The organism is Streptomyces sp. NBC_01217 (assembly GCF_035994185.1).
Classification (GTDB): Bacteria; Actinomycetota; Actinomycetes; order Streptomycetales; family Streptomycetaceae; genus Streptomyces.
Genome location: NZ_CP108538.1, coordinates 1 through 922,746, shown reverse-complemented (window position 1 = coordinate 922,746; position 922,746 = coordinate 1). Strand labels below are relative to the sequence as shown.

At 69.8% G+C, this 922,746-nt stretch carries 675 protein-coding genes, 81 pseudogenes and 1 riboswitch (1 of these 757 only partly in view); of the genes and pseudogenes, 417 read left to right on the top strand and 339 right to left on the bottom strand.

Annotation, left to right across the window (positions count from 1 at the left end):
* From OG507_RS03755 to OG507_RS03720, 9 genes and pseudogenes are all read right to left on the bottom strand, one after another.
* Window positions 1-478 (bottom strand): annotated as a pseudogene (locus tag OG507_RS03755) (PLP-dependent transferase) (its annotated part extends 296 nt beyond the left edge of the window); the annotation flags it as partial.
* Between the two features lie 99 nt (window positions 479-577).
* Window positions 578-679, bottom strand: coding sequence for a putative leader peptide (locus tag OG507_RS40320; RefSeq protein WP_442810937.1), 102 nt, complete (start codon window positions 677-679; stop codon window positions 578-580).
* Window positions 680-935: 256 nt separating this feature from the next.
* On the bottom strand, window positions 936-1,844 hold the full coding sequence (locus OG507_RS03750) for a SigB/SigF/SigG family RNA polymerase sigma factor (RefSeq protein WP_327365687.1): 909 nt from the start codon (window positions 1,842-1,844) through the stop codon (window positions 936-938).
* Window positions 1,845-2,159: 315 nt separating this feature from the next.
* Entirely contained in the window at window positions 2,160-2,774 is a 615-nt protein-coding gene (locus tag OG507_RS03745; protein ID WP_327365686.1) for a helix-turn-helix domain-containing protein, read from the bottom strand.
* Window positions 2,775-2,842: 68 nt separating this feature from the next.
* Window positions 2,843-4,801, bottom strand: coding sequence for an ABC transporter ATP-binding protein (locus tag OG507_RS03740; protein ID WP_327365685.1), 1,959 nt, complete (start codon window positions 4,799-4,801; stop codon window positions 2,843-2,845).
* The gene (locus tag OG507_RS03735; protein ID WP_327365684.1) at window positions 4,801-5,628 is read right to left on the bottom strand and encodes an ABC transporter permease; all 828 of its coding nucleotides are present in this window, start codon (window positions 5,626-5,628) and stop codon (window positions 4,801-4,803) included. The genes OG507_RS03740 and OG507_RS03735 overlap by 1 nt, the downstream gene beginning before the upstream one ends.
* Window positions 5,625-6,665 (bottom strand): ABC transporter permease, encoded by a 1,041-nt coding sequence (locus OG507_RS03730; protein ID WP_327365683.1) that lies wholly within the window; start codon window positions 6,663-6,665, stop codon window positions 5,625-5,627. Before OG507_RS03730 ends, OG507_RS03735 begins: the two co-directional genes overlap by 4 nt.
* Window positions 6,662-8,743 carry an alpha/beta hydrolase family protein gene (locus tag OG507_RS03725; protein WP_327365682.1) on the bottom strand — a complete coding sequence of 694 codons (2,082 nt, stop codon included), beginning with the start codon at window positions 8,741-8,743 and terminating at the stop codon, window positions 6,662-6,664. Before OG507_RS03725 ends, OG507_RS03730 begins: the two co-directional genes overlap by 4 nt.
* A 90-nt stretch (window positions 8,744-8,833) precedes the next feature.
* Window positions 8,834-10,486 (bottom strand): ABC transporter substrate-binding protein, encoded by a 1,653-nt coding sequence (locus tag OG507_RS03720; protein ID WP_327365681.1) that lies wholly within the window; start codon window positions 10,484-10,486, stop codon window positions 8,834-8,836.
* Window positions 10,487-10,784: 298 nt separating this feature from the next.
* Between OG507_RS03720 and OG507_RS03715 the strand changes: the two genes are divergently transcribed.
* The 3 genes from OG507_RS03715 to OG507_RS03705 all read left to right on the top strand — a co-directional run bounded on the left by OG507_RS03715 (window position 10,785) and on the right by OG507_RS03705 (window position 13,881).
* Window positions 10,785-11,705, top strand: coding sequence for an NADP-dependent oxidoreductase (locus OG507_RS03715; protein ID WP_327365680.1), 921 nt, complete (start codon window positions 10,785-10,787; stop codon window positions 11,703-11,705).
* Window positions 11,702-12,460: a GNAT family N-acetyltransferase gene (locus tag OG507_RS03710; RefSeq protein WP_327365679.1), complete on the top strand. Its 759-nt coding sequence runs from the start codon at window positions 11,702-11,704 to the stop codon at window positions 12,458-12,460. Before OG507_RS03715 ends, OG507_RS03710 begins: the two co-directional genes overlap by 4 nt.
* Window positions 12,461-12,666: 206 nt before the next feature.
* Window positions 12,667-13,881, top strand: coding sequence for a PP2C family protein-serine/threonine phosphatase (locus OG507_RS03705; RefSeq protein WP_327365678.1), 1,215 nt, complete (start codon window positions 12,667-12,669; stop codon window positions 13,879-13,881).
* Between the two features lie 55 nt (window positions 13,882-13,936).
* Here the strand turns inward: OG507_RS03705 and OG507_RS03700 are convergent, their stop codons facing one another.
* Both OG507_RS03700 and OG507_RS03695 read right to left on the bottom strand, forming a co-directional pair.
* Window positions 13,937-14,539, bottom strand: coding sequence for a phosphatase PAP2 family protein (locus OG507_RS03700; RefSeq protein WP_327365677.1), 603 nt, complete (start codon window positions 14,537-14,539; stop codon window positions 13,937-13,939).
* The gene (locus tag OG507_RS03695) at window positions 14,539-15,198 is read right to left on the bottom strand and encodes a DedA family protein (RefSeq protein ID WP_327371852.1); all 660 of its coding nucleotides are present in this window, start codon (window positions 15,196-15,198) and stop codon (window positions 14,539-14,541) included. The genes OG507_RS03700 and OG507_RS03695 overlap by 1 nt, the downstream gene beginning before the upstream one ends.
* Before the next feature lie 123 nt (window positions 15,199-15,321).
* Between OG507_RS03695 and OG507_RS03690 the strand changes: the two genes are divergently transcribed.
* Both OG507_RS03690 and OG507_RS03685 read left to right on the top strand, forming a co-directional pair.
* Window positions 15,322-15,705 carry a BlaI/MecI/CopY family transcriptional regulator gene (locus OG507_RS03690; RefSeq protein WP_327365676.1) on the top strand — a complete coding sequence of 128 codons (384 nt, stop codon included), beginning with the start codon at window positions 15,322-15,324 and terminating at the stop codon, window positions 15,703-15,705.
* Between the two features lie 19 nt (window positions 15,706-15,724).
* Window positions 15,725-16,666, top strand: a complete 942-nt coding sequence (locus tag OG507_RS03685; RefSeq protein ID WP_327365675.1) for a M48 family metalloprotease — start codon at window positions 15,725-15,727, stop codon at window positions 16,664-16,666.
* Between the two features lie 31 nt (window positions 16,667-16,697).
* Here the strand turns inward: OG507_RS03685 and OG507_RS03680 are convergent, their stop codons facing one another.
* Window positions 16,698-17,228, bottom strand: coding sequence for an NUDIX domain-containing protein (locus tag OG507_RS03680; RefSeq protein ID WP_327365674.1), 531 nt, complete (start codon window positions 17,226-17,228; stop codon window positions 16,698-16,700).
* A 314-nt stretch (window positions 17,229-17,542) separates the two neighbouring features.
* Here OG507_RS03680 and OG507_RS03675 point away from each other — a divergent pair, with 314 nt between their 5' ends.
* Window positions 17,543-20,989 carry a phosphodiester glycosidase family protein gene (locus tag OG507_RS03675; protein ID WP_327371851.1) on the top strand — a complete coding sequence of 1,149 codons (3,447 nt, stop codon included), beginning with the start codon at window positions 17,543-17,545 and terminating at the stop codon, window positions 20,987-20,989.
* A gap of 64 nt (window positions 20,990-21,053) precedes the next feature.
* Here OG507_RS03675 and OG507_RS03670 read toward each other — a convergent pair whose 3' ends face one another.
* The 4 genes from OG507_RS03670 to OG507_RS03655 form a co-directional block, all read right to left on the bottom strand.
* Entirely contained in the window at window positions 21,054-21,464 is a 411-nt protein-coding gene (locus OG507_RS03670) for a PTS-dependent dihydroxyacetone kinase phosphotransferase subunit DhaM (RefSeq protein WP_327365673.1), read from the bottom strand.
* The gene (gene dhaL, locus OG507_RS03665; protein ID WP_327365672.1) at window positions 21,461-22,075 is read right to left on the bottom strand and encodes a dihydroxyacetone kinase subunit DhaL; all 615 of its coding nucleotides are present in this window, start codon (window positions 22,073-22,075) and stop codon (window positions 21,461-21,463) included. The genes OG507_RS03670 and dhaL overlap by 4 nt, the downstream gene beginning before the upstream one ends.
* A 21-nt stretch (window positions 22,076-22,096) precedes the next feature.
* Entirely contained in the window at window positions 22,097-23,083 is a 987-nt protein-coding gene (dhaK, locus tag OG507_RS03660) for a dihydroxyacetone kinase subunit DhaK (protein WP_327365671.1), read from the bottom strand.
* A 149-nt stretch (window positions 23,084-23,232) separates the two neighbouring features.
* On the bottom strand, window positions 23,233-25,776 hold the full coding sequence (locus OG507_RS03655; protein WP_327365670.1) for an ATP-dependent Clp protease ATP-binding subunit: 2,544 nt from the start codon (window positions 25,774-25,776) through the stop codon (window positions 23,233-23,235).
* 240 nt (window positions 25,777-26,016) lie between these two features.
* On the opposite strand from OG507_RS03655, the gene OG507_RS03650 reads away from it, so the two are divergent.
* Complete coding sequence (locus OG507_RS03650; RefSeq protein ID WP_327365669.1) at window positions 26,017-26,646, top strand: alpha-ketoglutarate-dependent dioxygenase AlkB; 630 nt, start codon at window positions 26,017-26,019, stop codon at window positions 26,644-26,646.
* A gap of 35 nt (window positions 26,647-26,681) precedes the next feature.
* On the opposite strand, the gene OG507_RS03645 is transcribed toward OG507_RS03650, so the two are convergent.
* Window positions 26,682-27,047 carry a YybH family protein gene (locus tag OG507_RS03645; protein ID WP_327365668.1) on the bottom strand — a complete coding sequence of 122 codons (366 nt, stop codon included), beginning with the start codon at window positions 27,045-27,047 and terminating at the stop codon, window positions 26,682-26,684.
* A 138-nt stretch (window positions 27,048-27,185) separates the two neighbouring features.
* Here OG507_RS03645 and OG507_RS03640 point away from each other — a divergent pair, with 138 nt between their 5' ends.
* From OG507_RS03640 to OG507_RS03600, 9 genes are all read left to right on the top strand, one after another.
* Complete coding sequence (locus OG507_RS03640; protein WP_327365667.1) at window positions 27,186-28,355, top strand: DUF711 family protein; 1,170 nt, start codon at window positions 27,186-27,188, stop codon at window positions 28,353-28,355.
* A 153-nt stretch (window positions 28,356-28,508) separates the two neighbouring features.
* Window positions 28,509-29,525: an LLM class flavin-dependent oxidoreductase gene (locus OG507_RS03635; RefSeq protein WP_327365666.1), complete on the top strand. Its 1,017-nt coding sequence runs from the start codon at window positions 28,509-28,511 to the stop codon at window positions 29,523-29,525.
* A gap of 28 nt (window positions 29,526-29,553) precedes the next feature.
* Complete coding sequence (locus OG507_RS03630; protein WP_327365665.1) at window positions 29,554-29,742, top strand: tautomerase family protein; 189 nt, start codon at window positions 29,554-29,556, stop codon at window positions 29,740-29,742.
* 22 nt (window positions 29,743-29,764) lie between these two features.
* Window positions 29,765-36,139 (top strand): non-ribosomal peptide synthetase, encoded by a 6,375-nt coding sequence (locus OG507_RS03625; protein ID WP_327365664.1) that lies wholly within the window; start codon window positions 29,765-29,767, stop codon window positions 36,137-36,139.
* Complete coding sequence (locus OG507_RS03620) at window positions 36,136-38,619, top strand: amino acid adenylation domain-containing protein (RefSeq protein WP_327365663.1); 2,484 nt, start codon at window positions 36,136-36,138, stop codon at window positions 38,617-38,619. Before OG507_RS03625 ends, OG507_RS03620 begins: the two co-directional genes overlap by 4 nt.
* Window positions 38,616-39,422 carry an alpha/beta fold hydrolase gene (locus OG507_RS03615; protein ID WP_327365662.1) on the top strand — a complete coding sequence of 269 codons (807 nt, stop codon included), beginning with the start codon at window positions 38,616-38,618 and terminating at the stop codon, window positions 39,420-39,422. The genes OG507_RS03620 and OG507_RS03615 overlap by 4 nt, the downstream gene beginning before the upstream one ends.
* Before the next feature lie 54 nt (window positions 39,423-39,476).
* Complete coding sequence (locus tag OG507_RS03610; protein ID WP_327365661.1) at window positions 39,477-39,872, top strand: RidA family protein; 396 nt, start codon at window positions 39,477-39,479, stop codon at window positions 39,870-39,872.
* A 3-nt stretch (window positions 39,873-39,875) separates the two neighbouring features.
* Entirely contained in the window at window positions 39,876-41,174 is a 1,299-nt protein-coding gene (locus OG507_RS03605; protein WP_327365660.1) for a SagB family peptide dehydrogenase, read from the top strand.
* 24 nt (window positions 41,175-41,198) lie between these two features.
* Entirely contained in the window at window positions 41,199-42,233 is a 1,035-nt protein-coding gene (locus OG507_RS03600; RefSeq protein WP_327365659.1) for a zinc-binding dehydrogenase, read from the top strand.
* A 24-nt stretch (window positions 42,234-42,257) separates the two neighbouring features.
* Here OG507_RS03600 and OG507_RS03595 read toward each other — a convergent pair whose 3' ends face one another.
* From OG507_RS03595 to OG507_RS03570, 6 genes are read right to left on the bottom strand one after another with little or no spacing between them, the layout of a single operon-like run.
* A complete protein-coding gene (locus OG507_RS03595; RefSeq protein WP_327365658.1) occupies window positions 42,258-43,094 on the bottom strand; it encodes a lantibiotic dehydratase C-terminal domain-containing protein in 837 nt (278 codons plus the stop codon).
* Complete coding sequence (locus OG507_RS03590) at window positions 43,087-44,520, bottom strand: lyase family protein (RefSeq protein WP_327365657.1); 1,434 nt, start codon at window positions 44,518-44,520, stop codon at window positions 43,087-43,089. Before OG507_RS03590 ends, OG507_RS03595 begins: the two co-directional genes overlap by 8 nt.
* Window positions 44,517-46,493 (bottom strand): FAD/NAD(P)-binding protein, encoded by a 1,977-nt coding sequence (locus OG507_RS03585; RefSeq protein ID WP_327365656.1) that lies wholly within the window; start codon window positions 46,491-46,493, stop codon window positions 44,517-44,519. Before OG507_RS03585 ends, OG507_RS03590 begins: the two co-directional genes overlap by 4 nt.
* A gap of 3 nt (window positions 46,494-46,496) precedes the next feature.
* The gene (locus OG507_RS03580) at window positions 46,497-47,318 is read right to left on the bottom strand and encodes a class I SAM-dependent methyltransferase (RefSeq protein ID WP_327365655.1); all 822 of its coding nucleotides are present in this window, start codon (window positions 47,316-47,318) and stop codon (window positions 46,497-46,499) included.
* A gap of 1 nt (window position 47,319) precedes the next feature.
* Window positions 47,320-47,955 (bottom strand): DUF2461 domain-containing protein, encoded by a 636-nt coding sequence (locus tag OG507_RS03575; protein WP_327365654.1) that lies wholly within the window; start codon window positions 47,953-47,955, stop codon window positions 47,320-47,322.
* Between the two features lie 6 nt (window positions 47,956-47,961).
* A complete protein-coding gene (locus tag OG507_RS03570) occupies window positions 47,962-48,153 on the bottom strand; it encodes an MbtH family protein (RefSeq protein WP_327371850.1) in 192 nt (63 codons plus the stop codon).
* A gap of 193 nt (window positions 48,154-48,346) precedes the next feature.
* Here OG507_RS03570 and OG507_RS03565 point away from each other — a divergent pair, with 193 nt between their 5' ends.
* Window positions 48,347-49,966, top strand: a complete 1,620-nt coding sequence (locus OG507_RS03565; RefSeq protein WP_327365652.1) for a DHA2 family efflux MFS transporter permease subunit — start codon at window positions 48,347-48,349, stop codon at window positions 49,964-49,966.
* A gap of 36 nt (window positions 49,967-50,002) precedes the next feature.
* On the opposite strand, the gene OG507_RS03560 is transcribed toward OG507_RS03565, so the two are convergent.
* The 4 genes from OG507_RS03560 to OG507_RS03545 form a co-directional block, all read right to left on the bottom strand.
* A complete protein-coding gene (locus tag OG507_RS03560) occupies window positions 50,003-51,451 on the bottom strand; it encodes a cation:proton antiporter (protein WP_327365651.1) in 1,449 nt (482 codons plus the stop codon).
* Window positions 51,452-51,562: 111 nt separating this feature from the next.
* Window positions 51,563-53,395 carry an asparagine synthase (glutamine-hydrolyzing) gene (gene asnB, locus OG507_RS03555; RefSeq protein ID WP_327365650.1) on the bottom strand — a complete coding sequence of 611 codons (1,833 nt, stop codon included), beginning with the start codon at window positions 53,393-53,395 and terminating at the stop codon, window positions 51,563-51,565.
* A 46-nt stretch (window positions 53,396-53,441) separates the two neighbouring features.
* Window positions 53,442-54,500 carry an LLM class flavin-dependent oxidoreductase gene (locus tag OG507_RS03550; RefSeq protein WP_327365649.1) on the bottom strand — a complete coding sequence of 353 codons (1,059 nt, stop codon included), beginning with the start codon at window positions 54,498-54,500 and terminating at the stop codon, window positions 53,442-53,444.
* A gap of 24 nt (window positions 54,501-54,524) precedes the next feature.
* Window positions 54,525-55,748 carry an MFS transporter gene (locus tag OG507_RS03545; protein ID WP_327365648.1) on the bottom strand — a complete coding sequence of 408 codons (1,224 nt, stop codon included), beginning with the start codon at window positions 55,746-55,748 and terminating at the stop codon, window positions 54,525-54,527.
* 318 nt (window positions 55,749-56,066) lie between these two features.
* Between OG507_RS03545 and OG507_RS03540 the strand changes: the two genes are divergently transcribed.
* From OG507_RS03540 to OG507_RS03505, 7 genes and pseudogenes are all read left to right on the top strand, one after another.
* Window positions 56,067-57,311, top strand: a complete 1,245-nt coding sequence (locus OG507_RS03540) for a cytochrome P450 (protein WP_327365647.1) — start codon at window positions 56,067-56,069, stop codon at window positions 57,309-57,311.
* A gap of 2 nt (window positions 57,312-57,313) precedes the next feature.
* Window positions 57,314-58,816: an aldehyde dehydrogenase family protein gene (locus OG507_RS03535; RefSeq protein WP_327365646.1), complete on the top strand. Its 1,503-nt coding sequence runs from the start codon at window positions 57,314-57,316 to the stop codon at window positions 58,814-58,816.
* The gene (locus tag OG507_RS03530) at window positions 58,813-60,438 is read left to right on the top strand and encodes a tryptophan halogenase family protein (RefSeq protein WP_327365645.1); all 1,626 of its coding nucleotides are present in this window, start codon (window positions 58,813-58,815) and stop codon (window positions 60,436-60,438) included. The genes OG507_RS03535 and OG507_RS03530 overlap by 4 nt, the downstream gene beginning before the upstream one ends.
* Window positions 60,435-61,012 (top strand): annotated as a pseudogene (locus tag OG507_RS40315) (flavin reductase family protein). Before OG507_RS03530 ends, OG507_RS40315 begins: the two are co-directional and overlap by 4 nt.
* Complete coding sequence (locus tag OG507_RS03515; protein ID WP_327365642.1) at window positions 61,009-62,808, top strand: non-ribosomal peptide synthetase; 1,800 nt, start codon at window positions 61,009-61,011, stop codon at window positions 62,806-62,808. The pseudogene OG507_RS40315 and the gene OG507_RS03515 overlap by 4 nt, the downstream one beginning before the upstream one ends.
* Window positions 62,808-63,587 (top strand): thioesterase II family protein, encoded by a 780-nt coding sequence (locus tag OG507_RS03510; protein WP_327365641.1) that lies wholly within the window; start codon window positions 62,808-62,810, stop codon window positions 63,585-63,587. The genes OG507_RS03515 and OG507_RS03510 overlap by 1 nt, the downstream gene beginning before the upstream one ends.
* A 1-nt stretch (window position 63,588) precedes the next feature.
* Complete coding sequence (locus tag OG507_RS03505) at window positions 63,589-64,779, top strand: cytochrome P450 (protein WP_327365640.1); 1,191 nt, start codon at window positions 63,589-63,591, stop codon at window positions 64,777-64,779.
* Window positions 64,780-64,841: 62 nt separating this feature from the next.
* Here the strand turns inward: OG507_RS03505 and OG507_RS03500 are convergent, their stop codons facing one another.
* Window positions 64,842-65,462 carry an LmbU family transcriptional regulator gene (locus tag OG507_RS03500; protein ID WP_327365639.1) on the bottom strand — a complete coding sequence of 207 codons (621 nt, stop codon included), beginning with the start codon at window positions 65,460-65,462 and terminating at the stop codon, window positions 64,842-64,844.
* A 78-nt stretch (window positions 65,463-65,540) separates the two neighbouring features.
* The gene (locus OG507_RS03495; RefSeq protein ID WP_327371849.1) at window positions 65,541-66,323 is read right to left on the bottom strand and encodes an AfsR/SARP family transcriptional regulator; all 783 of its coding nucleotides are present in this window, start codon (window positions 66,321-66,323) and stop codon (window positions 65,541-65,543) included.
* A 583-nt stretch (window positions 66,324-66,906) separates the two neighbouring features.
* Between OG507_RS03495 and OG507_RS03490 the strand changes: the two genes are divergently transcribed.
* Window positions 66,907-67,578 (top strand): VOC family protein, encoded by a 672-nt coding sequence (locus OG507_RS03490; RefSeq protein WP_327365638.1) that lies wholly within the window; start codon window positions 66,907-66,909, stop codon window positions 67,576-67,578.
* Between the two features lies 1 nt (window position 67,579).
* On the opposite strand, the gene OG507_RS03485 is transcribed toward OG507_RS03490, so the two are convergent.
* Entirely contained in the window at window positions 67,580-68,332 is a 753-nt protein-coding gene (locus OG507_RS03485; protein WP_327365637.1) for a sirohydrochlorin chelatase, read from the bottom strand.
* Complete coding sequence (locus OG507_RS03480; RefSeq protein WP_327365636.1) at window positions 68,329-69,456, bottom strand: uroporphyrinogen-III synthase; 1,128 nt, start codon at window positions 69,454-69,456, stop codon at window positions 68,329-68,331. The genes OG507_RS03485 and OG507_RS03480 overlap by 4 nt, the downstream gene beginning before the upstream one ends.
* 192 nt (window positions 69,457-69,648) lie before the next feature.
* Here OG507_RS03480 and OG507_RS03475 point away from each other — a divergent pair, with 192 nt between their 5' ends.
* From OG507_RS03475 to OG507_RS03425, 11 genes are all read left to right on the top strand, one after another.
* Window positions 69,649-71,727, top strand: a complete 2,079-nt coding sequence (locus OG507_RS03475; protein ID WP_327365635.1) for a molybdopterin oxidoreductase family protein — start codon at window positions 69,649-69,651, stop codon at window positions 71,725-71,727.
* Window positions 71,724-72,923 (top strand): NAD(P)/FAD-dependent oxidoreductase, encoded by a 1,200-nt coding sequence (locus OG507_RS03470; protein WP_327365634.1) that lies wholly within the window; start codon window positions 71,724-71,726, stop codon window positions 72,921-72,923. The genes OG507_RS03475 and OG507_RS03470 overlap by 4 nt, the downstream gene beginning before the upstream one ends.
* Window positions 72,865-75,528, top strand: coding sequence for a nitrite reductase large subunit NirB (gene nirB / locus OG507_RS03465; protein ID WP_442810936.1), 2,664 nt, complete (start codon window positions 72,865-72,867; stop codon window positions 75,526-75,528). Before OG507_RS03470 ends, nirB begins: the two co-directional genes overlap by 59 nt.
* Window positions 75,525-75,929, top strand: a complete 405-nt coding sequence (nirD, locus tag OG507_RS03460) for a nitrite reductase small subunit NirD (RefSeq protein WP_327365632.1) — start codon at window positions 75,525-75,527, stop codon at window positions 75,927-75,929. Before nirB ends, nirD begins: the two co-directional genes overlap by 4 nt.
* Complete coding sequence (locus tag OG507_RS03455) at window positions 75,926-77,290, top strand: nitrate/nitrite transporter (protein WP_327365631.1); 1,365 nt, start codon at window positions 75,926-75,928, stop codon at window positions 77,288-77,290. The genes nirD and OG507_RS03455 overlap by 4 nt, the downstream gene beginning before the upstream one ends.
* 114 nt (window positions 77,291-77,404) lie before the next feature.
* Entirely contained in the window at window positions 77,405-78,919 is a 1,515-nt protein-coding gene (locus OG507_RS03450) for an MFS transporter (protein WP_327365630.1), read from the top strand.
* Window positions 78,920-78,930: 11 nt separating this feature from the next.
* Window positions 78,931-79,962 (top strand): glutathione S-transferase family protein, encoded by a 1,032-nt coding sequence (locus tag OG507_RS03445; RefSeq protein ID WP_327365629.1) that lies wholly within the window; start codon window positions 78,931-78,933, stop codon window positions 79,960-79,962.
* Between the two features lie 117 nt (window positions 79,963-80,079).
* On the top strand, window positions 80,080-82,299 hold the full coding sequence (locus tag OG507_RS03440; RefSeq protein ID WP_327365628.1) for an NADP-dependent isocitrate dehydrogenase: 2,220 nt from the start codon (window positions 80,080-80,082) through the stop codon (window positions 82,297-82,299).
* 427 nt (window positions 82,300-82,726) lie between these two features.
* Window positions 82,727-84,457, top strand: a complete 1,731-nt coding sequence (ctaD, locus tag OG507_RS03435; RefSeq protein ID WP_327365627.1) for an aa3-type cytochrome oxidase subunit I — start codon at window positions 82,727-82,729, stop codon at window positions 84,455-84,457.
* Window positions 84,458-84,486: 29 nt separating this feature from the next.
* Complete coding sequence (locus OG507_RS03430; protein WP_327365626.1) at window positions 84,487-84,828, top strand: hypothetical protein; 342 nt, start codon at window positions 84,487-84,489, stop codon at window positions 84,826-84,828.
* Between the two features lie 131 nt (window positions 84,829-84,959).
* Complete coding sequence (locus tag OG507_RS03425) at window positions 84,960-86,321, top strand: NAD(P)/FAD-dependent oxidoreductase (RefSeq protein ID WP_327365625.1); 1,362 nt, start codon at window positions 84,960-84,962, stop codon at window positions 86,319-86,321.
* 12 nt (window positions 86,322-86,333) lie between these two features.
* Here OG507_RS03425 and OG507_RS03420 read toward each other — a convergent pair whose 3' ends face one another.
* Together OG507_RS03420 and rho are read right to left on the bottom strand one after the other, a co-directional pair.
* The gene (locus OG507_RS03420) at window positions 86,334-87,332 is read right to left on the bottom strand and encodes an aldo/keto reductase family protein (RefSeq protein WP_327365624.1); all 999 of its coding nucleotides are present in this window, start codon (window positions 87,330-87,332) and stop codon (window positions 86,334-86,336) included.
* Between the two features lie 86 nt (window positions 87,333-87,418).
* A complete protein-coding gene (gene rho / locus OG507_RS03415; protein ID WP_442810935.1) occupies window positions 87,419-88,588 on the bottom strand; it encodes a transcription termination factor Rho in 1,170 nt (389 codons plus the stop codon).
* Between the two features lie 348 nt (window positions 88,589-88,936).
* On the opposite strand from rho, the gene OG507_RS03410 reads away from it, so the two are divergent.
* Window positions 88,937-89,818 (top strand): GNAT family N-acetyltransferase, encoded by an 882-nt coding sequence (locus OG507_RS03410; protein WP_327365622.1) that lies wholly within the window; start codon window positions 88,937-88,939, stop codon window positions 89,816-89,818.
* A gap of 21 nt (window positions 89,819-89,839) precedes the next feature.
* Here the strand turns inward: OG507_RS03410 and meaB are convergent, their stop codons facing one another.
* The 3 genes from meaB to mutA are packed head-to-tail and all read right to left on the bottom strand — an operon-like array spanning window position 89,840 to window position 94,920.
* A complete protein-coding gene (gene meaB / locus OG507_RS03405; protein ID WP_327365621.1) occupies window positions 89,840-90,850 on the bottom strand; it encodes a methylmalonyl Co-A mutase-associated GTPase MeaB in 1,011 nt (336 codons plus the stop codon).
* Between the two features lie 12 nt (window positions 90,851-90,862).
* The gene (gene scpA, locus OG507_RS03400) at window positions 90,863-93,064 is read right to left on the bottom strand and encodes a methylmalonyl-CoA mutase (protein ID WP_327365620.1); all 2,202 of its coding nucleotides are present in this window, start codon (window positions 93,062-93,064) and stop codon (window positions 90,863-90,865) included.
* Window positions 93,064-94,920, bottom strand: a complete 1,857-nt coding sequence (gene mutA / locus OG507_RS03395) for a methylmalonyl-CoA mutase small subunit (RefSeq protein WP_327365619.1) — start codon at window positions 94,918-94,920, stop codon at window positions 93,064-93,066. Before mutA ends, scpA begins: the two co-directional genes overlap by 1 nt.
* Before the next feature lie 208 nt (window positions 94,921-95,128).
* Here mutA and OG507_RS03390 point away from each other — a divergent pair, with 208 nt between their 5' ends.
* The 7 genes from OG507_RS03390 to OG507_RS03360 all read left to right on the top strand — a co-directional run bounded on the left by OG507_RS03390 (window position 95,129) and on the right by OG507_RS03360 (window position 101,575).
* Window positions 95,129-95,524, top strand: coding sequence for a TOBE domain-containing protein (locus tag OG507_RS03390; protein ID WP_327365618.1), 396 nt, complete (start codon window positions 95,129-95,131; stop codon window positions 95,522-95,524).
* Between the two features lie 46 nt (window positions 95,525-95,570).
* Window positions 95,571-96,377, top strand: coding sequence for a molybdate ABC transporter substrate-binding protein (modA, locus tag OG507_RS03385; RefSeq protein ID WP_327365617.1), 807 nt, complete (start codon window positions 95,571-95,573; stop codon window positions 96,375-96,377).
* A gap of 123 nt (window positions 96,378-96,500) precedes the next feature.
* Window positions 96,501-98,441 carry an ABC transporter permease gene (locus tag OG507_RS03380; protein WP_327365616.1) on the top strand — a complete coding sequence of 647 codons (1,941 nt, stop codon included), beginning with the start codon at window positions 96,501-96,503 and terminating at the stop codon, window positions 98,439-98,441.
* A 166-nt stretch (window positions 98,442-98,607) separates the two neighbouring features.
* A complete protein-coding gene (locus tag OG507_RS03375) occupies window positions 98,608-99,405 on the top strand; it encodes a tyrosine-protein phosphatase (RefSeq protein WP_327365615.1) in 798 nt (265 codons plus the stop codon).
* Between the two features lie 158 nt (window positions 99,406-99,563).
* The gene (locus tag OG507_RS03370; RefSeq protein WP_327365614.1) at window positions 99,564-100,502 is read left to right on the top strand and encodes a hypothetical protein; all 939 of its coding nucleotides are present in this window, start codon (window positions 99,564-99,566) and stop codon (window positions 100,500-100,502) included.
* Between the two features lie 115 nt (window positions 100,503-100,617).
* Complete coding sequence (locus OG507_RS03365; protein WP_327365613.1) at window positions 100,618-101,022, top strand: J-domain-containing protein; 405 nt, start codon at window positions 100,618-100,620, stop codon at window positions 101,020-101,022.
* A 61-nt stretch (window positions 101,023-101,083) separates the two neighbouring features.
* The gene (locus OG507_RS03360) at window positions 101,084-101,575 is read left to right on the top strand and encodes a GNAT family N-acetyltransferase (protein WP_327365612.1); all 492 of its coding nucleotides are present in this window, start codon (window positions 101,084-101,086) and stop codon (window positions 101,573-101,575) included.
* A 73-nt stretch (window positions 101,576-101,648) separates the two neighbouring features.
* Here OG507_RS03360 and OG507_RS03355 read toward each other — a convergent pair whose 3' ends face one another.
* The 3 genes from OG507_RS03355 to OG507_RS03345 form a co-directional block, all read right to left on the bottom strand.
* Entirely contained in the window at window positions 101,649-102,038 is a 390-nt protein-coding gene (locus OG507_RS03355) for a VOC family protein (protein WP_327365611.1), read from the bottom strand.
* A gap of 157 nt (window positions 102,039-102,195) precedes the next feature.
* The gene (locus OG507_RS03350) at window positions 102,196-103,023 is read right to left on the bottom strand and encodes a VOC family protein (RefSeq protein WP_327365610.1); all 828 of its coding nucleotides are present in this window, start codon (window positions 103,021-103,023) and stop codon (window positions 102,196-102,198) included.
* A 161-nt stretch (window positions 103,024-103,184) separates the two neighbouring features.
* A complete protein-coding gene (locus OG507_RS03345; protein ID WP_327365608.1) occupies window positions 103,185-103,517 on the bottom strand; it encodes a DUF6479 family protein in 333 nt (110 codons plus the stop codon).
* Between the two features lie 146 nt (window positions 103,518-103,663).
* Between OG507_RS03345 and OG507_RS03340 the strand changes: the two genes are divergently transcribed.
* The 7 genes from OG507_RS03340 (at window position 103,664) to OG507_RS03310 (ending at window position 112,554) form a co-directional block, all read left to right on the top strand.
* Window positions 103,664-104,083, top strand: a complete 420-nt coding sequence (locus OG507_RS03340) for a hypothetical protein (protein WP_327365607.1) — start codon at window positions 103,664-103,666, stop codon at window positions 104,081-104,083.
* 64 nt (window positions 104,084-104,147) lie between these two features.
* Window positions 104,148-104,714, top strand: a complete 567-nt coding sequence (locus OG507_RS03335; RefSeq protein WP_327365606.1) for a 2Fe-2S iron-sulfur cluster-binding protein — start codon at window positions 104,148-104,150, stop codon at window positions 104,712-104,714.
* On the top strand, window positions 104,711-105,697 hold the full coding sequence (locus OG507_RS03330; RefSeq protein WP_327365605.1) for an FAD binding domain-containing protein: 987 nt from the start codon (window positions 104,711-104,713) through the stop codon (window positions 105,695-105,697). The genes OG507_RS03335 and OG507_RS03330 overlap by 4 nt, the downstream gene beginning before the upstream one ends.
* A 64-nt stretch (window positions 105,698-105,761) precedes the next feature.
* Window positions 105,762-107,861, top strand: a complete 2,100-nt coding sequence (locus OG507_RS03325; RefSeq protein WP_327365604.1) for a xanthine dehydrogenase family protein molybdopterin-binding subunit — start codon at window positions 105,762-105,764, stop codon at window positions 107,859-107,861.
* A 176-nt stretch (window positions 107,862-108,037) separates the two neighbouring features.
* Window positions 108,038-108,547 carry an ATP-binding protein gene (locus OG507_RS03320; RefSeq protein WP_327365603.1) on the top strand — a complete coding sequence of 170 codons (510 nt, stop codon included), beginning with the start codon at window positions 108,038-108,040 and terminating at the stop codon, window positions 108,545-108,547.
* 185 nt (window positions 108,548-108,732) lie between these two features.
* Window positions 108,733-110,157 (top strand): NADP-dependent succinic semialdehyde dehydrogenase, encoded by a 1,425-nt coding sequence (locus OG507_RS03315; RefSeq protein WP_327365602.1) that lies wholly within the window; start codon window positions 108,733-108,735, stop codon window positions 110,155-110,157.
* A gap of 9 nt (window positions 110,158-110,166) precedes the next feature.
* A complete protein-coding gene (locus OG507_RS03310; protein WP_327365601.1) occupies window positions 110,167-112,554 on the top strand; it encodes a phosphoketolase family protein in 2,388 nt (795 codons plus the stop codon).
* Window positions 112,555-112,587: 33 nt separating this feature from the next.
* Here the strand turns inward: OG507_RS03310 and OG507_RS03305 are convergent, their stop codons facing one another.
* Together OG507_RS03305 and OG507_RS03300 are read right to left on the bottom strand one after the other, a co-directional pair.
* Window positions 112,588-112,911, bottom strand: a complete 324-nt coding sequence (locus OG507_RS03305) for a plasmid stabilization protein (RefSeq protein WP_327365600.1) — start codon at window positions 112,909-112,911, stop codon at window positions 112,588-112,590.
* Window positions 112,912-113,013: 102 nt separating this feature from the next.
* Window positions 113,014-114,129 (bottom strand): baeRF3 domain-containing protein, encoded by a 1,116-nt coding sequence (locus tag OG507_RS03300; RefSeq protein ID WP_327365599.1) that lies wholly within the window; start codon window positions 114,127-114,129, stop codon window positions 113,014-113,016.
* 128 nt (window positions 114,130-114,257) lie between these two features.
* Between OG507_RS03300 and OG507_RS03295 the strand changes: the two genes are divergently transcribed.
* The 3 genes and pseudogenes from OG507_RS03295 (at window position 114,258) to glsA (OG507_RS03285) (ending at window position 116,823) form a co-directional block, all read left to right on the top strand.
* The gene (locus OG507_RS03295; RefSeq protein ID WP_327365598.1) at window positions 114,258-114,752 is read left to right on the top strand and encodes a DUF1269 domain-containing protein; all 495 of its coding nucleotides are present in this window, start codon (window positions 114,258-114,260) and stop codon (window positions 114,750-114,752) included.
* A gap of 143 nt (window positions 114,753-114,895) precedes the next feature.
* A complete protein-coding gene (locus tag OG507_RS03290) occupies window positions 114,896-115,462 on the top strand; it encodes a hypothetical protein (protein ID WP_327365597.1) in 567 nt (188 codons plus the stop codon).
* 12 nt (window positions 115,463-115,474) lie between these two features.
* Window positions 115,475-116,823, top strand: a pseudogene (glsA, locus tag OG507_RS03285) (glutaminase A).
* A 39-nt stretch (window positions 116,824-116,862) separates the two neighbouring features.
* Here the strand turns inward: glsA (OG507_RS03285) and OG507_RS03280 are convergent.
* On the bottom strand, window positions 116,863-117,699 hold the full coding sequence (locus OG507_RS03280) for an endonuclease I family protein (RefSeq protein WP_327365596.1): 837 nt from the start codon (window positions 117,697-117,699) through the stop codon (window positions 116,863-116,865).
* 261 nt (window positions 117,700-117,960) lie between these two features.
* On the opposite strand from OG507_RS03280, the gene OG507_RS03275 reads away from it, so the two are divergent.
* The 5 genes from OG507_RS03275 to OG507_RS03255 all read left to right on the top strand — a co-directional run bounded on the left by OG507_RS03275 (window position 117,961) and on the right by OG507_RS03255 (window position 123,772).
* Window positions 117,961-118,161 (top strand): hypothetical protein, encoded by a 201-nt coding sequence (locus OG507_RS03275; protein ID WP_327365595.1) that lies wholly within the window; start codon window positions 117,961-117,963, stop codon window positions 118,159-118,161.
* A 70-nt stretch (window positions 118,162-118,231) separates the two neighbouring features.
* Window positions 118,232-119,389, top strand: a complete 1,158-nt coding sequence (locus OG507_RS03270; protein WP_327365594.1) for a methyltransferase — start codon at window positions 118,232-118,234, stop codon at window positions 119,387-119,389.
* 102 nt (window positions 119,390-119,491) lie between these two features.
* Complete coding sequence (locus tag OG507_RS03265; RefSeq protein ID WP_327365593.1) at window positions 119,492-120,670, top strand: acyl-CoA dehydrogenase family protein; 1,179 nt, start codon at window positions 119,492-119,494, stop codon at window positions 120,668-120,670.
* Between the two features lie 337 nt (window positions 120,671-121,007).
* On the top strand, window positions 121,008-122,606 hold the full coding sequence (locus tag OG507_RS03260) for a hypothetical protein (protein WP_327365592.1): 1,599 nt from the start codon (window positions 121,008-121,010) through the stop codon (window positions 122,604-122,606).
* A gap of 128 nt (window positions 122,607-122,734) precedes the next feature.
* Window positions 122,735-123,772, top strand: coding sequence for an SCO2400 family protein (locus OG507_RS03255; RefSeq protein ID WP_442810934.1), 1,038 nt, complete (start codon window positions 122,735-122,737; stop codon window positions 123,770-123,772).
* 37 nt (window positions 123,773-123,809) lie between these two features.
* Here OG507_RS03255 and OG507_RS03250 read toward each other — a convergent pair whose 3' ends face one another.
* The 6 genes from OG507_RS03250 to OG507_RS03225 all read right to left on the bottom strand — a co-directional run bounded on the left by OG507_RS03250 (window position 123,810) and on the right by OG507_RS03225 (window position 130,061).
* On the bottom strand, window positions 123,810-124,832 hold the full coding sequence (locus OG507_RS03250) for a LacI family DNA-binding transcriptional regulator (protein WP_327365590.1): 1,023 nt from the start codon (window positions 124,830-124,832) through the stop codon (window positions 123,810-123,812).
* A 155-nt stretch (window positions 124,833-124,987) separates the two neighbouring features.
* Window positions 124,988-125,308 (bottom strand): L-rhamnose mutarotase, encoded by a 321-nt coding sequence (locus OG507_RS03245; protein ID WP_327365589.1) that lies wholly within the window; start codon window positions 125,306-125,308, stop codon window positions 124,988-124,990.
* 17 nt (window positions 125,309-125,325) lie between these two features.
* Entirely contained in the window at window positions 125,326-126,408 is a 1,083-nt protein-coding gene (gene rhaS, locus OG507_RS03240) for a rhamnose ABC transporter substrate-binding protein (protein WP_327365588.1), read from the bottom strand.
* Between the two features lie 59 nt (window positions 126,409-126,467).
* Window positions 126,468-127,517: an ABC transporter permease gene (locus tag OG507_RS03235; protein ID WP_327365587.1), complete on the bottom strand. Its 1,050-nt coding sequence runs from the start codon at window positions 127,515-127,517 to the stop codon at window positions 126,468-126,470.
* A complete protein-coding gene (locus OG507_RS03230; RefSeq protein ID WP_327365586.1) occupies window positions 127,510-128,550 on the bottom strand; it encodes an ABC transporter permease in 1,041 nt (346 codons plus the stop codon). The genes OG507_RS03235 and OG507_RS03230 overlap by 8 nt, the downstream gene beginning before the upstream one ends.
* Complete coding sequence (locus tag OG507_RS03225) at window positions 128,547-130,061, bottom strand: sugar ABC transporter ATP-binding protein (protein ID WP_327365585.1); 1,515 nt, start codon at window positions 130,059-130,061, stop codon at window positions 128,547-128,549. Before OG507_RS03225 ends, OG507_RS03230 begins: the two co-directional genes overlap by 4 nt.
* Window positions 130,062-130,360: 299 nt before the next feature.
* Between OG507_RS03225 and rhaI the strand changes: the two genes are divergently transcribed.
* The 3 genes from rhaI to OG507_RS03210 all read left to right on the top strand — a co-directional run bounded on the left by rhaI (window position 130,361) and on the right by OG507_RS03210 (window position 135,175).
* Window positions 130,361-131,521: an L-rhamnose isomerase gene (rhaI, locus tag OG507_RS03220; protein WP_327365584.1), complete on the top strand. Its 1,161-nt coding sequence runs from the start codon at window positions 130,361-130,363 to the stop codon at window positions 131,519-131,521.
* A 151-nt stretch (window positions 131,522-131,672) separates the two neighbouring features.
* Window positions 131,673-133,712, top strand: a complete 2,040-nt coding sequence (locus OG507_RS03215) for a bifunctional aldolase/short-chain dehydrogenase (protein ID WP_327365583.1) — start codon at window positions 131,673-131,675, stop codon at window positions 133,710-133,712.
* Complete coding sequence (locus tag OG507_RS03210; RefSeq protein ID WP_327365582.1) at window positions 133,709-135,175, top strand: rhamnulokinase; 1,467 nt, start codon at window positions 133,709-133,711, stop codon at window positions 135,173-135,175. Before OG507_RS03215 ends, OG507_RS03210 begins: the two co-directional genes overlap by 4 nt.
* A gap of 273 nt (window positions 135,176-135,448) precedes the next feature.
* Here OG507_RS03210 and OG507_RS03205 read toward each other — a convergent pair whose 3' ends face one another.
* Window positions 135,449-138,496 (bottom strand): glycosyl hydrolase, encoded by a 3,048-nt coding sequence (locus OG507_RS03205; RefSeq protein ID WP_327365581.1) that lies wholly within the window; start codon window positions 138,494-138,496, stop codon window positions 135,449-135,451.
* Window positions 138,497-138,692: 196 nt separating this feature from the next.
* Between OG507_RS03205 and OG507_RS03200 the strand changes: the two genes are divergently transcribed.
* The 3 genes from OG507_RS03200 to OG507_RS03190 are packed head-to-tail and all read left to right on the top strand — an operon-like array spanning window position 138,693 to window position 148,004.
* Window positions 138,693-141,293 (top strand): beta-L-arabinofuranosidase domain-containing protein, encoded by a 2,601-nt coding sequence (locus OG507_RS03200; protein ID WP_327365580.1) that lies wholly within the window; start codon window positions 138,693-138,695, stop codon window positions 141,291-141,293.
* 34 nt (window positions 141,294-141,327) lie between these two features.
* Complete coding sequence (locus OG507_RS03195; RefSeq protein WP_327365579.1) at window positions 141,328-144,711, top strand: glycosylhydrolase-like jelly roll fold domain-containing protein; 3,384 nt, start codon at window positions 141,328-141,330, stop codon at window positions 144,709-144,711.
* Between the two features lie 20 nt (window positions 144,712-144,731).
* The gene (locus tag OG507_RS03190; protein ID WP_327365578.1) at window positions 144,732-148,004 is read left to right on the top strand and encodes a family 78 glycoside hydrolase catalytic domain; all 3,273 of its coding nucleotides are present in this window, start codon (window positions 144,732-144,734) and stop codon (window positions 148,002-148,004) included.
* Window positions 148,005-148,103: 99 nt separating this feature from the next.
* Here the strand turns inward: OG507_RS03190 and OG507_RS03185 are convergent, their stop codons facing one another.
* Window positions 148,104-148,661 (bottom strand): DUF4232 domain-containing protein, encoded by a 558-nt coding sequence (locus OG507_RS03185; protein WP_327365577.1) that lies wholly within the window; start codon window positions 148,659-148,661, stop codon window positions 148,104-148,106.
* 237 nt (window positions 148,662-148,898) lie between these two features.
* On the opposite strand from OG507_RS03185, the gene OG507_RS03180 reads away from it, so the two are divergent.
* Window positions 148,899-150,611, top strand: coding sequence for a sensor histidine kinase (locus OG507_RS03180; protein WP_442810933.1), 1,713 nt, complete (start codon window positions 148,899-148,901; stop codon window positions 150,609-150,611).
* Between the two features lie 30 nt (window positions 150,612-150,641).
* Here OG507_RS03180 and OG507_RS03175 read toward each other — a convergent pair whose 3' ends face one another.
* Window positions 150,642-151,352: a response regulator transcription factor gene (locus tag OG507_RS03175; RefSeq protein ID WP_327365576.1), complete on the bottom strand. Its 711-nt coding sequence runs from the start codon at window positions 151,350-151,352 to the stop codon at window positions 150,642-150,644.
* A gap of 251 nt (window positions 151,353-151,603) precedes the next feature.
* Between OG507_RS03175 and OG507_RS03170 the strand changes: the two genes are divergently transcribed.
* Complete coding sequence (locus tag OG507_RS03170) at window positions 151,604-152,485, top strand: universal stress protein (protein WP_327365575.1); 882 nt, start codon at window positions 151,604-151,606, stop codon at window positions 152,483-152,485.
* Window positions 152,486-152,492: 7 nt separating this feature from the next.
* On the opposite strand, the gene OG507_RS03165 is transcribed toward OG507_RS03170, so the two are convergent.
* Window positions 152,493-153,368, bottom strand: coding sequence for a universal stress protein (locus OG507_RS03165; RefSeq protein WP_327371847.1), 876 nt, complete (start codon window positions 153,366-153,368; stop codon window positions 152,493-152,495).
* Window positions 153,369-153,558: 190 nt separating this feature from the next.
* The gene (locus OG507_RS03160; RefSeq protein ID WP_327365574.1) at window positions 153,559-154,212 is read right to left on the bottom strand and encodes a CBS domain-containing protein; all 654 of its coding nucleotides are present in this window, start codon (window positions 154,210-154,212) and stop codon (window positions 153,559-153,561) included.
* A gap of 239 nt (window positions 154,213-154,451) precedes the next feature.
* Here OG507_RS03160 and OG507_RS03155 point away from each other — a divergent pair, with 239 nt between their 5' ends.
* The 3 genes from OG507_RS03155 to OG507_RS03145 all read left to right on the top strand — a co-directional run bounded on the left by OG507_RS03155 (window position 154,452) and on the right by OG507_RS03145 (window position 161,134).
* On the top strand, window positions 154,452-155,525 hold the full coding sequence (locus OG507_RS03155) for a zinc-dependent alcohol dehydrogenase family protein (RefSeq protein ID WP_327365573.1): 1,074 nt from the start codon (window positions 154,452-154,454) through the stop codon (window positions 155,523-155,525).
* A 243-nt stretch (window positions 155,526-155,768) separates the two neighbouring features.
* Window positions 155,769-158,216 carry a phosphoenolpyruvate synthase gene (gene ppsA / locus OG507_RS03150; protein WP_327365572.1) on the top strand — a complete coding sequence of 816 codons (2,448 nt, stop codon included), beginning with the start codon at window positions 155,769-155,771 and terminating at the stop codon, window positions 158,214-158,216.
* 236 nt (window positions 158,217-158,452) lie between these two features.
* Window positions 158,453-161,134 carry a cation-translocating P-type ATPase gene (locus OG507_RS03145; RefSeq protein ID WP_327365571.1) on the top strand — a complete coding sequence of 894 codons (2,682 nt, stop codon included), beginning with the start codon at window positions 158,453-158,455 and terminating at the stop codon, window positions 161,132-161,134.
* Between the two features lie 21 nt (window positions 161,135-161,155).
* Here the strand turns inward: OG507_RS03145 and OG507_RS03140 are convergent, their stop codons facing one another.
* From OG507_RS03140 to OG507_RS03115, 6 genes are all read right to left on the bottom strand, one after another.
* Window positions 161,156-162,031, bottom strand: a complete 876-nt coding sequence (locus OG507_RS03140; RefSeq protein ID WP_327365570.1) for a universal stress protein — start codon at window positions 162,029-162,031, stop codon at window positions 161,156-161,158.
* A gap of 57 nt (window positions 162,032-162,088) precedes the next feature.
* A complete protein-coding gene (locus OG507_RS03135) occupies window positions 162,089-162,709 on the bottom strand; it encodes a CBS domain-containing protein (RefSeq protein WP_327365569.1) in 621 nt (206 codons plus the stop codon).
* A gap of 12 nt (window positions 162,710-162,721) precedes the next feature.
* Window positions 162,722-163,324 (bottom strand): CBS domain-containing protein, encoded by a 603-nt coding sequence (locus OG507_RS03130; protein WP_327365568.1) that lies wholly within the window; start codon window positions 163,322-163,324, stop codon window positions 162,722-162,724.
* Between the two features lie 35 nt (window positions 163,325-163,359).
* Entirely contained in the window at window positions 163,360-164,052 is a 693-nt protein-coding gene (locus OG507_RS03125) for a CBS domain-containing protein (protein ID WP_327365567.1), read from the bottom strand.
* Between the two features lie 28 nt (window positions 164,053-164,080).
* Window positions 164,081-164,950 carry a universal stress protein gene (locus OG507_RS03120; RefSeq protein WP_327365566.1) on the bottom strand — a complete coding sequence of 290 codons (870 nt, stop codon included), beginning with the start codon at window positions 164,948-164,950 and terminating at the stop codon, window positions 164,081-164,083.
* Window positions 164,951-165,092: 142 nt separating this feature from the next.
* Window positions 165,093-165,791 carry a CBS domain-containing protein gene (locus OG507_RS03115; RefSeq protein ID WP_327365565.1) on the bottom strand — a complete coding sequence of 233 codons (699 nt, stop codon included), beginning with the start codon at window positions 165,789-165,791 and terminating at the stop codon, window positions 165,093-165,095.
* Between the two features lie 199 nt (window positions 165,792-165,990).
* On the opposite strand from OG507_RS03115, the gene OG507_RS03110 reads away from it, so the two are divergent.
* A complete protein-coding gene (locus tag OG507_RS03110) occupies window positions 165,991-166,893 on the top strand; it encodes a universal stress protein (protein ID WP_327365564.1) in 903 nt (300 codons plus the stop codon).
* Entirely contained in the window at window positions 166,890-167,750 is an 861-nt protein-coding gene (locus tag OG507_RS03105; protein ID WP_327365563.1) for a universal stress protein, read from the top strand. The genes OG507_RS03110 and OG507_RS03105 overlap by 4 nt, the downstream gene beginning before the upstream one ends.
* Window positions 167,751-167,803: 53 nt before the next feature.
* Here the strand turns inward: OG507_RS03105 and OG507_RS03100 are convergent, their stop codons facing one another.
* The 5 genes from OG507_RS03100 to OG507_RS03080 form a co-directional block, all read right to left on the bottom strand.
* A complete protein-coding gene (locus OG507_RS03100) occupies window positions 167,804-168,427 on the bottom strand; it encodes a CBS domain-containing protein (protein ID WP_327365562.1) in 624 nt (207 codons plus the stop codon).
* A 46-nt stretch (window positions 168,428-168,473) separates the two neighbouring features.
* Window positions 168,474-168,935, bottom strand: coding sequence for a cyclic nucleotide-binding domain-containing protein (locus OG507_RS03095; protein WP_327365561.1), 462 nt, complete (start codon window positions 168,933-168,935; stop codon window positions 168,474-168,476).
* A 147-nt stretch (window positions 168,936-169,082) separates the two neighbouring features.
* Window positions 169,083-169,904 (bottom strand): polyphosphate kinase 2, encoded by an 822-nt coding sequence (ppk2, locus tag OG507_RS03090; RefSeq protein ID WP_327365560.1) that lies wholly within the window; start codon window positions 169,902-169,904, stop codon window positions 169,083-169,085.
* A 79-nt stretch (window positions 169,905-169,983) separates the two neighbouring features.
* Entirely contained in the window at window positions 169,984-170,403 is a 420-nt protein-coding gene (locus OG507_RS03085) for a CBS domain-containing protein (RefSeq protein WP_327365559.1), read from the bottom strand.
* Between the two features lie 77 nt (window positions 170,404-170,480).
* On the bottom strand, window positions 170,481-171,359 hold the full coding sequence (locus tag OG507_RS03080; protein ID WP_327365558.1) for a DUF1918 domain-containing protein: 879 nt from the start codon (window positions 171,357-171,359) through the stop codon (window positions 170,481-170,483).
* A gap of 169 nt (window positions 171,360-171,528) precedes the next feature.
* Here OG507_RS03080 and OG507_RS03075 point away from each other — a divergent pair, with 169 nt between their 5' ends.
* From OG507_RS03075 to OG507_RS03055, 5 genes are all read left to right on the top strand, one after another.
* Window positions 171,529-172,203 (top strand): CBS domain-containing protein, encoded by a 675-nt coding sequence (locus tag OG507_RS03075; RefSeq protein ID WP_327365557.1) that lies wholly within the window; start codon window positions 171,529-171,531, stop codon window positions 172,201-172,203.
* A 195-nt stretch (window positions 172,204-172,398) separates the two neighbouring features.
* Entirely contained in the window at window positions 172,399-173,274 is an 876-nt protein-coding gene (locus OG507_RS03070; RefSeq protein ID WP_327365556.1) for a universal stress protein, read from the top strand.
* Window positions 173,275-173,436: 162 nt separating this feature from the next.
* Window positions 173,437-174,324, top strand: coding sequence for an oxygenase MpaB family protein (locus tag OG507_RS03065; protein ID WP_327365555.1), 888 nt, complete (start codon window positions 173,437-173,439; stop codon window positions 174,322-174,324).
* A 27-nt stretch (window positions 174,325-174,351) separates the two neighbouring features.
* Window positions 174,352-176,631, top strand: coding sequence for a serine/threonine-protein kinase (locus OG507_RS03060; RefSeq protein WP_327365554.1), 2,280 nt, complete (start codon window positions 174,352-174,354; stop codon window positions 176,629-176,631).
* 22 nt (window positions 176,632-176,653) lie between these two features.
* Complete coding sequence (locus OG507_RS03055; protein WP_327365553.1) at window positions 176,654-178,198, top strand: phytoene desaturase family protein; 1,545 nt, start codon at window positions 176,654-176,656, stop codon at window positions 178,196-178,198.
* Between the two features lie 10 nt (window positions 178,199-178,208).
* Here OG507_RS03055 and OG507_RS03050 read toward each other — a convergent pair whose 3' ends face one another.
* From OG507_RS03050 to OG507_RS03000, 11 genes are read right to left on the bottom strand one after another with little or no spacing between them, the layout of a single operon-like run.
* The gene (locus OG507_RS03050; RefSeq protein WP_327365552.1) at window positions 178,209-179,183 is read right to left on the bottom strand and encodes an acetylxylan esterase; all 975 of its coding nucleotides are present in this window, start codon (window positions 179,181-179,183) and stop codon (window positions 178,209-178,211) included.
* Window positions 179,184-179,187: 4 nt separating this feature from the next.
* Window positions 179,188-181,611: a polysaccharide lyase 8 family protein gene (locus tag OG507_RS03045; RefSeq protein ID WP_327365551.1), complete on the bottom strand. Its 2,424-nt coding sequence runs from the start codon at window positions 181,609-181,611 to the stop codon at window positions 179,188-179,190.
* Window positions 181,612-181,621: 10 nt separating this feature from the next.
* On the bottom strand, window positions 181,622-182,773 hold the full coding sequence (locus OG507_RS03040) for an SGNH/GDSL hydrolase family protein (RefSeq protein ID WP_327365550.1): 1,152 nt from the start codon (window positions 182,771-182,773) through the stop codon (window positions 181,622-181,624).
* Complete coding sequence (locus tag OG507_RS03035; protein WP_327365549.1) at window positions 182,770-183,849, bottom strand: right-handed parallel beta-helix repeat-containing protein; 1,080 nt, start codon at window positions 183,847-183,849, stop codon at window positions 182,770-182,772. Before OG507_RS03035 ends, OG507_RS03040 begins: the two co-directional genes overlap by 4 nt.
* Window positions 183,846-184,448, bottom strand: coding sequence for a hypothetical protein (locus tag OG507_RS03030; protein WP_327365548.1), 603 nt, complete (start codon window positions 184,446-184,448; stop codon window positions 183,846-183,848). The genes OG507_RS03035 and OG507_RS03030 overlap by 4 nt, the downstream gene beginning before the upstream one ends.
* A 2-nt stretch (window positions 184,449-184,450) precedes the next feature.
* Window positions 184,451-186,436 carry a hypothetical protein gene (locus OG507_RS03025; protein ID WP_327365547.1) on the bottom strand — a complete coding sequence of 662 codons (1,986 nt, stop codon included), beginning with the start codon at window positions 186,434-186,436 and terminating at the stop codon, window positions 184,451-184,453.
* A gap of 3 nt (window positions 186,437-186,439) precedes the next feature.
* Window positions 186,440-188,230, bottom strand: a complete 1,791-nt coding sequence (locus OG507_RS03020) for a heparinase II/III domain-containing protein (RefSeq protein WP_327365546.1) — start codon at window positions 188,228-188,230, stop codon at window positions 186,440-186,442.
* Window positions 188,218-188,982 carry an SDR family NAD(P)-dependent oxidoreductase gene (locus OG507_RS03015; protein ID WP_327365545.1) on the bottom strand — a complete coding sequence of 255 codons (765 nt, stop codon included), beginning with the start codon at window positions 188,980-188,982 and terminating at the stop codon, window positions 188,218-188,220. Before OG507_RS03015 ends, OG507_RS03020 begins: the two co-directional genes overlap by 13 nt.
* A 45-nt stretch (window positions 188,983-189,027) precedes the next feature.
* Complete coding sequence (locus OG507_RS03010) at window positions 189,028-189,951, bottom strand: carbohydrate ABC transporter permease (protein ID WP_327365544.1); 924 nt, start codon at window positions 189,949-189,951, stop codon at window positions 189,028-189,030.
* Entirely contained in the window at window positions 189,938-190,906 is a 969-nt protein-coding gene (locus tag OG507_RS03005) for a carbohydrate ABC transporter permease (RefSeq protein WP_327365543.1), read from the bottom strand. Before OG507_RS03005 ends, OG507_RS03010 begins: the two co-directional genes overlap by 14 nt.
* Window positions 190,907-190,918: 12 nt before the next feature.
* Window positions 190,919-192,187 (bottom strand): ABC transporter substrate-binding protein, encoded by a 1,269-nt coding sequence (locus tag OG507_RS03000; RefSeq protein ID WP_327365542.1) that lies wholly within the window; start codon window positions 192,185-192,187, stop codon window positions 190,919-190,921.
* Between the two features lie 226 nt (window positions 192,188-192,413).
* On the opposite strand from OG507_RS03000, the gene OG507_RS02995 reads away from it, so the two are divergent.
* The gene (locus OG507_RS02995; protein WP_327365541.1) at window positions 192,414-193,460 is read left to right on the top strand and encodes a LacI family DNA-binding transcriptional regulator; all 1,047 of its coding nucleotides are present in this window, start codon (window positions 192,414-192,416) and stop codon (window positions 193,458-193,460) included.
* A 172-nt stretch (window positions 193,461-193,632) separates the two neighbouring features.
* Here the strand turns inward: OG507_RS02995 and OG507_RS02990 are convergent, their stop codons facing one another.
* The 3 genes and pseudogenes from OG507_RS02990 to OG507_RS02980 form a co-directional block, all read right to left on the bottom strand.
* Window positions 193,633-194,997 (bottom strand): endo-1,4-beta-xylanase, encoded by a 1,365-nt coding sequence (locus tag OG507_RS02990; RefSeq protein WP_327365540.1) that lies wholly within the window; start codon window positions 194,995-194,997, stop codon window positions 193,633-193,635.
* 68 nt (window positions 194,998-195,065) lie between these two features.
* Window positions 195,066-195,239: pseudogene (locus OG507_RS02985) on the bottom strand (DUF1963 domain-containing protein); the annotation flags it as partial.
* Between the two features lie 108 nt (window positions 195,240-195,347).
* On the bottom strand, window positions 195,348-196,277 hold the full coding sequence (locus tag OG507_RS02980) for an aminoglycoside phosphotransferase family protein (protein ID WP_327365539.1): 930 nt from the start codon (window positions 196,275-196,277) through the stop codon (window positions 195,348-195,350).
* 211 nt (window positions 196,278-196,488) lie between these two features.
* Here OG507_RS02980 and OG507_RS02975 point away from each other — a divergent pair, with 211 nt between their 5' ends.
* Window positions 196,489-197,109: a LysE/ArgO family amino acid transporter gene (locus tag OG507_RS02975; protein ID WP_327365538.1), complete on the top strand. Its 621-nt coding sequence runs from the start codon at window positions 196,489-196,491 to the stop codon at window positions 197,107-197,109.
* A 90-nt stretch (window positions 197,110-197,199) separates the two neighbouring features.
* Here the strand turns inward: OG507_RS02975 and OG507_RS02970 are convergent, their stop codons facing one another.
* The gene (locus OG507_RS02970; RefSeq protein ID WP_327365537.1) at window positions 197,200-199,050 is read right to left on the bottom strand and encodes a serine hydrolase; all 1,851 of its coding nucleotides are present in this window, start codon (window positions 199,048-199,050) and stop codon (window positions 197,200-197,202) included.
* 182 nt (window positions 199,051-199,232) lie between these two features.
* Between OG507_RS02970 and OG507_RS02965 the strand changes: the two genes are divergently transcribed.
* Both OG507_RS02965 and OG507_RS02960 read left to right on the top strand, forming a co-directional pair.
* Window positions 199,233-200,342, top strand: coding sequence for an NAD(P)H-dependent flavin oxidoreductase (locus tag OG507_RS02965; RefSeq protein WP_327365536.1), 1,110 nt, complete (start codon window positions 199,233-199,235; stop codon window positions 200,340-200,342).
* Window positions 200,339-201,889 carry an acyl-CoA synthetase gene (locus tag OG507_RS02960; RefSeq protein ID WP_327365535.1) on the top strand — a complete coding sequence of 517 codons (1,551 nt, stop codon included), beginning with the start codon at window positions 200,339-200,341 and terminating at the stop codon, window positions 201,887-201,889. The genes OG507_RS02965 and OG507_RS02960 overlap by 4 nt, the downstream gene beginning before the upstream one ends.
* 46 nt (window positions 201,890-201,935) lie before the next feature.
* On the opposite strand, the gene OG507_RS02955 is transcribed toward OG507_RS02960, so the two are convergent.
* Window positions 201,936-202,316, bottom strand: a complete 381-nt coding sequence (locus OG507_RS02955) for a hypothetical protein (protein ID WP_327365534.1) — start codon at window positions 202,314-202,316, stop codon at window positions 201,936-201,938.
* A gap of 178 nt (window positions 202,317-202,494) precedes the next feature.
* Complete coding sequence (locus OG507_RS02950) at window positions 202,495-203,181, bottom strand: alpha/beta fold hydrolase (protein WP_327365533.1); 687 nt, start codon at window positions 203,179-203,181, stop codon at window positions 202,495-202,497.
* A 282-nt stretch (window positions 203,182-203,463) separates the two neighbouring features.
* On the opposite strand from OG507_RS02950, the gene OG507_RS02945 reads away from it, so the two are divergent.
* Window positions 203,464-204,426 (top strand): helix-turn-helix transcriptional regulator, encoded by a 963-nt coding sequence (locus tag OG507_RS02945; protein WP_327365532.1) that lies wholly within the window; start codon window positions 203,464-203,466, stop codon window positions 204,424-204,426.
* Between the two features lie 34 nt (window positions 204,427-204,460).
* Here OG507_RS02945 and OG507_RS02940 read toward each other — a convergent pair whose 3' ends face one another.
* Window positions 204,461-204,634 carry a hypothetical protein gene (locus OG507_RS02940; protein WP_327365531.1) on the bottom strand — a complete coding sequence of 58 codons (174 nt, stop codon included), beginning with the start codon at window positions 204,632-204,634 and terminating at the stop codon, window positions 204,461-204,463.
* A 191-nt stretch (window positions 204,635-204,825) separates the two neighbouring features.
* Here OG507_RS02940 and OG507_RS02935 point away from each other — a divergent pair, with 191 nt between their 5' ends.
* The gene (locus tag OG507_RS02935) at window positions 204,826-205,224 is read left to right on the top strand and encodes a VOC family protein (RefSeq protein WP_327365530.1); all 399 of its coding nucleotides are present in this window, start codon (window positions 204,826-204,828) and stop codon (window positions 205,222-205,224) included.
* Between the two features lie 308 nt (window positions 205,225-205,532).
* Entirely contained in the window at window positions 205,533-206,825 is a 1,293-nt protein-coding gene (locus OG507_RS02930) for an MFS transporter (protein WP_442811087.1), read from the top strand.
* Between the two features lie 14 nt (window positions 206,826-206,839).
* Here the strand turns inward: OG507_RS02930 and OG507_RS02925 are convergent.
* A pseudogene (locus tag OG507_RS02925) lies at window positions 206,840-207,559 on the bottom strand (penicillin acylase family protein); the annotation flags it as partial.
* On the opposite strand from OG507_RS02925, the pseudogene OG507_RS02920 reads away from it, so the two are divergent.
* Window positions 207,548-208,201: pseudogene (locus OG507_RS02920) on the top strand (AMP-binding enzyme); the annotation flags it as partial. The pseudogenes OG507_RS02925 and OG507_RS02920 overlap by 12 nt on opposite strands.
* Window positions 208,202-208,254: 53 nt before the next feature.
* Here OG507_RS02920 and paaK read toward each other — a convergent pair.
* Window positions 208,255-209,544, bottom strand: coding sequence for a phenylacetate--CoA ligase PaaK (paaK, locus tag OG507_RS02915; protein WP_327365528.1), 1,290 nt, complete (start codon window positions 209,542-209,544; stop codon window positions 208,255-208,257).
* Between the two features lie 179 nt (window positions 209,545-209,723).
* Between paaK and OG507_RS02910 the strand changes: the two genes are divergently transcribed.
* Both OG507_RS02910 and OG507_RS02905 read left to right on the top strand, forming a co-directional pair.
* Entirely contained in the window at window positions 209,724-211,247 is a 1,524-nt protein-coding gene (locus tag OG507_RS02910; protein WP_327365527.1) for an alpha/beta fold hydrolase, read from the top strand.
* A gap of 737 nt (window positions 211,248-211,984) precedes the next feature.
* Window positions 211,985-216,121, top strand: a complete 4,137-nt coding sequence (locus tag OG507_RS02905) for a carboxypeptidase regulatory-like domain-containing protein (protein WP_442811086.1) — start codon at window positions 211,985-211,987, stop codon at window positions 216,119-216,121.
* A 119-nt stretch (window positions 216,122-216,240) separates the two neighbouring features.
* On the opposite strand, the gene OG507_RS02900 is transcribed toward OG507_RS02905, so the two are convergent.
* The gene (locus tag OG507_RS02900) at window positions 216,241-217,869 is read right to left on the bottom strand and encodes an FAD-dependent monooxygenase (RefSeq protein WP_327365525.1); all 1,629 of its coding nucleotides are present in this window, start codon (window positions 217,867-217,869) and stop codon (window positions 216,241-216,243) included.
* Between the two features lie 267 nt (window positions 217,870-218,136).
* Here OG507_RS02900 and OG507_RS02895 point away from each other — a divergent pair, with 267 nt between their 5' ends.
* The 7 genes from OG507_RS02895 (at window position 218,137) to OG507_RS02865 (ending at window position 223,445) form a co-directional block, all read left to right on the top strand.
* On the top strand, window positions 218,137-219,258 hold the full coding sequence (locus tag OG507_RS02895; RefSeq protein WP_327365524.1) for a SchA/CurD-like domain-containing protein: 1,122 nt from the start codon (window positions 218,137-218,139) through the stop codon (window positions 219,256-219,258).
* 77 nt (window positions 219,259-219,335) lie between these two features.
* Window positions 219,336-219,770 carry a cupin domain-containing protein gene (locus OG507_RS02890; RefSeq protein ID WP_327365523.1) on the top strand — a complete coding sequence of 145 codons (435 nt, stop codon included), beginning with the start codon at window positions 219,336-219,338 and terminating at the stop codon, window positions 219,768-219,770.
* On the top strand, window positions 219,767-221,035 hold the full coding sequence (locus tag OG507_RS02885) for a beta-ketoacyl-[acyl-carrier-protein] synthase family protein (protein ID WP_327365522.1): 1,269 nt from the start codon (window positions 219,767-219,769) through the stop codon (window positions 221,033-221,035). The genes OG507_RS02890 and OG507_RS02885 overlap by 4 nt, the downstream gene beginning before the upstream one ends.
* Complete coding sequence (locus OG507_RS02880; protein ID WP_327365521.1) at window positions 221,032-222,282, top strand: beta-ketoacyl synthase N-terminal-like domain-containing protein; 1,251 nt, start codon at window positions 221,032-221,034, stop codon at window positions 222,280-222,282. The genes OG507_RS02885 and OG507_RS02880 overlap by 4 nt, the downstream gene beginning before the upstream one ends.
* Window positions 222,283-222,298: 16 nt before the next feature.
* On the top strand, window positions 222,299-222,556 hold the full coding sequence (locus OG507_RS02875; RefSeq protein ID WP_327365520.1) for an acyl carrier protein: 258 nt from the start codon (window positions 222,299-222,301) through the stop codon (window positions 222,554-222,556).
* A gap of 1 nt (window position 222,557) precedes the next feature.
* Window positions 222,558-223,037 carry an SRPBCC family protein gene (locus OG507_RS02870; protein ID WP_327365519.1) on the top strand — a complete coding sequence of 160 codons (480 nt, stop codon included), beginning with the start codon at window positions 222,558-222,560 and terminating at the stop codon, window positions 223,035-223,037.
* Between the two features lie 75 nt (window positions 223,038-223,112).
* A complete protein-coding gene (locus OG507_RS02865) occupies window positions 223,113-223,445 on the top strand; it encodes a TcmI family type II polyketide cyclase (protein ID WP_327365518.1) in 333 nt (110 codons plus the stop codon).
* A gap of 78 nt (window positions 223,446-223,523) precedes the next feature.
* Here the strand turns inward: OG507_RS02865 and OG507_RS02860 are convergent, their stop codons facing one another.
* The 3 genes from OG507_RS02860 to OG507_RS02850 form a co-directional block, all read right to left on the bottom strand.
* Window positions 223,524-224,600 (bottom strand): methyltransferase, encoded by a 1,077-nt coding sequence (locus OG507_RS02860; protein WP_327365517.1) that lies wholly within the window; start codon window positions 224,598-224,600, stop codon window positions 223,524-223,526.
* Between the two features lie 36 nt (window positions 224,601-224,636).
* On the bottom strand, window positions 224,637-225,725 hold the full coding sequence (locus OG507_RS02855; protein ID WP_442810932.1) for a right-handed parallel beta-helix repeat-containing protein: 1,089 nt from the start codon (window positions 225,723-225,725) through the stop codon (window positions 224,637-224,639).
* 184 nt (window positions 225,726-225,909) lie between these two features.
* Complete coding sequence (locus tag OG507_RS02850) at window positions 225,910-227,538, bottom strand: acyl-CoA synthetase (RefSeq protein ID WP_327365515.1); 1,629 nt, start codon at window positions 227,536-227,538, stop codon at window positions 225,910-225,912.
* Between the two features lie 167 nt (window positions 227,539-227,705).
* Between OG507_RS02850 and OG507_RS02845 the strand changes: the two genes are divergently transcribed.
* The 8 genes from OG507_RS02845 to OG507_RS02810 all read left to right on the top strand — a co-directional run bounded on the left by OG507_RS02845 (window position 227,706) and on the right by OG507_RS02810 (window position 233,754).
* A complete protein-coding gene (locus OG507_RS02845) occupies window positions 227,706-228,506 on the top strand; it encodes a crotonase/enoyl-CoA hydratase family protein (RefSeq protein ID WP_327365514.1) in 801 nt (266 codons plus the stop codon).
* A 16-nt stretch (window positions 228,507-228,522) separates the two neighbouring features.
* Complete coding sequence (locus OG507_RS02840; RefSeq protein ID WP_327365513.1) at window positions 228,523-229,473, top strand: Zn-ribbon domain-containing OB-fold protein; 951 nt, start codon at window positions 228,523-228,525, stop codon at window positions 229,471-229,473.
* Window positions 229,474-230,526 (top strand): thiolase domain-containing protein, encoded by a 1,053-nt coding sequence (locus tag OG507_RS02835; RefSeq protein ID WP_327365512.1) that lies wholly within the window; start codon window positions 229,474-229,476, stop codon window positions 230,524-230,526.
* Entirely contained in the window at window positions 230,519-231,685 is a 1,167-nt protein-coding gene (locus tag OG507_RS02830; RefSeq protein WP_327365511.1) for a thiolase domain-containing protein, read from the top strand. The genes OG507_RS02835 and OG507_RS02830 overlap by 8 nt, the downstream gene beginning before the upstream one ends.
* A 104-nt stretch (window positions 231,686-231,789) precedes the next feature.
* Window positions 231,790-232,029, top strand: a complete 240-nt coding sequence (locus OG507_RS02825; protein WP_327365510.1) for a DUF397 domain-containing protein — start codon at window positions 231,790-231,792, stop codon at window positions 232,027-232,029.
* A gap of 107 nt (window positions 232,030-232,136) precedes the next feature.
* Window positions 232,137-232,736, top strand: coding sequence for a CGNR zinc finger domain-containing protein (locus OG507_RS02820; protein WP_327365509.1), 600 nt, complete (start codon window positions 232,137-232,139; stop codon window positions 232,734-232,736).
* 10 nt (window positions 232,737-232,746) lie between these two features.
* Window positions 232,747-233,154, top strand: coding sequence for an ACT domain-containing protein (locus OG507_RS02815; protein ID WP_327365508.1), 408 nt, complete (start codon window positions 232,747-232,749; stop codon window positions 233,152-233,154).
* Between the two features lie 99 nt (window positions 233,155-233,253).
* Window positions 233,254-233,754 (top strand): hypothetical protein, encoded by a 501-nt coding sequence (locus OG507_RS02810; RefSeq protein ID WP_136202497.1) that lies wholly within the window; start codon window positions 233,254-233,256, stop codon window positions 233,752-233,754.
* Window positions 233,755-233,811: 57 nt separating this feature from the next.
* On the opposite strand, the gene OG507_RS02805 is transcribed toward OG507_RS02810, so the two are convergent.
* Complete coding sequence (locus OG507_RS02805; protein WP_327365507.1) at window positions 233,812-236,025, bottom strand: terpene synthase family protein; 2,214 nt, start codon at window positions 236,023-236,025, stop codon at window positions 233,812-233,814.
* Between the two features lie 385 nt (window positions 236,026-236,410).
* Between OG507_RS02805 and OG507_RS02800 the strand changes: the two genes are divergently transcribed.
* Entirely contained in the window at window positions 236,411-237,742 is a 1,332-nt protein-coding gene (locus OG507_RS02800) for an N-acetylmuramoyl-L-alanine amidase (RefSeq protein WP_327365506.1), read from the top strand.
* Between the two features lie 113 nt (window positions 237,743-237,855).
* On the opposite strand, the gene OG507_RS02795 is transcribed toward OG507_RS02800, so the two are convergent.
* Window positions 237,856-238,992: an aminoglycoside phosphotransferase family protein gene (locus OG507_RS02795; RefSeq protein ID WP_327365505.1), complete on the bottom strand. Its 1,137-nt coding sequence runs from the start codon at window positions 238,990-238,992 to the stop codon at window positions 237,856-237,858.
* A 231-nt stretch (window positions 238,993-239,223) separates the two neighbouring features.
* On the opposite strand from OG507_RS02795, the gene OG507_RS02790 reads away from it, so the two are divergent.
* Window positions 239,224-240,723 (top strand): DNA-binding protein NsdB, encoded by a 1,500-nt coding sequence (locus OG507_RS02790; RefSeq protein WP_327365504.1) that lies wholly within the window; start codon window positions 239,224-239,226, stop codon window positions 240,721-240,723.
* 129 nt (window positions 240,724-240,852) lie between these two features.
* On the opposite strand, the gene OG507_RS02785 is transcribed toward OG507_RS02790, so the two are convergent.
* Window positions 240,853-242,298: a PP2C family protein-serine/threonine phosphatase gene (locus OG507_RS02785; protein WP_327365503.1), complete on the bottom strand. Its 1,446-nt coding sequence runs from the start codon at window positions 242,296-242,298 to the stop codon at window positions 240,853-240,855.
* 414 nt (window positions 242,299-242,712) lie between these two features.
* On the opposite strand from OG507_RS02785, the gene rpmG reads away from it, so the two are divergent.
* Together rpmG and OG507_RS02775 are read left to right on the top strand one after the other, a co-directional pair.
* Window positions 242,713-242,877, top strand: a complete 165-nt coding sequence (gene rpmG / locus OG507_RS02780) for a 50S ribosomal protein L33 (RefSeq protein ID WP_327365502.1) — start codon at window positions 242,713-242,715, stop codon at window positions 242,875-242,877.
* Window positions 242,878-242,931: 54 nt separating this feature from the next.
* The gene (locus OG507_RS02775) at window positions 242,932-243,192 is read left to right on the top strand and encodes a type B 50S ribosomal protein L31 (protein ID WP_327365501.1); all 261 of its coding nucleotides are present in this window, start codon (window positions 242,932-242,934) and stop codon (window positions 243,190-243,192) included.
* Window positions 243,193-243,383: 191 nt separating this feature from the next.
* On the opposite strand, the gene OG507_RS02770 is transcribed toward OG507_RS02775, so the two are convergent.
* Window positions 243,384-244,040: a YoaK family protein gene (locus tag OG507_RS02770; protein ID WP_327365500.1), complete on the bottom strand. Its 657-nt coding sequence runs from the start codon at window positions 244,038-244,040 to the stop codon at window positions 243,384-243,386.
* 153 nt (window positions 244,041-244,193) lie between these two features.
* On the opposite strand from OG507_RS02770, the gene OG507_RS02765 reads away from it, so the two are divergent.
* Window positions 244,194-244,709 (top strand): DinB family protein, encoded by a 516-nt coding sequence (locus tag OG507_RS02765; protein WP_327365499.1) that lies wholly within the window; start codon window positions 244,194-244,196, stop codon window positions 244,707-244,709.
* Window positions 244,710-244,713: 4 nt separating this feature from the next.
* Here OG507_RS02765 and OG507_RS02760 read toward each other — a convergent pair whose 3' ends face one another.
* Entirely contained in the window at window positions 244,714-245,268 is a 555-nt protein-coding gene (locus OG507_RS02760) for a MarR family winged helix-turn-helix transcriptional regulator (protein ID WP_327365498.1), read from the bottom strand.
* Between the two features lie 169 nt (window positions 245,269-245,437).
* Between OG507_RS02760 and OG507_RS02755 the strand changes: the two genes are divergently transcribed.
* From OG507_RS02755 to OG507_RS02745, 3 genes are all read left to right on the top strand, one after another.
* Entirely contained in the window at window positions 245,438-245,986 is a 549-nt protein-coding gene (locus OG507_RS02755; RefSeq protein WP_327365497.1) for a YceI family protein, read from the top strand.
* A 584-nt stretch (window positions 245,987-246,570) separates the two neighbouring features.
* Window positions 246,571-247,224 (top strand): peptidoglycan recognition protein family protein, encoded by a 654-nt coding sequence (locus tag OG507_RS02750; protein ID WP_327365496.1) that lies wholly within the window; start codon window positions 246,571-246,573, stop codon window positions 247,222-247,224.
* 743 nt (window positions 247,225-247,967) lie between these two features.
* A complete protein-coding gene (locus OG507_RS02745) occupies window positions 247,968-248,576 on the top strand; it encodes a hypothetical protein (protein WP_327365495.1) in 609 nt (202 codons plus the stop codon).
* A 347-nt stretch (window positions 248,577-248,923) separates the two neighbouring features.
* Here OG507_RS02745 and OG507_RS02740 read toward each other — a convergent pair whose 3' ends face one another.
* Window positions 248,924-249,532 carry a GOLPH3/VPS74 family protein gene (locus tag OG507_RS02740; RefSeq protein WP_327365494.1) on the bottom strand — a complete coding sequence of 203 codons (609 nt, stop codon included), beginning with the start codon at window positions 249,530-249,532 and terminating at the stop codon, window positions 248,924-248,926.
* A gap of 370 nt (window positions 249,533-249,902) precedes the next feature.
* Between OG507_RS02740 and OG507_RS02735 the strand changes: the two genes are divergently transcribed.
* Complete coding sequence (locus tag OG507_RS02735; protein ID WP_327365493.1) at window positions 249,903-253,709, top strand: S8 family serine peptidase; 3,807 nt, start codon at window positions 249,903-249,905, stop codon at window positions 253,707-253,709.
* Window positions 253,710-253,938: 229 nt separating this feature from the next.
* Window positions 253,939-254,937 carry a helix-turn-helix domain-containing protein gene (locus OG507_RS02730; protein WP_327365492.1) on the top strand — a complete coding sequence of 333 codons (999 nt, stop codon included), beginning with the start codon at window positions 253,939-253,941 and terminating at the stop codon, window positions 254,935-254,937.
* Window positions 254,938-255,090: 153 nt separating this feature from the next.
* Here OG507_RS02730 and OG507_RS02725 read toward each other — a convergent pair whose 3' ends face one another.
* The gene (locus tag OG507_RS02725) at window positions 255,091-255,702 is read right to left on the bottom strand and encodes a TetR/AcrR family transcriptional regulator (protein WP_327365491.1); all 612 of its coding nucleotides are present in this window, start codon (window positions 255,700-255,702) and stop codon (window positions 255,091-255,093) included.
* Between the two features lie 268 nt (window positions 255,703-255,970).
* Between OG507_RS02725 and OG507_RS02720 the strand changes: the two genes are divergently transcribed.
* A complete protein-coding gene (locus OG507_RS02720; protein ID WP_327365490.1) occupies window positions 255,971-257,026 on the top strand; it encodes an aldo/keto reductase in 1,056 nt (351 codons plus the stop codon).
* A 50-nt stretch (window positions 257,027-257,076) separates the two neighbouring features.
* Here OG507_RS02720 and OG507_RS02715 read toward each other — a convergent pair whose 3' ends face one another.
* The gene (locus OG507_RS02715) at window positions 257,077-257,598 is read right to left on the bottom strand and encodes a helix-turn-helix transcriptional regulator (RefSeq protein ID WP_327365489.1); all 522 of its coding nucleotides are present in this window, start codon (window positions 257,596-257,598) and stop codon (window positions 257,077-257,079) included.
* 191 nt (window positions 257,599-257,789) lie between these two features.
* Between OG507_RS02715 and OG507_RS02710 the strand changes: the two genes are divergently transcribed.
* From OG507_RS02710 to OG507_RS02700, 3 genes are all read left to right on the top strand, one after another.
* On the top strand, window positions 257,790-258,350 hold the full coding sequence (locus OG507_RS02710) for a hypothetical protein (protein WP_327365488.1): 561 nt from the start codon (window positions 257,790-257,792) through the stop codon (window positions 258,348-258,350).
* A 581-nt stretch (window positions 258,351-258,931) separates the two neighbouring features.
* Window positions 258,932-262,498 carry a S8 family peptidase gene (locus tag OG507_RS02705; RefSeq protein ID WP_327365487.1) on the top strand — a complete coding sequence of 1,189 codons (3,567 nt, stop codon included), beginning with the start codon at window positions 258,932-258,934 and terminating at the stop codon, window positions 262,496-262,498.
* Between the two features lie 276 nt (window positions 262,499-262,774).
* A complete protein-coding gene (locus tag OG507_RS02700) occupies window positions 262,775-263,407 on the top strand; it encodes an isochorismatase family cysteine hydrolase (RefSeq protein WP_327365486.1) in 633 nt (210 codons plus the stop codon).
* A gap of 42 nt (window positions 263,408-263,449) precedes the next feature.
* Here the strand turns inward: OG507_RS02700 and OG507_RS02695 are convergent, their stop codons facing one another.
* The 4 genes from OG507_RS02695 to OG507_RS02680 all read right to left on the bottom strand — a co-directional run bounded on the left by OG507_RS02695 (window position 263,450) and on the right by OG507_RS02680 (window position 266,979).
* Complete coding sequence (locus tag OG507_RS02695; protein ID WP_327365485.1) at window positions 263,450-264,100, bottom strand: HAD-IA family hydrolase; 651 nt, start codon at window positions 264,098-264,100, stop codon at window positions 263,450-263,452.
* Between the two features lie 72 nt (window positions 264,101-264,172).
* A complete protein-coding gene (locus tag OG507_RS02690) occupies window positions 264,173-265,090 on the bottom strand; it encodes an NmrA family NAD(P)-binding protein (RefSeq protein WP_327365484.1) in 918 nt (305 codons plus the stop codon).
* A gap of 95 nt (window positions 265,091-265,185) precedes the next feature.
* Window positions 265,186-266,244: a hypothetical protein gene (locus tag OG507_RS02685; RefSeq protein ID WP_327365482.1), complete on the bottom strand. Its 1,059-nt coding sequence runs from the start codon at window positions 266,242-266,244 to the stop codon at window positions 265,186-265,188.
* 48 nt (window positions 266,245-266,292) lie between these two features.
* A complete protein-coding gene (locus OG507_RS02680; RefSeq protein ID WP_327365481.1) occupies window positions 266,293-266,979 on the bottom strand; it encodes an SDR family oxidoreductase in 687 nt (228 codons plus the stop codon).
* Window positions 266,980-267,070: 91 nt separating this feature from the next.
* On the opposite strand from OG507_RS02680, the gene OG507_RS02675 reads away from it, so the two are divergent.
* From OG507_RS02675 to OG507_RS02660, 4 genes and pseudogenes are all read left to right on the top strand, one after another.
* The gene (locus tag OG507_RS02675; protein ID WP_327365480.1) at window positions 267,071-267,631 is read left to right on the top strand and encodes a TetR/AcrR family transcriptional regulator; all 561 of its coding nucleotides are present in this window, start codon (window positions 267,071-267,073) and stop codon (window positions 267,629-267,631) included.
* 164 nt (window positions 267,632-267,795) lie between these two features.
* Window positions 267,796-267,900: pseudogene (locus OG507_RS02670) on the top strand (ABC transporter ATP-binding protein); the annotation flags it as partial.
* Window positions 267,890-268,753 (top strand): ABC transporter permease, encoded by an 864-nt coding sequence (locus OG507_RS02665; RefSeq protein WP_327365479.1) that lies wholly within the window; start codon window positions 267,890-267,892, stop codon window positions 268,751-268,753. The pseudogene OG507_RS02670 and the gene OG507_RS02665, both read left to right, overlap by 11 nt.
* Before the next feature lie 69 nt (window positions 268,754-268,822).
* Window positions 268,823-269,864: pseudogene (locus tag OG507_RS02660) on the top strand (ABC transporter substrate-binding protein).
* Window positions 269,865-269,919: 55 nt separating this feature from the next.
* Here OG507_RS02660 and OG507_RS02655 read toward each other — a convergent pair.
* Entirely contained in the window at window positions 269,920-271,224 is a 1,305-nt protein-coding gene (locus tag OG507_RS02655; protein WP_327365478.1) for a hypothetical protein, read from the bottom strand.
* Window positions 271,221-273,191: a transglycosylase domain-containing protein gene (locus OG507_RS02650; protein WP_442810931.1), complete on the bottom strand. Its 1,971-nt coding sequence runs from the start codon at window positions 273,189-273,191 to the stop codon at window positions 271,221-271,223. The genes OG507_RS02655 and OG507_RS02650 overlap by 4 nt, the downstream gene beginning before the upstream one ends.
* Before the next feature lie 602 nt (window positions 273,192-273,793).
* Here OG507_RS02650 and OG507_RS02645 point away from each other — a divergent pair.
* The 15 genes from OG507_RS02645 to hypE all read left to right on the top strand — a co-directional run bounded on the left by OG507_RS02645 (window position 273,794) and on the right by hypE (window position 288,869).
* Window positions 273,794-275,605, top strand: coding sequence for a hydrogenase maturation protein (locus OG507_RS02645; RefSeq protein ID WP_327365475.1), 1,812 nt, complete (start codon window positions 273,794-273,796; stop codon window positions 275,603-275,605).
* Window positions 275,606-275,653: 48 nt separating this feature from the next.
* Window positions 275,654-276,733, top strand: a complete 1,080-nt coding sequence (locus OG507_RS02640) for a hydrogenase expression protein HypE (protein WP_327365474.1) — start codon at window positions 275,654-275,656, stop codon at window positions 276,731-276,733.
* Between the two features lie 83 nt (window positions 276,734-276,816).
* Window positions 276,817-278,601 (top strand): nickel-dependent hydrogenase large subunit, encoded by a 1,785-nt coding sequence (locus tag OG507_RS02635; RefSeq protein WP_327365473.1) that lies wholly within the window; start codon window positions 276,817-276,819, stop codon window positions 278,599-278,601.
* Entirely contained in the window at window positions 278,598-279,173 is a 576-nt protein-coding gene (locus OG507_RS02630) for a hypothetical protein (RefSeq protein ID WP_327365472.1), read from the top strand. Before OG507_RS02635 ends, OG507_RS02630 begins: the two co-directional genes overlap by 4 nt.
* On the top strand, window positions 279,170-279,811 hold the full coding sequence (locus OG507_RS02625; protein WP_327365471.1) for a DUF5947 family protein: 642 nt from the start codon (window positions 279,170-279,172) through the stop codon (window positions 279,809-279,811). The genes OG507_RS02630 and OG507_RS02625 overlap by 4 nt, the downstream gene beginning before the upstream one ends.
* Window positions 279,808-280,509, top strand: a complete 702-nt coding sequence (locus OG507_RS02620) for a DUF6084 family protein (protein WP_327365470.1) — start codon at window positions 279,808-279,810, stop codon at window positions 280,507-280,509. Before OG507_RS02625 ends, OG507_RS02620 begins: the two co-directional genes overlap by 4 nt.
* The gene (locus tag OG507_RS02615; RefSeq protein ID WP_327365469.1) at window positions 280,506-281,933 is read left to right on the top strand and encodes a hypothetical protein; all 1,428 of its coding nucleotides are present in this window, start codon (window positions 280,506-280,508) and stop codon (window positions 281,931-281,933) included. The genes OG507_RS02620 and OG507_RS02615 overlap by 4 nt, the downstream gene beginning before the upstream one ends.
* Entirely contained in the window at window positions 281,930-282,478 is a 549-nt protein-coding gene (locus OG507_RS02610) for a hydrogenase maturation protease (RefSeq protein WP_327365468.1), read from the top strand. The genes OG507_RS02615 and OG507_RS02610 overlap by 4 nt, the downstream gene beginning before the upstream one ends.
* A 16-nt stretch (window positions 282,479-282,494) precedes the next feature.
* Entirely contained in the window at window positions 282,495-282,599 is a 105-nt protein-coding gene (locus tag OG507_RS40310; protein WP_442810930.1) for a DUF6893 family small protein, read from the top strand.
* A 123-nt stretch (window positions 282,600-282,722) separates the two neighbouring features.
* Complete coding sequence (gene hypA / locus OG507_RS02605; protein WP_327365467.1) at window positions 282,723-283,115, top strand: hydrogenase maturation nickel metallochaperone HypA; 393 nt, start codon at window positions 282,723-282,725, stop codon at window positions 283,113-283,115.
* A 3-nt stretch (window positions 283,116-283,118) separates the two neighbouring features.
* The gene (hypB, locus tag OG507_RS02600) at window positions 283,119-283,877 is read left to right on the top strand and encodes a hydrogenase nickel incorporation protein HypB (protein WP_327365466.1); all 759 of its coding nucleotides are present in this window, start codon (window positions 283,119-283,121) and stop codon (window positions 283,875-283,877) included.
* The gene (gene hypF / locus OG507_RS02595) at window positions 283,874-286,291 is read left to right on the top strand and encodes a carbamoyltransferase HypF (protein WP_327365465.1); all 2,418 of its coding nucleotides are present in this window, start codon (window positions 283,874-283,876) and stop codon (window positions 286,289-286,291) included. Before hypB ends, hypF begins: the two co-directional genes overlap by 4 nt.
* A gap of 28 nt (window positions 286,292-286,319) precedes the next feature.
* The gene (locus tag OG507_RS02590; RefSeq protein WP_327365464.1) at window positions 286,320-286,640 is read left to right on the top strand and encodes a HypC/HybG/HupF family hydrogenase formation chaperone; all 321 of its coding nucleotides are present in this window, start codon (window positions 286,320-286,322) and stop codon (window positions 286,638-286,640) included.
* Window positions 286,637-287,764 carry a hydrogenase formation protein HypD gene (hypD, locus tag OG507_RS02585; protein WP_327365463.1) on the top strand — a complete coding sequence of 376 codons (1,128 nt, stop codon included), beginning with the start codon at window positions 286,637-286,639 and terminating at the stop codon, window positions 287,762-287,764. Before OG507_RS02590 ends, hypD begins: the two co-directional genes overlap by 4 nt.
* Before the next feature lie 16 nt (window positions 287,765-287,780).
* Window positions 287,781-288,869: a hydrogenase expression/formation protein HypE gene (gene hypE, locus OG507_RS02580; RefSeq protein ID WP_327371846.1), complete on the top strand. Its 1,089-nt coding sequence runs from the start codon at window positions 287,781-287,783 to the stop codon at window positions 288,867-288,869.
* A gap of 144 nt (window positions 288,870-289,013) precedes the next feature.
* Here hypE and OG507_RS02575 read toward each other — a convergent pair whose 3' ends face one another.
* Both OG507_RS02575 and OG507_RS02570 read right to left on the bottom strand, forming a co-directional pair.
* Window positions 289,014-289,859, bottom strand: a complete 846-nt coding sequence (locus OG507_RS02575; RefSeq protein WP_327371845.1) for an MIP/aquaporin family protein — start codon at window positions 289,857-289,859, stop codon at window positions 289,014-289,016.
* Window positions 289,860-290,028: 169 nt separating this feature from the next.
* On the bottom strand, window positions 290,029-290,433 hold the full coding sequence (locus OG507_RS02570) for an ArsR/SmtB family transcription factor (protein WP_327365462.1): 405 nt from the start codon (window positions 290,431-290,433) through the stop codon (window positions 290,029-290,031).
* A gap of 103 nt (window positions 290,434-290,536) precedes the next feature.
* Between OG507_RS02570 and OG507_RS02565 the strand changes: the two genes are divergently transcribed.
* Window positions 290,537-292,525 carry a heavy metal translocating P-type ATPase gene (locus OG507_RS02565; RefSeq protein WP_327365460.1) on the top strand — a complete coding sequence of 663 codons (1,989 nt, stop codon included), beginning with the start codon at window positions 290,537-290,539 and terminating at the stop codon, window positions 292,523-292,525.
* Here OG507_RS02565 and OG507_RS02560 read toward each other — a convergent pair.
* Entirely contained in the window at window positions 292,522-293,793 is a 1,272-nt protein-coding gene (locus OG507_RS02560) for an APC family permease (RefSeq protein ID WP_327365459.1), read from the bottom strand. The two genes, OG507_RS02565 and OG507_RS02560, sit on opposite strands and share 4 nt — an antisense overlap.
* A 200-nt stretch (window positions 293,794-293,993) precedes the next feature.
* On the opposite strand from OG507_RS02560, the gene OG507_RS02555 reads away from it, so the two are divergent.
* Both OG507_RS02555 and OG507_RS02550 read left to right on the top strand, forming a co-directional pair.
* Complete coding sequence (locus tag OG507_RS02555) at window positions 293,994-294,458, top strand: hypothetical protein (RefSeq protein WP_327365458.1); 465 nt, start codon at window positions 293,994-293,996, stop codon at window positions 294,456-294,458.
* Between the two features lie 102 nt (window positions 294,459-294,560).
* On the top strand, window positions 294,561-295,235 hold the full coding sequence (locus OG507_RS02550; RefSeq protein ID WP_327365457.1) for a DUF305 domain-containing protein: 675 nt from the start codon (window positions 294,561-294,563) through the stop codon (window positions 295,233-295,235).
* A gap of 84 nt (window positions 295,236-295,319) precedes the next feature.
* Here OG507_RS02550 and OG507_RS02545 read toward each other — a convergent pair whose 3' ends face one another.
* Window positions 295,320-296,993: an ATP-binding cassette domain-containing protein gene (locus OG507_RS02545; RefSeq protein ID WP_327365456.1), complete on the bottom strand. Its 1,674-nt coding sequence runs from the start codon at window positions 296,991-296,993 to the stop codon at window positions 295,320-295,322.
* A gap of 709 nt (window positions 296,994-297,702) precedes the next feature.
* Window positions 297,703-297,890: riboswitch (cyclic di-AMP (ydaO/yuaA leader) on the top strand.
* Between the two features lie 2 nt (window positions 297,891-297,892).
* Between OG507_RS02545 and OG507_RS02540 the strand changes: the two genes are divergently transcribed.
* A complete protein-coding gene (locus OG507_RS02540) occupies window positions 297,893-298,663 on the top strand; it encodes a transglycosylase SLT domain-containing protein (protein ID WP_327365455.1) in 771 nt (256 codons plus the stop codon).
* A 136-nt stretch (window positions 298,664-298,799) separates the two neighbouring features.
* On the opposite strand, the gene OG507_RS02535 is transcribed toward OG507_RS02540, so the two are convergent.
* The gene (locus OG507_RS02535) at window positions 298,800-299,450 is read right to left on the bottom strand and encodes a DUF2461 family protein (RefSeq protein WP_327365454.1); all 651 of its coding nucleotides are present in this window, start codon (window positions 299,448-299,450) and stop codon (window positions 298,800-298,802) included.
* Window positions 299,451-299,532: 82 nt separating this feature from the next.
* Window positions 299,533-299,862, bottom strand: a complete 330-nt coding sequence (locus tag OG507_RS02530) for a hypothetical protein (protein ID WP_327365453.1) — start codon at window positions 299,860-299,862, stop codon at window positions 299,533-299,535.
* 348 nt (window positions 299,863-300,210) lie between these two features.
* On the opposite strand from OG507_RS02530, the gene OG507_RS02525 reads away from it, so the two are divergent.
* From OG507_RS02525 to bla, 4 genes are all read left to right on the top strand, one after another.
* Entirely contained in the window at window positions 300,211-301,608 is a 1,398-nt protein-coding gene (locus tag OG507_RS02525) for an APC family permease (protein WP_327365452.1), read from the top strand.
* A 688-nt stretch (window positions 301,609-302,296) separates the two neighbouring features.
* Complete coding sequence (locus OG507_RS02515; protein ID WP_327365451.1) at window positions 302,297-303,376, top strand: NAD(+)/NADH kinase; 1,080 nt, start codon at window positions 302,297-302,299, stop codon at window positions 303,374-303,376.
* A 117-nt stretch (window positions 303,377-303,493) separates the two neighbouring features.
* The gene (locus OG507_RS02510) at window positions 303,494-304,147 is read left to right on the top strand and encodes an HD domain-containing protein (protein WP_327365450.1); all 654 of its coding nucleotides are present in this window, start codon (window positions 303,494-303,496) and stop codon (window positions 304,145-304,147) included.
* A gap of 166 nt (window positions 304,148-304,313) precedes the next feature.
* Window positions 304,314-305,225, top strand: a complete 912-nt coding sequence (gene bla / locus OG507_RS02505) for a class A beta-lactamase (RefSeq protein WP_442811085.1) — start codon at window positions 304,314-304,316, stop codon at window positions 305,223-305,225.
* 81 nt (window positions 305,226-305,306) lie between these two features.
* Here the strand turns inward: bla and OG507_RS02500 are convergent, their stop codons facing one another.
* The 3 genes and pseudogenes from OG507_RS02500 to OG507_RS02490 form a co-directional block, all read right to left on the bottom strand.
* Window positions 305,307-306,584 carry a cytochrome P450 gene (locus OG507_RS02500; protein WP_327365448.1) on the bottom strand — a complete coding sequence of 426 codons (1,278 nt, stop codon included), beginning with the start codon at window positions 306,582-306,584 and terminating at the stop codon, window positions 305,307-305,309.
* Between the two features lie 507 nt (window positions 306,585-307,091).
* A pseudogene (locus OG507_RS02495) lies at window positions 307,092-308,643 on the bottom strand (FAD-dependent oxidoreductase).
* A 115-nt stretch (window positions 308,644-308,758) separates the two neighbouring features.
* A pseudogene (locus tag OG507_RS02490) lies at window positions 308,759-309,028 on the bottom strand (diiron oxygenase); the annotation flags it as partial.
* Between the two features lie 265 nt (window positions 309,029-309,293).
* Here OG507_RS02490 and OG507_RS02485 point away from each other — a divergent pair.
* Together OG507_RS02485 and OG507_RS02480 are read left to right on the top strand one after the other, a co-directional pair.
* Window positions 309,294-310,541, top strand: coding sequence for a DUF4032 domain-containing protein (locus OG507_RS02485; protein WP_327365447.1), 1,248 nt, complete (start codon window positions 309,294-309,296; stop codon window positions 310,539-310,541).
* A 96-nt stretch (window positions 310,542-310,637) separates the two neighbouring features.
* Window positions 310,638-313,352: a SpoIIE family protein phosphatase gene (locus OG507_RS02480; RefSeq protein WP_327365446.1), complete on the top strand. Its 2,715-nt coding sequence runs from the start codon at window positions 310,638-310,640 to the stop codon at window positions 313,350-313,352.
* A 14-nt stretch (window positions 313,353-313,366) separates the two neighbouring features.
* On the opposite strand, the gene OG507_RS02475 is transcribed toward OG507_RS02480, so the two are convergent.
* A complete protein-coding gene (locus tag OG507_RS02475; protein WP_327365445.1) occupies window positions 313,367-314,500 on the bottom strand; it encodes a PP2C family protein-serine/threonine phosphatase in 1,134 nt (377 codons plus the stop codon).
* A gap of 117 nt (window positions 314,501-314,617) precedes the next feature.
* Window positions 314,618-315,238, bottom strand: a complete 621-nt coding sequence (locus OG507_RS02470; RefSeq protein ID WP_327365444.1) for a TetR/AcrR family transcriptional regulator — start codon at window positions 315,236-315,238, stop codon at window positions 314,618-314,620.
* A 173-nt stretch (window positions 315,239-315,411) separates the two neighbouring features.
* Between OG507_RS02470 and OG507_RS02465 the strand changes: the two genes are divergently transcribed.
* From OG507_RS02465 to OG507_RS02445, 5 genes are all read left to right on the top strand, one after another.
* On the top strand, window positions 315,412-316,941 hold the full coding sequence (locus OG507_RS02465; protein ID WP_327365443.1) for a class I adenylate-forming enzyme family protein: 1,530 nt from the start codon (window positions 315,412-315,414) through the stop codon (window positions 316,939-316,941).
* 253 nt (window positions 316,942-317,194) lie between these two features.
* A complete protein-coding gene (locus tag OG507_RS02460) occupies window positions 317,195-320,395 on the top strand; it encodes a GH92 family glycosyl hydrolase (protein ID WP_327365442.1) in 3,201 nt (1,066 codons plus the stop codon).
* A 323-nt stretch (window positions 320,396-320,718) separates the two neighbouring features.
* Entirely contained in the window at window positions 320,719-321,915 is a 1,197-nt protein-coding gene (locus OG507_RS02455; RefSeq protein ID WP_327365441.1) for a cytochrome P450, read from the top strand.
* Between the two features lie 29 nt (window positions 321,916-321,944).
* Window positions 321,945-322,136 (top strand): ferredoxin, encoded by a 192-nt coding sequence (locus OG507_RS02450; RefSeq protein WP_327365439.1) that lies wholly within the window; start codon window positions 321,945-321,947, stop codon window positions 322,134-322,136.
* Window positions 322,137-322,395: 259 nt separating this feature from the next.
* Entirely contained in the window at window positions 322,396-322,710 is a 315-nt protein-coding gene (locus OG507_RS02445) for a nuclear transport factor 2 family protein (protein ID WP_327365438.1), read from the top strand.
* A gap of 31 nt (window positions 322,711-322,741) precedes the next feature.
* Here the strand turns inward: OG507_RS02445 and OG507_RS02440 are convergent, their stop codons facing one another.
* On the bottom strand, window positions 322,742-323,512 hold the full coding sequence (locus tag OG507_RS02440; RefSeq protein ID WP_327365436.1) for an SDR family NAD(P)-dependent oxidoreductase: 771 nt from the start codon (window positions 323,510-323,512) through the stop codon (window positions 322,742-322,744).
* A gap of 101 nt (window positions 323,513-323,613) precedes the next feature.
* Between OG507_RS02440 and OG507_RS02435 the strand changes: the two genes are divergently transcribed.
* On the top strand, window positions 323,614-324,231 hold the full coding sequence (locus tag OG507_RS02435; protein ID WP_327365434.1) for a TetR/AcrR family transcriptional regulator: 618 nt from the start codon (window positions 323,614-323,616) through the stop codon (window positions 324,229-324,231).
* Window positions 324,232-324,321: 90 nt separating this feature from the next.
* Entirely contained in the window at window positions 324,322-325,029 is a 708-nt protein-coding gene (locus OG507_RS02430; protein ID WP_327365433.1) for a TetR/AcrR family transcriptional regulator, read from the top strand.
* Window positions 325,030-325,145: 116 nt separating this feature from the next.
* Here OG507_RS02430 and OG507_RS02425 read toward each other — a convergent pair whose 3' ends face one another.
* Window positions 325,146-326,081, bottom strand: a complete 936-nt coding sequence (locus OG507_RS02425; protein WP_327365432.1) for an NAD-dependent epimerase/dehydratase family protein — start codon at window positions 326,079-326,081, stop codon at window positions 325,146-325,148.
* Between the two features lie 168 nt (window positions 326,082-326,249).
* On the opposite strand from OG507_RS02425, the pseudogene OG507_RS02420 reads away from it, so the two are divergent.
* A pseudogene (locus tag OG507_RS02420) lies at window positions 326,250-326,432 on the top strand (hypothetical protein); the annotation flags it as partial.
* Between the two features lie 29 nt (window positions 326,433-326,461).
* Window positions 326,462-326,707, top strand: a complete 246-nt coding sequence (locus OG507_RS02415) for a hypothetical protein (protein ID WP_327365431.1) — start codon at window positions 326,462-326,464, stop codon at window positions 326,705-326,707.
* Window positions 326,708-326,877: 170 nt separating this feature from the next.
* Here the strand turns inward: OG507_RS02415 and OG507_RS02410 are convergent, their stop codons facing one another.
* From OG507_RS02410 to OG507_RS40305, 3 genes are read right to left on the bottom strand one after another with little or no spacing between them, the layout of a single operon-like run.
* Window positions 326,878-327,396 carry a hypothetical protein gene (locus tag OG507_RS02410; RefSeq protein ID WP_327365430.1) on the bottom strand — a complete coding sequence of 173 codons (519 nt, stop codon included), beginning with the start codon at window positions 327,394-327,396 and terminating at the stop codon, window positions 326,878-326,880.
* A 4-nt stretch (window positions 327,397-327,400) separates the two neighbouring features.
* A complete protein-coding gene (locus OG507_RS02405) occupies window positions 327,401-328,348 on the bottom strand; it encodes a class I SAM-dependent methyltransferase (protein ID WP_327365429.1) in 948 nt (315 codons plus the stop codon).
* Window positions 328,345-328,665: a hypothetical protein gene (locus OG507_RS40305; RefSeq protein WP_442810929.1), complete on the bottom strand. Its 321-nt coding sequence runs from the start codon at window positions 328,663-328,665 to the stop codon at window positions 328,345-328,347. Before OG507_RS40305 ends, OG507_RS02405 begins: the two co-directional genes overlap by 4 nt.
* A 344-nt stretch (window positions 328,666-329,009) precedes the next feature.
* Here OG507_RS40305 and OG507_RS02395 point away from each other — a divergent pair.
* Window positions 329,010-329,102 (top strand): annotated as a pseudogene (locus OG507_RS02395) (DUF1348 domain-containing protein); the annotation flags it as partial.
* 37 nt (window positions 329,103-329,139) lie between these two features.
* Here the strand turns inward: OG507_RS02395 and OG507_RS02390 are convergent.
* From OG507_RS02390 to OG507_RS02375, 4 genes are all read right to left on the bottom strand, one after another.
* Window positions 329,140-330,135 (bottom strand): cytochrome d ubiquinol oxidase subunit II, encoded by a 996-nt coding sequence (locus tag OG507_RS02390; protein ID WP_327365428.1) that lies wholly within the window; start codon window positions 330,133-330,135, stop codon window positions 329,140-329,142.
* Entirely contained in the window at window positions 330,136-331,563 is a 1,428-nt protein-coding gene (locus OG507_RS02385) for a cytochrome ubiquinol oxidase subunit I (protein ID WP_327365427.1), read from the bottom strand.
* 83 nt (window positions 331,564-331,646) lie between these two features.
* Window positions 331,647-333,944 carry an FdhF/YdeP family oxidoreductase gene (locus OG507_RS02380; RefSeq protein WP_327365426.1) on the bottom strand — a complete coding sequence of 766 codons (2,298 nt, stop codon included), beginning with the start codon at window positions 333,942-333,944 and terminating at the stop codon, window positions 331,647-331,649.
* A 130-nt stretch (window positions 333,945-334,074) separates the two neighbouring features.
* Window positions 334,075-334,902, bottom strand: coding sequence for an alpha/beta fold hydrolase (locus OG507_RS02375; RefSeq protein WP_327365425.1), 828 nt, complete (start codon window positions 334,900-334,902; stop codon window positions 334,075-334,077).
* A 914-nt stretch (window positions 334,903-335,816) separates the two neighbouring features.
* Between OG507_RS02375 and OG507_RS02370 the strand changes: the two genes are divergently transcribed.
* Together OG507_RS02370 and OG507_RS02365 are read left to right on the top strand one after the other, a co-directional pair.
* Window positions 335,817-337,091 (top strand): ricin-type beta-trefoil lectin domain protein, encoded by a 1,275-nt coding sequence (locus tag OG507_RS02370; protein WP_442810928.1) that lies wholly within the window; start codon window positions 335,817-335,819, stop codon window positions 337,089-337,091.
* A complete protein-coding gene (locus OG507_RS02365; RefSeq protein ID WP_327365424.1) occupies window positions 337,088-338,482 on the top strand; it encodes a ricin-type beta-trefoil lectin domain protein in 1,395 nt (464 codons plus the stop codon). Before OG507_RS02370 ends, OG507_RS02365 begins: the two co-directional genes overlap by 4 nt.
* An 87-nt stretch (window positions 338,483-338,569) precedes the next feature.
* Here OG507_RS02365 and OG507_RS02360 read toward each other — a convergent pair whose 3' ends face one another.
* From OG507_RS02360 to OG507_RS02330, 7 genes are all read right to left on the bottom strand, one after another.
* Entirely contained in the window at window positions 338,570-339,250 is a 681-nt protein-coding gene (locus OG507_RS02360) for an NUDIX domain-containing protein (protein ID WP_327365423.1), read from the bottom strand.
* On the bottom strand, window positions 339,247-339,624 hold the full coding sequence (locus OG507_RS02355; protein WP_442810927.1) for a DUF4406 domain-containing protein: 378 nt from the start codon (window positions 339,622-339,624) through the stop codon (window positions 339,247-339,249). The genes OG507_RS02360 and OG507_RS02355 overlap by 4 nt, the downstream gene beginning before the upstream one ends.
* Window positions 339,625-339,658: 34 nt before the next feature.
* The gene (locus OG507_RS02350; RefSeq protein ID WP_327365422.1) at window positions 339,659-340,444 is read right to left on the bottom strand and encodes a DeoR/GlpR family DNA-binding transcription regulator; all 786 of its coding nucleotides are present in this window, start codon (window positions 340,442-340,444) and stop codon (window positions 339,659-339,661) included.
* Between the two features lie 102 nt (window positions 340,445-340,546).
* Window positions 340,547-342,775: a xanthine dehydrogenase family protein molybdopterin-binding subunit gene (locus OG507_RS02345; RefSeq protein ID WP_327365421.1), complete on the bottom strand. Its 2,229-nt coding sequence runs from the start codon at window positions 342,773-342,775 to the stop codon at window positions 340,547-340,549.
* Window positions 342,776-342,784: 9 nt separating this feature from the next.
* Window positions 342,785-343,768, bottom strand: a complete 984-nt coding sequence (locus OG507_RS02340) for an FAD binding domain-containing protein (RefSeq protein ID WP_327365419.1) — start codon at window positions 343,766-343,768, stop codon at window positions 342,785-342,787.
* A complete protein-coding gene (locus tag OG507_RS02335) occupies window positions 343,765-344,334 on the bottom strand; it encodes a 2Fe-2S iron-sulfur cluster-binding protein (RefSeq protein ID WP_327371842.1) in 570 nt (189 codons plus the stop codon). Before OG507_RS02335 ends, OG507_RS02340 begins: the two co-directional genes overlap by 4 nt.
* A 180-nt stretch (window positions 344,335-344,514) precedes the next feature.
* A complete protein-coding gene (locus OG507_RS02330) occupies window positions 344,515-345,369 on the bottom strand; it encodes an AraC family transcriptional regulator (protein WP_442810926.1) in 855 nt (284 codons plus the stop codon).
* Between OG507_RS02330 and OG507_RS02325 the strand changes: the two genes are divergently transcribed.
* Complete coding sequence (locus OG507_RS02325; protein ID WP_327365418.1) at window positions 345,368-345,841, top strand: DUF2000 domain-containing protein; 474 nt, start codon at window positions 345,368-345,370, stop codon at window positions 345,839-345,841. The genes OG507_RS02330 and OG507_RS02325 overlap by 2 nt on opposite strands.
* Window positions 345,842-345,875: 34 nt before the next feature.
* Here OG507_RS02325 and OG507_RS02320 read toward each other — a convergent pair whose 3' ends face one another.
* A complete protein-coding gene (locus tag OG507_RS02320) occupies window positions 345,876-347,636 on the bottom strand; it encodes an MOSC and FAD-binding oxidoreductase domain-containing protein (protein WP_327365417.1) in 1,761 nt (586 codons plus the stop codon).
* Between the two features lie 183 nt (window positions 347,637-347,819).
* On the opposite strand from OG507_RS02320, the gene OG507_RS02315 reads away from it, so the two are divergent.
* Window positions 347,820-347,981 carry a hypothetical protein gene (locus OG507_RS02315; protein WP_327365416.1) on the top strand — a complete coding sequence of 54 codons (162 nt, stop codon included), beginning with the start codon at window positions 347,820-347,822 and terminating at the stop codon, window positions 347,979-347,981.
* 20 nt (window positions 347,982-348,001) lie between these two features.
* Here OG507_RS02315 and OG507_RS02310 read toward each other — a convergent pair whose 3' ends face one another.
* Window positions 348,002-348,517 carry a CGNR zinc finger domain-containing protein gene (locus OG507_RS02310; RefSeq protein WP_327365415.1) on the bottom strand — a complete coding sequence of 172 codons (516 nt, stop codon included), beginning with the start codon at window positions 348,515-348,517 and terminating at the stop codon, window positions 348,002-348,004.
* Between the two features lie 412 nt (window positions 348,518-348,929).
* Here OG507_RS02310 and OG507_RS02305 point away from each other — a divergent pair, with 412 nt between their 5' ends.
* The 3 genes from OG507_RS02305 (at window position 348,930) to OG507_RS02295 (ending at window position 350,794) form a co-directional block, all read left to right on the top strand.
* Window positions 348,930-349,799, top strand: coding sequence for an alpha/beta fold hydrolase (locus OG507_RS02305; RefSeq protein ID WP_327365414.1), 870 nt, complete (start codon window positions 348,930-348,932; stop codon window positions 349,797-349,799).
* Window positions 349,800-349,932: 133 nt separating this feature from the next.
* Window positions 349,933-350,130: a hypothetical protein gene (locus OG507_RS02300; RefSeq protein ID WP_327365413.1), complete on the top strand. Its 198-nt coding sequence runs from the start codon at window positions 349,933-349,935 to the stop codon at window positions 350,128-350,130.
* Complete coding sequence (locus OG507_RS02295; protein WP_327371840.1) at window positions 350,075-350,794, top strand: DUF427 domain-containing protein; 720 nt, start codon at window positions 350,075-350,077, stop codon at window positions 350,792-350,794. Before OG507_RS02300 ends, OG507_RS02295 begins: the two co-directional genes overlap by 56 nt.
* A 680-nt stretch (window positions 350,795-351,474) precedes the next feature.
* On the opposite strand, the pseudogene OG507_RS02290 reads toward OG507_RS02295, so the two are convergent.
* Window positions 351,475-352,459: pseudogene (locus OG507_RS02290) on the bottom strand (IS5 family transposase).
* Window positions 352,460-352,591: 132 nt separating this feature from the next.
* On the opposite strand from OG507_RS02290, the gene OG507_RS02285 reads away from it, so the two are divergent.
* Window positions 352,592-353,428, top strand: coding sequence for an alpha/beta fold hydrolase (locus tag OG507_RS02285; protein ID WP_327365412.1), 837 nt, complete (start codon window positions 352,592-352,594; stop codon window positions 353,426-353,428).
* Window positions 353,429-353,543: 115 nt separating this feature from the next.
* Here the strand turns inward: OG507_RS02285 and OG507_RS02280 are convergent, their stop codons facing one another.
* Window positions 353,544-355,802, bottom strand: coding sequence for an ATP-binding protein (locus tag OG507_RS02280; protein WP_327365410.1), 2,259 nt, complete (start codon window positions 355,800-355,802; stop codon window positions 353,544-353,546).
* Window positions 355,803-356,038: 236 nt separating this feature from the next.
* Window positions 356,039-356,479: pseudogene (locus tag OG507_RS02275) on the bottom strand (alpha/beta hydrolase fold domain-containing protein); the annotation flags it as partial.
* Window positions 356,480-356,622: 143 nt separating this feature from the next.
* Here OG507_RS02275 and OG507_RS02270 point away from each other — a divergent pair.
* Window positions 356,623-356,916 carry a carboxypeptidase-like regulatory domain-containing protein gene (locus OG507_RS02270; RefSeq protein ID WP_327365408.1) on the top strand — a complete coding sequence of 98 codons (294 nt, stop codon included), beginning with the start codon at window positions 356,623-356,625 and terminating at the stop codon, window positions 356,914-356,916.
* Between the two features lie 534 nt (window positions 356,917-357,450).
* Here OG507_RS02270 and OG507_RS02265 read toward each other — a convergent pair.
* On the bottom strand, window positions 357,451-358,671 hold the full coding sequence (locus OG507_RS02265; RefSeq protein WP_327365407.1) for a metallophosphoesterase: 1,221 nt from the start codon (window positions 358,669-358,671) through the stop codon (window positions 357,451-357,453).
* A 286-nt stretch (window positions 358,672-358,957) separates the two neighbouring features.
* On the opposite strand from OG507_RS02265, the pseudogene OG507_RS02260 reads away from it, so the two are divergent.
* Window positions 358,958-359,207: pseudogene (locus OG507_RS02260) on the top strand (IS256 family transposase); the annotation flags it as partial.
* A 109-nt stretch (window positions 359,208-359,316) separates the two neighbouring features.
* Here OG507_RS02260 and OG507_RS02255 read toward each other — a convergent pair.
* Entirely contained in the window at window positions 359,317-359,946 is a 630-nt protein-coding gene (locus OG507_RS02255) for a TetR/AcrR family transcriptional regulator (protein WP_327365406.1), read from the bottom strand.
* A 167-nt stretch (window positions 359,947-360,113) separates the two neighbouring features.
* Here OG507_RS02255 and OG507_RS02250 point away from each other — a divergent pair, with 167 nt between their 5' ends.
* Together OG507_RS02250 and OG507_RS02245 are read left to right on the top strand one after the other, a co-directional pair.
* Window positions 360,114-360,851: an SDR family NAD(P)-dependent oxidoreductase gene (locus OG507_RS02250; protein WP_327365405.1), complete on the top strand. Its 738-nt coding sequence runs from the start codon at window positions 360,114-360,116 to the stop codon at window positions 360,849-360,851.
* 94 nt (window positions 360,852-360,945) lie between these two features.
* Window positions 360,946-361,119: a hypothetical protein gene (locus OG507_RS02245; RefSeq protein WP_327365404.1), complete on the top strand. Its 174-nt coding sequence runs from the start codon at window positions 360,946-360,948 to the stop codon at window positions 361,117-361,119.
* Window positions 361,120-361,649: 530 nt separating this feature from the next.
* Here OG507_RS02245 and OG507_RS02240 read toward each other — a convergent pair.
* On the bottom strand, window positions 361,650-361,871 hold the full coding sequence (locus OG507_RS02240; protein ID WP_327365403.1) for a hypothetical protein: 222 nt from the start codon (window positions 361,869-361,871) through the stop codon (window positions 361,650-361,652).
* Window positions 361,872-362,207: 336 nt separating this feature from the next.
* Here OG507_RS02240 and OG507_RS02235 point away from each other — a divergent pair, with 336 nt between their 5' ends.
* The 6 genes from OG507_RS02235 to OG507_RS02210 all read left to right on the top strand — a co-directional run bounded on the left by OG507_RS02235 (window position 362,208) and on the right by OG507_RS02210 (window position 374,591).
* Window positions 362,208-365,099, top strand: a complete 2,892-nt coding sequence (locus OG507_RS02235; RefSeq protein WP_327365402.1) for a carbohydrate-binding protein — start codon at window positions 362,208-362,210, stop codon at window positions 365,097-365,099.
* A gap of 20 nt (window positions 365,100-365,119) precedes the next feature.
* Entirely contained in the window at window positions 365,120-367,852 is a 2,733-nt protein-coding gene (locus tag OG507_RS02230; RefSeq protein ID WP_327371839.1) for a ThuA domain-containing protein, read from the top strand.
* An 848-nt stretch (window positions 367,853-368,700) separates the two neighbouring features.
* A complete protein-coding gene (locus OG507_RS02225; protein WP_327365401.1) occupies window positions 368,701-369,990 on the top strand; it encodes a bifunctional glycosyltransferase family 2/GtrA family protein in 1,290 nt (429 codons plus the stop codon).
* 17 nt (window positions 369,991-370,007) lie between these two features.
* Window positions 370,008-372,263, top strand: coding sequence for an ArnT family glycosyltransferase (locus OG507_RS02220; RefSeq protein WP_327365400.1), 2,256 nt, complete (start codon window positions 370,008-370,010; stop codon window positions 372,261-372,263).
* A gap of 49 nt (window positions 372,264-372,312) precedes the next feature.
* Window positions 372,313-373,056 (top strand): response regulator transcription factor, encoded by a 744-nt coding sequence (locus OG507_RS02215; protein WP_327365399.1) that lies wholly within the window; start codon window positions 372,313-372,315, stop codon window positions 373,054-373,056.
* The gene (locus OG507_RS02210) at window positions 373,053-374,591 is read left to right on the top strand and encodes a sensor histidine kinase (RefSeq protein WP_327365398.1); all 1,539 of its coding nucleotides are present in this window, start codon (window positions 373,053-373,055) and stop codon (window positions 374,589-374,591) included. The genes OG507_RS02215 and OG507_RS02210 overlap by 4 nt, the downstream gene beginning before the upstream one ends.
* Window positions 374,592-374,668: 77 nt before the next feature.
* Here the strand turns inward: OG507_RS02210 and OG507_RS02205 are convergent, their stop codons facing one another.
* Genes OG507_RS02205 through OG507_RS02195 form a run of 3 tightly spaced genes read right to left on the bottom strand, consistent with a single transcriptional unit; the run spans window position 374,669 to window position 375,864 of the window.
* The gene (locus OG507_RS02205) at window positions 374,669-374,905 is read right to left on the bottom strand and encodes an IS3 family transposase (protein ID WP_327365397.1); all 237 of its coding nucleotides are present in this window, start codon (window positions 374,903-374,905) and stop codon (window positions 374,669-374,671) included.
* Window positions 374,906-374,908: 3 nt separating this feature from the next.
* A complete protein-coding gene (locus OG507_RS02200) occupies window positions 374,909-375,562 on the bottom strand; it encodes an IS3 family transposase (RefSeq protein WP_327365395.1) in 654 nt (217 codons plus the stop codon).
* On the bottom strand, window positions 375,559-375,864 hold the full coding sequence (locus OG507_RS02195) for a transposase (protein ID WP_327365050.1): 306 nt from the start codon (window positions 375,862-375,864) through the stop codon (window positions 375,559-375,561). Before OG507_RS02195 ends, OG507_RS02200 begins: the two co-directional genes overlap by 4 nt.
* A 490-nt stretch (window positions 375,865-376,354) precedes the next feature.
* Here OG507_RS02195 and OG507_RS02190 point away from each other — a divergent pair, with 490 nt between their 5' ends.
* Window positions 376,355-376,717 carry a hypothetical protein gene (locus OG507_RS02190; protein ID WP_327365393.1) on the top strand — a complete coding sequence of 121 codons (363 nt, stop codon included), beginning with the start codon at window positions 376,355-376,357 and terminating at the stop codon, window positions 376,715-376,717.
* A gap of 162 nt (window positions 376,718-376,879) precedes the next feature.
* On the opposite strand, the gene exaC is transcribed toward OG507_RS02190, so the two are convergent.
* The 8 genes from exaC to OG507_RS02150 all read right to left on the bottom strand — a co-directional run bounded on the left by exaC (window position 376,880) and on the right by OG507_RS02150 (window position 388,942).
* The gene (gene exaC, locus OG507_RS02185; RefSeq protein ID WP_327365392.1) at window positions 376,880-378,403 is read right to left on the bottom strand and encodes an acetaldehyde dehydrogenase ExaC; all 1,524 of its coding nucleotides are present in this window, start codon (window positions 378,401-378,403) and stop codon (window positions 376,880-376,882) included.
* A gap of 98 nt (window positions 378,404-378,501) precedes the next feature.
* On the bottom strand, window positions 378,502-379,752 hold the full coding sequence (locus OG507_RS02180) for a GAF domain-containing protein (protein ID WP_327365391.1): 1,251 nt from the start codon (window positions 379,750-379,752) through the stop codon (window positions 378,502-378,504).
* Window positions 379,753-379,857: 105 nt separating this feature from the next.
* A complete protein-coding gene (locus OG507_RS02175; RefSeq protein WP_327365390.1) occupies window positions 379,858-380,451 on the bottom strand; it encodes an N-acetylmuramoyl-L-alanine amidase in 594 nt (197 codons plus the stop codon).
* 23 nt (window positions 380,452-380,474) lie between these two features.
* A complete protein-coding gene (locus tag OG507_RS02170; protein WP_327365389.1) occupies window positions 380,475-381,491 on the bottom strand; it encodes an acetamidase/formamidase family protein in 1,017 nt (338 codons plus the stop codon).
* The gene (locus tag OG507_RS02165; protein ID WP_327365388.1) at window positions 381,488-382,975 is read right to left on the bottom strand and encodes an APC family permease; all 1,488 of its coding nucleotides are present in this window, start codon (window positions 382,973-382,975) and stop codon (window positions 381,488-381,490) included. Before OG507_RS02165 ends, OG507_RS02170 begins: the two co-directional genes overlap by 4 nt.
* A gap of 185 nt (window positions 382,976-383,160) precedes the next feature.
* Window positions 383,161-384,510, bottom strand: coding sequence for an esterase-like activity of phytase family protein (locus OG507_RS02160; RefSeq protein ID WP_327365387.1), 1,350 nt, complete (start codon window positions 384,508-384,510; stop codon window positions 383,161-383,163).
* 147 nt (window positions 384,511-384,657) lie between these two features.
* The gene (locus OG507_RS02155; protein WP_327365386.1) at window positions 384,658-386,037 is read right to left on the bottom strand and encodes an SWIM zinc finger family protein; all 1,380 of its coding nucleotides are present in this window, start codon (window positions 386,035-386,037) and stop codon (window positions 384,658-384,660) included.
* Complete coding sequence (locus OG507_RS02150; RefSeq protein WP_327365385.1) at window positions 385,976-388,942, bottom strand: DEAD/DEAH box helicase; 2,967 nt, start codon at window positions 388,940-388,942, stop codon at window positions 385,976-385,978. Before OG507_RS02150 ends, OG507_RS02155 begins: the two co-directional genes overlap by 62 nt.
* A gap of 294 nt (window positions 388,943-389,236) precedes the next feature.
* Here OG507_RS02150 and OG507_RS02145 point away from each other — a divergent pair, with 294 nt between their 5' ends.
* The 3 genes from OG507_RS02145 (at window position 389,237) to OG507_RS02135 (ending at window position 391,158) form a co-directional block, all read left to right on the top strand.
* The gene (locus tag OG507_RS02145; protein ID WP_327365384.1) at window positions 389,237-390,316 is read left to right on the top strand and encodes a fatty acid desaturase family protein; all 1,080 of its coding nucleotides are present in this window, start codon (window positions 389,237-389,239) and stop codon (window positions 390,314-390,316) included.
* An 85-nt stretch (window positions 390,317-390,401) separates the two neighbouring features.
* A complete protein-coding gene (locus tag OG507_RS02140; RefSeq protein WP_327365383.1) occupies window positions 390,402-390,584 on the top strand; it encodes a hypothetical protein in 183 nt (60 codons plus the stop codon).
* 43 nt (window positions 390,585-390,627) lie between these two features.
* Window positions 390,628-391,158, top strand: a complete 531-nt coding sequence (locus OG507_RS02135) for an MOSC domain-containing protein (protein ID WP_327371838.1) — start codon at window positions 390,628-390,630, stop codon at window positions 391,156-391,158.
* Window positions 391,159-391,269: 111 nt separating this feature from the next.
* Here OG507_RS02135 and OG507_RS02130 read toward each other — a convergent pair whose 3' ends face one another.
* The gene (locus OG507_RS02130) at window positions 391,270-392,292 is read right to left on the bottom strand and encodes a hypothetical protein (RefSeq protein WP_442810925.1); all 1,023 of its coding nucleotides are present in this window, start codon (window positions 392,290-392,292) and stop codon (window positions 391,270-391,272) included.
* Between the two features lie 97 nt (window positions 392,293-392,389).
* Window positions 392,390-392,698, bottom strand: coding sequence for a hypothetical protein (locus OG507_RS02125; RefSeq protein ID WP_327365380.1), 309 nt, complete (start codon window positions 392,696-392,698; stop codon window positions 392,390-392,392).
* A 124-nt stretch (window positions 392,699-392,822) separates the two neighbouring features.
* Between OG507_RS02125 and OG507_RS02120 the strand changes: the two genes are divergently transcribed.
* Entirely contained in the window at window positions 392,823-393,725 is a 903-nt protein-coding gene (locus OG507_RS02120; RefSeq protein WP_327365379.1) for an oxygenase MpaB family protein, read from the top strand.
* A gap of 24 nt (window positions 393,726-393,749) precedes the next feature.
* On the opposite strand, the gene OG507_RS02115 is transcribed toward OG507_RS02120, so the two are convergent.
* Window positions 393,750-394,349, bottom strand: a complete 600-nt coding sequence (locus tag OG507_RS02115; RefSeq protein ID WP_327365378.1) for a class I SAM-dependent methyltransferase — start codon at window positions 394,347-394,349, stop codon at window positions 393,750-393,752.
* A gap of 171 nt (window positions 394,350-394,520) precedes the next feature.
* On the opposite strand from OG507_RS02115, the gene OG507_RS02110 reads away from it, so the two are divergent.
* The 4 genes from OG507_RS02110 to OG507_RS02095 all read left to right on the top strand — a co-directional run bounded on the left by OG507_RS02110 (window position 394,521) and on the right by OG507_RS02095 (window position 398,914).
* A complete protein-coding gene (locus tag OG507_RS02110; protein ID WP_327365377.1) occupies window positions 394,521-395,384 on the top strand; it encodes an MHYT domain-containing protein in 864 nt (287 codons plus the stop codon).
* 80 nt (window positions 395,385-395,464) lie between these two features.
* Window positions 395,465-398,023 carry a sensor histidine kinase gene (locus OG507_RS02105; protein WP_327365376.1) on the top strand — a complete coding sequence of 853 codons (2,559 nt, stop codon included), beginning with the start codon at window positions 395,465-395,467 and terminating at the stop codon, window positions 398,021-398,023.
* Entirely contained in the window at window positions 398,020-398,457 is a 438-nt protein-coding gene (locus OG507_RS02100) for a roadblock/LC7 domain-containing protein (RefSeq protein ID WP_327365375.1), read from the top strand. Before OG507_RS02105 ends, OG507_RS02100 begins: the two co-directional genes overlap by 4 nt.
* 22 nt (window positions 398,458-398,479) lie before the next feature.
* Window positions 398,480-398,914, top strand: coding sequence for a DUF742 domain-containing protein (locus OG507_RS02095; protein WP_327365374.1), 435 nt, complete (start codon window positions 398,480-398,482; stop codon window positions 398,912-398,914).
* Window positions 398,915-399,026: 112 nt separating this feature from the next.
* Here the strand turns inward: OG507_RS02095 and OG507_RS02090 are convergent, their stop codons facing one another.
* Both OG507_RS02090 and tatA read right to left on the bottom strand, forming a co-directional pair.
* The gene (locus OG507_RS02090; protein ID WP_327365373.1) at window positions 399,027-399,602 is read right to left on the bottom strand and encodes a TerD family protein; all 576 of its coding nucleotides are present in this window, start codon (window positions 399,600-399,602) and stop codon (window positions 399,027-399,029) included.
* Window positions 399,603-399,768: 166 nt separating this feature from the next.
* Window positions 399,769-399,954 carry a Sec-independent protein translocase subunit TatA gene (tatA, locus tag OG507_RS02085; RefSeq protein ID WP_442811084.1) on the bottom strand — a complete coding sequence of 62 codons (186 nt, stop codon included), beginning with the start codon at window positions 399,952-399,954 and terminating at the stop codon, window positions 399,769-399,771.
* A 192-nt stretch (window positions 399,955-400,146) separates the two neighbouring features.
* Between tatA and OG507_RS02080 the strand changes: the two genes are divergently transcribed.
* Window positions 400,147-401,637, top strand: coding sequence for an LCP family protein (locus tag OG507_RS02080; RefSeq protein WP_442810924.1), 1,491 nt, complete (start codon window positions 400,147-400,149; stop codon window positions 401,635-401,637).
* 26 nt (window positions 401,638-401,663) lie between these two features.
* On the opposite strand, the gene OG507_RS02075 is transcribed toward OG507_RS02080, so the two are convergent.
* Window positions 401,664-402,212 carry a GNAT family N-acetyltransferase gene (locus OG507_RS02075; RefSeq protein ID WP_327365372.1) on the bottom strand — a complete coding sequence of 183 codons (549 nt, stop codon included), beginning with the start codon at window positions 402,210-402,212 and terminating at the stop codon, window positions 401,664-401,666.
* A 56-nt stretch (window positions 402,213-402,268) separates the two neighbouring features.
* On the bottom strand, window positions 402,269-402,634 hold the full coding sequence (locus OG507_RS02070; protein WP_327365371.1) for an ArsR/SmtB family transcription factor: 366 nt from the start codon (window positions 402,632-402,634) through the stop codon (window positions 402,269-402,271).
* Between the two features lie 347 nt (window positions 402,635-402,981).
* On the opposite strand from OG507_RS02070, the gene OG507_RS02065 reads away from it, so the two are divergent.
* The 5 genes from OG507_RS02065 (at window position 402,982) to OG507_RS02045 (ending at window position 406,716) form a co-directional block, all read left to right on the top strand.
* Window positions 402,982-403,608: a GTP-binding protein gene (locus OG507_RS02065; protein ID WP_327365370.1), complete on the top strand. Its 627-nt coding sequence runs from the start codon at window positions 402,982-402,984 to the stop codon at window positions 403,606-403,608.
* A gap of 142 nt (window positions 403,609-403,750) precedes the next feature.
* Window positions 403,751-404,164: a roadblock/LC7 domain-containing protein gene (locus OG507_RS02060; RefSeq protein WP_327365369.1), complete on the top strand. Its 414-nt coding sequence runs from the start codon at window positions 403,751-403,753 to the stop codon at window positions 404,162-404,164.
* A gap of 116 nt (window positions 404,165-404,280) precedes the next feature.
* Window positions 404,281-405,384 (top strand): DUF6397 family protein, encoded by a 1,104-nt coding sequence (locus tag OG507_RS02055; RefSeq protein ID WP_442810923.1) that lies wholly within the window; start codon window positions 404,281-404,283, stop codon window positions 405,382-405,384.
* Window positions 405,385-405,425: 41 nt separating this feature from the next.
* Window positions 405,426-405,914: a GNAT family N-acetyltransferase gene (locus tag OG507_RS02050; RefSeq protein ID WP_327365368.1), complete on the top strand. Its 489-nt coding sequence runs from the start codon at window positions 405,426-405,428 to the stop codon at window positions 405,912-405,914.
* A 181-nt stretch (window positions 405,915-406,095) separates the two neighbouring features.
* On the top strand, window positions 406,096-406,716 hold the full coding sequence (locus tag OG507_RS02045) for an LAETG motif-containing sortase-dependent surface protein (protein ID WP_327365367.1): 621 nt from the start codon (window positions 406,096-406,098) through the stop codon (window positions 406,714-406,716).
* A gap of 99 nt (window positions 406,717-406,815) precedes the next feature.
* Here the strand turns inward: OG507_RS02045 and OG507_RS02040 are convergent, their stop codons facing one another.
* Window positions 406,816-408,945, bottom strand: coding sequence for a SpoIIE family protein phosphatase (locus OG507_RS02040; RefSeq protein ID WP_327365366.1), 2,130 nt, complete (start codon window positions 408,943-408,945; stop codon window positions 406,816-406,818).
* A gap of 246 nt (window positions 408,946-409,191) precedes the next feature.
* On the opposite strand from OG507_RS02040, the pseudogene OG507_RS02035 reads away from it, so the two are divergent.
* Window positions 409,192-410,265 (top strand): annotated as a pseudogene (locus OG507_RS02035) (enoyl-CoA hydratase/isomerase family protein).
* A 253-nt stretch (window positions 410,266-410,518) separates the two neighbouring features.
* Here the strand turns inward: OG507_RS02035 and OG507_RS02030 are convergent.
* The 3 genes from OG507_RS02030 to OG507_RS02020 form a co-directional block, all read right to left on the bottom strand.
* Entirely contained in the window at window positions 410,519-410,746 is a 228-nt protein-coding gene (locus tag OG507_RS02030; protein ID WP_327365365.1) for a hypothetical protein, read from the bottom strand.
* An 88-nt stretch (window positions 410,747-410,834) separates the two neighbouring features.
* Entirely contained in the window at window positions 410,835-411,326 is a 492-nt protein-coding gene (locus tag OG507_RS02025) for a hypothetical protein (protein ID WP_327365364.1), read from the bottom strand.
* Window positions 411,327-411,626: 300 nt separating this feature from the next.
* Window positions 411,627-413,036, bottom strand: a complete 1,410-nt coding sequence (locus OG507_RS02020; protein ID WP_327365363.1) for an FAD-binding oxidoreductase — start codon at window positions 413,034-413,036, stop codon at window positions 411,627-411,629.
* Between the two features lie 173 nt (window positions 413,037-413,209).
* Here OG507_RS02020 and OG507_RS02015 point away from each other — a divergent pair, with 173 nt between their 5' ends.
* Both OG507_RS02015 and OG507_RS02010 read left to right on the top strand, forming a co-directional pair.
* Entirely contained in the window at window positions 413,210-414,073 is an 864-nt protein-coding gene (locus OG507_RS02015; RefSeq protein WP_442810922.1) for a pentapeptide repeat-containing protein, read from the top strand.
* A 158-nt stretch (window positions 414,074-414,231) separates the two neighbouring features.
* A complete protein-coding gene (locus tag OG507_RS02010; RefSeq protein WP_327365362.1) occupies window positions 414,232-415,596 on the top strand; it encodes a radical SAM protein in 1,365 nt (454 codons plus the stop codon).
* Window positions 415,597-415,701: 105 nt separating this feature from the next.
* Here OG507_RS02010 and OG507_RS02005 read toward each other — a convergent pair whose 3' ends face one another.
* A complete protein-coding gene (locus OG507_RS02005; RefSeq protein WP_327371834.1) occupies window positions 415,702-416,397 on the bottom strand; it encodes an NADPH-dependent F420 reductase in 696 nt (231 codons plus the stop codon).
* Window positions 416,398-416,551: 154 nt separating this feature from the next.
* Here OG507_RS02005 and OG507_RS02000 point away from each other — a divergent pair, with 154 nt between their 5' ends.
* From OG507_RS02000 to OG507_RS01985, 5 genes and pseudogenes are all read left to right on the top strand, one after another.
* Entirely contained in the window at window positions 416,552-417,103 is a 552-nt protein-coding gene (locus OG507_RS02000) for a glycoside hydrolase family 25 protein (RefSeq protein ID WP_327365361.1), read from the top strand.
* A gap of 46 nt (window positions 417,104-417,149) precedes the next feature.
* A pseudogene (locus OG507_RS40300) lies at window positions 417,150-417,329 on the top strand (hypothetical protein); the annotation flags it as partial.
* A 94-nt stretch (window positions 417,330-417,423) separates the two neighbouring features.
* Window positions 417,424-417,888 (top strand): MarR family winged helix-turn-helix transcriptional regulator, encoded by a 465-nt coding sequence (locus OG507_RS01995; RefSeq protein ID WP_327365360.1) that lies wholly within the window; start codon window positions 417,424-417,426, stop codon window positions 417,886-417,888.
* A gap of 36 nt (window positions 417,889-417,924) precedes the next feature.
* The gene (locus OG507_RS01990) at window positions 417,925-418,194 is read left to right on the top strand and encodes a hypothetical protein (RefSeq protein WP_327365359.1); all 270 of its coding nucleotides are present in this window, start codon (window positions 417,925-417,927) and stop codon (window positions 418,192-418,194) included.
* Between the two features lie 343 nt (window positions 418,195-418,537).
* Window positions 418,538-419,707 carry a S1 family peptidase gene (locus OG507_RS01985; RefSeq protein ID WP_327365358.1) on the top strand — a complete coding sequence of 390 codons (1,170 nt, stop codon included), beginning with the start codon at window positions 418,538-418,540 and terminating at the stop codon, window positions 419,705-419,707.
* Between the two features lie 277 nt (window positions 419,708-419,984).
* On the opposite strand, the gene OG507_RS01980 is transcribed toward OG507_RS01985, so the two are convergent.
* The 4 genes from OG507_RS01980 to OG507_RS01965 form a co-directional block, all read right to left on the bottom strand.
* On the bottom strand, window positions 419,985-420,533 hold the full coding sequence (locus OG507_RS01980) for a hypothetical protein (protein ID WP_327365357.1): 549 nt from the start codon (window positions 420,531-420,533) through the stop codon (window positions 419,985-419,987).
* A gap of 645 nt (window positions 420,534-421,178) precedes the next feature.
* On the bottom strand, window positions 421,179-421,385 hold the full coding sequence (locus OG507_RS01975; RefSeq protein WP_327365356.1) for a DUF5988 family protein: 207 nt from the start codon (window positions 421,383-421,385) through the stop codon (window positions 421,179-421,181).
* Window positions 421,386-421,653: 268 nt separating this feature from the next.
* Window positions 421,654-422,262, bottom strand: coding sequence for a hypothetical protein (locus tag OG507_RS01970; RefSeq protein WP_327365355.1), 609 nt, complete (start codon window positions 422,260-422,262; stop codon window positions 421,654-421,656).
* A gap of 319 nt (window positions 422,263-422,581) precedes the next feature.
* Window positions 422,582-423,097, bottom strand: a complete 516-nt coding sequence (locus OG507_RS01965) for a MarR family winged helix-turn-helix transcriptional regulator (RefSeq protein ID WP_442810921.1) — start codon at window positions 423,095-423,097, stop codon at window positions 422,582-422,584.
* A gap of 117 nt (window positions 423,098-423,214) precedes the next feature.
* Between OG507_RS01965 and OG507_RS01960 the strand changes: the two genes are divergently transcribed.
* Window positions 423,215-423,628: an organic hydroperoxide resistance protein gene (locus OG507_RS01960; protein ID WP_327365354.1), complete on the top strand. Its 414-nt coding sequence runs from the start codon at window positions 423,215-423,217 to the stop codon at window positions 423,626-423,628.
* 288 nt (window positions 423,629-423,916) lie between these two features.
* Here OG507_RS01960 and OG507_RS01955 read toward each other — a convergent pair whose 3' ends face one another.
* Window positions 423,917-424,879 carry a LysR substrate-binding domain-containing protein gene (locus OG507_RS01955; protein WP_327365353.1) on the bottom strand — a complete coding sequence of 321 codons (963 nt, stop codon included), beginning with the start codon at window positions 424,877-424,879 and terminating at the stop codon, window positions 423,917-423,919.
* Between the two features lie 141 nt (window positions 424,880-425,020).
* Between OG507_RS01955 and OG507_RS01950 the strand changes: the two genes are divergently transcribed.
* Together OG507_RS01950 and OG507_RS01945 are read left to right on the top strand one after the other, a co-directional pair.
* Window positions 425,021-426,031 carry an aldo/keto reductase gene (locus tag OG507_RS01950; protein ID WP_327365352.1) on the top strand — a complete coding sequence of 337 codons (1,011 nt, stop codon included), beginning with the start codon at window positions 425,021-425,023 and terminating at the stop codon, window positions 426,029-426,031.
* Between the two features lie 38 nt (window positions 426,032-426,069).
* On the top strand, window positions 426,070-426,489 hold the full coding sequence (locus OG507_RS01945; RefSeq protein ID WP_327365351.1) for an SRPBCC family protein: 420 nt from the start codon (window positions 426,070-426,072) through the stop codon (window positions 426,487-426,489).
* A 113-nt stretch (window positions 426,490-426,602) separates the two neighbouring features.
* On the opposite strand, the gene OG507_RS01940 is transcribed toward OG507_RS01945, so the two are convergent.
* From OG507_RS01940 to OG507_RS01910, 8 genes and pseudogenes are all read right to left on the bottom strand, one after another.
* A complete protein-coding gene (locus OG507_RS01940; RefSeq protein ID WP_327365350.1) occupies window positions 426,603-428,894 on the bottom strand; it encodes an FdhF/YdeP family oxidoreductase in 2,292 nt (763 codons plus the stop codon).
* 38 nt (window positions 428,895-428,932) lie between these two features.
* The gene (locus tag OG507_RS01935; protein WP_327365349.1) at window positions 428,933-429,451 is read right to left on the bottom strand and encodes an SRPBCC family protein; all 519 of its coding nucleotides are present in this window, start codon (window positions 429,449-429,451) and stop codon (window positions 428,933-428,935) included.
* Between the two features lie 240 nt (window positions 429,452-429,691).
* Window positions 429,692-430,060 (bottom strand): ATP-binding protein, encoded by a 369-nt coding sequence (locus OG507_RS01930; protein ID WP_327371832.1) that lies wholly within the window; start codon window positions 430,058-430,060, stop codon window positions 429,692-429,694.
* Window positions 429,955-431,274 (bottom strand): PP2C family protein-serine/threonine phosphatase, encoded by a 1,320-nt coding sequence (locus tag OG507_RS01925; RefSeq protein WP_327365348.1) that lies wholly within the window; start codon window positions 431,272-431,274, stop codon window positions 429,955-429,957. The genes OG507_RS01930 and OG507_RS01925 overlap by 106 nt, the downstream gene beginning before the upstream one ends.
* An 88-nt stretch (window positions 431,275-431,362) precedes the next feature.
* A pseudogene (locus OG507_RS40295) lies at window positions 431,363-431,695 on the bottom strand (PAS domain-containing protein); the annotation flags it as partial.
* Between the two features lie 200 nt (window positions 431,696-431,895).
* Window positions 431,896-432,861 carry an alpha/beta fold hydrolase gene (locus tag OG507_RS01920; RefSeq protein WP_327365347.1) on the bottom strand — a complete coding sequence of 322 codons (966 nt, stop codon included), beginning with the start codon at window positions 432,859-432,861 and terminating at the stop codon, window positions 431,896-431,898.
* 153 nt (window positions 432,862-433,014) lie between these two features.
* On the bottom strand, window positions 433,015-433,551 hold the full coding sequence (locus OG507_RS01915) for a DoxX family protein (protein ID WP_327365346.1): 537 nt from the start codon (window positions 433,549-433,551) through the stop codon (window positions 433,015-433,017).
* 146 nt (window positions 433,552-433,697) lie between these two features.
* Complete coding sequence (locus OG507_RS01910; RefSeq protein ID WP_327365345.1) at window positions 433,698-435,080, bottom strand: amidohydrolase family protein; 1,383 nt, start codon at window positions 435,078-435,080, stop codon at window positions 433,698-433,700.
* Between the two features lie 263 nt (window positions 435,081-435,343).
* Between OG507_RS01910 and OG507_RS01905 the strand changes: the two are divergent.
* From OG507_RS01905 to OG507_RS01880, 6 genes and pseudogenes are all read left to right on the top strand, one after another.
* Window positions 435,344-435,577 (top strand): annotated as a pseudogene (locus tag OG507_RS01905) (helix-turn-helix domain-containing protein); the annotation flags it as partial.
* A gap of 119 nt (window positions 435,578-435,696) precedes the next feature.
* Window positions 435,697-436,269, top strand: a complete 573-nt coding sequence (locus OG507_RS01900; protein ID WP_327365344.1) for an IclR family transcriptional regulator domain-containing protein — start codon at window positions 435,697-435,699, stop codon at window positions 436,267-436,269.
* Between the two features lie 75 nt (window positions 436,270-436,344).
* Window positions 436,345-437,535, top strand: coding sequence for a CaiB/BaiF CoA transferase family protein (locus tag OG507_RS01895; RefSeq protein ID WP_327365343.1), 1,191 nt, complete (start codon window positions 436,345-436,347; stop codon window positions 437,533-437,535).
* A complete protein-coding gene (locus OG507_RS01890) occupies window positions 437,528-438,370 on the top strand; it encodes a citryl-CoA lyase (protein ID WP_327365342.1) in 843 nt (280 codons plus the stop codon). Before OG507_RS01895 ends, OG507_RS01890 begins: the two co-directional genes overlap by 8 nt.
* Before the next feature lie 51 nt (window positions 438,371-438,421).
* The gene (locus OG507_RS01885) at window positions 438,422-439,279 is read left to right on the top strand and encodes a dioxygenase family protein (RefSeq protein ID WP_327365341.1); all 858 of its coding nucleotides are present in this window, start codon (window positions 438,422-438,424) and stop codon (window positions 439,277-439,279) included.
* A 103-nt stretch (window positions 439,280-439,382) separates the two neighbouring features.
* Entirely contained in the window at window positions 439,383-440,165 is a 783-nt protein-coding gene (locus OG507_RS01880) for a hypothetical protein (protein ID WP_327365340.1), read from the top strand.
* 685 nt (window positions 440,166-440,850) lie between these two features.
* Here the strand turns inward: OG507_RS01880 and OG507_RS40290 are convergent.
* A complete protein-coding gene (locus tag OG507_RS40290) occupies window positions 440,851-441,189 on the bottom strand; it encodes an STAS domain-containing protein (protein ID WP_442811083.1) in 339 nt (112 codons plus the stop codon).
* 404 nt (window positions 441,190-441,593) lie between these two features.
* Between OG507_RS40290 and OG507_RS01875 the strand changes: the two genes are divergently transcribed.
* The 4 genes from OG507_RS01875 to OG507_RS01860 all read left to right on the top strand — a co-directional run bounded on the left by OG507_RS01875 (window position 441,594) and on the right by OG507_RS01860 (window position 446,628).
* Entirely contained in the window at window positions 441,594-442,790 is a 1,197-nt protein-coding gene (locus OG507_RS01875) for an NAD(P)/FAD-dependent oxidoreductase (protein ID WP_327365339.1), read from the top strand.
* A gap of 258 nt (window positions 442,791-443,048) precedes the next feature.
* A complete protein-coding gene (locus tag OG507_RS01870) occupies window positions 443,049-444,779 on the top strand; it encodes an L-aspartate oxidase (RefSeq protein ID WP_327365338.1) in 1,731 nt (576 codons plus the stop codon).
* Between the two features lie 15 nt (window positions 444,780-444,794).
* Window positions 444,795-445,691, top strand: a complete 897-nt coding sequence (locus OG507_RS01865; RefSeq protein WP_327365337.1) for an RNA polymerase sigma-70 factor — start codon at window positions 444,795-444,797, stop codon at window positions 445,689-445,691.
* Window positions 445,692-445,791: 100 nt separating this feature from the next.
* Entirely contained in the window at window positions 445,792-446,628 is an 837-nt protein-coding gene (locus tag OG507_RS01860) for an RNA polymerase subunit sigma-24 (protein WP_327365336.1), read from the top strand.
* A gap of 85 nt (window positions 446,629-446,713) precedes the next feature.
* On the opposite strand, the gene OG507_RS01855 is transcribed toward OG507_RS01860, so the two are convergent.
* Window positions 446,714-447,463: an SDR family oxidoreductase gene (locus OG507_RS01855; RefSeq protein WP_327365335.1), complete on the bottom strand. Its 750-nt coding sequence runs from the start codon at window positions 447,461-447,463 to the stop codon at window positions 446,714-446,716.
* A 204-nt stretch (window positions 447,464-447,667) separates the two neighbouring features.
* Between OG507_RS01855 and OG507_RS01850 the strand changes: the two genes are divergently transcribed.
* The gene (locus OG507_RS01850; RefSeq protein WP_327365334.1) at window positions 447,668-448,906 is read left to right on the top strand and encodes an isocitrate lyase/PEP mutase family protein; all 1,239 of its coding nucleotides are present in this window, start codon (window positions 447,668-447,670) and stop codon (window positions 448,904-448,906) included.
* A gap of 126 nt (window positions 448,907-449,032) precedes the next feature.
* Here the strand turns inward: OG507_RS01850 and OG507_RS01845 are convergent, their stop codons facing one another.
* From OG507_RS01845 to OG507_RS01835, 3 genes are all read right to left on the bottom strand, one after another.
* Window positions 449,033-449,419 carry a RidA family protein gene (locus OG507_RS01845; RefSeq protein WP_327365333.1) on the bottom strand — a complete coding sequence of 129 codons (387 nt, stop codon included), beginning with the start codon at window positions 449,417-449,419 and terminating at the stop codon, window positions 449,033-449,035.
* A 194-nt stretch (window positions 449,420-449,613) separates the two neighbouring features.
* Window positions 449,614-451,152, bottom strand: a complete 1,539-nt coding sequence (locus OG507_RS01840) for an ATP-binding SpoIIE family protein phosphatase (RefSeq protein WP_327365332.1) — start codon at window positions 451,150-451,152, stop codon at window positions 449,614-449,616.
* 116 nt (window positions 451,153-451,268) lie between these two features.
* Window positions 451,269-452,405, bottom strand: a complete 1,137-nt coding sequence (locus tag OG507_RS01835; protein WP_327365331.1) for a PP2C family protein-serine/threonine phosphatase — start codon at window positions 452,403-452,405, stop codon at window positions 451,269-451,271.
* A gap of 358 nt (window positions 452,406-452,763) precedes the next feature.
* Here OG507_RS01835 and OG507_RS01830 point away from each other — a divergent pair, with 358 nt between their 5' ends.
* Entirely contained in the window at window positions 452,764-453,429 is a 666-nt protein-coding gene (locus tag OG507_RS01830; protein WP_327365330.1) for a response regulator transcription factor, read from the top strand.
* Window positions 453,426-454,487, top strand: a complete 1,062-nt coding sequence (locus OG507_RS01825; RefSeq protein ID WP_327365329.1) for a sensor histidine kinase — start codon at window positions 453,426-453,428, stop codon at window positions 454,485-454,487. The genes OG507_RS01830 and OG507_RS01825 overlap by 4 nt, the downstream gene beginning before the upstream one ends.
* Window positions 454,488-454,532: 45 nt before the next feature.
* Here OG507_RS01825 and OG507_RS01820 read toward each other — a convergent pair whose 3' ends face one another.
* Complete coding sequence (locus OG507_RS01820) at window positions 454,533-455,033, bottom strand: DUF1203 domain-containing protein (RefSeq protein WP_327365328.1); 501 nt, start codon at window positions 455,031-455,033, stop codon at window positions 454,533-454,535.
* A 97-nt stretch (window positions 455,034-455,130) separates the two neighbouring features.
* On the bottom strand, window positions 455,131-455,838 hold the full coding sequence (locus OG507_RS01815; RefSeq protein ID WP_327365327.1) for an SDR family NAD(P)-dependent oxidoreductase: 708 nt from the start codon (window positions 455,836-455,838) through the stop codon (window positions 455,131-455,133).
* A 101-nt stretch (window positions 455,839-455,939) separates the two neighbouring features.
* Here OG507_RS01815 and OG507_RS01810 point away from each other — a divergent pair, with 101 nt between their 5' ends.
* From OG507_RS01810 to OG507_RS01780, 7 genes are all read left to right on the top strand, one after another.
* Window positions 455,940-456,794: a helix-turn-helix transcriptional regulator gene (locus tag OG507_RS01810; RefSeq protein WP_327365326.1), complete on the top strand. Its 855-nt coding sequence runs from the start codon at window positions 455,940-455,942 to the stop codon at window positions 456,792-456,794.
* A complete protein-coding gene (locus OG507_RS01805; protein WP_327365325.1) occupies window positions 456,791-457,081 on the top strand; it encodes a hypothetical protein in 291 nt (96 codons plus the stop codon). The genes OG507_RS01810 and OG507_RS01805 overlap by 4 nt, the downstream gene beginning before the upstream one ends.
* A 442-nt stretch (window positions 457,082-457,523) precedes the next feature.
* Window positions 457,524-459,716, top strand: a complete 2,193-nt coding sequence (locus OG507_RS01800) for an RICIN domain-containing protein (protein WP_327365324.1) — start codon at window positions 457,524-457,526, stop codon at window positions 459,714-459,716.
* Window positions 459,717-459,813: 97 nt separating this feature from the next.
* Window positions 459,814-461,112, top strand: coding sequence for a ThuA domain-containing protein (locus OG507_RS01795; RefSeq protein ID WP_327365323.1), 1,299 nt, complete (start codon window positions 459,814-459,816; stop codon window positions 461,110-461,112).
* Between the two features lie 196 nt (window positions 461,113-461,308).
* On the top strand, window positions 461,309-462,190 hold the full coding sequence (locus tag OG507_RS01790) for an ABC transporter ATP-binding protein (protein ID WP_327365322.1): 882 nt from the start codon (window positions 461,309-461,311) through the stop codon (window positions 462,188-462,190).
* Window positions 462,187-463,164 (top strand): iron-siderophore ABC transporter substrate-binding protein, encoded by a 978-nt coding sequence (locus OG507_RS01785; RefSeq protein WP_327365321.1) that lies wholly within the window; start codon window positions 462,187-462,189, stop codon window positions 463,162-463,164. Before OG507_RS01790 ends, OG507_RS01785 begins: the two co-directional genes overlap by 4 nt.
* Window positions 463,165-463,168: 4 nt before the next feature.
* Window positions 463,169-465,235 (top strand): iron ABC transporter permease, encoded by a 2,067-nt coding sequence (locus OG507_RS01780; RefSeq protein ID WP_327365320.1) that lies wholly within the window; start codon window positions 463,169-463,171, stop codon window positions 465,233-465,235.
* Window positions 465,236-465,687: 452 nt separating this feature from the next.
* Here OG507_RS01780 and OG507_RS01775 read toward each other — a convergent pair.
* A pseudogene (locus OG507_RS01775) lies at window positions 465,688-466,931 on the bottom strand (IS701 family transposase).
* A 41-nt stretch (window positions 466,932-466,972) separates the two neighbouring features.
* Window positions 466,973-467,257: a hypothetical protein gene (locus OG507_RS01770; RefSeq protein ID WP_327365318.1), complete on the bottom strand. Its 285-nt coding sequence runs from the start codon at window positions 467,255-467,257 to the stop codon at window positions 466,973-466,975.
* A gap of 1,387 nt (window positions 467,258-468,644) precedes the next feature.
* Here OG507_RS01770 and OG507_RS01765 point away from each other — a divergent pair.
* The 3 genes from OG507_RS01765 to OG507_RS01755 all read left to right on the top strand — a co-directional run bounded on the left by OG507_RS01765 (window position 468,645) and on the right by OG507_RS01755 (window position 474,453).
* Window positions 468,645-470,891 (top strand): M4 family metallopeptidase, encoded by a 2,247-nt coding sequence (locus OG507_RS01765; protein WP_327365317.1) that lies wholly within the window; start codon window positions 468,645-468,647, stop codon window positions 470,889-470,891.
* A gap of 422 nt (window positions 470,892-471,313) precedes the next feature.
* Window positions 471,314-472,276: a hypothetical protein gene (locus OG507_RS01760; RefSeq protein ID WP_327365316.1), complete on the top strand. Its 963-nt coding sequence runs from the start codon at window positions 471,314-471,316 to the stop codon at window positions 472,274-472,276.
* Between the two features lie 98 nt (window positions 472,277-472,374).
* Window positions 472,375-474,453, top strand: a complete 2,079-nt coding sequence (locus tag OG507_RS01755; RefSeq protein WP_327365315.1) for a PQQ-dependent sugar dehydrogenase — start codon at window positions 472,375-472,377, stop codon at window positions 474,451-474,453.
* 88 nt (window positions 474,454-474,541) lie between these two features.
* Here the strand turns inward: OG507_RS01755 and OG507_RS01750 are convergent, their stop codons facing one another.
* Window positions 474,542-475,696 carry a PP2C family protein-serine/threonine phosphatase gene (locus OG507_RS01750; RefSeq protein WP_327365314.1) on the bottom strand — a complete coding sequence of 385 codons (1,155 nt, stop codon included), beginning with the start codon at window positions 475,694-475,696 and terminating at the stop codon, window positions 474,542-474,544.
* 607 nt (window positions 475,697-476,303) lie between these two features.
* Window positions 476,304-476,723, bottom strand: coding sequence for a hypothetical protein (locus OG507_RS01745; protein WP_327365313.1), 420 nt, complete (start codon window positions 476,721-476,723; stop codon window positions 476,304-476,306).
* A gap of 692 nt (window positions 476,724-477,415) precedes the next feature.
* On the opposite strand from OG507_RS01745, the gene OG507_RS01740 reads away from it, so the two are divergent.
* Complete coding sequence (locus OG507_RS01740; RefSeq protein ID WP_327365312.1) at window positions 477,416-477,898, top strand: uracil-DNA glycosylase; 483 nt, start codon at window positions 477,416-477,418, stop codon at window positions 477,896-477,898.
* A gap of 751 nt (window positions 477,899-478,649) precedes the next feature.
* Entirely contained in the window at window positions 478,650-479,078 is a 429-nt protein-coding gene (locus OG507_RS01735) for a PPOX class F420-dependent oxidoreductase (RefSeq protein ID WP_327365311.1), read from the top strand.
* A 282-nt stretch (window positions 479,079-479,360) separates the two neighbouring features.
* On the opposite strand, the gene OG507_RS01730 is transcribed toward OG507_RS01735, so the two are convergent.
* A complete protein-coding gene (locus OG507_RS01730) occupies window positions 479,361-480,365 on the bottom strand; it encodes a LuxR family transcriptional regulator (RefSeq protein WP_327365310.1) in 1,005 nt (334 codons plus the stop codon).
* A 768-nt stretch (window positions 480,366-481,133) separates the two neighbouring features.
* Between OG507_RS01730 and OG507_RS01725 the strand changes: the two genes are divergently transcribed.
* The 4 genes and pseudogenes from OG507_RS01725 to OG507_RS01710 all read left to right on the top strand — a co-directional run.
* Complete coding sequence (locus tag OG507_RS01725) at window positions 481,134-484,751, top strand: S8 family serine peptidase (protein WP_327365309.1); 3,618 nt, start codon at window positions 481,134-481,136, stop codon at window positions 484,749-484,751.
* 237 nt (window positions 484,752-484,988) lie between these two features.
* Window positions 484,989-485,276, top strand: coding sequence for a transposase (locus OG507_RS01720; protein ID WP_327365308.1), 288 nt, complete (start codon window positions 484,989-484,991; stop codon window positions 485,274-485,276).
* A gap of 5 nt (window positions 485,277-485,281) precedes the next feature.
* Window positions 485,282-486,184, top strand: coding sequence for an IS3 family transposase (locus tag OG507_RS01715; RefSeq protein WP_327365307.1), 903 nt, complete (start codon window positions 485,282-485,284; stop codon window positions 486,182-486,184).
* Between the two features lie 35 nt (window positions 486,185-486,219).
* Window positions 486,220-486,459, top strand: a pseudogene (locus OG507_RS01710) (DUF1684 domain-containing protein); the annotation flags it as partial.
* Between the two features lie 85 nt (window positions 486,460-486,544).
* Here OG507_RS01710 and OG507_RS01705 read toward each other — a convergent pair.
* Complete coding sequence (locus tag OG507_RS01705) at window positions 486,545-487,468, bottom strand: helix-turn-helix domain-containing protein (RefSeq protein WP_327365306.1); 924 nt, start codon at window positions 487,466-487,468, stop codon at window positions 486,545-486,547.
* 118 nt (window positions 487,469-487,586) lie between these two features.
* On the opposite strand from OG507_RS01705, the gene OG507_RS01700 reads away from it, so the two are divergent.
* Entirely contained in the window at window positions 487,587-488,630 is a 1,044-nt protein-coding gene (locus OG507_RS01700; protein ID WP_327365305.1) for an NAD(P)-dependent alcohol dehydrogenase, read from the top strand.
* 240 nt (window positions 488,631-488,870) lie between these two features.
* On the top strand, window positions 488,871-489,119 hold the full coding sequence (locus OG507_RS01695; RefSeq protein ID WP_327365304.1) for a hypothetical protein: 249 nt from the start codon (window positions 488,871-488,873) through the stop codon (window positions 489,117-489,119).
* 19 nt (window positions 489,120-489,138) lie between these two features.
* Here the strand turns inward: OG507_RS01695 and OG507_RS01690 are convergent.
* A pseudogene (locus tag OG507_RS01690) lies at window positions 489,139-490,124 on the bottom strand (IS5 family transposase).
* Window positions 490,125-490,199: 75 nt separating this feature from the next.
* Complete coding sequence (locus OG507_RS01685) at window positions 490,200-491,672, bottom strand: multicopper oxidase family protein (RefSeq protein ID WP_327365303.1); 1,473 nt, start codon at window positions 491,670-491,672, stop codon at window positions 490,200-490,202.
* 732 nt (window positions 491,673-492,404) lie between these two features.
* On the opposite strand from OG507_RS01685, the gene frc (OG507_RS01680) reads away from it, so the two are divergent.
* The 4 genes from frc (OG507_RS01680) to OG507_RS01665 all read left to right on the top strand — a co-directional run bounded on the left by frc (OG507_RS01680) (window position 492,405) and on the right by OG507_RS01665 (window position 497,648).
* A complete protein-coding gene (frc, locus tag OG507_RS01680; protein ID WP_327365302.1) occupies window positions 492,405-493,634 on the top strand; it encodes a formyl-CoA transferase in 1,230 nt (409 codons plus the stop codon).
* 871 nt (window positions 493,635-494,505) lie between these two features.
* A complete protein-coding gene (locus OG507_RS01675) occupies window positions 494,506-495,894 on the top strand; it encodes an OFA family MFS transporter (protein ID WP_327365301.1) in 1,389 nt (462 codons plus the stop codon).
* Between the two features lie 198 nt (window positions 495,895-496,092).
* On the top strand, window positions 496,093-496,644 hold the full coding sequence (locus OG507_RS01670; RefSeq protein WP_327365300.1) for a beta-class carbonic anhydrase: 552 nt from the start codon (window positions 496,093-496,095) through the stop codon (window positions 496,642-496,644).
* Window positions 496,645-496,844: 200 nt separating this feature from the next.
* Entirely contained in the window at window positions 496,845-497,648 is an 804-nt protein-coding gene (locus OG507_RS01665) for an acyl-CoA dehydrogenase family protein (protein ID WP_327365298.1), read from the top strand.
* On the opposite strand, the gene OG507_RS01660 is transcribed toward OG507_RS01665, so the two are convergent.
* Complete coding sequence (locus OG507_RS01660) at window positions 497,609-498,295, bottom strand: GntR family transcriptional regulator (protein ID WP_327365297.1); 687 nt, start codon at window positions 498,293-498,295, stop codon at window positions 497,609-497,611. The genes OG507_RS01665 and OG507_RS01660 overlap by 40 nt on opposite strands.
* A gap of 425 nt (window positions 498,296-498,720) precedes the next feature.
* On the opposite strand from OG507_RS01660, the gene OG507_RS01655 reads away from it, so the two are divergent.
* From OG507_RS01655 to OG507_RS01635, 5 genes are all read left to right on the top strand, one after another.
* Window positions 498,721-499,251, top strand: a complete 531-nt coding sequence (locus OG507_RS01655; protein WP_327365296.1) for a formate dehydrogenase subunit gamma — start codon at window positions 498,721-498,723, stop codon at window positions 499,249-499,251.
* Window positions 499,248-500,837 (top strand): formate dehydrogenase beta subunit, encoded by a 1,590-nt coding sequence (locus OG507_RS01650; RefSeq protein ID WP_327365294.1) that lies wholly within the window; start codon window positions 499,248-499,250, stop codon window positions 500,835-500,837. Before OG507_RS01655 ends, OG507_RS01650 begins: the two co-directional genes overlap by 4 nt.
* The gene (gene fdhF / locus OG507_RS01645; RefSeq protein ID WP_327365293.1) at window positions 500,834-503,647 is read left to right on the top strand and encodes a formate dehydrogenase subunit alpha; all 2,814 of its coding nucleotides are present in this window, start codon (window positions 500,834-500,836) and stop codon (window positions 503,645-503,647) included. Before OG507_RS01650 ends, fdhF begins: the two co-directional genes overlap by 4 nt.
* A 5-nt stretch (window positions 503,648-503,652) precedes the next feature.
* On the top strand, window positions 503,653-503,865 hold the full coding sequence (locus OG507_RS01640; RefSeq protein WP_327365292.1) for a formate dehydrogenase subunit delta: 213 nt from the start codon (window positions 503,653-503,655) through the stop codon (window positions 503,863-503,865).
* Window positions 503,866-504,380: 515 nt separating this feature from the next.
* On the top strand, window positions 504,381-505,793 hold the full coding sequence (locus OG507_RS01635; protein WP_327365291.1) for an OFA family MFS transporter: 1,413 nt from the start codon (window positions 504,381-504,383) through the stop codon (window positions 505,791-505,793).
* 208 nt (window positions 505,794-506,001) lie between these two features.
* Here the strand turns inward: OG507_RS01635 and OG507_RS01630 are convergent, their stop codons facing one another.
* The 3 genes from OG507_RS01630 to OG507_RS01620 form a co-directional block, all read right to left on the bottom strand.
* Window positions 506,002-506,700, bottom strand: coding sequence for a GntR family transcriptional regulator (locus OG507_RS01630; protein ID WP_327365290.1), 699 nt, complete (start codon window positions 506,698-506,700; stop codon window positions 506,002-506,004).
* A 96-nt stretch (window positions 506,701-506,796) separates the two neighbouring features.
* Window positions 506,797-508,269 carry a Re/Si-specific NAD(P)(+) transhydrogenase subunit beta gene (gene pntB / locus OG507_RS01625; protein ID WP_327365288.1) on the bottom strand — a complete coding sequence of 491 codons (1,473 nt, stop codon included), beginning with the start codon at window positions 508,267-508,269 and terminating at the stop codon, window positions 506,797-506,799.
* Between the two features lie 6 nt (window positions 508,270-508,275).
* Complete coding sequence (locus OG507_RS01620; protein ID WP_327365287.1) at window positions 508,276-509,820, bottom strand: Re/Si-specific NAD(P)(+) transhydrogenase subunit alpha; 1,545 nt, start codon at window positions 509,818-509,820, stop codon at window positions 508,276-508,278.
* 246 nt (window positions 509,821-510,066) lie between these two features.
* Between OG507_RS01620 and OG507_RS01615 the strand changes: the two genes are divergently transcribed.
* Together OG507_RS01615 and OG507_RS01610 are read left to right on the top strand one after the other, a co-directional pair.
* The gene (locus OG507_RS01615; protein ID WP_327365286.1) at window positions 510,067-511,041 is read left to right on the top strand and encodes a 2-dehydropantoate 2-reductase; all 975 of its coding nucleotides are present in this window, start codon (window positions 510,067-510,069) and stop codon (window positions 511,039-511,041) included.
* 166 nt (window positions 511,042-511,207) lie between these two features.
* A complete protein-coding gene (locus tag OG507_RS01610; protein ID WP_327365285.1) occupies window positions 511,208-512,143 on the top strand; it encodes a LysR family transcriptional regulator in 936 nt (311 codons plus the stop codon).
* Window positions 512,144-512,179: 36 nt separating this feature from the next.
* Here the strand turns inward: OG507_RS01610 and OG507_RS01605 are convergent, their stop codons facing one another.
* Window positions 512,180-513,751, bottom strand: coding sequence for a FadD7 family fatty acid--CoA ligase (locus OG507_RS01605; protein ID WP_327365284.1), 1,572 nt, complete (start codon window positions 513,749-513,751; stop codon window positions 512,180-512,182).
* Between the two features lie 274 nt (window positions 513,752-514,025).
* Here OG507_RS01605 and oxc point away from each other — a divergent pair, with 274 nt between their 5' ends.
* Window positions 514,026-515,777 (top strand): oxalyl-CoA decarboxylase, encoded by a 1,752-nt coding sequence (gene oxc / locus OG507_RS01600; RefSeq protein WP_327365283.1) that lies wholly within the window; start codon window positions 514,026-514,028, stop codon window positions 515,775-515,777.
* Window positions 515,778-515,866: 89 nt separating this feature from the next.
* Window positions 515,867-517,123 carry a formyl-CoA transferase gene (gene frc / locus OG507_RS01595; RefSeq protein ID WP_327365282.1) on the top strand — a complete coding sequence of 419 codons (1,257 nt, stop codon included), beginning with the start codon at window positions 515,867-515,869 and terminating at the stop codon, window positions 517,121-517,123.
* Between the two features lie 142 nt (window positions 517,124-517,265).
* Here the strand turns inward: frc (OG507_RS01595) and OG507_RS01590 are convergent, their stop codons facing one another.
* On the bottom strand, window positions 517,266-517,709 hold the full coding sequence (locus OG507_RS01590) for a PAS domain-containing protein (RefSeq protein WP_327365281.1): 444 nt from the start codon (window positions 517,707-517,709) through the stop codon (window positions 517,266-517,268).
* A 980-nt stretch (window positions 517,710-518,689) separates the two neighbouring features.
* Between OG507_RS01590 and OG507_RS01585 the strand changes: the two genes are divergently transcribed.
* The 7 genes and pseudogenes from OG507_RS01585 (at window position 518,690) to OG507_RS01555 (ending at window position 526,077) form a co-directional block, all read left to right on the top strand.
* A complete protein-coding gene (locus OG507_RS01585; RefSeq protein WP_327365280.1) occupies window positions 518,690-520,039 on the top strand; it encodes an MFS transporter in 1,350 nt (449 codons plus the stop codon).
* Between the two features lie 75 nt (window positions 520,040-520,114).
* Window positions 520,115-521,098, top strand: a pseudogene (locus OG507_RS01580) (IS5 family transposase).
* Between the two features lie 176 nt (window positions 521,099-521,274).
* Window positions 521,275-522,330 carry an aldo/keto reductase gene (locus OG507_RS01575; RefSeq protein WP_327365279.1) on the top strand — a complete coding sequence of 352 codons (1,056 nt, stop codon included), beginning with the start codon at window positions 521,275-521,277 and terminating at the stop codon, window positions 522,328-522,330.
* Between the two features lie 322 nt (window positions 522,331-522,652).
* Complete coding sequence (locus OG507_RS01570; protein ID WP_327365278.1) at window positions 522,653-523,348, top strand: NADPH-dependent F420 reductase; 696 nt, start codon at window positions 522,653-522,655, stop codon at window positions 523,346-523,348.
* A gap of 94 nt (window positions 523,349-523,442) precedes the next feature.
* Window positions 523,443-524,459, top strand: coding sequence for a zinc-binding alcohol dehydrogenase family protein (locus tag OG507_RS01565; protein WP_327371831.1), 1,017 nt, complete (start codon window positions 523,443-523,445; stop codon window positions 524,457-524,459).
* A 180-nt stretch (window positions 524,460-524,639) separates the two neighbouring features.
* Window positions 524,640-524,936: pseudogene (locus OG507_RS01560) on the top strand (aldehyde dehydrogenase family protein); the annotation flags it as partial.
* A gap of 118 nt (window positions 524,937-525,054) precedes the next feature.
* Window positions 525,055-526,077 (top strand): aldehyde dehydrogenase family protein, encoded by a 1,023-nt coding sequence (locus OG507_RS01555; RefSeq protein ID WP_327365277.1) that lies wholly within the window; start codon window positions 525,055-525,057, stop codon window positions 526,075-526,077.
* Window positions 526,078-526,306: 229 nt separating this feature from the next.
* Here the strand turns inward: OG507_RS01555 and OG507_RS01550 are convergent, their stop codons facing one another.
* The 3 genes from OG507_RS01550 to OG507_RS01540 all read right to left on the bottom strand — a co-directional run bounded on the left by OG507_RS01550 (window position 526,307) and on the right by OG507_RS01540 (window position 528,439).
* Complete coding sequence (locus OG507_RS01550) at window positions 526,307-527,458, bottom strand: ATP-grasp domain-containing protein (protein ID WP_327365276.1); 1,152 nt, start codon at window positions 527,456-527,458, stop codon at window positions 526,307-526,309.
* Between the two features lie 410 nt (window positions 527,459-527,868).
* On the bottom strand, window positions 527,869-528,084 hold the full coding sequence (locus OG507_RS01545) for a hypothetical protein (protein WP_327365275.1): 216 nt from the start codon (window positions 528,082-528,084) through the stop codon (window positions 527,869-527,871).
* A gap of 49 nt (window positions 528,085-528,133) precedes the next feature.
* Window positions 528,134-528,439 carry a hypothetical protein gene (locus OG507_RS01540; protein ID WP_327365274.1) on the bottom strand — a complete coding sequence of 102 codons (306 nt, stop codon included), beginning with the start codon at window positions 528,437-528,439 and terminating at the stop codon, window positions 528,134-528,136.
* A gap of 410 nt (window positions 528,440-528,849) precedes the next feature.
* On the opposite strand from OG507_RS01540, the gene OG507_RS01535 reads away from it, so the two are divergent.
* Together OG507_RS01535 and OG507_RS01530 are read left to right on the top strand one after the other, a co-directional pair.
* Entirely contained in the window at window positions 528,850-529,410 is a 561-nt protein-coding gene (locus OG507_RS01535; protein WP_327365273.1) for a DoxX family protein, read from the top strand.
* A 780-nt stretch (window positions 529,411-530,190) separates the two neighbouring features.
* Entirely contained in the window at window positions 530,191-530,553 is a 363-nt protein-coding gene (locus tag OG507_RS01530; RefSeq protein ID WP_327365272.1) for a hypothetical protein, read from the top strand.
* Here OG507_RS01530 and OG507_RS01525 read toward each other — a convergent pair.
* On the bottom strand, window positions 530,531-531,928 hold the full coding sequence (locus OG507_RS01525) for a cellulose binding domain-containing protein (RefSeq protein ID WP_327365271.1): 1,398 nt from the start codon (window positions 531,926-531,928) through the stop codon (window positions 530,531-530,533). The two genes, OG507_RS01530 and OG507_RS01525, sit on opposite strands and share 23 nt — an antisense overlap.
* A gap of 286 nt (window positions 531,929-532,214) precedes the next feature.
* Window positions 532,215-533,648 carry a glycosyltransferase gene (locus OG507_RS01520; protein ID WP_327365270.1) on the bottom strand — a complete coding sequence of 478 codons (1,434 nt, stop codon included), beginning with the start codon at window positions 533,646-533,648 and terminating at the stop codon, window positions 532,215-532,217.
* A 1,188-nt stretch (window positions 533,649-534,836) separates the two neighbouring features.
* Here OG507_RS01520 and OG507_RS01515 point away from each other — a divergent pair.
* On the top strand, window positions 534,837-535,088 hold the full coding sequence (locus OG507_RS01515) for a hypothetical protein (RefSeq protein WP_327365269.1): 252 nt from the start codon (window positions 534,837-534,839) through the stop codon (window positions 535,086-535,088).
* Here the strand turns inward: OG507_RS01515 and OG507_RS01510 are convergent.
* From OG507_RS01510 to OG507_RS01490, 5 genes are all read right to left on the bottom strand, one after another.
* Complete coding sequence (locus OG507_RS01510; protein WP_327371830.1) at window positions 535,072-535,770, bottom strand: class I SAM-dependent methyltransferase; 699 nt, start codon at window positions 535,768-535,770, stop codon at window positions 535,072-535,074. The two genes, OG507_RS01515 and OG507_RS01510, sit on opposite strands and share 17 nt — an antisense overlap.
* A 454-nt stretch (window positions 535,771-536,224) precedes the next feature.
* Complete coding sequence (gene fabV, locus OG507_RS01505) at window positions 536,225-537,427, bottom strand: enoyl-[acyl-carrier-protein] reductase FabV (RefSeq protein WP_327365268.1); 1,203 nt, start codon at window positions 537,425-537,427, stop codon at window positions 536,225-536,227.
* Window positions 537,428-537,429: 2 nt separating this feature from the next.
* Window positions 537,430-537,618, bottom strand: coding sequence for an acyl carrier protein (locus OG507_RS01500; protein ID WP_327365267.1), 189 nt, complete (start codon window positions 537,616-537,618; stop codon window positions 537,430-537,432).
* An 81-nt stretch (window positions 537,619-537,699) separates the two neighbouring features.
* Complete coding sequence (locus OG507_RS01495) at window positions 537,700-537,834, bottom strand: hypothetical protein (RefSeq protein ID WP_327365266.1); 135 nt, start codon at window positions 537,832-537,834, stop codon at window positions 537,700-537,702.
* A gap of 398 nt (window positions 537,835-538,232) precedes the next feature.
* Window positions 538,233-539,168: an AraC family transcriptional regulator gene (locus OG507_RS01490; protein ID WP_327365265.1), complete on the bottom strand. Its 936-nt coding sequence runs from the start codon at window positions 539,166-539,168 to the stop codon at window positions 538,233-538,235.
* Between the two features lie 89 nt (window positions 539,169-539,257).
* Here OG507_RS01490 and OG507_RS01485 point away from each other — a divergent pair, with 89 nt between their 5' ends.
* Window positions 539,258-540,187, top strand: coding sequence for an NADP-dependent oxidoreductase (locus tag OG507_RS01485; protein WP_327365264.1), 930 nt, complete (start codon window positions 539,258-539,260; stop codon window positions 540,185-540,187).
* Window positions 540,188-540,399: 212 nt separating this feature from the next.
* Window positions 540,400-540,855, top strand: a pseudogene (locus tag OG507_RS01480) (transposase); the annotation flags it as partial.
* Window positions 540,856-541,018: 163 nt separating this feature from the next.
* Here OG507_RS01480 and OG507_RS01475 read toward each other — a convergent pair.
* On the bottom strand, window positions 541,019-541,465 hold the full coding sequence (locus OG507_RS01475; protein ID WP_327365263.1) for a DUF1772 domain-containing protein: 447 nt from the start codon (window positions 541,463-541,465) through the stop codon (window positions 541,019-541,021).
* Window positions 541,466-541,556: 91 nt separating this feature from the next.
* Here OG507_RS01475 and OG507_RS01470 point away from each other — a divergent pair, with 91 nt between their 5' ends.
* The gene (locus OG507_RS01470) at window positions 541,557-542,135 is read left to right on the top strand and encodes a TetR/AcrR family transcriptional regulator (protein WP_327365262.1); all 579 of its coding nucleotides are present in this window, start codon (window positions 541,557-541,559) and stop codon (window positions 542,133-542,135) included.
* A 241-nt stretch (window positions 542,136-542,376) separates the two neighbouring features.
* Here the strand turns inward: OG507_RS01470 and OG507_RS01465 are convergent.
* Window positions 542,377-542,766 (bottom strand): annotated as a pseudogene (locus OG507_RS01465) (integrase core domain-containing protein); the annotation flags it as partial.
* Window positions 542,767-543,028: 262 nt separating this feature from the next.
* On the opposite strand from OG507_RS01465, the gene OG507_RS01460 reads away from it, so the two are divergent.
* The 4 genes and pseudogenes from OG507_RS01460 to OG507_RS01445 all read left to right on the top strand — a co-directional run bounded on the left by OG507_RS01460 (window position 543,029) and on the right by OG507_RS01445 (window position 545,094).
* Window positions 543,029-543,364, top strand: a complete 336-nt coding sequence (locus OG507_RS01460; protein ID WP_327365261.1) for an ArsR/SmtB family transcription factor — start codon at window positions 543,029-543,031, stop codon at window positions 543,362-543,364.
* Window positions 543,365-544,059: pseudogene (locus tag OG507_RS01455) on the top strand (cation transporter).
* Window positions 544,060-544,077: 18 nt separating this feature from the next.
* The gene (locus tag OG507_RS01450) at window positions 544,078-544,443 is read left to right on the top strand and encodes a hypothetical protein (protein ID WP_327365260.1); all 366 of its coding nucleotides are present in this window, start codon (window positions 544,078-544,080) and stop codon (window positions 544,441-544,443) included.
* A gap of 150 nt (window positions 544,444-544,593) precedes the next feature.
* On the top strand, window positions 544,594-545,094 hold the full coding sequence (locus tag OG507_RS01445) for a hypothetical protein (RefSeq protein ID WP_327365259.1): 501 nt from the start codon (window positions 544,594-544,596) through the stop codon (window positions 545,092-545,094).
* Here OG507_RS01445 and OG507_RS01440 read toward each other — a convergent pair.
* Entirely contained in the window at window positions 545,063-548,086 is a 3,024-nt protein-coding gene (locus OG507_RS01440) for a family 16 glycoside hydrolase (RefSeq protein ID WP_327365258.1), read from the bottom strand. The genes OG507_RS01445 and OG507_RS01440 overlap by 32 nt on opposite strands.
* Before the next feature lie 488 nt (window positions 548,087-548,574).
* Entirely contained in the window at window positions 548,575-549,216 is a 642-nt protein-coding gene (locus tag OG507_RS01435; protein WP_327365257.1) for a TetR/AcrR family transcriptional regulator, read from the bottom strand.
* A gap of 168 nt (window positions 549,217-549,384) precedes the next feature.
* Between OG507_RS01435 and OG507_RS01430 the strand changes: the two genes are divergently transcribed.
* Entirely contained in the window at window positions 549,385-550,347 is a 963-nt protein-coding gene (locus OG507_RS01430) for a zinc-binding dehydrogenase (RefSeq protein WP_327371829.1), read from the top strand.
* A 56-nt stretch (window positions 550,348-550,403) separates the two neighbouring features.
* Here OG507_RS01430 and OG507_RS01425 read toward each other — a convergent pair.
* Window positions 550,404-550,770 (bottom strand): annotated as a pseudogene (locus tag OG507_RS01425) (hydroxymethylglutaryl-CoA lyase); the annotation flags it as partial.
* A 120-nt stretch (window positions 550,771-550,890) separates the two neighbouring features.
* On the bottom strand, window positions 550,891-551,154 hold the full coding sequence (locus OG507_RS01420; protein ID WP_327365256.1) for a hypothetical protein: 264 nt from the start codon (window positions 551,152-551,154) through the stop codon (window positions 550,891-550,893).
* Between the two features lie 495 nt (window positions 551,155-551,649).
* On the opposite strand from OG507_RS01420, the gene OG507_RS01415 reads away from it, so the two are divergent.
* Complete coding sequence (locus OG507_RS01415) at window positions 551,650-552,498, top strand: hypothetical protein (RefSeq protein ID WP_327365255.1); 849 nt, start codon at window positions 551,650-551,652, stop codon at window positions 552,496-552,498.
* Between the two features lie 273 nt (window positions 552,499-552,771).
* On the opposite strand, the gene OG507_RS01410 is transcribed toward OG507_RS01415, so the two are convergent.
* Window positions 552,772-553,884, bottom strand: a complete 1,113-nt coding sequence (locus OG507_RS01410) for an IS630 family transposase (protein WP_327365254.1) — start codon at window positions 553,882-553,884, stop codon at window positions 552,772-552,774.
* 127 nt (window positions 553,885-554,011) lie between these two features.
* Here OG507_RS01410 and OG507_RS01405 point away from each other — a divergent pair, with 127 nt between their 5' ends.
* From OG507_RS01405 to OG507_RS01355, 11 genes and pseudogenes are all read left to right on the top strand, one after another.
* A complete protein-coding gene (locus tag OG507_RS01405; RefSeq protein WP_327365253.1) occupies window positions 554,012-554,482 on the top strand; it encodes a helix-turn-helix domain-containing protein in 471 nt (156 codons plus the stop codon).
* Window positions 554,371-555,153 (top strand): IS630 family transposase, encoded by a 783-nt coding sequence (locus OG507_RS01400; RefSeq protein WP_327365252.1) that lies wholly within the window; start codon window positions 554,371-554,373, stop codon window positions 555,151-555,153. The genes OG507_RS01405 and OG507_RS01400 overlap by 112 nt, the downstream gene beginning before the upstream one ends.
* Before the next feature lie 65 nt (window positions 555,154-555,218).
* Window positions 555,219-555,449 carry a transposase family protein gene (locus OG507_RS01395; protein WP_327365251.1) on the top strand — a complete coding sequence of 77 codons (231 nt, stop codon included), beginning with the start codon at window positions 555,219-555,221 and terminating at the stop codon, window positions 555,447-555,449.
* A 50-nt stretch (window positions 555,450-555,499) separates the two neighbouring features.
* Window positions 555,500-555,991, top strand: coding sequence for a DUF2975 domain-containing protein (locus OG507_RS01390; protein WP_327365250.1), 492 nt, complete (start codon window positions 555,500-555,502; stop codon window positions 555,989-555,991).
* Window positions 555,991-556,212, top strand: a complete 222-nt coding sequence (locus OG507_RS01385) for a helix-turn-helix domain-containing protein (protein WP_030609318.1) — start codon at window positions 555,991-555,993, stop codon at window positions 556,210-556,212. Before OG507_RS01390 ends, OG507_RS01385 begins: the two co-directional genes overlap by 1 nt.
* 284 nt (window positions 556,213-556,496) lie before the next feature.
* A pseudogene (locus OG507_RS01380) lies at window positions 556,497-556,667 on the top strand (hypothetical protein); the annotation flags it as partial.
* Window positions 556,668-556,854: 187 nt separating this feature from the next.
* Window positions 556,855-557,026: pseudogene (locus OG507_RS01375) on the top strand (IS5/IS1182 family transposase); the annotation flags it as partial.
* Window positions 557,027-557,281: 255 nt separating this feature from the next.
* Window positions 557,282-557,859: pseudogene (locus tag OG507_RS01370) on the top strand (DUF1062 domain-containing protein).
* Between the two features lie 1,228 nt (window positions 557,860-559,087).
* On the top strand, window positions 559,088-560,335 hold the full coding sequence (locus tag OG507_RS01365) for an outer membrane protein assembly factor BamB family protein (RefSeq protein ID WP_327365249.1): 1,248 nt from the start codon (window positions 559,088-559,090) through the stop codon (window positions 560,333-560,335).
* A gap of 618 nt (window positions 560,336-560,953) precedes the next feature.
* Window positions 560,954-561,409, top strand: a complete 456-nt coding sequence (locus OG507_RS01360; RefSeq protein ID WP_327365248.1) for a DUF4333 domain-containing protein — start codon at window positions 560,954-560,956, stop codon at window positions 561,407-561,409.
* A 630-nt stretch (window positions 561,410-562,039) separates the two neighbouring features.
* Entirely contained in the window at window positions 562,040-562,891 is an 852-nt protein-coding gene (locus tag OG507_RS01355) for a hypothetical protein (protein ID WP_327365247.1), read from the top strand.
* A gap of 116 nt (window positions 562,892-563,007) precedes the next feature.
* Here OG507_RS01355 and OG507_RS01350 read toward each other — a convergent pair.
* Window positions 563,008-563,992, bottom strand: a pseudogene (locus tag OG507_RS01350) (IS5 family transposase).
* A 167-nt stretch (window positions 563,993-564,159) separates the two neighbouring features.
* Between OG507_RS01350 and OG507_RS01345 the strand changes: the two are divergent.
* Complete coding sequence (locus OG507_RS01345) at window positions 564,160-564,435, top strand: DUF2087 domain-containing protein (protein ID WP_327365246.1); 276 nt, start codon at window positions 564,160-564,162, stop codon at window positions 564,433-564,435.
* 47 nt (window positions 564,436-564,482) lie between these two features.
* Here the strand turns inward: OG507_RS01345 and OG507_RS01340 are convergent, their stop codons facing one another.
* Entirely contained in the window at window positions 564,483-565,646 is a 1,164-nt protein-coding gene (locus tag OG507_RS01340; RefSeq protein WP_327365245.1) for a betaine/proline/choline family ABC transporter ATP-binding protein, read from the bottom strand.
* A gap of 106 nt (window positions 565,647-565,752) precedes the next feature.
* Here OG507_RS01340 and OG507_RS01335 point away from each other — a divergent pair, with 106 nt between their 5' ends.
* Entirely contained in the window at window positions 565,753-567,048 is a 1,296-nt protein-coding gene (locus tag OG507_RS01335) for an alpha/beta fold hydrolase (protein WP_327365244.1), read from the top strand.
* 77 nt (window positions 567,049-567,125) lie between these two features.
* On the opposite strand, the gene OG507_RS01330 is transcribed toward OG507_RS01335, so the two are convergent.
* Entirely contained in the window at window positions 567,126-567,698 is a 573-nt protein-coding gene (locus tag OG507_RS01330; RefSeq protein WP_327365243.1) for a rhodanese-like domain-containing protein, read from the bottom strand.
* Window positions 567,699-567,797: 99 nt separating this feature from the next.
* Here OG507_RS01330 and OG507_RS01325 point away from each other — a divergent pair, with 99 nt between their 5' ends.
* Complete coding sequence (locus OG507_RS01325; protein WP_327365242.1) at window positions 567,798-568,076, top strand: metal-sensitive transcriptional regulator; 279 nt, start codon at window positions 567,798-567,800, stop codon at window positions 568,074-568,076.
* A 26-nt stretch (window positions 568,077-568,102) separates the two neighbouring features.
* Here the strand turns inward: OG507_RS01325 and OG507_RS01320 are convergent.
* From OG507_RS01320 to OG507_RS01310, 3 genes and pseudogenes are all read right to left on the bottom strand, one after another.
* Window positions 568,103-568,704, bottom strand: a pseudogene (locus tag OG507_RS01320) (TSUP family transporter).
* On the bottom strand, window positions 568,701-569,063 hold the full coding sequence (locus OG507_RS01315; RefSeq protein ID WP_327371828.1) for a rhodanese-like domain-containing protein: 363 nt from the start codon (window positions 569,061-569,063) through the stop codon (window positions 568,701-568,703). The pseudogene OG507_RS01320 and the gene OG507_RS01315 overlap by 4 nt, the downstream one beginning before the upstream one ends.
* Window positions 569,064-569,112: 49 nt before the next feature.
* The gene (locus OG507_RS01310) at window positions 569,113-570,489 is read right to left on the bottom strand and encodes an MBL fold metallo-hydrolase (RefSeq protein ID WP_327365241.1); all 1,377 of its coding nucleotides are present in this window, start codon (window positions 570,487-570,489) and stop codon (window positions 569,113-569,115) included.
* Between the two features lie 235 nt (window positions 570,490-570,724).
* Between OG507_RS01310 and OG507_RS01305 the strand changes: the two genes are divergently transcribed.
* The 8 genes and pseudogenes from OG507_RS01305 (at window position 570,725) to OG507_RS01270 (ending at window position 577,290) form a co-directional block, all read left to right on the top strand.
* Window positions 570,725-571,693 (top strand): NADPH:quinone oxidoreductase family protein, encoded by a 969-nt coding sequence (locus tag OG507_RS01305; RefSeq protein ID WP_327365240.1) that lies wholly within the window; start codon window positions 570,725-570,727, stop codon window positions 571,691-571,693.
* On the top strand, window positions 571,690-572,877 hold the full coding sequence (locus OG507_RS01300) for an acyl-CoA dehydrogenase family protein (protein WP_327365239.1): 1,188 nt from the start codon (window positions 571,690-571,692) through the stop codon (window positions 572,875-572,877). The genes OG507_RS01305 and OG507_RS01300 overlap by 4 nt, the downstream gene beginning before the upstream one ends.
* Window positions 572,874-574,004 (top strand): acyl-CoA dehydrogenase family protein, encoded by a 1,131-nt coding sequence (locus OG507_RS01295; RefSeq protein WP_327365238.1) that lies wholly within the window; start codon window positions 572,874-572,876, stop codon window positions 574,002-574,004. The genes OG507_RS01300 and OG507_RS01295 overlap by 4 nt, the downstream gene beginning before the upstream one ends.
* Window positions 574,005-574,080: 76 nt before the next feature.
* A pseudogene (locus OG507_RS01290) lies at window positions 574,081-574,284 on the top strand (ABC transporter ATP-binding protein); the annotation flags it as partial.
* A 392-nt stretch (window positions 574,285-574,676) separates the two neighbouring features.
* On the top strand, window positions 574,677-575,594 hold the full coding sequence (locus tag OG507_RS01285; RefSeq protein ID WP_327365237.1) for a phosphatidylinositol-specific phospholipase C/glycerophosphodiester phosphodiesterase family protein: 918 nt from the start codon (window positions 574,677-574,679) through the stop codon (window positions 575,592-575,594).
* A 137-nt stretch (window positions 575,595-575,731) separates the two neighbouring features.
* Window positions 575,732-575,926, top strand: a complete 195-nt coding sequence (locus OG507_RS01280; RefSeq protein WP_327365236.1) for a hypothetical protein — start codon at window positions 575,732-575,734, stop codon at window positions 575,924-575,926.
* A 224-nt stretch (window positions 575,927-576,150) separates the two neighbouring features.
* On the top strand, window positions 576,151-576,912 hold the full coding sequence (locus OG507_RS01275; protein WP_327365235.1) for a hypothetical protein: 762 nt from the start codon (window positions 576,151-576,153) through the stop codon (window positions 576,910-576,912).
* A 141-nt stretch (window positions 576,913-577,053) separates the two neighbouring features.
* Entirely contained in the window at window positions 577,054-577,290 is a 237-nt protein-coding gene (locus OG507_RS01270) for a hypothetical protein (protein WP_327365234.1), read from the top strand.
* Between the two features lie 95 nt (window positions 577,291-577,385).
* Here OG507_RS01270 and OG507_RS01265 read toward each other — a convergent pair whose 3' ends face one another.
* Window positions 577,386-579,167, bottom strand: a complete 1,782-nt coding sequence (locus tag OG507_RS01265) for a pectate lyase (RefSeq protein WP_327365233.1) — start codon at window positions 579,165-579,167, stop codon at window positions 577,386-577,388.
* Window positions 579,168-579,629: 462 nt separating this feature from the next.
* Between OG507_RS01265 and OG507_RS01260 the strand changes: the two genes are divergently transcribed.
* Window positions 579,630-580,397: an NPP1 family protein gene (locus OG507_RS01260; RefSeq protein ID WP_327365232.1), complete on the top strand. Its 768-nt coding sequence runs from the start codon at window positions 579,630-579,632 to the stop codon at window positions 580,395-580,397.
* A 231-nt stretch (window positions 580,398-580,628) separates the two neighbouring features.
* Here the strand turns inward: OG507_RS01260 and OG507_RS01255 are convergent.
* From OG507_RS01255 to OG507_RS01230, 6 genes and pseudogenes are all read right to left on the bottom strand, one after another.
* A pseudogene (locus OG507_RS01255) lies at window positions 580,629-581,753 on the bottom strand (XdhC family protein); the annotation flags it as partial.
* Window positions 581,746-582,645, bottom strand: a pseudogene (locus OG507_RS01250) (xanthine dehydrogenase family protein molybdopterin-binding subunit); the annotation flags it as partial. The pseudogenes OG507_RS01255 and OG507_RS01250, both read right to left, overlap by 8 nt.
* Window positions 582,646-582,874: 229 nt before the next feature.
* Window positions 582,875-584,446, bottom strand: coding sequence for an AbgT family transporter (locus OG507_RS01245; RefSeq protein WP_327365231.1), 1,572 nt, complete (start codon window positions 584,444-584,446; stop codon window positions 582,875-582,877).
* Between the two features lie 25 nt (window positions 584,447-584,471).
* Window positions 584,472-585,473 carry an alpha/beta hydrolase family esterase gene (locus tag OG507_RS01240; protein ID WP_327365230.1) on the bottom strand — a complete coding sequence of 334 codons (1,002 nt, stop codon included), beginning with the start codon at window positions 585,471-585,473 and terminating at the stop codon, window positions 584,472-584,474.
* A 152-nt stretch (window positions 585,474-585,625) separates the two neighbouring features.
* Complete coding sequence (locus OG507_RS01235; protein WP_327365229.1) at window positions 585,626-586,399, bottom strand: creatininase family protein; 774 nt, start codon at window positions 586,397-586,399, stop codon at window positions 585,626-585,628.
* A complete protein-coding gene (locus tag OG507_RS01230; RefSeq protein ID WP_327365228.1) occupies window positions 586,396-587,136 on the bottom strand; it encodes a FadR/GntR family transcriptional regulator in 741 nt (246 codons plus the stop codon). The genes OG507_RS01235 and OG507_RS01230 overlap by 4 nt, the downstream gene beginning before the upstream one ends.
* Window positions 587,137-587,595: 459 nt before the next feature.
* Between OG507_RS01230 and OG507_RS01225 the strand changes: the two genes are divergently transcribed.
* The 4 genes and pseudogenes from OG507_RS01225 to OG507_RS01210 form a co-directional block, all read left to right on the top strand.
* Window positions 587,596-589,683, top strand: a complete 2,088-nt coding sequence (locus OG507_RS01225; RefSeq protein ID WP_327365227.1) for a SpoIIE family protein phosphatase — start codon at window positions 587,596-587,598, stop codon at window positions 589,681-589,683.
* Between the two features lie 200 nt (window positions 589,684-589,883).
* Window positions 589,884-590,807 (top strand): TIGR03620 family F420-dependent LLM class oxidoreductase, encoded by a 924-nt coding sequence (locus OG507_RS01220; protein ID WP_327365225.1) that lies wholly within the window; start codon window positions 589,884-589,886, stop codon window positions 590,805-590,807.
* 119 nt (window positions 590,808-590,926) lie between these two features.
* Window positions 590,927-591,373, top strand: coding sequence for a cupin domain-containing protein (locus OG507_RS01215; RefSeq protein WP_327365223.1), 447 nt, complete (start codon window positions 590,927-590,929; stop codon window positions 591,371-591,373).
* Window positions 591,374-591,483: 110 nt separating this feature from the next.
* Window positions 591,484-591,714: pseudogene (locus OG507_RS01210) on the top strand (ATP-binding protein); the annotation flags it as partial.
* 5 nt (window positions 591,715-591,719) lie between these two features.
* Here the strand turns inward: OG507_RS01210 and OG507_RS01205 are convergent.
* Entirely contained in the window at window positions 591,720-592,157 is a 438-nt protein-coding gene (locus OG507_RS01205) for a hypothetical protein (protein ID WP_327365222.1), read from the bottom strand.
* 127 nt (window positions 592,158-592,284) lie between these two features.
* On the opposite strand from OG507_RS01205, the pseudogene OG507_RS01200 reads away from it, so the two are divergent.
* A pseudogene (locus OG507_RS01200) lies at window positions 592,285-592,656 on the top strand (IS110 family transposase); the annotation flags it as partial.
* Between the two features lie 90 nt (window positions 592,657-592,746).
* On the opposite strand, the pseudogene OG507_RS01195 reads toward OG507_RS01200, so the two are convergent.
* Window positions 592,747-593,423, bottom strand: a pseudogene (locus OG507_RS01195) (nucleotidyl transferase AbiEii/AbiGii toxin family protein).
* Window positions 593,420-593,797: a hypothetical protein gene (locus tag OG507_RS01190; RefSeq protein ID WP_327365221.1), complete on the bottom strand. Its 378-nt coding sequence runs from the start codon at window positions 593,795-593,797 to the stop codon at window positions 593,420-593,422. Before OG507_RS01190 ends, OG507_RS01195 begins: the two are co-directional and overlap by 4 nt.
* Window positions 593,798-594,108: 311 nt before the next feature.
* On the opposite strand from OG507_RS01190, the pseudogene cas7e reads away from it, so the two are divergent.
* Window positions 594,109-595,222 (top strand): annotated as a pseudogene (cas7e, locus tag OG507_RS01185) (type I-E CRISPR-associated protein Cas7/Cse4/CasC).
* A pseudogene (gene cas5e / locus OG507_RS01180) lies at window positions 595,219-595,537 on the top strand (type I-E CRISPR-associated protein Cas5/CasD); the annotation flags it as partial. The pseudogenes cas7e and cas5e, both read left to right, overlap by 4 nt.
* Window positions 595,538-595,655: 118 nt before the next feature.
* On the opposite strand, the pseudogene OG507_RS01175 reads toward cas5e, so the two are convergent.
* Window positions 595,656-596,224, bottom strand: a pseudogene (locus OG507_RS01175) (aldo/keto reductase); the annotation flags it as partial.
* 166 nt (window positions 596,225-596,390) lie between these two features.
* Entirely contained in the window at window positions 596,391-596,759 is a 369-nt protein-coding gene (locus OG507_RS01170) for an isochorismatase family protein (protein WP_327365220.1), read from the bottom strand.
* 59 nt (window positions 596,760-596,818) lie between these two features.
* Here OG507_RS01170 and OG507_RS01165 point away from each other — a divergent pair, with 59 nt between their 5' ends.
* Both OG507_RS01165 and OG507_RS01160 read left to right on the top strand, forming a co-directional pair.
* Window positions 596,819-597,331 carry a PadR family transcriptional regulator gene (locus OG507_RS01165; protein ID WP_327365219.1) on the top strand — a complete coding sequence of 171 codons (513 nt, stop codon included), beginning with the start codon at window positions 596,819-596,821 and terminating at the stop codon, window positions 597,329-597,331.
* 169 nt (window positions 597,332-597,500) lie between these two features.
* Entirely contained in the window at window positions 597,501-598,517 is a 1,017-nt protein-coding gene (locus OG507_RS01160; protein ID WP_327365218.1) for a helix-turn-helix domain-containing protein, read from the top strand.
* Between the two features lie 112 nt (window positions 598,518-598,629).
* On the opposite strand, the gene OG507_RS01155 is transcribed toward OG507_RS01160, so the two are convergent.
* The 10 genes and pseudogenes from OG507_RS01155 to OG507_RS01105 all read right to left on the bottom strand — a co-directional run bounded on the left by OG507_RS01155 (window position 598,630) and on the right by OG507_RS01105 (window position 609,591).
* On the bottom strand, window positions 598,630-602,448 hold the full coding sequence (locus OG507_RS01155) for a S8 family serine peptidase (protein WP_327365217.1): 3,819 nt from the start codon (window positions 602,446-602,448) through the stop codon (window positions 598,630-598,632).
* Window positions 602,449-602,909: 461 nt separating this feature from the next.
* Window positions 602,910-603,056, bottom strand: a pseudogene (locus OG507_RS01145) (IS5 family transposase); the annotation flags it as partial.
* Window positions 603,057-603,287: 231 nt separating this feature from the next.
* Window positions 603,288-603,533, bottom strand: a complete 246-nt coding sequence (locus OG507_RS01140; protein ID WP_442810920.1) for a metal-sensitive transcriptional regulator — start codon at window positions 603,531-603,533, stop codon at window positions 603,288-603,290.
* Between the two features lie 77 nt (window positions 603,534-603,610).
* Window positions 603,611-604,516, bottom strand: a complete 906-nt coding sequence (locus OG507_RS01135; protein ID WP_327365215.1) for a sulfite exporter TauE/SafE family protein — start codon at window positions 604,514-604,516, stop codon at window positions 603,611-603,613.
* Entirely contained in the window at window positions 604,513-605,103 is a 591-nt protein-coding gene (locus tag OG507_RS01130) for a rhodanese-like domain-containing protein (protein WP_327365214.1), read from the bottom strand. Before OG507_RS01130 ends, OG507_RS01135 begins: the two co-directional genes overlap by 4 nt.
* A gap of 122 nt (window positions 605,104-605,225) precedes the next feature.
* Window positions 605,226-606,614, bottom strand: a complete 1,389-nt coding sequence (locus tag OG507_RS01125) for a rhodanese-like domain-containing protein (protein WP_327365213.1) — start codon at window positions 606,612-606,614, stop codon at window positions 605,226-605,228.
* A 103-nt stretch (window positions 606,615-606,717) separates the two neighbouring features.
* The gene (locus tag OG507_RS01120; protein WP_327365212.1) at window positions 606,718-607,044 is read right to left on the bottom strand and encodes a rhodanese-like domain-containing protein; all 327 of its coding nucleotides are present in this window, start codon (window positions 607,042-607,044) and stop codon (window positions 606,718-606,720) included.
* A 453-nt stretch (window positions 607,045-607,497) separates the two neighbouring features.
* Window positions 607,498-607,805: pseudogene (locus OG507_RS01115) on the bottom strand (ATP-binding protein); the annotation flags it as partial.
* Window positions 607,806-607,873: 68 nt separating this feature from the next.
* Window positions 607,874-609,268: an MFS transporter gene (locus OG507_RS01110; RefSeq protein ID WP_327365211.1), complete on the bottom strand. Its 1,395-nt coding sequence runs from the start codon at window positions 609,266-609,268 to the stop codon at window positions 607,874-607,876.
* Entirely contained in the window at window positions 609,265-609,591 is a 327-nt protein-coding gene (locus OG507_RS01105; RefSeq protein ID WP_327365210.1) for a hypothetical protein, read from the bottom strand. Before OG507_RS01105 ends, OG507_RS01110 begins: the two co-directional genes overlap by 4 nt.
* A gap of 81 nt (window positions 609,592-609,672) precedes the next feature.
* Here OG507_RS01105 and OG507_RS01100 point away from each other — a divergent pair, with 81 nt between their 5' ends.
* Window positions 609,673-610,344, top strand: coding sequence for an ArsR/SmtB family transcription factor (locus OG507_RS01100; protein WP_327365209.1), 672 nt, complete (start codon window positions 609,673-609,675; stop codon window positions 610,342-610,344).
* Window positions 610,345-610,800: 456 nt separating this feature from the next.
* Here the strand turns inward: OG507_RS01100 and OG507_RS01095 are convergent, their stop codons facing one another.
* Both OG507_RS01095 and OG507_RS01090 read right to left on the bottom strand, forming a co-directional pair.
* Window positions 610,801-612,045: a Dyp-type peroxidase gene (locus OG507_RS01095; protein WP_327365208.1), complete on the bottom strand. Its 1,245-nt coding sequence runs from the start codon at window positions 612,043-612,045 to the stop codon at window positions 610,801-610,803.
* A 9-nt stretch (window positions 612,046-612,054) separates the two neighbouring features.
* Window positions 612,055-612,648: a copper chaperone PCu(A)C gene (locus OG507_RS01090; protein ID WP_327365207.1), complete on the bottom strand. Its 594-nt coding sequence runs from the start codon at window positions 612,646-612,648 to the stop codon at window positions 612,055-612,057.
* A gap of 217 nt (window positions 612,649-612,865) precedes the next feature.
* Here OG507_RS01090 and OG507_RS01085 point away from each other — a divergent pair, with 217 nt between their 5' ends.
* Complete coding sequence (locus OG507_RS01085) at window positions 612,866-613,450, top strand: copper resistance CopC family protein (protein WP_327365206.1); 585 nt, start codon at window positions 612,866-612,868, stop codon at window positions 613,448-613,450.
* 312 nt (window positions 613,451-613,762) lie between these two features.
* Here OG507_RS01085 and OG507_RS01080 read toward each other — a convergent pair whose 3' ends face one another.
* The 4 genes from OG507_RS01080 to OG507_RS01065 all read right to left on the bottom strand — a co-directional run bounded on the left by OG507_RS01080 (window position 613,763) and on the right by OG507_RS01065 (window position 619,035).
* Window positions 613,763-614,413 carry a sigma-70 family RNA polymerase sigma factor gene (locus OG507_RS01080; protein ID WP_327365205.1) on the bottom strand — a complete coding sequence of 217 codons (651 nt, stop codon included), beginning with the start codon at window positions 614,411-614,413 and terminating at the stop codon, window positions 613,763-613,765.
* A 160-nt stretch (window positions 614,414-614,573) separates the two neighbouring features.
* Window positions 614,574-615,209: a hypothetical protein gene (locus tag OG507_RS01075; RefSeq protein WP_327365204.1), complete on the bottom strand. Its 636-nt coding sequence runs from the start codon at window positions 615,207-615,209 to the stop codon at window positions 614,574-614,576.
* Between the two features lie 263 nt (window positions 615,210-615,472).
* A complete protein-coding gene (locus OG507_RS01070) occupies window positions 615,473-617,887 on the bottom strand; it encodes a glycoside hydrolase family 32 protein (protein WP_327365202.1) in 2,415 nt (804 codons plus the stop codon).
* Between the two features lie 134 nt (window positions 617,888-618,021).
* A complete protein-coding gene (locus OG507_RS01065; RefSeq protein ID WP_327365201.1) occupies window positions 618,022-619,035 on the bottom strand; it encodes a carbohydrate kinase family protein in 1,014 nt (337 codons plus the stop codon).
* Between the two features lie 266 nt (window positions 619,036-619,301).
* Between OG507_RS01065 and OG507_RS01060 the strand changes: the two genes are divergently transcribed.
* The 6 genes and pseudogenes from OG507_RS01060 to OG507_RS01035 all read left to right on the top strand — a co-directional run bounded on the left by OG507_RS01060 (window position 619,302) and on the right by OG507_RS01035 (window position 626,129).
* The gene (locus OG507_RS01060; RefSeq protein ID WP_327365200.1) at window positions 619,302-620,303 is read left to right on the top strand and encodes a sugar ABC transporter substrate-binding protein; all 1,002 of its coding nucleotides are present in this window, start codon (window positions 619,302-619,304) and stop codon (window positions 620,301-620,303) included.
* A gap of 5 nt (window positions 620,304-620,308) precedes the next feature.
* A complete protein-coding gene (locus tag OG507_RS01055) occupies window positions 620,309-621,307 on the top strand; it encodes an ABC transporter permease (protein WP_327365199.1) in 999 nt (332 codons plus the stop codon).
* On the top strand, window positions 621,304-622,227 hold the full coding sequence (locus OG507_RS01050; RefSeq protein WP_327365198.1) for an ATP-binding cassette domain-containing protein: 924 nt from the start codon (window positions 621,304-621,306) through the stop codon (window positions 622,225-622,227). Before OG507_RS01055 ends, OG507_RS01050 begins: the two co-directional genes overlap by 4 nt.
* A gap of 55 nt (window positions 622,228-622,282) precedes the next feature.
* Entirely contained in the window at window positions 622,283-623,296 is a 1,014-nt protein-coding gene (locus OG507_RS01045) for a LacI family DNA-binding transcriptional regulator (protein WP_327365197.1), read from the top strand.
* 119 nt (window positions 623,297-623,415) lie between these two features.
* A pseudogene (locus OG507_RS01040) lies at window positions 623,416-624,584 on the top strand (pectate lyase family protein); the annotation flags it as partial.
* A gap of 264 nt (window positions 624,585-624,848) precedes the next feature.
* Complete coding sequence (locus OG507_RS01035; protein WP_327365196.1) at window positions 624,849-626,129, top strand: ATP-binding protein; 1,281 nt, start codon at window positions 624,849-624,851, stop codon at window positions 626,127-626,129.
* 43 nt (window positions 626,130-626,172) lie between these two features.
* Here OG507_RS01035 and OG507_RS01030 read toward each other — a convergent pair whose 3' ends face one another.
* Window positions 626,173-626,577, bottom strand: coding sequence for a hypothetical protein (locus OG507_RS01030; RefSeq protein ID WP_327365194.1), 405 nt, complete (start codon window positions 626,575-626,577; stop codon window positions 626,173-626,175).
* 171 nt (window positions 626,578-626,748) lie between these two features.
* On the opposite strand from OG507_RS01030, the gene sigJ reads away from it, so the two are divergent.
* The 3 genes from sigJ to OG507_RS01015 all read left to right on the top strand — a co-directional run bounded on the left by sigJ (window position 626,749) and on the right by OG507_RS01015 (window position 630,019).
* Window positions 626,749-627,702 carry an RNA polymerase sigma factor SigJ gene (sigJ, locus tag OG507_RS01025; protein WP_327365193.1) on the top strand — a complete coding sequence of 318 codons (954 nt, stop codon included), beginning with the start codon at window positions 626,749-626,751 and terminating at the stop codon, window positions 627,700-627,702.
* A gap of 200 nt (window positions 627,703-627,902) precedes the next feature.
* Complete coding sequence (locus OG507_RS01020) at window positions 627,903-628,988, top strand: glycerophosphodiester phosphodiesterase family protein (protein WP_327365192.1); 1,086 nt, start codon at window positions 627,903-627,905, stop codon at window positions 628,986-628,988.
* A gap of 647 nt (window positions 628,989-629,635) precedes the next feature.
* Window positions 629,636-630,019: a DUF6087 family protein gene (locus OG507_RS01015; protein ID WP_327365191.1), complete on the top strand. Its 384-nt coding sequence runs from the start codon at window positions 629,636-629,638 to the stop codon at window positions 630,017-630,019.
* A gap of 132 nt (window positions 630,020-630,151) precedes the next feature.
* Here the strand turns inward: OG507_RS01015 and OG507_RS01010 are convergent, their stop codons facing one another.
* Complete coding sequence (locus OG507_RS01010) at window positions 630,152-631,372, bottom strand: cysteine desulfurase-like protein (protein WP_327365190.1); 1,221 nt, start codon at window positions 631,370-631,372, stop codon at window positions 630,152-630,154.
* Window positions 631,373-631,848: 476 nt separating this feature from the next.
* Here OG507_RS01010 and mptB point away from each other — a divergent pair, with 476 nt between their 5' ends.
* Window positions 631,849-633,225: a polyprenol phosphomannose-dependent alpha 1,6 mannosyltransferase MptB gene (mptB, locus tag OG507_RS01005; protein WP_327365189.1), complete on the top strand. Its 1,377-nt coding sequence runs from the start codon at window positions 631,849-631,851 to the stop codon at window positions 633,223-633,225.
* A complete protein-coding gene (locus OG507_RS01000) occupies window positions 633,222-634,412 on the top strand; it encodes a glycosyltransferase 87 family protein (RefSeq protein ID WP_442810919.1) in 1,191 nt (396 codons plus the stop codon). The genes mptB and OG507_RS01000 overlap by 4 nt, the downstream gene beginning before the upstream one ends.
* 61 nt (window positions 634,413-634,473) lie before the next feature.
* On the opposite strand, the gene OG507_RS00995 is transcribed toward OG507_RS01000, so the two are convergent.
* From OG507_RS00995 to OG507_RS00980, 4 genes and pseudogenes are all read right to left on the bottom strand, one after another.
* Entirely contained in the window at window positions 634,474-635,415 is a 942-nt protein-coding gene (locus tag OG507_RS00995) for a lysylphosphatidylglycerol synthase transmembrane domain-containing protein (protein WP_327365188.1), read from the bottom strand.
* Between the two features lie 376 nt (window positions 635,416-635,791).
* Window positions 635,792-637,681, bottom strand: a complete 1,890-nt coding sequence (locus OG507_RS00990) for a LamG-like jellyroll fold domain-containing protein (RefSeq protein WP_327365187.1) — start codon at window positions 637,679-637,681, stop codon at window positions 635,792-635,794.
* A gap of 195 nt (window positions 637,682-637,876) precedes the next feature.
* A pseudogene (locus tag OG507_RS00985) lies at window positions 637,877-637,996 on the bottom strand (lipase); the annotation flags it as partial.
* A gap of 56 nt (window positions 637,997-638,052) precedes the next feature.
* Complete coding sequence (locus OG507_RS00980; RefSeq protein WP_327365186.1) at window positions 638,053-638,634, bottom strand: TetR/AcrR family transcriptional regulator; 582 nt, start codon at window positions 638,632-638,634, stop codon at window positions 638,053-638,055.
* An 84-nt stretch (window positions 638,635-638,718) separates the two neighbouring features.
* On the opposite strand from OG507_RS00980, the gene OG507_RS00975 reads away from it, so the two are divergent.
* Entirely contained in the window at window positions 638,719-639,210 is a 492-nt protein-coding gene (locus OG507_RS00975) for an FBP domain-containing protein (protein WP_327365185.1), read from the top strand.
* A 382-nt stretch (window positions 639,211-639,592) separates the two neighbouring features.
* On the opposite strand, the gene gap is transcribed toward OG507_RS00975, so the two are convergent.
* Together gap and OG507_RS00965 are read right to left on the bottom strand one after the other, a co-directional pair.
* Window positions 639,593-640,591: a type I glyceraldehyde-3-phosphate dehydrogenase gene (gene gap, locus OG507_RS00970; RefSeq protein WP_327365184.1), complete on the bottom strand. Its 999-nt coding sequence runs from the start codon at window positions 640,589-640,591 to the stop codon at window positions 639,593-639,595.
* A 100-nt stretch (window positions 640,592-640,691) separates the two neighbouring features.
* Window positions 640,692-641,648, bottom strand: coding sequence for a GlxA family transcriptional regulator (locus OG507_RS00965; protein WP_327365183.1), 957 nt, complete (start codon window positions 641,646-641,648; stop codon window positions 640,692-640,694).
* 691 nt (window positions 641,649-642,339) lie between these two features.
* On the opposite strand from OG507_RS00965, the gene OG507_RS00960 reads away from it, so the two are divergent.
* The 3 genes from OG507_RS00960 (at window position 642,340) to OG507_RS00950 (ending at window position 645,170) form a co-directional block, all read left to right on the top strand.
* The gene (locus OG507_RS00960) at window positions 642,340-643,098 is read left to right on the top strand and encodes an IclR family transcriptional regulator (RefSeq protein WP_327365182.1); all 759 of its coding nucleotides are present in this window, start codon (window positions 642,340-642,342) and stop codon (window positions 643,096-643,098) included.
* Window positions 643,099-643,248: 150 nt separating this feature from the next.
* The gene (locus OG507_RS00955) at window positions 643,249-643,857 is read left to right on the top strand and encodes an ArsR/SmtB family transcription factor (protein WP_327365181.1); all 609 of its coding nucleotides are present in this window, start codon (window positions 643,249-643,251) and stop codon (window positions 643,855-643,857) included.
* Window positions 643,854-645,170: an MFS transporter gene (locus tag OG507_RS00950; RefSeq protein WP_327365180.1), complete on the top strand. Its 1,317-nt coding sequence runs from the start codon at window positions 643,854-643,856 to the stop codon at window positions 645,168-645,170. Before OG507_RS00955 ends, OG507_RS00950 begins: the two co-directional genes overlap by 4 nt.
* 437 nt (window positions 645,171-645,607) lie before the next feature.
* Here the strand turns inward: OG507_RS00950 and OG507_RS00945 are convergent, their stop codons facing one another.
* Both OG507_RS00945 and OG507_RS00940 read right to left on the bottom strand, forming a co-directional pair.
* Window positions 645,608-645,874, bottom strand: a complete 267-nt coding sequence (locus tag OG507_RS00945) for a hypothetical protein (protein WP_327372242.1) — start codon at window positions 645,872-645,874, stop codon at window positions 645,608-645,610.
* A gap of 43 nt (window positions 645,875-645,917) precedes the next feature.
* Window positions 645,918-646,268, bottom strand: a pseudogene (locus OG507_RS00940) (transposase); the annotation flags it as partial.
* 71 nt (window positions 646,269-646,339) lie between these two features.
* On the opposite strand from OG507_RS00940, the gene OG507_RS00935 reads away from it, so the two are divergent.
* From OG507_RS00935 to OG507_RS00900, 9 genes are all read left to right on the top strand, one after another.
* Window positions 646,340-646,693: a hypothetical protein gene (locus OG507_RS00935; protein ID WP_327365179.1), complete on the top strand. Its 354-nt coding sequence runs from the start codon at window positions 646,340-646,342 to the stop codon at window positions 646,691-646,693.
* Between the two features lie 382 nt (window positions 646,694-647,075).
* Entirely contained in the window at window positions 647,076-648,710 is a 1,635-nt protein-coding gene (gene glsA, locus OG507_RS00930) for a glutaminase A (RefSeq protein WP_327365178.1), read from the top strand.
* A gap of 91 nt (window positions 648,711-648,801) precedes the next feature.
* Window positions 648,802-649,821 carry a glutamine synthetase gene (gene glnII / locus OG507_RS00925; protein ID WP_327365176.1) on the top strand — a complete coding sequence of 340 codons (1,020 nt, stop codon included), beginning with the start codon at window positions 648,802-648,804 and terminating at the stop codon, window positions 649,819-649,821.
* A 124-nt stretch (window positions 649,822-649,945) separates the two neighbouring features.
* On the top strand, window positions 649,946-651,202 hold the full coding sequence (locus tag OG507_RS00920) for an ammonium transporter (RefSeq protein WP_327365175.1): 1,257 nt from the start codon (window positions 649,946-649,948) through the stop codon (window positions 651,200-651,202).
* 190 nt (window positions 651,203-651,392) lie between these two features.
* The gene (locus tag OG507_RS40285; protein ID WP_442810918.1) at window positions 651,393-651,617 is read left to right on the top strand and encodes a transposase domain-containing protein; all 225 of its coding nucleotides are present in this window, start codon (window positions 651,393-651,395) and stop codon (window positions 651,615-651,617) included.
* Between the two features lie 212 nt (window positions 651,618-651,829).
* Window positions 651,830-652,918 (top strand): IS110 family transposase, encoded by a 1,089-nt coding sequence (locus OG507_RS00915; protein WP_327365174.1) that lies wholly within the window; start codon window positions 651,830-651,832, stop codon window positions 652,916-652,918.
* An 18-nt stretch (window positions 652,919-652,936) separates the two neighbouring features.
* Entirely contained in the window at window positions 652,937-653,374 is a 438-nt protein-coding gene (locus OG507_RS00910) for a pirin family protein (RefSeq protein WP_327365172.1), read from the top strand.
* Entirely contained in the window at window positions 653,371-653,778 is a 408-nt protein-coding gene (locus tag OG507_RS00905; RefSeq protein WP_327365171.1) for a pirin-like C-terminal cupin domain-containing protein, read from the top strand. The genes OG507_RS00910 and OG507_RS00905 overlap by 4 nt, the downstream gene beginning before the upstream one ends.
* Window positions 653,779-654,123: 345 nt before the next feature.
* The gene (locus OG507_RS00900; protein WP_327365170.1) at window positions 654,124-655,143 is read left to right on the top strand and encodes a DUF6454 family protein; all 1,020 of its coding nucleotides are present in this window, start codon (window positions 654,124-654,126) and stop codon (window positions 655,141-655,143) included.
* A 193-nt stretch (window positions 655,144-655,336) separates the two neighbouring features.
* On the opposite strand, the gene OG507_RS00895 is transcribed toward OG507_RS00900, so the two are convergent.
* Complete coding sequence (locus tag OG507_RS00895; protein WP_327365169.1) at window positions 655,337-656,224, bottom strand: helix-turn-helix domain-containing protein; 888 nt, start codon at window positions 656,222-656,224, stop codon at window positions 655,337-655,339.
* 146 nt (window positions 656,225-656,370) lie between these two features.
* Here OG507_RS00895 and tkt point away from each other — a divergent pair, with 146 nt between their 5' ends.
* From tkt to OG507_RS00860, 7 genes are read left to right on the top strand one after another with little or no spacing between them, the layout of a single operon-like run.
* Window positions 656,371-658,458, top strand: a complete 2,088-nt coding sequence (gene tkt / locus OG507_RS00890) for a transketolase (protein ID WP_327365168.1) — start codon at window positions 656,371-656,373, stop codon at window positions 658,456-658,458.
* Between the two features lie 28 nt (window positions 658,459-658,486).
* Complete coding sequence (gene tal, locus OG507_RS00885) at window positions 658,487-659,614, top strand: transaldolase (protein ID WP_327365167.1); 1,128 nt, start codon at window positions 658,487-658,489, stop codon at window positions 659,612-659,614.
* On the top strand, window positions 659,611-661,314 hold the full coding sequence (gene zwf / locus OG507_RS00880) for a glucose-6-phosphate dehydrogenase (protein WP_327365166.1): 1,704 nt from the start codon (window positions 659,611-659,613) through the stop codon (window positions 661,312-661,314). The genes tal and zwf overlap by 4 nt, the downstream gene beginning before the upstream one ends.
* The gene (gene opcA / locus OG507_RS00875; RefSeq protein WP_327365165.1) at window positions 661,311-662,246 is read left to right on the top strand and encodes a glucose-6-phosphate dehydrogenase assembly protein OpcA; all 936 of its coding nucleotides are present in this window, start codon (window positions 661,311-661,313) and stop codon (window positions 662,244-662,246) included. The genes zwf and opcA overlap by 4 nt, the downstream gene beginning before the upstream one ends.
* Window positions 662,239-663,891 (top strand): glucose-6-phosphate isomerase, encoded by a 1,653-nt coding sequence (gene pgi / locus OG507_RS00870; protein ID WP_327365164.1) that lies wholly within the window; start codon window positions 662,239-662,241, stop codon window positions 663,889-663,891. Before opcA ends, pgi begins: the two co-directional genes overlap by 8 nt.
* A 15-nt stretch (window positions 663,892-663,906) precedes the next feature.
* Complete coding sequence (gene gnd, locus OG507_RS00865; RefSeq protein ID WP_327371826.1) at window positions 663,907-664,785, top strand: phosphogluconate dehydrogenase (NAD(+)-dependent, decarboxylating); 879 nt, start codon at window positions 663,907-663,909, stop codon at window positions 664,783-664,785.
* A gap of 5 nt (window positions 664,786-664,790) precedes the next feature.
* Complete coding sequence (locus OG507_RS00860) at window positions 664,791-665,396, top strand: histidine phosphatase family protein (protein ID WP_327365163.1); 606 nt, start codon at window positions 664,791-664,793, stop codon at window positions 665,394-665,396.
* Between the two features lie 406 nt (window positions 665,397-665,802).
* Here the strand turns inward: OG507_RS00860 and OG507_RS00855 are convergent.
* The 3 genes and pseudogenes from OG507_RS00855 to OG507_RS00845 form a co-directional block, all read right to left on the bottom strand.
* A pseudogene (locus OG507_RS00855) lies at window positions 665,803-666,720 on the bottom strand (IS3 family transposase); the annotation flags it as partial.
* Between the two features lie 88 nt (window positions 666,721-666,808).
* Window positions 666,809-666,997 (bottom strand): transposase, encoded by a 189-nt coding sequence (locus tag OG507_RS00850; protein WP_327365162.1) that lies wholly within the window; start codon window positions 666,995-666,997, stop codon window positions 666,809-666,811.
* A gap of 140 nt (window positions 666,998-667,137) precedes the next feature.
* Window positions 667,138-667,665 (bottom strand): SMI1/KNR4 family protein, encoded by a 528-nt coding sequence (locus OG507_RS00845; protein ID WP_327365161.1) that lies wholly within the window; start codon window positions 667,663-667,665, stop codon window positions 667,138-667,140.
* Between the two features lie 36 nt (window positions 667,666-667,701).
* On the opposite strand from OG507_RS00845, the gene OG507_RS00840 reads away from it, so the two are divergent.
* Window positions 667,702-668,745, top strand: coding sequence for an IS110 family transposase (locus tag OG507_RS00840; protein WP_327371825.1), 1,044 nt, complete (start codon window positions 667,702-667,704; stop codon window positions 668,743-668,745).
* Here OG507_RS00840 and OG507_RS00835 read toward each other — a convergent pair.
* A complete protein-coding gene (locus OG507_RS00835; RefSeq protein WP_327365160.1) occupies window positions 668,742-669,128 on the bottom strand; it encodes a hypothetical protein in 387 nt (128 codons plus the stop codon). The genes OG507_RS00840 and OG507_RS00835 overlap by 4 nt on opposite strands.
* A gap of 11 nt (window positions 669,129-669,139) precedes the next feature.
* Here OG507_RS00835 and OG507_RS00830 point away from each other — a divergent pair.
* Window positions 669,140-669,583, top strand: a pseudogene (locus OG507_RS00830) (transposase); the annotation flags it as partial.
* 238 nt (window positions 669,584-669,821) lie between these two features.
* Here OG507_RS00830 and OG507_RS00825 read toward each other — a convergent pair.
* From OG507_RS00825 to wrbA (OG507_RS00815), 3 genes are all read right to left on the bottom strand, one after another.
* Window positions 669,822-670,913 (bottom strand): zinc-binding dehydrogenase, encoded by a 1,092-nt coding sequence (locus OG507_RS00825; RefSeq protein WP_327365159.1) that lies wholly within the window; start codon window positions 670,911-670,913, stop codon window positions 669,822-669,824.
* A 141-nt stretch (window positions 670,914-671,054) separates the two neighbouring features.
* Window positions 671,055-671,804: an SDR family NAD(P)-dependent oxidoreductase gene (locus OG507_RS00820; protein WP_327365062.1), complete on the bottom strand. Its 750-nt coding sequence runs from the start codon at window positions 671,802-671,804 to the stop codon at window positions 671,055-671,057.
* Window positions 671,805-671,900: 96 nt separating this feature from the next.
* Window positions 671,901-672,521, bottom strand: coding sequence for an NAD(P)H:quinone oxidoreductase (gene wrbA / locus OG507_RS00815; protein ID WP_327365061.1), 621 nt, complete (start codon window positions 672,519-672,521; stop codon window positions 671,901-671,903).
* 1,047 nt (window positions 672,522-673,568) lie between these two features.
* On the opposite strand from wrbA (OG507_RS00815), the gene OG507_RS00810 reads away from it, so the two are divergent.
* Window positions 673,569-675,644, top strand: a complete 2,076-nt coding sequence (locus OG507_RS00810) for a SpoIIE family protein phosphatase (RefSeq protein ID WP_327365158.1) — start codon at window positions 673,569-673,571, stop codon at window positions 675,642-675,644.
* 98 nt (window positions 675,645-675,742) lie between these two features.
* Here the strand turns inward: OG507_RS00810 and OG507_RS00805 are convergent, their stop codons facing one another.
* Complete coding sequence (locus OG507_RS00805; RefSeq protein WP_327365157.1) at window positions 675,743-677,497, bottom strand: CocE/NonD family hydrolase; 1,755 nt, start codon at window positions 677,495-677,497, stop codon at window positions 675,743-675,745.
* Between the two features lie 618 nt (window positions 677,498-678,115).
* On the opposite strand from OG507_RS00805, the gene OG507_RS00800 reads away from it, so the two are divergent.
* Window positions 678,116-679,399 (top strand): MFS transporter, encoded by a 1,284-nt coding sequence (locus OG507_RS00800; RefSeq protein WP_327365156.1) that lies wholly within the window; start codon window positions 678,116-678,118, stop codon window positions 679,397-679,399.
* Between the two features lie 155 nt (window positions 679,400-679,554).
* Here OG507_RS00800 and OG507_RS00795 read toward each other — a convergent pair whose 3' ends face one another.
* Both OG507_RS00795 and OG507_RS00790 read right to left on the bottom strand, forming a co-directional pair.
* Complete coding sequence (locus OG507_RS00795; RefSeq protein ID WP_327365155.1) at window positions 679,555-680,007, bottom strand: MarR family winged helix-turn-helix transcriptional regulator; 453 nt, start codon at window positions 680,005-680,007, stop codon at window positions 679,555-679,557.
* Window positions 680,008-680,323: 316 nt separating this feature from the next.
* Complete coding sequence (locus tag OG507_RS00790; RefSeq protein ID WP_327365154.1) at window positions 680,324-681,217, bottom strand: LysR family transcriptional regulator; 894 nt, start codon at window positions 681,215-681,217, stop codon at window positions 680,324-680,326.
* 147 nt (window positions 681,218-681,364) lie between these two features.
* Here OG507_RS00790 and OG507_RS00785 point away from each other — a divergent pair, with 147 nt between their 5' ends.
* Window positions 681,365-682,597 (top strand): MFS transporter, encoded by a 1,233-nt coding sequence (locus OG507_RS00785; protein WP_327365153.1) that lies wholly within the window; start codon window positions 681,365-681,367, stop codon window positions 682,595-682,597.
* A 398-nt stretch (window positions 682,598-682,995) separates the two neighbouring features.
* On the opposite strand, the pseudogene OG507_RS00780 reads toward OG507_RS00785, so the two are convergent.
* A pseudogene (locus OG507_RS00780) lies at window positions 682,996-685,408 on the bottom strand (MFS transporter).
* A gap of 566 nt (window positions 685,409-685,974) precedes the next feature.
* Window positions 685,975-686,580, bottom strand: a complete 606-nt coding sequence (locus OG507_RS00775; RefSeq protein ID WP_327365152.1) for a TetR/AcrR family transcriptional regulator — start codon at window positions 686,578-686,580, stop codon at window positions 685,975-685,977.
* Between the two features lie 264 nt (window positions 686,581-686,844).
* On the opposite strand from OG507_RS00775, the gene OG507_RS00770 reads away from it, so the two are divergent.
* The 3 genes from OG507_RS00770 (at window position 686,845) to OG507_RS00760 (ending at window position 689,353) form a co-directional block, all read left to right on the top strand.
* Window positions 686,845-687,603 (top strand): VOC family protein, encoded by a 759-nt coding sequence (locus tag OG507_RS00770; protein ID WP_327365151.1) that lies wholly within the window; start codon window positions 686,845-686,847, stop codon window positions 687,601-687,603.
* A 31-nt stretch (window positions 687,604-687,634) separates the two neighbouring features.
* Entirely contained in the window at window positions 687,635-688,381 is a 747-nt protein-coding gene (locus OG507_RS00765) for an SDR family NAD(P)-dependent oxidoreductase (protein ID WP_327365150.1), read from the top strand.
* Window positions 688,382-688,456: 75 nt separating this feature from the next.
* A complete protein-coding gene (locus OG507_RS00760) occupies window positions 688,457-689,353 on the top strand; it encodes a zinc-binding dehydrogenase (RefSeq protein WP_327365149.1) in 897 nt (298 codons plus the stop codon).
* 123 nt (window positions 689,354-689,476) lie between these two features.
* On the opposite strand, the pseudogene OG507_RS00755 reads toward OG507_RS00760, so the two are convergent.
* Window positions 689,477-689,749: pseudogene (locus tag OG507_RS00755) on the bottom strand (metallophosphoesterase); the annotation flags it as partial.
* 139 nt (window positions 689,750-689,888) lie between these two features.
* Here OG507_RS00755 and OG507_RS00750 point away from each other — a divergent pair.
* The 13 genes and pseudogenes from OG507_RS00750 (at window position 689,889) to OG507_RS00690 (ending at window position 731,160) form a co-directional block, all read left to right on the top strand.
* Window positions 689,889-690,572, top strand: a complete 684-nt coding sequence (locus OG507_RS00750; RefSeq protein ID WP_327365148.1) for a thioesterase II family protein — start codon at window positions 689,889-689,891, stop codon at window positions 690,570-690,572.
* 89 nt (window positions 690,573-690,661) lie between these two features.
* Window positions 690,662-699,259 carry a type I polyketide synthase gene (locus tag OG507_RS00745; RefSeq protein WP_327365147.1) on the top strand — a complete coding sequence of 2,866 codons (8,598 nt, stop codon included), beginning with the start codon at window positions 690,662-690,664 and terminating at the stop codon, window positions 699,257-699,259.
* Between the two features lie 177 nt (window positions 699,260-699,436).
* Window positions 699,437-705,538: pseudogene (locus OG507_RS00740) on the top strand (type I polyketide synthase); the annotation flags it as partial.
* 328 nt (window positions 705,539-705,866) lie between these two features.
* A complete protein-coding gene (locus OG507_RS00735; protein WP_442811082.1) occupies window positions 705,867-711,731 on the top strand; it encodes a type I polyketide synthase in 5,865 nt (1,954 codons plus the stop codon).
* A 7-nt stretch (window positions 711,732-711,738) separates the two neighbouring features.
* Entirely contained in the window at window positions 711,739-722,481 is a 10,743-nt protein-coding gene (locus OG507_RS00730; RefSeq protein ID WP_327365144.1) for an SDR family NAD(P)-dependent oxidoreductase, read from the top strand.
* Between the two features lie 124 nt (window positions 722,482-722,605).
* Entirely contained in the window at window positions 722,606-723,517 is a 912-nt protein-coding gene (locus tag OG507_RS00725; RefSeq protein WP_327365143.1) for a proline iminopeptidase-family hydrolase, read from the top strand.
* Between the two features lie 68 nt (window positions 723,518-723,585).
* On the top strand, window positions 723,586-724,554 hold the full coding sequence (locus OG507_RS00720) for an ACP S-malonyltransferase (protein ID WP_327365142.1): 969 nt from the start codon (window positions 723,586-723,588) through the stop codon (window positions 724,552-724,554).
* Between the two features lie 63 nt (window positions 724,555-724,617).
* Entirely contained in the window at window positions 724,618-724,872 is a 255-nt protein-coding gene (locus OG507_RS00715) for a phosphopantetheine-binding protein (protein WP_442810917.1), read from the top strand.
* A complete protein-coding gene (locus tag OG507_RS00710; RefSeq protein WP_327365141.1) occupies window positions 724,872-726,449 on the top strand; it encodes an AMP-binding protein in 1,578 nt (525 codons plus the stop codon). The genes OG507_RS00715 and OG507_RS00710 overlap by 1 nt, the downstream gene beginning before the upstream one ends.
* Before the next feature lies 1 nt (window position 726,450).
* On the top strand, window positions 726,451-727,974 hold the full coding sequence (locus OG507_RS00705) for an AMP-binding protein (protein WP_327365140.1): 1,524 nt from the start codon (window positions 726,451-726,453) through the stop codon (window positions 727,972-727,974).
* Entirely contained in the window at window positions 727,971-729,278 is a 1,308-nt protein-coding gene (locus OG507_RS00700; protein WP_327365139.1) for a type III PLP-dependent enzyme, read from the top strand. Before OG507_RS00705 ends, OG507_RS00700 begins: the two co-directional genes overlap by 4 nt.
* Complete coding sequence (locus OG507_RS00695) at window positions 729,275-729,757, top strand: cobalamin B12-binding domain-containing protein (protein ID WP_327365138.1); 483 nt, start codon at window positions 729,275-729,277, stop codon at window positions 729,755-729,757. Before OG507_RS00700 ends, OG507_RS00695 begins: the two co-directional genes overlap by 4 nt.
* A 23-nt stretch (window positions 729,758-729,780) precedes the next feature.
* Complete coding sequence (locus OG507_RS00690) at window positions 729,781-731,160, top strand: methylaspartate mutase (protein ID WP_327371823.1); 1,380 nt, start codon at window positions 729,781-729,783, stop codon at window positions 731,158-731,160.
* Here the strand turns inward: OG507_RS00690 and OG507_RS00685 are convergent.
* Window positions 731,141-732,253, bottom strand: coding sequence for an IS630 family transposase (locus OG507_RS00685; RefSeq protein WP_327365137.1), 1,113 nt, complete (start codon window positions 732,251-732,253; stop codon window positions 731,141-731,143). The genes OG507_RS00690 and OG507_RS00685 overlap by 20 nt on opposite strands.
* Window positions 732,254-732,418: 165 nt before the next feature.
* Between OG507_RS00685 and OG507_RS00680 the strand changes: the two genes are divergently transcribed.
* The 4 genes and pseudogenes from OG507_RS00680 to OG507_RS40280 all read left to right on the top strand — a co-directional run.
* Window positions 732,419-743,485: a type I polyketide synthase gene (locus OG507_RS00680; RefSeq protein ID WP_327365136.1), complete on the top strand. Its 11,067-nt coding sequence runs from the start codon at window positions 732,419-732,421 to the stop codon at window positions 743,483-743,485.
* A gap of 307 nt (window positions 743,486-743,792) precedes the next feature.
* Complete coding sequence (locus OG507_RS00675; RefSeq protein ID WP_327365135.1) at window positions 743,793-746,594, top strand: helix-turn-helix transcriptional regulator; 2,802 nt, start codon at window positions 743,793-743,795, stop codon at window positions 746,592-746,594.
* A 58-nt stretch (window positions 746,595-746,652) separates the two neighbouring features.
* Entirely contained in the window at window positions 746,653-746,814 is a 162-nt protein-coding gene (locus OG507_RS00670) for a GTP cyclohydrolase I (RefSeq protein ID WP_442810916.1), read from the top strand.
* Window positions 746,814-746,942: pseudogene (locus OG507_RS40280) on the top strand (transposase); the annotation flags it as partial. The gene OG507_RS00670 and the pseudogene OG507_RS40280, both read left to right, overlap by 1 nt.
* A 6-nt stretch (window positions 746,943-746,948) precedes the next feature.
* On the opposite strand, the gene OG507_RS00665 reads toward OG507_RS40280, so the two are convergent.
* Both OG507_RS00665 and OG507_RS40275 read right to left on the bottom strand, forming a co-directional pair.
* The gene (locus tag OG507_RS00665; RefSeq protein ID WP_327372241.1) at window positions 746,949-747,383 is read right to left on the bottom strand and encodes a hypothetical protein; all 435 of its coding nucleotides are present in this window, start codon (window positions 747,381-747,383) and stop codon (window positions 746,949-746,951) included.
* 124 nt (window positions 747,384-747,507) lie between these two features.
* Window positions 747,508-748,041: an aspartyl/asparaginyl beta-hydroxylase domain-containing protein gene (locus tag OG507_RS40275; protein ID WP_442811081.1), complete on the bottom strand. Its 534-nt coding sequence runs from the start codon at window positions 748,039-748,041 to the stop codon at window positions 747,508-747,510.
* 783 nt (window positions 748,042-748,824) lie between these two features.
* On the opposite strand from OG507_RS40275, the gene OG507_RS00660 reads away from it, so the two are divergent.
* The 3 genes from OG507_RS00660 to OG507_RS00650 all read left to right on the top strand — a co-directional run bounded on the left by OG507_RS00660 (window position 748,825) and on the right by OG507_RS00650 (window position 754,649).
* Window positions 748,825-749,034, top strand: coding sequence for an MbtH family protein (locus OG507_RS00660; protein ID WP_327365133.1), 210 nt, complete (start codon window positions 748,825-748,827; stop codon window positions 749,032-749,034).
* A 276-nt stretch (window positions 749,035-749,310) separates the two neighbouring features.
* Window positions 749,311-749,517, top strand: coding sequence for a hypothetical protein (locus tag OG507_RS00655; protein ID WP_327365132.1), 207 nt, complete (start codon window positions 749,311-749,313; stop codon window positions 749,515-749,517).
* Between the two features lie 332 nt (window positions 749,518-749,849).
* A complete protein-coding gene (locus OG507_RS00650; RefSeq protein WP_327365131.1) occupies window positions 749,850-754,649 on the top strand; it encodes a non-ribosomal peptide synthetase in 4,800 nt (1,599 codons plus the stop codon).
* A gap of 257 nt (window positions 754,650-754,906) precedes the next feature.
* Here OG507_RS00650 and OG507_RS00645 read toward each other — a convergent pair whose 3' ends face one another.
* On the bottom strand, window positions 754,907-755,803 hold the full coding sequence (locus tag OG507_RS00645; RefSeq protein WP_327365130.1) for a thioesterase II family protein: 897 nt from the start codon (window positions 755,801-755,803) through the stop codon (window positions 754,907-754,909).
* Here OG507_RS00645 and OG507_RS00640 point away from each other — a divergent pair.
* Window positions 755,788-756,480: pseudogene (locus OG507_RS00640) on the top strand (transposase family protein); the annotation flags it as partial. The gene OG507_RS00645 and the pseudogene OG507_RS00640 overlap by 16 nt on opposite strands.
* 126 nt (window positions 756,481-756,606) lie before the next feature.
* Here the strand turns inward: OG507_RS00640 and OG507_RS00635 are convergent.
* The 4 genes and pseudogenes from OG507_RS00635 to OG507_RS00620 all read right to left on the bottom strand — a co-directional run.
* Window positions 756,607-756,843 (bottom strand): MbtH family protein, encoded by a 237-nt coding sequence (locus tag OG507_RS00635; protein WP_327365129.1) that lies wholly within the window; start codon window positions 756,841-756,843, stop codon window positions 756,607-756,609.
* A gap of 62 nt (window positions 756,844-756,905) precedes the next feature.
* Window positions 756,906-758,582: a B12-binding domain-containing radical SAM protein gene (locus OG507_RS00630; protein ID WP_327365128.1), complete on the bottom strand. Its 1,677-nt coding sequence runs from the start codon at window positions 758,580-758,582 to the stop codon at window positions 756,906-756,908.
* On the bottom strand, window positions 758,579-759,298 hold the full coding sequence (locus OG507_RS00625; protein WP_327365127.1) for a phosphopantetheine-binding protein: 720 nt from the start codon (window positions 759,296-759,298) through the stop codon (window positions 758,579-758,581). The genes OG507_RS00630 and OG507_RS00625 overlap by 4 nt, the downstream gene beginning before the upstream one ends.
* Window positions 759,195-761,720: pseudogene (locus OG507_RS00620) on the bottom strand (amino acid adenylation domain-containing protein); the annotation flags it as partial. The pseudogene OG507_RS00620 and the gene OG507_RS00625, both read right to left, overlap by 104 nt.
* Before the next feature lie 646 nt (window positions 761,721-762,366).
* On the opposite strand from OG507_RS00620, the gene OG507_RS00615 reads away from it, so the two are divergent.
* The 7 genes from OG507_RS00615 (at window position 762,367) to OG507_RS00585 (ending at window position 784,048) form a co-directional block, all read left to right on the top strand.
* Complete coding sequence (locus OG507_RS00615) at window positions 762,367-768,693, top strand: non-ribosomal peptide synthetase (RefSeq protein ID WP_327365125.1); 6,327 nt, start codon at window positions 762,367-762,369, stop codon at window positions 768,691-768,693.
* A 62-nt stretch (window positions 768,694-768,755) separates the two neighbouring features.
* Window positions 768,756-770,039, top strand: coding sequence for an ATP-grasp domain-containing protein (locus OG507_RS00610; RefSeq protein WP_327365124.1), 1,284 nt, complete (start codon window positions 768,756-768,758; stop codon window positions 770,037-770,039).
* 114 nt (window positions 770,040-770,153) lie between these two features.
* Window positions 770,154-775,517: a non-ribosomal peptide synthetase/MFS transporter gene (locus tag OG507_RS00605; protein WP_327365123.1), complete on the top strand. Its 5,364-nt coding sequence runs from the start codon at window positions 770,154-770,156 to the stop codon at window positions 775,515-775,517.
* A gap of 97 nt (window positions 775,518-775,614) precedes the next feature.
* Window positions 775,615-782,130, top strand: a complete 6,516-nt coding sequence (locus OG507_RS00600) for a polyketide synthase (RefSeq protein ID WP_327365122.1) — start codon at window positions 775,615-775,617, stop codon at window positions 782,128-782,130.
* Window positions 782,127-783,182, top strand: coding sequence for a ketoacyl-ACP synthase III family protein (locus OG507_RS00595; protein WP_327365121.1), 1,056 nt, complete (start codon window positions 782,127-782,129; stop codon window positions 783,180-783,182). The genes OG507_RS00600 and OG507_RS00595 overlap by 4 nt, the downstream gene beginning before the upstream one ends.
* A 165-nt stretch (window positions 783,183-783,347) precedes the next feature.
* Window positions 783,348-783,638, top strand: a complete 291-nt coding sequence (locus OG507_RS00590) for a transposase (protein ID WP_327365120.1) — start codon at window positions 783,348-783,350, stop codon at window positions 783,636-783,638.
* A complete protein-coding gene (locus tag OG507_RS00585; RefSeq protein ID WP_327365119.1) occupies window positions 783,638-784,048 on the top strand; it encodes a hypothetical protein in 411 nt (136 codons plus the stop codon). The genes OG507_RS00590 and OG507_RS00585 overlap by 1 nt, the downstream gene beginning before the upstream one ends.
* Here OG507_RS00585 and OG507_RS00580 read toward each other — a convergent pair.
* Window positions 784,027-785,418 (bottom strand): IS1380 family transposase, encoded by a 1,392-nt coding sequence (locus OG507_RS00580; RefSeq protein ID WP_327365118.1) that lies wholly within the window; start codon window positions 785,416-785,418, stop codon window positions 784,027-784,029. The two genes, OG507_RS00585 and OG507_RS00580, sit on opposite strands and share 22 nt — an antisense overlap.
* A 433-nt stretch (window positions 785,419-785,851) precedes the next feature.
* Window positions 785,852-786,187, bottom strand: a complete 336-nt coding sequence (locus OG507_RS00575; RefSeq protein WP_327365117.1) for a hypothetical protein — start codon at window positions 786,185-786,187, stop codon at window positions 785,852-785,854.
* 371 nt (window positions 786,188-786,558) lie between these two features.
* Here OG507_RS00575 and tap point away from each other — a divergent pair, with 371 nt between their 5' ends.
* On the top strand, window positions 786,559-788,784 hold the full coding sequence (tap, locus tag OG507_RS00570; RefSeq protein WP_327365116.1) for a telomere-associated protein Tap: 2,226 nt from the start codon (window positions 786,559-786,561) through the stop codon (window positions 788,782-788,784).
* Between the two features lie 6 nt (window positions 788,785-788,790).
* The gene (gene tpg, locus OG507_RS00565) at window positions 788,791-789,348 is read left to right on the top strand and encodes a telomere-protecting terminal protein Tpg (protein ID WP_327365115.1); all 558 of its coding nucleotides are present in this window, start codon (window positions 788,791-788,793) and stop codon (window positions 789,346-789,348) included.
* A 113-nt stretch (window positions 789,349-789,461) separates the two neighbouring features.
* On the opposite strand, the pseudogene OG507_RS00560 reads toward tpg, so the two are convergent.
* Window positions 789,462-789,767 (bottom strand): annotated as a pseudogene (locus OG507_RS00560) (IS3 family transposase); the annotation flags it as partial.
* 33 nt (window positions 789,768-789,800) lie between these two features.
* Here OG507_RS00560 and OG507_RS00555 point away from each other — a divergent pair.
* Together OG507_RS00555 and OG507_RS40270 are read left to right on the top strand one after the other, a co-directional pair.
* Window positions 789,801-790,432, top strand: a pseudogene (locus tag OG507_RS00555) (helix-turn-helix domain-containing protein); the annotation flags it as partial.
* Window positions 790,424-792,796, top strand: a pseudogene (locus OG507_RS40270) (Tn3 family transposase); the annotation flags it as partial. The pseudogenes OG507_RS00555 and OG507_RS40270, both read left to right, overlap by 9 nt.
* A gap of 127 nt (window positions 792,797-792,923) precedes the next feature.
* Here the strand turns inward: OG507_RS40270 and OG507_RS00535 are convergent.
* The 4 genes from OG507_RS00535 to OG507_RS00520 all read right to left on the bottom strand — a co-directional run bounded on the left by OG507_RS00535 (window position 792,924) and on the right by OG507_RS00520 (window position 796,000).
* A complete protein-coding gene (locus OG507_RS00535) occupies window positions 792,924-794,123 on the bottom strand; it encodes a PP2C family protein-serine/threonine phosphatase (RefSeq protein ID WP_327365111.1) in 1,200 nt (399 codons plus the stop codon).
* A 334-nt stretch (window positions 794,124-794,457) separates the two neighbouring features.
* A complete protein-coding gene (locus OG507_RS00530; protein ID WP_327365110.1) occupies window positions 794,458-795,018 on the bottom strand; it encodes a hypothetical protein in 561 nt (186 codons plus the stop codon).
* A complete protein-coding gene (locus OG507_RS00525; protein ID WP_327365109.1) occupies window positions 795,015-795,641 on the bottom strand; it encodes a recombinase family protein in 627 nt (208 codons plus the stop codon). The genes OG507_RS00530 and OG507_RS00525 overlap by 4 nt, the downstream gene beginning before the upstream one ends.
* A gap of 62 nt (window positions 795,642-795,703) precedes the next feature.
* Window positions 795,704-796,000 carry a hypothetical protein gene (locus tag OG507_RS00520; RefSeq protein ID WP_327365108.1) on the bottom strand — a complete coding sequence of 99 codons (297 nt, stop codon included), beginning with the start codon at window positions 795,998-796,000 and terminating at the stop codon, window positions 795,704-795,706.
* Window positions 796,001-796,093: 93 nt separating this feature from the next.
* Between OG507_RS00520 and OG507_RS00515 the strand changes: the two genes are divergently transcribed.
* The gene (locus tag OG507_RS00515; RefSeq protein ID WP_327371822.1) at window positions 796,094-796,585 is read left to right on the top strand and encodes a nucleotidyltransferase domain-containing protein; all 492 of its coding nucleotides are present in this window, start codon (window positions 796,094-796,096) and stop codon (window positions 796,583-796,585) included.
* Between the two features lie 446 nt (window positions 796,586-797,031).
* Here OG507_RS00515 and OG507_RS00510 read toward each other — a convergent pair.
* Window positions 797,032-797,580 (bottom strand): annotated as a pseudogene (locus OG507_RS00510) (transposase family protein); the annotation flags it as partial.
* 334 nt (window positions 797,581-797,914) lie between these two features.
* On the opposite strand from OG507_RS00510, the pseudogene OG507_RS40265 reads away from it, so the two are divergent.
* Together OG507_RS40265 and OG507_RS00500 are read left to right on the top strand one after the other, a co-directional pair.
* Window positions 797,915-798,208 (top strand): annotated as a pseudogene (locus tag OG507_RS40265) (Mu transposase domain-containing protein); the annotation flags it as partial.
* Between the two features lie 287 nt (window positions 798,209-798,495).
* Window positions 798,496-798,885: pseudogene (locus OG507_RS00500) on the top strand (VOC family protein); the annotation flags it as partial.
* A 268-nt stretch (window positions 798,886-799,153) separates the two neighbouring features.
* Here the strand turns inward: OG507_RS00500 and OG507_RS00495 are convergent.
* Window positions 799,154-799,804 carry a helix-turn-helix domain-containing protein gene (locus tag OG507_RS00495; RefSeq protein ID WP_327365106.1) on the bottom strand — a complete coding sequence of 217 codons (651 nt, stop codon included), beginning with the start codon at window positions 799,802-799,804 and terminating at the stop codon, window positions 799,154-799,156.
* A gap of 141 nt (window positions 799,805-799,945) precedes the next feature.
* Here OG507_RS00495 and OG507_RS00490 point away from each other — a divergent pair, with 141 nt between their 5' ends.
* A complete protein-coding gene (locus tag OG507_RS00490; protein ID WP_327365105.1) occupies window positions 799,946-800,935 on the top strand; it encodes an alpha/beta fold hydrolase in 990 nt (329 codons plus the stop codon).
* 461 nt (window positions 800,936-801,396) lie between these two features.
* Here the strand turns inward: OG507_RS00490 and OG507_RS00485 are convergent, their stop codons facing one another.
* On the bottom strand, window positions 801,397-801,846 hold the full coding sequence (locus OG507_RS00485) for a spore-associated protein (RefSeq protein ID WP_327365104.1): 450 nt from the start codon (window positions 801,844-801,846) through the stop codon (window positions 801,397-801,399).
* Between the two features lie 502 nt (window positions 801,847-802,348).
* Between OG507_RS00485 and OG507_RS00480 the strand changes: the two genes are divergently transcribed.
* The 3 genes from OG507_RS00480 (at window position 802,349) to OG507_RS00470 (ending at window position 805,056) form a co-directional block, all read left to right on the top strand.
* Window positions 802,349-803,191, top strand: a complete 843-nt coding sequence (locus tag OG507_RS00480; protein ID WP_327365103.1) for an IS5 family transposase — start codon at window positions 802,349-802,351, stop codon at window positions 803,189-803,191.
* A 326-nt stretch (window positions 803,192-803,517) separates the two neighbouring features.
* The gene (locus OG507_RS00475; RefSeq protein WP_327365102.1) at window positions 803,518-804,276 is read left to right on the top strand and encodes a VOC family protein; all 759 of its coding nucleotides are present in this window, start codon (window positions 803,518-803,520) and stop codon (window positions 804,274-804,276) included.
* A gap of 33 nt (window positions 804,277-804,309) precedes the next feature.
* The gene (locus tag OG507_RS00470; protein ID WP_327365101.1) at window positions 804,310-805,056 is read left to right on the top strand and encodes an SDR family NAD(P)-dependent oxidoreductase; all 747 of its coding nucleotides are present in this window, start codon (window positions 804,310-804,312) and stop codon (window positions 805,054-805,056) included.
* Window positions 805,057-805,123: 67 nt separating this feature from the next.
* On the opposite strand, the pseudogene OG507_RS00465 reads toward OG507_RS00470, so the two are convergent.
* Window positions 805,124-805,387: pseudogene (locus OG507_RS00465) on the bottom strand (integrase core domain-containing protein); the annotation flags it as partial.
* A 69-nt stretch (window positions 805,388-805,456) separates the two neighbouring features.
* On the opposite strand from OG507_RS00465, the gene OG507_RS00460 reads away from it, so the two are divergent.
* The 5 genes from OG507_RS00460 (at window position 805,457) to OG507_RS00440 (ending at window position 809,316) form a co-directional block, all read left to right on the top strand.
* Entirely contained in the window at window positions 805,457-805,759 is a 303-nt protein-coding gene (locus OG507_RS00460) for a transposase (protein ID WP_327365100.1), read from the top strand.
* Between the two features lie 5 nt (window positions 805,760-805,764).
* Window positions 805,765-806,673, top strand: coding sequence for an IS3 family transposase (locus OG507_RS00455; protein WP_327365099.1), 909 nt, complete (start codon window positions 805,765-805,767; stop codon window positions 806,671-806,673).
* A 439-nt stretch (window positions 806,674-807,112) separates the two neighbouring features.
* Window positions 807,113-807,796, top strand: coding sequence for a hemerythrin domain-containing protein (locus tag OG507_RS00450; protein ID WP_327365098.1), 684 nt, complete (start codon window positions 807,113-807,115; stop codon window positions 807,794-807,796).
* Window positions 807,797-808,040: 244 nt separating this feature from the next.
* Window positions 808,041-808,322, top strand: a complete 282-nt coding sequence (locus tag OG507_RS00445; RefSeq protein WP_327365097.1) for a transposase — start codon at window positions 808,041-808,043, stop codon at window positions 808,320-808,322.
* A gap of 13 nt (window positions 808,323-808,335) precedes the next feature.
* On the top strand, window positions 808,336-809,316 hold the full coding sequence (locus OG507_RS00440) for an IS3 family transposase (protein WP_327365096.1): 981 nt from the start codon (window positions 808,336-808,338) through the stop codon (window positions 809,314-809,316).
* A 719-nt stretch (window positions 809,317-810,035) separates the two neighbouring features.
* On the opposite strand, the gene OG507_RS00435 is transcribed toward OG507_RS00440, so the two are convergent.
* The 5 genes from OG507_RS00435 to OG507_RS00415 all read right to left on the bottom strand — a co-directional run bounded on the left by OG507_RS00435 (window position 810,036) and on the right by OG507_RS00415 (window position 815,991).
* Window positions 810,036-811,829 carry a reverse transcriptase domain-containing protein gene (locus OG507_RS00435; RefSeq protein WP_327365095.1) on the bottom strand — a complete coding sequence of 598 codons (1,794 nt, stop codon included), beginning with the start codon at window positions 811,827-811,829 and terminating at the stop codon, window positions 810,036-810,038.
* 602 nt (window positions 811,830-812,431) lie between these two features.
* A complete protein-coding gene (locus OG507_RS00430) occupies window positions 812,432-813,214 on the bottom strand; it encodes a transposase (protein ID WP_327365094.1) in 783 nt (260 codons plus the stop codon).
* Window positions 813,215-813,261: 47 nt separating this feature from the next.
* Window positions 813,262-813,552: a transposase domain-containing protein gene (locus OG507_RS00425; protein WP_442810915.1), complete on the bottom strand. Its 291-nt coding sequence runs from the start codon at window positions 813,550-813,552 to the stop codon at window positions 813,262-813,264.
* 408 nt (window positions 813,553-813,960) lie between these two features.
* Window positions 813,961-815,010 carry an IS630 family transposase gene (locus OG507_RS00420; protein WP_327365093.1) on the bottom strand — a complete coding sequence of 350 codons (1,050 nt, stop codon included), beginning with the start codon at window positions 815,008-815,010 and terminating at the stop codon, window positions 813,961-813,963.
* 243 nt (window positions 815,011-815,253) lie between these two features.
* Window positions 815,254-815,991, bottom strand: a complete 738-nt coding sequence (locus OG507_RS00415; RefSeq protein WP_327365092.1) for an SDR family oxidoreductase — start codon at window positions 815,989-815,991, stop codon at window positions 815,254-815,256.
* Between the two features lie 84 nt (window positions 815,992-816,075).
* Here OG507_RS00415 and OG507_RS00410 point away from each other — a divergent pair, with 84 nt between their 5' ends.
* From OG507_RS00410 to OG507_RS00395, 4 genes are all read left to right on the top strand, one after another.
* Complete coding sequence (locus OG507_RS00410; RefSeq protein WP_327365091.1) at window positions 816,076-816,693, top strand: TetR/AcrR family transcriptional regulator; 618 nt, start codon at window positions 816,076-816,078, stop codon at window positions 816,691-816,693.
* 28 nt (window positions 816,694-816,721) lie between these two features.
* On the top strand, window positions 816,722-817,051 hold the full coding sequence (locus tag OG507_RS00405; RefSeq protein WP_327365090.1) for a hypothetical protein: 330 nt from the start codon (window positions 816,722-816,724) through the stop codon (window positions 817,049-817,051).
* Between the two features lie 319 nt (window positions 817,052-817,370).
* Window positions 817,371-819,647, top strand: coding sequence for a xanthine dehydrogenase family protein molybdopterin-binding subunit (locus tag OG507_RS00400; protein ID WP_327365088.1), 2,277 nt, complete (start codon window positions 817,371-817,373; stop codon window positions 819,645-819,647).
* Window positions 819,644-820,585 (top strand): FAD binding domain-containing protein, encoded by a 942-nt coding sequence (locus OG507_RS00395; protein WP_327365087.1) that lies wholly within the window; start codon window positions 819,644-819,646, stop codon window positions 820,583-820,585. The genes OG507_RS00400 and OG507_RS00395 overlap by 4 nt, the downstream gene beginning before the upstream one ends.
* A 150-nt stretch (window positions 820,586-820,735) precedes the next feature.
* On the opposite strand, the gene OG507_RS00385 is transcribed toward OG507_RS00395, so the two are convergent.
* Window positions 820,736-821,188, bottom strand: coding sequence for an IS110 family transposase (locus OG507_RS00385; protein ID WP_442810914.1), 453 nt, complete (start codon window positions 821,186-821,188; stop codon window positions 820,736-820,738).
* A gap of 422 nt (window positions 821,189-821,610) precedes the next feature.
* Here OG507_RS00385 and OG507_RS00380 point away from each other — a divergent pair, with 422 nt between their 5' ends.
* A complete protein-coding gene (locus OG507_RS00380; RefSeq protein WP_327365086.1) occupies window positions 821,611-822,093 on the top strand; it encodes a (2Fe-2S)-binding protein in 483 nt (160 codons plus the stop codon).
* Between the two features lie 92 nt (window positions 822,094-822,185).
* On the opposite strand, the pseudogene OG507_RS40260 reads toward OG507_RS00380, so the two are convergent.
* From OG507_RS40260 to OG507_RS00370, 3 pseudogenes are all read right to left on the bottom strand, one after another.
* A pseudogene (locus OG507_RS40260) lies at window positions 822,186-822,428 on the bottom strand (transposase); the annotation flags it as partial.
* A gap of 21 nt (window positions 822,429-822,449) precedes the next feature.
* A pseudogene (locus tag OG507_RS40255) lies at window positions 822,450-822,647 on the bottom strand (transposase); the annotation flags it as partial.
* A 298-nt stretch (window positions 822,648-822,945) separates the two neighbouring features.
* Window positions 822,946-823,536, bottom strand: a pseudogene (locus OG507_RS00370) (IS256 family transposase); the annotation flags it as partial.
* A gap of 212 nt (window positions 823,537-823,748) precedes the next feature.
* Here OG507_RS00370 and OG507_RS00365 point away from each other — a divergent pair.
* The 3 genes from OG507_RS00365 (at window position 823,749) to OG507_RS00355 (ending at window position 826,948) form a co-directional block, all read left to right on the top strand.
* Complete coding sequence (locus OG507_RS00365) at window positions 823,749-824,885, top strand: IS30 family transposase (RefSeq protein WP_442810913.1); 1,137 nt, start codon at window positions 823,749-823,751, stop codon at window positions 824,883-824,885.
* 647 nt (window positions 824,886-825,532) lie between these two features.
* Entirely contained in the window at window positions 825,533-826,459 is a 927-nt protein-coding gene (locus tag OG507_RS00360; protein ID WP_327365084.1) for an RICIN domain-containing protein, read from the top strand.
* A gap of 153 nt (window positions 826,460-826,612) precedes the next feature.
* Window positions 826,613-826,948: a YbaB/EbfC family nucleoid-associated protein gene (locus tag OG507_RS00355; RefSeq protein ID WP_327365083.1), complete on the top strand. Its 336-nt coding sequence runs from the start codon at window positions 826,613-826,615 to the stop codon at window positions 826,946-826,948.
* A gap of 78 nt (window positions 826,949-827,026) precedes the next feature.
* On the opposite strand, the gene OG507_RS00350 is transcribed toward OG507_RS00355, so the two are convergent.
* The 4 genes from OG507_RS00350 to OG507_RS00335 all read right to left on the bottom strand — a co-directional run bounded on the left by OG507_RS00350 (window position 827,027) and on the right by OG507_RS00335 (window position 853,768).
* The gene (locus tag OG507_RS00350; RefSeq protein WP_327365082.1) at window positions 827,027-848,710 is read right to left on the bottom strand and encodes a toxin glutamine deamidase domain-containing protein; all 21,684 of its coding nucleotides are present in this window, start codon (window positions 848,708-848,710) and stop codon (window positions 827,027-827,029) included.
* Window positions 848,711-848,798: 88 nt separating this feature from the next.
* Window positions 848,799-852,860 (bottom strand): type VII secretion protein EccCa, encoded by a 4,062-nt coding sequence (eccCa, locus tag OG507_RS00345; protein WP_327365081.1) that lies wholly within the window; start codon window positions 852,858-852,860, stop codon window positions 848,799-848,801.
* Window positions 852,861-853,289 (bottom strand): WXG100 family type VII secretion target, encoded by a 429-nt coding sequence (locus OG507_RS00340; RefSeq protein WP_327365080.1) that lies wholly within the window; start codon window positions 853,287-853,289, stop codon window positions 852,861-852,863.
* Between the two features lie 2 nt (window positions 853,290-853,291).
* Window positions 853,292-853,768, bottom strand: a complete 477-nt coding sequence (locus tag OG507_RS00335) for a WXG100 family type VII secretion target (protein WP_327365079.1) — start codon at window positions 853,766-853,768, stop codon at window positions 853,292-853,294.
* 175 nt (window positions 853,769-853,943) lie between these two features.
* Here OG507_RS00335 and OG507_RS00330 point away from each other — a divergent pair, with 175 nt between their 5' ends.
* The gene (locus tag OG507_RS00330) at window positions 853,944-854,567 is read left to right on the top strand and encodes a hypothetical protein (RefSeq protein WP_327365078.1); all 624 of its coding nucleotides are present in this window, start codon (window positions 853,944-853,946) and stop codon (window positions 854,565-854,567) included.
* 32 nt (window positions 854,568-854,599) lie between these two features.
* On the opposite strand, the gene OG507_RS00325 is transcribed toward OG507_RS00330, so the two are convergent.
* The 8 genes and pseudogenes from OG507_RS00325 to OG507_RS00290 all read right to left on the bottom strand — a co-directional run bounded on the left by OG507_RS00325 (window position 854,600) and on the right by OG507_RS00290 (window position 861,903).
* Window positions 854,600-857,302: a right-handed parallel beta-helix repeat-containing protein gene (locus tag OG507_RS00325; RefSeq protein ID WP_327365077.1), complete on the bottom strand. Its 2,703-nt coding sequence runs from the start codon at window positions 857,300-857,302 to the stop codon at window positions 854,600-854,602.
* Window positions 857,303-857,330: 28 nt separating this feature from the next.
* Window positions 857,331-858,689 carry a type VII secretion integral membrane protein EccD gene (gene eccD / locus OG507_RS00320; RefSeq protein ID WP_327365076.1) on the bottom strand — a complete coding sequence of 453 codons (1,359 nt, stop codon included), beginning with the start codon at window positions 858,687-858,689 and terminating at the stop codon, window positions 857,331-857,333.
* Between the two features lie 48 nt (window positions 858,690-858,737).
* Entirely contained in the window at window positions 858,738-859,046 is a 309-nt protein-coding gene (locus OG507_RS00315; RefSeq protein WP_327365075.1) for a WXG100 family type VII secretion target, read from the bottom strand.
* An 85-nt stretch (window positions 859,047-859,131) separates the two neighbouring features.
* Window positions 859,132-859,494, bottom strand: coding sequence for a WXG100 family type VII secretion target (locus OG507_RS00310; protein WP_327365074.1), 363 nt, complete (start codon window positions 859,492-859,494; stop codon window positions 859,132-859,134).
* A 335-nt stretch (window positions 859,495-859,829) separates the two neighbouring features.
* Window positions 859,830-860,294, bottom strand: a pseudogene (locus OG507_RS00305) (transposase); the annotation flags it as partial.
* A gap of 106 nt (window positions 860,295-860,400) precedes the next feature.
* A complete protein-coding gene (locus OG507_RS00300) occupies window positions 860,401-860,748 on the bottom strand; it encodes a transposase (RefSeq protein ID WP_442810911.1) in 348 nt (115 codons plus the stop codon).
* A complete protein-coding gene (locus OG507_RS00295) occupies window positions 860,745-861,074 on the bottom strand; it encodes a transposase (RefSeq protein ID WP_327365073.1) in 330 nt (109 codons plus the stop codon). The genes OG507_RS00300 and OG507_RS00295 overlap by 4 nt, the downstream gene beginning before the upstream one ends.
* 115 nt (window positions 861,075-861,189) lie before the next feature.
* On the bottom strand, window positions 861,190-861,903 hold the full coding sequence (locus tag OG507_RS00290; RefSeq protein WP_327365072.1) for a GNAT family N-acetyltransferase: 714 nt from the start codon (window positions 861,901-861,903) through the stop codon (window positions 861,190-861,192).
* 1,256 nt (window positions 861,904-863,159) lie between these two features.
* Between OG507_RS00290 and OG507_RS00285 the strand changes: the two genes are divergently transcribed.
* The 3 genes from OG507_RS00285 to OG507_RS00275 all read left to right on the top strand — a co-directional run bounded on the left by OG507_RS00285 (window position 863,160) and on the right by OG507_RS00275 (window position 865,181).
* A complete protein-coding gene (locus OG507_RS00285) occupies window positions 863,160-863,819 on the top strand; it encodes a hemerythrin domain-containing protein (RefSeq protein ID WP_327365071.1) in 660 nt (219 codons plus the stop codon).
* A gap of 187 nt (window positions 863,820-864,006) precedes the next feature.
* The gene (locus tag OG507_RS00280) at window positions 864,007-864,432 is read left to right on the top strand and encodes an MFS transporter (protein WP_327365070.1); all 426 of its coding nucleotides are present in this window, start codon (window positions 864,007-864,009) and stop codon (window positions 864,430-864,432) included.
* Complete coding sequence (locus OG507_RS00275) at window positions 864,429-865,181, top strand: hypothetical protein (RefSeq protein WP_327365069.1); 753 nt, start codon at window positions 864,429-864,431, stop codon at window positions 865,179-865,181. The genes OG507_RS00280 and OG507_RS00275 overlap by 4 nt, the downstream gene beginning before the upstream one ends.
* On the opposite strand, the pseudogene OG507_RS40250 reads toward OG507_RS00275, so the two are convergent.
* The 5 genes and pseudogenes from OG507_RS40250 to OG507_RS00255 form a co-directional block, all read right to left on the bottom strand.
* Window positions 865,169-865,267: pseudogene (locus OG507_RS40250) on the bottom strand (YceI family protein); the annotation flags it as partial. The gene OG507_RS00275 and the pseudogene OG507_RS40250 sit on opposite strands and share 13 nt — an antisense overlap.
* 216 nt (window positions 865,268-865,483) lie before the next feature.
* Window positions 865,484-867,941: pseudogene (locus OG507_RS00270) on the bottom strand (MFS transporter).
* Between the two features lie 974 nt (window positions 867,942-868,915).
* On the bottom strand, window positions 868,916-869,884 hold the full coding sequence (locus tag OG507_RS00265; RefSeq protein WP_327365067.1) for an amidohydrolase family protein: 969 nt from the start codon (window positions 869,882-869,884) through the stop codon (window positions 868,916-868,918).
* 37 nt (window positions 869,885-869,921) lie between these two features.
* Complete coding sequence (locus OG507_RS00260; protein WP_327365066.1) at window positions 869,922-872,066, bottom strand: xanthine dehydrogenase family protein molybdopterin-binding subunit; 2,145 nt, start codon at window positions 872,064-872,066, stop codon at window positions 869,922-869,924.
* Window positions 872,063-872,563: a (2Fe-2S)-binding protein gene (locus OG507_RS00255; protein ID WP_327365065.1), complete on the bottom strand. Its 501-nt coding sequence runs from the start codon at window positions 872,561-872,563 to the stop codon at window positions 872,063-872,065. The genes OG507_RS00260 and OG507_RS00255 overlap by 4 nt, the downstream gene beginning before the upstream one ends.
* 650 nt (window positions 872,564-873,213) lie before the next feature.
* On the opposite strand from OG507_RS00255, the gene OG507_RS00250 reads away from it, so the two are divergent.
* Window positions 873,214-873,846: a TetR/AcrR family transcriptional regulator gene (locus OG507_RS00250; RefSeq protein ID WP_327365064.1), complete on the top strand. Its 633-nt coding sequence runs from the start codon at window positions 873,214-873,216 to the stop codon at window positions 873,844-873,846.
* A gap of 335 nt (window positions 873,847-874,181) precedes the next feature.
* Here OG507_RS00250 and OG507_RS40245 read toward each other — a convergent pair.
* The 5 genes and pseudogenes from OG507_RS40245 to wrbA (OG507_RS00230) form a co-directional block, all read right to left on the bottom strand.
* Window positions 874,182-874,386: pseudogene (locus OG507_RS40245) on the bottom strand (hypothetical protein); the annotation flags it as partial.
* Between the two features lie 231 nt (window positions 874,387-874,617).
* A pseudogene (locus OG507_RS00245) lies at window positions 874,618-874,736 on the bottom strand (transposase); the annotation flags it as partial.
* 275 nt (window positions 874,737-875,011) lie between these two features.
* Window positions 875,012-876,103 (bottom strand): zinc-binding dehydrogenase, encoded by a 1,092-nt coding sequence (locus tag OG507_RS00240; RefSeq protein WP_327365063.1) that lies wholly within the window; start codon window positions 876,101-876,103, stop codon window positions 875,012-875,014.
* Between the two features lie 141 nt (window positions 876,104-876,244).
* Complete coding sequence (locus tag OG507_RS00235) at window positions 876,245-876,994, bottom strand: SDR family NAD(P)-dependent oxidoreductase (RefSeq protein WP_327365062.1); 750 nt, start codon at window positions 876,992-876,994, stop codon at window positions 876,245-876,247.
* A 96-nt stretch (window positions 876,995-877,090) separates the two neighbouring features.
* A complete protein-coding gene (wrbA, locus tag OG507_RS00230) occupies window positions 877,091-877,711 on the bottom strand; it encodes an NAD(P)H:quinone oxidoreductase (RefSeq protein ID WP_327365061.1) in 621 nt (206 codons plus the stop codon).
* A gap of 797 nt (window positions 877,712-878,508) precedes the next feature.
* Here wrbA (OG507_RS00230) and OG507_RS00225 point away from each other — a divergent pair.
* Window positions 878,509-880,923, top strand: coding sequence for a SpoIIE family protein phosphatase (locus tag OG507_RS00225; RefSeq protein ID WP_327365060.1), 2,415 nt, complete (start codon window positions 878,509-878,511; stop codon window positions 880,921-880,923).
* 462 nt (window positions 880,924-881,385) lie between these two features.
* Here OG507_RS00225 and OG507_RS00220 read toward each other — a convergent pair whose 3' ends face one another.
* Together OG507_RS00220 and OG507_RS00215 are read right to left on the bottom strand one after the other, a co-directional pair.
* Window positions 881,386-882,294 (bottom strand): TIGR03619 family F420-dependent LLM class oxidoreductase, encoded by a 909-nt coding sequence (locus tag OG507_RS00220; RefSeq protein WP_327365059.1) that lies wholly within the window; start codon window positions 882,292-882,294, stop codon window positions 881,386-881,388.
* A 297-nt stretch (window positions 882,295-882,591) separates the two neighbouring features.
* The gene (locus OG507_RS00215; RefSeq protein ID WP_327365058.1) at window positions 882,592-883,602 is read right to left on the bottom strand and encodes a hypothetical protein; all 1,011 of its coding nucleotides are present in this window, start codon (window positions 883,600-883,602) and stop codon (window positions 882,592-882,594) included.
* Between the two features lie 375 nt (window positions 883,603-883,977).
* Between OG507_RS00215 and OG507_RS00210 the strand changes: the two genes are divergently transcribed.
* The 5 genes and pseudogenes from OG507_RS00210 to OG507_RS00190 all read left to right on the top strand — a co-directional run bounded on the left by OG507_RS00210 (window position 883,978) and on the right by OG507_RS00190 (window position 889,006).
* Window positions 883,978-885,165 (top strand): CE1758 family FMN-dependent luciferase-like monooxygenase, encoded by a 1,188-nt coding sequence (locus tag OG507_RS00210; RefSeq protein ID WP_327365057.1) that lies wholly within the window; start codon window positions 883,978-883,980, stop codon window positions 885,163-885,165.
* A 2-nt stretch (window positions 885,166-885,167) separates the two neighbouring features.
* Complete coding sequence (locus OG507_RS00205) at window positions 885,168-885,917, top strand: CE1759 family FMN reductase (protein WP_327365056.1); 750 nt, start codon at window positions 885,168-885,170, stop codon at window positions 885,915-885,917.
* 288 nt (window positions 885,918-886,205) lie between these two features.
* Window positions 886,206-887,163: pseudogene (locus OG507_RS00200) on the top strand (ISAzo13 family transposase); the annotation flags it as partial.
* A gap of 113 nt (window positions 887,164-887,276) precedes the next feature.
* On the top strand, window positions 887,277-887,711 hold the full coding sequence (locus OG507_RS00195) for a hypothetical protein (RefSeq protein ID WP_327365055.1): 435 nt from the start codon (window positions 887,277-887,279) through the stop codon (window positions 887,709-887,711).
* 464 nt (window positions 887,712-888,175) lie between these two features.
* Entirely contained in the window at window positions 888,176-889,006 is an 831-nt protein-coding gene (locus tag OG507_RS00190; protein ID WP_327365054.1) for an IS5 family transposase, read from the top strand.
* On the opposite strand, the gene OG507_RS00185 is transcribed toward OG507_RS00190, so the two are convergent.
* The 4 genes and pseudogenes from OG507_RS00185 to OG507_RS00170 form a co-directional block, all read right to left on the bottom strand.
* Window positions 888,924-889,490 (bottom strand): hypothetical protein, encoded by a 567-nt coding sequence (locus OG507_RS00185; protein WP_327365053.1) that lies wholly within the window; start codon window positions 889,488-889,490, stop codon window positions 888,924-888,926. The genes OG507_RS00190 and OG507_RS00185 overlap by 83 nt on opposite strands.
* A gap of 151 nt (window positions 889,491-889,641) precedes the next feature.
* A pseudogene (locus tag OG507_RS00180) lies at window positions 889,642-890,103 on the bottom strand (IS3 family transposase); the annotation flags it as partial.
* A gap of 38 nt (window positions 890,104-890,141) precedes the next feature.
* Entirely contained in the window at window positions 890,142-890,981 is an 840-nt protein-coding gene (locus OG507_RS00175; protein ID WP_327365051.1) for an IS3 family transposase, read from the bottom strand.
* A gap of 9 nt (window positions 890,982-890,990) precedes the next feature.
* The gene (locus tag OG507_RS00170) at window positions 890,991-891,296 is read right to left on the bottom strand and encodes a transposase (protein WP_327365050.1); all 306 of its coding nucleotides are present in this window, start codon (window positions 891,294-891,296) and stop codon (window positions 890,991-890,993) included.
* 650 nt (window positions 891,297-891,946) lie between these two features.
* On the opposite strand from OG507_RS00170, the gene OG507_RS00165 reads away from it, so the two are divergent.
* The 5 genes and pseudogenes from OG507_RS00165 (at window position 891,947) to OG507_RS00150 (ending at window position 894,906) form a co-directional block, all read left to right on the top strand.
* Window positions 891,947-892,810: a methionyl-tRNA formyltransferase gene (locus tag OG507_RS00165; RefSeq protein ID WP_327365049.1), complete on the top strand. Its 864-nt coding sequence runs from the start codon at window positions 891,947-891,949 to the stop codon at window positions 892,808-892,810.
* A 144-nt stretch (window positions 892,811-892,954) separates the two neighbouring features.
* Window positions 892,955-893,272, top strand: a complete 318-nt coding sequence (locus tag OG507_RS00160) for a transposase (protein WP_327365048.1) — start codon at window positions 892,955-892,957, stop codon at window positions 893,270-893,272.
* Window positions 893,269-893,499 (top strand): annotated as a pseudogene (locus OG507_RS40240) (IS3 family transposase); the annotation flags it as partial. The gene OG507_RS00160 and the pseudogene OG507_RS40240, both read left to right, overlap by 4 nt.
* A gap of 41 nt (window positions 893,500-893,540) precedes the next feature.
* The gene (locus tag OG507_RS00155; protein ID WP_327365047.1) at window positions 893,541-893,807 is read left to right on the top strand and encodes a DDE-type integrase/transposase/recombinase; all 267 of its coding nucleotides are present in this window, start codon (window positions 893,541-893,543) and stop codon (window positions 893,805-893,807) included.
* A 289-nt stretch (window positions 893,808-894,096) separates the two neighbouring features.
* The gene (locus OG507_RS00150) at window positions 894,097-894,906 is read left to right on the top strand and encodes an IS701 family transposase (RefSeq protein ID WP_327365046.1); all 810 of its coding nucleotides are present in this window, start codon (window positions 894,097-894,099) and stop codon (window positions 894,904-894,906) included.
* A gap of 22 nt (window positions 894,907-894,928) precedes the next feature.
* Here the strand turns inward: OG507_RS00150 and OG507_RS00145 are convergent, their stop codons facing one another.
* The gene (locus OG507_RS00145) at window positions 894,929-895,381 is read right to left on the bottom strand and encodes a MarR family winged helix-turn-helix transcriptional regulator (protein WP_327365045.1); all 453 of its coding nucleotides are present in this window, start codon (window positions 895,379-895,381) and stop codon (window positions 894,929-894,931) included.
* Window positions 895,382-895,628: 247 nt separating this feature from the next.
* Between OG507_RS00145 and OG507_RS00140 the strand changes: the two genes are divergently transcribed.
* Window positions 895,629-896,234, top strand: a complete 606-nt coding sequence (locus OG507_RS00140; protein ID WP_327365044.1) for a hypothetical protein — start codon at window positions 895,629-895,631, stop codon at window positions 896,232-896,234.
* Between the two features lie 46 nt (window positions 896,235-896,280).
* Here the strand turns inward: OG507_RS00140 and OG507_RS00135 are convergent, their stop codons facing one another.
* The 3 genes and pseudogenes from OG507_RS00135 to OG507_RS40235 form a co-directional block, all read right to left on the bottom strand.
* Entirely contained in the window at window positions 896,281-897,429 is a 1,149-nt protein-coding gene (locus tag OG507_RS00135) for an IS110 family transposase (RefSeq protein WP_327365043.1), read from the bottom strand.
* A gap of 108 nt (window positions 897,430-897,537) precedes the next feature.
* A complete protein-coding gene (locus OG507_RS00130) occupies window positions 897,538-897,861 on the bottom strand; it encodes a transposase (protein ID WP_327365042.1) in 324 nt (107 codons plus the stop codon).
* Window positions 897,862-897,912: 51 nt separating this feature from the next.
* Window positions 897,913-898,662 (bottom strand): annotated as a pseudogene (locus tag OG507_RS40235) (winged helix-turn-helix domain-containing protein); the annotation flags it as partial.
* Window positions 898,663-899,451: 789 nt separating this feature from the next.
* Between OG507_RS40235 and wrbA (OG507_RS00115) the strand changes: the two are divergent.
* The gene (wrbA, locus tag OG507_RS00115; protein ID WP_327365040.1) at window positions 899,452-900,063 is read left to right on the top strand and encodes an NAD(P)H:quinone oxidoreductase; all 612 of its coding nucleotides are present in this window, start codon (window positions 899,452-899,454) and stop codon (window positions 900,061-900,063) included.
* A gap of 101 nt (window positions 900,064-900,164) precedes the next feature.
* A complete protein-coding gene (locus OG507_RS00110) occupies window positions 900,165-900,836 on the top strand; it encodes a hemerythrin domain-containing protein (RefSeq protein ID WP_327365038.1) in 672 nt (223 codons plus the stop codon).
* Between the two features lie 66 nt (window positions 900,837-900,902).
* On the opposite strand, the pseudogene OG507_RS00105 reads toward OG507_RS00110, so the two are convergent.
* Window positions 900,903-901,136: pseudogene (locus OG507_RS00105) on the bottom strand (helix-turn-helix domain-containing protein); the annotation flags it as partial.
* Window positions 901,137-901,250: 114 nt separating this feature from the next.
* Here OG507_RS00105 and OG507_RS00100 point away from each other — a divergent pair.
* From OG507_RS00100 to OG507_RS00065, 8 genes and pseudogenes are all read left to right on the top strand, one after another.
* Window positions 901,251-901,484 carry a hypothetical protein gene (locus OG507_RS00100; protein WP_327365037.1) on the top strand — a complete coding sequence of 78 codons (234 nt, stop codon included), beginning with the start codon at window positions 901,251-901,253 and terminating at the stop codon, window positions 901,482-901,484.
* Between the two features lie 830 nt (window positions 901,485-902,314).
* A complete protein-coding gene (locus OG507_RS00095; RefSeq protein ID WP_327365036.1) occupies window positions 902,315-902,509 on the top strand; it encodes a hypothetical protein in 195 nt (64 codons plus the stop codon).
* 21 nt (window positions 902,510-902,530) lie between these two features.
* Complete coding sequence (locus OG507_RS00090) at window positions 902,531-902,860, top strand: transposase (RefSeq protein ID WP_327365035.1); 330 nt, start codon at window positions 902,531-902,533, stop codon at window positions 902,858-902,860.
* Window positions 902,857-903,681: an IS3 family transposase gene (locus tag OG507_RS00085; RefSeq protein ID WP_327365034.1), complete on the top strand. Its 825-nt coding sequence runs from the start codon at window positions 902,857-902,859 to the stop codon at window positions 903,679-903,681. Before OG507_RS00090 ends, OG507_RS00085 begins: the two co-directional genes overlap by 4 nt.
* A pseudogene (locus tag OG507_RS00080) lies at window positions 903,606-904,764 on the top strand (IS30 family transposase). Before OG507_RS00085 ends, OG507_RS00080 begins: the two are co-directional and overlap by 76 nt.
* The gene (locus OG507_RS00075) at window positions 904,745-905,065 is read left to right on the top strand and encodes an integrase core domain-containing protein (protein ID WP_327365033.1); all 321 of its coding nucleotides are present in this window, start codon (window positions 904,745-904,747) and stop codon (window positions 905,063-905,065) included. The pseudogene OG507_RS00080 and the gene OG507_RS00075 overlap by 20 nt, the downstream one beginning before the upstream one ends.
* Before the next feature lie 34 nt (window positions 905,066-905,099).
* Window positions 905,100-906,020, top strand: a pseudogene (locus OG507_RS00070) (transposase); the annotation flags it as partial.
* Between the two features lie 126 nt (window positions 906,021-906,146).
* Window positions 906,147-907,409, top strand: a complete 1,263-nt coding sequence (locus OG507_RS00065; protein ID WP_442810906.1) for an IS701 family transposase — start codon at window positions 906,147-906,149, stop codon at window positions 907,407-907,409.
* 392 nt (window positions 907,410-907,801) lie between these two features.
* On the opposite strand, the gene OG507_RS00060 is transcribed toward OG507_RS00065, so the two are convergent.
* From OG507_RS00060 to OG507_RS40230, 5 genes and pseudogenes are all read right to left on the bottom strand, one after another.
* The gene (locus tag OG507_RS00060) at window positions 907,802-908,839 is read right to left on the bottom strand and encodes an ABC transporter (protein ID WP_327365032.1); all 1,038 of its coding nucleotides are present in this window, start codon (window positions 908,837-908,839) and stop codon (window positions 907,802-907,804) included.
* Window positions 908,836-909,774 carry an ABC transporter ATP-binding protein gene (locus OG507_RS00055; RefSeq protein ID WP_327371819.1) on the bottom strand — a complete coding sequence of 313 codons (939 nt, stop codon included), beginning with the start codon at window positions 909,772-909,774 and terminating at the stop codon, window positions 908,836-908,838. The genes OG507_RS00060 and OG507_RS00055 overlap by 4 nt, the downstream gene beginning before the upstream one ends.
* 1,034 nt (window positions 909,775-910,808) lie before the next feature.
* Window positions 910,809-911,453: a response regulator transcription factor gene (locus tag OG507_RS00050; protein WP_327365031.1), complete on the bottom strand. Its 645-nt coding sequence runs from the start codon at window positions 911,451-911,453 to the stop codon at window positions 910,809-910,811.
* On the bottom strand, window positions 911,450-912,604 hold the full coding sequence (locus tag OG507_RS00045) for a sensor histidine kinase (RefSeq protein WP_327365030.1): 1,155 nt from the start codon (window positions 912,602-912,604) through the stop codon (window positions 911,450-911,452). The genes OG507_RS00050 and OG507_RS00045 overlap by 4 nt, the downstream gene beginning before the upstream one ends.
* A 1,006-nt stretch (window positions 912,605-913,610) precedes the next feature.
* Window positions 913,611-913,943, bottom strand: a pseudogene (locus OG507_RS40230) (IS1380 family transposase); the annotation flags it as partial.
* 14 nt (window positions 913,944-913,957) lie between these two features.
* Between OG507_RS40230 and OG507_RS00035 the strand changes: the two are divergent.
* Window positions 913,958-914,179, top strand: a pseudogene (locus tag OG507_RS00035) (transposase); the annotation flags it as partial.
* A gap of 395 nt (window positions 914,180-914,574) precedes the next feature.
* A complete protein-coding gene (locus OG507_RS00030) occupies window positions 914,575-915,615 on the top strand; it encodes a hypothetical protein (protein ID WP_327365029.1) in 1,041 nt (346 codons plus the stop codon).
* 19 nt (window positions 915,616-915,634) lie between these two features.
* Here OG507_RS00030 and OG507_RS00025 read toward each other — a convergent pair.
* Window positions 915,635-916,620 (bottom strand): annotated as a pseudogene (locus OG507_RS00025) (IS5 family transposase).
* Between the two features lie 90 nt (window positions 916,621-916,710).
* Here OG507_RS00025 and OG507_RS00020 point away from each other — a divergent pair.
* A complete protein-coding gene (locus OG507_RS00020; protein ID WP_327365028.1) occupies window positions 916,711-917,796 on the top strand; it encodes a hypothetical protein in 1,086 nt (361 codons plus the stop codon).
* Between the two features lie 212 nt (window positions 917,797-918,008).
* On the opposite strand, the pseudogene OG507_RS00015 reads toward OG507_RS00020, so the two are convergent.
* The 3 genes and pseudogenes from OG507_RS00015 to OG507_RS00005 all read right to left on the bottom strand — a co-directional run.
* Window positions 918,009-918,297 (bottom strand): annotated as a pseudogene (locus OG507_RS00015) (DEAD/DEAH box helicase); the annotation flags it as partial.
* A 70-nt stretch (window positions 918,298-918,367) separates the two neighbouring features.
* Window positions 918,368-918,871 carry a hypothetical protein gene (locus OG507_RS00010; RefSeq protein ID WP_327365027.1) on the bottom strand — a complete coding sequence of 168 codons (504 nt, stop codon included), beginning with the start codon at window positions 918,869-918,871 and terminating at the stop codon, window positions 918,368-918,370.
* Window positions 918,872-919,270: 399 nt separating this feature from the next.
* Window positions 919,271-921,925 carry a DEAD/DEAH box helicase gene (locus tag OG507_RS00005; RefSeq protein WP_327365026.1) on the bottom strand — a complete coding sequence of 885 codons (2,655 nt, stop codon included), beginning with the start codon at window positions 921,923-921,925 and terminating at the stop codon, window positions 919,271-919,273.
* Window positions 921,926-922,746 lie beyond the last annotated feature (821 nt).

Here is a 922,746-nt window from a genome sequence, read left to right as displayed (position 1 = left end):
GGCGCCCCGCCTCGTACCACCGGCTCGACTCAAGTCCCGCGTAGTGCACGGCCGACACCTCGTCGCGCCGCTCCAGCCACTCGGCCAGGGCCCGGGCATTGGATGTGCGCCGCTCCAGCCGGAGGCTGAGTGTCTCCACACCCTGCAGCAGCAGGAACGCCGAGTGCGGGGAGAGGGCGGGGCCCAGGTCGCGCAGCAGCTGGACCCGGAGCTTCACCGCGAAGGCGCTGGGCCCCAGATCCGGCCAGTACCGCAGACCGTGGTAACTCGGGTCGGGGGAGCTGAAGTCGGGGAACCGCTCGGCGTGCGCACCGAAGTCGAACGTGCCGCCGTCCACCACCACACCGCCGATGGTGGTGCCGTGCCCGCCGAGGAACTTCGTCGCCGAGTGGACCACGACATCCGCGCCGTGCTCGATCGGACGGAGCAGGTACGGGGTGGGCACGGTGTTGTCGACGATCAGCGGCACACCGGCCTGCGGAAGCGCGGGCCGCGGCACTCCTGCGGGGTGCGGCGGAACCGGCTGGGGAGCGGTGGCGATCGCGCGGCGGAGAAGGCGCCGGTGCGGCTCAGCTGCTCAACGGAGCGGGTCGCAGCAGCGGCCCCGGCGACACGCCGCGGACGCGAGACGTCCCAGATCGACATGGCGCCGCGAGACGAGAACCGGAGTCGCTGGCATGGCGTGAGCGTGGCAGCGGCCACCGGGGGCGTCAACCGTTCCTCCATATCGCCGAACGGCGCGCCGCGCACGCTCCCACCTGTGGTCACAGCACGGCCCGCTATGCCCCCGTACCGGAGGTGACCTGCGCGGACGCACCTGCTGTGGTGCCGTACGGGGAGCGGGGGAGGCGGGCCGCCGGGCGGCTTGACGAGGCCGGCGATTTCATCAGGCCGCAATGTATGCGCACGTGCGCCGGGGAGCGTGTCAGCTCCTCTCACTCATCGATGAGCATCCCGCTGCGGAGCTTCCGCAGAATCCTGCTGATCAGCCGCGACACATGCATCTGCGAGATCCCCAGCTCCGCGCCGATCTGCGCCTGGGTCATCTCCTGGCCGAAACGCATGTCGATGATGCGCCGTTCACGGTCGTCGAGACCGCCCAGCAGCGGCGCCAGCGCGTGCAGATTCTCGACCGCCTCCATGGCGGGATCGGGCCCGCCCAGGACATCGGCGAAGGTGCGCCCCGGTGCGTTGCGCCGTCCCGCGGCCGCCGCATCGGCAGGCATGTCCAGCGAACCCGCCGTGTACCCGTTGGCGGCCACGATGCCCTCGGCGATCTCGTCCTCGCTGAGCCCCAGCCGCCGGGCGAGCTCCGCGACGGTGGGTTCGCGGTCCAGGAGCGTGGCCAGGGACTCCTTGGTCCTGGCGATGTCGACCCGCAACTCCTGCAGCCGGCGCGGGACATGGACCGCCCAGCTGGTGTCGCGGAAGAACCGCTTTATCTCGCCGGTGATGTACGGGACCGCGAAGGAGGTGAACTCGACCTCGCGGGAGAGATCGAACCGGTCGATGGCCTTGATCAGCCCGATCGTGCCGACCTGGACGATGTCCTCCATGTCGCCGCCGCCCCGGTTGCGGAAACGGCCCGCGGCGTACCGGACGAGGGAGAGGTTCATCTCGATGAGGGTGCCGCGCGCGTACTGATGGGCGGGGGTTCCCTCCTCCAGGATCCGCAGCCGGTGGAAGAACAGCCGGGACAGTTCCCGTGCGTCCGGCGGGGTGATCCTCCCCGCGTCCTCGATCCACGGCAGGTCGCCGTCGTCCGCGGCGGCGTCCCCCGTACGCGTCGACCGTGCACTCTCCGCTCGCTGCGCCCCGGCGGTCCGCGCAGTGTGCGCCGTCATCTCGTCACGCTCCCCTGATCGTAGGTGAGGTGTATGCGTCTGCCCCCGGAGGCAGCGACCATGCGGAACGGCGGAAGTCGATCGGGTAACGGCGCATCAATGGCCGGGAATCGCCGTGATCCCTCGTTCTGTCCGTGCATTCGTGCAGGCGAGAGGCACCGGACAGCAGAACCGCCCCACCGGTACGGGGGAGCCCGGTGGGGCGGTCACCTCCAGATTGCCACAGCCGACGGCGCGACGGGGCCGACCGGTGTATATCCAGCGGTAGTTGAGTCGAAATCGCCGGTGGAGCGACTGCGGGCCGATGCCCGGCCCTCAGTCGCGCGGGTAGCCGACGATGGTGTGCGTGATGGCGGGGGAGTCCTCGGTGGTGTAGTAGTGGCTGCTCAGTCCCGAGAACCGGGCGGTGTCTCCCGTCCCCAGGAGGTGCGGGACATCGTTGACGACCAGTGTCACCTGGCCCGACATCACCAGCACGTACTCCACCGAGTCCGCACCGTGGGAGCTGACCTGGCTCTGGGCGTGCGGATGCAGACGGGTGCGGTAGATCTCGATACGGCCGTGCTCGTGGCCGGAGTACAGCAGATTGACCGAGGTCTCGTCCTCGGGTTCGTCCAGCGAGGCGGCGCGGACGATCTCCGGTCTCAGGAGGGGCTGGCGGAGCAGATCCGTGCAGTTCGTGTCCAGCACATCGGCGATCCGCACCAGCACATCGACCGTCGGATTGGCCTCGGCGCGTTCGATCTGGGACAACAGCCCCTTGCTGACGCCGGTGGCCGCCGACAGTTCGCGCAGGCTCCAACCGCGGGCCAGCCGACGGCGGTTGAGGTTTGCGGCCAGCGCTGTCCGCACCACGACGGCGGCGGACTGCTGTGCTTGAGGCGGACGTGGGGGTGTGGGCGGGCCGACGGTGACGGGCGGCTCGGACACCGTTCCTCCTCGCTCTCGGTGGTACGCGCAGGTCAGCGGCACACTCTACCGGCGCGGCCGCCGGCCGGTCAGATCCTCGCCTTCTCATCGCTGCCCGTGGCCTCGGGCAGCGCGTCGATCATGCGCCGGGTCCACGGGTGCCGCGGAGCGTCCAGCACCTCGGCCGTGGCACCCTGCTCGACGATCCGCCCCTGATGCATGACGGCCACCCGGTCGGCGATCTGCCGCACCACACCGAGGTCATGGGTGATGAACAGCACCGCGAACCCCTCGCTCCGCTGGAGCGAGGAGAGCAGATTGAGCAGCTGCGCCTGGACGGACACATCGAGCGCCGCCACCGCCTCGTCGCAGATCAACAAGCGGGGCCGGGCGGCCAGCGCCCGTGCCAGAGCCACCCGTTGACGCTCCCCGCCCGAGAGCGCGGCCGGGCGCCGTGTGGCGTACGACCCGGGCAGCCCCACCTGTTCGAGCAGCGTGCCGACCTCGGCCTTCGGGGTGCCGCGTCCCCGCCGGCCGGTCGCGGCGGCCAGGGCCTCGCGCAGGGTCGCGCCCACGGTGCGCAACGGGTTGAGCGAGGAGTACGGGTCCTGGAAGACGATCTGCACCTGTCCGGCCAGGCGCCGGCGGTCCGCGGCGGCGGGGCGACGCCCGGCGGACAGGGCGATCCCGCCCACGGTGACCGTGCCGCCGTCGAAGGTCTCCAGCCCGACCGCGATCCTCGCGAGCGTCGTCTTGCCCGAGCCGGACTCGCCGACCAGGGCCACGACGCCCTCACGGGGAACGGTCAGACCCACGTCACGCAGTGCGGCATGATCTCCGGCCGGGGACCGGAACGTACGGTCGACGGACCGGGCGACCAGCGCGGCGTCCTGGGCATGCACCTCGTCGTCCGGACCCGGCCCGGACACCGCCGAGGGGACGGCGGCGGCCCGCACCGGCGGTGTGGCGAGCGCATCGCCGATCTCGGAAAGCCGCACGCAGGCGGAGAGCCGCCGCGTACCGGGCGAGGCGTCGGCGGGTGCTCCGGTACAGGACGGCGGCGCCGACAGCACAACCGGTTCGGCGCGGCACACGGCGGCCGCGTGGGCGCACCGGTCGGCGAACGGGCAGCCGCTGCTCCTGGCGCCCGGAGCCGGTACGGAACCGGGAATCGCCGGGAGTTCGGCGTACCGCTCGCGTACGGACGGTTCGCAGGCCAGCAGCCCGGCCGTGTACGGATGCAGCGGGGCCGACTCCAGCTCGTGGGAGCGCCCGTGCTCCAGCACACTGCCCGCGTACAGCACGTACACCCGGTCGCAGGCGGAGAACGCGACCCGCAGATCGTGCGTGATCAGGACCAGGCCCATGCCCCGGCTCCGCTGGAGGCCGCGCAGCAGATCGAGAACGGCGCGCTGGTTGGAGGCGTCCAGCGCGGTTGTCGGTTCATCCGCGATCAGCAGCTCCGGGTCGCCCGCGAGTGCCGCTGCCGCCGCCACCCGCTGCCGCATGCCTCCGGACAGCTCGTGCGGGTAGCGGTCGGCGACATCGGGGCCGAGTCCCACCTCGGCGAGCCGCCGCTCCACCTCCGCGTGCCGGGCGGCCTTCCCGCTGAGTCCACGGCGCCCGCCGTCGAGGTCCCGCAGCCCGTCCGCGATCTGCCGTCCGCAGGTGAGCTGCGGGTGCAGCATCGTGAACGGGTCCTGCATCAGCAGTGTGACGCGCCGGCCCCGCAGGGCGTGCCGCTCGCGGGGCGTCAGGGTGAGGACATCCTGGCCGTCGATCCGCACGGATCCGCCCGTCACATCGGTCCCGGCCGGCAGCAGTCCCACGACGGCCCGCATGGCCAGGGACTTGCCGCTGCCGGACTCGCCGACGATGCCGATGCACTCGCCCCGGCCGACCTCCAGCGAGACGCCGTCCAGGATCGGGACCGGGCCGCCCGCACCTGCCGTGGCGGTGACCGTCAGACCGTCCACCGAGAGCAGGGCTTCGGTGGACGGTGCCGCCGAAGCGGCGGCAGGGCTCTCTGTCGCCGGGCGCGCTGCCATCAGGACCTCCCACGGTCGGAGAACGCCTCGAACAGCCGGTCGCCGAGGAGGTTGAGTGCCACGGCAGCGGCGATGATCAGCACGGCCGGCGCCAGGGCGGCGGACGGGTTGTCGTACAGCAGGGTGCGGTTCTCGGAAAGCATCCGGCCCCAGTCCGGGGCGCCCGGCGGCACACCGAGCCGCAGGAAGGAGAGCGAGCTCAGAGCGACGATCGCCCCGGCGAAGTTCAGCAGGGTGTTGGCCACCACGACGGGCAGCACATTGGGCCAGATGTGCCGGGTCATCACCGTGAACGGGGACAGCCCCAGTGTCTGTGCCGCCTCGACATAGGCGCGGTGCCGCTGCTCCAGCACGGCCGCCCGCACCAGCCGGATGTCGGCGGGCGACGTCAGCACGACGAGGACGCCGACGGCCAGGGCGTAACCGCCGCCGCCGACACCCGCGACGACGATCGTCACGAGCAGGGCGGGCAGTGCCAGCAGCAGGTCGGCCCAGCGGCGCACGAGGGTGTCGATCCAGCCGCCCCGGTAGCCCGCGAGGAGTCCGAGGACATTGCCGATGACCATCGACCCGAGCGCCACCAGCGCGGCACCGACCAGTGTGCTCCGTGCCCCGGCGGTCACCATCCGGGCGATGTCCCGGCCGAGTTCATCGGTGCCGAGCGGATGACTGCCGTCCGGCATGGTGGCGCCGGTGGAGAGATCCTGCGCGTCCCAGTCGGGCAGGACCAGTCGGCCGAAGGCCGCGGCCAGCGCGAACAGCACCAGCAGGACGGAGCAGCAGACGGTGAGCGGTGAGAGCCGGCGGTGGAGCGTGCGGGTCTTCAACGGCCCTCCTCCTCAAGGACTTCGGGCGACCGGGTGACGGCGGACGCCGTCGCCACGGGTGCGGTCCTCAGTCGTGGATCCAGCAGCGGCTGCAGGAGATCGGTCACGAGGTTCGCCAGACAGACCAGGGCCGCTATGAGCAACGCCTCGGCCTGGACGACGGGGATGTCTCGGAAGGTGACCGAGTCGACCAGCAGGGACCCGAGGCCGGGCAGCGCGAAGACCTGCTCCACCATGACCGTCCCCGCGAGGAGATAGGCGAGGATCAGACCGATCCCGGTGAGGACGGGGACGACGGTGCCGCGCAGTACGTACCGCAGCAGGATGTCCCGCTCAGGGACACCCCGGGCACGGGCGAACGTGACGTGCTCCCGGTCGAGTTCACGGATGACCGCGGCCCGGGTCAGCTTCAGCAGGACGGCGGTGACGGCGACGCCGAGCGCCACGGCGGGCAGCACCAGATGCATCACCCGGTCGGCCCCCGAGCCCTCGCCGGGTCCGTACGCCGGGAACCAGCCGAGCATCAGCGCGAACACATAGATGAGCAGCAGACCGCCCGCGAACGCGGGGGTGGACAGGGCCACCACACCGAGACTCTGTACGGCCCGGTCGGTGAGGCGCCGGCCCCGCAGACCCGCCAGGACGCCCAGCGGCAGTCCGAGCAGCAGGGCCACGGCGAAGCCGGGCCCGACCAGCTGCCCGGTGAGCACGAGCCGGTCGCCCAGCGCGGCGGCGACGCTCTCGCCGGTCCGGATCGAGGTACCGAGATCGAGGTGGACGGCGTCGCTGAGCCAGTACCAGTACTGCACGGCCAGCGGGCTGTCGAGGTGGTAGCGGGCCCGAACGGCTGCCAGTGCCTCGGGAGTCGCGCTGCGCGGCCCGAGCAGGGTCTGCGCCGGGTCGCCGGGGGCGGCCTGGAGCAGGGCGAACACGGCGACGGACAGGACGACCAGCAGCCCGAGCGTCCCGCCGAGGCGACGCACGACATGGCCGAGGGGGAGCGCCGCGCGCAGCCGGGAACGGGCGGCGGGCCTCATCGGTCTCCTCCGGCCGTGCCGGGGATCTGCGCGGGGGGTGCGTCCCCGGGCACGGCGGCCCGGCAGGTGGCCGCGGCGGGTGGACCGAGGTGGGCGGCGAGCCACTTCTCCACCCGGGCCGCGGCATCGAGGAGATGGGCGCCGTCGGTGAACTCATGACCCTCGTCCGGGTACACGTACAGCTCCACGGGGGCGCGGCCCGCGCGCAGCAGCGACCGGTACAGCTCGTGGGCCTGGCCGACCGGAGTGACCCGGTCCGCGGACCCGTGCACGATGAGCGTCGGGGTTCCGCTGCCGCCGTCGGCGAAGACCGCGGAGCGCCGGACCAGTTCGGCGGGCGAGTCCGTGCCGCCGATCCGGTACGCATGGTCGTAGCCGCCGCCGATGTTGCTGGTGTGCGTGAAGCTCAGCCAGTCGGTCGGCGCGGAGACGATGACCGCCGCCCGGAACACATCGGTGCGGGCCGCGGCCAGAGCGGCGAGGTAGCCGCCGTAGCTGTGCCCCAGGACGGCGGTACGGTCCGGGTCGGCGAGCCGGGCGTCGACGAGATGGCGTACGCCGGACAGCACATCGTCCAGGTCCGCGCCGCCGACGTCGCCGACCGCGGCTCGGGCGTGCTCCAGGCCCCGGCCGCTGCTGCCGCGCGGGTTGGGCAGCAGCACCAGGTATCCGGCGGCGGCCAGCGCGGGCGCGAGACCCAGCACATCGCCGGGCGCGTATCCGGCGGACCACAGCCAGGCGGGGCCGCCGTGCACGAGAACGGCGAGGGGCCGGGGACCGGGGCTCTCACCGTACGAGAGCACCAGACCGTGCACCGTGCGCCCGTCGGCTGCGGACCATACGGTCTCCTCGGTGCGGACCGCGGCGAGCGTGGGGTCGGCGGGCGCGTTCAGTGCGGTGACGGGCACCCAGTCCCAGGCGTCCGGCCCTTCGGCGCGGGCGACGACGGCCTCGGCCGGGCTGCCCGGTGCGTCGAGCACGGTCGCGGCCAGCCGCCCGTCGTCACTGAGCGACAGCTCGGGCCGGTAGCCGGCACCGCCGAGGGTCACCGGTCCCGACCAGAGTGTGCCGCCGGGGCGTCCGGTGTGTCCGACGCGGGAGCCCGTCCCGTCCCAGCCCGCGAACCACAGTGAGCGCGGTGCGGTGTCCTCCGAGTCGTCGAACCGCAGCCAGGTCGCGTCCTCGACGCCCGGCACCACCTCTGCGCTCCCGGTCCACAGATCGGCCACCACCGGCCGCCCGGACACGATGGAGATGCCTTCGCAGACCGCCGCGGACCGGCCGTCCGCCGAGACGGCGGGGGCGTCCAGCTGCCCCTGTGGCGTGTACACGGTCCTGGCCGTGCATGCTTCGAGATCAAGGGCCGCGAACCGGGCACCGTAGTACCCGGCGGGAAGCGTCTCCTCGGAGACGGTGGCGACGGCGGTGGTGCCGCCGCGCCACGCGACGTTCCACACGGTCAGCCCCGCCGGCCCGGCCTCACGCACCGAGCCCTCCGCGAGATCGACGAGATGCACCGAACGGCGGCCGGTACCCGGGGCGAAGCGCTCGGGCGCAGGTGCGGCTGCGAGCCGTACCGGCAGGCCGAGATTCATGCCGTCGCGTTCCGCGCCGTCCTGCGCACAGAGGAGCAGCGCCTGCTTCCCGTCGTCGGAGACCAGCAGTTCCTCCACCGCACCGGGGGCGGCGGCGACGGTGCGTACCGCCCCGGAGGCCGTGTCCAGGGCGGCGAGCCGCACATCGGTTCCGGCGGGTCCTGCCACTTCGGCGATGTGCAGCAGCGTCCGCGAATCCGGCAGCCAGCGCGGGCTGTGACGGTCCGTGGGCGCGGACGGCTCCCGCGGTGCGAGGAGCACGGGGGGCCGCGCATCCGCGTCCGCACCCCGCAGCCCGGCGGGGACCGGGGCCAGGACCAGTCCGGCGTTGCGCGGACCGGTCGCCGCCACGGCGACCGCACGCCCGTCCGGACTGATCCGGGCCTCGACCGGGTGGACCAGCCGCAGCATCGCCTCACGGACACGCCGTACGACGAGAGCGGCGCGCCGCTGCGGCGGCCCGGGCGCGGCGGTACTGGGCATGGTGGTCCGTTCCTTGTAATGGGGTTCCGGCGTGACGTGCCCCGGGAACCGGGGTGCGGTGGGCTCGGGCGCCGTTGCGGATGGGTGGGGTCAGACGGCCTTGCGGATCCGGGTCGCCCACGGTCCGATGAACGCGAACGGCCCCTGATCCAGCAGCACGATCTCCTTGGACAGCGCGGTCGCGGTCTGCGCCCACCACAGCGGGAGATACGGCAGATCGGCACCGGCCGTCCGCACCGCCTTCATGAGCTCCCGGGCCCGGACGTCCTTGTCGGTGGCCGTCTTCGCGGTGTTGAGCGCGGTGTTGACGGTCTTGTTGTCGTAGTGCGCGATGTCCGTCGCCGTGGCCGCCGCATTGAGATACGGGTCGGCGAGTTCGGCCGGGTCACCGGTGACGGGGAAGTACCACAGGAACTGCAGCGGCTGCTTGCCCGAGCCCAGCTCCGCCACCCACTGCTCCAGGGTGATCTCCTTGACGTTCAGCGTGATGCCGATCTTCTTCAGCGCGGCGGCGAGCGCGAGTGCCGCCTTGCCCAACTGCGGTCCGCTGTTGGGGTAGTGCAGCTCCGCCGTGAAACCGTCCTTCGCCGAGGACTCGGCCAGTTCCGCGCGGGCGGCGTCCAGGTCGTACGGCACGGCGGGGATCGCGTCGTAGCCGGAGCGGACCTCGTCCGCCGGCATCAGATCGCCCCACATGTCGCGCGAGGGCAGCGCGTCGGCGACCTCGGCCCGGCCGTGCAGGATGCCCTTCACCATGCCCTCGCGGTCGGTGGCGTGGGCGATGGCACGCCGGACATGGACGTCGTCGAAGGGGGCCCTGGCCGTGTCGAACGCCAGCGACACCACCGAGCGGTCGCCGGTGTACGTGACGGCCGCACTCGACTCCCAGCCACGGGCCTCGTCCGACGCGAGGTTCAGGGCGCCGTCCACCGCACCGGACTTCATCGCGACCAGCCGCGTCCCGGCGTCCGGCACGAAGGACAGCTTGAGCTTGCGGACGGCGGGCTTCTCGCCCCACCATGCGTCGTTGCGCTCCAGCAGCACATGGTCGTCGGCGGCGAACTCGGTGATCCGGTACGGGCCGGTGCCGAGCAGCAGGGTTTTCGCCGTGCCGATCCTTCCCCGGTTGCGGGTCAGGAACGCACGGCTGCTGATGAGGAGTCCGCCCGCGGTCGTCGTCCACACGAACATCGCGTCGGGTGCCTTGAGCCGGATCGTCACCTCGTGGTCGCCGGTGGCTTTCACCGACCGCACACCCGCGTAGGCGTAGCCGAGTGCGGAGCCGTTCCTCGGATCCCGGACGGCCTCGATGGAGGCCACCACATCGTCCGCGGTGAACGGCGTGCCGTCGGTGAACGTGACGCCCCGGCGCAGTGTGTACACATACGTCGTGGCGTCGGGCTGCTCCCACGACGAGGCGAGGCCGGGCTGCAGCTTCCCGGACGGGTCGACCGAGAGCAGGGACTCCTGGGCCAGCACCGCGACCGTGTAGTTGAGCACGCCCGACTCGCGGCCCACGTCGAGGCTGGAGATGGAGGAGGGCAGGGCGAGGGTGAGGCTGCCGATCGGCACGTCCGCACCCTGCGCCCGGGCGCCCGAACCGGCCCGGTCGTCAGCGGAGTCCTTCGCCGGCTGCGGCGCACAGGCGGCGAGCACGCCCGAAGCGGTGAGTACGCCCATTCCCGCGCCGGCAAGGCGCAGAAGGCGCCGTCGGCCGAGGTTGCCACCCGGTTCCGATGTCATCGGGACCACCCATCTCGCATCTGTCCACTGAAACTGCCCAACTGGGCGTGGACGGTATCCGACGCTCTGCGGGGTCGTCAACGGAGGACCTATGAATGTCCACGTCCTGGACAGGGGCATGCGGCGGGGATTCACCGCCGCCGAATCATTGCGGGCCGATGAACACTCCGCAGGCCCGGGAATACGCGAACGGAGAAGGACCTTCCTGCTGCTGTGGCGACGGGTGACCGGCCCGGCGGCGGTGCCGTGGGCGGCCACTGCCGTGACGCCGCCGCCATGAACAGGAAAGAGGGAGCTCATGCCCAAGGCGTACGTGTTCACCCGCAACGGCGGACCGGAGGTGGAGGCCTTCATCGAGCAGGACGTACCGGTCCCGGGCCCCGGTCAGCTGCTCGTCGCCGTCCGGGCGGCCGGGGTCAACCCGGTCGACTGGAAGCTGCGTACGGGGTACACCAGGCCCGGCAGTGAGCCGCAGGCGTTCCCCACCGTCTTCGGCAGCGAGGCCGCCGGAGTGGTCGAGGGCGTCGGCCCGGATGTCGAGGGGTTCGCGGTCGGGGACGAGGTCTTCGGCAATCCGGTGACCGGCGGCTACGCCGAGTACACGCTGCTGCCCGTCGTCGTGACCGCACACAAGCCGGCCGGACTGTCGTTCACGGACGCGGCCGTGCTGCCGGTCGCGGCGGCCACCGCGTACGACGGCATCCGCCAGCTCGGTCTCGCCCCCGGTTCCACCCTGCTGGTCACCGGGGCCGGAGGAGGCGTCGGAACCGCCGTGCTGCAGCTCGCACGCCACGCCGGTGTCCATGTCATCGGCGCCGCGAGCGCCGCCAAGAAGGACTTCGTCGAGTCGCTCGGCGCGGTGCACGTCGAATCCGGCGCCGGTCTCGCCGACCGGGTCCGGGCAGCGGCACCCGACGGCATCGACGCGGTCTTCGACCTGGTCGGCGGCGACACCCTGAGGGACGTGGCCCCACTTCTCGCGGACCGGGCCGCACTGATCAGCGCCGGGGGCAAGCCACTGGCGGAGGAGCTGGGCGGGGCGGCCGTCCTGCGGGCCCGCACCGCTGTGGTCCTCGACGAAGTGGCGGACCTCGTCGTCACCGGAGCCCTGCGGACCCATGTGACCCGGACCTTCCCGCTCACCGAGGCCGGAGCGGCCCTGCGCGCCGTGGAGAGCGGACACGCACGCGGAAAGATCGTGATCGAGGCCACCGCATGAGCGCCCCGCACACCGTCGCGGGCGACACGCACCCGCTGGACAACCCGGTCCGCGCCGCGCTGACCGGCCCGCACGCCCACTTCGCCGAGCGCCGCGGCCGTGTCCTGCGCTATCCGGCCGAAGTGGCCCCCTGGATCGCGATCCCGGACGTGCCGGATGCCGAGGACTGGGCCGACGCCGCAGCGCTCGCCGGACCCGGCGGCGCCGTCACGATCACCGCCTTTCGCGAGCCGCCGCCGGACGACTGGGAGATCACCTTCCACGCCGAGGGCGTCCAGCTCGTCGACGCCGGGGTCGCCGCGGCACCGTACCCGCAGGCCGTACGGCTCGAAGCCGCCGATGTGCCCGAGATGCTGGACCTGGTCGCCCGCACCCGCCCGGGGCCGTTCCTGCCCCGTACGGTCGAACTCGGCACCTACCTCGGCGTCCGGCGCGAAGGGGTGCTCGTCGCGATGGCGGGCGAACGCCTTCATCCGACCGGCTGGAGCGAGATCAGCGCCGTGTGCACCGATGAGTCCGTGCGCGGACAGGGGCTCGGCGGCGGACTCGTCCGCGCCGTCGCCCACGAGATCAGGCAGCGCGGCGAAACGCCGTTCCTGCATGCTTCCGCCACCAACACCAACGCCATCCGGCTGTACGAATCTCTGGGATTCGTGCTCCGCCGCCGGACGTCCTTCCTCTCGGCGTACGTACCGGGGCAGCCGCCGACGCGCCTTTCGGGAACAGGCGACACACGAGCGGCAGCCCTGCACTGACCCGCGACAGGCCGACCCGCGACAGGCCGACGCGCGACAAAGGGACCTTCGGCCCGGGAAATCCTGGCCGAAGGTCCCTGTTCTTTCCTCTTTCGGGACCTTCGTCAGGTTCCGAAAGGCCGTAAGCCTCGTGTGCTGCTCCCGCCCACCGGCTGCACTGGAAGGAACGCCGGCGCTGGGCCGGCAGATGCCGGGAGGAACGTGCCGTGACGATCGGGCTCCAGCGCCAAGTGGCGAAGCGCGGCGCGACGCTCCCGGGTACGGACGCGGGGGAGGCGGCCGTCTACGCCACCCGGGTCGGAAATCCGGCGCTGTTCGGCGGTCTGGCACTGCTGACCGCCCTGGTCGTCCTCCTCGACCTGCGCACCGGTGAAGAGCTGCGCCTCATACCGCTCCTCGTGGTCGTGCCCGCACTCGTCTCGGTCTTCGGAACGATCCGGCAGACCGTGGGCGTGGCCACCTGGACCATGATCGTCGTCGTCTGCTCACGGCTGGTGACCGGCGGAACGTTCTGGGACATCACCAGCAGCATCGTCTTCACCGTGCTGGCCTGTTTCCTGGGGGTCGGCACCTGCGCGCTGAGGATCCGGCACGCCGCCGAGATAGCCAGGCTGCGCTCCGCCGCCGTCGCTCTCCAGCGCCAGATCCTGCGTCCGCTGCCCATCCGGACCGAGCAGATCCTCGCCCACGGCATCTATACGCCGATCGAGGAGGACCGCCTGGTCGGCGGTGACATCTACGAGGTCGTTCAGTCCCCCTACGGAACCCGCGTGATCATCGGGGACGTCCAGGGCAAAGGGCTCGCCGCGATCGGGGCAGGCTTCGCGGTGCTCGGGGCGTTCCGGGAGGCCGCCATCCGTGAGCCCACCCTGACCGGGGTGGTCGACGCGTTGGAGGACGCGGTCGCCCGGCACAACGCCTTCTCCGCCCAGACCGGGGAGATCGAGCGCTTCGTCACGGCCCTCGTGCTCGGCTGCGACGGGGAGAACCGGGCCGAGGTCGTCAACTGCGGCCATCTGCCGCCCCGGCTGCTGCACGACGGCGTGGCCCGTCCGGTTCCGCTGCGCTGCACCTCCGTCCCGCTGGGCATGGCGGAACTGAGCCCGCAGGCACGAGTCGCGGAGTGGCTGGACTTCCCGCCCGGCGCCACGCTCCTGCTCTTCACCGACGGGGTCACCGAGGCCCGCGACACATCGGGCACCTTCTATCCGCTGGACGCCCGGCTGGGCCGCTGGGCGGAGCTCGGACCGCGCGAGGTGCTGGACGCGCTCCACGCCGACCTGGAGTCCTTCTCCGGGGGCATACGGCGCGACGACATCGCCGCGCTCGCCCTGCGCTGGGCCCCGACCGGCAGCCACCAACGGCCCGTGACGGCGGGCCACGGCGCCCGCCGGGCCGCGGCGAGCTTCAGCGACCGGTAGGACAGCCGGACGCCACCCCGATGTCCCGATGCGACTTCCGTCGCGTCCCCCTCGGTCAACGCGCCGCCACCAGCGGGCGCAACGGGCTCTCGCGCAGCCGGACCACCGCCGGGGCGCAGCGCCTCGCCGCGGCCGTCAGCGGCCAGGCGGCCAGCGCGCCGGTGACCAGCCCGATCAGCGCATCGTGGGGGTAGTGCACACCGATCCACACCCGGGAGGCCGCCATCAGTGCGGCGGCAGGCACCGCGATCGCCCCGAGTCGGCGGTCGGTCAGCCAGATCGCCGTCGCCGCGGCCGCCGCGATGGCGGCGTGATTGCTGGGGAAGGACCAGTCGCCGAGCGGCGGGCATGCCTCCACCGTCGCGGTATGCAGGGTCTGGCACGGCCGCTGCTCATGGAAGGCCGACTTCACCAGATCGTTGACGATGTACGCGGCCACCACGACGAGCGGGGCACAGAGCGCCATGGCGGTACGGGCGGGGCCCGCGGAGCGCGAGCGCCACCAGGACGCCAGCATCAGCAGGGCGAACAGGGCAAGACCGTAGTCCGACCAGACGCGGACGGCGGAGTCCAGAGCGGTGGGGGAGTGCTGTGCCAGATGGGTGATCCAGCTGTACAGGCCGCCGTCGAACGAGATGGCGGTGGAGGCGAGAGACATCAGCTGTTGTCCCCTTCGGCGGTACGCCGGCCGCGGGAGCGGAGCATCTCGGCGGCGAGCGGGATGAGGGAGACCACGACCACGGCGGCGACGATCGGCAGCAGATAGCGGTCGACGTCGGGCACCGAGGACCCCAGCGCGTACCCCGCGAGGACCAGCCCGGCGGTCCAGAGCACCCCGCCGACGACCTGCCACAGCGTGAACAGCCCGGCGGAGACGTCGAGCGCCCCGGCCAGCGGGTTGAGCACCGTGCGTACGACGGGCACGAAGCGGGCCAGCACGATCGCCCGCGCATGGCCGTATCTGCCGAGCAGTTCCTCGGCGCGGGCGGCGCCCTCGCGCAGCCGTCCGGCGCGGCTGCGGGCGAGCAGGGCCCGGCCGCCGCGGCGGCCGATCCAGTAACCGGCCTGCGCACCGAGCAGCGCGCCGGCCACGGCGGCGATCAGCACCTGCGGCAACGACAGCTCCACCGGACCGTGGGTACCCGGCACGCAGAGCAGGCCCGCCGTGAACAGCAGGGAATCGCCGGGCAGGAAGAAGCCGACGAGCAGTCCCGTCTCGGCGAAGAGCACGACGGCGATGCCGAGCACGCCGAACGCCCCGAGCAGCGAACCCGCGTCGAGCACGTTCACCGCTTGTGGCGTGGCCGCCAGTGACAATACGGACACGGTGGAAGGTCTCCCATAATGGTGAGCGGGCGGGCCTACGGAACGCCCGGACCGACTACAGTGGTGTAGACGGTCTGCGTCACTGTAGACGCCCGAAGGGGGAGGAGAGTTCCCATGTCCCAGGTGAAGGGGATACCGGGTGGCGAGCGGCGCCCGTCCGGCGAGCTGGAGTCCACGATCCTGGCGGCCCTGTGGGCGGCCGGAACCCCGCTCACCCCGGGGCAGGTACAGGGCGCGATCGGGGCGCAACTCGCCCGCACCACCGTCACCACGATCCTGTCGCGCCTGTACGAGAAGGGCACGGTCACCCGCACCCGGGCCGGCCGCGGCTTCGCGTACACCCCCACAGAGGATGCGCCAGGGCTGACCGCCCGCAGGATGCACAGCGAACTGCAGAAGGAGCAGGACCGCAGCACGGTACTGGCCCGATTCGTGTCACAGCTCACCGATGAGGACGAGCAACTGCTCCGGGACCTGCTCGACGGAGAAGCCCGATGATCCTCGATGGGGAGACCCGATGATCTATGCCGTGTGGATCCCGCTGCTGATGCCGTTCGTCGCGGTGCCCGCGGCCCGTCGCCTGGCGGACACCCTGTCACCGGTGCGTGCCGTACGGCTGCTCGCCGCGACGGGCATCGGCCTCGCCCTGTGCAGCCTGCTCGCCCTGGCCCTGCTGGTGGTGCCGGGCGCCACCCGGTTCTCCGCGGTCTCCGCCTTCGGCGAACTCGTCCGACCGCTCTCCGAAGCCGCTCCCGCCGTCGCCGTGCCCCTTGCGGCCGCCGCGCTGGCACTGCTCGCGGGCTGCGCCGCCGCCGTCGCCCTCGCCGCCCGCCGCCACTGGCTGGAGCTGCAGCGGGCGGCTCGGCAGTCCGAGTACACCGGTGGCGAGCTGGCCGTCCTGCGCGACAGCCGCCCCGACGCGTACGCACTGCCCGGACGCCCCGGCACACCCGGCCGGATCGTCGTCACCACGGGAATGCTGCGCGCCCTGGACCCCGCCGAACGCGACGCCCTGCTGGCACACGAGCGCGCCCATCTCGTCGGCCGCCACCACCTCTTCATCGCCGCCGCCGAAGCGGCGGCACTCTGCCACCCCGCGCTGCGTTCCCTGCGCGCCCCCATGGGCTACGCCATGGAACGCTGCGCCGACGAGGCGGCCGCCTCCGCCGTCGGCGACCGGAAGGTCGCCGCCCGGGCCATCGGCCGGGCGGCCCTTGCCGCACGCGCCGCCGAGGGCGCCCCGCACCGCCCCCGCGTGGCGCTCGCCGCAGCGGCCGGGCCCGTGCCGCGCCGCGTCGCCGCACTCCTCGGCCGGAGCGCCCCGCGGCCCCGCGTCGGCCGGGCCGCCGCCGTAGTGCTGCTGGCCTGCCTGGTCGTCTCCGGCGCAGCCGCGCTCGACGCGACGAGCGACCTGCACAGCAGCATCGAGGCAGCACAGGGCGAGAACGCGCGGCACTGACCCGCGGCGCTCCTCTCGCGTGACCGCCCGCTCAGGCCTCGTCCTGAGCGGGCGTCACCCGACCGTCTCCCTCCAGGTGTTCCCGCAGCCGGTCGAGGAAGACGCGCTGTCCCGTGACGAGTCGCTGCGCCGCCTCCTGGGGTGTGCACCAGGCGAACCGGTCGACCTCCGGGAATTCCCGCAGCACACCGGAGCCCTTCGGCCACTCCATGGTGAACGTGCCCGGAACGGCCGCCGCCGCATCGATGTCCGCCTCCGACGCCCACACCGTGACGATCTTGCCGCCGGACTGACGGGCCTCACCCAGCGCCACCCACGCACCGCCCGGCGCCGGAACGCCGAACTCCTCCTCGAACTCGCGGCGGGCAGCGGCCGCGGGCTCCTCGTCGGGGCCGTACTCACCCTTGGGGATCGACCACGCCGCGCTCTCGCGGCCCGCCCAGAACGGGCCGCCCATATGCCCGATGAGCACCTCGAAAGCGGCGCCGTCGTCCGCGGCCCCGTCCGGTCGGCGGAACAGGAGAAGACCCGCACTGCGCGTGGCGCGCTTCTGGGACGGCATGCCGTCAAGTCTGCGTCCCGTACGGGCGCGCCGCCACGGACGACACCCCTTTCCCGCTGATCACTGCCGTCATCGAGTCGACGCGCCCTGTTTCCCCTGAGGTTCACGATGCCCCCTGGTGCGCGGCTGTGCGTGCGGCCATGCTGTCCGCCGACAGCGCTTTCTGCCCGCGGGCCGGCCGCGCAACCATCGCGATTCCAGGAGGATTTGTGGCCCTTGGCATAGTCGGCAGGACATCCGGGCCGCGCGGCGGGGAGGCGCGACGGTACGGGTCGGTCGCGCGACCGTTCGTGCTGCTGGCGACGGTGTCCGCGATGACGGTCGGCGCGATCTCTCCCGCCCTCGCCGGTCCGACCCCCGACCCCCGTCCCCGCAGCACCGCCGAAGTCCTCCGGCCGGTCGCCCCGCCGCCTGCGAGCAACCCGGCGGGGGAGCCCCGGTCCGTCGTGGACGGCGACGGCATCGAGACCGCACGTACGGCGCGCCCGATCGCCCCCGGCGTCCGCCTCGACTCCTACGACCGGCTCGAATCCGACAAGTGGCTGCGGGTCGACTCCCTCTCCGTCGACCTCGACGACACCGGCGTACGCGCTGACTACCTCTCCTCCGGCAAGGTCTCCGACCGGCGCACGGTCTCCGAACTCGCCGCCGGACACGACGCGGGCCCCGGCCGCCGCACCGTCGCCGCGATCAACGCCGACTTCTTCGACATCAACCAGACGGGTGCGCCGGAGGGCATCGGCATCAAGGACGGGGCCACCGTCCAGTCGCCCGCCCCAGGAGTCAACCGGGCCGTCGGCATCGGCCCCGACAGTGCGGGCCGCATCCTGAACCTGTACTTCGAGGGGACGCTCACCCTGCCCGCCGGGACGCGGCCGCTCGCCGCGTACAACGCCGCAAATGTGCCGGCCGGGGGAGTCGGCGCGTACACCTCCGCGTGGGGAGCCGCCGACCGGGCCCTGACCGTGGACAACGCGACTCCGGTCGCCGAGGCGGTCGTTCGGGACGGCAGGGTCGTCTCCGTCTCGGACACCCCCGGATCGGGGCCCCTCCCCGACGACGCCACCGTCCTGGTCGGCCGTGAGGCCGGAGCCGCCGCACTCGACGCCCTGAGGCCCGGCGACCCGGTGTCCCTGGCCTACCGGGCACGCACCGACAGCGGCGCCGTACCGCGCACCGCGGTCGGCGGCCGCGAGCTCCTCGTCGTCGACGGAGTCGCGCAGAACCACGACGGCGAGGGCAACAACACCGCGGCTCCCCGCACCGCCGTCGGCTTCTCCGAGGACGGCCGGACCATGCAGATCCTCACCGTCGACGGGAGGCAGGCCGACAGCGGCGGCGTCACCCTCACCGAACTCGGGCAGATGATGCGGCGCGCCGGCTCGTACAGCGCACTCAACCTGGACGGCGGCGGCTCCTCGACGCTCGTCGCACGCGAGCCCGGCAGCGACGCACTCCGGGTGGAGAACAGCCCGTCCGACGGCACCGAACGCACCGTCCCCAACGGTCTCGCCCTCACCGCCCCCGACGGCAGCGGCCGCCTCAAGGGCTTCTGGGTCCAGCCCCGCACGCCCGCGGGTTTTGCACCGGGCGTCGACCCCGTCAGGGGCGGCCACCCCGACCGGGTCTTCCCCGGACTCACCCGCCGCCTCACCGCGACCGGATACGACGAGACGTACGGCCCCGCCGACGGAACCCCGCACTGGCGTATGGTCCGCGGCGCCGTCGGTACGGTCGACGGAAACGGTCTCTTCACCGCACGCCGCAGCGGCACCACCGACGTACGCGCCGAACACGGACGGGCCCATGGCAGCACCACCCTGACCGTCCTCGACAAGCTCGCCCGGATCGAGCCGACCACCCGGCGGGTGGGCCTCGCCGATGCCGAAGCCATCGGCACCTTCGGCATCGTCGGACTCGACGCGCACGGCACCAGCGCCCCCGTCGAACCGCGCGACGTCACCCTCGACTACGACCACGCCCTCTTCGACATCCGCGACGACAGCCAGGGCAACTTCACCGTCATCTCACGCACCGGCAGCGGCGCCGGACAGATCAAGGCGACCGTCGCGGGCACCACCACCGCCCTCACCGTCAGCGTCGGCCTCACCGAGCAGGCCGTCTCCTCCTTCGACGACGCCGGATCCTGGAAGTTCAGCCAGGCCCGGGCGAGCGGCTCACTCGCCGCCACCCCCGACGGCCACACCGGTACCGGACTGAAACTCACCTACGACTTCACCCAGTCGACCGCGACGCGCGCCGCCTACGCCGCGCCGCCCCAGCCGGTCGCCGTGCCCGGCCAGCCCCAGTCGTTCAAGCTCTGGATCAAGGGCGACGGCAAGGGCGCCTGGCCGACCCTGCACCTCAAGGACGCCGCGGGCTCCGACCAGTTGCTCCGCGGACCGTACGTCACCTGGACCGGCTGGCGGCAGGTCACCTTCGCCGTACCGCCGGGCGCGGCCATGCCGCTCAGCGTGTTCCGCTTCTATCTCGCCGAGACGGCGGCCGCCCAGCAGTACACCGGTGAGATCGTCATCGACGACCTCACCGCCCAGGTGCCGCCCACCGTCGACCTGCCCGAACAGGCGGCCACCGCAGACCCGTTGATCGACCCGGCGGCCGTCACCGAGCGCAGGGACTGGCAGTTCGCGGTGATGTCCGACGCCCAGTTCGTCGCCCGCGACCCCGACAGCGCGATCGTCGCCCAGGCCCGGCGCACCCTGCGCGAGATCAAGGCGGCGCACCCCGACTTCCTGGTCGTCAACGGTGACCTCGTCGACGAGGGATCACCCGCGGACCTCGCCTTCGCCCGCCAGGTCCTCACCGAGGAGCTCGGCGACTGTCTGCCCTGGTACTACGTACCGGGCAACCACGAGGTGATGGGCGGAAAGATCGACAACTTCGTCACCGAATTCGGGCCCGCCCAGCGGACGTTCGACCACAAGGGCACCCGCCTCATCACGCTCGACACCTCCGGCCTCAGCCTGCGCGGCGGGGGCTTCGACCAGATCGAGCAGCTGCGCGCCCAGCTGGACGCGGCGGCGAAGGACCGGACCGTCGACTCGGTCATGCTGATCGAGCACGTGCCGCCGCGCGATCCGACCGTACAGAAGGGCAGCCAGCTCGGCGACCGCAAGGAAGCGGCGCTCGTCGAACAGTGGCTCGCCGACTTCCGCCGTACGACGGGCAAGGGCGCGGCCTTCATCGGCAGCCACGTCGGTGTCTTCCACGCCTCGCACGTCGACGGGGTGCCGTATCTGGTCAACGGCAACTCCGGCAAGGCACCGGCAGGACCGGCGGACGAGGGCGGCTTCACCGGCTGGTCGCTGGTCGGCGCCGACCGCATCACCTCCGGCGAACAGGCCGCCGCGCGGCAGCGGCCGTGGCAGGGCGGGCCCGACTGGGTCTCCGTACAGACCCGGGCCCATGTCGACGCGCTGGAGATCGACGCACCCCCGGTGCTCGGCGCCGGAAGCCGTACGGAGGTCACGGCGACCGTCACCCAGGGCGCGCGAAGCGTCCCGGTCGGCTTCCCGCTGGCCGCGGACTGGACCGCGTCCCCGAACGTCCACATCGGTGACCGGGACGATGCCCGTCACCGCCACACCGCGGCCCTCGACCCGAGGACCGGCACCCTCACCGCGCTCCGCCCCGGCACGATCACGCTGGCCGTGACGGTCAACGGCACGACGCAGGAGGTGCAGATCAGGATCGGCGCAGCCGCAACCGCCCCGGCAGACGCAGCCGCGTCGGCGGCCTGACGGACCGGGGGCCCGCCCGGCGCTCACGGCCGGACGGGCCCCACCGGGTGTCGTGTGCCACCCGCTAAACCTTGTGGTACGTGTACGCCTCCGACGCCGCTGCCACCACCGCCGCGATGTCGCCGCCCACCGACGCGGCGACCACGGCGGCCACCGCACCCTCCAGGAACGGCGCGTCCACCAGCCGCGAACCGTCCGGCAGTTCGTCCCCCTCGGCCAGCATCGTCTTGACCGTGAGCACCGCGCTGCCCAGGTCGGCGAGTAACGCCACCCCCGCACCGTCGTCCACCGACCTGGCGGCCTCGGCGATCAGCCGCGCACTGGTCCCGAGACCTCCCGCGGGCGTGCCTCCCGCGGCGGCCACCGGAGCGGTCGCGCCACCCGCCGCAAGCCCCCTGGCCAGCTCGGCGACGGACTCGGCCACCGGGCCGCTGTGCGAGACCAGCACGATCCCGACCTGCTTTCCGTCGCTCACTCGTCTCCCCCACGCGCACCGTCGGTCTCGGCCAGCGCGGCGATCAGCAGGGCGGAGGACGTCGCCCCCGGATCCTGATGTCCGATGCTGCGCTCACCGAGATAACTCGCCCTGCCCTTGCGGGCCTGGAGGGGCACCGTCGCCAGCGCCCCCGCCTCCGCGGCCTCCCGGGCCGCCCCGAACGAGGTCCCGAGCGCCGCGACGGCAGGCAGCAGCGCATCCAGCATCGTCTTGTCCCCGGCCTGCGCCCCGCCCATCTGGGCCACGGCCGCGACGCCCACTGCGAGCGCCTCCGTCAGCTGCTGCCGCGACGCCCGCGGGGCGTCGCCCAGAGCCTTGCCGGTACGTCGCAGCAGCGTCCCGTACAGCGGGCCCGAGGCTCCGCCGACCGTCGCGATCAACTGCCGTCCGGCGAGCATCAGTACGGCCCCCGGCGTTCGCGGCGGCTCCTTGTCCAGAGCCGCTCTCACCGCGGCGAATCCGCGCTGCAGATTGCTGCCGTGATCGGCGTCCCCGATCGCCGCGTCGAGTTCGGTGAGGTGGCCCGCCTCGCGGTCCACGGAAGCCGCGGCCGCGGTCATCCAGCGGTGGAAGAAGTCGGCGTCGAGCACATGATCTCCTTGTCCGGATGGTCAGCGGCCCCAGCGCAGCGCGGGCGTGTGAACCGGCGCGTCCCAGAGGCGCAGCAGCTCCTCGTCCACCTGGCAGAGCGTCACCGAGCAGCCCGCCATGTCGAGCGAGGTCACATAGTTCCCCACGAGCGTACGAGCCGCCACCACGTCCCGCTCGGACAGCACCCGCTGCACCTCGGCATTGAACCCGTACAGCTCCAGCAGCGGCGTCGCGCCCATCCCGTTGACCAGCACGATCACGGGTCCGCGCGGCCGCAGGTCCTCCAGCACCGCGTCCACCGCGAAGTCCGCGATCTCGCGGGACGTCATCATCGGCCGCCGCTCGCGCCCCGGCTCGCCGTGGATCCCGATGCCCAGCTCCAGTTCGCCCGGCGGCAGATCGAACGTGGGCGAGCCCTTGGCGGGTGTGGTGACGGAACTGAGCGCCACCCCGAAACTCCGCGACGACTCGTTCACCTGCCGGGCGACGGCCGCCACCCGCTCCAGCGGTGCACCCTCGTCGGCCGCCGCCCCGGCGATCTTCTCGACGAACAGGGTCGCGCCAGTGCCCCGCCGCCCCGCCGTGAACAGACTGTCGGTCACCGCCACGTCGTCGTTGACGAGCACCTGCGTGACCTGCAGGCCCTCCTCCTCAGCCAGTTCGGCGGCCATCTCGAAGTTCAGCACGTCCCCGGTGTAGTTCTTGACGACGAACAACACCCCCGCCCCGCTGTCGACCGCCGCGGCGGCCCGCAGCACCTGATCCGGCACGGGCGAGGTGAACACCTCTCCCGGGCAGGCCGCGGAGAGCATCCCCGGCCCGACGAACCCCGAGTGCAACGGCTCGTGTCCGGACCCGCCGCCGGAGACGATCCCCACCTTCCCGGCCACCGGTGCGTCACGCCGTACGACGACACGGTTCTCGACATCCACGGTCAGTTCCGGGTGAGCGGCGGCCAGCCCGCGCAGCGCGTCCGCGACCACGGTTTCGGGAACGTTGATCAGCATCCTCAACGGAATCTCCTACGAAGCGTGCCGGTCCGAGGACATCCAGTATCGATCGAGCAGGTGGGATCGGGGAAGCGACGCGTCGAACGGGACGCGCGGATCCGTCGGCTCATGTGCCGTGCGGCGGTGGTCACGGCGAGCTGTGCGGGTCAGTTCGCCGGGAGTGGTTCTTCCTCGTTGCGGATGGTCAGCTCGCCGTCGGCGACATCGATCCGCAGGCGGCTGTGGGGCCGCAGGTTGCCGTCCAACAGCATGCGGGAGAGCCGGTTGTCGACCTCGCGCTGGATCGTACGGCGCAAGGGGCGGGCGCCGTATTCGGGCTGATAGCCGCGCTGGGTGAGCCAGTCGACGGCGGCCGGGGTGACGTCGATGTCGACCCCCTGCGCGCGGAGCCGGCGCCTGGAGTCGTCCAGCAGCATGCCGGTGATCTGCCGCAGCTGCTGGTCGGCGAGTTGACGGAAGATCACGATCTCGTCGATGCGGTTGAGGAACTCCGGCCGGAAGTGTTCGCGCAACGGGCGCAGCACCCGCTCGCGGCGGGCCTGCTCGTCGGTGTCCGTGTCGCCGGGGCCGAAGCCCATCGCGCCGCCGCGGCCGGTGATGGCCTGCGAACCGAGGTTGCTCGTCAAGACGATGACGGTGTTCTTGAAATCGATCGTGCGGCCCTGGGCGTCGGTGAGCCGTCCGTCGTCGAGTACCTGCAGCAGGATGTTGAAGACATCGGGATGCGCCTTCTCGACCTCGTCCAGGAGCAGCAGCGAGTAGGGGTTCCTGCGCACCGCCTCGGTGAACTGTCCGGCCTCCTCGTGGCCGACGTACCCGGGGGGAGCGCCGACCAGCCGGCTGACCGTGTGCCGCTCCTGGTACTCGCTCATGTCGAGGCGGATCATCCGGTCCTCGCTCCCGAAGAGCGCCTCCGCGAGCGCGCGGGCGAGTTCGGTCTTGCCGACGCCGGTGGGGCCGAGGAAGAGGAAGCTGCCGATCGGGCGGTCGGGGTCGGCCAGACCGGCCCGCGAGCGCAGGACGGCGTCGGCGACGGCGGTCACCGCTTCGTCCTGGCCGATGACGCGCTGGTGCAGATGCTCCTCCAGGCCCAGCAGCCGGTCCCGCTCCTCCTGGGTGAGGCTGCTGACGGGAATTCCGGTCTGGCGGGACACGACGTCGGCGATGTCCTCGACGGTGACCTCGGCGACATGGGTGCGCGGCTGCTTCCCGTCCTGTCCCTTGCCGATCCGCTCTTCGAGTCCGGCGAGCCGGTCGCGCAACTCGGTCGCCCGCTCGTACTCCTCGGCGGCGACGGCCTGGTCCTTGTCCCGGGTGAGCTGCTCCACTTCGCGTTCCAGGGTGCGGATGCTGCTGCCGCGGGTGCAGGAGCGCAGCCGGACCCGAGCGCCGGCCTGGTCCATGAGGTCGATCGCCTTGTCGGGCAGGTAGCGGTCGGTGAGGTAGCGGTCGGACAGTTCGACGGCGGCGAGCAGGGCCTCGTCGGTGTAGCGGACCTGGTGATGGGCTTCGTAGCGGTCCTGGAGACCCCGCAGGATCTCGACGGCGTCCGCCGTGCTGGGCTCGGGCACCATGACCGGCTGGAAGCGGCGGGCGAGCGCGGCGTCCTTCTCGATGTAGCGGCGGTACTCCTCCAGCGTGCTGGCCCCCACGACATGGAGTTCGCCGCGCGCGAGGGCGGGCTTGAGCATATTGCTCGCGTCCATCGGGCCGCCCTCGGAGCCACCGCCCGCCCCGACGACGGTGTGCAGTTCGTCGATGAAGACGATCAGCTCGCCCGAGTGGGCGCGGATCTCGTCGATGAGGCCGGTGAGCCGCTCCTCGAAGTCCCCGCGGAAGCGGGTACCGGCAACGACTCCTGAGAGGTCGAGCTGGATGACACGCCGGCCGAGCAGGATGCCCGGCACGTCGCTGTCCGCGATGCGCTGGGCGAGCCCCTCGACGATGGCGGTCTTGCCCACTCCGGCTTCGCCGATCATGACGGGGTTGTTCTTGCTCCGGCGGGCGAGGACCTCGATGGTCTGCTCGATCTCCTCGTCACGGCCGATGACCGGGTCGATACGGCCTTCCCGGGCCAGGTCGGTGAGGTCGCGGCCGAACTTGTCCAGATTGGGGGTGTTCCGCTCGCCGGGGCCGGGGCGCTGACCGGTGGTGCCCGGCGCAGGTGGCAGACGGTCCAGGGTTCCGGTCGGCGGCGAGAAGTGCGCGTCGTGGAGCATCTGCCCCGCTGTGGAGTCGCGGTTGGCGGCGAGTGCCACCAGTACGTGTTCCGGGCCGATGTAGGTGGAGCCGGTGGAGAGCGCGATCTCATGGGCGTCGAGCAGAGCGCGCTTCACCGCCGGGGTGACGGAGATGAAGCTGCGGGGCGGCCCCTCCCCGGCCTGCCGGTCTATCTCGGCGGCGAGCGTGTCGGGATCGGCGCCCGCCCGCGAGACCATGCGACGGGTCGGCTCGGTGGAGAGCGCGGCCCGCAGAAGGTGTTCCGTGTCGAGGTCGGTGCTCCCGTGCCGGGCGGCGTAGGACGCCGCGACGGTGACGAGCTGCCGTGCGGGGCCGCTCAGCAGACGGCTGTAGTCGACACGCCGCGGGTCGGGCGGCTCCCCGCCCGGTCCGGTGCCGAGAAAGTGCGAGAGGAAGTCTCCGAGGGGGTCCGGACCTTGGTCCTCTGGACCCTTCTGTCCTTCGGTCATGGGTATCCGTCCCCGTGGTCCGGCCGGACCGGGCCACGCTGTCTCAGTGCACGTGCGGCCGTGCTGGACGCGGTCCCGCAAGTCCGGCGTGACCACGGATCGCCGCAACCCCACTGGCCCCAATTTAGACGATATGCGGGCCTTTCGCCGGGGCGGCGGATCAGCGGGCGGCGCGACGGCAGGGGTGCTCGCGCGGCTTTCGAATAGCGCATGTGTTCGAATGTGGGGTACGCTGAAGACATGGCATCGCACCAGCTCCAGCCGTCCCTGTTCGATCAGGGCGACGAGGCGCGCCTGCGCCCGCTGGACGGGCTCCGCAGGACCGCACTCGGCGACGGCGCCTGGATCGACCTCCTGCCGGGCTGGCTGAGCGGCGCCGACGCCCTGTTCGAACAGCTGGCCACGGACGTTCCCTGGAAGGCCGAGCGACGGCAGATGTACGAGCGGTTCGTGGACGTCCCGCGCCTGCTCGCCTTCTACCGCGCGGGCGAACCGCTGCCGCACCCTGTCCTGGACGAGGCGCGGCAGGCACTCTGCGCGCACTACGCCGCCGAGCTCGGCGAACCGTTCACCACAGCCGGCCTGTGCCATTACCGCGACGGGCGCGACAGCGTGGCCTGGCACGGCGACCGCATCGGCCGCGGGGCCCGCGAGGACACGATGGTCGCCATCCTCTCCGTGGGAGCCCCCCGCGACCTGCTGCTGCGGCCCCGCCGCGGCGGCGATGTCGTCAGGCGGCCGCTCGGACACGGCGACCTGATCGTGATGGGCGGCTCCTGCCAGCGGACCTGGGAGCACGCCGTCCCCAAGACCGCGAAGGCCGCGGGAGGACGCATCAGCATCCAGTTCCGGCCGCACGGGGTGCAGTGACCCCTCGCCGCCACGGAGAGCGCGACTCCTGAGCGTCAGCCGAGGACGCGCGGGCGGTCGATCACCCACAGCCAGGTGCCGTCCGGCTGGCGGCGGGCCACTTCGACCGTGGCGTCGCTTCCGTCGGCCAGGTGCACCGATGTGAGGGCCAGATCGCCGTGATGCAGCGTAGGTTGCTGCTCGCCGTGCTTGAACACGGGCCTGTCGGCGGTGAATTGTTGGTACGCCTGGCGGATCTCTCCCTCACCCGTGGCGACCTTGCCGTCGGGGAGGGCCAGCACCGCGTCGGGCTCGTACAGCGCCACAAGGCCCTCGACATCGCCCGAGTTGAGTCTCTCCACCACGAAACGGCTGAGGTCCTCGGGCTCGACGGCCCGCTCGTGCGACCTGGTACCGCTCATGTTCCGCATCTCCCTGTCAGGCCGGTTCAGCCCGGGAACAGCATCCCGGTGCCGCGATCCTGGCAGGCGGAGCGACCGGCTCCGGGCAGCCCGGGCCCACGTTCATTCAGACGTGTGAACTGCGAAGGGGCGTAAGACATGTACAAACCATTGATCCGCACCGTCACCCTCGGAGTCGCCGCACCGCACCCGATATCCCCTGCGGTCGTCGAAGAGAAGGCCCTGCTCGCCAGGCGTGCGGAATCGGCCTGCCGTGCGGCCGGATACGAGGTGCAGACCGTAAGGCTGTCCACCCGGTCCGTCTTCGGTGACCTCGCCGGCCGAAAGCCGTCGGAAATCGTCTCCTACGCGCATGAACTGCAGACCGTTCTCGATGACGCGGGAATCGGCTACTGCTCGCTGGGGCCCGCGGATGCGGCCGACCCCGAATTCCCGCTGGGCACGCTCGATGTGATCGGGGATCTGCTGATCGGGGCAGAGTCCCTGAGCTGCACCGTCCAGACGGGGACGCGGCAGCACGGGGTGCGCTCCGAGGCTGCTGCGCCGGTGGCGCGTATCATCCGGCGGCTCGCCGAAGGAACGGCGCAAGGACTCGGGAACTTCCGCTTCGCCATGGTGGCCTGCGTGGATCCCGGCGGGCCTTTCTTTCCCGCCGCCCATCACAGTGGGCCGGATTCCCTCGCGATCGGCCTGCAGGGTGCGGGAATTGTCGCGCAGGCCATGCGGGAGGTCGGGCGTCTCGACCCCGCGGCCATCACACGACGGGTCAGGCAGGCACTGATCGAACACGCGGCGCCCGTGGCGGAGATCGCGGAGCGGACCGGCAAGGAACTGGGCCCGGCATTCGGCGGGATCGACCTGTCTCCGGCACCCGCGGGCGACGACAGCATCGCCGCGGCCATGGAGTCCTGCCTCACCGGACCCGTGGGCGGACCCGGGACCCTCGCCGTCACCGCGGCACTCACCGAGGCGATACGGAGCACGGGCCTGCCCACCTGCGGCTACAACGGGGTGATGCTGCCGGTGCTCGAAGACACCCGGCTCGCACAGCGCTGGCACGAGGGGACGGTCAACGCCCAGCAGCTGCTCGCCTATTCGGCGGTGTGCGGCACCGGGCTCGACACCATTCCGCTGCCCGGGGACACCACCGAGGACGAGATCGCGGGACTCCTGACCGATGTGGCAGCCATGGCCGTACGCCTGCGAAAGCCGCTGTCCGCGCGCCTCTTTCCGGTGCCCGGCAAGGAATCCGGCGAACGCACCACGTTCAACTCTCCCTATCTGGTCAACACCAGCGTCAAACGCTAGACGACAACAATCCTGACCTGCCTGTCCTGTCCCGCCGGCGGGACAGGACAGGCGGCAAGGTTGACGGCCAACGGGCGACAGTGCAGGGTCGGCGGCAACGAGTTCGGCGCGATGCGATGTTCTTTTCCGCGGTGACGCGTTTCGGAGGCGGGCATGAAGTTCGGAATCGGAATCGGGCGCACCCTCACGGCCCGGGATTCGGCAAAACTGGCACGCCAGGCTGATGAATTGGGGTATGAACACTGCACATTCATCGATTCACAGAACCTCTGCCGTGATTCGACCGCGATGATGGCCCTGGCCGCGGCGGCCACGACCCGAATCCGTATAGGGCAGGCCGTAACGAATCCCTACACACGCCATGCCTCTGTACTCGCGAATGTGATCGCAACAGTGGACGAGATATCCGAAGGGCGGGTATTCCTCGGAATCGGAGCCGGCGGAAGTGCCGTCGCCATGGTCGGCAGGAAGCCCCGTCCGCTGACGGAACTCGCCGAATACGTCCAGTTCTTCCGGGACTTCACCGGCGGAAAGGACACCGAGTGGCAGGGCCTGCCCATGCGTTCGGAGTGGGCGCAGCGCGAGATCCCCGTCCTCATCGGCACACACGGTGCCAAGAGCTGCCGGCTCGCCGGAAGGGTCGCCGACGGTGTGTTCCTGCCCGGCCTCTCACCGGAGATCGCCCGGTGGAAGCGGGCGCGGGTCGCCGAGGGAGCACAGAGCGCCGGGCGTGAACTGGCCGACCTCGAAGTGTGGTCCCGGGGCACGGTGTTCGTACACGACGACATGGACGCGGCGCGCGAGTACCTGCGCTCCTACGCGGCCACCTCGGCGTACTTCCTGTGGCGCTCGGTGCTGAGCCGAACGACCCCGGAATCCGAGGAACTGGCGGCCGGGCTGCCGGCGGCGGTGCTGTCGGACATGGCCGCCCTGGCCAAGCGCTACGACTGGTATCAGCACGAGGTCGTCGGCGCACCGCACGCCGCCGAGCTCTCGGACCGTCTCGTCGACTGCTTCGCGATCTACGGTCCGCCGTCCCGGTGCATCGAACGGCTTGAGGAACTGCGCGAGACCGGAGCCGACCGCGTCTCCCTGGTGCTCTACGGAGTCCCGGACCAGACGGCCATGATCAGCCGCTTCGTCGAGGACGTCGCCGTTCACCTCGGGTGAGCGCGCCACGCCGAGTGGAAGGAACCCCATGCCGTTCATCACCGTGCTCGCGCTCAAGGGGCGCACGCTGGAGCAGAGGCGCCTGTTCGCCGACGAGATCACCCGGCTCGCCGTGAAATGCCTGGACGCGAAACCCGAAGAGGTGCGTGTCCGGTTCGTCGAGATGGACGCGACCGAGTTCGCCCGGGGCGGGCAACTGATCGCGGACCAATCCTGAAACCTCTGGGGTGTTGCGAACCATGACTCTGTCGGCCACCACTCTGTCGCCCGGCCAGGAACGCGTTTGGCTTCTCAACGAGCTGCACCCGCGGGACGAGATCTTCACCCTCGGCGAACTGATGCTCGTCACCGGTGAGCTGAGCGCGCGGACGGTCCGCGGCGCACTGTCGGAACTCGCCGCCCGCCACCCGCTGCTGCGCACCGTGTTCCGGACACAGCACGCCCGTCCCCAGCCCGTGGTACTCCCGGCCCCGGACGTCTCTCTGGACGTCGTACGGGAGGAGGCCACAACGGCGCCCGAGGACCGGATGCGCAGGATCCGGCAGTGGGCGAAGGAGCTGACCGCCAGACCGTTCGACAAGGAACTGGGCCCGCTGTGGCGGGCGGGACTGCTGTCGCTCGGCCCCGGCGAGCACGCGCTGCTGCTCTGCGCGCATCAACTGGTCGCCGACCGGCGCTCGCTGGCGGTCCTCTTCGAGGAACTGGGTGAGATCTGCACCGCGTCGGCGCAGGACAGCCGTCGTACTGCGCCGCCGTCGGCGGAGTACCACACGGGTCCGCCCATGGCACCACAGACGCGGCTCGACGCCCGTGTGGAGGCCCTGGCCGGCATGCCCGTGGGCATCGAACTGCCCGCCGACCGGATACGCCCGCGCGCACTGGGCTTCACCGGCGCGCAGACCTCGCTGCGACTGCCCGCCGATACGGCCGGGGAACTGGCGGAGTTCGCCCGCGCCCAGGAAACCGACACCGAGACCCTGCTGCTCACCGCGTTCGCCGTCCTCGCCCACCGGTACACCGGTGTCACCGACATCGTGCTCGGGACCCCGCACCGTGACGCCGGACGCGCGGTCGGACCCCTGACGAATCTGCTGGTGGTACGCGCCGTACTCGCCGGGGACCCGCCGTTCTCCGAGGCGCTGGAGCGCATGCGGCACGCCTGCACCGAGGCGCGGGCGTACGCCGATGTGCCCTTCGAGCAGCTCGTCGAGAAGCTCGACCCCGAGCGCGACCTGAGCAGACGCCCGGTCTGCCAGCTCGGATTCGAAATCCGGCCGGAACCCACCTGCACCCTGCCGGGCGCCACCACCGCGCCCCTGCCCTTCGACCCGGGGACGGCGGCCTTCGACCTGGCCCTCGTCGTCACGCCCGAGGACGACGGCACCCGGCTGACCTTCACGTACGACACGGAGCTGTTCGAGGAAGGGACGGTCACCCGCCTCGCCGAGAACTTCAGCACCCTGCTGGCCGGCCTCGCGGCCAAACCGGGCGAGACCATCGGCCGCCAGCGGCTGCTCGCCCCCGAAGAGGCACGCCACGTCCTGTACGACGGTAACGACACCCGCGTCGACTTCCCCACCGACCGGCTGATCCACCAGCTCGTCGCCGAGCAGGCGGCACGCAGGCCCGAGGCGATCGCACTCGTCGCAGGCGACGACCGGATGACCTTCGGCGAACTCGACCGGCGCGCAAACCAGGTGGCGAACCATCTGCGCGAGCTGGGCGTGGGACCTCAGGTCCCGGTCGGCATCTGCCTGCGCCGCTCCATCGACCTGGTCGTCGGTGTGCTCGGCATCCTCAAGGCCGCGGGCGCCGCGGTCCTCCTCGACCCCTCCCAGCCGACCCGCCGGCTGGCGTCCATGCTCAACGACGCCCGGACGTCCGTACTGCTCACTTCCGAGGCGCTCCTCGCCCACCTGCCCAGCGAGTACGCGGGCCATGTCCGCTGTCTCGACCGGGACCGGGCACTGTTCGCCGGGGCCGACCCGGCGAGCCCGCCGGAGCGGGCGCACCGCCAGGGCCTGTGCCAGATCGCGTACACATCGGGCTCCACCGGCGAACCGCGCGGGGTCGCCTTCCACCACGGCGCGGTGCTGCTCGTCGCCCACGGCACCCGGCGGGCGTACTCCCTGACGGAGGAGGACCGGGGCACCTGGATCTCCGCCCCCGGCTTCGGGATCTCGTACGTGAACGAGCTGTGGCCCTTCCTCAGCGCGGGAGCGGCCGTGCACATCGCGGACGAGACGACGACCGGCACGCCCTTCCGGATCCGCGACTGGCTGATCGAAGCCGGGATCACCGTGACCGTGCTCGCCAAGGCACTCGCGGAGCGGGTGTGCGCGGTCGACTGGCCGGGCGAGGTGGCGCTGCGGATCCTGATGGTCTCCGGCGAACGCGTCGGCTGGCTCCCGTCGTCGGTGCCCTTCGAGATCGTCACCATCTACGGGTCCACCGAGACCACGAACGCCACCACCTGCCTCAACGAGGCCGACGGGGTGCGCATCACACCCAAGAGCGTGCCGCCCGAGCGACGGCACAGCTCAAGCACACCGGTCGGCCTGCCTGTGCCCAACGCCCGGGTCTATCTGCTCGACGCCTCCCTCCAGCCCGTGCCCATGGGCGTGGCGGGACAGATCCACGTGGGCGGGGACCTCATCCAGAGCGGATATCTGCACCGGCCGGACCGCACGGCCGAGAAGTGGATCCCCGACCCCTTCGCCGTGCGGCCCGGTGCACGCATGGTCGCCACGGGCGACATCGGCCGCCGGCTCCCCGACGGGTCGGTCGTCGTCCTGGGACGCGCCGACGAACAGGTCAGCCTCAACGGCTACCGCATAGAGCTCGGCGAGGTCACCGCCCGCCTGCTGGAACACCCCGCGGTCCGGCAGGCCACCGTGACGATCAGACAGGACCGCCCCGGCGAGCGCCGGATGGTCGCCTATCTCGTGACGGACACGCACCGGCGCCCGGCCAGTGGTGAACTGCGCGACCTGCTGGGGGAACAACTGCCCGCCTACATGGTCCCCGGGACGTTCGTCGTGCTCGACGCGCTCCCGCTGCTGCCCAACGGCAAGGTGAACCGCAGGGCCCTGCCCGCGCCCGACGCCCCGAGGGGCGCCACAGGCACTACGGTCGCGCCGCGCACCGACGTCGAGGAGACACTGGCGCGCGTGTGGTGCGAGGTGCTGCACCAGGAGCGGGTGGGCGTACGGGACAACTACTTCGAACTGGGCGGCGACTCGCTCACCGGCATGGAGCTCATGGCGTCGGTCAGCCGCGTGCTCGGTGTGGACCTCCCGCTGCGCGTGCTCTTCGAGTCCCCGACCATCGAGGAGATGGCCGCGGTGGTCGAGGGCGCGGGCGAAGGGGCACCGGGCGTGGCATCCGCACCGGGCGACCTGCCGCCGGTCACGGCGCGGCCGGACCAGCGGTACGAGCCGTTCCCCCTCACCGACATCCAGCACGCCTACTGGATCGGCCGCAGCGGCGGCATCGAACTCGGCGATGTGGGCTGCCACGGATACCAGGAGTGGGACGTCCCCGGGCTCGACACGGAGCGGCTGCGGCGCGCCGTCGACCTGCTCGTGGCGCGCCACGACATGCTCCGCGCGGTCGTCACCCCGGCCGGGCAGCAGCGTGTCCTGAAGGAGGTGGCGCCGTACGACCTGCGGGTGACGGACCTGCGTTCCCTCACGGCCGGTGAGCGGGACGAGCGGCTCACCGCGATCCGGGAGAAGCTGTCCCACGAACTCCTGGCCGTCGACCGCTGGCCGCTGTTCGACCTGCGGGTCACACTCGTCGACGAGACCGTGGCACGCGTGCATGTCAGCTTCGACCTGCTGATCTTCGACGCCAGGAGCGCGCGGATCTTCACCCAGGAACTGACCGGGCTGTACGAGAACCCGGACCTGGCGCTGCCCGCACTCGAACTGTCCTTCCGTGACTACGTACTTGCCGAGCGCGCCGCCCAGGAGAGCTCACCGCTCCACCGCGCCTCGCGCACCTACTGGCAGGAGCGTCTCGACGACCTTCCGCCCGCCCCGGAACTGCCGTATCTGCGAAGCCTGGGCTCGGTTCGCCAACCGCGGTTCGTACGCTGCCCCGGGCGGCTGGAGCCGGATGTCTGGCAGGGGCTGCGACAGGCGGGCGCGAGCGCGGGCATCACACCGTCGGCACTGCTTCTCGCGGCCTTCGCCGAGGTGCTGGGCGGTTGGAGCGCGAGCCCCCGGTTCACCATCAACCTGACCCTGTTCAACCGGCCGCCGCTGCACCCCCAGCTCAACGATCTGCTGGGCGACTTCACCTCCGGACTCCTGCACGCCGTCGAAGGTGACGGAGCCACCTTCCTGGACCGGGCCAGGCAGGTGCAGGACCGGCTCTGGAGCGACCTGGAGAACCGTCACACCAGCAGCGTTCAGGTCATGCGCGACCTGGCGCGGCGACAGGGCGGCGGGCTGCCTCGGGCAGCGATGCCGGTGGTGTTCTCCAGCCTGGTCGGCGTCCCGCGCATGGAGTGGGGCAGCCTCGGCACCTACGCGTACGGGGTCACCCAGACACCACAGGTCGCACTCGACCACCAGGTCATGGAGGTGGACGGCGGACTCGACTACTGCTGGGACGCCGTGGCCGAACTCTTCCCCGACGGCCTGCTCGACGACATGGCCGCCGCCTACGGGCACCTCCTGCGGGACCTCGCGACCCGGCAGGATGCCTGGACGCAGGAGCAGCCGACCGCACCGCCGGCCGGTCAGCTCGCGCGGCGCAGCGAAATCAACGCGACCGGCACAACGCCGTCCACGGACCCGCCGGTCAGCGGTCTGCTGCACGAACCCTTCCTCCGCCGGGCCGCCGAGACCCCCGACGCCCCGGCCGTCGAGGCATCCGGGCGTACCCTGACCTACCGGGACCTCGACACGATCTCGGCCGGTATCGCCCACCGGCTCGGTGAACTCGGCGCACGGCCCGGCCGGTTGGTCGCGGTCGTGATGAACAAGGGCTGGGAACAGGTCGCCGCGGTCCTCGGCGTGCTGCGAGCGGGGGCGGCCTACCTCCCGATCGATCCCGGGCTGCCCGCCGCACGGATCGGCTATCTGCTGGAGAACGCACAGGTGGAGGTGGTGCTCACCCAGGACGCCGTGGACCGTGAGCTGACCTGGCCGCCGGGCACCACCGCGGTCCATGTCGGCGGAACACCGCTGCCGTCGCCCGCCGGGCAGCCGCGCAGCGCACCGGCCGGACCCGAGGATCTGGCGTACGTCATCTACACCTCGGGCTCCACGGGGGAACCCAAGGGCGTCATGATCGAGCACCGCGCCGCGCGCAACACCGTGCTCGACATCAACAGCCGCTTCCGCGTCGGCCCCGGCGACAGGGTCCTGGCGATCAGCTCCCTCAGCTTCGACCTGTCGGTCTGGGACGTCTTCGGAACCCTGGGCGCGGGCGGCACGCTCGTCATCCCCGAGCCGTCCGGCAACCCGGACCCCTCGGCCTGGGCGGAGCTGCTGCGCCGCCACCGCGTCACCGTCTGGAACTCGGTGCCCGCACTCCTGCAGATCCTCCTGGATTACACCCGGGGCCGCGGCGAGCGACTGCCCACCGAGCTGCGGACGGTCCTGCTCAGCGGGGACTGGATCCCCGTCGCGACCTACGAGCACCTGCGCGAAGTGGCCCCGGACGCCAGGCTGATCAGCCTGGGCGGGGCGACGGAGGCGTCCATCTGGTCGATCTCGTACGAAGCGGGTCCTCCCGGCCCCGCGTGGGCGAGCGTGCCCTACGGCAGGCCCCTGGCCAACCAGCGCTGGCATGTGCTCGACGACCGGATGCGGCCCCGGCCGGACTGGGCGACGGGCGGGCTGTACATCGCGGGCGACGGCCTCGCCCGCGGCTACTGGCGCGACCCGGAGAAGACCGCCGCCAGATTCGTGACCGACCCGCACACCGGGGAACGCCTCTACCGCACCGGTGACCTCGGCCGCTGGCGCCCTTCGGGCGACATCGAGATCCTCGGCCGGGAGGACTTCCAGGTGAAGATCCTCGGCCACCGGGTGGAGCTGGGCGAGATCGAGGCGGCGCTCCAGGACCATCCGCAGGTGGCGGGCTGCTGCGTCGTCGCGCTCGGCGAACCCGGCGCGCCCCGGCGCCTCGTCGCGCATGTCGTGAGAGAACCGGACACCGCACCGGCCCCCGACGAACTGCGGGAGTTCCTCGCGCAGAGGATTCTCGGCGACATCGTGCCCTCGCTCTTCAACTTCCTCAAAGCCCTGCCGCTGACCTCCAACGGCAAGGTCGACCGCACCGCGCTGACGGCGCTCGGGGAGCCCGTCGAACCCGGCGTCCGCGCCGAGTCGCCCGCCACCGAGACCGAGGAGGTGCTGCTGCGCATCGAGGCGGACATCCTCGGCGCCGACCGGCTGGGCCCCGGGGACGACTTCTTCACCTCGGGCGGAGACTCGCTGCGCGCCATCGCGGTGATCAACGGCGCTGCCGACGCGGGCCTCGACATCCCGGTCGAGCTGTTCTTCCAGTACCGGACGGTGCGGGAACTGGCGGCCCGGCTCGACGCCGCCGCTCCCAAGGACGGCCCGACGATCCTCGACATGAGGGACGACACATGACGCTGCTGATCCACGAGCTGATCGCCGAACAGGCCGCGCTGCGACCGGACGGGCCCGCCGTCGTGTCCGACGGCACGACCCTGACCTACGGCGAACTCAACCGCGGGGCCAACCGGCTCGCCGCCCATCTGCGCACCCTGGGAGCCGCCCCCGAAGTCCGCGTCGGAGTCTGCCTGCCGCGCTCCGCCGATGCCGTCGTCACCCTGCTCGGCGTGGTCAAGTCGGGCGCCGCGCCCGTACTGCTCGACCCGGCCGCTCCCGGCAACAGGATCGCGTTCATGCTCAGGGACTCGGGCGCCCGCGCCGTCGTCACCACGACGGACACGGTCCCGCAAGAGGTCCTGCGCGAGGCGACGGCCCACGGTGTACGGCCGGTGCTGCTCGACCGGGACACGGCCGCGATCGACGCCCACCCCTCGACGGACCACGCAGTGACCGGTCTCACCCCGGACAGCGCCGCCCATGTCGTCTACACCTCGGGCTCCAGCGGTGAACCCAAGGGCGTCGTAGCCCGCCACGAAACGGTGCTGCACTGCGCGCACTGGGCACGCGAGGCGTTCTCCGTCACCGCCGACGACCGCTCGACCTGGGTGTCGTCACCGGGCTTCGGGGTGTCCCTGGTCAACGAGCTGTGGCCGTTCCTCTCCGCCGGCTGCGCGGTGCACCTCCCCGACGGCGAGACACTGCTCTTTCCCGAACGGCTGCGGGACTGGCTGACGGAGCATCGAATAACCGTCGTACAGCTGGTGAAGACGCTCGCGACCGGGCTGTGCGGGGTCACCTGGACAAAGCACTCCACGCTGCGGCTGCTCCTCGCCACGGGCGAGCGGTTCGAGCGGGAACTGCCCGACGGGCTGCCCTTCGAGGTGGCCGTCACCTACGGCTCGACGGAGACCACCCACATCACCTCCCGCGGCCGGGCCGTGTCGCACACCCGTGTGCACCTCCTGGACGAGAATTTCGCCGAGGTCCCGGCCGGTACGGAGGGCGAGATCCACGTCGCAGGCCCCGGTCTCGCCCGGGGTTACGCGAACGACCCCGCCCTGACCGCGCAGCGCTGGCTCCCCGACCCGTATACGGACCGGCCCGGCGCCCGCATGTACCGCACCGGGGACATCGGCCGGCTGCTCGACGACGGCACGCTCGACATCCTGGGCAGGACCGACCGCCAGGTGAAGATCCGCGGCAAACGCGTCCACCTCGACGAGGTCGAGGGACACCTCCTGCGCGGCGAGGAGGTGACGGAGGCCGCGGTGGTGGCCCGCGGCGAGGGGGACGGCCGGCGCCTGGTCGCCTATGTCACCGGCGTCACCCCCGACCGGGTGCCGCACCTGCACTCCGGGCTCCGGCGCGAACTCCCCGACCACATGCTGCCGTCCGACTTCGTGATCCTGGACGCCCTGCCCCGCACCCTCAGCGGGAAGCTCGACCGGCAGGCACTGCCGGAACCCAAGCGGGACCGCGCGGCCTCCGCCGCCCCGATGCGGGAGGCGCGCGACGACCTGGAGCGCGAGCTTGCCGCAATATGGCGTGAGTTGCTCTGCCTGGACGAGATCGGGACCGCGGACGACTTCTTCGAGCTCGGTGGACACTCGCTGCTCGCCGTCCAGCTGGTCGGCGCCATCGAGGACCGTATCGGCGCGTACGTCGATCTGCCGGGCTTCTACGAGCGGCCGACGATCGCGGACCTCGCGCAACTGGTTGCTGCCGCTCCCGGCAGACCGGGCGCCTGCCTGGTACGGACCGGGCCGGGGGCCGGAGCCGGGCTGCGGCTGGTCTGCTTCCCCTTCGCCGGCGGAGGACCGTCCGCGTACGGAAGCTGGCCGGACGCCCTGCCGCCCGACGTCGAGCTGATCTGCGTACAACCGTCGGGCAGGGGCGAACGGCTGGCCGAGGCACCGCTGGAGCGCATCGACGAACTCGTGGCCGAGGTGGGGAAGGCGCTGGCCGAGCTGGAGCCGCTGCCCACCGCGTTCTTCGGGCACAGCTCCGGGGCGGTGGTCGCCTACGAACTGGCGCTCTGGCAGCGACGGCACGGCCACGCCCAGCCCGTACACCTCTTCGCCTCCGGCTCCGCCGCCCCGCAGGTCCCCGTGAGGACCCGGGTCCACCGGTTGTCCGACGACGCGCTGCGCGAGCATCTGAGAGAACTCGGCGGCACCCCTCCCGAACTGCTCGACGACCCACGGCTCCTGAAGGTCATGCTGCCGACGCTGCGCGCCGACTTCGCCCTGCACGAGACGTACACGTACCGGAGCGCAGCGCCTCTCGCCTGCCCGATCACGGCCTTCGGCGGCACCGAGGACACCGAGGTCGACCCCGTGGAACTGGCGCTCTGGCAGACCCGGACACAGGCCGCGTTCGAATCCCGCCTCGTCACCGGCGGCCACTTCTACCTGCACAGCGCCCGCGACGACCTCCTCTCCCGGATGCTCCACGCACTCGCACCCTTGCTCGGCCCCTCGGAGACGGCCTCATGACAACCACCGCGGCGGAGCACCTCGAAGTCGTCGAATCGGCCGACGGAGTCCCGATCGCCTGCTGGCGCTCGGGCACCGGACCGCCCCTGGTCCTGGTGCACGGCAGCGGCGAGGACCACAGCAGATGGCGACCCGTCGTGGCGCGCCTGAGCGACAGGTTCACGGTGTACGCCATCGACCGCCGGGGCCGCACGGCCAGCGGCGACGCGGACTCCTACACCCTGCGCGACGAGGCGCGGGACATCGCCGCCGTGATCGACCGGGCCGGCCCCGGAGCCGACCTCCTGGCCCACTCCTACGGAGCGATCTGCGCCCTGGAGGCGACGACACTCACCAAGGGAATCGGCCGGGTGATCCTCTACGAGCCCCCGATACCTGTCGACGGCAGCCGCGATCTGTCCGGCCTGGACACGCGGTTGACCGAACTGATCGACGCGGGCGACGAGGTCCGCGCACTCGGCCTGTTCCTCGTCGAGGTGGCGGGCGTGAGCCGGCGCGAAGTGGATGTCCTGGTCCGTATCCCGGCATTTTGCGAGCGGGCGCCGCTGGCACGGACCCTGGCCCGCGAGATAGAGGCCTCGCGGCGCTACGTCATCGAGCCGGACCGATTCCGGGACGTGACGCTCCCCGCCCTGCTGCTGGCCGGCGGCGACAGCCCTCCGGAGCTGCGTCAGGCGGTCGACGCGGTCGGCGAACTGCTGGCGGACTCCCGGGTGGAGGTCCTCGCGGGCCAGGCGCACCGGGCCATGGACACGGCCCCCCGGCTGTTCCTCGACACCGTGCTGGGCTTTCTCCCGCAATGACCTGATGCCCCGTCAATGAACCATGACATGCATGACATGAAGGGAATGGAAAACATGAAGCGCTCCGCCGTGAACCCCTGGGAATGGTCGCTCAAGTTCGGTTTCAACCAGGGCGAAGTCGTGGAGGAACACACACGTATGCTCGTCTGCGCGGGTCAGACGTCGCTCGACGGCGACGGTGAGGTGGCGCACGCCGGTGACATGGCGCGGCAGATCGGCCAGGCGCTCGACAACGTCGAAGCGGTGCTCGCCAAGGCCGGGATGGACCTCACCAACGTCGTACGGCTCAACATGTACACCACGGACATGGAGCTCTTCCTGGAGCATGTGAGCGTCATGGGCAAGCGCCTCGAAGCGGTCGACGCCGCGCCGCCGGGATCGCTGCTCCAGGTCTCCGGGCTGGCGTTCCCGGAGCTGCTGGTGGAGCTCGAGGCCACGGCCGTGAGCTGACGGATGAGCGGGCAGGAGTACGGAGGTCCGCCGGTCAGGGAGGTCTTCCGGGTGCGTCCCGGTCCCGCCGTACCGGACGGGACGCGGGCGGAGGGCCGGTCAGGACCGGAACCGGGCGGGAAGCCGCGCGGCGCGGTGGAGCGCCTGTGGGCGGCGGGCCGGCTGTCGATGACGGTCCACCTCGACGACAAGGTGCCGCTCTACACGCTCCTGCCCCACACCCGCCCTCCAAAACGGCCGGACACGGCCCCGCCCGACGGCCTCGTGCTGTCCCGGTTCGCGGTGATCCGCCGAGGCCGGGGCGGGCTCGTCATCGAGTCCCCGCGCGCCTGGTGCGACGTGCGGCTGCGGGACCCGGCGCTCCTCGGCGCGCTGACCGGCGCCGGCGAAACGTCTCCCGGCCACCTGCCGGACGCGGCCGCAGACCGGGTGGGGCGGGATCTGTGGTGGGCCGGACTGGCCGTCCCCGCGACGGACGACGCCGAGGAGAGGGAACCGGAGTTACGGCAATGGGCCCCGCACGAGCTGTGGTTCCACAGCCGCACCAGGATGTCCGGGCGGCGGGCGGGCGGCGGCTTCGGAAGGACCGACTGGGCACAGGGCGTATTCGGGCCGCTCCCCGCCCAGCACCCGCCCTTCCCCGGCCCGGGCATCGATCTCCACCGCCCCGACCTCGGCAGGCTCCGCTCCACCGACCCGAGCCTGACCGCCGTCCTGGAGACGCGCAGAACGATCCGCACCCACGACGACACCTCCCCGCTCACGGCCGAGCAACTGGGGGAGTTCCTCTTCCGCTGCTGCCGCAACCGCTGGAAGGCGGAGCTGCGCGGTGTCGAGTACGTCAGCCGGCCCTATCCGGCGGGCGGCTCGGGATACGAGCTGGAGCTCTACCCGGTGGTGAGAAATGTCGCCGGGATCGCTCCCGCGCTGTACCACTACGACCCGCAGGGCCATCGGCTGGAGCGGGTCTGCGGACGGACGCCCGAGGTGCGGCGCCTGCTCGCGCTGGCGGCCACACTCGCCGACCAGGAGCAGCAGCCGCAGACCCTGCTGGTGGTGGCAGCCCGGTTCGGCCGCCTGATGCGGTCCTACGAAGGCATGCCGTACGCGCTGATCATGAAGCACACCGGGGTCCTGTTCCAGACGATGTACACCGTCGCGACGGCCATGGGGCTGGCGCCCTGCGCCCTGGGGACCGGGGACTCCGGGGCCTTCGCACGGGCCACCGGGCTCGACCCGTACACCGAGGCGAGCGTCGGCGAGTTCATGCTCGGCAGCCGCCCGACGACGAGATCCATGTGAGCGCCGATCAGGAGAGTGAGCCGGATGCAGACACCGTTGATCGTGAGTCAGGGGCAATGCGCGGTATGGGAGGAGCCGATCGGTCCCGCGGGCGTGCGGCTTCGCCGCCGCGCCGTCTTGGACCCGCAGCCCGGCCAGGTGACCGTGAGGGTCAGGGCCGCCGGTCTCAACCACCTCGACCTGTGGGTGGTCACCGGCGCCCAGCGCGTCGAGCCGCCGCGGGTGATCGCCGCGGACGGCGCGGGCGTGGTGGAGGCCAGCGGCTGTGACGAGTGGGCGGCGGGCGACGAGGTGCTGTTCTACCCGGTGGCGGCCTGCTGGAGTTGCGAGCACTGCCGCAACGGGCAGCAGGTGCGCTGCAGCAGGTTCGCCGTGCTGGGCGAGCACTCCGACGGAGCGGCCTGCGAGCTGGTGCGCCTGCCCTCGCACAGCCTCCACCGCAAGCCGGCGGAACTCAGCTGGGAGGAGGCCGCCGCCCTGCCACTGGCCTATCTGACGGCATGGCGGATGATCGTCACCCGCGCGCGGCTGAAGGCCGGGGAGACCCTCCTGGTCATCGGCGGCAGCGGCGCCGTGGGCACCGCGGCCGTACTGATCGGGAAACATCTGGGCGCGCGGGTCATCGCCACGACCCGGGCGAAGGAGAAGGAACCGCAGCTCCTGGCGCTCGGCGCCAGCGATGTGTTCAGCTCGTCGGGCTTCTCCCGCTCGGTGCTCGACGTGACCGACGGACACGGCGCCGACGTCGTCTTCGAGCATGTGGGTGCGGCCACCTTCGACGAGTCGCTGCGCTCGGCCGCCTTCGGCGGGCGCGTGGTGACCTGTGGTGCGACGAGCGGCCTGGTCACACCGGTCAGTCTGCCCCGGGTGTTCGTGCGCCAGCTGGAGATCCTCGGGTCGACTGCGGGCAACGCGGAGGAGTTCGGGGATCTGGTGCGGGCAGCGGGGCAGGGGCTGCGGCCCGTGGTGGCCCGGACCTACCCCTTCGCCGAGGTGCGGGACGCCCTGGACTTCCTCGACAAGTCCGACCAGGTGGGCAAAGTGGTGCTCAGGATGTGACGCCCGGGCGGGCCCGGCAGCCGGTCAGTGAACGGCTGACCGGGCCATCTCCTGCACCGTTCGCGCCGCCTGGTGGCGTACCCGGGCCTCGTGCTCCGCCGGTACGCCGATGCGGTTGCAGATCAGATGGGCACAGCGGTCCACCTCCGTCAGCACATTGCGAACGCCGGCGATCCCGTACGGCCCCCGCCATCCCCTGGCCGACGGGGTGAAGCGGCCCGCTGCCGCCTCGTCGGCGAGCGCCGCCCGCAGCGCCGTGACCGAGGCCGCCCACCGCGCCACGGGGCCGGTGCTCCCCACTGCGCCGTCCGCGGCCGAGGCGAGGGGGCGGACACGGGAGGCGATCCGGTCGAGCGTGGAGCGCCGGCGCAGATACCGCTCTTCGGACCCGTCCGCCCCGAAGCCGGGCGCCCCGCCCTTGTCGATGGCTCTGTCCAGTTCCCGCACGCCGTGCGTACCGGCCAGCCAGGCCGAGAGGATCAGACAGAACGCGGCCGTGTGCCGCTCACCCGCCGACCTGCCCGGGGCGAGCAGGTCGAGCGCGATCCCGCTCGACTCGACGAGGTGCCGCTCGATCGCGGCCAGCGCCGCCCCGTCTCCGTACCGCCGCAACTCCCCGTCGTCCGGTGCGAATCGAACGGGTGTCTCCGCCCGGCTGCGCACCAGGCGGCGTACGTCGTCCTCGTCCCGGCGGCCCAGGACCCGTACATGCAGCAGGACTTGCGCTTCGTCCCCCTCGCCGCGGCGGAAGTACCAGTCGTGGCCCAGCTCGGCGACGAGCGGGCCCACCACCGCCGTGAGCAGTGTGTCGGCGCCCTCCCGGGAGGTGAATCCGGCCTGGATCCAACGCGGTTCACTCATCGGGACCGCCCTCGGCGGCCGGTGTCCGCGCCACGTGCCGGAGCGTGCGGTCGACGAGCACGCCCGCCACCCCCAGGTACTGCCGCGGATCGAGCAGCTCCTCCAGCGGATGCCCGGCGAGCAGCTTCCCCAGCTCCGGGTCGCCCGCCACCGCTTCGGCGAAGGGGACACCCTCCGCGGACGCCCTCAGAGCGATGCGCGTGACGCACTGTTTGGCACGGACCCGGCCCAGCGACGCCGTGAGCCGGACCGCCAGCCGCTCGGCCACGATCTGCCCCTCGGTCGCCACCGCATTGGCCCACATCCGGTGCGGCAACGGCACCAGCCCCTCGGCCAGTTCCGCCGCGGTCCGCGCGGCACCCCCGGTCAGCCGCAGCACCTCGCGCAGCGGCTGCCACTCCGCCTGCCAGGCGCCACCCGGCCGCTCGTCCTCCGCGAGCATGCACTGGGCCAGTACCGAGGCATACCCCGGAACCTGGACCGCGGCCGACACCAGCAGTGAGGCGAGAACCGGATTGCGCTTCTGCGGCATGGCCGACGAGGCGCCCCGGCCCTCGCCCCCCGGTTCGAGCCCCTCCCCGACCTCGGTGCGCGTCATGTTCCGGACATCGAGCCCGAACTTCCCCAACACGCCTGCCACAACGGCGAGTTCATGGCTCAGAGCCACGAACGGGGCGCGCGAGGTGTGCCAGGGCAGCAGCGGCTCGGCCAGACCCAGTTCCTCGGCGAAGACACCGACGAGAGCCAGCGCCGCGGGCTCGTCCACCGCTCCCCGCACCCCGTCGGCGAGGGCGAACTCGTGGTACGCCGACAACGTCCCCGCCGCACCTCCCAGCTGGGCCGGAAGTGCCGAAGCCGTCGCGGACAGCCCGCGCTCGGCGTCGTCGACGGCGTACAGCCAGCCCGCGGCCTTCAGCCCGAAGGTGGTCGGCACGGCGTGCTGGGCGAGCGTACGGGCCGGCATCACGGTGTCGCGGTGCTCGGCCGCGAGGCCGGCGAGCGCCGTGACCACCCGGCGCAGATCCGCCCGGATCAGGGCGATCGCCCGGCCACTGACCAGCATCGCGGCGGTGTCCATGATGTCCTGGCTGGTGCTGCCGCGGTGGACGTGGTCGGCCGCTTCGGGGGCGTACGCCGCCACTCGCTCGGTCAGATCCGCCACCAGCGCCACCACGGGGTTCGCGGCGTTCCGCGCCCGGCGGGCCAGCGACACCGGATCCAGCCGTGCATCACGGGTGACCTCGGTGATCGCCTCGGCCGAACGCGCGGGGACGAAACCCAGCCGGGCCTGGGCCCTCGCCAGCGCGGCCTCGGCGTCGAGCATCGCCTGCAGCCAGGCCTCGTCCGAGACCGCGGCCTCGACCGGGGTGCCGGCCCGGACCGTGGACAGCAGGCCGGTGTCGGTTCCTGGTGGGTGCTCGGTCATGACGATCGGTTCCTCTCCTGAGCAGCAAAGGAGCGCGGGGATCCGGCGGCCGCGGACCCCTGCGGACCGCGCACCGAGAGCGCGGCCCTGGCCATGGCGTCGGAGTCGCCGAGAATCACGGAGTTCACCCCCGGGCGGACCCCGGCGGCCGTGACCCAGTGCACGTGCTCGGTCGGCACGCCGTACGCGAAGCGCGCGGGGTGGGGGCGGCCTCGGACATCCAGTACGTGGTACGGAGCCGGGCTCACCGCCAGGCCGCCCGTCCGGTAGCCGGGCCCTGCCGGGTCGGCGATGACATAGGGGCGGCACTGGCCGCGGGTGAGCATGGACCGCACGAGCGGATCCCGGGTGTGCCGGATGTCCGCGTCGGGAAGGCGGGCCTCGACCAGCGCGTCCACCAGGATCGGGCGGTCGCCGGTCAGCTCGGATCCGATGCCGAAGCGGCCGCTGTCGGCGTCGGCGGTCACCGACATGCCCGGGCCGACGAGCAGCAGGACTCCCGCCTCGATCAGGGCGATCATCTCCTGGATCCGGCCGACCGGCGGTCCGATGGAGAGGAAGGCGTTCATGGGGGTGTACCAGGCATCGAGATCGGCCCGGTACGAACTCCCGCTGATCCCGCCGTGATCGACCACGAGCCGGATCTCGTTGCGCAGATCGCGCAGCACGTCGAGGGCGCTCTTGACCGGGTCGGAGACATTGCCGCGCGCCGCGTGCGCCACGTCCCGCGGCAGATAGTCGAGCAGCCACGCGTTGAACCCGGCGATCCCCGAGAAGGAGCCGGGGGAGTAGGGCCTGTTGACCGACTCCCAGTCCCACCGGTCCTCGGGGCCGAGTCCGAACTCGCGCAGCAGCCTGTCCTCGTCGCTCTCGCCGCCGCCGGCCAGGACGGTCTTGGCGTACCGGGAGAGGAAGTCGACGGCCGTGCCGGGGCGGCTGCGTTCGGTCAGCAGCGCCGCGTAGTAGACGCTCTCCACCTCCTTGGTCACCAGCGGCCACACCTGCTGCCGGAAGTGGGCCGGTGCGCCCGCGTCCGCCGCCTTGCGCAGGGCGGCGAGCACATCCGGGGTCAGGAACAGCGGCTCGTGGCGCTCGGACACACCCTTCTCGTTCTCGCCCCTGGCGTGGTACGGGATACCGCGGCGCGAACCCGCCAGCAGGCGCGGCTCCTCGCCCGACGGCTCGTAGAGGAGTCTGCCGTTCCAGGGATGGAAGGAACCACCGCGCCCGGACGTCAACAGGGCCATGTAGTCGAAGAAGTTGAGGCCCAGGCCGCGCAGCGCGACGAGGTCCCCCGCGCCGATGGCGCGCAGATCGACATCGGCCGGGTTCGCGGGCGGGATGTAGACGCGCCGGTGTTTACGGGCGTGCCCGGCCAGACCCCGTACCTCGGCACCCGGATCCATGTCGCAGTGGCCCTGCGCCATGATGACCGCGTCGACGCCGGTGATCGGCTCGCCGTCGTCCAGCACGATGTCCTGGCGGCCGTCGTCGCGGTCCGTGATCGCCACCGCGGTCGCCCGGCGGACATCGAGGGACACCCCGGGCGGGGCGGTGTGGCACACGAACCGGAACGCCCAGCGCAGATAGTGGCCGTAGAAGGCGCGGGACGGATAGGTGTTGGGGCCCAGGCGCTCCGCCTCCCGCAGCACATCGGCGGGAATGTCGTCGAGCCACTCCATCAGGACGAGAAAGCCCGCCCATTCGTACAGACTCGGGCCCTCCAGAATCGGCCCTTCGCAACCGACACTCGCGTCGGGAAAGATCGTGATCTGGGATGCCACGGTATTCATCAGCAGCTCGCCGGACTGATCCGTACGCCAGACCCGGCCGGCCCCGGCCGGATACGGGTCGATCACATGGATGACACAGCGCGCGTCCCCGGCGACGACGGGCGCGTTGGCGCAGAGCCGCTCCACGACGGAAAGTCCGCGGGGACCCGCGCCGATCACGGCGACCGATATCTCAGCCATGGGTCATTCGGCCTTGACCAGTACGGCCTCGAGGTACTCGACCGGGGCGACGAGGCAGCCGTCGGACGCCCGGTTCCTGCCGTGCCACATGGCGATGAGGTCCCGCTCCAGGGCGGCCGCCCGGCTCTTGGGGAGTACGGAGAACGTCATCCGGGTCGGCCCGAAATTGGACCGGAAATGATCCATCCAGTGTTCCGGCGAGCGGTAGCGGAAAACGAAGTCGCGGGTGGCGGACCGTATTTCGGTGACACCCTCGCCGAACAGCTCGTGCAGGGCCTCCGGGTCACCCCAGTCGGTGGGCTTCGGTACGCCCGGCGTGGGCGGGATGTAGTCGGACATGACCCGGAAGAGCTCGCCGAGGGCGCCGTTCTGTGTCCAGCAGGCGAGTCCGATCCGGCCGCCGGGCCGGCAGACCCGCAGCAGCTCGGCCGCCGTCCGCTTCTGGTCGGGCGCGAACATCGCCCCGAAGGCGGATGTAACGACATCGAATTCGCCCTCGTCGAAAGGGAGGTGCTCCACATCGCCCTCCACGAGATCGGCGTCGACGCGCTCCACCTCCAGGCGCCGGCGCGCGGCCTCCAGCATCGCCGGTGAGAAGTCGAGCCCGGTCACGTCCGCGAAGCGGCGGGCGGCGGCGATGGTCGCGTTGCCGCTGCCGCAGGCGGCGTCCAGCACGCGCGAGCCGGGCCGGATGTCGAGCGTCTCCATGAGCTGTTCGCTCGCGATGACCGTCGATCCTGCGACCGACGTGTAGTCGCCGGCCGACCACCCGGCCTTCTGGAAGTCCTTGAGCGAGGTCGCGCGAGGCGCGGGAACTGAGGTCATGTCAGGCTCCAGCCGGATTGTGGGTGCGTAACCAGTCGCTCAGGGCAGCCGCCTGCTCCCAGGCGCCGGTGATCAGATCCAGTACGCCTGGACTGCCGAGCCAGGCGGAGGCCGGCCAGGTCCGGTCGGCGGTGAGACTCCGGTGCCGCAGGAGCCGGATGTGGGGATGGCCGGCCGGTACACCCCTGGGCGCCGTACGGAGCTGCTCGCCGCCGATCGTGAACTTCCGGGCCTCCAGGTCCTCCACGACCTTCAGCAGTACGCCGCCGGGCGGGCCGTCCACCGCCCGCCGGAACCGTTCCAGCCACTGTCTGTCCCCGCGGAAGACCCCGACGGAGGCCGTGAGCCCGGTCGCGGACACGGATACGTAGTGGTGAGCGCCGTGACCGGAGAACTCGATGCCCGCCTGGGTGCGGTAGGGCCGCTTGTCGGCGGAGAATCTGAGATCCCGGTTCAGCCGGAATACGCGCCCCGGTCCGTAACGCGGTTCCAGGGCGGCGACCAATGCGTCGGCCGGTTCCCGGACCGCCCGCCGGTAGAGCTCCCTGTGCCGTTCGAAGTAGGCCTTGCTGTTATCACGTTCGAGACCGTTGAAGAATCGCTCGAATTCAACGCCCCAGCCCGTGAACCCGGTCATCCGATGTCACTCTCCCATGGCCTGCCGCAGACTCAGCGGCCGCATGTCCGTCCACACCTCATGAATGTGGGAGAGGCACTCGTCCTTCGATCCGGATACGCCGGTCGTATGCCAGCCGGCGGGAATTTCCTGATCGGAACGCCAGATCGAGAACTGTTCCTCGTCGTTTTTCACCACGCTGTATGTGGCACTTCGCATTTCCTGCACGATGGGTTTCCCTTCCAGTGCTCAACTGGACTTGGCGATCGATGCTCCCGCCTCTTCCACGGCGAGTCAAGAAGATGGCTGATTCACGGTCTTCGCCCACGCGGAGGGGTATAGCATGGGCCGCCGTTCGCCGTCGACCGGGGCGGACATCAATCGAGTTCACGACAACTGCGAGGAGCGATAGATGAATTCAGGTGGGAGCGCACGGGTGGCAACTCGTCATGGGCCGTGGCCTGCGCTGGTGGTAATCGCCCTCGGATACTTCATGAACGTGCTCGACAGCACGGTTGTCAATGTGGCGATTCCCCAGATTGTGACGGGAGTCGACGCGACGACCGAACAGATCCTGTGGGTGGTCAACGGATATTTGCTCCCGTACGCGATGCTACTGCTGGTCGCGGGCCGCCTGGGAGATATCCGGGGACACCGGAATGTGTTCGCCGTCGGCCTGCTCGTTTTCACCGCCGCCTCCTTAGTCTGTGGCCTCGCGCAGACTCCGGAGCAGCTGGTCGCCGCCCGTGTGCTCCAGGGAGTCGGTGCCGCGGCCGCGGCGCCGCAGGCCCTCGCCATCACCTCGGCCGTCTTCCCGCCCGCCAAGCTGGGGACGGCCTTCGGCGTTCTCGCGGCGGTGATCGGCTCCGCGGCCGCAGCAGGACCGCTCCTCGGCGGCCTCATCTCCGACACACTCGGCTGGCGCTGGATCTTCTTCATCAACATCCCGCTCGGTCTGATCGGGCTCGTCTGCACCTTCGTGTACGTCCCCGCCACCCGTAACCGGACCCGCCAACGGCTGGGCGTCGTACCCGTACTCCTCGCGTCCGCGGGGCTGTTCGTCGTGCTGTACGCCCTCATCGAGGGCGAACGGTTCGAGTGGGGCGAGGTCTGGGGTGTGGTCCAGATCCCCCACCTCCTGATCCTGGGTCTGCTGATCCTGGTCGGCTTCACGGTCTGGGAGCGCCGCAGGACCAACGGCCTGCTGCCGCGCGCGCTGTTCACCAGCCGCAACTACGCGCTGATGGTGTGGGCCTCGGCCGCGACGTACTTCGGCATCTTCGGCTCACAGCTCGTCATGACCATCTACCTCCAGACGGCGCTCGGCGCAGGCCCGCTGGAGGCCGGTCTGGTGCTCTCTCCCATGTGGCTCGCCTCCTCACTCACCGCGCCGATCGGGGGCCGCCTCGCCGGCCGGGTACGGCGCAGCCGTCTGCTGGCCGTCGGTTTCGCCGTCTTCTGTCTGGGAGTCGCGTTGACGGCCCCGTTCGCCGACGCGGATGCGTCCTGGTGGGAGTTCGTGGCCCCACTGGTCCTGGCCGGCGCCGGCGCCGGTCTCACCTTCGCGCCGCTGACCACCGTGGCGATGGGCGAGGTCGAGCCGCAGGCCGCCGGTGGCGCATCCGGGCTCATCGAGATGTCCCGCATGATCGGCAGCGCGGTCTGTACGGCCGTCGTCGGCGCGATCCTGGCGACCGTCTGGGCGTCCTCGCTGCGGGACAAGGCGGCCGAGGCGGGGAGCGAACTGTCCTCGGAGGAAGGGGCGTCGCTGGTCGACGGTGCCAGGCAGGCCGTCGACAGCGGACTCAACTCGGGCAGCGACGGGGCGGTGCCGTCGTCGCTGCCCTCCGGGCTGGTGCGGCTGTTCCAGGATCTGTCGGCCCAGAGCCTGGCGTCGGCGGTGCGTCCCGCACTGCTCATCACCGCCGGTGTGATCGCCCTGGCGGCCATCACGTCCCTGTTCCTCAAGGAGTCCGGGCAGCCGGCGGCCGAAGTCCCGCAGGAGGCACCGGTGGCGGACCGGACGGCCTGACCCCCTTCCGGGCCCCGGCCCGTGCGGCCCGCCCGGTCAGTCGGGCGGGCCACCGGGATCGGACTCGCCGGGGTGTCCCGGCTGATCGGCCGGGGCGGCGGGAGCCGTGCCCCGGGAGGAAGCGGCGACCTGCTCGGCCGGGCGGCCCGGCGCACCGTCCGACTGCGGACGGTGCGCCGGGCCGCCCTCGTACATCTCCTTGCGGAGCACTTCCTCCGCCGTGTGCTCGACCCGGGCCATCGTCCACCGCAGCAGGGGCGGTGCCATCAGCGATGTCGCCACGGCGACCAGCACGATGACCGTGTACATCTCCATGCTCAGTACGCCGAGCCGCAGTCCGACCATCGCGCAGATGACCTCGATGACCCCCCGGGCATTCATCCCCGCACCCAGCGCCAGCGATTCCCAGTGGCCGAGCCGGCTGAGCCTGGCACCCGCGTACGCCCCGGCGAACTTGCCGACGACGGCCACCGCCAGGACGACGAGACCGCTCAGGGCGACCGTCGGATCGGCCAGCGCCGTGAGGTCCATCCGGAGCCCTGCGGTGGCGAAGAACAGCGGAGCCAGGACGGACAGCACGACCGTACGCAGCGGCGCGATCCGTTCGGCGTTCAGCACCCCGCAGCTGTTGATCATGATGCCGCACACGAACGCGCCGAACACCGCCTCCAGTTGCATGGCCTGGGTGGCGGCCGAGCTCAGCAGGATCAGGATCGCCACCAGGGCGAGAGTCGCGCCGTTGTCGCGCGAGCGCGCCGTGGCCCGCAGTCCGGCGCGCACGACGGGCCGCAGCAGGAATGCGGCCGCGATCACCACGGCCACCCAGCCCAGCGACAGACCGATGTCGCCCGCCGCCACCCCCGTCGTGGCCATGGCGGAGACGACGGAGAGCAGCAGCCAGCCCGCGATGTCGTCGACCATGGCGGCGCTGAGCGTCAACTGCCCGATGTTGCGGTGCAGCAGCCGCAGTTCCATCAGTGTCTTGGCGATGACCGGAATCGCGCTGACCCCCATGGCGACGCCCACGAACAGCGCGAACGTGCCGCGGTCGGTGCCACCGGGGACCAGCGACCCGGGCAGCTGGAAGCCGAGTGCCACGCCCAGGCCGAGCGGCACGACAAGACCCGCGATGCTGATCCGGGCCGCCGTGACGCCACGACGGCGTACGAGACCCAGGTCCATGTACAGGCCGGTGATCCCCACCAGCAACAGCACACCGATCTGGCCGACCGCGTCGAGCAGATGCATCCGGGCGCCGTCCTGCGGCAGGAGCCAGGCGCTCAGCTCCGGCGCCGCGTGGGCCAGGACCGAGGGGCCGATCAGCAGACCCGCGCACAGCTCGCCGACGATGGCCGGCATGCCGAAGCGCATCGCCGCCCGCCCGAGCAGAAAGGCCAACGAGAGCAACACCCCGACCTGCAGCAGGAATACGAGCAGCTCGTGCGCGCCGAGAGGGGCGACCGGGCCGGCCGCTGTCACCGTCATGCGTACCTCCAGGAGATGTCGCCGCCCTGTCCCGCCGGCGGGACAGGGCGAAGGGGGTGGGAAATGAGTGGGAGCGATCGTGCGAATGGGGCGTGATCGAAACGCGAGGCCCTAGATCCGCAGCTCCGGGCGGTAGACGTCCAGCCAGATGGCCAGGTCGAGGGTCCGCTCCAGGCCGAGGCGGGTGAGCTTGTCCATCGCGCCCGCGTCCTGCCCGCTCGCCCCCTCCAGCCAGGCCCGGTCGACCAGGGCGAACACCTCGTGCCCCCGGATCCGCAGCAGCTCCTTCGCCTGCTGCTGGAGCGCCCCGACGTAGTAGGGGTCCTGGGTCGACGGGTAGGCGGCCTTCTTGCGGTCGGCCACCGCCCCGGGCAGCGCGTCGCGGACCGCGGCGCGCAGCAGGCTCTTCTCCCGCCCGTCGTGGTTCTTGTACGACCACGGCGCGTTGTAGACGTACTCGACCAGCCGGTGGTCGCTGAACGGCACCCGGACCTCCAGACCGACGGCCATGCTGAGGCGGTCCTTGCGTTCGAGGAGGAAGCGCACGAAGCGGGTGAGGTGGAGATGGGTCATGACCCGCATGCCGTACTCGGTGTCGTCCTCGGTGCCCAGCCGTTCCACGCCGCGCACGGCCTCGGCGTACTGGTCGCGGCGGTAGCCGTCGAGGTCGAGCGTGGCCAGCAGCCCCTTGTCGAGGCCCGTGCCGTCCTTGTCGAGCGGTCCCGCGTTGATGGCGATCCAGGGGAACTCCCGGGCCAGCCGCACCTCGGGGTCGTGGAACTGCCGGTACCCGCCGAAGAGTTCGTCCGCCGATTCCCCCGAGAGCGCCACGGTCGACCGCTCCCGTATCGCCTTGAACAGCAGATACAGCGAGAAGTCCATCTCGCCGAACCCCACCGGCACATCACGGGCGACGAGCACCGCCCGGCGCACCTCCGGATCGGCCAGCGCCCGGTGGTCGAGCACGATGTCCGAGTGCGTGGTGCCGACGTGCTCGACGACCTGGCGCACGAACGGCGCGTCCGGGGTGTCCCGCAGATCGTCGGGCTTGAAGCTCTCCGTACGGTCGGTGAAGTCGACCGAGAAGCTGCGCACCCCCTCGCCGCCCAGCCGGTGCGCCGCGAGTGCGGTGAGCGCGCTGGAGTCCAGGCCGCCGGAGAGCAGGACGCCACGCGGTACGTCGGCGACGAGCTGGCGGCCCACGATGTCGTCGAGCAGCTCCCGCACCCTGGCGACGGTGGTGTCCAGATCGTCGGTGTGCGGCCGGGTCTCCAGCCGCCAGTAGGTCCGCTCGCGCACCCCGTCGGCGTCGACGGTGACCACCGTGCCGGGCTCGACCTGCTTCATGCCCGACCAGATGGCGTGCCGCGGAGTCATGACGAACGCCAGCCACTCGCGCAGTCCGTCGGTGTCGACCACGCGCGGGGCGGCCGGGTTGGCCAGGATCGACTTCGGCTCCGAGCCGAAGAGCACCCCCGCCGGGGTCTTGTGGAAGTAGAGCGGCTTGATGCCCATGCGGTCGCGGATCATCACCAGCTTGCGGCTGCGCCCGTCCCAGACGGCGAACGCGTACATGCCGTTGAGCCGCTCCGCCAGGGACTCGCCCCAGCGCAGATAGCCGCGCAGCACCACCTCGGTGTCGCCGGCCGTGGTGAACCGCTCGCCGGCACGGATCAGTTCGTCCCGCAGTTCGGTGAAGTTGTAGACCTCACCGCTGAAGACGAGCGTGACCTCCCCGTCCGGCATCCGGGCCGTCATCGGCTGCACCCCGCCCGGAAGGTCGATGACGGCCAGCCGCCGATGGCCGAGAGCGGCGTGCCGGCCGATCCACGTCCCCGAGGCGTCGGGGCCGCGGCACGCCATGGTCGCCGTCATCGCGTCGAGCGTCTCCCGCTCGCGGGTGAGATCGCGGTCGAACGCGACCCAGCCGGTGATTCCACACATGAACTGCCTCCCAGAAAGGTGCGGTTACGGGCCCGGGGCGCCGCTCTCAGGCGCGTTCGGGCCACAGCGGGGGTACGACGGAGCCGACGAGGAGGCGGGACGCCTCCTCGATGTCGGGTCCGAGCGGCGCTCCGAGGTAGAACTCCTCGAAGCCCGCGGAGCGGGCGACGGGAATGAGCTGCGCCAGGCGCTCCACACAGTCGTCGGGGGTGCCGGAAACGATCAGGCCGTCCAGCAGGCTGTCCGAGAGCCTGCGGCCCGCTCCCTCGACACCCAGGCCCTCCTCGAAAGCGGCCCGCACGGCGTCCGCCGACTCGGCGTCGAGACCGGCGTCGGCGAGCTTGGACCGCAGCGCTGGGTTGCCGACGGCCAGTGCGGCCTGGCGGCGGGCGAAGGTACGCGCGGCGCCGCGGTCGGCCGACACGCAGCAGTTCAGGCCGTAGACCAGACGCAGCGGCCGGCCCTCCCGGGCGCGACGGGCGGCGAGCGCGCTGATCTCGCGGACCGGAGCCCCGTCGCCGGACCGCAGAGCGGCGTACGACAGCGGGGGATACGTACTCGTGCACAGCAGGCCGTCGGCGACGTCGTGGGCCAGCCGCAGTGTCCTTGGGCCGCCGACCGCGACCAGGACGGGTATCTCCCTGGTGACCGGGTACGTCAGCCGGGCCGTCGCACCGTCCCTGGCGTTCAGCCGCTCGGTCAGCAGCGGAAAGTCCGCGAGCGGCACCGCCTCGCCCGCCCACAGGCGGCGCACGAGGGTGACCGACTGCCGCAGCAGTTCGGTCGCGTCGCGCTTGGAGAACAGGCTGGACACCAGCGAGCCGCCGGCGCCGACGCCCATCAGGACGGGGCGGTCGGGGGGCACCAGCTCGCCGATGGTGGCCATCGCCGATGCCATGTCGATCGGATTGCGGGACACGGGGAACGTGATGCCGCTGGCCACACCGATGTTGCCGGTGGCGGCGACGGCCGAAAGCAGGACGTGGGCGTTGCGGGCGAGCATCTGGTCCGGGACCCACACCACGTCGAAGGCCTTGGCGAGCACGGCGCTCGCCGACAGGACTTCGCGGGCAGAGGCCCAGGGGGCGATCTGGACTCCCAGCATCGCGGGGCTCCTTCCGGTCGGGTTCTAGTCGAGGCTGTGGCCGGGCTCGGTGATCCGGCTCAGGCAGGCGAGGGTGACGACACTGGCGAGCACCAGCGCGACCACGGCGTACAGGGGGAGCTGGTCCACGCCGTCGCTCAGCCCGTTCACCGCCACGGGCACGAGGCCGGCGAGGGCGAAGCCGCCGTTGGTCGACAGAGCGACGCCGGAGCCGCGGATCGCCGTGGGGAAGGACTCGTTGAGGAAGATCGGCAGCGGTCCGAACGCGGAGACGGTGCCGCACGAGACCAGCACCGCGACCAGCGCGATGGGCAGGAGGTCGGGGGTTGCGCGCAGATCGGCGAGGTGCCAGTACAGGAAGGGCAGCGCGATCGCGTTGACCGCCGAGACGGCGAGCAGGACGGAGCGTCTTCCGAACCGCTGGCTGAGATGCCCGGTCAGCGGGGCGAACAGGAGCGTCGCGGCCGTCACCGCCACCATCAGCTTGCCGACGGTGGGCGCGTCCAGGCCGTTCACGAGCTTGAGGTAGCTGGGGAGGAAGCCCAGCGTGAGGAGGAAGTGGGTGCCGATTCCGAAGACCAGCAGGATGTTCAGGGTCAGCACCCGGCGGTGCGGCCGTGCGACGAGGCGGCGCAGGGGCCGCTCGTCCTTCGTGGTGACGGTCCGTTCCCATGAGGGCGACTCGTGCACGTACCGCGACACGATCAGACTGAGCAGCACGGGGACACCGCCGACGAAGAACATGGCGCGCCACCCCCAGTCGTCGAAGGCCTCGCCCGGAAAGAGCTGCGTCGCGGCGAGGAACGACAGCGCGGCGAGCACACTCCCGATCGCCGTCGCACCGCCCCCGACCAGGCCCGACACCAGACCGCGCCAACGCGGCCGTACGCTCTCGGTGGCCATCGTGAGGGTGGAGGCGAACACGCCACCGACGAAGAACCCTTGGACGAGCCGCAGCGTCAGCAGCAGGATCGGGGCGAGCACACCGATCTGGCCCGCGGTCGGCAGCGCACCCAGCAGCATTGTTACGGTGCCCACGCCGAGCAGCGCCACCACCATGGCCCGCTTGCGGCCGTGGCGGTCCGCGAGCCCGCCCAGCAGGATGGCCCCCACCGGCCGCATCAGCAAAGTGGCGGCGAGCGTGACGTAGGCGCCGGCCAGGGAGAGAACCCCCTGATCGGACGGGAAGAAGAGCTCGGCTATCACCGGCGCCACATACACCACGGCGTACAGATCGTAGAAGTCCAAGGCGAATCCAATTGCCGATGAGGCAGTTGCTCCGACGCCTTGACCACGCCTGGTCGTTGTGCTTGTCAATTGCATTTGTTCGGTCTGCATGGCAACCCGCTCTCCGTGAATATCAAAGACACCGGCAGGGTGTGCGACGGGGAACGTTAGCATCGCGCCATCAATGTCTCGTCACGATCTGCCGAGTTCAATTCTGGCCTTGACAAGGCGGGTTGATTACTTCAAAGCTGGGGCGGTCAAGAAGCGTATCTAGGCAAATCAATGACGAGGTGGTCGTCTATGCCCAGCAGTGCGCCGAGCCAAGGTCGTCCGACCGAGGTGAATCTCTTCAGCCAAGATTTCCTGGTCGATCCGTATCCCACATATGCCCAGCTCCGCGAGGCCGATCCGGTGCACTGGGACGATCGGCTGAACGGCTGGGTACTGACCCGGCACAGCGACGTCTACGCAGCTCACCTCGACCCCGACACATTCTCCTCGCACCGGCTGGGCGCCATGGTGTCCGACCGGGTCGGGCCCGAATCCTCCGCCGAGATGCAGAAGTTCATGCAGTTCGCCCCCGAGTGGATGCTCTTCCGGGATTCCCCGGACCACACCCGGGTACGCAAACTGATGAACCGTGAATTCCGGGCACGCGACATACGTAAACGCGGACCCGGTATCCGGCAGATCGTCGCCGGTCTGGTCGATGATCTCCTGGAGAAGCAGGAATTCGACCTGGTCGCCGATTTCAGCTACAAGCTGCCCGGCCTCGTGCTCGCCGCGCAGTACGGGCTGCCGGAATCCGACGCGGCGCTGCTCACCGACTGGTGGTACGAGATCCGGAACATGCAGCGGGTCTTCCTCGGTGCCGACCCGGCCGAGGTCGCCCCCACCGGCAGTTCCGTGGCGAATGCCTTCGGCGAGATGGTGCCGTACCTCGGTGAGCTCATCAAGGACCGGAAGCGCACGCCCAGGGACGATCTGGTGAGCCGGGTGATCACCTACGCCAAGGAGTCCGCGCAGGAGGGCGAGGAACAGCTCAGCGAACGGGAGATGTTCGCGCACCTCCTGCTGCTGCCGCTGGCCTCGTTCGGCACCACGATGGACCTGATCGGCAACGGCCTGCTCGGGCTCTTCGAACACCGCGACCAGTGGGAGCTGCTCAAGTCCGACCCCGCGCTCGTCTTCAGCGCGGTCGAGGAAGTGCTGCGCTACGACGCCTCCGTACAGCTCACCCACCGTGTGGCGACACGGGACGTGGAGGTGGCCGGCACCACGGTCCGCGAGGGCGAACTGATCTACATGGTCAGGGGAGCGGCCAACCGCGACCCCGAGAGGTGGACCGACCCCGACCGCATCGACATCACCCGGGGCGACTCCGGGCACGTCGGATTCGGCGTCGGAATCCACCGGTGTCTCGGTGCGGGGCTCGCCCAGCAGGTGACCGCCGCCGCCTACGCCGAACTGTCCGCCCGCATACCGGATCTGCAGGCCGACACCGCACGCCCGCACCGCTGGAAGGCCGACACCCCGCAGTTCCGCGGACTCGCGGAGTTCCCGGCGAACACGGGGAAGTCATAGCCATGACCAGGGACGCGCCCACGCGTACCCGCGACGCCTTCTGGATCGGCGGCGGCTGGGTGCGCCCGGAGAGCGACGCCGCGATCGACGTCATCGACCCCAGCACCGAGAGGCCGCTGGGGTCGGTCCCGGCCGGCACGGCCGCCGACGCGAGGCGTGCCGTCACCGCCGCCCGCCAGGCCTTGCCCCGGTGGTCCGCCACACCCCTGCCCGAGCGTCTGCGCTTCCTCGAAGCACTGGTCGCCGGTCTGACCGAACGCGCCGACGACCTCGCCGGGGTGCTCACCGCCGAGGTCGGCGCACCCGTCGTCATGGCCCGCCGCACCCAGGTCGGCCTCGCCATCGCCATGGCTGCCTCGTATCTGGACATCACGCGGGACTTCGCCTTCGAGCGCAGGGTGGGCAACTCGCTGGTCGTACGCGAACCCGCGGGAGTGGCCGCGACCATCACCCCGTGGAACGTGCCGCTGCTGCTCACCCTCCAGAAGATCGTCCCCGCCCTCATGGCCGGCTGCACGGTCGTGCACAAGCCGAGCGAGATCACTCCGCTGCACGCGTATGTGCTGACCGAGGTGATCGCCGAATGCGACCTGCCGCCCGGGGTGTTCAACCTGGTCGTCGGCGAGGGCCCGGTCGTCGGCGCGGAGCTGGCACGCAGCCCGGACGTCGACCTCGTGTCGCTGACCGGGTCGACGCGGGCGGGCCGTGAGGTGGCCAGGGCCGGCGCCGATCAGGTGAAGCGGATCCATCTGGAACTCGGCGGCAAGAACGCGAGCATCCTCCTGGACGATGCCGCGCTGGAATCGGCGGTCCGGGCGAGCGTCGACCAGATGTGCTTCAACACCGGCCAGGCCTGCCTCCAGTGGAGCAGACTGCTGGTGCCCGCCCACCGCCACGACGAGGTGGTGGAGCTCGCCGCGCAGTGCGCGCAGGGATACCGGGTCGGCGATCCGCGCGACCCGGCCACCGACCTCGGTCCGCTGGTCTCCGCCGCCGCCCTGGAACGGGTACGCGGAGCCGTCGTGCGCGCGGCCGGGGAAGGGGCGACGCTCGCTACGGGCGGCCCCGAGTGCCCCGAGGGGTTGGAGCACGGCTACTACGTACGCCCGACCGTCTTCGGCGGCGTCGACGCCTCGATGGCCGTCGCCCAGGAGGAGATCTTCGGTCCCGTGCTGTCGGTCATGCCGTACGACGGTGAGGACGAGGCCGTACGGATCGCCAACGGCACCCCGTACGGGCTGCACGGCGCGGTCTGGTCGGCGGACCCCGGGCACGCGCAGCGGGTCGCCCGCCGGCTGCGGACCGGACAGGTGGACATCAACGGCGGCGGGTTCAACATCCTTGCGCCGTTCGGCGGTTACCGGCAGTCGGGAGTGGGCCGGGAGTGCGGAGCGGAGGGGCTGGACGGCTTCTGCGAGATCAAATCGCTGCAGCTGCCCCTGGAGCCAGTGGATTCGACGGAGCCCGCGGAGCCGACAGGCCCCCGGCTGCGTGACGCGACATGAACGCCCGTGCATCGATCGGAGGAAGCAGCGTGGATCACCGCATCAGGAAGGTCGTCATCCTCGGAGGCGGCACCGCCGGCTGGATGACCGCGGCCTATCTGGGAAAGGCCCTGCAGCGCACAGTGAAGATCACCGTGCTGGAGGCACCGACGATCCCGCGGATCGGCGTCGGTGAGGCCACCGTGCCCAATCTCCACCGCGCGTTCTTCAGTTATCTCGGCATCGCCGAGGACGACTGGATGCGGGAGTGCAACGCCAGCTTCAAGACGGCCGTGAAATTCATCAACTGGCGCAGCCCCGGCGAGAGCGCGGCGCGGCCCAAGCCGCTCGGCGACCGCACCGACCAGTTCTTCCATCCGTTCGGCCTGCTCCCCTCGGCCGACCAGATACCCCTGTCCCACTACTGGGCCGCCAAGTACCTCTCCGGCGACACCGACGAACCCTTCGACTACGCCTGCTTCAAGGAGCCGGCGATGATGGACGCCAACCGCGCTCCCCGCTGGGACGACGGCCGGCCGGCGACCAACTACGCCTGGCACTTCGACGCCCGGCTCGTCGCCGACTTCCTCAGCCGCTTCGCTGTCGACAAGCAGGGCGCCGAGCACGTCGAGGACGAGATGACGCAGGTGCTCCGCGACGAACGCGGATACATCACGGCGCTGCGCACCGCGGGCGGGCGGCTGCTCGAAGGCGACCTCTTCATCGACTGCTCGGGCTTCCGCGGCCTGCTGATCAACCAGACGATGGAAGAGCCGTTCATCGACATGAAGGACCACCTGCTGTGCGACAGCGCGGTGGCCACCGCGGTTTCGCACGACGACGCCGCCAACGGCGTCGAGCCGTACACCTCGGCGATCGCGATGTCCGCGGGCTGGACCTGGCGGATCCCCATGCTGGGCCGGTTCGGCACGGGCTATGTGTACTCCAGCGAATTCGCCGGCCGCGACGAGGCCACCGAGGAGTTCAGCCGCCTGTGGGGGCTCGACCCGGAGAAGACGAAGTTCAACCAGATCCGGTTCAGGGTCGGGCGCAACCGGCGCTCGTGGGTGAAGAACTGTGTGAGCATCGGGCTCGCCTCGTGCTTCCTGGAACCGTTGGAGTCGACCGGCATCTACTTCACCTACGCGGCGATCCACCAGCTCGCCAAGCACTTCCCCGACCGCCGCTTCGACCCGGTCCTCTCCGACGCGTTCAACCGCGAGATCGAGGAGATGTTCGACGACACCCGGGACTTCATCCAGGCCCACTTCTACTTCTCGCCCCGCACGGACACGCCCTTTTGGCAGGCCAACAAGAAGCTCCGGCTGGCCGAGGGCATCCAGCAGAAGGTCGCCGCCTACCGGTCCGGCCTTCCGGTCAATCCGCCGATCACCGACGAGGGCAACTACTACGGCAACTTCGAGGCCGAGTTCCGCAACTTCTGGACGAACGGCAGCTACTACTGCATCTTCGCCGGGATGGGACTCGTGCCCGACCGCCCGCTGCCGGCCCTCTCGTACAAGCCGGAGTCGATCGAGGCCGCGGGTCCGCTGTTCGAGGCGGTGAAGCGGCAGCAGAAGGAGCTGGCCGAGAAGCTGCCGTCCAACTACGACTACCTCCGACGGCTCCACGGCACGGCATGACCGGGGTGAACACGTCCGAGGCCGCCGGGCTGCGGCCGGGCCCCGCGAGGGAGGTGTCGCGGGACGAGTACCGGGACCTGATGTGCTCGTTCCCGACCGGGGTCACCGTCGTGACGACTCTCGACGCGGCCGGCGAGCCGTTCGGGATGACCTGTACGTCGATGACCAGCGTGACGCTGCGACCGCCCACCCTGCTCGTCTGCCTGCGCGTGGGCAGCGCGACTCTCGAAGCGGTACGGAACAGGGGGCGTTCGCGGTGAACCTGCTGCACCACCGGGCGCGGGGCACCGCGGAACTCTTCTCCTCCCCGGTCCCCGACCGCTTCGGGCGGGTGCTGTGGAGCCGCTCCGCGGCCGGGCTCCCCTGGCTGACCGAGGACGCCTTCGCGGTGGCGGACTGCAGGGTCGCCGAGGACCGGGAGATGGGGGACCACGCGATGGTGCTCGGCCACGTCCGGCAGGTGACGCGGACCGTGGACACACCCCTGCTGTACGGGCTCAGGCAGTTCTCCGCCTGGAGCCCCACGGGGCACAACCCGGCTCATGCCGCCTGCCAGGCCGAGGAGAACCGATGAGCAGCACAGTCCGCACACCGCACAAGGGCCGGGAAAGGACCGGCACCCGGCCCCTCTTCGAAGCCGTCGAACGCTGGGCCGTGCAGATGCCCGGGGCAACTGCCGTCTCGGCACCGGACGGCACCTTCAGCTTCGCCGAGCTGATCGCATGGACCAGGACCCTGGCCGGTGCGCTGTCGGCGCAGGACGTGGGGCCGGGCACCCCCGTCGGTCTGAGCCTCGGCAGGTCCCGGTTCTCGGTCCCCGGTCTGCTCGCGGTGTGGCTGCTGGGCGCGACCGCGGTGCCGCTCGATGACCGGCACCCCGCGGAGCGGCTCAGCTTCGTACTCCGCGACTCGGGGGCGCGCGTACTCCTCGGGGACCGCCTGCCCGCCGGGGCCGCCCCGAACCGGGCACGCCGGATCACTCCCGGCGCCCTCGCCCCGGAGGCGGTGCCCGGGGACCCGGTCCTGCCGGACGCCCCTCATCCCGAGGAATGCGCCTACATCATCTACACATCGGGTACGACGGGCTGGCCCAAGGGCGTCGAGGTGACCTACCGCTCGCTCGGCGTCTTCCTGTCCGCCCTCGCGGAGCTGCGGCTGTCTCCCGGCGGGATGGGCATCAACGCCGTGTCACCCGCCTTCGACGGCTGGCTCTGGTGCACCCTGCTCTATCTGCTGCACGGCCAGGGCGTCGAGATCATCGACCTGGAGGCGGAGGACGAAACCTCCCCCGACCTGGCGGCACGCGTCGCAGCGGCGGCTCCCCGTACCGTCTGCCTCACGCCCTCGCTGCTGTCGGCCTGCGCCGACGACATCACCACGGCCGAGGTGCTGGTCGTGGCCGGTGAGCCGTTCCCACGGGGTCTCGCCGAGCGGCTCGGTGACCGGCGCCGGCTGCTCAATGTGTACGGGCCCACCGAGGCCACCATCGCGGCCACCTGGGCGGACAGCGAGCGGGGCGACGACGTGCTGACCATCGGCGCGGCCCTGCCCGGGTACGCGGTGTACATCCTCGACGAGGACCAGCGCCCCGTCCCGGACGGCACGGCGGGCGAGCTGTGCGTGGGCGGCCCCGCCGTCGCCCGCGGCTACCGCAGCCGGCCGGGGCTGACGGCCGAGCGCTTCGTGCCCGACCCGTACGCCCCGCCGGGCGCCCGGATGTACCGCACCGGGGACCTCGCACGGCTGAGGCCCGACGGCCGGATCGACTATCTCGGCCGGAGGGACGAACAGGTGAAGGTCCGCGGCTTCCGGATCGAGCTGCGCGAGGTCGAGGAGGTGGCCGAGGCCTGCGCCGGTGTCGCGGCGGCCGCGGCCTTCGTGACCGTCGACCAGGACGTGCTCGGTCTCGCCGTCGTGGCCGCGGCCGGGACCGAGAACGAGGCATGCGTCGCCGAAGTGCGCGAGCGCTGCGCCCGCCAGCTGCCGGACGTCATGGTCCCGGCGGTGGTGGACGTGGTCGACGCACTGCCCACATCACCGGCCGGGAAGGTGGACCGGGCCGCACTGGCCGAGGCGGCCGGCTCCGCCGCGGCGTCCCCCGGGCGCCCGCCCGGCACCGCGAGGGAGCGGCAGGTCTGCGAAGTCTGGAGCACGCTGCTGCCCAGACCCGTGACCGATGTGGACGCCGACTTCTTCGAACTGGGCGGTCACTCGCTGCTGGCCGCCCGAGCGGTCGCCGCGCTGCGCAAGGCCACCGGACTCCGGCTCACCGTACGGCACATGCTCGCCAATCCCACGGTGGCGGACCTGGCACGGGAGGTGGACCGGCTGGCCGAGGAAGCCGGGCGGCCAGAGGCGGGGGCCGACTGATGGGGGGCGCATGGCTGGCCCCCTGGCGGTCCCCGGAACCGGGACAGCCGGTGCTGGTCTGCCTGGCCCCGGCCGGGGCCGGGTGCGGGCAGTACCGGCCCTGGCAGTCCGTGCTCGGCCCGGAGGTCTCGGTGATCGGCGTACAACTGCCCGGCAGGGAGCGCCGGTGGGCGGAACCACCGGCAGCCACGGTCGACGAGGTCGTCACCGCGGTGGTGGACGAACTGCTCGGCCTCGTACCGGCCACCTGCCCTCTCATGGTGTTCGGCCACAGTTTCGGCGGCCTCCTCGGTTACGAGATCACCCGCAGGCTGGGCGAGGTCCACGGACGCTGGCCCGCCACACTGGTCGTGGCCGCCTGCAGGCCGCCCCAGCTGTGGATCGGGGCGGGTCGTGGCCTGGTGGACGACGACGAGGAACTGGTGGCGCTGCTCGACGTACGGGGGCTCGGGGATGAGGAACTCGACGAGGACAGCCGCGAGTTGATGCTGGAGGTGCTGCGCGAGGACGCCCGGCTCTCGATGACGTACACCGATGCCACGGCCGCGCGGATCCACACCTCGGTCGAGGCGTGGGGCGGGGAGGGGGACGAGACCGTCACCGCCGCCCATCTGACCGGCTGGCGGCGCGTCACAGCGGGGGACTTCCGCCGGCGCCGCTTCCCCGGCGGTCACTACTTCACGGCGGAACGGGCCGAACTCGTCCTACCCGCACTGCGGGAACTGTCCACGCACGGTGTGGCCGGGGTACGGCGGCTGCAGCAGATGAGCGGAGGCTGAAGTGAAGGTCGATCTGCTGGACCCCTCGCTCTTCGAGCGGGGCGAATTCTGGCCGGTCCTGGCGTGGCTCCGGGCGAACGATCCCGTCCACCGCCATGCCGAACCCGACGGGCCCGGATTCTGGGTCGTCAGCCGGTACGAGGACATCGTCGGCGTGTACGGCGACCAGGAGAGCTTCAGCTCCCGGTACGGCATGCGGCTCGACAGCGACGCCGAGGCGGTCTCGGCGGTCGCGCAGCGGATGCTGATCGTCTCGGACCCGCCCGACCACACCCACCTCAAGCGGGTCCTGGGCAAGATGTTCGCCCAGGCGGAGCTGGCACAGATCGAGCATCTGGTGCGGCGTGTGGTGCGGGATGTGCTCACCGAAGCGGTCGAGGCCGGTGAACTCGACTTCCTCGACGCGGCCAAGAAGATCCCGAACCATGTGGTGTGTTCGCTGATGGACATTCCGCGCGGTGACTGGGAGTGGGTCGGGGAAATCACCACGGAGGCGTTCGAGGGCGGTGACGAGGAGACCCGTCAGGGGGCCCACGGCGAGATCTTCCTGTACTTCACCGAACTGCTCGCCGACCGCAGGAAGAACCCGGGTTCCGACTTCGTCAGCCGGGTCGCACTCGACCGCAGGGCGACGGATGTGCCCGGACAGGAGCGGCCGCTCAGTGACGAGGAGATCGTGTTCAACTGCAACGGGGTGCTGGCGGGAGCGAACGAGACCACCCGCTACTCGGCAGCGGGCGGCGTGCTCGCGCTGATCGAGAACCCCGGTCAGTGGGCGGCGCTGCGCGCGGACGGGCCGGCCGCGGTCCCCTCGGCCGTCGAGGAGGTACTGCGGTGGACCGTGCCCGGGGTGCACGCGATGCGCACGGCCCTGCGGCCCACGACCATCGGCGGTGTCCGTATCGCCGTCGGTGACCGGGTGACCCTGTGGAATGTGTCGGCCAACCGCGATGAGACGGTGTTCGCGCACGCCGACCGGTTCGATGTGGGCCGCTCACCCAACAGGCACATCAGCTTCGGGGCCGGCCGTCATCTCTGTTTGGGCGCGCGCCTGGCCCGGATGGAACTGAACATGTTCCTCACCGAGCTGATCGGCCTCGTCGACAGGATGGAGCTGCTCGGTGAACCGAAGTACAACGCGTCCAACTTCACCTGGGGAATCTGCTCCCTGCCGCTGAGACTGGTGCCGTGAGAGACGTCCGGGGCAGCCGCTGGTCGGTGCGGCTGCCCCGGAATTGTCCGCTGCGTCTGCTGCTACTGCATCTTCCGCATCTTCTGCATGACGGAGAGGTCTCCGGTGCCGTCGACCTGCGCGGCCTCGTCGAGGGTGAGTGCGATCCACTCCAGCAGATCGCACTGCCGCCGATTGGCGGCGCCCTGCCACAGCTGCTGCCTCTCCGGTGCCACGGTCATCTGAATTCCGACCGGGGCGACTGCGTTCCGGGCGTCGGGCAGTGCCCGTGAATCCCGTATCGCGCCCCGCAACTGATTGCGGGACCACCGTAGTTCCTCCGCCTTGCCGAGCCAGCTGTCCTGCTCGTTCTCCGGCAGTGCGACGACTTCGGCATGGTGCTGAAAACTGAGTCCCGCACGCCGCCGGTTGGGGCAGATATTGCGGGCGACCCATGCGTAATTCCGCAAGGTCTGGTAATCCAGGGACGTTTCCCGCACGGCTCGCCTGTAGCGGTCGGGAAAGGTCACCTGGCCGTAGACGAGCCAGTCACCCAGCCACCAGGCCGATGAATCATTGATGAGAAAGATCTGCTGCCCCAGGCGTTTCCACTCATCGAGCGGCATGCGCGCGGGCAGAACCAGCGAAGTGCGTCTGGTCGTGGCCGTATGGGAGATGTTGAGCCGTTGCGGTTCTTGCCGCACTCGCAGAGCCCCCGTTCGTGTGTTGTCACATGGTCACCGAGTTCGCATTCAAGTATCGGCAAGACCTCTGGACGCGCTCTAGACGTTCTCTACATGGCCGGTGTGCGCCGGTACGCAGACGACGTCCAGGGGGGAGAGTTCACCACGCAGGATCTGCTCGTAGCAGCGGTGGAGCCGGGGGCCGGGTTCGACGCCGAGATCCTCCCTCAGGGTGCGGCGGACCCGCAGGAACACATCGAGCGCCTCGGCCTGGCGCGCGCAGCCGTAGAGCGCCGCCATCAGGAGTTCACTCAGGTGTTCACGCAAGGGGTTCTCGCCCACCAGGATGCGGAGTTCCGCGACCGCGTCCTCGTTGCGGCCCAGCATCAGCAGAGTCTCTATGCGGAGTTCGGCGGCGGCGATCCGGTGCTCCTCCAGGCTGGCGCGCCAGATCTGGGTGGCGGGCCCCGGAGCCCCGCCGACCGCATTGCCCCGCCACAGCCGCTGCGCCTCGGCGAGTGCGCGCAGCGCCCGATCGAGCCTGCCTTCGGCCCGTAACTGCTGTGCGTGGTCCACGCGCTCGGCGAAGAGCCTGGCGTCGAGCACGCCGTCTGCCAGGCACAGCCGATAGGTGGACGGGCCCCCCGAGGCGAGGAGGCCGGCGTCGCTGCGGGGCCGGCGCCCCGGTTCCAGGGTCTGGCGGAGCGCCGCCACGTATTTGTGCACGCTGCTGTCGGCGGTACGTGGTGCGTCACTTCCCCAGATGGCCTCGACCAGTTCACCGCGCTCGACGGCCAGGCCGGCTTTCATGACGAGAACGGTGAACAGCGCCTTTTGCTTCGGCGGTCCTAAAGGGAGTTCACGCCAATTACGCCATGCCATCACCGGTCCGAGAACTCCCACATGGAGCTTTGCGGCGTCGGATTCCAATTTCGGCGGGATCACTGCATGACCCCCGGACATCGAGGCAGACCCATTTCTGTATTAGAAGATCTCGTGAGGTGGGCGGTCCGTCCCATCTGTCCCCCTGATCGCTTATGGCTACGACTAGGGGGATCGTGCCAGATCGGGCCGGAGTCAGGCAATGCGCTCGTTACAAACGCTTCTTTTTCGATGTTGGCCGGATTTCGACTGCCCGTGATGCACATGATGATCGTTTGCGTAGTGTGCTGCTGTTCCGTGATCGGGCCGCTCGCGTACGGTCCGCGCTCTGCCCGGCCGCCTGAGCGGCGCGCTTCGTCCTCCGGACGAGGCACGCTCGATGTGCGCCGGAAGCGCTTCGAATTCGGCTGAAGTCGCATGACTGTCATGCGAGGAGTTCATCCGGTTCGAACGTTTGCGACTCCGGATCCTCCTTTTCAGAGATTAGTGCACACGGCAAGCAAATTGCCCCGCGATCGCGTCATGCGACCGCGTGGTCCCTCGCGTGTGGGGAATTGTCAGACCCGCTCGCTAAGTTGAGGGCATGACTCATGCTGAGCAGAAGACCGGGCGGATCAGGCCGCGGCAGTTCCATGAAGCCGCCGGTGTCGAGGACTGGCGCGTACTGGGCGAAGGGGCGTGTACGTACTTCCGTACCGGTTCCTTCGCGGCAGGCGTCCGGCTCGTGCACGAGATCGGCGAGCGGATCGGCGGCGAGAACCACCACCCCGACATCGACCTGCGGTACGAGGGCGTGACCGTCCGTCTGATCACGCTCACGGACGACTACTACGGCCTGACCGAGCGCGATGTGGAACTGGCCCGGCAGATCTCGGCGGTGGCGCGGGAGCTGGGTGTCCCGGCCGACCCCCGCGCAGTGCAGACCGTCCAGGTCACCGTCGACGCACTCGTGGGCCCCGAAGTGCTGCCGTTCTGGCGCGCCCTGCTCGGCTACGGGGAGCGCGCCGGCAGTTCCGAGGACCTGATCGACCCGCACCGCCGCGGGGCGCCGCTCTATTTCCAGCAGATGGATGAGCCACGCCCGCAGCGCAACCGGATCCACCTCGACGTCTGGGTGCCGCACGACCGGGCCGAGGAGCGGATAGCGGCCGCGATCGCCGCCGGTGGCCACCTGGTGACCGACAAGTACGCGCCGTCCCACTGGGTGGTGGCCGACGCCGAGGGCAACGAGGCGTGCGTCGGCACCTGCGGATGAGTCACGGCCGACGAAGCGGCAGGTGCCGCCGGTCTCTCGGCTGCACCATGACCCCGGACGCCTCGTCGAAGCGCTTCAGCACCAGCCGTGCCACATCCGGGTGCGCGCCGAGCGGTGCGGAGACGAGGCAGCCGCCCGCTCCCTGCGCGCGGCGGGCGAAATGGCCCGGGGCCATCAGATAGCGGGCCACGGCCACCCTCCGGTGGCCCGCGGCGCGCAGGGCCCCCACCGCATCGGCCGGCGTCGGCGCGCTCGCGCAGAGATAGGCGGGGACGACCGGCTGCCCGAGCCGCCGCCGCAGCAGGCCCGCCATCAGCTCGGTGTCCGCACCGGCCGCCGGATCGGTGGACCCGGCGGCCGTGAGCACGACGGCATCCGCCCCGGACCGGGCCGGGGACCAGCCCGCCTCGGCGAGCTTGTCGCCGAGCGCCGCGGCGAGCAGCGGGTCGGGCCCGAGCGCCGCGGTCATCCGTACATCCAGATGCGGCGCGGTGGCCCGTACGGCGGGGAGGTCGACCCTGATGTGGTAACCCGTGTTCAGCAGCAGCGGGACCAGCACCACCGGGCCGTACGAATCGGCCAGCACCTGGGCCGGGGTGGGCGTGGCGAGGTCGAGGAAGGCCAGACGGGCCATCAGACCGGGGCGCTGGGCGCGGATCTCGTCGAGCAGCGCGTGATAGGTGGCGATGCCCGCCGGGTCACGGGTGCCGTGTGCGACGGCCAGCAGGGTGGGGGCCGCAGGCGTGTCCGTCATGCCGCGGCCACCAGGCTGTAGCCGCGCTTGGGCACCGTACGCACCAGCCGGGCGTGCCCGCCCAGCGCCGCGCGCAATCGGGCGACGGCCGCCTCCACCGCGTGTTCGTCGGCCCGGCTGGTGACCCAGACCCGGCGCAGCAGCTCGGCCCGGCTGAGCACCCGCCCCGGCCGCTCGGCCAGTGCGCGCAACACCGCCGCGAGCAGCGGAGGCAGCTGCACGGCCGGGCCGCCGTCGATCAGTACGGCGTTTCCCTGGAGCACCAACGTACTGGCGCCGGAGCGGAACTCACGCCTGCCGCGGGCGGGCAGGGCGGCCTCGATGGTCCGCACCATCGCCCCGAGCCGCCCCCGCTCGGGGCAGAGCACGGCGATTCCCGCCTCCTCCAGCGGCCGGGCGCAGATCGGACCGACACAGACCGACAGAACATCCTCCCGGAGACCGGCCAACACCTCCTCACGGAGCCCGAGTTCGTCGGCGGTGGCGAGGAAGGCGGTGATCGCGGGCGCGCTGGTGAAGGTGAGCGCGTGCAGTTCGCGGCGCACGGTCTGCTCGACCAGCCGGCGCAGCGGCGACGGATCGTCGGGCGGGCCCCAGCGGTAGACCGGCACCGGGATCACCTCGGCCCCGCGCTCCCTGAGCGCGGCGGTGAACGTGTCCAGCGGCACCCCGTGCTCCTGCACGGCGATCCGCCTGCCGGGCAGATCACGTGCGAGCAGCCAGGTCAGCAACTCGTCGGTGGCCTCGGTGACGGGGGAGAAGGTCTCGCTCAGCCCTCCCGCCCGCACCGCACCGGTCGCCTTCGGGCCCCGGGTGAGCACCACGGCGTCCCGGCACACCTCGGCCAGCCGCCCGCCGTATCCCCAGCCGTCCGCCGCGCTCAGCCAGCCGCGCCAGCCGACCCCGGTGGTCGCCACCACGTAGTCGAGCGGCCCGGTCAGACAGCGCGCGGTGGCCCGGCGCAGCGCGGCGTCGTCCTCCAGCGGGAGGATCCGAAGGGCGGGCGCCTCGACCACCCTGGCGCCGCGCCGGCGCAGCAGCGCGACGAGCTCCTCGCGGCGGCGTGCGGCGGTGACGCCGACGGTGAAGCCGACCAGAGGGCCCGAGGGCTGTGTGCTGTCCATGCCGTGCAGGCTCGGCCAGTGCTGTTTCGCCCTCGTTGCGCGGCCGTCTCGCCACGGTAAGCGCAGGCCGCCGGGGTGTTACGCAAGATTTCCGCCATGTCACCCTGGGCCAGGTGCAAGGTGAAGTACCCGTACCGCGGGCGCAATGAGAGCGACCCGGCCGCGTAACGGGGCGGCCCGACGCTCAAGGGCATGACGACGACCGACACCCACTGCCCGTACTGCTCGCTGCAGTGCGGCATGCGCCTGCGAGCGCCGCACAGCGGCGGCGAGGCACACGTGCTGGCTCGCCCCGACTTCCCGGTCAACCGCGGCGCACTCTGCGGGAAGGGCCAGTCGGCCGCCGCCGTGCTCGGCGCAGGGGTCCGGCTGACCGCCCCACTGGTCCGCGACGAGCGGGGCGGCGAACTGCGCGAGGCCTCCTGGACCGAGGCGCTCGACCGGGTGGCCGCCGGGCTGGCCGTGGCCGGGCAGCGGCACGGGCGGGAGTCCGTCGGGGTCTTCGGCGGGGGTGGCCTGACCAATGAGAAGGCGTACCTGCTCGGCAAGTTCGCCCGGGTGGTGCTGCGCACCCCGAACATCGACTACAACGGCCGGTTCTGCATGTCCTCGGCCGCCGCCGCGCACAGGATCGCCTTCGGCCTGGACCGCGGGCTGCCCTTCCCGCTGACGGACATCGCGAAGGCCGGCTGCGTGATCCTGGTCGGCGGCAACCCGGCCGAGACCATGCCGCCCGCGCTGCGCTACTTCCGCGAACTCCGGGCGAACGGCGGCACCCTGATCGTGGTGGACCCGCGCCGCACGCGCACCGCAGAGCAGGCCGACCTGCACCTGCAGCCGGTCCCGGGCACCGATCTGGCTCTCGCGCTCGGCCTGCTGCACCTGGCGATCGCCGACAACAAGGTGGACGAGGCGTTCGTCGCCGAGCGCACCACCGGCTTCGAGGCGGCCCGCACCGCCGCGATGGCGCACTGGCCGGAGCGCGTGGAGGCGCTGACCGGCGTTCCGGTGCACCAACTGCGCGAGACCCTGCGGCTCTTCGCGGACGCGGCCACCGGCATCGTGCTCACCGCGCGCGGCCCCGAGCAGCAGAGCAAGGGCACCGACACCGTCGGAGCCTGGATCAATCTCTGCCTGGCGCTGGGCAAGGCCGGCCGGCCCGGCTCCGGCTACGGCTGCCTCACCGGTCAGGGCAACGGCCAGGGCGGACGCGAGCACGGCCAGAAGGCCGACCAGCTGCCCGGCTACCGTTCGATCGAGGATCCGGCCGCCCGCGCGCACATCGCCCAGGTCTGGGGGGTCGAGGCCGACGACCTGCCGGGCCCGGGCCGCTCGGCCTACGAACTGCTCGACACCCTGGGAACCGACGGCGGAGCGCGGGCGCTGCTGCTGATGGGCTCCAACCCGGTGGTCTCCGCGCCGCACGCCGGTCATATCACCGAGCGGTTGCGGGCCCTGGACTTCCTGGCGGTCAGCGACCTGGTGCTCTCCGAGACCGCGCGACTCGCCGATGTGGTGCTGCCCGCCGCGCAGTGGGCGGAGGAGACCGGCACACTGACCAACCTGGAAGGCAGGGTGATCCTGCGCCAGGCGGCGCTCGATGCGCCACAGGGCGTACGTACGGATCTGCACGTGCTGCGCGAACTGGCCGCGCGGCTGGGCGTGGACAAGGGCTTCCCCGAGCACGCCGAGGAGGCGTTCGAGGAGCTCCGCCGTGCCTCGGCCGGCGGCCCGGCCGACTACTCCGGCATCAGCTACCGGCGGATCCGGGCCGAGGACGGGGTCTTCTGGCCCTGCCCCGGCGAGGAACACCCCGGCACTCCCCGGCTGTTCCTGGAGCGCTTCGCGACCCCGGACGGCCGGGCCCGCTTCACCCCGGTCACCCACCGCCCGGCCGCCGAGATGCCGGACCGCGAGTACCCGCTGATTCTGACGACCGGGCGGGTGCTCGCCCAGTACCAGAGCGGCGCCCAGACCCGCCGGGTGCCCGAGCTGAACAGGGCCGCGCCCGGGCCGTTCGTGGAGCTGCACCCGCAACTGGCCGCGCGGCTCGGGGCGGCCGACGGCGAGGCGCTCGCGGTCACCAGCCGGCGCGGCCGCGCTGTGGCCCCCGCCCGGGTCACCGACACGATCCGGCCCGACACCGTCTTCATGCCCTTCCACTGGTCCGGCGCCGGACGGGCCAACACGCTCACCAACCCCGCCCTCGACCCGATCTCCAAGATGCCCGAGTTCAAGGTCTGCGCCGTGCGGGTGGAGCGGGTCCGATGAGCCGCCGGATCGCGGTGGTCGGCGCCGGAATGGCGGGTGCCCGGTTCGCGCAGCAGTACCGGGCGCTGGGCGGGGACGGGGAGGTGGTGCTGTACGGCGCCGAGCCGCGAAGCCCCTACAACCGGGTACTGCTGGCCGACGTACTGACCGGACGCTACGACCCCGAGGTCATCGCACTGCCCTGCGGCGCCGGAACCGTCGTGCGCAGCGGCTGCGAAGTGCTCGGCCTGGACCTGGCGGCGCGCGAACTGCGCCTGACCGGCGGCGAATCGGCCCCGTACGACGAACTGGTCCTGGCCACCGGCGCCAACCCCGTACTCCCGCCGCTGCGCGGGCTGCACGCGCCGGACGGACTGAAGGCCGGAGTGCACGCGCTGCGCACTCTGGCCGACTGCGCCCGGCTCGCCGAGGACGCCGCCGGAGCCGAGCGCGCCGTGGTGATCGGAGGCGGGGTGCTCGGGGTGAGCGCCGCCCGGGCGCTGGCCGCGCTCGGCCTGCCGGTGGAAATCGTCCACCAGGCCCCACATCTGATCGAGCGTCATCTCGACGAGCAGGCCGGGCACGCGCTGCGCGTCTCCCTCGCCGCGCTGGGCGTGGAGACCTACCTGGAGAACCGGGCCCGTGCCCTGCACGGGGGAGCGCGCGTGACCGGAGTCGAACTGGCCGGCGGATACCTGCTGGAGGCGGATCTGGTGGTGCTCGCCTGCGGGGTCCGCGCGCGCACCGGGCTGGCCGGCGCGGCGGGGCTCGCGGTGCGCGCGGGAGTGGTGGTGGACGACCGGCTCGCGGCCTCCGCCCCCGGGGTGTACGCGATCGGCGACTGCGCCGAGCACCGGGGGATCGTCCACGGACTGGCCGGCCCCGCCTGGGACCAGGCCGACCTGCTGGCGCGCCGGCTCGCGGGCACCGACCCGGACGCCGGGTACACCGGCTCCCGCCCACTGGCCCGGCTCAGCGCGGGGCCCGTGGAATACGCGGCCTTCGGCGAGGTGGGCGAGAACCTCCCCGGCACCGACGTACTGCGTCTGGCCGACCCGACCCGCGGCTCGTACAAGAAGCTCGTGCTGCGCGGCGACCGGCTCGTCGGCGGCATCCTCCTGGGCGACCTGGCCGCGGTCGGCGCCCTGACCCGGGCCTATGAGCGCGACGATCCGCTGCCGCCGGACCCCCTCGACCTCCTTACCACCACCCCATGACCGCCCGCACCGCCACCCGAGGAGCCCGCCCGTGATCGAGAAGTCCCTGGTCCTGGTCGGCCACGGCATGGTCGGACAGCGCTTCCTGGAAGCCCTGTCCGAACAGCCGGCCGCCGGACAACCACACCGCTGGCGCGTCACCGTGCTCGCCGAGGAGCCCCGCCCCGCCTACGACCGGGTCCACCTGAGCAGCTGGTTCTCCGGCACGACGGCTGAGGAACTGACGCTGTGTCCGCCCGAGTTCATCGAGCGGCACGGCATCGACCTGCGCCTCGGTGACCCGGCCACCGCGATCGACCGGCGGGCCCGCATCGTCACCACCCGCAGCGGTGCCGAACTGCGCTACGACGCCCTGGTGCTGGCCACCGGCTCCTACCCGTTCGTGCCACTGGTGCCCGGCCACGACGCCGAGGGCTGCCATGTCTACCGGACCATCGAGGATCTGGAGGCGATCACCGCGAGCGCCGAACACGCCACGGTGGGCGCGGTGGTCGGCGGCGGCCTGCTCGGGCTGGAAGCGGCCGGGGCGCTGCGGGCCATGGGACTCGATACCCATGTGGTGGAGTTCGCGCCCCGGCTGATGGCCCTCCAGGTCGACGACGGCGGCGGCGCGGTGCTCCGGCGCAAGATCGAGGACCTCGGCGTCCATGTCCACACCGGCGCGGGCACCCAGCGCATCGAAGCGGACGAGCACGGCCGGGCCCGGACCATGGAGCTCTCCGACGGCACCGCCCTCGCCGTCGACCTCGTGGTCTTCTCGGCGGGCGTGCGACCGCGCGACCAGCTCGCCCGCGACTGCGGCCTGCCGGTCGGCGAGCGCGGCGGCATCGCGGTGGACGAGCACTGCCGCACCGCGGACCCGCACATCTGGGCGATCGGCGAGTGCGCCCTGGCCGCCGACGGCCGCGTCTACGGACTGGTCGCCCCCGGCTATGCGATGGCCGACACAGCGGCCCGCGAACTCACCGGAAACAGCGGCGAATTCACCGGAGCGGACACCTCCACCAAGCTCAAGCTGCTGGGCGTGGACGTGGCCAGTTTCGGCGACGCGCTGGGCACCACCGAGGGCGCCCTGAACGTCCTCTACGCCAACAGCAGGGCCGGAATCTACAAGAAGCTGGTCGTCAGCCCGGACGGCCGACTGCTCGGCGGAGTGCTGGTCGGCGACGCCGAGTCCTACGCCATGCTCCGCCCGCTCGCTGTCGGCAAGGCACAACTGCCCGGCCCGGCGGAGCAGCTGTTGCTGCCCGCCGAGGACGGTCGGCAGGGCCCGCTGGTGCTGCCGGACGACGCGGTGGTCTGCTCCTGCCACAACGTCAGCAAGGGCGCGATCCGGGCGGCCGTGTCCGAACAGGGCATGCGCACCGTTCCCGAGGTCAAGAGGTGCACCAAAGCCGGTACCGGCTGCGGGAGTTGCGTCAAGATGCTGGGCTCCATCGTGACCGATGAGCTGGCGGCGGGCGGCATCGAAGTGGCCCGCGGCCTCTGCGAGCACTTCGCCCACACCCGCGCCGAGCTCTACGAGATCGTCCGGGTCAAGGGCATCACCGGCTTCTCCCGGCTGATCGACGAACACGGGAACGGCGAGGGCTGCGACATCTGCAAACCGGCCGTGGCCTCGATCCTGGCCGCCCTCGGTAACGGCCATGTGCTGGACGGAGAACAGGCGGCCCTTCAGGACACCAACGACCACTTCCTGGCCAACCTGCAGCGCAACGGCTCCTACTCGGTGGTGCCCCGGATCCCTGGCGGCGAGATCACCGCCGACGGCCTGATCACGATCGGCGAGATCGCCCGCGACTACGGCCTCTACACCAAGATCACCGGCGGTCAGCGGATCGACCTGTTCGGCGCCACCGTCGACCAGTTGCCGGACATCTGGCGCCGCCTGGTGGACGCAGGCTTCGAGTCCGGCCACGCCTACGGCAAGGCGCTGCGCACGGTCAAGTCCTGCGTGGGGCAGACCTGGTGCCGCTACGGCGTACAGGACTCCGTGGCCCTGGCGATCGAACTGGAGCTGCGCTACCGGGGCCTGCGCGCACCGCACAAGCTCAAGTCCGCGGTCTCCGGCTGCGCCCGGGAATGCGCGGAGGCGCAGAGCAAGGACTTCGGTGTGATCGCCACGGCGGAGGGCTGGAACCTCTACGTCGGTGGCAACGGCGGAACGACACCACGTCACGCCGATCTCCTGGCCGCGGACCTGGACCACGACACCCTGATCCGCACCATCGACCGGTTCCTGATGTTCTACATCCGCACCGCCGACCGTCTGGAGCGTACGGCCCCCTGGCTGGACCGTCTGGAGGGAGGCCTCGACCATCTGCGCGCGGTCGTCATGGACGACTCGCTGGGCATCTGCGCGGAGCTGGACGAACTGATGGACCGTCATGTCGAGACGTACGAGGACGAATGGGCGGCCACCCTCGCCGACCCCGAGCGGGTACGCCGCTTCGTCTCCTTCGCCAACGCCCCGGGAACCCCCGACCCCACCGTGCGCTTCGTCCACGAACGCGACCGGATCCGCCCCGCCCGTCCCGAAGAGGACGGCTTCCCCCTCGCGCCGGCCCAGATCGCCGGCCCTGCCCCGGAGGTACGCACACGATGAGCGAGCCGAACCCGCCCGAGAACGCCGGGCACACGGTGGAGATCGACGACGGCCGGACATGGACCCCGGTCTGCCGGTACGAGGACCTGGTCCCGGGGCGCGGCGTGGCGGTGCTCGTCGGCCCGCAGGACGAGCAGGTCGCGGTATTCCGCGAGCGCGGAGGCACGGTCCACGCGCTGGACAACCACGATCCGTTCAGCGGCGCCCATGTCATCTCGCGCGGTCTGCTCGGCAGCCGGGGCGGCGTACCGGTGGTGATCTCGCCGATGCTCAAGCAGGCCTTCGACCTGCGCACCGGGCGCTGCCTCGACGAGGACCACGCGCCCGACGGTTCCACCGCCGACCTCAGGGTCTGGCCGGTGCGGGTGGTCGCGGCGACGCTCGCGGAGGTGCGGCGATGAGCAGCGTCACCGAGGCCGTCGAGGACATCGGCGCCCATCCCCGGCGGATCGAGGAGTGGGACCCCGAGGACACCGACTTCTGGGCCCGGGCGGGCGCCCGGATCGCCCGGCGCAATCTGGTCCACTCGGTGCTCAGCGAACACATCGGCTTCTCCATCTGGAGCCTGTGGTCGGTGCTGGTGCTCTTCCTCGGCCCCGAGTACCACATCGACCCGGCCGGGAAGTTCATGCTCACCGCCGTGCCCACCGCACTCGGTTCCGTGCTGCGGATCCCGTACACCCTCGCGGTGGCGCGCTTCGGCGGGCGCAACTGGACCGTCTTCAGCGCGCTGCTGCTGCTGGTCCCGACAGTGCTGGCCGGGATCGTGCTGCAGCCCGGCGTCTCCTACGGCACGCTGCTCGTGGTGGCCTCCGTGGCCGGGGTGGGCGGCGGCAACTTCGCCTCCTCGATGGCCAACATCAACGCCTTCTACCCGCAGCGCCTCAAGGGCTGGGCCCTGGGGGTGAACGCGGGCGGCGGCAACCTCGGTGTACCGGTGGTGCAGCTGCTCGGCCTGCTGGTGCTCGCCACCGCGGGCGCCGGTCACCCACGCCTGCTGGTGCTGGTCTATCTGCCGCTCATCGTGCTGGCGGCGCTCGGCGCGGCACTGCGGATGGACAACCTCGCCACCGTACGCAACGACCGCGGCGCCATGCGCGAGGTGCTCGGCGATGCGCACAGCTGGGTGATGTCGCTGCTCTACATCGGTACCTTCGGCTCGTTCATCGGCTTCGGCTTCGCCTTCGGGCAGGTACTCCAGGTGCAGTTCCACGAACAGTTCGACACTCCGGTGAAGGCGGCCTCCCTCACCTTCCTCGGACCGTTGCTCGGCTCGCTGTCCCGTCCGCTGGGCGGCCTGCTCGCGGACCGCTTCGGCGGCGCCCGGGTGACCTTCTGGACCTTCGCGGCGATGGCACTGGGCGCGGGCGTCGTCCTGGAGGCGTCCCGGCAGCACTCACTGGCGCTCTTCCTGGGCGGGTTCGTCGCGCTCTTCGTACTCAGCGGGGCCGGCAACGGCTCGACGTACAAAATGATCCCCGCGATCTTCCGGGCCAGGGCAGGGACCGAGACCGCGGACGGCACGCCGCACGCCGAGGCAGAGCGACGCTCGCGGCGACGGTCATCGGCCCTGATCGGAGTGGCGGGCGCCGTCGGCGCCTTCGGCGGAGTCCTGGTCAACCTCGCCTTCCGGCAGTCCTTCCTCGCCACGCACAACGGGCAGGCCGCATACCTGGCGTTCCTCGCCTACTACGGCCTCTGCCTGGTCGTGACCTGGGCCGTCTACCTGCGGCGTTCACCGCGCCGCCTGCCGGGGGTGTGACGGCGCCGCCCCGCGGATCGGGGCCACCCGTCCACTGCGACGGATGCCGGAAAAACCGCCGCAGCGGCCCTGCCGGGACGGGTAATCGGGTCGGTTCGTCCTAGGGTGCGAGCCATGGCAGAGAGTGCAGCCCACCGGGGCGCTGCGGGGTGGGACGGTCACTCTGCCTCCGGCCCCGGCACCCCCGACCCGCGCCGCTGGAAGGCCCTCGCAGTGTGCTTGATCGCGGGGTTCATGACCCTGCTGGACGTATCCATCGTCAATGTCGCCCTGCCGTCGATCCGGAAAGGGCTCCACAGCCCGGAGTCCGACCTGCAGTGGATCCTGTCCGGCTACTCGCTGGCCTTCGGTCTCTTCCTGATCCCGGCGGGGCGGCTCGGTGACGCGCGGGGCCGCCGCGCCGTGTTCATGGCCGGGCTGACCGTGTTCACCCTGGCGTCGGCTGCCTGCGGAGCGGCTCAGTCCAGCCAGTGGCTGGTGATCGCCCGCCTGGTACAGGGCCTCGCCGGAGGCATGATCTCGCCGCAGATCTCGGCATTGATCCAGCAGATGTTCTCCGGCGACGAGCGCGGCCGGGCCTTCGGCATGTTCGGCACGGTGGTCGGCATCTCCACCGCCGTCGGCCCGCTCTCGGGCGGGCTGCTGATCCAGGCGGCCGGGGCCGACGAGGGCTGGCGCTGGGTGTTCTACGTCAATATGCCGCTCGGCGCCGTGTGCCTCCTGCTCGCCCGGCGCCTGCTCCCGGACACCCCCTCGGCCGGCCCGGTGCGTCTGCGCGACCTCGACCCCCTGGGCGTGCTGCTCCTCGGCGCGGGCGTACTGGCCCTGCTGCTGCCCTTCGTCCAGTCGCAGCAATGGCCGGGCGACCGCAAGTGGCTGCTGGTCGTGGTGGCCGTGGCGCTGCTCGCCGCCTTCGTCGGCTGGGAGTCCCGGTGCGGCAGACGCGGCACGAAACCCGTCGTCAACCTGTCGCTCTTCCGGGTCCGTTCCTACTGGCTGGGCTGTCTGCTGATCCTGCTGTACTTCGCCGGATTCACCTCGATCTTCTTCATCACCACGCTCTATCTGCAGAGCGGCCTGCACTACTCCGCCCTGCAGGCGGGACTCGCCATCACGCCCTTCGCCCTCGGCGCGGCCGTCGCGGCGACCCCGGGCGGACGCATGGTCAGCCGCTTCGGACGCCCCCTCGTCGTCGTCGGGCTGACCACGGTGACGGTGGGGCTGGCGGGCACCGCACTGGCCGTGCATCTGGTGCCCGGGCGGGGCGTGGGGTGGGCGATGGCGGCTCCGCTGCTCCTGGCCGGCCTGGGCAGCGGCCTGGTCATCGCCCCGAACCAGGCGCTGACCCTCACCCGCGTACCGGTGGCCGACGCGGGGAGCGCGGGAGGAACCCTCCAGACCGCCCAGCGCGTCGGGTCGGCGATCGGGATTGCCGCGGTCGGCTCGATGTTCTTCGCCCAACTGGACGGCGACGGGTGGTCCACCGCGTACGACCACGGGCTCGTCGTCGCGGTCGCCTTCGTCCTGGTCGCCCTTCTCATCGGACTGGCAGAGGTACGCGGGGAGCGCCGCAGCCGACGTCATAAGCACCGGTCCGTCCGCAGTCCGTCCGTAGGGAGAACGCCATGAAGGAGAGCGGGATGAGCACGACCGCCGGCACCGGGAAAGACGCCAACGCGGCGTACGGGCACAAGGCCTTCAAACGGTCCAGGAGCCATTTCGCCGACCGCATCACCGCCGACGGCAGGGGCGGCTGGCCCGTCGAGGCCGGCCGCTACCGGCTGGCCGTCAGCCGCGCGTGCCCCTGGGCCAGCCGCGCAGTCGTCTCCCGGCGGCTCCTGGGGCTGGAGGACGCCATCTCGCTGGCGATCACCGATCCGATCCAGGACGACCGCAGCTGGCGCTTCACCCTCGACGAAGGCGGAAAGGACCCGGTGCTCGGCATCCGGTACCTGAGCGAGGCGTACAACGCACGGGAGCGGGACTATCCCGGCGGGGTCAGCGTGCCCGCGATCGTCGACGTACCCAGCGGCAGGCTCGTCACCAATGACTTCCAGCGGATCACGCTGGACTTCGCGACCGAGTGGACCGCGCTGCACCGGCCGGGAGCGCCCGACCTGTATCCCGAAGCCCTGCGCGACGAGATCGACGAGGTCATGGAGGGCGTCTACCGCGACGTGAACAACGGCGTGTACCGCGCGGGCTTCGCGGCGCAGCAGTCCGAGTACGAGAGCGCGTACCGGGATGTCTTCCGACGCCTGGACCTGGTGTCCGAGCGTCTGGCCGACCGGCGCTATCTCGTCGGCGAAACCCTCACCGAAGCGGACATCAGGCTGTTCACCACGCTGGTGCGCTTCGACGCCGTCTACCACGGACACTTCAAGTGCAACCGTTCGAAGCTGACCGAGGACCGAGTCCTGTGGGCGTACGCCAGGGACCTCTACCAGACCCCCGGATTCGGCGACACGGTCGATTTCCACCACATCAAGCAGCACTACTACCAGGTCCACTCCGGCATCAACCCCACCGGCATCGTGCCCGTCGGACCCGATCTCTCGGGCTGGCTGACCCCGCACCACCGGGAAGAACTGGGCGGACGCCCCTTCGGCGAAGGCACCCCGCCGGGGCCGGTGCCGCCGGGGGAGGAAGTCCCGCCGTCGGGGCGTCCCTGACCCCCGCGCCCGCGGCGGCCCCCGCCGGAGCAGGGGGAGCAGGGCCCTGTCGAGTCGGCAGCGATCACGAGATATCTTGATGTCAAGCAATGTTGCAGACGTGGAGCGGAGCACAGGGTGACTGACTCGACCATCATCTATACACACACCGACGAGGCCCCGGCCCTGGCGACGTATTCGTTCTTGCCCGTGGTCCAGGCGTACGCCTCGACGGCCGGGGTCAATGTCGAGAGCCGTGACATCTCGCTGGCCGGGCGCATCATCGCCGGCTTCCCCGAGCGCCTTGAGGAGGGCCAGCGCATCGACGACGCGCTCGCCGAGCTCGGCGCGCTGGCCAAGAAGCCCGAGGCCAACATCATCAAGCTGCCGAACATCTCGGCTTCGATCCCGCAGCTGAAGGCTGCCATCGCCGAGCTGCAGGCGCAGGGCTACGCGCTCCCGGACTACCCGGACGACCCGCAGACCGATGAGGACAAGGACGTCCGCGCGCGTTACGACAAGGTCAAGGGCAGCGCGGTGAACCCCGTGCTGCGCGAGGGCAACTCCGACCGCCGCGCCCCCGCCTCGGTCAAGAACTACGCCAAGGCGCACCCGCACCGCATGGGTGCCTGGTCGGCCGACTCGAAGACGAACGTCGCCACCATGGGCGTCGACGACTTCCGCTCCACCGAGAAGTCCACGGTCATCGCCGAGGCCGGTTCGCTGCGCATCGAGCTCTCCGGTGACGACGGCAGCACCACCGTGCTGCGCGAGTCCGTGCCGGTGCTCGCCGGTGAGGTCGTCGACGCGGCCGTCATGCGCGTCGCCGCCCTGCGCGAGTTCTTCACCGCGCAGGTCGCCCGCGCCAAGGCCGAGGGCGTGCTGTTCTCCGTCCACCTCAAGGCCACCATGATGAAGGTCTCCGACCCGATCATCTTCGGCCACGTGGTCCGTGCCTTCTTCCCGAACACCTTCGCCAAGTACGGCGAGGCGCTCGCCGCGGCCGGTCTCTCCCCGAACGACGGCCTCGGCACCATCCTCAAGGGCCTGGACTCCGTGGAGCAGGGCGCCGAGATCAAGGCGTCCTTCGAGGCCGAGCTCGTCGAGGGCCCCGCGCTGGCCATGGTCGACTCCGACAAGGGCATCACCAACCTGCACGTGCCGAGCGATGTCATCGTCGACGCCTCCATGCCGGCCATGATCCGCACCTCCGGTCACATGTGGGGCCCGGACGGCAAGGAGGCCGACACCCTCGCGGTCCTCCCCGACAGCAGCTACGCCGGCGTCTACCAGGTCGTCCTCGACGACTGCCGCGCCCACGGCGCCTTCGACCCGTCGACCATGGGCTCGGTGTCCAACGTCGGCCTGATGGCGCAGAAGGCCGAGGAGTACGGCAGCCATGACAAGACCTTCGAGATCCCCACCACCGGCACGGTGCGGGTCCTCGACGGCAAGGGCGACGTCGTGCTGGAACAGGTCGTCGGTGCGGGTGACATCTTCCGCATGTGCCAGGCCAAGGACCTGCCGATCCAGGACTGGGTCAAGCTCGCCGTCACCCGCGCCCGCGCCACCGGCGTCCCGGCCGTGTTCTGGCTCGACGAGGACCGCGCCCACGACGCGCAGCTGATCGCCAAGGTCAAGACGTACCTCGCCGACCACGACACCGACGGCCTGCAGATCGAGATCATGTCGCCGGAGAAGGCGACCGCGTTCTCGATCGAGCGCATCCGCCGCGGCGAGGACACCATCTCGGTCACCGGCAACGTCCTGCGTGACTACCTGACCGACCTGTTCCCGATCCTTGAGCTGGGCACCAGCGCGAAGATGCTCTCCGTCGTGCCGCTCATGGGCGGCGGCGGCCTGTTCGAGACGGGCGCCGGCGGCTCCGCCCCGAAGCACGCCCAGCAGCTCATCAAGGAGAACTACCTGCGCTGGGACAGCCTGGGCGAGTTCTTCGCGCTGGCCGCCAGCTTCGAGCACCTCGCGCAGACGACGGACAACGCGCGTGCCCAGGTGCTCGCCGACACCCTCGACCGCGCGACCGCGACCTTCCTCAACGAGGACAAGTCGCCGACCCGGAAGCTGGGCGGCATCGACAACCGCGGCAGCCACTTCTACCTGGCCCTCTACTGGGCCCAGGAGCTGGCGCAGCAGAACGACGACGCGCAGCTCGCGCAGGCGTTCGCCGGGCTCGCGAAGACGCTGGCCGAGCAGGAGCAGACCATCGTCGACGAGCTGATCGCGGTGCAGGGCTCGCCGGCCGACATCGGCGGCTACTACCAGCCCGACCCGGCCAAGGCCGCCGCCATCATGCGTCCGTCGGCGACGTTCACGCAGGCGATCGCCTCCATCGGCTGACGAAGCAGTCACGGAAAGAGGGCGCGTGTTCCGACGCGCACCCGCCCCTACCGCCCCGGTCGGCACCATGCCCGACCGGGGCGGTTCCATGTCCTGCCCCGACACCGAGCGGTTCTGTGCACCCCGGCAACAGCGTTGAGGGGTAGGGGAGTTCGGTCCGCTCCGGAACGTCCGGCACCCTTGCCCGAGTCCGCACCGGCATCGGCGGGGTGCGCGCGGTCCCGGGCGCGGACCCGGGGACGCCCTGACGGGTGAATGTCGCGCCACCGCGGGCGCAGGGCCGCGCATAGCGGCCCCGCGGCTGATTTGCTGCACCTGGAAATCTGGCGTGACGCGCGCGCGACCCGCCTGTCGGCCGGCCCCGTGGAGGCGGCGCCCCTGCCGGGTGCTCAGCCCACCCGCGAATGACAATCGAAGGAGCGTCCCAGTGACGACGACGGGCACAACAGGGGCAGCAGAGGAAGAGGAGGCGTACGCGAACGAGCTTCCGGTCCGGGCCAGGGAACCGGGAAACGTCGTCATCAAGTGGCTGACCACCACCGACCACAAGACGATCGGCACGCTCTACCTGGTCACATCGTTCGCCTTCTTCATCGTCGGCGGTGTGCTGGCCCTGGTCATGCGCGCCGAGCTGGCCCGTCCCGGGATCCAGATCGTTTCGAACGAGCAGTTCAACCAGGCGTTCACGATCCACGGCACGATCATGCTGCTGATGTTCGCGACGCCGCTGTTCGCCGGATTCACCAACTGGATCATGCCGCTGCAGATCGGCGCGCCCGATGTGGCGTTCCCGCGGCTGAACATGTTCGCGTACTGGCTGTACCTCTTCGGCTCGATCATCGTGGTCGCCGGGTTCCTCACCCCGGGCGGTGCGGCCGACTTCGGCTGGTTCGCCTACTCCCCGCTGACCGACGCGGTCCGCTCCCCGGGCATCGGCAGCGATATGTGGATCATGGGTCTGGCCTTCTCCGGCTTCGGCACGATCCTCGGTTCGGTCAACTTCATCACCACGATCATCTGCATGCGCGCGCCCGGCATGACGATGTTCCGCATGCCGATCTTCGTCTGGAACGTCCTGCTGACCGCTGTGCTGGTCCTGCTCGCCTTCCCGGTCCTCGCGGCGGCCCTGCTGGTGCTGGAGGCGGACCGCAAGTTCGGTGCGCACGTCTTCGACGCGGCCAACGGCGGTGCGCTGCTGTGGCAGCACCTCTTCTGGTTCTTCGGCCATCCAGAGGTGTACATCATCGCTCTGCCGTTCTTCGGGATCGTCACCGAGATCCTCCCGGTCTTCAGCCGCAAGCCGATCTTCGGCTACATCGGTCTGGTCAGCGCGACGATCGCCATCGCGGGCCTCTCGGTGACCGTGTGGGCGCACCACATGTACGTCACCGGCGGTGTGCTGCTGCCGTTCTTCTCGTTCATGACCTTCCTCATCGCGGTACCGACCGGTGTGAAGTTCTTCAACTGGATCGGCACGATGTGGAAGGGGTCGTTGTCCTTCGAGACACCGATGCTCTGGTCGATCGGCTTCCTGGTCACCTTTCTCTTCGGCGGTCTGACCGGTGTGATCCTGGCATCGCCCCCGATGGACTTCCACGTCTCGGACTCGTACTTCGTCGTCGCGCACTTCCACTACGTCGTCTTCGGCACCGTGGTCTTCGCGATGTTCGCCGGATTCCACTTCTGGTGGCCGAAGTTCACCGGCAAGATGCTGGACGAGCGGCTGGGCAAGATCTCGTTCTGGACGCTGTTCGTGGGCTTCCACGGCACGTTCCTGGTACAGCACTGGCTGGGCGCCGAGGGCATGCCGCGCCGCTACGCGGACTACCTCGCGGCGGACGGCTTCACCGCGCTGAACACGATCTCGACGATCTCCTCGTTCCTGCTCGGCCTGTCGATGCTGCCGTTCTTCTACAACGTGTGGAAGACCGCCAAGTACGGCAAGAACGTCGGTGTCGACGACCCGTGGGGCTACGGCCGCTCGCTGGAGTGGGCGACCTCCTGCCCGCCGCCGCGGCACAACTTCCTCACCCTGCCGCGGATCCGTTCCGAATCCCCGGCGTTCGACCTGCACCACCCCTCGGTCCGCGCCCTCGACGAAGCCCTCAACCGCACCGACACCGGCACGACGTGGGCCCCCGGGGACCAGCAGGCGTGAGCACGGCGGCCCCGGGAGAGGAGGAGCGAGTGGACCCCGACAAGGACAGCGCCCGCGGACTGGCACAGCTGGAGGGCTATCTGCTGTGGAACGCCGAGGTCGAGGAGGCGCGACGGCAGGCCGGCCGCTTCACCGACGCGCTGCCCTGGCTCACCGACGCACAGCGCGAGGACGTGGAACGGGCCTACACCGCGGACCGGGTCGCCGCCTCGCGGGCCATGCTCTGCCGTATCTCCGTCCGCGCCACCGAACTGCGCGGCGAGTACGACGCGCGCTACCGCCGGCTCAAGGCGCGCTGTGTGGCAGCCGGTGTCGTGCTCGTGAGCGCGGTCGGCGGCACCTGTACGGCCGTCACCCTCCTGGCCCGCTGACCGGTGGTGTCGTCCGTCCGCCGTCCCCAGCGGGCGAAGTCGCACGCGGCTCGTAAGGATGAGAGACGACGGGCGCGTGCGACGGGGCAGGCGAACGGACGACCGTGCAGGCCCGAGAAGGGACGAAGACCGTGGCACGACCCAGGATTCTCGTTGTCGGCGCCGGATTCGCCGGGGTGGAGTGCGTGCGCCGACTGGAGCGCGGTCTCAACTCCGGCGAGGCGGACATCGCGCTCGTCGCCCCGTTCTCGTACCAGCTCTATCTGCCCCTGCTGCCGCAGGTGGCGGCGGGGGTGCTCACCCCGCAGTCGGTCGCGGTGTCGCTGCGCCGCAGTCGCAAGCACCGCACCCGGATCATCCCGGGCGGGGCCATCGGAGTGGACCCCAAGGCGAAGATCTGCGTCATCCGCAAGATCACCGACGAGGTCGTCTACGAGCCCTACGACTACATCGTGCTCAGTCCCGGAAGCGTCACCCGCACCTTCGACATCCCGGGCCTGCTCGACAACGCCCGGGGCATGAAGACACTGGCCGAAGCGGCGTACGTACGCGACCACGTGATCGCTCAGCTCGACCTCGCCGACGCCAGCCACGACGAGAGCGAGCGGGCATCGCGCCTGCAGTTCGTGGTGGTCGGCGGCGGATACGCGGGTACCGAGACGGCCGCCTGTCTGCAGCGCCTCACCACCAGCGCGGTCAAGTACTACCCACGGCTCGACCCCAGGCTCATCAAGTGGCATCTCATCGACATCGCCCCGAAACTGATGCCCGAACTGGGGGACAAGCTCGGCCGGAGCGCCCTGGAGGTGCTGCGCGCACGCGGCATCGAGGTGTCGCTCGGTGTCTCGGTCGCCGAGGCCGGGCCGGAGAAGGTCACCTTCACCGACGGCCGGGTGGTGCCCTGCCGCACCCTGATCTGGACTGCGGGAGTCACCGCGAGTCCGCTGGTCGCCACATTCGACGCCGAGACGGTACGCGGCCGGCTGGCGGTGACACCCGAGATGATCCTGCCGGGCTTCGACGGCATCTTCGCCCTCGGCGACGCGGCGGCCGTACCGGACCTGAGCAAGGGCGGCGGGGCGGTCTGCCCGCCCACCGCGCAGCACGCCATGCGCCAGGGCCGCAGGCTCGCCGAGAACCTCATCGCCACGCTGCGGCACCAGCCGATGAAGCCGTACGTCCACAAGGACCTGGGTCTTGTCGTGGACCTCGGCGGCAAGGACGCGGTCTCCAAGCCGATCGGCATCGAGATGCGCGGGATCACCGCGCAGGCCGTCGCCCGCGGCTACCACTGGTCGGCGCTGCGGACCAACGTGGCCAAGGCGCGGGTCATGACCAACTGGATGCTCAACGCCATCGCGGGCGACGACTTCGTACGCACCGGCTTCCAGGCCCGCATGCCGGGTACGCTGCGCGACTTCGAGCACACGGACTCCTATCTCACACCGGCCCAGGTCCGCCAGCACACCGCCACGCTGCACACCGGCACCTGACCACCGGTCGGATCAGCTGTTGCTCTCGTATCCGGCCGTCAGTCCGGGGTCCCGCTCCACCACCGGGTCCAGGATGTCGTCGATGCCCTTCAGCAGCTCCTCGTCGAGTGTCACGCCCGCCGCCGCGGCGTTCTCCGTCACCTGCTCGGGCCGGGAGGCGCCGATGATCGCGGCGCAGACATTGGAGTTCTGCAGCACCCAGGCGACCGCAAGCTGAGCAAGACTGAGACCGGCCGCGTCGGCGAGCGGCCGCAGCCGCAGGACGCGCTCCAGCACGTCGTCGCGCAGCCACCGGGCGACCATGCTCGCGCCGCCCTTCTCATCCGTCGCACGGGAGCCCGTCGGGAGCGGCGCACCGGGCCTGTACTTGCCCGTGAGCGCCCCCTGGGCGATCGGCGACCAGACGATCTGACCGATGCCCAGCTCCTCGGAGGCGGGCACCACTTCGCTCTCGATGACCCGCCACAGCGCCGAGTACTGAGGCTGGTTGGAGATCAGCGGCACCCGCAGTTCGCGGGCCAGTCCATGCGCGTCGCGCAGCTGGTCGCCCGTCCATTCCGATACGCCGATGTAGAGGGCCTTGCCGGAGCGGACGACATCGGCGAACGCCTCCATGGTCTCTTCGAGCGGGGTCGAGTGGTCGTAGCGGTGTGCCTGGTACAGGTCCACGTAGTCCGTCTGCAGGCGGCGCAGCGAGTTGTCGATGGACTCCATGATGTGCTTGCGGCCCAGCCCCCGGTCGTTGTGTCCCGGACCGGTCGGGAAGTAGACCTTGGTGAACACCTCAAGGCCCTCGCGGCGCTCGTTCCTGAGCGCCCGGCCGAGGACCGCTTCGGCCCGCGTCTCCGCGTAGACGTCCGCCGTGTCGAAGGTGGTGATCCCGGTGTCGAGGGCGGCGCGGATACAGGCGACCGCCGCGTCCTCCTCCACCTGGGAGCCGTGAGTGAGCCAGTTTCCGTAAGCGATCTCACTGATGGTCAGACCGCTGCGGCCGAGTCGGCGGAATTCCATGCGCCTGCTCTTCCTGTGTGCGTGAGGAACGGATCGTGCAAGGGCTGGCCCATGCTAGGGCGCCGTCCGGCTCCGGCCCGGCAGGCTCAGGCATCCGGGACGGTGCGGTGGACCGTACGGAGGAAGGCCGCGTTGTCCGTGGTGTGCCGGATCCGGTCCAGCAGCGTTTCGAGCGCCGTCTGCGGGTCCCGGGAGTGCAGTGCGCGCCGCAGTCCGCGTACCGCCCTCAACTCGGCCTCCGGGACGAGGAGTTCCTCGCGCCGGGTGCCGGAGGCCGGGATGTTCACGGCCGGGTAGGTGCGTCGGTCGGCCAGTGTGCGGTCGAGCCGGAGTTCCATGTTGCCGGTGCTCTTCAGCTCTTCGAAGAAGTAGTCGTCGGCGCGGGAGCCGGTCTCCACCAGCGCGGTGGCCAGGATGGTGAGGGAGCCGCCCTCCTCGGTGAGGCGTGCGGCACCGAAGAGCCGCTTGGGGCCGAGCAGGGCGGACGCGTCGACACCGCCGCTGAGGGTGCGTCCGCCCGAGGCCGACGCGTTGTTGTGGGCGCGGCACAGCCGGGTGAGGGAGTCCAGCAGAATGACGACGTCCTGGCCCTGCTCGACCAGACGCTTGGCGCGTTCGACCGCGAGTTCGGCGAGCGCGATGTGCTCCTTCGCGGGCCGGTCGAACGTCGATGCGAGCACTTCGCCCCGTACGGACCGGCGCATGTCCGTGACCTCCTCGGGGCGTTCGTCGAGCAGCACCACCATCAGATGGCACTCGGGGTGGTTGGCGGCGAGGGCCGCGGCGACCTGCTGCAGCAGCACCGTCTTGCCGGTCCTGGGCGGGGCGACGACGAGTCCGCGCTGCCCCTTGCCGATGGGAGCGACCAGATCGACGAGGCGCATCGCCGGGCCGCCGGACGGTGTTTCCAGACGCAGCGGCTGTCGGGGGTGCAGCGGGGTGAGGTCACGGAAGTGGGGCCGGCCGCGCAGCGCCTGCGGGGAGCGGCCGTTGACCCGTTCGACCCCGGACAGGGTGCGGGGCCGGTCGCGGTCGCAGAGCCCTTCGACGAGGTCGCCCCTGCGCAGGCCGTGACGGCGGATCAGGGCGGCGGAGACCTGTACGTCGCCGGGGGAGGGGTGGTCACCGCGGACGCGCAGTGTGCCGTGCCCCTGGTGCGTGATGTCGAGCACGCCCACGGTTTCGGTGGGCGATTCCTGCTGGATGACGGGGTGTTCGAGGGTGCTGGTCATACGGAGTGGTCCTTTCGCGGACATGGCGAATGAGGGGCCCGGCCGGCAGGGGGCGGAAGAAAGCACGCCCCGGACGACGGGGAGGAAAGCCCGGACGGGAACGGCCCGTACCGGACTGGAGGAGGTGGCGCGGGAAAGCTGGATCGCCGGTCGGATGGGACGGGCGCAGCAGCTCTGCGAAGGTGGATGGGCACCGGCGCCCCGAATCGAGGCGTACACATGTACCAACTGCACCGTACCACGGCGCGCGCTCGCCGGGTCGGCGGCGACGGCCGCGATAACCGGTTGCCGTGGGGCGCGCGGAGTGATGTGGTTCTCCGGGCCGCGCGCCCGCCCCCTTAAGACCGGCGTCCCCGGCGCCAAGGAGTCATCTTGCCGATTCGCATCACCGCACTGACCGACCCCGATCGCACCGGTGCGAGCCACCGGCTGGCGTGGCTGGCGTCCGACCCCGACGGCAGCCCCACGGGCTCGGCCTTCCTGCGTGTCTTCACCCGCGAGGGCCAGAACCACCTCGCCGAGCTGGAACTCCACGTCCACCCGGCCGAGCGCCGGGCCGGCGTCGGCTCACAGCTGCTGGACGCGGCGGTCGCGGCAGCCCGCGCGGAGGGCCGACGCAGCGTCGTCACCCAGGTCGAGGCCGGTTCCTCCGGCGATCATTTTCTGCGGGCCAAGGGGCTGCGCAAGGTGCTGACCCTGACGTACGCGCGCCTCCCGCTGGCGAAGGCCGACACCGCGGCCCTCCGCGCGATCGTCGGGCAGCCGCATCCGGGCTACCGCCTCGTCTCCTGGGATGGCACCGTCCCGGACGGGCTCGCGGGGACGTTCGCCGCGTCGCGCCGGGCCATGGACGACATGCCGATGGACGACACCGACTACGGCACGGTCGTCTGGGACGTGGACCGGGTCCGGTCCGCGGCGGCGGCCGTCGCCGCCCGTGGCGAGCTGCTCCACACCGTCGCCGCGGTCGACGAGTCCGACTCCACGATCGCGGGCTTCACCGAACTGGTCGTCCCCGGCGACGGGAAGGGCGACGCCCAGCACTACGGCACCGGGGTCCTCCCCGAACACCGGGGGCACGGCCTCGCGCAGTGGATGAAGGCACGGTCCATCCTGCAGGCCCGCGAACGCCACCCGGATCTCGACGGGCTGCTGGCGGACACCGCGGACAGCAACACGCACATGCGGAGCATCAACGACGCGCTCGGCTACGAGCCGACGCACAGGTCCGTCGAGTACCAGCTGGATCTGTAGGCGCGCCGCCCGCCGGCCCGCTCAGCCACTGCCCTCCGGCTCCGGGGCCGTGCCCCGGAACGCCCCCAGGATCTGCTCGGCCGCCAGTGTGGCCGTCAACTCGCCGTTCCGTACGCGCTGTTCGACACCCGGAGTGAGCGCACGGACCTCCGGGTGGCCGCGCAGACTCTCCAGCAGCTCGTCCCGCACCATCGTCCAGGTCCAGTCGACCTGCTGGTCACGGCGTTTCGCGGCGAGCCGGCCACTCGATTCGAGCAGCGCCCGGTGCTGTTCGAGCCGCTCCCACAGGGTGTCGAGACCGGTCGACTCGCGGGCGCTGCAGGTGAGCACCGGGGGCGTCCAGGCCGCGTCCACCGGGTGCATCAGCCGCAGCGCGCCGGCCAGTTCACGCGCGGCCGCGCGGGCGTCGCGCTCGTGCGGGCCGTCCGCCTTGTTGACCGCGATGGCGTCCGCCAGCTCCAGGACACCCTTCTTGATGCCCTGCAGCTGATCGCCGGTACGGGCCAGGGTGAGCAGCAGGAACGTGTCGACCATATTGGCCACCGCCGTCTCCGACTGGCCGACGCCGACCGTCTCCACCAGCACCACGTCGTATCCCGCGGCCTCCATCACCACGATGGACTCCCGGGTCGCCTTGGCCACCCCGCCGAGCGTCCCGGCGGTGGGGGAGGGACGTACGAACGCCGCGGGGTCCACCGCCAGGCGCTCCATCCTCGTCTTGTCGCCGAGGATGGAGCCGCCGGTACGGCTGGATGACGGATCGACGGCCAGCACCGCGACCCGGTGTCCGAGCCCGGTGAGCATCGTGCCCAGCGCGTCGATGAAGGTGGACTTCCCGACCCCCGGCACACCGCTGATGCCGATCCGCCGGGCGTTCCCGGAGTGCGGCAGCAGCTCGCGCAGCAACTGCTGGGCCAGTGTCCGGTGATCGGGACGGGTGGACTCGACGAGAGTGATGGCGCGCGCGATGTACGCCCGCTTCCCGTCGAGCACCCCCTTCGCATAGCTGTCGATGTCGATCTTCACAGGCATCGGGTCAGCGGCTCACAGCTCGTGGCCGAGCGCGGCGCCCAGCCGCGTGACCAGGTCGTAGGCGGCATCCGGAATCACCGTGCCGGGCGGGAACACGGCCGCGGCCCCCGCCTCGTGCAGCGCCTCGACATCCTGCGGGGGGATCACCCCGCCCACCACGATCATGATGTCCTCGCGGCCCTCGGCGGCCAGCTCCTCGCGGAGCGCCGGTACGAGCGTGAGGTGTCCGGCTGCCAGTGAGGAGACGCCCACGATGTGCACGTCCGCCTCCACCGCCTGCCGTGCCACCTCGGCGGGCGTCTGGAACAGCGGGCCGACGTCGACGTCGAAGCCCAGGTCGGCGAAGGCCGTCGAGATCACCTTCTGGCCGCGGTCGTGGCCGTCCTGCCCCATCTTGGCCACCAGGATGCGCGGACGGCGCCCCTCGGCCTCCTCGAAACGGTCCACCAGCGCCCGGGTCCGGTCCACGGAAGGGGATTCGCCTGCCTCGTTGCGGTACACACCGGAGATCGTACGGATCTGGCCCGCATGCCTCCCGTACACCTTCTCCAGGGCGTCCGAGATCTCGCCCACGGTCGCCATCGCGCGGGCCGCGTCGACGGCCAGTGCCAGCAGATTGCCTTCGAGGCCCGGGCCGGGGGCCCGCTCGGCGGCCGCCGTCAGCGCCCGCAGCGCGGCCTGGCACGCCGGCTCGTCGCGCTCCGCGCGCAGCCGGCGAAGCTTCTCGATCTGCTGGGCGCGCACCGAGGAGTTGTCGACCTTGAGCACATCGATCTGCTCGTCGGTCTCCACCCGGTACTTGTTGACCCCGATCACCGGCTGGCGTCCGGAGTCGATCCGCGCCTGGGTGCGGGCCGCGGCCTCCTCCACCCGGAGCTTCGGGATGCCCGCGTCGATGGCCTGCGCCATGCCGCCCGCCGCCTCGACCTCCTCGATGTGCTGCCAGGCCCGGCGCGCCAGGTCGTACGTCAGCTTCTCCACGTACGCGCTGCCGCCCCACGGGTCGATGACCCGGCCGGTGCCCGACTCCTGCTGGAGCAGCAGCTGGGTGTTGCGGGCGATCCGCGCCGAGAAGTCCGTCGGCAGGGCGAGGGCCTCGTCGAGCGCGTTGGTGTGCAGCGACTGGGTGTGTCCCTGGGTGGCGGCCATCGCCTCCACACACGTCCTGGTGACGTTGTTGAACACGTCCTGCGCGGTCAGCGACCACCCCGACGTCTGCGAATGGGTGCGCAGGGACAGCGACTTGGCGTTCTTCGGTTCGAACTCCTTGACCAGCTTGGCCCAGAGCAGCCGGGCCGCCCGCAGCTTCGCGATCTCCATGAAGAAGTTCATGCCGATCGCCCAGAAGAAGGACAGCCGCGGTGCGAACGCGTCCACGTCGAGACCGGCGTCCCGACCGGCCCGCAGATACTCCACCCCGTCCGCGAGGGTGTACGCCAGCTCCAGATCGGCGGTCGCACCCGCCTCCTGGATGTGATAGCCGGAGATGGAGATCGAGTTGTAGCGCGGCATCTTCTGCGAGGTGTACGCGAAGATGTCGGAGATGATCCGCATCGAGGGCTTCGGCGGATAGATATAGGTGTTGCGGACCATGAACTCCTTCAGAATGTCGTTCTGAATGGTTCCGGCCAGCTTCTCGGGCGCAACGCCCTGTTCCTCGGCGGCGACGATGTACAGCGCGAGCACGGGGAGCACCGCGCCGTTCATCGTCATCGACACCGACATCCTGTCCAGCGGGATGCCGTCGAAGAGCTGACGCATGTCGTAGATCGAGTCGATCGCCACGCCCGCCATGCCGACGTCGCCGGTCACCCGCGGGTGGTCGCTGTCGTAGCCGCGGTGGGTCGGCAGGTCGAAGGCGACCGAGAGGCCCTTCTGCCCGGCCGCGAGGTTGCGGCGGTAGAAGGCGTTGGACTCCTCGGCGGTGGAGAAACCGGCGTACTGCCGGATCGTCCAGGGCTGGTTGACGTACATCGTCGGATACGGGCCCCGCAGGTACGGGGCGATGCCCGGATACGTACCGAGGAAGTCGAGCCCCTCCAGATCGCGCCCGGTGTACAGCGGCTTGACCGCGATGCCCTCCGGGGTCTCCCACAGCAGATCGCCGTCGGAACTGCCGGAGGACTCCTTCACCGAGGCGCGCCACTGGTCCTCGGACACCTCGGGGGCGCCGCCCGGTCCGAGCTCGATGTCACGGAAGTCAGGGATACGCATTACGCCACACCCATACGGTCGAGAAGGGAAGAGAGCACGGCCACCACATCGGAGCCCGCGAAGACGTACTCGTCGACACCGGGGTACTCACCGGGCCGGCCCGCGAGGAACACCCGCTGCGCCCCGGCCGAGCGCAGTGCCCCGGCGACCGCCCCGGCCCGCTCGGCGTAGAGCGCGTCGCTGGAGCAGAGACACGCCACGGCGGCCCCACTGGACTTGAACGCAATCACGGCCGTTGCCGCGTCGACCTGCACCGGTTCATGGACCGGTTCGATACCGCCCGCCTGGAACAGGTTCGAGGCGAACGACACCCGCCCGGTGTGGGCCGCGGCCGGGCCGAGCGCGGCGAGGAACACCCGCGGCCGTTGCCCGGTCGCCGCGAGATGGGCGTCCGACCGGGCACGCAGCGCCTCGAACGCCTCGTCACGGCGCACCCTGGGCAGACCGCCCGACGAGCCATCGGCGTCGGGACCCGCCTCGCGCTCCACCGGACGCTCCGCCAGCTGCGGGAACTCGCTCACGCCGGTGACCGGCTCCTTGCGCCGCGCCAGATCCTTGCTGCGCGCCGCCCAGGTGGCCGCGAGACGCTCGCCGATCATTCCCGAGCGCAGGGCGGCCGCCTGGCCGCCCGACCGCTCGATCTCCTGGAAGAACGCCCACGAGGCCTCGGCCAGTTCGGCGGTGAGCCGCTCCACGTACCAGGAACCGCCCGCCGGGTCGATCACCCGGGCCAGATGCGACTCCTCCAGGAGGATCGTCGACGTGTTACGGGCGATGCGCCGGGCGAACGCGTCCGGCAGACCCAGGGCGTGATCGAACGGCAGCACGGTCACGGAGTCGGCCCCGCCGACACCCGCACCCAGACAGGCCAGGGTCGTCCGCAGCATGTTCACCCACGGGTCGCGCCGTGTCATCATCACCGAGGACGTCACCGCGTGCTGACGCTGCGCCCCGGCACCGGCTGCCCCGCACACCTGCGCCACCCGGGACCACAGCCGCCGAGCGGCCCGCAGCTTGGCGATCGTCAGGAACTGATCGGCTGTCGCCGCGTACCGGAACTCCAGCTGCGCACAAGCCTGTTCCACCGAAAGCCCGGCGTCCGTCAGCGCCCGCAGATAGGCGACACCGGTCGCCAGCGAGGCGCCCAGCTCCTCGGCGGCCGAGCCGCCGGCCTCGTGATACGGCAGCGCGTCGACGGTCAGGGCCCGCAGCCCGGGAAACTCCCGCGCGCACCGCTGTGCCCAGTGGACCGCCGCCGTCGGATCGGGTTCGGCGCCACTTCGGGCGGCCTGCCCGAGCGGGTCCGCGCCGAGGTTGCCGCGCGCGGCCCGTGCGTCGACGCCCCGCGCGGAGTAGAGCCGCAGCAACTCCTCCGCCGCGGCGTCGAGTTCGCCGCCCGCGTCGAGCACCACGGGAGCCAGGTCGAGATAGACGCCGTCCAGCGCGTCCGCCAGAGCGGACACCGCAACGCCGCCGCCGCCCACCGTCAGCCACAGTGAGGTGACGCCGTTCTCCAGATCGGCGAGCACGGCCTCATTGAGGCGCGCGGGATCCGGCAGGGTGTGCCGCTGCCGTACGTCCCAGCCACCCGTCGCGTTGCCCTCGGCCTTGCCGCCGCGGGTGAAGGGGGCGAAACCCGGATATCCGGCATCGGGCGCGCTGTCGCGCGAGGTGTAGAGGGGGCGGGTGATGAGCCCGTCCTCCACCGTGGTGGACAGAGCTTCCTCGGCGGCCGAACCCGCAACATCCTTGCCCGACTTGCGCAGCACGCCTTCGACAAGGCTTTGCCACTGCTCATGGGCGGGGTGAGGGAATTCGGCGGCCAACGAAAGCCCGTCGGCAGGCAGGACCGTCATGCTCAGATGCTAGGTCAGGTCTCAGACGAGCAGCAGAGGCTCCGTCTGTGACCTTGCCCTCTCCGAACGCACTTGATCCTTCACATACGGTCGCGTAACCGGACGACGGATTCCGGACTTGGTGCATCATCCAACGTGACTGGTATTTGCTCCACAGATAAGCTGGATGGATTGCAGCTGCCAGATCAATCCGAATATCTTGTCGCACATGCAGTCCTACACAATCGGACAGGCCGCGCGCCTGCTGGGGGTCAGCCCCGACACGGCCCGCCGCTGGGCGGACGCCGGACGGGTCGCGACCCACCGCGACGAAGGCGGCCGCAGGCTCATCGACGGCCGTGATCTGGCCGCGTTCTCCATCGAGATCGGCCAGGGCGGGGGAGGCGAGGACGAGCCCTCGTACACCTCGGCCCGCAACGCCTTCCCGGGCATCGTCACCGGAGTGAAGCTCGGCGACGTGGCGGCCCAGGTCGAGATCCAGGCAGGCCCGCACCGGCTGGTGTCGCTGCTCACCCGGGAGGCCGTCGAGGAGCTCGGACTGGAGGTCGGCATGCAGGCCACCGCTCGGGTGAAGTCCACCAGCGTGCACATCGACCGCGTCTGAACGCGCATCACCCGTGACGCACATCGACTCCAAGGAGCCCGGCACCATGACGACCACCCTCACCGGGCGCCGCGCCGCCGCCGCGCTCGTGACCGCAGCACTGCTGGTGCCGCTCGCCGCGTGCGGCGGCAACGACGACAACAAGAAGGACGCCGCCGGAAAGCCCGCGGCCTCGTCCGGGGCCGCCGATGCCCGGCTGACCGTGCTGGCCGCGGCCTCGCTCACCGATGTGTTCAAGACCGCGGGCGCCGCGTACGAGAAGGAGCACCCGGGTACGAAGGTGACGTTCTCCTTCGCGGGCTCACAGGAACTGGCCGCCCAGGTGAAGCAGGGCGCACCCGCCGACGCCCTGGTCACCGCGGACACGAAGACGATGGACGGTCTGAAGTCCGACACCGGCACCCCCACCGTCATCGCCAGGAACCGTCTCGTCATCGCCACCGGGGAGGGCAACCCGGAGAAGATCGCGAGCCTGAAGGACCTGACCGACCCGAAGCTCAAGGTGGTCCTGGCCGCGCCCGAGGTTCCGGTGGGCCGATACAGCGAGCAGGTCCTCGACGCGCAGAAGCTCACCGTCAAGCCGGTCTCCCAGGAGCCCAACGTCCGCGCCGTCCTCAGCAAGGTCGAGCTGGGCGAGGCCGATGCGGGGATCGTCTACAAGACGGACGCCGCCACGGCCACCGACAAGGTCGACGCCGTCGACATCCCCGATGCGCAGAACGCCGTCGCCTCCTACCCGGCGGCCACGCTGCGCCAGTCAGGGAACGTGGCGGCCGCCACGGCGTTCGTCAAGTGGCTGAGCAGCCCCGAGGCGCAGAAGATCCTGCGGGACGCGGGCTTCCAGCAGCCGTAGCCGGCACGCCGTACGCACCGCACAGGGGGCTGCCGGGGCCGGGGGAGAACCACGGGCGGCCCCCCCGTACGGCCGATCCAGTTCCGCACGTACCGACGTACCGACCGATCCCGGGAACCTCCGATGAGAGCCCTTCGCAGCCGAACGCCCGGCGCGCGCACCCCCGCCGTCCTGGCGCTGCCCGCGCTGCTCGCCGTCGCGTTCCTGCTGATGCCCCTGATCGGCATCCTGGCCCGTACCTCCTGGGCCGACCTCGGCACCCATCTGACCAGCCCCGGTGTCACACAGGCGCTCAGGCTGTCCCTGCTCGTCTCGTTCTGGGCCCTGGGCCTCTCGCTCCTGCTCGGGGTTCCTCTGGCCTGGCTGCTGGCCCGGATCGAGTTCCCCGGCAAGGCGCTCGTCCGCTCGCTGGTCCTTCTGCCGATGGTGCTGCCGCCCACCGTCGGAGGCGTGGCGCTCCTCCTCGGCTTCGGCCGCCGGGGGCTGCTCGGCCCCTGGCTGGAGAACACCTTCGGGATCACGCTGCCGTTCCACACCTCGGGCGCGGTGGTCGCGGCGACCTTTGTCGCGATGCCCTTCCTCGTCATCAGCCTCGAAGGGGCACTGGCCGGACTGCGCCCCTCCTACGAGGAGACCGCCGCCTCCCTGGGAGCCTCACCGGCCCGGGTGTTCTTCACGGTCACCCTCCCGATGGTCGCCCCCGGCCTCGCCGCCGGTGCCGCGCTCACCTGGGCACGGGCGCTCGGCGAGTTCGGCGCGACCATCACCTTCGCGGGCAACCTGCCGGGCACCACCCAGACCCTGCCCCTCCAGGTCTATCTGCTGCTCCAGGACTCCCCGGAGGCCGCCACCTCCGTGTCGCTCCTGCTGCTCGCCATCGCCATGGCCGTACTCATCGCTCTGCGCGGGCGCTGGACCGGGGCACCACGCGACCGGTCGCGCGGCCCCGAACCGGCGGTGGACGACGCGGTCGATACGGACACTGCGGCCCGCGCGGGCCGGGAGATGCCCCCGGCCCCGCAGGAACGCCGCTCGCTGCACGCCGAGGTCACCGGCTTCACCCGGCTCACCCTCGACGCCGCGCCCGGCACCACGATCGCCGTCGTCGGACCCAACGGCGCGGGCAAGACGACCGTCCTGCGCGCCCTCCTCGGCCTGACCCCGCGCGCCCGGGCCCGACTGCGGCTCGGCGACACCGACGTCACAGCCCTGCCCCCGCACCGCCGCCAGGTCGCTTGGGTGCCGCAGAACGGTGCGCTCTTCCCGCATCTGAGCGCGCTGACGAACACGGCGTACGGTCTCCGCGCCCATGGCGTCCCCCGGGCCGAGGCCCGCCGCGAGGCACAGCAGTGGCTCGACCGGCTCGGCGTCGGCCATCTCGCCCACCGCAGGCCCGCCCAGCTCTCCGGCGGCCAGGCCCAGCGTGTGGCCCTGGCCCGCGCGCTCGCCGCCCGCCCCTGGCTGCTGCTGCTCGACGAGCCGCTCGCCGCCCTCGACCAGACCACCCGCGCCCATGTCCGGCACACCCTGCGCACCCATCTCGCCGGGTTCGGCGGCGTCTGCCTGATCGTCACCCACGACCCCGTGGAGGCGGTTTCGCTGGCCGACCGGGTACTCGTACTCGAAGAGGGCCGCACCCTCCAGTACGCGGCACCCGCCGAGGTGACCCGGCACCCCCGCTCGCCGTGGGTGGCCCGGATGCTGGGCCGCAACGCCTGGCCCGCGACCGCCGCCCCCGACGGCACCCTCACCCTCGCCGACGGCGGCCGGCTGGTCGTCGCGGACCCTCTCGCCGAGGGGACGGCGGCGCTCGCGATCATCGCGCCGGAAGCGGTCTCCGTGCACCACGACAGGCCCGGGGGAAGCCCCCGTAACGTCTGGCCCGGCACGGTCCGTGAACTCACCGCCGTGGGCAGCCGGATCAGGGTGGTGATCGTCTCCCACGAGGCTCCGGACCTCGTCGCCGAGATCACCCCCGAGGCGGCGGCCGAACTGGGGCTGAGCGAGGGGACGGCCGTGTGGACCGGCGTCAAGGCGACCGAGGTCACCGTCGTCACCCTGTGAGCGAAACGCGCCGTCGGAAATGCGGGACGACGGTTCCTTCATCGCGTTCGGTGCCGTCGATCGGTGCTCCTCCGGCGTTTTCCTTTGTCGATCTTCCGACCGCGTGCGACGTTTGATCCGGTCAGGTCGAATCAAGCGGATACGTCGGGAAAAGGGGAAGTTCATCGTGCACACCGCCAGGACCGTCGCGGCATCCACCGTCGTCAATCTGCGCGACCTGGGCGGCATCGCTCTGGGTCCGGGCCATCGCGTCCGCCCGGGCGTCGTGCTGCGCTCCGGTCAGCTCAGCGGACTCGACGCGGCGGGGTGCAGGGAGGTTGCCGCGCTCGGCATCCGCACCGTCGTCGATCTGCGGACCGCCGACGAGCGTGCGGCGGCGCCCGACCGGCTGCCCCCCGGCGCACGGCTCTTCGTCGCCGATGTGCTCGGTGACAACCCGGGCGTGGCCCCCGCCCGGGTGCGCGCGCTGCTCGCCGACCCGATCGAGGCGGAGCAGGTGCTGGGGAGCGGGAAGGCCGAGGAGATGTTCGCCGAGACCTACCGGCAGATGGTGCTCTCGCCGGGCGCCGCCGCCGCTTACCGTGCCTTTGTCGAGACGGCCGCCGACGACCGTGCCCGCCCGGTGCTCTTCCACTGCACGGCCGGCAAGGACCGCACCGGCTGGGCCACGACTGTGCTCCTGATGCTGATCGGCGCGTCACGGGATGTGGTGCGCGCCGAATTCCTCGCGGTGAACCCGGTCGTGCGGGTCGCCTACGCCCCGTATGTGCAGCGTTTCCTCGATGCGGGCGGTGACCCGGAGATCGCGTCCGCGATCATCGAGGTCCGCCCCCGCTATCTCCAGATGGCGCTGGACGCCATGGATGAGCGGTGGGGTGGGCTCGACGGGTATGTCCGCGACGGGCTGCGAATCCCGCAGGCCGTGGTGGAGCGGTTGCGCAGCGGGCTCGTGGTGCCCGCCTGAGGCGAAAGCCGGGGCCCGGCCCCCGGTCGGCCTTCTCGGCCGGTCCCTTGCGAGGCGTGGATCCATGGGTGCTCCCGGGTTGACTTGATACCCCTAGGGGGTATGTTGTGGAGGTCGGGAAACGCTGCCTCCCGACGGACCCGATGGAGGACACCGTCATGAACAACGCGCTGAGGATCACCGCCTTCACCGCCGCGCTCGCCGCGACCTTCGGGGCCGCGTACGGAGTGGGCAGGGGCGTCGGCCCCCTGGTGGCCGCCGAGGACCGCCCCGCACAGCAGCACGCCGGCCACGCCGAGGGAGGGGAGGGCGGGGCTCAGGGAGCGGCGGACCGGGTGGCCGGCGGGTTGCAGATATCCGAGGGCGGCTACACGCTGGCCCTCGAAACGCCTGCGATACGGGCCGGGGCCCGGACCGAACTACGTTTCGCCATCAAGGACGACAGGGGCCGCAAGGTCACCGCCTATCGGCGAGAGCACGGCAAGGAACTGCATTTCATCCTCGCCTCGGCCGACCTGACCGAATACCGGCACCTGCATCCCGTCCGCGCGGCCGACGGCACCTGGTCGACCCCCGTCGACCTGCCCGAGGCCGGTGGCTACCGGGCGTTCGCCGACTTCACGCCCGCGGCCGAGGGCGCGGAGAACCTCACGCTGGGCGCGGACCTCGCCGTCTCCGGCACCTACCGCCCCGCGGCCCTCCCGTCCCCGCGCGCCATCGCGGAGGTGGACGGCTACCGCGTCGCACTCGACGGCGGACTGCGCGCGGGCCGGGACGGAGAGCTGAAACTGACCGTCACCAGGAACGGCCGTCCCGTCATCGATCTGCAGCCCTATCTCGGCGCGTACGGACATCTGGTCGCCCTGCGCTCGGGTGACCTGGCCTATCTGCACGTCCACCCGAACGAGGGCGGCCCGGGTCCTGGGGTGTCCTTCACGGCGACGGCGCCCAGCACCGGCACGTACAGGCTCTTCCTCGACTTCAAGCACGAGGGGAAGGTCCGCACGGCGGCGTTCACCGTCCCGGCGGCGGCATCGCAGGAGGGCGTCGTCGGCCAGGAGGGCGAAGCCCCGACCTCCGGCGGGCACGCGCACTGAACCCGGGCCGCGCTGCGGCCCCTTGCGAAGTGACGACGTGGGCACCGTGAGTGCTCCGAAGGTCCCTGAGTATCGTGAAAGGACCGGATTACGAGTCCTCCGAGAGGGGCGTACGTTGACCGAACGCAAGCCTGCGGGCGTCAGCTTCGAATCATGGGTCGACAAGCAGATCCGCGAGTCCGAGCAGCGCGGCGACTTCTCGCAGTTGCCGGGATTCGGCAAGCCGCTCGACAGCCTCGACGCCCCCTATGACGAGACCTGGTGGATCAAGCAGAAGATGCAGCGCGAGGGGGTGTCGATGCTTCCCCCGGCACTTGCGCTGCGCAAAGAGGCGGAGGATGTGCGCGACGCCGTGGCCGGTACGCGGACGGAGGCCGAGCTGCGGCGCATGCTGACCGAGATCAACGAGAAGATCCGGGCGGCCATCAGGCGGCCCCCGCCGGGCCCCCTGCTGAACGTCAAGCCGTTCGACGTCGATGCCGTGGTCGAGGAGTGGCGCGCGGCACGCGGCCCGTCGTAGCCCCGGCGGTCCGCGACTGCGTGCGGAGGGGCCCCGCATCCGGATGCGTGATACTCCCTCTATGAGACCGAGCGTTACGCGACCCGGCGGCGGGGCAGATGGCGGGGCCATCCGGATCAGGCGGGCGACCGCGCGGGACGCGAAGCGGCTCACCAGGCTGGTCAGGACCTCGCGCGCCTATGAGGGGCCCTACGCCCCGATGGTCGCCGGATACCGGGTCGGGCCCGACTACATCGAGACCCACCAGGTCTTCACGGCCGTCGAACCCGGCACCGACCGGATCGTCGGCTTCTACTCGCTGGTCCTCGCCCCGCCCGAACTCGACCTCATGTTCGTCGCCGATGACGCACAGGGTCTCGGCATCGGGCGCCTGCTCATCGGGCACCTGCGCGAAGAGGCGCTGCGCGCCGGCCTGACCGGCGTCCGTATCGTCTCGCACCCGCCCGCCGAGGGCTTCTACCGCAGTGTGGGGGCCCGTCCGACCGGCACCCTTGCCGCCAATCCGCCCGCCGTGATGTGGGACCGGCCCGAACTGCTGCTGCCGATCGCCTGAGCACCGGGAAAGGGGCCGACCGGAACCCGCGGGGGAAGTCCGGCCGGACCCTCGATCCCGTACCTACGTGGTGTTACGAGGTGTAGCCACCGTAAGGACGTGTGATGATCTCCATGGCGTGACCGACGGGATCGAGGAAGTACACACCCCGTCCGCCGTCGTTGTGGTTGATCTCGCCCGGACGCTTGCGGTGCGGATCCGCGTAGTACGTGATCCCGAGCTCCTTGATGCGGGCGTACGCCGTGTCGAACTCCGCCTCCGAGACGAGGAAGGCGTAGTGCTGCCCGACGATCGATTCCTCGGGGATGGTCGCGAAGTCCAGGGTGACCCCGTTGGCGGTGGCGACCGCGATGAACGGGCCCCATTCCGCACCGACTTCCAGACCCAGTATGTTCGCCAGGAACTCGGCGGATTCCCGGTTGTCCCGGGCGTGAATGATGGTGTGATTCAAATCGACTGACACTGTGGAATGCCTCCAACGGGCATCTCACGGGCACCTCCACGCCTCACCCGGCCGGTGACCGGCGCGCGATGCCGTACTCAAGATCCTAGGCGGGGTCGCACCGCCCGTCGAGCGCCTGCGCGAGCCGTGGGGGAGATGAACGGTGACCTCGGTCCGTTCAGCCGTGATCGCCCGCGGTGGGGTTTTGGACGTCCGTGACGGTGAAGAGGCCGCCGTCCGGGTCCAGGAGGGTCGCCTCGCTGCCCTGGCCCAGCGGTCGCTGCTCGACCAGGCTGCCGCCGTGCTTCCGCGCGGTCTCGACCGTGGCCGCCACATCGGTGACGGGGAAGTAGACCTGCCAGTGCGGGCGGACCAGCGGATCAGGGGCCGCTTCCACCGCACCGGAGCCGATCCGGGCGAGCTGACGCCCCTCGCAGTCGACGATGACCTCGTCCCCCTCGTACGACACCTCGCAGCACCCGGGGTTTCCGCTCGCCCAGCCGAACACCCCGCCGTAGAAGATCGCCGCGTCGAAGGCGTTCCTGGTGTGCAGCCGCAGCCAGGCGTGCGAGTGGCCGTCCGGTGCGGGGGGTGAGGTCGCGGGCTCGGTACGCTCCCAGATGCCGAACACCGCACCGTCGAGGTCCGCCGCCAGCGCCCCGCGCCCCTTGCCGAGCGCCATCGGCCCCACCGCGACCGTGCCGCTGCGCTCACGGATGCGCGAGGCCGCCGCGTCGGCGTCGGACACGGCGAAGTAGGGGGTCCAGGCCACGGCCACCCGATAGGCGGTCGCCACCGCACCGATACCGGCGACCGGAACGTCCCCGCGGCGGGCGACGGAGAACTCCTGCCCGAGCTTGCCCGGCCGGAAGGACCAGCCCAGCACGGCGGCGTAGAACTCCTGCGCCGATTCCAGGTCGCGGGTCATCAGATTGACCCAGCAGGGCGCTGCGGATCCGGTCAGCGGTGCCGGCATCGACGCCGCCCCGGGATGGCTTCCGGTCATGGTCCTACTGCCTTCATCGGTTCTGCGGCCTGCGCGTGCCGGCGGCCGCCGGAGCCTCACCAGCCTCACCGCGGGCAGCTGCTCCCGCAACACGCGGCGCCCGCCGCGCACCCCGCCGCGGCGATCGGGTGAGGCGGCTGCCTCCCCCGGCGTCCGGCAGCTCAGCCACGCTGCTCGTCGCTGTCGCGACGGATGGTCTCGCTCCCGTGGTCGCCGAGCTCATAGGGGGACAGGCCCCGCCCGTCGGGCGGGAAGCTGTCGTCGCCATGGACATCGCGCTGCTCGATATGGCTGCGGTGGTCCGGCTGCGGCGGCTGCTCGTCGGGCCGCGGTGGAGGCAGCTCCTGGGCCCGGCGCCGCTTTCCCAGCCAGACGGCACCGATCAGCACAGCCACCAGCACCACGCCGACGACGCCCATCACCACCCCGGTCGCGCCCCGCCCGTCGGCAAGCGTGAGGGCCAGTGAACTGAGGTCTCCGTTCGATACGTCCATGCCTCCCGAATACCCCGAGGCGAGGGCATCACTCGGCAAAGGCAATGAATTCATGTTTTAAGTGGATATGAAGCTAAAAGTGTTTCGGTCCCGCGCGGGCGAACCGCGGGGCCCCATGAGCACAGCGCCGAGCGGAGGGAACCGCGGTGAACAGCATCAAGGAGAGGCAGACGGAGGAGAGCCTGCACGGCCAGGAGGTTTCGGTCGTCATCAGCGGGTGCGACACCGGCGACGCGCGCATGGTCTTCGATGCGCTGCGCGCCGCCTTCACGACCGACCGGGCGTCGGTCGACGTACCCGAGAAACTCGCCGAGAAGCGTCCCACCGCATGGGTGGCGACCGTCGATGTCACAGAGGGGAGGGTGGTCTCGGGGCCGGTCTCGCTCGGCGCGCCCGTGTCGCTCGACGTGCAGGGCGGCTACTGGGCGGTCGAACGGCTCCGGCGGAGCCTGGCGCACGCCTTCGACGTACAGGTCGTCGGGACGGTCTCCGGAGACCAGGAGGAAGAGGTGCGCCTGCGCCTGCGGAGCCGGCCGGAGAGCCACGGCCCGGCGACGGAGCAATGAAGCGGAAGGCGTCGAAAATCTGGTAGAAAGCGGGCAAAAGGCCACCCCTGAAAGGCGTGAGTGAGTGGACCCCTCTCACGGGCGGGACGACGGTGCGCGACAGCCGGGAGCAAGCGGCCACCGTTCCACCCTGACACTGCACATCAACGGCACCGAGCGGACCCTGACGCTCGATCACCGCACCACGGTCCTGGACGCCCTGCGCGAACACGTCGACCTGATCGGCGCGAAGAAGGGCTGCGACCACGGACAGTGCGGGGCGTGCACCGTCATCGTCGACGGGCGGCGCGCCAACAGCTGTCTGCTGCTCGCCGTCGCCCACGACGGCGCCCGCATCACCACCGTCGAGGGCCTCGCCGACGGCGACCGGCTCCACCCCCTCCAGGAAGCCTTCCTGGACCGTGACGCCCTGCAGTGCGGCTACTGCACGCCCGGCCAGATCTGCTCGGCCGTCGGCATGCTCGGCGAGGCGGCGGACGGCTTTCCGTCCCACGCCACCGCGCGCACCGCACCCGTATCCACCCCCGCGCCGCTCGACGCCCCCGAGATCCGCGAGCGGATGAGCGGCAACCTGTGCCGCTGCGGCGCCTACCCCCGTATCGTCGAGGCGATCGAGGACGTGGCGCCGTGAAACCCTTCGCCTACCTCCGCGCCCGAACCACCGCCGAAGCGGTCCGTGAGAGCTCCGCCCACCCCGGCGCCGGATTCCTCGGCGGCGGCACGAACCTCGTCGACCTGATGAAGCTCGGAGTGGAAACCCCCGGCCTGCTCATCGACATCAGCCGACTGCCCCTGGACCAGGTGGCCGACACCGACGACGGCGGACTGCGCATCGGTGCGACCGTGCGCAACAGCGACCTGGCCGCCCATCGCGCGGTACGCACCCGCTACCCCGCCCTGTCGCAGGCACTGCTTTCCGGTGCGTCCGGGCAGCTCCGCAACACCGCGACGACCGGTGGCAACCTGCTCCAGCGCACCCGCTGCTCCTACTTCCAGGACACCTCCAAGCCGTGCAACAAGCGGGAGCCGGGCACCGGCTGCCCCGCCGTCGAAGGCGCCCACCGCGATCTCGCGGTGCTCGGCCACTCCGAGCACTGCGTAGCCACTCACCCGTCCGACATGGCCGTCGCCCTGGCCGCCCTCGACGCCACCGTCAAGCTGCACGGGCCGGACGGCGAACGGACCGTGTCCGCCACCGAATTCCACCGGCTGCCGGGCGACACCCCGCACCGGGACACCGAGATCGGGGCGGGCGAGCTCATCACCGAAGTGGTCCTGCCGCCGCGCCCGGACGGCGCCGGCTCCCTCTACCGCAAGGCCCGCGACCGCGCCTCGTTCGCGTTCGCCCTCGCGTCCGTCGCCGCGGTACTGAGCGTCCGCGACGGCCGGATCGAGCATGCGGCGCTCGCCTTCGGCGGGCTCGCCCACCAGCCCTGGCGCGCGCACACCGCAGAGGACGCGCTCCGGGGCGCACCGGCCACCGAGGCGACCTTCGCCCGGGCCGTGGACGCCGAACTCGCCGCGGCCCGGCCGCTGCGCGACAACGCGTTCAAGGTGGGCCTCGCCCGCAGCCTGGCCGTCGACGCGCTGGCCGAACTGGCCGCCGACAGCTGAGCATCCGCAGATACGCCGACCCGCAGCCGACCCGCAGCCGATCCGCAGACGTGAGGACCCCGTCATGAGCCAGGCCCCTCCATCACTGGGCAGCCCCGTCGTACGCCTCGAGGGCCGGGACAAGGTCACGGGCATCGCCCGATACGCCGCCGAGCACACCCCGCCGGGCTGTCTGCACGGCTGGCCCGTCCCCGCCACGATCGCCCGCGGCCGTGTCAGCGCCGTCCGCGCCGACGAGGCACTGGCCCTGCCGGGCGTGCACGCCGTCCTCACCCACGACAACGCCCCGTCGCTGAAGGGGCCGGACGACCCGATCCTCGCCGTCCTCCAGAACGACCGGATCCCGCACTGGGGCTGGCACATCGCGCTCGTGGTGGCCGACACGCTCGAGCAGGCCCGCGCCGGGGCCCGGGCGCTGGAGATCGTGTACGAGGCCACCGGGCACGATGTCGTCCTGTCCGAGGACGATCCCGGGCTGTACGTCCCGCAGGCCGTCAACGGCGGCTACCCGGCGGTCCGCGAACGCGGCGACGCCGACCGGGCCTTCGACGTGGCACCCGTACAGCTGGACGCCACCTACACCGTCGGCGCCCTGCACAACCACCCCATGGAGCCGCACGCCGCCGTGGCACAGTGGACGCAGGACGGGCGGCTGACCGTTCACGACACGAGTCAGGGCTCCACCGCGGTACGCGACAGCCTCGCCGCCGCCTTCGGACTCCGGCCGCAGCAGGTCACCGTGGTCTGCGAACACGTCGGCGGCGGCTTCGGCAGCAAGGGCACCGCGCGCCCGCACGTCATCCTGGCCGCCATGGCCGCCCGGCACACCGGACACCCCGTCAAGGTCGTCCTGCCACGCCGTCAGTTGGCCGCCGTGGTCGGCCACCGGCCCCCCACCGTGCACCACATCCGGCTCGGCGCCGAACTCGACGGCACCCTCACCACGGTCGCCCACGACGTCATCACCCAGACCTCCACCGTCAATGAGTTCGTGGAGCAGGCGGCCGTGGTGACCCGCGTCATGTACGGGTCCGCGCACAGCCGTACCACCCACCGGGTGACCGCCCTGGATGTGCCGACCCCCTCCTGGATGCGCGCACCGGGCGAAGCCCCGGGCATGTACGCGCTGGAGTCCGCCATGGACGAACTCGCCACGGCCCTCGGCATGGACCCCGTCGAACTGCGTCTGCGCAACGACCCGGCCGACGAGCCGGACTCCGGCCGTGAGTTCAGCAGCCGCGGCCTCGCCGCGTGTCTGGAGGCGGGTGCCGCACGCTTCGGCTGGTACGACCGCGACCCGCGCCCCGCGATCCGCGAGGAGGGGCCGCTGCTGATCGGCACGGGCGTCGCCTCCTCCACGTACCCCGTGTACCTCGCCGCCTCCAACGCCTCGGCGCACGCGGCACCCGACGGCTCGTACCGCATTCAGGTCAACGCCACCGACATCGGCACCGGCGCCCGCACCGTGCTCACGCAGATCGCGGCCCTTGCGCTGGACACCCCGGTGGAGAACGTCCGGATCGAGATCGGCAGCAGCGACCTGCCCGACGCGCCGATGGCAGGCGGCTCCTCGGGCACGGGCTCCTGGGGCTGGTCCGTGCACAAGGCGTCCACCGCCCTCCTGGCCCGGCTGGGCGAGCACACAGGGCCCCTCCCCGCCGAGGGACTGACGGTCTTCGCGGACACCGCACGGGAGACCTCGGGGCCCTTCCCGTACGCACGGCATGCGTTCGGCGCGCAGTTCGCCGAGGTCGCCGTCGACTCCCGCACCGGAGAAGTGCGGGTGCGCCGGATGCTGGGCGTCTTCGCCGCCGGACACATCCTCAACTCCCGTACCGCGCGCTCCCAGTTCATCGGCGCAATGACCATGGGAATCGGCATGGCCCTGACCGAGGGCAGCACCATCGACCCGGTATTCGGCGACTTCACCGAGCGTGATCTCGCCTCCTATCATGTGCCGGTCAACGCCGACGTACCGGAGATCGAGGCGCACTGGATCGACGAGGACGACCCGCATCTCAACCCGATGGGCAGCAAGGGTATCGGCGAGATCGGCATCGTCGGTGCTGCGGCGGCTGTCGGCAACGCCGTCCGGCACGCCACCGGCGTAAGGCTGCGCAGCCTTCCCCTCACCCCTGACACACTGTTGCCGTATCTGCTCTGACCTGGGCGGATGCCCCCTGCGCGGCCGGGCCGCAGGCCCTTGTGTTGCGCATCCGGCTCTGCGGGGTCACCCTGTTGAGTGACCCAGAAGTGACATCTGCTCACTCTTCGTGATTCGGGGGTCGTTGGTTCAATGAGGCGAAGTCAAAGTGGGCCTCGATGTGAGGAGCCTCGACGATGACCGTTCAACTCGACCGGCACTATCTGGTCGAACTCCAGGTTTCGGCAGAGCGTGTTTCGCAGTTGCGGCGGATCATCGCCGCGCACCTTCGCCACTGGAGCCTAGAACTTCATATCCGGCCGGTGTGCCGGGGTGTGGAGGAGCTGCTGACCAACGTCCAGCGGCATGTCGGTGACGACAACAACTGCGTCGTCGAACTCCGCTGGTCCGGGCGGCATCTCACGGTCTCCGTCGCCGACAACGGCTCCGAGATGCCGCGGCTGCTCAGCACCGGCGGTGGCGGTCTCAGCCGCGTCATGGCCCTGAGTGACAGCTGGGGCACCTGCCGCACGGCCGAGGGCAAAGTCGTCTGGTTCACCCGGTACGCGAAGGAGCCCCGCACCGTCGAGCTGTTGCCGTCGGCGCCGCTGCCCGGTGTTTGCGAGTCCCTCCGCCCGCCCGTGGTCGTCCCGGAGCCCGTATCCGAACCGGCGACGGCATCCGACTGCGCCCCCGCTCTCGTCTGAGGAGGGCGGCCAGGGCCGGTACTGCCGGCTTCCGTACCCGCTGAACGCTTCACCCTCCCGGCGCGGACGGCGTGCACACCGCACGCACGGTCCGCGCCGGTCGGGTATCTGCCCGGCAGGGCCCGCGTTGCGGCACGGCGCGCGGTGCTGCACCGTCGAAGTACCGAGGCAAGGAGTCCACAGTCATGCCCATCGCGACGGTCAACCCCGCGAACGGCGAGACCCTCAGAACGTTCGACCCACTGGGAGCGGCGGAGATCGAGCAGAAGCTCGACGCCGCCGTCACCGCGTTCCGGCAGTACCGCACCACCGGATTCGACGAGCGGGCCGGGCTGCTGAACGAGGCCGCCGGTATGCTCGAAGAGGACCAGCAGGACATCGCGCGCACCATGACCATCGAGATGGGCAAACCCCTCAAGGCGGCTCGCGCGGAGGCCGCCAAGTGTGTGAAGGCGATGCGCTGGTACGCGGCCCACGCCGAGGAACTCCTCGCGGACGAGCATCCGCCGGCCGCCGATGTGCGGGACGCTGGAGCCTCCAGGGCCTATGTCCACTACCGGCCGCTGGGCGTTGTCCTCGCCGTGATGCCGTGGAACTTCCCGCTCTGGCAGGTCGTACGCTTCGCGGCCCCCGCGCTGATGGCCGGAAACGTCGGCCTGCTCAAGCACGCGTCCAACGTCCCGCAGACGGCGATGTATCTGGAACTCCTGTTCCGCCGCGCCGGATTCCCGGAGGGATGCTTCCAGACACTGCTCGTGGGATCCGGAGCGGTCGAATCGATCCTGCGCGACAGCAGGGTCGCCGCCGCCACCCTCACCGGCAGCGAACCGGCCGGGCGCTCGGTCGCGGCGATCGCGGGCGACGAGGTGAAGCACACCGTCCTGGAACTCGGCGGCAGCGACCCGTATCTCGTCATGCCGTCGGCGGACGTCGCCAGGGCCGCCCGCACCGCGGTGACCGCCCGGGTGCAGAACAACGGCCAGTCCTGCATCGCCGCCAAACGGTTTATCGTGCACACGGAGGTGTACGAGGAATTCGCCGAGCGGTTCACCGTGGGCATGCGCGATCTGACGGTCGGCGACCCGCTGGAGGAATCCACCGACGTCGGACCGCTCTCGAGCGAACAGGGCCGCGCCGACCTGGAAGAACTGGTGGGCGACGCGGTACGGCGCGGCGCGACCGCGCTGTGCGGCGGCGGCCGGCCCGAAGGGCTGGGCCCGGTGCTGGAACGGGGCTGGTTCTACGCCCCCACAGTCCTCACCGGGATCACGCCCGCCATGCGCATCCACCGCGAGGAGACCTTCGGCCCCGTCGCCACGCTCTACCGCGTCGAGGGACTGGACGAAGCCGTGGCGCTCGCCAACGACAGCCCCTTCGGCCTGAGCTCCAACGTATGGACCCGCGACGCCGACGAGGCCCGTCGCTGTGTGCGCGATCTGGAGGCGGGCGGTGTCTTCTTCAACGGCATGACGGCGTCCCATCCCGCGCTGCCCTTCGGCGGCGTGAAGCGCTCCGGCTACGGACGCGAACTCGCCGGGCACGGCATCCGCGAATTCTGCAACGCGACCACGGTCTGGTACGGCCCCGAGCCCGTCGGCGCCACGTCCTAGGAGACACAGATGAGTCATGCCGCCCACCCGGCAGCGACACCCGGCCCCACCGACGAGGAGATCGAGGCACTCGACGCGCACTGGCGGGCCGCCAACTATCTCGCCGTCGGCCAGATCTATCTGATGGCCAACCCGCTCCTGACCCAGCCGCTCGCCCCGGAGCACATCAAGCCCCGCCTGCTCGGCCACTGGGGCACCTCACCCGGACTGAACCTGGTCCACACCCACTTCAACCGGATCATCAAGTCCCGCGCAATCCACGGCCTGTGCGTCTGGGGGCCCGGCCACGGCGGACCCGCCGTCCTCGCCAACTCCTGGCTGGAGGGCAGCTACTCGGAGACGTACCCCGACGTCAGCCGCGACGCCCAGGGGATGGGGCTGCTGTTCAAACAGTTCTCCTTCCCCGGCGGGGTACCCAGCCATGTGGCACCGGAGACCCCCGGTTCCATCCACGAGGGCGGCGAACTCGGCTACGCCCTCACCCACGCCTACGGTGCCGCCCTCGACCACCCGCAGCTGCTCGTCACCTGCGTCATCGGGGACGGCGAGGCAGAGACAGGACCGCTCGCCGCGTCCTGGCACTCCAACAAATTCCTCGACCCGGTGCACGACGGAGCCGTCCTGCCCGTCCTCCATCTCAACGGCTACAAGATCGCCAACCCGACGGTGCTCGCCCGCCTCCCCGAGACGGAACTCGACGCCCTGCTGCGCGGCTACGGACACGACCCCCTGTACGTCGGCGGCGACGACCCCCTCACCGTGCACCGGGCGATGGCCGCCGCGATGGACCGGGCCGTCGACCGCATCCGGGAACTCCAGACCGCCGCCCGCAGCGGCGGCGACACCGAACGCCCGCACTGGCCGATGATCGTGCTGCGCACCCCCAAGGGCTGGACCGGCCCCGCCGAGGTCGACGGGGTGCCCGTCGAAGGTACCTGGCGCGCCCACCAGGTACCGCTGCCCGGCGTCCGCGACAACCCCGACCATCTGCGCCAGCTGGAGGCGTGGATGCGCTCCTACCGTCCCGAGGAACTCTTCGACTGCTCGGGGCGCCCCACCGCCCAGGTGCTCGACTGCGTGCCCGAGGGCACCGCCCGGCTCGGCGCGACCCCGTACGCCAACGGCGGTCTGCTCCTGCGGGATCTGCCCATCCCGCCGCTGGACGAGCATGCCGTCCAGGTCGACAGCCCCGGCACCGTGCTGCACGAGCCGACCCGGGTGCTCGGCGGACTGCTGGAGGCCGTCATGGCCGCCACCGCCGAACGCCGGGACTTCCGGGTCGTGGGCCCCGACGAAACCGCGTCGAACCGGCTCGACGCCCTCTATGAGGCCACCGGCAAGACATGGCAGGAACGCATCCTGCCGACCGACGAGCACCTCACCCGTGACGGACGCGTCATGGAGGTGCTCTCCGAGCATCTGTGCCAGGGCTGGCTGGAGGGCTATCTCCTGACCGGCCGGCACGGCCTCTTCTCCTGCTACGAGGCCTTCGCCCACATCGTCGACTCGATGGTCAACCAGCACATCAAATGGCTCAGGACCTCCCGCGCGCTGCCCTGGCGCCGCCCCATCGCCTCGCTCAACTACCTGCTCACCTCGCACGTCTGGCGCCAGGACCACAACGGCTTCTCCCACCAGGACCCCGGCTTCGTCGACCACATCCTCAACAAGAGCCCCGAGGTCGTGCGGGTCTATCTGCCGCCGGACACCAACACCCTGCTCTCCGTCGCCGACCACGCACTGCGCAGCCGCGACTACGTCAATGTCATCGTGGCCGGCAAACAGCCGAGCTTCGACTGGCTCACCATGGACGAGGCCCGCGCGCACTGCGCCCGCGGAGCCGGTGTCTGGGAGTGGGCGGGCACGGAGGACGGCAGCCGCGAACCCGATGTGGTGCTCGCCTGCGCCGGTGACGTACCCACGCTGGAGATCCTGGCGGCAGCCGATCTGCTGCGCAGGCATCTGCCGGAACTGGCCGTACGCGTGGTCAATGTGGTCGACATGGCGCGGCTGCTGCCCCAGGGGGAGCACCCGCACGGAATGCCGGACTCCGAGTACGACGCGGTGTTCACCAGGAACGCCCCGGTGATCTTCGCCTACCACGGCTACCCGTGGCTGATCCACCGGCTGGCCTACCGGCGGGCCGGCCATGCCCACCTGCATGTGCGGGGCTACAAGGAGAGGGGCACCACCACCACGCCCTTCGACATGGTGGTCCGCAACGACCTGGACCGCTACCGGCTGGTCATGGACGTCATCGACCGGGTGCCGGGCCTGGGCGTTCGCGCCGTGGCGGTGCGCCAGGCGATGGCGGACGTCCGCACCCGCCACCACGCCTGGATCCGTGAATACGGCACCGACCTGCCCGAGGTGGCCGACTGGACCTGGAGCGGCTGACACCGCCCCGGGTCCGGTTACCGTGACGTGGGCTCAGCGGCCGACCGCACGTGCCAGCTGGGCCTTCGTCATGTGTGAACGCCCGTGGACGTTCTTCTTCCGAGCCTCTTCGTAGAGCTGGTCGCGCGTCGGCCCCTCGGCGCCGCTGCGCGAACGCAGAGCGGCACGGCGGGCGGACGACATGTCCTCGATGGAGGTACGGCTCGCGGTCCGCGACTCACCGGCGCGGGCGCGCGCCTTGTTGACCGTACGGGCCGCGATCTCCTCGGCCCGCTCCTCGCTGACCCCGCGCTCCTGCGCGCTCTCCTTGATGTGCTCGTACTGCCGTTCCCGTCTGGCGTCGGATCCGCGTGGCATGGTGGGGTCACTCCTTTCCCTGGGGCCGCCCCGGGACGCGGTCGCGTACCGGGGCGTGGGTGTACGGCGTGCTGCCGGCCCGCTCAGTGGCGCGGGGCCGCTCTAGTAGCGCAGAGCTGCCGCGATCCGTCCGTGCTCCGCGAGCGAGTCGTCCGCGAGGAAGACCACGTCGGTGCCGCTGTCCAATGCCGCCTCGACGAGCTCGTCGACGATGTCCTCACGGACCGAGCGGTCCGCGGGGTCCGCGGCCGCGTCGCTCACCGGTTCGAGGTGCTCGGCCGTCTCCCGTACCGTCTGCTGGAAGTGCTCCTCCACCGCGACCAGCCCGGCGCGGCCCTCGCGTACCGCGGCCCATACCTCGTCGAGACCACCGGCGAAGGCACGGCGGCCGCGCGCTTCGTCCAGCTTGCCGTCGATCTCCGCCGAGAACCGCCGCTGCCGTTCGTCCAGCGCGGGCCGCAGCTCCTTGAGCAACTCGCTCGGCGTCATGTCGGCCGGTACGCCCTTGGTGACCCGGCCGACGGCCGACCTGGCGCACTCCCCCACCTCGTCCAGCATGGCGAGCGCGGGGGCGAGGCCGACCAGGTACAGCGGACGCGGGTCCGCGGCCAGCACCGCACGCAGCTTCTCGTCGACGGTGCGCAGGAAGTTGCGCGTCTCCTCGTCACTGAAGGTGCTCGGGGTGTCGCCGATCCGCTCCTCGCGCTGCGGGTTGGGCGCCTCCCGCGGAGCCGTCAGCGGGAACCCGCCGGTCCGCTCCTCGTGCAGGACGTCCGCCGTGCCGCTCCACAGGGCGGCGTGCCCGCCCGACACGGTGAGTGCCCAGAACGGCTGGGCCTGGGCCTTCGCCGCGACCAGGTTGCGGGTCAGGTATGTGTCGCTGAGCACCACCCGCTCGGGTGCCGTACGGGGAAGATGCCAGATCTGGTGCTCGTCGCCGGTGACGAGGACGACCAGGGCGTCCAGCGCCTGGCGGGGGTCGACCTCGGTGACCGCCCGGTCGAGCTGTTCCTTGAGGGCGGTGCGGGCCTCGCGGGAGACCGTGGGATCCGCCTCCAGTCGGCTGATGGCCTCGGCCGCCAGATTGCGCAGCCGTACGGCGTCCTGGGCACTGTCCCTGGCGCGGCGGTGCGTCGGCATGGTCAGGGACAGGGCCGGATAGGGCTTGGCCGCCCGCAGTTCCTGCAACAGGCGGGCGGTGAGGGCGTCCGTATCCATCGTTGCCTCCCAGGGGCTTCGTCCGGCATCCGCTCCCGAGTGAAGCGGGTGATCTCGATGAGTCAATTCATACCTTTTCATCCTAATATGGGCGAGTTATTCGTCATCGGTCTCAGGAGGTATGTGCGATGTCCACGCTCACCGTGTGGAAGTTCCAGTCCGCGGAGGGTGCGGAGACCGTGGAGGCCACGCTCAAGTCCCTCCAGAAGGAAGGGCTGATCAAGATCCTCGACGCGGCCGTGGTCAGCTGGCCCGTGGACCGGGCGAAGCCCAGGACCAAGCAGTTGATCAACCTGGTCGGCGCCGGCGCACTGAGCGGCACGTTCTGGGGGATGCTCTTCGGACTGATCTTCCTGATGCCGCTGCTGGGCGCCGCGATCGGCGCGGCGGCCGGGGCGCTGGGCGGCAAGCTGGCCGATGTCGGCATCGACGACGACTTCATCGCCGAGGTCAAGGAGAAGGTGACGCCCGGGACTTCGGCGCTGTTCCTGCTGACGATGAACGAGGTGCCCGACCGGATCAGCGAAGCGCTGCCCGAGGGCGGTGCCGAGCTGCTGCACAGCAATCTGGACGCGCAGAGCGAGGCGCGGCTGCGCGAGATCTTCGGCGAGGACGCGGCCTGACCGGCCGGGGGAGCACAGCCGGTCCGGGGCGCCCGCACCGGCTGTGCCTCACCCTCCCCTCTGCCTCTCTCCCTGCCTCACTTCTTACTAACGCCCTTTCGATAGGCCCTTTCGATACGCCCTTCAGAGCAGACGGAGCGTCCGTGAACCCGACCAGCCCCTTGCGGTACGCCCTCGGCGGCCGCGCAGCCCGAAACCTCGCCCCAGCCGTGCTGGCCGGGGTGATCATCGCCGGTACCGCCGCCTGCGGCGATTCCGACACCTCCTCGCAGGGCACGGCCAGGAGCATCCGCACGGTGTCGCCGGAACCGGCCATGACCCCGTCCGCGAGCCCCAGTTCGCGCACCCAGCAGGAATTCGCGGCCTCGGTCTCCGCCGCCACCGAGCGCAACCGCCAGCAGGCCGTCAAGCTGCTGGCCGGCGTCCAGGGGCGGGGCAACGGGGCCGGGGACGTCTCGGTGTCGGGGCTGCCGGTCGTGACGTCCGAGCAGTTCCGCAGCGCCCTCGTCCGGGTCACCAACCCCACGGACAAAGCCGCCTTCTATGCCGTCAAGGTGGAGTTCGTCGACGCGTCGGGGAAGGTGCTCGACTCCGTGGTGGTCGGCTTCGCGGACGCCCCGCCGGGGCGGACCGTAAGCCAGCACGCCAACAGCAGCAAGGCGGCGGGCGTCAAGACGTTCCCCCGGATCGCCCAGGCCGAGCGCGGCTGACGGCCGGGCCGGGTGAGCGCCGCAGCCGAAGCCGTCACCGACGCCCTGCGCGAACTGCACACGCGGTTCGCCGGGCTGCGGGACGGCCAACTCGCCGACTACATCCCACAACTGGCGCTGGCCGACCCGGATGCGTTCGGCCTGGCGCTGATCAGCATGGACGGCCACCGCTACAGCACGGGTGACGCCGACGCCACGTTCACCTGCAGTCCGTGTCGAAGCCGTTCGTCTACGCCCTGGCCCTGTCCGTCCTCGGGCTCGACGAGGTCGGCCGCTGGGTGAACGCCGAGCCCAGCGGCGAGGCATACAACGCCATCAGCCTGGAACCGGTCACGGGGCGGCCCGACAACGCCATGGTCAACGCGGGTGCCATCGTCACCACCGCGCTGATCCCGGACACTCCCGACGCCCCGGGATTCGGCCGCATCCTCGACTGCCTCAGCCGGTTCGCCGGACGGCGGCTGGACGTCGACGAGCAGGTGTACGCCTCCGAGGCGGTCACCGGCGACCGCAACCGCGCCCTCGCCTACCTGATCCGCAGCGCGGGCCGGCTGCCCGTCGACCCGGTGGCGGCGGTGGAGACGTACTTCAGGCAGTGCGCGGTACGGGTCACCACACTGGACCTCGCCGCGATGGCCGCGACCCTCGCGCACGGCGGCGTCAACCCGCTCACCGGCGACGAAGTGGTCTCGGAGCCTGTCGCGGCCCAGGTGCTGGCCGTGATGGCGACCTGCGGGATGTACGACGCCTCGGGGGACTGGCTGCTACGGGTGGGGCTGCCTGCGAAGAGCGGTGTGTCGGGCGGACTGATCGCCTCGGGCCCCGCCCGGTTCGGTCTGGCGACCTATAGCCCACTGCTGGACCCGACCGGCACCTCCGTACGCGGGCGTGCCGCGCTCGGGGCGCTCTCCGAGCGGCTCGGCCTGCATCTGATGCACAATCCGGCACTGGCCGCGTCCACCGTCACCCTGGTCACCACGGCCGACGATCTGCCGTCCGCCCGGGCGGGGCCACGGGAGCGCGCCCTGCGTGAACGGGTCGCGGTCGTCGCCGCCCAGGGCGCCCTCGACTTCACCGCCGCCGAGCGGGTGCTGTACGCCCTGGACGAGTCACGACCGAGCGGGACGGGGTCCGTGGTGCTGGACCTGCGGCAGGTGACCGACATCGACTCGGTGGCCCGGGCGGTGCTGCGCAGGGGGCTGAGCCGGCTCGTGGACGGCGGTCTGCGCACCGCCGTGGCCGACCCGGCCGGCCGTCTGTCCCTGCCCCCCGGCACCGGGGAGCAGGGACATACGGCCCTTCGGCCCTTCGTCTCCCGCGAGGACGCCGTGGCCTGGTGCGCGAGCGGCCTGGACGGCTGAACCGGGGCGGGAGCCCGCTCGACTACCGGATGGGCTGATCTACCAGATGGACTCGACCCACTCCGGGTGGTCGATGAACGGGTTCCGGTTGTGCTGGTACTGGTCGAATATGACGTCGTTGCGCCGCTTCTCGAAGCTGTCCGGCGGGTCCTCCTGGCTCCACGCCTTCAGCACCGGGAGGCGGCCGATGTACGGCGCCGAGCCGTTGGACACCCTGTCGTTGGGTTCGAGGTCGGGGAAGGCGTCATCGCCCTCGTAGCGCACCGCCATGTAGAGGATCATGCGCGCCACATCGCCCTTGACCGCGTCACGCGGTTCGAAGGAGTCGCTGTCGGTGTAGCTGCCCGGTGCGCCGCTGACCGCGCTGCCGCCGTTGTCGAAGTCCTTGTTGCCGCGGATCGAGTTGACCTGGACGTCCTCCGGGCGCAGGTGGTGGATGTCCGTGCCGGGGCCGGTGGAGGTGCCGAAGTCGCCGTGGGACTTCGCCCAGACGTGCTCGCGGTTCCACTGGCCGACCGAGCCGCCGTTGCTGTTCTTGGATATCGAACGGCCGGAGTAGACGAGGATCACGTTGGAGGAGTTGGCGGGGTCCTGGTCCGTGCTCTTCAGGGCGTCCCAGACCTGGCTGTAGGAGATCTTGGTCTGGCTGCTGATGATCGTGTGGAGCGCGCTCTTCAGCGCGGTTCCGGACTTGCCGAGCGCGTTCTGGTAGTACGTGTCGTCGAGGGCGCCGAGCGGGGTAGCGGCAACCGGCGCGGCCGGGGGTGCGGCCTGGGATGTGGCAGCCGGTGCGGCGGCCGCGGTGCCGGCGAGCACCGCGAACGCGGCGAGGGTCGCCAGCAGGGGGCGCCGGTAATGAAGGTGACGACGGGACATGTGGGGTGTCCTCTCCGGAATTGCCCGGGAACGCGGGCACCGCGAGGCCGTCACAAGGTGGGGAACGGCGCCGCGGCGGTGGTGTGGTACGGGGTCAGCGGGAGCCTTCCACACGCACCGTGACCATGGTGTGAACGCTGTGTACCTATCATGTGCAGGTCAAGTGAGGGCTTGACTGTGGCGCGGGGAGCGGATCGCGGAGGCATCGGATGCGGCGGGCCGGGCGCGGGGCGAGAATGACCGAAAGGACGAGGAGGCGGCATGAGCGACGAGCCCGAATCCGTATCCGCAGCTCGGGGAGTGACTCCCGACAGCCTCTTGCACACCGGCGGGAGCGACCATCCGTCGGCAGAGGACCTGGTGCTCGCCTCCGGGCGGGACCTGACTCCGAAGAATCTTCAGTGGGCGGAGCGCAGGCTCGCCCGGGAGGGCCGGTCGGCGATCGACAAGGCGCTGCCCTAGCCGGCGGGCCCGGCGGCCGGCGCGGGGAGTGTGCGGTCACTCCCCGCGGCTCGGCTAGCCTGGGTCCACAATGAACCGTTTGACGACGTCAGGGGCCGGGTACGACCTCGCCCGCTTTCCCGAGGACCCGCGCGACCCGTTCCGCGCCTGGGACGCTGCCGATGAGTATCTGCTGCGGCGGCTGGAGGGTACCGACGAACCGGAACCGGTCGACCTGTCGGGCACCGTGGTCGTGGTGGGCGACCGCTGGGGAGCCCTGAGCACCGTGCTGGCCGGGCACCGCCTCGTACAGATCACCGACTCCTACCTGGCGCAGCGCGCGACCCTGGCGAATCTGGACCGCAACGGCGTGGCCGCCGACGCCGTGCACCTGCTGTCGGCCAGGGACGCGCCGCCGGACCGCATCGACGTCCTGCTGGTACGCGTCCCGAAGAGTCTCGCGCTCCTGGAGGACCAGCTGCACCGGCTGGCACCGGCCGTCCACGCGGGCACCGTCGTCATCGGCACGGGCATGGTCAAGGAGATCCACACCTCCACCCTCAAGCTCTTCGAGCGGATCATCGGTCCGACCCGCACCTCCCTCGCGGTCAAGAAGGCCCGGCTCATCTTCTGCACCCCGGACCCGGCCCTGCCCCGTACACCCAGCCCCTGGCCCTACCGCTACGAGCTGCCCGAGAGCGTCGGCCCGGTCTCCGGCCGGACGGTCACCAACCACGCCGGGATCTTCTGCGCCGAACGCCTCGACATCGGCACCCGCTTCTTCCTCGGCCACCTCCCCGCGCGCAGCGGGCCCGACCGGGTCCTCGATCTCGGCTGCGGAAACGGCGTCGTCGGACTCTCCGCCGCGCTCGCCAATCCCGAAGCGACGGTCACCTTCATCGACGAGTCGTACCAGGCGGTCGCCTCCGCCGAGGAGACCTTCCGGGCCAACACCGGCCCGGACGCCAAGGCCGAGTTCGTGGTCGGCGACGGGCCGGCCCAGCTGCCGCCCGCCAGCGTGGACCTGGTGCTCAACAACCCGCCGTTCCACTCCCACCAGGCCACCACCGACGCCACGGCCCGCACCATGTTCCACGGGGCGCGCACCGTGCTGCGGCAGGGCGGCGAGCTGTGGGTCGTCGGCAACCGGCACCTCGGCTACCACACCCAGCTGCGCCGGATCTTCGGCAACTGCACCACGGTCGCCGGCGACCCGAAGTTCGTCGTCCTGTGCGCCGTCAAGCGCTGACGCCCGCCGGAGACGTCCCGGCCCTTCCGGATTCTTGCAACACGTTCTACTGTGTGCGCCGCCGCACACGGGCGACGCGACCGCGAGACTCCTGGAGGGGCCGTGCACCTCGAATACACGCCTGAACAGCAGCAGTTGCGCGCCGAACTGCGTGCGTACTTCGCCGGCCTGGTCCCCGACAACGCCTACGCACGCCATGCCGACTCCTCCGTACAGAAACGCTTCTACCGTGAGACGATCCGGCGCCTGGGCAGCGACGGCTGGCTCGGCGTCGGCTGGCCGACCCAGTACGGCGGACGTGGCCTGTCCCCGATGGAACAGTTCATCTTCTTCGACGAGGCCGCCCAGGCGGGCGTACCGCTGCCGCTGATGGCCCTCAACACCGTCGGCCCGACGATCATGCAGTACGGCACCGACGAACAGAAGGCCTACTTCCTGCCGAAGGTCCTCGCCGGTGAGATCGACTTCGCGATCGGCTACAGCGAACCCGACGCGGGCACCGACCTCGCCGCCCTGAAGACCCGGGCGGTACGCGAGGGCGACTCCTACATCGTCAACGGGCAGAAGATCTGGACGACCAACGGCGACACCGCCGACTGGGTCTGGCTCGCCGTCCGCACCGACCCGCAAGCCCCGCCCCACAAGGGCATCACCATGCTCCTCGTCCCGACGGCGGACCCCGGCTACTCCTGCACGCTGATCAACACCCTCGCCTCGCACGACACCACCGCCAGCTACTACGAGAACATCCGCGTCCCGGTCTCCCGCCGCGTCGGCGAGGAGAACAAGGGCTGGCGGCTCATCACCAACCAGCTCAACCACGAACGCGTCACCCTCGCCGCCCACGGCACCATGGCGATCCGCGCGCTCCACGACGTCCAGCGCTGGGCCGCGGACACCCGGCTCACCGATGGCCGCCGCGTCATCGACCTCGGCTGGGTACGCGCCCTCCTGGCCCGTACCCACACCAGGCTCGACGCCATGAAGCTCCTCAACTGGCAGATGGTGTCCGCGGTCCAGAACGCAACCCTCACCCCGCAGGACGCCTCAGCCGTCAAGGTCTACGGCTCCGAGGCACGTCGCGACGCCTACGCCTGGCTGATGGAGGTCGTCGGCTCGGCGGGACCGCTGAAGGAGGGGTCCGCGGGCGCCGTACTCCACGGCGAACTCGAACGCGGATACCGGTCCGCGGTCATCTTCACCTTCGGCGGCGGCAACAACGAGATCCAACGGGAGATCATCTCGTGGATCGGACTGGGGATGCCGCGCGTACGGCGGTGAGCGCTGGGAGGGCGGAGCGCCTGACGTGAGCGGCGCGTCTCCCGCGACCGATCGCTCCTACGGCAGGACGCCGTGCCGCTGCCGCCGCCCGATGTCACTGCGATGACATGTGCACCTGGTGGGCGGAGACGAGGTCGGCGGGAACTCGGCGATCACACACGGGAAGTCGCCGGCCTCTGACAGTCCCACCGCGAATGCTGGGTCCCCCCACCTGCCGATTTGGGTCCTGGTGACAGGCCCTTGGACCCTGTCCGTGGGCCCAGGTGCCGTCGTTACAGTTCGACCCCCGGCAGGCAGACGGCCCCGGTGACGTGAGTGATCCACGACGAGGTGACGCGTGAAACGCAGCGACCGGATACGCCTGGGCTTACGCGCGAGCACGGGGCAGACAGCAATCGAGTACCTGGCCCTGCTGGGTATCGTCGCCGCCGTGGTCGGCGCGATCGCCGCCGCCGCCATCGGGGGTGGCATCTCCCGGTCCGCACACCATCAGGTCTGCCGCATCGGTGTGATGATGGGCGGCGGCAGTGGCTGCCCCGACGACAACGATGTCATCGACGACGACCGGCAGGCCGGTCCCGGCGATCCCGTCAAGCCCGGCACCCTCCGCCGTGACGGAGCCGGCGAGTCCGTCAGCAAGTCCGTCGTCAAGTCCCCCGGCAAGACGGTGAACGCACTTCCCGATCTGTGCTTCGAGCCGCGGGAGTCGCAGTCGTCGATATCCGTTCCGGGCAACGGCGTTCTCGGGAAGGCGGCCGCCTGGGGGTACTCCTGGCTGGTCAACTTTGTCGTCGACAAGATCGACAACGAGAAGAACAAGGAGAAGCGGGTCAAGTCGGCGCTTGCGGACCTCGCCTACTGCCTCCCTGACTACAACATCGTCATCGCGCAGCCGCACGAGGGCAATCTGCAGCAGATGGACGGTACGGCGCTGATCGAGACCGTGGAGATCAGCGGCACCACGTATCGCGTCTACGCGTTCAAGACAGGCAAGTTCACCTGGGCGGATGACGCCGACCTCGGATGGAAGAACCGCGCGTTCCACGGCGTGTTCGACGTCAGCGAGGACCACCGCACTGTCACGTTCGAGGAGCCGCCCCGTCCCGAGCGGAAGGAGGGCTGGAAGCCCGGCGACGAGGGTTGCCAGGTCGAGGGTCAGGAACCGCCTGACCGGAGCCGGTACTACGACACGTATTCCCCGCTGGACGACGAGGGATCGACCCAGGCGGTGCGGATGCTCGTGAACGACATGCGCCGCTGCTACCCCGACTACAACGTGGTCGCGATGCACTCGGAGCAGGCGTCGCACTGGGTCGAGGAGCCGGATTCGTTCGTTCATGAGGGCAGGTACCGGCTGAACTCCAACGAATACCATGACGAAGAAAACGGGGATGACATCGCCTCGGGCCGGGGCGTGTTCGACATCCATGTCTTCGACAGGGGCAAGTTCAGCAACGACGGCGACGGTGGCTACATCAACTGGGCCCTGTACGGCGACTTCACCCGCGACGGCTTGGAGGTGACCTTTGAGCAGCCCGACCCCGTCGACCTGGAGGCCGATTCCACCCCCACCGGATCGGGCACGGTCAACTTCGATGACGAGTCGCCGAAGTACACGGACGGCGGGCCGTACCCCGGTACCGACTTCTCCGGCAACGTGCCGGGCGACGATGCCGAGCTGACCCATTCACTGATCGACGAGTACAGCCGCAGCTTTCCCGGCAAGAACATCATCGCGGTGAAATCGTTCGACGACCTCTCCTTCTCCGGAGTGTCCGGCCTTGAGCACCTTGCGGTGGTGGACGGTGTCGATGTGTTCGCCATTGACGGGGGAACCATCACCAACAAGGGTGACGGCGGCTGGAAGAACTGGGGCTTCACCGGCAACTTCGAGTACGCCGAGGACGCGAAGGAGGTGACCTTCAGCGACCGGTGAGGGTTTGGCGGGTCCGGGCAGGGTTCCTTTCGGATCGGACACGGGCCACCACGCCCTCTCCTGCTGACCGGCCCGGATCTGTGCCGTTCGGTCCGCGTACAGGCGCCGCGTCCCGGATTCGTGATGACATGTCGGGCCGGTGCAGGCCAGGCGCAGGGAATGTGCACGCAAGCATCACAAGCTCTGCGCGCCACGTTCGGCAGGTGGCGTTAGCGTTGCCGGGTGCTCCGATTCCGCGTGCGAAGCCGAACAAGGCCAGGACAGAGAGATCGCAGATGGACTACTGCTCGTCGTGCCGTCGGACCCTCAACGGGGCCCTGGTCTGCCCGGGATGCGGAGAGTGCGCCCCCGACATAGCCCCGCCCGCGCGCCACCGCACTCCGTGGGGCAATGCCGCGGCGATGGGGGAGGCACGGCCCGGCGAAGGCACCTTCAGTACGACGACGTGGGACGCGTTCGCACCCACTGAGGGCCGCCACGCCGCTGACGACGCAGACGTCCCGCCGGCCGGGGACGGTGGCGCAGCCCGCGGCACGACGACGCAAGCCGCGGGCGCCGGACCGGCCGGCGGATACGAAGGCGCTTCGCCCACCGGGGAGGGCCGGGCGGCCCGGCGTCGGCAGTTGGCGCGCTGGAAGAAGCACAAGCGCCGCGCCGCGGCCGGAGCGGCCTTCGCCATCGCGGGCGGCGCCCTCACCGTCGCCCTGATGCCCGACAGACCCTCAGCGAGCCAGACGCAGGCGGCCGCGGCGCCCGACTCGCAGCGCCATGCCCCGACCCGGCTCGCGGCCACCGACGCGGGATCACAGCAGCCCGAGAGCGCGGACACACACCCCACGGACACCCGCGCGCCCATCGCGGCCGGCGGACAGCAACACATCACCGCCCCCACAGCCCCGACGCACCGGCAGCCCGAACCCGCCGCCGCATCCCGAGCCCGCACGAGCCCCGGCAGCGCACCGCACACCGCGCCCGCGCAGGGCACGACGGCACACACCGGGGGCACTGTCACCGACACCGCGCCCGCGCCCGAAACCAGCGCACCGCCCTCCGCCGAACCATCCGACGCGGGCACACCGCCTGCGGCTCAGGAACCGGCGCCCCCCGCCGCGCAGCCTGCCGGGCCGCCGCAGCTGTGTGTCCTGGGCGTCGTCTGCATCGGCTGACGCGCGCCCGCAGCAGCGGGTCGCCGCGCTCCCGGGCTCAGCGCGTTCCCAGGCTGGAGTGCCGCACCACCAGTTCCGGCTGGAGGATGACCCGGCGGTGTCGGTGGTCGGCGTCCTGCGGCGACTCGGTCTCCTCCAGGAGGAGTTCGGCGGCCATCGTGCCCATGGTGTACGCGGGCTGGCGTACGGAGGTCAGGGGGACGGCGGCAGCGGCGGCGAACTCGATGTCGTCGTAGCCGACGATCGCCATGTCCTCAGGGACCCGCACACCGGCGGCGAAGAGGGCCTGGAGAACACCCAGGGCCAGCAGGTCGTTGGCGCAGAAGACGGCGGTGGGGCGGTCGGACAGGCCGAGCAGGCGGGCGCCCGCGTCGCGTCCCGCGGCGACGTCGAGGCGCTCAGTGGGCAGTTCGCGCAGTGCCTCGGGCGGCAGACCGGCCTCGGTGAGCGCGTTCAGCGCACCGGTTCGGCGGTCATGCACCTGGTTGAGTCCGGGCGGGCCGCTGACGTAGGCGATGGAGCGATGCCCTGTCTCGACGAGATGGCGGACGGCGAGGGCGCCACCGGCCACGTCGTCGACGGAGACCGAACACTCGGTGTGTCCCTCGGCCACGCGGTCCACGAGGACGAACGGGATGTTCTGCCGACGGAAGCCCGCAATGGTGCGCCCGGTGGCGTCGGCCGGGGTCAACAGGACACCGCGTACGCGCTGTTCGGCGAAGAGGGAGAGGTATTCGGCCTCCTCGGCAGGGTCCTGGGCGCTGTTGCAGACCATGACGCCGAGCCCGGCGGTACGGGCCGCGCGCTGGGCGCCCCGGGCGATCTCGACGAAGAAGGGGTTGCCCATGTCCAGGACGAGCAGGCCCATCATGCGGCTGCGCCCGGCGCGCAGCTGGCGGGCGGACTCGCTGCGTACGTAACCGAGACGGTCTATCTCGGCCTGCACACGGGCCCGGGTCCGGGGCGAGACGCTGTCCGGGCGGTTGATCACGTTCGAGACCGTGCCCACAGACACGTTTGCGGCGCGCGCGATGTCCTTGATACCCACCGACCGGTTCATCGGACGGAAACCTCCAGGGTAGGCAGGGTGACGAAGTGGTCCAGGCTACCTGTGGCGACGCTGCGTCCACAGATCGGTACGCGCCTCCCGGTGTCGCGGTGCCGGCAGTCGGGGCTGTCGGCGTTGCGACACCGGGAGGCGTCTGTCGTGTGCGGTCAGGCGAGATGGAAGACCTCGGGGATCGGACTCATGACCTCGTCGGGCCGTGCCCCGTCCAGGGACTCGAAGAACGGCGCCATCTCGGCCTGCCAGCGGGCGTTGACCTCGGTGCTCTCCATGGCGGCCCGGGCCGCCGCGAAGTCCTCCGTCTCCACGTAGCCGACGAGCAGGCCGTCATCGCGGAGGAAGAGCGAGTAGTTGTGCCAGCCGGTGGCCGAGAGCGCGTCGCGCATCTCGGGCCACACGGCGTCGTGCCGGGCGCGGTACTCGTCGATGCGGTCCTCGCGGACCTTGAGCAGAAAACAGACACGCTGCATCAGTGACCGCCGACGGGCTAGAAGTTGTAGTTGTCGATGTTCTTCTGGTCGAAGACGGTCGGCTCACCGAGGTCGATGACACCGTCCTTGCCGATGGTGAAGCTCCCCATGGCCCCGGCCTTGAAGGTCTCGCCCTCCTTGCCGGTGATCTGGCCGGAGGACAGCGCCACGGCGGTGTGCGCGGCAAGCTCGCCCAGCTTGGCCGGGTCCCACAGCTCGAAGCCCTCGACGGTGCCGTTCTTGACGTACTTGCGCATGTCGTTGGGGGTGCCGAGCCCGGTCAGCTTGACCTTGCCCTTGTACTTGGAGCCGGACAGGTACTGAGCGGCCGCCTTGATGCCGACGGTGGTGGGCGAGATGATCCCGGCCAGGTCGGGGTGCTCCTGGAGCAGGCCCTGGGTCTGCTGGAAGGACTGCTGGGCGTCGTCGTTGCCGTACGCGACCTTCACCAGCTTCATGTCCTTGTACTCGGGCTTCTTGAGCTCGTCCTTCATGAACTCGATCCAGGTGTTCTGGTTCGTCGCCGTCTGAGCGGCGGACAGGATCGCGATCTCGCCCTTGAAGCCGATCTGTTCGGCGAGCAGCTTCACCTCGGAACGGCCGAGGGACTCGGCGCTCGCCTGCGAGACGAAGGCGTCGCGGCAGTCGGGCTTGGTGTCGGAGTCGTAGGTGACGACCTTGATGCCGTTGCTCATCGCCTGCTTGAGCGCGGTGCACAGGGCGCCGGGGTCCTGGGCCGAGACGGCCATGGCGTCGACCTGCTGCTGGGTGAGCGTGTTGACGTAACTGACCTGGCCGCTGGTGTCGGTCGCGCTGCTCGGGCCGGTCTCCTTGTACGTGGAGCCGAGTTCCTCGACGGCCTTCTGTCCGCCCTTGTCGGCGCTGGTGAAGTACGGGTTGTTGACCTGCTTGGGCAGGAAGGCGACCGTCAGGCCCTTCTTGGTGGCCGCGTTCGGGTCGGCCTTGCCCTTCGAGGTGTGCGAGCCGCTCTCGTCCTTGACGTCGTTCTTGGAGGTGCCGCCGCACGCTGTGGCGGCCAGGGTGAGCGAGGTGACAGCGGCCAGAGCGGCGCAGGCACGGCGGAGTGCGGTGGAGGACATGAGGGTGCCTTTCGGGAGAGTGCGGGATGAGTGAGTACGGGAACTACGCGACTGCGTGTCTACGAAGAGGGGGAGGGGGACGGGGCCTCTGCCGGGCCGGGGGACTTGGTGTCCGCGGGACCCGGGGCCGGCGGCCCGGCCCTGCGCCCCGCCCGTGCCGTATGGAGCTGCCGGGCCATGCGCGGCCCGAGGACGGAGACGACGAGCAGGACGCCGGTGACGACGATCTGCGACTGGGCGGAGACGTTGAGCAGACTCATCACGTTCTGCAGCGCACCGAGCAGGAACACACCGGCGACGGCGCCGCCGAGGGTGCCCTTGCCGCCGTCGAAGTCGATGCCGCCGAGGAGGACGGCCGCGACGACGGACAGTTCGAGCCCGGTGGCGTTGTCGTAGCGGGCGCTGGCGTAGTGCAGGGCCCAGAAGACGCCGGTGAGAGAGGCCATCAGACCGGTGAGCGTGAACAGGATCAGCTTGTGCCGCCTGACCCGGATGCCGGCGAACCGGGCGGCTTCCTCGTTGGCGCCGACCGCGAACAGCGAGCGCCCGAACGGGGTGGCGTGCAGGGTGACCACGGCGATGGCGAGCAGTACCAGGAAGGGCAGCAGGGCGTACGGGATGAACGTGCCGTCGATGCGCCCGGCCGCGAAGTCCAGGTACTGCGAGGGGAAGTCGGTGACCGCGTCGGAGCCGAGCACGATCTGTGCGATGCCGCGGTAGGCGGCCAGTGTGCCGATGGTGACGGCGAGCGAGGGCAGGCCGAGCCGGGTCACGAGCAGGCCGTTGACCAGGCCGCAGACCACGCCGAGCAGCATGCACAACGGGATGATCGTCTCGATCGTCATGCCCTGGTTCCACAGGGCCCCCATGACGGCGCCGGACAGGCCCGCCGTGGAGGCGACCGACAGATCGATCTCGCCGGAGACCACGAGCATCGTCATGGGCAGCGCGATCAGCGCGATCGGCAGGGTGTTGCCGATCAGGAAGGACAGGTTGAGCGCGTTGCCGAAGCCGTCGACGAACCCGAAGGAAAGCAGCAGGACGACGATCAGGAGGGTGCCGACCACCGTGTCCCAGCGGACGGCACGGGAGAGGACGGAGTCAGCCATGGCGGGCGTTCCTCTTCTTCAGGGCGTTGGCCATGCGCAGCGCGACGACGCGGTCCACGGCGATGGCGAGGATGAGCAGGATGCCGTTGATGGCGAGCACCCACACGGAGCTGACGCCCAGCGCGGGCAGCACGCTGTTGACCGAGGTCAGCAGCAGCGCGCCGAGCGCCGCGCCGTAGACGCTGCCGGAGCCGCCGGTGAAGACGACACCGCCGACGACGACCGCGCTGACGACCGTGAGTTCGTAGCCGGTGCCGGTGGCGGAGTCGACGTTGCCGAACCGGGCCAGGTACATCGCTCCGGCGAGGCCCGCCAGGGCGCCGCACACCGTGTACGCGGCGAGGATCCGCTTGCGCACGGGGATACCGGCCAGCCGCGCGGCCTCGGGGCTGGAGCCGAGCGCGTACAGCTCGCGGCCGCTGCCGAAGTGCTTGAGGTAGTAAGCGGTGGCGACCAGCACGGCCAGCGCGATCAGCGCGAGCCACGGCACCGCTACGACGCCGCCGGAGCCGAAGTCGACGAAGCCGCCGGGCAGGTCGGCCGCGGTGATCTGCCGGGAGCCGACCCAGATCGAGTCGATGCCCCGGATGATGTACAGCGTGCCGAGGGTGACGACGAGCGCGGGAACCTGGCCGAGGCTGACGAGCAGGCCGTTGACCAGGCCGCAGACCATGCCGAGCAGCATCGCCAGCACCAGCGCCACGACCGGGTCCCCGCCGCCCTGCAGCCAGGTGCCGGCGGCGAACGCGCTGATGCCGAGTGTCGAGCCGACCGACAGGTCGACGTTACGGGTGATCACGACCAGCGACTGGCCGGTGGCGACGAGCACCAGGATGGTGGCGTTGAGCAGGAGGTCCTTGATGCCCTGCTCGGAGAGGAACTCGCTGTTGCCCATCTGGGTGACGGCGATCATCACCAGGAAGACGGCCAGGATGGCGAGTTCGCGCATCTTGAAGACACGGTCGACGAGCCGGGTGCTGCTGGAGGCGGGCACGTCGGTGGCGGGGGAGGGGCTGGGGGCGGTCGTCGTCATGCGACCCTCCCGGTTGCGGCGGCCATCACGGTTTCCTCGGTGGCTTCGGAGCGCGGGATCTCGGCGGTCAGGCGGCCCTCGTGCATGACGAGCACGCGGTCGGCCATGCCGAGGATCTCGGGCAGGTCGGAGGAGATCATCAGGACGGCGACGCCGTCGGCGGCGAGCTGGGACAGCAGCCGGTGCACCTCGGCCTTGGTGCCGACGTCGATGCCACGGGTCGGCTCGTCGACGATGAGCACCCTGGGGCCGGTGGCCAGCCACTTGGCCAGCACGACCTTCTGCTGGTTGCCGCCGGACAGCGTGGAGACGGCGTCGGCGATCCGGGCGTACTTGACCTGGAGCCTGACCGCCCAGTCCAGGGAGCGGCTGCGCTCGGCGCCCCGGTCCATCAGTCCTGCCTTCACGGTCGTACGCAGCCCGGTGAGCCCGATGTTGCGCTCGATGGACATGTCCATCACCAGGCCCTGGGCGCGCCGGTCCTCGGGGACGAGGGCGAGCCCGGCGGCCATGGCCGTGGACGGTGCGCCGTTGGTCAGCGCCCTGCCCTCGATCTCGACCTCGCCGGCATCCCAGCGGTCGATGCCGAAGACGGCGCGCGCGACCTCGGTGCGCCCGGCGCCGACCAGCCCGGCGAGGCCGACGATCTCGCCGCTGCGCACCTCGAAGGAGACATCGGTGAAGACGCCCTCGCGGGTCAGCCGCCTCACGCTCAGGGCGACTTCGCCGGGCTGGACCTCCTGCTTGGGGTAGAGCTCGTCGAGATCGCGGCCGACCATGCGGCGTACCAGGTCGTCCTCGGTCATCCCGTCCAGCAGCTCGCTGGCGATCCGGGCGCCGTCGCGCAGGGTCGTCACCCGCCGGGAGATCTCGAAGATCTCCTCCAGCCGGTGCGAGATGAACAGCACGGCCGCGCCCTGCTCGCGCAGCGTGCGCACCACCCCGAAGAGGCGGGCCACCTCGCTGCCCGTGAGGGCGGCCGTCGGCTCGTCCATGATCAGGACGCGGGCGTCGAAGGACAGCGCCTTGGCGATCTCGACGATCTGCTGGTCCGCGATGGACAGACCGCGCGCCGGGCGCTCGGGGTCGAGCTCGACGCCGAGCCGCTGCATCAGGGCGGCGGTGGCGGCGTGCGTGGCCCTGTGGTCGATGCGGCCGAGGGAGCGCCGTGGCTGGCGGCCCATGAAGATGTTCTCGGCGATCGACAGGTCGGGGAAGAGCGTGGGCTCCTGGTAGATCACGGCGATGCCCGCGTCCCGGGCATCGGCCGGACCGTGGAAGGTGACGGGCTCGCCGTCGAGCCGCACCTGGCCGACGTCGGGCCGGTGCACTCCGGCGAGCGTCTTGATGAGGGTCGACTTGCCCGCGCCGTTCTCGCCTGCGAGGGCGTGCACCTCACCCGGGAACAGCTCCAGGGATACGTCCCGCAGGGCACGTACGGCGCCGAAGGACTTCGATACGCCCGTGAGGGCGAGTACGGGGGCCGGACCCGTATCGGACCGGTGGGTCATGGGGGCTCCTCAACGACGCGAGAGGACTACCCACGACGTCGTGAAAGGTTTCAACTAGGTTGCCGGGACGTTAGGCATGTCGGTGGGGTCGCGTCAATGGTTCAGGGTGGAAAACTTCCCTGCGGCCTCTCCCCGCCGAGTGCCGTACCTACGCGCTCATCGATGAGTCGCCCCAGGGGGGGTTGACAGCGTTGCCCGCCCCTCCTAGCTTCCTTTCTGAATCGTTTCATCTGCGTTTCAGGCAGCCGTTCAATCCGGCCGGTGTCCGCACCGGCCGCCCGATGCCGTAGGAGCCCCCCGTGACCGAGCTCGCCGCCGTGAAGGCAGCCCTCAAGACCCAGGCCGTCGAGACACCGTCGTGGGCGTACGGGAACTCGGGTACGCGGTTCAAGGTGTTCACCCAGCCAGGAGTCCCGCGCACACCGCGGGAGAAGCTGGACGACGCCGCGAAAGTGCACGAGTTCACCGGTGCGGCGCCGAGCGTGGCGTTGCACATTCCCTGGGACGCGGTCGAGGACTACGCGGCCCTGGCCACGTACGCCGAGGAGCGCGGCCTGAAGCTGGGCGCGATCAACTCCAATACCTTCCAGGACGACGACTACCGGCTCGGCAGCATCTGCCACCCGGACGCGAAGGTGCGCCGCAAGGCCCTGGACCACCTGCTCGAATGCGTCGACATCATGGACGCGACCGGCTCCAAGGACCTCAAGCTGTGGTTCGCGGACGGTACGAACTACCCCGGCCAGGACGACATCCACGAGCGCCAGGACCGCCTGGCCGAGGCTCTGCAGGCCGTCTACGAGCGCCTGGGCGAAGACCAGCGGATGCTCCTGGAGTACAAGTTCTTCGAGCCCGCCTTCTACGCCACGGACGTCCCGGACTGGGGAACCGCCTACGCGCACTGCCTCAAGCTCGGCGCAAAGGCCCAGGTCGTGGTCGACACCGGCCACCACGCGCCCGGCACCAACATCGAGTTCATCGTCGCGACCCTGCTGCGCGAGGGCAAGCTCGGCGGCTTCGACTTCAACTCCCGGTTCTACGCCGACGACGACCTGATGGTCGGTGCCGCCGATCCCTTCCAGCTGTTCCGCATCATGTACGAGGTGGTACGCGGCGGCGGCCTCACCTCGGACGTCGCCTTCATGCTCGACCAGTGCCACAACATCGAGGCCAAGATCCCGGCGATCATCCGCTCGGTGATGAACGTCCAGGAGGCCACGGCCAAGGCGCTCCTGGTGGACCGCGCCGCACTGTCCGCCGCGCAGCGTTCCGGTGACGTGCTGGCGGCGAACGCCGTGATCATGGACGCCTACAACACCGACGTGCGGCCGCTGCTCGCCGAGGTGCGCGGGGAGACGGGACTCCACGCCGATCCGGTCGCCGCGTACCACCGGTCCGGGTGGGCGGCCAGGATCGCGGAGGAGCGGGTGGGCGGCCGACAGGCCGGCTGGGGTGCGTGAGCGCCGAGTCCCGTCCGCCCGGACCGGCGGACGGAGCTCCGCCGGTCGAGCCGGGCCCGTCGCGTCCACGCGGCGGAGCCGCACCCTTGCACAGCTCCGCGCCCCTGGAGGGCGCTCGTCGTACCCACTCTTGATGAAGGACTGAGAACACATGGCACCCCATCCCGAAGCCGCCGCTCTGCTGGCCCGTTCGCACCGGCTGGGCGCCGACCCCCGCAACACCAACTACGCGGGAGGCAACACGTCCGCGAAGGGCACCGGCACCGACCCCGTCACCGGCGGCGACGTCGAGCTGATGTGGGTCAAGGGCTCCGGCGGCGACCTCGGCACGCTCACGGAGCAGGGCCTGGCCGCGCTGCGCCTGGACCGTCTGCACGCCCTCAAGGACGTCTACCCCGGTGTGGACCGGGAGGACGAGATGGTCGCCGCGTTCGACTACTGCCTGCACGGCAAGGGCGGCGCGGCGCCGTCCATCGACACCGCGATGCACGGACTGGTCGACGCCCCGCACGTCGACCACCTGCACCCCGACTCCGGCATCGCACTGGCCTGCGCCGCCGACGGGGAGAAGCTGACCGCCGAGTGCTTCGGCGACAGCGTCGTGTGGGTGCCGTGGCGCCGCCCCGGCTTCCAGCTCGGTCTCGACATCGCCGCCGTCAAGCAGGCCAACCCGCAGGCGATCGGCTGCATCCTCGGCGGCCACGGCATCACCGCCTGGGGCGCGACCGGTGAGGAGTGCGAGCGCAACTCCCTCCACATCATCCGCACCGCCGAGGCGTTCCTCGCCGAACACGGCAGGCCCGCCCCCTTCGGCCCGGTCATCGAGGGCTACGAGCCGCTGCCCGAGGCGGAGCGCCGCGAGCGTGCCGCCGCCCTCGCCCCCCATGTCCGCGCCATCGCCTCGCAGGACAAGCCGCAGGTCGGGCACTTCAACGACGCCGAGCCCGTACTGGACTTCGTCGCACGCGCCGAACACCCGCGCCTGGCAGCCCTCGGCACCTCCTGCCCCGACCACTTCCTGCGGACGAAGGTCAGGCCCCTGGTTCTCGACCTGCCGCCCACCGCGCCGCTCGACGAGGCCGTCAGCCGCCTCAAGGAGCTGCACGCGGCCTACCGCGACGAGTACGCGGCCTACTACGACCGCCACGCCGACGCGGACTCCCCGGCCATGCGGGGCGCCGACCCGGCGATCGTCCTCGTCCCCGGCGTGGGCATGTTCAGCTTCGGCAAGGACAAGCAGACCGCCCGTGTCGCAGGCGAGTTCTACGTCAACGCGATCAACGTGATGCGCGGCGCCGAAGCAGTCTCGACCTATGCGCCCATCGAGGAGTCGGAGAAGTTCCGCATCGAGTACTGGGCCCTGGAGGAGGCCAAGCTCCAGCGGATGCCGAAGCCCAAGCCGCTCGCCACCCGTATCGCGCTCGTCACCGGCGCGGGCAGCGGCATCGGCAAGGCCATCGCGCACCGTCTGGCCGCCGAGGGCGCCTGCGTGGTGGTCGCCGACCTCGACGCCGGCAACGCCGCTGCGGTCGCCGACGAAATCGGCGGCGCCGACAAGGCCGTGGCCGTCACCGTCGACGTGACGTCCGAGGAGCAGATCACCGAGGCCTTCCGGGCCGCGCTGCTCGCCTTCGGCGGCGTCGACCTGGTGGTCAACAACGCGGGAATCTCCATCTCCAAGCCCCTGCTGGAGACCACGGCCCGGGACTGGGACCTCCAGCACGACATCATGGCCCGCGGTTCCTTCCTGGTCTCCCGCGAGGCCGCCCGCGCCATGCAGGCCCAGGGCCTGGGCGGCGACATCGTCTACATCGCCTCCAAGAACGCCGTGTTCGCCGGCCCGAACAACATCGCCTACTCCGCGACCAAGGCCGACCAGGCCCACCAGGTGCGGCTCCTCGCCGCCGAGCTGGGCGAGCACGGCATCCGCGTCAACGGCGTCAACCCGGACGGCGTGGTACGCGGCTCGGGCATCTTCGCGGGCGGCTGGGGCGCCCAGCGCGCGGCCGTGTACGGCGTGCAGGAGGAGAAGCTCGGCGAGTTCTACGCCCAGCGCACGTTCCTCAAGCGCGAGGTGCTGCCCGAGCACGTGGCCAACGCCGTCTTCGCCCTCACCGGCGGCGACCTCACCCACACCACCGGACTGCACATCCCCGTCGATGCGGGCGTGGCGGCGGCGTTCCTGCGATGAACGAGCACCACAAGGCCTACGCCGCGGTCGACCTCGGCGCGTCCAGCGGACGCGTCATGGTCGGCCGCGTGGGGCCCGACACCCTGGACCTCACCGAGGCGCACCGCTTCCCCAACCGGCCGGTGCGCCTGCCCGAGGGCCTGCGCTGGAACATCGCCGGCCTCTACGCGGGCGTCCTGGACGGCCTGCGTGCGGCTGGGGCGGCGACCGACGGGCACCTCGCCTCGATCGGCATCGACAGCTGGGCCGTGGACTACGGCCTGCTCGACGCGGACGGCGCGCTCCTGGGCAACCCCGCGCACTACCGCGACGCCCGCACCGACGGCATCGCCGACAAGGTGTGGGCGACCCTCCCGGCCGACCGGCTCTACGCGGCGACGGGCATCCAGTACGCCCCCTTCAACACGCTCTACCAGCTCGTCGCCGCCCAGGGCTCGGCCCAGCTGGCGGCGGCGCGGCAGCTGCTGCTGATCCCCGACCTCATCGCGTACTGGCTCACCGGCGAACGCGGCACGGAGGTGACCAACGCATCGACGACTCAGCTGCTGGACCCGCGTACCGGCGACTGGGCGCGCGGCGTCGCCGAGCCCCTGGGCATCGACACCACCCTGTTCGCACCACTGCGCCGGCCAGGCACCCCGGCCGGCCGTCTGCTGGCCCCGGTACAGGAGCAGACAGGGCTGAACAGCCCCGTACCGGTGACAGCGGTGGCCTCCCACGACACCGCATCCGCGGTCGCCGCCGTACCCGCCGCGGCCGGTGAACGCTTCGCCTACATCTGCACCGGGACCTGGTCCCTGGCCGGACTCGAACTCGACGCACCCGTGCTGACCGAAGAGAGCCGCCGGGCCAACTTCACCAACGAACTCGGCATCGACGGCACGGTCCGTCACCTCCGCAACATCATGGGACTGTGGCTGCTCCAGGAGTGCATGCGCGCCTGGAACGAACACGACGTCGAACCCCTGCTGCACGGCGCGGCACAGGTGCCGACCCTGCGGTCGGTCGTCGACGCCTCGGACCCCGGCTTCCTGGCACCCGGCCGCATGCCCGAGCGCATTGCCGAGGCGTGCCGTGCGACGGGCCAGCCGGTCCCGACGACCAGGGCCGAGACCACCCGCTGCATCCTCGACTCGCTCGCCCTGGCACACCGTCGCGCCATCGAGGACGCACAACGGCTCGCCGGCCACCCGGTCGACGTCGTGCACATCGTCGGCGGCGGAGCCCGCAACACCCTGCTGTGCCGGCTCACCGCCGACGCCTGCGGCCTCCCGGTGGTGGCGGGACCGGCGGAGGCCGCGGCCCTGGGCAACGTCCTCGTCCAGGCCCGTGCCGACGGCCTGGCCGGCGACCGCTGGGCGATGCGCGACCTGCTCGTGCGCACCCAGCCACTGGTGCGCCACGAGCCGTCCGGAGACCGTTCCGCCTGGGACGCGGCTGCCCAGCGCATCGCGGGGAACTGACCACGCCGGGTGGGTGCGGGCTCGCTCCCTCACCCACCCGGCGGCCCACCGGCCACGAGGGTGAGCCGGCGATGCGCGTTGCGCTGCGCGTGGGCTGCGCCCATGACACGCTCCGTCAGGACACCGGCCCCGCAGCGGATGCGCTGCGGGGCCGGTCCACACCTGTTTCCCGGAGCCACATACGTACGCCCGAGGGGCCCGCGCGGTAGGTCGCGCGGGCCCCTCGGGCATGCGGCGCACCGAGCGGCCTCAGGCGTTCGGTGCGCCCTACCGTCAGCGCTCCAGTGCCGCCCTCCCGTACGGAACCAGCCGTACCGGGCCCACCAGGCCGTAGTTCTGCCGCTTGGCTCCGCCGAATACGGGGGCGTTGGCCACCCGCAGGCGGTTGAGCAGCGTGGTGGCGACCTCGACCTCGATGGTGTTGGAGCCGCGCCGCAGGTGCGGGGCGAGGTCGATCTTCGGAGTCAACTGGTCGGCAGGCGGGAGGCGATGGCCGTTGACCGTGACGCGGAAGGTGTCGAAGACCTCGCCGAGTTCGAGATGGGCGCCGTAACCGCCGGTCCAGGGAGCGTCGAGGTGCACGGTCGTGCGGTAGCGGCCGACCCCGGAGGAGTCCAGCAGCTCGGGGATCTCCGGCCAGGCCCGCAGGCCGTCCAGCACCAGCTCGCGGCGCTCCTTCACCGTCTGCGACGGTCGCGTGCCCGGCTGCCAGTCCTCGACCGTGAGTTCCCAGTGGGTGAGCGGCATCGGCTCGGGCAGCCCGCCGAGGGTGGTGGTGACCGTGCGGGTGGTCCCGCGGTCCTGGAGCGTCGTACGGAAGGTGCCCGCACGCGTGTCGCGGATCTCCAGACGGCCGCCCGCGCCCCGGCGCACCGCCTCGGCCTCGCTGTCCGTCGCGTACCGGTGGGAGACGCCGAGCCCTGCGCCGACCCCCGCGCCATCCCATGCGCCGGGCCGGACCAGGGCGATGACCGTGGTCGCGCCCGGCTCCAGGGAGACACGCAGCCGGATCCGGCCGTCGTCGGTGCGCGAGTACAGGGGCAGCGGCTCGATCGAGCCGGTCCAGGCGTCGAGGCGGTAGGGCACGGCGTCCGGCCGGGGCGCGGCCAGGGTGACGTCGTGGCTGATGGGCGTACCGTTCGAACCCTTCTTCGACACCGCGTCGTTGGCGAAGAAGTAGTAGTCGGCGTCCCCGTCCGCCCGGTGCGCGTGCACCAGCATCGAGGACTGCGCGTACTCCACATCGCGCCGGATGCCGAGCGCGGCGATGGCCTGCGGCACATCGGGGCGGTCCGCGACGACGCGCACCTTCGGCAGTGCCGTCAGCTCGGCGAGCAGGGCGCGCAGCCGGTTGTTGTCCCCGGGCCCGGGCAGGCCGGGTACCCGGGCGTCGGACCAGTTCCCGATGACGATCACCGGGAGTCCCGCCCTGGCATAACCGATGAGCTTCTGTGCGACGTCGATCTGGAGGGTGTGTTCCTTGCCCCGCAGCACATCGCCCTCGAAGACCAGCGCCTTGAAGCCGGGCCCGTCCGGAGCCAGCCGTCCCCCGCGCACCTTCGCGGCGGGCAGCTCCAGCAGCCGGGGGCTGAGGAAGAGGTGGGTCCAGCCGACCGGAACCCCTTCCGCGGTGAACCACGGGGCGCCGAGGCCGGTACCTGCGGGCCCCTGCTGGCGCAGGATGCCTATGTCGGCCCGGTTGACGCCGGTCTGCAGGATCTGCTGCGTACGGCTCAGATAGCCCGCGATGGCGGGGACATGGCCCCAGGTGGGCTGGCGCGGACCCCACGCGTCGCCGTATCCCGAGCCGCCGTGGTACGGCGAGAACGCGGCGAAGCCGGGCCAGGCCGCGCCGGGCGCCTCGGCGTAGCCGAAGCCGTGGAAGACGGCCTGGTTGACCCCCGCCGCGTACTGGATGACGAGCTTCTTCAGCGTCGCGTCCCAGGCGGTGGCGTAGGCGCCGCCCGCCGTCGCGCCCGCCTCGTCGGACAGGATGAGCTTGCCGCCCATGTCCCGTCCGCCGGCCAGGCAGCGGAAGTCGTCGGGGTTCTTGAACCCGAGCGACTCGCCCTCGGTGATGTCGAGGAGCGCGGACGCGTACATCGAGTCCGTCCCGGGGCCGTACGGCTGGACCCGCAGCCGGAGTCCGAGACCGTGCGCCCATTCCTGGAGCGGGGTGAGGTGGTTCTCGACGTACAGGTCGGTGAACACCTCCAGGACGTCGAGGCGGACCGCCTTGTCGACGTCCGGGCCGAAACCGAAGACGGGGTCCTCGTCCCGCTCGACGACCGTCGCCAGATACGGCAGCACCGAGTAGCCCGTTCGCTTCTCGAACTCGGCGGGGAACTCCGGCGTCCACAGCGTCTCGTCGGTCTCCAGTTCGAGGGAGTCCTCGAACAGGGCGCCGCCCGTCTCGCGCAGCAGCTTGCGCACCTGCGGGGTCAGGATGTGCCGCTCCCAGAAGCCGGTGACCGCGCGGGTGCCCGAGGCGGCGAAGTGATCGACGACATAAGCGGCCGGGGCGGTGTGGTCGGGCCCCTCGGGGCGCTGGCCGGAGCCGCGTTCCCAGTACGCGATGACGAGCCAGGTGCCGCCGTCCTCGGGTGCCGCCCAGGTGAGGCCGCCGTCCTCGACGGATGCCGTGATGTCGGTGACGGTGCCCCGGTCCAGCAGGACGGGCTGTGCGGTGGGGGAGGAGCCTTCGGCGACGCGGACCGCCTGGACGAGGAGCAGCTCCCGCGCGGTGACGCCGGTGGCCGGCTCGGTGCCGGGCTCGGGGACGGGCCCGGTGTAGGTCTGCCCAGCGGTCACCGTGACGCGGCCGTGGGCGAGTTCCTTGATGGCGCCCGGGCTGTCGGGCGTGATCGACGGGACGGCGGCGGGCCACGCGGGCCCGATGGTCAGGTCGACGGTGACGTCACGCTTGGCGGCCCGGCGCAGCGCGGCCTCCACCGCGCGGACCCAGGCGGGCGTGCCCCAGCCGTTGAGGGCCGGGTCGACCGGCTCGCTCAGGCTGTGCGTGACGGCGGCGATCTCGACACCGCCGAAGCCCGCGGCCGCGATCTGGTCGATCTCGCGCTCGATCTCGCCGGTGTCCACCAGGGCATCGGGCCACCACCAGCGGAACTTGGGGCGGACCGCGGGGCTCGGCTCGGCGAAGCGGCGGGGAAGGGCCGCTCCCGGGCCCGCTGCGGGCCGTCCTGTTGCCGCGGCCGCCTCGGCAGCCGTGCCCCAGGGCAGAGCCATGACCGCGCCCGCCGCGGCCCCCATCTTCAGCAGTGCTCTTCGCCGCAGGCCCATGGCCGTCTTCTCGCCGTGCACTCGGTGCTCCCTCGGTTTGAACGATTCAAGAAAACTGGCGGAAACATACGGGCGTGGCCGGGCCAAGGCAAGGGGTACGTCGATTTTCCCTTACTGCAGGCGTCTTGACGAGACGCCATGGTGGCCCCAGAGTGGCCGTCAGCTCTGCGAAACGTTTCAATCACGTTGCCCGTAGGTTCGAAGGAGCTGCACCTCGATGCCCGGACATCCGCTGACCCGTCGTCATTTCATGGTGGGGACAGGCGCGGCCACCGCCGCCTTGACCATGGGATCCGGCGGCACCGCGAACGCCGTCACCACCGGCGACACCGCCACACCGCACAACGTCCCCACGACCGCCGCGAACGAGCCCCGCCGACCGGTACTGAAAAGCTTCCCGCTGCGGTCGGTCACGCTCCTCGACAGCCCCTTTCGCGCCAATATGCGCCGCACCTGCGCCTATCTGCTGGACGTCGACGCCGACCGGCTGCTGCACACCTTCCGCCTCAACGTCGGCCTGCCCTCCACCGCCGATCCGTGCGGCGGCTGGGAGGCACCGACCGTGCAGCTCAGGGGTCACACCACCGGACATCTGCTGTCCGGCCTCGCCCTCGCCCACGCCAACACGGGCGACGAGGCGTACGCGGCGAAGGCCCGCCGGATCGTCGCCGTGCTCGCCGAGTGCCAGGCGGCGTCCCCGGCCGCGGGCTTCTCGCCCGGATACCTCTCGGCCTTCCCCGAGCAGGTCTTCGACCAGCTGGAGTCGGGAGGCAGGCCCTGGGCGCCGTACTACACCATCCACAAGATCATGGCCGGACTGCTGGACTGCCACGAACTGACCGGCGACGCACAGGCGCTGGACGTGCTCCGCGCCATGGCCGCCTGGGCGGACCGGCGCACCGCCGCTCTGCCGTACGACACGATGCAGTCGGTGCTGAAGGTCGAGTTCGGCGGCATGAACGACGTGCTCGCCCGTCTGCACCTGGCCACCGGCGACCCCACCGCGCTGCGCGCCGCGCGCCGCTTCGATCACGAGGAGCTGTACGGACCCCTTTCCGAGGGCCGGGACGAACTCGCCGGCCGGCACGCGAACACCGAGATCGCGAAAATCGTGGGCACGGTCCACACGTACGAGGCCACCGGGGACGAGCGCTATCTGCGCATCGCCTCCCACTTCTGGCACACCGTGGTCCGAGACCACTCCTACGCCATCGGCGGCAACTCCAACCAGGAACTCTTCGGCCCGCCCGGCGAGATCGTCAGCCGGCTCTCCGAGGACACCTGCGAGAACTGCAACAGCTACAACATGCTCAAGCTCGGCCGGCAGCTGTTCCTGCACGACCCGGGCACGGCCGCATACATGGACCACTACGAGTGGACCCTGCTCAACCAGATGCTCGCCGAACAGGACCCCGACTCCGCGCACGGCTACGTCACGTACTACACCGGCCTGTGGGCGGGCTCGCAGCGGCAGCCGAAGGGCGGGCTCGGCGCCGCGCCCGGCAGTTACAGCAGTGACTACGACAACTTCTCCTGCGACCACGGCACGGCGCTGGAGACACAGACGAAATTCGCGGACACCATCTACGCCCACCGCGAAGACACGCTGTACGTCAACCTCTTCATCCCGTCCCAGGTCACCTGGACGCAGCGTGGGGTGACGCTCCGCCAGGACACCCGCTACCCCGACGCGGAGCGCGTCCGCCTCACCGTCGTACACGGCGGCGGCCGCTTCGTACTGAAGGTGCGCATTCCCGGCTGGCTCGGCGAGGGCGGTCACGGCCGCCGGGCCGTCGTGACCGTCGCAGGCCAGGAGGCGCGGGCCGAAGCACGCCCCGGCAGCTACCTCACCCTGGACCGGCACTGGCGCACCGGCGACACCGTCGACATCACCCTGCCCATGGACCTGACCTGGCGGCCCGCCCCGGACAACCCGCACGTCAAGGCCCTGTCATACGGGCCGGTCGTCCTCGCAGGGGCCCACGGCACCGCACAGTCGGCCACGATCCCGGCCATCGAGCCCGCCTCCGTACGGAAAAGCGCCTCGGTCCGAGGGGAGTTCACCGCCCGCGCCGAGGGAGTCCAGGTGTCGCTGCTGCCCTTCCACCGTGTGCACCACCAGCACTACAACGTCTACTTCGCCGCACCGCCGCGGCCCCGCACCGCCCGCGAGGTCGCCCGCTACCTCCTCGACGAGGGCAGCGGGACAGACACGGCCGACAGCACGGGCACCTTCCCGGCCGCCTCCCTGGCCAAAGGCGCGCACTGGGCCACCGGACGAGGCGCGGTCGACCTCGACGGCGTGGACGGCCACATAGTCCTGCCCCCGGGCCTGATCACCGGACTGTCCGAACTGACGGTCAGTGCCTGGGTCCGGGTGGACACCCTCGCCAACTCCGCCCGGGTCTTCGACCTCGGCTACCACAAGAGCACCTATTTCTACCTCACCCCGCGCACCGGCTCCGGCCGCGCCCGCGCCGCCCTGAAGATCGCCGGCATGGAGGGCGAGGACGTCATCGACGGCTCCGCCGCGCTGCCCCAGGGCATCTGGACCCATGTCGCCGTCACACTCACCGGCGGCGCCGAAGGGCGCACCGGCGGAGGCACCGGCGTGCTCTACGTCGACGGGGCCGAGGCCGGACGCAACAGCGCGCTGGTGTCGAGCCCCCTGCTGCTCGGCGCGACCACCCGCAACTACCTGGGGCGTTCGCAGAACGTCACACACCCGTACCTGCACGGAGCCGTGGACGACTTCCGGCTCGTCAACCGTGTGCTGTCCGCCGCCGATGTCGCCGCGCTGGCGCGCGCAGGCGCCTGAAGCCACCCTTCCCCCGTCAGGAGCGATCTCTCCCATGCCTGAATTCGACCTGTCCAGACGCCACTTCGTCGCCGTCGCCGCGATGACGGCGGCCGCCCTCGGCAGCGGAGCCACCCTCGGCACCGCCGTCGCCGCACCGGGCGCCGCGGGCTTCAGCCCCGCCGCCTTCGCCGACCCCCGCCGCGACAGCCGCCCCACCGTCTACTGGTACTGGAACGGCCCCGTCACCCACGACCTGATCGACACCCAGCTCGCGGAACTGCGCGACAAGGGGATGTACGAGGTCGTCATCTTCCCGTACGACAACGCCGAGATGCAGCCCGCGTTCTTCACCGAGGGCTGGTTCGACGTCGTGGAACATGTGCTCCAGGAAGCCGAGCGCACCGGCATGCGGGTGTGGGTGTTCAACGACAACCACTTCCCGAGCGGACGGGCCGCGAACCTCGTCGCACTGGGCGGCACGGTCGGCTCCCGCACCTACGCCCCGCGCCCCGAACTGCGGCTGAAGGGCCTGTGGCGGTCCACCACCGTCGTCGAAGGGCCTGCCGGGGTCGAGCTGCTGGACACCACCGGCGTCGCCGTCCTCGACGGCCGACTCGTCGCCGACGCGGCTGTCCTCGCCGGCTCCACCGTGCTGCGCGGCTCCGACGACTGGACGGACTACGTCGTGAAGGGCAACGCCAAGGTCGAGACCGGGACCGGCGCACTCCTCGTGCGTGCCTCCGCAACCGGCGCCGACGGGTACGCGGTGGAGTTCGACCAGACCGGCGTCGTCACCATCTCCCGTCTGACGGACGGCACGGTGCAGGAGCTCGCGAAGAGCACCCGCACCGACGGGTTCAACCGCACCAAGTTCCACACCCTCGCAGTCACCGTACGCGGCACCACACTGTCGGCCACCCTCGACGGCAAGGACAAGGGCACCGTCACCGACGGAGCCCACCCGCGCGGCGGCGTCGGAGTGCGCGCCACCGGCGACCGGCGCGCGCTGTGGGAGGACCTCGGCGTCACCGCCGAGGACGGCGAGTCCCTCTACGCGTCGGCCTTCGACGACCCCGCCTCGGCGGGGGACTTCCACTCCCGGCCCATACCCGGGGGCGCCGCCCTGCCCATCGCCGCGGCCGCCCGCCCCGCGGAAGCCACCGACGCCTCCGCGCTGGTGGAGCTGACCGCGGACCTGGAGTCCGGCGGCACCTGGCAGGTGCCCGAGGGGCGCTGGCTGATCGACCTCTTCGGCGGCAACGTCCTTGCCGACGACTCCTCCGGATACACCCGCGCCTATCTCGACCTGCTCGACGACGAGCCCGTCGAGCTGATGCTCGACATGGTCCCCGGCGAGTACCACCGCCGCTTCGGCCGCTACTTCGGCACCGTCATACCCGGCTTCTGGGACGACGAGCCGTTCATCGCCTCCGCCGGACCGCACCCCTTCAAGCGCTTCCCCTGGTCGCCCACGCTCGCCGCCGCGCTGGGCGAGGTCGGAGCCGAGCCCGGCAAGGCGTACGCGAGCCTGCACGACGACCTCGGCGAGACGGGCCGCATCCTGCGCGGCCGTTACTGGCAGGCCGTGTCCAACCGCTTCGCCAAGTACTTCGAGAAGCAGGCCCACTGGTACGGCGACCGGCGCGTCCGGCTCATCACCAACCCGCTCTACGACGAGACGGCCCCCTCGAAGCGCATCGCCTCCACCGGCGACCTGCACAAGGTCAACCAGTGGGCGCAGGTGCCCGGCGGCGACTGCATCACCGCCGAGTACGTGGCCGGCGAACCCACCATGGACCCGCGCAACCCCGCCTCGGTGGCCCACCAGACCGGCCGCGAACGGGCGCTGATGGAGGCGTTCGGCAACATGGGCTGGCAGGTGGCCCCCGACTTCATGCGCGCGCTGCTCGGCGCGTACGCGACACGCGGCATCAACCTCACCGTGCTCCACGCACTGTGGACCGACGAGACCAAGGTCTTCTTCCCGCCGCCCTTCGGCCCCCGCGCCCCCTGGTGGTGGGCGATGGGCCCCGTCTCCGCCTGGATCGGCCGTGTGATGGAACTGGCCCGCGGCACCTCCGCCGCCCGCACCGGCCTCATCCAGCCGCAGCGCGCCGCCGAGCAGCTGACCGGCACCGACCGGCAGGGCGAGGTGGACGATGCCTTCGCCACAGCGGCCTTCGCGCTGGAGAGCGCACAGGTCGACTTCGACCTCGTCCACGAGGGCGCGCTCGCCGGTGACCCGGAACTGCTGTGCCCGGGAACGGTCAAGAACGGCCGGCTCGCCGTCGGCCGGGCCCGCTACGACCTCGTGGTGCTCCCCGAGACGCCGATCCTGGAGGCCGAAACCGTCCGCGCGCTGGCCCGCTTCGCCCGCGCCGGAGGCACCGTCGTGGCCGTCGGCGACCTGCCGCAGCTGGAGGCGAACGGCCGGGACGCCACGCTGCGCCGCGCCCTGGACGACCTCTTCGCCGGCGCGCCCGGAACACGCCGGACCGGCGACGGCCACGCCGTGCGGGTGAGCGCGGCCGACGGACTCGGTGCCACCGCCCGGCAGGCGGGCGTCTGCGCCGCGGTCCTCGAACCCGCCGCGCCCGCCGTACGCGTGCTGCGCAGCACACGCGCCGAGGACATCGCCTTCCTCTTCAACAACGAGAGCGCCACCCCCGTCGACACCTGGGCCACCCTCCCGGCCCGCGGCACACCGCAGCTCTGGGAACCCGCCACCGGCACCGTCAGGACCGCACCGGTGCACCGTGCACCCGAACGGCCCGGCGACGGGGTGCGGGTGCCGCTGCGGCTCGGCCCCTACGAGACCCTGGGCATCGTCTTCTGCCGCTCGGCCGCGCCGGTCCCGCACCTCACCGACGCCGGTACGCTTCCGGTCGCCTCCGTCACCTCCCGCCGCGACGCACTGCGTGTGACGGCCCTCGCGGAGGCACCCGGCAACTGGCCCCTGACCGGCACCGACGGACACCGCACATGGCGCGGCACCGCCCGCGTGAGCGACCCCCTCACCGCGGTTCCCCTCGACGGCGACTGGACCCTGACACTCGCCCAGGACGGCGCGGAGCCCGTCGTGCGCCCCCTGGGCAGCTGGAGCGACATCGCCCCGCTCTTCTCCGGCAGCGCCACCTACACCAAGGACATCACCCTCGACCGGGCCGTCCTCGACGGGCGGCGGCTGTACCTGGACCTCGGCACGGTCCGCGAGGTCGCCCAGGTGACGGTCAACGGCAACGTCCTGCCGCCCGCCCTGTGGAGCCCGTACGTCGTGGACGTCACCGACGCGCTGCGTCCGGGGACCAACCACATCGCCGTGCGGGTGTCCAACACCCTCTCCAACGAGCGCAAGAAGCCGCTGCCCTCCGGCCTGCTGGGCCCCGTGGCCCTGCGTCCCCGGCTTCCCCTCACGGTCGATCTGCACCGCGCCTGACACCCTGTATGGAGACCCGCATGAACCCCGAGGCCCCCAAGCGCCTTGCCACCAGATCCGCTCTCGTCCTCGCCACGGGGCTGACCGCCCTGGTCACCGTGGTGCCCTCCGCCGTGCCCGCCGGAGCCGCGCCGTCGGCCGGCGGCGCCGGGGCCACCGCACTGCAGACCCAGCACCTGCGCACCGCCCTCGGCATCGACGACACCACCCCCGACCTGACCTGGCAGCTGTCCGGGCACGGCAGGAACATCGTCCAGAGCGCCTACCGCATCCAGGCCGCCACCAGCCGCGAGAAGCTGGAGCACGGACGCCCCGACCTGTGGGACTCCGGCAAGGTCCGCTCCACCACCCCGCAGGCCACCTACGCGGGCCGCGAGCTCGCCTCCCGCGACCGGGTGTACTGGCGCGTCCAGCTCTGGTCCGGCAGGACGGGCAGCGTCTCCGGCTGGAGCGACACCGCCGTCTTCGAGACCGGGCTCACCCGCCCCGAGGACTGGTCCGCCCAGTGGATCACCAACGACGCCTGGCGGCTCAGCGAGCACACGGTCGAACCCGTCGTCGTCAACCTGCCGAAGACGACGTCCCGTTACGTCCGCCTCGACGTCACCCGGCTGGGACTGCCGCTCGACGAGTACTTCCCCGACGGGCGCGCCTGGCGCCTCCAGCTCGGCGAGATAGAGGTCCGCGACTCGGCGGACCCGGGCACCGACCACGCCCGGGGCGCAACCGTCACGGCCTCCGAGAGCAACACCGTACGCAAGATCTGGGAACCCGGCCTCGCCGTCGACGGACTCACCAACAGCGCACTGGCCCAGGCCGCCGGTTACGCGAGCACGCCGCACACCGGCCCCGACGTGTCCCAGTCCCCGATCACGCTCACCCTGGACCTCAAGGCGGCCAAGTCCTTCGACCAGGTCCTCCTCTACCCGCGCGCCGACGTCCTCACCGACGACGGCCATGTGCCGAACTTGCCCGTCGACTACAGCGTCTCGACGGGCGACGCGGCCGCCGGACCATGGACGAAGGCCGCAGAGGTGACCGGCCAGAAGCCGCCCGAGCCCTATCTGCCGTCCGGACTTCCGTTGTTCAGCAAGGACTTCACCCTCCCCAAGGGCACCCGCAGCGCCCGCCTCTACATGGCCGGCCTCGGCATCTACGACGCGAGCGTCAACGGCGAGCCGGTCTCCAGCGCCGTGCTGGAGCCCGCCAACACCGACTTCACCGACCGGGTGCAGTACGCCACGTACGACCTCACCGACCGGCTGCGGCGCGGCTCGAACACCATCGCCGTCGCGCTCGGCAACGGCATGTCCAACGTGGTGAGCACCGCCGACCGCTACCGCAAGCTGTACGGCAACATCAGCGACCCCAAGCTCGTCGCCCAACTGGAGATCACCCTGGACGACGGCAGCGTCCGGCGCATCGCCAGCGGCACCGACTGGCGCACCACGCTCGGCCCTACGACCTCGTCCAACTGGTACGGCGGCGAGGACTACGACGCGCGCCGGGAGATCCCCGGCTGGGACGAGCCCGGCCGTGACCGGTCCACCTGGCCCGCGGCCGTCGCGCTCGGCCGCCCCGGCAGCGCCGGGGAACCCGCGGCGCTCAGCGCCCGCGAGACCGAGCCGGTGCGTGTGACCGAGACGCTGAAGGGCACCGAGGTGGCGGGCGCCGAAGGCAGCCGCGTCTTCGACCTGGGCCGCAACATCGCCGGCTGGCCCGAGATCACCGTCACCGCACCCGCAGGCACGACCGTGCGCATCCACCCGGCCGAGAGCCTGAAGGACGGGCACGCCTTCCAGTCCATCAGCAACGTCGGCGCGCCCCTGTGGGACAGCTACACCACGCGCGGCGGCGGCGCCTCCGAGACCTGGCACCCGCGCTTCGGCTACCACGGCTTCCGCTACCTGGAACTGAAGGGCCTGTCGGCCGGCGCGACCGTGTCGGTGCGCGGCAAGGTCCTGCGCGCGGACAACACCTCCGCAGGCGGGTTCACCAGCTCGAACGACTTGATCAACGGCGTCCACTCGCTCATCCGCCGCTCCATCGAGGGCAACATGATGAGCGTGCTCACCGACTGCCCCAGCCGCGAGAAGCTCGGCTGGCTGGAGCAGGACCAGCTCGCCTTCCCCACCCTGGCCGCGAACTACGACATGCGGTCCTACCTCCGCAAGATCGTGCGCGACATGGCCGACGCCCAGACCCCCGACGGCCTGATCCCGAGCACCGTCCCCGACTACGTCAACCTCGCAGGCGCCTACCGCAACGACGCCAACTGGGGCGGGGCGTTCGTCCTGGTGCCCTGGCAGCTCTACACCACGTACGGCGACGAGGAGACGCTGCGCACCTACTACCCCAGGATGAAGCAGTACCTGACCTTCCTGGAGCAGAAGGTGTCCGGCGGCATCCTCGACTACGGCCTGGGCGACTGGTTCACCCCGGACCGCACGTTCCCGCGTGCGGTCGCCGGTACGTACGGCTACTGGCGTGTGGTCGACGGCCTCAGCCGGATCGCCCAGGTCCTGGGCGACGACGCGGACGCAGCGCTCTACCGCGAGAAGGCGGATACCGCGGCAAAGGCCCTGTCGGACAGGTTCTACGACTTGGCCACCGGCACCTTCGGCGGCGGAGGCCAGGGAGCGGAGGCACTCGCCCTCGACATGGGAGCCGTCCCCGAGGGCGAACGGGACCGGCTGCTGAACCACTTCACCGGCTCGGTGCAGGCCGCGGACCACCATCTCGTCCTCGGCGAGATCTCGCTCCCCGCAGCCATCCGCGTCCTGTCCGAGGCGGGCCGCGACGACATCGTCTACAGGATCGCCACGCAGACGACCAGCCCCAGCTACGGCTACCAGGTCCTGGCGGGCAACACGAGTCTCGGCGAGAGCTGGGACGGCGGCCCGGGCCAGTCGCAGAACCACTTCATGCTCGGCGCCATCGACTCCTGGTTCACCAGCCGGCTCGCCGGCATCGAGCAGAAGCCCGGATCGGTCGGCTACCGCGCGCTGCGCATCGCCCCGGCCGTCGTCGGCGACCTGACCTCGGCCGCCGCCTCCTACCGCACCCCGTACGGCACGGCCCGTTCGAGCTGGCGGCGCGACGGCTCGGCGTACCGTCTCGACGTCACGGTCCCGGCCGGTACGACCGCCGAGATCCGCGTCCCGTCCACCTCCGGCAGGGTCCGGGCCGACGGCGGCGCGCGGCTGGTGGGCGTCGAGAACGGGGCGGCGGTCTACGAAGTCGGGTCGGGGGCGTGGACGTTCACCTCGGAGTTCGAGCCGACGGGGAGCTGACACCCGACCCCGGACGCATTTGAGTCCTGTGCCCGTTCCCGAGGCCGACCTCCGGAACGGGCCGGGATCGGCCGGGCCCGGCAACGGCGCGCCACGGCGTCAGGAGCCGGCGGCGCGGAAGGCGGTGACACGGACGCTGTTGCCGCAGAGCGCGAAGCCGCCGCCGTCATCCGGCGCCAGCTGCTGTCCTGCGCCCCCGACACCCAGCACGATCGAGGGCGCGATGGACGGCGTGGCACCGGAGGCGCAGTACCCGTCTGCCTCACCGAGCACCGGCGTGAAGGAGAGCTGCGTCGAGGCTCGGCCGCCGACTGCCAGCCGCACCGGCTCCGCCGTGCCCTGGCGCACGGCATCGAGGGGTTTGTTCCTGTCGGGCGGACCCTGACCCGCGAGAGCCACAGTGGGAAAGCCCATCAGCACACACGGCGTCGGCCCCTCGTTGCTGACGGTGATCCGTACCTGGCTCGACCCCACCCGCTGCGCGCCGTCCGCGACGAGCCGGTCGTTCGTGCACGGAGCGACCGGGACCCGCCGCGAGGCTGCCCCCTGTGCCGCTGCCCCGGAACCGGCGCCCGCCAGCAGGCTGCCGGTCAGAGCAGCCACCACGAGCAACACGGACGAGGCCTTGGTCACGCCGTTTCGCGTCGTGCATCTCATGGGCTGTCCTCCCACGGTTCACGGTTCACAGAACGCCTCAAGCCCTGCCGGCCCCACCTCCCAGCCTCGCACCGACCTCCGCCATCGGCCCGCGCGAGGCTCCGGGCCGGTCAGCACGAGCACGGCTTCCCCGGCTGACCGGGGATCGCCGCCGCGTACCGGGTGCCGATCGGCGTACGGCCATTACCGTGGAGATGTGGTCCTGCCGCCCCGCGCGCGGGTCACGTCGGAGGCACCGTGGGCGACAAGGGAACCGGCCCGTGCGGCGAGGAGCGTCGGCGGCTCAGCACGTTGCCGCAGGACCTCCAGGGGCGCCTCGATGTGGTGAAGCGCGGCCCTGAGACGGCCCTGCTGCTGGACGCCGTCATGTCGGTGGGCCGGGGGCTCGACCTGCCCCAGGTGCTGCGCCGGATCGTCGAGGCCGCGGTCGTCGTGGTCGATGCCGAGTACGGGGCCCTGGGAGTGGTCGGCGAGGGAACCCGGCTCACGCAGTTCCTGCCGGTGGGAATCACGAAGGAGAAGCGCGAGGCCATCGGCCCGCTGCCCGAAGGGCACGGCATCCTCGGTGAGCTGATCCGCCACCCCGAACCGTTGCGCCTCGCGGAGCTCTGCGAACATCCGTCGTCCTACGGGTTTCCGCCGAATCACCCTCCGATGCACTCGTTCCTCGGGGTTCCCATCCGGGTCCGCGACGAAGTGTTCGGCAATCTGTATCTCACCGAGAAACGGGGAGGCCGCGCATTCGACTCCGAGGACGAGACCGTGCTGTCGACGCTCGCGGTGGCCGCCGGAGTGGCCATCGAGAACGCCCGTCTGTACGCGGAGACGCGCGACCGTCAGCGCTGGCAGGCAGCGAACAGCGAGATCGTCGCGGCCCTGCTGAGCGGTGCGGACGAGGCGCACGTCCTGCAGATGATCGTCGATCACTCCTTGCGCATTCTCGCCGCGGATCTCGGCGTTCTGGTACTTCCGGCCGGGGCGAAGTCCCTCCGGGTGGCACTGGCGTCGGGCGTGGACGCCGAGACGCATCGCGGTCTGGTTCTGTCACGAGCGGGATCGTTCGCCGGCGCGGCTCTCGACGCGGGTGAGCCGATCACCAGCTTCGATGCCGCACACGATCCGAGATTCACCGAAGGGACCTCGGGGTGGACGGGCCTCGGCCCGGCCGTAGCGGTTCCGATGGCGACGGGGAAGAACCCCCGCGGGGTGCTGCTGCTGGCCCGGGTGCGGGAGTGCCCCGCTTTCACCGATTCGGAGACCGCGCCCCTGCTGGCGTTCGCCGGGCAGGCGGCCCTGGCGATGGAGCTCACCGAACGGCGCGAGTCGGCCAAGCAGCTCGCCCTGCTGGAGGACCGGGACCGCATCGCCCGGGATCTGCACGACCTCGCCATTCAACGGCTGTTCGCCACCGGAATGACGCTCCAGAGCGTGGTGCGGCTGGTTGAACTGCCACAGGCCAGCGAGCGGCTGCTCCGCGCGGTGGACGATCTGGACGAGACCATCAAGATCATCCGGTCCACCATCTTCGGCCTCCGCGCCCGTGAGTCGGGCCGGGCCGGCCAGGGGCTGCGAGCCCGCACGGTGACCACGGTCGAGCAGGCCGCCCGGTCCCTGGGCTTTCAGCCGTCCCTGCGGATGGGAGGGCTGATCGACACGGATGTGCCGGCCGAGATCGCCGATCAGGTGATCACGGTCCTCGGAGAGTCGCTGAGCAACGTCACCCGCCATGCACGGGCGACGGCGGTGGACATCTCCCTGGTGGTGGGTGAGGGGGCGCTGGAACTCGTGGTGTCCGACAACGGTGTGGGCATGCCCGTGCACGGCGGATCCCGGAGCGGGCTCGACAACCTCGCACGGCGCGCGGAGAAGCTCGGCGGCGAGATGGCCGTGGGTGCGTCGGCGCACGGTGGCACCCGGCTGAGCTGGCGTGTTCCGCTGCGGCTTTCCTGATTGCCGCAGCGGGCTTCGAGGACCGTACGGTCACATCTGGCGCCGTCCGGCACAGGGCGGGGAGGACTCCGTGGCGTGCGCGGCGATCACGGCCGCCTGGATGCGGCGCTCGACCCCCAGTTTGGCCAGCAGACGCGAAATATGGTTCTTGACCGTCTTCTCCGACAGATACAGGCGCTTGCCGATCTGGCTGTTGGTGAGTCCTTCACCGATCAGGGCGAGGACGTCCTTCTCCCGCGAGGACAGCGCCGACAGGGCGTCGTCAGCCTCGGGTTCGGTGCCGGATCCTTCCTCGCGCAAGCTGTTCATCAGCCGTGCCGTGGTCGCCGGGTCGAGGGTCGAGCGCCCGGCAGCCAGTACGCGGACGGCGGCGACGAGGTCCGAACCCTTGATCTCCTTGAGTACGTAGCCTGCCGCACCGGCCATGATGGCGTCGAGCAGCGCTTCGTCGTCGTCGAAGGACGTGAGCATCAGACAGGCCAGGTCCGGCATCCGTGAGCGCAGTTCACGGCAGACGGTGATTCCGTCGCCGTCCGGCAGCCGCACATCGAGAATCGCGACGTCGGGGCGGAGGGCCGGGCCACGGGCCAGCGCGTGATCGGCCGTGCCGGCGTCGCCGACGACCTGGATGTCGGGTTCCGCGTCGAGCAGATCCTGCACCCCCCGCCTGACCACCTCGTGGTCGTCGAGCAGGAACACGCGGATCGGGTTCCTCTCCGAGAACCCCGTCTCCTCGCTCATGGTGCCCTCCTCGCCGTCGAGGGGTCGCGCGGCCCCATCCCCTCATCATCGTGGGTCCATGCAGAAGCGGCGCCCAGGGCCGGACGGCCCCCGGCCCCGGACCGGTCAGGCCGCAGGGGCCCCGGTCCGGGCCGACCGGCCCGGTCTCCCGGCCCGGTCAGCCCAAGCCGCGGGCCGGGCGGGCGTACAGGATGGTGGCACGCGCCCCTTCCCGAACCCCTGCGACGCACCACAGCCTTCAAGGAGGGACCATGAGCGGCACTGGATCGAGCGTGACCACGACGGGACCGGTCGTGGTCGGCACCGATGGTTCCGATCACGCGACGCGGGCCCTGCGGTGGGCGGCGGGTGAGGCCGCCGCCAGCGGCCGGCCGCTGCGGATCGTGTACGCCACCGAGACGAGCCACGGAAGTCCGTACCTTTCCCAGGAGGACATCCAGGAGGTCGACGGCCTGGCGGAAGACGTGCTGGAAGAGGCTGCCGCACTCGCACGCCGGCTCGCTCCCGCCGTCCGGGTGACGACGACCCTGTGCGAGAACGGGGCGACTGAATGCCTGCTCGGCGAAGCCGACCCCGATGCCACGATCGTCGTGGGCTCCCGTGGGCGCGGCGGATTCGTGTCCCTGCTGGTCGGTTCGGTCTCGCTCGGGGTGGCAGCGCGCTCCCCGGTTCCCGTTGTCGTCGTCCCCGGCGGCGCCGACCGCGAACCGGCAGGTGTCGTCCTGGCCGCCGCACGGGACGAGCGTGACCAGGAGACACTCCGCCTTGCCGCCCAGCTGGCCGAGCACAACGGCGGCGCACTGCGGGTGCTCAGTGCCTGGGTCTTCCTGGCGAACGTCGGCAGCATGGCGACGATGTTCGAGGATGCGGACCGGCTTGCCGCAGATCAGACGGCGGCGACCGCCCGGCTCGTCGAGCCCGTGCGCAAGGAGTTCCCGGACCTCACGGTGACCGAGCGCGTCGTCCGTGCCGGATCCGTCTCCGAGGTGCTGGTGGCGGCGACCGCCGAGGTGGACATGATCGTCATCGGATCCCGTCGGCGTACCCACCCCGTCGGCTCTCCGCTCGGCAGTGTGACCCATGCCGTCCTGCACCATGCGCACTGCCCGGTCGTCCTCGTTCCTCACGCCTGAGTCCCGCTCAGCGGGTGTCCGGGACCACGGCCACGGGACAGGGGGCGTAGTGCAGCACCGCGTGGTTCACCGGGCCTATGAGCAGCCCGCGGGGTCCCCCCGCGCGGTGTGCGCCGACGACCAGGAGTTCCGCGCCGACGGCGGCCTCGATCAGTATCTGGTGCACAGGTCCCTGCACCACCGAGCGTTGGACAGCGGCTTCGGCGCCGGTCCGCTCCAGTACCGCCAGGACGTTTTCGAGGTGCTCCTCGGCCCGTTGACGGTGTGCGGAGGCCGGGGAGTCCGCGAGAAGCGGATGATCCGCGGTTTCGTGGACGGGGCAGCGCCAGGCCCGTACGGCGACCAGTTCGCCGTGGCGCGATGCCGCCCGGTCGAATGCGAATCGGGCGGCCGCCGACGGTCCCGGGGCGTCGCCGATCCCGACGACGACGCGGCCCGGCTTCGGCTGAACGTCCGGCACGGTCGCCGGGACCACCACCACCGGGCAGCGGGACCGGCCCGCGAGAGCGAGGCCGACGGACCCGAGGAGCATCCCAGCGATCCGGCCGCGGCCACGGGATCCGACGACGACGAGGGCCGCCTCCTGGCTCTCGTGCACCAGTGCGTTGACCGGGTCCTCGGGCTGTATGTCGGCGACCACGCTCACCTCCGCATGCAGGCGGTGCGCGCGCTCCTGAGCGGACGCGACGAGATGTTCGGCGAGGATCTGCTCGGCGGGACGCTCGGTGTCGAAGGTGGGACGCATGCCCTCGTAGCGTTCCCACAACGAGGCGTGGACGACGCGCAGAGGAAGCCGTGAGCGCGCCGCCTCCTGCGCCGCCCAGTCCAGGGCGCGCAGACTGCCCATTGATCCGTCCACTCCGACGACCACCGGGAACTGCATCGCTCCCACCGCCTTTCCTGCTCGGTCGGCCCCCTGCCTCGGTGCATACGGCAATGGAATGGCCGGTGAATTCAGCATGGCGCGGACCGCTGTCACGTACGCAGGGGCCGTTCGTCCCTCATCCGGACCGGATGGGCTCCTCGGCGGCGCTGACGGGCTGTCCTCGCCGGCGGTGCGTCCGTTTCCGGGCTCAGGCGGGTGCCGGGCCTTCGATCCGGCAGTCCACGCCGACCACACCCTCCACGGACTGAGCCAGCCGGGCGGCGACGGGAACGAGAGCGGGGTCGCGTACGCGGCCGGTGAGGGTGGCCACTCCCCGGGTGACGCTGACATTCACGTCCCGGTGCGAGGCGGGGAACAGCCGGTTGACGACCTCGCGGCGTATCTCGGCGGCGAGCTCGTCGTCGGAGCGCAGGAAGACCTTGAGGAGATCGGCGCGGCTGACGATGCCCTTGAGGCCGCCGTCGGCGTCGACGACCGGGAGGCGTTTGACGCGCAGAGCGGCCATGAGCCGGGCGGCCTGCGGCAGGAGCGTGTCGGGCCGCACCGTGACGGCGGGACTCGTCATCAGCTCCTCGGCCCGGACCGAGCCCGCCTTCGCGGTGTCGTCCAGGCGGCGCATGTCCTCGATCATGCCGGGCCCGCGCTCGTGGAACTCCTCCTTCGGCAGCAGGTCGGCCTCGGAGACGACGCCGACGACGCGGCCCCCGCCTTCGACGACGGGCACGGCGCTGACCTTGCACCGCTCCATGGCGGCAGCGATCTCCTTGAATTCCGTGTCGGGGGTGACGGTGACGACGGTCTTCGTCATGACGTCGTCGACGGTGTACCGGGCGGAGGTCATGGCAGGTTCCTCGGTGGGTGTGGGCGAGCGGCCGACTGCCCCCGTCAGCGGACCAGCACAGCTTCCCCGGGCCTTCCTTCGGTGCGGGCAACCGTCTTCACGGTCACACCCCCGGAGCCCGGGCGGGATGGGCCCGACAGGTCCGGGCGGGGACCGACCGGCCCATGCGCGACGGGCCTGCGCCGGGGCAGCCTGGGGGGAACCTCACCGGAGCGGACAGCACGAAGAGGGGCGACATCGTGAAGGCACTCGTTTTCCAGGGCCCGGGGCAGACCGCTTGGCAGGACGTTGCGGACCCCGAGGTGAAGGACGCCGCCGATGCCGTCGTGCGCGTCGACGTCGTCACCATCTGCGGTACCGACCTGCACATCGTCAAGGGCGACGTGCCCGAGGTGACTCCCGGCCGGGTGCTGGGGCACGAAGCCGTCGGCACCGTGGTCGAGACCGGGGCCGACGTCCGTACGGTCCGCCCCGGCGACCGTGTCCTGATCTCGTGCATTTCCGCGTGCGGCCGGTGCCGCTTCTGCCGTGAGGGCCGCTACGGCCAGTGCCGTGGCGGTGGCGGCTGGGTGCTCGGCCACACCATCGACGGCACCCAGGCGGAATACGTACGGGTCCCCTTCGCCGACCTGTCCGTGCACTCCCTGCCGGCCTCCGTCCAGAGCCACGACGGCGTACTGCTCGCCGACATCTTCCCGACCTCCTACGAGGTCGGCGTCCTGAACGGCGGCGTACGGCCCGGCGACACGGTCGTCGTGGTGGGCGCAGGCCCCATCGGGCTCGCCGCCGTCCTCGGCACGGCCCTCTACAGCCCGGGACGTGTCATCGCCGTCGACCTCGCCGAGTCCCGGCTGGCCGCCGCGCGCTCCCTGGGCGCGGATGCGACGGTGAACGCGGCCGAGGAACCCGAACGGCTCGTCGAGGACCTCACCGAGGGGCTCGGCGCCGATGTCGTCATGGAGGCCGTCGGTGTGCCCGAGACCTTCGAGATGTGTACGCGCATGGTCCGGCCCGGGGGCCACGTCGCGAACATCGGTGTCCATGGCAAGCCGGTGACGCTGCACCTCGAAGACCTGTGGGCCAAGGACATCACCATCACCACGGGGCTGGTCGACACCTGCTCCACGCCCATGCTGCTGCGCATGCTGGCCGCCGGGCGGCTTCCTTCGTCCCGTCTGATCACCCACCGCTTCGAACTGGGGCAGATGGAGGAGGCCTATGACGTCTTCTCCCGCGCCGGGGAAACCGGTGCGCTCAAGGTGGTGCTGGGGGGACCGCAGCACAACGAGATCACCGTCCCGGCTCAGCCGTGAACGTGACCGATGGACGTGCTTTTCCGGGCTCCGCCTCGCGAAAGAAGGCTCCGCTCCCCGTAAAAAGGCTCTGCCTCCCGTAAGGGGCTCCGCCTCCGAAAGGGTGACAACGATGCAGCGCATTCGGATCCGGATCCGGCCGAGCCGGCCGCGCAAGGCCCCGCAGCTGGATCTGCGTACCCCCTCCGGCCGGCCGATGCCCTACTGAAGCCCGCGGACACCGCACATACGGCGGAGGACATCATGGCAACCACTCGACACGTCGTACCGTTCGCAGAGCTCGGCCGACAGGATGTCGGACGGGTGGGTGGCAAGAACGCCTCCCTGGGGGAGATGACCGCACATCTGGCAACCGCGGGCGTGCGGGTGCCTCCCGGATTCGCGACGACGGCGGACGCGTACGGGGAGCTGCTCGACGGCCACGGACTGCGCGCGCGGATCGAAGCACAGATCGGACACCTGCACGACGGGGCCGCACTGGACGAGGCGGGGGCGGCGATCCGGTCGATGATCCTGGCCGAGCCGCTGCCGGCCGGGCTGCGCAGCGAGCTCGTCGCCGCGTACGAGCAGCTCGCGCGCGACCAGGGCCGTGACGATCCCGAGGTCGCCGTGCGAAGCAGCGCCACCGCCGAGGACCTGCCCGAGGCGAGTTTCGCCGGCCAGCAGGAGACCTACCTCAACGTCCGCGGGCCTGCCCAGCTGTTGCTGTCCTGCCACCGCTGCTATGCCTCGCTGTTCACCGACCGCGCGATCGACTACCGGGAGCGGATGGGCTTCGACCACCTCTCGGTCGCTCTCTCCGTCGGCGTCCAGATCATGGTCCGCTCGGACCTCGCGGGCGCCGGCGTGATCTTCACCCTCGACCCGGAGAGCGGCTTCCCCGAGGTCATAGTGGTCAGCGCGGCCTGGGGACTGGGCGAGACCGTCGTCAGCGGCCGGGTCGACCCCGACGAGCACACGGTCTTCAAGCCGAGCCTGAAGGACCGGGCACCGGATCCCGTGATCGACGTACGGATCGGAGCCAAGCGGAAGAAAGCCGTCTATGCGGAGCACGGACTCACCCGGACCGTCGACACTACCGGCGAGGAGCGCTCACGACGTGTCCTGACAGACGCGGAAGTCCGGCTGCTGGCCGAATGGGCGATGACCGTCGAGGAGCATTACGGATGCCCCATGGACCTGGAATGGGCCAAGGACGGCCTGACAGGAGAGCTGGCGGTGGTCCAGGCCCGCCCCGAAACCGTGCAGTCCCGCCGCCGTACGACGACGCTGCGCCGCTGCCGCCTGACCGGCACTCCGGGGCAGAGCATCGTCGAGGGCATCGCGGTGGGCGAGGCCATCGGCTCGGGCCCGGTCGTCGTCCTCGACTCGCCGGTGGACCTCGACCGCTTCCCGACCGGAGGGGTGCTCGTCACCGGCATCACCGACCCGGACTGGGAACCGGTCATGAAGCGCGCATCCGCGATCGTCACCGACCACGGCGGCCGGACCTCGCACGCCGCCATCGTCAGCCGCGAACTCGGCGTCCCCGCCGTCGTCGGCACCGGCCGGGCCACCGAGGTGCTGCACAGCGGACAGGACACGACCGTCTCCTGCGCCGAGGGCGCCCGCGGCCAGGTCTACGCGGGGCTGCTGGACTACGAGGAGCACGAGACGGATCTCGCCGGGCTCCCCGCCACCCGGACCCGGGTGATGCTCAATCTCGCCGACCCGTCCGCCGCCTTCCGCTGGTGGCGCCTGCCCGCCGACGGCGTAGGGCTTGTGCGACTGGAGTTTATCGTCGCCCACCAGGTGAAGGCCCACCCCATGGCGCTGCTGCACCCCGAGCGGCTGAGCCGGCACGACCGCTGCGTCATCGACCAGCTCACCGAGGGCCACCTCGACCGCAGCCAGTACTTCGTCGACCGACTGGCCTACGGCGTGGCCCGCATCGCCGCATCCCGCTGGCCCGACCCCGTCGTCGTACGGACCAGCGACTTCAAGACCAACGAGTACGCGCGACTGCTCGGAGGCAGCCCCTTCGAACCGGTCGAGGCAAATCCCATGATCGGCTGGCGCGGCGCGAGCCGCTACTACAGCGACGGCTACCGCGAGGGATTCGCCCTGGAATGCCGGGCACTGCGCCGGGTTCGCGACGAGATGGGCCTGACGAACGTCATCGTCATGATTCCCTTCTGCCGCACCCTCGAAGAGGCCGACCGGGTACTGGACGTCATGGCCGAGCAGGGACTGCGCCGGGGCGAGCGAGGCCTCAAGGTGTACGTCATGGCGGAGATCCCCTCCAACGTCATCCTGGCCGAGGACTTCGCCGAGCGCTTCGACGGGTTCTCCATCGGGAGCAATGACCTGACCCAGCTCACGCTGGGCGTCGACCGTGACTCCGAAGCCCTTGCCGATGTCTTCGACGAGACCGACCCGGCGATCACGCGCAGCATCCGGAGCCTCGTCCCGCGCGCCCAGTTTGCCGGCCGCACGGTCGGCCTCTGCGGCCAGCGCCCCAGCGACGACCCCGCCTTCACGGAATTCCTGGTGAAGACCGGCATCGACTCGATCTCGGTGGCACCGGACAGCTTCGCCGCGGTCAAGCAGCACGTGGCGATCGCCGAACTCAACCTGGAGGAGGAGGACCGAACGGCCCCGTCCGGAACCCGGCAGCCCCAGGAGGGTCCGACGCCGATCGACCGAACCTGAGAAGGACCGCGGAGCAGAAAGGCGCCGCCTGGGCGCCGGAAACGGAGGACACCATGTCCGGGATCCGGATGAAGTACAGGCGCAGTACACACTGCGCGCCGAGCCTCCTGGGACTGACCCGGTGAAGGACATCCCCATCACCGCCGAGGGAGCCGGGGCAGGGTACGGGGACGGCATCCTCACCGACGGTCACGGCGAGCCGTGACGACCGGCCGACCGCGCCGGGACGGGAGCCGATGATGACCGAGGACGGCCCTTCCCCCCGTACCACCGACCGAGGACCGCTGCTGAGCCCGGACCCGCTGGAGCCCCTGCCGTTGCTGCGGCGCGAACTCGGCACCGGGGCGCGTGGCCTCTCGGCACGCGAGGCGGCCCGCCGCCTCGCCGTGTACGGCCCCAACGAGGTCCGCCGCAGGGCGAGGACGTCCCTGGGGCGTGAACTCGTCCGGCAGCTGGTCCATCCGCTCGCCCTGCTGCTCTGGGCGGCCGCGGCGCTGGCGTTCGTCGCGGGCATCCCGGTGCTCGGCTGGGCCATCGTAGCCGTCGTCCTTCTCAACGCCGGGTTCGCGCTCCTTCAGGAACGGCAGGCCGAACAGGCGGTGGAGACCCTGGCGAAGTACCTGCCCCAGCAGGCCCTGGTGATCCGGGACGGCCGCCCTTCGCCAGTGGAGGCGAGGGAACTGGTGCCGGGCGACCTGGTCGTTCTCGAAGAGGGCGCCAGAGTCCCCGCCGACGCACGTCTGGCCGACGGAGGCATCGAGGTCGACCTGTCGATGCTGACCGGCGAGTCCACCCCCGCCGAACGCCTCGCAGGTCCCGGACTAGCCGGAGCACCGCTGCTGCAGGAACCCAACCTCGTCTTCAGCGGCACCACATGCACGGAGGGCCAGGCCCGGGCGATCGTGTTCGCCACGGGTGACCACACGGAACTCGGACGCATCGCCGCGCTGAGCCAGCGCACCCGCCGCGAGCCCAGCCCCCTGGAGAAACAGGTCAAGAAGGTGGCCTGGCTCATCGCCGCCGTGGCGGTCGCCATGGGTGTGGTGTTCCTGATGGCCGGTGTCGCCGTGGGGCTGCCGCTGACCGACTCCCTCATGTTCGCGATCGGCCTGCTCGTCGCCAACGTGCCCGAGGGCCTGCTGCCGACGATCACCCTCGCGCTCGCCGTCGGAGTACGGGTGCTCGCCCGCCAAGGGGCGGTGATCAAACGTCTGAGCGCCGTGGAAACCCTCGGATCCACGAACGTCATCTGCACCGACAAGACCGGCACCCTCACCCGGAACCGGATGCGGCTGCAGGCCGTGTGGACGCCGGAGCACGGGACGGACGAGGGCCCCTGGGCGGGAGAGCTGGTACGAACCAGCGCACTGTGCACCACCGTCACCCGCGACGCCGAGGGCGAAACGCACGGAGATCCGACGGAGATCGCCCTGGTCGAGGGCGCCGCAGCCCACGCTGCTCCCGTCGACCTCGACCGCCGGGACACCCAACGCAGGGCCCTCTTCCGCTTCGATCCACGGCTGCGCCTGATGTCGGTGGTCCAGGACGACGAGGCACAGGGACTGCGCGTCATCGTCAAGGGCGCACCGGAATCGGTGTCCCGCTCCCTGTCCGACGGCAGCGCAGCCGCGGTATCGGCCGCGGCTGACGCACTCGCGCACGACGGGATGCGCGTACTCGCCGTCGCCGTCCGTGAGCTGCCCACGGGGTCCGAACCGCCGGCCCGACGGCAGGAAGCGGAGACCGGCCTGCGGCTCCTGGGCCTCGTCGGGCTGTACGACCCGCCACGGCCCGAGGTCGAGGCAGCGGTCCGCCGGTGCCACGAGGCCGGTCTGCGCGTCCACATCGTCACCGGCGACAACGGAGCCACCGCGGCGGCAGTGGCCCGCGAGGTCGGCATCGGGAAACCGAGCCTGCACGTGGTCGCGCAGTCCGAGGCGATCGGCGACCACGAACTCGATCGGATCCTCGTCCACGAGGAAGCGGAGGTCGTCTTCGCCCGCTCCTCGCCCGAGACCAAACTGAAGGTGGCCGACACCCTGCGCGCCCACGGGCAGATCGTCGCCATGACCGGCGACGGCGTCAACGATGCCCCCGCCCTCCACCGAGCGCACATCGGTGTCGCCATGGGCCGCTCCGGCACGGACGTCGCCCGTGAGGCGTCCACCATGGTGCTCACCGACGACAACTTCGCCACCATCGTCACCGCCATCGAGTCGGGGCGCCGGGTCTACGACAACGTGCGCAAGTTCATCGTCTACATCTTTGCCCACCTCACCCCCGAGGTCGTCCCCTTCCTGGTCTTCGCGCTCTCCGCCGGTGCCGTACCACTGCCACTGACCGTGCTTCAGATCCTTGCCATCGACCTCGGCACCGAGACTCTCCCGGCGCTCGCGCTCGGCCGCGAACGAGCCGAGCCCGGTGTCATGAGCCGCCCGCCGCGGCCGAGTTCCCAGGGTGTGATCTCCCGCTCCATGCTGCTGCGCAGCTGGGGCAGGCTCGGCACGGTCTCCGCCGCCCTGGTAATGATCGCCTTCTTCTACGTGCTGTGGCGGGCGGGCTGGCACCCCGGCAGCGCGACCGGCGCCGGAACTCCGCTGCACCACGCGTACATCACCGCGACCACCGCCACGTTCGCCGGGATCGTCACCTGCCAGGTCGGCACTGCGATCGCCGCCCGCACCGACCATGCCGCACTGCGGGACATCGGCCTGTTCACCAACCCCCTGCTCCTGGCCGGGATCGTCTTCGAGCTGGCCTTCACCGCGGCACTCGTCTATGTGCCGTTCCTCCAGGACCTCTTCGGTACGGCAGCCCTGCCCCTCGATGTCGTCGCTCTGATCGCGACCTTCCCCGTTCTCGTCTGGGGCACCGACGAACTGTGGCGCTGGTCGCGACGCACGCGCCGCATCACGTAGCGGGCACGGTGCCGCGGGACCTCATTCGTGGGCGATGACGGCGACGGGCGCGGTGGAGTGATGGAGCATCGCGTGAGTGATCGGGCCGATGTGCGCGCCGAGCGAGGACTGACGGATGCGACGGCCGACGATCACGAGACCCGCTTCGGCGCTCTTCTCCAGCAGTTGCTGGGAAGCGTGTCCGACCGTCACCTGCGCGTCGACGTCGACGGCCGGGTATCTGTCCCGCCAGGGCTTCAGCATGTCGTTCAGGCCGGTGTTCAGGCTCTCGGCGATCTGCGCGTTGGTTTCCGGATCGTACGCGGCTCCCGACCCCACCAGAGGGGGCAGCATCCAGCAGTGCAGTGCATGGAGTGTGCAGGCCCGCCGTGATGCCTCGTCGAATGCGAAGGCGAGGAGGGCGTCGCACGGCCGGCTGATGTCGATGCCCACGACCATGTCACGGTCCAAGTGGTCTCCCTGGGCGTGCGGCAGTGCGTCCTTTGTCGCCCGCACCAGGACGACGGGCTTTTCCACGGCGTGGATGACGGCCATGCCGACGGAACCGAGAACGAAGCCCCTGAGCGTGCCGAGCCCTCGGGAGCCGAGAACCAGCATCCCCGAGGTGGCCGCGACATCGGCCAGGGAATCGGCCGGCCGGCCGTCGAACGACCGGATGCTGATGTCCAGTCGGGGGTGCTTCTCCCGGAGCCCGTCGGAGGCTTGGCGCAGGAGGTTGTCCGCCCACTGCCGGGGCACATCGGACCTGGCGGCAGGAACGCCGGGGGGCGATGACCACTCCTCGGCATGTACGAGGTGCAGCGGCAGGCCGCGCAGGAGTGCCTCCCGTGCGGCCCAATGGGTCGCAGCGACGCTCTCTGGGGATCCGTCGAGGCCGACGACAATGCGTTGGTCCATGATGACCTCTCTCGGACAGGGCCGGACTTGTCGATGAATCATTGCCCTCTTCCGCCGCTAGGCGCCCGTTCCGGTATCCACCGGCATGTCGTCCTGCTCGTATCCGAGCCGGTCGATCACGTCCACGACTCCGTCGACGCTCCGGCACAGACACAGGACGACGGGGACGAGGCTGCGCCGTCCCACGGTGCCGCTGAGGGTCACGAGGCCATCGGCCACTTCGACGGTCAGTGACGAGGGATTGAGCCCGAGCGTGTGGGTCAGGACGTCTTCGAGGATCTCCTCCTGGATCGCACGGTCCCTGCGCAGGAAGAGCTGCAGGAGGTCGCTGCGGCTGAGGACTCCGATGAGCCGGCCCTCGCCGTCGACGACCGGGAGGCGCTTGACCTTGTGCTTCTCCATGACGCGGGCCGCGCGGACGGCGCTCCACTCGGGCTCCGCGGTGATCGCCGGATGGCTCATGAGACCGACGGCGGTGTTCGCGCCGGCGCCGGAGTCGCGCCTGTGGAGCAGGTCAGCCTCGGAGACGACTCCCACGGGACGATCCTTCTCGTCCACGACGGGCACGGCCGTGACGCCGTACTCGTCGAGGAGCCGGGCGATCTCCTTGAACGTGGTGCCGCGCTGGACGCTGACGGCCGTCGGTGTCATGAGGTCGAGGACGCTGCGATGCCTCATCGTCGCTCTCCTTCACGCCAAAACATCGGCGTCGAACCGGGCCGTCACGTCCACGACTCCCGGCACCGTGCGTGTGAGGCGCACCAGCACGTCACCGAGTGACGGGTCGGGGATCGTGCCGTGCAGACGGACCATGCCGTCGGACACATGGACGTGCACGGCCGCCGAGCCGGCCGGGACGAGCTGAGCCATGATCAGCTCGCGCAGCTCCTCGGCGATGTCCTCGTCCGGGCGGAGGTAGATCTTCAGCAGATCACCCCGGCTGACCACCCCGACCGGACGGCCGTCGTCGTCGACGACCGGCAGCCGCTTGAAGCGGCCGCGGGCCATCAGCCGGGCGGCACCCGAGATGCCCGCGTCCCGGGTCACCGTCACGGCGGGTACGGTCATCACCTGACCGGCCAAGACGGCATGGGATTCGTCCCCGCCCTGCGCCTTGGGCAGGAGGTCGGCTTCGGAGACCACGCCGACGACCCGTCCATCGTCCGACAGGACGGGCAGGGCGCTGATCCGCCATTGCCGCATGGTCTCCACGATTTCCTTGAACGTCGCCTTGCGGTTCACCGAGACGACGGCGTGCGTCATGACGTCGTCGACCGTACGCAGATGCTTCATGGAGGTCGGCTCCTTCCGCCCCATGACGTGGGCGCTCACCGGTCGCCGGTCTCACGCGCCGGTCCAGGATCCGGCGACAGATCGTCCACGACGTATCCGAGCGACTGGTCGACGCTGACGACACCGTCGACGGACAGGCACAGGCTCTCGATGACCGGGATGCTCGAGCGCTCCTCAACCGTGCCGCTCAAGGCGACGACACCTTCTCGTACGGTTGCAGTGACGCCGCTCGGGGTCATCCGCAGGGTCCGGCCCAGCACCTCGTCGACGATCTCGTCGTGTATGGCATCGTCGCGGCGGAGCATGGGGCGCAACAGGTCGGAGCGGCTGACGATGCCCACGAGCGTTCCGGTGTCATCGACCACCGGAAGGCGTTTGACGTCCCGCTCGTGCAGGAAGCGGGCAGTCTCGACGATGCCCCAGTCGGGCCGGGCCGTCAGCACGGGGGTGGACATCAGATCGCCCGCGGTGCGGGCCTCCATGGTGTGGCGGTCCATGTCCGGCGTCCGGCGCATCTGGTCACGGCCCTCCGTGTCGGGCAGACCGGCCTGCCTGCGCAGGAGATCGGCTTCGGAGATGACGCCGATGGGGTGGTGGCGGGTGTCCACGACGGGCAGGGCCGAGACATGGTTGTAGTCGAGACTCCAGGCGACCGTTTTGAGCGACGCCTCGGGGCTGGCCGTTGCCACGTCCCGGGTCATGACTTCGGAGACAGTGCGATGGAGCATGGTCCGAATTCCCTTTCGTGCGGGGCCGTCAGTCGTGGGCGACGACGGCCACGGGGGCGGTGGCGTGATGCAGGACGGCGTGGGTCACCGGTCCGAGGTGCGCGCCGAGTGGGGAGCGGCGCAGGTGCCGGCCGACGACGACGAGGTCCGCGCCCGCCGCTGCCTGGACGAGCTGGCTGCCCGCGGATCCCATGAACGCCTTTTGGTCCACGCTCACCGACGGGAACTTGCGGCGCCAGGGCAGCAGCACTTCGTCCAGCAGCTGCGCGGCACTCCGGCCCGCCGCCCGTTCTTCGTCGGAGTCGACGTACGGGAAAGACCTGTAGGCGGGTGGCAGCTTCCAGCCGTGGATCGCCCGCAGGGCGCAGCCGCGACGGGCGGCCTCCTCGAAGGCGAAGGCGAGAACCCGGTCGGGGGCGTCGTTGTCATCGACACCCACGACGATCTCGCCGTACGGGGTGGGCTCGGCGTCCTCCGGTTCATCGGCCACCCGCACGAGGACCACGGGTGTATCGGTGGCCACGAGTGTCGCCGTGCCCACCGAGCCGACGAGGAAGCCCACCAGACTGCCCAGTCCGCGGGAGCCGAGGACGAGCAGGCCGGCGTCGGCGGCTTCGACGGCCAGGGAGGCGGCCGGCCTGCCGGAGAGGGACCGGGTGCTGGTCTCCAGATCAGGGTGCCGGCGGCGTACTTCCTCCAGGGCCTCGTTGAGCGCCTCGTCGGCCCATCGGTCGGCCGTCTCGCGGCCCAGCCGTGGAACGGCGGGGCTGATGGGCCAGTCGATGACATGGACGAGCCTGAGCGGCACCTTCCGCAAGGCCGCCTCCCGGGCACCCCAAACGGCGGCGGCCCGGCTCGCGGGGGAGCCATCGACACCGACGGTCACAAGGTCTTTCACAGCGGGAACCTCCTGTGTGCCGCAGGCCTGCTCTCTGTACCCAGCCTCGCCGTGCGAGCAGAGGCGCAGGAGGGGCCATGTGGCCCCATGTGGGGCCGGGCGGCCCCACCGTGCGGACGCGGCGACTGGATTCCCGAAGGTCTCACGACTTCGCGGACCGCCCGTGCGCGGCACGCTGCGGGGAAGGGGAGACGGGGGCATCCACGTGCGCGGTCACATGGTCCACGACCGCGACCACCCCGTCGAGCTGTTCCACGAGGCGGGTCAGGATCGCGATGTGGCTCGGGTCCTCCAGCCGGCCCTCCAGGGTGACGACGCCATCCACCACATGGACGGCGACCGAGTCGGCTGCGAGTTCCATGGCGCCCTCCAGCACCTCGTCGACGATGCGGCGTCGTATCTCCGCGTCGGGCCGCAGGAAGAGCCGCAGCAGATCCCGGCGCGTGACGATGCCGACGAGCCGGTCCTCGTCGTCCACGACCGGCAGCCGCTCCACGCCGCGGCGGGTCATCAGCCGGGCGGCGTCCGGTGCGGTCTCCTCCGCGTGGACGGTCACCGCCGGTGTCGACATGACCTCGGCGGCGGTGAATTCCGCCATGGACGGGACCGCGGTACCGGCGGCGGTGCCGCGAGCGTCGCCCGTCACCGGATGCCCCGTCGCCTGCCGGGCGACCAGGTCGCTCTCGGAGACGACCCCGACCACCCGGTCCTCCTCGTCGAGCACGGGCAGCCCGCTGACATCGTGCTCCGCGAGCAGCTTCGCGACTTCCTTGAAGGAGGTGACCGGGAGGACGGAGACGACCTCGTCGGTCATCAGGTCTCCCACTTTGATGTGCTTCATGGAGGCACCCCCTGCCGTCTCACGGAGATCCACACGGACGCGATGCCAAAGGCCGTTCGAAATCCATGATCCGCCGGGCCGTACCGGGACGAGGAGGGCCGGATGGGCCCCCGGACGGTCCTGAGCGGCCCTCTCCACGCGGGTCTCTTGGTGCCAGTGTGAGAGCTGACCCTCTGATGGCCCTCGTCGAGGAGGAACCATGGAAGGCACCACCGGCAGCCCGGAACCGGGTTCCGTCGTCGTCGGCGTCGACGGCTCCGAGCAGGCCCGCAGGGCAGCACTCTGGGCAGCGGCCGAGGCCGCACGCCGGGAAAGCCCGCTGCGTATCGTCCACGCGACCGACACGGACAGCCGGGCACTGCAGCTTTCGCAGGAGAGCTTCGAGAGCATCCGCAGCGCGGGCCGAGAACTGTTGCAGGAGACTGCCGCCGCTGTCGGGGACCTGCACCCGGGCCTGCAGGTCACCACGGAATTCAGCCGCAGCGCGCCTGTCCCCAGCCTGCAGCGGATCGCCGGCCTCCATGGCACGGTCGTGGTGGGCAACCGCGGTCTCGGTGGGTTCAAATACCTCATGCTCGGATCGGTCGGTCTGCAGGCCGCCGCAACCGCCACGACGCCCGTCGTCGTGGTCCGGGGCATCGACGACGGCGACGAGACCGGAGTCGTGCTCGTCGCGGTCCGTGACGAGCACGACGCCGAATGCGCCCGGTACGCGGCGCGCGAAGCGGAGATCCGTAAGGCCTCGCTGCGGCTGCTGCACGTATGGAACATTCTCGACTCCGCCGGACTCGCCGTGACCATGCTCGACGACGTCGAGGCGATCGTCGGCGAACGCGTCCATCACCTGATCGCCGTGGCGGACCGGATCCGTGACGAATTCCCGGCCCTGACCGTGCAGGCGGATGCCGAGAAGAGCCTGTCCGTGGCCGGTGTCCTGGTGGAGGCGTCGCACCACGCGGATCTTCTGGTGATGGGCGGGCGGCGGTCGCCCGGTTACATCGGCCCCACCCTCGGGCGGGCGACACACAGCCTGCTGCACCACGCGCACTGTCCCGTGCTGCTCATGCCGCGGCACGGGCCCGGACACGGGAGCGAGTCATGAACGGCGCCGGTGAACGACGTGAGCTCGTCGTCGGTATCGACCCGGGCAGGAACTGGCACCTGCCGTTGGCCTGGGCGGCGGACGAGGCACAACGACGCGGGCTGGAGCTCCGGCTCGTCGTCGCGGTACCTCCGGCGCAGGACACGCGTCACGGCGGTGCCGGCCTGCGGGAAAGGACCATGCTCCGAACCGGGTCGACCGCGCTCCAGGAGGCGGCCGAATGGGCCCTGGCGCGCCATCCGCAACTGCGCCCGGCCATCGACCTGATCGACGGTTCCCCGGTCGCGGTGATCGGCCGGCTGTCCGGACGGGCGCGGATGGTCGTCCTCGGGTCCCGGCACCTGAGCCGTATGGCGGAGCACGTCAGCGCCGGTTCCGTCGTCGTTCCGGTCACGGCGCAGGCACGCTGCCCCGTGGTGGTCGTGGGCGATCCGGAACACGTCACCCAGCAGCCGCCCCACTTCGTCGTGGGAATCGACGGCAGCGAGTCCTCGAAAGCGGCGCTGGCACTGGCCTTCGAAGCAGCCGACTTCCGTGGAGCCGCGCTCCGCGCCGTCTCCGTGTGGCAGCCGCCCGTTTTCATGGCCCACGACGAGCAGGCCGCCGTGCAGGATCAGCGGCGCATGCTCTGCGAGACCACGGCGGGCTGGTCGGTGAAGTACCCGCAGGTGCACCTGACCCACGAGGTGGCGATCGGACATCCGGTGGAGGAGCTGGCCGCGGCGTCCGAGCACGCCCTGGCCGTCGTCGTGGGCCGTCGTGGCAGGGGCGGCTACTCGGGCATGTGGCTCGGTTCCGTCGTCCATGGACTGCTGCACCGGGCACACTGCCCGGTGATCACGGTTCCGCCCGCGTGAATCCGCTGAATCCAATCTCCCGATCCCTGCCGTGTACGTCAGGGCCGCGTACGTCAGGCCAGTTCCATGCGCACGTCCACGACGCCTTCGACCGCGCGAACGGCCCGAGCCAGAAGCGGCACCAGGGAACGGTTGCGGACCGGGCCCCGCAGGGTGACGACACCGTCCAGCACCGAGAACTCCAGCCGGTCCACAGGGGCGAGTTCCGCGAGAACCGCGCTCCGGATCTCCTCGTCGATCTCCTCGTCCGGGCGCAGGAACACCTTCAGCAGGTCGCTACGGCTCACAACGCCCTCCAGCATGCCGAGGCTGTTCACGACGGGCAGACGTTTCACCCGCTTGCGCGCCATGATGCGGGCAGCCTCGGCGAGCGTGGAGTCGGCGTGGACGGTGACAGCCGGACTCGACATGAGCTCCTCGGCCAGCACGGCGTCGGCCTTGGACGCCTCCTCGATCTGGTCGGGCAGCTTCGGGTCGTCCTGCCGGAATTCCTCCTTCGGCAGCAGGTCCGCCTCGGAGACGACCCCGACGACGCGGCCCTCCCCTTCGAGGACCGGCACGGCACTGACCCTCCACTGATGCATCAGCTCGACGATCTCCTTGTACGAGGCCTCGCGGCCTATGGCCACAGCCGTGTGGGTCATGACGTCGCTGACGGTGTACCGGGATGCGGCCATGAGGTGCTCCTCGGGTGGGGATGTCGCGGCGGCCCGGCGGCGTTCGTCACAGGACGCTGCCGCTGCCGTGCGGGGCGTACAGGTCGAGCAGGCGGATCCGAGCGGCCTGCAGCCGGTGGGCGAGAACCTGCCCGACCCAATGGCCGACGGCCGAACCGAAGGCGGGATCGGCGTCCATCATCATGCGCACGGCCGCCGCATCGAACTCATGGGTACGCACAGGTGTCATGGCCTCGGCGCCGAGGTGCCAGACGTGGGGTTCGAACAGCCAGGCCCAGCCCACCAGTTCACCGGGACCGAGATTCTCGATCACTGCCGGGGAACTGCCCGGTACGCGGAAATCCAGCGTGACAGTGCCCGAGCGCAGGATCCAGAACCGGTCCGCGTGGTCTCCCTCATGGAAGAGCCGGGTTCCCTGGGCGAAGTTGACCTCCCGTGCGAGCGGCATGAGGCGGGCTCGGTACTGGGCGGGCAGGGCTGAGGTGATGCGAGTCGGGGAAGCGCTCATCGGTGATCTCCTCTGTGGACTCCGCCTCCAGCTTTGCCGGACAGCCGGTTCACGGACAGGGGCCGACCGGCCCCTGTGGAGGTTCCGTCCGGCCCAGGGGCCAGGACGCTTGCTGTTTTTGCAGCCTACGACTGCCCCGCCGACGTCTCACCCCCTGAGTTCTGACGCGTGGTCGGGGACGTATGTCTGAAGCGTCCGCGGCGGCCGTTCGTAGCCGGTGGCCTCAGGTCGCGGGGGCAGCTCGATCACCGGGGCGGTCACCGTCTCGTACGGCACGGTCGACAGCAGATGGGCGATCATGTTCAGCCGGGCCCGGCGCTTGTCGTCGCTCTCGACGACATACCAGGGTGCCTCCGTGATGTCCGTATGGACGAACATCTCGTCCTTCGCCCGCGAGTACGCCTCCCAGCGGGTGATCGATTCCAGATCCATCGGCGAGAGCTTCCACCGGCGGGTGGGATCCTTCAGCCTGCGCCGGAACCGCTCCTCCTGCACCTCGTCGCTCACGGAGAACCAGTATTTGCGCAGCAGAATGCCGTCCTCCACCAGCATCCGTTCGAAGATCGGGCACTGGCGGAGGAACCGCTGGTGTTCCTCCATGGTGCAAAAACCCATGACGCGTTCCACGCCCGCGCGGTTGTACCAGCTCCGGTCGAGCAGAACCACTTCCCCCGCGGCCGGAAGGTACTCGGTATAGCGCTGGAAATACCACTGGCTGCGCTCGCGCTCGGTCGGCCGGGGGAGTGCGACGATGCGTGCCACTCGGGGGTTGAGGTGTTCGGTGACACGCTTGATCGTGCTGCCCTTGCCCGCCGCGTCACGTCCCTCGAACACCACGACGAGCCGTGCGCCTTCGGTCCGTACCCACTCCTGGAGTTTCACCAGTTCGGTCTGGAGCCGGTACAGCTCGCGTTCGTACAGCGGGCGGGGCAGCTTTTCGGGTCTGCCCGCCTCTTTCTCCTCTGCCATGGGACGACGTTACGGACGAAACCGTGTCCGAAGTCAAGCATTCGGCGCCGAATGGGGGCCCCGGCCCGCGGGTGAACGCTCAGGCGGTCGCGCAGACGACCTCGACGAAGTGGCCCACCTGCTCCTCCGGCAGGCGGCGGGCGAGGTCGGCCTCGCTGATCATGCCGACCAGGCGATGGTTGTCGATGACCGGCAGCCGCCGGATCCGGTGCTCCTCCATGGCCTGCAGGACCTGGTCCGTATCGGCCTCGGCATCGATCGTGATCGGCTTTCCCTGTGCGAGCTGGCCCGCGGTCATGATCGCGGGGTCCTTGCCCTTGGCGAGACACTTCACCACGATGTCACGGTCGGTGATGATCCCGTGGAGCCGGTCGTCCGGCCCACAGATCGGGAGGGCTCCGACGTCCAGTTCACTCATCCGGCGTGCCGCGTCCGCCAGTGTCTCGTTCTCCTGGACGCAGGTGGTGCCGGCGTGCATGATCTCCCGTGCGGTGTTCATGGCCGTTTCCTTCCTTGCGGTTTCTGCGTGTCGATCCGCCGTACCTGTGCGCATGGCGGACCGTGGTCCGTTGCCGCTCACCGGTCACCCGCGCTGATGCGCCGCCCCGTGAGGCGTATGGGCCGGATGGACACCCACGTCTCGCGATCGCCTCCCGCCCAGGGTGAGGTGTGGGCGTGATCGGCGAGCCGCCGCACCGCGTCGGGCTCCGTGACGAGCCGGGCGGGGCCCACAGCGAGCACGCTCCAGCCCTGGCTCATTGCCTCGTCCAGGTGGTCGACCTCGAAGGCGACCTCCTTGCCCGCGGCCGACGCAGGCACGGAGTCGGGCGCCGTCCGGAAGGCGATCGCGTCATCGATGACCTCGTAGTTCACCGGAAGGACCGCCGGACCGTCGGGCGTCGACAGCGCGATACGTCCTACGCCGTGCGTGGAGAGCCGGGCGCGGCATTCGTCGGGGCCGAGGTCCTGCAGCCGGGGGTGCACGAGTGCCTGGCCCCTGCCGGGCGGCAGATCGATGCCGCCTCCGCGCAGGGCCGCGACGCTGGTGCCCAGCGCGGCGGCCAGGTTGATGAGAGTGGCCAGACTCGGGTCGGCCGGCTGTTCTTCGAGGTACGCGAGGTAGTTCGGCGCCATTCTGGCGCGGCGGGCCGTCTCCGTGCGGCTCAGCCCCTGCCGTCTGCGTTCATCGGCCACACGCCGACCGATGTCGCCGGGGTTGGGTGTCCCGTCGCCCGGCCGGTCGAGCCCCTGGGCCGCCCCGGTTTGGTGCTCAAGGTGACGGATGTGGGCGTCGGGCCCGGGGAAAACGAGTGTCACCTGGCCGGTGTCCGACCAGTGCACATCGTAGGGCGGAGTTCCATCGTCGTGGTGGAGTCCGACAATCTCGCCGTCGCGTCCGCTCGCGCCGGTGGCCGGGCTTTCGACAACAAGTTGATCGCCGAGGTGAGCTCGCATGATCGCCGCCGTTTCCTCATGATGTCTCTGTACCCAACGTCCCACGCGCGGCGTGTCGCCGCATGGGATGAACGGCCCCGATTCCGAGGGGCCGAGGGGGCCGGCCCAGGGCCCACCGGTCCCGGGAACGGGCCCGTACCGGTTGTCACATCCCGAAGGGAGAAGCTGTATGCGCCACCGAACGGTCGCGGAGCTCATGACCAGGGGGGTCGTCCGGGCGCGCCGTGACCTGCCCTTCAAGGAGATCGTCAAACTGTTGGCGGAGAACGATGTCACCGCGGTACCCGTGGTGGACGAGCTGGACCGTCCCATGGGGCTGGTGTCCGAGGCCGACCTGTTGCGCAAGTCGGCCGACCAGGCCGATCCGTCCGGCCGCACACCGATCCCGCATCTGGAGGCGTGGGAACGGGCCAAGGCGGAGGGAGCCAGGGCCGAGGAGCTGATGTCGGCTCCCGCGGTGTGTGCGCGTCCGGAGTGGACCGTGGTGGAGGCGGCCCGCCTCATGGAGGTGCAGAACGTCAAACGTCTGCCCGTCGTGGACGAGACCGACAAGTTGCTGGGCATCGTCAGCCGCAGCGACCTGCTGCGGGTCTTCCTGCGCCGTGACGACGCCATCCACGAAGAGATCGACCGGGATGTGCTGCAGCGGACGATGGGCTTCGCCCCTTCGGCGGTGACGGCCGAGGTGAGCGAGGGGCAGGTCGTCCTCAGCGGCTCCGTCGAGTTCAAGAGCCTGATTCCCATCGTCGACCGGCTGTGCCGGAGCGTCGACGGCGTCGTCTCCGTCGCCGAGCACATCACCTACCGGACCGATGACACCCGGAGTTCCCCCACCGGCACGTGAGACGTCCGGGACCGCGGGCGGCGCAATGGCCGCGTGCCGGATCCTGCGCTGCCCCCCGTCAGGCCCCGCATGCGCCGCCAGGAGATCTGGGGTACTCCTCGAATGAGAAGAGGCCGTGCCCGGCGCGCCGGCAGCAGTCCGGGAAGCGGAGGCGTTCACGTCATTCCAGCCGGTCAGGAGACGGAGACAGTCGTCATGGAGCCAGTCGTCACCGTGGGCCTGGACGGCTCACCCGAGAGCCTTGCCGCCGCCCGTTGGGCTGCCGACGAAGCCGAGCGGCGCAAGCTCACACTGCGCCTGTTGCACGCGTGGCCCCTGCTGGTGCCGGAACCGTCCCGCGCCCCCGCGGAGATGGATCAGAACTACTGGGCGAAGCGGATCGTGCACAAGGTCCGCACAGAGCTCCAGGCGCGCCACCCGGGCCTCGCGGTCCTCGGCAACCTGGTTGCCGACGACGCCGAGCACGCACTGCTGCGCGCGGCCTCGGAGTCCGAGATGATTGTGCTCGGATCGCGGGGGCTGGTGCCCCTCCAGAGTTACTTCCTGGGAGACATCAGCCTGCCGGTCGTGGCCGAGGCGGAAGGGCCGGTGGTTCTGGTGCGTGCCGAAACGGGCGGAGAGGGCCCACGGTCCGCTCCGGCTCCCGAAGGCGGCGTGGTGGTGGCACTGAAGCTGCACGGCTCCTGCGACGACCCGCTCGCATTCGCCTTCACCACCGCGACGGCGCGGGGCCTGCCGCTTCTGGCCGTCCATGGCCGGAGCCTGCCGCTCGATGCCTACGTGCCCTGGGGCGTGGATCACGACGTGGCGGAAGAAGTCACGCAGGACGCGCAGAAACAGCTCAGCCAGGCCCTGCGCCCCTGGCGCGACAAGTTCCCCCTCGTGGAGGTGGCCGAGAACGTCGTTCTCGAAAGCCCCGCCAAGGCCGTCGTGCGTGCCGCGGAGGGCGCCGGGCTGCTGGTCGTCGGCCGGCGCATGCATCGTCCGGCCCTGGCGTCACACCTGGGCCCCGTGGCCCAGGCCGCCATCCATCACGCGCGGTGCCCCGTCGCCGTCGTCCCCCATGACTGATACGTGGAGACAGCCCGGCCGGCACCCCACCGCCAGGCAGCGAAATGAGTTCCATCCGAGGCGGGGGCTGCTTCGGGCACCGGCGATATGCTCGGCGATGAACCCCGGCCCGGCCCGAGCCGGTTGACGGTCGTCGTGCAGATGGCGGGAGGCCCGAGGGACATGGTGGACGCCGACCCGGGGCTCTTCGGGCCCCAATCCGTCACCTGGCAGATGCACGCCGACCCGATGATGTGGGTCGCCGGAGTGCGTGCCCTCTACCTCCAGGCGCTGCACCCGCGCGCCGTACGCGGCGTCACGCAGAACTCCGACTTCCGCAAGGACGCCTGGGGGCGGCTGATGCGTACGGCCGGGTTCGTCGGGACCATCACGTACGGCACCACCGAGGCGGCCGAGAAGGCGGGTTCCCGGGTCCGCAGGATCCACCGGCTCCTCAAGGTCACCGACCCGCGGACCGGGGGGACATACGGTGTCGACGAACCCGAGCTGCTGCTGTGGGTGCACTGCGCCGAGGTCGACTCCTACCTCCAGGTCGAACGCCGCTCCGGCTTCCCGCTCACCGACGCCCAGGCCGACCGCTACGTCGACGAGCACCGCCACAGCGCCCGTCTCGTCGGCCTGGACCCCGCGGACGTACCGGCCACCACCGCACAGCTCGCCGCCTACTTCGAACGGGTGCGGCCGCAACTCGCCGCGTCCCCGGAGGCGTTGGACGTCGACGACTTCCTGTGCCGTCCCCCCGTCCATCCGCTGCTCCTACCGGCGCGCGCACTGCTGTGGCGGCACGTGGCGGCACTCGCCTACCAGTCACTGCCTCCGTACGCCCATGAGCTGTACGGCAGACCCGTGGGGCCGGTGCGCACCGTCGACCGCCGTCTGCGCACCGCAGGAACCGTTCTGCGCTGCATTCCCTCCCGGCTGCGCTGGCGGCTCCCGCCCGGTCACATTCTGAACGCGATGGCCCGGCTCGGCCCCGGGAGCCGTCCCACCCCGTACAAACTGCGCAGCAGGGCCGCCATACTGGACGGGCCGGGGAGGGCGCAGGGGTAGGCGAAGCGACGGGGGCGACTGCAGGCGATGGCGGACACCAGGCTGATCCAGAGCCGGTACCGACTGCTCGATCTGATCGGGCGCGGGGGCATGGGCGAGGTCTGGCGCGCCCATGACGAGTCGCTCGGCCGTCACGTGGCCGTCAAGTGCCTCAAGCCGGTGGGACCCCAGCACGACCAGTCCTTCACCCGCATCCTGCGCGAGCGCTTCCGCCGCGAGGCCCGCGTCGCGGCCGCGCTCCAGCACCGCGGTGTCACCGTCGTACACGACTTCGGCGAGCACGAGGGCGTGCTCTATCTGGTGATGGAACTCCTCGACGGCCGAAACCTCAGCCAGCTCCTGGAGGACAACGAACAGCATCCGCTGCCGGTGCCCGACATCGTCGACATCGCCGAGCAGGTCGCCGACGCCCTCGGCTACACCCATCAGCAGGGCATCGTGCACCGCGATCTCAAGCCCGCCAACATCATGCGGCTGGCCGACGGCACGGTGAAGATCTGCGACTTCGGCATCGCCAGGCTCGGCCACGACATCGGCTTCACCTCCCGGCTCACCGGTACCGGCATCGCCATGGGCACCCCGCACTACATGTCGCCCGAGCAGATCAGCGGCGGCCATGTCGATCACCGCAGCGACCTCTACTCACTGGGCTGCGTCCTGTACGAGATCGCCACCGGAGCACCGCCGTTCGACCTCGGCGACGCCTGGTCCGTCCTGGTCGGCCACCGCGACACCCAGCCGGAGCCACTGCGTACCCACCGCGCCGAACTCCCCGGATTCTTCGACCGCGTCGTCCTCGACCTGCTGGCCAAGACCCCCGAGGAGCGGCCCGCCGACGCGAGCGATCTGCGGCAGCGGATCGCCGTCGGGCGCACGGGCGAACAACCGCAGCTCCGGTCCACGGGACCGGTACGGCTCGCGCCGCCCGTGCCCGTCGTGCGTCCCGGGCAGGAACTGCCGTCCTGGACCCGCGGCATGACCACGGGACACAAGGCGTCCGGCGCCCACCTCGGGCTCGCCCCGCCCGACCACTCCGCGGGCCTCACCGGCGAGTGGACCACAGGCACCGACCTGCGGCACCTCACCGGTGAGCTGCCATCGCCCAGGGCCGAGCGGCCGACACCCTCGCCGGAACTGCTCTCCGTCCTCGCCAGCCGGCACAGCGCGGGCCTCAACCTGGGCAGGCTCGGCCACTGGGAGGAGGCCGGCGAAGTGCACCGCGCGGTCGCCGCCGAACGCGAGCACGCGCTGGGCCCCGACCACCCCGACACCCTCTCCAGCCGGTACGAGGTCGGCTTCACCCTCAGCCGCACCGGGCGCGCCTCCGACGCCCTGCGGGAGTTCGGCCGCGTCGCCCGGGGCCGCGAACGCACCCTGGGCCCCGACCACCCGGACACCCTCGCCGCCCGCCAGGAGATGGCGTACGTCCTTGGCCGGCTCGGCCGGCACTTCGAGGCCCACCAGGTGTACGCGGCGGTCCTCGCTTCCCGGGAACGCTCGATGGGCCCCGACCACCCCGACACCCTGCGCTGCCGCCACAACCTCGCCTTCAACCTCAGCAGGCTCGGCCGCCTGGAGGACTCGTACCGGATGGCCAGGGACGTGGCGGCGGACCGCAGCCGTCTGCTCGGCGCCGACCACCCCGACACCCTGGTCACGCTCTACGAAGTGGCGTACACACTCGGCCGCCTGGGCCGCTGGACCGAGGCCCTGCACACCTACCGGGAGGTCGCCCGGGCCCGGTCGAGATCGCTCGGCGCCGACCACCCCGAAACGCTCTCCGCCCGCTACGAGGTCGGCATCAGCCTCGGCCGCCTGGGCCGCAGCGCGGAGGCCCTGGAGCTGTACCGCGCCCTCGTTGACGACCGGACCAGGGTGAGCGGCCCCGCGGACCCCGAGACGCTCCGCGCCCGCCACGGCCTCGGCGTCAATCTGGGGCGCCTCGCCCGCTGGGGGGAGGCGCTCGCCGAGGCGCGCGACGTGTGCGCGGTCCGCGAACGCGTGCTGGGCCCCGACCACCCCGACACCCTCGTCAGCCGCCGCGAGGTCGCCGTCGGCCTCGGCTGGCTCGGCCGCTGGGCCGACGCCCTCACCGTCTACCGCAGGGTCGCCGAAGCCCGCGAACGTGTTTTGGGCGCCGACCACTCCGACACCCTCGCCGCCCGCAACGACGAGGCACACTGCCTGGAACAGCTCGGCCGGGGACCGGAGGCCGTCGAGCTCTACCGAAGGGTCGCCGCCCTGCGCCGGGGGCGGGAAGCGCCACATCCGCCCCCACCGGGCACCGCCACCTCTGGCCAGGGGTGATCGTTCCGTGTTACGAAGGGTCATGCCCGCACCCGACAGCTATGACGCAGTGATCGTGGGCGGCGGCCACAACGGTCTGGTCGCCGCCGCCTACCTCGCCCGCGCCGGACAGTCCGTCCTGGTCCTGGAACGCCTCGCCACCACCGGCGGAGCGGCCGTCTCCACCCGCCCCTTCGACGGGGTCGACGCCCGCCTGTCGCGCTACTCGTACCTCGTGTCCCTGCTGCCGCAGAAGATCGTCCGCGATCTCGGCCTGGACTTCGCCGTACGCAAGCGGACCGTCTCCTCGTACACCCCGGCCGTGCGCGACGGCCGCGCCACCGGACTGCTCGTCGGCGGGGAGCGCACCCGGGAGTCCTTCGCCGCGCTCACCGGCTCCGACCGCGAGTACGAGGCCTGGCAGCGCTTCTACGGCATGACGGGACGCGTCGCCGAGCGGGCCTTCCCGACGCTCACCGAACCCCTGCCGACGCGGGACGCACTGCGCGAACGGATCGGCGACGCGGACGCCTGGCGGACGCTCTTCGAGGAGCCCATCGGTGTCGCCGTCGAGAAGAACTTCCAGGACGACCTCGTACGCGGAGTCGTGCTCACCGACGCGTTGATCGGCACCTTCGCCGACGCGCACGATCCGTCCCTGCTCCAGAACCGCTGCTTCCTCTACCACGTCATCGGAGGCGGCACCGGCGACTGGGACGTCCCGGTCGGCGGCATGGGCGCGCTCACCGACGCCCTCGCCCGGGCCGCCCGCGAGGCCGGGGCCGAGATCCGCGTACGGCACGAGGCGACCCGTATCGAAACCGACGGAACACGGGCCGAGATCACCGTCCGCTCACCCGCGGCGGAACATGTCGTCGCGGCCCGCCGCGTCCTGGTCAACGCCTCGCCGCAGGCGCTCGCCGCCCTCCTCGGGGACGAGCCGCCCACCCCGGCCGAGGGCGCGCAGCTGAAGGTGAACATGCTGCTCACCCGGCTGCCCCGGCTGCGTGACAGCTCCGTCGACCCGCGCGAGGCCTTCGCCGGGACGTTCCACATCGCCGAGGGGTACGGGCAGCTCGCCGACGCCTACCGGGACGCGGCGGCGGGCCGGCTGCCCGCCGCACCGCCGTCCGAGATCTACTGCCACTCGCTGACCGACCCGTCGATCCTCGGCCCCGACCTGGCCGCCCGCGGCTACCAGACCCTCACCCTCTTCGGCCTGCACACCCCTGCCCGGCTCTTCGCCGCCGACAACGCGGCGACGCGCGCCGAACTGCTGACGGCCACGCTCGCCGAACTCGACGCGCACCTGGAAGAGCCGATCACCGACTGCCTGGCGCGCGACGAGAACGGCGAGCCGTGCATCGAGGCGAAGACACCCCTCGACCTCGAACGGGATCTGCGGCTGCCCGGCGGCCACATCTTCCACCGGGACCTCGCGTTCCCGTACGCCACGGAATCCACCGGCCGCTGGGGTGTGGAGACGGCGCACGCCAATGTGCTGCTGTGCGGGGCGGGCGCCGTGCGCGGCGGCGGGGTCAGCGGGGTTCCCGGCCACAACGCCGCGATGGCGGCGCTGGGCCGGTGACCATCAACCGCTAGCGGCCGAACACGCCGCGCAACGCCTCGCGTTTGCGCGGCAGGTCGTACTCCGCGCCGCCTTCGTGCCCGTTGTACGTGAACACCTCGATCTCCGCCGGACCCGCATAGCGGTGATATGCGGCGAACGCCGTGGACGACGGGCAGATCCGGTCCATCAGACCGACCGAGAACCACGCCGGGGCGCTCGCCCGGGCGGCGAAGTTGACCCCGTCGAAGTAGGACAGGGTCTCCATCGCCTCGTCGATCCGGAAGCGGTGCCCGGACAGCCAGCGGGCGATCTCCGCGTACGGTCCGGCGTCCGTGATCTGCGAGGCGCGCCGGTAGTGGCAGAGGAAGGGCACATCGGCGACGGCCGCCGCGATGTCGTCCCGCAGCCCGGCGACGGCCAGGGCGAGCCCGCCGCCCTGGCTGCCCCCGAGCACCGCGACCCGGGACGCGTCCACCGACTCATGGGCCTTCGCCGCGTCCACCGCCCGCACCGCGTCGGTGATCAGCCGCCGGTAGTAGTGGCGATACGGGTCCTCGATGCCGCGGGTCAGGAAACCGGGCGAGGACGAGCCGTGCCCGTCCGGGCCGATGTCCGGGGTGTCGGCGGTGTTCCTGCCGCCGCCGCCCTGGCCCCGGTTGTCCATGACCAGATGCGCGTACCCCAGCGCGCTCCAGGTCAGCCAGGAGTACGGAACGCCCCGGCCGCCGTTGTAGCCGATGTACTGCACCACGGCGGGCAGCGGACCCGAGCGCGCCTTCGGTAGCAGCAGCCACGCCTTCACGGCCTGCCCGCCCCAGCCCCGGAACGTCACATCGAGCACATCGACGGTCACGAACCCGGCGTCGTACGGGATGAATTCGGCGTCCAGCGGGTGGCGGGCGGTCTCGTCGAGCGTCTTCTCCCAGAAGGCATCGAAGTCGGCAGGTTCCTCCGGCTCCGGCCGGTATACGCGCAGCCGGTCCAGGTCCATGTCGAACAGCAAGGGTCTAGCTCCACTTCAGGGTGAGGTTGAGGGTTGCGCCATGGCGTCCGGCGGTGTCGGCGGTGATCCGGATGCCGTTGCCGGTGGGCTCGGCGCCGACACCCGGATCGGCCGAGGCGACGGCCAGTCCGCGGCGCGCCAGGTCCAGGACCACCGAGGACCGCAGCTGGGTCGGGTCGGAGAGCGACACCCTCACCGTCCTTCCGACCGGTCGTACGAGCACCGAGGCGGGACCGTCCGAGGACAGGTCCTGTGCCGTGCCCGCGGTCCAGAAGTTCGCGGCGATCAGCCCGTCCGCGCAGCGGCGTACCGCGTGCACGGCGGTGGAGCGGGCGATCGCCTTCACCGGGGGTGCGGACGACCACCGCTGCGTACGCTCGGCGGAGGCCGCCGGTGCCTGCAGCCAGAAGTAGCCGGCTCCGCTCGGCGCGGTGCCGTGGTCCTGCCACAGCGTCAGATACGGGCGGGTGACGGGGGTGTCCGTGCCGTACTTGAGGTTGATGTCGCGCCAGGTCGCGGTGCGTTCCTCGCGCAGGCCGTTGAGCGTGGCGGGCTCAGGGAAGATGTAGCCGCCGGTCCCTGCGACATGCAGCCACTGCACCCGGTCGAGCCGGGCCGACCAGCCGGCGTCCGTGGGCGCGGCCGTGCCGTTGACGAGCAGGGCCGCCGCCGGATCCCGGAGCTTGCGGTTCTCCACGACCGTCTCGGCCGTGCCCGCGTCGGCGGTGATCCCCGAGCCGACGCAGGCGATCACGTCGTCCAGGCAGAACCAGCTCTTCAGACCGTGCAGCGGACTTCCGTACGCGCGCAGCTCCATGCCGTACGCCCCGAGCGTCGTGCCCGGCAGCGCGGCGCCGCCCGCCCAGGCGGCCGTGCTGGTGGTGCGCTGCCCGGCCGCGTCCGCGGGACGGCCCGCGATGACGGTGGTGCCGGGGAGCCGGGCCGGGTCGACGCTGGGCCAGTAGTCCTCGCTGTAGTGCCCGAGGTCGTCGGTGTAGAGCAGGACCATGCCGTCGGAGAGGTGCCAGGCGTGCAGGTTCTCGTTCTGTATCGACTCGTAGTTGTAGATCCTCGAGGAGTATGCGGAGATGCCGAGCGCGAAGGAGGGGCGGTGGTGGGCGGCCTTGTCCATCCGCGGGTGCTGCTTGTGTGCGACGAGCGGCCCGCGTGCGGGGACGGGGGAGGCGATGACCTGCCGGGCGGCGACGAGCGAGGCGAGGTCGGTGACGGCGAGGAAGTCCCGGTAGGTGTCCTCGGCGATCCACTGCTTGACCAGGGCGGTGAACCGGTCGGCCGTCTCGCCGGGGAAGCTCGGTATCAGCCGTACGACCGCCTCGATGACCGTCTGCGCCGAGACATGTCCCTGTTTGCTGGGGCGGGCGATCTCTCGCCCGCACACCGACGCCATCACATCGCCGCGAGCCATCAGCGGGTCGAAGCCGTCGTCGACCCAGCTGCGGACGTTGTCGAGATCGGGGTCGGTGATCGTCCATGCCGTACCGGCGAGGAGGTTCAGCAGCCGGGAGAGGTTGTTCAGCAGCTCCTTGCCGTACCCGCCGTTGTACGGGTGCTTGTAGTGCTGGAGGAACGAACCGTCGGAGTAGAAGCCCTCGCCGGTGCCCTCCGCCGCGTTGCCGGCGTCGTTGAAGGCGAGGACGCTGTTGGCACCCGAACCCTCGACGTCCGAAAGAGCGTCACGGACCCGGGCCAGATCGTCGCCGTTGCCGGTGAGCACGGCGTTGACGGCGACGACGGTGGAGATCCACACCCGGTTGGCGCCGGTCGCGATCTGCCGGTCGGCCCGCCAGAGGTTCGGGTCGGGCGTGTAGTGCCCTACGGCCGTGGTGATCCGGCCGAGCCGCTCCGACCCGAGCGCGTCGTACAGCAGCACGGCCGTGTCGTTGAGGGCGAGTGCGGAACCGATCTCCCAGTCCCAGTCGTTGTCGAACCGGGGGTGACCGGGGCCGTAACGGTTCGTCAGCATCCAGTCGATGCCCGCCAGCAGCAGATCGCGCAGCGCGGTGTCGCCGTACTGCGCGGTGCCCGGGACGGCCCACGCGGTGGCGATCGTGGCAAGGCGTTTGAACGACGTCGTGACGTGGTTGGACAGCGTGGTGCTGGTCAGATCGGGGAACAGCCCGTCGGTACGGGCCGGGTCGAGGCCCTTGGCCGCGGTGGTCGCGGCCCTGCCGGCCCTGGCCACGGCCGCGGCGATCCGCTGGTCCGTCAGATCGAGACCGGGGCCGCCGGTGAGCAGGGTGTGCCAGCGGGTGCGCAGGGATTTGGCGTCATCGACGACGGCGTCCCCGGCGGCCGCGTGCGCGGTGCCCGTGGTGAGTGCGAGCGGCAGGGCGGCGGCTGCGCCGAGCGCCGCCGCCCCGGCGAGTACGGCGCGCCGGGTGGTGCCCGGGGTGGTTGCTGGGTTCATGATGCGGCCCTCACAGAAGGTGTCGGCGGTCGACGGCCGCGGCGAGCGCGGCGTGACCGGCGGGGTTGGGGTGCAGTCCGTCGCCGCTGTCGTACGCGGGCAGCAGCCGCGACGGGCGTTCCGGGTCGCGCAGCGCCGCGTCGAAGTCGGTCACGGCGTCGAAGAGCCGGCCGGTCCGTACCGCCGCGTTGATCTGCTGCCGTACCGCTTCCAGCTCCGGTGTCCAGCGGGTCCAGCCCCCGAACGGTGTGACGGTCGCGCCGACCGCCCGCAGTCCGGCGTCACGGGCGCGCAGCACCAGTTGCCGGTACCCGGCCAGGACGCGCGCCGGATCGGTCTGGCTCGGTGGCTGCTGGAGGTCGTTGACGCCGAGATGGACGAGTACGGTCCGCAGCCCCGGCAGCGACAGCACATCGCGGTCGAAGCGGGCCTGTCCGCCCGGCCCGAACCGGGCGTCGTCCAGCAGCACCCGGTTGCCGCTGATGCCGAGATTGGCGACGGCCGAACCGGGCAGGCGCCGGGCCAGTTGGTCGGGCCAGCGCAGATCGGCGTCGTCCGGGGTGCCGACGCCCTCCGCCAAGGAGTCGCCGAGCACCGCGACCACGGGCCCGTGCGCACCCGTCACCTCGACGCCGGTCAGCAGGAACACCGATGTGGTGCGTGCACCGTCGACGGAGTGCGAGGCATGGGTGTTGCGGTGGAAGGACAGCGGCCCGGTGGGTCCGGGCAGCCGGGTCTCCACCGTCAGCCGTGCGGCCTCGGCGGTGCGCAGACCGACTACCGGGTCACTGGTCAGTGAGGCGCCCGCCGCGATCCACGCCTGCCGGCGCCCGCCGAACGTCACCGGCCGGCCGGCCGCCGTCACCGGGCCGATCAGGACCGGGACCGTGCCGAAGGCGTGCCCGTAGCGCAGCCGGACGGCTCCGCCCGCCGACAGCCGTACGTGGGCGGTGAACGTGCCGTCGGTCAGCCCGGCGCTCGCCACCGTGTCGGCGGCGGTCGGCGCGGTCTGCGCGGTCGCCCAGGACGTCGTCCAGCGCGACCGGCCCGAGCCACTGTTCGAAGCCCCGGCGGCCTGCGCCCCCGGCGCCGTCGCGGCGACCGCCGCCAGACCGGCCGCCGCCGTCAGCACCCCGCGTCTCGCGGGCCCCTGCCCGCTCACCGGGGGCACGCACCGGTCGGGTCGTACGCGCTGCCGTAGGTGCCGACCGCGTCGCCACCGGTGTTGCCGCTCATCGTGTTGGTGCACACCGGTCCCTGCGGGGTGCGCATGAACTTGATGCCGCCGCCCGCGTTGTCGGTGATGGTGTTGCCGTAGACGCTGGTGTCGATGCCGTCGGTCGCGGTGTCACCGCCGAGCCGGATGCCCGCGCCGACGTTGTCGTGAATGGTGTTGTAGCGGAAGATGTTGCCGCTGCCGCGCGCGTCCAGACCGCCGGAGCCGGCGTCCTTCTGGCCGCTGCAGTCGTTGTACTCGACGTAGTTGTTGGTCGAGTTCTCCTTCACATCGACACACTCGTTGCCCCGGGTGGCGATGGTGTTGTGGTGGATGCGGTTGTTCCTGCTGATGTCGGGGGCCGCGTCCGGGGCGCCGTTCGCGCCCTGCTGCTCGGGTGCCGTACCGAGATAGATGCCCTCGCCGTTCTTGCCGCCGCCGCCGAATCGGAAGTCGGCGACCCCGCAGTCGGTGATCGTGTTGTCGGAGATGTCGGCGCCGGTCACCAGATAGCGCACGCGCAGACATTCGTCGGCGGCGTTCTTCAGCGTCATTCCGGTGATGCGCAGACCGCCCACACCATTGCCGGGAGTCGTGCTCATGACATAGATGAGCTTGAGGCGGTACCCCGACACATCGGTGGACGACCCGTGCAGCCCGTCGACGGTGAAACCGCTGAGCGTCGTCGAGTCGTGCTGCACCTGAATGATCCGGGCGTCGCCCGCCCCCTTCACCACGGCGTTCGACGGGCCGGTGACGGTGACTCCGGAGCGCTTGGTCACGACATCCTGCCGGTACGTTCCGGCGGCGAGGTTCACCACCGCGCCCGTCGGTGCCAGATCGACCGCCTTCTGGATCGTGGCGAGCGGGGCGCCGGCCGACGTACCGGCGTTGGAGTCGCTTCCGGTCGGCGACACGTAGTACGCGGTGGCGGCTTCGGCGGCCACGGACGGCAGGGGGACGGCGAGCGGGGCGCCGACGGCCAGCGCGGCGCCGAGAGTGGTGCGCAGTACACGGCTCATGGGGTGTGCCTCCTGGGGTCTGCGAAGGACAGAGCGAGCAGTACGGGAATGCTGGGGCCGAGGAGCAGGGGGCCCAGCGGTAGGACGAGGGAGAGCAGCGCGGCGGAGATCACCGCGCCGAGCAGTGCGGTGCCACGGGCCGCGGACCCGAAGCCGAGGGCCAGCGCACCGCGCGACCAGGTGCGGACCGTGCCGTGCGGCAACCGGCCCGCCTCGGCCGCGAGTGCCACATGATGGATGACCACCACGGCCGCGATGCCGACCTGCGCGGCGAGCAGTACGAACGTCCACGGCTCCGTACGGCCCAGCAGATGGACGGTGTTGGCGGACAGGACGAGCCCCGCCGCGGTGGACGCCAGCGAGTGCCGCCACAGGGCCCGCCAGTACTGCGGGAAGGCGCTGAACGTGCCGGTGAAGCAGTGGCTGTCGCCCTCCGCCCGCCACCGCTGCAGGGCATGACCCATCGCGGCGAGTGCGGGCAGCCAGGTCACGACACCGAGCGACAGCACGGCGAACGCGGCCCCGGCGGCGGCCGGGTAGGCCACGAACTCCAGCCGCCGCAGCAGTGTCGGCCGGCCGGACGAGAGGGTTGCCTGCATGATCAGCCGACCTTTCCTGTGTACGGCTCCGGGACGTCGAGCAGCACGCGGCCGTCCAGCTCCAGCCGGGTGGCCGCCACCGCATAAGGGGCACTGCCTTCGCCGCCCAGCAGGACCGCCGCCGCATCGGCAGAGACGGCGGCGGTACGGATGCGGCGGGTGACGGGGGAGAGGAGCACGGTCTCCTCGCCGAATGTGACGCCCTCGCCCTTCGCACACACGACCCGCTCGGCTGCGACCGCTGCCGGGCCCGGGGTGATCGCGGTGAGGAAGAGACCGTGCGAGGACCGCGCGGTCCTCGCACGCAGCGTGTGCAGCGTGCGGGTCAGGCGCAGCTCCGGCGTGCTCGACGTCGGATTGGCCTCGACCTCGGTGGCCCCGGAGACGACCGGACCGTCGAGCGGCGCGAACTGCCGCACCAGCGCCGAGGCCGCCCCGGACCGGATCAGCCGGCTGCCGTCCGGCTGCGGCTCGGTCGGCCGGTCCGTCTGGAGCAGGAACGTCCACTCCCGTTCCGTGTCCGCCTCGGCGAGATCCAGCAGTACGAGCCGCCCCGACGGGGTGAACACCAGCGTCCGGTCCAGCCGCCGCACCCCGAGCCCGGGGTCGTACATCGCGGCGATCTCCGCCGTGGCGTGCGCCCAGCCGCAGCCGGGATCCACGAGCACATCACGCTGCCGGGCCTGCCGCTCGTACGGGATGTCCCGGTAGACGTGGTAGCGGTCCTCGTCCGCGTATCCCTGTCCGTCCACCAGCAGCAGATTGTGGTGCGCCGCCCGCTTGCGATTGCTGTAGCCCTCGTCGACCGCGAGGAACGCCCCCTGCGAGACCAGCACGAACGAACCCGAATCGGGGTGGTGGTGCCCCTGGTCGAGGGTCTCCCAGCCCCGCTCGGCCCGGTGCTTCGCCGCGGTCTCCCATGCCTTGTGCCCGCCGCCGGGGCTCGCCTTGAACGAGACGAGCGTGGCGTCGTCGTCCCATCCGGTACGGGCCGCGAGCAGGCCGAGGTCGGGGAAGAACGCCCTGGTCTCGGTGGGACGGGCGCCGGGCACGGACGGGTCGAACCAGAGGTATTCGAGGTAGGCCTCCGGAAGGATGCCGGGCCGCACGCCGCTCTCCGCGGCCTCCTGCCACAGCAGTTCGCCCGAGGCGAGATCGCCCATCCACTGTGCCTCCGGAATGCCGTACTGGGCCGCCAGGCGGTAGTACAGACCGGCGCTGTGGCCACTGCGGCGGTCGTGGCAGTCGCCGTGGTCGACATTGAACGCGAAACCGGGCGCGCTCTGGTGGAGCCGGTAGCGGAAGGTGTGGGAGAGGAAACCGCCCCGCCCCCACCAGTCGATGCCCTCCGCCTCCTGGAGGAGATCCAGATGGATGGCGAGGAAGGGCACGCCGTAGCGCCAGTACACGACACCCTCGGCGTGCGAACCGTCCTCGGGCATCAGATCCAGGACCTTGCCGAGATTGTCCTTGGCGCGCTCGGTCCACTCCTCCTTGCCCAGCACATAACCGGCCGTCGCCAGACCCGCGTAACAGATCCAGTTGTGGTTCTGCCAGTACGACGACGACCACCAGCGGCCCTCGCTCGCCACCGCGAACTCATACATCCGCCGACCCTGGAGCAGCAGCTTGTACCGGAGCAACGCCCGTACTCCGTCCGGTAGTTCGTCGCCGATCCACCGGTACGCGAGCGAGAGGTGGTGCAGCAGCCAGCCGGCGTCCAGATCGTGGTCCGGCATGTGGGCCCTACCCCAGTGCGGCAGCCGTACCGCTGCCTCGATCCAGCGCCGGCTCTCCGCCAGATGGGCCGGATCGCCGCCGACCCGGAAGGCCAGCGCCGGGTTGGATGCGGCGGGGCCCAGCCAGGTGATGCTGGCGAGGGGGTGTGTACGGGGCGGGGTCAGCCCGCGGTGGCGGGCGGCCTCCTCGTACAGCCGGACCTCCTGGGCGGGGCGCGGGCCGGGCGGCGGGGTCGCCGAGAGCAACAAGGGTCAGTCCTCCGTCCGGAACCGTGCGGTGCTGCCGTCGGCCAGCGCGACCGTCAACTGCCCCTCGCCGTCCAGCCGTACGTCGGTCACGGCGGGGCCCGCCGACGCCGTCTGATACACAGACGCGAAGGTGATCCGGTCCGTCTGCGCGGTGAAGTCGACCCGGGTACACATGCGTTGCGGATCGTCGGCGGTCCCGGGCCCCGGCCGGGTGACCGGTCGCACCGACAGGCCGGGGGTGTGGGTGTGCCAGCCGTGCAGGGTCTCGTCGCCGTACCAGGTGGTGCGTACCGGGCCCGCGGCCTGTAGCTGGACGTCCAGCGCGACACCGGGCCGCAGCTGTGCGACGAGCTGCCGCTGGTCCCCGGCGCTCAGGGTCAGCAGATCGATCAGACAGCCGTCGCCGAGCGCCACCCGCCGTACGGCACGCACGCCTTCGTACGCTGTTGTCACCTCGGCCGTGACGGACGATCCGTCCGCGCCGAGCAACTGCCCGGCGCACTCTGCCTGTTCAGTGCTGTCCACCCGGAAGGCGGGATGCGCCTCCGTGGATGCGTACAGATCACGGAACTGGGCGTGGGCGTAGGGAACTTGACCGGGATCGGGCTGCCACGGCGTGGTGTCCCCGTACAGATACAGCGACAGTTTGTCGCGGTGCCCGTGGGAGCCGCCGTGCGGACCGAAGTCCAGCAGCGCGTGGACGCCCGCGTGGCGCAGCACCGCGTATCCGGCCCTCGGGAACACCGTGACCGGAGCGGGCGCCGGGCGCTCCGGCAGCGGTGGTCCTGCGAACCAGCCGACCAGCTCGCGGTCGAGCCCGTCGTCCTGCGTGCCGAGCTCGGCGCGGGCCCGCGACGCCACCGCATCGAGGGTGGGAGAGGGAACCAACTGCTGGACGAGTGCCACCAGTTCGAGCCACTCCAGCGCGAGCGGCCCGCGCAGATACGGGCCGTCGTGCAGCGCGGGCAGGATGCCGCCCGGCGTGGCGATCGTCGCGAGTATGTCCGTCATCGAGGCCAGTACGTCCACCACATCGGACGGAACGGCCGCGGGGTCGGTGCGGCGCAGCGCCAGCAGCGCGGCCCGCAGCACGAACCCGTGGTAGTAGGTGCTGCCCTCCCACTCCCAGCCGTCATCGGCGACCGCGACCCGCAGATGCGCGTACAGCCCGTGCTCGCCCTCCAGCCACTGCTTCGCGCCGTCCCACTCCTGGCCACGGGCCGCGGCGGCGCCCCGACTCGCGGCCGCACCGGCGGCGTTGAGCCACGCGGTGTAGTTGGAGGCGAGATGCCCCTGACCGGTCAGCACGTTCCGGGCGTCCAGCGCGGCCCGCTCCAGATCGTCGAGGAGCGGCAGGACGGGTACCAGGTCGTCGATGGACCGCTCGGCGAGTGTGATCACGGTGTGTCCGATGGTGACCGCCCAGATGGCGTCGGTCAGCGCCTGGTGGAAGAGCCGGCCGCGCAGCATCCAGGTCTGTGCCTCGCCGTGCCGCTCGGTGGCGAGTTCCGCGTACAGACCGGCGTACTCGACGAGCCGAGCCACCGCCTGAGCACGCTCGCCCCGGTGGGCGAGCACCCGAAGGCGTCGCGCCCACGCCTGGTGCGACAGCACCAGCCAGGCACCGCGCACCGCCTTGTCGTCCACCCGGCAGCCGTAGGCACAGCGCGCACCGTCCGCCGGGAAGACCCCGGCGAGCAGATCACCGTGGTCGAGCTCCACGCCGTGTGCCGGGCACACGTACGCATGCCACCAGCCGCCCCGCTCCCGGGCGATCCGCCTCAACGCGGCCACACGCCACCGTCGATGTCCACCGTGGTGGCGGTGAGGAAGCCGGACGACGGCGACGCCAGATGCACGACCGCGGCGGCGACATCCTCCGGGGTGCCCGCCCGGCCGACCGGGATGCCGGCCTCCATCGCCTGCTGCGTCTCGGGCGCGGTGAACGTGTCGTGGAAGGCAGTGCCCTTGATGAAGCCGGGAGCCACGGTGTTGACCGTGATGCCGGTGCCGCCGAGCTCCTTGGCCAGGCCCTTGGTGAAGCCGCGGACTCCGGCCTTGGCCGCCGCGTAGGCGACCGAGCCGGGGCCGCCGCCGTTGTGCGCGGCCAGCGAGGACATCGTGATGATGCGTCCGGCCGAGGACTTGGTCAGATACGGCAGCGCCGCCCGCACCGTGCGGAACGTCGACGTCAGATTGGTGGAGAGAACCTGCTCGAAGTGGTCGTCGGACATCTCGGCGATCGTGGCCCGGCCGATCAGATGGCCCGCGTTGCAGACCAGGACGTCCAGGCCGCCGAGGAAACCGGCCGCCTCATCGACGAGCCGGTCCACCTCGTTCGTCACGGTGACATCGGCCTTGAACGCCTTCGCCCTGCGTCCCAGCGCCTCGATGGCGGAGACGGTCCCGGCGGCCTCGTCGGCGCAGGAGCGGTAGTGGACGGCGACATCGGCCCCGGCCCCGGCAAGAGCGACAGCGATGGCGCGGCCGATTCCGTGGCCCGCCCCTGTCACGAGTGCGCGGGAGCCGTTGAGATCAGCAGACATGAAGCGAAACCCTTTCGATGACCGGCCCCGTGGGGCCGGAACCGGTCACTTGAGACCGGCGGTTGCGAACCCCTGCACGAAGTAGCGCTGGCCGATGAGGAAGAGAACGACCATGGGAAGGGTGGCCAGCGTGGTGCCGGCCATCAGGAAGTGCCACTGGGTGCCGTTCTCCGTCTTGAAGACGGAGAGCCCGACCTGGATGACCCGCAGGCTGTCCGTACGGGTCACCAGCAGCGGCCACAGGAAGTTGTTCCACGACGACTCGAAGGTCAGCAGTGCCACGGTGGTGAGCGCGGGCTTGACCTGCGGTGTCATGATCCGGGCGTAGATCCGGAACTCGCCGAGTCCGTCGAGCCTGGCCGCCTCCTCCAGTTCCACCGGAAGGTCCAGATAGAACTGGCGGAAGAGGAAGACCGCGAACGGCGTGACGGCCCCGGGAACGATCAGCGCCCACCAGGAGTCCAGCCAGCCGCTGCCGCCCTGGCCGAAGATGTCGTTCCCGCCGGCCAGCGGCATGAAGCGGACGATCAGGAACTCCGGCAGCACCTTGGTGTACGTCGGGATCATCAGCGCGGCGATGAAGAGGTAGAAGATGACCTCGCTGCCCCGGAACCTGATCCGCGCCAGCGCGTAGCCGGCCATCGACGCGACCACCACATTGATGACGGTGTGGCTGAACGCGATGATGAAGCTGTTGCGCGCGTACGTCGCGAACGGCGCCGCTTTCAGCGCGTCGATGTAGTTGCCGAACTCCCAGTGTTCCGGCAGCAGTCCGGCGTCCTGCGAGGCGATCTCGACGGGCGTCCTGAGCGAGGTGAGCACCATCCAGACGAACGGCACCATCATCAGCAGCGAAACGACGGACAGGGTCACATAGAGCACGATCCGGCCCACGGGGAGCGGCCTGCCCTTCGTGCGGGTCCGGTCCTTCCCGTCGGCACCGGGCCTGTGCAGCTCAGTTGTGGCCACGGGTGCCTCCCATGATCCGCCGGTTGACCAGGGTGAAGCCCATCAGCAGCACGAACAGCACCAGTGACTGCGCGCAGGCGTAGCCGACGCGGAACTCCCGGAAGGCGGACTTGTAGATCTCATACGTCATCATCGTGGTGCTGTTGGCGGGGCCGCCGTCGGTCAGGATGTAGATCTGGTCGAAGGACTGGAACGCGCTGATCATCGAGGTGATGAGCACGAAGAACGTGGCGGGCTTCAGCAGCGGCAGCGTGATCGAGAAGAACTGCCGCACCCTTGAGGCGCCGTCCACCGAAGCCGCCTCGTACAGTTCCTTTGGCAGGGACTGCAGCGCGGCCAGGTAGATGAGCATCTTCATGCCGATGCCCTGCCAGATGCCGACCAGGATCACCGAGGGCATCGCCCACGACGTGGACGACAGCCAGGCCGGGCCGTCGATCCCGAGGAACGACAGGAGTGTGTTCAGCAGCCCGTTGCCCGGGTTGTAGATCCACAGCCAGACGAGCGCGATCGCGACGGTCGCCGTCACCTGGGGAAGGAAGACCGCGGTACGGAAGACGCCCCGCGCCTTCAGCCCGGTGTGCAGCGCCAGGGCCGTCAGCAGCCCCAGCATCATGCCGAACGGCACGGTGAAGAAGGTGTAGACGACGGTGTTGACGACGGACTTGCGGAAGACCGCGTCGCCCATCATGTCCCGGAAGTTGTCCAGACCCACGAACTGCGGCGCCGTCAGCACGTCGTACTTCGTGAAGGCCAGAACCACCGACGCGACGACCGGCACGCCGATCCAGAGCGAGGCGTGCAGCAGTGCGGGCGCCACCATCAGCATCCCGGCGCGCTGCCTGCGGCGCCCGGGGCCGGTGGGTGCCCTGCCGGTGCGCTTCTTCGCGACAGTGTGCTGAGAGGGGGAGGGGGGCCGTGCGGGCCGCGCCTTCAATACGGATGTCGCTCCCACGGTGACGGGTCCTCACATCCGGCCGATGGCGGCCTCGGCGAGCCGGCCGAGTTCCGCGATGGCGTCCTTCGCGGACTGGCCGCCCACGATCGCGGGCTCCAGCGTGGGCTTGATCTTTTCGCGGATCTCCATCCAGGCCGCGGTGCCGCCCTCCGAACAGGCGTCGCCCATGCTCTGCAGGGAGAGATCGACGAACTTGTTCTCCCTCACATAGCCGGTGTCGCTGAGATCCTTCAGCCCGGGCACGGAGCCGCGCTGCCTGGCCGCGCCGAGGATGGACTCAGGCGTCGCGAGGTACTCGACGAGCGCACGGGCCGCCGCCGGGTGCTTGGAACTCGCGGACTGGGTGACGAGCGTGCCGCCCTGGAGCATCGCGGGCCTGCGGTTGGCGAGGATGAACGCACCGAGCTTGTCGTCCTTGAGGAGGTCCGGGGTCTGGTCCCCGACCTGCTTCCACAGGGCGCTGGTGGTCATCATCATCGACGCCCTGCCGGTCTGTACGTTGGACGGGGCACCGGCGTCCGTCTTCTTGGCGTAGTCGGCGGAGCCGTCCTTGATCAGGTACTTGAAGAACTGCAGCGCCTCGACTCCGCGGTTGTCGGTGAACAGCACCTTCTTGCCGTCCGTGCTGAACAGCCGGCCGCCGTTGGCGAAGAGGAAGGTCTCCCAGCACTGGCGCAGATCGATGGAGAACGGGTCAAATCCGATCCGGCCGTCCTTGGTCAACTGCTTGGCCACCGCGCGTAGTTCGGCCCAGTTCGCCGGGGTCTTCCTGATGCCGGCCTCGGCGAAGTGGTCCTTGCGGTAGACGACGATGCGGGTGTCGAGGACGACCGGCAGCGCGTACAGCTTTCCGTCGTACCGGGACGGCTCCAGCACCCGCTTCTCGTAGTCGTGCGCGGTGGCGAACCTCTCGGGCAGCTCGGCGATCGCCTTCTTCGCCGCGAACGGCGGGATCCAGCCCACGCCCATCATCAGCACGTCGGGCAGCAGACCGCCCGCAAGCCCCGTGGTGATCTTCTCGTTGAGCTGGGCGTACGTGGTGTAGTCCACGTTCACCTTGACGTCCGGGTACTTCTTCCGGAACCCGCCGAGTATCTCCTTCTCCAGCAGCGTCTTGCCGTCGGCACCTTCGTAGATCGGCGTGAGCAGCGTGATCTCGCCCTCGGCGGGGCCATTGGCGGAGCCGGCCGTCGAAGTACCGGTGCCGCACCCGCCGAGAGCGGCGGCAGCGGTCCCGGCGCCGATGGCAGCAAGCAGCGACCGTCTTTTGAGTTCCATGGGGCACCCCTCTTGAGGTGGAGGCTGTGGATCGATTCAGCGAAGGCAACCCAGTCATGACTGAGAAGCACTGGTAAATCGATGCACTGATGCTAAGAACGCGCCGAGAGGGGCGTCAACAGCTGATGCACATGAATTTTCAGGGGTGTTAACGGGTGTACCGGTGAACAGAGTTCAGTAAATCGATACACTGGCAAGGTCAGATGCGTTCCGAACCGGAGGTGGCATGAGCGGGGTAACGATCCATCAGGTCGCGGAGGCCGCGGGGGTCTCCGCGAGCACGGTCTCCAACGTCCTCAACGGGCGTACGGACCGTATGCAGGCGGCCACCCTGGCCCGCGTGGAGCAGGTGATCGAGCAGCTCAGCTACCGGCCCAACCGCGCCGCCCGGATGCTGCGCACCGGCCGCATCAAGGTCATCGGTCTCATCGTGCCGTCCGTCGCCAACCCCTTCTGGGGGGCGCTCGCCCGTGAGCTGGAGGCCATCGCGCTCACCGAGGGCTATCACGTACTGCTCTGCAACAGCGAGCGCGATCCGGCCCGCGAGCTCAAGTACGGCGAGGAACTGCTCGCGGACGGGGTCAGCGGAGTGGTGCTCTGCTCCTCGCTGCCCTCGCTCGACCATGTGACGCCGCTGCTCAGCCGCGGACTGAAGATGGTCGCCTTCGACCGGACGGCGCAGGCGGGCGACCCGCCGTCACTTGCCTCGATCAGCGTCGACAACGCGATGGGCGCCGAGCTCGCCACCAGTCATCTGATCGAACTCGGCCACCGCCGACTGGCGTTCGTCTCCGGCTCGGTCAACAGCGTCAACCGCCGCGAGCGACTGCGCGGCTTCCGGGCCGCCCTGGAGTCGGCCGGTCTCGATCCGGCCGACGCGATCGTCTGGCCCGGCGCCGACACCGCCGAGTTCGGTGACAAGGACGCGGCGGAACTGGGGCGGAACGCGGCGAGGGAACTCCTCGGCGGACCCCGCCCGCCCACCGCGTTCGTCGCCATCAACGACATGTGCGCGATCGGGATCTGCCGGGGCGCCAAGGACGCCGGGCTCACCGCGGGGCAGGACGTCTCCGTGGTCGGCTTCGACGACATCCTCCTCGCCGACCTCTTCGAACCCCCGCTCACGACGGTGCGCCAGCCGCTGCCGGAGATGGCCGCGGAGACGTTCCAGCAGCTGCGGGCACGGATCGACTCGGCGCCCGCGGCGGGACGGTCACTCCTGATCCGGCCGAAGCTGGTCGTACGGGAGTCGACGTCCGCTCGCCGGCAGTGAGGCGCGGCCGGCCGAAGCGCCACCCACAGCACCGCCGCACGACGCGGGTGCCACTGGCGGAACGGGCACTCCACCCGACCCGGCCGTATTCACGTCGGCTGCCGACGCAACGGACAAGGGCGCGGCGATCGGGGATCGCCGCGCCGTCATGCCCGTGCCGGGTGCCGGATGGTCAGGAGGCGGTGCAGCCGCCGACCGTGGGCGCGTTCGTGTTGCCGTTGGTCGTGACGGTGAACCCGAAGGTCGTCGACGCCCCGGCGGCCAGGCTGGCGTTGCCGTTCGGCTTCATCGTCATCACATTGCCGCTGCTGTCCCAGGTCGGGCTGCCGTTCCAGGTCGCGGAGACCTTCTGCGGCGAGGTGACGGTCACCGGCACGGTCCAGCTGCTGATCGCGGAGCTCCCGGCCTTCACCGTCACCTGCCCGTTGAAGCCGCCGTTCCAGGTGCTCGTCCGGGTGTAGGTCGCCGCGCAGGTCGCACCGCCACCGCCGCCGCCCCCGCTCGTGCCGCCGAGCGCGGAGAGCACCGCGTCGTACGCCGGCTTCTTGTTGTAGTTGTCGTCGAACAGCAGCGGGGTACCACTGCTGCGCCACGAGTACTTGTCGGGGATGCCCCAGACGGTGATGCCGGTGCAGCGCGACACGGCCAGACAGGCGTTCACGACCTTGCCGTAACTGGTGGCCTGGGCAGAACCCGAACCCTCGATGTCCAGCTCGGTGATCTGCACGTAGACACCGAGGTCGGCGAAGCGCTGCAGATTGGCCTGGTAGTCGCCGGGGACGGGGGAGTTGCTGTTGAAGTGCGACTGGAAGCCCACGCAGTCGATCGGCACGCCGCGCTGCTTGAAGTCCTTCACCATGTTGTAGACCGCGTTGCTCTTCGCGTTCTGACCATCGGTGTTGTAGTCGTTGTAGCAGAGCTTGGCACCCGAGTCGGCGGCGCGCGCGGTGCGGAACGCCTCCTCGATGAATCCGTTGCCGAGCTTGTCCTGGAACGGTGAGCTGAGCCGTGCGCCGCTGCTGCCGTCCTGGAATGCTTCGTTGACCACGTCCCAGGCGTAGATCTTGCCCTTGTAGTGGGTCATGACCTGGGTGATGTGGTTGTTCATCGCCGAGCGCAGATCGGCCGCGGCGAGCCCGCCGACCCAGCCGGGCAGCTGCGAGTGCCACACCAGAGTGTGGCCGCGGACCTTCATGCCCTTGCCCTGGGCGTGGCTGACGATCTGGTCGGCGGAGCCGTAGTTGAACGAGTTACGGGTGGGCTCGACGGCGTCCCACTTCATCTCGTTCTCGGGCGTCACCGAGTTGAATTCGGTGTCCAGTGTGGAGGCGTACTGCGCCTCACCGAGGTGGTTGGCCGCGACTGCCGCGCCGAAGTACCGGCCCTTTGCCGCAGCCGATGCGCCGAGCGTGCTCGCGGCGTTCGCCGTACCGGCCAGCGAGAGGACGCCGGCGGCACCCAGCACACCTGCCGTGGTGAGGACGAGCGCCCGTCTGGCCCGGATTCGCAGCTGCGGGCGTGCAGATGCCGAGAACACCACAACACCTGGAGCAGATCGCACTCGTCCGGGAACGCCGCGAGGTCGGGTACCCCTTCGTGCTCCGGACACATCGGCCAAGGCTCGCGCACCGGCCACAGCAGCGGACCGCCGACTGAGCTTTCGCGGGCCGTCGGCTCGCCCGCACGCGGATGGAGCCGTACGGCCTGTCTGCGGAACGGCACGATTTCCGGGAAGAGTTCCTCGACGTCGAGGGGGCGGGGCGGGGTATGACGTGTCATGCGGGACGCATCGCGTTCGCCGGCGGCTAAATCCGCGCCGGATCTCCGACGGCGATGCATCCGATCGGCACGATCGAGCCCTCACTCAGCTCCACCGGCGCCTCCTCATCACAGGCGCTGCTCGGCCAGGTCGAGCCAGTGCTCCACGTCGCCCGGGGCGAAGTGCCTGATGGCCCAGTCGACCATGCGCAGACTCATATGCGCCCAGGAGAGCCGCAGTACGTCGTCGGGCAGGCCGTCCAGAATGTCGTCGAGGCGGCTCGTGACGCCCGGGGGCTGTTCGTTCGCATGCAGCCCGAAGCGCAGGGTGACCAGGTCGAAACGGCGGTCTCCCCGGCCCGCGCCGTCCCAGTCGATGACACCGGTGACCGAGCCGTCGGCGGCGAGCAGGTTGCCGGGGTGGAAGTCCTGGTGCACGACGTCGCGTCCGGGTATCCGGTGAGGACGACCGGCCCCGACCGACGCGATCCGCTGCTCCAGGGCACCACTGCGCCGGCTGTGCCGACGCAGTGGCTCGTGAAGACAGTACCCGGGGCCGTCGTCGAGCAGATACAGGCTCATCGACGGGACATCCGGACGCCGGGCCAGCATCCCCGCCTGTGACTCGTTGAGGGCGAGGGCCTGATCCAGCCCGTGGTGGTCGAGGACCTCCATCGGCGTGCCCGGCAGCAACTCCTGGACGAGCACGACCGCGTGATCCACCTGGACCGCCAACTCCGTCGACGGGCATGGATATCCATGTGTGTGCAGCACTTCGCACACGGCCAGCGGGCCCGCCCGCAGATCCTTGAGCCGTGTGTCCGGACGCCACTTCAGCACGGACCGGCGGCCGTCCGGCCACCGCACGTACGCGGCACCGACCTGTCCTCCCGGACAGGGCCCCTCCACCACCAGTCGAACACCTGCCTCGGCGTACAGGGCCTGTGTCAGCCGGTCGGCATCGAGCCGCTCGGCACGTGTCCAGTTCTGCGAAGACGGCGACGGAGACGGAGACGGATACGGAGCCGGGGACGGGGATGGAGGCGTGGTCATCGTCATCGGAGCATTCTCCGTCACGGAGGTTCGATCCGTGGAAGCGGAACCGGACGCCGACCACGGCGTCACGAAAATGCCTTGCATGCGGTGCCGCGGCGCCCCACCATCTGCCCATGGAATCGATCACCGCCCCGCTGCCGCCGACCTCCGCCGCCCGTTCGGTGCGCGGTCAGCAGCAGCCCGGCCGACTGCGGAGACCGACTTCCGCACACGCATGACCGCCATCCTGGTCGCGGGACTGCTCGCCGGGTACGGCATCGCCGTCCCGGTGGGTGCGGTCGGGACCTATCTGGTGGGCCTCACCGCCCGGACATCTCTGAGGACGGGTGCCTGCGCGGCTCTGGGCGTCGCCACCGCCGACGGCCTCTACGCGGTCGTCGCGGTCGTGGGAGGTTCCTCGCTCACGCAGATCCTCGCGCCGGTCATGGCGCCCCTGCGCTGGGCGTCGGCGCTGGTGCTGATCGCACTGGCGGTCCACAGCGGTACGACGGCGATCGGGCGCTACCGAGGGCGACGGAGCGTGGCCCGGATCGAGACGGAAGCTGTCAGTCCGGCACGGTCCTACCTGATGCTGCTCGGGATGACCATGATGAACCCGGCCACGGTCGTCTACTTCGCGGCGCTCGTGCTCGGCAGCCGTACCACCGCCGACGCCGGCCATCTGGAGAGGGCCGTGTTCGTGCTCGCCGCCTTTGTGGCGTCGGCGAGTTGGCAGCTGATGCTCGCCGGTGGGGGAGCGCTGCTGGGCCGGGCGGTGACGAGCCGCCGCGGGCAGCTGGCCACCGCCCTGGCCTCCAGCGTCCTGATCACGGCACTCGCCGTGCAGTTGCTGTGACCGTGCGGGGGAAGGGGGACGGCCCTTCCCCCGCACGGCCGGTCGATGTGCCGATGGCCTGCCGAAACCTATCGCGGCCCGCGGCCCGGCTCAGTTCGCCGAAGCCGTCCAGCCCAGCGCCTCGATGCCCGCGGCATCGCCGGCCCGGCCCTCGTCGAAGACCGTTCTCCTGCCGTCCTCGACCCGGATGGCGTCCACGTACACCCCGCGCCCGACGTACAACTGATCCGTCGCATACCGCCACCGCAGCCGCACCTCTTTGCCGCGCCAGGCGGCGAGATCCGCGTCGAGGCGGTGCCAGACCCGGCCGGACCAGCCGGAGACCGAGCCCGCCGGATGCGGTTCGGGCTCCGGGTGCTGATGACCGGTCGCCGGTACGGTGGTGAACGGGACCGGTTGCCAGGTCGCCCCGGCGTCCGCCGATGCCTCCAGGAAGAGGAAGTCGGACCCGGGCTCGGTGTCCCACCACAGGGCCGAGCTCAGCCGGGCCCGCGACGAATCGAGACGCACCGCGGGCAGCGTGAGGGTGGCGCTGGTGGCGCTCGCCAGCCCCGAGAACCATGCCGTACGTCCCCGGGCGGGGCGGACGGCGACGGCGCGCGCCATCTGGTTTGCGGTGGCGACGCGCGGCGCGCTGCCGGAGCGCCAACTGCGCACCGGGTGTACCGAGTTGCCGAGGACGATGAGGAACGAGTCGGTCGTCGGGTCCAGGACCAGGCTGGTGCCGGTGAAACCGGTGTGGCCAGCGGTACGCGGGGTGGCCATCGCCCCCATGTACCAGTGCTGGTAGAGCTCGAAGCCGAGACCGTGCGCATCGCCGGGGAACGCGGTGTTGAAGTCCGTGAACAGCAGGTCCACCGATTCCGCGGAGAGAATCCGCGCCCGGCCGTAGACCCCGCCGTTGAGCAGCGTACGGGCGAGGATCGCGAGGTCCCAGGCGCAGGAGAAGACCCCGGCGTGGCCCGCCACGCCATCCAGGCTGTAGGCGTTCTCGTCGTGCACCTCGCCCCAGACCAGCCCGCGGTCGAGGCCGGACCAGGGGCGCCGGGCGTCCTCGGTCGCGGCGATCTTCGGCTTCCAGGAGGCCGGCGGGTTGTACCGGGTGCGGTGCATCCCGAGCGGAGCAGTGATCTGCTCACGGAGCAGGACATCCTCCGTGCGGCCGGTGATCTTCTCCAGGACCAGTTGCAGCGAGATCAGATTGAGGTCGGAGTAGAGGTACACCGTGCCGGGCGGATTGGCGGGCACCTCGTTCCACAGCAGCTCCAGCTTCCCCTCCCGCGTCGGTGCCGCGTAGAGCGGAATCCAGGCACGGAAGCCCGACGTGTGCGTGAGCAGCTGACGGATCGTGATGTCCTGCTTGCCGCCACCCGCGAAATCGGGCAGATACGAGGCGACCTTCGCCTCCAGCTCCAGCGTCCCGCGCTCGATCTGCTGCACGGCCAGGATCGAGGTGAACAGCTTCGACACCGAGGCCAGGTCGAAGACGGTGTCCTCGGCCATGGCGATCTGCTGGTCCGGCGGGAACTCCACCCCGGTGTCGGTCTTCTCGTCGTAGGCCGCGTAGCGCACGGCCTTGCCGATCGGGTGGTGCAGAGCCACCGTGCCACCCCGTCCGGCGAGCAGCACCGCACCCGCGTACCAGGGGTGTTTGGGGGAGTCGGAGAGGAACTTCTCCGCATCGGCGACCAATTGGTCCAGGGGCCCCTGCAGCAACCCGGCACGGGCGGCCGATCCGCGCCGCAGTGTCGGCCGCGCCTGCGCGGATGCCGCGCTCGCCCCGGTCCCTGCGTGCATATCCGACGACCCCGCCCCCGACTCCATGGCCGACGCCCGCTCCGCGAACGGAATCGGCGCCAGGGCGAGTGCTCCGCCCAGGGCCAGCATCCCACCGCCCAGCCTGCGTCGGCTCATCCCCCTGCCGGCCGCGTCCTCGGTCATCCGGAACCCCTTCCTGCTGCGCGAAAGTAACTTTCGAAATTTCGTCCGATGATGAAACTTCCTGCCGAAGCAGAGATTACTGTCACCACTGCCGTCGCGGAGGCCCCCTACGTCACAAAGAATCTGACACTGCATCAGAAAATCTCTTCCCTCGGATGTCCGGCTGCGGCATCCTGCGCCCCATGGAGACGGAGCTGAGCAAGAAACTGGGAGTCGAGCACGCCATCTTCGGCTTCACGCCGTTCCCCGCGGTGGCCGCGGCGATCACCCGGGCCGGCGGATTCGGCGTACTCGGCGCGGTCCGCTACACCGCCCCCGACGACCTCGCGCGCGACCTCGACTGGGTGCAGGAGCACACCGACGGCAAGCCGTACGGCCTCGACGTCGTCATGCCCGCGAAGAAGGTGGAGGGGGTGACCGAGGCCGACGTCGAGGCGATGATCCCGGCCGGACACCGCCGGTTCGTCCAGGACACCCTTGCCAAGCACGGCGTGCCGGAACTCGCCGAGGGCGAGGCGTCCGGCTGGCGCATCACCGGATGGATGGAGGAAGTCGCCCGCAACCAGCTCGACGTCGCCTTCGACTACCCCATCGGGCTTCTGGCCAACGCCCTGGGCTCACCGCCTGCCGATGTCGTGCAGCGCGCCCACGACCAGGACGTCCTTGTCGCCGCGCTCGCCGGAAGCGCCAGACACGCCCGCCACCACGCGGACTCGGGCATCGACATCGTCGTCGCACAGGGGTACGAGGCGGGCGGTCACACCGGTGAGATCGCCTCCATGGTCCTGGTCCCGGACGTGGTCGACGCCGTGGGCCCGCTCCCCGTACTCGCCGCGGGCGGCATCGGCAGCGGGGAGCAGATCGCCGCCGGACTCGCCCTCGGCGCTCAGGGTGTCTGGCTCGGCTCCCTCTGGCTGACCACGGAAGAGGCCGACCTGCACTCCCGCACGCTGACCCGCAAACTCCTTGCCGCAGGCTCCGGCGACACCGTCCGCTCCCGCGCCCTCACCGGCAAACCCGCACGCCAGCTCCGTACCGAATGGACCGACGCCTGGGACGATCCGGCGGGCCCCGGCACCCTGCCCATGCCGCTCCAGGGGCTGCTGGTGGCCGAGGCCGTCTCCCGTATCCAGAAGTACGAGACGGGCGCACTGCTCGGCACTCCCGTCGGCCAGATCGTCGGCCGGATGAACAGCGAACGCAGCGTGCAGGCAGTCTTCGACGATCTGACCCGTGGCTTCGAACGCGCCGTGGACCGGATCAACCGCATCGCCGGACGGAGCGCCTCATGAACCGGCCGCCGAACGGGTTCTGGGCCCAGGCCACAGCCGACCCCGACCGTACGGTCCTTGTGGCGCCCGACGGGGAGACCTGGACGGCGGGCCGGCTGCACGCCGCGGCCAACCGCCTGGTCCACGGACTGCGCGCCGCCGGGCTCCGGCGGGGCGACGCCTTCGCGGTCGTCCTGCCCAACGGTGCGGAGTTCTTCACCGCCTACCTCGCCGCCTCCCAGGCGGGCCTGTATCTCGTCCCCGTCAACCACCACTTCGTCGGCCCGGAGATCGCCTGGATCGTCTCCGACTCCGGCGCCAAGGTGCTGATCGCCCACGAGCGGTTCGCCCGGGCGGTGGCCGCGGCCGCGGACGAGGCGAAGCTCCCGGCGACCCACCGCTATGCGGTGGGTACGGTCGACGGCTTCCGCCCGTACGCCGAACTGCTCGACGGACAGCCCGACACGCCACCCGGATCCCGCACCCTCGGCTGGGTCATGAACTACACCTCGGGCACCACCGGCCGCCCGCGCGGCATCCGCCGTCCGCTCCCCGGAAAGCTCCCCGAGGAGAGCCACCTCGGCGGATTCCTCGGCATCTTCGGCATCAAACCCTTCGACGGCAACGTCCATCTGGTCTGCTCGCCGCTCTACCACACGGCCGTCCTCCAGTTCGCGGGCGCCTCCCTGCACATCGGGCACCCGCTGGTCCTGATGGACAAGTGGACGCCCGAGGAGATGCTGCGGCTCATGGACACCCATCGCTGCACCCACACCCACATGGTCCCCACCCAGTTCCACCGCCTCCTCGCCCTCCCCGACGAGGTGAAGCGGGGATACGACGTCACCGCCATGCGCCACGCGATCCACGGCGCGGCCCCCTGCCCCGACCACGTCAAGCGCGCCATGATCGACTGGTGGGGGCGGTCCGTCGAGGAGTACTACGCGGCCAGCGAGGGCGGCGGCGCCTTCGCCACCGCCGAGGACTGGCTGAAGAAACCGGGCACGGTCGGCCGCGCCTGGCCCATCAGCGAACTCGCCGTCTTCGACGACGACGGCAACCGCCTGCCACCCGGCGAACTCGGCACCGTCTACATGAAGATGAACACCGGCGGCTTCAGCTACCACAAGGACGAGACCAAGACGAAGAAGAGCCGCATCGGAGACTTCTTCACCGTCGGCGACCTCGGCATCCTCGACGAGGACGGCTACCTCTTCCTCCGCGACCGCAAGATCGACATGATCATCTCCGGCGGCGTCAACATCTACCCCGCCGAGATCGAGAGCGCCCTCCTTAGCCACCCCGCGGTCGCCGACGCCGCGGTCTTCGGCATCCCGCACCCCGACTGGGGCGAGGAGGTCAAGGCGGCCGTCGAACCCGCCGGCGGACACGAGGCGGGAGACACACTGGCCGCCGACATCCTGCGCCACTGCGAACACCACCTGGCCGCGTACAAACGCCCCAGGAGCATCGACTTCATCGCGGCAATGCCCCGCGACCCCAACGGCAAGCTGTACAAACGGCGACTGCGCGACCCGTACTGGGAAGGCCACCAACGGCCACTGTGAACCACAATCCCCCCGATACTCGCCGTCCGCCGCCCGCCCTGGCGGTCTACTCGGCCATTTTCTCGGGAGACAGACGAGTGATCTTCTTTCCCGCTTCGGTCTCGACCAGGGTCAACGCGCCGACCCAGTCCCCGTCTTCGGGATACTCCCAGGCGGCCGCGTCTTCGAGAACTGCCGGAAGCTGATGACGAGGCACTAGCTCACCCGGCTGGAAGCCGTTCTCCTCGGAGGGAGAGGCCCACGGCGCGATTCGGCGGACCTCGATCCACCCACGATCGATGAGAGCGAGCAGGATTTCCGCCAGCTCGCTGACCGGGCGGGACTGGTCGAGATCGCCCCGGACACCAGGCAGGATGTCGATCTCGTAGGAATTGACCATGAAGGCCTCTTCGGACCTGGTCAATGCGTCCCACTCCTGCTTGCTCATGGAGCGATTGTCGCAGAGCTGGGGGCACGACAGGCGGCCACACCGCTGACCAGGGCAGCCCGACTCGGAGCCCTCCCCGGTCGCAGCATTGACGGACGCTCACACCGGATCAACCACCCTGCCAACGATCTCGACGCCCGACGCCCGACGCCCGACGCCCGACGCCCGACGCCCGATGTCAGGCGTCGGCAGCCGCTGAGGCCAGGAGGCGGGCCAGTTCGATCGGCTTGGTGAACATCGGCCAGTGACCTGAGTCGATGTCGACGAAGTCAAGGTGCTTGGCCTTGGCGAGTTCGGGTACGTCACCGGCGCCGATCCACTCCCGGGCCTGGGCAGGGGTGAATTCGGGACACACGAGCGCGACCGGGACGTCGAACCGTCGCTCGTCGGTCAGATGCACCAGGCCCTTGGTCACCCCTTCGGGTACGGGGATGGCAGCGGAGGCGATGCGGTCCCTGGCCCCCTCATCCAGGTCAGAGGAGTCCGGCCCCTCGAACGGGCCCCAGCCGGGGAAGGGCACGACGCCGCCCTTCGACTCGAAGAAGTCGGCGTAGGCCGTCCCGTCGACGGACGGGACGCCGCCGATGAGAGCGACTTTGGCCACCTTCTTCGGTCGCGCGTCGGCGGCCAGCCAAGCCAGGCTGCAGGCGGCGGAATGCCCAACGACCATGAGCCTTTCGGGGGTCGAGTCCACGGCCGCGAGCACCGCTGCCACCTCGTCGTCGAGCGTGGCGGACGCGGATCCGTCACCCTGACCGGGGAGCGTGAGCGGCACGGGACAGTGGCCGAGTTCCTTGAGCGCGGGCACGACGTCGTCCCATGCGGATCCGTCGAGCCACAGGCCGGCGATGAGCAGGATGTCCATGAATCTGTTCTCTTTCTCCAGTGAGGTCGGATCACGTTCGGCACGGAGCCGGTGTCCCCTTCCTCGTCGAGGACGATGCCGAGACCTTCCTTGAAGGGGAGATCTCCATTCGGGCCCGCCCGGCCCGGTGTGAGTCACCTCTGAGTCAGATCGGCGGAGCGCATGCGCCCGACGTGTGCTCCGGTGAGGTCCCGTTCGCGGAGCCGGGTCGTGCGCATCACCCTAGGACCGGTTCCGGACAATCTGCTTCCTGTTTGTCTCGTGACCACCTACTCTGCCCGTGTGCCGACCGATCCCAGCCCCACCGCACGAGTTCTGCGCGCTCTTGAGATCCTTCGGACCCGCCCCGGTGCGACTGCGGACGAGCTCGCCGCGTGTCTTGGTGTCACGGAGCGGGCCGCGCGCCGGTACGTCGCGATCCTCAGAGAGGCGGGCATCCCCGTCGAGTCGACCCGGGGTCCCTATGGCGGCTACCGGCTCGGACGCGGGACCAGGCTGCCGCCGGTCGTCTTCTCGGAGCCCGAGGCACTTGGGCTGGTCATGGCGGTGCTGGACAGCCGGCCGGCAGCCGCCGAGGCCGACGACCTCGTCGGTTCGGCCCTGGGCAAGGTCATCCGGGCACTGCCCGAGAGCATCGGCCGACAAGCAGCGGCTCTGCGAGAGCACGCCTCGGCCGTGCCCGACCGGCACTCGGCCCGTCCAGACCCCCCTACCACCAGCGCGCTCGTCACCGCCGCCGCGGCCCGACGTCGTGTGCGGATCACGTACCGGAGCGAGTCCGGCAACGAATGGGAAGCCGAGGTGGACCCCTGGGCGGTCGTCGTCCGCCATGGACGCTGGTACCTCCTGTGTCACTCCCATCGCGCGGACGCGATCCGTACCTACCGGATCGACCGAGTCGGCGCCGTACAGCAGACCGCCCACGAGTTCGAGCCGCCCGACGGCCTCGACCCGGTCGCAGCAGTGGAGGAGAACCTGGGAACCGGGTGGGAGTTCCCCACCCGCGTTGTGTTCCACGCCCCACTGGCCGAGGTGGCCCCGTGGATCCGGCCTCCCATGGGACGGCTCGAACCGTCGGAGGACGGATGCGTGCTCATCGGCAGCACAAGAAATGCCGCGATGTACGCGCAGGAATGGCTGGCGAGCGTGCCGTTCGCCTTCCGCGTCGATGGCGGAGAAGAACTACGCGCCGCGGTCGCGACGCTCGCGGCGCGTTTCAGTGCCGCCCTGGCGGACCGACCCTGACGGCGAAATCGCAGGACTTGGTCGACTCATCGACTCATCGCCCGGAGAAGGCAGGCACCTTGGTCTCGCCGGCTGCGACGAGCAGTTCAAACGGCAGTTCCCTGTCCCCCTGGCCGATGGTGAGTGCGAGCCACCTGTCTGCCTCCGGGTGCGGCCGGAGCCGCATGCTGCCGGCCAGTCCGCAGAGCGAACTGATCGGCTCAGGCACCCACGTGCCCTCGAAACCGGCTTTCAGCGCACAGGTCTTCTCCGAGAGCCGCGCTGATGGGCTGTCCGGAGCCGACAGTAGTCATGACGGCAGGCCAAACGGCGGCTCAGACAGTCCACGAGGTGTGACGCTGATCAGTAGGGTGTGACGCTTCCTGCACCTGAGAGCGTTTCGGCCGTGACGGAGTTGCCATGCCCCCGCAGATGAAGCTCACCGCGATAAGCCTCGACTGTCCCGATCCCCGGGCGCTGGCCGCGTTCTATCGGCAGGCCACCGGGTTCGAGCTCCACCCCGAGTCGGACGGCGACTTCGCCGGCCTCGTCCGCGAGGACGGGTTCGTCATCGGCTTCCAACGGGTTGACAACTACCGGGCTCCGCAGTGGCCCAGCCAGACTGCGCCACAACAGTTCCACCTCGACTTCGCGGTCGATGACCTCGACGAAGCCGAGGCGATGCTGCTGGAGCTGGGTGCGGCCAAACCTGAGTACCAACCGGACGGTGACAGGTGGCGCGTCTTCACCGACCCGGCCGGGCACCCTTTCTGCGTGACCAGGCGTGCGCGCGTCCCATTCGTCGATCCATCCGTGTGACGGCCCGGTGGCAGACGCGGTCCGGTGCTCGCTCAGCGATGCCGCAGGGCGCCACCGGCCCGTGCCCGTGGCGCGTGGCAGCCATAAATCGAGTGGCACGCCGTCGCGCGCCCCACATACGTTGTGCGCTCGTGACCGATCAACCGGAGCGCCCACCGAGCGGCCCGCCCGCAACATCCACCGAGGCGATCGTCGCCGTACCCGGTCGGCCGGGCCCGACGGCAGGCCGTCCGCCGGAGCGATCCGGCACCGCCGAGGGACTCTTCTCCGGAACGTACGCGGCGGCCACCTTCAGCTTCGCCGCGGTGATGTTCCTGACCGGGCTGGCCGCGCTGGCCGTGGTACCCACCCTGCCCACGGCCGCACGGGACCTTGACGGGGTGTCGCTCTTCCCGCTGGTGGCGGGATGCTTCGTGGCCGCGAGTCTGCTGGGCGGGGTACTCGGTGGCCATTGGGCGGACAGTGCCGGTGCGCAGCGCCCCCTGGCTGCGGGCATGGCGCTGGCGGTGGCCACACTGCTCGCCTCGGCCGCCAGCACCTCGATCTGGCAACTGGCGGCCGGGCGCTTCCTGGACGGGCTGGCGGGCGGAATGGTCGCGGTGGCGATCAACACCGCCATCGGCCAGGCGTACCCCGATCGCCTGCGACCGCGCGTCCTGGCGCTGATGAGTGCCTGCTGGATCGTTCCGTCGCTGGTCGGTCCTCCGCTGGCGGGGCTGGTGGCCCAGTGGTGGTCCTGGCGCGCGGTGTTCCTGGGCCTGGCCGCTCTCACCCTGCTGCCCGCCCTGGCCGTGGTGGCCGTGCTGCGCGGCCGCTCCTGGCGGGCCGCGCCCGCGCCGTCGGGCGACAGGCCGTCACGCCCCGCGCTGGTGATCGCGACAGCGGTGAGCGTGGGCGCGGCGCTGGGGCAGTACGGCGCCTCGGGCTGGGACCTGCGCCACCTTCTGTTCGCCGCGGGAGGACTCGCCCTGCTGGTGGTGTTCGCGCCCCGGCTGCTGCCGCCCGGAACCTGGCGTGCCGCGCGCGGCCTGCCGGCCACGGTGCTGCTGCGCGGGCTGAGCTCGGGGGTGTTCTTCACGCTGGAGGCCCTCGTCCCGCTGATGCTGGTCACCGACCGGGATGTGGCTCCGGTCGTGACAGGCCTGGCCTTCACGGGCGCCGCCGTGGCCTGGGCGGCCTCGTCCTGGGTGCAGGGCCGCCTGCTGGAGCGCGTGCCCCGGCACCGTCTGGTCGTGGCCGGGGCACTGGTGCTGGCGGCGGCGGTCGCGATCGCCGCAGTCGGGACGCTTCCGGCGATGCCCGCGCCCCTTGCCGCATCGGCGATGGTCGTCGCGGCCATCGGCATGGGCCTGCTCGCCCCCTCGCTCACCGTGCTGTCGCTCTCCCATGCGCCGCCCGGCCGGCAGGGCTGTGCGGGCAGCGCGATGCAGACCACCCAGAACTTGGGCCAGATAACGGTTCTGGGGGTCTCATCCGCCCTCTTCAACGCCTGCCTGGGCTCAGGCGCGAGCGACTTCACCGGCTACGGCGCCGCCTTCGGGCTGCTGCTCGCGCCATGTGTCCTGGCCACCGTGCTCGCCGCCCGCACTCGAAGCCACTGACCGGTGGAATGGAACTACCGGCGCTCGTGCACCCGCACCACCCGCAGCGCGGGCGAGCGCACAATGTCCTTCTCGCAGAATCGCGACGTCACCCACCGCTCACCCGAGTACAGCTCGGTCTGATCGCTGTAGTGCGGCGAGTTCGGGTTGGAGGACTGGGAGTACGTGAGCAGGGTGCGCGCCACCGGGCACCCGGACCCGTTCCAGCCGACCGCCTGGATGTAGCTGGAGCCCGTGGACACCTCCGTGTACGCGCCGGCTGCCGAGTCCCACACCGGCTCGGTCTTGTTCCAGATGCCGAGGGACTCCGTACCGCCGCCGAGTGGGATGCGCTTCCCGTTGCGTACGACCGACTGGTACTGCCCCAGCGGTGCGTCCAGGGCGATCCCCGCCGCCCGCAGCTCGGTCACCGTGTCGGCAAGGGCCTTGGTGACGCCGGGCGCCGAGGTGTTCAGTGTGTTCGGCGTGCCGACCGGATCGGCGGGGGAGAAGGGCACCTTCCACAGCTCGGTCGACGGGAGCGCGGACGCCCTGCGCCAGAACCGGTCGAAGAGCAGCGCGCCCCGGCTGCCGGTGTCGGTCCTCCGGTCCCAGCGCCGCAGCACGTCGCACGCCGCCGACACATCGACCGCCTTGCCGTCGCTGCCGACTGTGCTGCCGCCGGGCAGCACCGCACAGGCACCAGCCAGGTCCGCGGCGCTCAGATCACCGGCCGGGGCGCGGTTCCCGTGCTGGAACGGCTGCGCGACCGGCTCCCCGCCCTCGACTTCTACAACTGCTTCGGCCAGAGCGAGATCGGCCCGCTGGCCACCGTCCTCGGACCGGGTGAGCACGAGGGCCGGATGGACTCCTGCGGCAGGCCCGTCCTCTTCGTCGAGGCCCGGGTCGTCGACGAGGACGGCAAGGAGGTCCCCGACGGCACGGCCGGTGAAGTGGTCTACCGCTCACCCCAGTTGTGCGAGGGCTACTGGGACAAGCCCGAGGAGACCGCGGAGGCCTTCCGCGACGGCTGGTTCCACTCCGGCGACCTCGCCGTGCGCGATGCGGAGGGCTTCTTCACCGCCGTCGACCGGGTGAAGGACGTCATCAACTCCGGCGGTGTCCTCGTCGCCTCCCGACAGGTCGAGGACGCCCTCTACACCCACCCCGCCGTCGCCGAGGCCGCGGTCGTCGGGCTGCCGGACGAGCGCTGGATCGAGGCCGTGACCGCCGTGGTCGTCCTGCGCGGCGAGGCGACACAGACCGAACTCATCGACCACGCTCGCGAGCGGCTCGCCCATTTCAAGGCCCCGAAGAAGGTTCTCTTCGTGGACGAGCTGCCGCGCAACGCCAGCGGCAAGATCCTCAAGCGGGAACTGCGCGACCGGTTCGCGTAGGGGGAAGCCGGCGGATCGGGGCCGCCCCGCGACCCTGATCCGCCGGACCGTTCCTAACGCCCCCCGCGCTCGTCCACGATCCGCTTGAACTTGCCGACCGACCTCTCCAGCGTCCCGGGATCGACGATCTCGACCCCGACCGACACCCCGATCCCGTCCTTGACGGCCGCCGTGATCGATTCCGCTGCGGCCGTCCGCTGCTCGGGCGTGGCCCCCGCCCGCGCCTCCGCCCGTACGGTCAGCGCGTCGAGGCGGCCCTCGCGGGTCAGCCGCAGCTGGAAGTGCGGTGCCACTGCCGGGGTGCGCAGCACGATCTCCTCGATCTGGGTCGGGAAGAGATTCACCCCTCGCAGGATCACCAGATCGTCGCTGCGCCCGGTCACCTTCTCCATCCGCCGGAACACCCGCGCCGTGCCGGGCAGCAGCCGGGTCAGGTCCCGCGTCCGGTAGCGGATGACCGGCATGGCCTCCTTGGTGAGCGAGGTGAAGACCAGTTCGCCCTCCTCACCGTCCGGCAGCACCTCGCCGGTGAACGGATCGACGATCTCCGGGTAGAAGTGGTCTTCCCAGATGTGCAGCCCGTCCTTGGTCTCCACGCACTCCTGCGCGACACCGGGCCCCATCACCTCCGAGAGGCCGTAGATGTCGACCGCGTCGATCGCGAACCGCTCCTCGATCTCGCGCCGCATCTCCTGCGTCCACGGCTCGGCGCCGAAGATCCCGACCTTCAGGGAGGTGGTCCGCGGATCGACGCCCTGCCGCTCGAACTCGTCCAGGAGCGTCAGCATGTACGACGGCGTCACCATGATGATCTCGGGCCGGAAGTCCTGGATCAGCTGGACCTGGCGGGCCGTCATGCCGCCCGAGGCGGGGATGACGGTACAGCCGAGCCGTTCCGCCCCGTAGTGCGCTCCCAGACCGCCGGTGAACAGCCCGTATCCGTACGCCACATGGACCTTGTGCCCGGGACGGCCCCCTGCGGCCCGGATCGAGCGGGCGACCACATCCGCCCAGGTGTCCAGGTCGCGCTCGGTATAACCGACGACCGTCGGACGGCCCGTCGTCCCGCTGGACGCATGGATACGCCGTACGCGGTCCTCGGGCACGGCGAACATGCCGAAGGGGTAGTTCTCCCGCAGATCCGCCTTGGTCGTGAAGGGGAAGCGGGCGAGATCGGCGAGCGTACGGCAGTCGTCCGGACGCAGCCCGGCCTTGTCGAACGCGGCCCGGTAGTGGCCGACGTTCTCGTACGCATGGTGCAGCGTGGCCCGCAGCCGCTCCAGCTGGAGTGCCTCCAGCTCGTCGCGGCTCAGTCGTTCCGCCGCGTCCAGCAGAGCCGTCATCCCGATCTCCCTCTCCCGCACAGGCGACCGATCGTTCGGTCGTTTCTTCGGTAGCAGTAATTCAGGATGTTCCGCCCCATGGCAAGAGGGACGACACAGCTCATCCGCCCCACCCCGCACGGATACGCGCACACTGAACACGGCTGCACTGTCCGGCAGGCCCTGTTTGGATGGCGTACATGCCGATTTTCCACGCATACGACGGGACCGAACTCGCTTACCGCCTTCTGGGGAAGGGCGCACCGCTGATCTGTCTGCCCGGCGGACCGATGCGGGCCGGAGCCTACCTGGGCGATCTCGGCGGACTCTCGGCCCACCGGCAGCTCGTGGTGCTCGATCTGCGCGGCACGGGGGAGTCCGCGGTGCCGGACGACCCGTCGACGTACCGCTGCGACCGGCTGGTCGACGACGTCGAAGCACTGCGCGTACACCTCGGCCTCGAAGGCATCGACCTGCTCGCACACTCCGGATCGGCCGACCTGGCCGCACTCTATGCCGCACGGCACCCGCAGCGGCTGCGTACGCTCACGCTCGTCACACCCGGCGCCCGATCCGTCGGTATCGAGGTCACCGGCCAGGACTGGCGCGAGGCCTGTGAGCTGCGCCGGGACGAACCGTGGTACGCAGCCGGGCGGGCCGCCCTGGAGGACATCCGGTCGGGGCGAGCCGCGAGTGAGGTCTGGTCCGCCGTCGAGCCGTTCACCTACGGACGATGGGACGCTCTCTCCCGGGCCCATGCCGCCACCGCCCCCGGACAGACCAACTCCGAAGCGGCGCAGGCCTATTACGAGGACGGTGTCTTCGACCCGGCCGCCACCGCCGCCGCACTCGCGGACGTGACCGCACCGGTCCTCGTCCTCGCGGGCCAGTACGACGCGGGACCGACGCCGGACCGCGCCGCCGAACTGGTCGCGCTCTTCTCGAACGCCGAGTTCGTCGTGCAGCGCGGCGCCGCGCACTACCCCTGGCTGGACGACCCGGGCGCCTTCGTCCGTACGGTCAACGCCTTCCTCGATCCGGACGTGCTGAGCGTGCACGCGGGCGGCATACGGCTCGCCCACCGGGTGTGGGGGGACATGTCGGCGTCGCCCGTCGTGCTGGTCCACGGCCGTGGCGACGACAGCAGGACCTGGACCGGGATCGCCGAACGCCTCGCCGCCGAACACCGCGTATACGCCTTCGACTTCCGTGGCCACGGCCTCAGCGACTGGCCCGGCCGCTACTCCTTCGAGCTGTTCCGGGACGATCTGCACGCCTTCCTGGAGGTCCGCAACCTGGCGGGCGCCACCGTGGTCGGACACTCCATGGGCGCCGCCGCGGCCTGTCTGCTCGCCGCGCAGGAACCCGGACTGATCGGCCGGCTCGTCCTGGAGGAGGTACCGCCGCCGTTCCCGCTCCACCCGCCGCGCGGTCCCGTCGAACGGCCCGACGAGGAGTTGGGCTTCGACTGGCCCGTGGTGCCGTCGATCAACGCCCAGCTGAACGAACCGGACCCGGCCTGGCGCGAACGGCTCGGGGAGATCACCGCCCCTACCCTCGTCATCGGCGGCGGCCCCGCAAGCCAGATCGCCCAGGACGGGCTGGTCTGGATGGCGGGGCGGATACCGCGTGGCCGCTTCGTCACCATCGATGCCGGACACCTCGTCCACACCGAGCGACCGGACGAATTCCTCGCGGAGCTGCGGTCGTTCGGACTGTCCTGAGCCTCTGCCGGGCGCGCAGTCACTCCATGCGGCGTGGCCCCTGTCCGTGGGACCGGTCCATCCACTGTGCGGTGTTTATTCACCGAGCCCTGTGGCATTCCCACCAAATCTCTGCGGATAAACCTGGTCGACCCTCCGGGTGCTGATTGATTCTGGCCCGCCAGGCGGCATTGACGAGCGGGCCCTCCGGAGAAGGAATCGAATTATTCGAGCCCTGCCCGAGCAGAAAATGGCTGCATCTATCTGGCATACACCGATGAATGTCCGAAAGTGACCGCCGGGCCGTGCCCGATTCCGGAAGAATGCTGGTCGTGGTCGCCACCCGAGAATCCGGGAGGCGGCCGACCGCCATCGACTGGCCGATTCGTGTTCTGCCTTCCTGGGCGGACGGTGGCGGCCGGTATCGGCTTGTTTCGTCCGGTGTCCGGAAATTTATTGTGGAATGCCCATTCTCCTGGCGCCGCCCTGGCGTCGTTTTTTCTCGTCTTGCTCGGAGATGGCCCCTTTGGTGCGGCGGCGAAACAAATCATTAACAGTGAAATCGTTGCGTTTGACTCGCATATACCGACCAATTGATTAACGGCGAAAACTATTCGCCGTCGACCGGAAAAGCGTGTGGTCGACCCGTGCATCACATGGGAGACACGCAATTGACTGTCACCGGCAAATCCGGACCGGCTGCCAGACGGAGAAGACCGGGGTGGAATGGGCTGACCGCCCTGGCCAGCGCCTCGGCCATCGCCGTATTGGGGCTTACCGCCCCGGCGGCGAACGCTGCCACTTCCGCCACCTCCGCCACCTCCGCCACCTCCGCCACCTCCGCCACCTCCACGACTTCCGCCACCTCCGACACCACCGCCAAACCGTCCGTCGAAGCCTCCTGTGCCGAGCCCGGCCCCGGTGAGGTGAGCTGCTTCGCGCTGCGCCGCACCGATGTGACCTCCGCCAAGGGCGTCCTGCCCAGCGACACCCCGAGCGGCTGGGGTGCCACCGCGCTCCAGAACGCCTACAACCTGCCGACCGACGGCGGCGCGGGCCAGACGATCGCCATCGTCGACGCCTACGACGATCCGACAGCCGAAGAGGACCTGGCCGTCTACCGGGCGCAGTACGGCCTGCCTGCCTGCACCACGGCCAACGGCTGCTTCAAGAAGGTCGACCAGAGGGGTGGCACCGACTACCCGGAGCCCGACAGCGGCTGGGCCGGTGAGATCTCGCTCGACCTGGACATGGTCTCGGCGGCCGCCCCGTACGCCAGCATCGTCCTGGTGGAGGCCGACTCCGCCAGCTTCGAGGACATCGGTGCCTCGGTCGACCAGGCGGTCGCCCAGGGCGCCAAGTACGTCTCCAACTCGTACGGCACCGGCTACAACAGCACCCCGGGCAGTGGCGAGGACCCCTCGGAGACCACCGAGTTCGACGCCCACTACAATCACCCGGGTGTCGCCGTGGTCGCCTCCTCGGGCGATGACGCCTACGGCGTCGCCTACCCGGCGGCCTCGCAGTACGTGACCTCCGTGGGCGGTACCGCGCTGGTTCAGGACTCCTCCGCCTCCCGCGGCTGGTCCGAGTCGGTCTGGCACAACAGCTACGGCGGTCCGGGCTCCGGCTGCTCGGTCTACGAGCCCAAGCCGGCCTGGCAGGAGAGCACCGACACCGGCTGCGACATGCGCGGGGTCGCCGATGTCTCCGCGGTCGCCGACCCGCTGACCGGTGTCTCGGTCTACCAGACCTACGGGGGCAGCGGCTGGGCCGTCTACGGCGGCACCAGCGCCTCTTCACCGATCATCGCCGGTGTCTACGCCGTGGCCGGTACGCCGACCGCCGGTACCTACCCCGCCGCGTACCCCTACGCGGCCGGCGGCAGCGGCCTGAACGACGTCGTCGACGGCGAGAACGGCTCCTGCAGCCCGTCCACGCTGTGCACGGCGGGCGAGGGCTGGGACGGCCCGACCGGCCTCGGCACCCCGAACGGCGCCGCTGCCTTCCGGAACGGCCCGCACGGTGTGCTCTCCGGCACCGTCACCGACAGCGGCACCGGTGAGCCGGTCTCCGGCGCGGAGATCTCCGTGGGCGACTCCAAGGCCAAATCCGCGGCGGACGGGAGCTACACGCTCACCCTGGCGGCCGGCACCTACGAGGTGTCGGTCAGTGCCTACGGGTACACCACCTCCACGCTGAGCGGTGTCGAGATCACCGACGGCTCCACCCTGACCAAGAGCTTCGCGCTCGCCCCGGTCCCGACCGAGACGGTCTCCGGCAAGATCACCGACGGTTCCGGGCACGGCTGGCCGCTCTACGCCAAGATCACCGTGGCCGGGGTGCCGGGCGCCCCCATAGAGACCGACCCGCTCACCGGCACCTACGCGGTGGACCTGCCGGCCGGCAAGACCTACACCCTGAAGGTCACCAGCAACTATCCCGGATACCTGGGCGCCGCCAAGGACGTCACCGTGGGCGACTCGGCGGTCTCCGCCAATGTGAGCCTGCCGGTGGACGCCTGGGCGGGAACCGCCGCCGGGTACACAGCGGTGGACGACGGCACCACCGAGCCCTTCGACTCCACCGCCTCGGCCCCCGAGGGCTGGACTGTCGACAACGCCGACGGAACCACCGGCGGCTGGCAGTTCGACGACCCGGGCAACCGGACGAACACCACCGGCGGCACGGGCGCCTTCGCCGTCGTCGACAGCGACAAGGCCGGCAGCGGCCAGACCCAGAACTCCACGCTGACCAGCCCCTCGTACGACTTCTCCGCCAAGGATCTGCCCGAACTCAGTTACCGGACCACCTACAGGTCCTTCTCCAACCAGACCGCCGAGGTCGAGGTGAGCACCGACGGCGGCACCACCTGGACCGCGGTCTCCTCGCTCGCCACCTCCGTGACCGGTTCCAAGATCACGATTCCGCTGACCGACTACGCGGGCGACCCCGACGTGAGGGTGCGGTTCCACTTCACCGGCTCGTACGGCTGGTGGTGGGAGGTCGACGATGTGTTCATCGGCGCCCGTCACGTGGCGACCGTCCCCGGCGGTCTGGTCGTCGGCCAGGTCGACGACGCCAACACCGGCGACGGCATCAGCGGGGCCACCCTGACCGGCACCGGCAGCAGCGCCGTGAGCACCACCACGGCCGCCACCCCGGACGACGCGGGCCTCGGCGACGGCTTCTACTGGGCCTTCGCACCGGTCGGCAAGCAGACGCTGACCGCCGCCAAGTCCAAGTACACCACGGCCTCCAAGGCCGTGACCTTCGCCGCAGACTCCACCGTCGAGAAGAACTTCTCCCTCAAGGCCGGGCGGCTCAAGGTCACTCCGACCTCGGTCAACTCCCCGGTGGCCTGGGGCGGTTCGGCGACCAAGACCGTCACGATCAAGAACACCGGTGGCGCCGACGCCACCGTCAAGCTGGCCGAGAAGACCGGCGGCTTCACCCCGTCCGCCTCGGGTGCGCCACTGATCAGCAAGAAGGGCAACTACTCCCCGCTGTCGGCGAAGAGTCAGGCCGGCAAGTCCGCCGGCACCACGGCCGCCCCGGCCGAGGGCGGCGACGCCTGGGAAACCGTGGCCGATCTGCCCGACACCATCGAGGACAACGCTGTCGCCGCCGACAACGGCAAGATCTACACGGCGTTCGGCTTCGACGGCTCGGGCGACATCAAGTCGCTCCACTCCTACGACGCGGAGAACGGCTGGACCCGGCTGGCCGACGCGGCGGACACCCGGGAGGCACCGGCCCACGGCTTCATCGACGGCAAGCTCTACGCCGTCGGCGGCTGGGGCGCCGGCGGCAGCCCGGACGCCAAGCTGGAGATCTACGACCCCGCCACCAACGCGTGGACGACCGGTGCTTCCTCGCCGGCCGCGCTGGCAGGATCGGGCTCCGCGGTCCTGGACGGCAAGCTGTACGCCGTGGGCGGCTGCACCGCCAACGCCTGCGGCTCCGACTCCGTGACGGTCTACGACCCGTCGGACGACTCCTGGGCCACCGCGGCAAGCTACCCCGAGGATGTCGCCTGGGAGTCCTGCGGCGCCATCAGCGGACTGCTGTACTGCTCCGGTGGTGTCACCGACGACACCGAGCTGAAGTCCGCGTACGTCTACGACCCGGCGGCAGACTCCTGGTCCGCCCTGCCGGACATGCCCAAGACCCTGTGGGGCTCCGCCTCCACCGCGGCCAACGGCCTGCTGCTGATCTCCTCCGGCATCAGCGGCAACGCACTCACCAACGCGGGCTACGCCTACGACCCGGCCGCCGGGACCTGGTCGGCCCTGCCCAACGCCGATGTCGCGACGTTCCGCGGCGGCGGCGCCCCGGGCTTCTACAAGGTCGGCGGCGCGACCGGCATCGCCAGCCCGGTGAGCACGGTCGAACTGCTCCCCGGCTACGACCAGACCGGTGATTCGGACGTCACCTGGCTGTCGCTGGGCTCCTCGCAGTTCACGATCGCCCCGGGCGGCACCGTCTCGGTCGTGGTGTCGGTGAACGCCTCGGTGGACGAGGTCACCCAGCCGGGTGCCTTCACCGCCCAGGTGGGCATCTCCACCAACACCCCGTACCAGGTGGCGCCAATCCCCGTCACCATGACCGTTGCCCCGCCGAACACCTGGGGCAAGATCACCGGGACGGTGTTCGGCAAGGCCACCGACGGAGGCACGGCACCCCTGAAGGGGGCAACCGTCCAGATCGACTCGTGGGCGAACTCATACACACTGATCACCGACAAGGACGGTCATTACGCCCTCTGGCTGGACGCCCGCAACAACCCGCTCACCGTGATCGTCGCCAAGGACGGTTACGCACCCACGGTGACCACCGTCAAGGTCGTCAAGAAGGGAACGGTGACCACCGACTTCACCCTGAAGAAGACCTAGCAGGTGCGGCGGGCCCGGTCGGGTGACGGGTCCGCCCCACGCCGGGTACCCCGGTGCCGCGCTCACCGCGGTGAGCGCGGCACCGGCAGGTGTTCGGCCGGCCGCACGGTGCTTTGGCGTCAGGCCCGGTGCAGCACGGAGGTCAGGACCTCCTGGAGGGTGGCCTCGGCGTCGGCCACGGGACCCGTCGAGCGCCAGGCCACGAAGCCGTCGGGGCGCACCAGCACGGCGCCTTCGGACGTCGTGCCGTGGAGTTCGGCCCAGTCGGCCCCGTTCTCCGGCTCCAGATCGGCGCCCGGACCGATGCCGTACGCCTGGAGCCGTACCGAGAGCCGGTCGGCGACCCGCGCCGCCGCCTGCCGCCACACCGTGTCCCGGCCGTCGGTGAGCAGCACGAGGGTGTGCTCGTACAGATCCAGGGTGGACTTGCGATCACCGGTCTGACGGACCCACAGATGCGGTGCCCGGCTGCCGGGTTGACCGTTCAGCTGCATTCCCTGCGGCACCACCGGCTGCTGCGGATCGGCACCCAGGACCGCGCCGCGGACATAGCGATAGCCCAGGGCCACGGTGAGCATGCCGCCCTGCCTCCCGCCGCCCACGCCCGGCGCCGCCGCGTAACCGGGGTGACTGTGCTCGCTGGAGCGCGCCGAGGCCCGCGCGCTCGTCGCCTGCGCCACCGGCAGCCGCTCCGCCTCGTAGGTGTCCAGCAGACCCGGGCCCGCCTCCCCCTTCAGCACGGCGGCGAGCTTCCAGGCCAGGTTGTGCGCGTCCTGAATACCGGTGTTGGAACCGAACGCCCCGGTGGGGGACATCTCATGGGCCGAGTCCCCGGCGAGGAACACCCTGCCGGACGAGTACCGCTCGGCGACCCGCTCCGCGGCATGCCACGGGGCCCTTCCGGTGATCTCGATGTCGATGCCCGGCGCGCCGACCGCCGTGCGGATGTGCTCGGCACACCGCTCGTCGGTGAAGTCCTCCAGCGTCTCGCCCAGTTGGGGCTGCCACGGCGCGTGGAACACCCACTCCTTCTCGTTGTCCACCGGCAACAGGGCGCCGTCCGCAGCCGGGTTGGTCAGATAGCAGACGATGAAGCGCCGGTCGCCCAGCACATCGGCGAGCTGCCGGGAGCGGAAGGTGATGCTCACGTTGTGGAAGAGATCGCCGGGCCCCGTACGGTCGATGCGCAGCTGCTCACGGATGGGGCTGCGCGGCCCGTCCGCCGCGATGAGGTAGTCCGCACGCACACTGATGTGCTCGCCGGTCTCCCGGTTCTTGAGTGCCGCGTCCACCCCTGACGGGTCCTGGTCGAAGCTCTGCATCTCGGTGGAGAACCGCAGGTCACCGCCCTGCTTGCGGGCAAGTTTCACCAGAACGGGCTCCAGGTCGTTCTGGCTGCACAGGCACCAGCCGGTCGGGCTGAAGCGGGCGAGACCGCCACCCGGGTCGATCTCCTTGAACAGCCACTCCTGGTCGTCCCCGGTGAGCGAACCGGCCTGGAGGATGCCGTGGTTGTCGGCGAGGACCGAAGCCGCCTCCCGGATGCCCTGCTCGGCACCCGCCGTGCGGAACACCTCCATCGTGCGCACGTTGTTGCCACGTCCGCGAGGATGTGTCGAGGTGGATCGGTGCTTTTCGACCAGCAGATGCTCGATGCCGAGCCGGCCGAGGAAAAGTGAGGCGGACAGGCCCACCAGGGAGCCGCCCACGATGAGGACCGGTACGCGAATGTCGACGTTCTCGTTCATCAGTTGCTCCAGCTCGGACGCCGTTCGGTTGCATTGTTCAATGCCCTCGCCGGAGCGGTTCGGACGGCCGCTCACCTGAACGGTTCATAAATCTCGCGCCACCCGGACCAGCGTTTCACGATCGGTCACGGAGACGATGCCCGCGGTTACGGGGGCGGACCGATCACATCCGCCGGGAGAGTCCCCTCTCCGAATCCACTCGCCAACCGACGGTTGACGGCATGCCATCCGGCCCGGCCACGACACCGTCTCGAAGGAGATCGAAAGATGACCATCACCCTCTCGGAACGGATCTCCCAGTCCGCCTTCGACGGTTCCAGGCTGCGTGTCGTGCTGCTGCTGGACCTGTACGACGGAGCCCAGAAGCAGTTCCTGGAGGCGTATGAGCACCTGCGCAATCAGGTGGCATCCGTCCCCGGTCACATCAGCGACCAGCTGTGCCAGTCCATCGAGAACCCCTCCCAGTGGCTGATCACCAGCGAGTGGGAGAGTGCCCCGCCGTTCCTCGCCTGGGTGAACAGCGAGGAGCACGTCGCAACCGTTCAGCCGCTGCACAACTGCGTACGCGACACCCGTTCGCTGCGCTTCAGCGTCCTGCGGGAGACCGGCAAGGCGTTCGAGATGGCGCCCGAGGCGGCCAAGGGCCGACTGCAGGCCTCGCCCCGTCTGGGCGACGGGGTGGTGCGCCACGCGCTCACCTTCACCGTCAAGCAGGGCACAGAGGACATCGTGGCGAAGATCCTGGCCGATTACGAGTCCCCGAAGGCGCGTGTCGATGATGTAACCCGACTGCGCCGCACGTCGCTCTTCATGCACGGAAACCGCGTCGTGCGGGCCGTCGAGGTCGAGGGCGACCTCCTGGCGGCCCTGCGGCATGTCTCCCGGCAGCCCGAGGTCCGGGCCGTCGAAGAGGCCATCAACCCCTATCTGGAGCAGGACCGGGACCTCAGCGACCCGGACTCCGCCCGGATGTTCTTCACCCGAGCGGCGCTCCCGACCGTCCACCACGTGACCGCGGGCCGGCACAAGGCCGAGGACATCCGCCGGCACGCGCTCTTCTACCAGGCCAAGGAGGGCTGCGGCATGGCACTCGCCCGGCTGCTCGCCGGCCACGACGAGGAGGCGGCCGACGACCCCGCGAGCATCATCGACAGCAGCACCATCTTCCAGCGCGACGACGTCGTCGTCCGCCTCCTCGAAGCGGTCGGACCGATCGACGCGCAGCCGGCCCAGATGGTCGGTATCGACGGCCCCGGCAAGGTGGCCAGGCTCGGACGCCTCCTCGACGGCGCCGCGTACGCCGTGCCCACCACCGAGCAGGGCATCCCGCGCTTCCTCACGGAGTCCGAGATGACCCTGATCACAGATCGGCGGGCCATGGAGTCCTGAACCGCGCATCCGCACCCTGGGGGGTTCTCGCTCAACCCGTCCAACACAACGCGCAATGCGCCAGGAGGAAAGCAGTCATGACCATGCACCGGCCACGCATCGTGGACCTCAGCGAGACGCAGCCCAATCGCAGGCGCGGAGGCGACCTTCGCGCCATGCTCACGCCGACGACGGTGGGAGCCACCAGCGGCTTCATGGGGCTGGCCATCGTTCAGCCCGGCGACCGCATCGGCGAGCACTACCACCCGTACTCCGAGGAGTTCGTGTACGTCGTGAACGGTCTCCTGGAGGTGGATCTGGACGGCGAACCGCACCGGATGCGGCCCGACCAGGGCCTGCTGATCCCTCCCCATGTCCGCCACCGCTTCCGGAACGTGGGCGACGTCGAGGCACGCATGGTCTTCCACCTCGGCCCACTCGCCCCGCGCCCGGAACTCGGCCACGTCGACACGGAACACACGGAGTCCGCCGAGCGCGTCGCGCCGCCGGAACGAACGGAGGCCACCTCATGACCCGCCGCGTGGTGGTCACCGGTGTCGGCGTCGTGGCCCCCGGCGGCATCGGCGCAGCGGCCTTCTGGGACCTCCTCGCGAACGGCCGCACCGCGACCCGGGGCATCACGCTCTTCGACCCGGCCGGCTTCCGCTCCCGCATCGCCGCAGAGTGCGACTTCGACCCGGCGGCACACGGGCTGGACGCGGACGAGATCGCCAGGTCGGACCGGTACGTCCAGTTCGCGATGGTGGCCGCCAGAGAGGCCCTCGGTGACGCGGGCCTCGATCCGGAGAAGGTGGACCCCTGGCGGATGGGTGTGTCGCTGGGCACCGCGGTCGGCGGTACGACCCGGTTGGAGCACGACTACGTCGCCGTCAGCGGCAGCGGTGCCCGCTGGGACGTCGACCACCGGCCGGCCGGACCGCATCTGGAGCGGGCCTTCTCACCCAGCTCCCTCGCCTCGGCGGTGGCCGAACAGGTCGGTGCCCACGGCCCGGTGCAGACCGTCTCCACGGGCTGCACCTCCGGCCTCGACGCGATCGGGTACGCCTTCCACTCCATCGAGGAGGGCCGCGTCGACGTCTGCGTCGCCGGGGCGTCCGACTCACCGATCACCCCGATCACGGTGGCGTGCTTCGACGCGATCAAGGCCACATCGGCGAACAACGACGATGCCGAGCACGCCTCCCGGCCGTTCGACTCCCGCCGCGACGGCTTCGTCATGGGCGAGGGCGGAGCGGTGCTCGTGCTGGAGGAGATGGAGCACGCCCGGGCCCGCGGAGCGACCGTGTACTGCGAGATCGCGGGCTACGCCACCTTCGGGAACGCTTACCACATGACGGGGCTGACCCCCGAGGGGCTGGAGATGGCCGAGGCGATCAACCAGGCTCTCGGCCATGCCCGCATGGACGGTTCGCAGATCGACTACGTCAACGCGCACGGCTCCGGCACCAAGCAGAACGACCGGCACGAGACGGCCGCCGTGAAGCGGGCCCTGGGCGCGCACGCCTACGACGTACCGATGAGTTCGATCAAGTCGATGGTCGGCCATTCGCTGGGGGCGATCGGGGCCATAGAGATCGCCGCCTGCGTGCTCGCACTGGTCCACCAGACGGTGCCGCCGACGGCGAACTACGAGAGCCCGGACCCGGAGTGCGATCTCGACTATGTGCCGCGCACCGCACGTCCCATGAAGCTGCGCAACGTCCTCTCGGTCGGCAGCGGGTTCGGCGGCTTCCAGTCCGCGGTGGCCCTGACGAGAACAGGTGGGAGGACACCATGAAAACCCGCAGAACACGGCGCACCGTCGTCACCGGCATCGGTGTCGTCGCCCCCAACGGCATCAACACCGAGACCTTCTGGAAGAGGACGCACGAAGGGATCAGCGTTCTCGACCGGGTCACCCGCGAGGGGTGCGAGCAGCTGCCGCTGCGGGTCGCGGGCGAGGTGCGGGGCTTCGAGGCGGTCGAGCTGATCGAAGAGCGCTTCATCGTCCAGACCGACCGGTTCACACACTTCGCGATGGCCGCCGCGGACATCGCGCTGGACGACGCACGGCTCGGCCGTGCCGACTACGAGAACGCGCCCTTCGACGTCGGCGTGGTGACCGCTGCCGGGTCCGGCGGTGGCGAATTCGGCCAGCGTGAACTCCAACGGCTGTGGGGGCAGGGGTCCACCTATGTGGGCCCTTACCAGTCCATCGCCTGGTTCTACGCCGCCAGCACCGGCCAGATCTCGATCCGCGGCGGCTTCAAGGGGCCCTGCGCGGTCGTGGCCAGCGACGAGGCGGGCGGGCTGGATGCGCTGGCGCACGCGGCACGCTCGATCCACCGCGGCACCGAAGCGGTGGTGGTCGGCGCGGCCGAGGCACCGCTGGCGCCCTACTCGGTCGTCTGCCAGCTCGGGTACGAGGATCTGAGCACCAGCGAGGACCCCGCCCGTGCCTACCGGCCGTTCACCGCGGACGCCTGCGGATTCGTGCCGGCCGAGGGCGGCGCCATGCTGGTGGTCGAGGAGGAGCAGTCGGCGCGTCGGCGCGGGGCCCGGGTCCGGGCCGAAGTCGCCGGGCACGCCGCCACGTTCACCGGGGCGTCCCGGTGGGAAGAGTCCCGCGAGGGCCTCGCCCAGGCGATCATCGGCGCCCTGCGGGAGGCCGACTGCGCGCCGGACGAGATCGACGTCGTCTTCGCGGACGCCCTCGGCGTACCGGCGGCCGACCGTGCCGAGGCGCTGGCCATCGCGGACGCGCTCGGCGCGCACGGCCGACGGGTCCCGGTGACGGCGCCCAAGACCGGCATCGGGCGTGCCTACTGCGGTGCACCGGTGCTGGACGCGGCCGCGGCCGTGCTCTCCATGGAGAACGCGCTGATACCGCCGACCCCGAACGTCTACGACGTGTGCCACGACCTCGACGTGGTCACCGGCCAGGCGCGCCCCGCGCAACTGCGGACGGCGCTCGTGCTCAGCCGCGGGCTCATGGGCTCGAACGCGGCGCTGGTGCTGCGGCGCCCCACCGACATCCAAGCGTGAGTAAGGAGAAGTCCTCATGACCGATCGACTGACCTACACGGAACTCGCCGTCCTGATGAAGAAGGGCGCCGGACTCACCGTCGACCCACTGGACATGGAGAAGCGCCCCGGGTCGGCCTTCGACGAGTTCGGCCTCGACTCGTTGGGCCTGCTCGGCATCGTGGGCGTGCTGGAGAACCGGCACGGCAGGGCGCTGCCGGCCGACGCCGACCGCTGCAAGACCCCCCAGGAATTCCTCGACCTCGTCAACACCACCCTCATGACTGGAGCCTGAAGTGTCCGGACACACCGAGAACGAGATCACCATCGCCGCCCCCCTGGACCTCGTCTGGGACGTGACGAACGATCTGGAGAACTGGCCGCGGCTGTTCAGCGAGTACGCCGCGGTCGAGATCATCGAACGGGACGGTGACAGCACGACGTTCCGTCTGACCATGCACCCCGACGAGAACGACAAGGTCTGGAGCTGGGTCTCCGAGCGGACCGTCGACCGCGCCGGACGCACGGTCCGCGCCCGCCGTGTCGAGCCGGGCCCCTTCCAGCACATGAACATCCGGTGGAAGTACTCGGAGGTCCCCGGCGGCACGAAGCTGCACTGGGAGCAGGACTTCGCGATGCGGCCCGACGCACCCGTCGACGACGCGTGGATGACCGACAACATCAACCGCAACTCCAAGGTCCAGATGGAGCTCATCCGGGACAAGATCGAGCAGCGGGCGCGCGAGCGCCGTACCGCCTCGGTCTCAGCCGGCTGATCCGCTGTCCGCCCACGACCCGGCACCCGGCCGCCCGGCCGGGTGCCGGGCCGGGAACCAGAAAGGCATCCCACGATGCACCACGCTCTGATCGTCGCCCGGATGGCACCGGGGTCGGCGCCGGACATCGCCGAGCTGTTCGCCGAGTCCGACAGCAGCGAACTGCCGCACCTCGTCGGTGTCACCAGGCGCAAGCTCTTCCAGTTCGGCGACGTCTATCTGCATCTGATCGAATCGGAGCGCCCGCCCGGCCCCGAGATCGCCAAGGTGACGCAGCACCCGGCGTTCAAGGACATCAGCGACAAGCTCACCGCCTATGTGAGCGCGTACGACCCGCAGACCTGGCGCAGCCCCAAGGACGCCATGGCCCACGAGTTCTACCGGTGGGAGCGCGGCGCCACCGCTTGAGGCGAATGACGGACGATCGCCCCGGGTCCGGCCGACCGGCCGGACCCGGGGCGATCTGCGCTGTGCCCGGTCGGGAGATCAGCCGGGGACCACGCATTCGAAGGCGTGGAGGTAGGGATTGACCGGGACGACCTTGCCGATCAGCAGCCCGGCGTCCGAGATCCGGCTGACCAGGCTCTCCCTGGTGTGCTTCGCACCGCCGACGTTAAGGAGCAGCAGCAGGTCCATCGCGGTGGTGAACCGCATCGACGGGGTGTCGTCGACGAGGTTCTCGATGACGACGACCCTGGCCCCCGGTCGGGCTGCGGCGATGACGTTGCGCAGGGTCCTGCGCGTGCTGTCGTCGTCCCACTCCAGGATGTTCTTGATGATGTAGAGATCGGCCTGGACGGGGATGGCCTCGCGGCAGTCCCCGGCCACGATGCGGGTCCGGCCGACGAGCGGCCCCTCGTCCCGCAGCCGGGCATCCGCCCGTGCCACCACACCCGGCAGGTCCATCAGGGTGCCGCGGAGCGACGGGTGCTTCTCCAGCAGGCTCGCCAGCACGTGCCCCTGGCCGCCGCCGATGTCGGCGACCGCGGACACCCCGGTGAGATCGAGGAGTTCGGCGACGTCCAGCGCTGACTGCATGCTGGAGGTGGTCATGGCCCGGTTGAAGATCTGGGCCGACTCGTGTGCCTCCTGGTGGAGGTAGTCGAAGAAGCCCTTGCCGTGCACGTCCGCGAAGACGCTCCTGCCGGTGCGCACCGCGTCGTCGAGGTGCGGCCAGACGTCCCAGGTCCAGGGCTCGGTGCACCACAGGCAGATGTCACGCAGGCTGTTCGGGTCGTCCTCGCGCAGCAGGCGGGACATCTCGGTGTGGGCGAAGTACCCGTCCGGGGTCTCGGCGAAGATCCCGTAGCAGGACAGGGCGCGCAGCAGCCGGAGCAGGGGCACCGGCTCGGTCTTCACCAGCGTGGCGAGCTCCTGCGCGGTCGCGGGCGTCTCGCCCAGCGCGTCGGCGACGCCCAGCCGGGCCGCGGCGCGCACGGCGGCGGCGCGGGCCGCCCCGAAGGCGATCTCGCGCAGCTGCATGGCCGGCTGAGGGGGAGTGACGGGGTGCGGGACGGCGGCGTGTGCGGGGGTCGGTGCGGGAGTGGGACTCACAGTGGTCATGCTGTTTTCGCTTCTCCTCGTGCGGGGGTGCACCGGTCAGCACATCCCTGCCGGTGTGGACTTCTTGCAGACGTTGGCGACGAAGGTGTTGTTCTTGCCGGTGTCCCCATTGGCCAGGTCGGCCGGCTTGTTGCCGAGCGAGACATTGCCGCTGATGGTGTGACCGGTGTTCTTCGTGCCCACGAAGCTCTTGAACAGCACGACGCCGCCGGACATCGGCGTGGTGCCGACGTTGTTGCTGATCGTGTTCGAGCGCACCTGGGTGTCCGCGGCGCCGGTGAGGACGATGCCGGAGCCCTGGATGGCGGGCAGCCGTTCGGTCTTGGCACAGTACTTGTTGTTGTCGGTGATCTGGTTGGACCGGATCGTCATGGCTCCGGCCTGCGGCTTGCCCTCGTCGCCCACGACGAAGACGCCGTTGCAGTTGCCGGTGAAGGTGTTGTCGTGGACCGACAGGTTTCGTACACGCCTTGCGGTGAAGCCGATCCGGTTGTTCGCCAGTGTGTTGTCCTGGATCTCGGTGCCGCGGGTGTCGGTGGCGCCGCCCTCCTCGTCGACGGTGTTCGCGACGAAGAGGCCCGCGTCGCCGTTGGCACGGGCGATGTTGCCCGTGAACTGGCCGCGGGTGGAGCGTTCCTGGGCGATGCCCCAGACGCCGTTGCGCTCGGAGGTCACCCGCCGGACGGTCAGCTGGTCCGTCCAGGAGGCCCAGACGCCGTTCTTCTTGAATCCGGATACGGTGACCGAGTCGATGGTCACGCCGTCGACGGTCCGGCCCTTCTTGCCCAGGACGCAGATTCCGCTGCCGGCCTTCGCGCAGGCGTCGGTGGACTGCTTCTTCGCCGTCGGGGGCTTGATGACGGTCCGGCTGCCGAGGCCGCGCAGGGTCAGGCCCTTCTTGTCGATCACGACGGTCTCCCGGTACGTGCCGGGCATGACGACGACCGTGTCACCGGGCTCGGCGGCGTTCACCGCCTTCTGGATCGACCCGCCGGGGTGCACCACACGCGGGCTCGCGACGGAGGCGGACGGAACTGCCGTCCCGAATACCGCGGCCGAGACCACGAGTCCCGCGGCCGAGACGACCGCGACAGAGACAAGGCTCATGATGTGTCGTTTCCTCATGAGCCGACGCTATGGGCGATTTCCCCCCATTGCCACATAGTGTGAGCGGTCGGGCACGGGGCGTGCCTGAATGGCTCAGTCCGAGGCCGCCGCCCGGTGCGCGGAGCGGACGTACAAGGGTGCATTCGGGTGATTCGGGCCGGGGTGCCATCCGGGTGAGGCGCGGGTCACGGGTCCCGGTGCCTCAGTCCTCGGGCCCGGGCCGGGGCGCGACGACCGAGCGGGCCCATCGGTAGTCGGCCTTGCCGCTCGGTGAGCGCTGGATCTGCCGGGTGATCACCAGTCGGCGGGGGATCTTGTAGCCGGCCAGCCGGGTCCTGCAGTGCGCCTGTACGTCGCCGAGCGAGGGCTCGGCCGCCCCTTCGCGCAGCTGCACCACTGCCGCGACGCGGTTCCCCCACCGTTCGTCCGGCACCCCGGCGACCAGCGCGTCGTACACATCCGGATGGGCCTTCAGTGCCTCCTCGACCTCCTCGGGGTACACCTTCTCGCCCCCGGTGTTGATGCACTGCGAGCCCCGGCCGAGGACCGTGACGATGCCGTCCGCGTCGACGGTCGCCATGTCGCCGAGCAGCACCCAGCGTTCCTCATCCCTGTGGAAGAAGGTCTCCGCGGTCTTTCGCGGGTCGTTGTAGTAGCCGAGCGGTACATGGCCGCGCTGGGCGATCCGTCCTTGCCCGCCCGGGGCCACCGGCTCGTACGTCACCGGATCCACCACCGTCGTACGGGAGTTGACCTGGAGCCGGAAGCCCTTCTCCGGGCCCGAGTCCGCCGTCGCCGTGCCGTTGAAGCCGGACTCCGACGAGCCGAAGTTGTTCAGCAGCATCACCGTGGGCACCAGTGCCTGGAACTCCGCACGCACCGAGTCCGACATGATCGCGCCCGAGCTGGAGACGGAGAACAGCGACGAACAGTCGGTGCCCTTCAGTGGCCCCTTGAGTGCGTCGATCAGCGGTCGCAGCATCGCGTCGCCCACCAGGGAGACGCTGGTGACCTTCTCCTTCTCGATCGTACGGAGCACCTCCTGGGGCACGAACTTGCGGTGGACCACGACCCGTTGGCCGAAGTTGAACCCGATGAACGCGGTGAGCGTCGAGGTGCCGTGCATCAGCGGGGGAGTGGGGAAGAAGGTGATCCCTTCGCCGCCCGCGGCCACCCGCTCGGCCAGCTCCTGCGGGGTCTTCACGGCCTCGCCGGTCGGCGCACCGCCGCCGAGGCCGGAGAAGAAGAGGTCCTCCTGGCGCCACATCACGCCCTTGGGCATGCCGGTGGTGCCGCCGGTGTAGATGATGAACTGGTCGTCGGCCGAGCGTGGCGGGAAGCCGCGCTCCGGGCTCCCCGCCGCCTCGGCATCCGCGAACGCCACAGCGTCGGGACCGCCGGCACCGGCCGGTGACGCCCCCACCCGGATCAGGTGACGGAGCGTCGGGGCCTTCGGGACCGCGGCCGAGACCCGTGCGTCGAACTCGGCGTCGAAGACCAGTGCCACCAGATCCGCGTCACGGTAGAGGTAGGCCAACTCCTCCTCGACGTAGCGATAGTTGACATTGACGGGGACGATGCGGGTCTTGAGGCAGGCCAGTACCGACTGGAGGTACTCGACCCCGTTGTAGAGATGCAGCCCCAGATGCTCGCCGGGGGAGATGCCCGCCCCGATCAGATGGTGGGCGATACGGTTGGCGGCCGCGTCCAGCTCCGCGTACGTCAGGCGGCGTTCCGCACCCGTACCGGGGTGGTCGAGGCAGACGAGCGCCTCGCGTTCCGGGACCGCGTCGACGACCGACTCGAACAGGTCGGCAAGGTTGTATTCCACCGTTCCTCCTGACCCCGGAAGCTGACTGGCTCGGCGGTCATTAGAGCGCCGGGCGGCACAAGTGGGAAGGGGCGCCGTAGAAGAAAACTGACTGACTGTCAGAAAACTCTTGAACTGCAACCCCGCCTACTGCAACCTGTTCTAGGTCTTGAGACGGGAGGCAGGCAATGGGTGGTACGGAACACCTCACCGTGCAGCGCGAGGGCGCCACGCTGGTGCTCACCTTGAACAGACCGGAGGCGAAGAACGCGCTCTCGCTGCCGATGCTGGTCGGGCTGTACGACGGCTGGCTGGCGGCGGACGAGGACGACACGGTCCGCTCGGTCGTCCTCACCGGCGCGGGCGGCAGCTTCTGTGCCGGCATGGACCTCAAAGCCCTGGCGGGCAAGGGGATGGAGGGCGAGCAGTACCGCGACCGGATGACCGCCGATCCCGATCTGCACTGGAAGGCGATGCTGCGCCACCACCGCCCGCGCAAACCGGTCATCGCCGCCGTCGAGGGCCACTGCGTGGCCGGAGGCACCGAGATCCTCCAGGGAACCGACATCCGCATCGCCGGGGCGGGCGCCACCTTCGGGCTCTTCGAGGTCAGGCGCGGCCTCTTTCCCATCGGAGGGTCGACAGTAAGGCTGCCGCGCCAGATCGCCCGCACCCACGCCCTCGAAATGCTCCTCACCGGACGCCCGTACAGCGCCGAGGAGGCCGCCGCCATCGGGCTGATCGGCAGGGTTGTCCCCGACGGCACCGCACTGGAACAGGCGCTCGCCGTCGCCGAGCAGATCAATGCCTGCGGACCGCTCGCCGTCGAAGCCGTCAAGGCCTCCGTGTACGAGACCGCCGAGCTGACCGAGACCGAGGGCCTCGCCGCGGAACTGAAACGCGGCCGGCCGCTCTTCGCCACCGACGACGCCAAGGAGGGCGCCCGCGCCTTCGCAGAGAAGCGCCCGCCCGTCTACAGGCGCGCCTGAGCCAAGGAGGCCGACCGTGCCCGACATCCTCAGCGCACCGCTGGTGGTCGCATTCCCCTTCACCCGCTCCCTCGGACCGGTCCAGAGCGCCTTCCTCACCGGGCTGCGCGAACGCACCGTCCTCGGCGTGCGGACCGGCGACGGAAAGGTCCTGGTCCCGCCCGTCGAGTACGACCCAGTCACCGCGCAGGAGATCCGCGAGCTGACCGAGGTCGCCGCCACCGGCACCGTCACCACCTGGGCCTGGAACCCCGCCCCGCGTCCCGGCCAGCCCCTCGACACCCCCTTCGCCTGGGTCCTCGTCCGGCTGGACGGCGCCGACACCGCCCTGCTGCACGCCGTCGCCGCGCCCGGTCCGGAAGCCGTCCGCACCGGCATGCGGGTACGGATCCGCTGGGCCTCCGAGCGGACCGGCGCCATCACCGACATCGCCTGCTTCGAGCCGTACGACGCGGAGGCAGGCAGGCCGGCCCCGCACAGCGGCGAGTTCACCGACCCCGTCCACGGCATCGTCACCCCCGCCCGGCTCGACTACCGGTACACGCCCGGCCGCGCCCAGAGCGCGTACCTGGGCGCACTGTCCGAGCGGCGCACCGTCGGCGAGCGCTGCCCGTCCTGCGACAAGGTCTACGTACCGCCCCGCGGCGCCTGTCCCACCTGCGGTGTCGCCACCGCCGAACAGGTCGAGGTCGGCCCGCGCGGCACCGTGACCACGTACTGCATCGTCAACATCAAGGCTGCTCACACGGCGAATCTCGACATCGAGGTCCCGTACGTCTACGCGCACATCGCACTCGACGGCGCGGACCTCGCACTGCACGCACGCATCGGCCAAATCCCCTACGACCAGGTGCGCATGGGCCTGCGGGTCGAACCCGTCTGGACCGAGGGCGGGCGTCACCCCGATCACTACCGGCCGACCGGGGAACCGGACGCCGACTACGACGCGTACAAGGAGCTGTTGTAGATGCGGGACGTAGCGATCGTCGCCTTCGCGCAGAGCGACCACCTCAGGCGCACCGACGAACTCTCCGAAGTCGAGATGCTGATGCCCGTACTCCACCGGGTCCTTGACACGACCGGTCTCAGGGCCGGGGACATCGGCTTCACCTGCTCCGGCTCCACCGACTACCTCGCGGGCCGCGCCTTCTCCTTCACCATGGCGCTCGACGGCGTCGGCGCGTACCCGCCGATCTCCGAGTCCCATGTGGAGATGGACGGCGCGTGGGCACTCTACGAGGCATGGGTGAAGATCCTGACGGGCGAGGCCGACACCGCGCTCGTCTACGCCTACGGAAAGTCCTCATCCGGTGAGGTGCGCGACGTACTGACGCGCCAGCTCGATCCGTACTACGTCGGCCCGCTGTGGCCGGACTCCGTCGCGCTCGCCGCACTCCAGGCGCAGGCGCTGATCGACGCGGGCGAAACCGACGAGACCGCACTCGCCGCGATCGCCGCCCGCAGCCGCGCCGCCGCCGTGGACAACCCGCACGCCCAGCTCAAGGGCCCGGTCCCGGCCGGTGAGTACGTCGTGCGGCCGCTGCGGACCGGCGACTGCCCGCCGGTCGGCGACGGCGCCGCAGCCGTGATCCTCGCGGCCGGTGACACCGCACGGGCCCTGTGTCCCCGCCCCGCCTGGATCCGCGGCATCGACCACCGCATCGAGGCCCACAGTCTCGGGGTACGAGAGCTGACCCGGTCGCCGTCCACCCGGCTCGCCGCCGAACGCGCCGGTGCCTTCGAACGGCCCGTGGACACCGCCGAGTTGCACGCCCCGTTCACCTCCCAGGAGGTGGTCCTGCGCAAGGCGCTCGGGCTCGACGACAGCGTCACCGTCAACCCGTCCGGTGGCGCGCTCGCCGCCAACCCCGTCATGGCCGCCGGGCTGATCCGCCTCGGCGAGGCCGCGGCCCGCATCCACCGCGGCGAGTCCGACCGCGCGCTCGCCCACGCCACCTCCGGGCCCTGTCTCCAGCAGAACCTGGTCGCCGTCCTCGAAGGGGAGAGCGCTCATGCCTAAGGAGCCCGTGGCCGTAGTCGGCATCGGCCAGACGAAGCACGTCTCCGCCCGCCGGGACGTCTCCATCGCCGGACTCGTCCGCGAGGCTGCCGTCCGCGCCCTGGAGGACGCCGCCCTGACCTGGGCGGACATCGACGCCGTCGTCATCGGCAAGGCACCCGACTTCTTCGAGGGCCTGATGATGCCCGAGCTCTATCTCGCCGACGCCCTCGGCGCGGTCGGCAAACCCATGCTCCGCGTGCACACCGCCGGCTCGGTCGGCGGCTCCACCGCACTCGTCGCAGCCAACCTGGTCTCCGCGCGGGTACACCGCACGGTCCTCACACTCGCCTTCGAGAAGCAGTCCGAGTCCAACGCCATGTGGGGCCTGTCGCTGCCCATCCCGTTCCAGCAGCCGCTGCTGGCCGGCGCGGGCGGCTTCTTCGCCCCGCACGTGCGCGCGTACATGCGCCGCACCGGGGCACCCGACACGGTCGGCTCCCTCGTCGCGTACAAGGACCGCCGCAACGCGCTCAAGAATCCGTACGCGCACATCCACGACCCCGGCATAACCCTTGAGAAGGTCCGCTCCGCACCGATGCTCTGGGACCCGATCCGCTACTCCGAGACCTGCCCGTCCTCCGACGGGGCCTGCGCGATGATCCTCACCGACCGTGCCGGAGCGGACCGTTCCCCGCATCCGCCCGCCTGGATGCACGGCGGCGCGATGCGCAGCGAACCCACACTCTTCGCAGGCAAGGACTTCGTCTCGCCGCGGGCGGGCAGGGACTGCGCCGCCGATGTGTACCGGCAGGCGGGAATCAGCGACCCGCGACGCGAGATCGACGCCGTCGAGATGTACGTGCCGTTCTCCTGGTACGAACCCATGTGGCTGGAGAACCTCGGCTTCGCCGAGGAGGGCGAGGGCTGGAAGCTCACCGAGTCCGGCGCCACCGAACTCGACGGAGACCTCCCGGTGAACCCCTCGGGCGGGGTGCTCTCCACCAATCCCATCGGCGCCTCCGGCATGATCCGCTTCGCCGAAGCAGCGCTGCAGGTACGGGGACAGGCGGGCGCGCACCAGGTGGAGGGGGCGCGAAGGGCGCTCGGTCATGCGTACGGCGGCGGGGCGCAGTTCTTCTCCATGTGGCTGGTCGGAGCCGAACCGCCCACCCACTGACGGCAGGCGGAACCCGGACCGGAGGAACCCTGAACCGCAGCCTGTCCCGGGCCGCCGACGGTGGCTAGTCTTTGGCCCGGGACGAACAAGTGGGAGGAGCCGACGTGGCGGAGAGCACCACCCAGCAGCCCTTCGCGGGCTGGGACAAGCCGGACCTCGATCTCAGCAACGCGGACTGGCGATCGGGCAGTCAGGGTACGGGCGATGTCCAGATCGCCTTTGTCGAAGGGTTCATCGCGATGCGCAACGCCGGCAAACCCGGCAGCCCGTCGCTGATCTTCACCCCGGCCGAATGGCGCGCCTTCGTGGTGAACGCCCGCGACGGCGAGTTCGACCTGACCTGAGGACCGGACGCCCGGCACCGGCCTTCGGGCCGCGGCAGCCGCGCTCCCGGAGGTCCGCAGGCCCTCCCTCGTGCTTAACGGCTCACGCCGTAGCTACCATTACATCCGTGTCCGACACCCGCCTTGCGCTCGACCTCGCACTCACCATCCGCCACGACGGGCGCGGTGGTGTCGCCGACGACCTCGACACCCCGGAGGGGCTGACCCACTGGGTGCGCGAGCGGTCCGGTCTGCTCGGCGACGCGTCGGGCGGCGGGGGCTGGGCGGCCGACGCACAGAGCCTGGAAGCCGTACGGTCGCTGCGCGCCGCCGTTCGGGCGCTCTTCGCGTACGCCGTACGCCCCGGCGAGCCGAGCCCCGCCGATGCCGGACGGCTGCCGCCCTTGGAGGAGGCGCTGCGCAGGCTCAATGCCACCGCTGCCACGGTCGCGACCGTGCCCCGCCTCGACTGGGCGCCGGACCACGACCCCGTCGCCCATCATCACCCGGTCGGCAGAGCGGCGGGGCAGAGCGCCCTGCCTGCCGCGCTCGCCCGTGCAGCCATCGGCTTCCTCGCCGGACCGGACCGCACGGCGCTGCGCGCCTGCCACGCCCCTCGCTGCGTGCGCTACTTCGTCAAGGAGCACCCCCGCCAGGAGTGGTGCAAGCCGTCCTGCGGCAACCGCGCCCGGGTCGCACGTCACCACGAGCGCCACCGCGCCACGTAGCGTGGTGACCGTGACAGGCGAGCGCGATCTTCGAACCCTGCTGAGCGGTATGCGGCCGGAGCTGAACCCGGGCCGCTATGCCTTCACCACCGTGCCCGACGGTGCGATGCCCGAGGGCGTCACTCCGGTCGTCACGGTCACCGAGCCCGAGGGACTCACCCTGGTGCTGCCGGAGACGGAAGCCGTAGCGGCCGGGCTGCGGTACGACTACGTGGCGGGCTGGATCACCCTCCGTGTCCACTCCGCGCTGGACGCGGTGGGCCTCACCGCCGCCGTGTCCCTGGCACTCACCGATGCCGGGCTGAGCTGCAATGTGGTGGCCGGCTTCCACCACGACCACCTGTTCGTCCCCTACGACCGGGCCGCCGAGGCCGTCGGTGTGCTGGAGGCGCTGGCCACGGAATCCGGCCAGGACTGAGCGCGGGGGCCGGCCGGAGCCCGGACCGCGGACCCGGATGCGCCCCGGGCGGCGCGGACCCGGCTCCGCAACGTGAGCCCGGACACGTAACATGTCTGCATGTCCTTCCTCCGCCGCCGTAGCGCCGCCACACCCGCGGGCCCCGACTTCGACGTCCTGGCCATGGACCCGGGCGACTGGCCCGGAAACCTCGGCGCCGGTCTGCTGCCCGCGCCCGACGGCAGCTGTCAGGGCGTCTTCCTGCGCTACGACCTGTTCGGAGGCCGCGGCCCCGCGATGATCATCGGCAATCTCCCGGAGGGCTCGCCCGCCCGAGAGACCGAGGAGGGCCAGATCCCGTTCGAGGTCGCCCAGCTGCTGCTCGCGCTGGAGAACGACGAACCGGTCGAGGTCACCGGCACCGAGGACATGCCGGTGATGCAGGGCGACAACCTGCTGATCGTCCGCCGCGTCAAGCTCTCCGAGAGCCGGATCTCCTGCGTCCAGTTCGACCGCAGCGACGGCGTGCTCGTCACCATCGCCAGCTGGGACCGGCCGATCACGGACGATCTGTACACCCTGCTGAAGCCCCTGCCCGCCGAGCTGTTCCAGCAGGGCTGACCCTCAGGCCCGCCGCGCGGTGAGCACGACGGGCCGTAGCCGCGAAGCAAGCGGGCGCTACACGCCAACGGCCGAGGGCCGGGCGAACAGCGCGGTCACCCGCGCCGCCGAGACACCGAACCCCGTGGGACCGCTGATGTGCCACGGGGTGCCTGAGCCCCGCCGCAGATCCTGCTCGCGGTAGCGCCGGCAGTCCCGGTGCCAGATCAGGATGCCCGCGATCCAGTGCTTGAGCTCCTGCACGTACCCGGCCAGGATCTCCCTCGCCTCGGCGCCCAGTTCGAAGTCGTCGTACAGCACCGGGAGTTCCCGCTCCGCGACGTGCAGGAACTGCCGCAGCCGCGATTTCATCAGGTCGTACACGATCTCCACGGCGGTCGGATAGTCCACCCCGAAGAAGTTCTGCACGACGAGGACCCCGTTGTGCACCTCGCCCTCGTACTCGATCTCCTTCTGGTACGAGAACAGGTCGTTGAGCAGACACGCGTAGTCCGACGCCGCGTTCTCCAGCGAGCGCAGCGGACCGCTCCGGTAGATCTCCTGCGGCACCTTCCTGCCATGACCCAGCCGGCACAGGCTCATCGTGAGATCCGAGCCGAAGGTCTTGCGCCGCATCTCGACATAGTCCACCGGGTCAGGAATGCGGTTCTGCGCCTGGTTCGCCAGCTCCCACAGCCAGCTCGCGGTCATCTCCTCGACCGCGGTGCGGAAGGCGCGGCGCCCGCTCGCGTCCATCGGAGCCGCCGTCTTCACCCAGAGATCGGCCAGCCCCCGCTCCAGGGCATTGACCGGATCCGGCGTCCCGGACCCGTCCAGCGGCATGAACAGCGACAGACGCTCATTGGCCAGCTTCGCCCCCGCCAGGTCACGGGCCCGCCCGTGCACCACCGGGAACCAGTCGTCGCCGTAAGTCCCCCAGGTCAGCCACTGTGAGGAGAGATCCAGCTCATCCGGTGTCGCATCCGGATGCAGCCCCGCCGCGCAGAGCGGCAGGTCGATCGCGACGAGCCGCTCCCGGTCCCAGATGTGCGAACCCGGCACACCCGGTTGCGCCTCCAGGATGCCCATACGGTCCGCCCAGTCGACGATCCGGACCCGCGCCCCGTCCAGATGCGGGCTGAGCGTCGTACCGAACGGCAGCTCGAAGTCGGGCAGCAGGGACGGGCCGACATGCTGATACGGCACATGGGTGTGGCTGCGCAGCCGGGCGGCCTCCGAGCGGGCAGTGAACCGGACCGACGCCGCGGCCATACCGAAGCCGGGCACGGCCTCACCGGCCCCGCCGCCGTTCATGTAGCGGCTGGAGCGCATGTGCCACTCATGACCGCCCGACTGCCAGTCCTGCAGCCCCTTGACGTAGGCGAGAACCGCCGCCGTGTCCGCCGGATCGAGGCCCTTCTGCGCGCAGAGCGGGCCGAGTTCGGTGAGGGCGGTGTTCTCGAACTGCTGCAGCCGCGACGTCAGGAGATCGTTCACCGCGTCGGCGGCCTCCTGTGTGGAGCAGCCGAGGAAATGCTCGAGTACCAGCACACCATTGCTGTTCTCACCCTCGTCCTCGACCTCCCGCTGGTACGAGAAGAGGTCGTTGCGCAGATGCACGCCGTCGGAGAACGCATCCCGCAGCACCCGCAGCGCACGCTCCTCGGCCACCGCCTCGGGAACCTCCGCGCCCGCCGCGTACTCCACGAGACCCGCCGACCACGGGGCGCCGCCCACCTTGCGGCGCATCTCGATGTACTCGACGGGGTTCGCGATGCGTCCCTCGTTGATGTTGGCGAGCTCCCACAGCGACTCGTCGAGCAGGTTCTTAGTCGCCTCGGCGAACCGGACCCGCCAGGCGTCGGACATGCCCGGCACCGTCCGCGCCCACAGATCGGCCAGTCCCGCCTCGACCGGATTCGTCGGCTCCGGCATCTGCGCGCCACGGTCCATCGGCATGAACGCCGGCAGCCGGTCCAGATACCGTTTGCCGCCCTCACGGTCGGGAGTGCGCTTGAACAGCTCCAGGAAATGGTCGTCGAAGAAGAAGACCCACACATACCAGTCGGTGACCAGCGAGAGCGCCTCGGACGAGCAGTCGGGATGGGTGTACGCACACAGCAGCGCGTAGTCGTGGGAGTCCAGGTCCTTCTCCTCCCAGATGCCCGAACCCTCCAGCATCCCTATGCTGCGCGCCCACTTCCTGGTGTGCTGTCGTGCCTCCTCGACATGGACGTTGAGCCGTGCCGGGTAGGGAACGTAGAAGTCCGGCAGGGTGAAGGGCTGAGCCATGTGCGTCCGGCCTTTCCGAGATCTCCGTGCGTACGTCGCACGGACCGGTCGTGTCCGCGCGAGCACTACCCTTCGGCCGTTCGGGGCACGCACATCCAGGATTAGTCACACAAAAAGTGCGCTCTTTCGTGGCGGGCGAGCGCATTCGGCGATCTGCCGGCCACATGCGTAAAACCCAGGTAACGCGGCGCCGTCAGCAGCTGGTCGTTTCTTTCCCACCGCAGGTCAGGACCCCTGCCACTGGTCTGGTCCACTGGTTCGACGCACGGCCCCCACTGAGCCCTTGACGTGCTGTCACCTCAGGTCGGAGAGTGTGCGCGCACAGCGGAACGGTGAGATCGGATCACGCACGGCTCCATCACGCACGGCTCCAAGAAGGGTTGTCATGACGTCCAAGCAGAGGACCGGACTCGCACTCGCGTTGACCACGGTCGGCGCACTGAGCATGACGCTGCTCAGTCCTGTGGCGCAGGCCGGTGCGGACGGGGTGCGGCCGGAATGCCCGCGCGGCCTCGAATGCGACTGGGTACCGGCGGCCTACCAGCAGACGGGTGACCCGGCCGACAAGGAGTCGTACGGGAACTACGACACCTCGGACCGGCCGCACAGCAACAAGATCAGGTTCATTGTTCTGCATGACACCGAAGAAGACTTCGACACCACTTTGAACATCTTCCAGAACCCGCTGAAGCAGACCTCCGCCCACTATGTGGTGCGCTCGGCCGACGGGCATGTGACCCAGATGGTCAAGGGCAAGGACGTCGCCTGGCAGGCGGGCAACTGGTATGTCAACACCCACTCGATCGGCATCGAGCAGGAGGGCGTCGCCGTCGAGGGCGCCAAGTGGTACACCCCCGAGATGTACCGCTCGACCGCCAAACTGGTGCGCTATCTCGCCGCCAAGTACGACATCCCGCTCGACCGCCAGCACATCATCGGCCACGACGGTGTGCCGCCCACCAGCGCGTCCGGCACCAAGAACATGCACTGGGACCCGGGCACCTACTGGGACTGGAACCACTTCATGACGCTGCTCGGCAAGCCCACCGTGCCGAGCGCCCCCAGGGGCAGCGAACTCATCACCGTCAACCCGGACTTCAAGAAGAACAAGCAGGCGTTCCGCGACTGCGAGAAGGGCGTCGACCTGCCGGTCCAGGGCTCCAGCGCCGTCCCGCTCCACACCGGACCGTCCACCGACGCACCGCTCTTCTCCGACCCGGGCCTGCACACCGACGGTTCGCCCGGAACGAACTGCGCCGCCGACTGGGGCAGCAAGATCAGCGCCACCCAGCAGGCCGTCGTCGCGGACCGCGCCCCCGGCTGGACGGCCATCTGGTGGTACGGGCAGAAGGCCTGGTTCCAGACCCCGGCCCATACCCGCACCACCACGTCCACCTCCGGCTACGTGGTCAAGCCGAAGGCGGGCCGTACGGAGGTGCCGGTGTACGGGGTCGCGTACCCGGAGAAGTCCGAGTACCCCGCGGACTTCGCGGACCAGCGGGTGGGGTCGCCGCTGCAGTACACCATCAAGGCCGGCCAGTCCTACCCCGGCGGCGGTGAGGCACCCACGGGCTTCTTCTATGCCCCGACGATCGACGCCTCGTACCCGCTCGACCACTCGTACTTCAGCGGCAAGGAGAAGTACGTGACGGTGCAGATCGGCCACCGGATCGCGTTCGTGAAGGCGTCCGACGTGGACATCGTGCGCGCGCACTGAGGAAGCACCGGCCCCGCACGCGTTCGGCGTGCGGGGCCGGTGGCGTACGACAGCGCGCTGCGGGCCCGGTGTGTCGGCACCGGACCCGCAGCGCGCGTCCCCCCTCGGAAGGGTCAGCGTGTGCCGACCGCGGCACGCACGGCCCGGCGGGCCATCGCGCAGTCGTCGTGCAGCCGGCGCAGCAGCAGCCGTTGCTCCTCGCTCGACGTGAGCGCGCCCGGCCGGTCCTGTCCGGCGCCCGGGGGCACCGGCTCCCGCATGGCCCGCTGGACGGCCGTCTCGTAGGTACGGATCTCCCGCGTCAGCACCAGCATCAGGTTTACCAGGAACGCGTCCCGCGAAGCGGGCCCCGCGGCCTGTGCCAGCTGGCTGATCTGACGGCGAGCCGCCGGTGCGTCGCCCAGGACCGCCCAGAGCGTCGCCAGGTCGTAGCCGGGCAGATACCAGCCCGCGTGCTCCCAGTCCACCAGCACCGGACCCGTCGGTGACAGCAGGATGTTGGAGAGCAGCGCGTCACCATGACAGAACTGCCCCATGCCCTGACGGCCGCCCGCGTGCGCCAGTCCGTGCAGCAGCTTCTGCAGATCGCCCAGATCGCGGTCGGTGAAAAGCCCCAGTTCGTGATAGCGGGCGATGCGCGAGGCGTAGTCCAGCGGCGCGTCGAAGAGACCCGGAGCCGGCCGCCACGCGTTGACGCGGGTGATCGCGCCGAGTGCGGCCCGCACATCGGCGCGGGGCGGCGCCTCCGACGGGTGGCGGGTCAGCGCGGCCACCCGGCCGGGCATCCGCTCGATCACCAGGGTGCAGTTCTCCGGGTCGGCCGCGATGAGCCGGGGTACCCGCACAGGCGGGCGGTGCCGGACGAACGCACGATATGCAGCTATTTCGTGCCGGAACCGCTCCGACCACGCGGGGGAGTGGTCCAGTAAACACTTGGCGACCGCGGTGGTGCGACCGGTGGAGCCGACGAGGAGCACGGAACGGCCGCTGCGGCGCAGCACCTGCACCGGATTGAACTCCGGGCAGATCCGGTGCACCGAGGCGATCGCCATCCTCAGCTGGGCGCCCTGCGGGCCGGACAGGTCCAGCCGCCCGCTGAGCGGCGGGCCGCCGAGCCCCGTCGGCCGCCGCGGGCGGACCGTGCCGGGTACTGGCGCGGCGGGGTGCGGAGCAAGGTACGGTCCGCCGCCCGCCCCCAGGGGACGAAGCGGTCGGGGCGGGGCGGTCACGGAGGACGATGCTGTGTACATGGGCGAGACAGATCCCTTCGTGCGCCGACAAGTTGCGTACACCGCCCCGGCCGGCGGCCGATCGGCACCCTGGGGAGTACCTAGGGCTGCCGGGCGGGGTGGCGCTTTCCTACCTGACACCGGACCGCGGGTGGCAGACCATCTGGCGCACCCTGGCGAACCCTGGCGAATAGTCGCAAGGCATCTGACAGGGGGTTACTGTCAACACAGCCGAGAACCTGGGGGCTTGACGTGACCGGAGAACCCAACACCCGCCTGTCCGACCTGTTCGGCCTTGCCGGCTGGTCCAAGGGCGAACTCGCGAGAATGGTGAACCGGCAGGCGGCGGCCATGGGCCACCCGCAGCTGGCCACCGACACCTCGCGGGTGAGGCGTTGGATCGACATGGGGGAGTCCCCCCGCGATCCTGTGCCCAAAGTGCTGGCTGCCCTGTTCACCGAGCGGCTCGGTCGTGTCGTGACCATCGAGGACCTCGGGTTCGGCCGACGCGGGCGTGCGGGGAAGCGGCAGGAGGTCGGGAAGCAGCACAATCCCGACGGACTGCCGTGGGCGCCCGAGCGGACGGCAGCGGTCCTCACCGAATTCACGGGAATGGACCTCATGCTCAACCGACGCGGCTTGGTGAGCGCGGGCGCCGCGCTCGCCGCAGGATCGACCATCACCGGCCCCATGCACGACTGGCTGCACACCGACCCTGTGCTGGCGGCCGATGCCCCAAGGATCGACGACCCTCTTTACGCGGACCAGGCCGGTTTCGACCGGTACGAGGCCGCGCCCATCGGCTCGGAGGAGATCGAGGCGCTCGAACGGTCCGTCGAGGTGTTCCGCGCCTGGGACGCCTCCCGGGGCGGCGGCCTCCAGCGCAAGGCCGTGGTGGGCCAGCTCAACGAGGTGGGCGGCATGCTCGCCTTCCGCCACCCCGAACACCTGCAGCGCCGTCTCTGGGGCGTCGCCGCCAATCTCGCCGTGCTCGCAGGGTGGATGTCCCACGACATCGGTCTCGAACCGACCGCCCAGAAGTACTTCGTCATCGCCGCCCATGCGGCGCGCGAGGGCGGCGACCGCCCCCGCGCGGGCGAGGCGCTCTCCAGGGCGGCCCGTCAGATGGTCCACCTGGGCCGTCCCGACGACGCCCTGGACCTGATGAAACTCGCCAAGTCCGGCTCCGGGGACATGGTGCTGCCGCGAACCCAGGCCATGCTGCACACCATCGAGGCTTGGGCGCAGGCGTCAATGGGCCGCGGCCAGGCCATGCGCCGTACCCTCGGCAAGGCCGAGGAGCTCTTCGTATCGGACAAGAGTGATGTGCCGCCGCCCAGTTGGATGCAGTTGTTCGACGAGGCGGATCTGCATGGCATGCAGGCCCTGGCTTTCCGTACGCTCGCCGAGCACGACCCCTCGGCCGCGATCGTGGCCCAGCGCCACGCCAAGCAGGCACTGGAGCTCCGGGCCAATGGACGCCAGCGGTCCAAGATCTTCGACTACATCTCGCTCGCCTCGGCGTGCTTCATCGCCGACGACCCCGAGCAGGCCGACCGCTATGCGCGGCTCGCCCTGGTGACGATGGGGGAGACCTCCTCGCACCGCACCTGGGACCGGCTGCGCGAGATGTACCGGCTGACGGGCCAGTTCGCGGGCTACGCGAAGATCGAGGACCTGCGCGAGGAGATCAAGCTCGCCATGCCGCAGAGCTCCATTATCAGGCAGTCCAGGCGCTCGTCGGAGTTCTGAGATGCGGGCGCCGCGATGATGGTCGTGAGAACACAGCACTCGTAGGCGGCTCGCTGGTTCCGCCGCTTCCGTACCGTGCCGTGTCCGGAGTTCCGCGTGTCGGTGTGCCTGCGCGTGTGTCGCTGTGCCCTACGCCCCGATCCGGGCGATCAGCACACACGCGTCGTCCAGGCGTTCGGTGCCTCCGAACTCCGCGACGACCGTCCGTACGCACTCCTGTGCCGTACGGGCCTGTGCGAAGTGCGGTGCGAGAGTGAGCAGCGCGTCCGGGCCCGCGCTCCGGTCGCTGTGACGGTTCAGTCCGTCGGTGTGCAGCACCAGCACATCACCGGGCAGCAGGGCGACCTCGTCCTGCTCGTACGCGACCCCGGAGGCCGCGCCGAGCAGGACGCCGTCCGGTGGCAGCAGCGGGCGCCCCTCTCCGCTGCGGAACAGCAGCGGCGCGGGGTGCCCCGCCTGTGCCCAGGCGAGGGTGCCCGTCGCCGGATCGAAACGGCAGCACACCGCACTGCCGAGAGCGGGCTGGACGGAGGATTCCAGCAGCTGGTTGAGATGCCCCATCAGGGCCCCCGGTTCGATCCCGGCCACGGCCATGCCGCGCAGCGCGCCCAGCAGCATCGCCATGGCCGAGGTGGCCTGGATGCCGTGGCCGGTCAGATCGCCGACCGTGAGGAGGGTCCTGCCGTCCGGCAGTTCCAGCGCGTCGTACCAGTCACCGCCGATCAGGGAGCTGGACTCCGACGGAAGGTAGTGGGCCGCGATGTCCAGCGCGCCCGCTCCCTGCGAAGGAAGCCGCAGCGAGCCCCGCCACGGGGGAAGAACGGCCTCCTGGAGCTCGACCGCCATCCGGTGCTCGGTCTGCGCCCTGTGCTGCCGGCGCCGTAGCGAGTCATGGGTCGTGCGCACCACTTGCTGGCTGCGCCGCAGTTCGCTGACGTCGCGCAGGACCGCCCACATGGAGGCCGTGCACCCGTCCGAGTCGAGGACGGGCTCGCCCATCATGTGGAGCGTACGCATCGTGCCGTCGGTCCGCAGAATGCGGAACTCTCCGTCTATCGGCTTTCCGTCGATCAGACAGTCCGTCACCAGAGCGGTGAGCAGGGGCTGGTCCTCGGCAAGGAGTACGGACGGAAGGTCGTCCAGCGAGAGAGGTCCGGCGTCGGGAGTCCTGCCGAAGATCTGGAACAGTTCCTCGGACCAGGTGACCTCATCGGTCAGCAGATTCCATTCGGCACTGCCCACCCGGCCGATCGGCGAACCGGGCCGCGGTACGTCGAAGGTCTCCTCCGCGGTGTCCTGTGCGGACGTCCCATTGGGCTGTTCCGGCGTCTCCGGTGGCAGGCCTTCCCTGAGCTGGCCCAGATGTGCGCCGAGATCGTCGAGATGGTGCACCGCCAGATCGCAGAGCGCGCGCTGCCAGCGCAACTGCGGGTCCTCCTCGTCGATCAGCACCGCGTCCTGCCGTACGGCATCCACGTCGCCACGCAGTCGACGGGTCCGGTTGATCAACGCATCGACGGCGTCGCGCTCGGGTGGCCGGGGGGCGGGGCGGTCCGCGGACAGATGGGACGGCATCTCGTACTCCGATACAGGCGCAGCGCGGCCAGGTCTGAAAGGTGGACCGTAGACGACTGTTGCACAGGCTGCGGGAGCCCGTAAGGGATTTGGCAACACTCGATGAGTTGTTGCTCCTGGCATATGTCACAGGCTGTGCGGAGCGCCGGTCCGTCGAACAGCCTTACTGGCGGCGGACATTGACGCAAGTCGACCGGCGCGCGCAGGCGGGCGTGCGCCCGTGCGCGCCGTTTCCGCGCGGCGTGCGCGGGCGGAACGGGGCATATGCGAGGGGGGTGTGCCGAGGGCGGAGGGGCGAAGGGATTCAGGGGCGGGAATGAGGCTGGACCCTCTCGCGTTACAGCACCAGAACGAAAACGACACCCATTCCCACCAGGTGGCGAGTGGGGTCGGAGCGAGAGAGTGGAGGCGCCCGTGGCGCGCAGTGAGACCCGGCCCGTAGTGACGCTCCGGTCGACAGCCGGAACCGGGCAGAGCTATGTGACGCGCAAGAGCCGTCGGAACAACCCCGACCGGCTGGTCCTGCGCAAGTTCGACCCCGCCGTGGGGCGGCATGTCCTCTTCCGTGAGGAACGCTGACCACTGCCCGTCCCCATCCGTCGATCCCCGTGCAGCAGTAAGGAAGGAATGCGCATGAAGCCTCGTATCCACCCCGTCTCCCGTCCGGTGGTCTTCCGCGACCGCGCTGCGGGGGCTGCGTTCCTGACCCGTTCGACCGCTGACGCGGATGAGCGGGTGATGTGGGAGGACGGGCGCAGCTACCCCGTCATCGACGTGGAGACCTCGTCGGCGAGCCACCCGTTCTACACCGGGACCAAGCAGGTGCTGGACACGGCCGGCCGTATCGAGCGGTTCAACCGCCGTTACGGCGGTGCGGCACCCGACGGAAGCTGATCCGTACCACCGGAAGTCCCGATTCCGTGCCGTGAATCACAGTCCGGGGTGCGGATTATCGGGAACGGAGCGCGGTGGTTTATCGTTCACCAATATGTGGATGTCGCGCATCGCGCCCACAACTGAGCCGCCCCGGCTGGATTCCCCCGATCCGGCCGGGGCTTCCCCTTTTCCCGTCGGGCCGGGGACGATCAGCCCTGCGTGGGCCTCCTCGGCACCGACTCGATCAACAGCGCGCCCATCGCAGGCACCACCGCCACCACAGCTGCTGAGCCCGGCCAGAGCCGTATCGCCAGCGCGGTCACGGCCGCCCCCACCACGACCGCGATCAGCCGGCCGGCCACCCAGGCATCCCCCCGGTCCCATGACCGCAGCGTCACGCGGCTGACGAGAGTGGTCAGAGTACCCGTGAAGTAATTGGTCGGTGTCGTGCGGATACGGCCCTGAATCCCCATGGCCATGGAGATGAGCACCAGCAGCCCCAGCCGGTCGCCGCCGGAGTCGGTCGGGTCCAGCGCCCACAGCACGGCCCCCGCCGCGAGCAGCGCCACCTCGATCAGCAGCATCACCGGCAGAGGCCACCGCCACCGCTCGCTCATCCACGCACCACACATGACCCCGACGCCGTACGAAACGAGCGCGGTGATCACGTGCGGGGCCACGCCGTGCTCACCGGCACCGGTGGCGGAAGCGCCCAGCAGTACCAGGTTCCCGGTCATCACCCCGGCGAAGACCTGGCCGACACAGATGAAGGCGAACGCATCGGCCGCCCCGGAAGCGGCCGACAGAAGCAGCAGGGCCCATTCGTCCCGTGGATCGCGTCCGGCGGGGAGGGGGGAAGTAGACACGCCTGCATTCTCGACTCGGTCCCGCCGAGGGGGCCGACTCGCAGCCCGCACGGCGCGCCGACCAGGGCGACTGCGGCCGACGGTGGCCACCGTCGGCCGCCCGGTGGCTGAAAACACTGTCCCGGTCCTGAGCGCACGAGGCAAGATCAGGGAATGACATGGACAGCACCTGATGTGAAGCGCACGCCCGGCTCACTCGTGGCCGGTGAGCGCGAGATGCTCACGGGCTATCTCGCGTGGTTCCGCAACACCCTCCTGCACAAGTGCGCGGGCCTGACCGGCGAGCAACTGGCCGAGCAGACGGTGTCGCCGTCGAACCTCACCCTTCTCGGGCTGATCCGCCACATGGCCAAGGTCGAACGCGTCTGGTTCCGGCAGCGGTTCGCCGGTCAGACGCTCGACCCCATGTACGACCCCGGGAAGGGCAAGGACGCCGACTTCGAGGACCTGGACCCGGCCCGTGCCCCGCAGGACTACGCGCGTCTCGTCGAGGAAGTCCGGCTGGCGGAGGAGATCGTCGCGGATGCCTCGTTCGACGACACCTTCACCCACGCCGGCGAGGTGTACTCGCTGCGCATGGTCCACGTCCACATGATCTCGGAGTACGCGCGCCACATCGGCCACGCCGACCTGCTGCGCGAGCGCATCGACGGTGTGACGGGGGGATGATGCGTCACTGACACGGGCCCGGCCCGGTATCCGCCCGGGCGCCCGGGCATTCCGGCCCGGGGCCGGCCGTGCAGGGGCCCGGTGCCGGGTCGAGCAGGGCGATGTCGGCCGCGAGAGCCGCGAAACGGTCCGTACCGACTCCGGCCGCCGCCACCCGACGGCGCAGGGCGGCGGCCAGAGCCGAGGAGGCGTCGGAGGCGGCGGCCAGTCCGGCGGGAGTCAGGGCGGCATAGGTCACCCGGCGGTCGGAGCGTGAGGGCCGCCGCTCCAGGAGGCCCGCCTCGCTGAGCCGGTCGACGACCTTGGTGGTCCCGGCGGTGGAGAACCCCATCAGCTGCGAGAGCTGGTTCATCGGGGCGGCGTGCTCCGGCACCGTCAGCAGGTACCAGAGGACCTGGAGCGACGAGGACGCCGCGTGCGAGGCCCGTTTTACGTCCGCGAGGAGCTGATCGTTCAGGCGCCGCAGACCGCTCTGCACGGTGTGCCACTGCAGCAGAAGCGCCGCGTCCTGCGCCGTCGGGCAGCCCTCGGCGCTCTCCGCCCGTGTGCCGTCTGCCATGCGGCCCTCCCCACCCTTGCGACGTGCGGTGATCTTCGTTCAAGGGTACGCGAACCAGTAAATATCTCGCTGGCTACCTAATTACCAGCATTTGGTTTTATGATTCAAGTATGCACCGCGAAGGCGCCGGCGCTACAGGACTCGACTGACCGAGAGAGCTGTGATTCGCATGTCCAACACCTCTGACACCACCCCCTCGACCGGCTCGGACGCCGTCGCCGCGGGACGCTGGATACTCGACAGGGAAGGTACGACCATCGCTCTGCGACACAAGGGGATGTGGGGTCTCGTCACGGTCAAGGGCGTCTTCAACGACGTCAGCGGCCAGGGCGAGGTCGGTGCGGACGGGGCGGTGCGCGGCTCCGTCACTCTGGCCGCGGCCTCCCTCGACACCGGTAACGCCAAGCGCGACGAGCACCTGCGGTCTTCCGACTTCTTCGACACGGACCGGTTTCCGTCGCTCGATTTCACCGTGGACAGCGTCGTCACCGATGCCGACGGCCGCGCGGACGTCTCGGGCGAGCTCACCGTCATGGGCAACGCCCGGCCGCTCGCCTTCTCGGCCCGTACGACGGAGTCCACCCCCACCGCGGTCACACTGAGCGCGGAGGTCGACATCGACCGTGCCGACTACGGGCTCACCTGGAACAAGGGCGGCGTGATCAAGGGGCTGGCCACGGTCGCGCTCACCGTCCGGTTCGTCCACCAGCCGGGCTGACCTGACCCGCGGCCGCGGGCGGTCGCGCCTCAAGAGCCGCTGCCTGCCCGGAGGTTGACTTGTGGAGCGGGCTCCCGGTGGCCCCGGTCCGTGACGTGGAAAACGCGGGTGCGCCGCGCCGCGCGCGATGCCTGTGCGCGGCAGCGACGTCCTGTACGGCTGCCGCGCTGACCACATGCAGCGGGCTCGCCCATACACCCTTTGGCGGAGTGGGCAGGAGCGTCTTCGAGCTCGCCTGTCTGCACTAACCCGGCGCGCGCGGCGAACTTCTCACCGCAAGGCTATGGGCATACGCGCTCCCGCCGTCTTCTCGGCGATGGACAAAGGCGAAAGACGAAGAAGGTTTCCCCGTGCGTTTGTACCGAATAGCGCTGTGGGCCACGGCTCCTATGGCAGTTCCTCTCATCGCGGTACCACCCGGTGTGACGACGGCCCGTTCCGTCGGTGTGACGACTCCGGAAGGTCCCCTCTCCGTGTGGCGGGCCGCAGCGGTCCCGGATTCGGCTGTCGATTCCGCACTGCCGTTCCCGGCCCTCGGGGCCACCTCGGTGGCATTCCGCCCCGCAGCGCCTCGGCCGGCCATCGTGTCGCGTACGCAGTGGCGGGCCGACGAGACGAAGCGCGACCGCCATGCCCACTACGCGAAAAAGGTGATGGCGGTCTTCATCCACCACACCGACACCCCGAACGGTTACGACTGCGCCGACGTCCCGCGTACCCTGCGCAATCTTTACACGGGCCAGACCCGTGACCGGAGCTGGGGCGACCTCGGCTACAACTTCCTCGTCGACAAATGCGGCACCATATACGAAGGCCGTGCGGGCGGGGCCGATCGCCCCGTCGTCGGCTCCCACACCCTCGGCTTCAACCAGGGCACCGTGGGGATAGCGGCGATCGGCACGTTCGGGTCGGGGACGACGGTACCGGCGGTCATGGAGCAAGCGATCGCGGCCCTCGCCGCCTGGAAGCTCGGTCTGAGCGGCATCGACCCCACCAGCAAGGTCCGGCTCACCTCGACGAATGACCAGAGCCGCTATCCCAAGGGCACGTCGACGGAGTTCGACGCCATCTCCGCCCATCGTGACGGCTTTGCCACCAACTGCCCCGGGGAGGCGCTTTTTTCACAACTCCCCGCGATCCGGACCATGGCCGCCAGGCTCCAGGGCAAGTCCCTGCGAGCACCTTCCGGCGCCGGCCTTCCGGCGAGCCTGCGCAACCTCCAGCTCAGCGGTCACTGACAACCGGTCTCGCAGGCAACTCTGCCGAGGGAACCCGGAACGGCCTGGTGCCGGTAAGCCGCCATCTCCCCGCACCGCGGCCTGCCGCGTGCGCAGGAGAGCGGCGATCCGGAAATATGCGCGCATTCCGCAGGGGTCGTCCCTTCCTGCGGACGCGGCCCCGTCCTGTCGCCCGTGGTACTTCCGGCCGGACCCATTCCGCGCGATGCCGCCGACGACAGCCATCGGTGCAGGCGAGCGCCACCTTCTCGGGTGTCCGGGAGCTCCGGCCGTACTCGCCCGGCCGACCTCCTCGATCGCCGACTCGCGCGTGAACGGCGGAGTGGGGGACGTGCGGTCGCGATCGCTGTCGTCGCGCGAGGCTTCTGCTTGCCTCGCCCGGACAGCGGCTCCATGGACTGTCATTGCAGGTCAAGGCAGGTGGGGCTGTAGTTGACGGGCATTCGGTACGACGATGCGCACCTCCGGTCGAGGCAGTGTCAAGGAAGACACGCCGTCATCAAGGGTGAGAGAGCGTCGGAAAGTCGCCCGTACAGGCTAAGCGTTTGTCAATTCGTCTTTTAATAAAGGAACTTGATATTTAGTCAGATTATCCGGAAATAGCAAATGGGTGTCTCGTGTACCCCGATCGGCGTCCCGGGGCCGACCCCGCCACGTGTCCGATATGACAGCTATCAGGACCGTAAGTACGTTCAATCTCGGGTCGGCTGCTCAGTCGACCTCTCTGAGACAGGAGAAGTGACATGGCTACCCGTTCCACTGTCGTTACCGCCGCTATCGCGGCTGCTGCGGCCCTGGCCGCCACCGGTATCACCTACGCCTCGGCCGCCACCACGGAGCCGGCCCAGGCAGCCCCTGTCGTCCAGCAGGCCACCGCCCCCATCTCGGCTCTCGGCGGCGAGTCCGGCCAGGGTGACCAGGGCAAGGGCAACGAGGGCAAGGGTGACGAGGGCCGTGGTGGCGGTGACCGCGGCGGCAAGGGCGGCGGCCACCACTACTACAAGGGCCGCATCCACATCAACGAGCGCACCTACAGCGCGGACGACGAGGGCGGCTGCGTCACCGTGGTCAGCGGGCTCGGTTCCAAGAGCCTCAACATCCGCAACGACAGCCACCGGACCGTCGAGCTGTTCAAGGGCGCGACCTGCGACAACGGTGCCCCGCTGGCCACCGTCGGTCCCTGGAGCTCCAGCGACGGCGTCTACCCGGGCCGTGTCCGGGGTGGCGTGAAGGTCTGGAACGGTGTCGTGGGCAGCTTCCGCGTCATCGAGCGCCACCACGGTGGCTTCGGTGGCGGCTACGGCGGCGGCGACTTCGGCGGCGGCGGTGGCGGCGGCTACGGCGACCGGTGACCGCGAGCCGTCACGACGGCCGGTAAGGGAGCATCACAACAAAGGCCGGTGATCGATTCACCCGCCTGACACAGAACCCCGGCCCGCCGGAATCGGGCCGGGGTTCTGTACGTCTGCGTACCCCAGGCTGTGCGTCCGTGCACCCCGGCCTGGGAAAAAACCGCTCAACGACGCTGTCCCCGGAGGGAGTTCCTGGTCCCGCCAGTTGAACAGCAGGGTGGCGACCATGAGGGGTCCGCGAGCGCGTGGGACACGTCCTGCCCGGTCAGGTGCTGGCTGCGGACGCGAAAGGCGCGGTCCTCGATGTGCATCAAGGGACGCTACTGGTCAGAGGGTGACGCCCTTTGTCATTCGCCTCGCCAGACATTGTCGAAGGCCGCCTCGTCGATGGCTCGCCGCTGCCGTTGAAATGCCAGATCCCTCAACGCGTCATCGAGGGCGGCGAGCACCGTCGCCACCGCGCCGTCGGACACGTCCGGGGAGTCGTCACTCGGCTTGTCGCGGATTCCGGCGGCCGCTGCCAGGGCGGCCAGGACGGGCTCGCCCGACGTCCAGCGGTCGGCCGCCTCACGGCGCGCGGGCGAATCGGCCAATACCGTCCGGCTGGTCCGGGCGGGCATCCAGCGAGGGCGGTGTTCCCGGGTGAGCTGCCCCTCTTCCTCAAGGGCGGCCAGATAGACCGTGGAAAGCCCGCGCCCCCTGCGCCACAGCCAGTCGTCGACCGACTCGTACGGCGGTTGCCGGACGAGCGACGAAGCGGCCTCGTTCAACAGGCGATCATCCATCACCGGCGGGTGAGCCGGCACGATCCTGTCGTCGTCCAGCCCGATGGCCTCGGCACCCAGGAGGTCGATCACCTCGGCCCCCGCGAGTGCGAGCGACAGATCGCCTCGCTCCAGATGGCGACTGCCCGCCATGTCGATGGCGGCGATCAACAGGTCCCGCGGTGTGGTCATGAATGGCTCCACGTCAGGGGCATCAGGAGCGATGCGTCGCTGAGCAGTTGGTCCGGCGCCCGGCATGACGCCGAGGGACAGGACCAGCTGTCGATACCGGTGGCCGTCGCGTTTTGTCGCACGGAATCGCTGCGCGTGGCCGACGGGTCCGAAGTCCGGTTCCCTCAGCCCGACACCGCTCTCCAGCTTACGGAACGCGCACAGCGGCTGCATCCCGCGCCGATCGCCGGGAGTGCGTGCCCCGACAGCGGTGTCGCAGATGGGCATGTCGCATCCGCGTCACCGGAGATCTGTGACATCGATGCCAGGCTCCCCCAATCCTGACTCAGCAGCACTGATGAACGGTGCATGAACGAAGGGGACAGGACTGATGGGATGGCCGATCCGCCTGACGGCGGCGATATCGACGATGGGGGTCCTGGCGGCTGCGGCTGTGCTTCCTGCGTCGGCGCAGCCGCAGGCCGGCAACGAATCCGGTGCGAGGAGCGACGGCGCTCCGCCGACCACGGTGAGGCTCATCACCGGGGACCGGGTGACGGTCGCCGCCGCGGCAGGCGGCAAGAACGTGGCTTCCGTGCAGCCCGGTCCCGGTCGTGAGGGCATCATCTTCCATACCGTCGAACAGGACGGGGACCTGATGGTTCTGCCGTCCGACGCGGTGGGGCCGGTCTCCACCGGAACGGTGGACCAGAAGCTGTTCAACGTGAGCGAGCTCATCGCCCAGGGCTTCGACGAGGCGCACACCGACTCGCTGCCGCTGATCGTCTCCCAGGCCGAGGGAACCTCCACCGCTGCCGTTGACGCTCTGTCAGCACTGCGGAAGACATCAGCCCCGTCGTACGAGTTGCGCAGCATCGACGCCCGGTCCCTGCGGGTCGACGCGTCCGATCTGAGCCGTCTGTGGCGGCAACTCGCGCCCACGAGCGGGAAGTTGGACGAAGCAAGGATCGCCGCCACCCCGAAGGTCTGGCTCGACGGCAAGGTCGAGGCCTCCCTGGACCGCAGCACCGCCCAGATCAACGCCCCTGCCGCCTGGAAGGCCGGGTTCGACGGGCATGGCGTCAAGGTCGCGGTCCTCGACACCGGTGTCGACGACGGACACCCGGATCTCGCCGGGCGGATCACCGACGCCAAGGACTTCTCCGGAGGCACCACCGGCACCCGCGACGCCTTCGGCCACGGCACGCACGTGGCGGCGACCGTCGGTGGCAGCGGCGCCGGATCCGGTGGCAGCCGCCGAGGTGTCGCCCCCGCTTCCGACCTCCTGATCGGCAAGGTGCTCGGCGACGACGGCAGCGGATCCGAATCCTCCGTCATCGCGGGCATGGAGTGGGCCGCCGCCGAAGGCGCCAAGGTGATCAGCATGAGCCTCGGCGCGGACATCGAGACCGACGGCACGGACCCCATGAGCCTCGCCGTCAACCGCATCACCGACAGCAGCGGCGCCCTCTTCGTGGTCGCGGCCGGCAACAACGGTGAGGCCGGTCTCGAAACCGTGGGCTCGCCGGGTGCCGCCGATGCGGCGCTCACCGTCGGTGCCGTGGACCGCAAGGACGTCCTCGCACCATTCTCCAGTCGAGGCCCGCGCAGCGGCGACGGCGCGGTGAAGCCCGATGTCACGGCCCCGGGCGTCGGCATCGTGGCGGCCCGCGCCGCGGGGACGACCATGGGCGACCCCGTGGACGACCTCTACACCTCGGTCTCCGGCACCTCCATGGCCACGCCCCATGTGGCGGGCGCCGCCGCACTGCTCGCTCAGCAGCACCCCGGCTGGCACGCCAAGGAGATCAAGGACGCTCTGGTCAGCACGGCTCACACCGTGTCCGGCACGAAGGTGACGGAGCAGGGCGGCGGTCGCATCGACCTGGCCGCGGCCGTGCTCGGACAGGTCACCGCGACCGGTACCGTCGCCCTGGGACCGTTCCAGTCGGGCACCACGGCGAAGAACGCCGAAGGCGGCACCGTCCGGTACACCAACACCTCCGACAAGCCGGTCACCCTCGAACTCGCGGTCCAGCTCGCCACCGACGGCGGGCGTGCAGTCCCGGACGGGACCGTGGAGCCCGGCTCGAAGACGCTGGACATCGCCCCCGGTGCCACTGCCGAGGTGCCCCTGAACGTCGACCCGTCCCTCGCCGGGCGGGGCAAGTACTACGGGTACGTCTCCGCCTCGACTCCCGACGGGCAGACGGTTGCCCATACGACGGTCAGTCTCGTGGTGCACGCCCCGATGCACACACTCTCCGTCGACACCATCGACCGGGGCGGCGAACACATCGACGCCGCGCCGATGATCTGGGGTCCGGACGGATTCGTGCGGTACACCAGCTTCGCGCCGGTCACCGCGGAGGTCGAGGAGGGCGCGTACCAACTGCAGTACTCCACCCTGGAAAAGGCCGCCGATGGCGAGGAACTGCATGAAGTGATCCTCCCCGAGGTGAAGGTCACCAAGGACACCACGGCCACACTGGACGTCCGCAAGACCACCCCCGTGGAGATACGCACCCCCAAGCCGGCCGAGCAGAACGCGGTCATCAGCTACCAGACCTACCGCGAGCTGGAGGGCCGCAGCTGGACCGCGGGCACCATGTACTTCAGCGTCGCCAAGCGCGTGTACGTCAGTCCCACCGCGCCCGTCACCGAGGGCAGCTTCGAATTCGCCTCGCGTTGGCAGCTCACCGCCCCGCTGCTGGAGGCCGATGTCCAAGGAAGCGACCTTGCCCTCGACCCCTACTACATGCCTCTCTCGCCGCTGTTCGGAACCCAGAACCGGCGACTGACCGTCGCCGACGCGGGCAGCGACACCGCTCCCGACTTCCGTCCCCGGAACGTCCGCGGCAAGCTGGCCGTCATCCTCAACGACGGCGTTCCCGATGATTCGCTGGCCCAGGCCGCGGCCAAGGCCGGTGCGCGCGCGCTGGTTCTCGTCACCAGGTCCGACATGTACCCCTGGACCAGGTGGGAGCCCGTCAGCACCATGGATCGCCTGGCGGTGCCCACCATACGGGTCAGCGCGGTCCAGGGAGCGGCACTGCTGAAGCGGGCCGCGCAACGCAACACCGTCGTGGAGTTCTCCGGGACGGCCAGGAGCCCCTACCTGTACGACGTCATGCAGGTATCCTCCGGCCGGATTCCCCAGCACGTGGTCCACACCGTCTCCGACCGCAACAGCGCCCGGGTGAAGACCACATACGCCGAGAACGGCGGGGCTCCGTGGGCCAGCGAGCAGCGCTTCGGCTGGCGGCCCTACCAGGACACCGCCTGGAACCAGTACACCCGTCACGTCCCGACAGGGTGGCAGCGGACCGAGTACGTCAGCTCCGGCGACAACGGCTGGCAGCACTACGTCCATCACAAGACGAGCCCCATGGGTGTCGATTTTCCGCTGATCTTCGGCATGACCGACGAGCCCCGCACCTACCGGGCGGGTCAGGCGACCGAGGAGAAGTGGTTCGGCGCCGTGGTCAGGCCGTCGATCCCCCGGGGTACCGCGGCACCGTCCGTGCGATCCGGTGATGTGCTGGCCCTGCGCATCCCGGAGTTCACCGACTCCCAGGCCGGTCACTGGTCGCGGACCGCCAACATCGGCGGAATCGGTCTCCGTCACGGGGCCGCTGACGCCGGCGGACAGGAAAAGGACGAGGCATCGGCGGTGCTGTACCGCAACGGCGAGCAGGTCGCGCAGTCGGACGGAGCCTGGGGGAACTTCCCGGTCGCACCGGGCAAGGCCGCCTACCGGCTCGACCTGACGACGGCCCGCACCTCGGACGACTGGACCATCGGCACCCGGACCAGTACCTCCTGGGACTTCCGTTCCGAAACCGCGGCCGACACAGCGCTGCTGCCACTGCTCCAGCTCGACTACGACGTCCACGCCGACGCACACAACAGCGTGAAGGCTTCCCGCAACACCCTCGGCGTGACCGTACGCCACCAGGACGGTCTGCCCGCGCCGAAGGGCGTCGGGCTCAAGGTCGAGGCGTCCTACGACGACGGCCGGACCTGGAGCGGGGCGACCCGGGTGAGCGACCGGGGCCGGGGCGAGTTCACGGCCACGCTCGGCCGCCCCTCCGCAGGACACGGTGACGTGTTCGTCACGCTCAGGGTCACCGCCACGGATTCGGCCGGGAACCGGATCCAGCAGACGGTCGAGCGTGCCTATCTGCTCCACCGATAGGCACAGGCCGCCCGCCGGGCCGCCGGTGAAATAGGACGAGTGAGAGCACATCGGTTGAGGGGCGGAGCGACTCCGCCCCTCAATCCTTCACGAGGAGACTCCGCAGGCACGCAATAAATCCGGGCGGTGCCGGGTTCACTGCCAGGGAAGCCCGGGCGCGCGGCGCAGTGTGCGCCGCTTGTCCACGGTCTTTCGACACGCAGGAGCGATCCAGCACGTGAGGAGTGGGATGCTTGAGCCGGCCGGCCTTTCACCGGGCGAGGAGCAGATCTATCGGGCCCTCATCGAGATGGTGGCGGCATCCTCGGAGGACATTGCCGACCGAACGGGCATGCCGGCTGCCGTGACGGCTTTGGCGCTGGCCGCTCTGGAGACCAAGAAGATCGTCAGCCGTACGGACGGGGCGCCTGAGCGGTTTCGGGCGATCCCGCCGGATGTGGCCCTGTTGCCGCAACTCCAGCAGCGAGCCGCAGACATAGAGCGGGCGCATACAGAGGCGCGCGAATTGCTGGAGACCTACCGGAGCTCGGTGAGACGTCGCGACGCCGGCCAGCTCGTCGAAATAATCGAGGGCAGTGAGGCGTTGCGCCACCACCTCGGGCAGATCCAGAACAGCGCTTCCCAGGAACTGCTGTGGTTCTGCAAGGCCCAGTACGTGGCCATGCCGTCGGGCACCAATCAGGCCGAATTCGATGCGTTGGCCCGAGGCGTGCGGTACCGGGTGCTCTACGAGCGGGATTTCTTCAACGATGCCAAATCGGTCGAGAACGTGGAGAGGGCGGTCCGTGTCGGCGAAACGGCCCGTACGGTACGGCAGTTGCCGCTGAGAATCGCCATCGCCGATCGGTCGGTCGCGATCTTCCCTCTGGTGCCGGGCGGTCCCGGCGGCGGCAACACCGAACCCACGGCCGCGCTGGTGCGGCAGAGCAGCCTTCTCGAAGCCCTGGTCGCGCTCTTCGAGTGCTACTGGGAGCGCTCCTTGCCTCTGCAGTTCAATGCTCAGGGCGAGTTGAGCGGTCGGCAGGGTGAAGGCGAACCCTCTCTCACGTCGGCCGACATCCGTCTGCTCTCCTTGCTGATCGCGGGTATCGCGGACAAGGCGATCGCCAGCCAGATGGGGCTGAGCAGGAGAACTCTTCAGCGTCGCATCCAACGGCTCATGGAGCTGGCGGGTTCCGATACGCGAATGCAGCTCGCATGGCACGCGGCCCGTCAGGGATGGATCTGACGGGCCGGTCGCAGGTTTCCCACCGAGTGAACGCGCTGTTCTGACGGTTGACCGTCTTCTGGCGGTCGACCGCGCGACGTTGTGATCCCGGAGATTCCGACGTTCGGCTTGAACCCTTTACGGCCATGACGCTGCCGGTCTTTGCGCCTACGTTCAGGCCGTGGCTTCCGCTGCATGGTTCGTGATGGCGGCGTCGACCAGCAGCGCCGCGATGGACCGGGCTCGGGGGCCGGCGTCGGTGGTGTTGAGCGCGGTGCTGCGGGCGACGACGCCGTCGTACAGCAGGGCGAGCTGTTCGCCGAGGGTTTCGGGGTCGCGGGCGCCCGCCTGCCGGGCGAGGGTGGTCAGACGCCGGGCGAATTCGGTCTTGTACGCCGCGGCGAGCCGGTGGACGGGGTGGTCGGGGTCGGGGATCTCGATCGAGGCGTTGAGGAAGGGGCAGCCGCGCAGGGGCCTGGAGGTGTCCTGCGGCACCCACTTGAAGACGGCGAGCAACTGTTCGCGCGCGGTGAGCGGGTCCTGGTCCGGGGACACTTCGGGGGGAAGCAGCCCGTCCTCCAGCTGCAGCAGGTAGGCGTGGACGAGATCGTCCTTGCCGGTGAAGTGCATGTACACCGTCCGCTTGGACACCCCGGCGGCCGTCGTCAGCTGTTCCATGCCGGTCGCGTTGATGCCCTGGGCGGTGAACAGCTCGGTCGCAGCCTTGAGTATCCGCTCCCGGGCGCCACGGCCGCGGCGTCGGCGTACGGGGGAGAGTTCGGTCATACGCCCATGATACCGGTCGTTTTACTTAACGAGAGACCTCTGTTAGGGTCTCTCATTAAGTACACCGATCGTTTTCCTCGGTCCGGCTGCCCACGCCTCACCCGGGCAAAGGCCGACAGGCCGTCGTACCGCGCGGATCCAGGCTCGGCGGTACCGCGATTCGGTGCACGGTGACCGCAGAAGAGCGGGCCAAGCGGGCAGATATCACCTCACGCCCTCATCTCGATCCCTCCATTCCCACCCCTCAGGCAGCATCCAAGGAGATCTCATGCGTTACACGACTTTCGGACGGCGGACCGGGCTCCGTGTTTCCGAGTACGCGCTCGGCACGGGCAATTTCGGCACGGGCTGGGGCGCGGGTGCCGACGTGGATGAGTCCCGTCGGATGTTCGACAGGTTCGCCGAGGCCGGTGGCACTTTCATCGACACTGCGGACAATTACCAGTTCGGGGAGTCGGAGGAGATCCTCGCGAAGTTCATCGCGGCCGATCGCGACCATTTCGTCGTGGCGAGCAAGTTCACCAATGGGGCCACGGCGCAGCCGGACGTTTCCAGGACCGGTAACAGCCGGAAGAACATGATTCATTCGGTGGAGGCGAGCCTGAAGCGTCTGGGTACCGACTACATCGACCTGTACTGGGTTCACTTCCCCGACGGCCTGACGCCGATGGAGGAGATTCTGCGGGGCATCGACGATCTGGTGGGCTCGGGCAAGATCCTCCATGCCGCGCTGTCCAACTTCCCCGCGTGGCGTGTCTCGCGCGCCGCCGCTCTGGCGGATCTGAAGAGCTGGGCGCCGGTCGCCGGGATCCAGGTCGAGTACAGCCTGGTGGAGCGCACTGCCGACCGTGAGCTGCTGCCGATGGCGGAGAGTCTCGGGCTGGGCGCCGCGCTGTGGTCGCCGCTCGGGGGTGGTCTGCTGACCGGGAAGTACCGGGGCAGTGCCGCGGGCCGGCTCAGTGATCTGAAGACGCTCGTGCACACCGAGGACGATGACCGGAAGACGGCGGTTCTCGACACCGTCCTGGCCGTCGCGCAGGAGACCGGAGCGACTGCGGCGCAGGTGTCGGTGGCGTGGGTCCGTGAACGGGCCGCGCGGGCGGCGACGTCGTTCATCCCGATCATCGGCCCGCGGAACCTCGGCCAGCTGGACAGCTACCTCGGCGCCCTCGACGTCCAGCTCACCCCCGAACAGTACGCGCGCCTGTCCGGCGTCAGTGCTGTGCCTCTGGGGGTGCCGCACACGGTGAACGCCGGTGTGCTGGACCGGGTCCGCGGCGGCGACGCCGGCCGCGTGATCAGCCCGGCGTGGCCGGTGGCCTGAACAGCACGGTCACCACGGGCGCCTGCGGAGTGGCGCTTACGGGCTACGAGCTACGGGTTCTCGTCGAGAACGGTGCGGGTGAGCTGGACACAGGAGTTGACGCCGAGCTTCGCGAAGATCGAGCGGAGGTGAGTGGCGACGGTGTTGGGCGAGAGCACGAGTTCGGCGGCTGCCGAACGGTTGGTGTGCCCCGCCGCGACCAGCTCGGCGACCCGGCGTTCGGTCCTGGTCAGCGAAGCCCAGCCGGTACGGGGACGAGCCGGGGCCGCCGCCCCACGACGGCGGACGCCCACGCTCTGGAGGAGCTGCCGCACCCGGGCGGCCTCACCGTGCGCGCCCGACGCCGTGTACAGGTCGTGGGCGTTGTCCAGGGCGGCGATGGCGTCCTGGCGGTGGTCGGCGGTCAGCAGCGCGCGGCCGTGGTCCTCGACAGCGGCAGCCAGGACCAGCGGCCGTGGGCTGCCCGCCAGGATGGCGACGGCCTCGCCCAGTGCGCGGTGGCCGCGCCCGGCCGACACCGCCCCGCCCGGCCTGCGCGCCACGGTCACCGAGGCCGTCGGGGATGCCTTCACCGGCGCCCTCCACACCGCCGTCATCATCCCGGGCGCGGCAACACTGCTGGCAGCGGTTGTCGTGGTGGCCCTCGTCAGCAACCGCCCTGCGGCATCCTGAGCAAGTGGTCACCGTGCAGTCCCGGGATGCGCGCGAAGCTTGTGCGGGAAGACGTATGGCGTTCATGGGCGAGCGTCCCGATGATGGAGACGTGCGCCTTGTCTTCTCACCGGCTGCCGAGGCCGGTCGCAGCCGCGTCGTCGTGCACCGCCGCGACGGCGTGACCTTGGAGATGCGTTCCTACGACCGCAAATTCCGGGTGCCCCACGACCTTGCCCACGCTGTCGCCGAACGCGAACTCCAGCTGAGCGCAGGCGTCTTCGGCTGCATCGCCGCCGGCGCCGTCTTCTCCTCGATGAGAGTGCTCACCGGCTCGCCACGACACGATGCGACGGCCCGCAGCGCCCGTATCCTCAAGGCCGGTGCCCGCTCGATCACCCTCGCCGAAGTACTCACCGGCGTTCTGCACGATGCCGTCGAGGCCTCCCCGAACTCCCCGAGGTCCCCGGCCGTGCCCTTGGTCAACAAGGCGCGTGAGGCATGGGGAAGTGTGGAAGAACGTCCCTTCCCGTACAGCGAAGCCACCCTTGCCGCAGCGGCGGACACCCTGACTGCACTGGCCGACTGCTGGAGTGGCCTCACGCCGGGCGAAGAGCTGGTGTTCACGTGGCCCCCGGGTCTCACCGCGCCAGTTCCGGCCACCCGCCACTGAAGCCGGCCGATCCACAGCTCTCGGCGGTTGCTCCGCGGCCGAACATGCTCGCCCTCCTGCGCAGGGACCTGCCTTCGAGGTGCCGAGGCAGGTCGATTTCCAGCAAGGTCGGCTTGATGTTGCGGTGTTGCGGTGTTGCAAGACCCATGTGATCGACGGTCAGTGGGTCTTGGGCTCCCGGAGCATGACCTTCTGACGATTGCCCGGCCGAAGAGCGCCGTGCCTGGTCACACCCGGTCACGGCGCTCGTGCGACAGTCCGAGAAGGTGCAAACCGCCCGTGCCTGTCACGTCCGTTCTCGGACATGACACAACCGCGCCAGGCCGGACCCGGGGGATGGGCAGGAGTGATCGCCATAATCCTCAAAGTCCCACTCGATTCCACCTGATGGGGTCCCTTTGTCCCTCGTGCCCACCCGCAGACGCGGGTTGACAGCGCTGTGCGCAGCCACGGCGGTACTCACCGTTTCCCCTGCCCTGGCCGCGTCACCCAGCTCGCCCGTGTCGCCGTCCCCGACGGCATCTGCATCTGCGCCCGCATTCGTATATCCCGCGGCTCATGGATCCTCCCGCACGATCACCTTGATCACTGGTGACAAGGTCACTGCCACCACGGCCGCCGACGGCACCGCGAGCCGGTCGGTGCAGAGCCCGGACGGCCGGTACATCGGATTCGAGACGCACCGTGCCGGCAAGGACACCTACGTCTACCCGCACAGCGCGCTGCGCTACGTCGCGTCCGGACTGGTCGACCGGGAGCTGTTCAACATCACCCGGCTCATTGCGGACGGCTACGACGACGCCCACCGCGACCGTCTCCCACTGATCGTCACCTACACCGACGCCGCCGCACGTTCGCGCGCTCTGCCGGTACCCAGGGGTGCGCGCAAGGTCCGCACTCTGGACAGCATCCAGGGAGCGGCTCTGGGCGCGGACCGTACCGCCGTCTTCTGGTCGTCGATCACGGGCGGCGCGGACGCCGGTGCGACGGCCCGCAAGGCGGGCGAGCGGCCCGCTCTGAGCGCCGGAATCGCCAAGGTCTGGCTGGACGGCAAGGTGAAGGCGGCCCTCGCCGACAGCACCGCGCAGATCGGCGCGCCGCAGGTGTGGGCGTCCGGGAACACCGGCAAGGGTGTGGACGTCGCGGTCCTGGACACCGGCGTGGACACGACCCACCCCGATCTGGCCGAACGCATCACCGCCACCGAGGACTTCGTCCCGGGGGAGTCGGTCGAGGACGGCAACGGCCACGGCACCCATGTCGCCTCCACCATCGCCGGAACCGGAGCGGCCTCCGACGGCAAGGAGCGGGGCGTCGCCCCGATGGCGGACCTGCACATAGGCAAGGTCCTCTCCGACGACGGCTCGGGCCAGGACTCCTGGGTGCTGGCCGGCATGGAGTGGGCCGCCCGCGAGCAGCACGCCGAGATCATCAGCATGAGCCTCGGCGGCGGCCCCACCGACGGGACCGACCCGTTGAGCATGGCTGTCAACGAACTCAGCGCCGAGACCGGCGCGTTGTTCACCATCGCCGCGGGCAACGCCGGTCCCGGCCCGTACTCGGTGAGTGCGCCGGGGGCGGCCGATGCCGCCCTGACCGTCGGCGCCGTGGACGGCTCCGACGCCCTCGCCGACTTCTCCAGCCGTGGCCCCCGGGCGGGGGACGGCGGCATCAAGCCGGACCTGACCGCTCCCGGCGTCGACATCCTGGCGGCCCGCTCCCAGCACGCCCCGGAGGGCGAGGGCTGGTACCAGACCATGAGCGGCACCTCCATGGCCACCCCGCACGTCGCGGGCGCCGCCGCGCTGCTGGCCGCCCAGCACCCGGACTGGACCGGCCGGCAGCTCAAGGACGCCCTGGTCAGCACCACCCGACCCACCCCGCAGTACAGCGCCGACGAGGCCGGCAGCGGCCGCATGGACATCGCCGCGGCCACGGATGCGACCGTGTTCGCCACCGGCAGCGCCTACTTCGGCTTCCATACCTGGCCCACGAAGCCCGGCACGACCACCGAGCGGCAGATCACCTACACCAACACCGCCGCAACCCCGCTCACCCTGAACCTCTCGGCGGACGTCGCCGACGCCCCCGGCCTGTTCACCCTCTCGGCTCCACAACTCACCGTGCCCGCACACGGCACCGCGTCGGTGACCGTGACCGCCCACATCGACCAGGTGCCGGTGGACCGGGTGCTCGCCGGCTCCCTGAAGGCGACCGACTTCTCCGGCACGGTCCGCGCCCGCACCATGATCGGCGCAGGCAGGGAGGGTGAGCGCCACCAGTTGACGCTCAAGGCCAAGGACCGCGGCGGCAAGCCGATCGGCGGCACCGTCATCCTGACGGCGAAGAAGTTCTGGCTGCCGGTACGGATCGACGAGTCCGGCACCCTGGACCTGCGCCTGCCGCCCGGCGCCTACACCGCGTGGCTGGACGCCGACCTCGAAGGAACCCACGGGCCGCGCTCGATCGGCCTCGGCCTGCTGACACTCTCCGACATCGCACTCGACCAGGACCGCACCGCCGTCTTCGACGCCACACGCGCCCGTCAGGTCATCGCCGTGGCCCCCAGGCCGAGCACTCCGGACGGCTCCCGGCTGGAGGCCTACCGGGGCTTCGCCGACGACGACTGGTCGTCCTCCTCACGGCTGCCCACCCTGTCCTACGACAGCGTCTGGACCCTTCCCACCGGCAAGAAGGTCAGTGAGGGAGAGTTCCAGCTCGGCACCCGGTGGCGGCTCCAGCAGCCCGCTCTGACGGTGGCCTCCGGCACCCGTGCGTACGACGACCTGCGGGTCCAGCGCGGCGCGACCCCGCTCCCCAAGGGCAAGCACCGCCTCGATGCCGTGTTCGCGGGCGAGGGTGCCTCAGCGGAGTACACCTCCTTGAACGCACGCGGCAAGGCCGTCGTCGTACGCCGCAACAACACCGTCGCCGTGGAGGAACAGGCCGCAGCTGCCGCCGCCGCGGGCGCCAAGCTGCTCCTCGTCGTCCACGACGGCGACGGGCGCCTGGAGCCCTGGAACGATTCGCCCTGGATGCCGCCCAACCCCGCGCCGCTGACCGTGGCCACCCTCACCCACAACGAGGGCGAGGCGCTGATCACAGGGCTCGGGCACCGGCGCACCACCCTCGACGTCACCTCCAACCCGACCACCGAGTACGTCTACGACCTGGTCCACGACTACCTCGGCGCCATCCCGACGGACCTCACCTACCGGCCCACCTCACGCGAACTGGCCCGCATCAACGTCTCCTTCCGCAACTTCCGGGCCGGCAAGGCCATGGAGTACCGCAACGACGTCGCACGGTCCGGATCCAGCAGCCTCAACCCCTCCAACGCCCCGGCACTCGGCGAGCGCGTCGACTGGGTCACCGCCGGGGAGCAGTGGTCGGACCAGACCCTCATCGCGAGCGAACAGCAGCAGTACGGGAACCCGGCGACCTACCGTGCCGGAAGCACCAGTGAGGTCCACTGGTTCGGCCCCGTCCAGCGGCCCCGCCTGCGCAACGGCGATGCCCCGGTGCGCCAGGACAACACCCTGTACGCCTACGTCGCAGGCTGGGGCGACTCGGGCGCGGGCCACCTCGGGGACACGTACGGCAACTTCGACGCCAACAACATCCTCAAGCTCTACCAGGGCGCCACACTGGTGCAGGAGACCACCCGCTACCAGCTCGGGATGATCGTCCCCGGCCTGAACCCCGCCCGGCTTCCCTACCGTCTGGTGTCGGAGAACTCCCGCGGTACCTGGGCCGCTCCCTACTCCACGGACACACGTACCGAATGGGGCTTCACCTCCGGGGCGGGCGGCACGGGAGAGGTGGCCCAACTGCCGCTGATCCAGCTCGACTACGCGATCGACACCGACACGGCCGGCAGGGCGAAGCGCCACGCCGGCCTCACCATCTCCGCATCCCATCTGTCCGCCTCGGTGGACACGGCCGACATCCGTACGGTGACCCTCCAGGTTTCCTACGACGACGGCAGCACCTGGCACCGCGCCTCCCTGAAGCGCACCGCCGGTGGATGGCGCACCAGCATCGACGCCCCTCGCACAGCGAAGTTCGTCACCCTGCGCGCCACCGCTGACGACGCCCGGGGCAACAGTGTCGCCCAGACCATCGCCCGGGCCTTCGGCCTCAAGTGAGCCCCGTGGGGCGTATCTGATCTCGCATGACCACAGGGGCGGGGCCGCAGCCGGCGGCCCCGCCCCTGTCCGGGTCGCCACGGTCTGTTGTGGATCAACGGCGACACCATGCTGTACGCCGGTGTGCGGGAAGTGGTCGCCCGCCTGAGAATGGGAAACGACTGGCGCGCCCCGGCGGACACCCGGAACCGAGTGCGTCGGCCGACCCCGGAACCCCCGCGGATATGGGCACCTGACCCGTGGCACTCAAGCGACAAGAGGCAAGAGGTACACGCAATGACCAATGACGGCTACGACGCCTCGCACACGGCGCTCCTGCTGGTGGACCCCTACAACGACTTTCTGTCCGAGGGGGGAAAGCTGTGGCCGCGCGCAAAGGAGGTGGCCGAGAGCGTGAACCTGCTCGACCACATGCGGCAGGTGCTCGCCGCCACCCGTGAGCGCGGCATCCGCACCTTCTTCGTCGCGCACCGTCGCACCGCGCCCGGCGACTACGCCGACTGGGCGCACCTGTCCGCGTCCCAGGAGAGGACACGGGACGCCAAGGTCTTCGAAAAGGGCTCCTGGGGCGGAGAGTTCCATCCCGACTTCCAGCCGCAGGAGGGCGAGATCCACGTCCACGAGCACTGGTCGGCGAGCGGGTTCGCCAACACCGACCTCGACCTGCTCCTCAAGCAGCACCGGATCTCGCGCATCGTGCTGATCGGGATGCGGGCCAACACCTGCATCGACACCACGGCCCGGTTCGGCCAGGAACTCGGCTACCACGTCACCCTCGTCAAGGACGCGATCGCAGCCTTCCATGCCGAGGAGATGCAGGCGACGTTCGAGGTGAACGCCCCCACCTACGCGCACGCCATCCTCACCACCGATGAGTTCCTCAAGGCCCTGCCCGACGCCACGGCCTGAATGCGTTGCTCGCCGACATCGTTGAGACTGTTCGCTGCGGTCTCAGCCGTCCAGCAGGTAAGCGTCCAGCATGAGGCCCAACGGCCCACGGAGGTCGGCAGGTTCGCGGTAGTGCACGCCTGTCATCCCGAGCGCCACTGCGGCCTCGACGTTTTCGAGCCGGTCATCCACGAAGAGGCACCGGTCCATGGTGACACCGGCCTGCTCGGCCGCTGTCTCGTAGATCCTCCGGTCCGGCTTGGCCACGCCTACCCGGGCGCTGCTGACGATGTGGTCCGCGAAATCCGCCAGATCCAACGACGCCAGGTCGTCCTCCAGCTTCACGGTCGCGTTGGTGACCAGAACCAAGGGCATGTGTGCCCGCACCTGGTGCAGCATGGCCACCACAACGTTGTCGACCCGGAACGGTGCCTCGGCGAGCGCTGTAGCCAGCTCGCGCGCCTGTATCTCCGGCACCTGGCCTGCGAGGCCGATCACGATGGACTCCACCCACTGCTGTTCGGTGATCGCGCCGAGGAGCAACGGCAGGTCTGTCTCCGGCGTGAACGCCACCCGCTCGGTCGTCCCTTCCGCTAGCCCCGCACCACGCTCCAGCTCCGCCAGATGAGTCGTGTCGTAGAAGCGGATGACGTTGTCGAGGTCGCACAACACCGCGTCGAAGGGCCTACTGGAGATCCTGGAAGTCGTCGTCACTGCCCCTGGATAGCACAGCGACCCGTCGTCGAACGTACCAGGGCGGGTGCCGCGGACGGTTCCGGCGTTGCCTCAGCCGAGGTAGAAGTCCCTTCGCGCGGCCACGAACGACTCGATCGTCTGCGCCGGTTGACCGGTGAGGCGTTCGACGTCGTGGGTCGCGCGGTCGTAACGGTTCTCCCGGTGCAACCGCGCCATGGTCTCGATGTGCTGCCGGGTGTGCGGCGAAAGTCCTGCCTCGGAGAGCACCGATGCCGTCCACTGGTCCGGCGGGACGTCCACATAGGACACCGGGCGGCCCAGCCCCCGGGAGAACTCCTCCGCCACGCCGTTCATGTCCAGCGTGCGCGGCCCGGTCAGCTCGTAGACGTGACCCAGGTGGGGTGCCGGGTCGCGCAGCACGGTCACGACCACCCGTGCCACGTCGGCCGACGACACGGGCGACGTGCGGCCCGTGCCGAACGGCAGGGCGAGCGTGCCGTTCTCCTGGATCGAGCGCGCGGCGAGCGTGGTGAAGAGCGGGTTGTCGAGGAACATCGTGGGCCGCACATGTACCACCGGCAGGCCCGACCAGTTCAGCACCTGCTCGGAGAGCCAGTGCAGCCGCTGTTGGTGCGACTCGCTGGTACTGGTGGCGGTCATCTGGGACACCGTCATCTGCGAGATGCTCACCAGACAGTCGAGCCCGCCGTGCTCGCGTGCGACGGTGGCCACCACGGTCGCGGCCAGCAGGTAGTCCGGCGACACACTCATGCTGAAGTACATCCGGCCGACGCCGTCTAGGGCGGCGGCGACATCGGCAGGCCGGGTGAGGTCGCCGACGACCACCTCGGAGCCGAGTGTGCGCAGCTCGTCGGCGCGATGGTCGTCGTGGTGCACCATCGCGCGCACCGGCACTCCCTGGTCCAGGAGCGAGTCGAGGACGATGCGGCTCACGCCGCCCGTGCCGCCACCGGCTCCCGTGACGAGAACGAGGTCGCTGGTAACCATCGGTGCGTTTCCTTCCGAGTCAGAGTTCTCGCATGCTGAATCCCTTCATCTCATGCATCCGTGCGGCACGCCCCCGCGCCTGACACTCTCGGTACTCAGACGAGCGCCCGAGTGCGGCTGAGGCGCAGGCGAGGGCGGAGGCTCACCAGCAGCGCCGCCACCACGGCCCACAGGGCGAGCGTGAGCAGGGGGAGCGCGGTGTGTGCACCGTGGAAGTAGCTCAGGTCCGTGATGGCCCGTACCGCGGCACCCGGCGGCAGCAGTGCGGATACGGCACGGGCCGCGGCCGGCAGCAGATCGGCACCGATGGTGGCACCGCTTGTGGAGTTGCCTACGGTGAGGAGCAGCAGGGTGGCGACGGGGACGCCGACGGGGCCGAGATAGGTGCCCAGCAGCTTGGTGGTGAATGCCGCGGCAGCCGCCAGCAGCGTCAGCGTGAACGCCAGCGGGACGATCGGCGCGGGAACCGCTCCCAGGACGGGTCCGGCGATGACGGTGGCGAGGAGGCCGGTGGCCGCCGAGACGCCCGCGATCAGCCGGAACCGGTGGCGCAGGTGGAGCAGATGCCCCAGACCCAGGGTGTTCTGGCCGAGGACGAAGCCGGCCAGGGTCACGCCGAACGCCATGTAGAACCCGGCCAGGCCGCGCCCGTCGAAATGGGCCAGCGGCACGACGTCGGCCGTGGTGACGTGCTTGCCCGAGCCGCCGGCGTAGGCGGTGATCAAGTTCTTCACGGCGGTGGTGGTGGACAGTCCGTCCGCCCCGGCCACCTCCAGCCGCAACCGGTCGCGGCCGCCCGTGTCGCTGAGTGCGGCCACGACGTCGTGCCGCTCAAGTGCCTGGTGGGCCGCACCGGCACTGACCGCCGGACGCACCGAGACGCTGTCGCCGAGCGCATGCTCGATTTCTCCCGCGAGGCTGTGCCCGGCGACAGCGATGGGAAGTCCGTGCGGCTGGGGGTCACGCTGAAGACCGACGTAGCAGCCGATGAAGGCGGCGGCCAGGACCAGCGCGATCACGGCGGGCTGCAACCATGCCCGCACCGGCGGCCGTGGCCCCGGCCCGCCGCTGCTCGGCGTGCGCGGGGTGGCCTGCCCGGCTGCCGCAGGTGATGACTGCTCGCGCTCGGGGGCCGAACCGACAAGGGGCGCCATGGTGGATCTCCGGTGCTTGTGGGGGGGTGTCGCTTCGAGGGTCGCGGGTCAGGCGGCGGTCGGTGCCGTGGCCAGGTTCAACCTGACTTGCCGGGTGACCTCGTCGGCGAGGACTTCGGGGAGACCCTTTTCGAGCCCGTCGAGTGCCTGGGCGGCGACCGCGGCGGGGCTGATCTTCTGATCGGCGGGGACATGGCGGGCCATGTCGGTATCCATGTATCCGACGTGCAGAGCCGTGACCGCGATACCGCGCGGTGCCAGCTCCTCGCGGATCGAGTCCGTCAGGGACCATGCGGCGGCCTTGGAGGCGGAGTAGGCGCCGAAACCGGCCGGGTGCACCCATGACAGCACCGACAGGACGTTGAGGATGGAGCCGCCGCCGTTGCCCTCGATGACCGGTGCGAAGGCCCGGGCCACCGCGAGCGGTCCGAAGTAGTTCGTCTCCATGTCCTGCCGCACTTCATCCAGGTCGCCCCCGATCAGCGGGGTGGGGGTGAAGATCCCGGCGTTGTTCACCAGCACCGTCGCATCAGAGGCGATACGGGCGGCGGCCCGGATGGAGTCCGCGTCGGCGAGATCCAGGCGCAGTGGGATCGCGCCGTCCACGTCCACGCTCTCGGGACGGCGCGCGGCCGCGTACACCTTCGCTCCACGCTCCAGAAGCTGCACGGCCAGCTGGCGGCCCAGCCCTCGGTTGCCACCGGTGACCACTGCGACAGCGTCCTTGAGGTCCATTGTTTTCTCCCAGGCAGAATTAGATGTCGTTAATAATCTAAGCACGGCCTAGAATAGATGGCAACCGTCATCCATTGGAGGAGGTGGCCCGATGGGCCGCGTATCACAGGCTCAGGCACAGGAGAACCGGAAGCGGGTCGTGGCCACCGCCTCGCGGCTGTTCCGTGACCAGGGCACCGGCGTCAGCGTCGCCGACCTCATGAAGGCGGCCGGACTGACCCACGGCGGCTTCTACAAGCAGTTCGACTCCAAAGAGGACCTCATCGACGAGGCCACCGCCCACGCCTTCGATGAACAGACTCAGGGGCGCTCGGCTGGATTCGATGGGAACGACGAGCAGCGCGATGCCGCCCAGCGGGCCCTGATCGACTACTACCTCTCCGCCCGGCACCGCGACAACGCCGCAGGAGGCTGCGCCGCTGCCGGGCTCGCCGTCGACATGGCACGCGACCCCGGCAACGCTGTCGCCCACCGCGCCTACGCCGAAGGGGTGAGCGACTTCGCGAGCTGGCTGGCCACGGACGACGAGGACGGCATCGCCCGGCTCTGCACCATGGTCGGCGCGTTGATCCTCGCCCGCGCGACCAAGGAGTACCCCCTGTCCGACGAGATCCTCGCCGCCGCACGCGCGGCCCTGTCGGACGGCCACTGACCACATCATCCCGACCGGTACGAGCCGGATCGTGCCGCTTGCGGTCTGCGTGCCCTGGCGGAGTGCTGTGAGCGCGTGCACCGGCCAACTGCTGTGCGGGCGCCCGCTAGCCCCGTGGCGCATTCGTTGTCGCAGCACGAGCAGAACGAGCAGAACCGTAGCAGGTGCGCCTGGAGCCCCGGTTCATCGAGATCTACCGGGAGATCTGGTCCTCGCTCGGCGAAGAGGTCCGCATCACCCGCGAGAGGGGTGCCCTCGATGCCGCCTGACACCATTACCGCGAAGGCCGCCGTCACCAGGACCGAACGCACCCGGGCCAGGGCGCGGGCGGCCCGGAACCGCAAGTACCTGGTGCTCGGCAGCCGGGTCGCCGTGCTCATCGCCGTCATCGGGCTGTGGGAGTGGCTGGCCCGCACCGCGGTCATCGACCCGTTCAACTTCTCCATGCCGTCGAAGATCTGGGACCAGATCCGCACCTGGGTCGTCGACGGCACCGCCCAGGGCTCCCTGTGGGAGCAGATCTGGTACACGCTCTACGAGGCGCTGCTCGGCTGGGTCATCGGTGTGCTCGGCGGTGTGCTGCTCGGCATCGCGCTGGGACGGGTGCGCTTCGCCGCCGATGTGCTCGGCCCGTACATCAAGGTGCTCAACGCCCTGCCGCGTATCGTGCTCGCCCCGATCTTCCTCATCTGGTTCGGCCTCGGCCCGGCCTCGAAGGTCGCCTCCGCGGTCGTCCTCGTGTTCTTCCCCGTCTTCTTCAACGCCTTCCAGGGAGCCAGGGAGGTCGACCGCAATCTCGTCGCCAACTCCCGCATCCTGGGCGCCAGCAACCGACAGGTGACCCTGCAGGTGGTCATCCCCTCCGCCACGTCGTGGATCTTCACCAGCCTGCACGTCAGCTTCGGCTTCGCGCTCATCGGCGCCATCGTCGGCGAGTACATCGGTGCCACGAAGGGGCTCGGACTGCTGGTCGCCGCCTCCCAGGGCACGTTCAACGCCGCCGGTGTCTACGCGGCGATGGTCATCCTCGCCGTTGTCGCGCTGCTCGCCGAGGGCCTGCTGACCTTCCTCGAAAAGCGGCTCTTCCGCTGGAAGCCGGCCGAGGCCGACACCGCCCGCTGACGCCCAACCCACTCCGCCCCTCCCCGCACTCCGCACACCCGACTGTTTCTTCACAAGGACGTGAATCAGATGCGTACATCCACCCGGATCTCGGCCGTCGCCGTCGCGAGCGCGCTCGCCCTGACCAGCCTGACCGCCTGCGGCGGCGACTCCACCTCGGCCTCCGGTGGCAAGAACGACAAGGTCAAGATCATGGTCGGGGGCCTGGACAAGGTCATCTACCTGCCCGCGATGCTGACCGAGCGGCTCGGCTACTTCAAGGAGGAGGGGGTGTCGGTCCAGCTCCTGACCGAGCCCGCGGGTGTCCAGGCCGAGACGGCGCTCGTCTCCGGGGACGTCCAGGGCACGGTGGGCTTCTACGACCACACCCTCGATCTTCAGGTGAAGGGCAAGCACGTCGAGTCGGTCGTCCAGTTCTCCCAGGCTCCCGGCGAGGTGGAGATCGTCTCCAACCAGGCGGCGGGAGACATCGGTTCGGCGAAGGACTTCAAGGGCAAGAAGCTCGGAGTGACGGGCCTCGGCTCCTCGACCGACTTCCTGACGAAGTACCTCGCGGTGAGCAACGACGTGAAGACCAGCGAGTTCACGCCCGTGGCCGTCGGGGCGGGGCAGACGTTCATCTCCGCGCTCCAGCAGGGTTCCATCCAGGGCAGCATGACCACCGATCCGACGGTCGCCACCATCCTGGACAAGAAGCTCGGCAGGATCCTCATCGACATGCGGACCCCCGAGGGCTCCAAGCAGGCGCTCGGCGGGCTCTACCCGTCCTCCAGCCTCTACATGCAGACCGAGTGGGTCAACAGCCACAAGGAGACCGTCCAGAAGCTGGCCAACGCCTTCGTCAGGACGCTGAAGTGGATGTCCACGCACAGCGCCGACGAGATCGCCGCGAAGATGCCCGCCGACTACGCCCAGGGCGGCGGCAAGGCCCTCTACGCACAGGCCATCAAGAGCACGCTGCCCATCCATGTTCACCACGGACGGCGTCATGCCCGCAGATGGCCCCGCGACGGTCGAGCGGGTCCTGAAGGCCTTCAATCCGAACCTGCAGAACGCCGAGGTGGATCTCGCCAAGACGTACACCACCGAGTTCGTCGAGAAGGCGAACTGACCGCGGGCGCAGAGGACGCCCGCACGCAGCGAACCCGTCCGGCTCGACGCCCCGCCTACTGCTTCCAGTCCGGTGGCTGGGCGGGGTCGAGCGTCCGCCACTGGGCGAGGACCTCGGGGTCCTGTGCGTCGAGCCAGTCGGTCAGTTCGCGGAAGGAGACACAGCGCACCTCCTTGCGCGGACAGATCTCCCGCATCGTCTCCTCGGCGGCATCCATGTAGATCCCGCCGTTCCAGTCCTCGAAGTGGTTCCCGATGAACAGCGGTGCGCGGCTGCCGTTGAACACCCGCTCGAATCCGGCGACATAGGAATCGCGTGCCTCCTCGCGCCACGTCCGGTACTGCGCGGGGTCGCCCTCGGTGCTGCCTTCCGACTGGTTGTAGAGGAAGTTGAAATCCATGGACAGCACCTGGAAGTCCTTGCCCGGGAACGGCAGCATCTGCAGCGGGAGGTTCCAGACGCCGTTCTTCCTGGACGGCCAGATCTGGAAGTCTCCCGGGGAGCTGGCGTCGTAACGCCAGCCGAATGGCTTGGTCGCCGGCAACAGGGTCTTCTGGCCTTCGAGACAGGGCGCCCGGCCGCCGACGACCTCACGGGTGGGGTCGAAGGGCAGCGGATCGAGGTCCTTGAAGCCGGTGTTCGTCTTCCAGTTCTGCACGAAGGAGTAGAACTGGCTGATCTCGCTGATCCACTCGTTCGTGCTCCAGTCCCCGCCGCCCTTCTTCTCGCAGAAGTGGCCGTTGAAGTGGGACCCGATCTCGTTGCCCTCCCGCCAGGCGTCACCGAGCTGTTCCAGCGTCATGCGGATGTGTTCGCGCGTCGGGTACGAGATCGCTGCCGCTCCGGCCTTGTGCTGGGGCGGCTCGTAGAGGTTCCTCTTCTCCTTCGGCAGCAGATAGATACCGGTGAGGAAGAACGTCATGTGCGCCTTGCTCTCCTTCGCCGCGCGGCGGAAGCGCGAGAACATGTGATCGTCGCCCTCCAGCGCACCGTCCCACGAGAACACCACGAACTGTGGAGGCTTCTCACCCGGCTTGAGCCGCTCGGCCTTCAACTGGCCCGGCTGCGGCCCGGTGTAGGACGTGGAGCCGTCCCCGAGAATCCGGACCTTCCCGTCCCACGTCTCCTCGACCGGCTTTTCTCCGTCGCTCCCGCGATGCTTTTGCGCGGTGGGCGTCGGTGCGGCGACGGTGTTCGTGCCCCGTCGCGGGGTGCGGCCGTCCGACGAGTCCTCGGACGACAGCGGGATGAGTGCCGCGGAACCCGACGCCACCAAGCAGGCCGCGAGCCCCAGGACCATACGCGGCGTCATGCGGGCCCGTATCCGGTGAACAGCGGTCTTGATTCTGATCTCTGTCACTTCGTCATGGCTTCCGTGTACGTGTTCCAGATCCGGGACGGGAGCTTCCGGCCGGCCGCCGAGCCGCCGCCCAGCCCCTTGAGCGGCAGCGGCGCGAGGGACTTCGCCAGGTCCATGCGGTATACGACGACGGCCGTGGACGCGGCCCGGTCGTAGCCGACGTACCAGCGTGCGGTGTCGTCCTCGGTGGTTCCGGCCTTCGCCGCGACCGGTGAGGCGGAGGTGGCGGCGCCCTGACCGGTGGGCCGGGCCAGCGCTGCGGTGACCGCGTCGGCCACGGCGGACCGCACGGCGCGCTTCGCCCGCGGCAGATCCAGCCGGACCGGCTCGCCGTTGTGTGTGACCTTGCCTACCGAGTACGGATCGGTGTGCATGCCGTGGGCCGCGAACATGCCGTACGCATCGGCCATGCGTATGGCGCTCGGAGTCGAGTTGCCCATCGAGAACGCGGGGACGGGCGGACCGAAGCTGGACGGGAGGAGCCCGGATGCCTCGGCCGTACGGCGGACCTGCTTCAGTCCCGCATCCATGCCGAGCTGGAGGAAGGGGGAGTCCGCGGCCTTCGCCATGGCGTCATGGAGGCTGATGCGGCCGTAGGACCGGTCGCCGTCGTTGTGACCCTTGACCGTCTTGCCGCTGCGGTCCCAGTAGGGGCCTTCGGGCGTCCTGACGGGAATGCCGTCGTCGGCGTCGTACACGGTCGAGGGCGTGACCACGGTGCGGGGGCCGTTGCGCCTGCGTGCGACGCCGTACTCCAGGGCGGCGGCATAGACGAACGGCGTGAACGCCGAACCGGCCGGGACCGTACCCGCGTTGGACTCGTCGAAGGCCTGCCGCTCGAAGTCCGGACCGCCGTACACGGCGAGAATCCGGCCGTCCGGGGCAACGGACGAGGCCCCGAACCGCACATGGCGATCGGCCTTGCGCCGCTCGGGATCGAGCGTGTCGCGCGCATCCTGCACGGCCCGGGCGAGAGCGGTCATCCGCGGTTTCTCGAACGTCGTGTAGATCTGGTAGCCGCCGAGGTCGAAGCGTGCGTCGGAGATGTGCCCGGCACGCTTGGCGTACGACTCGGCCAGCTGGACGAGGTAGCCGTCCTGCCCGGCCGTGCTGTTCGGCCTGTGCGGCGGCTTCGGTTCGGGAAAGGTGGTGTACCGGGCGCGCTCGGCCGGGCTCAGCCTGCCGATCTGCACCATGCGGTCCAGCGTCCACCGCCAGCGTTCGACGGCGCGTTCACGGTTGCGGGGGCTGACGGCGGGATCGTAGAGCGAGGCCCCCTTGAGCAGGGACGCGAGGAACGCGCCCTCGCTCGCGTCGAGTTGGGTGACCTCCTTGCCGTAATAGGCCTGGGCCGCGCGCTGGAGACCGTAGGTACCCCGGCCGAACCAGCTGGTGTTCAGATACTCCTCAAGGATCTTGTCCTTGCTCACGTGGCGGTCGAGTTTGACCGCGAGCAGCATCTCGGTGAACTTGCGGGAGAAGGACTGGTCCTGCGAGAGGTAGACGTTCTTGACGTACTGCTGGGTGATGGTCGAGCCGCCCTGGGTGTCTCCCTCGCCGGCCGTGCGCCACAGGGCCCGGGTGATCCCCTGCGCCGATATGCCGTGGTCCGAGTAGAAGTCGGCGTTTTCGGCCGCCAGTACGGCCCATCGCACATCGTCGGGAATCTTCGACAGTGGCATCTCCTGACGGCTCACCCAGCCCGTACGGGCCAGGGGAGTGCCGTCGGCCCAGTAGTAGACGGTGTCCTGCTGGGTGGCGAACGCGTTGAGGTCCTCGGGTATGTCCGTCCGTGCGTAGGCGATGGTCACCACGGCCGTGAGCGTCGCGGTGAAGGTCAGGAACGAGCCCGCGGCCAGCCGCCACGAGGGCACCCATCTTCGCAGGCCGTGTCGTCCCGTGCGCGGGTAGTCCGGTCTGCGCGGCAGGCGCAGGCGCGTGCGCTTCATCTGTTTCAGACGTCTCATCTGTTTCAGAGGTCCGGGCCCGGGGAGTAACGCGGCCCGGGCGGCATGCGCCGTTCTGCTGAATATGTTGTGCAGTGTCATTCCGTCCAGCCATGACAGGCCGGGCCGGCCGCAGACTACGACCGTGCCCGTACACGTGTAGTGGTCATCGCTCGTCCCGGCTGCCGCGCACCGCCCCGGCCGCCCTTTTGGGGCCCTGGGTGGTGCGGACGGCGACCATGCGGTCAGCCCTCGCCGTCTCCAGCACAGCAAAGGCCAAAGCATCACCGAGAGTTGCCTTGCGAAGTCACGCAAAGATAACAGGCCGCCGGGGCGGGTCGTGCCGTACGGAGTCGAATGGGCTTGAGCCGATGGGAAGTTGGGCCCGGAAGGCGGATCGGTCCTGAGTCGACTTGCCCCTCGGTGCGGTCCTGGCCGGTCCGTTCCGGGATGGTCTGCCCCGGTCCGGTCCGCCGACCGGGCGGGGCCCGTCGCCGTGGTTCCACTGACTGGTCGCCGATGTGTTCGCTTTCGGGTGACTTAACGGCCGTTCGCCGGTGGAGGCCCGCCCGCGTACCCCACCATCGCAAGCAGCCAGATCTGCCCGGCGTTGGGAGATTGTCGTGCACATCCTGCTCGTGGCGAGCGCGTTCAACAGCCTCACTCAGCGTGTTCACGCCGAACTGAGGGATCGTGGCCACACCGTGGCGGTGGAACTCGCAACCCCGCAGGCGCCCGAGCGCGACGCGTCGCTCCGCAGGGCTGTGCGCGAGTTCGCGCCCGACCTCATCCTGGCCCCGTTGCTGAAGACCGCCATTCCCCGGGACGTGTGGACGGCGCACACCTGCCTCGTCGTCCACCCGGGGCCTCCGGGCGACCGCGGGCCCTCGTCCCTCGACTGGGCCATCCACGACGGCGCGGACACATGGGGGGTGACCGTCCTGCAGGCCGGCGAAGAGATGGACGCCGGGGACATCTGGGCGTCGGCCACCTTCTCGGTGCCTGTGGCGGGCAAGAGCGATCTGTACCGCAACGAGGTCTCTGACGCGGCACTGCGGGCCGTACACCTCGCCGTCGAGCGCTGTGCGTCCGGTACGTACGTCCCTCGTCCGCAGACCGCCGGGGACCAGGAGTTGCGCATCCGCACCCGGCCGTACCTCCGCCAGGAGCACCGACGCATCGACTGGGATTCGGACTCGACGGAGACGGTCCTGCGCAAGCTGCGCGCCGCCGACTCCCAGCCCGGCGTGCGCGACGAACTGCTCGGGGAAGAATGGTTTCTGCACGGGGGACACCCGGAACACGAACTGTGCGGACGGCCGGGCGAGCTGGTGGCCGTACGGGCGGGGGCCGTCTGCCGGGCGACGACCGACGGCGCGGTATGGATCCCCGAGCTGCGCCCCCGTCGCAGACCGGGAGGGCCTGTCCCGTTCAAACTGCCCGCCGTGACGGCGCTCGCCGGGCGTCTGCCCGCGCTGCCGGAGCACCCTGCGCCGCTGTTCGACGGGGGGCACGGACGCGGCTGGAGCGACATCGGCTATCGAGAGGAGGGGCAGGCCGGCTTCCTCTCGTTCGACTTCCCCGGCGGTGCGATGAGCACGGCGCAGTGCCGACGCCTGCTGGACGCCTACCGGCTGGCCTGCCGGCGGCCCACCTCGGTGCTGGTCCTGGGCGGCACCCGGGACTTCTTCTCCAACGGCATCCACCTGAACGTCATCGAGGCCGCAGCCGATCCCGCCGAGGAGTCCTGGGCCAATATCAACGCCATGGACGACCTCGTGGAGGCCGTACTGACCACCACCGACCGGCTGGTGGTCGCCGCCGTGGGCGGCAACGCGGCCGCGGGCGGGATGATGCTCGCCCTTGCCGCGGACGAGGTCTGGTGCAGGTCGGGGGCGGTGCTGAACCCGCACTACCGCCTGATGGGGCTGTACGGCTCCGAGTACTGGACGTACACGTTGCCGCGCCGGGTGGGGGACGCGGTCGCGAAGCGGCTCACCGGCGAGGCGCTGCCGGTGAGCGCCGAGACCGCCGAGCGGCTCGGCCTGGCCGACCGGACGCTCGACTGCGACGCCCGGTCGTTCGCGGGCGAGGCCGCCCGGCTCGCGGCGCGGCTCGCCGCGTCGCCCGCGACAGGGGCACGGATCGCGGCGAAGAAGGGCGAACGGGACCGAGACGAGACCTACAGACCCCTGGCCGAATACCGGGAGCAGGAGCTGGCCGAGATGCGGCGGACCTTCTTCGATCCCCGGTCGTCCTACCACGCGCTGCGGCGTGCGTTCGTGCACAAGGATCCCCCGTCGGGCCGCCCCGGGCACCTCGCCGCGGCGGCCCGCAGAACCGCGGGAGGCCCGCCCGCCGAGGGGCCCGACGTCACCGCACTGGCGGCGCACCATGCCGTACCCGGGCCGAGCGCTTGCTATCAAGAACGGTGAGGGTCGATATGTCGGCCTTCGTGTGTCTCTTTCCAGGGAGGCATCCTCATGGATGCAGCAACGTCGAACACGGTGGACGCACCTGCCGCGGCCACCGCAGAAGAGTCCCCGATCCACATCCTCTGGATCAACGCGGGGCTGAGCTGTGACGGCGACTCGGTGGCCCTGACGGCCGCGATGCAGCCGAGCATCGAGGAGATCGTGACCGGTGCGCTGCCCGGTCTGCCCAGGATCGAGGTCCACTGGCCGCTGATCGACTTCGAATGCGGTCCGGTGGGCGGCGCGGACACGTTCATCGAGTGGTTCTTCAAGGGCGAGCGCGGCGAGATCGATCCCTTCGTGCTGGTCGTCGAGGGTTCCATCCCGAACGAGACGATCAAGCCGGAGGGGTACTGGTGCGGCTTCGGCGACAACCCGGAGACCGGTCAGCCGATCACCACCAGCGAATGGATCGACCGGCTGGCGCCCAAGGCCCTGGCCGTCGTCGCCATCGGGACCTGTGCCACCTACGGCGGCATCCACGCGATGGCCGGCAACCCGACCGGTGCCATGGGCCTGCCCGACTATCTCGGCTGGGACTGGAAGTCGAAGGCCGGCATCCCGATCGTGTGCGTGCCGGGCTGCCCGATCCAGCCGGACAACTTCTCCGAGACCCTGACCTACCTGCTGTACCAGGCGGCGGGATCCGCTCCGATGATCCCGCTGGACGACAAGCTCCGTCCGACCTGGCTGTTCGGCGCCACCGTGCACGAGGGATGCGACCGGGCCGGCTACTACGAGCAGGGTGAGTTCGCCCAGACCTACGACTCGCCCAAGTGCCTGGTCAAGCTCGGCTGCTGGGGCCCCGTCGTCAAGTGCAACGTACCCAAACGCGGCTGGATGAACGGCATCGGAGGCTGCCCCAACGTCGGCGGCATCTGCATCGCCTGCACCATGCCGGGCTTCCCCGACAAGTTCATGCCGTTCATGGACGAGCCGCCCGGCGCCAAGCTCTCCAGCACCGCGAGCGGGGCGTACGGGGCGGTCATCCGCCGGCTCCGGACGATCACGGCGAAGACCGTGGACAAGGAGCCGAAGTGGCGGCACAAGAGGGACCGGCTGACCACCGGCTACCGGCCCCCGTGGTGAACAGACCCGGGACACCGACCGCTTTCCACACCTTCCGGTGACGTTTTCACCTCACGCTTCTCAGAAGGGCTACGGCACACACGATGGCACCGACAACGAAGGCGGCCGGCGACGGCAGCGGCCTGGTGGAGATGGCCTGGGACCCGATCACCCGGATCGTGGGAAGTCTCGGCATCCATACGAAGATCGACTTCAAGCAGAAGCGGGTCGCGGAGTGCTACAGCACCTCGTCGGTCTTCCGCGGCTACAGCGTCTTCATGCGGGGCAAGGACCCACGGGACGCCCACTTCATCACCAGCCGCATCTGCGGGATCTGCGGCGACAACCACGCCACATGCTCCGTGTACGCGCAGAACATGGCGTACGGGGTGAAGCCGCCGCACCTCGGTGAGTGGATCATCAACCTCGGCGAGTCCGCGGAGTACATGTTCGACCACAACATCTTCCAGGAGAACCTGGTCGGGGTCGACTACTGCGAAAAGATGGTCCGCGAGACCAACCCCGGTGTCCTGGAACTCGCCGAGCGCACCGAGGCGCCGCACGCCGGGGAACACGGATACCGCACGATCGCCGACATCATGCGCTCGCTCAACCCCATCGAGGGCGAGTTCTACCGCGAGGCCCTCCAGGTGAGCCGCTACACGCGGGAGATGTTCTGCCTGATGGAGGGGCGACATGTGCACCCCTCCACGCTCTACCCGGGCGGTGTGGGCACGGTCGCCTCCGTCCAGCTCTTCACGGACTACCTCAGCCGCCTCATGCGCTACGTCGAGTTCATGAAGCGGGTCGTGCCCCTGCACGACGACCTGTTCGACTTCTTCTACGAGGCCCTGCCCGGGTACGAGGAGGTCGGGCGCCGACGTGTGCTGCTCGGCTGCTGGGGAGCGCTCAACGACCCCGAGCACTGCGACTTCACGTACGCCAACATGAGCGACTGGGGACGAAGGATGTTCGTCACCCCCGGTGTGATCGTGGACGGCAAACTGGTCACCAACGACCTGACCGAGATCAACCTCGGCATCCGCATCCTGCTCGGCAGTTCGTACTACGACGACTGGCAGGGCAAGGAGCAGTTCGTCACCCATGACCCGCTCGGCAATCCGGTCGACCCCCGCCACCCGTGGAACCAGCACACGATCCCCGCGCCGCAGAAGCGGAACTTCGACGACAAGTACAGCTGGGTGATGTCGCCGCGCTGGTTCGACGGCAAGGACCACCTGGCCCTGGACACCGGCGGCGGCCCCATCGCCCGGCTGTGGTCCACCGCCCTGTCCGGACTCGTCGACGTCGGCTACGTCAAGGCCACCGGCCACAGCGTCGTCATCAACCTGCCGCGCACGATGACCAAGCCCGAGACCACCTTCGAGTGGAAGATCCCGAAGTGGAGCAACGCGCTGGAACGCAACCGCGCCCGCACCTACTTCCAGGCGTACGCGGCCGCGATCGCGCTGCACTGCGCCGAGAAGGGCCTCGAAGAGGTCCGCGCCGGACGCACCCAGACCTGGGAGAAGTTCGACGTCCCGGACGAGAGCATCGGCGTCGGATTCACCGAGGCCGTACGCGGAGTGCTGTCGCACCACATGGTGATCAGGGACGGCAAGATCGCCAACTACCACCCCTACCCGCCCACTCCGTGGAACGCCAGCACCAGGGACACCTACGGAACTCCCGGGCCATACGAGGACGCCGTGCAGAACACGCCGATCTTCGAGGAGAACCCGCCGGACAACTTCAAGGGCATCGACATCATGCGCGCCGTGCGCAGCTTCGACCCCTGTCTGCCGTGCGGCGTCCACATGTACGTCGGCGGAGGGAAGACCGTGCAGAAGATGCACGTCCCCACCGGGCTGAGCGGACTGGGCGGATGAGCGCAGCGGTGAAGGCGCTCGATGCGGAGCAGGCCGGCCGGCGCATCGAGGAAGTGCTGGAGCAGCTGTCGGCAGCCGGTGATCCCAAGGCCTCCGCGACGGCCGAGGAACTGGTACGGGTCCTGATGGACTTCTACGGCGCCGGGCTGGCCCGGATCCTAGACGTGCTCCGGACCGCACCGGGCCGCGAAACCGGTGACACCCTGGAAGAACTCCTGGGCGACGACCTCGTGTCGAGCCTGCTGGTCCTGCACGACCTGCACCCCGAGGACACCGGCGCACGCATCGGGCGGGCCCTCGCCGCGGTGCGTGACCCCGTGGAGGTGGTGGCCTTCGACGAGGTCACGGGCACCCTGCGCCTGCGGACCACCGGCACCGGCGGCTGCGGGTGCACCGGCGAGTCGGCGGCACAGAAATCCATCGAGAACGCCCTGGCCTGCTTCGCACCCGAGGTGACCACGGTCGAGATGGAGTCCGCCACCGCCACCCCGGAACCGGCACTCCTCCAGATCGGCACCCGCCCCCCGCAGCACGCGGCAACCGCCCGGCCGACCCCGGCCAGGACACCGTGAGCGCGCCCGCCTCGGGCGTACACGCGCTGCGGCGGTTCGCGGGACCCCGCGAACCCCGGCAGGAGCGCTGCGAACTCTGCGGCGCGCCCGTGACCGAGGGCGGCCACAGGCACCTGGTGGACATTGAGCAGCGTGCGCTCGCGTGCGCCTGCACCCCGTGCGCCCTGCTCTTCGAACGGCCCGGCGCCGCCCACGGCAGGTTCCTGAGCGTCCCCGACCGCTACCTCGTCGACCGCGACCACCGGCTCGACGACAACGCGTGGGAGCTCCTGCAGATCCCGGTCAGCGTCGCCTTCTTCTTCCGCAACGCCGCACTGGACCGGCTCGTGGCGCTCTACCCGAGCCCCGCCGGAGCCACCGAGAGCGAACTCGATCCCGCCACCTGGCAGACGGTCCTCGGCACCAGCCGCCTGTCCCAACTGCTCGAACCCGATGTGGAAGCACTGCTGTTGCGCCGCTCCGAGGGCCGGGCCCAGTGCTATCTCGTACCGATCGACATCTGCTACGAGCTGGTGGGACGCATGCGCCTGCTGTGGCAGGGCTTCGACGGCGGAGCCGAGGCCCGTGCCGATCTGCAGGCCTTCTTCGAACACATCGAACGCCGGGCCGGGGCAGCAGAGGAGGAGCGGCGGCCATGACGGAATTCACCTTCACCTGCACCGGCGTACGCGCCGACCCGTACGCCGCCGGCCCCACCCTCGTCTTCCGGCTGCGCATCACCGCGTCCGGAGAAACGCCGGTGCACGCACTCGCGCTGCGCTGTCAGATCCGCATCGAACCGGCCCGGCGCGGCTACGAACCCGCCGAGGCCGCAGGCCTGACGGATCTGTTCACAGAGCGCTCACGCTGGGGCAGCACCCTCCAGCCCCTGCAGTTCGCCCAGGTCCCGGTCATGGTCCCGGCGTTCACCGGGGCGACCGAGACCGACGTCGTCGTGCCCTGCACCTATGACCTGGAGATCGCCGCGACACGGTACGCGAACGCGTTGACGGACGGTGAGGTGCCGCTCCTGATGCTCTTCTCCGGCACCGCCTTCACCGGCAGTGCGGGCTTCCGGGTCGAACCGGTGCCCTGGGACCTGGAGGCACCCTTCCGGATGCCGGTCGCGGTGTGGAAGGAGATGGTCGACCAGCACTTTCCCGGGTGCGGCTGGATCCGCCTTCCCCGCGACACCATGAACGACCTGATCGCATTCCGCTCACGGCACGCACTGCCCTCCTGGGAGGCGACCGTCCGGGCGCTCATCGACGCGGCCGGGACCAAGGCCCTCCTGCCGCCGGACCGGGCACGCGCAGACGCCGGGCTCGCCGGACTCGCCGAGAGGACGGCGCAATGACCGCATCCGCGCTCACCCCCGCACTGGAATCCCGTTTCGCCGCCGCCCGCGGCGTGGCCGACGCCGTCCTCTTCGAGGGCTACGTCCTGTACCCGTACCGCGCGTCCGCGGCCAAGAACCGGCTCCGCTGGCAGTTCGGGGTGCTCGTCCCGCCCGCCTGGACGGCAGCCGCCGACGAGCACGACTTCCAGCACACCGAGTGCCTCATGGAGCCGAAGTCCGACGCGAATCTCGCGGCCGAGGTGCGCTTCCTGCACGCCCAGCGGCGCACCGTGCAGCAGCTCTGCGAGGACGGCACCTTCGAGACCGTCCCCGAACTCCACCTCACCGACCGGGTCCTGGTCCCCTGGGACGAGGGCGCGGAGGAACGCGTCGAAGCGCTCGTCACCGTGGCCGGGCTCACCGGCGACGGAGTCGTCGTACCTTTCACGCGCCCGGCACGCCAGGAGTACGAAACCGTCCGCGACGACGAGGGCCGGACCGTGGGCCGCCTGGTGCGCCGCTGCGAGGAGATCAGTGGCGCCGTGCGGCTGTCCGCCACCGAACTCGACGGCCCCTACCGGGCGATGCGGCTCACCGCCGTCGTGGAGAACACCAGCACATGGACACCGGACGCCGATGACGCCGACCGCGACGCCGCGCTGCCCAGGTCACTGGTGGCCACCCACCTCCTTCTGGGCCTGAGCGCAGGCTCGTTCCTGTCGATGACGGATCCTCCCGAGTGGGCCAGGGGCGCGGTCGCGGGCTGCCGGAACCTGCACACCTGGCCCGTACTCGCCGGGGAGCCGGGCCGCGCGGACCTGGTGCTCTCGTCCCCGATCATCCTCGAGGACCACCCGGCCATCGCTCCGGAGAGCCCCGGAGCACTGTACGACTCCACGGAGATCGACGAGATCCTCGCCCTGCGCACGGCCGCCCTGACGGACCAGGAGAAGCGCGAGGCCCGCGGAACGGACGAACGCGCGGCCGCCGTGATCGACATGGCCGACTCGATGCCCCCCGAGGTCCTGGAGCGGCTTCACGGCGCCGTACGGGCCCTGCGGGAGGTCACCGGACCGGGCACGCGGGCGGACGCCGTGCCGGAAGGACCCGACGCAGACGACCCGATCCTGCCGGACCAGCCGTGGTGGGATCCGGCGAGCGACGGCAGCGCCGACCCGGCGCGCGACCGGATCCTGGTGGACGGCCGTTCGGTGGGCGCGGGCAGTCGCGTACTCCTGCGTCCCGGCCTGCGCCGCACCGACGCCCAGGATCTCTTTCTGCGCGGCCGCAGCGCACTGGTCGAGGCGGTGCTCCACGACGTGGACGGCGGAGTGCACCTCGCGGTCACCGTGGAGGGCGATCCGGGCGCCGACATCCGGCGCGAGCAGGGCCGGTTCCTGTACTTCCAGCCCGACGAGGTCGCCCCTCTGGAGGACGCATGACACCGCCCCGCGCACAGAGAGCGACGACTCTGGTCGCGGGCGTCGGGAACATCTTCCTCGGCGACGACGGCTTCGGTGTCGAGACCGTACGACGTCTGGCCTCGGGCCCCCTGCCCGGCCATGTCGAAGCGGTGGACATCGGAGTGCGCGGCGTCCACCTCGCCTACCAGCTCCTCGACGGCTACGACACGCTGATCCTGGTCGATGCCACCCGACGCGGCGGCGACCCCGGAACGCTGTATCTGATCGAGCCCGGCCGGCCAGGCCGTACCGAGCCGCAGGAACCCCTGCTCGACGGCCACCGCATGACCCCGGACGCGGTCCTGACCCTGCTGGAGACCCTGTGCGCCGGGACGGGCTGTGTCCCCCCGCGGCGCACGCTGGTCGTCGGCTGCGAACCCGACCGCGTCGACGAGGGCATCGGCCTGAGCGGTCCCGTGGCCGCTGCCGTACCGGAGGCCGTGAACATGGTCCTGCGCCTGGTGCAGGACGACGAACCCACCGCGCCCACCGAGCCGTCGGCGGCCCGCCCGGCCATGAACTGAGGAGACGAACACCGTCATGAAGAAGATCGTCATCGGCGGCGTGGCCGCCCTTGCGCTCGGCGCTCTCGTGGTACGGCTGCTGCCCGACATCAAGCGCTACGTGCGCATCCGGTGCATGTGAAGGCACCCGAAGCCCTCCGGATCCGGGGCTGCACCGAATGACGTACCTGCCGAGTCCCGTCGGCGAGCCAGCCGGGCAGCGGGTGCGACCGCCGGTGTAATGGCGCGGGCAGGACGGAGACCCATGCACGAGATGTCCATCGCCATGGCCGTCGTCGGCCAGGTGGAAGAAGCGGCCCGGGCGGGCGACGCCGTCGCCGTCACGTCCGTCCGGCTCCGGATCGGCGAGCTGGCCGGAGTGGTCCCCGACGCACTGTCCTTCTGCTTCGAACTGGCCTGCGCAGGGACCGTCCTGGAAGGCGCGGAGCTTGTCGTCGACTCCGTACGGGCGAGAGCCCGCTGCGCGCCCTGTGCGGACGAATGGGCGGTCGGAATGCCACCGCAGCTGTGCTGCCCCCTGTGCGGCGGGGCAACCGCTGAGCTGCTCTCGGGCCGCGAACTGCAGATCGCCGAAGTCCGCTGGGACGACCGCCGCGCGCAGAGCCGTATCCGTGAACCGATTTCCGAGGAGCGCTGAACCATGTGCCGTGTGGTCGATCTCCAGCAGGCGGTACTCGCGAAGAACGACACGACAGCGCATCGCCTGCGCACCGAACTCGCCGCCCGCGGCACCGCGGTCGTCAACCTGCTCTCCAGCCCGGGCAGCGGCAAGACGGCACTGCTCGAACGCGAACTGGTCCTGGCCCGGGAGACGGGCGTCCCCGTCGCCGCTCTGACCGCCGACCTGGCCACCGAGAACGACGCCATGCGCCTGGCCCGCTCCGGCGTCCCGGTCAAGCAGGTGCTCACCGACGGGCTCTGCCATCTGGAGGCGCAGATGCTGGGCGGGCACCTCGACGGATGGCTGCCCGAGGACACCCGGCTGCTGTTCGTGGAGAACGTCGGCAATCTGGTCTGCCCGGCCTCGTACGACCTCGGTGAAACGCTGCGGGTCGTCCTCGCCTCGGTCACCGAGGGCGAGGACAAACCGCTGAAGTACCCCACCGCCTTCGGGCTCGCGCACCTGGTGCTCGTCACCAAGACGGACATCGCCGAGGCCGTGGAGTTCGACGAGGCAGCGTTCCGCGCCCATGTCGAGCAGGTCAATCCCGGCGTGGAGGTCCAGCTCATCTCCGCCCGGCGCGGTGACGGGGTCGGGGCACTTCTGGAACGGGCGCTGGACGCCGCGAACGGAGCCCCGGTCCACCGCCCCGTCATGGCCGGGCGGCACCACACCACGCACACCCATACGCACGGGGGGACGGTCGCGCCCGGCGCCATGGCACAGCACCGCGCGTGACGACGCCAGGCACCGGCCCGGCGACGGACGAGCCGGCACAGCGCCGCCGGGTGACCGTCCGCGGCATCGTCCAAGGCGTCGGATTCCGGCCCTACTTGTACACACGCGCCCACGCGATGGGCCTGGCGGGACACGTCACCAACACCCCCGAAGGGGTCGTCGCGGAAGTCGAGGGCCCTCCGGCTGCCGTGGCCCTGTTCTGCGAAGGGATCGCCGCCGACGCGCCGCCCATGGCCGTCCTCGATTCCGTCGAGCACCGGGAGGTCCCCGCCGCGGGCGGTGCCGGTTTCACCATCGTCGCCTCCCGGACCGGCGGGCCCTCCCGCACCCTGGTCCCCCCGGATGCGGCCACCTGCGCCGACTGCCTTGCCGAGCTGGCCGACCCCGCGGACCGCCGCCACCGGCACCCCTTCATCACCTGCACCAACTGCGGGCCACGGTTCACCATCGTGACCGGGCTGCCGTACGACCGCGAACACACCACCATGGCCGGTTTCCCCATGTGCCCCGACTGCGCACGTGAGTACGCGGACCCCGCGGACCGCCGCTTCCACGCCCAGCCGATCGCCTGCCTCAGATGCGGGCCTCGCCTCGAACTGCTGGCGGCACACCCCGATCCCGACCGGCCCCCACGACGCGTCACCGCGAAGGGCCCCGTCGCCGAGGCCCGCGGACTTCTGTCCGGCGGCGCGATCCTCGCCGTCAAGGGGCTCGGCGGATACCACCTCGCCTGCAACGCGACCAGCAACCGCGCCGTGGCCGAACTGCGCCGCCGGAAGGCCCGTGGCGACAAGCCGTTCGCCCTGATGGCCCGGGAGATCGGCGACATCGAACACCTCGTCCATATCGGTGCCGAGGAGAGGGCCCTGCTCACCGGCGCCGCCCGCCCGATCGTCCTGCTGAGGCGCCGCGGCCGGGCCGTCCGCGCGCCGGGCGACCCGGTGGACAGCGTCGCCCCGGGCAGCCCCGACCTCGGCGTCATGCTCGCCTACACCCCTCTGCACCATCTGCTCCTCGGCCTGCCCGGCGACCCGGCCGGGCCACACCTGCTCGTCATGACCAGCGGAAACGTGGCAGGGGAGCCGATCGTCACCGACGACGCCGAAGCACTGGAGCGGCTCGCCCGCCTGGCCGACGCCTGGCTGACCCACGACCGCCCGATCCATGTGCCGTGCGACGACTCCGTCGTACGCGTCTGCGACGGGGAACCGCTGACCGTACGCCGCTCGCGCGGATACGCCCCCCGGCCCGTGGAACTGCCCTTCCCCGTGCCCGCGATCCTCGCCGCGGGAGGCGACCTCAAGAACGCCCTGTGCCTGGCCCGGGGCCGCAGAGCCTGGCTGTCCGCCCACATCGGCGACATGGACGACCTCGCCACCCAACACGCCTTCGAGCACGCCGCACAACAGCTGAAGACCCTCACCGGGGTGCGACCCGGCGTCCTGGCCGTCGACAGGCATCCCGGATACCGCTCGGGACAGCTGGCCCGCCGTCTGGCCGGTGAACGGCCCGTCGTACGCGTACAGCACCATCACGCCCACATCGCCGCGGCGATGGCCGAACACGGCCTGGACGGCAGTCGGCGGGTGATCGGCGTCGCGTTCGACGGCACCGGCTACGGCGACGACGGGGCCGTGTGGGGCGGGGAGTTCCTGCTGGCGGACTACGACGGGTACCACCGCTTCGGGCACCTGGCGTACGTCCCTCTGCCGGGCGGCGACGCCGCCGTACACCGTCCCTACCGCATGGCCCTGGCGCATCTGTACGCGGCAGGAATCGGCCGCGCACGGGACCTGCCGTGCGTGGCGGCCTGCCCGCCCGAGGAACTGGGGCCGCTGGAGAGGCAGTTGGAGCGCGACCTCCACTGTGTCCCCACCTCCAGCATGGGCCGGCTGTTCGACGCGGTCTCCTCCCTCGCGGGCGTCTGCCACCGGGCCGGATACGAGGCCCAGGCCGCCATCGAACTCGAAGCCGCCGCGCTCGGGACGCCCGATGAGGACAGCGCCGGATACGGCTTCGCCCTGCGCGCCCCCGCACCGGACGGCGCCGGCCCACTGATCGCCGACCCCGGGCCCGTGCTGTCCGCGGTGGTCGACGATCTGCGCGCGGGCGCCGCGCCGGGAGTCATCGCTGCCCGTTTCCACGCGGCGGTAGCCGTCCTCGTACGCAGCACCTGCGTGCTCGCACGCGAGCAGCATGGCCTGGACACCGTGGCCCTGACCGGCGGGGTGTTCGCCAACACCCGGCTCTCCTCGGCCTGTGCCCGGACGCTCCGGGAGCACGGCTTCACCGTCCTGCGACACCACGGGGTCCCCCCGAACGACGGGGGGCTGGCCCTGGGGCAGGTGATGGTGGCCGCCCGCACGCTCAACGGCCGCACCGGTGCGGCGCGGGGGAGTGCGGCCATCCACTGACGGCGATCAACCACAGCAAGGAGAAACCATGTGCCTGGCGGTGCCCGGCAGAGTACTGGAAATCGAGGAACGGGACGGCACCCGCATGGCCACCGTCGATTTCGGCGGAGTGGTCAAGGAAGCATGCCTGGAGTATCTGCCGGACCTCCAGGTCGGCGAGTACGCCATCGTCCATGTCGGGTTCGCCCTGCAGAAACTGGACGAGGAGTCGGCCAGGCAGACGCTGGAACTGTTCGCCCAACTCGGCATGCTCCAGGAGGAGTTCGGGGATCCGTGGGAGATGGCGGCGGAGGCGGGCGGGCTGCCGCTGCCCGGCGCCGACGAGACATCGCAGGAGGCGCGGCCGTGAAGTACATCGACGAATTCCAGGACCCCGAACTGGCCCGCCGGCTGCTCGACGAGATCAGCTCCACCGTGACCAGACCGTGGGCGCTGATGGAGGTCTGCGGCGGGCAGACCCACACCATCATCCGGCACGGCATCGATCAACTGCTGCCGGAACAGGTGGAACTGATCCACGGTCCGGGCTGCCCTGTGTGCGTCACCCCGCTGGAAGTCATCGACAAGGCGCTGGCGATCGCATCACGCCCCGATGTGATCTTCTGCTCCTTCGGCGACATGCTCCGCGTCCCCGGCACCGGCAGGGATCTGTTCCGGGTCCGCAGCGAGGGCGGCGACGTACGGGTCGTCTACTCCCCGCTCGACGCGCTGAAGATCGCCCGGCAGAACCCGGACAGAGAAGTCGTGTTCTTCGGAATCGGCTTCGAAACCACCGCACCGCCCAACGCGATGACGGTCCATCAGGCACGCAGGCTCGGCATCCGCAACTTCAGCCTGCTGGTGTCGCATGTCCGGGTGCCACCGGCGATCGAGGCGATCATGCGGTCACCGGACTGCCGGGTGCAGGCATTCCTCGCCGCAGGGCATGTGTGCAGCGTGATGGGCGTGGGCGAGTATCCCGCGCTGGCCGAACGGTTCGGCGTCCCGATCGTGGTGACAGGATTTGAACCGCTGGACATCCTGGAAGGGGTACGCCGGACCGTGGCCCAGCTGGAACGCGGTGAACACAGGGTGGACAACGCCTACCCGCGCGCCGTGCGCCCCGAGGGCAACCCCGCCGCCCTGGCCATGCTGGAGGACGTCTTCGAGGTGACCGACCGGGCCTGGCGAGGCATCGGCGTGATCCCCGCCAGCGGCTGGCGGCTCTCCGCGCGCTACCGGGACTACGACGCCGAACACCGCTTCTGCGTGACCGGCATCGACACCTGTGAACCCGCGCAGTGCCGCAGCGGAGAGGTTCTGCAGGGCCTGCTGAAGCCCCACCAGTGCGAGGCGTTCGGCACCACCTGCACCCCACGGACGCCACTCGGAGCCACCATGGTCTCCAGCGAGGGCGCCTGCGCCGCCTACTACCTCTACCGGCGGCTGGACATCGACAAGAGCGCAGCTCTGGAGGCGAGCCCCGTTGGCTGAGACCGTCGACACCCCCATGTACGGCGCCGGAACCACCTCGGCGTCCGCCGTCCCGCCACTCGACCCCACGGCGTGGACCTGCCCGGCCCCGCTGCGTGACCACCCGCGGATCGTGATGGGTCACGGCGGTGGTGGCGCGCTCTCCGCCGAACTGGTCCAGCACATCTTCGCCCCGGCCTTCGGGGGCGAGGCGCTCGCGCAGCTGGGCGACTTCGCGTCCGTGTCGCTGGGTGGCGCCCGACTGGCCTTCTCCACCGACTCCTTCGTGGTGCGGCCGCTGTTCTTCCCCGGTGGCAGCATCGGCGACCTCGCGGTCAATGGGACCGTCAACGACCTGGCCATGAGCGGTGCCCGGGCCGCCTATCTGTCGTGCGGATTCATCCTGGAGGAGGGCGTCGAGCTGTCCGTCGTCGCACGTGTGGCCGAGGCCTTCGGCGCTGCCGCGCGTAACGCGGGCGTCGAGGTGGCGACGGGGGACACCAAGGTGGTCGAGGCCGGTCACGGAGACGGCATCTTCATCAACACCGCAGGCATCGGTCTCATCCCGGCCGGCGTCGACCTGCGTCCCCAACGGGTCGTGCCGGGTGACGTGGTGATCGTCAGCGGGGCGATCGGGGTCCACGGCGTGGCGATCATGAGCGTGCGCGAGGGCCTGGAGTTCGGGGTCGAGATCGAGAGCGACTGCGCGGCCCTGGGAGGCCTCGTGGCGGCCATGCTCGCGGTCACACCGGATCTGCACGTACTGCGCGACCCCACCCGTGGCGGGCTCGCCGCATCCCTCAACGAGATCGCGGCGGCGTCGGGTACCGGCGTGGTGATCCAGGAACGGCACGTCCCCGTCCCCCCGCCGGTGGCCAACGCCTGCGCCATCCTGGGCCTCGACCCGATGTACGTCGCCAACGAGGGGAAGCTGGTGGCATTCGTACCGCGGGAGCACGCCGACGCGGTCCTGGACGCGATGCGCGCCCACCCCCTGGGCCGCGACGCGGCGGTGATCGGCGAGGCGGTGGAGGCCCACCCGGGCATGGTCGTGGCCCGCACCGGTCTCGGCGGTACACGGGTGGTCGACCTGCCCGTCGGGGAGCAGCTGCCCCGGATCTGCTGACGGCCCCGTACCGACGCACCGTCCTGGCAGTACTGTGCCGAACTCGACGTCAGCGCACCCTCACCCGGTCGAGGGTGCGCTCGGCCGCCCGCTTCCGATCCGCGCAATCCTCGCAGCGCCGCTGCTCGTTGAAGGAACCCGGCGTCACTTCTCTGCGGGCATGGGGATGCTGCCCTCCGGCTCCGGTTCCGCGGTGGGCAGGAAACGCCCGATGAGGGCCTTGTAGAGGAACGCACCGACCAGGCCGCCCACGAGCGGGCCCACGATCGGCACCCAGAAGTAGAAATTCCCGTACTGGTCCCGCCACGCCCCTCCGTAGCCGGTGAGGAAACTCGCGAGCCGGGGCCCGAAGTCACGCGCCGGATTGATGGCGTATCCGGCATTGGTGCCCCATGCCATACCGATGGCCACCACGACGAGGCCCACGATGAACGGGCCGAGATTGGCGCCCGGTGGCGTATTGAGGAGATCCGTGACCGCGAAGATCAGCAGCACGAGAATGGCGGTGCCGATGACCTGGTCCCGCAATGCTCCCCATTCGGTGACCGGAAGCGCGGGGTTCCCATTGGAGGGAAGGGTCGAGAAGACGGTTTGCGTCTTGATCGTGTGACCCGGATCCGCCTTCGCCAGAGCCTCGGTGTAATTCCAGCGCACCACCAGCGCCCCGACGAAAGCTCCTGCGAGCTGAGCGAGCGAGTAGGGGGCAACTTTCTTCCACGGGAAATCCTTGAAAGCGGCAAGCGAAAGAGTCACTGCCGGATTCAGGTGAGCGCCGCTCAGTCTGCCCGCCACATAGACACCCAGAGTGACTCCGAGGCCCCATGCCCAGGCGATGCTGTCGTGATTCCCGAGACCCCCCGGCGGGTCGGTGAGTGCTCCACCGGCCACGACCTGGGCCACCACACCACAGCCGAAGAGGATGAGAACCATTGTGCCGAGGAACTCCGCCGACAGCTCCCCGACGATTCCCGACATCTTGAGCCGCTCCATGGAGATCTCGCTTCCTGTCGAGTCACGAGCGTTGGCGGCATAGATCCACATATGAGCGTAGACGATATGAGCGTAGACGCAGGGAATTGGTTCCGCACTTGGTGGCGCAGACGCCCCGTCGGCGCAGGGCTCACCCGGCGAACGGGCCGGAAGTTGCGCGGGTCCGGCTTCAGCGAGCGGCGGCGGTCACCGCGCCGCCCGCTCCCGCGGCTTCCTCCGTGGGAGTGTCGTGCAGGCCGAGGCGCAGGTGTTCGACGTGGAAGAGGGCCTGGTCGAGGAGTTCGGCGACATGGTTGTCGTACAGCGCGTAGATGACCGAGCGGCCCCGGCGCTCGCCGGTCACCAGGCCGAGGTTGCGCAGCAGCCGTAGCTGATGGGAGCAGGCGGACTGCTCCATGCCGACCGCGTCGGCCAGCTCCGTCGCCGGGCACGGACCCTCCTGGAGGCGGGCGAGGATGCGCAGCCGGGACGGGGTCGCGAGGGCCTGGAGGGTGGTCGCCACATCGGCGGCGCCCACGGCGTCGAGGCGCTCGCGCGCGGTGGCAGCAGTATTCGCGTCAACTCCGTGGCCCATGCCCCTCATCCTACGGAGATGAACACATGAATGAGTGTTCATGTGATCCTGTATGGTGCGGGGGTCGGACCACGCCGCCTTCTCGTGCGAAGGATCACCGCCCATGTCGTTCACCCTCACCCGCCCGGCTCCGCCCGCAGGCCCGGTCCGGGACACGGTCGCAGCGAGGCGGCGCACGCGGATCCTGGCACTGCCGGAGGCCCGTTGGGCCGCGGCGGCCCTGGTGCTCTTCCTGGCGGCGCTGCCCCTGCAACTGCTCGGCGCCCCGTGGTGGGCGTGGGGCCCGCTGTACGCGCTCACGTACATCGCGGGCGGGTGGGAACCGGGCTGGGAGGGGCTGAAGGCCCTCAAGAGCAGGACGCTGGACGTGGACCTGCTGATGGTGGTCGCCGCGCTCGGCGCGGCGGCGATCGGGCAGGTGCTGGACGGCGCCCTGCTCATCGTCATCTTCGCCACCTCGGGCGCACTGGAGGCGTTCGCCACCGCACGGACCGCTGACTCGGTACGCGGTCTGCTCGACCTCGCACCCGCCACGGCGGCCCGCCTCGGCGACGGCGGAACCGAAGAGACGGTGTCCACCGGACAGTTGAGGGTGGGGGACGTGATCCTGGTACGTCCCGGCGAGCGCGTCGGCGCCGACGGCCGGGTCCTCGACGGAGCCAGTGAGGTGGACCAGGCCACCATCACCGGCGAGCCGCTGCCGGTGGCCAAGGAGCCGGACGACGAGGTCTTCGCCGGGACACTGAACGGCACCGGGGCGCTACGGGTCCGGGTGGAGCGCGACCCGTCGGATTCGGTGATCGCCCGGATCGTTGCCATGGTCGAGGAGGCCTCAGGGACAAAGGCACCCACCCAGTTGTTCATCGAGAAGGTCGAACAGCGGTACTCCATCGGCATGGTGGCGGCCACCATCGCCCTGTTCGCCCTCCCGCTGGCATTCGGCGCGGCATTGCAGCCGACGCTGCTGCGCGCGATGACCTTCATGATCGTGGCCTCGCCGTGCGCCGTGGTCCTGGCCACCATGCCGCCGTTGCTGTCCGCGATCGCCAATGCCGGACGGCACGGTGTGCTGATCAAGTCCGCCGTCGTGATGGAGCGCCTCGGTCAGGTCGACGCCGTAGCACTCGACAAGACCGGCACCCTGACCGAAGGCACCCCGAGCGTCACCGACATCCGCCCGTTGACCGCCTCGGGTTTGACCGCGGACGCCCTGCTCACCTTCGCGGCGGCGGCCGAGCACCCCAGCGAGCACCCTCTCGCACGCGCCGTCACCGACGCGGCCCGGACGCGCGGTCTCGCCCTGCCCTCCGTGGCGGACTTCGCCTCCGCTCCCGGTACCGGCGTCACGGCCACAGTGGACGGCCGCGCCGTCGCCGTCGGCAGCCCTGCCCGTCTGCTGAACGCCCGCCGCTTCGACCGGGCGGCCGCCGCCCTCGTCGCACAGCTGGAGGAGGACGGCCGTACCACCGTGCTCGTCGTCCTCGACGGCACCCCGGTCGGCGCCCTGGGCGTCGCCGACCGACTGCGTACCGACGCCCACGCCACCGTTGCCCGCCTCACCGTACTCACCGGCAGTACGCCGTTGCTGGTCACCGGCGACAACCCGCGCGCCGCCGCACGCCTCGGCGCCGACGTGGGCATCGGCGACGTACGGGCCGGGCTGCTGCCGCAGGACAAGGTGCGCGTGGTCAGGGAGTTGGAGAGCGCCGGGCGCAAGGTCCTCGTGGTCGGGGACGGTGTCAACGATGCCCCGGCGCTGGCCGCCGCCCACACCGCAGTCGCCATGGGCAGAGCCGGCTCCGACCTCGCCCTGGAGACCGCCGACGCGGTCGTCGTCCGTGACGAACTCGCCACCGTACCCACCGTCGTGGCGCTCTCGCGCCGGTGCCGCCGCCTCGTGGTGCAGAACCTGGTGATCGCCGCCTTCTTCATCACCGGCCTCGTCATCTGGGACCTGGCCGGCACGCTTCCGCTGCCCCTGGGCGTCGCCGGGCACGAGGGCTCCACCGTCATCGTCGGCCTCAACGGGCTGCGCCTGCTGCGCGACGCCGCCTGGACGCGGGCGCGACAGGATCCGAACGAAGGGCCCTAACCCCGTGTTCGGCCGAGGAACCTGCGTACGACGTATGCCACCGCACCGGCCGCGATCACCGCGCTCCCGGAGATGACGGAAGCCGACGGCAGGGCGAAGGCGAGGAGCAGACAGCCCGTCAGGCCGACGACGGGCACGATGCGGGGCGGACGGCCTTCGCCGGGCGTGAGTGTCCAGGCGGCGGCGTTGGCGATGGCGTAGTAGGCGAGGACGCCGAAGGAGGAGAAGCCGATCGCCCCACGGATGTCGGTGGTGGCCGCCAGGACGGCGACCACGGCGCCCACGGCGAGTTCCGCACGGTGGGGGACCTTGAACCGAGGGTGCACCGCGGCCAGGGCATGCGGCAGATGGCGGTCGCGGGCCATGGCCAAGGTGGTGCGTGAGACACCGAGGATCAGCGCGAGGAGGGAGCCGAGCGCGGCGACGGCCGCACCGGCGCGCACCACCGGCGCGAGACCGGGCACGCCCGCCGCGCGAGCGGCCTCGGCCAGCGGGGCCGCGGCATGGGCGAGACCTTCGGGGCCCAGCACGGCGAGCACCGTGACCGCGACGGCCGCGTAGACGAGCAGGGTGATGCCCAGCGCGAGCGGGATCGCGCGCGGGATGGTGCGCTGCGGGTCGCGGACCTCCTCGCCGAGGGTGGCGATCCGGGCGTACCCGGCGAACGCGAAGAACAGCAGCCCGGCCGCCTGGAGCACCCCGCTGACGGTGGCGTCCGCGCCGATGGCCAGGCGCCCGGCATCGGCGGTGCCGCCGCTGAGACAGGCGGTGACCACGGCCGCGAGGACCGCCAGGACGAACGCGACGATCACCCTGGTCAGCCAGGCGGACTTCTGCAGCCCGGTGTAGTTGAGCGCGGTCAGCGCCACCACCGCCGCGACGGCCACCATGTGCGTCTGTCCCGGCCACACGTAGGAGCCCACGGTCAGCGACATCGCCGCACAGGACGCGGTCTTGCCGACGACGAAGCCCCATCCGGCGAGATAGCCCCAGAAGTCGCCGAGGCGTTCACGGCCGTACACATAGGTGCCGCCGGACGCCGGGTAGCGGCCGGCCAGCCGTGCGGAGGACATCGCGTTGCAGTACGCCACCACCGCGGCCAGCCCCAGGCCGAGCAGCAGACCCGACCCGGCGGCTGCGGCGGCGGGCCCGGGTGCGACGAAGATGCCCGCCCCGATCATCGAACCCAGGCCGATCATCACGGCGTCGAACACACCCAGACCGCGCTTCAGCTCGCCCGTTCCCGCCGACTTCGCCGACGTGCTCATCACTCACTCCCAGCCGGGCGCCCCGCACGAGCGGGTCCCGTAGTAGGCGCGGACACAGATTTCCGGGGCACGGTAGCCGATCAAGGTGACCGGCCGGTGCGGGGTGAGGCGGCGCGGGGTCCGACAGGACGGGGAAACCCTGTGGGGGTATCGTCGGCCTCGTACCGCAGGACTCCTACGACCGAGAATTCGAGGCAGCCGTGGACCGCACCCCCGAGCGCGCACCGGGAGTTTCCCAGTCGCTCGTGCTGTGCGCCGTCCTGCTCGGGCTGTTCCTCATGCACGGAGCCCCGGCGAGCGCCGCCGAGGGCTGCCACGGTGCGACGGCCGTGACCTCGGATCTGTCCATGTCCATGACGGCGTCCATGACGTCGGGCAACGGTCACACGGCCATGGTGGGCGATCACGGCACCACCCGCGCGGCCTCGGCGGACGATCACGGCACCCCTCGCGCGGCCGCCGCCCTGCCCGGGATGAACGGCGAGTCGTGCGTGTCCACCCACGCCCGTGACCGGCTGCTGCCGCTGCTCATGGCGCTGGGCCTCGTCGTCCTGGCCGTATGGGCGCTCGGGACGCGTCGTACGGCGGTGCGCGGACCGGCACGGCGGGGACCGCCGTTCGCCGGCAGAGATCTCCTGCTCCAGGTGTGCGTCGCGCGGACGTGACGGGTGTCCGCCGGTTCCCGGCCATCGGGCCGGACCGGCCGGATGAACCCTGCCCCTTTCGCGCGCCATAGATGTGGCGCATCCACCTGGAAAGAACCTGTGATGTCCGCTTCCCTGTCCTCCCCCGCCCGCCGCCGCACGCTCGCGGCCGCAGGCACCGTCGCCGCGCTCGCCCTGACGCTGGCGGCCTGCGGCTCCTCCGAAGGGTCCAAGGCCGGCAGTTCGTCCATGCCCGGCATGGACCACGGCTCCGCCGGCGCCTCCGCGCCCGCCACCCCCGGCGCTTCGTTCAACGACGCGGACGTGGAGTTCGCGCAGCAGATGATCCCGCATCACCAGCAGGCCATCGAGATGGCGGAGCTGGCCGACGGCCGCGCCGCCGACCCCGAGATCAAGGCGCTGGCCGCCGCGATCGAGAAGGCCCAGGACCCCGAGATCAGCACCATGAAGGGCTGGCTGACCTCCTGGGGCAAGCCGCTGCCCGCGGCCTCGCCCTCCATGGGCGACATGCCCGGCATGGACCATGGCTCGGACGGTTCGGCGATGCCCGGGATGATGTCCGACAAGGACATGAGCGACCTGGCGGCCGCCAAGGGCAAGGACTTCGACAAGAAGTTCGCCCAGCTCATGATCGGCCACCACGAGGGCGCGGTCACCATGGCCGAGGACGAGCAGAAGAACGGCAGCAATGCCGACGCGAAGAAGCTCGCCGGTGCTGTCATCACGGCACAGACCGCCGAGATCGAGCAGATGAACAAGATCATCGCCAGGCTCTGACCCGGCAGGGGTGCGGGCCTCCGGCCTGCCGGAGGCCCGCACCCCACTCGCGTACGTCATGCCGTACGCGCCCGGCCATCGGGGTTACGCGTCGGCTCGGCCCGCTTCCGGTGCTGAGAGCAGGTCGCTCACCTCCTCCGCGGTGGTGTCCCGGAGCTCCTCCGCCAGGAGCAGCCAGCGCGTGATGCCGACCGATTCGAGGAACGGCAGGTCGTGACCGGCGATCACCAGCGCCCCTTCGTACGACTTCAGTGCGCTGGTCAGCCGGCGCACGCCGGCGATGTCGAGGTTGTTGGTCGGCTCGTCCAGCATCAGCAGCTGCGGGGCCGGTGCGGCGAGCATCGTCGCCGCGAGCGCGGCCCGGAAGCGCTCTCCGCCCGAGAGGGTGCCCGCCGGCTGTTCCGCCCGCTTCCCCTGGAACAGGAAGCGTGCGAGCTGGGCGCGGATGTGGTTGTCGGTGACCCCGGGGGCCATGCGTGCCACGTTCGCCGCGACGCTCAGCTCGTCGTCCAGCACATCCAGCCGCTGGGGAAGGAACCGCAGCGGTACGAACGTCCTGGCCTCGCCGGACAGCGGAGCCAGCTCGCCGGTGAGGGTGCGCAGCAGCGTCGTCTTGCCCGCGCCGTTGCGCCCGACGAGCGCGATCCGCTCGGGCCCGTGCACATGCAGGCTGCCCTTGCGCAGCCTGCCGAATCGGGGGCGCAGTTCGTTCAGGGTCAGCACGGTGCGGCCGGCGGGAACGGCGGTGTGGGGCAGGCTCACACGGATCTCGGCATCGTCGTGGATGGCTTCCGCGGCCTCTTCGCGACGCTCGCGCGCCTCGTTGAGCCGGTCCTCCTGGACGCCGCGGAGCTTGCCCGCCGACTCCTGCGCGGACCGCTTGCGGGCACCGGCGAGGATCTTCGGGAGCCGTCGCTCGGCCTCGATCTTCCTGCCGTGCCGCTGGCGGCGAGCCAGCTTGACCTGGGTCTCCTCCAGCTCGCGCTTCTGTCGGCGTTCGTCGGCAGAAGCGGCCCGCAGCATCCGCCCTGCGGTCTCCTGTTCGTCGGCCAGAGCCTCTTCGTAGGCTGACCAGCCGCCTCCGTACCAGCTCACGGAGCCGGAGCGCAGTTCGGCGATGCGGTCCACGCGCTCCAGCAGTTCCAGGTCGTGGCTGACGACGACGAGGACACCGGAGCGCCAGGAGTCGACGGCCTCGTAGAGCCTGCGGCGGGCGAATACATCGAGGTTGTTGGTCGGTTCGTCCAGCAGGAGCACGTCGGGACGCTCCAGCAGCAGCGCGGCCAGGCGCAGCAGGACGGTTTCCCCGCCGGACATCCGGCCCACGGTGCGGTCCAGTTCGACGTTGCCGAGTCCGAGCGACCCGAGGGTCGCGAGTGCTCGTTCCTCGACGTCCCAGTCGTCGCCGATCGTCTCGAAGTGCTTCTCGTCCACATCGCCGGATTCGATGGCGCGCAGCGCGCCGCGCCGCTCGGCGATGCCCAGGGCCTCGTCCACAGGCAGTGTCGTGTCGAGGGTGACGTTCTGAGGGAGGTGGGCGAGGCTGCCGCCGACGGCCACCGAGCCCTGGGAAGGGCGCAGTCGGCCGGCCAGCAAACGCAGCAGCGTGGACTTGCCCGCGCCGTTGCTGCCGACGAGCCCGGTGCGGCCCCGGCCGACGGTGAGGGAGAGCCCGTCGAAGACGGTCGTGCCGTCCGGCCACTGGAAGGACAGGCCGGAGCAGGTGAGGGAGGCGCTGGGGGTGGTGGATGTCGCCATGGTGGTCCTCGCAGTCGCAAGCGCGGTGAATGGGGGCTTCGTATGCGAGCACCACGCGGCGACCGAACCGTGAGGGAGGTGCGGCGGTCCGAAAGGTCGAGGGACGGCTCATGCACCAAGGTCGCATCCACGCGGGGTCACGGGCAGGACAGAACACTGCTACTGCGTGACGGGCGTACGGCTTCGGCCGTACGGCGCGATGATCGCGAACCTCAGATGCGCAACGTCCACCTCTATCGGAGACAACAGAACCGCTGAAAACGATAGCGACCGGGAGAGCGGACGGCAAAGCCCTTTCGTCGTGCGCGGGGAGTGAGGGGGAGTGCGACGAGCGGGCGCGGCCAGCGGGCCACCCCGGGTGGGCCTGTTCGGTGGCGGTCGGCCCCGAGCACGCGAAGCAGTGGGCAAATGTCCGAGTATGGGCGATTTGCTTGGAAATGATATTTAGGTTAATAAAGGTGTCTATTGGGGCTCTTGTGGCCTTTGAGTTCCACCCGAATTGCACCTTTTATGCACTCAGTGGCGTGAGTCACTTTCGGAGTTCAAGACGGCGCGGTGCGCGGCCCGGTTCCCTTCTGTGTAAAGAAATTTCACTTCTCGATGTGAGGTGGATTACTTCCAATTACCTGATTCGATCTTGCAAATGAATTGTGATCAACAAATAGGGGCTTGTTCCATTCGGTGTTTCTCGCCTACGGTCACGGTCAATCCGGACGGAACGCCGAATCCTGCCGCCGTCCGGCAATCCGACCACTCACGTACGGCAGGAGCGGGGGACCCAGGTAAGCCGCCGACCCGGTATACGGAACGGCTCGGGGTTAAGTCGCATTCCCATGCGGCCAGACATCTCCAGTCTGAACCCGACAGCTCACCTCGTAGGCGACGGAGAGGAATTCGCCATGTCCGCAACGGGTAACCATCGTCGTCGCAAGTCCACTTCGCTGTCTCGCGGTCTCATCGCCGCGACCACGGGCGGAGCCGCTCTCGTGCTGCCGCTGATCGGTGCCGGATTCGCCTCCGCCGCTCCGGCGCAGACCGTCACCGCCGAAAACGCCGCCGTGTCCACCGTCGCCCCCGTCAAGGAAAAGGCCGCGCAGGCGGCCACGCCCACCACCTATTCCGTGGTCGCGGGCGACACCCTTTCCAAGATCGCAAAGGGGTATTCCGTCAGCGGTGGCTGGCAGAAGCTGTACGAGGACAACCGGGCGACCATCGGCGCCAACCCCGCGCTGATACTCCCGGGCATGAAGCTGACCATCGGCGCCAAGGCTGCCGCGGGTGCATCCACCGTGAACGCCGTTGCTGCCCCGGCCACCACCCCGGCCCCGGCCGCGTCGACCGTGAAGTACACGAACGACCTGGACGGCTGGATCAAGGAGTCGCTGGCCGTCATGGCCAAGAACGGCATACCCGGCAGCTACGACAGCATCCACCGCAACATCATGCGCGAGTCCTCGGGCAACCCCCGCGCCATCAACAACTGGGACTCCAACGCCGCCAAGGGCACGCCGTCCAAGGGCCTCCTGCAGGTCATCGACCCCACCTTCAGCGCCTACCACGTGCCCGGTACGTCGATGGACATCTACGACCCGGTAGCCAACATCACCGCGGCGTGCAACTACGCCGCCGACAGGTACGGCTCGATCGACAACGTCTTCGGAGCCTACTGACCTGCAGCAGCACCGATGGCGGTCCAGGACCGACGGGTGCCGAGAGGCCGAACAGGCCCCTCGGAAGCGATCGCACCCGCCGGTCAGGGGCCGCCTTTCGGCTGCTCACCCGTGTGAGCGGCGTGCGGAGGCGACGCTAGACGCCGCGCCGGGCGGAGCCGGGAACGGACACATGGCCGGCGAGCCAGGACAGCAGGGGCTCCAGCTCCTTCGCCGCTTCGAGCACGGCGCCGACCAGCGCCGACGTGTCCTGCGCGCAGTCCCCGCCGAGGGGACGGGCGGCGCGGACCGAGCGGTACCGGAGCAGGTCGGCACGGGGATGACCGGCGTCATGACCGCGTGGCACGCGCTTCATGGTGTCCCCGGTGATCTCGTACCCCCGCTCCTCCAGTGTCCCGATGGCGCGGACCAGCTCGGGGCCACTGCCCTGTGCGGCAACTGCCGCACGGAACAACGGGACCTGCCCGGGATCCGGGTAGCTCCAGCCGCCCCTGATCCGCAGTCCGTCGAGATCGAAACGCAGACCGATCTCGACATTGCGTGCGATCCGGATCACGGCCGCTTGGTGCTGCCACCACCACGGGTCCTTGCGGAATCCCCAGACGGAGAAGTCCTCGTACGCCCCGTCCGCATCGGCCACATCGTTCAGCAGGGCGATCATGGGCTGCCGGACCAGGCGCTCCCGGTCCTTCCGGCGCTTCTCGCGCGCTTCCTGCGAAGGCATGCCCTCCAACCGCAGAAGCAGCTCGAATGCCTGCTCTGTCCAGCCGCTGAATGCTCTGCTCACGCAAGAGATCCTAGCGATCCGCGATGCGAGGGCGGGTTCGCGCCCCAGGCCCTCTCGTCCGCGGGTTCTCACCCCCGGGCCTTCACTCCTGAGCGCCCTCCGTCGGCTGCTCCGGCTGCCGGAGCGGCTTCTGCGCCGGAGGCCTGGGCACCGTGGCCGCTGCCCCCTCCCGGACGGACTGCACCACCGCCTCGTGAAGGCGCCGGCTGTCCTCCTCGCAGGAGCACGGCACGGGGCTGCCCGACATGGTGAACCAGTCGATCGCACCCGTGTACTGCACAGTGATCTGGGCCGTGTCTTCGGCCCAGGTCGTGTGCACGGTCAGGTCCCCGGACAGGACGCCGACCTCGTCCGTGAGCACGCCACCGTGCCCGGAGAACACACCGCGAGTCGTCCATGAGGCCCAAGCCATGCATCCAGGCTGGCACCAAGAGCACCGATGCGCGACCCACGGCCATCGGCCGCCGCGGGGCCCGGGGGCGCCCGCGCCGTTCCGGAATCTGGAATGGGTGAAACTTTGCTCCGGTCCGAGCTGCGGTTCCCGCACCCGCCGATTCCCGCAAAATGACGCGCTCTTAACGCCAAAACGTCGAATCTGCTCGCCGAAACAACGAATTCCGTAGGTGAACAGCTCTTGACCTGCGGAACTCGTCAGGATTGCATGTCGCGCTGGGAGCGACGAAACCACTCACCACGTCCTCGTCTGGAGGCGATACCGCTCCCACGCTCAGAGACCGCACCTGTTGATCGGAATCGCACGATGACCGAAACGCTCAGCGCACCCCAGGCGCTCGCCCCAGCGACCGGCCCCACACCACAGAAGCTCAAGCGTTCCATCGGCGTCGTGGGCGGAACACTGCTCACGCTCTCCTGCGTGACGCCCGCTTCGACACTCTTCGTGGTCGTACCGGACCTGTTCTCCAGCCTCGGCACATACACCGCCCTCACCATCGCCATCGGCTCGCTGCTCTGTATCGCGGTCGCCTTCTGTTACTCGGAGCTGGGCACCCTCATCCCGAGTGCGGGAGGTGAGTACGCCATGGTCTCGACCATGGCGGGACGGCTGGCGGGCTGGCTCGTCTTCGTGCTCTCCCTGCTGGTCGTGATGATCGTGCCCCCGGTCATCGCCATGGGGACGGCCGACTACCTAGCTCCCGTCGTGCACATACCGGCACCCGCCGCGGGCGCCGGCGTCATGATCCTCGCCACCCTCGCCGGGCTCCTGGACCTGCGCGCCAACGCGTGGATCACCGGGATCTTCCTCGTCCTCGAAGTGATCGCGGCGGGCGTCGTCGCCGTACTCGGGTTCGCGCACTCCGAGCGTGGGGCCTCCGCGCTGGTGCACGGGTCGGTCGCCTCGTCGGGCAGCACCACCTCCACGGTCACCGCGATGATGGTGGTCTCCGGGCTCGCGATCGCCCTCTTCATCACCCAGGGCTTCTCCACGGCCGTCTACCTCTCGGAGGAACTGGAGAACCCGCGGCGCAACGTGGCCCGCACCGTGCTCGCCACCCTAGCCATCTCCACGGCCGTCATCCTCGTCCCGGTCATCGCCATCACGCTGGGCGCCCCTGACCTCGCGGCCCTGACTTCGGGCGACCTCAACACCATGGTCGCCGCCTGGTCCAACTCGGCCGTCGGCACCTTTGTCAGCCTCTGCGTCGCCCTCGCGATCATCAACGCGGGCATCGTCATGGTCATCCAGAACTCACGGGTCCTGTTCGCCTCCGCCCGTGACAAGGCGTGGCCCGAGCCGGTCAACAACGCCCTGTCCCGGCTCGGCCGGTTCGGCTCCCCGTGGGTGGCGACCCTGGTCGTCGGCATCCCCGGCGCGGCGCTCTGCTTCGTCAACCTCGACACCCTGTACGGCGTCACCGGCGTCTCCGTCACCGGCATGTACCTGCTGGTCGCGGTCGCTGCCCTGCTCTGCCGCCGCGGCGCGCACCGCGAGCAGCCCGCCTGGCGCATGCCGCTGTGGCCCGCGATCCCTCTGCTGCTCATCGCCGTGCTCGCGTACATCCTGAGCCGGCAGGAGACGGAGTATCTGGTGTGGACCGGCGGGATCACCGCGGTCGCCACGCTCTACTGGGCGCTGTATCTGCGGCCCCGCCGCGACACCCGCTGGCTGGTCAGCATTCCGGAGGACGCGCAGCCCTGACGGAATGACCGGATGACCGGCCGAATCAGACCGACCGCGCCGAGAGCCAGCAGCGTGCCGCGGGAGTCCGCGAGATACACGGGTGTCGGTTCCGGATGCCGGTGATGTCGGATGCCGAGGCCGCGTTTCCCGGCATGCGCCGTCGGACCGGCCAGGTCCTCCACGGTGTGCGGTGCGCAGCACACGGTGGGGATGCGGTTTCCCGACAGCTCGAACCCTGGCCGGGCAGCGTCTCGTTGTAGCCGGCCCAGGTCATTCCGGCGGCGATCAGCTCGGAGGCGGGAGTGGGCGCGGACAGGGGACCGACGCTCACGCAACTGTCGTCGGTGCGACCCTGGTTGGAGTCGAGCGAGGCGGCGGCGAGCGACGCGGCCCCGGCCGGCGCGGTGAGGGAGCGTCGCTTGCGGCGGGGCACCGCAACCCCGGGGGCCGCCGGGTGGAGTCGGCCGCGTCTCGTGCATGAAGAGCAGACGAACCGTTACCCACCGGTCTGCCGCGCGCGGGATCGCTCACGCCGCACTGTCCGGGGGTCCGATCGCCTGACGGGGGACGGTCCGTCGGCCCGGCGGCGGAGCGGCGCAGCCACGGGCCAGCAAAGTGGGATCAGGGCACCGTCACTCGTCGGAACACGGGCATCGGAGCACCGGCATCGGAGCACCGGCATCGGAAGACGGGGAATCGGAGCGAGATGAGCGTCGAGCGGGTGGGAATCGTCGTACACCAGGGCCGTCCCGAGGCCGTTGCCGCGGCGCGCGTCGTACGCGACTGGTGCGCGGGCGAAGCCGTTCCGTGCACGGCCATCGACGTGTGGCGCGACGACGCGCGTCGACGCGGCGGGCGGGAGGAGGCCGATGTCGCGGGCTACCCCGACCTCATCGTGACGCTCGGAGGCGACGGCACATTCCTGCGCGGCGCCAGGATCGCGGCCAAGAACTGCGCCGCCGTCCTGGGGGTTGACCTGGGCAGGGTCGGCTTCCTGACCGAGGTGCCGTGCGAGGACGTCGTCCGGGCGCTCGACTCCGTCCACCGCGGACGGGCGGACGTCGAGGAGCGCATGACACTGACGATGAGGGCCTCCCGCGTACTCGAAGTGCCCAAGGACATCGACGCCCTGATGGGCTACGGGCGACGCCCGATGCTGCCGCCTCCCCATGTCGACCAGGAGGCGGAGGCCGGGGCGGAGGGCTGGGGTGTGGCGCTGGACGTCACGGCCCTCAACGACGTCGTCGTCGAGAAGCTCGCGCGCGACCGGCAGGTGAGCCTCGGCGTCTACATCGGCGGCCGGCTCCTCGCGTCGTACTCCGCCGACGCCGTCATCATGGCCACGCCCACCGGGTCGACCGCGTACAGCTTCGCCGCAGGCGGCCCTGTGGTCTCGCCCCGCATGGACGCCGTCATCTTCACGCCCGTCGCACCTCACATGACCTTCAACCGCACAGTGGTCGTTGCGCCGGACGAACCGATCGCGGTTCGGGTCCTGCCCCACTCGGGGCAGGGCGCGGTCACCATCGACGGCCAACTGCGCGGCGTACTGAACGCCGGGGACTGGATCGGGGTGTACGCGGCCCCGCGCCGGCTGCGCATCATCAGGCTCGGGCCGCACGACTTCTACGGGCGGCTGCGCACACGCCTTCGTCTCACGGATGCTCCGGCCACGGTCGCCGACGGGGAGAGCGCGCCCCTGTTCCGCCCCGACGGACCCGTCCCGCACGACCTCTCCCACCTGCATCTCTCCCCGGCGGAGAGGGGCGGGGCCGCCGGTGACTGACGGGTCAGGGGCGGGCCGCGGACTCAGGAGCCGGGCACAAGAAACACAAGAAGCACGCGGCCACGAGGAACACGAGAAACACGAGAAGCCGACGTGTCATACGACAAAGGAGTTCCTATGCCCAGCAGTGCCGATCTCCCTGCCGCCACGGGAATCACGGTGCCCGACACCAAGCTGGCCGCCGAGGCCACCGAGCTGGTGCGCGAAGCGACCGACGACCTGATCTACCACCACTCCCGCCGTGTCTATTTCTTCGGCGGCTTGCAAGGGCACAACAAGGGGCTGAGCTTCGACCCGGAACTCCTTTACATCGGTGCCATGTTCCACGACCTGGGCCTCAAGGAGGAGTTCCGCGGCAGCGGGCGCCGGTTCGAGGTGGATGGTGCCGACGAGGCACGGAAGTTCCTGCAGAGCCACGGCGTGCCCGAGGACAGCATCCGCCGTGTCTGGACGGCGATCGCACTTCACACCACGCCGGGAGTTCCGCAGCTCATGGAGCCCGAGGTCGCGCTGGTGACCGCAGGGGTGGAGTACGACGTGCTCGGCATCGGGTACGACGACATCAGCGACGCGGACCGTGCGTCGATCGTGGCCCTCCATCCCCGTCCCGGCTTCAAGCAGCGCATTCTCCGCGCCTTCACCGAAGGCGTCGAGGCCAAGCCGGAAACCACCTTCGGCAATGTGAAGGCCGATGTCCTGGAGCGTTACGTACCCGGCTTCGCGCGCGGCAATTTCGTGGACACCATCTTGGATTCCCCCTGGCCGGAGTGAGGTTCGCTGTACGGATCGTCAGCCGGTTTGATGACCGCACCCGGTTCGCCTCGATCCGGGCCCCGACCGGGCGGAGGTATGTCGAGCTGTGGTGCGGGGCGCAACCGGTGGGTCTCCTGAGGCGTCGTGTGCAAGGAGAGAGACCGCGCGAGCAGGAAGGCAGGAGATCTTGAAATCGAGCAGGGGTGCTTCGCGTCGTGCAGTGCTTGCCGGTGGCCTGGGGGCGGTGCTGACCGCTGTTCCCATGTCATCGGCCGCGTACGCCTCCGGTCGGGGGAACCAGACGGTACGGCAGTTACGGCATCTGGAACGACTGCATGCTGCCCGGCTGGGGGTGTTCGCATGGAACACGGTGACAGGCAGGACCGTCCTCCATCGGGGAGATGAACGCTTCCCCATGTGTTCGACCTTCAAGACCCTGGCCGTCGGGGCAGTCCTCAGGGACCTCGACCATGACGGGACGTTCCTTTCGAAGGTCATCCACTACACGGAGAAGGACATCGAGAGGTCGGGAGGCGCGCCGGTCACCGGGCGGCCCGAGAATCTCGCGCAGGGGATGACGGTCGAGGCTCTGTGCGGCGCGGCCGTCTCGCAGAGCGACAACACCGCGGCGAACCTCCTGCTGGAGGAGCTCGGCGGACCGACCTCCGTCACACGCTTCTGCCGGTCCGTCGGTGACTCGGTGACCCGGCTCGACCGCTGGGAGCCGGAGCTGAACTCCGCGGAACCAGGGCGGGTCACCGACACCACCACCCCCCGTGCCATCGGCAGGACCTACGCGCGGCTCGCCTCCGGGCACGTCCTGGAGCCGGAGGACCGGAATCGATTGACCGGCTGGCTGCTGGCCGGCACGACCGGCGACAAACGCCTGCGCGCCGGCCTCCCCGACGGCTGGACCGTCGGCGACAAGACCGGCACCGGAAGCTACGGGACGGCCAACGACGTGGCCATCGCCTGGCCGCCCTGCCAGGGACCGATCGTGATGGCCGTTCTCTCGACCAAGCACGACGTCGATGCGGCGGCGGACGATCCGCTGATCGCCGACGCGGCCGTCATCCTGGCAGCGGCCCTCGTCTGACACCCGTGCCGTGGCCCGCCACATCCCGCAGTCCTCGGTGGATCACGGTCACGTGGTGAAAGGACCGGAAGGTACGCCCGCTCAGCGCAGGTGCACCGGCAGCGATTCGATGCCGTACACGATCGACAGCTTGCGGAAGGCCAGGTCCTGCGGCGGGACGGCGAGGCGCATCCCGGGAAAGCGACGCGCCAGGGCCGGGTAGGCGGAGCGCAGTTCCATGCGCGCCAGCTCGGCGCCGATGCAGCGGTGGATCCCGTAGCCGAAGGCGAGATGCCCCGAGGTGTTGCGGTGCGGGTCGAAACGTCCGTCGTCCATGACGTACGACGCGTCGCGGTTGGCGCCGCTCAGTGAGCAGAGCACCATGTCGCCCCGCGGAATGACCACCCCCGCAATCTCGATGTCCTGGCGGGCGAACCGGGGGAAGGCGATCTGTACGGCGGAGAGGTAGCGCAGCACCTCCTCGACGAACGGCGTTGTCATGGCGTCGTCCGTCCGTATTCGGTCGAAGACGTCCGTGTTCTGCAGCAACGCGAGGGAGCCCAGGGCGATCGTGCTGGCGGTCGTCTCGAAGCCGCCGGTGAGCACGCCGTCGGCGAGGCCCGCGAGTTCCTCGTCGTCGACGCTGTCGCCGTGCTCCTTCACGATCATGCCGAGCAGTCCGTCACCCGGTTCCTCCCGCTGTCTCTTGACCACGTCCCTGAAGTACGCCAGCGACTCCGACATGGCACCGAAGGGCGCGGTCGTCCCGCCGAAGAGGTCGAAACGGTCCATGGCCAGCCGCTGGAAGTCCTGGCGGTCCTCATAGGGCACGCCGAGCAGTTCACAGATCGTGAGGGAGGGGATCGGCAGCGCGAACTCCTGCACCAGGTCGACCGGTCCCTGCCGCGCCTCCATCGCGTCGAGGCGCTCCTCGACGATGGCATCGATCCTGGGGGTCAGGCGGCGCAGCCGACGCATCGTGAATTCCGGGGTCAGGATGCGCCGCAGCCGTGTATGCACGGGGGGATCGCTGAACCCGAGCCCGCCGGGGCTCTGCTCCGGCGCTACTCCGGCATTCATGGCGAGGTGGGCGAAGTCGGTGCTGAACCCGTCCGCCGATCCCAGGACGGCCTTCGACTCCTCGTAACCGGTCACCACCCAGGCGTCCATCCCGAACGGCAGCGAGACCTTGGACACCGGCGCCTGCGCCCGTACCCCGGCCAGGCTGTCCACCGGGTCCAGACCATCCCTGCGCAGCAGCATCAGCAGCTCTTCGGGCAGCAGCCTGATCGTGGAGGAACCGATCCCGTACTTCTGGATCCTGGACAGATAGGTGCGCCCAAGCCGGGCGGTGATACGAGAACGGAGCTTCGTCCTCATCGTGTTCTCCATGGGTCGTCGCGCGGTCCGCACATGGGGTGCGGAGTTGAGAGGGCTGTGCAGCGGGCTCGGAGGTGGACAACGGCCGACGCCAACACGGTTTGAGCCGAGAGACGTTGTGTCCATGGGCACGAGCCGGAAGAGCGCTGGTAGCACACGGTAGCTGAGCGGACGGAGCTGCTGGTCGGCATGGGTGCGACGACATGGGTGCGACGGCATGGCGCCCGGGGCGGGCGAGAGCGCGTGTCACGGAGTCCGCGCCGTACGCGGCCGGCGCAATCCGTGTGTTCTTCGTGAGAGGCGTCAAAGGGCGCGGCTTCGCGCTCGGCCCTTGCCGGCCCCCGTCGGCGGACCGCCGTTCGGACTCCGAATGCCGTCCAGGGCCGTCCGGTACCCCGGACGGCCCTGGCAAGACCTGATCCCGACCCGCCCGGACATGACCGGGCTTGCAGGATCGGTTGTTTCTGTCTCGGGCACGATTTGTCGACCGATGCCCTCATACGGTGTTCAGCCCGGCAGTCTCCAGCGGTTGCCCTTCGCCGCCGCGACCAGCTCCGCCACCGTGCTGAACTTGACCCGCGGGCGGCCGTGGTCGAGGCCACGCGCCTGCTCGGCCCGGTCGATGGCGGCCAGACCCCGGGCATCGACGACATGGCTGCTGCGGTTCCGGGCGAGGCGGAAAAACGCCTTGGGCGTATGTGCCGGGGAGGGCAGCGCGCCGACGACGGCGTCGGCCAGAAGTGTGCCGACCGTCTCGGCGGCGCAGGCGCGGTTGGCTCCGATGCCGCCGGAGGGCCCGCGCTTGATCCAGCCCACGACGTACGTCCCCGGCCGCCCCGTCACGCGACCGCCCTCGTGCGGTACGGTGCCCGTCGCTTCGTCGAAGGGCGGTCCGGCCACCGGCACACCGCGGTAGCCGACCGCCCGCAGGAACATGCCGGCCGGAATCTCCAGCTCGCCCCGACCTCCCGTCACGCGCGCGGCCCGGACGGTGTCGTCGCCCAGCACCTCCACAGGGGCGGAGTGAAAGCGGAAGATGATGCGCCGCTTCGACGTCGGCGTGCGCGACCAGTCCACTGTTTCACGGGCCACGCCCCGCAGCAGCGCGGCCTTCTCGTCCGGTGCCGCGCTGTCGCACCCCCGCGGTATGCGGGGCCGCGAGCGCGTGGTCGGCGATGTCCGAGCCGGCCAGCTCTGAAGGGTCCGTGACGAGGATGCGTGCGACATCGAGGGCGACATTGCCGTTGCCCGCCACGACCACCCTCTCGGCGGACGGTTCGACGGCGTCCGGCGCGACCTCGGGGTGGGCGTTGTACCAGGACACGAACGTGGTCGTCGAGATGCTGCCCGGCAGGTCCTCGCCCGGGATGCCGAGCCGGCGGTCGGCGGACGCGCCCACGGCGTAGATGACGGCGTCGTGGTGAGCGGCGAGTTCCTCCGCGGTGATGTCCTTGCCGATCTCGACCCCCAGGTGCATCCGTACCCGGGGATGGGTGTGGAAGCGGGCGAAGGTGTCGCCGACCTTCTTGGTCGCGGGGTGGTTGGGCGCCACGCCGTACCGTACGAGGCCGCCGGCCACCGGCAGCCGGTCGACCAGTGTCACCCGGGCGTCGGTGTGCAGCAGCAGGTCCTCGGCGGCGTACATGCCGGCCGGGCCGGTCCCGACGACCGCGACCCGGATCGGCGCGAAGTCCGACGGCAGGCTCCGCTCGAACATGGGCGCGTCCCAGTGGTGGAATTTCGCACCCGTGCTGTCCGATTCAGGCGTTGTGCCGGGTTCCGCGCCGGCCTCTGTGCCGGGCCCTGCGTCGGCGAAGTAGGCCGCGTTGACAGCGGCGTAGTCCTTCTGCGCGGCGGGCAGACCGTCCACCGGGAAGATCGCGTCGACAGGGCAGGCGTCGGCGCAGGCACCGCAGTCGATGCAGGATCTCGGGTCCACGTAGAGCATCTCCGTGCTGCCGAACGCCCGCTCCTGCGGCGTGGGGTGGATGCAGTTGACGGGGCACACGGCGACACAGGTGGAATCGCTGCAGCAGGTCTGGGTGATGGCGTAGGTCATGTCGTCAGCTCAGGTCGCTCGATGGGGCGGTCGGTCGGCTCGGCGCGGCTCAGATCAGGTTGGCGCGCCTGCACAGGAACAGCACGGGCCCGGTGAGGAGGCGGGCCGAGGCCAGGAACTCCATGCCGGTGCTGGCCACGGACGCGGCCTCCTGACGCGTCAGCTCCTTGCGCTGCGTGTCGGTCAACTCCCGCCAGTACGCCGTGCCGTAGAGCGTGCTCCATTCGGGGCTCGCGCCGTGGAAGTCCTTGTCCAGCGGGGTGTCCCAGTCCACCTCCGTGACCGGGTCGTACGACAGCTTCGCGGCGGAGTCGAGCAGGCGCCGGGTGACGTCCTGCTCGTGGACCCGGTCCTGGTTCTCCGGCGGAACGGTGCTGCTTGCCATACTGCGGTTTCTTGAATCGACAGACCGACTCGACGTCGGCCGTCCGCCGCCCCATCTCGTGCCCGTTCGAGGAGGACGATGGCGGCCGGGCGCCCCTTTCGCTTGTTAGACGCCGCATCTAGCAAGCTGTTGGACGGAACGTATGACAAGAGTGGCGCGCGGGCCTACCCCTCGTGGGGAATCCGCTCGATCCGCCTCGGTCGAGGTGCTCCCGGACAACTGCGTCACACTGGTGGTCCCGTCACCGTACGAGCGAGGCGACCCGATGGCTTTGCAGTTCAGCGCCACCAACCCCGAGCACCCCGCGTCCCTTCTCGAACTGCCCTGGAACCTGCCGCTCGAAGAGTGGCCGGAGAAGCATCTCGTGATGCTCCCGCGCGGCATCTCGCGCCACGTCGTCCGCTATGCCAGAGCAGGGGCCGACGTGGTGGCGGTCAAGGAACTCGCCGAGCGGCCTGCGGTACGCGAGTACGAGCTGCTGCGCACCCTGGCCCGTCTCCGGATACCCGCGGTGGACCCCCTCGCGGTGGTCACCGGGCGCACCGGCAGCGACGGCGAACCGCTGGAGCCGGTGCTGATCACCCGTCACCTCAACGGCTCCCTGCCCTACCGCTCGATGTTCGAGACGACCATGCGTCCGTCCACCGTGCACCGGCTCATGGACGCACTCGCCGTGCTGCTCGTCCGGCTGCACCTGGCGGGATTCGCCTGGGGCGACTGCTCCTTGTCCAACACGCTTTTCCGCAGGGACGCCGGTGCCTACGCCGCCTATCTCGTGGACGCGGAGACCGGCGATGTGCACAGCCGGCTCAGCACCGGCCAGCGCGAGTACGACATCGATCTGGCCCGGGTGAACATCAGTGGAGAGATGCTCGACCTGGAGGCAGCGGGTGCGCTGCACCCCTCCGTCGATCCGATCGCCTTCGGCGCGGAGATCTGCCGGCGGTACGAGGAGCTGTGGAAGGAGCTGACCCGTACGTCGGTCTATCCGGCCGGCAAGTACCACTACATCGAACGGCGCGTCCGCAGGCTCAACGACCTCGGCTTCGACGTCGCCGAGATGCAGATCGCCAACTCCCCGGACGGCGACTCGATCACCTTCGTCCCCAAGGTCGTCGACGCGGGCCATCATCAGCGTCAGCTGCTGCGTCTCACCGGACTCGACGCCGAGGAGAACCAGGCCCGCAGGCTCCTCAACGACCTGGAGAGCTGGATGGCGACACAGGAGGACTACGCACCGGGCGACCCGCTCGGCGCACGTGCGGAGGTGCTTGCCCACCGCTGGGTCCGCGAGGTGTTCAGGCCCACGGTGCGCGCCGTACCGCAGGATCTGCGTAACTCCATGGACCCGGCCGAGCTCTATCACGAGCTGCTGGAACACCGGTGGTACATGTCCGAGCGCGCACAGCTGGACGTCGGTCTGGAGGCGGCCGTGGCGGACTACATCACCGCCGTCCTTCCCCGCACCGGCGCTGGGACACCGACGACGGGCGCTGCTCCACAACCCGCGTGACTGCGCCCACCGGGCCCGACGCGCCCGCCGCCGGGTCCCGTCGCATGGTGTGCCGCGCCGCTCGCTAGGGGTGTGCGGAGGGTGTACAAAGAGGGCATGACCGGACGGTACGGCCGCCGACGCTCGGGTCTCGGGATGCGAACTGTCGCAGGTCAGGTCTTCCTCCTGCAGGTGGCGATCGTCGTGTTGCTCGTGGCTGCCGCCGTGGCCGCGCTCGTGCTGCAGTCCCGGGCCGACAGTGAGCGGGAGGCCCGCAGCCTTTCGGTCGCCGTTGCCGAGGCCTTCGCCAGGTCACCGGGGATGGAGGCGGCGCTGAACAGCCCGGATCCGACCGCGGTGCTTCAGCCATTGGCCGAACAGGCCCGCAAACTCTCAGGGGTCGACTTCATCGTCGTGATGAACACGGCCGGAGTCCGCTACACCCACCCCCTGCCCGACCGGATCGGGAAGACCTTCGTCGGCGATCTGACGCCCGCGCTGAACGGCGACACCGTTGTCGAAGAAGTCAACGGGACCATCGGACCTTTCGTACAGGCGGTGGTGCCCGTCTTCGGGCGTGACGGCACCATCGTGGGTCTGGTGTCCGCCGGAATCACCATCGAGCACGTCAGCGGCATCGTCCGGCAGCAGTTTCCCCTGCTGTTCGGATCCGCCGCGGGGATTTTGCTGATCACCACGGCCGGTACGGCGCTGGTGAGCAGACGGGTGCGCAGGCAGACCCATGGCCTCGGCCCCAGCGAGATGACCCGGATGTACGAGCATCACGACGCCGTCCTGCACGCGGTGCGCGAGGGCGTGCTCATCGTCGACGGCGACGGGCGGCTGCTGCTCGCCAATGACGAGGCCCGCCGACTGCTCGGCCTGCCGGCGGACGTCGAGGGGCGCGTGCCGACGGAACTGGGGCTGGACCCGGTCACCACGGAGCTGCTGGTCTCCGGAAGGACCGCCACCGACGAGGTCGTCCCGGTCGGCGAACGCCTGCTCGCCGTCAACCAGCGGTCGACCGACCGGGACGGCGGCCCGCCCGGCAGTGTGACGACACTGCGCGACACCACCGAGCTGTGGGCACTCACCGGCAGGGCCGATGTGGCACGCGGGCGGCTGAATCTGCTGTACGAGGCCGGAACCGAGATCGGCACCACCCTCGACGTCGTGCGTACGTGCCAGGAGCTGGCGGAATTCGCGAGAGCCCGATTTGCCGACTTCGCCACCGTCGATGTCGCGGAGGCCGTACTGCGCGGCGAGGAGCCCACGGCCGCGGGCCTGGACGGTGGACTGCGCCGCACCGCCTCCTGCGGCATCCGGGACGACACGGCGCTGTACCCCGTCGACTCGTTGATCCACTTCCTGCCGTCCACGCCCATGGGCGTCGGTCTGCGCAGGGGCGAGGCATCCCTCGACGTGGACCTGGCGGCCTTCTCCGGGTGGCAGCAGCAGGATCCCGTACGGGCCCGGCAGCTCGTCGCGTGCGGATTCCACTCGATGATCGCGATTCCGCTGCGCGCCCGCGGCGCCATTTTGGGCGTGGTCCTGTTCTGGCGTTCGGCGAAGTCCGAGCCGTTCGAGGACGAGGACCTGTCCATCGCGGAGGAACTCGTCACCCGGGTCGCGGTGAACATCGACAACGCCCGCCGCTACACACGCGAACACAACATGGCGGTGGCCCTTCAGCGCAGCCTGTTGCCACGCGGCGTCCCGGACCAGAACGCCATCGACGTCGCCTACCGGTACCTGCCCGCACGGGCCGGAATGCGCGGGCTCGGCGGCGTCGGCGGGGACTGGTTCGACATCATCCCGCTGCCCGGCGCCCGCGTCGCGCTCGTGGTGGGCGATGTCGTCGGCCACGGACTGCACGCCGCGGCGACCATGGGGCGCCTGCGCACCGCGGTCCACAATTTCTCCGCCCTGGACCTGCCGCCCGACGAACTCCTGTGGCACCTCGACGAACTGGTCGCCCAGATCGACCAGGACGAGGCGGTCGACAGCGCCGACGCGGGGGTCACCGGAGCCACCTGCCTCTACGCCATCTACGACCCGGTGTCCGGGCGCTGCACCATGGCGCGCGCGGGTCACGTCAAGCCGCTGATCGTCCGCCCGGACGGCATCCCGGAAATCGCCGATGTGCCCGGCGGCCCACCGCTGGGGCTCGGCGGCCTGCCCTTCGAGACCCTCGAAGCGCCGCTGCCCGAGAACAGCCGTCTGGTGCTCTTCACGGACGGACTCGTCGAGGACCGGCACCGGGACGTCGACGAGGGCCTGGCGCTCCTGCGTAGAACCCTTGCCGAGAACGCCGACCGAACGCCGGACGAGACCTGCGAGGCGGTTCTGAGCACCCTCGTGCCCGAACCGGTCCGCGACGACATCGCGCTGCTGGTCGCCCGTACGCGCAGGCTGAACGCCACGGACGTGGTCCAGCTGGACGTACCCTCCGACCCTTCGGCGGTGGCCCGGGTACGCGACGAGGTGTCCCGCAGGCTGGCCGAGTGGGATCTGTCCGAGGAGGCGTTCACCACGGAACTGATCCTCAGCGAGCTGGTCACCAACGCCATTCGCTACGCCACGGGCCCCATCGCTGTACGGCTGCTCCGTGACCGTTCCCTGATCTGCGAGGTATCCGACCACAGCAGCACCTCGCCCCATCTGCGGCAGGCGGCCACCATGGACGAGGGCGGCCGCGGGCTGTTTCTCGTCGCTCAGTACGCCGACCGGTGGGGGACTCGCTACACGGACCGGGGGAAGGTCATCTGGGCCGAACAGGCGCTGCGGGCCGCCCCACCGCCGGGCCGCCCACCGGTTCCGTCCGCGGACTGAGCGCCCGTGCACCTCTACGTCAGGGTGAGAGCGATGACGGCCCGGTCGTCCTTGGTCCCGGAGCACCACTTGTCCGTGTCGGCCCTGAGGAAGGCCACGAGCGCCTCGGGCTCCGGCGCCCTGTTCCCGTCACAGAACTGGTCGGCCAGCCGGTCCATGACCGGATAGAACTCGCCTCCCGCGTTCCGCGCCTCGCTCACCCCGTCCGTATACAGAAGGATCACTTCCCCCGTCCGCAGCGGGTGAGTGGTGACCTCGGCTCTGCCACGGTCCAGCTCGCCCAGCCCGAGTGGCGGAGCGGGGACGGTGCACAGCCGTTGCAGCCCGTGCGGGGTGAGCAGAAGCGGTGACGGATGCCCGCGGGCGACGATCCTCACGAAGTCTCCGTCGGGCGGGAATTCGAGAATGAGCGCCGTGACGAACAGTTCCTCGTCGCCCGCCGGGCATCCGGTGTTGCGGGCGATGCAGAGCTCGAGGTGTTCCGCCAGAAGGCCCAGGTCCGTCCACTCGTGGGCGGAGACCCGGAAGCCTCCCAGGACGGCGGCGACCGTCTGGATCGCGCCCAGCCCTTTTCCCCGTACGTCTCCGAGGACGACCCGCACTCCGAACGGGGTCTCGCACAGGTCGTAGAGATCACCACCGACGAGCGTGCCGCCTTCGCCCGCCTCGTAGAAACCCGCCGCCCGCACCGGACCCAGCCGTTCCGGGAACGGGCGCAACAGCGTCAGCTGCATGGCCTCGGCGACCGAGCGGGCGCGGACCAGGTTGGCCTCGGCCCGGACCCGCTGCCGGGACAGCGCGACGCTGGCGATGCCGATCAGCGCGGTGGCGCCGTAGGTGGCGATGTGATGATCTTCCGAGAAGTGCCCCGGGCGCTGGGCAGCCAGCCATATCTCCAGCCCCAGACACACGACGGTCAACCCGGCGGTGTGCCGCGGGCTCCGGGTGGCCGCTGCCAGGGGCGGGATTCCGACCAGCAGGAAGCTCAGCGGTTCGCGGCTGTGGGTCACGGCCAGATCCACCAGCACGTCCAGGGCCAGGAGGATCAGGGGAAGCCACCACACCCACGTCCTGTCGCCGCCGAGCAGAGGACGCCACCGCGGTAGCCCCTTGGCCCCTCCCGCCCCGCCTTCACTGGCATGTGACATAGGGGAACCTTATGCGCATCTCGGCCCATTCCTCCATCGCTGCACGGGGCCGGTGGGTACCGCGGGCGCGGGGCTCATGGCGGGGTTCACGGTCGGATGACGACCAGGGCGACGCCCTCAGTCGGTGATGGCCGAGGGGGCGCCTGCGCAGCGCAGCGACATCGCCATCAGCTCGGCGACCAGATGATCGGCCGTGTCGCCGGTGGGAGCGGACAGCGGATCGACCAGCACCTCACCGATCGCGCCGGTGAGCGCGGCCGCCGTGACCTCCGCATCCTGCTGGGGGAACAGTCCGGCGGCAACGCCCTCGCGGATCACATCGGTGAACACCGCGCGATAGCGGCGGCGGAATTCCGAGCGCTCCTCGTTCAGCGCGGGCTCGGCCGGGGCCGCGAGGAGGGCGTAGGCCAGGCCGGGGTGCTCCAGCGCACGGCGGGCGAAGACGCGGACTCCGCAGGCGAGCCGTTGCGCCGCATTGCCGCTGCCGTCACGGAGCACCTCTCCCAGCACCTCGACCTCGCGCGCCGAGGCGCGCCGGAAGACCTCCACCGCCAGGGCGCCCTTCGAGGGGAAGTGCTGGTAGACGGAGCCGACCGACATCCCGGCCGCGGCGGCCACCGCGGTGACCGACGCGCTCGCCCAGCCCACATCGGCGACGACGGACGTGGCGCACCGGATGAGGCGGTCCTTCGCAGCGGCGAGCCGGTCCTGCACTGCGGGCGTCTTGCGGTAGGCCATGCAAGAAGTGAACCATTATTCGTATCTTCCTGTCACTCTTCCTTCCACCCCAGGCTTCCTTCGGGGCGCGGCTTTGTACGGATGGGCACCCGATGTTGCATGCTCCGAACAGGGATTCATATCTTCGGCGAAACAGCGCCACCTCACTCTTCGCATGCGATCAGGAGACCGGAATGCACCTCAGTGCCATGCTGGACAGCGCGGTCCGCAAGGCCGGCGACAAGGAAGCCGTCGTCTACCGTGATCAGCGATTGACCTACCGGGAGCTGGCCGCTGCCGTCCGGCGGGCCGCCCGCGTGCTGAGGGATGCGGGGCTGAGGCCCGGCGACCGGCTGGCGGTGATGACGTACAACACGCCCGCTTTCCTCCTCGCCGCCTTCGGCGCCTGGCACGCGGGCGCCACCCTGGTACCCGTCAACCACAAGCTCCAGACCTCCGAGGTGGAGCGGATCCTGAAGCACTGCGGCGCCCGGGTGGCCGTCGTGGACGAGGCCATCGGCGCCCGCGCGACCGACGCCGCGGCCGAGGTCCGTTGGCTGATCAGCCGACCGGACGAGGAGCGCGGCGCGGCAGAGTCCGACACCCCCTCCTTCGAAGCGCTGATCGAGCGGGCCGCCGAGTGGGACGGTGCCCGCACGACGGACACCGGCATCGCCCAGATCCTCTACACCTCCGGTACGTCCGGCCGCCCGAAGGGGTGTGTGCACACGCACCGCGGTATCGCCCTCACCGCCACGTACACCGCGGCCACCCTGCCGCTGCGACCCGACGAGCGCTTCCTGGTCTGCATGCCGGTCTGGCACGCATCGCCCCTGAACAACTGGACGATGGGCACGGTCCTCATGGCCGGCACCGTGGTGCTCCAGCATGAGTACGAACCCCGGGGAATGCTGGAGATCATGCAGAGGGAGCGGGTCACTTCCGTGTTCGGAGCCCCCGTCGCGTTTCTCGCACCCCTGCGTGCAGTGCCGGACTTCAAGGAGTTCGATCTGCACTCCGTACGGGCGTGGGCGTACGGCGGCGGTCCGCTCGACGCCGACTCCGCCCGCACCCTGATGAGCGCCTACGGGAGCACGAACTTCCATCAGGTGTACGGAATGAGCGAGATGGGCCCTGTCGGTTCCTCGCTCTCGCCCGACGAGCAGATCAGCAAGGCCGGCTCCATCGGCCGCGGTGGCATGCCCGGCGTCGACCTGCGCGTCGTCACCGTCGCGGGCAAGGACGCGGCGGCCGGTGAGACCGGCGAGATCTGGCTGCGCTCGGACACCCGCATGGTCGGATACCTGGACGACGAGGAAGCCACCGCCAAGGTCTTCTCGGGCGACTGGTACCGAACCGGCGACCTCGGCCGGATCGACACCGACGGGTTCGTGACCCTGGTCGACCGCATCCAGGACATGATCATCACCGGTGGTGAGAACGTCGCCTCGCAGGAGGTCGAGGCGGTCCTGCGCGGACACCCGGACATCGTCGACGTCGCGGTCATCGGCCGGCCGCACCGGCAGTGGGGGGAGACCGTGGTCGCCGTCGTCGTACTGAGCGACGGCGCGGAACTGACCCTGGAAGAACTGCGCACCTGGATGACTCCGCTGATCGCCCGTTACAAGATCCCGCGCGAACTCGTGCTGCGCACGGAACTGCCGCGTACCCCTTCGGGCAAGGTGACCAAGCCCGTTCTGCGGGCGGACCTTGCCGACGCCTGACGCTTCACCGAGCGCGGTGGACAGGTCCCGGCCTCGGACGCTCGCTGTCGACGGTGGTGTCCGGGGCGTGTTCCTGGCAGACGTCGCAGCCCGCCCACGACGGTCCCTGGACAGGCGAGTTGGCGGCCGGCGCGGCGAACTCGCTTCTGTGCCCACCTCTTGACGGGACATGGCCACGTCCCGGAATGTGTGGTGGGCCTGAGCCGCACCCGCACCGGAGGTGTACGTGAGACGTTGGAATACTCGAAGTGCAGTGACCGCCACCGTGGCGACACTGCTCCTCGCCGGAGTGCAACCCGCCGTGGCATCCGCCGGTCTGACAACGTTGTCAGCTTCAAAGGCCGGTGTTCGACTCGTAGACGATCCCGCGGACTATGTCGATCCGCTCATCGGCACCGGGCGCGGTGGTTCCACCGTGGGCGAGATCAACAACTTTCCCGGTCCTTCGGTCCCGTTCGGGATGATGCAGTTCTCACCCGACACCCCCGGTTCGTACGCCGGGTACCAGTACCACAGCGACCGGATCCGGGGCTTCAGCCTCGACCACGCCTCGGTCGGCTGCACGGCCTTCGGTGATGTGCCGATCCTGCCCGTGACGGGCGATGTCGGCGCGGCGCCCTGGGACCGTACCGAACACTTCTCGCACACCGGCGAAGAGGCCGAACCCGGCTATTACGCGGTCACGCTCGACGACTCGAAGGTGCGTGCCGAGCTGACCGCGTCCACGCGCACCGGCCTCGCCGCGTTCACCTTCCCCGAGGGCGACGAGGCGGCGCAGGTCCTGGTCAAGGGCGGTGGGAGCCTCGCCGGGAACAAGAAGGCCGACCTGCGGATCGTCGGTGACCGGCAGGTCACCGGCTCCGCCACCACCGGCAACTTCTGCGGCAAGGGCAACGAGTACACCGTTCACTACGCGATCACCTTCGACCGCCCGTTCACCGCGCACGGCACCTGGGACGGAACGTCCGTGACGAAGGACAGCGACACGGTCGACGCGCCCAGGGCCGGTGCCTATCTGACCTTCGACACCGAAGGGGCGCGAACGGTGCGCGCCAAGGTGGCCATGTCGTACGTCTCCGTGGACGGCGCCCGGGCCAACATGGCCTCCGAGGTGCCCGGTTGGAGCCTGGAGGAGCTGCGGAAGCAGACCCGGGGCCGGTGGACCGAGGAGCTCGGCAAGGCACGGGTCGCGGGCCGGAACACCGATGAGCTGAAGACGTTCTACACCGCGCTCTACCACTCGCTGATGCACCCGAACACATTCAACGACGCCGACGGCCGCTACATCGGCTTCGACGACAAGGTGCGCACGCTGCCCGAGGGCCGTACCCAGTACGCCAACTTCTCGGACTGGGACACCTACCGCTCTCTCGCTCCCCTTCAGGCCATGCTGTGGCCGAAGGAGGCGAGCGACATGGCGCAGTCCCTGGTCAACGATGCCGAACAGGGCGGCTGGTGGCCGCGCTGGCCGCTCGCGAACAGCTACACGGGACAGATGACCGGCGACAGCTCCGTGCCCCTCATCGCCAGCCTGTACGCCTTCGGCGCCCGCGACTTCGACCTCAAGACCGCGCTGAAGTACCTGGTCAAGGGCGCGATGACGGTGGACGACACCCCCGGCGCCTATCGGGAGCGTCCCGACATCGCCAACTACATCGAGCGCGGCTACGCACCCAACAACGACGCCTCGCGCGGCGACCACCAGCGCGTCGGCGGGTCCGTCACACTGGAGTGGGCGATCGACGACTTCGCCATCGCACAACTCGCCCGCGCCGCCAAGGACATGGACACCGTCCGCACCTTCACGCGCCGCGGCCAGAACTGGCAGAACATCCTCAACCCCGCCACCGGCTATCTCCAGCCGCGCGGCGAGGACGGGCGCTTCCCCGACGGGCCCGGCTTCCAGCCGCCACCTGCGGGCAAGTTCGGCCAGGACGGCTTCGACGAAGGCAACGCCGCACAGTACAACTGGCTCGTACCGCAGAACACCGCCGGTCTGATCGCGGGCATGGGCGGCAGGGACGTCGCGTCCCAGCGGCTCGACACGTTCTTCACCAAGCTCAACGCGGGGCCGAACGAGCCCTACATGTGGGCCGGAAACGAGATCAACTTCGGTGTGCCATGGGTCTACAACCACCTCGGCACGCCGTGGAAGACGCAGAAGGCGGTACGGGACATCGCGACGACCCTCTTCAGCCCCACGCCGGACGGCGAGCCGGGCAATGACGATCTCGGCGCGCAGTCCTCGTGGTACGTCTGGGCCGCTCTAGGCCTCTATCCCTCGACTCCCGGTACGCCGGACCTCACCGTGCACAGTCCGCTGTTCGAAAGGGCCGTGCTGGACCTGCCGGGCCGCGGCGCCGATCTGGACATCAGGGCCCCGAAGGCCTCGACGGACAGCCCGTACGTGCATGACCTGAAGCTCGACGGCCGCAGCTGGGAGCGTACTTATCTCCCGCAGTCGGCGGTGAGCGACGGCGGGCGGCTCGACTTCTCGCTGTCCGGCACACCGGACACCACTTGGGCGACCTCCGCGAAGGCGGCACCGCCGTCCTACCGCACCGGTGAGCGCCCCTTCCTGGCCAACGCGACACCCAACCAGATCACAGCCGAGCCGGGCGGCGACGGAGCGGAACTCGCGGTCGCCGCGCAGCGCCTCGCCGGACACGACCGGACCTTGACGGTCACCGCCGAGGCACCGGAGGGCCTGACCGTGAGCCAGGGAACCACCCGGCTGAAGCTCGATCCGGCGACGGGTTCGGGCACCGCGACGCTGACGGTGAAGGCCGGGCCGGGGACCGCGGAGGGTTACTACGAAGTGCCGCTGACCGTGTCCGCAGGCGGTCACGCCGATCCCGTACGGCTGTCCGCGATCGTTCTGGTCGCTTCGAAGGACAGCCTTCCGGCCGCCTACGACAACAGGGGGCTGTCCGACGACGCGGATCACGGCCAGGGCGACTACGACGGAGCCGGGAACAGTTATTCGCGGCAGGCGCTGTCGGCGGCCGGGCTCAAGGGCGGGGCGCGTCTGGACGTCTCGGGCACCTCCTTCACCTGGCCGGCCGCGCCGCAGGGCCGGCCGGACAACGTTGCCGCGGACGGCCGGACCATCGATCTGACCGCCGCCGCGAAGGACGCCGAACAGATGCTGTTCGTGGGCTCGGCGACCAATGGTGATCACGCGGGCAGTGCCACGGTGACCTTCACCGACGGCAGTACGGCGAAGGCGGACCTGTCGTTCGGCGACTGGACCCTGCCGGGCGGCGGCACGGACCCGGTCCTCGGCAACACGCTCGTCGCACGGACCGGACATCGCAATCAGCCCGGTGGCAACGGCCCCGCCGTCTACGTCTTCGCCACCACACCGTTCCAGGTCCCGGCGGGCAAGCAGATCAGGAGCGTGACGCTTCCTCACGACCTCGACCTGCATGTCTTCGCCGTCGGACTCGGCTGACACGAGCCCGGTACGGGTGCTGCGCGGGCGGGAGGCCGTCATGGCCGCCGGTCCGCGCAGCACCTGCATCGCGCGGCCGAACCACGCCGCGAACGCGTCCACCTGCGGCTCAAGGGGCAGGACACATGCCGCGGAGTTAGGCTGCCAACAGACCGCGTCCCCCGGGTGGCGGCCGTCGGCGGCACGGGCATGTCCCGGGCACGGAGCGGACGGCACAGCTCCACGGCGAGTTGGCCGAACATCGCGTAGACCATTTAGGTGACTGAGGCATCTAGTGGTGGGAGATCGGTAGGACTCCCTCCATCCTGTTTGTGAGGCCCGCCATGACAGACACCGAGACCGTCTCCTTCCCGCAGGACCGGACCTGCCCGTACCACCCGCCGACGGACTACCGGCCACAGGTCGACGGGCAACGGCCGCTGACTTCCGCCAGGCTCTTCGACGGCCGCCGGGTGTGGCTGGTGACCGGACACGCCGAGGCGCGGGCGCTGCTGGTCGACCAGCGTCTGTCGGCGGACCGGGAGAATCCCGCGTTCCCCGTGTTCACCGAGCGGGTGGCCCAAAGCACCAGGCGGCGTATCGAACTGGTCGGCGTCGACGACCCCGAGCACAACGCACAGCGCCGGATGCTGATCCCGAGCTTCTCCGTGAAGCGGACCGCCGCACTGCGCCCGAGGATCCAGGAGACCGTCGACCGGCTGCTGGACGCCATGATCGAGCAGGGTCCGCCAACCGACCTGGTGAGCGCCTTCGCGCTGCCCGTTCCCTCGATGGTGATCTGTGCGCTGCTCGGCGTTCCGTACGCCGACCACGACTTCTTCGAGGCCCAGTCGCGCAGGTTGCTGCGCGGGCCGGGAGCCGCCGAGGTCGAGGACGCACGCAGGGCGCTCGACGAGTACTTCCGGGCGCTGATCGAGCGCAAGCGGTCCGAGCAGGGAGAGGGGCTGCTCGACGAGCTCATCGCCCAGCAGCTCGACACCGGGGCCATCGACCGTGATGAACTCGTCCAACTCGCCGAGATCCTGCTCGTCGCGGGCCACGAGACGACCGCGAACATGATCTCGCTGGGTACGTTCACTCTCCTTCAGTATCCGGACCAGCTGGACCGGTTGCGCACGTCCGAGGACCTGATGCCCGCGGCGGTCGAGGAGTTGCTGCGCTTCCTGTCCATCGCAGACGGCCTCTCACGGGTGGCGACGCAGGACATCGAGGTTGCCGGGGTGACCATTCGGGCGGGTGACGGTGTCGTACTGGCCACCTCGGTGATCAACCGGGACGAGGCCGCCTACCCGCAGCCGGACGAACTGGACCTCGGCAGGCAGTCGCGGCACCACCTCGCCTTCGGCTTCGGGATCCATCAGTGCCTCGGCCAGAACCTTGCGCGGGCCGAGATGGAGATCGCCCTGCGCACCCTCTTCGACCGGCTGCCGGGGCTGCGGCTGGCGGCACCTGTCGAGGAGATCCCCTTCAAGCCCGGCGACACGATCCAGGGCATGCTCGAACTGCCCGTGGCGTGGTGACCGGGACCCCTTCCGGAAAGGACGCTGCGGTGACGCGGATCAGTATCGACAGGGGTGTGTGCATCGGCGCCGGCCAGTGCGCGCTGACCGCGCCGAAGGTCTTCACCCAGGACGACGACGGCTTCAGCGAACTGCTGCCGGGCCATGAGGAGGACTCGGCCGATCCGATGGTCGGGGAAGCCGTCCGCGTCTGCCCGGTGGGGGCCATCACGGTGTCGTAGCGGCCCCTGCGCGTGCGCGTCCCGGAGTGCACGGGCCGCGTCGGGGCCACGAAGTGTCCTGCCCTGTACATCACTTGTTGTGATGCTCACTGCCCAGCCAGTCGGCCGCCGACCAGAGCCCTCGGCAGGCTGATCGGCACGACACCCGGCGCCCTGCCAGGCGGGAACCGGGGCTCCGGCACCGGTCGCAGCGGGCGGCCGGTCCCGGGATTCCTTCGTGCCCGTCCCCATCCTCATTTCGCATCCCGTGGAGGCTCCCGTGACCGCCCAGCTCACCGCCCCCGCCGTGGCCGCGCTTGTCGCTGCCATCAATTCCGGCGACAAGAGCGCCTTCTTCGCCGTCCTCACCGACGATGCGACCATGTCCGACGACGGCACCGACCGGGATCTGTCGGCCTGGACCGAGAGGGAGATCTTCTCCTCGGACGGCCGCATCGACGTCGAGAGCGTGTCAGCCGACGGCCGCTCGCTGGTCGCCACGTACACCAACTCCACCTGGGGAAGCATGCGCACCCGGTGGGCCTTCACGGTCACCGGTGACAGGATCAGCCGTTTCGAGACCGGGCAGGCCTGACCGTACCGGCCGCTTCAGCGCCGGGCCGCCGTCACCAGGCGATGACGGCGGCGGTGGTGCGGCCGCCGTCCACGTCGAGCACGGCGCCGTGGACGAAGCGGGATTCGTCGGACGCGAGGTAGACGGCCGCGTGGGCGATGGCCTCGGGGGAGCCGATGCTGCCGGCCGGTGTGCCCTTCATCATCGCGTCACCGGGGTGGGGTGCCGTCTCGTCGGGGGAGGGGGTGCGCACGACACCCGGGGAGATGGCGTTGACCCGCACGCCCTGGGGGCCGAATTCGGCGGCCCAGGCCCGGGTTAGGGTCTCGATCGCGCCCTTGGACGAGCTGTACAGGGCGCCGATGGGAATGCCGAGCCGGGCGACCCATGAACCAAGGTTGATGATGGCACCCCCTCCTGCTCGCGCCATGACCGGGGCGATCGCGGCGGTCAGGAAGAAGGGCGCCTTGACGTTGACGGCAAAGACCTGGTCGAAGGCCGCCTCGTCGGTGTCGGGGGTGGAGTCGCCGGGGAAGATGCCGGCGTTGTTGACCAGGATGTCGATGCGCCCGCCCAGGACGGTGGCGGCCTCTTCGGCGAGAGCGCGCGAGGTGGCGGCACTGCCGTCGAGGTCGGCGGGCAGGAAGTGGGCCGTGCCGCCCGTGGCACGGATCTCGGCCACGACCTGTGCGCCGCGTTCACGGTTGCGTCCGGAGATGGCTACGTGTGCGCCTTCGGCGGCGAGGGCCAGGGCGACGGCCCGCCCGATGTTGCTGGTGGCGCCGGTGACGAGTGCTGTCTTGTGCTGCAGGCGGGTGCTCATGGTGCGGGTGCTCCCCAATTGTTGGACTGAATAGTCCAATCCTGCGACCGCTAGAATGGACTGTCAAGTCCACTTTTTTGGAGTCGTCGAACGGAGTACCCATGCCGCCGCTCACCTCGAAGGGCATTGCCACCCGGCAGCGGATCGTCGTCAGCGCAGCCGCGCTCATGCGCGAGCTCGGCGCGGCGAACGCGAGCCTGGACGACATTCGCGCGGCCACGGCCACGAGCAAGAGCCAGCTCTTCCACTACTTCCCGAACGGCAAGTCCGAGCTGTTGCTCGCGGTGGCGCGGCACGAGGCCGATCAGGTGCTCGCCGAGCAGCAGCCCTTCCTCGGCGACCTGACCAGCTGGTCCCAGTGGGAGGCCTGGCGCGACCAGGTCATCGCCAACTACGCCTCCCAGAGGGACAGCTGCCCGCTTTCCGCACTCACCGCCCAGCTCGGAATGGCCCACCCGGGCACGAACGAAGTGATCACCGACCTGTACGACCGCTGGCGCGGGCACCTGTCCGCGGGTGTTCGCGCACTGGTCGAGCGCGGTGAAGCGCGCCCGGAGACCGACCCGGACGCCACGGCGATCGTGCTGCTGGGTGTGATCAGCGGCGGAGCCACGATGCTGCACGCGACCGACAGCCTCGAATACCTGGAGGTCGGACTCGACCAGGCCATGCGGTCGATGCGCACACTGTCCCCGCAGACGAGTGCCGGGGAGGGCTGAGGCGGCCGGTGGTTCCTTCGGGGATCCGGCCTCGCCGCCTCCGGAGTCCGGGGCCGCGCGGATGTACATGTACAGTGTATGGTCGTCGATATGAAGAACAGCAGGACCGATCGGCGGACACGCGAGAGGCTCAGTCGCGAGGCCATCGCCGCCAGTGCGGTGGCGCTGGCGGACGCCGAAGGTCTGGAGGCGGTCACCATCCGCCGCCTCGCTCAGGACCACCACGTGACACCGATGGCGCTGTACTGGCATTACAAGGACAAGGACCAACTCCTCGACGGCGTGGCCGAACGCCTCTTCGGCGACGTCGACTTGCCGCCGGTGGGCTCGGAGCCCTGGCCCCGACAGTTGCGCGCCGCACTGGAAGCCGTTCTGGCTGCCCTTCGCCCCCACCCGGCGGTGGCCGGGCTAGCTACCTCCCGCATCCTCTCCTCGGAGGCGGGCCTGATCGTCGCCGAGCGCACCCTCTCCCACCTCAGGCAGGCCGGGTTCTCGCCGGAAACGGCTGCCGAGATCGGCGGATATCTCCTCAGTGCGGTCGTCACCCTCGTCACGAGCGAGCCCGGCCGGCGGCACGGTGACGACGACGAGGCACACGAGGACGCCATCCGCGTGAAAGCGGCTTCCCTCGGAGCCCTGTCCCCACGCCGCTACCCCAACATCGTTGCCTCGGCAGGCAGTCTGGCGGCCTGCGCGAGCCCGGACGCCTACTACAGCCTGGGCCTGGACATGTTGATCACTGGCATCCGCGGCATCGCCACCGAGCCCGCGAAGGGCAAGCCCGAACGCGCTTCCTGAACGGCGAGCAGAACGGCATGCCCCGCGGCGCGCTCGGCCTCGTACCGGTGCTTCCCGCGAACAACGGCGCAAGCCGCACAGCCCCTTGCGGGTCCGACCGAGGCAGGGGCACCTCGCTACACGATGGCCTGTCCGGGGGCGACGGTGATGGTGACGCTCTTGGGGCCCCAGATCCGACGGTACGAACCGTGGACGAGTTCGTCGAGCAGCGGCGGGCCCTGCGGTGTCCAGCCCAGTTCGGTGCGCGCCTTGGCCGAGTCCACTCGGCTGTTGCTGCCCAGGCCGGCGGCGGGCACGGGGCCGAGGGCCCGGGCGTACTCCTCTGCGGTGGCCGAGACGGCGTCCTCGAAGCCCAACAGCTCCGCGATGGCCTCCGCGATGCGGCGGAAGTCGCACTCGTCGGCCGCGAGGTTGTAGACGCTGCCGGCGGGGGCGTGCTCCAGCGCGAGCAGATAGGCGTCGGCCAGGTCGTCGAGATAGACGTTGCCGTATCGGTTCAGACCGCGGCCGGCGTAGCGGCTCACGCCGTCGCGCAGGGAAGCGTGGAGCAGTATGGGCAGCTGCTCGCTACCGCCGTAGCCGTAGATCATGGACGGGCGCAGCACGACAGTGTGGTCGCCTGTCAGTGCGGCCTCCTGCGTCCTGACGTCCAGGCTGTAGCGGGGCGCCAGCGGAGGGATGGGGGTGTAGCCGTCGTCCTCGGTGTGGACGATGCCGGCGGGCTCTCCCCCGGCGAGATCGGTGTAGATGCCGGTGCCGCTGGTCCTGATGAAGCGCTTTCCGGTGCCGGCGACGGCCTTCAGCAGTGTGGTGGTGGACGCGGCGTGGTCGGCGCTCGCGGTGTCGATGACAGCGTCCGCGCCCTCCACCGCAGCGCGGAGTGAGTCCGCGTCGTCGAGCGCACCGTGTACGGGCTCGATACCAGCCGTGGTCAGTGTGCGTACGCCGAGTTCGTTGCGGGCCAGTCCGGTGACGTCGTGCCCGGCGGTGAGCAGTCGCTGTGCGACCGCTCGTCCGATGTAGCCGGTTGCGCCGGTGATGAGTGTCTTCATGATCGTCTCTCTTGGCGGGGGAGCGGGTGCGATGGGGCGGGGCCCGACAGGGTGCGCCATGCGCTGTACATGGACGATGTATAGGTGAGACTGTACAAGGTATAGGCGTCAACGTGAAGCGCCCCACCTTGAAGGACCGATGGTCCAGGCGTGCAGGGTGGGGAGGTCCGCATGCACGAGACCTGGGCCCGGTTCGCCAGGACCGGCAACCTCGGTTGGGACCCGTACGGCAACGAGTGCCGGGCCACGATGCGCATCGACGCCGAGTGGACCCGGGCCGACGACCCTCGCGGCCAGGAACGGAGGACTCCGACGTCCTGTCACCGGCCGTTCATGCATGATTTGTTGTGAAATATGCAGTTGCCCTCAACGATTGCGTCATGAGTGACTCTGAGCGGTCCCAGCACCATCACGGCATTCACGGCATCGTCGAGCAGATCACCGAGCACCATGAGCAGGCTGCGCGGCGCCGCGAGGAGAAAGCCCTCGTCGAGGCCGCCGAGGGCGCCGCCTTCGATCTCGGTACCGACATCGCCCATCCCACGGCGGAGCACAACTCCGTGGGTTACGACATCGAGGCCGACCTCGGCTTCGACGAGGAACCCTCGCAACTCCGCCCCCAGTAGCGCGTGTCCGGCAGATACTGCCTCACCGGCGAGGGCTCCCGAACTGATGCCCAATGGCCTGGACGCGTCCTCCCTGCCGGCCGTCGGGCCCAGGCCGGGAACGGAGGCCTTGGCAGCCGTCTACGGCCCCCCGCCCCTCCGTTCCCGCACCGGCCGTCGGTCCGCTCCGCCTATTCGTCCCCTCCCCGCTCCCGGACCGCGCCGTCCGGTACGGCGGGCAGGCGGTCGACCAGCGTGATGGTGGCCGGCGGCATCATGTCCGACAGCCGCTCCGCGAGGTGGTCCCGCAGCGCGCCGACGAGCGACGCCGCCCGGTCGGCGCGGCCAGGGGTGTTGACGTACCCGTCCATCGGCCTCACCGCCCCGGCCTCGGCGGCCGGGCGCGGGAGGTAACCGCCGGTGAGGGAGACCCCCTCGGCTTCGTGGACCGGGACGAAGACCGCGTCCAGGCTGCCGCTGTCACCGGCTCCGCACCAGGTCACGACCGCACGGAAGCCGTTGCGGGCGCCGACCGCGCGCAGCTCCTCCTGGTCGGGCGCGGACTCCTCGGCCGGCCGGGCCGGTACCCCGTCGACCATGGCCAGATCCCGGAGGTCGGACGCCAGCCGGGGATTGGGTATGCCGGTGACCCGCAGCATGCCCTCTGTGCCGCCGGACAGTTTCCTGTCGAGGGCGTCGAGTCCTGCCACGTCCTCACCCCACCGGACCGCGGGAGCGCCGTCGAGCGGCCAGGAAGCGTGATGCGCCCGCGCTCCTCCTGCCGCCGGTCAGACGGCCCAGGAGCCCGGTGCTTCCCCGTGACGACGCCTTGGTCAGGACGACGTCGTAGCGGTAGCGGCTGAGTTCGTTCTCGTGCACCGCCTGTTTCACCTGGATGTCGACGGCGGCCACATCGCGGTGGCGCGTCGCGAGATCGGTGAAGTAGCCGGGGTCGACGAGGAGTTCGTTCTCGGTGGCGACGGCCCGGTCCACGGCCCTGCGCAGGGTCTGCCGGTCCGCGTTCTCCTCGCTCCGCCGCGCCTGCACCGCACTGAGCAGGCACCGGTGCAGGCGCAGGTTCCGTACGTCCCCGACGAAGTCGGCGCCTCCCGGCGCCGTCAGATCGACCGCCACGGAGAGGACCTCGTCGAGGTACTCGCCGCTGGGGAAGTACTGCACCACCGAGTTGAGGACCACGGTGTCGAAGGACTCCGGGCGCAGACCATTGGTGTCATGCGCCGGCTGGGGACGCAACTCCACCCCGCGCCGCAGCTCGGGATGGGCCGTGACCTGCGCCGAGAGGCCCGAGATTGCCACCGGGGAGAGATCCGTACCGACGAAGGACTGACAGTCGGGTGCCAGCCGCCCCATGAGGGCGCCGCTGCCGACACCGATCTCCAGAAGGCGGCGCGGCTTGAGCGACAGGATGCGCTCGACGGCCGCGTCCCGCCACTCCCTCATGTGCGCCAGCGGAATCGGGGAACCGTCGTAACTGCTGTCCCAGCCGGTGAAGTCCTCTCCCAGGGCGTCACGCCGCGCCGACTGGTGATACGTGTCGTAGACGTGCTGCCAGGTGCTGAGCCAGTCGCTCTCGCGCTGCTCGTCGCGCGATTCGCGGTGCTGCTGGTGCCGCCGCGAACGGAGAGCCGGATCCCGCCTCACTCGGGTTCGGCCCCGCGCGTGACAAGTACCGGCGGCGACCGTGTGGTGATGAGGGACAGGTGACCGGCGTTGGCCTCGGTGATGTGAGCCCAGGAGGGGATGGTCTTCCAGGCGGGCGTACCGGAGGGCTCGGATCCGGCGCTGACCGGCCGCCAGGAGCCGGGGCACTGCACGAGGTTCAGGAACGTCGACGGGACGGCGGTGACGCACGAACCGGGCGTGGCGGCGTTGGCGATGACCACGCCGCCGTAGGAGTGGCCCGCCAGGACGACCGGGCCCGGGTTCCGGCTCGACGCGTCCGCCCACGCACCGTGCACGAGCACGATCGTCGGCTTGGGACCGCGGTTCTTCGCGGTGGTGGCCTGCGCGACCTTTCGCCGCTACGCCGGTCCTGTCGGCAAGACGACCCGGATCAGGTGCGAAAGGATCCGGCCCATCAGCCGGTCCGGAGTGACCACCGGCGCGGCTCCAGGACGATGATCTGGTACCGCACGAGACGGCCGATGCCGGCGTGAGTTTGTAGAGCACAGGGCCGAACATGCCTTCGCCGTCCACGCTCGCCGCCATCTTCTCCGGCCTCGCGTCCCGAACCCCCGTGACGCGAGGCCAGGCCTGCGCATGAGGGGACGACGAGCGATCTGTCGGCACGGATCCGCCCATCGATCTCCCCATCGACGAGTCGGAACGCAAATACCATTGGCCGCTCGGACCGCGCCCCGACGACCACCCGGGACTGTCCGACCTCGGGCTCTGAACAGCCTGGGCTCACGCCCATGAAGGATCCCAGTCCCTCAACCGGTGTCGAGGCGTCCGCGTCCGGCGAGCCGGAACAGGAGAACGAGAGAGGGAAGGATGAGGACGGCGGCGGCGCAGGCGACGCCGAGCAGCACCTTCAACGTGGCGGTGGGGGAAGCGGCTGCGCCGAGCGTGAGGTGTGTGCCCAGCAGGTACGGGTATTGGGCAACGCCCCAGCCGCAGACGATGAGTGCGACTGCGGCCGCCGCCGTCTGACGCAGGACGTCGGTCCTTGCGCCGCGCAGTAGGACGATGCCGGCGATGCCGGACAGGGAAGCCAGGATGACCAGGGCCAGGGCGCGATGGCTGAGCTGGTGGAACAGCCGTGGTGCGTCGGCGTGGAGGATGAAGATGCCGACGACGGACACCAGCCCGGTGACCAGGGCGGCGGCAAGGGCGCGGCTGCGGAAGTAGCGTGCGACTTCGGCCTCTTTGCTGCGGTGGGCCGCCACGTGGAGATAGATGGCGGCGAGATAGGCGCAGACCACGACGGCCAGGACGCCTCCCAGCACGGAGGTCGGATTGTTCCAGCTGGTCAGGGCGTCACCGTTGCCGCCGGTGGGGACGCGGCCGGAGGCGATGGCCCCCGCGATCGCTCCGAAGCTGTACGGGGTGAGCAGGGATGAGAGGGCGAAGGCGGCGCCATAGAGCCGTTGTTCGGGCGTGCGCAGGGAGTTCTTGCGGAAGGCGAACCCGGCTCCGCGCAGCATGATGCCGAGGGCGGCGAGGATGAGCGGGAGGTACAGGGTGGTGGTGATGGCGGTGAACGCGGTCGGAAAGCCCGTCCACAGCATGACCAGGCAGTAGATGAGCCAGGTGTGATTGGCCTCCCAGACCGGGCCGATCGAGGTGTCGATGAGGTGGCGGGGACCGCGACCACGGGCGGCACCGCCGGCGGTGAGGTCCCAGAACCCGGCTCCGAAGTCGGCCCCGCCGAGCAGGGAATAGGCGATGACTCCGATGAACAGGAAGGCGGCGATCAGATCCGGCATCTACTGCTCCTTCTTCCCGGGCCGGGCGCCCGCGAGTTCGGGCGCTGGTCCATAAGGGACTTCGACGCTGTCGTCGCCCTCGTCGCGCCAGCGCCGCTTCATCGAGCGCAGCACCCATACCGCAGCGACACCGACGGCGCAGTACAGGACTACGACGCTGCCGAAGAGCGGCCAGAGGTTTCCTTGGGTGGTCACGGCGTCCCGGGTGAGCAGGTGGCCGACGACGGTCCAGGGCTGGCGTCCGACTTCGGTGACGATCCAGCCGCTTTCGAGGCAGATCACGGCGACGATGCCGCTGATCGCACAGGCACGCAGGAACCATGGGCTGTCCGGCACCGTGCGTCGCCGCCACCAGAGCCAGGCGAACCAGACCGCCAGGGCGAGCAGGGCGGAGGCGGTGCCGATCATGACGTCGAAGGCGAGGTGGACGATGCTGACCAAGCGGTCGTCGGGCCGCACGTCCGCGGGGATGGCGTCCAGGCCCTTGATGGTGGTGGAAGGTGTGAAGCCGGCCAGCAGGGACGCCATGTCGGGGATCGGCAGCCCGTAGCGGACCTTGCCGTCGATGAGGACGCCGCCGAGCGTTTCCGGGACGTGAGCGCCGGTGGTGGGCAGTAGTTCGATGGCGGCGAACTTCGCAGGTTCCTTGTTGAAGACCTGGCGTGCGAGTGTGTCGCCGACGAGCATCTGGACGGGCAGGATGCAGGCGGCGGTCACGAAGCCGATGAGGAAGCCTGTGCGGTGGTAGCGGCTTCTGCGGCCCCTGAGCATGCCCGTCGCGTACACGCTGGCGACGGCGAAGCCGGCCACGATGTAGGCCGCCAGCAGCATGTGTACGGCCTCCCCCCAGAACGCGCCGTTGAAGAACACTTTGGCCGGTTCGACGGCGACGACCTTCCCGTCGCGCATGGTGATGCCGCCCGGCTGGTTCATCCAGCTGTTGGCGGCCACCACGGCGGCCGCACCGCCGATGCTGGCGAGGGAGACCGGGACACCGCTCCAGAAGTGGGCCCAGCCCGGCAGCCGCTTCCAGCCGTAGATGTAGATCGACACGAAGATCGCTTCGAGGAAGAAGAACAGTCCTTCGATCGCGAACGGGAACCCGAACGCGGAGCCGTAGGTACCCATCAGCCCGGGCCACAGCACGCCGAGTTCGAAGGAGAGCACAGTGCCGGTGATGGCTCCGACGGCGAAGAGCACCGCCGCGACCTTCGACCAGCGCTGTGCGAGCAGCAGAGCGTCCTTGTCGCCGTGGCGCAGCCCTCGGTAGTGGGCGATGAGCATCAGCGTGGTGAGCGCGACGCCGAAGGGGACCAGGATGATGTGGAAACCGAGGGTGAAGGCCATCTGCTCGCGGGCCGGCAGCAGTTGAGGGGGGTCTTCACCCGCGACAGCCAGGCCGTGCAGTACCGCGTCAAGTGCATGCATTGTGTCGTCCAGGCTCGTGCGGAACGGGAAGGGGCGGACCGGTCTGCTCATAGGGCGAGGGGTGTGCCCCGTGCCCGGTTGCCTCAGCCGGCGTCCGCCGCCGGGACCGTTGTGCTCGGCTCCTGCGCGCAGGGCGTGACGAGTACCCGGATGCTCTTCATCAGCGGCTGGTCGCTCTGCTCGCTGTAGTCCCCGAACGCCACCAGGACGTTCATCTCCGGCATGTAACCGGCGGCACAACCACGCGGGATGTTGTAGGGGAGTGCGGTGTACCCGGTGAGCGAGCGGGTGGAGCCGTCCTTCGCGATGCTGGTGATGTCGACCCTGTCGCCCCGGGACAGATGCCTGGCCCGCATGTCGTCGGGGTTGAGGAACACCAGGGTGCGCAGGTTCTCGATGCCTCGGTAGCGGTCGTTGTCCGAATAGATCGTGGTGTTCCACTGGTCGTGGGAACGCATCGTCTGCAGGACCAGGGTGTCCGCGGCCGGTACGACATCAGGCAGCGGGGCCGCGGAGAATTCCGCCCTGCCCGACGGGGTGAGGAAGACCAGCTCGCGGGCGGGCTGGCGGATCCGGAAGCCGAGCGGCAGCCGCACCCGGCGGTTGAAGTCCTCGAAGCCGTCGAGCACCTGGGCCATGGTGTCGCGGATCCGGTCGTAGTCCTCGACGTAGTGCTCCCAGGGCGTCGTGCTGTCGGGCAGCGCCGCTCGTGCCATGCCGGCGATGATCACCGGTTCCGACAGCAGCTGCGGCGACGCCGGACGCCGCATGCCGACCGACAGGTGCACCATGCTCATCGAGTCCTCGACCGAGGAGGACTGGAGCCCATGGCGTTGGTCGTCCTTTTCGGTTCGGCCGAGGCAGGGAAGGATCAGCGCCCGGCGGCCGTGCACCAGATGACTGCGGTTGAGTTTGGTACTGACCTGGACGGTCAGTTCGCAGCGGCGAAGTCCCTCGGCGGTGTACGTCGTGTCGGGCGCCGCCATCGCGAAGTTGCCGCCCATGCCGACGAAGACCTTCACCGCGCCTTCGTGCATGCCCTGCACGGTGGCGACGGTGTCCCGGCCGTGATGGCGTGGGGCGGAGATCCCGCACACTTCGTCGAGGCGGTCCAGGAAATCGCTGGTCGGCCGGTGGTCGATACCGCAGGTGCGGTTGCCCTGGACGTTGCTGTGGCCACGCACCGGCGAAGGGCCGGCGCCCTCCCGGCCCAGGTTGCCGCGCAGCAGCAGCACGTTGACGATCTCCCGGACGGTGTCCACGCCGTGCTCGTGCTGGCTGACGCCCAGGCACCAGCTGATCAGCGTACGGTCCGAACGGGAGTAGATCTCGGCCGCCTTGAGGATCTCCGCCCGGCTCAGGGCCGACTGCCGTTCGAGCTCCTCCCAGGAGGTCTCCTCGCACTCCTTCGCGTACGCCTCGAAGCCGAAGGTGTGGCGGTCGATGAACTCCCGGTCCAACGCCTTGGGGTCTGTCCTGGACTCCTCCAGAAGGGCCTTGGCCATTCCGCGCAGCAACGCCATGTCCCCGCCCGCCCGCACCTGGAGATTGAGGGTGCTGGTGGGCGTGGCCTTGAACCGCGCCATCTCGATGATCTCGTGCGGCACGATCGTGCGGGTGGCGGCCGCCTCGACGAGCGGGTTCACGTGCACGATCTGCGCGCCCCGGCGGTACGCATCGGCCAGCGCGGTGAGCATGCGCGGGGCGTTGGAGGCGGCGTTGACGCCCATGATGAACAGGGCGTCCGCGGACTCCCAGTCCTTGAGGTCTGCGGTGCCCTTGCCGGTGCCGAGGGACGCCTGGAGGGCCCGGCCCGACGCCTCGTGGCACATGTTGGAACAGTCCGGCAGGTTGTTCGTGCCGAACTCGCGGGCCATCAACTGGTAGAGGAACGTCGCCTCGTTGCCGAGTCGGCCGGAAGTGTAGAACGCCGCCTCGTCCGGGCTGTCCAGCCCGCGCAGTGTGGTGCCCACGAGATCGAACGCGTCCTGCCAGGTGATCGGCACGTAGCGGTCCGACGCCTCGTCGTACACCATCGGCTCGGTGAGCCGGCCCTGGTCCTCCAGGTCGAAGTCCGACCACCGGGCCAGTTCGGAGACGGTGTGTGCGGCGAAGAACTTCCGCCCGGCCCGCTTCGGGGTCATTTCCCAGGTGACGTGCTTGATGCCGTTCTCGCAGATGTCGAGCTTGAGCCCTTTGGTGTCGTCCGGCCATGCGCACCCGGGGCAGTCGAAGCCGCCGTTCTCGTGGTTCATCTTGAAAATGGCCCGTGGGCCGTCGGTGAAGGTCCGCTCACGTACCAGAACCTCGGTCACGCTCCGCGCGGCCCCCCACCCGGCCGCAGGGTGGCCGTACTTCTTCTGAACCGGCTTCTTGCTCATGAAACCACCGTTCACAGATAGCGTGACATTTCGGACCAGCGTAGAATCTTTTGCGCTCTTTTGCCCTATTTCGTCGTCATGCTGTTCCCGGTGCCTCGGGATGCTGCCGCTGCGTCATCACGCCGTCGGCTCAACCGCGTACGAAGTCGAGCAGGTCCTTGTTGAACTGTTCGGCGAACACAGGGACCATCGACAGGCCGTGGGGGGCGCCGGGGTAGACCTTGAAGATCGCGTCCTTGACGAGCTTGGACGACTTGTTGCCGGAGGCCACGATCGGGACGATCTGGTCGTCGTCGCCCTGTGCGATCAGGGTGGGCACGTCGAACTTCTTCAGGTCCTCGGTGAGGTCCGTCTCGGAGAATGCCTTGATGCAGTCGTAGGCGCCCTTGATGCCTACCGACATGGACCAGAGCCAGAACTCGTCGCGGGTGCCCTGGGTGACGGTCGATCCCTCGCGGTTGGCGCCGTAGAAGGGGGCGCTGAGGTCCTTGTAGTACTGCGAGCGGTCCTTCGCGACGCCTGCCCGGATCTCGTCGAAGACCTCGATCGGCAGTCCTTCGGGGTTCGCTTCCGTTTTGAGCATGAGCGGAGGGATCGCGCTGAGCAGCACTGCCTTGGCGACCCGGGCGGAGCCGTGCCTGCCGATGTAGCGTGCGACCTCGCCGCCGCCGGTCGAGTGACCGACGAGGACGGCGTCGTGCAGGTCCAGCGTTTCGATGAGCGAGGCAAGGTCGTCGGCGTACGTGTCGAGGTCGTTCCCGTTCCACGTCTGGCCGGAGCGTCCCCCTCCGCGCCGGTCGTGGGCGATCGCCCGGAAGCCGTTGTCCGCCATCAGTTTCATCTGCGGGTCCCACGCGTCGGCGATCAGCGGCCAGCCGTGGGAGAACACGACCGGCCGACCTGCTCCCCAGTCCTTGTAGAAGATCTCCGTGCCGTCCTTGGCGGTGACGAAGGGCATGGTGCGGTTCCTTACGTTGTTGGTGGGTTGATTCCGGTCACTCGTAGGATCGGGAGACCCAGGGATGCCGGGTGTGGCTTTGCGGTTCCAGTCCTGTGGTGGCTTGAAAGGATTGGCCGCCCGGCATCCCGCGACGACTCGACCACTCATTGGGATGCGCGCGGCAAGATCCTTTCGAACTCATGCAGAAAGCCACGCCGTAGGTGGGATTCTGCACCCGGCCGGAATGTGGAAGTCACGCCGCCGCCCAGTAGGGCCATGCGGGGAATCGACGGAAAGGTCAGCAGCTCGATGCGACCGGACGTCGTTGGAGTCACGGTACCTGAGCAGGATGAATTCAGCCTGTTGCACAGATCCGGGGCTATCGGCGTGGCTGTGGCTGTGGCTGTCGCTGCGGCTGCCTCACGACTCGTCGTCGAGTGATTCGTTGACCCGAATGGTCTTTCCTTCCGGCGCGCAGCGCGTTCCCGGCGCCGAGCCGGAGACGCGATGATCGGCGGGCCGCTTACGTTTCGTCCTGAGCCCGGGCGTGGCACAGGTACGGCGCCGAGTCACTCGACGCGTACCGCATGAGGAGATCGTGTCCGCTCGGCAGTGGGGCGGCGCATGTAGCGGCCGGGCCGACCCGGCGCGCGGCGGCGCTGACGTGGCTGGATCACGTTGCTGCACCGGAGGCCGCGGCGCCGGTGATTTCTGGCGGTCAGACCCTGGCAGGGGTGAGTCTTCAAGACCTGAACGCGGCGCCGTCGGAGTTCGTCAACAGAAGGTCTGTACCAGCTCCTTGACGTCCCCTCACACCATCACTTTAATCAAGAAGTGAACTAAGAACCGGCACTGAGCCCTCCCCAGGCTCCGGTTCGCCATGCAACCTGTCATGTGCATGCTTTCTCCGCGACCCCCCATGAAGTGGTGTGATGACTGTGCGAACCCCCAGACGGCGCCGACTGGCGCTGTACGTCGTTGCCCTGCTGTGCTGTTCCGGTGCGGTGACCGCCGCCCCCGCGGGCGCCGCCCCCGCTCCCGAGCCCCGTGTTGCCACCGCTGCCGCGGTGACAACGTTCTCCGACGACTTCAACGGCCCGGCCGGATCCGCGGTCGACGGCGGCAAGTGGCAGATCGAGACCGGCGACAACGTCAACAACCACGAGCGGCAGTACTACACCGCGGGCAACAGCAACGCCGCCCTCGATGGCCAGGGCAACCTCGTCATCACCGCCCGTCGTGACAATCCGGGTAACTACCAGTGCTGGTACGGCCGGTGCGAATACACCTCGGCCCGGCTGAACACGGCAGGCAAGTTCACCTCGACGTACGGGCACGTCGAGACCAGGATGAAGATCCCGCGCGGTCAGGGAATGTGGCCCGCGTTCTGGATGCTCGGTGACGACATCGGCAACGTCGGATGGCCCAACAGCGGCGAGATCGACATCATGGAGAACGTCGGATTCGAGCCCGGCACGGTCCACGGCACCCTCCACGGTCCCGGGTACTCGGGCTCCGGCGGCATCGGGGCCGGCTACTCCCTCCCCGGCGGCCAGGCCTTCGCCGACGCCTTCCACACCTTCGCGGTGGACTGGGCCCCCGACTCGATCACCTGGTCCGTGGACGGCAACGTCTACCAGCGGCGTACGCCTGCCGATCTCGGCGGCAGGAGCTGGGTCTTCAACAAGCCGTTCTTCATCATCCTGAACCTCGCGGTCGGCGGCTACTGGCCCGGCGACCCCGACGGCAACACCACGTTCCCGCAGCAGCTCGTCGTCGACTATGTGCGCGTCACCACCGGTGACAGCGGGTCCGGCGGTACGGGCGGCACCATCACGGGGCTGGGCGGCAAGTGCGTGGACGTGGCGGGTGCTTCCGCCGCCAACGGAACAGCGGTCCAGCTCTACGACTGCAACGGAACCGCCGCGCAGAAGTGGACCGTCGGCTCCGACGGTACGATCCGTGCGCTCGGCAAGTGCCTCGACGTCAAGGACAACAGCACCGCCGACGGCGCCCAGCTGCAGCTCTGGGACTGTGTCGGCGGTGCCAATCAGCGGTGGGGTGTGTCCGGTGCCCGGGACATCGTGAACGTCCAGGCCGACAAGTGCATGGACGCCACCGGCAACAGTTCCGCCAACGGTACCCGGCTCCAGATCTGGACCTGTTCCGGAACCGCCAACCAGAAGTGGACGGTGAACGCCGCATGAGCCACACCCGCGGCTCGCGCCGCCGCCTCGGTCCGCTCGCCCTCCCGGCGGCGCTCCTCCTCGCCACCGGAGCATCGCTCGTCACCCTGCCCGCCACGGCCAGTGCCGCGGTCACCGCCACCGGCTCGATCACCGGACTGGGCGGTAAGTGTGTCGACGTGGCGGGTGCCTCCGCCGCCAATGGAACAGCGGTCCAGCTCTACGACTGCAACGGAACCACGGCCCAGCAGTGGACCGTCGGCTCCGACGGTACGATCCGTGCGCTCGGCAAGTGCCTCGACGCCAAGGACAACGGCACCGCCAACGGCACACAGTTGCAGCTGTGGGACTGCGCCGGCGGACCCAACCAGCAATGGTCCGTCTCCGCGGCGCACGACATCGTGAACGTCCAGGCCGACAAGTGCATGGACGCCACCGGCAACACCTCCGCCAATGGCACCCGGCTCCAGATCTGGACCTGCACGGGAGCCGCCAACCAGAAGTGGACCGCACCTACGGGCGGCGGTACCCCCGCACCCGGCGGAACGATGGCCGTGGCGCCGTATCTCTACAACGGCTGGGGCAGCCCGCCCAGCCCGACGACCGTCATGAACGCGACCGGTGTGAAGTGGTTCACCCTGGCCTTCGTGCTCAGCAACGGCTACTGCAACCCGCAGTGGGACGGCGGGCGGCCGCTGACCGGCGGTGTCGACCAGCAGACCATCAACACCGTGCGCGGCGCGGGCGGGGACGTCATCCCGTCCTTCGGCGGATGGAGCGGCAACAAGCTGGAGAGTTCCTGCTCCAGCGCGGGCGAGCTGGCCGCCGCGTACCAGAAGGTCATCAACGCGTACGGTCTCAAGGCGATCGACATCGACATCGAGGCGGACGCCTACAACAACGGTACGGTCCAGCAGCGCACGGTCGACGCGCTGAAGACCATCAAGGCCAACAACCCGGGCATCAAGGTGTACGTCACCTTCGGCACCGGCCAGAACGGCCCTGACAGCTCGCTCATCAACCGGGCCGCCTCCTCCGGGCTCACCGTCGACAGCTGGACGATTATGCCGTTCAACTTCGGCGGAGCCGGACAGAACATGGGAACCCTCACCACACGCGCCGCCGAGGGCCTGAAGAACGCGGTGAAGAGCGCGTACGGATACAGCGACGACCAGACCTACCGGTCGATCGGCATCTCGTCGATGAACGGCATCACCGACAACAGCGAGACGGTGACGGTCAACGACTTCCGTACCATCCTTGCCTACGCCCAGCAGCACCACTTGGCGCGGCTCACCTTCTGGTCGGTGAACCGTGACCGGCCCTGCACGGGCGGCGGAGCCGACACCTGCTCCGGCGTCAGCCAGCAGGCGTGGGACTTCACTCGGGTGTTCGCCCAGTACACCGGGTGAGATGACATGACATGAAGGGGCAGGGCGTGCGGCTGAACGGCTGCACGCCCCGCCCCTGCGTGTCCGGCCCGATCCGGACGAAAGGTCCTAGCTCCGGCGAGCGGGCCGCGCGGGCTGACAGAACGGTCCATCGAGTGCGGCCCATTGGAGCAGCATGATGGTCTTGGCATCGGCGATCGCGCCGCTGCGGACCCGGTCGAGCGCCTCGGCGAAGGGGAGCTCCACGGTGGTGATGTCCTCGCCCTCGGCGGCGATTCCGCGGGCGCCGGTGTGGAAGTCGGCTGTTTCGTAGGGCGCGGCGAAGAAATGCAGACGCTCGGTGACCGAGCCGGGGCTCATATAGACGTCGAAGACGTGCTCGACGGCGCCGATGGTGTGTCCGGTCTCTTCGGCGGCCTCCCGGCGGATCGCTTCTTCCGGGCCTTCACCGTCCAGGAGTCCGGCGGCGGCTTCGAGCAGCATGCCGTCGGGATGTCCGTTGACATAGACGGGAAGGCGGAACTGACGGGTCAACAGCACGGTGCGCCGGACGGTGTTGTGGAGCAGGATGGTGGCCCCGTCACCGCGGTCGTAGGTCTCGCGCTGCTCGCGGCTCCAGTGCCCGTCACTGTGCTGGTAGTCGAAGGTGGTCTTGCGCAGCACGTACCAGTCGCTGGAGAGCACCTCCACGTCGCGGATCCGCACGCGCGGATTGCCCGTGAGGTCGCGGCCATGCTGGTCCAGGCCGGTGCGACCACGCCGGTCGGGGGTGTCGATGCCGGCGGTCACCGGGCGGCCGGAACGGCGGCGAGGCCGGCATAGACGTCCTTGCCCTGCGCAAGGGCCTGGGTGACCATCCGGTCCGCCCCCTCGGAGGGGCCGCCGATGCGCAGGACCGCGTCACAACGGAAAAGCAGCTGCTCGGCGATGGGATGGAAGATCTCCTGGAAGAGCGCGTCGCCGGGGCCCGTGCCGCCGGCAGTCTCCAGGAGCGGCAGGGCGAGGGCTTCGCCGGTGACCGGCAGGTGCCCGGCGCGGAAGAGGACGAGAGCGGTCTCGTTCATCGCCCGCACATTGGCTTCGAGTTTGCGGGGGTCATCGCCGGTACCTGATCGGTAGGGACCGGCAACGAGAATCATCAGTGAGCGTGGAACGGTGGTCACGGCCGATCACTCCTCGGCATGGGTGTGGGCGGATTCAAACGAGGAGACTGTCGACGCCTGCGTCTCGCAGCGCCTCCAGGGTCTCCGGGCCGCTGGGGTGTGTGGCGGCGTCCGCGGCCGCCTTGTCGGTGACGAAGCGGTGCACTGCGTCGAGGGGGGCGACCCGGCTGAACGCCCGCACTCCGAGCTTGGTCGCGTCCGCCACCGCCACCGTGCGGGTGGCCCGTGCGAGTCCGACCTGCTTGACGGCTGCGTCGTCCAGTGAGAACTCCGACCAGCCGTGCTCGGCGTGCACGCCGCCGATGGACATCAGGAAGCAGTCGAAGGCCAGGGACTCCAGGGTTCGCAGCGCCAGCGGACCGACGAGGGAACGCTCGCCGGGACGGGAGCGGCCCCCCACCACCAGCAAGTCGATCCCGGGCCGGTCGGCCAGGCTCTGCGCTGCCTGCAGGCTGAGCACGGCGACCGTCAGCGGGGCCCTCGCGGCCAGGTGCTCGGCGATGTGCACCGTGGTGGTGCCCGCGTCGAGCAGCACACGCGATCCCGGTTCCACCAGCGCGGCCGAGGCCGCGCCCAGTCGGTCCTTGGTGGCGGCCTGCCACGGCTCTCGCGCGGAGAACCCCGCGTCCTCGTCGCGCGAGCGGGTGGCGACGGCACCACCGTGCACCCTGCGCACCAGGCCCTGACGCTCCAGCGCGTCCAGGTCCCTGCGCACGGTCATCTCCGAGACGCCCAGGCGATGGGAGAGCTCCGAGACGGAGACCCGGTCGGAGCCCTGCACCAACCGCAGGGTCAGGTCCAAACGATTGGCGACATCCATGCCTCAATTTCTACCATGCATCAGTTCAAATGAACATCGTCATGTTCGAAATGGACACGCATTCAACAGCGCGGTGGATGAACCCGCACCGACGTCTCACATTCAGGTATCCATCGGTGGCAGACCGGGCAGCACCTTCTCGATGGTGATGGGGAAGTCGCGCACGCGCACGCCGGTGGCGTTGAACACCGCGTTCGCGACCGCCGCACCGGCCCCGCAGATGCCCAACTCACCGACGCCCTTCGCGCCCAGGGCGTTGGCCTTGTCGTCGTACCCGTCGAGGAATACGGCGTCGACGTCGGGGATGTCGGCGTGGACCGGCACCAGGTATTGCGCGAGATCCCGGTTGACGAAGGCACCGGATCGCGGGTCGACGACGGCCTCTTCCTCAAGCGCCGCGCCGGCCCCCCAGATCATGCCGCCGATCAGCTGCGAGCGGGCCGTCTTCGGGTTGATCACGCGGCCCACCGAGAACACGCCGAGCATCCGCCGCAGACGGATCTCGGCGGTGTCCGCATCGACCCCCACCTCGGCGAAATGCGCCCCGTAGGTGTTGATCGAGTAGGCCGCGTAGTTCGGATCATCGCCCATGAATCGGGTGCTGCCCTCCGCATCCACACCTCCGGGATGGCTGCGCGCGACGATCTCGCTCAGCGCCTCGGTCGCGCCGGCGATGCCCACGTTGCCATCGGAGAACACGGCGTCTGCCGGGTCCAGGCCGTGCAGCGCAGAGCGCGTGTCCCCGCACGCCGCATCCAGCAGCTTCTCGCGCAGGGTCGCGCACGCCCGATGCACCGCGGTGCACGAGTTGGTGGCGCCCCACGAGCCTCCGGACCCCCAGCTGGAGGGGAAGTCGGAGCGCCCGAGCTCGATCCGAACCCGTTCGGGCGGGAGTCCGAGTCCGTCGGCCGCAACCTGGGTCAGGATGGTGTACGTGCCCGTGCCGAGGTCGGTCATGTCCGTCTGGACGACGGCGGTGCCGTCCGCCTCCAACCGCACCCGCACCGTTGTCGGTCCCTGGAAATGCCCCCGGATGGCGGCCGACATGCCGTAGCCGATCAACCACCGTCCCTGGCGCACACTCGCCGGGGTGGCCGGGCGGTGTTCCCAACCGAACCGGCGCGCGCCCTCGCGCAGGCACTCGACCAGGTGCCGGTCGCTGTACGGCACGTCTCGCTCGGGATCGACAGTGGGCTCGTTGCGGATCCGCAGCTCGACCGGGTCCATCCCGAGCGCATCGGCCAGCTCGTCCATCGCCGACTCGACCGCCAGCATGCCCGGCGCCTCGCCCGGCGCACGGACGTCCGTTCCGCGCGGCAGATCGAGCTGCGTCAGCCGGTGGCTGGTCAACCGGTGGGGCGCTGCGTAGAGGCTGCGGGTCGTGGCGGCGGTCTGCTCGGCGTACTCCACATCGGGGTTGGTGTGCATGGTGACGTCGTGGGCGATCGCACTCAGCCGTCCGTCGCGCCCCGCGCCCAGCCGAACCCGCTGGCTGGAAATGGGGCGCATGCCGATGAGCTGGAAGATCTGCTGGCGGGTCAGCGCGACCTTGACCGGCTGGTGCAACGCGCGAGCGGCGAGCGCTGCCAGGATCGTCTCGGAGTGGATGCCCAGCTTGGAGCCGAATCCTCCGCCGACGAAGGGAGTGACGATGTGAACCCGCGCCGGGTCGATCCGAAGCGTGCTTGCGACCGAGACCTGCGCCGCATCGACGATCTGGCAGCTGACGTAGACGTGCAGATCCTCGTCACGCGGTTCCACCAGACATGCGTGCGGTTCCATCGGCATCGAGAACTCGTACGGCGTCGTGTAGCGCTGGTCGACGGTGACCTCCGCGCCGGCGAACCCGGCATCGAAATCGCCCACCGCAGTGTCGGTGGGGAGGCCGGCATTGACCACCTTCGGGATGTACGTGTCATCTTCGTACTCGCCGAAGTCGAAACGTCCCCGCCCGGTGCTGTATTCGATGTCGACGAGATCCGCCGCAGCACGCGCCTGCTCAAGGGTCGCCGCGACGACGAGTGCCACCGGCTCGCCGTAATAGTGAATGTCGGCGCTGGTCAGCACCGGCTGGGCGCGCCAGTATTCGAACGGGATGGACTCGTCGCGGGTGCCTTGCACCGGGGCATTGAGATGGGTCATCACCAGATGTACGCCGGGTGCGCGTTCGGCGGTCTCGGTGTCGATCCTGGTGATGCGGCCCTTGCCGATCGTAGCGCCGGCGATGAAACCGTAGAGCGGTTGACCGGCATCCCAGTGCTCGTAGGCGTAGGTTGCCCGGCCTGTGGCCTTCAACGGGCCGTCGACGCGGTTCACAGCTTGCCCGATCATCTCGCCTCCTCAGCTCGCCCGGGCCGCTTGCGCCAGCGTGCGGCACAGCGTGCGCCTGGCCAGGTCGATCTTGAAGTCGTTGTGCCCCTGCCCGACCGCGTCGCGCATGGCCGCCTCCGCGGCAGCGCGATAGGTGGCCATCGTGGCCGGACGGCCGGTCAACGCGGCCTCCGCCTCGACGGATCGCCACGGCTTGTGCGCCACACCGCCGAAAGCCACCCGCGCCTCACTGATCGTTCCCTGATCGGTCGAGACGACAGCCGCCACGGAGACCAGCGCGAATTCGTAAGACGCCCGGTCGCGCACCTTGCGGTATCGCTGCCGACCCGGCGGGGGCGGGGGCAGGACGACGCTCGTGATCATCTCGCCGGGACGCAGTACGGTCTCGATGTGCGGCGTATCGCCCGGCAGCCGGTAGAAGTCCATGATGGCGACGCGGCGTACCGTCTGATCGGCGTCGAGCAGTTCGATCTCCGCCTCCAGCACGGTAAGCGCAACGGCCATGTCCGAGGGGTGGGTTGCGATGCAGGAGTCGCTGGCGCCGAGGATCGCGTGTATCCGGTTGAACCCGCCGATCGCCGAGCATCCTGATCCGGGATCCCGCTTGTTGCAGCCTGCGGCCGTGTCGTAGAAGTAGGGGCAGCGGGTGCGTTGCAACAGGTTTCCACCGGTGGACGCCTTGTTGCGCAACTGGCCCGAGGCGCCGGCCACCAGCGCCTCCGACAGCACCGGATAGCGGGAGCGCACCCGGGCGTCGGCGGCCACTTCGGAGTTCGCCGCCTGGGCGCCGATGCGCAGTCCGCCGTCCGGCAGCTCCTCGATGTCCCGCATCGGAAGCCGGCTGATGTCGATCAGATGGCTGGGCTGCTCGATGTCGAGCTTCATCAGGTCGAGCAGATTGGTGCCGCCGCTGATGAACTTCGCGCCGTCTCTGGACACCGCGGCGATGGCCGCCTGTGCGTCCGTCGCTCGCTCGTAGGTGAAGGACCTCATCCCGGGCCGCCCTTCGCCGTGCTGCGGATGGCCGCGACGATGTTCGGATAGGCGGCGCACCGGCAGATGTTGCCGCTCATCCGCTCGCGGATCTCCTCGTCGGTCAATGTGATGTGCGGCGAGGCCACGTCAGCGGTGGCGTGGCTGGGCCAACCCGCCTCCACCTCGGCGAGCATGCCGACAGCCGAACAGATCTGGCCGGGAGTGCAGTAGCCGCACTGGAAGCCGTCACTCTCGACGAAGGCGCGTTGCATCGGGTGCAGGCCATCGGGATCGCCCAGGCCTTCGATCGTCACGATCTCGTCGTCCTCGTGCATGACGGCGAGCGTCAGGCAGGAGTTGACGCGTCGACCGTTGATCAGCACGGTGCAGGCGCCGCACTGCCCGTGGTCACACCCCTTCTTGGTTCCGCTCAGGCGCAGATGCTCGCGCAGCGCGTCGAGCAGCGAGGTCCGCGGATCCACCTCAAGCTGCCGCACCTGATCGTTGACGCTCAACCGTATCGCCGAGAGCTGGGCCGTCTCGCCCTGGCTCCGCCCGGCGGCGCCCGTATCCGGATCGCTCATCACAGCCCGCCTTCCTCGCTGGGTACGGGTTTCACGCTGGACATGCGCCACCCCTGCCGGGCGCGTTCCCGCATGCCCAGGGTCTCGCACATGCCGTCGCACCGCGATTCATGGCCGCGTGGAGCCGCTACTGGCTCGTCGGGCCGTTCTTGCGCTGCAGCCGGCGCGGGCGGCCTGTGATCAGCCGGGGGTGCCGGTACGGGCGTACCGCCCCGGGGTGATGCCCACGACCCGCTTGAAGTGCCTGGTGAGGTGGGACTGGTCGTAGAAGCCGGCGGCGGTCGCCACCTCGCCCGGCGGCTGGCCGTCGAGCAGCAGACGGCGGGCCAGGTCGACGCGGCGGGACATCATGTACTGGTGCGGGGCGATGCCGAAAGCGCCGCTGAAGGCACGTACGAGGTGCGTAGGGTGGGCGTGGACCAGGCGCGCGGCCTCGTCCAGGGCGATGCCTTCAAGCAGGCGCTCGTCGAGGAGGTCGCGCAGGCTCTGGGCGATGCCGCGGTCGGGCCCGGCGCTGCCGGAGGGCGGCCCGGGACGCAGATGCTCGCGCAGGCGCTCGCTGATGAAGGCCAGACGGCTTTCCGCCTCGAACTCGTCTCCCGGGTTCGCGAGGGCTGTGTGCAACTGTCCGACTCGTCTGCGCAGAACCGGCTCGGCGAGGTCCGGGTTGTCCACCGCCGCCCCGATGAAGCTCTCGTCCAGCTGTGTCATGTCGAGGTAGAGCACGCGCTTTTGGAAGCCGCGAGAAGTGGCAGGCGAGCCGTTGTGCGGGACCTGCGGCGGGAGCAGGCTCACGGTGTCTCTCGGGGTGCCGCGCTCGTGACGGTCCAGATCGTAACGGACCGCGCCGTCGTCGACGATCAGCAAAGTCCAGGCGTCGTGGACGTGCATGGGGTACGCGTGCTCGGTGAAATGTGCATGGAAGACCTCCACGACACCCGCGACCGGCGGGCGCCAAGCGGAGATCTCCTGCCGGGGCGTCACGCTAAGAACGTACAAGACGGAGAAGGCGTGCATCCCGGAGTCTCGAGGCATGAGAACCGAGAATGAGACCGGTGCCGGGGCTGAGACCGATGCAGCGGATGAGAACGTGCCTGTCCGCTTCGATACCAAGATCGCCGTCCTGCTGCGCGAGGATCTTGAGTCCTGGCAGCGGCTGAATGTGACCGCGTTCCTGGTCAGCGGGCTCGGCACGGCGTCACCCGAGGTGATCGGCGAACCGTACTCGGACGCCGACGGCACTGCGTATCTGCCGATGTTCCGCCAGCCCGTGCTGGTCTTCGAGGGGACGAAGGAGGTGCTGACCGCCGCGCACGGTCGTGCGCTGTCCCGCTCGCTGCCGAGGGCTGTGTTCACGTCAGATCTGTTCGACACGGGCAACGACCGGGACAACCGGGCGGCCGTACGGGCTGTGGGCAGGGACCAGCTCGATCTGGTGGGGGTAGCCGTTTACGGGCCGCGCAACGCGGTGGACAAGGTCCTCAAGGGCGCGCGGATGCACCCCTGAGCGACCGTGGGCTTGAAGTGCAGTTGTCGGCCGACTAGAGGTCGAGGACGACTTCGGTGGTCGGTTTGCTGCAGCAGACGAGGATGGTGCCGGCCTCGGGGGGTTCGAGAGGGCGGGTGCTGTAGGTGATGTCGCCTGTCACGACGTGGGTGATGCAGGTGTGGCAGACGCCGGTGCGACAGGACCAGCGGGTGGGGACGTCGCAGGCTTCGGCGAGTTCGAGGAGCGACGCGTGAGCGGGTGACCACGGGGTGGTGATGCCGCTGCGGGCGAAGGTGATGAGGGGGCCGGTGCCCGGTGGACCGGGCGGTTGGTGCGGCCGGATCGTGGCCGTGGGCGTGAGGCCGGGGTTGATGGCGGGGAGGGCGCTGAACTGTTCCATATGGATCCGCTCGGGGAGCAGACCCTGGTCGCGCAGGTAACCGCCGAGGTTGTCCATGAAGGTGGGCGGTCCGCAGACGTAGGCGTCGGCGTCGTCGGGAATGCCCATGGCCGCGAGTGATCGGGCCGTTGGACGCCCCTCGGTGATGTGGGGCTCGTCGAGATGTGGGGCGGCTTCGGCGGTGTAGTAGATGTACTCGTGGGCATTGGGGAGCTGCGCCAGGAGCACATGGGTCTCGTCCGCGAAAGCGTGGTGGGCGCGGTCGTGGGCGGTGTGGATCCACCAGATGGGGCGTTGGTCTCGTGTGCCGGCGAGTTGGTGGAGCATGGCGAGCACGGGAGTGGCACCGATCCCTGCCGAGACGAGAACGATCGGGCGGGTGCCTTCTTCGAGTACGAACGTTCCGCGGGGGCTGGCGATGTCCACGAGGTCCCCGGGGCGGAGGGTGGCATGGATGTAGCTGCTGACTTTCCCGTGGGCCTCGTGCTTGACGCTGATGCGGTAGGTGCCGGCCGTGGGCGCGGAGGACAGTGAGTAGCTGCGCACTGCGGGGGAGGCATCGCCGATGGCGAGGCGGATGGAGAGGTACTGGCCAGGGCGGGCCTCGGGCAGTGGTGTGCTGTCGGTGGTGTCGAGGTAGATCGATGAGACGGCCGGGGTCTCGGGGGCGATGCGGGCGACGCGCATGGTCTTGAAGCCCGGCCATCCCGGCTCTTCTCCGCGCTGCTGGGTGCTGGTGAGCCCCGGCCATCCCGGTTCCTGTTGGGGTTGCTGGGCGGCGGCGAGTTCACGGAAGGACTGCTGCCATCCGGGGCTGAGGGCGGGGATATTCAGTGCTTTGCGCAGCTTCGCAGGGTCGCGGTCGGGGAGGTAGAGCAACGCGTCGGTGTCGGCGACGCTGAGCTCTTCGGGGCCCTTGCGGGTCAGGGTGATCTCGTCGCCGGCCCGGACACGTCCCTCGGCGAGGACGCGCAGGTAGAAGCCGGGACGGTGGTGGGCGACCAGGAGAGAGGCCATGGCGGGTTCGCCCAGGCGCATGCCGACGCGGTAGCAGGTGACGCGCGGTTGGGTGACTTCGAATTCGGCTTCGCCGATGCGGTACCGGTCGCCGATGCACACGTTGTCGTCGGGCATGCCGTCGACGGTGAAGTTCTCCCCGAAGATCCCGAAGGTCAGGTCGTCGCGACCGAGTTGCTTTTGCCAGTACTGGTAGGACTGCAACTGGTAGACGAGGACGGCACGAATTTCGCCGCCGTGACCGTCCAGGTCACCCTGGCCGTCTCCGTCGATGTTCAGCCGCCGCACCAACCGGGGGCCGTGCACGGGGGACTTCCAGGCTCCGGTGTGTACGGTCCTTCCCTGCCAGGAGAGGTCCTTGGGCATTCCTACGTTGACGGACAGCAGTGTCGCCATTGCGGACCTCCTGCGGGGTGGCCGGGGCAGCCCCTCACGGCGCTGTGATCTGTGCGCCGGGGCCGATACTAGTTCTTGTGCCGGTGCCGCCGCGATTCGGTGATCACGAATCGTTCGGTGCATTCGCTGAGATTCTTCGAACGGGCTCCGCGTGCTCGGTGCAGATCGGAGCCGGTCTCAGCGATGCCGATCACGGCTCGGCGCAGGGGCCCGTACCTGGCGGTCCCCGACTTCGAAGCTGCGCGGGCCGAGCCGGCGCGCCGCGACTACGCGAGCTTCGCCGAGCTCGCCGACCCCGACGGCAACGCGCGGACACTGCAGGAGCACGGTTTTCGTCGCTCGTGAGCTGAGGACTGCCGGAGGCATTACTCGGCCGCGGCATCACGGGTGCGCTGGTAGTGGCGCCTGGCCTTCATTCTGTTGCCGCAGACGGCCATGGAACACCAGCGGGCCTTGTTGGTCTTACTGCGGTCGAGGAGGAACCGGCGGCACTCCGGGTTGGCGCACGGCCGCAGCCGGCCAGGCATCGTCTCCTGCAGCGCGCTCCACGCCATGACCGCCTCTACCGCCATCCGGCGCTCCGCAGGGGCGTCCAGATCCCAGGACACTCCCGCAGGGGAGAGGCGCGGGCGGGAGACGACGCCCTTGAGGAGCGGGGCCAGCGACACAGTCGGCCGGCTGCCGCGCACCACGCCATGCAGGGCATCGCGCGCCTGCAGGAGGTGTCGGCGCTCCTCTGTGCTGCCGTTGCCGCCGTGCGCCTGCTGCCAGGTCGTGGCCGCGTCCGGGTCTGCCAACTGGTCCTGGATCACCCCGTTGACGACCGGCGTGGTGTTGAGGAGCTCCAGCAGTGCGTCCTGCTGCTCTCGGTCGGCCACCATTGCCACTTCCTAACCGGATCGCTTTGCTTGGCAGGTTACATGAAACCGATCGCCTTAACTAGAGAAATGATTTTGATCGGTTAGTTTGGTCCGCCCCGTGGTGGCCCCGCGACGCCACTGGCAAAGCCCTACTGGTCACCGCTGCGGTGCTTGCGGCGTCGGGGTGCCCACGCAGGCACTCGATGCGGCGCGCGAGGAACGGTTCTGTCTCCTGCGTCTGGCGGTGTGCGGCTGCGCTGGCTGGTGACCGTTCGCGGACGGAGGCTTGAGGCGGGTCGACGTGGTGCCGCCGGGGTGCAGTGATGCCCCTGACCGGAGAAGTGAACTAACCGCTAAAAGTATCTTGACAGGTTAGATCGAGCGTGCTCGACTGAATATGTAACCACTAAAGCTCAACAGAAGGGTTAGGGGCATGGCTTCCGTAGTCCACCACCGCACCGCCACCGTCAACGGTCTCGAGGTCTTCTACCGGGAAGCCGGCGATCCGAAGGCGCCCGCCGTAGTCCTCCTCCACGGCTTCCCGACCAGCTCGCACATGTTCCGCCATCTGATCCCGGCGCTCGCCGACCGCTACCACGTGATCGCTCCCGATCACATCGGGTTCGGCCAGTCGGCGATGCCCACCCTGCAAGACTTCCCGTATACCTTCGACGCCTTCACCGAGGTCACCTCCGGCCTGCTCCAGCACCTGGGCATCGACCGGTTCGCGATGTACGTACAGGACTACGGCGCCCCCATAGGCTGGCGGCTCGCCCTCCAGGCCCCGGACCGCGTCACCGCGATCATCACTCAGAACGGCAACGCTTACGAAGAGGGCTTCGTCAAGCCCTTCTGGGACGGCGCCTTCGCCTACGCCAAGGCCCCGGGACCGGACACCGAAGCGCCCATGCGCGGCGCCCTGACCCTTGAAGTCACCCGCTGGCAGTACCTGAACGGAGTCGCCGACCCGAGCCTGGTCAGCCCCGACAACTGGGTCCACGACCAGGCGCTGCTGGACAGGCCCGGCAACGACGCGATCCAGCTCAAGCTCTTTCGCGACTACCCCACCAACGTGGACCTCTACCCGCAGGTCCACCAGTACTTCCGCGACACCCAGGTCCCGCTGCTGGCGGTCTGGGGCGCCAACGACGAGATCTTCGGCCCCGACGGCGCCAGGGCGTTCAGCCAGGACCTGCCCGATGCCGAGATCCACCTGCTCGAGTCCGGGCACTTCGCCCTGGAAAGCCACCTGGAGACGATCACCGAGCACATCCGCGGCTTTCTCGCCCGCGTCCTCGCCTGACGCGCAGGGGGCCGAGGAGGCGGCGGCAGCCGCGGACCACACGCAACGCCGTCCAGCACGGCTGCCCGGCCGAACGTGCTCCTGCACGCCCCGATCGTCGACAACAACCACCCCGTACCGCAAGGAACCCGCCATGGGGCTGTCCTGGCAGCAAGGCCCCCTCTCCGCCGGCGCGATCGGACACTTCCTCACCCCCGAACCCCTGCCCGAGCGCCTCCTGTTCGCCGAGCGACTGCGCCGCCGCATGCGAGTGGAGTTCAACGACACCTGGATCGCTGACAGCGAGAACGTCATCCTGCTGCACGAGCCGGGCCGCTACCCCGTCGCCTAACTTCCCCCGCGAGGACGTCGACGAGCAGGCCCTGGTCGCGAGTGACAAGGTCACCCAACACAAGGACCTCGGCGACTTCGCCTGGTACGCGGTGCATGCCGGCGACCGGACCACCGAACGCGCCGCCTGGGAATTCACCGCACCGCCCGGGCACGCCGCCGAACTCCGGGACCGCGTCGCCTTCGCGTGGCGCGCTATGGACGCCTTCTACGAAGAGGACGAACGCATCCTCGGACACGCCGCGGACCCCTACCACCGCATCGACATCCGAAACACCTCCCGCACCCTGGAAGTCCGCCTCGGCAACACCGTGATCGCCCGCTCCGAGTACCCCGTCGTGCTCTTCGAGTCCGGATTCGCCCCCCGCTGGTACGTCCCGCGTGCCGCCGTCGACGAGACCCGGCTACGCCCCGTCGAAGGCCGGAGCTTCTGTCCCTACAAGGGCCTGTGCGACTACTACGACATCGGCGACGTGCACCGCGCAGCCTGGTCGTACCGCAACGCCTACCGGGAGGTCGACCGGATCACCGACATGGTGTCGTTCGAAGCGGAAAAGGTCGAGGTCCATCTCGACGGGGAGCGCCTGCACATACAGCCCGGACAGAACGTTGTCCCCCACGGCATCGACCGCGGCCTGGACGTCGACGAGGTCAGGGCCCACTGACCCCGACGAGCGCCGGTCGGTCCTCAGGGGGCCGACCGGGGTAGCGCGCAGGTGCCGTTCACCCCGGATGAGCGGACGGGCTCCGGCCGGGCACTCATGGACCCGCCACCATTTGACCCTGGAGACGATGCGCGACGTCAGCACCCGCATCGAGGTCCTCACCCCCACCCTCCGGCGGTGGGTGGGCACGCAAGCCGCTCGCGGTTCGGCGCGATTGTCGCTCAGGTACCGCTGCTGGGCACAGATCACTGTCTTGCCGTCCTTCGAGACATCGAGCAACGAGTACGTCTGCGTGGACGAGCTCCCCGAGGTGCTGTTGTCCAGGCCGCCGAAGAGGCGCAGTCCGCGGCGGCCTTCTCCAATACGGCCATGACCGGAGTGGTGAGGTGATCGGGCATGGCTGCCTGTCTCCTGTGTGGCAGGTTTGGGCAGGCCGGACCTGGGCACGTGGCCGTCCGGATCGGGAGCCGTAGGCTCGGACAGCACGCTATGGGCGATTGGGCACAGCACTTTGCTGTCGGTGACCTGCTTCTGGTCTGCCCGCGCCCAACTCGGTGTTTTCGCCCGTGAGTCCGGTTCATGGGGGCAATCGGTGCCGGGGAGCACTCGTCGGCAAGAGACGGTGCGCCACGGGGACAGTGGCGATGGGAGCCCCTCCTAGGTCCTGTACGGAGTTCAGATCATGCTCGTCGGGTGATGCTGCGTAGCCACAGCATCGTGCCGCACAGGTGGAGTCCGGCCAGGTAGCTCTCGGGAGTCTTGTCGTAGCGGGTGGCGATCCCGCGCCAGTTGCGCAGCCGGTTGATGCACCGCTCGACCGTGTTGCGGTCCTTGTACAGCTCGGCGTCGTGACTGACGGGGCGGCCTCCGCGCGAGCCCTTCTTTTTGCGGTTGGCCGTCTGGTCCGCCTTCTCCGGGATCACCGCCCGGATTTGGCGTTTGCGCAGGTAGGCGCGGTTGCGGCGGGAGGAGTACGCCTTGTCGCCGGCGACCGCGTCCGGGCGGGTGCGGGGCCGCCCCTCCTGCCACGGACCTTGATCTTGTCCACGACCCGCGCGAACTGCGGGCTGTCACCGGCCTGGCCGGGGGTGAGGACGAACGACAGTGGACGGCAGCGCCGTTCGGCTGACAAGTGCACCTTGCTGGTCAGCCCGCCCCGGGAACGACCGAGCTCAGCAGCCTTCAAACGGGCCCGGCGGCGTCGCCGCAACCGCTGCCGCTCGGCTCGTTCCGGGTCCCCGTCCTGATCGTATTGCGGCTCCCGTCCCTTCTTCCCGCCCCCTTTTCGGACTCTGCGGCCTCCACCAGCGCTTCCAACTGCTCTTCGTCCAGAACCATCCCGGCGGCGTGGTGGTGAGCGCGGGAGGTAGCAGAGTCCACGCTGACCAGCGACAGGTCTGCCTCACCGCGTTCTGCGGCATAACCGATGACCGTCTCCATCAGGTGCTGGAAGACGCCCTCGCGCGTCCAGATACGGAAGCGGTCGTAGACGCTCGACCACGGACCGTACTCGGCAGGCACGTCTCGCCAGGGGCTGCCGGTGCGGAACCGCCACATCGTCGCGTTGAAGTGTTTTCGCAGGTCAGGTATGGGTCCGGATACTCCCAGCGGGAGGTGGGGCTCAATCAGGGACCACTGCTCATCGGTCACATCGCCACGTGCCATACCTGATGGCCTATCAAGCGCACACGGTTCCGCGCTGCGGATTACCCGAACCGTGATCTGAACTCCGTACAGGACCTAGTGTGGCGGCATTCCATGCCCCTCAGGCACTCCACGACGAAGGAGCAGACACCCATGCCGTACATCACTGTGGGCCAGGAGAACTCCAACCCCATCGACCTCTACTACGAGGACCACGGAACCGGTCAGCCGGTCGTCCTCATTCACGGATTTCCGCTCGACGGCCACTCCTGGGAACGGCAGAGCGCCGTGCTGCTCGAAGCGGGCTACCGCGTGATCACCTACGACCGGCGCGGTTTCGGGCAGTCCAGCCAGCCGACGACGGGGTACGACTACGACACTTTCGCGGCCGACCTGAACACGGTGCTGGAGACCCTCGACCTGCGGGAAGCGGTCCTCGTCGGGTTCTCGATGGGCACCGGCGAGGTCGTCCGGTACGTGTCCGCCCACGGTTCCACCCGGGTGGCCAAGGTCGCCTTCCTGGCCTCGCTGGAACCCTATCTGCTGCAGACGGACGACAACCCGGACGGAGTCGCCCCGAAGGAGTTCTTCGACGGTGTCGTCGCAGCCGTCAAGGCGGACCGCTACGCCTTCTACACCGCCTTCTTCGAGGACTTCTACAACCTCGACGAGAACCTCGGCACCAGGATCAGCGAGGAAGCGGTCCGCAACAGCTGGAACACCGCCGTGCGCGGCGGCTTCTTCGCCGCCGCCGCCGCGCCGGCGACCTGGTACACCGACTTCCGCGCCGACATCCCGGCGATCGATGTGCCGGCCCTGATCCTGCACGGTACCGCCGACCGCACCCTGCCCGTCGACGGGACCGCGCGGGTGTTCCACAAGGCGCTCCCGGCCGCCGACTACGTGGAGATCGAGGGTGCCCCGCACGGCCTGCTGTGGACCCACGCGGAGGAGGTCAACGCGGCACTTCTCGCCTTCCTGGAGAAGTGAGCTCGCCCGGCGTGCAACAGGCGTACGAGGGAGACGACCTGAGCGCCGCCCCCCGGGATACGTCGTGATGCGCGGGGTGCTGGGCGGGTGCGGTTCGTCGAGGGGCGTCGGCGGTTCACGGGGTGTCGAGGCCGGCGAGGCGCTCCCGGGCCGTGGCGACGTGCTGGGGGTTGGCTGCCGAGCCGAGAGCGAGGCATTGGGCGAAGGCGTCCCGGGCCTCGTCGCGGTGTCCTGCGGCCAGCAGGGCGTTGCCGAGGTGGGCCAGGGCGCGGCTCTCCAGTCCCGGATGGCCGCAGGTGCGGCACAGGTCCACGGCGGTGCGCAGGTGGTCGGCGGCCTCGGACCAGTTCTCGAGGAAGATGTGGGCTTGGCCTATGGACGTCTGCAGGTTCGCACGATTGAAGTCGGCGCTGTGCCGTTCGATACGGTCGCCGGCCTGCTCCAGGAAGGTGAGGGCACGGATGTTCTCCGAGATGGATTCCTCGTACCGGCTCGCCACGAGAAGGGTCTGGGCTGTACTGCTCAAGGAGTGGAGGGTGCCGTGGAGGTCGCCGGCGGCTTCGAAGAGCCGGGCTGCCTCGTGGTTGTGATGTGCCGCCGCGGTGTGGTCGCCGAGCAGGCCGAGGGCCCAGGCGTGGTAGCTGTGAGCCCAGCCCTGCTGGGGGAGGTCTTCGGCGCGCTGGGCGGCGGCGAGGGCCTGGGCGGAGCGCTCAAGGCTGTCGCGGGGGCGGCTTTCGCAGACGAGCAGGGCCCAGGCATGGTTGTTGAGGTGGAAGGCTTCGAGGCGGGGGTCGCCGAGGGCCTGGGCGCAGTGTGCGGCGGTGCGGCAGACCTCGGGCCAGTGTCCCCAGAAGATCCACTGGTCGGAGAACCAGTGCAGCGCCTCGGCGACCCCCACGACGGTGGCGTGGTCGCCCGCGGTGGCGGCCGCGCGCAGGGCGGCGAGCCAGTTGTCGCCCTCGGCCTGGAGCCACTGGCGGGCGTGCTCGGCCGTGGACAGGTCGACGGTGCCCCGCCAAGTGGCAGGTGGGGCGCCGTGGTCGGGTTCGTACCAGCGGCCGGCCACGACGGCGGTCTCCAGCAGCCAGCGGCGCAGTGCCGAACGGGCCTTCTCCGGCTCGTCGGCGGGCTCCTCGGCCTTCAGCCGGCTGCGGGCGTACAAGCGCAGCAGGTCGTGGAGGCGGTAGCGGTCCTGGTCGGTACCGAGCAGGCCGGTCTCGACGAGTTCCTCGAGGGTGTCCTCGGTGTCGAAGAGGTGCTGCCCGGCGAGCTGGGCGGCGCCGGCGGCGCTGACATCGGTGCCGTCGACCAGGGCCAGGAGCCGGAACAGGCGGGCGGCGGTGGGGGTGAGCTGACGGTAGGACAGGTCGAAGGCCGCCGAGAGATGCAGGTCGCCGGCTGTGAGAGTGTCCAGGCGGCGTTCTTCGAGGGCGAGGCGGTCGGCGAGGCGGCGCACACTCCAGCCGGTGCGGGTGGCCAGCCAGTTGCCCGCCACACGCAGCGCCAGTGGCAGGTGCGCACACCGGTCGGCGACCTCGGCGAGCGCGGTCGCGTCGGCGTCCGCACGTTCTCGTCCGACCAGGGCGGACAGGAAGGTGGCGGCGTCGGCGGGGGCGAGTTCACCGAGGGGCAGGCGGTGGACGCTCTCCAGGCCGGTGAGCATCCTCCGGCTGGTGATCACCACCATGGCCGCACCCGCGCTCGGCAGGAGCGGGCGGACCTGCGCCTCGTCACGCCCGTTGTCCAGCACCAGCAGACAGCGTCGTTCGGCCAGCACCTGCCGGTACAGCTCCGGGTGGCCCTGCGGACCGGCCTTGGCCAGGTCCCGGTCAGCCACCCCCAACGCCTTCAGTACGCGGAGCATCAGCTCGGCGGGGCCGGGCGGCGTGTCGTCCATGCCCCGCAGGTCGACCACCAGCTGCCCGTCGGGGAAGCGGTCGGCCAGCTCGCGGGCGGCCTGCAGTGCCAGGGTGGTCTTGCCCGTCCCGGGCGGCCCGGACACGGTCACCACCACGGGCGGCCCGGCGGCCGCCTGCCCGGCCAGTGCCGTGAGTTGTGCCAGTTCCGCCTCCCGGCCGGTGAAATCGTCGATGCCGCGCGGGAAGGAACGGAGCCCCGCCGGACGCCGGCGTGGGTTGCGGCCAGATCGGGCCGCGGCCAGGAGCCGCTCCCGCTCCGCCTCGCCCAGCCCCAGTCCGTCCGCGAGTGCGGCAACCGTTCCCCGTTGGGGAGTCGCCCGCCGTCCCCGTTCCAGATCCCCGATTCCGCGGACACTCACCCCCGACGCCTCCGCGAGTGCTTCGATCGTCAGCAACGCATCCAACCGCAACTGCCGCAGCCGCGACCCGAACTCCGCACCATCCGCGTCGGTCACCCCGCTTCACCCCGTCCCCTCGCACCGCCGGCACCCGAACCGTTCCGACATGACACGCGGACCTGTGCCCCCTCAGGCGGCCCCGGAAGACCCCTGTCTCTGAGCGCCGGCCGCGACCGCACATGGTATATGTCGACAGAGAGTCGCTGGTCGGAGGGCTGCGGGGGGGATGCGCGGAGACGAGCGTCGACCGGTGATGACCGCAGGGGTGCAGTACCCGTCCTGGCGCGGGGGAGTCAGCCGCGGTGCCGGTGCAGGGCGACGTGCACGGTGTCGAGGGCCTGGACGAGGGCGGCGCGGGCGGCGTCCGTGTCGCGCAGCGGATCGAGCACCATGAAGCCGTGGATCGTCCCGTGGTAGCGCATGGAGACCACCGCGACGCCGGCTGCGCGGAGCTTGGCCGCGTATGCCTCGCCCTCGTCGCGTACCACGTCGGCCTCGCTGGTGAGCACCAGTGCCGGGGGGAGTCCGGCGAGCTGTTCCAGGGAGGCCTGCAGCGGTGCTGCGGTGGCCTCGCTGCGCCGGCGGACGTCGGGGACGTACTGGTCCCAGAACCAGCGCATGGTCTCGCGGCCGAGGAAGTGGCCCTTGGCGAACTCCAGGTACGAGGGCGTGTCGAAGTCGGCGTCGGTGACCGGGCAGAGCAGCACCTGCTGCAGCAGCCGCACCCCTCCGCGCGACCCTCGCCCCGGGGGCCAGCAGAACCGTTGAGGTCTCCCTGGACGCCACGGTCGCCGAGATCACCCAGCCCGGCGCGTATACCGCGAAGCTGAGCGTACGCACCGACACCCCGTACCGCGTCCCTGCCATCCCGGTGACGATGCACGTCAACCCGCCGAAGCACTGGGGCAAGTACGCCGGTACGGTCCTCGGCGCCGACGACGCGGGAGGCACCGCACCGCTCGCCGGGGCAACCGTCCGACTCGACGCCAAGACGTCGAGCCACACCTTGACGACCGCCGAGGACGGCACCTTTGCCCTGTGGCTGGACGCCCGGGACGCCCCGCTCACCGTGACCGTCACCAAGGACGGCTACCAGCCCGCAACCGCGAAGGTGAAGATCGAGAAGGGGGAGACGACCATCGGCGACTTCACGCTGAAGAAGGCGCCGTGATCACGGCTCACCGCAGCGGGTCTTGAACGCCGCCTGTGTCGTAGGCCCTGGTTGGCCTCAGGAGTCGACCCCGAACCGGTTGATCGAGGAGTCCATGCAGCGTTGGGAGGCGCCGATGGGCGGCGCGGAGGGCGACTTAGCGGGCCCTCGGCCCGGAAATGCCGCGGAACTGCTGGTCGGAGCTGGGATACCAGTGGGAGACATCGGGAGTGAGAGCGCATCTCGACTCACCGCTCGGCCGTGTGCTGTGAAGGGCGCCTGACTGGCATCTTGCCTGGTCAGGCACCCTTTTCTGCGTCTGGAAGAAGCCCGGCTTCTTCGGCGAATACGACACCAGCAGGTTCTTCGTCTGCTGGTGGTACAGGCATCACGCGTCGCTGACCTGCGTAAAACGTGGCCACGTATGGCTTGTTGGAGCCGTCGGCCCGGGAATGGTCCGGATCTTGTCCTCAGCGAGATGGGCCTGGTCATCTGCTGATGCCGCATCCCTCGGCTCGTGGACTGCTCCAAGCGGAGGTGTCGGCCCGTCGAGTGCTACATCGAGGTGGGCAGGTGTGGGGAGCGGAGCACGAGCAGCGTGATCTCGTTGGGGGCGAAGACGCGGAACGGCGGGCCCCAGAAGCCGGTGCCGCGGCTGGTGTAGAGGAGGGTGCGGGGGCCGTGTTGGCTGAGGCCGGCGAGGGCGGGCTGGTCGATCCGGACCAGGTGGTGGAAGGGCCAGATCTGGCCACCGTGGGTGTGGCCGGAGAGCTGGAGGTCGATGCCGCCGGCTGCCGCCCGGTCGATGAACTTGGGCTGGTGTGCCAGGAGCAGGACGGGCAGGTCGGGGTCGGCGCCGTTCAAGGCTCCGGCGAGGTGGGCGCGGTGGCCCGCCAGGCCGGAGGACTCGGCGGTGACGTCATCCACGCCGGCGACCACGAGGGTGTCGCCTCCGCGTTCGAGCAGCAGATGGCGGTTGCGCAGCGGCTCCCAGCCCAGCTCGTCCATCAGGTCGACCCAGCCCTGGGCCTCGCTGTAGTACTCGTGGTTGCCGGTGACGTATACACGGGCCCGGGTGGCCCGCACGGTTCCGAGTGGGGCGGCCTGGGCGCGGCGGCGTTCGGCCGTGCCGTCCGCGATGTCACCGGTGTGGCAGACCAGGTCGGCTTCCAGGGTGTTCACCGTCTCGCATACCTGTGCCGACCAGCGGGTGCGATCGAGGGGACCGTAGTGGGTGTCGGTGATGAGGACGACGCGGGTGCCGTCCAACCCGGCACCCATCCGCGGGAGTTGCACGTCGAGTCGGCGCACGCGTGGCACGCGGCGGGCTTCGGCGTACCCCCAGGCGAGTAGTACGGCGGTTATGCCGAGGACGGCCCAAGTGACAATTCGAGCCCGGTCCTGACTCTCGTCGACGCCGACCACGGTGAGGACGAGCCGCAATGGGACGCCGAGCAGAATGGACCAGGTGAACAGAACCCAACTGGTGCCCAGCAGGGTGTCACCGACGATCGCCGCCCGGTCCTGCTGGCGCCGGCCGCGCCCGCGCACCATCGCGAGCGGCATACCGACGAGGCCGAGTGCGAACAGGGCGGTGCCGGCGAGCGTGACAGGCAGCGGCCAGTGCTGGCCGCTGTGCAGGAGCACCCAGCAGGGCACGGCCCACAGCAGGACGGGGGCGATCAGCGGGATGCAGCGCATCAGGCGGTGCAGTCGGCTCCGCCGCGGCGCTTGCGCTTCACTGTCGGCGGGTCGGGTGTCGCTGGTGTCGGTCACGCTTCCCCTCTCTGACCAGGCTGTCGTCTCGCGCACTGTATCCGGTCGTCCTCGGGCTGGCCGGACGGGTGTTCACGGGGGGCGGCCCCGTGGGGTGAAGGGTTCTCTGCGGGATGACAAGACTCCGCCGTAGACACCTCCACTGGCATGAGCCGCCATCAGGGCGCTGTTCCGCAGGGGTCGCGTCCAATGGCTCCTATGTCAATCAGGCGGCCTGCGTGCGGTCAGCATGCTCGGTGCTGGTCTGGGCATCGCGGAGGAGGCGAGCAATGCTCAGGACTTGTGGATCGGCCCGGGAAGGCACGCCCGTTCTCAGCTAGTCACGGACGACGGCTCCACCCCCTCCGGCTCCCTGATCGACGAGATCGTCCGCGAAGGCGCCCGCCGGATGCTCGCCGCCGCACTGGAGGCGGAAGTCGACCCGTACGTAGCCGAGTTGGCGGCTGAGACTGACGAGAGCGGCCGACGCCCGGTGGGTCTACAACGGCCACCACCGGCCCCGCGCCGTGGTGGCTGCGGCCGAGCCTGTCGAGGTCGCGCATTTACTGCAGCGATGCCATCGACAACTGCCTTGAGACGGCCGGGCTGACACTCACGATGCCCCGCGGGCATGGCCGGAACTGCTCGGCGCTCGCAGGGGGCTGTTCAGGGAACCGAAACCTGGGGGCGACCCGGCGGTTCTTCCGGGAGTCGGCTCGGTTGGGCCGTGCGCAGTGCGTCCAGGGCCAGTGCGAGGTAACGACGCCAGGCCTGGGGCTGCGCTTCGAGAAGTGGCGCCGCCGTCTGATGGATGCCACCAAGCAGCAGCACGATGTCCGTCCCCGTCACGTCGCCGCGGATAGCGCCCTGCTCGCGTGCCCGGGCGGTGAGTGCCTCGACCGCCACGCAGAGGTCGGCGATCGCGTCCCGCACCTCGGACTGCTGCAGGGACGGGCGTCCGATCACTTCACAGAAGGCGCGGTCAGCGGCGAGAGTCTCGACGCCGTCGGCCATGAAGTCCTCGAGCGCCGCGGCCGCGTCGTCGGCTTCGAGGAGTTGTCCCGCTGATCCGACAAGCCGGTCCAGCAGCCGGAGCATGATCGCGGAAAGCAGATCTTCCTTTGTGGGGAAATGCCGGAACACGGTGCCTTTGGCGAGGCCCGCACGCTGGGCGATGTCCCCCATCGACGCGTCGAGGCCCTGCTCGGCGAACGCCTCTGTCGCTGCGTCCAGCAGGAGACGCCGATTGCGCACCATGTCCGCCCTCGGGCTGGTGGTGCCTGTCGTTGCCGTCATCGCTGCCTCCTCGGTGCTGTGCACCGTATCACTTCATGACCGTGCGGTCAGTTTAGGCGCTACGCTCAATGTGACCCATTGGTCATCTTTACCTCCGTCCGTCGTGGCCTGTACCAGTAGGTCCGCCGGCCGGCGATTCGCACCATGAACTCCCCGGGAGGGAAGACGTGAGCAACACCCTTGAAGGAAAGGTCGTCCTCGTCACCGGAGCCTCATCGGGCATCGGCCAGGCCACCGCGCTCGCCTTGCCGAGGGCGGGAGCACGGGTCGCCGTCGGGGCCCGGCGGGCGGACCGGTTGAAGGGACTGGCGGAAGCCGCCTCCGGCGAGATGCTGCAACTGGAACTGGACGTCACCGACCGCCAGTCGGTGACCGACGCGGTCGCGGCAACCGTTGAGCACTTCGGAACCCTCGACATCCTCGTCAACAATGCGGGTGTCATGCTCAGCAGCCCGATTCTCGGAGCAGACACCACCGAGTGGACCCGGATGGTCGAGACCAACCTGCTCGGCTCGATGTACATGGTCCACGCGGCGCTGCCTCATCTCCTCGCGTCGAAGGGCGCGGTGGTGCAGGTGTCCTCGACCTCGGGTCGGACGGCCTCGGCCACCAGCGGCGTATACGCGGCCACAAAGTTCGGCATCAACGCCTTCGCGGAGGCCCTCCGGCAGGAGGTCACCGAACTCGGTGTGCGGGTCGTCGTCATCGAGCCCGGATTCGTCGCGACCGAGCTCGCCAGCCACATCACGGACCCGGCCATCCGCGCCGCCGCCAAGAGCATGGCCGAGTCGATGCGCACGCTCCAGCCCGAGGACATCGCCGCCGCGGTCGTCTACGCGATCACCCAGCCCGAGCACGTCGCGGTCAACGAGATCCTGATCAGGCCGACCGACCAGGCCCGCTGAACCCGGGCGGTCCCGCAGCCGGAACCGCGCACACGGTGTGTGACGAAAATGTGTCGGCGCCAGCCGATGTCACGACTACCGCTCCCATTCTGTCTTGAGGGATGAAACCGAGAGAAGGGCGCTTGAGCAGGCAACCCAGCTGATCGCCGATTACGACCACGAGGTGTTCGCGGAGGACGAGTGGAAGGACCTGGGTACGGCGCTTACTCGTCTCGGTGAAGCGTTGTGGCGTGAGCGCAAGGACTCGTCATTGTCGGGCGTTGAGTGACCCCTGCGGTGGCGACCTTCGTGGCCGGGTGCCCGGCGTCCTTCGCGAGGCTGACACCTTGCCTGGTCCGCGGGAGGTTCCTCTGCTCGGCTGTGGTTGTTCGCCCATGTCCTGGGTGATCGATCTGCCGGCACTCGCTCCCGCGCCCGGACGGGTTCGAGGGCGCCTGACGGGTGAAAGACCAGGTCAAGCGCCTTTTCTCGTGCGTTTGGAAGACGCCCATCTTCTTCGGTGAGTACGACACCAGAAGATTCTTCGTCGCCGGTGGACTTGTAGCGGGGCTCCCCCGAGTCGTCGCCGAAGACCGGGGCGGTCCAGACGGAGTTGGTGACCGGGTCGCCGTCGGTAGTGGCGGTGGTGCCCTTGTCGCGCCAGCCGGGCATCCGGTGCTTGCCGACGAAGTACTGGATGCCGGACGCGTCCGTGACCTTCCAGTACTCGGTGTTGTCGTCTCCGTTGCCGGTGGCGTCGGTCAGGTGCTCGACGCGGCTGCCGTCCTCGTAATTCAGCTTCCACGAGCCGCCGGGCGCCTACGAGAGGGCGGCGGTTTCGCAGGCCGCCTTGTCGGCACAGGTGTTGACCAGCTCGACGGCCTTGCCGATGAGGGCCAGGGTGGCGATGGGGCACTTCCAGCACAGATCGCCCTTGCCGGCCGGCAGTAGCCGGGGAACCCGCAGCGGGTAGCTCGGTCTCGACGGCGGGCGGCAGGTTCTCCGGCACACCGGAGGCCGGACGCCGGGGAGGGGGGACACCGGGTGCTTCCTCCCAAAGGTTGAGTGGATCAGCCACTTCGCGCCGTGTGCCGACAGGGGCGCCCGGGCGGTGTCCGAACGGGCATCGAGGGGCGCGGCCGGAATTTTGACACGGCCTTGACAAATTGTGGCGCCGTTGCCAGCATGCAAAACTCTCGCGAGATTCCGCAATCCGTTGATGCTGCATCGAAATACTCCGCCAGAACGGTGCCACTGCGCCATGGGTGACGGGACATCACCCGTGCTCGCAGGCTTCGCCACGAGTGAGACGGCAGCGTGCCTTCACGTGCTCTCATGCCTGACTCACGCCCCCCACCAAGTCAGGAAGGAAGCTCCATGTCTGGACCGTCAGCACTGTCAGGGCCGCCGAAACGGAGGCGGACATGGTCGAGATGGCTCTCCGTTCTCGCGCTGATCGTCGCGGGCGGTGCCGTCACCGGCCCCGCGGCCGGTGCCCCCGCCCCCGATTCCGCCGCCATGGCGCCCGCCGCCCCCGCGGCCATTCCGGCGGGCGACTACCAACAGGTACAACTCGCCCTCGGTCCAGCCGAGTTGGGCGAGGCGATGTCGCTCGCGGTGTTACCGGACCGCGCGGTCGTGCATACCGCCCGCGACGGCACGGTCCGTTTCACGGACGCTGCGGGCAACACCAAGACGGCCGGGAAGCTCGACGTCTACACCCATGACGAGGAAGGGCTCCAGGGCATAGCGGCAGACCCCGGCTTCGCCTCCAACCGCTATCTCTACCTGTACTACTCACCCAAGCTGAACACCCCGTCAGGCGACGCCCCGGTCACCGGCTCCGCCGCCTCCTTCGAGCCGTGGAAGGGTCATCTCAATCTCTCTCGGTTCACCCTGAAGACCGATGGCACCCTCGACATGGCCAGCGAGAAGATCGTCCTCGAAGTGCCCAACGACCGAGGCCAGTGCTGCCATGTCGGCGGGGACATCGACTTCGACGCCGCCGGGAACCTCTATCTGACCACCGGTGACGACACCAACCCGTTCGAGTCGAGCGGCTACTCGCCGATCGACGAACGGACCGACCGGAACCCGCAGTTCGACGCTCAGCGCTCCTCCGGCAACACCAACGACCTGCGCGGCAAGGTCCTCAGGATCAAGCCCACGGCCGCCGGCGGCTATACCGTCCCGGCCGGGAACCTCTTCGCCCCCGGTACGGCGCAGACCCGCCCCGAGATCTACGCGATGGGCTTCCGCAACCCCTTCCGGATGTCGGTCGACAAGGCCACCGGCATCGTCTACCTCGGTGACTACGGACCCGACGCCGGGGGCACCGACGGGGGCGGGCGCGGACCCGCCGGCCAGGTCGAGTTCAACCGCATCACCGGCCCCGGCAACTACGGCTGGCCGTATTGCACCGGCACGAACACCGCTACCGAGACCTACGGTGCGTACGCCTTCCCGAGCGGGCCCACCGGGGCAAAGTACAACTGCGCCGGCGGCCCGGCCAACAACTCCTTCCGCAACACCGGTCAGGCCACGCTGCCCCCGGCCAAGCCGAGCTGGATCAGGTACGGCGGCGACGCCGGATCCCCGCCCGAGTTCGGCGGCGGCTCGGAATCGCCCATGGGCGGACCGGTGTACCGCTACGACGCGAACCTGAATTCGAATGTGAAGTTCCCGCAGTCCCTCGACGGCCGCTTCTTCGCCGGTGAGTACGGCCGGAAGTGGATCAAGGCCATCGAGGTGAAGGCCGACGGCACCCCCGGCGTCATCGAGGCATTCCCCTGGACCGGCACCCAGGTCATGGACCAGGCATTCGGCCCGGACGGCGCGCTGTACGTCCTCGACTACGGCACCGGCTCCAACAACCAGGCCCTGTACCGGGTCGAGTACATCGGCGGCAGCAACCGCAACCCGGTCGCCGCCGCGGCCGCCGACAAGACCTCGGGAGCCGTCCCGCTCACCGTCCAGTTCTCCTCGGCGGGCAGCTCCGACCCCGAGGGCAAAGCCCTCACCCACTCCTGGGACTTCGGCGACGGCTCCACGTCCACCGCGGCCAACCCGTCGCACACCTATACCACCACGGGGACCTTCCGACCGACCCTGACGGTCAGGGACCCGGAGGGGCTCACCGGCACAGCGAGCCTGGTGGTGACGGCGGGCAACACGGCGCCGACCGTCAATCTCACCGGCCCCAAGGACGGTGAGCTGTTCTCCTTCGGTGACACCGTGCCCTTCTCGGTCACCATCAGCGACCCCGAGGACGGGGCCATCGACTGCGCCAAGGTCAAGGTCACCTATCTCCTGGGCCATGACGAGCACCGTCACGCGATCACCTCGAAGAACGGCTGCACCGGTACGATCGCCGTGCCGAACGACGGTGAGCACGACAGCGCCGCCAACCTCTACGGTGTCTTCGACGCCGAGTACACCGACGGCGCCGGACTGACCACGCACAGCGTCCGTGTCCTCCAGCCCCGCCACCGGCAGGCGGAACACTTCTCGGCCCAGTCCGGCATCCAGGTGGCCGCTCACGGCCCCGCCGAGGGCGGCAACACGGTCGGTTTCACCGACAACGGCGACTGGATCTCCTTCAAGCCCTACGCGGTGGGCAACACGAACAAGATCACGGCCCGGGTTGCCTCCGGCGGCGTCGGCGGCACGATCGAGGTACGCACCGGATCAGCCACCGGCACCCTGCTCGGCACCATGACCGTACCGGTGACCGGCGGCTGGGAGACCTTCACCGACGTCTCCGCCAACCTGGCCAACACGCCCGCCGGCACGACGGAGTTGTTCCTCGTCTTCAAGGGCCCCACGGGACAGGGCAATCTCTTCGACGTGGACGCCTTCACCTTCACCACCGGCAGCGGTGCCACCGGCCAGACGGTGGAAGGGGAGTCGTACACCTCTTCCCAGGGCGTCCAGATCGCCGACCACGCCCCGGCCAGCGGCGGCAAGACGCTCGGCTTCATTGAGAACGGTGACTGGGCGGGATACGCCTCCGTGCCCACGGCCGGGACCAAGACCTTCAGCGCGAAGGTCTCCTCGGCCGGCGCGGGCGGCACCATCCAGATCCGATCTGGATCGGCGACCGGCGTACTGCTCGGCTCCGTCGCTGTCCAGCCCACCGGCGGCTGGGAGACCTTCACCACCGTCTCCACCGCCCTGACGGACACCACCGCCTCTGGAGCGCTGTTCCTCTCCTTCGCCGGCGGCGCGGGCTCCCTGTTCGACATCGACACCCTCACCCTCACCAAGTGAAGGGCAGGAAAGAGACCGTGATGTTTCATCAGACCCCGCACCGACCGTCCACCGGCCGACGCCGAATACCGTCGGTTCTGGCCTCGGCCCTCGTGGCCGCCCTCGCCCTGATCGGGGCGTTCCTGACACCGGCCGTCAGCGCGCAGGCCGCCGACCCCGCCTACAAGGTGCTCGTCTTCTCCAAGACGGCGGGCTTCCGCCACGACTCCATTCCGGCCGGTACCCAGGCCATCCGTGATATCGGCGCGGCCAACAACTTCACCGTCACGGCCACCGAGGATGGCGCCGCCTTCACCCCGGCCAATCTGGCCGGCTTCAAGGCGGTGGTGTTCCTCTCCACCACCGGCGACGTACTCAACGCCACCCAGCAGTCCGCCCTCCAGGCGTATGTCGACGGAGGCGGCGGCTACTTCGGCATCCACGCGGCGGCCGACACCGAGTACGACTGGCCGCAGTACGAGCAACTCGTCGGCGCCTGGTTCAAGAGCCACCCGGCGATCCAGCCGGCCACGCTGAAGACCGAGGACCGGGCCCACGCGGCCACGGCCGGCCTCGGCCAGACCTGGTCCAGGACCGACGAGTGGTACAACTACCGGACCAATCCGCGGGCCAACGTGCGCGTGCTGCAGAGTCTCGACGAAAGCAGCTACAGCGGCGGGGAGATGAGCGGCGACCACCCCATCACCTGGTGCCACGCCCAGGGCAGCGGCCGGTCGTTCTACACCGGTCTCGGCCACACCGCCGAGTCGTACGCCGACCCCGCCTTCCGCTCCCTGCTCCTCGGCGGAATCCGGTACGCGGCGGGCTTCGCCAAGGCCGACTGCCGGGCGGAGAGCGGCTACACCCCGCTCTACAACGGCTCGACCACCGGCTGGTCGCAGGCCGGCCCCGGCAGTTTCACCAACACCGACGCCACCCTCACCTCGCAGGGCGGCATGGGACTCTTCTGGTACCGCGCGAAGGAGTACAACGGGTACTCCCTCAAGCTCGACTGGAAGATGCAGGGAGACGACAACTCCGGTGTCTTCGTGGGCTTCCCCGCCTCCGACGACCCCAACTCGGCGGTGAACCAGGGGTACGAGATCCAGATCGACGCCACCGACGCAGCTGACAGAACGACGGGTGCGGTCTACGGCTTCAAGTCGGCCGACATCGCCGCCCGGGACGCCGAGCTCAACCCGCCGGGGGAGTGGAACGGATACGAGATCCGGGTGGAGGGGGAGCGGCTCCAGGTCTTCCTCAACGGTGTGAGGATCAATGACTTCACCAACACCGACCCCGCCCGCTCCCTGGCACAGGGCTACATCGGCATCCAGAACCACGGCACCGGCGACGACGTGTCCTTCCGCAACATCCGGATCAAGGAACTCGGGGGCACCGGCACGACACCGTCGACCTTCGAGGGCGAGTCGTACACCTCGTCCTCCGGGGTGCAGCCCGCCGACCATGCCTCCGCCAGCGGCGGCAGGACCCTCGGCTATATCGAGAACGGTGACTGGGCCGGCTACTCACAGGCCTCGCTCACCGGGACCAGGACGTTCACCGCGAAGATCTCCTCGGGCGGTTCGGGCGGCACCGTCCAGGTACGCTCCGGATCAGCCACCGGACCAGTGCTCGGCTCACTGGCCGTACCGAACACCGGCGGCTGGGAGAACTTCCGGACCGTCTCCACCGCGCTGACCGGCACCCCGACCGGACCGGTCTTCCTCACCTTCACCGGCGGGGCCGGCTCCCTCTTCGACATCGACACCTTCACCCTGGAGAAGCAGGCGGTGACCGCCGCCCTGTCGTCCAATGTGCATCTCTTCTACTACCCCTGGTACGGCAGCCCGGTGAAGAACGGCAGCTACCGCCACTGGCAGCAGGGCGGCCGCACTCCGCCGCAGGACGTCGGCGCCGACCTCTACCCGAAGCTGGGGGCCTACGACTCCGGTGACTTCGCCGGAGCCGTCGCCCAGCACATGCGGTGGGTCAAGCAGTCGGGCGCCGGTGTCATCGTCTACAGCTGGTGGGGGAGGGGCGGTTACGAGGACACCCTCGCCAAGGGCGTGCTGGACGCCGCCCAGCAGCAGGACGTCAAGGTGGCCTGGCACATCGAGCCGTACGAGGGGCGCACCGCGGCCTCCGTCGTCTCCGACATCCAGTACCTCAACTCCACCTACGGCAGCCATCCCGCCTACTACCGCGACGCCGAACACAACAACCGCCCGGCCTTCTACATCTTCGAGAGCCTGAGGATCACGGACTGGGCTGCCCTCGACCAGGTCACCCAGAACAACACGGTCCTGGCCCAGACCACCGACACCTCCAAGATCGCGCACTTCTCGGGGCTCTACACCTACGACGGCATCGCGGGCGCCACCGCCCCCGGCTGGAAGCAGGCCGGCGACTACGCCAAGGCCAACGGTCTGATCTGGGCGCCCTCGGTGGCACCCGGCTATATCGACGACCGCGCGGTACCGGGCAACACCACACCCACACTCGGCCGGGACAACGGCGCCACCTACGACAAGGAGTGGAACAACGCGCTCGACCCGGCCATCGGCGGATCGCCCACCTGGGTCTCCGTCACGTCCTTCAACGAGTGGCATGAGGGCAGTTCGATCGAGCCCGCCGCCGCCAACCCGCCCGCCGGTTTCGGTTACCAGACCTTCTCCGGCGCGTATGGGAAGACCGGGACCGAGGCGGAGACGGTCTATCTCGACCGTACGAAGTACTGGGTGGGCCAGTTCGACGCACGGCGCGTGCGCTGACGCCGTGACCGGCTGATATCCCACGCGGGGACCGCCCGAGCGGTCCCACGGGAGGGGTCCCGGCTTACCGCCGGGGCCCGTTCCGGCGCGAACGAGAAGGGCGCCTGCCGGGCACCTGCCCTGGTCAGGCGCCCTTTTCCTGCGCCTAGAAGAAGCCCAGCTTCTTCGGTGAATACGACACCAGAAGATTCTTCGTCTGTTGGTGGTACAGGGTAAGTAGGCGGTTGACCAGCGGAAACAGTCTCAACCGAAGCGGGGAGCGGCTTGTCGACCCGGGAATGGTCCGGATCTTGATCGGGGGCCGATGTCGACGGAGCCACTCCGCTCGTCCGAGGCGCGCATGGCCGGCCTTGCCCGGAAGGCGTGCTGGCGGTCCAGCCCCGCGTACGCACCCCGCCGGGGACACACGTTTCAGGTGCGCTTCAGCGCCCTCCGCATCCGCCTGCACGATCGAGGCGCGCATGAGTCGGACCGTGCCGGCGCCGATCCGTCACTGACCCCTGGCACTCTCGCCTGCGCCGAGACGGGTGAGCGCCACCGGCTGGAGGACGTCTCCTGCTGTCGAGGTGGGCGCCGGGCCCGTGAAGTGACGGCTGAAACGGCCCTGCGCCGCTTCGCGGGACACACCGTGACCACGCGGCCTGACGATAGACCGAACCGCCTCGTCGATGGCGACGTCGATGAGCAGTTCCGAGGTGTTCGCCCAGGATCGGCCAATGAGCTGACTCTCCGTCAGTTTTCGGTATTCTCCCCCGGCTCCCACAGGCGAGAGGGCGACAGTGAGGCCCGCGGCCCTGGACCAGGGCCTGTCAGCCGCAGTCTGCCGTCCCCTCATGCCTGAGGAAGCCATGACTCCCACCCCCCACCTCACCGAACTCGCCGCCCACGTGGAGCGTCCCGCCCCCTTCCAACCAGTCGAACGTTCGCTTCTCCCGCACGCCGGTACCGCGACGGTGGACATCGTCGTTCCGGTCTACAACGAGGAGCGAGCACTGCCCGGCTGCCTGCGCACGCTCCACGCCCGCCTGTGCCAGGACTTCCCCTTCCCCTGGCGGATCACCGTCGCCGACAACGCCAGCACCGACGAAACCCTCGCCACCGCCCGCCGCCTCGCGGACGAGCTGCCCGGTGTCGGCGTCGTCCACCTGGACCGCAAGGGCCGCGGACTCGCGCTGCGCACCGTCTGGGGCGCCAGCGACGCGGACATCGTGGCGTACATGGACGTGGACCTCTCCACCGGCCTCGACGGACTGCTCCCGCTGATCGCGCCCCTGGCCAGCGGCCACTCGGACATCGCGATCGGCTCCCGGCTGGCTCCCGGCGCACGCACGGTGCGCGGGCCGCGTCGCGAGTTCATCTCCCGCTGCTACAACGGCATCATCCGGCTCACCCACGGAGTCCGCTTCACCGACGCCCAGTGCGGATTCAAGGCGGCCCGTACGGAGGTACTCCGGCCGCTGCTGAAGGTGACCCGGGACGACGCATGGTTTTTCGACACCGAAATGCTCCTGCTCGCCGAGCACAACGGACTGCGTATTCATGAGGTCCCGGTCGACTGGGTCGAGGACGTCGACACCCGGGTGGATGTGGCGCGCACCGCCAAGGAAGACCTGCGGGGCCTGTGGCGCATGGCGCGGCTCAAGGCGTCCGGCGACGCCCGGGCCGAGGTGCGGCCGCGCCCCGAGCCGGCCGCCGAACACCCCGACGCCGTCCTTGCCCCTTCCACCGGACGCGGTGTGCTGTCGTGGGAGGTCGGCTGTTTCCTCGCGATCGGTGTCGTCTCAACGGCCGGACAGGCCTTGCTGTACTGGTTGATGCGTGGCTGGTGGTCTCCGGCCGTCGCCAACCTGATCTCGCTGTTCGGCCTCACCGTCCTCAACACCGAGGCGAACCGCCGCCTCACCTTCCGGCACTCCACCACTGCGCCCGCACGTGCGCACCTCGGCGCTGGGGGTTTGTTCGTCCTCGGCTATCTGGTCACGTCCGCGGCGGTGCTGTGGTTCAAGTGGCTCGATCCCGGTGCCTCACCGGCCGCGGAGACCGCGGTCCTCGCCACGGCCTCCGCCGCGGTCACCTGCGTGCGCTTCGCCGTGCTGCGGCTGGCCGTCTTCGCCGCCCCCCGTAGCCGTACCCGTTGATGAGAGCGATTCCCGACATGAGCAACTCCGCGCACATCAGGCCCGCACCGGCGGCATCGGCAAACGACGGGGGGCACACGAGTACGTCCGTCCGCTCGCTGCCCGCCTGGGCGGCACCCGTGGCGCTCGGCGCCGTCCTCGTGCTCGCGGCCGTCCTGTACGGCTGGGCACTGGGCTCCCTGGGGTGGGCCAACAGCTACTACTCGGCGGCAGTGAAGTCGATGGGGAAGAACTGGACGAACTTCCTCTTCGGCTCCTTCGACCCGGCGGGCGTGATCACGGTCGACAAGCCCCCAGCCGCGCTGTGGCCGCAGGTGATCAGCAGCAAGATCTTCGGGATGCACGGCTGGGCGCTGATCCTGCCGCAGGTACTCGAAGGTGTGGCCGGGGTGCTGGTGCTGCACCGCACCGTGCGCCGCTGGGCGGGGGAGGGTGCGGCGCTGATCGCGGCTCTGGTGCTCACCCTGACGCCCATCACCGTGGCCATCAACCGGGACAACAACCCGGACACACTGCTGGTCCTGCTACTGGTGTCGGCGGCGTACGCGCTCACCCGCGCGCTGCAGGCCGAGGATCGGACCGCGACCTGGTGGCTGTGCGCGAGCGGCTTCCTGATCGGGTGCGGATTCCTCACCAAGATGCTCGCCGCCTGGATGGTCATTCCCGCGTTCGCCGTCGCCTGGCTCGTGGGAGGAAGCGGCCCCTGGATACCGCGAGTGCGGCGTCTGCTGGGCGCGGGAGCCATCCTGGCGGCGTCCTCCCTGTGGTGGGTCGCCATGGTGACCCTGTGGCCGGGTGACCGCCCCTACATCGGCGGCAGCACGGACGGCTCGGCCTGGGACCTCGTGATCGGCTACAACGGGCTGGGGAGGGTCTTCGGCTCCAGCGACGGAGCGCCCCAGGGGACGGGCGGATTCGGCGGCGGATTCGGCGGCGGATTCGGCGGTCAGGCCGGCGTGGGCCGCCTGTTCGGCGCACAGGTGGGCGGTCAGATCAGCTGGCTGCTGCCGGTCTGCGCGCTGGCCCTGGCCGTCGCCGTCGCCGGCGTGGTGCTGCGCCGACGGGGCGCACTGCCCGACTCCGCCGTGCTGCCGGCCCCCGGCTGGCTGCTGTGGGGAATCTGGCTGGTGGTCTGCGGGGCGGTGTTCTCGACCCAGAAGGGCATCTTCCATCCCTACTACACCACTCAGCTCGCACCGGCGATCGCCGCCCTGTGCGGTGGACTGATGGCCGCCCTCGTCCGTGTCCACCGCGCCGGCCTGCGCTGGGCGCCTCTGGTCGGCGTGGCCGCGGTCGTGGTGAGCGTGGCCTGGGCCGTGAAGCTGGTCCGCCGTGCGCCCGACTGGAACGGCTGGCTGGTGTGGCCCGTGCTGCTGGTCGGTTGCGTCGCGGTCGTCCTGCTGGTGCTGTCACGACGCCGAGGCCGGCTGTTGACGGTTGCCGGTTGCGCCGCGGTCGCATCGGTTCTGCTGGCGCCGGGAGCGTGGGCGGTGGCCGTACCCGGCTCCATCAGCACGGGGGGCTCCAACCCGATGGCCGGTCCGCAGACGCTCGGATTCGGCGGAGGGGGTGGCATGCCCCGGCAGGGCTCGAACGGTGGAGACCTTCCCTCGGGCATGCCGTCCGGGATGCCGTCGAACATGCCGGGCTTCCCCGGCGGTGGCACCTCTTCGGGACAGACCGCTGAACCTCCGTCCGGCGGAGTGCCTTCCGGCATGCCCACAGGAGGAGCGAACGGTATGCCCGGTGCACCCGGGGAAGCGGGCTCGAACAGCCGCGGCGCACCCTCGTTCCCAGGTGCCGGCTCAGGAAGGGCCCCTGGTGGGGGCGGCGGCTTCGGTAGTGGGAAACTCACCGCCGAACAGCGCAAGATCATCCAGTACGCCGTCGAGCACGCACCCCACGCACGCATCAAGCTCGCCGTCGAGGGCGGCGCCCTCAATGCCAGCGCCTACATCCTGGGCACCGACGAGACCGTCATCGCCATGGGCGGCTTCACCAACAGCGACGACTCGCCGTCGGTGGCCCAGCTGGAGAAGTGGACCAAGGACGGCGAACTACGCTACATCCTGGGCTCCGACACGAACGGCGGCGGCATGCCGGGCCTGGCCGGCGGATACACCAAGCAGCGCTCCGACTGGATCGCCGACCATTGCACCAAGGTTCCGACGTCGGCATACGGTGGCACCTCCGGCAAGTCGTCACAGAACAACGCCGGCGGCGCGATGGGACTCGGAGGAGGCAACGTGCTCTACGAATGCGCCGCCAAGTGACCGAAGCCCGGACGACGGTCGGGACACGGCAGAACGGACCAGCAGACGCATGACCGAGCAGCCCACAGCCGCGCGGCCGGGACATCGGCTCCTCGTGGTCGAGGACGAGCCCAGCATTCGCACCCTGCTGGAGGCGACGCTTCGCCTGACCGGATACGAGGTGAGCAGCACCGGCACCGGTCAGGCGGCCCTCCTGGAGGTCGAACGCCTTCAACCGCATCTGGTGCTGCTGGACGTGATGCTGCCCGACCTGGACGGCTTCGAGGTGACCCGCAGGCTGCGGGAGGCAGGCAACGACTGCCCGATCCTGTTCCTGACCGCCCGCACCGGCACCGACGATCGCATCGCCGGCCTCAGCGCCGGTGGGGACGACTACGTTGCCAAACCCTTCAGCATCGAGGAGGTGCTGCTGCGCATCGAGGCCATTCTGCGTCGCACCGCGCCGCCCGCCGAACGGCAGGCGCTGCAGAGTGTTCTGCGGTACGCCGACCTCGAACTCGACGAGAGCGCCCACGAGGTGCACCGCGCAGGCCAGTACGTCGCCCTGTCGCCAACAGAGTTCAAGCTCCTGGCCTACCTCCTGTCGAACGCGTGCCAGGTGGTGAGCAAGGTCCAGATCCTCGACCACGTCTGGAGCTACGACTTCGCGGGCGACGCCCGGATCATCGAGACGTACGTCAGGTACCTGCGCAGGAAGATCGACTGCTTCGAGCCGCCACTGATCCACACCGTGCGCGGCGTCGGCTACTGCCTCAGGCTTCCCCGCGACCACGCAGGGACCTCGGACCAGTGACCCGGTTCCTGCCCCGGCCGCCCAAGTCGGTGCGACGGCGCCTCATCCTCGGCGCGACCCTGCTCGCCACCGCGGCAGTCCTGACCTCCCAGGCGATCGGCTATGTGGTGCTTCGCTCCTGGCTGCTGGACCGCGTCGACGAGCAGCTTGTCGAGTTCCATACACCGGCTCCCGCCTATGACGACGCTCTCCAAGGCAGGCTCCCGGACCCGGGGGAACGCCCGGACATACTTCCCTCGGACTTCCACGTCTACTTCTACGACTCCTCCGGGCGCCGTCTGAACGACTCCCTGGGCTCCGAGACCAAGCCAGGGCCCCGGTTGGCCGATCAGGCGGAGGAGCTCGGACTGCGGGACGGCCACTTCGAAACGGTGCCCGCCGTCAGTGGTGACGGCCGCTGGCGGGTGCTGCTGAACCCCGGTCCGGACGGCATGAGCGCGGTGGTCACCCTTCCGCTCGACACCGTCGACGGCGCCACATCGAAGCTCCTGTGGCTGAACGCCGTGCTGCTCGCCGTCACGATCGTCGCCCTGATCGCCCTGGGCCGGTGGGTGGTTCCTCTGGGGCTGCTGCCCCTGACCAGAATGGAACGGACGGCTCAGGAGATCACCGCAGGCCGACTCGATCTGCGGTTGCCCGACACCGATGCGCATACCGAGATCGGACGACTCGGCCTGGTCCTGAACTCCATGCTCGACCGCCTGCAGAAGGCGCTGCTGGCCCGAGAGGCCTCGGAGGCCCGCCTTCGCCGGTTCGTCGCCGACGCCGGGCACGAGCTGCGCACTCCGCTCACCGCCATCCAGGGCTACGCCCAACTCGCCCTCCGCCCGGAACCGCGCTCGGCCCTCGAACGAAACGAGGCCAACCGGTTCATCGCACAGAACGCGGAACGCATGAGTCTGCTCGTCGACGACCTCCAGTTGCTCGCGACCCTGGACAAGGAACCTTCCTACCGCAGGGAGCGGGTCGACCTGCTGTCCCTCGCGGCGGACGCCGTCAGCGCCGCCGCCGTCCACAGCGAGAACCACCCCGTCGACCTCGGCCCGCTGCACACCCCGGCCGATCCCACCGGAGCCGAGGAACTCGACGTCGCGGAGACCGTCGGTGACTCGCACCGGTTGCGCCAGATCCTCGAGAACCTGCTCTCCAACGCCCGCATCCACACCCCGCCGGGCACCCGCGTGCACGTCCGTGTCGGTACGACCAAGGCGGGTCCCGGAACCGGCGGCACGGACCGACCCGGGCGCTTCTCCGCTTCACAGCCCCTGCCGGAGGGCCTGCCGATCAGCGTGATCGAGGTGGCGGACGAAGGGCCGGGCCTCGCACCCGCCGACGCCGAGCTCGTCTTCGAGCGCTTCTACCGCGCCGACCCCGCCCGTTCCCGCATGCACGGCGGCAGCGGCCTCGGCCTGGCCATCGCCGCGACCATCGCCGAGGGCCACGGCGGCCGGCTCGAACTCGACACGGCCCCCGGCCGCGGCTGCACCTTCCGCCTGGTCCTGCCCGCGGCCGACTTCGGCCAGGAATCCCGCTGATCCCGCGCGGAGGGGTGTGCGGCCCTCAGGGGCCGAGATCCGACTGAAGTTCCCCCGTGATGTTGGACACTCAGCACTTACGCCGCGAGGGCATGTCCGTGCTCGTGCCGCTGCCGGATCTCCAACGGGGTCAGATAGCCCCACACTGGATGCTTCCGCAGCCGCCTGCGGTTGTAGAAGGTCTCGATGAACGCGAAGATCTCGGCGCGGGCGGTGGCCCGGTCGCGCCACTGGCGGGTGCCGATCTCTTCCTTCAGTACCGCGAAGAACGACTCGGCGGCGGCATTGTCGAAGCACGAGCCGGTCCGGCCCATGCTCTACCGAAGCCCCAACCGGCCTATCTCACGGCGGAGTTCCTTGGACGTGTACTCGCTGCCGCGGTCCGAGTGCGCGATGCAGCCGGGCTGCAGACGGCCGCGGCCGGTGGCCATGGTCAGTGCGTCGACGACCAGGCTCGCCCGGTGATGGTCGGCCATCGAGTAGCCGACCACCTCGCGGGTCGCCAGGTCCAGCCAGGTCGCGAGGTAGAGCCAGCCCTCGTCGGTGGCGATGAAGGTGATATCGCCGACCAGCCGAGTGCCGGGCTCACGGGCGGTGAAGTCACGGCCGAGCAGGTCCGTCGCGGGCACGGCCTTCTTCGCCGGACGGGTCAGACTCCGCCGCCTGCGGCGGGTGACTCCGGTGATGCCGCGTTCGCGCATGACTCGCTCGATGCGCTTGCGGTTGACCCGGTGACCGAGCCGACGCAGCTCAGCGTGGATGCGCGGCACTCCGTACGCGCGCCGCGAGGCGATGTGCAACACCGTGATCTCGTGCGCGAGGGCGTCGTCGGCAGCCTTCCGGGCGGTGCGGGCCTGCTGCCCGGCCCGCCAGGCATAGAAGGAGGAGCGGGCCACTTTCAGCAGCCGGCACAGGAGGGCGACGTTGTGGGTGGTCTTCTCCGCCTCGATGAACGCATACACCGCGCTCACCGATCGCTCTCTTTCGCGAAGAAGACCGCCGCTTTTCGCAGCACCTCAATGGTCTCGGCCTGCTCGCGGGCCAGCCTGCGCAGCCGGCGCAACTCCTCCCGCTCGGCCGTCGTCAGCTCGCCCGGCGCCCCCTGACCCCGGTCGGCCTGATCCTGCCTGACCCAGTTCCGCAGCCCCTCGGCGCTGACCCCGAGGTCCCTGGCCACCTCGGTGACCGTCCTGCCGGAGGAGCGAACGAGGGCGACCGCGTCCCGCTTGAACTCCTCCGAGTACCGCTTGCTGCGGTTGCTCTTGCTTCCCACCTGGCACTACTTCCTCTGGAACTTCACGTCCCAGTCTCCAGGTGTCCAACATCAAGGGGAAGCTTCACTGCCTGCATGCCGGCCAGCGCCTTCCTGGCCGTCCAACGCGCCCAGATACCCGAACCCGATCCAGCGCCGGAAGAGGGGGCCGACCTGGGAAAAGACCACAGCCCCGGCGTGAGCGAGGCCGCTGGCTGATCCCTGGACCGCTGCTGCGGCCCTCCGTCCACACCATCCGGCACTGCCTGGCCGCCACCCGCCTCAACCCGCACCACCCCGTCGAAACCATCCTGACCTGCGAGTTATGGCGCCGCCTACACCAGACCCGAGCCCAGGTCAGCCACTACCGACGCCGCGGCGACCCACTTCCGATCCGGCTACAGCCCTGGGCGCACCACCGACCGATCCCGCCGATCACCGACCCTCAAGATCTCCGGCTGTAGTACCTGTGCCCATCCCACCGCAGTTCGTACGCATGCTGCGTGCCCACGTGGAACGCTTCGACGTGGCACCTGATGGCCGACTCTTCCGGAACGAGGCTGGCAACTACGTCGACGCTGCCCCATACGGCAAGACGTGGGCGCGGTCCCGGCAACACGCCCTGACTCGCCCGGAGCGCACCTCTGGCCTGGCTAAGCGACCTTACGATCTCCGGCACGCGGGGATCTCGTTCTGGCTCTACTCCGGAGTGGACCCGGCCGAATGCGCCCGCCGCGCCGGCCAAAGCATCGAGGTTCTCTTCCGTCACTACGCCAAGTTCCTCGACGGCGTTCGAGAACAGGCGAACCGCCTCATCGAGCAGTCGATGCAGGAGTGGGGGCGTGTCAGCCAAGGCGAAGCAACCGAGGGCTGAAGCGTGGGTTTGGTCCGTGACTGGTCCGGAAGTACTGGTCAGGAGCGGTACAGGTGTGGGAGGAACTGGGAGTTAGCACGCAAGCCGGGCTCGGCCGAGAGCAAGCTGAGGGAAAGGCGCCTGACGGGTGAAAGACCAGGTCAGGCGCCTTTTTTCGTGCGCCTAGAAGAAGCCCAGCTTCTTCGGCGAGTACGACACCAGAAGATTCTTCGTCTGCTGGTAGTGCTCCAGCATCATCTTGTGGTTCTCTCGGCCGATCCCGGACTGCTTGTACCCGCCGAACGCGGCATGGGCCGGGTACGCGTGGTAACAGTTCGTCCAGACCCTGCCCGCCTGGATGGCACGGCCCGCCCGGTACGCGGTGTTCATGTCGCGGGTCCATACGCCCGCCCCGAGGCCGTACAGAGTGTCGTTCGCCGTACGGATCGCGTCGTCGAAGTCCGAGAAGGAGGTGACCGCCACCACCGGGCCGAAGATCTCCTCCTGGAAGACCCGCATCCGGTTGTCGCCCTCGAAGATGGTCGGCTGGACGTAGTAGCCGCCCGCCAACTCCCCGTCGTACTCGACCCTCTGACCACCCGTGAGGACCTTCGCGCCCTCCTGCTGGCCGATGTCCAGGTACGAAAGGATCTTCTGCAACTGGTCGTTGGAGGCCTGGGCGCCGATCATCGTGTCCGTGTCCAGCGGGTGTCCCGGCGCGATCTTCTCGGTGCGGGCGATGCCCGCCTCCAGGAATTCGCTGTAGTGGCCGCGCTGGATCAGTGCGCGCGACGGGCAGGTGCAGACCTCGCCCTGGTTGAGGGCGAACATGGTGAAGCCTTCGAGGGCCTTGTCGCGGAAGTCGTCGTCCGCGCTCCACACGTCGTCGAAGAAGATGTTCGGCGACTTGCCGCCCAGCTCCAGCGTCACCGGCTTGATGTTCTCGGAGGCGTACTGCATGATCAGCCGCCCCGTCGTGGTCTCACCGGTGAAAGCGATCTTCGCGACGCGCGGGCTGGAGGCGAGGGGCTTGCCGGCCTCCGCGCCGAAGCCGTTGACGATGTTGACGACGCCGGGCGGCAGGAGATCGGCCACCAGTTTCAGCCAGACGTGGATGGAGGCCGGGGTCTGTTCGGCCGGTTTGAGGACCACCGCGTTGCCCGCCGCGAGCGCCGGGGCCAGCTTCCAGGTCGCCATCAGGATGGGGAAGTTCCACGGGATGATCTGCGCGACGACACCCAGCGGCTCATGGAAGTGGTACGCGACCGTGTCGTCGTCGAGCTCGCTGAGCGAGCCCTCCTGGGCGCGCAGCGCACCGGCGAAGTAGCGGAAGTGGTCGATGGCCAGGGGGATGTCGGCGGCCAGGGTCTCCCGTACGGGCTTGCCGTTGTCCCAGCTCTCGGCGACCGCCAGCTCCTCCAGATGAGCCTCCATCCGGTCGGCGATCCTGTTGAGGACCGAGGCGCGGTCGCCCGCCGCGGTGGCTCCCCAAGCGGGGGCCGCGGCGTGTGCCGCGTCCAGGGCCGCCTCGATGTCCTCGGCGCTGCCGCGGGCGATCTCGGTGAAGGGGCGGCCATTGACGGGGCTGGGGTTCTCGAAGTACTGGCCACGGGCGGGCGGGACGTACGCGCCGCCGATCCAGTGGTCGTAGCGGGACTCGTACGAGACGATGGCGCCCTCGGTGCCCGGTGCAGCGTAACGGGTCATCTCTGTGGCCTCCCGGATCCGGTGCCGCCCGCCGTTGGACGGCCCTCGGCTCAGGGTAGGCAGCGCGACGTTGCAACACCGTTGCAGCGGGACGCGGGCTACCGCTGCTCGGTATCGAGCGCCCGGGACCTGGCCAGCAGTGCAGGGCGCTGTTGTGCGGGTACGGCTGCAGCGAGCGCCTGCCAGACCGGGAGGTCGTCCTCGCCCCAGGGGCTGTACGCCCAGTCGGCCAGCAGCCCCGGGTCGCCGCGTGCGATGAGCGCCGCCCGCAACTGCCCGGCGAGCCGGTGGCGCAGCCGGGCGACGGACGGTGCCTGCGAGCCCGGCAGCAGCGGACCCGCGTAGGAGCTGAGCGCCGCCGCCACCGCGCCGGACGACAGCCTGCGCGCCACCGTGTCGAAGTCGGCGTCGACGGGCGCGGAGAGACGGTAGGGGCGGGACAGGAGGAGCTCGGGGCCGAGCAGGCGCCGCAGCCGGGAGAGTTCGGCCCGAAGCGTCACCGGGGTCACCGACTCGTCCTCGTACAGCTCGACGAGGAGTTCGTCACCGCCCAGGCCCTCGGGGTGGCGGGCCAGCGTCACCAGGATCTCGCTGTGCCGCCTGCCGAGCCGGATCTTGCGGCCTCCCGCGACGAGCAGCGCCTCGTCCCGGCCGAGCGCGCTGAGCTGTACGGCATCCCCGGCCGGCGAAGGTGCGAGCAGCGCGAGATGCGACTCGGCGGCCCGCGCCACCGCCTGCACGAACGCCAGGCTGTGCGGGTGCGCGAGCCGGTCCCCACCGGTGATGTCCACGGCGCCCAGCAGCCGCCCCGTGTGCGGGTCGTGGAGCGGAGCCGCCGCGCAGGTCCACTTCTGGACCGGCCGCAGGAAGTGCTCGGCGGCGAAGACCTGCACCGGCCGGTCCACTGCGATGGCCGTCCCGGGCGCGTTCGTCCCGGCCGCGGATTCTGCCCAGCGGGCGCCCTCCACGAAATTCATCCGGCCCGCGGCCCGCCGGGTCACCGCATGCCCTTCGACCCACAGCAGCCTGCCGTGCGCGTCGCACACCGCCAGAAGATGCTCGCCGTCCCTCGCGTACGCGCTCATCAGCTCACGGATCAGGGGCATCGCGGGCGCCAGCGGATGGCCGTCCCGGTACGGCCCCAGTTCGTCCGCGCCCAGCTCGACCAGGGCCGCACCGTCCGGGCTGACCCGGGCCCGTACGGAGCGCCGCCAGGACTCGCCGACCACCGGACGCACCGGGCGCTCCAGCCGTCCGGCCGTGGTGAACACCTCGTGTGCGTGGCGCAGCTGGCCGAGCCGTGCGCCCGGGTCCGCATCGGCTGCCAGGGCCACCCAGGGGTCCGTCAACTCACCCTCCCGTCCAGGGGTGTCGTACGCACCCCATCGTGGCCGCAGTCGACGTCCGCGACAACAGCGGTGCGCAGAGCAATCGGACGCGGCCGCGAAGACGGGTCAGCCGGCCGAGTAGAGATTGACGAGCCGGATGTAGCGCACCCAGTCCCAGTTCGGGCCGGGATCGGTGTGGTCGGTGCCCGGGACCTGTGCATGGCCGAGGATGTGCGCACGGTCCTTGGTGATGCCGTAGCGGTCGCAGACCGAGGCGGTCAGCAGCGCCGACTGCTCGTACATGGCGTCGGTGAAGTACGCGGGCTGGTCCACCCAGCCCTCGTGCTCGATGCCGATACTGCGCGTGTTGTAGTCCCAGTTGCCCGCGTGCCAGGCGACGTTCTTCTCCCGGACGCACTGGGCGACATAGCCGTCCGCCGAGCGCACCACATAGTGAGCGGAGACCTGTTTCGCCGGATTCTGGAAGATCCCGATCGTGCTCGGGAACGTCTCCTGGGTGACATGGATGATCACGTACTGGACCGGATAGGCCGAAGGGCGCGTCGAGGCCGTGTAGTTGGACGTCGACGCGGGTGACCAGTGGGCGAGCGGATAGTCGGTGTCGCCCGCCGCCGCGGAAGCCGCGGCGCGCGCGGAGGCCGGGAGCAGCGCTGCGGCCGCCGTCACGGCGGCGCCCTGAAGAATCCTTCTGCGGTGCATGAACACTCCTGTGTGTGGGGGGATCAGGAACTGGACAGCAGTGTCGCAGTCTCCCGCAGATGACGGTGAAGTCCGCGATGGGGATCGCCGGTGGGCAGCCACTCCTTGCGGATCTTTGCCACACACGTGTAGTTGGTGTCGCACACATTGGCCAATGGAGCCTCACCGGCCTGGCTGACCAGCTGATAGGCATCGAGTTCGGACAGGCCGTAGTCGCGCGCCAGCCACCGCACCAGGTCCAACTGCGAGATGCGGAAGGCGTCTTCGAGCGGACGGGCGGATCCGGTCGACATCAGATGTGTGTCGGACTCGATGCGCGGCCACGGCGTCGCCACCCCCTTCAGCAGCTCGACCAGCACCACCGTGTTCATCGCGCACTCCACGGCGACCCCGCAGGTCTCACCCTCGCCCTGACGGGCGTGACCGTCCCCGAGGCTGAGCAGCGCACCCTCGACATTGACGCCCAGATAGCAGGTGACGCCCGCCCTCATCTCGGGCGTGTCCATGTTCCCGCCGTGTGCGTCGGGCACCAGCGCGGACCGTACCTCCAGATTGGCCGGTGCCACCCCGACCGTGCCGTGCATCGGATCCATCGGCAGTTCCACCTGGACGTCGCTGTCCCTGGCGCTGAACAGACAGGTGCGGCGGGCCCGGTCGAGCTGCCACATCCACACCACCTCGGGCAGCGGAGCCTGCAGCGACGCGGTGGTGTGCGTGGAGGTGAGCGCCCCGAACAGCGGCACGGTCGTCGAAGCGGCCCAGTCCCTGGCCGGTTCGACGGACACGAAGTGCACCGCCACGGTGTCGCCGGGCTCCGCGCCCACCACATGGAAGGGGCCGGTCTGCGGGTTGAGGAAGGGGAACTCACAGACCTCGGAGACCAGGTCCTTCTCCGAGCGCACCCGTCCGGCGAAGCAGTCCTCCGTGTACACATCGAGGAACGTCCCCGGTTCGATACGGGCGACCGGCGCCGCTCCGCCGAAGGTCCAGGCGTACTCGCCCTCCTTGGGACGGACGGTCAGGATACGGGGATCATTCATCGCTGCACTGCTCCTGTTCGGTGCTCCCCGGCCGGTTCCGGGGCGTCGTCGAGATGGATCCGTCCGGTCTGTGCCACGCGCTCCGGATGTCTGCGCAGCAGCACCGCCAGCACAACGATCCCGATCAGCATCCAGACACCCACGACCGGACCGGCGTACGAGACGGGCGCGCTGAGCCCGGAGACGAAGTCGAAGGCCGGGATCCCGGCGGCCGTCAGCAGCGCGGGCACGAACGCCGCGATGCCCAGCACCGGGAAGAGAAGATGGAGTACGGGGTTGAACGCGTCGCGCCGCCGTCGCAGGAAGTACCCGGAGCAGGCCAGATTCACGACGATGTACACCCCGATGATCACCGTCACGATCACGGTGGCCAGCAGCACGAACGCGGTCACCGGGTCATAGGCGAACCCCAGTCCGAGTGCCGCGCCGACCGCGATCACGAACTGCGCGGCCACACCGGTGACGGGGGAGCGGCGCCGCGGGTGGAGCCGCGCGAAGGCCTGGGGGAACACCCCGATGCGGCCGAGGGCGAAGGCCGTCCGGGTCGACACATTGGCGCACGCATTGGCGTTGGCCACGGTCGAGTTGACCACGGCGAGGAAGAGCAGCACCCAGAACAGCCCGAACGAGGCGCGGGCCACGCCCTCCCACGACGCCGCCCCCGAAGCGCCGAACGCGGCGAATCTGTCGGGCCCGAAGTACACGGACATCGCGTACGTGGTCAGGACGTACACCAGGCCGATGGAGAGTGCCGCGCCGAGCACCGCACGCCGCATCGTGCGCCGCGGATTTTTCGTCTCCTCTGCGAGCGGCGCCGCGGCCTCGAAACCGGCGAAGGCCAGCACGGTGTAGACGGAGCCGGCGAAGATTCCGCTGACGCCGTCGAAGCCCTCCGCGGTGTGCGAAGTGCCGAACACCGAAAGGGTGTTGTCCGGGCCCGCGCGCCCGATGAGCAGCACGGCGAAGGCGACGAAGACGAGCACCTCGAAGATGCCGAGCACCGTGCCGAACCGGGCGGAGGCCCGTACGCCGAAGTACCCGGCGAGGGCGATGATCACCGCACCCAGCAGCGACCACGGCCACCACAGATCCGCCGGGTAGGACGACCACTCCTGGTGCAGGGTGCCCGCCGTGGTGAAACCGAGCTGAAGCAGCAACAGCGCGGGCACCAGCGCCTCGACGAAGACATAGCCCCAGCCGACGAGAAAGCCGGTGGCCGGATGCAGCCCCTGCGCCGAATAGGTGGCGACCGAACCGGCGGCCGGTAGATGGCGCGCCAGCTCCGCGACGCACGACGCGGTGAACAGACACGCGACCAGAGCCACCACCACGGACAACGGCAGACTGCCGCCCGCGAACGCGGCTCCGGCCGGAATCGACGCGGCGATCGCGGCGGCAGGGGCCATCGCCGTGATGCTCTGGAAAAGGATCTCGCGCAGCCCGATGGCATCGCGTAGCAGTCCGCTGCCCGAATCCCCCGACACCCGTGTCCCCCTTGGTCCGATGACCGGAAGGTGTTCTCCGCTGTACGGCCGAGCGTCTCGCGCGCCCTACCGTACGGGCGGCGTGCGAGCGGCGGAAGACGGCAGGCGCCGGACGATGCCTGCCGCCGGGCCCCTGCGGCTCCGAATGCCGGGGCCCGGCGGTGCCTGCGTGTACGAGTACGGGGTCAGCCGTGCAGCGGGCGGGGCAGCTTCAGCAGTGTCACCGACGTCTCGATGCCGCTGTCGACCAGCCGGCCGTCGGCGTCGAACGCCTCGGCGCCGTCGGTCATCCCGAAGTCGTTGTCGTTGATCAGGGCGAGCGTGTCCCGGCCCGTCACCGCCACGCCCTCGATCTTCCCGGGCACGCCCGCGACCTTGCCCAGGTCGACGACCAGACTCTTGCGGAGCACCGGTACGCCCGACGCCGACGGGTCGGTGAGTTCCTCGTACGAGGGTGACGTCGTCGGCTCGTCCCAGGCAGAGCCCAGGATGCCGGAGCCGTGCGGGAGCGTCACCCGGTGCAGCCGGGCCGCCTTGTCCGTGCGCTCCTCGACCAGGAGCCCGTCCCGGCCGATCGCGACGACCGAGGAGATCTTCAGCTCGGAGGTGTCGTCCTCGCCCGGGTCCACGACGTCCACCGCGTCGAAGCGGTACGCGTACTCGGCGGTGACCGCGCGCTTCTTCGTCGAGAAGCGCAGCAGCCGTACATTGCGCGAGGACTCGCCCGCGTCCTGGTCCGGCAGCGAGAGGGGGCTCTGCACCGCCAGCACCAGATCGCCGCCCGGCAGCAGAGCCAGCCCTTCGAAACCGCGGTTGATCTTGCGGTGCAGGAGTACGCCCGGCAGCGCCTCCACCACCGGGTAGCCGGCGCCCCTCAGATTGAGCCCCTGCGGGACGTAGCGGGTCAGCACCCGGCCGCGGGCGGAGACATGGACCAGCGAGGGACCGTACTCGTCGACGAGCCAGAAAGTGCCGTCGGCGGCGCGCACGATGCCCTCGGTGTCCAGGCCGTTCGGGTCGTATGCGAGCGGCGTCCTCGCGTCGTACGTGTACGGGGCCTCGTCGCGGCCCTCCTGGTTCGACAGACCGGTGACGGCGGTGCCGGAGCGGGTGGTCAGAGGAATGGCCTGCAGCACCTGGATGCGCTTGCCACTGACGCGTATCTTCACGATCGCCGGGTCGAAACCGGGGACCGGGAAGGTACGCCGCTTCGTCCCGTCGATCTTGATCTGGCCGTTCGGGCCACGGTCCGTCACCGTCCAGAACTCGCCCTTGCGGCCCGCCGGGTAGATGTCGCTGCCGATGCCGCCGAGCATCACACCGCGATCGTCGCCGACCGTTCCGGGGAGCAGCCCGTTGCTGAACCCGGCCAGCGGAATGTCACCGAGGACGGCGCTCCCGGTGACCCGCGCGGTGTTCTGCGGACGTTCGTGGCGGTCCTGCGCGCCCGTCGCCGTTCCGGCGGCGCACACCGTTCCGAGCAGGGCGAGAGGCAGGCCGACGGCGAGAGAACGACGGACAACACGCGCGGACATGGGGCCTCCTGAGGCACGAACAGCTCGGACGGCCGCCAGGCTGCGCCCTCACCCTCAACGCGCGGTGACATCGAGTTGAACGCAAGGGCAGAACCGGACGACGGACGGTCCTCGCGGCGATGACCTCCGCCTTCGGGAACGAGGACGTCACTCGTCCGACAGGGATGAACCCGCCAGTGCCGCCGCCGGATCGTCGTCCGCCGGACCTGCCGGAACCCAGCGCCTGTTCTCCTTCCGGTACGGCCACCAGCGCCCGTCCAGCCCGTACCGCAGCTGTACGTTGCCGTCCGCGGCGGTCCAGCGATTGCCGGCCGACCGCAGGCCGGGCCGCTCGCCCTCCTCCCACGCCTCCGCGAGCCCGGCCCGGGCCCTGGCCAGGGATTCCGGATCCGGCGTCCACTCCTCGTCGAGCACGGTGAGCGCAGCCGCCCCGCCGTACTCCCAGGCACGCACAGCCGCGTCGAGTCCGGCACGCGAGCGCCCCGATCCGGCGGCCAGCCGGGTCGCTATCCACGGCTCGGGCCGGGCGTCGGCGACCAGTCGTACGGCATCCTGCTGCGGCGTCAGCCCGGCCGCCAGCGGCTGCTGTTCATGGCCGGGGGAGAGGGCGTCCGCCAGCATCCGGTGGGCGCGTGCCGCGCTGTCCGCCGCCAGCACTTCCAGTACCGCCACATCGACGCCGGGTTCCGGTTCGGTCTCCGTGTCCAGCGACGGCGCGGGGCCGGGCCCCGGCGGCAACGGCGCAGGCGCGGGCAGCGGGGGCAGGATGTCCCGCGCGGCGAACGCCTCGTCCGCCCGCACACCCCGGTGCTTCGTGGCCGAGGAACCGGACCCGTCGGCGGAGGCGGCCGTACCGGACGGCGCCCGCCTCTCGGCGCGGGCCGCGATGCGCACCTGGAGTTCGTCCAGGAGCCGCCGCTCGCCGCGCCCCCGCATGAGCAGCAGGACGAACGGATCCTGGTCCAGCAGCCGGGCCACCTCATAGCACAGCGCGGCGGTGTGCGGGCAGTGGTCCCATGTCCCGCAGGTGCACTCCGGGTCCAGATCGCCGATCCCCGGCAGCAGTTCGACACCGGCCGCCGCCGCGTCCTCCACCAGGTGCGGCGGCATCTCGCGGTCGAGAAGCGCCGCGATGTGTCCGGCCCGGTCGACGGCCACGTCCAGGAAGCGTTCCCAGTCCGTCTCGTTCAGCTCCTGGAGCAGCACATCGCTGCGGTAGGTGGACGAGTCCCGGTCCCGGACGACCGCGGTGATCCGGCCGGGCCGTACGGAGACCGCGCCGACCCGGCCCTCGCGGGCGGACCTGCGGCCCTTCTTGAGCTGTTCGCCGTCCAGTGCGGTGTCCTCCAGGGCCTTCAGCCACGCCCGGCCCCACCAGGACTCCGCGAAGCCGCGGCCCTGCGCGGGCGGCAGCGCGGCGAAGGTACGCTCCTGGACCGGCGCCGGGACATCGCTCCCGTCGCCCTCATGCCCTTCGCGCTCGTACGCGTCGCGGTCGGTTCCGTCGTTGTCGTATCCGTCGCTCATCGTGTGCCCCTCGCAGCTCCACAAGATCGGCCAGTTCCGCATCCGTCAGTTCGGTCAGCGCCGCCTCGCCCGAACCGAGCACCGCGTCCGCCAGCCCCTGCTTGCGGGCCAGCATGTCGGCGATCCGGTCCTCGATGGTGCCCTCGGCGATCAGCCGGTGGACCTGCACGGGCTGGGTCTGCCCGATCCGGTACGCGCGGTCGGTGGCCTGCGCCTCCACCGCCGGGTTCCACCACCGGTCGAAGTGCACGACATGGCCTGCCCGGGTGAGATTGAGTCCGGTGCCGGCCGCCTTGAGCGACAACAGGAAGACCGGGGCCTCGCCCGCCTGGAACCGGTTGACCATCGCCTCCCGCTCCGCGACCGGCGTGCCGCCGTGCAGGAACTGCGTGCGCACCCCACGCGCGGCCAGGTGCTGTTCGAGCAGCCGGGCCATCTGCACGTACTGGGTGAACACGAGCACACTCGCGTCCTCCGCCAGGATGGTGTCGAGCAGCTCGTCCAGCAGTTCGACCTTGCCCGAACGGTCCTCGATCCTCGGCTCCTTCTCCTTGAGGTACTGCGCCGGGTGGTTGCAGATCTGCTTCAGGGCCGTCAGCAGCTTCACGACGAGGCCCCGCCGGGCGAAGCCGTCGGCCCGGGAGATCGCGGCCAGCGTCTCCCGTACCACCGCTTCGTACAGCCCTGTCTGTTCCGCCGTCAGCGACACCGTGCGGTCCGTCTCGGTCTTCGGCGGCAGCTCGGGGGCGATGCCCGGATCCGATTTGCGCCGTCGCAGCAGGAACGGCCGCACCAGTGCGGCGAGCCGCTCGGCCGCCGCCGGGTCGCCGCCCTCCGCGGTCCGCGCGTAGCGGGTACGGAAGGTGCCGAGCCTGCCCAGCAGCCCGGGCGTCGTCCAGTCGAGGATCGCCCACAGCTCGGACAGGTTGTTCTCCACGGGGGTACCGGTGAGCGCCACCCGTGCCTGTGCACCGATCGTCCGCAGCTGCTTGGCTGTTGCCGAGTACGGGTTCTTGACGTGCTGCGCCTCGTCGGCGACCACCATGCCCCACCGGATGTCCGCGAGCTTTGCCGCGTCGAGCCGCATCGTGCCGTACGTGGTGAGGACGAACTCGCCGTCCGCCAGGCCGTCCAGGCTGCGCGATCCGCCGTGGAAGCGGCGTACCGGAGTGCCCGGCGCGAACCTCTCGATCTCCCGCTGCCAGTTCCCCATGAGCGAGGTCGGGCAGACCACGAGCGTCGGACCGGCGGCCGATTCGACGCTCTGACGGTGCAGATGCAGAGCGATGAGGGTGATGGTCTTCCCGAGCCCCATGTCGTCGGCGAGACAGCCGCCGAGGCCGAGCGAGGTCATGGTGTGCAACCAGTTCAGTCCGCGCAGCTGGTAGTCGCGCAGCGTCGCGGCGAGCGCCGGGGGCTGACGCACCGTCTGCTGCTCGTCCTTCTGCCCGCCGGACTGTTGCCCGCCGGACTCAGGATCGGCCACCCGGCGGCGCAGCTGCTCCAGCCAGCCGGTGGCCCGGACGTCGACCCGGCGGCCGTCGACCTCGGTGGAACCGGTCAGTACGGCTGAGAGCGCGTCGATGGGAGCGACCTTGCGGTCCTGGGTCTCGCGGGCGCGCCGGGCCTCCTCGGGGTCGATGAGCACCCACTGGTCACGCAGGCGCACCACCGGCCTGTTGGCCTCGGCCAGGCGGTCCAGTTCGGCGCGGCTGAGCTTCTGGTCGCCCAGAGCGAACCACCAGTTGAACGTCAGCAGTGCGTCGGCCGACAGGAGCGGCGGTGTGTCCGAGCCGGTGCCGGCGGTCTCCTCGCGTGCCCGGTCATCTCCGTCGTCGGGCGGACCGATGACCGCGCGTGCGGTGAGCTTGCGGGCCAGCTCCTTGGGCCAGTGCACCTGGACTCCGGTCGCCGCGAGCGCGCGTCCGGCCCGGCCGAGGAGCTCGGCGAGCTCCTCGTCGGCCGGTTCGACGGCGTCGGGCACCGCGGCCGACAGCAGCGGGGCCAGCGGCGGCCAGGCACGGGCGGCGCGGCGCAGCGCCAGGAGGGCATCCATCCGCGCGCGGGGGCCGAAGGCGGAAGCGGTCGGCGCGGTACCCGCCCAGATCTCGGCGGCATCGGCGACCAGTGCCGGATCGCTGACGCTGTGGATCTGCAGGACAGCACGGAAGGACGGCCCGGCTGTCGGCCCGGCGTCCTGCTCCGGGACCGTCAGCCCCGATGCCTCCACCCGCAGCGACAGCCGGACACCCGCATCGTGTCCGGCCGCGACATCGGTGGCCCAGGCCCGTTGACCGGGCAGACGCTGGGGCTCATCGGCGGCGAATGCCGGGCCGCCGGTGGCGAAGGCGGCGGCCGGGGTGCGCGGCAGGCCGTCCGCCACCGCGTCCAGGAAAGCGCGCAGCAGCCGCTCGGGCTCGGGCAGCAGTACGGGCCGCGCCGCCGCGTCGAGCGGCACTGCATGAGCCAGGGGCGGCATCGAGGCCGCGAGCGTACGGATCCGCGACTGATCGTCGGCGGTCAGCGGCCCGGCACGCCAGACATCGTGATCGCCGGCACTCAGTCCGGGCAGGAGCAGGCCGCGGGCGGCGAATTGCAGAGCGAGGAGCGCGGCGGCACCCCAGAAGGCGGCGGCGCCGGAGGCGTGCGCCGAGGCCCGCGCCCGCGTCAGCACGGGCAGCGCGTCCCTTACCGGAAGCACCAGCGCCGGTACGCCATGCACCCGCGCGTCGGCGCCGACAACGGTCAGCTCCTCGACGGAGCCGGGAGCCTCGGGCGGACTGCTGCCGTCCGGATGCCAGAAGGCGATGCGGCCGGTACGGGACGGATCCGCGGGCAGGAAGACCACGGAGCAGTCGGAGAGTGCGGAGATCTCGGAGAGCGTTGCCGCAGGGAGCCTGTGCACAGCGATGCCGAATTCCTCAAATTTGACTAGTGGGGGTCAAGTCGCCGAGGGTACTCCACCGCTGCGCGCCCCCGTGAGCGGAATCGCCGTGAGCCGGCTCACTTTCCGATGAACCGCCCGCCCGCGCGCGGCTGCCGGGAACGACGGCGCACCCGCCCCTGGGTGTAGCCAGCACCCCCTTTCGGGGAGGGGGCTTGCCCCCGCAGGTCCCGGGTGGTGGCGCCATGGCTGCCGCACCTCTGGGCACCGTACGTTTCTACAGGTCAGCGCAGCTTTCCAGAGACCGGAGACCTCATGCCCCAGGCCGTAGCCACCGTCGTGGAAGGCACCCGTGACGGTGCGGGAAGTGCTGTAGGTACCGGCGGTACCGGAGCCGCCACCAGCCAGGGGAGCGCCTTCGCGCCCCTGCTGCGAGCGGTCAAGGGCCAGGAACTCCTGGAGCGGCGCACCGGGTGGTATGCGGCCGGCATCGCCACCAACCTGGTCGCGCTGGGCGCTGTACTCACCGGGATGTTCCTCCTCGGCAACACCTGGTGGACCCTGCTGCTCGCACTGCCGCTGGCACTCTTCTGGTCCCGCACCGCGTTCGTCGGACACGACGCCGGACACGCCCAGATAACCGGCGACCGCAGGGTGAGCCGGGCCATCGGCCTCGTACACGCCAACCTGCTGCTCGGAATGAACGAGGCATGGTGGAACGACAAGCACGTACGCCACCACGCCAACCCCAACCACGTCGACAAGGACCCGGACGTCGGCGTCGGCGCCCTCGTCTGGACCCAGAAGCAAGCGGCCCAGCGCGAGGGCTTCGCCCGCTGGCTCACCCGTAACCAGGCCCGGCTGTTCTTCCCGATGCTGCTCCTCGAAGGCATCGCGCTCAAGATCTCCGGCTTCCAGTACCTGCGGCAGCAGCCCGCCCGGGAGCGTGCCCTCTCGGCACTGCTCCTGGTCACCCACCTCGGCCTCTACGCGACCCTGCTGCTCACCGTCATGTCCCCGGGCAAGGCTGTCGTCTTCGCGCTCGTGCACCACGCGTTGTTCGGGCTCCACCTGGGCATGGCCTTCGCACCGAACCACAAGGGCATGGAGATGCCCGACCCCGACGGGGACCGCTGGGGCCACCTCCAGCGTCAGGTCCTCACCTCGCGCAACGTACGCGGCGGCGTTCTCACCGACTGGTTCCTCGGCGGCCTCAACTACCAGATCGAGCACCACCTCTTCCCGAGCATGCCCCGCCCGCATCTGCGCCTGGCACAGCCCATGGTGCGCGCCCACTGCGAGGCACTCGGCATGCCGTACACGGAAACCGGACTGATCGAGTCCTACAGGCAGGCGCTGCGACACATGCACGAGGTCGGCGAGCCCCTGAGGTGAGGACTTCGGCCCGGCCGGAACCGATGGGCGCGCACAGGCGTTGTCAGAGCAGGAGCGGCCTCGGGCCGCGAAGGAGGCGTGGACGATGTCGAACAGCGCAAAGATCGCCATCGGGGGAGTTGTCGCGGCCCTCGTCCTGATGCCGTTCATCGGATTCTGGCTGTCGCTGCTGGTCCTGATCGGAGTGCCGGCGGTCGGCTATCTGCTGCTGGATCCCGGTCAGCGACGCAGGCTCCGCAGGATCACCCGCAAGGAAATAGGCCGCTGACCACGTGCAGGAACAGCAGGGGGGATCCGCAGTGCGCGGCACAGTGACCGTGGTGAGCAGCAACGAGGCGTATTCGTTCACCAAGCCGAACCGGGAGAGCATCACCCTGCTGGCCGGGCTCGGCGTGGAGGGAGATGTGCACGCGGGGGTCACGGTCAAGCACAGGTCCAGGGTCGCGCAGGATCCCACCCAGCCGAATCTGCGCCAGGTCCACCTCATCCACGAGGAGCTGTTCGGCGAAGTGCGGGAAGCCGGTTTCGAGGTCGCCCCGGGTGATCTCGGGGAGAACGTCACCACCAGCGGTGTCGATCTCCTCGCCCTGCCCGTCGGCACCCTGCTGCACCTCGGCGACGAAGCGGTCGTCGAGGTCACCGGCCTGCGCAACCCCTGCCTGCAGATCGACAACTTCCAGGACGGACTGCTCAAGCAGGTCGTCGGACGGGACGGGACGGGCCGGATCGTCCGCAAGGCCGGGATCATGGGCATCGTCGCGGCCGGGGGCGTGGTTCGACCCGGAGACCCGATAGAGGTCGAGTTGCCCGTCGGGCCGCATCGGGCGCTGGAGCGGGTGTAGCCCGGAGCGCGTGCGAGTCGTGGTCCGAGCAGGCGTGCTCGCGGCCCGTGGCCGCAGTGGTCGGTGGTCAGCGGACGGCTGTCGGCCTTCTGCCGGATACCGAGAGCTTGCTCAGGCAGGCCGGACCGCCAGCGCGTCCAGAGCCTGCAACAGGCCGGGCAGTTCCTTGCCGCGCCCGACCGGCAGCACCTCGCCCGGTTCCTCGTCCAGCAGGACGAAGGCGATGTCATCGGTCCTGGCGACCAATGACCAGCCGGGGCCGTCGACGCGCAGCATGCGGGCGTCACCCGTGGCGAAGGAGGACCGAACGCGGCCGGGCGGCGGCGGGGTGTCCACGTAAGCACGGGCCTGCGCGAGCGCCCGCCGTACGCCGGGGTGCACTCCGGAGGGTGTGTCCTCTGCGGGGGTCTCAGCGGTGGCGCCGGACCCGTCGTTCTCGGCCCCGGCCGGGCCCACAGCAGCAGCGTCGACCTCGACCTCCACCTCAGCTTCAGGCTCAACCTCGGCGGCAGCTTTGCCCTCGCCGTCCTCCTTCTCGCCCTCGGTCTCGGCACCGGCTTCGGTATCGTTCCCGGCGCCGTCCGCGCCGCCCGGATTGATGAAGTCCGTCTCGTCGTCGATCTGCTCGCGCCAGGCCACCCACTGGTGCGCAATCTCGTCCGCCCCCATGCGCCGCTGGGCGGGACCCCACGACTCCGTGTCCGGCGGGGCCAGCGGCGCCGGATCGGTGCCCTCGGTCTCCGTATCGGGCAGCGGATCGTGCGGGGCGGGCAGGCCCGGAGCGGCGACCGCCACGGCGAGGGGCCACCCGGGCAGCGCGCAGACCACCGAACGGTCGTCGGGAGAGAGGTCGTAGTCCATTCCGCAGTCCCAGGCCGCGATCGCGACGGCCACCAGCGACACGTCCTCGACGACGACGGTCCACCGCGCACCAACGCCGTCCTGGCCGAGGATCAGCCCGTACCCCTCGGCGTACGGTTCGAGGGCGAGCGCCGCACACGCGGCGGGGTAGTCGTCACCGAGCACGCTCGGGAACTGCGCCGGTGTCAGCAGGACCGCGGTCAGCACATACAGTGCGTCTTCGTCGGCGACCGTGTCGCTCGTGCCGGCCACAGCACCCTCCTCGTCCGTCATGGTTGTCCGTCGGCGCACCTTAACGAGTCGGTATCCCACTCGTCGAGGCCCTGACAAGGGAAGACGCGGATGCCGCGGCCCGGCGGACGGGCGGTCCTCAGTCGGCGGGCAGACCGAGCAGCGTTCGGGCCACTGTCTGCGGCGACTCGTCGCGCTCGCGGGCCAGCGCGATCACGGCCCGGCAGGCCAGCTCGCTGATCCCGAACGAGAGCGCCTCGGGCGACACCCAGCCGCTCGCCTCGTCGATCCGCGCCTGGTCGTCCTCCACCGATGCCGAGACATAGGTGGCCGCCGCCTCGAACAGATTGTGCTGCTTGTACCGGTCCTCCTTGAGCGGTGCTGCTGACGGCGCGCCCTTCCGGTCGGAGGAGACAACCTTCCGCAGGCTGCCGATGATGTCGATCATGGGGACCGCCTTTCCTGGTAACCGTGAGCGCGTACCGTGCTCGCACATGCTTACGATGTTCCCTATTCCCCGCCAACGTAGAGTTGGACCTTCGATCGAGGTATCGGGGCGAGGGGGCAGCACGGTGAAGAGGTACGACCGGCTGAAGGAGATTCAGCGTCTCGATCCGGAGCAGGACTTCCTCCGGATCTACCGGATCACGGCAACCTACGAATTTCCCTGGGACATCACCCGCGCTCTCGAACTGGCCCTGTACCGCACCTATGCCGTCCCCAGCATCGGCCGACTCCTGGCGCAGACGGCAGAGCTGACGGACCGATCGCAGAAGCGCTACGACGACACCGCGCTCCTCCTCGACACCATCGTCGAGCACGGCTTCGAGAGCGACCCGGGGCGCACGGCGATCCGCCGGATCAACCAGATGCACCGCAGTTACGACATCAGCAACGACGACATGCGCTATGTGCTGTGCACCTTCGTCGTCACCCCGAAGCGGTGGCTCGACAGCTACGGCTGGCGCAGGCTGTCCGACCACGAACTCCGGGCATGCGCCGTCTACTACCGGACCCTGGGCGCCCACATGGGCATCAAGGACCTGCCCGAGACGTACGAGGACTTCGAGCGCACCCTCGACGCCTACGAGGCCGAGCACTTCGGCTGGGACGAAGGGGGACGCGGTGTCTCCGACGCCACGCTGGACCTGATGGGTTCCTGGTATCCGAGCCCCTTCGCCTCCGTCGCGCGGAGGGCCGCCCTCGCGCTGCTGGACGATTCGCTGCTGCGGGCGTTCCGGTACGAACGCCCGGGCGCCGTGGCCCGTAACCTCACCCGCGGTGCTCTGCGCCTGCGAGCACGGGCCGTGCGACTGCTGCCGCCGCGTACCACCCCGCATTACGCCCGGCAGAACCCGGAGATCAAGGGCTACCCGGACGGCTACGAGGTTTCCGGGCTCGGTACGTTTCCCACCCCGGGCGTCCGCGGCTGTCCGGTCCCGCACCACCGGCGCCCCGACACTCCGGCCCAGTGAGCAGGAGGGCGGAGCGCTCGCAGGTCAGGGCGTCCGCATGGCAAGGGCGAGGAAGCGGTCGTCCTCATCGGTGTACGCATCGAGCCGCCAGCCCGAACGCGCCAGCAGCGGGCGGAGGTTGTGCTCGGCGCGCAGGTCGTCGTCCGTGATCCGGCGGCCGTGGCGGGCCGCCAGAGCCGCCCGCCCGACGGGGTGGAACAGGGCCAGCCGCCCGCCCGGCCGCACCACCCGCGCCAGCTCCGCCAGGTCCGGTCCGGGGTGCGTCAGATGGGAGATCAGCCCGGCCGCGAACACCGCGTCGAGCGACTGCGACCGCAGGGGCAGGCGGGCGACGTCGGCGAGGAGCAGCGCGCCGCTCCGGTCGCGCCCCGCCCGCTCCGCCGCCTCCAGCATCGCTGCCGTGAGATCCGCTCCCAGGACCGTGCCCCGCGGTCCCACGGCCGCGCGCAGGGCGGGCAGCGCCCGTCCCGTACCGCAGCCGGCGTCGAGCACCGCGTCACCGGGGCCCAGCGCGAGGGAGGTCACGGCGGCCGCATAGGCGGGCCCGTCGTCGGGAAACCGGCTGTCCCAGTCAGCAGCGCGGGCAGTGAAGAAGTCCTGGACGTGTGTGTGGTCTTCGGCCATACGGACATGATCGCGTACTTGCCGCAGGAGCGAAACAGAGCGAAACATCGGGAAATGGGGTGCCTGTTCGGGCACTGTGTGATCGTTCGAGAACATTTCTCTGTCATATTTCAGCAGCTTTCGAAATGCGCCTCCGGCGTGCGCCCCCATCGCGACTAGCGTCCCCGATCCATGGGACACCTGGACCACGCCACCTTCGGCTGGCTGACACCTGCGCTGTCGTACGCGATGGCCTGCATCGGCGCGGCACTCGGGCTGAGCTGCACCGTGCGGGCGCTCGACACGACCGGCCGTTCGCGCCGCAATTGGCTGATCACCGCCGCATCCGCCATCGGCTCGGGCATCTGGACGATGCACTTCATCGCGATGCTCGGCTTCGGTGTGACCGGCACCGACATCCGCTACAACGTGCCGCTGACCCTGCTCAGTCTGCTCGTCGCCATGGTGGTGGTCGGTGGCGGTGTCTTCGCCGTCGGCTACAGCAAGGACCGGACCAGAGCGCTGCTGCTCGGCGGGTTCGCCACCGGACTCGGCGTTGCCAGCATGCACTACCTCGGCATGGCGGCACTGCGACTGCACGGCACGGTCCACTACGACCCGTTGCGGGTCGCGCTCTCCGTCGCCATCGCGGTCGTGGCGGCGACAGCGGCGCTGTGGGCGGCGCTCAACATCAAGTCACCGCGAGCCGTCGCCCTTGCCTCCCTCGTCATGGGCGCGGCGGTCAGCAGCATGCACTACACCGGCATGCTGGCGGTCTCCGTGCAGGTCGCACCCTCCGGACGGGAGCTCCCCGGGGCCACGACCATGCAGTTCATCTTTCCCCTGGCCGTCGGCCTCGGCTCGTATCTCTTCCTGACCTCGGCATTCGTCGCGCTCTCCCCGACGGCCAGGGAACGCGCCGCCTACGTCTTCGCCGAACGCGCCGCGGCACCGACCGAAACGGACTCCTCAGCAGCCGCGCAGCACACCACCTTCCGGGCACGACGCGGCAGCGTGAGCGACCAGGAGGCAGCCCCGGCCACCACCACTCCCTGACGTCCGTGCATCCGCCCGACTTGCACCCGACCGACCGGCACCCGCGACACACCCAGCTCCACACCCGGAACGAGGAGGCCATGCGCCCACCCCGCACGACCCCGGAAACCGGTGCGACGGCCACCGCCAGAACCGCCGCCCCGCCGACGCGTGGACGCCGCGCGCACGCGGGCCCGCCGGCCGACGAGAGCGCCGAGCAGGACGTACGGCTGCCGCTGACGCCCGACACGTCCGCGCCGCGCGGACCGTGGACGCTGCGTCCCAGGACCGTCCGCGCGAAGATCATCTCGCTGCTGATGGTCCCGGTCGTCTCGCTGCTCGCCCTGTGGGGATTCGCCACGGTCAGCACAGCGCAGGACGTGGCACGGCTCAGGCAGTTGCAGCAGGTGGACGGCGAGGTCCGGGCCCCGGTGTCCAGCGCCGTCGCGGCGCTCCAGGTCGAGCGGCGGGCGGCCATGCTCCAGGCCACGGCCCCCGGCAGCGCCCAGGCCGCAGCACTGGAGCGCCAGACCAAACGCACCGACACCGCGCTCGCGGCCCTGCGCATCGACGGCGGCCACACCATCGCCGACACCGGCAACCTTCCGTCCACGGTGGCCGAGCGGCTCGACCGGTTTCTCGCTCGAGCCCAACGACTGCGCGCGGACACGGGCGACGAGAACGCCGTCTACGACCGGTACACCGAGGCCGTCTCCGCGGCCTTCGGCGTCTTCGGCGCGCTCACGGCGATCCAGGACGACGCACTCGGCTCCGACGCCCGCGTCCTGCTCGAACTCGCCCGCGCCGACGAGATGCTGGCCCGCGAGGACGCCCTGCTGACCACGGCCTCTCGCACCGGAACGCTCAAGGGCGAACAACTGCGCCTGTTCACCGGAGCGGTGGGTGCCCGAAGGAACCTCACCGAGACCGCGGGCGCGGACCTGCCCGCCACCGAGCGGGCCGACTGGCAGCGGTTCACCGCCGAGGACGCCTACGAGCAGATCCAGGACGCCGAGGACAAGGTGCTCGCCGCGCCCACCGGACGCGAGGCCGCACAGGCCGTGCCCACCGACGACTGGGAACGGGCGGCGGCCCGCGTAAGGGCCGAGCTGCACACCATCGACACAACCGCAGGACAACGCGCCGCCGACCGCGCCGACCCGCTCGCCAGGGGACTCTTCAGCCCGTCCGGAGCGGCGGTCCTCTTCGGCTTCGTCGCCGTCGCCGCCTCCCTGGTCATCTCCGTACGCATCGGCCGTGGGCTCGTCGTCGAACTCGTCAGCCTCCGCAACAGCGCCCTGGAGATCGCCCGCCGCAAACTGCCGCGCGCCATGCAGCGCCTGCGCGCGGGCGAGGAACTCGACATCGGGGCCGAGGCCCCGCAGGGCCCGGCCACCCACGACGAGATCGGCCAGGTCGGCGAGGCGCTGGGCACCGTGCACCGGGCGGCCCTCAGCGCCGCCGTCGAACGCGCCGAACTCGCCGACGGCATTTCCGGAGTCTTCGTCAACCTCGCCCGCCGCAGCCAGGTGCTGGTCCACCGTCAGCTCAACCTCCTCGACAGCATGGAGCGCCGTGCGGACGACCCCGACGAGCTGAGCGATCTCTTCCGGCTCGACCACCTCACCACCCGGATGCGACGGCACGCCGAGAGTCTGATCATCCTGTCCGGTGCGGCGCCGGGACGGGCCTGGCGGATGCCCGTACCGCTGACGAACGTCGTACGCGCCGCCGTCTCCGAGATCGAGGACTACGCCAGGGTGGAGATGCGGCAACTCCCCGACGCCGCGGTGAAGGGGGCGGCCGTCGCCGACCTCACCCATCTGCTCGCCGAACTCGTCGAGAACGCCGCACAGTTCTCACCGCCCCACACCAAGGTGCGCATCACCGGCGAGCCCGTGGGCAACGGCTACGCCCTGGAGATCGAGGACCGCGGCCTGGGCATGGGCAATGAGCTCCTCAGCGAGGCGAACCGGCGCATCGAGCAGGCGGAGGCACTCGACCTCTTCGACAGCGACCGGCTCGGCCTCTTCGTCGTCAGCCGCCTCTCCGTACGCCATCACATCAAGGTTCAGCTGCGCACCTCCGCGTACGGCGGAACGACCGCGGTCGTGCTGCTTCCCATGGCGCTGCTGCAGGGCGCACTTCCGCCGGCCGAGGCGCCGCAAGCGCCCGGGAACACCTCGGTCGAGCGCGGGGACGACCGGGACGGCCCGCCCTTCGGCCAGGGATCGGGCCCCCGTGCGGTGCGACCGCGGACCACCGCCTTCCCGGCGCCCGTACCGGTACCCGCGCTCGAATCCCGTACGGAATCCGCTGCCGCGGTCACCTCGCTGCGCGGGCGTCCGGGCGGAACGGCCGAGCACAGGGCCGGGGCCCCCACGGAGCCGCAGCCCGACGACGGCACACTGCCGCGCCGGGTGCGGCAGGCCAACCTCGTCCCGCAACTGCGCGAGGAGCCCCGCCCCGACGACACACCGTCACACGGCGCCTCGAACGACCGGGACCGCCCCCGGGAGCGCACTCCCGAGCAGGCCCGGGACCGCATGACCGCCTACCGCAACGGCTGGGTGCGCGGCGGCGGCACCGCCCCCGGCACACCCGCGCCCCGTCCGGGCACAGACGACCCCCGTCCACGCAGCGAAGGAGACCATGCATGATCGCGAACGAGAGGACCGGGGGACGTCACACCTCGGGTGAACTCGACTGGTTGCTTGACGATCTGGTGGCCCGGGTCGGCGAGGTCCGCCACGCCGTGGTGCTCTCCGGCGACGGCCTCGCGGTGGGTTCCTCCAGCGCGCTCAGCCGTGAGGACGCCGAGCATCTGGCGGCCGTGGCCTCCGGGTTCCACAGCCTGGCCAAGGGTGCGGGGCGCCATTTCGGGGCCGGGAACGTACGCCAGACCATGGTGGAGATGGACGAGGGCTTTCTGTTCGTCGCGGCGGCGGGCGACGGATCCTGCCTCGCCGTACTCAGCACCGCTTTCGCCGACATCGGCCTGGTCGCCTACGAGATGGCCCGGCTCGTCAAGCGCGTCGGTGAGCATCTGCGTACCCCGCCGCGGTTCGCCGCACCGCCGTCGGCCGTCGGCTGAGAGGGCGGGGACGTCCGTGTCCATGACCGACGAGGGCCCGGGAGGCATCCCGGGGACCCCGGGCCCGCACACACGCCGGGGCAGCCAGTGGTACGACGCCGACGCCGGCCCGCTGGTCCGCCCGTACGCCGTGACCGGCGGCCGTACCGAACCGGGCCCCACCGGCGTGCGGTTCGATCTGATCGCGCTCGTCACCTTCGACGACAACGCACCGGGCGGCTCCGAGGAATCACTGCTCGGCCCCGAACACCGGGCCCTGCTCACGCTCTGCCGCTCGGATACCCAGTCGGTCGCGGAACTCTCCGCCGATGCCGATCTCGCGGTCGGTGTCGTACGCGTGCTCCTCGGCGATCTGCTCGAAGCCGGCTACGTACGCGTCAGCCACCCCGTACCGCCCGCACAGCTGCCGGACGAACGCATTCTCCGCGAGGTGATCAACGGTCTGCGGGCACTCTAGGAGCAGTGCGGCGACATGACCAGACAGCAGGGTACGGAGCACGCGGACCTCTCGCCCCGCCCGGCAGCGGGAGGGGAGAGGGCTCGTGCTCACCGTGCGTACGGTGCACGGGTCAGACATTGACCCCGTAGTCGGACGCGATGCCGGCCAGTCCCGAGGCGTAACCCTGCCCGACCGCACGGAACTTCCACTCCGCGCCGTGCCGGTACAGCTCGCCGAAGACCATGGCGGTCTCGGTCGAGGCATCCTCGCTGAGGTCGTAACGCGCCAGCTCGACGCCGTTGGCCCGGTTCACCACGCGAATGAACGCGTTACGGACCTGGCCGAAGCTCTGTCCGCGGCTCTGCGCGTCATGAATCGAGACCGGGAAGACTATTTTGGCCACATCCGCCGGCACAGCGGCCAGGTCCACGTTGATGGATTCGTCGTCACCCTCGCCCTCACCGGTGAGATTGTCGCCGGTGTGCTGGACCGAACCGTCCGGGCTCGTGAGGTTGTTGTAGAAGACGAAGTGCAGGTCGGAGAGGACCTTGCCGGCATCCGAGCACAGCAGCGCACTCGCGTCCAGGTCGTGATCCGCGCCTGTGGTCGTCCTTACGTCCCAGCCCAGGCCGACCGCCACTGCGGTCAGGCCGGGTGCCTCCTTCGACAAGGAGACGTTTCCGCCCTTGGCCAGAGTCACACCCATGAACTTCCCCCATCGATCCGGTGGTTCAGTGATTCGGTGATGCGATGACCGGCGCGTCTTCGGCCGTCACCCAGGTCAACGACGATGCCCTGTCCGTGGTTCCCATGCTTGCGCAATCCCTGAAGTGACGGACAGGGGTGGTGCCGTACGTTGTCGAGCCGGTGCCTCATGCACGTGGGCCGGTACCGGGGCTCGTATCGGTCTCCTTCATGGCCTTCGCCTCACTCTTCAGGATCCGCATGGATTTGCCCAGGGTCCGGGCGGTGTCCGGCAGCTTTTTCGAGACGAACAGGAGGATCACCACAGTCGCCACGATCAACAGGTGTGAGGGCTCAGGGCCGTTGCGCAAGATGCGCGTCCCGCCCTTCCTTTCGGTGCTTTGACAGGTGTTTCCGCTCGGCGTTCACGGACTGTGCCTCAGGCTGGCTGTTGGCAGGTTCCGTGATCCACTGGGCGAGCGATACTTGTTACATTGCGCAACTGTACGACCATGGGGTGGCGGAGCACGTCCTGCACCATGGAAGCCGGACGGACGGGGTGGCCGATGACAAGAAGTCACAAGGCAGCAGCGAGCAGGCAAAGGGCCGGCCGACTGCGGCGGACAGCCGTGTTCGGGCTGTCGTTCCTCGTGCTGCTCATCGCGGGTGTCGGCTGGATCTACCTCGAACTGACGGGCAGCATCGACACTTTCAGCGCGGACGGGATCTCCGACGACCGACCGCCCGGCTCGTCGAAGGGACAGAACGTCCTGGTGATCGGATCGGACACGCGATCGGGTGGCAACAGCGAACTGGGCGGCGGCAAGGGCGCGGTGGGGCGCTCCGACACGGCGTTCCTCCTCCATGTGTACGCCGACCACAGACACGCGGTCGCGGTGTCCATTCCCCGTGACTCCCTGGTCGACATCCCGGCCTGCAAGATGCCGGGCGGAGAGTGGACCGCGCCGCAGCACGACGTGATGTTCAACGGGGCGTTCTCGGTGGGGGAGACGGCCGAGGGAAACCCGGCCTGCACCCAGAACACCGTCGAACAGCTCACCGGACTGCGCGTCGACCACACCGTCGTCATCGATTTCGCCGGATTCTCCGCACTGACCTCGGCCGTCGGAGGCGTTCCGGTGTGCCTGCCCCAGGACATCTACGAGCGCGACCTCAGTCCCAAGCGGCCGACACAGGGCGCCCGGATCTTCGTGAAGGGCCCGCAGAACGTCTCGGGGCAGCGCGCGCTCGACTACGTCCGGCTCCGGCACGGCATCGGTGACGGCTCGGACATAGGGCGGATCAAGCGCCAGCAGGCGTTCGTGGCCTCCCTCATCAAGAAGGTCCGGTCCAAGGGGCTGAACCCCACCACCCTGCTGCCCCTCGCCGACGCGGCCACCGACGCGATGACCGTCGACCCCGGCCTCGGTTCGGCCGACCGGCTCCTGTCGTTCGTCATGTCGATGAAGAACATCGACCTGCGCAACACCAAGTTCGTCACTGTCCCCTGGCGTTACGAGGGCTCGCGCGTCGCGATCGTCGAACCGGACGCCGACGCGCTCTGGGCGGCGCTGAAGGCCGACCGCACGGTCGACGGCGAGGATGCCAGCGGCAAAAAAGCGGCCAAGGGCAGCGGGACGGCGAGCGACCGGTCGAAGCCCCCGGCCGCGGCCCCGGTCTCCGGTACGGGCATCAGCGTCGCGGTCTACAACGGCACCACGGTCAGGGGCCTCGCGGCGCAGGCCTCCGAACGGCTGCGCTCCCGGGGTTTCACCGTCACCACCACGGCCACGGCGAGCAGCCAGAACTACGCCTCGACCGTCATCGAGTACGGACCGGGCCTGCGGGACCAGGCCGAGACCACCGCACGATTCTTCGCCGGAGCCCGGACAACGGCGTCCGACACCACAGGAATTCAAGTGATCCTCGGCACTTCCTACGCCCGGAACCCATCCGCCGAACCCGGCACACCGGCCCCCTCCACGGTGCCGTCCACCGTCGCCGACGGGGCCCGGTCGGCCGACGACGATCCGTGCGCGGATCTCTCGTACGGCTGACCCTCCCCGCGTGCGAGCGGCGCCGCTCAGCGCGGTGTCCGCACCATCCGCAGCTGCAGCGCCAGATGACGGGGAGCCGTGAAGCCGTACGACTCGTACAGTGCGGCGCCGTCCCCGGTGGCGTACAGACTGACCACCGTGACCTGCGCCTCCTCGCGGAACCAGGTGAGCAGGGCGTCGAGGCAGACCCGGGCATGCCCACGGCGGCGCCGAAGGGGATCGGTGCTGACATTGGAGACGTGCCCGTGCAGTCCGCTCGGATTCGCCGGAGTCGGGGCATGAGCGTCGCACGTCCCGACCGCACTGGAGACGGTGCCGAGCTCGGGATCGTCGACCAGGAACGCGGCGAACGTGGCAGGGTGACGCAGCCGCTCGGTGAACCACTGCGCCGAGGCCACCCGCCAAGGCGCGTCGGCGCCGCCCGTCTCCATGCCCATGTCGGCCAGCATCAACCCCCGCAGCCGGACCAGCGCGGGCACATCGGCGAGAGTGGCCCGGCGCGCCTGCACCACCTGCCCACCGCCGACGCCGGTACTCGTGCCGGAGTCCGTGTGGCCGATGCGCGACGGGGCCATGAGATTCTCCACTTCCGTTCGTAGCGGGTACGGGCCCGGGTTGCGCGGCGCTGCTCTCAGGCACCGAGCTCATGGAGGCGTACGGGGTGCGCGGGCATGTGCCCGGCGCGTTCGGCGAGCTGGCCGATCATCAGGCGGACGACGGCCACCACATCGGGGTCGTCGACCAGGTACACCTGCCGGCGGCCTTCGCGGCGGGACCGTACGAGACCGGCCAGTTTGAGCTTTGTCAGATGCTGGCTCACCGAAGGAAGCGTGCCGCCCACCCGGTCCGCGAGGCCGGTCACATCGCTCTCGCCCTGGGACAGGGCCCACACGATGTGCAGCCGCGCGGGCGTTGCCAGCAGGCCGAAGGCGGCAGCGGCCTCCACCAGTACCTCCGCGGGCGGATCCTCGAAACCGCCGTCGGCAGCTGTGGACACTCTTGACTCTCCCTGTCCGCATGGGCCATTCCTCGCACCCGAAGTACTCAGTGTAGGCACCGGACGGCCGCCGTCCGTGGGCACATGCGCCGGTGACCGTCCCATGTGCCCACGACCGGGAACGGCAGACGCACCCCGGCGGATGCATCGGATTGTGGACTCATCCGGGCAGTGAGTGAGCGGGAACGGTCACATCGCGAAAAAAGCGATCCCGTCCCACGAGGCAGGTTCTCGTTTGCCATGCTGTCGCCGTACTCATGCTGACGGTTCACGGAATCCGAGCCCCTAGAGACAGCTCTGACCTGCGCATTCGGCGTCCTGGGACTCATTGGTGAGAGAAGTGATCGATGCCTTCCGAGCACGCTGACAACGCCCATGGGGAGACGGCCGGGGAGGCCGCGGAGACCGAGGCCCTCGCACTGAAGATATTGGTCGCCGGAGGCTTCGGGGTCGGGAAGACGACGCTGGTCGGCGCGGTCAGCGAGATCCGGCCGCTGCGGACCGAGGAACTCCTCAGCGAGGCGGGACAGTCGGTCGACGACACCGGCGGGGTCGATCAGAAGACCACGACGACCGTCGCCATGGACTTCGGTCGTATCACCATCCGGTCCGGTCTCTCGCTCTACCTGTTCGGCACGCCCGGTCAGGACCGCTTCTGGTTCCTGTGGGACGAGCTCTCCCAAGGTGCGCTCGGGGCCGTCGTCCTCGCCGACACCCGCCGCCTGGAGGACTGCTTTCCGGCCGTCGACTATTTCGAGCACCGTGGCATCCCCTTCGTCGTCGCGGTCAACTGCTTCGCGGGCGCCCGCGCCTACGGCGAACGCGAAGTGTCCCGAGCCCTTGATCTGGACATCGGCACCCCTGTCGTCCTGTGCGATGCGCGCGACCGCGACTCCGGCAAGGAAGTCCTGATCCGCATGGTCGAATACGCCGGCCGGATGCATACCGCCCGCCTTCTCGACTCGGTGGGCTGACCTGCGGGCACACATCCAATGCGCGCCATGTGGCCGGGACCCGGCCACATGCCCGAGGAGTGCTTGCCCGTATGTGACCGGTGCGCGAGGCTTACGCGAAACGTGGGGCACGGGGAACGTATGAGTGGGGAGGAACGGGGACATGGCGCTGGACAGGGAACTCGACTGGCTCCTTGACGATCTGACGAGCAGGGTCGAGCACATACGGCACGCACTGGTGCTGTCGAACGACGGGCTGGTGACCGGAGCCAGCACGGATCTGGCGCGCGAGGACGCGGAGCATCTTGCCGCGGTCTCGTCCGGGCTGCACAGCCTCGCGCGCGGATCGGGGCGCCACTTCCGGGCGGGGAAGGCCCGGCAGACGATGGTGGAATTCGACGAGGCACTGCTCTTCGTGACGGCCGCGGGGGAGGGCAGCTGTCTGTGTGTGCTGAGCGAGGCCGAGGCCGACGTCGGCCAGGTCGCGTACGAGATGACGCTGCTCGTCAACAGAGTCGGAGAACATCTCGGTGTTGCCGCGCGGCAGATGGGAAGCGAGGGAAGCGGCCGGAACTGACCCGGATCCGGAGTTATCCACAGGCCGGACGGACGGTGTCGGTTGCGGGTTACGGTGCTCACAGAGAGTAATTGAGTCTCGCGGGAGTCTCATGGAGCCTCATGGGGGAGAGCATCATGACTGTTACCGAAGCTGTGTGTACGGAGACCGCGACCGCGGCGGATGTGTGTACAGAGACCGCAAGCACGATGGCCGTGGGCACCGCAGCCCAGGAACTGCAGCTGAAGAGAGGCGAGTTCGTCATCGCCGTGCATGTGGGCCTGGTCCGAGTGCTGGTGCCGCAGGACGGCGGAAGGGCGAGGGTCCGACGGGAGGAGGTCGACCGGCTGCGGTCGCGGGACGGGTTCCCGGAGGCGCTGCGGGAGCGGGTGCGCACGGTGGGGACGGCGGAAGGCGCTCAGCTGCTCGGGATCAGCCCGGACCGCTTCACCAAACTGGCCCGGGCGGGCTGCCTCACGCCGATCACGTTCTATCTCAACCGGTACCGGGCGGTGGTCTGGCTCTATCTCGCGCAGGAGCTTGTGGAGTTCGCGGCCCGGGAACCGCACCTCCTGGCGGGGAAGGCCCCGGCCTGCGTGCGTAGCCGGCTGGAGGGAGGGGGCGACTGCCGTGCGCGCGAATGGCGCTCGCGCCGGATCGAACGGCTGCTGGGTCTCACGGAGGACCCCTGGGCCCGCGCGGCCGTGCTCGCGGGCGCACTGGACCCGGTGCAGCTCGCAGAGGTGGTCGACGATCCGTACGAGCGTGCCCACCTCGCGAGGATCCGGCCCGAACCGGCCTTCGGGCCAACGGGGTCGCCTGCTGCCCGGGAGACCATGGCGCGTCTGATGCAGGCCGACGAACCGGACGAGATGCTGTGGCGGCGAGTCGGCCTGATCACGGAGCTGGACAACGCCCGGGAGGTCCGCCCTGCTCCGCGTCCGGGCGACGAGTGGCGCCCCCGCCCCGGCCCCGGGAACGAATCCGGACTTCAGGGCGGGCAAGGGCCGGTGCTCGCGCGCGCCGCCGAGGGCGAACTCGCCCGGACCTCTGATCCCGCTCCGGCCGCCGATCGCACCCGGGCCTTCGGGCTACTCCCGGCCTCCGGACCGGCCCGGGCTCCGGATGCCGACCCGGCGCCCGATCCCGTGCCCGCGCCGACAGCCGCTCCGGAAGGCGCACATGGGCTGCTTGCCCGGCTCAGTCTGCGCAGGCGCACCTCCCGGAGCCGTCGCCGGTAAACAACTCGCGAAAGAAGATCGGCACCGGCATCCTGGCCCACATGCTGATCAGGGAAGCCACTGCTGAGGACTGGCCCGCCATCTGGCCGTTCTTCCACGAAATCGTCGCCGCGGGCGAGACCTTCACCTACCCGCTCGATCTCGGTGAGGACGACGCCCGCTCCTGGTGGCTCCTCAGGTCACCGAACCGCACGGTCGTCGCAGTCGACGACGACGGGACGATCCTCGGCACGGCAAAGATGAACAACAACCACATGGGCAATGGCGCACACATTGCCAGCGCCAGCTACATGGTCGATCCGAAGCGATCCGGGCAGGGCGTCGGCCGGGCCCTGTGCGAGTACACGCTGCAATGGGCTCGCTCAGCGGGGTTCCGGGCCATGCAGTTCAACGCGGTGGTGGAGACGAACACCTACGCGGTCCGGCTCTACCGCTCGCTCGGTTTCGAGGTCCTGGGAACCCTGCCCGAGGGGTTCAACCATCCGAAACAGGGATTCGTCGGACTGCACATCATGCACCGCTCTCTGTGACAGCTGTCCTGACGGGCCGCCGCATCCTCCGCACGGTGTCCGTCATGTCCCAACCAGTGGTGATGTGGGGTTGGTTGTGGCCGCTGATGCTTCATGGGGCGGGTGCAGGTGTGGTTATCAGGGGCAGTACTGTGCGGCCCACCGCCATTCGGGCGATGAAACATATGCGGAGGAAGAATTCATGACCATACCCAGGAGATCGTTGCGCGCCGCGGGAACTCTCGCGGCCGCTGCGGTGGTCGGCTTGACCGGCGCGGTCCTCTCCGCCGGCCCGGCCGCAGCTCACACCCCCACCTGGGACGTGACCTGCACCGAGGTGAGCCTTGATCTGACCGCCTACAACGGCAAGGTCGCCAACCAGGTGACCGTGACCGTCGACGGCAAGGACCTCCTGCCCACCGAGGGTTTCGAGAGGGAGTTCCACAAGAAGCTCGAGCTGCCCAAGCACGACAAGGAGCTGACGGTTCGGCTCGTCGTCAAGGCCGGCGACGGCGACAACTTCTCGCGCGACGAGACCAAGGTGGCACCGGTGTGCGAGGGGACCACCCCGTCGCCCGCGCCGTCCGAGGACACGCCGTCGCAGGCGCCTTCCTCGGAGGCGCCCGCCGAGAGCGCCAAGCCCAGTGAGGCGCCTTCGGAGTCCGCCCCCGCCGCGGCCTCCCCGACGCCCAGCTCGCCGGACCTGGCCGAGACGGGTTCGTCGTCCGCCACCCCCATCATCGGTGGAGCGGCTGTGGCCGTTCTGCTGGCCGGTGGCGGCATCATGTGGTCCGTGCGCAAGCGTCGCACCGCTCAGCACTGACGTAGAACCAGGTGGTCCTGGCGCAGGACCGTGCCAGGACCACCTGCCGAGGGGTGTGTCGCCCCGGTCCCGGGGCGACACACCCCTTCTGCGTTCTCATCACACCTGCTCCGCGGGCGGCGGAGGCGGCGTGGGCGGTGCGGGGGGCCCGATCTCGCACCAGACGGCCTTGCCCTCGCCGCGAGGCTCGATGCCCCAGCGGGCGGCGACGGCATCCAGGAGCAGCAGGCCTCGACCCGATGTCGCGGTCTCGCCCGGGGTGCGGCGTCTGGGCCAGGCACTTGAACGGTCCTGGACAGACAGCCGGACCCGCCGGACGGGTTCCGGCAGCACCTCCAGAGTGAGTACCGCGCCGCCTTCCGTGTGCAGAAGCACATTCACCAGGAGCTCCCCGGTGACCAGCTCGGCGTCGTCGGCGAATTCGGCCATGTCCCAGTCGGTCAGGGCCTGACGCACGATGATTCGGGCATCGGACAGCCCTTCAGGGTCGGCCTGATGGACGTACTGGTGCAATCGCGGGGCCCGGGGCGATCCCGGATCCGGACTGCGCCGCAGCACCAGCAGAGCGACATCGTCCCCTGAGCCCCAGCGCTCCCACAGCCGGTCCGACAGATGATCGGCCAGCGCCTGAGCGCCCGCGGGCCCCGTGCCGACCTCGTTGATCAGGGCCTGCACACCCGTATCGACATCGACCCCCGGCTCTTCCACGAGCCCATCTGTGTACAGGACAATGGTTTCGCCCGGCACCAGGTCGAGACGGGTCTCCGGAAACTCCTCGTCCCCGAAGTCGGTCGAGATGCCCAGCGGCAGACCGCCCCGCACCTGAGGGCTGCCGACCCGGCCGTCCACGTGCCGGATCAGCGGTCCGAAGTGCCCGGCGCGCACCACACGCACGGTCCCCGAGGCGAGATCGACCTGGGCGTACGTGCATGTCGCGAATCGGTCCGTGTCCAGTTCGGCGAGGAAGCGCGAGGCCCGGGCCAGCACCGTCGAGGGAGCGTGTCCCTCACCGGCGTACGCGCGCAGCGCGATGCGCAACTGACCCATGATGGCGGCGGCATGTGTGTCATGACCTTGCACGTCACCCACGACGATGCCGAAGCGGTCCATCGGCAGCGGGATCACGTCGTACCAGTCACCGCCGACCTGGCGTCCGCTCCAGGCCGCGTGATAGCGCACGGCGATCTCGCCGCCCTCGATCTCCTGGATCCGCCTCGGCAGCATGGCCGACTGGAGGCCGGTGGCGAACTCGCGCTCCTCGTCGAAGAGCGTCGCCCGCTGGAGGGACTGGGCCACGATGGCGGCCAGGCCCAGACACAGATTGCGCTCATCGGCGTTGAAGGCCGTGCTTTCGCGGTAGAAGAGCGCCAGGGTGCCGAGGGAACGCGCCTGGGCGACGAGCGGCAGATAGGCGGCCGCGCGGAATTCCAACCGCTCCGCGCAGGGAGCCAGCACGGGATAGCGGTCGATGAGCTCCGCGACCGAGGTGATGAACCGGGGACGGCCGCTGAGAATCGTGTCGGCCAGGGGGTACCTCCGGTCCAGCCCCGCGGACCCGAGTTCGTCGATCGCCTCCAGCGGGTCACCGCTCAGAGCGATGACGTTGAGCGTCGTGTTCTCGATCAGACCGAGCGAGAGCCCGTCCGCGCCGAGCCGGGCCAGCCCGCCCGGTCCGGTGAGCGCGGCGGTCACATCGTCCACCGTCACCGCCCGCGACAGCGCACTCGTTGTTCGTTCAACAATGCTGGTCTGGCGCTGCCGCCGTTTTTCCAGGTCCAGCACGAAGGCCGAATGGGTGACCTCCGCCGTCGCGTCCCGTACCACCCCGATGACCCGGTGCGCCCGGCCGTCGTCGCTGCGCAGTATCCGCGCCTGGATGTGGGTCCACTGGGTCGCGCCGTCGTCGAGCGGTACCCGGATGTGCACACTGTACGAGGTGCGCCCGCCCTTGATCGCTTCGTCGATCGCCATGTGGAGTCGGGCCCGCTCCGCGGGTTCCAGGCGCGCCACCAGGGTCTTGGGTCGTGAGTCGAAGGTCATCGGGTCCAGCCCGAAGACCAGCAGGCCCGCTTCGTCGATGTCCAGCGTCTGGGCGTCCAGGTCCCACTCGAAGCTGCCCGTCCGGTTCATGGCAAGCCGCTGCGCCGTCGCGATCTCGCTGGTGTGTGACTTCTCGATCAGCAGGCGGGGCGGGACGGCTGTGCTCGGTTGCCGGTCGTGATCGGTCATTCCTGCTCCGGAGTCCTTCCGGCGGGGGGCAGCCGGGGCGGCGCGGCCCGTACGGGCTGTCTCAATTGTCGAACCGGTTCCGGCAGGCTGCCACAGCGGACACCCGGTGAAAACGGGGCTGCGGGCCGGTCCGACCGGTTTTTGCACCCCCGATTCCCGAGCCCGTCATCCGCCCCGCAGAATGACGACGGAAGACCGTCCGTGATCGGCGGGCGATACGGCACAGGGGCTGACCGGAGCGCATTCATGAACCACGACGATCCCGTTCTGCTGCACACCGAGGGGCGCATCCGGCACATCACGCTCAACCGCCCGCGCGCCCTCAACGCGCTGAATCACGCCATGGTGCTGCGCATCGGTGAAGCGCTCGCCGCGGCCGAGCTCGACGACACCGTCACTGCGGTTCTGATCACCGGGGCGGGGGAGCGCGGCCTCTGCGCGGGCGGCGACATCCGGTCGATTCACGACGACGCCCGCACGGGAGGCGGAGCGTCGATGGAGTTCTGGCGTGACGAGTACCGGCTCAACGCCCGTGTCGCCCGCTTTCCCAAGCCGTACGTGGCGATCATGGACGGCATCGTGATGGGCGGTGGCGTCGGTGTCTCGGCCCACGGCGACGTCCGCGTCGTCACCGAACGCTCGCGCATCGCCATGCCCGAGACGGGTATCGGATTCGTCCCCGATGTGGGCGGGACGTATCTCCTCGGCGCTGCGCCCGGCGAGCTCGGCACCCACCTTGCGCTCACCGCGGACGCGGTCGGCGCAGGTGATGCGCTGCTGTGCGGGCTCGCCGACCACTTCGTGCCGTCGCAGAGTCTGGCCGAGCTCACCACAGCCCTCGCCGGCTGCGATACGGCTGCCGGGATCCAGGAGACGGTGCGGCGGTACGCCACGCCCGCGCCGAGCGGGGAACTGGCGGCGCACCGTGAGTGGATCGATTTCTGCTACCGGGCCGACTCCGTCGAGGAGATCCTCGAACGGCTCGACAACAGCGGTGTCCCCGCCGCGAAGCAGGCTGCCGAAACGATCCTGGCCAAGTCGCCCACCGCGCTCAAGGTGACGCTCTCCGCCCTGCGCAGGGCGCGCGGGCTCGACAGCCTGGAGGCGGTGCTCGACCAGGAGTACCGGACTTCGTGCACCGCTTTCACCAGGCCCGACCTGGTGGAGGGCGTGCGCGCTCAGATCATCGACAAGGACCGCAATCCGAGGTGAAGCCCGGCAGAACTGGCCGAGGTCACCGAGGCCGACGTGGCGCTCTTCTTCGCCCCGCTGGGCGACCGCGAACTCGGCCTGGATCAGGGTTCCCCGACGACGGACTGAGACGGAGGAGCACTGCGAGGGCCCGTTCGGAGGCCGTCGGGATCGAGGCGGGCCGCGGCCCTGAGAAGTCGTCCCACGGAATGTGCAGGGACGCCTTCGGCGCAAGCCTCGTGAACGGGACCACCTTTGCCGCTTCCTCCGGCGAACGATGGCCGTTCGCCCGCAGAGCGCCGGACGGGGCCGGTCCACCCGGTCCGCCCGGCGAAGGAATGCACCGCGACGCCGCCACCGCGGTGCCTTTCAGCGCGTTCGTTCAGCGACCGCTGCCGGACATGCTCGGCTGAAGCGAGCGCACGAGATCGAAGAACCGGGACTCATTGCCGCAGAGCCCGGCACGCTCCAGCGCGCCATCGGCCTCCGCGATCGGCGAAGCGAGCAACGGCACATACAAGGGGCCTTCGTCGGGCTCCGCCAACGCGGCCCTGGTGGCCTCCAGCAGTCGGACATACGCCCGGGCCGCGGCGAGTTCGTCATTGCGCATCTCAGCATCTCCCCGTCAGAGGTGTCGGACCCACCAGCATTCCTCATGGGTCTGACATCGCCCTTCCACACCGACGCGAGCCTGCCCACTAACCGCCGTTCGGCCGTCGGACACCGGCCGGTGGTTCCACCTCCAGAAACCTTCTGCGCCGCGGTCCGCGGTACAGCAACGCCGTCCAGCCCAACTCCCGCAGCACAGTCGCGCACCGGGCCAGCTCAACGTCCTCCGCGTGAGCGGCGCCGCTCCCGGACGGACCCAGCCACTCGATTCTCACGCTGCCCGGCGCCTCGCCCTGCTCCAGGCGGTACCCGGTCGCCGTTCGCACGCCGGAGCCGTCGACGGCCGAGGCGGCCAGGCCCGACGCCTCCAGGGCCAGGGCGACGGCCCGTATCGGCCGGTGGGTCTCCCACTGCGCGGGCACACTGTCCGGGCTCGCGTGCCCGGTGTTCGTCAGCCGGCGGATCTGCAGCATCCCCTCGAACGCCGTCCGTACCGAGGCAGCGCGCCTTCCGTCCGCATCCGGAACCGCCGGGCCGTCCCCGGTGGCCGGTTCGAAGCCGGACTCGTGCTCGGTGCCCATCGGCCTCCCCTTCACCCGTACCGTCCTGCTGACAGTGTGCGCCGCCCCACTGACAACGGCCGGGGCGCGAGGCATCGCCCGTCCCTAGGTCCTGTACGGAGTTCCCCCGCGGCGTCGCGGCGCCTGGCACCGCCGCCTCCGGCGTTGTCGTCAGTCGCCGACGCTCAGCGTCGGCTCCTTCCTCCGCCTTGGATTCGACGGCACCAGGCGCCGCTCCTTCTCCCGCGCTGGAACTCCGTACAGGACCTAGGGGACTGCCGGCACCGGGATTGTCGGCACCACCGTGCCAACGCCCCCTGGCTACGCCCGTGGAGCGCCTGACTCACCGGATGCCGGCGACCGGGCCGCGTCGAGCACCTTGCCCGGATTGAGGATGCCGTACGGGTCCAGGGCTGCCTTTACCGCGTGGTGCATGCCCAGCACTGCGGAACCCAGTTCCTTGTTCATGCCACGCATCTTCAACAGCCCCACCCCGTGCTCGCCCGTCACAGTGCCGCCCAGCACGATCGCATCGTCGAGGATGTCCTCGAAGGCCGACTGGGCGCGGGCCCGCGCTGCTTCGTCGCCGGGCGGGGTGATGATCAGCGGATGGAGATTGCCGTCCCCGGCATGGGCGATGTTGGCCACCAGAATGTCGTGCCGCGCCGCCGTCCGCTCGATCCGGGCCAGCATCTCGGGAACCGCGGTCCGCGGCACGCAGACATCCTCGGTCAGGACCGGACCGAGCCGTTCCAGCGCCGGGTAGGCCAGCCGGCGCGCCTGGAACAGCGCATCGGCCTCCTGCTGGTCCGTGGAGACCACGGACCAGGTCGCGCCCGCCCGCTCGAAGCAGTCCCGCACGAGTTCGGCCTCGGCATCGCCCTCGGCGCCAGGCGTGTCGACCCGGCCGAGCAGCACCACGTCCGCGTCGGCGGAGAGCCCCATCTTCTTCCACGCGTCGACGGCGGCGAGACAGTGACGGTCGACCAGTTCGAGCGCCGAGGGGATCACGCCCGAGGCCGTCACGGCGCTCACCGCCTCTCCCGCCGCGACCACCGACGCGAAGTACCCCGCCACGGTCCGCTCCTTCGGCCGCGCCGGACGCAGCCGCACCGCGACCTCCGTGATCACGCCGAGGGTGCCCTCGGACCCGACCATGAGCCCGGCCAGGTCGTATCCTGCGACCCCCTTCGCGGTGCGCCGGCCGAGCGACACGACCTCGCCGAGCCCGTTGACCACTTCGAGACCGAGCACATAATCACGTGTCACGCCGTACTTGACGCAGCACATGCCACCCGCGTTGGTCGCGACGTTCCCGCCGATCGTCGACCAGGGCGAACTCGCCGGATCCGGCGAGTACCAGAGCCCGTGCTCCGCGCAGGCCGCCCGCAGATCGTCATTGACCACGCCCGGCTGGACAACGGCCAGCCGCTCCGCGGTGTCGATGTGAACGATGCGGTTCATGTCCTCGAAGGACAGGACGATCGCCCCGTCGACCGCGTTCGCCCCACCCGAGAGACCGGTGCCCGCGCCGCGCGGCACCAAGGGGATGCGGTGGGTCAGACAGTGCCGGACCACATCCCGTACCTCTTCGGCGGTCTGCGGACGCACCACGGCAAGGGGGATCCCGTAGGGAGCCCACTCGGCCTCGTCGTGCTGATAGCGGGCAAGGCCGTCCGGATCCGTGAGTACCCGCTGGGCGGGGATGCCGTCGACCGGTGCGTTCGCCACGTCCGTGGCCACCTCCTACAAAGATGTAATACGCACCATGATTGCGCGCGCGGCCTGCGCCCGGAGCGGAGCCCCCTGATTCCGGTGTCCGGAGGACCGTCGACGGTGACGGGCGACGGATCCCGATAGGGTCGACCGTCCGACAGTTACGTACCCCAGAGGATCCACGCACCGTGTCCGACGACGTCAAAGGCCCTGGCACCGACCGCACCGACCGCACCGACCGCACCGACCGTGCCGCGCTGCGCGCCGACTGTGCGAACTGCTTCGGGCTGTGCTGCGTCGCGCTGACCCTGACCCGGTCCGCGGACTTCGCGATCAACAAGGACGCCGGTAAGCCCTGCCGCAATCTTCAGGACGACTTCCGCTGCGGTATCCACACCGAACTACGGGCCCAGGGCTTTCCCGGCTGCACCGTGTACGACTGCTTCGGAGCCGGCCAGAAGGTGTCCGCCGAGACCTACGGCGGGCAGGACTGGCGCCGGGCCCCGCGGACCGCTCAGCAGATGTTCCAGGTCTTCCCGGTCATGCGACAGCTCCACGAACTCCTCTGGTACCTCACGGAAGCGCTGACCCTGGAACCGGCACGCTCCCTCCACGGCGAGATCAGACGCAGCCTCGACGAAACGGAACGCCTCACCCACCTCCCGGCCGATGCGTTCACGGACCTGGATGTGGCCGGGTACCGCGAGGACGTCGCCGCCCTCCTACTCCGTACCAGTGAACTCGTGCGCGCCTCGGTGGCCGGCAGGAAGAAGCGCGACCACCGCGGCGCCGACCTCATCGGCGCCCGGCTCAAACGCGCCGATCTCCAGGGCGCCGACCTGCGGGGTGCGTACCTCATCGCGGCGGACCTCAAGGGCGCCGATCTGCGTCTGGCCGATGTGATCGGGGCCGACTTCAGGGACGCCGACCTGTCCGGCGCCGACCTCACCGGCAGTCTCTTCCTCACCCAGGCCCAGCTGAATGCGGCCAGGGGCGACGCGGCGACGAAACTCCCGCCCTCGCTCAGCCACCCGAGGCACTGGGACCGGTGATTTCCGGCCCGGACCGCGTTTCTGACGGGCCAGGACACCAGCGGCGCCGCACCGGAACGGATCGGCTGGTGCGGCGGGGCACCGCGGGCACCCGTGGTTCGTTGCACAGTGTGGCGTACCCGGAGCGCCTTCGACGACCGGACCGAGGAGTCCCGCAGATGCCGAGCAGTACCGACCGCAGCCGCACCGAGCCGAGCCGTACCGACGGGAGCCGCACCCGGCTCGTCGAGCGGCTCATGGAGCAGTTCCCGCACGTGCCCCGGGAAGCCGTCGTCAAGGAAGATCTGCTGCGCGGCGGCGTGGCGTTCGACGAGTCCGCGCTGAGCGACAACGAGGGCGGTGACATCAAGCCGAAGTCGTACTTCATCTTCTCGTTCGACCACGGAACCCTCCCCGAGCTGGGCGCGGCAGCACTCCGCCGTCCGCCGGAGGAGATCGTGCTCACCGGAGGTCCGTACGGACTTCGCAGGACCGTGGTGTCGGTGCGGGTCAACCCGGCATCCCCGTACCGAGTCGCGGCCGACGGCGACGGCGTGCTCGGTCTGTACCTCGACGGCCGGCGGATCTCCGACGTCGGACTGCCGCCCATGCCGGACTACTACCGGCACACCCTTGAGAACGGCAAGTCCGTGATGGAGGTAGCGCCCACCATCCAATGGGGTTACCTCGTCTATCTGACGGTCTTCCGGGTCTGCCAGTACTTCGGCGCCAAGGAGGAGTGCCAGTACTGCGACATCAACCACAACTGGCGCCAGCACAAGGCGGCGGGACGCCCGTACACGGGTGTGAAGCCGGTCGAGGAGGTCCTGGAAGCGCTGGCCATCATCGACAAGTACGACACCGCGAAGACGTCCACCGCCTACACCCTCACCGGCGGTGCCATCACCTCCCACATCGGCGGGCGCGACGAGGCGGATTTCTACGGGCAGTACGCCAAGGCCATCGAGGAGCGCTTCCCCGGCCGCTGGATCGGCAAGGTCGTCGCCCAGGCACTGCCCAAGGCCGATGTGCAGCGCTTCCACGACTACGGCGTGCAGATCTACCACCCCAATTACGAGGTGTGGGACCGACGGCTGTTCGAGCTCTACTGCCCCGGCAAGGAGCGCTACGTGGGCCGCGACGAATGGCACCGCCGCATCCTGGACTCAGCAGAGGTCTTCGGCCCCCGCAATGTCATCCCCAACTTCGTGGCGGGCGTGGAGATGGCCGAACCCTTCGGCTTCACCACGGTGAACGAGGCCATCGAATCGACTACCGAGGGACTGCGGTTCTTCATGTCGCACGGCATCACCCCGCGCTTCACCACATGGTGCCCCGAGCCCACCACCCCGCTCGGAAAGACCAACCCGGACGGAGCGCCGCTGGAGTACCACATCCGCCTGCTGGACGCCTATCGCGCGACCATGGAGGAGTACGGGCTCAGCTCGCCCCCCGGCTACGGCCCGCCCGGCCCCGGACGCGCCGTCTTCTCCGTCAGCTCGTTCATGGACAGCCTCCCGGCCCGTTCGGACGACGTTCAGTAGCACGGAGCGGATGTCCGGTCACGACTCGGCCGGTCGCGCTCTCGACAGCGTGGGGGCGACGGTCGCGACGAGGCTGACCCCGCCGACTGCCGACGCCCCTTCGCGTCAGGCGCGCCACTCCACCGTACGCTCCGAAGACGCCTCGCCGAGCGCCTTGGCGACGGCCTGGGCGTCGCCCTGGTGACCGTAGACGGGCGTGCCGGGCTGCTGCCGCCAGGACTCGTCGAGGCCACCCGTGTCCACGGTGTCGAAACCGAGCTCGTCGATGAGGTCGCGTACGACCTGCTTGGCCGCCGCGTCGTCACCGGCCACCGGCAGCGCCTGACGGCCGGGGCTGCCCTTCGGGAGGCCGTTGTCGAGGATGTCCTGCGCGAACGTTCCGTTGAACGCCTTGATCACCGGGTGGTTGATCTGCTCCTCGGTCCACCGGCTCTCCAGCAGGCCGTCCTCGATCGCGGCGATGCGGCCGTCACGCTGCTGCGGGTAGTAATTGCCCGTGTCGATGACCGCGACACCCTCCGCTGCCCCGTCGAGGAACCCGGAGGGCAGGGCGGGGACGGCCTTGAGAGGGACGGTGACGACAACGACCTGGGCCCCACGAGCGGCCTCCGAGGCGTCGACCGGCGTGGCTCCGGTCTCCTCGGCGAGTGCGGTGAGCGTCTGCGGGCCCCGTGAGTTTGCGACGGAAACGTCATGGCCCAGCGCCGTGAGGCGCCGGGTGAGGTTACCGCCGATGTTGCCCGCTCCGATGATGCCGATCTTCATGGATCCGACCTTCCGATGGTGCCTGCGGTACGTGATGTGGTCTCGCCGATTCACCAACTAACCGCTGCCGCCCCCTATTCCGGGGAATGGCAAAACGATTCGCCCGTTCACCCGAAGGATGGGACCGGACGACTCCGGGCACGTACAGAAAGAGAAACGGAATCACCGAGCCCCCTTGGAGGCGGTACCCATGCTGCATGGCGTCGATGTCAGCTCGTATCAGTCGTCCTTCGACACGGACGGACTGGACTTCGTCCTCATCAAGGCCACCGAGGGGCGTTCGTACATCAATCCGCATCTGAACTCGCAGGTCAAACGTGCCCGGGACGCAGAATGCGTGGTCGGCTTCTACCATTTCCTCTGGCCCGGCAACATCACGGCCCAGGCGGCGTACTTCGTGAGCAAGGCCCCGGAGAAGGTGGGCGATCTGCTCGCCGTGGACTGGGAGGAGAATGGGGAGGGCACGCGGGCGAGTAATGCCGAGAAGGACCGCTTCATCCGTGAGGTGAAGCGCCTGAGGCCCCATCACAGGGTTCTGCTCTACTGCAACCGCTACTTCTGGCTGAATCACGACACCACGTCGTATGCGGGGGACGGCCTGTGGATAGCGGACTATGTGGCGGCGGGCAAGCCCAGGATCGAGGCATCCTGGCGCATTCATCAGTATACCGACCATCCGCTCGACAAGGACGTCGCCGCTTTCTCCTCACGGTCCGCCATGCGCGACTGGGCCCGCGGGTAGCTGCAATCGAGGGCTGTACTGCCGGCGGCCGGCCATCAGGTCCTGGTTGAGGATGGAGGCCTCAGGTCTGTGCCACACGGACATCCACGCGGCACGGGGGGACCGGCCGGTCAAGCCCGGCCCACCGTTCGTGCCAGTCCCCGACGGCCTCGACCCGTTGGACGCTGCGCCGCTGACCTGCGCGGGAGTTACCACGTACAAGGCCGTGAAACTGGCCCTGGCCCGTGAACCGCACGGCGGCGTCGTCCGCGTGGGCCGGGTTCTCAAGGCCCCATTGGTAGGTGAAGGCCCATCATTGGTGGCAGCCTAAGATGTCGTCGATGAGCGAGACCCCGCCCAGCCTCCTGGGACTCACGACCTATTTGCTGTCCAAGACCGGCAAGGCCGCGCGAAGCCGGCTGGCAGCGCGACTGGCCGCGCGAGGTCTGCGGCTCTGGCACATGGCCGTACTGTCGGCGCTGGTCGACTTCGGCCCCCATGTGCAGCGTGAGCTGGCGTCACGGCTCGGGATCGACCGGAGCGACATGGTCAAGATCGTGGACGATCTCGCAGTGGCCGGACTCGTGAATCGGGCCCGCGACACCACCGACCGCCGCCGGGTGAACGTCACGCCCACGCGGGCAGGCCGCGCGATGTTCGTGGACCTGCAGGCCGAGGCCCTGGCTGTGCAGAAAGAGCTGCTCGCGCCCCTGACCAGTGCCGAACAGGCGCAGCTGGCGGCGCTGTTGAGACGTGTCCACGCCCACGTCCAGGCTGGGTCCGAAGAAACGCGACCAAGTCGCTGAGCGGTCCTTCGAGTCCGGTGCGGCAGACTTTCCCGGGTGACCACAGCCGCGGCTCAGCCGCCTCGTGACCGTGCGCTCGGGCGCGGAATCTCCACCCTCATTCCGCAGGCCGCGACCGCGACCCCGGCCGAACGGGCGGCGGCCGTGCTGACTGCCATGCAGAGCGTTCCGGTCCGGGTGGGAGTCCTCCAGGCCGCCGTGGTGCTCCTGGAAGATCGGGTGCGTGCGACGGAGGACGGCGCGGAGCGCGCGGCGGCAGCGACGACGGTCGCCATGCTCCGCAGCGCGATCGGCCAGGCCGGCTGAGACCGGGAGAAGCCGTCGGAAGGGCGCGTCATGGTGAGGCTCCTGAGAAGAAGTGTGCTGCCTGCCGCAGCACTTGCGGAGCCAGGTTCCGCGCCGCATGTACGCGAGTGCCCGAGGAGAGGGTTCCGGTGCCGCTGGGCCGCATCGGGGGCCGTCGCTTGCCGAGAAGTACGTCTGCCCACCCCACCGTTCCAGAAGTATCCATTGGCATGGACCTGATGGACGCTCTGGGCTACAGTCCGTTGCGGCACACTCTGAGAGCGCTCTCAGATGAGACCTCTCGGATGCCTGCTGTTCCTCCCCACGAAGTCGGAACAACAGAAGGGCCGTTCCCTTGAGACGCATGACAGCCTTACGCGCGGGTCTTGCCGCCACTCTGGTCGTCGGAGCCTGGGCGACCATAGGTCTCGCCTCTGCATCTGCCTCTGACACCGCCGCGAACTCACCGTCCAGCGCTTCCCGTTCCGATACCGCCGAGGCACCGGCGTCCGCCGGACTGATCTCCGCCATGCGCCGAGACCTCGGCCTGACGGAAAGCCAGGCCAGGGCGCGCCTGGCTGCGGAGAAGACGGCAACAGCCGTACAGGGCAAGGCGCAACGGGCCGCCGGATCGTCGTACGCGGGCTCCTGGTTCGACCCGGCCACGGGCAAGCTCACCGTAGCCGTCACCGACGGCAAGAGGGCCGACGCCGTAGGAGCGTCCGGTGCCGACGTCCGGCTGGTGAGTCACAGTGCACGTCAGCTCGACGCAACCAAGGCGCAGCTTGACAGGCTGTCCGCGCCGGACGGCATCAGCAGCTGGCACGTCGACCCGAAGGCCAACCGCGTCGTCGTGAACGTCGTCGCATCGGCACAGGGTGACAACGATGTCCAGGACTTCGTCGAGCGTGCCCGCAAGGCCGGTCCCATCCTGGTGAAACAGACGTCCGAGGCACCCGAGACCTTCGCGGCCGGGACCGTGGGCGGCGACCCGTACTACACGGGCAACGTCCGGTGCTCCATCGGCTTCTCCGTGTACGGCGGCTTCGTCACGGCGGGACATTGCGGCCAGGCAGGCGCGGCGGTCAGGGGATGGGACGGCTCGGCCATCGGCAACTTCCAGGGATCGTCCTTCCCCGATAACGACTATGCCTGGGTCAGTGTGGGCAACGGCTGGTGGACCGTCCCCGTGGTCCTCGGCTGGGGCACGGTCTCCGACCAGTTGGTCCGCGGCTCCGCGCAGGCACCCATCGGTGCCTCGATATGCCGCTCCGGCTCCACGACCCACTGGCACTGCGGCAACGTGCTGGCCACGAACGAGACCGTGAACTACAGCCAGGGCGCCGTCCACCAGATGACCAAGACGAGCGTCTGCGCCGAGCCGGGCGACTCCGGCGGATCCTTCATCAGCGGGGACCAGGCCCAGGGCGTCACGTCGGGAGGCTGGGGCAACTGCTCCAGTGGCGGCGAGACCTGGCACCAGCCGATCAACGAGATACTGAACCGGTACGGGCTGACGCTGCACACGGCCTGACGGTACGCAGGCGGGCTGGGTCGGCGGCTGCCTTGCTGTCCAGTCCTGGAGGGCCTGTCGCGACTGGAGGTTCGTCACTCCGGCGCGGCAGGCCTTCGGGGTCGGGGCCGAAGGCGGTCTGCCGGCCGATGGTGGGCCGGGTGTGGGTATGCGGGATCGGCGCGTGCCGGCGTGCGTCGGCATGTGTCGGCTTCGGGTGCACAGACGCACAGAACCCCGGCCCGATTCCGGCGGGCTGGGGTTCCGCGTTGTGTGGGTTTTTGGCTTACCGGTTCGGTTACCGGCCGTCGAATCCGTCGTAGCCGCCGAAGCCGTCGTAGTGGCGCTCGATCACCCGGAAGCTGCCCACGACGCCGTTGTGGACCCAGACGCCGCCCCTCACATTGCCGAGTACGACGCCGGTGCTGGAGCTGTAGGGGCCGACCGTGGAGACAGGGGCGCCGTTGTCACAGGTGGCTCCGCGGAAGACCTCGACGCTCCTGCGGCTGTCGTTGCGGATGTTGAGGCTCTTGGAGCCGAGCCCGCTGACGACGGTGATGCAGCCGCCCGGGTCATCGGTGTAGGTGCGCTCGTTGACGTGGATGCGGCCTCTGTAGTAATCCCAGTCGCCGCGGTCCCGGTCGTAGCCCCGATCCTCTTTGCCCTTGCCCTCGTTGCCCTTGCCGGCGTCACCGCCGCCGAGAGCCGAGACGGGGGAGGAGGCCTGCTGGATGACAGGGGCTGCCTGGGCCGGCTCGGTGGCAGCCGAGGCGTAGGTGATGCCAGTGGCAGCCAGGGCCGAGGCAGTCGCGATGGCGGCGGTAACGACAGTGGAACGAGTAACCATGTCACTTCTCCTGTCTCAGAGGGGTCGGCTGAACAGTCGGCCCGAAACTGAACGTACTGACGGTCCCGATTGCTGTCATATCGGACGCGTTGCGGAGTTGGTGCCGGGGCGCCGATCGGGGTACAGGAGACACCCATTTGCTATTTCCGGATAATCGGATGAAACATCAAGTGAGCCTATTTATAAGGAAATTGATGCATCGTTGGTCTGTCCAGGGGACTTTTCTGACACCTAGTCACTCCTGATGTCAGCGTGTCCCTGTTGACATGGTTCGGTCCGGAGGCGCGCAATACCGCCCTGAGTGCTCGTCACCCACAAAGTCACCTGCCTTGACCAGCGGTGACGGTCCGTAGAGACGTTGCCGGGCCCGGCGCTGCGGTGCGTGGACGTCGTGGGTGGTGCTCGCGGAGGCGAAAAGTCGCCGTGGGGCGGCAAGGCGCCCACGTGGAGCCTGCTCTCCTTCATGCTGAGACGGAACGCTCCGTCTTGCGAGAGGTCGTATCGGCAACGCGGCAGACGTGCTTGGCGGGCTGCGTGTGAACGGCCGGGATCGGTGACGGCATCCCGGCTCGGTCCGGCGGGTCTTCACCGACGTCGCTGATGCTGTGGCAGGACAGAACAGCCGGAGCGGTCACGGGGTGACCTTCACCCTGGCACTTCCGTACGCTCCCACCATTCGTAGACAGGCAATGCGCCCTCGGCGGTATCCTGGTGGCGTGTCGTCACCTTGAAGTGCTCGTAACCGCCACGGAACGGGATCTTGATGTCGAGCCCGGGCGTGGTGACGGAAACGATTCGCTCAGGCAGATCGTCGGGGCCGCCCTCAAGGACGGCCTTCATCGCATTGGTCATGGCGAAAGTCTCCCCGTAGGGCGGTCCGCCTTCTCCATGACGCGCCGAAGGGCTCGTCGCCGTGTGACCTGTCGGCATTCCAACAGCACACTCGTGCTGGGTCGGGCCCGGCCGGTTTGCCACCAGGGCGTTGGGTGACGAGCAAGGCGGCCACTGCCACGGCAACGATGGCGTCGAGGCCGTTCAGACGGTCGGTGGTGGCCGCGGCGCGTTCGGGAGACATCGGGTCCCTTGCCTGGGCAGCTTGAGGATGTCATTCCCTATTCGCTCAGTCCCACGACGCCCCAGCCCCGCCGAGCGGCTTCGGTGAGGACGCGGCCCCAATCCTGCAGTAGGTCGGCGAACCCGCTGAAGTCGCCGACCCAGCCTTCGGGTTCCGCGGCATGCTCGTCGAACGGTCTGCGCAGCCCGCTGAGCCGGGACCGTACCCGTTCCCATGTCGCGGCCAGTTCCCGCACGCTGTCCGGCGAACGTGCGACCAGCAGGCCGTAAAGTCCTCGGGGTCGTCACAGAAGAAGCCCGGGGCGGTGTGCTCCGCCTTGCCATCCAGCCCTTGCCAGATCAGCCCGAGCAGCAAGGCGTCCAACTCGGCCCGCACCAGGGGGTCGGCGTGGTCGCGGAGGGATTCCCACCGATGCCCGGCCCGGAAGTGCGCCTTGAACGAGCCGCAGGTACGCAGGAACTCGTATACGGCGAAGAAGGCGCCGTCGCGGCCCCGCGGCCACTCCCAGTCGCCCTCGACCACCGACCGGTCGTGGTCCCACAGCCCCGTCTCGTCGGCGTACCAGGCATCCCTCAACCGCGACAGCCGCTCCCGCGGTGGCTGCTCACCCAGCCACGACCAGTCGACGATCATCACAGCAATGTCCAGTCCCATGGGGGTGAGGCTACCGAGCGCACCGGCCTGGACCGCGGCACCGGCACAGTCCTGATCGCCAGTCAGAGCTGCCCCTGCCTTCGCTCTGTGAGGACGTACGTACTGCCACGACCGGACGCCCATGAGGACGGCCGGTTCGAGCGGCGACCGGTCGCGGTCGGTCCATGCTCGGCTCCCGCGTTGCGGGCGAGCCGAGCGCGCAGACCGTCGCAGCCGATATGAGCAACACCCGCAGACGATGAAAACGGCTGTGACCAGGTGCTTGACCGCCTGATGCGGCGGGATGACCGGGGTTCGTGCGTCTCCCGGCCGGCGGATGCTACTTCTGGGGTGCCCCGTCGGCGTAGCCCGGCTCCTCCTCCAGCAGTGCTGTGTCCAGCGCTGCTGTGAGTCGGTTGAGGCGGGCTCGCAGGTCGCTGATCTCGTCGAGGTCGAATCCGGTTGCCGCGGCGATCCGGCGCGGTACGGCCAGCGCTTGTGCGCGCAGTGCCGCGCCCTCGTCCGTGAGATGGATGTGGACCGAGCGCTCGTCCTGGGCGCTGCGCTCGCGTCGCACCAGGCCCGCCGCCTCCAGGCGCTTCAGCAGGGGCGACAGCGTGCCGGAGTCGAGCCGGAGGTGCTCTCCCAGCTTTTTCACCGGCAGCTCGCCGTGCTCCCAGAGCGCCAGCATCACCAGGTACTGGGGGTAGGTGAGCCCGAGATCCTTGAGGATCACGCGGTAGACGCTGCCGAAGGCGCGCGACGTGGCGTTCAGGGAGAAGCAGATCTGCTGGTCGAGGCGGAGGTAGTCGGCCTCGGAGGGGGCCTCGCGGCTCGGGCTGGACATGGAGGTCATGGATTCAGCATAGCCCTGCGCGTCATTCGATTGCGCACAACTCAATTGTGTGCTTTCCTTGTGTGGAAGCGGCCGGACAAGGCCGCCGGATCAGGACTTTCAAGAGGGATGGTTTCCATGGAAGCGCTCTACACCGCCGTCGCCACCGCCACCCACGGCCGCGACGGCCGCGCCGTCACCTCCGACGGCAAGCTGGATCTGCAGCTGGCCATCCCGGTGGAGATGGGCGGCAGTGGCCAGGGCACGAACCCCGAGCAGCTGTTCGCCGCCGGGTACGCCGCTTGCTTCGCCAGCGCCCTGGGCCTCGTCGGCCGTCAGGCCAAGATCGACGTCAGCGACGCAGCCGTGACCGGCGAGGTCGGCATCGGCAAGCAGGGTGAGGGCTTCGGTCTCGCGGTCACGCTGCGCGTGGAGCTGCCCGAGACCGTCGACGTGGCCACCGGTCGCAAGCTGGTCGAGCAGGCCCACCAGGTCTGCCCCTACTCCAACGCGACCCGCGGCAACATCCCGGTCGAGCTCGTCATCGAGTAGCGGATTCCGGGCGCCGACCCGGGTCGGCGCCAAGCAGGTCGTGCCGACAGGTGACGTGGCGGCGTTTCGACCGGAGGAGCCGGGACCGGGTCGGGTCTCGGCTCCTCCGTGTCGTCCTCGACGCCCGGTCGTGCTGGAGGAGCGTCTCCGGGGTGCCGTCGGTCGGCCGTGGCAAGTGCCGCTCTTGGGCAGTTTTTTACGCGCCGCCGCGGACCGGTGCTGATGCGGTGAACGCTCCCGTTGATCACGGGTGGCAGTGGCCCCCGTACCGCCCGCCCCGCCCGTCCGTCATCGGTCGGATTCCCCCGCCGCCGCGCCTTCCCTGTCCTCGCGCCGGGCAGTCGGGCCGCGGCCACTCGCGTTTCGCTCCTCCAGCACCGTCTCGCGGAACGAGGCGACAACCGGCCGTAGATCTACGTGGTGCCAGACCGCCCACAGGTGAACGCATGCCTGATGCCAGGGCAGTTCACGTACCACCAAGGCATCCGTCGTGCCCCGCACCATGCTTCTCTGCACCAGTGCCAGCCCGAGACCCGAGGCGACGAGGCCGAGCGCCGTCAGTGGTTCCGCGGCGTCGAGCCGGATGTCGGGAGTGAAGCCCGAGGCGACGCACGAGGCGACGAAGGCGTCCCGCCACGCCGGGTCGCCCTCGCCCTCGACCGCGATCCACGGCTGGCCGTCGAGGTCCTGCGCAGTGACCGTCTCCCGAGCCGCCAGTGGATGGCCGGCAGGAAGGACGAGCAGCAAGGGGTCCTCCAGCAACGGCGCGGCTCGCAGTACGGGGTCGTCGCGGTCCGGCGGTTCCCGTACCAGGGCAATGTCCAGGCTGCGCTGGCGAAGCCCTTCGAACTGCTCGGCGGCGGACATGCTGTACAGGGCCACGTGGATGCCGGGGCGCTCCTCCTGCAGTCGGCGCAGCGCGCCGGGCAGCACGCCCGTGTGCATGGCGTCGGCGACGTAGCCGATGCACAGGCCACCCTCTTCGCCCCGGCCCAGCCGTCGACCGAGGTTCTCCAAGCGGTCGGCATGGCGCAGCAGCGCCCGGGCTTCGCTCAGGAACACCGTGCCGTCGCGGGTCAGACGGATGCGCTGCTGGATGCGTTCGAACAGGACGAGGCCGAGGTTCTTCTCCAGCTGGGCGATCTGCCGGCTCAGGGGGGATTGTGAGATGTGGAGCTGTTCGGCGGCGCGGCCGACATGTTCCGTCTCGGCCACGGCGATGAAGTAGCGCAGTTGTCGCAGGTCAAGCATACAAGACCTCAAAGGACTCAAGTGCGTCCAAGAGAGTCTTGGACAGTCTGAAGTCTCCATCCTAATGTCGAAGACGAAAAGAAGGACGGATCGGCTGAAAGCTGTGAATCCGTCCCCTTACCCTCTCCGCAAGGACCCCACATGAGCATCGCGTCTCTGCTCCCCGGCCGCCTCGGCCTGGGCACCGCCCCTCTTGGCAACATGTTTCGCGCCGTCCCGCCAGAGGAGGCCGCTGCGACGGTCGAGGCCGCCTGGGACCACGGCATCCGCTACTTCGACACCGCTCCGTTCTACGGCGCGGGCCTGTCGGAGATGCGTCTCGGTGAGGCCCTCGCCGGCCGCCCCCGCGACGAGTACGTACTGAGCACCAAGGTCGGCCGCGTCATCCTCGACGAGGTGGAAGACCCGACGGCCCGCGACTTCGGTGAGAAGGGGGGCCTCTTCGAGCACGGCCGTCCCAACACGATCGTGCACGAATGGACCGCCGAGGCCACGGAGCGGTCGATCGAGGGCAGCCTCAAGCGGCTGGGCGTGGACCGTCTGGACATCGTCTGGGTGCATGACATCGCCCAGGACTTCCACGGGGATGCGTGGCTGGCGAAGTTCGAGGAGGCGCGCACCGGCGCGTTCCGGGTGCTGTCCCGGCTGCGGGACGAGGGCGTCATCAAGGCGTGGGGGCTGGGCGTCAACCGCACCGAGCCGATCGAGCTGACCCTGGCCCTGGACGAGCCGCAGCCCGACGGGTTCCTGCTGGCCGGCCGCTACACCCTGCTCGATCACGAGCACGCCCTGCAGCGGTTGCTGCCCATGGCCGCCGAGCAGGGCGTCGGGATGGTCGTCGGCGGCCCCTACAGCTCGGGTGTGCTGGCCGGCGGCACCCACTTCGAGTACCAGGACGCACCGCCCGAGATCATCGACCGCGTCCGGCGCATCAAGGACATCGCAGGCCGGCACGGCGTGAGCATCAAGGCCGCGGCCCTGCAGTTCTCCCTCGCCCATCCGGTCACCGCCGCCGTCGTGGCAGGAGCCACCAAGCCCAGCCGTATCGCCGAGGACCTGGCCGCCCTGAGCGAAAAGGTCCCAGCCGGCTTCTGGACCGACCTTCGCGAGGACGGTCTGGTCTCCCCGGTCGCCCCGCTTCCCACCGCCTGACCCACCCTCACACTCCACCCCCTCGACAGGAGCACCCCATGGCCTCCACCAGCGCCACCATCGATCTGCCCGTACCGCCCGCGCGGGTCTGGCAGCTCATCGGCGGATTCGACTCCCTGCCCGACTGGCTGCCGTACATCCCCGCGAGCGTCGCCGCCGAAGGCGGCCGCGTCCGCCGCCTGGAGAACGCGGACGGCGGCGTGATCGTCGAGCGGCTCGTGGCCTTCGACGACGCGGCGCGTTCGTACAGCTACACCATCCTCGACGCGCCGTTCCCGGTGACCGACTACCTGTCCACCCTCAGTGTCCATGAGGTCCCCGGCCTGCCCGACGCATCGCGCGTCGTGTGGTCGGGAACGTTCACGCCCGCCGGTGCCGACGAGGCAGAGGTCACCGCTCTCTTCCACGGCATCTACACCGATGGTCTCGCCGCCCTCCGGGACACCCTGGCGGCCTGAGCACCACCCGACGACGCCGCTGCCCGGGAGCAACGGGCTCCCGGGCAGCGGCGTGCGGGCTTGCGGTCACTCGCCCTGTGCTGCCCGCATCCCGCGCGGGTTCTCAGCTCCGGTCAGGGGTCTTTGCGCTCCAGCCGGACCACGATTTCCTTGGAAGCGGGCTGCTTGCTGATCTCGGCCACGCTGTCCAGCGGCACCAGGACATTGGTCTCGGGATAGTACGCGGCGGCGCAGCCACGCGTGCTCGGGTACGGGACCACCTCGAAGTCCTCCGCGCGGCGCTCCACTTCGTCGGCCCACACACTCACCAGGTCGACATGTTCCCCCTGGGACAGACCGAGTCCGGCGAGGTCCGCAGGGTTCACCAGAACGACGCGGCGGCTTCCGTGGATGCCCCGGTAACGGTCGTCCGCCGTGTAGGGAACGGTGTTCCACTGGTCGTGTGAGCGCAGGGTCTGCAGGAGCAGGTGCCCTTCGGGAGCGTTCAGCTTCTCCCAGGTGTTGCGCGTGAAGAGGGCCTTGCCGGTCGGGGTCGGGAAGAGTCCCTCGTTCACCGGATTCGGCAGCCTGATGCCGCCGGGGCGTACCACCCGCCGGTCGAAGTCGTGAAGTCCCGGGACGACTCGGGCGATCCGGGCCCGGATCTCGCCGTAGTCGGCCTCGAACCGCTCCCACGGGATGTCCGCCTTGCCGTCGAGGGTCCGGCCGGCCAGCCGGCACAGGATGGCGACTTCGCTGAGCAGGAGCCCGGAGGCCGGCTCCAGACGGCCGCGCGAGGTATGCACCTCGCTCATCGAGTCCTCCACCGTGACGAACTGCTCACCCGTGGCCTGGATGTCCCGTTCGGTACGCCCCAGGGTGGGCAGAATCAGCGCGGTCTCCCCACAGACGGTGTGGGACCGGTTGAGCTTGGTCGAGATATGGGCGGTGAGGCGGCAGCGCCGCATGGCTGCCTCGGTCACCGCGCTGTCCGGGGTGGCGCGGACGAAGTTGCCCGCGACTCCGAGGAAGACCTTCACAGTGCCGTCGCGCATGGCCTTGATCGAGTCCACCGAGTTGAGCCCGTGAGCCCGGGGCGGGGAGAAGCCGAACTCGCGCTCCAGTGCGTCCAGGAAGGAGTCCGGCATCTGTTCCCAGATGCCCATCGTCCGGTCTCCCTGCACATTGCTGTGCCCGCGCACCGGACAGGCTCCGGTCCCGGCCCTGCCGAGGTTCCCGCGCAGCATCAGGAAGTTCACGATCTCCCTGATGGTGGGGACGGCCTGTTTGTGCTGCGTGAGTCCCATGGCCCAGCAGACGATGACGCGCTCACTTGCCAGAACCTCGTCCCCGACGTTCTCGATCTCCTCGCGGCTCAGTCCGGTCCCGGCGAGAATGTCGTCCCAGGCGACGCTCCGGACGTGCTGAGCGAACTGCTCGAAGCCGCTGGTGCTGGAGCGGATGAACTCGTTGTCGAGCACAGTGCCCGGCGCGGCCTCCTCCGCCTCCAGGAGCAGCCGGTTCAAGCCCTGGAACAGCGACAGGTCACCACCGAGGCGGATCTGCAGGAACCGGTCGGCGATCTGGACACCGCGGCCGATCACGCCGCTGGGCCGCTGCGGGTTCTTGAACCGCCGCAGTCCGGTTTCCGGCAACGGGTTCACCGCGATGATGCGGGCGCCGTTGCGCTTTGCCTGTTCGAGCGCGGACAACTGCCGAGGATGGTTGCTTCCGGGGTTCTGTCCCACCACGAAGATCAGATCGGCATGGTGGATGTCGTGCAGGCTCACCGTCCCCTTGCCCGTGCCAAGCGTCTCGTGCAGCGCGAATCCGCTGGACTCGTGGCAGAGATTGCTGCAGTCGGGGAGGTTGTTGGTGCCCAATGCCCTGGCGTAGAGCTGGAGGACGAAGGCGGCCTCGTTGCTGACCCGCCCAGAGGTGTAGAACACCGCCTCATCGGGGGAGTCCAGTGACTTCAGCTGATCGGAGAGCAGCCCCAGAGCGTCGTACCAGCTGATCGGCTCGTAGTGATCCGAGCCCGGCCGCTTGACCATCGGCTCGGTGAGCCGGCCCTGTTGATTCAGCCAGAGATCGGGCCGTCGGCCCAGCTCCGAGACCGGATGGCGGCGGAAGAAGTCGGCGGTGATGCGCCGCGACGTCGCCTCGTCATTGATGTGTTTGGCGCCGTTCTCGCAGTACTCGTTGCGGTGCCGATGGCCCGGTGACGGGTCCGCCCAGGCACAGCCAGGGCAGTCGATGCCCCCGGTCTGGTTCATGGTCAGCAGCGTCAGCCCGGTGCGCCTCACCGAGGTCTGCCCCAGGGAGTAACCCAACGCGTGCACGACCGCCGGAACCCCTGCCGCCCAGTCCTTGGGTGGCGTTACCGACAGTCGGTCGTCCGGTTCTTCACTCGGTGGCTTCCGCATGGAACCTGCCTATCGTTGCCAGAGAACCGGCCCACGGCTCATCCGGTGGGCCAGCAGGGCACTCGGCTTCTTGAGCGCTCCGGCTCGACCAGCCGCACATGCCCGTTCCGTATGGAACCCCGCCATGTCCCGCCCGCTTGGCCGACGCTCTCGATGAACTCCTTGAAGTGACCGAGTTCGGACCGGACCACATGGCTCGGGAGTCCCAGGCCGTCGGCGACGAGTTCTCTCACGCCATGTGGTTCGTACCGCATCAGCACCCTGACCGCAGTGCGGTCGGCTGCCAGGGACCGGAAGGTCACCTCGCCCCGATGGCAGGGCCGCCGGTCCAGACTCCGCCATGCGATGCGGAGATCGGGACTCTGCTGCACGATCTCCACCTCGGACTCGCGGCTCACCGGACCGACCCCGACGACCCAGTGGGTTACGGCCGGCCGGACCTGCTCGACGCGCTTCACCGCTGTCATGAACCGCGGGAAGCTCCTGAACTGGGTCCACTGGTTGTAAGCGGTGCGCACCGGCACCGCGATCTCAACCGTCTCGTCAATGGTGGTCATTGCTCGCCCGCCTTGAGATGTTTTCCCTCTCAGTGTCCGCGCCCGCTCGCCCGGCCGCCATTGGATCTTCATCGGGTCTCGGGCGACTGACGGCTCGGGCATGACCGATGTGACTGACGGGCTCCACCGAGCAGACGTTCCTCCGGAATTTCCCGTCCCGGACGACTTCACTTACATCCTTGCTCTGCAAGCACTGGTGAGGGACCGGTGGGCCTGTCGGTCAAGCAGCACCGGCGGCCGTCACGTGCCCGTCAGATCCTGCTCGGCCCAGATGGTCTTGCCGGTCTCCCCGTAACGTGTGCCCCAGTGCCGGGTGAGGGAGGCGATGAGGAACAGGCCGCGTCCGCCCTCGTCCTGCAGGCGGGCATGGCGCAGGTGCGGAGCGGTGTCGGCGTCGTCGGAGACCTCCACGGTCAGTGTCCGGTCGACGATCAGGCGCAGCCGGATGCGGCCCACCGCGTGGCGGATCACATTGGTGGCGAGTTCACTGACGACCAGATCGGTCACCGGGACGTGCTCCTCCAGACGCCAGCGCGCGAGTGTCTCGCGCGCCGCCTGCCGGGCCTTGCCGACCGAGAGCGCCTCCGGCGGAAAGGTCCAGCTGGAAATACGGCTCGGATCGAGACACCGGTCTTGGCCACGAGCAGCGCCGCCCCGTCCTGCGGGGTGCCGCGCAGCACTTTGTAGGCAGCCATGTCGCAGATCTTCTCGGGAGTGGCGGTGGGGTCGGCCACCGCGGTGCGCAGGCGGCTGAGGCGGTCGCCGGCGTCGGCCGGACAGCGGCCCTCGCTGCTGTCCGAATACAGGGAGAGCACACTTCCGGGGCGCAGTTCGGTAGTGAGGAGATCGTACGGAACGCCCCGGCCGAGCGACTTCCCGCGCGGCACATCAAACGTGCTGACGACGCCCTCGGGGCTGGTGAGCAGAGGGCGGTCGTGTCCTGCGGAGGCTGCCGCGCACTGCCGGGTGATCGGGTCGTAGGTGAGGTAGAGGCAGGTCGCGGTGAACGGCGGCCGCGCGCGGAGCAGGGTCTCCGGATCCGAATCCTGCTCGCGTGCCAGAACCTGGGCCACGTCGTCGAGGTGGGTCAGCAGCTCGTCGGGCGGAAGGTCCATCGAGGCCAAGGTCGAGGCGGCGGAGCGCAGCCGCCCCATCGCCGCCGAGGCCTGCAGATCCTCACCGGGGACGTACCCGATCACCAGGCCCACCCGGCAGCTGGACAGCGGCAGGACGTCGAACCAGTGCGCACCGTACAGGCCGGGCATATAGCAGTGGGAGGACTCCACCGCTGCCACGTCGGCCGGAACGCGCGGCAGCAGGCTGCGCTGAAGTGTGGTCGCGACCGTGTGTTCGCGGGTGAAGCGGCGGGCGTTGTCGACGCACATCGCCGTGCAGGCGGCGAGCTGCGTCGCCAGTGACAGGTCCTCCTCGTCGAAGGCCTCGGGGTTGGGGTCGCCCCGGTAGAAACTGGCCAGGCCCAGCACGAGCCCGTGCACGGTCAGCGGTGTCACGATGAACGAGTGAACGCCCGCCCGGGCGATGAACTCGGCCCGCACCGGGTCGTGGACCAGCCACCCGCCGGCCGGGTCCACCGAGTTGACCAGCCGCGGCGTCAGATCGGCCAGTGCGCGCGTATACGGCGTGGGGGAGGCGAAATAGCTGGCGCCGCCCACCGAGTAGGCGCCGAAATATCCCTCGGCGGCCTTGAACGCGGCCCGCCGCATCGGCAGCCGGGCGGTCACCGGGCCCACGGGCGCCTCCCCGGTCAGGACGGACTCCAGCAGATCGACCGCGACGCCGTCGGCGAAACCGGGCACGGCCATGTCGGCCAGCTCCTGCGCGGTGTGCAGCGCGTCCAGGGAGTTGCCGATCCTGGCGCGCGATCTTCAGAAGGTCCAGATCCTTCTGCCTGCGGACCTGCTCCGTGACGTCCTGGATCATCGAGGCAGCGCCGATGATCAGGCCGTCATCCCGCAAGGGGTACCCGGTGACGGCATACGCCTGCCTGTGCCCCAGATCGACGGCCACCGGGCGATCGAACACCGGGGCTCCGGTCTCCAGCACCTCGTGCATGATCGGCGAGAGCGGGATTCCGGAATCCAGATCCCTGAGGCCGGCCCCGATCAACCGCTCTGCGGGCAGGCCACGCATGCCCAGGATCGCGGGATTGGCCTGGAGGATCCGCAGGTCCGTGTCGTACACCTCGATACCTGCCCTGGCCTGCTCGAACAGGGCCTTCTCCAAGCTCGCCCCGTCCGGCGCGGCAGTCCGGTCATGGGCCGAGCCGCCGGTGGTTGTTCACGAGGCATGGTCAACCCCATTTCTCATCGGCTAGGCCAGTTAACCCACCGATGCACCTGCCGCGCCACCGGAGCCCCGGCCCGGGGCCGACTGGGGCAGCCGCCGGGCCCGCAGGCGGGGCGGCTGCCCCAGTCGGCCCGCCGTCAGCGGCGCCGCATCCGACGGCCGAGGAGGACGGCCCCTGCTCCGGCGAGCAGGGCCGCTCCGGCGATGCCGGCCTCGGCGCGGACATTATCGGTGGACCCGGTGGTCGCCAGGGCCAGGGGCGGCTGGGCGGAGGGGGACCCGGCAGCCTGGAGGATCAGATCGGCGACAGCGTCGGGGTGCGCGATCAGCGACACGTGGCAGGAATTGATCTCCACCGTGTGTGAACCGGCGCGCTTGGCCTGGAAGCGTTCCTGGTCCGGGTTGATGGTCTTGTCCTGCCGGCCTACGAGGGCCCAGGACGGGATGGTCTTCCAGGCGGCGACCTTGGCCTTCTCCGAGAATGCGGTGGTGGCCGCGGGCCGCTGGGTGACTCCCAGCAGATTCGCCTGGCTCGCGGGCAGGCAGGCGGCGAAGACGGGGTGCACCTTGTCGGGCTTGAGGTACAGATCGGTACCGCTGCGGCCGGTCTCCCGGTACGGGACGGAGTTGGTCGCGGTGCCGAGTTCGCTGGGGAAGCGTGCGGCCAGCGACATGCCGCTCTCGCCCACGTCAGGCATCAGCGCCGAGATGTACACCAGGGACTTCACCCGCGGGTTCCCGGCTGCGGCCGTGCTGATCACCGCGCCGCCGTACGAGTGGCCGGCCAGGACCACGGGGCCCTTGATGCTGTCTAGTACGGAGGCGATGTAGGTGGAGTCGTTGTACAGGCCGCGCAGAGGGTTGGCCGGAGCCACAACGGTGTAGCCGCGACGCTCCAGGCGCTCGATCACCCCGTCCCAGCTGGAGCCGTCCGCGAATGCCCCGTGCACCAGCACGATGGTGGGTTTCGCAGCGGTGGTGTCGACGTCCGCTGCCGCCGCCGGTGCCGCTGCGGACGTACACAGGGCCAGGGCACATCCGGTCACCGTGACGTGTGCGCTCAGTATTCGACGCCGTATGCCGGAGATCGCCAGTGTGGTCATGCCGTTCTCGCTTCTCTTGAGGTCAACAGCACCTCAGCGTTCACGCAGCGGCGGGTGTCGTGCCCGGCCGCGCTGTCCAACCGGGTGAAAACGCGGGGCGTCGGAGTGAGATTTTGGGCGTAGTGTCGGGCGAATCGGGGCCGGCTCGCGCCTTCAGGCCGCTGCGTGGTCGTCGCCTTGCGCTGCGGTGGTCCGCCTCGCGCGCAGCACCCGGGTACGGCCGGCGAGCGGAACGGCCGACGCGAGCAGCCCGAGTGCGAGCGCCGCCGAGCCCCAGGCGTACCCGGACAGCCGGTCCAGACTTAGGGCGGCGTCGAGCGACCAGGGGCCTGGCCCTGTGAAACCGAGAACCGCGGCGACTGCGCCGTACCAGAACGGGACCTCGCATCCACCTCGCTGTGCCCAGAATCCGTTGGCCGCCGTTGCAACGGCGGCCACCGTCATCGTGCCGACGACGATCGCGCAGCCGCCGGGCGTCAGGAACCCGGCCGCGATCGAGACGGCACCCGCGAGCTCCGCGAGACCGGCCACCAGCGCCATCCGCGCACCGGGCACAAACCCCCACCCCTCGAAGACCGCGCCGGTGCCGACAAGGCCCGCTCCTCCGAACCAGGCACGCAATTTCTGCGTGGCATGGCCGAACAGCAGGGCGGCGAGCAGCAGGCGGAGCAGGAGCAGTCCCACACTCATCGGACTCGACCTTCCGTGTTCGCGACAGCCTGAGCGGCACCGAGATGCGCGGGCCGGTCCCTCACCGCGCTGCGGTCCCGATGGCTCCACCGCCGAAGCACGCCTGGATGTCTCCCTTCATGCGGAATCACGGGGAACACTTCGGCTCACCGGCTGTGCGTCGCGGCGCTGCGGTAATCGGTGTACGTATACGGGTTGTCGAGGACCTTCGTCTCGGGAACATCCGGGTTCATGCCCTTGCGCCACTCCTCCTCGCCCATGGTCGCCCGCAGGTGGTCGACGGTCTGCTCGACCTCGCGCCGCACCGCGGCCAGGTCGACGCCGAGCAGGCGGTGCTCGTGCTTGACCACCCGCCCGTTGACGACCACGGTGTGCACGTCGCCGCGCTGGGCCTGGAACGCCACATGGCCGAAGGGATTGAGCACCGGGAACGAGACCGGCGAATGCTCGTTCTTCAGCAGGACGAGATCGGCCTTCTTGCCTGCTTCGACGCTGCCCAGCTCGTCATCGCGACCGAGCGCCCTGGCACCGCCGAGAGTGGCCCATTCCACCACCTGATCGGCGCGCAGCGCGCAGTGCGTGACGGTCTCTCCCTTGGTGTGCGCCTCCAGATGCCCGCGCGCCCGGTCGGCGCCCAGCGTGGTGCGCATGGCGGAGAACAGATCTCCGCTCCACCACACGCTGGTGTCCATCGACAGCGAGACAGGGATGTCGTGGGCGCGGATCGCCCAGGTCGTCGGGTAACCCTGTCCGGCGCTCTGCTCGCTCTCCGTGGACACCGATACCGAACCGCCCGTAGCGGCGATGCGATGGTAGGAGTCGGCCGACAGTGTCGAGGCGTGCACATAGACCGTCTCGGGTGTCATGAAGCCGTGTTCGTGCATCAGCCGGATGCCGTCGTCGTTGGTGGCGCCCCAGACACCGGCGTGTGTGGTGACGGCCACGCCCAGGGCACGCGCCACTTCGAAGGCCGGTTTCTCGGGGAACGCCGGGTCGCCCGTGACGTCGAAGGCGATCTGGAAACCGAGCATGTCGTCGCCGGTCATGCGGCGGCGCACGAAGTCCCGGAACTCCGGTGCCGCGGTCCATTCCGCCGGAGCCTGCTGGATGTTGCCGTAGGCGAGGACGAACCGTCCGGGCACCGACTGCAACGCGTCGACGGCGGCGTCCGCGTGATCGACCGTCTGGAGCCCGTGCGACCAGTCGACGACCGTGGTCACCCCGGCATCGAGTGCCTCCACGGCGGCCAGGAGGTTTCCGGCGTGCACGTCCTGCGGGCGGAAAGCCCTGCCGTGTTCGAGGTAGTACCAGACGAAGTACTGCGTCAGCGTCCAGTCGGCGCCGTAGCCGCGCATCGCCGTCTGCCACATGTGCCGGTGCGTGTCGATCATGCCGGGCATCACGATGCCGCCGGATGCGTCGATCTCGACCGTCCCGTCCGGAACCACGAGCCGCGGACCGACCGCGGCGATCCGGTCGTCGACCACCAGCACATCCGTGTCGGTGAGCACCCGACCCGCACGGTCCATGGGCAGCACCGTGCCCCTACGAAAGACGACGGGCCGCCCAGGCGGGAATTCGGTAGGTCGACTCATCACTGATCCCCTTCTCGCCAGCCCTCGGACGGCTGTCCGTCCAGCGGCCATCCTGACTGCAGGATGATGGTGATGAAGGCGTTCAGGGATGTCAATACCAAAGCTCGCATCGGCCTCCATGGTTCTGAGAAGATCTGATTCCTACGTGTCCGCACAGCGGTCAGGATTGCCGGTCGCGGTGAAGTGTTCGCTGTGGAATGGCCCATACTCTGCGTAGAGTGCGCCTCTCAGGCCGTCCGCATCACGGACGATCACCGGCGCCGGCCATCCAAGGCAGTCGCACGGACCGAAAGGAGTTCCTCATGCCCCGCGAAGAAACAGGGCCCGATTTCATCGAGGCGTTGGCCCGAGGACTGGAGGTGATCACCGCTTTCCAGTCCCGGCAGCCGGTGATGTCGCTGACCGACATGGCGAACGCGACGGGGCTGGCCAGGCCCACCGTGCGCCGGATCCTGCTCACCCTGGCCGAGCTGGGATACGTACGGCAGCAGGCCGGCGGGTTCGCGCTCACTCCCCGGCACTCGACCTCGGCGTCGCCTACGTCCGCTCGATGGGGCTGTGGGACGTGGCGAGGCCGCACCTGGAGCGGCTGGTCGAGCAGACGAACGAGTCCTGCTCGATCGCCCAGCTCGACGGCTCGGACATCGTCTACGTCGCGCGGGTCTCCGTCCCCAGGATCGTCACGCTCGCCGTGCAGATCGGTACGAAATTCCCCGCGCTGCAGACGTCGTTGGGCAAGGTTCTGCTGGCCGCGCTGCCACCGGAGGAGGTGGAGCGGATCCTCGCCGAACCGAGCCGGTCGGGTCTGGTTCCCGTATGGCAGCCCGATCGCCCGGAGCGGGAGGCGGAGCTGCGAGAGGTTCGTGCGCGCGGCTGGGCGATGACCGACGAGCAGATGGCGAGGGGAATCCGGTCGGTGGCCGCGCCCCTGCGCGACGGATCGGGTCGCGTCATCGCGAGCCTCAACGTCAATGCCCATGCCGCCGAGACCTCGGTGGAGGTGCTGCTCAACGACTATCTGCCCCTCCTCCTGCAGGCCGCGGGCGAAATCAGTGTGGATTTCGCGCGTCTCGAATCCGTGCCGCACGTGACCCGGCCGTCGAGCACGACTGGGAAGTCTTGACTCCGCCACTGTCCGAGTTCAGAATCGCAGCAACGGACAGACGTCCGTTGGTCGGACAATGAGAGGCAAGGGGCGATGCCAGAGAGTGCCACGTCTGCTCGCGCGGCTGCTGCGGGGCCGCTTTCCGGAGTACTGGTGGCGGATTTCTCGCGCGTGCTCGCCGGGCCGTACGCCACGATGCTGCTTGCCGATCTCGGAGCCGACGTCGTCAAGGTCGAGGGGCCGAACGGTGACGACACCCGGAGCTGGATGCCTCCCGTGCGGGGTGAGGTCTCGACCTACTACCTCGGGATCAACCGCGGGAAGCGCTCGATCGCGCTGGATCTCCGTGACGAGGCCGACGCAGGCATCGCGCGTGAACTGGCCCGCCGCGCGGACGTTCTGATCGAGAACTTCAAGCCCGGCGGGCTGGCGAAGTACGGGCTGGACTTCGACGCGGTCCGCCGCGACAACCCCGGCGTGATCTACACCTCGATCACGGGTTTCGGATCGGGCCCGGGACGCCACGTGCCCGGATACGACCTCATGGTCCAGGCCATCTCGGGGCTGATGAGCCTCACCGGCGACCCGGACGGGCCGCCCTACCGGGCCGGGATCTCCGTATTCGACGTGATGGCCGGCAACCACGCCACGATCGGTGTCCTGGCGGCACTGCGCCACCGGGACGCGACCGGCGAAGGCCAGCTCGTCGAGGTCAACCTGCTGTCCTCCGCGCTCACCGGACTGGTCAACCACAGCTCGGCCTTCGTGGCGAGCGGAGCCGTGCCGTACCGCATGGGCAACGCCCACCCCAGTGTGTTCCCCTACGAACCGCTGCCCACCGCTGACAACGACCTCATCGTGACCGCCGCCAATGACGGCCAGTTCCGCAAGCTGTGCGAGGTGCTGGGCATCCCTCAGGTCGCCGACGACCCGCGATTCGCCCGTAACTCCGACCGTACGGCCAACCGCGAGCAGCTCCGGCCTCTGCTGGTCGAGCAGCTGGTCGAGCGCGGCGCCGGCGAATGGTTCGAGCTGCTGGTCGAGGCGGGCGTGCCGAGCGGGCCGATCAACACCATCGAAGGCGGGTTCGCCATGGCCGAACGGTTCGAGCTGGAGCCGGTCGTCACGGTGGGGGAGGGCGAGCGCGCGGTCCCCACCACGCGTCACCCGATCCGCTTCTCCGCGAGTCCGGCCGCCTACCGGCTGCCGCCGCCGGAACTCGACGAACACGGCGACGAGCTCCGCAAGTGGCTGTCCTCCCCCGAGGAGCAGGACCGTGGCTGAGCGGGAGACCCGAGCCGTGTATCCCACCGCTCTGGGCGCGTCCGGTCCGAAGACGATCACTCTGCTCGGTCATGACCTGGCCGAGGACGTCATGGGCTCGGTGGGCTTCGGCGCGCTGGCGTTCTGGCTGGCCACTCAGCGGCGGCCGAGCCCCGGCGAGACACGGGTCTTCGAGGCGGTGCTCGCCGCGCTTGCCGACCACGGGTTCACCCCCACGGCCATCGTCACCCGGCTGACGTATCTGTCCGCGCCGGACTCCATCCAGGGCGCCCTTGCCGCTGGCCTGCTCGGAGGCGGCTCCAGATTCCTCGGAGTCACCGAGGACACCGGCCGGTTCCTGCACGACGTGGTGGAGTCGCTGGACGGCGCCGTACCGTCCGAGGGGGCGGACTGGGACGCGGTGGCGCTGCGTACGGTGCAACAGCAGCGCACGGCCGGGAAGTTCGTCCCCGGGCTGGGGCATCACGTCCACAAGGAGGGCGATCCCCGGACGCCGAGACTGATGCGGATCGCGACGGAGGAGGGCCTGTTCGGACCGCACCTGTCGCTGTTCGCCGCCATCGGCCGGGTACATCCCACCGTTCTGGGCAGAACGCTGCCGCTCAACGGAGCGGGCGTCTGTGGCGCCGCGCTCGCCGACCTGGGCCTCCCACTGCCGCTGCTTCGCGGGTTCGCGCTGCTGGCCCGCACCGCCGGACTGATCGGGCAGCTCGCCGAGGAACTGCGCCACCCGGTCGCGCGCGACATCTTCCTCTCCGTAGACCTCAACAACACCTCCGTCCCCCCGGACCCCTACGTCCCCGAGCCGTCCACGGAAGAAAGCGGCAACGGCTGACGCCGTGGACACCAGTTAGCAGATGGTCGTGCGGTACACCAAGGAGCAACCATGTTTGTCAATGAGGACAACATCACCGACCTTGCCGTCCAGCGCTGGGCCACCGCGCACTCGCCACGTCTGGCGGAGCTGATGAGCGCGCTGGTCCGCCACCTGCACGCGTTCGCCCGGGACGTGGAGCTGACCGAGGACGAATGGATGGCCGCGATCGAATGGCTGACCGCGGCCGGCCGGCTCAGTGACGACAAGCGCCAGGAGCTCATCCTGACCTCCGACGTACTCGGACTGAGCATGCTCGTCGTGCAGTTGAACAACAAGTTCTCGCCGCAGGCGACCCCCGCCACCGTGCTGGGCCCGTTCCACATAGACGGGTCGCCCGCCGCGCCCTACGGCTTCGACATGTCGGACGGGATACCGGGAACACCGCTCTTCATCACCGGCAAGGTCACCGGCGCCGGAGGCGACCCCATCCCCAACGCCGTGTTCGACGTCTGGCAGGCGGACGCCGACGGCGCCTACGAGTCCCAGATCCCCGACATCGACGAAGCCCGTCTGCGGGCCAAGTACCGGGCACGGGAGGACGGCACCTACTGCATCCGCACCATCGCGCCTCGCGGGTACGCCATCCCCATGGACGGCCCCGTCGGCGACCTGATCCGCAGGACGGACATCAGCTACTTCCGGCCCGCCCACGTGCACTTCCTCATCGACGAGCCCGGGCACCAGAAGCTGATCACCCACCTGTTCCAGGAGGGCAGCGAGTACCTCGACAGCGACGTGGTCTTCGGTACGAAGCACGCGCTGGTCGTGCGCTTCGTCGAACAGCCGCCTGGCATCGCACCCGACGGATCAGCCATCGCCGAGCCCTACCTGCATGCCGAGTACGACTTCGCCCTGGAACCCAGCTGACGCGGCGCCGGTCCGCGGGCGAGGTGGGTCACGACCGGCGCGGTCCCGGGTGATCGTTACTCTGTTCCCCCCTGCCATGAGGTGGGGTGAAGAGGGGTGGGACATGCGTAGAAGAATCGCTGTGGCCTCCGTGGTGGCGGTGACCACCGGGATCATGGTGGCGCCGGCCGCGCACGCGGAAGGGCGCGGTGACATCCGCGTCACCAAGACCGTCGTGAACGGTGGCGGCAGTGTGATTGTGGGGGTCAAGAACATCAAGCGGTTCCCGATCACCATGACGATCAAGGACAACTCGGGGGTGCAGAAGGTCACCGACGTGTCCGCGTACAACGCGAGCAATGGTTACGGGCCGGTGTCCTACCTCGGCACGACGTGCCGGAAGGTCAGCAAGACGACGTCCGTGTGCACCGCGACGATGGAGTTCGATCCGTCATGGATCGACTCCTACGGAAGCGGGAACGAGGGCTGGGACGCCAATGCGGTCGCGGGGAACTGGCAGGTCAACGCCACGGCCCGGGCCAATGACCGCGACTACTGGATCTCGGACCGCATCGCCTTGTTCAAGGTGAAGCGCGCCGCGACCCTGACCACGGACGCCACGCCCGAGCCGGTCAGGAAGGGCGGCACGCTGACCGTCACCGGAAAGCTGTCGCGGGCCAACTGGACGGACCTGAAGTACCACGCTTTCACCAAGCAGGTGGTGAAGCTGCAGTACAAGAAGCCCGGCGGGTCGTACAGCACCGTGAAGACGGCGACCACGGACGGCAAGGGCCACCTCCGCGCGACGGTGAAAGCCGCCGCGACGGGCAGCTGGCGCTGGGCATTCCTCGGTACGACCACGACCATGAAGGTCGTGTCCACCGGAGACGCAGTCACGGTGAAGTGACCGCGCGGCGGGCCGGGAACGGCCCGCCGACGGCGCGGGGTCGTCGCCGTCCTGCGGTGGCTCCGGGCCGCCGCGGGACGGCGCGGCGCGGAATCCGCGCCGAACGCGGCAGTACTCGTCGAGGCGACGGTGCGCCACACCGACACCGGATGCCGCCTGGCGCTGGAGCCCGTTCAGGCATACGTCAGCGACGTGACCACCAGCCGCCGAGCATGGTCGAACCCGGCGTAATTCCCGGGAGGAAGGAAGCGCCGACCGATCATTCAGGACCACGATTCGGGTGTAGTTGAGGCCAAGGCCGATCCTGGCTGCCCCCGAGATGAGGATGACCCCTCCGCTGAGCACGGGGCCGGCGAGGGTCGCTGCCGCTACCGAAGCGGCGGCGAGCAGGGTTGGGGTTGCCCAGCCCACGACCGGGGCGAAGCGCCCGTCGAGGGCGATCGCGCCCACCAGCAGGAGGAGTACGGCAACCGGTCGCAGGCGTGAGGGCAGGGACTGATCGATGGCAGAGGCCGGGCCGGTGCCGGTCCGCGCGGCAACCTTCGACCCGCGGTTCACAGGAGGTTGCGGATGGCCGGAGGGAAGATCATGATGCATTGCTTCTGACGGGGTCTGTGGCCACTGCTGGGCCTGTCGGGCGCGTCCGTGGTCAACGGGCGGCTTCTGGAACGGATCCGGTGTCGAGTCATCGGCCGGCGCGGTGCGGACCGCCCTCGGGAGTGAGGGCCGTGCGCACGTCACGGTGGAGCGGCACCACTCGGTCCATCCCGGTCAGCCGATACCTTTGCTCCAACCTCGGCGAGAGACCTGCCACGGAGACAGAGGTGCCGACAAGGGTCGCGCTGCGGTAGGCGGACGCGACGGCTCCCATGCCACTGGAGTCCCAGAAACACATGAAGGAGCAGTCCAGCACCAACCTCCGGGCGCCCGCCGCGATTTCCTTCAGAGCGGTGGTTCGCAGCGCGCCCGCAGTGGCCCAGTCCACGGCGCCTGTTACGGCAAGGACGACGCGACCGCCGTGCATACGCGTGACGTGGATGCCGAACTGCCTGATATCCGAGTCGGTGTTCGGCCGGTCTCCGGTGCAGTCATGGCGAGGGGACGGGGACACAGGCTGGTCCTGGGAGTTGGAGAACATCGACTTCACCTTCCGCTTGCATGCGGGCGTCCGCTTCCATTGGTTGGGGCCGGACGACGCAGGGCCCCGGTCTCGTCACCTCACTCCGATCGCAATCGCCTTTTACGGGCTTTCCATTCATGACCGGCAATTCGCATGATTTGTGACATATCTGTCATTTGCGCCAGGAGTGTGACCTGGCGAGGGCCGTCGACCTTCAGTCGGTGGCAGGGGAGGATCTTCCACTGTCACAGCTCGCCTCGCTGTCTTGTCCATGTTGCGTAAACGTCAACGCGGCATCAGGAGACGAGATGAAGGACATCCTTGTCATCGGTGGAGGATTCGCCGGAGTGTGGAGCGCGGCGGGAGCCGTGCGAGCCATGCGTGAGGCAGGTGAGGAGGCGCGGGTGACCCTGGTCAGTGGTGGTGACGATCTGGTTGTGCGTCCGCGCCTCTACGAAGAGGAGCCGGAGAGCAAGCGGGTGCCGCTGGACCGCGTTCTCGGGCCCATCGGTGTGCGCCGCGTCACCGCGACGGTGACCGGTATCGACACCGGGGCGCGTACGGTGCGGGCCGTCGGGCGGGCAGGCGAGGATCTGACCCTGATGTACGACAAGCTCGTGCTGGCCGCAGGCAGCCGGCTGGTGCGCCCCGACTTCCCGGGCGCCCGGAACGTCTTCGACGTCGACACCCTGCCCGCCGCGGCCGCCTTCGATCATCACCTGCGTCGGCTGCCGCAGCGGGCGCCGTCCCCGGGCCGGTACACGGCCGTCGTGGTGGGCGCCGGCTTCACGGGCCTTGAGGTGGCCACCGGCCTCGGCGAACGGCTGCGGTCGATCGCCCAGACGCACGGTGCGGGCGAGGAGGTGCGGGTCGTCCTGGTCGACCGCGCCGACGTACTCGGTCCGGAGCTCGGCCCCGGACCGCGCCCGCAGATCGAGGGCGCGGTGGACGAACTGAAGATCGAGCGACGCCTCGGACGCACCGTGGCATCGGCCACCCACGAGGATGTCACGCTCTCGGACGGTGAGGTGATTCCCACAGCCACCGTAGTGTGGACGGCCGGCATGGTCGCCAGTTCCCTGACAGCACAGATTCCGGGAGAGCGCGACCGTCTGGGACGGCTGAGCGTGGATGCCTATCTGCGCGTGACGGGTGTCCCCGACGTGTACGCCGCAGGCGACACCGCCGCCGCCATCGCGGAGGAGGGGCGCTACGCGACGCAGAGCTGCCAGCACGCCCAGCCGATGGGGAAGTTCGCCGGACACAATGTGGCGGCCGACCTCCTGGGCATTGATCCGCTGCCCTTCACCCCCGATCCCTACGGCATCTGCCTTGACCTCGGGCCGGTCGGCGCCGTGGTCGCACAGGGCTGGGACCGCACGGTCGCGATGACCGGCGAGAGCGCCAAGGCTCTCAAGCGGGACATCAATACGCTGTGGATCTACCCCCCGGTCGACGACCCCGAGCAGATCCTCGCCCAGGCAGGCCGCTTCTCCAACCTCTGACAGCATGGGCGGACAACCGGGCGCTCCGGCCGCACGGTAGAGACTGTGCTCACGCCGGACGGTGGCGTCTTCGCGCCGTGAGGGACAGCCGGACCGCGTCCGGCTGTCCCTCACGGCTTCGGCAGATGAGTGCCTTCCATGGCTCGTGTCGGCCGTTCGGGTTCTGTGCCGTCGGCTCTGCGGGGTCAGGTCACAGATCAGTGGGCTGCTCGGTCATAGCTATGAGGAGCACGTCCTCACATTGGCCGAGGAGCACACATGTACACGTCCGAACGACGGATCGCCACATCCGTCCTCGTCATCGGCATAGGAGGATCCGGCCTGCGCGCCGCCATAGAACTCGCCGAACGCGGGGTCGACGTCCTCGCCGTGGGCAAGCGGCCGAAGACGGATGCGCACACCTCGCTCGCGGCGGGCGGGATCAACGCGGCCCTCGCCACGATCGACCCCGAGGACACCTGGCAGCAGCACGCCGCCGACACGCTCAAGGAGAGCTACCTTCTCGCCAACCCGAACACCGTGCGCATCGTGACCGAGGGCGCCGCACGCGGTATAGCGGACCTCGAACGCTACGGCATGCCCTTCGCCCGCGAGGAGGACGGCCGTATCTCCCAGCGGTTCTTCGGGGCGCACACCTATCGCCGCACGGCGTTCGCGGGGGACTACACGGGTCTTGAGATCCAGCGCACCCTCGTGGACCGCGCCGCCCGGCTCGACATTCCCGTCCTCGACACCATGTACGTCACGAAACTGCTCGTGCACGACAACGCCGTCTTCGGCGCCTACGGCTTCGACATCGAGGACGGCACGCGCTATGTCGTCCACGCCGACGCCGTGATCCTGGCCGCAGGCGGCCACACGCGCATCTGGCGACGCACCTCCTCGCGCCGCGACGAGAACACGGGCGACTCCTTCCGTCTCGCGGTCGAAGCCGGCGGGCGCATCCGCGACCCCGAACTCGTCCAGTTCCACCCCTCCGGCATCCTGCACCCCGAGAACGCGGCGGGCACACTCGTCTCCGAGGCGGCGCGCGGTGAAGGCGGAATCCTGCGCAACGCGCTCGGCGAGCGGTTCATGTCGCGCTACGACCCGGCGCGCATGGAGCTCTCCACCCGCGACCGGGTGGCGCTCGCCGCGTACACGGAGATCAAGGCGGGGCGTGGCACCGCGAACGGCGGAGTCTGGCTCGACGTCTCCCACCTTCCGCGTGAAACGATCATGAGCCGTCTGCCGCGCGTTTACCAGACACTGCTCGAACTCCAGATGCTCGACATCACGACGTCCCCCATCGAGATCGCGCCCACCGCCCACTACTCGATGGGCGGCGTGTGGGTGCGACCCGAGGACCACGGCACCGGGGTCGACGGCCTCTACGCGATCGGCGAGGCGTCGAGCGGCCTGCACGGGGCGAACCGGCTCGGCGGCAACTCGCTCATCGAACTCCTCGTCTTCGGCCGCATCGTCGGCGAGGCGGCGGCGGAATACTCCGCGGGGCTCGGCGCCCAGCGCCGCTCGGCCGAATCGCTCGACGCTGCGCGGGCGGAGGTGGACGGGCTTCTCGCGGCCGACGGCCCGGAGAACGTGCGCTCACTGCAGCGCGCCGTCCGCGACACGATGACGGAGCACGTCGGCGTGGTGCGCGACGAGACCGGCCTGCGGCGGGGGCTCGCGGAACTCGACGTGATCGAGGCACGCATTGCCGACGCCGGAGTACACCCGGACATCGCAGGCTTCCAGGACCTCGCCCACGCCTTCGACCTGAAGTCCGCCGCGCTCGCGGCACGCGCGACGATCGAGGCGTCTCTCGAACGCCGCGAGACCCGCGGCTGCCACAATCGGTCCGACTACCCGGATCTCGACCCCTCGCTGCAGGTCAACCTGGTGTGGTCCGGTCCGGGGCTGGTGGAACGGGAGAGCATACCGCCGGTCCCCGATGACATCGCGGCGCTCATGCGCGAGGTCTCGACCGTTGGCAAACTCGTCGAGTAGCAAGGGTCAGGAACCATGCCGTCGAAGAACAATCCAGCGGATGACGCCGAAAGCCTCAAGGAGGCAGAGGCGGTGTTCCGCGGTGTGCGCGGTCGCATGTTCGGAATCGCCTACCGCATGCTGGGCAGCGTCAGCGAGGCGGAAGACATCCTCCAGGAGGTCTGGATCCGCTGGCAGACCTACGACCGGTCCAAGGTGCAGAACGCGCAGGCGTTCCTCACGACGACCACGACGCGGCTTGCGATCAACGTGCTGCAGTCCGCGAGGGTCCGCCGTGAGACCTATGTCGGCCCGTGGCTGCCGGAACCGGTCGACACCAGCAGCGACCCGGCGCTTGGCGCCGAGCGCGGGGAGGCTCTGGAGGTCGCGGTGCTGATGCTGCTGGAGAAGCTCACTCCCACGGAACGGGCGGCGTACGTGCTGCGGCAGGCGTTCGACTACCCGTATGAGCAGATCGCGGAGATCATCGGTCAGACGAATGCGAACGTACGCCAGTTGGTGAGCCGGGCGCGGAAGCATCTGGCCGCGGAGAAACGTGCCAGTGTCGCGGGCGCCGAGCACCGGCGGCTCCTGACCGCGTTCGTTGCCGCCGCACAGACAGGGAACGTGAGCGCATTGGAGGAGTTGTTCGCGCAGGACGTCGTCTCGTACGCCGACGGCGGAGGGGCCGTTCGGGCGTCGAAGTTCCCCGTTGTGGGCAGTCACCGTGTGGCGAGGTACGTCCACGCGTTCGCCGACACCTTCTGGTCCGGTGTGACGGTGGAGCCGGTCGAGATCAACGGCCGTGCCGGGGTGCGTCTGCAGCGGGACGGGAACGTGATCGCCGTTGTCACGGTGAGCGTGACCGCCGACGGCATCGACCGGGTGCTGTGGATGATGAACCCGTCGAAGCTCACGGCCATGGCCGCCTGAGCCATCCGTCCCGCCCGGGCCGCGTCCGCCCCGGCACCCGGCACTTGGCACGAGCACGGCGCACTGTTGTCCGACGACCCAGCAGAAAGGACCAGCCCTCGTGGACAAGAACCAAGAAGTGGAACTGTTCCTCGCCGAGGTCGACGATGAACGCCTGCATCTGCCGAACATCGCGTTCCGGGTGCCAGGCACCACCGGCGACGCCGAACGCGCCGTCCAGGGGGTCTGCGCATTCCGGTACCGCCCGGGCGACACCTGGCGAGCGGCCATCGACGTACCGCAGGCGTGGCTGACACCCGTCGCGTACGTGGGTGATCGGCTGCCTGAGCCGGCGTCGTCGCCGGCGACCACACTGGCTTCGACGCCGGTCGGGGCAGGGGACCGGTTCACGCTCGACGAGTCCGTGAAGACGGTGCTGATGTTCGAGCGGGCCGTGTTCGCCCTGCATGACATGCTCGCCCTGCCGTTCGGCGGGAGCGCCGTGATCGTCGTCGGCCGTACCAGGCAGATGTGCCGGAAACTCGCGTCCTTTGCCCGGCGGCGCGTTTGCGACCGATGCCGGCGGGAGTCCGCGTCCGACGCGCACACCCGTATCGTCACCGCCTTCTGGGCCGCCTGCGACCTCGGCGACCTCGCCGCTCTCGTCTCGCTGCTCGATCCGGACGCGACGATGCTCAGCGACGGCGGCGGCAAGGTCCGCGCTGCCCTGCATCCGGTCCACGGCGCCGATCGCACGGCCCGTTTCATGCTTGCCGCGCTGTCGCGGCATCCCCGGCTCAAGGCCACCCTGCAGTCCGTGAACGGCAAGACCGGTCTGATCCTCCGCCACGGCACCACCGTGTCCGGTGTCGTCAGCTTCCATGTGAAGAAGGAGAAGATCACCGACGTGTGGCTGGTACTCAACCCCGACAAACTCCGCAGCTGGAACCAGAGCTGACCGGGCTCCGGCTCCGGCGCCACCGTGGTGGAACTGCGGCACGAAGGGTATGTCCCTGAGTTGCCCGCTCACACTGCGCGGCGGGTCACTCGGCGGACGCTTCGAGCCAGGCGTCGAGGGTGATCTCGCCACGGGGGGAGCCTTCGTCGGGGATGAGGGATCGCTCGCTCATGTGGGCTCCGAAGTACGGAGCGGCAGGGTCTGCGACGACCCTGCGGGGGTCGTTACGGCTCTGAAGGACCCGGGCGACGATCTCGTCGAAGCGGCCGACTCCGGGGCCTGCGATGTCGACGATGCCGTTCACAGGCGCGCCGACTGCGGCCCGTCCGACGGCAGCCGCGACGTCATCGGCAGCAACCGGCTGGAAGGACACGGGCGGAAGCGTGACAGTGTCGCCGTCGGTCGCGGTGTCGGCGATGCCGCCGATGAACTCGAAGAATTGCGTCGCATGGACAATCGAGTACGGCAGTCCCGAGTCCCGGATCAGCTGTTCCTGCGCGGCTTTGGCCTTGAAATAGCCCCCGTCCGACGGGCGCTCGACTCCGACGATGGACAGGGCGACGTGATGATTGACACCGGTCTTCTTCTCCGCGGCGATCAGGTTCGCCGTCGATGTGGTGAAGAAGTCCATGACGGCCCGGTCCTCGAACGACGGAGAATTCGTCACATCGACCACCACGTCCGCGCCGGACAGCGCTTCGGCAAGGCCTTCACCAGTAATCGTATTGACGCCGGATTTCGGAGACGCGGCAACCGCATCATAGCCCTGTGCTGTGAGTTTGTTGATCAGCTTCGAGCCGATGAGTCCGCTCCCGCCGATTACTACGATCTTCATGGTTTCCCTTTTCGTTGCGCGTCCGAGGCATACAGACCGCTGATATCCCAAGTCGGCCTGTGCACATGACGATGACCATAACTACGCCGATTCTCCCGATTCTGCCGAAGTCAAAGCAGACTCACGGCGGGAACGCGCCGATGCCGCGGACATTCTGTGGGCAGAAGGGCTGATGGCGGGGCGGCTCCGCATGCTGCGGAATCGATGCAGGTGGGCGAACGCGCGCTCCGCCATCCGGCGTTGCTTGCCCAGACCAGACCAGACCAGACCAGACCAGACCAGACCAGAGCCGTGCTCAGTGTCGCGACGGGCGATCACAGCCTTCACGCCGAGCGCCCGGACGAGACGGCGGTACTTGTCGTGCCACGCCGACCGGATATGCCCCAGTGGGGTTCAGGCCCGCCGCTGCGGCCCGCCGCATCCACTAGGGCATTTCGTCCATGTTTGTTACCTATTATCCGGGGTAGGGCCGGTGTTGGTGGGGATCCCATGGTTCGGTACGGTCCCGGGGCCGCGCCGATTTCGGTCGGCGCCCTCCTTCATCTTCGTCGCAGGAGGATGTCCATGCTCAGACACACGACCCGCCTGCGGCAGCTGCTCAATGACCCGGGAATCCTGGTGGCCCCGGGAGCCTATGACGGAACCGGGGCCCGGCTGGTCTCGCAGCTCGGCTTCCAGGCGTTCTACCTCAGCGGATTCGAGACGGCCGCAAGTATTCTGGGCCAGCCCGACGTGGGTTATCTGTCGCACACGCAGATGGTGGAACGAGTCACGGCCATGGCCGATGTGGTGGACCTGCCGCTGATCGCCGACGCAGACACCGGCTTCGGCAACCCGCTCAATGTCCGCCGCGCAGTCATCGCCTACGAACGGGCCGGCGCCGCGGCGATGCACATCGAGGACCAGACCTTCCCGAAGCGTTGCGGGCACATGCTGGGACGCGAGGTCGTCCCCGTCCAAGAGATGGTCCAGAAGATCAAGGCGGCGGTCGACGCGCGGCAGGATCCCGACTTCGTCATCATCGCCCGCACCGACGCGCGGACGGCACACGGGCTCGACGAGGCGATCGACCGTGGTGCCGCCTACCACGAGGCCGGCGCCGACATGCTGTTCATCGAATCTCCCGAGAGCGAGGAGGAGATGCGGCGGATCTGCGAGGCGTTCCGCGGTATCGTCCCCCTCCTCAGCAACCAGATCGAAGGCGGCCGGACGCCGACTTCCGGTGTCGGCGTCCTCCAGGACATGGGATACGCCCTCGCGATCTTCCCAGTGGGGACGGCATTCGCGGCAGCCAAGGGAATGCGGGACTACCTTGAGGTGCTTGCGACGGCAGGCGACACGCGAGGTGTACTTGGGAACCTGATCCAGTTCGAGGAGTTCACCGCGCTGATCGGTCTTGGCGAGCACACCGAACTTGATCGGCGCTACCAGTCCGAACAGTAAGACCGTGTCCTGGCCGAAGGGGGGCGAACTTGCAAGTCCCATCGCCCGCGGACTCAACCACCGACATGAGCGGCACCCGGGCAATGAGCAGTTCCGGAAGCGGGGATTCAGGGGGCGGTGCGGCGGTCACGACGAGCGCAGGACGGCCACCATGTCGATCTCGACGAGTTTGTGGTCGAGCGTCGAGCCGACGGTCGTTCGCACTGGATATGGACGGGGCAGTGTCCGTTCGTAGACGGCGTTGTAGGCGACGTAGTCGCGGTGCAGGTCGGCGAGGTGCGTCGTCACTTTGATGACGTCGGAGAAATCGAGGTCACGTGCGGCGAGCAGGGCGCTGAGGTTGCGCAGCACCTGTTGCGTCTGCTCGGTGATGGTGTCACCGACGACCTCCCCGGTAGCGGGGTCGTGCGGTCCCGTGCCGGCGGTGTAGAGAAACCCGTTGGCGACGACGGCTTGCGAGTACGCACCCCCCGGCTCGGGCGCGTCGCTGGTGCGGATCTGTTCCGTGGTCATGACTTCCTTTCGAGGATGCCCCGGTCCTCGTGGAACCTGGATGACGGCCCCACCATTGGGCAGCAGCCTTGTTGTAACAGGTAGAAGCGTGTTGTGTGCGGCGACGTGCCGTTCGGGAGCGGCGCGTAGCTTCGGCAGGTGCATGAACCCGTTGAGTCCCACTGGCCCGACGCCGTATACACAGCGATTCCAGCTCAGGTGGTGGCGGTGGTGGTGGGTTGGTCGGGTACGGGTGTGTGCTCGGCCCAGATGGTCTTGCCGTGGTGGTTGTGGCGGGTTCCCCAGTGTTCTGCGAGTTGAGCGATGATGAACAGTCCGCGCCCGTTTTCGTCGAGGTTGCGGGCACGGCGCAGGTGCGGCGAGGTGCTGCCGCCGTCGGCGACCTCGCAGACCAGGCTGCCGGCGTGGTGGATCAGTCGCAGCTGGATGGGCGGCTGGGCATGGCGGATGGCATTGGTGACCAGTTCGCTGACGATGAGTTCGGTGGTCGGCGCGGCGCAGTCCAGACCCCAGTCGGCGAGTTTCTCCGTGATGTGGGTGCGGGCGTGGGAGACGGCGGCGGGGTCGGAGGGCAGGTCCCAGGTGGCGACGGCGCGGGCGTCCAGGGCATGGGTGCGGACGGCGAGGACAGCGGCCTGGGTGTGGGAGGCGTGGAGCAGGGCGTCGAGGGCGGATCGGCAGGTGGCGTCCAGGCTGGACTGGGGCCGGGCGAGTGCGCTGAGCAGTTCCTGGCTGTCGGGTTCCTGGGCGCTGTCGCCGGTGCCACTGTGGGTGTGCAGCAGGAGCAGGCTGCCTTCAGGAAGGTCCACCTCGGTGGCCTCGAAGGGCAGGTCCGCCTGCCCGAGGGGCGCGCCGTCGGGCAGCTCAACGGCTGTGACCGTGCCGTCGGGTGTGACGACCGTGGGCTGGGGCCCTCCGGCGCTGGCAAGCGTGCAGCGGCAGGCGACCGGATCGTAGACCGCGTACAGGCATTGGGCGCTGACGGTGCCGGTGCCGGTGCCGGTGGCCCGGGTGTCGTGGCCGGTGCGGATGTCGGGGCGGAGCCGGGCGAGGACGTCGTCGAGATGAGTGAGTAGTTCCTCGGGCTGCAGATCGATGTCGGCCAGGGTGCGTACCGCGGCGCGGAGTTCGGAGGCGGTGGCCTCGGCGCCCGGCCCGGTCACGGTGCCGGCGACGAGTCCGACCCGGGCGCCGGACAACGGGATGGCGTCGAGCCAGTTGGCGCGCATGCCGAGGCGGCCGAACCCGGTCCGGTAGTGGCCGGCCAGCTCTACCACCGCGGGTTGCGGCAGTGCTGCGGGCAGGATGCCGGGCGGCGGGGCGGGAGCCGCACGCGGTGTGGCGGGGGCGCTGTCGGGCTGCCTGTCGGTCGGGTCGGGCAGGATGGGCTGGTTCCGGGAGGCCGCGGCGGGGGTGTGTGGCAGATGCGGCCGCACCTGGCAGACGATGAGGCTGAAGACGAAGGACAGGGCGACCGAGGCGATGGCGACCGTACGGCCGCCGTCCGATATTCCGCGGATGGCGAAGCCGTAGATGGCGATGGTGGCAGCCAGTGTGGAGATTCCGATGATCAGGGAGCGCCGCAGAGGCAGGAGGGCGGCGGCCATGACAGGGGCCAGTACGGAGAATCCCGACCAGCGGACGAGGCCGCCTGCGGATTCCTGGAGCTGTACGGCACACGACGCACCGATGTAGATGACGAGCAGCGTAGACAGTCGCCTGTTCAGTCGCATGGCAGTCATCGTCGTCATCGCCTTTCCATAGGTGGTGCGTCGTTCCGGGAGCACCGGGAATGCCCGGGGTGCCCTCCACGGCGTGGCCGAGGGGTGGCGGCCTTGGCGGTCGCGCGTCACGGGTGGGCCTGCATGGGGTGGGGTGGCCGGTGGGAGTCCGGAGTCTGGGCGGTGTCCGGGTCGGGGGCGCGTTGGATGGCGACCAGGGCGAGGTCGTCCTGCAGGTGTCCGCCGGTGTGGGTGTCCACGTCGTGGTTGATGTGGCGCAACAGGCTGTGCGGGTATTCCCAGTTCCACGAGGAGGCCCGGTCGAGGATTGGATAGAAGCCGCCGGTGGTGTTGCGGGCTTCGATGACGCCGTCGGTGTAGAGCAGCAGAGTGTCTGCGGGGCCGAACTCGAAGGTGTCGACGTGGTAGGTGTCGGGAGCGGTGTCGGCCAGCCCGAGGGGTGGTGCGGGATGAGGTATGGGCAGGGCGGTCACCTGGCCGCGGCGGGCTCGCAGGGGTGAGGGGTGTCCGCAGCTGATGACGCGGATGAGGGGCGCGTCGTCGGGGATTTCGACCAGGAGCGCGGTGATGAAGTGCTCACTGCTCTCGGGGTCGCTGTCGGTGAGCTGCGCCAAGTGCCTGCGGACGCTGCTCTCCAGGGCGGCAGTCAGCTCGGGGAGGGTGGCGTGCTGGTAAGCGGCTTCGCGGAAGGCGCCGAGGAGGGCGGAAGCGTCCTCGACTGCGGGCAGGCCCTTGCCTCGGACGTCGCCGATGAGGAAGCGGGTCGTGTGGTTGCTGCGGGCGGCGGCGTACAGGTCGCCGCCGACCATGGCATATGCCGCTGCAGCGCGGTAGGTGCAGGCGACGTGCAGTGGGCCCAGTTGCCGGGGCAGGGGGCGCAGCACGACCTTCTGGGCTGCTTTGGCCACCGCGCGTACCTGGGTGAGTTCTCTCAGGTCGCGGTCGTGCAGGGCCCGGGCGGCGACGACGAATCCTGACACCAGCAGCAGGGCGGCGATGTGGATCGGGAGGATCGGTGAACGCAGCATGCCGTTATGGCGGTCGATGACGAACATTGCCGCGCTGGCCGTCAGGGCGGTGCCTGCGGTGAAACGGGCGCTTGCGAACGCAGCCGTGGAAGTGGGGGCAGCGACCAGAAGAAGGCACAGATGTTCGGTCCTGGGAGCGAAGAAGGCGGCCAGAGCGATCGCGGTGATCAGCGCGACCGGGACCGCGGCCTGGGCAAGCGTGCCGTCCGCCCGCAAGCGGCCAAGTGCGAAGGGGAGGGGCCACGGAGCACACACACGGCCGCCACCGGTACCCCAATGGGCGGCCGGGCGCTTCGGCCTGCCGGCATCGGCCCGGAAGAGCGGGAGAGTGGAGCGGTTCATGATGGGCTGCCTCAAGGTGGAGGGGATACGCGATGCGTACTCCTTGAGCATCCGTCCGTACGGCGGCGAGCACATCGGTGCAGACCCGCACCGCGTATCCGTAAGGCCCTGCACCTGCACCGCAACTCTGCCCGCCCGCGGCTGCGCCATCCCCGCGCACTTTCCTGCGGGTTTCCCGCACACGCGCCGACAGCGGCTGCCTGGCGGCCGCAGCGGATCTACCGTTGCAGCTATGGACGCCTGCAGTTCCACCCCGGTCCGACCGAACCCCCAGGGGATCCCCGTCGTACTGGCCGACGACCATCTGGTGGTCCGGGCCGGAATGCGGCTGCTGCTTGCTCAGGACCCGGCATTCCGGATCGTCGCCGAGAGCTCCACAGTCCCTGACACCCTTGAGGCCGTGCGCCAACACCGTCCACGGGTGCTGGTCCTGGACCTGACCATGGCCGGCCAGTCGAGTCTGCCCATGATTCCCGCGCTGCTCACCGTTTCACCCGGCACGCGGATCCTGGTCCTCACGATGCAGGAGGATCCGGCGTTCGCCCGGGAGGCACTACGCACCGGAGCGGCCGGATACCTGCTCAAGGAGGCAGCCGCCGAGGAACTGCTGGCCGCCGCGCACCAGGTCGCCGACGGTGCGACGTACGTACAGCCGGTGCTGGGAGCCAGGCTTGCCATCGATACACCTGGTCCTGCCGAGCAGGAGCCGCTGACCGCACGTGAGGCCGAGGTCCTGTCGCTGCTGGCACTGGGCCACACCAACCAGGAGATCGCACGGCGTCTCTACGTCTCGGTCCGGACGGTGGAGACCCATCGCTCCCGGATCCGGGACAAGCTCGGCAAGGACACCCGCGCGGAGCTCATCGCCGCGGCCCGCGAGCGCGGCCTGGTGGCATGAGGCGGCCGCGCCGGATCCGATGGGGCCTCACCCTGCAGGCAGCGGGAAGCTGTCTGCTCGCGGCTGCGGTGGCTCTGGAGGTCACCGACCAGCCGCTGCCCTCAGAGCTGGCCCTCTCCCTGGCCGCGGCCACCCCATATCTCGCGGCAGCGCCGCTGTACACCGCGGGACGCCGGATCTGGATGGTGGTCGCCGGGGCCATCGCGCTCATGCTCGCCGTCGCCAGCCTGGTCCGCATCACCGAGCAGCCGCTGCTGAACGCCCTGCACGTGCTCCCGCTCCTCCTGGTCGCGTACACCGCCTCCACCATCCGCAGCGAAACCCACCGCGACCAGAGCCTGCAACGCGAACGCGTCCGGGCCCGGCACGACGGCGCCGAGCGCGAACGCCGCCGCTGGGCCCGTGAACTGCACGACGACACCCTCCAGGAACTCGGCGCCGTACAGGTCGTGCTCTCCTCCGCTGCCGCCGACGGCCACCCCGAGGCCATGCACAGCGCGATCGAGCAGGCGCGCGCCCTGGTGGGGAACCAGATCACCTCGCTGCGTCACCTGATCACGGATCTGCGTCCCCTGGTCCTGGACGAACTGGGACTGCGCGCGGCGCTGGAGGCGCTGTGCCGGCGAACCTCGGAGACCTTCGGCATCCGCGTCGACCTCCGGATAGATCCGCAGGGCGCCGGCATCAGCGACCGGTTGACCCCAGAAGCACAGGCCCACGTGTACCGCATCGTGCAGGAGGCACTGACCAACGCGGTGAAACACGCCGAGCCCACTCGGATCACCGTCGGTATGGAGGCCAGTCACCATGCGGTGACGCTGACCGTCGCCGACAACGGGCGCGGAATGCCCCAGCCCCCGGACTCCAGGCGCTGGCCCGCCCTGCGCGCGGCCACACCCCCGGCCTGCACTGTGCAGGGTGTGGGGCTCTCCGCCATGCACGAGCGCGCCGACCTCATCGACGCCCAGCTCACGCTCCGCAGCGCTCCCGGCAAGGGCACCACCATCACCCTGAGGGTGCCCTGTGCCTCTCGGCGCGAGGGCCATGCCCAGCCCTGAGGCGGCGCTCCCGGCATCGGGCAGCCCGGGCCACCTCACCCTCGTCTACCGGCGGCGGATCTCGACCATGAAACAGCCGAATTCCACTGCGCGGACGTGTACCAGTGCCACTGTCGGATCGGCGAAGACATCGCGCAGTGCGTCGTTCACCTCCTCGGCCCGCTCCTTGGGGATCTCGACCAGTCTCCCGCCGAGGATGTGCCCGTGGGCGTCGTAGGCGCGCAGCGTCCGGCGAGCACCGTGCAGTTCGGCCGGATAGCCAGGGCCGGAGGCCGGCCCGCTGCACTCCTCGGCGTGAACGAATACCGGACCGCACTCGTCGTACGGGCCGGGCTCGGCGCCTGTCTCCTGCGCCCAGCGACGCAGCGGCGCGTACGAGACGAGGACAATCCGCTCACCTGCTGAGCTGTGCCGCAGACAGCACCGCAGCGGGGCACCGCCCTCCGGATCGGTGACGGGCGCCCGGGTGCAGCCGGCGTCGTCCCGCTCCCGCAGCTGTTTCAGTACGGCCGGCTCGATGGCCCGCGCCTCATACGTCGTGGTCATGGCTCCAGCATCCGCAGCTGCTCGTCACCGCGCTGGCGGAATTCAGACACCGCCCTGGAAGCCGCCGGACACCGGCGTCTGCCGAGCCGGGTTCGAATCACCAGGGGAGGGAGCCGGTGGCGTCGAAGTAGCCTCCGGTGGGGCCGTCCGGGCCCGTCTGGGCCATACGTACGATGATCTCGGCGCCCTGCTCGATGGTCTGGACGCCGGTATTGCCGTTCAGGTCGGTCTTGGTGAAACCGGGATCCACCGCGTTGATCCGCATGTTCGGGAACGCCTTCGCGTACTGCACGGTGATCATGTTGACCGCGGTCTTCGACGCCGGGTAGGCGACGCCCGGGTAGGCGAATGTCGGGGCGTGCGCGTCGCTGACCTCGGTCAGGGAGGCCAGGCCGCTGCTGAGGTTGACCACCACCGGGGCATCGGAGCGCTCGAGCAGTGGCAGGAACGCGTGCAGGACGCGCACGGTGCCGAAGACGTTTGTCTCGAACGTGTGCCGCATGATGTCGGCGGTCACGTCCGCGGCACCGATCACGACGTTGCCGGCGCCCCTTTCCTCGATGCCCGCATTGTTGATCAGTACGTCCAGCCCTCCGTCGGCCTCGATGGCCTTGGCCGCGGCCGCCACGGACGCGTCGTCGGTGATGTCGAGCCGGACCATACGCGCGCCCAGCTGTTCGGCGGCCCGGCGGCCGCGTTCAGCGTCCCGGCCGCCCATGTAGACGGTGTGGCCCGCGGCGACGAGGCGGCGGGCGGTCTCGAAACCGAGACCCTTGTTCGCTCCGGTGATCAGTGTCGTAGTCATGTCTCCAGGTTGCGGCGGGCCGTCGTGAGCAGCCAGGAGTCCTCTCTTCCTGGGACTGTCGGTACCAGGAAGATCCGAGTCGTGGGGTGCACAGTGGTGGCATGGCGAGCACGGAGTTCGGGCGTACGGTGCGGCGCTGGCGCGACCGGGTCTCCCCGGAGGCGGCCGGGCTGACGGCGGGCGGTCATCGTCGCGCGGCCGGGCTGCGGCGTGAGGAGTTGGCGCTGCTGGCCGGTATCTCGGTCGACTATGTGACCCGCCTGGAACAGGGCCGGGCGGCCAACCCGTCGGAGCAGGTCGTCGAGGCGCTGGGGCGGGCGCTGCGCGTGTCCACGGACGAACGCGAGCATCTGTTCCATGTCGCCGGGCTCGTACCGCCGGGCCGGGGCACGGTGCCCGCGTACATCGCACCGAGCGTGCACCGGATGCTGGACAGGCTGACCGGGACGCCCGTCGCGGTCTTCGACGCGGCGTGGACGCTGCTGCTGGCCAACCCGCTGTACACGGCGCTGATGGGCGAGCGGCACGGCCGGGAACGCAACGGTGTGTGGCGTACCTTCCTCGGTTCGGGTGATCGCGTCCGCCACACCCCCGAGTCCCGGCGCACGATGGAGACCGCGGTGGTCGCCGAGCTGCGCGCGACAGCGAGCCGGTATCCGGCGGACCAGCGGCTGCGCCGCCTGGTCGCGGAGCTGCGCGCGAACAGTGACCGGTTCGCCGGGCTGTGGGACACCGGAGCCGTGGGCAGACACGAGGCGTCCCGCAAGACCATCGATCACCCCCAGGTGGGCGCCGTGACGCTGGACTGCGACGTACTCAGCGTCGCGGGCAGCGACCTGCGCATCATGGTCTACACGGCCGAACCCGGCACCCAGGACGCCGAACGCCTCGAACTCCTCGCGGTCCTAGGCACCCAGACACTCGTCGGACAACCCGCAGCGACCCTGACAACTTGACGACCCGCCAGGCCGACACCGCGCGGGAGGGGCGTCCCAAGAACCGCGCCGCTGCATCTGCCGGAACTGATCAGCCGGGAACAAGAGCTGGTCACCTCACCTTCGCCAGTAACTCCGGCGACGTCGCTCTGGAAGCCCTGCAGCGCTTCAGTGCCCTCGTCATGGAGATCGCCGGACTCTCCGGCCTCGGGCCCGGTCGGAGGGCCCGCGAAGCCTTGTCCGGTCAGTTGTGCTTCGGCTTCTATGTGCAAGGCCCACTCTCGGGACTCGTTGCGTTCGTGTTCTGAACCCGGCAGGGGGCGATATCCCGGACTCGGGTGGCGATGCCTGCCTCCCTGGCGAGGTGTCAGAGTTCGAATTCCATTGGTACATACCAGGGCCTTGACAGGGTCTTGGTTCACTTCTTAAATCACGTAATGAACTAACCACCCCACGCTCACCCCCCTCCACCCTCGGTCGGCAACTTCCATACGTCCCCCCATGCGACCGCTTCTGTCATGCGTGCGTCAAAACACCTTCCCTTTGCGGGGCGAGCCCTTGCCCCCGATTGTCGCGGCGTGGCAACCGTGCGACCTCACCCGGGTCTTTGCCTGAGCACCGGCTGACCTGACACCCTCCACCCCCTCGCCGAGCCGCCATAGCGGCACAGGAGAAACCGTGTACCGATCCACACGAACGCCCGGAGCGCATCACCACGGCTTACGCCCCTTTGGCCACAGACGGCCTCTGATGGCGGCCCTCGTGGCCATGGCGTCGGCCTTCTCGATACTGATCACTGTCCCCTCCCAGGCATCCTCACCCTCGGATGCCCGGCCGACACTCGCCGCCAATGCCGCTGCGCTCCCGACCAGTTGGGCCACCGTGACCAACAGCGGCAGTGGCAAATGTGTGGACGCGCGCGCGGCCGGGACCGCGAACGGTACCGCCGTCCAGCAGTACGCCTGCAACAACTCCACCGCCCAGCAGTGGAGTTTCACCGTCACCAGCGACGGCTACGTGCGCATCAACAACCGCAACGACGCCAACCAGGTCCTGGACGTGAGCGACGTGTCCACCGCCGACAACGCGGCCGTCCACCTGTGGTCGTACGGCGGCGGTGACAACCAGCAGTGGCAGGCGGTGGACGAGGGCGCCGGTGCCTACCACTTCGTCAACCGCAACAGCGGCAAGTGCCTGGACGTCCCGGCGGCCTCGACGGCCGACAGTGTCCAGCTGGTGCAGTACACCTGCAACGGTACGGCGGCCCAGCGGTTCCAGGTCGCGCCGGTGAGTTCCCCTCCGGGCGATGTCGATCTGGGTCCGAACGTGGTCGTCTTCGACCCGTCGATGCCGTCATCGGCCATCCAGAGCCGACTCGATTCGATCTTCCAGCAGCAGGAGACGAACCAGTTCGGTTCTCAGCGCTACGCGGTGATGTTCAAGCCGGGCACCTATAACAACGATGTCAATGTGGGCTTCTACACCCAGGTTCTGGGCCTCGGTCAGTCGCCCGACTCGGTGTCCATCAATGGCGCGGTGCATGTCGAGGCCGACTGGTTCCCGCCGCAGAACGCCACCCAGAACTTCTGGCGCGGCGCCGAGAACCTCTCGGTGAATCCGTCCGGCGGCACGGACCGGTGGGCAGTGTCCCAGGCAGCCCCGTACCGGCGTATGCACGTCCGCGGCAACCTGGCGCTGGACGACGGTGGCTGGGCCAGCGGGGGTTTCATGGCCGACACCAAAATCGACGGTCAGGTGCGGTCCGGAACTCAGCAGCAGTGGATGACGCGTAACTCCACACTCGGCAGCTGGTCCGGTTCCAACTGGAACATGGTCTTCGTCGGCAGCCAGGGCGTTCCGGCCACCAGCTTCCCCAATCCGCCCTACACGACCGTAAATCAGGCGCCCGCGGTACGGGAGAAGCCCTTCCTGTTCGTGGACGGCGCCGGCGCCTACAAGGTGTTCGTGCCGTCTCTGCGGGCCGACTCCTCGGGCACCACCTGGGCCGGCGGCAACGCCGGTGGCACCTCGCTCGGCATGGATCAGTTCTTCGTCGTGAAGGCGGGAGCGACAGCAGCGCAGATCAACGCCGCGCTCGCTGAGGGGAAGAACCTTCTGGTGACCCCGGGCGTCTACCACCTGAACCAGACCTTGCGGGTGACCCGCCCCGACACCGTGGTCCTCGGGCTCGGCCTTGCCACCTTCATCCCGGACAACGGCGTCACGGCCATGACGGTCGCGGACGTCGATGGCGTCAAGGTCGCGGGCATTCTCTTCGACGCGGGGACGACCAACTCGCAGACCCTCATGGAGGTCGGCCCCGCAGGATCCTCTGCCGTGCACTCGGCCGACCCCACGAGCCTGCACGACGTGTTCTTCCGCGTGGGCGGCGCGGCGGTGGGCAAGGCGACCACGAGCCTGGTGGTCAACAGCGACAACGTCATCGGCGACCACATGTGGATCTGGCGTGGTGACCACGGCAGCGGCATCGGCTGGAACAGCAACACAGCAGACACCGGACTTGTCGTCAACGGCGACAACGTGACGATGTACGGACTGTTCGTGGAGCACTACCAGAAGCACCAGACCATCTGGAACGGCAACGGCGGGCGCACGTACTTCTACCAGAACGAGATGCCGTACGACCCGCCCAACCAAGCCGCGTGGATGAACGGCTCGACGCAGGGCTATGCCGCGTACAAGGTCGCGGACTCGGTCACCAGCCACCAGGCGTTCGGACTCGGCAGCTACTGCTTCTTCAACGCGAACCCGAGCGTGGCCGCCGAGCACGCCTTCGAGGTCCCCGACAACTCGAATGTGCGCTTCCAGAGCATGGTGACCGTCTCACTCGGCGGCACCGGAACGATCCGCCATGTCATCAACGGGAGAGGCGGCCCTTCCAACTCCTCGACGAATGTGGCCAATCTCGTCAGCTACCCCTGAGCAGCCCATTCGAGGTACACCGACCGGGTCGGGGCCCGACAACCGTCGGGCCCCGGCCCGGCCGACCCCCCAGCGGCACAAAAGAGGATGGTTTCGGATGTACGGATTCAGAGGTGGCTCGACCCGGATCGGCTCACGACTGCTCCTGCTGCTCGCCTTGTTGCTCGGCCTGACAGTCGCTCCCGCGTACTCCAATGCGAAGGCGCCGCAGGCGCCCGCCTTCAAGGTGATCGCCTTCTACAACGGGACCTGGGACGCAGCCCACATCAGTTTCGTCAAGGAAGCCAACCAGTGGTTTCCCCAGACCGCCGCCAGTAACAACTTCTCGTACACCTCGACCAACAACTGGGAACTGCTGAGCAGCATCACGCGGGACCAGTACCAGGTCGTGCTCTTCCTGGACGACTTGCCCCAGACGCCGGCCCAGCGCTCCGGATTCGAGCGGTACATGCGGGACGGCGGCGCCTGGATGGGGTTCCACGTCTCAGCGTTCACCACCAACGCGCAGGAGTGGCCCTGGTACCACAACCAGTTCCTCGGCTCCGGCGGGTTCAAGTCGAATACATGGGGGCCGACGACCGCGGTACTGCGTACCGAGGACAGGACGCATCCCTCGACCGTGGGCCTGCCCGCCACCTTCACCTCGTCGGTGAGCGAGTGGTACAGCTGGCAGAACGACCTGCGCAACAACCCGGACATCAAGATCCTGGCGTCCGTCGACCCGGTGAGCTTCCCGCTGGGCACCGACCCCAACCAGTCCTGGTACAGCGGTTACTACCCGATCCTGTGGACCAACACCGGGTACAGGATGCTCTACGCCAATTTCGGGCACAACGCCATGGACTACAGCACGGGGGCGACGCTGTCTTCCACGTTCGCCAGTGACACACAGAACCGCTTCCTGGTGGACGGGCTGAAGTGGCTGGGAGGCGCAGGCGGGAGCGACCCGGCGCCCGGTCCGATCTCCGAGACCGCAGCGTATTCGCTCGTCAGCAGCGCGAACGGAGCCTGTGTGGACGCCCGCGGCGCGGCGACCGCCAATGGAACCGCGATCCAGCAGTACGCGTGCAATCGGACCGCCGCCCAGGAGTTCCAGTTCCGCGCCACGGATGGCGGGTTCATGCGCATCGGCATCCGTAGCAACAGTCAGCAAGTCATCGATGTGACCAATGTGTCGGCCGCCGACAATGCACCCGTCCAGCTGTGGTCCTACGGAGGCGGAGCCAACCAGCAGTGGAAGCCCGTGCAGGAAACCTCCGGGCGGTATCACTTCGTTGCCCGGCACAGTGGAAAATGCCTCAGCACGCCGGATTCCTCGGCGGATGGCGTCCAGCTGATCCAGCGCCCCTGTGACAACTCGGCAGCGCAGAGCTTCCAGCTCAACGCTCAACCCTAGGGAGAGCTGTTCTCCGGGGCGACGGCAGCCTCCCCGTTGTCACCGTCGGAGACCGGATGCCCGCGCTCGGCAAAGCGGGCATCCGGTCCACCCCAATGCCCGGCCAGAGCGAAAGCTCCTGCGCAACCGCGGGGCCCGCCGGTCCGTTTCCCACCCCCCGCCATCTCCACGCTTAGGTTAGGCTAACCTTCGTGGCGTGAAAGTTGGTGGAGAAAGTTCCGGGGCCACAGGCCCACGCGGTCATGGCACGAGCCCACGCGGTCATGAACTGTCGGCCACGGGCGTAACCGTGGCGTACGACGGTGTCGATGTCGTGCACGACGCGTCGCTGACCCTGCGGCCCGGCGAGGTGACCGTCCTGGTGGGTCCGAACGGCAGCGGGAAGTCGACGCTCCTGCGTACGGTGGCCCGACTGCAGCGCCCCAGGAGCGCCACGCTGACCATCGACGCCGACACGGACGGCCTCGCCCTGACCCCTCGCGAGTTCTCGCGGCGCGTGGCCCTGCTGACGCAGGGACGCCCCACGCCCAGCGGGCTGACCGTGCGAGACGTCGTCGAGTTCGGCCGCTACCCGTACCGGGGCCGCTGGGGCAGAGCGGACCAGGACAGCCGGGCCGCGGTGGACCGCGCGCTCGCCATGACGGGCGTCGAGGAACTCGCCGAACGCGGCGCCGAGCACCTCTCCGGAGGACAACTGCAGCGGGTGTGGCTCGCAGGCTGCCTCGCGCAGGAGACCGGGGTGCTGCTGCTCGACGAGCCGACGACCTACCTCGACCTGCGGTATCAGGTCGAACTCCTCGACCTCGTCCGAGACCTGGCGGACGACCACGGGATCGCCGTCGGCGCCGTCCTGCACGACCTCGACCAGGCCGCGGCAGTCGCCAACCGGATCGTGCTGCTCCACGAGGGACGGATCATCGCCGACGGCCTCCCCGAGGACGTACTGACGGCACAGCGACTGACCGACACGTACGGCATCCGCATCGAAGTCGACACCGACCCCCTCACCGGCCGGCTGCGCACTCGCGCGATCGGCCGACACCACACGCGAATCGAAAGGCTCAGCACCACCTCATGAGACGCCTCCTCCTCACCGCCGCGGCCGCCACCGCCGCGGCGCTCGCTCTGAGCGCCTGCGGGACGACCGAACCCGCCGCCGACAACTCGAAGAAGACAGCTGGGCGCATCACCCTCACCGACGCCACCGGCGCGAAGGTGCAGCTCGACGGGCCTGCCAAGAAGGTCGTCGGGACCGAGTGGAACGTCGTCGAGAGCCTCATCTCGCTGGGCGTCGACCCCGCCGGTGTCGCCGACGTCAAGGGCTACAAGACATGGGACACCGCGGTCCCGCTGAAGAACGAGCCCAAGGACATCGGCACGCGCGGCGAGCCGAGCATGGACACCATCGCCTCCCTGTCGCCGGACCTCATCGTCGCCACCAGCGACCTCCCGCCGGCCGCCGTGAAGCAGCTGCGCAAGGTCGCCCCGGTCCTGGAGGTGCGGGCCGCCGACGCCTCCGACCCGATCGGGCAGATGACCGAGAACCTCGACCTCATCGCGAAGGCCACCGGCACCACGCAGCAGGCCAAGGAGCTCAAGAAGCAGTTCGAGACGAAGATCGCCGACGGCAGAAAGGCCCTCGCCGACGCCGGTCTCGCGGGCACGCAGTACGCCTTCGCCGACGGCTACGTCGTCTCCAACCAGGTCTCGATCAGGCCGTACACCAGCGGCTCGCTCATCGGCGCCGTCAACGAGAAGATCGGCCTGAAGAACGCCTGGACGGTCAAGGGCGACGAGAGCTACGGGCTCGGCGCCACCGACGTCGAAGGGCTCACCGAGCTCGGAGACGTGCAGTTCGCGTACATCGGCAGCGACGGAGACAAGAACAGCACACCGTTCGCCGGCGCACTGGCCAAGAACTCCGCGTGGACGTCGCTGCCGTTCGTGAAGAAGGGCAATGTTCACCGGCTGCCCGACGGCATCTGGATGTTCGGCGGTCCCGATTCGATGGAGGCGTACATCGACGCCGTCGTCGACGCGCTGACGAAGTAACACCATGGCCGTCACCGCATCCACTGCCACCACCCGTCCGTCGGTGGCCACGTCCCGGACCGGCGCGTTCGCGGTGACGGCCGCACTGGTCGTCCTCCTCGCGGGCCTCGCGATCGCCGACATCACGCAGGGCACGGCCGCTGTCGGAGCGGGCGAGGTCTGGAAGGCGCTCACCGGCCGGGCCGACCCCGCGGACGCGTCCGTCGTCATCGCCTCCCGGCTGCCGAGGATGGCCGCGGGGCTGCTTGTCGGAGCCGTGCTCGCAATGGCGGGCGCCGCCCTGCAGGCCGTCAGCCGCAACGTGCTCGCGTCGCCCGACACTCTCGCGGTGAACGCGGGCTCGTACCTGGCTCTCGGACTGGTCGCCGTCACCGGCGCCACACTGCCGCTGCTCGCCTCCTCCGGTATCGCGTTCGTCGGCGGCATCGCTGCGGCAGCCGTCGTGCTCGGGCTGTCCGGTCTGGGCGCGGGCACCGTCCGGCTCGTTCTCGCCGGCAGCGCCCTCGCCCTCGGCCTCACCGCTGTCACCGAGGGGCTGCTCCTGCTGTTCCCCAGGCAGACGGAGGGCCTCTACCAGTGGAACCAGGGCAGCATCTCCCAGAACGGGTTCGACGGCGTGCTGCAGATGGCGCCGATCGGCCTCGTCGGCCTCGTAGGGCTGCTGCTCGTCGCCCGCCGCGTCGACGCCCTGGCTCTCGGCGACGACGCGGCCCGCGGCCTGGGCGTCCCCGTTCGTGCCACCCGTGTCACGGCCGTCGTACTCGCGGCGCTGCTCTCCGCGGCGGCCGTCACACTTGCCGGACCCATCGGCTTCGTCGGCCTGTGCGCCCCTGCCCTCGTCCGCCCCCTCGCCCGCAGGTTCCGCGCGTTCTCCCGGGTGCGTGCGAGTATTCCGCTCGCGGGCCTGGCCGGTGCGGTACTGGTGCTCGGCTCGGACGTGCTCCTGCGCGCCGTCGTCCGGGCCGACGTTGCCGTGGCCGTACCGACGGGCGTTGCCACCAGCCTTGTCGGCGCCGTGTTCCTGATCGTGATGGCCACACGGGTCAAGGACACCGCCGAAGCCACCGCGTCCGACCGACTGCGCATCAGGAGCCGGGTCGTCTTCCTCACCACCACAGCCGTACTGGTGGCGGTGGTCGTCGGCGTGACGATCGCCGCCGTGCTGCTGGGCGACAGCAAACTGCTGCTGGGCGACGTGGCGAACTGGGCGCAGGGCAGGGCGGGCCGGACCGTCGGCTTCGTCCTCGACACCCGGGTGCCCCGGGTCCTCGCGGCGCTCCTGGCGGGCGCGGCACTCGCCCTGGCCGGGACGCTCGTCCAGGCCGTGACCCGCAATCCGCTCGCGGAGCCCGGTGTCCTGGGCGTCTCCGGCGGGGCCGCGCTCGGCGCCGTGCTCCTCGTGACGACAGTGCCCCTGGCCGGGTCGTGGAGCGTGGCCGGTGCGGCGTTCGCGGGCGCCGCAGCCGGCTCCGTCGTCGTCTTCGGCCTCGCCGCGCGGGGCGGGTTCCAGCAGAACCGGCTCGTCCTCGTCGGGTTCGGCGTCGCCACCGGGACAGCCGCGCTGATCAGCCTGCTCATCGTCCTCACCGACCCGTTCAACGCGACGAAGGCACTCACCTGGCTGTCGGGCTCCACCTACGGGCGGACCCTGCCCGACGTGGTGCCTCTCGCGGCCGTGCTCGCCCTCGGCATGGCCGTGGCCGTCGCACGGCACACGGACCTCGACCTCGTATCGCTCGACGAGGACACCCCAAGGCTCCTGGGCCTCAGCCTGGCACGGGGGCGCCTGGGTTTCCTCGCGCTGAGCGTGCTGCTGAGCGCCACCGCCGTCGCCGCAGCGGGAACGATCGGCTTCGTGGGACTCGTCGCACCGCACGCCGCCCGTGCCCTCGTGGGCCGACAACACGTCCGCGTGGTGCCGGTCGCGGTCCTCCTCGGCGCCACCCTTGTCTGCACCGCGGACCTGCTGGGCCGTACCGTGATCGCGCCGGCCCAGCTCGGCGCCGGCCTGATGACCGCGATGATCGGCACGCCGTACTTCCTCCATCTGCTCGTACGCAGCCGCCGCTAGGGCGTGTACGTGCCGACGGATCAAGAGCGTGTGTGGCAGAGACTTTCCGGTCGGGCAGAGAAATGGCCGGTCCGGACGAGCCCGGGTATCGCGTGAGGATTGCGTAACTCCGGTTTATTCCGGATGACGTGATTCGGTAATCGATGCTGGCTGAAGTGGTCTTCACAAGCAGCGGCGAGGTGGCAATGCCTCGACCCCTCGCATGTACTACAGCCGGAGATCTTGAGGGTCGGTGATCGGCGGGATCGGTCGGTGGTGCGCCCAGGGCTGTAGCCGGATCGGAAGTGGGTCGCCGCGGCGTCGGTAGTGGCTGACCTGGGCTCGGGTCTGGTGTAGGCGGCGCCATAACTCGCAGGTCAGGATGGTTTCGACGGGGTGGTGCGGGTTGAGGCGGGTGGCGGCCAGGCAGTGCCGGATGGTGTGGACGGAGGGCCGCAGCAGCGGTCCAGGGATCAGCCAGCGGCCTCGCTCACGCCGGGGCTGTGGTCTTTTCCCAGGTCGGCTTCCTCTTCCGGCGCTGGATCGGGTTCGGGTGTCTGGGCGCGTTGGACGGCCAGGAAGGCGCTGGCCGGCATGCAGGCAGTGACGTGCCGGTGCCAGGGCGTCCACTTGCGGACCTGGTACTGGGCGAGGCCGGTGAGCTGCTTGTTGATCTCGTTGTCCTCCTCGATCTGCCAGCGTCCGCCGGCCCGCGCGATGATCTGCGAGACCGTGATCCCGGCCGGGGCGTGGACGAGGAAGTAGGCGACCTCGCGGTGCAGTTCGCCGTCCTTGGCGCGCGCCGGCTGGGGTGCAGTGAACGCCGCGGCACCAGCCAGTGGGTGAAGGTGTCGGCGGGGTCCTCGTCCTTGACGTGCACGGCGGAGGCGGTCCAGTCGTAGAGCCGTTCGCCCTTGGCGCCGTCCCCGCAGGAGCGGCGTTCCCACTGGTCACGGGTCTTTGCGTAGTGCAACAGGTCATCGGCTCGCTTGACGGCCGGCTGACGCGGCTTGCCCGGCGGGCCGTCAAGCGGCAGGTCGACCGGGACGCCGAAGACGTACGGCGCGCTCTGCCGGTGACACCAGGCGCGCGGTTGTGGGTCCCGCCCGTAGCCGGTGTCCGCCAGGATCCAGGCGAACGGCACCTGCGCGGACCGGGCCTGCTCGAGCATGGCGATGGCCGGCTCGGGCTTGGTGGCGAAGGCGACCTCGTCGGGAATGCCGGCCTCCCGGCAGCGGTCCCGGTCGGTGGTCCAGTCCTCGGGCAGGTACAGGCGCCGGTCGATGAAGGCGTGCCCGGCGGCGGTGGCGTAGCTGAGCATCACCATGACCTGGCAGTTGCGGACGTCGCCGGTCGGTCCGCAGTGCTGGAAGGCCACGCCGACCGGCTTACTGCCCTTCTTCCGGGCCTGCGTATCGTCGATGACCAGCGACGCATCCGCATCGCCCAGGTGATCCACCACATAGTCGCGGACCGCGTCGCGCAGCCGGTCCGCATCCCACACCGAGCCGTTGAGCAGCCGCTGCATCCGATCCGCAGTCACATGCCCAGCCCGCTCGGCGAGCGTCCAGCCGTTCTTCGCCGGCAGCTCCGCCAGCAGCCCCTCGATGAACTGCGCGAAAACCACCCGCGGCTCCGGCCGGTTGAACAAGTGCCCCAACGAACCGGTCAACACCGACAGTTCGGCGTCCCACTCGGCTATCTGCTCAGCCGTCACATCCAGCAGCATGCCCGGTCAACGACGCCACCGGGAGTCCGTCACAAGATCTCCGGCTGTAGTACAAGGAGCCCGAAGCCTTCGGGGAACCCTTCCAGGAATTTGCGCCGAGCGGGGTCGGACTCGGCTGCGGCCATCGTCCCGAGCAGGTCGATCAATTCGTTCTGCTGGTCGTTCGACAGCTTGCCGACCAGGTGGGCGACATCCTCCAGGACCTTGACGGCGTCGTCCGGAGCCATCTGCTCGTCTTCACTGCCCTCGATGAACCACAGGGCGTCGACCAAGGCCTCGGCCAGGGCGTGGGACAGAGACGAGTACACGGGCATCAAGGCAGACTCCCAGCAGGTCACGGCAGCAGAGTCCGGCCATCCCACCACACACCACTGACATCACACTCAGTCAGCCCTCCACGGAAAGTGAGCCAGAGCCTATTCCCGTGAACATAGCCACGTAGCCGAGTGCATGATGAGCGAACCGCAGACGGGTCCTCCTGCAACAGCGGCATGATGCCGGTCGTCACGTCGAACACCACCACCTTGGCGAGGTGGAGCACCTTGTGGCGGCGGGAAGCGAGCAGTTGTGCGGACGCGCCCCTATTTGCTCGGCGCTCTTCACCACCTCGCACAGGTCGGAGGTCACCCGACGGTGTGACGCCGAGCGGTATGTCCTGTGCAACCGCTCCATGTACAGCCCCGCCCGCATCAGTTCCTGCTGCCTCTGGGTCGGCAGCGAACCGAAGGGGGAGCGGGGCGGGCCCGCACTCCGGCGCGTAGGCCGGTCATCGACGCCGCACGACCAGGCATTCGAGTACCCGGCCAGGCCAAAGGGATCAGACCGGCCCCGGCCCATGGCGAATCCGACGACACCGCCACAGCTGTCCCCCTTTCGGTGCGCCGGCGAGGCGGATCTTAAGCGGCGGAGTCGGCCGGAGGGATGACGCGCCTGTTACATCCCCGTACGACCCGGCGCTGAGTCGTTTCGATCCTGTCTGCTCCTGTTCACATCTGCGCAGTTGCACGGACCCGTACTCCGGACCTCCTTGCGCGGTGGATCGTGCCCCGGCCAGGGTGATCACGAGCCGCCGACGCGACGGTGCGTCGAAACCTGTTCGGTCACTCAGGACCCAGTCGAGATATGTCGGCACGTTGGAGAGATTCATGCCACAGCTCAACCCCGCACCGCTGCACGGGAGACAGACCTCCGTGTCCGGCGCCGCCGCGGCCGGCGACATCGATCCGGTGACACGATCCCGCCTCGCAGGGAACTGCGGCTGAGCTGCACCGCCTACGGCGGCCGCCGGACCTCCCGCCGACGGCCGTCCCCGACTTCCGTCGTCCGGCCTTTCGTCGGAACCGGAAAGGCCGACAGTGCCGACGACAGAGTCCTGGGGCAGCCCGAGCCGCTTCAGCCGATAGTCGGCCGCGTCCCTCTCCTTCGCGGCCCTCGCAGAGGGAAGTGACAAAGTCCGTCCCCACCGCCGCCGGTGCGACCGAGTCGGCCCAACACCCGCGTCGCATCAGACGCCTTCACGCCGGAGGCACTCCAGCCTCTGGTTCCCCACCCCACCGGCCGTCACCACACGGCCGGGCAGAAGGAGTTACAGCAGTGCCGAACAACTCCCTTACCAATAGGGCCACGTCGCCTCACGAACCCCCTCCCTCTCATCGTGGAATCTCTACGAACGGACGCATCGCGGCAATCGCGGCCGTCGCCATGGCCGCGCTCATCGCTTCGGTTCTCCCCGCCTCGGGCACCGTCTCCGCCGCGGCCGGCACAGATCAAGCACCACGGCAGATAGCGGCGGAACCCAGACCCGGTGCCGGGGCTGTCGATCTGTCCCCCGCGCAGCGCAAGAATCTGCTCAAGGCCGCGACGGACGCACGCGCCACCACCGCCCGTTCGCTGAAGCTGGGCGATCGGGAGGAGCTGATACCCAAGGACATCGTCAAGGACGCCGACGGCACCGTGCACACCCGCTACGAGCGGACCTACGCCGGCCTGCCCGTCATCGGCGGCGACCTGGTGGTCCACGAGCAGGGCGCGGCCCGTGCCGTCACCAAGGCCTCGGACGCGAAGGTGTCGGTGCCGACGACCGAGGCCGCCGTCACGGCCGCGACGGCGAGGAAGTCCGCCCTGGCCACCGCGAAGACCGAGAAGACCGAGGACGCGGCCCCGGACGGCTCGCCGAAGCTGGTTGTCTGGCTCGGGGACGGGAAGCCCACACTGGCCTGGCAGTCCGTCGTCAGCGGCGTCCAGGAGGACGGAACTCCGAGCAGCCTGAGCGTGGTGACCGACGCCACGACCGGCAATCAGCTCCAGAGCGTCGAACAGATCCACTCGGGCAGCGGCGAGAGCCAGTACAGCGGTCCGGTGCAGATCGGCACCGTGCACAACGGCAGCCTCTATGAACTCACCGACCCCGAGCGCGGCGGCCACAAGACGTACGACCTGACCGGCGTCGGCGGCAACGGCGTCCTGGCGGCCGACGACGACGACGTCTGGGGCGACGGAACGACGGCCAACCGCCAGACCGCGGCCGTGGACGCCGCCTACGGCCAGCGGCAGACCTGGGACTTCTACCACGACCGGTTCGGCCGCAACGGCATCGCCGACAACGGTGTCGGGGCCTACTCCCGGGTCCACTACGGCGACGGATACGCCAACGCCTTCTGGGACGACGGCTGTTTCTGCATGACCTACGGTGACGGCCTGAACAACGCCAGGCCGCTCACCGAGCTCGACATCGCCGCACACGAGATGACCCACGGCGTCACCTCTGCCACCGCGAACCTGACGTACTCCGGTGAGTCCGGCGGCCTGAACGAGGCCACCAGCGACATCATGGGGACTTCCGTGGAGTTCTTCGCGAACAACTCCGCTGATGTCCCGGACTACTTGATCGGCGAGCTCGCCGACGTCCGCGGCACCGGCAAGCCGCTGCGTTACATGGACCAGCCCTCGAAGGACGCCTCGGTCAAGGGCACTTCCCAGGACTACTGGACCTCCGACACCAGGAAGCTCGACCCGCACTTCAGCTCCGGCGTGGCCAACCACTTCTTCTACCTCCTCTCCGAGGGCAGCGGGAAGAAGACCATCAACGGCGTCGCCTACGACAGCCCCACATACGACGGCAAGCCGGTCTCCGGCCTCGGCCGGCGCGACGCGACCGCTGTCTGGTACCGGGCGCTGACCGTCTACATGACCAGTAGCACCGACTACGCGGGCGCCCGCGCCGCCACTCTCCAGGCCGCCGCCGACCTGTTCGGTCCGACCAGCGACGCCTATGAGGCCGTAGGCAACGCCTGGGCGGCCGTCAATGTCGGGGCCCGCTATGTGAACCACATCGCCGTGGTAGCCCCCTCCACGCGGAAGTCGGCCGTCGGACAGCCGACCAGCCGGCAGATCGAGGCCACGAGCTCCCGGCCGGGCCGCCTGACGTATTCCGCGCACGGGCTGCCCAAGGGCCTGTCCATCAACGCCGCAACGGGCCTGATCAGCGGCACTCCGAAGAAGGCCGGCAACTTCAAGGCCGCCGTCACCATCAAGAACTCCCCGAAGGTCAAGCGCACGGTGCGCTTCGTGTGGACCGTCCTGGCCTCCGGCGGTGACTTCTTCGTCAACCCGGCCCGGTTCGACATCCCCAACTGGAAGTCCGTCGAGTCCCCGCTCATCGTCACCGGCCGCAAGGGCAACGCCTCCAGCGACCTCAAGGTCACCATCGACCTCTACCACCCGTGGGTCGGTGGTCAGGTGGTCAGCCTGGTCAGCGAGAACGGCACGGAGATCCTGGTCAAGGACTGGTACTGGGACACCGGCGAGGGCGAGCTGCACACCACCTACACCGTCGATGCGTCGGCGGTACCCGCCAACGGCACCTGGAAGCTCCGGGTGCAGGACAACACCCCCGGCATCTTCACCGTCGATCCCGGCTACCTCGACAGCTGGAGCCTCACCTTCTGACCCGTCTTCTCCACCGCACTGCCCACACCCGCCGCGCCCGGTCAAACGGGCGCGGCGGTTCGTATTGAGCAGATCCTCATGCGCGCGGTCTCCGACAGCAGTACCACACCGCCTCTGCACGAAGTGGTCGCTGCCGTCGGTGGTGGGGGGTGCCGGGGCGGTGGAGGAGCAGGCCCATGGCCAGGGCGCCGGCCAGGACGGGCCCCTCCGCGCAGGCGGTGCGCAGCCGGGCTCGCGGGCTGCATCCCCGTCAGCAGGGAGTCCGCGCCGCCCCGAAAGGGCGCCCACAAAATTGGCGAGTACACGCTCATTGTCAGGCTCGTCGCGAGGGAGTTACATAGTCCGTGCACGCGAACGAAAGCGCTTTCTGTCGACCGGGAGCCCCGGTCGGCTGCTGCCCCGTCGCTGCACCGGGAGGCTGTATGGCACCGCCCCGCACCAGACGCTACTCACTTGCCGTCGCCGCGCTCGCCGCGACCGCCTCACTTGCCGCCGCCACGCTTCCGGCTCAGGCGGCCCACCCCTCAACCGCACGCACTCCGCTGCGAGCACAGGCCGTGGCGGCGTACGACTTCGGGCACCCGGACCCCGGCGACCCCGGTCGCGAGCAGGACATCGGACGGTCCGGCACCGCGCTCAGCCTGATCAACGGCGGTTCCGCGATGCGCGTGCCCGACGAGGCGTATCCGGGCGCTTCACCCGCCCTGCAGGTGCGCCAGCAGAACCCGGCCACCGCGGGCAACGACGACTGGAAGGCCGGGGCCTGGGACGCCGGGGGCATGTCGTCCCTCGTCGCCTTCCGCAGTGCCCGGGGCGCCACCGTCATGGGCTGGTTCAAGATGACGGGCGACAATCCCGCCCTCAACTCCAACACGGCCGACCCGAGCGACCGCTACAACGCGATCGGCCTGGCCGGCGTACTGTCCGGAACCTCTGACGGTCACGCGGTGCGCGCTCTGCTCGAACTCATCCAGGTCAACGGCGAGTTGAAGCTGGTCGCGCTGGGGAGACGCCTGGACAGCGGCGCCTCCCAGACTTTCGCCGCCCAGGCCCCCTGGGAAGAGCTGCTGCCCCGCGATGAATGGGTGCACCTGGCCGCGACGTTCGACTTCCGCAACGGCACCCTCGCCCTCTACCGCGACGGCAAACCTCTCGACGGTTTCTACGTCACGCCGGGCGACCCCTGGGAACTCGACACCACGCCGGCGCCGCACCGCGCCTCGCCCACCGATCCCCGCGGCATCAAGATCGGCGGCAGCTTCCCCCAGAACACCCGGGAGAACAACGCCTGCGACTGCCGCATGGACGACCTCCTGTTTTTGGACCGCCCGGTGCGTGCCGGCGCGGTGGCGGCGGAGTACCGGCGCATGACGCGGGGCCACTGACCTCCCTCGTCCCCGGATCGTCCTCTCCCTACTTGTCACGCCAGCTCGAAGGGATCCGCATGGCGTCACGACGTACATACCGAAGGCACTGGGCGGCCGTGGCCGTCAGCGCAGCCCTCGCCCTGGGCGGTCTCGCAGCGCCTTCCCATGCCGACGAGCCCGCCGCGGCGGCAGCCGCCCTGACCGACCCCATTCCGCAGAAGCCCGTTCAGTCCAGGACGAGTCTCGTCCTGGAGGAGTTCGCACAGTTCCCCAAGTCGGAACCCGTGCCGACGCCGACGGATCCGCGCCTGATGCGCCACGCCCGGATCAACACCATCAATGAACTCCCCGACGGCTCCGGCCGGATGGCGACCCCCGATCTCAACGGCACCCTGTACCTCACCGATCCCGGCGCCGCGACGCGCACCTCCGCGGGTACCCCGCACCCCTACCTGGACGTCAAGGCGGCATTCCCGCACTTCTTCTCGGGCCGCGGTCTCGGCCAGGGCCTCGGGTACGCCGCATTCCACCCGGAGTTCGGAGCGAACGGGCGCTTCTACACCATCCATACCGAGCTCGCATCGCAGGCCACCGAGACTCCCGACTACCGGCAGGCCGGCACGCTCACCTATCACGGCATCATCACCGAGTGGACCGCCGACGACCCCTCCGCGGACGTCTTCCACGGCACCCATCGCGAGGTGCTGCGTATCGGCTTCACCGGCCAGGTCCACGGCATTCAGCAAATCGACTTCAACCCGACGGCAAAGCCTCACGACGAGGACTACGGCCTCCTCTACCTCGCGGTGGGCGACGGAGGGCAGGGCGTCGGCAACGGCGAGCCGCAGAGCCTGGCGCTGCCGCACGGCAAACTTCTGCGGATCGACCCCGCGGGCCGTGACAGCGCCAACGGCCGGTACGGCATCCCCGCGTCCAACCCGTTCGTCGGTGAGCCCGGCTCGCTCGGGGAGATCTACGCGATGGGCATGCGGGACCCGCACCGCTTCAGTTGGGACGCGGGCGGCAACCACCGTATGTACCTCGGCCACATCGGCGAGCACGCCATCGAGTCGGTGTACGAGGTCAAGGCCGGTGACAACTTCGGCTGGAGCGAGCGCGAGGGCCCCTTCGTGTTCGACAAGAAGGCCACCGACCCGTGCGCCCGTATTTTCTCCCTCCCCGCCGACGACGCCCAGTACGGCTACACCTACCCGGTCGCCGCCTACGACCACGACCCGGAGCCCGGCTGGAACTGCCGGTCCGACGTGGGCCGCGCCATTGCCGGAGGCTTCGTCTACCGCGGCAAGGACGCGTCGGCGCTGCGCGGAAAGTACATCTTCGGCGACCTCGTGGACGGCCGGATCCTGGCCGCGGACACCCGCGACATGCATCGCGGTGGCGAACTCGCGCCGCTCGAACAGCTGATGCTCTTCGACAAGTCCGCCGGGAGGACGGTCACCATGCGCGATCTCGCCGGTGACCAGCGTGTCGACCTGCGCTTCGGCTCCGACCGCAGCGGCGGGCTGTACATCGTCTCGAAAGCCAACGGCAAGGTCTGGAAGGTGACCGGGACCCGCACCTTCGCCCACTGCAAGATCGGCAACACCCCCACCACCCACACCACCGGACCCGACAACTGGGCGCCGGTCACCCCGGCCAAGTGGGCATACACCGCACGCGAGACGATCATGACCGAGCCGGGCGTCGCCCGCCCGGGACCGCGCCGCCCCTTCGAGTACGCCGTCCTGACCGCGGGCCCGCGCTACTCGTCGGTCACCGTCGAGGCGGAGGTACGGATCGACACCCCCGTCGAGATCACCAACCGTGATGTCATTCTCATCTGGGACTATCAGTCGGACACCCGGTTCCAGTACGCACACCTGTCGAGCGACAACACCATCTACCCGCACAACGGTCTGTTCACCGTCAACGACGCCGACCGGCTGCGCATCGACGACCAGTGGAACGGCACCTACGGCGCCCCTCCGGCGATCAAGGACGACGGATGGCACAAGGTGCGCCTCACCCACTGTGCCGACACCGGTGAGACCGCCGTCTACCTGGACGGCAGCCGCAACCCGCTGATCACGGCCACCGACCCGGTCTTCGCCTCGGGCCGGGTGGGCTTCGGATCCTTCGACAACGCGGGCCGCGTCCGTCATCTGAAGGTGACGGGCACTCCGGCCGACGACTGACCTCGCGGGAGCGGGCCGAGACACTCGGGTCATCGATCCGGATTCGCCTCCGCAGGCGCCCCATGTCTGCACGCGGCCCGGCCCTGCTTCATCGAGCGGTAGTGACCGCCGGTGTCCTGTCCCTCTGGACGACGATCAACGCCATGTCGTCGTCCAGAGGACCTGCCGCGTACGCCTTGAGATCGGCCGTGATCTTCTCTACCACTGCTTCGGGTGCCTGGTCGGTCCAGGCGGCGGCGCGCTCGGCGAGCGGATAGAAGGTGCCCTGCGCGTCGCGGGTCTCACTGACGCCGTCGGTATAGAGCAGAAGCTGGTCGCCGTGGACGAACGGGAAGGTCGTCTGGACGTAGGAGCTGGCCGACAGCCCGCCCAGACCGAGGGGAAGAGCCGGGTCCGGCACACTGAGCGCGGTCGCGGTCGCGGTGGCGTTGCGCAGCAGCAGGGGCGGCGGATGCCCGCAGCTGATCACGTGGATCACCGGCTCGTTGTCCGGGATGTCCACCACCACGGCGGTCACGAAGCGCTCGCCGGTGTCCGCCTCTGACCTCGAAGACTCCGAGAATTCCGCCAGTCCCCACCTGACGGCGTCCTCCAGATATGCGACCAGCTCCGGCAGCGGGGCCTGGCGGTGGGCCGCGGCGCGGAAGGCGCCCAGCATGATCGCGGTGTCGCTGATCGACGCGAGGCCCTTGCCCCGTACGTCTCCGATGACCAGCCTGGTGGAGTCGCAGACGCGGGCGACGGCGAACAGATCGCCGCCGATGCGGGTGTCGGCCTCGGCGCTGCGGTACTCCGAGGCGATGGACACCGGCCCGGCCCGGTCCGGCAGCGGGCGAAGGACGACGCGCTGTGTCGCGTCGGAGACCGAGCGCACTCGGAGCAGCTCCAGCTCATGCCGGTTCCGCAGAAGGGAGAAGAGTGCCAGGAGGACGCAGAGCGCCGCGAGGGAAGCCAGCTCGACGAGCACGCTCTCGGTGGCCAGTGACCCACGCTCCGCACCCGCGATGACGAGGGCCGCTACCGCGAGCCCGCCGATCAGCGCTGTGAGCCGCGGACCCGCGACGGCGGAGGTGACCGCTGGGGCCACGATGAGCAGGTGGGCGAGGTGGATGTCCGGCGGCAGGAAGTGGTCGGCCACCGGTATGGCGACGATCAGCACCAGAGGCCCCACCAGCCACAGCACCGACCGGCGCCGGGCTCGCCCAGACTCAGCCGGTGGTGTCGTGATGGTCGCAGCTGTCACGACGGTGCTCCTCCCTCTGCACCACTCCTGTACCAGCAACGCCTTGCCGGCCGTCGCTCATTCCGCCATGTGCCGGTCGGCCGGTCACGGCGCCTCCAGCGCTTCGGGAAGCCGCCGGGTGCGTACGCCCAGTTACGTTGATCGATAGGTTATCGAGTGGGCCGACACTGCCGCGCCGGTCGGAAAGACACGTCCGTGCTTACGACAGCCAACGGGGATGGCGCCACGAGAGATGGGGCGTCTTTGCTGGACGTGATCGTCCGGGAGGGCGCCCGGTGGTCCGCGACGAGCACACCGCTGTCCGAGGAAGGTCACCACCACGCGTGAACGACAAGCGTGTCTGTGTGGCGGCGGGCGAGTGCAAGCGGTTCCCCTCCACGATCTGGCCGCCCTGGGCGCGGAGGCGTCCGGAGATCAGCGTTCGAGGTCGGCTCCTGGACCGGGTGCCTGGACGCCTTCGTGCACACGTCGGATGCGGCGAGGACACCGACGCGCAGCTACCGGGATTTGTAGCTGGTTAGATAGCGCGCTCGGTGGCCATGCTCAGCCCCTGACATGGTGCGGCCCGGCCACATACGATCGCGGCCGGGCCAGAGTCAGTGGCTGATCAGGATTCGGGGCAGAGCGTCTTACGCAGCCCGAAGTTGATGTGACTTCCGTCGTCATCGGTCAGCGTGACGCCGTCGTAGGAAAACCGCTGTGCAGCACTGTGGTCCGGGTCCGTCGCGCCGCCATCGAGGGCCGCGCACTGGTTGCGGGCCGCGTTGATCGCCTTGTCCTCGTCATGGATGAGGTTGCTGTTGACGTCCAGGATGGTCGCGAGGACGGCGTCGCGCTCGGCGCCGGTGGGCTCGGGCGGCAGGTCGGCGTTCTTGGCAGCGCCGCCGTTGTCTGCGGCACCCGACGCCTCGGGTACGGCGCTCTTGATGGTGTCGGCCTTGCTGTCGCTGTCCTTGTCGCTGCTGCAGCCAACGACGGTGACGGTGAGTATGGCGACGACGGCCACGGTGGTGGTGCGGATACGCATGATTCCCCCTGGTGTGACATGAGTAGGAACATGGTGCGGCAGGCGGGACGCTGGGGCTGCTGTGGTGACAGGGTCGTGACCTGTTGCGGACGCGTTTGAAGCGATCCGCTCCCGTGGCGGTCGCCGCCTCCGGGCCCCCGTCGAACGCCGCGCCACAGCTCTCCCGCGCCCTTGTCGTCCTGACCGGTGTTGAAGTCGACCGCAGGCTCCCGGCCACGAGCCTTCGACCTGCACGTTCGAAGATGGCGAAGGCTCACTGAAGCCAGGGCTTGCTTGTGTGCCGGGGGTTGGCTCATCGTCCGGTCCTTTCGGAGCGGTTACGGGCCGAGGTATTGCTTGGACTGCTGAGGTAGTTGGCCGCCCGGCAACGTAGCGCCAGGCAGGACCCAGAGGAGCCCGACGTCGTAAATCTGCGCCCACGGCCATGCTCCGGCGTTCAGCCGGACCTCCTCGTTGCTCATGGCCGACAGAGGCTGTCACTGGCGGGTGAAACACTGCGGTGCATGACATCGCGCAGTGCTTTTCATACGACTGCGCCGCGGGCCCTGGCAGAGCCCGAGGTGCTTCGTACCCGGTTGGCCGCCGTACGTACCGAGCCTTCAGCACGCCCCTTGAACGACTGGGTGGAGGGCCTGCGTGCCCGGTTGGGCGATGGCGAATCAGTGCCGTGGTTCGACCCTGCCTCGGGCGGTGTGGAAGCCCGGAGCCTCTTCCTGCTGGAAGCGCCGGGTCAGAAGGCCATGGGCGCCGAGGCCGAGCTGCGTCGCACGGGCAGTGGGATCATCTCGATCGACAACGACGACCTCACTGCGCGGAACTGCTGGATGCTGCGTGACGAGGCGGGCCTTCCGTACAAGGAGTCCGTGCACTGGAACGTGGTGCCGTGGTACCTCGGCACAGCCACCCGTATCGCCGCCCCGGGCAAGTCCGAGATCCAGCGCGCCGCGCCCTTCCTCCACGAGGTGATAGTGATGCTGCCATCCCTGGAGGTGGTTGTTCCCATGGGGCGCAAGGCCCAAGCGGGATGGGCGGTGTACCAGGAACGCTTCGCTCCGAAGGTGCACACGCTCCCGACCTGGCATCCGAGCCCGCGTGTGTTCGCATCGCGTCCTGCCGCCCGGCAGGAGATCTTGGAGGTCCTGCAGCAGGCTGCGCGGTTGCTCGGTACTGCTTGAGCCGAATAGCGGGTCTTGGCCGTTGCGGTGTCCCACAGCCGGAAGGCTGCGGGACACCGCGTCGATTACAAGTCAGTGGCCGGCCTTCTTCTGGTGGAGGCGAATACCGGCGGGGGTGCCGACGTATGCGCAGTCGGGGCATTTCTCCCAGCTGTCTTTGTGGACGGCCTTGGCCGTCAGGTTCCCGTCGGGATGAGGCGAGGCAGTTCGCTCTTTGTCATGAGACCAAGACAGACCTTCAAGAAGCAACGTCAAGATGCGCATTCGAGGTCACCCTGCTTGGTTGCTGTGGCGGCCGGCAATCTGCTTGAAGTCGCGCATCCCGGGCTCCACCACCCGGCTGGCCACAGCATTGCCGATCGGGGCGATGTTGCCTCTGGCTGGGCGGCGCGGCCGGGGCCACGGAATCGTCTACGCCTGCTTCGGCTGCTCGCGCGGACCGTAGTGACGAAAGACGGCCGCGCCAAATGGGTGGAGGCCTGCCCGGCGGCGCAGGGCACGGGGTCAGCATCGAATCAGCGCGCTGCACCCGAACGGTCGCGAACGGACGCCAATAGAACCCAGCACAGGGGCAGCACGAGCGCATCTGTGCTCGATATGTCTCACGCGCTCCATGCCTGTCACCTGCATGTTTGTGCGGGAGGGTGTCACGTGTGGGTGGTGCCCTCCCATTTGGTCCACAACTCCTGACGATTACTCGGTCCGCGCGTCAGTTCCCGTCAGTCGGCCTTCCATCAGGCAGCATGCGGCCATGGCGCAGAATATGAGCGATGCCGAGTGGCGTGTATTTGTCATGTCTGGCACCCGAACCGGCAAGCTCTCAACCGTCCGAGCAGACGGCAGTCCGCACATTGCCCCCATCTGGTTCCTGCTCGACGGCGATGAGCTGGTGTTCAACACCGGTCAGAACACGGTCAAGGGCCGCAACCTCGCCCGTGACGGCCGGGTTGCGCTGTGCGTGGACGATGAGCGGCCGCCGTTCGCGTACGTGGTGCTGCAGGGCCGCGCGGAGCTCAGCGACGCCCTCCCGCAGGTCCGGGAGTGGGCGACCAGGATCGCGGCCCGCTATGTGGGCGCCGACCGCGCCGAGGAGTACGGCGCTCGTAACGGCGGCCCTGGCGAGCTCCTCGTGCGAGTACGGATCGACAAGGTGCTCGCAATGTCGGGCATCAGCGACTAGAGAGTGCAGCAGGCCATCTCGTCCGCGCGGCAACCTGAGTGAACGTCCGACGGAGATACGGCAGTAACCCCCTCGGGGGGTCTCTCCAAGCGGCCGCGCATTGGCCAGGTCGCCTGTCTTGTCCTCGCGGATCATGCACTTTGCTCCTGGACGGACTCCGCGCTTGAGGCGGCGTATTTGCACCCACTTCGCGGCGCTTTCTTGTCAGGGCCACCGCACCACGCACAGGGCAAGGGACCGGTCCGGCGAGGGCGTTGAATGGTCCGAACGGGGCCAGGACGCTCAGACCCAGTTGCGTCGAGCTGCCGCGACACCAGCGCCGAACCGGTTGGTGGTTCCCAGCTCTGCGTAAAGGTCTTGGATCCGCCGCCGCAGCGTCCGTGTCGAGATCCCGAACTGGCGGGCAATGGCGTCGTCCTTGACTCCGGCAGCAAAGAGCGCAAGCAGGTTCCGTTCTTCGTCAGTGGGCCTCCGCGTCAGGGCGCCTCGGGTGGACGGTCCCGGTGACGGCAACGATTCGGAGTCGGGGCCACCACTCAGTGCGGGCGAAGTGGCCCAGTAATGCTCGAACAGCTCGGTCAATGCCATCAGCAAGGGGGGCGCTTCGGTGTAGAGGCACTCGTTGCTGTCGGCTGACAGGCTCAGCGACACCATCGCGGCCGATCGGTCCGCCATCGCCAATTTGATGGGCAGCGCGGGCGCGACCCTGGCTTCTTCCCCACGTGACACGAGACTGCCCAGCGCCTGCCAGCCGCCTTCAGCATCGAAACTGGCAGCCGCGTAGACGACACGCACCCGCACTCCGCGCCGGACCGCCGCCTCGTCGAGTGGCCCGTTCGGAGCCAGTAGGAACGGAGGGCGGTCCATTGCGCAGATCTCGGATCGGGCAGCCTGCTTCAGGCGGTAGTAGCAGTCGCCGACCGCCTCCGGACCGCTGATCGTCCTGGTGGCGGGTTCGGCCGTGCTGGACCGTCTGGCGTCGTCGAAGATCGCACCCAGCGGCCCCGCCGCGTCCCGCACGGCAGCCAGTTGACGCTCACGTTCCGCCACCAGTGTCCGCAGCGCGTGACGGGGATCCACCGTGAGGAACGCCCCTGAGGACCTACGGCTCACCAACCCTGAGTGGTGCAGACGTTCGAGCAACGCCAACGCGCGCTCGGAGCTCACTCCGAATTCCGCCACTACGTTGTCGACAGTCCCGCCACCGCGCACCAGTAGATGGCGATAGACGGCCTCCGCCTCTGCGTCGAGTCCAACCAACTCCAACGGCGCGTCGTTTTCCGTCATTGCTCTCCACTTCCGAGCTTTTCCCGTGTGATACCGATCAGGAAAATACAAGCCGTGGCGGCGGCCGGAGGAGCAGGTCCCGGTCCTGGGTCGTCTCCGGTCGGATTTGGCTGCCGGACCAGAAGCCCCGGGGGCCGGAGTGCGGGCATGCGGGCTGAATATCCGGAGCATCGTGCCTTCGCGCAGGTGTGACGATCTGTCAAATGACCAAGTGGGCTGCATGTCAGGGGTGTTCACGAGTGGGGCTGACCTGTAGCGATGCGAGCCCTTGAAGATCGTCCGCCGCGCGGCGAGTGATCGTACCCCGAGCAGTGTCAGAGGTGGCCGGGAATCTGGGCGAGCATGCCCGCATCCGCGGCGAGAGACGATCCGGTGGGAGGGGCGGCCCCAACCGCGCAGGACAGCGGTGACCGGCTTGCCCGGTCGGGTTTCCTTTGCCTACCTCGCGAATCCGACAACTCCTCGCGCTTTGCAGCATGTCCCGCTTGGGGATCATTACGCCTACTTGTGCCATGTCCACTTGGTGACGTGGCACAGAAGTGCCAAAGCGCTGACTTTACAGCGATACGAACGGATGGCTGACTGCGAAGGACTCCTGCCCGTCTAGTTCATGAGGTTCCCTTGCGTATGCCTCCGTCCCGCAGACGCGGGTTGACAGCCGCCGTCGCCGCCCTGGTGGTGCTGACGGCCACCGGTCCTGCCGCATCGGCCGATGTCACTGCGACGCCCCCATCTCCCATTGCAACCGCCGCTGTCGGTCCCGCGATTGTGCGTACCGTCACGCTGATCACCGGTGACAAGGTCACGGTGACCGTCAGTGGTGGCAGGCACTCGGTCACCTCGGTGGTCGATCCGCAGGGCAGGACGGGCGGCGCTCACGTCATGTCGGTCGGTGACGACATCTATGTGTATCCCGACGCGGCGTCGCCCTTCATCGCGTCCGGGGCGCTTGACGAGCACCTGTTCAACGTGACCGAGCTGCTTGCAGACGGCTACGACGACGCGCGCAGCGACCATCTGCCGCTGATCGTCACGTACACCGACGCGGCGGCCCGTTCCCGCAGCCTCAAGACCCCTGAGGGGGCGAGCAGGACCCTGGCCCTGAGCAGCATCCAGGGCGCGGCGATATCCGCGAAGCACACACGGGCGGCGGACTTCTGGTCCTCCCTCACCGGTGCCGGGACGGCGTCCACGGGGGCGCGCTCGGCCGGGTCGGCGCCCGCGGCACTGGCGGGCGGGATCGCGAAGGTGTGGCTGGACGGGAAGGTCGAGGCCACGCTGTCCGACACCACCGCGCAGATCGGGGCTCCCGAGGTCTGGGCGGGCGGGGACACCGGGCAGGGCGTGGACGTCGCGGTGCTGGACACCGGGATCGACGCCGCGCACCCGGACTTCGCCGGCCGCATCGTGGCCACGGAGAGTTTCGTGCCCGGGGAGGACGTCACCGACCGGCACGGCCACGGTACCCATGTCGCCTCGACGGTCGCCGGCACCGGCGCTGCGTCCGGCGGCGAGGAGAAGGGCGTCGCCCCGGGCGCCGGGCTGCACATCGGCAAGGTGCTGGACAACTACGGCAGCGGTCAGGACTCCTGGATCCTGGCGGGCATGGAGTGGGCGGCCCGGGACCAGCACGCCAAGGTCGTCAGCATGAGCCTGGGCGGCGGACCCACCGACGGCACCGACCCGCTCAGCCAGGCGGTGAACCGGCTCAGCGAGGAGACCGGAACGCTGTTCGTCATCGCGGCCGGCAATTCCGGCCCCGCTCCGTACAGCGTGAGCGCCCCGGGAGCGGCGGACGCCGCACTGACGGTCGGCGCGGTGAACGGCCCGGGGAAGGGCGTGGATCAGCTGGCAAGCTTCTCCAGCCGCGGCCCCCGCGTGGGCGACAACGCCATCAAGCCCGATCTGACCGCCCCGGGTGTGGACGTGCTGGCGGCCCGCTCGCAGTACGCGGCGGAGGGCGAGGGCGCGTATCAGACGATGAGTGGCACGTCGATGGCGACACCGCACGTCGCGGGCGCGGCGGCCCTGCTGGCCGCCGAGCACCCGGACTGGACCGGCCGGCAGCTCAAGGACGCCCTGGTCAGCACCACCGCGAGCACCCAGCGGTTCAGCCCCTTCGAGGCCGGCAGCGGCCGACTCGACATCGCCGCCGCCGTGAAGGCCACGCTGTTCGCCTCCGGGTCCGCGTTCGCCCAGACCAACTACCCGTACACGCCGGGGCAGACCGTCCGCAAGGACGTCACCTACACCAACACCGGGTCCGAGCCGCTCACCGTGGACCTTTCCCTCGGCCAGGACCAGCTGCCCGAAGGCGTGTTCACCCTCACCGACTCGCGGCTGACCGTGCCCGCGCACGGCGCCGCCACCGTCGGCGTGATCACCCACCTCGACGCGGCGCAGGACAATGCGGCCTACTCCAGTCGGCTCACCGCCACCCGCGCCGACGGCACGGTCCTCACCCGCACGCCGGTCGGCGTGAACAAGGAGGGCCGCCGCGTCACGCTGTCGGTCACGGCGAAGGACCGCCACGGGGACGCCCTGCCCGGCACCCTCGTCCTGAAGGACGTCGAGCGCGACACCGCGCCCAAGATGTACGAGATCGACGCCTCGGGCCGCATGACCCTGCGCCTGCCCCCGAGTACCTACTCGGCGTGGATGAACACCGCCGTGCCCGGGATCGACGGCACGCACACGCTGGGCTTCGCCATGTTCTCCGCGCCGCAGATCGACCTCGACGCCGACCGCACCGTCCGCTTCGACGCCGCGAACCTGCGCAAGGCGGCCGCCTACACCCCGCAGCCGACCGCCAACCAGTTCATGAGGGTGGACCAGTACCGCACCAACGGCGATCTGTTCCCGTTCAGGGACAGCTACATGCCCGAGTACTGGCGGTACGACAGCCTCTGGGTGACCCCGACGCCGAAGGTGACGAAGGGTTCGTATACCTTCGCGACCCGCTGGCGGCAGATCCAACCGCCACTGACGTTCTCCTCCGGTTCGCAGACCTACGCCGGTGTCGTCATCCAGAGCCTGTCCCCTGCGCTGCCCGAGGGCACGGGCAGCTACCGGGCCGTGTGGGCCGGCAACGGCTCGGCTGCGGACTTCCGCGAGCTGAAGGTGCGCGGGCAGGTGGCGGTCGTACGCCGCAGCGATACCGTGCCCGCTCCTGACCAGGCCGCGGCCGCGGCGAAGGCCGGCGCCAGGCAGCTGCTGATCCTGAACGACGGCTACGGCAAGTTCGACCCCTGGGCAGACCTGCCCGACGCCGCCCCGCTGCCGGTGGCCTCGCTCGGTACCGACGACAGCGCGCGGCTGCTCAGCCGGCTCCGCAAGCCCGGCACCGCGACACTGAAGGTGGTCTCGCACCCGCATCCGCGCTACCTGTACGACCTGGTCCGCCACCACGACGGAGCGATCCCCCGAGACCCGTCCTACCGGCCCGGCCCCGGCGAACTGGCCCGGATCGACGAGTCGTTCCGCGACACCAAGCAGGGTGAGGCCCGCGAGTACCGCGATGATGTGTCCCCCGTCCTCAACGGCACCATGCTCAGCAACTCCACGCCGGTCGAGACCCAGGGCGCGCTGACGTCGTGGGTCACGACGGGCACCGGAGTCCGCTGGGTCTCCGGCACCGGCATGCACGACCTCGGCCAAAGGGGCCTGGCGCGCTCGTACAAGCCGCACAGCACCACCGGCGAGAGCTGGTTCTCACCCGTCCAACGCCCGCGACTGCTCAACGACGGCATCAGCTGGCAGGCCCCCTTCCGGATCGGCGACGTCATCAGCACTTCCGTCGTACCGGCCTGGGGAGACGCCGGCGGCCACGCCGGCGTCGTCTGGGCCGACGGCGACACCTCGAAGATCTCGCTGTACCAGGGCGACCAACTGCTCGGCGAGGACGTCAACGAGCGGATCGTCACCATCGACAACGTGTCACCCGACGCGTTGCCCTACCGGATGGTGGTGGAAGGCAAGCGGAACCTGCCGGACCGGCCGTACTCGACCAGTACGCGCACCGAGTGGGGGTTCACCTCCAGCACCACGGACTACACGGTTCTCGCGCCTCTGCCGCTGGTGCAGCTCGACTACGCGGTGGCCACCGACCTGTCCGGCAAGGCGCACCGGCGGACCGGGCTGGCGGTCACCCCGTCGCACCTGAAGGGAGCGGCGGGCGCGGGTGCGATCCGCACGGTGACGCTGGAATTGTCGTACGACGACGGTGTCACGTGGCACCGGACGACGCTGCGGCAGTCGGACGGCGACTGGAAGGCGCAGCTCGACGCGCCGTCCCGGGCCCGCTTCGCGAGCCTGCGCACGACGGCGCGGGACACGAAGGGGAACAGCGTGAGCCAGACCGTGATCCGCGCCTTCGGCCTGAAGTAGCGACGGCGGACGGCTGACGAGTGGGCCCCTGTCCGCGGTGGACGCGGCGGACAGGGGCCGCACGAGGGCATCCGGTCCCGGCCGGGTCCGGGCCGGGTGAGCCGCAGGCCCGGGCCACGGATCCGTCGGGGCGGATCAACAGCCCGGAGTGAAGTTCCACCGTTGATCTGGACAGACTGATACTGGGACGGATGGGTCCCGGAGGAAGCAGTCCAGGTAGTGAGTAGCAAGAGCAGCATGAGCAAGCGGTATACCGCCGAGTTCAAGCGCGATGCCGTGGAGCTGGCGCTGGCCTCCGACAAGACCGTTACCGAGGTCGCCCGGGACCTCGGAGTGAGCCCCGAGAGTCTGCGCGGCTGGGTCAAGCAGGCCAAGGCCGACCGGGGCCAGGGCCCCGAGGGTGCTCTGACCAGCGACGAGAAGGAAGAACTGCGGCGGCTGCGGCGGGAGAACCGGGAACAGCAGCAGACGATCGAGATCTTGAAAAAAGGTCTGGCCTTCTTCGCGAAGGACACGATGAAGTAGGCCAATTGTGCCGCTTCATCGACGCGGAGAAGGCCGCCGAGGACAACCCCGGCGGCTACAGCGTCAGTCTGCTGTGCCGGGTCGCGGGCGTGAGCCGCTCCACCTGCTGCTCCTGGCTCGCCGCTCGGCCGGCGGTCGCCGGGCGTCGGCGTGCCGAGGACGAACTCGCGGAGGAGATAGGGGAGATTAACGCCGCTTCGCGCGGCGCGTACGGTGCCCCGCGCGTCCACGCCGCGCTGCGGCGAGGGGGCCGTGCGATCAGCCGGAAGAAGGTCGGGCGGATCATGCGCGAGCGTGACATCCGTGGCGTCACCCGCCGCAAGCGCCGCCATCTGACGAAGCAGGACACCAGGGCCGCCCCGGCCCCGGACCTGATCGGCCGCGACTTCACCGCGGCCGTACCCGGCACGAAGCTTGTCGGGGACATCACGTACCTGCCGACGATCGAGGGCTGGTGGTATCTGGCGACGGTCATCGACCTGGCGACACGCGAGGTGATCGGGTACGCGATGGCCGACCATCACCGCGCCGGGCTGGTCACCGACGCACTGCGGATGGCTGCGGCCCTCGGCGGCCTGCAGCCTGACTGCATCATGCACACCGATCGCGGCAGCGAGTACACGGGCAGCGAATTCCGCCGTGAAATAAGGAAGTTGAACCTGAGGCAGAGCATGGGGCGAACCGGTATATGTTATGATAATGCCGCAGCCGAGAGCTTTTTCGGACTGCTGAAAGCGGAGATCGGCACCACGGTCTGGGAGAGCCGCGAAGCGGCCCGCGCCGATGTCTTCCGCTTCATCGAGGTCGAGTACGACCGCACCAGGCTCCGCAAACACCCCGAGTTCGGGTACCTCACCCCACTCGAAACCCGAGCCAGGCTGCAACAAGACTTCACCCCCGCAGCGTAAGCAACCGCTGTCCACGATCAGGGTGGAACTTCAGCCTCCTGGTCCTGTTCACCGACGCCACCTCCGGCGTCACGACCTACGCGGCCAACCGCAGCGTCTCCATCTCCCCGCCCGACGACCGGGGCACGGTGGTCATCGACTTCAACCGCGCCACCAACCTGCCCTGCGCCTTCACCGACCTGGCCACCTGCCCGCTGCCGCCGGCCGAGAACAAGCTACCGGTCGCCGTCGAGGCCGGCGAGAAGATCCCGTACGAACGCACCGGCGGCCGCTGAGGCCGTTCGTCAGGACCGGACCGGATCAGGGGCGACGTCTCCACAGACGGTGGTTACGGGCGGCTCCGATCGTCACCGCGGGGCCTCAGCCGCCTGGTGTCCGGCTGCCCGCCCGGACCGCGTCCGTGCCCCAGCTCGCGAGAAGGCGCAGAGCCTCCGCGGAGGCGGAGCCCGGCTCCGCGTGGTACACGCACAGGAACTGTTCGTAGTCGTCGGGGAGTTGCATCGTCTCGTACGCAAGGGTGAGGTCGCCGACCAGCGGATGTCGCATCCGCTTCACGCCGTGGCCCTTCTCCTTCACGTCGTGCGTGGCCCACAGCCGCCTGAACTCCTCGCTCTTGACGGAGAGTTCACCCACGAGCGCAGACAGGTCCGGGTCATCGGGGTGCTGGCCCGCGTACAGCCGCAGATAGCTGACCATGTCGGATGCCTTGGAGTCCCAGTCCAGGAACAGCTCGCGGTAGTCGGGGGAGAGAAAGGTCAGCCGTGCCCAGTTGCGCTCCGCGGGCGGCAGTTTGCCCCAGTCGCCGAACAGCGCGGCCGCCATCCGGTTCCAGGCGAGGATCTCCGAGCGCGCCCCGCCGATGTACGCGGGCACGTCCTCCATCGAATCGAGCAGCTGCTGCAGAGCCCCCCGCACCTGCTGCCGCTTGGGTGCCCGGTACTTCCTGCGCTGCTGCTTCGGCTTGGCGAGGTGGGTGAGGTGCCCATGCTCGGCGTCGGTCAGGCGCAGGGCGCGCGCGATCGCGTCGAGCACCTCCGCCGACACATTGCGCCCGTTGCCCTGTTCCAGCCGTGTGTAGTAAGCCACCGAGACCCCGGCCAGCTGTGCCAGCTCCTCGCGCCGCAGCCCCGGCACCCGCCTGTGCCGCCCGTGCGAGGGGATTCCCACGTCCTCCGGCTTGAGCCGGGCCCGCCGGGTGCGCAGGAATTCGCTGAGTTCGGCCCGGCGGTCGAGGCCATCGGGGAGGGCTGCCTGTCCGTCGTCCGGGGTGGGGGTGTCGTCCATGCCTCCAAGTATTCCCGGTCGTACGACCGGGAGCCTGACCCCGTCAGTAGTAGGACCACTGAACGTACGCAAAGCGGTGACCTGGGTGAACAGGCTGTGAGAAGGCACGCTGGACAACATGACCACGACTGTTGCTGCATACGCCGCCCCCAGCGCCAAGGCCCCGCTGGAGCGCACCACCATCGAGCGCCGCACGGTCGGCGAGTTCGACGTCCTGATCGACATCAAGTTCGCCGGCATCTGCCACTCCGACATCCACCAGGCCCGCGAGGGCTGGGGCGAGGCCATCTTCCCGATGGTGCCCGGTCACGAGATCGCCGGCGTCGTCGCCGAGGTCGGCTCCGGCGTGACGAGGTTCAAGGCCGGCGACCGGGTGGGCGTCGGCTGCCTGGTCGACTCCTGCCGCGAGTGCGAGAACTGCAAGGCCGGGCAGGAGCAGCACTGCGTGCGCGGTGGCGTCGGCACGTACAACGCCATCGGCCGAGACGGCGAGCCCACCTACGGCGGCTACTCACAGACGGTCGTCGTCGACGAGAACTTCACCGTCCGCATCCCGGACGGGCTGTCTCTGGACGTGGCCGCGCCGCTGCTCTGCGCCGGCATCACCACGTACTCCCCGCTCAAGCGCTGGGGCGCGGCCCCGGGCAAGAAGGTCGCTGTGGTCGGCCTGGGCGGCCTCGGGCACATGGGCGTCAAGATCGCGCATGCCCTCGGCGCCGAGGTCACGGTGCTTTCCCAGTCGCTGCGCAAGAAGGACGACGGCCTGAAGCTGGGTGCCGACCACTACTACGCCACGAGCGACCCGGCCACCTTCGAGAACCTGGCCGGTACCTTCGACATCATCCTCTCCACGGTGTCGGCGCCCCTGGACTTCGGCGCGTATCTGAGCCTGCTGAAGACGGGCGGCGCTCTTGTGAACGTCGGCGCCCCTGAGGAGCCCGTCGCCCTGAACCTGTTCTCCTTGATCAGCGGCAACAAGACCCTCGCCGGTTCCGCGATCGGCGGCATCGCCGAGACCCAGGAGATGCTCGACTTCTGCGCCGAGCACGCTCTCGGTGCGGAGATCGAGCTGATCGAGGCGATCGGGATCAACGAGGCGTACGAGCGTGTGCTCGCCTCGGACGTGCGCTACCGCTTCGTGATCGACGCGGCGACGATCTGAGCCGCGCGGCTTTACCGAGCGGGTAATCGACGCCCTCCCCGGGCTCCGGCGGGATCACCCATATCCACCGGATCCCGAGGAGGGCTCGTCCATGACCGCCTACGTCCTGGAGTACATCGAGCGCGCGGCTGAATTCGCGCAACTCCACCCATGAAGACGCAGACCTTGGGCGGAGGGCTCAGGCGAGGAAGTCGAGGCCGCTCAGCAGGCGGGGGTTTAAGTTCTGTTCCACTCAATGGCATGGGTGATGCCGATGTGCGGCACTGCTTCTACGTTGGTTCGGTAGTGAAGGCAGTGCCCGAAGCGGCATCCGCGCCCCCGCCCCAGGAGCTCTCCGTGAACGTTTTGTCCAACGATGTCAGCCTGCTCGACGGGAAGATTTCCGGTATCACCGTGTTGCCCGACGAGGTGGCGGACAAGCCTGTGGTGGTGTTCGTGCACGGCGGCGGGGCCACCGCGAGGTCGTTCGACATCCCCGGCCACTCCTAGGTCCTGTACGGAGTTCAGATCATGCTCGTCGGGTGATGCTGCGTAGCCACAGCATCGTGCCGCACAGGTGGAGTCCGGCCAGGTAGCTCTCGGGAGTCTTGTCGTAGCGGGTGGCGATCCCGCGCCAGTTGCGCAGCCGGTTGATGCACCGCTCGACCGTGTTGCGGTCCTTGTACAGCTCGGCGTCGTGACTGGCGGGGCGGCCTCCGCGCGAGCCCTTCTTTTTGCGGTTGGCCGTCTGGTCCGCCTTCTCCGGGATCACCGCCCGGATTTGGCGTTTGCGCAGGTAGGCGCGGTTGCGGCGGGAGGAGTACGCCTTGTCGCCGGCGACCGCGTCCGGGCGGGTGCGGGGCCGGCCCCTCCTGCCACGGACCTTGATCTTGTCCACGACCCGCGCGAACTGCGGGCTGTCACCGGCCTGGCCGGGGGTGAGGACGAACGACAGTGGACGGCAGCGCCGTTCGGCTGACAAGTGCACCTTGCTGGTCAGCCCGCCCCGGGAACGACCGAGCTCAGCAGCCTTCAAACGGGCCCGGCGGCGTCGCCGCAACCGCTGCCGCTCGGCTCGTTCCGGGTCCCCGTCCTGATCGTATTGCGGCTCCCGTCCCTTCTTCCCGCCCCCTTTTCGGACTCTGCGGCCTCCACCAGCGCTTCCAACTGCTCTTCGTCCAGAACCATCCCGGCGGCGTGGTGGTGAGCGCGGGAGGTAGCAGAGTCCACGCTGACCAGCGACAGGTCTGCCTCACCGCGTTCTGCGGCATAACCGATGACCGTCTCCATCAGGTGCTGGAAGACGCCCTCGCGCGTCCAGATACGGAAGCGGTCGTAGACGCTCGACCACGGACCGTACTCGGCAGGCACGTCTCGCCAGGGGCTGCCGGTGCGGAACCGCCACATCGTCGCGTTGAAGTGTTTTCGCAGGTCAGGTATGGGTCCGGATACTCCCAGCGGGAGGTGGGGCTCAATCAGGGACCACTGCTCATCGGTCACATCGCCACGTGCCATACCTGATGGCCTATCAAGCGCACACGGTTCCGCGCTGCGGATTACCCGAACCGTGATCTGAACTCCGTACAGGACCTAGTTGTGGTCGCCGCGGACGATGTCGAGGATGGCCATCATGCCCAGGTCCTCGTGGTTGAGGATGTGGCAGTGCAGGACGGTCTTGCCGGTGAAGTCGGTGAAGTGGATGCGCATGACGATGTTGCCACGCGCGGGCACGTTCACTGTGTCGTGCCAGCCGCGGGAGGGGTCATGGGCCTTGCCATTGGTGCTCATCAGTTGGAAGTCGTTGGTGTGGATGTGGAAGCTGTGGTCTTCGTCCGTGTTGTTCCGGATGCTCCACTCCTCAACGGTGCCGAGGGCGGAGGTGAAGTCGATCCGGTGAGGGTCGTACAGCCGGCCGTTGATGAAAAACTTCGTGCCCGCCTTGTTTTCCGTGTAGACCACGGTCTTGTGGGCCGCGATCGTTGCGTGGCTCAGGTCCTCGTGCGGGGCGAAGTCGGTCGGGATCGTGGCCCGGGTCGTGCGCGGGCCGCCGGTGACGACGGTCGCGAGGACTGCTTGGGGGAACTGGTTCCCCGCGGAGCCGGTGTTGTAGGGGAGTGTTTCCAGCCGAGCGGTGCCGGGAGTGCCGCCCTGGACGAGGACGTCGAAGCGGGCGCCGGCGGAGATGACCAGTGTTTCCTGGGTATAGACCTTCCGGACGGGAATGCCGTCCTGGGCGATCACGTGGAAGCGGATGCCCGGGAGGCGGAGCTTGTAGTAGATGTTGGCGCCGATGTTGGCCAGCCGCCATAGTTGGGTCTCTCCGGGTCGGATGTTGATGACGGGGTTCTTCTGGCCATTGACCGTTCGGTTGGTGGGCGCGCCGATGCTCAGGGGATGGGTCTTGATCGAGTCGCGCTGGATTTGGAAGTCCTTGAGCCCGATCGTGTGCTCGGTGATGCCTCGCAACGACGGGGGCAGGTGGTTCCGCAGGCCCTCGACGACGATGATGCCGGACTCGCCGCCTGCGACCTGGGGCGCGGACATCATGTCGGCGTGCGAGTGGTACCAGTAGGTGCCGGTGGGATGGTTGCGCGGCAGCTGGTACGAGTAGTGGTACGAGTGGTTGTACTTGATGGCGATGAAGATGTCGTCGGCAGGGGCGCGCGGCGAGACATGGAAGCCGTGCGTGTGCAGGTTGGTGTTCTCGTCGATGCGGTTGGTCATGGTGAGGTCGATGCGATCGCCCGGCCGAACGCGCAAGGTGGGCGGCATGTACGACCCGTTGTAAGTCGTCGCGTACAACTGGCGGTTGCCGACCGGGACCATGCGCCGTTCCACGACGATGGTGGCCTTTAGCGTGCCTTTGCGGCTGGCCAGCTCCGGGGGGTCCTGCAGTCGCGGCCCCCGGCCCGCAGGCGTGTCGCTGCCCTCCGCCGCGGGCTGGTGCGTGGCGCGGGAGTGCTCCATTGGTGCCTGACCCGCGCAACCGGCCAGCCAGGTGGCGGCGAGGACCAGGCCGGCAGCCGGCAAGGACAGTGAGGAACGGGTACCGGGCAGGGCCACATTTCTCCTCAGGGAAGCGGCCGGCCGGGCAAACGTCAGGCCCGGCCAGGAAGTCATGACGAACGCCAACGGCCTCTCAGCTGGAGTGTAGAGATGCGGATGTCAGGAGCCGCAGGGCCACGCGGAGAGCGCTGCGGCATCCGCTCGAACAGGTACATGGACCGCCCAGGTGGCGGCGCCGAGAACCGGTGAGGCGGTACGTGTCGTCGTGCAGGGCCTTACTTGCTCTCACCCCCGCTCTCGCCGATTACTGGCGAGACCTCGCGGTTGAGCAGATCGGCGGGCTGCAGCGGCACAGGTACCTGAGCTCGGCCGGCGGCGATGTGGAGCACGGCGGCAAGCCGCGCTCCGGCCAGTGCCGGGGCGCTCGCCCGCACTGAGCCCGGCAGCCCAACGGTGAAAGGTCGGTAGTCCGAAGAGAACGCGGACGCCGTGCCATGTGTTCCGCTGCACCTTTGCGTGAAGGCTGCGAACCATTGGTCGTCACCGGGAGACTTCGGTGCGGCTCGATGGTTTCGCGCGGAATCGCGTACGGCCTCTGGACAACGACGCCTGCTGCGGCCACGATGATGGCGACTCCATACGGTATGCAATCTACAGTTTGGGGTTGTACAGGCGCGATGACTGCCGTCGTCGCGCAGGGTGTGCGTGTGGGGGCCGGGCCCCCGCGCGACCGTGCTCCTCTCCAGCCCGAACCCGATGACACGACACATCAGCGAGGTGAGGACGGCCATGGCAAAGGCACTAGAAGGCATCCGAGTTCTGGACATGACGCACGTGCAGTCCGGGCCCTCCGCTACCCAGCTCCTGGCGTGGCTCGGCGCGGACGTCATCAAGGTGGAGGCGCCGACCGGCGACATCACGCGCAAGCAGCTGCGCGACCTCCCGGACGTCGACTCCCTGTACTTCACGATGCTCAACTGCAACAAGCGGAGCATCACTCTCAACACCAAGACGGAGCGCGGCAAGGAGCTGCTGACCGAGCTGATCCGGCGCTCCGATGTGATGGTCGAGAACTTCGGGCCGGGCGCCGTCGACCGGATGGGGTTCACCTGGGAACGCATCCGGGAGATCAACCCGAAGATCGTCTATGCGTCCATCAAGGGCTTCGGCGAAGGGCCGTACACCAACTTCAAGGCGTACGAGGTCGTCGCGCAAGCCATGGGCGGGGCGATGGCGACCACCGGGTTCGAGGACGGGCCACCGCTCGCCACCGGTGCGCAGATCGGCGACTCGGGGACCGGCATCCATGCGGTCGCCGGCATTCTGGCCGCCCTCTTCCAGCGGGAGAACACCGGGCGCGGGCAGCGCGTGAACGTGGCCATGCAGCACGCCGTGCTCAATCTGTGCCGGGTGAAACTGCGGGATCAACAGCGTCTCACTCACGGCCCGTTGGCCGAGTATCCGAACGAGGACTTCGGGGACGAGGTGCCTCGCTCCGGGAACGCCTCCGGCGGCGGGCAGCCCGGATGGGCCGTGAGGTGCGCTCCCGGCGGGCCCAACGACTACGTGTACGTGATCGTGCAGCCGATCGGCTGGCAGCCGCTGAGCGAGCTGATCGGGCGGCCCGAGCTGGCCGACGACCCCGAGTGGGCGACCCCGGAGGCGCGGCTCCCGAAACTCGGCAAGATGTTCCAGCTCATCGAGGAGTGGACCTCGACGCTCCCCAAGTGGGACGTCCTGCAGAAGCTCAACGCCCACAACATCCCGTGCGGCCCGATCCTCTCCACCAAGGAGATCATCGGGGACGCCTCGCTCGTCGCCAACGAAATGGTCGTCGAGGTGCCGCACCCGCAGCGCGGCTCGTTCGCCACCGTCGGATCCCCGCTCAAGCTCTCCGATTCCCCCGTCGACATCACCAGTTCGCCGTTGCTCGGTGAGCACAACGAAGAGGTCTTCGTCGGGGAACTCGGTCTCGGTGACGAAGAGTTGGCGCTGTTGCGGTCCGGCGGGGTGATCTGATGCCGCTCGGACCGGCCGACGGCGTGTTCGTGCGTACGTGCTGTCGCCACGGCCACCGCCATGGCCGCGCAGGCCGGTGTCGGTCGCGCGCTGTGCACCGCGTTGTCACCCGGATCCACGGGTATCCGCACTGCGCCGCCCGTACTGCCCGTACGACCTCGGACTGAGGCGTCGGCCCTCATCGTGCCCGCGTCGGCGGACCCCGTCCGCCGACGGGGCGCGGGTGCGAGGCCGGACGGTGTTCTCAGGCGCCCCCTGGCACCGTCCGGCCCGCCCACCCGGCCTCCCCCACCTCACAACGGCACAGTCGAACGGCAACGCAGAGCCATGAGCGTCACCGTGAGCGCCGTCGACGACCCGTCGCGCGATGGCACAAGCATGCGGTGCCCACCATCCGCGAGGTCGTCAACTTCCTGGGACTGCGCAGCAATGCGGCATCGGCAGGCCCAGGGGCGGGGTGCGCCGCCGTCGACCTGAGTAACACCCCGACGCCCAAAGGAGATCGTGGTCCGGTGAGAACCCGCCGCGGTCCGACGCGGACCTCCGCGTGACATCCGGGCAAGAAAGACCGAGAAAGACGGAGTGCAGCCCCTAGACAGAGTGGCAACCCGTCTACAGAATACTGGCTACTCCATATCGTATGCAAAGTATCGGTGTGTGGAGTGGATCACTGTTCCCGTCGTCGTGGAGGGGGTCGCACATGTGGTGACGCGAAGTCAGGACTCGTGAGCGCACGCGCGCTCCGGGCCGCGCCGGGGTGCAGGAGACCCGGGCCGGCCATGGGGTGGGTCGCGGGGCGGACTGGTCCTGACGGCACATGGGAACCGGACAGGGGGCGCTGGCCAGGGTTCTGCGACGTAGAGGAAATGGCATGACGACAACTGACATACCGTCACACGTTCCGTACAGGGAGGTGACGGACCGCAACGGCCGCGTGTTCCGGCTCGGTGAGACCGACCGGGACATCATGCGGAGACCACGCTGGACCATGGTGCTCTTCCCGTGGATCGGCATGATGGGCATCAGCTCGTCGGAGTACGCATTCACCTCCGCCGAGGAGACCCTGCACGACGCGCACTTGTGGGCCAGCGGCCACATCTTCTGGCTGATGGGGGTCTGGATCTTCTTCCAGGCGGCCGTCGCCTTCCCGGCCGGGCAGCTCCGCGAGAGCGGGAGGCTGCCGGCCAAGAGCGCGATGATGCTCGGAGCGCTGGGCACCCTGCTCGGCTATCTCTCGCTGGCGTACGCACCGCATGTCATCGTCGCCTACTTCGGCTTCGGCATGTTCAGCGGCATCGGCGCCGGACTCGTCTACGCGACCTGTGTGAACATGGTCGGCAAGTGGTACCCGGAGCGCAAGGGCGGCAAGACCGGCATGGTCAACGGCGGTTTCGCCTATGGCTCGGTGCCGTTCGTGTTCCTCTTCACCTCGTACATGGATCTCTCCAACTACCAGGGTGTACTGGTCTCCGTCGGCGTCATCTGCTGTGCGGCCGTCGCGGTCGCCGGGTGGTTCTTCAAGGACCCGCCGAAGAACTGGTGGCCCGACCACGTCGACCCGCTGAAGGTCTCGGACGACCCTCGCATCGTGCGGTCGCTGGCCAAGAACCCGCCGTCGGTCAAGCAGTACACCCCGCGTGAGGCGGCCCGGACCCCGGTGCTGTGGATGATGTGGTTCTGCCTCCTCTGCACGGCAGGCATCAACATCTTCGGTATCGCCATGCAGGTGCCGTTCGGCAAGGAGATGGGGTTCGCTGGCGGCATCGTCGCCACGGCCATGTCGCTCAAGGCGATCGTCAACGGGACCGGCCGGGGAGTCATCGGCTGGATCTCCGACCGGTACGGACGCCGCAACACGCTGATCATCGTCTGTCTGGTGCTGGGGTCCGCGCAGTTCGGCGTCTTCTACTCCGGCGACATCGGCTCGATGCCGTTCTTCCTGTTCTGCTCGATGGTTTCCGGCTTCGGCGGCGGCGCGATCTTCCCGCTGTTCGCGGCGATGACCGCGGACTACTTCGGGGAGAACAACAACGCCTCGAACTACGGAATGGTCTACAGCTCGAAGCTGATCTCCGGCCTGGTCGGCTCCGGTGTCGGCGCGGTCGTGGTCAGCGCCTGGGGCTACGGCGGCGCTTTCGCCCTCGCAGGCGCCATCGGTCTCGGCTCGGCGGTGCTCGCATGCTTCCTCAAGGCGCCAGGCCGGCCGAAGCAGGGAGGCGTCCGCACGTCCACGGGCGCGGTTGCGGGGGAGGTGCTCTGAGCAGGAGGTGAAGGTTCGGCCCCGCCGTGCGCGGGGCAGAGCCGGGGTGTCCCCGCGCGGCGCCCCCTCCCGAACCGGGCCGCCCACTCTCCTGACGACCACTTCTGGCCTCCCCTCTGTCGCCCCGGTTCCGCCGGGGCGACAGCGTTCTGCCCGGCTCCGTTCTGCCCGAGCATCGACCCTGAGAGGCGACCGAGCATGTTGACATCGACACCTCCCGGTGCACGCCCGCCCGCCGGTTCCCCTGGCCGGGAATCGGTCATCGACTCCCTGGTGCGGGCCAACCGCACCTACGCCGACGCGTTTCGCGACCCCGGAATGGATGCCCGTCCCGTCCTCGGAGTGGCGGTCGTGGCCTGCATGGACGCCCGAATCGACCTGCACGCCGCGCTCGGCCTCGAACTGGGGGGCTGCCACACCATCCGCAATGCCGGTGGAGTGGTGACCGACGACACCATCCGCTCCCTCACCATCAGCCAGCGTGCCCTGAACACCCGAAGCGTCGTCCTCATCCACCACACGGGGTGCGGCCTGCAGACACTGACCGAGGAGTTCCGGTACGAGCTGGAGCGGGAGGTCGGGCAGCGGCCGGCCTGGGCGGTGGAGTCGTTCAGGGACGTCGACCAGGACGTACGGCAGTCGATGCGGCGGGTGCGTACGTCGCCGTTCCTGCCGTACACCGACGACGTGAGGGGCTTTGTCTTCGATGTGACGTCGGGGCTGCTGAGGGAGATCTCGGACCTCGGCTGAAGGTTCCTGCATCCTTGCGACTTTCCGTCTTTCGGAGGGGAGCCGGGAGGTCGTGGCCGTCCGGCACGTAGCGCTGCGGGGAGCAATAGCATACTGTATGCAATGTAAGCCGATGTCTCGCCACTTCGCTGTCCGCGGCCGAGGCCATCGGGACCGCCCTCCCGGGGCGGATCGGACATCGCACCCGAGGGGGGCGCCCCGTGTCGTATCCCAGCGCACTGCATGACGTCCTGGACCGTGTTATCGCTCCGGCCGGCGAACTGGCACGCCAGGAAGGGAAGTTCCCGCGCGCGGCGGTCATGGCCCTCGGCCGGGCCGGGTTTCTCGGGCTGACCTGCTCGGCCGAACCCGCGGATGGTGGCGCCGACTTGACGCGAGCCGCCGAGGTGGTCGCCCGGGTCGGGCCCGTGTGCCCGGCCACGGCCGCGGTGCTCCAGTCCCACTACGCGGCGGCCGCGGTGGTCGAGGCGTACGGCGGCCGGTGGCTGCGGGGTGAGGTGGCGGCCGGCCGTCACCTGTGCACCCTCGCGGTGGTGGAGGACGGCGCCGGGGGAGCGGTGCGCCCGACCGCGCGGCGTACTGGAGGCGTGGTGGCGCTGGGGGCACGCAAGCATGATGTGGTCGCCGCGGGTGAGGCGGACAGTTATGTCTGGTCGTCGCCGGCCGTCGCCTCGGCCGGTGGCCTGACGCTCTGGGGCGTGCCGGCGCACGCTCCCGGCCTGTTCGTTCCGGCGCGCGCCACCGGGGCGCCGCTCGCCAGCGCCACGTCCACGGTGGTCGCCGACCCGGTGCGCGTCCCGGCCGAGGCGATGCTGGGGGCGGACGGCGAGGGTTTCGGGATTCTGCTCGGCGCCGTGCTTCCGTGGCTGCTCGAACTGTGCGCCGTCATCGGGTCCGACGCGGTGCACCCCTCGCTGGGCGCGCTGGCTCGGTCCGTTTCCGGGACCGCGCGCTCCGGCGACGGTCAGGCGTTCGCGGCCTCTGCCGCGATGGCATTGCGGTAGGTGCGGGTGCGCTCGGTGTGCTTGCGCATGATCTCGCCGGCCCGCTCCGGGTCGCCCTTCGCGATGGCCTCGATGAGGCGGGCGTGCTCGTTCCAGGAGCCCTTGGAGCGGGAGTTGGCGATCGGGGTGTAGTACCAGCGCACCTTGCGCCCCACCTGTGTGATCAGCTCGGCGAGCACGTCGTTGCCGCCCACGGATGTGATGTAGGCGTGCAGGGCCGTGTTCGCGGCGACCAGGCGGTCGGTCGTACTCTCCGCCAGCGCGTCCACGCCGTCCTGCTGGAGCTGCCACAGACGCTCGATGTGCTCGGGCTTTGCGTGATGCGCCGCCAGTTGTGCGGAGTAGGTCTCCAGCACCGTACGGACGTCGAGGAGTTGGGTCGCCTCCTCCTGCGTGGGGGTGTGCACGAACGCGCCCTGGGCGGGCCTGAGGTCGACCCAGCCGTCCGTGTGCAGGCGCTGCAGCGCCTCGCGCACGGGCTGCCTGCTGACACCTAGTTGCGCGGCGAGGTCCGATTCGACCAGATGCTGGCCCGATTTCAGGGTGCCGTTGATGATCATCTCCGCCAGGGCGTCGGACACCGCCTGGCGCAGCGGCGTCGGGCGGGCGACGCGGCGGGCGGAGCCAGCCGTCAGGCCTTGGCGCATGGTTCTCCTGTTCCGCCTCCGAGCTCACCGAGTCGGTGGCTGTGCCGGCCGTTACCCCCGGGCGGGCCGCGCGGCGGTCCATTCAGGATACAGGTTTTCGTATGCAGTGTGGTGTTCCGTGGTGACCATGCGCGATGTCCCACCGGGGCGGACGGTGGTTGCGCCTCGGATCAACGCGGCGCGCCAACGGTGGAGTTGATAGGCCGGTGGAGCGGATCGACAGGTGGCTCCATATAGGATTCTGTATGCAAAAAGCTTGTATGCATCAGGGTTGCATGCTTCGCTAGGACTGTTTCGCCCCTTGCGCCGTGTGCGCGAGGGGAGGTCGAGGTGCCCCTGTGAACGCGAACCGTGGTGCTCGGACCGGACCCCCAGGTGCCCGTGCCCGTACCCCTTCCACGGCCCTGACGAAAGGCCGCACGACCATGAAGACCCGGACCAGTGATCCGACGGTGGAGCAGGTGGTGAAAAAGATCGCCGCCGCCCATCGCGAGCAGCGTGGCGCTCTGTTGCCGATCCTCCACGCCGTGCAGGCCGAACTGGGGCATGTGCCCAAGGAGGCCGTACCGGTGCTCGCCGACGAGCTCAACCTCTCGCGGGCCGACGTGCACGGAGTGGTGAGCTTCTACCACGACTTCCGCGCCGAGCCCGCGGGCCACCGTACCGTCCGCGTCTGTCGCGCCGAGGCCTGCCAGGCCCAGGGCGCGGGGCATCTCGTGGAGTACGTACGGCAGATGGGGCTCACCCTGGGACGGACCACCGAGGACGGTTCGGTCACCGTCGAGCAGGTCTTCTGCCTCGGCAACTGCGCCCTCGGCCCCGCCGTCGAGGTGGACGGACGCCTGTACGGCCGGGTGGACACGGAGCGGCTCGGCGCGCTGCTCCACACAACCGACCAGACGCAGCGCCACGGCGTCGGCGCCACGCCCGACGGAAGCGAGGCACCCCGGTCATGACCCAGCATCCCGCACAGCCCCATGTGCGGATCTACGTCCCCCGCGACTCGGCCGCCCGGTCCGTGGGCGCCGACGAGGTGGCCGCCACGATCCAACAGGCCGCCGACAGCCCCGAGTCGGCCATCGATCTCGTACGTACCGGATCGCGCGGCATGCTCTGGCTCGAACCGCTCGTCGAGGTCGCCACCGAGCACGGTCGTATCGGCTACGGTCCGGTGACCCCCGACGACGTTCCCGCACTGCTCGCCGCCGGCCTGCTCGACGGCGGCGAGCACCCCCTGCGCCTCGGCCCCGTGGACGAACTGCCGTGGCTGGCCCGGCAGAACCGGGTCACCTTCGCGCGCGTCGGCGTCATCGATCCGCTCGACGCCGACGACTATCTGCGCCACGGCGGTCTCACAGGACTGCGCACCGCGCTGAAGCTCACGCCAGCCGACGTGGTCGCCGAGGTGACCGACTCGGGCCTGCGTGGGCGCGGCGGAGCGGGCTTCCCCGCAGGCATCAAATGGAAGACCGTCCTCGACTGCCCGGGCGAGCTGAAGTTCATCTGCTGCAACGCCGACGAGGGCGACAGCGGAACCTTCGCCGACCGCATGCTCATGGAAGGCGATCCGTTCCTGCTCATCGAGGGCATGACGATCGCCGCGCACGCCGTCGGCGCCCGCGAGGGCTACCTCTACATCCGCTCCGAGTACCCGGACGCGGTCGCCACGATGCGCGCCGCCATCGACATCGCCCGCGAGCGCGGCTGGCTCGGCACCTCCGTCCTCGGAACGCCGCTCGACTTCGATCTGCATGTGCGGGTCGGCGCGGGTGCGTACATCTGCGGCGAGGAGACCTCCATGCTGGAGAGCCTGGAGGGCAAGCGCGGCATGGTCCGCGCGAAGCCGCCGATCCCCGCGATCGAGGGCCTGTTCGGCAAGCCGACCGTCGTCAACAACGTGCTGACGCTTGCCACTGTTCCCGTCGTCCTCGCCCAGGGCGCCAAGGCGTACCAGGAGCTCGGCGTGGAGCGCTCCCGCGGCACCCAGGTGTTCCAGCTCGGCGGCAACATCGCCCGCGGCGGCATCGTCGAGACCGCCTTCGGGATCACGCTGCGCGAACTCATCGAGGAGTACGGCGGCGGCACGCGGTCGGGTCGGCCGGTGCGCACCGCGCAGGTCGGCGGGCCGCTCGGCGCCTACCTTCCGCCCTCCTCGTTCGACCTGCCGATGGACTACGAGGCGTTCGCCGCGGCCGGGGCGATGGTCGGGCACGGCGGCATCGTGGTCTTCGACGACACCGTCGACATGGCCGCCCAGGCGCGCTTCGCCATGGAGTTCTGCGCGGCCGAGTCCTGCGGCAAGTGCACCCCGTGCCGGGTCGGTTCAGTGCGCGGCGTCGAGGTGATCGACAAGATCGTGGCGGGGGAGCAGCGGGACGAGAACCTGGCACTCCTCGACGACCTGTGCGATCTGATGACCGAGGGCTCGCTGTGCGCGATGGGCGGGCTGACCCCGCTGCCCGTGCGCAGCGCCCTTGCTCACTTCGCGGACGACTTCCTCGGCGAAGTCGCCGCCGACAAGAGGACGGAGGGCACGGCATGACACTGCTCAAGGAACCCGATCACGGCACCCCGGAGCGACCGGGGCAGGCCACGGTGGCGCTCGAGGTGGACGGCATGCCGGTGAGCGTGCCGGAGGGCACCTCGGTGATGCGTGCCGCCTCGCTCGCCGGCGTCGAGATCCCCAAACTCTGCGCCACCGACTCCCTGGAGGCCTTCGGCTCCTGCCGGCTGTGCGTGGTCGAGATCGACGGCCGGCGCGGCACGCCCGCCTCCTGCACCACCCCGTGCGCCGACGGCATGCAGGTGCGTACCCAGACACCCAAGGTGGAGAAGCTGCGCCAGGGCGTCATGGAGCTCTACATCTCCGACCACCCGCTGGACTGTCTGACCTGCCCCGCCAACGGCGACTGCGAACTGCAGGACATGGCGGGCGTCGTCGGACTGCGCCAGGTGCGCTACGGCTACGAGGGGGAGAACCACCTCGACGCCGAGAAGGACACCAGCAACCCCTACTTCGACTTCGACGCGTCCAAGTGCATCACCTGCTCCCGCTGCGTCCGCGCCTGCGGCGAGATCCAGGGCACATTCGCCCTGACCATCGAGGGACGCGGCTTCGACTCCAAGGTGGCGGCGGGCGCGGGGGAGTCCTTCATGGACTCCGAGTGCGTCTCCTGCGGAGCCTGCGTGCAGGCCTGCCCGACGTCCACGCTCCAGGAGAAGTCCGTCGTCGACCTCGGCATGCCCACCCGCTCGGTCCTCACCACCTGCGCGTACTGCGGCGTCGGCTGCTCCTTCAAGGCCGAACTGCGCGGCGACGAACTCGTCCGCATGGTGCCGTACAAGGACGGCGGCGCCAACGAGGGCCACGCGTGCGTCAAGGGCCGCTTCGCCTTCGGCTACGCCACACACCCCGACCGCGTCCTCAAGCCCATGGTGCGCGAGAAGATCACGGACCCGTGGCACGAGGTCGAGTGGGACGAGGCCATCGCCACGGTCGCGCGCCGGATGCGGGCTCTGCAGGACACGTACGGGACCGGCGCGGTCGGCGCGATCACCTCCTCGCGGTGCACGAACGAGGAGGTGTACGTCGTCCAGAAGATGGTCCGCGCCGCCTTCGGCAACAACAACGTCGACACCTGTGCGCGCGTCTGCCACTCGCCCACCGGATACGGGCTCAAACAGACCTTCGGTGAATCCGCGGGCACCCAGGACTTCCGCTCGGTCGCCGAGGCCGACGTCATCATGGTGATCGGCGCCAACCCCACCGACGGACACCCGGTGTTCGCCTCCCGGATGAAGCGCCGGCTGCGCGAGGGCGCCCGCCTGATCGTGGTCGACCCGCGCCGCATCGACCTCGTACGCTCGCCGCACATCGAGGCCGACCACCATCTGCAACTGCGACCGAGCACCAACGTGGCCGTGGTCAACGCCATGGCGCACGTGGTGGTCACCGAGGCGCTCGTCGACCAGGGCTTCGTGGCCGAGCGGTGCGAGGGCTACGAGGAGTGGGCCGCGTTCGTGGCCCGCCCCGAGAACAGCCCCGAGGCCGTCGAACCGGTCACCGGGGTTCCGGCCGAAGAACTGCGCGCGGCCGCCCGGCTGTACGCGAGCGCACCCAACGGGGCGATCTACTACGGTCTGGGCGTCACCGAGCACAGCCAGGGCTCGACCATGGTCATGGGGATGGCCAACCTCGCGATGGCGTGCGGGAACATCGGCCGCGACGGCGTGGGCGTCAATCCGCTGCGCGGCCAGAACAACGTCCAGGGCTCCTGCGACATGGGTTCCTTCCCGCACGAACTGCCCGGCTACCGGCATGTCTCCGACGACGCGGTGCGCACCGTGTTCGAGGACCTGTGGGGCGCCGCCCTGCTGCCCGAGCCGGGGCTTCGCATCCCCAACATGTTCGACGCGGCCATCGACGGCTCCTTCCGCGGCCTGTTCGTGCACGGCGAGGACATTGCGCAGTCCGACCCGAACCTGAAGCACGTCACCGCGGCCCTGGAGGCGATGGAACTCGTCGTCGTCCAGGACCTCTTCCTCAACGAGACTGCCAAGTTCGCGCATGTGTTCCTGCCCGGGGCGTCGTTCCTGGAGAAGGACGGCACCTTCACCAACGCGGAGCGCCGGATCAACCGGGTGCGCGCGGTGATGGCACCGAAGGCGGGCAAGCACGAGTGGCAGATCGTCACCGAGATCGCCACCGCCATGGGGTATCCGATGGCGTACGACCACCCGGGCCAGATCATGGACGAGATCGCCGCGGTCACCCCGACCTTCGAGGGCGTCTCCTTCGCGCTGCTCGACAAGGTGGGCAGTGTCCAGTGGCCGTGCAACGCCGAGGCGCCGGAGGGTACGCCCGTCATGCACATCGACGAATTCGTCCGCGGCAAGGGGAAGTTCGTCGTCACCTCGTACGTGCCCACCAATGAGCGCTCCACCCGCCGCTTCCCGCTGGTGCTCACCACCGGGCGCATCCTCAGCCAGTACAACGTCGGGGCGCAGACGCGCCGCACAGGCAACGTCGCCTGGCACCCCGAGGACGTGCTGGAACTGCATCCGCACGACGCGGAGGACCGCGGGATCACCGACAATGACCTGGTCACCCTGGCCAGCCGGGTCGGCCGCACCACGCTGCGCGCCCTGGTCTCCGACCGGATGCCGACCGGTGTCGTCTACACGACCTTCCACCACCCGGTCACCGGGGCCAACGTGGTGACCACGGAGAACTCCGACTGGGCGACCAACTGCCCGGAGTACAAGGTGACGGCCGTCCAGGTCGCCCTGGCGCCGCGTGGGCGCGAAGGGGCCACCGCGGCCCCCGTGGGCGCCCTGACGGCGGGAGACTGACAATCATGGCCTCCACTGAGCCGTCCGAGTGCCGCATGGCCAATGACATCGCCGCGAACCTCGCTCATCTGCCCGCGTCGCAGGCCGCCACCGAACTGGCCGGACACATCGGCAGGTTCTGGGACCCGCGGATGCGCAGCAGGCTGCGCGCGCTGGTGGACTCCGACGTGTCGGGCGTGCACCCGCTCGTCGTCGAGGCGGTGAAGCTGCTGCGCTGACCGGGTAGTTGAGGGCGCGGCCCGCTGCGGTCCGACGCAGCGGGCCATGTCTCTTGTCCGACCCCGCGGGGAGTCCCCGCGGGGTTCTTCGGCATGCCCGGAACCGGTCGTCCCGTGCCACTGCGGCGTGTAACCGCACTGCGCCCAAAGGTAGTTGGGTAATGCACTGGTCAAGCTTCATGCCGCCCCGCTGGACACACGATTTCAGCTCTCCATACCGTATGCAATCACCGGTCGGGCGTTCTGCGCCATGATCGGCAGGTCAGTTGTCCGTCATACCTCGGCGCGGCCCCGAACCCGCCGCGCCGAGGCCGAACCGCCAGGTCACCGCCTGCACGTCGGCGGACTCCGGGATGCCGCCCCGGACCCGTGACGCGCCGACGGCGTACCCCCTACCCGCGCCCGGCGAGAGTCCGGGCGCGCACCGTGGAGGGGAGTCGCTTTCACCCACTGCACGAAGAGCAGGGCCCCAGGGGGCGCACGCCAAGCTCTTTTTCAGGCAAGGGAAGGCACACATGTCAGTAACACCGCAGGCGACTTCCTCCTCGTACCGAGAGGTCACCGATGCCAACGGGCGCGTCTACCGCGTCGGGGAGAGCGACCGTTCCATCCTGGGCAGGCCTCGGGCGTGGATGGTCTGGCTCCCGTGGATCGCGATGATGGGCGTCAGCGTCTACGAGTACGGCTACAGCTCGGCGGAGTCGACCCTTGAGCACGCCCATGGCTGGACCCTCACCGAGGTCTTCTGGATCGCCAGTATCTGGGCGGTCTTCCAGGCGGGCGTCGCCTTCCCCGCGGGCAGGCTCCGCGAGACCGGAAGGCTCTCCGCGAAGACGGGCATGCTCCTCGGAGCCGTACTGTCCGGGCTCGGCTTCCTCTCCATCGCCCACGTCTCGAACCCGATCGTGGTGATACTCGGCTACTCGGTGCTCGGCGGCGCAGGCTCCGGGCTCGTCTACGCGACCTGCATCAACATGGTCGGCAAGTGGTATCCGGACAACAAGGGCGCGCGGACCGGCTTTGTCAACGGCGGATTCGCCTATGGCACACTGCCGTTGATCTTCGTCTTCAGCTACTGGTTCCACGCCGACAACTTCCGGCTGGTCCTCGACCTGATCGCCCTGGGCATGGTCCTCCTCGTGGGCGGTTGCGGCTTCTTCTTCCGCGACCCGCCCAAGAGCTGGTGGCCGCACGACGTGGACCCGCTCAACCGCGGCGGTGGCGAGGACGCCGGGCGTGTGGCGCGCAGGCTGCGCAAGAACCCGCCGGCCAAGGGGCAGTTCACCCCGATGCAGGCGATCAGGACCGGACAGCTGCCGCTGATGTGGTTCGCCCTGGTCTGCGTAGGCGGCGTCTCGCTCTTCGGCATCAACTTCCAGGTCCCCTTCGCCAAGAGTCTCGGCTTCGGGCCGTTGATCGCCGCCTCGTCGGCGGGTGTGCTCGCCGTGGTCAACGGGGTGGGCCGGGCCGCAGTGGGCTGGCTGTCGGACACCCTGGGCCGCCGGCAGACTTTGACGCTGGTCCTCCTGATCGCGGGCGTCGCGCAGTTCGGCGTGCTGTGGTCGGGGCAGGCCCACAACGAGACGCTTTTCCTGATCTTCGCGTTCGTCAACGGCTTCGGCGGCGGCGCCTTCTACCCGCTGTTCGCGGCACTGGTCCCGGACTACTTCGGGGAGAACAACAATGCCACCAACTACGGCCTCGTCTACAGCGCCAAGCTGGTCGGCGGTGTCGGTGGCGGTGGCTTGGCCGCTTCGGTGATCGGCGCCTGGGGCTACTCGGGCGGCTACTACCTGGCAGGTGGCATCGCCTTCCTGTCGGCTCTGATCACGCTGCTGCTGCGTCAGCCCGGCCGACCTGCGGACCAGAAGCGGCCCGCCGAGCAGGCCGTCGCCGGCAGCCGCGGGCTGACCGGCGCGGCGAACTGAGCGAATGCCCGGGCGCGAAGTCGCGCCCGGGCCCGCAGACCGTGCGCGGGTGCGGACAGCGCGTCGGGCGGCGGCGGCAGTCGTCCGACGGAGCGCCCGTGGCACAGGCCGGGCCGGACGGTGGGGTGCGCTCCCTGCTCCGTCCGGCCCCGGCCCATTGGTGTGTCAGGTGCCCCATTCGACGCGAGGCCGGCTGGAGTCACCGCGGTCACGCCGGGGCCCGGGGTGCCGCGGTCAGCTGCCGGCAGTAGAAGTCGGTGGTCGTCCGGGTGTGATGGTGCATCAGTTCCTCGGCCCGGTCGGCGTCACCGGCCGCGATGCGGTCGATGATGTCGGCGTGCTCGTTCCACGCGTCCTTGCCGCGTGGCCGGGCGATGGGCATGTAGTACCAGCGCACCCGGCGGTCGACCTGCCGGATCAGCTCGGCGAGGATGGGGTTGCGCGCGAGCTCGGTGATGAAGCCGTGCAGCGCTGCGTTCGCCTCGACGATGCCGCGGGCGTCGTCGGCGGAGAGCGCGGCTATTCCGGCGGCCTGCAGTTCCCACAGGCGCGCGATGTCCGGACCGGTCGCGTACTGTGCGGCGCCGCGCGCCGAGTGGGTCTCCAGGACGGCGCGGACGCTGAGGAGCTGGGTGGCCTCCTCGACGGTCGGGCTGTGCACGAATGCGCCCTGCGCGGGGCGCAGTTCCACCCATCCGTCGGCCTGGAGACGCAGGAGTGCCTCGCGCACCGGTTGGCGGCTCACGCCGAGGTCCGCGGCGAGTTCGGCCTCGACCAGATGCCGGCCCGGCTGGAGTACGCCCCCCACGATCAGCTCGATCAGGACGTCGTAGACGGCCTGGCGCAGGGGCGCGGGCCTGTTGACGGGTGTCGTCACGTTGGCTGGGGAAGTGCGTGGCTCGCGCATGGGCTCCCTGGTGGTGGCAGGCTGTGGGGAGGTGCCGGTGATGGAGGGGGAGAAATCACGTACAGCGTATGGGCTTCTGTATGCAATCTGTCTACATCAGGCAGGTGCGGGCTGCTCCGTCGGCCGGTGTCCGGAGCCCGCTGCCGGGCCCTCGTCGCTCGCCGCCAGTTCGCGCAGGATCGCTTCCACGCTCTGCTTGGCGTCGCCGAAGAGCATGCTGCTGTTCTCCCGGAAGAACAGCGGATTCTGCACACCTGCGTACCCGGAGGCCATGGACCGCTTGAACACGACCACGTGCTCCGCCTCCCATACCCGCAGTACCGGCATCCCCGCGATGGGGCTGGCCGGATCGTCCATCGCCGCCGGGTTGACGGTGTCGTTGGCGCCGATGACCAGGACCACCGAGGTGTCGGCGAAGTCGTCGTTGATCTCGTCCATCTCCAGGACGACGTCGTACGGTACGCGGGCCTCGGCAAGCAGTACGTTCATGTGTCCCGGCAGCCGCCCCGCCACGGGATGCACGCCGAAGCGCACGGTCACGCCGCGCTCCCGCAGACGGCGCGTCAGCTCCGCCACCGGGTGCTGCGCCTGGGCGACCGCCATGCCGTACCCCGGGGTGATGATCACCTTCGTGGCGCCCGCCAGTGCGCTTGCCGTGTCCTCGGCGCTGATCTCCCGGTGCTCGCCCTGCTCCTGCTCGCCGCTGGGTGCGGCCTCGACGCCGAAGCCACCCGCGATGACGGAGAGGAAGGACCGGTTCATCGCCCGGCACATGATGTACGACAGGTAGGCGCCGGAGGAGCCGACCAGCGCCCCGGTCACGATGAGCAGGTTGTTGTCCAGCAGGAAGCCGGCCGCTGCGGCGGCCCAGCCCGAGTAGCTGTTGAGCATCGAGACCACGACGGGCATGTCGCCGCCGCCGATGGAGGCGACCAGATGCCAGCCCAGGACGAGCGCGAGCACGGTGACGGCGATCATCAGAGCGAGGCTCGGGCTGACGGTGAACCAGACGGTCAGGGTCACGAACGCGACCAGAGCGCCGACGTTGAGCAGGTTCTTCCCGGGCAGGGTCAGCGGCCGGGACTTGATGCGCGCCGACAGTTTGAGGAACGCGATCACGGAACCCGTGAAGGTGACCGCGCCGATGAAGATGCCGATGAACACCTCGGCGTGATGGATCCGCAGCAGCGACCCGGCCAGCTCGGTGGGGCCCGGGTGCTGTGCCTCGACCTCCAAGTAGCTGTTCCAGCCGATCAGTACGGCGGCAAGCCCGACGAGGCTGTGCAGTACGGCGATCAGTTCGGGCATCTGGGTCATCTCGACCCGGCGGGCCTGCCACAGGCCGATCGCGCCACCGATCGTGCCCGCGACGGCGATCAGCGCGATCGACCCGCCGGAGACGGAGCGGCCGGCGACGACGACGGTGGCGACGAGCGCAAGAGCCATTCCAGCGACGCCGTAGGCCACCCCCGCCCGGGCGGTGTGGTGCCGGGAGAGCCCCGCCAGGCTGAAGACGAACAGCAGCGCGGCGACGATGTCGGCGGCCTGGGCCGCCGTGGATGCGTTCATCAAACCTCAGCCTTTCGAGAACATGCCGAGCATGCGACGGGTGACGGCGAAGCCACCGAAGATGTTCACGGTGGTGAGCAGGATGGCCAGGAAGGCCAACACGCTGATGGCCAGGGGCGGGTGGCCGATCTGGAGCAGCGCCCCGACCACCACGATCCCTGAGATCGCATTGGTCACCGACATCAGCGGGGTGTGCAGCGCGTGGTGGACCTTGCCGATCACGTAGTAGCCGATGACCACGGCAAGCGCGAACACCGTGAAGTTGGCGGCGAGCTGGGCGGGTGAGATGGCGATGAGCGCGAACAGGGCGAGCATCCCGAGCCCGATCAGTCCGTAGCGGCCCGCCGGTGACAGGCGCCGCGGAGGCGCCGGATCGACCGGTGACGCCGGCGGGGCCGGGGCCTTCGCGGGCGCTGCAGAGACCGCGACGGGGGGCGGCGGCCACAGCGTCTCGCCGTCGCGCACCACGGTCACCGCCCGCTGTACGACGTCCTCGAGGTCGAGGGTCAGCTGCCCGTCCCGGCCCGGGGTGAGCAGCTTCAGCAGGTTCACCAGGTTCGTGCCGTACAGCTGTGAGGCCTGGGCAGGCAGGCGGCCCGCGAGGTCGGTGTAGCCGATGATGGTGACGCCGTTCTCGGTGACGACAGCCCGATCGCTCACCGTCCCTTCGACGTTCCCGCCCTGCGCCGCCGCCATGTCGACGATGACGCTGCCCGGTTTCATCGAGGCCACTTGATCGGCCGTGATCAGCCGTGGCGCCGGGCGGCCCGGGATCAGGGCCGTCGTGATGATGATGTCGACATCCCTGGCCTGCTCGGAGTAGATCTCGGCGGCGCGCAGGTCGTACGCCTCGGAGGTGGCTCGCGCGTATCCGTCGCCCGCCGACTCCTGTTCGACCTCGACAGGCAGGAACTCGCCGCCGAGTGACCGTACTTGGTCGGCGACCTCGCCGCGCGGGTCGGTGGCCCGGACCACCGCGCCGAGGCTCCCCGCGGCTCCGATGGCCGCGAGGCCGGCCACTCCTGCGCCGGCCACCAGCACCTTCGCGGGAGGCACTTTGCCCGCCGCGGTGACCTGTCCGGTGAAGAACCGTCCGAAGGCGTGCGCCGCCTCGATGACCGCCCGGTAGCCGGCGATGTTGGCCATCGAACTGAGCACGTCCAGGGACTGGGCCCGCGAGATGCGGGGCACGGCGTCCATGGACAACGCGGTCAGCGGCCGGCTGGCGAGCTGGGTGAGGAGTTCGGCGTGTTGCGCGGGGGCGAGCAGGCCGACGATCGTCGCCCCGTCCCGCAGTCGTCGCACCTCGTCGTGGGACGGCGCGTTGACCTTGAGGACGACATCGGCGTGCCAGGCGTCGTCGAGGCGTGCGCCCGCTTCGACGTACGACGCGTCGGAGAAGCCCGATGCGGTTCCGGCGCCGGTCTCGACGACGATCTCGTAGCCGAGCCCGATGAGGCGGCGGACGGTGTCCGGGGTGGCCGCCACTCTGGTCTCTCCGGAGGCCGACTCGGCGACCACGCCTATGCGTTGTGGTGGTGATGCAGACATTGCTCTCCTCTTCTCAGGGGCCTTGCGGGTCCGTCGGTGCGCGGGGAGCGTCAGGAGCGGAGGAAGCGGGACACCGGACAGGAGGCGCGTAGCATATTGTATGCAGTTCGCTCCACGCCAGAGGTGGATCCGGACAGGTGGTCGGGGGTGTCGCGGCTGTATTAGTTCGGGTGCGAAGGGTGTACAGCGGACCGGCTGACTGCATACAGTATTCAATCACTCACCTTCCTCCTGAGAGGAGATGCCGTGAAGATTGCTGTCCTCGGAGCCGGCGCGATCGGAGCCTTCGTAGGAGCGGCCCTGCACCGGGGTGGTGCCGATGTCCACCTGATCGCCCGCGGTCCGCACCTGCAGGCCATCCGTGAGCGCGGGGTCAGGGTCATCAGCCCGCGCGGGGACTTCGTCGCCCACCCGCACGCCACCGACGACCCCACCGAGATCGGACCCGTGGACTTCGTGTTCCTCGGGCTGAAGGCACACTCCTATCCGACCAGCGGCCCGCTGATCGAACCGCTCCTCGGTGAGAACACCGCCGTTGTCGCCGGGCAGAACGGCATCCCGTGGTGGTACTTCCACCGGCTCGCCGGCCCTTACGAGGGTCGCCGGATCGAGGCGGTGGACCCGGGCGGCGCGACCAGCAAGGTCCTCGCGCCGGAGCGGGCGGTGGGCTGCGTGGTCTACCCCGCCACCGTCATCGAGACCCCTGGCGTGATCCGCCACATCGAAGGCACCCGCTTCTCCATCGGTGAACCCGGCGGCGGGATCTCGGCGCGGTGCACCGCGCTGAGCGAGGCGATGATCGCGGGTGGGCTGAAGTGCCCCGTGGAGCCGAACCTGCGGGACGACATCTGGATCAAGCTGATGGGCAACGTCGCGTTCAACCCGATCAGCGCGCTCACCCGGGCCACGATGGTCGAGATCTGCCGGCATCCGCCGACGCGAGGCCTGGTGGCCCAGCTCATGGAGGAGACGCTGGACATCGCCGCCCGGGTCGGCAGCACACCGGACATCTCCATCGAGAAACGGCTGCGGGGTGCGGAGGGGGTCGGCGATCACAAGACGTCGATGCTCCAGGACCTTGAGGCGGGCAAGCAGTTGGAACTCGACGCCATCGTGACCGCGGTGGTGGAGATGGCCGATATCACGGGCGCCGAGGCACCCAGGCTCCGAGCGGTGCACGCGGCCACGGACCTGCTGGCGCGCCGCACAGGCACGGCATGAGAGCCGGCCCGGCTCCCGCAACGGCGGTGGGGAGCCGGGCCCTTGGTGCGGGCAAGGCGCCGCCCACGCCGCCGGGTAAGCTCGAACAGCGCAGCCATCGCAGGTATGTTCGACCTGGTCGAGGTGGCGGGTGTATGGGGTGCGCGGGACGAAGCAGGAGGCGAGCATGCTCTTCCGTCAGCTGGAGTACTTCGTGGCGGTGGCACGGGAAAGGCACTTCGCGCGGGCCGCGGACGCCTGCTTCGTCTCGCAGCCCGCACTGTCCGTGTCGATCGCCAAACTGGAGCGCGAGCTCAACGTCACACTGATCAATCGCGGCCACAATTACCAAGGCCTGACGCCCGAAGGGGAGCGTCTGGTCGTCTGGGCCAAGCGGATCCTCGCCGAGCAGGAGGCGTTCAAGGCCGAGGTGGCCGCGGTCCAGTCGGGCATCACAGGCACGCTGCGGCTGGGCGCGGAGCCCACGGCCTCGACGACGCTCGCGCTGCCGGTGACGGCGTTCTGCACCGCGCACCCGCTGGCCAAGGTCCAGGTGCGGTCCCGCCTGTCCACCACGGAACTCATCCGGCAGCTCCGCGCCTTCGAAATCGACGCGGCCATCGCCCACTTCGGCCCCGAGGACCGGGACGGGCTGCAGGTGACGCCGCTTTACGAGGAGCGGTACATGCTGCTCGCCGCGGCCGATCAGCTGCTGCCCCAGTCCGATACCCTGACCTGGGCCGAAGCGTCCCAGCTGCCGCTCGCGCTGCTCACCCGCGACATGCGGATCCGTCAGGTCATCGACGCCGCGTTCACCCGCAGCGGAGTCACCGTCATCCCGCAGGTGGAGACGGACTCCGTGGCCACCCTGTACGCGAATGTGGGCGCGGGCGCCTGCACCAGCATCGTGCCGCACACCTGGCTGCGGGCCCTGCCGGTCACCGGCCGGATGCGCGTACTGCGCCTTGTCGAGCCGGACGCACGGGCGCTCATCTCGGTCGCGATCCACGACGCGACACCGGGCTCGCTCGCGGCCCGCGCGTTCATCACGGCGGCGGCCTCACTGCGGCTGGACGAGTTCTTCGACCGGCCGCTGCCCGTGCCCGAACCCCTGGTCCGCTGAGCCGAGGCCGCTTGGCCGACCCGCCCGGCCGCGACGTCACCGGGCGAAACGCAGCTGGACCGCCTGCCGGTCCAGCGCACCCTTGGCCGTGTGCGGCAGCGCCGGGACGACCTGGATCCGCTCGGGCACCTCGAAAGCGGCCAGCCGGCCCAGGCAGTACCTGACGATCTCCGCGGGCTCCGCGTCCTCGCCCTCGCGCAGCACCACCGCCGCGCCCACCCGGTGCCCGTGCCGCTCGTCCGGCACCCCGAACACGGCGGCCTCGGCGACGGCGGGACAACCGCACAGCACGTCCTCGACGTACTCGGGGGAGACCTGGTCGCCCGCCCGGGTGATCAGGTTCCTGATCCGGCCGGTGAGGAACAGGGCGCCGTCGACGTCCAGATGCCCCAGATCCCCGGTGCGCAGCCAGCCCCCGCCGAAACCGTGCATCGTCGCCACCGGATCGGCGAGATAGCCCCTGGCCACGCTGGGGCCGCGCACCCAGACCTCGCCCTGCACACCGGGCGGGCAGGCCTGCCCCGACGGGTCGACGACCTGGATCCGCGTCCCGGTCGGCCGGCCCACCGAGCCGTGCTTGGACGCACCGGGCAGCGGCAGGGGTTCACTGCTCGCCTGATGGGCCGCCTCCGTCATGCCGTAGGCCGACAGCAGTGGCACCCCGAGGGTCCGCTCCAGGGCCCGCTGGGTCGCGGTGTTGAGCGGAGCGCTGGAACTGCGGGCGAAGCGCAGGGGCGGTACGAGTGGCGCGGGATGTTCGCCGGCCGAACGGTCGAGGAGGATCTCGTGGATGGCGGGCACCGCGGTGAACCAGGTGGCCCCCACCGCGCGCATGTCGTCCCAGAACGTGTCGGCCGAGAAACGCCCCCCGGCCGGGAGCAGTACGCAGCCGCCGCCGGCGAGCGTGGCGAGCAGCGCCGCGACCAGTCCGTGCGTGTGGAAGAGCGGCATGACCGCCACCGTCGCGTCCCGCGGCCCCAGTTCGTACGTCGCGCACAGCACACGCACCGCCGCGGCCACGTTCCCGTGGGTCAGCGGCACCAGGCGGGCCCCGTCCATGGTGCCCGCCGTCGACAGGATCAGGGCGTCGTCCGGGGCGAGGCCCGGCGTGGGCGTCCCGTACAGCCCGAGCGGCGCGCGCGTCGCGTCGAGCGTGACCGCACAGGGGGCGCCGGGCGTGACCCGTACCCGCACGGGCCAGGCCGGCACGCCCGCGGGTGCCTCGGGCCCGCACAGCACCACCCGCGCCCCGAACATCCCGAGCCGCGCGGCCAGCTGGCCGGGAGACAGGGCCGGATCCAACGGGGCGACGACCGCGCCGGCCCGTGCCGCACCCAGGAGGGACACGACGAACTCGACGGTGTTCGCGGCGACCAGTCCCACCGGGTCCCCGGGCCGCACCCCGGCGGCCGTCAGCCGGCGGGCCAGATCGTCGGCGAGCGAGGCGAGGCCGGCGTACGACAGCTCGCTGCGCTCGGCACCGACGACGAGGGCCCGCGAGTGCGGGCGCGCCCGCACGGGCCGGGACAGCAGATCGACGAGACCGGTGAGCGCGGGCGGGTGGTAGCGGTCCGGTTCACGCACGGACGCCGTGACCACTGTGGCCATCACCGCACCTCCTCACGCCGGTTGAGGCGAACAGCCGACACGGCTGAAACGGTCGACTGCGAGCCTGCGGGCCACGGCCCGTGAGCGTCCAATGCACAACTGCGAACGGCCGATAGCGGCCGACTATCACCGCAGGTGCCGGAGCCTTTTACCGCCGTTGATAAACGCCGGTTATCGGCTGGTCGCTGTCAGGTCTTGGACGGGACGAGGGTCCGGTGCGGAAGGTGGATCCACCAGCCGCACAGCATCACTTGCCCAAGGAGGATCTCGGACCATGACCGCCCCCTCACCACAGGAGACAGCGGCGAACGCCGACGCACCGGCCGAGCTCACCGACGGGTACCACCTGGTCGTCGACGCTCTGAAGCTGAACGACGTCGAGACCATCTACGGCGTGGTCGGCATCCCGATCACCGATCTGGCCCGGCTAGCCCAGGCCGAGGGCATCCGCTACATCGGCTTTCGCCACGAGAGCAACGCGGCCCACGCCGCGGCCGCGGCCGGCTACCTCACCAAGAGGCCGGGCATCGCTCTCACAGTGTCCGCGCCGGGGTTCCTCAACGGACTCGTCGGCCTGGCCAACGCCACCACCAACTGCTTCCCGATGGTGCAGATCTCGGGGTCCAGCGAGCGCCACCTCGTCGACCTCAAGCAGGGCGACTACGAGGAGATGGACCAGCTCGCCGCCGCGCAGCCGTTCTGCAAGGCCGCGTACCGCATCAGCCGGGTCGAGGACATCGGCCGGGGGATCGCCCGTGCGCTGCGCACCGCCGTCTCAGGCCGGCCGGGGGGCGTCTACCTCGACATCCCGGCCGCCGTGCTCGGCTCCATCATGGACAAGGCGGAGGGCGCCAAGACCCTCAGTCGGCTGGTCGACCCGGCCCCGCGCCAGCTGCCCGCGCCCGAGGCGGTGGACCGCGCCATCGAACTCCTCGCCGGCGCCGAGCGGCCGTTGGTGGTACTCGGCAAGGGCGCCGCCTACGCCCAGGCCGACGACAGGATCCGGGAGTTCGTCGAGTCGACCGGCATCCCGTACGTACCGATGTCGATGGCCAAGGGCCTGCTGCCCGACGACCACCCGCAGTCGGTGGCGACCGCCCGCTCCCTCGCGCTGCGCAAGGCCGACGTCGTGATGCTCGTCGGAGCCCGCCTCAACTGGCTGCTGGGGCACGGGGAAGCGCCGCAGTGGAACCCCGACGCGAAGTTCATCCAGGTCGACATCGAACCCAGGGAGCTGGACAGCAACCAGCCGATCGCGGCGCCGCTCGTCGGTGACGTCGCATCCGTGCTCGAGGTGCTGGCCGAGCGCGCCAAGCCGGGTCAGATCTCCGCACCCACCGCCTGGCGCGAGGAGCTTGCGGCGCGCTCCGCGCAGAACGTCGAGAAGATGGCCGGGCGTCTGGCGGCAGACCCGCACCCGATGCAGTTCATGGGCGCGCTGCGCGCCGTGCGCGACGTGCTGCACGACAACCAGCACGCCTACCTCGTCAACGAGGGTGCCAACGCCCTCGACATGGCGCGCAACGTCATCGACATGCACGTTCCCCGCCACCGCCTGGACGTCGGCACCTGGGGTGTGATGGGGATCGGCATGGGCTACGCGATCGCCGCCGCCGTGGAGACCGGCCAGCCGGTGATCGCCGTCGAGGGCGACAGCGCCTTCGGGTTCAGCGGCATGGAGCTGGAGACGATCTGCCGGTACCGGCTCCCCGTCACCACCGTGATCATGAACAACGGCGGTGTGTACCGCGGGAACGACGTCAACCCCCTCGACGACGCCCCGTCGCCCACCACCCTGATGCTGTCCGCCCGGCACGACCTCATGATCGAGGCGTTCGGCGGCAAGGGCTACCGCGCCACCACGCCCGCCGAGGTCACCGCGGCCCTCACCGCGTCGCTCGCCGCGGGCGGCCCCGCCCTGATCGACTGCGCCATCGACCCGGGCGCGGGCACGGAGAGCGGTCACATCTCGCACCTCAACCCCAAGGGCATCACCGTCGGCAACATCGTGCCGTCGAAGAAGTGACCCGCCCACCACACCTGGCAAGCTACCTCTCAACATCCGGAAGTACGACCGCCGTTCGCCGCGCAACCCATCACGAGAAGGACTCAGACATGAGTGAACAGCCGCTCGCAGGCCTCAAGGTGATCGACTTCACCGGGGTCCAGGCCGGTCCCGCCTGTACGCAGATGCTCGCCTGGTTCGGCGCCGACGTCATCAAGGTCGAGCGCATCAACGGCGGCGACGTGACCCGCCAGCAGCTCAGGGACATCCCGGACCTCGACGCCCTCTACTTCACCATGCTCAACTCCAACAAGCGCTCGCTGGCGATCAACACCAAGACGCCCGAGGGCAAGGAGGTCATGGAGAAGCTGATCCGCGAGTCGGACATGCTGGTCGAGAACTTCGCGCCCGGCGCCATGGACCGCATGGGTCTGAGCTGGGACTACATCCACGAGCTGAACCCGCGCCTCATCCTCGGCTCGGTCAAGGGCTTCAACGACGACTCGAAGTGGAACGACCTCAAAGTCTACGAGAACGTTGCCCAGGCCGCCGGCGGCGCCGCCTCCACCACCGGATTCTGGGACGGTCCGCCCACCATCTCCGGCGCCGCGCTGGGTGACTCCAACTCCGGCATGCACCTCATGATCGGCCTGCTCACGGCGATCATCCAGCGCGAGCAGACGGGGCTCGGCCAGAAGGTCTCGGTCTCCATGCAGGACGCCGTCCTCAACCTTACCCGTGTCAAGCTCCGCGACCAGCAGCGCCTGGAGAAGCTCGGCTACCTGGAGGAGTACCCGCAGTACCCGCACGGCGAGTTCGGTGAGGCCGTGCCGCGCGGCGGCAACGCGGGCGGCGGCGGCCAGCCCGGCTGGATCCTCAAGTGCAAGGGCTGGGAGACCGACCCCAACGCGTACATCTACTTCACGGTCCAGGAGCAGAACTGGGCCCGTACCTGTGAGGCCATCGGTCACGCGGAGTGGAAGGAGGACCCGGAGTACAGCACCGCCCGGGCGCGCCAGCCGCACATCATGGAGATCTTCGCCGAGATCGAGAAGTGGCTCGCCGACAAGACGAAGTACGAGGCCGTCGACATCCTGCGCAAGTGGGAGGTGCCGTGCGCCCCGGTCCTGTCGATGAAGGAGCTCGCCGAGGACCCCGACATGCGCAAGAGCGGCACCATCGTCGAGGTGGAGCAGAAGGAGCGCGGCACGTACCTGACGGTGGGCAGCCCGGTGAAGTTCTCCGGGTTCAAGCCGGACATCAAGGGTGCGCCGCTGCTCGGTGAGCACACCGATGAGGTCCTTGCGGACCTGGGCTACGACGCGGACGCCATCCGTAAGCTGCACGAGGGTTCCGTCGTCGCCTGACGCCGTGTCCGCCCGGTGACAGGGGACAGAGGTAGGTGTCCCGCGCGCGATCAGCGTGCGGGGCATCCGCGTGTGCGGATCCGGAACGGCGAGGAGGGCAGGGAACCCCGGGTTCCCTGCCCTCCTCGCGATGCCCCGCGTTTCACACGGTTGTGGCGCGGGCGTTCGCGTCGGCGAGGCGGCGGCGCAACTCCTTCTCCTGGGCGCGGCGCGCGGTGACATCACGGATGACCGCGCCGACATGGACGGCGCCGCCCTGCGGATCCGGCAGGAGGCACACGCTGAACTCGATGGACAGGCTCGACCCGTCGGACTTGAGCGCGGGCACGGTCAGCAGGTCGCTCGCCCCGTAGCGGGTGCTGCCCTTGGCCAGTGCCGCGTGGAAGCCGTCCCAGTGCGGGCGCCGGTGCCGCTCGGGGATGATCAGGTCGAGACTCTGTCCGAGCACCTCGCTCTCCTTCCACCCGAAGATCCGCTCGGAGCCGCTGTTCCAGAACAGGATGAGTCCCTCGCTGTCGACGATGACGATGCCGTCGGGCGCGTGGATGGTCATGTGCGCGAGCAGCTCGGGGTGCGGGACTGTCATGGCTCCTCCGGTGGCGCGATATGGGTGTACGGCCGGTTGTAAGTATACTGAATACAATCTCCGGATCGAGGGGTGATTCGGGAAGTAATGAAGAGCCGCCGTCGTGCAGTTGATGACCCCGAGCGGCAAATGGCTCCCGTACGGCGTCGGGAGATGGGCGAGCTCGGTGACATTGCCGGGCCGGGGGCGTTGTTCGAGCACCCCGGCTCAACGGCGACTGCCCGGGCTCGGTCGGCGGTGCCAGTTGGGTGAGCAACTCCCGGATGCCGTCCGCTCGTTCACGCAGCGGCGGCGGTCCACCGATACCTTCCTTGCGAGAGCGGCCCGGGCTGCCGCGCGGACCTGCCTTGTGGCCGGGCGTGCGGGGGTCGCCCTTCGAGGGAGCGCGGCGCTCAGCCCGCCCGGCTCCCCGGCGACGGCGAGTGCGCCGCCTGTGCGTAGTGGTGAGATTCGGGCTGCACACCCCTGACCGTCCGGCAGTTCGGTGTCGTACACCGTTGCTGACGCCCTCCCTGTCTCCGCCGCCTTCCGTTCGGCCGCCGCCAGTGCCTGTGAGGGTGGCGGCCGCGTCGCGCCGCCGCTCACCGGCTGGCTCCGTCTGCCGGGCGCGAGTATGTGCGGCTCGGCCGCCCTTCTCCTGACGGTACCGATCGTTTTACTTAGACGAGTGCCGCCTGCTACGGTGGAGCACATAAGGAAACCGATCGGTTTGGTTATGGGGTGTGTGAGGGCTCCCCGGCACGTCCCGTACGCCGTCGTCGTCGTGGGCCGTGTCCCTTGTGACGGGACCGGCCTCGCGCCGCACTGCCGGATTGCACCCCTGCTCGGTCCGGTGCACCCCACACCCCCTTCTGGAGAAGACGCCATGCCCCCATCCCCTGCGGACTCCGCCGGCGACGGCACTGTCCTGGCGCGGCCATTCGCTCCCGAGGCCCGCCGTAGCGTGCGCCGGACGCCGCATCCGGGCCTCGTTGCTCGCCGTGCTGGCCACGTCGGTGTTCCTCTCCGCCCTGGACGCCTTCGTCGTCAACGTCGCCCTGACTCCCATCGGGCAAGGAGTGGGTGAGACCTCGCTGTCCAAGCTGAGCTGGATCCTCAACGGGTACGCGATCGTGTACGCCGCGCTGCTCGTCCCGGCGGGCCGGCTGGCCGACCGCTATGGGCGCAAGGCCGGCTTTCTGCTGGGGCTCGGGATTTTCACCGTCGCCAGCCTGGGGGCCGCACTCAGCGGCGGCCTCTGGGTCCTGGTCGCGTTCCGCTTCCTGCAGGCGGCCGGCGCTGCCGTTCTCACCCCCGCCAGCCTCGGGCTCGTGCTGACCACGGCGCCACCCGCGAAGGCCACCCGGTACGTCCAGATCTGGGCGGCCAGCGGCTCCCTGGCCGCAGCGGCCGGGCCTGTGGTCGGCGGCCTGCTCGTCGAGGCGGCCTGGCAGTGGATCTTCCTGCTCAACCTCCCGATCGGCATCGCGGCCCTGTTCATGGCCGCACGGCTGCTGCCGGGCGGACGCCAGGGCACCGACACGCGCCTGCCCGACCTGTTCGGCGGAGCCCTGCTTGTGGTCGCCATCGGGTCACTGGCGCTGGGCCTGGTCCAGGGCCCGGAGTGGGGCTGGGGAGCCGCGCCCACCGTAGGTGGCTTCGCGGTCGCCGCGGCGGCGCTCGCACTGTGCCTGCTGCGCTCGGCACGCCACCCGGTGCCCGTCGTCGACCTCGGTCTGCTCCGCGACCGCGTGTTCGCCTGGGCCAACATCGCCACCCTGCTTTTCTACGCCGCCTTCGCGGTCCAGTTGCTCGGCCTGACACTGTGGCTCCAGCAGGTGTGGCACTGGTCGGCCATCGAGACCGGCCTCGGTGTCGCGCCCGGTCCGGCCATGGTGTTCGTCGCTGCCGCGCTCGGCCGGCGCCTCGCCCGGCGCGTGCCGGTCGGCGTCGTCGCCGCGATCGGCTCGGCCCTCGTCGCCCTCGGCACCGCCTGGATCGCCCTCAACGCGGGTGGCTCCCTGAATTACGCCGCCGACATCCTGCCCGGCTGGCTGATCGCCGGCGTCGGTGTGGGACTCGCGCTCCCGACGATGATCTCCTCCGCCACCGCCGGTCTCCCTCGGGACCGGGCCGCCACCGGCAGCGCGGTTGTCTCCATGGCCGGTCAGGTCGGCACCGTACTGGGTGTCAGCGCTCTGGTCGTCATCCTGGCGGCCGGCGGATCCGGGGGGCCGTCACACACCTTTTCCCTCGCCTGGTGGATCTCGGCCGGTGTCGTGGCGCTGAGCGCCCTCGCCGCGCTGGGCATCACCCCCCGTCGGCGCCCTGCGACCGCCACGGTCCGCTAGGTCCTGTACGGAGTTCAGATCACGGTTCGGGCAATCCGCAGCGCGGAACCGTGTGCGCTTGATAGGCCATCAGGTATGGCACGTGGCGATGTGACCGATGAGCAGTGGTCCCTGATTGAGCCCCACCTCCCGCTGGGAGTATCCGGACCCATACCTGACCTGCGAAAACACTTCAACGCGACGATGTGGCGGTTCCGCACCGGCAGCCCCTGGCGAGACGTGCCTGCCGAGTACGGTCCGTGGTCGAGCGTCTACGACCGCTTCCGTATCTGGACGCGCGAGGGCGTCTTCCAGCACCTGATGGAGACGGTCATCGGTTATGCCGCAGAACGCGGTGAGGCAGACCTGTCGCTGGTCAGCGTGGACTCTGCTACCTCCCGCGCTCACCACCACGCCGCCGGGATGGTTCTGGACGAAGAGCAGTTGGAAGCGCTGGTGGAGGCCGCAGAGTCCGAAAAGGGGGCGGGAAGAAGGGACGGGAGCCGCAATACGATCAGGACGGGGACCCGGAACGAGCCGAGCGGCAGCGGTTGCGGCGACGCCGCCGGGCCCGTTTGAAGGCTGCTGAGCTCGGTCGTTCCCGGGGCGGGCTGACCAGCAAGGTGCACTTGTCAGCCGAACGGCGCTGCCGTCCACTGTCGTTCGTCCTCACCCCCGGCCAGGCCGGTGACAGCCCGCAGTTCGCGCGGGTCGTGGACAAGATCAAGGTCCGTGGCAGGAGGGGCCGGCCCCGCACCCGCCCGGACGCGGTCGCCGGCGACAAGGCGTACTCCTCCCGCCGCAACCGCGCCTACCTGCGCAAACGCCAAATCCGGGCGGTGATCCCGGAGAAGGCGGACCAGACGGCCAACCGCAAAAAAGGGCTCGCGCGGAGGCCGCCCCGTCAGTCACGACGCCGAGCTGTACAAGGACCGCAACACGGTCGAGCGGTGCATCAACCGGCTGCGCAACTGGCGCGGGATCGCCACCCGCTACGACAAGACTCCCGAGAGCTACCTGGCCGGACTCCACCTGTGCGGCACGATGCTGTGGCTACGCAGCATCACCCGACGAGCATGATCTGAACTCCGTACAGGACCTAGCTCAGCTGCCGAGGTGCGGGTTCACGCCCGCGAGTACGCAGGAACACACCGTTCTCACCCTGAGCCGCGATGAGTGTTCATGCCGCTGAGAACCACGAAATCCAATCAATGACGACGCACCCTTCTTCGTCGCGCAAACCTTGAGGAGACCTGATGCGTTACACGACTTTCGGACGGCGGACCGGGCTCCGTGTTTTCGAGTACGCGCTCGGCACGGGCAATTTCGGCACGGGTTGGGGCGCGGGTGCCGACGTGGATGAGTCCCGTCGGATGTTCGACAGGTTCGCCGAGGCCGGTGGCACTTTCATCGACACTGCGGACAATTACCAGTTCGGGGAGTCGGAGGAGATCCTCGCGAAGTTCATCGCGGCCGATCGCGACCATTTCGTCGTGGCGAGCAAGTTCACCAATGGGGCCACGGCGCAGCCGGACGTTTCCAGGACCGGTAACAGCCGGAAGAACATGATTCATTCGGTGGAGGCGAGCCTGAAGCGTCTGGGTACCGACTACATCGACCTGTACTGGGTTCACTTCCCCGACGGCCTGACGCCGATGGAGGAGATTCTGCGGGGCATCGACGATCTGGTGGGCTCGGGCAAGATCCTCCATGCCGCGCTGTCCAACTTTCCCGCGTGGCGTGTCTCGCGCGCCGCCGCTCTGGCGGATCTGAAGAGCTGGGCGCCGGTCGCCGGGATCCAGGTCGAGTACAGCCTGGTGGAGCGCACTGCCGACCGTGAGCTGCTGCCGATGGCGGAGAGTCTCGGGCTGGGCGCCGCGCTGTGGTCGCCGCTCGGGGGTGGTCTGCTGACCGGGAAGTACCGGGGCAGTGCCGCGGGCCGGCTCAGTGATCTGAAGACGCTCGTGCACACCGAGGACGATGACCGGAAGACGGCGGTTCTCGACACCGTCCTGGCCGTCGCGCAGGAGACCGGAGCGACTGCGGCGCAGGTGTCGGTGGCGTGGGTCCGTGAACGGGCCGCGCGGGCGGCGACGTCGTTCATCCCGATCATCGGCCCGCGGAACCTCGGCCAGCTGGACAGCTACCTCGGCGCCCTCGACGTCCAGCTCACTCCCGAACAGTACGCGCGCCTGAGCAAGGTCAGCTTGGTGGCGCTCGGCGTCCCCCACGGCGTCAACGACAGCGTCCGGGACCGGGTCCGCGGCGGCGACGCCTCTCTGGTGGCCGAGCCCTTGCGTCCCGTCGCCTGAGCACGTGCACCGGGTCGTCAAGACGGCGAAGGACGGCACCATCGCCCTGTGGATCGGTTAGCACGAAGGTCCACTGTTCGGCCGGGCGGCCTTTGCGGCACGCGTATGAACGAACTGCCCAACTGCACACCGCAATCACTGGTGGAATTGCGACACCGCTGACGTGATGGCCCGTGCCCAGCGCTGCGGTACGGATCTGCCCGTGGTGGCGTGCGTTTGCGCGGGACGTACAGCGCTCGCAGGGTGGTAGTAGAAGAACGGGAGTGCGCCTTTGCGCCGCGTTTCTCTGTCCCCTTCGTCTCTCTGCCACTCGGGAGTCATCGTGAATATCGGCATCATCGGCGCCGGAAACATCGGCGGCAACCTCACCCGACGGTTCTCCGAACTCGGGCACAGCGTGGCCGTGGCGAACTCGCGAGGTCCACAGACCCTTGCCGGCCTCGCCGCGGAGACCGGCGCGCACGCGGTGCCCCTAGGCGAAGTGGCCCGCGGTGCGGACTTGGTCGTAGTGACGATCCCCGAGGCGAGTGTGCCTGACCTTCCCGCGGGGGTGCTGGACGAGGCCGCCGACGACGTGGTCGTCGTCGACACCTGCAACTACTACCCCCAGCAACGGGACGGCCGTATCGACGAGATCGAGGCGGGGCTGCCGGAGAGCCGCTGGACCGAGGCACAGCTCCATCACCCCGTGATCAAGGCGTTCAACAACATCTACGCGCAGCACCTCGGCGACGACGGCCGCCCCGCCGACGCCCCTGGGCGGATCGCGCTGCCGGTGGCCGGCGACGACGAGTCGGGCAAGGCCATCGTGATGCACCTCGTGGACGCGCTGGGCTTTGATCCGGTCGACGCCGGCGGGCTCGACGAGTCCTGGCGCCAACAACCCGGAACGCCGGTCTACACCACGGACAAGGATGCGGCAGGCGTACGCGAGGCACTGGCCGAGGCGAGTCCACAGCGGACTCCTGCCTGGCGGGCCACCGAGGACAGCCCCGGGAGTTTCGACACGCCCGCCTGAGGGCGCCGACGCCGGTGGTGGACATTCGGTCCCAGGGCGCGCATGCACGAACCGCGACACGGAGCACGAGGTGATCGGTCGTATGGGCGGGATGATGCACGCATGGGAGGTCCTCGAACCGGGGCCGATCGAGCAGGGTTCCCTGCGGTACGTCGAAAAGCCGATCCCGCGGCCACGCTCGGACGAGCTGCTGGTGCATGTGCGTACCTGTGGGGTGTGCCGTACCGACCTCCACGTCAGCGAGGGCGATCTGCCTGTGCACAGGCAGCACGTCACGCCCGGCCACGAAGTCGCCGGGGTGGTCGCGGCAACGGGCGGGGACGTGCGGAACTTCATCGTCGGCGACCGGGTCGGAGTGGCCTGGCTGCGCAGCACCGACGGCACATGCGCGTACTGCCGACGCGGGGATGAGAACCTCTGCCCGAACTCGTCGTACACCGGATGGGATGCCGACGGGGGATACGCGGAGTACACCACCGTTCCCGCGGCGTTCGCGTACCAGCTGCCCGGCGACGTCGAGGACGCGGCGCTGTCGCCGCTGCTGTGCGCGGGCATCATCGGCTTCCGCGCCCTGCTGCGCACATCGCTGCCCGAGGGCGGACGGCTCGGACTGTACGGGTTCGGTGGCAGCGCGCACCTGTGCGCACAGGTCGCGCTCGCGCAGGGCGCACGCGTGCACGTGCTGACCCGGGGCGAGGCCGACCGGCAGCTTGCCCTCGATCTCGGCGCCGCCTCCGCCCGGGGAGCCTATGACGAGCCGCCCGAACTGCTGGACGGCGCGATCCTGTTCGCCCCGGTCGGCGACCTGGTCCCGGTCGCGATGCGGGCACTGGACCGCGGCGGGATCCTCGCGATCGCGGGTATCCACCTGACCGACACCCCACCCCTGAACTATGAGCGAGAGCTGTTCTACGAGAAGCAATTGCGCAGCGTCACCTCCAACACCCGTCGCAACGGGCGCGATTTCATGACGCTCGCGAGTCGCCACAAGGTGCGCGCGACCACCCACAGTTACCCACTGTCCCAGGCACAGCAAGCCCTCCGCGACCTCAAAGCCGGCCGTTTCGACGGGGCGGCGGTACTCGTGAACGACATCGTGCGACGGGAGTGAGCCCCGCTGATGAACTCACCGCGCGGCGCGGGAATCTCCTGTCGCCCGATGGGCCACAGCCACGCCGACATCGACAACGAGCTCTGCAGGAACTCCAGGACCAGGCATGTCCTTCAGTGACGCAAAGGAGGGCCTGGACACACTGCTCAGCGCGATCAAGACACTCGTCGTTGAACCTGCATGCCGCGAAACGAGGCCGCGATGACCTATCAGACAGTCAACCCCTACGACAATGCCACGCTGGCGACGTTCTCCGACCTGAACGACGGGGAACTCGCCCGACTGCTGGCAAGGGCTCAGGACACGTTCGAGTCGTGGAGCGCCAAGTCCTTCGACGAGCGGAAGACCGTGAGCAAGCGGGCGGCCACGATTCTGAGGGAGCGTCCTGAAGAGTTCGCACGGCTGCTGACCATCGAGATGGGCAAGCTCTACGAGGAGAGCCTCGCGGAGGTGAAGCTGACCGCGTCGATCATCGACTACTACGCCGACAACGCGGAGTCGTTCCTCGCTCCGCAACAGTTGAGGCCCGCCGATCCCGGCGAAGGCACTCCCGTGGTGGTGAGTGTGCCCAACTCCCGTGGTGGTGAGTGTGCCCATGGGGGTCCTGCTGGCCATCCAACCGTGGAACTTCCCGTACTACCAGCTTGCCCGCGTCGCCGCGCCGAACCTGATGGCCGGGAACGTGGTGATGGTCAAGCACGCGTCGATCGTGCCGCAGGCGGCAGCGGCGTTCGAGCGCCTCTTCCTGGAGGCCGGGGCGCCGGAGGGCGCGTACACCAACCTCTACGCCACCAAGGAGCAGATCGGCCGGCTGATCGACGACCCGAGGATCCGCGGAGTGGCCCTGACCGGGAGCGAGGAAGCGGGATCGGTCGTGGCCGCACGCGTCGGAAAGAATCTCAAGAAGTCGACGATGGAACTCGGAGGCAGCGACGCCCTCATCGTGCTGGCGGACGCCGACCTGGACAAGACCGTGCAGTGGGCCTTGTGGGGCCGGATGAACAACGGTGGCCAGTGCTGCGTGGCTGCCAAGCGAATCATCGCCGTTGACGAGATCGCTGACAGGTTCCTCGAACAATTCAAGACCGAACTCGCCGATCTGAAGGCCGGCGACCCGTTCGACGAGGCAACCACCCTTCCACCCATGTCGTCGCAGGCCGCAGCGGATCAACTGAACGCCCAGGTGGGAGCTGCCGTCGACGCCGGTGCGACATCAATCCCGCTCGGTGAGCCGATACCGACAACAGGGGCATTCGTACAGCCGACGATCCTCACCGATCTCATCCCGGAAAACCCCGCCTACTACCAGGAGTTCTTCGGGCCGGTCGCCCTGTTCTTCCGCGCAGAGGGCGAGGACGAAGCCGTACGGCTCGCAAACGACTCACACTACGGGCTCGGCGGATCCGTGTTCACACAGGACACCGAGCATGGAGCCGAGCTCGCTGAGCGCCTCGATACCGGGATGGTGTTCGTGAACCATCCCACCTGGACGAAGGCGGATCTGCCGTTCGGTGGGACGAAGCGTTCCGGCTACGGTCATGAACTCTCAACTGCTGGAATCCATGAGTTCGTGAACAACAAGCTCATCAACATCGTGCCCATCGACGCGCCCGCGTAGCTGGGAAGCCAGGTGCTGAGGAGAGGAGAAAGCACGCCTGTCACTGCCCGGACTGTGCGCGGAAGACCACACTCGGTCGACTTGAAAGGCCCGAGGACGTCGCGGTGTTCGTCGAACGCGGTGAGCCCGGTCGGCAACACGCCACCCGGTACCCGGTGCCCGGTGCTCGACGGCCGTTGCCTGGTGGGGAGCGCGTACCGGGACCGGGGTCTGTGCCGCGCAGGCTGGGTCAGGCGCCCATGGGAGACGCGGTCCCCGACGTGGCCGAAGCGATCTCCGCCGGCTCCGTCGCAGGAGCCGCGTCCGCCCCGAGGGGAGCGGCGGGCGCGGGTGTATGCGTCCGCTGCTGGGGCTTGGCCGCCGGAAGCACCGGGTGGGGGCCCGCGATGACCGCGTAGTCCGGCCCCAGGAAGTCCGCTACCAGCTCGCCGGGCTCCTCACCGAGGGCCAGCCGCACACTGGCCCACGGAACGTTGAGGCCGCACTGGGCGAGTTGGTGCAGTCCGCCCGCCGGACGGGTGTTGACGTCCATCAGCACCGGAGCGCCGTTGTACAGGCGGAACTGGACATTCGTGAGCCAGAGCAGGCCGAACGTCTCGACGATCCGGCGGGCCGGCTGGATCCACGACGGATGGAGAGTGAAGCCGCGGCGGCGGCCCTGCTTGGTGCGGCCTATCGCCATCCTGACCCTGCCGTCCGGCCCGGTCAGGCAGTCGACAGAGACCTCCGGCTCGTCCAGGCGCGGCATCACCAGCCAGTCGACGGTGCGCTCGGTGCGGCGCAATGCGTCCAGGATCAGATTCAGTGGAACGTACGAGCTGGGGAAGCCGCCCAGATGCAGCAGGGAGAACGGGGCGCGGGTGACGATGCGGAAGCCGACCCCTCCCGCACCGGTGGCCGGCTTGAAGCACGCCTTGTGCCCGTCGGCCTCGATTGCCTCGACGGCCATGAGGAATTCGTCCTCCGTGCGCACGCGCCACCACGGCGGTACCGGAATGCTGGCCTTCGCGACTGTTTCGTAGGCGCGCGCCTTGTCCTGGAAGGTGGTGACCGCCTCCGCGGGAGGGCACAGGAGTACGGTCCCCAGGGCGTGGAACTCCTCGCGGTGCGCCGCGATCACGGCCTGGTGCAGCACCGGTACGAAGACATCGATGCCGTGCCTGGCGCACTGGTCGAGTGCGTACTCAAGGTACGCGGCGGGAGACAGACCCTCGGGTTCGAGCGCCGCGGTGTCGGCGGCGGCCAGCACGGGGGAATCGGGGTCACCGTGCGTGGCGTGGATCTCGACCTGCCGCCCGTGGGGGTTGTCGCGCAACTGCTCGATGAAGAACACGTTCTCCGCGTAGGTGCGGTTGAGCCAGATCCGGACGCGAGAGACCATTCAATCTGCCTTTCAGAGTGTGCGGGCAGGACACGGCGCAGCAGGCCGCATGCGACCGGGAAGGACGAGACGGATCAGGCAGCCGACATGAACAGGCGCTCTCGGACAGCCTTGGTCATGATCCGAGCATAGAGCCGACATGGGTCGGCGACTGCTACGTGCGTGTTACGGATTACGGATACCGCGCAGGTGAAGGCACAGTTGATCACCCATGGTGCGATGCCTTCCGCGACGGGCCGCGATAGTCCGCCGTACCCGCGACGACCGGCCCCGCGAACGGTTACCGCTCACCGGCGTGACCTCTTCGACGTGGGCTCTCGACCCGTGTCGAGCCCGGGCAGCCAGGACGGGGACAACTTGCGACGCGGCCCGGGCTTGTTCCGCTCTGACGGACACCATTGGTGTGGTGGTCAACCTGCGAGCGGGGTCTCGTATTCGGCGGAGCTGCGGTAGCCGAGACGGGAGCGACGGCGCTGGGTTTTGCAGCCGTGCGGGCACCGGAACGCAGCCGGGCGGGCCTCGCGCTCGCCGGTCCAGTTCTTGACGTCTTGCGGCGTTTCGCGTTTGAACGTTGCGTTGAACGGCTTCGCGAGCGCGTTGTCCGCACTGCTGCCCACTGCGCTCATGGACTCCCGGATGCCGGCTCCTTGGCAGGCGGCGGCGAGCGCGGCGGAGCTATTGGGTTCCGTGATCGGTGTGGATGTCGGCCCCGGCGAGGCTGCCGGGGGTCCGCTCGGCTGGGGCTGGGGCCTCGATGACGGGCTGGGCACGCCTGTGATCGGCGATCGTCCAGCCAGCCAGGTAGCAGATCTTGCCGCCGCCGATGCTCAAGTAGGCAGTGTCGCCGGCGTACTCGGTGTTCACGGCGTGCGCGGTGAAGTCGTGCCTGACGAGGTCAGGGGCCTTTGCCGCGGCCGGGTCCGTGACGGTGGTGCGGTGTTTGCGGCATGACCGCAGACCGGCCAGGCGGGTCTGGCGCATGATGCGGGCGGTCTTCTCGTGGTTGACCCGTTCGCCGTCGGTGTGTTCCCGGATCTGCGGCGACCTGCTTGATCGTCGCTCCGGGGCGCGACTGGTGCACCGCGACCGCGTCCGATTCGAACTCCCGCGGACAGTGCTTCATGACCACGAGATTTCCGTTCTCAGACCTCAAGATTCACGTCTCAAGTTTCCAGGATCCGGGGTGAAGGCCCTCGCTGTGATTGTCACACGTAGGCCGCAACCGCTCCGGACGCGTCAGCGGACGCCTGGAGCCATGATTGAACGGAGAGAACACTGCGGCCTGCTGTGCGGGGATGCGTCAGGATGTAGGTGGCTGCCTTCGAACCGGTTCGCCGGGTTCATGGGCGATGTTCACCGTACAGGGGACCTCATCGGCGGAAGAGATTCCTATGAAGAGCATCTCCGAACAGCTGAGGGCAATTCGTGTATCCCGGACTGATATCGATCAGCAACCTGCAGCGACTGCCGGCGACTACGGCCTACTGCTGCTCCGGATCACCTTCGGCCTGCTGATGATCGGACACGGCAGCCAGAAGCTCTTCGGCTTCTACGGCGGCGACGGCGGCGACGGCCTCACCGAAACCGCTCGGAGCTTCGCCTCACTGGGATATCGACCCGGTACGCTCTTCGCCGTACTGGCCGGCATCTCGGAAATCGGCGGCGGCCTCGGCCTGATATTGGGAGTGCTCACGCCTCTGGCGTCGGCAATCATCGTAGGTGTGATGATCAATGCCATGGTGAATATCCACGCACAGCACGGACTATGGGTCGCCGAAGGCGGTCTCGAATACACCATGAGCATTGCGGTCGTTGCCCTGGCTCTCGCCGCCATCGGCCCCGTCAGAATCGCCTTGGACCGCTACTTCCGTTGGGGAAAGGGCGGCTGGCGCGAGGCCGGTACTGCCCTGGGCTTGGGCGGCATCGGTTCCGCGATTGTACTGAGCTTGTGACCTGCCCAGGGCTTGGGCGTAGTCGCGTGACGTCCGTGTCATGGTCATGTGAGTCCGAGGAGGGCGAGCGGTCGGCGGGCGTTGCGGGCGTTGTGCCGGAGGCCGGCGGTGATGCTGCTCTTCCCGGCGAGGCGAGGGCGCCGATGGCGAGGTTGTGCCAGGTCGCCATGGTGCGGGGTGCGGAGCCGGTTCGCAGCTGGGAGATGTCCTCGGCGAGTGTCACGTCTCGGACGTGGTGCAGGGCTTCGATCTTCCAGTGGCTGCGGATCAGCCGGGCGAGCTCGGCGGGTGTGGTCTGTTCCGCGGTGAGGCTGGTGACCGCGTAGACAGTCTTGATGCTGACCTTGCCGTTCTTGCGGTCCACTCGACGGCGCAGCAGACGCTGGAGTACATCGGGCAGGTACGGCAGTCGGGCAACGGACCGCGTTGCTCCCATCAGAAGCACTCAGCCATCACGGATGGGCATCGTGGTGAGGGTCTGCCTTCTGTAAGCCACCCCGGTACGGAACTTTCAGGGCCATAGGCGCGCTGGTGCGAGGCAGATCGCCCATGAGCCTGTCGGCTGCCGTGGGTTCTGAGGCTGAGTGCGCGATGGGTTCGCCGCCCGGATCGCGGCAGTTTCAGAGCCCTTGAGGCGAGTGACTCATCCGGGCGGCATGCGCGGCCGTGGCGCCGTACTGCCTTGAGGTCAGGCTGGCGCGATCGGCCTGTGCTGCTTCGCGGTGTCCGGGAAGAGGCTGTTCTCGACCTGGGCACGAGACGGAAGAACGGTGACCGAAGATGGCCATCCTGACCACCCACACGTTCGCTGTTGACCTGGACAACATCCAGGCAGGGGCACTCAAGTCGTGCAGCGGCTTGTCCTACGGGCAAGACGTGATCGAGATCGTTTCGTGCGAACGGCGAACGGCGAACGGCGAACGGCGAACGGCGAACGGCGAACGGCGAACGCCGGACGTCGTCGCGCAGTTGCCGGGGCTGACGCGGCGGCACAGTCGGTGGACCGAGGAGCGCCTGCGTTCGACGCCGACCGAGGTCGGACTTGTGCTCGCAGGCCGGGGCCGGCGCCCGGATGGCGCAGGACTTCGGAGTGACCCGACGGTCGCGCAATGCCACAGGCTCAGTGCTTGGGGACGGTGTTGACGTAATGGGTGCCGCTGTCGTAGAGGCCGTTCACAGCCTTCTGTACATCCGCCAGGGACTGGGCCTTGTCGGCGTTGTAGTAGAACCAGTTGACCCGCATGTCCCAGGCGCGCGGACCCGTGAAGGGGAGGTCCACGAACCAGGTGTTGAAGTTGATGGACATGTTCTGACGTGGGAAGTATCTGCCGCCGCTGCTGAACAGCTTGTGGCCGTCCACCGAGTAGGTGGCCACGCCGTGCACGGCTGTGATCACCATGGTGTGCCAGCCCTGAAGGCTGGAGACCAGTTTGTGTGTGACCCGGTCCCCGGCGTCGGCGCTGTACCAGCTCGTGGTGTCGAGTTTGGGACCTGGCGCACCCCAGCCCCCGTTCGGCATGTACTCGTTGTCGAGTTCGCTGTAGCGGGAGTTGTTGGGCGAGATCGTGTAGAAGGACTCGTTGACGTGGTCGCCGTTGCGACCACTCGTGGGCTTGTCGTTGAAGTAGATCCGGGCGGCGTAGGTCCCCGTCAGGAAGTCGGTGCCGCTGCTCTGTACCTCGGCCTGCTTGGTGCTCGCCTTTGTCCCGTCGGTGCTGGCCCGCAGTTGCAGTACCTGGCCGCCCACAGCGGTCTTCTCGGCCGGGAAACTGATGCCCGCGGCCGACCATGTGTCCTGGATTCCCGGACCGCCCGGGCTGGTACGCACCAGCCAGCCGTGCGCGTGGAGCGCGGGATCGTCGGGGCCGCTGTAGTGGAAGTTGTCGAACACGATCCCGCGCGGGTGGGCAGGCCTCGGGCGAGGGACGGACGAGTCCCGTGAGGACGCAGCGGCGTGGCCGCTGGAGCCGGCAGGGCCGGTGGGCTCGTCCCCCCAGACGTGCACACCGCGCAGGTATGCGGTCACCGTCCTCGACGCCTGAAAGGTGGTGTCAGCGGCATTGAACGAACGGTCGTCCAGCTGGTCCGGCTTCCTGCCGTCGGGACGGTACAGCTGCAGTCCGATGGCTCCGCTCTTGGCGCCGGGTGCCAGGCTGCCGGCGCCCGTCGTGAAGCTGATCTGGAGGTAGCGGTCTGCGGTGGTGGTGGGAGCGGCCAGTGCGGCGGTCTCCCCGGCGATGTTCGAGCAGCCGACAGCGGCCTGGACGCAGTTGAACGCGTACGAGGAAGCTCCGTCTCCGGTGAAGTAGTAGCGAATCGACACGTCCGACAAGGACACCCTCTTTTTGGAGGTGTTGACAACCTCCAGCCATGGCTGGGCCACCGCGGCCGTGGCAGGGCTCCCGGCCTTGTACCGGACGGTGAGCTGCGGGGGCGCTTGATGCGCGGCACGCCACTCGGGATAGAGCGCGAGGCCACCGGCGGCCACGACGATCACCAGGAGCAGCGTCTTGAACACGGTCCACGCACGACGTCGAGGCCTGCGGTCATCAGGACGGACAGGGCGGACGGTAGGGCGGGCAGTGCCCACAAAAGCTCCCAGTGCAGGTGGAGGGGCGGTACCGGGACCGGCGCGGGTGACACTGTGACGGAGGCCAATGCCGTCCTCCGTGAGCGCGCCCGACTGAACGCTCAGGAAGGCAAGCGGCGGTACTCTCCGTCGCACCGCCACAGCGGGTCGCCGGCTGCGTGGGATCCCGCATGTGCCGGCCTTCGGACGGCCCCGACGCCGAACCGAGCGGCGCCTACTGGACGACCTGCCTCTGGGGGCCGGGGAAATCGAAGGCCGGCCGGGCGACCCCGTCGTCCGGGTTGGAGGCGAGCCCGCTCCGTGAGATCGCCGCAGTGCCGTCCCAGGCCTGGTGGGGGATCGCGGGGTACGCGGTCGGAGAGCCACCGCGGTCCGCTGGAGCCTCGCTGTCCACGCCGACCTCGATCTTCGTGCGGGTGCCCCATTTGGTGCGGCGCAGGGTCGCCAGGGACCACAGGCGCAGCGGCAGCAGCAGCCCGATGTTGAGCAGTGCGTACAGCGGAGCGGCAAGGAACGTCAGCACGCGGTCGACGATCCCGACCATGGCGGCGCCGCGCAGGTAGTGGATGGAGCGCACCCACGACATGACACACATGTAGCCGACGTAGCTGGCGAGCAGGGCCCAACCGGTCGGATGCAGCGCGATGGCCACGAGGGCGGTGAGCATGGCCGCGGTGAAGGCGACCCAGGTGACGAGCTCGATCAGATTGAGCCACCAGTACATACGGCTCAGCCGGAACTTGGCGAAGAGCAGGAACCCCTCACGTATGAAGGACTTGCCCCAGCGGATCTGCTGGCGGATGTAGTGCCCGAGACGTTCCGGCACGTCGGTGTAGCCGACAGCGCACGGCTGGATGAGGGACTTGCCCTCGGTGAGGCAGTAGTACGTGAGGCGCCGGTCGTCACCGAAGGTCGCGGGGCGCCCGAGGAACCGCTGGTCGAGGAAGTCGTCGAGATTCTTCCGGATGACCCACCCCCGGTACATCGCGAGGGATCCGCAGGCGCACAGGACGGAACCGAGACGGGAGTAGGCGACCCGTTCGCCAAGGAAGGCGTTGACGTACCGCATGTCGATCAGGCGCGTGAGGAGGTTGGTGTCGCGGTTGTGGGCGAGGACCAACCCGGTGACGCAGTGGACACGGCGCTCCCCGAAGGGTTCGGCGAGTTCGGCGACGGCGTGCTCGTCGAGCACCGTGTCGGAGTCGATGCACAGGTACGCGTCCGCGAGCGGGTCCTCACGGAAGCCCGCGGCGAGTCCGTGGCGCTTGCCGCGGTTGTCGGGGAACCGGATGAAGCCGAGACGGATTCCGGCACGGTCGAACTGCGGGCGCATCTCCCCGATGAGGGCAGCGGCCGACTGGTCGGCGGAGCAGTCGTCGATGACTGTCAAAGACTGCGGTGGAAGGGTCTGCGCGAGGATTGATTCCAGGCAGCGCCTCAGCATCGCGGGGGATTCGTTGTACACCGTGACGACCCCGTGAATGGCAAGCTGATGGGTCGTTTTCCTGAACGTGAGCCCGGGACTGCGGCGTCGGCGGATGGACAGGAGCAACTTGATACCGAGGAGAGAGCCGACGGCCACCCCGTACCAGTGCAATTGGCGCCAGGACGCGTAGATCTGGTCCCAAGCGTGTATGAGGGTCTGCATGACGAGTGAGGACTCCCTGACATCGTCGATTTGCTCGTACTCGGATAAGTATTGAACGTATGTGTGGCAAATGAAGATATTTTGTCTGAGACATGCGACACACGATGCCTCCGCGGCGCCCACGAGCAGGCTTGGGCACGCCGCAGTCCCGGGCGCTGGGCGGTTATTCAAGCCTTCTGGGAGCAGGATTTTCGTCGTGAATGTATAAGGCCTGCCGCCTTGAGATCCGCGAGCTTGCGTCCCCTGTATCCGAGGGCGGAGTTCCGCGTTCGCCGGTGTGCGATCGCGTGTTTTGAGTGTCGGCGTCGGTCGCGACAGGCGTGGCAACTCGCGTGCACCTGGCCTGGCCTCGCCAGGCGTAGCGACGCCGTCGCAGGCGGTGTCCACCTGCAGGGGCCTGGCCGCCCTTGACGGTTGCCGGGGCGCGGGACGGTGCGCTGCTCGCATCCCCTGAGCTGGGGTGTTGCGACGACCACTAGAATCCAAGACGTAACTGGCGGGGCTCCATTTTCCTGACGCTATCGACACTCCTTGTGGGAGATATCCCACGTCAGCACTTCATGCGACCTAACGGTTACCGCCACTACAGGGAACCCCGGAAGTGTGTCCGAGACCTCTATCGAAGTGCCCTGATCTGAAGATCAAAGCAGGTCAACCAAAAATTTTTGGCAACCTTCACCACGGATATAGAGGCAATATCTGTGCTGCTCCATGAATTCCCGATGTAAACGTACGGCCCGCTTGCCCCCCCCGGAGAGAGGAGTTGAAGCCAAGGCGCAGTCGGAGAGTGTGGCCGCGCCGCTGCCGGTGATCCGGAATCCGGCACTCGCGGCGAGAACGCCGCGGGAGGCAAGGTGGCGGCACTGGGAGCGAGCTGCTCGGGCGAGCTTCCTTGCCACCGGCCTCCGTGGAAAAGAACAACCAGGGCGGTGACCGGTGCGGCGGGTATAGAAAGCGGTCCGGGAGACCTTCAGCAGTTCACACGCTTGTTTGACGCCATGACGGCCCTGTTTCTCCGCCTCGGTGAACGGGTGCACCGTCACCGGGCCTCCTTGATGCGAAGAAATCCGTGGCCCGCTTGAGGATTTCAACGTACTTCCGCAGGAGACGGCTGTCCCGTCGCAGTGCGGCCAGTTCCTCGCGCCGGCCCTGTGGCCCGGCGGACCGCCCGCGCGGCGGGGGCCTCAGGTGAGCGACGGGTTCCAGGTGCCGGCCGTGATCCGGCTCGGGCAGGTGCTGGCCGTGACCCTGTCGCCGAAGCACCGCGTCGGCGCCCCGGAGGGCACTGTCGCCATCCAGGGCCTGCCCGTCGCCTTCGCCCTGACCGGGGCCAGGGCCGACGAACGTGAGACCCTGCTGGATCTGCTCGCCGACGAACGCGAGATCCAGCAGTGTCTCGCTCGCGCTGGCAGTCATGATCCGGCTACGGTCGGCCGGTGACCGGCAGAGCCCGCACCCAGGTGCGGTCGCTGGTCAGGTATGCGTCGACGACAAGCCCTGCCTCGCTCAAAGCAAGCTCGAAGGCCTTGTCGGTCAGGGGGCGTGACAGGAACGTCTGGGCCCACCGCGCGTCCGAGAAGACGTATTCGACGTGGACGGACCGCACACCTGGACCCACCGGATCGGAGGACACCACCCGAACGAGCCCGCCGGGGATCTTCCGCTCCTGCGGCATGTTCTCGTGCCGACCTTCGCTCTCTCGCTGGATCAGCACGCAGCCGTCGTTCGCGACGTGCCGTCGGCAGGTCCGCAGCAGTCCCTGGCGCACTTGTGGATCACCGGCGTGAACAAGGAATGACCCCAGCAACACCACATCGAAACACTCATCGAGCTCCAACTCCTCGATCGGACTGCAGACCGTCCGGGCGCCGTGGACCCGCTCCAGCATCTGGGGAGATTCATCGACGGCAGTCACGGTGAAGCCTCGCTCAGCCAGCGGATGCGTCACGCGGCCCACACCGGATCCCAGTTCGAGGATGCGGACCTCGGCGGGGACCGCCCGTTGGATGATGTCGGGCTCGTCGCCCACGGGTAGCCGCTCGTACAGCTCGACTGCGCACCCATCCGGCGTGATTGCTCCCGGCCCGAATCCTTGGTGCCCCTCGCGCATCCGCCCGCTCATATCCCATAGGAACACAGCGCGGACTGCTGTGAAAAGACGCGCGTACTCCTGCCGCAAGTAGCCGCAGGTGGTGCTGAGTGCGGTCTGGCCGGAGGCGACCTGGGCGGTGGGGTGGCCGCCACGGACGGTGTCGCTGTCGACGATGTCGTGGTGCAGGAGGATCGCTCTGTGTCGGACTTCCGGCGCGGCGGCGACCGTGGCCAGGTCGGCCCTCTGGAGGCGGGTGTCGGTGTTGAGGGTGTGTGCGGCGTGGAGGAACGCCATGCCCAGCGGCGCTTGCTCGGGCGGATCAGGTAGGCGGTGGCCGCGTCGTGCACGGCCGGTTCGCTGATCCGGGCGGTGGCCTGGCGCAGTCACGTTCGGAGAAGGCGGCGAGCTTGGTCTCCAGGTCCTGCCGCCCGCGGATGAGCATGTCTCGTCGGTGGGCAGGCGCATGGCGTTCCTCCAAGGGGGGTCAGGCGGCCGGGTCCGGCCAGGGGATGTCCGTGTCGACGGGAGCGGTGTAGTCGATGCCGGGTACGGCGAAGCCGTACAGGCGCTGGACCTCGGCGTGGAACCAGTCGAGGTCGGCGAGGGCGCCGATGCTGTTCGTGGTGGCGCTGTTCCAGCGGTCGGCGACGGCCTCCTGCACCGGGGGCGTGAGTTCCCAGGTGTCCAGGCGGACGCGGCCTTCGGCGTCGAGGGTGAGGGGGCGGGTGCCGGTGAGCTGGTCCCACAGGTCGGTGAGCTGGTCGATCGGCGCGACCATGCCCTCATCGAGGACGCCGCGCAGCAAGCCGACGTACAGGGCGATGCCGGGGATGGCGGTGGAGGACTGGGTGACGGCGGCCCCGTTGACGGAGGTGAGCGCGCGGCCGCCGACGAGCTTGTCGAGGCGTTCGTTCAGGGTGCGGGCGGTGGCTTCGAGGTGGGCCTTGGCCGCGCCGATGGTGCCCTGCCGGTAGATGCCCGCGGTCAGCGGTGAGCCGATGTAGGAGAGGGCAGCGGTGGTGAAACCGTCGGCGAGCAGGTCCCGTCCGGCCAGGTGGTCGATCCACCGCTCCCAGTCGGTTCCGCCCATCACCGCGGTGGTCTGCGCGATGTCGTCGCCCGCGGCCGGTGCGGTCTCCACCTCGGTGACCTCCGGGGCGCCGGAAGGGTCGAAGGCGAGGGTCTTGGTCCGGTAGGGCTCGCCGATCGGCTTGAGGACGGAGGAGTACGTGACGCCGGTGTCCGGGTCGGTGCGGCGCGGTGCGGCCACCGAGTAGATCAGGTGGTCCAGCCGTCCGTACCGCTGCTTGAGCAGGTCGGCGACCTCATCCTTCATTGCGTCGGAGAAGGCGTCACCGTTGAGGAAGACCATGTCCCGGCCGTGCTCGCGGGCCAGTTCGGCGGTGGCCGCGGTGCGGTACCAGCCGGCCGTGCCGGTGCGTCGGCCGGGCGCCTTCTCGAAGCAGACCCCGATGCCGCGGATTCCGGCGCGGGCGAGCCCGGCGATCGTGGCGGCGAGTCCGTACCCGGCGGACGAGCCGATGACGAGCGCCACCGGACCGTCCGCGCCGGGCTGCTGGGCGGGGACGGCCTGCCACATGTCGGCCACCACCTTGCGGCAGCCGGCCGGGTGGGAGTCGAGGAAGAGGAAGCCGCGGTTCTTGGGGGCGATGACGCGTTCGCTCACGATCAGATCCTTGGGGTCGGCGCGGATGAGGGCGCGGCAGCCATCAGGCGGGCCACCGCATCCTGCAAGTCTGCGACCGTACGGATTCGGGCGGTGACCTCGTCCGGCACAATGATCGACAGGCGGCCTTGGAGGGTTTCCACCAGTTCGAGCAGAGCGAGGCCGTCCACGCCCAGGTCGCGTACCAGCACAGCGCCGGCGGGCGCATTCCTCGCGGGGCAGCCCGGTGATCCATGCCAGGGCCTCGGTCGTCACCCCGGCCGTGTCCACGCTCATCCCTCCCGCCCCGCGGTGGTGCCCGTACGGGCCAGGAGGCTGGGCACCGCGATGAGAACCGGTCCGCCACGGTGCCCGGTCTGGTGCCTGGTCTGCTGGTCGTGACGGTCGATCAGCAGAACCTTCCTCATCGAGCCTCTTACGCCACTCCGAGGACGCCACCGGCGCCACCGATCGCCGCTTCAGCCGAGTGGCCCTGGTGACCGTGACTCTCCACGGATTCCCCGAGCCCCCTTCCGTAAGGCTGGCGCCGGTCCATACCGACTTGGGCACTGGCAAGCAACTACCCTCCTGCGCGCCCTCGTCGACATCGATATCGACCTGCACCCCAGCCTTAGCTCGCCCGACTGGGCAAAGACCACACCCCCAACGGATGGCAACTCCACCCACTGACCGCACCCTCCCAACCAGCCACAGCCACACCCTAGGAGGGTCTCAGTAACTGGCTACCTGCTGGCGGAGCGCACCCGGATGTACCCAGTCACGTAGTCACGTACAGCTGAGCGAGCCCAGGATGTCTGCACTGGATTCAGCTCCGCCGTCTGAACGTGCCGGGGGCTGTCCCGTGCGTGCGCTTGAACGCGTTGGCGAAGGCGAACTCGGAGGCGTAGCCCACCTGGGCGGCGACGGATTTCAATGGTGCATCCGATGCCCGCAGCAGGCGCGCGGCTGTGGTCATCCGCCACCAGGTCAGGTAGCTGAGGGGTGGTTGGCCGATCAGCGTGGCGAAGCGCCTGGCGAACGGTGCGCGGGAAAGCCCCGCTTCCGCGGCGAGTTTCGCCACTGTCCACGGCGCCGCCGGGGCCCGGTGGATGGCGTGGAGGGCGGCGGTGACCGGCGGGTCGTTGAGCGCGGCGGCCCAGCCGGTGGTGTTGCCCCGGGCGGGCTGTTCGTTGAACCAGATGCGCAGGATGTACAGCAGCAGTGTGTCCAGGAGCGCGGGGACGGCTGCGTCGGTCCCGAGGCGCGGGTGCTCCAGTTCGGCGGCCAATAGCCCCACGGCCGAGCGCAGTTCCGGATGGCGATCCGGGTGCGCGGGGAGGTGGATCCGGTCAGGCAGGTCGCACAGCAGCGGGTGGGTGCGGGACGGGTCGAGCTGGTAGGTCCCGCAGAGCACGACGGTGACCGGACCGCCGTCTCCGGCCCGGTCGACGCTGTCCGACGCGAAGGGCTCGGACAATCGGGGGTCGCCGGGGCCGCAGGCGGGGGCTGTCGCCAGGGTTTTGGGGCTGTCGGCGAGGGTGTGCCCACTGCCGTGGGGCAGGAACACCACGTCGCCCACGCCCAGCGGGACGGGCTCTGCGTCTGGAGGCAGTAGCCAGCAGGAGCCCTGCAGGATCACCTGAAAGCCCGCCGACCCCGGTACGGAGGCGAACTCCTGCCCCCACGGGGCATGCCACCGTACGTGCGCCGACCGAGGCCGGCCGGTCCGCATCACCGCGATGACGTCACTGAGCACATCCACGCGGCGAGACTACGCGGGCGAGACGTACGCGTATGAACTGGGCACTCTGCCGCATGGATCGTCTCCATGTGCGGTCGTAGATTCGCGGCATGAAGATGAAGTCCGCACGTATCCATGAGTACGGCGACGCGTCCGTGATCCGCTACGACGACGTTCCGCGTCCTCAGCCTGCATCAGGTGAAGTGCTCATCCGTGTCGCCGCGACCTCGTTCAACCCCACCGAGGCCGCGTTGCGGGGCGGACTGCTCCGGGCGTTCTTTCCCCTGGACCTGCCCTACACGCTCGGATGGGACGTCGCCGGTACCGTCACCGAGATCGGCGCGGGTGCGGAGGAGTTCACCGTCGGCGACCGGGTCATCGGGCGGCTCGACAGCGCGGGTGCAGCCGCCGAGTACGTACGGGCGCCCGTGGCCACGCTGGTCGCGGCTCCCGCCTCCATCCCTCTCGCGAACGCTGCGGCCCTTCCCGTGGCCGGTCTCACGGCGTGGCAGGCGGTGTTCGAGTACGGGAAGGTAGCCGCCGGGCAGCGGGTACTGGTCAACGGTGCGGGCGGAGGCGTCGGTGGCTTCGTGACGCAGCTCGCCAAGTACGCGGGAGCCGAGGTGATCGCCACGGCCGGCGCCCGCAGCGCCGAGGCGGTCCGGCGGCAGGGGGCGGACCAAGTGATCGACTACACCGTCACACCGGTGGTTGCCGCGCTCGACGGCCCGGTGGACACGCTGCTCAACCTGGTCCCGCTGAGCCCGCCGGACGCCGCAGCTCTGGCGCCGCTGGTGCGGCCGGGCGGCCGGATCGTCTCGATCGCCACCCCGATCGAGCCGCCTGCCGATGCCGGGGTGACTGCGATGCACATGGTCGCCCGCAATGATGTGGAGCATCTGGCGGCGCTGGTGAAGCTCATCGACGTCGGCGTGGTCGCCATCGACATCAGCGAGTCACGCCCACTGGCCGACCTCGGCGCCGTCCACCGCCTCAGCGAGGCCGGCCGGATCCGAGGCAAGGTCATCATCGTTCCTTGAGCTGCCGACGGCCGGACCTTGCTTCCGGCCTTCACGCCCACTTCCCTGTGGGCACGCTCCCGCGTACCTGGCCGAGCATTTTGGCGAGCACGCCGACGCCCGCCTGCGTTTCCTGATTATTCGTGCGGGATGATGGCGGTATGCGTGGTGGGGGCGGGCTGTTCGAGGTCGAGCCGGTCGAGAAACGGCAGCCGCAGGGCCGTCGGGCGGCGGTGGACAAGCGGTTCCGGGCGTTCGACCCGCACCAGGTCCTGCTGCTGCCCCCGTCGCTGGACAACTGGCTGCCCCGGGACCACCTCGCCCGGTTCGTCGCCGACATGGTGGACGAGGTGCTGGACCTGGGACCGGTCCTGGCGGACTGCAACGACAAGCGCGGCTACCCGCCCTACGACCCGCGACTGATGCTGCGTCTGCTGATCTACGGCTACACCACCGGGGTGCGCTCCGCGCGGGCGATCGAGTGCAAATGCGCCGACGACATCGCGTTCCGCTACCTGGTCGCCGACCAGGTAGCGGACTTCCGCTCCATCTCCCGGTTCCGCCGCAGCCACCTGGATGCCCTGTTCACCCAGTCCCTGCACCTGGCGACCAAGCTCGGCATGGCCAAGATGGGCCGCGTCGCCCTGGACGGCACCAAGCTCGAAGCGAACGCCTCCAAGCACAAGGCGTGGCGGGACATCGCGACCCGCTACGACAGGACGCCGGGAAGCTGCCTCGCCGGGCTTCGGCTGCGTGCCTCGGTGATCTGGATCAAAGACCTCACCCGAACAGGAGCCGGGAGCCGCGCAGGTCTGGGATTGTGCGCCGCGTGCGCGCTGTCGGTCCGCGGGGTCAGGTGAGGGCGGCGGCCAGCAGGGCGAAGGCGGCGATGATGACGGCGACGCGGACGTAGTGGAAGCGGTCCCAGCGGTTCATCTGCTGCTTCCAGTCGGCGGGCCGGTTTTCAGGGGTCCACGTCTTGCCCCGGTTGTTGATCGGGACGAGCAGCAGGATCGACATGATCACGCTGAGGATCAGCAGCGCGCCGGCGGTGACGACTAGGCCGGTGCCGTGGTGGTGCCATCGGGCGACGGCCCAGACCGCGACGAGGGCGAGCGAGGTGATGTACCAGACCGGCATTACGGCGCCGAGCATCCGGCCCCCGTGGGCGCGGCCGAGTTGGCCGCTGTCGCCAGGGAGTGCGTCGAGGATCCGGTTGATGACGAAGGCGACGGCGAACTCCACCCCCACCATCACGCCGACGATCACGGTGGTGAACGCCTCAAGTGCGTTGAGCATGGTGACCCCTCCAGGAATCTAGCGCTGCTAGATGACGAGGCAACGCTAGTACTACTGCCGCTCGATTGTCTAGCAATGCTAGGATCGAATCATGTCGGTACAGGAGCGCAAGCAGCGTGAACGGGCGGACCGTGAGCGCCTCATCGTGGCGACGGCCCGCGAACTCGCCGAGCAGCAGGGCTGGGACGCGGTCACCACCCGCCGGCTCGCCGAGCGCATCGAATACAGCCAGCCCGTCCTCTACAGCCATTTCCGCGGCAAGCGCGAGATCATCGGCGCCGTCGCCCTTGAGGGTGCCGCCGAGATGGCCGTGGCGCTGCGGGCCGCGACCTCCGCCGCGGACGGCCCTCGCGCCCGGGTCACCGCCCTCGCCCGCGCCTACCTCGACTTCGCCGAGCACAACCCGGCGGTCTACGACGCCATGTTCCAGCTCGACGGCGGCCTGGCCTTCGCGAACGAGGACACCCCGGAGCCGCTGAAGGACGCTTTCGCCGCCCTGCTGGAAAGCCTCGGCGAGGTCGCCGGGGACGGCGTCCACCCGGCACTGTTCACCGAGGTGTTCTGGGCGGCCCTGCACGGGCTGGCCACCCTGACCCGAGCGGGACGGCTGCCGCCGCAGGACACCGAGCTGAGGGTGGAGCTGCTGGTAGGCCGGCTCGCCATGATCTGACACACCATCCCGGCGAGCGCGCAGCCGGGGCTCTCGGGCCTCGCCGCTGCCTGCCTGCGGCATCGTTTCCGGTCACTCGCGCCCACACGGCACAGCCGCAGATCGCCGGGCCCCGTACCCCAGACGGGCACCCGCCCCGCAAGCTGCGATGCTCATTGATCACGACCCGATACGCGCCGTAGCAGGCCGCCAACGCCTGAGGGAGCAGGGCAGGCCGCTTGGCGGGAGTTGGACGAATGGTGTATTGCCCTGTGAGGTTCGGGACGCGGCCGGCGGGTGGTTGGCCTTTGAGCGCGGTGTGTCCGCGGTGGCGATTGCAGGTGTTCAGCCATTACGGGAAGGCGTTGCGTCGTTCCTGTTCTGATCGGTACGGGCGGGCGTAGGCCCATTCGTCGAGAAGGGTGCGGTTGAGGCTTTCGACCTTGCCGTTGGTCTGGGGCCGGTAGGGCCGGGTTCGTCTGTGGGTGATCCCGGCCGCTGCGAGGGTGTCGCGCCAGGCGTGGGATTGGCAGCAGGCGCCGTTGTCGGCCGGGACGCGTTCGACGGTGATCCCGCAGGAGGCGAAGAAGGTCTGGACGCGGGTCCAGAAGGCGGTGGCGGTTTCCTTCTTTTCGTCGGTGAGGATTTCACTGTTGCCACTCCCGCGGCACGCTCACGGCACCGTCAGCCCGCCGGCTCCCGGCTTGCCCAACACAATCGCCATGCCCCCGGTCACACACCACCGCACCGACAGTCCGCACCGGGTTTCCGACCGGCTCCGATGAGTCCGCCGCCGGCGGTGGGGCAGCGGGATCCGGGGCTTCAGCCCTGCTTGCGGTGCAGAGGTGAGTGGGCGCGCCAGCGATCAATGATCCACGTATTCCTGAATTCAGGAATTCCTGTACTGTTGAAGCGTGCTGACACTCGCCGCTGACATCGAAGTGCTGGTGCGGTTCGGTCGTGCCCTCGCCGACCCCATCCGCTGCCGCATCCTGCTCGTCCTGCGTCAGGCCCCGGCCTACCCGGCCGACCTCGCCGACTCTCTGCAGATTTCCCGGACCCGGCTGTCGAACCATCTGGCGTGCCTGCGTGACTGCGGCCTGGTCGTGACCGTCCCCGATGGCCGGCGTACCCGCTACGAGCTCGCCGACGAACGTCTCGGACACGCCTTGGACGACCTGCGCAACGCTGTGGTCGCCGTCGAGGCCGACCGTACGTGTGTCGAGGCGGACGAGAAGGGGTGCTGCTGAATGACCGCGACATCCCTCGCGCCGGGCCCGGCCCGACGTGACGCGCTGACCCGGCGCATACGCCTGCTGGTCGCCGTGACGATCACTTACAACGTCATCGAGGCGATTGTCGCAATCACTGCCGGTACTGTCGCCTCCTCCACCGCGCTGATCGGTTTCGGACTCGACTCCGTCATCGAGGTTTCCTCCGCCGCGGCCGTCGCCTGGCAGTTCTCCGCGGCCGACCACGCCGTGCGGGAAGCCCGGGAGCAGCGCACGCTGCGGATCATCGCCGTCTCCTTCTTCGGCCTCGCGCTGTACGTGAGCCTCGACTCGGTGCGCGCGCTGACCGGGACCGGTGAAGCCGATCACTCCGTCCCCGGTATCGTGCTTGCCGCGCTCTCGCTGGCGATCATGCCGTTCCTGTCCGCGGCCCAGCGCAAGGCCGGCCGGGAACTCGGGTCCGCCTCCGCCGTCGCCGACTCCAAGCAGACCCTGCTGTGCACGTACCTCTCCGCCGTACTCCTGGTCGGTCTGCTGGCCAACCTGGTGCTCGGCTGGTCCTGGGCCGACCCGATCGCCGCCCTCGTCATCGCCGCGATCGCAGTCAAGGAAGGCCGTGATGCCTGGCAAAAAAAGGCTGCTGCGCTCCCAGTTCCTCCGCCGCGACGCCAGCCGCTGACACGGAGGCCGCTCTCTGCGACTGCTGTACCTGAGTCACCCGGGAACACGACATGCACAAGGACACCATGAAGATCGAACTGCTGGTCGTGCCCGGCTGCCCGAACGCCCGGCCCGCCGCCGACGGACTCCACCAGGCGCTCGTCAGGCTGGGCCTGCGCGATGTGGCGGTCCAGACCCGCACCATCACCGGCCAAACCGAGGCGGAGGCCGCACATTTCACCGGCTCGCCGACGATTCTGATCGACGGACGTGACCCCTTCGCCGAGCCCGGCCGGGTGCCGGGACTGACCTGCCGCATGTACCGGACCCCGGACGGCCTGGCCGGCGCACCAGCGGCCGAGCAGCTGCTCCAGGCCCTGACCAGCGCCCTCCAGGCTGTCGGGCGAATCGGGAGAAAGGGAAGCGAGCAGACATGAGCGACGACGCCGCCGAGGAGCTGACCGAGACACAACGGCAGCACTGGTAGAACACCTACACCTCCCACCCGGGCATGGACGGCGGGGAGCCCTCCGCCCCCGCCGTCCACGCCGCTCCCGGACGCCTCCGCGGACGCGGTCTTCGCGCACATGCTGCTGTGCATGGCCCTGTCCACCCAGGACATTCACGCACTCGTGGCCGAGGTCTGCCGCGTGCTGCGGCCCGGCGGGGTACTTGTCCACACCGTCCGGCACACCGGCGACGCCCACTACGGCGCGGGCACCGCCCACGGCGACGACATCTATGAACACGGCGGTTGCGCCGTGCACTTCATCCCCCGTCGCCTTGTCGACCCCCTCGCCGACGGCTGGACACTCGACGACAGCAGCCCTCAGCCCGGATCCGCGTCGAGCACACCAACGCCGGACGACGGCAGTGGCGCCCGTTCCAGCGCTGCAGCACCCGACGTGAGGACCACGCCGAAACGGGCGGGCAGCTGTCGGCGGCCAGATGTTGGGGCGGCCCAGTGGCCGGTTGCGCCACTGGACCGCCCAGTTCTGCGGAGACCTTGTCGGTGGCCCGCGAGATCAGGTCCCGGTCCCTGTCTCCGTCCGGCTGTCAGTCGAGCGGTTCGATCCAGATGTTCCTGAAGCGGACCTTGTTGCCATGGTCCTGGAGCCGGATCGCGCCGGCCGCGGCCGATTCGGCATCCCCGGCTCCGGTCGGGCCGTCGACAGCCACGTTGTCGTGGACCTTCTTGCCGTTCCACACCACGGTGATCCTGGCGTCGTCGGTCTTCTTGCCCGCGGCGTCGAAACGGGCCGCGCGGAAGACGATGTCGTAGGTCTGCCAGGTCTCGGGGGCGGTGGCGGCGTTCAGGTCGGCGGCCTTTTTGTTGTAGATGGACGCGGCCTCGTTCGCGGCGAGCTTCTCCACTCCGAAGGAGTCCAGGATCTGGAGTTCGTACCGCTCCTGGAGGTAGATGCCGCTGTTGCCGCGGTCCTGCCCGGTGACATCGTCCGGCAGTTTCGGCACCCGGAATTCGGCATGCAGTCTGAAGTCGCCGAAGGCCTGCTTGGTACGGATGTCGCCGCAGCACACCTCGATGGAGTCCTCAGCGGTGTGCGGCCATTCGACGCTACGGCCGTCGGTGTGCTGCCAGCCGGTGGAGACGCTGCCGCCGGAGAACAGGTCGATACGGCTGCCGGGTCTGCGCACCTCGATCATGTCGAGGTTGACGTGACCGGTGTCCTCGGGCCGATAGGTGTAGGTGATGGTGTTGCGGCCCTTGCGCAGGTCAAGCCGCTCGGTCCGGGTGGACCAGCGGTTCCAGGCGCCGGTGGAGGGGAGGCTGGTCTGCTGCGGCTGCCCGCCGTTGACGCTGACGCCGATCGTCTTGGTGCCGGTGAAGGGGTTGGGGCCGTTGGCGTAGCGCAGTCCCACGTCGTAGGCGCCCTTCGCGGGTGCGTCGACGTCGAAGGTGGCGGTGGCGCCCTGGGTGCCGAAGCCGTCGACGAAGCCGCCCCCGGTGTAACCGGTGTGCTCGGTGTCGATGTCTGCTCCCCCGGAGAGTCGCGCCGACTCGGCGTCGTACGCGGTTACGGGCGACTCGGGGCCCGGACGTGCGTTCAGCGTGTACCAGGCCTCGGTGGACCAGAGTTGCTCACCGTCGGCCGAGGCGAACGGGCGCGGCGAGCGTATGTGCACCACCCGGTCGGTTTTCAGACCGGGGACGGTGATCCTGACCTTGCGACGGTCGTCGGAGATTCGGGCCGCCGCGACAGGGAGTTCCTCTTCGTCGACCTTCGGGCCCCCGTACGCGGGGGTGGGGACGTAGCGCCACTGCTCGACGGAGTAGGCGCCGCTCGTCAGCTTGGCGGTGGTCTCCTCCGACAGTGGCTTGGTGTAGCTGAGTTCGAAGCCGTCGCGCGTGGCGCGCATGGTCTTGATGTCGAAGACGCTCTTGCCGTTCGGCGTGAGTTTCTGAAGGCCGAAGCGGAGTTTGCCTTCCTGGCCCCAGTTGCCGTCGGCGCCGAGGCCGCCCGCGTAGATCGCGCCGTCCGGTCCGGTGCTGATTCGGGTGATGCCTGCTTCCAGGCCCTGTGTGTGCCGGAACACCGCACCCTGGTATTCGCCGTCCACCTTCTCCAGGTCGGCGCGCTGGATGCCGCCGTAGGTCACGTCGCCGAAGAGCAACTGCCCGGCGAAGGGGCCCTTCTTCAACAGCAGCGGTGTGCTGGGCGAGTTGGCTATTTCGTTCTGTGGCAGCCACAACACGGGCTTGGTGGCCGTGCGGTCGTCGAACGGGCCGTCCGGGTTGGTGTAGTGGTTGAAGAACCGGTCCTGCTTGACATGGACCAGCTTGGAGGCGGGCAGCCAGCCGCCCTGGTTGTCGGTGACGAAGAGCTCGCCCTCGGGGCCCCGTCCGATCCCGTTCGGTGTGCGCAGGCCGCCCGCCAGGTAACTCACCTTTCCGGTCTTCTTGTTCACCTTGATGGTGGTGCCACGGTTCGCGGCCGGCTGCGGATCGGTCGTCGCACCACCGTAGTTGATGGCGACGGACAGGTTCAGATAGAAGTTCCCGTCCTCGTAGAGCAGGCCGAAGGCGAACTCATGGAAGTTCCCTCCGTACGGCCACTCGGCCACCTTGCGGATCTCACCTGCGGAGTTGTCCCCCTCGATGTCGGACAACTCGGTCAGCTGGTGCTTCTCCGAGACGTAGAGTTTTCCGGCGACGTACTTGATCCCCATCGGTTCCTTCAGGCCGCCGGCGATCTTCTTGTACGTGACCTGCTCCGGGCCGGTGTCACCCGTCACGTGGTCGAGGACGTACACCTCTCCCTCAGTGTTGGTGCTGCCGCCCCAGGTGGTCAGGGCGAGCCGGCCGTCCGGCAGCCAGTCCATCGCGGAGACCTGCGGCTCGAAGCCGGCGGGGCGCAGGTCGGTGAGGGTGTAGCCGGGGTTGACCGAGGTCAACGGGAGGCCGTCGCCGGGGGTGTCATAGGCGCCCTCGCACTCCTTGCGCCCGGGGGCGGTGACCCGGACGACGTCGGCGTCGGTACTGAGCACGGAGTTCGGGACGAGGGTGAAGTCGGCTGCGCCCGGTGGCTTCCATTGGAGGGTGACCTGCTGGCCGCCGCCGCGGTCGAAATGGTCGATGTGCAGGGCGTGGTAGCCAGGGGTGAGGGTGATCTCACCGTCCTTGGGTTCGGCGCCGTGCAGTCCGTCGTGGTCGATGACCTGCTGGCCGCCTATGAAGAGGCGGGAGCCGTCGTCGCTGATCAGACGGAAGGCGTACGTACCCTCGGCAGGGATGTCGATGTTGCCGATGATCTGCGACACGAAGTTGTCGGTGAATCCGAAGCCGTCGGTGGAGGACCAGTCGGCGGTGGGGATCAGTTTGTCGACGTTGGGGGTCTGGGCGGGCTTGAGGTCGCAGAGCTCGTTCAGCGGGGACTGAATGTCGAAGACGCGGAGTGTGACGCCGGGTTCCTGGGGCGGCAGGTCCGCGAGGGGCTTGTCGTCCGCGTCGGCGGTGGCGGCGGCGAGGCCACCGGTGAGAATCACCGAGAGGAGCAGCCCGGTGATTCTTTGTGCTCTGGGGCGATGACTACGGAGGTTCGGGTACTTGCGTGGCGTCACTCTTCCTCCTGCTGGGCGCTGCGATGCGGCGCGACCGGGGCGGCCCACGTCCGCGGAGTGGAGTTCGTGCACGTACGAGTGATGCGGTGGTGTTTCGCTCTGTTGCATGCGTATTTCCGTGCGAAATCGACGCCCAGCGTACGAACTTCGCAGCGAACCGTCCATACTTTGTCCTCAACAAGGAAAAACTGATGGGGAGTTGACCACCTTCGCCAAGGCTTGCGGGATGGGCTGCTTCAGGAGAGAGGGTGACGTCGTGGCCGATGACGTTGAGCCGGCGGACCAGGCCACGGGTGCGGCGGCCGGGTTCGATCAACCACTGACCACCCGGGCCAACCCAGTTGACGCCATCATCGGTGGGAGGGTGACCGCAGCCATCCTGCGCCTGTCCGACGGCCTCATCGAGCACCTGGTGCTCGGTGACCCGGCCTTCGTGCCCGACAGAGCAGCCGGTGCGCCGTACGTCGTGTCCGATCCTCGGGAGGTGATCAGGCGCCGTCGTATCTGTCGGGTACTGCGGATGCGAGTCGTGCCGCTGGTGGTAGCGGTGCGTGCTGGGGGCATGCTGCGAACGCCTGGATGACAAACCCTGCGAAGCGCCGGGAGGCCATGACCTGGGTGGCGGTCGAAGTGGAGTGGATCCCCTTGTTGGCCATGAGCATGAGAATGAGGTCGTCCAGGACGAAGTCGGGGCGCAGGTGCCCCGCCTTCTTGGCCCGCTGGGCCAGTTCGGCGACCGCTTTCAACGTGTACTCACGGCCCGCGGCGACATCCGTCGCCCCCGGGAAGGTCGACAAGAAGGCTTCCGTGAAGCCCCGATCGCGTGCGTGCAGCTCACAGATCTTCTCGATCACCAGGCAAAGGCCTCGCCATGGATCGGGATCGGCGCACCCGTCGTCGACAATGGCACGACACGCGCGCAGTTGGTCTGCGAAGGCTGCGGTGACCAGCATCTGCTTGGTCGGGAAGCGACGATACAAGGTGGCGGGTCCGACCCCGGCGCGCCGGGCGATCTCCCGCATCGGCACGTTCAGGCCGTCGACGGAGAACAGCGCTCGGGCCGCGTCGAGGATGCGTTCGCGGTTGCCGAGCGCGTCGGAACGCAGGGGCTGAGACAAACGGTCGGTCACCACTCTCACTTTAGCCAAGCGGACGGGGGTGTCCGTTACCGTCCAAGACGTGGAAGCTCGCCGAGATCATCGAGGCGGGCAGCACGGGGCCCGAACCCCGGCCGCGGCGATGGGTGGCGGGTATCGGGCATGACCGCGCTTGATCGATCCGAGAACGTGGAGACGACATTGAAGGCAATCGCGATCCAGACGTACGGAGGTCCTGAAGGTCTGGCTGTTGTCGACCTGCCGGTACCCACACCTGCCGCCGGGCAGGTGCTGATCTCCGCAGAAGCGGTGGGCGTCGGCGGCGTCGATACCGTGATCCGAAGCGGTGCTCTGGCCGCCTACGGCTTCAAGGAGGGGCATATACCCGGCAGCGAGGTGGCGGGCACCATCACCGCGGTCGGCGACGGCACCGACACGTCGTGGATCGGCCGACAGGTGTGGGGGTTCACCGGCACGGGCGGCGGCTACGTCGAACAGGCCATCGCCCCGGTCCAGGAGATTCTTCCCCTGCCCGCGAACCTGTCCGCCGTCGACGCGGTGACGCTGGGGAGCTCCGGTGTCGTAGCCCACTACGGGCTCGCACACGCCCATTTCGCTCCCGGAGAGGCGGTCCTGGTACGCGGCGCAGCCGGCAGCATCGGAATCATGACGGTCCAGCTCGCGGCCCGCAGTGGCGCTGCAGCGGTGGCGGTCACCACATCGTCGGGCGAACGTGGCGAGCGCCTGCGCCGGCTGGGCGCGACCCACGTCCTGGACCGCTCCGGCAATGGCGGACAGGACGCTCCCGCAGGCTACGACGTCATCATTGACATCGTCGCCGGCGACGCCATGCCGTCGTTCTTCGACAGGCTCAATCCGAACGGCCGCATGGTCGCCGTCGGCGCCGTCGCAGGCCAGCCGCCGGCGGACTTCGGCACGAAGATGCTGGCTGCGTTCCAGAAGTCGATGTCCTTCGCCACCTTCAGCGCAGCCACTGTCACCGAAGCCGACCGACGTGCCGTGCGGAGCGAACAGTTCGCTGCCGCGAGCCGCGGTGAGCTCAAGGCGGTGGTATACGAGGTGCTGCCGCTGGACCAGGCCGTGCTGGCACACCAAAAGATGGAGGCCGGTGAGGTCTTCGGCAGGATCGTGCTGGCGCCGTAGCCCCGCACACTCTTTCTGTGTGGCCTCCCAACGGAGAAGTCAGGACAGATCCGATGGGCGGTCACGACACGGGAGGGGCTCGGGCGTCCGAGGCGCTCGCTCATCCAGCGGCTGGTGGCGGCGAGGGCGTTCAGATCGATTCCGGTATGGATGCCGAGTCCGTGCAGCATCCGCAGCAGGTCTTCCGTGGCCAGGTCTCCGGTGGCGCTGTGGGCGTAGGGGCAGTCGCCGATGCCGCCGGCGGAGCTGTCGAACTCGGTGATGCCCGCGGTGAGCGCGGCATGCACGTTGGCAAGGGCCTGCCCGTAGGTGTCGTGGAAGTGAGGGGCGATCCGCTCCGAGGGGATGCCCACCCCCTACCGCGTCCAGGAGTTCCAGGACGTGGCCGGGTGTGCCGGTACCGATGGTGTCCCCCAACGACAGGGACAGTGAGATCCACCGGTGTTCTCGGCGGCCCGTCCGGGGCGTCGTTCGAGACCAGGCCGCCCTGTCTCGTCAAGTCGGAGCAGGTCCATCGACAGTGACAGTCCGAGCGCCGACGCCTCACCCGCCGATTCCGAAGGGCAGCCCTTTTTGATCATTACTGAGTGACCTTCGTATGGCGTTGACCAGCCTCACCTGGGCCTCGGCAGGTGCCTGCCTGGCCCGCTCGAACTCCTCCGGACTCACCGGGTCACGCAGAGGGCTGCGCCCCCGCGCCACATGGTCCAGGAAGGAGTTGATGGCGCGGCCGAAATTGTCGATCTCGGTCGCCACTTCCGGAGGGGCGACCAGGGCCATTGCATGTTCGGGATCGGTCTGATTCACCGCGGTTTCACGTATGACGTGGCGTCATGCCCTGGTGTGGGGTGGGATACCCGGAGAGCAGTGCAGGCACGGTGCTGGTGATCATGTGGTTGTCGAGACCCATGAGAACCGAGCGAGACCGTGCCTGGCTGACCTGCGTCGCTTCCTGATCGGGGTGCCCGATCCACGCGGTATGCGGGGACGGCGGCAATCGCTGATATGCTTGCTTGCGTCTACACATATGTACCAAGCGATTGCTCAATCGGCCATCTCGACAGACGGCGTGGCGCGCAGGTTCAAGTGGGACCGATGACAACGTTGTCATCCTCGACCTTCGTCAAGATCATCAATTGGTTAAGGAGCTTCGATGAAGCTTTCCCTCAAACACCTGCGGTTGTCCGTCGTGGCCACCGCTACAGCCGGAGCTCTCGCGCTGGCCGCCTCCCCGTCACTCGCCAATACCCCGGGAGAGGTTCGTGGGCGGGAGAGGGAGCGAATGCGTATTCCATCTCAAGTATGTACACCCCGGCTGAGGCGTACAACGGTGGCGGCCGTCACTTGCTGGCGTGGGTCAGAGACGACGGAAGCATCCGGGTGTCTTACAACAGTGGAATCGATCATGAAGTCCTTCCGGGCGCTCGGACCTATGCCTCCGTTGCCGTGGTGGCATTCGGGGATGGTTTTGCCCTGTTCCACACCGCAACCGACGGGGCCATTCTCTGGACTCCGCTGACCGCGGGGGGCTGGCCCTTTGAAACCAGTTGGCGCGTGGTCCCCAATCAGCGGACCTCGCCGGCCAACGCCGTGTCCGTGACCAGCCTCGGAGGCACTCACCTGTACATGTCCTACCGTGGGGGCGACACTGGAAGGATCATGGGCACGTACTACAACCCGAGCAACAGCGCATGGACCGTCCATACAGTTATTGGTGGTGACAGCGAAAGTTACTCCTCGCCGGCAATCACGTATAACGAGGCAAATAACCGCCTGTACGTAGTGCACCGCGGGACGAACAATCGCGTCTACCTTTCCTGGCAGGCGTACGGAACCGGAGTGTGGAGCGGCTGGCGGGACCTCGGAGGCGACATTCGGTCCGGACTTTCCATCGCCGCCCTGGCCAACGGGCACATGATGGTAGCCGGCACGGCTCCTGACGACAGGGTCTGGTATCACCGCTTGACCTCGGACGGCTACACTCTCAACAATGGCAACTGGGAACAAGAGAGCACGAACACCAGGGTGATCGGGCAAGGCCCCGCCCTTGTGGCAGGCGGTGCGCACGAAGCCATTTATCTGCTCGCTGCCCTGTATTCCTACAACTACATTGCCGGGCAGATCGCGTGGAAGCCAGCGTACCGGGAATAAAGCGGCGAGGCATTCTCCCGCAGAACCTTGATCAATACCCAGGGCTGATTCAAAGTCGTGATGATCAGGGGTTGTTGCTCAGGGTCATTGCGTGTAGTCGATCTGTCTGGTTGATTCACCTGAGTCCGAGGGCTGTCAGCAGGGACCTTGCGTGTTTGCGGATTGGGTGGGATCGCCCGGTGATGGCCGGTCATGGCAGGCCGGTCCGGATGCAGGTGCAGGCATGGTCTCGTTGATCATGTGAGTGTCTAGTGTCTCGTGATCCTGTTCATGTCAGTTCGAGTTGTTATTGACGAGTTTCTTCACGTTGGTCGCGACGAGTCGGACCTTCGCGAGGACCTCGTCGGCGGTCGCGGTCCAAGTGAACGGTTTCGCTGTCGTGTTCCAGGAGTTGATGTAGTCGCGGATCTGTTTGATCAGGACGTTGACGCTGGAGAACGTGCCGCGGCGGATGGACTGCCGGGTCAGGATTCCGAACCAGATCTCGATCTGGTTCAGCCACGAGGAGCCGACGGGAGTGAAATGGAAGTGGATGTGCGGGTTCTTGACCAGCCACTCCTTGACCTCCGGGGTGGTGTGCGTCGAGAGGTTGTCCAGGACGACATGGATGTCCTTCCCGGCGTGCGGTTTCACCGCCTTCTTCAAGAAGGCCAGGAAATCCTTGCCGTTCCGGGTCGGCCTGCACTCGCCGAGCACTTCACCAGTGGTGACGTTCAGGGCGGCGAACAGGTTCGTGGTGCCGTGCCGGACGTAGTCGGCGGTGCGCTTCTCGCTCGCCGCGAAGGCGACCGGCAGCACCGGCTGGGTCCGGTCCAGCGCCTGGATCTGCGTCTTCTCGTCGATCGAGAGGACCACCGCGCCGCCCGGCGGGGCCAGATACAGGCCGATCACGTCGGCCACCTTCTCCGCGAACGCGGGATCTTTGGAAATCTTGAAGGTGCCGGACCGGTGCGGCTTCAGGCTTTCCTCGCGCCAGACGCGCGCGATGTAGTGCCAGGACACGGTGATGTTCTCGGCCCGCTCCAGATACTTCGCCAACTCCCGCGTGGACCAGCGCGAAAGCCCCGTGCCGTCCGGCGGCGTCATGCGCGTCAGCGCGATCACTCGGGACCGCACCCGCGCCGGTACCTGTTCCCGCGCGCCACCGGGACGCTCACCTTCCAGCCCGGCCAGGCCCTGCTCGGCATAGCGGATCTTCCAGCGGTCCACGGTCGGCAGCGACACCCCGAGCAGCTCCGCAATGTCCTTGCGCCGACGCCCCTCACTCGACCACAGCACGATCCGGCCCCGCGTTGCTATGTCCGCAGGAACGTCCCGACTGTTCACCAACTCCCGCAACTCGGCGGCCTGTTCCACGGAGATCTCCACACCAAGAGACCCTGCCATACAAGATCAAGTAACGCTGACGGAATCACGAGACACTAGTAGCGTGTCGCCGCTTAGTTATGGTGCACCTGACTGGGAGGTTGGTGTCTGGCAGATTCCTTCCCCTTTGCCAGACAGGACTGTTGTCATGGGTTCGCAGAAGAAGCGGCCGGTCAGGTTGACCGCGCAGGATCGTGAAGAGCTGGTCCGGGTGACCACGACAGGTGTTCGTGGGGCCTCGATGATCATGCGTGCGCGGGTGCTGCTTGCGCTGGACAGCTCGGTGGGTGAGGTGGACACCAAGGAGGCGATCGCGGTCCGACTCGGCGTCTCCGGTGAGACGTTGCGGCTGGTCGCCAAGCGTTTCGCCGAGACCGGTGGTGATGTTCACGCCACGATTGCTCGGAAGAAGCGCGCCCTCCCGCCGGTGCCCTCGCCGGTGACCGGTGAGGTCGAAGCCCGGCTGATCGCGATGGCGTGCTCACAGCCACCCCAGGGCTATGCCCGATGGTCGCTGCGGCTGCTGGAGAAGCACGTCGCGCTGGTCGAGGACATCCCCGACCTGGACCACTCCACCATCGGGCGGATCTTAAAAAAACGCAACTGCGTCCTCATCTGAAGAAGTGCTGGACCATCCCACCGCGAGCGAACGCGGAGTTCGCGGCGCGGATGGAAGACGTGCTGGCCGTCTATGCCCGGCCCTATGACCCGGGACGTCCGGTGGTGTGCATGGACGAGAAGCCCTACCAGCTCCTCGACCATGCCCGCGACCCGCTCCCGGCCCGCCCTGGTCGCGATGCCTGCCAGGACAGCGAGTACATCCGCTGCGGCACGTGCTCAATCTTCGTGTGGACCGGACCCCTACGCGGGCGGCGTCGAGTTCAGGCACTGTCCCAGCGGACCCGGATCGACTGGGCCGGCCAGGTCAAGCAGCTGCTGAGCGTGGACTACCCCGACGCCGAGGCCGTGGTGCTGGTGATGGACAACCTCAACACCCACGGCATCGCCTCACTGTACGAGGCATTCGAACCAGAAGAAGCATTCGCCCTGGCCCAACGCCTCGAGATCCACCACACACCCAAACACGGGTCATGGCTCAACATCGCCGAGATCGAACTCTCCGCGCTGACCCGGCAATGCCTCGACCGCCGGATCAGCAACCTCGACAACCTCAACACCGAACTCTCGGCCTGGCAGAACGCCACCAACACCAACCAACGTCAGGTGAACTGGCAGTTCACCACCCACGACGCACGCATCAAACTGCGCCACCTCTATCCCAAAAATTAGCCGCGACGGTCTACTAGTTCACGTGACCACAACCGAAGACCGTGCCTGCTGTCTCATCATCTCCTATGCCGTCGGGCCTGGAGGAACTGGCCCGTATCCCGTCGCCGCAGCCGTTGCCCGATGCGGTGTGCCTTGTCCGGTTTCTCGCCGGGCTGCCCGACCCGCGTGACCGTCGTGGCCGGCGCTTCCCGCTGACGGCGCTCGTTGCGGTCGCGGCCGCTGGTGTTCTGGCCGGCGCCCGGTCCCTGACCGCGATCGCCGAGTGGACCGCTGACGCGCCCCCAGTCCTTGCTTAATCTATCGATATTCGATAGATTCCCATCGTAACTCGATGGAAGGATGGGTCATGGGAAAGCTGACAGTGCGTGCGCTGCGCGCCGTGCTCGTGGTGGTGCTCGCCGGCACCGTGTTCGTACAGGCAGGGATGGTGTGGGCGTTGGTCAGCGGGAGTGACCCGGAGGACGGGTCGCTCCCGCTGACCCCGCTGCGTGTGATTACGATCCTGGGCATGGTGTCGGCCCAGGTCGCCCTGGTCTGCGTATGGCGGCTGGTGACGATGGTGCGCCGCGGAACCGTGTTCTCCCACACCGCCTTCCGGTACGTGGACGTCATGATCGGCGCGATTGTGGCGGCTGCCCTCGTGTGGTTCGCGGTCACGGCCCTCAATGCGCCGGGCCAGCGGGACGACCCGGGCGTCACCGTCATCATGGCCGGGGTCGGTGTGGCCATCCTGGGGGTCGCGCTCATGGTGCTGGTGCTGCGGATGCTGCTCGCCCAGGCTGTCGCGCGCGACGTCGAAGCGGCGCAGATGCAGGCCGAGTTGGACGAGGTGATCTGATGCCGATCACCGTCGACATCGACGTGATGCTGGCCAGGCGGAAGATGTCCGTGGGTGAGCTCGCGGACCGCGTAGGGATCACGCCCGCCAACCTGGCGGTGCTCAAGAACGGCCGCGCCAAGGCGGTGCGCTTCGCGACGCTCGCCGCGCTCTGCGAGGTGCTCAAGTGCCAGCCGGGCGACCTGCTGCGCTGGGAGGCCGAGGACGCCGCGGGCGGATGATGTGCCCCGGGGCGGGCGTGAAAACACCTGGCGCCACCGGCCCGTGACACGGCACGTGGACCGCATGGACGTGGACCGCAAGGGCGTGGATCACCGATCACCCGCAGCACCGTCCCGACCCCGTTGGGAAGATTGAGGTCGACCTGCACCGCACCGTTCTGCTCGACGATCGCGACTGCGAACGCGCCCCCACCGCAAACCCTCGTCCTTCCAGCGCGGAAGGGCGGGGGTTCGTCGTCGGGTGGGCAGTCGGCGCCTCGCCGTAGTCACCTGATGTCCGATTCATGATGATCCGTCAGTTCGGCGGGGTTCGGGAACGCGACAGGCACGGGCTTCCGAGGCCGTGGAGTTCTCGACGCCCCGTGATCCGAGATCCGCGCGGCGTATGGCACGCTCTGGTCGTCATGCTCGCGCTGACCACGTGCGCGGTTCTGGCCGGAGCGACCTCCCTGCTGGCGGTGGGCGAGTGGATCGCCGACGCCCCGCCGTCCGTCCTGGAACGCCTTGGCGTACGGGCCGGTCCGCGCTGTCAACGAAGCGGTGTCCGCCGGCGGAGACGACGGTGTGGCGGCTGCTGGGCCGCATCGACGGCGCCGCGTTGGACCGGGCGGTGGGCCGCTGGTCGGCCGACCGGCGCGTTGAGGCCGAGGGTCAGTTGCAGGCCGCAGGAACCGCCGATCTCTGCTGCGACGGCAGATTCAGCACACCATTCCCGAGCGCCGGGATGTTCCGCGCGGCAGCGACCCGCTTCGACAAGCGTGTTTACGTCTTTCGCGGCATCGTCACCGTTGCCGCGATCCGGCCCCGCCCATAACCGGCCGGACGGTCTTTAGGGCATGTCCGGTGGGCCGAGAGTGCGCGTGCCCGCCGCGAGGCATCGCCACCCGCCCGAAAATCAGTGGAGCAGAACTCCCGTGTGCCGTTAGCGTGCTCACGCCCGCAGTCACCCTGTCAAGGACGTGCCGTTGTACACCAAGTGAGAACCCCCGAGCGCTGATCCGTCGCGCGTCGCACATGTGCGCCGCGCTCCTTTTCGCTGCGGTCTTCTCACTGGAACCGGTGTATCTCTGTGTCCAAGAACTGGGTGGTCGTGCCCACCTGCCTGCCGATCGTTCTCCGCCGATGCCACAGGTGCGCCTCCGGGCGCTTCCGGGCGAACGGCGGATTCCGCGTCAAAGCGAACCACAAGCTCCTCGACGCCTGGCCCCTCACGCTGTGCACCGGGTGCGGGGACACCACCGAGCTCACTGTCCTGGAGCGGATGAACGTGCGTTCCGTACAACCCGAGCTCCTGAACCTGCTGCACGACAATGACCCTGGCCTGGCGGCCGAACTGCTCCAGGTCCCGGTCGTACGGCGCCGCGACATGGGCGGCTCGGGTCGCACCGAGCGGCCGGCCTGGCAGTCACCGTACGGTCCGCCACCGCACCGGGCGCACCGCGGCCGGTGGGCGCCTGTGCCGGTGTTGGCCAGGTCTCGGTCCGCTTTGCGGCGCGGATACCCGTGTGGCCGGTGCGACTGATCGCCGAATGTTTCGGCTTTTCGTGAGCCGGGGTCGAGAGACTGCCGGCCGAGGGGAACCTCGTGTCGGCAGTCCGCCTGAGCGGCAAGCTCCCGGGCGACTTCACCTCCACGCTCAAGCGCTGAGTCCTTTCAGCCCGGGGCCTGTGGAGTAATTGTCAATAGTTGTGGATCGTTCATGGCCCGCGTGTCAGGGCAGGTGTGACAGCAGTAGCTTGGTGAGACGTTCGGGTGTACGAGCGGCAGGTAGTGGTCGGCGTCCGGGATCGTTTCGCCGCAGGCACCAGGGATGTCGGTGACAAGTCGTTCGGCGATCACCGCAATCTCTGGGTGGTCGTGGTCGCCGTGGATGACCAGCGTCGGCGCGGCGATGTCTCCGAGGTGTGGTTCGGCATCACGGCCGTCGAAACCGCCGCGGGAAAGCTGCCTGAACCTCGATCACGCCTACGCTGTGCTCTGGCACGAGAGCCCTGGGCGACACACAGACAACTGGTCAGAACTCAGTCTCCTCGGCCACTTCCCGGTACCGGCGGCCTCAGGATGGCCTCACATCGCGCCCCTGCCGCAGCACAGACGCCCAGAACCGGTCTCGTCGGCTCCGCGTCTCCCCGTATACGTGCTGGTCAGATGAGCGTCAGCTGACACAGACCGCCGTGGCACCAAACTCGCGAGCAGCGGATTCCGTCCGTTGAGGCGAAGTTGACGCTCCAACACCTTAAAAGGAAGGTTTCCGCAGGTCAGGGCACATTCAAAGTAAGGACTCGAACCCACGGCCGACGGATCATGAGTCCATTCGGGATCTTGGCGGCCCTTGCGTTTCTACGCTGATCCATGGCGCTCTTGCAGGTCCGATGGGATGGACTGTGTGGGCAATCTCCCGCCTTTGCCTGTCTGTTCCTATCCTTGTTTCCCCAATGCGTCCCCAACGCCGTCTTTGCGGACGGGAGCGCAGGATAGGGAGGACAAATTCACCTGCTCGACAGCGCGCCGCGACCACGCCCGCAGCGGATTCCCCTTCCAGCGGACGAAGACTCACCCTCAAGTGCCCGGGTGGGGGGCCGTGTGCGCCGGTGATCCCGCAGTCCGTTGTGATCCTCGGTTCCCCTGGCGGAGAGAGTGATCCCGTCTCCGCGGGCGGCGCGGATGCCGTACATCTTGCGAACCATCGCAGCAGATCATTAGCGCTTACGCGAGTGCCGGGAGTCGCTGATCTTGTGTGACAGGAGTTTCACGGACGCGTCCCGGTTGCGTACCGCCCGACGACTGGCCGAAATCTGACGGCTAGCCTGACCGGGCTCAAGACGTCCGAGGGGGCGTCAGCAACATCCGGGCGAAACGGGGACGGGGAACCGACATGGGCAGACGTGACGGGCACGCGGTGTCACGCAGGCAGGCGATCAGGCTGGCCGGGACAGGGCTCGGCCTGGCCGTGCTGGGGGCAGGCGCATGGGGGTGCACCCCCGAGGAGGAAACGGGCGCGTCGGGCGGCGGCACAACTCCCGGCGGAGGCAAGGGCGGTGACACCAACAAGGGCGGTGACACCTTCACCACCCCGCCCCCGGGCACCGCGCCCAAGCCGCTGTGGCAGCAGAAGACAGCCAACGACGACCTGGCCGGGATCCACGCGCTCGCGGTCATCGGGGACACGGTCGTGGTGTCGGGTGACCCGCTGGTGGGGCGTGACGCCGTCAGCGGCAAGGAGAAGTGGTCACGGCCGGGCGTCACTATTCCAGGCGCCAAGCTGATCACCGGCGGCGGGACGCTCTATCTCGCCAGCGCCGAGTACGACGGCGACGTGGTGGGCCTCGATCCGGCCACGGGCAAGGAGACCTGGCGCAGCCGCCTGGGCAAGGAGTACGAGCAGCCGCGCCCCATCGCGGCCGACGACCGACACGTCTACGTCCTCGCCGGGATCCTGGAGGAGGACTCCTCGACGCCGACCAACGTGATCGCCGCGATCGACACCACCTCCGGCAAGATCGCCTGGCGTGAGCAGCGTGACAAGGGGACCGAGGAGTTCGGCATCACCGCCGCGGTCGTCGGCGGGCGCCTCGCGTACACCGATTTCCGGAAGAACGTGACCGTCCGCGACACGACGACGGGCCGGCAGCTCTGGACGAAGAAGATCGGCAGGTCCAACTACTACCGCTTCGCCGTGCACGAGGACCTGTTGATCGTGCCGGACGGGCAGCGGCTGCGGGCGTTCGCGCTGGCCATGGGCACGGAGCGCTGGTCGCTGGCGAATGAGAAGTTCACCTGGTTCAACGATCCGCAGGTCCTGGACGGGGTGCTCTACGCCTCCGACAGCGCGTTCGGCATGTGGGCGGTGAACCCCGGTACGGGCAAGCAGATCTGGCACAACGAGGACCTGGAGGGCTCGGCTGCGGAGGCGTGGCAGTTCGCCAAGGTGGGCGGCACGCTGTACGGCGCGACCGAGCACGACAAAAACGGCGGCGTGCACGCCTTCGACGCAGCGACCGGAAAACTGCGCTGGACGTACAACGACAACACCGGTGAGAACCAGAAGTGGTACGTGATCGCGACGGGCAAGCGGCTGGCCGCGATGCACGCCAAGCGGCTCTTCGCGCTGCCGGCCGTCTGAGCCGACGGAGGCGGGCGGGTAGCGCGGTGGCGGGAGCCTGACCACGCCCGGCGTCGGCCGCAGGACAGGACAGGGCGTCATAGGCCGGGCCGCGGGAGGCGCGGCGTGGCGCGCGGCAGCCGTTCCTTGTGGGGCAAACGACCGGCACACTCAGCGACCGGGCCGGGCTACTGTGCCCGTCGTACAGGGCTGACACCGGCCGTGGCGGGCGCGCATCAGATTCGAGGCGAGCAATCCTGCCGCCTCTCTCTCAGGAAAATTAGGAGATCTAGTGGAGAAGGACGTGGAGGGAACATGCGCCGTCCGCTGCCGCAGCGCCCGCATCTGAGGGCCAGACCTTCCTGTTGAACAACAAGATCAGACCTTCGACAGGGAGAGCCCTGCTGCCCTTGAAGCGCAGCTGACTGCGATTCCGCGTTCGGTGTCCTGCTGACCCCATCGCGCCCGCGGTAGCAGTCCCTGCTGCGCTGAGTGTTCGCGTGGGGCCGACAGGGGCCGCTCGGCGGAGCAGAAGGTGCTGATCATGTAACAGTCCAACTCGAACCGCTTGTACGCAGAATCGGTTCAGCTGATCTGCACTCCTGATCTTTATCTCATCATCCATAAACGGGGGAAAGAATGCAGCACACGGGGCGCAACAAGAGGATTGCGGCCGCGGCGGCGATGGGCGCACTGACGGTGCTTCTCGCCACCGGATGCTCCTTCAGCATTGGCGACGCGGAGAAGAAGAATGAGGCGACGGCCAGCGAGGACGCAGCCGCCGTTGACGAGGACCCGGCCGAGGAGAAGCCGGTCGGCGACGACCCCGCAGAGCCCGAGAACACGGGCGTCAACGAGGGCGGGGCCGTCCACAAGGCCCGAGTCGCGCAGACGATCTCCGACAAGCTCGCCGCGGACACCGGCAAGCGTCCCGACAGGGTCTCCTGTCCTGAGCACCTCCCGGCCCGGGTCGGCGCCACGATCCGCTGCGAGCTCACTGCCGGCAGCGACACCCTCGGTGTCACCGTCACTGCCACCGCGGTCAACGGCAACCAGGTCAATTACAACTTCAAGGTCGACGACAGCGTCGAGTAAATGAGTCGTGTGCATCGTGAAGGACTGCAGGTCAAGGGGGCTGGTGTGCGCGGGTTTCGGCGGACCAGCCGCACGACGAAGGTTCGCACCGACCCGAAGTGGGCGACCACGCTGGTCAGGTCCCTGCGGGTACTGACGAACCGGGGAATAGCCCGCTGACCGATGATCTACACCGAAGCCATCCGCTTGCGACCAGCACGATCCTCCCGAGCCTCACGCACACCAGACCCGTGACCTGCAACTTCACGATGCACAGTGCTCAGTGAGCGGTGTGCATCGTGGGAACGGCTGGTCAGGTGGGCTGGTGTGCGCGCGCCTTGCCGCGCTCGCGCTGGTCGGCGGCCGCTTTCCACAGTGAAGAGTCTGACTCGGCGGCTGGGGCGGTTCTCGGGTTCTGCCGCGCCTGCGGCGAGGGTCCGCCAACCACCCGTCGCCGTAGGGATACGCCACCAGATCGCGGGGACGGAGCGGGAATGTCCGAGCTGGAGCGGATCACGGCTCGCCGGAGCGAGCTGGAGGCGCTCGTCGAGGAGCTGGGCAGGCGGCTTCAGGCCGCGTGTCGGCCGGTCCGCCGCTGTAGTTTGCTGCACTATGAGATTTTGGTTGCTCCGTGCCGCGATACCCCTGGCAATGATCGGCGGACTCTTCTGGCCCACGGTGCTGACGTACACCTTCCTGGCCGGAGAGCGGGCCACCGCGCAGGTCGCCGAGTGTCATCGGGGGGCCAGCCGCAGCCCGCTCAGGTGCACGGGGACATGGAGCACCGCCAGCGGCGACACCGGTTCCGGCGGAATCTACGGCCTCAGCCGCAGCGACGCGGGACACACCGTCGAGGTGCGCGTCGGCCCGTTGGGTCCGTACCGTCCCGGCCCCAGGGCTGCCGCCCTGCCTGTCTCCCTGTCGTTGTTCTGGCTGGTCTCATTCGGTGCCCTGACGGTGCAGCAGGTCCGGGCAGGGAAGCGCACCCGTCGGCTCCTCGCGGAACCAGGTGCCCCCGGGGATCTGCTGATTGTCACGGGCAAGGGCGCGCACATGCCCGACGGTCGGCGCTCGGCGTCGGTGGTCACGCTTCCCCGGCCCGTGCCTGCTGCGCCTGGGGTGAAGACGACGTACTGGGAGGTCCGCGACCCCGCAGGACAGCCCATGTTCCGGGTCGAGAAGCGCCGCGCCGGGAAATCCGTGCCGGAACTGGTGGTCTGGGACGCCTCCGGTGTGTCCGGGCACATCATCCGCAGCACCGGCAAGGACTGGCCCGGCGGCTACGCGCTGCTTGCTCTTGACGGTACACCGGTGGGCTCCGTCGAACCTTTCGCCGGTACGAAGTGGGGTGCCTACGAGTTCAGGGACGACCGGGGCGTGATATGGGCCCGGAGCGCCTGCCGCATGCCTGAATGGGTGCTGCGCCTGGGACCCGCCACCTCGCCGCCCCTTTCCCGGCTCGCACTCGCCTTCATCATTGGGCAGCGCCGCCGGCACAGGTGAGGGTTCGGTATGGACACCCGCCGACGACCAGCACGAGTATCCCGCCCACCCCTCACACCAGACCCGTGACCTGCGAACTCACGTTGCACAGTGCTAGGTCCTGTACGGAGTTCAGATCATGCTCGTCGGGTGATGCTGCGTAGCCACAGCATCGTGCCGCACAGGTGGAGTCCGGCCAGGTAGCTCTCGGGAGTCTTGTCGTAGCGGGTGGCGATCCCGCGCCAGTTGCGCAGCCGGTTGATGCACCGCTCGACCGTGTTGCGGTCCTTGTACAGCTCGGCGTCGTGACTGACGGGGCGGCCTCCGCGCGAGCCCTTCTTTTTGCGGTTGGCCGTCTGGTCCGCCTTCTCCGGGATCACCGCCCGGATTTGGCGTTTGCGCAGGTAGGCGCGGTTGCGGCGGGAGGAGTACGCCTTGTCGCCGGCGACCGCGTCCGGGCGGGTGCGGGGCCGCCCCTCCTGCCACGGACCTTGATCTTGTCCACGACCCGCGCGAACTGCGGGCTGTCACCGGCCTGGCCGGGGGTGAGGACGAACGACAGTGGACGGCAGCGCCGTTCGGCTGACAAGTGCACCTTGCTGGTCAGCCCGCCCCGGGAACGACCGAGCTCAGCAGCCTTCAAACGGGCCCGGCGGCGTCGCCGCAACCGCTGCCGCTCGGCTCGTTCCGGGTCCCCGTCCTGATCGTATTGCGGCTCCCGTCCCTTCTTCCCGCCCCCTTTTCGGACTCTGCGGCCTCCACCAGCGCTTCCAACTGCTCTTCGTCCAGAACCATCCCGGCGGCGTGGTGGTGAGCGCGGGAGGTAGCAGAGTCCACGCTGACCAGCGACAGGTCTGCCTCACCGCGTTCTGCGGCATAACCGATGACCGTCTCCATCAGGTGCTGGAAGACGCCCTCGCGCGTCCAGATACGGAAGCGGTCGTAGACGCTCGACCACGGACCGTACTCGGCAGGCACGTCTCGCCAGGGGCTGCCGGTGCGGAACCGCCACATCGTCGCGTTGAAGTGTTTTCGCAGGTCAGGTATGGGTCCGGATACTCCCAGCGGGAGGTGGGGCTCAATCAGGGACCACTGCTCATCGGTCACATCGCCACGTGCCATACCTGATGGCCTATCAAGCGCACACGGTTCCGCGCTGCGGATTACCCGAACCGTGATCTGAACTCCGTACAGGACCTAGGAGCCGGGCGGACCACAGCAGGTATCCGGCCCGCGGGCGCGTCGAAAACACGTTGCCCGCAGGCCGGAGGCCTGCGACGCTCCCACCCATGTCCGACAACGATTCACGGGGTTCGCACCAGGTTGACGCCCTCTTCTCGCACGGCCGGCTGAAGGCGATCCCCCGCAGGACCGCCCGCCGCGAGCAGCTGCTGGTCCACCTCACCGAGACGCTCTTCGAGCGGGACCGGGCCTATACCGAGCGCGAGGTCAACGACGCACTGCTCACGGTGCACGAGGACTGCTCGGCGCTGCGCCGCTATCTGGTCGTCGCCGGACTGCTGGTCCGCCCCAAGGACGGCAGCAGCTACCGGCGCGGGCGGTAGGACAACTCCCGACGGGGGGCCGGGGCGTGCCTGCACGGCGCGCGCCCCTACGCGTCCGCCACCGAGTCGAACTGCACCTCGTCCCGCCCCACTCCCCGTGCGTCCGCGTCCACCGAGCGGCGCAGCGCCTCGTGGAGCTTGGCCGGGGTCAGCACGCCGAGGAACCGCGACCCGTCCAGTACCGCGACCCATCCGGCGTCGTGCTGGAGCATCTCGCTGAACGCCTGCTTCAGCGGCGCGCCGACCGGCACCCAGGCGTCCATCCGGCGGGCCAGCTCGCCGACCGTGCCGTGACCCCCGGCGGTCCGCAGCGAATCCGCCGACACCCAGCCGTGCAGCTCTCCCTCGCCGTTCAGCACCACCGCCCACCGGGCCCCCGCACCGTTCAGCCGCGCCGCCGCCGACCTGACCGGCTCGTCCAGCCGGGCGACCGGCGGCTCCTCCAGATCGTCCGGCTCGATCGTGGTGACGGAGAGGCGCTTGAGACCCCGGTCGGTGCCGACGAACTGCGCCACATACGCCGTCGCGGGAGACCCGAGCACCGCACCCGGGCTGTCGAACTGCTCGATGCGCCCCGCCCCGTACACCGCGATCCGGTCGCCCATCCGGACCGCTTCCTCGATGTCATGGGTGACCATCAGGACCGTCTTCCTGATCGTCGCCTGCAGATTCAGGAATTCGTTCTGCAGCCGCTCACGCACCACCGGGTCGACCGCGCCGAACGGCTCGTCCATCAGCAGCACCGGCGGATCGGCGGCCAATGCCCTGGCCACGCCGACCCGTTGACGCTGGCCCCCGGAGAGCTGCGCGGGGTAGCGGGAACCGTACGTCTTCGGGTCCAGGCCCACCAGATCCAGCAGCTCGGCCGCCCGCTCCCGGGCCTTCGCCCGCTTCCAGCCGACCAGCGCGGGAACGGTCGCGGTGTTGTCGAGGACCGTGCGGTGCGGGAAGAGCCCGACCTGCTGGATGACGTAGCCGATCCGGCGGCGCAGCTTGACCGGATCCACGCCCGAGACGTCCTGGCCGCCGACCAGGATGCGGCCCGACGACGGCTCGATCAGCCGGTTCACCATCATCATCGTGGTGGTCTTGCCGCAGCCGGAAGGTCCGACGAGGGTGACCAGTTCTCCCTCGGCGACCTCGAAGGAGAGACCGTCGACCGCGTTCGTACCGTCCGGATAGACCTTGCTGACCTGCTCGAACCGGATCATGCCTGCACGGTAGGAGGGCCCCGGGCGCGGCGCACACGGGCCGCGACTGTCCGTGTCACGGCCGTGTGCTGAACTGTCCGTGGCACATCTGATTCAGGAGCAACTTGTGAGCAGCTACCGGCACCCCGGCATCGTCTTCACCGACCGCTATTTCACGGTCCCGCTCGACCACACCGATCCGGGCGGTGAGCAGATCGAGGTCTTCGGCCGACAGGCCGTGGCGAGCGGCAGGGCCGGCGACGATCTGCCGTGGCTGGTCTATCTGGAGGGCGGCCCGGGCTTCGGCGCCCGGCGCTTCATCGGCACGGAGGCATGGCTGGGACGCGCCGTGCAGGAATTTCGCGTGCTGCTCCTCGACCAGCGCGGTACCGGGCTGTCCACCCCGGCCAACCGGCAGACCCTGCCGCTGCGCGGCGGTCCGCGCGAGCAGGCGGACTATCTCGCCCACTTCCGTTCCGACAACATCGTGCGCGACTGCGAGCTGATCCGCCCGCAGCTGACCGGCGGCGAACCGTGGACGGTCCTCGGCCAGTCCTTCGGCGGCTTCTGCGCCGTCCGCTATCTGTCGGCCGCCCCCGAAGGACTCAAGGCCGTCCTCATCACCGGTGGACTGCCCTCGCTCGACGCCCACGCCGATGACGTCTACCGGGCCGCCTACCCGCGGATCGAGCGCAAGGTCGCCGCCCACTACGCCCGCTACCCGCAGGACGTCGAACGCGCCCGTGAGATCACCGCTCACCTCGCGGAGCACCGCCCGGAGAGCGCCGGCCACCGTCTGACGCCCGAGGGGTTCCAGTCCCTCGGCATCATGCTGGGCGGCGGCAACGGCAGCCACCAACTGCACTATCTGCTGGAGAACGCCTTCGTCCGTACGCCGCACGGCACCGAACTCTCCGACACGTTCCAGGAGGCCATGCGCACGGCCGTCTCGTTCGCCGGACACCCGCTGTACGCGCTGATGCACGAGGCGATCTACGGCCGGGGCGAGCAGCCCACCGGCTGGGCCGCCGAGCGCGTCCGCGCCGAGTTCCCCCAGTTCGACGCGGCCACGGCGCTCAAGGGCGAAGAACCGGTCCTCTTCACCGGTGAGAGCATCCACCCCTGGCACTTCGACGTGGACCCGGCGCTGCGCCCGCTGCGCGAGACCGCCGAACTGCTGGCATCCCGCACCGACTGGCCGCCGCTGTACGACCCCGAGCGACTGGCCGCCAACGAGGTGCCGGTCGCCGCCGCCGTCTACCACGACGACATGTACGTGGACACCGGGCACGCGCTGCGCACGGCGGAGTCGATCCGCGGGCTGCGCACCTGGGTGACCAACGAGTACGAGCACGACGGGCTCCGCGCGAGCGGGCCGCGCGTGCTGGACCGGCTGCTCGCCCTGGTCAGGGACGACGTCTGATCCGCTCCTGGTCGCTCCGTACGCAAGGAGCCGGTCACGCGGGGTGCGGTGACCGGCTCCTTGCGTCGCGGGACGTGTCAGTGCTGCAGGGCGTCCAGCGTCGCGTCCAGGTTCGCGGCCGACTGCGGCGCGCGGTTGTACGGAAGCTTCGACAGGACCGCGGCCATGCCACAGGTGTTGGTCACGGCGGAGAAGACGAGCCCGGAGCCGACACCGGCGGAGATCCAGCGCACGGCCGGGAAGCGCACCCCGGCGAGCAGGCCGGCCACCACGAGCGAACCGGCGGCGAGCCGGACCTGACGCTCCATCGGCCAGGTGGCGCGGGCCCCGGCGGGACGGTCGAGGTCGCGGCCCTCGCCCTCCCAGGCCGAGGTGCCGCCGGACAGCGTGACGGCTTCGATGTCGGCCGCTGCGAGAATGTCGCAGGCCCGGGTGGAGCGGACGCCGGATGCGCACACCACGAGCAGCGAGCCGCGGGCCGCGGCGGACTTCAGAGCGGGCACGGCCTCGTGGAGCCGGTCCAGGGGGATGTTCAGCGCACCGGGCACGTGCCCGGAGGCGTACTCGCCGGGGGCCCGCACATCGATGACGGTGAACTCCGCGAGACGGGACGCGGCCTGGGCGGGGGAGAGGGAGACGGGGCTGGTCACGAGAAGTGTTTCCTTTCGTTCACCGGGGCTGGGGAGGGACTCGGTCTCTCCCTCCCCGTTCGGGTAGGATACCCCTTGGGGTATCAGGAGGAGGATGTTGTGGAACTCGACATGGCGGCCGACGAACTGAAGTCGGTCCTCAACCGCCTTCGCCGCGCGCAGGGCCAGCTCACCGGGATCATCAGAATGATCGAGGAGGGCCGGGACTGCGAGGACGTCATCACCCAGATGGCGGCCGTCTCCCGGGCGCTGGACCGGGCCGGCTTCGCGATCATCGCGACGGGCCTGCAGCACTGCATGGCCGACGGCGGCGGTGAACCGGCCGACCGCGACCAGATGCGGGCGCGCCTGGAGAAGCTCTTCCTCTCGCTGGCCTGAGCCGGGTGCGGGGGCGGCGCCGTGCCTCACAGCACGGCGTCGACGAGCATGAACGCGGCCGCGGCCAGCAGCACCGCTCCGAAGATCCGTTGCAGCGATTTTGTGGACACCTTCGCGGCCAGCCGCTTCCCGTCCCGGGCCCCGAGTACCGCGGCCGCCGTGAACGGTGCGATCACCGACCAGTCCAGTGCGGTGGGTGTGGCGAGGCGGGTGGCCAGAGCAGCCGTGGAGTTCACCGTGATGACCAGCAGGCTGGTACCGACCGCCGCGGTCATCGGAACCGCCGGCACGGTGACCAGGGCGGGCACCGCGAGAAACCCACCGCCCACACCGAGGAACCCGGTCACTGCGCCGAGCCCGGCGCCCGCCCGTGCGGCCCGCCCGGCGGGCACGATCCCGGCCGCCGCGAAGAGCCCTGCCGTACGCCAGCGGACCCTGCCCTCCCTGGCGTGGGCGACAGGGCCGGTGACGGATGTGGCGATGACGATGAGCAGACCGGCGGTGGTGGCCGCGGCCGGGGTGGATGGATCAGTGCGGGGACGGCGAGAACGCTCCCGCCGCCGCCCAGACCGCCGAGCGCCAGACCGACCACCGCCCCGGCGGTCAGCGCCAGGATGAGCGTGGTCATGCGACGGTGCCCGCCGCCCCGTGCCGGCCGTGCACGGGCAGCCCCGCGGCGGCCCAGGCGCTCATGCCGCCCACGACATCGACGGCCTGGGCGCCGCGGCCGGTGAGTATGCGGGCGGCCTGCCGGGACCGATGGCCGGAGCGGCAGATCAGCACCAGCGGGCGGCCCGTCGCCGCGTCCGGCAGCGACGCGCCCCCGGCCAGCAGGGACAGCGGCAGATGGACCGCGCCGGGAGCGTGCCCGGCGTGCCACTCGGCGGCCTCGCGCACGTCCAGCAGGACCGCCGTACCGTCGGCGGTCCGCCGGGCGGCCTCGGCCGGGGTCACACGGCCGGGGCCGCGGCGGAAGAAGGATGGCAGGGAAGACAAGGGGAACACTCCTCGGATACGGGACGGACGTCGTGGGCGCTCACGCGGCGGGTGAGGGGCCGGTCAGGCTCAGACCGGCCTGCGCCGCCGCGTCGAAACCGTCGTCGACGGCCACCACCTCGCGCCCCGCCGCATCCAGCAGCGACGCCGCGATCGCCGCCCGCATCCCGCCCGCGCAGTGCACCCACACCACGCCCGGCGGCACCTCGCCCAGCCGTCGGCGCAGCTCGTGCAGGGCAATGTGCACCGCCCCCGTGATCGCACCGCCGCGGTGCTCGGAGTCCCGGCGCACATCGAGAACCACCGGGTCCTCGCCGCGCGCCCGAGCGGCCGCCAGCCCCGCGAAGTCGGATCTGCGGAACGAGCGCAGCGCTGCCGGTCCGCGGACCCAGTCCTCCGGAGCGCCGGTGGCCGCGGCGGCCGGCCGGTCCATGCCGACGCGGGACAGTTCCCGCTGCGCGTGCGCGACATCGGCGGCGGTGCTCGCCAGCAGGGTGACCGGTTTCCCCCAGGGGATCAGCCAGGCCAGATACGTCGCCAACTGCCCCTCACCCTCGAAGTTGAACGATCCGGCGACATGCCCCTCGGCGAACGCCACCCGGCTGCGCAGATCCACGACCCACTCGCCCGCGGCGAGCCGCCGGGCGATCTCATCGGCGTCCGCCACCCCGGGCGGGGTCAGGTCGAGCGGATCGGGACCGGCCGCGTTGGCCGGTCCCATGTGCGCGTAGTACGCGGGAATGTCGTCCAGAGCGGCGAGCAGTTCGGCGACGAAGGTGTCGACGTCTTTGACCAGCGCGTCGTTGTGCCTGCGTTCGTCGCCGATGGTCGAGACCGTCCCATCGGCCTGCGAGGCGGAACAGAAACTGCCGAAGCCATGGGTCGGCAGAACGGGAACGGCGTCTTCGAGCTCGTCGGCGAGCCGGTGCGCGGAGGCGTGCTGGGCGCGGGCCAGTTCGACGGTGAGCCGCGGCTCCACCAGATCGGGGCGTCCCACACTGCCGATCAGCAGTGAACCGCCGGTGAAGGCGGCCACGGCGCGGCCGTCCTCCTCCAGCACATAGGACGTGTGGTGCGGGGTGTGTCCGGGTGTGGCGAGCGCGCGCAGTGTGAGGCCGTCGTCGACCGCTGTGGTGTCGCCGTCGGCCACCGGGACCCGGGTGAAGGACACCTCCGCCGCCGCGGGCACCAGATATCGCGCCCCGGTGACGCGCGCCAGCTCCAGGCCGCCGGTCACATAGTCGTTGTGCAGATGCGTCTCCACCACCAGGGCGATCCGCACGCCGCGCACGGCGGCCGCAGTGATGACCCGGTCGATGTCACGCGGCGGGTCCACGACCACGGCGGTCCGCCGTCCACCCGCCAGATAGCTGCGGTTGCCGAGACCCGCTGTCTCCATGGTGTCGACGAAGAACATGACACGGCTCCTTCCTGCGATGTACCCAGGGGGGTATTTCTCGTTCAGATTAACATCAATACCCCCTGGGGTATTTCGACAAAGGGTGGGATGTGGGTGACGCGGCGGCGGGGGCGGACCGCCGATGTGCGTCCGTGACCGAAACCGGCACCCGCAGGTTGTTCCCAGAGGTACAAGCGACCGCTTAGTATGCGCCGGAGCAGTGGTAATGCCGACAGTGTTGTGGAGGCCCCTCATGCAGGCATGGCGAGTGCACCGGAACGGCGAGCCGAGCGAGGTGATGCGGCTCGAAGAGACCGATCGGCCCACGCCCGGCGACGGGCAGGTGCTCATCGAGGTGCTCGCGGCGAACATCAACTTCCCCGACGCGCTGCTCTGCCGCGGTCAGTACCAGGTGCGGCCGCCATTGCCGTTCACACCCGGCGTGGAGATCTGCGGCAGGACGGCGGACGGGCGGCGGGTGCTCGCCACCCCCGCCCTGCCGAACGGCGGATTCGCCGAGCACGTCGTCGCGGACGAGGCGGCCCTCCTGCCCGCCCCGTCCGCTCTCGACGACGCCGAGGCCGCAGCCCTGCACATCGGCTACCAGACCGGCTGGTTCGGCCTGCACCGCAGGGCGCACCTCCAGGCGGGCGAGACCCTTCTGGTCCATGCGGCGGCCGGTGGTGTCGGCAGCGCGGCCGTCCAGCTCGGCAAGGCCGCCGGAGCCACCGTCATCGGTGTCGTCGGCGGCCCCGAGAAGGCCAAGGCCGCGCACGGGCTCGGCTGCGACCTGGTCATCGACCGCCGCACCGAGGACATCGTCGCCGCGGTCAAGGAATTCACCGCAGGACGCGGCGCCGATGTCGTCTACGACCCGGTCGGTGGCGACGCATACGCCAAGTCCGTGAAGTGCATCGCCTTCGAGGGCCGGGTCGTGGTGGTCGGCTTCGCGAGCGGCGTCATCCCCACCCCCGCGCTGAACCACGCCCTCGTCAAGAACTACTCGGTCCTCGGACTCCACTGGGGTCTGTACAACACCAAGGACCCGGCCGCGGTCCGCGCCTGCCACGACGAACTCGCCCGACTCGCGGCCGAGGGTGCCATCAAGCCGCTGATCAGCGAGCGGGTCACGATGGACGGGGCCGCCGGCGCCGTCCAGCGGGTCGCCGACGGCGTCAGCACCGGCCGGATCGTCGTCCTGCCGACAGGAGCCGCCCGATGACGACGCCCGACGCGGCCGAACTCCGCCGCCGCACCCAGGACCTGCTGGCCGCGCACCCCCCGGCCACCACCGACCGCACCGACTTCCTCAGGGCCCGCTTCGACGCCGGACTCGCCTGGGTGCACTACCCGGCCGGCCTCGGCGGCCTCGACGCGCCGCGCTCCCTGCAGCCCGTCGTCGACACCGAACTCGCCGCCGCCGGTGCCCCCGACAACGATCCGCGCCGGATCGGTATCGGCCTCGGCATGGCCGCCCCCACCATCCTCGGCTACGGCACCGACGAGCAGAAGCAGCGCTTCCTTGGGCCGCTGTGGGTCGGCGAGGAGGTGTGGTGCCAGCTCTTCAGCGAACCGGGCGCCGGGTCCGACCTCGCCGCCCTCGGCACCCGCGCCGTCCGCGACGGCGAGGACTGGGTGGTCGACGGGCAGAAGGTCTGGACGTCCAGCGCCCATCTGGCCCGCTGGGCGATCCTCATCGCCCGTACCGACCCGGACCAGCCCAAGCACCGCGGCATCAGCTACTTCATCTGCGACATGACCGACCCCGGCGTCGAAGTGCGGCCGCTGCGCCAGATCACCGGCGAGGCCGAGTTCAACGAGGTCTTCCTGACCGGCGTACGCATCCCGGACAGCAGGCGCCTCGGCCCGGTCGGCGAGGGCTGGAAGGTCGCCCAGACCACCCTGATGAACGAGCGCGTCTCCATCGGCGGGGCGCGCATCCCGCGCGAGGGCGGCATGATCGGCCCGGTCGCCCGCACCTGGCGCGAACGCCCCGAACTGCGCACCCACGACCTCCACCAGCGCCTGCTGACCCTGTGGGTCGAGGCCGAGGTCGCCCGGCTCACCGGTACCCGGCTGCGCCAGCAGCTCGTCGCCGGTCAGCCCGGCCCCGAAGGCTCCGGCATGAAGCTCGCCTTCGCCCGGCTCAACCAGGAGATCAGCGGCCTGGAGGTCGAACTCCTCGGCGAGGAAGGTCTGTTGTACAGCGACTGGACCATGCGCCGCCCCGAGCTCGTCGACTTCACCGGACGTGATGCCGGCTACCGCTATCTCCGCTCCAAGGGCAATTCCATCGAGGGCGGCACCAGCGAGGTGCTGCTCAACATCGTTGCCGAGCGCGTCCTCGGCCTGCCCGCCGAGCCGCGCAACGACAAGGACGTCGCCTGGAAGGACCTGGCCCGATGACCGCACCGACCGAAGAGACCCAGGCACCCGATCTGCTGTACTCGGAGGCCGAGGAAGATCTGCGGGCAGCGGTGCGTTCGCTGCTCGCCGACCGGTGCGACGCGCCGACGGTGCTCGCCCGCGTCGAGTCCGACACGCCGTACGACCCGCGGCTCTGGAAGGCCCTTGCCGCCGACATCGGCACCGCCGGGCTACTCGTACCGGAGAAGCTGGGCGGGCAGGGCGCGGGACACCGCGAGGCCGCTGTGGTGCTGGAGGAGCTGGGCCGCAGCGTCGCCCCCGCGCCGTACCTGACCAGCGCCGTCGTCGCCACCGAGACGCTCCTCGCGCTGGGGACGCAGGACGGACGGGCCGCCGAACTCCTCGGCGATCTCGCCACCGGCCGCAAGGTCGCGGTCCTCGCCCTGCCGTTCTCCGCCCCGCGGCCCGATGCGGCGCAGCCGGCCGGAGTCGTCGGCGACACGCTGGAGGGGACGGTGACCGGCGTCGCCGACGCGGCCGCGGCCGATGTGCTGCTGGTGCCCACGACCGATGGCCTCTACGCGGTGGAGACCGGCTCCGATGGCGTTGCCGTCGAGCCGCTCGTCCCGCTCGACCTGACCCGCCCGCTCGCCACCGTCACCCTGACCGGGGCCACCGGGACCCGCCTGGCCAATGGTGCTCGTGCGGTCTCCGCCGTACGCCGGGGCCTGCTGGCCGGTGCCGGACTGCTCGCCTCCGAACAGCTCGGCATCGCCGAGTGGTGCCTGACCGAGACCGTCCGGTACACCCGCGAACGGCACCAGTTCAACCGGCCGGTCGGCTCGTTCCAGTCGCTGAAGCACCGTATGGCACAGCTCTGGCTGGAGGTCGTGTCGGCCCGCGCCGCCGCGCGAAACGCCGCGGACGCCCTGGCGACCGGCAGCCCCGACACGCCGCTGGCGGTGGCCGTCGCGCAGGCGTACTGCTCGAAGGCCGCGGTGCACGCGGCGGAGGAGTGCATCCAACTGCACGCCGGCATCGGCATGACGTGGGAGCACCCGGCGCACCTGTACCTCAAGCGCGCCAAGGCCGACTCGATCGCGTACGGCACGGCCGGACACCATCGCGAGGCCATTGCCGAGATCATGGAACTGCCCGCGCCGTAATCCGGGCAGTCCGAACGCGAGGAACAGCCCGCGACACGGCGGGACCTGGGAGCGGAGGCGCGTCTTCACGCGCCTCCGCCCGGACGCGGGCACGGTCGTACTCGACGGCGAACCGGTACGCGGCCGGCGGCACCGCGTCCCGCGGGCGCAGCGCACCGAAGTCGGCGTCGTCTTCCAGCGGCCCAGGCTCTCGGCCGACCCCGGGCTCAGCCTGCGAGACCTCATCGCCCAACCGCTGCGGGCGACCGGCCGGCGCTCGGAGGTGACGGACCGGGTGGCCGGGTCGGCGTCCCCACGAGGTGATCACGGCCCGCGAACTGCTTGAGCTGACCTGAGGACGGCGCCGGTCGCCGCCTGGCGGACGCATCGTCAGATGGACACGACGGTGTGCTCGTCCACGGGTTCGGGCTGCACGAGGAAGCTCACCGCAGGCGCCAGGAGCCGGATCTGCTGCTGCCCGACCTCGTTGCTGCGCAGTTGCTCCGGCCCGATGGGGCCGAGTGCCGTGTCGCCGAGGGCGAGTCCGGCCAGGGGAACAGCAGTCGACGGGTGGGCGACGACCCGCTCAACTCTTGCGAAGTGCCTGCCCAGCGCAGGGATCGCGGTCGCATACTCGGTCGCGTCCGACCGTCCGTCCGATCCTCCGATCGCCCTTCGCTCCCGGGAGAATCCATGACATTCCCCACCCGCCGAAGCGTCGTCACCACCGCGCTCGCCACCGTGGCCACAGGCGCAGTGCTGTCCCTGCAGACGGTCACCGCGTCCGAGGCATCCGCCGCGCCGTCGGCCGCAGGCCGTCACCGCCCGCGACCGCTGCGCCGGGCCCACGCGCACAACGACTACCTGCACACGCACCCCCTCCACGACGCGCTCGCCCACGGCTTCACCAGCGTCGAGGCGGACGTCTTCCTCGTGGACGGGGAACTGCTGGTCGCCCACGAGGCCACCGACCTCGACCCCACCCGTACCCTCGCCTCGCTCTATCTCGACCCGCTGCTGGCCAGGGTCCGGGCCAACCACGGCACGGTCCACCCCGGCTACCGCGACCCCGTGCAGCTGCTGATCGACATCAAGACCGACGGGGCGGCCGCCTACCTCGAACTCGACCGGCAGCTCCGGGGCTACCGGCAGATGCTGACGGCGTACCACCACGGGCGGGTGCGGCCCGGCGCGATCACACCTGTCATCTCCGGCGACCGCGCCGCCCGCGTCCCGATGGAGGCGCAGCGCACGCGGTACGCCTTCTACGACGGCCGGACGGACGACCTCGGGACCGCGGCCACCGCCTCGTTCATCCCGCTCATCAGCAGCAGCTGGAGCGACCACTTCAGCTGGCTGGGTGCGGGCCCCTTCCCCGCGGCCGAACGGAACAAACTGCGCTCGCTCGTCGCCACGGCACACCGGAGCGGCCAACGCGTCCGCTTCTGGGCCACGCCCGATGTCGCGGGAGCGGAGCGGGACGCCGTGTGGACCGAGCTGCTGGCCGCCGGGGTCGACCACCTCAACACCGACGACCTGGCAGGGCTCGAACACTTCCTGCGTACACACGACAGCGACACCCGGACCGGGACCGCCCGCCTCGGCGGCTGACCGGACGCGGACACACCGTTCGGAGTGACAGCCAGTCAACACCCGTTTGGCGGACACGCCGGTCCGCCGGATGGCCTCTTCGCTACGCCACACTGGCGGCCTAATGCCGCATTCCGGCGCGGCGGAGGAGGTTGGCCATGGCCATTTCGATCTCACTGGTGCTGCTTCTGCTGATCCTTGCGGTGCTCTTTCTCCGCAACGGGGGGCTGAAGGTCTCGCACGCCCTGGTCTGCGCCATGCTCGGGTTCTTCCTCGCGGGCACGAGCATGGGGCCGACCATTCAGAACGGCCTGACAGCCACGGCCGACGTCGTCAGCAGCCTCAAGCCCTGACTTCGGAGGTGATCGGATGTGATCCGCAACCGGGCCGATGCGAACCGACTTCACGAAGAGAAGATCATCGTCCTGAACAGTCGGCAGCACGTTGCCGACATCCGGGGACGCCCGGCACGCGGGGATGAAACGGTCCGAGGTGACACAGAGGCACCGGAGGCGGGTCCGCACAGGACCCTTGCGCCGGGACCTCGCACCTCCCCGAGGACCTGGAGCGCGCCGCCATGTCTTTTCCGCCCCTCGGACGCGATTCGGGCGCCGCTCGCCACGACCACTGCACCACGGGCCGCTGCTGCCGCTGCCAGCAACGGCCCTGGACGACCAGTATCGGCAACGAACGGCTCTGCGGCCCGTGTGCTGCCTGCTGCCGTGAATGCGGCCGGGCCCCGGCGCCGCATCTGGACGGGCTCGACGGCGGTCTCTGTCTCGACTGCCGTGGTCTGTGCGGCCGTTGCCGGGCACCACTGCCGCCCGAGGGCGGGTGCGGGTGCCGGAAATGGCGGGAGAGGGCGGGGAGCGACCCGGTCGGATACGTCCTCCAGGCGTTCCCCCAGCAGCTGATGCAGGCGCTGGGTCACCGTCTTCCGTCCTCCCTTCCCGAACTGATCCATCAGGAGCTGACCCGGTGCAGCGCCGACCAGCTCCTGGACCGGCTCGAACGCCGATGGAATCTCCGCTGGGCCCACGCGATCCACGAGAAGAACGAGGAAGGCGGGCGTCTGTGGAGTGCCCGGCAGATCGCGGAGCAGCTGCTGTGTGCGGGTTCCTGCCCCAACCCGCAGTGCGAGGACGGCTGCCTCATCACCACCGACACCGCGTGCGGCAGCTGCCGACGGCCCAGGGACAGCTTCGTTCCCTCGGGCGCCGACCGGGCTGCCACATCGGACCACGCACGGGCCACGGCCGCCGAGATCCGGCGGGCGATGCTCGACCACCGCGACCGCGGGCGGCACAACGGCAGAAGGTCCGGACCGGTACGCGGCTGACCCGGGCGGGCGGTGCGGCCGCTGTATCCGGCCCCGGCCGGGCCCGCACCCGGTTCGGCCGCCGGGGTGATGTCATGCGAAGACGCATCACCCATCCTGCCGACCGGCATATTGCCGACCGTGGCGTGGAACCGATCAGGCATGACCGAAAGTGCCAGCCCTCGAACGTCGACGCCCCGGATCACCGTGCTGAGAGTGCAGCCGGGTGATCCGCCCTTCCGCCTTGTGGAGATCGACGGGGAGGTCGTCAGCGCGGCAACGTCGATGACGGACGTGCTCACCACCGCCATGGCCGCGGGCATCCACATTCACGACCTCGATGACCCGGGCGTGGTCCGATGGGTGGGCGGCGGCAAGTTCACCTGGAGGCTGCACTAGGCAGCCGCCGCGCCCGGGCACTCACCCCGGCCCTGCCGGGACCACCCCGCGCAACGCGGACGGCAGGCGGGGTGATCGGAGCGGCAAGGGGCCGGTCAGGCGGACACGTACGCGATGAGCCTGGCCATGTTGGCCGTGTAGGCCGCGGAGGTGATCCCCAGGGTGCTCTCGTGCGGCTGGTAGGGCGCTTCGGCCGGCGGGTCCGCCGGGTTGTACGGCGAGGTGTCGTACGTGTCACCGACGTTCTTGCTCATGTAGGCCGTGCCGTCGTACGGGAGGGTGGAGGGCTGGCCGTGGTAGGGGTTGGTGGTGGTCCCGATGGGGGTGAGCCAGTGGTCCTTGTCTCCCAGGTCCGCGACCAGGGCATCCGCCTGAGCGGCGGTCACCGTGGGCAGCGCGAGCGGTGCGTCGCGGAAGAGGTCCGTCAGGTCGAGGTCTCGGATGCTGAAGTAGGTCGGCAGCTCGCCCGGCCGGCCGGGTGTGAGCGGTGACCTGGCCCGTAGATCGGCGATCTCCGCACGGCTCAGAGCCATCAGCTCGTCGTACGTCGCCTTGAGCCCTTCGACGTCGATGGAGCGTCCGCCGGAGTAGTGACTCAGGGTGTTGCGGTGGTCGTAGTCGTAGTAGTAGGCGCCGTTGCGGATGTTGGATCCGAAGCGATGTGTGAAACGGGCGCGATTGGTGCCCAGCTCCACGAAGGTCGGGTGCGTGGCGTTCTTCAGCAGTGGGTTCCCCTGCTTCTGTTCGCTGCTGAGCGGGCAGGATTCCAGCCATGCGATGGCCTCGGGCACGCGCCGCAGGTAGGCGGGATCGCCGGTGAGCCGGAAGTAGTGGAACAGCTGACGGATGTTCGTCTGCGTGGTGTGGGTGGTCAGGGCGCGCGGCTCGTACGAGCGGGCACTGGCCGGGGCGCCCGCGGGACGGCCTCCGACCGGGTACGCGAGGTGCTGCAGCCCCCATCCGGCCTGCGGCCCGGGCTGTTGCAGCCGATGCAGGCAGGCCATCGCCCGAAGCACCGGACGGTTGAGGTCGCGCCGGCCGAGCACCGAGGCGCACATGAGGAGGAATTTGATGTTCTCGCCCAGCACGTCGTCGTTGAAGGTGACATGCGGTGTGTAGTCGCCGTCCTCCATGCCGTGCTGGACATCCGCCGGTAGCCAGGAGGGCCGCTGTTCGGGCCAGGGCATGTCACGGACAGCACCGGAGAACGACGGGAAGCGCTGGGGCCATCCGCCGTCCGCCGGACCACCGCGCAGCTGTGCCTTCAGCAGGAAGTCGATGACCCGGTTCAGGGCCGCCCTGAACTTCGTGTGCCGCCGCTCCACGTACAGGCGCAGGATCAGCTGGGCCGCGCTGGAGGTGCCCGCGTCGTCGAAGGTGGCGTTGCCGTAGAAGTGCTGGAACTCCTCGAGCCGCCAGCCGTTCGCGCCGATGGTGGAGTACCAGTCGCGCAGTGAGGCCTTGCCGGCGAAGTCGTGGATGTAGTTCCAGCCCCCGACCGGGAGTTGGGCGTCGACCAGTGCGAGTCCGGTGCGTTCGGCCGCACGGTAGTGGGCCTCGTCGCCCGTGGCGTGGTACGCGTCCAGCAGGCTGTGCCCGACGCTGGGGGTGCCGGGAGGTTGGACCCAGCACATGGTGCGCCTGGCCTGCATCTCGCCCCAGGTGGTGGAGAGATCGGGCAGGTAGCTCCACACGTATGCGCCCCGGTGGGACACGTGCTCGTCCATGAAGACCGCCGCACGTCGCATGGCGCGGACCGGACGGCTGCGGGCGTTGCCGGTGCGGTGCTCGGCGGCCTGCGCCGGAGTTGCCGCCGGGCCTGCGAGCGAGCCGAGCGCGGGCACTGCGACGAGACGGGTGAAGTCACGACGGGTCATGTTCGTTGTCAACGGAACTGCCTCCAGGCATGACGAATCCGCGCTGCGGCTCGCGCGCCGGGCCCAGCGGTCCGGCGCGGACCCCGCAACTCAGGTGTCGGTGAGCGGAGTTGGTGTTGGTGCCTACACCTAACACCGGTCGTCGACGGGCCTCAAGGTTCTGGACAGTGAAACCTGTTCAGGTAGGTGACCTTGGTGGCGGCATTGGTGTCGAATGTGCCTCAACTATCCCTACGGGAATCGGCATTCTGTTCACGTAGTAGAACCCCCGCCGCCGCCCGTCCCGGGTACGACCCGGCCCCCGGCGCCCTCGCTTGCGCCTCCTGCCCGAGTATTGGTCGACCCTTCATCGCTTCGTCATCTGATGGCGCTCGGCCCGGGTGTCGCGGGATTCAATCTGGTTGTGATGGGCATGCCAATCACAGTCGTGTGCCCCCGCCACACGTCGACCAGGAGGACGCAGTGAACAACAGAGCACCGATCCGCAAGGTCTCGCTCGTCATCGGCAGCGCCATCGCGCTGGTCATCGCCGCTTCCGGCAGCGCTTTCGCCGACCCGCCCACCGCCTTGCCCGCGAACGCGGACGGACTGGAGCAGACGTTCCAACCCGCGTACGACTACGACACGGACGGCTGCTACCCCACTCCCGCCATAGGCTCCGACGGGGCCGTAGCACCTGGCCTCAACACCACCGGGGCCGTCAACGGCCAGTGTCGTGACTCCTGGGACCTCGACAACACCAACGGATACGCCCGCTACAAGTGCAACAACGGCTGGTGCGCCATCATGTACGGGCTCTATTTCGAGAAGGACCAGGCCGTGGCCGGCAGTGGGCTCGGCGGGCACAGGCACGACTGGGAGCACGTCGTCGTGTGGGTGCAGGACAACGAGGCCCGCTACGTATCCACCTCCGCCCACGGCAACTTCAACGTCTACGGCCGCGACCAGATCCGGTGGGACGGAACACACCCAAAGATCGTCTACCACAAGGACGGCATCAGCACGCACTGCTTCCGCCCCGCGACCTCCAATGACGAGCCGCCGGAGAACCACTACCACGGGTGGCAGTTCCCCAGCCTGGTCGGCTGGAACGGCTTCCCCGCAGGCCTGCGGGACAAGCTGACCCAGGCCGACTTCGGCAGCGCCGTCTTCGGCCTCAAGGACGGCAATTTCAACTACCACCTCGAAAAGGCCAAGCCGGCAAATATCCCGTTCGACCCCAACGCCTGACGAGTTGGCCGGGCCATAGGCGGGTGTGGGGGCGGGCGCGGCAAGGGCAGCCGCAGACCCGCCTCCCGCCCTGCCGGCCATAGGGAGGCAGGACTCTTGGTCACCACCGGCCCGTGCCCGCTCAGGTGACCGGCCTCGACCTCCTGGAGGAATGCGCAGCCGCGGAAGTGCTGTTGCGGCGTTGAACCGGTCCGCTCCCGAGCAGGGGCACGCCGCCGCTCGGGAGCGGGCCGTGCCCTCCTCCCTCCCGTCCACGTCATGGTGAATGGGCGTTCCCGAACCGGTCAGCGCAATCCCCGTCCCGCCCCGGCGGACCGCGACGATCTCCGCCGCGATGGACAGGGCGGTCTCCTCGGGAGTACGGGCGCCGAGGTCGAGGCCGATGGGGGAGCGCAGGCGGGCCAACTCGCGCTTGGTCACACCGACTTCACGCAGGCGCCGGTTACGGTCCTCGTGGGTACGGCGCGAGCCCATCGCGCCCACGAACGCCACCGGCAGCCGCAGGGCCGTCTCCAGCAGAGGAACGTCGAACTTGGCGTCATGGGTGAGCACACACAGGATGGTTCGTTAGTCGGTCTCGGTGCGCCGCAGGTAGCGGTGCGGCCAGTCGACCACCAGGTCGTCGGCCTCGGGGAAACGGGCGCGGGTGGCGAAGACCGGCCGGGCGTCGCACACGGTCACGTGGTAGCCGAGGAACTTCCCCGCCCGTACGAGCGCCGTCGCGAAGTCCACTGCACCGAAGACGATCATCCGGGGCGGAGTCACCCTCGACTCCACGAACAGCGTCACGCCCCCCGGGCAGCGCGAACCGTCCTCCGCGATCTCGACGGTGCCGGTGCGGCCGGTGTCCAGCATCGCGCGGGCTTCCGCCGCCGCCGTGAGGTCCAGGTCCGGATGCCCGTCGAGGCTGCCCTCGTACGATCCGTCGGGGTGGACGAGCAGCGCCCTGCCGAGCAGTTCGGCCGGGCCCCGGGCCACCCTGGCGAGTGCCGCGACCTCTCCCCGGGCCGCGGCCGACACCCCTGCCCGGAACGCCGGCGCGTCCGCGCGCACCGGCGTGACCAGGACGTCGATGACGCCGCCGCAGGCGAGCCCCACCGCGAAGGCGTCCTCGTCGCTGTATCCGAAGCGTTCGCGCACCGTCCGGCCGTCCCGGAGCGCCTGGACGCACAGCTCGTACACCGCACCTTCCACGCAACCGCCGGAGACGGAACCGATGGCGGTGCCGTGACCGTCGACGGCCAGGGCGGCGCCGGGACCGCGCGGCGCGCTGCCGCCGACGGCCACGACGGTGGCGACGGCGAAGTCCCGGCCCTCCTCGAACCAGCGGTTCAGCTCCTCGGCGATGTCAAGCACCCCGGGCTCCCTCCGCGGCCCCACGCCCGGCTTCGTCCGCCGCCAGCAGGACGCGGTCGGGGCGGATCGGCAGGTCCCGGTGGCATACACCGGTCGCGTGCCACACCGCGTTGGCGATCGCGGCGGCGACGCCCACGACGCCGATCTCGCCGATGCCCTTGATCCCGACCGGGTCGTCCGGGTCGGGGTCGTCCACCCAGTCCGCCTCGATGAGCGGCACGTCGGCGTGCGCGGCGAAGTGATAGCCGGCGAGGTCGGCGCCGACATGGCCGCCGGAGGCCCGGTCCCTGATCGCCTCCTCGTGGAGGGCCATCGACAGCCCCCAGGTCATTCCGCCGATGAGCTGGCTGCGTGCGGTGAGCGGGTTGACGATGGTGCCCGCGGCGTAGATGCCGAGCAGCCGTCGTACACGCACCTCACCGGTGGCGACATCCACCGCGACTTCGGCGAACTGGGCGCCGAAGGAGTGCCGTTCCTTGTTCGCGAGGGCGCCGATGGCCTCGGCGGTGTTCGACCGGGCGGTGATCCCCTCCGGCGGAATGCCGCCGCCCAGCGCCAGGCGCTCCCGCAGTTCGCCCGCCGCGAGCCGAACGGCCCAGGCCCAGGAGCGCGTGCCCATCGAGCCCCCGGCGATCATCGCCGGACCGAGATCGCTGTCCCCGATGCGTACGCGGACACGGTCCGGACCCGTCTCCAGCGCGTCCGCGGCGACCAGGGTCATCGCGGTCCGCGCCCCGGTGCCGATGTCCGCCGCGTTGATCCGCACGGTGAACGTCCCGTCCGGCTCGGCGGTCACAGCCGCCGTGGACGGACCGACCCCGGAGGGGTAGGTGGCCGCCGCAGTACCGGTTCCGAGCAGCCAGCGCCCCTCACGGCGCAGGCCGGGCCACGGACATGGCGACGGACATCGCCACGACGAGCAGGAGGGCGGTGGGTCGCAGAATCGAACGGGCGGGTTGCTTCTTCAGCATGCACCGGCCTCCGCGCCGGCAGCTGGGTGAACGGAACCCATGGTGCGGAGAGTAGAAGGCCGAGGACGTGTTGTGCGTGGGGGTGGCTACACAAATCCGGGTGAGTAGCCGAGCCGCCCCGCCGAGGATCTCGGCGGGGCGGATGGCAGGTCAGCGGACCGGGGCACCCGGGCCCAGAGGAATGCCCAGAACCCACCAGGCGAGGAACAACAGCGTCCAGGCAGCGGTCATCGCGACGGCCAGCGGCAGGGTGTACGAGGCGAGCGTGCCGATGCCCGCGCTCTTGCGGTACCGCTGGAGGAAGCCCAGCGCCATCACGAAGTACGGACTCATCGGCGTGATGGCCGTGGAGCCGGAGTCCGCGATCCGGAAGAGCGCCTGCGTCGTCTCCGCAGGGACGCTCACGAGCATCAGCATCGGAACCAGCACCGGCGCTGCCAGGGCCCACATCGCCGAGCCGCTGGTGACCATGACGTTCACCAGCGTCAACAGGAGAAGGATCAGCAGAAAGACGACGACGATCGGCATTCCGCTGGATTGCAGTGCTTCTGCGGCCCTGACCGCGAGCACGTCGCCGAGGTGGGTCCAGTCGAAGTACGCGAGGAACTGCGCGATGGCGAAGAAGAGAACGAGCACCGGTGCCATCTGCATGATGCCCCGGCCCATCAGCTTCGGCACGTCCCCGGCCTTGGCGATCGAGCCCGAGCGCAGCCCGTAGACGACGCCCACCAGACCGAAGAGGAAGGCGACGACAGCGGCTATGCCGTCGAGGAACGGCGATTCCACGATGCTGCCGCCGTCGCCCCGCAGCGGTGAGGACTCCGGCAGGATCACCGCGGTCAGCACCGCGACGACCACCAGCAGCGTGCAGAGCGCGCGGCGCAGCGCCGAGCGCTCCTTCTCGTGGAGGGTCAGCCGCCCGAGGTCGTCGAGTTCGGCGTCCGGGTCGGCGTCGAGATCGAGGCGCTTGCTGAGCACGAACTTCGTCATCAGTGTGATCACGGCGGCCAGCAGCAGCGAGGACACGATGTTGAAGAACCAGTTGCTCAGCGGGGAAACGTACGCCTCGTCGCCACCGACGATCTGCGCGGCAGCCGTGGTGATGCCCGCGAAGATGGCATCGTTGGGGGTGGGCAGCGGGCTCGCGTCGTACCCGGAGGCGATCGCGGTGTAGGCGACGACGATGCCGAGGATCGGCGAGCGGCCCACCGCCCGGAAGGCCAGCCCTCCGAGGGGCACCAGAATGATGTACGCGGCGGCCGAGGCGACATGCGCCACGGTGCCGGCGAACGCCACGGCGAACACGACCCAAGCCGCGGGGATGCGCGAGACGCCCACCCGCATCAACGCCGCCAGGAAGCCGCTGCGTTCGGCGACGGCGACCCCCATGATGACGACGACGATGGTCGCCATCGGGGGGAACGTGGCGAAGTTCTCGATCATCGTCGAGACCACCATCGCCAGCCCGTCGCCGCTCAGCAGGCTCTGCACCACCACGGTCTTGCCGTCGGCCGGTGAGACGACGGAGACGTCCATCGTGGCCAGCACGGCGCTGATGACGGCGAGGACGGCGGACAGGATCCAGAACAGCCAGAACGGGTGCGGCAGGGCGTTGCCCGCGCGTTCGATGACCGCCATCGCGCGGATGATCAGAGGCAGTCGGGGTTCGTCGGGCACCACGTTCGGTGTGCCGGGTGGTGCGGGGGTCGTCGGGGTGCTCATGAGCGGCTCCTACTCGGTTCCTGGGTCAGCGGAGGAAGCTTCTCGGGGTCCGGTACTGGCGCAGGAACTGCCACATCACCTCGTGCGCCTCGATGGTTCGCGTGACGTAGCCGCCGCCGCTGTAGCTGTCGGCGCCCGGCCAGGTGTGGCCGCCGTCGGTGATGGCGATGTGACGCACCTCTGCGCCGTGCCGGCAGCCGGTCCGGCGGGTGACCGTGATGTCGGGCTCGATCGTGCGGATCTGCGGGCGGGCGTGGCAGTTGTTGCGCTCGGCCCAGGCGGCCGTCCAGTCGGGGATGGCGGGCAGACCGCGGTCGGCGTCACCGGCGTAGGGGATCGTGGCGTCCCCCGTGCCGTGGAAGTCGATGACCGGCATCGGGCGTGCCGGGCGGCAGTCCTCGCCGGTGGCGGGGTAGAAGGCGCCTGCCACCGGTGCGATTGCGGCGATGCGGTCGGCCATCCGGCAGGCGAGCAGACCGGTGAAGCCCGCGCCGTTGGACTTCCCGGTGGCGTAGACCCGTTGCCGGTCGACACAGAGCGTGCGGGCCAGTTCGTCGATCAGGTCGCCGGTGAACGCGATGTCGTCGATGCCGGGTGCGGCGTACGGCGCGCCCTGCCAGGCCTGCCGGTCGCCGTCACCGGTCCCCACGACGCCGTCGGGGTACGCCACGATCGCCGGGAGCCCGGAGAGGCCGGAGAACTCCTCGGTGCCGGCTCCGGTGTTGCCCCGGCCGTGGAAGGCGAGGACGACGGGCCAGTTGTCGTGCCCGGCGTAGTCGGCGGGCAGATGGAGCTGATACGTACGGGCGAGCCCGCCGCTGGTCAGGGTCTGGAGCCGGCTCGTGCCCGGCTGTTGCGGGGCGGGCTGCCGGCAGCCGCTCGCCGCAGCGCCGCCGGGGGCGGCGGCCGCTGCTGTGGTGGGGACCGACACCCCGCCGATGAGGGCGAGTGCGGCCGTGGCCACGGCAGTGCGCCGCAGGACACGGTCCCGGGCTCGGCGCCGAACGTCGTGCGAGGTCCATTTCATGGCAGGCTCCTTCTGCCGTACGGCCTGTGGGCGTACGGCTGGTGTGTGACGGAGAGCGGGAACGGCAAACAGGAACGGGAGCAGAGGCAGGGGGCGCGGGGCCGGCCAGGGAAGGTCGGGGCCGCGGGGAGGCGGGAGGAAGTGGGCTCCTCCTAGGCGTCCAGCCACTCCTGGACGAAGGCGACGATCCGCGACACGGCGGTGTCCACGATCGCCTGCCCCTGGGCGGCTGTGGCGCGGCGCGGGTCACCGAGCACACCGTTGGGGGTGAGCCGGTCGTAGCCGACCGTGAGCGTGGGGTGGCCGCTGTGCCGGGAGAGCCGTGCGAGGGGATCGAGATCAGCGGCTGTCCTCGCTCCGGGTACGAGACGTTCGCTGTGCACGAGTCGGGGTACGAGGTGCAGCATCTGCGCGGTCTCGGCCTCACCGCTGTGTCCGTGGACCTCGCTGACGCGCATGCCGGTTACGACGTCGGAGGCCAGCGCGGTCAGTGGGGTCCATGCGAACTCAAGACCGGGGCGGGTGGTGAGCAGGTCCTGCGCCACCGTGGTCAGGGCGGCGTTGTTGCCGCCGTGACCGGTGATTACGAGGATCTTCCGCCAGCCGTGCCGGTGGAGGCTGTCGACGTACTCCCGGACCACGGTGGCGAAGGTCGTGGTGGACAGGGTCACGGTGCCCGCGAACGCCAGATGGTGCGGGGAGACGCCTACCGGCAGGGAGGGGCCGATGACCGCCCGGCCGGCCAGCCCCGCGGCCACTCGCTCGGCCACGGCCTCCGCGCGCAGGGAATCCGTGGCCAGTGGCATTCCCGGGCCGTGCTGCTCGAACGCGCCGGCCGGCAGGATCACCACCGGACTGGACGTCACCGCGTCGGCGGCCTCGACCGTCGTCATCTCGGCGAGCCGCAGGAGCCGTCCGGAGCTCATGACCGACCGCCTTCCCACTCGCCGGGCAGGCCGGCCGCCGGACTGTCCGCCGGTTCATCGGTGGGGAAGTCGGCCGCGAGGACCGCGTCCCGGATCGACACCAGGTGCGCGCGGGTGAGTTGCTCGGCCGATGCCGCGTCGCCGTCGCGTACGGCGTCGAGGATCTCAAGATGCTCGGCGTGGTCCCGCGCCCGGTCGTTGTAGCGGTGACGGATCTCCACCTGGTCCCGTGCGCGGACCTGGAGCAGGGCCTCGACGGTCTCCCGGAGCAGGGCGTTGCCGCTGGCGGCGGCCAGGGCGACATGGAAGTGCACCGATTGACGCAGGGACTCCTCGGGCGGATGCAGTGCGTTGGCGGAGGAGGCCTCCAACTCCCGTACCGCTTCGGCCACTCGGACACTCGCCGCGGTGGCCGCGATGGCCGGTTCGAGTACCAGCCGGGCCTTGACCAGTTCGAGCACGGAAGCACGGGTACTGCGCGGCAGGTGCGGGTTGGCCATCAGCCTGCGCCCTATGCCCGGCCCCACATACGTACCGGAACCATGCCGGAACTCCACCACATCCGTGGCCTCCAGCCTGCGCAGCGCCTCGCGGACCGTGGGCGTGGTGACCCCGAAGCGGCGCGCCAGGTCTCGCGAGGACTCCAGGGCATCCCCGGGGCCGAGGTGTTCCGAACGGATGATCTCGACGATGTTGTCCGCGAGGCGCTCGGACAACGACAACTCACTGCGACTCATAAAGTGAATAGATCACTTGATCTCTCGGGGTGTCAATGGTTGTGACACGCCTTGATGTGCCACCAGTCGAAGAACGTCGAGACGGACAGCTCCAGCACGCCCCGAACCATGCGAAATCGGGCCCTCGGATGAGGGCCCGATGTGCGAGCCGCCCCCGTCGGCGGGCGTGTGCCGGGAAGCGGACCGGAGCGCCGGGGAAGGGCGTCCGACCCTGTACAAGGGCCGGGGCGCGACCGGACCACCGCCCGTAATCCGATCCTCGCGCGGGGCGCCCGTGATCGCATACGGAGACGAATGCTGCGGCGAGCGGGCACTGCATTTCGTGTCCTTCTCCGCCCGCCGAAGTCTCGCGCGGTGTTAGGTCGCGCGGGGAGAGAGGATGGAAGGCGGACAAGGGAAGCCGGTGAGGGGGAGACGGGGAGTCGAGCATGGCCGTGCATTATGGGGAAGAGGCGCCCTGTGGGCGCCCCTGATGCGTTCCCGCAGGGCCCGGGCTCGGTGGGGGTCGGCCCGACCGAGCCCGGCGGGCTGCTGGACGTGCTGGGCGTGGCGGCGGTGGTGCTGGACAGTTCGGGACGCATCACGCTGTGGAGTCCGCAGGCGGAGGAGCTGTTCGGCTGGACCGCGGACGAAGCGCTGGGCCGGTTCGCGGCCCAGCTGCTGGTGGCCCCGGAACACTTCGACCTCGTCCTGCACCTGTTCGCGCAGGTGATGAGCAGCGGTGAGAGCTGGGCCGGGGTGTTCCCCGTGCAGCACAGGGACGGCACCACGCGGCTGGTGGAGTTCCGCAACATGCGGCTGCTGGACGAGCACGGAGAGTCATACGCCCTGGGCATCGCGACCGATCAGGCCACTTTGCGGGAAGTGGAACGGGACCTGGCGCTGTCGGTGCGACTGGTGGCCCAGTCCCCGATCGGGCTGGCGGTCCTGGACACCGACCTGCGCTACGTGATGGTCAACCCGGCGCTGGAGCATCTCAACGGCCTGTCGGCCGCCGACCACATCGGCTGTGACGTCCACAAGGTCCTCCGGTTCCTGGACGATCCCGGGGCTGTCGCGTCGATGATGCAGCAGGTTCTGGACACCGGCAGACCGTTGGTCAACCGCTTTATCGTGGGCCGGTCACCGACCGTTCCCGGCGAGCAAATCGCCCGGTCCGTGTCGTACTACCGGCTCGAGGACCCGGCGGGGCGGGTTCTGGGCGTGGCGGCGTCGGTGGTGGATGTGACCGACCAACACCGCGCCGGCGTGGAAGCGGCCGATGCCCGCAAGCGGCTGGCGACCATTGCCCGGGCGTCGGTGATGGTGGGCACCACTTTGGACGTGGAACAGACCGCCCGGGAGCTGGCCGACATCCTGGTGCCCGAGCTGGCCGACCTGGCCGCTGTCGACATCCTCGACGCGGTCCTCGACGACCGGCCGGCGAGCCCGGTGTCCCCCGGAGCGCCGGCCGTGTTCCGGGCGCTGGCAGTCACCGCTGCCTACCCCACCGAGGCCGTCTCCGCGGCCGACCCGACCGGGCACATCGCCGCCTACGGCGCCGACCGCCTCATCACCCGGTGTGTGACCACCGGCCGTCCCGTCCTGGTGAACCGGGTGACCCATGCGGACCTGCGGCACATCGCTGCCGAGCCGCGGGGAGCCGTGCTCCTGGCCCAGGCGGGCCTACACGCCTACCTGGCCGTACCGCTGATCGCCCGCGGGGAAGTCCTGGGTGCCATGGACCTGTGCCGCACCCGCAACCCGCTGCCGTTCGACCCCGACGATGTCGTCCTGGCGGGTGAGCTGGCTGCCCGCGCCGCGGTGTGCATCGACAATGCCCGCTCGTACCAGAACCAGCGTCGCACCGCCCTGACCCTGCAACGCCACCTCATGACCCACCGGCTCCCTCAGCCGGCCGGCCTGGAGATCGCCTACCGCTATCAGCCCGCCCAGGCCTCCGCGGAGGTCGGCGGCGACTGGTTCGACGCCATTCCCGTGGCGGGGGACAAGACCGCCCTGGTGATCGGCGACGTGATGGGCAGCGGTATCACCGCTGCCGCGACCATGGGACAGCTCCGGACTGCCTCCCGTACCCTGGCCGACCTCGATCTCGACCCCGCGGAGGTCCTTCTGCACCTCGACCACATCGCCGACGGCCTGGACCCCGGCTTCGCCACCTGCATCTACGCCGTATACGACCCGCATTGCATGCAATGCACCATTGCACTCGCAGGCCACCTGCCGCCCGTCCTGACCCGCTCCGGCCGCCCGCCCGAACTCGTCGACCTGCCCACCGGAACTCCGCTCGGAGTCAGCGCCACCACGTTCGAGCAGACCATCCTGCAGCTCGGCGGCGGCGACCAGCTGCTGCTCTACACCGACGGTCTCGTCGAAACCCGCGACCAACCCATCGACACCCGCCTGAACACCCTCCTCGACCTCCTCGCCGAGCCGCAACGCACACTCGAAGCCACCTGCGACCACCTCCTGGGCGCGCTGCGCCGAGAGGGCGACCACGACGACGTCTCCCTTCTCATCTCCCGCACACACACCCGGCGACCGTGATCACCGGCGTACCCTGTCGCAGGGCGCTCGTCGGAACCGCAGGGGCCACTTCGCATGGCAGCACCAGGACAGCGAGGACAGACTGGGAGGTGCTCACGGACGGGCTTCCGGCGCACGGTGTCGGAAAGACCCTGGCGGTACCGGGAACCGATCGGACTCCCATTTCATGAGCATCTCCAAGGACACCGAGGAGCACACGCATGACTGAAGGAAACCCTCCCCTTCCCGTCGACCTGCCCGCCCTCAAACAGCGCCTGGGCCGCACGGGCGTGTGGCTCTCGTCGTTGTCCGAGGCGACGGCGGACGACGAGCGGCGTGCCGTCGCCGTCATCGAGGAACTCGGTTACGGGACGCTGTGGTTCGCCGAGGGCCCCACCGGGAAGGAGGCGCTGACCCACGCGGCCGTCCTGTTGTCCGCGAGCAAGCGCCTGATGATCGCCACCGGCATCGCCAACATCTACGGACGCGACGCGACCGCCGCGGCCAACGGCGCCAGGACGCTCTCCGAAGCGTGGCAGAACCGCTTCGTGCTGGGGCTCGGCGTCAGCCACGTGCCACTTGTCAGCGGCCGCGGGCACGACTACGGCAAACCGGTGTCCACCATGCGGGCGTACCTCGACGCCATGGACGCGACCCCCGTCGGCGCTCCGGTGCCCGAGCCGGTGCCGCGCGTGCTCGCTGCCTTGCGCCCGAGGATGCTGGAGCTCGCGGCGACGCGGGGCCAGGGGGCGCACACCTACTTCGTCACGCCCGAACACACCCGCAGGGCCCGGGAGACCCTCGGCCCCGATCCCCTCCTCGTCCCCGAGCAGGCAGTGGTGGTCGACACCGACCCCGAGCGGGCACGAGCCGCCGCCCGCGGGTACGCGGCCCTGTACCTGTCGCTGCCCAACTATCTGAACAACCTGCGCGAACTGGGCTTCTCCGACTCCGATTTCAAGGACGGAGGCAGCGACGCACTCATCGACGCGGTCGTCCCGTGGGGCGATCCCGAGACGCTGGCTGAGCACATCGGAGCGCACTACCGGGCCGGTGCCGACCACGTCGCCGTGCAGCCCATCGCGCAGACACTCGACCGGCAACTGGAAGACCTGCGGCTGCTCGCCCCCGTCCTGCTTCGCTGACCCGGTTGCAGATGGGACCCCGGCGGCCCGGGGGAGCAGCAATGGCTGACCTGCACGGGGACGGCGTAATCTGCTGATATGGCCTGTCTGCGGCGTCGGCAGGATGCGGAGGTGGCGTGATGGTGAACAACGAACCGGTGGTAAACCCTCCAGAGAATCAGGAGCAGCGGTCCGAGGCCTGGAAGACGGCAGTCACCGTGATCCAGGAGGCGAAACCGCCCCACGTTCCGGAGGGCGCAGAGGTCATGACCGTGATGGTCGAGTTTCCCCCCGGAGACCCCGGCACACCTCCGCACCGGCACTTCGGACCGGCCTTCGGCTACGTGCTGGAGGGCGAGATGCTGTTCGAGCTGGAGGGAGAGCCCGAGCGGGTGATCCGGGCCGGGGAGGCGTTCTGGGAGCCGGGAGGCGATGTGATCCACTACCAGGACGGCAACAACCGCACGGACGTGCGGAGTCGGTTCGTCGTCACGATGATGTGCGAGCCCGGCAAGCCCATGCTCGTCCTCGTCGACGAGGACGAGCTGGCACAGCGCAAGGACAGGCGAGCTCCCCGGCCGTCCTAGTGTTCTGAGTCTGGAATTCCATGTAGATGTGTAGGCTTGCTCCATGGCACGGATGGGGCGGCCGAAGGTCGAGTTGACGTTGTCGGATGAGGAACGGGCCGCACTTGGGAGAAGCGAACCTGGTCTTCCAGGTCATCTCAAAGCGGTATGAAAAGGGCTCGATCATCCTGACCTCAAACAAGACCTTCAGCGAATGGGGACAGGTGTTCGGCGACGAAGTCCTCGCCACCGCCATCCTCGACCGCCTCCTGCACCACTGCGACGTGATCTCCATCAACGGCCCCAGCTACCGGCTCAAGAACCGACTCAAGGCCATCGAGCGAGAGACGGAAGTGGCATAGAGGTCTCACGAGGCGCTTGGCGCGGTCTGCCTCTTCCCGCGACGGCCGGATCGCAACGCGAGATAGGACGTCAACGCCGCCGCGACGAGAGGCAGGAGCGGATACAGAACTGCCGTCCCCCACGACGTGAAGCTCTTGTCCACCACCTCAAAGGTTCCCCACGGCGTTCTGGCCGCGGGCACTACCTCCCCTTGCTTGCCGTCATAACGCACCGTCACGGTGTCCATGCTCACGTCGCCCACAAGCCGACCAGAGCACTCGACGTGGCTTCCACCTCGACCGCTGCTTTCGAGCCGGCACTGTGAAAGACGAACCCGGACTTCGTCCCCAGCCAGTCCCAGCCGCACGAGCCCGAGAGCCCCGGCCGACACCGTTATCCCCAGAAACAGCACAGCAAGCACACTCCAAGCCACGGCCGCTATGCCCCACCCCTTACTTGTCATGGAGTCAGCATGGCGCACCAGGATCAGAAACAGCTGGGGACGTTCGTCTGTACGCAGCTGGGGAGAGAAGTCCGTACGCCGACAGCGGGTAGGCCGGGGAGGGCACGGACCGCTGTGGAGAGTGATCGTGATCGACACGGATGACATCGACGTCTACCTGGGTCTGGACATCGGCAAGGGCGAGCACCACGCCACCGCCCTGACTCCGTCCGGCAAGAGGGTCTTCGACAAGCGACTGCCCAACACCGAGCCGAAGCTGCGCGAGGTGTTCAGCAAGCTGCGAGCCAAGCACGGCAGTGTGCTGGTGGTGGTCGACCAGCCTGCCTCCATCGGGGCCCTGCCGCTGGCGGTCGCCCGCGACGAGGGCTGCCGCGTCGCCTATCTACCGGGTCTGACGATGCGACGGATCGCTGACCTGTATGCCGGTGAGGCCAAGACCGACGCGCGCGATGCGGCGATCATCGCGGACGCTGCGCGGACGATGCCGCATACCCTGCGGAACGGGCCTTGACCCCACACCACCCGCCACCGGCCGCGGACCTGTCACAGAAACAGGAGAGGGAGAGCCTCGTCGAAATGGGCCATCGGATCAGTCGGTGTCGACGTAGCCGGTGTCTTCGTGGAGGCGGGCTGCGAGGTCGTCGGCCCAGTGAACAGCCCAGGCGCGCAGGGCTTCGATGGCGGTGTCGTCGAGGCCGTAGGCGGTGAAGGCGTCGTCGTCGGTCCACTCGGCGCCCGCGAGGCTGGCCTGGAGGTCTTCCTTCTCGAAGCGCCCGCGGGCGTGGCGGCGGCCGAACTCCTCGAGGTCGATGGTGGACCAGCGCCGTGAGGCGGCGGACACGTCGATCAGGTCCCGGGGCGCGCCGCGGTCGGCCAGCGCGCGGACCTTCGTGCCGATCACGTCCTCCTCTGCGAGGACGGGCCCGTAGGCGGTGTGGGCGATGGCTCCCCAGAAGATCTCTTTGAGGATGTCGACTTCGCACTCCTGTCCGGTGGCCGGGTCGGTCACGGTGAAGCGGGCGGACAGCGGCGCCGTCTCCAGCGACCGCACCCGCCAACCTCGCTGCACCAGCCCCTCACCGACTGCGGCCGCGATGTCGGCCATGGGCGCCGGGTTCTCGGTCGCAACGTCCAGGTCCTGACTGGGCCGGGACACCAGCTGGTGCGCCCGGACCGCGTAGCCGCCGGTGAGGACCAAGGGATAGGGGCGCCGAGTGCGATCACGTCGGCCAGCAGCCGCGCGTGCAGCTCGGGCAGATCCCTCACGCCGCCGACCGGCCCCGGGCGGCCAGCTGGGGGAAGGCGTCCTCCCACACAGTGCGCACGGTGCGCCCGACCAAGGAGCGCAGGGTCGGCCACAGCTGCAGCAGGAGGTCGTGGTTGAGGTAGTGGGGCAGGTCCTCGCGCAGGCCCTCGTGCAGGACGGTGCGGTAGAGCCCCATGCGCTGACGCGGCTTACCGAGGTCGTAGGCGCTCATCCCGGACCACGCCACATGCACCGGCAGCTCGACCACACCCTCGACCGGCCCCCGCAGGTCCTCCAGAGCGCCGGGCAGCCGTCGCTGGAACTTCTCCCGGTAGAGCGCAAGATCCTCCGCCACGTCCGCTCCGGACAACGAGGACTGCCCACTGACTGCCATGCCCCCATTATGGCGGCTGTTGCGACAGCCGCGGGGCAGGGTGCAGGCAGCTGGCGAACAACAATGCCGCAGCGACCGGCCAGGTCCGGCCGAACGGGCCGCCCGCCGCCGTGCGGAGCTTTACCTCGCTCTCCGGTTCGGTCGGGGAAAGCGGCTGGCCTGCTGCACCGACTGCCGCTCAAGCTGGGGATCATCCCCGCATGTGCGGGGAGCAGCGGTGCTCATGTGACCTTCCAGAAGGTGTCCGGGGGCCATCCTCGCGGGTGTGGGGAGCAGCGTCACGGTGTCCACTGGTCACCCCTGCCGTCGGGATGCAGACGGTCCCGCCCAGCAACCTCAACCGCGACGACACCGGCGCCCCTAGATGGCCGTCTATGGCGGAGTGACCCGCGCCCGGGTCTCCAGCCAGGCGTGGAAGCGGGCGATCCGCACCTCTTCAACGACGAGCACCTCCTGGCCGAGCAGATCGCCCGTCTTGACGCGGCGGTCGAACGGGAGACGGCACTGACGCTCGCCGATGAGATCGTCAAGGCGGCGGGCTTCAAGACCGAGGTCCCCAAACGCAAGGCGGAGCAGGCGAAGAAGGACGCTGGCCCCACCCCGGCGCCCGAGAGCAAGTACCTGGTCTTCTTCAGCTCCCGCCAGCTCGACGCCTTGGCCCGCCTCGCCCTGGAGAGCGCAGCTGACATCACGGTGTTCGTGAAGACCAAGGAGAACAAGGCCCGGGCCAAACAGCTCGCGGACGCGCGCCACTCCGTGGACATCGCCCTCTTCGGCCGGATGGTCGCCGACGTCGCCGACATCAACGTCGACGCCGCGCAGGTCGCGCACGCTTTGAGCGTGCACCGGGTCGACAACGAGTCCGACTACTACACGACCGTCGACGACGAGAACACCGACGAAGAGACCGGCGCCGGAATGATCGGCACCGTTGACTTCAACTCCGCCAGTCTCTATTGCTACGCCGCCCTGGGCGTGCACCAGCTCGCCGCCAACCTCGGCCAAGGCCTGCGTGAGGACGAGCCGCGCACCGAACCGGTACGCCGCGCCGGTGAGGTGTTCGTGCAGGCCTTCGTCGCCTCCCTGCCCACCCGGAAGATCAACACCTTCGGCCGTCACACCGAACCCGACGCCGTCCTCGTCAAGCTGCGCACCACCCGGCCGATCAGCCTGGTCGCCGCCTTCGAGGACCCCATCCGCAGCGACGGCCAAGGGCACCTGCGCGAGGCCGCCGACCGGCTCGCCGCCTACGCCGCAGACGCCGAGCGCGCCTACGGCGACCCCGAGAGCACGCTCACGTGGGTGCTGCGGGTTGGTCCCGCCACGCACAAGCTCGCCGAACTCGGCACCGAGATGGGCACGCTGCGCGAACTGGCCGCCGCCGTCGCCGGGGCGGTCGCGGAACGCCTGGACAAGCCAGCATGAGCCGCACCGGCGTGCTTGCCCTTCGCCTGGCAGGCCCCCTGCAGTCCTGGGGGCCTCCTCGCGCTTCACCCGCCGCACCACCGAATCGGCCCCGACCAAGACCGGCGTCATCGGCCTGCTCGCCGCGGCGGCCGGCATCGAACGCGGCGACGACGCGCGTCTGGCCCCCCTGGCGGCGCTGCGGTCCGCATCGACCAGCCCGACACCCGCATCCGCGACTTCCACACCGCCCACCACGCCGTCACCGGTGCCTCCATGCCTCTGTCCGAGCGGTTCTACCTCGCTGACGCCGTCTTCGTCGCCGCCGTCGAAGGTGCAGTTGCGGTCACAGGGATGGGCCTTCCGGGATGAGACAGCAGGGGAGCGCGGCTTCGGGCGGTTGTGACGGGAGCGCGGACGCAGCGCTCAGGCGTCGGTCGTGGCCCGGGGTGGATTAGGTCGTCACGGCAGCGAGCTGGGTACGTGGGCGTCGGAGCTGCGAGGGCGTGGTGATGGCGGGCGGTTGGTAGGCCATAGCCAGGGGACTGACGTCGGTCCCCTGGGGGGACGATGGCATCGAGGAGGTCATCGCCCAGGACGACCTCGGCGCCGGCGAGTAGGTCGTCGAGGTGGTCCATCGTGCGTGGGCCGACCAGCGCCGATGTGACATCGGGGTGGGTGAGCACGAAGGCCATCGCCATGTGGGCCAGGGAAAGCCCGGCCTGGTCGGCGAGCGGGACGAGGGCTTCGACCGCGTCGAGGCGCCGCTCGTTGCTCATGTGCGCGAACCCATAGGTGTTGCGGTGGGTGTTGCTCTGCTGGTCCTTGCGGTATTGCCCGGTGAGCATGCCGCCGGCGAGCGGGCTCCAGAGGGAACACGCCCATCCCGTAGCGGCGGCAGGTGGGTAGTACCTCGCGCTCGATGCCGCGGTCGAGGATGGAGTAGGGAGACTGTTCGGTGCGGAAGCGGGCGAGCCCACGGCGTTCGGCGACCCATTGGGCCTCGACGATCTCCGAGCGGGGGGAGTGTTCAATGAACGGCGGATCCGATGATCAAGGAGACGCCAGATGAGCGACACCACCATCGAGCAGATACCGGGCAGCGAGCCGGCGGCGGTGGCCGTGCCGGCGAGTGACGAGCAGCTGGTCGCGATGCTCGTGGACCGTGCCCGCAGCGAGGGTTTGCGGATCAGGGCCTCGTCGGCGCGGTGGCCCATCGGGGCCCACACCTCGGCGGGCCCGGGCGGCGCCAGCCGGTGTCGGCGTGCGGGAGGTATTGCAGGGAGTGCGGCCGGTCGAGTCCGAGATGCGTGTCGTCGAGGACGGTCCAGATGACCGGGACGGACGCGGCCCGGCACGTCTCGATCAGGCCGCGCAGCCTCGGTGCCATTCGCGTTGCCGCCGGCACCCAGTAGGGGCTCCAGCCGGGTCGGGTGAATTCGTCCTGCATGTCGATGACCAGCAGCGCCGTCCGCTCGGGCCGTACGTCAAATGATGCCCGGCCGTGCTGGTAGGCATCCCGTGCCCGCGCGGTCACCCACTCCTCCGTGTACTCCATCCTTCCCTACCCCTTACCTCGATTCGAGATACCTCGTTTCGATGTGCGAGAGTAGCAGCATGCTGGAACTCGCGATCCTGGGATTCCTGGCCGACGGGCCACTGCACGGATATCAACTGCGCCGCCTCATCACGCACTTGTCCGGCCACTCCCGACCGGTCAGCGACGGCAGCCTCTATCCGGCAATCAGCCGACTCGTCAACTCCGGGCTGCTGGACCGGCGAACCGAACCCGGCGCCTCGGCCGCCCAGCGGCACACCCTGAGCCTGACGGCCACCGGCCGCACCGAACTGCTGCGCCGGCTTCGGGAGCCCGGCGAGCTGGACATCAGCGACAGCACCCGGTACTTCACCGTACTGGCCTTCCTCTCCCACCTTCCCGAAGTCGCCGACCGGCACGCGGTGCTGCGCCGGAGGCTGGAGTTCCTGGAACAGCCCGCGAGCTTCTTCCACGACGACGACCACCCGCTCCGCGCCGAGGACATCGATGACCCCTACCGTCGCGGCATGCTTCTCGTCGCCCGCGCCACCAGCCGGGCGGAACAGTCCTGGCTGCGGGAGCAACTGACGTAACGCCCGGGCAGAAGCGCGCCCGCAGCTGAGCTCCGGATGATCTTGTACACATCAGCGGCCGGCCACCTCGCCGGCCGGGAATGCATCGCCGGTCCACGTTGTTGGGCTCCGCGGACTGAGCAAGGACGTGCGCCGACACGTTCGGCGAGGGGCATGGGAGAGGGGCAGCATGCTGGAGACGGTGGGTCTTTCGGCGGCCGAGTCGGACGTGTATCGCGCGCTCGTCGACGCCGTCACGTCGTCAGCGCGGGAGATGTCCGCGACGACGGGCCTGGATGAGGGGACCGTGCAGCGGCTGCTCGCCGCGCTGGAGGAGAACGGCCTGGCCCACAGCGTGGAGGGATATCCAGGGCGGTTCGCCGCCAACCCGCCCGACGTGACCCTCCTCCCGCGACTCGAACGCCGCGCCGACGACCTCGAGAAGGCCCGCACCGTCGTGTCCGGGCTGGTGGAGAGCTACCGCCGCAACGCCCTGACCCGTGGCACGGGCGAGGTGATCGAGATGGTCACGGGAGCCGCGGCACTGCGTCAGCGGCTGCGGCAGGTGCAGGACAACGCCCGCGACGAGCTGCTGTGGTTCTGCAGAGCGCAGTACGTCGCGATGCCGTCGGGGACCAACCAGGCCGAGTTCGACGCCCTGGCCCGCGGAGTCGGCTACCGGGTGCTCTACGAGCAGGCGTTCTTCGATGACTTCGGCGCGGTTGACAACGTAGTCAGGGCCGTACGGTGCGGGGAAGCCGCCCGCGCAGTGCCCGCACTGCCCCTGCGGATGGCGATCGCCGACCGCTCCGTCGCCATCTGCCCACTGGCACCGGCCGGTTCGGCGGGCAGCCCGCACGACGTGACGACGGCCGTCATCCGCGGCAGCAGTCTGCTGGAGGCACTGGTCGCCCTGTTCGAGCGTTACTGGGAGGTGGGGGCGCCCCTGCGGGTGACACCGGAGGGCCAGATCGGCGAGGGCCAGATCGGCGAGACCGGACTGACGGCCGACTCCGCCTCGATCACTCCCGAGGACCAGCACCTGCTCTCGCTGATGGTCGCGGGCATCACCGACCTGGCGATCGGCAGCCAGCTCGGCGTCAGCAAACGCACCGTCCAGCGACGAATCCAGGGGCTGATGAACCTCGCAGGCGTCGCGACCCGGATGCAACTGGGCTGGCAGGCCGCGCGCCGGAACTGGATCTGAAAACGGCGGTGCGGCCGGCGTCCTCCGCCGACCGCACCGCCTTCCGGGCGGTGCCGCGATCCCCACCCCCCACGAGTGAGACCGCGCCATCCAGACCGCCCGGGGTTCTGGGCTACCGCACGCCGAACGCGCGGATCACGGTCTGCTCGACCTTGTTGCCGGCGCTGTCCCAGGCCTCGACGCGCAGGGACACGAAGTCCGCGTGACGCGTCAGGGCGCGGTCCAGCCGCACGTCGTACGCGCCGTTCCGGTGCGGGGTCACGTGCACGGACGCCCAGTGCGCGCCGTCGTCCGTAGACGCCCGGACCCGCATGCCCGCGATGCGCGCACCGTTCCAGCCGCTCTGGTGACGAGCCGTCACCCGCAGCGTCGTCGTCGATGAACCGTCCACCTGGTTGAGGGTGTTCACCGGGACGTCGTAGTCGAGCAGGACCAGCGGAAGCAGGGCCTCCTTGCCTGCCGCGGGCGGTGCGGACCGGAACGACCAGGACGTGTCGGTCTTCGTCGAGTAGGACCAGGCGGGCGATTCACGGGCCGTCTCCAGCCGCAGCCGGTAGGAGCCCTCGCCGGGCGCGGCCGGGAAGCTGCCCCAAGGCTGGGCCCGGTCCGCGACCTGCGTGCCGTCGTGGTAGAGCCGGGTGCGCACCTGGTCGGTTTCGTCGTCACCGGCGAAGCCGTAGTGACGCCCGTCGCCGTCGGCCAGTTCCGCGAGTCGCAGGGCAAAGGTGTCGCCCTTGCGCGCCGAACGGAAGTCGGGGTTCCCGGCCGGTGCGGTCGGGCGGACCACCGACCCGTACCAGTCCTCGCGCAGCCGCCGGCCGGCGTCGTACCGGTGCAGGCCGCTCGTCAAGCCTCCGTCGAAGGAACCCACGCTCATCTCCGGGGTCTTGTGTGTGACCCTTTCCAGCCACAGCGTGTCGCCTGCGCTGACCGTCTCCACCCGGGTGGACGGCAGCTTCACGAAGGATTCGCCGTCCATCACGAACGTCGTGTCCTGCCAGGGCCGCCAGGCGAACCGCTGCTCGCTGGTCCAGGCCGCGCTCCCGGGCCGGTGGTAGCGGGCCTCGACCGTCGCCGTTGCGGACGATGTGACCGCGTAGGACAGCCGGGCCGGCACCGCGTCCTTCTCGACGAACGTCAAGTCGTACAGATACGGGCTGGAGGAGGTGCCCGACAGCTCGATCGTCGTCGTACGCTGCAGCTTCAGCCATGCCGCGAGTGCCTCGCCCTGCTCCTGCGGTACGCGCATGGTGATGAGCGGGTCGCGGTCGCCCGTCGGGCTCCACGACTGCCACACCGGCCCCGGGAACTCGTTGATGATCAGCAGTGCCGCGGCACCGGTCTTTGCCACGGCCGACACCTGATCCTCGAACCCACCGGACGTACGCATCAGTACGGCCTTGCCGCGCAGGTCCTTGCCGGCCAGCGACTCCGGCTCGGCGAAGACGAGCGGCAGTCTGCGTGTGCCGTCCACGGCGGGGGAGCGGCGGTACAGCACCGGGTTCAGTCCGGGAGCCCCGGCTCCCGGGATCCGGGCCGTCAGCCGGGGTGCGACCATCCGCCACCGGGAGTAAAACTCGAAGCTCCCCTTCGCGGGCTTGGCGGTCGGAGTGGCGAACACGGTACGGACCGCGTCGAAGTCGATGGTCGTGCTGGCGATCTTCCGGGTCCCGAAGGCCCGGTACGCACCGAAGTGGATCATCCCCTGCTGCTCGGCAGCCTTGGGCGTGCGGACCTCGATGGGCTTGGCCGTACGGGCGTCGAGGACGATCTCCATGTCGGAGTCGAGCTTCAGTTCGGGCCGCATCACGTCGGTGAGCTGCCAGCCCTTGACCTCCGTGCCCGGCACCAGCGCCTTGAGGAAGTAGGTGTCCTCCGGGAGTGTCACCTGGGCCATGCCCTCCATCCAGGGCATGACGGCCCCCAGCACGTCGTAGCGCTGGTCGGAACCGTACAGTTCCAATGCCGGCACGACCGCGGGGTGCCCTTCGCGGTCGACGAAACGCATCGTCAGCGTCCGCAGCGCGCCACGGACCGTCAAGGCGACGGCGGTGTGCACGGCTGCCGTGCCGTTGTCCGGAACCGCAGTCAGATAGCCGGAGTAGCGTCCCAGCGGCACACCGGCCGGGCGCGCGGTGACCGGTACCCGCACCGTCTCACCCGCGGCGACGGAGACCGACGTCGAGCCGGTTGTGAATGCGTCGGCCGGTGCGAGCGTGCCGTCGGCATGCTTCATCTTCAACGACAGTGCGAGGTGCACCGGCCGTTCCGAGACGTTGGTGTACACGACTTCCTTCGTCATGCCGGCGCTGTCGGGTCCCTGCACGCCGAGGTTCAGCGTTCCGGTGGCGACGACACCGCGGGCGAAGGCTTCGGCCACGTCCAGCCGGCCGCCGCCCTGCTCGTCCACACCCTGACCCGCGACCACCTTCGACGAGCCGACGAGCGCATTCTTGAGGGCGGCCGCCGTCCACGACGGGTGGCGCTGCGCCAGCAGAGCAGCTGCGCCGGCGACATGCGGCGTCGCCATCGAGGTCCCCGACGCGGCGGTGTAGAGGTCGTTCTCCGGGCTGCCCATCGCCGTGCCCGCCGCCCGTGCCGCGACGATGCCGACCCCCGGCGCCGTCAGGTCGGGCTTGACCGCGTCGTCCGCACCCACGGGGCCGCGGCTGGAGAAAGCGGCGAGTGAGTCGTCCCGGTCGACAGCCCCGACCGTCAGGGCGCTCGGTGCCGTCCCCGGCGAGCCGACCGTCTGGGTACCCGGGCCCTCGTTGCCCGCTGCGACGACGAACAGGGCGCCGGTCTCCGCCGTCAGCTCCTCCACCGCCGTGACCAGCGGATCGTCGTCAGCAGCCTCACCACCGAGGCTCATGTTGACGATCCGGGCGCCCGAGCGGGCCGCCCACTCCATGCCGGCCAGGACATCGGAGTACGCACCGGAACCGGTGTCGTCCAGCACCTTGCCGACGAGCAGTTCGGCGTCGGGCGCGACACCCTTGCGGGTGCCGTTCGCCGCGGCGCCCGACCCCGCGATCGTCGCCGCCACATGGGTGCCGTGGCCGACGAGGTCGCGAGTGCTGTCGCTCGCGCTGAAGTTACGTGTCTCGCCCACGCGGCCCGCGAGATCGGGGTGGGCGGCGTCGATGCCGGTGTCCAGTACGGCGACCTTGACGCCCTTGCCTGTCACACCGGTCTTCCAGACCTCCGGGGCACCAATTTGTGCCACGCTGCGATCCAGCGAAACCTGCACCTTCCGGTCGAGCCAGATCTTCTCCAGACCTCCGGCCAGACGCGGCGCGGTGGGTGCGGTCTGCGCCTTCTGCGTGACGCGCCCGTCGGCACCCCGCGCCGCCTTGCCCGCTGCGCCGCTCACGGTGTCCCAGAAATGGTCCAGCTCGCCCTTCGCGGCGTCGACCGCAACACCGTCGACGCTGTCCAGCACCCGCCGGCGCTCCGTCCCGGCCGGTGCCTTCCGCGCCGATACCTCGGCCGACGCGCCGTAACGCAGCAGCAGCGGCAGTTCCTTGGCGTGGGAGTCGTCGTACCCCTGCTCGATCAGGCCCGTGATGTCGAAAAGCGAGGCGTCCAACTGCCCGGAGGAGATATAGGGAACGGCGAGGAGCGGTGTGACGTGGATCCTGCCGTCGATCTCGCGGGTGCTGAACCCGCCGCCCTCCTGTCCACGTGCCGGACGCACGCTGGCCACCTGGCGGCCGTCCGCGTAACGGCTCACCGTGACACGGTCTCCCGTGATCAGCGTGACGGTGTGGGCGGAGGGGCGCGGGGTGTCCGTGCCACTGTTCGATGCGGGCACCTGGGCGACGCCGGGTACGGCCATGCCCACCATCACCGCCGTAAGACCGGCGACTGCCACCGAGCGGTGGCGCGGGGCGCGGGTGACGCGCCGCCAACGTATATTCGTTGATCTCATGGACGGAAGCGTGGCGGCATCGACGCGGCCCGTCAGCACCTGTGCCTGTCCAGCCCCCGCCAAGTCACCTTTGCGCCACGGCCTCTGGTTGCCGGTTTCCGCGGACCGCGGCCGGTACCGCTCGCCGCGTGCACGCGTGCTGCCGGCCCGGTAAGGCCTCAAAGAGTGTTTCATTCTCTTTCATGCGTTTGCCCCCAATGCAGGTCTCGTGGCAACACTGGCGCGGCGGCATGGTTCAAGCCGTCAGCCATTCATCTCCTCGCCCGCGGCCCCGGCTATCTGGCGATTCTGTCCGCACACGGCGTCGACAGCCGGGCTTTGCGTTCCACGGACCCGGGGCGGGTCATCTACGAGGACGACGTACAGATCGTGGTCATGCCGTACGCATCGGATGTGACTGCCGTCCACGAGAGCGCCAATACCCAGAAGTGACGCGGCGCGCCGTGGCTGGGCGCGCGTCGGGTATCGCGCCAGTTCAGGGCGGATTCGCGGGTGAGGCGGCGGCCTATCAGGTCGATCATGGCGACGTGGATCACGGCTTCGGAGCGATGGGATTCGGCTTCGTAGTCGCGGGTGAGGCGGCGGTGATTCATGAGCCGGCCCAGGGTTCCCCACGGAGCTCGGCCCGCCGCGAGGTGAGGTCCGGCTCGACCAACTCCCGGCGGGCATCGGACAGATCACTCGGGTATCGACGACGCTCAGCCATGTTCCAGGAGTGGCGCCCAGTCGCGCCTCGGGCCCAGGCGTGCGCACCCAGCGGCGGAAGCAGCGGGCACGCGGTGGAGCATCTTGGGGTGGGACGGGATCAGATGGGTCAACACGGCGCCGGCAGGTCCGGGTCAGGCGAGGGCGAGGAACAGTTTTTCGAGCTCCTGCTCGGTCATGGGCGGGGTGCCGTCCTCGCTTCCGGCGAGGCACTGGCGCATTCCGCCGGCCACGATCTTGAAGCCGGCCCGGTCGAGTGCCCGTGAGACGGCGGCGAGCTGGGTGACGACGTCCTTGCAGTCGCGGCCGGCCTCGATCATGGCGATGACGCCTGCGAGCTGGCCCTGTGCCCGGCGCAGCCGGTTGAGGACCGCGCTCATGGCTTCTTCCTCTACTTTCACCGGGCTCCTCCTTGTTTCGGCCACTGAATTTCACGATACCCCGCGGGGTATCGGAATCAGGGGTGGCCGGACCGCTCGACCGTCGGCTCGTCGAACTCTGCCGGCCGGGCGGCCGGCAGAGGGGTCCGGCGGCGCGCCCATACGGTCCGCCAGACCAGAGCTGCCGCGATCAGAGCGAGGCCACCCCACGTCAGGGGACTCGTCCAGATCTCGGTGGCAACCTGCTGGCTGAGCACGAAGACGCCCATGACGACGACGAACCAGCCGAACGCCTTGCGCAGGGTGTCCTGGGGGATGCGGCCGGCGAAGCGGCTGCCGATCAGGCTGCCGATGACGGCGGCAGCGGTGACGACCAGCGCGAGCCCCCAGTCGATCTGGACGCTGGCGAGGTGACCGGCGAGCCCGGAGAAGGACTTCATGGCGATGACCAGGAGCGAGGTGCCGACGGCGACGCTCATGGGCAGGCCACCCAGGAGTGCGAGGGCGGGGACGACGAGGAAGCCGCCGCCGGAGCCGACCAGGCCGGTGACCGCGCCCACGACGAGACCCTCCACGACGATGTGCTTCACCGGGAGTTCGTGGCGGTCGGGCTTGAGGGCAGTGGCTTTGCGGGGCTTGCGGAGCATGGCCCCCGCGGTGGCGAGCATCATCAGGGCGAACGCGATGAGCAGCGCTGTACCGGGGATGTATTCGGCCAGCCGGCCGCCGCCGTAGGCGCCGACCATGCTGACCGCGCCGAACAGCAGCCCGGTGCGCCAGCGAACGCGGCCGGCGCGGGCGTGCGGGACGAGCCCCACCGCGCTGGTGACACCGACGACGAACAGAGAGGTGGCGATGGCTTCCTTGCTGCTCTGTCCCGCCAGGTAGACCAGGATGGGCACGGTCAGGATGGAGCCGCCGCCGCCCAGGATGCCCAGGCTGATGCCGATGAGCACGGAGGCGAGGAGGATGAGGACGATCACGGCCTGCCTCGCAGCGCGGCGATGATGCTGTGGATGTCGGTGCGCGGTCCGCGGTTGTAGGGCAGCTTGGACAGCATCATGCCCATGGCGCAGGTGTTGCTGAGCGCGGCGAAGGCCAGGCCCGCGCCGACAGCGGTGCCGATCAGGTGCAGTCCGGGCACGAGCAGGCCTGCGAGCCCGGAGGTCAGGACGATGGATCCGGCTACGAGGCGGACCTGGCGCTCCAAGTCCCAGCGCGCCGGTCCCCGGTTGGCGGGGGCGCCGGACGCCTCCCAGGCGATCATGCCGCCGTCCAGGACACGCAGGTTCGGCAGTCCGGCCTCGGCGAGTGTCTGTTCCGCCTGGGCGGCACGGGCGCCGGAGCGGCAGATGAGGACGATGTCGTCGTCGAGATGGCGCAGCAGTTCGGCGCGGTGCTCACGCAGGGTGTCCAGGGGCACGTTGTAGGCGCCGGGTATGTGGACGGTCCGGAACTCGCCGGGGGTGCGCACGTCCAGCAGGCGGGGCCCCTCGCCGTCCTTGATCAGTTCCCCCAGGGTGGCGGGGTCGAGTCCGGCGGCGGTGCGGGCGAGGTTTTCGTTGGTCATGCATGCTCCGTTGATGAGGGGGGCGGAAAATACCCGGAGGGGTATGTGTGGAGGCGTGGGCGGGCCCGGCAGGGCATGGAGGGCCCTTCCGCGGATGCCGTTGGGCTTTTGTGGTGCCGCTGTCAGGCGGTAACCGGGGTGTTCAGCAGGGCCAAGGCGCCGTAGCCGCCGAGGACGTCGGAGACGTCGGTGAAGTCGTGGTGGCGCAGCAGGCTGGCGGCGATGGAGGAACGGTGGCCTCCCGCGCAGTGCAGGACCAGCGGCTGGTCACGCGGGATCTCGTCCAGGCGGCGGGGCAGTTCGCCGAGGGCGATGTGCAGGGCCCCGTCGATGAACCCGTTCTCGCCGCGCTCGCCGCAGTTGCGCACGTCGAGCACGATCGGCGGCCGTTCGCTCTCCAGAGCGGTGCGCAGCTGGGCCGCGGTCAGGCGGCTGGCGGGGGTGACTTCGTCCGCCATCGCCGCCAGAGCATCGTCCGGGCCGCGAAGGTAGCCGGCCACGTGGTCGAAGCCGATGCGGGCGAGTCGGGTGACGATCTCCTCTTCGCGGTTCTGCGGGGCGATGACCAGCAGTTTCCGGTCGGGGGTGATGACGGTGCCCGCCTGCTCGGCAAAGCGTCCGTCGGCGGGGACGTTTATCGATCCGCGCACGTGGCCCGCCCCGAACTCCTGCGGGTCCCGGGCGTCGACGACCACCGCTCCGGCCGCGCGTCGGGCGGTGAACTCCTCGGCGGTCAGCGGCCTGGGTGCCGTGGTGGGGTCGTACAGCTCGCGGTCCTTGCGGTTGAGGCCGGCGTCGTAGGCGAAGTAGCCGGGCGCGGCGGGTTGGCCGGCGGCGACGATGCCCACGAACTCGCTCTCACTCATCGGCGCGCAGGCGTAGTTGGTCGCGCGTTGCTCGCCGATGGTGGACTGCTTGTCGGTGGACAGGTTCTTGCCGCAGGCCGAGCCCGCGCCGTGGGCGGGGAAGACGCGGACCTCGTCGGGAAGGCCCATCAGCTTGCGCTGGACGCTGTCGTAGAGCATGGCGCCGAGCTCTTCGGCGCTCACGCCGGCCGAGGCCAGCAGGTCCGGGCGCCCCACATCGCCGATGAACAGCGCGTCGCCGGTCAGCACCCCGTAGGGAACGGTGTCGTGGCCGTGCTCGTAGACCAGCACGCTGATCGACTCCGGAGTGTGGCCGGGAGTCTCCACGATCTCCAGGGTGACTCCGCCGAGGCTGATGGTCTCTTTTTCGGCGAGCTTGCGGATGGGGTACTCGGTCTCGGCGCGGCGGCCGTAGCCGATCCAGGCACCGGTACGGGCAGCCATCTCCAGGTGGCCGGCGACGAAGTCCGCGTGGAAGTGGGTGTTGATGACGCCGACGACGGTGAGGCCTCGGGCCTCGGCGTCCGCGATGTACTCCGAGATGTCCCGGCGCGGGTCGACCACCACGGCCTGGCCGGTGTCCTCATCGGCGATCATGTACGACGCCTGGGAGAGGCAGTCGAGGTAGTACTGGGCGAAGAACATGGAAAGCCTCCGTAGTGAATGCGGGCTCATATACCCAGTGGGGTATATGAGAGGTCGAGGTGGCCCGGCGGTGGGAGCGTCGTTCAGGGGTGCGCGGGTGTCGTCAGACGGATCCGTGTGCGAGTCCCGTTGCGAGCGGGCGGCCCGAGCGGGCCCAGCCCGCGGTGCCGCCGGCAACCGGGAATGCGTCGACCCCGACGGCGACGAGCCGGTCGGTGGTCCAGAGGCTGCGATTGCCGCTGGCGCAGATCACGTACACCGGCCGGTCCTTGGGCACTAGCTCTGTCGCGGCGGTCAGGGCGGACAGCGGGGCGAGCTGCGCGCCGGGTGCATGCCTGGCCCGGTACTCCTCCGGCTCCCGCACATCCAGTACGAACGCCCCTGAGGCCCATGCGGCGGCGAAGGCTTCCAGATCCGCTTCGCATGCCATGATTGTCACCTCCAGATACCCCCATGGGTATTTCGTCATTGACGGTAGGGCGGTGCGGGCGAGCTTGTCAAATACCCCCTGGGGTATTGATGTCCGCGAAACGGTTCGGCCGGAATGCCTGCACGCAAGTTCGAAGGGGCCGGGGCGGAGACTGACGCCCTGCTGTCGCAGGGGCCACCGCATCTCGCCGAGGGTCTTCCCGGCCGTCTTCAGGCTCTGGTCGGCCGCCGCGATGGCCTTCGCCGGGGTCGGCTGGCCGGCCTCGGCGCGGTTCGCCGGTTGAGCAGGTTCGAGGCGGCCGGCCTCGCCGGCCGGCCACGTCGGTGAAGGCCTGGCCTTCACCGTCCACCACCTCGTACAGCTCGACCGACTCGCACTACCAATCCGCCGTCTACGACGCCGGTGTGGGTACGCCGTTCGAGAAATCCGGCACCAGCCGGTGGGCAGGGCCGGTCACGCTCGCCCGCCGGGAAGGTCGATCTCCGCCCAGATCGTCTTTCCGCCGGCATGGTGGCGTGTTCCCCAGCGCTGGGCGAGCTGGGCGACGAGCAGCAGACCGCGGCCGCCTTCGTCGAAAGTGCGGGCCCGTCGCAGATGCGGGCGGTGCTGCTGCTGTCGGACACCTCGCAGATGAGCACGGTGTCGTGGATCAGGCGCAGCTGGACGGGTGGTCGGCCGTAGCGGATCGCGTTGGTGACGAGTTCGCTGACCACCAGCTCGGCGGTGAAGGCCACATCGGGCAGTCGCCACTCCTCCAGTCGGGCCATCGCCGACACGGAGGAGGCCGATCACGCGCTACTGCATCGGCGCACCTCTGGCCCGCATGGAACTACAGATCGCCGTCGCCCGACTCATCCCGCGTCTCCCGGCGATGCGGCCTGCCGTGCCGGTCGAGGAACTGCGGGTCCGCGGTGACGTGCTGGCGGGCGGCCTTGTCGGGCTCCCGGCCATCTGGTGACCAGGGGGCGGCTTGTGGGCGCGTTTCGTACATGCGGACCGCGACGAGCAGTCCGGACGCCGCAGTGAGGGCGGAGACGGCCCAGATGGCAGTGGTCAGGCTGTACACGTCGGCGATGGCTCCGGCGAGGAGGGCGCCCACGGCGAAGCCGCCGTCGCGCCACAGGCGGTAGACGCCGACAGCGCGTGCACGCCACGCGGGGTGGGCGACATCGCCGATGACGGCGAGCAGGGTGGGGTAGACGAGGGCGGTGCCGACGCCGAGGAGGATCTGAGCGGTTGCCCAGACACCGAAGGTGGTGCCCGCGGCGACGAAGGCGATGGCTACGGCCTGCAGCAGCATCCCGCTGGTGATCAGGTGCTTACGGCCGATGTGATCGGACCACCAGCCGGTGAGCAGCTGGCCGGCGCCCCAGACGGCCGGGTACAGCGCGGCGAGGATGCCGATCTGTGCGATCGACAGCCCGTGGGAGGCGAAGAGCAGCGGGAAGATGCCCCAGGCCAGGGCGTCATTGAGGTTGTTGACCATGCCCGCCTGGCTGGCGGCGGACAGAGCCTTGTCGCTGAAGCTGGTACGCCGGGCGATCAGGCCGGTGCTCAACCCGGTCTCGGCGACGTCCTGCTGCGGGTGGAGCGCCGCTTCGGCCAGGGCATGGGCCCGTGTCTCGCGGACGGCGAAGACGGAGATCCCCAGGCCCAGAGCCGCGTAGGCGGCACCGAGGAAGAAGGGTTCGGGGCGTAGTCCGGCGTGGGCGGCGATGGCGCCGGTGGCCATGGCGGTGGCGGCGACCGCGCCGTATCCGGCGGCCTCGTTGAAGCCCATGGCCAGACCGCGGCGCTCGGGTCCGGCCAGGTCGATCTTCATGATGACGGTGGTGGACCAGGCCAGCCCCTGGGAGACGCCGAGCAGGACATTGGCGCCGACGATCCAGCCCCATGACGGACCCCAGGCGAGCATGGCCGGCACCGGCAGCGCGATCAACCAGCCCGCGACCAGGACGGGCTTGCGGCCGTAGCGGTCGGAGAGAGTCCCGGCGAGGAAGTTCGTGACCGCCTTGGTGGTCCCGAAGGCCAGGATGTAGGTCAACGCGGAGGTGTAGGCGGCCAGGTGGAAGACCTGGTCGGCGAGCAGCGGCAGGACGGTGCGCTCCTGGCCCAGCATTCCGCCTACCAGGGCATTGACGGCGATGAGCAGGGTGAACTGGGCGAGGTTGGCACGCAGTCCGAGCCGTATGCCACTGCTCTCGGTGGTGCTCGGGGCGCTCACGCGGTCGCCTCCGGGGGGCGGCCCGCGGCTGTCATGGCGCGCTCGCCGTGGCCGCAGGTGATGGCCGCTCCGGTCGGTGCCTCATCGATACGGGCGGCAAGGTCGCCGAGTACTCCGTGGGTCGCGCCGGGGATGTGCTCGGCGGTCTGCCGGATGTCGGCGGCGAGGGCGACGCTCAGGGTGGGCCGGTTTTCGCGGAGGGCGCACAGGTCCCGACTCGCGTCCCTGGCCAGGGCTCGGCCGTCTCCCACGCCGACGAGGCAGGCGCTGTTGCCCAGCTCTGCGTCGACCAGGGGTGTCAGATGATCATCGGCGAAGGCCATGGCTTCTCCCGTCGGTGCGTCGATGCGGGCGGAGTGGCATCGCCCTCGCTTACAATATTCCATAGAATATTGGAGGATCCCATGGGAGACCCCGCGAACAAGGCGGCGCTGTACGACGCCTTCGCCCACACCGGCAAGGCACTGAGCAGCGGAAAGCGTCTGGAACTGCTCGATCTGCTCGCCCAGGGCGAGCGTTCCGTCGACGCGCTGGCGAAGGCGGCTGGACTGAATCTGACCACCGCCTCGGCACATCTGCAGACCCTCAAGCAGGCAGGGCTCGTGGCCACCCGCCGCGAAGGCGTACGCATCCACTACAGGCTGGCCGGGGAAGACGTCGCCACCCTGTACGCGCTGCTGCGCCAGGTTGCCCGGGCCCATCAGGCAGGCGTCGAGCCCGCCCGCACTGCCTATCTCGGCGACGCGGGTGAGACGGAGGAAGTCGGGCGGGAGGAACTGCTGGCCCGCGCGGGGACGGGCGAGGTCGTCGTCCTGGATGTGCGCCCGGCCGAGGAGTACGCCGCCGGGCACATTCCCGGTGCCCTCTCCATCCCGGTCGATCAGCTCGCCGACCGCATCGCGGAGCTACCGGACGACGCCGAGGTCGTTGCGTACTGCCGTGGCGCCTACTGCGTGCTGGCCTACGACGCCGTACGTCTGCTGAATGCCCGCGGCCGCCGTGCCGTACGGCTGACCGACGGAATGTTGGAATGGCGGCTGGCCGAGCTGCCCGTGGACACCGTAGCCGCCGCGTGACGGTCATCCCTCCCGCGCTCGGCGGAGAGCCCGAGCAGGCACCGGCCCGCGCCCGCGACCAGGTCGCCGCGCATTTCGGCGTCGGCACCGACGAGAACGTATTCACCGGCTCCCGGTCCGAGGCCGACAACTTCGCGATCCCGGGAGCTGCCTCGGCTGCCGGACCGACCGCATGTCATCACCCAGATCACCGAGCACCTCACTGTGCTGGAAGTCTGCCGCGCGCTGGAGCGGCTTCAGTCAGCGAGGCGCCATCCGCCCCGGTGCACTCCACCCGCACATGGCAGGTACCGGCTGATCGCACGGCGATTCGTCCGCAGCCTTCGTGCCGCTCACAGCGATAGGCACTCGGCAGCTGCGCGAGGCCATGCCGTGAGAGAGCCATGGGGCGCAAGCGCAGCATCGCCATTGTCGTGCCCCCGCAGGTGGCGGTGGAGCGCACGCCGGGCCGGCCTCTCAGCCGAGCAGCGTCTCCCCGATCCAGCCGTTGGTGTTGTCGCCGGGCGGGACCGCGAAGACCGCGGAGCCGATCGGGGTGGTCCACTGGTTGAGGAGGTCGGACTCGGCGAGGCGGCGCTGGATCGGCAGGAACTGCTCGCCTATGTCGCGTTGGAACGAGGCGAAGAGCAGGCCGGTCTCCGACCGACCGTCCGCGGCTGCGGCCTCGTCGTAGTTGTACGGGCGGCGGAAGATGCGCCGCCGGTCCTCTGCCACGTGGGCCCGGCGTATGTGGGCGTGTGCGGAGATCACCGGGAAGCCGAGGTCGTCCTTGGCGTCGAAGTCGGGGGTGTCCTTCTCCACGGTGCCGGTGAGGGGCGCGCCGGTGCGTAGCCTCCGGCCGATGGTGAACTCCTTGGCGCCGGTGTCGGCGGCGTCCCAGGTCTCCAACTCGATGCGGATCCGCCGCAGTACGAGAGTGGTTCCGCCGTCACGCAGCCACCGCGGTCCCGCGTCGGTCCAGACGATGTCCGAGAAGACGTCGTCGTCCGGGGCGGGATTGGCGGTGCCGTCGAGCTGGCCCATGAGATTGCGCTGGGTGACCTGTTCGTCCTCGATGCCGCGCCCGCGGCGAAACCCGCGCTGCGTCCAGCGCAGCCGGGCGAACGTCCGGGCGTCCTTGGTCAGCATCCGTTGGGCGTGCGCGACGGTGAGCGGGTCGTCGGCACAGATCTGGATCAGCAGGTCGCCGCCGCTCCAGCGGTCCTGCAGCCGGTCGATGGTGAACCGCGGCAGCGGTTCGAGGGACGCGGGCCGCTGGTCTTCGACGCCCGCGGTCTTGAACAGCCCGGGTCCGAACCCGAAGGTCACGGTCAGCCGGGCCGGCAGCACCGCGAGTTCGGGTTCGGTGTCGGCCAGGGCCGGCTCACCCCGCGTGAGACGGGCGGCGTCGTCGGTGAGCAGCCGCATCATCCGGCCGAGGGCCGCGCGGTCCGTGTCCTTGGCCAGTTCGAAGCCGAGGAACGCGGCGTGGGCCTGGGCGGGGGTGGCGATGCCGGCCTGGTGCCTGCCGCGGAAGGGCACGGTCTGCTCGCCGTAGGCGACGGCGACGCTCTGGTGGCGATGTCCGGCGCTGCCCCCGGTGCTGTTACGCGAGCCCGCGGCGGCGGTGACCGTGGCGCCGGCGAGGGCGCCTGTGACGGTGAGCGCTCCGCCGGCCAGCAGCCTGCGGCGGCTCACCGGTGGGATGCGGTTCTCCTCCATGGCGGGTGGTCAGTCCTTCTTCATGTCGGACGTGCCGGAGTCGTAGTTCTCCTTGCCGCCCGCGAACTCCTTGGCGACGGCGGTGAACTTCAGCGTCCGCCCGTCCTTGAAGGCCAGGGTGACGGGGATCTCATCACCCGGCTTCATGGCCCTGGTGAGGCCCATCAGCATCAGATGGTCGCTGCCCGGCTCGAGTGTGTGGCTGCCCTTGGCCGGGATGACGAACCCTCCCTCCTTGGGGCGCATCAGCGTCTTGCCGTCCACGTCGGCGACCTCGTGAAGTTCCATCTTCTCGGAGGAGCCCGAGGTGGCGGACACGACGGTGATGTCGGCGCCGGTGCTGTTGACCAGCGTTCCGAACGCCCCCGCCATTCCGGACTCGGCGACCTTCACCCACGGGTCCCTCATGGTGACCGGCGCCGCGGTGGCGGCCACCTTGCCGGGGCTCGCCGTTGCGGAGCCGGCTGCGCCCGACGGGGAGGGGCTGTCCGTGCTGCAGCCGGCAAGGGTGATCATTCCCAGCGCAGCGGCTGCCGAGGCGGCGGCGAGGGCACGCAGGCGGCGGGATCCCCAGGGTATGGACGTCGTTGTGGTGGTGCGCATGATTCGTCGGTCCTCCGGCTTGGCGATCCGTGGTTCGGGGAGTCGCAGAGGTAGTCGTGGCGCATCGGCGGGAAGTTCCCGGGCCCGCACAGAATTGTTTCCGGGAACTTTCCGGGTGCCGGATCCGACGTACTGGTATGTGAAGCACCGAAGCAACTGCCCGCTCCCGCCCGTCAGGCCGGCCGTGTCCGCCGGGGGCGTGCCGTCCGTGCTGTTCGTGGCAGCGGTATCGACGCTGCTCGCGATGCTGCTGGTCGCTGCGGCGGCGTCGCCGGCGTGGGCGCACGCACGGCTGGTGGGTTCCGGTCCGGCCGCCGGGTCGGTGGTGTCCGAGTCCCCGGCTTCGGTCACACTGAGCTTCGACGGGCCGGTCAAGCTGCAGTTCACCACCATCACGGTGTCCGGCCCGGACGGCGTGCCCTGCCACGACGGCGCGCCGAGCGCGCTGAACAATGACGTACGGCAGAGGGTCACGGCGCTCCCCGCCGGCGAGATCGTCGTCACCTGGCGCACCGTCGCGGCCGACGGGGCCCCGCTCCAGGGCCGTTACACCTTCACCAACGCGGACCCGGCAGCACGCACCGTGTCCCCGGCGCCGTCCTCGCGGGCGAATGCCGCGGGTGGGACGGCGAGCGGAGTGGCGTCCGCGGAGCCGCCCACGGCGTCGCCCCACGCGGGGGATGCCGACAACAGGTCGTGGTCGGATCTGTGGCTGGCGGCGGCAGGCGTGGCGCTGCTGGCGGTCGTGGTCCTGCTGGGCGTCGTCCTCTTCCCGTCCGTCCGCCCGTCGCGTCGCCCGTAGGCAGGGACTGCCCGGCACATCCGCTCGCCGCGCGATGCCGACGCGCACCTGCGGCTTGGGAGGGGGCTTCCCCCGGCCCCTCCGGGGGGACGCGCCCCAGCCTCATGAGATCACAGGCGCCGGATGCCGCGCGGGGCGCCTTTCGGGCCGACGACGCCATGCGTTGGGACAGACACCGGGGTGTAACCGCACCGTGTCCCATCTGCTTGCGGCCCTACGCGAACCGTGCCGCTTGCGGTTCCCGCCCAAGGGAGGGAACCGCAAACGGCGTCCGGATTCTGCCCGGGGCCGCTCGACGTGCGACCGCCCCGCCTACGCGGTGGCCGTCACCGGCCCGGGCTCACCGGCGGCCTCCGCCGCCCGCAGCAGCCCGGCCATCTCCTCGCGGGCCCGCGCCACTCGGGAGCGGACAGTGCCGATGGGACAGTCCGCCAGCTTCGCGGCCTCCGCGTAGGGCAGGCCCATCATCTGAGTGAGGACGAACGCCTCGCGGCGCGGGGCGTCCAGCGCTCCGAGCAGGTCGAGCAGCGCGACTCCGTCATCGAAGCCGGGCAGTCCCGTCTGCTGGGCGCGCTGCGCCCGTTCGGCCGACACCTGCCAGTCCGCGGCGTCGGCGACCCGGGGACGGGCCGCCGCCGAACGGTGACGGTCGACCACCACACGGCGGGCGATCGACAGCAGCCAGGTACGCGCGTACGAGCGGCCCGCGAAGCGCGGCAGTCCGGCCAGCGCCCGCAGGTACGTCTCCTGGGCGAGGTCGTCGGCACCTTGCACGTCGGCGCAGAGGTGGGCCACGAAGCGCCAGACATCGCCGTGCGTGGCACGCACGAACTGTTCGGTCGCCTCCCGGTCGCCGCCTCGGGCAGCCAGCGCCCATTGGGTGATCTGCTGGTCGTCGCGCACAACGGCGCCCAGGAGCGAGGCCCGTTTGAGTGCAGGGGTGAGTATCGGTGCAGGGGTCATCACAGGTCCTTACGGATGCGTGGTGAGCGGCACACCTTCAGGCCCGCAGGCCCGGGGTACCGCAGGGCCATGGGCCGACGCACAGGTGAGATGACGCGTCACCGGCGCGCCGGTACTCCGCCCGTCACCGAGGCAACCGTGAGGACCGCGGGACGGGCGGTCAGCAGCAGACCGGAGGGGCCGGTGGGCCCCTGCGCGAGACGACGTGGAGCAGTGGAGACCTGCGCAGCCGCCGCGTCCGCGGGGCGGTGACGACCCGGTCCGGCGGCAGACGGGGCACGCTGCGGGCCAGGACCAGGCAGGCGCGGCACAGCGGTGCGAAGACGAAGGCCGCCAGGGCGCGGCCGAGCCGGAACGCCGCCACCTCGCCGCGCCACAGCCACAGCCCGCACACCAAAGCGGCCAGCGCATGCGCCAGCACCATCCCGGTATTCCAGCCGTGCCAGGACGAGGCGGCGGACATGGGCATCGCGTGATGCGCGCTCTCCATGCCCGCCATGCCGTGTGGGCCTTCCATCCCATGCATGGACCCCATGGCGGTCGGCGCCTGAAGCAGGCTGAAACAGGTGTGGAGGACGAGCTGCGTGGCGACCGTCGATCCGGTCACGGCCGACGCTCCACGCTCCCGACCGGTCAGCCACCACGCGCCTCCCGTCGCCGCGGCGAGCGCGCACGCCACCGCCCACGTCGGCGGGGCGACGCCGGACATCATGGAGTGCCCCAGCGCCGTCGTCACCACGCACACCGCCGCGAAAATCGCGGATCGCGCGAGCCGAAATCCGGGCCGGGAGGTCATATCCGGCATGGTGCCAGCCCCTCACGCGCAGGAACGCACGGGGGGGCTGGTTCCACTGCCCACACGCCTCAACCACCGTGGAGGCCCAGCGCCAGGACACGCCGCCGAGGATGACCGCGGTGGCTACGACCTGCCCATTGCCACCGACCGACCGGCGTACCGCGCGTGGCACTGTCCGAGAACTGGACAGGAGGTGTGTCTGTGGTTGTGGTGGCGGTCTTCCGGGCCTGTGGGGGGTGTCGGTTTCCGGGGGGTTTGCCGGGTCAGCCGACGGTGAGGTTCTGCGCGAGGGTGTTCGCCGCGAAGCTGTTCACGCCGAACAGGCCGCTGGTGTAGGCGTCGTCGGTCGCGTCGATGACGGGGTCGGCGCTTCCCGCGAACCAGACCCGGATGCGGGAGCCGTCGGTCCGTACCTTCAGGTGGTAGGTGCGGCCCTCGATGACCGGCGCGGCATACGCCGCGATGTCCCGTCCCGGGCGCCAGAGTTTGACCACGCCGCCGGTGTCGATGTTCGCCGTGTAGCCGGCGCCGTCGGTGCCGGCCCGGAAGGTGAGGCCGGTTGCGGTGCCGTTGGTGACCGACAGGTCGCCCTCGTAGGTGAAGTCCTCGCCCGTGCGGTCGCTGAGGTAGAAGCCGTCCTGCGCGGAGTTTCCGTGCAGCCCGGTCGGAGTGACCGTCCAGGTGCCGCCGCGCGGTGTCCACCTCCCGGCCGGGAACGCCGAGAAGCCGGCCGCCCCGGTGTTCAGGTTCTGCACCGTCGCCGTGCCGTTGAATGCGTTCACGCCGAACAGGCCGCCGGCGTAGGTGCTGTCGGTGGCGTCGATGACCGGGTCGGTGCCGTTGTCGAGCCAGACCCGGATGCGGGGGCCGTCCGTCTGCACCTTCAAGTGGTAGGTGCGGCCGGTGGTGATGGGGGTCGAGCGGACGGCGATGTCCTTGCCGGGGCGCCAGAGTTTGACCACGCCGCTGGTGTCGATATTGGCCGTGTAGCCGGCACCCGAGGCGTTCGCGCGGAAGGTCAGGCCGCCGGCGTGCGCGGTGTCCAGAGTGATGTCGCCCTGATAGACGGCGTCACCGCCGCTGCTCGCGCTCATGTAGAAGCCGTCGCCACCGGTGGACACGCGCTTGCCGCCGCTGACGTCGCTCCAGGAGCCGCCTGCGGCATGCCAGGGGCCCTTCAGGTTGCTCGACAGGGTGGACTGGGCCGTTCCCCAGCTGGTGTTGAGGCGGGTGAAGGTCGCGCTGTCGAGCTTCACCCTGCCGCCGATGGCGAAGAGCCGGATGCCCTGGCTGTCCGCCGCGGAGTCGAAGTCGACGTTGTCGGAGAGGGAGTACCGTCCGCCGTCGGCGAATGTCTCCAACTGGCCCCGGTCCACCAGGAGTCGCATCGTGACCTTGCCGTTCCTCGGCTTGAGCGGCTTGCCCTGAAGGGTCTGTGCCTTCGTGTCGTAGACGACTCTGCGGTCGGCGGTGCCGTCGGAACGGGCATGCAGGTCGAAACCGAACTGCGCCGCGCTCGCGCCCTGCACGTCGAACTGGGCGGTGATCTCGTACGTGTCGGCCTTGATGGCTTCGAAGAGGTTGCCGCCCTTGTCCGCGTTGATCGTCTGGCTCTTCCAGCTCTTGGTCTCCGAGGCCAGCGAGGCGAGTTCGGCGACCGGTGTGCGGGTGATCCGCGGCCCGTCCGGGGTGCTGACCAGGGCGAGCGTCGCCGGGAAGGTCGCGTTGCCGGTCCAGGTGCTGCCGCGGTTGCCGCCCTGCCAGGCCATCTGCACCGTACGGCCGTCGGGGGTGTTGGTGAACGTCTGCGCGGCGTAGAAGGTGCCGCCCGCGTATGTGGTGCCCAGGTCCATCTGCTGCGGGCCGGTCCAGTCGGTGCGGAAGGTCGTGCCGTCGAAGGAGCCGACGACGTACTGGCTGGAGGCGGAGGTCAGGACCCATCGCTGCTGGCCGGCCTTGCCGTCCAGGGGCAGCGGGTACATGTCGGGGCACTCGAAGAGCCAGGGCGCCTGGTAGCGGCTGGCGAGGGTCCAGTCCAGGAGGTTCGGCGAGGTGTAGATGTTCACGCCGTTGCCGCCCTGGCTGGACCAGACGACCATGGCCCAGCGGTGGCGCGCCGCGTCCCAGAACACCTTGGGGTCGCGGCTCTCGTTCGGGATGTCGATCTGCTTGCGGCCCTTGTCGTAGGCCTGGAAGGTCTGGCCGTTGTCGTTGCTGTAGTACACGCTGACGCCGTCGGTGTTGGCGAACACCACGATCGGGTCGAGGGAGCCGGTCTTCAGCCCGGAGGTGTTGTCCTTGTCGACGACGCCGCCACCGGAGAACAGCGTGCCGGGGTGCACGCCCGGCTCCAGCGCGATCGGCTTCTGTGTCCAGTGCACCAGGTCGGGGCTGGTGGCGTGGCCCCAGTGCATGGTGTCCCAGGCCAGGCCGTGCGGGTTGTGCTGGTAGAAGAAGTGGTAGAGCCCGTTCGCGTACACCAGGCCGTTGGGGTCGTTCATCCAGCCCGACTGCGAACTGAAGTGGAACTGGCCGCGGAAGGGCTCGCTGTACGTGGTCGGCGGATACGGGAATTCGGGATAGTCCCAGACGGTCCCGGCGACTGCGGGAGTGCCCGGCAGCAATGCGGCCAGGCACGCGATCAGGGCGACGAACAGCGCCCGGACTCTTCGGCGCATGTGAACCCACTCTCTGCACGAAGACGGATACATGTCATCGTTGACATATGTCATCGCTGACACCCGATCGATGTCAGATGATGGGCCCCCGCCGGGAACCCGTCAACGCTCCGGACGGGATCGGCCCCGGCTCGTCATGAACGGCCCTGTGCGCGCGAGTCGGTGTGCTCCGGTTCCATCTGGTGCGCCCACGGCGGGTTGGGGCCGGCGACGGCGCAGGTCAGCGCCGCCACGCGGACCGCGTACGCACAGGCAGCCGCGACGTCGGCCGGCTCCAGATGCTCGAGCCGGCCGCCCAGCAGGCCGCGCCCGCCGAGGTGGTGCAGAAGGCCTGCGGTGAAGGCGTCCCCGGCGCCGACGGTGTCGACCACCCGTGTGGGCACGCCGGGCACGGAGATCCGCCGGCCGTCGAGCGAGGCGAGCGCGCCGTGCGCGCCGCGGGTGACCACGACCAGCCGCGCGCCCGCCGCGTGGAAGCCGTCGCAGGCCGCTTCCGCCGGGATGCCCGGGGCCACCGCGTCGAGGTCGTCCTCGCTCAATCGCAGGATGTCCGCCACCGCGCACCAGCCGGGCAGCCGGTCGCGGTAGAGCGCCGGGTCGACCAGCGCCGGCCTGATGTTGGGGTCGACGCTGACCGTGGAGTGCTGCCGCGCCCTGGTCAGCAGCTCCTCCACCAGCGGGCCGCCCGGTTCGCGGACCAGCGCGAGCGAACCGGAGTGCACGCAGGCCGAGTCGCGCAGATCCGCCCGGGCCAGCTCCTCCCGTGTCCACTGCCAGTCCGCGGTGCCCTCGGCGTGGAAGGAGTACGAGGCCTGTCCTGCGGCGCCGACATCGGCGACCGCGAGCGTGCTGGACTCGGCCGCGGCCGTCGCGTCCGACAGATCGACCCCTGAATCCAGCAGGTGGGCGCGGAACAGGCGGCCGAAGACGTCGCCGGACAGCCGCGCGAGCAGCCGGGTCGGCGTGCCGAGACGGGCCAGGCCCACAGCCGTGTTGGCGGGGCCACCGCCCGGCAGGACACGCATGAACAGGCCCCGGCCGTCCCTGGAGGTGCCGTCCGGGCCGGTGCGCGGGGGCATGGACGCGGGGTCGGCGAAGGCATCGGCGACACACTCTCCCAGCACGGTGACCTGACGCGGTGGCTGCATGGGGTGGACCCTCCAGACGGGACGCGGGATCGGCGGCCGCGTCCGCCGGGCGGGCCGGGCGGACGGGACGGCGAGGTCCGGCTTGTCGTGTTGCCAACTTGCTTTCGGTGCAGGGCATTGACGTCACCGGACGGGGAGTCCATCATCCTCCGCATGCGGTGTCAACGATGACATGTGTCAACGATGGCACTGCCTCGGGGACGCGTACCGTCGCCCCTCAGCGCTACTCGGCTGTCCACGCTCACTGCTTCCCGTAGGAGTCGCACATGTCCCGTAGAGCCCGCCCGGTCCTCGCCATCGGAGCCGTCGGCCTCGCCCTGTCCCTGGCGGCGTGCGGATCCGGTTCCGGCGGCTCCCAGTCCGGGGGCAAGGTGAAGGTCGGCCTGATCACCAAGACCGACACGAATCCGTACTTCGTGAAGATGAAGGAGGGAGCCGAGCAGGCCGCGAAGAGCTCGGACGTCGAACTGTCCACCGCCGCAGGCAAGTTCGACGGGGACAACGCGAGCCAGGTCACCGCGCTGGAGAACATGGTCGCCTCCGGCGTCAAGGGCGTGCTCATCACCCCCAACGACTCCAAGGCCATCGTCCCCGCGATTCAGAAGGCCCGCGCCAAGGGCGTGCTCGTCATCGCCCTCGACACACCGCCCGAGCCCCAGAGCGCCGTCGACGCGCTGTTCGCCACCGACAACGTGAAGGCCGGCGAGCTGATCGGCGCCTATGCCAAGGCCGCGATGGGCGGCAAGCCGGTGAAGATCGCCACGCTGGACCTCGCACCCGGTGTGTCGGTCGGCGTCCAGCGGCACGACGGCTTCATCAAGGGCTTCGGCGTCGGCGCCTCCGACCCGTCCATCGTGTGCTCCCAGGACACCGGCGGCGACCAGGCCAAGGGCCAGACCGCCATGGAGAACTGCCTGCAGAAGGCACCGGACATCAACCTCGTGTACGCGATCAACGAGCCCGCCGCGCTCGGCGCCTACACCGCCATCAAGGCCAAGGGCCGCGAGAAGGACGTCATGATCGTCGCGATCGACGGCGGCTGCACCGGCGTGCAGGCGGTCAAGGACGGCAAGATAGCCGCCACCTCGCAGCAGTACCCGCTGAAGATGGCCGCCGACGGCGTCAAGGCGGTCGCCGAGTACGCCAAGGACGGCGACAAGAAGGCCTCCGGCTACACCGACACCGGTGTCCAGCTCATCACGGACAAGGCGCAGACGGGCACCGAGTCCGAGGACACCGGCTTCGGCCTGAAGAACTGCTGGGGCTGAGCACGGTGACCGTATCCACCTCCTCGATCCCCGTCGGCGCCGCTGAGTCGACCGCCCTGCGGCGGCTGCTCACGGCGCCGGCCGCGGGGCCGCTCGTGGCCCTGCTGCTCGCGTCGGTGTTCTTCTCCGTGTCGACCGACCAGTTCCTGTCCGGAGGCAACTTCTCCCTGATCCTGCAGCAGGTCATGGTCGTCGGCACGCTCGCCATCGGGCAGACACTCATCATCCTCACCGCCGGCATCGACCTTTCCTGCGGCGCCGTGATGGCTTTCGGCGGCATCGTCATCGCCAAACTCGCCGTCCAGGGGCCGCTGCCGCCGGTGCTCGCCATCGCGCTCGGCATCCTGGTCTGCGGGGTCTTCGGCCTGGTCAACGGGCTGCTCGTACGGATCGTGCCGCTGCCCCCGTTCATCGTGACCCTGGGCATGCTCAACGTCGCCTTCGCCCTGACCCACATCTACTCCGCCGAACAGACGGTCACCGGTCTGCCCGGCCCGCTCACCTGGCTGGGCCGGACCTTCCCCCTCGGCAGGACCGACGTCACCTACGGGTCGCTGGTCACCGTCGCACTCTTCCTCGGCTTCGCCTACGCACTGAGCAGCACCGCCTGGGGCCGGCACGTCTATGCCCTGGGCAACAGCGCGGAGAGCGCCCGGCTCAGCGGCATCCGCGTGTCCCGGCTCACCGTCGGCGTCTACACGGTCGCCGGGCTGGTCTACGGGATCGCGGCCCTGCTGCTCGTGTCGCGGACGGGCGTCGGCGACCCACAGGCCGGGCAGACCGACAACCTCGACAGCATCACCGCGGTCGTGCTCGGCGGCACGAGCCTGTTCGGCGGCCGCGGCACCGTGCTCGGCACCCTCGTCGGCGTACTCATCGTGGGCGTCTTCCGCAACGGCCTCCAGCTGATGGGCGTCTCGTCCGTCTACCAGACGCTGGTCACCGGCGTCCTGGTGATCCTGGCGGTCACAGTCGACCAGCTCTCGCGAAAGGGGACCCGATGACTGGCTTCGCCTCTCCCCAGGACCCGGCGGCACGCGAACCGCACACTGCCCCGCAGACGCCGAAGTCCCCGACCCCGGCCGTGTCCGCACCGGGAGACGGACCCGTCCCCGTGCTCAGCGCGCGCGGACTGGTCAAGCGTTACGGGCACGTCACCGCGATCGACGAGGCCGACTTCGAGCTCATGCCCGGCGAGGTACTGGCCGTCATCGGTGACAACGGCGCGGGCAAGACGAGTCTGATCAAGGCGCTCACCGGTGCGCTGGTGCCGGATGCCGGGGAGATCCGGCTGCACGGCAAGCCGATCAGGTTCGCCGGACCGCAGGACGCACGAGCCCGCGGCATCGAGACCGTCTACCAGGACCTCGCCGTCGCCGCGTCCATGGACATCGCATCGAACATGTTCCTCGGCCGAGAGATCCGGCGCCCGGGTGTGCTCGGCTCGGTGTTCCGGATGCTCGACAAGAAGGCGATGCGCCAGGAGGCCGCCGCGCACCTGGCCGAGCTCAAGGTCGGGGTCGGCTCACTGTCACAGTCGGTGGAGACGCTGTCCGGCGGCCAGCGGCAGGCCGTGGCCGTCGCCCGCGCCGCCGCCTGGGCCCGCAGCGTCGTCGTGATGGACGAGCCGACGGCAGCCCTGGGCGTGAAGGAGTCGGGGCAGGTACTCGACCTCATCCGCCGGGTCCGGGACAAGGGCGTGCCGGTGATCCTCATCAGTCACAACATGCCGCACGTCTTCGAGATCGCCGACCGCATCCACGTCCACCGCCTCGGTCGGCGCGAGGCCGTGATCAGGCCCTCGGACTATTCCATGGCGGAAGTGGTGGCCATCATGACCGGCGCGCTCGGCGTGCGCCCGGACGGGGGTACGGTCGTGGCGGACAGCGACGCGGCCTCGGCAGCCGGGGTGCGGGGGAGCTGACCGAGGTCTCCGGCATCCGAGGGGACGAGTACGAGGTCTAGAGAAAAGGTGGTTCATGGCAGCGTCCCGCAGACCGACCCTCGCGGATGTCGCCCGTGAGGTGGGCGTCAGTGCCAAGACGGTCTCCCGGGTGCTCAACGAGGACGGCCCCAGCTCTCCGGAGACCAGGAGACGGGTGCTGGACGCGGTGGCGAGGCTGGGCTTCCAGCCCAACCTGATGGCCAGGAGCATCCGTGTCGGAGGCCCCGACACCACCGTCGGGCTCGTGGTGCCGGACCTCGGCAACCCGTTCTTCGGCTCCGTCGCGGGCGGTATCGAGGAGGCCGTGCGAGACCGGGGGCTGACGCTGCTGATGGGTTCGTCGGACGACGACCCGGAGCGGGAGCACGCGCTGATCCGCACATTCCTGGCCCGCCGGGTCAGCGTCCTCATGGTCGCCCCGGCGGTGGGCGCCGACCACTCCCACCTCAAGGCGCACCGGGCCGCCGGGATGCCGGTCGTCTTCCTCGACCGGCCGGGCAACGGCCTCACGGCCGACACCGTGGTCAGTTCCAACCGCGCAGGCACACAGGAGGGCGTCGCCCACCTGATCGCCCGCGGGCACCGCCGGATCGGCTTCATCGGCGATCTGCCGGCCCGGTTGTACACCCGCCGCGAACGGATCGCCGGGTACCGCGCGGCGCTTGCCGAGGCGGGCCTGCCCTACGACCGGACCCTGGTCGCCGACGCCCACGACCCGGCAGGCGCCGCCGAGGCGACGGCCCGGCTGCTCGCCCGTGCCGATCCGCCGACCGCGCTGCTGTCGGGCAACAACGTCATGACGATCGGCGTCATGACAGAGGTCTCCCGCAGCCGCCGCAAGGACGTCGCGGTCGTCGCCTTCGATGACGTCCCCATGGCCGCCATCCTCGATCCCGCGCTGACCGTCATCGCCCAGAACCCTGTTGCCATGGGCGAGTTGGCGGGTGTCGTCGCCATCGAACGCCTTGAGGGCGACCGCTCCCGGGCTCGCACGATCATGGTCGAGACCCGTCTCGTACCCCGCGGCTCGGGCGAGTTGCCCGCCTGAATCCACCGCGACGACCCGGTCCAGGTCGCCCCCCGTGGTTCATGACAGCCGTGTGGCAGCCGCCGTGGGTGGGGCGCTGCGTGCCGCCGTAGGAAGCAGCGACAGGTCGGCAACCTTTCCGCGAGTCCAGCAACATCATCATCCAGAACGTCACCGTACGGAACGTCAAGAAGTCCGGCTCGCCCACATCCAACGGCGGTGACGCCATCGGCATGGAGAGCGACGTCCGCAACGTCTGGGTCGATCACACCACCCTTGAGGCGTCGGGCGGGGAGTCGGAAGGGTACGACGGCCTCTTCGACATGAAGGACAACACCCAGTACGTGACCCTGTCCTACAGCATCCTGCGCAACTCCGGCCGCGGCGGCCTCGTCGGGTCCAGCGAGACCGAGCTCTCGAACGGCTTCATCACGTACCACCACAACCTGTACGAGAACATCGACTCCCGCACCCCCTTGCTGCGTGGCGGCATAGCCCACATCTACAACAACTACTACGTCCAGCTCAACGAGTCCGGCATCAACTCCCGGGCCGGGGCTCGCGCGAAGGTGGACAACAACTACTTCAAGGACTCCAAGGACGTCCTGGGCACCTTCTACACCGATGCGGCCGGATACTGGCAGGTCAGCGGCAACACCTTCGACAACGTGACATGGTCCAGCCCCAGCAGCGAGACCAACCCGGCCGGTCCCGACCCCCAGTCCAACACCACCGTCAGCATCCCCTACTCCTACAGTCTCGATGCGGCCAGTTGCGTGCCGGACATCGTGAGCCAGACGGCAGGCGCCAACAAGGGGCTGCAGGTGTCGAACGGCAACTGCTCGCCGCAGACACCGACTCCGGACCCGACCACACCCACGCCTACACCGACCGACCCCACGCCGGATCCCACCACCCCCACACCTGATCCGACCCAGCCCAGCGGGACCAACCTCAGCATCGGCGCCGGCTCCGACGGTTCCGGCAAGGCCGACGGGACGAGCTTCGGCAGCGTGCGGGACGGCGACATGGGCACCTACTGGTCGCCGGCCGGCTCGACCGGTTCCGTCTCGATCAAGTGGGCCTCCTCCACCACGGTGTCCGTGATCAACATCCTGAGGCGTCAGGCGCTGCAGGCCGCATCGGGTCCTGGAGGGTCATCAACGCCGACACCGGCACCGTCCTGACCTCCGGCAGCGGGGCGGGCGTCATCACCTTCCCGCAGACCTCGCTGCGCAAGATCACCTTCGAGATCACCGGATCGACCGGCACGCCGCAGGTCGCCGAGTACGAGACCTACGCCGGGTAGCAGCGCGATCCCGCTGCCTGGCGGGTCCGGCAATCCCCGGACCTGCCGGGCAGCAGCAACGCACCGGCACCGAGGCCGTCATTTGAGACAGCCCCTGCCTCGAACTGTCAGGCCCGCGGATGACGTGCCCGCCGCGGTTCCGGTCGACGGGTGTCTGACCGGCGCGGAGAATGACTGGGAGGGAGCAGGAACGGAGCGGCGGCCGGGCAGCCCGTGGCCAGGGCGCCGGGTAGGCCGTGGCGGTCCGCCGACAGGGTGGTGATGATGCCGACGTGGCGATTGCGGGACTTCCGTGACGACGACCTGGACCGCGCGATCCAGATATGGGATCAGGACCGGCAGGCCGACGACATGCCTCCGGTCTTTCCGCTCTCCGAGGCAATGGCTGCGGCCCGGACCGGCGGGACCGTGGTCGTCGCTGTGGTCGGCGAGGATCTGGTCGGCATGGCGGTGGCGCAGGCCCAGGGGGAGCGGGCCTGGATCATGCTGATGGCGCTCGCCGGTATGTGGCGCAACCGCGGAATCGGGAGCGCCCTGATCGCGGAGGTCGAGAGGCGTCTGCGCATCCAGGGGGTACGCCGGATCAGTGCGCTGCTTGCCCCGGGGGCGACCGGGATCACGGCGCTGGAGAACTCCGGCTATCGCGCTCGCGACGGGTTGATCTTCTACGAGAAGGTCGAGCATCTCGGCGCAAGTGACGCGGGCCTGCTCACCGAGCTCGGTGGGAGGGTCCTGCCGCAGGGGCTCTGGGGCGCTCTGGCGGGCATGGAGCGAGAGAAGGAAGCCATCGAGCAGCGGATAGTGCTGCCGCTGGCGGAGCCCGTGCTGGCCGATCGGTACGGGGTGACGCCACCGAAGTCCGTCATCCTTTTCGGCCCGCCGGGCACCGGGAAGACCAGTTTCGCCAAGGCCGTTGCATCCCGGCTGGCCTGGCCGTTCGTGGAACTCTTTCCCTCCCGGCTCACGGAGGGCGCCGCCGGCGGCCTGGCCGCCTCGCTGCGGGAAACGTTCGCCGATCTGGGGGAGCTGGAATCCGTTCTGCTGTTCATCGACGAAGTCGAGGAGATCGCAGGCATCCGGTCCGGTCAGGCTGTCGATCCCGGGCACGGAGTCACCAACGAGCTGCTCAAGCTGATTCCCGGTTTCCGCGACCACGACAACCGCCTGCTGATCTGCGCCACCAACTCCGTGCGCTCCCTCGACCCGGCATTCCTGCGCCCGGGCCGGTTCGACTACGTCATTCCGGTCGGCCCGCCCGATCCGACAGCACGGGCGGCGATCTGGCAGCGCTATCTCGGCCCGGCCGTCAGCGGCATAGCGCTGCACCAACTGGTGTCAGCCAGTGAGATGTTCACACCCGCCGACATCGAGTTCGCCGCCCGCAAAGGCTCCCACGCCGCATTCGAACGCGAAGTAGCCGACCGCAAAGGCGCACCGGCCAGCACCGAGGACTACCTCGCTGCCATCGCCGAGACCCGGCCCACCCTCACCGACCAGGCTCTCACCAAGTTCAGAGAGGACATCGAGCACCACGCGCGCCTGTGACGGTTGACTGCGGTGGCGGTGGCAACAGTGGTTCGCGCGGCGGCTACGACCGGGTGTCGGGGCGCTCCGACACCCGGGTGGACAGCACCTGGCCCAGCGCCAGCACGCTCAGGCCGAACATAAGGATGCCCAGGGGGACATGGAGCGACGGCATGTGCGCGATGCCCAGCATTACCTGCACCGAAGCGAGTACGAGGAAGCCGGACGCGTACAGGATGGGGCGGGGCGCCCCGCCGCCCGGCCGCCACGCCAGGATCGCGGCGAGCACGTACAACATCGATGCGCCGTACATCACGCGCGCTCCGGCGCTGTGCAGTACCTCGCCGTGGGGCGAGGACAGCAGCAGTCCGGCGGTGACCGCCTGGAAGAAGATGGCCAAGGTCTGCAGGGCGATCGCGACCTGCAGGAACGTGAGGCTGCCCTTTTCTGCCGTCGTCTGTGCGGCCATGACGCGGTCTCCTCTTCTGCCTCGCGGCGGTGGCTCGGTAGTGTCTCGGCAGTCCGACGACGTGGGCCCGCGAAATGTGAGGCGAAGCGCCGACCTCACAGTCCGGTGCGCTGTTTCGTCGAAGTGGCGAGAGCGGAAGCGGACGAGAAGAAACAGGGAGCGGTCGCGACCATGAGCACCCCATCCGAGCCGGAGCACGACCGGTCCGAGCCGGGCCTGAGCGTGATCGTCGGCGAGCGGCGCCAGCTGATCAACCTCGCTTACCGGCTGCTCGGTTCGCTGGCCGAGGCCGAGGACGCCGTGCAGGAGACCTACGCCCGCTGGTACGCGATGTCGCGGCAACGGCAGGAGGCCATCGAGTCGCCCGGCGCCTGGCTGACGACAGTGGCCAGCCGAATCTGCCTGGACGTCCTCGGCTCGGCGCGGGTCCGGCGCGAGCGCTATGTCGGCGAATGGATACCCGAGCCGCTGCCCGACCGTGCGGAGTGGAGCGGCGGGCGGGCGGGCGGCGGCAGGGCCGAGCCGGCCGACCCCGCCGACCGGGTCACCCTGGACGAGTCGGTGAACATGGCGTTCCTCGTCGTACTGGAGTCGATGACGCCTGCCGAACGCGTGGCGTTCATCCTGCACGACATCTTCCGGTATCCCTTTGCCGAGGTCGCTGAGATCGTCGGCCGAACGCCCGCGGCCTGCCGGCAGCTGGCGTCCTCGGCCCGTCGACGTATTCGCGCCGCGCAGGTTCCGGCGGTCCCGAAGGCAGGGCAGGCCGGTCTGGTGCGGCATTTCAAGGAGGCGTGGGAGGCGAGGGACATCGAGGCCCTCGTCGACCTCCTCGACCCCGACGCCACGATGATCGCCGACGGCGGCGGCCTGGTCGGCACCGTCCTCCGCCCGGTCGAGGGCAGCGAGCGCATCGCCCAGTACCTGATTCACATCGCCGGCAAAGCCCCTGGGCTGACGCTCCTGGAGCGGACGGTCAACGGCCGGCCGGGCCTGGTCGCCCAGCACGCCGACGTCACCGTGACCGTGGCGGCGTTCAGCCTCACCGGCGGCCGCATCACTCGCATTTGGGCGGTCCGCAACCCCGAGAAACTCCGTCCTTGGACCGAGAACGGACAGAGCTGACCCGGCGTGAGCACCAGAAGGACGCCGAGGGGCTGCTCATGGGGGGCTATGAAGGGCGGCAGCACTTTCCGCCTCGTCCGGGTCCGGAGGGGTAATCGTTTCCCGGGGATTCATGATGTCCTAATATCTGATCTTCGTGCGAGTCGGGCTTGCGGCTTACCTTCGCAAGGTCCAGTAAGTCCGAAATAGACGAGGCGTAAATGTCACTGCGGTATGCAGTCGCGAGCCTGGCTGTCCTGCCTGTGCTCGCCACCCCGGCGACCGCTCAGGCGGCCACGGCCCATCATGGCCACCACCATCACCATGGGCCTTCCCAGAAGGCGCATTTCGATCTGCAAGCCCACCGCGGTGGGCTCGGTCTGACCACCGAGGAGTCTTTGGAGGGCTTCGGCAAGGCGCTGCGTCTCGGTGTGAGGACTCTGGAGCTGGACACCCACATCACGAAGGACCAGAAGGTCGTCGTCAACCACGACCGGCAGATCAGTGCCCAGAAGTGCAAGGACACCGGCCCGGTGACGCCCGGTGACCCGATGTACCCGTACGTCGGGAAGTACATCAAGGACCTGACGCTGGCGCAGATCAAGAGCATGGACTGCGGCTACCAGCAGTTGCCCGGCTTCCCCGAGCAGGAGCAGATCAAGGGCTTCCGCATGGTGGAGCTCAAGGATGTCCTCAACCTGGTCAAGAGCTACAAGGCCAAGCAGGTCAAGCTGAACATCGAGACCAAGGTGGAGGCCGGTGCGCCCGAGCAGACCGCACCGCGCGAGCTGTTCGTCCGCCGTGTCTTCGAGGAGATCCACCGTTCCGGGATCGAGGATCAGGTCACCATCCAGTCCTTCGACTGGGGGGCGTTGAAGGCGATGCACAAGCTTGCTCCGTCCTACCCGCTCGTGGCGCTGACGAACTACGACTTCCTGCAGGTCGGCAAGGACGGCGCCTCCCCGTGGCTCGGCGGTATCGACGCCGACGACTACGACGGTGACTTCGTCAAGGCCGCCGCCGCTGTCCCCGGTGTGACCGCGCTGTCCCCGAACTACGGTTTCCCGCAGAACGGCACGGTCGCGGACCCGGACTTCCGCTTCTACCCCGACAAGAAGATGATCTCCGAGGCCCATGAGCGCGGTCTGAAGGTCATTCCGTGGACCTGTGACGACCCCGCCACCATCGAGGAGCTCATGGACATGGGCATCGACGGGATCATCACCGACTACCCCAACCGTGTGCGGGACATCATGGCCGACCGCGGCATGGCCCTGCCCAAGGCATACCCCGCGCCGCGTCACTGACGACCGGCACGCCATGGACACGTACGCCCCGGAGCGGAGAGCTCCAGGGTGTACGCCCCGGCAGGGCGGCGTTGCTCAGCGGCGGAACACCGCGATCACGGCCGACTGCCTGCGGGGTGTCCCGGCCAACGCGACAATCCGAGGCTGCCTCGATACCTCGGCGGTCATGCCTGACCAGAGGACGTGCTCGGCTGTGAACCAAACCTGCGGCAGACAGGCACCATGGCCGCCGCCGACAAGCTCGCCCATGGGAACTACGACCACGTCGCCATGAAGGCACGGGCATCCGCCCATTTCAGCTCGCAGCCTGGTTCCCGGCGGTCGTGGCCCTGATCTGGCTGACCTTCCTCGATGACGCCTACCGGGCCCTGTATGCGGACTGGCCACGCGCCGCGCACGCGAGTGCGTCGAGGCCCTGCGGATAGAGGCAGGCGGCGACCCCAACGACCAGACGCTTCCTCGCCGTCGCGGTCCTCTTCGACCGGCCTCAGGAGTAGGTGACGGCACCCTGGAGGACATCGTCGCCACCGGTTGTGCGGGCCGGGGAGAGGTACGGCCTGCCTGCGTGAACTGAGCATGGAAACGTTCGGGATCGACCTCTCGTCTGCGAGTAGCTCTCCGATTGGTAGTTGCGCCATGCTGGCGGGGTGGATGAGGAGTCTTTTGAGCACTGGATGAGCAGGCGCGAGCAGGAACGCCGGCGCATGAAGGGGCGTATGCGTTTGGATGCGCTTAATTCGCACCCCCGTCGAGGTTCGCATGTTTTCCCGGAAGCGCCGCGTCTGATCTCGCGTTGGGATGGCTATTCCTGGGAACCGGTGGCTGTGGCAAGCCACTGGGCAGCGGCCGCCGCGCTGCTGTACTCGCATGACGTCGCGGACGAACGTACCGAGCGTCAGGATCCTGGCCGCGTTGCCCGCGCAGTGCAGGACAGCCGACTACGCGGGGCGGGAACGGCGGAGAGGAAAAAGGCCCGAGTGCGGGAACTGCTCGATGAGGGGCACTATCGCCCCGAGGGGTCCGGGGGATGAGCAGGGGCGGCTGGTCGCCGCCGGGGAGTTCGGCCGAAGGTAGTGGCTGTGGCCTTGAGGTCGATCAGTCAGCTGGCTGGTGGTGGTTTGGTCGGGGTCGGCCCGTTGTCTCGGGTGTCTGGGGGTGTCGGGTCAGTTGATGGCGGGTGTGGTGGTGAGGAAGCCGGTGAGGGCTTCCAGCAGGCGGTCGATGTCCTCGTCGTTGTTGTAGGGGGCCAGACCGATCCGCAGTCCGCCTTCGTCGCCGAGCCCGAGCCGACGGGATGCCTCCAGCGCGTAGAAGGATCCGGCCGGGGCATCGATGCCCTGCTGCGCCAGGTACTGCGAGGCGGCGGCGGTGCTGCGGCCGGGCAGGGTCAGTAGCAGGGTGGGGGTGCGGTGGGCGGCCCGGGAGTGCACGGTGATGCCTCCGAGATCGGCCAGTCCCTGCTCGATACGGGCCCGCAGGGCATCCTCATGGGCCTCGATCGCAACGAAGGCGGCGAGCAGCCGTTCCCGCCGGGTGCCACCGTCCCCGGGAGCCAGCGCGGCGAGGAAGTCCACCGCCGCACAGGCCCCGGCCAGCAGTTCGTAGGGCAGCGTGCCCAGTTCGAAGCGCTCGGGAACCGCGTCGGTCGAGGGCAGCAGCTTGTCCGGCCGCAGCGTCTCCAGCAACTCGGGACGGCTCGCCAGCACGCCCAGATGCGGGCCGAGGAATTTGTACGGCGAGCAGACCAGGAAGTCGGCGCCGAGGCCGGGCAGGTCGACGGCGGCGTGCGAGGCGTAGTGCACCGCGTCGACATGCAGCAGGGCCCCTGCCCGGTGCACCAGTCCCGCGATGGCGGGAATCTCGGGGCGCGTACCGATCAGGTTGGACGCCGCGGTGACGGCGACCAGGCGGGTGCGCGGGGAGAGCACGGCGGCGATGTCATCGGCCGTCAGCTCTCCGGTGGTCGGATCGAAATCCGCCCACCGGGGTGTGGCACCCATGGCCTCGGCCGCCTGGATCCAGGGGCGGATGTTGGAGTCGTGGTCGAGACGGCTGACGACCACCTCGTCGCCCGGACCCCAGCTCTTGGCCAGAGTGCGGGACAGATCGTAGGTGAGCTGGGTGGAGCTTCGGCCGAACACGATGCCCCGCGGATCGGCGCCCAGCAGGTCGGCCAGCGCGCGACGGGCACGGGTCACCACTGCCTCCGCGTTGCGCTCGCCCTCGGTGGTGAGCCCCCGGTTGGCGAGCGGGTTGGCCAGTGCGTCCGCGATGGCGTCGATCACCGGTTGCGGTGTCTGCGTGCCACCGGGGGCGTCGAACCGGGCGGAGCCGGCTTTCAGGGCGGGGAACCGGGCACGGACGGCATGGACATCGAAGGTCATGCGTACTCCTGGAGGCGAGAAGACGATGTGGGCGCCAGGGTACGGAGGCCGGGAACGCTGCCGGGCGCGGGGCTGCTGTACTCGGGCGCGGCTTGCCCGCTGCTGGACCCGGCGGCGCACTGCCGTCCGCAACCTGACGCCGTTGCGGCTGCCCACACTTCACGACGCGCCGCCCGCGGCAGCAGAGCCGACCGGCCGCCCTGGCCGTGGGTACTCAACCGGTCCATGCGGTTCGGTCACCGTACGAGCCCTCGGCGGTGGCGGGAAGCTGCGCTCGGTCCGGCCGGTACCGGGGAGCCGGTTCCTGCGGGCCGCCCTGTGCGCCGGGCGCGGGCTGAACCTCCAAACGCGGTGGGGCCGCCTGGTGGTGCCGTTGCCGGTCGGGGGCCTTGGACGCCGGGGTTTTCACCGGCCGTCCGGATTCCGTCCGCCTGGCGGTCGGCTGCCGGTGGCCTGGGCAGCCGTATCGTGCGCGCATGCCGGTACCGGATGTGATCGTCGACCCGCGCCGCTGCCGGTGGCTCGGGTTCGCGGGCTCGGTCGCGGTGGCGGTGGGCGGGCTGAGTGCAGGGGCGTTGCCGGTGCGGCAGGTCGTCGGGCCGGACGGCGGGCGACTGGGGCTGGCCGGTACGTACTTCGGGCTGGTGCTGCTGGTCGCCGCATGGTGGTGGCTGGGGCGGGCGGTGCGCGGTCCCGAACCACCGGGAGAGCGCTTCCTGTTGGTGACGCTGGGGATCTGGGCGGTGCCGCTGGTGCTGGGGCCGCCGCTGTTCAGCCGGGATGTGTACAGCTACCTGGTGCAGGGCACGATGGCCGCCGCGCACATGGACGTGTACGTGTACGGTGCCGACCGGCTCGGCGGGCCGCTGGCCGCCGAGGTGCCGCCGATCTGGCAGCACACGCCGACGCCGTACGGCCCGGTCTTCCTGGCGGTGGCCAGGGCGGCGGTACCGCTCGGGATCGTCGGCATGCGGCTGGTGGCGCTGTCCGGCGTCGCCCTGATGATCGTCTTCCTGCTCGTACTCGCCGGGCGGTGCGGCACCGACCGGTCGGCCGCGCTCTGGCTGGGTGCGCTCAACCCGCTGCTCCTGCTGCACCTCGTCGCGGGCGCGCACAACGACGCGGTGATGCTGGGGCTGCTCGGCGCGGGGCTGGTGGCGGCGTCCGGGCGGTGGCCGGTGTCGGCCGCGGTGCTGGTCACACTGGCCGCGCTGGTGAAGGTGCCTGCCGTGCTGGGGCTGTTCGCGGTCGCGTCGATCTGGTCGTACCGGCTGCGGGGGCGTGCCAGGCTGGTCAGGACCGGACTTGCGACTCTCGCCGTCGCGGTGGCGACCACGGTGGCCGCCACCGCCGCCACCGGCACCGGCTACGGCTGGGTCGCGGCCCTGGGCACCCCTGTCTCCGCCCACAACTGGTCCCTCACCGGCACTCTCGGCCGCCTCACCGGCGCCGTGCCCGCCTGGCGTTTCCTCGGCGTCGCCGCGATCGCTGCCGTACTGCTCCTTCTCTGGCGGCGCCGCCACGGTCTTGGCCCGGTGTACGCCCTCGGGCTGGGCCTGGCCGCTGTCGCCCTGTTCGGCCCTGCGATCCGTCCCTGGTACGTGCTCTGGGCGCTGTTCCCCATCGCGGCCGCCGCACCGCGCGGCCGGGTGCGCCGCTGGGCCGCTGTCGGCAGTTGTGTGCTCGCCCTCGTGGTCCTCCCGGACGGTTTCGCCCCGGACGCAGGGCAGTTGGTGCTCGCGGTGAGCGGCGGCGGGCTGGCGGTGCTGGCCCTGTTGACCTGGCGGGCAGCGCTGACCTGGTGGGCAGCGTCCCGGCCGCGGGCCGCGGCCACCCCGGGATACCTGCCGTGACCCGGCCGAGGCAGCTGCTCGGCACGGTGGTCCTGGTTGCCGGCGCCGTGCTGTTCATGGTGGTGGTGCCGTACTACCGGGGCTGGTTCGACCTGCACATCTACTACGGGGCCGTCGACAACTGGATCCGGCACGACGGCCGGATCTACGACTATGTGCTGCCCGGGACCGCATACGGTTTCACCTACCCGCCCTTCGCCGCCGTCTGCATGCTGCCGATGCTCCTGGTCGGGGACACCGGCGCCGTGGTGGGCTGTGTGCTGCTCAACGCGGCCGCTTCGGTGCTGCTGTTGCGCGGCCCACTGCGTGAACTACCCGTGGGCCGGGGTGGGTTGGTCGTGACCGGGTGCCTCTTCGTGATGCTGGAGCCGGTGCGGGACACCTTCAGTCTGGGGCAGGTCAATCTGCTGCTGATGGCGCTGGTGTACGCGGACAGCGGGCGCGGGCGTTTCGCGGGCGTCGGCATCGGCCTGGCGACGGCGTTCAAGCTCACGCCGGGCATCTTCATCGGATACCTGCTGCTCACCGGCCGCCGCCGGGCTGCTGCCGTCGCCACGGGTACGGCGGTGGCAGCGACCATGATCGGTGTGCTTGCGGCGCCGCGCGCGTCATGGGTGTTCTGGACCCGGGCGCTGTGGGACACGCACCGGGTCGGCGCCTTGGACTATGCGTCCAACCAGTCGCTCCAGGGCGCGCTGGCCCGGCTGGGCGCGGCCCGCCCGGTGTGGGTGCTGGCCGTGGCAGCGGTGCTCGTCCTGTGGGCGTACCGTGTGCGCCGGGCGGCCGCGGTCGGTGACAACGAGGCCGCGATGGCGCTCACCGGCCTTGCGGCTTGCCTGGTCAGCCCGGTGACCTGGGTGCATCACCTGGTGTGGGCGGTGCCAGCCCTTGCGTTGCTCGCCCGAACCGGGCGTCGCGCCGTTGCCGCAGCCCTGTACGTGGTGTTGTGCAGCAGTGTCGTGTGGCTGTGGCGTGATGACCCGTCCGGCGTGGATGGTTTCCTCGGCGGGAGCGCGTACGTATGGATCTGCCTGGGGCTGCTGGCGCTGTGGCCGCAGGCGTCCTCCGGGCTTCCGTCGCACGGCCGCGCGGATGGACCGGGGCCGGGGACAGTGCGCGGAGCCGGCCGGTCCCCGGCTCGCTCCTGGTTCGTACGTGGTCCTCGGCGTCCCCGCCCATCCGGCTGACGGGGCACTCACGGCCGTTCCGCCTGCCGTGGGTCGTGACCAGCCGTCGCACGACCGGCCTTCAGATCACCTTCGAGCGCACCAGGGCGCCGAGTACCAGAGCCCCGGGGATCAGCGGCAGCCACACTGTGATGATGCGGTAGCCCAGCACAACGGAACCCGCGGCGGTGACCGAAGCCCCGGCGGCGACGAGTGCGATGACCAGCGCGGCGTCCACGGAGCCGATGCCGCCGGGGGTCGGGACGGCGGCGGCCGCGATGCTGGCGCTGAGATACGCGATCGCGACATGGATCACGGGTACGGGTACGTCGAGGGCCAGCGCGACCGCGACCAGTCCGGCGGCCTGCAGGACGGGGAAGGCCAGTGAGCCGCCCCACAGGGCCAGCGCCCGGGTGGGCCTGGCATGCAGCGCACGCGCGTCGGTCAGCGCGGTGCCCGCAAAGGCAGCGACGGCCCTGCGCAGCGGGCGTATGGCGATGAGCGCGAGCAATGCCGTGCAGAGCAGCCCGCCCGCCGCCCACACGAGCGGGAGGGCAGCCGCCTGAGGTAGGAGGCCGTCCAGCCGGAGCGCGTCGGGGAAGGCGGCCAGAAGAGTGAGCAGGAGCACGAGCCGGACCGCTGCCTCCGCCAGCAGGTACAACGCGAGTGCGGCCGAGGACCGGGTCAGCGGGATTCCGCAGCCCCTGAGGAAGCGCAGGTTGACCGCGCCCGCACCGAGCCCGGCAGGCAGGAGGTGGTTGGCGGCACCCGAGGCGAACTGGGTGGCGAACAGCCGCCGGGCGGGGAGCGGTTCGAGCACCGCGCCCTGGCGCGCGAAGGACACCGCGACCCAGCCCAGCGCGGTGACTGCCAGCGCGGCCAGCAGCCAGTAGCGGTTGGCGGTGAGGAGCCCGCGGCCGCCGGAGGCGACGAGTGGCCAGTTCAGTGCCACCAGGACGCCGATGACGGCGATCGGGACCAGGCAGGCGATCCGGCGCAGGAACGGCATGCGTGGTAGGGCCATCGGTCTCGGTCGTCCCTGCTCGTCGTGCACCCGCCGGGAGCGGGCTCGCCGACAGTGTCCCCGGCGTGCACGACGTTCCGGCGTCGTGCGGCCGACGCCCGGTGGACGGGGTGGTGGCGGGAAGGGGAGCCGGCAACGCGCAGGCGGCGTCGGCGCCGGTCGTCGCCGTCCTGCGCCGGTGCCTGCCGGAATGCGGGTGGGGCCGCGGCCAGGCTGCCGAGCCCTCTCCGCTGTCGGATGCCCCGGCCGAAGGCCCCCTCGCATCACCCCTCGGCTCACCGGCCGCAGGACGCAACACGGCCCGGGAGCGACAACGATGTCGCTCCCGGGCCGGGCACCGGACTCGGGCGGCCATCCGGCCGCCCACCGCAGCCGGTTACGCGAACGGGGCCATGAAGTCCTTCGGCGTCAGCGCCCGGTCGACGATACGGGTGTCGCCGATCCAGCCGTAGAAGCTCTGGCCGAACTGCTCGGCGAACTGGGTGCCGCCGATGACGAACGGCTTCCCGAGCGTTGCGATGCCGGTGGCCGGCTGCGACGGGTTCCGGGCGATCTTCGACCCGTCGACGTACATCACCGTGCGGCGACCGTTGTTGACGACCGCGATGTGGGTCCAGCGCCCCACGGGCAGCGCGTGGCTCCACGACGTCGGATCGGCGTCCTGGACGTGCGGGTAGAGCACGAACTGCAGGAAGCGCTCAGGCGTGACATTGAGGCTGCAGGTGGGCTCCTCCGTCGACCAGCCCGTGGTCTTCCCGGCATCGCCGTTACGGCCCTCCCAGCTGAGGATGCCCATCCAGGCGTGGTCGCCCTCGAACGGCTCCGGCAGCTTGATGAAGGTCTCGATGGTGAAACCGGAGGTGAACGTCAGGCTGTTCAGAGGAGCCTGCCCGGCCGTGGTGAGGATTGCGCCCCGATCCGGCGACTTGCCGCCGTCGAAGCGGAGGCTGGCGTGGGCCGGCTGCCCGGTGTGGTGGTCGCCCGACCAGGTGAGAGCCTTCGAGGCGCTGTCGTGGAGCAGCTGGACCCGGAGGTCGTTTCCGTGCCCCGACAGGTCGCGTGCCACGGTGCCCGCGGCCACCGCGGAACCGGCGGCGCCGGCACCCGCCAGACCGGAGGAGTCGAACCGCCAGTAGGCGACGGTGCCCCGCGGCATCACCCGGGAGGCCGGACGCGGCGCCGGAGGAACCAACGGTGCGAATCCCTCGAACCGCTCCGAGAAGTCGATGTCCAGTGTGAACCGGTCCACCGGGCCGGTCAGTTCGATGGTCTCGGCCTCCAACGGTGTCCGCTTCTCGGGGTCGCGGGCGAGGAACCACGGAGAGAATGTCTCGACATCGACGACCTGCCGGACCAGGTCGAAGGAGTAGAGGCGGACCATGCCGGCACCGCCGTAGTAGCGGTCCTGGTAGTTGGTGATGTGAACATGCACATCATTGCCGGCGTCGTTGGTGAGCACCGTGCGCCCCGGAGGCCAGTAGTGCCCGCCCAGCGCCATGAAGATCTGGTCATTGCCGCGGATGATGCGGTCCCAGAGCCGCTGTCCGTTGTCGGACAGATGCGCCTGGCCGTCGTCCTCGGCCCAGGCGATGTCATGGGTGGTGAGGATGGCAGGGAGAGTCGGGTGGGCGTCGAGGACGCCCTGCGCCCAGGCCAGCCCCTTCTCGGAGGCGCGCCAGTCGAGGGCGAGCACCAGCCACTCGCGCCCGGCCGCCCGCAGCACGTGGTAGCTGTTGTACCCGTCGGGCGATGCGCCGCCGAAGGTCGGCATGGAGGTGAACCGCTGCGGCCCGAACGCCCGGAGATAGGCGGTGTCACCGCGCTGGTCGTCGGTGCCCGAGTTGATGTCGTGGTTGCCGGCGAGGACGCTGTAGGGCACCTTGCCGTGGATGGTCCGGAAGGTGTCCGCCGCGAGGCCGATCTCCTCCTCGCTGCCGTGCTCGGTGACATCGCCCAGGTGCGTCATAAAGGCGATGTTCGCCTCCTGGCGCTGGGCCACCAGGTAGTGAAACGTCTCCTTCAGCGGCTCCGGGTCCGCGCTGTCCGCGTCGAAGAGGTACTGGGTGTCCGGCAGGACCGCCAGTGCGAAGCGCGGGCTCTGTGTGTCGAAGCGGTGGCTGCCGGAGCCGGCTGCCGATGGCTGCGACGTGGCGGCCTGTGCGGACTGCGCGCCCAGCACCGTGGCGGCCGCTCCGGCCGCCGGTACGGCCAGCGCCGCCTGCAGCAGGCTGCGGCGACCCGGTCCGGGATGACTGGTTCTGCTCATGCGATCTCCCTGAACTGCCCCGTATGTCAGCAGGGATGATGCTGATCGCCGATAGCCGGACGGTGACGGTGGTCCAAACCACAAGGGCCGGATGGTGGACGCCTTCGGGCGGGGAAGGCCAGGCGGGCAACTGCCGTGGGTGGGCGAACGGCGCACAGAGGCCTTCGAGCGGCCGGCCGGGTGCCATCAGCCCTGCCGGGCGCGCGCAGGCAACCGGTGGGGCAGTACGCCGCGTTCGGTGCGCTCCAGGTCGAGGGCGCCGTGCAGGAGGCCGGCGGTGATGGGAGTGGTGGTCCAGTCGTGCTCGGGGTTCATCTCGTGGGTCTCCTCGATCAGGAGGGTCGGTTGGCGGCGGCGGTCGGAAGGATTGGTCAGGAGGTGGTGGGCCAGGTGCGCAGCAGGGAGTCGAGCGCGTTGAGGATTTCGGTCCAGCTCTCCTGCGAGTCGGGGGCGCTGTGGCTGAAGCCGCCGGCGCCCTCCAGGCCGACGTAGCCGCTGAAGACGCTGCCCAGCAGCCGCACCGCGTGCGTCTGATGCGGTTCGGCCAGGTCGTATCCGCGCAGGATCGCCCGCGTCATCTGGGCGTGCCGGACACCGGCGCTGGCGGCCGCCGTCTGCGGGTCGAGCCGGAACTGGGCTGCGGCGAAGCGCCCCGGGTGCTGGAGGGCGTAGTCGCGGTAGACGTTGGCGAAAGCGGTCAGGGCGTCTTTGCCGGCCCGTCCGGCCACCGCGGTGGAGACCTGGTCGGCGAGTTCCTCCAGGGCGAGCAGAGCGATCTTGGTCTTGAGGTCGTGGGCGTTCTTCACGTGCGAGTACAGGCTCGCGGTCTTGACACCGAACCGCCGGGCGAGTTCCGCGGGGGTCGCCTGCTCGAAGCCGACCTCGTCGGCCAGCTCCGCCCCTGCCCGGACCAGGCGCTCCGTGGTCAGTCCTACCCGTCCGGTCCCTGCCATGCTCGTCCTCCTAAGCGATCCTCATATCTGACATCGATGATTATGCATTTGCCTAATCTGATTAGGCAAATTAGCGTGTCGTTTATGAAGCCACTGACCGAGCAAGAGATTCGTACGGCGTTCGTGAACTGCACCAAGGGCGAGGCCAAGCGCCTGGCCGTCCCCCGTGACCTGGCCGAGCAGCGGTGGGACGACCTGGACTTCCTGGGCTGGCGAGATCCTCAGGCCCCCGACCGGGCCTACCTCGTAATCGAACTGGACGGCCGCCCGGTCGGCGTCCAGCTGCGCTCCCGCGACGTCGGTTCCTGGCAGATGCGGCGCAGCATGTGCTCGGTGTGCGTGACCACCCACACCGGGGGTGTCTCCCTGATGGTCGCGCCGAGGTCCGGAAAGGCCGGGCAGCAGGGCAACTCGGTCGGCGTCTACATGTGCAGCGACCTGGCCTGCTCCCTGTATGTACGCGGGAGGAAGGACGCGGGCATCGGCGCACGACTCCACGAGTCCCTCACCCTGGAGGAGAAGGTTCAGCGGACCGTGGCGAACCTCGCCGCGTTCATTGCCAAGGTGACCGCGTGACCTGGACCGTCCCCCCGACCTTCGTCGTGCGGGACAGAGACGATGCAGGGGTGGCGGCCCGGGACGTTCACGTTCCGCTGCTTGCGCGGAGACAGTCGTACGACGTCCTCATCGCGGATCTCGCGGCCTTCCAGAAGGAGCAGGGATGGGCGGCGCGGGCCGCGGCCGGGGATCGGGGCGCGCTCGCATCGTGTTGCGCGCCGGTCGGGACCGCCGCCCCCGGACCGCCGCCGGTGCGGCGCTGAAGACCGGCGGCGGACGTCACTGGGGGAGAGGGCGGGGCGGGCAACCGGTACCCGTCACGTATTCGAAGGCTGCGGCATTCATGGAGCTGCCCTCGGCCGGTTCCGGGAACAGACGGCGGGACCGCCCCGGCCTGCGATCAACGGGTGGCGAGGAGTTCGAGTGTGTCGATCACACGGTTCGAGAAGCCCCACTCGTTGTCGTACCAGGCGACCACCTTGATGTGGCGGCCGTCGACGCGGGTGAGAGCCGAGTCGAATATCGACGAGGCGGGATTGCCCGTGATGTCTGAGGACACGAGCGGGTCGTCCGAGTACTCGAGGATGCCGGCGAGCGGCCCCTCTGCCGCGGCGCGGTACGCCGCCAGCACGTCGTCGCGCGTCACGTCGCGGGCGACGGTGGTGTTGAGTTCGACGATCGAGCCCACCGGAACCGGTACGCGGATCGAGTCGCCCGTCAGCTTGCCTTCGAGGTTCGGCAGCACGAGGCCGATCGCCTTGGCAGCACCCGTCGTGGTCGGCACGATGTTTTCAGCGGCAGCACGGGCACGGCGGGCGTCGCGGTGCGGGCCGTCCTGCAGGTTCTGCTCCTGCGTGTAGGCGTGCACCGTCGTCATGAAACCGTGCTCGATGCCGGCGAGCTCGTCGAGGACCGCGGCCAGCGGCGCAAGAGCGTTGGTCGTGCACGAGGCGTTCGAGATGATCGTGTGCACGGCCGGGTCGTACGCGTCGCTGTTGACCCCGAACGCGAGCGTGACATCGGCGCCGTCCGACGGCGCACCGACGAGCACCTTCTTCGCGCCTGCGTCGAGGTGGGCGCGGGCGGCCGTGGCCGACGTGAAGCGGCCGGTCGCCTCAAGCACGATGTCGACGCCGAGCTCGGCCCACGGCAGCTTCGCCGGTTCGCGCTCGGCGAGCACCGTGATGCGACGGCCGTCGACGACAAGGGCGTCCCCGTCGACAGTCACCGGGCGGCCGAGCCGGCCCGCCGTCGTGTCGTAGGCGAGCAGCCGCGCAAGGGCGGCGGGCTCCGTGAGGTCGTTGACGGCTACGACCTCGAGGTCGCTGTGGCGTTCGAGCAGTGCGCGCAGCACATTGCGTCCGATACGGCCGAATCCGTTGATGGCGATGCGAGTCATGAGTGGTGTCCCTTCGGTTCGCCATCAGGTTCGCTCGCAGCATCCGCCCGTGACAGTGGCGTGAGTGCCACGGCTCGAAAGGATCGCGCCACGGCGGCGACTACTCGCCCTGGGCAAAGGTGCGCCGGTACTCGCTCGGCGTGGTGCCGAGGATGCGCTGGAAGTGCAGCCGCAGATTCGCACCGGTGCCGAGACCGACGTCGGCGGCGATCTGCTCGACGGTCCGCTCCGAACGCTCGAGCAGCTCACGGGCCGCGTCGATGCGGGCACGCATGACCCACTGCATCGGCGTGTACCCCGTGTCTTCGACGAAGCGCCGCGAGAACGTGCGCGGCGACACCGCCGCGTGCCGGGCGAGCACCTCGAGGGCGAGGGGCTCGCCCAGTCGGTGCAACGCCCACTCACGGGTGGCGGCGAACCGCTCGCCGAGCGGCTCGGGCACGCTGCGTGGCACGTACTGCGCCTGACCGCCGCTGCGGTAGGGGGCCGCGACCAGGCGCCGGGCCGCGTGGTTCGACGCGGCCACCCCGAGGTCGCCGCGCAGAATGTGCAGGCACAGGTCGATGCCCGAGGCGGCGCCGGCCGACGTCAGTACGCTGCCCTCGTCGACGAACAGAACGTTCTCGTCGACCTGGACGAGCGGATGCCTCGCCGCAAGCGCGCGCGTGTAATGCCAGTGCGTCGTGGCGCGCTTGCCGTCGAGCAGGCCAGTGGCGGCGAGCGCGAAGGCGCCCGTCGAGATGGCGGCGAGCCGCGCGCCCCGATCGTGGGCCGCGATCAGCGCGTCGACGACGGCCTGCGGCGGGTCGTCACTGTCCGGGAACCGGTAGCCGGGGATGAAGACGATGTCGGCCCACGCAAGCGCGTCGAGGCCGTGGGCGACGCAGTACGACAGGCCATCGCCGCCGGTTACGAGACCGGGCGCGGCGCCGCACACCCGTACCTCGTACGGCATGCTCGCACGGGTCGTGAACACCTGCGCAGGAATGCCGACATCGAGCGGCTTCGCACCGTCGAGCACGAGGACGGCGACGTGATGCAGGCGGGGCGGTGGCACGGGAAAAGAATACGAGGGGTGTGGGGCCGGCGCGTCCGTCCTGAAAGAGTGTTTCCCCATCGGGGGTGTTCGAGCCCGCACGTACATCATCGGCGACCTCGCCCCGTCGGGGAGGTCGCGTCGGTTGACAGTGCTGCGTGCACGGCGTCGCATGTCGAGGACATGGCGGGCGTGGGAGGCGTCGGGTTGCGGGTGGTTCCGGAGCCGAACGGCCGGTCCTCTACGGCCCGGCAAGCGCTATGTCGGTCGTAGCGCTGGTTGCCACCACCAGTTGCAGGCCCGTGGCTGACTCCGATGCGGGTCCGCGGGCTCGGCCGGCTGACCTTTACTGTCAGACCGCTGGAGGGCCGCCTCAGCTCGCCCTCGGGGTTACGGACGGAGGCGGCTGGTGGGGAGGCGGGATCGTAGAGGGCGGTCATGCAGCCCCAGGTGGCGCTGAGCGCGGTGGGCACGGTGGCCGGGAGCAGGGGGCGGCGGCGATGCGTTCGTGGGCCTGGGCGTGGCGGTCGGTGATAGTCACGGTCCATCTCTGGATTTCCAGCCACACCGACGACGTGAACACGGTCACGCTGCGTCACGGCACCTTCGAGGACCGGACCTTCGGTCGTCGTATGCCGCTCTGTATGCCCAGGTCGGGGCACGTATGCAGGACGCCTTGCCGTCCTCCGGCACCGGGTCCATGCTTGTTGGTATGGGTGACCAGGCAGGGCCCGAGTTCCCCGCGTCCGTACGGGATGTCCTACGCCTGATGGAGGCCGTAGAGGCGCACGCGGAAGGCGCCCCGGCGCAGCAGCTGGCCCGGGAGTCAGGACTGCCATTGGCCACCGTTCACCGATTGTTGCCTGCGCTCGCCCAGGACGGACACGTGGAGGAGCCGGACGTCGGCGCGTTCGTCCGCTCCGGCAAACGCCACCCATCGTGCGCCGGACACAACGGGCAGGAGCAACTGGAGCGCATCCGCCCGGTCCTGACTTCCTTGCGGGACGACCTTTCGGTCGCGGTCTATCTGACCCTGTACGAGGAGGGCGAAATCCGTGTCATGGAAATCGTCGACAGCGCCCAGGCGCCGCGAGTGGACCTCTGGGTGAGCTTCGAGGACGCCGGACACGCCACGGCACTGGGCAAGAGCGTGTTGCGTGAACTGGACGAGGACGCGCGCGCCGACTACCTTTCCCGACACTCCCTGACGGACCTCACGCCCCGCACCATCACGCGCAGGGAGGAACTGGTGCAGCACCTCGACGCCTCGCTGTCAGCCCCGGTCGTCATGGACCGGGAAGAGTACTCCAGCGGTACGACGTGTATCGCGGTGCCGGTGTACAGCGGTGACCAAGTCGGTTCGCTAGGTATCTCCTTCCGTTCGGACTGGATGTACCGGGCCACTCGGGTCCGGGCGGGGCTGCTGGCGTCGGCAATGCGCGTGACCAGGGAACTCTCGCTCCCTGACTGAACCCGGCCCGACAACGCCCGGCCCCGGGCAAGCCTGGGCCGCCGCAGATGCCGAACTGCATCTGATCCACAGGGACATACACCGGCGGATACTTGACGCCCTCAACGTGAGAGTTGACTCTCACGAATCGTGAGAGGAGACTCTCGCGTCATGGACTCCAGTAATCGCCTGGGCGATATCGAGATCACTGATCCACAAGCCATGCGAGCGTTGGCGCATCCGGTGCGGCTGGCGATTCTTGACCACCTTCTGCGGCACGGGCCTGCGACCGCCACGCAGCTCGCGCCTGACGTGGGAGCGACGCCGTCGGTGACCAGTTGGCATCTGCGTCACTTGGCCGGCTTTGGACTGGTCCGCGACAGTGAGCCAGGACCGGACCGCCGCCAACGGCGGTGGGAGGCAGTAGCACGCGGCTTCCGATTCGAGACGCCGCAAGACCCGGCCGATGAGGAGGGCCGGTCAGCCGCGCGGGTGTTGTCGCAGCAGATGTTCCTGCGCTATGCGGACTTCCCGAGCCGATGGGTTGCCGAAGTCGAGCCCGAACTCGATCCAGCGTGGCGCAGGCTGGCCGGGCTGGCCAACACCCGCGTCGTCGTTTCCGCTGAGGAACTCGCCGCCATCGAGGACGGGATCGAGCGCGTTCTTGCGCCGTACGTCAATCGTGACCCGGCCGAGCGGCCCACCGACGGCCGCGGCGTCCGGCTGATGCGCTACGTCCTGCCGGAAGGCGCCGAGGAACAGCCCGGGCAGACCCCGTGAACAGCCCGGAGCGGACCACCGCAATATCGCTGTGGCGGGATCGACGGTTCCGCCGCTTCTGGGCCGGTCAGTCGGTCTCACAGTTCGGCGACCGGATCACCGAACTGGCCCTGCCCCTGATCGCCGTCAGCGCACTGAACGCCACGGCCAACCAGGTGGCGTGGCTGACCGCACTCATCTGGACCCCGAACCTGCTCGCAATCTTTCTGGGGGCCTGGGTCGATCACCAAGCCCACAAACGCCGTCTGATGATCCTCGCCGACCTGGTGCGCTCCGCAGTACTGCTCAGCCTCCCGGTGGCCCACCTGCTGGGAGCGGTGACGCTCGGGCAGTTGTACGCCGTGGCGTTGCTGACAGGCGCCGCCGGGGTGCTGTTCAACACCGCCTATCCGCCGTTCTTTGTGCGCCTCGTGCCGCGTGAGTCCTACGTCGACGCCAACAGCAAGCTCAGCGCCAGCCGGTCCGCATCGTATGTCGCCGGCCCGGCCATCGGCGGCGCTCTGATCCAGGCGCTGACCGCGCCCGTCACCGTCGTCGTGGATGCCCTGACCTTTCTGGCATCAGCGGTCCTGGTCGGTCGGGTTTCGATCGACGAACCGCCTGCTGCCTCCGACAACACAGCGGCGCCCTCGCTGATGCAACGTGCCCGAGAGGGACTCTCGTTCGTCGTCCGTCACCCGATACTGCGGGCCGGCCTCGGCTGCGCGGCAACCGTCAACTTCTTCACCTTTGTCGCGGGCAGTGGGCTGATCGTTCTCTTCGCCAGCCGGAGCCTTGAACTGTCCGCAGGAGTGATCGGCATCGCGTTCGGGATCGGCGCGACCGGTTCCCTCCTCGGCGCGGTGCTCGCCCCGAAGGTCTCGCGACGGTTCGGCGTGGGGCGCAGCATCGTCGTGGGCGCGGTGCTGTTCCCGGCGCCGATCGCTATCGCCGCCACTGCGGACGGCCCGCTCTGGCTCCGCGCCGGAGCCTTGGCCGCGGCCGAGTTCCTCTCAGGCTTCGGCGTCATGCTGTTCGACGTCAACCTCAACTCTCTCCAGGCCGCGGTGATCCCCGACGGCATGCGCAGTCGCGTGGCCGGCGCGTACAGCACGATCAATTACGGCATACGCCCCGTCGGCGCCATCGTCGGCGGGCTGCTCGCCACTTTCATCGGCCTGAGGCCGACCCTGCTCATCGCCGCCGTCGGCGGAGCCCTGTCGCTGCTCTGGCTACTGCCTTCACCGATACCCCGCATCCGATCCCTGGCCCCGAACAGCACCGCGGATATCGCCGGCGACGCGGACGACGACCAACGACCAGTACCTTGTTGACCCGCCGGACGTGGTCCAGCCCGGATCCGAGCGGATGCCTCCCAGATCCGACGGGCCGGCACATCCACGCGGGGACGCTGTCGCTCAGCGGCGTGGGGCGGGGCCAGAATGGTCGTTCAGATCGCCCCGAAGATCGCTGTCTGCGGTGAGAGAACTCGTTCCCGTAGGGCCAACAGACTGTTCGAAGCCACCTACGAATGTGATCCGCGTCATGGGTGAAGCTGTCCAATGCAACACGGACTGAGGTCTGCATCGCGGAAGTTGTCTCGATGAGACTCCTGCTCAATCGCTGCACGAGGTGATCTGCACACGGCATCTGCTGATACAAGCCGCGCCATGGCCATGCTCATCCGGGATTTCCCCGGCTCCGAGACCGCGGTCGGTATGCAGCGCAGACATCTCACCGCCAGGGCTCTGGCCAACCGCACGACCCAGGGTTACATGGACCACGACCTGGCCTGGGCCCGCCCTCTTGCCCAGGCCATCGCCAACTGCCGCTCGCGCGACTCCGCGAACTCTTCGATACCGACAGCCGTGGCGAGTGTGTACAGCCTCGCCCACAGGCTGACCTCGGGAAGCCCCTCCCCGGTGATCAGCATGGCCAGGCCCTGCGGTGGTGTCGCCTCGTTGGCCGCCACCGCGCGGCGGACCGCGGCATGCGGGTGGCGTGCGAGACTGGCCGCCAGGTCCGCCGTGGTCCACAAACGCGAGTTCCGGCCGGCTTCGCCCGGTGCTCGTCCCGCGCTTGGGCTTGCGGCCGACCTTGCCCGGCGGCTGCGGCTGGGGTGGGAAGTACAGGACGCGGTCGGACCGCTTCCGACCCAGCATCTCGACGGGCAGGTCGGTCAGCAGGAGAGGCAGGCGGGTCACGTCGTAGCCGGCATCGGCGACGACCAGGACGGGCGGATCTCCGATCTGCCACTGGCCCGCCACATACAGCCGCTGGAACGTTTCCCGGATCGGGGCGGCGGTGACGGCGATCGCGTCGTCCCGGGGACACAGCCGGACTGCGTCCAGCATGGCGGTCCACGAGGGCCGCCCCTGCTCCTGGCCGGCCACGAAAGAGCAGGGCCGCTCGGGGATCACCTGGGCCGAGCCCCTGCCACGGCGATACGTGTACTACAGCCGGAGATCTTGTGACGGACTCCCGGTGGCGTCGTTGACCGGGCATGCTGCTGGATGTGACGGCTGAGCAGATAGCCGAGTGGGACGCCGAACTGTCGGTGTTGACCGGTTCGTTGGGGCACTTGTTCAACCGGCCGGAGCCGCGGGTGGTTTTCGCGCAGTTCATCGAGGGGCTGCTGGCGGAGCTGCCGGCGAAGAACGGCTGGACGCTCGCCGAGCGGGCTGGGCATGTGACTGCGGATCGGATGCAGTGGCTGCTCAACGGCTCGGTGTGGGATGCGGACCGGCTGCGCGACGCGGTCCGCGACTATCAGGAAGAACTGCAGCCGCTATACCGCCGTGTGCTGGTTGCCCTCTACGTGCGTGCCCACGCACGTAAATTGCTGATATGCTGGTGATGATCTTCGCGCGGCATGGTCAGCAGGCTGGTCGTACCGTCGGCGTGAGTCAAATCGCTCTCGCGCATCGCGTATCGATCGATACGTAGTTCATGGCAACGCAATGTTGAATGAACAGTGTGAAAAATGGAGTAACCCAACCGATGACCGCACTTCACGACTGGTCGACCCGAACAAGTCAAGGTTGGCACCGAAGATGATTGCAGTGCGCCGGTCCGCCGAAATGATCGCCCGCTGGCTCATGATGCCGCGCCGTCGAGGTGTGGAAGCGGGTCGGCACCGTGACTTGACATCGTTGTCGGGGCTGCTGCGTCGCAGTCCATGACGCCTGAGACCACGCTGTCGCTACTCTTTTCGCCCAGGGAAAATGGGAATTCTTGTTATGCCTACGACCAAGAAAGCTGGGTCCCGGCTGCGTCACGTCGATGGCGCACAGGCCCAGGAGCCCGGCGCGGAGATCGGGGAGGTCGATTTCGGCACCGGGTACTACCGCAAGCTGTTCACGTCGTTCGGTGTCGGTGAGGACGGCCGGATCGCCGCTTCCGAGCTGGCTGCCCGGCTTCGGGAGTCCGGTGTTTCGGAGACCGATCCGCGGGTCACGGAGGTATGGGCGGCGCTGCGCCGGGGTGTCGACATTGAGGGTCGGTCCAGGATTGACCTGGACCGGTTCATCGGCCTGTGCAAGATGGGTGGCGGTGTCGTTGCGAAGTCCATCAAGGGGGACTTCGTCATTCCGGACTTCGGTGCGTTCCAGACCGAGATATCCGGGATCTTTGAGAGTCTCCGGCGTGTGGACGGTGGGCATGTCGCGGACTACATTCCGCAACTCGGTCGTGTGGATCCGGAGAAGTTCGGGATCGCGCTGTGCACGGTCGACGGGCAGCGGTTCGCGGTCGGTGACGCGGACACCCTCTTTTGTGTGCAGTCGGTGTGCAAGCCGATCAACTACTGCCTGACGCTGGAGGAGCACGGCGCCGAGATGGTACACCGGCATGTGGGCCGAGAGCCCAGTGGCCGTGGTTTCAACGAGCTCACGCTGAACAGTGACGGCCTGCCGCACAACCCGATGATCAACTCGGGGGCCATCATGTCGTGCTCGCTGATCCGTCCGAAGCAGGACACGGCCGACCGTTTCGACTACGTCGCCGAGACCTGGCGCAGGCTGTCCGGCGGAGGCACGGTCGGCTTCAACAACGCCGTCTATCTCTCCGAACGTCGCACCGCGGACCGGAACTTCGCGCTGGGTTACTTCATGCGGGAGCACGGTTCCTTCCCGGAGGGCACCGATCTGGTGGAGACCCTGGAGTTCTACTTCCAGTGCTGTTCGATCGAGGTCGACGCCCGGTCGCTGTCGGTGGTGGCGGCGTCCCTGGCCAACGGCGGGGTCAACCCGCTGACCGGGGAGCGGATCTTCTCCGCCGACACGGTGCGCAAGTGTCTATCGCTGATGTCTTCGTGCGGGATGTACGACTACTCCGGCGAGTTCGCCTTCACCATCGGGCTGCCGGCGAAGAGCGGTGTGTCCGGAGGGCTGATGATCGTCGTCCCGGGGGTCATGGGCGTGTGCGTGTGGTCCCCGCGTCTGGACGCGCTGGGCAACTCGGTGCGGGGTGTGGCGTTCTGCAAGGAACTGGTCGGGCGCTTCAACTTCCATGTCTACGAGTCTTTTGCCGCCGGTGAGGTGTCCGGCAAGCGTGATCCGCGGCGGGGCAAGAACGAGGAGGAGATCACCTCCACGATGCGCCTGCTGTGGGCCGCCAGCCAGGGTGACCTGGACGAGGTCCGGATCGCGCTGGCGACGGGGAAGGACCCGAACTCCACGGACTACGACAAGCGGACGGCGCTCCACCTGGCCGCCTCCGAGGGTCACTTGGAGGTCGTCCAGTACCTCCTGGACCAGGGCGCCGACCCGGGGATCAAGGATCGCTGGGGCGGCACCGCGCACTCTGACGCAGGGCGTGGCGGCCACGACCGTGTGGCTGAGCTCCTGCTGCCCGTACCGACCATCGTGGGCTAGCTCGCCATCAGCGTTCACCGCGGCACATGTTCCTCACACCAAGAAACGTCCTGCCCGTCAAGGCGGCAGGCCATCCGAAGGAGTAAGACAAGTGGTTTACAAGGCCGAGTATATCTGGATCGACGGTACCGAGCCGACCGCCAAGCTGCGCTCGAAGACCAAGATCCTCGCCGACGGTGCGGAGCCCGGTGTGTGGGGCTTCGATGGCTCCAGCACCAACCAGGCCGAGGGCCACAGCTCGGACCGCGTGCTCAAGCCGGTCGCCACCTACCCGGACCCGATCCGCGGCGGCGACGACGTCCTCGTGCTGTGCGAGGTGTTCAACATCGACGGCACGCCGCACGAGTCCAACACCCGTGCCGTGCTGCGCCCGGTCGCCGAGCGGTTCGCCGGCCAGGAGTCCCTGTTCGGCATCGAGCAGGAGTACACCTTCTTCGACGGCCACCGCCCGCTCGGGTTCCCCGAGGGCGGCTTCCCGGCCGCGCAGGGCGGCTACTACTGCGGTGTCGGCGCGGACGAGATCTTCGGCCGTGACATCGTCGAAGCCCACCTGGACAACTGTCTGAAGGCGGGCCTGGGCATCTCCGGCATCAACGCCGAGGTCATGCCTGGCCAGTGGGAGTTTCAGGTCGGCCCGCTGTCCCCGCTGGAGGTCTCCGACCAGCTGTGGGTCGCCCGCTGGCTGCTCTACCGCACCGCCGAGGACTTCGGCATCTCCGCCACCCTCGACCCCAAGCCCGCCAAGGGCGACTGGAACGGGGCCGGCGCGCACACCAACTTCTCCACCAAGGCCATGCGCGAGGGCTACGACGCGATCATCGAGGCGGCCGAGTCCCTGGGCCGCGACGACAAGCCGCTGGAACACATCCGCAACTACGGCGTCGGCGTCGAGGCCCGCCTCACCGGCGCCCACGAGACCGCCCCGTGGAGCGAGTACAGCTACGGCGTCTCCAACCGCGGTGCCTCCGTGCGCATCCCGTGGCAGGTCGAGGTCGACAAGAAGGGCTACATCGAGGACCGGCGCCCCAACGCCAACGTCGACCCCTACACCGTCACCCGCCTGATCGTCGACACCTGCTGCACCGCCCTGGAGAAGGCCGACCTCGTCTGAGGACCGGCCGCAACGGACCGGTGCGCCCGACTCCACAACGGGCGCACCGGTCCGCCCCCGGTGAACCGCACCCGATCAACCCCGCTGCCCGGCAGCGGCATTTCACAGATTTGGAGAGAGTTCGATGCCGAAGGGCTTCGACGCGGGGGACACCTCGTTCGTCCTCATCAGCGCGGCGCTGGTCATGCTGATGACCCCGGCCCTGGCGTTCTTCTACGGAGGAATGGTCCGGGTCAAGAGCGTGCTGAACATGCTGCTGATGAGCTTCATCAGTCTGGGCATCGTCAGCGTGCTGTGGGTTGCCTACGGCTACTCGCTCGCCTTCGGCGATGACGCGGGCGCCGGCCTGGTCGGCGACCTGGGCGTCGCGGGCATGAAGGGCATCACGGGCACCACCCTGACCGGCACCATCCCGGTGTTCGCCTTCGCTGCCTTCCAGCTGATGTTCGCCGTGATCACCCCGGCCCTCATCAGCGGAGCCATCGCCGACCGCGCCAAGTTCGGCGCGTGGATGCTGTTCATCGCGCTCTGGGTGACCTTGGTGTACTTCCCCGTCGCTCACTGGGTGTGGCAGGCCGACGGCTGGATCTTCAAGCTCGGCGTCAAGGACTTCGCCGGCGGCACCGCCGTACACATCAACGCCGGCATGGCCGCCCTCGGCGCCCTCTTCGTCCTGGGCAAGCGCGTCGGGTTCAAGAAGGAACCGATGCGCCCGCACAGCCTGCCGCTGGTGATGCTCGGCTCCGGGCTGCTGTGGTTCGGCTGGTTCGGCTTCAACGCCGGCTCCGCCCTGGCCGCCAACGGCACCGCCAGCATCGCCTTCCTCAACACCCAGGTCGCCACCGGCGCGGCCATGATGGGCTGGCTCGCCTGGGAACGCCTCCGCCACGGCGCCTTCACCTCACTGGGCGCCGCCTCCGGCGCCGTCGCCGGCCTGGTCGCCATCACCCCGGCCTGCGCCGCGGTCAACACCTGGGGCGCCATCGCCATCGGCGTGATCGCCGGCGTCGTCTGCGCCTGGGCCGTGGGCCTGAAGGACCGCTTCGGCTACGACGACTCCCTCGACGTGGTCGGCGTCCACGCCGTCGGCGGCCTCGTCGGCACGCTCCTGATCGGCGTCTTCGACACCACCGACGGGCTCGTCGCAGGCGCGGGCTTCGGGCAGCTGGGCAAGCAGGCCATCGGCGCCTTCGCGGTGGCCGCCTACTCCCTGGTGATGTCCTGGCTGCTGGCCAAGGCCATCGATGCCACCGTCGGCTTCCGAGTCGCCCGCGACCACGAAGTCACCGGCCTCGACCAGGTCGTCCACGCCGAGACCGCCTACGACTTCACCACCATCAACGAACTCGAACTGGCCTCACCGGCCACCTCCGCACACTGAGCACGCGGGAGCGCGTTGGAACTGAAGTTCCCCCAAGGCCGGGTAGTTGGCGTTTCCGCTGGGCACGCAAGGGGAGTTGACGGGTTTTCGACGTGGAGCAACGGAGCTCGTTGGTACAGGCAGTCGTCCAAGACAGCTTGTCCCGCAAGGAGCTCCGTTGCCTGTTCATTGTGTCCCGCCACCGGTGTTGATGGCCATCACCCGTACGGTGACTGTGGCCGCGGGCCGGCTCGCTCCCGGTCACCTGGGGGAGCTGACACCGATCGTGCCATTCGAGCTGGTCGACGCGATTTTGTCCGAGACCAGGACTGTGCAGCGGCGGCTGCGTGATCTGCCCTCGCGGGTCGGCATCTATTTTTTTCCTGGCGATGTGCCTGTTCCCCGAGATCGGCTACCGGCTGGTCTGGGACTGTGAGAATGGGGCCACCTCGTTCGGGACCGTGGTCTGACCCGGTCTGGGACTGACCATTGTGTCCGGAGTATTGATCTGTCGGCCGCGGTCCCGGGCGGGAGTCCGCCGACGCCGGGTCGACGGGTGTGTCCCGATAGGGGCTTCGCGGCCAGCACCGTCACAGTCTTGACCGTCCGTTCGGCCCGGTGTCATTCCTCGGTCCGCTCGGGAGAGACATGACAGCTACGAGCACCTTTCCGACACGAAGCACCCAAGAGACCCCCACGGAGCGCTATGAGATCGTCCTGGGTGTCGACACTCACAAGGACGTGCACGTTGCTGCGGTCGTGACCAAGCTGGGCGCCCGGTTGGGGGCATGCCCGTTCCAGGCCACCGCAGCAGGCTATCGGGAGATGCTGGAGTGGGCCCACTCCTTCGGCGATCTACGTCACGCGGGCGTGGAAGGAACGGGCTCCTACGGTGCGGCCCTGTGTCGGTACCTGCTCGCCCAGAACCTTCAAGTGATCGAGGTGAACCGGCCGGACCGTGCCGCCCGCCGCCGGTCGGGCAAGAGCGACGAGGCTGACGCGGAGGCCGCTGCCCGTGCTGTGCTTGGAGGGCGAGCCACCGCCAGGCCGAAGCACACCGGCGGGACGGTGGAGGACCTTCGGGTGTCCAAGACCGTCAAGGACTCCGCTGTCAGGGCCCGCACCCAGGCGATCAACCAGCTCAAGGCGATCCTGGTGAGCGCCGACCCGGAACTGCGTGAATCCCTGGCGCGGTTAGGCAACGTCGCGCTCTTCAGCGCGTGTGCTCGACTCGATCCGGAGACCAGTGCCGTCCACCAGGCACTCCACCTACTTGCGGTCCGCATCAAGCAGCTGTCCGACGAAGTCGGTGTCCGCACCAAGCGCATCACCACCGCGGTCAAGGAGCACAACCCCGCGCTCCTAGACATCCAGGGCGTGGGACCCGACAGCGCCGCGGCCCTCCTGGTCGCCGCCGGCGAGAACCACGATCGTCTCGACAGCGACGCCTCCTTCGCCGCTCTGTGCGGTGTCAGTCCCGTTGAGCACTCTTTTGGGAAGAGCAAGCACCGGCGTCTGAACCGTGGCGGCAACCGGCAGGCCAACGCTGCCCTTCACCGCATCGTGCTCACACGCCTGCGCTGGGACGAACGCACTCAGGCCTACCTGGAGCGGCGCACAGCCGAAGGCAAAACCAAACGCGAAGTCATCCGTTGCCTCAAACGCTACGTGGCCCGTGAACTCTTCCGATGTACCAGCGCCTCACCACTGCCCGGAGCAGCGATGCACCGAGGTTGACAGACCATAGGGGCATCTGTGGGCACCCCCTTCATCGCCTTGGCACGCACGGTGGCCCGGGTCACGACCAAGCTGGAACTCGGCCCCGACGCCCAGGTTGATAACAAGGCACTGGTCTTCGACCCGCAGAACCCCGCACTCACGGATCCCTTCCTCCTGCTGGCCGAGGACTGGTTCAGCTCGCGGGGCTTCGAGTGGCACCCGCACCGCGGCGTGGAGACGGTGACCACCGTCGTCAATGGAGTGCTCGAGCACGGCGACAACCATGGCAACGTGGGCGCGCTGGAGGCCGGAGACGTGCAGTGGATGACCGCCGAGCGCGGCATCATTCACCGCGAACTGGCCTACCGGAATGAGCACGCCCACACCCTTCAACTGTGGCTCAACCTGCCCGCTGACCGGAAGCTGACCGAGACCCGATACCAGGACCTGACCTTGTCGGCACGCCGTGTGTGACCCGGTCCGGCGCCATCCTCGACGTCGTCTCCGGTACGGTTGAGGGGGTCCGCGGCCCGGCGCTCAACCACGTGGACGTGCAAGGCGTGACGGCAGTCCTCGAGCCGACGACTACTCTCGCCTACACGCTGCCCGCCCGACACCGGGCCTTCGTGTACGTTCTGTCTGGCCGAGTTGCGGTGGCCGGCCGGGACGTTCACGCCGGGCAGACCGCCTGGTCCGATCCGGTGGTGGAGGCCGCTGGCGACAGCAACCTGACCCTGGCAACCTCCGACGGCAACGCGCTGACCAAGGTCATGATCTACAGCGGTACGCCCATCAGCGAGCCGGTGGCCTTCGGCGGCCCCTTCGTGATGAACCGTCGGTCCGAGATGGGTGCAGTTCCTGTGAGGGTTCTGTTTTGATCATGCTGTGGACTCGAGGCCCGTCGCCTCCTGAAGGAGGCGGACGTGGTCCTACAGGCCTGCGTCGCCCCGAAGGAACTCACGCCGGCCAGCCCGTCGACGACGATGCGGAAGAAGCCAGCCGCCATCACCTCGACGCGGCGCCCGTCGACCGGCGGCCTGGATGCCAGTGGTGACTGTTGGTACGGGAGGCCCCGAAGCTCCTGTCGAATGTCTCGACAGGCGGATGGGACACGCTCTGTCCAGCCACGGAGCCCCTGGCCGTCCGGGGACGGCCATCTGCGAGTCACCTGCGGTACCTAGCGTGGGTGATTCCGTACCAACCACTACTACGAGGTACCACCCATGCGGGTCCCAGCAAAACAGCGGATACTCACCGCGGCACTGTCCCTGGCACTGCTCATCGGCGGCACGGCCGCCGCTGTGGCTGCCGGTCCCGGCAACGATACCGAGGGCGCCCGGGCCGTCGCCGCCCGGCACCAGCCCTCCAACGATCTGGTGCGCAACTTCAACGCGGTCACCCGCGACACCGCCTGGAAGGTCACCAGCAGACTGTCGCTGAAGTTCCCGACCTACCACACCGAGGGCATCGCCATCACGCGCGACCACATCTTCCTTTCCTCGGTGGAGATCCTGGAGCCGACAGTCAAGTACCCGGCCCCGCGGGACGGCTACGACCGGACTCCGGGCAAGGGCGTCGGGCATGTCTTTGTCATGGACAAGCAGGGCAACCTGCAACGCGACATCGTCCTCGGTGAGGGCGACATGTACCACCCGGGCGGCCTCGAATTCGACGGGACGTCGGTGTGGGTATCGGTCGCCCAGTACCGCCCCAACAGCAGCACCATCATGTACCGGATCGACGCGAAGTCGATGGCCGTCCACAAGCAGTTCGAGTTCAAGGACCACATCGGCGGCATCGTCCGCGACCCCGCCACCGGTCACCTCATCGGCAACTCCTGGGGCTCCCGGCACTTCTACGAGTGGGACCTCCGAGGGCGAAAGATCTCCGACTGGACCAACAGCCAGTACTTCGTGGACTACCAGGACTGCCAGCACGCGGCCCCGGGACAGATGCTGTGCGGCGGTGTGACCAACCTGCCCCAGACCAACCCGGCCGGAGGCTCCTCCGCTACCTACGAGCTGGGTGGTCTGGCACTGATCGACGTGCGCAGCCACCTGGTCACCCACGAGGTGCCCTTCCAGCAGTGGTCCTCCGCGGGTCATGTCGCCACGCGCAACCCGATGAAGCTCACCGCCAACGGCGACCACCTGACGCTCACCGTCGCGCCGGACAATGGTGACGAGGGCAACGGCACCGAGATCATCACGTACGAGGCCACTGTGGCCGGCGTGGGCCGCTGAACGTCCCGGTTCCACCGGTTGTACCGTCGCCGGGATCGCGTGGACGGGCCGTGGGTGCCGCTCTCGCGGCCGGCAGGTCGAGTACGGCCTGACGCCGCGCAGTTCGCCTCGTGATGTGTCGGTCGTGAGGATACGTCTGACCTTGAGCCTCATGTCACCAGCGGGGCGGGCCGGTTGGCCCGCCCCGCCTCCTTCAGCGCAGCTCCGCCCGGAACGCCAACGGAGTCGTCCCGGTGTGTTGATGGAAGAACTTCGAGAAGTTGGCCGCGTCGGGAAAGCCCACGAAGGCGCCGATCCGGCCGATCGGCATATCCGTGTGGGCCAGTAGGCGCTTGGCTTCGAGGACGACGCGTTTGTCGATGAAGCCCTTGGGGGTGTTGCCGGTGGCCGCCCCCACCGCGCGGACGAGGGTGCGTCGGGAGTAGCCGAGGGCGTCCGCGTACGCGCTGACGCTGTGGTTGGTGGCGAAGCCCTTCTCGACCGCGTCCCGGAAGCGGCTGAAGGTGGTGTCGGTCTGCTCGAGTGCCGTCTCGGCGGAGATCGCCGCGAGGTGGGCCAGGCGGAGCAGGAACGCGGTCAGGGAGTGCCGGAGCACCGCGGTGTGGAGGCTGAGGGGCAGTGTGGTCGTGTCGACGTACTCGCGCTCCAGTTGGGCGAGCGAGTGCTCAAGGGCGGCCAGCTGGTTCGCGTCCGGGCGCAGGAGCGGGGGCTGGTCACAGCGGTACAGGCCCGTCGCCTCGACAGTTGCCCGGGACAGGAAGCCGGGCTGCATGGTCAGGACGGTACCGCGGTACCCCGCCGTGGGGGAGAAGCGGTGCACCTGGCCTGGGCGGATCCATAGGAGATCGCCGGCGGAGGCCTCGTACTCGGCGAAGTCGATCATGTGTCTGATGGGACCGCCGTGGAACAGCATCACCACGTGGAAGTCAACGCGGTGCACGCGCTCCAATGGCGCGTCCGCATGCCAGGGCCGACCGGGTTCCATGGATTCGACCTGCATACCTACGCCGCAGACGCTCAGGTTCGTGGGGAAGGGAAAGGTCTTGATCTCTCCACTTCCTTGGGTCGTTCTGTCTGTCATGTCCTTCTCGCGTCGGCTCGGTCCCGTACTCGTTGTCCCACTTTCACCAAAGGCTGACACGGGGGCACCTTCCCCAGCAAAAGTCATACTTTTACGTTTGAACGCATCAGAGCAGTTGACAGGCTCCTATCGAGGACTTCTTGAAGATGAGCACGCAGACACCCGACAGCTTTCCTGACGGCTTCGAGTGGACCGAACTCGACCGCCGTGCCGTCGACACCGCCCGCCTTCTGGCGACCGATGCCGTACAGCAGGTCGGAAACGGCCACCCGGGCACCGCGATGAGTCTGGCGCCGGCCGCGTACACCCTCTTTCAGAAGGTGATGCGGCACGACCCGGCCGACCCGGAGTGGACCGGCCGCGACCGCTTCGTTCTCTCCCCGGGCCACACCTCGCTGACCCTGTACACCCAGCTCTTCCTCTCCGGGTACGAGCTGGAACTGGACGATCTGAAGGCGTTCCGGACGCACGGTTCGAAGACGCCCGGTCACCCTGAGTACGGGCACACGGCGGGTGTCGAGACGACCACCGGTCCACTCGGTCAGGGTGTCGCCAACGCCGTGGGCATGGCGATGGCGGCTCGCTACGAGCGCGGCCTGTTCGACCCCGAGGCGCCGGAGGGCGATTCTCCCTTCGACCACACCATCTGGGCGATCGTCTCGGACGGCGATCTGGAGGAGGGTATCTCCGCCGAGGCCTCGTCCCTCGCGGGTCACCAGAAGCTCGGCAACCTCGTCTTCGTCTACGACGACAACCACATCTCCATCGAGGGCGACACGGCAACCGCCTTCTCCGAGGACGTCCTGAAGCGGTACGAGGCGTACGGCTGGCACGTCCAGCGGATCGAGCCCTCGGCCGACGGCGACATCGACGTCCGAGCGCTGTATGAGGCGCTGACCGCCGCCCGCGCCGAGACCGGGCGCCCCTCGATCATCGCGATGCGCACGATCATCGCCTGGCCTGCCCCGAACGCGCAGAACACCGAGGCCTCGCACGGCTCGGCGCTCGGCGCCGAGGAGATCGCGGCTACCAAGCGGGTCCTGGGCTTCGATCCGGAGCAGTCCTTCCAGGTGGAGCCCGAGGTACTGGCCCACGCTCGCGAGGCCCTTGATCGAGGCGCCGAGGCGCACGCCGCCTGGGACAAGCAGATCTCCGAGTGGCGCACCGCCGACCCCGAGCACGCCGAACTGTTCGACCGTGTCATCGCCGGTCAGCTGCCCGAGGGCTGGGAGGCTGCTCTGCCGCAGTTCGAGGCGGGCACATCCGTCGCGACCCGTGCCGCGTCCGGCAAGGTGCTGCAGGCGCTCGGCGGTGTGATCCCCGAGCTGTGGGGCGGCTCCGCCGACCTCGCCGGCTCGAACAACACCACGATCGACAGGACCAGCTCCTTCCTGCCCAAGGGCAACCCGCTGCCGGAGGCCGACCCGTACGGCCGCACGGTCCACTTCGGCATCCGCGAGCATTCGATGGCCGCCGAGATGAACGGCATGGCGCTGCACGGCAACACCCGCGTCTACGGCGGCACCTTCCTGGTCTTCTCCGACTACATGCGCAACGCCGTGCGCCTTTCCGCGCTGATGGAGCTTCCGGTCACGTACGTGTGGACCCACGATTCCATCGGCCTCGGCGAGGACGGCCCGACCCACCAGCCGGTTGAGCACCTGGCCTCGCTGCGCGCCATCCCCGGCCTGAACATCGTCCGCCCGGCCGACGCCAACGAGACCGTGATCGCCTGGGCCGAGATCTTCAGGCGGCACGCCACGAACCCGGCTCCGCACGGCCTCGCGCTGACGCGCCAGGGTGTGCCGACGTACGAGGCGAACCCCGAGACGGTGAAGGGGGGTTACATCCTGCGCGACTCCTCCGCTGAGACCCCTGACGTCATCCTCATCGCCACCGGCTCCGAGGTGCAGCTCGCCGTCGCGGCGCGTGAACAGCTCGAGGCCGAGGGGGTCGGTACGCGTGTCGTGTCGATGCCGTCCGTCGAGTGGTTCGAAGAGCAATCCGCGGAGTACCGCGCGAGCGTGCTTCCGGCGTCCGTGAAGGCCCGTGTGGCGGTCGAGGCAGGGATCGGCCTGACCTGGTACCGGTACGTCGGTGACGCCGGACGCATCGTCTCCCTCGAGCACTTCGGCGCCTCCGCCGACGCCAAGACCCTGTTCGCCGAGTACGGCTTCACCGCCGAGAACGTCGCCTCCGCCGCGCGGGAATCCCTCGCCGCCGCGCGTGGTTGATCAGGCCGCCAGAAAGAAAAGAGTCACTGTGAGCAACACCGTCGAACCCCTCAAGGCCCTCTCCGAGGAAGGCGTTTCCATCTGGCTGGACGATCTGTCCCGCAAGCGGATCGCATCCGGCAACCTCGCCGAACTCATCGAGCGGAAGCACGTGGTGGGTGTCACCACCAACCCTTCCATCTTCCAGGCCGCCATCGGCTCCGGCGAGGGGTACGAGGAGCAGCTGGCCGACCTCGCCGTGCGCGGCGTCACGGTCGACGAGGCCGTCCGCATGATGACTACCGCCGACGTCCGCGCCGCCGCCGACATCCTGCGGCCCGTGTACGACGCGACCCGCGGCCGCGACGGCCGGGTCTCCATCGAGGTCGACCCGCGCCTCGCCCACGACACCGCGGCGACCGTCGCCGAGGCCAAGCAGCTCGGATGGCTGGTCGACCGTCCGAACGTGATGATCAAGATCCCGGCGACGAAGGCCGGCCTCCCGGCGATCACCGAGGTCATCGGCCTCGGCATCAGTGTCAACGTCACGCTGATCTTCTCGCTGGAGCGCTACCGCGAGGTCATGAACGCGTACCTGGCGGGCCTGGAGAAGGCGCAGGCATCAGGCATCGACCTCTCCACTGTTCATTCGGTCGCCTCGTTCTTCGTCTCCCGCGTCGACAGCGAGATCGACAAGCGCCTTGCGAAGGTCGGCACGGACGAGGCACTCGCGCTCAGGGGCAGGGCCGCGCTCGCCAACGCCCGTCTCGCATACGAGGCGTACGAGGGCGTCTTCGCCGCCGACCGCTGGACCGCCCTCGCCACCGCGAGCGCCAATAAGCAGCGTCCTCTGTGGGCCTCGACGGGCGTCAAGGACGCCGCGTACAAGGACACCCTGTACGTCGACGAACTGGTCGCGCCCGGCACGGTCAACACCATGCCGGAGGCAACCCTCGACGCCACCGCCGACCACGGTGACATCCATGGCGACTCGGTGACCGGCGGCCACGCCCAGGCCCGCGCCGATCTTGCGGCCGTCGAGCGGCTCGGGATCTCGTACGACGAGGTCGTGAAGCAGTTGGAGGACGAGGGCGTCTCGAAGTTCGAGGCGGCCTGGGAAGACCTGCTGGGTGTGGTCGCGACCTCACTGAGCAGCAAGGGAGTTGAGGGGGAATGAGTGAGCGCGAGACGCTTCCCGGTGGTGCCGCGCAGGATGCGCCCGCCGCGGCGGGCGGATCTGGTGACGCGGCCGTGGAACCGGGCGGCGTGACCGCCGGATCGGGTGACGCGGCCCGGGAATCGGGCCGCGACGCGGCGGCGATACCCGGCGACGGAAGCTCTACCGCCCCGGCCCTCGACTGGAACAACCCGCTCCGTGACCCCCGCGACCGCCGCCTTCCTCGTGTCGCGGGCCCCTCCGGCCTCGTCATTTTCGGTGTCACCGGCGACCTCTCCCGCAAGAAGCTGATGCCCGCCGTCTACGACCTCGCGAATCGGGGTCTGCTCCCGCCGGGCTTCTCGCTCCTCGGGTTCGCCCGGCGCGAGTGGGAGGACCAGGACTTCGTGCAAGTGGTGCACGACTCGGTGCGCGAGCACGCCCGCACGGAGTTCCGCGAGGAGGTCTGGCAGCAGCTGGCCGAGGGCATGCGGTTCATCCCGGGCGACTTCGACGACGACCAGGCGTTCAAGCAACTTCGGTCTGCCGTAGATGAGTTGGACGCATCTCGGGGCACCAGTGGCAATTACGCCTTCTACCTCTCGGTACCGCCGAAGTTCTTCCCGAAGGTCGTCCAGCAGCTGAAGAAGCACGGTCTTGCGGACGCACCGGAGGGTTCCTGGCGGCGTGCGGTCATCGAGAAGCCGTTCGGCCGCGACCTGGCCAGTGCGCGCGAACTGAACGCGATCGTGCACGAGGTGTTCGACCCGGACCAGGTGTTCCGTATCGACCACTACCTCGGCAAGGAGACGGTCCAGAACATCCTGGCGCTGCGCTTCGCCAACCAGATGTACGAGCCCATCTGGAACCGCAGTTACGTCGACCACGTGCAGATCACGATGGCCGAGGACATCGGAATCGGCGGCCGCGCCGGCTACTACGACGGCATCGGCTCGGCCCGTGACGTCATCCAGAACCACCTCCTCCAGCTCATGGCGCTGACCGCCATGGAGGAGCCGGCCGCCTTCGACGCCGAGTCGCTGCTCACCGAGAAGCTGAAGGTCCTCAAGGCCGTGAAGCTGCCGGAGAACCTGGGCGAGCACACTGTGCGCGGGCAGTATGCGGCGAGCTGGCAGGGTGGCGAGAAGGTGCGCGGCTATCTGCAGGAGGACGGCATCGACCCCAAGTCGACGACCGACACCTACGCGGCCGTCAAGCTGGAGGTCGACAACCGTCGCTGGGCGGGCGTCCCCTTCTATCTGCGCACCGGAAAGCGCCTCGGCCGCCGCGTCACCGAGATCGCGGTTGTCTTCCAGCGTGCGCCCCACTCGCCCTTCGACTCGACCGCCACCGAAGAACTCGGTGCGAACGCGATCGTCATCCGTGTCCAGCCCGACGAGGGCATGACGGTGCGCTTCGGATCGAAGGTGCCGGGTACATCGATGGAGATCCGGGACGTCACGATGGACTTCGCGTACGGCGATTCCTTCACCGAGTCCAGCCCGGAGGCGTACGAACGCCTCATCCTGGACGTTCTGCTGGGCGACGCCAACCTCTTTCCCCGTCACCAAGAGGTGGAGGAATCCTGGAAGATTCTCGACCCGATCGAGGGGTACTGGGACGCTCACGGCAAGCCCGCGCCGTACGCGTCGGGCAGTTGGGGTCCCGAAGAAGCCCACGAGATGCTCGCACGAGACGGACGGAGCTGGCGCAGGCCATGAAGATCGATTTGACCGACACCACGGCAAGCAAGATCAACAAGGCGCTCGTGCAGGGGCGCCGAGCTATCGGTACTCCCGCCATGGGCATGGTCCTGACGATGGTCATCGTGACCGACGAGGAAAACGCGTACGACTCGATCAAGGCGGCCGAGGAGGCCTCTCGCGAGCATCCCTCGCGCACTCTGGTCGTCATCAGACGCGTCGCACGCACCCCGCGCGACCGCACGAACTCCCGCCTGGACGCGGAGGTGCGGATCGGCTCGGACGCGGGCACCGGTGAGACTGTCGTCCTGCGGACGTACGGCGAAGTCTCCGACCATGCCGACTCGGTGGTCCTGCCGCTGCTGCTGCCGGACGCGCCGGTTGTCGTCTGGTGGCCGGTGGACGCGCCCGACGTCCCGGCCAACGATCCGTTGGGTGCCCTGGCACAGCGGCGGATCACCGACATGTACGCCGTCGAGGCCCCGCTCGTCGCCCTGGAGGCCCGCGTCTCCTCGTACGCGCCCGGCGACACCGACCTGGCGTGGACCCGGCTGACGCCGTGGCGTTCGATGCTGGCCGCGGCGCTGGACCAGGCCCGTAAGAAGGTCGTGTCGGCCGTCGTGGAGAGTGAGGCCGACAACCCGAGTGCCGAACTGCTGGCCCGCTGGCTGGAGGCCCGGCTAAAGGTCCCGGTCGAGCGCGTCGTCACTGCCGGGCCGGTCGTGACGGCCGTCCGGCTCGGAACGGAGAGCGGCGAGATCGTGATCGACCGCCCCGACGGCCCGCTGGCCACGCTTTCCCTGCCGGGCCAGCCCTCGCGCACCCTCGCCCTGAAGGTGCGCAGCACCTCCGAGTTGATTGCCGAAGAGCTGCGCCGCCTCGACGCGGACGAGATGTATGCCGTCACCCTGCGCGGGGACGGTACCAAGGAGAACCCCCGTCATGTCTGACACACCCAAGCTCACGCACCGCCCGGAGTGGACGGCCCTTGAGGACCACCGCGCAGGGGAGCTGCGTCACCTGCAGCTGCGTGACCTGTTTGCCGCCGACCCCGGTCGCGCGGAGCGATACACCGTGAGCGTCGGCGACCTGCGCATCGACTACTCCAAGCACCTGATCACGGACGAAACCCTCGCTCTGCTCCAGGAACTCGCCACCGCGACCGACGTGTTCGGGCTGCGGGACGCCATGCTCCGCGGCGAAGAGATCAACGTCACCGAGCAGCGTGCCGTCCTGCACACCGCGCTGCGCGCCCCGCGCGACGCCGTCGTCGAGGTTGACGGCGAGGACGTCGTGCCGGCGGTGCACGCCGTGCTCGACAAAATGGCCGACTTCTCCGAGCGCGTCCGCTCGGGCGAGTGGACCGGGCATACCGGAAAGCGGATCCGCAATGTCGTCAACATCGGTATCGGCGGGTCGGACCTCGGACCTGCGATGGCGTACGAGGCACTGCGGGCCTTCACCGACCGCTCGTTGACCGTGCGGTTCGTCTCGAACGTGGACGGCGTCGATCTGTACGAGGCCCTACGGGACCTGGACCCGGCGGAGACGCTGTTCATCGTCGCCTCCAAGACCTTCACGACCATCGAGACGATCGCCAACGCCACATCGGCGCGGTCCTGGCTCCTTGCCGGGCTCGACGACGGCGGTGAGAAGGCGGTCGCGAAGCACTTCGTGGCGCTGTCGACGAACGCCGAGAAGGTCGCGGACTTCGGTATCGACACCGCCAACATGTTCGAGTTCTGGGACTGGGTCGGCGGTCGCTACTCGTACGACTCCGCCATCGGTCTGTCACTGATGATCGCCATCGGCCCGGACCGGTTCCGCGAGATGCTCGACGGCTTCCACCTCGTCGACGAGCACTTCCGCACCGCGCCCGCGGCGGCCAACGCGCCATTGCTGCTGGGCCTGTTGGGAGTCTGGTACGGATCGTTCCTCGGCGCCCAGTCGCACGCGGTGCTGCCGTACTCGCACTACCTGTCCAAATTTACTGCGTACTTGCAGCAACTGGACATGGAGTCCAACGGGAAGTCGGTGGACCGCGACGGCAATCCGGTGGAGTGGCAGACCGGTCCGGTGGTCTGGGGCACGCCCGGCACCAACGGGCAGCACGCGTACTACCAGTTGCTCCACCAGGGCACAAAGGTCATCCCCGCCGACCTGATCGGTTTCGTCAATCCGATCGACGAGCTGAGCCACGAACTCAAGGACCAGCACGACCTGTTGATGGCCAACCTGTTCGCGCAGGGCCAGGCGCTCGCCTTCGGCAGGACGAGTGAAGAGGTGCGCGCCGAGGGTGTGCCCCAGGAGCAGGTTCCGCACCGCACGTTCCGCGGCAACCACCCCACGACGACGATTCTGGCAAGCGAGTTGAGCCCCTCGGTCCTCGGCCAGCTGATCGCGCTGTACGAGCACAAGGTGTTCGTGCAGGGCGCGATCTGGAACATCGACTCCTTCGACCAGTGGGGCGTCGAGCTCGGCAAGGTCCTTGCCAAGCGCGTGGAGCCCGCGCTCACCGAAGGAGCGGACGCCCCCGGGCTCGATCCCTCAACCGCCGCCCTGGTGGCCGCTTACCGCACTCTCCGGAAGAAGTGAAACAACATGACAACGATGCAATTGGGCCTCGTCGGACTCGGCAAGATGGGCGGCAACATGCGCGAGCGGATCCGCCGCGCGGGCCACACCGTCATCGGCTACGACCGCAATCCGGACCTCGCCGATGTGAACAGCCTGGCCGAACTGGTCGAGAAGGTCGAAGCCCCGCGTGTGGTGTGGGTGATGGTGCCCGCGGGCGGCCCGACCCAGCACGTCATCGACGAGCTCGGTGACCTCCTGGAAGCCGGCGACACCGTCGTCGACGGCGGCAACTCCCGCTGGACGGACGACGAGAAGCACGCTGAGGAGCTGGCGGCCAAGGGCATCGGCTTCGTCGACGCAGGTGTCTCGGGTGGTGTCTGGGGTCTCCAGAACGGCTACGCGCTGATGGTGGGCGGCGACGCCGAACACATAGCGAAGGTCCAGCCCATCTTCGACGCACTCAAGCCCGAGGGCGACGCAGGCTTCGTCCACGCGGGCAAGGTCGGCGCCGGCCACTTCTCCAAGATGGTCCACAACGGCATCGAGTACGCCATGATGCAGGCCTACGCCGAGGGCTGGGAGCTGCTGGAGAAGGTCGACTCCGTCACCGACGTACGCGAGGTCTTCCGCTCCTGGCAGGAGGGCACGGTCATCCGCTCCTGGCTGCTCGACCTGGCCGTCAATGCACTGGACGACGACGAGCACCTCGACAAGCTGCGCGGCTATGCGCAGGACTCCGGCGAGGGCCGCTGGACCGTCGAGGCGGCGATCGACAACGCGGTGCCGCTGCCCGCGATCACCGCGTCGCTCTTCGCGCGTTTCGCCTCGCGCCAGGATGACTCCCCGCAGATGAAGATGATCGCGGCGCTGCGCAACCAGTTCGGTGGCCACGCCGTCGAGTCGGCGAAGTAACTGCCATGGGTGACCTCCTGCTGGTCCGCCACGGCGAAACCGAGTGGAGCCTGTCGGGTCAGCACACCAGCTGGACCGACCTGCCCCTCACCCAGCGTGGCGAAGAGCAAGCCAAGTCCCTCGCCCCGCTGCTCGCTGGGCGGATCTTCGCCCTCGCGCTCACCAGCCCGCTGGGCCGTGCCGAGCGGACAGCGAAACTCGCAGGCCTGTATGACGCCGTACGCGAACCCGATCTGCACGAGTGGGACTACGGTGCGTACGAAGGCGTGACCACCCTCGAGATACATCGCACCCGGCCCGACTGGTACCTGTGGAACGACGGAGTGCCGCCCGGTCCGGCCGGTCATCCGGGCGAGTCACCGATCGAGGTGGGACAGCGTGCCGACCGCGTGTTGAGCCGCATCGAAACAGCCCTGGACAGCGGTGACGTGGTGCTCGTGGCCCACGCCCACTTCCTGCGCGTGCTCACGGCGCGTCGCCTCGGGCTGCCCGCCGAGGACGGGCGGCTGTTCCAGCTCACGACGGGGACGGTCAGCCGGCTCTCCACCGAACACGGACGACCTGTGATCGCTGAGTGGAACGCCACGGGAGCTCCTGCCGCCGGCCACTGATTTCTACAGTGCTGCAGAAGCCGAAGAGGTTCCGGTCCGCCCCGAGGGCGGGCCGGAACCTCGGCAACGCAGGGAGGCAGACCTCATCGGCGCTGGTGCAGGATGTCGGTGCCGTCGCCTGCCCGTGCGTCGCCTTCCCCGTCTCGAATGCCAGTTTCGTGTTGACGGATTCGCCCAACCGAGACCCAGCAGACCGATGGTGTTCGAGTCGGAGCGGTGCGCGCGCTCCAGGGCCAGCGGTATCGAAGCGGTGGTGAGCTGTTCGAAGAACGTGCCGGGATGTCGCCTGCCGAGCCGTAAATACCGGCGCTGGCCTGCGGCTTCTCCTGGCCTTGCTGCCTATGACATCTTTCCGATGGCACGTCACGTGGAGTGAAGTTCCCCCGTGATGTTGGACACTCAGCACTTACGCCGCGAGGGCATGTCCTTGCTCGTGCCGCTGCCGGATCTCCAACGGGGTCAGATAGCCCCACACTGGATGCTTCCGCAGCCGCCTGCGGTTGTAGAAGGTCTCGATGAACGCGAAGATCTCGGCGCGGGCGGTGGCCCGGTCGCGCCACTGGCGGGTGCCGATCTCTTCCTTCAGTACCGCGAAGAACGACTCGGCGGCGGCATTGTCGAAGCACGAGCCGGTCCGGCCCATGCTCTGCCGAAGCCCCAACCGGCCTATCTCACGGCGGAGTTCCTTGGACGTGTACTCGCTGCCGCGGTCCGAGTGCGCGATGCAGCCGGGCTGCAGACGGCCGCGGCCGGTGGCCATGGTCAGTGCGTCGACGACCAGGCTCGCCCGGTGATGGTCGGCCATCGAGTAGCCGACCACCTCGCGGGTCGCCAGGTCCAGCCAGGTCGCGAGGTAGAGCCAGCCCTCGTCGGTGGCGATGAAGGTGATATCGCCGACCAGCCGAGTGCCGGGCTCACGGGCGGTGAAGTCACGGCCGAGCAGGTCCGTCGCGGGCACGGCCTTCTTCGCCGGACGGGTCAGACTCCGCCGCCTGCGGCGGGTGACTCCGGTGATGCCGCGTTCGCGCATGACTCGCTCGATGCGCTTGCGGTTGACCGGGTGACCGAGCCGACGCAGCTCAGCGTGGATGCGCGGCACTCCGTACGTGCGCCGCGAGGCGATGTGCAACACCGTGATCTCGTGCGCGAGGGCGTCGTCGGCAGCCTTCCGGGCGGTGCGGGCCTGCTGCCCGGCCCGCCAGGCATAGAAGGAGGAGCGGGCCACTTTCAGCAGCCGGCACAGGAGGGCGACGTTGTGGGTGGTCTTCTCCGCCTCGATGAACGCATACACCGCGCTCACCGATCGCTCTCTTTCGCGAAGAAGACCGCCGCTTTTCGCAGCACCTCAATGGTCTCGGCCTGCTCGCGGGCCAGCCTGCGCAGCCGGCGCAACTCCTCCCGCTCGGCCGTCGTCAGCTCGCCCGGCGCCCCTGACCCCGGTCGGCCTGATCCTGCCTGACCCAGTTCCGCAGCCCCTCGGCGCTGACCCCGAGGTCCCTGGCCACCTCGGTGACCGTCCTGCCGGAGGAGCGAACGAGGGCGACCGCGTCCCGCTTGAACTCCTCCGAGTACCGCTTGCTGCGGTTGCTCTTGCTTCCCACCTGGCACTACTTCCTCTGGAACTTCACGTCCCAGTCTCCAGGTGTCCAACATCAAGGGGAAGCTTCAACGCCCGCCTCCCCCGTGAGCCCAGGCCGGCCTGCTCGTGATCTCTTCCTTGGCCCAGAAGACGCCGCGATCATCATGCCGATACGGGGTCACCAGCAGAGCCGTCACCATACGAGCTGCCCGCAGTGAGGCCCTCGACGAACGAGCGGAATTCACCAGCCAGGACGAGCTCCGTGTCGAGGTCGGTCTCGAACCATGTGACCGATGGCTCGCCGTCCCGCCCGCAAATGCGGTAGTCGAGACCGATCCAGCAGTGCCCATCGCCGGAAAGCAGCACAAGTGGTGCTGGCAGACCCCACTCCTCGACCAAGTACGGGGTGTCGAGCAACGAAGTCATCCCGTCGTTTCGCCCGATGCCCATCAGGTCGTCGAAGGGAACGTGGTCTTCGCTCCACGAGGTCGGCTGATTTGTGGGGAACGCATCGTGATCGGCAGCCACGATGCCGCCGTTCTGAACCCGCAGAAGGTCGAGCAGGGCCGAGGGCAGAGTCACACCGGGCACACGCTCGGCTTCTCGCACCATCTCGTCCGTCAGAGGCTGCTGGACACCGTAATCACCGTCACCCCAGAACGTCGCCATGACCTCATCGAATCGCGCCATGACACGAAGCCTACGACTCAGTCGCACTGGCTTCCGCTGCAAGATCATTTCTTAGTTCGGAGAAACCCCCACAAGTCCACCCACACTGCCACCGCCGGCGAGCCGGAATCAAACCAGCAGGTCGGGACGATGCGGATCGAGGCAAGCCTGACGGACTACCGGCGGCTCCTGGCCTGGGCCAAGCGGTGGCCGCAGCGGAAGTGGGCGGTGGAGAACGCCAACGGATTGGGCCGGCATCTCGCTCAGTGGCTCATCGCCCGCGGAGAGAGCGTCGTCGACGTGCCTGCCGCGGCGACCAGTCGGGCGCGCGAACTCTCCCGCGGTGGGCGGCGCAAGAACGACCAGATCGACGCCGCGGCCGCGGCCACCGTCGCCTATCTGCAGGGAGACGGACGGGATGTCCAGCCCGAGGACCACACCACGGCGCTGGCTCTCCTGGACGAACGGCGTGTGAACCTGGCCCAGGCCCGGGTCCGCACGGTCAACCAAATCCACGCGCTGCTGCGTGATCTGCTGCCCGGAGGCGCCCCGGCCCAACTGTCCGCGGACTTGGCCGCCAAACTGCTGCGGTCCGTCCGTCCCGCCGGCGACGTCGAGACCGTCCGCAAGAACATCGCCTGGGATCTGATCGCCGAGATCCGGAAACTGGACAAGCAGCTGACGGACAATGCTGCCCGAATGCAGAACCTTGTGGAGGCATCAGGCAGCGCACTGATGGACACCCCGGGCATCGGGCCAGTCATGGCCGCCCGGCTGATCGGCCGCACCCGACAGGCTCACCGATTCCCCACCTCGGCGGCTTTCGCGAACTACGCCGGTGCCGCCCCGGTGGAGATCGCCAGCGCGGACAAGGCCCGCCACCGGCTCTCCCGCTCCGGAGACCGCCAGCTCAACTCTGTCCTCCACACCATCGCGGTCGTGCAGATACGGATGCCGAAATCACCCGGACACGCCTACTACCAGCGCAAACTCTCCGAGGGCAAGACGCCGAAGGAAGCGAAGCGGTGCTTGAAACGCCGCCTGGCCGACCACGTGTGGCGCGTCATGATCGCCGACGAACGAAAACAAGTCCCTCCCTAGCCAGACGGCTTGACAAGACAGGAGGCGTGCCGCAGGCCGGCGGCGATGTTGCGGTATCCGGCGGCGCGGAGCGCGTTGATCGCCAGATTGGGCAAGGTGGCCATGTTCTCGGGCCCGTTGCCGGTGTGGATCTTGGAGGCGTCCTCGCCGAATGTGGTGTCGCGGACGAAGTGGAGCCGGTACTCGATGGTCCACTGTGACCGGGCAAGCCGACCGAGCCTCTGGGGCGAGGCTTGTTGAGAGGTCAGGTCCGTGATCGCGTAGATGGTCTGTCGGCTGCACCTGCCGGTCTTGAGGTCGGTGCGGTGACGCAGGATGCGCACGGCCTGGGCGGCATGGGGGAAGTCCAGGCCGAGGCCGGTGACGGTCAAGGCCCTGGTCACGCGGGTCTCTGCATGACGAGGGTGCTGTCGCCCGCGTCCACGACGCCCTGCGCGACCAGGTCCGCCAAGCCGAGGGCCGCAGCGCCGAGCCGACCGCGGGGCTGATCGACTCGCAGTCAGTACGCACCGCAGACACCGTCCTGGCCGGCACCCGCGGCTACGACGCGGGCAAGAAGGTCAAGGGCCGCAAGCGGTTCATCGTCACCGACATACTCGGCCTGCTGCTGACCGTGCATGTCATGGCCGCCAGCGTCCAGGACCGCGACGGCGCCCGACGGTTGCTGCTGCGGACCGGACTCGCCCACGCCACCGTGCGGAAGATCTGGGGCGATCAGGGCTTCGCCGACCGCCTCGTGGACTGGGCCGCCGCCTTGAAACGCACCGTGGAGATCGTCCGCAAGGAGCCGGGCCGGCGAGGCTTCCAGGTCCAGCCCAAGCGGTGGGCCGTCGAGCGAGCCGCCGCTTCCGCGTCCCGGTCTCCTCCAGTACCGCGTGCACCAAGGGAAAGTCCGTTCCGGCAACTCGCCCGGATGCCCTGGTGTGTACAGCCCCCGCCACCTCGATCGTGCGCGTGATGACGACAACGGGACTCCCGAAATCGACGGCCACCCTGCTCGACACAAGTTGATCCACCAGGAGTCCCGTTACTGCCCATGGCCGAAGATCTCTGATGCAACGGCGTTGAGCGGGCTACTACGGCACGATCACGGCCTTGAGCGGCTCGCCGCGTCCGACGGCGTCGATGGCGTCCTGCGCCTGCTCGAGGGAGAAGCGGTGGGTGACCATTTCGGCGAGCGGGAACCGCTGGTGGCACATCCGGGTGATCTGGATCGTGTTGTACATGTGCCGCGGCGTCGTGTAGGCCGAGCCGATGACGCTGATGTTGCGGTTGTTGAGGTAGCGCGGCTCGACCGGCGAGGTGCCCGGCGCGGACCAGAGGCCGAGGATGACGTATGTACCGTTGGTGGCGACGAGCGGGAGACCTTCGGTGAACGCGGGGACCCTGCCGGCGGCCTCGATGATGACGTCCGCGCCGCGGCCGTCCGTGATCTCCATGACCGCGGCGGCCCGTTCCTGCTCGGTGGTCTTCGTCACGTCGATGACGGTGGTGGCCCCGAGCTTCTCGGCCATCTCGAGCCGGTTGGCGGGTGCGCCGAGGACCGTGACGCTCCCCGCGCCGGCGAGGTGCGCCAGGAGTGTGGCTGCGAGGCCGACGGGGCCGGAGCCCTGCACGATGACGTTCTGCCCGTACTGGATGCCGCCCAGCCGGTCGAGGGCGTGCAGCGCGGTGGGCATGGCGCAACCGAAGGCGATGAGGGCCTCGGCCGGGACGTCCTGCGGGATCTTGAAGAATGTCATGCCGTCCGGCAGCCAGGCGTACTCCGTGTAGGTCCCCACCGGCGGCTTGTCCCCGTGCTGGTGCAGCTGGTACGTGACCAGGTTGGGGCACATGGACACGTCTTCCAGGACGGTGCAGTAGTAGCAGCGGTAGCACGGCAGCGCCGGCTGCCAGTAGACGAGGTCTCCCACCGCGACGGGCTCTCCGGCGTAGTCGGTGGTGACCTCGGAGCCGAGTTCCTCGATACGGCCGATGGCCTCGTGCCCGAGGACCATCGGGTTGGGCAGCGTGATGTCGCCGGACTGGAGGTGGTGGTCCGTGCCGCAGACGCCGGACATCTCGACCGAGACGATGACGTCACGGCTGGATGCGGACGGGGTGGGGCGCTCCCAGATCTCCAGGGGAGAACCGGGCTTTACCAGTACGGCGCGCTTGACGTTGCGCATGATCTGCGACTCCTTTTCTCTTCTGATGGGTGCCGGGGCCAGGTCGTCCGGCGACGCCGCCGGACGGCCTGGCCCGGGGTGAGACGTTTTCGCGCAGCCTCCGTCGGCCCCAGAGGGGCTGACGGAGGGCCGGTGGATGGGTCAGCGGGCGTAGCCGCCGTCGGCCATGATCGTCTGGCCGGTCACGAAGGCGGCGTCGTCGCTGGTGAGGAAGGCGATGGTGCCGGTGAGGTCTTCGGGAAGGCCGTTGCGCTTGATGGCCTGGGCCTGGGCGGCGGCGTCGCGAGCTTCCTGGGGGTGGACCTGCTGGCTGCCGGGGGTGATGGTCAGGGTCGGGCCGACGGCGTTGACGGTGATGCCGAAGGGCGCGAGGTCGTTGGCCAGGCCGCGGCTGAAGCCGATGTTGCCCATCTTGCTCGCCATGTAGTGCGAGAGGCCGGGGATGTTGGTGACGATGGAGTTGGAGGTCAGGTTGACGATGCGGCCCCAGCCGCCCTTCTTCATGGTCGCCAGTACGGCCTTGACCATGAGGAACTGCGAGTCGAGGTTGACCGCGAGCACGCGCTTCCAGGTGTCGTAGTCCAGGTCCTCGATGTCGCGGAAGGGGAAGATGCCGGCGTTGTTGACCAGGATGTCGGCCCGGCCGAAGCGGTCGGCGACTTCCTGTCCCACGGCCGCGGTCTGCTCCGGGCTGGACACGTCCGCTGTGAGACCGAGTGCGGTGTGGCCCTTGTCGGCGAGCAGGGCGACGGTTTCGTCAGGGCTGGTGAGGTCGACGGCGACAACGGTCGCGCCGCGCGCCCCGAGGTCGACGGCGATGGCCTGGCCGATACCGCGTGCGGCGCCGGTGACGACGGCAACGCGGCCCGTGTGTGTCTGCGGAACTGACATGTCAAAACTCCATGTGTTGTGAACTGATTTGGTTTCGTGCCTCGTTCAGAGGTGCCCGGGGCTCGTGTTGTCCGGGCATCCACGCCCGGGGGACCTTCACGCCGCGCGGCCGGCCTTCATGATCCGGGTGACGTCGGCGATGCGCCGGCCCTGGAAGGTGGCGGCGGCGCGGGCCGTGCTGTCGACGGGGAACTGCGCGTCGGCACCGGTCACGTGCGAGGTGCCGTAGGGGTTGCCGTCGACGAACTTCACGGGGTCGGTGAAGCCGGGGGGCACGATGAACCCGCCGAAGTGGTAGATGGAGTTGTAGAGCGCCAGCAGGGTGGACTCCTGGCCGCCGCGCAGCTGCGCTGTGGAGGTGAAGGCGCTGTACACCTTGTCGGCGAGCAGGCCCTGGGCCCACAGGCCGCCGAGGGTGTCCAGGAACTGCTTGAGCTGGCTGGCGACGTTGCCGAAGCGGGTGGGTGTGCCGAATATGACGGCGTCGGCCCAGGTGATGTCGTCCGGCGTGGCGACCGGGATGTGCTCGGTCGCGGCGGCGTGGTCGGCCCACGGCTGGACGCCCGCGATCACTTCCTTGGGCGCGAGCTCGGCGACGCGCAGCAGACGTACGTTGGCTCCTGCCTCGGACGCACCGGTGGCGATGGTCTCCGCCAGCTGGTGAATGGTGCCGGTGGAGGAGTAGTAGATGACTGCGACGTTGGGTGTGTGGGGCATGGTGGTTCCATTTCGGTGCTGAACGCCTGAGCCCGGGGGCTCCGGCGCGTGGGGGAGGGAGAAGCCAAGTCGGCCGACGGTCCTCCCGGCATGTCGCGCGTACACGACACGGCGACTGCCCTGGGAGGCTGCCACCTCGAGCTGCGTGCGCAAGCAATTAAACATTAAGCCGGAGTGCCCACCCACGCCATGAGACATATGGCCTACTCCCCGAGCCGTAGGCGCTCATCACCGTTGTTGCGCCGGCAGCGCCGCGGACCTCGGGCGCTGGGATGAGTGCCGCGACCAGGACCGCCCTGGTCAACAGGTTCCCGTGCGCCGTTCTCGGCGGCGTGCCGAGTCATGACCTACGACCCGAACAGCGGGTCTCCCTGGGCAACCTCACCATCCCGCCGGCCGTGCAGGGGGTCCCTCCCACACTGCGGTCGGCGGCACCGGCACACGCGGCCGGTCAACCGCCGGACGGGAGCACCGCCTCTTGGCCACCGAAAGGGCGACGCGGCTCCGGGCCCGGAACTTGCGGCTGCTGCCTGGACCGACAGCTAGGGCGGTGCCGGGCCTGCCGGGGGCGGTGCCGGGCGCAACGCAAGAGGTCTGATTAGGCTGAAGATGAGAGCACCAGTCGGTGGTGTCGGCCGCAGAACCAGCGACAGCGACCTGCAGTGACACTGAGCCCCCTAGTGCCACAATGCGTGACAGGACTGAGGGATGGGTAACTCTCCGGCGAACCGTCTTGCGCCTGGCGATGAGAAGATCGCCGGCTTCGTTCTCGACGACCATGGTCTTGTCTCGGCATGGAGCGCCGGAGCCGAGGCGCTCTTCGGTTACAGCTCGTGCGACGCCGTCGGGCAGTCGGCAACCGTGCTGTGGCCGGAAGCATTCGCCGAACCACCCTTGGGGAACGCCTCTGGACCGGCGCTGACGTCCGCCTCGGCCCCCCGTGCCGTGCTCACTGGCCGGGACGGACGCCCCGCCGATGTCGTCCTGCTCACGTCACGGTTGCTCAAGCCCGGGAAACCCGGGACCGGGGGCACTCTCGTCATCGCGGTGCCCGCGCTTGACCCGCCCGTTGCGGAGGATCAGGCGATCTTGGAGGCCCTCTTCGCGCAAGCGCCGGTTGGCATCGCCGTCTACGACAGGGACCTGCGCTTTGTGCGGGTCAACGCCGCTCTGGAACGCATCCACGGCCTTCCCGAGGAGCGGACGCTCGGCCGTTCCATCCGCGATGTTCTTCCGGGGCTCGATGCCGCGGCGATCGAGTCCAGGCTCACGAAGGCCCTCGAAACCGGGCGGCCGGTCGTCAACGCCATTCATCGCGGGCGCACCCCCGCAGATCCAGAGCGAGACCATGTGTGGAATGTCTCCTCCGTTGTCCTGACGGGACCCGATGACGGCGTTCTCGGTGTGACCGACCTGATCATCGACATCACCGACCAGTACCAGGCTCGTGAGCGTCTGTCGCTCATCGGCGAGGCCGCCGTTCGTATCGGCACGACGCTTGACGTGCCGCGTACAGCGGAGGAACTCGTGGACATGCTCGTTCCGCGATTTGCCGACGTCGCGGCGATTGACCTCTTGGACAGCGTCATGGCGGGGGCGGAGCCGGAGCCGATGGGCGAGGGCCCGGTCGTGGTGCGTCTCGTTGCCCGCAGGGCCGTCAACCCGGCGGTCTTCGAGGGAATTATCCGGCCTGGGCAGCTGCACGACTTTCCCCTCGACTCACCTCACGTGCAAAGCCTCATGGACGGGCAACCGAGGCTGATCCCGGTTGTCGACCCACATGCTCCTTGGATGCGGAACTTTGCTGACCAGCGGATCCGGTCCATGCTCAAGTACGGCATCGCCTCCTTGATTCTCGTGCCACTGCGCGCCAGGGGTGCGACTCTGGGCTTCGTACATCTGTACCGGCGTCACACCAAGCCCTTCGAGCCCGATGACCTCGTTCTCGCCCGGGACGTCGTCGCGCGCGCCGCCGTCTGCGTGGACAATGCCCGCCGTTACACGAACGAGCACACCGCCGTCCTCACCCTTCACGCGAGCATGTTGCCGCGCAGCGTCGCGGACCAGAGCGCGGTCGAGGTGGCGCACCACTACCGCCCGTCGCGCGTGCACGCGGGAGCCGGTGGCGACTGGTTCGATGTGATTCCCCTGTCGGGTGCGCGGGTGGCCCTGGTCGTGGGCTCGGTGCCGGGCAAGGGGTTCCAGGCGGCCGCGTGCATGGGGCACATCTGCTCCGCGATCCGCACGCTGGCGCAGGTGGAACTCACTCCGGACGAGTTGCTGGGCCAGATCGACGACATGGTGCCGCGGCTCCTCGAGCGCGAACACGCCACCGGATCCGCAGCCGTGGTGGAGGCGTTGAAGGGCTCGACCTGCCTGTACGCCGTCTACGACCCCATCTCACGACACTGCGTGATGGCGAGCGCCGGTCATCCTCCGCCCGCCATCGTCGGCCGGGATGGGGAGGCGGTGTTTCCCGAGCTGCCGATCAACGCTCCGCTCGGTCTGGGAGAGCCGGTGTTCGAGCCATTGGAGGTGGAACTCGACGAGGGCAGCACCCTGGTGCTCTGCAGTAAGCGCCTCCCGTACCCCGCCGACACGGCCGACGAGGGCGCGTCCCGGCTCGGCACGGTCATCGCCAGCCGTAGCCGGCCACTCGACGACACGTGCAGAGCCATCACCGATCTGGTCGCTTCCGACCTCACGACGGAAGACGGCTTGGCAGTGCTCCTCGCCCGGACTCGCACACTCGACCCCGAGAAGGTGGCCACATGGACGGTGCCGCCGGTACCCGAGGCCGTTGGCGACATGCGCTCACTCGTACTGCAGAAACTTCAGCAGTGGGGGCTGGAGCACCTGGCCTTCGCCTCCGAGCTCATCGTCAGTGAGCTCGTCACCAATGCCATCCGCCACGGCCGTGATCCGATACAACTCCGGTTGATTCTCGATCGCACACTGATCTGCGAGGTCAGCGACGCGGCAAACAGCTCGCCGCACATCCGCCGAGCAGCCACCACCGACGAAGGAGGACGCGGGCTCTTCCTCGTCGCCCAATGCTGCCATCGCTGGGGAACCCGCTACGCCTCACTGGGCAAGACAATTTGGGCCGAGCAAGTCCTGTGAGCTGACCGCTCGGGGCGAGGCGGTATCCGGGTCCCCTCGCCGGCGCCGCAGCTCGCCATGGTCACGCCCTGCGGATGATTCGTGGTAGGGCGTCGCGGTCACGACGCCGGGTGCGCGCTCCTGGGCACGAAGGGAACAAGCAGGTGGGAGGGGTGGGCGGGTCCGGTGAACAGCGTGGTCGTGCCACCGAAGACCTCGTCCGGACGGTCGTCGGGGTCGTTGTGCAGGAAGATGCCATGCCCCTTCATCGGCACGCCGTACACCTGGGGCCAGGGGCCGGTGCCCGGCAGCTCGAAATCACGGCCGGTGACGGTCAGGGCGAGCCGGTAGCCGGCCGGCACCACGACGGAGGTGGGCCAGATCTCGATGTCCAGCGCGACCACGGCCCCCGGCGTGAGCGGCTGGACGCGGTCGTGGGTGTGCCACGGACGGTAGGGAAGACTACGCCCGAGGTCGGTGGCACGGTGGGAGGCCCGCAGCCAGCCCATGGCGACCACCCCGGCCGGATCCAGGCCGCTGACGAAGGTCACGTCCTTGCCGTCCGGGTCCAGGACCCGCAGGGTCAGGAACAGATCCGCGTCGGTGGTGGTGGACGCGATGTAGATGCGGGCGGCGGCCGGCCCCGTGATCTCGGTGTCCTCCGCGAACGGCTCGGTGGTGAAGGTCAGTCCCTCGCCGGTGGCGGCGAAGTCCGCACGCTCCTCAACAGTGTGCGCCTTCTCGCTCATTGCCCTGGTCCCCGCATCGAGGTCCAGCTCGGTCCATTGGGTACGGGCGAGCGGCCACTCCTGCTCCGCGCGTTGCTCGAACGTCCCGTCGACGTGGCGCACGTTGAGCTGGACCGGCGGCTGCCGGTTCCAGCCGGTGTCCTCCTCCTTGAGGAAGTGCCCGAAGAAGCGCTTCTGCAGGCCCACGCCGTAGTCGGTGTAGAACTCCGCGAAGTGCTCGTTGCCGTGCACCTCCAGCCACTTGTCGGCCGATCCGACGCGGGCGTAACCCTCGAACCCGCCCCGGGTGTGGAGGTGGTGGGCCCAGTTCACGGCAGAGAGCACGGGAAGGTCGATTTTCTCGAGCTCCGGTGAGCGCTCCCGGTACCAGCCGTCCTCGACAGGGCGGGAGAGCAGTTCAGCGGCAGCGTCGGCACGGCGCCCGGCCAGTTCTTCGTCGGAGAGGGTGGCGGGCCCCGCGACGAGTGCCCCGGTGTTGGGGTTGCGGACGCCCCGCTCGCCGACACCGTGCTGCACCGCCGCCACCTGCACCGGGAACCACACCGAGGTGAACGTGTTCAGGATCCCGCCGTGCCGCGCGAATTCGCGGTAGAGGTCGCTGGCGCCCTCCCACGGGCAGATGGCCGCCAGGTGCGGTGGCCGCAGAGCGGCGACCTGCCACTGGTTCATCGCGTAGTACGAGATCCCCAGCAGACCCACCTTGCCGTTGCTCCACGGCTGGGTGCCCGCCCACTCGACGCACTCGTAGTAGTCCCGGGTCTCACGCGGGGAGAAGATGTCGAGCAGACCCGGTGAGCGCCCGGCACCCCGCGAGTCCACGCGGACGCACACGTACCCCTCCGGCACCCACTTCTCGGGGTCGACGGTCTCCCAGTTCTGGTACCGGTTGGACGAACCGGCGGTCACGTCCGGGTACTTGGCCGACAGCGGCCCCCACATGCCCGGGTAGCCCTCCTGGAAGGCCAGTCCCTTGGCGTACGGCCCATGGGTCATGATCACGGGATGACGCCCCTCCGCCACGGGACGGAAGACGTCCGCCCGGAGCACCACCCCGTCGTCCATCGGGATCGGGACATCCCAGTCGATGCGCATGCCGTCCCGCACCTCACTGCTGTGACTTCCCATTGTCCTCTCCGTTCATCGACGGTGTGCTTCGTTCTCCGGGGCCACGGGAAGGTCGCCGAGCGAGGTCGCGAGGCGGAATTCCCATCATGATCGATCGCTGGGGCAAGGACAGGACCGCGGTGTACTGAGCCGCGCCGGAACGCGGTTCGCCCGCTGCCGCTGATACCGCTCGGAAGATGGCATCACGGTGGTGCGATCCCCGGGGCAGTTAGCGTGACCGTAACATATGTCTATGCGCGCGCAAATAGAAGCGGACGATTGTCCGCGGATGGGGCGGGCCTCCGCGATCGGGGTGTAGGGACCGACTGCACGGCCTTCCGGAGGCCATGGACTCCATCCTGCTCCGGCATGGTTCTCCCGTGCCGCGGGTGCCGGACGATGCGCCAATGCTGCCGCTATACCACCCGCACGACGCCTTCCGGGCAGGTTGTGTCACGTTCGCCGAACCCCTGTGCGTGGGCGTCGCCCCCGGTTGTCTGTCACCGGAGGGGTGTGCGGGATGTCTTGACAGGCCCTCATGCGGTGCCCATCGTTGCGCCCAGCGCTTACGTGTTCGCTAGACGGACATGCGTCCGTCCATTGGGCACCTTCTGTCGTCGTCCCCCAAGGAACCCTCACATGACAGATAAACCCCTTGCACAGGCCGTTTCCTCCGGGCCCTCCTCCAGGCCGCTCACGCGCGCCGGGGTCGTCGTCGGGTTCGCGGTGCTGTGCGTGTCGTACATGGTCAACGCCATGGATCGGCAGGTCTTCTACCCCCTGCTCCCGGAGATCCGCGCGGAGTTCGGGTTCTCCCTCGACCAGGCAGGGCTGCTCGCCACCGGTTTCACGCTCGGTATGGCCCTGGTCGGGCTTCCTACGAGTTACCTGATGGACCGGCTCGGCCGCAAAAGCGTCCTGGTGCTGAGCGTCGCCGTCTACTCCCTGGGCACCCTGGCCATCCCGCTCGCCGGTGGGTTCGCCGACATGGGTGTCTACCGGCTGGTCTCCGGCGTGGGTGAGGGTATGCAGGCCACCGCCCTGTACGCCATCGTCGGCGCCTTCTTCTTCCACCGCCGGGCGGTCGCCGCCGGAGTCGTCGGCGTCGCCTTCGGCGCGGGCGTCTTCCTCGGCCCACTGGTCGGCAACGGCCTCGCCGGCACCTGGGGCGGCTGGCGTGGCCCGTTCTACGTGTTCGCGGCCGTCGGGCTGGGGATTGCCCTGCTCGTCCTCGCCACCGTCAGCCGCACCATGACCGAGGCGGTCACCGGCAGCGGCGGCGGCACGTCGGGCGACCGCTACGGCCACGTGCCGGCAAGCCCGTACAACCGCAACACGCTCGGCATGGGTGTCGTCTGCGCGGTGACCGGGCTGGTGAACTACGGCTTCCTCGGCCTCTATCCGACGTTCCTGCGCGAGCACCTCGGACTCGGCGCCGGGCAGGCGGCGCTTGCCATTTCCTGCTACGGCTTCGGCGCCACGATGGCGCTGCCGGCCGGCTGGCTCGGCGACCACGTCAACCAACGTTCCCTGCTGGCCGTCGGCTTCGTGACCACCTCCGGCACCGCGCTGCTCATCTACCAGTACGCCACGTCCGCCCCGGCCCAGTACGCCCTGGCCTTCCTCATGGGCGCCTTCGCCAGCGGCATCCTCTTCACCAACTGCGCCACCGCGATGCAGCGTGCGGTGCGACCCGAACTGGTCGGCCGGGGCTCGGGGCTGTTCATGCTGACTTACTATGTGCCGGCGGCCTTCTCTGGGCTGCTCTTCGCGCGGCTGGTCGAGGCGCTCGGCTGGGGCGGCGCCGGTCTGTGGCAGCTGACCGTCCTGCCCCTGCTAGGGTCGGCCGGGCTCGCCCTGCTCGACACATCCAAAATGGTCGTGCCGCGCCGGTCGGCCACCACCGATAGCACGTCCGCGTGAGCTCGTGAGATCCGGAACGGCCACCGGGTGATCAGATGAGGTGTGTCCCGGTGACCGCACGGTGGCTGCCGGAACGGATCAACCCGAGACGGACGCTGTTCCGGTTGCCGGAAGGAGAACGGGCACGAGAACGGATGTCCGGCGCACCACACGCGCTAGCCGAGATGGTCGGCGACACGCTCGAACTGGACGGCCATGCCCGAGAGAAAGTCGTGGTTCACGTGGTCCATGACGCGTCTGCGCGAACTGGTCAGGAGCGACGGATAGGCGCCTTCCAGACGCTCCATTCCCTCGGGCGTCAGGCTTGCCACGCTTCCTCGGGCGTCCACCTCGTGCCGCCGTTTCGTCACCCAGCCACGGACTTTCAGGGCGTCGACCACCCTGGAGATGCGGCTGGCCGAGAGGCGGGTGAGTTCGGCGAGATCGATCACACGCAGTTCACGGTTCTCTGCCTCGGACAGGAACATCAGGACCGTGTACTCGGACAGCGTCAGCCCGGTCGACTTCAGAAGGTCTTTGTCCAGAGCGTTCGGCAACGCGGTAATCACTCGTTGCAGGGCACGCCAGAAGCGCTCTTCTTCTACGTCCAGGGGGACATCAGCCGTCATTGCGACAGCTTAACCGCCCGTCACGCGGCCGTGTCCTCCGCTTGCCGGTGCCGACGCCGCGCTCCATCCTGTGCCGAGGTCGTGACTGCAGCGGTCGTCGGGGGGTGCGGATCGGAACCAGCCGTCCATGGACGTGATCGCCGGACGGCACCGGCGCGTCGTGAGCTGGTTCGGGCACAAGGGGACGGCGGCGGACGTCGCAGCGATGGCCGCCGGCCTTCCCCATGGGACTGGCTGCCGGCTCGGCACCGGCGACGTCCTCGACCAGCCACCACCTCGACTCCGTCACCGTTCGCCGACACCATGGCGAAAGAGCTCAGTGGCTCCTGCCGACCTGCTCGAGGAAGCGGCGGGCGGCCGGGGTCGCCGCGTGTCCCTTGGGGATGACGAGGTCGACACGGCGGTTCAAGTCGGTGCCGGCGAGCGGGATGAGCCGCAGCGGGGCGCCGGACTTCCCGTGGCGGGTGAAATCCAGCCCTGCCGGAATGATCGCGATGCCGACGCCGGCGGCCACCAGATCGAGCATCAGGGGCCACTCCTCGACCTCACACACGATGCGGCGGGTCAGACCGGCGCCGCGGAAGGCCTCGTCGACCTGCGCGCGGACCGCCCAGTGGCGCGGCACATCCACGAAACGCTCCTCTGTGAGCCCGTCGAGCGTCACCTGCTCCTCGCCGGCGAGCGGATGATCCGCCGCGCATGCCAGTACGACGGGTTCCGTGACGAGCGGAACGACGTCCAGACCCTCGCTGTACACGGGCAGCGCCGGGACGAGCGCGCAGTCCAGTTCCCCGCCGGCGACCATCTCCAGCATCTGCAGCGCCGGCGCCTGCCGGACGAAGATGTCGACGCCGGGGTGGGCGTGCGCGAACTCCGCGAGCCAGGCGGTGAACGGCAGGGTGTGGCCGATGGTTTGCAGGGTGCCGATGCGAAGCCGTCCCGAGAGGACGCCTCGCACGTCTCGGACAGCCTGCCGGGCCGCCTCGACCGCTTCGAGGGCCTTCCGTGCCGCAGGAACAAGCGCCTCGCCCTCAGAGGTGAGTCGGACCGGGCGGGTACCGCGCACGAACAGCAGGGCGCCGACGTCCTTCTCCAAAGTGCGGACCGATGACGACAAGCCGGACTGGACGATCAGCTCACGGGCGGCGGCGCGGGTGAAACTGCGCTCCTCGGCGAGCGCCACAAAGTGGCGAAGGTTGCGGAACTCCATCCCTTCATTATCTCTGTCAGAGATGAAAACTATCTCCATCATGCCGCTGAAGGCTGATGCCGGAACGGCACGGCGCATGTTCTGATCCCTGGGCGGGCGGCATCAAAGGCCGCCGACTACTCGAACGTGCTCCACTGAGGGACGGCGATGACCACGACAACACTCACAACCGCGACCCCGCGTTCGCTCCGGAACCGACATGCTTTCGGGTTCTGGTCCGTCGCGGTGGCGTTCTTGTCCTTGATGGCTTTCGGTACCGCGCCCACCCCGCTGTGGCCGCTGTACCAGGCGCGTGACCACTTCGGTCCGACCGAGGTCACCATCGCCTTCGCGGCCATGGTCATCGGCGCGGCGGTCAGCTTCCGCCTGCTCGGTCATCTCTCCGACCGGCTCGGTCGGCGCCGCATCATCGTCCCTGCCCTGGCTGTCGGCATTGTCTCGGCCGTAGTCCTCGCCATATGGCCGGACCTGCCGGGACTGATCGTCGGACGCCTGATCACCGGCGTGGCGGTGGGGCTCATGGCCTCGACGGCCACGGCCTACCTCACCGACCTGTACCAGGAGGCATACCCTGATCGCGGTGGATCGCAGGTACCGGCGCTGGTCGCCTCCGTGGCCAACCTCGGCGGCCTGGCGCTCGGCCCCATCGTTTCCGGAGCGCTCGCTGAATGGGTTCCCGCTCCGCTGGTCACCAGCTATGTAGTCTTCACCGCCGCCATGGCAGTGCTGCTGCTGCTGGTGCTCGCCACCCCCGAGACCGTCGATCGCGAACTCAGGGCCGAGGACTGGCCCGACCGCTTCGCCCTGCGCCCTGGCCTGCACCCCGTGTTCGCTGCTGCGGCGAGCACCGGCTTCTTCGCCTTCGCCCTGATGGGCCTGTTCTCCTCCCTCGGCGCGATCATGGTGCGCGGCGAGCTCGGCATCACGTCCACCTTCGTCGTCGGACTCGCCCCGTTCACCGCTTTCGCGGCCTCCGCGGCGGCACAGCTCGCGCTCGGAAAGCTGGACCAACGTCCCCAGATCCTGGTCGGCACCGCGGTCTTCCCCATCGGCCTGGCCCTCACCGCCATCGCGCTGTACCACCCGGCGCTCTGGTTCTTCCTCCTCGCTGTCGCCCTCTCCGGCGCAGGCGCCGGCGTGCTGTTCAAAGGCGCTGTCACCCAGAGCGCCATAGCGGCCCATCCCGCCTCGCGTGCGGGGGTGCTCGCCGCCTTCTTCGTCGTCGCCTACGCCGGCATGGGCCTGCCCTCGATCGCGTTCAGCATCGTCATCCGGCACGCCGCGCTCGCACCGACCATGATCTGGTTTGCCTTGGTCCTCTCCGCCGGGGCCATCGCCTCGGTGGCGATCGTCCTGCGCCACACCAGGCCCAGGCGCTGACCGAAAGCCCGGTTAGCCTCGACGCCCACCGACCGGGCCGGCAGACCTGCCTGCCGCGATCCGCGGGCGCTGGGGAGTGGAGAATTCCTCGCACCACATCAGGGACGCCACCTTCGCCGAGGACGCCTCCACCGTTCACACCGGGACCGCACCCCGGGCCACGGCGGCCTTCCGCAACCTCTCCATCGGCCTACTGAAAACCCTCGGACCGACAACACCGCCAAGACCACCCGGGCCATCCGCGACGAACCCGAACGGGCACTCCCCATCCTGGGCATCACCAACAACCGTGATACCCAAGGAGCTTGATCTAGCCCTGCTCCTTCGGCCCTGGCTTCCCTGTGCCGCCGGGCCGTGCGTCTCCGCATGCGCACGACCCGGCCGTCCGGCGTGCCGGCTCACCCCTGGGAGTGGCCGAGTTCCACGTCGACGTTCTCGTCGCTTCCGTTGCCGACGGTGATCGTGGTCGCGACCGGCGGGAAGCCGCTGGCTATCAACGCGTACTCGCCCGCGTCCAGGTCGCCGAAGGCGTACGCACCGTCGCCGCCGGTCGTGGCGGTGGCCACGACGTTGCCGGCGCCGTCCACGAGGGTGACGCGCGCCTCGGGCAGCGGCAGCCGGGTCGCGCCGCCGAGGACGGTGCCCTGGACGCGGCCGCCGAGCCGCAGTGCGACGTCGACGCGGGTCGGGCCGGTGCCGGCGACCTCGACGGGCAGGGCGGCCGGGCGGAAGCCGGTGGCGTTGACCGCGAGGGTGAAGTCGCCGGCCGGGAGCTCGGCGAAGCCGAAGCCGCCGTTCTGCCCGGTGCCGCCGGTGGCCAGCACTTCGCCGCGGATGTCGGTGATGACGACCATGGCGCCGGGGACCGGGACCCCGTCCGCCTCGGAGGTGACAGTGCCGGTGAGGCCGCCGGTGCCGGCCAGGACCACGTCGTAGGGGACCGGATTCGTGCCCGCCACGACTGTGGAGGCCTGCGGCTGGTGGTCGTCGGCCGCCGCGATCAGGACGTACGAGCCGGCGCCGGGCGCGGTGAGCGTGTAACCGCCGTCGGCGCCGGTGGCGGCTCGGCCGAGCTGCTCTCCGGTGAGTGAGATCAACGTGAGCGTGACCCGCTCCACACCGCAACCGTCGGAGTCGCGGACCTGGCCATGGATGACGCCGGGACCGGCCAGCGCCGCTTGTTCGGGCGCGGCGAGCCGGGGTACCGCCTGTGCGGCCACCCGTTCCCTGGGCTCGGGGGCCCCATCGCCTGCTGCATCCCGCTGGCGGTCCTCAGTGGCACTTCCTTGATGAAGACCACCAGCAGCAGCGCCAGGAACGACAAGGGGGCCGCCACCAGAAAGACGTCACCGGCGCCGTGCCCGAACGCGGACTCGACGACGGTGCGGACCGGCGCCGGGAGCGACCCGAGGTCCGGGATGCCGCCGTCGGAGGAGCCGGCGGACGTCATGCCCAGCGAGTCCAGGCCGTCCTTGGTGTAGTCGGTGACCCGGTTGGACAGGAGGGCGCCCAGCACGGAGACGCCGATCGCGCCACCGAGGGTGCGGAAGAAGGTGACGACGGAGCTGGCGCGCCCAGGTCGGCGGCCTGCACCTGGTTCTGCACGGCGAGGACCAGGTTCTGCATAATCATGCCGACGCCCAGGCCCAACAGCGCCATGTACATCGCGGTCTGCCAGAACGGGGTGTCGTACCGCAGGCTGCCGAGGAGAGCATTGCCGCCGGTGAGCAGGACGGCGCCGGAGACCAGGAACGCCTTCCAGCGCCCGGTGCGGGTGATGATCAGGCCGGAGACGGTGGAGGAGGCGGACAGGCCCGCGATCATCGGTATGGTGCAGATCCCCGCCATGGTCGGCGTCTTGTCGCGGGCCAACTGGAAGTACTGGCTGAGGAAGATCGTGCCGCCGAACAACGACACACCCAGGAGGAGCGAGGCGACCGAGGTCAGGCTGATGGTCTTGTTGCGAAACAGCCGCAGCGGCATGATCGGCTCGCTCGCCCGCGATTCGACCAGGACGAGCAGCAGCGCGCCCGCGACCATGGCGCAGGTCTGCCAGGAGATCCAATGATATTTGTCGCCGGCGAAGGTGACCCAGACCAGCAGCAGGCTGACGGCGGCGGTGATGAAGAAGGCGCCCGCCCAGTCGACCTTGGCCTGGCGCTTGACGACCGGCAGGTGCAGGGTCTTCTGCAGCACGATCAGCGCGGCGATCGCGAAGGGCGCGCCGACGTAGAAGCACCAGCGTCAGCCCAGCCAGTCGGTGTCGACGATGACGCCGCCGAGCAGCGGGCCGCCGACGGTGCCGACCGCGAAGGCCGCGCCCAGGTAGCCGCTGTAGCGGCCGCGCTCCCGCGGCGAGATCATCGCGGCCATGATGACCTGGGTCAATGCAACCAGGCCGCCGACACCGACGCCCTGGACGACACGGCAGGCGATGAGCATCCCGGCGTTCTGCGACAGACCCGCTACCAGTGAGCCCGCCACGTAGATCACCAGAGCCAGCTGGACCAGCAGCTTCTTGCTGAACAGGTCCGCGAGCTTGCCCCACAGCGGGGTGGTGGCGGTGGTGGCGAGCAGAGCGGCGGTGACGACCCACGTGTAGGCACTTTGCCCACCGTGCAGGCTGGTGATGATCCTCGGCAGCGCATTGGAGACGATCGTGGACGACAGGATCGCCACGAACAGCCCGAGGATCAGCCCGGTCAAGGCGCGCACGATCTGCTGGTGCGACATCGGTCCCGAATGATCTGTGTGGGTGCTGGTGTTGGCGTGCACCCTCCGTACACGGGCCGGTGATGTCGTTGTTGCCATCGTCTTTTTTTCGTGGAGTCCATGGAGGCCAAGGGCGATTGACCAGGGCCAGAGTCAGGGGCAGGCACCGGGAACAGGCGTCGGATGTATGAGGCCGGCAAGGAGTCGCGCACGTGGTCGGAAAGCCGACTCGGCGCTCGCCCGCCCGGTGAGTGATCAGCCGTAGCTGCGCCGCCACATGTGTTGCGTGTAGAGCCCGCACACTGCGCCGACATCCGGGTGGTGACGAGCGCATTGACTCACTGAGGTCATCGGCTTGTTGTCAGCGTGGCTGCGGGATCGTTCGCGGATGACGCGCAACGCGAGCGCGTGCTCTGCCTGGCGTTCGACGGCATCCGAGGAACGGGACGAGACGCGCGCGGTCCGGAAAGCGCTCCGGAACCGCTGCCCAGGGCGGACGCGGGGTGAACGGCCACTTCAAGGCGCCGGCCTGCAGTGGCCCAGCGCGAGTCCGCGGTGCGGACACCGGCGATCCGCTCGAGGGGCTTGATGTCGTTGTCCTGGGCCGAGGCAGGGAGGGCCCGGGGGCAACGCTGAAAACGCTGACTGAATCAACTTAAAACGGCTTATTGGGGACGTACGGCGGCGAACACCAGGTCTACGAGGTCTGTCAACGTCCGGGTGTCGTGGGTTTCGGTCCATGCGGTGGCGGCGACGTCCAGGCAGCTCAGGGCGGCGGAGACGAGTCCGCGCGCCTGGAGTTCAGCCAACTCGCCGCCGTGCTGCAGTCGCTTCGCGATGTCGGGAACGAGTATCTGCTGCCAGCGCAGATGCTTGTCGATCATGGCGGTACGCAGCGAGGGGGTGGTGGCAAGCATGGTGGCCCGGCGTAGCCCCAGTGGGTGCCCTTCCAATGAGTCGACGCAGACCTGCAGGGCTTGCCGCAGTGCTACCCATGGGTCTTCCTGCGCGGGTCGGTGTTCCAGGGCCGCAACGAGTTCGGTGCCGAGCTCGATGAGCTCGCCGACCACCATCTCTTCCTTCGAGTCGAAGTACCGGAAGACGCTCCGGCTGGAGATCCCGACCTCGGCGGCGATCTGGTTGACCGTTGTCTGCTCGAACCCCTGAACCAGAAACAGCTTCATCGCCTTGGCCGCGATCTCGGCCTGGACCGCGCGGCGGGCGACCTCGCGCACCCCGCCGCCTTCCGTCTTCGCACCTGTGGCTGCCATTCCTGCATCTTAACTGTCATCGGATGCCATGTGCGTCATTTGATGGCAGGTGGGAAGAGTCGGGCCCTCCCTGGCGCCGTCGGGCGAGGCACCCCGAAATGATCAGATATTTCGCATCATCCGCAGAGTGTGAACCCGGGACCGAGCCGCCCTCCAGGGCTCCGAGCACCGGCCGACACATCTGTCTTTCGATGGTGCTGCTTGTCAGCAGCTGACATCTATGCCTATCGTTGACAGTCCAGGGGGCTACCGAAGGAGAGAGCGATGGAAGTCGACTTCCATGAGGACGGCATGGTGGCATGGGTGGAGTTGGACACGCCCGATGTCGAAGTGAGTACTCGCTTCTACGGGCGGTTGTTCGGCTGGGCTTTCGCTGACGGGTTTGGCGGGCAGCCACAGTCGCAGCTGGCTCTGCTGGGCGGGCGTCCCGCGGCGGCCGTGACTGCTGCGCCCGGTGCCCAGCGCGGCGGCTGGACCACGTTCGTCACCGTGGCCGACGCCGGCAAGAGCGTCGAGAGGGTCTTGACGGCCGGCGGGACGTTGCTGGCCGGACCGCATGCGCTGGCCGCGGCGGGGCGGTCAGTGGTGGTGGCCGATCATGCAGGCACCCGGTTCGGCCTGTGGGAAGCGGGGGAGCACCAGGGCTGCGGTGCAGCGGGTGAGCCCGGCGCCTTCCACGGCGGCGAGCTGATCACCGACGATGTTGAGCAGTCGGCGGCGTTCTACGGGGAAGTCTTCGGCTGGACTCTGGGCGAGCCCTACGGCCCGCTGAACCGCCGGGACTGGCAGCTGGGCGGCCGGAGCATCTCGGTACTGCTGCCAAGGCCCCCGGCCATGCCGGCCGAGATCCCGCCCTACTGGGACGCCTACTTCACCGTGGCCGACGCCCAGCAGACCACCGACGCCGCCGTTCAGCTCGGGGCCACGGTACTGATGCAGGCCACCGCGACCGGGCACGGCGTCATCGCGGTCCTTCTGGACCCCACCGGGGCGGTTTTCACCGTCCTGACCCCGACCCACTGAGGCACGAGACAACTCGACCAAGGACCACATCATGTCTTTCAACGGCAAGGTAGGAATCGTCACCGGTGCCGGCTCCGGTCTGGGAGAGGCCGCGGCCAAGCGGCTGGCCCGCGACGGCGCGAAGATCATCGTGGCCGACCGCGACATCACCGGCGCCGACCGCGTCACCAAGGAGATCACCGCCGGCGGCGGGAACGCTTCCGCGTTCACGGCCGACATCTCCGTCTTCCAGGCAGCCCAGGAACTCGTCGAATTCGCCGTCCGCACCTACGGCCGGCTGCACTTCGCCTTCAACAACGCCGGCATCACTCCCGCGCTGACCGACACGCACGAGGTCGACCCTCAGGACTGGCTCGACGTCATAGGGATCAACCTCAACGGCACCTTCTACTGTATGAAGGCCGAGCTCGCGTACTTCGCCGAGAGCGGCGGCGGCACCATCCTCAACATGGCCTCCACCGCCGGTGTCATGGCCCACGCCGGACGCCCTGCCTACGCGGCCTCCAAACACGGAATCATCGGCCTGACCCGCTCCGCCGCTGTCGAGTACGCCCAGCGGGGCATCCGGATCAACGCGATCGCCCCCGGGCCGATCGACGCCCCGTCCGCGAGGGAGCTGCCCCCGGAGGTCCGCAAGGCCATCGCCGACAAGACCGCGATGAAGCGAAGCGGCACCACGGACGAGGTCGCCGCGGTCGCCGCCTTCCTGCTGTCGGACCAGGCCTCCTTCGTCACCGGCTCCGTCTACGAGGTCAACGGCGGACAGACCCAGCTGTAACCGGGCAGCGAGCCTCTCGGCATCAGACATCGCAAGACCGCAGGGCAATGGTCCGCAAGGGACAGAGGTACTTTCATGCGTGCATTGACGGCAAACCCCGCGGCCTTGTTCGGGCTGGCGCTCTCTGAGGACGTAACCGAACCACAGCCAGCCGCTCATGAACTCGTCATCGAGGTGGCGGCGGTCGGTGTGAACCGAGGGGAGATCAGCATGCTGTCCATGATCCCCAGCGGTACGGTACCGGGCTGGGACGCGGCCGGCACGGTAATCCATTCCGCCGCCGACGGCAGCGGCCCGGCAACCGGTTCCAAAGTGGTGAGCTTCGCCCTTGCCGGCGGGGCGTGGGGTCAGCGCCGCGCCGTGGCCGCCACCGACGTCGCCATCGTTCCGGACGGGGTCGATCTGGGCCTGGCTGCCGGGCTGCCGGTAGGCGGCGTCACCGCGCTGCGGGCGCTGCAAGAGTCCGGCGACCTCACGGGAAAGCGAGTCCTGGTGACCGGGGCCTCGGGCACCGTGGGTCGGTTTGCCGTGCAGCTCGCGGCACGCGCCGGCGCCCACGTTGTAGCCCAAGCCCGTCGGACCGGAGGCCTCGCGGACCTCGGCGCCCACGAGGTGGTCTCTGACCTCGACGGGGTAGAAGGCATTGACGTCGCGATCGACAACGTAGGAGGCCCCTACCTGGCACACGCCTGGTCCGCGCTCCGTGACGGCGGCGTTGTGCAGAGCATCGGCTGGATCGCCGGAATGCCCGCGGCGTTCGACTGCACCATCGCTCAGGGCAAGACCCTGAACTCGCCCGTGATCACGCGGACGCCGTTCGGGGAGGACCTTTCGCGCCTAATGGAGTTGGTTGCCCGCGAAGAGCTGACAGTGGAGCTCGGCTGGCGGGACTCATGGAGGCGCCACGATGAGGCGCTCGACGCGGACAACAGGCGGAACTTCACGGGCAGACTCGTCCTTGACGTCGATTAGCCCCCTGATCTCGCTGCCGCCGGAGGAGTTCTAACGGACCATCACCGAAGCACGCAAGAAGAGCGACCAGAGGTGCAAGGCCGCATAGGAGAGGTCTCTACGAAACCAGGGGATTGACATAACCCCCGCGGGCAGGAACGTGTAGTCGTACAGCAGGAACATGGGGACGACCGTCACGGGCCCGTTGGCGGCCTGCCACACGGCGTAGGGGTCTTCCGGGGTGAGTACCCCGAGTCGGCGGCACATTTCCACAAGGTGCTGGTAGCGGTGTGCGCCGCGCAGTTGGACCGTGTCGTTGCGAGGCGTCCACAGCTCGTGGTTACCGGGCGCCCAGATGACTTTGGACCAGGAACGGGCGAGCACGGACAGGGCCCACTCCACGTCCTCGGCGTGCTCTAGGGGTGGAGCCGGGCCGGGTAGGGGTGTGGGTGGGCAACGTGGCGGTGTCACGCTCGCGGGCGTGCTGAGAACGAGCGTGGACGACGGAACATGGGTGCGGCGCTTTCATGAGGCGCCGTCTGGCCGAACGAGGCTCGTGTGCCTGCCGTTCGCCGGGGGCGCGGCCGGGTACTTCCGACACCTGTCGGCCGCCCTGACGCCCGACGTCGAAGTGCTGGCCGTCCAGTATCCCGGCCGCCAGGACCGGCGGGGCGAACCGGTGATCACCGATCTGCGGGCACTGGCCGACGAGGTCTTCGTGGCGCTGCGGCCGCTGGTCGACGCTCCGATCGCCCTGTTCGGGCACAGCATGGGCGCGTCCGTCGGGTTCGAGGTGGTTCGCCGGTTCGAGGAGCACGGTCTGCCCTCACCGCTGGCCCTGCTGGTGTCGGCGCGCGGCGCGCCGTCGCTGCCCGCCCGCCGCAAGGTGCACGGCCTGGACGACGACGGGATTGTCGCGGAACTCACCGCCCTGGGCGGCACGGATCCCGCGGTGCTCGCCGACCCCGAACTGCGCGCCATGGTCATGCCCGCGCTGCGCGGCGACTACCAGGCCGCCGAGGGATACCAGGCGCCCACCGAAGGCGCCGTCGTGGACGTTCCCATCGTCGCCCTCGCCGGCGACAGCGACCCGCGGGTGTCGGTCGACGACGTTGCCGCCTGGCAGGACCACACGCGCGGCGCCTTCCGGATGGAGGTCTTCCCCGGGGGCCACTTCTACCTCTCCGACTGCGTCCCGGACGTGGCCGCGCAGATCCGCTCTGTGCTGCTTTCGCGCTGACGCCCGCGCCCTCCCGAACGAAAAGCGCCGTCCGGCTTCGGCCTTCGAACAGCTTCGGACGGCTGGATACGGCTAGAAAAGCGAGTCAAGTGAACACGTCTGTCGAACAGGTCGCCGAGGCGCTGCGCACCGCGCTGCGGGAGAACGAACGGCTGCGCTCGCGGCTCGACGAAGCCACCGCCGTCGAGCCCGTCGCCATCGTCGCGATGAGCTGTCGCTACCCCGGAGGCGTGGCTTCGCCCGAGGAACTGTGGGATCTGGTCGCTGAGGGGCGGGACGCCATCGGCGAGTTCCCCGCCGACCGCGGCTGGGACCTGGAGGCGTTCACCGGCGGCCGGGGCGGCTTCCTGCCGGAAGCGCCCATGTTCGACGCGGCGATGTTCGGCATGGGCCCGGCGGAAGCCGTCGCGGCCGACCCGCAGCAGCGGCTGCTGCTGGAGGTGTCCTGGGAAGCGTTCGAACGCGCCGGCATCGACCCGCTGTCCATGAAGGGCAGCCAGACCGGCGTCTACGTCGGCCTGATGAACCCGGACTACCCCGCCCGCCCGGACACCGTGCCCGAGGCGGCGGAGGGCTTCCTCGTCACCGGCGTCGACAGCAGCGTCGCCTCCGGTCGCGTCGCGTACGTGCTGGGCCTTGAGGGGCCCACCATGAGCGTGGACACGGCCTGTTCGTCGTCGCTGGTGGCCCTGCACCTGGCGGCGCGGGCGCTGCGCGACGGCGAGTGCGACCTGGCGCTCGCGGGCGGTGTGACGGTCATGTCGACACCGCGGACCTTCATCGAGTTCGAACAGCAGCAGGGGCTCGCAGCGGACGGCCGCTGCAAGCCCTTCGCGGCGGCGGCGGACGGCACCGGGTGGGGCGAGGGCGTCGGCATGCTGCTGCTGGAGCGGTTGTCGGACGCGCGGCGTCTTGGGCATCCGGTGTTGGCGGTGGTGCGGGGTTCGGCGGTGAATTCGGACGGTGCGAGCAATGGTCTGACGGCGCCGAACGGTCCGTCGCAGCAGCGGGTGATCCGGCGTGCGTTGGCGTCGGCGGGGTTGCGGGCGGACGAGGTCGATGTGGTGGAGGCGCACGGTACGGGGACGCGGCTGGGTGATCCGATCGAGGCGCAGGCGTTGCTGGCGACGTACGGGCAGGAGCGGGAGCGTCCGCTGTTGTTGGGGTCGGTGAAGTCGAACATCGGTCATACGCAGGCGGCGGCGGGTGTGGCGGGTGTCATCAAGATGGTGATGGCGATGCGTCATGGTGAGCTGCCGCGCACGCTGCATGTGGATGAGCCGAGTCCGCATGTGGAGTGGGGTGCGGGGCGGGTGGAGTTGTTGACGCGGGCCCAGCCGTGGCCCGCTGGTGGTCGGACGCGTCGGGCGGGTATTTCGTCGTTCGGTATCGGTGGGACGAACGCGCACGTGATCGTCGAGGAGGCGCCTTCGCGGGCCGCGGTCGCGGTCGTGGCCGACGTGGGGGTTTCCGTGGCCGCCGCGCCGCCCCTGGTGCTGTCCGGGCGCACCGAAGCCGCCCTGCGCGCCCAGGCCGCGCGGCTCGCCGATCATCTCGCCGCCGTGCCCGCACCGGACCTGCGCGACGTGGCCCACGCGCTCGTCACCACCCGCGCCGCACTGCCGCACCGGGCGGCCGTACACGGCGCCGGCCTGGACGAACTCCTCGCCGGACTGCGCGCGTTGGCCGTGGGTGAACCGGCGGACGAGGTGACCACCGCCGCCGTGTCCAACAAGGCCAAGGCGGTCTTCGTCTTTCCCGGTCAGGGTTCGCAGTGGGCGGGCATGGCCCTGGAGCTGCTGGACAGCTCGCCGGTGTTCGCTCGGCGGCTGCGTGAGTGCGCGGACGCGATTGGCGAGTTGGCCGGATGGGATGTCGTCGACGTGCTGCGCGAGGCGCCGGGAGCGCCGTCGCTGGAACGGATCGACGTGGTGCAGCCGGTGCTGTTCGCGGTGATGGTGTCGCTGGCGGAGCTGTGGCGCTCGTACGGCGTGCGGCCGGCCGCGGTCATCGGGCATTCGCAGGGCGAGGTCGCGGCGGCTTGTGTGGCCGGGGCGCTGTCACTGGCCGACGCAGCCAAGATCGTCGTCGTACGCAGCCGGGCGCTGTTGGAACTGTCCGGGACGGGCGGGATGGCCGTGGTGGCCCTTTCCGCCGATCAGGTGCGCGAGTGGCTGTCCGAGGCGAACGGGGTGTCGGTGGCGGCGGTCAACGGGCCGTCCACCACCGTCGTCGCCGGTCCGGTCGCCGGGCTGGAGGCGCTCCTCGAGCGGTGCGCCGCCGACGGCGTGTGGGCGCGACGCGTGAACGTGGACTACGCCTCGCACTCGCCCCAGGTGGAAGCCGTACGCGAGCGGCTGCTGGCCGAACTCGTCGGCATCGAGCCACGGCGGGCCGCGGTTCCGGTCTACTCGACCGTGACCGCCGCGCGCATCGACGGCACTGAGATGGACGCCGAGTACTGGTACACCAACCTGCGCCGGCCGGTGCGGTTCGTGGACGCCGTGCGGGAAGCGCTGCGCGACGGCCTCCGGGTCTTCGTCGAGGCCGGCCCGCATCCGGCGCTGGCCTCGGCGATCGAGGACACCGCGGCCTACTCGGACCTCGCGGACACCGAGCCCGCCGCGGCCGCGATCGGCTCCCTGCGCCGCGACGACGGCGGCCTCGACCGGTTCCACGCCTCGGTGGCCGAGGCGTTCACGCACGGGGTCCCGGTGGACTGGACCGCGATGTTCGGCGCGGACCGGCCCCGCCGCCTCGACCTGCCGACATACGCCTTCCAGCGCCGGCGGTACTGGCCAGAAGTGCCCCGGACGACCGCGGGCGACCTCGCTTCGGTCGGAGTGCGGCCCGCCGGTCACCCGCTGCTGGGCGCCGTCGTCGCCACGGCAGACCCGGACGGGGCGCTGCTCACCGGGCACCTGTCGGTCCGCTCCCACCCTTGGCTGGCCGACCACACGGTGGCGGGCACGATCCTGCTGCCCGGCACCGCGCTCGTCGAGTTGGCGATCCGCGCGGGCGACGAGGTCGGCTGCGGGCGGATCGAGGAACTCGTCATGACCGCCCCGCTGACGCTGACCGAGTACGGCGGCGTCACGCTGCGCGTCTCGGTCGCCGCGCCCGACGACGACGGCCGTCGCCCGCTGACGATCAGCTCACGGCCGGACGGCGCGCAGGGACGCTGGACCCGCCACGCCACCGGCGCCATGGCGCCCGACGAAGCGGAGACCTCCGACACGCGTTCCCTGCCGGCCCAATGGCCGCCGCGCGGTGCGGAGCCGGTAGGCGTCGACGGGCTGTACGAGCGCCTGGCCCAGCGAGGCTACGGATACGGTCCGGCCTTCCGGGGCCTGCGCGCGCTCTGGCGGCGCGGCGACGAGATCTTCGCCGAGGTGGCGCTGCCCGAGCCGGCCCGCGCGGAAGCGGGCCGCTTCGGTCTGCACCCGGCCCTGCTCGACGCCGCCCTGCACGCACTCTTGGCCACCGACGCCGACGACACCACCGGCGAGGACGGCGTCAGCCTGCCGTTCTCCTGGAGTGGGGTGTCGCTGGCGGCCAGTGGCGCGGCGGCGCTACGCATCCACCTGACCACCGACGCCGAGGGCCGGGTGACGATACGGCTCGCCGACCCGGCCGGTTCCCCGGTCGCGGTCGTCGGCTCGCTGACGTCCCGCCCGGTGCCGCTCGAAGGGCTCGTTCCCGCCGCACCCGGCGACGGACTCTTCCAGGTCGGCTGGGCGCCGCTGCACGCCTTCCGGCAGGACGGCGACGCCGCCGCGACGGCACGCTGGGCCGTACTGGGCGAACTGCCCTCACCGGCAGCCAGGTTCACCGATCTCGCCGCGCTCGCCGACGCCGTGGCCCATGACTCCGCCGCACCCGAGGTGGTGCTGCTGCCCGTCGAGGGGGAGCCGTCCGCCGACGATCTGCTCCGCCAGGTTCGGGAGGTCCTCGCCGATGTCCTCGCGACCGTCCAGCGGTGGCTGGCGGACGAGCGGTTCGCCGAGTCCCGGCTCGTCGTGGTGGTGCGCGGGCAGGGTGCCGATCCGGTCGCCGGCGCGGTCGCCGGGCTGGTCCGCGCGGCCCAGGCCGAACACCCCGGCCGCTTCCTGCTCCTTGACTGGGACGGCGAAGGCGACGATCTGACGGACGCGGTGTCCGCCGCTCTGGCGGACGACGAGCCCGAGGTGCGGCTGACCGACGACGTCGTGCGGGCGCCCCGCCTGTCCGCCGCCGGCCCCCTGGGCGTGCCCGCCGCCTTCGACCCGTCGGGCACGGTCCTCATCACCGGCGGTACCGGCGGCCTCGGCGCGCTCTTCGCCCGCCACCTGGTCACCGAGCACGGCGCACGGCACCTGCTGCTGGCCAGCCGGCGAGGTCCCGACGCCCCCGGAGCCGCCGAACTGCGCGCCGGACTGACGGCGCTGGGCGCCGACGTGGAGATACGCGCCTGCGACGTCAGCGACCGCGCGGACCTGGCCGCGCTGCTCGCCCGCGTCCCCGCGGACCGGCCGCTGCGCGCGGTGCTGCACACCGCGGGCACCCTCGCGGACGGGACGGTCACCGCTCTGGACGCCGAGGCCTTCGACACAGTCCTGCGCCCCAAGGCTGACGCGGCCTGGCACCTGCACGAACTCACCCGCGGCCTGGACCTCACCCACTTCGTGCTGTTCTCGTCCGCGGCGGGCACCTACGAGGGTGCCGGACAGGCCAACTACGCGGCCGCCAACGCCTTCCTCGACGCCCTCGCCCGGTACCGCCGCGCCCAGTGCCTGCCCGCGCACTCCCTGGCCTGGGGCCTGTGGGAGCAGCCCAGCGGCATGCTGGCCCGGCTCACCGACACCGACCGCGTGCAGCTCGCCAACTCCGGAGCGGTGGCCATGCGCGCCGAGGAGGGACTGCGGCTGTTCGACGCGGCCTGCGCCACGGCAGAACCCGTGCTGGTGCCCATGCTCCTCAACCTGGCGGCGGTCCGCGCCAGGCCGGAACCGGCGCACGCCCTGCTGCGCGCGCTGCTGCCCGCGGCACCGCGCCGCGCGGCGGCCGGCGACACCGGCCCGGACACCGACGGCCTGCAGCGCCGGCTCGTCGCCGAACCGCAGGACAGCGAACGGGAACGCATCCTGCTCGAGGTGGTCCGACGGCACGTCGGGGCTGTCCTCGGCTACGCCGACCCGTCGGACGTCGAGCCGCTGCGTAGCTTCCGCGAAATGGGCCTCGACTCGCTGTCCTCGGTCAACCTGCGCAACCGGCTCAGCGCTGCCACCGGCCTGCGCCTCCCGGTCACCGTGGTCTTCGACCACCCGAACGTCCAGGTACTGGCCCGCGAACTCCTGACCGGACTGCTCGGCGACGAGCACGCCTCCCCCGTCCCGGTACCGGCCGCGCCACCGGTCGCGGCGACGGACGAGGACCCGGTGGTCATCGTCGGCATGAGCTGCCGGTTCCCCGGCGGCGTCAGCACCCCCGAGGACCTGTGGACCCTGGTCGCCGATGGCGTGGACGCGATCACCCCGTTCCCGACGGACCGCGACTGGGACATCGCCGCGCTCTACGACCCGCAGCCGGGCACGCAGGGCAGGACGTACGTACGAGACGGCGGCTTCCTCGACGACGCGGCCGACTTCGACGCCGACTTCTTCGGGATGAGCCCCCGCGAGGCCCTGGCTACTGACCCGCAGCAGCGGCTCCTCCTGGAGGCGTCCTGGGAGGCCATCGAACGCGCCGGCATCGACCCCGCCACCCTGCGCGGCAGCCAGACCGGCGTGTTCGCCGGCGTCATGTACAACGACTACGGCAGCCGGCCCGTCAGGATGCCCGACGAGGGTGTCGCCGACTACCTTGGCAACGGCAGCCTGACCAGCGTGGTGTCCGGTCGCGTCGCGTACGTGCTGGGCCTTGAGGGGCCCACCATGAGCGTGGACACGGCCTGTTCGTCGTCGCTGGTGGCCCTGCACCTGGCGGCGCGGGCGCTGCGCGACGGCGAGTGCGACCTGGCGCTGGCCGGTGGTGTCACCGTGCTGTCGCTGCCAGAGGTGTACCTCGACTTCAGCCGTCAGCAGGGACTCGCCGAGAACGGTCGCGCGAAGCCCTTCGCCGCGGCCGCCGACGGCACCGCTCTCTCCGAAGGCGTCGGTGTCCTCGTCGTCGAGCGGTTGTCGGACGCGCGGCGTCTTGGGCATCCGGTGTTGGCGGTGGTGCGGGGTTCGGCGGTGAATTCGGACGGTGCGAGCAATGGTCTGACGGCGCCGAACGGTCCGTCGCAGCAGCGGGTGATCCGGCGTGCGTTGGCGTCGGCGGGGTTGCGGGCGGACGAGGTCGATGTGGTGGAGGCGCACGGTACGGGGACGCGGCTGGGTGATCCGATCGAGGCGCAGGCGTTGCTGGCGACGTACGGGCAGGAGCGGGAGCGTCCGCTGTTGTTGGGGTCGGTGAAGTCGAACATCGGTCATACGCAGGCGGCGGCGGGTGTGGCGGGTGTCATCAAGATGGTGATGGCGATGCGTCATGGTGAGCTGCCGCGCACGCTGCATGTGGATGAGCCGAGTCCGCATGTGGAGTGGGGTGCGGGGCGGGTGGAGTTGTTGACGCGGGCCCAGCCGTGGCCCGCTGGTGGTCGGACGCGTCGGGCGGGTATTTCGTCGTTCGGTATCGGTGGGACGAACGCGCACGTGATCGTCGAGGAGGCGCCTTCGCGGGCCGCGGTCGCGGTCGTGGCCGACGTGGGGGTTTCCGTGGCCGCCGCGCCGCCCCTGGTGCTGTCCGGGCGCACCGAAGCCGCCCTGCGCGCCCAGGCGCGGAACTTGCGGGACTGGCTGGACCGCGAACCCGGCACCGACGTACGCGCACTCGCCCACGCTCTCGCCCGCACGCGTACGGCGTTCGATCACCGCGCGGCCGTAGTCGCGGGCGACCCGGCGTCGTTCGCCTCCGCACTGGAGACCCTGGCCGCCGGTGAGCCGTCGGACGCGATCGCGCAGGGGGTCGCGGCCGCCGGCGGGAAGACCGCGTTCGTCTTTCCCGGTCAGGGTTCGCAGTGGGCGGGCATGGCCCTGGAGCTGCTGGACAGCTCGCCGGTGTTCGCTCGGCGGCTGCGTGAGTGCGCGGACGCGATTGGCGAGTTGGCCGGATGGGATGTCGTCGACGTGCTGCGCGAGGCGCCGGGAGCGCCGTCGCTGGAACGGATCGACGTGGTGCAGCCGGTGCTGTTCGCGGTGATGGTGTCGCTGGCGGAGCTGTGGCGCTCGTACGGCGTGCGGCCGGCCGCGGTCATCGGGCATTCGCAGGGCGAGGTCGCGGCGGCTTGTGTGGCCGGGGCGCTGTCACTGGCCGACGCAGCCAAGATCGTCGTCGTACGCAGCCGGGCGCTGTTGGAACTGTCCGGGACGGGCGGGATGGCCGTGGTGGCCCTTTCCGCCGATCAGGTGCGCGAGTGGCTGTCCGAGGCGAACGGGGTGTCGGTGGCGGCGGTCAACGGGCCGTCCACCACCGTCGTCGCCGGTCCGGTCGCCGGGCTGGAGGCGCTCCTCGAGCGGTGCGCCGCCGACGGCGTGTGGGCGCGACGCGTGGAAGCCGACGTTGCGGGCCACTCCGTACAGGTGGAGGCCGTACGCGAGCGGCTGCTGGCCGAGCTGGGCCCGATACGCCCCCGGCGCGGCACCGTCCCATGGCTGTCGACGGTGACCGGCGCATGGATGACCGGGGCCGAGGCGGACGCCGAGTACTGGTACGCCAACGTGCGGCGGACGGTGGAGTTCGCCGGCGCGCTCGACGTCGCGCTGCGCGAGGGGCACCGGCACTTCATCGAGGTGAGCCCGCACTCCGTACTGGTGTCCGCTGTCGAGGACATGGCCGAGGAGGCCGAGGTCGACGCGGTGGTGGTCGGCACGCTGCGGCGCGGCGAGGGTGGCCTGGACCGGTTCACACGGTCGCTGACCCAGTGGTGGGCGCGCGGCGGCACCCTGGACTGGGACGCGGTGCTCGGCACCGAACGCCCGGCCCGCGTGGATCTGCCCACCTACGCCTTCCAGCGCCGCAGGTACTGGCTGGAGGCGGCTCCCGTCACCACGTTGCTGACGGCCGTGCCGGGACAGGGGAACGCACAAGGGCCCGAGGACGCCCCGGCGCCGGGCGAACCGTCGCTCGCCGAACGGCTGGCGGGGCTGACCGCCCCGCAGCGGCGGCACCTGCTGCTGGACCTTGTCCGCAGCCATGCGGCGGCCGTGCTGGTGCACGACGGTCCCGAGAACATCGACCCCGGCCGGGGCTTCCTGGAACTCGGATTCGACTCGCTCACCGGTGTCGAACTGCGCCGAAGGCTCGGCAACGCGACCGGTCTGCGGCTGCCCGCGACCGCGATCTTCGACCATCCGACGCCCCAGGCGCTGGCTGAGTACCTCGGCTCGGAACTGGATGCCACGGCCCAGGACGGTAACGGGGCGCCCGACCCGGCCCTGGAATCGACGCTGGCGGGGCTGGAGACACTGCTGACCTCGATGGCGGGCCAGGCGCCCGAGCAGCACGCCAGGATCGGGGCACGGCTGACCGCGCTGGCCGACGCGTGGGCGAAGCGCGCCGCGGCCGACCCTGACGGCGGCGGGCTCGCCCCTGCGGCGAGTGCTGTCGGGCTCGACAGCGCGAGCGCGGACGAGCTGTTCCGGTTCCTGGACGGGGAGCTGGGCGGGTAGGAGCCGGGGCCCGGGACCGCGCAGACCGCCGCGGGACCCGGACTGACGTGCGGGTTAAGGGCGGGATGGGGGCTGCTAGGGGTTAGCCGCCCGGCCCCGGGTTCCTAGGGTCGAGGCGGCCCGAGGGACAACGGGGCCAGGCGAGCGGGACGTTCCGCGGTACTCATCGAGGTTGCTGTGACGGACAACGAGGGCAAGCTTCTCACCTACCTGAGGCGGGCGACCGCGGATCTCCGGGACACCCGGGAACGGTTGCGGGAACTGGAGGAGAGGGACCGGGAGCCCATCGCCGTGATCGGCATGGGCTGCCGGTTTCCCGGCGGGGTGACCAGCCCCGAGGAACTGTGGGACCTGGTCGCCGACGGCCGGGACGCCACCTCGGAGTTCCCCACGGACCGAGGCTGGGACCTGGCCTCGCTGTACCACTCCGACCCCGAGCACCACGGCAGCAGCTACACGCACCGGGGTGGATTCCTGGAGACCGCCGCCGACTTCGACGCCGCGTTCTTCCGCGTCGGGCCCAACGAGGCGCTGGCCATGGACGCTCAGCAGCGGCTCCTCCTGGAGACCTCCTGGGAGGCATTCGAGACGGCCGGCATCGACCCGCACTCCCTGCGCGGCAGCCGGACCGGGGTGTTCGCGGGCGTCTTGCACAACGACTACGGGACGCTCGGCCCCGAGGACGCCGGCGAGCTGGAGGGCTACCTGATGAACGGGAGCGCCCACAGCATCGCCACCGGCCGGGTCGCGTACACCTTCGGGTTCCAGGGCCCGGCGATCACCGTGGACACGGCCTGTTCGTCCTCGCTGGTCTCGCTGCACCTGGCGGTCCGCTCGCTGCGCTCCGGCGAGTGCACGCTGGCGCTGGCCGGCGGCGCGACCGTGATGTCCACCTCCGAGGTGTTCGTCGAGTTCAGCCGCCAGCAGGGGCTGTCCCGCGACGGACGCTGCAAGGCGTTCTCCGAGGATGCGGACGGCACCGGCTGGAGCGAGGGCGTCGGCGTCCTGCTGCTGGAGCGGCTGTCGGACGCGCGACGCAACGGCCACCGGGTCCTCGCGCTCGTCCGTGGCACGGCGGCCAACAACGACGGCGCGAGCAGCGGCCTGACCGCGCCGAGCGGCCCCGCCCAGGAACGCGTGATCCGCGCGGCCCTGGCCGATGCCGGCCTCACCCCGGACCAGGTCGACGCCGTCGAGGCGCACGGCACCGGCACCCGGCTGGGCGACCCGATCGAGGCACAGGCCCTGCTGGCGGTGTACGGGCGCGACCGGGCCGGCGGCGAGCCGCTGCGGCTGGGGTCGCTGAAGTCCAACATCGGCCACTCCCAGGCGGCCGCCGGCGTCGGTGGTGTGATCAAGATGGTGCAGGCGCTGCGCCACGAGACGCTGCCGCGTTCGCTGTACGCGGAGCACCCGACCACGGCCGTCGACTGGTCGGCGGGCGAGGCCCGGCTGCTGGCCGAGGCTGAGCCGTGGCCGCGTGCGGCGCGCCCGCGCCGCGCCGGCGTGTCGGCGTTCGGGTTCAGCGGCACCAACACGCACGTGGTGCTGGAGGAGGCCCCGGCGGCCTCGAAGCCGGCCACCGGGACGCCGGAGCCATCCGGGAGACTCGGGACGCGCCAGGTGTCCGGGGAGCCGGAGACGTCCGAGGGCTCCGCGCCGGCCTCTCTCGCCGCGCCGCCGTGTTTCCCGCTGCCGGTGGCCGTGTCCGGCGCGTCCGAGCCGGCGCTGCGCGCCCAGGCCGGCCGGCTGCGCTCCCACCTCGGCATCGGCGCCGAGACGGCCGAGCCGGACCTCGCGCTGTCCCTGTCCACCACGCGCGCCGCGCTGTCGCACCGCGCGGTCGTGGTCGCCGAGGACCGGGCGGCGACCCTGCGCGGCCTGGAAGTCGTCGCCTCCGGCGAGGAGTCGGCGTCCGTTCTCCGGGGCAAGACCCACGACGGCATGACCGCCTTCCTGTTCCCCGGCCAGGGCGCCCAGTACCCGGGCATGGGACGGCAGGCGTACGAGACGTTCCCCGCGTTCTCGTCGGCGCTGGACGAGATCTGCGACGCTTTCGCGCCGCATCTCGAACGGCCCCTGCGGGACGTGCTGTTCGCGCCCGAGGGCTCCGACGGGGCCGCGCTCCTCGACCGTACCGACGTCACCCAGCCCGCCCTGTTCGCCGTGGAAGTCGCCCTGTACCGACTGCTGGAGCGGTGGGGCGTCCAGGCGGACTACCTGAGCGGGCACTCGATCGGCGAGCTGGCCGCCGCCCACGTCGCGGGCGTGTGGTCGCTCGCCGACGCGGCGGCGCTGGTCGCCGCCCGCGGGCGGCTGATGGGCGAGGTCTCCGCCGATGGAGCGATGGCCGCCGTCGAGGCCACCGAGGCCGAGGTCGCCGAACTGCTCGCCGACCGGACCGGCGTGGCCGTCGCCGCGGTCAACGGGCCGACGGCCGTGGTGCTCTCCGGCGACCGCGCCGACGTACTCGATCTCGCGGAGGTGCTGCGCGCCCGCGGCAGGCGCGTCAAACGGCTCCAGGTCAGCCACGCCTTCCACTCGCCGCACATGGACGCGGTGGTCGACGAGTTCCGACGGGCGCTCAATTCGGTGACCGCCGCGGCGCCGCGCATCGCGCTGGTCTCCACCCTGACCGGCCGCACGGCCACCGCCGCCGAACTGGCCGACCCCGAGCACTGGATACGGCAGGCCCGCGAGGCGGTCCGCTTCCACGACGGAGTGCGGTCCCTGGCCCGGTCCGGTGTCCGCCGCTGGGTGGAGACGGGCCCCGGCAGCGCGCTCACCGGCCTGGCCCGGGACGCCTTCGAGGACAGCCGTCCCGCGACGCAGGCCCACCTGCTCAGCCGCGGTCGCGACGAGGCACGCACCGTCATCACCGGGCTGGCCCGCCTGCACGTGTCGGGTGCCACCGTCGACTGGGCCGGGTTCTTCGACGGCACCGGCGCACGGCACGTCGCCCTGCCGACGTACGCCTTCCAGCGCTCGCGGTTCTGGCTCGGCACCGACCGCCAGGACCGCGTCGCGGCCAAGGCCGGCGCCCGACGTACGGTCGAACTCGCCTCCGGCGGCGAGGCCGCGGAACGCTTCTGGCGGGCCGTCTGCGACGGCGACACGGCGGCCCTCGCCGACACCCTACGGCTGGCCGGTGACCACGAACGCGCCTCGCTGGACGCCGTCCTGCCCGCCCTGTCGGCCTGGCACACCGACCGGCAGGCCGACGCCGATCTGGACGGCAAGCGCTTCCACGTCACATGGGACGAGATCCCGGCACAGGCCGGTGAGGGCGGCGTCGCGGCGGGGGAGTGGTGCGTGCTGGTGCCCGAGGGCGCCGTCGCGGCGGACGGCATCACGGCCGCGCTGGCCGCCGCGCCGGGCGCCCGGCTGGTGCCGGTTCCGGCGGAGTCGTACGACGTCGCCGGGCTCGCGGCGCTGCTCGCCGCTCAGGGCTCGTCGGCCGTGGTGTCGCTGCTGGGCCTGGACGACTGGCCCGAGCCCGGGATGCCGTGGCTGAGTCATGGGTTCGTCGCCACCCGGAACCTCGTCCGCGCCGCGCGCGAGGTCGGCACCCGGGTGTGGTGCGTGACCTCCGGCGCGGTGTCCGTGCGGGAGGACGACGAGCCGGCCGGCAGCACCGGCCAGGCGGCGCTGTGGGGGCTCGGCGCCGTGCTCGCCACGGAGCGGCCGGACCAGTGGGGCGGCTTGATCGACGTGGCGCCGGACGCCGACCCCGGGACGCTGGGCACCCTCGTGCGCCACGCGCTCACCGGGGCCGTCGCCGAGAACGAACTCGCCGTACGGCCGGCTGGCGTCTTTGCACGCCGGGTGGCGCCCGCGCCCGCCGCGACCGGCCGGACCTGGCGTCCGCGGGGGAAGGTACTGGTTACCGGTGGCACCGGCACGGTCGGCGCCGGCCTGGCCGGGTGGCTGGCCCGGCAGGGCGCGTCGCATCTGGTGCTGGCCGGCCGGGGCGGCGACCGGGCGCCCGGCGCGCAGGCCCTGCGGGATGAACTGGCCGGGTTGGGCGCGCGGGTGACGTTCGCCGCCTGCGACGTCACCGACCGGGCGGCACTGGCCGCGCTGGTGAGCGGACTGACCGAGGACGGCGGCCTGACCGCCGTCGTCCACGCGGCCGGTACGCGGCCCGCGCCTGCCGACGCGCTCGCGGCGCCGACCGCCCGCTTCGCCGAGGACACTCGGGCCGCGCTGCACGGCGCGGAACTGCTCGACGACCTCCTCACTGATACCGACCTCGACGCCTTCGTCCTGGTCACCTCCGCTTCGGCGGTGTGGGGCGGGCCCGGCCGGGCCGTCGAGGCGGTCTCCGCGGCGGCCCTGTCGGCCGTCGCGGACCGGCGGCGCGCCCGCGGCCGGGCGGCCACCGTGATCGCGTGCAGCCCCCTGGCCGTGGCGGACGGGGAGGACGGAGAGGACACCACGGCCGGGCCGGGCCTGCACCGCGTGGCGTGGGTGCCGGCGCCGGCCGACGCGGTCGCCGCCGCCATCGCGCGGCCCGCACGTTCGTACGTGGTTCTCGGCGGCGACGGCGGCACGGACCTGACTCGCGCGCTGCGCGCGGCTGGCCTGACAATACGTCAGCAGACGCACCTGGCGGCGGTGTTCGACGCCGGAACTGCACCCGAGGTCGTCGTCCTGCCGGCGCCCGCCGGCGCCGGGCCGGATGTCGTGACCCGGACCCGCGAGGCGGTCGCGGAGACACTCCGGACACTCCAGACCTGGCTCGGCGACGCCCGGTTCGCGGCGAGCAGGCTGATCGTCGCCTGCCGCGCCGACACGACCGAGGGCACGAGCGACGGAACGGGCGAGGACCTGGTCGCGGCGGCGGTACGCGGCCTGGTCCGCTCGGCGCAGGCCGAACAGCCCGGCCGCATCACGCTGCTCGACTGGCGTCCCGGCGTCGGCGCCGACGCGTGGCGCGTGGCCGTGGCGGTCGCGGAGCCCGAGGTGGCCGTGCACGGCGCGGCCGTCCTGGTGCCCCGTCTGACCCCGGTGGCGGTGGACGGACCGCCGCCCCGGTTCGACGGGCCGGGGACCGTGCTGGTCACAGGCGGCACCGGTGCGATCGGCGCCATCGTGGCTCGCGACCTGGTCCGGCGACGCGGCGCGCGACGCCTGGTGATCGCCGGCCGCCGGGGCACCGCCGCGCCGGGGGCGGCCGAACTGCGCGACGAACTCACGGCGCTCGGCGCCCACGTCGAGATCGTCGCCTGCGACCTGACCGACCCCGACCGGCTCGCGCGGCTCGTCGCCGCCGTACCGCAGGAACACCCGCTGGCCGGTGTGTTCCACGTGGCGGGCGTCGTGGACGACGACGAGATCGGCGCGCTGACGCCGGAGCGGATCGCGGCCGTACTGGCGCCGAAGGCCGACGCCGCCTGGCACCTGCACGAGCTGACCCGCGAGCTGCCGCTGACGGCGTTCGTGCTGTTCTCGTCCCTGGCGGGCACGCTCAGCAACCCTGGCCAAGGCGGCTACGCAGCGGCCAACGCGTTCCTCGACGCGCTGGCCCGCCTCCGCCGCGCCCAGGGCCTCCCGGCGACCTCGATCGCCTGGGGCGTGTGGGACGTCGGCGGCGGCATGAGTGGCCCCCTGACGTTGGAGGACGTGCGGCGGTTGCGGGCGACCGGGCTGGTCCCGCTGCCCGAGCGGGACAACGTCGCGCTGCTCAACGACGCACTGCGCAGCGGCGAACCGGTGCTGGTCCCGGTCCAGCCGGACCGTGCCGCGCTCGCCGCGCTCGGTCCCGCCCGGCACCCGGTGCTGACCGGCCTGCTGCCGGGACCGCTGCACGGCGCGCCGCTCGACTCGACGGTCGCCGCCCACGCGGTGGCGTGGGCCTCGGCGGACCGCACGGCGCACGGGGTGGTGGGCGGCCCGGCCCCGAGCACGCTCGACACCGCCGGTGATGCCCTGCCGCCGCTGCTTGCACGGCTGGCCGCCGAGCGGCGTACGGCGATGGCGTCGGCCCGTCCCGCCACGGAGACGGACACCGCCGCGGGGGACGGCCCGTCGCTGCGCGACCGGCTCGCCGGAATGTCCGGCGAGGAACGGGACACGGCACTGCTCACGGGCGTCCGCCGCTGGGCGGCCACCGTGCTCGGCCACGACGACATCGTGCAGGTGGCACCCGACCAGGTCTTCCGCGACCTCGGGTTCGACTCGCTGGCCGCCATGCAGTTCCGCAACCTGATGTCCGCGGCGACCGGCATGTCCTTCCCGGCCTCCGTGGTCTTCGACCACGCCACGCCCCTCGCGCTCGCCGCCCATGTACGACTCCGGATGTTCCCGGAGTCGGCCGGCGGCAAGGAAGCGGCGCTGGCCGGACTGGAACGGCTGGAGATCCTGGTCGCGGCCTTGCCGCCGCAGGAACTCACCGACAGCGGCGTGACCGGCCGGCTCCTCGCTCTGGTTGCCCGCCTCGACCCGGCGAACGCCCAGCGGCAGACCGGCCGCACAGCCGACGAGTTGACCGACGCCGACGCCGACGCGGTGATGGCCTTCATCGACGACCAACTCGGCCTGTGACCCGCACATCCGGCGCGTACGCCCCGTGCCGTCCTTATGACCCGTATCCCGTGAGCGAGAAATCGCAGGAAACGCAGGAATTGCGAACAATCCGATGAACAACGAAGCACGCCTCCTCGATTACCTCAAGCGGGTCACCACCGAGCTGAGCCAGACCCGTGACAAGCTCCGCGAGACCGAGCAGCGGCAGAGCGAACCGATCGCCGTGATCGGCATGGCCTGCCGCTACCCGGGCGGGGTGACCTCACCCGAAGACCTGTGGCGCCTGCTGCGCGACGGGACCGACGCGGTGTCGGGCTTCCCCACAGACCGCGGCTGGGACCTGGACCACCTGTTCGACCCCGACCCGGAGCACCAGGGGACCAGCTACGTCGACCAGGGCGGCTTCATCGACGCCGTCCCGTTCGACGCGCGGTTCTTCGGGATCTCGCCGCGCGAGGCGACCGCGATGGACCCCCAGCAGCGGCTGCTCCTGGAGACCTCGTGGGAGGCGCTGGAGCACGCGGGCATCGTGCCGGGATCTCTGCGCGGCGACCGGGTCGGCGTCTACGTCGGCGCCAACGGCCAGGACTACTGGGACGAGCACCTCCAGACCGTACCGGACGGCCTCGAAGGCCACTTCGGCCTCGGCACCCTCGCCTCCGTCCTGTCCGGACGGATCTCCTACACGCTGGGCCTTGAGGGACCGTCCGTCTCCGTCGACACGGCGTGCTCGTCCTCGCTGGTCACCGCGCACCTGGCGGCCCAGGCGCTGCGGTCGGGGGAGTGCTCGCTAGCCCTGGCGGGCGGCGTGAGCGTGCTGTCCACGCCCGGCTCGTTCGTGGCGTTCAGCAGGCAGCGCGGGCTGTCCGCCGACGGCCGCTGCCGCGCCTTCTCCGACGACGCCGGCGGCACCGGCTGGGCCGAGGGCGTCGGCATGATCGTCCTTGAACGGCTGTCCGACGCGCGGCGCAACGGCCACCCCGTGCTCGCCGTGATCCGCGGCAGCGCGGTCAACCAGGACGGCGCCAGCAACGGCCTCACCGCGCCGAGCGGCCCCGCCCAGCAGCGCGTCGTCCGGGCCGCCCTCAGCAACGCGGGCCTGCTCCCCGCCGACATCGACACCGTCGAGGCCCACGGCACCGGTACCACGCTCGGCGACCCGATCGAGGCCGAGGCCCTGATCTCGGTGTACGGCGACGGCCGGCCCGCCGAACGCCCCCTGTGGCTCGGCACCCTGAAGTCGAACATCGGGCACACCCAGGCCGCCGCCGGAGTCGGCGGCATCATCAAGACGGTGCTCGCCATGCGGCACGGGACGCTGCCCCGCACTCTGCACGTCAGCCGCCCCACGACCAAGGTGCGGTGGGACGGCTCCGGTGTCGAGGTCCTGACGCAGGCACGGCCGTGGGCACGCAACGGCGAACAGCCGCGGCGGGCAGGCATCTCCGGCTTCGGCGTCAGCGGCACCAACGCGCACCTCATCCTGGAACAGGCGGACGAGACGCCCGCCGCAGAACGGGCGGACCTCATTGCCGTCGAGCAGGACGCACCGGAGAACCCGGCGGCCACCGGTGATCCCGTCGTGGCGGCCGGTGCGCTGTCCGTCGTACCGTGGGCGCTGTCCAGCCGGACCCTCGACGGGCTGCGCGACCAGGCGCGGCGGCTGGCCGCGCACCTGGACGACGACCGTGCCGGCGTCCGTGACCTGGACCTCGCGTGGTCGCTGCTGACGACCCGGACGTCGTTCGCCCACCGTGCGGTGGTCGTCGGCGCCGACCGTGCCGAACTACTGGCCGGGGCAGAGGCGTTGGCACACGGCACACCGGCCCCGTCGGTGGTGCGCGGCACGACGGGCCCTACCGGGAAGACCGCGTTCCTCTTCCCCGGGCAGGGCTCGCAGTGGGCGGGCATGGCCGTCGAACTCCTCGACAGCTCACCGGCCTTCGCCACGCGGATAGCGGAATGCGCCGGGGCCCTGAAGGAGTTCACCGGCTGGTCGGTCACCGACGTGCTGCGCGGCGAGCCCGGCGCGCCGACGCTCCAGCGGGTCGACGTCGTGCAGCCGGTCCTGTTCGCGGTGATGGTGTCGCTGGCCGCGCTGTGGCGGGCGAGCGGAGTGGAACCGCGCGCCGTCGTCGGCCACTCGCAGGGCGAGATCGCCGCCGCCTGCGTGGCGGGCGCGCTGTCCCTGGAGGACGCGGCCCGCGTGGTCGCCCTGCGCGCCCAGGCACTCGGGGAACTCTCCGGCGCCGGTGGCATGGTCTCGGTCGCGCTTGCCGTGGGCGAGGTACGTGAGCTGATCGCGCCGTGGGGCGGCCACCTGTCCGTCGCCGCGGTCAACGGCCCGTCCAGTGCCGTCGTCTCCGGCGACGCGAGCCCGCTCGACGAACTGCTGACGCGCTGCGCGGCCGACGGCGTACGGGCCCGCCGGGTCGACGTCGACTACGCCTCCCACTCGGCCCATGTCGAGGCGGTGCGCGACCGGATCCTCGACGCGCTGGCCCCCGTCACCCCGCGCCGCGCCGACGTGCCCTGGTACTCGACCGTGCACGGCCGGTGGCTGACCGGCACCGAGGCCGACGCCCGTTACTGGTACGACAACCTGCGCCAGACCGTGGAGTTCGACGCGGCCGTGCGCGCCCTGCTCGGCGACGGCTTCCGCTACCTCATCGAGGTCAGCCCGCACCCGGTGCTCGTACCCGGCGTGCAGGACACCGTCTCCGACGCGGGTGCGGAACCCGAGCCGGGTACCGACCCCCGCGGGGAAGCGGCCGTCGTCGTCAGCTCGTTGCGCCGCGGTGAGGGCGGCGTGCGCCGGTGGTTGACCTCGTTGGCCGAGCTGTACGTGGGCGGCGGTGCCGTCGACTGGGCCGCCGTCCTGGCGCCCGCCGAGCCCGAGCGGGTGGAGCTGCCCACCTACGCCTTCCAGGGCGAGCCGTTCTGGCTCCCCAAGGCCCGCCACCCGTACCGGCGTTCCGGTGACGCCGTACACCCGCTGCTGGACTCCGCGGTCACCGTCGCCGAGCCGGACGGCCTGGTGCTGAGCGGCGTGCTGGAGGCGGACGACCCACGTTGGCTGACCGATCACCAGGTCGGCGACACGGTGGTGTTCCCCGGCGCCGGACTCGCTGAACTCGCGCTCACCGCCGCCGTGCTCACCGGCGGTGCCGAAGTCGAGGAGCTGACCCTTCAGGTGCCGCTCGTGCTGCGGTCCGGCCGCCGCACCCGGTTCCAGGTGATCGTCGGTGAGCAGGACGTGGCCGGGCGGCGCCCGCTCACCGTGTACGCGCGCCCCGTGGACACCGCGCTCGACGCCGGCCCGGCGGCGGGGGAACCCGGCCCGTGGGTGCGGCATGCGCGAGGCTTCCTCGGCCCGTCCGGCGACACCGCGCCCGCCGACTTGACCGTCTGGCCCCCGGCCGGCGCCGAGCCGGTCGACGCGAGCGGCCTCTACGACGACCTGTCGGCGCAGGGCTACGGCTACGGACCCGCCTTCCAGGGCGTGCGAGCGGTCTGGCGGCGTGGCACCGAGATGTTCGCCGAGGTCGCCCTGAGCGGCGACACGGTGGACCTGGCGGACGTGGCCGACTTCGCCGTGCACCCGGCCCTGCTCGACGCCGCCCTGCACACCACCGCGCTGGCCGCCGGCGGCGCCTTCGGTCTGGAGGCCGGCAAGGTCCGGCTGCCGTTCGCGTGGACCGGCGTGCGCCGGTTCGGTCCGGGCGCGGCACTGCTGCGCGTGCGGGTGGCGTCCGTGGGCGAGGACGCGGTCGGCGTCGACCTGGCCGACGCGACAGGGCGTCCGGTCGTCTCGGTGGCGTCGGTGGTATCGCGGCCCGCCTCCGTGGGTGAACTGGCCGCTCCGGCAGGCGGTATGGGACCGTTCCGCATGCGGTGGGAGCCGGTGCACACCGCCGCGCGCGCCGCCGTCGGCGGTATCGGCGCGGTCGCCCTGCTCGGCACCGGCGCCGCGCCTTGGGCGACGTACGACCCGCAGGACACGGGCGGCGTTGTGTACTACGCCGACCCGGCCGCGCTCGCCGAGGCCGTCGACCAGGGCGCCGCCGCCCCGGAGTGGGTGCTCCTCGCGGCGGACGGCCTCGCCACCGATGCCGGTCGGACCGGCGCCGTACTGCGGCGCGCACTCGACCGCATGCTGGAGACGGCCCAGGCCTGGGCCGCGGACCAGCGGTTCGCGTCCTCGCGGCTGGTCGTGGTGACCCGGGACGCGGCCGGGCCGCGCAGCCGGGACGCCGTCGGGCGGCCGGCGGCGACGGAACTCGCCCAGGCGTCCCTGTGGGGCCTGCTGCGCTCCGCCCGCAGCGAGCACCCCGGCCGGTTCGTGCTGCTCGACGTGGACGGCGCGCCGGTCTCCCTCGCCGCGGTGCTGGCCGCCGCGCAGGACGACGAACCGGAACTCGTCGCCCGTGAGGGCGTCGTCCTCGCACCGCGCCTCGTCACGGACGCCGGGGCGCTGACGGCGGAGTCCGCCGATGGCTCGCAAGGCGCCCTCCCGGTTCCCGACTGGAACCAGGCGGGCACCTTCCTGATCACCGGCGGCACCGGCCTGCTCGGCGCGCTGACCGCACGGCACCTGGTGACCCGGTACGGAGTGCGGCACCTGCTCCTGGTGAGCCGGCAGGGCGCCGACGCGCCCGGCGCGGCGGAGCTGACCCGGGAACTCACCGACGCGGGCGCCCATGTAACCGTCACTGCCTGCGACGTGGCCGACCGGGCTCGACTGGAGACCCTGCTCGACCGCATACCCGCCGAGCACCCGCTGACCGGCGTGGTGCACTGCGCCGGCGTGCTCGACGACGGCGTGCTGACGGCGCTGACCCCGGAGCGGGTCGCCACCGTCCTGGCGCCCAAGGCGGACGCGGCCTGGACCCTGCACGAGGCGACCCGCGACCGTGAACTGGCGGCGTTCGTGCTGTACTCCTCGGGCGCCGGCATCCTCGGCTCGCAGGGACAGGCCGGCTACGCGGCCGCCAACGCGTTCCTGGACGGCCTGGCCCGTCACCGGCACGCGCTGGGCCTGCCCGCCCTGTCCGCCGCCTGGGGAATGTGGGAGGAGCGCAGCGGCCTGACCGGGCACCTCTCCGACGCCACCGTGTCCCGGATGACCGGAGGCGGCGCGCTGCCGGTCCTCACCACCGAGCGCGGCCTGCGCCTGCTGGACGACGCGCTACGGGGCACCGAGCCGGTCCTCGCGCTCATCGACTGGGACGCCGCCGCGGCGACACGCCCCGAGGACGTGCCCTGGCTGCTGCGCGGTCGCACCCGCCGCCGTACCCCCGGCCGTACGGCCGCCACCACCGCCGCGACCGCTTCGGCTCCGGCGCTGCTCGAACGGCTCGCGGGAATGCCGGAGGCGGCACGGCGGCAGACGCTGCTCGACCTGGTGCGCGGCGAGGTCGCCGCGGTCCTCGGCCACCGCTCCGCCACCGAAGTCGACCCGGACCTGGCCTTCAAGGAACTCGGCTTCGACTCGCTCACCGCGGTCGACCTGCGCAACCGTCTCAGCGCGGCCACGGGCAAACGGCTGCCCGCCACCTTGGTCTTCGACTACCCGAAGATCCGGCTCCTGGCCGCCCACCTCGCCGAACGGCTCGGCGGCCCAGCACCGGCCCAGAACGGCCCGTCCGGCGCGGACGACGCGGAGGTCCGCGCGCTGCTCCAGAGCGTGTCCGTCGACCGGCTGCGCCGATCCGGCCTGCTGGACCAGCTCCGCGCGCTCGCCGGCGAGGCCGACCCGGCCCGCGCCGCCACGAACGGCGAGGTCGGCCACACCGATGGTACGGCCCCGGCCGGCGATCCCGACCGTATCGATCCCGACCGTATCGACCCCGACCGTATCGACGCGATGGACGCCGAACACCTGATCAATCTCGCGCTGGGCCTGGGCGGCAGCGCCACCGACGACGCGACACGAGAGGCGTGAGCCCGCGATGACCTCCCCCGACCCCAAACTGCTCGACGCGCTGCGCGCCTCGCTCAAGGAGACCGAGCGGCTGCGCGCCCACAACGAACGGATAGCGGCGGCCCGTACCGAACCGATCGCGGTCGTCGGCATGGCGTGCCGCCTCCCCGGCGACGTGACCGGCCCCGATGACCTGTGGCGGCTGCTCGTCGAGGAACGCGACGCCATCACCCCGTTCCCCGAGGACCGCGGCTGGGACCTGGCCGCGCTCCACGACCCCGCACGCCGGCGGCCGGGCACCACGTACGTCGCCGAGGGCGGCTTCCTCCACGACGCGGCGGCCTTCGACCCGGCGTTCTTCCGGCTGTCGCCCAAGGAGGCGGCCGGCATCGACCCGCAGCAGCGGCTGCTGCTCGAAGTCTCCTGGGAGGCGCTGGAGGACGCCGGGATCGACACCGCCACGCTGGCCGGCACCCCGACCGGCGTCTACACCGGCCTGATGCTCCACGACTACGACGGCGCCGCGGGCGTCGGCAGCCTGGCGTCCGGCCGCGTGTCGTACACCCTCGGCCTCCAGGGGCCGGCGCTCACGCTCGACACCGCCTGCTCCTCCTCGCTGGTCGCCGTCCACCTCGCCGTCAACTCGCTTCGCGCCGGAACGACTTCGCTGGCGCTGGCCGGCGGCGCGACGGTGATGGCGACGCTCGACGGTTTCATCGAGTTCTCCCGACAGGGCGGCCTGTCCCCGGACGGCCGCTGCCGGTCCTTCTCCGACGACGCCGACGGCACCGGCTGGGCCGAGGGCGTGGGCGTGCTCGTCCTGGAGCGGCTGTCCGACGCGCGCCGCAACGGCCACCAGGTCCTCGCGGTCGTCCGCGGCACCGGCGTCAACCAGGACGGCGCGAGCAACGGGCAAACCGCCCCCAACGGCCCCGCGCAGCAGGCCCTGATCCGGGCCGTGCTGGCCGACGCGGGCCTGACGGCGCACGACATCGACGCCGTGGAGGCGCACGGCACCGCGACCACGCTGGGCGACCCCATCGAGGCCGACGCGCTGCTGGCGGCGTACGGCGAGCAGCGGCCCGAGGACCGTCCGCTGTGGATCGGCTCCCTCAAGTCGAACATCGGCCACACCCAGGCGGCGGCGGGCGTCGCCGGGATCATCAAGATGATTCTCGCCATGCGGCACGGCACCCTGCCGCGCACCCTGCACGTCACCCGCCCCACCACCGAGGTGGACTGGAGCGGCGCGGCGGCCCGGCTGCTGACCGAGGCCCGGCCCTGGCCGGAGACCGGCCGACCGCGCCGCGCGGGCGTCTCGTCGTTCGGCATCAGCGGCACCAACGCGCACGTGATTCTGGAGCAGGCCCCCGCCGATGACCGCGCGCCGGAGCCGACGGCGACGGTCGCACCCGCGGTCCTGCCCTGGGCGCTGTCGGCGCACAGCCCCGAGGCGCTGCGCGCCCAGGCCGCCCGCCTGCTCACCCACGTCGAACAGCACGCCCCGCGCGCGCTCGACGTGGCGTACTCCCTCGCCACCACGCGTACGGCGCTGCCCCACCGGGCCGTCGTCGTGGGCGCCGACCCCGACGAACTGGTGTCCGGTCTGGCCGCGCTCGCGCTCGCCGAGGACGGCGGCGCGGAGTACGCCGGTGTCGTCGCCGGCTCCGGGCGGGCCCAGCCGCGTATCGCCTTCGTCTTCCCCGGGCAGGGCAGCCAGCGGGCCGGAGCCGGCCGGGAACTGTACGGGCGGTTCCCGGTCTTCGCCGCCGCCATGGACGAATGCCTGACCCACTTCGACCGCGAGCCGGACCGTCCGCTGCGGGACTTGATGTTCGCCGAGCCCGACACCCCCGAGGCCGCGCTGCTCAACCGGACCGCCTACGCGCAACCGGCCCTGTTCACACTGGGCGTCGCGCTGTACCGCCTGGTCGAGTCGTGGGGCGTACGGCCCGACGTCGTCGCCGGACACTCCATCGGCGAGCTGGCCGCCGCGCATGTGACAGGCGTGCTGTCCCTGCCCGACGCGTGCGAGCTGGTCAGCGCGCGCGCCCGGCTGATGGACGCCCTGCCCGAGGGCGGCGCGATGGCGGCGATCACCCTGAGCGAGGCCGACGCCACGCCGTGGCTCGCCGAGTACGAGGGCCGGGTCGCGCTCGCCGCCGTCAACGGCCCCGAGTCGGTCGTGCTCTCCGGCGCCGAGGACGCCGTCACCGAACTCACCGCACGCCTCGCCGACACCGGCGTGCGCGTGCAGCGGCTGCGCACCAGCCACGCCTTCCACTCGCCGCTCATGGAACCCATGCTGGAGCGCTTCGAGGAGGTCGCCCGGCGGCTGCGCTACACCGCGCCCACCGTGCCGATCGTGTCGACGGTCACCGGCGCGAGCGCCGATCCCGGCACGCTGTGCGACCCGCGCTACTGGGTCGACCAGGTCCGCCGGACCGTGCGCTACGGCGACGCCGTGACCGCCCTGCTCGCGTACGGCGTGACCGAACTGGTCGAACTGGGACCTGACCGCACGCTGAGCGCGCTGGCCGGGCCCGCGCTGCCCGCGGGCGTGCACGCGACGCCCGTGCTGCGCCGCGACCGGGGCGAGGAACCGTCCGCGGTCGCCGCGCTCGCCGCCCTGCACACGCGCGGCGCGGCCCTCGACTGGCACGCGATCTTCGCCGGCACCGGCGCCCGCCGCGCGACCCTGCCGACGTACGCCTTCCAGCACGAGCGCTTCTGGCTGAACCCGCCGCACGGCGCCGAGGTGTCCGCGGCCGGCCTGGACCGGGTCGACCACGCCCTGCTCGGAGCCGGACTCGAACTCCCCGGCACCGGCGGCTTCGTCTTCACCGGCCGTCTCTCCGCCCGCACGCAGCCGTGGCTCGCGGACCGCACGGTCGACGGCGTGGTGGCTCTGCCCGGCAGCGCCCTGCTGGAACTCGCCCTCGCGGGCGGCCGGGCGGCGGGCGTCCCGTTCGTCTCCGAACTCCTGCCCGAGGCCGAGTTGGCGCTCGGTGACACCGGGACCGACGTCCATGTCGTCGTCGACCCGGCGGACGCCTTCGAGGACCGCGCGGTGCGGATCTTCGCCAGGGAGAGCGGCGACGCGGAAGCGGAGTGGGTGCGCCACGCTCACGGCACGCTCACCGCCGCCCCGGATTTCGGTGACTCCCGCGGCCCCATGGACTCCGGGGACTTCGTGGCCCAGTGGCCGCCGCTCGACGCGCGGCCCGTGGATCTGGAGGAGCTGGACGACCTGGCCGCCGCCTCCGGCGTGCGGCACGGTCCCGCTTTCCGCGGCCTGACCGGGCTGTGGCGCGGGCGGGGAGAGGTGTTCGCGGAGGTCGCCCTCCCGGCCGCGCACCTCGAAGCCGCCGGCCGCTCGGGACTGCACCCGGCGCTGCTGGAGTTGACGCTGCATGCGATCGGCCTCACCACGGACACCACCCCCGTGCCGTTGGCGCCCGCCGCGTGGCGGGACGTGTGCCTGCACACCCGTGGAGCCACGGCCCTGCGGGTGCGGCTGCGCGCCGTGCCCGGCGAGGACGACGCCGTGTCGCTCGACGCCGTGGACGCCTCCGGACTGCGGGTGCTGTCGGTCGGTCTGCTGCGCGTGCGCGCGGCGCAGACGGCGGGCCGTACCGTCGCGCGGTCGCTGACCCGCGCAATGTACCGGCTCGACTGGGCGCCGCTGAAGCCCACGGCGGCTGCGCTAGTGACTGGGCCGGCTTCTTGGGCAGTACTGGGCGGCGCCGAACCCGCGCGGGAATCCGGCGAGTTCCAGTACCACGCGACGCCGGCCGATCTCGTCGCCGCGCTGGACGGCGGCACGGACGCCCCCGAGGCCGCCGTGCTGGCGGTGCTCGCGCCGCCGGAGCCGGTTCCGGACGCGGCCCAGGCGGTGGCCGAACAGGTGCTGTCCGCCGTCCAGATCTGGCTCGCCGAACCCCGGCTGACCGAAGTACCCCTGGTCTTCCGGATCGGCGGCACCGGCAGGGCCGAAATCGCGGTCGCCGCCGCGCGCGGCCTGCTGCGCTCCGCCCAGCAGGAACATCCCGGACGATTCGTCATCGTCAACGACGACGCGGCCGACACCGGCGACTTGGCGCTGCCCATCCTCGCCGCCGCGCTGGCGTCCGGCGAGCCCGAGGTGACCGTCACCGACGGCGTCCTGCACCGCGCCCGGCTGCTGAAGGCGGAACCGTCCGTGGCGGCCGAGCCCCGCTCCTTCGACCCGGACGGCACGGTGCTCGTCACCGGCGGCACCGGCGGACTCGCCGGACTGCTCGCCAGGCACCTGGTCTCCCGCCACGGCGTCCGGCACCTCCTGCTCGCCAGCCGCAGCGGCGAACGCGCCGACGGCGCCGCCGACCTGAAGGCGGACCTGGAGGCGGCCGGGGTGCGGGTCCGTATCGCGGCCTGCGACGTCGCCGACTTCGAGGCCCTCGCCGGACTCCTCGCCGGCATCGACGCGGCGCACCCGCTCACCGCCGTCTACCACACCGCCGGCGTCCTCGACGACGGCACGGTGGAGGCGCTGACCGCCGAGCGACTGCACACCGTGCTGCGCCCGAAGACCGCCGGCGCCTGGCACCTGCACGAGCTGACCCGCGACCGCGATCTCACGGAGTTCACCATCTTCTCCTCCATCGCCGGCACCCTCGGCTCCGCGGGCCAGGCCAACTACGCCGCCGCCAACGCCACGCTCGACGCACTGGCCGAACACCGACGCGGTCTCGGCCTGCCCGCACAGTCGCTGGCCTGGGGGCCCTGGGACCTGGACCAGGGCATGACGGCGGGCCTCTCGCCCGCCCACATCCGGCGCATGGCCGCGAGTGGTCTGCGCCCGGTCTCCGCCGAGCGGGGCATGGCACTGCTCGACGCCGCCGCCCGGCGGCCCGAGGCGGTCCTCGCCCTGATCGACGTCGACACCTTCCGCACGGACAACGGCGCGGACACGCCCCGCGCACTGAGCGAGCTGACCGGAAAGCCAGGACACCGGGCCACCGCCGCCACCACCGGGGCGGGGGCCGCGGCCGGATCGTTCGCCGCGCGCATGGCCGCGTCGAACGAGACCGAGCGGCCCCGCCTCGCCGCCGAACTGGTGCGCGGCCACGTCGCCGCCGTGCTCGGACTGCGGGACGCCGCGCGCATCGACCCCCGGCAGCCCCTGCGCTCCCTGGGCTTCGACTCGCTGAGCGCCGTCGGACTGCGCAACCGCCTCGTCGAGGCGACCGGCCTGCGCCTCGCCACCACGGTGGTCTTCGACCACCCGAGCGTCGAGGAACTCGGCGGTCACCTGGTGGCCGGGTGGGCCGCCACGCACCAGCCGGCCGAGACGCCCGCCCCGTCGGCGGAGCCGACCCGAACGGCCACCGGGTCCGATGCCGACGACCCGCTGGTCATCGTCGGCATGGCCTGCCGCTTCCCCGGCGGGGTCACCACGCCCGAGGACCTGTGGCGGCTGGTCGACGAAGGCACCGACGCGATCACCGGCTTCCCCGACGACCGCGGCTGGGACCTCTCCTCCCGCTACGACCCCGACCCGGCCCGCACCGGCACCACGTACACCCAGCACGGCGGCTTCCTGCACGACGCCGCCCGATTCGACGCGGGCTTCTTCGGCATCTCGCCCCGCGAGGCCCGTGCCATGGACCCGCAGCAGCGCCTGCTCCTCGAGACCTCCTGGGAGGCACTGGAACGCGCCGCCATCGACCCGCGCTCGCTGCGCCATCAGGACGTCGGCGTCTTCGTCGGCGCCTACCAGCAGGGCTACGGACTCGGCGGCGACGTCCCCGACGAGTTGGAGGGCTACGTCAGCACCGGCGCGGCCACGAGCGTCATCTCCGGCCGGCTCGCGTACGTCTACGGTCTCACCGGCCTCGCCGTCACCGTAGACACCGCGTGCTCCTCGTCCCTCGTCGCGCTGCACTTCGCGGCGCAGTCGCTCCGTTCGGGCGACTGTTCAATGGCGCTGGTCGGTGCCGCGACCGTGATGGCGACCCTGGAGGGATTCGTCGAGTTCTCGCGACAGGGCGGTCTGTCGCCGGACGGCCGCTGCCGGGCGTTCTCCGACGACGCCGACGGCACCGGCTGGGCCGAGGGCGCCGGCGTGCTTGTCGTGGAGCGCATGTCCGACGCGGTGCGGCTGGGACACCGGCCGCTGGCCGTGATCCGCGGCAGCGCGGTGAACCAGGACGGCGCGAGCAACGGCCTGACCGCGCCGAACGGTTCCGCGCAGCGCCGCGTGATCCGCCGCGCCCTGGCCAGTGCCGGACTCGGGGCCGGTGACGTGGACGCCGTGGAGGCGCACGGCACCGCGACCACCCTGGGCGACCCGATCGAGGCGGAGGCGCTGCTCGACGTCTACGGCCGCGAGCGGCCGTCCGGCAGCCCGCTGTGGGTCGGCACCGTGAAGTCGAACATCGGGCACACGCAGGCCGCGGCCGGCCTCGCCGGAATCATCAAGATGATCCAGGCGATGCACCACGGGGTGCTGCCCCGGACCCTGCACGTCACCCGGCCCACCACCAAGGTGGACTGGGACTCGGCGGACGTCCGGCTGCTCACCGAGGCACGGCCCTGGACGACCGTCGGGCGCCCCCGGCGCGCCGCTGTCTCGTCCTTCGGGATCAGCGGCACCAACGCGCACGTCATCCTGGAACAGCCCGCGGACCCGCGACCAGAGACCGCGCCGCTGCCCGAGCCGGACGGTGTCCGGCCGACGGTTGCGTGGGTGCTGTCCGGCGCCGACCAGCAGGGCCTGCGTGATCAGGCGGCCCGCCTGCTGTCGTATGCCGAGCAGGGGGCGGAACGCGGTCACGTCGTTCTCACGGACGTGGGGCTCACCCTGACTACGCGTGCCAAGCTGGACTCTCGCGCGGTCGTGCTGGGCTCGGACCGGGCCGAACTGCTTGCTGGTCTTGCCGCGTTGGCCGACGGCCGGGCGTTCGACGCGTCGGCGGACACCGCCGGCGTGGTCGCCGCGACCGCCCGCTCCGTGCCCCGCGTCGGGTTCGTCTTCCCCGGACAGGGCAGCCAGCGCCCCGGCGCGGGTCGCGAACTGTACGAGCGGTACCCGGTGTTCGCCGCAGCCGTCGACGAGTGCCTGGCCGCGCTGGCGGTCGAACTCGGCTCCGGTCTCGGTGACAGGCTGAAGGCGGTGTTCTTCGCCGAGGAGGACGACGAGGGCGTGCCGGAGGCCCGGCTGCTGAATCGGACGGGCTTCGCGCAGCCGGTGCTGTTCACGCTGGGCGTGGCGATGCTGCGGCTGCTGGAGTCGTGGGGCGTACGGCCCGACGCCGTCGCCGGTCACTCGATCGGCGAGATCGCCGCCGCGCACGCCGCCGGAGTGCTGTCCCTGGCCGACGCGTGCGCGCTGGTCGGGGCGCGGGCCCGCCTGATGGAGGCGCTGCCCGACGGCGGCGCGATGGCCGCGATCGCCGCGACCGAGCACGAAGTCCACAAGACCTTGGCCGAGTTCGGGGACCGGATCGGCATCGCGGCCGTCAACGGTCCCGCGTCGGTGGTGGTCTCGGGCGACGCCGCAGCCGTGGACGAGACGATCGCGCTCTGGACCGCCCGCGAGGTGCGTGTCACGCGCCTGCGGACCAGCCACGCCTTCCACTCCCCGCTGATGGAGCCGATGCTCGCCGAGTTCGCGCGGGCCATCGACGGACTGAAGTTCTCCGCGCCCCGGCTGCCGCTGGTGTCGACGGCGGGCGGCGTGGAGTTCACGCCGGGACCGGACTACTGGGTGGAGCAGGTGCGCCGCACGGTCCGGTTCGGGGACGCGGTGGGCGCGCTGGTCGACGCCGGGGTCACCGAGATCGTGGAGCTTGGTCCAGGCGCGACACTGAGCGCGCTGGTGCGGGGCGCCGCCCCCGAGGACGTTCGCGCGGTGCCGCTGCTGCGGCGGCGGATGCCGGAACAGCGGTCCCTGCTCACCGCCGCCGCCGAGGCGTTCACGCACGGCGTGGCCGTGTCCTGGCCCGAGGTGTTCGCCGGGACCGGCGCCCGCCGGGTGGACCTGCCGACGTACGCGTTCCGGCGGGAGCGGTACTGGCTCGACTCCGCGCCGGGAACGACGGCCGCACCGGCCGCGCCCGCGCTGCCGACGCAGCCGGCGGCGCGGGCGAGCGGCGAGGCGACCGGCCTGCCGGAGCGCCTGGTGGCGGCGAGCGACCCGGCGACCTGGTGGTACCGGGTCGGTTGGCAGCCCCTGACCACGGTCGACCGCCTGCCCACCGGGCGGTGGCTGGTCGCGGTCCCCGGCCAGGGCGTGGCCGCCGAGTCGGCCGCGGCCGTGACGGTGGCGCTGACCCGCGCCGGCGTGCGGGCCGAACTGTTCGCCGTGGAGCAGGGCGAGGCGGACCGGCGCAAGCTCGCCACACGGCTGCGCACCTCGGCGGCGGGCGTACGCGGTGTCGTGTCCCTGCTCGGTCTGGCCGAGCAGCCACACCCGGAGCACCCCGCGGTCACCGTGGGCATGGCGCAGACGCTCGCGCTGACGCAGGCGCTCGCCGACGCCGGGATCGACGCCCCCCTGTGGACCGTGACCCGCGGCGCGGTGTCCGTGTCGGCCGCCGACCATCCGGCCACGCCCACCCAGGCCCAGCTCTGGGGCTACGGCCGCGTGGCCGCCCTCGAACGGCCGCACGCCTGGGGCGGGTTGCTGGACCTTCCGACCGGCGGCGAACAGCTCGCCGACGGCCTGCTGGCCGCCGTCCTTGCCGGCGCCGACGGCGAGGACCAGATCGCGCTGCGCGCCGACGGCGCCCACTCGCGCAGGCTGCTGCGCGGCGAGGCGCCGCGCACGGCGCCGGATCCGTACCGCCCGCGCGGCACGGTCCTCATCACTGGCGGCACCGGCGGAGTCGGCGCGGCCCTGGCCCGCCGCCTCGCCGGGTCCGGCGCCGACCACCTGGTGCTGCTCAGCCGCAGCGGCCCAGGTGCGCCCGGCGCGGCGCACCTCACCGCCGAACTGGAGGCCGGCGGCGCCCGGGTGACGGTCACCGCCTGTGACGTAGCTGACCGGGATGCCGTCGCCGCCGTCCTCGCGGAGCTGGCGGACGAGCCGCTGACGGCGGTGTTCCACGCGGCCGGAGTGGTCCGGCCCGTCGCGCTCACCGACGCCGGACCCGACATGCTCGCCGACACCCTGTCCGCCAAGGCGGGCGGCGCGGCCGTCCTGGACGAACTGCTCGCCGACCGCGACCTGGACGCGTTCGTGCTGTTCGCCTCCGGTTCGGGCGTGTGGGGCAGCGTGGGCCATGTCGCCTACGCCCCCGCCAACGCGGCGCTCGACGCGCTCGCCGAGCGCCGCCGGGCGCGCGGACTCGCGGCGACCTCGGTCGCCTGGGGCGTGTGGGCCGGCGGCGGCATGGCCGACGAGGAGTCCGTGGACTTCCTGCTGCGCCGCGGCATGGTGCCGATGGCGGACGGACCCGCGCTGGACGCCCTGCTGGCCGCGGTCGGCCGCGGGGACGGGCACGCGGTGGTCGCCGACATCGACTGGGACAGGTTCGCGCCGAGTTTCACGGCGCTCCGCCCCAGCCCGCTGATCGCCGCCCTCGCCCCGGCCCGCACGACTCCCGCCCCGGCGGGCCCGGCTCCGAGGTCCGTCCCGGCCGAGCCCTTCGCCGGGCTGACCGAGCGCGAACGCCGCGAAGCGGTGCTGGATCTGGTGCGCGGACAGGTCGCCGCGGTCCTCGGGCACGGCTTCGCCGACGCGGTCGACCTCACCCGCCCGCTGCCCGACCTGGGCTTCGACTCGCTCACCGTGATGGACCTCAGCCGCCGGCTCGGCCGGGCGACCGGGCTGGACGTGCCGGTCGCGATGGTGTTCGACCGGTCCACGCCGACCGGACTGGCCGAGTACCTGCTGGACGGACTCGCCGCCCCCGCGGCGCCCGGCGCGGAACCGGCCGCCGAGTCGGCCGCCACCGACGTCGTCAGCGAGCTGTACCGCAAGTCCATCGAGGACGGGAAGACCCAAGAGGGCGTGGAGCTGTTGCTCAGCGTGGCCCGGCTGCGACCCACGTTCTTCGACCCGGCCGAGGTGCCCGGCCTGCTGCGGCCGGTGCCGCTCGTGGGCGGAGAGGGCGAGCTGCGGATCGTGTTCGTGAATCCCATCTCGCCCATCACCGGAGCGCACGTCTACTACCGGATGGCCGGACTGTGGTCGGGCGACGCGCGGATCTCGGCCCTGCCCGCGCCAGGCTTCGCCGAGGGCGAGCCGTTGCCGGCCGACCCGCAGTCGCTGATCGCGCTCCAGGCGCGGGCGGTCCTCGACCACGTCGGGGACGCGCCGTTCGTCCTGGTGGGCAGCTCGTCGGGCGGCATGCTCGCGCACGAGATCGCGCACCACCTGCACGGCCTCGGCCGCGACCCGCTGGCGGTCGCCATGATGGACACCTACACGTTCCGCGACACCTACCTGAACTCCGGTCAGAACGAATTCTTCAAGGTCATGTACGACCGCTCGTTCGGTGTGGTGCCGATCGACAGCACCCGGCTGTCGGCGTACATGTGGCTCTACGAGATGTTCACCCAGTGGCGTCCGCGGCCCCTGGGGGTGCCGACCTTGCTGCTGCGGGCCACCGAGGCGATGAGCCCCGAACTGGCCGAGGAGGGCTGGCAGACGCGGCTCACGGGCCTGTCCACGGACGAGACCGTCGTCGACGTGCCCGGCAACCACTTCTCGATGGTGGAGGAGCACGTGGAGACCACCATCGCCGCCGTCCACGACTGGCTGACGGGACTGACCATGAGATGAGCGCGCCACCCGGTGGGACGGGGATCCGAAAGGGGAGGCTAGGGGCGTGCTAGGGGTGCGGCCGGGGGCGCGCCGCGACCTAGGCTGCTGGCCGTATCAGCAGGTGAGAGGACGTGTTGTCGCCATGGTGGCAGTTCCTGGCAGGACGGGGACCCTGCCCTTTCGGGCGTACCACACCTGGTACCGCGTCACGGGCGACCCGGGAGCGAAGCGGCCGGCGGTCGTGGTGGTGCACGGGGGACCTGGCAGCACCCACGACTACCTGCTGAACCTGCGGGCCCTCGCCGAGGACGGCCGGCCGGTCGTGCACTACGACCAGCTCGGCAACGGCGGTTCCACCCACCTGCCGGACCGGTCCGCCGACTTCTGGACGGTCGACCTGTTCCTCGCGGAGCTGGACAACCTCCTCGACGGCCTCGGCGTCGCCGGCGACTACGTCCTGTTCGGCCACTCCTGGGGCGGCCTGCTCGCCGCCGCGCACGCCGCCCGCCGGCCCAAGGGGCTGCGCGGTCTCGTCGTCGCGAACTCCCCCGCCTCCTACCCGCTGTGGCGGCAGGAGATGAAGATGCTGCGCGACCGGCTGCCGGCCGGCGTGGACGCCGTCCTGCGCCGCCACGAGGAGGCCGGCACGACCGGCAGCGAGGAGTACGTCCAGGCGCTGCGGGTCTTCTACGAACGGCACGTGTGCCGCGTCCTGCCCTGGCCGCGCGACTTCGTCGCCACCTTCATGGAGATCAACGACGACCCGACCGTGTACCACACGATGAACGGGCCCAGCGAGTTCCACGTCGTCGGCACCCTGCGGGACTGGGGCGTCACGGACCTGCTGCCCGCCATCGAGGTCCCCACGCTGCTGATCAGCGGGGCACACGACGAGGCGACCCCCGAAACGGTCCAGCCGTACCACGATCTGATCCCGGACGTGCGCTGGGAGCTGTTCGAGCACTCCAGTCACGTACCGCACCTGGAGGAACCTGAACGGTTCCGGGCCGTCATGACCGCGTACCTGGATGATCTGGAGACCGCGGCCCGGTGATTCGTGCCGTACGACGGCACGAATCCACCCAGCACAGTAAGCAGTTCAGCAGTAAGGAGTGACACGCCATGGAGCAGCACGCCGCCGCGGAGCCCGGCTCCCGGACCGGCACCGCCATGGTCTTCCCCGGGATGGGGCCGGTACGGTTCACGGACGTCGGCACGTTTATGCTGGCGAACCCGTACGCCCGACGACTGGTGGCGCAGGCCGACGAGGTGCTCGGCCACTCGCTCGTCGACGGCTTCCGCGACGCCGAGGGCGACTACAGTGTGGACGCGCAGGTCGCCTTCCTCACCAACTGCGTCGCCATGGCGCAGTGGGCCGAGGGAGAGCTCGGCATCGTCCCCGACGCCTGCGCCGGTCCCAGCTTCGGCGAGAAGGCCCTCGCGGCCCACGTGGGCGCCCTCGACTTCCCCGACGCCGTCCGGATGACCGAACAGCTCGCCCGGTGCATGGACGACTACTTCGCCACCGAGCACCAGCACATCGTCACCTGCTCGTTCGTCCGCACCCCCGAGGAGCGGCTGCAGGAGATCCTGGCGGAGATGGACGACCGCGGCGAGTGGTACGAGATCTCCTGCCACGTCGACCACGACTTCTCCATGCTCTCGCTGCACGAGGCCGGCCTGGAGCGCTTCGAGCGCGCCCTGCGCGCGGGCGGCGGACTGCCGCTGTACACCATGCGCCCGCCCATGCACTGCGCCGCGTTCGGGCCGCTGCGGGACCGGGCCGAGCAGGAGGTCCTGTCCGGGCTGCGGTTCCGCGATCCCGTCGTCCCGGTCGTCGCCGACCAGGACGGCTCGGTGATCCGCACGGGCGAGGGCGTGCGCGCCATGCTCCTGGACAGCTTTGTGCGCCCCATGCACTGGCCGGACACCGTCGCCGGACTGCGGGACCTGGGAGTGGGCCGGGTCTGCGTCGCAGGCCCCGACAGCCTCTTCGGCCGCGTGGCCGTCACTACCGCCAACTTCGAGGTCGTCGCGGCTCATCCGCGTCTGGCCATGCAGCCCGTGCGCCGCGCCGCCGGCCGCGACTGACCCGCCCGCGCACCCGCGCCCGCGCATCCCCGCACAAGCCCAAGAACGCCCCAAAGGACCCAAGTGACCGTGTGGAATGACGAGTTCGACGACCTGCTGCGCCAGTTCCTGCCCTACATCCCGCCGGACGAGCAGCTCACGGCCGACACCGCGCTGCGCGACGCCGGCCTGGACTCCCTCGGCACGGTGCAGCTCCTTGCCGCGCTGGAGGACCGCTTCGACGTGCGGTTCAAGGACGACGCCCTGACCCCCGAGACCTTCGAGACGCCGGGCGCGCTGTGGCAGGCGCTGTCCACCCTGCTGAATCCGGTGGAGTGATGGACGGCGTACCCGATCACGCCCTGCACGCGAGGTTCCTGCGCGGCCTCGCGGCGTCCCCCGCGCGCGAGGCGATCCGGGTGGGGGAGGAGGTGCTCACCTACGAGGCTGTCCACCGGCGCGCGCTGTTGTGGGCGGGCGCGCTGCTCGACGCCGCGCCCGAGGCGCCGCGCGCCGTCGGCGTGCTCACCGGCAAGGGCACGACGGCGTACGTCGGCGTCCTCGCCGCCCTCTACGCCGGTGCGGCCGTCGTGCCGCTCCAGCCGGACTTCCCGCTTCCGCGCACCCGGCACATGCTGACCACGGCGGGCGTGGACGCGGTCATCGCGGACGCGCGCGGCGCGGTGCTGCTCCCGCGGCTCCTCGACACGAACGGCGCTCACGCCAAGGTCGCCGTCCTGACCCCTGAGACGGACCCGGTGCCGTCGTCCGTGGCGCTGCGCGCCCCGCGGTCCGCCGCCCCCGGCGACACCGCGTACGTGCTGTTCACCTCGGGCTCGACCGGCCGCCCCAAGGGCGTGCCGATCACGCACGGCAACGCCGCCCACTACTTCGGGATCCTGGACGAGCGCTACGACTTCGGGCCGGACGACGTGTTCTCGCAGGCCTTCGACCTGGTCTTCGACTGTGCGATGTTCGACCTGTTCAACGCCTGGGGCGCGGGAGCGGGCCTGGTCGCCGTGCCCGGCCCCGCCTACCGGGACCTGTCGGCCTTCGCCGAACGGCACAAGCTGACGGTGTGGTTCTCCACGCCCAGCAGCATCGCCCTGGTCCGGCGGCTCGGCGGACTCGGCCCGGCCGCCCTGCCCACGCTGCGCTGGAGCCTGTTCGCGGGCGAGGCGCTGCGGTGCCAGGACGCGGCCGACTGGCAGTCCGCCGCGCCGGGTTCGGCCGTCGAGAACCTGTACGGCCCCACCGAGCTGACCATCACGATCAGCGCCCACCGCTGGGACCCGGACCGCTCACCCGGCCTCGGCGTCCACGGCGGCGTCCCGATCGGGATCGTCAACCCCGGCCACCGGCACCTGCTGCTGGACGCGGACGGCACGCCCCACGAGGGCCCGGACGTCCCGGACCCGGCCGAGGGCGAACTGTGCGTCAGCGGGCCGCAGATGACCCCGGGCTACCTTGACGATGGGGACAACCTCGGACGGTTCCTCACCCACGACGGCCGCGCCTGGTACCGCACCGGCGACCGGGTGCGCCGCAGCGCCGGCGGTGAACTCGCCTACCTGGGACGCTTGGACGCTCAGGTCCAAGTGCAGGGCTGGCGCGTCGAACTGGCGGAGGTCGACCACGCGCTGGCTGCCTGCGCCGGAGTAGACCAGGCCGTCGCCGTCGACGTCACGGCGGACGGCGTGACCGAACTCGTCGCCTACTACACCGGCACCGCCCCCGTAGCGTCCGGCGAACTCGCCAGGGCGCTGCGCGAACGGCTGCCGGACAAGCTCGTCCCGCGCCGTTTCGAGCACCTCGCCGACCTGCCGCTCAACGCCAATCGCAAGATCGACCGAGCGGAGCTCAGGGACCGGGCCGCACAGCGGTCCGGTCCGAACCGACCCACCACGGGAGCGTGAAGTGCCCCAGCTCGTCCATGATCTGCTCGACCGGGCAGCCGCGGACGTCCCGGACGCCTGTGCCGTCCAGGACGCCTCGCGGACCTGGAGGTACGGCGAGATCCAAGACCTGAGCCACGCCTTCGCCGCGTGGCTGCGGGCCCGGGGCGTCGCGCCCGGCGACCGGGTCATGACGCAGATCCCGAGCACCGGTGAGACCGTCGCCCTGTTCTACGGGACCTCGCGGTCCGGGGCCGTCTTCGTGCCGGTCAACCCGGACATGAGGCCGTTCCACCTGCGCTCGGTCATCGGCAACTGCGAACCCCGGCTGATCATCGCCGACGGCCTGGCGCAGGAGACCCTGCGTGAGACGGCAGGCGTGCCGGTGCACGGCCTCGCCGACGTGTGGCGCGAGGTGACGGAACTGGCCGCCGGCGGGGTCCGCGTGACGGAGGAGTCCACCCGCCCCGAGGACCTCGCCGTCCTCGTCTACACCTCCGGCAGCACCGCCGCCCCCAAGGCCGTGATGTGCCCGCACGCCCAGATGACCTTCGCGTCCGACGCCATCCAGCAGGTCCTCGGTTACCGGCCGGGCGACGTCGTCTTCTGCCGTTTCCCGATGTCCTGGGACTACGGCCTCTACAAGGTGCTGCTGTGCGCCCTGGGCCGCTCGCGGATCGTCCTCGCCGACCGTGACTCGGACATCGTGCTGCTGAAGCGGATGCGGGAGACCGGCACGACCGTGGTGCCCCTGGTACCGTCCCTCGCGACCATGATCGCGACGCTGGCCGCACGCGACACCGAACCCGCCCCGCCCGTACGCCTGTTCACCAACACCGGCGCCGCCCTGCCGCAGCCGCTCATCGACACCCTGCGCACCGCCTTCCCCGGCGCGCGGGTGGTCCGCCAGTACGGCCAGACGGAGTGCAAGCGCGTCACCGCCATGCCCCCGGAGCGCGAACACGAGCGCCCCGATTCGGTCGGCTTGCCGCTGCCCGGCACCCGCGTCCTCATCCTGGACCCCGAAGGGCAGTCCGTGCCCACCGGGCAGAGCGGCGAGATCGTCGCCGCGGGACCGCACGTCATGCCCGGCTACTGGCGTGCCGAGGAGATCACTGCACGCGCCTTCCGCCGCGATCCGGTCACCGGCGAACTCCGCCTGCACACCGGCGATTACGGCCACCTCGATGACGAGGGCTTCCTGTACTTCGAGGGCCGCCGCGACGACATGTTCAAGCGCAAGGGCGTCCGCATGAGCAGTGTCGAGATCGAGGCCGCCGCCCTGGACGTCGTGGGCGTACGCGCCGCGGCCGTGCTGCCCCCGACCGACCGGCGGGACATGGTGCTGTTCGCCGACACCGACCTCGCCCCCCACCAGGTGCTGCGCGAGCTGGCGCACCGCCTGGAGCCCGCCAAGGTGCCGGGTGTCTGCCGGGTCCACAACGACTGGCCGCTGACTCCGCACGGCAAGACCGAGAAGAAGAAGCTGGCCCTGTTCCTCGACGGGGACGGCACGCGCGCCGACGAGAGCAGGAACGACGCATGAGCACAGCACCCGCCCCCACCACCGCGCTCCCCGTCGCCGAACTCGCGGCTCGCTACGGCACCCCGCTGTACGTCTACGACCTGGACCGCGTCCGGGCCGCCCGCCGGGACCTGTTCGCGGCCCTCCCCGAGGGCTTCACCCTGTTCTACGCGCTGAAGGCCAACCCGCACCCCGACATCGTCCGCGCCCTGCGCTCCGGCGAGGGTCCGGCCTGCCGCGCCGAGATCAGCTCCACCGGCGAACTGGACGCCGCCCTGGAGGCCGGGTTCGGCGGCGCCGACTGTCTCTACACCGGACCCGGCAAGACGTACGGCGAGCTGGCCGAGACCATCGACCGCGGCGTACGGCTGTTCTCCGCCGAGTCGGTCACCGACCTGGAGCACATCGGAGCGGCCGCCGCGGCCGCCGGCGTGGTCGCGGACTGCCTGCTGCGCGTCAACGCCGCCGGGGTCGGCGCCACCACGACGAGCATCCGGATGACCGGTGCGCCCTCGCAGTTCGGCTTCGACAGCGAGACCCTCCCCGGCCTCGCCCCGGCCCTGACCACCGTACCCGGCACCCGGATCGCGGGCGCGCACTTCTTCCCGCTGAGCAACGCCAAGGACGAGGACGGCCTGATCGCCGAGTTCCGGCACACCATCACCCTCGCCGCCGAGCTGGAGAAGCACCTCGGCGTGACCTTCCGGGTCCTGGACATCGGCGGCGGTTTCGCCGCCCCCTACGGAGTGCGCGGCGAGCGCCCTCGCTACCCGCATCTGCGAGGTGCCCTGGAAGGCGCCCTGGACGCGCACTTTCCGCGATGGCGGGACGGCGGACTCGAGGTCGCCTGCGAGTCGGGCCGCCATCTGGTCGCGGACGGCGGGCGGTTGCTCTGCGCTGTCGTCAACACCAAGGTGAGCCGGGGGCGCCGGTTCGTTGTCCTGGACGCCGGCATCAACGCATTCGGCGGCATGTCCGGCCTGGGCCGCCTGCTCCCGGTGACCGTGGAGCCGTGCACCGACGACACGGACCAAGGCCCCGCGCGGGACCTGCCGACCGAACGAGCCAGCCTGGTCGGCCCGTTGTGCACTCCGGGCGACCTCCTCGGCCGGGAGATCGAGCTGCCCGCCGGGCTGTCCGCCGGTGACGTGGTGTCCGTGCCGAACGCGGGCTCCTACGGCGTGACCGCCAGCCTGCTGATGTTCCTGGGCCGGCCGGCGCCCACCGAGGTGTGCGTACGGGACGGGGAGGTCGTCTCCGTGACCCGTCTTGAGCACCGCCGGGTCGTGCCCGGCGACCGTGATCGAACGGACCGGCGGGAATGACGACGAGCGCGATCAGTGGTGCCGTCGCGGTCGCGGGTCGGCCGGGCGCTACGGCCGCCCCCGGCGGCACCGTCGTCGTGACCGGCCTGGCGTCGGACGCCCACACCTGGAACCTGGTCTATCTGCACCTGATCATCGAGGAGTTGGGCCACCGCGTCGTCAACCTGGGATCCTGCGTGCCCGAGGACGAGCTGGTCGCCGCATGCCTGGCGCATCGGCCGGCCATGGTCGTCGTCAGCAGCGTCAACGGCCACGGCCACCAGGACGGCCTGCGCGCGATCCGCGGCCTGCGCGCCGTACCGCAGCTCGTCACCACCCCGGTGGTGATCGGCGGCAAGCTGGGGGTCAACGGCCCCGGCGACACCCGGCAGACCTGGGAACTGCTGGCCGCCGGGTTCGACGCGGTCTTCGAGGACGGCGCCGACGCCGAAACCCGGTTCCGGTCCTTCCTGTCGGCGACCGTACGGGCGGCCCTGTGAACGACTTGCCCGACCGGTCTGCCCTGCCCCGCGGGGACACCGCGCCCGACCGTTACACCACGCCCTGCCGGGACGACTTCGGCGACTTCGTCGAGCGGGAGCACCGGGCTGGCCGGCTCGTCGTCCAGCCGCGCATGGGCTTCGCCGCGCCGGAGGCCATGCGCGCCGGGCTGCTCGCCACCAGGAACGCCGCCGCCACCACCGTCGGCACCATCACCCTCGACAGCTACACCCGCACCGGCGACCGCGCCGCCGCCGATCGCGCCCTGCGCGACGGCGCCGACCTCAACGGCTACCCGCTGGTGAACCACTCCCCGGCCACCACCCGTGCCGTACTCGACGGCATCCGGGACCGCGACTTCCCGGTCCAGGTCCGGCACGGCTCCGCCGCGCCGCAGCACATCTTCCGCGCCCTGGCCAAGACCGGCATCGCGGCGACCGAGGGCGGCCCGGTTTCGTACTGCCTGCCCTACGGGCGCACACCGTTGGAACAGTCCGTGCGCAACTGGCAGGAGGGCTGCGAACTCGCTCTCGGTCTACGTCAGTTCGGACTCGAACCGCACCTGGAGACCTTCGGCGGCTGCATGCTCGGCCAGTTGTGCCCGCCGGGGATGCTGGTCGCGATGAGCGTGCTGGAAGCGCTGTTCTTCCACCACCACGGCATCCGCAGCCTGTCCGTCAGCTACGCCCAGCAGACCAACTTCGACCAGGACCGCGAGGCCGTCCTCGCGCTGCGCCGGCTCTGTGCCGAACTACTGCCCGACACCCGCCCGCACGTGGTGGTCTACGCCTACATGGGCGTCTACCCGGCGACGCCCGAGGGGGCTTTCGCACTGCTCGGCGAGGCGGCCGGGCTGGCGGTGGCGACGGGGGCGCAGCGCCTGATCGTCAAGACCGAGGCCGAGGCCAGCCGCATCCCCACCGTCGCCGAGAACGTGGCCGCCCTGGAACACGCCGCGACCGTCGCCGGCGCGCCGTCCGCCGCGCCGCCGCCCGACCCCGGCGGCGACTCCCAGACGTACGCGGAGGCGGCGGCGCTCGTGGAGGCCGTCCGCAACCTCCATCCCGACCTGGGGGAGGCCCTCCTCGTCGCCTTCCGGCGCGGGTACCTGGACATCCCCTACTGCCTCCACCCCGACAACTCAGGCCGCACCCGCAGCGCCATCGACGCCGCGGGCCGGCTGCGCTGGACCGCCCTCGGCGCGCTGCCGCTGGCCGGCCTGGTGGAGACCGGGCCGGAGCAGCCGGCGCTCACCTCATCCGGCCTGCTCACCGCGCTCGCCCACATGCGCACCCGCTTCGACCGGCCGGAGCTGGACGACCCGCGGCACCCACGCGGCGGCACCGGGCGAGGGCGGCTAGTGTCTCGTGATCCTGTTCATGTCAGTTCGAGTTGTTATTAACGAGTTTCTTCACGTTGGTCGCGACGAGTCGGACCTTCGCGAGGACCTCGCCGGCGGTCGCGGTCCAAGTGAACGGTTTCGCTGTCGTGTTCCAGGAGTTGATGTAGTCGCGGATCTGTTTGATCAGGACGTTGACGCTGGAGAACGTGCCGCGGCGGATGGACTGCCGGGTCAGGATTCCGAACCAGATCTCGATCTGGTTCAGCCACGAGGAACCGACGGGAGTGAAATGGAAGTGGACTTGCGGGTTCTTGACCAGCCACTCCTTGACCTCCGGGGTGGTGTGCGTCGAGAGGTTGTCCAGGACGACATGGATGTCCTTCCCGGCGTGCGGTTTCACCGCCTTCTTCAAGAAGGCCAGGAAATCCTTGCCGTTCCGGGTCGGCCTGCACTCGCCGAGCACTTCACCAGTGGTCACGTTCAGGGCGGCGAACAGGTTCGTGGTGCCGTGCCGGACGTAGTCGGCGGTGCGCTTCTCGCTCGCCGCGAAGGCGACCGGCAGCACCGGCTGGGTCCGGTCCAGCGCCTGGATCTGCGTCTTCTCGTCGATCGAGAGGACCACCGCGCCGCCCGGCGGGGCCAGATACAGGCCGATCACGTCGGCCACCTTCTCCGCGAACGCGGGATCTTTGGAAATCTTGAAGGTGCCGGACCGGTGCGGCTTCAGGCTCTCCTCCCGCCAGACGCGCGCGATGTAGTGCCAGGACACGGTGATGTTCTCGGCCCGCTCCAGATACTTCGCCAACTCCCGCGTGGACCAGCGCGAAAGCCCCGTGCCGTCCGGCGGCGTCATGCGCGTCAGCGCAATCACCCGGGCCCGCACCCGCGCCGGCACCTGTTCCCGCGCGCCACCGGGACGCTCACCTTCCAGCCCGGCCAGGCCCTGCTCGGCATAGCGGATCTTCCAGCGGTCCACGGTCGGCAGCGACACCCCGAGCAGCTCCGCAATGTCCTTGCGCCGACGCCCCTCACTCGACCACAGAACGATCCGGCCCCGCGTAGCGATGTCCGCAGGAACGTCCCGGCTGTTCACCAACTCCCGCAACTCGGCGGCCTGTTCCACGGAGATCTCCACACCAAGAGACCCTGCCATACAAGATCAAGTAACGCTGACGGAATCACGAGACACTAGGGGCGGGATAAGGGTTCCGGCCCCGACACCACCGGTGTGATCGTGCGAGCGGTCACCGTACCCGCAGGGCTCCCTCCGAGCCCTTCTCGGCAGTTCACAGACCATCACTCACGTGGAGTACGCGCAATGAGCAGCAGTCCCGGAAACGTCGTCCCCGGCCCGGCCCTGCGGGACCGGCTGGCGGGGTTGCCGACCCCCGAACAGGACCGCGTGCTCCAGGACCTGGTGCGCACGCGCGCGCTCGCCGCGCTGTCCGCCGCCCGACCCGACGCCCCCTCCCGGCTCGACGCGGGCAAGCCCCTGCTCGACGCCGGCTTCGACTCCCTTGCGATGGTCGACCTGCACGCCCGGCTCACCGAGGCAACCGGAGTGGCCCTGCCGGTCACGGTCGCCTTCGACCACCCCACGGTCGAGGCGCTCGCCCGCTACCTGCGCACCGAGGCGCTGGGCCTCGCGGACGAGGACGCGGACGCGGCGGAGTGGAGCCGTACGGCCCCTGCGGCGGCCAGGCGGGCCGACGACGAGCCGATCGCGATCGTCGGCATCGGCTGCCGCTTCCCCGGCGGCGCCGACTCCCCGGACCGGCTCTGGCAACTCGTCGCCGACGGCGCCGACGTCATCTCCGAGATCCCCACCGACCGCGGCTGGGACGTCGAGAAACTGTTCGACCTCGACTCCGTCGAACCCGGCACCAGCATCTCCCGGCACGGCGGATTCCTCCACGAGGCGCCCGAGTTCGACAACGGACTCTTCGGCATCGGCCCGCGCGAGGCCCTGGCGATGGACCCGCAGCAGCGTCTCGTCCTGGAGACCGCCTGGGAGGCGGTGGAGCGCGCGGGCATGGACCCGACCGCACTGCGCGGCACCCGCTCGGGCGTGTTCATCGGCGCCGAACCGCTGGAGTACGGGCCGCGCGTGCACGAGGCCCCCGAGGGCCTCGACGGCTACCTGCTGACCGGCAACGCGCCGAGCGTCGTCTCGGGCCGCGTCGCCTACACCCTCGGCCTGGAAGGGCCGGCGATCACCGTGGACACCGCCTGCTCGGGTTCCCTGGTCGCCCTGCACCTGGCCCGCCGCTCCCTGTTGAGTGGCGAGTGCTCCCTGGCGCTGGCCGGCGGCGTCGCCGTGATGGGCAGCCCCGGCACGTTTACCGCGTTCAGCACCCTTCAGGTGGTGTCCCCGAGCGGCCGCTGCCGCGCGTTCGCGGCGGACGCGGACGGCACCGGCTTCGGCGAGGGCGTGGGCATCGTCGTCCTGGAACGGCTCTCCGACGCCGTACGCAACGGCCACCCGGTCCTCGCCGTCGTCCGTGGCTCGGCCATCAACCAGGACGGCGCCAGCGCCGGCCTCGCGGCCCCCAACGGCCCCTCCCAGCGCCGCGTGATCGAGAGCGCCCTCGCCGACGCCGGCCTCACCCCGGCCGATGTGGACGTGGTGGAGGCGCACGGCTCGGGCACGGTCCTCGGCGACACGATCGAGGCGCAGGCCGTGATGGCCGCCTACGGGCACGGGCACAGCCCCGAGCAGCCGCTGTGGCTCGGCTCGGTCAAGTCCAACATCGGGCACGCCCAGGCCGCCGCGGGCGCCGCCGGACTCATCAAGATGGTCATGGCGATCCGGCAGGGCGTGCTCCCGCGCACCCTGCACGCCGACCGGCCGACCTCGCGCGTGGACTGGTCCGCGGGCACCGTACGACTGCTCACGAAGGCCCAGGACTGGCGGCGCGACGACCAGCCGCGCCGCGCCGGCGTGTCGTCCTTCGGTGTCAGCGGCACCAACGCGCACGTCATCGTGGAGCAGGCTCCGGCCGTCGAGCAGGCCCCGGCCGCCGAGGAGACGCAGGCTCCCGCCGACGCGCTGCCCCGCACTCCCGTGCCGTTCGTGCTGTCCGGCAGCGGCGAGGCCGCCCTGCACGCGCAGGCCCAGCGGCTGCACGACCACGTCATCGAACACCCCGACCTCGCCCCGGTCGACCTCGCCTACTCCCTCGCCACCTCCCGCGCCGCGCTGGAGCGCCGCGCCGTCGTCGTCGCCGACGACCGGGACGCCCTGCTGCGTGCCCTGTCCGGCCTTGCCGCGGGCGACACCCCGGCCGAGGTGGTCCGCGACGCCGCGCTCGGCGGCAAGCTTGCGTTGCTCTTCACCGGCCAGGGCTCCCAGCGCCTCGGCATGGGCCGCGAACTCCACGACGCCTATCCGGCGTACGCCGACGCGCTCGACGAGGCCTGCTCCTACCTCGACCTTCAGCTCGACCTCCCGCTGCGCGACGTGCTGTTCGCCCCCGAAGGCTCCGCCGAGGCCGCGCTCCTGGACCGCACCGACTACGCACAGGGCGCCGTCTTCGTCACCGAGGTGGCGCTCTACCGGCTGCTGGAGTCCTGGGGCGTGCGTCCCGACTTCCTCGCCGGACACTCCTTCGGCGAGCTGGCCGCCGCCCACGTGGCCGGCGTCTGGTCGCTCGCCGACGCCGCCCTCCTGGTCGGCGCCCGCGGCCGCATCGTGAGCCAACTCCCGTCCGGCGGCGCCATGGTGGCCCTGGAGGCCGGCAAGGAGGAGGCTCTCGAACTGATCGCCGGCCGCGAGGAGCGGATCGGCATCGCCGCCGTCAACGGCCCCATGGCCGTCGTCGTCTCCGGCGACGAGGACATCGCGCTGGAGATCGCCGAGACGATCAGGTCCCGGGGCCGCCGCGCCAAGCGGCTGCAGATCAGCCACGCCTTCCACTCCCCGCACGTGGAACCGGCACTCGCCGAGTTCCGCCGCATGGCGCAGGCCCTGACCTACTCGCCGCCCAGGTTGCCCCTGGTGTCCACCCTCACCGGACGAGCTGTGGGCGCCGACGAGCTGTGCTCCCCGGAGTACTGGGTGCGGCACGTGCGCGAGGCGGTGCAGTTCGCCGACGCGATGCGCACCCTCGAAGACGCCGGCGCCACCACCTTCCTCGAGGTGGGCTCGGACGCCGTGCTGGCTGGCATGGGCCAGGACGCCCTCGCCGACCCGGACGCCGCCGTCCTCATGCCCGCCCTGCGCCGGGGCCGCCCCGAGGCCGCGACCGTTCTGTCCGCTCTCGGTCGCGTCCACGCGCGCGGCAGCCACGTGGACTGGGAGGCCGTCTTCGCCGGCTGCCGAGCCAGCCGCGTGGACCTTCCGACGTACGCCTTTCAGCGGCGCCGCTACTGGCTCACCGCACCCACGCCGGCCGCCACCGGGCAGAACGCCGGGCACCCTCTGGCGGGCCTCGCCCTGCCCGCGCCTGGCACCGGCGACGTGACCCTGACCGGCACCGTCTCGCCGCGTACGCACCCCTGGCTGGCCGACCACGCCGTCAACGGCACGGTCCTGCTGCCCGGAACCGCTTTCGTCGAGGCCGTCCTCGCGGCGGGCGAGGAGACGGGCTGCACCGCCCTGGAGGAACTCACGCTGGAGCACCCGCTGGAGCTGCGGCGCGGCCATGACGCCGTCGTCCTGCACATCACCGTCACGGCCCCGGACCCCACCGGCCGCCGTACCGTCTCGGTGTTCTCGCGTCCCGAGGACGCTCCTCTCGACGCCGAGTGGACGCGGCACGGCGGCGGCGTCCTGGCCCCCCAGAACGCCGAGACCGGCGAGACCACCGCGCCGCGGATCGCCGATCTGGCGGCCTGGCCGCCCATCGGAGCCACCGCTGTCGACCTGACCGGCTGGTACGACCGGCTCGCCGAACGCGGCTACGAGTACGGGTCCGCCTTCCGCGGCCTGCGCGCGGTGTGGCGGCGCGGCGCCGAGGTGTTCGCCGAGGTGGCGGCACCCTCCGCGCTGACCGACGTCGGCACCTACGGGCTGCACCCCGCGCTGCTCGACGCCGCGCTGCACGCCGTGATCCTCGACGACGAACCCGGCGCGCCCCGGTTGCCGTTCGCGTGGACGAACGTCGCGCTGCACGCGGCGGGCGCGGCCACCCTGCGCGTGCGGATCGCCCCGCACGGCACCGACGCGCTCACCCTGGACGTGGCCGACGGCACCGGAGCCCCCGTGGCGACGGTCGGCGCCCTGGTGTCCCGCCCGATGAGCGCCACCGCCGCGACCGGCACCCTCCTCGGCCTGCACTGGACCCCCGCCACCGGCACCCCCGCGCACGCCCACGCCAACCGGGCCGTCCTCGCCTCCGAGCACCTGGACCCCCGCCACCTCGGCCTCGACCCCGCGGCCGTACCCCACCACCCCGACCTCGACGCGCTGCGGGCCGCCGTCGACAGCGGCGCGCCGGTGCCCGACGCGGTGTACGTCCCCGTCGCCCCCACGGAGGGCTACCAGCCGCAGCGGGTGCGCGCGACGACCCACGCCGTCCTGGAGACCGTCCAGGGCTGGCTCGCCGAGGAGCGGTTCACCGACTCGCGCCTGGTGTTCGTGACCCGGCGGTCCGAGACCGATCCCGCCGCGGCCGCGGTGTGGGGCCTGGTCCGCTCGGCCGAGGTCGAACACCCGGGCAGGTTCGCCCTGCTCGACCTCGACGAGCACGGCGGCGTCGTACCCACTGCGGAGCCCGAGGCGGCCGTGCGCGACGGCCGGCTGTTCGTCCCGCGCCTGACGCCGCTCCGTCCCGCGCCGGCCCCCGCCCCTTGGTCGGCCGACGGCACCGTGCTCGTCACCGGCGGCACGGGCGGCCTCGGCGGCCTCGTCGCCCGCCACCTGACTTCCCGGCACGGCGTACGCCACCTGCTGCTGGCCGGCCGCCGCGGGGCCGACGCGCCCGGCACCGCCGAACTCCGCGCCGACCTGGCCGAGTCGGGTGCCGAGGTGACCTTCGCCGCCTGCGACGTCGCCGACCGGGAGGCGCTGGCCCGGCTGCTGGCAGGCATCCCCGCTGAGCACCCGCTGACCGGGATCGTCCACACTGCCGCCGTACTCGACGACGGTGTGATCACCGCGCTGACCCCCGAGCGGCTGGACACCGTGCTTCGTCCCAAGGCCGACGCGGCCTGGCACCTGCACGACCTCACCCAGGACCTCGACCTGCGCGCCTTCGTACTGTTCTCGTCCAGCGCCGGCCTGGTGGACGCAGCCGGACAGGGCAACTACGCGGCCGCCAACACCTTCCTCGACGCGCTCGCCGCACTGCGGCACGCCCAGGGCCGCCCGGCCACCTCGTTGGCCTGGGGACTGTGGACCGGTGACGCGGGCCTCGGCAGTCTGCTCTCGCCCGCCGACCTGGCCCGCATCGAACGCTCCGGCCTGGCTCCGCTGTCACCGCAGGAGAGCCTGGCCCTGTTCGACACCGCCGTGGCCGGTGACGTGGCTGCCGCCGTGCCGACCCGCCTCGACATGGTCGCCCTGCGGGGCCGCGGCGAGGCGGTGCCGCCGGTCCTGCGCGGCCTGGTCCGCCCCGTCCGCCGGACGGTGTCGGCGTCCGCCCCGGCCGACCTCCCGGCCGCGCGGACCGCCGACGCCCCGGCCGCCACCGCGGCCGGCCGTTTCGCCGGACTTGCGGCGGCCGAACGCGAGCACGCGCTGCTCGACCTGGTCCGCACCCACACCGCCGCCGTGCTCGGCCACGACGGACCCACCGCCGTCGAACCGCGACGGGCCTTCACCGACGCCGGATTCGACTCCCTGGCGGCCGTCGAACTGCGCAACCGCCTCAACTCCGCCACCGGCCTGCGCCTCCCGGCGACCCTGGTCTTCGACCACCCCTCCCCGCGCGCCGTCGCCGACTTCCTCGACGAACGCCTGGCCGGCCCCGCCGCGACTCCCGCCCCGGCCCCGCGGACGGCTCCCGCCGCGACCCCGGTCACGGACGACGATCCGATCGCGATCGTCTCGATCAGCTGCCGCTATCCCGGCGGCGTCACCACCCCCGAGGAACTGTGGCAGATCATCGCCGAGGGCCGTGACGTCATCGCGGACTTCCCCGAGGACCGCGGCTGGCACACCGGCAAGATCTACGACCCCGACCCGGGCCGCCCCGGCCACACGTACACCCGCAAGGGCGGATTCCTCTACGACGCCGCCGACTTCGACCCGGACTTCTTCGGCATCAGCCCGCGAGAGGCCCTGGCCATGGACCCGCAGCAGCGGATCGTGCTGGAACTGGCCTGGGAGGCCCTGGAGCGCGCGGGCATCGACCCGGCGTCCGCCCGGCACAGCCAGACCGGCGTGTTCACGGGCGTCATGACGCACGAGTACGCCACCCGGCTGACCCACGTCCCCAGCGACATGGAAGGGTTCATCGGCAACGGCAGCCTCGGCAGCGTCGTCTCCGGGCGCATCGCCTACGTCCTCGGCCTTGAGGGACCGGCCGTCACCATCGACACGGCCTGCTCCTCCTCCCTGGTCGCCCTGCACTGGGCCGCCCACGCGCTGCGCACCGGCGAGTGCTCGCTCGCGCTCGCGGGTGGCGTGACGGTGATGTCCACCCCGGACACCTTCATCGACTTCAGCCGGCAGCGCGGCCTGTCCGCCGACGGCCGCTGCAAGCCCTTCGCCGCCGCCGCCGACGGCACCGGCTGGGGCGAGGGTGCCGCACTCCTGCTGCTGGAGCGCCTCTCCGATGCCCGCCGCAACGGGCATCCCGTGCTGGGCGTGGTCCGCGGCAGCGCGATCAACCAGGACGGCGCCAGCAACGGCCTCACCGCGCCCAACGGCCTGTCCCAGCAGCGTGTGGTCCGCCAGGCGCTCGCCGGAGCGGGGCTGAAGGCGGCCCAGGTGGACGCGGTGGAAGGACACGGTACCGGCACCCGCCTCGGCGACCCCATCGAGGCGCAGGCGCTGCTCGCCGCGTACGGCCAGGACCGTCCGCAGGACAAACCGCTGTGGCTTGGCTCGGTGAAGTCCAACATGGGCCACACCCAGGCCGCCGCGGGCGTCGCCGGCGTCATCAAGATGGTGATGGCCATGCGGCACGGCGTGCTGCCCAAGACCCTGCACGTGGACGCGCCCACCCCGCACGTGGACTGGTCCGCGGGCGCCGTGAAGCTGTTGGAGGAGGCGCGCCCTTGGGAGCGCAGCGCCGAACCCCGACGCGCCGGCGTGTCATCCTTCGGCATCAGCGGCACCAACGCGCACGTCATTGTCGAGGAGGCGCCCGACGCCGCCCCGACCGCCCCGGCCAGGCCCGCCACCGCCACCGGTGAGGGCCGCGCGGCCGGCCGTGAGGTCATGCCGTTCGTCCTCTCCGCACACGACGCACCCGCCCTGCGCGCCCAGGCCGCCCGGCTGAGCGCCCTCCTGCGCGAGCGCCCGAAGACCCCTCTCGCGGACGTCGCGTACTCCCTCGCCACCACTCGCGCCGCCCTCACCCACCGTGCCGCGGTGGTCACCGGCGACCGGGACGACCTGATCCAGGCCCTGGAGAACCTGACGACATCCGACGGCACGCACCCCTGCGCGGTGCGCGGCACGGCGGCCGAGGGACGGTTCGCCGTCCTCTTCGCCGGGCAGGGCTCGCAGCGCCCCGGCGCGGGACGCGAGTTGTACGACGCGTACCCCGTCTACGCCCGCGCGCTCGACGAGACCTGCGAGGCCCTGGACCGGTGGCTCGACCGTCCGCTGCTCCGCGTGCTGTTCGCCGAGCCGGGCAGCGAGGAGGCGGCCCTGCTCGACCGGACCCGCTACACGCAGTGCGCCCTGTTCGCGGTGGAGGTCGCGCTGTACCGGCTGGCGGAGTCCTGGGGGCTGCGCCCCGACCACCTCGCCGGACACTCGGTCGGTGAACTCGCCGCCGCGCATGTCGCCGGGGTGTTCTCGCTCGACGACGCGGCCACGCTGGTGGCGGCCCGCGGCCGGCTCATGCAGGAACTGCCGGCCGGCGGCGCGATGGCGGCCGTCGCCGCGACCGAGGCAGAAGTCCTGCCGACGCTTGCCCCATTCGGAAAACGCGTCTGCGTCGCGGCCGTCAACGGGCCGACGTCGGTCGTCGTCTCCGGCGAGGAAGCCGCCGTCCAGGCCGTCACCGACCTGTGGGCCGAGCGTGGCCGCCGCACCAAGCGGCTGCGCGTCAGCCACGCCTTCCACTCCGCGCTCATGGAGCCCATGCTCACCGAGTTCGCGGAGATCGCGGCCAAACTCGGCTACCACGAGCCGCACACCTCCGTCGTCTCCACGGTCACCGGCGAGCCCGCACCCGAGATGGCGACTCCCGTGTACTGGGTGCGGCAGGCACGCGAGGCGGTCCGCTTCCATGACGCGGTCCGATGGCTGGAGGGCGACGGCGTCACCGGCTACCTGGAACTCGGCCCGGACACGGTGCTGTGCGCCATGGCCCGGGAGGGCCTGACCGGCACCGCCGAACTGGCGCCCGCCCTGCGCGCCGGCCGCCCGGAGGTCACCAACGTGACCACGGCCCTGACGCGGCTGTTCGTCCGCGGCATCGCCCCGCGCTGGACCGACGTTTTCGCCGGCACCGGCGCCGAGCGCACCGATCTGCCGACGTACGCCTTCCAGCGCACCCGCTACTGGCTGGACGCGGACACCCCGGCAGGCGATGTCGAAGCGGCCGGTCTCACTTCCGCCGAACACCCCCTCGCGGGCGTGCTGGTGGAACTGCCGGACACCGACCGGATCGTACTCACCGGCCGGCTCTCCACGGCCGTCCACCCCTGGCTCGCCGACCACACCGTCCTCGGCACCGTGGTGCTGCCGGGCGCCGCCCTCGCCGAACTGGCGATCCGCGCGGGGGACGCGACGGGCTGCGGCCTGGTCGAGGAGCTGACCCTGCACACCGCGCTCACCCTCACCGAGGGCCGCGACCTGCGCGTCGTCGTCGACGAACCGGACGGCACCGGCCGCCGCATGCTCACGGTCCACTCCCGCCCGGAACAGGCCCCCGCCAAGGCGCCATGGACCAAGCACGCCACCGGCACGCTCACCGCACAGGGCACGGCAGCGGACTTCGACCTGGCGCACTGGCCCGTCCCCGGCGCCGACTCCGTCGACCTCTCCGGCTTTTACGCCCGTATGTCGCACACCGGACTGGAATACGGGCCGGCCTTCCGCGGCCTGCGCGCCGCCTGGCGGCGCGGCGACGAGGTGTTCGCCGAGGTGACCCTGCCGGACGGCGTCACCGACGCGGACCGCTACGGTCTGCATCCCGCCCTCCTCGACGCGGCACTCCAGGCCACGGCCCTGCTCGAACCCGACTCCGGCACGGCGACCATGCCGTTCGCCTGGTCCGGGCTCGCGCTGCACGCCACCGGCGCCGGTGTGCTGCGCGTACGGCTCGCCCGCACCTCCTCCGGCGCCTTCACCCTCGCCGTCGCGGACGGCTCCGGAGCGCCGGTCGCCTCCGTCGCCTCCGTGGTCACCCGGCCGGCGTCCGCGGCAGGCCTGTCCGCCGGGTCGGCCGCGCTCGGCGGCGTACTGCTGGGCATGGAGTGGCACACCCCGGCCGAGACCGCCGCACCTACACCGGCACCGGACCGCCGCCTTGCGGTCCTCGGCGAGCACCGCCTCGGACTGGACGGCGTCCCGCGCTACGCGGACGTCACCGAGCTGACCGCCGCCCTGGACGCCGGGGTGGCCGTACCCGACGTGGTCTTCCACGCGACCGCGACCGCCAGTGCGGCCGCGACCGCACCGACCGCCGGACGGCGCGAGCCGGACATGCCGGCGCGCGTACGGAGCACCACCGAAGCGGTGCTCGCGCTCGTGCGGGAGTGGGCGGCCGACGAGCGGCTCGCCGGATCGCGGCTCGTCCTGGCGACCCGCGGCGCCGTCCAGACCGGCACCGAGCAGGTCGACCCGGCCCAGGCCGCGGTCTGGGGCCTGGTGCGGGCCGCCCAGGCGGAACACCCCGGCCGGTTCGCGCTGCTGGACATGGAGGAGGGCGCGCTGCCGACGGCCCCCGACGCGCCCGAGGCGGCGGTCCGTTCCGGCGAGACGATCGTGCCGCGCCTGGTCGCGGCCCGCGCCGGGGCCGTCGCGGACCCGCGGTGGAGCGCCGACGGGACCGTCCTGGTCACCGGCGGCATCGGGGGCCTCGGCGGACTCGTCGCCCGGCACCTGGTGACCCGGCACGGCGTACGTCACCTGCTGCTGGTCGGCCGCCGGGGCGCGAAGACGCCGGGCGCGGCGGACCTTTGTGCCGAACTGGAGGCGGCCGGCGCCGAGGTGACGATGGTGGCCTGTGACGTCGCCGACCGCGACGCGCTGGCCGGCGTCCTGGCGGACGTGCCCGCCCGGCATCCGCTGACCGCGGTGGTGCACGCGGCCGGCGTGACCGACGACGGTGTCGTCGCGGCCCTGGACGCGGGGCGCCTGGACACCGTGCTGCGGCCGAAGGCCGACGGCGCCTGGAATCTGCACGAGCTGACCCAGGACACGGGTCTGTCCGCTTTCATACTCTTCTCGTCCACCGCGGGCATCCTCGAACCGGCCGGCCAGGGCAACTACGCGGCAGCGAACGCCTTCCTGGACGCGCTGGCCGTGTGGCGCCGGGCCCAGGGCCTGCCCGCCCGCTCCCTCGCCTGGGGGCTGTGGAGCGGCGAGGTCGGCATGGGCGGCGCGCTCGGCGCGGCCGACCTGAGCCGCATCGCGCGTTCGGGTCTGACCCCGCTCACACCGGAGGAGAGCCTGGCACTGTTCGACGCCGCCGTGGCACGCGACGACCTCGGCGTGGTCGTTCCGACCCGGGTGGACATCGCGGCCCTCGCGGCCGCGGGCGACCGGGCCCCCGCTCTACTCCGCGGATTCGTCCCGGCAGCGGCGGCACCGGTACGCCGTGTCGCTGTCGACGCGGAGCCCGACACGCAGACCCTGGAGCAGCGCCTAGCCGCGATGCCGTCGGACGAGCGGATGCCGGCGTTGGTCGACCTGGTCTGCGCGGAGGTGGCCGCGGTCCTGGGCCACATCAAGCCGGGCGTCGTCGACGCCGAACGCTCCTTCCAGGACGCGGGCTTCGACTCGCTGACCGGGCTCGAACTCCGCAACCGCCTGAACACCGTGACCGGCGTGCGCCTCCCCGCCACCCTGGTCTTCGACCACCCCAGCCCCACGGCGCTGGCCGGCCACCTGCTGACTGAACTGCTCGTGGACGCGGACCTCCACGTGGACGACGAGCAGACCGAACCGGTGACGGACCGGCAGCGCACCGCCCGCGCGGCGGCCACCGCCGCATCGGATACGGCCGCCGCCGGCCCGGATGCCGTGAACCTCGACGCCATGAACCTCGACGACATGGTGCGAATGGCCATGGAAATGGGGGAGAACGGCGACCTGTGAGATGCGGATCACGTTTTGAATTGCGGATCCCATAGACGTCCGATCTGCCGGAAGCCCGTATGTCGGGCTTCCGGCGGATCTTAACTGCATCCATATGACGGGTGGCCAGGATGCCGAACGCGTGACTGCTACGTTGGTGGCCGTTGTGATCTCACACCCTCGTGAGCAGGAATTCATTGGCGAGTTCCCGCACTTTACAGAGTTTCAGCGACGGATTCCCGTGCTGCGGCCGCTGTATGGAACGGGGGGTGGCCAAGAGATCCCGCTCTGTTGGAAGAGACGTGGGATTTCCGTAAGGAGTGCCGACATGACGGCTCGACCACCCCTAGTCGAACGTGATGAAGAAATATTCGGTCTGCTCGATGCCGTCACCGACATCGACGCGGGGAATGGGGTGGTCCGGCTGTTGACCGGTCCCGTCGGGAGCGGCAAGTCCGCTCTGCTCGGGGCGCTCTGCGACGAGGCCGCCGCGGCCGGTACGACTGTCCTGCGCGCGGCCGGCTCACAGGCCGAGCAGGACACGCCCCTCGGCGTCGTGGACCAGTTGCTCCGGCACCCCGGGCTCACCGCCCTCCGGTCCGGCCCGGTATCCCCCGCGGACCTCTCGCACGCCACCCAGCAGACCTCCGAACTGAGCGGGCCGCTCTTCGAACTGTGCAGGTCCGAACCCCTGTTGGTGTGTGTCGACGATGTGCACCTGGCCGACCAGGAGTCGTGGCGGTTCCTGATGTACCTCGTCCGCAGGATCGGTACCGCGCGCATCGCCGTCGTCCTCACCGAGCGCACCAGCAGGCAGCACCCGCAGCCCGGCCTGAGGGCCGAGCTCGTCGGGCAGTCGCACTGCGTCACCGTGCCGCTCGGCCCGCTCACCGAACACGGTGTGGCCCAGCTGATCCGCGGACGACTCGGTACCCGGGCCACGCCCGAACTGGTCACGACGTGTGCCATGCTGGCCGGCGGAAGCCCTCTGCTCGCGCACGCCCTCGCGGACGACCTGGCCGACGCCGCCCGCCGGGCGCCCGACGCCCCGCAAGCCTGGCCGGGCGCAGGAGATGCGTTTCTTCAGGCCGTGCTCGGCTGCCTCTGCCGCAGCGAGGAGCCGGCCCTCGCCGTGGCACGCGCGATCGCGCTGCTCGGCGACCGGTGCGACCTCGACCTGCTGGAGCGGTTTCTCTCCCTCCCTCCGGCCCTGGCCGAGAACACCGTGCACGCCCTGGAGACGGCCGGCCTGCTCGCGGACCGCGGCTTCCGCGGCGGCGCCGTACGCCGCGCGGTGCTGCTGCACGTGGAACCCGGCGAACTGAGCCGCCTCCAATACCGCACAGCTCGCCTCCTGTACGATCACGGAGCCCCCGAAAACGACGTCGCCGAACGGCTGTTGTTGACCAATGAGACCTGCGACGCCTGGAGCGTCGAGGTGCTGTGCGACGCGGCACGGCAGGCGCTCGCCGAGGGCGACGGGGTCCGCGCCAGGCGCTGCGCCGACCACGCCCTCACCCACAGCCCGGACGACCGGCACCGCGCGGAAGTCCTCACCATGCTCGCCGGCATCGAGTGGCAGACCCACCCGGGCAACGCCGTACGCCATCTGCCCGCCCTGGTCACCGCCGTGCGCTCCGGTGAACTGGACGCCGGCCACGGCATCGACGTGGCGACCTATCTGCTGCGGCACGGCCGCGCCACCGACGCCGAACAGGTGCTCTCGCATCTGTTCGAGGAGTCCGGCAAGCATGAGGTCGGCGCCGAGACGTCCGCGGGCCTGTGGCTGCTGCGCCGGCTCGCCGCGACCTCCCACCCCGGGACCCTCCGCCACCTGCCTCCGCTCACCGCCGTCGGCGCACGCGACGACGGTTCCTCCGCCCTGGTCCGCGCCGACCCCCGGCTCCAGTCCGCCGCTGTGCTCACCGACGTACTCGGCGGATCGGCCGACGAGAACGGCCTGCTCGGTGCCGAACAGGTGCTGCGCGGCACCTCACTCACGTACCGGTCCTGGGAGAAGGTGGAGTTCGCGCTGCTCGCCCTCCTCTACTCCGACCGCACCGAACGGGCCGAGGCCGCCTGCGACCGGCTGCTGGAACGCCTCGACGGCGCCGCCGGACGTGGCTGGCGGCCCCCGCTGATGGTCCTGCGCAGCCACATCGCCCTGCGTCGGGGCCGTCCGGGCGACGCCGAACGCTACGCCCGAACCGCCCTGGACGAGATGCCCGCCCAGGCGTGGGGCACCACGATCGGCATGCCGCTGTCCTCCCTGCTGGCCGCGCTGACCGTCATGGGCCGCTACGACGAGGCCGCGGAGCTGCTCGACAGACCCGTACCGCACTCCCTTTACGAGACCCGGCACGGACTGCACTACCTGCACGCGCGCGGGGAGTTCAAGCTTGCCACCGGTAACGCGCAGTCCGCCGCGGAGGACCTTCTCATCTGCGGCGACCTCATGCGCGCCTGGGACATGGACCTGCCCGGGCTGGTGCCGTGGCGTAGCAGCGCCGCCCGGGCGTTGCTACGCCTGGGCAAGCGGCAGCAGGCCGTGGCCCTGGTCGAGGAGGAGATGAGACTGCTGCCGCCGGGTCCGTCGAGGGCCCGCGGCATCGCCCTGCGGGCGTCCGCCGCGGTCGGTGAGCTCAAGAACCGTCCGTCCCTGCTGCGCGAGGCGGTCCGGGAACTGCAGCGGTGCGACGATCTGGCGGAGGAGGCCGCCGCCTTGGCCGACCTCGGGTTCGCCTACCAGAGCCTCGGCGACAACAAGCGGTCGCGGGCGATGATGAACCGCGCCTGGCACGGCGCGAAACGCTGCGGTGCCGAGCCGCTGTGCCGGGAGCTGTCCGGCTTGTTCCCGGAGCGTCCCAGCCACGAGTGGGATGCGAGTGGTGCTGTGGCTGCGCCGGTGGCCGAGGCACTTCCCGAAGGACTCAGCGAGGCAGAGCTGCGGGTGGCCTCACTCGCCGCGATGGGGCACACCAACCGCGAGATCTCACGTGAGCTGTTCATCACGGTCAGTACGGTCGAACAGCACCTGACCCGCGTCTACCGCAAACTCAACGTGGGCAAGCGGGGCGAGCTCCTGGACCGCCTGGGCCTCGTGGCCCCGGGCGGCGCCGCGACCGCTTGACGACCGCCTGACCCGGCGTCAGTCGGCTATGGTTTGGCAGTGACCCGGCTCCGCGGGCGTGCCTCCGAGTGAGGGCCTGTCGAAGTTCGAGCGGATCGTCCAGCACTTCGCCGGCCGGCTCCAGGTCCAGGAGCGCTTCACCCGCCAGGTCGCCGAGTACCTCGTCGGCGTGATCGGACGCGAGGACGTGGCCGTCGCCGTGCGCGGTGTGCACCTGTGAAGATCGCCCGCGCGCTCAAGCCGATCTACACCGCGCCGACCGCGAAGGCCGCCGAGGACCGTTTCCTGGACTTCCAGGAGGAGTGGGGCGCAAAGTATCCGGCGATCGTGTGGCTATGGGGCAAGGCCGTGAAGTTACGGTCCGGGATCCGACGTCAAGATGTCGATGCTGATGGTGGCCTTGTAGGTGTGGCGGTCGACCTTGATGCTCTTGTAGGCGTATCGGGACAAGGGTCGTTTGACCGCGCGGGGGCCGAGGCGGATTCGCCGGGCGGGCATGAGGGTGCCCAGGACGGCGTGCCCGATCGCGCCGACGAGGTCGATGACGGTGTCGGCGATCACGCCCTGGGCCTGGACGATCTGGTCGCGGGCGGTGTTCAGGGCGATGGAGAAGCTGCAGCGGTCGGGATCGGTGCCGGTTGCCTGGGTGGCGTCGGCTATAGCGATTCGGATCACCTGATAGGCGGTCAGGAGCGTGTAGATCTCCTGGGCGATGCCGGGCCAGGTGCGGGAGCGCAGGGCGCGTCGGCCGAGCATCGATTTCTTGATCTCGAAGTAGGCCGATTCCACTTGTCGGGTAGGTGCGGCGCATTGCTGCGCCGTACCCCCCTCAGAACCGGACGGGCGGCGTTAACCGCATCCGGCTCAAGCAGGCCCTGAAGGCCCACGGGCAGCCAGATTTGCCGGTCCACGGCTACCGCGCCAGCGGTGGCAGTGGACGTGAATCAGTCGGAAGGCGACACGATCGTCCGGCTGACCTGCGTCCGGGATGAGGGTGAGCGCGTTGCCGCGCACCGCCGTCCGGGTCGTCCGTAGCCACTGCTCCCATTCCTGGGGGCTTTGCGGCTCCCGGTGACTCTGCTGCGTAATTCGTCAGGCGGAGTCCGCGGTGTTCCGGGAGCCGCTTTCCGGGTCCCAGGACAGAGAAAAAGGCGGTGGAGAGTCCGGGTACCTGGTCCAGCAGTGTTGCGGTGCGGGGGCAACGAGTCCGGTTGCCTTCGAAGCTGATGCCGTAGCCGGTGAAGAAATAAGTCTTCCAGTTGTCGTCGGTAGACAGTTCCCGCTGTTCCGTCGAAAGGTCCTGGAAATTCGGCAGGTGTTCCCGGTGGGAGAGTAGATCGTCAAGCTCCTCGCGTATGTCCCTCCAGTTCGCTTCGAGCAGCTTTGCCCAGGTGAACGTGTCGTGGGGGAAAAACGGGGTGTCGCCGATCTTGGACTTCGCTCCCATCTTGCGCTCGAACCATTGCATAAATCCCCCGAAAGCCTCCCACCAGATCCGTGACGGACTGACCAGAGAGCGGGACATGAGACCTCCTGATAGCAAAGTCGGCTCCTTGGCCGGTCCCGGCGCACAAGGATTCACGGGAAGATGGAATGATCGCCGATCCGTCGAAGATCCGCGGTCGTTTCTCTTCGTGCTCGTGAGGTCGGTCGGTGAGGATGGACCGTGGCCGGCCTTCGCGGGGATCCGGGACGGCTGCGGCGAGATCCCCGGTGAGGAACCGCGAGCGTCCTGAGGCAGTATCCGGGCAGATCCCGGCTCCTCACGGGTCTGCGTCCCGCGGTGCCGACGGGGCTTTGTGCGGCCCCACCGGAGTCTCCGGGTGTGCCGGGCGGTCGGGTATCTCGTTCACAGGATCGGGGAGCTCCCGGGTCCCGGCTCACGCTTGGCCGGGCAGCGCCTCCGGGTCTGCGCCGGTCACCTTCGGGACACCCTTGGGGATTGATGCAGCCTTGACAGCGCAGCCTGGAAATTCGCTATACCATCGTCCGGTGGAGGCGTCGCACACCCTCGGACAACAGATTCGTAATTTACCGGCGCACCCGGAAGATTCGGTGTCGGTACCCTCGCGCAGCTCCCGGACATCGATTCTGCACGGCTCCGCGCGGAGCGTTTTCCGGGAACAGGCCGAAGGTCCGCGAACGTGCACCTCACCTCACATAGGAACACTCGATCATCGCCGAGACTTCACGACTTCTCGGTTTGCACTGCACAGCTCAAGGAGCAGAGATGACTAATCCTTTCGAGAACCCCGAAACCTCGTTCTTCGTGCTCGTCAACGAGGAGGGGCAGCACTCGCTCTGGCCGTCCTTCTCCGAAGTTCCCGGCGGATGGACCAGCGTCTTCGGGGAAGCCACGCGCGAGGAATGCCTTGCCTATGTCGAGAAGTCGTGGACTGACATGCGACCGAAGAGCCTGATCGCCCTGATGGAGAAGTGACCGGCGGCGACGCGTTCGCAGCCGTCCGCCTGCCGTGGACGTAGGCACTCCGCAGAGCGCCTGTAGACGCCCGCAGGTCCGCCGTCGGCCACGTCCAGCCCCGCAGGGCCTGAAGTGCCGGCGTGGAGGGCGGCACCGGCAAGATCCGCAGTGCCATCGCCTCAGGGCCCGTGGCGGCGTGTGGAGTCCCTTGACCTGAAGGCAGGGGGACTCCACACGCCGCCACGGGCCTTCCCTGTGCGGTCGCGTATCTCCCTCGCTCCAGGAGGAGCATCCATGCGTCTCTACGTGTATGGCGAAGATCCCGAGCCCGCCGAAACGGACCAGGCTGGGCTTCTCTTCGTCCCTGCCCAGTCGGGTTCCAGCGGCTGCGCGCCCCGCTACTTCCCAGCGGACCGGGCGGACGCCGATGGGGCGGTGCTCGGCATCGACCGGGTGGCTGCCGTCGGCCTGGCGTTACCGAAATCCCGCAGTCGTACATGATGCTGTCCCCTCGCTGTAACGGCTGGCGGATGCCCACTACGCACCGATGCCTTCGCGGCGGACGAAGCTCCTGGGATTCATACGGGGCCTTAACGTCGTCTTGATTTCGATTCCCGTCGCCGGCCCTTGAACGGTGTTACAGTTCGAATCCGTTGAAGGATAAGCGCGTGGAAATGGGGTACGTGTGGCGGAGGTTGCCCCAGCCCGCCGTACTGCGTGCATCCACTCCACTGCGTGCGCCTCGAAACGTGCTTACGACCTGCGTTGAGCTGGAGAATTGCAGCGGTGCTGCGCTGCGGCATGCTCCGTGCGCACGGTGAACAGTGAGCTCGATGAGAACTGATCTTCATGTGAATGCGTCATGTGTGCACGAGGCGTTCGAGCAGCAAGCGCGGAGAACTCCGGACCGCACCGCAGTGGTGGTCGGCGATACCAGATTCGGCTACGCGGAAATCGATCGCCTGGCGAATGGAATTGCCAGGCGATTGCACGCCTCGGGGGTGCGCGACGGTGACCGTGTCGGTCTGTGCGTCCAGCGGGACAAGTGGTTGATCCCGGCAATCCTTGGGGTGATGAAGGCCGGCGCCGCCTACGTACCCCTGGATCCGGCCTATCCCGAGGAGCGCATCAGATTCATCGCCGAGGACGCCTCGCTCTCGGCGGTCCTCACCTCGGCGGACACGGAGCACGTCGTGCCGGCCACCTCCATGTCCGTACCCGTCGAGGACGTACGACCTGCCGACGGCCTCGGTCTGGAGACCGATCCGCACAGCCCCGCGTACGTCATGTACACCTCGGGGTCCACCGGCACGCCGAAGGGCGTGGTCGTGGAGCACCGTAACCTCCACACCCTGATCCGCTGGTACGCGGACTATCTCTCCGCGGACGAACTGCGGGGCATGATGGCGGCGACGTCGGTGTGCTTCGACCCGTCGACCGTCGAGATCTGTGCCCCGCTGGTGGCCGGGGGCACCGTCATCCTGGCGGAGAACCTGTTCGCCGTGTCCGCGCTCCCGGCCCGCTCCGAGGTCACCGTGCTCATCGCCGCGGCGTCTGCCCTGTCGGCGCTGTTGCGCGACACCCTGCCGCCGAACGTGCGAACCGTCATCACGGGCGGTGAGTTGGTCACGCGTGCCCTGTGCGACCGGGTCTACGCCCACCCTCAGGTCCGGCGTGTGCTCAACGGCTACGGCCCCACCGAGTGCACCGTGGCGTGCACCATGGAGGAGGTGGACCGGCACGGCACCGGCAACCCCTCGATCGGGCAGCCGATCGCCGGAGCGGAACTGTCCGTCCGGGGACCGGACGGCGTGATCCTGCCCGAAGGGGAGACCGGTGAGCTGTGGATCGCCGGGCCGTGTGTGTCCCGTGGATACCTCAACCGTCCCGAACTGACCGCCGAGCGGTTCGGCTCCTTCGGGTACCGCACGGGCGACCTGGTGCGACGCCTGGGAGACACCTACTTCTTTGTCGGACGGGCTGACGAACAGGTGAAGGTCGGCGGAGTCCGGCTGGAACCGGGCGAGGTCGAGGCGGTGCTCGCCGCCCACCCCGATGTCCGGCATGCCGTTGTCCTGGCCACCGGGGACCGGCTCGTCGGATACGCCGAGTCGGACTCGGCGACCGAGGCGGAGTTGGGCGCCTGGCTGACCGCCCGGCTGCCGTCGCACGCCGTCCCCTGGCGGATTGCCGTGCTGCCCCGCATCCCTGTCCACCCCACGGGCAAGGTCGACCGCGGAGCGCTGCCCGTCATCACGGCGGGGCGCCGGCCGGACGCCCCGTACACGGCCCCACGCAACGACACTGAGCAGCTCATCGCGGACGTCATCGCCGAGGTCCTGGGCCTCGACCTGATCGGAGTCGACGATCGCTTCGCCGACCTCGGCGGACACTCGCTGGCCGCCGCCCGAGTCGTCAGCGAGCTCGGACGACGGCGCAGGACGCCGGTGCCGCTCGCGACCTTCCTGGACCACCCCACCGCGGCCCTGCTCGCGCGCGCCATGGACAAGATCGCCCCGGAGCCGCCTCTGCGCCGCACACCGGGTCTGTCCCGCCACCCGCTCACGGCCATGCAGCGGGAGTTCTGGCTGCTGCGCCAGCTCGCCCCGGACGTCCCTGTCACCACCCTGACGATGCGCATCGGCGTGGGGGGCCCGGTGAGCGGACCGGCCGTACGCAAGGCGCTGGACGCCATCGTGCGCCGCCATGAGGTGCTGCGCAGCACCGTCCGATTCGACACCGAGCCGTACCTGGTGGTCGGGCCGCCGGTGCCCGTCCCGGTCACCGAGGCCGACCTGCGGGCACTGCCTGCTGCCGAGCAGCAGCGGCGTCTCGACGCGCTGCACCGCGACACGGCGGAACACACCTTCGACCTCGGCACCGAAACCCCGCTGCTGCGCGCCGTGTTCGCCCGCACCGCCGCCGACGCGGGCGAACTGTGCGTGGCTGTCGACCACATGGCCTTCGACGGCGCCTCCGTTCCCGTCTTCCTGCAAGAACTCGCCGCAGAGCTCGCCGGAGAACCGGTGGACGACCTCCCCCTGCAGATGGGCGACATCGCCCTCCATGAGCAGGAACTCGACGCCGACCGTCCCCGCCACGAGCGGCTGGACGCGTACTGGCGGACCGCCCTGGAAGGGGCCGTCATACCCGACGACCTGCCCGGGAGCGACGAGGCACCTGGGTGGGCCACCGAGCGCGTGACCGTCACCCTGGAGCAGCCACTGCTGGCCCGCCTGGGCCGCTTCGCGGCCGAGACCGGGACGACCCCGTTCGCCGGCTACCTGGCCGCCCTCGGACTCGTGACGGGCGGCCTCAGCGGACACGACGACGTCGTGATCGGCGCGGCCGCCGCCCGCCGTCACCGGAACGGAACCGAGCGCCTGCTGGGCCCGCTGGTGGACACGCTGCCGCTGAGGCTGCGCCTCCACGGCGCGCTGACCTTCCGGGACCTGGTCGGGCATTGCGCCACGACCACCGTCGCCGCCCTCGCCCATCAGGAACTCCCCGCCCGCGAGCTGATCGACCACCTGCCCGTCCACCGGGCGAACGGTGCGTCGCGCACTCCGGTCGTCATCACCATGCTGCCGCTCGACGAACCCGCGACGCTGTCCAGCGGGCCCTTCCGCCTCGACCTGCGCTCGGACCGGGGGAGCGGCGCCGCGGCCAACGAACTCTCGATCTTCATCTCGCGGACGGCCACCCAAGCCGAGCTTCAGATCGAGTACGCCACCAGGCGATTCACGCGGACGGATGCGGAGGCCTTCGCCGAGCGCATGCTCCGGACCCTGCGGACCGGCCTGGCCCGGCCCGATCTGCCGCTCGCCGGACTCGAACTGGTCAGTCTGCAGGAACGTGACGCCTTGCTGGCTCTCGCCACGGGACCCGCGCTCCTGGAGTCAGTGCCGGCGACCGTGGTGGACACCGTGCTCGCCGCGGCCGCCACCCGGCCTGAGTCGGTCGCGGTGACCGGGCCCGAGGGTTCCCTCACCTACGCCGAACTCGTTGCCTGGTCCGACCGGGTGGCCTCGGGGCTGCTCGACGCCGGGATCGGCCCTGGTGACGTCGTCGGAGTGAGCGTGCCCCGGGACCACTTCCTCCCCGCGGCCCTGTTGGCGGTGTGGCGGGCCGGGGCGGCCTATCTGCCGCTGGACGCCGACTACCCGGCAGAGCGCCTGGCCCAGCTCGCCGCCGACGGCGGTGCCCGGGCCGTACTGGCGCGCGGACCGGTTCCGCCCGCACTGCCCACCCCGCTGGACGCCGACGAGTTGGCCGCGCAATCTGTCCCGCGCGCCCTGCCCGGGGCACGCCCCGAGGGGCTGGCCTACGTCCTCTACACCTCGGGGTCGAGCGGCCGGCCGAAGGGCGTCGAGGTGACGCACGCCAACCTGGCTGCCTTCGTCGCGGGATTCCTTGTTACGCCCGGCATCGGACCGGCCGACTCGATGGCCGCGGTGGCCCCCCTCTCCTTCGACGTCTCGGTCGAAGAGATCTGGGCACCGCTGGCGCTCGGGGGTCGCTGCGTCATCGTCGAACGGGCCTGCGCGACGGACGGGTACGCCCTGGCCGAGCGGATCACCGGCAGCGGCGTCACCGTGCTGCACCTGACGCCCACGTCGATGCGCATGCTGCTCGCCGCGGACTGGCCGGGCCACCCGGAGATGCGTGTCCTCACCGGCGGCGAGGCGCTGGACCCGCAGCTCGCACGTGACCTGCTGGGCAGGGTCGCTCACCTGTGGAATTCCTACGGGCCGACCGAGACGACCGTCACCGCCACCGTGCACCGGGTGACCGCGACGGACGACCCGGTCCCGATCGGCCGTCCGGTGGCGGGCGCGCGCTGTTACGTGGTGGATCCGCTCGGCCGACTGGTACCGCCGGGAGTGGTCGGCGAGTTGTGGGTGGCCGGGAGCGGGGTGGCACGCGGATACCGGAATCTGGCCTCGGGGGCGTTCACGGCCGACCCCTTCGTGCCCGGCGAGCGGTGTTACCGCACAGGTGACCGGGCCCGCTGGCGGAGCGACGGGGCGCTGGAGTTCCACGGCCGACGCGACGCTCAGGTGAAGGTGCGCGGATACCGCATCGAGCCGGGCGAGATCGAGGCCGCGCTACGAGCCGACACGCAGGTGGACGACGCAGCGGTGGCGGTGTCCGGCTCGGGGGGCGACGCCCACCTGGTCGGCTATCTGGTGCCCGACAGCGTCGACGCCACGGCCGTCCAGGCGCGGCTTCGCCTGCGACTGCCCGAGCACATGCTCCCCAGCCGGTGGGTGGCAATGCAGGCGCTGCCCACCCTGACGAGTGGCAAGGCCGACCGAGCGGCACTCCCACAACCGACAGAGGATTCCGGGCGCTCGCAAGTGCCGCCCAGCGGAGAGGCCGAACGACTCGTTGCCGACGTGTGGGCCGCGGTGCTGGGCGTTTCCTCCGTCTGGCAGGGCGACAACTTCTTCGCCCTGGGCGGTCACTCTCTAGCCGCCACTCGCGTCGCCGGACGCTTGCGGGAAGCCCTGGAGCTCCCGGTGGCGGTGAAGTTGCTGTTCGACCACCCCGTCCTCGCTGACTTCGCGGCTGCCCTTGAGGTGCTGCTGCTCGATGACGTGAGCGGCGCATCCCAGGACACCGGCGTCTGACCGGGCCGTGCGGTGCGGTCCGGCGACGGGATCGCACCGAACGGTTGCCGCAGTTCGCACATGGTGGCTCCCGGTCCGGCGGTGCCGTACCGGGAGCCACCATGTGGTCAGGTTTGCCACCGCGATGCAGTCCCCGGCGCCGGCGCCTGCTTTGGCTCAGCCTGTCACGAGCGGAAACCCACGCCGTCAGTCGGGCGTGGGTTCTTTCCGGCCGGTACCACCAGAGGGATCAGAGTGCCGGACCGATCCAGGGGAGGTCACTCGTGAAAGGGCGCTCGACGACCGAGGAGATCGGCAACAAGACCGGGAGCATGGTCCTTGAGGTAGAAATGACCGCCGTCGAAGGACCGCATGGCGAAGGTGGAGCTCGTCGCGTCGGCCCAGGCCGCTACGGAAGCCGCATCCACATCCCTGTCCGCGCGGCCGTAGTAGGCGACCATCGGAACGTCGAGCGGGGCCGTCGCGGAGAACGCCGCCCGGTAGCGTCCGATCAGCCGGTAGTCCGCGCGAATCGACGGGATCAGCAGTTCCCAGAGCTCCTGATCCGCGAGGGTGTTCGCGTCCGCACCCCCGAGCTCTGCTACTTCTTCAAGGATCTCCGCGTCGGTCATGGTGAGCGGGTCCCGTGAACTCGAACTCCGACCGGGTGCTGCGGAGCCGGAGACGAACAGATCCGTCAGCCGGCTGCTACCGGCGGACTGCATGCGAAGCGCCACCTCGTACGCGACGGCCGCTCCCATGCTGTGACCGAAGAATACGAGAGGAACGTCGCCCGATGCCAGGCACGCGTGTGCCACCGGGTCGGCCAGATCCGCCATCGACGCGGGCGGGGGATCCAGGAACCGGTCTTCACGACCGGGATATCGGACGGCGGCAAGGTCCATGTCGTCGGGGACCAGGTCCGCCCAGTCCCGGAAGAAGCTCGCGGCACCACCGGCATGGGGAAAGCAGATCAGCCGGCACGGGGCTTCGTTGAGCGCTTGATCACCCGGAACCAGTTTCCGGTGAATGCTTCGCTGAGCCCTTTCCAACCTGGTGGACGTCCGGGTGAGTTGGGGGTGGGCTGCCTGCGGGAAGAGGTGAAGCTCCTGGTAAATGGGTTGTCGACCAAGATCAACCTGTCCGCCCGGAGCTTCGTGTGCTTGTCTACCCATCGGGGATCGATCTGTCCAGCTCGACCCTTCGGTACCTGTCCGGTCTACTCAGTGTCCGGCGTCGTGAGCGCGGCACTCGCTGGCGACGGCTTGCACCGGACCGGCAGGCTCTCCTGGTACTGGCGCATTTGCGCTGCGGACACACCTACGCCCAGCTCGCGGCAGGCTTTGATGTCGGGCTTGCCACGGTCTACCGGTACGTCGCCGAGGCGGTCGAGCTCCTGGCAGCCCGCGCGCCGGACCTTGCCGCAGCGGCCCGGGCGGCGTCACGCAAGGCGTTCGTGATCCTCGACGGGACGCTCCTGCCCATCGACCGGATCGCCGCGGACCGGCCGTACTACTCGGGGAAACATAAGAAGCACGGCATGAACGTGCAGATCATCGCCGATCCCTTCGGAAACCTGCTGTGGGCCTCACCGGCCCTGCCGGGCTCGATCCACGACATCAAGGCGGCCCGCACTCACGGCGTCATCGAGGCGTTGACCCAGGCCCGCGTCCGCTGCTGGGCCGACAAGGCCTATCAGGGTGCCGGCGGCACAGTTCGCGTTCCGTACCGCGGCCGTTGGGACAAGCTCTCCGCAGGTCAGCGTGCCGTCAACATCTCCCACGCGAAGATCCGCGCGCTCGGCGAACAAGCCATGGCCGACCTCAAGACCTGGCGGCTCCTGCGCAAGCTGTGATGCAGCACCACCCGCATCACCGCACTCGTCCAGGCCGTCCTCACCCTGCACCTCAACACCGCAAAATGAGGTTGGAAAGGGCTCGCTGTCTGTATTTCTGGTCATCTCGACGAGGTACCGCTTCTACTCTTCCCCGTGAACCGACACTGAGCTCTCCTCCATGGCCGCGACCGGACTCCTGGGGCGCATGTCGGCCCAGGAACGCTCGACATAGTCGAGGCAATCCTGACGCGGTGCCTCTCCGATGGTGATCTCCCACCCCTCGGGGACGTCTGCGCGCACCGGCCGGAGGGAGTGCTGGCCCTCCTTATTGGAGAGTACGAAGTAGTGTGCGGTCGAGTCTTCGAAGGGATTCGTCACGGCTGGTCCAGTGCTGTCGTCGGTTGGTCATGGGCTGCAAACGCCGACCGAAGGCGGTCGGGTCAGCTGAGCTCGCTGAAGATCTCGTGCAGCAGACGGCGCTCGTACGTCTCCTCGTGGTCCACCCCGCCCAGCATGTAACCGCCGAACTTGACGTTGGCGCCGGCGTTGTCCAAGGCGATCACTCCCCGCCCGAGATCGGCCAGCGCCGCTTCGACGTCCGCCAGCTCCACCTCGGTGTTCTCCCGGATGTAGAGCTCCGAGAGCTTCCTGATGGGCAGCAGCTCGCCATGCCATTCCCTGACGCTCGCGTGCTGGTTAAAGGCGTCACGGTACATGCGGGAGCCGGGGATGATTGCCGGGGCGGCGACGGATATCGTCGTGATTGATCCCGTATAGGCCTCCGTTATGGAGAGCCAGTTGTCCACTTCCTCCTTGAGCTGCCGCAAGGTGGTGCCCGGGAGACCGAGGATCCCCGAGAGGTACATCTTGTAGTCGAGGCTCTGCGCCAGCTCCAAGGCCTCGATCACCCTGTCGGGTCCCTTGTTGATGCCCTTCGAGTTGCCTTTCAGCAGCTTCGGGTCGAAGGCCTCGATACCGACGTTCCAGGTCTTCACAAATCCCTTGCAGAGCTCCGCCGCCTGCAGGAACTCGTAGACCAGGCCGTAGGCGAGCATGAACCGCTGCCCCCGGAGGATCTCCGACCCGGCGCAGGCCTCGGCCAGCTCGTCGAGGAATGAGGAACTCCCGCCCCACTGCGCCTTCGACATCCCCAACGTGGAGTCGCCCGCCGCGTAGACGTTCGACTTCAGCTGGCCGACGAGTACTTCCAGCGTGGAGACTGCCGCGCTGACGTCCGTCGTCTTCGGCGTCAGCCCCTGGATCGAGCAGTGCAGGCACCGGCGTGTGGGGCGCCGGCCCCAGTTGCAGCCGCCGTCCAACGGCAGGGTGACCATGCGTTTCAAGTCGTAGTGCGACGCGTACCAGACTTTGAACGCGTCGTCGTAGTGCTCCTTCAGCTGGTCCTCGATGAGCCGGTAGTCGGGGAGCATCCGTTCGGACAGGGGATACGTGGGAGCCGGCTGGTTGTGGATCTCCCCGGTTCCGCCCCGGTACGCGAGCGACGGAATCCGGGAGAGGTCGATCCTCCCCTCGAGCCACGACAGCAGTCCCATCATGGTGAACGGGCCGTTGTTCCCCGTGCAGACAAAGTCCACGATCTTCGAACCGTACGTGCCCGAGAGGACCTCGCGATGCAGGATTCCGGGGTGGTCGTTGCCGAAGACGATCACGGCGTCGGGATTCACCCGTTTGATCTCGGCGGCGACGATGTACGCCCACATCGCGGTCGATGAATAGACGGTGAATGCCGCCATGTCGGGCGGATCCGCCTGGATCCTCGCCCGTACGACTTCCCAGTCGAGATGGCTCATGTCCAGGTACTGCCAGTCCAGATGGGGGAAGCACGCGTTCTGATAGGTGATCATTTCGACCAGCGCGGAATGCGGGTAGACCGTGCCTTCGTTCGCGTAGCGGGACTGGTCTCCCGCCTCGTCGATGAGGGCTCCTCCGCCGGAGTGGCTGCCGCGATGGGCGGACGTGAGAGGAAGCCCCACATACCAGATCGTCCGGATCCTCTTCGCCTGCGGCTCTGAAGCCGGCTGGTCGACCGGATAGGCCCAGGTGTATCGGGAATCAGTGGCGGAGACCTGCTCCTCCACCGGCTCAAGGCTCATCATGACGGTACCTCACTTTTTTGAAACACGAAACCAGAGCGCTCGGACGCGCCTCGGCGCTGCGCCGGTGTCCGCAGCCGCGGCGCCAGAGCGGCGACGGTCGGCGCTTCGAAGAGATCGCGGACACCGAGATCCGCGTCCAGTTGGGCGCGGATCTCGGCGACCAGCCTCGCGGCGAGCAGCGAGTGGCCGCCGAGGTCGAAGAAGCTGTCGTCGATCCCGATCCGGTCGATTCCAAGGGCCTCCGCGAACAGTTCGCACAGCGCCTGCTCGTCGGGTGACCGCGGGGTGCGAAGGGTGGCGTCTCCTCCGGCCTCCGGCGCGGGCAGCGCAGCGCGGTCCAGCTTGCCGTTGACTGTGAGGGGCAGCCGCTCCAGGTACACCACGGCTGCGGGCACCATGTAGTCGGGCAGCCGCTCACGCAGGTGGGCCCGGAGGAGGGGGGTCTCCTGTGCGCCGTGGCGTGCCGCCATGGGGCTGTTGGTGTAGACCGCCGGTTCCGCGATGGAACCGGTCGGCTCGTACGCCTCCAGGATCCCGTCCACGCGGGAGAAGAGGACGTCCACCGCGTCGACGGACGTCGCCGACGGGGCGACCGCGACTCGGTAGCCCAGTTCACTGCCGAGGGCGTACACCGCCTCCGGATCGACCCCGTGCGGTGCTCGCGCCAGCAGGTCGCGGACCTCGGCGACGTCCGCCCCGTGGTCGAAGGCCCGCACGGCCGCGGCTTCCTGGGCTGTCCGTCGGTTCGGCACGCCGGCCACCCTCAGCCACTCGGGGCGCTGCTCGCGCAGCCGGGAGGCGAGTCGGGCCGCGGACGCCACGTCCTCGGACCAGCGCAGCCGGACGGGGTCCGGAGCAGCACGGGTGACCGGTGTGCCCGCCTTGTGCAGCACGGCGTCGTAGCGGTACCGGGTCATCTCGTTGTGGTGGCGGCCGCGGCGCACCTGGACGTCCACCGCGCCCACCGTCCTCCCGCCGTGCGAAGGCGTGGAAGAAGTCCGGAGCGACGAGCAGTTCGGCCTCCAGGGCCAGGGCACGTTCGACGGCCTGCCGCAGCCTTGCCCGGTCGTCCCGCGCGGACGCGCGACGCAGGACGGCGGCGCTGGAGAAGCAGCGCAGGGACCTGGCGTCGCGGACGTCGCCCGCGAAGAGGGTTCCACCCGGACGGAGCAGGTTCCAGGCCTTGCTCAGCACGTCGAGCAGGTAGTCGCCGTCGGAGAAGTACTGCAAGACGGAGTTGAGCACCACCACGTCGAAGTGCGCGGGCGGCAGGTTGCCGACGTCGTGGGCCGCCCGGTGGCTGAGCTGGACTCGCCCGTCCAGACCTGGCCGCGCGGCCGTCTCGTGGCGCAGGGTGTCAACCGCCCTCACGGAAATGTCGGTTCCCCAGTACTCCTCGCATCCGGGAGCCAGCTGCGACAGCAGCAGTCCGGTCCCCACGCCGATCTCCAGGACGCGGCGGGGGCGCAGCTCCCGGATGCGCCGCACCGTTGCGTCGCGCCACTCCCGCATGTGGGGGGCGGGCAGGGGAGCGCCGTCGGCATAGGTGTCGTGCCAGCCGGTGAAGTCCTCGCCGAAGGCGATGTCGCCCGTCGTCCCGGCGCCCGCGTACTGGGAGTCGAAGACCTTCGCCCAGTCGTCGACGTGCGCCGTGGTGTCGGCGAGTGCCCGCACTCGGCGGCGGGGGACGACGTAGGCGACCAGGCGCCGATCGCCGGGGGTGTCCTCGCGGACGATGACCGCGGCCTGGTGCACCACCGGGTGAGCCTCCAGGGCCGCCGCGATCTCACCGGGCTCGACGCGGAAGCCGCGGATCTTCACCTGTTCGTCCGCGCGACCGAGGGACTCCAGCTCGCCCCGCTCGGTACGGCGGACGATGTCGCCGCTGCGGTACATGCGGCTGCCAGGCGGCCCGAAGGGATCGGCGACGAAGCGTGCGGCGGTCAGGGGCGGTTGGCCCAGGTAGCCACGCACCACCCCCGGCCCGGCAACGTAGAGTTCTCCGGCGGCACCGTCGGGCACCGGGCGCAGTGCCTCGTCCAGGACGTAGGTGGACAGGTCGGCGATGCCGGTACCGATCCGGCTCGGGGCGCCGGCAACGGCGTCGTCGCGGGTGAGTGCCGTGACGGTGGCGTGGACGGTGGTCTCGGTGATCCCGTACATGTTGATCAGGACGGGGGCGTCGTCGCCATGCCGTTCGTACCAGGGCGCCAGCCTGGCGAAGTCGAGCGCCTCGCCGGCGAACACCACGGTGCGCAGGACGAGCGGGCTGCCCGACGAGGGACGGTCCCGGTCGGCGTGCATCAGCGGGTAGAAGGCGGAGGGCGTCTGACTCAGGACCGTGACCCGCTCGTCGGCCAGTAGTTCGAGGAAGCGCTCGGGAGAGCGGCTGACATCGTAGGAGACCACGACCAGGCGTCCGCCGTGCAGCAGGGCACCCCACATCTCCCACACCGAGACGTCGAACGCGTAGGAGTGGAAGAGCGTCCACACGTCGCGCTCGGAGAATCGGAGGAAGGCGGCGGTGCGGGTGAACAGGCGGACGACGTTGTGGTGGGACGCGACCACGCCCTTGGGCCGGCCTGTGGAGCCGGAGGTGTAGATGACGTACGCGGCCGCGTGCACGGTGAGCGGGCCGTGGCGGTCCGCCGCGGTAGGCGCGGTCACTGGACCGTGCGCCAGGTCCGTCCTGGTCCCCGGGTCGCGGAGGACCATGGGCGGGACGTCGGTGCGCAGTGCGATCGGTTCGAGGCTGAGCAGCACCACCGGGCGTGCGTCCCGGAGGGTGCGCTCCAGGCGTTCCCGAGGGTGGTCCAGGTCCAGCGGCAGATAGGCGGCGCCCGACTTGAGGACCGCGAGGACGGCCACCACGAGGTCGATCGAGCGCGGAAGCGCCAGGGCGACGACCCGTTCGGGACCGGCGCCGTGCCGGATGAGCGCGTGGGCCAGGCGGTTGGCACGCTCGTCGAGGGTGGCGTAGTCGAGGTGCTCGGCGCCACAGGTGACGGCCGTCCTGTCGGGGTACAGCCGTACCTGTGCCTCGAACAGATCCGCCAAGGTGGCGTCGTTCCCCGCGAGCGCGGGGTCCGACTTTTGCCGGTGGCGCACCGACGTACGGTCCGACCCGGTCGTCGTCATCGCGCCTCCCCTTCCTCGTCGTTCATCCAGTGGACTGCGGTTCCGGCCGTTCCGGTCCGGCGGAGTCGCTCCGCCGGACGCAGTGGGGGCCGTTGACTTCGGGGGCAGTGGTTCGTCGGTGAAAACCGTCGGCCCGTTCACTACTTCGTCGGCGGGGCGCTTCGGCCCGCTGATATCCGTTCTGGCGGCCGGGACGCAAAACGGATTGACCGGCCTCGTGCGTTTCGTGGTTGCCGGGAAAATGCGGCAGCCAATTCTTACGCATTTACCCGGCGGGTTTCCGTCGCGCGGCATCTTCGGTGTCCGGCGATGCGGCCAGGCCGAACTGTAGCACTTCGGAAAGCGGCGAAATCCATCACCAGCATGGCCGGATGCACTCTCACTTTTCCGAGGTCCTGACGTCGGCCCCACCCTGGCCCGGTCCATCGTGGCACCCTGTGGCGGCCGTGCGTGAAATTCACGTCAAGGGTGGCCTGATTACCGTCATCGACGCGTTAAAGTTCCATTTGATGGTTCCTCAAGGGGCTTAGGCTGCCGTCGCTGCTGGTCGTTGTCGAGTGGATGAAATCTGCTCGCGTGGTGCGCGTGAGGGGGAATGCGTCCCGTTTTCGACGAGCAGGCCGAACGAGCTCAAGGAACGGAAACGATGAACACCACAGGCGACGGTCCGCGCGCACTGCTGAAGGCGCGTTTCGCGGCCGCTCGGGAGGCCTTGGCGCTGGAAACCGTCCGGTCCGCAGACTCCGGTCGGGAAGACCCTGTTCCGCTGTCGGCCGTGCAGCGAAGGCTGTGGTTCCTCGCGCAGATGGAGCCGGACAGCCCGGCGTACAACGTGCCTCTGGTACTGCGCCTCACCGGGCAGTTGGACGAGGAGGCCCTGCTCGGTGCCCTCCGGGACCTGGCGGAGCGGCACCGGGTGCTGCGCGGCGTCATCGATCCGGACGGAGCCCAGCCGATCGTACGTACCTGCCCGGCTGACGAGGTGCCGGTGTCCGTCCAGGACGTGGGCGAGGAGGACCTGGACGCGGCGCTGGCCGAGGAGACCGGTCGCCCGTTCCGGCTCACCGCCGAACCGCCGATGCGGGCCGTGGTGTTCCGGTTGCCCGGCTACTGGATGCTCACGGTGACGCTGCATCACATCGCCACCGACGGATGGTCACAGCGGCTGCTGCTCGCGGACCTGGGTTCCCTCTACGCCGCCCGGTGCGGTGACGGCGAGCCACCGGCGCCGGCACCGCAGTACGCGGACGTGGCGACCGAGACAGCCGAGGATCCGGTCGACCTCGACTGGTGGGCCGGGTACCTCGCCGGCCTGCCGTCCGTACTGAACGTGCCCACCGACCGGCCGCGGATCTCGGAGTCGGCCTGGCCGGGCGGGGCGACACCGGTGGAGGTGCCGCCTGCGACGGCGACCCGGCTGCGTGCCCTCGCCGCGGAGACGGGCGCCTCCACGTTCATGGTGGTCATGGCCGCCTGGCAGACCCTGCTCGGACGGCTCGCGGACACCGACGACATCGCGGTGGGTGTTCCCCACGCGGGGCGGCACTCCGAGGCAAGCGAGGCAGTCGTCGGCTGCTTCCTGGACACGATCGTGGTGCGCACCGACCTCACAGGAGACCCGACCGGACGTGATCTGATCGCCCGGGTACGGGCCGGCGCACTGGACGCGTTCAGTCACTCCCGCACTCCGTTCGAGCGCGTTGTGGAACGGCTGCGGCCGCAGCGGCCCCTGTCTGCGACGCCGGTGTTCCAGGTGCTGCTCAACCTGTACGACGAGGTGGCGCCGCCCACCCTGCCCGGCGTGCGGGCCGAGTGGCGGCTGGTGCAGCCGGCCACGGCCAAGTTCGACCTGAGCATGGAACTGGCCGACGGCGGGCCGGACTCCGGGCTGAACGGACGGCTCGAATACCGCCGCGACCTGTTCGACCCGCGCACCGCGGAGAACCTGGTGCGGTGGTTCCTCGCCCTGCTGGAAGGGATGATCGGCGATCCGGGACGTCCGGTCGCCGAGATACCCCTGGAACCGGAGGCGGGTCCCGCGCTCGCGGGCCCGACCGCGGAACCGTCGGCGGTGCCGGTGCACGCGCAGTTCGAACGGTGGGCGGACGAGCGCCCCGACACGATCGCCGCGACCGGTCCCGACGGCACCCTCACCTACCGCGAGTTGGAAGCGCGCGCCAACCGGCTGGCGCACCGGCTGATCGCACTGGGCGTGGGCCCGGACCAGCCGGTCGGCATCCTGCTGGACCCCGGATGCGGCTTCGCCACGGCCGTTCTCGGCATCCTCAAAGCTGGTGGCGCGTACCTGCCGATGGACACGGCCTACCCCACTGCCCGCATCGGCGGCATGCTGCACACCTCCGGCGCCCGGCTGGTCGTGACGGCGGGCGAACCCGCCGACCGCGTCCGTGGCATTGCCGACGTCGTCGAACCGGACTCCGCCCACGCCGTCTGGCCCGACTCACGGCCGGCCGTGGACATCGGCCCGGACCACCTGGCCCACGTCATCTTCACCTCCGGATCCACCGGGGCACCCAAGGGCGTCGCCGTGAGCCACGGCAACCTGGCGCACTGCGTCACCGGTCTGACCGCCCGTATGCCCCACGTGGCGGGCGGATCCTTCGCGATCGTGTCCACGGTCGCCGCCGACCTCGGCCTCGCCTGCCTGTACGGAGCCTGGCTCACCGGCGGCACCCTCCACCTGCCGGACCGGGAGACGGCCACGGACCCGCGAGCCTTCGCCGCCTACCTCACGCGGCACCGGGTGGACGTCGTCAAGCTCGTACCGAGCCACCTCACCATGCTCGCCCGCCACGGAGACCTCGCCGGTGTCCTGCCCGCGAAGCTGCTGATCCTCGGCGGGGAGGGCTGCCCGTGGTCCCTGGTGGAGGATGTCCGCCGACTGCGGCCGGACCTCGCCGTCCACACCCACTACGGGCCTACCGAGGCGACCATGATGTCGCTGATCTGCGACGTGGACGAGATCCCCGAGGAGGCGCGCACCGGACTGGTGCCGCTGGGCCGCCCGTTGCCCAATGTGACCGGCCTGGTCGTGGACCGTTCCGGCCGGCCCCGGCCGGCGGGTGTCCCCGGTGAACTGCTGCTTGGCGGGCCCGGCGTGTCCCGCGGCTACGTGGGACGACCGGACCTGACCGCCGAAAGGTTCGTGGACGGCCCGGACGGCCCGGACGGCGGGCGCCGGTACCGCACCGGCGACCTCGTCCGGCTGCGTGACGGCGGCGTGGTGGAGTTCCATGGCCGCACCGACGACCAGATCAAGGTGCGCGGTTACCGGGTCGAACCCGGCGAGGTGACCGCCGCGCTGCGCGCGCTGCCCGAGGTGGCCGACGCCGTCGTGCTGCCCGAAGGGGACGGGGACCAGCGGGGGCTGGCCTGCTGGGCCGTGCCTGCTCCCGGCCACGCGCCCGGGGCGGACGCGATCCGCTCTCGGTTGCGTGAGTCGCTGCCCGACCACATGGTGCCGGACGCGATCGTCGTGGTGACCCGCATCCCGCTCACCCCCAACGGGAAACCCGACCGCGCGGCCCTGCGGGAGGTGCCGAGGCACGCCGAGCCCGAGACGGCCCCGACGGTGCCGGGCACCCCCACCGAGCAGGCGGTGGCCGAGGTGTGGCAGGTGCTTCTCGGCCTGCCACGGGTCGGCGCGACAGACGACTTCTTCGCGCTCGGCGGTCACTCCTTCGCGGCCACCCGGATGGTGGGCATGCTGGCCAAGGCCACGGGCTGCAGGCTGCCGGTGCGCGTCGTCTTCGAGCGCCCGGTGCTGCGCGACCTGGCGGCGGAGCTGGAACGCCGCATGGCGGAGACGGCGGTGTCCGGGCCCGTGCCGAGGCGCCCGGATCCCGCCGCGCCGGTACGGCTGTCGCCCGCGCAGGAACGACTGTGGTTCCTGTGGCGCCTGCATCCCGACAGCGACGCCTACAACACCAGCGTGGCACTGCGGTTGAACGGCCCGATCGACATGGCGGCCCTGCGTGCCTCGGTGCGTGACCTCGGCGGCCGCCACGAGGGGTTGCGCATGGTCGTGACCGAGGGTGAGGCCGGGCTGATGGCCGTACCGGTCGCCCCCGACACCATCGCGGTGTCCGTGGCGGAGGCCGGGGAGGACGGCGTCGGCGCCGCGGTGCGGGCCGAGGTCTCGCGGCCGTTCGCCCTGGACCGCGAACCACCCTTCAGGGCCTTGGTGTTGCGGACCTCGACGGCCGAGCACGTACTCGTGTTGACGGTGCACCACATAGCCGTCGACGCCTGGTCCTGGACGACGATCCTGGACGATCTCTCGGCGCTGTACCAGGCGCGGCGCGGCAACGGCCCGGCTCCGGAGCCGCTCGGCGCCCAGTACACCGATGTGGCCGAATGGCTCCGCGCCCGGCACGGCGGCGGAGCCGCCAACGAGCATCTGGACTGGTGGGCAGCGCAACTGGACGGGCTGTCGCCGCTCGCCCTCCCGATGGACCGGCCGCGTGGACCGGCGGCCGGCTGGGCGGGCGCCGTCGAACCGCTGACGCTCCCCGCGGGTCTGGCCGCCCGGCTCCGTGCCGTCGCGGCAGAGCTGGACTGCACCCCGTTCATGGTGCTGCTCACGGCCTGGCAGGTGCTGCTGGCCCGGCTGGCCGGGACCGAGGACGTACCCGTCGGCGTGCCGGTGTCCGGGCGCACGCACCCGGGCACCGAACACATGGTGGGCAGCTTCGCGAACACGCTGGTGCTGCGCGGCGACCTGTCCGGCGACCCCACGGTCAAAGAGGCACTGCTGCGGACCCGGGCGCGGGTGCTGGCCGCCCTCGACCACGCCGAAACGCCGTTCGAGGAGGTCGTGCGACGACTGCATCCGGAGCGCGACCCGGACTCCACTCCGCTGTTCCAGGCCATGCTCAACGTCATCGACCTGCCTTCCCCCACGAACAGGTTCGCCGACGTGGCCGCGAGGCGGATCGACACACCGCGGACAGCGGCGCAGGCCGACCTATCGCTCGCTCTCGTCGACGACGGCACCGGGTTCGCGGGCACGCTGACCTACCGGACCGGTCTGTTCGACCAGGCCACCGTGCGGCGCTGGGCGCGCTGGTTCGTCGCCCTGCTCGACGCGGTGCTCGGCGCGAAGGACCGGCCGATCCTCGGGCTCGACCCGCTGTCAGCCGGGGAACGCGCGGAACTGCGCTCGGCAGCGACCGGCCCGTCCCTGCCGCAGGAGCGACCGGCCACGGTCGTCGCCGCCGTGCTCGAACAGGCGCGCCGCAGGCCGGACGCGGTCGCGGTGCTCGCCTCCGACGGTGCGGTGAGCTACGCCGAACTGGCCCAGTGGTCCGGCGGGGTGGCGGCCGCCCTGGCGGCGCACGGTGTCCGGCCGGGTGAACCGGTCGGGGTCTGCCTCCCACGCGGCCGGCTGCTACCCGGAACCCTGCTCGCCGTGCTGCGGGCAGGGGCGGCGTACCTGCCGCTGGACCCCGAGCACCCGTCCGCCCGGCTGACCCAGCTTGCCGCGGACGCGGGGGTGCGCGTGATCGTCGCCGGCGGCACGGCCCTCGCCGCGGCCCGTGCCGTGGCGGGGGTCACCGTGATCGACGTGGACGACGCCGTGAACCGGGCGGCCCCTCCCGCCGAGCTGCCGGAACCGGATGCGCAGCAGACGGCGTACGTCCTGTTCACCTCCGGCTCGACCGGCCGGCCGAAGGGCGTGCAGGTGACTCATGCGAACCTGGCCGCCTTTGTCGCCGCCCTGTCGGCGAGTCCCGGGATGGCGGAGGACGACGTCACCCTCGGCGTGGTGCCGTTCACCTTCGACGTGTTCGGCTACGAACTGTGGGTGACACTCGCCTCGGGCGCCCGGCTGGCGCTCGCGGACCGGGACACCGCGGCGGACGGTCACGCGCTGGCCGCGTGGATGGAGCAGACCGGCGTGACCGTCGCGACGGCGACGCCGACCGCGCTGCGCATCCTGATGGCGGCCGACTGGCCCCGCCGGCCCGCGCTCCGGGTGATCAGCATCGGCGAAGTGCTCGACCCGGCGCTGGCCTGGGGACTTGCCGGGCGGGTCGGCGAGTTGTGGAACGCCTACGGGCCCACCGAGACCACGATCTACTCGACCATCGCGCGGGTCGACCAGCCGGTCGGAGACCATCCGGTGCCGGTCGGCGGTCCGATCGCCGGCACCCGGGTGCACGTCGTGGACCGGCGGGGGCGGCTCGCGCTCCCCGGCGTAACCGGCGAACTGTGGATCGCCGGCGCGGGCGTTGCCCGCGGCTACCTCGGCGGGTCCGGGCCCACTGAGGAACGGTTCGTCACCGGTCCGGACGGCGAGCGGTGCTACCGGACAGGTGACCTCGCCCGGTGGCACGGTCGCACACTGGAGTACCTGGGCCGAACGGACAACCAGGTCAAGGTAGGCGGACACCGCATCGAACCGGGTGAGATCGAGGCCGTGCTGCGCCGCCACCCGGAGGTCGCCGACGCCGTCGTCACGGTAGCGGGCCCCGTCGGCGAGCAGCAGTTGGCCGGCTACGTCGTCACCCGGCACGGTGGCCGCCAGACCGCGCCCTTCGAAGCCCATCTGCGCGGCACGCTGCCCGAGTACCTGGTCCCGCGCCGGTGGGTCGTCCTCGACGCGTTCCCCACCACGGCGAACGGGAAGGTGGACCGCGCAGCGCTGCCCGCGCCCGGCGTGGTGGGGCCGGCGGCCGTGGCCCCCATGTCGGCGATGCAACAGCTCGTGGCGCGGACCTGGGCCGAAGTGCTGCACGTGGACGAGATCGGACCGGAGGGCGAGTTCTTCGCGCTGGGCGGCACGTCGCTGTCCGCGACCCGGATGCTGGGGCGGCTGCGTGATGCGCTGGGCCAGCGAGTGCCGGTGCGGACCCTCTTCGACCGTCCGGTGCTCGCGGACTTCGCCGACGAAGTGGAGCGGACGATGCTGGAGCGCCTCGCCGCCGAGACCGGGGAAGGACCGGCATGACGGTTCCGGCCAGAACCGTGCACCGGTCGGAAACGATCCTGAATGCCCGAGGAGAGAGAAACATGACGGCCCCTCCCGTGATCATGGTGGGATTCGCCTGGGTGGCGGTGGCTGCCATCGGCGTGTTCCAGCCCGACGCCTCGGTGATCCTCATCGAAGAACCGGAGACCATCCGCAAGGGTCACCTGCGATCCCAGCTGAAGGATGCGGCGGTGATCCGTGAAGTGGTCGGCTGGGAGTACCAACTGGCAGGGACAGCGGATGAGTTCTTCAACGCCCATCCCGATCTCGCGCCGGCCGCGGTAGCCCCCGCCGTCGAGTACGCCACTCCATTTGCCGCACGTCTCGCCGAGCGTTACGGCCTCCCCGGCGCCGGGCTCGGCGCGGCGGAGCTGCTGCGCGACAAATCGCTGCTCCGGAGGGTGACCCGGGCGGCCGGTATCCCCAACCCCGAGTCGCAGGCCGTCAGCAGCCCGGAAGAGGTGCGGGCGTTCATGACAGGCCACCCGGGCGCGGCGATCCTCAAGCCGGCCGACCGGGTGGGGTCCCTCGGCACGTACATCCTCCGGTCCGCGGACGACATCGACGCGGTCTGGGCGCAATGCGTCACGGAGTGCCGCACCCTGGATGTGAGCGTCTCGGGGCCGGACCGGCCCGCCGCTGTGCGGATGCTCGTCGAGCGCTTCGTCCAAGGACGGGAGTTCAGCGTCGAGTTGCTGGTGTCGGCCGGCCGGACGCTGTTCGGCAACGTGACCGAGACAGAGCTGTACCCGGGCCCCAGGCCGGTCGAGCGCGGAAAGCTGGCTCCCGCCGACATACCCGAGGAGCTCGAAACGCGCCTGCGTGAGCAGACCGAGGCGGTCGTGCGCACGGTGGGCTTCGGCACGGGCCTCGTCTGCTGCGAGTGGATCGTCGAAGCGGGCACGCCCTACCTGGTCGAGTGTGCCGGACGCCTGCCCGGCGACCGCATGGTGGACCTGATCGAGTGGGCCTACGACACGGAGTTGTTCCGCGCCTACTGGGGCCTGCACAAGGGCGAAGACCCGAAACCCCCGCTACCGCGGCGGGCCGGGCGATTCGCGGCGGTCCGCTTCCTGCACGCCGGGCCCGGTGTGGTCGAAAGCGTCGACGGGCTGAAGGAGGCGTATGCGGTTCCGGACGTGATCCATTGCGGCTTCATGGTGGAGCCCGGCACACGTACCTACGAACTGCGCCATTCGATGGACTGCGCCGCGTTCGCCATCAGCTGTGCGGCGACTCCGGACGAAGCCGTGCGCCGGGCCGAGGAGGCAGTGGGCCGCTTGCGGATCACGATGCGAACGTCGTCCGGCGCGTACGGATCATGAGGTTCTCCCGGGCGGTCATCGGATGCGCCCGCGCTGTACCCGCAGACATGAGGCGGTGTCGTCTGGACCGCCGGCCGCCGGCGGCGGCAGGCATCTCGAAGGAGGATGAACGCCATGGGAGCTGGGGCTCTCGGTGAAGGCTCGCTCGTGATCGCGGGAGATGCGCAGACGCGCTCCCGTGAGCTGCTGGAGCGGCGCCTGGCGGCGGCACTCGCCAAGCCCGCCGACACCCTGCCACGCCGCTCCGACCCGTCCGCGCCGGTCCCGCTCACCTCCGCGCAAAGCAGGCTGTGGTTCCTCGATCAGCTCGGCACCAGCGGTTCCGCGTTCCACTCCCGCGTCGTGCTGCGGCTGCGCGGTTCCCTGGACGAACAGGCTCTGCTCGCCGCCGTCCGGGAGCTGGCGCAGCGCCACGAGGTGCTCCGCAGCCGGATCGAAGAACGGGACGGGGAGCCCGTCACCGTCGTGGGAAGCGCCGCGGACGTACCTGTGATCGTCGAGGACGTTCCTGTGGAACACCTGGACGCGGCGCTCGCGGCGGAGGCCGGCCGGCCCTTCGACCTGGCGCGGCGGCCGCCCATGCGTGCCGCGCTGCTCCGGAACGAAGACGTCTCCGTACTCGCCCTGACGTTCCACCACATCGCCATCGACGGCACGTCCTTGGGCGTGATCCGCGCTGAACTCCCCGCCCTGTACGCCGCCAGGCTCGGACTCGCCGAGGCACTGCCGCTTCCCGAACAGCACACCGACTACGCCGCGTGGCAGGCCTCCCATCCGGAGCAGCACGACGACCTGGACTGGTGGGAGGAGCAACTGGCCGGTCTCGCGCCCCAGCTGGACCTTCCTGCCGACCGGCCCCGGCCCGCGGTCGCAGGCCCCGCGGGCAGCGAGGTCGACCTGGTGATCGCCGGCGACCGCGCCGAACGAGTCCGGGAGGTCGCCGTACGGACCGGCTGCACCCCGTTCATGGTGTTCCTCGCGACCTGGCAGGCGTTGCTGTCGCGTATGTGCGGCACCACCGACGTGCCGGTGGGAGTGGTGGAAGCAGGCCGCCGCCATCCAAGTACGGACAACATGGTGGGCTGCTTCATCAACACCGTCGTCATGCGTACCGACCTTTCCGGCGACCCGACGTGGGCGGAACTGCTCCAGCGGACCCGGGAGCTGGCTCTGGACGCGTTCGCCCACGCCGACGTGCCGTTCGAACGGGTGGTCTCGCGGCTCCGTCCCGACCGCAGCGCCACCTCCGCGCCGATCGTTCAGACGCTGTTCAATTTCCTCGTCCTGGGCGACGAACCGCCGGCTTTCCCAGGACTCGAGGTGACCGCGCTGAGCCCACCGGTGCTGTCCGCCAAGTCCGATCTCCACCTCACCGTGGCGGAAGGACCGGCCGGTTTCACCGGCAACGTGAACTACCGCAGCGATCTCTTCGACGAGGAGACCGTGCGGGACATCGCGTTGTGGTACCAGAACCTGCTGGCGCAGATGCTCAACGACCTCGAAGCGCCCGTGGGCGCTGCCGCGTTGGCACCGACCGCCTACGCGGCACTGCGCGGCCCGGTACGCGAGGAGACACCGCGCACCCTTCACCCGCTCGTCGAGCGGTGGGCGGACCGCACCCCCGACGCGCTCGCCGTCGTCGCTCCCGACGGCCGGCTGACCTACGGCGCACTCGACCGCACCGCCAACCGCATCGCCCACGCGCTGATCGCCGCGGGAGTCACCTGCGACGAGCCCGTCGGGGTCCTGCTGGAGCATTCGGTCGCCCTGCCCGCCGCGCTGCACGGCGTCCTGAAGGCAGGTGCCGGATACGTGCCGTTGGACGCCATGTATCCGGCGAGCCGGATCACCTCGATCCTGGAGACCGCCGGGGTCCGCACGGTCGTCACCGTGCGGGAGTTCGCCGGACTGTTCAAGGGGGACGGCAGGCACGTCGTCGTCCTCGACGACCCAGCGACGCTCCGGGACCGCCCCGAGCACCGGCCTGACGTGCCGGTGCGCCCCGAGCACCTGCTGCACGTCATCTTCACCTCCGGGTCCACCGGCACACCCAAGGGCGTCGCCGTCGAGCACGGCAGCGTGACCGACTACCTGGACGGCGTCCTGGAACGGCTGGGCGAGGACGTCCACGGCGGCGTCTTCGCCGTGATGTCGACCATCGCGGCAGACTTCGCCCACACCTGCTTCCACGCGGCCCTCACCACCGGCGGCACCCTCCACTTCGTGGCACGCGAGACGGCCATGGACCCCGTGGCGCTGGCCGGCTACCTGGCCGACCACCCCATGGACGTCATCAAGCTCGTCCCGAGCCACTTCGAACTGCTCGCGGCCCACGGCGACATCGGCGCCGTCCTGCCGCGCAAGCTGCTGATGTTCGCCGGCGAGGCGCTGCCCTGGTCCATCGTGGAGCGCGCCCGCGCCGCCCGCCCCGGGCTGCGGGTGCAGAACCACTACGGGCACACCGAATCCACCATGGTCCGCATGGTCTGCGACGTCGACGACGTGCCCGACGGCCTGCGGACCGGCATCGTCCCGCTCGGCCGCCCGGTGCCCAACACCACCGGCTTCCTCGCCGACCGGGAGGGCCGCCCGCTGCCCGCCGGCATACCGGGGGAGTTCCTCGTCGGGGGCCCGGGAGTCGCCCGCGGCTACATTGGTGCACCTGAGCTGACCGCGCAGCGGTTCGTGACCGTGGACGGGCGGCGCCTGTACCGCTCGGGCGACGTCCTGCGGATGCGCCCGGACGGCTGGGTGGAGTTCCGCGGACGCGTCGACGACCAGGTCAAGGTGCGCGGCTACCGGGTGGAACCGGGCGACGTGGCCGAAGCCCTGCGCGGGCTGCCGGGTGTCGCCGAAGCGGTCGTGCTGCCCGTCGGCGAGGGACAGCGCCAGGGCCTCGCGGGCTGGGTGGTGCAGGACCCCGGAAGCTCGCTCGACTCCCGCGAGGTCCGCACCGGGCTGCGGGAACGGCTGCCCGAGTACATGGTGCCCGCCTCCCTCACGGTGCTCGACCGGTTCCCCCTGACGCCCAACGGCAAAGTCGACAGGGCCGCCCTGCCACGCCCCAGCTCGGGCGACGCCGACGAACGGGTGCCGCCGCGCACCCCCACCGAGCACCGCCTCGCCGGGGTGTGGGCACAGGTCCTCGGACTGCCCAGGATCGGGATCGACGACGACTTCTTCGCGCTCGGCGGGGACTCGTTCGCCGCGGTCCGTGCCGTACGGGCCTGCGACCCCGGGCTGCGGGTGATCGACATGTTCACCCGGCCCACCGTCCGCGAACTGGCCGCCCACCTGGACGCGGCCGACACCGGGCGGGGCCGTCTGCTCCACCGCCTCAGCGGATCGCGGAACGCCGCGGCCACCGTGGTCTGCGTCCCGTACGGAGGCGGGTCCGCGGCCGTCTACCAGCCGCTCGCCGCGGCGCTGCCGGACGACCTGGCGCTCCTCGCCGTCGAGTTGCCGGGGCACGATCCCGCGCGCCCCGCCGAGGAGTTCTGGCCGCTTGACGAGCTCACCGAACGGCTCGCGGAAGAGATCGAGGCGACGGTCGGCGGGCCCGTACTCGTCTACGGGCACTCCGTGGGATCGGCCGCCGCCGTCGCGCTCGCCCGCAGGCTGGAGGCCGGGGGACGCGAGGTGCTCGGCGTGGTCGTGGCGGGCAACTTTCCCTCTGCGGGGCTGCCGGGACGGTTGGCCGCCTGGGCCAACCGCGTCCTGCCGCTGGAGCGCTGGGCCTCCAGCCGCCACTACCGCGACGTCCTGCGCACGACCGGCGGAATCCTCGACGACATGGACGACACCACCACCGAGACCGCGCTGCGGGCCATGCGCCACGACTCGACGCAGGCCCGGGCCTGGTACGCCCGGGAACTGGCCGCGCCGCGCGCCGCCCTGGCGGCGCCGGTCCTGTGCGTGGTGGGCGAGGCCGACCACTCCACCGAGCTGTACCAGGAGCGGTACCGCGAATGGGGTGCCTTCGCCGACCGGGTCGAGCTCGCCACCATCCCCAAGGCGGGCCACTACTTCCTGCGCCATCAGGCAGCCCCCCTCGCCGCCCTGCTCAGGCAACGGATCACGGACTGGACGGCCGGACGCCTGCCCGAGCCGGTCGCGGCGACCCCCGTGCGGTCCTCCGGCCTCCGTCCCTTCCACACCGTCGCGGCCGGGCAGTTCCTGTCCATGCTGGGCGGCAGCCTCAGCATGTTCGCGCTCGGCGTGTGGGCCTATCAGCGCAGCGGCCGGGTCCTCGACCTGGCCCTGGTAACGATGCTCGCCACGCTGCCCGCCGTGCTGGTCACACCCCTCGGGGGAACGGTCGCCGACCGGGTGGACCGCCGCCGCGTCATGCTCGCGGCGGACGGCACCAGCGGGCTGGCCATGGCGGTACTGGCGGTGCTGCTGGCCACCGGCCGGATGTCCCTGGCGGCCGTGTGCCTCATCGTGACGATCACCTCCATCGCGACCGCCTTCCACCGGCCCGCCTATCTGGCCGCCACCGCTCAACTGGTGCCCAAGCCGTACCTGCCGCAGGCCAACGCCCTCGTGGGGCTCGGACTCGGCTTCGCAGGCGTGGTCGGACCGCTCCTCGGCGGTGCGCTCGTGGCCGTGGTCGGCGTGTCCGGCGTCGTCGGTGTCAGCGTGTGCGCCTTCGCCGCGGGCGTGGGGTCCCTACTGGCCGTCCGCTTCCCCGACCGGATGTTCCGCAGACAACGCGAGACTTTCGGCCAGGCCCTCACCGGCGGCTGGCGGTTCATCGCGCGGCGCAGGCCGTTGCTCCTGCTGACCGGCTTCGCCGCGGTGCTGAACCTGTTCGCCTCGACGGTGTTCGTCGCGGTGCAGCCGCTTGTGCTCTCCTTCGCCGGCACCGCGCAGCTCGGCCTGGTGACGACGGTGGGCGGACTGGGCGGCGTGGTCGGCGGACTGCTGATGGTGCCCTGGGGGGGGACCCGGCGCCGGGCCATCGGCATGATCGGCGCCACCCTCGGCGTCGGCGCCGGCACCGTCCTGATGGGCGTGCACGCCTCCCTGCCGGTGGTGGCGGCCGGCCTGGCGCTGCGGATAGGCGCCATGGCCGTGATGAATGCCCACTGGCTGTCGATCATCCAGGTCAAGGTGGGACAGGAACTGCAGGGCCGGGTCCTGGCCACCAACGTCATGCTCGCGCTCGCCACCCAGCCCGTGGGCTTCCTCGCGGCGGGACCGCTCGCCGACGGTGTGTTCACTCCCGCCCTGCGGGGGCATCCCGCCCTCGGCGCCGTGCTCGGCACCGGTCCCGGAAGCGGCATGGCCCTGCTGCTGATCGTGTGCGGGCTGTGCATCGCCGCATGGGGCGCTCTCGGCCTCCTGTACCGGCCCCTGCGGCGGCTGGAGGACGACCTGCCCGACGCGACACCCGGTGCCGAGACCGAACACGACCTGGACCTCGTCCAAGAGCAGGCGGACACCCGGTTCGCCGCCACCCGCCGCACGGGCTGAGCTCGCCGTGCCGGGAGCTCTTCCGCGGAAGCGGTCCAGCCAGCAGCACTCCCCGTGGTCTCACCAGAGCCACCCAGCCAGACATGAGGAACAGACCGTGCCCGTGCACGACAAGCCCCGCCGCACACCGGGGCGGGAGCCCGCCGAACCCATCGCCGTCATCGGCATGGCCGGCCGGTTCGCCGGCGCCGACACCGTCGACGAGATGTGGGCGCTCCTGCGCGACGGCACCGACGCGATCACCGAGATCCCCGCCGACCGCTACGACGTCGACGCGCTCTACGACCCCACCCCGCGTACGCCCGGCCGTACCGTCAGCCGATGGGGCGGATTCCTCAAGGGGGTCGCGGAGTTCGACGCCGAGTTCTTCGGCATCACTTCACGGGAGGCGAACAAAATGGACCCCCAGCAGCGTCTGCTGCTGGAAGTCGCCTACGAGGCCCTGGAGGACGCGGGCATCCCGCTGTCCGCACTGGCGGGCTCCGACACCGGCGTCTACATCGGCCAGATCAGCGACGACTACTGGCACGCTCAGCGTGCCGCACGTGACCACTACGACCTGTACGACATGACGGGAGGCGGCCTCCGCGCGCCCATGTCAGGGCGGCTGTCCTACGCCTTCGACCTACGAGGCCCCAGCATCACCGTCGATGCGGCGTGCTCCTCGGGACTGGTGGCAGTGCACCATGCCGTGCAGGCCCTCCGCCTCGGCGAATGCCGGCTGGCCATCGCGGGCGCGGCTGGTCTCGTTCTCCGGCCGGACGCAGGAGTCGCGTACTCCGGCGCGGGCATGCTCGCCAGGGACGGCCGTTGCAAGTTCGGCGACGCGTCCGCGGACGGTTTCGTCCGCAGCGAAGGCATCGGCAGCGTGATCCTCAAGCCCCTCTCCCAGGCGCTGGCCGACGGGAACCGGATCCGGGCGGTCCTGCGTGGCTCCGCGGTGGGCAACGACGGCCGGTCCGGCGGATACATGGTCGCCCCTGGGGTCAAGGGCCAGCGCGACGTACTTCTGCGTGCCTACACCGACGCAGGCGTGAACCCGGCCGACGTGGACTACGTGGAGGCGCACGGCACAGGGACCGCTGTCGGTGACCCGGTCGAACTCGAAGCGCTCGCCGAGGTCCTGGGCAAGGACCGGCCCGCCGATCGTCCCGTCCTCGTGGGCTCGGTCAAGACCAACATCGGGCACGCCGAGGCAGCGGCAGGAATCGCCGGCCTCATCAAAGCGGTGCTCTGCCTCGAAAAGCGCGTCGTCCCCCCGAGCCTGCACTTCAACGAGCCCCACCCGGCCGTGCCCTGGGCGACACTTCCGCTGACCGTCGCGACTCGGAACACGCCGCTGCCCGACGCAGCCCGGCCCGCTCTGGTGGGCGTCAACAGCTTCGGCATCTCCGGCACCAACGCCCACCTCGTCCTGGAGGAACACGTGCCCGCCCCGGAGCCCGTCGGGGGAAAGGCAACCGACCGCACGGAACTGCTTACCCTCTCCGCCGCGACACCCGAGGCGCTCACCGAACTCGCGGCGTCCTACGCACGATTCCTGACGGCCGGGAGCAGCCGTCCCCCGCGCCTGCGCGACATCTGCCACAGCGCTGCGCTGCACCGTTCCCACCTCGACGCCCGGCTGGCCCTTCCGGCCGCCTCCCGCGAGGAGGCCGCATTGGCGCTGACCGCTTTCGCGCAAGGCGACCCCGACCCCTCCCTGTCCTTCTCCGAGTACACCGATCCCGCACAGCGCCCCAGGGTCGCGTTCGTCTTCCCCGGTCAGGGGTCCCAATGGATCGGCATGGGACGAGAACTGCTCGACAGCGAAATGGTCTTCGCCCGCGCCATGCAGGCATGCGACGCCGCGATCCGCGCCGAGACCGGGTGGTCCGTCATCGAACTCCTGGGAGACGGTCCCGAGGACCGCTTCGCCGAACTCGACGTCATCCAGCCCGCGCTGTGGGCGATGGAGATCGCCCTGGCGGAGGTGTGGCGCTCCTGGGGCGTCGAACCCGACGTCGTCATCGGCCACAGCATGGGCGAATCGGCGGCGGCCTACATCGCGGGAGCCCTGAGCCTCGAGGACGCCGCGGCCGTCATCTGCCGCCGCAGCCGGATCGCCAGGCGCCTGGCGGGCCGTGGTGCCATGGCCGTGGTCGCCCTGCCCGCCGACGAGGCGGGCCGGGCCCTCGCGGGCCACGAGGACACCGTCTCCGTCGCGGCCGCCAACAGCCCGTCCTCGACGCTGCTCGCCGGAGACGTGGACGCCCTGGCCGAGGTCCTGGTGGGCCTCGACGCACGGGGGATACCCAACCGGCTCGTCAAGGTCGACTTCGCCTCGCACTCCCCGCACATGGACGTGGTCCGCGACGACCTGCTGGAGGCACTGAAGGACCTCGCCCCGCGCCGAGCGGTGATCCCGATCCACTCGACGCTCCTCGGTGAGGTCGTCGACGGCTCCGGCATGGACGCCGACTACTGGGCCAGGAACATCCGTGAGGCCGTCGACTTCATTGGCGCGGTGCGCCGCCAACTCGACGCCGAAGACACCGTGTTCATCGAGCTAAGCCCGCACCCGGTACTGATCAACGCCATCAAGGAGACCGGTCGCGCTGCAGGCCGCGACGACACCATCGCCGTCGGCTCCCTCCACCGCGACGAGGGCGAACGCTTCGCCCTGCTGACCGCGGCGGGGCGCCTGCACACCGCCGGGGTGCCGCTGGACCTCGCCGCCATCGTGGACGGCGGCCGGTACGTTCCGCTGCCCGGCTACGCCTGGCAGCGCACCCGGCACTGGCTGCCCGAGTCCGCCGTCGCTGCGAAGCCCGCGCGGCCCCGGCCGGAAACCGGGCCCGGCCACCCGCTCCTGGGAACCCGTACGACGACCGCCGGAGACACCCGCACGTGGGAGGGCCCCCTCGATCCGTGCCGCCACGCGTACTTGGCCGACCACCGGATCCAGGACACCGTCGTCGTGCCCGGCACCCTGTACCTGGAGCTGCTCACGGAAGCCACCTGGCAGATCCTCGGTGACGGACCGGTCGCACTGACCGACGTCCACTACCGGCAGGCCCTCTACCTCGACGGGAACGGCCCGGCCCCCACCCTGAGGGTGAGCGCCGTCCTCGGTTCGGAACGGGTCGCGTTCCAAGTCCACGGCAGATTCTCCGACGACGCCCCGTGGGTCCTGCACGCCGAAGCGATGGGTCGCACCCTTCACGAGCCGGAACACGGAACCCCGGTCGACCTGGCGGCCGTCCGGAACAGCCTCCCCACGCACCAGAGTGCCGCCGAGTTCTACGCCTACAACGCCGAACGCGGCAACCAGTGGAATGGTGCGTTCCGAGGCGTGGTGGAGCTGTGGCGCCGGGACGGCGAGGCTCTGGCACGCCTCGCGAGTCCCGAGGGGGTGCGCGCCGCCCTCGGCGACCACCACTTCCATCCCGCGCTGCTCGACGCCGGCTGCCATGGGATGGCGGCGGCCCGTCCGCGCACGGTGGCGGACCCGGAGGGCGTGTTCGTCTTCGGCGGGATCGACGAGTTCCGCACCTATCACCGGCCCGGGCATGAAGTCTTCAGCCACGTGCGCTTGGTGCCGACCACGCGCGGGGACTCGTTCGCCGCCGACATCCGCATGGCCGACGCCTCCGGACGGCTCCTGGCCGAGATACGCGGTGCGCGACTTCAGTACCTCGCCGGTCATGCCCCGGCCCTTGAGGAGGCCCCCGTGACCACTGCCCCCGCCCCTTCGGTCCCTGGAGACGACCTGGACGGCCTGCGGTACGAACTCCAGTGGAGGGCACAGCCACGCCCGGACGCCGTCGGCATGCCTTCCCAGCACGGAACTTGGCTGGTCTTCAGCGACAGCGGGCCCTGCGGACGGGCCGTGGCCAGAGGGCTCGCCGCCGAGGGCCAGGAGACCGTTGTCGTGACCGCCGCCGCGAGCTATCAGGCCGCCGGCGACCGGTTCCGCATCGACCCCGCCGACCCCGCGCATTACTCCGCGGTGCTGGACGACGTCGTAGAACGCGGCCCACTCCGTGGCATCGTGCACCTGTGGTCCCTGGACGCGGAAGCAGGACTCGACGCCACGGCAAAGGAGATCGACAGAGTCCAGCTGCTGGCCTGCGGCAGTGTCATCCACCTCGCGCAGGCCCTGGACGCCCGGGAACAGCCCGGCGATCCCGGGCTATGGTTGATCAGCCGCCATGCCCAGCGTGTCGCAGCCGACGACCGGCACGTAGCCCCCTTCCAGGCGCTGCTGTGGGGACTGGGACGCACTCTCTCCGCCGAGCACCCGGAACTGCGTACGCGCCTGGTCGACCTCGACCGCAACTCAAGGAGCGTCGACGCCCTGATCGCGGACCTCCTCGGACCCGACGACGAGGACCAGATCGCGTTGCGCGACGGCACGCGCCGCGTCGCCCGCCTGGTCATGCGTGAGAGGGCCACCGCAGGCACGGGGCCAGTGGCGGCCGTACGACTTTCCCTCCCACGACCGGGCACAGCCGCCGACCAGTGGCTGACCCCGTTCACGCTTCCCGTGCCCGACGCGGACGAGGTCGTCATCCGGGTCTCCCACGCCGCACTCGACCGCCCGGGCGTCCCACTGGCCACGGGCTGCTCCGGAACCGTGATCGCCGTGGGGGACGACGTGCGCGACGTGGCCGTCGGCGACCTGGTCATCGCCCTCGCCGAGAACGCGACGGCCTCGCACGCCGTCACCAAGGCGGTTCTGACGGCGCCGATGCCCACAGGTACCGCGCCCGCCGAGGCCGCCACACTGCCCCGGGCGTACCTGACGGCGTACCACGCGCTCCACGACGTCGCCCGCGTCGCAAAGGGCGACCGCGTGCTCGTCCATGCGGAGACCCCCGGAATCGGTCCTGCCGCGGTGAATGTGGCCCGATGGCTGGGAGCGGACGTCCACGTCACCGGCGCAAGCGCGGACGAGGGGCAGTGGCCGGCAGGGCGGGGCATCCGGCACGTCGCGGACTCCCGTACCTCCGCGGGCGGGGCCGGATTCGATGTCATCCTCAGCAACCGTACGGGCCGCGACCTGGGCGCCGGCCTCTCCTTGCTGGCACCCTACGGACACTACGTGGAGCTCACCGGGCCCGACAGCGCCGATGCCGCCCCCTTGGAGCGCACTCGCCTGGTGCCCAACATCTCCTTCCACGCGGTCGACATCGCCCACATGATCCGGCACCAGCCCCACCGAGCCGGTGCGGTGTTGCGGGCGACGGCCGACCTCGTCGGCAAGGGGGCGCTCTCCCCGCTGCCCCACCAGGAACTCAGTGCCGCCCAAGCCGGTCAGATCCTCAGGACGGAAAGCCCGCCAGGGCGGCGCACCGTTCAGACCGTCGCCTTCCCCGACGACGTGCTGCCCGCCGCACCGGGCCGCGGGAGGACCACGTCCCCCGGACCCGTGCGCGCCGTGGGCACCTACCTCATCACCGGTGGCGCAGGAGGCATCGGAGCACGCCTCGCGTCCTGGCTCGTCGACCAGGGAGCCCGCACCCTCCTCCTGACCGGCCGAACCCCGCTGCCCGCCCCGGCGACGGCCGCCCCCGACCACCCAGAGGTCGCACTGACGGTCCTGCTGCGGGATCTCGCGCTGCGAGGCGCCGACGTCGAGTACGCGGCCGTCGACGTGGCCGATCACCATGCGATGCGCGCGCTCCTCGCCGACAGGGCCCACAGGGGCAAGGCTCCGCTGCGCGGTGTGTTCCACGCGGCCGGGACCTACGACTCCGTCCCCGTGAGCGACACGACGGCGCGGCACCTCACCGCCCTCCTCAGGGCCAAGGTGTCAGGGGCCTGGAACCTCCACTGGCTGGTGCGCGACCTGCCCTTGGACATGTTCGTCCTGTTTTCCTCCGGCTCCTCGATCCTGTCGTCACCCCTCCTGGGCGGCTACGCGGCCGGAAACGCGTTCCTCGACGCCCTGGCCCACCACCGCCTCGCCTCCGGCGCCCCGGCCACCTCGGTCAACTGGGGCTACTGGGACAGCGTCGGCATGGTCGCCCGCCAGGAAGAGGAGAGCGGCCGGGGCCTCGTCCCACGGGGAATGGCCAGCTTCTCCCCCGACGAGGGACTCACCCTTCTGGGGCGCATCCTCGCCGAAGGCACCTCGCATTCCGTCGTCCTGCGCACCGACTGGCCATCATGGGCGCGTGTCCATCCGGACGCGGCACACGCCCCGCTGCTCGGCGAACTGACCCGGCGCGACACCCCGGCACGGCCACACGCCCCGGCGGCCACGGCGCGATCCGAGGCCCGCGCGGCCCGGCCGGTACAGCAGACGCGACAGACCGCGCCCGCTCCCGTCCCCGGGCCCCGAGCCGTGACGGATCCAGGGGTGGTCGAGGCACTGAAGAAGATCGCCGCCGCCATCCTGGGCCTGAAGGCGGAGCGCGTGGGCGCGAGCCGGCCGTTCAACAAGATGGGCATGGATTCGATGATGGCGGTCCAGCTCAGGAACGACATCGACCGGCACCTCAAGGTCAGACTGCCGATGGTCAAGATCCTCCGGGACAGCTCCGTCGATTCCCTGGCCCAGGCCATTGCCGACACCAAGGCGGCCACGCCGGCCGACCACGCGCCGGAAGGAGCGTCCTCGAAGTGAAGACCCCCGACCTGTACATCGCAGGGCTCGGCGTACACATCCCCGCCGTCCTCGACGCCGGGAGAGCAGTGGAACTGGGCTGGTACGACCCCGAGGACCACGAGTACCAAGGATGGACGGGAGCGGCCGTCGCCGGTGACACGCCGGCCCCGGACATGGCTGTGCGGGCAGCGCGCCAGGCCATCGAGCGCGCCGGTACCCACCCCCATGACCTCGCCCTCCACATCCACGCCGGCATGCACAAACAGGGGCCTGGAGCCTGGTCGGCCCAGCACTACGTCCTGCGCCATGTCACCGACCGGGACATCCCCTCCTACCAGGTCAGTCAGGGATGCAACGGACTGATCGGCTCGCTCGAACTCGCCGCCTGCCATCTCCTGGCCGTCCCCGAGCGCGCAGCGGCACTCGTCACGGGCTCCGACAACGTCAGCACCCCGCGTTTCAACCGCTGGGCGTCCCTGGAGAACGGCGTCATCGCCGACGGAGCCAGCGCCGTCGTGCTCACCAAGGAGCCGAGTTTCGCCAGGCTCCTGTCGATCAACAGCGGATCCACGGCCGAGGTCGAAGAGCGCTTCCGCGACGAGGAGTTCCCTCCTGTGACGGACGTGGACGCCGAGGACCGGCAGGCGACGGCCGCACCCTTGGACGAGGCGATCTCCAAAGCCGTGGGGCGCCAAGGGGAACTACGGACGGAACTCGCTCTGCGGACGATGGCCGAGGCCGACCTCGACGCCGGCGACATCACCCGCGTGGCGCACATCTTCACCGGCCGGGAGGGCTACCTCAAGGGGATCCTCGACCCCATGGGCCTCCGCACCGAGCAGGGGCTGCTCGAATTCGGCCGGGGGCTGGGGCACATGACGGTCAATGACCAGATCGTGGGCCTCAACCACCTCGTCGAAACGCGGGAAGTCGGCGCGGGCGACCATGTGCTGATCGTGGCACACGGGGGCGGGGTCTCGATCACTTGCGCCGTCGTTCGCATCGAGCACCTGCCGACCTGGGCCGTGGGGCATGCCTCGGCCACGGCAGCTGGGGGCCGCCGGGGATAGGAGCGCCTACACCTCGATCTGCGAACCCATGATGACCGTGCGGTCACGGGGGAGGCCGAAGTATTCGGCGGCATCGGCGGTGATGTAGGAGGTGGTGTGGTGCCTCGAAGTTCCCGGACAGGGACCCAATAGGATTGCCCTGAACAGGAAACGAGGAAGCACGAAGTGGCGCCACCCAGCAAATATTCACCGGAGTTCCGCGAGGAAGCCGTCCAGATCGCACTCCGGTCCAGCAAGACCATCTCCGAGACGGCTCGCGATCTTGAGCTGAATCCGGAGACGCGCCGGGGCTGGGTGAAGAAGCATCAGAAACAGCATGAGCCGTCTGCCGATGCAGACCTGACGGTGAGCGAGCGGGCCCGTCTGAAGGAGCTCGAACGCCGTATTCGGGAAGTCGAGATGGAGAACGTCTTCCTGAAAAAATGCGCGGCGTACTTCGCGAGGGATCCCCGGTAGTGAGCAAGTACGAGTTCATCGACGAGATGCGACTCGACACGGTGGAGTACGCGTACAGCGTCGAGTACATGTGCAATCGCCTCGACGTGTCCAGATCCGGCTACTACGAATGGCGCGGCCGCCCGGATTCCGCGACGGCCCAGCGGCGCGATGAATTGAAACTGCTCATCAAGAAGGCATTCGAGGACTCAGCCCGGATCCACCGGCTGATGTTTCCGAGGTCCGATTTCTCGCCGAGGGCTGATGGTGGTGTGGGGCTTGGGTTCGAGGGCGGGCGGCGCCCGCCGCGCTCGGGTCGCGGCCTGTCCGAGGTGTTTTGCGAGTCGGGGCTGGGGCGGTGGTGCCGGTGGCCGGTGCGGCCGTCAGGGTGCGGTGTCGATGGAGGCCGTCAGGGTGTCGACGGTGGGTGATGGACGGCCTCGAACAAGTCCTGGTAGGCGGCCTGCCAGGGCCAGTTGGCGGGCAGGTGGGCGGTCAGCTTGGTCCTCGCGGTGCGGGCGAGTCGGGCGGGGACGTGGATCAGGTGGGCGCGGAGTGTGGCGGTGGTGGCCTTGGCGTGGAAGGCCGAGGCCAGGGCGCCGGCGGCCCGCAGCAGGTTGTGCGACATGGCCCACAGGATCAGCCAGGCGGCGTTCGCCTGGAAGTTTCCCGAGGGCAGGTGGGCGAGCGCGGAGGACTTCCCGTCCGCGATTGCCTGTTCCACGACAGCGTGTTGCCGGTGGTGCAGTTCGGCCTGAAGCATGCCGAAGGGGCTGTTGGTGAAGATGGGATGGTAGCGCCAGGAGTCGAACAACTCGCCCTGCCCGGTGGCTGCTTGCGGGTTCAGGCGTCGCACCCGTCGCACGATCAGACGGGCGGTGACCTGCTCGGCCTTCTTGCGTCCGGTGAACGCGGTGTACTCGGTCTCGGCGACCTCGGCGTCGGAGACCATCTCGCCGGTGTCGGGATCCACGAACGCCTCGGGGTAGCGGATCGGGATCCAGGCGTCCTCGGTGATGCGGCCGATCGCGGCGGCGATGGAGGGGTTCATGCCCGTGGTGAGGGAGAAGTGGGCACCGGACCTGTGGCAGGCGGCGGCCACATCGGCGGTGTAGAACTTGCTGTCCGCCCGCACCATCCGGATTCCGGTTCCGCCCGCGTCCTTCGCGATGGCCAGGGCCTGGGCGACGAAGCTTTTCGCGCCGCGGACGTCGGCGGCCTTGCCGCGGCGCAGGCGGACCGCACCGATCACCGGCCGGGCGAGCGGGGTGGACAGGGTGGCCATGATCGGGTGCAGGGTGCGCTGCCCCTTCAGGCGCCCGTGCTCGGCGCCTTGCTTGGCCCGTCCGTAGACCCGGCGGTGGGTGGGGTCGATGTCGATGAACATCAGCTGCCCGGCGCCGGGCAGCAGCGGGGTACGGGTCGCGAGGCGGGCCAGGAATTCCCGGTGCACACGGTGGAGTTGCCGGTTGTGGCCGTGGGTGAAGGAGCGCAGGAAGGTGCCCAGCGTGGACGGGGCGCGTATCCCGGCGAAGGCCCGGTCCATTGCGCCGTGCCGCAGCCGGTCGGCATCATCGATGGAGTCGGCCCCCGAGCACATCGCGCCCAGCAGCGACAGCACCTTGGCCGCCGGATGGGCGCCGCCGCTGTTGTCGGCCGCCTCGATGCGGACCTGGGCGGCCAGACCGGGCAGGCCGACCCGTTCGGCGAGCGCGATCAGCGGAAGCAGCCCCGCATCCGCGATCAGATTCGGCTCGTCGAAGAGTGCGGAGACATGGACGGCGGCATGGGAAGATTGCATCTCGGAAGAGCCTTGTCATCGTGCGTGCTGGAAGCCTCAAGAACTCCCATCATCGCAGGTCACAAGGCTCTTCCTCGTTCCCGGAGAAGTTGTCCACAGAGGTCAGCCGGTGGATCCGGGCTCAGTCACTGGCCATCTGCGGAGTCCAGGCACGGCTGCCTGACTGATGGCTCAACTGGTGGCTCTGCAGGGTGCGTAATGGGTTGCTTGGCGGGTTGCTCAACGGGTTGTCAGCGGTGAATTCGTCGAGGTGTTCCACCGCAGGTCAGCGAGTGTGGGTCGGCGGACGGTGCTGCCGACACCTCTTCCCTTTTGAGGGAAGAGCGTCTCTTCTTTTCCCCTCTCCCCGGGCTGGGGTGCGGCCTGCTCCGGGGCGGTGCGGACGCGCTGGGGACCGGGCCGCGTTCACCGGTGCTGCGCGTCGGCGAGGCCGTCACGCCCACCGACAGAGCGGCTGTGAGTGGGCGTGTCGGTGGCATTGGGCGGGTGTCGGCAGCGTGAAGACGAGGTACCGGTCGAAGCGGTCCTGGCTGCCGATCCCGCGTCGGCGCGCCGTGGCACGGGGGTCGCCGCCGTTGCCGACGGCCTGCTGGACTGCCGGGAACAGCAGCCCGAGCAGCCCGAGCAGCCTGTCGGTGTTGTCCTGGGCAACACCGGCCTGGCGTAGGCGTTCCTTCCATCGCTCGGCACGTTCACCGGGGCTGGAGTCGCGCTGCAGCGCCGGGTCGATGCCGGTGCCGGTCAGTTCGGCGCGGTGCCGTCCCGGCATCCGGCAGGCGCCGGGCTCGCTGGTCCGCAGGAAGGTGACGATCAGGAAGCCGACGATGTCGACCTCCCCGGCCAGCGAGCAGGGCGTCGCGCCGGCATGCCGCCCCCGGGCGTTCTGCCATCGCGATGGCCGCCGCTCGGCGGGTCGCCTGCTCTCCCAGGTCTCTCACACCAAGCCGCTTCGCCCGGCCAGTTCAGGCATAGCCATGACACCACCACGGACCCTCGGCCAGTGAGCCTGCAACAGCCCGAGCCCGGGGGCGCCTTTTCCGGAAGCAACCGTGAACCCCCAACCGTCGTTTACGGTATCCGTACGTGGTTGGTACGCGATACGTGCGCTTCACGCTAGGGTTGCGGGACAGGAGGTGTTGCATGTCTGAGCTGTTCGATGCGGTCGACGCGCTGGTTGCGTCCCGCTCCCCGCTGCCGCCCCCGGCAAAACGCAAGCGGCTGCGCCAGGCGCACGGCCTGACGCTGGACGAGGTGGCCGCCGCACTGCAGGTGCGGCGCGCGACGGTCAGCGGCTGGGAGGCCGGCAAGACCGAGCCGCGGCCGCCGGAGCGCGATGCATACGCCCGCATGCTCAAGCAGCTCGCCCAGCTCTACCCTGCCACCACCCCAGTGCCCCCTGAGGACACGGCGGTTCCCGAGACGCCTGCCGTCCCAGCCGCTCCTGCGCCAAAGGCAGTTGAACCGGCCCAAGCCCGCACCGAACCAACGGGCCCGGATGCGGAACCTGCCAACACCGCACTCCGCCCCACAGCCCCTGCCGCTGTACCGCGCCCGGCGGCCACGACCAGGCCGACGTCGCGCCGTCCGGCCGCGAAGAAGGCCGCCCCCGCCGGCACCCCGGCGGGCGGCGCCGACCCGCGTTTCGAGAACGGTCCGCTCGCCATCGTCGACGTCGGCGCGGATGGTCAGGTACTGGCGTACTGCGTCGGCGGCCTGGTCCTGGACGTACCGGCGAAGTCGATCCCGGCCCTGGTGGAGTGGACGCTCGGCGAAGGGCGGCTCGGCCAGCCGAAGTTGTCCGGGCCGGGCAAGGACGCCGACCCGCTGCTCGTGCTGACCGAGGCCGCGTGCGAGCACTACGGCCTGCCCGTCACGCTCACACAGCAGGAGCGCCTGGCCGGCCGGATCCCGGAGGGCCACAAGGTCATCAAGCAGCTGACGCGCGCCAACTGGCAGCTGACCAAGCGCGGCTTCGGGCCGTGGGCGCGGATCTACCGCCCCGCCACGGGTTCGGAGCGGGCATGCGTGCAGTTGTGCATCCCGTCCTGGCAGGCGCTCGACCCCCGGCACTGGGCCGGCACGGGGCAGCTGCCACCGGCGGACCTGGCCCGGCTGCTGGGCACGTATGCGGCCCGCGTGATGACGCCGCGCGGCTCCACCGCCGTGACCGGCCTGGAGCTGATGACCGCCCTGCACCCGCCGACCCGCGCCTCCGAACCGGATGCGACGGGCAAGCGGCACTCCGAGCACAACCCCGGCTCGCTGGGGAAGGATCCGGTGGACTGCGCGCCGTGCGAGGCCCCGGACGGGCACCCGCTGCTCGCCGACCTGCCGCGTTTCCACCGCCGCACTCCGGCGGAGGTTCTGGTGGAGGAGGCGTACGACTGGGCGCGCCCGCTCACCGACGCCGAATGCCTTCGCCCCCATCTGGTGGGCATCGACGTGAACATGGCCTTCGCCGCCGGCGCGAACGGCCTCACGGTCGGCCTGGGCGCGCCGGTGCACGTCAAGAACCCCGTCTTCGATCCGAAACTGCCCGGCTCCTGGCTGGTCGACCTGAGCCACGTCGACCTGTCCCGCGTGAAGGTGGCCAAGGACAAGTGGGCGGAGCTGGACGCCGGGCTGCTGCCCAGCCCGTTCACGCCGAAGGGCGAGCGCCCGGAGGGGCCGGCCTGGTACGCGACGCCGACGGTGGCGTACGCGGTGGAGCTCGGCTACGACGTGCGCCCGGCCGAGGCGTACGTCCGCCACGACAACGGCCGCTACCTGGACGCCTGGTACAACCGGCTGCGCGATGCCTATCTGGCCACGATGGCCGACCTCGGGGTGGGCGCCGACCTGTCGCCGGAGGAGTTCCTGAAGGCGATGGACGGCTACCGGCAGCGCGACCCCGAGCTGGCGATCGTGGTGTCCGCGGTCAAGGCGACCGTGAAGGGCGGCATCGGCAAGCTGCGCGAGCGTCCGCGCGGGGAGGGCTGGAAGCCCGGGCAGCCGTGGCGGGCCCTTGCACGGCCCACCTGGCGCCCGGACATCCGCGCCGCCGTCATCTCCCGCACGCGGATCAACATGCACCGAAAGATCGTCAAGCACGCCGCCTTCACCGGGCAGTACCCGGTCGCGGTCCTCTCGGACTGCGCCGTGTACGCGTCCGAGGGGCCCTCCCCGCTGGACTTCCTGCCCTACCGGGACGGCAAGCCACTGCCCGGCGGCTTCAAACTCGGCGTGAACCCGGGTCTGGTGAAGTGGGAGGGCACCCAGAGCGTGCTGTGGGGCGAGGGTGTCCGCGAGCAGTTCAACGCCCCGGAGCTCAACCTCGCCCGGTACATCAAGGACGGCACCGTCACCGACATCGACAACGGGGAGTAGACCGCGATGAGTATGTTCGGGGACGGCCTGGACGCCGCGGTGCACAAGGCGTTCACCCGCCCGGCGCCCAAGAGCGCGCCCGCGCAGATGCGGTACCTGGTCAAGCAGCTCAAGAGCACCAGGGCGGTCGCCCAGATGCTGCGTATCTCCCAGCGCACCGTCGAACGGTACGTCAAGGACCAGATCAAAAAGCCCCGCCCGGACCTCGCCGCCCGCCTGGAGCGTGAGGTGAAGAAGCGGTGGCAGCCGCAGATCCGGGCCAAGGCGCGGCAGAAGGCGGCGACGACCGGAGGCATCGTCATCGACACCCGTGCCCGGATCGGCTACACCGCGCCGATCGGGACAACAGACGAGGACCGCCTCCGGCACCTGACGGTCGCACTGCCACCCCGCTACGCCGCCCGCCTCTTCGACGGCCAGGAGCAGGGCGCCACCGACCAGCAGCTCCAGCAGATCGCCGCCGAAGCACTCAAGGAGGCGTACTTCCAGGACAACGGCCGCCGCGCGGGCCAGCTGGAGGAGGTCCGCTTCACCGACATCGAGCACCTCGAGTTCGACCTGTAGATCCTGAACAGCTGTGAGTCCCGTCGATCGCGTTGTGACTGAGCATGCGAGTTGGCGGGTTGAGCGGCCGAACTGGCGGATGGGTCTGCTGCAGGTTTGGGTGACAGGTTCGGTCACGCGGCCTGGAGGGCCGGTGTGGTCATGACGGTCTCGAATTCGACGGGGGTCAGCCGGCCGAGCGAGGCTTGTCTGCGGCGCCGGTGGTAGGTCCTCTCGATCCAGGTCACGATCGCGATCCGCAGTTCCTCACGGGTGGCCCACGCCCGACGGTCGAGGACGTTCTTCTGCAGCAGGCCGAAGAAGGACACCATGGCCGCGTTGCCGCCTGCCGCCCCGACTTTCCCTGTCGAGCCGACGATCCGGTGCCGGTCGAGCGCCCGGACGAACTTCCGTGACCGGAACTGGGTGGATTCAACTGATCGTCGCAACACCTCGTAGTCGGAGGCGGAGCGATGGGTGTTGGTCCGCAGCAGCGCAAGGCTCGTGAGTACCGGGGGCAGATGCCCTCGCCGGGCCGGCCGGCGGTCGCATGGCGGGAGGATCGTGTCCGGTTCTGGGCTGCGATCGCCCGGGGCTTCGATATGACGAAGCTGCGGCTGTGGCCGGTGTGTCGCCCCTGGTTGCAACCCGGTGGTTTCGCCACGCTGGCGGCGTGAATCCGAACCTTGCACCGACCGTGTCGGGGCGCTATCTGTCGCACTCGGAGCGCGAGGACATCGCCGTATGGCGGGCTCAAAACCTCGGGGTCCGCGAGATCGCGCGCCGGCTCGGCCGGTCGCCGTCGACGATCTCGCGGGAGATCCGCCGAAACGCCTCAACGCGCACCTGCCGCCTCGAATATCGGGCGTCCACCGCGCAGTGGCATGCCGAACGGCGGGCCCGGCGGCCAAAGGTGGCGAAGCTGGTGGCGAACCGGCAGCTGTGTGCCTACGTGCAAGACCGGCTCGCCGGGGTGATCCAGGCTCCGGACGGGACCCCGGTGCCGGGACCGGTCACCCCGCAGTGGAAGGGGCGTAACAAGCCCCGCCGACAAGACCGGCGGTGGGCGACGGCCTGGAGTCCGCAGCAGATCGCGAACCGGCTGTCCACGCTGGCTCGGTACGGGCAGCGAGCAAGGCGCAGACGATCGAGCGGGCGCCAGAGCCCCGGCGGACCGCGCTGCTGACGGCGGTGGTGCGCCAGATGGAGGCGCAGGCGGTCGACGACGCGCTGAACCTGTTCGCGGTGCTGATGGCGAACCGGCTGACCAGCCCGGCGCGGCGGGCGTCGGAGCGGGAGCGCCTGGCGATGCTGCCGCAGTTGGAGAAGGCCGCGCGCATCCTGGCGAAGGCGTCGAAGATCCTCACCGAGGAGCTGGACCTGGTCGCCGAGCACGAGGCGGACTTGGACGTGGCCGCGCTGTGGGCGGCGGTGGAGGAGGCCGTGCCGCGTACGGCGGTGGCCGGGGCGGTCACGACCGTCGAGGCCCTGGTGCCGGAGGACGACGGGTCGGCCGAGGCGGCGATGCGGGAGAAGCTGGCCCTGCGCTACAACACTGTGCGCCCGTTTCTGGCCCTGCTGGGCGAGTCGGACGCGCTGGGCGCGGCCCCGGCCGGGCGGTGCCTGTTGCAGGCGGTGCGCCGCCTGCCTGGGCTCTCGCGCCGGAGGGTCAAGGACCGGCCGCTGCTGCCGCGTGAGGTCGATGCCGAGCTGGTGCCCGCCATGTGGAAGCGGGCGGTGTTCTCGAACACCAAGCTGCCCCAGGGGCGGTCGACCGGGACGCGTACGTGGTGTGCGTGCTGGAGCAGCTGCACCGCGCGCTGAACCGGCGCGACGTGTTCGCCGCCCCCTCGAACCGGTGGGCCGACCCGCGGGCGCGGTTGCTGGACGGCGCGCGGTGGGAGGCGATGCGGGCGGACGTGCTGGCGGGCCTGTCCCTGACTGAGGACGCCGGCGAGTACCTGACCCAGCTCACCCGCGGGCTGGACGCGGCGTGGCGGCAGATGGCCGACCGCCTGGAGGAAGCCGCGACGATGCGAAGGTGGAGATCGTCGTCCCCGAGGGCGGCGGCCGGGCCCACCTTTCGGTGGACAAGCTCGGCGCGGTGGGCGAACCGGGGTTCCTGACCCGGCTGAAGGCCACCACGGAGGCCATGCTCCCCAGGATCGACCTGCCGGACCTGCTGTTCGAGGTCCACTCCTGGACCGCGTTCCTCGACTCCTTCGGGCACGTCTCCGACCGGCGCACCCGCATGGAGGGCCTGCTCGTCTCTCTGGTCGCCCTGCTCGTCTCGCAGAGCTGCAACATCGGCCTGCCCCCGGTCATCGACCCGGAGAACAAGGCCCTGACCCGCTCGCGCCTGTCCCACGTCGACCAGAACTACGTGCGCGCCGATACCATCGCCGCGGCGAACGCCACACTCATCACCGCCCAGTCGCAAATCGAGCTGGCCCAGATGTGGGGCGGTGGCCTGCTCGCCTCCGTCGACGGCCTGCGTTTCGTCGTCCCCGTCAAGAGCATCAACACCGGCCCCTCACCCAAGTACTACGGCTACAAACGCGGCGTGACCTGGCTAAATGCCGTCAACGACCGGGTCGCCGGGATCGGGGCCATGGTCGTGCGCGGCACCCCGCGCGACAGCCTCTGCACCCTGGACACGCTGCTGAACCTGGACGGCGGGGTGAAGCCGGAGATGGTGGCGACCGGCAACGCCTCGTACTCCGACATGGCCTTCGGCCTGTACAAGATGCTCGGCTTCCGCTTCGCCCCGCGCTTCCGCGACTTGGCCGATCAGCGGTTCTGGCGGGCCGACCTGTCCGACGATGGCGGGGAGCCGGCCGCCGGGTACGGGCCGCTGGAGGCCGTAGCCTGCAACAAGGTCAACCTCAAGCGCATCGAGACGCAGTGGCCGGACATGCTCCGGGTCGCCGGGTCGCTCATCACCAACCAGGTCCGGGCCTACGACCTGCTGCGGATGTTCGGCCGCGAGGGCCACCCCACCCCGCTGGGGGCGGCGTTCGCCGAGTACGGGCGGATCGACAAGACCATGCACCTGCTCGCCCTGGTCGACCCGATGGACGACACCTACCGGCGGCTGATGAACCGGCAGCTCACCGTGCAGGAGTCCCGCCACCGGCTCGCCCGCGCGATCTGCCACGGCGGCCGGGGCCAGATCCGCCAGGCGTACCGCGAGGGCCAGGAAGACCAGTTCCAGCTCGCCGCCCTCGGTCTGGTCCTCAATGCCGTGGTGCTGTGGAACACCCGCTATCTGGACGCCGCCGTGGCCCGGCTCCGCGCGGCGGGCCACGACATCAAGGACGAGGACGTGGCCCGCCTCTCCCCGCTCAAGGACCGGCACATCAACTTCCTGGGCCGCTACCTGTTCAACATCAAGGCCAGCGGACCCGGCCAGGGCCTGCGGCCCTTCGGCGACCCCGATGCCATCGAGGACGAAGGGGAAGACGGCTGAGGGCCGGCGCATCCGAGACGGCCTGCGCCCCCTGCGCGGACCGGCCGCGGCCGGCGATGGCGACGCGGACGGTGGAGAGGAATGCCCTCTTCCCGGCAGCGGGATCCGGATGGACACGGGGAAGTGCTCATCGGCCGGCTCCGGCGTGGGCGTGGCGGCCGTCGTGGTGGGGGCCGTGCCAGTCGAGGCACAGCACCGTGGCGTCGTCGGGCAGGTGGCCGCCGCAGGCGTCGGTAACCGCTGCTGTCAGGACGCGCACGACCTCGCGGGGATGTTCGAAGGCGGTCTCGCGCATGAGGCCGGGCAGGTCGACGGACTCGGCTTGTCGTTCCTGTATGCCGTCGCTGTGGAGCAGGAGCCGGTCGCCGGGGCGCAGGTCGAGGAACTGTACGTGGTACGGGGTGGGTCCGGGGGCGCCGAAGAGCAGGTCGACGTCCAGGCGCACCTCGTTCACCGTGCCGTCGCGCAGGAGCAGCGGCCAGGGGTGTCCGGCGTTGACGAGCTGTGCGCCGGTCCCGTCCAGGGCGATGCGCAGGAGCTGTCCGGTGGCCATGGTGTGGCGGCCGTGGTCGAGGAGAGCCTGGTGGATCCGGCGGGCGTGCTCGGTCAGGCTGGCGCCGTCGCGACGAGCGCCGCGCGAGGCGTTGACCAGGAGGGTGGCCATGAGTGCGGCGTCGACGTCGTGGCCCATGGCATCGGTGACGGAAAGATGCAGGGTGTCGTGGTCGAGGGCGTAGTCGTAGGTGTCCCCGGCGGCGTCGTCGGCCGGGACCAGGCATGCGGCGAGCACGAACTGTGCGGCTTCGCAGGAGGGCGCGTCGGGCAGGAGCTGGTGCTGGATCTCGGCGGCCAGGCTGAGAGGGGTAGCGCGCTGACCCCACCGGTAGAGGTCGGTGAAGCGGCGGTCGGTGACGATGATGTACGCCAGCGCGTGCGCGGCCTCGCCAACCTCGTCCAGGATCTCCTGGCTGATGTGCGGCAGGGACAACTCCAGGACGCCGATGGTGTCACCGCGGTTGGTCACCGGGGCGAACACCCGCTTTCCGTACCCGGCGTCGGGGGCCTGCACCAGCTCCTGGGTGCGCAGCACCTGGTCGTAGACGCTGCCGGCCAGCTGGATCTGATCGACGTCGAGGCCGGCCCGCGGGGCGATACCCTCGTCGACCCGCACCATCTGCCGGCCAGCGACGCCGACGAACAGGAACGACACCGCCCGCGCGTCGAACCGGTCGCGTAGATTGCGCGCCACCACAGCGAGAGATGCCCCCGGTGCCGCGTCCTCCGCAGCGGCGAGCACCTCGGCCAGCCCGAACGGGTCACCAAGCATCCTTGCCTCCGCTCATGCGAATGTCCCAGCCTGACCGCGGGCACTGCCCGCATTCGATCTCACACCGGTTCCACCTCGGCGGCGGGCAGGCACGCCCAGTCCCTCGCATAAATGACCAGTTGCGAGAGTTCTGCGAACACCCCGGAGCCGATCGTGAATCCGCAGGTCGTCGTTTGCGGAGGTCCTCTCAAAACCGGTGAGTTGTGCGAGGCGGTTCTGAGACACTGCCGGGGTGGATCTGACGCCCGATGTCGATTTCCGTAGTCGTCTGCACTGATATCCGAAGCCCCCTGCATTCAGCATGAGCTGAGGGAGTCGGATGGCGATGGTGCTTCTACGGCGTATCGAGTTCGTTGAGGATCTCGATGTAGTAGCGGCGTCGGCCTGCCAGATGTTCGGTGACCGCTTCCTCGGAGGGTTCGGGGATCTCGTGGAGGTGCTCAAGGAGATTGCTCCGCTGCGGGTGGTCAGAGGCGCCGACGTACTCGATCGCGCGGGCGGTCCCGGCGGCGAACAGCAGGGTGTGCGGCTGGAAGCCGCCCCAGGTGTCGAAGCTTCTGGCGATTGCCTCCCAGAGGAGCCAGATGTCCTGGACGCGGCGGTGCTCAGCAACCAAGAGGGCGGCGATCTCGATGCTGTGACTGAAACCCCAAGCGTGTCCATGCCATCGTGTCTCTTGGGTCAGCAAGAACCGTGCGAAGTCGACGTCGACCAGTCCAGGAAGGCGGACCAGGTCTTCAAGGAGCTGCTGACGGTCCTTCCACCTCAGATCGACGGGCAGGCCATCCGCGTCATGTTGCCCTTCGAACTCCAGAAGCTTCCAGAGCTCAGGATCGTCCAGCCACCAGGTAAGTTCGGGAACGCGGCCCGGATCATCCTGCTTTCGGACGCTCACGCCGGCATGTCGCTTTCGGTTTCCCCGGTGGCGGTTGCCAGATAGCGGTGCAGCGAGGTCTTGGGGATCCTGGTCTTCGCGGCGATCTGCCCGAGGGACTCGCCTCGGGCTTTCAGTAGCCGTGCGTACTCGATCTTGTCTTCGGGGTGGGCGACGGGGCGGCCGATGTGGCGGCCGGCGGCTTCGGCGACGGCGCGGGCGTGGGCGGCGCGTTCTGCGGTGAAGGTGCGTTCCATCTCGGCGAAGAGGGCCAGCAGGAGGAAGGCGATGCGGCCCATGCCTTCGTCGGCGGTGTTGATCGGCAGCGGGTCGGCCAGGGAGCGCACGCCGATGTTCTTCTCGCCCAGGTCGTGGACGAGGTTGAGGACTTCGCGTAGGTTCCGGCCGAGCCTGTCGAGGGTGTACACGACGATGGTGTCCCCGGGGCGGGCGTAGGCGAGCAGGTCGGCCAGGCCGGGGCGGTCGACGGTGGCGCCGCTCTTCTTGTCGACGTAGGTCTGTCCGTCGGGGATGCCCGCGGCGTTCAGTGCGTCGAGTTGGCGTTCCAGGCTCTGTTTGGTGGTGGAGCCCCGGGCGTAGGCGAGTTCGAGCCCGCCCGCGGGGTGGCGGTTGTCGGTTCCCATGGCCGGACCGTACCGGAAGTCGGCTCCGTACGGGAGTTCCGGAACATCTTTTGTGGAACGACTTATGGAACGGGAGCTGTGGCGATCTGCCCAGAATGTACGTCTCCTGACGGGCCGAGCTTGGCGAGTGTCTCGCCGTTCTTCCGGCGGCGGACGAGGCTGTCCAGGACGCTGCAGTCCAGTGGGACGCCACGGCTTCCGGGACACAGGGGAACCCCGGTCATGGCCAGCCAGTAGTTGATCGTGCCGGCCGGAACGCCGTAGGTGTCGCCGAGGTCGGCGCACTCCAGCCCGGCCAGGTAGCCGGCAGCAATCTCGCGCAGCGGGAGGCTGTCTGTAAGCAGTTCTGTGGGCTCCACCCTGGCAACGAAAAGTGGCTCCACTGACGTAAGAAGTTGATCTGGCTCCACTCGCTTTGGGGGCGGTTGCGGTGTACTAACGTGCCCAGGGTGATGACGGCTGATGATGTGTTATCCGTACTGGAACGGCTGCAGCAGGCAGGCCTTGCCGCCTGGATCGGTGGCGGGTGGGGCATCGACGCACTGATCGGTGAGCAGACCCGCGAGCATCGTGATCTCGATCTGATGTTCCGGGATGATCACGAAGCCGATGTTGTCGAGCTCCTGAATGACGCGGGATTCGTAGAGACCTTGGACTGGCGGCCCGTGCGGTTCGTAGTCACGGCCTTGGACGGACGAGAGATCGATCTTCATCCTCTGGCCTTTGCGCCGGACGGTTCGGCGGTGCAGGCATCAACCGATGCGGAACATCCATTTGTCTATCCGGCCTCGTGCTTTGTGACCGGCACGATCGGGGGCTTGGTAGTTGCGTGTCTGTCAGCCGAACAGCAGGCCTACTTCCATCAGGGTTACGAGCCGGCCGACCGCGACCGTCATGACATGGCTCGGCTCCGCGAGACCTTCGGGATTTCCACTCACTTCTGAAACAACGCGCGGCCGGCAATGAGGCGTCGACGTGCCCACGTTGGAGTGAATGCGCTGGGCCGTCCGCCTGTTCACGTCAGGGTGTCTCCCGTCGATCACGGTCATGTCGGGACGTGGTAGTTGGTCACGGTCATGTCGGGAGGCCGGGGTGGTTTCGTCGCGTGTTGAGCTGTTCGCGAATATCCGTTGGGACAAGTGTCTTGATCCGGATCTGTCCCAGCGTGTGCTCGCGGAGAAGTACGGCGTTCACCGCCGGACGGTCCGGCAGGCGCTGAGTTCGGCAGTGCCGCCGCCGCGGAAGGTGCCCAGACCCCGGGGGACGGTCCTGGACCCGGCCAAGGACTGGATCGACGCGATGCTGCTGGAGGACCTGAGCGCGCCGCGCAAGCAGAGGCACACCGCTCGGCGGATCCACCAACGCCTCTTCACGGAATACGACTTCGACGCCGCTTCGTACTCAACAGTCTGCGCGCGATCGCCCGCCGCCTGGACCGCACGGGCTCGGCGCGGGTGGCCGTGCGATGGGCCCGGCGCTGTTCGCGCTCGGTTCCCCCGTCGGGCATCACCGGATCCGGCTGACGGGGCTGCGTGGACAGCAGGGGCCGGAGGTAGTCGTAGCCGGCCGCGCTGATCTCGCCGGGATCCAGACGCCCCAGGACGCTGCGCAGGGTCTTCTCGCTCGGGACTCGGTAGCGGCCCAGCAACGGGTGACAGGGCAGGCCGAAGGCGGCGAGCTCATGCGGCGTCGCACGACGGCACCACTCCGCCGCCGCGGTGATCGAGTCGTGGCCCGCCGCCGTCATCGCGCACACCACCAGGGCCAGCAGCGAGGAGAGCCGGTAACGCACTCCGCAAGCCCCTCGCGGGTCGGTGACCGACTCGAACTCGGCGACCAGACAACGGACTTGCCCCTGAGCGGCAGCGTCACCGAGGGCCTCCAGGCGGGGTGCGTGAGGCGCGGGAACAGCGACAGGAGATGATGGAGGGACGAACACGGCACCTTCGTGGATCTTGAAGCGTAGAGAACTCCATGATCCACAGGTGCCGTGTTCACCTGCTTCCGGGGCCCGCTGCCGCGATCAACCACTCCAACCCGGGACGAGCCGGGCACACGCCGGGGCCCTGGCCAACACGGCACATCCGTTACGACAACCTCAAACCGGCCGTCAACCGGGTCTGCACCGGCCGCAGCCGGGTGGAGTCAGAACGGTGGGTGGCTTTCCGGGCGCATTACGGATTCGACGCGTTCTACTGCATCCCCGGCCAGGAAGGCGCCCATGAAAAGGGCGGCGTTGAGCACGAAGCGGCCGGTACCGGCGCACGCACCTGGTGCCCGTCCCCGAGGTGGACTCGCTGGAGGAGCTGAACGAGAGGATCGCCGAGATCGATGCCGCCGAGGACAACCGAATCCTGCACGGCAGGCTCACCACGGTCGGCTTCAACTTCGCTGCCGAGTCTGAGACGTTGGCACCCCTGCCGTTCGAGGCATTCGAATGCGGGATCACCCTGACACCGAAGGCCGACCGGACCAGCCGGATCACAGTCCGCCAGTGCCATTACTCGGTACCGGCCCGCTTCATCGGCCAGAGCGTGCGCGTGCTGCTGCTGCGGGGCAACGAACTGCTGGTCTTCGACCGGCGGGAGGTCGTGGCCCTCCATCCGCGGCTGACCAAACGCCACGACTACCGTGACGAACTCGACCACTACCTGGAAATTCTCCTGGTCAAACCCGGGGCGATGGCCGGATCAACTGCTCTGGCCGCTGTCCGGCAGAGCGGTGCCTTCACCGAAGCCCACGAAGCCTTCTGGTCCGCTGCCCGGCAGGCACACGGCGACGCGGCGGGCACCCGAGTGCTGATCGAGGTCCTGCTCCTGCACCGGCGCATGCCCGCTGAGACCGTCCAGCTGGGACTGCCGACCAGGACGTTCTGCTCGGCTTTTATACGAAATTGTTCGGCGCTGAGGAGATCTTCCGGGCACCGGCGGAAGGCCCGGCCTTCTACCTCGGCTTGCGCATCGGCGACACCGACTTCGGGCTGGTGGCCAAGGAGAACCCGGGGACTGGGGCGGCGTCGCGGATCCTGCTCAGCATCGGTGTCGACGACGTCGACGAGACGCTCGGCCGGGTGGAGGCGCTGGGCGGCTCGGTCCGCGGCGGCCCCAACGACATGCCGTGGGGACAGCACTGCGCCCACATCTCCGGTTCGGGGTCGGGCTGCTCGGGGTACGGCCGCAGGGCGGTGAGTCCGAGTTCGCTCTCTTCCCGCTCCTGGCGGGTTCGACCGAGCCGGAACACGTAGCGGTGCGCGCTGCGGTGCCGGAGGTTGCGGGCGCCGACCGCGACCAGGGCGTGACGCAGCCGCACGGCGGGGTCGCAGCCGGGCCGCAGCCGCGGAGCTCCGAGCGCCACGAGCTGCGCGGCGGCGTACTCGTGGCCCTGCTCCCGGCGACGGATCTTCTGAGCCGTCCGGCCGGTAGCGCGCGAGTTTCAGGAATCTGGGCAGCCCTTGGCCGCGAACCTGCGCGCAAGTCGCGGTTTCGCTGTCTTGCCGGAACGGGTTTCGGAGCCTACGGCTGCGCTTCGCGGCCGGCCTGGGCGCGATTCGGCTGGCGGTCCCCGCGGCCAACGGCCGGAGGGGTGCGCAGCCGTAGGCGCTCGCCCTGGGGCCCGAACATAATCAGGTACTCAACAGGCCCGCCGGAGCCGGCGTTCACCACCCCATGCGGGGTGCGGGTGTCGAACTCGGCAACGTCCCCGGCAGTCAGGACGAGGTCTTGGTCGCCGAGCGCGAGCCACAGCCGCCCGTACAGGACGCACAGCCACTCGTAGCCCTCGTGGGAGACCTGCCGCGGCCGTGCGGGCCGACCCTCGACAGCGGGCAGGACGTGCTTGTGGGCGTGCAGGCCGCCGACGTACCGGGTCAACGGCAGCACCGCCTTGTCATCCCCGAAGCTCAGCGGCGCCGTAGCGCGCGGCTCGGCCGCGGGGGCGGGCGCGGTGCCGGCCAGTTCGTCCAGGGAGACGCCGTACTCCTTCGACAGCTGCAGCAGCACCTCCAGGGTGGGCTTGCGCCGGCCGGTCTCGATCCGGGACAGCGTGCTGGTCGAGATGCCGGTCGCGCAGCTGACACCGGCGAGCGTCGCACTGCGGTGCTCGCGCGCGGCCCGCAACCGGGGCCCCATCGCGGCCAGCGTGCCGTCCACGTCTTCGACTGCCACCTTTCCCGCTCCTTCTTTCCGTGCCGCTCCACCGCTCTGTCCTGCGAGTTTGCCAGAAGGGCAAGGCTGATCGCGTCGGGCGGGTGCCGTGCCGCATGATCGATGGGCAGCCGCGTCCGCCCGCGAATCGAGGAGAAGCCCATGCAGCCCGAGCCGACCGCCGAGCTCCGCCACCGCACCGTCGAGGCCCCGGCCGGGCGCCTGCACCTGGTCGAGCAGGGCACCGGCCCGCTGGTTTTGCTCGTCCACGGCTTCCCCGAGTCCTGGTACTCCTGGCGCCGCCAGCTCCCGGCCCTCGCTGCGGCCGACTACCGGGCGGTGGCGATCGACGTGCGCGGCTACGGCCGTTCCTCCAAGCCGGAGGCGACCGAGGCCTACCGGATGCTCGACCTGGTGGAGGACAACGTTGCCGTCGTGCGTGCCCTCGGAGAGGAGAGCGCGGTGGTGGTCGGCCATGACTGGGGCGCCAACATTGCCTCCGCCTCGGCCCTGCTCCGCCCCGAGGTCTTCCGTGCCGTCGGCCTGCTGAGCGTCCCCTACGCACCGCCCGGCGGCCCGCGCCCGACCGACATCTTCGGCCGGATCGGCGGCCCCGAGCAGGAGCTCTACGTCTCCTACTTCCAGAAGCCCGGCCGCGCCGAGGCGGAGATCGAGCCCGACGTCCGGGGCTGGCTCGCGGGCTTCTACGCGGCCCTGTCCGCCGACACCATGCCCGCCCAGGGCGAGCCAGACCCCCACTTCGTTGCCCGCGCCGGCGGCCGACTGCGCGACCGCTTCCCCACGGGGGTCCTCCCGGCCTGGCTGAGCAAGGACGACCTCGACGTCTACGCCGGGGAGTTCGAGCGCACCGGCCTGACCGGCGCTCTCAACCGCTACCGCAACATGGACCGCGACTGGGAAGAACTCGCCCCGCACCGCGGAGCCCCGATCAAGCAGCCGTCCCTGTTCATCGGCGGCGCCCTGGACGCCTCCACCACCTGGATGTCCGACGCCATCGACGCCTACCCCACCACCCTCCCCGGCCTGTCGGCCTCCCACCTCCTGGACGCCTGCGGCCACTGGATCCAGCAGGAGCGCCCCGACGAGGTCAACCGCCTGCTGACCGACTGGCTCGCCACCCTCCAGGGCTGAACCAGGCAGGCTACCTGGGCAGCTTGGCGGTTCGTTCGGGGTGGGCGGCGGTGACGTAGCGCATGGCGGCCTGCTCGGTGATGCCGAACAGCCGCATCAGCCTGAGCGGGTCGGCGCTGTCCGCTGCTTCGTTGAGGATGCCGTCCTGTCTCAGGCCGCTCAGTGTCAGCCCGCGGGGAAGGCCTCCGCTCAGGGTGCCGATGCTGACGGCCGGGTGGTCGGGGTCGACCGCGCTCTTCTGGCTGACCAGCAGGTGGGGGTGGCCGGGGTGGGCAGCAACTGGCTGCGGTCTCCCGGGTTCTGCCGTGGCAGGCCTGGCGGCTGGTCGGCCGGCTCACGACGAGGTCCCGCGCCGCCTGCGGCTCATGGCTGCCTTCCCGGCAGTCGTCAGCGGCAGGGTCCCGCCGGTTCGGCCTGCGGGGGGCGGCGGCGCGGGGCTCGCGGCCGGATGCTGTACCGGATCAGCGGATTTCGGTGACTCGGTGTTCCCTCAGGGCGGCGCAGTTGGAGTTCTCCACCGACACGTACACGTTGTCGATGTTGCCGCCCCAGCTCACGCAGTAGCCCCTGCCGTAGACGTAGGCCGGTCCTGCGTACGACGTGAAGTTCCCGTAGTCGCCGGCCCACTCGTCGGTGGCGGGGACGTAGATGTATGTGGACATGTTCTTGGCGGTGCCCGGGTTGTTGCGGATGGTCGCGACGCAGTTCTTGCCGTTTGTGGAGTTGTACGTCAGGTAGACGGTGCCCAGCGAGCCGACGGGCACCGAGTTGACGGTTTTGTAGGCGCTGCCGCAGACGGTGCGCGGTGTGACGTTGGGTGCGGCGGAGGCGGTCGTGCTGAGCGCGGTCGTGGCGCCCACTGCCAGTGCGGTCAACGCCCCGGCAGCTGCGATATTGCGCGTGATTCTCACATTTCCCCCTTGTGCCTCGGAGAGCGGTTTGCTCACACTTGATGTGACCCTCAAGCGGCACGGATGGTTGTGCCGTGTTCATGCCGAGGTGTTGCACGAGGCCGTCCGGGCGGACTGCTCCGGGATGGCAGTGACCCCCGGAGGGGTCCTTTGATCGTGCCGGTGGTTGAGACGGATGAGCAGGTGGGCGTATCCGTTGAGGAATGGACGAGTGTCCGTCTTCCGTCTAGTTGATATCGATCAAGCTCTGAGCTGCAGCGTTTGAAGTGCAGAGACAACACAAGATCGACATCTGGTATGGGTGTTGACCTGTAATGGTTCCTTCGGCAGACGTCTCGATCTCTAGTTGACTGGCTTGCTGGCCTGCGATGTTGGGATTAGGCGGAGAGTGTCGTGACTAAGAGGTCGCGCAGATAGGCGCGGTGGGGGACCCCGGCAACAGAACGGGCACAGGCCTTGGTGATCATGGAGTTGCGACGCTCTGTGATCACTGAGGAGGCCTGTGCCCGCGCTGCCATCATGGCTCACCGAACCGCTCTGGGACCAATTCGCGGCCCTGCTGCCCGAGCGGCCGGAGTACCACCCGGACCATCCGCTCGGCTGCCACCGCCAACGCATCAGCGACCGGATCATCTTCGACAAGATGCTGCAACTGCTGCGCTTCGGCTGTTCTTACGAGGCGATCGCCGACACAACGTGCTCGGCCACCACGATCCGCAACCGCCGTGACGAGTGGATACGGCAGGGCCTCTTCGTCCGGCTCAAGCAGATCGCGCTGGAGTCCTACGACCGGATCGTCGGCCTCGTCCTCGACCAGATCGCCGTGGACGGCTCCATCACCAAGGCTCCCGGAGGCGGCGAGGTCGCCGGGCGCTCACCGGTCGACCGTGGCAAACAGGGCCTGAAACGCTCAGGCATGACAGATGGATACGGCATTCCGCTGGGCCGTGTCCTGGCCGGCGCCAACCGCCACGACTCCCCCCTGCTCGCACCGACCCTGGACCACCTGGACGACCTGGGACCGTTACCCGACGGCATCACCGTGCACCTGGACGCCGGCTACGACTCGGACAAGACCCGCGCGCTGCTCAACGAACGCGGCCTCCACGGCCGCATCTCCCACAAAGGCGAGAAGGCGCCTATCCAGGCCAGCAGGCGTTGGCACGTCGAACGCACCCACGCCTGGCAGAACGCCTTCTCCCGGCTCGCCCGCTGCTACGAGCGGCGCGCCATTGTCATCGACGCCTTCTTCGACCTTGCCGACACGATCATCACCATACGCAGCCTGATCCGGCGGGCCTGGACAACTCACCGCTGGGACGAACGCCCGAACCGCCGATCATGACCGCACGCCTATCCGCGCGGCCTCTTAGCCGCGATCTCGGCGCGGACCGCGCGACGGGCAACCTCGCGCACCCCACCGCGTTCTGTCTTCGCATCTATGGCTGCCATCTCCGCATCATAACTGTCAGTGGATGTCATCTTCGTCAATCGATGGCATGACGCATGCCGCCTATGCCGCACGTGCCTCTCCCGGAGGATCTCCAAGCCGCCGGGGGCTCGGAGATCTGCGCCTCGACCGTCCAGAAAACGTCACTCAATGATGAACTTGTCATCGAGTGACATTCATGCTTACTGTTGACAGGCGGGGGCTGCCGAGAGGAGAGAACGATGGACGTCGACTTCCACCAGGTCGGCACAGTGGCGTGGGTCGAGCTGAACACGCCCGACATCGAAGCGAGTACTCGCTTCTACGGGAAGCTGTTCGGCTGGGCTTTCGCTGAAGGGTTTGGCGGGCAGCCGCAATCACGGATGGCACTGCTGGGCGGACGTCCTGCAGCGGCCGTGACCGCTGCGCCGGGTGCCGAGCGAGGTGGCTGGACCACGTTCGTCACCGTGGCCGACGCCAGAGAGAGCGTCGAAAGGGTTCTTGCCGCCGGCGGGAAGGTGCTGGTCCACCCGCACGGGCTGGGCACGGCGGGGCGGTCGGTGGTCGTGGCCGACCACGCAGGCACCCGGTTCGGCCTGTGGGAAGCGGGGGAGCACCAGGGCTGCGGTGCAGCGGGTGAGCCCGGCGCCTTCCACGGCGGCGAGCTGATCACCGACGACGTTGAGCAGTCGGCGGCGTTCTACGGGGAAGTCTTCGGCTGGACTCTGGGCGAGCCCTACGGCCCGCTGAACCGCCGGGACTGGCGGCTGGGCGGCCGGAGCATCTCGGTACTGCTGCCGAGGCCCCCGGCTATGCCGGCCGAGATCCCGCCCTACTGGGATGCCTACTTCACCGTGGCCGACGCTCAGCAGACAGCCGACGCCGCCGTCCGGCTCGGTGCCACGGTGCTGATGCCGCCTACCGCAATCGGGCACGGCGACATCACGGTCCTCCTCGATCCCACAGGGGCGGTTTTCACCGCCCTGGCCCCGACTCACTGACGCACCCGGCACATCTGCATCAAGGATCAGATCATGACTTTCAATGACAAGGTAGGAATCATCACGGGGGCCGGTTCCGGCCTGGGGGAGGCCGCGGCCAAGCAGCTGGCACGCGCCGGCGCGAAGATCATCGCGGCCGACCGCGACAGCGTCGGCGCCGAACGCGTCGCCAGGGAGATCGTCGCTGCCGGTGGGCAGGCTTCCGCGTTCACAACCGACATCTCCGCCTTCCAGGCCGCCCAGAGCATTGTCGAATTCGCCGTGAGCACCTACGGCCACCTGCACTTCGCCTTCAACAACGCCGGCATCACCCCCGCGCTGACCGACACGCACGACGTCGACCCCCAGGACTGGCTCGACGTCGTAGGAACCAACCTCACCGGCACCTTCTACTGCATGAAGGCCGAGATCGCGTACTTCGTCGAGAGCGGCGGCGGCGTCATCCTCAACATGGCCTCCACTGCCGGAGTCATGGCCCACGCCGGACGCCCCGCCTACGCCGCCTCCAAACACGGGATCATCGGTCTGACCCGCTCCGCCGCTGTCGAATACGCCGAGCGAGGCATCCGGATCAACGCGGTAGCCCCCGGCCCCATCGACGCCCCCTCCGCGAGGAACCTGCCCCCGGAGGTACGCAAGGCCATCGCCGACAAGACTGCAATGAAGCGAAGCGGCACCACGGACGAGGTCGCAGCGGTCGCCGCGTTCCTCCTGTCGGACGAGGCTTCCTTCGTCACCGGCTCCGTTTACGAGGTCAACGGTGGACAGACCCAGCTGTAACCGGGCGGAGAACCTCTCGGTATCAGACACCACGAAACGGGCCTTGACCCCTGATCTTGAACACGGGTTATGCGGCTTCGGCCAGCGTAGTTGATGTTGTTGCGAGTGCTCGCTCGTAGGCGATCGGGCTGCGATGTCCGAGGCGGGAATGGCGTCGGACGGTGTTGTAGCGGTGCAGCCAGCGGAAAAGGTCCAGGTGTGCCTCGCGCTCGGTGTCCCAGGCCCGCCGGCCTTGGAGGGTCTCCCGTTTGCAGGTCGCATTGAAGGACTCGGCGAGCGCGTTGTCCGCGCTGGAACCGACCGCGCCCATGGACTGGGTGACGCCGGCTTTGAGGTTCCCCCTGCTGGCCGGACAGCTTGATACTGGGACGGATGGTCCCGGAGGAAGCAGTCACAGGTAGTGAGCAAGAGCAACATGAGTAAGCGGTACACGGCCGAGTTCAAGCGGGACGCGGTCGCCTTGGCGTTGTCCTCGGAGAAGACGGTCACCGAGGTCGCGAGGGATCTGGGCGTGAGTCCGGAAGGGCTGCGCGGGTGGGTGAAGCAGGCGAAGGTCGACCGCGGTGAGGGACCCGCTGGGGCTTTGACCACTGCGGAGCGTGAGGAGTTGGTCCGGCTGCGGCGGAAGGTTCGCGAGCAGGAGGCCACGATCGAGGTTCTGGGAAAAGCGACCGCCTTCTTCGTTCAGGACAAGATGAGGTAGACACCGTGGCACGGTGTCGTTTCATCGATGCGGAGAAGGCATCGGAGGGTAATCCTGCAGGTCACAGCGTTGCGTTTCTGTGCCGTGTGCTGGGAGTGCCGCGTTCCACCTACTACGCGCACAGGGCGTCACGGCCGGCCCGGACGGTGCGGGAGCGGGCCGAGGAGGTGCTGGTGGGCGAGATCCGGGTGCTTCACGCCGGATCTCGCGGTGTCTACGGGGCGCCGCGGATCCACGCCGCCCTGCGGCGGGCCGGGCGGGTGGTGAACTCCAAGAAGATCGAGCGGCTGATGCGCAAGCACCGGATCGTCGGGATCACCCTCCGCCGGCGGCGGGGTCTGACCCGGCAGGCGAAGCGGGCGGTGTTTGCCGCCGACCTGATCGGCCGGGACTTCACCGCGCCCCGGCCCGGGATGCGGCTCGTCGGCGACATGACCGAACTCGGCAGGCTGGAAGGGAAGTTGTATCTGGCGACCTGTATCGATCTCGCGACGCGGGAGGTGGCCGGCTGGGCGGTGGCCGACCACCACCGCGCCGAGCTGCCGGTCGCCGCCTTGCGGATGGCGGCCGGGCGTGGCGGCCTGGAGCAGGGTTGCGTCATGCATACGGATCGCGGCAGCGAGTACACGAGTGACGAATTCCGCAGCGAAATACGCAAGTTGCGCATGAGGCAGTCGATGGGGCGTGTCGGCTCTTGTTACGATAATGCCGCCGCGGAAAGCTGGTTCGCCATCCTGAAAGCGGAGATCGGAACCACCGTCTGGGCAACCCGCGAAGCCGCCCGGGCCGACGTTTTCCGCTACGTCGAGGTCGAGTACAACCGCAGCCGGCTCCGTCGGCACCCCGACTACGGGTACGTGACCCCGCTCGAAACGAGATCCTTGCTCAGGCAGAACCTCGTCCCGGCCGCGTAAACACCCGCTGTCCAGTTCGCGGGGGGAACTTCACACAGTCGTCCCCATGAACAGCACAGCGATCACGCTCCAGGCCACGACCGCTATGCCCCACCCCTTAGCTGTCATGGGATCAGCATGGCCCACCAGGATCAGAAGCGGGCCTCAACAGCTGGGGACGTTCATCTGTACGCAGCTGGGGAGAGAAGCCCGTACGCCGACACCAGGAAACGAACGGCGGAGTGCTGGGCTGGGAAAAAGTTGTCAACTGTACGCCATGCAGACGACTGTCCGCTGGGTAGAACTGACCGCTGCCCCACATCATACGATTCCGCCCTGACTGGCTATTTGCTTGCGTAGGCACTTACGTGTAAGGGTGACTGCGCGGGCGAGTTGGCGGCATCCGTTCCGATGTCCCGACTCGCGGCATGGTGTGGACCAGAGCGAGGGAGAATGCACAGTGGGGTCCGTATTCAGCGAACCGATGGCGGATGTGCGTGACATGTATATGGCGCACACAATGATGCGCCGCGAGTTCCGGCTGCTTCCCGATGTGGTCCGGGCGGTGCCCCCCGGGGACATGAAGCGGGCTGAGGTCGTCGGCGCACATGTCGAACTGCTGTGCCTCGTCCTTCATCTGCACCACGAGGGTGAGGACGAGGTGCTGTGGCCGCTGCTTCTTGAGCGCGGAGGCGAGGATGCCGCGGCCATCGTGCCCACCATGGAGGAGCAACACCACGCGATCGAGCGCGCCCACGCGGAGGTGGTGGCACTGCTGTCCGGGTGGCGGGCCACGGGCCGCGGCGGTGAAGAACTGGCCGAGGTGCTGGAACGGCTGCTGACGGTCCTCGTCGAGCACATGGCTCTGGAGGAGGAGGAGATCCTTCCCTTGGCCGAGCGGTACGTCACCGCCGCGGAATGGGCGCGGATGGGGGAGCACGGCTTGGAGAAGAGTCCGAGGAAGACGCTTCCTCTGACCTTCGGCATGGTGATGTACGAGGGCGACCCCGATGTCGTCAAGGCGGTGCTGGCCCACGCACCCCTCCCAGCACGCCTGCTGATGCCGGTCATCGCACCTCGTCTGTACGCGTCGCACGCCAGGCGTGTTCACAGAACGTCCACTCCGCCCCGCGTGGGCAGTTGATTGCTCCTGCCTCTGGCCGACTCGATGCCAGCGGCCCCGTCTCCTGCAGCAACCCTCGACAAGGATGTGATCATGCAGATCGGTTTCGCTCTTCCGTACCTGAACCATGTGGCCCATCAGGTAGACCGGGCCGCCGAGTTCGCACGGGAAGCGGAGAAGGCGGGGGCAGCGAGCTTGTGAAGCTTCTCCTTGATCGTGGACACCTGGAGACTGGGACCTGAGGTTCCAGAGGAAGTAGCACCAGGTGGGAAGCAAGTACACGAAGCGGTGCACCGAGGAGTTCAAGCGGGACGCGATCGCGCTCGTCGACTCCTCGGGCAAGACGGTCACCGCCGTTGCCCGGGAACTCGGCATCAGCTCCGAGTCCCTGCGCGGCTGGTACCGCAAGGCCAAGGCAGACCGGGGAGAGGGCACCCCCGGCGAGCTGACCAGCGCCGAGCGCGAGGAGCTCAAGCGGCTGCGCAAGGAGAGCCGCGAACAGCAGCAGACGATCGAGATCCTGAAAAAGCGACCGCCTTCTTCGTGAAGGAGAACGACCGGTGAGCGAGTTGTGCCGGTTCATCCACGCGGAGAAGGCGAACTACCCGATCGTTCTGCTGTGCCGGGCGCTGCACGTGGCCCGCTCCTCCTACTACTACGCCTGGCGCGACGGCGAGGCCGCCCGTCCAAAGCGCCAGGCGGCCGACGACGCGCTCGCGCACGAGATCACCGTGCTGCACATCGCCTCCCGGAAGACCTATGGCGTCCCGCGCATCCACGCCGGACTGCGGCGCCTGGGGCAGCGGGTGAACCGCAAGCGCATCGCCCGCATCATGCGCCAACGCGACATCCGCGGCGCCACCCGGCGCAAGCACCGCTCGCTGACCCGGCCGGACAAGAAGGCGAAGCCGGCCCCGGACCTCATCGGCCGCGACTTCCACGCCGAGCGTCCAGGCATCAAGCTGGTCGGCGACATCACTTACCTGCCGACCGCCGAGGGCTGGCTCTACCTCGCCTGCTGGCTGGACCTGGCCACCCGTGAGGTCGTCGGCTATGCCATGGCCGACCACCACCGCGCCGAACTCGTCATCGACGCTCTCGACATGGCCCACGGCCGCAGCGGACTGGAGCCCGACTGTGTGATCCACAGCGATCGCGGCAGCGAGTACACCTCGGCCCAATTCCGCGACAGAATACGTGAGTTGGGGCTTCGCCAGAGCTGCGGGCGCACCGGATCTTGTTTCGACAATGCCGCCGCGGAGAGCTTCTGGGCCCTGCTCAAGGAGGAGATCGGAACCCGCACCTGGCCCGACCGGGGCCACCGCCCGCGCCGAGGTCTTCAACTTCATCGAGACCTTCTACAACCGCCGCCGCCTACGCAAGCACAAGACCTTCGGCTACCTCACCCCGGCCGAGACCAGGCAGCGCCAGCAACACGCCCTCGCGGCGTAACCATCACGTGTCCAAGATCATGGGGAAACTTCCAAGGCCGGGTAGTTGGCGTTTTCGCAGGTCACGCAAGGGGTTCGGGGTCTGTGTGATGGCCGCGTAGCGGCCCGTGCGGACTCTCTTGATCTTTCCTCTCTCGGTCCAGCGGGCAAGTTGGCGATAGGTGGCGACGAGGGTGACGTCGCCGAGGAGCACGGCGATCTCCCTTGAGCGCCATAGCCGTTCGGGCTCCGCCTGCAGGATGGTCAGGACACGTGCCATGCGATTGCCGGTGTTCTCCCGGTCGGTCGTCGCGGGCAGTGCGGGCTGCGGCAGTGGGGGGTGGCAGGAGAGTGATCGTCGTCGAGGTCACGACCTTGCTGCCGTCGGGTCGGCCGTCCAATTTCCTCTCCGCATAGCGGGAGATAGGTGACTTCACCTTGCGGGTGCTGACGCGGCTTCGCCGTGCGGGCGACAGCGTCGACAGAACTCGGCGGCCGATCTCTCCGATGCCCTGCTCGAAGACTCCTTGCGCACATACCAGCAGGTCGCGGGCGGTTTGGAGGGCGATGGTGAAGTTGCAGCGGTCGGGATCGGTGCCCGGCTGGGACTCCGCTGCCTCGACCGTGGTGCGGCGCAGGAGCTGGTAGAGGGTGAGCAGGGCCCACATTTCCTGTTCGACGCCGACCGGGTCGTGTGAGCGCAGGACACGTCCGTGCAGGACGGTGTGGCGCAGGGCGTAGTAGGCGCTCTCGTGTTGTCGGGTAGGTGCGGCGCATTGCTGCGCCGTACCCCCCTCAGAACCGGACGGGCGGCGTTGACCGTATCCGGCTCAAGCAGGCCCTGAAGGCCCACGGGCAGCCAGATTTGCCGGTCCACGGCTACCGCGCCAGCGGTGGCAGTGGACGTGAATCAGTCGGAAGGCGACACGATCGTCCGGCTGACCTGCGTCCGGGATGAGGGTGAGCGCGTTGCCGCGCACCGCCGTCCGGGTCGCCCGTAGCCACTGCTCCCATTCCTGGGGGCTTTGCGGCTCCCGGTCGGCATGCAGGAGAAGGCTTCCGCAGAGAGGGCACTGCCCGTGCTGCCCCTGAAGCAGGTGCAACCAGGGCGGGCTCAGCGGGGGCTTGTTCCTGCGTCGCCGCGAGGCCCGGTACTCGGTCAGCGCCGGGTCGTCCACGGACGCCCCTTTGATGACCAGCTGATGCCTGACGATCTTTGTCCAGGCGAACTTGGCGAGATAGCGGCCGGTCTCCCGGTCGCCGAATACCCACCGGTCCTGCCTGGAGGTGTTGAACCGGCCGAAGTACCGGGCTGTCACCCAGCCCCTCGGCTTGTTCGGGTGCGTGTGCCTGGCCCACTTGTAGACCAGCTTCCACACGTGGTTGTCCAGCGAGGTGAACACCTTGCTGGAGACCACGCCCCGATAGTAGGCAGCCCAACCCCGGATGATCGGGTTGAGCTTGGTGATCACCGCTGCCGCGTTCTGTCCCCGAAGGGCCAGCACTTCGGCGGTGAGCCGTGCCCGGATTCGTCGCACGGCTGTCTTGCTCGGCTTGATCAGCAGCTTGCCGTTGAAGCGGCGGACGGTGAACCCCAGGAAGTCACAGCCTTCGTCGAGGTGCGCGATGCGCGTTTTGTCCTCGTTGAAGGCCAGCCCCCTGGGCGCCGGCCATACGGCGAGCCGTTCCTTGACCTGTTGGGCTTCCTCATGACTGTGACAGAGCACCACCAGGTCGTCGGCGTACCTGATCAAGGCCGGTGAGCCCACTGCCAGTTCACCGGCACGCGGACCGGTGGGTCGGTAGCGGACTCCGGCGGCCTCTTTTATTCCGTGCAAGGCCACGTTCATCAGCGCGGGGGAGATGATCCCGCCTTGCGGGACCCCCTCCTCGGTCGGGGCAAAGCAGCCGCGATCGATCACTCCTGCCTTGAGCCACTGCTCGACCAGTCCCCTGGCGGGGAACTGTCCGATGGCGGCCAGTAGACGATTATGGTCGATCCGGTCGAACGCCGCTGCCAGGTCCGCGTCAAGAATCCACTGCCGCTTCGGGTCCTTGCCCTTGGCGGCCAGAAAGATCGCTCCGATCGTGTCGTGGCAGCCTCGGCCGGGCCGAAATCCATAGGATCTCGGCTCGAACCGTGCCTCCCACTCAGGCTCCAACGCGTTCAGTGACACGGCTTGAAGACACCGGTCGATGATCACGGGGATGCCCAGGCCGCGCTGGCGGCCATCGGCGTTGTCGATGAACACCCGCCTGACGGGCCGGGGCTTCCAGGGGGCCGCCCGGTGCTGCATCCAGTCGGCCAGCTCGGCCTTCCCCTGGGGCAGCAGGACAACCCGCCCATCGACACCTGCCGTCTTGCGGCCAGCGTTGACCTCCGTCACCCGCCGCATGCTCACCAGCGTGTTGGAACGGGAGCGAAGCATCAATTTCTGGAGATTGCGGACCCTTTTGAGGTCCCCTGCCTGTGACGCCGTGAAGATCCGCTGCCTCAGCCGCCGTACTTCCTCCTCCGTGCGCTGCCAGTCGATCGACTGCCAATCAGTGGAGTCGCCCTCCGGTCCGTTCACCACGCCGTCGGCACCCGAAGCGGCTCGCGCCTCGACTGTTCGTATCGTCATGGTGTCCAACTTGCCCTTCGGTTTTGGTGCTGATGGTCATCGATTCCTCACAGGCCCACCTGGCCCACGTCAGCACCCTTTCGGGTCCGGGCAGTGCCCGTATCCGGCCGGTTGTCCGCGGCGACCAGCGGAGGTGCTGATCATCCGCCGCGGCTTCCCGTTGCCTTTCGGCCACCGGCGTTCGCTTCTTGGGCCATCCTGTTCCCGCTGGGGAGTTGGACCTTCCTTACGGTCGGCTGACCGGCGCCTTTCGGCACCGGACCCCAACGGGGTTTCCACGTTCCGCACGAGTGAGACACGACCGGGGTGGGTGCCCCCTGAACTCCGGGGCGGCGATGCTCTCCCGGCTGACGATGGGGATTCAGCCGGCGCCTGCCGCTTCTCAACGGCCAGTCCTGCACTCCGCTGGAACAACCCATCGGCGGGGGTCACGATTACGAAGCATCATCAGGGGTTCACTTGCGTTCACCCGTCCCGTCTTCCCCTTGCCTGTAACTCCCGGATGGAACGAGAGTCCCTGGGCTTCTCCTCCGAGCTTCACACCCCGCCGTTGCCAGCGACGCATGTCGGAGTGGGGACGGGCCTTGAGCACTGGCCCGGAACTACGCTGTCGACATCAACTGTCGGCCTCCTTCAGGTAATTCACTCAAACTCGTGCGACTTCGTGTCGCACCCCAGCGTTCGTGATAGAGGTGCACGAGGCGGTGAGCGGGGTAGCGGCGTGTGTCCAGGAGCGTGGTCATCAGACGGTAGGCGCCCTCGAAGGTGCTGCCGTCCGTGCAGCGGACGCTTACCCGGGCCTCGATGATGCGTACCTGGACGTCGCCGATGACCGAGAGGTAGGAGGAGTCGGCGAGCGCCTTCAGGACCGGTGGGCGGCGGCGCTGGTTGATGCGGCCCAGGACCTGCGCGCCGGTGGAGTGCACGGCGGCGAGGAAGTCGTTGCCGTCGAAGCCCCGGTCCCACAGCACCAGCATCTTGGGTCCCAGATGGTGCAACAGCCTGGTGGCGTACGAGGTTTCGCCTTCCCGGGTGGGGCCGAAGACCGCTCCGATCACGGCCCGGGTGCCGGTCTCGACCAGCGTCATCAGTTCGACCTGGGGATAGCCGCCGTGCGCGCACCGCCCCAGCCGGCCGCGGTTGCGCTCGCTGTCGGGCACTTTGATCGAGCTGCAGCCGTCGAACGACACCGTCCGGTACGGGCCGAACCGTACCCCTGGTGTGGCCGGCTGGGCCAGCGGCCCGGCGAGCACCTCGAACAGCGCCCGCACCGGCGCGCTGCCGAGCCTGCGGCGCAGATCACGTAGCGCTTTCGTGCTCGGGCAGACGACCGTCGGCATCCCCGCCAGACCGGCGGTCAGCTTGATGCCCCTATGGTCTGTCAACCTCGGTGCATCGCTGCTCCGGACACGATGGTCAGTCCCAGACCGGATCAGACCACGGTCCCGAACGAGGTGGCCCCATTCTCACAGTCCCAGACCAGCCGGTAGCCGATCTCGGGGAACAGGCACATCGCCAGGAAAAAATAGATGCCGACCCGCGAGGGCAGATCACGCAGCCGCCGCTGCACGGTCCCGGTCTCGGACAAGATCGCGTCGACCAGCTCGAATGGCATGACCGGTGTCAGCTCCCCCAGGTGACCGGGAGCGAACCGGCCCGCGGCCACCATCACCGTACGGGTGATGGTCGTCAGCGCCGACGACGGGGCACAATGAACAGGCAACGGAGCTCCTTGCGGGACAAGCTGTCTTGGACGACTGCCTGTACCAACGAGCTCCGTTGCTCCACGTCGAAAACCCGTCAACACCCCTTGCGTGACCTGCGAAAACGCTAACTACCCGGCCTTGGGGAAACTTCACGCGGACCTACCACCGCCGTCGCAGACAAGCCGCACTCGGCCGCCTGACCGCCGTCGAATTCGAGACCGTCATGACACCACCGGCCCTCCAGGCCGCGTGACCGAACCTGTCACCCGAACCTGCAGCAGACCCCCGCCCTGAACGTCACCCCGCCCAGGAGGATCACCGATCTGACCGCAGGCCGCTTACCAGGCACTATGCCCCGCCTAGTGCAGCGCGTCGCAGGTCCTTTGCCGGTTGCTGGTGGTCGCCTTGGTGACGGTGGGTGAGGATCATGCGGCCTTGGTGTACTCCGCTGGGGCGGTCTGGGGGTGACGGGCGTGGTCGGCGTCGGCGTCGTAGCGCCACTGGTAGGGGCGGGCGGTGCGGTTGTGCCGGATCGTGAAAGCGGTGATCTGGGCTTCGAGGTCCTCGCGGGAGGTGAAGTCGCCGCGGCGGAGCAGGCGGCGGGTCAGGACGCCGAACCACTGCTCGACCATGTTCAGCCAACTGGCGTGCTTGGGCGTGTGTGTGACGGTGATTCGCGGGTGGGCGGCGAGCCAGGCGCGGGTGGCCCTGGAGGTGTGCGAGGAGCCGTTGTCCATGATCAGGTGGAGGCGCAGGGCCGGGTCGGTCAGCCGGTTCAATCGCCGTAGGAAGGCGATGAAGGCGGCCGAGTCGTTGCGCTTGATGCGCTCGGCCAGGACCTGGCCGGTGGCCACGTCCATGGCGGCGACAATGGAGACGGTGCCGTGCCGGCGGTACTCGAACTCCCGCCGCTCGGCCTGTCCGGGGCGGGTGCGCCGGGTGGGGTAGCGGCGGGATTTGGCCTGAACGCCGGTCTTCTCGTCCACGCTGACCAGCAACGTGCCGGGTGGGATGTCCAGGTAGAGATGGCACACCGCGCCGGCCTGAGACCAGAACGCGTCGTCGTCGGCCCGGTTGAGCCAGCCGCGGACCCTGTGCGGGCGCACCTTCGCCTCGGCCAGGACCCGGCCGACCGTGGAGGGCGAGAGCACCAGGCCGCGTTCGGCCAGGTGGGCGGCGATTGTGACGCGGGTCCATAGCGTGGCTCCCTCGGGCGGCACGCTGGTAGCGGTGGCCACCACGGCCAGGCGCGCGCTGGGACCATGCTGTTCGGGGCGTCCGCTGCGCGGGCGATCGAACAGGCCCGCCACCCCACGGCGGCGGAAGCGTTCGCGCCAGGTGCGCACGGTGGGCACACTGCAGCCGAGCTCGGCGGCAATGGCGGTGGTGGGCCGGCCCGCGGCGGCCAGCAGTACGATCCGTGCGCGCCGCACCACCGCCTGCCCGGCCCCGGCAGCGGCCACGAGCGTGCGCATCTTGCGTTCCTGCTTGCGTGAAAGCGGCAACGGCGGTGCGGGTGGATGGGCCACGAAGGGTGCGTTTCCTTTGGAGTAAGCACCAGCCGGAAGCTGGGGCGATCATCAATCGCTGACAGCCTCCTGACGCTTCGCTCCCTGCCGGACAGACGGGCGAAGCCGGGAGATCCCCGGTCAGGCCCGTCCCTCCGGAGGAAACGCACCTGGGCGTCGACGAGTTCGCCCAGAGAGGCCCGTGAGGCGTCAGCTCTGTGCCGTGGGGCGGACGACGATGTCGCCGACGTCGACGTTCGACGGCTGCTCGATCGCGAAGGCGACAGCGCGGGCGATGTCGTCGGGGGAGAGGGAGAGGGAGAAGTCGACTGCCGGGGCCTGCGACTTGACGGTGGGGCTGGTGACCGAGTCGGCGAACTCCGTCGCGACGTAGCCGGGCGAGACCATGGTGACCCGCAGGTCGGGCCCGGCCTCCTGGCGCAGTCCCTCGGAGACGGTGCGGACTGCGTTCTTCGTCGCCGCGTAGACAGCCTGGTTCGGCACGATGCGTAGCCCGGCGGTCGAGACGACGTTGACGAACTGCCCCCTGCCCTGCTTACGGAACACAGGGAGCGCTGCCGCGATCCCGTGCAGCACGCCGCGGAAGTTGACGTCGATCATCCGGTCCCAGTCCTCGACGCGCAGCTCGTCGAACGGCGAGATGGGGCCGATCCCGGCGTTGCTGACGAGGACGTCGAGCGCGCCATAGCGCCCGCAGGCGTACGCCACCAGGTCCGCGAGGTCTCCGCGGCGACGCACGTCCGTCGTCGTCCAGGCTGCCGTGCCGCCATCGGCCTCGATGCGGGCGACGAGCGCTTCCAGCCGGTCGCTCCGACGCGCTGCGAGGACGAGCTTCGCGCCGCGCGACGCGAGGAGCAGCGCGCTCGCCTCGCCGATCCCGCTGCCCGCGCCCGTGATGGCCACCACCTTGCCGTCGATCCCTGTCATGCGCGGCCTCCAGTGCTAGAAGTAAGAGGGCTATCACTTCTAAAGTAAGTGGTCTCTTACTTATAGTCAAGGAAGGTGGACCGAGTGACTGACGCAGCAAGTGGGGCGGGGAGTGAGCGCCCTGCCCGGGGGCAGCTCCGCTCGGCGCTGATCGCTGAGAGCTTCGTGCTGCTCTCCGAGACGGGGATGGCCGGCTTCTCCGTCGCCGAACTCGCCCGCAGGCTCGGGGTGAGCACGGCCGCCCCGTACCGTCACTTCCCCAACCGTGACGCGCTGCTCGCCGTCGTCGCGGCACAGGCCGCCGACGAGCTCACCCGGTCCATGGAGGCCGCCGTGCAGGCGGCCGGCCCCGACCCGATCGACCGGCTCGCGGCCACCGCGGGGGCATACGTGCGCCACGTGTCCGACCGCGGCGCCGGCCTCGACGTGATCTTCGCCCGGGAGCTGAGGCCGCTGCGCGACGCCGACGTGGCCCGGGCCGGCCGGGACCTGATGGCGCTGCTGCTCGACCTCGCCCGGCAGGCGGGCCACGCCGACCCTTCCCAAGCACTGCTCCTACTTGAACAGCTCTTCGTCCTAGCCCACGGCTACGTCACCCTGGACACGGAGGACTTCCTGACCTGCTCCCGCCTCTCCCCCGAGGATGTCGCCACACGCGCCACGCGCGCGGCGACGGCGCTGCTGCGCGGCAACGTGACGTGAGCACCAGCCGGGAGCTTGGGTGATCACCATGCCGGTTCCCCCCAAACGCCTGAAGGAAGAGGTCGACGACACCGTCGACCACCACGCCTTCCAGCTGCAAAGCTGGCCCGCCTTGGCCGAGGTTGACACCCGGTGGCGCGGTTCGTTCGGCTACCTCACGGCGATCGTCGAGGAAGAGGGCGAGGACGCGCGTATCCCACTGTGCCGCATCGAATACCTCGGCGACGACAACGCCTGGGGCTTCGCCATGTACTTGAGCGCCACCGACGCCTACACCGACGCGGTCTTGCGCACCGGCAGCCCGACGGCAGCCTTCGATACCGCCGCCCTCGTCCACCTCGCTGACTACCACGCGTAGCCAGACCCCGCACACTCAACCAGCAAAGGACCTGCGACGCGCTGCACTAGTGACACGCCATCTCGGCGTGCTCACAGGCGTTTCCGCAGGTCAACTCATGTTTTTTCTCCGAAATCAGGCCGACATCCTCGAAGCCGTCCTCCAGCTCTGGGGAGTTTGTACAGAGCACGCGGGCGCGCTGTGGCGTGCGGAGTTGCAGTCGCGCCTCTACGTTTGAAGGTGAGGGTTCCTTGGACAGCGTTGGCAGGCGTCCCACCAGGGCCAGGGCCGAGGTACCGAGACCGTCGTCACGCCCTGAAGCAAGTGCGGAGGTCCGATTGTGTACCAGTGGACGCGTAGGGAGGACGAACGGCTGACGACTGGCCGGGGCCGCTACGTCGCCGACATCCACGTACCCGGCTGTCTGGACGCGGTATTCGTTCGCAGCGCCGTCGGTCATGGGACCCTCAGGTCGGTGGACACCAGCAAGGCCGCCTCGGGGCCGGGTGTGCTGGGCGCGTATACGGCGGCCACGCTCCAGCAACTGCCGTCTGTCCCGGACCCCGTACTCGGCCAGTCCTCGGACCGCGGCGCCGACGGCCGGGAGTGGCCGCCGCTGGTCCGCGAGCGGGTGCGTTATGCGGGGGAGGCGGTCGCGGTGGTGCTGGCGGAGGACCGTTATCGGGCCGAAGACGCGGCGGCGAGAGTTACCTTCGAGGTCGAACCGCTGCGCGCGATGGTCACGCCGTCCGCCGCTGTGGCGGCGGACGCGATCCCCTTGTTCGAGGGGCACACCACCAATGTCGTCATGGAAGACGAGACGGGCCGGCCGATCCAGGACTCGGTCTGGCGCGAAGCGGCCGTAGTGGTGGAGGGGCGGTACAGGCAGAGCTTGTTGATGCCGACACCGATGGAGTGCCGGGGCATCCTGGTGATCCCGGACGAGGACGGGCTGACCGTTCACTCCGGGCACCAGATGCCATATCGCCTGCGCCGCGAACTGGCCTCGCTGTGGGGCTGGGCGGAAGATCAGATCCGGGTGGTCGTTCCCGACACCGGAGGAGCATACGGTTCCAAGAGCGGATGTCTGCCGGAGTTCGTCGTGGTCGCCCATCTGGCGATGACCCTCGGACGACCTGTCCGGTGGATCGAGGACCGGCTCGAATCCATGTTCGTCGCTACGCGTGGCCGGGGACAGGACCAGTATGCCCGTCTTGCCGCCGATTCCGACGGACGCTTGCTGGCCTACGAGCTGAGTCTGGAAGCTGATGTCGGCGCCTACCCGCACCTCGGCGTTGCGCTGCCCATGCAGACCGCCTCCATGGCACCTGGCCCGTACGCCATCCCCGAAGTGCACGCGAGGGTCAGGTCGGTGCTGACCAACACCATGATCACCTATCCCTATCGGGGGGCCGGCCGTCCAGAAGCGGTGATGGCGCTAGAACGGTCGATGGACACGCTGGCCCGCAGGCTGAAGGTGGACTCCGCCGAGCTCAGGCGGCGGAACTTCATCCCGCCTGAGAGCTTCCCGCACCAGACCCCCACCGGCCGGAAGTACGACAGCGGTGAGTATGCCAGAGCGCTCGAACTGGCCCTGGAGACCGTGGATTACGACAATTGGCGAGCCGAGCAGGCCAGGCGGCGTGAGGACTCCGCCGCCAAGCCAATTGGGATCGGACTGTCGTCCTACGTGGAGCGCTCCGGAGGCGAGCCGGGCACCCTTTTCGAGTGCGGCAGTGTCGAGGTCCACCAGGACGGCACCGTCACCGCCCGTTGTGGTGCCGCGTCTAGCGGCCAGAGCCACGAGACGGTGCTAGCCGGCTTGGTGGCGAGGACCCTCGGTATTGACGAGACACGTGTCCGTCTCATCGAGGGCGACACTGCCGAACAGCCCGACGGTCTCGGGTCGTTCGCCAGCCGCACAGCACAGGTGGCTGGTGCGTTGCTGCAGCACTGCTCTCGACAGGTCATCGACACGGCCCTGGCGCGGGCCGCCGCGATATGGGACGTGCCATTGGAGCACGTGATGTGGTCCGACGGCTGCCTGCAGCACACCGATGACGACTCCATGTGCCTGGAGCTGGGCGAACTGGTCGAGCTGACTGAGCCCTTGAAGGTGGACGACAGGTTCGAGACCGAGGCGGCCTTCCCCTTCGGCACGCATGTCGTGGTGGCGGAGGTCGACACCGAGCTCGGAACGGTGACACTGCTGCGGGTGGTAGCGGTCGACGATTGCGGGATAGTGCTGGACTCCGGCACTGTGCACGGTCAAGCCCTCGGATCATGCATGCAAGGAATCGGACAAGCCCTGTACGAGGCGATCCCGTATGACGACGCCGGTGCCCCGATGCTGGACAACGGTCTTCTGGACTACCTGCTGCCGACATTTGAGGAAGTCCCGCCGATCGAGATCAGGGACACGTGCACCCCGAGCCCGGTCTCACCGCTGGGAGCTAAGGGAGCCGGCGAGTCCGGTTGCATTGGAACGCCGCCGGCGGTCGTCAACGCGGTCGTCGATGCTCTTCAAGTCGCCGATCCAGATCTGTTGCAGATGCCGCTGACTCCCGATGTGGTCTGGCGCGCGGCTCGAGCCCCGAAGTCGGAGGAACCCGAATGAAGCCCGCGGTCTTCGACTACTTCACGGCGCGGACGGTGTACGAAGCTGTCGACGCGCTGAGCAACGCCAAGGACGCCAAGGTGCTCGCGGGCGGGCAGAGCTTGCTCCTGGAAATGCATCTGAAGCGTCTCAGCCCCGACGTCGTGGTCGACATCAACCAAATTCCGGAACTCGGCGGAATGGAAGTGCAGGACGGCGTTCTGCGGGTCGGTCCTCTCGTCCGGCACCGTGTCTTCGAGAACCCGCGGGCCGTGCCGGGCCCGCTCGGAGAGCTGTTCGCGCGTGCCGTTGTCAACATCGCGCATCCGCCCGTCCGTAACCGCGGCACTATGGCGGGCAGTTTCGGCTGGGCCCACCCGGCGTCGGAATGGTGCGCTCTCGCCGTGGCTCTCGATACCGATATCGAGCTGACCGGTCCGGGGGGCATCCGTCAGGTCGGCGCCTGCGACTTCTTCACAGGATCCTTCCGGACGGTCCGGCAACCGCACGAGGTGATCACCTCCTTGCGGTGGCCACTGCTCAGCGGCGACACGGGCGTCGGGTTCATCGAGCACAGGCGCACGCACTTCTGCTTCGCTCAGGTGGCGGTTGGGGCGACGCTGGATATCAGCGACGGAATGATCGAGGGAGCCAGGATCGGACTGGTGAACTGCGCCGACCGTCCTGTGCGCGCGCGCGCCGCCGAGGAGGTGCTGGCCGGCGTGGAGGCCGGTGAGGTGCCGGCGGGCTACAAGCTGCCCAAGGGCCATCCTTTCGCCCGAGCCGGCCGCATCGCGGCGGATCAGGATGCGTCCCCGATCGCCGAGCCCTACGCCGACATCGAGTACCGCAGGCACGCCATCGCGACCGTGGTGGCCAGGACGCTGTGCCAGGCCGCAGCAGACCAGAGGTCGCGCACCGACGCTGAGAAAGGTAACTGGTCCATCACTGATGGTTGAGGTCTTCGGTGACGCGTCGGGCGGCTTCGCTCGCTGGGGCCGTGCGGCTTGATGTCTTCCCCGGGGAGCCGCGCGGCCATGAGCCACACGATCCCGACCTGCGGGAACAGCGCTCGAATGCAGGTGAGGACCAGTATGGCCCCAGCACGGTCAGGATCGAGGCCGAGTGCACCACCGCTCGCAGGACGAGCCCGCAGGTGTCCACGAGAAGGGTGTGACTTGGTAGCACCGTCGGTCACGGATCAGGGCCCACAGAACGTTGACGCGTCGGCGGGCGAGAGCGAGTACTGCCTGGAAGTGTTTCTTCCCCTCGCCGCGGTAGCCGTCAGAGGCGCGGTTCACCAGCCGTCCGGGCATGTAGAGGACTACTTGGCCATGGTTGATCAGCAGGGCCAGCAGCAGCGCGGGTTCTCCGCCGGTCATGTCGATGGCCCAGGTGACCTCACGGCTATCGGCCAGGTCGAGGACATCGCTGATCAGTTTCAGCAGCTCGAGCTCGTCGTTGGCGACCCGCCGCGACAGGAGCGTCTCGCCGTCCACATCCAGGGCAGGGCCGTGGTGATGCCCCTTGCCGCTGTCGATCCCCGCCCATATCCGGCTCATGCTCCTGACGTGCGTATTCGTTCTGCTCACACCACAGACGACCTTGCCGGCATTGCTCTACTCAGCGACTTGCTCATGCTTCCTAATCGGCGGCCGAATCGTCGTGGGGCGCCGGGCGACGAAGCGGTAGAAGCAAAGGACCGCAGCCCACCGGATACTGGGGATCAGGCCTGGCCAGCACGCCCGCGCCATCCGCGACGAGGTCAAGGGGTGGTGGTACCACAGCACCCCTGGGCCCCACATTACGAACGGGAGGACCAGCTCGGTCAAGAACGTAGAGCCCAATGAGCGTCCGTCAACGACGTTTCGTAGGCGGGCATGCACGTGCAGGCACACATGGACGTCATTTTCGCGGACAGCTCCCACGAAGATCACCGCCCGAAGTTGATCAGCTACCTAACACTTCCTCAAGGAGAGAGCAGATGAAGATCACCCTCAACGTCAATGGTCAGGACTACGCGCTTGACGTAGAGCCACGACGCATCCTCGCCGACGTGCTGCGGGACGACTGCCGGCTAACCGGAACGCATCTGGGCTGCGAGCACGGCGTATGTGGGGCCTGCAGCGTGCTGGTGGGCGGTGAGTCCCTCCGCGCCTGCCTCATGCTGGCCGTGCAGTGCGATGGCAAGGCGATCCGGACGGTAGAGGGTCTGGCGGACCCGGACGGCGAACCCAGCGCGTTGCAGAAGGCGTTCTCCGCCGAGCGTGCGCTGCAGTGCGGCTTCTGCACCGCTGGTTTCCTCATGGTGGCCACCGGCGAGCTGGAGGCCGACCCGAGCATCGCCGACGACGAGAAACGCATCAATGACATCGTCAGCTCCAACGTCTGCCGTTGCACCGGCTACGAACCGATCCGCCGTGCGATCACCCGCGCCGCGCGAGAGCAACGTAAAAGCACGTCCTGATCCCCGTAGGCGCACCAGCCCCAGGGTCTTCGCAGGTGGCTGGTCCGTCCAGTGGGTGTGTCAATTTGACGGCTGATCTTGGTTGTTGAGGTTCAGTCGTTGGCCGGTGCGAGCCGGCCTTCGAAGGCGATCTGGAACGCGTCGAGAGGCGCCTTCCAGCGTATGGTCCACCTCTTGCGACCCTTGCCGGTTGGGTCGAGACTCATCAGCGCCATGTAGACGCACTTGAGGGCCGCGGCCTCGTTAGGGAAATGCCCGCGGGCGCGGACGGCCTTGCGTATGCGGGCGTTCACACTCTCGATCGCGTTCGTCGAGCAGATGACCTTGCGGATCTGGCGGGAGACGCCGGTGCCATACACCTCGGCCAGGTGGGCCTGGACCTCACCCGTGGTCAGGCCCTTTGCGGCGAGCGAGATGACCATCTCGTCGACACCGGGCAGACGCCGCTGCCGCTTCTTGACGATCTTCGGCTCGAAGGATCCGTCCCAGTCGCGGGGCACGGAAATCTTCACCGGACACCTCGGGTCTGTAAAGCGAGCGGCTCTGTCACACATCCGGTGGTGACAGATCGTGAGCATCGACGGCAGCCAGTTGCAGAGAGTGCGGTTGACGCTCTGACCTCGATGTTTCACGAGCGAAGAGCGCTGCGCTGGGAGACGCGGCGTCGGCACGCCAGGCTCGCATCGGAGGTCTCTGTGCAGGCTGGCTATTCCAACCAACGGTCGCTCCAACATACTGGACCTGCGAGCTTTTTGATTCGTGGGTCTACCCGTCGCCATCATCACCGTCCGTCACCACCGGATGTGAGACAGAGCCAAGCGAGCGGTGTAACTGGGTTTGGTGTGGCCAGAGTTGGCCTGCGGTGAGACGGCCGTCGAAGGCCAGGTCGAAGGCGTTCATGGCGCCCTTCCAGCGCATGGTCCAGCGTTTGCGGCCGGCGCCGGTCGGGTCGAGGCTCATGACGGCCATGTAGACACATTTGAGGGCGGCCTGCTCTGTGGGGAAGTGCCCGCAGGAGCGAACGGCCTTGCGGATGCGGGCGTTGACGCTTTCGATGCTGTTGGTCGTGCACACAATGCGGCGTATTTCTTCATCAAACTGAAGGAAAGGCGTGAACTCGGGCCAGCTGGACTCCCAGAGGTGGACGATCGCCGGGTACTTCTTGCCCCAGGTCTCGGCGAATTCCAGGAACCGTGTCGCGGCCGCGTCCTCGGTCGGCGCGGTGTAGACGGGCTTGAGCGCCTTCGCGATCTTGTCCCAGTCCTGCCGGGCCGCGTATCGAAATGACGCCCGCAGCAGGTGAACCGCGCACGTTTGCACCACAGTTCGCGGCCAGACCTCGCCGACTGCGTCGGGCAGCCCCTTCAACCCGTCGCAGACCAGCATGAGGACGTCTTCGACGCCCCTGTTCTTGAGCTCGGAAGGTACTCGAAGCCAGTGTTTCAGGGCTGCCGCAAAGTCCTGCGTGTACGCGTTTCCGCTGATGAGAGGCCCGTGCCCGGAAAGACCGAAGCTCCGTTGAGGTGGTTGACCTCGCAAGTCGCCCTGAACCAACGGAGCTTCGGTGAAACGTCAGTCTGTCACTTGAATTCTATTGGTGGTTGCGAACGCTCTCCGAGGAGGACGTTCCGATGCCCCGATAAGCCCCGGACAGGATGCCGACCGATGTGAAGCGGAGGTACTTCGAGCTGCTCCGCGAGGGGTTGATGGGTGCTGCTGCCGCCCGCGAGGTCGGGGTGTCCACCAGCTGCGGATCGCTGTGGTTCATAGATGCTGGCAGCATGCTCGTTCCCGACCCCGGCCCGATATCTCCGCGCTTCCTCACCCAGGACGACCGGATCGCTATCGCTGACGGCCTCCATGCCAAACAGCCCGTCAAGGAGATCGCCGCCTCGATCGGCAAGAGCCTCTCGACCGTCTACCGGGAGATCGAGCGCAACCGCAAGCCGGACGGCCGCTACCAGCCCTGGTGGGCCCACAACCAGGCACTCCTGCGCCGTGGCAGGCCGAAGGAGGAGAAGATCCGTAGCCACGAGCCGCTGCGCACCCTGGTACGCGAGAAGCTCACCGAAAAGTGGTCACCGCAGCAGGTCTCCCGATTTCTCGCCCGGTCTTTCGGCAACGATCCGGCGATGCGGGCCTGCCCGGAGACGATCTATCGGGCGCTCTTCGCCGGCCTGCTGGGCTTCAAGGACGCCAGGCTCCGCACCGGCCGCACCCGGCGCAAGAAGCAGCGCCGAGGCGTCCCCCAACCCAACAAGATCAAGAACATGACGCTCATCCACCAGCGCCCGCTGGAGGTCAACGACCGTACTCAACCGGGTCATTGGGAGGGCGACTTGATCATCGGGCGTGGCCAGGGATCGGCCATCGGTACCCTCGTCGAGCGCAGCACCCGCTACGTGAGGCTCGTCCATCTACCGCACGGCTGGAAGGCCCCTCAGGTCCGCAACGCCCTTATCGCGCAGACCGCGGACCTGCCGACCCAGCTCCGCCGGACCCTCACCTGGGACCAGGGCCGAGAGCTCGCCCTGCACCAAGACATCGAGGCGCTGACCGGGCTGCGGATCTACTTCTGTGACCCGCACTCACCCTGGCAGCGCGGCACCAACGAAAACACCAACGGGCTGCTGCGGCAGTACTTCCGCAAGGGCACCGACCTGTCCGTGCACACGTCCCACGATCTGCGAGAAGTCGCCCGACAGCTCAACCGGCGCCCCCGCATGGTCCTCGGCGACAAGACCCCATCCGAAGCCATGCGAGACTACCTCACAGGCCCATTGACCTGCTGATGCGCAACCACTGACAGAAACCGCCCACCGCCGAGCACCTCGGACGCCGCGTCGCCGAGCGGGCCCGCACCTACGCGGCCGGACGCGCGGCCGTCGGCGCCTGAACCCGCTGGCCGCCCGCGCCCGTCCCGCCGAGGCACCCGAAGCCCCTCCGGCCGGCGGTGAGGTGACCGAGGGCGCGCTGCGTCAGTGGGCAGCACGGTGACCGGGCCGGGACGGCAGCCGGCGCGCTCGGACGTGCCGGATGCCTCCACGTAAGCTCCGCGCTGCGCAGGCGACTTGAGAAGGCCATCTGCGCACGGAGCTTCGTTGTGTACGTCAAGGCCCCACCGGGCAGCGTCACATCGCGGTGACCCGCACACCGGCACCCTCACCCCGAAGCGCCACACCTGTTCGAGCGGGCACCGGGCCGGTTTCCACAGCTCAGCGGTGTGCATGGCCCCCTCCACGCACAGATGGGCGTCGTGCCCGGCCGGAGAGCCGCCTTCGTACGGGAGCCCCGCCAGTGGCCGACAGAACTTGACTCCTAAAATAACCGTTACGTGGTGTGTACCCCCTGGCCATCGAATCGCCAAGCCGTGCTTCGATAATCGCCTCGTCACGTTTCCCATACCCACCCCATGGCTTCCGAGTTCACAGGAGACGAAGTGCCGCCCCAACCCAAGCCGCAGGACCCCGCGCTGCTGGACGGAGCCTCGTCGCGCTTCGCCGACGCTTTCACCCGGCGCACGACGCAGCTCCGCGAGGGGGGCAACCCGCGGGCCCGGCCGTGGACGTGGATAGTCTCCGCGGCCGCGCTCACCGCCGTCGTGGTTCTGGTGGTGTTCGCGATCGCGAAGCTCCCCGCCGGTTCCGGCGACAAGGAGAAGGCTGTCGCCGCCGCCTCCGTTTCCCCGTCCGCGTCCGGCGCCGCGCAGTCCTCCACCTCGCACAGCAACTCGACCGCACCGGGCATGCCGGGCGGCGTCAAGGCCGTCGGCCCCGACGCCCCGGCGCCGAACGGCGGAGGCGGTCCCAAGGCCGGAGGCGGAAGCGGCGGATCCGGCGAGAAGGCGCCGGGCGCACCGACCGGGCCGCCGATCGCCGGTGCGAACACCGGCTCCGGCTCTGGTTCCGGGTCCGGCAGTGCCAACACCGCGCGGTCGACCCAGACCACGCAGGCGCCGCAGAACACCACCTACCCGGGCGTTGCGGTCGTCAGCCACGACAGCAACCGCTGCGTCGCTGCCACGGGAGCAGCCAACAGCATGGCCACTGACGGCACGCGCCTGGAGATCTGGGACTGCGGCGGCGGATCGTGGCAGAAGATCGACTTCCGCTCCGACGGCACGGCCCGGATGTTCGGCCTGTGCATGGACGTCGCAGGCGCCTCCCAGAATGACGGCACGCCCATCCAGCTCGCCAGATGCAACGGCGGCTGGGCCCAGAAGTTCAAGGTGAACAGCTCGCACGACCTCGTGAACACCGCGATCGGCAAGTGCGTCGACGTCGTCGACAAGAACACCGCCAACGGCACCAAACTCCAGCTGTGGACCTGCTACGGCACCGACAACCAGAAGTGGAGCAAGCGCTGAGCGAGGACGGGGTGACGCACGGAGCGCCGACGGCGGCCGGCGTTCCGTGCGTCACCGGTCACATCGGCTCCCCCCGGCCGCTCGTCCGCATAAGCTCGAAAGAAACGGCGGTCCCCCGCCACCGCACGGCCACCACACGATCGGAACGCAGACATGGACCTTGACGACGGCCTCGGCATCCAGAAGCTCCTGGAAAGCACCCGCCGGATCCAGCAGGACCTGTCCCGGGCCCAGGAGGAGCTCCGCGCGCTGACCGTGCAGGGCACGGCGGGCGGCGGAGCGGTGCAGGCGACCGTCAACGGCAAGGGCGTACTCCAGGACCTGGTGATCTCACAGGTCGTGGCCGACGCGGGCAACGCGCAGGGCCTGGCCGACATGATCGTCTCCGCGGTCCGGAACGCCCAGCAGGCTCTGGCCGCCCGGCAGGAAGAGCAGTTCGTCCCCGTGTTGGAAGAGCTCCGCACGGAGCTGGGGGACTTCTCCCGCTGACGAGGCACCCCGGGCGCCGGGGCCGCGTTCCGGTTTCCACCGGTTCCGCGGCCCCGGCGCTTTTGCGCGCGGCGGCCGTCACACGACGTGCTTCAGATCCCCGCCCACGACGAGCTCGCAGAAGCGGGCCGCCTCGGTGCCGGCACCGGCACCGAGCAGCCGCGGGTCGGGCGCGATCAGCCTGGCGCGTGGGTCGAGGTCGATCGACACCACCGTGCCCTGTGCGGACTGCGGAGCCTGCGTCCGCTCTGCCGTGGCCTGCTCCAGCCAGCGGACCGTCCCCAGGACGTTCACCGCCCACAGTTGCTCACCAGGCACCGCGCCCATGACCAGCGACCGGGCGCCGGGACCGGCGTCCAGCAGCATCTGCTCCAGCCGTGCCACCTCTTCGGTGACCGGCCCCTCCCACTCGCGCTTGGCGAGCGCGATGCGCTCGCGGTACCCGAGCGGACCGGGCGGCACGGCCTCCGCGGTGCCGGCGGGCGCCTCCTGCGATCCCTCCTGCCGCCGGTACATGGCGGCCCGGGTTCCGGCCTGCTCGACCAGCCGCTGCACGGCCTGCTGCCGGAACTCGTTCTTAGTGGTGGCCGCGTAGGCACGGGCCCGCTCGGACAGCTCGTCGAGGGCGTCGGCGCGCCGCGCGTGATCGTGCTCGTCGATCGCCTGGTAGTCGTGCAGCAGCCGGTCGAGGTCCGCCACCCGCGAGAGCGACCGGAGGTCGGACGCCGTGGAATCGCTGGTGTGCGCGCGGAACCGGTCCAGGTCGAGGAGGTCGACCGCGTCAACCTCGTCGACCGGGTGGGCCGTCCGGTCCGCGTGGACTGCGTCGACCGCGTCGACCTCCACCGCGAACCGCGCGCCGGTGTCGCTCGGCGACACCGCGTCGGCGACGAGGTCGGTGCGGTCACCCTCCACGGACGGCTCGTAAGCCCCCGCCGCGGTGGCCCGCAGTCCGACACCGGTGCGCCCGCCGTCGGACTCGGTGCGTTCCTCGGTCAGCGGGAGGACGACCGTCCGGCCGCCCCCGTCGGAAGGTACGAAGTACATCCGTGCTTCGTCCGCCGCCAGTTCGTACTCGGCGGCGTCCGACGGCAGGACCGTCCGTAGTTCCTCCCAGTTCGCGACGCGCCCGATCCAGCCGTTGTCCCCCCGCAGCACGTATCCCTGCTCATGCAGGAAGTCGTCCCCGAACCGCGTCCAACGCCCCCTCAGCGCGCCGCCGTCCGGCAGCAGCACGCTTCCGGCGGAACCGACCTGGTAGCCGTACGACCGCGACGAGTGCGGGAACGGCCGGCTGAACTCGCGGAACACCTCTGCGCCCTTGCCGCTCCCCGGCACGGTGAACGGCTGTTCCAGCTCCCGCTCCTGCAGGCCGTACCGCTCGGCCATGACCGTGATCTCACGGCCCATCTCCCAGCCCTCGGCCTGCGGGTCCATTCCGTGGTCGCGCGAGCCGCCGTCGAGGCCGAGCAGCAGGACGCGTCCGTGCTCCGTCACGACCTCCTGTGCCGCAAGGCCCGCGGGTACGTGGTCCACCAGCTCGATCACGGCGTGGATCCCGGGCTTGGTGAGCCCTTCGCCCACCAGCGACCGCGCCGGCCCCATGCGGCGCTCGATCTCCAGGGCGACCGCGGTCAAGTACGCGGCGGCGTCGCCCAACTCGCCCAGGGTCTCGTTCATGCTCTCCGGGACTTCGCGCCGGGACAGCGCGTCGACGGCCCGGTTCACACGCTCGGCCAGTCGGGCGAAGCCCGCGGCCTCGGTCTCCACATACGTGAGGAGGTGCTCTACCGTCACCTCGGACAGCCCCGCAGCCCGGTCGCGCAGCGAGTACGGCACACCGAAGTTCTGGGCGATGTCCAGCGTCTCGTGGAGCGTGTGGTGGGCCAGCTCCTCCCGGTGGTCGTAGTGCAGCCGCCAGAAGGCGAAGATGCCCCAGGCCACCGCGGCGATCTCCTGCCGCGACGCCCCGGCCCACTGCGCCAGTTTGAACATGCGCATCGCGGTGAACGACTGGCCTGCCCACACGGGAATGCCCAGCTCGCGCGCGAGGATCGTCGACTCCGCGTTCTCGTTCCGCGTCGAGGGGTGGGTCCTGCCGTCCTTGAGCGGGTTCTGGCCGCGATCTTTCGTGGAGTGGATGCGGCGGCCGTCCTCGTCGACGACGGTAGTGCTCTGTGCCTCCTTCGAACGGTCGGCCGGCAGCAGCCCGGTGCCGTACGTCACCGGATAGTGGCGGGAGTCCTTGAAGTACTCCATGAGGTCGTGCAGGACCATCATCTTGTCGCGTATGCCGAACTCCGCGGGGTCACGCAGGACCGCCGCCATGCCGCCGCGGTCCCAGACGGTCGTCGCCAGATGCCTGAGGTCCTCGGGCAGGTTCTTCGCACGGAAGTGCCGGAGGTAGGCGCCCAGTTCCCTGCCGTCGGCGTGGGACACGCCCGATTCCATCTCGCCGAGCATCCGCTCCCCGTCAGGGAGGTCCCGCACATGCGTGTGGATGCGGGTGAGCAGGATGTCCAGCATCTGCTCGACGTGCCCTTCGGACTCGACCCGCAGGGCGAGTTCCTTCTCCTGGTGCCGGCTCGGCTTCGCCGCGGTCCAGCCCAGCAGGCCCCGTGCGAGATCCGTGTAGTTGTCGACCCTGACGTCCTGCCGCTTCGCACCGAACTGCGGGTGCTTCCCCACTTCCGTCTCCAGCACGGCGTGGTATCCGCGGTGCCCGGTCGGCTCCACGATCAGTCGTGCCAGCCGCTTCCGGATGCGGTCGCGATCGTGCCTGAAGGCGCGCCGCTCCGCCGCGCTCAGCACCTGACCGTGGCGCTCCTCCTGCAGGCCCCGCTCGATGGCCGAGATCTGATCGGCGAGGAACTTCTTCTGCTTCAGCAGCATCTCGTCCGGCAGCTTCGCGATGCTGTCCCGGAGTTCGCTCTCCGATTCGTCATCCCACTTGGGCCCGGCGGGCTGCGGGGAGCTCCAGCCCAGCCACCCCCACAACGTGTCGACGACCGACAAACTCTTCGCAGCGGCCGCCTGACGGGTCGTCCACTCGAGATGCTGCCGCAACATCCGCAGGTTGCTCTCGTGTTCCTCCTCCAGCTCCTCCGTCGCCTTCCTGAACTGCTCGGTCAGGTTGACGCCCGCCACGATCAGCGCTCCGCCGAGCCTCTTTCCGGGCTGTGTCCCGAGCAGCTCGGAGAATTCCGCCGCGACCGTCCGGGCTGCCTCCTCCCGGCCCTGTACGAGTTCGGCCGCAACGGCGATCTGCGCCACCCTGTGGGCGTCACGCATCTCCCGCACGTGCCGCTCCGAGCCGAACACCACAGCCGGGGCTCCCAGCAGTTCCTCGGCCCGACCCATGGCAGCGCGGAATTCCCGCGCCGGAAGCTCGCGCATCTCGTCCGGGAGCAGCGCGTCGTCCCGGCCCGAGAGGTCGCCCAGCCCCAGTTCCACCATCCGGCCCTCGGCGGCCTCGAACCGCGACTCAGCGGCGGCCAGGCGCCGTTCGTGCGTGTCGGCCACCTCCGCGTCCGCTGAGGAACCCGCGCCCTGGAGCCGTTCCCGGAAGGCCGCACCGGCCGTGAACGCGGCGGCCAACTCCTGAGCGGCCCCGGCGTACTCCGTCATGACCTCGCTGCGTTCGGTTCGCGGGCTCGATCCGGCCAGGACGCCGTCGGGAGCGCTGGTGGCCGTACCCGGTGCGTTCTTGAACAACACGGGCTTCACGGGGACGCCGAGATGCTCGCTGATGCGACCGGCCGTGTTGGCGAGCCATTGCCGCGCCTCATCGGAGTCGACGCTCGGCCGGATCTTGTTGCTCATATAGCGGCCGGACTTGTCCGTGAGCTCCCAAGCCTGCGAGGCGGGGTTGTAGGAGAGCTCTCCGCTGACGCGCGCGGGCCGGACCGCGGTGGTGCCGTCCTCGCGGAACCCGGCCGCGACGGTCGGATGGCCCTGGTTGTCGATCGCCGCCTTGAGCTGCTCCAGGGTCAGGTCCGGGTCGGCTCGCCGCATGTGTGACAGGAGCTCGTGGAGCTCCTCCTGCGTCATGATGGACAGCACCTGGTCGCTGCCGATACTGATCTGCCCGTCCTCGTCGACGGCGTAGTGCCAGACGCCCTCGGTGCGCTCGAGCAGGGCCGGCTTGAAGTCCTCCAGTCGGTACCACAGGGGGTTGAGCCGAACCTGGTCGAGGGCTACCCCGTCGCGCTCGCGGTCCTTGACCTTCTTCGGACCCGCCAGCGGGCCGTAGTCACGGTCCAGTTCCCCGGTGCCCGTGCCCGCGACGAGCGCGCCGTGGGTGATCGTGGGCCGTTCCGCGTCCTTGGCGAGGATCGTCATGCGCAGGGCGGAACTGAGCGTTTCGGCCGCGTTGCGCACCCACCGTGTGACGGTGGCGGGTTCCACACCGGGGCGGACGACGGGGCCCACGTAGCGGCTTGACGCGTCGATGGTCCACTGGCCGGTGAGGGGGTCGCGGAACAGTTCGCCGCCGACGCGGGCGGAGCCGATCACCGTGGCGCCGGTCTGGTCGAATCCCGCGGCGACGGTGGGCACTCCCTGGTCGTTGAGGAGCCCCTTCAGGTCCGCCATCGTGAGATCGGGGTGAGTGGTCCTCATCGCCTCCAAGAGTTCAGTGCGTTCCTCCTCGCCCGCTATGGACCAGACGTCCTCACTGCCGATGAAGAACCGGCCGTCCTCGTCGATCGCGTACGTCCAGACGCCGCCGCGCTCCAGCAGGGCCGGCTTGAAGTCCTCCAGGCTGTACCACAGGGGGTTGAGACGGACCTGGGGCGGAAGGGCGTCGTCCTTCTCGCCGCGCTTCACCGTCTTCGGCTGCACCGCCGGACCGTACCGGTCGTCCAGCGACACGTCGTCCTGAGGCTCCGAGTGCTGTTCGGCGACGCGGGTGACTCCGCTGCCCACCCTCTCGGTGAACCCCGAGAGGTCCACCTCCACGCCCTCGGCATGCGAGGTCTGCGCGGCGGGGGTTCCGAGCGTGCGCGGCGGTGTGGTTGTGGTGGTGTTGGTCTGGGGGTGGAGGGGGTGTCCGGGGATTCCTTCGGTGGTCGGGAGGAAGGAGACCGCGCCGGCGGGTTGGTGGACGGGGATGCCTGACTGTCCGTCGAGGAAGACGACGCCGTTGTGGTCGTGGGTGACGTTGACGACATGACCGATGCCGCCGGTGGTGTTCTCGATCACGAGCATGCCGCGGGCGCCGAGTGGTGCGGCGGACATCGCGGTGACGACCGCCGCGGACCCGGTTACCGGGTCGGGTGTGCGGTCGAGGTAGTTCTCCAGGTAGTTGTGCAGTCCGGAGGTGTCCTGGGTGATCTGTCGGTCGCCGCCGAGTTCGGACGGTGACGCCTGGTGAACGGCGCCGTCGCGCAGGGACAGGTCGACCGCGATGGCGGTCAGGACACAGTTCGTGTCGAAGCCGTCGCCCTGTGCCCGGTAGGGGTTGACCTTGTCGAGCCACTCGTAGGCGAGACGCAGGTCCTCCTGCGGGCGCATGGTCGCGGCCGCACCCGTGGCTCCCAACTTCCGTGGTGCTGAGGTGTTCTGGGGTTGGGTTTCGGTGGTGGTCCGGATGCGGGTGAGGACGTCGAGGATCTGCTGGACGGTGGCGTCCGGTGCTGTCCCGTGGAGCGCTGTGGTGATGCGCTGGTGCGCGTCCAGGGCGGTGGAGCGGTACGCGTCGTTGCGGTCGGGCAGAGTGAGGCGGTCGCCGATCTTGAATTGGTAGTCGGCGAGGATTTCGGCCCGCTGGTCCTTCAGCTGGTTGAGTTCCCGGCGCACCTGTGGCGGCGCGGACTTGAAGGCCCCGGTGATGAGGTTGCCCAGTTCCTCGTAGCCCTGGCGGATCCCGAAGCGGACCTCCATGTGCCTACGGTGTTCGGCGCCCAGTCGGTGGGCGAAGGTCCTGCGCTGGCCGCGCAGGACCGGAACCGATTCGGTGAGCCGGTAGGCGACCGGCGTCGTCGAAGGACCGCTCTCGAGGAACTCGTCGTACTCGTGGTGCAGGGCCTGCGTGATGCGTGCCTGGTTGGCCCAGGGGATGAGGTGGTCACGGACGAAGACCTCCACGGCCGCCCGCTTGTCGGCCTTGGAGGCGATGTTCTCCTTGAGGCGCGCGGGAGCGTGCTCGTCGAAGAAGCGCTCGACGTCGCCCCGTGACAGGACCCGGTCACCCGGCTCGCGGAGCGAGCTGTTGCCGTAGTGGGCCGCCACGACCTCGCGCAGGGTGCGCGCGGTGCTCTCGTACTTCGCGGGCGACAGGAAGCCGGTGCCCTCGGTGAAGACCTCGAAGCCCGGCATGGTCTCGTCAGGCACCCCGAGCCGGTCGCGGAGCTCGTGCAGCGGCCGCACCTCTCCCCAGGAGCCCGGCCGCTGCTCGATGTCGCCGTCCGTATAGGAGCGCAAGGAACCTGGCAGCGCCGTCTGGCGCAGCAGTTCCAGCGACCCCGCCTCGCGGATGCCGAACTGGTTCGACGCGAAGTGCTTGTCGACGTTCAGATCACGCGTGTTGCTGCTGGAGTGGTGTTCGGTGACCGCGTTCCGGGAAATCTCGCTGACGGTCCGCAGCGGTACCAGGAAGGACCGGATCATCGGCTCTTGGGCGTGGTCCGCACGGTACTTCTCGACCCACTTGACCTGCCGCAGCGGCTGGCCGAAGCTCACCCAGAGCACCTTCTCGTCGACGCCCTCGGACCCGGTGTGGATCTGGACGACACCGTCCTCGTCCTGGCCGATGTCCTTGAACCGCGGCGCGTGCGAACCCAGCGCGTCGCCGAACACCGCCGAATACACGGGCACATACGGCTCACCGTCGATGACAACGGTCTCGGGGACATCACGGTTGATGAAGCCTTGTCCCGGACCGTCGGCGACCTGGCTGGCCGCGATGTACTCCGCACCCGGAACGCCCAACACGGGCCAGTCGTGGTCGTGCCCGTCCAGCGCCTTGTGCGCAGCGTTGACGGACTCGTCCAGGTACTTCCCGTCCGGAAGTGTGTCGATCAACTGCCGGACCTCGCGCACCCACGTATGCCGGTGCTCGGACGACACGTCGCCCAGGAACTCGCCGATCGCCCGGCCCAACTGCTCACGGTCCGGGTTCGGCCGGACCACCAGCCGCTCCAGCTCGCGGCTGAAGCGGTCGAACCGCTGCCGCTCCACCGGATCGACCGGCTTGCGGCGTGCGGCCCGGGCCTTCACATGCGGCCGCCCCGACGACACCCCGTCCACCGTCGATGCCTTGTCGGTTGCGTTCTCGGGGCCTCCGAGCGTGCGCGACGGCGTGGTGGTTGTGGTGATGGTGTCGGTCTGGGGGTGGAGGGGGTGTCCGGGGATGCCTTCGGTGGTCGGGAGGAAGGACACCACGCCCGCGGGTTCGTGGACGGGGATGCCCGACTGTCCGTCGAGGAAGACGACGCCGTTGTGGTCGTGGGCGACGTTGACGACATGACCGATGCCGCCGGCGGTGTCCTCGATCACGAGCATGCCGCGTGCGCCCAGCGGTGCGGCGGACATCGCGGTCACTACCGCCGCGGAGCCGGATACCGGATCGGGAGTGCGGTCGAGGTAGTTGGACAGGAAGTTGCGCAGTCCGGAGGTGTCCTGCGTGACCTGCCGGTCACCGCCGAGTTCGGACGGTGACGCCTGGTGCACAGCGCCGTCGCGCAGGGACAGATCGACCGCGATGGCGGTCAGGACACAGTTCGTCTCGAAGCCACCGCCCTGCGCCCGGTAGGGGTTGACCTTGTCCAGCCACCCGTAAGCAAGACGCAGATCCTCCTGCGGGCGCACGAACCCGGCCGTACCCGCGGCGCCCAACTGCCGTGTCATGCCGGCGATCCCAGTGCGGTCCGCCTCCTTGCCCTTCTTCAGTGCCTCCGCCTTCGCGGCGTCCGCCTTGGGGGGCCGCGAGAAGACGGCCTTGGGCGGCTCCGGGATGTTCTCGATCGGTCCGCGGCCCTGTGTGGTGGCGTCCAACTGGTACCAGTTGGTGAGCCGGTCGGTGAGCCGGCGCACCCGCGTGTACTCGTCCGAGAGGGCGTCGGCGAAGGCGAGGCGGGCGTTCAAAGCGGACTCCACGTCGTTGAGTCGCTGCTGCGCGGTGTCCCGCGCGGCACGGGCGGCGGCGACTTGCCGCGCCCGCGCCAGCGTCGTCCGCGCCTGCTCGATCTGCTCGGACCGTATCTCCTCCCAGCCGTCGTGGGCGGGTTCGGCGAAGTCATTGTCCTGCTCGAGCGAGCGGAGCGCACCGAGGGCGTCCTCGACCGACGGCACGGACCGCTGTCCACCGCCGGTGAGGTCGTTCAGCACCTTGTCGGTCGCGATCAGCTCGGACTCCCGCTTCGCGGCGTCGCCGCGGCGCAGATCCCAGTAGGCCCGGTCGGCGGCGGTCCATTCCTTGTCCGCCTTGCTGACCGCGTCCCAGGACTCGGCGACCTTGGCCGGGAAGTTGGCGTCGCCGACCAGGCCGAGCTGCCGGGCCCGGTCTTCGCGCACCCAGGCCAGCACCGTGGTGTCGGTCTCCAGCGCTTGCGGCTCGCGCTGCGGGTTGCCGAAGAGGCTCCGGACCCGCCCGACCGGGGCGCTGTCCTTCAGGTGGTGGTGGACTTGGGCGATCGACAGCCACTTCGTGGGGATGGCGAAGAGGAACGCCCGGCCCTTGTCCGGCTTGACGTTCACCGAGGCGAGCTGCTCACTGGCCTGACCTGCGGTCACGGAGTCGACCTCCTGGGCGCCCGACCCGCTGCCTATCTGACTGGTGCCGACCGCGGGAGAGGAGGTCGTCGGTCCGGCGAACAGGACGTGGTCGGCCGCTCCCACGCGGCCTGCGGACGAGCCGACGCCATGCGTGCCCCGTTCGGCGCCCTCGAACTTCATCCCGTCCGCGACGGCCATCAGCCGCGCCCCGGAGAGGTCGGGCTTTGAGTAGAGCGCGAGAGCACCGTCCGCGCCCCCGAAGAAGCCGCGGTCGGTCAGCCCCGCCACCTGGTAACCGTCCGGAGTCAGGGTCCGGTCGTAGAACGCCGTCAGCGCCGCGTTGGACGTGCCGTCCTCCAGGCTCTGCGCAGATCCGGTGCCGGCGCGGGTCAGCGCCGTGTCCTTCGCCTTCACCAGCAGGTCCGCGTCGAGGGGACCATGTTCGGGTACCGACAGGGACGCGTTGTACGCGGCGCCCAGGGCCAGCGTGTTGGCGGTGTGCAGACCGTCCAGGCCGACGACGCTGCGGATCGCGAAGCCGTCCTCGGGCATCTCGAACGGCTTGACCGTGCCACCGGAGTCCAGGTGCGCGACGTCGTGCCAGCCGCCGGCCCCGAGCGACGACGGCAGGGCGACCCGATGGGGCTCACCGTGCTGCGCCAGTCGCGCCGGCTCGAGCGGATCGACCAGCCCGGCCGCGTTCTGCGGGTCGGGTCGCATCAGGCTCAGCGGGAAGTGCTCGATCAGCCTGCCCACGTTCGCCTGGACCGAGATCGAGTGCTTCCGGCGTCCGGTCCACATCTGCAGCCATCGCCCGGCCTCGTCCTTGAGACGGCCCATACCGCTGTGCGCGACGGCGGCCGGATCAGCCGGCTTGGTGTCGGTTATCTCCAGATCGAGCCGCAGCTCGTACTCCGTGGCGTACTCGCCGTGCGCCTGCGTGGTCGTCGCGGTCGAGAACTCGACGCTGCTGGCGTTCCGCGTCTGGGTGGTCGCCTGCACCGACGAACCCACCTGCGACAACGTCGGGCCCGCGGACCTGGCCACGGAATCCGAGGTGTGCGCGCCCTCGGACACCGAGACGCCGATCAGCTTGCCCGAGGCACGGCTGTGCGCCTGCTGGATGGATTCCACCGCCTGCCGGTGCTCCTCCAGCTCCACGCTGTGGCCCAGGCCCTCGAAACTGTCGTCGGTGCCCTTCACGGGGACCAGTTGGGCCCGCAACCGTACCTGCCGGTGGCCGACCCACGTCTGGGCCCAGTCCGAGCCCCAGCGGCCGATGCGCGCCGGCACCGCGGAACCCGTGCCCGACATCTCCTTGCCGATGGCACGCACCACACGGCCGGACACCAGACGGCGCATCTGCTCGCGGTCCTGCGCGGAGAGCCCCAGCGGCGTCAACTGCTCTTCGAACTGACGCAGTGCCGCCGCCGTGTCGAGCGAGTTGACCGGCCAGCTGCCGAAGGCATGGCCGCTCAGCCACGGGAACGGCGACCACGACTGCTTGTTGTACAGCGGCACATCACCGAAGCCGTCCTTCAGCAGCCCGAGCCGGTAGGCGCTCTTCTCCGGAACGTGGCCCACCCAGCCGTCGGGCACCACGAGCTTGCGCCCCGACACACCGGCCAGGGACGCCGGAACGTGATCCTTGGTGTGCGCCCACGCGCCGATCCGTTCGGAGGCGGCCGCGATCTCGTGCTGGACGGGGGCGGTCGCCAGGACGTGGCGTCCGGTGTCCTTGCGGTTGACCTCCGACACGGCTGCCCGCTGAACCGTCACCGACTTCGAGACGTCCAGCCGGTACGGGCTGGCCACCAGGGCGTAGGTGCCGGTGACCCCACTCCCCGCGTTGTGGGACTTCTGGTATCCCACCTGGCCGCCGAAGAACAGCGTGTTGGTCCTGGCTTCGCGGCCGGCGGCCTGCGTGACGCCACCGACGGTGGTCTCGGTCTCCACCTTCTCCGCCTTGGTCAGGGCGGTCATGCCGGGCAGGATGGTCGTCCGGTGCGCGAGTGATGTCGACCGGTTCAGATACGGCGCCGACGCGAACAGCTCCGGAGCCCGCCACCCCGTTTCGGTGGAACTCTGGTCGAAGTTCGCCCGAAGTTGCCTGCTCTCCGTGAGCTGCACCGCCGCGTCGTGCGCGGGGGCGCCCTTCTGGGTCACCGTCCACGAGCCGCCCGACGCCTCCTTCAGCACATCCTCCACGACGCCGGTCAGCCGCTCGTCGGCCGTGACGGAGATCGTCTGGTGGGGGTGGGCCGCCAATACGGCGGGAGTGCGCGCGGGTGTGCCCTGCAGCGTCTTCCCCGTCCCGAGAGCCAGGTCGCGGGCGTCCTCGCGGGACAAGGTCTCCGGCGGCGTCTGCTGTACTGCCTGGCCCGCGGGGGTGGCGGGGGTGGTGACGGGGGTGTGCTCGACCGGGAGGCTCAGCAGCACTCGGCCCAGCCCCGGCGTGTCCTGCCCGCTCGTGGTCGTCGGGGGCGCGATCAGCGTGCTCTCCTGCTCCCGGAACACGAACGGCTGCGTGCCCAGGACGTTCATGAACATCAGACCGCGCATCCACCTGCGGAACCGCCAGTAACCGCCGCGCTGGGCGCCGAGACTGATCTGGTAGCTGTACAGGTGCGAGCCGCCGGTGCCGATCGACATCGCCTCGTGCGTGGCGGCCACGCCGTAGCCGCTCTCGGACTCCGTCCGCCGGCCGAGCCGCGCGCCCACGGACGCGGTGCCCAACTGCTCCGGCCGGCCGATGCCATTGCTGTTCGTGTCGCGCAGCGAGACCAGGGCCTCGAGGCCGCCCTGCACGGTCCGCGACCCACTCTGCTGACCGCCCACGGTCTCGCTGCCAGGGGCGCTGTACCGCAGCCGCAGGTCATCCTGCTTGCCCTCGTAGCGCCGCCCGGTCAGCTTCGCGTCCACCCACACGTAGCGGTGGCCGCGCGACAGCGCGCCCGACTCGACCAGGTCGATCCGCAGACCGGTGGTCATCATCGTCTCGACGTTCGACGCCATGCTGTGGTGCGACAGCTGGTTGAGGACCTCCAGCGTGTTGTGCAGCACGGTCTGGAAGTGGCTGTCGTCGCGCCACCGGGGGTTGTGCGGGTCGAGTTCGCGCAAGGGGGCGACCAGGTCCGGATAGACCTTGCCGACCTCCTTCAGTACGGCGTCGGCGAAGTGCTCCGGGAAGGTCACCCGTTTGCCGTCGATGTCGCGGCTGACGTTCCCGTCGGCGAACGTGAACTCCTCCGGGCGGCTCATGCCCAACGTCGACGGCTGGTCCTGCGACAGGTACGGCGGCGCCACCGGCTCCTTGCCGACCTGCTTGTTCTTGTCCAGCCCGGCCAGCCGACGGGCCTCGGAGCGCGTCAGCCGCTCCACCGCCCACGTCTGGAACGTCTGGGATCGAGGCGGCTCGCTCCAGTTCCGCGGCGAGTTCTTCTGCAGCCTCCCGGAATGCCCTGACGCGCTGTGCGTGGACTTGGGCGGTGCTTTCTTGGTGTTGGGCGGAGCGGTCACGGTGACCGTCTTCTGCACCAGGTACAGACCCGTTTTGGCGCCCTTGGCCTGTGCGGCGACCTTCACGGCCGCCGATCCGCCCGAGAGGGTGCTGCGGCTGCGCGACGCGCCGTAGCGGCCGGTGAGCCCGGCCATCAGCCGCAGATCGAACGCGCCGTTCTCCAAGCCGAACAGCTGGACCGCGGGACCCACCGACGCACCGATGTCGACCCCGTGGGACTTCCCGATCTGCCGCTCGTTGCGCGCCGTGCTCTGCGCGATGTCACGCAGCTCCGCGGCCGCCGTCTCGTTGATCAGAACCGCGTCACCGGACTCGGCCTTCACCGAGAACACGCCCAGTGGGTCGCTGCCGTGCTTGCCGCCGAACAGCGGCGGGGTGACGACCGGGCCCGAGTTCAGTACGCGGGACATCCCATGGAAGCCGCCGGTGGAGAAGAAGTCGCCGATCTGGGCGGCCGCCATGCTGCCCGACTCCACCCCGGCCTGTTCCCTCACCCACTCGCGGATGTGGCTCATCGGGCCGTAGGCCTCGGTGTTCACCATCCGGAAATGGGAATTGGAATTCAGTCGCATCCGCGGCGGCAGCGAGTCGGTGAGCGCCTTTCCGGTGGTCAGGGAGTCGGCGATCCGTACCGTGAGTCCGTCACGCACGGCGAAGCCGAACTCCACCGGCCGACGGGTCGTTACGGCGCCCTGGGGAATCGGCCTCCCGCTCAGGTCGATGGGGTCGCCGTGGCGGTCCTTGACCGAGAACTCGAACCAGACGTCGTCGAGATGGACGCGGGAACCGTCCGTGGTGCGGGTCTCGGTCTGGTTCACCACCTGCGTCTGCTGGTTGTACCGCACCTGCTTGCCGAAGTTGGCCTGCAGGTTCAGCCGGGCGAATGGGGAGACGAGTTGCTTGAGCGGCCCCAGGGGCGCCGTCGGGGCCAGCCCGAAGGAGGTGCCGTTGACCTTGATCTGACCGCCGGTGGCGGTCGACCGCTGCATCGTGTCGATCTTGACCGGGTTCCCGTAACCGGAGGTGAACCGTTCCCAGTTCCCGTACGGCCGGGCGGTCACCTCCAGTGTCCGGGTCTTCCCGTCCGCCGCCTTGTAGACGAACTGCTTGCCGTCGCCGAAGAATTCCTGCGGGCTGTCCCGCAGACTGCGGGACACCTGCGCCAGCAGTCCGAAACCGTCCTGCTCCCGGCTCCCCTTCACGACTGCCGGCCGGCTGCCCGCCGACTGGTCCAGCCGGATGCCGAGCTCCCTCTCGACGTGGTCGATGCCGCGCAGCGTGTGGTTGCTCTGGCCGAAGGCGAACGAACGGCGCACGACGTCCTGTGGCAGACCGGGCAGCTGCGAACCGATGCCGCCGGTCATGTAGAGGGGCAGCTGGGTGCCGTCGTCGAACCGCACCGGGCCGGTGGTCAGCAGCGCCGCAGGCAGTTCGAGGTCGAGCCGCGGCGGCCGCTGCTCGTCCAGGTCCACGGCGGTCGTCGTGACCCGCCCGGACCGCTGAACCGGCTCCTGGACGGGTGGCAGGACGGGGACGGACGTCTCGTCCAGTTCAGGGATGGCGGCCAGCCGCTTGGGGGCTCCGAGCGTGCGCGGCGGCGTGGTGGTGGTTGTGGTGGTGTCGGTCTGGGGGTGGAGGGGGTGTCCGGGGATGCCTTCGGTGGTCGGGAGGAAGGAGACCGCGCCGGCGGGTTCGTGGACGGGGATGCCGGACTGTCCGTCGAGGAAGACGACGCCGTTGTGGTCGTGGGTGACGTTGACGACATGGCCGATGCCGCCGGTCAGGTCCTCGATGACGAGCATGCCGCGTGCGCCGAGCGGTGCGGCGGACATCGCGGTCATGACCGCTGCGGAGCCGGATACCGGGTCGGGTGTGCGGTCGAGGTAGTTGGACAGGTAGTTGTGCAGTCCGGAGGTGTCCTGCGTGATCTGGTGGTCACCGCCGAGTTCGGACGGTGATGCCTGGTGTACGGCGCCGTCGCGCAGGGTCAGGTCGACCGCGATGGCGGTCAGGACGCAGTTCGTCTCGAAGCCACCGCCCTGCGCCCGGTAGGGGTTGACCTTGTCCAGCCATCCGTAGGCGAGCCGCAGATCCTCCTGCGGGCGCACGAACCCGGCCCGCTGCCCATCGGTGAGCCCCCGGTCACGAACCCGGACGCCCTCGTGCACCGCGTTCAGCAACTCCGGCCGGTTCAGCCGCTCCCGCAGCCCCTCCGTCAGATCCCCCCCCGACAGACTGTTGTCCACCGAGACCTCGTGCACCGGGGCGTCCTGCGGTTCGATGTGCACACTGGGGGCGCCGCCGGGGACGGCGTTCCGGACCAGTCCCGCGAGGTACTGGGCGATCGCTTCCTGCCGGTACACGGAGTTGCTCCGGGTGAACGTCACCCCCCGGGAGGACGCCAGCCTCTGGTACGCCTGGTGCACCTGCCAGGGTGACACCGGTGCCTTGCTCCGGTCCTTCAGCACGCTGTTGACCGAACGGACGAAGAAGTCGTCCACTTCGGTGATCCGCGCCCCGCCATAGAGGAGGTCGGCGACGCGAGCGGCCTGCTGGGGCAGCGGCTGCGCCAGAATTGCAAGGTCCAGTCCGTCGTAGGCGCGCTGCACCCGCAGGTCGAAGAACCCGTCGTCCCTGCTCCCGGCCGGCAGCAGGTCCTGGACCGTTCGCCCGAGCTCCCGCTGTTCGGTCTGCGGCAGCCGGTACCAGGAGCTGCCGGCCGCCAGGGCGGTGGTCTCCTGCCGCAGCCCGTCGATCCAGTTCTCCAACCGGGGAGTGACCAGACCGTCCAGCAGTTCCTTGACCTGCTGGTGGAACTGGCCGACCTGTTTGCGGTCCCGCTCGTCGCGGGTCATGGCGTGGTACCCCGCTTCTGCCACGATCCGGACGGTCTCGCGCTGCTGCCGGAGCTTGACCGCCAGCGATTTCAGTCCGTCGAGGTCATCGACCCGGCCGAGCTGGGCGATCTCGGTCTTGATCTCGTTGCGTACCTGCTCCATGACGGCGTGGACGGCCCGTTCCACCGGGCCCTTGGGCTTGGCCCGCAGAATGTTCTCGAACACGACGTTCACCGTGGAGCCCGTGTTGCCCAGCTCCATCCGGGCCTTCGTCTGGTGCACCGCGGCCATCGTCTTCGGATGCTGCGGAGCGGACTCGTCGCGCAGCAGGTCGATCCAGTCCTTCGCCGGGCGGTTGACGAACTGGTCCACCATCTGCTCGGCGAGGTCGCGTCGCGTCTTCACGGCCCCCTGGGTGGCATTCGTCGTGGCCCACGACGCGGACTGCGCGCCGGCCTCCGCGATCAGTCTCTCCAGGTCGCTCATCAGCGCGGTACGCCCGGCCTTGAACGTGTCCGCGAGCGCGCGCAGTTCGTCAGGGTTCTGAGCCCGGCCGAGCTCGGCGATCTCACCGCTGATGTGCTGCTCGATGCGGCTGTACACCTGGCGCAGGACCACGGTGTCGGGCCCGGCCGGAGCCACCCCCTCGATGTTCCGCATCGCCTGCGGCAGGTCCCAGTCGTGCAGCTCGCTGTGGACCAGGCTCTGGTACGCCGCGGCCGTATGGGTGACCTCGTGACCTGACTCCAGGTCCACCCGGCGACCCAGCACGTTCGCCAGGGTCACGGCGCCTCTGTCCTTGGTGCCCGTGTGGTTCTCCTGGCTGACGAACTCCCACCCGTCCTTGCCGTACCACATCAGGTTCGCGACCTCGAACAGACTGCCCTGCGGTACGGCACCGGCGTACTCGCCCGCGCCGTACCAGTCCGTCGGCTGCTGGTCCCGCCGGAACTGCACCGGATACGGCATCTTCGAGTCGGGCGACTGGTAGTGCCACACCCTCATCCGGGCCGGATCGGCGTGCGGCGTCACCGCGTACGCGCAGCCGTTCATCGTCGGCGTCACCACGAGGCGGGGACCGGACTGCCCGGGCTCCCGCAGCACGTCCGTATGCCCGACCTGATTCGCGTAGTCCTGCGCGCTGCGCGTCAGGTAAGGCACGTACGCGGCGTCCACATAGCCGTCCGTCCGCACGCCTGGCAGGGTGGTCCCCTCCTGGAAGCGGAACCGCTCCGCGCCGTAGCGCTCCACGTACCACTCGACCGCGGGCGCCAGCGCGAAGACCGGCTTCCCGGTCGTGTCCAGGCCCCGCCGCACCAGCACGAACCGGTGCTCCGGCAGGTGCCCCTCCCGGCCCGGCAGTACGTCCAGCGACTTCAGGAACTGGTCCCGGTCCACCGCGTTCAGGCCGGCGGCGTGGATCTCCAGACCCTTGTCCATGTCCATCGACAGGACGTTCGCCCGCAGGAACGTCTTCGGATCGGTGTTCAGCAGCGCCTCGGGAACCAGGTGCGCCGGCACGGGAGACTCCTGCGACGCGTTCGCCTGGCTGCCGGACTGGGTCGCGGACGAAGCCGAAGTCTCCTCGACGGCGCCACCGAAGGCACCCGGACGGATGGCGTGTTCGGCGAGCCGCGCGGCCAGTGTGCGCGCCGCGGCGGGGCCGTGTGCGTGCAGTTCCCACCCGATCTGCGCCAGGTCACGCAGGCGTTCCTGCTGTCGAAGGCCCGGAAGCGAGGGGTCGGCGTACCGCTGTATGTGGAAGGCTTCCCGCACCTCGTCGAGCGTGAGGCCGCGCAGCGACTCGTTCTTGACCTGCAACTCCCGCATGGCCTGCTCGAAGGGCACATGCTCGTTGTCCGGCTCGTGGAGCAGCCCGGAACTCGACCCCTGGATGAACTCGGTACGCTCCGACTCCGACACGATCGCCGGCCCGCGATCCCTACCCTTGCCCTTGTCGACCGTGCGCGTGGCAGGCGCCCCCAGCACGTCGACGTCCTCGGTGTCCGCCAGGGAACCGGAGCGCGAACCCGGCTGCGCCACGTCCTGGTCCTGCACCGCCTCGTGCGGAACCGACGGCGTCTCGCTGACGGCCTCGTTCCGCACGCCGTCGTGCGCGTTCCTGTCGATCGGAGCGGTGACCGTGCCCGGCGACTGGGTGGAAGCAGGCGGCTCCAGAAGCTCGGAGTGCTCCACGGGAGACGAGGGCGGTACCAGCTCCTCCGGCTCCGGGTGCACGGCCTTGACGTCGTGCTTGACGTCGTGGAGTCCGGCCCGGAGGTCCAGCATCCGCGCGACGACGACCTCGGCCTGCCGGCCGGGTGTCAGCTGCTGGAACTCGGAACCGAACTGCTCGAACAGCTGCTGGTGGACCCGGTGGATTCGCTGGCTGTCGGGGTACACGCCCGTGTACCGCATCAGCAGGTCGGTCGCGGCCCGCACGGTCTGGTCCATGGGGCGCGCCAGGGAGTTGCCGATCAGTACGGCCTGCGTCTGCACCGGCAGGTCCGCGAGGGAGGGGCGTTCGTGCAGCAGGTCCTGGTGGGCCTGGTCGATCTGCGCGCGGGTGAAGGTGTGGTCGGTGTTCCTCTGCAGCCAGCGGTTGACCTCGCTGGGCAGGCTGGCGGTTCCGGAGTCGGCCTGCCGGGAAACCTGCGGTGCCCGCTGGTCCTGCTTGCCGCTGTGGAGAGTCGTGGCGGACGTGTGGGTGGAGAGCGTCGTGTCGGGCCTGTGGGAGGTGACACCGGGGGAGCCGACCATGTCCCGCTCCGCGGTGAGCTGCACCTGCGACTGGTCCTGGTGCGGCGGGGTGTGGTCCGCCTGCGTCTCCACCCCGGAGGGGCCCGGCCCCTGGTGCGTCCCGGCCGCCGGGACGACCGTCACCTGCTGCTGGTCGCCGGTGTGCTCCCGCGGCGGCACCGCCGGGGCGCCGGTGTCGGCGGGGTTGGTCGTGGCGGGCGGGCGCCCGGTGCCGGCGGGGTTGGTGGTGGCGGGGTGTCCGTCCGAGCCCGTACGGACGGGAACGCTCTCCCCGGGCGACGGCGTGCCGGCTCGCCAGTCCCGGAAGGCGGGGTAGTAGGTGCTGTGGAAGTCGGAGTTGTAGTCGCCGGCCCGCAGGTCGCCGAGCCGGGACTGGAAGGGGTCTCCGTGTCGGGAGTCGTGCGCCAGCCAGGCCTGGCTCTTGTGTCCGTCGGGGGCGAACAGTTCGTCATATTTGACGACGCGTTCCGTACGGAAGTCGTTGCCCAGCCTGCTGACGGTGTCGTTGTGCAGCTGGAAGGACTCGATGCTGTCGGGGTGGCCCAGGCTCTCGTGGAACGCGTGCGCGGAGTCGCCCACCACGGCCTGCAGGTCGCCCTCGTGGGTGATCCGGCCGGGCAGGGATGAGCGCAGGTGGTCGCGCATGTCGGTCCACGTCGGACCGGACTCCCCGGCCTTCGGAACGTCGCCCCACCGCTCGTTGAAGTGCTGGCCGGCGGTGGTCCGCACCGTGTCCAGGTACTCACCGACGACGCGCTGCCGCCCGGCCTCGCCGAAGTGCCCGAGGAAGTCCTCGCCCAGCCCCGACAGGTGCTCCTGCACGTGCTGCGTCTCTTCCGACAGCCGCCCCCGGATGAAGTGCTCCTTCGCGATGCGACTCGGGAGGCCGTCGATGGCTCGGTTGGTCGCCCAGTCCCACAGCTCGCGGGGGCCGTCCCCGTCGCCGCGCCGGAAGACGAGGGCGTGGTCGGCCCGCAGGTCGCGCTGGAAGTCCAGCCGCACCTGGTTGACGAAACTATCGGGCAGCTCTTCGGCGCCCCTGGAGTTCCACCGGATGAGGTCGTCGAACTTCTCGCCCGTCGCCACCCGGATGTCGTGCTCGCGCGTCGCCATGCCCCCGAGGTCGTCGAACACGCCGTCCAGGAGACCGTCGATCTGGCGGCCCGTGTGCGAAGGCAGTCCGCCGCCGCTGTCCCCGTCGTGGACGAAGCGGTCCAGGATCTGGTTGAACTCCTCCTTCTTGCCTATGTAGTACTGCTCGAGAGCGTTGAAGTCGTGCGACTTGTCGCGGAAGTGGTCGACCGGGGCGTTGGTGTCCGAGGTGTGCTCGACGAATGTGAAGTCGTCCGGGCGGGACCCGTCGGCGCCGTCCTTGAGCTTGGCGACGGGCCCCTGGATGTCGGCGTCGGGGTGCCCGTACACGGTGGTGTCGTCCTTGACGTACGTCTGGAGATCGCGGTCGAAGGCGTACTTCGAGGGCGCCCTGTCGAACTGAGGCAGGTCCTCTCCCTCACCGAACCGGTTCGCCTTGTAGGCGTCCACCTGCTCCTTGAAGCGGGCGGTGAACCTCTCGCTCTGGTCGGCCCGGACGAGGTACTTGTACGCGTTCTTCTGCGCGCCGTCGACGATGCGGGTGAAGGCGTCCGAGGAGATGTGCCCCGTCCTGTCCACCTCCGCCCGGAACTCACGGGTGATGGAGTTGCGCCACTGCCATCGCGCGTTCAGGGCCTCGCGCCCGTCCCGCGCGAGGTGCGAACCGCCGAACAGGTCGTTCTCGGCGAACTTGTCGTAGGCGTTCTGCCAGGCCGTGTCGAGGTCCTGCTGTCGATACTCCAGGCGGGCTTCCGCCTCGACGACCGGAAGGTTCCGGGCGTTCTGCTCCTGCTTGAAGGTGTTCCACTGCTCGGTCTTCGCGGGGTCCCCGGGAGTGGGGGTGTGCGTCGGCTGGTGGCCGGGGACGGTGCCCGCGTCGTGGCCGGTCCCGCCGGTGAGGACACCTTCGGGGGAGCCGTCGTGCGCCGTCGCGCCGGAACCGATGTCGTGCTGCCTGATCCCGGGTGCCTCGGACGCCGGCGAGGACAGGGAGTCCGCGGGCCGCCCGCCGCCTGCGTGGACCTCGGTGGTCGCCGACGTCTCCGCGTGCACGGTCGTGCCGTCGGGCTTCGTGTGCACGGTCGTGCCGTCGGGCTTCGCGTGCCCGCCGTGGGAATCCACCGGACGACGACCGCCGCCTCCGCCGCCGGTGGTGGCCGGGTGCGAGGTCTGCGGCACGTCGTGCGTGGTCCGGGCGCCGCCGGTCGACCCCGGGGCGCTCGAGCGGACATCGGCGCCACTGCGGCTGGGGGTTGCGGGGCTGCTGCTGCCTTCGGGTGTGTGTCCGGGGGTGTGAGCGGGCGTGGGTGTGGTGGTGCTGCGGCCGGGGGTCGCGGGGCCGTTGGTGGGTTCGGGTGTGTGTCCGGGGGTGTGAGCGGGCGTGGGTGTGGTGGTGCTGCGGCCGGGGGTCGCGGGGCCGTTGGTGGGTTCGGGTGTGTGTCCGGGGGTGTGAGCGGGCGTAGCCGTGCCCCGACCACCGCCGGCGCCAGCACCCGCGCTGGACCCGCCGCCGGGGACGTGTGCGGCCTCAGGGCCACCGGCGTGCGAGGTCACGGTGCTCGGCGGAACGGTCTCCCGCACACCGCCCTCGTGCGAAGTCGTCGTGCTCGGCGGGTTGTTCCGCCCGTCGGGGCCGCTGACGGTGACGCCCCTGCCCCCGGTGCCGGTCTCGTGCGGAGCCGGCGGGGTCGAGGAGGGCCTCCCGGACAGGTCGCCGGGGGTGCGGGGCGGCCCGTCGAGGAATGCGTTGGGTGTCCCGCTCGTGGGGGTGGCGCCGTCCCGGGCGAGGTGCGGAGGCTGCGCGCCGCCGCCGGCCCCCTGACCGAAGGACGTGTTCGGCACATGGGTGTCGGGGACCGGGGCCGTCGGTCGTGTCATGCCGGGTGTCTCCCGGCCGGGACCGCCCTCCGCCGGCCGGACGGTTCCCGGGAGCGGTGCGGTGTTGCCGGGGATCCCGGCGTTCGGGCGGGGCGAGCCGGTCACCGGGTTCGTGACGCCGCTGTTCGTCGGCGGGGCGTGGTTGGTCTGGACGACCGAGTTCAACGGGAACGGGGACAGGTCCCCGACGGAGGGCAGCCCGGTGTGGGGGAGGTTGGACGAGTTCGGCACGGAGATGTTCGTCTGGCCAGGCGTCGGCGTGGGGGTCGTGGGGGCTGACACGTGCGGCACTGAGCCGCCCGGGAGTCCGTTCGGTGCGTGGAAGACGTCGAGGCCTCCCATCCCCCAGCCCATCCACACGCTCAGGCCGATGTTGACGCCCTCGCCCGCCCAGTCGATCTTGGTGGGTGCGCCCGCCGCGGCGGAGCCCATCCACTGGGTGAGTATGTCGGTGCCGAGTGTCGTGGCCGCGTTGATGATCGAGTCGGCGGTGAAGGCGGCCGCGCGCCCGATCGCGCCGGCCGCGGCAGCGATCCTGCTGATGCTGGAGGCGATGCTCTCGACGATCTCGCCGACCATTGCGGCGAGCCGCCCCAGCAGGCCGCCGATGCCGAACGAGGCGATCCCGAGGACCATCCCGAAGATCGTGGTGAGGGCCTCGATCAGGTGCGCCCGGTTGATCTCCTTGATCGCCTTCTGCAGCTCGTCCGCATAGTTGATGATCGACTTCCCGACCTCCTGCGCCACATAGCCCGCCTCCCAGATGGCGTGCCAGATGTTGTGGTCCGCCACACCGTTCCAGACCACCTGCGCCGCGTGGCCGGCCTTGCCGGTCCATCCCTCGGCCATGGACAGCACGCCGCCGTGCATCGTCCCCAGGTACTCGTGAAGCCGTTGGCCAGTATTGATCCACTGGTTGCCGAGGTCACGGATGTGCGAGTCGTCGTAATGGGCCGGCATGGCGTGTATGTGTCCTTACAGGCGGGCGGTCCGGGCGGGGACCGCCCGCCGGTCATGAGCTTCGGGTGGCGTCAGCCGGTACGGGTGGCTAGTCGTCGGCCGCGTCGTGCACGGTCTGGACGAGGGAGGCGCCGCTGCGGCGGGAGACGAGGATGCCCCGGCCGGGCGGGAGGCGCCGCGCCCGCTGGTCCTGCAGCACCGCTCCCTCACGGGGATCGCCGGACAGCAGCAGCCCGGCGGAGCCGAGTTCGCGGATCCGGCCGGCCACCGGGTCGGCCATCGAGCGGCTCATCCCGCCGTTCCTGCGGGCGAGCACCACGTGGAAGCCGATCTCGGCGGCCTGGGTGATGTAGTCGCCCACCGCTGCCAACGGTCCGCGTCCGGTCGCCCCGCCCGAGGCCACCAGGTCGTAGTCGTCCACGACCAGGTACAGCTCGGGCCCGGCCCACCAGTCGCGCTCCTTCAGCTCGCGCGGGGTGATGCCGGGGGGAGGCATCCGCTCCTTGAGCTTCTCCACGACCTGTGCCACGTAGACGGCGGCGGCGTCCGGATCCCCGGCCACCGCGCCGACGTAGTCCTCGGGCACCGCGCCGAGCAGTCCGCGCCGGTAGTCGATGACGATGAAGCGCGCGTCCCAGGCCGACCGGCGCTTGGTCACCGCGCGCATCCACGAGCGCAAGAACGAGGTCTTGCCCGAGCCGGAGTCGCCGTAGACCAGGAAGTGCGGTCCGTCGGCGTCCAGATCGAGGGCCGCGGGAGCCAGGTCGAACTCCCTGATCCCGATCGGCACGGCGCCCGCGGGCAGCGCCTCGACCCCGCCGGGAAGGGCCTGGCAGGCCCCGTCCAGCTCCTCCGGCGTGATCAGTTCGGCGAGCACCCGCAGCGGCGGGGCGACAGCGCCCTTCCAGCCCGCGACCAGCTCGTCGACCACGACTTCCTGGGCCTTGGTGAGATTGTCGGTGGACGCCGAACCGTCCAGGCGCGGCAGCGCCGCCTGGAAGAAGTTGCCGGGCGCCGCGAGGCCGCGGCCGGGCACGAACGCGCGCAGCTGTCTGGCCAGCGGCCGGGAGATCTCCGACTCGGCGGGCTCGGCGAGGCGCAGCTCCAGACGGCCGGTGATGGTGTCGCGCAGGTTGGCCCGCAGTTCGGCCCAGCGGTTGGCGCTGAGCACCAAATGCACACCCACGTTGAGGCCTCGCACCGCGATGTCGGGGATGACCTCCTCGGCCTCGTCCATGGCCCCCCGCAGGGCGGCCCAGTTGTCGACGACGAGGACGATGTCGGCGGCGTTGACACCGTCGGGCAGGGACTTCTCGTCACGGAGCCGGCGGAAGTCCGCCGCGGAGTCGATCCGCAGTTCCTGAAAGAGCCGCTCCCGGTCGTTCACCAGCTGGCGGACCACCGAGAGAGCCCGCCGGGTGCGCGCCTCGTCGTGCCGGGTCGTGATGCCGGAGACGTGCGGTGCCCGCTCCAGGCCGATGAGGCTGCCGCCGCCGAAGTCGATCCCCAGGAACTGCAGTTCGTCGGGGGTGTGGGTGAGCATCGCGCTCACCATGAGCGAGCGCAGGAGGGTGCTCTTGCCGGACTGCGGCGCGCCCACCAGGATCAGGTGCCCCTGCTGGCCGGACAGGTCCAGGAGCAAGGGGCGCTGCTCCTGGCGGGCGGGCAGGTCCACCACGCCGATCGGGAAGGAGAGGCCGCCGCCCTGGGGCCACATCACGGCGTGGAACCCGCGCTCGCCCTCGGTGCCGACGGGACCCAGCATCGAGTCGAGTTCCGCCATCGCGGGCAGCGGTGGCAACCACACCTGGTGCACGGGATTGCCGTGCGCCCTCACCCGCTCCACGGCCACCTGCATCTCGGTGCGCCGACCGGGTAGCGGCCGGGAGAGCGTCACCGAGGGCTCGGCGTCGTCGGTCTCCTCGGCCTGGGCGTCCTCGGCGGTGCGCATGCGGAACGGCACCGGGGCCGGGGGCGGTCCCGTCACCGGCTCCCGCTCGTCCTCCTCCTGGTAGGCGCCGGATATGTGGGCGACGCGGAAGCGTTCGTAGAGGGACTCGTCGACCTTCAGGTACGCGGAGCCGGGGATCGAGGGGAGCCGGTAGGCGTCGGGCGTCCCGATCACGGCCCGGCTCTCCTGTGCGCTGAAGGTGCGCAGACAGATGCGGTACGACAGGTGTGACTCCAGGCCGCGCAGGCGGCCCTCTTCGAGCCGCTGGGTGGCCAGCAGCAGGTGCATGCCCAGGCTTCGGCCGACTCGTCCGATCTGGACGAAGAGCTCGATGAAATCGGGCCGCTGGGCGAGGAGCTCACCGAACTCGTCGACGACGATCATCAGGTACGGCATCGGCTCCAGCGGCCTGCCGTCCAGGTCGGTGCCGCCGCTCGCCTGCAGGATCTGGTACTCGCGGACCGAGTCCACGTTGCCGGCGCTGCGCAGCATCTGCTGACGACGCTGCTGCTCGCCCTGCAGCGCAGTGCGGACCCGGTCCACCATCGCCAGGTCGTCGGCGAGGTTGGTGATCAGGCCCGCCACGTGCGGCAGTTCGGTGACGCCGGCGAAGGTGGCGCCGCCCTTGAAGTCGACCAGGACGAAACTCAGGTGCTCCGGGGCGTGGGTCATGGTCAGACCCGTCACGAGGGTGCGCAGCAGTTCGCTCTTGCCGGAACCGGTCGCGCCGACGACCAGGCCGTGCGGCCCGACGCCGCCCAGCGCGGACTCCTTGAGATCCAGCACCAGCGGGGCGCCGTCGCCGGTGAAGCCGATCGGCAGCCGCATCAGCGCCTCGTCCTCGGGCTCCCGCCACAGCTCGGTGGGGTCGAACGAGCCGAGATCCGCCACGCCCAGCATCTCGGGCAGGGCGACGGTGCGGGCGAGGACCTGCTCCTGCTCGCCGGACAGCCGCAGTGGCGCCAGCGCCCGGGCCGTCTGCTCGCCGAGCCGCGGCGGGCACTCGTCGGCGACCGCGTCCCGGACCGACTGGACCAGGGCGGGGTATCGGGTCTCCAGGGTGAGGGTCCCGTCGGCGTCCACCCGGGCGCGCGCGTCGACCCGGCTGGGCTCCTCGCTCTCCTTCGTGACCAGGCACACCACGTGCAGACCGCTCTCCGGGCCGGCCTCGGTCAGCAGATCGGCCACCAGCGGCAGTCGCGCCCATTCCGCGTTCGGCCGGAACCCGTCGAGCACCACCACGAGATGGCGGGAGACCCTGGTCTCGCGCCGCACGCCCAGTGAGCCGGCGCGCTCCGCGCGTTCCTCGCGCACGCGGTCGACATGGGACTGGAGCAGGTCGGCGATGCCGTCCATGCTCTCCGCCACCATGGGGACGGAGTCCCCGCGGCCCGGCTGGCGAGCGTGCGGCAGCCACTTCACCCACCCCCAGGAGGGGTCCTCGCCCGCGGTGAGGGCGGCTATCTGGACGTCGTCGGGGGCGTGCAGGACGGCGATCTGCAGCAGCATGGATCTGACCTGCTCCGCGGTGCGCTCCTCGGGTCCGAGCACGCTCAGGACACCGGTGTTCGCCAGATCGACCCAGGCCGGCTGCAGGCCGACGGTCTCGAAGTCGCGGGCGAGCTTCTCGGCGCGGCGGTGCGCCTCGGGATCGTGCTCCGTCGTGGGGTCGCTGTGCCTGCTCAGGGCGATACGCATCGCCGGCGTGCCGCTGCCGATCCCCAGCCGCAGCTTCAGGAAGTCCGCGTCGGTGGGCCTGCGCTCCCAGACGCGGCGCGGACCGGTGGTGGCGATCGCCCACAGCCGCTGGGGGCTCGGGTGCACGAAGGCGCCGACGGCGCGCTGCGCGGCCGCCGACTCCCGTGCCTGGCGTCGGATGTCGCCGAGGTATTCGACGTACCGGTCGCGCTGGCGGAACTGCGTGCGTCGACCGGCGTTCTTGGTCTGCATCCTGACCAGGACGGTGACACCGATGGAGACGACGACGAAGCCGATGCCGAGCATGATCATCCATGGTCGGCCGAAGGTGACCATGTAGGCGGCCATGCTGACGCTGCTGAGGAGCGGCAGCAGCATGTACAGCCAGGTCTGGGCCTGGTTCTGTGCGACCTTCTGCGGCGGCGGCGCCAGCGAGATCTGCTGGTCCGGGACCGACGGCGGGAACGTCCTGGCCGGGCGGTGGAAATCTGTCCTGGTCATTTAGTTCGGGAAGTCCTGAGTGATGGGGAAGCCGGGTCCGGTGTGGTCCGACGGGCCGGTGTCGCCACCGGACGGAACCGCGAGCTCATTGGAGAAATTGACGAATGCGGATTCCAGCTCGAGTTCCAGGTGGCTGAATCCGACGGCCGTTCCGAGGATTCCTCCGGCGAGGGCGGGAAGGACGCCGATCTGGCCGTCCTTCTCGCCGAACATCTGCCGCATCACCCGTGTCCAGCGTTCGCCGAATTCATGCGCCTCATCGGCGCTGGGCGCCACCCACCCCAATTTCAGGGCGGCGGCGGTGTTGTTGATCCGCACGATCGCTTCACCGATCTCGTTGGCGAGCGACATCAGACTGCCGCCCTCCGCGCCGAGCGTCTGCGGGTCGATCTTTATCGAGCTGATGTCGTAGTCGACGCTCTCGGGCATGGTCAGCCTCCGGAATTCTGGGTGTTGGCGTGCTCGGCGGCTGCGTAGTTGTCATAGGCGGTCTGCATGCGGCTCGCCATGTCCCGCAGTAGTGCCTCCAGTTCGCGAGAGGCCCTCGCGAACCAGCTCGACATCACCTCGAACGACGACGCGGAAGGACTCTGCCAGGAGGTGTGGGCCGCCTCGAAATGGTTCTCGATCTGGCCGATCAGGCCCGATATCTGCTCGCTCTCCCCCCGTACGACACCGATCGCACGCCTGAGTTCGCCCAGCGCGACCTGGAACTCGCCCGGGGACATCGTGCCGCCTTGGCCACCTGAATTATTGCGACTGCCGCCCGAGCCCTTCTCTTTCGCGACCAGCACCTTTCCGCCGACCTCGGCGGGTTGCCGCACCGCACGAGCGAGCGGTTCCGCTTCGAGGGCCCCCGTTCGAAGTGACGCGGTCAATGCGGCAGTGTCCCCTGTCGGCGTCGCCATGAGTCATGCTCCTTTTACGTTGCCCGCCGGCCGCAGGCCGCGGATCTCCGCTCTCGAAGTCCCGGCTCGATTTTTTCTTGGCCGGACTTCGGTATGACAAACTGATACGCGTCGGCAACTGCCGACCGGAGCGCCGGCCCTGTCCGGCCGGCGGACGCGCATACGGGAGAAGAGAATGCCTAATCCCCAGCAGAACCACTCCGGCTCCACCGGAGCGGGCGACGGCGACGACCCCGACGCCGGAAAGGACCTCGGCAATACCGTCCCCACCATGTCGGTCGGTTGGGACACTCCGCCCAGCTTCAACGTCGACCCGGGCGGCCAGACCGGCGGCCAGTCGGCGAGCGACGTGGTCGACAGCGGCCCGATCCGCTTCGACGCGGGCACGGTACGTGCGACCGAGAACACCCTGCTGGCCCAGAGCCGCAACGCAGTCTTCAACTACGAGGCGCTGCGCCAGAAGGTCGACGGCGCTGTGCACGGGCAGTTCTGGGGCCCCGCCGCCCCGCCCCCGCCCATCTCCTCGGGTCAGTACACGGGCGGCCAGACCCCCGGGGGGACCGGCTGGTCCCCGTCGCCGCAGGAGAGCGACGACAACGACCAGCGCACGCTCGCCGAGATCGGCGAGGAGTTCGCCCGGCACATCAACCCGGCGATGCAGAAGGCCCTGGCCATGCAGAGCAACTCCCTGGAGCTGCTCGGCAACTTCATCGCCATGATCAACAACGCGGGCCAGTCCTACGCCCGTGTCGACCGGGCCTCGCGCTTCCCCGAACCTCCGGGCTCCGTCACCGGCTGAGCAGGGCGCCGCGTGCCCGCGGTGCCGGGCCATCAGGCCACCACCGTGGGCACGTCGGCCGGCAGCAGCACCGTCAGGTCCTCGTCGCCGACCTCGGCCAGGTCGGCCACCCGCATGGCGTGCCGCTCGGTCATCTGCTGGAAGGCCTGGCGGGCGGTGCGCCCGTTGCCGAAACGCTCCGTCCGCTCGATGGAGTCGAAGTGGGTCAGCAGCGCCGCCGCCGTCTCCTCGCCGAGCCGGTACTCGTGCTGGGACGCCTGGTGTTCCACGATCCGCACCAGGTCCGTCGACGCGTAGTCGTCGAAGCGCAGTGTGCGGGTGAAGCGTGAGGCCAGACCAGGGTTGGAGTCGATGAAGCGCTCCATGTCCTCCGGGTAGCCGGCCGCGATCACCACCACGTCGTCGCGGTGGTCCTCCATCAGCTTCACCAGGGTGGAGACGGCCTCCTGCCCGAAGTCGTTGCTCTGCCCCGCCGGTGCCAGGGCGTACGCCTCGTCGATGAACAGCACGCCGCCCAGCGCCTGCCGGAAGACCGCGGTGGTCTTCGGCCCGGTGTGGCCGACGTACTCGCCCACCAGCGCGCTGCGGTCGGCCTCCACCAGGTGTCCACTGGCCAGCAGCCCGAGCGCCGCGAGCAGGCGACCGTAGAGCCGCGCCACCGTCGTCTTGCCGGTGCCCGGGTTGCCGGCGAAGATCAGGTGTCGGCTCAGCGGCGGAGGCTGCAGCCCCGCCTCCTGACGTCGCTTGACCATCTGCATCAGCTTGGCCATGGAGGCCACTTCGCGCTTGACGCCCTCCAGACCCACCAGCCGCTCGAGTTCGGCCAGCAGCTCCGGCAACCGGTCCTCGCCGACCCGCTCCTGGACGCTTACCTCGGCGGCCTGCCCGCCGGCCGCGCCGCGCGCGGCACCCACCGCGCCCACCGCGGCGGCCACTTCGCCCTTGTCGGCCGTCGGCATGGTGGCGGACTTGACGTTGCTGCTGCGGCACTGCTCGAAACGGGCCGCCGCGTCGTCGGCCTGCGACAGGTCCTCGTCCGTGTCGTGCACCAGGCACCGGCGCAGCACGGGGGAGGCCTTCGCCCCCACGTGCACCGCCGGATAGCCGGTGGCGGAGACCGCGCAGTCCTCCAGCAGCCCCTCGGCGCCGTCGCCCACGTATACGCCGTTCTTCGCGGCGCCCGCGATCGTCACCGACCGCACCCGGGGCTTGGCCCCGGTCCAGATCACCAGTCCGCTGCCCTTGGCGTCGGCTATGGTCAGTTCCTCGATCCAGGGCTCACTGCGCTCGTCGAGGAAGACTCCGGCCGACCCCGAGCCGTCGACCCGCCCGCCGAGCACCACCGCGCCGGTACCGGCGGCGATCTCGATGCCCGTCTTCGAGGGCCGGAGCACCTCGCAGCCCTCCAGCAGTGGCCGGTGCCGGCTGTCCAGGCGGATGCCGGTCTCCGTCTCGCTGATCACGCACCGGCGCAGCACCGCGTCGGCGTCCTTGATGTCGACGCCCGTCATCCGCGCCCGCTCCACCCGGGTGTCCTCGGCGGTGAAGTCCGCCGCACCCTCCACCCGCACCGCGTGCTGCGCGCTGTCCCGCACCGTGCAGGAACGCAGTTCCACGCGGGCGCTTCCGGCGAAGTGCAGGGCCGTGTACGCGGTGGTGGAGATCTCGCACTCGGTGAGCCGGACAGTGCAGCGGTCCGTCGCGTGCACGCCGTTGGCCCCGGTACGGGCCACGGTGCCGCGGTGCACCTGCAAATCGGCGCCCTCCACGGCGGCCAGGCCGGTCCCGGGCACATCGACCACGCGTGTCTGGTCGAGCTCCACCCGGCCGGTGCCCATGACGATCACCCCCGCTCCGCCCGTCTCCCGGATGTGGCAGTCGTGTATCCGGAGCTCGGCGGCGCCGCCCGCCAGTACGCCTTCTCGCCCGGTCCGGAAGATCTCGCACTTCTCCAGCCGGATCCGCAGGTCCTCGCGGCCGGCCGCTGCGGCGTCCCCCTCGGCGGCGGATTCCGAGGCGGCGGCCGCGGCGCGGGGGGCGTCGGCGATCCGCACCCCCTGGGCCTTCGTGTCATGCAGCCGACAGCCGCGCAGCAGGGGGCGCGCCGGGGTCTGCACCAGCAGCGCCGCGTCGCCGACGTGCCGGATCGTGCAGTCGTCGAAGGTGCCCCGGGACTCCCCGGTCAACACGATGCCGCACCCGGCGACCCGTTCGACGGTGGTGCGGCGCATCTCCACCCGGGCGGCGTCGCTCAGCGTCATGCCGTGCCCGGCCGTCGACCGGATCACGCAGTCCTCGAGGACCGCGGCCGCGGTTCCGGTGATGTGGACACCGGGGCCTTCGGTGTCCTCGATGGTGCACGAGCGCAGTTCGGCGGCGTCGCGGGTGACTTCGACCCGGCCGCCGGACACCGCGCAGTGGTCGAGCACCGGCGCGCCGCCGCCGACGAGCACCGCTGGTCCTTCGCGGTCCGTACCGCCCTCGAGCGTCAGCTCTCGCAGCACGGGCGCGCCGCCGCTCACACTGGCGGCGGGGCCGTGCGCGGCCACGATGCGCACCGTGCCGGGGCCCTTCTCCGCGACGACGGTGACGTCGCGGTCCAGGACCAGGGACTCGCGGTAGACCCCCGGCTGGACGTGGATCACCGTGCCCTCACCGGCTGCCCGGACGGCGGCCGTGACGGTGCGGTAGGTGCCCCAGCCTCGGTCCGCCACCCGCAGCGCGTTGCGCTTCACCGGTGCCGCACTCCGTTCCCCGAACCCGTCACGGCGTCTGTCCCGAGTGCAGCAGCGACGTGTAGACGCCGAAGACACCCACCGCGAGCGGCACGGAGATCACCAGGAAGAACCCGGCGAGCGGGTCGATCCAGGAGGGGCGTTCCTCGGTGGCGTCCGCGCGGAACACCCTGCTCAGGCCGAAGGCCAGGGCGAGCACGGCCGCGCCGAGCAGCGCGACGGGACCGGTCCAGATCGGTGCGCCGAAGTTGCCCGGGGCCTTGATCACTGCGGTCGCCAGGCCGATCGTTCCCGCGGCCACCAAGGGGACGACCGCCGCAGCTATGGTCAGCCGCCCCGCCCGCAGGATGAGCGTGAGGCCGAGGCAGCCGGTCAGGGCCACCGCGAAGGACTGGTGCGCGGAGCCCAGGACCATCAGACACGCGGCGACGACGAGGGATCCCAGGGTGTTCGTTCCGATAAGCAGCCGCTGTCCCCGCTTCACCAGGTGCAGCACGCCGGCCTCGTCGGCGTAGGCGTCCGCGCCGCCGGAGTCCGGCCCGGCCAGGACCGCGAAGTGCCCGGCGGCCTTGGGGGCGGCGCCGAGCACGGCCATCATCGTGATGGCCACCACGGCGGAGGCCTCCAGCAACGTGACCTGGCCGAGGGTCAGGCTCGCGGTCAGTACGAGGGCAAGGACGGTGATCGCCACTGCCATCAGCGTCGTCGCGTGGCGGACGGCCAGCAGGCCGGCGAGCGCGCCGATCACGCCCCCGACACTCAACGCCAGCAACATGGAACCGGTGTTCACCGTCGCCACCGGTACGGAGGCGGCGGCCACAGCGAGCAGCGGAACGGCCGAGTACGCGATGATCAGCCGCAGGCCCAGCGGGAGCGACCAGCGCTGGCGGGTGGCGTGCCAGGTCAGCAGGGTCAGCGAGAACGCGACGACCATCGCGCCGACGCCGGTGGCCGGCCGGATGGTGGCGCCGACGTCCGACCAGGTCAGCGTCACGAACCCCGCGATGAGGGTCAGGATGCCGAGGACCAGGGTGGTGTAGGCACGCGGCCGCCAACCCCACACGGCGACGTCGTCGCCGACCTTCCCGACCGACTCCTCGAGGTCGGTGACCACGGGCTCGTCGAACTCCCCCACGGCAGCGTCCCGCAGGTACAGCGTGGCGCCGTCCGCGACGCCGGACTCCCGCAGGGAGGCCTCCGGCGAGAACGGCGGGGCGCCGGGCAGGGCCAGCGACCAGACCGGAGGAAAGGTTTCGTCAAACTCCACCTGACCCACGAGTCCGAGCAAGGTCGGGGTGTACTCGGCGATGGCCGCGTGCGCGGGCACCGCGAGGTCCACCCGCCGCCGCGCTCCCACCACGGTCACATGGCAGCGTTCATTCTCCACTGGGCGTCGTCCTTGTCACACGTCGGCATGAGCCGGCTCTGTCGGGGGTCAGTGCGTGGCGTTCCACGTCTTGATGTTCGCTTCCTCGGCCCCGGCATAATTGCCCCAGTTCACGCGCATCACATGGGCGATCTCGCCGAGCACGCCGTCCTCCTCCTCGCTGCCGAAGAGGCCGACGGCGGCCATGTCCCACTCGTGCATGCGCATCTGGTACTCGCCTGCGGACTGGGCGTTCCATGTGTCGATCAGCGACCGGATCCGGGCCCGCAGGGCGTGCAGTTCGCCCATGATGTGCTCGGCCGAGGCGTTGAGGTCATGCCCCGCAGTCTCCAGGTCCTGACCGACATAGATGGGCATGCTTTCAATATCGGGCATTTCGGTTCCTCCGACGAGAAATGTGTTCCGTGCTGCGTGCGTGCGCGCAGGCCGGCGCGCATCGCCGTCAAACCAGGTTCGCCTTCGGCAGGTTCACGGCGCTGAGGTTCTTCAGGTTCGAGTGCTCGGAGCCCAAGTAGTTGTCCGCGGTGGAGTCCAGGCCGTTCGCGATGGCGAGAAGCGCGTTCTGCAATTGCGCCGCGTACGTGTCCCACTCCTTCATGAGCTCCTGGAAGGTGCTGGAGGCGACACCCTTCCACTTCGCCTCCAGGCCGACGACGTAGCTCTTCAGTGCGTCGAGTTCCGCCTGGACGGTCTGTTCGGTGGTGCGGATGTCCCCCGCCTTGACCTTCAGGTCCTCGGGCGTCGTCTGGTACAGGACGCCGTCCGAGCCCTTGAAACCGATATCCCCGCCGTCGGTCGCCGCCATGGCGCCCCGCCTTCCTTGACTGTTGCCTGGAGACCGGCGCACCGGCCCTGCGCGAGAAGCGCTGAATGCCCGCCACTGCGGAAGCCCCGTACCGGGTAGGCGTGATGCACCCGCCGAGCGCCAGAACACTTGACTCGGGAAAATGATGTTAAGCGACGGCCGTGGCGGATCGTTCATCCGGTGATGAGAATTAACCCGATGTTGGCTTGCGAACTTCGCTACGCGCCGGTCACATTACGGAGTGAGACACAACATACCTGGCCCAAGCCCCCTGGCTAAGACCCCATGCCCGGCCCGGCGGTCCAGGCGGTTGCGATGGCGATCAGCTCCGGGCGGTCGAGCGGACGGTTCTGCCATTCCGCCATGCCGTCCATCACCTTGTCGGTGATCGTGCTGATGGTCGTCTTGGACACGTCCGCGCCGTAGACCTCGGCCAGGTGCGCGGAGATCTCCCCGTGCGCGAGGCCCTTCGCCGACAGCGAGAGCACCATCTCGTCCACGCCGGTCAGCCGGCGCTGCCGCTTCTTGACGATGGCCGGCTCGAAGGAGCCCTCCCGGTCGCGAAGCACGTCGATCTCGACCGGCCCGATGTCTGTCAGCACCGTCTTGGACCGGGTGCCGTTACGGGAGTTGCCGCCGTCCTTGCCCGCCGGGTCGTGCTTGTCATAGCCGAGATGGTCGGTGATCTCGCCCTCCAGGGCGGACTCCAGAACCGTCTTGGTCAGCTGCTGCAGCAGTCCGCCCTCGCCGGTCAGCTGCAGCCCCTTGCTGCGGGCCTGCTCGACGAGCTGGTCGATCAGTTTCTGCTCGACCGTCGCAGCCCCCGGCGACGGATCCGCCTGGTCAGTGGCGGCCACGAACTCGGTCACGGTGTCAGTCACTTGATGTCTCTTCCATGATCATCAATTACACCGGTGGGCGTACAGACCCGCGCTCGACCTGTAGCCGCACCAGCGTGCCGTGCAGGACGGGCAGTTCCTCCTCGGCGTGGTCCAGCCACGGGCCGCGGTGGGTGAGTCTGGGGTGCATCCGGTCCCAGGCCATCGCCTCGGCCTTGCCGTAGTGGGTGGTGTCCGTGCTGGTGGTGACGTCGGGCTGGTGCCAGCTGTCGGGCTTGGCGAAGGTGAGGACGCCGCCGTGCCGACGGGGCCGCCCGCCCCTCGGCCCGGGGCGGACCGGGCCTGGGTCGCGGAGCATGACCCGGTCCGAGCGCAGGCGCCCGACGGCCAGGGCGGCCGGGTCCGTCCCGGTCACTTCACCCAGAGGACCATGCATCGCTTGAGGACATCACGCTCCATCTCCAGCTCGCGTATCCGCTTGTTCTTCTCGCTCATCTCCCGCCGCAGCCGCTCCAGCTCGGCCCGCTCGGCCTCGCGGATCCGGCCACCCGGCGCGGGCTCGGCCGGCCGGTCGGACGACGCCGACCCGTTGCGCCGCCACCGCGACACCCAGCTGTGCAGCGTGCCGGAGTGGACGCCGGGTTCCTCGGCGACCTCCGGGATCGGCCTGCCCGTCTCGATCACAATGCGTACAGCACCCTCACGAAACTCGGGCGTGTACGTCCGTTGCTTGGACCCCATGAACCCCGACTTCCCCTGCAATCACGGACTCCACGCTACGAGGGGAGGGACACAAACCGCCCGACTGCGGAGGCGGTAAACGGTCCGCAACCGCTCCACTCGGGTTTTTCGCACATCACGGCGCCCTGACCGCCGTCAACTGGGTGTGACGACGAAGTGCGAACCCCAGCGATTCGTAAAGCCGGATCGCTGCGCAATTGGCTGCGGCGGCCTGCAGATACGACGTGTCACCTCGCTCGTGTATGTGGGCGGCGACCGTGCGCACCAGCCGGCCTGCCAGTCCCTGGCCACGGAAGTCCGGGTCCGTGCACACGGCGCTGATCTCGGTCCAGCCCGGGGCATGCAGCCTCTCGCCGGCCATCGCGACGAGTCTGCCCTCCCACCTGAACCCGAAATACGCCCCCAGTGTCACCGTCTTCTCGCGGAAAGGACCCGGTTGCGCCCGCGCCACCAGGTCGAGCATGTCCGGCACATCGGCCGGGCCGAGTCGCACGGCCTCCGGATCCGTCTCCGCACGGACGGAGGCGCCTACCATTTCGACGCCTGGGATCGCCTTGGAAACGGTCCACCCGGCGGGAGCGTGCGTGATGCCGGGAAGAAACGTTTCTTCCCCCGACTCGAACAGGCCCGCGAGGTCCTCCCAGGCTCCAGGATCATCCGGATCGGCCAGAGCAGCGAACGGAGAGACCTCCCGCGCATAGCGGGCAGCGCTCCCCCGTCTCTGCGCGAAGGCCGCGTGAGGCCCGGTGAGCGCCGCCCAGGCAACGTTGTCAAGCGTATGGGCTGGCAAAAGGCGGCCGGACCCGTCAAGCGGGACGGAAAGGCTCATTCTTGTTTTCCTACATGTAGTGCACGCTTGCCCGGTCCGGGCCTTGGGGAGACGCTTCCTCGACCGCAGTACACGCGTACGGATGAACAACAACAGGGGCTACCTAGCACCCTGGGGAACACGTTCGGCCTCCTTCGGCCGGAGGCAGGATCAAGCTGCCCAGCCGACAGTGGGCCGTTCGCCGTCAGCCCGCGGCGAACGCGTCCAGGAGTATTGATCCGTAGCGTCGGGCGGCAGATGCACGGCCCAGCCGAGTTCGCCTTGCTCCGCCATCACATCCTCGATCAGAGACGGATGGGGGCGGCAGGGCGGAAGGCAGCCGGTAATGTGTGTGGCCGTCCTCCGAGTGGAAGTGGCGAGCGCGCCCCGCCCCTGTGTGTAGGGGTGGACGACCCGGTTCGGGCGGCGACTTCCTCGTGGGCATGTGAGGCCCGGGAATGGTGGGGAGGACAACGCTACGAAGGACGGTGACGGGTAGGAAAGCGCAGACCCGGGTCCGGAGCAGGACTACCGAATCCGGCGAGCGCTACCAGCGGCGATCGCGGATAAAGTGGCAATCCCGCCGTCAGGTCCGTAATTTGTGCGTCATTCAGAGTCCTCGTCTTTACTTTGGCGGCCATAATGCTACCGCCATACAGAAGAGCCCGGATCGCAGCCCGAGGCGGGTTGTCGGCCCCCACGCAATGCAGGCTATCGATGCCAGGAGCATGCGACGAGCATTTCGGGTGGCCCTGAAAGTCCTAGGATCGGCCGGGAGGCCGTTCCTGTCCCGATCCACAAGATTCGGACCCGTGGGCCCCTACCGGCCCGGGACGTTCTTCTTGAACTTGCGGTGCGGTGGTGTCATTTTCCAGTCAGTGTGCCCATTTCCTGGTGGCAGGCCGTCAGGCTCACGCGCTGCATCGTTGGTCCAGGTTCGCGCGTCACTGTGGACACCGTGGTGAGCTGCACTAGCATACACATTTGCGTGCGTACGCACACGCTGTACGGTACCTTACATGAGGCGCAAGCCGCCTTCGGCAGGGCAGAGCCGGCGGGAAGTGCAGCACCGGCACACCGTGAGACCTCCGGCGAAGCACGCAAGTGGCGCTTCCTTACGGTGGCCACTGCAGCGCCTGGCGCGCAGAGCACCCCCACCTCCCTCGAGCCCAGCACCCCTGACCTGGTCGTTCCATCTGAGACGGCCACGCCGACAGCCGCCTTGATAGCGGTTTCAACGATGAGTGAGGTTGCAAGTGACCCGACCCGATGAGCCCATGGCGGATGTCAGAGACATGTACATGGCACACGCCATGTTGCGCCGGGAGTTCCGCCTGCTTCCGCAGTTGGTGCGGGACGTGAAGCCGAGCGATGTCGAGCGCGCGAAAGCCGTCGGGGCTCACGCCGACCACATCTGTTTCCTGCTGCACCTGCACCACGAGGGCGAGGACCTGCTGCTCTGGCCGCTCCTGCTCGAGCGTGCGGGCGACAAGGCAGCGGCGATCGTGCCCACGATGGAGGAGCAGCACGGCGCCATTGAGCGGCATTACACAGAGGTGACCGAACTCCTGCCGCAGTGGCGTGCCACGGCGCAGCAGGGCGAGCGACTCGCCGGTGCCATCGAGCGGTTGCTGTCGGCGCTGGTGGAGCACCTGATGCTGGAAGAGAAGGAGATCCTTCCCCTCGCCGGGCAGTACGTCACCGCGGCCGAGTGGAAGCAACTCGGTGCGCACGGAATGGCGAAGACTCCCCCGGAGACCATGCCGCTGGCCCTCGGCATGGCGATGTACGAGGCCGACCCCGAAGTGTTCGAGGATCTGCTCGCCGACGTGCCCGAACCCGCCCGCCTGGTCCTGACCGACTCGGCACAGCGCGCCTACGCCGACCACGCGCAGCGCCTGTACGGCACCAGCACCCCACCCCGCGTCGGTAACTGACCCGGACCACACCGAGGGCGATCCACCCGTCCCGAGTTCCGGTGGCGATCACCGGGGGGAGGGGGAGCGACTTGATCGGCTGATCGCGTAACCAACGACGAGGCCTCGTCACCGGCAGAACTCCGGCCGCGTCAACCGATGGCTTTCGGTACCGCGCCGACCCCGCTGTGGCCTCTGTACCAGGCGCGTGACCACTTCGGTCCGACCGAGGCCACCATCCGCCTTCGCGGTCATGGTCGTCGGGGCGGCGGCCGGCTTCCGCCTGCTCGGTCACCTATCCGACCGGCTCGGCCGCCGCATCATCGTTCCGGCGCTCGGCGTCGGCATCGTCTCGGCCGTCGTCCTTGCCGCACGGCCGGACCTGCCGGGTCTGATCGTCGGGCGCCTGATCACCGGCGTGGCAGTGGGACTGATGGCCTCGATGGTCACGACCTACCTCTCCGACTTGCACCACGAGGCCTACCCCGAGCGGGGCGGATCGCCGGTGTCCGCCGAGGTCGCCTCCGTCGCCAACCTCGGCGGCCTGGCATTTGGCCCCTCGTCTCCGGAGCCCTCGCCGCATGGGTTCCCGCTCCGCTGGTCACCAGCTACGTCGTCTTCACCGCCGCCATGACGGTGCTGCTTCTCCTGGTGCTCGCCACCCTTGAGACCGTCGACACCGGCCTCAAGGCCCAGGACTGGCCCGACCGCTTCGCCCTGCGCCCCGCGTTCGCCGCCGCGGCCGGCACCAGTTTCCTCGCCTGCGCGCTTTGGGCCTGTTTCCACACCACTGCGCAAAGCGCCCTGTGTGACCTGGGTCTGCTGCCGAACTACGCCTTCATCGACTCGTCGACGACGCTGTCGGCGACCCTGTACGGCGAGGACGGCATCGACCCGAAGACGGGCAAGGTGGTGTACACGTCCGAGACCGTCTCCTATGAGCGGCCCCGCCGCTTCGCGATCCAGGAGCTGGCGCCAGGCAACACCTTCTACGTCAACGGCTACCGGCACGAGATCACCGGCCTGGAGCTGTCGACGGGCGGCCGGCAGGAGTGGCGCACCTGGCGGGTGTGCCCAGGCTGCGGGTACGTACGCACCGAGGACGCCACCGACGATCGCTCGCCGTGCCCCCGGTGCAGGGCGAGCCAGATCGCGGACGACGGTTCCTGCCTGTTCCAGGTCGTGGAGCCAGCCACCGTGACGTCGCGGGACAAGCGTGAGGACGCACGGATCCGCGACGACAAGGGAGCTCGCCGGCCTCGCCGCTACCCTGGCTACGTGGCGCAAGGAGCTCTCCACGGACGAGAACGGCTCGCCCAGAGACCCGAGCGGTCATGTCGCCGTCTGCGCCGCCGACCGCGACAGGGTCAGCCCGTCATGTAAGTGACCGTCAGCACGGCGTGCGGCACCGCCCAGCCGTCCTTGGTGCGCACCCGCCCCCGCAGGCCCGTCTTGCCGATCGTGGTCATGCTCGTTGCTCGCCTTCCGTCGCGCGTGTGTTCCCCGGGGGAGCGGGGCCCGGGGGGATGCCCCGGGCCCCTGCGGGAGCCACCCGGTGTGGTCCGGTCCTGACGGCTCGGCCGTCCCCTGCCTGTGCTGTCCGGACCAGACCGGGGTGTCCCCCGGGGCAGCCGGTTCGTGCGTCTCCGCAAGCGCGCGAACCGGCCGTTCTCGAGAGGGCCCGCTCACCCCTCGGGGTGGCTGAGCTCCACGTCGACGTCCTTGGCGGTCTCGTCGTCGACCGTGATCGTGGTCGCGACCGGCGGGAAGCCGCTGGCTATGAGCGCGTACTCGCCCGCGTCCAGGTCGCCGAAGGCGTACACGCCGTCGCCGCCGGTCGTGGCGGTGGCCACGACGTTGCCGGCGCCGTCCACGAGGGTGACGCGCGCCTCGGGCAGCGGCAGCCGGGTCGCGCCGCCGAGGACGGTGCCCTGGACGCGGCCGCCGAGCCGCAGTGCGACGTCGACGCGGGTCGGGCCGGTGCCGGCGACCTCGACGGGCAGGGCGGCCAGGCCGGAAGCCGGTGGCGTTGACCGCGAGGGTGAAGTCGCCGGCCGGGAGCTCGGCGAAGCCGAAGCCGCCGTCCTGCCCGGTGCCTCCGCTGGCCAGCACTTCGCCGCGGATGTCGGTGACGGCGACCACGGCGCCGTGGACGGGTATGCCGTCGGCCTCGGAGGTCACGGTGCCGGTGAGGCCGCTGGTGCCGGCCAGGATCACGTTGTGGGGGACCGGTTCCTCGCCGACCACGACTGTGGAGGCCTGCGGCTGGTGGCCGTCGGCCGCCGCGATCAGGACGTACGAGCCGGCGCCGGGCGCGGTGAGCGTGTAGCCGCCGTCGGGGCGGGTGGCGGCCCGGCCGAGCTGCTTGCCGGTGAGGGAGAGCAGGGTGAGCGTGGCGTGTGCGACGCCGGCGCCCTCGGAGTTGCGGACCTGGCCCTGGATGATCCCCCCCTCCGCCGCCGCGTGTTCGGGCGCGGCAGAGACCACGGCCGTGTCCGCCAAGGCTGCGGCGCCGTGCGGTACTGCCTGCGGGGCCGTCCGCTCCTCGGACTCGGAGCCAGCCGTCGTCTGCTGCAAGCCGCTCGCGGTCCTCAGCGGCACCTCCTTGATGAACAGCACCAGCAGCAGCGCCAGAAGAGACAGGGGGGCCGCCACCAGGAACACATCGCCGGCGCCGTGGCCGAATGCGCTCTGCACGACCGTCCGGATCGGCGCCGGCAATGTCGCGAGGTCCGGGATACTGCCGTCGGGCGAGCCGGTGGAGTCCACGCCCAGCGCGGACAGGCCGTCCGTGGTGTAGCGGGTGACCCGGTTCGAGAGCACGGCGCCCAGCGCGGAGACGCCGACCGCGCCGCCGAGGGTGCGGAAGAAGGTGACCATGGAGCTTGCCGCGCCGAGGTCGGCTGGCTGTACCTGGTTCTGCACGGCCAGGACCAGGTTCTGCATCATCATGCCGACGCCCAGGCCAAACAGAGCCATGTACAGCCCGGTCTGCCAGAGCGGAGTGTCATACCGCAGGCTGCCGAGGAGAGCGCTGCCGGCGGTGAGCAGAACAGCGCCGGAGACCAGGATTGCCTTCCAGCGGCCGGTGCGGGTGATGATCAGACCGGAGGCGGTGGAGGAGGCCGACAGACCTGCGATCAGCGGAATGGTGCAGATACCGGCCATGGTCGGCGTCTTGTCGCGCGCAAGCTGGAAGTACTGGCTCAGGAAGATCGTGCCGCCGAACATCGCCACACCCACGAACAGCGAAGCGCCCGAGGTCAGGCTGATCGTCTTGTTGCGGAACAACCGCAGCGGCATGATCGGCTCGCGCGCGCGGGACTCGACCAGCACGAAGATCAGGCCCAGCAGCACCGCGCCGCCGGTCATGACCCAGGTCTGCCAGGAAATCCACTCGTACTTGTCGCCGACGAAGGTGACCCAGGTCAGCAGCAGACTGACGGCTGCGGTGATGAAGCCGGCGCCCGCCCAGTCGACCTTGGCCTGACGCTTGACGACCGGCAGGTGCAGGGTCTTCTGCAGCACGATCAGCGCGATGATCGCGATGGGCACGCCGACGTAGAAGCACCAGCGCCAGCCGAGCCAGCCGGTGTCGACGATGACACCGCCGAGCAGCGGGCCGCCGACGGTGCCGACCGCGAAGGCCGCACCGAGGTAGCCGCTGTACCGGCCGCGCTCCCGCGGCGAGATCATCGCGGCCATGATGACCTGGGTCAGCGCGACCAGACCGCCGACACCGACACCCTGGACAACACGGCAGCCGATCAGCATCCCGGCGTTCTGTGACACGCCCGCGACCAGCGAACCGACCACATAGATCACCAGCGCCAGCTGGACCAGCAGCTTCTTGCTGAACAGGTCGGACAGCTTGCCCCACAGCGGAGTGGTGGCGGTGGTGGCGAGCAGGGATGCGGTGACGACCCACGTGTAGGCGCTCTGACCACCGTGCAGATCGGAGATGATCCTGGGCAGCGCGTTGGAAACGATCGTGGACGACAGGATCGCTACGAACAGGCCGAGGATCAACCCGGTGAGAGCTCTCATGATCTCACTGTGCGACATCGAACTTGAACGACCTGGGGGGGTGCTGGTGCGAGCATGCGACCTGTGCAGACGCGCCGGTGATGTCGTTGTTGCCATCGTCTTCCTTCTTGTGGATTCCTCAGATGTCAGGGCAATCTGCCCAGGTCCGGGTCGGGCGGCTACTGGCAACAGGCGTCGCGATGTCGTAAGACCCGTGGGCGAGGATCGCGCTGCAGCTCAGGAGACCGACCCGGCGGTAACCTCCCAGCGAGTGACAGCCGTCGTGGCCGCCGCCGCATGTCTTGCAACCGGCCGGTCGGCCGCACAGGGCCGACGCGCAGTTGGAGACCGAAGCGCCTACGTTGGTGGGCTCAACCAGCACATGGCTGGAGCATGACCGGAACCGGCCGTCTGACTCCGGGTGCAGCTCCTGTGATGCCCAAGAAGCGCCGATTCCTCCCACCCTTGCCACAGCGTACGTCTCATTGATTTCTGTGAGCAAACAATTGCGGGTAAAGAGTTCTAAACGTGGTAGCCCGTCTCTGGAAAAGCGGGTGCATTTGGCTCTCGTTCACACGCAGTGAGCCCGAAGGAGAGCCAAACTCCATTTGGGTCTTGGGCGGGGGCAGCGAAGTTGAGTGACCCAGGCCACTCAACTTCGCTGCCCCCGCCCAAGGTTCATTGTCACTGGGCATCTGGACAGTGCACGTCATCCGTTGCCTGAGTAGCTGCCGGATCCTGTGGATCGTCGAGGGGCCTCGGCGGTCGCTGAGCCACCGCGACTGCTGTCGTGCGCCGTTGGGCCTGGAGCAACCGCCCACCAGTCTCGTCCGTGGCGATGCAGCCGAGGTTGGGCTCCGAAGGAGCCGGTGACGGTGCCGATCAGGAGATCAGCGCGTCGCACCCCGCGAGCGCATCTGCGTCACTTTGGGTATGGGACTTGTCCATTGGAGATGGCCGAAGACACGACGATCGCTTGACAGCTGGCCGCCGGCGCCCCTGCTCTTGAGGCGCACTGCCATGGTTCCGATGAACGTGGTGCGGCTAACGGGGCCTGCGCAACGAAGGGATCCGCCAGTTGGTGAGCGAGCTCACGCTTGGGGGCGGTTCCCTGAAGGGGTGCGTGCGAGCATGGCGTCGGTCAGGAGTCCTGCACGCTCGGCGTTGCCGCCGTAGACAGCGGCTCGATCCGGTGCGTTCAGACCGCTGGTCTCGATGTCGGACACCGCGCGCTGCAGGGAGCCGCGGTAGGGATAGTCGGAGCCGAGCAGAATGTGCTGCGCTGACATCGTCGCCTCCGCGCAGCTCAGTGCGGGCTGGTGGTAGGAGCAACTGTCCACAAGGCAGCGGTTGCGCAGGTATTCCAGGCAGTCGTACTGTGCGGCGCCGGTGCCGCTCTGATCGATGAGGCGCTGAGCGAGGTAGGGAAGTACCCCTCCCAAGTGGGGGATGATCAGCGTCAGTTCGGGTACGCGGTCGAGCATTCCGGACAGCATCAGCTGCGCCGCCGTCACGGATTCCTGGACAGGCGAGGCGATGCTGCCGAACAGCGTGAACGCCTCGAACGAGGGGTGTGCGGTGAAGTCGTCCATGACCGGGTGCAGCATAAAGGGGAGGTTGTGCTGGGCCATCGCCTGGTAGACCGGCTCGAGGCGAGGCTCGTACAGACTCCAAGGGCGCGTCACGGTGAAGCCGATGACGCCCTTGACCAGAGGGTGTCCTGCTACACGCTCGAGTTCCTCCAGGCTGCCCTCGGTGTCACCGAAAGGAAGTGCGACAAGCGCAGCGAACCGGTCTGAGTGCCGTTCCGCTGCGGCCAGCAGTTCGTCGTTGCAGCGTCGGGCCAGGGCGAGGTAGCCGGCCCGATCGTCCCCCGGCGAGAGTCGGCACGGGTGCGGGATGGACGGCAGGGCGGCATCGATCCCGCTCGCGTCCATCTCGGGCAGCCTGCTGTCGAGCTCGACGCAGGGTTCGGTCAACACCTTGAGGCCGGGGGATTCTTTGGCGACAGCCTCGGTAAGGGCGGGCGGGGAGTAGTGCTGATGTACGTCGATGATCATGCTGGTCCTTTCTCGGAGCTGCCCCGGAAGCGGCCGCTCAGTCGGGCATCGCGGCGACGATCTGCTCCTCGGTGAGCGGCAGCGAACGCACGCGCACGCCGAGGGCGTCGTAGAGGGCGTTGGCGATGGCCGCGGCCGTCGGACCCTGCGCCGTCTCGCCGACACCGAGGGGCGGATTTCCGTCGCCAGGCATCAGTTCGACATCGACCGAGGGGACCTCGGAGAAGCGCAGGATCGGATAGCTCTCCCAGTCCTCGCTGGTGACCGTCATCCGGTCGAAGCGCATGCGTTCCTTCAGCGTCCAGCTGGTGGCCTGAATGGCGCCGCCCTCGATCTGGTTCCGCGCGCCGTCCGGGCTGATGACCAGCCCCGCGTCCACGGCCAGGGTCAGCCGCCGTACCCGGACCTCGCTCACCGCCTCCACCTCGGCGACCACCGCGCAGTATGCGGAGGTGTTCTTGTAGCGGGCGTAGGCGATGCCGTGCCCCAGGGATTCCGACGGCCGCCAGCTGTCCCATGCCGCACGCCGTGCGACGGTCTCGATGAGGGCACGCGCCCGGGGGTCGGTCAGGTGCGCGAGACGGAACTCCACCGGATCCCGTCCTGCCTCCAAGGCGAGTTCGTCCATGAACGACTCAGCCGCGAACACGTTGACGAAGGCGCCGAGCGACCGCAATGAGGAGGTTCGCAGCGGGCTGGGCAGGACCCGGTGGTTGACCGCCTTGCGGTACCCGAAGTCGTAACCGGGGACTGAGTTGCGCCCGGCTGCGCCGCCATGGGTGAGGGGCGCCTCCGGCCCCGACTCGATTTCCTTGCCACCTTCGCGGTGGCTCGCGGCCAGCAATCCGATCGAAGGCGTCATCCCGGGCCGGGTGATGTGACTGTTGCCCCAGATCTCCTGCTCCCAGGCCAGTACCTCTCCGCCGGTGCCGACGTCGGCGGCGACCCTCACCACTGCTGCCGGCCCGAAGGGGGACCAGCCCAGTTCGTCGGCGCGCGACCACACGACCTGTACGGGGCGGCCCGGAACTGCAAGGGCGAGCAGGGCCGCGTCCATGGCGCTGTCGTCCGCACCGTTGTGGCCGTAGCAGCCCGGTCCCTCGACGTGGGAAACGGTGATCTGCTTCTCGCTCATGTCGAGTGCCCGGGCCAGCTCCTGACGCAGGATGTAGACACCCTGACTGTGTGTCCAGACAGCGAGCCGGGCCTCGCCGTCCTCAGTGGTGAGGAGCGCGGTTGCGCTGGAAGGCCCCATTGACGCGTGTGCGATGTACGGGCGGTGGTATGTGGCTTCGTGGGACCGGGTCACCGCGGACGCGGCGGGGCGCTCGCCCTGGTCGGCGAGCAGAGTGGTCTCACGGGGGGCGGTGGTGAGGAACGTCGGCAGGTCGTCCTCGTCCGGGAGCGTCGGCGACTGCTGCCACACCGCGTCCTTGCGCAGGAGCTCCACAGCTCGCAGGGCCACTTCCTCCCGATCCGCGATCACCGCAAGGAAATTCCCGTCGCGCACGGTCGTCACGACCCCGGGCACGGCCAGGGTCGGCTCGGTGTCCACGGTATCCAGCGTGGCGCCCCGTGACGGCGGCCGCACGATCCGGCCGAACAGGAGCCCCGGGAGCACGAGGTCGTGTGCGAACCGGGGCCTGCCGGCCAGTTTGTCCGGCAGGTCGACGCGGGGCGCGTTGGTGCCCACCACCCGGTAGGCCGACTCGGACTTCGGTGCGACCGTCGCGGTAGCGGGCCGGTCGAGCAGTGCGTCGTCAGCCAGCTGCCAGTAGGTCGTGGTCCGCCCGTCAGTCGCGGTGATGCGCCCGTCGTCGACGGTCAGCTGCGTGGCATCGCACTGGAGGAGGGCCGCGGCGCGGTCCAGGTAGACCGCCCGGGCCTCCGCGCACGCGAACTGCAGCGCGGCACCGGAGTGCTGAATGGAAAGGCTGCCCGCCGTGAGCCCCTCGTTGGGGCTGACGCCGGTGGCGGCCGCCGTCATCCGCACCCGGGACACGTCCACGTCCAATTCTTCGGCGGCGATCTGCGCGAGGGCGGTGAGCACTCCCTGGCCGATCTCCACCTTGCCGGATCGGACCTCCACCTGGCCCTCCGGAAGGATGCGCAGCCAGCTGGACAACCAGGGGTTCGCTGCCAGGGACGGGGGCATCGCGGGTGTCGCCGGCGTTGTGGTCATCGGCCGGCCTCCGCTCGCATCTCGGCGGCGGCGATGAGGACCGCTCCCACCAACCGGTTGTGAGCGCCGCACCGGCACAGGTTGCGGTCCAGGGCCTCGCGCACCTCGTCCTCCGACGGATTGTCGTTCTCTTCCAACAGAGCGGCCGCTGCCATCACCACGCCGGAGACGCAATACCCGCATTGCGCCGCCTGTGTCTCCGCGATCGCCCGGGTGACCGGGTGGGACTCGCCAGCGGTACCCAGGCCCTCGATCGTGGTCACCTCTTTGCCGTTGAGCGACCACACCGGGGTGTCGCATGAGAAGGTCGGATGACCGTCGACGAGGACGAAGCAGGCACCGCAGAGACCAAGCCCACACCCGAAGCGGGTGCCCTTGAGGCCCAGATGATTGCGGAGCGCGTAGAGCAGCGGTGTCTCCTCCTCGGTACGCACCTCCCGCTCCTGCCCATTCACCCGAAGGGCGATGGGGACAGGGCCGCCAGCGTTCTGATCCATCACGGCCGCCTCACTTTCTTTCCCTTGCGCGCAGATCCCGCTCTGTACGTACAGCGGGGCCCGTCCGGCCCGGTACAACCGGACCCGGTAAGTGCTACCGCCGTACCGCGAGGTACTGCGACAGCCCGTTAAGTCGAGACCGAACACCCAGTAAAATTAAGGCACCACCTCGACTTTAGTCGAGGAAATCCTCCGCTTGCAAGTTCTGTCCGCGATGCCGAGAGCCGCCCGCTCGACTGCAGGCTTGCCGGTCGCCGGTGGAGGTCGCGGAGCGTTCAACCGAGCCTGGAGTCTCCCGGCGGGTTCCGCGACCGAGGCGGCGTCGTGGATCTCGGGAGCCCGCGTGGTGGACCGCCACGCTGGACGCGGTCCGGCTGGACCCGCGGATGACACCACTGCTCCACTGTGCGACGTGCAGCGGTTCCAGGAATTCGCACCGTCGGAGGAGCAACTACGGCGCCCCACGGACAGCAGCCGCGAACGAGGGGTGCACGCGGCAGACCCGTCGGCACTGTGCAGTTGGGCGTTGGTGTCCCGCAGCCGGCTTCTGGTGCGGCCCGGTGGGCATGGCCGCCGGGGAGGTGGGGGCAGCCCCTGAGCGAGAGGCTACACTCGTCGTCCGCCCGGTCAGGCTACAGACGGAGACTTAAGTGAGTGATGTGTCTCGCAGCGACTCTGCATTCAGGGTGTCGCGGCCGCATCGTGCGGATGCTCTGCGGAATTTCGATGCCCTTTTGGCTGCTGCGAGAGAATCTTTGGCGGAGGGTGGTCCGACAGTCCCTCTAGAGGATATCGCTCAGCGGGCAGGAGTGGCGATCGGAACGCTGTACCGGAACTTCCCCACGCGTCAGCACCTCTACCACGCCGTCTTTGCAGAGGAAGTCGAGCGGCTCTGCGAGTTCGCGGCTCAGGTGGCCGATCTCCCGGCCTGGCCGGCGTTTGAGGCATGGAGTCGCCGTTTCATCGGATACGACGCAACCAAACAGGCCATACAGGGGACGCTGGATCGCAATTCGGAAATTTTCAGGGCTGGACGAGAAGCTCTGCGAGCCGCTGGGGAACCGCTTTTCCGCAGGGCGCAGGAGGCAGGGGCCATCCGTCCGGATGCCCGGTTGGAAGATGCCATTCGCCTTGTTGTCAGCGTGGCGGCGGGATCGTTCGCGGATGACGCGCAACGCGAGCGCGTGCTCTGCCTGGCGTTCGACGGCATCCGGGGAGCGGGGCGAGACGCGGACGGCCCGGAAGACGCTCTGGGATCGCCATCCGGGGCGAACGCGAGGTGAAGGGCCACTTCAAGGTGCCGGACGTGCAGTAGCTCAGCGCGCGGGGACCTCGCCGTCATGTCGCAGTATCGGGATGAGTGAACGCGGCCCGTGTCCGAGCGACTACTGATCCGAACGTGGTTGCCAACCTGCCGCTGGGCCCGACCGGCGGCGGACGGCAGCGCACGGCGAGCGCCATACCCCACTGCCGCATCTACAGACATGTCATGCACTCCGCCGAACCGGACGATGTCACGGCCACATGTGCCACGGCCCCGCCGTTCACGGCTCCCCCGACCGCCTTCTGCCGAGCCTGGTCGCGCAGGCGGGACGATGGCGGAGACCACGCAGCAGACACCGGGCCGCGTCCGCAGCATTCCCCGTTCGATGGTGAACACCATGTTGCACAGGTCCCTGTTCTATAGTGGCCCTCCAGGATCCGCAGGAGATCGTGGAGCCGGGCGCGAGCCCCAGCGGGTCCATGTGCTCGAGTTCCGCCGGCGGCACGGCGTTGAGGACGTCGGACATGACGTCCTCTCCCTGCGCGTCGGGTAGGTAGTCCCGTAGCTGCCGGGTCGCCGATCAGGGCGCGGGAGACCATCGGGGCGGTGTCCGACAGAGGACGCCGTGCACAGCCCGCTCACTGCCGGGCTTCTTCCCTACGGCCTGGACCACCGCATTGCGGATACCGCGCCAATCGCTGCACGGCGGACACGTCGTGTCGGCCGGAGTCTGGCTGCAGGGCACTGCCTTGTTCGACAGCGCCGAGATCCGGAGGAAATGGCGAGGCTAAAGGTCGGGCGAGTAGGCGGGCAGCAGGAACACCGCCAGCCATGCACGCGCTTGGCGATGAACTCGCGTATGGCGTGGGAGACGTGGGTGTTCAGACGGTCCCAGACCAGCACGATGGGCGTCGGCCTCATCCAGCCCCATCACAACGGGCGCACCGAGGGGGTCAACACGCGAACCAAGAGGATCATGCGGCAGATGCACGGCCGAGTTGGCGCTCTCCGCCAACACTTCCTCCTCCAGTGACTACCACGCACCGCTACTACCGATTACAGGACAGAGTCATCCGGTACGCCGTCCCGGAGAAGGCCGACAGCCAGGCCGCCCGCCTGCGCAAAGGGCTCACGCGGCGGACGGCCACCCGGCTTCGGCGAGGAGCGCTACAAGAACCGGGCCATTACGGCACGATCACGGCCTTGAGCGGCTCGCCGCGTCCGACGGAGTCCAACGCGTCCTGCGCCTGCTCGAGGGAGAAGCGGTGGGTGACCATTTCGGCGAGCGGGAACCGCTGGTGGCACATCCGGGTGATCTGGATCGTGTTGTACATGTGCCGCGGCGTCGTGTAGGCCGAGCCGATGACGCTGATGTTGCGGTTGTTGAGGTAGCGCGGCTCGACCGGCGAGGTGCCCGGCGCGGACCAGAGGCCGAGGATGACGTATGTACCGTTGGTGGCGACGAGCGGGAGACCTTCGGTGAACGCGGGGACCCTGCCGGCGGCCTCGATGATGACGTCCGCGCCGCGGCCGTCCGTGATCTCCATGACCGCGGCGGCCCGTTCCTGCTCGGTGGTCTTCGTCACGTCGATGACGGTGGTGGCCCCGAGCTTCTCGGCCATCTCGAGCCGGTTGGCGGGTGCGCCGAGGACCGTGACGCTCCCCGCGCCGGCGAGGTGCGCCAGGAGTGTGGCTGCGAGGCCGACGGGGCCGGAGCCCTGCACGATGACGTTCTGCCCGTACTGGATGCCGCCCAGCCGGTCGAGGGCGTGCAGCGCGGTGGGCATGGCGCAACCGAAGGCGATGAGGGCCTCGGCCGGGACGTCCTGCGGGATCTTGAAGAATGTCATGCCGTCCGGCAGCCAGGCGTACTCCGTGTAGGTCCCCACCGGCGGCTTGTCCCCGTGCTGGTGCAGCTGGTACGTGACCAGGTTGGGGCACATGGACACGTCTTCCAGGACGGTGCAGTAGTAGCAGCGGTAGCACGGCAGCGCCGGCTGCCAGTAGACGAGGTCTCCCACCGCGACGGGCTCTCCGGCGTAGTCGGTGGTGACCTCGGAGCCGAGTTCCTCGATACGGCCGATGGCCTCGTGCCCGAGGACCATCGGGTTGGGCAGCGTGATGTCGCCGGACTGGAGGTGGTGGTCCGTGCCGCAGACGCCGGACATCTCGACCGAGACGATGACGTCACGGCTGGATGCGGACGGGGTGGGGCGCTCCCAGATCTCCAGGGGAGAACCGGGCTTTACCAGTACGGCGCGCTTGACGTTGCGCATGATCTGCGACTCCTTTTCTCTTCTGATGGGTGCCGGGGCCAGGTCGTCCGGCGACGCCGCCGGACGGCCTGGCCCGGGGTGAGACGTTTTCGCGCAGCCTCCGTCGGCCCCAGAGGGGCTGACGGAGGGCCGGTGGATGGGTCAGCGGGCGTAGCCGCCGTCGGCCATGATCGTCTGGCCGGTCACGAAGGCGGCGTCGTCGCTGGTGAGGAAGGCGATGGTGCCGGTGAGGTCTTCGGGAAGGCCGTTGCGCTTGATGGCCTGGGCCTGGGCGGCGGCGTCGCGAGCTTCCTGGGGGTGGACCTGCTGGCTGCCGGGGGTGATGGTCAGGGTCGGGCCGACGGCGTTGACGGTGATGCCGAAGGGCGCGAGGTCGTTGGCCAGGCCGCGGCTGAAGCCGATGTTGCCCATCTTGCTCGCCATGTAGTGCGAGAGGCCGGGGATGTTGGTGACGATGGAGTTGGAGGTCAGGTTGACGATGCGGCCCCAGCCGCCCTTCTTCATGGTCGCCAGTACGGCCTTGACCATGAGGAACTGCGAGTCGAGGTTGACCGCGAGCACGCGCTTCCAGGTGTCGTAGTCCAGGTCCTCGATGTCGCGGAAGGGGAAGATGCCGGCGTTGTTGACCAGGATGTCGGCCCGGCCGAAGCGGTCGGCGACTTCCTGTCCCACGGCCGCGGTCTGCTCCGGGCTGGACACGTCCGCTGTGAGACCGAGTGCGGTGTGGCCCTTGTCGGCGAGCAGGGCGACGGTTTCGTCAGGGCTGGTGAGGTCGACGGCGACAACGGTCGCGCCGCGCGCCCCGAGGTCGACGGCGATGGCCTGGCCGATACCGCGTGCGGCGCCGGTGACGACGGCAACGCGGCCCGTGTGTGTCTGCGGAACTGACATGTCAAAACTCCATGTGTTGTGAACTGATTTGGTTTCGTGCCTCGTTCAGAGGTGCCCGGGGCTCGTGTTGTCCGGGCATCCACGCCCGGGGGACCTTCACGCCGCGCGGCCGGCCTTCATGATCCGGGTGACGTCGGCGATGCGCCGGCCCTGGAAGGTGGCGGCGGCGCGGGCCGTGCTGTCGACGGGGAACTGCGCGTCGGCACCGGTCACGTGCGAGGTGCCGTAGGGGTTGCCGTCGACGAACTTCACGGGGTCGGTGAAGCCGGGGGGCACGATGAACCCGCCGAAGTGGTAGATGGAGTTGTAGAGCGCCAGCAGGGTGGACTCCTGGCCGCCGCGCAGCTGCGCTGTGGAGGTGAAGGCGCTGTACACCTTGTCGGCGAGCAGGCCCTGGGCCCACAGGCCGCCGAGGGTGTCCAGGAACTGCTTGAGCTGGCTGGCGACGTTGCCGAAGCGGGTGGGTGTGCCGAATATGACGGCGTCGGCCCAGGTGATGTCGTCCGGCGTGGCGACCGGGATGTGCTCGGTCGCGGCGGCGTGGTCGGCCCACGGCTGGACGCCCGCGATCACTTCCTTGGGCGCGAGCTCGGCGACGCGCAGCAGACGTACGTTGGCTCCTGCCTCGGACGCACCGGTGGCGATGGTCTCCGCCAGCTGGTGAATGGTGCCGGTGGAGGAGTAGTAGATGACTGCGACGTTGGGTGTGTGGGGCATGGTGGTTCCATTTCGGTGCTGAACGCCTGAGCCCGGGGGCTCCGGCGCGTGGGGGAGGGAGAAGCCAAGTCGGCCGACGGTCCTCCCGGCATGTCGCGCGTACACGACACGGCGACCGGCCGGACTGAAATGCCGTAGAAGTGCGTGCGCAAGCAATTAAATATCAGGTGGGGCGTTTGCGCCATGGGACGAACGACCTACTACTCGAGCTGTAGGCGCTTATCGCCGTGGCCGCGCCGGCGGTGCCGCGGCCTCGGGCGCTGGGACGAGCGCGGCAACCAGGACTCTTGCCCTGACCGCGGCGTTCCCGCGGGCCACTCTCGAGCGGCTGCGCAAAATCAATGGCCTACGACCCGGACAACGTCTCTCCAGGCTTCACCATCCCGCTGGCCACGCAAGGGCGACCCCCACACCGCGGCGGCGCACCGGCACCCCCGGGCCGGCCGGCCGCAGGACGTGAGCACCGCCTCTCGCATCCGGAGGCGGCGCGGCTGCGACGCGCGGGCGAAGGGAGGGCCTGCGATGAGCGAAGCGGGGCCGGCGGCCGACGCGCACCACCCGGAGGGCGTGGCACTCGGCCCACCGGGGACGCTGGGCGGAACTGCGCAGCTGCTGTCTGGACCGCCAGTCGTGGCAACCCCGGGCTTGCCGGGGGACGGTACCGGGCGCACCGCAAGAGATCTGACTAGGCTGAACATGAGACGCGCCGGTGGGCGGCCTTCAACGCGAACCAACCGGCGGCGACCTGCAGTGACATTGAGCCCTCAAGTATCACTATGTGTGACAGGACTGAGGAAATGGGCAAGTCTCCGGCGAGCCGTCTCGCGCCTGGCGATGAGAAGATCGCCGGCTTCGTTCTCGACGACCATGGTCTTGTCTCGGCATGGAGCGCCGGAGCTGAGGCGCTCTTCGGTTACAGCTCGTTCGACGTCGTCGGACAGCCGGCAGCCGTGCTGTGGCCGGAGGTATTCGCGGAACCGACTTCGGGGAACGCCTCTGGGCCGACGCTGGGGTCTGCTCCGGCCCTCCGTGCTGTGCTCACCGGCCGGGACGGACGCCCCGCCGATGTTGTTCTGCACACGTCGCGGTTGCTCGAGCCCGGAGGGCCCGGGATCGAGGGCACCGTTGTCATCGCGGTGCCCGCGCCCCCCTCGCCCGTTGCGGAGGGCCAGGCGATCTTGGAGGCGCTCTTCACTCAAGCGCCGGTCGGTATCGCCGTCTACGACCGGGACCTGCGCTTTGTGCGGGTCAATGCCGCCCTGGAGCACATCCACGGTTTTCCCGAGGAGCGGGCGCTCGGTCGTTCCATCCGCGATGTTCTTCCGGGGCTCGATGCCGCGGCGGTCGAGTCCCGGCTCAAGAAGGTCCTGGAGACGGGCCGGCCGGTCGTCAATGCCGTTCATCGCGGGCGCACCCCCGCAGATCCGGAGCGGGACCATGTGTGGAATGTGTCCTCCGTGGTCCTGACGGGACCGGACGACAGCGTTCTCGGTGTGACCGACTTGATCATTGACATCACCGACCGGTACCAGGCTCGTGAGCGTCTGTCGCTCATCGGCGAGGCCGCCGTTCGTATCGGCACGACGCTTGACGTGCCGCGCACGGCGGACGAACTCGTGGACATGCTCGTTCCGCGCTTTGCCGACATTGCGGTGATAGACCTCTTGGACAGCGTCATGGCGGGGGCAGAGCCGGAGCCGATGCGCATTGGCCCGGTCGGGGTGCGTCTCGCTGCGCGCAGGGCCACCAACCCCGTCGTCTTCGAGGGGTTCGCGCAGCGGGGGGAGCTGCACGATTTTCCCCCTGACTCGCCTCATGTGCAAAGCCTCATGGACGGGCAACCGAGGCTGATTCCGGTCGTCGACCCTGATGCCGACTGGATGCAGCATTCTGCTGACCAGCGGATCCGGGCCGTCCACAGACACGAGATCGGCTCCTTGATTCTCGTACCTCTGCGTGCCAGGGAGGCGACCTTGGGTTTCGTCCATATGTATCGGGGGCATGCGAAGCCCTTCGAGGCGGATGATCTTGTTCTTGCTCAGGAGATCGTCGCGCGCGCCGCTGTGTGCGTGGACAATGCGCGCCGATACACGAACGAGCACCGAGCGGCCCTCACCCTCCATGCGAGCATGTTGCCGCGCAGCGTCGCCGATCAGAGCGCGGTCGAGGTGGCGCACCACTACCGCCCGTCGCGCGTGCACGCGGGAGCCGGTGGCGACTGGTTCGATGTGATTCCCCTCTCGGGTGCGCGGGTGGCCCTGGTCGTGGGCTCGGTGCCGGGCAAGGGGTTCCAGGCGGCCGCGTGCATGGGGCACATCTGCTCCGCGATCCGCACGCTGGCGCAGGTGGAACTCACTCCGGACGAGTTGCTGGGCCAGATCGACGACATGGTGCCGCGGCTCCTCGAGCGCGAACACGCCACCGGATCCGCAGCCGTGGTGGAGGCGTTGAAGGGCTCGACCTGCCTGTACGCCGTCTACGACCCCATCTCACGACACTGCGTGATGGCGAGCGCCGGTCATCCTCCGCCCGCCATCGTCGGCCGGGATGGGGAGGCGGTGTTTCCCGAGCTGCCGATCAACGCTCCGCTCGGTCTGGGAGACCCGGTGTTCGAGCCATTGGAGGTGGAACTCGACGAGGGCAGCACCCTGGTGCTCTGCAGTCAGCGCCTCCCGTACCCCGCCGACACGGCCGACGGGCTCGCGTCCCGGCTCGGCACGGTCATCGCCAGCCGTAGCCGGCCACTCGACGACACGTGCAGAGCCATCACCGACCTGGTCGCTTCCGGCCTCACAAAGGAAGACGGCTTGGCAGTGCTCCTCGCCCGGACTCGCACACTCGACCCCGAGAAGGTGGCCGTATGGACGGTGCCGCCGGTACCCGAGGCCGTTGGCGACATGCGCCCACTCGTACTGCAGAAACTTCAGCAGTGGGGGCTGGAGCACCTGGCCTTCGCCTCCGAGCTCATCGTCAGTGAGCTCGTCACCAATGCCATCCGCCACGGCCGTGATCCGATACAACTCCGGTTGGTCCTCGACCGGACACTGATCTGCGAGGTCAGCGACGCGGCAAACAGCTCGCCGCACATCCGCCGAGCAGCCACCACCGACGAAGGAGGACGCGGGCTCTTCCTCGTCGCCCAATGCTGCCATCGCTGGGGAACCCGCTACGCCCCACTGGGCAAGACCATTTGGGCCGAACAGATCCTGTGAGCTGAGCGCTCGCGGCGGTCGGGCCAAGTTCGTGGCGCTGGTGAGGGCGTTGCTATCCACCACAAGTTCATGATCAAGGACGGCTACCCCGTGTCACCGCCGACTACGGGCCAGACCCGTTCTTTGAGCCCTGTCTCACATCCGGTGGTAACAGCCAGTGAGGCCGAATGCGCAGAGTAACAACTGCAGGTCGGCCCGCAACGTGACGCTGCCAAAGCCTCGCGGAGCAGCTTCAGGCTGGAAGCCGGCAAGGGCCGGGAGGGTCCCGTCGATCCGCAGCAGAGTACTTCGGGACGGTCTTCAGCGACATGACATTTCGTTACCATCGGATATGAGACAGAGCCGTTCTTTTTACAACCCCGTCTTCGGCGAGAGGGTCTGTCCGTGCGGTCCCGGTCCCTCGGGAAACCCGGAGGGGCGCGCTGTGGCTGTTTCCTTGCGGGGCATGGGCACGACTCAGGATCAGCCGCGTCCGATGAGTGTCATCATCCGCGTGACCAGTTCCAGTGAGGCGTCGATGTGGGGCAGGGACATGGATTCCACCATGAAATGCTGGATGCCGGTGCGTTCGGCAAGGGACTTGATCGCGTCGGCGACCTGGGTGAGCGGGGTCCCTTCGACGATGTTGACGCGCATGATCGTGTCGATCTGCGATGGGTCGCGTCCTGCCGCTGTGGCGAACCCGTCGATGACCGCACGCTGTGCGAGTACGACGTCAGCGTCCACGAAGACAGGAACTATGGACGCCGGCAGCCAGCCGTCGGCGCGCTCTCCGATGCGCTTGAGCGCGGCACTGGCCCCGGTCGGTGCGCCAATGTAGAAGGGAGGACGGGGCCTCTGCACGGGTTTCAGCGGAGAGTGCTGCAGCGGAAGGTCCAGGTGCCGGCCGTGGTATTCCACTGGGTCCTCGGTCCAGAGCAGCTCCAGCGCATCGAGCATCTCGTTGGTCCGGGCGCCGCGCTTGCTGAAGTCCAGGTTCGCTGCCGTGAACTCCTCGGGTGACCAGCCGACACCGAAGCCCGGAATGAGGCGTCCTCCACTGATGAGATCGATCGTGGTAAGGCTGCGTGCCAACTGCACGGGTGCGTAGATGGGAGCGATCAAAACGTTGGTGCCCAGCTGTACCCGCTCGGTCGTCGCAGCTGCAACGCCGAGCAGCACAAATGGGTCCGCGGCAGTCCGGTACTCCACTGGAATCGTGGTGTCACCCGCACCGCCGATTCCGATTGTGGGATTGACTGCCGCGAAGTTCCGATCCCCTACCCACAGGCTTGCCGCGCCCGCCTTCTCCGCTTCTCGGGCGAAATCGGCTGTCTGGGAGACCTGATGGGCCACATGGTTCAGGTACGGAAGTGCAAAACCAATCTTCATGACGACCTTCGTTCACTGCAGAGAGATGACTGCTTCAACGGATACATATGCCCTGATCTGCGGATCCCGTAGACCCCGTGAGGGGCGTGCCCGGCAAGCGTTCGGGCCGCCGTGAGGTGCGGACTGCCAACAAGGGTGCCGTGAGAACTCAAACTGCTTGCGTCCGCACGTGTGATGCTTGCGCCCCAGCCTGGCGCGCCCAGCTGCACGTGGGAGCGAAGAGGCCACTCGCTTCGGCTTGCAGCTGGGCGGATGGGGCCGGCTCCCGTGGGGAGCCGGCCCGGCGCGGGGTGGGGGTCAGCCGAGGATCGTGGCGGCCTGGACCTGGCCGATGGCCGTTTCCTGCCACAGGGCGCTGTCCCAGGTGGACGTCATGCGGGTGATCAGGCCGTTCGTGCCAAGTTCGAGCGCGGTGGCTCCCAGCGGCAGTGGGGTGCGGCTGATCCACTCGAAGGCGCCGCCCTGGGCGCTGCCGACAGTGTGTCGCAGGGTGACGTTCCGACCGTAGGGGAGGGTCGCCAGGGTGTGGCTGAGGAACTCCTCGGCCCGGCCCCGGCCGATCACCTGGGTGTGCAGGGCCATGTCCTCGAGGACGACGTCCGGGTCCAGGAGCATGGCGGTCTTGGCCGCGTCCCCGGCTGCCAGCGCGGCTACCAGTTTGCTGACGACCGCCCGGAGGGCCGGAGCGGCGGTCTGGCCGACCGTCTTCTCTCCGAAGTCGGTGGGGAACTGGTCGACGGGGACGCGCATGTCGTCGACGCCCTTGACGGTGAGGGAGCGTCCGTCCCAGTGGTCGACCCAGCGGACGACCTTGCCGTGGTGGAAGTTGATGGTGCCGATGGCTCGCAGTTCGCGGCCGAACAGTTCCGGTGAGTCGGTGAAGAAGACCACGGCGCTGTTGTCGTCGCCGACGATGCGGGTCGGGTAGGCCATGGCGGAGTCGGGCCAGGTCGGCATGAGCTGGGCGAAGAGGTCGTACAGGTGCTGCCAGTCGGGGAAGGCCCAGCCGACGGTGGCGTCGGTGTAGACGATCGATGTGCGTGAGAAGTGCGCCATCAGGCGGTCGACGTCGGTTCCGGACTTGGCCTCGAAGTAGGAGGTGAAGAAGTCCGCCAGCCAGGGTGTGGCCCGGCTGACGTCGACGTCGTGTCCCATCACCTTGATCGTGCGGGGAGGCCGGTAGGCGGTCTTGGGGGTCGCGGCGGCAGAGCCGACGCCGATGCCCGTCATGGCCGTGGCGGCCAGCATCCCGCCGAGCAGCGTTCGACGGCCCGGACTGGCGGAGCCTTCAAGGGAGGAGAACTTCATCGATTACTCCAGTGATCGTCCCTGCGGCAAAGTGCCGTCGGCTCCTGAGGCCGGGGCGCGCGGTGAAGCACCCGCCGCCGCGGGGGTCTTGATCGCGACAGTAATAGAAGATGCGTACGCAAGCAACATTTGCGGGGTATATTTGCTCGCGCCGCACCTTGCATGACTCGGCGGTCCCGCTGAACGCCCAGCCGGCGTCTCCCTGGATGGCAGGATTACCGGTTCGCCCGATACGGCCCGGCTGTGCCGGCAGGACAAGTTCTCTGGCGGCCATACCGCGAGATGGGCGAGAACGGGGCCGTCGCATCGCCGCCCCGTCCAGGTCCGCGTAATCGTCGTACGGCGACCTCACGCGCTCAGAAAGGCAGCACAACGATGGAATTCGGAATATTCTCGGTCAGCGACGTGACCCGTGACCCCGTCACGGGCTACACCCCGAGCGAGGCGGAGCGCATCGACGCGATCGTGCGTATCGCCAAGCGCGCGGACGAGGTGGGTCTGGATGTCTTCGCCATCGGCGAGCACCACAACCCGCCGTTCTTCTCGTCCACCCCGACCACGCTCCTCGGCCACATCGCGGCCATCACGGAGCGGATCACGCTGAGCACCTCCGTGACCTTGATCACGACCAATGACCCGGTGCGGATCGCCGAGGAGTACGCGATGCTCCAGCACCTGGCCAAGGGGCGGGTCGACCTGATGGTCGGCCGGGGTAACACCGTCCAGGTCTACCCGTGGTTCGGTCAGGACATCCGCAAGGGGGTCCACCTCGCCTTGGAGAACTACAACCTGCTGCACCGGCTCTGGCGGGAGGACGTGGTCGACTGGGAGGGCGAGTCCCGCTCCGCGCTGCAGGGTTTCACGTCCACCCCGCGTCCGCTCGACGACGTTCCGCCGTTCGTGTGGCACGGATCCATCCGCACCCCCGAGATCGCCGAGCAGGCCGCCTTCTACGGCAACGGCTTCTTCGCCAACAACGTCCTGGCGCCCTACGGGCACTTCGACCAGCTCATCTCCTTCTACCGCGACCGCTTCGCCCACTATGGGCACGGCACGCCCGAACAGGCGATCGTCGGCCTCGGCGGTCATGCCTTCATCGCCAGGAAGTCACAGGACGCGGTCAACCGGTTCCGCCCCTACTTCGAGGCCTTCCCGCTGTTCAGCGGCAACTCCCTCGACGACTACATGGAGGCTACGCCGCTGTCGGTGGGCAGCCCCCAGTTGGTCATCGACAAGACCATGGACTTCCGGCAGCGCTACGGCGACTACCAGCGCCAGCTGTGGAACATCGACCTCCTGGGACTGCCCGTCGAAGCCGCCCTTGAGCAGGTCGAACTCCTCGGCACCGAGGTCGTCCCCGTGCTCCGCAAGGAGATGGCGGCCACTCGGGCGCCCGGTGTCCCCGAGACGCCGACCCACGCGAGCCTGGTCAAGGCGAAGTACGGCGACGCCGAGCCCCGCCAGCCGCGCCCGAACCCCAACCGCGGCGACAACGTGACCGGCACCTCGCCGTACGAGGACAGCACCCCGGCGTTCGCCGCCCGCTACCCCGAGATCGGCTGACCATGACCGACGACACGGCACACCCTCAGGCCGATCGGGAGCAGCCGGCCCATCCATCGCTCTCTCTCGTGGTCGTCAGCGGCGGGACCGGCAATCCCTCGTCGTCCCGGTTGCTGGCCGACCGCATAGCGCAGAAGACCGCTGACCTGCTCCGCATACAAGGCCGCGCCCTTACGATCCAGGTCATCGAACTTGCCCCCATCGCCGTGGACATCGCGCAGGCCATCGTCTCCGGCTTCCCCGGCGAACGGCTCCTGGCGACGATCCGGCAGCTCGCCGCCGCGGACGGCGTGATCGCATCCTCGCCGGTCTACACCGCCGGCATCAGCGGACTGTTCAAGTCGTTCTTCGACGTGCTCGACAACGACCTGATCGTCGCCAAACCCCTGCTGCTGGCCGCGACGGCCGGAAGTGCCCGCCACGCACTGGTCGTCGACGACCACATGCGCCCTATGCTCGCATTCATGCGCACACTGACAGTACCCACCTCGGTCTTCGCCGCACCGGAGGACTGGGGCGACTCGGCCCTCGGCGCGCGCATCGGCCGCGCGGCCACCGAACTCGCGGTGTTGATGAGCTCGGGCGTCGGCGCCGCGATCGCCGACAACGCCTGGTCCAGCTACCAGCATCACTTCGGCGGGAACGCGACACGCACGGAGCAGACTGCGGCGGACGTCGACTTCGACTCCCCGCTGATGAGACTCGCCGCCGGCGGCGCCCCGCCCCCTCAAAGTGACCAGTCGGCTACCTGACCTCAGGGCACCGCTGACCTACGCGGTGAACGGCAACGGCAACCTCGCTCCCAACGGAGCGGGGGTGCCACTGTTCCAGCCCGCGAGGCGGCATCAATCGGGGCCGGAGGTCCAGGAGCGGGGAACGCATAGTTCCCCGCTCCACTGCGGCGTGGCCGCGCTGACCGGCGCCGAGCAGCTCGCCGGCGAAGTGGCCGCCCTGCTGCCGCCTGGGGGCTTGCAATTGAATAACTGTCAGTTTTGATCTGAAGCATCGTCATCGTCAGGGTGCCGGTGGGAGGCTGCGGCATGGCTACGCATCCCCACCCCCGTACAGCGGCCGAAGCCCTGCAGACAAAGTTCGACCAGATCCTGCCGCACCTTGATGAGCGCCGTCGTCGGCTCTATCTGGCCAGCGAGGCCACCGCGATCGGCCACGGCGGCATCACTCTGGTGGCGGCGGCCTCCGGTACCAGCACCGCCACCATCGCACGCGGCATCGCCGAGCTGGCCGGGCAGCCTGCACCGACCCGTCGGATCCGGGTTCCGGGAGGCGGCCGCAAGCCTTTGACGACCACCGATTCCGGTCTACTGCCGGCACTCGAGGCGTTGATCGAGCCGCACACTCGCGGCGACCCCGTCTACCCGCTGCGCTGGACCACGCTGTCGCTGCGCGCCTTGGCATCGTCGTTGACCGACCAGGGCCACCCGGTCAGCGCCACGACCGTCGGGCACCTGCTGCACACCCTGGGCTACAGCCTGCAGGGCACCGCGAAGACCCACGAGGGCGTCGGCCATCCGGACCGCGATGCCCAGTTCGCCCACCTGAACCGCACCGCCGCCGCCTTCCTCAACGACAACCAGCCGGTGATCAGTATCGACACCAAGACCAAAGAGGCTCGGCGACCGCGACCGGTCCGGCCGCACCTGACGACCGGGCGGAAACCCGATCAAAGCGGACTGCCATACCTTCATCACCAGCGACCAGCCGGTAGTCATCCCCTTCGGGATCTACGACATTGCCCACAACAGCGGCTGGGGCAACATCGGAACCGATCATGACACCTCCGAGTTCGCGGTGGAGTCCATCCGCCGCTGGTGGCAGCACGGCGGACAAGCTGACCACCCGGACGCCACCCGGCTGCTGATCACCGCCGACTCCGGCGGCTCCAACGATCCCCGCCGCTGGACATGGAAGTAGCATCTGCACGCCTTCGCGCAGGAGAGTGGGCTCGAGATCACGGTCTGCCACTTCCCACCTGGCACACAATGCCGTTGTTTGACTACTGAACTATCGTCGCCTGCAGTGTGATGGTCCTGGCGGGTGCGTGGCGTGGTGGGGCTTTCGGTTTGTCCTTCGGCCGGTAGGAGTACAGCGAGTTGCCGTTTCAGGAAGCGGTCTGCCTCTCGCAGTCGGCAGGTGCCACTGTCGAGTTTCCGGCGGACCTTGGCCGCCAGCGCGGTCAGGAACCGGCGGATCTTCGACGGGGTGTCGGCGAGCTGGCGGACCACGCTGCGTCGGGTGTGCTTGAGGACCTTGACGAACGAGATGCGGTCCGGGTCGATGCCGTTGCTGTCAGCGAGTTGCATGATGATGCCGGTCAGGCAGTGGTGCACGACCAGGTGCGCCCACACTTCCTGGCTTACCAGCTGCGGGTCGGTGGATCGCAGAACTTCCTGCCGGCCCCGCTGGAAGGTCTTGATCTGCCGATAGGCCGATTCCACCTGTCGGGTAGGTGCGGCGCATTGCTGCGCCGTACCCCCCTCAGAACCGGACGGGCGGCGTTGACCGTATCCGGCTCAAGCAGGCCCTGAAGGCCCACGGGCAGCCAGATTTGCCGGTCCACGGCTACCGCGCCAGCGGTGGCAGTGGACGTGAATCAGTCGGAAGGCGACACGATCGTCCGGCTGACCTGCGTCCGGGATGAGGGTGAGCGCGTTGCCGCGCACCGCCGTCCGGGTCGCCCGTAGCCACTGCTCCCATTCCTGGGGGCTTTGCGGCTCTGAGTGCGTTGTGGCAAACCGGATCTCGTTCGAAGCCCGCGGTGCGGGTGATCATTCGGACAGAGATGCCGGTGCGGTCGTGGGCATAGAGAAACGGGCCCCTTGGTAGTGACGTGGTTGTTGAGGCCGGTCACGAGCAAGGAGGCCCGTTGTCGGACGAGTTGACCATCTCTGCTGTGCCTGCGTCCACTGCGGTCACCCTTGGGTGTGACTGCTACGTGCACCGGTTCGGTTCGATCGCTGCGGGGCGGCGGGCAGGCTGCTATCCGAGTGACATGACGGACGCGGAGTGGGCCGAGGTCCGCTCCGTGATGCCGGTGCCGGCCTGGCTCCTGAAGCGGGGCGGGCGCCCGGAGGCGTTTTGCCATCGCGAGATGCTCGACGCGGTGCGCTACCTCGTCGACAACGGTGTGAAGTGGACGGCTCTGCCGGTCGACTTCCCGTACTGGCGGGCGGTCTACGATTTCTTCCGCCGCTGGCGGTCCTACGACTACGTGCGTGAGCTGTACGAACGCCTGCGACGCTCGGCGAGGGAACGCACGGGCCGCAACGCCGAGCCCAGTGGGGGGATCATCGACAGTCAGTCGGTGGACGCCTCCGAAACCGTCGGTGAGGACAGTCGCGGATACGACGGCGGCAAGTCATGTGACGGCCGCAAGCGCCACATCCTGACCGACACAGAGGGCCTGCTCCTGGAGGTCACCGTGACCACAGCGGATGTGCATGACTCCAAGGCCGCCCCGGCGCTGCTGGAGGCATTCATGGAACAGCCGGGCCGACTGCTAAAACTGGTGTGGGTCGACAGCGCCTACCAGGGTCCGGCGCTGGCGAAGGCGTTCGCCCGCCACGGGGTGCGGATCGAGGTCGTGCGCCGGTCCGACGGACAACGCGGATTTGTCGTACTGGCCCGCAGGTGGGTGGTGGAGCGAACGCTGAGCTGGCTCTCCCGCTCACGCCGCCTCAACCGCGACCACGAACGCCGCCCCGATCACCACCAGCAGATGGTGTGGTGGGCCGCCGTGATCAGGCTGTCGAGGCGCCTGGCCGCAGACGCTCCGCGCTGGCCGGAGAAGCGTCCCGAGCGACTGCTCCCGGCGCCGGCGTGAACCGCCCGTCCTCCGCCCGCAGCAGCCAGCCCCGCTTCTCCAGCACGTTGGCACGGTGACGGATCTTCTCCACCTCGTTCTTGATCTCCGCCTCCCGGCCCACCGCCCGGGTCAGCTCCACCCCGTTCACCGGCCCCGAAGCGGCCACCACCGCGGCGAACACCTCCCGATACACGCCGCTGAGCACCTCCTCACCGATGCCCGGCCGCCACACCGGCGGCCGCCCACCATGCACCGGGCCTGAACCGTTCGGTCCCCCAGCGGCAGCCACCTCACCACCAGACAGCACAGAAACCGGCGTATCCACCGCGCTCTCCTCGGCCAGCACCGACACCAGCTCCTCACGCCCCACCCGGGCCCGCTCGACCCGCTCCCGCGCGGCATCCACCTCCGCCTGAGCCTGCTCGAGGACCTCCGTCCAGGACTCCAGCTCCTGCCTCGCCCGCGCCTCACGCCGCTCCATCAACCCCAGCACCGACGGCATCACAACCTCCTCGATCAACAACAAGCCGTCCGCTGCCTGCCCCTACCCCTCCACGATCACACCCCGCACACGAAGAAGCCCCTGCTCATCGAACAGGGACTCCCTTTGCCACAACGCACTGAGGCGTCCCCCGGGGTGTGGACACAGGGGCTCATGCCGCGATTGAGAGTTTAGCTGCTCGCAGATGCTGCTGTTCGAACTCCACCGGTGAGAGGTAGTTGAGGGCACTGTGGCGTCTGCGGGCGTTGTAGTAGGTCAGCCACTGGAAGATTTCCTGCCTCGCCTGACGCATCGTCGAGAACAGCCTCTGGTGCATCGTCTCCCTCTTGAGCCCCTGCCAGAATGACTCGGCGAGGGCGTTGTCGTAACTCGAGCCGACCCGGCCCATGCTCCTGCGGATCCCGAAACCGTCGCAGACCTGTGCGAACGCGGCAGCGGTGTACTGCGAGCCCCTGTCCGCATGAAAGATCACGCCGTCCACGTGCCCGCCGCGGGCCGCCACCGCCATCTTGAGGGCGTCGATGACCAGCTCGGCCCGCATATGGGTGGCCATCGAGTAGCCGAGCACCCGGCGTGAGCAGATGTCCAGGACGCAGGCGAGATACAGCCACGCCCCGCTGAAGTTCCCCCGTGATGTTGGACACTCAGCACTTACGCCGCGAGGGCATGTCCGTGCTCGTGCCGCTGCCGGATCTCCAACGGGGTCAGATAGCCCCACACTGGATGCTTCCGCAGCCGCCTGCGGTTGTAGAAGGTCTCGATGAACGCGAAGATCTCGGCGCGGGCGGTGGCCCGGTCGCGCCACTGGCGGGTGCCGATCTCTTCCTTCAGTACCGCGAAGAACGACTCGGCGGCGGCATTGTCGAAGCACGAGCCGGTCCGGCCCATGCTCTGCCGAAGCCCCAACCGGCCTATCTCACGGCGGAGTTCCTTGGACGTGTACTCGCTGCCGCGGTCCGAGTGCGCGATGCAGCCGGGCTGCAGACGGCCGCGGCCGGTGGCCATGGTCAGTGCGTCGACGACCAGGCTCGCCCGGTGATGGTCGGCCATCGAGTAGCCGACCACCTCGCGGGTCGCCAGGTCCAGCCAGGTCGCGAGGTAGAGCCAGCCCTCGTCGGTGGCGATGAAGGTGATATCGCCGACCAGCCGAGTGCCGGGCTCACGGGCGGTGAAGTCACGGCCGAGCAGGTCCGTCGCGGGCACGGCCTTCTTCGCCGGACGGGTCAGACTCCGCCGCCTGCGGCGGGTGACTCCGGTGATGCCGCGTTCGCGCATGACTCGCTCGATGCGCTTGCGGTTGACCCGGTGACCGAGCCGACGCAGCTCAGCGTGGATGCGCGGCACTCCGTACGCGCGCCGCGAGGCGATGTGCAACACCGTGATCTCGTGCGCGAGGGCGTCGTCGGCAGCCTTCCGGGCGGTGCGGGCCTGCTGCCCGGCCCGCCAGGCATAGAAGGAGGAGCGGGCCACTTTCAGCAGCCGGCAACGCATACACCGCGCTCACCGATCGCTCTCTTTCGCGAAGAAGACCGCCGCTTTTCGCAGCACCTCAATGGTCTCGGCCTGCTCGCGGGCCAGCCTGCGCAGCCGGCGCAACTCCTCCCGCTCGGCCGTCGTCAGCTCGCCCGGCGCCCCCTGACCCCGGTCGGCCTGATCCTGCCTGACCCAGTTCCGCAGCCCCTCGGCGCTGACCCCGAGGTCCCTGGCCACCTCGGTGACCGTCCTGCCGGAGGAGCGAACGAGGGCGACCGCGTCCCGCTTGAACTCCTCCGAGTACCGCTTGCTGCGGTTGCTCTTGCTTCCCACCTGGCACTACTTCCTCTGGAACTTCACGTCCCAGTCTCCAGGTGTCCAACATCAAGGGGAAGCTTCACTGTCCGGAAACTTCGTGGCCCCTCAGGCCCCATTTTCCCGTACCCGAGGTGATCAGCGCAGCCAATCTCGCCCACCTGTAAAACTAACGGCTCTGTCTCACATCCGGTGGTGACGGACGGTGATGATGGCGACGGGTAGACCCACGAATCAAAAAGCTCGCAGGTCCAGTATGTTGGAGCGACCGTTGGTTGGAATAGCCAGCCTGCACAGAGACCTCCGATGCGAGCCTGGCGTGCCGACGCCGCGTCTCCCAGCGCAGCGCTCTTCGCTCGTGAAACATCGAGGTCAGAGCGTCAACCGCACTCTCTGCAACTGGCTGCTGTCGATGCTCACGATCTGTCACCACCGGATGTGTGACAGAGCCGTTCACCGTACAGACCCAGATCACGATGCCGGTGGCTGTACCTCTGCCCGCAGGCACCCCACCCACCACGCTCACCAGCGGCGATGCCTCACGCCTCACGAACTACAGCTGCCGTGAAAGTGCGACAAGGTCGAGCGAATTTACAGTCCTGTAAGACTGTCTTCGAAGGGTGCAGGCCGCTGCGTAGCACCATGCAGCGACATGGCACAGTGGTTGCATGTCGAGTAAAAGCGCACGAGTGGTTGTTTTCACATCTTTTTTGCCCAATTATCAGCTACTGGCGAGCTGGGCGGAACGACATGATCACCAGATCGCACTGGTCGTGACGCTTCCGGGCGGTACAGGCCGCTACGGCGAGGGTGAGCTGACGAGTGGCATGGGCAAGGGGATAAGTTTGCTGGCTACGGGAAAGCTGCGGACGATCGCCGCGCCGCTGATCTCTGGATTGGCTCCCGATCTGGTGATCTCCGCAGGGTTCTCGCGTCTGATACCGCAGGAGATCTTGGATATCCCGGCCTACGGTGCCTTGAATGTGCACCCATCAGTGCTTCCCGTTGGCCGGGGGCCCAATCCGATGCGGCTGGTGTACGAAGGAGCCGAGACTATCGGCGCGACCCTTCACCGGACCGAAGCCGAGTTCGATACGGGTGCCGTCCTCAGTCAGCGTGAGCGGCCGCTGCCGAAGGATCTCAGCGGACCAGCACTGATGGCCAGTTGGTTGGACATGTTCACCGAAGTCATCGAAGAGGGCACCGACAAAGCGCTCACGGGAGAACACGGCATCCCTCAGGATTCTGCCCACGCCTCCTACGTGCCGGCGTTCAGCGCGGAGGAGCAGATCATCGACTTCACCGAGGCAGCAGCAGTGATCTGCCGCAAGGTGGCGGCTCTCAACGTTCTGACTACCCGGGCGACGATACGTCTACGGGGCTTGGAAGGCTCCATCCGCCACGTGGAGCCGGTGGCATCCAGTGGTGGAATGCCCGGAACGGTCCTGGCTGTCCATGATGACGGATGGACTGTGCAAGCTGCCGACAAGGCCGTTCGTGTGATCACCGACGACAGACCACAGTGCGGGTGATGCGTCGGGTCATGAGGCAAGGCCGCGAAGTTCGTGGTCAGCTGGCGAGGGTGCAGGTCGCGGGTCCGGTCTTGGTGAACAGGCCTCGGTGGTGAATCGCCCCGGGTTTGATGGAGACATCGAAGACCCGGAAGGATCCCGAGCATGGCTGCACCCCGTAAGTACCCCGAGGAACTGCGCGAGCGGGCGACCCGGCTCGCCGTCGAGGCCCGCAAGGACCCCGCCGGCCGCGCCGGGGCGATCAGGCGCGTCGCCGAGCAGATCGACATTCACCCCGAGGCCCTGCGCGGCTGGGTGCGGCAGGCCGAGACCGACGACGGCGCCCGGGCGGGCACCACTTCCCAGGACGCGGCCCGGATCGCGGAGCTGGAGCGAGAGGTGAAGGAACTGCGGCGGGCCAACGCGATACTGAAGTCCGCCTCGGCTTTCTTCGCTGCGGAGCTGGACCGTCCACTGCGCTGAAGGTCGCCTACATCGACCAGCACAAACAGGAGTTCGGCGTCCAGCCGATCTGCGACGTCCTGAAGGACACGGACGCCGAGATCGCGCCGAGCACCTACTACGCCGCCCACACCCGGCCCGAGTCCGCCCGCACCGCCCGCGACCGGGAACTGACCGAGGAGATCCGCGTGATCCACGCCGGCAACTACGGCGTCTACGGTGCCCGCAAGATCCATGCGGCCCTCCGCGCGCGGGCCGGCCGGTGGCCCGATGCACCGTCGAGCGCCTCATGCGCGCGGCCGGCCTGCGCGGCGCGACCAGGGACAAGAGCCCGCGCACCACTCGGCCCGCACCTGAGACCGACCGTCCCCGCGACCTGGTCAGCCGGCAGTTCACCGCGGATGCCCCCAACCAGCTGCGGGTCGCCGACATCACCTACATCAAGACGCACTCGGGCTGGGTGTACGCCGCGTTCGTCATCGACGTTTTCTCCCGCATGGTCGTCGGCTGGCAGGTCGCCACCAGCCTCTACACCGAACTCGCCCTGGACGCCTAGGAGATGGGTATATGGAGACGCCGCCACGCTGGCGCCGACCTGGCCGGACTGGTCCATCACTCCGATCGCGGCGTGCAACCCGGACTCAATCGGTTGTCGCAACACCGAACGCCTGGCCGAGGCAGACGCAGTGGCCTCCGTCGGCTCCAAGGGCGATTCGTACGATAACGCCCTCGCCGAGGCATTCAACAGCGACTCTGCTGCGCAATTCGCTGCGGGGGCGAGGTCGGGTCCGTGATGATCGTTCCTGAGGTCGCTTCTCTGTCGTGCGGCTGTGGAGGCGGTACGGATGTCGATGCGGCCGGTGGGGCTGCCGGAGATCCCGGAACAGACCGTGGCGGTGGCGCGGGCGGCGTTCCCGAAGGGAAGCCTGGCGATACGGGTGCGGGACTGCCTTCAGGACCCACACCTACGCGTCAGTCTGGAGGAGACCGGCATCGGCTACGTCCTGGCCGTGGCCTGCTCCACCAGGGTACGGATCAACCAAGGACGCACCCTCGTGCGTGCGGACACCCTCGTCGGCCGGCTCCCCACAGCCGCCTGGCAGCGGTACAGCGCCGGCAACGGTGCAAAGGGCCCGCGCTACTACGACTGGGCCTGGGTCCGCATCGGCACCGGCGGCCACCGCCACCTGCTCATCCGCCGCAACCGGGCCACCGGTGAACTCGCCTTCTACCTGTGCTGGTCACCCACCGACGTGCCCCTGTCCGAGCTGGTCCGCGTCGCCGGTGTCCGTTGGAGTGTCGAGGAGTGCTTCCAGGCCGCCAAGGGCCAGGTCGGACTCGATCACTACCAGGTCCGCAACTGGACCTCATGGCACCGGCATATCACGCTCGCCATGCTCGCCCTGGCCTTCCTCGCTGCCCTTGCAGTCGGCGCTGCTCCCGACCGAGCCGTCGATCCGCACCATCCCGCCAGCAGCCGCGAGCCGATGCCATTGACCGTCCCGGAAATCCGCCGCCTATTCGCTGCCTGCCTCGTCCCACCGGCCATGTCCGTGGCCAGGCTGGTGCACTGGTCCACCTGGCGCAGACGCCACCAGGCGACAGCCCGGCGCAGCCACTACCGACGACGGACCGCCGACGAAGCCGCTGGATAGATCACGAAATCGCACTGGAGTACTAGCCGAGATGGTCGGCGACCCGCTCGAATTGGACGGCCATACCCGAGAGAAAGTCATGGTCCACGTGGTTCATGACGCGCCTGCGCGAACTGGTCAGGAGCGACGGATAGGCGCCTTCCAGGCGCTTGATTCCCTCGGGTGTCAGGCTTGCCAGGCTTCCCCGGGCGTCCACCTCGTGCCGCCGTTTCGTCACCCAACCACGGGCTTTCAGGGCGTCGACCACCCTGGAGATGCGGCTGGCCGAGAGATGGGTGAGTTCGGCGAGATCGATCACACGCAGTTCACGGTTCTCTGCCTCGGACAGGAACATCAGGACCGTGTACTCGGACAGCGTCAGCCCGGTCGACTTCAGAAGGTCTTTGTCCAGAGCGTTTGGCAACGCGGTAATCACTCGCTGTAGGGCATGCCAGAAGCGCTCTTCTTCTGCATCCAGGGGGACATCAGCCGTCATTGCGACAGCTTAACCGCCCGTCACCCGGCCATGTCCTCCGATCGCTGGTGCCGACGCCGCGCTCCACCGGGTGCCGGGGTCGTGCCTGCAGCGGCCGTCGGGGTGCTGACGGAACCAGCCGTCCATCGGTGCGTTGTGGCAAAGGGAGTCCCTGTTCGATGAGCAGGGGCTTCTTTGCGTGCGGGGTGTGATCGCGAGGGGGTAGGGGCAGGCAGCGGGCGGCTTGTTGTTGATCGAGGAGGTCGTGATGCCGTCGGTGCTGGGGTTGATGGAGCGGCGTGAGGCGCGGGCGAGGCAGGAGCTGGAGTCCTGGACGGAGGTTCTGGAGCAGGCTCAGGCGGAGGTGGATGCCGCGCGGGAGCGGGTCGAGCGGGCCCGGGTGGGGCGTGAGGAACTCGTGTCGGTGCTGGCCGAGGAGAGCCCTGTGAGCGCACCGGTTTCCGTGTCGTCTGGTGGTAAGACGGCCGTCGCTGTGGGATCGAGCGGCTTGGGCGCGGGGCAGGGCGGGCGGCCGCCGGTGTGGCGGTCGGGCATGGGTGAAGAGGTGCTCAGCGGCCTGTATCGGGAGGTGTTCGCCGCGGTGGTGGCCGCTTCGGGGCCGGTGAACGGGGTGGAGCTGACGCGGGCGGTGGGCCGGGAGGCGGAGATCAAGAACGAGGTGGAGAAGATCCGTCACCGTGCCAACGTGCTGGAGAAGCGGGGCTGGCTGGTGCGGGCGAAGGACGGACGGTTCATACCCGTGCCGGAGCTTGGAGCAGCCGGCAGGGGCGTTTCTCCGGCCAGCGCGGAGCGTCCCCGGCCATCCGGCCAGATCGGCTGGACGCCGAACTCCTGTTTGTGCTGGTCGATGTAGGCGACCTTCAGCGCAGTGGACGGTCGAGCTCGGCGATGCTTCTATGTCAAGCCACCTGCGGCAGTTCCTGGATGATCTGCTGGTCGTCATGGGCAGCCTCGTCTGCCAGCAGAGCCCGGAAGACCCGGTCGGAGATGCGGCGCCGCAGCAGTCGCAGAGCCTCTTTCACGGTCTTTCCCGCGGCGAGCTGCTTGGCGTAGTACGCAGCGCCGGGCCCGTCTTGACGGACTTGGGTGACGGCAGCCATGTGCAGGGCGTTGTTGATGGTGCGGTTGCCTCCCCGATTGAGGCGGACGCGAACCGTGTTGGAGGACCAGACGGGTATCGGGGCGGTGCCGTTGAACCGGGCGAAAGCGTCCTTGGACTTGAAGCGAGTGGCCCCGGCCGTCTCTCCGAGGATCATCGCCGCCGACGGGGCCCCGCATCCGGGCACCGCCAGCAGATTCGGAGCCAGTTCGCGAACCAGATGCCGTAGCTGGGCCTCCATCGCGTTGATGCGCAGGGTCAGGCGCCGACAATCCTGGACCAGATCCAACGCGATCTCCGCCACGACTCCGCGTCGGGCGACGAGGCCCGCTTCCAAGCTGTCCAGGACGCACAGGCGCTTCAGACCGCGCGAAGGAACGACCAGCTCGGGGTCGATCTCGTGCAGGAACCAACGCAGCTTGTTGGCGATGGCGGTGCGCTGTCGGACCAGAGTGCGTCGGTGATCGGAGCGCAACTTGACCTCGCGGGTCGGGCCGTCCAACTCGGCCTTGGGCAGATCGGGCTCTCGCAGAGCGACTCGAGCCACCGCTTCAGCGTCGATCGGATCAGACTTGCCACGCTCGCGGGCCGAGCGCCGCGCGCCGGCCATCAGTCGCGTGTGCACGCGCGCCACCGCGTACCCCGACGCCAGTAGGTCCGCCTCGAAACGTCGGGTCAGATGCCGGCAGTCCTCGATAGCGAGTAGGACCTGCTCAAACTGTCCCAGCCAGACGCAGACCTGCCGGTGGCCCCTGGCGGTGGCGTCCACGGTCAGCTGCGTCAGGCGCCTTCCGACCTGGTCCACCGCGACCAGGGTGTGAGTCTTCTTGTGGGAGTCGATACCGACCACGATCACGGGATGCCTCCAACGGGAGTCGGACGAGGTGTCGTCGTTCTCCGCGGGGGCACGCCTCAATCGGGCGAGCAGCACGCTTCTATCAGGCCACATCGCGAAGAACGGAGACGCCGACGGGGCGGCACATCGCCGAAAAGCCCTCAACTGGCGGGGCAGCAAAGAAAAGAGCCAGCCCCATCGGCATCTGTCACTGTCGCACCGTCACCGGGTCGACGTCTCCAACGATGGCATTGACGCGAAGAAAGCCGAGGCGGACTTCAGTATCGCGTTGGCCCGCCGCAGTTCCTTCACCTCTCGCTCCAGCTCCGCGATCCGGGCCGCGTCCTGGGAAGTGGTGCCCGCCCGGGCGCCGTCGTCGGTCTCGGCCTGCCGCACCCAGCCGCGCAGGGCCTCGGGGTGAATGTCGAGCTGCTCGGCGACGCGCCTGATCGCCCCGGCGCGGCCGGCGGGGTCCTTGCGGGCCTCGACGGCGAGCCGGGTCGCCCGCTCGCGCAGTTCCTCGGGGTACTTACGGGGTGCAGCCATGCTCGGGATCCTTCCGGGTCTTCGATGTCTCCATCAAACCCGGGGCGATTCAGGCAGCAGGAACACCGTGAGCCACGCACGTTCGGCGATCAGTTGGCGTATGGCGTGGGAGACGTGGGTGTTCAGGCGGTCCCAGATCAGCACGATGGGCGCCTTGACGAGGTGGTGGACGCCGTCGATCAGCGCGTTCGCCCATGCTGCGGTGCTTGCCGCGGCCGCCGGGGTGGGTGCGAAGGCGGTGGCACCGCCTGGTGCGGGAGCCGGGCCGCAGCGCGATCAGCCCGGCCACCAACCGGCGTCCCGAGCGCCCGCTGACGGTCACGACCGGGGTGTGTCCGCGTCGGCCCCAGGTGCGTCCTTGGGGCGGCCGTCGGGTGAAGCCTGCCTCGTCCTCGAAGCAGACGTAGCCCCCGCAGGCCGCCCGGGCTCCTTTACCTCGTTCCAGGTCGCCTCCTTCCAGACGGTGACGGCCTGCTCGTCGCGCTCGGCGACCCGCCGTCCCGGGACCTGGGGACTGAAGCCAAGCCGGTGCATCAGCCGCGTCGCACCCGAGACGCTGTAGGAGACGTGGAACTTCCGGCCGATCAGTGTGGCCACTCTTGCCGCGGTCCACACCTGGTCCTCCACCCAACCGTGCGCCGCCGGGCCTTCCTCCAGATACGCGGCCAGCTTCTCCAGACAGCGCGGGGACAGACGGCACCGCGAACCGCTCGGACCACGCGTAACCAGAGCCCGCGCACCGCCATCGCGCCACAACTGGTGCCACTGGTAGGCCGACTTCCCGCTCACCTGCAGGCGCCGTGTGGTGGAGTCCCTGGCGGTGCTCGTCGTGGGCGCCCTGGCCGGCGGGCTCGGCCAGGGCATGTCCTTCGGTGGCGGGCTCACCGGCGTCGGCGCGGTGGCTTCCGACGAGCATTGCCGTGCGACGATCTCGACCTTCTTTTTCGTGTCGCGTACCTCGGCATCTCCATTCCGGTGGTCGCCGGGGGGACCTGGCGCTTGAGCTGCGGGACGCGGGAGTGGCCTACGCATATACGTCATCCTCGTGTCTGCCGCCGTGGGTGTGTTTCTGCTTCGCTGGCCGCCGCGCACGGAGTGACGGGCCGCTGGGCCACCGGCTCACTCCGGCACGCACGGGATCTGCCGGACCTGATCCGTCGTGACGGCGGCCGTGTCGAAATCCAGACGGCATGGCGGCGCGCACTCCGCAGCACCGGGTACGGCGATTCGAGGCGACGCAGGCGCTCATTCGTCAGGCCCGTCTTCCACCTCCGGGCGTACTGGAAGTGCCGCATCAGCGCGCGCCAGAAGTGCTCCGTTTGGGATCCAGGGAACGCCGAAGGTCCCCATGCGGGAGCCATGACTGAGGTTCTCGTGGAGTCCACGTGCAGCGCGGCGAGGATTGGCGTGGTGCCGACGCCGACAGGCCTGTCCGGCCGGCACCGGTCCGGCGCCCACGTAATTGCGTGCGTACGCAAATGTAGTTAGGATGCTGAATGCAAGATAGAACTTTGCGCCGGCCTCCCCCGGGTGCCGGCGCCGATTCATACCCGGGGATTAGCGGCACTTCCCGCAGCAAGGAGTGAAGACGTGACACGCGTCGCCATCATCTATTACTCGGCCACCGGATCCGTGCGCAGCCTGGCGCAGGCGATCGCCGAAGGCGCACAGAAGGAAGGGGCCGAGGTCCGGCTGCGCCGCGTGGCCGAGCTCGCGCCCGAGGCCGCGATCAACAGCAACCCCGTGTGGGCCGAGAACCACCGCGTCTCGCAGGAGATCCCCGAGGCCACCAACGACGACCTCGAGTGGGCTGACGCCGTGCTCGTCGGCTCGCCGACCCGCTTCGGCCTGCCGGCCGCGCAGCTCAAGCAGTTCCTCGACCAGACCGGCCCGCTGTGGGCCCAGGGCAAGCTGGCCAACAAGGTCTACGCCTCCTTCACCTCCGCGGCCAACGCCCACGGCGGCCAGGAGAGCACCATCCTCGCGATCAACAACACCTTCTACCACTGGGGTGGACTCATCGCATCGCCCGGCTACACCGACCCGCTGCTCTTCGCGGCCGGTGGCAACCCCTACGGCCCCTCGCACCCCTCCAACAACGGCGCCGACCTGCCGGACTCCAACCGTCTGGAGGCCGCGCGTTACCTGGGCGGCCGCGTGACGCGCATCGCCGCCGCCCTCAAGCCTGGCGGCTCTCTCTGACCGGACCGGTCGATCCCGGGCCGCCGTCCCGACCGGGGCGGCGGCCCACCGACAGTGGTTCCCGAAGGGATCCACGGCAAGTGAGGTTACAAGTGACTCCGGTGAACGAGCCCATGGCGGACATCCGGGACATGTACATGGCACACACCATGCTGCGCCGGGAGTTCCGCCTCCTGCCCCGGTTGGTGCGCGACGTCGCGCCGGGTGACGTGGAGCGCGCGGAGACGGTCGGTGCCCACGCCGAGCAGGTGTGCTCCGTCCTGCACCTGCACCACGAGGGCGAGGACCTGCTGCTCTGGCCGCGCCTGCTCGAGCGCGCCGGCGACCGGGCGACGGCGATCGTGCCCACGATGGAGGAGCAGCACGCCGCCATCGAGGAGACCTACAGGGAGGTGACCGGGCTGCTGCCGGAGTGGCGCGCCACCGCGCTGGACGGCGGGCGGCTCGCGGACGCCCTCGCCCGGTTGCTGCCCGCGCTCCTGGAGCACCTGGCGTTGGAGGAGAAGGAGATACTCCCGCTCGCCGAGCGGTACGTCACCGCGGCCGAATGGAGGCAACTCGGAGAGCACGGGATGGCCCGGACCCCGCAGGAGCGGTTGCCGCTGTCCCTCGGGATGGCGATGTATGAGGCGGACCCGGAGGTCGTCGAGGCGCTGCTCGCCGAATTGCCCGAGCCGCAGCGCTCGGCGCTGACGGGCGCCGCACAGCGCGCGTACGCCGCCCACGCCGAGCGCGTGTACGGCACCGGAACCCCGCCCCGCATCGGCGACTGAGCCCGAGCCCCGGTGCCGAAAGCGGCACTTCAACCCTGGAATCGGCCGGTCCGCGGCATTGACGGGACGCGCGGTCGGCTCCATCGCGAGGAGGGGCCGTGACCGCTGGGTGACCCTGCACACCATGGCCGGCGAGACCCCGAAGAGCGGCGCCATCTGCCGCATGGTGAGGTTCGTCCGGTAGTAGACAGCCACCAGCAGCCCCCGGTCAGCAAGCGGCAGACTCCACGGCCGCCCGATGTGCGGCCCGTCGCCACCCCGCTCACGCACCACCTTCAGCAACCGCTCGAACTGCTTCATCCACAGCCCCGTGAACGTCTCCACTCACAACAGATCAGCCCTCAACATCCCACGCATACAAAGGGAAATACCCTGCTCACGGTCTTCTGCAACACGCTTTAGGCCGGTGCATGGGTGGCGGCGGTCGTCACCGTGACAACTGCAGTTACCGCCCATGCTGCCGCAGCGAAGTACGCCTACCAAGAACTGGAGTACGTACGCACGGCAAGCGAACTCGAGACCCTGCTGGTACTGCAGGAAGATCTGGACGGCCCCGCTGAGCAGAGCCAGGATGTCCTTGTTGTGCGATGCGAACTGATCATCTCAGTACAGAACGATGCCGGGATGGCCGAATGGATCACCATATAGGCCCTGAGGCTGCAAGCCGAAGGCGGGTGGTCACTGACTGCGGAGGCATCGAGTGACCGCTGACTTTGGGCACTGGCATGGGCCTTTCCATTTGATTCCGCGATCGGTGCCGTGGGACGGCCGTGCGGGGGCACGCACAGGCTCGGCCGCCACACCTCCAAGCACGATCGAAACGAACGTCGCCCATCCAACCGCCCCAACCCCGACCCGGCCAACCTATGCGGTCACAGCACTAGGAACTGCGGAGACGTGCTCTCAAGCCGCGGCGCCGGGACCGGCCGGACGCGGTGCAGGTCAGCGACCGTTGCCGGACGCGGTCGCGCACGGCGCCTGCCGACCATCGAAGTTTGGCCCCTGGCGGCCCACGACTTCGGGCGCGATGCCATCCCATCTTCATAGTCGATTCCTTTGCTCGAAGCATGCCGCGCCATAAACAACCAATGACCAACTCATGCTCGAGATGAGCCCTGCCACACGACGGGAAGGACCCCTTTGCCCTCCGAACATACGAAAAGGGCTCTTGTGCAGGCACTGCTACTGCCGCTGCGCATCGTGGCAACCGTGTACTGGTACGCCGGCGGTCGCTTCGTACACACTTCGCACGATGAGGAAGCAGTTCTCCGCCAAGCCCGCGGGAATGCCTCCCGGCGGCAGGTGCCCGGCCAAGCCGATACCGCTGGCCTTCGCTCCAACACCCGGACGAATCAGCCCGGATCCACCGGCTTGTTGTCTGTGGACAGTTTCTCGGGGAACGAAGAAGTGCCTTGTGACCTGCGATGATGGGGTTTCTCTAGGGCCACATCAGGCACGATCAGCAAGGCACTTCCGAGATGCAATCTTCCCACGCCGCAGCGGCGGTCTCGTCCGCGTTCGACGACCCGAACCTGATCGCGTACGGCGGCCTCGAGCCGGTGGTGCGGCTGGCCGAGCGGTGCGGCCTGCCCGCGCTGGTCGGGGAGCACATATGTCTGCCGGCCTCGAAGGACGGCACCGGTGTCCCTCCCCTCGTAGCGTGGAGTCCGTGATTGCAGGGGAAGTCGGGGTTCATGGGGTCCAAGCAACGGACGTATACGCCCGAGTTTCGTGAGGGTGCTGTACGCATTGTGATCGAGACGGGCAGGCCGATCCCGGAGGTCGCCGAGGAACCCGGCGTCCACTCCGGCACGCTGCACAGCTGGGTGTCGCGGTGGCGGCGCAACGGGTCGGCGTCATCCGGCCGGCCGGCCGAGCCCGCGCCGGGTGGCCGGATCCGCGAGGCCGAGCGGGCCGAGCTGGAGCGGCTGCGGCGGGAGATGAGCGAGAAGAACAAGCGGATACGCGAGCTGGAGATGGAGCGTGATGTCCTCAAGCGGTGCATGGTCCTCTGGGTGAAGTGACCGGGACGGACCCGGCCGCCCTGGCCGCGTTCATCGGTGACCAGAGGATTGGGCACCGCGTCCCGCACCGTCTGGCCTGCCAGGTCCTGGGGGTGTCGGAGTCCTGGTTCTACAAGTGGCGCGACAGGCCCACCACCGCGCGTGAGCTCCGGCGCGGACAGCTGGCCGACACGATCCGGCAGATCTTCGAGAGCTCCGGCGGCACCTGCGGTTCCCCGAAAGTATGGCTCCTCCTGGTCCGCTCAAGCTGGCGCGACTCGGTGAACACCGTCGCCCGCCTGATGGCCGAACCCGGCCTGGCCGGACGCAAGATCCGCCGCCGGCCCGGGCTGACCCGGCCCGGCAAACGGCCGGCGGCCCCGGACTTCGTGCGGCGGGACCTCACCGCCGACGCGCCCGACCAGGTGTGGTGCGGAGACATGACCGAGATCACCACCCATGAGGGCAAGCTCTACCTGGCCACCGTCATCGACCTGTTCTCACGTCGGCTGCTCGGCTACGCGATGGATGCACGCCATGACGCCGAACTGGTCGTGGCGTCCTTGAACATGGCCGCGGCCACCCGCGGCGGTGACGTGAAGGGTGTGATCCTTCACAGCGACCGCGGCAGCGAAGGCGGATTCAACTGGTCGTCGCAACGCCTTGATCACGGAGGTGCGCGATGGGGCGAGACGAGAAGAAGATGCCGAAGTTGCCTGCGGGTGCGCGACGGCAGTGGACGGCGGATCGGGCGTTGGGACCGTCGATGCGTTCGCCAGGCCGACCGGAGCCGTCTCGTGCGGTGCAGCGGGACTTCTGGCGGCGGATCGCGTCGGGAGTGACGACGGCGGAGGCCGCGGTGGCTGTTGGCGTTTCATGGCCGGTCGGATCCCGGTGGTTCCGTCACGCTGGCGGCATGCCGCCGATCAGCCTGGATGAGCCCACGGGCCGCTACCTGTCGTTCGCCGAGCGTGAGGAGATCGCGCTGCTGCGCGCCCAGGAGATCGGCGTGCGCGAGATCGCCCGCAGGATCGGACGCGACCCGGGCACGATCTCACGCGAGCTGCGCCGCAACGCGGCGACCCGGAGTGGCAAGTCGGTTTACCGGGCCCTGGTGGCGCAGTGGAAGGCGCAGCAGGCCGCGAAGCGTCCGAAGACCGCGAAACTCGTAGGCAACGACAGGCTGCGTGAGTACGTGCAGGAGCGGCTCGCCGGCAGCGTCCGTCGCCCCGACGGCACGATCGTCACCGGGCCTGAGACGCGCGCCTGGAAGGGGCCGTGCGCTGCGGACTCCCCGTTCCCGGTCGCAGAACAAGCCGCAGGGGCATGTCACCGCAGAGGTCGTCCTCAGTGAACGCCCCGCCGAGGCTGCGGACCGTGCGGTCCCCGGACACTGGGAAGGAGATTTGATCATCGGGACGGGACGATCCGCGATCGGCACGCTTGTCGTGCGCAGCAGCCGCTCCACGCTCCTCGTGCACCTGCCTCGGCTCGAGGGCTGGGGCGAGAATCCGCCCGTGAAAAACGGTCCCTCGCTCGGGGGCTATGGCGCCATCGCGATGAACACGGCGCTTACGGCATCGATGGCGCAGTTGCCCGAGCAGCTGCGCAAAACCCTCACCTGGGACCGCGGAAAGGAACTCTCGGGCCACGCCCAGTTCGCCGTCGAAACCGGGACGAAGGTGTTCTTCGCCGATCCGCACTCGCCCTGGCAACGACCGACGAACGAGAATACGAACGGGCTGCTACGTCAGTACTTCCCGAAGGGCACCAATCTGTCCCGGTGGTCGTCCGCAGACCTCGAAGCCGTCGCCCTGGCGATCAACAACCGGCCCCGCAAGACCCTCGGTTGGCGGACACCAGCCGAGGTCTTCGAGGAGCAACTACGCTCACTACAACAGCCCGGTGTTGCAACGACCGGTTGAACTCGCCGAGTACACGAGTGACGAATTCCGCAGCGAAATACGCAAGTTGCGCATGAGGCAGTCGATGGGGCGTGTCGGCTCTTGTTACGATAATGCCGCCGCGGAAAGCTGGTTCGCCATCCTGAAAGCGGAGATCGGAACCACCGTCTGGGCAACCCGCGAAGCCGCCCGGGCCGACGTTTTCCGCTACGTCGAGGTCGAGTACAACCGCAGCCGGCTCCGTCGGCACCCCGACTACGGGTACGTGACCCCGCTCGAAACGAGATCCTTGCTCAGGCAGAGCCTCGTCCCGGCAGCGTAAACACCCGCTGTCCAGTTCGCGGGGGGAACTTCAGCCCGAGCGTGAGCTGGGCGAGCGGGCCGCGAACGCGGTGGGCCTTCTCGCCCTCGTCGCAGGCCAGGACGTGGAACCGGCCGAGGACTCCGACGGCCGCGACGGACGCTGGCGCATCGCCAGGCGCACCGTGCCCGACCGGGTGGTGTCCACCGTCGATGCCGATGCCCGGCACATCCACAAGAACCGAACCCGCCACCAGGAGGGCTTCAAAGGGCACGTGTCCTTCGAGCCTGAGGCCGGACTGTTCACTGCCGTCGCGTTAACCAGCGGCTACGGGCCGGACAACCATGAGGCCGCCGTCGCGCTGGACCTGCTGGCCGACGAAGACCACAGCGAGGGCGAGACGCTGACCGTGCTCGGCGATTCCGCCTACGGCACCGGCGACCTGCGTGAACAACTGACCGGCCAGGGCCACGTCCTGGTGGTCAAGCCGCCGCCGTTGCGGCAGGCCGTCCCCGGAGGCTTCACCATTGACGACTTCCACGTCGACACCGACGCCGCCACCGTGACCTGCCCGGCCGGACAGACCGTGAACCTGGGCCGCACCAAGGCCGACGGGGGCCGCACCGCCCAGTTCAAACGGCTGTGCACCGGCTGCCCACTGCGGGAACGCTGCACAACCTCCAAGACCGGACGGGTTATCAACATCCACCCTCAGCACAAACTGCTGACCGCGGCCCGCGTCCAGGCCGCCACCGATACCGCCTGGCAGGACGAATACCGCCGATGGCGGCCCCCGGTCGAACGCGCCATCGCCTGGCTTGTTGCCCACGGCAACCGCAGAGTCCGCTACCGAGGCGTCATCGCCAACAACATCGCACTCCACCACCGCGCCGCCGCCCTCAACCTCCGCCGACTGATCAAACTCGGACTCACCCGCACCAACACCACCTGGCATCTCGCCCCGGCCACCCCATGACGAAGAAGAGGCCGCCCGGCCTACGGCCGAACAGCCCCTCAACAAGATTTTCAGCAGTCTTCTAGTAGGGCTTTGTTAGGTACCCCAAGTGATCCTCGTCAGATAGATTGTGATCTTCTTTCAGGTGTGACACCTGAGGAGATGGAAGAGGTCCGTCCACGGCTGGAGGCGTTCGCGGCCGAGATGCTCGGTTCGCTGGCACGTCGGGACCAGCGTGCCAAGGGCGAGATGTATCTGCGCGGGCTGATGCTGGACGGTAAGCGCAAGTCGATGCAGCCGATGGCCGAGCGGCTCGGGGTTGACCACCAGCAGCTTCAGCAGTTCGTCTCCTCCTCAACCTGGGACTACTCCAAGGTTCGGGAGCGCCTGGCCCGTTGGGCTGCGGCGCACATCTCTCCCGAGGCGTACGCGATCGACGATGTGGGCTTTCCCAAGGACGGCTACGACTCGCCGGGGGTAGCGCGGATGTACTGCGGTGCGCTGGGCAAGCGCGGCAACTGCCAGATCGGGGTCAGTGTGAATCTGGTGTCCGACCGCGCGTCCTCGGCCGTCGACTGGCGCCTGTTCCTTCCCGAGAGCTGGGACGACACCAAGCACGGCGACGATGCGCTGCTGGCTGACGCGATCCGGCACCGCCGGGCCAAGGCCGGCATCCCCGACGCGGCACGGCACCGGGAGAAGTGGCGCCTGGCCCTGGACATGCTCGACGAGGTCCGCGAAGACTGGGAGTTGCCCGACCTGCCGGTCGTCGCCGACGCCGGATACGGCGACGCCACCGGCTTTCGCGAGGGCCTGACCGAGCGCGGCCTGACCTACGCCGTCGCGGTCAAGGCCATCACGACCGCACACCCGGGCGACGCCACGCCCGAGCGCCCGCCATACTCCGGACAGGGCCGCCCTCCCGTGTCCGCCTACCCCCAGCCGCACACCACCCTGCGCGAGCTGGCCCTGGCAGCCGGACAAGCAGCCACCCGCACCGTCACCTGGCGCCAGGGCAGCAAGGCCACCAAGCACAACCCGAACGCCGACATGCGCTCGAAATTCCTGCCCCTGCGGGTCCGCCCGGCCAACCGACACATCCGCCGCGCCGCCGACGGCTCCCTGCCCGAATGCTGGCTGCTCGTCGAGTGGCCACCCGGCTGCGCCGAACCAACCGACTACTGGCTCTCAACGCTGCCCGCCGACACCCCACTGCGCGAGCTGGTCCGAATCGCCAAGATCCGATGGCGAGTTGAGCACGACTACCGCGAGCTCAAGGACGGTCTCGGCCTGGACCACTTCGAGGGCCGCAACTACCTCGGCTGGCACCGCCACGTCACCCTCGCCTCCCTCGCCCAGGCCTTCTGCACCCTCCTGCGGCTCGACCCAAAAGCCCCTGCGCCGGCCTAACGCTCTACGCGGTCCTCCGCGAACTCCAGGCCCTCCTGGCCACCTGGACCGGCGCCTGCTCGATATGCGGCCAACCCGCACCGACACCCGACCCCCACCACAGGACCTAACAAAGCCCTACTAGAACGGGACGATCTGGGTGAGTTCCCCCAGGTTCCCGGGGGCGAACAGGCCCTTGGCTACCGTGATTTCACGCGTGATGACACACTGATCGGACAGCGGAGCCTCCGGTGCTGTGAACGGCTGTCTTGGTCGACCGCCAGTTCTGCCGGGGCTCCGCTTCTCACGTCCGAGGCCACCGCAGATCAGAGCGCACTTGCCAACGCCCCCGGAACCGTAACTTCACGGCCTTGCTCTAAAGCCCGGCAGGGGCGGCGACGAGGGTGCGTATGTCAGACGATGCGCTTGCGGCCCCAGAGGAAGATGAAGACTGTCACAGTGATGGCAAGAGCGAAGAGGACCAGGGCGTCGAGCCACTGCGTGCTGCTGAGCTGCGAGAGGGGCAGGTAGTCCACCGACTGGCCGACGACATCCTTCTTCTGGAGACAGATGTCGACGGCTTTCGCCGACGGCTCGTGCAGACAGGTGTGCATGGGGAGGGTCTTCCCGGAGCTGGTGATGTACGACCCGCTGTCCACCATCAGGCCGCCCGGGGGAACGAGCGGAGGGGAGCCGTTGACTCCCGAATGATTGGCGATCCTCACGGGGTTCGCGAAGTTCAGGCGGTTCATGGACCAGAACAACTCGACGGCGACGGTGAAGAAGAAGGTGGCGACCATGGAGAACAGGGTCCGACGCAGCACCATGCCGATGGCGACGCCGCCAACGACGCTGAAGACGGTGAGTGCGACTGGCACGGGTCCGGTGTTGCTGAACACGGTCACGTCCCAGCCCATGCTCCCGTCCTGTTCCATCAGCGGCCTCCACCACCAGCCGCAGGCGAGAGAGAGGGCCACCGTGCACACGACGACCACCAGGACGGTGATCCCGAGTTTGGCGGTCAGCCAGCGGCTGGGGCGTGCGGACTGAGACATGACGAGCTTGGCGCTGCCGCTCTCCAAATCGCCGGCGAACAGGGGGGCGCCCAGGAATACGCCGAGGATGACGGGCAGGGGAAGAAGGCCCAGGCCGACCTTGAGAGTCTGCTGCACGTACGGCTCTATGCCCGCCATCCACTTGTCGGGCGAAGAGTCCGGCCAGCCGAGGGCGGCCAGGTGGTCCATCAGGCCGGCGCGCTGGTGGGCGATCCACGCCGTGATCAGGGCCGTGACGGCTAGGTAGGTCCAGTAGGCGGCGCGGTGCTGGCGCCAGGTGAGCCAGGTCATGCCGCTGAGCCGGGGGGCTCGGGTGCGGCCGGGGGCGGCGGAGGGCGCGGGAGAAGAGGCGGACCTGCCGGGTCCAGCGGCCGGGGTCGTGGTCAGGTTGCTCATGCTGCAGCTCCCCCCGGGCTGTGCGGCCGGGCCGCGGGAGTGATCAGTGGCGGCGCTTCGAGGGAGCGCAGGTAGGGAAGCAGGAGTTCCTCCAGATCCGGGGTGCGGGACTGCCACTGGTCGCTGACTGGGCCGTCCGGGCGGATGAGGGCGCTGGTTCGTCCTCCGCTGGTACGGCACTCGACTACGGTGTGGCGGGCGAGTTCACTGGGAACGCCCGGCCCGTCGCCGCTGTCGACGCCCTGCAGGAGCAGATGGGCGCTGCGGAGTTCGTCCACGTCACCGGCCAGGCGCAGACCTCCAGCGGAGACGACGAGGAGGAAGTCGCAGACGCTCTCCAGTTCGCTGAGCATGTGGGAGGACAGCAGCACTGTGGTGCCGTGTTCGCTGGCCTCGGCCAGCAACAGGCTCATGAGTTCGTGGCGCACCAGCGGGTCGAGGTCCGAGAAGGGCTCGTCGAGCAGCAGCAGGTCGGGTCGTTTGCCGAAGGCGAGGGCGAAGGCGACGCGGGTGCGCTGTCCGCCGGAGAGGGTGCCGACCTTGGCGTTCATGGGCACGTTGCCCGAGCGGACGATGTGCTCGGCGACGAGCTGGTCCCAGCCGTGGTTCAGTTCGCGGCCCAGACGCAGTGTCTCGGCCACTGTGAAGCGGCGAAACAGCGGCTTCTCCTGGGCGAGGAAGGCCGTGCGGCGTCCGGCCTCCACGGACTGGGGGAGCGCGCCGAACACCGTGAGGGTGCCCTCCGTCGGTTCCAGCAGGTTGGCGGCGATCGACATCAGAGTCGTCTTGCCCGCCCCATTGGGGCCCACCAGCCCGCAGATCCGGCCGGCCGGGAGTCGGAAGGAGCAGTCCCTCAGGGCCCAGCCCCGGCGGTACTTCCGCCCCACCGTGTGGGCCTCCACCGCCGACTCCGCCACGGGGCCGGCTGTGTTCATCAGGCTTCTTGCATACGCGGCGCCCTGACTGGCGTCACTCACTGGTACTCCTTGATGCACGGGTTTTGGGTCACTTCGGCGGCCATCATGGTGACGGCGCGCCTTTTCTCCAGGACGCCGCGACCAGCGTGGCCACGTCCTCCCTGGCGGGCGCGGCTGACAGTTCCCCGCATTCAGGAAGTGATCCGTTCCCAGGCGCGCTCGTGACGAGTAAGTTACGGAGGCGACCCGTCGCTGCGCTTCGAGCAGAAGTTGGATCTGTGGCACCCCTCTACGACTTTTGGCCGAGCGCTCTGATCCACGTCCTCCGATGCCGATGCCCAGATCGGCGCGCGTTGCTTTGTACGCGGTGAGTCGCCGGCGCAGGACCACGTCACCCGGTGGATGGTCCGCAGGGCCCTGGACGGCCAGTGTCCGGAGTCACGCAGGCAACAGCGACGCCCGGAGTCACGACTGGCTGGCGGACGAGCACGGCGTCGGCGACATCTGCCATCCCATGGCCGGCCCCGCAAGCACCGACCGGCTGAACCAGGCATCGCATGAGAGGGGCCTGCGAACAGGCGACGCCACCCTGGGTCTGACCAGACCGGGCACTGGGTGGTCAGGCGACAGCAAGGCCGCGCACGGCCGTCACGACAGCACGGACCGCCGTGCCTCCTGGGTGTCGACGCGGTCACCAGAGGGCTGACGCGGGAGAGGGCTTCCTCGGGGGATCTCATGCTGAATGGAAGGCGATCGGCAGGGGGGACTGCCCACAGACGCTGCTGGGAGGTGAACTCCCGCCATCCCCTCCGTCAGATCCTCCCGCCCGAGGCCACGTAAGCCGCCCGTCCGGGGACGCGCAGGCAGGCGGCCGGAATCGCGCCTGCGACGAAGGAAGCGGCGTTGAGGCCAGTGCCCAGTCGGCCCCAGTCCACGCGTCGGGCCTGCGATGCCAGGGACGTACCGAAGTCCCCGGGGCAAGGCCGTCCGCCCGTCAGGCACAGGACCATGGCACACGGACGGCAACGCCGCGTTGGCCCGCACGGCCCTCCCTAATCGCTCACAAGGCCCGAACGCCACGCCCAGAGTGCGATCTCGACGCGGTTGCGGACGGCGAGTTTGGACTGGATGTTGCCCAGATGCGTCTTGACCGTGCCGAGGGACACGAAGAGGGCTGCCGCGATCTCGGCGTTGGTCTTGCCGTCGGCCACCAGGCGGACGACGTCGGTCTCGCGTGAGGACAAGACCGACACGACCGTGGGGGAGGTCTTCGACGGATGAATGCCTCTCAGCAGCCGGACCGTGATCGCCGGACTCACCAGGGCCTCGCCGGAGTGGGCCGCGCGCACCGCTTCGGTCAGCAGTCTCGGCCCGGAGTCCTTGAGGAGGAAGCCGCAGGCACCGTTGTTCAGTGCCTCGTAAACGTAGGCGTCGTCGTCGAAGGTCGTGACGATCACGACCTTGGGGGAGCCGCGGCCGAGGCGGTTGAGTTCGCGCAGGGCTTGCAGCCCGTCCATCCGCGGCATCCGGATGTCCATGAGGACGACGTCCGGGTCGAGGCGGCGACTCATCTCCACCGCCTGGACACCGTCCTTCGCTTCACCCACGACCTCGATGTCTTCCTCGACGCCCAGGATCAGCGAGAAGCCGGTCCGGACCATGGCCTGATCGTCCGCCAGCAGCACGCGGATAGTCATCGTGCCCCTCCTGCCGGCATGCGGGCCTGCACATGCCAGCCCCCCTCGCTCCTTGGACCGGCGACGAATGAGCCACCGAGCGTCTCAGCTCGTTCCCGCAGACCAGCCAGTCCATAACCCCCTTCTGAGGAGTGGCCGTCGCGGCTGCGGCCGTCGTTGGCCACCTCCACCGTCACCATGTCGAGACGGGTGTCGCGGCCGACCAGGATCTCGAGTTCCCGTACGCCCTCGGCGTGCTTGCGGACGTTCGTCAGGGCCTCGGTCACCACCCGGTGCACGGCCGACTGGACATCGATCGGTACGTCGTCGAAATCCCCGTCGACGCGCAGCCGTACCCGCATGTCGTCGGCGGAGCTGAAGTGATCGGTGAGAGAGGCGATGTCGCTGATCGTGCCCAGTGGTGAGAGACGGGCCTCGGCCCCAGCCTCGCGCAGCAGGGTCACCATGCGGCGGATGGCCGTCATCGCTTCGTCCCCGGCCTGCTCGATGCGCTGCAGCGCGGGGAGCACCGCCTGAGGCTGCTGGGCCGCGACACTTTGGGCGGCCTGAGCAAGCACCACGATGCCGGTGACGTGGTGGGCGACGTAATCGTGCAGATCGGAGGCGATGCTCGTGCGCTGCGCCAACTGCCTGGCCATCTCTCCACGACGACGACTGATCTGAATCGTCCGCACCCAGAGCCCGGTGCTGGCGGTGATGACGCCGGCCAGCGCAAGGACGAGTGCGAATACCACCAGTGAGATCTTGTCGGAGGACAGGCGCAAAGGCTGCAGCACCAGCCCCGCCAGCAGGAGCGGTAGCGCGAACGCGGTCGGCTTGGGCGCCGCCCGCCACGCAGTCAGCCCGATGACCAGAAGGGTGACTGCCACGACGGTGAGCCCGAACGGCAGGGCCTGCCGAACACCGCTCGCAGCGCCCGCCTGAGTGCCCATTGTCGCGGCAAGCATGGCCGCTCCCAGTACCAGCGCGCCCACGCCCAGCGCGGTACCCGACAGCCGCGAAGCAACCAGGGCTACGGTGACGGCGAGCAGGATGACGAGCGGGTGAGCCAATGCCAAGCCCAGGTCCACGATCCCCAGTGCTCCGGTGCCTCCCAGCACGGCCAGGCCGCGCACCAGCCACTTCATGAAGCGGTTCGTGCTGTTGTTCATGTTCTTGTCTTCCCCACTACGGCCGGACGGGCAGGCGGCCCCTTCGCTGTTCTTCCAGTGTCATCGATGCGCTGCCGCCGCCCCCGGGGCGGCGGCAGCGCAGGGAACGGGCCCACGCCGAGTCCAGAGGGGTGTTCCAGCAGCAGCCTCGCGTCCCGGATCCGGCGCATGAGGCAAAGCCGGATCCGGGGGCGTGAGCTCTTCCCCCGCGCCGAGAACGGCTACTTCGAAGGCGGTCATGGTGTAGACCCGGACTGACTGGATCAGCCGGTGCATCAGGTCGGACATGGGAAGCCTCCTGGGGTGGATGGGTACTGGTCGGTCCGGGGAACCATGGCGCGAGCGGATGGTCATGCGTGGATCCGCCCGATGGCCGTGGCGTCAGGACAGGCGCGGCGGCCGGACCGGATCCGGGTGCCGCGCGCGAAGTCGTCCCACATGGCCCGGGGGCCTCAGACTCAGACGGGCGAACCGCACGGCGAGGACGCCGGGTGTTCGCGGCGGTTGCCGCAGGATCCAGCGCCGGCTCCGGACCGGTTCCCTGGCCGGACGGCGAAGGCGGTTCGTCGATACGAGCACCGGAGTCGATCTGTGGTGCACGATGCATCTGGCGCCTTTCGTGGAGTCTCATGACCAAGCCGGTGCCCAGGTGGTCACGAGGGCGTCCGTCTGGAATCCTGAATGCGAGCCCGCTTTGCCGTGCGAGGTCGGCACACTGCGGCAGCCCGAACGAGGGTGACCGCGAGACCATCCCACGAGGTGGGGCTCATGACATGAACGCTATGGGATCGCTGCGGCTCGCCGCTTGGGGCAAAAGTCTGACCTGTCCGCGGCCGCTACGACTTTCGGCCGACCATCGAGCCGCCGGAGGGTGCGAAGGCCTGGGACGACGATGACGACGTGGTGGTGCCAGGCCACGCCAGGGGGCTTCGACGCGGTACGGTCAGGCCGTGTCCGCCAGGACCGCGACAAGTATGGCCGACTGCTCTGGCGGCCGGCATCCGCCCCGTGATCGCCGAGCAAGGTCGGCTTCGAGCCCGGCGATCGCCTCGCCGGGGGTGTTCGTGGGGAAGCAGGTCAGGCGCATGCCGTCGGCGTCGGTGAACCGCAGCTGGGCTCCGGGATGCGGGCGCTCCTTGCGGACGATCAGCCGTATCCCCTTCGGCCACTCCTTCAGGCAGTCCCCGCCGATCTCGGCGACCCAGGCGCCGTCGCGGACCTCGCCGCCGGGCTCGACGGTCGGCGTCCAGGCCGACGCCGGGACCTGGAGCACAGCATGGTGGATGGCGTCGGTGATGGTCATGCCGACCGAGTACGACAGCCACCGGCTCACCTGAGCCGCCCGCACCGTGATCGACGAACGCGATTGAGTCCGTGAACGCCCGCATACGCAAGGCCGTCCGGGCCCGCGGACACTTCCTCAACGAGGCCGCCGCCCTCAAGTGCGTCTACATGGCACTCATGAGCCTCGACCCGACCGGCAAGGGTCGCAAGCGATGGACCATGCGCTGGAAAGCACCCCTCAACGCATTCCAGATCGCCTTCGAGGGCCGGCTCACCCCGGCCAACAACTGAACCTCAACGACCAAGATCAGCCGTTAAATTGACACACCCGACACTGCCAGCACACACCCACACCGAGAAAACAGCAGCTCATCGAGGTGCAGAGCGGTTCACCACAACGCTCTCAGCCGGCCTCCCGTACGGTGAGGGTAACTTGCATGCTCACGCACAGATGTGTAAAATCTACACTCTAGAGCTGACGTGAGCCGCCGGCCCTCCCCGTAGACAACGTTGTCATAAGGGGGGCCTCGAGTGACCAGCTCACATTCAGCGCCAGTCTGCAACTTCCGTGCTGGCGACTGTAGATCTTCGGTCGTGAAAATCGGACTCTAATCCGGCAAGCCAATCATGAGTGTTGCCGTTTTAGGAGTTCCTCCACGGAGAAATTGGGTACCAAAAGGAGATTGATGTTTATTCAGCATAAACAAACAGCGAGGAGCCTTACGGCTGCCGCTGTCGCGCTATTCTCGGCGTTTCTGCTGTTGGTCGTCTCGGCCCGCCCCTCTGCCGCAGCTGAGGGTAACTGGTACGAAGTCGATGACGCCCCTTCGGAGGAAGCGGTTGCGACCGCAAGCTGGAATGACGGCGATCTCTTTCATGTGTGGCGAGGCTCGGGTCAAAACGAGCGACTCTACGTTACCACCTCTCCGTCGGCCGGTCCTTTCCGTGCGATTTCAGAAATCCCTGGCGGCGGGCGCACGGAGAATATGCCTTCTGTTGCGATGCGAGACCAGCACCCGGTGGTATTTCACGTAGGTACGAATGGTGGAATTTTCTATCAGACGTATCGTGGGGCCACTAACGGCGGCTGGGAAGGAACCTGGCACAGCCTCGACGGAAATTTTGCGCAGAACAGTGTCGCCGTTGCATCGTTCAACCATGGTCACTTCCTGGTGGTGACGTACCGCGGTACCAATAACAGGATGTACATCGGATGGTTCGATTCCGAAATGCGTTGGCACCCAGCGGGAGAAATCCCTGGCGATGGCACCACGCTTCACTCCCCCGCCATCGCAGTCGTCAACGACGGCGGCTTCTATGTGACGCACACCGGTACTAACGGTCACGTGTACTACACGTATGGCAGTTTCGACCCGAGCGGACTTGCGGACAATGACGTCGATTGGATCGGTCGCTGGATCGAGATCCCGGGGTTGGTCAACGGAAATATCTCTACCAGTCACCCCACGATGGTCTCCTACGGTCCGGATACTGACACGGCACACAACACCGTGATTGATGTGGCCGTGGTGGACGACGACCTGGGTATTCAGTGGGCCCAGTGGCGTGCTGGCGGCGGCGGGTGGGGATCCTGGCGCCAAATCAGGGCCTCCAACCTCTTGTTCTACATCGCGCCGATACTTTGGACTTGGAGGAACCAGCAGGCCATCCTCTACTACACCGGTCGCACGACGCTGTACGGAAAAACGCTGTCGACTTGGTACTAGGTCCTGTACGGAGTTCAGATCATGCTCGTCGGGTGATGCTGCGTAGCCACAGCATCGTGCCGCACAGGTGGAGTCCGGCCAGGTAGCTCTCGGGAGTCTTGTCGTAGCGGGTGGCGATCCCGCGCCAGTTGCGCAGCCGGTTGATGCACCGCTCGACCGTGTTGCGGTCCTTGTACAGCTCGGCGTCGTGACTGACGGGGCGGCCTCCGCGCGAGCCCTTCTTTTTGCGGTTGGCCGTCTGGTCCGCCTTCTCCGGGATCACCGCCCGGATTTGGCGTTTGCGCAGGTAGGCGCGGTTGCGGCGGGAGGAGTACGCCTTGTCGCCGGCGACCGCGTCCGGGCGGGTGCGGGGCCGGCCCCTCCTGCCACGGACCTTGATCTTGTCCACGACCCGCGCGAACTGCGGGCTGTCACCGGCCTGGCCGGGGGTGAGGACGAACGACAGTGGACGGCAGCGCCGTTCGGCTGACAAGTGCACCTTGCTGGTCAGCCCGCCCCGGGAACGACCGAGCTCAGCAGCCTTCAAACGGGCCCGGCGGCGTCGCCGCAACCGCTGCCGCTCGGCTCGTTCCGGGTCCCCGTCCTGATCGTATTGCGGCTCCCGTCCCTTCTTCCCGCCCCCTTTTCGGACTCTGCGGCCTCCACCAGCGCTTCCAACTGCTCTTCGTCCAGAACCATCCCGGCGGCGTGGTGGTGAGCGCGGGAGGTAGCAGAGTCCACGCTGACCAGCGACAGGTCTGCCTCACCGCGTTCTGCGGCATAACCGATGACCGTCTCCATCAGGTGCTGGAAGACGCCCTCGCGCGTCCAGATACGGAAGCGGTCGTAGACGCTCGACCACGGACCGTACTCGGCAGGCACGTCTCGCCAGGGGCTGCCGGTGCGGAACCGCCACATCGTCGCGTTGAAGTGTTTTCGCAGGTCAGGTATGGGTCCGGATACTCCCAGCGGGAGGTGGGGCTCAATCAGGGACCACTGCTCATCGGTCACATCGCCACGTGCCATACCTGATGGCCTATCAAGCGCACACGGTTCCGCGCTGCGGATTGCCCGAACCGTGATCTGAACTCCGTACAGGACCTAGCACCCGCAGTCGTGGGGGCGCTTTTGCTGGTGGGGCTGCTGTGGTGGGCGGGGACCAGCGCCCACGCACTCAGTCTGCCCGGCGCCACACGGTTTTTCGGCCCTGACCAGGCGAACCGCCTGGTCGCTTGGACGATGCCTTGGTCGACCGACCTCCCGTCGTCAGCGCAGTTCACCGACCCCGCAGGCGCGCCCGGTCACGGCGCGGACTACGCGGCTCTGAGAGAGACCGCCGTGCGGGTGCGCTACACCGCGCTCGTCGTGCTCTTTGCGTGCGGCGCGGTGCCCCTGTTGCGCCGGCTGCCGGTCCGCGGCACCGGACGCGCGGCCGTCGCCGTGGCGGCCCTGTGGGGCTGGGGCATCGTCGCGGCCATGCTCGCCGTCACTGTGTCCGCACCCTGGATGGTCGCTTCCGGTGGCTCCGCCGCGTTCCGGCTGCTGCCTGGCCTCGCGAGCGCCATGTCCCAGGGCCGCGAACTGCCGGTGGGCGCTGCCCTGGTCGCCGCCGCGGCCGCCGTCGGCCTCATGACCCTGCTGCGGCCCGAGGTGACACCCCCACCTGGCCGGTCCGTGCCGACCGCGGCCACCGCGCGGCTCGCCGCGACCCTGGGCACTACCGTGGTCGCCATCGCCCTCGCCGTCCTGTCAAACGACCGGGTGCTCGGGCGCATACAGACCGGGTTCACGGGCAACGGGCGACTGTCCGAGCCCGGTGATCTGCTGCGGCAGTGGATCCAGCTTGGCGCCTGGACCCTGCCCACCGGCTCCGCTCCCGGGCGCTGGCTGCTGTACCGGCTCGGCGACGTGGCGCTGCTCGCCCTGGTCTGGTGGGGGCTGCGGCTGCTGCCCGTCCTGCTCGACCGCGTCACCTACCCCACCTACTCGCTCGGCGCCGTCGCCGCCATCACCCTGGGCGTGGTGGTGAGCGGCGTCTGGCACTCGCTCCTCTCCTATCAAGGCAGCACCGGTGGACCCCTGCTCTATTACGTCTCCGTAGGCTCAGGCGTGTCGGCGGCGCTCGTCTTTGGCATACTCGCCGGCTGCGCCGGCACGCTGACAGTCCGGATTCGCAACCGCGCGCAGCAGCCCGCCCGCTAACGCCGAAGACCCAGTCGGCCTGACCGGGCTGGCTGAACGACGGGGCGGATCTCCACAGGACACTGGGCCTTGACCCAAGGCCGGGAGTTAGCGTCTCCACAGGTCACGCAATCCAGTTGAAGGATTTCTGACGCAGGACAACGGAGCTCGTTGGTATTGGCAGTCGACCAAGACAGCCTGTATCCGAGGAGCTCCGTTGCCTTTGCATTGTGTCCTGTCGCCTGCATCCACTGCGCGAGTGCCGTCAGCCCGCACTGGAACGCCTGCTGCGCCTTGCTCGGGCAGGAGCCGCGCCCAGGTGCCCGGCCGCTTCTGCTGCTCCAGTCACAGTCCGATGTCGTCGCCGTCCATGAGGACGCCGGGTGTGATGCCGGGCAGCTGGCCGTCGGCATCGGCCAGGTCGGCGAGGACGCGGTGGTGGCGCTGCCAGTCCAGCGGCCAGGGGCAGTTCCAGTCCGGGTCGATCGCGGTGAGCTGCGCCGCGCGCTCCACCGCGCGCTCCGAGGCCTCGGCTGCCCACTCCAATCCGAGGTGGACGAGGGGCCTTGACCCCAAAATCCTGCTGATGCCTCTACACCGCTGCGCCTCCGAGGATCCTCAGTGAGTACCTCCCGTATGTGCGGTGCAGAACCATCCTCACCGGGCCTGAGACCAACACTCCGCTGACAACGTACTCTTGTTCGATTCCCGTCTTGGTCACCTGCTTCTCGTACAGGGAGTCGGTCTCCTTCTTCGCCCGGTCGAGCCACGAGGACGCCTTGGCATGGTCGATTCCGGCGACGTCGAGACCTGTGCAGGAAGCCAGGAACTCGAAATCGCCTGGTTCCTTCGTACCCGCGCGGCACAGCAGGGAGGACATGTTCTTGTGATCGGCGTAGCCGGCCGACAGGGTCATCCCGTTCTTGCCGCGCCCGTGAACGTACGTCCTCATTTTCCCGTCGGGCATCTCCTGCTCGACGGGCTTTTCGAGTCGGATCTTCCAGTCCTTTGCCAGTCCGGTGAGGAAATCGTTCCCGGTGTATCCCGTGGCCATCGTCCTTTCTGGGCTAAGCGTGGCCTGTTTGTCGCTGGTCACCGCATGCTTGGGCAGAGCGGAGGCCTGCGGCAGGGTCTGTGTTGCGGACGGCTCGGGACGAGGTGCCACTGTCCTCGGCGCTTGTGGCGATGCCACGCCGGGGCTGTCCTGGCCACAGGAGGCGGTTCCCACCGCGCCGGCGACGAGAGTTATCAGTACGACGGGAACGCGGAGGGCGGCCCGTGTCCCGAGCCACTGTCCACCCGAACGCGCCCTCTGGATCTGGGGTATCACCGAGAGCCCACTCCTGCCGGGAACTTGAAGTCGTCCTGGACGACAGCCGCCAGCATTCCGGATACGGCCATGATTCTCTTGCGTACTTCTCTCATGTGCACCTGCTCTCCGAGGGTGTTGTCTGCCGATGCGGAAGCGACTTGCTATGGAAACCAGCACCGGACGCTACACGGCCCACTCCACCCCGAGCTTGCGTAGTGCGTCGAGTTGTTCGGCGGTGAGCTTGTTCCGCCTGGACTTGGTGTTGCTGTACCAGATGCCGAGCTTGGTCTCGCTTCCGTCGGGCAAGGTCTCCATCGCCTTCCGGGGTACCGGTCGGCCCACGCCTTCCCGCTCCACCCACTGCGCAAGGGCCGTCAGGCCGCGTTGGAACGCCTGCTGCGCCTTGCTCGGACTCTTCGTCGTACGCGCCGCCGCCGGGGCGGGGGACGGCGCCTGGTCGGGCTGCATGCCCAGCTTCGAGAGCCGTTCCTGCTGCTCGGTCGACAGCTGTGTCCAGGTGCCCGGATTCTTCTGCCTCTGGAGCCACTTGCCCAGGTCATCACCCTCGAACAGCACCCCAGGTGCGATGTCGGGCAGCTGGCCGTCGGCGTCGACCAGATCCGCGAGGACGCGGTAGTGGCGCTGCCAGTCCAGCGGCCACGGGCAGTCCCAGTCCTCATCGACCGAGGCCAGCTGCTGCGCGCGCTCCGCCGCCCGGTCCGCGTCCTTGCCCAGACCGCCCTTGCGCCGGAGATTGGCGAGATGCTGCCCGATAGGCACCATCGCCTCGCCCTCGCCCCAGACCGCGTCCTGACGCGGAGCAAGGTGCCCCGTGGCCCGCCGGTAGGACCGGAGCGCGGCGAGCTTGTTCTCCCACGCCTCCTCTCCGGGATCCCAGACCATGCCGGCCTCGGGCGCGTCCAGCAGGGTCTTGCGCCGTTCCTCCAGCTCACCCGCCCGCAGCGCCTTCCGCTGCTGGTGCACCCACCGCCCGAGGGGGAAATCCTTCGTGACCCCCACTTCGACCTCGACGTCGTAGGGCACGGCGTAGACGCCGGTGATCTCGTTCTCCGCCCGCCATCGGATGAGGGCCTGGTAGCCCTCAAGCCACACCAGGGACTCCGGCCGGTAGACCCGGGTGCGCAGGAACGCGGCGATGGTCGCCGCGTCGCGCGGGCTGGAGAAATGGAGTAGGGCCGCTTCGGCGGCGGCCTGCGTGTCGTCCTGCTCCTGGTCTTCGCCCTCGCTCTTGCCGCCGGCCCCGACGATCCGCCCGTCCTCATCACGCTGGACGTGGACCTTGCGCTTCCCGCTGGTGAGGGCGCGGGAGGCGAGCTGCTCAACGAGTCGTTCATCATGACTGCGGAGGCCCTGGAGGACGGCTACAAGAGGGCGGAAACTGGCACTGGCGACCATGTCGGTGGGGTCCTCGCCGGGCTCCAGGAACACCGGCACGATGATCCTGGCCACCTTGGTGGAGCCGTCCCTGTTGAGCCGGAGCGCCCGGCCGATGTTCTGCACAATCTCGACCTGGGAGCCGCGGGTGTCGGCGAAGCAGACGGCTTCCACTCCCCGCTCGCCGGTGATGTCCACGCCCTCCCCGAGCACGCGCACGGAGGCGAGGAACGCCCGGTGTACGCGCCGGTTGGTGGCGTCGATGCCGTTGGCGAACTGCCGCAGCACCTCACGCCGCTCGGACACGAGGTGGTCGCCGCACAGCCACGCCGACCACATCCGGTCCGGCGGGACGTGGCGGCCGGCCTCCAGCTCGTAGAACTTCGCGTCGATCGACGACTTCGGCAGCCGGTCCGCGGCCGCTAGGTCGTCGTCCGAGGCGTCGTTGACGTACAGCTCGGCAGCGGTCTCTGGCAGCTTCTCCGCGAACGCGGCCGCTTCCTCCACCTTCTGGTGGAACGTCATGACAGTGCGCAGGTTGTACGCCGCCGCGTGCTCCAGGAGCGCGGTCTGCAGGAGCGCCAGGCGCCGGCCGCGCCGGGCCTCTTCGGACTCCCCGAGGACGGGCGAGGGATCGCGGATCTCCAGCACGTCGATCTCGAACCCGGCGAGGATCTCGCGCTCAATCGCCTCCGAGAGCCCCAGTTCGGCCAGCCACGCGCCGTACGTGCCGTCCGGGTCGTCGGCCATGGTCGCGATCTCCGCCTCCTGGCCGTCCGCGCCCCTCTGCGGCCGGGCCGCGGCCAGGATGCGCGGCGTCGCGGTCAGGTACAGGCGGAAGTCGGCGGGGATGCGGGCGTTGTCGTGGATCGCCGCCCACGGCCGACCAAGATCACCGGCAGTTCCGTGGGCCTCATCCACGATCGCGAGGTCGAACGGGGTCATCTGCTGGCCGTACAGGCGCTCCCCGCCCGCCAGAGCGGCCTCCAGCGGCCCGCGAACCTTCCGCTGGCCCTCGGGTGCGTCGATGTCCTCGCGGTCCACGAGGGAGGCGTACGTGGCGAACACGACGACCGGCCCCTGCCCGGCCCACAGGGCGAGCTGGATCGGGTTGGTGGTGGTGCGCACCCCCAGGGAGCCCAGCACCGTGTCGTTCTCCAGCGAGCACACCGCGACCATCGGGGCGGTGTGGCCTACCAGGCGCCACGCCTGGGAGGTCTGCGCGAGCAGGTCCAGGGTCGGGACGGTGACGAGGATCCGGCCGTCCGTGAACGACTCCAGCGCGCACGCGGCGGCAGTGATCGTCTTGCCCGAGCCGGTCGCTGACACGATCGTGCCCCGGGCACCCTGAGGGGGCACAGATGATCTTGCAGGGAATCCCACCCACTTTCGGAACGCCGACCGCTGGTCTACCTGATGTTCTCGGAGCTGAACGACAGTCATAATGCCCATTTCTAGGACGAGATAGCACGCGTGGGACGATGAGGGACCGCGTCGTGAGTGGGTAATCTTGGTTGCCTTACGCTCTCTGCGTGATCCGCCCCCTCTCAGGTCCTCCCTCGTGGAAGCACCCCCTCGCCTCCCTCATGCTCATCCTCCTCATATCGATCGGCTGGTACGGAATGCAGCCGGTCTATCCCGACTGTGTTTTCCTTTACTCTGGGGAGTCGGTGAGCCCGAAACGTGCTCACCAGCAAGCAATTGACAACGGACAGTGCGACCCTCCTCACTCCCGCTGGAGATCATGGGTTGATTAACCTATGGCAAACCGCTAGACCCTATCTCGCGTTTCCGCCAACGGTACATGCTGCATCAACCTGATGCACCCGCTACACTGAAACCCGGCACGAACGAGAGCCCCTTCCCCTCGTAGCCAGCCAAGCCCGCGCAGCGGGCTTCAGGTCCTGGAGGCGCAGCCGGAAGGATCCAGGGTGGGGGAGCGCAGCGGACACACCCTCAGACGAGTGGGAAAGACGAGTGCGAAGCACCCGTCAACCCCTCTATGTCAAGGCCAAATTAGCCGGACCTGACACCCAGCCAGCCGGGCCCCCCGCACAGCGGGGCCCACCGGCCCGCAACGCGGGCCGGCCCCCTCAACTCCTGGAGCGAAGCGGGAGGGAGTTGGCCCGGCTTTGCCGGGCGCGGTGAGCGAAGCGAACCGCTCATCAACCCCAGGGCGCAGCCCTGGGGTTCGCAACCCGCGGAGCGGGTTGCGCAACTGCCCCGCGCAGCGGGGCAGTCCGCTTGCACATCGCGCAGCGATG

What these genes read in the sequence shown, in the direction of transcription:
- OG507_RS01855 (WP_327365335.1), bottom strand. Translation starts at nt 447,463, where the DNA reads ATGAAGATCGTAGTAATCGGCGGGAGCGGACTCATCGGCTCGAAGCTG.
- hypE (WP_327371846.1), top strand. Translation starts at nt 287,781, where the DNA reads ATGTACGGCGCCGGAACCACCTCGGCGTCCGCCGTCCCGCCACTCGAC.
- OG507_RS01635 (WP_327365291.1), top strand. Translation starts at nt 504,381, where the DNA reads ATGTCAGTAACACCGCAGGCGACTTCCTCCTCGTACCGAGAGGTCACC.
- OG507_RS01875 (WP_327365339.1), top strand. Translation starts at nt 441,594, where the DNA reads ATGAAGGACATCCTTGTCATCGGTGGAGGATTCGCCGGAGTGTGGAGC.
- OG507_RS01980 (WP_327365357.1), bottom strand. Translation starts at nt 420,533, where the DNA reads ATGGTTACTCGTTCCACTGTCGTTACCGCCGCCATCGCGACTGCCTCG.
- OG507_RS01885 (WP_327365341.1), top strand. Translation starts at nt 438,422, where the DNA reads ATGTTTGTCAATGAGGACAACATCACCGACCTTGCCGTCCAGCGCTGG.
- OG507_RS02075 (WP_327365372.1), bottom strand. Translation starts at nt 402,212, where the DNA reads ATGGCCCCGTCGCGCATCGGCCACACGGACTCCGGCACGAGTACCGGC.
- OG507_RS00365 (WP_442810913.1), top strand. Translation starts at nt 823,749, where the DNA reads ATGCCGACCGATGTGAAGCGGAGGTACTTCGAGCTGCTCCGCGAGGGG.
- OG507_RS02785 (WP_327365503.1), bottom strand. Translation starts at nt 242,298, where the DNA reads ATGCCGTCCCATCTGTCCGCGGACCGCCCCGCCCCCCGGCCACCCGAG.
- OG507_RS02065 (WP_327365370.1), top strand. Translation starts at nt 402,982, where the DNA reads ATGCCTTCCGAGCACGCTGACAACGCCCATGGGGAGACGGCCGGGGAG.
- OG507_RS03135 (WP_327365569.1), bottom strand. Translation starts at nt 162,709, where the DNA reads ATGAGGCATCGCAGCGTCCTCGACCTCATGACACCGACGGCCGTCAGC.
- OG507_RS02175 (WP_327365390.1), bottom strand. Translation starts at nt 380,451, where the DNA reads ATGCACCGCAGAAGGATTCTTCAGGGCGCCGCCGTGACGGCGGCCGCA.
- OG507_RS01535 (WP_327365273.1), top strand. Translation starts at nt 528,850, where the DNA reads ATGAAGAGCATCTCCGAACAGCTGAGGGCAATTCGTGTATCCCGGACT.
- OG507_RS02565 (WP_327365460.1), top strand. Translation starts at nt 290,537, where the DNA reads ATGTCGTTCACCCTCACCCGCCCGGCTCCGCCCGCAGGCCCGGTCCGG.
- tkt (WP_327365168.1), top strand. Translation starts at nt 656,371, where the DNA reads ATGAGCACGCAGACACCCGACAGCTTTCCTGACGGCTTCGAGTGGACC.
- OG507_RS02010 (WP_327365362.1), top strand. Translation starts at nt 414,232, where the DNA reads ATGCCGAGCAGTACCGACCGCAGCCGCACCGAGCCGAGCCGTACCGAC.
- OG507_RS01190 (WP_327365221.1), bottom strand. Translation starts at nt 593,797, where the DNA reads ATGGCAGTCAGTGGGCAGTCCTCGTTGTCCGGAGCGGACGTGGCGGAG.
- OG507_RS01295 (WP_327365238.1), top strand. Translation starts at nt 572,874, where the DNA reads ATGACCGCACCGACCGAAGAGACCCAGGCACCCGATCTGCTGTACTCG.
- OG507_RS03080 (WP_327365558.1), bottom strand. Translation starts at nt 171,359, where the DNA reads ATGCGAGCTCACCTCGGCGATCAACTTGTTGTCGAAAGCCCGGCCACC.
- hypB (WP_327365466.1), top strand. Translation starts at nt 283,119, where the DNA reads ATGTGCCGTGTGGTCGATCTCCAGCAGGCGGTACTCGCGAAGAACGAC.
- OG507_RS02965 (WP_327365536.1), top strand. Translation starts at nt 199,233, where the DNA reads ATGGAGACGGAGCTGAGCAAGAAACTGGGAGTCGAGCACGCCATCTTC.
- OG507_RS01060 (WP_327365200.1), top strand. Translation starts at nt 619,302, where the DNA reads ATGTCCCGTAGAGCCCGCCCGGTCCTCGCCATCGGAGCCGTCGGCCTC.
- OG507_RS01010 (WP_327365190.1), bottom strand. Translation starts at nt 631,372, where the DNA reads ATGACCTTCGATGTCCATGCCGTCCGTGCCCGGTTCCCCGCCCTGAAA.
- OG507_RS03380 (WP_327365616.1), top strand. Translation starts at nt 96,501, where the DNA reads ATGAGAGCCCTTCGCAGCCGAACGCCCGGCGCGCGCACCCCCGCCGTC.
- OG507_RS01810 (WP_327365326.1), top strand. Translation starts at nt 455,940, where the DNA reads ATGGCGAGCACGGAGTTCGGGCGTACGGTGCGGCGCTGGCGCGACCGG.
- OG507_RS02325 (WP_327365418.1), top strand. Translation starts at nt 345,368, where the DNA reads ATGAGAACCGAGAATGAGACCGGTGCCGGGGCTGAGACCGATGCAGCG.
- OG507_RS02975 (WP_327365538.1), top strand. Translation starts at nt 196,489, where the DNA reads ATGACCGCCATCCTGGTCGCGGGACTGCTCGCCGGGTACGGCATCGCC.
- OG507_RS01045 (WP_327365197.1), top strand. Translation starts at nt 622,283, where the DNA reads ATGGCAGCGTCCCGCAGACCGACCCTCGCGGATGTCGCCCGTGAGGTG.
- OG507_RS02385 (WP_327365427.1), bottom strand. Translation starts at nt 331,563, where the DNA reads ATGCATGCACTTGACGCGGTACTGCACGGCCTGGCTGTCGCGGGTGAA.
- OG507_RS02470 (WP_327365444.1), bottom strand. Translation starts at nt 315,238, where the DNA reads ATGGCCTACCGCAAGACGCCCGCAGTGCAGGACCGGCTCGCCGCTGCG.
- OG507_RS03185 (WP_327365577.1), bottom strand. Translation starts at nt 148,661, where the DNA reads ATGAGATGCACGACGCGAAACGGCGTGACCAAGGCCTCGTCCGTGTTG.
- OG507_RS03730 (WP_327365683.1), bottom strand. Translation starts at nt 6,665, where the DNA reads ATGAGGCCCGCCGCCCGTTCCCGGCTGCGCGCGGCGCTCCCCCTCGGC.
- OG507_RS01735 (WP_327365311.1), top strand. Translation starts at nt 478,650, where the DNA reads ATGGCGCAGAATATGAGCGATGCCGAGTGGCGTGTATTTGTCATGTCT.
- OG507_RS02720 (WP_327365490.1), top strand. Translation starts at nt 255,971, where the DNA reads ATGCGTTACACGACTTTCGGACGGCGGACCGGGCTCCGTGTTTCCGAG.
- OG507_RS00225 (WP_327365060.1), top strand. Translation starts at nt 878,509, where the DNA reads ATGGGCAAGTCTCCGGCGAGCCGTCTCGCGCCTGGCGATGAGAAGATC.
- OG507_RS02225 (WP_327365401.1), top strand. Translation starts at nt 368,701, where the DNA reads ATGACTCCCACCCCCCACCTCACCGAACTCGCCGCCCACGTGGAGCGT.
- OG507_RS01705 (WP_327365306.1), bottom strand. Translation starts at nt 487,468, where the DNA reads ATGGACGACACCCCCACCCCGGACGACGGACAGGCAGCCCTCCCCGAT.
- OG507_RS01605 (WP_327365284.1), bottom strand. Translation starts at nt 513,751, where the DNA reads ATGGCCACAGTGGTCACGGCGTCCGTGCGTGAACCGGACCGCTACCAC.
- OG507_RS02095 (WP_327365374.1), top strand. Translation starts at nt 398,480, where the DNA reads ATGACCGACGAGGGCCCGGGAGGCATCCCGGGGACCCCGGGCCCGCAC.
- OG507_RS03110 (WP_327365564.1), top strand. Translation starts at nt 165,991, where the DNA reads ATGGAAGGCACCACCGGCAGCCCGGAACCGGGTTCCGTCGTCGTCGGC.
- OG507_RS02315 (WP_327365416.1), top strand. Translation starts at nt 347,820, where the DNA reads ATGCCGATCACGGCTCGGCGCAGGGGCCCGTACCTGGCGGTCCCCGAC.
- OG507_RS01100 (WP_327365209.1), top strand. Translation starts at nt 609,673, where the DNA reads ATGGGAGACCCCGCGAACAAGGCGGCGCTGTACGACGCCTTCGCCCAC.
- exaC (WP_327365392.1), bottom strand. Translation starts at nt 378,403, where the DNA reads ATGACCCGTTACGCTGCACCGGGCACCGAGGGCGCCATCGTCTCGTAC.
- ppk2 (WP_327365560.1), bottom strand. Translation starts at nt 169,904, where the DNA reads ATGGCAGAGGAGAAAGAGGCGGGCAGACCCGAAAAGCTGCCCCGCCCG.
- OG507_RS03445 (WP_327365629.1), top strand. Translation starts at nt 78,931, where the DNA reads ATGAGCACGACCGCCGGCACCGGGAAAGACGCCAACGCGGCGTACGGG.
- OG507_RS01700 (WP_327365305.1), top strand. Translation starts at nt 487,587, where the DNA reads ATGACCACGACTGTTGCTGCATACGCCGCCCCCAGCGCCAAGGCCCCG.
- OG507_RS01450 (WP_327365260.1), top strand. Translation starts at nt 544,078, where the DNA reads ATGCACAAGGACACCATGAAGATCGAACTGCTGGTCGTGCCCGGCTGC.
- OG507_RS01070 (WP_327365202.1), bottom strand. Translation starts at nt 617,887, where the DNA reads ATGCGCCGAAGAGTCCGGGCGCTGTTCGTCGCCCTGATCGCGTGCCTG.
- OG507_RS02350 (WP_327365422.1), bottom strand. Translation starts at nt 340,444, where the DNA reads ATGGATGTCGCCAATCGTTTGGACCTGACCCTGCGGTTGGTGCAGGGC.
- OG507_RS01720 (WP_327365308.1), top strand. Translation starts at nt 484,989, where the DNA reads ATGAGCAAGCGGTATACCGCCGAGTTCAAGCGCGATGCCGTGGAGCTG.
- OG507_RS00710 (WP_327365141.1), top strand. Translation starts at nt 724,872, where the DNA reads ATGGACGGCGTACCCGATCACGCCCTGCACGCGAGGTTCCTGCGCGGC.
- fdhF (WP_327365293.1), top strand. Translation starts at nt 500,834, where the DNA reads ATGACACTGCTCAAGGAACCCGATCACGGCACCCCGGAGCGACCGGGG.
- OG507_RS02525 (WP_327365452.1), top strand. Translation starts at nt 300,211, where the DNA reads ATGACCGAAACGCTCAGCGCACCCCAGGCGCTCGCCCCAGCGACCGGC.
- OG507_RS01405 (WP_327365253.1), top strand. Translation starts at nt 554,012, where the DNA reads ATGGGTTCGCAGAAGAAGCGGCCGGTCAGGTTGACCGCGCAGGATCGT.
- OG507_RS02115 (WP_327365378.1), bottom strand. Translation starts at nt 394,349, where the DNA reads ATGGCCGAAGACCACACACACGTCCAGGACTTCTTCACTGCCCGCGCT.
- OG507_RS01360 (WP_327365248.1), top strand. Translation starts at nt 560,954, where the DNA reads ATGCAGCACACGGGGCGCAACAAGAGGATTGCGGCCGCGGCGGCGATG.
- OG507_RS01105 (WP_327365210.1), bottom strand. Translation starts at nt 609,591, where the DNA reads ATGGCCTTCGCCGATGATCATCTGACACCCCTGGTCGACGCAGAGCTG.
- OG507_RS02415 (WP_327365431.1), top strand. Translation starts at nt 326,462, where the DNA reads ATGAGTGACTCTGAGCGGTCCCAGCACCATCACGGCATTCACGGCATC.
- OG507_RS00490 (WP_327365105.1), top strand. Translation starts at nt 799,946, where the DNA reads ATGCAGCCCGAGCCGACCGCCGAGCTCCGCCACCGCACCGTCGAGGCC.
- OG507_RS01785 (WP_327365321.1), top strand. Translation starts at nt 462,187, where the DNA reads ATGAGACGCCTCCTCCTCACCGCCGCGGCCGCCACCGCCGCGGCGCTC.
- OG507_RS00580 (WP_327365118.1), bottom strand. Translation starts at nt 785,418, where the DNA reads ATGCAATCTTCCCATGCCGCCGTCCATGTCTCCGCACTCTTCGACGAG.
- OG507_RS01530 (WP_327365272.1), top strand. Translation starts at nt 530,191, where the DNA reads ATGGCCATCCTGACCACCCACACGTTCGCTGTTGACCTGGACAACATC.
- OG507_RS01305 (WP_327365240.1), top strand. Translation starts at nt 570,725, where the DNA reads ATGCAGGCATGGCGAGTGCACCGGAACGGCGAGCCGAGCGAGGTGATG.
- OG507_RS01950 (WP_327365352.1), top strand. Translation starts at nt 425,021, where the DNA reads ATGAGCATCGCGTCTCTGCTCCCCGGCCGCCTCGGCCTGGGCACCGCC.
- OG507_RS03085 (WP_327365559.1), bottom strand. Translation starts at nt 170,403, where the DNA reads ATGAACACCGCACGGGAGATCATGCACGCCGGCACCACCTGCGTCCAG.
- OG507_RS03115 (WP_327365565.1), bottom strand. Translation starts at nt 165,791, where the DNA reads ATGAAGCACATCAAAGTGGGAGACCTGATGACCGACGAGGTCGTCTCC.
- dhaK (WP_327365671.1), bottom strand. Translation starts at nt 23,083, where the DNA reads ATGCTGATCAACGTTCCCGAAACCGTGGTCGCGGACGCGCTGCGCGGG.
- OG507_RS00215 (WP_327365058.1), bottom strand. Translation starts at nt 883,602, where the DNA reads ATGAAGTTCTCCTCCCTTGAAGGCTCCGCCAGTCCGGGCCGTCGAACG.
- OG507_RS02845 (WP_327365514.1), top strand. Translation starts at nt 227,706, where the DNA reads ATGGGTGGTACGGAACACCTCACCGTGCAGCGCGAGGGCGCCACGCTG.
- OG507_RS03035 (WP_327365549.1), bottom strand. Translation starts at nt 183,849, where the DNA reads ATGAGCCGTGTACTGCGCACCACTCTCGGCGCCGCGCTGGCCGTCGGC.
- OG507_RS01565 (WP_327371831.1), top strand. Translation starts at nt 523,443, where the DNA reads ATGCACGCATGGGAGGTCCTCGAACCGGGGCCGATCGAGCAGGGTTCC.
- OG507_RS02590 (WP_327365464.1), top strand. Translation starts at nt 286,320, where the DNA reads ATGTGCCTGGCGGTGCCCGGCAGAGTACTGGAAATCGAGGAACGGGAC.
- OG507_RS02690 (WP_327365484.1), bottom strand. Translation starts at nt 265,090, where the DNA reads ATGGTTACCAGCGACCTCGTTCTCGTCACGGGAGCCGGTGGCGGCACG.
- OG507_RS00900 (WP_327365170.1), top strand. Translation starts at nt 654,124, where the DNA reads ATGCGGGTCCCAGCAAAACAGCGGATACTCACCGCGGCACTGTCCCTG.
- OG507_RS01965 (WP_442810921.1), bottom strand. Translation starts at nt 423,097, where the DNA reads ATGACCTCCATGTCCAGCCCGAGCCGCGAGGCCCCCTCCGAGGCCGAC.
- OG507_RS03700 (WP_327365677.1), bottom strand. Translation starts at nt 14,539, where the DNA reads ATGTCTCTCGCCTCCACCGCCATCTCGTTCGACGGCGGCCTGTACAGC.
- OG507_RS03170 (WP_327365575.1), top strand. Translation starts at nt 151,604, where the DNA reads ATGAGCGGCACTGGATCGAGCGTGACCACGACGGGACCGGTCGTGGTC.
- OG507_RS01475 (WP_327365263.1), bottom strand. Translation starts at nt 541,465, where the DNA reads ATGCTCAACGCACTTGAGGCGTTCACCACCGTGATCGTCGGCGTGATG.
- OG507_RS03125 (WP_327365567.1), bottom strand. Translation starts at nt 164,052, where the DNA reads ATGCTCCATCGCACTGTCTCCGAAGTCATGACCCGGGACGTGGCAACG.
- OG507_RS01945 (WP_327365351.1), top strand. Translation starts at nt 426,070, where the DNA reads ATGGCCTCCACCAGCGCCACCATCGATCTGCCCGTACCGCCCGCGCGG.
- OG507_RS03550 (WP_327365649.1), bottom strand. Translation starts at nt 54,500, where the DNA reads ATGCTGGGAGTCCAGATCGCCCCCTGGGCCTCTGCCCGCGAAGTCCTG.
- OG507_RS00770 (WP_327365151.1), top strand. Translation starts at nt 686,845, where the DNA reads ATGGAAGTCGACTTCCATGAGGACGGCATGGTGGCATGGGTGGAGTTG.
- OG507_RS01670 (WP_327365300.1), top strand. Translation starts at nt 496,093, where the DNA reads ATGTTGACATCGACACCTCCCGGTGCACGCCCGCCCGCCGGTTCCCCT.
- OG507_RS01385 (WP_030609318.1), top strand. Translation starts at nt 555,991, where the DNA reads ATGCCGATCACCGTCGACATCGACGTGATGCTGGCCAGGCGGAAGATG.
- OG507_RS02430 (WP_327365433.1), top strand. Translation starts at nt 324,322, where the DNA reads ATGAAGAACAGCAGGACCGATCGGCGGACACGCGAGAGGCTCAGTCGC.
- OG507_RS02560 (WP_327365459.1), bottom strand. Translation starts at nt 293,793, where the DNA reads ATGAGCACGTCGGCGAAGTCGGCGGGAACGGGCGAGCTGAAGCGCGGT.
- OG507_RS02140 (WP_327365383.1), top strand. Translation starts at nt 390,402, where the DNA reads ATGTCGAACAGCGCAAAGATCGCCATCGGGGGAGTTGTCGCGGCCCTC.
- OG507_RS01245 (WP_327365231.1), bottom strand. Translation starts at nt 584,446, where the DNA reads ATGAGCACCCCGACGACCCCCGCACCACCCGGCACACCGAACGTGGTG.
- OG507_RS00030 (WP_327365029.1), top strand. Translation starts at nt 914,575, where the DNA reads ATGTTTATTCAGCATAAACAAACAGCGAGGAGCCTTACGGCTGCCGCT.
- OG507_RS02960 (WP_327365535.1), top strand. Translation starts at nt 200,339, where the DNA reads ATGAACCGGCCGCCGAACGGGTTCTGGGCCCAGGCCACAGCCGACCCC.
- OG507_RS01495 (WP_327365266.1), bottom strand. Translation starts at nt 537,834, where the DNA reads ATGAGGAAGGTTCTGCTGATCGACCGTCACGACCAGCAGACCAGGCAC.
- OG507_RS03370 (WP_327365614.1), top strand. Translation starts at nt 99,564, where the DNA reads ATGAACAACGCGCTGAGGATCACCGCCTTCACCGCCGCGCTCGCCGCG.
- OG507_RS00775 (WP_327365152.1), bottom strand. Translation starts at nt 686,580, where the DNA reads ATGGCAGCCACAGGTGCGAAGACGGAAGGCGGCGGGGTGCGCGAGGTC.
- OG507_RS03015 (WP_327365545.1), bottom strand. Translation starts at nt 188,982, where the DNA reads ATGTCTGCTGATCTCAACGGCTCCCGCGCACTCGTGACAGGGGCGGGC.
- OG507_RS02270 (WP_327365408.1), top strand. Translation starts at nt 356,623, where the DNA reads ATGCACGTCAACCCGCCGAAGCACTGGGGCAAGTACGCCGGTACGGTC.
- zwf (WP_327365166.1), top strand. Translation starts at nt 659,611, where the DNA reads ATGAGTGAGCGCGAGACGCTTCCCGGTGGTGCCGCGCAGGATGCGCCC.
- OG507_RS01400 (WP_327365252.1), top strand. Translation starts at nt 554,371, where the DNA reads ATGGTCGCTGCGGCTGCTGGAGAAGCACGTCGCGCTGGTCGAGGACAT.
- OG507_RS00260 (WP_327365066.1), bottom strand. Translation starts at nt 872,066, where the DNA reads ATGACCACAACGCCGGCGACACCCGCGATGCCCCCGTCCCTGGCAGCG.
- OG507_RS00630 (WP_327365128.1), bottom strand. Translation starts at nt 758,582, where the DNA reads ATGATGAGCCTTGAGCCGGTGGAGGAGCAGGTCTCCGCCACTGATTCC.
- OG507_RS01080 (WP_327365205.1), bottom strand. Translation starts at nt 614,413, where the DNA reads ATGACCCCTGCACCGATACTCACCCCTGCACTCAAACGGGCCTCGCTC.
- OG507_RS02755 (WP_327365497.1), top strand. Translation starts at nt 245,438, where the DNA reads ATGTCCAACACCTCTGACACCACCCCCTCGACCGGCTCGGACGCCGTC.
- OG507_RS03535 (WP_327365646.1), top strand. Translation starts at nt 57,314, where the DNA reads ATGACCAGGGACGCGCCCACGCGTACCCGCGACGCCTTCTGGATCGGC.
- OG507_RS01865 (WP_327365337.1), top strand. Translation starts at nt 444,795, where the DNA reads ATGCCGTCGAAGAACAATCCAGCGGATGACGCCGAAAGCCTCAAGGAG.
- OG507_RS02110 (WP_327365377.1), top strand. Translation starts at nt 394,521, where the DNA reads ATGGGACACCTGGACCACGCCACCTTCGGCTGGCTGACACCTGCGCTG.
- OG507_RS02340 (WP_327365419.1), bottom strand. Translation starts at nt 343,768, where the DNA reads ATGAGGTCCTTCACCTACGAGCGAGCGACGGACGCACAGGCGGCCATC.
- OG507_RS01800 (WP_327365324.1), top strand. Translation starts at nt 457,524, where the DNA reads ATGGCGGCCCTCGTGGCCATGGCGTCGGCCTTCTCGATACTGATCACT.
- OG507_RS02100 (WP_327365375.1), top strand. Translation starts at nt 398,020, where the DNA reads ATGATCGCGAACGAGAGGACCGGGGGACGTCACACCTCGGGTGAACTC.
- OG507_RS02650 (WP_442810931.1), bottom strand. Translation starts at nt 273,191, where the DNA reads ATGAGACGTCTGAAACAGATGAAGCGCACGCGCCTGCGCCTGCCGCGC.
- frc (WP_327365302.1), top strand. Translation starts at nt 492,405, where the DNA reads ATGGCAAAGGCACTAGAAGGCATCCGAGTTCTGGACATGACGCACGTG.
- OG507_RS00960 (WP_327365182.1), top strand. Translation starts at nt 642,340, where the DNA reads ATGGGTGACCAGGCAGGGCCCGAGTTCCCCGCGTCCGTACGGGATGTC.
- OG507_RS01345 (WP_327365246.1), top strand. Translation starts at nt 564,160, where the DNA reads ATGTCCGACAACGATTCACGGGGTTCGCACCAGGTTGACGCCCTCTTC.
- OG507_RS01235 (WP_327365229.1), bottom strand. Translation starts at nt 586,399, where the DNA reads ATGAGCTCCGGACGGCTCCTGCGGCTCGCCGAGATGACGACGGTCGAG.
- OG507_RS00335 (WP_327365079.1), bottom strand. Translation starts at nt 853,768, where the DNA reads ATGGCGACGCCGACAGGGGACACTGCCGCATTGACCGCGTCACTTCGA.
- OG507_RS00700 (WP_327365139.1), top strand. Translation starts at nt 727,971, where the DNA reads ATGAGCACAGCACCCGCCCCCACCACCGCGCTCCCCGTCGCCGAACTC.
- OG507_RS03235 (WP_327365587.1), bottom strand. Translation starts at nt 127,517, where the DNA reads ATGGCTGACTCCGTCCTCTCCCGTGCCGTCCGCTGGGACACGGTGGTC.
- OG507_RS02615 (WP_327365469.1), top strand. Translation starts at nt 280,506, where the DNA reads ATGACCGCATCCGCGCTCACCCCCGCACTGGAATCCCGTTTCGCCGCC.
- OG507_RS02865 (WP_327365518.1), top strand. Translation starts at nt 223,113, where the DNA reads ATGCACCACGCTCTGATCGTCGCCCGGATGGCACCGGGGTCGGCGCCG.
- OG507_RS03560 (WP_327365651.1), bottom strand. Translation starts at nt 51,451, where the DNA reads ATGACGGTGACAGCGGCCGGCCCGGTCGCCCCTCTCGGCGCGCACGAG.
- OG507_RS03610 (WP_327365661.1), top strand. Translation starts at nt 39,477, where the DNA reads ATGAAGCGCTCCGCCGTGAACCCCTGGGAATGGTCGCTCAAGTTCGGT.
- OG507_RS02530 (WP_327365453.1), bottom strand. Translation starts at nt 299,862, where the DNA reads ATGGCTTGGGCCTCATGGACGACTCGCGGTGTGTTCTCCGGGCACGGT.
- OG507_RS00420 (WP_327365093.1), bottom strand. Translation starts at nt 815,010, where the DNA reads ATGCGCACGCTCGTGGCCGCTGCCGGGGCCGGGCAGGCGGTGGTGCGG.
- OG507_RS00185 (WP_327365053.1), bottom strand. Translation starts at nt 889,490, where the DNA reads ATGCCGTCGGTGCTGGGGTTGATGGAGCGGCGTGAGGCGCGGGCGAGG.
- OG507_RS01920 (WP_327365347.1), bottom strand. Translation starts at nt 432,861, where the DNA reads ATGACCACACTGGCGATCTCCGGCATACGGCGTCGAATACTGAGCGCA.
- OG507_RS03720 (WP_327365681.1), bottom strand. Translation starts at nt 10,486, where the DNA reads ATGACATCGGAACCGGGTGGCAACCTCGGCCGACGGCGCCTTCTGCGC.
- OG507_RS00205 (WP_327365056.1), top strand. Translation starts at nt 885,168, where the DNA reads ATGACCGACGACACGGCACACCCTCAGGCCGATCGGGAGCAGCCGGCC.
- OG507_RS02955 (WP_327365534.1), bottom strand. Translation starts at nt 202,316, where the DNA reads ATGAGCAAGCAGGAGTGGGACGCATTGACCAGGTCCGAAGAGGCCTTC.
- OG507_RS02330 (WP_442810926.1), bottom strand. Translation starts at nt 345,369, where the DNA reads ATGCCTCGAGACTCCGGGATGCACGCCTTCTCCGTCTTGTACGTTCTT.
- OG507_RS03455 (WP_327365631.1), top strand. Translation starts at nt 75,926, where the DNA reads ATGAGCAGCGTCACCGAGGCCGTCGAGGACATCGGCGCCCATCCCCGG.
- OG507_RS02950 (WP_327365533.1), bottom strand. Translation starts at nt 203,181, where the DNA reads ATGGACATCCTGCTCATCGCCGGCCTGTGGCTCGACGGATCCGCATGG.
- OG507_RS02910 (WP_327365527.1), top strand. Translation starts at nt 209,724, where the DNA reads ATGCCGATTTTCCACGCATACGACGGGACCGAACTCGCTTACCGCCTT.
- OG507_RS03750 (WP_327365687.1), bottom strand. Translation starts at nt 1,844, where the DNA reads ATGACGGCGCACACTGCGCGGACCGCCGGGGCGCAGCGAGCGGAGAGT.
- OG507_RS00130 (WP_327365042.1), bottom strand. Translation starts at nt 897,861, where the DNA reads ATGGCTGCACCCCGTAAGTACCCCGAGGAACTGCGCGAGCGGGCGACC.
- OG507_RS03475 (WP_327365635.1), top strand. Translation starts at nt 69,649, where the DNA reads ATGACGACGACCGACACCCACTGCCCGTACTGCTCGCTGCAGTGCGGC.
- OG507_RS02675 (WP_327365480.1), top strand. Translation starts at nt 267,071, where the DNA reads ATGGGCCGCGTATCACAGGCTCAGGCACAGGAGAACCGGAAGCGGGTC.
- OG507_RS00395 (WP_327365087.1), top strand. Translation starts at nt 819,644, where the DNA reads ATGAAGCCCGCGGTCTTCGACTACTTCACGGCGCGGACGGTGTACGAA.
- OG507_RS01640 (WP_327365292.1), top strand. Translation starts at nt 503,653, where the DNA reads ATGGCCTCCACTGAGCCGTCCGAGTGCCGCATGGCCAATGACATCGCC.
- OG507_RS03250 (WP_327365590.1), bottom strand. Translation starts at nt 124,832, where the DNA reads ATGAACCGGTCGGTGGGTATCAAGGACATCGCGCGCGCCGCAAACGTG.
- OG507_RS01915 (WP_327365346.1), bottom strand. Translation starts at nt 433,551, where the DNA reads ATGAGTGTGGGACTGCTCCTGCTCCGCCTGCTGCTCGCCGCCCTGCTG.
- OG507_RS01265 (WP_327365233.1), bottom strand. Translation starts at nt 579,167, where the DNA reads ATGACCCGTCGTGACTTCACCCGTCTCGTCGCAGTGCCCGCGCTCGGC.
- pntB (WP_327365288.1), bottom strand. Translation starts at nt 508,269, where the DNA reads ATGAACGCATCCACGGCGGCCCAGGCCGCCGACATCGTCGCCGCGCTG.
- OG507_RS02740 (WP_327365494.1), bottom strand. Translation starts at nt 249,532, where the DNA reads ATGACCACACCGCGGGACCTGTTGATCGCCGCCATCGACATGGCGGGC.
- OG507_RS02255 (WP_327365406.1), bottom strand. Translation starts at nt 359,946, where the DNA reads ATGACGGCAACGACAGGCACCACCAGCCCGAGGGCGGACATGGTGCGC.
- OG507_RS02080 (WP_442810924.1), top strand. Translation starts at nt 400,147, where the DNA reads ATGACAAGAAGTCACAAGGCAGCAGCGAGCAGGCAAAGGGCCGGCCGA.
- OG507_RS03275 (WP_327365595.1), top strand. Translation starts at nt 117,961, where the DNA reads ATGAGCGACGAGCCCGAATCCGTATCCGCAGCTCGGGGAGTGACTCCC.
- OG507_RS02380 (WP_327365426.1), bottom strand. Translation starts at nt 333,944, where the DNA reads ATGAGCAAGAAGCCGGTTCAGAAGAAGTACGGCCACCCTGCGGCCGGG.
- OG507_RS01170 (WP_327365220.1), bottom strand. Translation starts at nt 596,759, where the DNA reads ATGGAGTACACGGAGGAGTGGGTGACCGCGCGGGCACGGGATGCCTAC.
- OG507_RS02570 (WP_327365462.1), bottom strand. Translation starts at nt 290,433, where the DNA reads ATGGGCCACGGAGTTGACGCGAATACTGCTGCCACCGCGCGCGAGCGC.
- OG507_RS01575 (WP_327365279.1), top strand. Translation starts at nt 521,275, where the DNA reads ATGCGTTACACGACTTTCGGACGGCGGACCGGGCTCCGTGTTTTCGAG.
- OG507_RS02145 (WP_327365384.1), top strand. Translation starts at nt 389,237, where the DNA reads ATGCCCCAGGCCGTAGCCACCGTCGTGGAAGGCACCCGTGACGGTGCG.
- OG507_RS01870 (WP_327365338.1), top strand. Translation starts at nt 443,049, where the DNA reads ATGTACACGTCCGAACGACGGATCGCCACATCCGTCCTCGTCATCGGC.
- OG507_RS03045 (WP_327365551.1), bottom strand. Translation starts at nt 181,611, where the DNA reads ATGAACCCAGCAACCACCCCGGGCACCACCCGGCGCGCCGTACTCGCC.
- OG507_RS02970 (WP_327365537.1), bottom strand. Translation starts at nt 199,050, where the DNA reads ATGACCGAGGACGCGGCCGGCAGGGGGATGAGCCGACGCAGGCTGGGC.
- OG507_RS02795 (WP_327365505.1), bottom strand. Translation starts at nt 238,992, where the DNA reads ATGTACACAGCATCGTCCTCCGTGACCGCCCCGCCCCGACCGCTTCGT.
- OG507_RS01285 (WP_327365237.1), top strand. Translation starts at nt 574,677, where the DNA reads ATGACATTCCCCACCCGCCGAAGCGTCGTCACCACCGCGCTCGCCACC.
- OG507_RS03230 (WP_327365586.1), bottom strand. Translation starts at nt 128,550, where the DNA reads ATGACGACGACCGCCCCCAGCCCCTCCCCCGCCACCGACGTGCCCGCC.
- OG507_RS02610 (WP_327365468.1), top strand. Translation starts at nt 281,930, where the DNA reads ATGACACCGCCCCGCGCACAGAGAGCGACGACTCTGGTCGCGGGCGTC.
- OG507_RS00240 (WP_327365063.1), bottom strand. Translation starts at nt 876,103, where the DNA reads ATGCGCAACGTCAAGCGCGCCGTACTGGTAAAGCCCGGTTCTCCCCTG.
- OG507_RS02235 (WP_327365402.1), top strand. Translation starts at nt 362,208, where the DNA reads ATGTCTGGACCGTCAGCACTGTCAGGGCCGCCGAAACGGAGGCGGACA.
- OG507_RS01065 (WP_327365201.1), bottom strand. Translation starts at nt 619,035, where the DNA reads ATGCAGCCACCGCGTCAGGTCACCGTGCTGGGAGAGTGTGTCGCCGAT.
- OG507_RS00155 (WP_327365047.1), top strand. Translation starts at nt 893,541, where the DNA reads ATGCGCGCGGCCGGCCTGCGCGGCGCGACCAGGGACAAGAGCCCGCGC.
- OG507_RS00340 (WP_327365080.1), bottom strand. Translation starts at nt 853,289, where the DNA reads ATGCCCGAGAGCGTCGACTACGACATCAGCTCGATAAAGATCGACCCG.
- OG507_RS00515 (WP_327371822.1), top strand. Translation starts at nt 796,094, where the DNA reads ATGACGGCTGATGATGTGTTATCCGTACTGGAACGGCTGCAGCAGGCA.
- OG507_RS02635 (WP_327365473.1), top strand. Translation starts at nt 276,817, where the DNA reads ATGGCACCGACAACGAAGGCGGCCGGCGACGGCAGCGGCCTGGTGGAG.
- OG507_RS01510 (WP_327371830.1), bottom strand. Translation starts at nt 535,770, where the DNA reads ATGAGCGGGCGGATGCGCGAGGGGCACCAAGGATTCGGGCCGGGAGCA.
- OG507_RS01390 (WP_327365250.1), top strand. Translation starts at nt 555,500, where the DNA reads ATGGGAAAGCTGACAGTGCGTGCGCTGCGCGCCGTGCTCGTGGTGGTG.
- OG507_RS00060 (WP_327365032.1), bottom strand. Translation starts at nt 908,839, where the DNA reads ATGAGCAACCTGACCACGACCCCGGCCGCTGGACCCGGCAGGTCCGCC.
- wrbA (WP_327365061.1), bottom strand. Translation starts at nt 877,711, where the DNA reads ATGCCCCACACACCCAACGTCGCAGTCATCTACTACTCCTCCACCGGC.
- OG507_RS03490 (WP_327365638.1), top strand. Translation starts at nt 66,907, where the DNA reads ATGACTCATGCTGAGCAGAAGACCGGGCGGATCAGGCCGCGGCAGTTC.
- OG507_RS01395 (WP_327365251.1), top strand. Translation starts at nt 555,219, where the DNA reads ATGCCGTCGGGCCTGGAGGAACTGGCCCGTATCCCGTCGCCGCAGCCG.
- OG507_RS01230 (WP_327365228.1), bottom strand. Translation starts at nt 587,136, where the DNA reads ATGAGTCGCAGTGAGTTGTCGTTGTCCGAGCGCCTCGCGGACAACATC.
- mutA (WP_327365619.1), bottom strand. Translation starts at nt 94,920, where the DNA reads ATGACGGTCCTGCCTGCCGACGGGCTTTCGTTGGCCGCCGAATTCCCT.
- OG507_RS03105 (WP_327365563.1), top strand. Translation starts at nt 166,890, where the DNA reads ATGAACGGCGCCGGTGAACGACGTGAGCTCGTCGTCGGTATCGACCCG.
- OG507_RS01215 (WP_327365223.1), top strand. Translation starts at nt 590,927, where the DNA reads ATGGTGAACAACGAACCGGTGGTAAACCCTCCAGAGAATCAGGAGCAG.
- OG507_RS00355 (WP_327365083.1), top strand. Translation starts at nt 826,613, where the DNA reads ATGGACCTTGACGACGGCCTCGGCATCCAGAAGCTCCTGGAAAGCACC.
- OG507_RS00005 (WP_327365026.1), bottom strand. Translation starts at nt 921,925, where the DNA reads ATGACTGTCGTTCAGCTCCGAGAACATCAGGTAGACCAGCGGTCGGCG.
- meaB (WP_327365621.1), bottom strand. Translation starts at nt 90,850, where the DNA reads ATGCCTGTGAAGATCGACATCGACAGCTATGCGAAGGGGGTGCTCGAC.
- OG507_RS01240 (WP_327365230.1), bottom strand. Translation starts at nt 585,473, where the DNA reads ATGAAATGGACCTCGCACGACGTTCGGCGCCGAGCCCGGGACCGTGTC.
- OG507_RS03450 (WP_327365630.1), top strand. Translation starts at nt 77,405, where the DNA reads ATGGCAGAGAGTGCAGCCCACCGGGGCGCTGCGGGGTGGGACGGTCAC.
- OG507_RS03515 (WP_327365642.1), top strand. Translation starts at nt 61,009, where the DNA reads ATGAGCAGCACAGTCCGCACACCGCACAAGGGCCGGGAAAGGACCGGC.
- OG507_RS01830 (WP_327365330.1), top strand. Translation starts at nt 452,764, where the DNA reads ATGGACGCCTGCAGTTCCACCCCGGTCCGACCGAACCCCCAGGGGATC.
- OG507_RS03255 (WP_442810934.1), top strand. Translation starts at nt 122,735, where the DNA reads ATGTCGGGCCGGTGCAGGCCAGGCGCAGGGAATGTGCACGCAAGCATC.
- OG507_RS03630 (WP_327365665.1), top strand. Translation starts at nt 29,554, where the DNA reads ATGCCGTTCATCACCGTGCTCGCGCTCAAGGGGCGCACGCTGGAGCAG.
- OG507_RS02895 (WP_327365524.1), top strand. Translation starts at nt 218,137, where the DNA reads ATGACCATCACCCTCTCGGAACGGATCTCCCAGTCCGCCTTCGACGGT.
- OG507_RS00415 (WP_327365092.1), bottom strand. Translation starts at nt 815,991, where the DNA reads ATGACAGGGATCGACGGCAAGGTGGTGGCCATCACGGGCGCGGGCAGC.
- OG507_RS03675 (WP_327371851.1), top strand. Translation starts at nt 17,543, where the DNA reads ATGACGGTCGGCGCGATCTCTCCCGCCCTCGCCGGTCCGACCCCCGAC.
- nirB (WP_442810936.1), top strand. Translation starts at nt 72,865, where the DNA reads ATGAGCGCGACGATCCGCTGCCGCCGGACCCCCTCGACCTCCTTACCA.
- OG507_RS03175 (WP_327365576.1), bottom strand. Translation starts at nt 151,352, where the DNA reads ATGAGCGAGGAGACGGGGTTCTCGGAGAGGAACCCGATCCGCGTGTTC.
- OG507_RS03645 (WP_327365668.1), bottom strand. Translation starts at nt 27,047, where the DNA reads ATGAGCGGTACCAGGTCGCACGAGCGGGCCGTCGAGCCCGAGGACCTC.
- OG507_RS02680 (WP_327365481.1), bottom strand. Translation starts at nt 266,979, where the DNA reads ATGGACCTCAAGGACGCTGTCGCAGTGGTCACCGGTGGCAACCGAGGG.
- OG507_RS01910 (WP_327365345.1), bottom strand. Translation starts at nt 435,080, where the DNA reads ATGGACCGTGCGGGTCGGGTGCTCACCGACACGGATGTGCTGGTGGTC.
- OG507_RS03615 (WP_327365662.1), top strand. Translation starts at nt 38,616, where the DNA reads ATGACAACCACCGCGGCGGAGCACCTCGAAGTCGTCGAATCGGCCGAC.
- OG507_RS00825 (WP_327365159.1), bottom strand. Translation starts at nt 670,913, where the DNA reads ATGCGCAACGTCAAGCGCGCCGTACTGGTAAAGCCCGGTTCTCCCCTG.
- OG507_RS00615 (WP_327365125.1), top strand. Translation starts at nt 762,367, where the DNA reads ATGAACACCACAGGCGACGGTCCGCGCGCACTGCTGAAGGCGCGTTTC.
- OG507_RS02765 (WP_327365499.1), top strand. Translation starts at nt 244,194, where the DNA reads ATGACATGGACAGCACCTGATGTGAAGCGCACGCCCGGCTCACTCGTG.
- OG507_RS03225 (WP_327365585.1), bottom strand. Translation starts at nt 130,061, where the DNA reads ATGACCCACCGGTCCGATACGGGTCCGGCCCCCGTACTCGCCCTCACG.
- OG507_RS01845 (WP_327365333.1), bottom strand. Translation starts at nt 449,419, where the DNA reads ATGACCACGGAACAGATCCGCACCAGCGACGCGCCCGAGCCGGGGGGT.
- OG507_RS02515 (WP_327365451.1), top strand. Translation starts at nt 302,297, where the DNA reads ATGAGCGTCGAGCGGGTGGGAATCGTCGTACACCAGGGCCGTCCCGAG.
- OG507_RS02435 (WP_327365434.1), top strand. Translation starts at nt 323,614, where the DNA reads ATGCCGCCGCTCACCTCGAAGGGCATTGCCACCCGGCAGCGGATCGTC.
- wrbA (WP_327365061.1), bottom strand. Translation starts at nt 672,521, where the DNA reads ATGCCCCACACACCCAACGTCGCAGTCATCTACTACTCCTCCACCGGC.
- OG507_RS02455 (WP_327365441.1), top strand. Translation starts at nt 320,719, where the DNA reads ATGACAGACACCGAGACCGTCTCCTTCCCGCAGGACCGGACCTGCCCG.
- OG507_RS01955 (WP_327365353.1), bottom strand. Translation starts at nt 424,879, where the DNA reads ATGCTTGACCTGCGACAACTGCGCTACTTCATCGCCGTGGCCGAGACG.
- rhaS (WP_327365588.1), bottom strand. Translation starts at nt 126,408, where the DNA reads ATGTCCTCCACCGCACTCCGCCGTGCCTGCGCCGCTCTGGCCGCTGTC.
- OG507_RS00190 (WP_327365054.1), top strand. Translation starts at nt 888,176, where the DNA reads ATGACGGACGCGGAGTGGGCCGAGGTCCGCTCCGTGATGCCGGTGCCG.
- OG507_RS01590 (WP_327365281.1), bottom strand. Translation starts at nt 517,709, where the DNA reads ATGACAGTCCCGCACCCCGAGCTGCTCGCGCACATGACCATCCACGCG.
- OG507_RS01130 (WP_327365214.1), bottom strand. Translation starts at nt 605,103, where the DNA reads ATGACCAACGAAAACCTCGCCCGCACCGCCGCCGGACTCGACCCCGCC.
- OG507_RS03145 (WP_327365571.1), top strand. Translation starts at nt 158,453, where the DNA reads ATGATGACCGAGGACGGCCCTTCCCCCCGTACCACCGACCGAGGACCG.
- OG507_RS01275 (WP_327365235.1), top strand. Translation starts at nt 576,151, where the DNA reads ATGTCTTTTCCGCCCCTCGGACGCGATTCGGGCGCCGCTCGCCACGAC.
- OG507_RS01925 (WP_327365348.1), bottom strand. Translation starts at nt 431,274, where the DNA reads ATGGCCGTGCCCGGTTTCGCCGACGGCGTCGCGGTCGATCTGCTGGAG.
- OG507_RS01695 (WP_327365304.1), top strand. Translation starts at nt 488,871, where the DNA reads ATGGGTGATGCCGATGTGCGGCACTGCTTCTACGTTGGTTCGGTAGTG.
- OG507_RS00765 (WP_327365150.1), top strand. Translation starts at nt 687,635, where the DNA reads ATGTCTTTCAACGGCAAGGTAGGAATCGTCACCGGTGCCGGCTCCGGT.
- OG507_RS00220 (WP_327365059.1), bottom strand. Translation starts at nt 882,294, where the DNA reads ATGAAGATTGGTTTTGCACTTCCGTACCTGAACCATGTGGCCCATCAG.
- OG507_RS01995 (WP_327365360.1), top strand. Translation starts at nt 417,424, where the DNA reads ATGAGCGAGACCCCGCCCAGCCTCCTGGGACTCACGACCTATTTGCTG.
- OG507_RS02800 (WP_327365506.1), top strand. Translation starts at nt 236,411, where the DNA reads ATGACGTCCAAGCAGAGGACCGGACTCGCACTCGCGTTGACCACGGTC.
- OG507_RS01610 (WP_327365285.1), top strand. Translation starts at nt 511,208, where the DNA reads ATGCTCTTCCGTCAGCTGGAGTACTTCGTGGCGGTGGCACGGGAAAGG.
- OG507_RS00290 (WP_327365072.1), bottom strand. Translation starts at nt 861,903, where the DNA reads ATGAGCCTTTCCGTCCCGCTTGACGGGTCCGGCCGCCTTTTGCCAGCC.
- OG507_RS02640 (WP_327365474.1), top strand. Translation starts at nt 275,654, where the DNA reads ATGGATGCAGCAACGTCGAACACGGTGGACGCACCTGCCGCGGCCACC.
- OG507_RS03575 (WP_327365654.1), bottom strand. Translation starts at nt 47,955, where the DNA reads ATGACCGGGTTCACGGGCTGGGGCGTTGAATTCGAGCGATTCTTCAAC.
- hypA (WP_327365467.1), top strand. Translation starts at nt 282,723, where the DNA reads ATGCACGAGATGTCCATCGCCATGGCCGTCGTCGGCCAGGTGGAAGAA.
- OG507_RS03570 (WP_327371850.1), bottom strand. Translation starts at nt 48,153, where the DNA reads ATGCGAAGTGCCACATACAGCGTGGTGAAAAACGACGAGGAACAGTTC.
- OG507_RS03360 (WP_327365612.1), top strand. Translation starts at nt 101,084, where the DNA reads ATGAGACCGAGCGTTACGCGACCCGGCGGCGGGGCAGATGGCGGGGCC.
- OG507_RS03655 (WP_327365670.1), bottom strand. Translation starts at nt 25,776, where the DNA reads ATGACCGAAGGACAGAAGGGTCCAGAGGACCAAGGTCCGGACCCCCTC.
- OG507_RS02230 (WP_327371839.1), top strand. Translation starts at nt 365,120, where the DNA reads ATGTTTCATCAGACCCCGCACCGACCGTCCACCGGCCGACGCCGAATA.
- nirD (WP_327365632.1), top strand. Translation starts at nt 75,525, where the DNA reads ATGAGCGAGCCGAACCCGCCCGAGAACGCCGGGCACACGGTGGAGATC.
- OG507_RS00285 (WP_327365071.1), top strand. Translation starts at nt 863,160, where the DNA reads ATGGCGGATGTCAGAGACATGTACATGGCACACGCCATGTTGCGCCGG.
- OG507_RS01280 (WP_327365236.1), top strand. Translation starts at nt 575,732, where the DNA reads ATGGCCATTTCGATCTCACTGGTGCTGCTTCTGCTGATCCTTGCGGTG.
- OG507_RS03070 (WP_327365556.1), top strand. Translation starts at nt 172,399, where the DNA reads ATGGAGCCAGTCGTCACCGTGGGCCTGGACGGCTCACCCGAGAGCCTT.
- OG507_RS02170 (WP_327365389.1), bottom strand. Translation starts at nt 381,491, where the DNA reads ATGAATGATCCCCGTATCCTGACCGTCCGTCCCAAGGAGGGCGAGTAC.
- gap (WP_327365184.1), bottom strand. Translation starts at nt 640,591, where the DNA reads ATGACTCGCATCGCCATCAACGGATTCGGCCGTATCGGACGCAATGTG.
- OG507_RS01035 (WP_327365196.1), top strand. Translation starts at nt 624,849, where the DNA reads ATGCCGACGTGGCGATTGCGGGACTTCCGTGACGACGACCTGGACCGC.
- OG507_RS02475 (WP_327365445.1), bottom strand. Translation starts at nt 314,500, where the DNA reads ATGTCACATGCCAGTGAAGGCGGGGCGGGAGGGGCCAAGGGGCTACCG.
- OG507_RS00330 (WP_327365078.1), top strand. Translation starts at nt 853,944, where the DNA reads ATGCCTAATCCCCAGCAGAACCACTCCGGCTCCACCGGAGCGGGCGAC.
- OG507_RS40320 (WP_442810937.1), bottom strand. Translation starts at nt 679, where the DNA reads ATGCCAGCGACTCCGGTTCTCGTCTCGCGGCGCCATGTCGATCTGGGA.
- OG507_RS00645 (WP_327365130.1), bottom strand. Translation starts at nt 755,803, where the DNA reads ATGGGTAGACAAGCACACGAAGCTCCGGGCGGACAGGTTGATCTTGGT.
- OG507_RS01825 (WP_327365329.1), top strand. Translation starts at nt 453,426, where the DNA reads ATGAGGCGGCCGCGCCGGATCCGATGGGGCCTCACCCTGCAGGCAGCG.
- OG507_RS03200 (WP_327365580.1), top strand. Translation starts at nt 138,693, where the DNA reads ATGCCCGGACATCCGCTGACCCGTCGTCATTTCATGGTGGGGACAGGC.
- OG507_RS01355 (WP_327365247.1), top strand. Translation starts at nt 562,040, where the DNA reads ATGATCGGCGGACTCTTCTGGCCCACGGTGCTGACGTACACCTTCCTG.
- OG507_RS00675 (WP_327365135.1), top strand. Translation starts at nt 743,793, where the DNA reads ATGACGGCTCGACCACCCCTAGTCGAACGTGATGAAGAAATATTCGGT.
- OG507_RS02700 (WP_327365486.1), top strand. Translation starts at nt 262,775, where the DNA reads ATGACCAATGACGGCTACGACGCCTCGCACACGGCGCTCCTGCTGGTG.
- OG507_RS01550 (WP_327365276.1), bottom strand. Translation starts at nt 527,458, where the DNA reads ATGGTCTCTCGCGTCCGGATCTGGCTCAACCGCACCTACGCGGAGAAC.
- OG507_RS03065 (WP_327365555.1), top strand. Translation starts at nt 173,437, where the DNA reads ATGGTGGACGCCGACCCGGGGCTCTTCGGGCCCCAATCCGTCACCTGG.
- OG507_RS03715 (WP_327365680.1), top strand. Translation starts at nt 10,785, where the DNA reads ATGCCCAAGGCGTACGTGTTCACCCGCAACGGCGGACCGGAGGTGGAG.
- OG507_RS00470 (WP_327365101.1), top strand. Translation starts at nt 804,310, where the DNA reads ATGACTTTCAATGACAAGGTAGGAATCATCACGGGGGCCGGTTCCGGC.
- OG507_RS00760 (WP_327365149.1), top strand. Translation starts at nt 688,457, where the DNA reads ATGCGTGCATTGACGGCAAACCCCGCGGCCTTGTTCGGGCTGGCGCTC.
- OG507_RS01765 (WP_327365317.1), top strand. Translation starts at nt 468,645, where the DNA reads ATGGCCGCGCTCATCGCTTCGGTTCTCCCCGCCTCGGGCACCGTCTCC.
- OG507_RS03420 (WP_327365624.1), bottom strand. Translation starts at nt 87,332, where the DNA reads ATGGAATTCCGCCGACTCGGCCGCAGCGGTCTGACCATCAGTGAGATC.
- OG507_RS02890 (WP_327365523.1), top strand. Translation starts at nt 219,336, where the DNA reads ATGACCATGCACCGGCCACGCATCGTGGACCTCAGCGAGACGCAGCCC.
- OG507_RS03075 (WP_327365557.1), top strand. Translation starts at nt 171,529, where the DNA reads ATGCGCCACCGAACGGTCGCGGAGCTCATGACCAGGGGGGTCGTCCGG.
- OG507_RS01125 (WP_327365213.1), bottom strand. Translation starts at nt 606,614, where the DNA reads ATGTTCTTCGCCCAGTACTACCTCGACTGCCTCTCCCAGGCGTCGTAC.
- OG507_RS02160 (WP_327365387.1), bottom strand. Translation starts at nt 384,510, where the DNA reads ATGTCCGCGCGTGTTGTCCGTCGTTCTCTCGCCGTCGGCCTGCCTCTC.
- OG507_RS03140 (WP_327365570.1), bottom strand. Translation starts at nt 162,031, where the DNA reads ATGGACCAACGCATTGTCGTCGGCCTCGACGGATCCCCAGAGAGCGTC.
- OG507_RS00295 (WP_327365073.1), bottom strand. Translation starts at nt 861,074, where the DNA reads ATGGGGTCCAAGCAACGGACGTACACGCCCGAGTTTCGTGAGGGTGCT.
- OG507_RS02045 (WP_327365367.1), top strand. Translation starts at nt 406,096, where the DNA reads ATGACCATACCCAGGAGATCGTTGCGCGCCGCGGGAACTCTCGCGGCC.
- pgi (WP_327365164.1), top strand. Translation starts at nt 662,239, where the DNA reads ATGTCTGACACACCCAAGCTCACGCACCGCCCGGAGTGGACGGCCCTT.
- OG507_RS00720 (WP_327365142.1), top strand. Translation starts at nt 723,586, where the DNA reads ATGGAGCAGCACGCCGCCGCGGAGCCCGGCTCCCGGACCGGCACCGCC.
- OG507_RS03390 (WP_327365618.1), top strand. Translation starts at nt 95,129, where the DNA reads ATGCAGTCCTACACAATCGGACAGGCCGCGCGCCTGCTGGGGGTCAGC.
- OG507_RS00785 (WP_327365153.1), top strand. Translation starts at nt 681,365, where the DNA reads ATGACCACGACAACACTCACAACCGCGACCCCGCGTTCGCTCCGGAAC.
- OG507_RS00995 (WP_327365188.1), bottom strand. Translation starts at nt 635,415, where the DNA reads ATGGCCCTACCACGCATGCCGTTCCTGCGCCGGATCGCCTGCCTGGTC.
- OG507_RS01540 (WP_327365274.1), bottom strand. Translation starts at nt 528,439, where the DNA reads ATGCGCCAGACCCGCCTGGCCGGTCTGCGGTCATGCCGCAAACACCGC.
- OG507_RS00385 (WP_442810914.1), bottom strand. Translation starts at nt 821,188, where the DNA reads ATGAGCCGGATATGGGCGGGGATCGACAGCGGCAAGGGGCATCACCAC.
- rho (WP_442810935.1), bottom strand. Translation starts at nt 88,588, where the DNA reads ATGTCCGCGAAAGGACCACTCCGTATGACCAGCACCCTCGAACACCCC.
- OG507_RS03725 (WP_327365682.1), bottom strand. Translation starts at nt 8,743, where the DNA reads ATGCCCAGTACCGCCGCGCCCGGGCCGCCGCAGCGGCGCGCCGCTCTC.
- OG507_RS02575 (WP_327371845.1), bottom strand. Translation starts at nt 289,859, where the DNA reads ATGGAGCGGCTCAAGATGTCGGGAATCGTCGGGGAGCTGTCGGCGGAG.
- OG507_RS03055 (WP_327365553.1), top strand. Translation starts at nt 176,654, where the DNA reads ATGCCCGCACCCGACAGCTATGACGCAGTGATCGTGGGCGGCGGCCAC.
- OG507_RS03585 (WP_327365656.1), bottom strand. Translation starts at nt 46,493, where the DNA reads ATGGCTGAGATATCGGTCGCCGTGATCGGCGCGGGTCCCCGCGGACTT.
- OG507_RS00575 (WP_327365117.1), bottom strand. Translation starts at nt 786,187, where the DNA reads ATGCCGGGACGGCACCGCGCCGAACTGACCGGCACCGGCATCGACCCG.
- OG507_RS03565 (WP_327365652.1), top strand. Translation starts at nt 48,347, where the DNA reads ATGAATTCAGGTGGGAGCGCACGGGTGGCAACTCGTCATGGGCCGTGG.
- OG507_RS03210 (WP_327365582.1), top strand. Translation starts at nt 133,709, where the DNA reads ATGAACGAGCACCACAAGGCCTACGCCGCGGTCGACCTCGGCGCGTCC.
- OG507_RS40275 (WP_442811081.1), bottom strand. Translation starts at nt 748,041, where the DNA reads ATGGGAGCGAAGTCCAAGATCGGCGACACCCCGTTTTTCCCCCACGAC.
- OG507_RS03195 (WP_327365579.1), top strand. Translation starts at nt 141,328, where the DNA reads ATGCCTGAATTCGACCTGTCCAGACGCCACTTCGTCGCCGTCGCCGCG.
- OG507_RS02500 (WP_327365448.1), bottom strand. Translation starts at nt 306,584, where the DNA reads ATGAGGACGAAGCTCCGTTCTCGTATCACCGCCCGGCTTGGGCGCACC.
- OG507_RS02320 (WP_327365417.1), bottom strand. Translation starts at nt 347,636, where the DNA reads ATGGCGACACTGCTGTCCGTCAACGTAGGAATGCCCAAGGACCTCTCC.
- OG507_RS01630 (WP_327365290.1), bottom strand. Translation starts at nt 506,700, where the DNA reads ATGCGCGAGCCACGCACTTCCCCAGCCAACGTGACGACACCCGTCAAC.
- OG507_RS02345 (WP_327365421.1), bottom strand. Translation starts at nt 342,775, where the DNA reads ATGATCGGGCAAGCTGTGAACCGCGTCGACGGCCCGTTGAAGGCCACA.
- OG507_RS00695 (WP_327365138.1), top strand. Translation starts at nt 729,275, where the DNA reads ATGACGACGAGCGCGATCAGTGGTGCCGTCGCGGTCGCGGGTCGGCCG.
- OG507_RS00055 (WP_327371819.1), bottom strand. Translation starts at nt 909,774, where the DNA reads ATGAACACAGCCGGCCCCGTGGCGGAGTCGGCGGTGGAGGCCCACACG.
- OG507_RS00895 (WP_327365169.1), bottom strand. Translation starts at nt 656,224, where the DNA reads ATGACAGACAGAACGACCCAAGGAAGTGGAGAGATCAAGACCTTTCCC.
- OG507_RS03650 (WP_327365669.1), top strand. Translation starts at nt 26,017, where the DNA reads ATGGCATCGCACCAGCTCCAGCCGTCCCTGTTCGATCAGGGCGACGAG.
- OG507_RS00310 (WP_327365074.1), bottom strand. Translation starts at nt 859,494, where the DNA reads ATGGCGGCGACCGACGGCGGGGATATCGGTTTCAAGGGCTCGGACGGC.
- OG507_RS02620 (WP_327365470.1), top strand. Translation starts at nt 279,808, where the DNA reads ATGACGGAATTCACCTTCACCTGCACCGGCGTACGCGCCGACCCGTAC.
- mptB (WP_327365189.1), top strand. Translation starts at nt 631,849, where the DNA reads ATGCCGGTACCGGATGTGATCGTCGACCCGCGCCGCTGCCGGTGGCTC.
- OG507_RS03095 (WP_327365561.1), bottom strand. Translation starts at nt 168,935, where the DNA reads ATGAGCGCTTCCCCGACTCGCATCACCTCAGCCCTGCCCGCCCAGTAC.
- OG507_RS03470 (WP_327365634.1), top strand. Translation starts at nt 71,724, where the DNA reads ATGAGCCGCCGGATCGCGGTGGTCGGCGCCGGAATGGCGGGTGCCCGG.
- OG507_RS03280 (WP_327365596.1), bottom strand. Translation starts at nt 117,699, where the DNA reads ATGTCCCGTCGTCACCTTCATTACCGGCGCCCCCTGCTGGCGACCCTC.
- scpA (WP_327365620.1), bottom strand. Translation starts at nt 93,064, where the DNA reads ATGCGTATCCCTGACTTCCGTGACATCGAGCTCGGACCGGGCGGCGCC.
- OG507_RS03130 (WP_327365568.1), bottom strand. Translation starts at nt 163,324, where the DNA reads ATGAAGCATCTGCGTACGGTCGACGACGTCATGACGCACGCCGTCGTC.
- OG507_RS03345 (WP_327365608.1), bottom strand. Translation starts at nt 103,517, where the DNA reads ATGGACGTATCGAACGGAGACCTCAGTTCACTGGCCCTCACGCTTGCC.
- OG507_RS02390 (WP_327365428.1), bottom strand. Translation starts at nt 330,135, where the DNA reads ATGCCGGATCTGATCGCCGCCTTCCTGTTCATCGGAGTCATCGCCTAT.
- OG507_RS01770 (WP_327365318.1), bottom strand. Translation starts at nt 467,257, where the DNA reads ATGCCCGTGTACTCGTCTCTGTCCCACGCCCTGGCCGAGGCCTTGGTC.
- OG507_RS02310 (WP_327365415.1), bottom strand. Translation starts at nt 348,517, where the DNA reads ATGGTGGCCGACCGAGAGCAGCAGGACGCACTGCTGGAGCTCCTCAAC.
- OG507_RS00315 (WP_327365075.1), bottom strand. Translation starts at nt 859,046, where the DNA reads ATGCCCATCTATGTCGGTCAGGACCTGGAGACTGCGGGGCATGACCTC.
- OG507_RS00660 (WP_327365133.1), top strand. Translation starts at nt 748,825, where the DNA reads ATGACTAATCCTTTCGAGAACCCCGAAACCTCGTTCTTCGTGCTCGTC.
- OG507_RS01030 (WP_327365194.1), bottom strand. Translation starts at nt 626,577, where the DNA reads ATGGCCGCACAGACGACGGCAGAAAAGGGCAGCCTCACGTTCCTGCAG.
- OG507_RS03635 (WP_327365666.1), top strand. Translation starts at nt 28,509, where the DNA reads ATGAAGTTCGGAATCGGAATCGGGCGCACCCTCACGGCCCGGGATTCG.
- OG507_RS03510 (WP_327365641.1), top strand. Translation starts at nt 62,808, where the DNA reads ATGGGGGGCGCATGGCTGGCCCCCTGGCGGTCCCCGGAACCGGGACAG.
- OG507_RS02745 (WP_327365495.1), top strand. Translation starts at nt 247,968, where the DNA reads ATGGCTACCCGTTCCACTGTCGTTACCGCCGCTATCGCGGCTGCTGCG.
- OG507_RS02735 (WP_327365493.1), top strand. Translation starts at nt 249,903, where the DNA reads ATGGGATGGCCGATCCGCCTGACGGCGGCGATATCGACGATGGGGGTC.
- OG507_RS01485 (WP_327365264.1), top strand. Translation starts at nt 539,258, where the DNA reads ATGAAGATGAAGTCCGCACGTATCCATGAGTACGGCGACGCGTCCGTG.
- OG507_RS02995 (WP_327365541.1), top strand. Translation starts at nt 192,414, where the DNA reads ATGAGCGGGGTAACGATCCATCAGGTCGCGGAGGCCGCGGGGGTCTCC.
- paaK (WP_327365528.1), bottom strand. Translation starts at nt 209,544, where the DNA reads ATGACGGCTCTGCTGGACGCGGCGGAACGACTGAGCCGCGACGAGCTG.
- OG507_RS02855 (WP_442810932.1), bottom strand. Translation starts at nt 225,725, where the DNA reads ATGAGGAAACGACACATCATGAGCCTTGTCTCTGTCGCGGTCGTCTCG.
- OG507_RS00790 (WP_327365154.1), bottom strand. Translation starts at nt 681,217, where the DNA reads ATGGAGTTCCGCAACCTTCGCCACTTTGTGGCGCTCGCCGAGGAGCGC.
- OG507_RS03595 (WP_327365658.1), bottom strand. Translation starts at nt 43,094, where the DNA reads ATGAGTGAACCGCGTTGGATCCAGGCCGGATTCACCTCCCGGGAGGGC.
- OG507_RS02050 (WP_327365368.1), top strand. Translation starts at nt 405,426, where the DNA reads ATGCTGATCAGGGAAGCCACTGCTGAGGACTGGCCCGCCATCTGGCCG.
- OG507_RS40310 (WP_442810930.1), top strand. Translation starts at nt 282,495, where the DNA reads ATGAAGAAGATCGTCATCGGCGGCGTGGCCGCCCTTGCGCTCGGCGCT.
- OG507_RS01795 (WP_327365323.1), top strand. Translation starts at nt 459,814, where the DNA reads ATGTACGGATTCAGAGGTGGCTCGACCCGGATCGGCTCACGACTGCTC.
- OG507_RS02425 (WP_327365432.1), bottom strand. Translation starts at nt 326,081, where the DNA reads ATGAAGACACTCATCACCGGCGCAACCGGCTACATCGGACGAGCGGTC.
- OG507_RS03495 (WP_327371849.1), bottom strand. Translation starts at nt 66,323, where the DNA reads ATGGCATGGCGTAATTGGCGTGAACTCCCTTTAGGACCGCCGAAGCAA.
- OG507_RS00435 (WP_327365095.1), bottom strand. Translation starts at nt 811,829, where the DNA reads ATGACGATACGAACAGTCGAGGCGCGAGCCGCTTCGGGTGCCGACGGC.
- OG507_RS02665 (WP_327365479.1), top strand. Translation starts at nt 267,890, where the DNA reads ATGCCGCCTGACACCATTACCGCGAAGGCCGCCGTCACCAGGACCGAA.
- OG507_RS01140 (WP_442810920.1), bottom strand. Translation starts at nt 603,533, where the DNA reads ATGAGCGCGGTCCTCAACCGGCTGCGCCGGGCACAGGGCCAGCTCGCA.
- OG507_RS01555 (WP_327365277.1), top strand. Translation starts at nt 525,055, where the DNA reads ATGGGGGTCCTGCTGGCCATCCAACCGTGGAACTTCCCGTACTACCAG.
- OG507_RS01155 (WP_327365217.1), bottom strand. Translation starts at nt 602,448, where the DNA reads ATGAGATCAACGAATATACGTTGGCGGCGCGTCACCCGCGCCCCGCGC.
- OG507_RS03620 (WP_327365663.1), top strand. Translation starts at nt 36,136, where the DNA reads ATGACGCTGCTGATCCACGAGCTGATCGCCGAACAGGCCGCGCTGCGA.
- OG507_RS01020 (WP_327365192.1), top strand. Translation starts at nt 627,903, where the DNA reads ATGTCACTGCGGTATGCAGTCGCGAGCCTGGCTGTCCTGCCTGTGCTC.
- OG507_RS01935 (WP_327365349.1), bottom strand. Translation starts at nt 429,451, where the DNA reads ATGACCACCATTGACGAGACGGTTGAGATCGCGGTGCCGGTGCGCACC.
- OG507_RS01165 (WP_327365219.1), top strand. Translation starts at nt 596,819, where the DNA reads ATGCTGGAACTCGCGATCCTGGGATTCCTGGCCGACGGGCCACTGCAC.
- OG507_RS03680 (WP_327365674.1), bottom strand. Translation starts at nt 17,228, where the DNA reads ATGCCGTCCCAGAAGCGCGCCACGCGCAGTGCGGGTCTTCTCCTGTTC.
- OG507_RS03530 (WP_327365645.1), top strand. Translation starts at nt 58,813, where the DNA reads ATGAACGCCCGTGCATCGATCGGAGGAAGCAGCGTGGATCACCGCATC.
- OG507_RS00980 (WP_327365186.1), bottom strand. Translation starts at nt 638,634, where the DNA reads ATGGCAGGGACCGGACGGGTAGGACTGACCACGGAGCGCCTGGTCCGG.
- OG507_RS02215 (WP_327365399.1), top strand. Translation starts at nt 372,313, where the DNA reads ATGACCGAGCAGCCCACAGCCGCGCGGCCGGGACATCGGCTCCTCGTG.
- OG507_RS02055 (WP_442810923.1), top strand. Translation starts at nt 404,281, where the DNA reads ATGACTGTTACCGAAGCTGTGTGTACGGAGACCGCGACCGCGGCGGAT.
- frc (WP_327365282.1), top strand. Translation starts at nt 515,867, where the DNA reads ATGAGTGAACAGCCGCTCGCAGGCCTCAAGGTGATCGACTTCACCGGG.
- OG507_RS01655 (WP_327365296.1), top strand. Translation starts at nt 498,721, where the DNA reads ATGAAGACCCGGACCAGTGATCCGACGGTGGAGCAGGTGGTGAAAAAG.
- OG507_RS02630 (WP_327365472.1), top strand. Translation starts at nt 278,598, where the DNA reads ATGAGCGCAGCGGTGAAGGCGCTCGATGCGGAGCAGGCCGGCCGGCGC.
- OG507_RS03350 (WP_327365610.1), bottom strand. Translation starts at nt 103,023, where the DNA reads ATGACCGGAAGCCATCCCGGGGCGGCGTCGATGCCGGCACCGCTGACC.
- OG507_RS01880 (WP_327365340.1), top strand. Translation starts at nt 439,383, where the DNA reads ATGCGTAGAAGAATCGCTGTGGCCTCCGTGGTGGCGGTGACCACCGGG.
- asnB (WP_327365650.1), bottom strand. Translation starts at nt 53,395, where the DNA reads ATGTGTGGAATCACCGGCTGGGTCGCGTTCGACCGCGATCTCACCCGC.
- OG507_RS01090 (WP_327365207.1), bottom strand. Translation starts at nt 612,648, where the DNA reads ATGCGCACCACCACAACGACGTCCATACCCTGGGGATCCCGCCGCCTG.
- OG507_RS02205 (WP_327365397.1), bottom strand. Translation starts at nt 374,905, where the DNA reads ATGGGCCGGACCGGCTCGTGCTTCGACAATGCCGCCGCCGAGTCGTTC.
- OG507_RS02885 (WP_327365522.1), top strand. Translation starts at nt 219,767, where the DNA reads ATGACCCGCCGCGTGGTGGTCACCGGTGTCGGCGTCGTGGCCCCCGGC.
- OG507_RS01840 (WP_327365332.1), bottom strand. Translation starts at nt 451,152, where the DNA reads ATGCGACTGAACAGGCGACTGTCTACGCTGCTCGTCATCTACATCGGT.
- OG507_RS02155 (WP_327365386.1), bottom strand. Translation starts at nt 386,037, where the DNA reads ATGAGCGACGGATACGACAACGACGGAACCGACCGCGACGCGTACGAG.
- OG507_RS00605 (WP_327365123.1), top strand. Translation starts at nt 770,154, where the DNA reads ATGGGAGCTGGGGCTCTCGGTGAAGGCTCGCTCGTGATCGCGGGAGAT.
- OG507_RS01975 (WP_327365356.1), bottom strand. Translation starts at nt 421,385, where the DNA reads ATGACCAATGCGATGAAGGCCGTCCTTGAGGGCGGCCCCGACGATCTG.
- OG507_RS03325 (WP_327365604.1), top strand. Translation starts at nt 105,762, where the DNA reads ATGAGCCAGGCCCCTCCATCACTGGGCAGCCCCGTCGTACGCCTCGAG.
- OG507_RS03625 (WP_327365664.1), top strand. Translation starts at nt 29,765, where the DNA reads ATGACTCTGTCGGCCACCACTCTGTCGCCCGGCCAGGAACGCGTTTGG.
- OG507_RS02485 (WP_327365447.1), top strand. Translation starts at nt 309,294, where the DNA reads ATGGCTTTGCAGTTCAGCGCCACCAACCCCGAGCACCCCGCGTCCCTT.
- OG507_RS03485 (WP_327365637.1), bottom strand. Translation starts at nt 68,332, where the DNA reads ATGACGGACACGCCTGCGGCCCCCACCCTGCTGGCCGTCGCACACGGC.
- OG507_RS02540 (WP_327365455.1), top strand. Translation starts at nt 297,893, where the DNA reads ATGTCCGCAACGGGTAACCATCGTCGTCGCAAGTCCACTTCGCTGTCT.
- OG507_RS02930 (WP_442811087.1), top strand. Translation starts at nt 205,533, where the DNA reads ATGTTCCTGACCGGGCTGGCCGCGCTGGCCGTGGTACCCACCCTGCCC.
- OG507_RS01620 (WP_327365287.1), bottom strand. Translation starts at nt 509,820, where the DNA reads ATGTCTGCATCACCACCACAACGCATAGGCGTGGTCGCCGAGTCGGCC.
- OG507_RS03160 (WP_327365574.1), bottom strand. Translation starts at nt 154,212, where the DNA reads ATGACCTCCGCCCGGTACACCGTCGACGACGTCATGACGAAGACCGTC.
- OG507_RS01900 (WP_327365344.1), top strand. Translation starts at nt 435,697, where the DNA reads ATGGGGCTGTGGGACGTGGCGAGGCCGCACCTGGAGCGGCTGGTCGAG.
- OG507_RS03600 (WP_327365659.1), top strand. Translation starts at nt 41,199, where the DNA reads ATGCAGACACCGTTGATCGTGAGTCAGGGGCAATGCGCGGTATGGGAG.
- sigJ (WP_327365193.1), top strand. Translation starts at nt 626,749, where the DNA reads ATGAGCACCCCATCCGAGCCGGAGCACGACCGGTCCGAGCCGGGCCTG.
- OG507_RS01815 (WP_327365327.1), bottom strand. Translation starts at nt 455,838, where the DNA reads ATGACTACGACACTGATCACCGGAGCGAACAAGGGTCTCGGTTTCGAG.
- OG507_RS00160 (WP_327365048.1), top strand. Translation starts at nt 892,955, where the DNA reads ATGGCTGCACCCCGTAAGTACCCCGAGGAACTGCGCGAGCGGGCGACC.
- OG507_RS01445 (WP_327365259.1), top strand. Translation starts at nt 544,594, where the DNA reads ATGCTGCTGTGCATGGCCCTGTCCACCCAGGACATTCACGCACTCGTG.
- OG507_RS02980 (WP_327365539.1), bottom strand. Translation starts at nt 196,277, where the DNA reads ATGACGATGACCACGCCTCCATCCCCGTCCCCGGCTCCGTATCCGTCT.
- OG507_RS00140 (WP_327365044.1), top strand. Translation starts at nt 895,629, where the DNA reads ATGCCGTCGGTGCTGGGGTTGATGGAGCGGCGTGAGGCGCGGGCGAGG.
- OG507_RS02550 (WP_327365457.1), top strand. Translation starts at nt 294,561, where the DNA reads ATGTCCGCTTCCCTGTCCTCCCCCGCCCGCCGCCGCACGCTCGCGGCC.
- OG507_RS01050 (WP_327365198.1), top strand. Translation starts at nt 621,304, where the DNA reads ATGACTGGCTTCGCCTCTCCCCAGGACCCGGCGGCACGCGAACCGCAC.
- OG507_RS03740 (WP_327365685.1), bottom strand. Translation starts at nt 4,801, where the DNA reads ATGGCAGCGCGCCCGGCGACAGAGAGCCCTGCCGCCGCTTCGGCGGCA.
- OG507_RS00255 (WP_327365065.1), bottom strand. Translation starts at nt 872,563, where the DNA reads ATGGATCAGAACGCTGGCGGCCCTGTCCCCATCGCCCTTCGGGTGAAT.
- OG507_RS01270 (WP_327365234.1), top strand. Translation starts at nt 577,054, where the DNA reads ATGACCGAAAGTGCCAGCCCTCGAACGTCGACGCCCCGGATCACCGTG.
- OG507_RS02305 (WP_327365414.1), top strand. Translation starts at nt 348,930, where the DNA reads ATGGCTTCCGTAGTCCACCACCGCACCGCCACCGTCAACGGTCTCGAG.
- OG507_RS01545 (WP_327365275.1), bottom strand. Translation starts at nt 528,084, where the DNA reads ATGAGCGCAGTGGGCAGCAGTGCGGACAACGCGCTCGCGAAGCCGTTC.
- OG507_RS00535 (WP_327365111.1), bottom strand. Translation starts at nt 794,123, where the DNA reads ATGCTTGGTGACCCGTTCGGGCTGGCCGAGGTGCTCGCCGCTGCGGAG.
- OG507_RS00685 (WP_327365137.1), bottom strand. Translation starts at nt 732,253, where the DNA reads ATGGCAGGGTCTCTTGGTGTGGAGATCTCCGTGGAACAGGCCGCCGAG.
- OG507_RS00655 (WP_327365132.1), top strand. Translation starts at nt 749,311, where the DNA reads ATGCGTCTCTACGTGTATGGCGAAGATCCCGAGCCCGCCGAAACGGAC.
- OG507_RS00610 (WP_327365124.1), top strand. Translation starts at nt 768,756, where the DNA reads ATGACGGCCCCTCCCGTGATCATGGTGGGATTCGCCTGGGTGGCGGTG.
- OG507_RS00235 (WP_327365062.1), bottom strand. Translation starts at nt 876,994, where the DNA reads ATGTCAGTTCCGCAGACACACACGGGCCGCGTTGCCGTCGTCACCGGC.
- OG507_RS02000 (WP_327365361.1), top strand. Translation starts at nt 416,552, where the DNA reads ATGCTGCATGGCGTCGATGTCAGCTCGTATCAGTCGTCCTTCGACACG.
- OG507_RS03060 (WP_327365554.1), top strand. Translation starts at nt 174,352, where the DNA reads ATGGCGGACACCAGGCTGATCCAGAGCCGGTACCGACTGCTCGATCTG.
- OG507_RS40285 (WP_442810918.1), top strand. Translation starts at nt 651,393, where the DNA reads ATGGCCATCACCCGTACGGTGACTGTGGCCGCGGGCCGGCTCGCTCCC.
- OG507_RS01220 (WP_327365225.1), top strand. Translation starts at nt 589,884, where the DNA reads ATGACTGAAGGAAACCCTCCCCTTCCCGTCGACCTGCCCGCCCTCAAA.
- OG507_RS00045 (WP_327365030.1), bottom strand. Translation starts at nt 912,604, where the DNA reads ATGAACAACAGCACGAACCGCTTCATGAAGTGGCTGGTGCGCGGCCTG.
- OG507_RS03315 (WP_327365602.1), top strand. Translation starts at nt 108,733, where the DNA reads ATGCCCATCGCGACGGTCAACCCCGCGAACGGCGAGACCCTCAGAACG.
- OG507_RS02440 (WP_327365436.1), bottom strand. Translation starts at nt 323,512, where the DNA reads ATGAGCACCCGCCTGCAGCACAAGACAGCACTCGTCACCGGCGCCACC.
- OG507_RS00210 (WP_327365057.1), top strand. Translation starts at nt 883,978, where the DNA reads ATGGAATTCGGAATATTCTCGGTCAGCGACGTGACCCGTGACCCCGTC.
- OG507_RS01470 (WP_327365262.1), top strand. Translation starts at nt 541,557, where the DNA reads ATGTCGGTACAGGAGCGCAAGCAGCGTGAACGGGCGGACCGTGAGCGC.
- OG507_RS01760 (WP_327365316.1), top strand. Translation starts at nt 471,314, where the DNA reads ATGGCACCGCCCCGCACCAGACGCTACTCACTTGCCGTCGCCGCGCTC.
- OG507_RS02935 (WP_327365530.1), top strand. Translation starts at nt 204,826, where the DNA reads ATGCCCCCGCAGATGAAGCTCACCGCGATAAGCCTCGACTGTCCCGAT.
- OG507_RS00805 (WP_327365157.1), bottom strand. Translation starts at nt 677,497, where the DNA reads ATGGGAAGTCACAGCAGTGAGGTGCGGGACGGCATGCGCATCGACTGG.
- tap (WP_327365116.1), top strand. Translation starts at nt 786,559, where the DNA reads ATGTCTGAGCTGTTCGATGCGGTCGACGCGCTGGTTGCGTCCCGCTCC.
- OG507_RS01960 (WP_327365354.1), top strand. Translation starts at nt 423,215, where the DNA reads ATGGAAGCGCTCTACACCGCCGTCGCCACCGCCACCCACGGCCGCGAC.
- OG507_RS01160 (WP_327365218.1), top strand. Translation starts at nt 597,501, where the DNA reads ATGCTGGAGACGGTGGGTCTTTCGGCGGCCGAGTCGGACGTGTATCGC.
- OG507_RS03215 (WP_327365583.1), top strand. Translation starts at nt 131,673, where the DNA reads ATGGCACCCCATCCCGAAGCCGCCGCTCTGCTGGCCCGTTCGCACCGG.
- OG507_RS00275 (WP_327365069.1), top strand. Translation starts at nt 864,429, where the DNA reads ATGACGGTGCTGCTTCTCCTGGTGCTCGCCACCCTTGAGACCGTCGAC.
- OG507_RS02130 (WP_442810925.1), bottom strand. Translation starts at nt 392,292, where the DNA reads ATGACGGACGAGGAGGGTGCTGTGGCCGGCACGAGCGACACGGTCGCC.
- OG507_RS02220 (WP_327365400.1), top strand. Translation starts at nt 370,008, where the DNA reads ATGAGCAACTCCGCGCACATCAGGCCCGCACCGGCGGCATCGGCAAAC.
- OG507_RS03590 (WP_327365657.1), bottom strand. Translation starts at nt 44,520, where the DNA reads ATGACCGAGCACCCACCAGGAACCGACACCGGCCTGCTGTCCACGGTC.
- OG507_RS01730 (WP_327365310.1), bottom strand. Translation starts at nt 480,365, where the DNA reads ATGACGGAAAACGACGCGCCGTTGGAGTTGGTTGGACTCGACGCAGAG.
- OG507_RS01895 (WP_327365343.1), top strand. Translation starts at nt 436,345, where the DNA reads ATGCCAGAGAGTGCCACGTCTGCTCGCGCGGCTGCTGCGGGGCCGCTT.
- OG507_RS02545 (WP_327365456.1), bottom strand. Translation starts at nt 296,993, where the DNA reads ATGGCGACATCCACCACCCCCAGCGCCTCCCTCACCTGCTCCGGCCTG.
- modA (WP_327365617.1), top strand. Translation starts at nt 95,571, where the DNA reads ATGACGACCACCCTCACCGGGCGCCGCGCCGCCGCCGCGCTCGTGACC.
- OG507_RS00380 (WP_327365086.1), top strand. Translation starts at nt 821,611, where the DNA reads ATGAAGATCACCCTCAACGTCAATGGTCAGGACTACGCGCTTGACGTA.
- OG507_RS01075 (WP_327365204.1), bottom strand. Translation starts at nt 615,209, where the DNA reads ATGACCTCCCGGCCCGGATTTCGGCTCGCGCGATCCGCGATTTTCGCG.
- OG507_RS00820 (WP_327365062.1), bottom strand. Translation starts at nt 671,804, where the DNA reads ATGTCAGTTCCGCAGACACACACGGGCCGCGTTGCCGTCGTCACCGGC.
- OG507_RS03300 (WP_327365599.1), bottom strand. Translation starts at nt 114,129, where the DNA reads ATGGATACGGACGCCCTCACCGCCCGCCTGTTGCAGGAACTGCGGGCG.
- OG507_RS00860 (WP_327365163.1), top strand. Translation starts at nt 664,791, where the DNA reads ATGGGTGACCTCCTGCTGGTCCGCCACGGCGAAACCGAGTGGAGCCTG.
- OG507_RS01660 (WP_327365297.1), bottom strand. Translation starts at nt 498,295, where the DNA reads ATGCGCCAAGGCCTGACGGCTGGCTCCGCCCGCCGCGTCGCCCGCCCG.
- OG507_RS01745 (WP_327365313.1), bottom strand. Translation starts at nt 476,723, where the DNA reads ATGCGTATCCGCACCACCACCGTGGCCGTCGTCGCCATACTCACCGTC.
- OG507_RS02875 (WP_327365520.1), top strand. Translation starts at nt 222,299, where the DNA reads ATGACCGATCGACTGACCTACACGGAACTCGCCGTCCTGATGAAGAAG.
- OG507_RS02835 (WP_327365512.1), top strand. Translation starts at nt 229,474, where the DNA reads ATGCGGGACGTAGCGATCGTCGCCTTCGCGCAGAGCGACCACCTCAGG.
- OG507_RS00525 (WP_327365109.1), bottom strand. Translation starts at nt 795,641, where the DNA reads ATGGGAACCGACAACCGCCACCCCGCGGGCGGGCTCGAACTCGCCTAC.
- OG507_RS01520 (WP_327365270.1), bottom strand. Translation starts at nt 533,648, where the DNA reads ATGCAGACCCTCATACACGCTTGGGACCAGATCTACGCGTCCTGGCGC.
- OG507_RS02860 (WP_327365517.1), bottom strand. Translation starts at nt 224,600, where the DNA reads ATGACCACTGTGAGTCCCACTCCCGCACCGACCCCCGCACACGCCGCC.
- OG507_RS00475 (WP_327365102.1), top strand. Translation starts at nt 803,518, where the DNA reads ATGGACGTCGACTTCCACCAGGTCGGCACAGTGGCGTGGGTCGAGCTG.
- OG507_RS02040 (WP_327365366.1), bottom strand. Translation starts at nt 408,945, where the DNA reads ATGACCGATCACGACCGGCAACCGAGCACAGCCGTCCCGCCCCGCCTG.
- OG507_RS00725 (WP_327365143.1), top strand. Translation starts at nt 722,606, where the DNA reads ATGGTGGCAGTTCCTGGCAGGACGGGGACCCTGCCCTTTCGGGCGTAC.
- OG507_RS00975 (WP_327365185.1), top strand. Translation starts at nt 638,719, where the DNA reads ATGAAGCCACTGACCGAGCAAGAGATTCGTACGGCGTTCGTGAACTGC.
- OG507_RS03100 (WP_327365562.1), bottom strand. Translation starts at nt 168,427, where the DNA reads ATGGCCGCATCCCGGTACACCGTCAGCGACGTCATGACCCACACGGCT.
- OG507_RS00650 (WP_327365131.1), top strand. Translation starts at nt 749,850, where the DNA reads ATGAGAACTGATCTTCATGTGAATGCGTCATGTGTGCACGAGGCGTTC.
- OG507_RS02030 (WP_327365365.1), bottom strand. Translation starts at nt 410,746, where the DNA reads ATGCGCAATGACGAACTCGCCGCGGCCCGGGCGTATGTCCGACTGCTG.
- OG507_RS01675 (WP_327365301.1), top strand. Translation starts at nt 494,506, where the DNA reads ATGACGACAACTGACATACCGTCACACGTTCCGTACAGGGAGGTGACG.
- OG507_RS01300 (WP_327365239.1), top strand. Translation starts at nt 571,690, where the DNA reads ATGACGACGCCCGACGCGGCCGAACTCCGCCGCCGCACCCAGGACCTG.
- OG507_RS03310 (WP_327365601.1), top strand. Translation starts at nt 110,167, where the DNA reads ATGAGTCATGCCGCCCACCCGGCAGCGACACCCGGCCCCACCGACGAG.
- OG507_RS01415 (WP_327365255.1), top strand. Translation starts at nt 551,650, where the DNA reads ATGTACACCCCGGCTGAGGCGTACAACGGTGGCGGCCGTCACTTGCTG.
- OG507_RS03245 (WP_327365589.1), bottom strand. Translation starts at nt 125,308, where the DNA reads ATGCAGCGTGTCTGTTTTCTGCTCAAGGTCCGCGAGGACCGCATCGAC.
- OG507_RS01820 (WP_327365328.1), bottom strand. Translation starts at nt 455,033, where the DNA reads ATGACCACGACGTATGAGGCGCGGGCCATCGAGCCGGCCGTACTGAAA.
- OG507_RS03320 (WP_327365603.1), top strand. Translation starts at nt 108,038, where the DNA reads ATGACCGTTCAACTCGACCGGCACTATCTGGTCGAACTCCAGGTTTCG.
- OG507_RS02725 (WP_327365491.1), bottom strand. Translation starts at nt 255,702, where the DNA reads ATGACCGAACTCTCCCCCGTACGCCGACGCCGCGGCCGTGGCGCCCGG.
- OG507_RS02335 (WP_327371842.1), bottom strand. Translation starts at nt 344,334, where the DNA reads ATGAGCGATCCGGATACGGGCGCCGCCGGGCGGAGCCAGGGCGAGACG.
- OG507_RS00955 (WP_327365181.1), top strand. Translation starts at nt 643,249, where the DNA reads ATGGACTCCAGTAATCGCCTGGGCGATATCGAGATCACTGATCCACAA.
- OG507_RS00935 (WP_327365179.1), top strand. Translation starts at nt 646,340, where the DNA reads ATGCTGCTGGATGTGACGGCTGAGCAGATAGCCGAGTGGGACGCCGAA.
- OG507_RS02025 (WP_327365364.1), bottom strand. Translation starts at nt 411,326, where the DNA reads ATGGGCACCGAGCACGAGTCCGGCTTCGAACCGGCCACCGGGGACGGC.
- glsA (WP_327365178.1), top strand. Translation starts at nt 647,076, where the DNA reads ATGCCTACGACCAAGAAAGCTGGGTCCCGGCTGCGTCACGTCGATGGC.
- OG507_RS01650 (WP_327365294.1), top strand. Translation starts at nt 499,248, where the DNA reads ATGACCCAGCATCCCGCACAGCCCCATGTGCGGATCTACGTCCCCCGC.
- eccCa (WP_327365081.1), bottom strand. Translation starts at nt 852,860, where the DNA reads ATGACCAGGACAGATTTCCACCGCCCGGCCAGGACGTTCCCGCCGTCG.
- OG507_RS00915 (WP_327365174.1), top strand. Translation starts at nt 651,830, where the DNA reads ATGACAGCTACGAGCACCTTTCCGACACGAAGCACCCAAGAGACCCCC.
- tpg (WP_327365115.1), top strand. Translation starts at nt 788,791, where the DNA reads ATGAGTATGTTCGGGGACGGCCTGGACGCCGCGGTGCACAAGGCGTTC.
- OG507_RS03640 (WP_327365667.1), top strand. Translation starts at nt 27,186, where the DNA reads ATGTACAAACCATTGATCCGCACCGTCACCCTCGGAGTCGCCGCACCG.
- OG507_RS02805 (WP_327365507.1), bottom strand. Translation starts at nt 236,025, where the DNA reads ATGGCTCAGCCCTTCACCCTGCCGGACTTCTACGTTCCCTACCCGGCA.
- OG507_RS01365 (WP_327365249.1), top strand. Translation starts at nt 559,088, where the DNA reads ATGGGCAGACGTGACGGGCACGCGGTGTCACGCAGGCAGGCGATCAGG.
- opcA (WP_327365165.1), top strand. Translation starts at nt 661,311, where the DNA reads ATGAAGATCGATTTGACCGACACCACGGCAAGCAAGATCAACAAGGCG.
- OG507_RS00350 (WP_327365082.1), bottom strand. Translation starts at nt 848,710, where the DNA reads ATGCCGGCCCATTACGACGACTCGCACATCCGTGACCTCGGCAACCAG.
- OG507_RS02285 (WP_327365412.1), top strand. Translation starts at nt 352,592, where the DNA reads ATGCCGTACATCACTGTGGGCCAGGAGAACTCCAACCCCATCGACCTC.
- OG507_RS03685 (WP_327365675.1), top strand. Translation starts at nt 15,725, where the DNA reads ATGATCTATGCCGTGTGGATCCCGCTGCTGATGCCGTTCGTCGCGGTG.
- OG507_RS00990 (WP_327365187.1), bottom strand. Translation starts at nt 637,681, where the DNA reads ATGAGCAGAACCAGTCATCCCGGACCGGGTCGCCGCAGCCTGCTGCAG.
- OG507_RS00920 (WP_327365175.1), top strand. Translation starts at nt 649,946, where the DNA reads ATGCCGAAGGGCTTCGACGCGGGGGACACCTCGTTCGTCCTCATCAGC.
- OG507_RS02375 (WP_327365425.1), bottom strand. Translation starts at nt 334,902, where the DNA reads ATGCCCTTCGTCACCGCCAAGGACGGCACGGAGATCTTCTACAAGGAC.
- OG507_RS00165 (WP_327365049.1), top strand. Translation starts at nt 891,947, where the DNA reads ATGTCGAGTAAAAGCGCACGAGTGGTTGTTTTCACATCTTTTTTGCCC.
- OG507_RS00175 (WP_327365051.1), bottom strand. Translation starts at nt 890,981, where the DNA reads ATGCGTTGCCGGCTGCTGAAAGTGGCCCGCTCCTCCTTCTATGCCTGG.
- OG507_RS01780 (WP_327365320.1), top strand. Translation starts at nt 463,169, where the DNA reads ATGGCCGTCACCGCATCCACTGCCACCACCCGTCCGTCGGTGGCCACG.
- OG507_RS03710 (WP_327365679.1), top strand. Translation starts at nt 11,702, where the DNA reads ATGAGCGCCCCGCACACCGTCGCGGGCGACACGCACCCGCTGGACAAC.
- OG507_RS02300 (WP_327365413.1), top strand. Translation starts at nt 349,933, where the DNA reads ATGGGGCTGTCCTGGCAGCAAGGCCCCCTCTCCGCCGGCGCGATCGGA.
- OG507_RS03000 (WP_327365542.1), bottom strand. Translation starts at nt 192,187, where the DNA reads ATGGAACTCAAAAGACGGTCGCTGCTTGCTGCCATCGGCGCCGGGACC.
- OG507_RS02880 (WP_327365521.1), top strand. Translation starts at nt 221,032, where the DNA reads ATGAAAACCCGCAGAACACGGCGCACCGTCGTCACCGGCATCGGTGTC.
- OG507_RS00800 (WP_327365156.1), top strand. Translation starts at nt 678,116, where the DNA reads ATGACAGATAAACCCCTTGCACAGGCCGTTTCCTCCGGGCCCTCCTCC.
- OG507_RS02685 (WP_327365482.1), bottom strand. Translation starts at nt 266,244, where the DNA reads ATGGCGCCCCTTGTCGGTTCGGCCCCCGAGCGCGAGCAGTCATCACCT.
- OG507_RS00680 (WP_327365136.1), top strand. Translation starts at nt 732,419, where the DNA reads ATGAGCAGCAGTCCCGGAAACGTCGTCCCCGGCCCGGCCCTGCGGGAC.
- OG507_RS03305 (WP_327365600.1), bottom strand. Translation starts at nt 112,911, where the DNA reads ATGCCACGCGGATCCGACGCCAGACGGGAACGGCAGTACGAGCACATC.
- OG507_RS03605 (WP_327365660.1), top strand. Translation starts at nt 39,876, where the DNA reads ATGAGCGGGCAGGAGTACGGAGGTCCGCCGGTCAGGGAGGTCTTCCGG.
- OG507_RS02465 (WP_327365443.1), top strand. Translation starts at nt 315,412, where the DNA reads ATGCACCTCAGTGCCATGCTGGACAGCGCGGTCCGCAAGGCCGGCGAC.
- OG507_RS02830 (WP_327365511.1), top strand. Translation starts at nt 230,519, where the DNA reads ATGCCTAAGGAGCCCGTGGCCGTAGTCGGCATCGGCCAGACGAAGCAC.
- OG507_RS00135 (WP_327365043.1), bottom strand. Translation starts at nt 897,429, where the DNA reads ATGTGGCCTGATAGAAGCGTGCTGCTCGCCCGATTGAGGCGTGCCCCC.
- OG507_RS01095 (WP_327365208.1), bottom strand. Translation starts at nt 612,045, where the DNA reads ATGGAGGAGAACCGCATCCCACCGGTGAGCCGCCGCAGGCTGCTGGCC.
- OG507_RS00095 (WP_327365036.1), top strand. Translation starts at nt 902,315, where the DNA reads ATGCAATCTTCCCACGCCGCAGCGGCGGTCTCGTCCGCGTTCGACGAC.
- OG507_RS00795 (WP_327365155.1), bottom strand. Translation starts at nt 680,007, where the DNA reads ATGACGGCTGATGTCCCCCTGGACGTAGAAGAAGAGCGCTTCTGGCGT.
- OG507_RS02125 (WP_327365380.1), bottom strand. Translation starts at nt 392,698, where the DNA reads ATGATCGACATCATCGGCAGCCTGCGGAAGGTTGTCTCCTCCGACCGG.
- OG507_RS40290 (WP_442811083.1), bottom strand. Translation starts at nt 441,189, where the DNA reads ATGCACGGCGGTCGCGTCGTCCTTGCCGTAACAGGCGCCGTGGACTGG.
- OG507_RS02775 (WP_327365501.1), top strand. Translation starts at nt 242,932, where the DNA reads ATGAAGCCTCGTATCCACCCCGTCTCCCGTCCGGTGGTCTTCCGCGAC.
- OG507_RS01850 (WP_327365334.1), top strand. Translation starts at nt 447,668, where the DNA reads ATGCAGGTGGGCGAACGCGCGCTCCGCCATCCGGCGTTGCTTGCCCAG.
- OG507_RS03270 (WP_327365594.1), top strand. Translation starts at nt 118,232, where the DNA reads ATGAACCGTTTGACGACGTCAGGGGCCGGGTACGACCTCGCCCGCTTT.
- oxc (WP_327365283.1), top strand. Translation starts at nt 514,026, where the DNA reads ATGACCGCCCCCTCACCACAGGAGACAGCGGCGAACGCCGACGCACCG.
- OG507_RS02760 (WP_327365498.1), bottom strand. Translation starts at nt 245,268, where the DNA reads ATGGCAGACGGCACACGGGCGGAGAGCGCCGAGGGCTGCCCGACGGCG.
- OG507_RS03690 (WP_327365676.1), top strand. Translation starts at nt 15,322, where the DNA reads ATGTCCCAGGTGAAGGGGATACCGGGTGGCGAGCGGCGCCCGTCCGGC.
- OG507_RS01340 (WP_327365245.1), bottom strand. Translation starts at nt 565,646, where the DNA reads ATGATCCGGTTCGAGCAGGTCAGCAAGGTCTATCCGGACGGTACGAAC.
- OG507_RS03165 (WP_327371847.1), bottom strand. Translation starts at nt 153,368, where the DNA reads ATGCAGTTCCCGGTGGTCGTCGGAGTGGACGGATCAATGGGCAGTCTG.
- OG507_RS02510 (WP_327365450.1), top strand. Translation starts at nt 303,494, where the DNA reads ATGCCCAGCAGTGCCGATCTCCCTGCCGCCACGGGAATCACGGTGCCC.
- OG507_RS00730 (WP_327365144.1), top strand. Translation starts at nt 711,739, where the DNA reads ATGACCTCCCCCGACCCCAAACTGCTCGACGCGCTGCGCGCCTCGCTC.
- OG507_RS03295 (WP_327365598.1), top strand. Translation starts at nt 114,258, where the DNA reads ATGTCCACGCTCACCGTGTGGAAGTTCCAGTCCGCGGAGGGTGCGGAG.
- gnd (WP_327371826.1), top strand. Translation starts at nt 663,907, where the DNA reads ATGCAATTGGGCCTCGTCGGACTCGGCAAGATGGGCGGCAACATGCGC.
- OG507_RS02900 (WP_327365525.1), bottom strand. Translation starts at nt 217,869, where the DNA reads ATGAACGAGAACGTCGACATTCGCGTACCGGTCCTCATCGTGGGCGGC.
- OG507_RS02370 (WP_442810928.1), top strand. Translation starts at nt 335,817, where the DNA reads ATGACTGTGCGAACCCCCAGACGGCGCCGACTGGCGCTGTACGTCGTT.
- OG507_RS00050 (WP_327365031.1), bottom strand. Translation starts at nt 911,453, where the DNA reads ATGACTATCCGCGTGCTGCTGGCGGACGATCAGGCCATGGTCCGGACC.
- OG507_RS03580 (WP_327365655.1), bottom strand. Translation starts at nt 47,318, where the DNA reads ATGACCTCAGTTCCCGCGCCTCGCGCGACCTCGCTCAAGGACTTCCAG.
- OG507_RS03030 (WP_327365548.1), bottom strand. Translation starts at nt 184,448, where the DNA reads ATGCAGGCAACCCTCTCGTCCGGCCGGCCGACACTGCTGCGGCGGCTG.
- OG507_RS03190 (WP_327365578.1), top strand. Translation starts at nt 144,732, where the DNA reads ATGAACCCCGAGGCCCCCAAGCGCCTTGCCACCAGATCCGCTCTCGTC.
- OG507_RS01985 (WP_327365358.1), top strand. Translation starts at nt 418,538, where the DNA reads ATGACAGCCTTACGCGCGGGTCTTGCCGCCACTCTGGTCGTCGGAGCC.
- OG507_RS00845 (WP_327365161.1), bottom strand. Translation starts at nt 667,665, where the DNA reads ATGGCGCGATTCGATGAGGTCATGGCGACGTTCTGGGGTGACGGTGAT.
- OG507_RS01970 (WP_327365355.1), bottom strand. Translation starts at nt 422,262, where the DNA reads ATGGGACTGGACATTGCTGTGATGATCGTCGACTGGTCGTGGCTGGGT.
- OG507_RS00145 (WP_327365045.1), bottom strand. Translation starts at nt 895,381, where the DNA reads ATGACGGCTGATGTCCCCCTGGATGCAGAAGAAGAGCGCTTCTGGCAT.
- OG507_RS03480 (WP_327365636.1), bottom strand. Translation starts at nt 69,456, where the DNA reads ATGGACAGCACACAGCCCTCGGGCCCTCTGGTCGGCTTCACCGTCGGC.
- OG507_RS02365 (WP_327365424.1), top strand. Translation starts at nt 337,088, where the DNA reads ATGAGCCACACCCGCGGCTCGCGCCGCCGCCTCGGTCCGCTCGCCCTC.
- OG507_RS00405 (WP_327365090.1), top strand. Translation starts at nt 816,722, where the DNA reads ATGCCGGTTCCCCCCAAACGCCTGAAGGAAGAGGTCGACGACACCGTC.
- OG507_RS02105 (WP_327365376.1), top strand. Translation starts at nt 395,465, where the DNA reads ATGCGCCCACCCCGCACGACCCCGGAAACCGGTGCGACGGCCACCGCC.
- OG507_RS02090 (WP_327365373.1), bottom strand. Translation starts at nt 399,602, where the DNA reads ATGGGTGTGACTCTGGCCAAGGGCGGAAACGTCTCCTTGTCGAAGGAG.
- OG507_RS01940 (WP_327365350.1), bottom strand. Translation starts at nt 428,894, where the DNA reads ATGCGGAAGCCACCGAGTGAAGAACCGGACGACCGACTGTCGGTAACG.
- OG507_RS01120 (WP_327365212.1), bottom strand. Translation starts at nt 607,044, where the DNA reads ATGGCATGCGAAGCGGATCTGGAAGCCTTCGCCGCCGCATGGGCCTCA.
- OG507_RS02480 (WP_327365446.1), top strand. Translation starts at nt 310,638, where the DNA reads ATGACCGGACGGTACGGCCGCCGACGCTCGGGTCTCGGGATGCGAACT.
- OG507_RS00150 (WP_327365046.1), top strand. Translation starts at nt 894,097, where the DNA reads ATGTCGATGCGGCCGGTGGGGCTGCCGGAGATCCCGGAACAGACCGTG.
- OG507_RS01310 (WP_327365241.1), bottom strand. Translation starts at nt 570,489, where the DNA reads ATGTTCTTCGTCGACACCATGGAGACAGCGGGTCTCGGCAACCGCAGC.
- OG507_RS01205 (WP_327365222.1), bottom strand. Translation starts at nt 592,157, where the DNA reads ATGACAAGTAAGGGGTGGGGCATAGCGGCCGTGGCTTGGAGTGTGCTT.
- OG507_RS00265 (WP_327365067.1), bottom strand. Translation starts at nt 869,884, where the DNA reads ATGATCATCGACGTACATCAGCACTACTCCCCGCCCGCCCTTACCGAG.
- OG507_RS02060 (WP_327365369.1), top strand. Translation starts at nt 403,751, where the DNA reads ATGGCGCTGGACAGGGAACTCGACTGGCTCCTTGACGATCTGACGAGC.
- OG507_RS02810 (WP_136202497.1), top strand. Translation starts at nt 233,254, where the DNA reads ATGTCCTTCCTCCGCCGCCGTAGCGCCGCCACACCCGCGGGCCCCGAC.
- OG507_RS01410 (WP_327365254.1), bottom strand. Translation starts at nt 553,884, where the DNA reads ATGGCAGGGTCTCTTGGTGTGGAGATCTCCGTGGAACAGGCCGCCGAG.
- ppsA (WP_327365572.1), top strand. Translation starts at nt 155,769, where the DNA reads ATGGCAACCACTCGACACGTCGTACCGTTCGCAGAGCTCGGCCGACAG.
- OG507_RS02730 (WP_327365492.1), top strand. Translation starts at nt 253,939, where the DNA reads ATGCTTGAGCCGGCCGGCCTTTCACCGGGCGAGGAGCAGATCTATCGG.
- OG507_RS00090 (WP_327365035.1), top strand. Translation starts at nt 902,531, where the DNA reads ATGGGGTCCAAGCAACGGACGTATACGCCCGAGTTTCGTGAGGGTGCT.